This is a genomic window from Vibrio sp. 1-1(7) (genome assembly GCF_013048485.1).
GTDB lineage: Bacteria > Pseudomonadota > Gammaproteobacteria > Enterobacterales > Vibrionaceae > Vibrio > Vibrio fujianensis.
This window is the reverse complement of record NZ_VHSP01000001.1, coordinates 230,687-1,153,432: the sequence shown is the minus strand read 5'-3', so window position 1 is coordinate 1,153,432 and position 922,746 is coordinate 230,687. Positions and strand designations below refer to the sequence as shown.

At 43.3% G+C, this 922,746-nt stretch carries 812 protein-coding genes, 11 tRNA genes, 1 other RNA gene, 10 pseudogenes, 1 CRISPR repeat array, 4 riboswitches and 1 other annotated feature (2 of these 840 only partly in view); of the genes and pseudogenes, 351 read left to right on the top strand and 483 right to left on the bottom strand.

Translation table 11 applies throughout. The annotated features are described in order from the left end of the window. The 7 genes from rsxC to FKN05_RS05300 all read right to left on the bottom strand — a co-directional run. A protein-coding gene (gene rsxC, locus FKN05_RS05330) for an electron transport complex subunit RsxC (protein WP_170887038.1) crosses the window boundary here: on the bottom strand, positions 1–942 show its 5' end (the start). Its footprint begins 1,239 nt before the window's first position; the window shows 942 of its 2,181 coding nt (coding positions 1–942); the start codon lies at positions 940–942; its stop codon lies beyond the left edge, outside the window. An 8-nt stretch (positions 943–950) separates the two neighbouring features. After that, a complete protein-coding gene (rsxB, locus tag FKN05_RS05325) occupies positions 951–1,538 on the bottom strand; it encodes an electron transport complex subunit RsxB (protein ID WP_099612123.1) in 588 nt (195 codons plus the stop codon). Further along, on the bottom strand, positions 1,538–2,119 hold the full coding sequence (rsxA, locus tag FKN05_RS05320) for an electron transport complex subunit RsxA (RefSeq protein WP_078926219.1): 582 nt from the start codon (positions 2,117–2,119) through the stop codon (positions 1,538–1,540). The genes rsxB and rsxA overlap by 1 nt, the downstream gene beginning before the upstream one ends. A gap of 258 nt (positions 2,120–2,377) precedes the next feature. Further along, the gene (locus tag FKN05_RS05315) at positions 2,378–3,931 is read right to left on the bottom strand and encodes a methyl-accepting chemotaxis protein (RefSeq protein WP_170887037.1); all 1,554 of its coding nucleotides are present in this window, start codon (positions 3,929–3,931) and stop codon (positions 2,378–2,380) included. A 286-nt stretch (positions 3,932–4,217) separates the two neighbouring features. Beyond that, the gene (locus FKN05_RS05310; RefSeq protein ID WP_099612125.1) at positions 4,218–4,838 is read right to left on the bottom strand and encodes a LysE family translocator; all 621 of its coding nucleotides are present in this window, start codon (positions 4,836–4,838) and stop codon (positions 4,218–4,220) included. A 93-nt stretch (positions 4,839–4,931) separates the two neighbouring features. Then, positions 4,932–5,363 carry an acyl-CoA thioesterase gene (locus FKN05_RS05305; RefSeq protein ID WP_099612126.1) on the bottom strand — a complete coding sequence of 144 codons (432 nt, stop codon included), beginning with the start codon at positions 5,361–5,363 and terminating at the stop codon, positions 4,932–4,934. 156 nt (positions 5,364–5,519) lie between these two features. Next, entirely contained in the window at positions 5,520–7,061 is a 1,542-nt protein-coding gene (locus FKN05_RS05300; protein ID WP_170887036.1) for a bifunctional GNAT family N-acetyltransferase/carbon-nitrogen hydrolase family protein, read from the bottom strand. 461 nt (positions 7,062–7,522) lie between these two features. Here FKN05_RS05300 and FKN05_RS05295 point away from each other — a divergent pair, with 461 nt between their 5' ends. From FKN05_RS05295 to pyrF, 15 genes are all read left to right on the top strand, one after another. Further along, positions 7,523–8,320, top strand: a complete 798-nt coding sequence (locus FKN05_RS05295) for a hypothetical protein (protein ID WP_170887035.1) — start codon at positions 7,523–7,525, stop codon at positions 8,318–8,320. 362 nt (positions 8,321–8,682) lie between these two features. Continuing rightward, a complete protein-coding gene (locus tag FKN05_RS05290) occupies positions 8,683–10,341 on the top strand; it encodes a putative transporter (RefSeq protein WP_161428414.1) in 1,659 nt (552 codons plus the stop codon). A 676-nt stretch (positions 10,342–11,017) separates the two neighbouring features. Beyond that, the gene (gene tig / locus FKN05_RS05285) at positions 11,018–12,319 is read left to right on the top strand and encodes a trigger factor (RefSeq protein ID WP_099612129.1); all 1,302 of its coding nucleotides are present in this window, start codon (positions 11,018–11,020) and stop codon (positions 12,317–12,319) included. 110 nt (positions 12,320–12,429) lie between these two features. Next, positions 12,430–13,056 carry an ATP-dependent Clp endopeptidase proteolytic subunit ClpP gene (gene clpP / locus FKN05_RS05280; RefSeq protein WP_099612130.1) on the top strand — a complete coding sequence of 209 codons (627 nt, stop codon included), beginning with the start codon at positions 12,430–12,432 and terminating at the stop codon, positions 13,054–13,056. Between the two features lie 83 nt (positions 13,057–13,139). Continuing rightward, positions 13,140–14,420 (top strand): ATP-dependent protease ATP-binding subunit ClpX, encoded by a 1,281-nt coding sequence (gene clpX / locus FKN05_RS05275; RefSeq protein ID WP_099612131.1) that lies wholly within the window; start codon positions 13,140–13,142, stop codon positions 14,418–14,420. Positions 14,421–14,539: 119 nt separating this feature from the next. Continuing rightward, on the top strand, positions 14,540–16,891 hold the full coding sequence (gene lon, locus FKN05_RS05270) for an endopeptidase La (RefSeq protein ID WP_099612132.1): 2,352 nt from the start codon (positions 14,540–14,542) through the stop codon (positions 16,889–16,891). A gap of 193 nt (positions 16,892–17,084) precedes the next feature. Further along, positions 17,085–17,357: a non-specific DNA-binding protein Hbs gene (gene hbs / locus FKN05_RS05265; protein WP_099612133.1), complete on the top strand. Its 273-nt coding sequence runs from the start codon at positions 17,085–17,087 to the stop codon at positions 17,355–17,357. 150 nt (positions 17,358–17,507) lie between these two features. Then, complete coding sequence (gene ppiD / locus FKN05_RS05260; RefSeq protein ID WP_170887034.1) at positions 17,508–19,367, top strand: peptidylprolyl isomerase; 1,860 nt, start codon at positions 17,508–17,510, stop codon at positions 19,365–19,367. 141 nt (positions 19,368–19,508) lie between these two features. Then, on the top strand, positions 19,509–19,805 hold the full coding sequence (locus tag FKN05_RS05255) for a ComEA family DNA-binding protein (RefSeq protein WP_099612135.1): 297 nt from the start codon (positions 19,509–19,511) through the stop codon (positions 19,803–19,805). A 508-nt stretch (positions 19,806–20,313) separates the two neighbouring features. Further along, the gene (gene cmk / locus FKN05_RS05250) at positions 20,314–20,994 is read left to right on the top strand and encodes a (d)CMP kinase (protein ID WP_170887033.1); all 681 of its coding nucleotides are present in this window, start codon (positions 20,314–20,316) and stop codon (positions 20,992–20,994) included. A gap of 104 nt (positions 20,995–21,098) precedes the next feature. Further along, on the top strand, positions 21,099–22,769 hold the full coding sequence (rpsA, locus tag FKN05_RS05245; protein ID WP_099612138.1) for a 30S ribosomal protein S1: 1,671 nt from the start codon (positions 21,099–21,101) through the stop codon (positions 22,767–22,769). A gap of 282 nt (positions 22,770–23,051) precedes the next feature. Beyond that, entirely contained in the window at positions 23,052–23,330 is a 279-nt protein-coding gene (gene ihfB / locus FKN05_RS05240; protein ID WP_099612139.1) for an integration host factor subunit beta, read from the top strand. 252 nt (positions 23,331–23,582) lie between these two features. Continuing rightward, a complete protein-coding gene (locus FKN05_RS05235; protein ID WP_099612140.1) occupies positions 23,583–23,867 on the top strand; it encodes a LapA family protein in 285 nt (94 codons plus the stop codon). Positions 23,868–23,880: 13 nt separating this feature from the next. Continuing rightward, on the top strand, positions 23,881–25,050 hold the full coding sequence (lapB, locus tag FKN05_RS05230) for a lipopolysaccharide assembly protein LapB (RefSeq protein WP_099612141.1): 1,170 nt from the start codon (positions 23,881–23,883) through the stop codon (positions 25,048–25,050). A 66-nt stretch (positions 25,051–25,116) separates the two neighbouring features. Then, positions 25,117–25,812 (top strand): orotidine-5'-phosphate decarboxylase, encoded by a 696-nt coding sequence (gene pyrF / locus FKN05_RS05225; protein ID WP_099612142.1) that lies wholly within the window; start codon positions 25,117–25,119, stop codon positions 25,810–25,812. Between the two features lie 70 nt (positions 25,813–25,882). Here pyrF and miaE read toward each other — a convergent pair whose 3' ends face one another. Together miaE and FKN05_RS05215 are read right to left on the bottom strand one after the other, a co-directional pair. Continuing rightward, complete coding sequence (gene miaE, locus FKN05_RS05220; protein WP_099612143.1) at positions 25,883–26,665, bottom strand: tRNA isopentenyl-2-thiomethyl-A-37 hydroxylase MiaE; 783 nt, start codon at positions 26,663–26,665, stop codon at positions 25,883–25,885. A gap of 60 nt (positions 26,666–26,725) precedes the next feature. Next, a complete protein-coding gene (locus FKN05_RS05215) occupies positions 26,726–27,490 on the bottom strand; it encodes a DNA repair protein (protein ID WP_099612144.1) in 765 nt (254 codons plus the stop codon). A gap of 295 nt (positions 27,491–27,785) precedes the next feature. Here FKN05_RS05215 and cysB point away from each other — a divergent pair, with 295 nt between their 5' ends. Beyond that, positions 27,786–28,760, top strand: coding sequence for an HTH-type transcriptional regulator CysB (cysB, locus tag FKN05_RS05210; protein ID WP_099612145.1), 975 nt, complete (start codon positions 27,786–27,788; stop codon positions 28,758–28,760). 55 nt (positions 28,761–28,815) lie between these two features. Next, positions 28,816–30,039, top strand: coding sequence for a methyltransferase (locus FKN05_RS05205; protein WP_099612146.1), 1,224 nt, complete (start codon positions 28,816–28,818; stop codon positions 30,037–30,039). 6 nt (positions 30,040–30,045) lie between these two features. Here FKN05_RS05205 and ald read toward each other — a convergent pair whose 3' ends face one another. Further along, the gene (gene ald / locus FKN05_RS05200) at positions 30,046–31,173 is read right to left on the bottom strand and encodes an alanine dehydrogenase (RefSeq protein WP_170887032.1); all 1,128 of its coding nucleotides are present in this window, start codon (positions 31,171–31,173) and stop codon (positions 30,046–30,048) included. Between the two features lie 148 nt (positions 31,174–31,321). On the opposite strand from ald, the gene lrp reads away from it, so the two are divergent. The 3 genes from lrp to FKN05_RS05185 all read left to right on the top strand — a co-directional run bounded on the left by lrp (position 31,322) and on the right by FKN05_RS05185 (position 36,626). After that, positions 31,322–31,816 carry a leucine-responsive transcriptional regulator Lrp gene (lrp, locus tag FKN05_RS05195; protein WP_004726475.1) on the top strand — a complete coding sequence of 165 codons (495 nt, stop codon included), beginning with the start codon at positions 31,322–31,324 and terminating at the stop codon, positions 31,814–31,816. Positions 31,817–32,000: 184 nt separating this feature from the next. Next, on the top strand, positions 32,001–34,850 hold the full coding sequence (locus FKN05_RS05190) for a DNA translocase FtsK (protein ID WP_099612147.1): 2,850 nt from the start codon (positions 32,001–32,003) through the stop codon (positions 34,848–34,850). A gap of 774 nt (positions 34,851–35,624) precedes the next feature. After that, on the top strand, positions 35,625–36,626 hold the full coding sequence (locus FKN05_RS05185; RefSeq protein WP_161427454.1) for a carbohydrate porin: 1,002 nt from the start codon (positions 35,625–35,627) through the stop codon (positions 36,624–36,626). Between the two features lie 51 nt (positions 36,627–36,677). Here FKN05_RS05185 and dsbB read toward each other — a convergent pair whose 3' ends face one another. Together dsbB and nhaB are read right to left on the bottom strand one after the other, a co-directional pair. Then, positions 36,678–37,199 carry a disulfide bond formation protein DsbB gene (dsbB, locus tag FKN05_RS05180; protein WP_099612149.1) on the bottom strand — a complete coding sequence of 174 codons (522 nt, stop codon included), beginning with the start codon at positions 37,197–37,199 and terminating at the stop codon, positions 36,678–36,680. A 119-nt stretch (positions 37,200–37,318) separates the two neighbouring features. After that, the gene (gene nhaB, locus FKN05_RS05175; protein ID WP_099612150.1) at positions 37,319–38,905 is read right to left on the bottom strand and encodes a Na(+)/H(+) antiporter NhaB; all 1,587 of its coding nucleotides are present in this window, start codon (positions 38,903–38,905) and stop codon (positions 37,319–37,321) included. Between the two features lie 567 nt (positions 38,906–39,472). On the opposite strand from nhaB, the gene fadR reads away from it, so the two are divergent. Then, positions 39,473–40,312, top strand: coding sequence for a fatty acid metabolism transcriptional regulator FadR (gene fadR, locus FKN05_RS05170; RefSeq protein WP_099612151.1), 840 nt, complete (start codon positions 39,473–39,475; stop codon positions 40,310–40,312). Between the two features lie 70 nt (positions 40,313–40,382). On the opposite strand, the gene FKN05_RS05165 is transcribed toward fadR, so the two are convergent. Together FKN05_RS05165 and FKN05_RS05160 are read right to left on the bottom strand one after the other, a co-directional pair. After that, positions 40,383–41,540, bottom strand: coding sequence for a DUF1887 family protein (locus FKN05_RS05165; protein ID WP_170887031.1), 1,158 nt, complete (start codon positions 41,538–41,540; stop codon positions 40,383–40,385). A 203-nt stretch (positions 41,541–41,743) separates the two neighbouring features. After that, complete coding sequence (locus FKN05_RS05160; protein ID WP_170887030.1) at positions 41,744–43,735, bottom strand: methyl-accepting chemotaxis protein; 1,992 nt, start codon at positions 43,733–43,735, stop codon at positions 41,744–41,746. Positions 43,736–44,082: 347 nt separating this feature from the next. On the opposite strand from FKN05_RS05160, the gene hinT reads away from it, so the two are divergent. The 7 genes from hinT (at position 44,083) to FKN05_RS05125 (ending at position 50,150) form a co-directional block, all read left to right on the top strand. Then, on the top strand, positions 44,083–44,433 hold the full coding sequence (hinT, locus tag FKN05_RS05155) for a purine nucleoside phosphoramidase (protein ID WP_099612640.1): 351 nt from the start codon (positions 44,083–44,085) through the stop codon (positions 44,431–44,433). Positions 44,434–44,498: 65 nt separating this feature from the next. Next, a complete protein-coding gene (locus FKN05_RS05150) occupies positions 44,499–45,890 on the top strand; it encodes a COG3014 family protein (RefSeq protein ID WP_170887029.1) in 1,392 nt (463 codons plus the stop codon). Continuing rightward, entirely contained in the window at positions 45,890–46,279 is a 390-nt protein-coding gene (locus FKN05_RS05145) for a YcfL family putative periplasmic lipoprotein (RefSeq protein WP_099612154.1), read from the top strand. Before FKN05_RS05150 ends, FKN05_RS05145 begins: the two co-directional genes overlap by 1 nt. A 25-nt stretch (positions 46,280–46,304) precedes the next feature. Next, positions 46,305–46,895 carry a penicillin-binding protein activator LpoB gene (gene lpoB, locus FKN05_RS05140; protein WP_099612155.1) on the top strand — a complete coding sequence of 197 codons (591 nt, stop codon included), beginning with the start codon at positions 46,305–46,307 and terminating at the stop codon, positions 46,893–46,895. A gap of 32 nt (positions 46,896–46,927) precedes the next feature. Further along, positions 46,928–47,812, top strand: coding sequence for a phosphotransferase (locus tag FKN05_RS05135; RefSeq protein ID WP_099612156.1), 885 nt, complete (start codon positions 46,928–46,930; stop codon positions 47,810–47,812). A 71-nt stretch (positions 47,813–47,883) separates the two neighbouring features. Then, on the top strand, positions 47,884–48,423 hold the full coding sequence (gene ycfP, locus FKN05_RS05130) for an alpha/beta hydrolase YcfP (protein ID WP_161430413.1): 540 nt from the start codon (positions 47,884–47,886) through the stop codon (positions 48,421–48,423). Positions 48,424–48,860: 437 nt separating this feature from the next. Then, positions 48,861–50,150, top strand: coding sequence for an FAD-dependent oxidoreductase (locus FKN05_RS05125; RefSeq protein WP_161430510.1), 1,290 nt, complete (start codon positions 48,861–48,863; stop codon positions 50,148–50,150). A gap of 135 nt (positions 50,151–50,285) precedes the next feature. Here the strand turns inward: FKN05_RS05125 and FKN05_RS05120 are convergent, their stop codons facing one another. Both FKN05_RS05120 and FKN05_RS05115 read right to left on the bottom strand, forming a co-directional pair. After that, positions 50,286–51,953 (bottom strand): (2,3-dihydroxybenzoyl)adenylate synthase, encoded by a 1,668-nt coding sequence (locus FKN05_RS05120; protein WP_170887028.1) that lies wholly within the window; start codon positions 51,951–51,953, stop codon positions 50,286–50,288. 8 nt (positions 51,954–51,961) lie between these two features. Beyond that, on the bottom strand, positions 51,962–53,146 hold the full coding sequence (locus FKN05_RS05115) for an isochorismate synthase (protein ID WP_170887242.1): 1,185 nt from the start codon (positions 53,144–53,146) through the stop codon (positions 51,962–51,964). Positions 53,147–53,400: 254 nt separating this feature from the next. Here FKN05_RS05115 and FKN05_RS05110 point away from each other — a divergent pair, with 254 nt between their 5' ends. After that, a complete protein-coding gene (locus tag FKN05_RS05110) occupies positions 53,401–54,186 on the top strand; it encodes a 2,3-dihydro-2,3-dihydroxybenzoate dehydrogenase (RefSeq protein WP_099612158.1) in 786 nt (261 codons plus the stop codon). Positions 54,187–54,359: 173 nt separating this feature from the next. Here FKN05_RS05110 and FKN05_RS05105 read toward each other — a convergent pair whose 3' ends face one another. Next, positions 54,360–55,430, bottom strand: a complete 1,071-nt coding sequence (locus FKN05_RS05105) for a 3-deoxy-7-phosphoheptulonate synthase (protein WP_170887027.1) — start codon at positions 55,428–55,430, stop codon at positions 54,360–54,362. A 215-nt stretch (positions 55,431–55,645) separates the two neighbouring features. Between FKN05_RS05105 and FKN05_RS05100 the strand changes: the two genes are divergently transcribed. The 3 genes from FKN05_RS05100 (at position 55,646) to FKN05_RS05090 (ending at position 62,110) form a co-directional block, all read left to right on the top strand. Beyond that, positions 55,646–60,109 carry an amino acid adenylation domain-containing protein gene (locus FKN05_RS05100; protein ID WP_249339269.1) on the top strand — a complete coding sequence of 1,488 codons (4,464 nt, stop codon included), beginning with the start codon at positions 55,646–55,648 and terminating at the stop codon, positions 60,107–60,109. 115 nt (positions 60,110–60,224) lie between these two features. Then, entirely contained in the window at positions 60,225–60,998 is a 774-nt protein-coding gene (locus tag FKN05_RS05095; protein ID WP_170887026.1) for a cytosolic protein, read from the top strand. A gap of 80 nt (positions 60,999–61,078) precedes the next feature. Beyond that, positions 61,079–62,110, top strand: coding sequence for a cytosolic protein (locus FKN05_RS05090; protein ID WP_170887025.1), 1,032 nt, complete (start codon positions 61,079–61,081; stop codon positions 62,108–62,110). 40 nt (positions 62,111–62,150) lie between these two features. On the opposite strand, the gene FKN05_RS05085 is transcribed toward FKN05_RS05090, so the two are convergent. Next, positions 62,151–63,506 carry a condensation domain-containing protein gene (locus FKN05_RS05085; protein WP_237665807.1) on the bottom strand — a complete coding sequence of 452 codons (1,356 nt, stop codon included), beginning with the start codon at positions 63,504–63,506 and terminating at the stop codon, positions 62,151–62,153. Between the two features lie 232 nt (positions 63,507–63,738). Between FKN05_RS05085 and fepB the strand changes: the two genes are divergently transcribed. The 8 genes from fepB (at position 63,739) to FKN05_RS05045 (ending at position 73,955) form a co-directional block, all read left to right on the top strand. Next, the gene (gene fepB / locus FKN05_RS05080; protein WP_425445520.1) at positions 63,739–64,677 is read left to right on the top strand and encodes a Fe2+-enterobactin ABC transporter substrate-binding protein; all 939 of its coding nucleotides are present in this window, start codon (positions 63,739–63,741) and stop codon (positions 64,675–64,677) included. A 39-nt stretch (positions 64,678–64,716) separates the two neighbouring features. Continuing rightward, positions 64,717–65,724 carry a FecCD family ABC transporter permease gene (locus tag FKN05_RS05075; RefSeq protein ID WP_249339283.1) on the top strand — a complete coding sequence of 336 codons (1,008 nt, stop codon included), beginning with the start codon at positions 64,717–64,719 and terminating at the stop codon, positions 65,722–65,724. Then, entirely contained in the window at positions 65,703–66,764 is a 1,062-nt protein-coding gene (locus tag FKN05_RS05070) for a FecCD family ABC transporter permease (RefSeq protein ID WP_443083779.1), read from the top strand. The genes FKN05_RS05075 and FKN05_RS05070 overlap by 22 nt, the downstream gene beginning before the upstream one ends. 276 nt (positions 66,765–67,040) lie before the next feature. Continuing rightward, the gene (locus tag FKN05_RS05065; protein ID WP_249339268.1) at positions 67,041–69,119 is read left to right on the top strand and encodes a TonB-dependent receptor; all 2,079 of its coding nucleotides are present in this window, start codon (positions 67,041–67,043) and stop codon (positions 69,117–69,119) included. A gap of 108 nt (positions 69,120–69,227) precedes the next feature. Beyond that, positions 69,228–69,524 carry an acyl carrier protein gene (locus tag FKN05_RS05060; RefSeq protein ID WP_099612164.1) on the top strand — a complete coding sequence of 99 codons (297 nt, stop codon included), beginning with the start codon at positions 69,228–69,230 and terminating at the stop codon, positions 69,522–69,524. Between the two features lie 3 nt (positions 69,525–69,527). Further along, entirely contained in the window at positions 69,528–72,455 is a 2,928-nt protein-coding gene (locus tag FKN05_RS05055) for a condensation domain-containing protein (RefSeq protein WP_170887023.1), read from the top strand. Next, positions 72,452–73,258 (top strand): ABC transporter ATP-binding protein, encoded by an 807-nt coding sequence (locus FKN05_RS05050; protein ID WP_170887022.1) that lies wholly within the window; start codon positions 72,452–72,454, stop codon positions 73,256–73,258. The genes FKN05_RS05055 and FKN05_RS05050 overlap by 4 nt, the downstream gene beginning before the upstream one ends. Further along, positions 73,251–73,955 (top strand): 4'-phosphopantetheinyl transferase family protein, encoded by a 705-nt coding sequence (locus FKN05_RS05045; RefSeq protein ID WP_099612165.1) that lies wholly within the window; start codon positions 73,251–73,253, stop codon positions 73,953–73,955. The genes FKN05_RS05050 and FKN05_RS05045 overlap by 8 nt, the downstream gene beginning before the upstream one ends. Before the next feature lie 2 nt (positions 73,956–73,957). On the opposite strand, the gene FKN05_RS05040 is transcribed toward FKN05_RS05045, so the two are convergent. From FKN05_RS05040 to FKN05_RS05015, 6 genes are all read right to left on the bottom strand, one after another. After that, positions 73,958–76,267: a penicillin acylase family protein gene (locus tag FKN05_RS05040; protein WP_170887021.1), complete on the bottom strand. Its 2,310-nt coding sequence runs from the start codon at positions 76,265–76,267 to the stop codon at positions 73,958–73,960. Positions 76,268–76,321: 54 nt separating this feature from the next. Further along, positions 76,322–77,212 carry an isochorismatase gene (locus tag FKN05_RS05035; RefSeq protein ID WP_170887020.1) on the bottom strand — a complete coding sequence of 297 codons (891 nt, stop codon included), beginning with the start codon at positions 77,210–77,212 and terminating at the stop codon, positions 76,322–76,324. A gap of 260 nt (positions 77,213–77,472) precedes the next feature. After that, positions 77,473–78,024: a GNAT family N-acetyltransferase gene (locus tag FKN05_RS05030; RefSeq protein ID WP_099612167.1), complete on the bottom strand. Its 552-nt coding sequence runs from the start codon at positions 78,022–78,024 to the stop codon at positions 77,473–77,475. A 50-nt stretch (positions 78,025–78,074) separates the two neighbouring features. Then, on the bottom strand, positions 78,075–78,842 hold the full coding sequence (locus tag FKN05_RS05025; RefSeq protein ID WP_099612168.1) for a peptidoglycan binding protein CsiV: 768 nt from the start codon (positions 78,840–78,842) through the stop codon (positions 78,075–78,077). 63 nt (positions 78,843–78,905) lie between these two features. Further along, positions 78,906–82,367, bottom strand: coding sequence for a transcription-repair coupling factor (gene mfd, locus FKN05_RS05020; protein WP_170887019.1), 3,462 nt, complete (start codon positions 82,365–82,367; stop codon positions 78,906–78,908). A 15-nt stretch (positions 82,368–82,382) separates the two neighbouring features. Then, entirely contained in the window at positions 82,383–82,952 is a 570-nt protein-coding gene (locus FKN05_RS05015; protein WP_099612170.1) for a PilZ domain-containing protein, read from the bottom strand. Positions 82,953–83,125: 173 nt separating this feature from the next. Between FKN05_RS05015 and lolC the strand changes: the two genes are divergently transcribed. Genes lolC through lolE form a run of 3 tightly spaced genes read left to right on the top strand, consistent with a single transcriptional unit; the run spans position 83,126 to position 86,257 of the window. Continuing rightward, entirely contained in the window at positions 83,126–84,334 is a 1,209-nt protein-coding gene (lolC, locus tag FKN05_RS05010) for a lipoprotein-releasing ABC transporter permease subunit LolC (protein ID WP_161426893.1), read from the top strand. Beyond that, positions 84,327–85,013 (top strand): lipoprotein-releasing ABC transporter ATP-binding protein LolD, encoded by a 687-nt coding sequence (lolD, locus tag FKN05_RS05005; protein ID WP_099612172.1) that lies wholly within the window; start codon positions 84,327–84,329, stop codon positions 85,011–85,013. The genes lolC and lolD overlap by 8 nt, the downstream gene beginning before the upstream one ends. After that, positions 85,013–86,257 (top strand): lipoprotein-releasing ABC transporter permease subunit LolE, encoded by a 1,245-nt coding sequence (gene lolE, locus FKN05_RS05000; RefSeq protein ID WP_099612173.1) that lies wholly within the window; start codon positions 85,013–85,015, stop codon positions 86,255–86,257. The genes lolD and lolE overlap by 1 nt, the downstream gene beginning before the upstream one ends. 138 nt (positions 86,258–86,395) lie before the next feature. On the opposite strand, the gene FKN05_RS04995 is transcribed toward lolE, so the two are convergent. Beyond that, the gene (locus FKN05_RS04995; RefSeq protein WP_099612174.1) at positions 86,396–86,911 is read right to left on the bottom strand and encodes a DUF2062 domain-containing protein; all 516 of its coding nucleotides are present in this window, start codon (positions 86,909–86,911) and stop codon (positions 86,396–86,398) included. An 8-nt stretch (positions 86,912–86,919) separates the two neighbouring features. Here FKN05_RS04995 and FKN05_RS04990 point away from each other — a divergent pair, with 8 nt between their 5' ends. From FKN05_RS04990 to kdsB, 5 genes are read left to right on the top strand one after another with little or no spacing between them, the layout of a single operon-like run. Next, a complete protein-coding gene (locus FKN05_RS04990; protein ID WP_170887018.1) occupies positions 86,920–89,163 on the top strand; it encodes a DNA internalization-related competence protein ComEC/Rec2 in 2,244 nt (747 codons plus the stop codon). A gap of 32 nt (positions 89,164–89,195) precedes the next feature. Next, on the top strand, positions 89,196–90,944 hold the full coding sequence (msbA, locus tag FKN05_RS04985; RefSeq protein ID WP_099612176.1) for a lipid A ABC transporter ATP-binding protein/permease MsbA: 1,749 nt from the start codon (positions 89,196–89,198) through the stop codon (positions 90,942–90,944). A gap of 3 nt (positions 90,945–90,947) precedes the next feature. Then, positions 90,948–91,955 (top strand): tetraacyldisaccharide 4'-kinase, encoded by a 1,008-nt coding sequence (gene lpxK, locus FKN05_RS04980; protein WP_099612177.1) that lies wholly within the window; start codon positions 90,948–90,950, stop codon positions 91,953–91,955. Next, the gene (locus FKN05_RS04975) at positions 91,936–92,115 is read left to right on the top strand and encodes a Trm112 family protein (RefSeq protein WP_099612178.1); all 180 of its coding nucleotides are present in this window, start codon (positions 91,936–91,938) and stop codon (positions 92,113–92,115) included. The genes lpxK and FKN05_RS04975 overlap by 20 nt, the downstream gene beginning before the upstream one ends. Then, positions 92,115–92,867, top strand: coding sequence for a 3-deoxy-manno-octulosonate cytidylyltransferase (gene kdsB, locus FKN05_RS04970; protein WP_099612179.1), 753 nt, complete (start codon positions 92,115–92,117; stop codon positions 92,865–92,867). Before FKN05_RS04975 ends, kdsB begins: the two co-directional genes overlap by 1 nt. 129 nt (positions 92,868–92,996) lie before the next feature. Here kdsB and FKN05_RS04965 read toward each other — a convergent pair whose 3' ends face one another. The 3 genes from FKN05_RS04965 to FKN05_RS04955 form a co-directional block, all read right to left on the bottom strand. Beyond that, positions 92,997–94,535 carry a SpoVR family protein gene (locus FKN05_RS04965; protein ID WP_099612180.1) on the bottom strand — a complete coding sequence of 513 codons (1,539 nt, stop codon included), beginning with the start codon at positions 94,533–94,535 and terminating at the stop codon, positions 92,997–92,999. An 11-nt stretch (positions 94,536–94,546) separates the two neighbouring features. After that, positions 94,547–95,818: a YeaH/YhbH family protein gene (locus FKN05_RS04960; RefSeq protein WP_170887017.1), complete on the bottom strand. Its 1,272-nt coding sequence runs from the start codon at positions 95,816–95,818 to the stop codon at positions 94,547–94,549. A gap of 116 nt (positions 95,819–95,934) precedes the next feature. Then, positions 95,935–97,869: a PrkA family serine protein kinase gene (locus FKN05_RS04955; RefSeq protein WP_099612182.1), complete on the bottom strand. Its 1,935-nt coding sequence runs from the start codon at positions 97,867–97,869 to the stop codon at positions 95,935–95,937. 333 nt (positions 97,870–98,202) lie between these two features. On the opposite strand from FKN05_RS04955, the gene FKN05_RS04950 reads away from it, so the two are divergent. Further along, positions 98,203–98,958 (top strand): MipA/OmpV family protein, encoded by a 756-nt coding sequence (locus FKN05_RS04950; protein ID WP_524540888.1) that lies wholly within the window; start codon positions 98,203–98,205, stop codon positions 98,956–98,958. A gap of 58 nt (positions 98,959–99,016) precedes the next feature. Here the strand turns inward: FKN05_RS04950 and FKN05_RS04945 are convergent, their stop codons facing one another. The 4 genes from FKN05_RS04945 to FKN05_RS04930 form a co-directional block, all read right to left on the bottom strand. Beyond that, on the bottom strand, positions 99,017–99,517 hold the full coding sequence (locus FKN05_RS04945) for a YfbU family protein (RefSeq protein WP_099612184.1): 501 nt from the start codon (positions 99,515–99,517) through the stop codon (positions 99,017–99,019). Between the two features lie 243 nt (positions 99,518–99,760). After that, positions 99,761–100,501 (bottom strand): pyruvate formate lyase 1-activating protein, encoded by a 741-nt coding sequence (gene pflA, locus FKN05_RS04940; protein ID WP_099612185.1) that lies wholly within the window; start codon positions 100,499–100,501, stop codon positions 99,761–99,763. 236 nt (positions 100,502–100,737) lie between these two features. Beyond that, positions 100,738–103,014 carry a formate C-acetyltransferase gene (pflB, locus tag FKN05_RS04935; RefSeq protein WP_099612186.1) on the bottom strand — a complete coding sequence of 759 codons (2,277 nt, stop codon included), beginning with the start codon at positions 103,012–103,014 and terminating at the stop codon, positions 100,738–100,740. 331 nt (positions 103,015–103,345) lie between these two features. Next, positions 103,346–104,890, bottom strand: coding sequence for a DUF3360 family protein (locus FKN05_RS04930; RefSeq protein ID WP_161430678.1), 1,545 nt, complete (start codon positions 104,888–104,890; stop codon positions 103,346–103,348). A gap of 601 nt (positions 104,891–105,491) precedes the next feature. On the opposite strand from FKN05_RS04930, the gene FKN05_RS04925 reads away from it, so the two are divergent. The 4 genes from FKN05_RS04925 to FKN05_RS04910 all read left to right on the top strand — a co-directional run bounded on the left by FKN05_RS04925 (position 105,492) and on the right by FKN05_RS04910 (position 108,705). Further along, the gene (locus FKN05_RS04925; protein WP_161428535.1) at positions 105,492–106,262 is read left to right on the top strand and encodes an ABC transporter ATP-binding protein; all 771 of its coding nucleotides are present in this window, start codon (positions 105,492–105,494) and stop codon (positions 106,260–106,262) included. Positions 106,263–106,392: 130 nt separating this feature from the next. Next, positions 106,393–107,169 carry an L-arginine-binding protein AotJ gene (gene aotJ, locus FKN05_RS04920; RefSeq protein WP_170887015.1) on the top strand — a complete coding sequence of 259 codons (777 nt, stop codon included), beginning with the start codon at positions 106,393–106,395 and terminating at the stop codon, positions 107,167–107,169. Positions 107,170–107,284: 115 nt separating this feature from the next. After that, complete coding sequence (locus tag FKN05_RS04915) at positions 107,285–108,028, top strand: ABC transporter permease (protein ID WP_170887014.1); 744 nt, start codon at positions 107,285–107,287, stop codon at positions 108,026–108,028. Further along, positions 108,028–108,705, top strand: coding sequence for an ABC transporter permease (locus tag FKN05_RS04910; RefSeq protein ID WP_170887013.1), 678 nt, complete (start codon positions 108,028–108,030; stop codon positions 108,703–108,705). Before FKN05_RS04915 ends, FKN05_RS04910 begins: the two co-directional genes overlap by 1 nt. A 104-nt stretch (positions 108,706–108,809) precedes the next feature. Here FKN05_RS04910 and xthA read toward each other — a convergent pair whose 3' ends face one another. The 5 genes from xthA to dinG form a co-directional block, all read right to left on the bottom strand. Beyond that, positions 108,810–109,625 carry an exodeoxyribonuclease III gene (xthA, locus tag FKN05_RS04905; protein ID WP_099612189.1) on the bottom strand — a complete coding sequence of 272 codons (816 nt, stop codon included), beginning with the start codon at positions 109,623–109,625 and terminating at the stop codon, positions 108,810–108,812. A gap of 100 nt (positions 109,626–109,725) precedes the next feature. Further along, the gene (locus tag FKN05_RS04900; RefSeq protein ID WP_099612190.1) at positions 109,726–109,899 is read right to left on the bottom strand and encodes a DUF2496 domain-containing protein; all 174 of its coding nucleotides are present in this window, start codon (positions 109,897–109,899) and stop codon (positions 109,726–109,728) included. 13 nt (positions 109,900–109,912) lie between these two features. After that, positions 109,913–110,485, bottom strand: coding sequence for a primosomal replication protein PriC (priC, locus tag FKN05_RS04895; protein ID WP_099612191.1), 573 nt, complete (start codon positions 110,483–110,485; stop codon positions 109,913–109,915). After that, a complete protein-coding gene (locus FKN05_RS04890; RefSeq protein WP_099612192.1) occupies positions 110,482–111,261 on the bottom strand; it encodes a sulfite exporter TauE/SafE family protein in 780 nt (259 codons plus the stop codon). The genes priC and FKN05_RS04890 overlap by 4 nt, the downstream gene beginning before the upstream one ends. A 192-nt stretch (positions 111,262–111,453) precedes the next feature. Beyond that, complete coding sequence (gene dinG / locus FKN05_RS04885; protein WP_524540887.1) at positions 111,454–113,526, bottom strand: ATP-dependent DNA helicase DinG; 2,073 nt, start codon at positions 113,524–113,526, stop codon at positions 111,454–111,456. A 603-nt stretch (positions 113,527–114,129) separates the two neighbouring features. On the opposite strand from dinG, the gene FKN05_RS16755 reads away from it, so the two are divergent. The 3 genes from FKN05_RS16755 (at position 114,130) to FKN05_RS04870 (ending at position 115,804) form a co-directional block, all read left to right on the top strand. Beyond that, positions 114,130–114,528, top strand: coding sequence for a porin (locus FKN05_RS16755; RefSeq protein ID WP_170887012.1), 399 nt, complete (start codon positions 114,130–114,132; stop codon positions 114,526–114,528). Next, positions 114,510–115,070, top strand: a complete 561-nt coding sequence (locus FKN05_RS16750) for a porin (RefSeq protein ID WP_346656352.1) — start codon at positions 114,510–114,512, stop codon at positions 115,068–115,070. Before FKN05_RS16755 ends, FKN05_RS16750 begins: the two co-directional genes overlap by 19 nt. A 74-nt stretch (positions 115,071–115,144) precedes the next feature. Then, positions 115,145–115,804, top strand: a complete 660-nt coding sequence (locus FKN05_RS04870; protein WP_157928708.1) for a DUF2057 family protein — start codon at positions 115,145–115,147, stop codon at positions 115,802–115,804. Between the two features lie 34 nt (positions 115,805–115,838). Here the strand turns inward: FKN05_RS04870 and FKN05_RS04865 are convergent, their stop codons facing one another. The 4 genes and pseudogenes from FKN05_RS04865 to FKN05_RS04850 form a co-directional block, all read right to left on the bottom strand. Then, positions 115,839–116,297, bottom strand: coding sequence for a YchJ family protein (locus tag FKN05_RS04865; protein WP_170887010.1), 459 nt, complete (start codon positions 116,295–116,297; stop codon positions 115,839–115,841). Positions 116,298–116,353: 56 nt separating this feature from the next. Continuing rightward, a pseudogene (locus tag FKN05_RS04860) lies at positions 116,354–117,567 on the bottom strand (EAL and HDOD domain-containing protein). A gap of 108 nt (positions 117,568–117,675) precedes the next feature. Further along, a complete protein-coding gene (lpxH, locus tag FKN05_RS04855; protein ID WP_099612197.1) occupies positions 117,676–118,398 on the bottom strand; it encodes a UDP-2,3-diacylglucosamine diphosphatase in 723 nt (240 codons plus the stop codon). 55 nt (positions 118,399–118,453) lie between these two features. Beyond that, positions 118,454–118,948 carry a peptidylprolyl isomerase gene (locus FKN05_RS04850; protein ID WP_099612198.1) on the bottom strand — a complete coding sequence of 165 codons (495 nt, stop codon included), beginning with the start codon at positions 118,946–118,948 and terminating at the stop codon, positions 118,454–118,456. Between the two features lie 146 nt (positions 118,949–119,094). Here FKN05_RS04850 and cysS point away from each other — a divergent pair, with 146 nt between their 5' ends. From cysS to nadA, 16 genes are all read left to right on the top strand, one after another. After that, the gene (gene cysS, locus FKN05_RS04845; protein ID WP_099612199.1) at positions 119,095–120,477 is read left to right on the top strand and encodes a cysteine--tRNA ligase; all 1,383 of its coding nucleotides are present in this window, start codon (positions 119,095–119,097) and stop codon (positions 120,475–120,477) included. 101 nt (positions 120,478–120,578) lie between these two features. Beyond that, positions 120,579–121,100, top strand: coding sequence for a crossover junction endodeoxyribonuclease RuvC (gene ruvC, locus FKN05_RS04840; protein WP_099612200.1), 522 nt, complete (start codon positions 120,579–120,581; stop codon positions 121,098–121,100). A gap of 104 nt (positions 121,101–121,204) precedes the next feature. Next, positions 121,205–121,822, top strand: a complete 618-nt coding sequence (ruvA, locus tag FKN05_RS04835; protein ID WP_161427819.1) for a Holliday junction branch migration protein RuvA — start codon at positions 121,205–121,207, stop codon at positions 121,820–121,822. Positions 121,823–121,964: 142 nt separating this feature from the next. Further along, entirely contained in the window at positions 121,965–122,972 is a 1,008-nt protein-coding gene (gene ruvB, locus FKN05_RS04830) for a Holliday junction branch migration DNA helicase RuvB (RefSeq protein ID WP_099612202.1), read from the top strand. Between the two features lie 722 nt (positions 122,973–123,694). Continuing rightward, positions 123,695–125,281, top strand: coding sequence for a cytochrome ubiquinol oxidase subunit I (cydA, locus tag FKN05_RS04825; RefSeq protein WP_161427546.1), 1,587 nt, complete (start codon positions 123,695–123,697; stop codon positions 125,279–125,281). 16 nt (positions 125,282–125,297) lie between these two features. Then, positions 125,298–126,434, top strand: a complete 1,137-nt coding sequence (gene cydB / locus FKN05_RS04820) for a cytochrome d ubiquinol oxidase subunit II (RefSeq protein ID WP_099612204.1) — start codon at positions 125,298–125,300, stop codon at positions 126,432–126,434. A gap of 11 nt (positions 126,435–126,445) precedes the next feature. Beyond that, the gene (gene cydX / locus FKN05_RS04815; protein WP_000270284.1) at positions 126,446–126,553 is read left to right on the top strand and encodes a cytochrome bd-I oxidase subunit CydX; all 108 of its coding nucleotides are present in this window, start codon (positions 126,446–126,448) and stop codon (positions 126,551–126,553) included. Beyond that, positions 126,546–126,851: a cyd operon protein YbgE gene (ybgE, locus tag FKN05_RS04810; protein WP_099612205.1), complete on the top strand. Its 306-nt coding sequence runs from the start codon at positions 126,546–126,548 to the stop codon at positions 126,849–126,851. The genes cydX and ybgE overlap by 8 nt, the downstream gene beginning before the upstream one ends. 183 nt (positions 126,852–127,034) lie before the next feature. After that, positions 127,035–127,442, top strand: a complete 408-nt coding sequence (ybgC, locus tag FKN05_RS04805; RefSeq protein WP_170887009.1) for a tol-pal system-associated acyl-CoA thioesterase — start codon at positions 127,035–127,037, stop codon at positions 127,440–127,442. Then, on the top strand, positions 127,432–128,115 hold the full coding sequence (gene tolQ, locus FKN05_RS04800) for a protein TolQ (protein ID WP_099612206.1): 684 nt from the start codon (positions 127,432–127,434) through the stop codon (positions 128,113–128,115). The genes ybgC and tolQ overlap by 11 nt, the downstream gene beginning before the upstream one ends. A 3-nt stretch (positions 128,116–128,118) precedes the next feature. Beyond that, positions 128,119–128,562, top strand: a complete 444-nt coding sequence (gene tolR / locus FKN05_RS04795) for a protein TolR (RefSeq protein ID WP_099612207.1) — start codon at positions 128,119–128,121, stop codon at positions 128,560–128,562. A gap of 14 nt (positions 128,563–128,576) precedes the next feature. Then, positions 128,577–129,656: a cell envelope integrity protein TolA gene (gene tolA, locus FKN05_RS04790; RefSeq protein WP_161427550.1), complete on the top strand. Its 1,080-nt coding sequence runs from the start codon at positions 128,577–128,579 to the stop codon at positions 129,654–129,656. Positions 129,657–129,668: 12 nt separating this feature from the next. Further along, positions 129,669–131,021 carry a Tol-Pal system beta propeller repeat protein TolB gene (gene tolB, locus FKN05_RS04785; protein WP_161427551.1) on the top strand — a complete coding sequence of 451 codons (1,353 nt, stop codon included), beginning with the start codon at positions 129,669–129,671 and terminating at the stop codon, positions 131,019–131,021. Positions 131,022–131,068: 47 nt separating this feature from the next. Beyond that, the gene (gene pal / locus FKN05_RS04780) at positions 131,069–131,611 is read left to right on the top strand and encodes a peptidoglycan-associated lipoprotein Pal (RefSeq protein WP_099612210.1); all 543 of its coding nucleotides are present in this window, start codon (positions 131,069–131,071) and stop codon (positions 131,609–131,611) included. A gap of 14 nt (positions 131,612–131,625) precedes the next feature. After that, positions 131,626–132,408 (top strand): tol-pal system protein YbgF, encoded by a 783-nt coding sequence (ybgF, locus tag FKN05_RS04775; RefSeq protein ID WP_161427552.1) that lies wholly within the window; start codon positions 131,626–131,628, stop codon positions 132,406–132,408. A gap of 137 nt (positions 132,409–132,545) precedes the next feature. Then, a complete protein-coding gene (nadA, locus tag FKN05_RS04770) occupies positions 132,546–133,607 on the top strand; it encodes a quinolinate synthase NadA (RefSeq protein ID WP_170887008.1) in 1,062 nt (353 codons plus the stop codon). Positions 133,608–133,686: 79 nt separating this feature from the next. Here the strand turns inward: nadA and FKN05_RS04765 are convergent, their stop codons facing one another. Further along, positions 133,687–134,256, bottom strand: coding sequence for a UPF0149 family protein (locus FKN05_RS04765; protein ID WP_099612212.1), 570 nt, complete (start codon positions 134,254–134,256; stop codon positions 133,687–133,689). 323 nt (positions 134,257–134,579) lie between these two features. Between FKN05_RS04765 and FKN05_RS04760 the strand changes: the two genes are divergently transcribed. Continuing rightward, positions 134,580–134,667, top strand: a tRNA-Ser gene (locus tag FKN05_RS04760). A gap of 344 nt (positions 134,668–135,011) precedes the next feature. Here FKN05_RS04760 and FKN05_RS04750 read toward each other — a convergent pair. Both FKN05_RS04750 and licT read right to left on the bottom strand, forming a co-directional pair. Further along, the gene (locus FKN05_RS04750) at positions 135,012–136,898 is read right to left on the bottom strand and encodes a beta-glucoside-specific PTS transporter subunit IIABC (RefSeq protein ID WP_099612213.1); all 1,887 of its coding nucleotides are present in this window, start codon (positions 136,896–136,898) and stop codon (positions 135,012–135,014) included. Between the two features lie 4 nt (positions 136,899–136,902). Further along, positions 136,903–137,763: a BglG family transcription antiterminator LicT gene (licT, locus tag FKN05_RS04745; RefSeq protein ID WP_170887007.1), complete on the bottom strand. Its 861-nt coding sequence runs from the start codon at positions 137,761–137,763 to the stop codon at positions 136,903–136,905. 597 nt (positions 137,764–138,360) lie between these two features. On the opposite strand from licT, the gene FKN05_RS04740 reads away from it, so the two are divergent. The 4 genes from FKN05_RS04740 to FKN05_RS04725 all read left to right on the top strand — a co-directional run bounded on the left by FKN05_RS04740 (position 138,361) and on the right by FKN05_RS04725 (position 142,951). Further along, complete coding sequence (locus FKN05_RS04740; RefSeq protein ID WP_170887006.1) at positions 138,361–139,773, top strand: PTS transporter subunit EIIC; 1,413 nt, start codon at positions 138,361–138,363, stop codon at positions 139,771–139,773. A 17-nt stretch (positions 139,774–139,790) separates the two neighbouring features. After that, a complete protein-coding gene (locus FKN05_RS04735; protein WP_099612214.1) occupies positions 139,791–141,185 on the top strand; it encodes a glycoside hydrolase family 1 protein in 1,395 nt (464 codons plus the stop codon). 89 nt (positions 141,186–141,274) lie between these two features. After that, on the top strand, positions 141,275–142,411 hold the full coding sequence (locus FKN05_RS04730) for a hypothetical protein (protein WP_099612215.1): 1,137 nt from the start codon (positions 141,275–141,277) through the stop codon (positions 142,409–142,411). Positions 142,412–142,735: 324 nt separating this feature from the next. Continuing rightward, on the top strand, positions 142,736–142,951 hold the full coding sequence (locus tag FKN05_RS04725; protein ID WP_170887005.1) for a hypothetical protein: 216 nt from the start codon (positions 142,736–142,738) through the stop codon (positions 142,949–142,951). Between the two features lie 66 nt (positions 142,952–143,017). Here the strand turns inward: FKN05_RS04725 and alr are convergent, their stop codons facing one another. Beyond that, on the bottom strand, positions 143,018–144,130 hold the full coding sequence (gene alr, locus FKN05_RS04720) for an alanine racemase (RefSeq protein ID WP_099612216.1): 1,113 nt from the start codon (positions 144,128–144,130) through the stop codon (positions 143,018–143,020). A 62-nt stretch (positions 144,131–144,192) separates the two neighbouring features. Continuing rightward, positions 144,193–145,566: an alanine/glycine:cation symporter family protein gene (locus FKN05_RS04715; protein ID WP_099612217.1), complete on the bottom strand. Its 1,374-nt coding sequence runs from the start codon at positions 145,564–145,566 to the stop codon at positions 144,193–144,195. A gap of 810 nt (positions 145,567–146,376) precedes the next feature. Between FKN05_RS04715 and dgcN the strand changes: the two genes are divergently transcribed. Genes dgcN through FKN05_RS04700 form a run of 3 tightly spaced genes read left to right on the top strand, consistent with a single transcriptional unit; the run spans position 146,377 to position 149,223 of the window. Beyond that, on the top strand, positions 146,377–147,381 hold the full coding sequence (dgcN, locus tag FKN05_RS04710) for an N-acetyltransferase DgcN (RefSeq protein WP_161427243.1): 1,005 nt from the start codon (positions 146,377–146,379) through the stop codon (positions 147,379–147,381). Further along, positions 147,381–148,355 carry an N-acetyl-D-Glu racemase DgcA gene (gene dgcA / locus FKN05_RS04705; RefSeq protein ID WP_099612219.1) on the top strand — a complete coding sequence of 325 codons (975 nt, stop codon included), beginning with the start codon at positions 147,381–147,383 and terminating at the stop codon, positions 148,353–148,355. Before dgcN ends, dgcA begins: the two co-directional genes overlap by 1 nt. A 10-nt stretch (positions 148,356–148,365) precedes the next feature. Further along, positions 148,366–149,223 carry a D-amino-acid transaminase gene (locus tag FKN05_RS04700; protein ID WP_099612220.1) on the top strand — a complete coding sequence of 286 codons (858 nt, stop codon included), beginning with the start codon at positions 148,366–148,368 and terminating at the stop codon, positions 149,221–149,223. Between the two features lie 228 nt (positions 149,224–149,451). Here the strand turns inward: FKN05_RS04700 and FKN05_RS16595 are convergent. The 5 genes and pseudogenes from FKN05_RS16595 to FKN05_RS04680 form a co-directional block, all read right to left on the bottom strand. Further along, positions 149,452–149,698: pseudogene (locus FKN05_RS16595) on the bottom strand (Na+/H+ antiporter NhaC family protein); the annotation flags it as partial. Between the two features lie 23 nt (positions 149,699–149,721). Further along, positions 149,722–150,090: a rhodanese-like domain-containing protein gene (locus FKN05_RS04695; protein WP_170887004.1), complete on the bottom strand. Its 369-nt coding sequence runs from the start codon at positions 150,088–150,090 to the stop codon at positions 149,722–149,724. Positions 150,091–150,346: 256 nt separating this feature from the next. After that, entirely contained in the window at positions 150,347–151,231 is an 885-nt protein-coding gene (locus FKN05_RS04690) for a MurR/RpiR family transcriptional regulator (protein WP_099612222.1), read from the bottom strand. A 142-nt stretch (positions 151,232–151,373) separates the two neighbouring features. Then, a complete protein-coding gene (locus tag FKN05_RS04685; protein ID WP_099612223.1) occupies positions 151,374–152,153 on the bottom strand; it encodes an SGNH/GDSL hydrolase family protein in 780 nt (259 codons plus the stop codon). A 9-nt stretch (positions 152,154–152,162) separates the two neighbouring features. Next, on the bottom strand, positions 152,163–153,206 hold the full coding sequence (locus FKN05_RS04680) for a porin (protein ID WP_099612224.1): 1,044 nt from the start codon (positions 153,204–153,206) through the stop codon (positions 152,163–152,165). A gap of 643 nt (positions 153,207–153,849) precedes the next feature. Between FKN05_RS04680 and dcuC the strand changes: the two genes are divergently transcribed. The 3 genes from dcuC to FKN05_RS04665 are packed head-to-tail and all read left to right on the top strand — an operon-like array spanning position 153,850 to position 156,753. Further along, positions 153,850–155,211 (top strand): C4-dicarboxylate transporter DcuC, encoded by a 1,362-nt coding sequence (gene dcuC / locus FKN05_RS04675; protein WP_170887003.1) that lies wholly within the window; start codon positions 153,850–153,852, stop codon positions 155,209–155,211. Positions 155,212–155,221: 10 nt separating this feature from the next. Beyond that, positions 155,222–156,580, top strand: a complete 1,359-nt coding sequence (locus tag FKN05_RS04670; RefSeq protein WP_170887002.1) for a class-II fumarase/aspartase family protein — start codon at positions 155,222–155,224, stop codon at positions 156,578–156,580. Next, positions 156,580–156,753, top strand: a complete 174-nt coding sequence (locus tag FKN05_RS04665) for a hypothetical protein (protein ID WP_170886542.1) — start codon at positions 156,580–156,582, stop codon at positions 156,751–156,753. Before FKN05_RS04670 ends, FKN05_RS04665 begins: the two co-directional genes overlap by 1 nt. Positions 156,754–156,783: 30 nt before the next feature. Here the strand turns inward: FKN05_RS04665 and FKN05_RS04660 are convergent, their stop codons facing one another. The 4 genes from FKN05_RS04660 to FKN05_RS04645 form a co-directional block, all read right to left on the bottom strand. Next, the gene (locus FKN05_RS04660; RefSeq protein ID WP_170887001.1) at positions 156,784–157,791 is read right to left on the bottom strand and encodes a LacI family DNA-binding transcriptional regulator; all 1,008 of its coding nucleotides are present in this window, start codon (positions 157,789–157,791) and stop codon (positions 156,784–156,786) included. A 230-nt stretch (positions 157,792–158,021) separates the two neighbouring features. Further along, a complete protein-coding gene (locus FKN05_RS04655) occupies positions 158,022–159,107 on the bottom strand; it encodes a porin (protein WP_170887000.1) in 1,086 nt (361 codons plus the stop codon). A gap of 167 nt (positions 159,108–159,274) precedes the next feature. Continuing rightward, positions 159,275–160,291, bottom strand: a complete 1,017-nt coding sequence (locus FKN05_RS04650; protein ID WP_170886999.1) for a nuclear transport factor 2 family protein — start codon at positions 160,289–160,291, stop codon at positions 159,275–159,277. Between the two features lie 62 nt (positions 160,292–160,353). Continuing rightward, positions 160,354–161,649 carry an MFS transporter gene (locus FKN05_RS04645; protein WP_170886998.1) on the bottom strand — a complete coding sequence of 432 codons (1,296 nt, stop codon included), beginning with the start codon at positions 161,647–161,649 and terminating at the stop codon, positions 160,354–160,356. Positions 161,650–161,987: 338 nt separating this feature from the next. Here FKN05_RS04645 and FKN05_RS04640 point away from each other — a divergent pair, with 338 nt between their 5' ends. Together FKN05_RS04640 and FKN05_RS04635 are read left to right on the top strand one after the other, a co-directional pair. After that, the gene (locus tag FKN05_RS04640; RefSeq protein WP_170886997.1) at positions 161,988–163,529 is read left to right on the top strand and encodes a sodium:solute symporter family protein; all 1,542 of its coding nucleotides are present in this window, start codon (positions 161,988–161,990) and stop codon (positions 163,527–163,529) included. Positions 163,530–163,540: 11 nt separating this feature from the next. After that, positions 163,541–164,911 (top strand): L-serine ammonia-lyase, encoded by a 1,371-nt coding sequence (locus FKN05_RS04635; protein WP_170886996.1) that lies wholly within the window; start codon positions 163,541–163,543, stop codon positions 164,909–164,911. 226 nt (positions 164,912–165,137) lie between these two features. On the opposite strand, the gene FKN05_RS04630 is transcribed toward FKN05_RS04635, so the two are convergent. Beyond that, the gene (locus FKN05_RS04630) at positions 165,138–165,797 is read right to left on the bottom strand and encodes a DUF4116 domain-containing protein (RefSeq protein ID WP_170886995.1); all 660 of its coding nucleotides are present in this window, start codon (positions 165,795–165,797) and stop codon (positions 165,138–165,140) included. A gap of 171 nt (positions 165,798–165,968) precedes the next feature. Here FKN05_RS04630 and FKN05_RS16810 point away from each other — a divergent pair, with 171 nt between their 5' ends. The 3 genes from FKN05_RS16810 to FKN05_RS04615 all read left to right on the top strand — a co-directional run bounded on the left by FKN05_RS16810 (position 165,969) and on the right by FKN05_RS04615 (position 168,315). Beyond that, complete coding sequence (locus tag FKN05_RS16810; RefSeq protein WP_170886994.1) at positions 165,969–167,018, top strand: WYL domain-containing protein; 1,050 nt, start codon at positions 165,969–165,971, stop codon at positions 167,016–167,018. Between the two features lie 81 nt (positions 167,019–167,099). Then, positions 167,100–167,675: a hypothetical protein gene (locus FKN05_RS04620; protein ID WP_170886993.1), complete on the top strand. Its 576-nt coding sequence runs from the start codon at positions 167,100–167,102 to the stop codon at positions 167,673–167,675. Positions 167,676–168,177: 502 nt separating this feature from the next. Further along, complete coding sequence (locus tag FKN05_RS04615) at positions 168,178–168,315, top strand: hypothetical protein (RefSeq protein ID WP_170886992.1); 138 nt, start codon at positions 168,178–168,180, stop codon at positions 168,313–168,315. A gap of 122 nt (positions 168,316–168,437) precedes the next feature. Here the strand turns inward: FKN05_RS04615 and FKN05_RS04610 are convergent, their stop codons facing one another. The 19 genes and pseudogenes from FKN05_RS04610 to FKN05_RS04520 all read right to left on the bottom strand — a co-directional run bounded on the left by FKN05_RS04610 (position 168,438) and on the right by FKN05_RS04520 (position 188,947). Continuing rightward, entirely contained in the window at positions 168,438–169,643 is a 1,206-nt protein-coding gene (locus FKN05_RS04610) for an MFS transporter (RefSeq protein WP_170886991.1), read from the bottom strand. Positions 169,644–169,706: 63 nt separating this feature from the next. Then, on the bottom strand, positions 169,707–170,030 hold the full coding sequence (locus FKN05_RS04605; protein ID WP_170886990.1) for a hypothetical protein: 324 nt from the start codon (positions 170,028–170,030) through the stop codon (positions 169,707–169,709). A gap of 10 nt (positions 170,031–170,040) precedes the next feature. Beyond that, on the bottom strand, positions 170,041–170,910 hold the full coding sequence (locus tag FKN05_RS04600) for an L-ribulose-5-phosphate 3-epimerase (protein ID WP_099612229.1): 870 nt from the start codon (positions 170,908–170,910) through the stop codon (positions 170,041–170,043). 9 nt (positions 170,911–170,919) lie between these two features. Further along, the gene (locus tag FKN05_RS04595) at positions 170,920–171,678 is read right to left on the bottom strand and encodes an IclR family transcriptional regulator (protein WP_099612230.1); all 759 of its coding nucleotides are present in this window, start codon (positions 171,676–171,678) and stop codon (positions 170,920–170,922) included. A 7-nt stretch (positions 171,679–171,685) separates the two neighbouring features. Then, a complete protein-coding gene (locus tag FKN05_RS04590; RefSeq protein WP_099612231.1) occupies positions 171,686–172,330 on the bottom strand; it encodes a 3-keto-L-gulonate-6-phosphate decarboxylase UlaD in 645 nt (214 codons plus the stop codon). Beyond that, positions 172,323–173,816, bottom strand: coding sequence for an FGGY-family carbohydrate kinase (locus tag FKN05_RS04585; RefSeq protein WP_170886989.1), 1,494 nt, complete (start codon positions 173,814–173,816; stop codon positions 172,323–172,325). The genes FKN05_RS04590 and FKN05_RS04585 overlap by 8 nt, the downstream gene beginning before the upstream one ends. Beyond that, positions 173,816–174,304, bottom strand: coding sequence for a NanQ anomerase/TabA/YiaL family protein (locus tag FKN05_RS04580; protein WP_170886988.1), 489 nt, complete (start codon positions 174,302–174,304; stop codon positions 173,816–173,818). The genes FKN05_RS04585 and FKN05_RS04580 overlap by 1 nt, the downstream gene beginning before the upstream one ends. Before the next feature lie 94 nt (positions 174,305–174,398). Next, the gene (gene araD, locus FKN05_RS04575) at positions 174,399–175,091 is read right to left on the bottom strand and encodes an L-ribulose-5-phosphate 4-epimerase (RefSeq protein WP_170886987.1); all 693 of its coding nucleotides are present in this window, start codon (positions 175,089–175,091) and stop codon (positions 174,399–174,401) included. Between the two features lie 86 nt (positions 175,092–175,177). Then, positions 175,178–176,152, bottom strand: coding sequence for a TRAP transporter substrate-binding protein (locus FKN05_RS04570; protein WP_170886986.1), 975 nt, complete (start codon positions 176,150–176,152; stop codon positions 175,178–175,180). Between the two features lie 15 nt (positions 176,153–176,167). After that, entirely contained in the window at positions 176,168–177,454 is a 1,287-nt protein-coding gene (locus tag FKN05_RS04565; RefSeq protein WP_099612236.1) for a TRAP transporter large permease subunit, read from the bottom strand. After that, entirely contained in the window at positions 177,451–177,942 is a 492-nt protein-coding gene (locus FKN05_RS04560) for a TRAP transporter small permease (protein ID WP_161428135.1), read from the bottom strand. The genes FKN05_RS04565 and FKN05_RS04560 overlap by 4 nt, the downstream gene beginning before the upstream one ends. 24 nt (positions 177,943–177,966) lie before the next feature. Continuing rightward, positions 177,967–178,968 carry a 3-dehydro-L-gulonate 2-dehydrogenase gene (gene yiaK / locus FKN05_RS04555; protein ID WP_099612238.1) on the bottom strand — a complete coding sequence of 334 codons (1,002 nt, stop codon included), beginning with the start codon at positions 178,966–178,968 and terminating at the stop codon, positions 177,967–177,969. A 348-nt stretch (positions 178,969–179,316) separates the two neighbouring features. Beyond that, a pseudogene (locus tag FKN05_RS16895) lies at positions 179,317–179,412 on the bottom strand (WYL domain-containing protein); the annotation flags it as partial. 257 nt (positions 179,413–179,669) lie between these two features. Continuing rightward, a complete protein-coding gene (locus tag FKN05_RS04550) occupies positions 179,670–180,176 on the bottom strand; it encodes a GNAT family N-acetyltransferase (protein WP_099612249.1) in 507 nt (168 codons plus the stop codon). Further along, positions 180,167–180,433, bottom strand: coding sequence for a type II toxin-antitoxin system TacA family antitoxin (locus FKN05_RS04545; protein ID WP_099612250.1), 267 nt, complete (start codon positions 180,431–180,433; stop codon positions 180,167–180,169). The genes FKN05_RS04550 and FKN05_RS04545 overlap by 10 nt, the downstream gene beginning before the upstream one ends. 364 nt (positions 180,434–180,797) lie before the next feature. Further along, on the bottom strand, positions 180,798–184,550 hold the full coding sequence (locus tag FKN05_RS16805; RefSeq protein WP_170886985.1) for a DUF4132 domain-containing protein: 3,753 nt from the start codon (positions 184,548–184,550) through the stop codon (positions 180,798–180,800). Positions 184,551–184,775: 225 nt separating this feature from the next. Next, on the bottom strand, positions 184,776–185,516 hold the full coding sequence (locus FKN05_RS04530) for a DeoR/GlpR family DNA-binding transcription regulator (RefSeq protein ID WP_161428138.1): 741 nt from the start codon (positions 185,514–185,516) through the stop codon (positions 184,776–184,778). A gap of 75 nt (positions 185,517–185,591) precedes the next feature. Then, on the bottom strand, positions 185,592–188,015 hold the full coding sequence (locus FKN05_RS04525) for a formate C-acetyltransferase/glycerol dehydratase family glycyl radical enzyme (protein WP_170886984.1): 2,424 nt from the start codon (positions 188,013–188,015) through the stop codon (positions 185,592–185,594). Positions 188,016–188,017: 2 nt separating this feature from the next. After that, positions 188,018–188,947 carry a glycyl-radical enzyme activating protein gene (locus tag FKN05_RS04520; RefSeq protein ID WP_161428140.1) on the bottom strand — a complete coding sequence of 310 codons (930 nt, stop codon included), beginning with the start codon at positions 188,945–188,947 and terminating at the stop codon, positions 188,018–188,020. A 224-nt stretch (positions 188,948–189,171) separates the two neighbouring features. Between FKN05_RS04520 and FKN05_RS04515 the strand changes: the two genes are divergently transcribed. Continuing rightward, positions 189,172–189,846 carry a fructose-6-phosphate aldolase gene (locus FKN05_RS04515; protein ID WP_170886983.1) on the top strand — a complete coding sequence of 225 codons (675 nt, stop codon included), beginning with the start codon at positions 189,172–189,174 and terminating at the stop codon, positions 189,844–189,846. A gap of 124 nt (positions 189,847–189,970) precedes the next feature. On the opposite strand, the gene FKN05_RS04510 is transcribed toward FKN05_RS04515, so the two are convergent. From FKN05_RS04510 to FKN05_RS16890, 8 genes are all read right to left on the bottom strand, one after another. Then, a complete protein-coding gene (locus FKN05_RS04510) occupies positions 189,971–190,795 on the bottom strand; it encodes a hypothetical protein (protein WP_170886982.1) in 825 nt (274 codons plus the stop codon). 1 nt (position 190,796) lies between these two features. After that, complete coding sequence (locus tag FKN05_RS04505; RefSeq protein ID WP_170886981.1) at positions 190,797–195,017, bottom strand: ankyrin repeat domain-containing protein; 4,221 nt, start codon at positions 195,015–195,017, stop codon at positions 190,797–190,799. A 225-nt stretch (positions 195,018–195,242) separates the two neighbouring features. Then, positions 195,243–196,136, bottom strand: coding sequence for an alpha/beta hydrolase (locus FKN05_RS04500; RefSeq protein ID WP_099612256.1), 894 nt, complete (start codon positions 196,134–196,136; stop codon positions 195,243–195,245). After that, a complete protein-coding gene (locus FKN05_RS04495) occupies positions 196,133–197,056 on the bottom strand; it encodes an amino acid ABC transporter permease (RefSeq protein WP_170886980.1) in 924 nt (307 codons plus the stop codon). The genes FKN05_RS04500 and FKN05_RS04495 overlap by 4 nt, the downstream gene beginning before the upstream one ends. 55 nt (positions 197,057–197,111) lie before the next feature. After that, positions 197,112–197,930: a transporter substrate-binding domain-containing protein gene (locus FKN05_RS04490; protein WP_099612257.1), complete on the bottom strand. Its 819-nt coding sequence runs from the start codon at positions 197,928–197,930 to the stop codon at positions 197,112–197,114. 9 nt (positions 197,931–197,939) lie between these two features. Continuing rightward, positions 197,940–198,737 (bottom strand): amino acid ABC transporter permease, encoded by a 798-nt coding sequence (locus FKN05_RS04485; protein WP_099612258.1) that lies wholly within the window; start codon positions 198,735–198,737, stop codon positions 197,940–197,942. Beyond that, on the bottom strand, positions 198,738–199,472 hold the full coding sequence (locus tag FKN05_RS04480) for an amino acid ABC transporter ATP-binding protein (protein WP_099612259.1): 735 nt from the start codon (positions 199,470–199,472) through the stop codon (positions 198,738–198,740). A 218-nt stretch (positions 199,473–199,690) separates the two neighbouring features. Further along, positions 199,691–199,819, bottom strand: coding sequence for a GlyGly-CTERM sorting domain-containing protein (locus FKN05_RS16890; protein ID WP_170886979.1), 129 nt, complete (start codon positions 199,817–199,819; stop codon positions 199,691–199,693). Between the two features lie 203 nt (positions 199,820–200,022). Between FKN05_RS16890 and FKN05_RS04470 the strand changes: the two genes are divergently transcribed. Further along, entirely contained in the window at positions 200,023–201,660 is a 1,638-nt protein-coding gene (locus FKN05_RS04470; protein ID WP_170886978.1) for a BCCT family transporter, read from the top strand. Positions 201,661–201,753: 93 nt separating this feature from the next. Here FKN05_RS04470 and FKN05_RS04465 read toward each other — a convergent pair whose 3' ends face one another. Further along, on the bottom strand, positions 201,754–202,602 hold the full coding sequence (locus FKN05_RS04465) for a universal stress protein (RefSeq protein ID WP_161428149.1): 849 nt from the start codon (positions 202,600–202,602) through the stop codon (positions 201,754–201,756). Positions 202,603–202,612: 10 nt separating this feature from the next. Continuing rightward, positions 202,613–204,103 carry a SulP family inorganic anion transporter gene (locus tag FKN05_RS04460; RefSeq protein ID WP_170886977.1) on the bottom strand — a complete coding sequence of 497 codons (1,491 nt, stop codon included), beginning with the start codon at positions 204,101–204,103 and terminating at the stop codon, positions 202,613–202,615. Positions 204,104–204,725: 622 nt separating this feature from the next. Here FKN05_RS04460 and FKN05_RS04455 point away from each other — a divergent pair. The 5 genes from FKN05_RS04455 (at position 204,726) to arsB (ending at position 209,864) form a co-directional block, all read left to right on the top strand. Beyond that, the gene (locus FKN05_RS04455; RefSeq protein ID WP_099612262.1) at positions 204,726–205,490 is read left to right on the top strand and encodes an EAL domain-containing protein; all 765 of its coding nucleotides are present in this window, start codon (positions 204,726–204,728) and stop codon (positions 205,488–205,490) included. 624 nt (positions 205,491–206,114) lie between these two features. Beyond that, entirely contained in the window at positions 206,115–206,357 is a 243-nt protein-coding gene (locus FKN05_RS16580; protein ID WP_249339267.1) for a hypothetical protein, read from the top strand. A gap of 223 nt (positions 206,358–206,580) precedes the next feature. Then, entirely contained in the window at positions 206,581–206,967 is a 387-nt protein-coding gene (arsD, locus tag FKN05_RS04445; protein WP_040904225.1) for an arsenite efflux transporter metallochaperone ArsD, read from the top strand. Positions 206,968–206,976: 9 nt separating this feature from the next. Then, positions 206,977–208,737 carry an arsenical pump-driving ATPase gene (gene arsA / locus FKN05_RS04440; protein WP_170886976.1) on the top strand — a complete coding sequence of 587 codons (1,761 nt, stop codon included), beginning with the start codon at positions 206,977–206,979 and terminating at the stop codon, positions 208,735–208,737. 110 nt (positions 208,738–208,847) lie between these two features. Beyond that, positions 208,848–209,864, top strand: a complete 1,017-nt coding sequence (gene arsB / locus FKN05_RS04435) for an ACR3 family arsenite efflux transporter (RefSeq protein ID WP_158138589.1) — start codon at positions 208,848–208,850, stop codon at positions 209,862–209,864. Positions 209,865–210,210: 346 nt separating this feature from the next. Here arsB and phoU read toward each other — a convergent pair whose 3' ends face one another. The 5 genes from phoU to FKN05_RS04410 form a co-directional block, all read right to left on the bottom strand. After that, positions 210,211–210,954 (bottom strand): phosphate signaling complex protein PhoU, encoded by a 744-nt coding sequence (gene phoU / locus FKN05_RS04430; RefSeq protein ID WP_170886975.1) that lies wholly within the window; start codon positions 210,952–210,954, stop codon positions 210,211–210,213. A 22-nt stretch (positions 210,955–210,976) separates the two neighbouring features. After that, on the bottom strand, positions 210,977–211,783 hold the full coding sequence (gene pstB, locus FKN05_RS04425; protein ID WP_212752248.1) for a phosphate ABC transporter ATP-binding protein PstB: 807 nt from the start codon (positions 211,781–211,783) through the stop codon (positions 210,977–210,979). Positions 211,784–211,821: 38 nt separating this feature from the next. Continuing rightward, positions 211,822–213,216, bottom strand: coding sequence for a phosphate ABC transporter permease PstA (gene pstA, locus FKN05_RS04420; RefSeq protein WP_249339266.1), 1,395 nt, complete (start codon positions 213,214–213,216; stop codon positions 211,822–211,824). Next, on the bottom strand, positions 213,209–214,594 hold the full coding sequence (gene pstC / locus FKN05_RS04415; protein ID WP_161427644.1) for a phosphate ABC transporter permease subunit PstC: 1,386 nt from the start codon (positions 214,592–214,594) through the stop codon (positions 213,209–213,211). Before pstC ends, pstA begins: the two co-directional genes overlap by 8 nt. A gap of 69 nt (positions 214,595–214,663) precedes the next feature. Further along, a complete protein-coding gene (locus FKN05_RS04410; protein WP_170886973.1) occupies positions 214,664–215,686 on the bottom strand; it encodes a substrate-binding domain-containing protein in 1,023 nt (340 codons plus the stop codon). Positions 215,687–216,048: 362 nt separating this feature from the next. Here FKN05_RS04410 and FKN05_RS04405 point away from each other — a divergent pair, with 362 nt between their 5' ends. From FKN05_RS04405 to FKN05_RS04385, 5 genes are all read left to right on the top strand, one after another. Then, complete coding sequence (locus FKN05_RS04405) at positions 216,049–216,390, top strand: metalloregulator ArsR/SmtB family transcription factor (protein WP_099612266.1); 342 nt, start codon at positions 216,049–216,051, stop codon at positions 216,388–216,390. A gap of 26 nt (positions 216,391–216,416) precedes the next feature. Next, positions 216,417–217,418, top strand: coding sequence for an ArsJ-associated glyceraldehyde-3-phosphate dehydrogenase (locus tag FKN05_RS04400; protein ID WP_170886972.1), 1,002 nt, complete (start codon positions 216,417–216,419; stop codon positions 217,416–217,418). 11 nt (positions 217,419–217,429) lie between these two features. Further along, on the top strand, positions 217,430–217,924 hold the full coding sequence (locus FKN05_RS04395) for a cyclin-dependent kinase inhibitor 3 family protein (protein ID WP_170887238.1): 495 nt from the start codon (positions 217,430–217,432) through the stop codon (positions 217,922–217,924). 50 nt (positions 217,925–217,974) lie between these two features. Beyond that, a complete protein-coding gene (gene arsJ / locus FKN05_RS04390; protein ID WP_170886971.1) occupies positions 217,975–219,186 on the top strand; it encodes an organoarsenical effux MFS transporter ArsJ in 1,212 nt (403 codons plus the stop codon). Between the two features lie 113 nt (positions 219,187–219,299). Further along, the gene (locus tag FKN05_RS04385; protein WP_170886970.1) at positions 219,300–220,748 is read left to right on the top strand and encodes an NAD-dependent succinate-semialdehyde dehydrogenase; all 1,449 of its coding nucleotides are present in this window, start codon (positions 219,300–219,302) and stop codon (positions 220,746–220,748) included. Between the two features lie 9 nt (positions 220,749–220,757). Here the strand turns inward: FKN05_RS04385 and FKN05_RS04380 are convergent, their stop codons facing one another. After that, the gene (locus FKN05_RS04380; protein ID WP_099612270.1) at positions 220,758–221,033 is read right to left on the bottom strand and encodes a DUF1496 domain-containing protein; all 276 of its coding nucleotides are present in this window, start codon (positions 221,031–221,033) and stop codon (positions 220,758–220,760) included. Between the two features lie 21 nt (positions 221,034–221,054). Then, positions 221,055–221,948 (bottom strand): pyridoxal-phosphate dependent enzyme, encoded by an 894-nt coding sequence (locus tag FKN05_RS04375; protein WP_170886969.1) that lies wholly within the window; start codon positions 221,946–221,948, stop codon positions 221,055–221,057. Positions 221,949–222,362: 414 nt separating this feature from the next. Between FKN05_RS04375 and psrA the strand changes: the two genes are divergently transcribed. From psrA to fabV (FKN05_RS04360), 3 genes are all read left to right on the top strand, one after another. Continuing rightward, positions 222,363–222,989 (top strand): TetR family transcriptional repressor PsrA, encoded by a 627-nt coding sequence (psrA, locus tag FKN05_RS04370; RefSeq protein ID WP_161427651.1) that lies wholly within the window; start codon positions 222,363–222,365, stop codon positions 222,987–222,989. A gap of 54 nt (positions 222,990–223,043) precedes the next feature. Beyond that, complete coding sequence (locus tag FKN05_RS04365) at positions 223,044–225,326, top strand: acyl-CoA dehydrogenase (protein ID WP_170886968.1); 2,283 nt, start codon at positions 223,044–223,046, stop codon at positions 225,324–225,326. A gap of 192 nt (positions 225,327–225,518) precedes the next feature. Further along, a complete protein-coding gene (gene fabV, locus FKN05_RS04360) occupies positions 225,519–226,721 on the top strand; it encodes an enoyl-ACP reductase FabV (RefSeq protein WP_170886967.1) in 1,203 nt (400 codons plus the stop codon). A 75-nt stretch (positions 226,722–226,796) separates the two neighbouring features. On the opposite strand, the gene FKN05_RS04355 is transcribed toward fabV (FKN05_RS04360), so the two are convergent. Together FKN05_RS04355 and FKN05_RS04350 are read right to left on the bottom strand one after the other, a co-directional pair. Beyond that, the gene (locus FKN05_RS04355; RefSeq protein ID WP_099612273.1) at positions 226,797–228,473 is read right to left on the bottom strand and encodes an aspartate:alanine antiporter; all 1,677 of its coding nucleotides are present in this window, start codon (positions 228,471–228,473) and stop codon (positions 226,797–226,799) included. Between the two features lie 173 nt (positions 228,474–228,646). Beyond that, a complete protein-coding gene (locus FKN05_RS04350) occupies positions 228,647–228,913 on the bottom strand; it encodes a GrxA family glutaredoxin (RefSeq protein WP_099612274.1) in 267 nt (88 codons plus the stop codon). 445 nt (positions 228,914–229,358) lie between these two features. Between FKN05_RS04350 and FKN05_RS04345 the strand changes: the two are divergent. Then, positions 229,359–230,511, top strand: a pseudogene (locus FKN05_RS04345) (iron-containing alcohol dehydrogenase); the annotation flags it as partial. Between the two features lie 281 nt (positions 230,512–230,792). Here the strand turns inward: FKN05_RS04345 and FKN05_RS04340 are convergent. From FKN05_RS04340 to FKN05_RS04320, 5 genes are all read right to left on the bottom strand, one after another. Further along, a complete protein-coding gene (locus FKN05_RS04340; protein WP_099612275.1) occupies positions 230,793–231,647 on the bottom strand; it encodes a MurR/RpiR family transcriptional regulator in 855 nt (284 codons plus the stop codon). Positions 231,648–231,979: 332 nt separating this feature from the next. Then, positions 231,980–233,629 (bottom strand): pyridoxal-dependent aspartate 1-decarboxylase PanP, encoded by a 1,650-nt coding sequence (gene panP / locus FKN05_RS04335; RefSeq protein ID WP_170886966.1) that lies wholly within the window; start codon positions 233,627–233,629, stop codon positions 231,980–231,982. Positions 233,630–233,778: 149 nt separating this feature from the next. Continuing rightward, complete coding sequence (locus tag FKN05_RS04330; RefSeq protein ID WP_099612277.1) at positions 233,779–234,294, bottom strand: hypothetical protein; 516 nt, start codon at positions 234,292–234,294, stop codon at positions 233,779–233,781. A 127-nt stretch (positions 234,295–234,421) separates the two neighbouring features. Continuing rightward, the gene (locus tag FKN05_RS04325; protein ID WP_170886965.1) at positions 234,422–235,327 is read right to left on the bottom strand and encodes a LysO family transporter; all 906 of its coding nucleotides are present in this window, start codon (positions 235,325–235,327) and stop codon (positions 234,422–234,424) included. 20 nt (positions 235,328–235,347) lie between these two features. Next, positions 235,348–236,268, bottom strand: coding sequence for an HDOD domain-containing protein (locus FKN05_RS04320; RefSeq protein ID WP_170886964.1), 921 nt, complete (start codon positions 236,266–236,268; stop codon positions 235,348–235,350). A 374-nt stretch (positions 236,269–236,642) separates the two neighbouring features. On the opposite strand from FKN05_RS04320, the gene FKN05_RS04315 reads away from it, so the two are divergent. Next, complete coding sequence (locus tag FKN05_RS04315; protein WP_099612279.1) at positions 236,643–237,230, top strand: TfoX/Sxy family DNA transformation protein; 588 nt, start codon at positions 236,643–236,645, stop codon at positions 237,228–237,230. A gap of 95 nt (positions 237,231–237,325) precedes the next feature. Here FKN05_RS04315 and FKN05_RS04310 read toward each other — a convergent pair whose 3' ends face one another. The 3 genes from FKN05_RS04310 to FKN05_RS04300 all read right to left on the bottom strand — a co-directional run bounded on the left by FKN05_RS04310 (position 237,326) and on the right by FKN05_RS04300 (position 240,621). Beyond that, complete coding sequence (locus FKN05_RS04310; protein ID WP_099612280.1) at positions 237,326–237,874, bottom strand: hypothetical protein; 549 nt, start codon at positions 237,872–237,874, stop codon at positions 237,326–237,328. A gap of 297 nt (positions 237,875–238,171) precedes the next feature. Next, positions 238,172–238,669, bottom strand: coding sequence for a response regulator (locus tag FKN05_RS04305; protein WP_170886963.1), 498 nt, complete (start codon positions 238,667–238,669; stop codon positions 238,172–238,174). Between the two features lie 17 nt (positions 238,670–238,686). After that, complete coding sequence (locus tag FKN05_RS04300) at positions 238,687–240,621, bottom strand: ATP-binding protein (protein ID WP_170886962.1); 1,935 nt, start codon at positions 240,619–240,621, stop codon at positions 238,687–238,689. A gap of 258 nt (positions 240,622–240,879) precedes the next feature. Between FKN05_RS04300 and FKN05_RS04295 the strand changes: the two genes are divergently transcribed. From FKN05_RS04295 to FKN05_RS04285, 3 genes and pseudogenes are all read left to right on the top strand, one after another. Further along, complete coding sequence (locus FKN05_RS04295) at positions 240,880–242,142, top strand: DUF945 family protein (RefSeq protein WP_170886961.1); 1,263 nt, start codon at positions 240,880–240,882, stop codon at positions 242,140–242,142. A gap of 389 nt (positions 242,143–242,531) precedes the next feature. Further along, on the top strand, positions 242,532–243,626 hold the full coding sequence (gene serC / locus FKN05_RS04290; RefSeq protein WP_099612284.1) for a 3-phosphoserine/phosphohydroxythreonine transaminase: 1,095 nt from the start codon (positions 242,532–242,534) through the stop codon (positions 243,624–243,626). A 334-nt stretch (positions 243,627–243,960) separates the two neighbouring features. Beyond that, a pseudogene (locus FKN05_RS04285) lies at positions 243,961–245,831 on the top strand (methyl-accepting chemotaxis protein). A gap of 191 nt (positions 245,832–246,022) precedes the next feature. Here the strand turns inward: FKN05_RS04285 and FKN05_RS04280 are convergent. Further along, positions 246,023–248,147: pseudogene (locus FKN05_RS04280) on the bottom strand (YgiQ family radical SAM protein); the annotation flags it as partial. Positions 248,148–248,395: 248 nt separating this feature from the next. Continuing rightward, complete coding sequence (locus tag FKN05_RS04275) at positions 248,396–251,149, bottom strand: M16 family metallopeptidase (RefSeq protein WP_170886959.1); 2,754 nt, start codon at positions 251,147–251,149, stop codon at positions 248,396–248,398. 224 nt (positions 251,150–251,373) lie between these two features. Here FKN05_RS04275 and FKN05_RS04270 point away from each other — a divergent pair, with 224 nt between their 5' ends. Both FKN05_RS04270 and FKN05_RS04265 read left to right on the top strand, forming a co-directional pair. Then, complete coding sequence (locus FKN05_RS04270) at positions 251,374–252,051, top strand: HI_1241 family integral membrane domain (RefSeq protein WP_170886958.1); 678 nt, start codon at positions 251,374–251,376, stop codon at positions 252,049–252,051. A 95-nt stretch (positions 252,052–252,146) separates the two neighbouring features. After that, positions 252,147–252,341, top strand: a complete 195-nt coding sequence (locus FKN05_RS04265) for a DUF4250 domain-containing protein (protein WP_161427527.1) — start codon at positions 252,147–252,149, stop codon at positions 252,339–252,341. Between the two features lie 20 nt (positions 252,342–252,361). Here the strand turns inward: FKN05_RS04265 and metR are convergent, their stop codons facing one another. Continuing rightward, on the bottom strand, positions 252,362–253,273 hold the full coding sequence (metR, locus tag FKN05_RS04260) for an HTH-type transcriptional regulator MetR (RefSeq protein ID WP_099612288.1): 912 nt from the start codon (positions 253,271–253,273) through the stop codon (positions 252,362–252,364). Between the two features lie 241 nt (positions 253,274–253,514). On the opposite strand from metR, the gene metE reads away from it, so the two are divergent. Beyond that, a complete protein-coding gene (metE, locus tag FKN05_RS04255; RefSeq protein ID WP_099612289.1) occupies positions 253,515–255,803 on the top strand; it encodes a 5-methyltetrahydropteroyltriglutamate--homocysteine S-methyltransferase in 2,289 nt (762 codons plus the stop codon). A gap of 72 nt (positions 255,804–255,875) precedes the next feature. Here metE and gspS2 read toward each other — a convergent pair whose 3' ends face one another. The 11 genes from gspS2 to trpL2 all read right to left on the bottom strand — a co-directional run bounded on the left by gspS2 (position 255,876) and on the right by trpL2 (position 264,916). After that, positions 255,876–256,265: a GspS/AspS pilotin family protein gene (gene gspS2 / locus FKN05_RS04250; RefSeq protein ID WP_099612290.1), complete on the bottom strand. Its 390-nt coding sequence runs from the start codon at positions 256,263–256,265 to the stop codon at positions 255,876–255,878. A 2-nt stretch (positions 256,266–256,267) separates the two neighbouring features. Next, positions 256,268–256,564: a YciI family protein gene (locus tag FKN05_RS04245; RefSeq protein ID WP_161426781.1), complete on the bottom strand. Its 297-nt coding sequence runs from the start codon at positions 256,562–256,564 to the stop codon at positions 256,268–256,270. Positions 256,565–256,648: 84 nt separating this feature from the next. Then, complete coding sequence (gene yciA / locus FKN05_RS04240) at positions 256,649–257,050, bottom strand: acyl-CoA thioester hydrolase YciA (RefSeq protein ID WP_099612291.1); 402 nt, start codon at positions 257,048–257,050, stop codon at positions 256,649–256,651. A gap of 93 nt (positions 257,051–257,143) precedes the next feature. Next, on the bottom strand, positions 257,144–257,692 hold the full coding sequence (locus FKN05_RS04235) for a septation protein A (RefSeq protein WP_099612292.1): 549 nt from the start codon (positions 257,690–257,692) through the stop codon (positions 257,144–257,146). A 245-nt stretch (positions 257,693–257,937) separates the two neighbouring features. Continuing rightward, positions 257,938–258,747 (bottom strand): tryptophan synthase subunit alpha, encoded by an 810-nt coding sequence (trpA, locus tag FKN05_RS04230; RefSeq protein ID WP_170886957.1) that lies wholly within the window; start codon positions 258,745–258,747, stop codon positions 257,938–257,940. Continuing rightward, on the bottom strand, positions 258,747–259,937 hold the full coding sequence (trpB, locus tag FKN05_RS04225) for a tryptophan synthase subunit beta (RefSeq protein WP_161426779.1): 1,191 nt from the start codon (positions 259,935–259,937) through the stop codon (positions 258,747–258,749). Before trpB ends, trpA begins: the two co-directional genes overlap by 1 nt. 62 nt (positions 259,938–259,999) lie before the next feature. Next, positions 260,000–261,421, bottom strand: a complete 1,422-nt coding sequence (trpCF, locus tag FKN05_RS04220; RefSeq protein ID WP_212752225.1) for a bifunctional indole-3-glycerol-phosphate synthase TrpC/phosphoribosylanthranilate isomerase TrpF — start codon at positions 261,419–261,421, stop codon at positions 260,000–260,002. Positions 261,422–261,427: 6 nt separating this feature from the next. Further along, positions 261,428–262,426 (bottom strand): anthranilate phosphoribosyltransferase, encoded by a 999-nt coding sequence (gene trpD / locus FKN05_RS04215; protein WP_170886956.1) that lies wholly within the window; start codon positions 262,424–262,426, stop codon positions 261,428–261,430. A gap of 99 nt (positions 262,427–262,525) precedes the next feature. Continuing rightward, positions 262,526–263,107, bottom strand: coding sequence for an aminodeoxychorismate/anthranilate synthase component II (locus tag FKN05_RS04210; protein ID WP_099612296.1), 582 nt, complete (start codon positions 263,105–263,107; stop codon positions 262,526–262,528). A gap of 11 nt (positions 263,108–263,118) precedes the next feature. Continuing rightward, positions 263,119–264,672, bottom strand: a complete 1,554-nt coding sequence (locus tag FKN05_RS04205) for an anthranilate synthase component 1 (protein ID WP_212752245.1) — start codon at positions 264,670–264,672, stop codon at positions 263,119–263,121. Between the two features lie 133 nt (positions 264,673–264,805). Next, positions 264,806–264,916: a tryptophan operon leader peptide gene (trpL2, locus tag FKN05_RS04200; protein WP_099612298.1), complete on the bottom strand. Its 111-nt coding sequence runs from the start codon at positions 264,914–264,916 to the stop codon at positions 264,806–264,808. A gap of 95 nt (positions 264,917–265,011) precedes the next feature. On the opposite strand from trpL2, the gene rnm reads away from it, so the two are divergent. From rnm to rluB, 3 genes are all read left to right on the top strand, one after another. Then, positions 265,012–265,884, top strand: a complete 873-nt coding sequence (rnm, locus tag FKN05_RS04195) for an RNase RNM (RefSeq protein WP_170887236.1) — start codon at positions 265,012–265,014, stop codon at positions 265,882–265,884. 2 nt (positions 265,885–265,886) lie between these two features. Continuing rightward, entirely contained in the window at positions 265,887–266,507 is a 621-nt protein-coding gene (locus FKN05_RS04190) for an L-threonylcarbamoyladenylate synthase (RefSeq protein WP_099612299.1), read from the top strand. Between the two features lie 119 nt (positions 266,508–266,626). After that, positions 266,627–267,628 (top strand): 23S rRNA pseudouridine(2605) synthase RluB, encoded by a 1,002-nt coding sequence (rluB, locus tag FKN05_RS04185; RefSeq protein WP_099612300.1) that lies wholly within the window; start codon positions 266,627–266,629, stop codon positions 267,626–267,628. Positions 267,629–267,700: 72 nt separating this feature from the next. Here the strand turns inward: rluB and FKN05_RS04180 are convergent, their stop codons facing one another. The 9 genes from FKN05_RS04180 to FKN05_RS04140 form a co-directional block, all read right to left on the bottom strand. Then, complete coding sequence (locus tag FKN05_RS04180) at positions 267,701–269,404, bottom strand: hypothetical protein (RefSeq protein ID WP_170886955.1); 1,704 nt, start codon at positions 269,402–269,404, stop codon at positions 267,701–267,703. 265 nt (positions 269,405–269,669) lie between these two features. Then, positions 269,670–271,391: a heme ABC transporter ATP-binding protein/permease CydC gene (gene cydC, locus FKN05_RS04175; protein WP_099612303.1), complete on the bottom strand. Its 1,722-nt coding sequence runs from the start codon at positions 271,389–271,391 to the stop codon at positions 269,670–269,672. After that, positions 271,384–273,171 (bottom strand): heme ABC transporter permease/ATP-binding protein CydD, encoded by a 1,788-nt coding sequence (gene cydD, locus FKN05_RS04170; RefSeq protein WP_170886954.1) that lies wholly within the window; start codon positions 273,169–273,171, stop codon positions 271,384–271,386. The genes cydC and cydD overlap by 8 nt, the downstream gene beginning before the upstream one ends. A gap of 120 nt (positions 273,172–273,291) precedes the next feature. Continuing rightward, entirely contained in the window at positions 273,292–274,251 is a 960-nt protein-coding gene (trxB, locus tag FKN05_RS04165; RefSeq protein WP_099612305.1) for a thioredoxin-disulfide reductase, read from the bottom strand. Positions 274,252–274,330: 79 nt separating this feature from the next. Further along, the gene (locus tag FKN05_RS04160) at positions 274,331–275,674 is read right to left on the bottom strand and encodes an MATE family efflux transporter (protein ID WP_170886953.1); all 1,344 of its coding nucleotides are present in this window, start codon (positions 275,672–275,674) and stop codon (positions 274,331–274,333) included. A gap of 106 nt (positions 275,675–275,780) precedes the next feature. Further along, positions 275,781–276,605 carry a DUF2797 domain-containing protein gene (locus tag FKN05_RS04155; RefSeq protein WP_161427628.1) on the bottom strand — a complete coding sequence of 275 codons (825 nt, stop codon included), beginning with the start codon at positions 276,603–276,605 and terminating at the stop codon, positions 275,781–275,783. Positions 276,606–276,673: 68 nt separating this feature from the next. After that, entirely contained in the window at positions 276,674–277,408 is a 735-nt protein-coding gene (locus FKN05_RS04150; RefSeq protein WP_099612307.1) for a SanA/YdcF family protein, read from the bottom strand. Then, positions 277,381–277,704 (bottom strand): DUF3392 domain-containing protein, encoded by a 324-nt coding sequence (locus FKN05_RS04145; RefSeq protein WP_161427630.1) that lies wholly within the window; start codon positions 277,702–277,704, stop codon positions 277,381–277,383. The genes FKN05_RS04150 and FKN05_RS04145 overlap by 28 nt, the downstream gene beginning before the upstream one ends. A 114-nt stretch (positions 277,705–277,818) precedes the next feature. After that, positions 277,819–279,507 carry an NAD-dependent malic enzyme gene (locus FKN05_RS04140; RefSeq protein WP_099612308.1) on the bottom strand — a complete coding sequence of 563 codons (1,689 nt, stop codon included), beginning with the start codon at positions 279,505–279,507 and terminating at the stop codon, positions 277,819–277,821. A 643-nt stretch (positions 279,508–280,150) separates the two neighbouring features. On the opposite strand from FKN05_RS04140, the gene FKN05_RS04135 reads away from it, so the two are divergent. After that, positions 280,151–280,528 (top strand): transporter, encoded by a 378-nt coding sequence (locus tag FKN05_RS04135; protein WP_170886952.1) that lies wholly within the window; start codon positions 280,151–280,153, stop codon positions 280,526–280,528. 134 nt (positions 280,529–280,662) lie between these two features. Here the strand turns inward: FKN05_RS04135 and FKN05_RS04130 are convergent, their stop codons facing one another. The 6 genes from FKN05_RS04130 to FKN05_RS04105 form a co-directional block, all read right to left on the bottom strand. Continuing rightward, the gene (locus FKN05_RS04130; protein WP_170886951.1) at positions 280,663–281,766 is read right to left on the bottom strand and encodes a phosphoribosylaminoimidazolesuccinocarboxamide synthase; all 1,104 of its coding nucleotides are present in this window, start codon (positions 281,764–281,766) and stop codon (positions 280,663–280,665) included. Between the two features lie 162 nt (positions 281,767–281,928). Further along, positions 281,929–282,339, bottom strand: coding sequence for an ImuA family protein (locus FKN05_RS04125; RefSeq protein ID WP_249339265.1), 411 nt, complete (start codon positions 282,337–282,339; stop codon positions 281,929–281,931). A 284-nt stretch (positions 282,340–282,623) separates the two neighbouring features. Then, on the bottom strand, positions 282,624–282,809 hold the full coding sequence (locus FKN05_RS04120; RefSeq protein WP_099612311.1) for a hypothetical protein: 186 nt from the start codon (positions 282,807–282,809) through the stop codon (positions 282,624–282,626). 159 nt (positions 282,810–282,968) lie between these two features. After that, complete coding sequence (locus FKN05_RS04115) at positions 282,969–283,949, bottom strand: J domain-containing protein (RefSeq protein WP_099612312.1); 981 nt, start codon at positions 283,947–283,949, stop codon at positions 282,969–282,971. A gap of 217 nt (positions 283,950–284,166) precedes the next feature. After that, positions 284,167–284,850, bottom strand: a complete 684-nt coding sequence (locus FKN05_RS04110; RefSeq protein WP_099612313.1) for a DUF2786 domain-containing protein — start codon at positions 284,848–284,850, stop codon at positions 284,167–284,169. A 189-nt stretch (positions 284,851–285,039) separates the two neighbouring features. After that, a complete protein-coding gene (locus tag FKN05_RS04105; RefSeq protein ID WP_161428253.1) occupies positions 285,040–285,723 on the bottom strand; it encodes a DUF3334 family protein in 684 nt (227 codons plus the stop codon). Positions 285,724–286,049: 326 nt separating this feature from the next. Between FKN05_RS04105 and ydiJ the strand changes: the two genes are divergently transcribed. Both ydiJ and FKN05_RS04095 read left to right on the top strand, forming a co-directional pair. After that, positions 286,050–289,088 (top strand): D-2-hydroxyglutarate dehydrogenase YdiJ, encoded by a 3,039-nt coding sequence (gene ydiJ, locus FKN05_RS04100; RefSeq protein WP_161433938.1) that lies wholly within the window; start codon positions 286,050–286,052, stop codon positions 289,086–289,088. Positions 289,089–289,327: 239 nt separating this feature from the next. Beyond that, entirely contained in the window at positions 289,328–289,789 is a 462-nt protein-coding gene (locus FKN05_RS04095; RefSeq protein WP_161428109.1) for a methyltransferase family protein, read from the top strand. A 37-nt stretch (positions 289,790–289,826) separates the two neighbouring features. On the opposite strand, the gene FKN05_RS04090 is transcribed toward FKN05_RS04095, so the two are convergent. Further along, positions 289,827–290,552: a DUF3581 domain-containing protein gene (locus tag FKN05_RS04090; protein WP_428767848.1), complete on the bottom strand. Its 726-nt coding sequence runs from the start codon at positions 290,550–290,552 to the stop codon at positions 289,827–289,829. 223 nt (positions 290,553–290,775) lie between these two features. Here FKN05_RS04090 and yqfB point away from each other — a divergent pair, with 223 nt between their 5' ends. Next, positions 290,776–291,075, top strand: coding sequence for a N(4)-acetylcytidine aminohydrolase (gene yqfB, locus FKN05_RS04085; RefSeq protein WP_212752244.1), 300 nt, complete (start codon positions 290,776–290,778; stop codon positions 291,073–291,075). A 104-nt stretch (positions 291,076–291,179) separates the two neighbouring features. On the opposite strand, the gene FKN05_RS04080 is transcribed toward yqfB, so the two are convergent. Further along, entirely contained in the window at positions 291,180–291,500 is a 321-nt protein-coding gene (locus tag FKN05_RS04080) for an HI1450 family dsDNA-mimic protein (protein ID WP_099612318.1), read from the bottom strand. A gap of 2 nt (positions 291,501–291,502) precedes the next feature. Beyond that, positions 291,503–292,069 (bottom strand): elongation factor P-like protein YeiP, encoded by a 567-nt coding sequence (gene yeiP, locus FKN05_RS04075; protein ID WP_099612319.1) that lies wholly within the window; start codon positions 292,067–292,069, stop codon positions 291,503–291,505. 180 nt (positions 292,070–292,249) lie between these two features. Between yeiP and FKN05_RS04070 the strand changes: the two genes are divergently transcribed. Further along, positions 292,250–293,017 carry a nucleotidyltransferase domain-containing protein gene (locus FKN05_RS04070; RefSeq protein ID WP_099612320.1) on the top strand — a complete coding sequence of 256 codons (768 nt, stop codon included), beginning with the start codon at positions 292,250–292,252 and terminating at the stop codon, positions 293,015–293,017. A gap of 11 nt (positions 293,018–293,028) precedes the next feature. Here FKN05_RS04070 and FKN05_RS04065 read toward each other — a convergent pair whose 3' ends face one another. From FKN05_RS04065 to FKN05_RS04055, 3 genes are all read right to left on the bottom strand, one after another. Further along, positions 293,029–295,392 carry a DNA polymerase II gene (locus tag FKN05_RS04065; RefSeq protein WP_170886949.1) on the bottom strand — a complete coding sequence of 788 codons (2,364 nt, stop codon included), beginning with the start codon at positions 295,390–295,392 and terminating at the stop codon, positions 293,029–293,031. A 239-nt stretch (positions 295,393–295,631) separates the two neighbouring features. After that, complete coding sequence (locus tag FKN05_RS04060; protein WP_170886948.1) at positions 295,632–297,503, bottom strand: Lnb N-terminal periplasmic domain-containing protein; 1,872 nt, start codon at positions 297,501–297,503, stop codon at positions 295,632–295,634. A 126-nt stretch (positions 297,504–297,629) separates the two neighbouring features. Beyond that, positions 297,630–298,112, bottom strand: a complete 483-nt coding sequence (locus FKN05_RS04055) for a DUF3015 domain-containing protein (protein ID WP_099612322.1) — start codon at positions 298,110–298,112, stop codon at positions 297,630–297,632. A gap of 441 nt (positions 298,113–298,553) precedes the next feature. On the opposite strand from FKN05_RS04055, the gene uvrY reads away from it, so the two are divergent. Genes uvrY through pgsA form a run of 3 tightly spaced genes read left to right on the top strand, consistent with a single transcriptional unit; the run spans position 298,554 to position 301,631 of the window. After that, positions 298,554–299,198: a UvrY/SirA/GacA family response regulator transcription factor gene (gene uvrY, locus FKN05_RS04050; RefSeq protein ID WP_099612323.1), complete on the top strand. Its 645-nt coding sequence runs from the start codon at positions 298,554–298,556 to the stop codon at positions 299,196–299,198. Continuing rightward, a complete protein-coding gene (gene uvrC, locus FKN05_RS04045; protein WP_170887234.1) occupies positions 299,195–301,027 on the top strand; it encodes an excinuclease ABC subunit UvrC in 1,833 nt (610 codons plus the stop codon). The genes uvrY and uvrC overlap by 4 nt, the downstream gene beginning before the upstream one ends. 46 nt (positions 301,028–301,073) lie before the next feature. Continuing rightward, complete coding sequence (gene pgsA / locus FKN05_RS04040; RefSeq protein ID WP_161428238.1) at positions 301,074–301,631, top strand: CDP-diacylglycerol--glycerol-3-phosphate 3-phosphatidyltransferase; 558 nt, start codon at positions 301,074–301,076, stop codon at positions 301,629–301,631. Positions 301,632–301,841: 210 nt separating this feature from the next. Here the strand turns inward: pgsA and cspD are convergent, their stop codons facing one another. Further along, positions 301,842–302,063: a cold shock domain-containing protein CspD gene (gene cspD, locus FKN05_RS04035; protein ID WP_161428237.1), complete on the bottom strand. Its 222-nt coding sequence runs from the start codon at positions 302,061–302,063 to the stop codon at positions 301,842–301,844. A gap of 520 nt (positions 302,064–302,583) precedes the next feature. Between cspD and clpS the strand changes: the two genes are divergently transcribed. Both clpS and clpA read left to right on the top strand, forming a co-directional pair. Then, a complete protein-coding gene (gene clpS / locus FKN05_RS04030) occupies positions 302,584–302,904 on the top strand; it encodes an ATP-dependent Clp protease adapter ClpS (RefSeq protein ID WP_099612651.1) in 321 nt (106 codons plus the stop codon). A 38-nt stretch (positions 302,905–302,942) separates the two neighbouring features. Beyond that, complete coding sequence (gene clpA / locus FKN05_RS04025) at positions 302,943–305,210, top strand: ATP-dependent Clp protease ATP-binding subunit ClpA (protein ID WP_161434014.1); 2,268 nt, start codon at positions 302,943–302,945, stop codon at positions 305,208–305,210. 212 nt (positions 305,211–305,422) lie between these two features. On the opposite strand, the gene infA is transcribed toward clpA, so the two are convergent. The 3 genes from infA to aat all read right to left on the bottom strand — a co-directional run bounded on the left by infA (position 305,423) and on the right by aat (position 307,154). Continuing rightward, on the bottom strand, positions 305,423–305,641 hold the full coding sequence (infA, locus tag FKN05_RS04020; RefSeq protein WP_001040191.1) for a translation initiation factor IF-1: 219 nt from the start codon (positions 305,639–305,641) through the stop codon (positions 305,423–305,425). An 83-nt stretch (positions 305,642–305,724) separates the two neighbouring features. Then, positions 305,725–306,423 (bottom strand): arginyltransferase, encoded by a 699-nt coding sequence (locus FKN05_RS04015; protein ID WP_170886947.1) that lies wholly within the window; start codon positions 306,421–306,423, stop codon positions 305,725–305,727. Next, positions 306,420–307,154, bottom strand: coding sequence for a leucyl/phenylalanyl-tRNA--protein transferase (gene aat, locus FKN05_RS04010; protein WP_170886946.1), 735 nt, complete (start codon positions 307,152–307,154; stop codon positions 306,420–306,422). Before aat ends, FKN05_RS04015 begins: the two co-directional genes overlap by 4 nt. Positions 307,155–307,186: 32 nt before the next feature. On the opposite strand from aat, the gene FKN05_RS04005 reads away from it, so the two are divergent. Both FKN05_RS04005 and aroA read left to right on the top strand, forming a co-directional pair. Next, positions 307,187–307,642 carry an outer membrane lipoprotein gene (locus FKN05_RS04005; protein WP_170886945.1) on the top strand — a complete coding sequence of 152 codons (456 nt, stop codon included), beginning with the start codon at positions 307,187–307,189 and terminating at the stop codon, positions 307,640–307,642. Positions 307,643–307,774: 132 nt separating this feature from the next. Continuing rightward, positions 307,775–309,055 (top strand): 3-phosphoshikimate 1-carboxyvinyltransferase, encoded by a 1,281-nt coding sequence (aroA, locus tag FKN05_RS04000; protein WP_170886944.1) that lies wholly within the window; start codon positions 307,775–307,777, stop codon positions 309,053–309,055. 32 nt (positions 309,056–309,087) lie between these two features. On the opposite strand, the gene FKN05_RS03995 is transcribed toward aroA, so the two are convergent. Then, on the bottom strand, positions 309,088–309,336 hold the full coding sequence (locus FKN05_RS03995) for a YciN family protein (protein ID WP_099612329.1): 249 nt from the start codon (positions 309,334–309,336) through the stop codon (positions 309,088–309,090). 334 nt (positions 309,337–309,670) lie between these two features. On the opposite strand from FKN05_RS03995, the gene topA reads away from it, so the two are divergent. From topA to FKN05_RS03975, 4 genes are all read left to right on the top strand, one after another. Next, a complete protein-coding gene (gene topA, locus FKN05_RS03990; protein WP_170886943.1) occupies positions 309,671–312,301 on the top strand; it encodes a type I DNA topoisomerase in 2,631 nt (876 codons plus the stop codon). Positions 312,302–312,922: 621 nt separating this feature from the next. Further along, a complete protein-coding gene (gene glgC / locus FKN05_RS03985; protein ID WP_170886942.1) occupies positions 312,923–314,152 on the top strand; it encodes a glucose-1-phosphate adenylyltransferase in 1,230 nt (409 codons plus the stop codon). 10 nt (positions 314,153–314,162) lie between these two features. Then, entirely contained in the window at positions 314,163–315,611 is a 1,449-nt protein-coding gene (gene glgA / locus FKN05_RS03980) for a glycogen synthase GlgA (RefSeq protein WP_099612652.1), read from the top strand. Positions 315,612–315,771: 160 nt separating this feature from the next. Next, positions 315,772–316,569: an alpha/beta fold hydrolase gene (locus tag FKN05_RS03975; RefSeq protein ID WP_099612331.1), complete on the top strand. Its 798-nt coding sequence runs from the start codon at positions 315,772–315,774 to the stop codon at positions 316,567–316,569. Here FKN05_RS03975 and FKN05_RS03970 read toward each other — a convergent pair. The 4 genes from FKN05_RS03970 to elyC form a co-directional block, all read right to left on the bottom strand. After that, positions 316,566–317,249, bottom strand: a complete 684-nt coding sequence (locus FKN05_RS03970; protein ID WP_161427087.1) for a TVP38/TMEM64 family protein — start codon at positions 317,247–317,249, stop codon at positions 316,566–316,568. The two genes, FKN05_RS03975 and FKN05_RS03970, sit on opposite strands and share 4 nt — an antisense overlap. A 203-nt stretch (positions 317,250–317,452) precedes the next feature. Further along, a complete protein-coding gene (locus FKN05_RS03965; RefSeq protein WP_099612333.1) occupies positions 317,453–318,043 on the bottom strand; it encodes a TfoX/Sxy family DNA transformation protein in 591 nt (196 codons plus the stop codon). Between the two features lie 114 nt (positions 318,044–318,157). Beyond that, a riboswitch (cyclic di-GMP riboswitch) is annotated at positions 318,158–318,242 on the bottom strand. Positions 318,243–318,381: 139 nt separating this feature from the next. After that, positions 318,382–319,392, bottom strand: coding sequence for an HTH-type transcriptional repressor PurR (gene purR / locus FKN05_RS03960; RefSeq protein ID WP_099612334.1), 1,011 nt, complete (start codon positions 319,390–319,392; stop codon positions 318,382–318,384). A 419-nt stretch (positions 319,393–319,811) separates the two neighbouring features. Continuing rightward, positions 319,812–320,633: an envelope biogenesis factor ElyC gene (gene elyC / locus FKN05_RS03955; RefSeq protein WP_170886941.1), complete on the bottom strand. Its 822-nt coding sequence runs from the start codon at positions 320,631–320,633 to the stop codon at positions 319,812–319,814. Positions 320,634–320,721: 88 nt separating this feature from the next. On the opposite strand from elyC, the gene cmoM reads away from it, so the two are divergent. From cmoM to mukB, 4 genes are read left to right on the top strand one after another with little or no spacing between them, the layout of a single operon-like run. Continuing rightward, the gene (gene cmoM / locus FKN05_RS03950) at positions 320,722–321,510 is read left to right on the top strand and encodes a tRNA uridine 5-oxyacetic acid(34) methyltransferase CmoM (protein ID WP_099612653.1); all 789 of its coding nucleotides are present in this window, start codon (positions 320,722–320,724) and stop codon (positions 321,508–321,510) included. Position 321,511: 1 nt separating this feature from the next. Continuing rightward, entirely contained in the window at positions 321,512–322,849 is a 1,338-nt protein-coding gene (mukF, locus tag FKN05_RS03945) for a chromosome partition protein MukF (RefSeq protein WP_170886940.1), read from the top strand. Then, positions 322,830–323,558: a chromosome partition protein MukE gene (mukE, locus tag FKN05_RS03940; protein WP_161427091.1), complete on the top strand. Its 729-nt coding sequence runs from the start codon at positions 322,830–322,832 to the stop codon at positions 323,556–323,558. Before mukF ends, mukE begins: the two co-directional genes overlap by 20 nt. Then, complete coding sequence (mukB, locus tag FKN05_RS03935) at positions 323,555–328,015, top strand: chromosome partition protein MukB (protein WP_170886939.1); 4,461 nt, start codon at positions 323,555–323,557, stop codon at positions 328,013–328,015. The genes mukE and mukB overlap by 4 nt, the downstream gene beginning before the upstream one ends. A 78-nt stretch (positions 328,016–328,093) precedes the next feature. Here the strand turns inward: mukB and FKN05_RS03930 are convergent, their stop codons facing one another. From FKN05_RS03930 to cmoA, 6 genes and pseudogenes are all read right to left on the bottom strand, one after another. Continuing rightward, on the bottom strand, positions 328,094–329,068 hold the full coding sequence (locus FKN05_RS03930; protein WP_099612337.1) for an alpha-L-glutamate ligase-like protein: 975 nt from the start codon (positions 329,066–329,068) through the stop codon (positions 328,094–328,096). 1 nt (position 329,069) lies between these two features. Beyond that, a complete protein-coding gene (locus FKN05_RS03925) occupies positions 329,070–330,578 on the bottom strand; it encodes an inactive transglutaminase family protein (protein ID WP_170886938.1) in 1,509 nt (502 codons plus the stop codon). Positions 330,579–330,595: 17 nt separating this feature from the next. Then, positions 330,596–331,030 (bottom strand): annotated as a pseudogene (locus FKN05_RS16885) (retropepsin-like aspartic endopeptidase); the annotation flags it as partial. A 101-nt stretch (positions 331,031–331,131) separates the two neighbouring features. Continuing rightward, positions 331,132–331,345 (bottom strand): annotated as a pseudogene (locus tag FKN05_RS16880) (ATP-dependent Zn protease); the annotation flags it as partial. Positions 331,346–331,458: 113 nt separating this feature from the next. Further along, on the bottom strand, positions 331,459–332,430 hold the full coding sequence (cmoB, locus tag FKN05_RS03915) for a tRNA 5-methoxyuridine(34)/uridine 5-oxyacetic acid(34) synthase CmoB (protein ID WP_099612338.1): 972 nt from the start codon (positions 332,428–332,430) through the stop codon (positions 331,459–331,461). 77 nt (positions 332,431–332,507) lie between these two features. Next, positions 332,508–333,236, bottom strand: a complete 729-nt coding sequence (gene cmoA / locus FKN05_RS03910) for a carboxy-S-adenosyl-L-methionine synthase CmoA (RefSeq protein ID WP_099612339.1) — start codon at positions 333,234–333,236, stop codon at positions 332,508–332,510. A 424-nt stretch (positions 333,237–333,660) separates the two neighbouring features. On the opposite strand from cmoA, the gene aspS reads away from it, so the two are divergent. Together aspS and FKN05_RS03900 are read left to right on the top strand one after the other, a co-directional pair. Further along, positions 333,661–335,436, top strand: coding sequence for an aspartate--tRNA ligase (gene aspS, locus FKN05_RS03905; RefSeq protein WP_170886936.1), 1,776 nt, complete (start codon positions 333,661–333,663; stop codon positions 335,434–335,436). A gap of 148 nt (positions 335,437–335,584) precedes the next feature. After that, a complete protein-coding gene (locus FKN05_RS03900) occupies positions 335,585–336,163 on the top strand; it encodes a thymidine kinase (protein WP_099612655.1) in 579 nt (192 codons plus the stop codon). 42 nt (positions 336,164–336,205) lie between these two features. Here FKN05_RS03900 and FKN05_RS03895 read toward each other — a convergent pair whose 3' ends face one another. From FKN05_RS03895 to FKN05_RS03885, 3 genes are all read right to left on the bottom strand, one after another. After that, positions 336,206–336,838 (bottom strand): YdcF family protein, encoded by a 633-nt coding sequence (locus FKN05_RS03895; RefSeq protein ID WP_099612340.1) that lies wholly within the window; start codon positions 336,836–336,838, stop codon positions 336,206–336,208. Next, positions 336,831–337,661 (bottom strand): NAD(P)H-binding protein, encoded by an 831-nt coding sequence (locus FKN05_RS03890; protein WP_170886935.1) that lies wholly within the window; start codon positions 337,659–337,661, stop codon positions 336,831–336,833. The genes FKN05_RS03895 and FKN05_RS03890 overlap by 8 nt, the downstream gene beginning before the upstream one ends. 98 nt (positions 337,662–337,759) lie before the next feature. Continuing rightward, entirely contained in the window at positions 337,760–337,996 is a 237-nt protein-coding gene (locus FKN05_RS03885) for a TIGR02647 family protein (protein WP_099612342.1), read from the bottom strand. Positions 337,997–338,253: 257 nt separating this feature from the next. Between FKN05_RS03885 and focA the strand changes: the two genes are divergently transcribed. The 3 genes from focA to FKN05_RS03870 all read left to right on the top strand — a co-directional run bounded on the left by focA (position 338,254) and on the right by FKN05_RS03870 (position 340,967). After that, positions 338,254–339,096: a formate transporter FocA gene (focA, locus tag FKN05_RS03880; RefSeq protein ID WP_099612343.1), complete on the top strand. Its 843-nt coding sequence runs from the start codon at positions 338,254–338,256 to the stop codon at positions 339,094–339,096. Between the two features lie 526 nt (positions 339,097–339,622). Further along, complete coding sequence (locus tag FKN05_RS03875) at positions 339,623–340,528, top strand: manganese-dependent inorganic pyrophosphatase (protein ID WP_170886934.1); 906 nt, start codon at positions 339,623–339,625, stop codon at positions 340,526–340,528. A gap of 49 nt (positions 340,529–340,577) precedes the next feature. Then, positions 340,578–340,967, top strand: coding sequence for a DUF2750 domain-containing protein (locus FKN05_RS03870; RefSeq protein WP_099612345.1), 390 nt, complete (start codon positions 340,578–340,580; stop codon positions 340,965–340,967). A gap of 72 nt (positions 340,968–341,039) precedes the next feature. Here FKN05_RS03870 and FKN05_RS03865 read toward each other — a convergent pair whose 3' ends face one another. The 5 genes from FKN05_RS03865 to sapA are packed head-to-tail and all read right to left on the bottom strand — an operon-like array spanning position 341,040 to position 346,278. Continuing rightward, positions 341,040–341,828: a peptide ABC transporter ATP-binding protein gene (locus FKN05_RS03865; RefSeq protein ID WP_099612346.1), complete on the bottom strand. Its 789-nt coding sequence runs from the start codon at positions 341,826–341,828 to the stop codon at positions 341,040–341,042. Between the two features lie 2 nt (positions 341,829–341,830). Next, the gene (locus FKN05_RS03860) at positions 341,831–342,820 is read right to left on the bottom strand and encodes a peptide ABC transporter ATP-binding protein (protein WP_161427698.1); all 990 of its coding nucleotides are present in this window, start codon (positions 342,818–342,820) and stop codon (positions 341,831–341,833) included. Beyond that, a complete protein-coding gene (sapC, locus tag FKN05_RS03855; RefSeq protein ID WP_170886933.1) occupies positions 342,820–343,707 on the bottom strand; it encodes a putrescine export ABC transporter permease SapC in 888 nt (295 codons plus the stop codon). The genes FKN05_RS03860 and sapC overlap by 1 nt, the downstream gene beginning before the upstream one ends. Beyond that, the gene (locus FKN05_RS03850; RefSeq protein WP_170886932.1) at positions 343,694–344,656 is read right to left on the bottom strand and encodes an ABC transporter permease; all 963 of its coding nucleotides are present in this window, start codon (positions 344,654–344,656) and stop codon (positions 343,694–343,696) included. Before FKN05_RS03850 ends, sapC begins: the two co-directional genes overlap by 14 nt. Beyond that, complete coding sequence (gene sapA / locus FKN05_RS03845) at positions 344,656–346,278, bottom strand: ABC transporter substrate-binding protein SapA (protein ID WP_170886931.1); 1,623 nt, start codon at positions 346,276–346,278, stop codon at positions 344,656–344,658. The genes FKN05_RS03850 and sapA overlap by 1 nt, the downstream gene beginning before the upstream one ends. A gap of 392 nt (positions 346,279–346,670) precedes the next feature. On the opposite strand from sapA, the gene FKN05_RS03840 reads away from it, so the two are divergent. Further along, entirely contained in the window at positions 346,671–347,231 is a 561-nt protein-coding gene (locus FKN05_RS03840) for a DNA-3-methyladenine glycosylase I (RefSeq protein ID WP_524540894.1), read from the top strand. Positions 347,232–347,340: 109 nt separating this feature from the next. On the opposite strand, the gene FKN05_RS03835 is transcribed toward FKN05_RS03840, so the two are convergent. Both FKN05_RS03835 and cls read right to left on the bottom strand, forming a co-directional pair. Next, complete coding sequence (locus tag FKN05_RS03835) at positions 347,341–348,543, bottom strand: cystathionine beta-lyase (RefSeq protein WP_161427701.1); 1,203 nt, start codon at positions 348,541–348,543, stop codon at positions 347,341–347,343. A gap of 108 nt (positions 348,544–348,651) precedes the next feature. After that, positions 348,652–350,106, bottom strand: a complete 1,455-nt coding sequence (cls, locus tag FKN05_RS03830; RefSeq protein ID WP_099612351.1) for a cardiolipin synthase — start codon at positions 350,104–350,106, stop codon at positions 348,652–348,654. Between the two features lie 335 nt (positions 350,107–350,441). Here cls and FKN05_RS03825 point away from each other — a divergent pair, with 335 nt between their 5' ends. The 3 genes from FKN05_RS03825 to FKN05_RS03815 all read left to right on the top strand — a co-directional run bounded on the left by FKN05_RS03825 (position 350,442) and on the right by FKN05_RS03815 (position 353,536). After that, complete coding sequence (locus FKN05_RS03825) at positions 350,442–351,776, top strand: sodium-dependent transporter (protein ID WP_099612352.1); 1,335 nt, start codon at positions 350,442–350,444, stop codon at positions 351,774–351,776. Positions 351,777–351,901: 125 nt separating this feature from the next. Beyond that, the gene (locus FKN05_RS03820; RefSeq protein ID WP_170886929.1) at positions 351,902–352,600 is read left to right on the top strand and encodes a TIGR01621 family pseudouridine synthase; all 699 of its coding nucleotides are present in this window, start codon (positions 351,902–351,904) and stop codon (positions 352,598–352,600) included. A gap of 3 nt (positions 352,601–352,603) precedes the next feature. Further along, positions 352,604–353,536: a class I SAM-dependent methyltransferase gene (locus FKN05_RS03815; protein ID WP_170886928.1), complete on the top strand. Its 933-nt coding sequence runs from the start codon at positions 352,604–352,606 to the stop codon at positions 353,534–353,536. A gap of 4 nt (positions 353,537–353,540) precedes the next feature. Here FKN05_RS03815 and FKN05_RS03810 read toward each other — a convergent pair whose 3' ends face one another. The 5 genes from FKN05_RS03810 to FKN05_RS03790 all read right to left on the bottom strand — a co-directional run bounded on the left by FKN05_RS03810 (position 353,541) and on the right by FKN05_RS03790 (position 358,254). After that, on the bottom strand, positions 353,541–354,170 hold the full coding sequence (locus FKN05_RS03810; RefSeq protein ID WP_099612355.1) for a CDP-alcohol phosphatidyltransferase family protein: 630 nt from the start codon (positions 354,168–354,170) through the stop codon (positions 353,541–353,543). Beyond that, a complete protein-coding gene (locus FKN05_RS03805; RefSeq protein WP_170886927.1) occupies positions 354,163–354,810 on the bottom strand; it encodes an ABC transporter ATP-binding protein in 648 nt (215 codons plus the stop codon). The genes FKN05_RS03810 and FKN05_RS03805 overlap by 8 nt, the downstream gene beginning before the upstream one ends. After that, positions 354,807–356,480 (bottom strand): ABC transporter permease, encoded by a 1,674-nt coding sequence (locus tag FKN05_RS03800; RefSeq protein WP_170886926.1) that lies wholly within the window; start codon positions 356,478–356,480, stop codon positions 354,807–354,809. The genes FKN05_RS03805 and FKN05_RS03800 overlap by 4 nt, the downstream gene beginning before the upstream one ends. A 9-nt stretch (positions 356,481–356,489) precedes the next feature. Next, the gene (locus FKN05_RS03795) at positions 356,490–357,635 is read right to left on the bottom strand and encodes an ABC transporter substrate-binding protein (RefSeq protein ID WP_170886925.1); all 1,146 of its coding nucleotides are present in this window, start codon (positions 357,633–357,635) and stop codon (positions 356,490–356,492) included. 175 nt (positions 357,636–357,810) lie between these two features. Next, complete coding sequence (locus tag FKN05_RS03790; RefSeq protein ID WP_170886924.1) at positions 357,811–358,254, bottom strand: META domain-containing protein; 444 nt, start codon at positions 358,252–358,254, stop codon at positions 357,811–357,813. Between the two features lie 108 nt (positions 358,255–358,362). Here FKN05_RS03790 and FKN05_RS03785 point away from each other — a divergent pair, with 108 nt between their 5' ends. Beyond that, positions 358,363–358,611 carry a DUF1289 domain-containing protein gene (locus FKN05_RS03785; RefSeq protein WP_099612360.1) on the top strand — a complete coding sequence of 83 codons (249 nt, stop codon included), beginning with the start codon at positions 358,363–358,365 and terminating at the stop codon, positions 358,609–358,611. A 51-nt stretch (positions 358,612–358,662) separates the two neighbouring features. On the opposite strand, the gene FKN05_RS03780 is transcribed toward FKN05_RS03785, so the two are convergent. Continuing rightward, complete coding sequence (locus FKN05_RS03780; RefSeq protein WP_099612361.1) at positions 358,663–358,884, bottom strand: hypothetical protein; 222 nt, start codon at positions 358,882–358,884, stop codon at positions 358,663–358,665. Positions 358,885–359,040: 156 nt separating this feature from the next. Continuing rightward, positions 359,041–360,297 carry an aromatic amino acid transport family protein gene (locus tag FKN05_RS03775; RefSeq protein WP_346656350.1) on the bottom strand — a complete coding sequence of 419 codons (1,257 nt, stop codon included), beginning with the start codon at positions 360,295–360,297 and terminating at the stop codon, positions 359,041–359,043. A gap of 313 nt (positions 360,298–360,610) precedes the next feature. Between FKN05_RS03775 and FKN05_RS03770 the strand changes: the two genes are divergently transcribed. Further along, entirely contained in the window at positions 360,611–361,471 is an 861-nt protein-coding gene (locus FKN05_RS03770) for a DMT family transporter (RefSeq protein WP_099612362.1), read from the top strand. Between the two features lie 214 nt (positions 361,472–361,685). Beyond that, positions 361,686–362,000, top strand: a complete 315-nt coding sequence (locus tag FKN05_RS03765; protein WP_161430429.1) for a DMT family transporter — start codon at positions 361,686–361,688, stop codon at positions 361,998–362,000. A 69-nt stretch (positions 362,001–362,069) separates the two neighbouring features. Here the strand turns inward: FKN05_RS03765 and cspE are convergent, their stop codons facing one another. The 4 genes from cspE to gcvH all read right to left on the bottom strand — a co-directional run bounded on the left by cspE (position 362,070) and on the right by gcvH (position 366,348). Continuing rightward, a complete protein-coding gene (cspE, locus tag FKN05_RS03760) occupies positions 362,070–362,282 on the bottom strand; it encodes a transcription antiterminator/RNA stability regulator CspE (protein WP_099612363.1) in 213 nt (70 codons plus the stop codon). Between the two features lie 330 nt (positions 362,283–362,612). Then, positions 362,613–362,849 carry an RNA recognition motif domain-containing protein gene (locus FKN05_RS03755; protein ID WP_099612364.1) on the bottom strand — a complete coding sequence of 79 codons (237 nt, stop codon included), beginning with the start codon at positions 362,847–362,849 and terminating at the stop codon, positions 362,613–362,615. A gap of 118 nt (positions 362,850–362,967) precedes the next feature. Next, complete coding sequence (gene gcvP, locus FKN05_RS03750) at positions 362,968–365,832, bottom strand: aminomethyl-transferring glycine dehydrogenase (RefSeq protein WP_161426864.1); 2,865 nt, start codon at positions 365,830–365,832, stop codon at positions 362,968–362,970. A 135-nt stretch (positions 365,833–365,967) separates the two neighbouring features. Continuing rightward, entirely contained in the window at positions 365,968–366,348 is a 381-nt protein-coding gene (gene gcvH, locus FKN05_RS03745) for a glycine cleavage system protein GcvH (protein WP_170886922.1), read from the bottom strand. A 601-nt stretch (positions 366,349–366,949) separates the two neighbouring features. Between gcvH and gcvT the strand changes: the two genes are divergently transcribed. After that, positions 366,950–368,080, top strand: coding sequence for a glycine cleavage system aminomethyltransferase GcvT (gcvT, locus tag FKN05_RS03740; protein ID WP_170886921.1), 1,131 nt, complete (start codon positions 366,950–366,952; stop codon positions 368,078–368,080). On the opposite strand, the gene FKN05_RS03735 is transcribed toward gcvT, so the two are convergent. Both FKN05_RS03735 and FKN05_RS03730 read right to left on the bottom strand, forming a co-directional pair. Continuing rightward, positions 368,052–369,785, bottom strand: coding sequence for an EAL domain-containing protein (locus FKN05_RS03735; RefSeq protein ID WP_099612366.1), 1,734 nt, complete (start codon positions 369,783–369,785; stop codon positions 368,052–368,054). The two genes, gcvT and FKN05_RS03735, sit on opposite strands and share 29 nt — an antisense overlap. Positions 369,786–369,896: 111 nt before the next feature. Continuing rightward, complete coding sequence (locus tag FKN05_RS03730) at positions 369,897–370,370, bottom strand: CreA family protein (RefSeq protein WP_170886920.1); 474 nt, start codon at positions 370,368–370,370, stop codon at positions 369,897–369,899. A 165-nt stretch (positions 370,371–370,535) separates the two neighbouring features. Here FKN05_RS03730 and FKN05_RS03725 point away from each other — a divergent pair, with 165 nt between their 5' ends. The 3 genes from FKN05_RS03725 (at position 370,536) to cutA (ending at position 372,206) form a co-directional block, all read left to right on the top strand. Beyond that, positions 370,536–371,084 carry a hypothetical protein gene (locus tag FKN05_RS03725; protein ID WP_245869548.1) on the top strand — a complete coding sequence of 183 codons (549 nt, stop codon included), beginning with the start codon at positions 370,536–370,538 and terminating at the stop codon, positions 371,082–371,084. Positions 371,085–371,194: 110 nt separating this feature from the next. Further along, positions 371,195–371,851, top strand: a complete 657-nt coding sequence (locus FKN05_RS03720) for an HAD family hydrolase (protein ID WP_099612375.1) — start codon at positions 371,195–371,197, stop codon at positions 371,849–371,851. Between the two features lie 22 nt (positions 371,852–371,873). Beyond that, the gene (gene cutA / locus FKN05_RS03715) at positions 371,874–372,206 is read left to right on the top strand and encodes a divalent-cation tolerance protein CutA (RefSeq protein WP_099612376.1); all 333 of its coding nucleotides are present in this window, start codon (positions 371,874–371,876) and stop codon (positions 372,204–372,206) included. A 20-nt stretch (positions 372,207–372,226) separates the two neighbouring features. On the opposite strand, the gene FKN05_RS03710 is transcribed toward cutA, so the two are convergent. Next, on the bottom strand, positions 372,227–372,832 hold the full coding sequence (locus FKN05_RS03710; protein WP_161428290.1) for a DUF2238 domain-containing protein: 606 nt from the start codon (positions 372,830–372,832) through the stop codon (positions 372,227–372,229). A 231-nt stretch (positions 372,833–373,063) separates the two neighbouring features. On the opposite strand from FKN05_RS03710, the gene FKN05_RS03705 reads away from it, so the two are divergent. Continuing rightward, positions 373,064–373,693, top strand: a complete 630-nt coding sequence (locus tag FKN05_RS03705; protein WP_099612378.1) for a DNA-J related domain-containing protein — start codon at positions 373,064–373,066, stop codon at positions 373,691–373,693. Positions 373,694–373,792: 99 nt separating this feature from the next. Here the strand turns inward: FKN05_RS03705 and FKN05_RS03700 are convergent, their stop codons facing one another. The 3 genes from FKN05_RS03700 to tesA all read right to left on the bottom strand — a co-directional run bounded on the left by FKN05_RS03700 (position 373,793) and on the right by tesA (position 377,663). After that, positions 373,793–375,442 (bottom strand): ABC-ATPase domain-containing protein, encoded by a 1,650-nt coding sequence (locus FKN05_RS03700; protein ID WP_170886919.1) that lies wholly within the window; start codon positions 375,440–375,442, stop codon positions 373,793–373,795. A gap of 260 nt (positions 375,443–375,702) precedes the next feature. Beyond that, positions 375,703–376,899, bottom strand: coding sequence for an enoyl-ACP reductase FabV (fabV, locus tag FKN05_RS03695; RefSeq protein ID WP_099612380.1), 1,197 nt, complete (start codon positions 376,897–376,899; stop codon positions 375,703–375,705). Positions 376,900–377,024: 125 nt separating this feature from the next. Next, a complete protein-coding gene (tesA, locus tag FKN05_RS03690) occupies positions 377,025–377,663 on the bottom strand; it encodes a multifunctional acyl-CoA thioesterase I/protease I/lysophospholipase L1 (RefSeq protein ID WP_161428287.1) in 639 nt (212 codons plus the stop codon). Between tesA and FKN05_RS03685 the strand changes: the two genes are divergently transcribed. Next, the gene (locus FKN05_RS03685) at positions 377,662–378,342 is read left to right on the top strand and encodes an ABC transporter ATP-binding protein (RefSeq protein ID WP_099612381.1); all 681 of its coding nucleotides are present in this window, start codon (positions 377,662–377,664) and stop codon (positions 378,340–378,342) included. The genes tesA and FKN05_RS03685 overlap by 2 nt on opposite strands. Beyond that, positions 378,339–380,780 (top strand): ABC transporter permease, encoded by a 2,442-nt coding sequence (locus FKN05_RS03680; RefSeq protein WP_170886918.1) that lies wholly within the window; start codon positions 378,339–378,341, stop codon positions 380,778–380,780. The genes FKN05_RS03685 and FKN05_RS03680 overlap by 4 nt, the downstream gene beginning before the upstream one ends. Positions 380,781–380,840: 60 nt before the next feature. Here the strand turns inward: FKN05_RS03680 and FKN05_RS03675 are convergent, their stop codons facing one another. Beyond that, the gene (locus FKN05_RS03675) at positions 380,841–381,074 is read right to left on the bottom strand and encodes a hypothetical protein (RefSeq protein WP_099612382.1); all 234 of its coding nucleotides are present in this window, start codon (positions 381,072–381,074) and stop codon (positions 380,841–380,843) included. Between the two features lie 62 nt (positions 381,075–381,136). Here FKN05_RS03675 and FKN05_RS03670 point away from each other — a divergent pair, with 62 nt between their 5' ends. Continuing rightward, entirely contained in the window at positions 381,137–382,573 is a 1,437-nt protein-coding gene (locus tag FKN05_RS03670) for an FAD-dependent oxidoreductase (RefSeq protein ID WP_099612383.1), read from the top strand. A 95-nt stretch (positions 382,574–382,668) separates the two neighbouring features. Here the strand turns inward: FKN05_RS03670 and FKN05_RS03665 are convergent, their stop codons facing one another. Together FKN05_RS03665 and FKN05_RS03660 are read right to left on the bottom strand one after the other, a co-directional pair. Further along, entirely contained in the window at positions 382,669–384,093 is a 1,425-nt protein-coding gene (locus tag FKN05_RS03665; RefSeq protein WP_099612384.1) for a methyl-accepting chemotaxis protein, read from the bottom strand. Between the two features lie 487 nt (positions 384,094–384,580). Further along, the gene (locus FKN05_RS03660) at positions 384,581–385,786 is read right to left on the bottom strand and encodes an aromatic amino acid transport family protein (RefSeq protein WP_161428282.1); all 1,206 of its coding nucleotides are present in this window, start codon (positions 385,784–385,786) and stop codon (positions 384,581–384,583) included. A gap of 428 nt (positions 385,787–386,214) precedes the next feature. On the opposite strand from FKN05_RS03660, the gene FKN05_RS03655 reads away from it, so the two are divergent. Next, positions 386,215–387,480, top strand: coding sequence for a DEAD/DEAH box helicase (locus FKN05_RS03655; protein ID WP_099612385.1), 1,266 nt, complete (start codon positions 386,215–386,217; stop codon positions 387,478–387,480). Between the two features lie 41 nt (positions 387,481–387,521). Here the strand turns inward: FKN05_RS03655 and FKN05_RS03650 are convergent, their stop codons facing one another. Both FKN05_RS03650 and FKN05_RS03645 read right to left on the bottom strand, forming a co-directional pair. After that, positions 387,522–388,271: a TetR/AcrR family transcriptional regulator gene (locus FKN05_RS03650; RefSeq protein WP_099612386.1), complete on the bottom strand. Its 750-nt coding sequence runs from the start codon at positions 388,269–388,271 to the stop codon at positions 387,522–387,524. 178 nt (positions 388,272–388,449) lie between these two features. Further along, positions 388,450–388,971 carry an NUDIX hydrolase gene (locus tag FKN05_RS03645; RefSeq protein ID WP_099612388.1) on the bottom strand — a complete coding sequence of 174 codons (522 nt, stop codon included), beginning with the start codon at positions 388,969–388,971 and terminating at the stop codon, positions 388,450–388,452. Positions 388,972–389,302: 331 nt separating this feature from the next. On the opposite strand from FKN05_RS03645, the gene FKN05_RS03640 reads away from it, so the two are divergent. Both FKN05_RS03640 and viaA read left to right on the top strand, forming a co-directional pair. Next, entirely contained in the window at positions 389,303–390,952 is a 1,650-nt protein-coding gene (locus FKN05_RS03640; protein ID WP_170886917.1) for an ATPase RavA domain-containing protein, read from the top strand. 12 nt (positions 390,953–390,964) lie between these two features. Next, positions 390,965–392,407 (top strand): ATPase RavA stimulator ViaA, encoded by a 1,443-nt coding sequence (viaA, locus tag FKN05_RS03635; protein WP_170886916.1) that lies wholly within the window; start codon positions 390,965–390,967, stop codon positions 392,405–392,407. Between the two features lie 14 nt (positions 392,408–392,421). Here the strand turns inward: viaA and FKN05_RS03630 are convergent, their stop codons facing one another. After that, complete coding sequence (locus FKN05_RS03630) at positions 392,422–393,090, bottom strand: hypothetical protein (RefSeq protein ID WP_161427371.1); 669 nt, start codon at positions 393,088–393,090, stop codon at positions 392,422–392,424. Next, positions 393,011–393,739, bottom strand: a complete 729-nt coding sequence (locus tag FKN05_RS03625) for a hypothetical protein (protein ID WP_170886915.1) — start codon at positions 393,737–393,739, stop codon at positions 393,011–393,013. Before FKN05_RS03625 ends, FKN05_RS03630 begins: the two co-directional genes overlap by 80 nt. Before the next feature lie 273 nt (positions 393,740–394,012). Here FKN05_RS03625 and FKN05_RS03620 point away from each other — a divergent pair, with 273 nt between their 5' ends. The 3 genes from FKN05_RS03620 (at position 394,013) to FKN05_RS03610 (ending at position 396,014) form a co-directional block, all read left to right on the top strand. Next, positions 394,013–394,423 carry a VOC family protein gene (locus tag FKN05_RS03620; RefSeq protein ID WP_099612392.1) on the top strand — a complete coding sequence of 137 codons (411 nt, stop codon included), beginning with the start codon at positions 394,013–394,015 and terminating at the stop codon, positions 394,421–394,423. A 136-nt stretch (positions 394,424–394,559) separates the two neighbouring features. Further along, positions 394,560–394,910 (top strand): GlpM family protein, encoded by a 351-nt coding sequence (locus FKN05_RS03615; RefSeq protein ID WP_099612393.1) that lies wholly within the window; start codon positions 394,560–394,562, stop codon positions 394,908–394,910. 60 nt (positions 394,911–394,970) lie between these two features. Further along, the gene (locus FKN05_RS03610) at positions 394,971–396,014 is read left to right on the top strand and encodes an AbrB family transcriptional regulator (protein WP_161427396.1); all 1,044 of its coding nucleotides are present in this window, start codon (positions 394,971–394,973) and stop codon (positions 396,012–396,014) included. Between the two features lie 101 nt (positions 396,015–396,115). On the opposite strand, the gene glpD is transcribed toward FKN05_RS03610, so the two are convergent. The 4 genes from glpD to ahpC form a co-directional block, all read right to left on the bottom strand. After that, entirely contained in the window at positions 396,116–397,660 is a 1,545-nt protein-coding gene (gene glpD, locus FKN05_RS03605; RefSeq protein WP_170886914.1) for a glycerol-3-phosphate dehydrogenase, read from the bottom strand. Positions 397,661–397,952: 292 nt separating this feature from the next. Further along, a complete protein-coding gene (locus FKN05_RS03600; RefSeq protein ID WP_099612395.1) occupies positions 397,953–398,390 on the bottom strand; it encodes a DUF3069 domain-containing protein in 438 nt (145 codons plus the stop codon). Positions 398,391–398,654: 264 nt separating this feature from the next. Continuing rightward, the gene (ahpF, locus tag FKN05_RS03595) at positions 398,655–400,223 is read right to left on the bottom strand and encodes an alkyl hydroperoxide reductase subunit F (protein ID WP_099612396.1); all 1,569 of its coding nucleotides are present in this window, start codon (positions 400,221–400,223) and stop codon (positions 398,655–398,657) included. A gap of 181 nt (positions 400,224–400,404) precedes the next feature. Next, positions 400,405–400,962, bottom strand: coding sequence for an alkyl hydroperoxide reductase subunit C (ahpC, locus tag FKN05_RS03590; protein ID WP_099612397.1), 558 nt, complete (start codon positions 400,960–400,962; stop codon positions 400,405–400,407). Positions 400,963–401,173: 211 nt separating this feature from the next. Here ahpC and FKN05_RS03585 point away from each other — a divergent pair, with 211 nt between their 5' ends. Genes FKN05_RS03585 through FKN05_RS03575 form a run of 3 tightly spaced genes read left to right on the top strand, consistent with a single transcriptional unit; the run spans position 401,174 to position 402,792 of the window. Next, positions 401,174–402,253, top strand: a complete 1,080-nt coding sequence (locus FKN05_RS03585) for a S1 family peptidase (protein ID WP_170886913.1) — start codon at positions 401,174–401,176, stop codon at positions 402,251–402,253. A gap of 54 nt (positions 402,254–402,307) precedes the next feature. Continuing rightward, on the top strand, positions 402,308–402,433 hold the full coding sequence (locus tag FKN05_RS03580) for a GlyGly-CTERM sorting domain-containing protein (RefSeq protein ID WP_170886912.1): 126 nt from the start codon (positions 402,308–402,310) through the stop codon (positions 402,431–402,433). Next, the gene (locus tag FKN05_RS03575) at positions 402,427–402,792 is read left to right on the top strand and encodes a hypothetical protein (RefSeq protein WP_170886911.1); all 366 of its coding nucleotides are present in this window, start codon (positions 402,427–402,429) and stop codon (positions 402,790–402,792) included. The genes FKN05_RS03580 and FKN05_RS03575 overlap by 7 nt, the downstream gene beginning before the upstream one ends. Positions 402,793–402,860: 68 nt before the next feature. Here the strand turns inward: FKN05_RS03575 and FKN05_RS03570 are convergent, their stop codons facing one another. Then, a complete protein-coding gene (locus FKN05_RS03570; RefSeq protein ID WP_170886910.1) occupies positions 402,861–404,564 on the bottom strand; it encodes an FAD-dependent oxidoreductase in 1,704 nt (567 codons plus the stop codon). 108 nt (positions 404,565–404,672) lie between these two features. Beyond that, the gene (locus FKN05_RS03565) at positions 404,673–404,864 is read right to left on the bottom strand and encodes a YgaP family membrane protein (RefSeq protein WP_099612399.1); all 192 of its coding nucleotides are present in this window, start codon (positions 404,862–404,864) and stop codon (positions 404,673–404,675) included. 158 nt (positions 404,865–405,022) lie between these two features. Here FKN05_RS03565 and FKN05_RS03560 point away from each other — a divergent pair, with 158 nt between their 5' ends. From FKN05_RS03560 to FKN05_RS03530, 7 genes are all read left to right on the top strand, one after another. Then, a complete protein-coding gene (locus tag FKN05_RS03560; RefSeq protein WP_099612400.1) occupies positions 405,023–405,325 on the top strand; it encodes an ArsR/SmtB family transcription factor in 303 nt (100 codons plus the stop codon). Positions 405,326–405,353: 28 nt separating this feature from the next. Then, complete coding sequence (locus tag FKN05_RS03555) at positions 405,354–405,773, top strand: YeeE/YedE family protein (RefSeq protein WP_099612401.1); 420 nt, start codon at positions 405,354–405,356, stop codon at positions 405,771–405,773. Between the two features lie 24 nt (positions 405,774–405,797). Further along, on the top strand, positions 405,798–406,232 hold the full coding sequence (locus FKN05_RS03550; protein ID WP_161430674.1) for a YeeE/YedE family protein: 435 nt from the start codon (positions 405,798–405,800) through the stop codon (positions 406,230–406,232). A 496-nt stretch (positions 406,233–406,728) separates the two neighbouring features. Next, positions 406,729–408,849 (top strand): anaerobic ribonucleoside-triphosphate reductase, encoded by a 2,121-nt coding sequence (gene nrdD / locus FKN05_RS03545; RefSeq protein ID WP_170886909.1) that lies wholly within the window; start codon positions 406,729–406,731, stop codon positions 408,847–408,849. Between the two features lie 4 nt (positions 408,850–408,853). Beyond that, the gene (gene nrdG / locus FKN05_RS03540; RefSeq protein WP_099612403.1) at positions 408,854–409,321 is read left to right on the top strand and encodes an anaerobic ribonucleoside-triphosphate reductase-activating protein; all 468 of its coding nucleotides are present in this window, start codon (positions 408,854–408,856) and stop codon (positions 409,319–409,321) included. A 75-nt stretch (positions 409,322–409,396) separates the two neighbouring features. Further along, positions 409,397–410,578 (top strand): amino acid aminotransferase, encoded by a 1,182-nt coding sequence (locus tag FKN05_RS03535; protein ID WP_161428293.1) that lies wholly within the window; start codon positions 409,397–409,399, stop codon positions 410,576–410,578. Positions 410,579–410,601: 23 nt separating this feature from the next. Further along, on the top strand, positions 410,602–411,252 hold the full coding sequence (locus tag FKN05_RS03530; RefSeq protein WP_170886908.1) for an ATP-dependent zinc protease family protein: 651 nt from the start codon (positions 410,602–410,604) through the stop codon (positions 411,250–411,252). A gap of 47 nt (positions 411,253–411,299) precedes the next feature. Here the strand turns inward: FKN05_RS03530 and FKN05_RS03525 are convergent, their stop codons facing one another. Beyond that, on the bottom strand, positions 411,300–412,553 hold the full coding sequence (locus FKN05_RS03525; RefSeq protein ID WP_170886907.1) for a GGDEF domain-containing protein: 1,254 nt from the start codon (positions 412,551–412,553) through the stop codon (positions 411,300–411,302). A 345-nt stretch (positions 412,554–412,898) separates the two neighbouring features. Between FKN05_RS03525 and FKN05_RS03520 the strand changes: the two genes are divergently transcribed. From FKN05_RS03520 to FKN05_RS03480, 9 genes are all read left to right on the top strand, one after another. After that, complete coding sequence (locus tag FKN05_RS03520) at positions 412,899–413,276, top strand: late competence development ComFB family protein (RefSeq protein WP_161430891.1); 378 nt, start codon at positions 412,899–412,901, stop codon at positions 413,274–413,276. 2 nt (positions 413,277–413,278) lie between these two features. Then, the gene (locus FKN05_RS03515; RefSeq protein WP_170886906.1) at positions 413,279–413,557 is read left to right on the top strand and encodes an HlyU family transcriptional regulator; all 279 of its coding nucleotides are present in this window, start codon (positions 413,279–413,281) and stop codon (positions 413,555–413,557) included. Between the two features lie 284 nt (positions 413,558–413,841). After that, complete coding sequence (locus tag FKN05_RS03510) at positions 413,842–415,386, top strand: Re/Si-specific NAD(P)(+) transhydrogenase subunit alpha (protein ID WP_099612406.1); 1,545 nt, start codon at positions 413,842–413,844, stop codon at positions 415,384–415,386. Positions 415,387–415,397: 11 nt separating this feature from the next. Further along, positions 415,398–416,774 (top strand): Re/Si-specific NAD(P)(+) transhydrogenase subunit beta, encoded by a 1,377-nt coding sequence (gene pntB, locus FKN05_RS03505; RefSeq protein ID WP_099612407.1) that lies wholly within the window; start codon positions 415,398–415,400, stop codon positions 416,772–416,774. A 162-nt stretch (positions 416,775–416,936) separates the two neighbouring features. After that, positions 416,937–418,415, top strand: a complete 1,479-nt coding sequence (gene vxrA, locus FKN05_RS03500) for a sensor histidine kinase VxrA (protein WP_099612408.1) — start codon at positions 416,937–416,939, stop codon at positions 418,413–418,415. Then, complete coding sequence (gene vxrB / locus FKN05_RS03495; RefSeq protein WP_099612409.1) at positions 418,390–419,049, top strand: response regulator transcription factor VxrB; 660 nt, start codon at positions 418,390–418,392, stop codon at positions 419,047–419,049. Before vxrA ends, vxrB begins: the two co-directional genes overlap by 26 nt. A gap of 4 nt (positions 419,050–419,053) precedes the next feature. After that, entirely contained in the window at positions 419,054–419,929 is an 876-nt protein-coding gene (locus FKN05_RS03490; RefSeq protein ID WP_099612410.1) for a DUF2861 family protein, read from the top strand. A 58-nt stretch (positions 419,930–419,987) separates the two neighbouring features. Next, positions 419,988–421,136: a conjugal transfer protein TraF gene (gene traF / locus FKN05_RS03485; RefSeq protein WP_099612411.1), complete on the top strand. Its 1,149-nt coding sequence runs from the start codon at positions 419,988–419,990 to the stop codon at positions 421,134–421,136. 41 nt (positions 421,137–421,177) lie between these two features. After that, on the top strand, positions 421,178–421,339 hold the full coding sequence (locus FKN05_RS03480) for a YoaH family protein (RefSeq protein ID WP_099612412.1): 162 nt from the start codon (positions 421,178–421,180) through the stop codon (positions 421,337–421,339). Positions 421,340–421,864: 525 nt separating this feature from the next. On the opposite strand, the gene FKN05_RS03475 is transcribed toward FKN05_RS03480, so the two are convergent. From FKN05_RS03475 to FKN05_RS03460, 4 genes are all read right to left on the bottom strand, one after another. Continuing rightward, on the bottom strand, positions 421,865–423,136 hold the full coding sequence (locus FKN05_RS03475) for an O-acetylhomoserine aminocarboxypropyltransferase/cysteine synthase family protein (RefSeq protein ID WP_099612413.1): 1,272 nt from the start codon (positions 423,134–423,136) through the stop codon (positions 421,865–421,867). Between the two features lie 279 nt (positions 423,137–423,415). Next, positions 423,416–425,146, bottom strand: a complete 1,731-nt coding sequence (locus FKN05_RS03470; RefSeq protein WP_170887233.1) for an ATP-binding protein — start codon at positions 425,144–425,146, stop codon at positions 423,416–423,418. 9 nt (positions 425,147–425,155) lie between these two features. Next, a complete protein-coding gene (locus FKN05_RS03465; protein ID WP_099612415.1) occupies positions 425,156–426,343 on the bottom strand; it encodes an FIST signal transduction protein in 1,188 nt (395 codons plus the stop codon). A 63-nt stretch (positions 426,344–426,406) separates the two neighbouring features. Next, positions 426,407–426,766 (bottom strand): hypothetical protein, encoded by a 360-nt coding sequence (locus FKN05_RS03460; RefSeq protein ID WP_099612416.1) that lies wholly within the window; start codon positions 426,764–426,766, stop codon positions 426,407–426,409. 275 nt (positions 426,767–427,041) lie between these two features. On the opposite strand from FKN05_RS03460, the gene ccoN reads away from it, so the two are divergent. The 11 genes from ccoN (at position 427,042) to ttcA (ending at position 437,116) form a co-directional block, all read left to right on the top strand. Further along, on the top strand, positions 427,042–428,469 hold the full coding sequence (gene ccoN / locus FKN05_RS03455) for a cytochrome-c oxidase, cbb3-type subunit I (protein ID WP_161427106.1): 1,428 nt from the start codon (positions 427,042–427,044) through the stop codon (positions 428,467–428,469). Between the two features lie 13 nt (positions 428,470–428,482). Beyond that, the gene (ccoO, locus tag FKN05_RS03450; protein WP_161427107.1) at positions 428,483–429,103 is read left to right on the top strand and encodes a cytochrome-c oxidase, cbb3-type subunit II; all 621 of its coding nucleotides are present in this window, start codon (positions 428,483–428,485) and stop codon (positions 429,101–429,103) included. 11 nt (positions 429,104–429,114) lie between these two features. Next, complete coding sequence (locus tag FKN05_RS03445; protein ID WP_099612419.1) at positions 429,115–429,288, top strand: cbb3-type cytochrome oxidase subunit 3; 174 nt, start codon at positions 429,115–429,117, stop codon at positions 429,286–429,288. Beyond that, positions 429,285–430,268, top strand: coding sequence for a cytochrome-c oxidase, cbb3-type subunit III (ccoP, locus tag FKN05_RS03440; protein WP_099612420.1), 984 nt, complete (start codon positions 429,285–429,287; stop codon positions 430,266–430,268). The genes FKN05_RS03445 and ccoP overlap by 4 nt, the downstream gene beginning before the upstream one ends. Positions 430,269–430,345: 77 nt before the next feature. Continuing rightward, complete coding sequence (locus FKN05_RS03435) at positions 430,346–430,825, top strand: FixH family protein (protein WP_170886905.1); 480 nt, start codon at positions 430,346–430,348, stop codon at positions 430,823–430,825. Between the two features lie 4 nt (positions 430,826–430,829). Continuing rightward, positions 430,830–433,208, top strand: coding sequence for a heavy metal translocating P-type ATPase (locus FKN05_RS03430; protein ID WP_170886904.1), 2,379 nt, complete (start codon positions 430,830–430,832; stop codon positions 433,206–433,208). Continuing rightward, the gene (ccoS, locus tag FKN05_RS03425) at positions 433,201–433,413 is read left to right on the top strand and encodes a cbb3-type cytochrome oxidase assembly protein CcoS (RefSeq protein WP_099612422.1); all 213 of its coding nucleotides are present in this window, start codon (positions 433,201–433,203) and stop codon (positions 433,411–433,413) included. Before FKN05_RS03430 ends, ccoS begins: the two co-directional genes overlap by 8 nt. 3 nt (positions 433,414–433,416) lie before the next feature. Next, positions 433,417–434,100 carry a sulfite exporter TauE/SafE family protein gene (locus tag FKN05_RS03420; protein WP_099612423.1) on the top strand — a complete coding sequence of 228 codons (684 nt, stop codon included), beginning with the start codon at positions 433,417–433,419 and terminating at the stop codon, positions 434,098–434,100. An 87-nt stretch (positions 434,101–434,187) separates the two neighbouring features. Continuing rightward, positions 434,188–434,940, top strand: coding sequence for a fumarate/nitrate reduction transcriptional regulator Fnr (fnr, locus tag FKN05_RS03415; protein WP_099612424.1), 753 nt, complete (start codon positions 434,188–434,190; stop codon positions 434,938–434,940). A 144-nt stretch (positions 434,941–435,084) separates the two neighbouring features. Further along, positions 435,085–436,032, top strand: coding sequence for a universal stress protein UspE (gene uspE / locus FKN05_RS03410; RefSeq protein WP_099612425.1), 948 nt, complete (start codon positions 435,085–435,087; stop codon positions 436,030–436,032). A gap of 151 nt (positions 436,033–436,183) precedes the next feature. Continuing rightward, positions 436,184–437,116, top strand: a complete 933-nt coding sequence (gene ttcA / locus FKN05_RS03405) for a tRNA 2-thiocytidine(32) synthetase TtcA (protein WP_161427110.1) — start codon at positions 436,184–436,186, stop codon at positions 437,114–437,116. Positions 437,117–437,172: 56 nt separating this feature from the next. Here ttcA and FKN05_RS03400 read toward each other — a convergent pair whose 3' ends face one another. From FKN05_RS03400 to FKN05_RS03390, 3 genes are all read right to left on the bottom strand, one after another. Beyond that, entirely contained in the window at positions 437,173–437,835 is a 663-nt protein-coding gene (locus FKN05_RS03400) for a DUF2987 domain-containing protein (RefSeq protein ID WP_170886903.1), read from the bottom strand. 2 nt (positions 437,836–437,837) lie between these two features. Then, positions 437,838–438,554 carry a glucosaminidase domain-containing protein gene (locus FKN05_RS03395; protein ID WP_524540893.1) on the bottom strand — a complete coding sequence of 239 codons (717 nt, stop codon included), beginning with the start codon at positions 438,552–438,554 and terminating at the stop codon, positions 437,838–437,840. Between the two features lie 64 nt (positions 438,555–438,618). Beyond that, entirely contained in the window at positions 438,619–439,422 is an 804-nt protein-coding gene (locus FKN05_RS03390; protein WP_170886901.1) for a DUF2189 domain-containing protein, read from the bottom strand. Positions 439,423–439,881: 459 nt separating this feature from the next. Here FKN05_RS03390 and potA point away from each other — a divergent pair, with 459 nt between their 5' ends. From potA to FKN05_RS03365, 5 genes are all read left to right on the top strand, one after another. Further along, positions 439,882–441,015: a spermidine/putrescine ABC transporter ATP-binding protein PotA gene (gene potA, locus FKN05_RS03385; RefSeq protein ID WP_170886900.1), complete on the top strand. Its 1,134-nt coding sequence runs from the start codon at positions 439,882–439,884 to the stop codon at positions 441,013–441,015. Then, positions 440,999–441,856: a spermidine/putrescine ABC transporter permease PotB gene (potB, locus tag FKN05_RS03380; protein WP_170887232.1), complete on the top strand. Its 858-nt coding sequence runs from the start codon at positions 440,999–441,001 to the stop codon at positions 441,854–441,856. The genes potA and potB overlap by 17 nt, the downstream gene beginning before the upstream one ends. Continuing rightward, positions 441,856–442,626 carry a spermidine/putrescine ABC transporter permease PotC gene (gene potC / locus FKN05_RS03375; protein WP_099612431.1) on the top strand — a complete coding sequence of 257 codons (771 nt, stop codon included), beginning with the start codon at positions 441,856–441,858 and terminating at the stop codon, positions 442,624–442,626. Before potB ends, potC begins: the two co-directional genes overlap by 1 nt. A 98-nt stretch (positions 442,627–442,724) precedes the next feature. After that, positions 442,725–443,756: an extracellular solute-binding protein gene (locus FKN05_RS03370; protein WP_170886899.1), complete on the top strand. Its 1,032-nt coding sequence runs from the start codon at positions 442,725–442,727 to the stop codon at positions 443,754–443,756. Positions 443,757–443,880: 124 nt separating this feature from the next. After that, positions 443,881–444,918, top strand: coding sequence for an extracellular solute-binding protein (locus tag FKN05_RS03365; RefSeq protein WP_170886898.1), 1,038 nt, complete (start codon positions 443,881–443,883; stop codon positions 444,916–444,918). 237 nt (positions 444,919–445,155) lie between these two features. Here the strand turns inward: FKN05_RS03365 and FKN05_RS03360 are convergent, their stop codons facing one another. Next, complete coding sequence (locus FKN05_RS03360; RefSeq protein ID WP_170886897.1) at positions 445,156–446,571, bottom strand: aminotransferase-like domain-containing protein; 1,416 nt, start codon at positions 446,569–446,571, stop codon at positions 445,156–445,158. A gap of 152 nt (positions 446,572–446,723) precedes the next feature. Here FKN05_RS03360 and FKN05_RS03355 point away from each other — a divergent pair, with 152 nt between their 5' ends. The 3 genes from FKN05_RS03355 to FKN05_RS03345 are packed head-to-tail and all read left to right on the top strand — an operon-like array spanning position 446,724 to position 449,278. Next, complete coding sequence (locus FKN05_RS03355) at positions 446,724–448,091, top strand: cytochrome ubiquinol oxidase subunit I (protein ID WP_170886896.1); 1,368 nt, start codon at positions 446,724–446,726, stop codon at positions 448,089–448,091. 29 nt (positions 448,092–448,120) lie between these two features. Next, a complete protein-coding gene (cydB, locus tag FKN05_RS03350; protein WP_099612436.1) occupies positions 448,121–449,128 on the top strand; it encodes a cytochrome d ubiquinol oxidase subunit II in 1,008 nt (335 codons plus the stop codon). 21 nt (positions 449,129–449,149) lie between these two features. Then, the gene (locus tag FKN05_RS03345; protein WP_099612437.1) at positions 449,150–449,278 is read left to right on the top strand and encodes a DUF2474 domain-containing protein; all 129 of its coding nucleotides are present in this window, start codon (positions 449,150–449,152) and stop codon (positions 449,276–449,278) included. A 78-nt stretch (positions 449,279–449,356) separates the two neighbouring features. Here the strand turns inward: FKN05_RS03345 and cobB are convergent, their stop codons facing one another. From cobB to FKN05_RS03295, 10 genes are all read right to left on the bottom strand, one after another. Continuing rightward, positions 449,357–450,091, bottom strand: a complete 735-nt coding sequence (gene cobB / locus FKN05_RS03340; protein WP_099612438.1) for a Sir2 family NAD+-dependent deacetylase — start codon at positions 450,089–450,091, stop codon at positions 449,357–449,359. Positions 450,092–450,278: 187 nt separating this feature from the next. Continuing rightward, on the bottom strand, positions 450,279–450,701 hold the full coding sequence (locus FKN05_RS03335; RefSeq protein ID WP_170887231.1) for a hypothetical protein: 423 nt from the start codon (positions 450,699–450,701) through the stop codon (positions 450,279–450,281). Then, on the bottom strand, positions 450,685–451,758 hold the full coding sequence (locus tag FKN05_RS03330) for a formate dehydrogenase subunit gamma (RefSeq protein WP_170886895.1): 1,074 nt from the start codon (positions 451,756–451,758) through the stop codon (positions 450,685–450,687). The genes FKN05_RS03335 and FKN05_RS03330 overlap by 17 nt, the downstream gene beginning before the upstream one ends. A gap of 5 nt (positions 451,759–451,763) precedes the next feature. Continuing rightward, positions 451,764–452,372, bottom strand: a complete 609-nt coding sequence (fdh3B, locus tag FKN05_RS03325; RefSeq protein ID WP_099612440.1) for a formate dehydrogenase FDH3 subunit beta — start codon at positions 452,370–452,372, stop codon at positions 451,764–451,766. Between the two features lie 11 nt (positions 452,373–452,383). Then, positions 452,384–455,239 (bottom strand): formate dehydrogenase subunit alpha, encoded by a 2,856-nt coding sequence (locus tag FKN05_RS03320; protein ID WP_170886894.1) that lies wholly within the window; start codon positions 455,237–455,239, stop codon positions 452,384–452,386. Positions 455,240–455,248: 9 nt separating this feature from the next. Then, positions 455,249–455,449: a transcriptional initiation protein Tat gene (locus tag FKN05_RS03315; RefSeq protein ID WP_099612442.1), complete on the bottom strand. Its 201-nt coding sequence runs from the start codon at positions 455,447–455,449 to the stop codon at positions 455,249–455,251. Between the two features lie 82 nt (positions 455,450–455,531). Then, the gene (locus FKN05_RS03310) at positions 455,532–456,149 is read right to left on the bottom strand and encodes a TorD/DmsD family molecular chaperone (RefSeq protein WP_237665784.1); all 618 of its coding nucleotides are present in this window, start codon (positions 456,147–456,149) and stop codon (positions 455,532–455,534) included. 10 nt (positions 456,150–456,159) lie between these two features. Continuing rightward, positions 456,160–457,821 (bottom strand): 4Fe-4S binding protein, encoded by a 1,662-nt coding sequence (locus FKN05_RS03305; protein WP_170886893.1) that lies wholly within the window; start codon positions 457,819–457,821, stop codon positions 456,160–456,162. A gap of 198 nt (positions 457,822–458,019) precedes the next feature. Further along, positions 458,020–458,532, bottom strand: coding sequence for a DUF3306 domain-containing protein (locus FKN05_RS03300; RefSeq protein ID WP_157928712.1), 513 nt, complete (start codon positions 458,530–458,532; stop codon positions 458,020–458,022). Beyond that, on the bottom strand, positions 458,522–458,983 hold the full coding sequence (locus tag FKN05_RS03295) for a DUF3305 domain-containing protein (protein WP_161428480.1): 462 nt from the start codon (positions 458,981–458,983) through the stop codon (positions 458,522–458,524). The genes FKN05_RS03300 and FKN05_RS03295 overlap by 11 nt, the downstream gene beginning before the upstream one ends. 341 nt (positions 458,984–459,324) lie before the next feature. Here FKN05_RS03295 and fdhD point away from each other — a divergent pair, with 341 nt between their 5' ends. Continuing rightward, positions 459,325–460,146: a formate dehydrogenase accessory sulfurtransferase FdhD gene (gene fdhD, locus FKN05_RS03290; RefSeq protein WP_170886892.1), complete on the top strand. Its 822-nt coding sequence runs from the start codon at positions 459,325–459,327 to the stop codon at positions 460,144–460,146. 193 nt (positions 460,147–460,339) lie between these two features. Here fdhD and FKN05_RS03285 read toward each other — a convergent pair whose 3' ends face one another. The 4 genes from FKN05_RS03285 to FKN05_RS03270 all read right to left on the bottom strand — a co-directional run bounded on the left by FKN05_RS03285 (position 460,340) and on the right by FKN05_RS03270 (position 466,332). Beyond that, a complete protein-coding gene (locus FKN05_RS03285) occupies positions 460,340–461,083 on the bottom strand; it encodes a substrate-binding periplasmic protein (protein WP_099612446.1) in 744 nt (247 codons plus the stop codon). Positions 461,084–461,149: 66 nt separating this feature from the next. After that, positions 461,150–462,685, bottom strand: a complete 1,536-nt coding sequence (locus tag FKN05_RS03280; RefSeq protein ID WP_170886891.1) for a methyl-accepting chemotaxis protein — start codon at positions 462,683–462,685, stop codon at positions 461,150–461,152. Between the two features lie 184 nt (positions 462,686–462,869). Continuing rightward, positions 462,870–464,912, bottom strand: coding sequence for a sensor histidine kinase (locus FKN05_RS03275; RefSeq protein ID WP_524540886.1), 2,043 nt, complete (start codon positions 464,910–464,912; stop codon positions 462,870–462,872). Next, positions 464,890–466,332 carry a sigma-54-dependent transcriptional regulator gene (locus tag FKN05_RS03270; protein WP_170886890.1) on the bottom strand — a complete coding sequence of 481 codons (1,443 nt, stop codon included), beginning with the start codon at positions 466,330–466,332 and terminating at the stop codon, positions 464,890–464,892. Before FKN05_RS03270 ends, FKN05_RS03275 begins: the two co-directional genes overlap by 23 nt. Before the next feature lie 223 nt (positions 466,333–466,555). Here FKN05_RS03270 and FKN05_RS03265 point away from each other — a divergent pair, with 223 nt between their 5' ends. Genes FKN05_RS03265 through FKN05_RS03240 form a run of 6 tightly spaced genes read left to right on the top strand, consistent with a single transcriptional unit; the run spans position 466,556 to position 471,442 of the window. Then, positions 466,556–467,371 (top strand): ABC transporter substrate-binding protein, encoded by an 816-nt coding sequence (locus FKN05_RS03265; protein WP_099612449.1) that lies wholly within the window; start codon positions 466,556–466,558, stop codon positions 467,369–467,371. 6 nt (positions 467,372–467,377) lie between these two features. Next, positions 467,378–468,076, top strand: coding sequence for an ABC transporter permease (locus FKN05_RS03260; RefSeq protein ID WP_099612450.1), 699 nt, complete (start codon positions 467,378–467,380; stop codon positions 468,074–468,076). A gap of 25 nt (positions 468,077–468,101) precedes the next feature. Beyond that, on the top strand, positions 468,102–468,812 hold the full coding sequence (locus FKN05_RS03255; protein WP_099612451.1) for an energy-coupling factor ABC transporter ATP-binding protein: 711 nt from the start codon (positions 468,102–468,104) through the stop codon (positions 468,810–468,812). Continuing rightward, positions 468,790–469,377, top strand: a complete 588-nt coding sequence (gene mobA / locus FKN05_RS03250) for a molybdenum cofactor guanylyltransferase MobA (protein WP_099612452.1) — start codon at positions 468,790–468,792, stop codon at positions 469,375–469,377. The genes FKN05_RS03255 and mobA overlap by 23 nt, the downstream gene beginning before the upstream one ends. Continuing rightward, positions 469,374–471,143: a bifunctional molybdopterin-guanine dinucleotide biosynthesis adaptor protein MobB/molybdopterin molybdotransferase MoeA gene (locus tag FKN05_RS03245; RefSeq protein WP_099612453.1), complete on the top strand. Its 1,770-nt coding sequence runs from the start codon at positions 469,374–469,376 to the stop codon at positions 471,141–471,143. The genes mobA and FKN05_RS03245 overlap by 4 nt, the downstream gene beginning before the upstream one ends. Before the next feature lie 29 nt (positions 471,144–471,172). Then, on the top strand, positions 471,173–471,442 hold the full coding sequence (locus FKN05_RS03240; protein WP_078927034.1) for a DUF2960 family protein: 270 nt from the start codon (positions 471,173–471,175) through the stop codon (positions 471,440–471,442). Positions 471,443–471,508: 66 nt separating this feature from the next. Here FKN05_RS03240 and nagK read toward each other — a convergent pair whose 3' ends face one another. Both nagK and FKN05_RS03230 read right to left on the bottom strand, forming a co-directional pair. Then, entirely contained in the window at positions 471,509–472,420 is a 912-nt protein-coding gene (gene nagK, locus FKN05_RS03235) for an N-acetylglucosamine kinase (RefSeq protein WP_161430575.1), read from the bottom strand. Between the two features lie 179 nt (positions 472,421–472,599). Next, positions 472,600–473,328 (bottom strand): tRNA-uridine aminocarboxypropyltransferase, encoded by a 729-nt coding sequence (locus tag FKN05_RS03230; protein WP_099612455.1) that lies wholly within the window; start codon positions 473,326–473,328, stop codon positions 472,600–472,602. Between the two features lie 101 nt (positions 473,329–473,429). Here FKN05_RS03230 and FKN05_RS03225 point away from each other — a divergent pair, with 101 nt between their 5' ends. Both FKN05_RS03225 and FKN05_RS03220 read left to right on the top strand, forming a co-directional pair. Then, a complete protein-coding gene (locus tag FKN05_RS03225; protein ID WP_099612456.1) occupies positions 473,430–474,215 on the top strand; it encodes a sterol desaturase family protein in 786 nt (261 codons plus the stop codon). A gap of 27 nt (positions 474,216–474,242) precedes the next feature. Beyond that, positions 474,243–474,761 carry a C40 family peptidase gene (locus tag FKN05_RS03220; RefSeq protein ID WP_161426927.1) on the top strand — a complete coding sequence of 173 codons (519 nt, stop codon included), beginning with the start codon at positions 474,243–474,245 and terminating at the stop codon, positions 474,759–474,761. Between the two features lie 12 nt (positions 474,762–474,773). On the opposite strand, the gene FKN05_RS03215 is transcribed toward FKN05_RS03220, so the two are convergent. Continuing rightward, a complete protein-coding gene (locus FKN05_RS03215) occupies positions 474,774–475,115 on the bottom strand; it encodes a DUF3802 family protein (RefSeq protein WP_099612457.1) in 342 nt (113 codons plus the stop codon). A gap of 386 nt (positions 475,116–475,501) precedes the next feature. Between FKN05_RS03215 and FKN05_RS03210 the strand changes: the two genes are divergently transcribed. Further along, positions 475,502–476,368 (top strand): fructosamine kinase family protein, encoded by an 867-nt coding sequence (locus FKN05_RS03210; RefSeq protein WP_099612458.1) that lies wholly within the window; start codon positions 475,502–475,504, stop codon positions 476,366–476,368. A gap of 58 nt (positions 476,369–476,426) precedes the next feature. On the opposite strand, the gene FKN05_RS03205 is transcribed toward FKN05_RS03210, so the two are convergent. Then, on the bottom strand, positions 476,427–476,744 hold the full coding sequence (locus tag FKN05_RS03205) for a heavy metal-binding domain-containing protein (RefSeq protein ID WP_099612459.1): 318 nt from the start codon (positions 476,742–476,744) through the stop codon (positions 476,427–476,429). 256 nt (positions 476,745–477,000) lie between these two features. Here FKN05_RS03205 and FKN05_RS03200 point away from each other — a divergent pair, with 256 nt between their 5' ends. Beyond that, entirely contained in the window at positions 477,001–477,204 is a 204-nt protein-coding gene (locus FKN05_RS03200; protein WP_099612460.1) for a CPXCG motif-containing cysteine-rich protein, read from the top strand. Positions 477,205–477,296: 92 nt separating this feature from the next. Here FKN05_RS03200 and FKN05_RS03195 read toward each other — a convergent pair whose 3' ends face one another. Further along, entirely contained in the window at positions 477,297–477,911 is a 615-nt protein-coding gene (locus FKN05_RS03195) for a riboflavin synthase subunit alpha (protein ID WP_170886889.1), read from the bottom strand. A 167-nt stretch (positions 477,912–478,078) separates the two neighbouring features. On the opposite strand from FKN05_RS03195, the gene FKN05_RS03190 reads away from it, so the two are divergent. After that, positions 478,079–479,449: an MATE family efflux transporter gene (locus tag FKN05_RS03190; protein ID WP_170886888.1), complete on the top strand. Its 1,371-nt coding sequence runs from the start codon at positions 478,079–478,081 to the stop codon at positions 479,447–479,449. Between the two features lie 51 nt (positions 479,450–479,500). On the opposite strand, the gene FKN05_RS03185 is transcribed toward FKN05_RS03190, so the two are convergent. The 15 genes from FKN05_RS03185 to FKN05_RS03115 form a co-directional block, all read right to left on the bottom strand. Continuing rightward, complete coding sequence (locus FKN05_RS03185; RefSeq protein ID WP_170886887.1) at positions 479,501–480,376, bottom strand: DNA ligase; 876 nt, start codon at positions 480,374–480,376, stop codon at positions 479,501–479,503. A gap of 322 nt (positions 480,377–480,698) precedes the next feature. Then, entirely contained in the window at positions 480,699–481,874 is a 1,176-nt protein-coding gene (locus FKN05_RS03180; RefSeq protein ID WP_170886886.1) for a tetratricopeptide repeat protein, read from the bottom strand. Then, on the bottom strand, positions 481,871–482,491 hold the full coding sequence (locus FKN05_RS03175) for an energy transducer TonB (protein WP_170886885.1): 621 nt from the start codon (positions 482,489–482,491) through the stop codon (positions 481,871–481,873). Before FKN05_RS03175 ends, FKN05_RS03180 begins: the two co-directional genes overlap by 4 nt. Further along, on the bottom strand, positions 482,488–482,895 hold the full coding sequence (locus tag FKN05_RS03170; RefSeq protein WP_099612465.1) for an ExbD/TolR family protein: 408 nt from the start codon (positions 482,893–482,895) through the stop codon (positions 482,488–482,490). Before FKN05_RS03170 ends, FKN05_RS03175 begins: the two co-directional genes overlap by 4 nt. Next, complete coding sequence (locus FKN05_RS03165; protein ID WP_161426867.1) at positions 482,895–483,437, bottom strand: MotA/TolQ/ExbB proton channel family protein; 543 nt, start codon at positions 483,435–483,437, stop codon at positions 482,895–482,897. The genes FKN05_RS03170 and FKN05_RS03165 overlap by 1 nt, the downstream gene beginning before the upstream one ends. A 9-nt stretch (positions 483,438–483,446) precedes the next feature. Beyond that, positions 483,447–484,814 carry a MotA/TolQ/ExbB proton channel family protein gene (locus tag FKN05_RS03160; protein WP_099612466.1) on the bottom strand — a complete coding sequence of 456 codons (1,368 nt, stop codon included), beginning with the start codon at positions 484,812–484,814 and terminating at the stop codon, positions 483,447–483,449. After that, positions 484,811–485,581 (bottom strand): DUF3450 domain-containing protein, encoded by a 771-nt coding sequence (locus FKN05_RS03155; protein ID WP_170887229.1) that lies wholly within the window; start codon positions 485,579–485,581, stop codon positions 484,811–484,813. Before FKN05_RS03155 ends, FKN05_RS03160 begins: the two co-directional genes overlap by 4 nt. Positions 485,582–485,697: 116 nt before the next feature. Then, positions 485,698–486,780 carry a protein-glutamate methylesterase/protein-glutamine glutaminase gene (gene cheB, locus FKN05_RS03150; protein ID WP_099612467.1) on the bottom strand — a complete coding sequence of 361 codons (1,083 nt, stop codon included), beginning with the start codon at positions 486,778–486,780 and terminating at the stop codon, positions 485,698–485,700. Positions 486,781–486,940: 160 nt separating this feature from the next. Continuing rightward, the gene (locus FKN05_RS03145; RefSeq protein ID WP_099612468.1) at positions 486,941–487,786 is read right to left on the bottom strand and encodes a CheR family methyltransferase; all 846 of its coding nucleotides are present in this window, start codon (positions 487,784–487,786) and stop codon (positions 486,941–486,943) included. Between the two features lie 16 nt (positions 487,787–487,802). Then, positions 487,803–488,318: a chemotaxis protein CheW gene (locus FKN05_RS03140; protein ID WP_161426870.1), complete on the bottom strand. Its 516-nt coding sequence runs from the start codon at positions 488,316–488,318 to the stop codon at positions 487,803–487,805. Between the two features lie 9 nt (positions 488,319–488,327). Beyond that, a complete protein-coding gene (locus tag FKN05_RS03135) occupies positions 488,328–489,935 on the bottom strand; it encodes a methyl-accepting chemotaxis protein (protein ID WP_170886884.1) in 1,608 nt (535 codons plus the stop codon). A gap of 87 nt (positions 489,936–490,022) precedes the next feature. Next, positions 490,023–492,161: a chemotaxis protein CheA gene (locus FKN05_RS03130; RefSeq protein ID WP_249339262.1), complete on the bottom strand. Its 2,139-nt coding sequence runs from the start codon at positions 492,159–492,161 to the stop codon at positions 490,023–490,025. 4 nt (positions 492,162–492,165) lie between these two features. Then, positions 492,166–492,489 (bottom strand): STAS domain-containing protein, encoded by a 324-nt coding sequence (locus FKN05_RS03125; protein WP_099612470.1) that lies wholly within the window; start codon positions 492,487–492,489, stop codon positions 492,166–492,168. Between the two features lie 276 nt (positions 492,490–492,765). Beyond that, positions 492,766–493,134, bottom strand: coding sequence for a response regulator (locus FKN05_RS03120; protein ID WP_099612471.1), 369 nt, complete (start codon positions 493,132–493,134; stop codon positions 492,766–492,768). 32 nt (positions 493,135–493,166) lie between these two features. After that, entirely contained in the window at positions 493,167–494,345 is a 1,179-nt protein-coding gene (locus FKN05_RS03115; protein WP_099612472.1) for a methyl-accepting chemotaxis protein, read from the bottom strand. A 371-nt stretch (positions 494,346–494,716) separates the two neighbouring features. Here FKN05_RS03115 and FKN05_RS03110 point away from each other — a divergent pair, with 371 nt between their 5' ends. From FKN05_RS03110 to FKN05_RS03090, 5 genes are all read left to right on the top strand, one after another. Next, complete coding sequence (locus FKN05_RS03110) at positions 494,717–496,009, top strand: extracellular solute-binding protein (RefSeq protein ID WP_099612473.1); 1,293 nt, start codon at positions 494,717–494,719, stop codon at positions 496,007–496,009. 198 nt (positions 496,010–496,207) lie between these two features. After that, the gene (locus FKN05_RS03105) at positions 496,208–497,089 is read left to right on the top strand and encodes an ABC transporter permease subunit (protein ID WP_099612474.1); all 882 of its coding nucleotides are present in this window, start codon (positions 496,208–496,210) and stop codon (positions 497,087–497,089) included. 10 nt (positions 497,090–497,099) lie between these two features. Beyond that, positions 497,100–497,942, top strand: coding sequence for a sn-glycerol-3-phosphate ABC transporter permease UgpE (gene ugpE, locus FKN05_RS03100; protein ID WP_099612475.1), 843 nt, complete (start codon positions 497,100–497,102; stop codon positions 497,940–497,942). A gap of 52 nt (positions 497,943–497,994) precedes the next feature. After that, entirely contained in the window at positions 497,995–499,089 is a 1,095-nt protein-coding gene (locus FKN05_RS03095; protein WP_170887227.1) for a sn-glycerol-3-phosphate ABC transporter ATP-binding protein UgpC, read from the top strand. A 273-nt stretch (positions 499,090–499,362) separates the two neighbouring features. Continuing rightward, positions 499,363–500,082 carry a glycerophosphoryl diester phosphodiesterase gene (locus FKN05_RS03090; RefSeq protein WP_099612477.1) on the top strand — a complete coding sequence of 240 codons (720 nt, stop codon included), beginning with the start codon at positions 499,363–499,365 and terminating at the stop codon, positions 500,080–500,082. A 234-nt stretch (positions 500,083–500,316) separates the two neighbouring features. Here the strand turns inward: FKN05_RS03090 and FKN05_RS03085 are convergent, their stop codons facing one another. Both FKN05_RS03085 and FKN05_RS03080 read right to left on the bottom strand, forming a co-directional pair. Next, a complete protein-coding gene (locus FKN05_RS03085; protein WP_099612478.1) occupies positions 500,317–500,799 on the bottom strand; it encodes a GNAT family N-acetyltransferase in 483 nt (160 codons plus the stop codon). A 111-nt stretch (positions 500,800–500,910) separates the two neighbouring features. Then, a complete protein-coding gene (locus tag FKN05_RS03080; protein ID WP_161426850.1) occupies positions 500,911–502,314 on the bottom strand; it encodes an MDR family MFS transporter in 1,404 nt (467 codons plus the stop codon). Positions 502,315–502,421: 107 nt separating this feature from the next. Between FKN05_RS03080 and FKN05_RS03075 the strand changes: the two genes are divergently transcribed. Continuing rightward, positions 502,422–503,321, top strand: coding sequence for a LysR family transcriptional regulator (locus tag FKN05_RS03075; RefSeq protein WP_524540885.1), 900 nt, complete (start codon positions 502,422–502,424; stop codon positions 503,319–503,321). A 103-nt stretch (positions 503,322–503,424) separates the two neighbouring features. Here the strand turns inward: FKN05_RS03075 and FKN05_RS03070 are convergent, their stop codons facing one another. Together FKN05_RS03070 and hrpA are read right to left on the bottom strand one after the other, a co-directional pair. Continuing rightward, positions 503,425–503,904, bottom strand: coding sequence for an outer membrane beta-barrel protein (locus FKN05_RS03070; RefSeq protein ID WP_099612479.1), 480 nt, complete (start codon positions 503,902–503,904; stop codon positions 503,425–503,427). Between the two features lie 199 nt (positions 503,905–504,103). Continuing rightward, on the bottom strand, positions 504,104–508,027 hold the full coding sequence (gene hrpA, locus FKN05_RS03065; RefSeq protein ID WP_170886882.1) for an ATP-dependent RNA helicase HrpA: 3,924 nt from the start codon (positions 508,025–508,027) through the stop codon (positions 504,104–504,106). 250 nt (positions 508,028–508,277) lie between these two features. Between hrpA and FKN05_RS03060 the strand changes: the two genes are divergently transcribed. The 3 genes from FKN05_RS03060 (at position 508,278) to FKN05_RS03050 (ending at position 510,029) form a co-directional block, all read left to right on the top strand. Then, complete coding sequence (locus FKN05_RS03060; RefSeq protein WP_099612480.1) at positions 508,278–508,865, top strand: FMN-dependent NADH-azoreductase; 588 nt, start codon at positions 508,278–508,280, stop codon at positions 508,863–508,865. A 259-nt stretch (positions 508,866–509,124) separates the two neighbouring features. Further along, a complete protein-coding gene (locus tag FKN05_RS03055) occupies positions 509,125–509,469 on the top strand; it encodes a VC1380 family protein (protein WP_099612481.1) in 345 nt (114 codons plus the stop codon). 104 nt (positions 509,470–509,573) lie between these two features. After that, positions 509,574–510,029: a tellurite resistance TerB family protein gene (locus FKN05_RS03050; RefSeq protein ID WP_099612482.1), complete on the top strand. Its 456-nt coding sequence runs from the start codon at positions 509,574–509,576 to the stop codon at positions 510,027–510,029. Positions 510,030–510,039: 10 nt separating this feature from the next. Here FKN05_RS03050 and FKN05_RS03045 read toward each other — a convergent pair whose 3' ends face one another. Continuing rightward, positions 510,040–510,570 (bottom strand): 3'-5' exonuclease, encoded by a 531-nt coding sequence (locus FKN05_RS03045; RefSeq protein WP_099612483.1) that lies wholly within the window; start codon positions 510,568–510,570, stop codon positions 510,040–510,042. Positions 510,571–510,864: 294 nt separating this feature from the next. Here FKN05_RS03045 and FKN05_RS03040 point away from each other — a divergent pair, with 294 nt between their 5' ends. From FKN05_RS03040 to FKN05_RS03025, 4 genes are all read left to right on the top strand, one after another. Beyond that, positions 510,865–511,497 (top strand): DUF2760 domain-containing protein, encoded by a 633-nt coding sequence (locus FKN05_RS03040; protein WP_161426987.1) that lies wholly within the window; start codon positions 510,865–510,867, stop codon positions 511,495–511,497. After that, a complete protein-coding gene (locus tag FKN05_RS03035) occupies positions 511,497–513,425 on the top strand; it encodes an Hsp70 family protein (protein WP_170886881.1) in 1,929 nt (642 codons plus the stop codon). The genes FKN05_RS03040 and FKN05_RS03035 overlap by 1 nt, the downstream gene beginning before the upstream one ends. A 177-nt stretch (positions 513,426–513,602) precedes the next feature. Next, complete coding sequence (locus FKN05_RS03030; RefSeq protein WP_099612486.1) at positions 513,603–516,413, top strand: Hsp70 family protein; 2,811 nt, start codon at positions 513,603–513,605, stop codon at positions 516,411–516,413. A gap of 580 nt (positions 516,414–516,993) precedes the next feature. Next, positions 516,994–517,542, top strand: a complete 549-nt coding sequence (locus tag FKN05_RS03025; RefSeq protein ID WP_161426990.1) for an MSHA operon transcriptional regulator — start codon at positions 516,994–516,996, stop codon at positions 517,540–517,542. A 78-nt stretch (positions 517,543–517,620) separates the two neighbouring features. Here FKN05_RS03025 and FKN05_RS03020 read toward each other — a convergent pair whose 3' ends face one another. The 3 genes from FKN05_RS03020 to queE all read right to left on the bottom strand — a co-directional run bounded on the left by FKN05_RS03020 (position 517,621) and on the right by queE (position 519,396). Then, on the bottom strand, positions 517,621–517,845 hold the full coding sequence (locus FKN05_RS03020; RefSeq protein ID WP_099612488.1) for a hypothetical protein: 225 nt from the start codon (positions 517,843–517,845) through the stop codon (positions 517,621–517,623). Positions 517,846–518,029: 184 nt separating this feature from the next. After that, entirely contained in the window at positions 518,030–518,716 is a 687-nt protein-coding gene (gene queC, locus FKN05_RS03015) for a 7-cyano-7-deazaguanine synthase QueC (RefSeq protein WP_161430796.1), read from the bottom strand. Between the two features lie 11 nt (positions 518,717–518,727). Then, positions 518,728–519,396: a 7-carboxy-7-deazaguanine synthase QueE gene (gene queE, locus FKN05_RS03010; RefSeq protein WP_170886880.1), complete on the bottom strand. Its 669-nt coding sequence runs from the start codon at positions 519,394–519,396 to the stop codon at positions 518,728–518,730. A 216-nt stretch (positions 519,397–519,612) separates the two neighbouring features. Here queE and yidA point away from each other — a divergent pair, with 216 nt between their 5' ends. Next, a complete protein-coding gene (yidA, locus tag FKN05_RS03005) occupies positions 519,613–520,419 on the top strand; it encodes a sugar-phosphatase (RefSeq protein WP_099612491.1) in 807 nt (268 codons plus the stop codon). 40 nt (positions 520,420–520,459) lie between these two features. Here the strand turns inward: yidA and FKN05_RS03000 are convergent, their stop codons facing one another. After that, positions 520,460–521,398 (bottom strand): precorrin-2 dehydrogenase/sirohydrochlorin ferrochelatase family protein, encoded by a 939-nt coding sequence (locus FKN05_RS03000; protein WP_099612492.1) that lies wholly within the window; start codon positions 521,396–521,398, stop codon positions 520,460–520,462. Between the two features lie 184 nt (positions 521,399–521,582). Here FKN05_RS03000 and FKN05_RS02995 point away from each other — a divergent pair, with 184 nt between their 5' ends. From FKN05_RS02995 to FKN05_RS02985, 3 genes are all read left to right on the top strand, one after another. Further along, complete coding sequence (locus FKN05_RS02995; protein ID WP_170886879.1) at positions 521,583–522,605, top strand: amino acid ABC transporter substrate-binding protein; 1,023 nt, start codon at positions 521,583–521,585, stop codon at positions 522,603–522,605. A 240-nt stretch (positions 522,606–522,845) separates the two neighbouring features. After that, positions 522,846–523,505, top strand: a complete 660-nt coding sequence (locus FKN05_RS02990) for a Bax inhibitor-1/YccA family protein (RefSeq protein WP_099612494.1) — start codon at positions 522,846–522,848, stop codon at positions 523,503–523,505. A 119-nt stretch (positions 523,506–523,624) separates the two neighbouring features. Then, positions 523,625–523,954, top strand: a complete 330-nt coding sequence (locus FKN05_RS02985; protein WP_161427459.1) for a TusE/DsrC/DsvC family sulfur relay protein — start codon at positions 523,625–523,627, stop codon at positions 523,952–523,954. A 36-nt stretch (positions 523,955–523,990) separates the two neighbouring features. On the opposite strand, the gene yccX is transcribed toward FKN05_RS02985, so the two are convergent. Beyond that, a complete protein-coding gene (gene yccX, locus FKN05_RS02980; protein WP_099612496.1) occupies positions 523,991–524,266 on the bottom strand; it encodes an acylphosphatase in 276 nt (91 codons plus the stop codon). A 138-nt stretch (positions 524,267–524,404) separates the two neighbouring features. Here yccX and FKN05_RS02975 point away from each other — a divergent pair, with 138 nt between their 5' ends. Beyond that, positions 524,405–525,598, top strand: coding sequence for a class I SAM-dependent methyltransferase (locus FKN05_RS02975; RefSeq protein ID WP_170886878.1), 1,194 nt, complete (start codon positions 524,405–524,407; stop codon positions 525,596–525,598). Positions 525,599–525,658: 60 nt separating this feature from the next. On the opposite strand, the gene FKN05_RS02970 is transcribed toward FKN05_RS02975, so the two are convergent. From FKN05_RS02970 to FKN05_RS02950, 5 genes are all read right to left on the bottom strand, one after another. Then, positions 525,659–526,651, bottom strand: a complete 993-nt coding sequence (locus tag FKN05_RS02970) for a cytochrome d ubiquinol oxidase subunit II (protein ID WP_099612498.1) — start codon at positions 526,649–526,651, stop codon at positions 525,659–525,661. Next, positions 526,648–527,988: a cytochrome ubiquinol oxidase subunit I gene (locus FKN05_RS02965; RefSeq protein ID WP_170886877.1), complete on the bottom strand. Its 1,341-nt coding sequence runs from the start codon at positions 527,986–527,988 to the stop codon at positions 526,648–526,650. The genes FKN05_RS02970 and FKN05_RS02965 overlap by 4 nt, the downstream gene beginning before the upstream one ends. Positions 527,989–528,185: 197 nt before the next feature. Further along, a complete protein-coding gene (locus FKN05_RS02960; RefSeq protein WP_170886876.1) occupies positions 528,186–530,987 on the bottom strand; it encodes a TolB in 2,802 nt (933 codons plus the stop codon). 171 nt (positions 530,988–531,158) lie between these two features. Beyond that, entirely contained in the window at positions 531,159–531,812 is a 654-nt protein-coding gene (locus FKN05_RS02955) for a hypothetical protein (protein ID WP_170886875.1), read from the bottom strand. Then, positions 531,802–532,977 carry a hypothetical protein gene (locus tag FKN05_RS02950; protein ID WP_099612502.1) on the bottom strand — a complete coding sequence of 392 codons (1,176 nt, stop codon included), beginning with the start codon at positions 532,975–532,977 and terminating at the stop codon, positions 531,802–531,804. Before FKN05_RS02950 ends, FKN05_RS02955 begins: the two co-directional genes overlap by 11 nt. 170 nt (positions 532,978–533,147) lie before the next feature. On the opposite strand from FKN05_RS02950, the gene FKN05_RS02945 reads away from it, so the two are divergent. Then, the gene (locus FKN05_RS02945) at positions 533,148–533,846 is read left to right on the top strand and encodes a response regulator (RefSeq protein ID WP_099612503.1); all 699 of its coding nucleotides are present in this window, start codon (positions 533,148–533,150) and stop codon (positions 533,844–533,846) included. A 9-nt stretch (positions 533,847–533,855) separates the two neighbouring features. Beyond that, positions 533,856–535,148, top strand: coding sequence for an ATP-binding protein (locus FKN05_RS02940; protein ID WP_170886874.1), 1,293 nt, complete (start codon positions 533,856–533,858; stop codon positions 535,146–535,148). 7 nt (positions 535,149–535,155) lie between these two features. Here FKN05_RS02940 and FKN05_RS02935 read toward each other — a convergent pair whose 3' ends face one another. Then, complete coding sequence (locus tag FKN05_RS02935) at positions 535,156–536,910, bottom strand: glycoside hydrolase family 36 protein (protein ID WP_170886873.1); 1,755 nt, start codon at positions 536,908–536,910, stop codon at positions 535,156–535,158. A 114-nt stretch (positions 536,911–537,024) separates the two neighbouring features. After that, positions 537,025–537,645, bottom strand: coding sequence for a TetR/AcrR family transcriptional regulator (locus tag FKN05_RS02930; protein WP_099612506.1), 621 nt, complete (start codon positions 537,643–537,645; stop codon positions 537,025–537,027). Positions 537,646–537,904: 259 nt separating this feature from the next. On the opposite strand from FKN05_RS02930, the gene FKN05_RS02925 reads away from it, so the two are divergent. The 3 genes from FKN05_RS02925 (at position 537,905) to vexD (ending at position 543,154) form a co-directional block, all read left to right on the top strand. After that, positions 537,905–538,864, top strand: a complete 960-nt coding sequence (locus tag FKN05_RS02925; protein WP_342747987.1) for a DUF2860 domain-containing protein — start codon at positions 537,905–537,907, stop codon at positions 538,862–538,864. A gap of 145 nt (positions 538,865–539,009) precedes the next feature. Next, positions 539,010–540,104, top strand: coding sequence for a multidrug efflux RND transporter periplasmic adaptor subunit VexC (gene vexC, locus FKN05_RS02920; protein ID WP_099612508.1), 1,095 nt, complete (start codon positions 539,010–539,012; stop codon positions 540,102–540,104). Continuing rightward, a complete protein-coding gene (gene vexD / locus FKN05_RS02915) occupies positions 540,104–543,154 on the top strand; it encodes an efflux RND transporter permease subunit VexD (protein WP_170886872.1) in 3,051 nt (1,016 codons plus the stop codon). Before vexC ends, vexD begins: the two co-directional genes overlap by 1 nt. Before the next feature lie 158 nt (positions 543,155–543,312). Here vexD and FKN05_RS02910 read toward each other — a convergent pair. From FKN05_RS02910 to FKN05_RS02900, 3 genes are all read right to left on the bottom strand, one after another. After that, positions 543,313–543,389 (bottom strand) — tRNA-Val (locus FKN05_RS02910). A gap of 17 nt (positions 543,390–543,406) precedes the next feature. Continuing rightward, positions 543,407–543,483 (bottom strand) — tRNA-Val (locus FKN05_RS02905). 23 nt (positions 543,484–543,506) lie between these two features. Next, complete coding sequence (locus tag FKN05_RS02900; protein WP_099612510.1) at positions 543,507–543,758, bottom strand: hypothetical protein; 252 nt, start codon at positions 543,756–543,758, stop codon at positions 543,507–543,509. A 35-nt stretch (positions 543,759–543,793) separates the two neighbouring features. Here FKN05_RS02900 and FKN05_RS02895 point away from each other — a divergent pair, with 35 nt between their 5' ends. Beyond that, the gene (locus tag FKN05_RS02895) at positions 543,794–544,852 is read left to right on the top strand and encodes a GGDEF domain-containing protein (protein ID WP_099612511.1); all 1,059 of its coding nucleotides are present in this window, start codon (positions 543,794–543,796) and stop codon (positions 544,850–544,852) included. On the opposite strand, the gene FKN05_RS02890 is transcribed toward FKN05_RS02895, so the two are convergent. Together FKN05_RS02890 and FKN05_RS02885 are read right to left on the bottom strand one after the other, a co-directional pair. Continuing rightward, positions 544,849–545,538, bottom strand: a complete 690-nt coding sequence (locus tag FKN05_RS02890; protein ID WP_099612512.1) for a DUF2726 domain-containing protein — start codon at positions 545,536–545,538, stop codon at positions 544,849–544,851. The genes FKN05_RS02895 and FKN05_RS02890 overlap by 4 nt on opposite strands. A 24-nt stretch (positions 545,539–545,562) precedes the next feature. After that, a complete protein-coding gene (locus FKN05_RS02885; RefSeq protein WP_161433871.1) occupies positions 545,563–546,534 on the bottom strand; it encodes a chemotaxis protein in 972 nt (323 codons plus the stop codon). Between the two features lie 497 nt (positions 546,535–547,031). Between FKN05_RS02885 and FKN05_RS02880 the strand changes: the two genes are divergently transcribed. From FKN05_RS02880 to FKN05_RS02860, 5 genes are all read left to right on the top strand, one after another. After that, positions 547,032–547,262 (top strand): hypothetical protein, encoded by a 231-nt coding sequence (locus FKN05_RS02880; RefSeq protein WP_161430523.1) that lies wholly within the window; start codon positions 547,032–547,034, stop codon positions 547,260–547,262. Between the two features lie 136 nt (positions 547,263–547,398). After that, on the top strand, positions 547,399–548,841 hold the full coding sequence (locus tag FKN05_RS02875; protein WP_170886871.1) for a TolC family protein: 1,443 nt from the start codon (positions 547,399–547,401) through the stop codon (positions 548,839–548,841). Further along, positions 548,838–549,812, top strand: a complete 975-nt coding sequence (locus FKN05_RS02870; protein ID WP_099612515.1) for an HlyD family secretion protein — start codon at positions 548,838–548,840, stop codon at positions 549,810–549,812. The genes FKN05_RS02875 and FKN05_RS02870 overlap by 4 nt, the downstream gene beginning before the upstream one ends. Before the next feature lie 3 nt (positions 549,813–549,815). Beyond that, positions 549,816–550,979 carry an ABC transporter permease gene (locus tag FKN05_RS02865; RefSeq protein ID WP_170886870.1) on the top strand — a complete coding sequence of 388 codons (1,164 nt, stop codon included), beginning with the start codon at positions 549,816–549,818 and terminating at the stop codon, positions 550,977–550,979. Beyond that, on the top strand, positions 550,966–552,114 hold the full coding sequence (locus tag FKN05_RS02860; protein ID WP_099612517.1) for an ABC transporter permease: 1,149 nt from the start codon (positions 550,966–550,968) through the stop codon (positions 552,112–552,114). Before FKN05_RS02865 ends, FKN05_RS02860 begins: the two co-directional genes overlap by 14 nt. Before the next feature lie 3 nt (positions 552,115–552,117). Here FKN05_RS02860 and FKN05_RS02855 read toward each other — a convergent pair whose 3' ends face one another. Next, the gene (locus FKN05_RS02855) at positions 552,118–552,492 is read right to left on the bottom strand and encodes an ATP-binding protein (RefSeq protein WP_099612664.1); all 375 of its coding nucleotides are present in this window, start codon (positions 552,490–552,492) and stop codon (positions 552,118–552,120) included. A gap of 273 nt (positions 552,493–552,765) precedes the next feature. On the opposite strand from FKN05_RS02855, the gene metA reads away from it, so the two are divergent. Beyond that, positions 552,766–553,707: a homoserine O-acetyltransferase MetA gene (metA, locus tag FKN05_RS02850; RefSeq protein ID WP_099612518.1), complete on the top strand. Its 942-nt coding sequence runs from the start codon at positions 552,766–552,768 to the stop codon at positions 553,705–553,707. 157 nt (positions 553,708–553,864) lie between these two features. Beyond that, positions 553,865–554,578, top strand: a complete 714-nt coding sequence (gene pilW, locus FKN05_RS02845; RefSeq protein WP_170886869.1) for a type IV pilus biogenesis/stability protein PilW — start codon at positions 553,865–553,867, stop codon at positions 554,576–554,578. Between the two features lie 2 nt (positions 554,579–554,580). Here the strand turns inward: pilW and FKN05_RS02840 are convergent, their stop codons facing one another. After that, complete coding sequence (locus tag FKN05_RS02840; RefSeq protein WP_161427251.1) at positions 554,581–554,805, bottom strand: hypothetical protein; 225 nt, start codon at positions 554,803–554,805, stop codon at positions 554,581–554,583. Between the two features lie 358 nt (positions 554,806–555,163). On the opposite strand from FKN05_RS02840, the gene FKN05_RS02835 reads away from it, so the two are divergent. Continuing rightward, a complete protein-coding gene (locus tag FKN05_RS02835) occupies positions 555,164–555,397 on the top strand; it encodes a glutaredoxin family protein (RefSeq protein WP_170886868.1) in 234 nt (77 codons plus the stop codon). Between the two features lie 4 nt (positions 555,398–555,401). Here the strand turns inward: FKN05_RS02835 and FKN05_RS02830 are convergent, their stop codons facing one another. Then, positions 555,402–556,271 carry a LysR family transcriptional regulator gene (locus tag FKN05_RS02830; RefSeq protein ID WP_170886867.1) on the bottom strand — a complete coding sequence of 290 codons (870 nt, stop codon included), beginning with the start codon at positions 556,269–556,271 and terminating at the stop codon, positions 555,402–555,404. Positions 556,272–556,409: 138 nt separating this feature from the next. Here FKN05_RS02830 and FKN05_RS02825 point away from each other — a divergent pair, with 138 nt between their 5' ends. From FKN05_RS02825 to FKN05_RS02810, 4 genes are all read left to right on the top strand, one after another. Then, positions 556,410–557,630 carry an MFS transporter gene (locus FKN05_RS02825; RefSeq protein WP_170886866.1) on the top strand — a complete coding sequence of 407 codons (1,221 nt, stop codon included), beginning with the start codon at positions 556,410–556,412 and terminating at the stop codon, positions 557,628–557,630. 42 nt (positions 557,631–557,672) lie between these two features. Beyond that, positions 557,673–558,233 carry a DUF1415 domain-containing protein gene (locus FKN05_RS02820; protein WP_161427423.1) on the top strand — a complete coding sequence of 187 codons (561 nt, stop codon included), beginning with the start codon at positions 557,673–557,675 and terminating at the stop codon, positions 558,231–558,233. 88 nt (positions 558,234–558,321) lie between these two features. Then, the gene (locus FKN05_RS02815) at positions 558,322–558,672 is read left to right on the top strand and encodes a DUF2750 domain-containing protein (RefSeq protein ID WP_099612525.1); all 351 of its coding nucleotides are present in this window, start codon (positions 558,322–558,324) and stop codon (positions 558,670–558,672) included. 272 nt (positions 558,673–558,944) lie between these two features. Beyond that, on the top strand, positions 558,945–559,520 hold the full coding sequence (locus tag FKN05_RS02810; protein WP_099612526.1) for a nucleoside triphosphate pyrophosphohydrolase family protein: 576 nt from the start codon (positions 558,945–558,947) through the stop codon (positions 559,518–559,520). A gap of 153 nt (positions 559,521–559,673) precedes the next feature. Here the strand turns inward: FKN05_RS02810 and FKN05_RS02805 are convergent, their stop codons facing one another. The 10 genes from FKN05_RS02805 to cobT form a co-directional block, all read right to left on the bottom strand. Beyond that, the gene (locus FKN05_RS02805) at positions 559,674–562,748 is read right to left on the bottom strand and encodes an efflux RND transporter permease subunit (protein WP_170886865.1); all 3,075 of its coding nucleotides are present in this window, start codon (positions 562,746–562,748) and stop codon (positions 559,674–559,676) included. 8 nt (positions 562,749–562,756) lie between these two features. Beyond that, a complete protein-coding gene (locus FKN05_RS02800; protein ID WP_161427425.1) occupies positions 562,757–563,875 on the bottom strand; it encodes an efflux RND transporter periplasmic adaptor subunit in 1,119 nt (372 codons plus the stop codon). 44 nt (positions 563,876–563,919) lie between these two features. Further along, on the bottom strand, positions 563,920–564,642 hold the full coding sequence (locus tag FKN05_RS02795; RefSeq protein WP_099612665.1) for a TetR/AcrR family transcriptional regulator: 723 nt from the start codon (positions 564,640–564,642) through the stop codon (positions 563,920–563,922). Positions 564,643–565,023: 381 nt separating this feature from the next. Next, positions 565,024–565,779, bottom strand: a complete 756-nt coding sequence (gene btuD / locus FKN05_RS02790) for a vitamin B12 ABC transporter ATP-binding protein BtuD (protein WP_170886864.1) — start codon at positions 565,777–565,779, stop codon at positions 565,024–565,026. Then, positions 565,766–566,761 (bottom strand): vitamin B12 ABC transporter permease BtuC, encoded by a 996-nt coding sequence (gene btuC, locus FKN05_RS02785; RefSeq protein WP_099612527.1) that lies wholly within the window; start codon positions 566,759–566,761, stop codon positions 565,766–565,768. The genes btuD and btuC overlap by 14 nt, the downstream gene beginning before the upstream one ends. 71 nt (positions 566,762–566,832) lie before the next feature. Continuing rightward, on the bottom strand, positions 566,833–567,861 hold the full coding sequence (locus FKN05_RS02780; protein WP_170886863.1) for a succinylglutamate desuccinylase: 1,029 nt from the start codon (positions 567,859–567,861) through the stop codon (positions 566,833–566,835). A 208-nt stretch (positions 567,862–568,069) separates the two neighbouring features. Continuing rightward, a complete protein-coding gene (locus FKN05_RS02775; RefSeq protein WP_170886862.1) occupies positions 568,070–568,687 on the bottom strand; it encodes a histidine phosphatase family protein in 618 nt (205 codons plus the stop codon). Further along, positions 568,687–569,229: a bifunctional adenosylcobinamide kinase/adenosylcobinamide-phosphate guanylyltransferase gene (gene cobU / locus FKN05_RS02770; protein ID WP_099612530.1), complete on the bottom strand. Its 543-nt coding sequence runs from the start codon at positions 569,227–569,229 to the stop codon at positions 568,687–568,689. Before cobU ends, FKN05_RS02775 begins: the two co-directional genes overlap by 1 nt. Beyond that, positions 569,214–570,026 (bottom strand): adenosylcobinamide-GDP ribazoletransferase, encoded by an 813-nt coding sequence (locus tag FKN05_RS02765; RefSeq protein WP_099612531.1) that lies wholly within the window; start codon positions 570,024–570,026, stop codon positions 569,214–569,216. The genes cobU and FKN05_RS02765 overlap by 16 nt, the downstream gene beginning before the upstream one ends. Next, positions 570,026–571,090 (bottom strand): nicotinate-nucleotide--dimethylbenzimidazole phosphoribosyltransferase, encoded by a 1,065-nt coding sequence (gene cobT, locus FKN05_RS02760; RefSeq protein ID WP_170886861.1) that lies wholly within the window; start codon positions 571,088–571,090, stop codon positions 570,026–570,028. The genes FKN05_RS02765 and cobT overlap by 1 nt, the downstream gene beginning before the upstream one ends. A 162-nt stretch (positions 571,091–571,252) precedes the next feature. On the opposite strand from cobT, the gene FKN05_RS02755 reads away from it, so the two are divergent. The 6 genes from FKN05_RS02755 to cdd all read left to right on the top strand — a co-directional run bounded on the left by FKN05_RS02755 (position 571,253) and on the right by cdd (position 577,428). Then, positions 571,253–571,942, top strand: a complete 690-nt coding sequence (locus tag FKN05_RS02755) for an NAD(P)H-binding protein (protein WP_170886860.1) — start codon at positions 571,253–571,255, stop codon at positions 571,940–571,942. A gap of 166 nt (positions 571,943–572,108) precedes the next feature. Next, positions 572,109–573,479 (top strand): L-cystine transporter, encoded by a 1,371-nt coding sequence (locus tag FKN05_RS02750; RefSeq protein WP_099612534.1) that lies wholly within the window; start codon positions 572,109–572,111, stop codon positions 573,477–573,479. A gap of 178 nt (positions 573,480–573,657) precedes the next feature. Further along, positions 573,658–575,079, top strand: coding sequence for an exodeoxyribonuclease I (gene sbcB, locus FKN05_RS02745; protein WP_170886859.1), 1,422 nt, complete (start codon positions 573,658–573,660; stop codon positions 575,077–575,079). A 27-nt stretch (positions 575,080–575,106) separates the two neighbouring features. Then, the gene (locus tag FKN05_RS02740) at positions 575,107–575,490 is read left to right on the top strand and encodes a CidA/LrgA family protein (RefSeq protein ID WP_106426907.1); all 384 of its coding nucleotides are present in this window, start codon (positions 575,107–575,109) and stop codon (positions 575,488–575,490) included. Then, entirely contained in the window at positions 575,490–576,185 is a 696-nt protein-coding gene (locus tag FKN05_RS02735; RefSeq protein ID WP_099612536.1) for an LrgB family protein, read from the top strand. The genes FKN05_RS02740 and FKN05_RS02735 overlap by 1 nt, the downstream gene beginning before the upstream one ends. Positions 576,186–576,540: 355 nt before the next feature. Then, positions 576,541–577,428, top strand: a complete 888-nt coding sequence (cdd, locus tag FKN05_RS02730) for a cytidine deaminase (protein WP_099612537.1) — start codon at positions 576,541–576,543, stop codon at positions 577,426–577,428. A 174-nt stretch (positions 577,429–577,602) separates the two neighbouring features. On the opposite strand, the gene FKN05_RS02725 is transcribed toward cdd, so the two are convergent. The 11 genes from FKN05_RS02725 to FKN05_RS02675 all read right to left on the bottom strand — a co-directional run bounded on the left by FKN05_RS02725 (position 577,603) and on the right by FKN05_RS02675 (position 593,398). Then, positions 577,603–578,601: a FecCD family ABC transporter permease gene (locus tag FKN05_RS02725; protein WP_099612538.1), complete on the bottom strand. Its 999-nt coding sequence runs from the start codon at positions 578,599–578,601 to the stop codon at positions 577,603–577,605. Positions 578,602–578,617: 16 nt separating this feature from the next. Further along, entirely contained in the window at positions 578,618–579,571 is a 954-nt protein-coding gene (locus tag FKN05_RS02720) for an ABC transporter substrate-binding protein (protein WP_170886858.1), read from the bottom strand. A 26-nt stretch (positions 579,572–579,597) separates the two neighbouring features. Then, positions 579,598–580,371, bottom strand: coding sequence for an ABC transporter ATP-binding protein (locus tag FKN05_RS02715; protein ID WP_099612540.1), 774 nt, complete (start codon positions 580,369–580,371; stop codon positions 579,598–579,600). A gap of 216 nt (positions 580,372–580,587) precedes the next feature. Next, positions 580,588–582,071: direct repeats of the CRISPR family, unit length 32 nt; unit sequence GTTTCAATCCACGCGCCTGCGGGAGGCGCGAC. Positions 582,072–582,246: 175 nt separating this feature from the next. Continuing rightward, a complete protein-coding gene (gene cas2, locus FKN05_RS02710) occupies positions 582,247–582,540 on the bottom strand; it encodes a CRISPR-associated endonuclease Cas2 (RefSeq protein ID WP_099612541.1) in 294 nt (97 codons plus the stop codon). Between the two features lie 10 nt (positions 582,541–582,550). After that, on the bottom strand, positions 582,551–583,582 hold the full coding sequence (gene cas1c, locus FKN05_RS02705) for a type I-C CRISPR-associated endonuclease Cas1c (protein WP_170886857.1): 1,032 nt from the start codon (positions 583,580–583,582) through the stop codon (positions 582,551–582,553). Beyond that, on the bottom strand, positions 583,579–584,202 hold the full coding sequence (gene cas4, locus FKN05_RS02700; protein ID WP_170886856.1) for a CRISPR-associated protein Cas4: 624 nt from the start codon (positions 584,200–584,202) through the stop codon (positions 583,579–583,581). The genes cas1c and cas4 overlap by 4 nt, the downstream gene beginning before the upstream one ends. Next, positions 584,202–585,071, bottom strand: coding sequence for a type I-C CRISPR-associated protein Cas7/Csd2 (cas7c, locus tag FKN05_RS02695; protein ID WP_161427288.1), 870 nt, complete (start codon positions 585,069–585,071; stop codon positions 584,202–584,204). The genes cas4 and cas7c overlap by 1 nt, the downstream gene beginning before the upstream one ends. 16 nt (positions 585,072–585,087) lie before the next feature. Further along, entirely contained in the window at positions 585,088–587,004 is a 1,917-nt protein-coding gene (cas8c, locus tag FKN05_RS02690; RefSeq protein WP_170886855.1) for a type I-C CRISPR-associated protein Cas8c/Csd1, read from the bottom strand. Continuing rightward, positions 587,001–587,708 (bottom strand): type I-C CRISPR-associated protein Cas5c, encoded by a 708-nt coding sequence (gene cas5c / locus FKN05_RS02685; protein WP_170886853.1) that lies wholly within the window; start codon positions 587,706–587,708, stop codon positions 587,001–587,003. The genes cas8c and cas5c overlap by 4 nt, the downstream gene beginning before the upstream one ends. A 31-nt stretch (positions 587,709–587,739) precedes the next feature. Further along, on the bottom strand, positions 587,740–590,214 hold the full coding sequence (gene cas3, locus FKN05_RS02680; protein ID WP_170886851.1) for a CRISPR-associated helicase Cas3': 2,475 nt from the start codon (positions 590,212–590,214) through the stop codon (positions 587,740–587,742). Between the two features lie 487 nt (positions 590,215–590,701). Then, on the bottom strand, positions 590,702–593,398 hold the full coding sequence (locus tag FKN05_RS02675; RefSeq protein ID WP_099612548.1) for an EAL domain-containing protein: 2,697 nt from the start codon (positions 593,396–593,398) through the stop codon (positions 590,702–590,704). Between the two features lie 551 nt (positions 593,399–593,949). Here FKN05_RS02675 and purT point away from each other — a divergent pair. Then, complete coding sequence (gene purT, locus FKN05_RS02670; RefSeq protein WP_099612549.1) at positions 593,950–595,125, top strand: formate-dependent phosphoribosylglycinamide formyltransferase; 1,176 nt, start codon at positions 593,950–593,952, stop codon at positions 595,123–595,125. A gap of 72 nt (positions 595,126–595,197) precedes the next feature. Here the strand turns inward: purT and FKN05_RS02665 are convergent, their stop codons facing one another. After that, positions 595,198–595,845, bottom strand: coding sequence for a thiopurine S-methyltransferase (locus tag FKN05_RS02665; protein WP_099612550.1), 648 nt, complete (start codon positions 595,843–595,845; stop codon positions 595,198–595,200). Positions 595,846–596,157: 312 nt separating this feature from the next. Here FKN05_RS02665 and FKN05_RS02660 point away from each other — a divergent pair, with 312 nt between their 5' ends. After that, on the top strand, positions 596,158–596,937 hold the full coding sequence (locus FKN05_RS02660) for a RelA/SpoT domain-containing protein (RefSeq protein WP_170886849.1): 780 nt from the start codon (positions 596,158–596,160) through the stop codon (positions 596,935–596,937). Positions 596,938–597,040: 103 nt separating this feature from the next. Here FKN05_RS02660 and ihfA read toward each other — a convergent pair whose 3' ends face one another. The 9 genes from ihfA to FKN05_RS02615 form a co-directional block, all read right to left on the bottom strand. After that, positions 597,041–597,337 carry an integration host factor subunit alpha gene (gene ihfA / locus FKN05_RS02655; RefSeq protein ID WP_099612551.1) on the bottom strand — a complete coding sequence of 99 codons (297 nt, stop codon included), beginning with the start codon at positions 597,335–597,337 and terminating at the stop codon, positions 597,041–597,043. Between the two features lie 457 nt (positions 597,338–597,794). Further along, the gene (pheT, locus tag FKN05_RS02650) at positions 597,795–600,182 is read right to left on the bottom strand and encodes a phenylalanine--tRNA ligase subunit beta (RefSeq protein WP_099612553.1); all 2,388 of its coding nucleotides are present in this window, start codon (positions 600,180–600,182) and stop codon (positions 597,795–597,797) included. An 18-nt stretch (positions 600,183–600,200) separates the two neighbouring features. Continuing rightward, positions 600,201–601,184: a phenylalanine--tRNA ligase subunit alpha gene (pheS, locus tag FKN05_RS02645; RefSeq protein ID WP_099612554.1), complete on the bottom strand. Its 984-nt coding sequence runs from the start codon at positions 601,182–601,184 to the stop codon at positions 600,201–600,203. A 182-nt stretch (positions 601,185–601,366) separates the two neighbouring features. Continuing rightward, positions 601,367–602,497, bottom strand: a complete 1,131-nt coding sequence (locus tag FKN05_RS02640; RefSeq protein ID WP_170886847.1) for a GGDEF domain-containing protein — start codon at positions 602,495–602,497, stop codon at positions 601,367–601,369. Positions 602,498–602,873: 376 nt separating this feature from the next. Further along, positions 602,874–602,949 (bottom strand) — tRNA-Gly (locus tag FKN05_RS02635). A 37-nt stretch (positions 602,950–602,986) separates the two neighbouring features. After that, positions 602,987–603,073 (bottom strand) — tRNA-Leu (locus FKN05_RS02630). Positions 603,074–603,121: 48 nt separating this feature from the next. Then, positions 603,122–603,197: transfer RNA gene (locus tag FKN05_RS02625), tRNA-Gly, on the bottom strand. Between the two features lie 2 nt (positions 603,198–603,199). Beyond that, positions 603,200–603,273: transfer RNA gene (locus tag FKN05_RS02620), tRNA-Cys, on the bottom strand. 322 nt (positions 603,274–603,595) lie between these two features. Then, entirely contained in the window at positions 603,596–605,824 is a 2,229-nt protein-coding gene (locus FKN05_RS02615) for an NADP-dependent isocitrate dehydrogenase (protein WP_161427725.1), read from the bottom strand. 306 nt (positions 605,825–606,130) lie between these two features. Between FKN05_RS02615 and FKN05_RS02610 the strand changes: the two genes are divergently transcribed. Then, a complete protein-coding gene (locus tag FKN05_RS02610; RefSeq protein WP_099612557.1) occupies positions 606,131–606,835 on the top strand; it encodes a pseudouridine synthase in 705 nt (234 codons plus the stop codon). 53 nt (positions 606,836–606,888) lie between these two features. Here the strand turns inward: FKN05_RS02610 and hisIE are convergent, their stop codons facing one another. The 9 genes from hisIE to FKN05_RS02565 form a co-directional block, all read right to left on the bottom strand. Then, positions 606,889–607,524: a bifunctional phosphoribosyl-AMP cyclohydrolase/phosphoribosyl-ATP diphosphatase HisIE gene (hisIE, locus tag FKN05_RS02605; RefSeq protein ID WP_170886845.1), complete on the bottom strand. Its 636-nt coding sequence runs from the start codon at positions 607,522–607,524 to the stop codon at positions 606,889–606,891. Continuing rightward, complete coding sequence (hisF, locus tag FKN05_RS02600) at positions 607,521–608,294, bottom strand: imidazole glycerol phosphate synthase subunit HisF (protein WP_099612558.1); 774 nt, start codon at positions 608,292–608,294, stop codon at positions 607,521–607,523. The genes hisIE and hisF overlap by 4 nt, the downstream gene beginning before the upstream one ends. Further along, positions 608,276–609,013 carry a 1-(5-phosphoribosyl)-5-[(5-phosphoribosylamino)methylideneamino]imidazole-4-carboxamide isomerase gene (gene hisA / locus FKN05_RS02595; protein WP_099612559.1) on the bottom strand — a complete coding sequence of 246 codons (738 nt, stop codon included), beginning with the start codon at positions 609,011–609,013 and terminating at the stop codon, positions 608,276–608,278. Before hisA ends, hisF begins: the two co-directional genes overlap by 19 nt. 47 nt (positions 609,014–609,060) lie before the next feature. After that, complete coding sequence (hisH, locus tag FKN05_RS02590) at positions 609,061–609,672, bottom strand: imidazole glycerol phosphate synthase subunit HisH (RefSeq protein ID WP_161427727.1); 612 nt, start codon at positions 609,670–609,672, stop codon at positions 609,061–609,063. Beyond that, complete coding sequence (gene hisB, locus FKN05_RS02585) at positions 609,672–610,745, bottom strand: bifunctional histidinol-phosphatase/imidazoleglycerol-phosphate dehydratase HisB (protein ID WP_099612667.1); 1,074 nt, start codon at positions 610,743–610,745, stop codon at positions 609,672–609,674. The genes hisH and hisB overlap by 1 nt, the downstream gene beginning before the upstream one ends. A gap of 48 nt (positions 610,746–610,793) precedes the next feature. Then, entirely contained in the window at positions 610,794–611,834 is a 1,041-nt protein-coding gene (hisC, locus tag FKN05_RS02580) for a histidinol-phosphate transaminase (protein ID WP_161427728.1), read from the bottom strand. 2 nt (positions 611,835–611,836) lie between these two features. Continuing rightward, positions 611,837–613,132 carry a histidinol dehydrogenase gene (gene hisD / locus FKN05_RS02575; protein WP_099612561.1) on the bottom strand — a complete coding sequence of 432 codons (1,296 nt, stop codon included), beginning with the start codon at positions 613,130–613,132 and terminating at the stop codon, positions 611,837–611,839. Positions 613,133–613,137: 5 nt separating this feature from the next. Then, positions 613,138–614,034, bottom strand: a complete 897-nt coding sequence (gene hisG / locus FKN05_RS02570) for an ATP phosphoribosyltransferase (RefSeq protein WP_099612562.1) — start codon at positions 614,032–614,034, stop codon at positions 613,138–613,140. Between the two features lie 43 nt (positions 614,035–614,077). Beyond that, positions 614,078–614,215, bottom strand: a sequence feature (His leader region). 165 nt (positions 614,216–614,380) lie between these two features. Beyond that, entirely contained in the window at positions 614,381–615,982 is a 1,602-nt protein-coding gene (locus FKN05_RS02565; RefSeq protein WP_170886843.1) for a Na+/H+ antiporter NhaC family protein, read from the bottom strand. A gap of 112 nt (positions 615,983–616,094) precedes the next feature. Continuing rightward, a riboswitch (Lysine riboswitch) is annotated at positions 616,095–616,308 on the bottom strand. 489 nt (positions 616,309–616,797) lie between these two features. On the opposite strand from FKN05_RS02565, the gene FKN05_RS02560 reads away from it, so the two are divergent. Next, the gene (locus FKN05_RS02560; protein WP_099612563.1) at positions 616,798–617,211 is read left to right on the top strand and encodes an H-NS family histone-like protein; all 414 of its coding nucleotides are present in this window, start codon (positions 616,798–616,800) and stop codon (positions 617,209–617,211) included. Between the two features lie 79 nt (positions 617,212–617,290). Here FKN05_RS02560 and FKN05_RS02555 read toward each other — a convergent pair whose 3' ends face one another. Beyond that, on the bottom strand, positions 617,291–618,595 hold the full coding sequence (locus tag FKN05_RS02555) for an inosine/guanosine kinase (RefSeq protein ID WP_161430606.1): 1,305 nt from the start codon (positions 618,593–618,595) through the stop codon (positions 617,291–617,293). Between the two features lie 386 nt (positions 618,596–618,981). On the opposite strand from FKN05_RS02555, the gene mnmA reads away from it, so the two are divergent. The 3 genes from mnmA to purB are packed head-to-tail and all read left to right on the top strand — an operon-like array spanning position 618,982 to position 622,166. Next, positions 618,982–620,100: a tRNA 2-thiouridine(34) synthase MnmA gene (gene mnmA, locus FKN05_RS02550; RefSeq protein WP_170886841.1), complete on the top strand. Its 1,119-nt coding sequence runs from the start codon at positions 618,982–618,984 to the stop codon at positions 620,098–620,100. 20 nt (positions 620,101–620,120) lie between these two features. Further along, positions 620,121–620,738: a high frequency lysogenization protein HflD gene (gene hflD / locus FKN05_RS02545; RefSeq protein ID WP_099612566.1), complete on the top strand. Its 618-nt coding sequence runs from the start codon at positions 620,121–620,123 to the stop codon at positions 620,736–620,738. A gap of 57 nt (positions 620,739–620,795) precedes the next feature. Next, complete coding sequence (gene purB / locus FKN05_RS02540; RefSeq protein ID WP_099612567.1) at positions 620,796–622,166, top strand: adenylosuccinate lyase; 1,371 nt, start codon at positions 620,796–620,798, stop codon at positions 622,164–622,166. A gap of 78 nt (positions 622,167–622,244) precedes the next feature. On the opposite strand, the gene FKN05_RS02535 is transcribed toward purB, so the two are convergent. The 9 genes from FKN05_RS02535 to htpX all read right to left on the bottom strand — a co-directional run bounded on the left by FKN05_RS02535 (position 622,245) and on the right by htpX (position 629,344). Further along, positions 622,245–622,775: a DUF3833 domain-containing protein gene (locus FKN05_RS02535; protein WP_161430442.1), complete on the bottom strand. Its 531-nt coding sequence runs from the start codon at positions 622,773–622,775 to the stop codon at positions 622,245–622,247. Then, entirely contained in the window at positions 622,775–623,326 is a 552-nt protein-coding gene (locus tag FKN05_RS02530; protein WP_237665738.1) for a chalcone isomerase family protein, read from the bottom strand. Before FKN05_RS02530 ends, FKN05_RS02535 begins: the two co-directional genes overlap by 1 nt. After that, positions 623,301–623,804: a DUF2878 domain-containing protein gene (locus FKN05_RS02525; protein WP_170886839.1), complete on the bottom strand. Its 504-nt coding sequence runs from the start codon at positions 623,802–623,804 to the stop codon at positions 623,301–623,303. Before FKN05_RS02525 ends, FKN05_RS02530 begins: the two co-directional genes overlap by 26 nt. Beyond that, the gene (locus FKN05_RS02520; protein ID WP_161427531.1) at positions 623,804–625,042 is read right to left on the bottom strand and encodes an SAM-dependent methyltransferase; all 1,239 of its coding nucleotides are present in this window, start codon (positions 625,040–625,042) and stop codon (positions 623,804–623,806) included. The genes FKN05_RS02525 and FKN05_RS02520 overlap by 1 nt, the downstream gene beginning before the upstream one ends. Beyond that, on the bottom strand, positions 625,042–625,818 hold the full coding sequence (locus tag FKN05_RS02515) for a DUF1365 domain-containing protein (protein WP_099612571.1): 777 nt from the start codon (positions 625,816–625,818) through the stop codon (positions 625,042–625,044). Before FKN05_RS02515 ends, FKN05_RS02520 begins: the two co-directional genes overlap by 1 nt. 11 nt (positions 625,819–625,829) lie before the next feature. Further along, positions 625,830–627,095, bottom strand: a complete 1,266-nt coding sequence (locus FKN05_RS02510; RefSeq protein ID WP_170886837.1) for an NAD(P)/FAD-dependent oxidoreductase — start codon at positions 627,093–627,095, stop codon at positions 625,830–625,832. A gap of 12 nt (positions 627,096–627,107) precedes the next feature. Then, the gene (locus FKN05_RS02505; RefSeq protein ID WP_170886835.1) at positions 627,108–627,833 is read right to left on the bottom strand and encodes an SDR family NAD(P)-dependent oxidoreductase; all 726 of its coding nucleotides are present in this window, start codon (positions 627,831–627,833) and stop codon (positions 627,108–627,110) included. Then, a complete protein-coding gene (locus FKN05_RS02500; RefSeq protein ID WP_161427528.1) occupies positions 627,830–628,249 on the bottom strand; it encodes a nuclear transport factor 2 family protein in 420 nt (139 codons plus the stop codon). Before FKN05_RS02500 ends, FKN05_RS02505 begins: the two co-directional genes overlap by 4 nt. Before the next feature lie 231 nt (positions 628,250–628,480). Further along, complete coding sequence (gene htpX / locus FKN05_RS02495; protein ID WP_099612575.1) at positions 628,481–629,344, bottom strand: protease HtpX; 864 nt, start codon at positions 629,342–629,344, stop codon at positions 628,481–628,483. A gap of 310 nt (positions 629,345–629,654) precedes the next feature. Here htpX and FKN05_RS02490 point away from each other — a divergent pair, with 310 nt between their 5' ends. Next, complete coding sequence (locus tag FKN05_RS02490; protein ID WP_099612576.1) at positions 629,655–629,822, top strand: hypothetical protein; 168 nt, start codon at positions 629,655–629,657, stop codon at positions 629,820–629,822. A gap of 59 nt (positions 629,823–629,881) precedes the next feature. Here the strand turns inward: FKN05_RS02490 and bioD are convergent, their stop codons facing one another. Genes bioD through bioB form a run of 4 tightly spaced genes read right to left on the bottom strand, consistent with a single transcriptional unit; the run spans position 629,882 to position 633,571 of the window. Then, positions 629,882–630,568, bottom strand: a complete 687-nt coding sequence (gene bioD / locus FKN05_RS02485) for a dethiobiotin synthase (RefSeq protein WP_099612577.1) — start codon at positions 630,566–630,568, stop codon at positions 629,882–629,884. After that, positions 630,565–631,368: a malonyl-ACP O-methyltransferase BioC gene (gene bioC, locus FKN05_RS02480; protein WP_170886833.1), complete on the bottom strand. Its 804-nt coding sequence runs from the start codon at positions 631,366–631,368 to the stop codon at positions 630,565–630,567. Before bioC ends, bioD begins: the two co-directional genes overlap by 4 nt. Continuing rightward, positions 631,356–632,519, bottom strand: a complete 1,164-nt coding sequence (gene bioF / locus FKN05_RS02475) for an 8-amino-7-oxononanoate synthase (RefSeq protein ID WP_170886831.1) — start codon at positions 632,517–632,519, stop codon at positions 631,356–631,358. The genes bioC and bioF overlap by 13 nt, the downstream gene beginning before the upstream one ends. Then, positions 632,516–633,571, bottom strand: a complete 1,056-nt coding sequence (bioB, locus tag FKN05_RS02470; RefSeq protein WP_161427399.1) for a biotin synthase BioB — start codon at positions 633,569–633,571, stop codon at positions 632,516–632,518. Before bioB ends, bioF begins: the two co-directional genes overlap by 4 nt. 138 nt (positions 633,572–633,709) lie before the next feature. On the opposite strand from bioB, the gene bioA reads away from it, so the two are divergent. Continuing rightward, positions 633,710–634,993, top strand: a complete 1,284-nt coding sequence (bioA, locus tag FKN05_RS02465; protein WP_170886829.1) for an adenosylmethionine--8-amino-7-oxononanoate transaminase — start codon at positions 633,710–633,712, stop codon at positions 634,991–634,993. Between the two features lie 86 nt (positions 634,994–635,079). On the opposite strand, the gene serS is transcribed toward bioA, so the two are convergent. The 4 genes from serS to FKN05_RS02445 all read right to left on the bottom strand — a co-directional run bounded on the left by serS (position 635,080) and on the right by FKN05_RS02445 (position 639,160). Beyond that, positions 635,080–636,387 carry a serine--tRNA ligase gene (serS, locus tag FKN05_RS02460; protein WP_099612581.1) on the bottom strand — a complete coding sequence of 436 codons (1,308 nt, stop codon included), beginning with the start codon at positions 636,385–636,387 and terminating at the stop codon, positions 635,080–635,082. Positions 636,388–636,490: 103 nt separating this feature from the next. After that, positions 636,491–637,840, bottom strand: a complete 1,350-nt coding sequence (locus FKN05_RS02455; protein ID WP_170886826.1) for an AAA family ATPase — start codon at positions 637,838–637,840, stop codon at positions 636,491–636,493. Positions 637,841–637,861: 21 nt separating this feature from the next. Continuing rightward, the gene (gene lolA, locus FKN05_RS02450) at positions 637,862–638,455 is read right to left on the bottom strand and encodes an outer membrane lipoprotein periplasmic chaperone LolA (RefSeq protein WP_099612583.1); all 594 of its coding nucleotides are present in this window, start codon (positions 638,453–638,455) and stop codon (positions 637,862–637,864) included. 84 nt (positions 638,456–638,539) lie between these two features. Beyond that, positions 638,540–639,160, bottom strand: a complete 621-nt coding sequence (locus FKN05_RS02445) for a YecA family protein (RefSeq protein ID WP_099612584.1) — start codon at positions 639,158–639,160, stop codon at positions 638,540–638,542. Between the two features lie 162 nt (positions 639,161–639,322). Here FKN05_RS02445 and dusC point away from each other — a divergent pair, with 162 nt between their 5' ends. Beyond that, positions 639,323–640,273, top strand: a complete 951-nt coding sequence (gene dusC, locus FKN05_RS02440) for a tRNA dihydrouridine(16) synthase DusC (RefSeq protein WP_161427402.1) — start codon at positions 639,323–639,325, stop codon at positions 640,271–640,273. Between the two features lie 202 nt (positions 640,274–640,475). Here dusC and yfbV read toward each other — a convergent pair whose 3' ends face one another. Continuing rightward, positions 640,476–640,928: a terminus macrodomain insulation protein YfbV gene (yfbV, locus tag FKN05_RS02435; RefSeq protein ID WP_099612585.1), complete on the bottom strand. Its 453-nt coding sequence runs from the start codon at positions 640,926–640,928 to the stop codon at positions 640,476–640,478. Positions 640,929–641,292: 364 nt separating this feature from the next. Between yfbV and FKN05_RS02430 the strand changes: the two genes are divergently transcribed. Next, positions 641,293–642,489, top strand: a complete 1,197-nt coding sequence (locus FKN05_RS02430) for an acetate kinase (RefSeq protein WP_099612586.1) — start codon at positions 641,293–641,295, stop codon at positions 642,487–642,489. A gap of 141 nt (positions 642,490–642,630) precedes the next feature. Next, a complete protein-coding gene (gene pta / locus FKN05_RS02425) occupies positions 642,631–644,775 on the top strand; it encodes a phosphate acetyltransferase (RefSeq protein ID WP_099612587.1) in 2,145 nt (714 codons plus the stop codon). 63 nt (positions 644,776–644,838) lie between these two features. Here pta and FKN05_RS02420 read toward each other — a convergent pair whose 3' ends face one another. From FKN05_RS02420 to FKN05_RS02320, 21 genes are all read right to left on the bottom strand, one after another. Further along, positions 644,839–645,786, bottom strand: coding sequence for a glutathione S-transferase family protein (locus FKN05_RS02420; RefSeq protein ID WP_170887226.1), 948 nt, complete (start codon positions 645,784–645,786; stop codon positions 644,839–644,841). A gap of 315 nt (positions 645,787–646,101) precedes the next feature. Beyond that, positions 646,102–646,740, bottom strand: coding sequence for an OmpA family protein (locus FKN05_RS02415; RefSeq protein ID WP_170886824.1), 639 nt, complete (start codon positions 646,738–646,740; stop codon positions 646,102–646,104). A gap of 113 nt (positions 646,741–646,853) precedes the next feature. After that, the gene (locus FKN05_RS02410; protein ID WP_099612590.1) at positions 646,854–648,182 is read right to left on the bottom strand and encodes a TadE/TadG family type IV pilus assembly protein; all 1,329 of its coding nucleotides are present in this window, start codon (positions 648,180–648,182) and stop codon (positions 646,854–646,856) included. A 2-nt stretch (positions 648,183–648,184) separates the two neighbouring features. Continuing rightward, positions 648,185–648,706, bottom strand: coding sequence for a tight adherence pilus pseudopilin TadF (tadF, locus tag FKN05_RS02405; protein WP_157928716.1), 522 nt, complete (start codon positions 648,704–648,706; stop codon positions 648,185–648,187). Next, the gene (locus FKN05_RS02400) at positions 648,687–649,184 is read right to left on the bottom strand and encodes a TadE family protein (RefSeq protein WP_099612592.1); all 498 of its coding nucleotides are present in this window, start codon (positions 649,182–649,184) and stop codon (positions 648,687–648,689) included. Before FKN05_RS02400 ends, tadF begins: the two co-directional genes overlap by 20 nt. Further along, positions 649,174–650,037 carry a tetratricopeptide repeat protein gene (locus FKN05_RS02395; protein ID WP_170886822.1) on the bottom strand — a complete coding sequence of 288 codons (864 nt, stop codon included), beginning with the start codon at positions 650,035–650,037 and terminating at the stop codon, positions 649,174–649,176. The genes FKN05_RS02400 and FKN05_RS02395 overlap by 11 nt, the downstream gene beginning before the upstream one ends. Next, positions 650,030–650,929, bottom strand: a complete 900-nt coding sequence (locus FKN05_RS02390) for a type II secretion system F family protein (protein WP_245869628.1) — start codon at positions 650,927–650,929, stop codon at positions 650,030–650,032. The genes FKN05_RS02395 and FKN05_RS02390 overlap by 8 nt, the downstream gene beginning before the upstream one ends. Then, positions 650,919–651,839, bottom strand: a complete 921-nt coding sequence (locus FKN05_RS02385) for a type II secretion system F family protein (protein WP_161427029.1) — start codon at positions 651,837–651,839, stop codon at positions 650,919–650,921. The genes FKN05_RS02390 and FKN05_RS02385 overlap by 11 nt, the downstream gene beginning before the upstream one ends. Then, positions 651,836–653,125, bottom strand: coding sequence for a TadA family conjugal transfer-associated ATPase (locus FKN05_RS02380; protein WP_161431031.1), 1,290 nt, complete (start codon positions 653,123–653,125; stop codon positions 651,836–651,838). Before FKN05_RS02380 ends, FKN05_RS02385 begins: the two co-directional genes overlap by 4 nt. Next, the gene (locus FKN05_RS02375) at positions 653,122–654,375 is read right to left on the bottom strand and encodes a CpaE/TadZ family protein (RefSeq protein WP_099612595.1); all 1,254 of its coding nucleotides are present in this window, start codon (positions 654,373–654,375) and stop codon (positions 653,122–653,124) included. Before FKN05_RS02375 ends, FKN05_RS02380 begins: the two co-directional genes overlap by 4 nt. Before the next feature lie 3 nt (positions 654,376–654,378). Beyond that, on the bottom strand, positions 654,379–654,897 hold the full coding sequence (locus FKN05_RS02370) for a hypothetical protein (RefSeq protein WP_099612596.1): 519 nt from the start codon (positions 654,895–654,897) through the stop codon (positions 654,379–654,381). Next, a complete protein-coding gene (locus FKN05_RS02365; protein WP_161427909.1) occupies positions 654,894–656,222 on the bottom strand; it encodes a type II and III secretion system protein family protein in 1,329 nt (442 codons plus the stop codon). The genes FKN05_RS02370 and FKN05_RS02365 overlap by 4 nt, the downstream gene beginning before the upstream one ends. 10 nt (positions 656,223–656,232) lie before the next feature. After that, positions 656,233–657,042, bottom strand: coding sequence for a Flp pilus assembly protein CpaB (cpaB, locus tag FKN05_RS02360; protein ID WP_161427908.1), 810 nt, complete (start codon positions 657,040–657,042; stop codon positions 656,233–656,235). 28 nt (positions 657,043–657,070) lie between these two features. Further along, positions 657,071–657,469 (bottom strand): prepilin peptidase, encoded by a 399-nt coding sequence (locus FKN05_RS02355; RefSeq protein WP_170886820.1) that lies wholly within the window; start codon positions 657,467–657,469, stop codon positions 657,071–657,073. A gap of 31 nt (positions 657,470–657,500) precedes the next feature. After that, the gene (locus FKN05_RS02350; RefSeq protein ID WP_170886818.1) at positions 657,501–657,731 is read right to left on the bottom strand and encodes a Flp family type IVb pilin; all 231 of its coding nucleotides are present in this window, start codon (positions 657,729–657,731) and stop codon (positions 657,501–657,503) included. 604 nt (positions 657,732–658,335) lie between these two features. After that, positions 658,336–659,328: a murein tripeptide/oligopeptide ABC transporter ATP binding protein OppF gene (gene oppF / locus FKN05_RS02345; protein ID WP_161428410.1), complete on the bottom strand. Its 993-nt coding sequence runs from the start codon at positions 659,326–659,328 to the stop codon at positions 658,336–658,338. Then, the gene (locus FKN05_RS02340) at positions 659,325–660,296 is read right to left on the bottom strand and encodes an ABC transporter ATP-binding protein (protein WP_161428409.1); all 972 of its coding nucleotides are present in this window, start codon (positions 660,294–660,296) and stop codon (positions 659,325–659,327) included. Before FKN05_RS02340 ends, oppF begins: the two co-directional genes overlap by 4 nt. A gap of 32 nt (positions 660,297–660,328) precedes the next feature. Next, entirely contained in the window at positions 660,329–661,231 is a 903-nt protein-coding gene (gene oppC, locus FKN05_RS02335; protein ID WP_161428408.1) for an oligopeptide ABC transporter permease OppC, read from the bottom strand. Positions 661,232–661,250: 19 nt separating this feature from the next. Next, complete coding sequence (oppB, locus tag FKN05_RS02330) at positions 661,251–662,171, bottom strand: oligopeptide ABC transporter permease OppB (RefSeq protein WP_099612604.1); 921 nt, start codon at positions 662,169–662,171, stop codon at positions 661,251–661,253. A gap of 99 nt (positions 662,172–662,270) precedes the next feature. Continuing rightward, positions 662,271–663,902, bottom strand: a complete 1,632-nt coding sequence (locus FKN05_RS02325) for an ABC transporter substrate-binding protein (protein ID WP_170886816.1) — start codon at positions 663,900–663,902, stop codon at positions 662,271–662,273. Between the two features lie 582 nt (positions 663,903–664,484). Then, positions 664,485–664,868 (bottom strand): DMT family protein, encoded by a 384-nt coding sequence (locus FKN05_RS02320; RefSeq protein WP_170886814.1) that lies wholly within the window; start codon positions 664,866–664,868, stop codon positions 664,485–664,487. Between the two features lie 264 nt (positions 664,869–665,132). Between FKN05_RS02320 and cscK the strand changes: the two genes are divergently transcribed. Both cscK and FKN05_RS02310 read left to right on the top strand, forming a co-directional pair. Then, positions 665,133–666,047, top strand: a complete 915-nt coding sequence (gene cscK, locus FKN05_RS02315; protein WP_161428405.1) for a fructokinase — start codon at positions 665,133–665,135, stop codon at positions 666,045–666,047. A gap of 334 nt (positions 666,048–666,381) precedes the next feature. Continuing rightward, positions 666,382–667,770: a carbohydrate porin gene (locus FKN05_RS02310; RefSeq protein ID WP_170886813.1), complete on the top strand. Its 1,389-nt coding sequence runs from the start codon at positions 666,382–666,384 to the stop codon at positions 667,768–667,770. Between the two features lie 82 nt (positions 667,771–667,852). Here FKN05_RS02310 and FKN05_RS02305 read toward each other — a convergent pair whose 3' ends face one another. Together FKN05_RS02305 and FKN05_RS02300 are read right to left on the bottom strand one after the other, a co-directional pair. Further along, positions 667,853–669,484: a glycoside hydrolase family 32 protein gene (locus tag FKN05_RS02305; RefSeq protein WP_170886810.1), complete on the bottom strand. Its 1,632-nt coding sequence runs from the start codon at positions 669,482–669,484 to the stop codon at positions 667,853–667,855. A gap of 182 nt (positions 669,485–669,666) precedes the next feature. Further along, on the bottom strand, positions 669,667–670,653 hold the full coding sequence (locus FKN05_RS02300) for a LacI family DNA-binding transcriptional regulator (protein WP_099612609.1): 987 nt from the start codon (positions 670,651–670,653) through the stop codon (positions 669,667–669,669). A gap of 253 nt (positions 670,654–670,906) precedes the next feature. On the opposite strand from FKN05_RS02300, the gene FKN05_RS02295 reads away from it, so the two are divergent. Further along, positions 670,907–672,346, top strand: coding sequence for a sucrose-specific PTS transporter subunit IIBC (locus FKN05_RS02295; RefSeq protein WP_161427597.1), 1,440 nt, complete (start codon positions 670,907–670,909; stop codon positions 672,344–672,346). Positions 672,347–672,397: 51 nt separating this feature from the next. Here FKN05_RS02295 and FKN05_RS02290 read toward each other — a convergent pair whose 3' ends face one another. The 8 genes from FKN05_RS02290 to FKN05_RS02255 all read right to left on the bottom strand — a co-directional run bounded on the left by FKN05_RS02290 (position 672,398) and on the right by FKN05_RS02255 (position 684,572). Then, complete coding sequence (locus FKN05_RS02290) at positions 672,398–673,669, bottom strand: sensor histidine kinase (protein WP_170886808.1); 1,272 nt, start codon at positions 673,667–673,669, stop codon at positions 672,398–672,400. After that, a complete protein-coding gene (locus tag FKN05_RS02285; RefSeq protein ID WP_099612611.1) occupies positions 673,653–674,342 on the bottom strand; it encodes a response regulator transcription factor in 690 nt (229 codons plus the stop codon). The genes FKN05_RS02290 and FKN05_RS02285 overlap by 17 nt, the downstream gene beginning before the upstream one ends. Beyond that, positions 674,336–677,488 (bottom strand): efflux RND transporter permease subunit, encoded by a 3,153-nt coding sequence (locus tag FKN05_RS02280; protein ID WP_170886806.1) that lies wholly within the window; start codon positions 677,486–677,488, stop codon positions 674,336–674,338. The genes FKN05_RS02285 and FKN05_RS02280 overlap by 7 nt, the downstream gene beginning before the upstream one ends. After that, entirely contained in the window at positions 677,485–678,669 is a 1,185-nt protein-coding gene (locus tag FKN05_RS02275; RefSeq protein ID WP_170886804.1) for an efflux RND transporter periplasmic adaptor subunit, read from the bottom strand. The genes FKN05_RS02280 and FKN05_RS02275 overlap by 4 nt, the downstream gene beginning before the upstream one ends. Continuing rightward, positions 678,656–680,035, bottom strand: a complete 1,380-nt coding sequence (locus tag FKN05_RS02270) for a TolC family protein (protein ID WP_170886802.1) — start codon at positions 680,033–680,035, stop codon at positions 678,656–678,658. The genes FKN05_RS02275 and FKN05_RS02270 overlap by 14 nt, the downstream gene beginning before the upstream one ends. A 351-nt stretch (positions 680,036–680,386) precedes the next feature. Beyond that, complete coding sequence (gene vceB, locus FKN05_RS02265; protein WP_099612613.1) at positions 680,387–681,922, bottom strand: multidrug efflux MFS transporter permease subunit VceB; 1,536 nt, start codon at positions 681,920–681,922, stop codon at positions 680,387–680,389. A gap of 9 nt (positions 681,923–681,931) precedes the next feature. Next, complete coding sequence (locus tag FKN05_RS02260) at positions 681,932–683,122, bottom strand: HlyD family secretion protein (protein WP_099612614.1); 1,191 nt, start codon at positions 683,120–683,122, stop codon at positions 681,932–681,934. 22 nt (positions 683,123–683,144) lie between these two features. Next, entirely contained in the window at positions 683,145–684,572 is a 1,428-nt protein-coding gene (locus tag FKN05_RS02255) for an efflux transporter outer membrane subunit (RefSeq protein WP_170887225.1), read from the bottom strand. 132 nt (positions 684,573–684,704) lie between these two features. Between FKN05_RS02255 and FKN05_RS02250 the strand changes: the two genes are divergently transcribed. The 11 genes from FKN05_RS02250 (at position 684,705) to malZ (ending at position 698,556) form a co-directional block, all read left to right on the top strand. Further along, positions 684,705–685,307 (top strand): TetR/AcrR family transcriptional regulator, encoded by a 603-nt coding sequence (locus FKN05_RS02250; protein ID WP_170886800.1) that lies wholly within the window; start codon positions 684,705–684,707, stop codon positions 685,305–685,307. Between the two features lie 243 nt (positions 685,308–685,550). After that, the gene (locus FKN05_RS02245) at positions 685,551–687,083 is read left to right on the top strand and encodes an ABC transporter substrate-binding protein (protein ID WP_170886798.1); all 1,533 of its coding nucleotides are present in this window, start codon (positions 685,551–685,553) and stop codon (positions 687,081–687,083) included. Beyond that, positions 687,076–688,029, top strand: a complete 954-nt coding sequence (locus FKN05_RS02240; RefSeq protein WP_099612617.1) for an ABC transporter permease — start codon at positions 687,076–687,078, stop codon at positions 688,027–688,029. The genes FKN05_RS02245 and FKN05_RS02240 overlap by 8 nt, the downstream gene beginning before the upstream one ends. After that, positions 688,026–688,823 carry an ABC transporter permease gene (locus FKN05_RS02235; RefSeq protein ID WP_170886796.1) on the top strand — a complete coding sequence of 266 codons (798 nt, stop codon included), beginning with the start codon at positions 688,026–688,028 and terminating at the stop codon, positions 688,821–688,823. Before FKN05_RS02240 ends, FKN05_RS02235 begins: the two co-directional genes overlap by 4 nt. Further along, positions 688,820–690,202 carry an ABC transporter ATP-binding protein gene (locus tag FKN05_RS02230; RefSeq protein ID WP_170886795.1) on the top strand — a complete coding sequence of 461 codons (1,383 nt, stop codon included), beginning with the start codon at positions 688,820–688,822 and terminating at the stop codon, positions 690,200–690,202. The genes FKN05_RS02235 and FKN05_RS02230 overlap by 4 nt, the downstream gene beginning before the upstream one ends. A gap of 31 nt (positions 690,203–690,233) precedes the next feature. Further along, positions 690,234–690,331, top strand: a riboswitch (TPP riboswitch). A 105-nt stretch (positions 690,332–690,436) separates the two neighbouring features. Further along, positions 690,437–691,321, top strand: coding sequence for a bifunctional hydroxymethylpyrimidine kinase/phosphomethylpyrimidine kinase (gene thiD / locus FKN05_RS02225; RefSeq protein WP_170886793.1), 885 nt, complete (start codon positions 690,437–690,439; stop codon positions 691,319–691,321). 66 nt (positions 691,322–691,387) lie between these two features. Continuing rightward, positions 691,388–692,821 carry a 6-phospho-beta-glucosidase gene (locus FKN05_RS02220; protein WP_170886791.1) on the top strand — a complete coding sequence of 478 codons (1,434 nt, stop codon included), beginning with the start codon at positions 691,388–691,390 and terminating at the stop codon, positions 692,819–692,821. A gap of 199 nt (positions 692,822–693,020) precedes the next feature. Then, a complete protein-coding gene (locus FKN05_RS02215; protein WP_170886790.1) occupies positions 693,021–694,022 on the top strand; it encodes a LacI family DNA-binding transcriptional regulator in 1,002 nt (333 codons plus the stop codon). A 171-nt stretch (positions 694,023–694,193) separates the two neighbouring features. Next, positions 694,194–694,673, top strand: a complete 480-nt coding sequence (locus FKN05_RS02210) for a hypothetical protein (protein WP_170886788.1) — start codon at positions 694,194–694,196, stop codon at positions 694,671–694,673. A gap of 203 nt (positions 694,674–694,876) precedes the next feature. After that, a complete protein-coding gene (locus FKN05_RS02205) occupies positions 694,877–696,709 on the top strand; it encodes an alpha-amylase family protein (protein ID WP_170886786.1) in 1,833 nt (610 codons plus the stop codon). 14 nt (positions 696,710–696,723) lie between these two features. Further along, entirely contained in the window at positions 696,724–698,556 is a 1,833-nt protein-coding gene (malZ, locus tag FKN05_RS02200; RefSeq protein ID WP_170886784.1) for a maltodextrin glucosidase, read from the top strand. Positions 698,557–698,603: 47 nt separating this feature from the next. Here malZ and FKN05_RS02195 read toward each other — a convergent pair whose 3' ends face one another. After that, positions 698,604–700,145 (bottom strand): BCCT family transporter, encoded by a 1,542-nt coding sequence (locus tag FKN05_RS02195; protein ID WP_170886783.1) that lies wholly within the window; start codon positions 700,143–700,145, stop codon positions 698,604–698,606. Beyond that, a complete protein-coding gene (locus tag FKN05_RS02190; protein ID WP_170886781.1) occupies positions 700,132–701,031 on the bottom strand; it encodes a homocysteine S-methyltransferase family protein in 900 nt (299 codons plus the stop codon). The genes FKN05_RS02195 and FKN05_RS02190 overlap by 14 nt, the downstream gene beginning before the upstream one ends. A gap of 321 nt (positions 701,032–701,352) precedes the next feature. Between FKN05_RS02190 and FKN05_RS02185 the strand changes: the two genes are divergently transcribed. Further along, on the top strand, positions 701,353–702,519 hold the full coding sequence (locus FKN05_RS02185; protein WP_170886778.1) for a DUF3103 domain-containing protein: 1,167 nt from the start codon (positions 701,353–701,355) through the stop codon (positions 702,517–702,519). A 60-nt stretch (positions 702,520–702,579) separates the two neighbouring features. Here the strand turns inward: FKN05_RS02185 and FKN05_RS02180 are convergent, their stop codons facing one another. The 3 genes from FKN05_RS02180 to FKN05_RS02170 form a co-directional block, all read right to left on the bottom strand. After that, on the bottom strand, positions 702,580–703,515 hold the full coding sequence (locus FKN05_RS02180) for an exopolyphosphatase (RefSeq protein ID WP_099612624.1): 936 nt from the start codon (positions 703,513–703,515) through the stop codon (positions 702,580–702,582). Between the two features lie 361 nt (positions 703,516–703,876). Continuing rightward, on the bottom strand, positions 703,877–704,035 hold the full coding sequence (locus FKN05_RS02175) for an NADPH-dependent FMN reductase family protein (protein ID WP_249339260.1): 159 nt from the start codon (positions 704,033–704,035) through the stop codon (positions 703,877–703,879). A 1-nt stretch (position 704,036) separates the two neighbouring features. Beyond that, a complete protein-coding gene (locus FKN05_RS02170; protein ID WP_170886776.1) occupies positions 704,037–704,942 on the bottom strand; it encodes an EamA family transporter in 906 nt (301 codons plus the stop codon). Positions 704,943–705,089: 147 nt separating this feature from the next. On the opposite strand from FKN05_RS02170, the gene FKN05_RS02165 reads away from it, so the two are divergent. The 3 genes from FKN05_RS02165 to FKN05_RS02155 all read left to right on the top strand — a co-directional run bounded on the left by FKN05_RS02165 (position 705,090) and on the right by FKN05_RS02155 (position 708,210). Then, on the top strand, positions 705,090–705,569 hold the full coding sequence (locus FKN05_RS02165; protein ID WP_099612671.1) for a MarR family winged helix-turn-helix transcriptional regulator: 480 nt from the start codon (positions 705,090–705,092) through the stop codon (positions 705,567–705,569). 326 nt (positions 705,570–705,895) lie between these two features. Beyond that, positions 705,896–707,416: a YjjI family glycine radical enzyme gene (locus FKN05_RS02160; protein ID WP_170886774.1), complete on the top strand. Its 1,521-nt coding sequence runs from the start codon at positions 705,896–705,898 to the stop codon at positions 707,414–707,416. Continuing rightward, the gene (locus FKN05_RS02155) at positions 707,416–708,210 is read left to right on the top strand and encodes a 4Fe-4S cluster-binding domain-containing protein (protein ID WP_170886772.1); all 795 of its coding nucleotides are present in this window, start codon (positions 707,416–707,418) and stop codon (positions 708,208–708,210) included. Before FKN05_RS02160 ends, FKN05_RS02155 begins: the two co-directional genes overlap by 1 nt. 227 nt (positions 708,211–708,437) lie before the next feature. Here the strand turns inward: FKN05_RS02155 and FKN05_RS02150 are convergent, their stop codons facing one another. From FKN05_RS02150 to FKN05_RS02135, 4 genes are all read right to left on the bottom strand, one after another. Further along, positions 708,438–710,174, bottom strand: coding sequence for a methyl-accepting chemotaxis protein (locus FKN05_RS02150; protein ID WP_161433683.1), 1,737 nt, complete (start codon positions 710,172–710,174; stop codon positions 708,438–708,440). A gap of 230 nt (positions 710,175–710,404) precedes the next feature. After that, positions 710,405–710,890, bottom strand: coding sequence for a hypothetical protein (locus FKN05_RS02145; RefSeq protein ID WP_099612627.1), 486 nt, complete (start codon positions 710,888–710,890; stop codon positions 710,405–710,407). A 95-nt stretch (positions 710,891–710,985) separates the two neighbouring features. Beyond that, the gene (locus FKN05_RS02140; protein ID WP_099612628.1) at positions 710,986–713,775 is read right to left on the bottom strand and encodes a M16 family metallopeptidase; all 2,790 of its coding nucleotides are present in this window, start codon (positions 713,773–713,775) and stop codon (positions 710,986–710,988) included. Between the two features lie 181 nt (positions 713,776–713,956). Next, entirely contained in the window at positions 713,957–716,299 is a 2,343-nt protein-coding gene (locus tag FKN05_RS02135) for a TonB-dependent receptor plug domain-containing protein (RefSeq protein ID WP_170886771.1), read from the bottom strand. 588 nt (positions 716,300–716,887) lie between these two features. On the opposite strand from FKN05_RS02135, the gene FKN05_RS02130 reads away from it, so the two are divergent. Then, a complete protein-coding gene (locus tag FKN05_RS02130; protein WP_170886769.1) occupies positions 716,888–718,126 on the top strand; it encodes an outer membrane protein transport protein in 1,239 nt (412 codons plus the stop codon). Between the two features lie 14 nt (positions 718,127–718,140). Beyond that, complete coding sequence (locus FKN05_RS02125; RefSeq protein ID WP_170886767.1) at positions 718,141–720,519, top strand: VolA/Pla-1 family phospholipase; 2,379 nt, start codon at positions 718,141–718,143, stop codon at positions 720,517–720,519. A 219-nt stretch (positions 720,520–720,738) separates the two neighbouring features. On the opposite strand, the gene FKN05_RS02120 is transcribed toward FKN05_RS02125, so the two are convergent. Both FKN05_RS02120 and FKN05_RS02115 read right to left on the bottom strand, forming a co-directional pair. Further along, complete coding sequence (locus FKN05_RS02120) at positions 720,739–722,118, bottom strand: sigma-54 interaction domain-containing protein (protein WP_170886765.1); 1,380 nt, start codon at positions 722,116–722,118, stop codon at positions 720,739–720,741. 79 nt (positions 722,119–722,197) lie between these two features. Beyond that, a complete protein-coding gene (locus tag FKN05_RS02115; protein WP_099612632.1) occupies positions 722,198–722,671 on the bottom strand; it encodes a Dps family protein in 474 nt (157 codons plus the stop codon). Positions 722,672–722,986: 315 nt separating this feature from the next. On the opposite strand from FKN05_RS02115, the gene FKN05_RS02110 reads away from it, so the two are divergent. Next, the gene (locus tag FKN05_RS02110; RefSeq protein WP_170886763.1) at positions 722,987–723,967 is read left to right on the top strand and encodes an SLAC1 anion channel family protein; all 981 of its coding nucleotides are present in this window, start codon (positions 722,987–722,989) and stop codon (positions 723,965–723,967) included. 331 nt (positions 723,968–724,298) lie between these two features. Here FKN05_RS02110 and FKN05_RS02105 read toward each other — a convergent pair whose 3' ends face one another. Further along, positions 724,299–725,423, bottom strand: a complete 1,125-nt coding sequence (locus FKN05_RS02105; protein WP_212752217.1) for a hypothetical protein — start codon at positions 725,421–725,423, stop codon at positions 724,299–724,301. 66 nt (positions 725,424–725,489) lie between these two features. Further along, positions 725,490–725,921: a hypothetical protein gene (locus tag FKN05_RS02100; RefSeq protein WP_161428401.1), complete on the bottom strand. Its 432-nt coding sequence runs from the start codon at positions 725,919–725,921 to the stop codon at positions 725,490–725,492. Between the two features lie 706 nt (positions 725,922–726,627). Here FKN05_RS02100 and zorA point away from each other — a divergent pair. The 6 genes from zorA (at position 726,628) to FKN05_RS02070 (ending at position 735,109) form a co-directional block, all read left to right on the top strand. Beyond that, positions 726,628–728,442 (top strand): anti-phage ZorAB system protein ZorA, encoded by a 1,815-nt coding sequence (gene zorA / locus FKN05_RS02095; RefSeq protein WP_170886761.1) that lies wholly within the window; start codon positions 726,628–726,630, stop codon positions 728,440–728,442. A gap of 11 nt (positions 728,443–728,453) precedes the next feature. Beyond that, positions 728,454–729,239: an OmpA/MotB family protein gene (locus FKN05_RS02090; protein ID WP_170886759.1), complete on the top strand. Its 786-nt coding sequence runs from the start codon at positions 728,454–728,456 to the stop codon at positions 729,237–729,239. Next, positions 729,239–730,645 (top strand): EH signature domain-containing protein, encoded by a 1,407-nt coding sequence (locus tag FKN05_RS02085; protein WP_170886757.1) that lies wholly within the window; start codon positions 729,239–729,241, stop codon positions 730,643–730,645. The genes FKN05_RS02090 and FKN05_RS02085 overlap by 1 nt, the downstream gene beginning before the upstream one ends. Beyond that, positions 730,638–733,481: a DEAD/DEAH box helicase gene (locus FKN05_RS02080; protein ID WP_170886755.1), complete on the top strand. Its 2,844-nt coding sequence runs from the start codon at positions 730,638–730,640 to the stop codon at positions 733,479–733,481. Before FKN05_RS02085 ends, FKN05_RS02080 begins: the two co-directional genes overlap by 8 nt. 564 nt (positions 733,482–734,045) lie before the next feature. Beyond that, a complete protein-coding gene (locus tag FKN05_RS02075; RefSeq protein WP_170886753.1) occupies positions 734,046–734,846 on the top strand; it encodes a hypothetical protein in 801 nt (266 codons plus the stop codon). Next, positions 734,843–735,109 carry a hypothetical protein gene (locus tag FKN05_RS02070; RefSeq protein WP_170886751.1) on the top strand — a complete coding sequence of 89 codons (267 nt, stop codon included), beginning with the start codon at positions 734,843–734,845 and terminating at the stop codon, positions 735,107–735,109. The genes FKN05_RS02075 and FKN05_RS02070 overlap by 4 nt, the downstream gene beginning before the upstream one ends. 147 nt (positions 735,110–735,256) lie before the next feature. Here FKN05_RS02070 and FKN05_RS02065 read toward each other — a convergent pair whose 3' ends face one another. The 4 genes from FKN05_RS02065 to FKN05_RS02050 all read right to left on the bottom strand — a co-directional run bounded on the left by FKN05_RS02065 (position 735,257) and on the right by FKN05_RS02050 (position 737,282). Then, complete coding sequence (locus FKN05_RS02065; RefSeq protein ID WP_212752216.1) at positions 735,257–735,667, bottom strand: type II toxin-antitoxin system YafO family toxin; 411 nt, start codon at positions 735,665–735,667, stop codon at positions 735,257–735,259. Further along, positions 735,664–735,957, bottom strand: coding sequence for a type II toxin-antitoxin system Phd/YefM family antitoxin (locus FKN05_RS02060; protein ID WP_099612638.1), 294 nt, complete (start codon positions 735,955–735,957; stop codon positions 735,664–735,666). Before FKN05_RS02060 ends, FKN05_RS02065 begins: the two co-directional genes overlap by 4 nt. Before the next feature lie 327 nt (positions 735,958–736,284). Next, an RNA gene (ffs, locus tag FKN05_RS02055) (signal recognition particle sRNA small type) lies at positions 736,285–736,381 on the bottom strand. 163 nt (positions 736,382–736,544) lie between these two features. Next, positions 736,545–737,282 (bottom strand): VP0952 family biofilm-associated protein, encoded by a 738-nt coding sequence (locus FKN05_RS02050; RefSeq protein WP_170886749.1) that lies wholly within the window; start codon positions 737,280–737,282, stop codon positions 736,545–736,547. 63 nt (positions 737,283–737,345) lie between these two features. On the opposite strand from FKN05_RS02050, the gene FKN05_RS02045 reads away from it, so the two are divergent. Both FKN05_RS02045 and tesB read left to right on the top strand, forming a co-directional pair. Continuing rightward, a complete protein-coding gene (locus tag FKN05_RS02045) occupies positions 737,346–737,507 on the top strand; it encodes an MGMT family protein (protein WP_170886748.1) in 162 nt (53 codons plus the stop codon). A 146-nt stretch (positions 737,508–737,653) separates the two neighbouring features. Beyond that, the gene (gene tesB / locus FKN05_RS02040; protein ID WP_099612639.1) at positions 737,654–738,511 is read left to right on the top strand and encodes an acyl-CoA thioesterase II; all 858 of its coding nucleotides are present in this window, start codon (positions 737,654–737,656) and stop codon (positions 738,509–738,511) included. A gap of 203 nt (positions 738,512–738,714) precedes the next feature. On the opposite strand, the gene FKN05_RS02035 is transcribed toward tesB, so the two are convergent. Further along, positions 738,715–739,173 (bottom strand): Lrp/AsnC family transcriptional regulator, encoded by a 459-nt coding sequence (locus tag FKN05_RS02035; protein WP_161427968.1) that lies wholly within the window; start codon positions 739,171–739,173, stop codon positions 738,715–738,717. A gap of 168 nt (positions 739,174–739,341) precedes the next feature. Here FKN05_RS02035 and FKN05_RS02030 point away from each other — a divergent pair, with 168 nt between their 5' ends. Further along, positions 739,342–740,409 (top strand): PLP-dependent cysteine synthase family protein, encoded by a 1,068-nt coding sequence (locus FKN05_RS02030; protein WP_161427969.1) that lies wholly within the window; start codon positions 739,342–739,344, stop codon positions 740,407–740,409. A gap of 204 nt (positions 740,410–740,613) precedes the next feature. Beyond that, positions 740,614–741,096 carry a copper resistance protein NlpE gene (locus tag FKN05_RS02025; RefSeq protein WP_099610197.1) on the top strand — a complete coding sequence of 161 codons (483 nt, stop codon included), beginning with the start codon at positions 740,614–740,616 and terminating at the stop codon, positions 741,094–741,096. Positions 741,097–741,184: 88 nt separating this feature from the next. Here the strand turns inward: FKN05_RS02025 and FKN05_RS02020 are convergent, their stop codons facing one another. The 7 genes from FKN05_RS02020 to FKN05_RS01990 form a co-directional block, all read right to left on the bottom strand. Continuing rightward, complete coding sequence (locus FKN05_RS02020) at positions 741,185–742,351, bottom strand: tetratricopeptide repeat protein (RefSeq protein WP_099610196.1); 1,167 nt, start codon at positions 742,349–742,351, stop codon at positions 741,185–741,187. Then, positions 742,335–743,015 carry an energy transducer TonB gene (locus FKN05_RS02015; RefSeq protein WP_099610195.1) on the bottom strand — a complete coding sequence of 227 codons (681 nt, stop codon included), beginning with the start codon at positions 743,013–743,015 and terminating at the stop codon, positions 742,335–742,337. The genes FKN05_RS02020 and FKN05_RS02015 overlap by 17 nt, the downstream gene beginning before the upstream one ends. Then, positions 742,990–743,391: an ExbD/TolR family protein gene (locus FKN05_RS02010; protein WP_099610194.1), complete on the bottom strand. Its 402-nt coding sequence runs from the start codon at positions 743,389–743,391 to the stop codon at positions 742,990–742,992. The genes FKN05_RS02015 and FKN05_RS02010 overlap by 26 nt, the downstream gene beginning before the upstream one ends. Continuing rightward, complete coding sequence (locus FKN05_RS02005) at positions 743,375–743,878, bottom strand: MotA/TolQ/ExbB proton channel family protein (protein ID WP_099610193.1); 504 nt, start codon at positions 743,876–743,878, stop codon at positions 743,375–743,377. Before FKN05_RS02005 ends, FKN05_RS02010 begins: the two co-directional genes overlap by 17 nt. Next, a complete protein-coding gene (locus FKN05_RS02000) occupies positions 743,872–745,167 on the bottom strand; it encodes a MotA/TolQ/ExbB proton channel family protein (protein WP_170886746.1) in 1,296 nt (431 codons plus the stop codon). Before FKN05_RS02000 ends, FKN05_RS02005 begins: the two co-directional genes overlap by 7 nt. After that, a complete protein-coding gene (locus FKN05_RS01995; RefSeq protein WP_161430494.1) occupies positions 745,167–745,868 on the bottom strand; it encodes a DUF3450 family protein in 702 nt (233 codons plus the stop codon). Before FKN05_RS01995 ends, FKN05_RS02000 begins: the two co-directional genes overlap by 1 nt. Positions 745,869–746,445: 577 nt before the next feature. Beyond that, complete coding sequence (locus tag FKN05_RS01990) at positions 746,446–747,300, bottom strand: Tim44 domain-containing protein (protein ID WP_170886744.1); 855 nt, start codon at positions 747,298–747,300, stop codon at positions 746,446–746,448. A gap of 191 nt (positions 747,301–747,491) precedes the next feature. Here FKN05_RS01990 and FKN05_RS01985 point away from each other — a divergent pair, with 191 nt between their 5' ends. Next, on the top strand, positions 747,492–748,082 hold the full coding sequence (locus FKN05_RS01985; protein WP_099610189.1) for a TetR/AcrR family transcriptional regulator: 591 nt from the start codon (positions 747,492–747,494) through the stop codon (positions 748,080–748,082). Between the two features lie 15 nt (positions 748,083–748,097). After that, positions 748,098–749,969 (top strand): MFS transporter, encoded by a 1,872-nt coding sequence (locus FKN05_RS01980; RefSeq protein WP_161427975.1) that lies wholly within the window; start codon positions 748,098–748,100, stop codon positions 749,967–749,969. A gap of 59 nt (positions 749,970–750,028) precedes the next feature. On the opposite strand, the gene menE is transcribed toward FKN05_RS01980, so the two are convergent. The 6 genes from menE to FKN05_RS01950 all read right to left on the bottom strand — a co-directional run bounded on the left by menE (position 750,029) and on the right by FKN05_RS01950 (position 757,184). Next, on the bottom strand, positions 750,029–751,426 hold the full coding sequence (gene menE / locus FKN05_RS01975) for an o-succinylbenzoate--CoA ligase (protein WP_170886742.1): 1,398 nt from the start codon (positions 751,424–751,426) through the stop codon (positions 750,029–750,031). After that, on the bottom strand, positions 751,423–752,415 hold the full coding sequence (gene menC, locus FKN05_RS01970; protein ID WP_161427977.1) for an o-succinylbenzoate synthase: 993 nt from the start codon (positions 752,413–752,415) through the stop codon (positions 751,423–751,425). The genes menE and menC overlap by 4 nt, the downstream gene beginning before the upstream one ends. 79 nt (positions 752,416–752,494) lie before the next feature. Next, the gene (gene menB, locus FKN05_RS01965; protein WP_099610202.1) at positions 752,495–753,361 is read right to left on the bottom strand and encodes a 1,4-dihydroxy-2-naphthoyl-CoA synthase; all 867 of its coding nucleotides are present in this window, start codon (positions 753,359–753,361) and stop codon (positions 752,495–752,497) included. A gap of 31 nt (positions 753,362–753,392) precedes the next feature. After that, the gene (gene menH, locus FKN05_RS01960) at positions 753,393–754,178 is read right to left on the bottom strand and encodes a 2-succinyl-6-hydroxy-2,4-cyclohexadiene-1-carboxylate synthase (RefSeq protein WP_170886740.1); all 786 of its coding nucleotides are present in this window, start codon (positions 754,176–754,178) and stop codon (positions 753,393–753,395) included. Beyond that, positions 754,168–755,880 carry a 2-succinyl-5-enolpyruvyl-6-hydroxy-3-cyclohexene-1-carboxylic-acid synthase gene (gene menD, locus FKN05_RS01955; protein ID WP_170886738.1) on the bottom strand — a complete coding sequence of 571 codons (1,713 nt, stop codon included), beginning with the start codon at positions 755,878–755,880 and terminating at the stop codon, positions 754,168–754,170. The genes menH and menD overlap by 11 nt, the downstream gene beginning before the upstream one ends. After that, positions 755,877–757,184 (bottom strand): isochorismate synthase, encoded by a 1,308-nt coding sequence (locus tag FKN05_RS01950; RefSeq protein ID WP_099610201.1) that lies wholly within the window; start codon positions 757,182–757,184, stop codon positions 755,877–755,879. Before FKN05_RS01950 ends, menD begins: the two co-directional genes overlap by 4 nt. 303 nt (positions 757,185–757,487) lie before the next feature. Between FKN05_RS01950 and FKN05_RS01945 the strand changes: the two genes are divergently transcribed. Then, positions 757,488–758,702, top strand: a complete 1,215-nt coding sequence (locus tag FKN05_RS01945) for a pyridoxal phosphate-dependent aminotransferase (protein ID WP_099610185.1) — start codon at positions 757,488–757,490, stop codon at positions 758,700–758,702. A gap of 65 nt (positions 758,703–758,767) precedes the next feature. On the opposite strand, the gene FKN05_RS01940 is transcribed toward FKN05_RS01945, so the two are convergent. The 4 genes from FKN05_RS01940 to FKN05_RS01925 all read right to left on the bottom strand — a co-directional run bounded on the left by FKN05_RS01940 (position 758,768) and on the right by FKN05_RS01925 (position 761,493). Continuing rightward, on the bottom strand, positions 758,768–759,217 hold the full coding sequence (locus tag FKN05_RS01940) for a PTS sugar transporter subunit IIA (RefSeq protein WP_170886736.1): 450 nt from the start codon (positions 759,215–759,217) through the stop codon (positions 758,768–758,770). Next, the gene (gene ulaA / locus FKN05_RS01935; protein WP_099610183.1) at positions 759,214–760,470 is read right to left on the bottom strand and encodes a PTS ascorbate transporter subunit IIC; all 1,257 of its coding nucleotides are present in this window, start codon (positions 760,468–760,470) and stop codon (positions 759,214–759,216) included. Before ulaA ends, FKN05_RS01940 begins: the two co-directional genes overlap by 4 nt. 13 nt (positions 760,471–760,483) lie before the next feature. Then, positions 760,484–760,753, bottom strand: coding sequence for a PTS sugar transporter subunit IIB (locus FKN05_RS01930; protein ID WP_099610182.1), 270 nt, complete (start codon positions 760,751–760,753; stop codon positions 760,484–760,486). Between the two features lie 254 nt (positions 760,754–761,007). After that, positions 761,008–761,493 (bottom strand): hypothetical protein, encoded by a 486-nt coding sequence (locus FKN05_RS01925; RefSeq protein WP_099610181.1) that lies wholly within the window; start codon positions 761,491–761,493, stop codon positions 761,008–761,010. 220 nt (positions 761,494–761,713) lie between these two features. Here FKN05_RS01925 and FKN05_RS01920 point away from each other — a divergent pair. From FKN05_RS01920 to FKN05_RS01910, 3 genes and pseudogenes are all read left to right on the top strand, one after another. Beyond that, positions 761,714–761,845, top strand: a pseudogene (locus tag FKN05_RS01920) (YfbR-like 5'-deoxynucleotidase); the annotation flags it as partial. Positions 761,846–762,769: 924 nt separating this feature from the next. Further along, the gene (yfbR, locus tag FKN05_RS01915) at positions 762,770–763,354 is read left to right on the top strand and encodes a 5'-deoxynucleotidase (RefSeq protein WP_099610180.1); all 585 of its coding nucleotides are present in this window, start codon (positions 762,770–762,772) and stop codon (positions 763,352–763,354) included. 43 nt (positions 763,355–763,397) lie between these two features. Continuing rightward, positions 763,398–764,726 carry an anti-phage deoxyguanosine triphosphatase gene (locus FKN05_RS01910; RefSeq protein WP_170886734.1) on the top strand — a complete coding sequence of 443 codons (1,329 nt, stop codon included), beginning with the start codon at positions 763,398–763,400 and terminating at the stop codon, positions 764,724–764,726. Between the two features lie 56 nt (positions 764,727–764,782). Here FKN05_RS01910 and FKN05_RS01905 read toward each other — a convergent pair whose 3' ends face one another. After that, positions 764,783–765,397, bottom strand: coding sequence for a tRNA-uridine aminocarboxypropyltransferase (locus tag FKN05_RS01905; RefSeq protein ID WP_099610178.1), 615 nt, complete (start codon positions 765,395–765,397; stop codon positions 764,783–764,785). Between the two features lie 3 nt (positions 765,398–765,400). On the opposite strand from FKN05_RS01905, the gene rrtA reads away from it, so the two are divergent. After that, positions 765,401–765,958, top strand: coding sequence for a rhombosortase (rrtA, locus tag FKN05_RS01900; RefSeq protein ID WP_170886732.1), 558 nt, complete (start codon positions 765,401–765,403; stop codon positions 765,956–765,958). Positions 765,959–766,004: 46 nt separating this feature from the next. Here the strand turns inward: rrtA and sohB are convergent, their stop codons facing one another. Next, positions 766,005–767,066, bottom strand: coding sequence for a protease SohB (gene sohB / locus FKN05_RS01895; RefSeq protein WP_170887222.1), 1,062 nt, complete (start codon positions 767,064–767,066; stop codon positions 766,005–766,007). Between the two features lie 89 nt (positions 767,067–767,155). On the opposite strand from sohB, the gene FKN05_RS01890 reads away from it, so the two are divergent. After that, positions 767,156–767,899 (top strand): YciK family oxidoreductase, encoded by a 744-nt coding sequence (locus FKN05_RS01890; RefSeq protein WP_099610176.1) that lies wholly within the window; start codon positions 767,156–767,158, stop codon positions 767,897–767,899. Between the two features lie 69 nt (positions 767,900–767,968). On the opposite strand, the gene FKN05_RS01885 is transcribed toward FKN05_RS01890, so the two are convergent. After that, positions 767,969–768,913 (bottom strand): chemotaxis protein CheV, encoded by a 945-nt coding sequence (locus FKN05_RS01885; protein WP_099610175.1) that lies wholly within the window; start codon positions 768,911–768,913, stop codon positions 767,969–767,971. 127 nt (positions 768,914–769,040) lie between these two features. Then, positions 769,041–770,258, bottom strand: coding sequence for a sugar metabolism global transcriptional regulator Mlc (gene mlc, locus FKN05_RS01880; RefSeq protein WP_099610174.1), 1,218 nt, complete (start codon positions 770,256–770,258; stop codon positions 769,041–769,043). Between the two features lie 318 nt (positions 770,259–770,576). Here mlc and pyk point away from each other — a divergent pair, with 318 nt between their 5' ends. Further along, a complete protein-coding gene (gene pyk, locus FKN05_RS01875) occupies positions 770,577–772,022 on the top strand; it encodes a pyruvate kinase (RefSeq protein ID WP_170886730.1) in 1,446 nt (481 codons plus the stop codon). 138 nt (positions 772,023–772,160) lie between these two features. Here pyk and FKN05_RS01870 read toward each other — a convergent pair whose 3' ends face one another. Continuing rightward, on the bottom strand, positions 772,161–773,345 hold the full coding sequence (locus FKN05_RS01870; RefSeq protein WP_170886728.1) for a patatin-like phospholipase family protein: 1,185 nt from the start codon (positions 773,343–773,345) through the stop codon (positions 772,161–772,163). A 20-nt stretch (positions 773,346–773,365) separates the two neighbouring features. After that, on the bottom strand, positions 773,366–773,455 hold the full coding sequence (gene cydH / locus FKN05_RS01865; protein WP_099610172.1) for a cytochrome bd-I oxidase subunit CydH: 90 nt from the start codon (positions 773,453–773,455) through the stop codon (positions 773,366–773,368). Positions 773,456–774,297: 842 nt separating this feature from the next. On the opposite strand from cydH, the gene FKN05_RS01860 reads away from it, so the two are divergent. Then, positions 774,298–775,758 (top strand): sodium-dependent transporter, encoded by a 1,461-nt coding sequence (locus FKN05_RS01860; protein ID WP_099610171.1) that lies wholly within the window; start codon positions 774,298–774,300, stop codon positions 775,756–775,758. Further along, complete coding sequence (locus FKN05_RS01855; protein WP_099610170.1) at positions 775,758–775,859, top strand: MetS family NSS transporter small subunit; 102 nt, start codon at positions 775,758–775,760, stop codon at positions 775,857–775,859. Before FKN05_RS01860 ends, FKN05_RS01855 begins: the two co-directional genes overlap by 1 nt. A 97-nt stretch (positions 775,860–775,956) precedes the next feature. Here the strand turns inward: FKN05_RS01855 and ptsG are convergent, their stop codons facing one another. The 14 genes from ptsG to yceD form a co-directional block, all read right to left on the bottom strand. Further along, a complete protein-coding gene (gene ptsG / locus FKN05_RS01850) occupies positions 775,957–777,453 on the bottom strand; it encodes a PTS glucose transporter subunit IIBC (protein ID WP_170886726.1) in 1,497 nt (498 codons plus the stop codon). 445 nt (positions 777,454–777,898) lie between these two features. After that, the gene (locus FKN05_RS01845) at positions 777,899–778,666 is read right to left on the bottom strand and encodes a TatD family hydrolase (protein WP_099610168.1); all 768 of its coding nucleotides are present in this window, start codon (positions 778,664–778,666) and stop codon (positions 777,899–777,901) included. Further along, positions 778,657–779,622 (bottom strand): DNA polymerase III subunit delta', encoded by a 966-nt coding sequence (gene holB / locus FKN05_RS01840; protein ID WP_170886725.1) that lies wholly within the window; start codon positions 779,620–779,622, stop codon positions 778,657–778,659. The genes FKN05_RS01845 and holB overlap by 10 nt, the downstream gene beginning before the upstream one ends. Continuing rightward, on the bottom strand, positions 779,619–780,260 hold the full coding sequence (gene tmk, locus FKN05_RS01835) for a dTMP kinase (protein WP_099610167.1): 642 nt from the start codon (positions 780,258–780,260) through the stop codon (positions 779,619–779,621). Before tmk ends, holB begins: the two co-directional genes overlap by 4 nt. After that, a complete protein-coding gene (gene mltG / locus FKN05_RS01830) occupies positions 780,260–781,273 on the bottom strand; it encodes an endolytic transglycosylase MltG (RefSeq protein ID WP_099610166.1) in 1,014 nt (337 codons plus the stop codon). The genes tmk and mltG overlap by 1 nt, the downstream gene beginning before the upstream one ends. Further along, complete coding sequence (gene pabC, locus FKN05_RS01825) at positions 781,270–782,073, bottom strand: aminodeoxychorismate lyase (protein ID WP_099610165.1); 804 nt, start codon at positions 782,071–782,073, stop codon at positions 781,270–781,272. The genes mltG and pabC overlap by 4 nt, the downstream gene beginning before the upstream one ends. 77 nt (positions 782,074–782,150) lie before the next feature. Next, the gene (fabF, locus tag FKN05_RS01820) at positions 782,151–783,395 is read right to left on the bottom strand and encodes a beta-ketoacyl-ACP synthase II (protein ID WP_099610164.1); all 1,245 of its coding nucleotides are present in this window, start codon (positions 783,393–783,395) and stop codon (positions 782,151–782,153) included. Between the two features lie 89 nt (positions 783,396–783,484). Beyond that, complete coding sequence (gene acpP, locus FKN05_RS01815) at positions 783,485–783,721, bottom strand: acyl carrier protein (RefSeq protein ID WP_000065130.1); 237 nt, start codon at positions 783,719–783,721, stop codon at positions 783,485–783,487. Positions 783,722–783,955: 234 nt separating this feature from the next. Next, positions 783,956–784,690 (bottom strand): 3-oxoacyl-ACP reductase FabG, encoded by a 735-nt coding sequence (gene fabG, locus FKN05_RS01810; protein WP_170887221.1) that lies wholly within the window; start codon positions 784,688–784,690, stop codon positions 783,956–783,958. A 25-nt stretch (positions 784,691–784,715) separates the two neighbouring features. Then, positions 784,716–785,639: an ACP S-malonyltransferase gene (fabD, locus tag FKN05_RS01805; RefSeq protein ID WP_161427997.1), complete on the bottom strand. Its 924-nt coding sequence runs from the start codon at positions 785,637–785,639 to the stop codon at positions 784,716–784,718. A 75-nt stretch (positions 785,640–785,714) separates the two neighbouring features. Then, on the bottom strand, positions 785,715–786,665 hold the full coding sequence (locus FKN05_RS01800) for a beta-ketoacyl-ACP synthase III (protein ID WP_170886724.1): 951 nt from the start codon (positions 786,663–786,665) through the stop codon (positions 785,715–785,717). 5 nt (positions 786,666–786,670) lie between these two features. Continuing rightward, on the bottom strand, positions 786,671–787,696 hold the full coding sequence (gene plsX, locus FKN05_RS01795; protein ID WP_099610161.1) for a phosphate acyltransferase PlsX: 1,026 nt from the start codon (positions 787,694–787,696) through the stop codon (positions 786,671–786,673). Between the two features lie 9 nt (positions 787,697–787,705). After that, positions 787,706–787,876, bottom strand: coding sequence for a 50S ribosomal protein L32 (gene rpmF / locus FKN05_RS01790; RefSeq protein WP_021019534.1), 171 nt, complete (start codon positions 787,874–787,876; stop codon positions 787,706–787,708). A 31-nt stretch (positions 787,877–787,907) separates the two neighbouring features. Continuing rightward, positions 787,908–788,432, bottom strand: a complete 525-nt coding sequence (gene yceD, locus FKN05_RS01785; protein WP_099610160.1) for a 23S rRNA accumulation protein YceD — start codon at positions 788,430–788,432, stop codon at positions 787,908–787,910. Positions 788,433–788,644: 212 nt separating this feature from the next. Between yceD and FKN05_RS01780 the strand changes: the two genes are divergently transcribed. Beyond that, entirely contained in the window at positions 788,645–789,226 is a 582-nt protein-coding gene (locus tag FKN05_RS01780) for a Maf family protein (RefSeq protein WP_161427999.1), read from the top strand. 19 nt (positions 789,227–789,245) lie between these two features. Here FKN05_RS01780 and rluC read toward each other — a convergent pair whose 3' ends face one another. Continuing rightward, positions 789,246–790,196, bottom strand: coding sequence for a 23S rRNA pseudouridine(955/2504/2580) synthase RluC (rluC, locus tag FKN05_RS01775; protein WP_170886722.1), 951 nt, complete (start codon positions 790,194–790,196; stop codon positions 789,246–789,248). 613 nt (positions 790,197–790,809) lie between these two features. On the opposite strand from rluC, the gene rne reads away from it, so the two are divergent. Further along, positions 790,810–793,875, top strand: coding sequence for a ribonuclease E (gene rne, locus FKN05_RS01770; RefSeq protein WP_170886720.1), 3,066 nt, complete (start codon positions 790,810–790,812; stop codon positions 793,873–793,875). 702 nt (positions 793,876–794,577) lie between these two features. Here rne and adhE read toward each other — a convergent pair. Next, entirely contained in the window at positions 794,578–797,250 is a 2,673-nt protein-coding gene (gene adhE, locus FKN05_RS01765) for a bifunctional acetaldehyde-CoA/alcohol dehydrogenase (RefSeq protein WP_099611351.1), read from the bottom strand. Positions 797,251–797,878: 628 nt separating this feature from the next. On the opposite strand from adhE, the gene FKN05_RS01760 reads away from it, so the two are divergent. Beyond that, positions 797,879–798,514 (top strand): YchE family NAAT transporter, encoded by a 636-nt coding sequence (locus tag FKN05_RS01760; protein ID WP_161427245.1) that lies wholly within the window; start codon positions 797,879–797,881, stop codon positions 798,512–798,514. Positions 798,515–798,615: 101 nt separating this feature from the next. Here FKN05_RS01760 and asd read toward each other — a convergent pair whose 3' ends face one another. Further along, positions 798,616–799,728 (bottom strand): aspartate-semialdehyde dehydrogenase, encoded by a 1,113-nt coding sequence (gene asd, locus FKN05_RS01755; RefSeq protein WP_170886718.1) that lies wholly within the window; start codon positions 799,726–799,728, stop codon positions 798,616–798,618. 423 nt (positions 799,729–800,151) lie between these two features. On the opposite strand from asd, the gene nhaC reads away from it, so the two are divergent. Next, on the top strand, positions 800,152–801,594 hold the full coding sequence (gene nhaC, locus FKN05_RS01750) for a Na+/H+ antiporter NhaC (protein ID WP_170886716.1): 1,443 nt from the start codon (positions 800,152–800,154) through the stop codon (positions 801,592–801,594). Positions 801,595–801,656: 62 nt separating this feature from the next. On the opposite strand, the gene yejK is transcribed toward nhaC, so the two are convergent. After that, complete coding sequence (gene yejK, locus FKN05_RS01745; protein WP_099611352.1) at positions 801,657–802,664, bottom strand: nucleoid-associated protein YejK; 1,008 nt, start codon at positions 802,662–802,664, stop codon at positions 801,657–801,659. A gap of 84 nt (positions 802,665–802,748) precedes the next feature. Here yejK and FKN05_RS01740 point away from each other — a divergent pair, with 84 nt between their 5' ends. The 3 genes from FKN05_RS01740 (at position 802,749) to FKN05_RS01730 (ending at position 804,937) form a co-directional block, all read left to right on the top strand. Next, on the top strand, positions 802,749–802,964 hold the full coding sequence (locus FKN05_RS01740) for a YejL family protein (RefSeq protein WP_099611353.1): 216 nt from the start codon (positions 802,749–802,751) through the stop codon (positions 802,962–802,964). A 34-nt stretch (positions 802,965–802,998) separates the two neighbouring features. Beyond that, positions 802,999–804,798, top strand: coding sequence for a DUF3413 domain-containing protein (locus FKN05_RS01735; protein ID WP_170886714.1), 1,800 nt, complete (start codon positions 802,999–803,001; stop codon positions 804,796–804,798). Between the two features lie 62 nt (positions 804,799–804,860). Continuing rightward, positions 804,861–804,937, top strand: a tRNA-Pro gene (locus tag FKN05_RS01730). 149 nt (positions 804,938–805,086) lie between these two features. Here the strand turns inward: FKN05_RS01730 and betA are convergent. Further along, entirely contained in the window at positions 805,087–806,748 is a 1,662-nt protein-coding gene (gene betA / locus FKN05_RS01725; RefSeq protein WP_099611355.1) for a choline dehydrogenase, read from the bottom strand. A gap of 59 nt (positions 806,749–806,807) precedes the next feature. After that, on the bottom strand, positions 806,808–807,545 hold the full coding sequence (locus FKN05_RS01720) for a FadR/GntR family transcriptional regulator (RefSeq protein ID WP_099611356.1): 738 nt from the start codon (positions 807,543–807,545) through the stop codon (positions 806,808–806,810). Between the two features lie 373 nt (positions 807,546–807,918). On the opposite strand from FKN05_RS01720, the gene betB reads away from it, so the two are divergent. Continuing rightward, positions 807,919–809,373, top strand: coding sequence for a betaine-aldehyde dehydrogenase (gene betB, locus FKN05_RS01715; RefSeq protein WP_099611357.1), 1,455 nt, complete (start codon positions 807,919–807,921; stop codon positions 809,371–809,373). A gap of 246 nt (positions 809,374–809,619) precedes the next feature. Next, a complete protein-coding gene (locus FKN05_RS01710; RefSeq protein ID WP_170886712.1) occupies positions 809,620–810,837 on the top strand; it encodes a BCCT family transporter in 1,218 nt (405 codons plus the stop codon). 130 nt (positions 810,838–810,967) lie between these two features. Here FKN05_RS01710 and FKN05_RS01705 read toward each other — a convergent pair whose 3' ends face one another. Further along, the gene (locus tag FKN05_RS01705) at positions 810,968–811,420 is read right to left on the bottom strand and encodes a YcgN family cysteine cluster protein (RefSeq protein WP_170886710.1); all 453 of its coding nucleotides are present in this window, start codon (positions 811,418–811,420) and stop codon (positions 810,968–810,970) included. A 151-nt stretch (positions 811,421–811,571) separates the two neighbouring features. On the opposite strand from FKN05_RS01705, the gene FKN05_RS01700 reads away from it, so the two are divergent. Next, complete coding sequence (locus tag FKN05_RS01700; protein WP_170886708.1) at positions 811,572–811,820, top strand: YkgJ family cysteine cluster protein; 249 nt, start codon at positions 811,572–811,574, stop codon at positions 811,818–811,820. Between the two features lie 110 nt (positions 811,821–811,930). Here the strand turns inward: FKN05_RS01700 and recR are convergent, their stop codons facing one another. From recR to FKN05_RS01670, 6 genes are all read right to left on the bottom strand, one after another. Beyond that, positions 811,931–812,542: a recombination mediator RecR gene (gene recR, locus FKN05_RS01695; protein ID WP_099611361.1), complete on the bottom strand. Its 612-nt coding sequence runs from the start codon at positions 812,540–812,542 to the stop codon at positions 811,931–811,933. A gap of 15 nt (positions 812,543–812,557) precedes the next feature. Next, positions 812,558–812,887, bottom strand: a complete 330-nt coding sequence (locus FKN05_RS01690) for a YbaB/EbfC family nucleoid-associated protein (RefSeq protein WP_099611362.1) — start codon at positions 812,885–812,887, stop codon at positions 812,558–812,560. A gap of 72 nt (positions 812,888–812,959) precedes the next feature. After that, complete coding sequence (gene dnaX / locus FKN05_RS01685) at positions 812,960–814,969, bottom strand: DNA polymerase III subunit gamma/tau (RefSeq protein ID WP_161427417.1); 2,010 nt, start codon at positions 814,967–814,969, stop codon at positions 812,960–812,962. A gap of 20 nt (positions 814,970–814,989) precedes the next feature. After that, on the bottom strand, positions 814,990–815,535 hold the full coding sequence (gene apt / locus FKN05_RS01680) for an adenine phosphoribosyltransferase (protein WP_099611364.1): 546 nt from the start codon (positions 815,533–815,535) through the stop codon (positions 814,990–814,992). A gap of 130 nt (positions 815,536–815,665) precedes the next feature. Next, a complete protein-coding gene (locus FKN05_RS01675) occupies positions 815,666–816,070 on the bottom strand; it encodes a YbaN family protein (RefSeq protein ID WP_099611365.1) in 405 nt (134 codons plus the stop codon). A gap of 246 nt (positions 816,071–816,316) precedes the next feature. Beyond that, positions 816,317–817,420 (bottom strand): response regulator, encoded by a 1,104-nt coding sequence (locus FKN05_RS01670; protein WP_099611366.1) that lies wholly within the window; start codon positions 817,418–817,420, stop codon positions 816,317–816,319. 339 nt (positions 817,421–817,759) lie between these two features. Here FKN05_RS01670 and FKN05_RS01665 point away from each other — a divergent pair, with 339 nt between their 5' ends. Continuing rightward, complete coding sequence (locus tag FKN05_RS01665; protein WP_099611367.1) at positions 817,760–818,635, top strand: LysR family transcriptional regulator; 876 nt, start codon at positions 817,760–817,762, stop codon at positions 818,633–818,635. A gap of 122 nt (positions 818,636–818,757) precedes the next feature. Here FKN05_RS01665 and fadJ read toward each other — a convergent pair whose 3' ends face one another. Further along, on the bottom strand, positions 818,758–820,878 hold the full coding sequence (gene fadJ, locus FKN05_RS01660; RefSeq protein WP_099611368.1) for a fatty acid oxidation complex subunit alpha FadJ: 2,121 nt from the start codon (positions 820,876–820,878) through the stop codon (positions 818,758–818,760). Further along, positions 820,878–822,185, bottom strand: coding sequence for an acetyl-CoA C-acyltransferase FadI (gene fadI, locus FKN05_RS01655; RefSeq protein ID WP_099611369.1), 1,308 nt, complete (start codon positions 822,183–822,185; stop codon positions 820,878–820,880). Before fadI ends, fadJ begins: the two co-directional genes overlap by 1 nt. 703 nt (positions 822,186–822,888) lie before the next feature. Between fadI and FKN05_RS01650 the strand changes: the two genes are divergently transcribed. The 3 genes from FKN05_RS01650 (at position 822,889) to cobO (ending at position 826,661) form a co-directional block, all read left to right on the top strand. After that, the gene (locus FKN05_RS01650) at positions 822,889–824,133 is read left to right on the top strand and encodes an outer membrane protein transport protein (protein WP_170886706.1); all 1,245 of its coding nucleotides are present in this window, start codon (positions 822,889–822,891) and stop codon (positions 824,131–824,133) included. Positions 824,134–824,433: 300 nt separating this feature from the next. Beyond that, on the top strand, positions 824,434–825,714 hold the full coding sequence (locus tag FKN05_RS01645) for an outer membrane protein transport protein (protein ID WP_099611371.1): 1,281 nt from the start codon (positions 824,434–824,436) through the stop codon (positions 825,712–825,714). A gap of 341 nt (positions 825,715–826,055) precedes the next feature. Then, entirely contained in the window at positions 826,056–826,661 is a 606-nt protein-coding gene (gene cobO, locus FKN05_RS01640) for a cob(I)yrinic acid a,c-diamide adenosyltransferase (RefSeq protein ID WP_170886704.1), read from the top strand. A gap of 111 nt (positions 826,662–826,772) precedes the next feature. Here cobO and FKN05_RS01635 read toward each other — a convergent pair whose 3' ends face one another. The 3 genes from FKN05_RS01635 to apbC form a co-directional block, all read right to left on the bottom strand. Then, complete coding sequence (locus tag FKN05_RS01635; RefSeq protein ID WP_170886702.1) at positions 826,773–828,902, bottom strand: AsmA family protein; 2,130 nt, start codon at positions 828,900–828,902, stop codon at positions 826,773–826,775. Between the two features lie 87 nt (positions 828,903–828,989). Next, positions 828,990–829,631 carry a uridine kinase gene (gene udk, locus FKN05_RS01630; RefSeq protein ID WP_099611374.1) on the bottom strand — a complete coding sequence of 214 codons (642 nt, stop codon included), beginning with the start codon at positions 829,629–829,631 and terminating at the stop codon, positions 828,990–828,992. Positions 829,632–829,849: 218 nt separating this feature from the next. Then, positions 829,850–830,926 (bottom strand): iron-sulfur cluster carrier protein ApbC, encoded by a 1,077-nt coding sequence (apbC, locus tag FKN05_RS01625; RefSeq protein WP_170886700.1) that lies wholly within the window; start codon positions 830,924–830,926, stop codon positions 829,850–829,852. A 157-nt stretch (positions 830,927–831,083) separates the two neighbouring features. On the opposite strand from apbC, the gene metG reads away from it, so the two are divergent. Then, entirely contained in the window at positions 831,084–833,150 is a 2,067-nt protein-coding gene (gene metG, locus FKN05_RS01620; RefSeq protein WP_170886697.1) for a methionine--tRNA ligase, read from the top strand. A gap of 235 nt (positions 833,151–833,385) precedes the next feature. Then, complete coding sequence (locus FKN05_RS01615; RefSeq protein WP_099611377.1) at positions 833,386–834,192, top strand: hypothetical protein; 807 nt, start codon at positions 833,386–833,388, stop codon at positions 834,190–834,192. Between the two features lie 60 nt (positions 834,193–834,252). Here FKN05_RS01615 and udp read toward each other — a convergent pair whose 3' ends face one another. The 8 genes from udp to moaA all read right to left on the bottom strand — a co-directional run bounded on the left by udp (position 834,253) and on the right by moaA (position 841,106). Then, positions 834,253–835,014, bottom strand: coding sequence for a uridine phosphorylase (gene udp, locus FKN05_RS01610; RefSeq protein ID WP_099611378.1), 762 nt, complete (start codon positions 835,012–835,014; stop codon positions 834,253–834,255). A gap of 223 nt (positions 835,015–835,237) precedes the next feature. Then, positions 835,238–837,541, bottom strand: a complete 2,304-nt coding sequence (locus FKN05_RS01605; protein WP_170886695.1) for a zinc/cadmium/mercury/lead-transporting ATPase — start codon at positions 837,539–837,541, stop codon at positions 835,238–835,240. A 184-nt stretch (positions 837,542–837,725) separates the two neighbouring features. Further along, a complete protein-coding gene (locus FKN05_RS01600; RefSeq protein ID WP_099611379.1) occupies positions 837,726–838,142 on the bottom strand; it encodes a CBS domain-containing protein in 417 nt (138 codons plus the stop codon). Between the two features lie 180 nt (positions 838,143–838,322). Beyond that, positions 838,323–838,772, bottom strand: coding sequence for a molybdopterin synthase catalytic subunit MoaE (gene moaE / locus FKN05_RS01595; protein ID WP_099611380.1), 450 nt, complete (start codon positions 838,770–838,772; stop codon positions 838,323–838,325). 5 nt (positions 838,773–838,777) lie between these two features. Then, positions 838,778–839,023, bottom strand: coding sequence for a molybdopterin synthase sulfur carrier subunit (gene moaD / locus FKN05_RS01590; RefSeq protein ID WP_099611381.1), 246 nt, complete (start codon positions 839,021–839,023; stop codon positions 838,778–838,780). Continuing rightward, a complete protein-coding gene (moaC, locus tag FKN05_RS01585; RefSeq protein ID WP_099611382.1) occupies positions 839,020–839,499 on the bottom strand; it encodes a cyclic pyranopterin monophosphate synthase MoaC in 480 nt (159 codons plus the stop codon). Before moaC ends, moaD begins: the two co-directional genes overlap by 4 nt. An 11-nt stretch (positions 839,500–839,510) precedes the next feature. Beyond that, on the bottom strand, positions 839,511–840,023 hold the full coding sequence (gene moaB, locus FKN05_RS01580; RefSeq protein WP_099611383.1) for a molybdenum cofactor biosynthesis protein B: 513 nt from the start codon (positions 840,021–840,023) through the stop codon (positions 839,511–839,513). 93 nt (positions 840,024–840,116) lie between these two features. Further along, entirely contained in the window at positions 840,117–841,106 is a 990-nt protein-coding gene (moaA, locus tag FKN05_RS01575; protein WP_170886693.1) for a GTP 3',8-cyclase MoaA, read from the bottom strand. Continuing rightward, positions 841,095–841,231: riboswitch (molybdenum cofactor riboswitch) on the bottom strand. (Overlaps the previous gene by 12 nt.) Before the next feature lie 177 nt (positions 841,232–841,408). Between moaA and FKN05_RS01570 the strand changes: the two genes are divergently transcribed. After that, a complete protein-coding gene (locus FKN05_RS01570; RefSeq protein ID WP_170886691.1) occupies positions 841,409–842,299 on the top strand; it encodes a YvcK family protein in 891 nt (296 codons plus the stop codon). Positions 842,300–842,311: 12 nt separating this feature from the next. On the opposite strand, the gene luxU is transcribed toward FKN05_RS01570, so the two are convergent. The 3 genes from luxU to uvrB all read right to left on the bottom strand — a co-directional run bounded on the left by luxU (position 842,312) and on the right by uvrB (position 846,389). Further along, positions 842,312–842,650 (bottom strand): quorum-sensing phosphorelay protein LuxU, encoded by a 339-nt coding sequence (gene luxU / locus FKN05_RS01565; RefSeq protein WP_170886689.1) that lies wholly within the window; start codon positions 842,648–842,650, stop codon positions 842,312–842,314. Between the two features lie 6 nt (positions 842,651–842,656). After that, positions 842,657–844,066: a quorum-sensing sigma-54 dependent transcriptional regulator LuxO gene (gene luxO, locus FKN05_RS01560; protein WP_099611657.1), complete on the bottom strand. Its 1,410-nt coding sequence runs from the start codon at positions 844,064–844,066 to the stop codon at positions 842,657–842,659. A gap of 292 nt (positions 844,067–844,358) precedes the next feature. After that, a complete protein-coding gene (uvrB, locus tag FKN05_RS01555; protein ID WP_161430546.1) occupies positions 844,359–846,389 on the bottom strand; it encodes an excinuclease ABC subunit UvrB in 2,031 nt (676 codons plus the stop codon). Positions 846,390–847,073: 684 nt separating this feature from the next. Between uvrB and FKN05_RS01550 the strand changes: the two genes are divergently transcribed. Then, positions 847,074–847,149, top strand: a tRNA-Asn gene (locus FKN05_RS01550). Between the two features lie 165 nt (positions 847,150–847,314). Here FKN05_RS01550 and FKN05_RS01545 read toward each other — a convergent pair. Then, on the bottom strand, positions 847,315–847,923 hold the full coding sequence (locus tag FKN05_RS01545; RefSeq protein ID WP_170886687.1) for a hypothetical protein: 609 nt from the start codon (positions 847,921–847,923) through the stop codon (positions 847,315–847,317). 504 nt (positions 847,924–848,427) lie between these two features. Here FKN05_RS01545 and FKN05_RS01540 point away from each other — a divergent pair. The 5 genes from FKN05_RS01540 to FKN05_RS01520 all read left to right on the top strand — a co-directional run bounded on the left by FKN05_RS01540 (position 848,428) and on the right by FKN05_RS01520 (position 852,453). Next, complete coding sequence (locus FKN05_RS01540; RefSeq protein WP_099611407.1) at positions 848,428–849,039, top strand: LemA family protein; 612 nt, start codon at positions 848,428–848,430, stop codon at positions 849,037–849,039. Next, on the top strand, positions 849,020–849,955 hold the full coding sequence (locus tag FKN05_RS01535; protein WP_170886685.1) for a TPM domain-containing protein: 936 nt from the start codon (positions 849,020–849,022) through the stop codon (positions 849,953–849,955). Before FKN05_RS01540 ends, FKN05_RS01535 begins: the two co-directional genes overlap by 20 nt. A 191-nt stretch (positions 849,956–850,146) precedes the next feature. Further along, on the top strand, positions 850,147–850,839 hold the full coding sequence (locus FKN05_RS01530) for a CDP-alcohol phosphatidyltransferase family protein (RefSeq protein ID WP_170886683.1): 693 nt from the start codon (positions 850,147–850,149) through the stop codon (positions 850,837–850,839). 2 nt (positions 850,840–850,841) lie between these two features. Further along, positions 850,842–851,774: a phosphatidate cytidylyltransferase gene (locus FKN05_RS01525; protein WP_161427412.1), complete on the top strand. Its 933-nt coding sequence runs from the start codon at positions 850,842–850,844 to the stop codon at positions 851,772–851,774. A 7-nt stretch (positions 851,775–851,781) separates the two neighbouring features. Next, positions 851,782–852,453 (top strand): lysophospholipid acyltransferase family protein, encoded by a 672-nt coding sequence (locus FKN05_RS01520; RefSeq protein WP_099611408.1) that lies wholly within the window; start codon positions 851,782–851,784, stop codon positions 852,451–852,453. Between the two features lie 104 nt (positions 852,454–852,557). On the opposite strand, the gene FKN05_RS01515 is transcribed toward FKN05_RS01520, so the two are convergent. The 3 genes from FKN05_RS01515 to FKN05_RS01505 all read right to left on the bottom strand — a co-directional run bounded on the left by FKN05_RS01515 (position 852,558) and on the right by FKN05_RS01505 (position 859,022). Continuing rightward, complete coding sequence (locus FKN05_RS01515; RefSeq protein ID WP_170886682.1) at positions 852,558–854,612, bottom strand: IgaA/UmoB family intracellular growth attenuator; 2,055 nt, start codon at positions 854,610–854,612, stop codon at positions 852,558–852,560. 223 nt (positions 854,613–854,835) lie between these two features. Then, the gene (locus FKN05_RS01510; protein ID WP_099611410.1) at positions 854,836–857,907 is read right to left on the bottom strand and encodes an efflux RND transporter permease subunit; all 3,072 of its coding nucleotides are present in this window, start codon (positions 857,905–857,907) and stop codon (positions 854,836–854,838) included. A 2-nt stretch (positions 857,908–857,909) separates the two neighbouring features. Next, positions 857,910–859,022, bottom strand: coding sequence for an efflux RND transporter periplasmic adaptor subunit (locus FKN05_RS01505; protein ID WP_099611411.1), 1,113 nt, complete (start codon positions 859,020–859,022; stop codon positions 857,910–857,912). A gap of 115 nt (positions 859,023–859,137) precedes the next feature. Between FKN05_RS01505 and FKN05_RS01500 the strand changes: the two genes are divergently transcribed. Next, complete coding sequence (locus FKN05_RS01500) at positions 859,138–860,031, top strand: LysR family transcriptional regulator (RefSeq protein ID WP_099611412.1); 894 nt, start codon at positions 859,138–859,140, stop codon at positions 860,029–860,031. Between the two features lie 104 nt (positions 860,032–860,135). Here FKN05_RS01500 and FKN05_RS01495 read toward each other — a convergent pair whose 3' ends face one another. From FKN05_RS01495 to FKN05_RS01455, 9 genes are all read right to left on the bottom strand, one after another. Continuing rightward, the gene (locus tag FKN05_RS01495) at positions 860,136–861,038 is read right to left on the bottom strand and encodes an alpha/beta hydrolase (protein WP_170886680.1); all 903 of its coding nucleotides are present in this window, start codon (positions 861,036–861,038) and stop codon (positions 860,136–860,138) included. A gap of 110 nt (positions 861,039–861,148) precedes the next feature. Then, a complete protein-coding gene (locus FKN05_RS01490; protein WP_170886678.1) occupies positions 861,149–862,030 on the bottom strand; it encodes an alpha/beta hydrolase in 882 nt (293 codons plus the stop codon). A 60-nt stretch (positions 862,031–862,090) separates the two neighbouring features. Further along, complete coding sequence (locus FKN05_RS01485) at positions 862,091–864,013, bottom strand: TonB-dependent receptor domain-containing protein (RefSeq protein ID WP_099611414.1); 1,923 nt, start codon at positions 864,011–864,013, stop codon at positions 862,091–862,093. Between the two features lie 127 nt (positions 864,014–864,140). Further along, on the bottom strand, positions 864,141–865,091 hold the full coding sequence (locus FKN05_RS01480) for a LysR family transcriptional regulator (protein WP_099611415.1): 951 nt from the start codon (positions 865,089–865,091) through the stop codon (positions 864,141–864,143). 30 nt (positions 865,092–865,121) lie between these two features. Next, positions 865,122–868,346: a type I restriction endonuclease subunit R gene (locus FKN05_RS01475; RefSeq protein WP_170886677.1), complete on the bottom strand. Its 3,225-nt coding sequence runs from the start codon at positions 868,344–868,346 to the stop codon at positions 865,122–865,124. 3 nt (positions 868,347–868,349) lie between these two features. Beyond that, the gene (locus tag FKN05_RS01470; RefSeq protein WP_170886675.1) at positions 868,350–869,015 is read right to left on the bottom strand and encodes an abortive infection family protein; all 666 of its coding nucleotides are present in this window, start codon (positions 869,013–869,015) and stop codon (positions 868,350–868,352) included. Beyond that, a complete protein-coding gene (locus FKN05_RS01465) occupies positions 869,015–870,217 on the bottom strand; it encodes a restriction endonuclease subunit S (RefSeq protein ID WP_170886673.1) in 1,203 nt (400 codons plus the stop codon). The genes FKN05_RS01470 and FKN05_RS01465 overlap by 1 nt, the downstream gene beginning before the upstream one ends. After that, the gene (locus FKN05_RS01460; RefSeq protein ID WP_170886672.1) at positions 870,207–871,910 is read right to left on the bottom strand and encodes a class I SAM-dependent DNA methyltransferase; all 1,704 of its coding nucleotides are present in this window, start codon (positions 871,908–871,910) and stop codon (positions 870,207–870,209) included. Before FKN05_RS01460 ends, FKN05_RS01465 begins: the two co-directional genes overlap by 11 nt. Positions 871,911–872,113: 203 nt before the next feature. After that, positions 872,114–872,190, bottom strand: a tRNA-Arg gene (locus FKN05_RS01455). A gap of 302 nt (positions 872,191–872,492) precedes the next feature. Here FKN05_RS01455 and folD point away from each other — a divergent pair. Then, positions 872,493–873,350 (top strand): bifunctional methylenetetrahydrofolate dehydrogenase/methenyltetrahydrofolate cyclohydrolase FolD, encoded by an 858-nt coding sequence (gene folD / locus FKN05_RS01450; RefSeq protein WP_170886670.1) that lies wholly within the window; start codon positions 872,493–872,495, stop codon positions 873,348–873,350. 77 nt (positions 873,351–873,427) lie between these two features. Here the strand turns inward: folD and FKN05_RS01445 are convergent, their stop codons facing one another. From FKN05_RS01445 to FKN05_RS01430, 4 genes are all read right to left on the bottom strand, one after another. Next, entirely contained in the window at positions 873,428–874,633 is a 1,206-nt protein-coding gene (locus FKN05_RS01445; RefSeq protein ID WP_099611418.1) for a NupC/NupG family nucleoside CNT transporter, read from the bottom strand. A 216-nt stretch (positions 874,634–874,849) separates the two neighbouring features. Further along, positions 874,850–875,803: a LysR substrate-binding domain-containing protein gene (locus tag FKN05_RS01440; RefSeq protein WP_170886668.1), complete on the bottom strand. Its 954-nt coding sequence runs from the start codon at positions 875,801–875,803 to the stop codon at positions 874,850–874,852. 67 nt (positions 875,804–875,870) lie between these two features. Continuing rightward, the gene (locus FKN05_RS01435; protein ID WP_099611420.1) at positions 875,871–876,842 is read right to left on the bottom strand and encodes a lytic murein transglycosylase; all 972 of its coding nucleotides are present in this window, start codon (positions 876,840–876,842) and stop codon (positions 875,871–875,873) included. A gap of 24 nt (positions 876,843–876,866) precedes the next feature. Continuing rightward, positions 876,867–877,151: a YcgL domain-containing protein gene (locus tag FKN05_RS01430; protein WP_170887220.1), complete on the bottom strand. Its 285-nt coding sequence runs from the start codon at positions 877,149–877,151 to the stop codon at positions 876,867–876,869. A gap of 284 nt (positions 877,152–877,435) precedes the next feature. Between FKN05_RS01430 and minC the strand changes: the two genes are divergently transcribed. The 3 genes from minC to minE are packed head-to-tail and all read left to right on the top strand — an operon-like array spanning position 877,436 to position 879,200. Next, a complete protein-coding gene (gene minC, locus FKN05_RS01425; RefSeq protein WP_099611422.1) occupies positions 877,436–878,098 on the top strand; it encodes a septum site-determining protein MinC in 663 nt (220 codons plus the stop codon). 21 nt (positions 878,099–878,119) lie between these two features. After that, a complete protein-coding gene (gene minD, locus FKN05_RS01420; RefSeq protein WP_161427786.1) occupies positions 878,120–878,932 on the top strand; it encodes a septum site-determining protein MinD in 813 nt (270 codons plus the stop codon). A 4-nt stretch (positions 878,933–878,936) separates the two neighbouring features. Continuing rightward, a complete protein-coding gene (gene minE, locus FKN05_RS01415) occupies positions 878,937–879,200 on the top strand; it encodes a cell division topological specificity factor MinE (RefSeq protein WP_099611424.1) in 264 nt (87 codons plus the stop codon). Between the two features lie 44 nt (positions 879,201–879,244). On the opposite strand, the gene rnd is transcribed toward minE, so the two are convergent. The 8 genes from rnd to FKN05_RS01375 form a co-directional block, all read right to left on the bottom strand. Beyond that, positions 879,245–880,363 carry a ribonuclease D gene (gene rnd, locus FKN05_RS01410; protein ID WP_170886667.1) on the bottom strand — a complete coding sequence of 373 codons (1,119 nt, stop codon included), beginning with the start codon at positions 880,361–880,363 and terminating at the stop codon, positions 879,245–879,247. Between the two features lie 112 nt (positions 880,364–880,475). Then, the gene (gene fadD, locus FKN05_RS01405; protein ID WP_161430883.1) at positions 880,476–882,173 is read right to left on the bottom strand and encodes a long-chain-fatty-acid--CoA ligase FadD; all 1,698 of its coding nucleotides are present in this window, start codon (positions 882,171–882,173) and stop codon (positions 880,476–880,478) included. A gap of 110 nt (positions 882,174–882,283) precedes the next feature. Next, positions 882,284–883,141: an alpha/beta hydrolase gene (locus FKN05_RS01400; RefSeq protein ID WP_161427516.1), complete on the bottom strand. Its 858-nt coding sequence runs from the start codon at positions 883,139–883,141 to the stop codon at positions 882,284–882,286. Further along, positions 883,141–883,695, bottom strand: a complete 555-nt coding sequence (locus FKN05_RS01395) for a Slp family lipoprotein (protein ID WP_170886663.1) — start codon at positions 883,693–883,695, stop codon at positions 883,141–883,143. Before FKN05_RS01395 ends, FKN05_RS01400 begins: the two co-directional genes overlap by 1 nt. A gap of 16 nt (positions 883,696–883,711) precedes the next feature. Continuing rightward, positions 883,712–884,008, bottom strand: coding sequence for a chromosome partitioning protein ParA (locus tag FKN05_RS01390; RefSeq protein WP_099611428.1), 297 nt, complete (start codon positions 884,006–884,008; stop codon positions 883,712–883,714). Between the two features lie 63 nt (positions 884,009–884,071). Further along, a complete protein-coding gene (gene tsaB, locus FKN05_RS01385; protein WP_170886661.1) occupies positions 884,072–884,779 on the bottom strand; it encodes a tRNA (adenosine(37)-N6)-threonylcarbamoyltransferase complex dimerization subunit type 1 TsaB in 708 nt (235 codons plus the stop codon). 8 nt (positions 884,780–884,787) lie between these two features. After that, positions 884,788–886,716, bottom strand: a complete 1,929-nt coding sequence (yoaA, locus tag FKN05_RS01380) for a DNA repair helicase YoaA (protein WP_170886659.1) — start codon at positions 886,714–886,716, stop codon at positions 884,788–884,790. Positions 886,717–886,819: 103 nt separating this feature from the next. After that, the gene (locus tag FKN05_RS01375) at positions 886,820–887,023 is read right to left on the bottom strand and encodes a hypothetical protein (protein ID WP_099611431.1); all 204 of its coding nucleotides are present in this window, start codon (positions 887,021–887,023) and stop codon (positions 886,820–886,822) included. A gap of 182 nt (positions 887,024–887,205) precedes the next feature. Here FKN05_RS01375 and purU point away from each other — a divergent pair, with 182 nt between their 5' ends. Beyond that, entirely contained in the window at positions 887,206–888,039 is an 834-nt protein-coding gene (purU, locus tag FKN05_RS01370) for a formyltetrahydrofolate deformylase (RefSeq protein WP_099611432.1), read from the top strand. A gap of 104 nt (positions 888,040–888,143) precedes the next feature. Here the strand turns inward: purU and FKN05_RS01365 are convergent, their stop codons facing one another. Next, positions 888,144–890,147, bottom strand: a complete 2,004-nt coding sequence (locus tag FKN05_RS01365) for an NADPH-dependent 2,4-dienoyl-CoA reductase (protein WP_170887219.1) — start codon at positions 890,145–890,147, stop codon at positions 888,144–888,146. A gap of 182 nt (positions 890,148–890,329) precedes the next feature. Between FKN05_RS01365 and sppA the strand changes: the two genes are divergently transcribed. Further along, entirely contained in the window at positions 890,330–892,180 is a 1,851-nt protein-coding gene (gene sppA / locus FKN05_RS01360) for a signal peptide peptidase SppA (RefSeq protein WP_170886657.1), read from the top strand. A 128-nt stretch (positions 892,181–892,308) separates the two neighbouring features. Next, a complete protein-coding gene (ansA, locus tag FKN05_RS01355; protein ID WP_170886655.1) occupies positions 892,309–893,322 on the top strand; it encodes an asparaginase in 1,014 nt (337 codons plus the stop codon). A gap of 146 nt (positions 893,323–893,468) precedes the next feature. On the opposite strand, the gene FKN05_RS01350 is transcribed toward ansA, so the two are convergent. Continuing rightward, positions 893,469–893,753: a YeaC family protein gene (locus tag FKN05_RS01350; RefSeq protein ID WP_099611434.1), complete on the bottom strand. Its 285-nt coding sequence runs from the start codon at positions 893,751–893,753 to the stop codon at positions 893,469–893,471. Positions 893,754–893,855: 102 nt separating this feature from the next. Between FKN05_RS01350 and FKN05_RS01345 the strand changes: the two genes are divergently transcribed. Beyond that, entirely contained in the window at positions 893,856–894,665 is an 810-nt protein-coding gene (locus FKN05_RS01345) for a DUF2989 domain-containing protein (RefSeq protein ID WP_099611435.1), read from the top strand. A gap of 61 nt (positions 894,666–894,726) precedes the next feature. Here FKN05_RS01345 and msrB read toward each other — a convergent pair whose 3' ends face one another. Further along, the gene (msrB, locus tag FKN05_RS01340; RefSeq protein WP_161427509.1) at positions 894,727–895,131 is read right to left on the bottom strand and encodes a peptide-methionine (R)-S-oxide reductase MsrB; all 405 of its coding nucleotides are present in this window, start codon (positions 895,129–895,131) and stop codon (positions 894,727–894,729) included. A gap of 324 nt (positions 895,132–895,455) precedes the next feature. On the opposite strand from msrB, the gene gap reads away from it, so the two are divergent. From gap to FKN05_RS01290, 10 genes are all read left to right on the top strand, one after another. Continuing rightward, positions 895,456–896,451 (top strand): type I glyceraldehyde-3-phosphate dehydrogenase, encoded by a 996-nt coding sequence (gene gap, locus FKN05_RS01335; protein WP_099611437.1) that lies wholly within the window; start codon positions 895,456–895,458, stop codon positions 896,449–896,451. Between the two features lie 113 nt (positions 896,452–896,564). Next, complete coding sequence (locus tag FKN05_RS01330) at positions 896,565–897,449, top strand: D-hexose-6-phosphate mutarotase (protein WP_099611438.1); 885 nt, start codon at positions 896,565–896,567, stop codon at positions 897,447–897,449. 102 nt (positions 897,450–897,551) lie between these two features. After that, positions 897,552–898,382, top strand: coding sequence for a 23S rRNA (guanine(745)-N(1))-methyltransferase (gene rlmA, locus FKN05_RS01325; protein ID WP_099611439.1), 831 nt, complete (start codon positions 897,552–897,554; stop codon positions 898,380–898,382). Positions 898,383–898,582: 200 nt separating this feature from the next. Next, entirely contained in the window at positions 898,583–898,948 is a 366-nt protein-coding gene (locus tag FKN05_RS01320) for a hypothetical protein (RefSeq protein ID WP_099611440.1), read from the top strand. 102 nt (positions 898,949–899,050) lie between these two features. Continuing rightward, a complete protein-coding gene (locus FKN05_RS01315) occupies positions 899,051–899,572 on the top strand; it encodes a DUF2058 domain-containing protein (protein ID WP_099611441.1) in 522 nt (173 codons plus the stop codon). Positions 899,573–899,712: 140 nt separating this feature from the next. After that, positions 899,713–899,803: transfer RNA gene (locus FKN05_RS01310), tRNA-Ser, on the top strand. 245 nt (positions 899,804–900,048) lie between these two features. Next, the gene (locus FKN05_RS01305) at positions 900,049–900,393 is read left to right on the top strand and encodes a hypothetical protein (protein ID WP_099611442.1); all 345 of its coding nucleotides are present in this window, start codon (positions 900,049–900,051) and stop codon (positions 900,391–900,393) included. After that, positions 900,394–900,843, top strand: a complete 450-nt coding sequence (locus tag FKN05_RS01300) for a DUF4234 domain-containing protein (RefSeq protein WP_170886653.1) — start codon at positions 900,394–900,396, stop codon at positions 900,841–900,843. A gap of 285 nt (positions 900,844–901,128) precedes the next feature. Next, entirely contained in the window at positions 901,129–901,473 is a 345-nt protein-coding gene (locus FKN05_RS01295; RefSeq protein WP_099611444.1) for a YajD family HNH nuclease, read from the top strand. Positions 901,474–901,683: 210 nt separating this feature from the next. Beyond that, positions 901,684–903,228, top strand: a complete 1,545-nt coding sequence (locus FKN05_RS01290; RefSeq protein WP_099611445.1) for a methyl-accepting chemotaxis protein — start codon at positions 901,684–901,686, stop codon at positions 903,226–903,228. 244 nt (positions 903,229–903,472) lie between these two features. On the opposite strand, the gene FKN05_RS01285 is transcribed toward FKN05_RS01290, so the two are convergent. From FKN05_RS01285 to FKN05_RS01260, 6 genes are all read right to left on the bottom strand, one after another. Further along, a complete protein-coding gene (locus tag FKN05_RS01285) occupies positions 903,473–903,886 on the bottom strand; it encodes a protein tyrosine phosphatase family protein (protein ID WP_099611447.1) in 414 nt (137 codons plus the stop codon). Positions 903,887–903,904: 18 nt separating this feature from the next. Beyond that, entirely contained in the window at positions 903,905–904,768 is an 864-nt protein-coding gene (locus FKN05_RS01280) for an MBL fold metallo-hydrolase (RefSeq protein WP_170886652.1), read from the bottom strand. Between the two features lie 102 nt (positions 904,769–904,870). Next, positions 904,871–905,347 (bottom strand): YqhA family protein, encoded by a 477-nt coding sequence (locus FKN05_RS01275; protein ID WP_099611449.1) that lies wholly within the window; start codon positions 905,345–905,347, stop codon positions 904,871–904,873. 132 nt (positions 905,348–905,479) lie between these two features. Next, complete coding sequence (locus FKN05_RS01270) at positions 905,480–907,102, bottom strand: methyl-accepting chemotaxis protein (RefSeq protein ID WP_170886650.1); 1,623 nt, start codon at positions 907,100–907,102, stop codon at positions 905,480–905,482. Between the two features lie 223 nt (positions 907,103–907,325). Further along, a complete protein-coding gene (locus FKN05_RS01265; RefSeq protein WP_170886649.1) occupies positions 907,326–909,275 on the bottom strand; it encodes a DNA topoisomerase III in 1,950 nt (649 codons plus the stop codon). An 83-nt stretch (positions 909,276–909,358) separates the two neighbouring features. After that, on the bottom strand, positions 909,359–909,694 hold the full coding sequence (locus FKN05_RS01260) for a Grx4 family monothiol glutaredoxin (RefSeq protein ID WP_099611452.1): 336 nt from the start codon (positions 909,692–909,694) through the stop codon (positions 909,359–909,361). A gap of 308 nt (positions 909,695–910,002) precedes the next feature. On the opposite strand from FKN05_RS01260, the gene sodB reads away from it, so the two are divergent. The 3 genes from sodB (at position 910,003) to FKN05_RS01245 (ending at position 912,156) form a co-directional block, all read left to right on the top strand. Next, on the top strand, positions 910,003–910,587 hold the full coding sequence (gene sodB / locus FKN05_RS01255; protein ID WP_099611453.1) for a superoxide dismutase [Fe]: 585 nt from the start codon (positions 910,003–910,005) through the stop codon (positions 910,585–910,587). 107 nt (positions 910,588–910,694) lie between these two features. After that, entirely contained in the window at positions 910,695–911,198 is a 504-nt protein-coding gene (locus FKN05_RS01250) for a VC2046/SO_2500 family protein (protein WP_099611454.1), read from the top strand. Between the two features lie 289 nt (positions 911,199–911,487). After that, positions 911,488–912,156, top strand: a complete 669-nt coding sequence (locus tag FKN05_RS01245) for an SDR family oxidoreductase (protein ID WP_161427141.1) — start codon at positions 911,488–911,490, stop codon at positions 912,154–912,156. A gap of 52 nt (positions 912,157–912,208) precedes the next feature. Here the strand turns inward: FKN05_RS01245 and FKN05_RS01240 are convergent, their stop codons facing one another. The 15 genes and pseudogenes from FKN05_RS01240 to FKN05_RS01175 all read right to left on the bottom strand — a co-directional run. After that, entirely contained in the window at positions 912,209–912,964 is a 756-nt protein-coding gene (locus tag FKN05_RS01240; protein WP_170886647.1) for an MlaA family lipoprotein, read from the bottom strand. 104 nt (positions 912,965–913,068) lie between these two features. Next, the gene (gene ccmI, locus FKN05_RS01235; protein ID WP_170886645.1) at positions 913,069–914,295 is read right to left on the bottom strand and encodes a c-type cytochrome biogenesis protein CcmI; all 1,227 of its coding nucleotides are present in this window, start codon (positions 914,293–914,295) and stop codon (positions 913,069–913,071) included. Beyond that, complete coding sequence (locus FKN05_RS01230; protein ID WP_099611458.1) at positions 914,292–914,774, bottom strand: cytochrome c-type biogenesis protein; 483 nt, start codon at positions 914,772–914,774, stop codon at positions 914,292–914,294. Before FKN05_RS01230 ends, ccmI begins: the two co-directional genes overlap by 4 nt. Continuing rightward, positions 914,771–915,325 carry a DsbE family thiol:disulfide interchange protein gene (locus tag FKN05_RS01225; protein ID WP_170886643.1) on the bottom strand — a complete coding sequence of 185 codons (555 nt, stop codon included), beginning with the start codon at positions 915,323–915,325 and terminating at the stop codon, positions 914,771–914,773. Before FKN05_RS01225 ends, FKN05_RS01230 begins: the two co-directional genes overlap by 4 nt. Then, a complete protein-coding gene (locus FKN05_RS01220) occupies positions 915,318–917,282 on the bottom strand; it encodes a heme lyase CcmF/NrfE family subunit (protein WP_099611460.1) in 1,965 nt (654 codons plus the stop codon). Before FKN05_RS01220 ends, FKN05_RS01225 begins: the two co-directional genes overlap by 8 nt. After that, the gene (gene ccmE / locus FKN05_RS01215; RefSeq protein WP_099611461.1) at positions 917,279–917,761 is read right to left on the bottom strand and encodes a cytochrome c maturation protein CcmE; all 483 of its coding nucleotides are present in this window, start codon (positions 917,759–917,761) and stop codon (positions 917,279–917,281) included. The genes FKN05_RS01220 and ccmE overlap by 4 nt, the downstream gene beginning before the upstream one ends. Next, the gene (gene ccmD / locus FKN05_RS01210; RefSeq protein ID WP_161427350.1) at positions 917,758–917,964 is read right to left on the bottom strand and encodes a heme exporter protein CcmD; all 207 of its coding nucleotides are present in this window, start codon (positions 917,962–917,964) and stop codon (positions 917,758–917,760) included. The genes ccmE and ccmD overlap by 4 nt, the downstream gene beginning before the upstream one ends. Next, positions 917,965–918,714 carry a heme ABC transporter permease gene (locus FKN05_RS01205; protein ID WP_099611462.1) on the bottom strand — a complete coding sequence of 250 codons (750 nt, stop codon included), beginning with the start codon at positions 918,712–918,714 and terminating at the stop codon, positions 917,965–917,967. It abuts the gene before it with no gap. Between the two features lie 75 nt (positions 918,715–918,789). Then, positions 918,790–919,458, bottom strand: coding sequence for a heme exporter protein CcmB (gene ccmB / locus FKN05_RS01200; RefSeq protein ID WP_099611463.1), 669 nt, complete (start codon positions 919,456–919,458; stop codon positions 918,790–918,792). Beyond that, entirely contained in the window at positions 919,446–920,078 is a 633-nt protein-coding gene (gene ccmA, locus FKN05_RS01195; RefSeq protein ID WP_099611464.1) for a cytochrome c biogenesis heme-transporting ATPase CcmA, read from the bottom strand. Before ccmA ends, ccmB begins: the two co-directional genes overlap by 13 nt. A gap of 264 nt (positions 920,079–920,342) precedes the next feature. Continuing rightward, positions 920,343–920,831 carry a DUF2802 domain-containing protein gene (locus FKN05_RS01190; protein WP_099611465.1) on the bottom strand — a complete coding sequence of 163 codons (489 nt, stop codon included), beginning with the start codon at positions 920,829–920,831 and terminating at the stop codon, positions 920,343–920,345. Beyond that, positions 920,831–921,316 carry a chemotaxis protein CheW gene (locus FKN05_RS01185; protein WP_099611466.1) on the bottom strand — a complete coding sequence of 162 codons (486 nt, stop codon included), beginning with the start codon at positions 921,314–921,316 and terminating at the stop codon, positions 920,831–920,833. The genes FKN05_RS01190 and FKN05_RS01185 overlap by 1 nt, the downstream gene beginning before the upstream one ends. Before the next feature lie 39 nt (positions 921,317–921,355). Continuing rightward, positions 921,356–921,841, bottom strand: coding sequence for a chemotaxis protein CheW (locus FKN05_RS16875; protein ID WP_524540892.1), 486 nt, complete (start codon positions 921,839–921,841; stop codon positions 921,356–921,358). Between the two features lie 150 nt (positions 921,842–921,991). Next, positions 921,992–922,351: pseudogene (locus FKN05_RS16870) on the bottom strand (chemotaxis protein CheW); the annotation flags it as partial. Then, a protein-coding gene (locus FKN05_RS01175) for a ParA family protein (protein WP_170886641.1) crosses the window boundary here: on the bottom strand, positions 922,344–922,746 show its 3' portion. 374 nt of this gene lie beyond the right edge of the window; 403 of the gene's 777 nt are visible here — the last part of the coding sequence; the start codon falls outside the window, past its right edge; its stop codon occupies positions 922,344–922,346. The gene FKN05_RS01175 and the pseudogene FKN05_RS16870, both read right to left, overlap by 8 nt.

Below are 922,746 nucleotides of genomic sequence, written 5' to 3'. Positions count from 1 at the left end.
GAGTAAGGCCCAAACATTTCTAGGTTGACTGAATGTATTACCGGTCAGGGTGACGACTCGTTCAATTAACGGTTCGTCATCCATTACGGCGCGTTTTATGGCATACATAGACCCGACATTCTGTACTAATAACCCTATATCTGCTGGAATTCCCCCGTTAGGCACTTCAAGGTTCGTGAGAATTTTAATCAGCTGTTTCTCACCGCCCGAAGGATATTTAGTTGGAATCACACGGATGAGAAGATCTTTTTGCTGAGCCGCTTTTTCAAGAGCTTGGATCGCTTCTGGTTTATTATCTTCAATGCCAATAATGGTTAGTTTCGGCTTTAAAATATGTTCGACAATACTGATGCCCTGAATAATTTCTTCAGCATGTTCGCACATGAGTCGGTCATCGGCGGTGATATAGGGCTCACATTCAGCGGCATTAATAATTAAAATTTCGGTACGAGATAGGCCGGATTGAATTTTTTTTGCAGTAGGAAATCCTGCGCCGCCCATGCCTGCAATTCCAGCTTGCCGGATGATTTCAATCAATTGCTCAGGTGTATACGAAGTGTAATCGGTAATGGGATGACGAGCGACCCACTGATCTTGACCATCTGGTTTGAGAATAATACATACTTCATCTAGCCCGGAGGGGTGAGCTGTCGTTCTTGGTTCAATGGCGGTAATCGTGCCCGATGTCGGTGCGTGAACCGGTAGCATAAAGGTGCTGCGGTACTGAGTTAAGGCTTGCCCTTTTAAAACCTGCTGGCCAATATCGACCAGTAGATCTCCCGCTTTTCCGATATGTTGCTTAATCGGTAGTATCAGTTCTTCAGGTATGAAGGCGGGGAGCATGGCCGCATGATTGGATTGTTGTTTATTTTCTGGTGGGTGAATACCACCGGGAAAATCCCAAAGTTGACCCGCTTGGATCTGTTTAATTAATGACAACATACTCACCTTCAATGTGCGTTTTTTTGCGTATCAGACGCAGCTTCAGTGATATTAACAACAGGAATTGCATTCATTTGCCACTTCCAAGTATCCGGTGTGGTTTCGACAGGAATCATCTCGATACAATCCGTTGGGCACGGAGCAACACACAAATCGCAACCGGTACATTCGTCTTTTATGACAGTATGCAGTGCTTTTGTGCTTCCGACGATGGCATCGACAGGGCACGCTTGAATACATTTCGTGCAGCCAATACACATATCTTCATGAATAAAAGCCACTGTTTTGACTTTGTTGTCGAGGTCGTGCGCAGATTCTTGAACCTCAACCCCCATTAAATCTGCGAGTTTTTCAATTGTGGCTTGGCCACCCGGAGGACATTTATTAATAGCATCGCCATTTGCGATAGCTTCCGCATAAGGGCGGCAACCGGGATAGCCACATTGGCCACATTGAGTTTGTGGTAAAATAGCATCAATTTGATCCACAATCGGGTCACCGTCGACTTTAAAACGAATCGAGGCAAAGCCTAAAATAGCACCAAAAATCGCGGCTAAAACCGCTAAAGCAAGAACGGCGATCAACAGCGTACTCATTACAATTTCACCAATCCGGTAAAGCCCATAAAGGCAAGGGACATCAACCCAGCGGTAATCATGGCAATCGATGCTCCTTTGAATGGCGTCGGTACATCTGCCACTTGAATGCGTTCGCGCATGGAGGCGAAAAGAATTAACACCAAAGAAAAGCCGACAGCAGCACCAAAACCATAAATAATGGATTGGATAAAATTATGGTTTTCATTGATGTTTAATAGCGCGACACCGAGTACGGCACAATTGGTGGTGATCAAAGGTAAAAAAATACCTAATAAGCGATACAACGTTGGGCTGGTTTTATGTACGACCATCTCGGTAAATTGTACGACGACAGCAATCACCAAAATAAAGCTCATCGTCCTTAAATATTCAATACCCAGCGGGCGAAGAATGTAACTTTCAACCAGATACGCGCAGACGGAGGCAAGAGTCAGCACAAACGTGGTGGCAAAGCCCATACCTATCGCGGTTTCGAGCTTTTTGGATACCCCCATAAAGGGGCATAAGCCGAGAAACTTTACCAGTACAAAGTTATTAACCAATACCGTACCGATTAATAGCAAAAAATATTCGGTCATAATGCGAGTCGTCTTTAATTCTGATCTGGCTATTATCCAGCTTTGAGCCATCAATAACAACCGAGTAAAACAAAGGTTTTCTCTCGATGAATAGAAAATAGGCATAAAGTAACCGGCGATAACCGTTTTTTTCCCCACTTTTTACAGAAAGATAACCCTGTGACTTTACCGTGTTGCTCAATAAAACGACCTTCAATGTGTAAGTATGTGTTTTTAATATCAGCAGATTTTATGATGAATAACTTTTATATTAGTACGTTAGCGTTTAAAACGAATGACAAGTTCATGTAAATCATCCGATACTTTATGAACATCGTTAACGCTGTCACTGAGTTCATTCGCTCCTTTCAGGGTGGAGGACGCCAACATGGAAATATTAACAATTTGTTGATTCACATCTTCAGCGACATGTGCTTGTTGTTCTACCGCCGTGGCAATTTGTGAAGACATGGCGGCGATATGTTCAACGGCTTGAGAAATTCCTTTTAGTACTTCCCCACTTTCTAATACATAGCGAAGTCCGTCTTCTGCATCGGTAACGCCCGTTTGTGAAACTTGAACCGCTTGTTGAGCGCGCTGTGTCAGTTCCGAGATGATGGCGTGAATATCTTGGGTTGATTGTTGGGTTCGTGTTGCAAGGACACGAACTTCATCGGCAACAACAGCGAATCCTCGCCCTTGTTCTCCAGCTCTTGCCGCTTCAATGGCGGCATTTAACGCCAGAAGATTAGTTTGTTCTGCAATATTTTCAATAATTTGTGCTACGTGAGCAATTTTATTGGTTTGTTCGGAAACGTTTTGTACCGAGTCACCAATTTGCTGGACAGTACGTTTGAGTTTTTCAATCGCATCACGCGTTGTATTTGAGGTGATAACGCCGTTTTGCGTTAATTGGTTAGCCACTTCAGCTTGCTCGGCGGTATTATTGACATGTTCTGATACATCATGAATCGAGGTGCTCATTTGATGCATAGCGGCAGCAACGGCCTCGGTCTCTTTTTGTTGACGAGATATTTCTTTCTGTGCGTTTTGTGTTAAAGCTTGCCCTCGCCTTGCTTCAGCAGAAACATTGATCGCTGCATTTTCTATTCTAGCGATAATGGTATTGAGATGAGCGGCTTGGCTGTACAATGAAACTTTAATTTTGCCTAATTCACCTGTGTCGTCCGTGTAAGTATGCATAGCGAGTGGATGATAAAATGAGGTCTGCAATAGGTCACTGATTGAATGTAACGTTCGATGACGAGAGTACGACACCCATACACTAAAGATGATAATCCCGACGAGTAATATACTTTCCGATAGTTCAGGATATTCCATCGCATATAGCAATCCAGAGCAGGCTAAAGCGAATATCAAAAAGAGGTTTTCTAACCGAATAGAGAGTCCGGCTTTGGCGGGCTTCCCGGCTCGGACTCTTTGATAAAATTTTTCGGCTCTGGCAATGGCTTTTTTATCTGGACACGATCGAACCGATTCATAACCGATCACGTTATTATTTTCGGTGATGGGAGTGACATAAGCATCGACCCAGTAGAAATCACCATTTTTACAACGATTTTTGACTAACCCCATCCAAGGTTGTCCTGCCTTAAGGTGCTGCCACATGACTTCAAATGCCTGTGAAGGCATATCTGGATGGCGAATAATGTTATGCGGCTGACCAATTAACTCTTCTTTTTGAAAACCACTGATCTTTGCGAAAGCCTCATTACACTCGACAATTTTTCCTTGGGTATCGGTAACGGAAATCAGTTTGGTGTCTTTATCAAAGGTTTTTTCTTTATTGGTGACGGGGTGATTGTTTCGCATAGAAATATCCTAGAAGAAATCGCGCTGTGAACTCTGTTATAAATCCGTGATGTTATGAAACATAGCGGTATGCCTAAATAAGCATAATCTACTTTGCTCAATGCGCAATTTTCAGGAATGGAATGGTATTTTTGAGTGACTAACGGATACGGTCATACTTTATTGAAAGGGTGATAACGTCGTCGGACTAAGGCCGGTTAATGTATCAGGCGAAAGGAGCAGCATGTTGCTTTCACATCGTGACATGGTTTGATGTCATACGGGTAAAAGTAATTAAAGAGAATCATTAGCTGGCTAGTAGCCAGATACCTACCCCTGCCATCATCGTACCAGCGATGCGATTCAATAATCGTAAGTTATCGGCTTTTCCGAGTGCTCGTTTTAGCCCTTTTCCTCCGATCGCGTAAAGAGACATTGAAATAAATTCAGACACCATAATGATGGAAATCAATAAAGTGAGTTGTGGAACTAAACGGTGAGATTGATCAATAAAAGGTGGTAATAAAGCAATCATGAATGCCCAACCTTTGGGGTTGGCAATCGCGGTCATAAAACCTTGGATAAATAGTGTTTTTCGATGATGTGTTGGGTGAGGATGATCTGTCGAATCGAAGGCCAGTTTACTTTTTGAACGCCACATTTGGATGCCGAGATAGAGTAGATAACTGGCACCCACTAATTTGAACAGGGTAAACATCCATGGATAACTCAGCATGATGGCGGCAATCCCGATGACTGCAGAGACGGCTACCATGGCAACGCCAAGCAACTCACCGATCATCATCCATAATGTTTTTCGATAGCCAAGATTCATCCCAAGCGTTAAAGCTAATGTCATACACATACCCGGTGTAATAGAAACAAAGAAGAACGTTGGGATAAATAAACCAAGTAATGCACTATTCATTTGGTTGATCCGTCGAGAATAATTGCTTGGCACAATAAGCGTTGAGCGAGATTTAGGCAAGAGGCTCTTGAGTTATTGTGTACTGATGGTTAATCAGCCATGCGTTTCAATTTGTTTTATCGCTTGCACCAAATGTTCGGCGAGAAGCGCTTTTTGTCCAGTTGCAAAGTTAAACATCACGATGGTTGCAGCCCCTGTGGTGGTGACTTTACCTATTTTTTTACTCACGACGTGGTATTCCATGGTGAAACGATCAGTCTGAATATCCACTACTCTGGAACCGATCAATAAAGTATCAGGAAAGGTGACCGGAATTTTATAACGGCATTGGGTTTCACTCAGCACTGGGCCGATACCACTGCTTTGAATATCTTCCATCAAGGCTATCTGTTTAAAATAATCAATTCGCGCGGTTTCAAAGTAACGAAAGTAGACCACGTTATTGATATGCTGCAATGCATCCATCTCTCCCCATGCGACGGGAATTTCAGTAATGACAGGAAAAGCGTGAAGTAATGATTCCATGAGGCAAGGCTCCTAGGGTCTGTTGACCTTTCGCGGTTTTAGGGCAGTTACTCTAACCGTTTTAACTAAAAAATAGCGTGATTTTGTTATCATGTTGTTATTTTTTGTCGTTCCAAGGTGCCCAAAGATACGCTTGGAACGAAAATAGTGTGAATTTTAAGATTGATGAATTTTAGTGTGAGTAAATCCGCCATAGAGATCCATTCGACGGTGACGTAAATTGGTGACTGAGCCTTCAGTATTAAGTTGTTTAAGCTTATCGAGATCCACATCAGCAAAAATTATCATTTCCGTATTTGGACTAGCTTCGGTAATGGTCGCGTCGTGTGGAAAGAAAACATCGGATGGTGAAAATACAGCTGACTGGGCATATTGAATGTCGACGTTATCCACTCGTGGTAAATTACCGACACTGCCTCCAATGGCGACATAACACTCGTTTTCAATGGCCCGAGCTTGTGAACAAAGGCGAACCCGTTGATAACCATTTTTGGTATCGGTCCAAAAAGGAACGAAGATAATTTGTACCCCTTGCTCTGCCAGCATTCGTCCAAGTTCTGGAAATTCACTGTCATAGCAAATTAAAATGCCCACTCGGCCCGCATCGGTTGTAAACACTTGGACATGGTTGCCGCCATCGATCACCCAGTCACGTTTTTCATGTGGTGTAATATGAATTTTGTACTGTTGGTCAATTGAGCCATCACGATGAAGTAAATAGGCCACATTATACAGTTGACCATCTTCTAAAACAGGCATGCTACCGGCAATAATATTAATGTTGTAAGTGACCGCCAGGGTCGAGAAGTGGGTTTTTATCTGCTCACTAAAAGAGGCTAAAAAGCGAATTGCTTCGACGCTGTTTTGTTCGCGCTTTAATCCCATTAATGGGGCGTTAAAAAACTCTGGGAATAGGGCAAAATCTGCCTGATATTTTGAAAGCGAGTCAACAAAAAATTCGGCTTGATCCAACAAATCTTCCACACTGAGCACGGCTCGCATTTGCCACTGAACGATACCAATACGCACTAAAGTTTTTTCGACATCATGAATAGATTGAATATCTTCTTCATAAAAGAAATTATCCCACTCTAATAAGGTGGCATATCCCCTTGAATTATCATCTTCCGGTAGGTAGTGGCGCATAATCCGCTTAACATCAAAGTCATTTGCTAATTGGAAAGAGAGAATCGGATCATGCAGCTCACGGCGTTTGACTTTTTCGATATAGTCCATAACTGGCATTTGATCCGCATATTGAGCGTATCCCGGTATTCGACCTCCGGCTAAAATGGCTTTGAGGTTGTCACTACGGCACAATTCTTTTCTAGCTGTATATAATCGACGCCCTAAGCGTAACCCTCGGTAATCAGGATGGACGAAAACATCCAAGCCATACAGCGCATCGCCATTCGTTTTATGTTGAATCACATTGTGTTCATTGATGATATCAGTATAAACATGAGGAAGAGAAAAACGGTTATAATCCACTTTGATGGTGAGTGCGGCCGCAATGACTTTTCCATCGTCCTCAATACAAATTTGTCCATCTGGAAATTGGTGAATTAAGTCCATAATTGTCATTCTGGGCCAAGCACCGCCCACATCGTGAAAGACGAGATCCATCAACGTGGCTAATTCAGGATAATCACTCTTTTCAATGACACGCAGAGTTAAACGTGGTGCAGGATTACTCATACACGATGCTTCCTTGTTGTTATGCTTTTTGAGTTAAAGTTGTAATGGTGCTGGCTAGGGTTTGTTTAACCTATTTACATGGTGTCGCTATGCTCCTGAAATGGGGCCCTTAGCTATCACTAAAGGCCAATCTATGATTGTACAAATTTGCTAATGACTTACCAGGCTAAGTGGTTTGAGAATAGTCATACTGACGAATATTTCCTATTGAAGCAAGTTCATATAAGGCGTGAGCTTGACTTGCGTCATCACCGATTTAAAAAAGCGCAGCAAGGTGAGGGAGTTGTGAAGGTTTAAGCCTTTATAATAAAAAGGTTATTAATTTGTGTGAGAATTTCGTGTTTAGTCACAAGATTAGTCCTGAAAAAATAAGCAATTTGAGTCATATTATCGATTCTCTTGATCATAGTGGTGAGTTATCACTGAGATGGTTTTTTAGGTAGGTTTTAGAGTCAATAATCATGCCAGTATATTCGTTACCTATTTTGTATGTATTATCTTTTAGTTTTCAATTGGTTAAGATGAAGTGGCGTCAGCTTTTACGATTATCCTGGCCCTACTGGTTAGTGACGCTCAGCAGTCAATATATTATTACACAGAATCAGCAAGGGTATAGTGCGCCACACGTATTTTTATGGATCGTCTTTATCATGATGATTGCCGCTTGGACAACGGTTCAGCTGCATAGGAGTATTCTGTTAGATTCACCGTCCATAACAACATCATCCATAGCAACATCGAACAACGCCTCATCCCAGTTCGGAACAAGAGAGTTAAAAATGATCGGTTACTGGATATTGATTGGTGGTGGGTTATTTTCTCTACTCATCGGCTGTACCTTGATATTTGTTTACTTGTTTGAGGAGAAGGTCGCTTCATTACCTGTTTTTGTACTCTATCTGCTATTTTCACTCCCCTGCTGTTGGCTATTTTCTCGTTGGAGTTTGGTGATTCCTGCCATAGCGATTGATGCAGAGCCACGTGGCTTAAAAGTGGCATGGTCTTTATCAAAACCCTACCAAGGCCCACTTTTTATTTTACTGGGTCTATTTCCCTATGGCATCACGATGTTGTTTACTTTTTTTGCTCAATGGGGTGGAGTGAGTGAGCAAGCCCACTGGGTGTTTAATCTCTTGACATATTTCTGTTGGTTATATCAAATCTGTATTTTATCAATAACTTATCAATGGATTACTCGACGTAAGCAAATCGATCATTTTTTGGATATGTCACCATCGGGTCGACTGGTGAGTGAATAAAGTGCCATTTTTAGGTGTAATCGATATAGATAGGGTGTCTGTCTACGATTAAAATATAAATGATATAACTATCATTTAAAGGCGATAATCATGTCAGTGAGATCGTAGATTGAACAATTGACGCTATTGGAGATTCGCTTAAACGCACACTTCTGTTTATCTATAGTTAACACTTTCTTACAATTACAGTATTACTGTGGTTAGTTTGGGGCAACGACATATCGTTTTGGAACATTTCTAAGAACGATTGGAACCCTTCAGCTGTAGACTAACCACTCTTATCAGTTCTTATGCCTACCCCTGCTTGTTGTTCTGCGAATCTGCCCTGCAAAGTTTTATGTTTATAATTTAGGAGAGAAATTATGAGTGACATTGCGCTTTCTATCAGCATTCTTTCGCTGGTAGCAGTGCTGGGGTTGTGGCTTGGAAATTGGCGAATATACGGTGTAGGGTTAGGAATTGGTGGCGTCCTATTTGGTGGTATTTTAGTCGGCCATTTTACTACGGCTTGGGGAATCGATCTCGATTACAATACCTTACATTTTATTCAAGAATTTGGTCTGATCTTGTTTGTTTATACCATTGGTATACAAGTGGGGCCTGGCTTTTTCTCTTCATTGAGATCCTCCGGTCTAAAACTGAATGCTTTTGCTGCTTTGATTGTTTTGCTTGGCTGTTTAGTGACCATCGCACTGTATTATTTATTTGATGTGCCATTGCCGGTGATTCTCGGCGTATTCTCTGGTGCAGTGACCAATACACCATCACTGGGTGCTGGGCAACAAATTCTCGGAGAGTTAGGTGGCCAAGAGAATTTATTGGATTTAACCGGGATGGGCTATGCAATTGCTTATCCATTTGGTATTTGTGGAATTTTGTTAACGATGTGGCTATTGCGTATGTTATTTCGAGTTAACATTCAGCAAGAGGCTGATGAATTTGAAATTCACAATGGGCATAAAAAAGAGAGCCTGAATACGATAAATGTTGCGGTGAAAAATCCCAATTTAAATGGGCTGCTCTTACAAGAGATTCCAGCATTAAGCGATGGAAATATTATTTGTTCTCGCTTAAAACGAGGAGACCAACTGTATGTCCCCAAGCCAGACTCTCGTGTTGAATTGAATGATTTTCTTCACTTAGTGGGGGATAAAAAAGCATTAGAAAAAGCTCGGTTAGTGATTGGTGAAGAGGTTGATGCTTCATTATCGACACGAGGCACCGAATTACGAGTTCAACGTTTGGTGGTGACCAATGAAATTGTATTGGGTAAAAAACTACGTGACTTAGATCTAAAAGAAAAGTATGACGTTGTGGTTTCTCGGCTTAATCGAGCTGGGGTTGAGTTGATTCCATCGAGTCAATCAACTCTACAATTTGGTGATATTTTAAACTTAGTTGGCCGAAAAGAAGCCATTGAAGCCGTCAGTGGTATTGTTGGTAATGCACATCAAAAATTGCAACATGTGCAAATGTTGCCTGTTTTTGTTGGGATAGGCCTTGGAGTACTCTTAGGTTCGATACCTTTTTACTTACCGGGTTTTCCTGCAGCAATAAAATTGGGATTGGCAGGCGGACCACTGATCGTCGCTCTTATTTTGGCTCGTATTGGTAGCATTGGTAAAATGTACTGGTTCATGCCACCAAGCGCTAACTTAGCATTACGTGAAATTGGTATTGTTCTATTCCTCTCTGTGGTTGGACTAAAATCGGGAGGGCATTTTATTGATACCTTAGTGCAAGGTGATGGTGTCAGTTGGATGGGATATGGTGCATTAATTACCGCTATCCCATTAATTACCGTAGGGATCTTGGCTCGGCTATTTGGTCAACTGAACTACCTTACTATGTGTGGTATGTTGGCAGGCTCAATGACGGATCCACCAGCATTAGCTTTTGCAAATGGTTTACATGAAACAAGCGGCGCATCAGCGTTAGCTTATGCAACGGTTTATCCGTTAGTCATGTGTTTGCGGATACTATCTCCACAGGTATTAGCGCTTATTTTATGGGCATTATAATGAACGGTAACGGAAGGGGCTTGTTTCCCTTCCGTGTCTATTTTTGGCACAAGAGGTGATTGAACAGGCAACCCAAGGCAATTGTCATTAAATCGAGACACTGATTCAGCGATTACCTCGACCTTTTGACGAATAGCCAGAATATGAACGCTATGCAAGGCTCCCCACGGAGTGGGGGAAAACATTGGTCATCAGTTGCTCGTCTTAGACGGCCATCATGATGGTTAACTATTAATGCGCTTGCCCTGCAAAATAAGAGCAAGATCTCTTTTTGAATGTTTGGATAAAAAAAAGCCTCGATTCTCTTGAAAAAGCCTTTATTGTCCCCATTTAAATTCTCATGGTTTTAAGTGTTTGATGAAAACTTTAGCACTTAGGTCGTTTTTGGACAGATTTATAAGCGATGGTTTGGGGTTTAACTCGACAGGAAAAGCCCTGATCGGTAGAATGTCACGTCTAAATTTTTGCCCTGAGGCTAATCAGAGATACCTTTATTCGGCGCAAATCGGCAAAGATATCACTTATTAGTCTGATATTAAGGCTTATTAAGCCGAAATATCGATGCCTAATATTTATCATTTAAGTGTTCAATCGAACACAACACAAGGATGCAGCCAATCACGGTATTGGCTCATGATGCTCAGGAATACTGAGCCAGTTTTGAGGTTTATAAACAATGCAAGTTACTGTTGAAACGCTAGAAGGCCTAGAGCGCCGTCTCAATATTACTGTTCCAGCTGCAAACATCGAAGATGCGGTGACAGCGGAACTACGCAACATCGCCAAGAACCGTCGTTTCGATGGTTTCCGTAAAGGCAAAGTGCCAATGAAGATGGTTGCTAAGATGTACGGCAAAGCAGTACGTCAAGATGTATTGGGTGAAGTGATGCAGCGTCACTTTATCGAAGCAATCGTGAAAGAAAAAATCAATCCTGCTGGCGCACCAACCTTTGCTCCTGTTGAAAACGAAGCAGGAAAAGACCTTGTTTTTACAGCAACGTTTGAAGTTTACCCAGAAGTTGAGTTGAAAGGTCTAGAAAATATCACGGTAGAAAAACCAGCAGCAGAAGTGACTGATTCAGATGTCGCTGAAATGTTGGAAACACTTCGTAAACAACAAGCCGCTTGGGTTGAAGTGGACGAAGCTGCTGAAGAAGGTAAGCGAGTTTCTATCGATTTTGTTGGTTCTATTGATGGTGAAGAATTTGAAGGCGGTAAAGCTGAAAACTTCCCACTAGAAATGGGTGCTGGCCGTATGATTCCTGGTTTTGAAGATGGTATCGTTGGCAAAACTAAAGGCATGGAATTTGAAATCGACGTTAACTTCCCTGAAGATTACCACGCAGAGAACCTAAAAGGTAAAGCGGCCAAGTTTGCCATTAAAGTTAATAAAGTAGAAGCGCGTGAACTGCCAGAAATGAATGATGAATTTGTGGCTAAGTTTGGTGTGGCTGAAGGCGGAATTGAAGGTTTGAAAGCCGAAGTTCGTAAAAATATGGAGCGTGAGCTGAAGCAAGCCATCAAAACTCGCGTGAAAGAGCAAGCGATTGAAGGCCTAGTAAAAGAGAACGAAACTCCGGTTCCTTCTGCATTGGTTGACCAAGAAATTAATGTATTACGCCAGCAAGCAGCTCAACGTTTTGGTGGTAACATGGAAGCCGCTAATCAACTTCCACGTGAACTTTTTGAAGAACAAGCAAAACGTCGCGTTGTGGTTGGTCTACTCTTAGGTGAAGTTATTCGCACTGAAGAGCTAAAAGCTGATGAAGAAAAAGTAAAAGCTCTAATTGATGAGATGGCAACTGCTTATGAAGATCCATCAGAAGTGATTGCTTACTATCAGCAAAATGAGCAAATGATGGATAATATGCGCAATCTTGCTCTAGAAGAGCAAGCGATTGAGGCGATCATTGCTAAAGCCAAAGTGACGGAAAAAACAGTTAGCTTTAATGAGCTAATGAATCCAGAAGCTGCTTGATTTAAGCAATTTGTCACGTAGAAAGGTTGACGAAACGTCAGCTCTTCTGCTAACAATGGTCCGCGTGATGCCCATCATTCGGGCCATTTATTTTAGGGATACAAGACTATATGAGCTACCAAGAAAAAAATGCAATGTCGCCAGTGATTGATGCGCTCGTACCCATGGTGGTAGAACAGACATCTCGTGGTGAGCGTTCATATGATATCTATTCTCGTCTATTAAAAGACAGAGTGATTTTTCTGACAGGCCAAGTAGAAGATCACATGGCAAATCTTGTCGTGGCTCAACTGCTTTTTTTAGAATCTGAAAATCCTGATAAAGATATTTTCCTATACATTAACTCTCCTGGTGGCAGTGTGACTGCTGGCATGTCTATTTATGACACCATGCAGTTTATCAAGCCTAATGTCAGCACGTTATGTATCGGGCAAGCTTGTTCAATGGGGGCCTTTTTACTCGCTGGTGGTGCACCGGGTAAACGTTATGTCTTACCCAATTCTCGCGTAATGATTCATCAACCACTAGGGGGCTTCCAAGGCCAAGCCTCAGACATTCAAATCCATGCGCAAGAAATTCTAAGTATTAAGAATAAACTTAACAAATTGCTAGCAGAACACACAGGACAACCACTCGAAATCATTGAACGCGATACCGATCGTGATAATTTTATGTCAGCGGATCAAGCGGTGGAATACGGGTTAGTCGATGCTGTGTTAACTCATCGTGGTGAATAGCCATTGTGAAAATTGGTTAACGCAATCTAGTGTAAATTGTTATACACTGAAACCATAAAGAGTAAAGGCTAAGAGGTTAGCGAATGACAGATAAAAGCAAAGAGGGTGGTAGCAGTAAATTGCTGTACTGCTCTTTCTGTGGCAAAAGCCAGCACGAAGTTCGCAAGCTAATCGCCGGTCCTTCAGTATACATCTGTGATGAATGTGTCGATCTTTGTAACGATATTATTCGTGAAGAGATCAAAGATGTTTTACCGAAGAAAGAGTCGTCAGCGTTGCCGACTCCTCGAGAAATTCGTGAACATCTCGATGACTATGTGATTGGCCAAGAACATGCAAAAAAAGTGCTTGCGGTTGCGGTATATAACCACTACAAGCGTTTACGTAACGGTGATACAACGAGTGACGGTGTGGAACTTGGCAAAAGTAATATTTTGCTGATTGGTCCAACAGGAAGTGGTAAAACACTACTTGCTGAAACCTTGGCTCGTTTCTTAGACGTTCCGTTTACGATGGCAGATGCAACTACATTAACCGAAGCCGGTTATGTGGGAGAAGATGTTGAAAACATCATCCAGAAACTGCTACAAAAATGTGACTATGATGTTGCCAAGGCAGAGCGAGGAATTGTCTATATCGATGAAATCGATAAAATTTCACGTAAAGCAGAAAATCCATCCATCACTCGTGATGTATCCGGTGAAGGGGTTCAGCAAGCGCTGCTAAAACTGGTGGAAGGTACAGTGGCATCCGTTCCGCCACAAGGTGGACGTAAGCATCCGCAGCAAGAGTTTTTACAGGTTGACACCTCAAAAATTCTTTTCATTTGTGGTGGTGCTTTCTCTGGTTTGGATAAAGTCATTGAACAACGTGTCGCGAAAGGGACAGGAATTGGTTTTGGAGCTGAAGTTCGCTCAAAAGACAGTAGTAAGTCGATAAGTGAACTCTTTACCCAAGTAGAACCTGAAGATTTGGTAAAATATGGGTTGATTCCAGAGTTTATTGGGCGCTTGCCAGTCACGGCAACCTTAACAGAACTGGATGAAAAAGCCTTAATTCAAATCTTATGTGAGCCGAAAAACGCATTGACAAAACAGTATGCCGCTCTTTTTGAGTTAGAAGAGACGGAACTAGAATTTCGTGAAGATGCCTTACGTGCAATCGCCGCTAAAGCGATGAAGCGTAAAACTGGTGCTCGGGGTCTACGTTCTATTCTTGAAAACGTCCTGTTAGAAACCATGTATGAACTGCCTTCAATGTCTGACGTTGAGAAAGTTGTCATTGATGAGTCTGTTATAAATGGTGAGTCAGCTCCTTTACTCATTTACGCAGGAAATGAGCATCAAGCTGCAGGTGCTGAATAAAATTTGTGCAACTGTTTTAAAAGGAGGCGGTCAAGCCTCCTTTTTTTAATTCTGTCATTGAATCCAGTCTGTTAGCCCCCATATACTGCCATATACATAAAAGCGGAAGAGAGAATAATATGAACTTGGAACGATCCGAGCGTATTGAGATCCCAGTACTCCCTCTACGAGATGTAGTGGTGTACCCACATATGGTCATTCCTCTGTTTGTTGGCCGTGAAAAATCCATTCAGTGTTTAGATGCGGCAATGGATAACAACAAGCAAGTGCTTCTGGTTGCTCAAAAGCAAGCAGAAACCGATGAGCCGAAAGTTTCAGATCTCTTTGAAGTGGGAACTGTGGCGACCATCCTTCAATTATTGAAATTACCCGATGGTACGGTAAAAGTCTTAGTTGAAGGTCAACAGCGCGCAAAAATCCATCAATTCAACGAAGGTGAATTTTTCTCAGCGGAAGCTGAGTATTTATTGACTCCAGAGTTGGATGATAAAGAGCAAGAAGTGGTTGTGCGCAGCGCGATCAATCAGTTTGAAGGTTTTATCAAGCTGAATAAAAAGATTCCTCCTGAAGTCCTGACATCACTGAATGGTATCGATGAAGCCGCTCGCCTTGCCGATACCATCGCAGCGCATATGCCACTAAAACTGGCAGATAAACAACAAGTTTTAGAAATTTTAGACGTCGCTGAACGTTTGGAATTTTTGATGGGGCAAATGGAATCAGAAATTGATCTGCTGCAAGTTGAAAAACGCATTCGTACCCGCGTGAAAAAGCAGATGGAAAAATCTCAGCGAGAGTACTACCTGAATGAGCAAATGAAAGCCATTCAGAAAGAACTCGGTGAGATGGATGATGCACCCGATGAATTTGAAGTTTTGCAACAAAAAATTGAAGCATCGAAGATGCCAAAAGAAGCTCGAGAAAAAACAGAGCAAGAGCTGCAAAAACTAAAAATGATGTCTCCGATGTCGGCAGAAGCCACGGTGGTTCGCAGCTACATCGACTGGATGGTTAGCGTGCCTTGGACGAAGCGCTCTAAAGTGAAAAAAGATCTCGCTAAAGCAGAAGAGATCCTCAATGCTGATCATTATGGTTTGAAACGGGTAAAAGAGCGCATTTTGGAATACCTGGCGGTACAAACACGGATCAATAAGTTAAAAGGGCCAATTTTATGTTTGGTTGGGCCTCCAGGGGTGGGTAAAACGTCATTAGGACGCTCTATCGCTGCCGCCACTGGCCGTAAATATGTCCGTATGGCTCTAGGTGGCGTGCGGGATGAAGCCGAGATTCGCGGGCACCGTCGAACTTATATTGGTTCATTACCGGGTAAGTTGATTCAAAAAATGGCAAAAGTTGGGGTTAAAAACCCGCTATTTTTATTAGATGAAATCGATAAAATGTCTTCAGACATGCGTGGCGATCCCGCTTCTGCCTTGTTAGAAGTGCTAGACCCTGAACAAAATAACTCGTTTAATGACCATTATTTGGAAGTTGACTATGACTTATCGGATGTGATGTTTGTCGCGACGTCTAACTCGATGAATATTCCAGGCCCGCTGTTGGATCGTATGGAAGTGATTCGTCTATCCGGTTATACCGAAGATGAAAAACTCAATATAGCAAAACGTCATTTAGTGAATAAGCAAATTGAGCGTAATGGTTTGAAACCTAGTGAGATCATCATCGAAGATTCAGCCATTATTGGTATTATCCGCTACTATACACGCGAAGCAGGAGTCCGCGGGCTTGAGCGAGAAATTTCTAAAATCTGTCGTAAAGCGGTGAAGAAAATTCTGCTCAATACTGGGGTCAAAACCGTGACGGTTAATCAAGCAAACTTAAAAGAATTTTTAGGTGTACAGCGGTTTGATTATGGTAAAGCGGATGAAAGTAATCGTATCGGTCAAGTTACTGGCCTTGCATGGACTGAAGTCGGTGGCGATCTTCTCACGATTGAAACACAATCGATGCCGGGCAAAGGGAAGTTAACACAAACCGGTTCGCTGGGCGATGTGATGCAAGAATCGATTCAAGCCGCGATGACTGTCGTTCGCTCTCGTGCGGAAAAACTCGGTATCAATGGTGACTTTTATGAAAAGAAAGATATCCATGTTCATGTTCCGGAAGGGGCAACACCGAAGGATGGCCCGAGTGCGGGGATCGCGATGTGTACAGCGTTAGTCTCTAGCCTTACCGGCAATCCGGTAAAAGCGGAAGTGGCAATGACAGGTGAAATTACGCTGCGAGGCGAAGTGTTGCCGATTGGCGGTTTGAAAGAAAAGCTGCTTGCGGCCCATCGTGGCGGGATCAAAACCGTGTTAATCCCTAAAGATAATGAGCGTGATCTAGAAGAGATTCCAGATAACGTGATTGCAGATTTGCAAGTTATCCCAGTCCAGTGGATTGATGAAGTATTGCAAGTTGCATTAGAAAAAGATCCGAATGGGGTCAGTTTTTCAGCGGTCAAATAGTGATATGCAGCAAAAATAAGTAAAAGATTACGCTGATAGGTGGAAAAAGGCTTGTCAGCGTTTTTTTTGAGAGCTAACGTTATTGACTATGGCTTAAGCCCAGTTGTCACAAGGCTTTAAGCCTGTTTTTAATCTTAATGGAACGAATCGGCACCGAACAAAATAATAACTTGGTAGCCAAAGGGGAATCATAGTGAATAAAACTCAATTAGTAGAAAAAATTGCAGCTGACGCTGATATCTCAAAAGCATCAGCTGGTCGTGCCCTTGATGCATTTATTGAAGCAGTGAGCGATACTCTTCAGTCTGGTGATCAAGTGGCATTAGTGGGCTTTGGTACCTTCTCAGTTCGTACCCGTGCGGCTCGTACTGGTCGTAACCCTAAAACGGGCGAAGAGATTCAAATCGCTGAAGCAAAAGTACCTGCTTTCAAAGCGGGTAAAGCATTGAAAGATGCTTGTAACTAATTCAGTTACTTTTGTTGTTTTTACGCAAATTTAGTTCGAACCTTTTGAAATTATGCGCATCCTACTGATGCGCATTTCTTTTTCTGATATTATCGCGCTATTCAATTTTGGCTGAAGTCTGTGACTTCAAATCCGGAGAGCAGTAAAACTATGATGGATCGATTACGCGAGGGCGTGAACAGCACCGCGATAAAAATTATCCTAGGACTAATTATCCTTTCTTTTGTCTTTGCTGGGGTAGGTAATTCCCTGATTAGTGGCGGCAATAACGCTGCCGCTAAAGTCGGCGGTGTTGATATTGGCCGAGGAGAATTTGAGCAAGCTTACCAAAATGAACGTAATCGTATGCAATCTCAGTTTGGCGATTACTTTTCTAACTTGTTAGCCGATCCGGCTTACGTTTCCTTCTTGCGAAAGTCAGTGCTTGATAATTTAATTAATGATCTTTTACTTGAGCAACATGCTCAATCACTTGGGCTCAGAGTGAGCGATGAACAAGTTCGTCAATCAATTTTAACCATGCCTGAGTTTCAATCGGAAGGTCAGTTTGATCAAACGCTTTACCAATCGGCTTTGCGTCGTGCTGGGTTTACCCCAGACGGGTTTGCACAATATCTACGTCGTAATTTAGTACGTAATCAGTTAATGACTGCGCTACAAGGTAGTGAATTTACCCTAAATGGTGAAATTGATGCCCAGAGTGCTTTAATTACTCAGCAACGTCAAATTCGTACCATCTCTTTACCGACCGCATCTTTTACTCAGTCAGTCCAAGTTACCGCTGAGGAAATCGAGCAATACTACCAAGCAAATGATGAGCGCTATACTCGTCCAGAACAGATGAAAATTTCTTATATTGAACTGGCAGCGCAACAATTGAAAGCTGCGGTATTGGTGAGTGATGAGCAAGCACAAGCTTATTATCAAGAGCATCAAGATAAATATACGTCAGATGAACAGCGTAAAGTGAGCCATATCCTTGTGAAAGGTGATGACAGGGCAATGGCTCAAGCTATTCTTGATGAACTTGATGCAGGGGCTGATTTTGCCACCCTAGCCAAAGAAAAGTCACAAGATACTGGGAGTGTACAAGAAGGCGGTAATCTGGGCTGGATTGAACGTGGTACGATGGATGCAGCGTTTGAAGATGCAGCGTTTGCGCTACAGCATGTTGGTGATGTAACGGGCTTAGTTAAATCGGAATCTGGTTACCACATTATCAAACTTGATGAGCTTAACGCCCCCATGGTTCGACCTTTTGAGCAAGTTGTTACGCAAATTAAAACTGAGCTGCAAGATCAACAAGCGGTTGATCAGTTCTACCAACTGCAAACTGAGCTTGAAAAAGTAGCGTTTGAATCTCCAGATTCATTGGATGATGCAGCGCAAGTGGTTCATGCACAGATTCAGCGTACTGACTTTATTTCAATTGATGAACTTCCCCAACGTTTACGTAATACGGATGTGTTACAGGCATTGCAGTCACCAGAAGTCAAAGAAGATGGTTTGAACTCAGAGGTGATTGAAATTGCTCCAGAACACATTGTGGTGGTGCGTGTTGAAGAGTCTCGACCTGAAACTATTTTGCCATTAGCCGAGGTCAAGTCATCCATTGAGGCGGAACTGGTGCAGCTAAAAGGTGCTCAACAAGCACAGCAGTTAGCGACTCAGCTAGTGAGTGGATTGCAAGCAGGGGATGATCACTTACTGGCCGAGCATAAGCTTACTTTTAGCCAACCACAAACGATTGATCGGGGTGCAGCTTTGGCTAAGATTGTCTTTTCAATGCCCAAGCCGGAACAAGATAAATCGGTTTATGCGCAAGGAAAAGATCAGGATGGAAACGTGGTTGTGATTGCGTTAGATAAAGTTGATACTCAGGTCGATGCGCAATATCGTGAGCAAATTGCTGCTCAATTATCTCGTCTTGGTACTCAGCAGGATTTAGATAGTGTACTGAATGTATTGCGTAAAAATACAGAAATTGAGTATTTCTCTGTGAATCAATAATACACATCATGTAATTGATATGTTTGTTAAAATGGGCTGCCTTTGCAGCTCATTTTATTTTACGGTTTTGTTTGATTTGTTGTGTCTTTATTTCCCCTAGTATCAATACGCGTTGTCGCATAGGTAATCACAAGGAGAGTTATGATGCTAAAAAAATACTTAATCATTTTACTGCTAGGAGCTTGCTGGCCAATGAGTTATGCCTCTGGTGAAGAACTTACTGAGGTCAGTCAAGGGTTTGAGATCACCGTTAATATTAATACCGCTTCTGCAGAAGAAATGGCGACGTTATTGCAAGGAATTGGCTTGCAAAAAGCACAGGCGATTGTTGAGTATCGGGAACAAAACGGTGCTTTTACTAATAAGGATGATTTAATTAAGGTAAAAGGCATTGGCCGAGCGACGGTCAATAAAAATGACAAGCGAATTTTGCTTTAATCTCATTTCCATCCTATATGAGTATTTGGGTTGATTATCAAAACTCAGGAAAAATTCCTGAGTTTTTGTTTATACACCCCTGTCCTTTCTCTTCTTTAGTCTCTGCGTTACTGTTATTTTTTGCTCTTTCTCGATATAGACAACCAGCAATTCCAAGTTGTTTGGGTGTAGATAGTATAAGGCGTTGTCTTATTGTAACGGGTTGGGAAACTCGCATCTTAGTTGCACTTCGGTATATAATTCCATGCTATCCCTTTCCTACTTGATCTGCAGGGGGGTTGGCTACGTTCGTTCACCTCAATCACATAGCCTGTCTATGTTCATCGGGGTTATGAGAGCCATTCGTGGCTCTCACCAAAGGCCAGCCTATGGCTGTTCAAATTTGTTCCAGACAAATTTGTCACTCACTTGCCGCCAACCTGCAACTCCAAGTTGTTTGGGTATAGTCAAATGCGCCGTCAGTCGCGAAATAAGTCATACGAAAAATAAACAATAAATGGAGTAAAGCATGTCCTTGCAAACAGCGGTCATTACCGTGGATGGACCTAGTGGTGCTGGTAAAGGCACTCTTTGTATGTTGTTGGCGAAAAAACTCGGGTTTCAGCTGTTAGATTCAGGAGCGATTTATCGGGTATTAGCTCTTGCCGCTCTTCATCATGGTGTTGATATTGATTCAGAAGACGCTTTAGTTCCATTGGCAACGCATCTGGATGTACAATTTGTTGCTGAAGGTGATTTGGTGAAAGTCATTCTTGAAGGAGAAGATGTTTCCAGAGAACTGAGAAAAGAAGAAACGGGGATGGCTGCCTCAAAAATTGCCGCATTACCTCGCGTCAGAGAAGCTTTGCTACGTCGACAACGAGCTTTTGATCAAGGCCATGGCTTGGTGGCGGATGGACGAGATATGGGAACGGTTGTTTTTCCCCAAGCTGCTGTGAAAATTTTCCTAGATGCGAGCGCACAAGAACGAGCTCAGCGTCGTTATAAGCAGTTGCAACTGAAAGGCCTTAATGTTAGATTTGACGACCTTTTAAGCGAAATTCAAGAGCGAGATGAACGAGATCGTAATCGTTCCGTGGCACCACTGCGCCCAGCCGAGGATGCGCTATTACTTGATTCCACCACATTATCTATAGATCAAGTGGTGGAACAAGCGTTACAATATATAGAATCGAAACTGGTGGAATAAATCACGCCAGTTAAGAACGTTGGTCGCAAGGATGATGACTGGCGATTTTAATAACCCCATGCGGTAGGATACCCATGGACGTTTAATTATTGAAGATTAAATACATGACTGAATCTTTTGCTCAACTCTTTGAAGAGTTTCTAAATGAAACCCAATTCCAACAAGGTACTATCGTTAAAGGTACTGTTGTTGCGATTGAAAATGGCTACGTTCTTGTTGACGCTGGCCTTAAGTCTGAATCTGCTATTCCAGCAGAACAGTTCAAAAACGCTGCGGGTGAACTAGAAGTAGAAGTTGGTTCAGAAGTTGACGTAGCACTTGACGCTGTTGAAGACGGTTTCGGTGAAACTCAACTTTCTCGTGAGAAAGCGAAACGTCACGAAGCGTGGATCGTTCTTGAGAAAGCTTACGAAGAAGCTGAAACGGTTATTGGTATCATCAATGGTAAAGTTAAAGGTGGCTTCACTGTTGAATTGAACGGTATCCGTGCATTCCTTCCAGGCTCTCTAGTTGACGTTCGTCCAATCCGTGACACTGCTCACTTAGAAAACAAAGAGCTAGAGTTCAAAGTCATCAAGCTTGATCAGAAACGCAACAACGTTGTTGTTTCTCGTCGTGCTGTTATCGAATCTGAAAGCAGTGTTGAGCGTGACGAACTTCTTGAAACTCTACAAGAAGGTACTGAAGTTAAAGGTATCGTTAAGAACCTTACTGACTACGGTGCATTCGTTGATCTTGGCGGTGTTGATGGTCTTCTACATATCACAGATATGGCTTGGAAACGCGTTAAGCATCCATCAGAAATCGTTAACGTTGGTGACGAAATCCTAGTTAAAGTTCTTAAGTTTGACCGTGAACGTACCCGTGTTTCTCTAGGTCTGAAACAGCTTGGCGAAGATCCATGGGTAGCAATCGCTAAACGTTACCCAGAAGGTCACAAACTAACTGGTCGCGTAACAAACCTAACTGATTACGGCTGCTTTGTTGAAATCGAAGAAGGCGTTGAAGGTCTGGTTCACGTTTCAGAAATGGACTGGACTAACAAGAACATTCACCCATCTAAAGTTGTTAATGTTGGCGACGAAGTTGAGGTTATGGTTCTTGATATCGACGAAGAACGTCGTCGTATCTCTCTAGGCTTGAAACAGTGTAAAGCTAACCCTTGGCAGTCATTCGCTGAAGCACAAGCTAAAGGCGATAAAGTGACTGGTAAGATCAAGTCTATCACTGATTTCGGTATCTTTATCGGTCTTGATGGCGGTATCGATGGTCTGGTTCACCTTTCTGACATCTCTTGGAATGTTCCTGGAGAAGAAGCAGTACGTGAGTACAAAAAAGGTGACGAGATCTCTGCAGTTGTTCTAGCTGTAGATGCAGAGCGTGAGCGTATTTCTCTAGGCGTTAAGCAAATGGAAAATGACCCATTCAATGCTTATGTTGCTGATAATAAGAAAGGCACTCTAGTTAACGGTACGGTAACCGCTGTTGACGCTAAAGGCGCAACGATCGAGTTAGAAGATGGTGTAGAAGGTTACCTTCGTGCCTCTGAAATTACTCGTGATCGCGTAGAAGATGCATCTCTACTTCTCAGTGTTGGTGATAAAGTTGAAGCGAAATTTACTGGTGTTGACCGTAAAAACCGCGTCATCAATTTATCTATCAAAGCGAAAGACGAAGCTGAAGAGCAAGAAGCAATGGCATCTATCAATAAACAAGATGATGTTGCTTTCGGTAATGCAATGGCAGACGCTTTCAAAGCTGCTAAAGGCGAGTAATCTAACTTGTTGATTAAAAAGGGGCCGCATGGCCCCTTTTTTTATTCATCAGCGAGATAACGTGATGATCTATTACATTTACTTATGCTAGTATTGCTGGACCTCAGAGAGCCCGGTTTATCCCTTTGAGGTATAAAAGCTAAGCTAAGTTTTTCTAAGAGACATGTTCTCCGCTTTCTTTGATGCAACTTAGCCATACTCTTTTTATACAATATGAAGCAAGTGTTTGTTGGAATTGATATTACTGACTATAATCAGGGTAAAAACTCAAAGAGGGAAACTATGACGAAGTCTGAATTAATAGAAAGGCTGTGTACCGAGCAACCCCATCTGTCGGCAAAAGAAATTGAAGATGCGGTAAAAGAGATTCTGGAACACATGTCGAAAACATTAGAAGCTGGAGATCGCATTGAAATTCGAGGATTTGGTAGTTTCTCTTTGCACTATCGTGATCCCCGTGTTGGACGCAATCCTAAAACTGGTGAAAAAGTCGAATTGGATGGTAAATATGTTCCGCACTTTAAACCGGGTAAAGAGTTGCGTGAGCGAGTTAATCAATAGTTTTAATGGTAGAATAGCCTTATAAGCGGCATACTGTCTTGGTGTGCCGTTTTTTTATATTTTGATTCGGAATGCTATCGCAACTTTATTTGCTCTCTTCTTATCGGGCGGAGGCTCTTTCTATCTGGGGCGTCCACTGCTTGCTGTGGATTTCGAGTAACCTTAAGCTGATTTGACGATAAAATTGCGCATGGTTTGTCTGAGCGTTTTCCTGCATAATCGGTTAATAGATTTGTGGATGGGTAATCAATTATGAAAATGATAAAAATCCTTGTGCTACTCGCTCTTTTCTTACTGGCTTTAGCGTTAGGATCACAGAATCAAGCGTTAGTCACATTTAACTATTTATTCGCTCAAGGTGAGTTTCATCTATCCACCTTGCTTGGCAGTGTCTTTGTCGTTGGCTTTCTTATTGCGTGGATCATTTTTGGCAGTTTTTATCTGAAATCTCAATTAGAAATTCGTAAATTGACTCGAAAGCTAAAACAACACACAAAATCGCAAGAGCAGACAAATGCTAAAGCGACTCTCGAGTAAGGCTATTACTTAGATGTTAGAACTTCTTTTCTTGCTCTTGCCTATTGCTGCCGCCTATGGCTGGTATATGGGTAATCGTAGTGCTCAGCAAGACAAGCAGAAGCATTCCCACCAAATATCTCGACAGTATGTAACGGGACTAAATTTATTACTTTCAGATCAGTCTGATAAAGCCGTTGATCACTTTATCGAGCTGTTGCAAGTGGATAACGAAACGATAGATACCCATCTTGCATTGGGAAATTTATTTCGTTCTCGTGGTGAGGTTGATCGTGCAATTCGTATCCATCAAAACCTGATTTCTCGTTCAGGCTTAACCATTGATCAAAAAAACCTCGCCTTACAGCAGTTAGCGAAAGATTATATGGTTGCTGGATTTTTGGATCGTGCAGAGAAAATCTTTGAGCAATTAATTGATGAACCAGAACATCGTGAGTCTGCGCTTCAACAATTAACCGCAATTTATCAGCAAACACGTGAATGGCATAAGGCGATTTCATGTGCGCAAGCCTTAGTCAAGCTCGGGCGTAAGCGAATGAAGCAAACCATTGCTCATTTTTGGTGTGAACTGGCAATGCAGGAAAAAGCAGAAGGGAAAGATCATAAAGCGATCCAGTTGCTAAAACGAGCTTTACATGAAGACCCTAAATGCGTGCGTGCCAGTATTTCCTTAGGAAAACTCTATTTAGCCAACCAAGATTATAAACAGACGCTGATTTATCTTGAAATGGTTTTTGAGCAAGATATTGATTTTATTGGAGAAGTTCTACCATCCTTAGCCGAATGTTATCATCATCTTGGCCAAGAGCCACAATTGATTGAATTATTGCGTCAGTGTATTAACAATAATGCAGGAGTGTCTGCTGAGTTAATGCTAGCACAATTAGTCGCGCAGCATGATGGTACCGCCAGTGCTCAAGAATTATTAACTCGCCAATTAGTCAAAAATCCAACCATGAAAGGTTTTTATCGTCTGATTGATTACCATATTGCTGAGGCAGAAGAAGGGCGCGCTAAAGCTAGTTTGTTAACTTTGCAACGGTTAGTGGGTGAGCAGTTAAAAACAAAACCACATTACCGATGCCGCCGCTGTGGTTTCTCAACGCACTCGCTATATTGGCACTGTCCATCCTGCAAAGGGTGGGGATCGATTAAGCCCATCCGTGGATTGGATGGCGAATGATTTTTCAAGATTTGCAGCTCTATAAGCTGCATTTTTTTAGGCTCAATGTATATCTTAGGAGTAGAAATGAACGACCCAAAAGTGATCGTTGCACTCGATTATGAACACAAAACCGATGCGCTTACGTTTGTCGATAAAATTGATCCGGCAAGTTGTCGGTTAAAAATTGGCAAAGAGATGTTTACACGGTTTGGTCCCCATTTCGTTACTGAGTTACATGATCGAGGGTTTGCTGTTTTTCTCGATCTTAAGTTTCATGATATTCCTAATACTTGCGCTAAGGCAGTGCGAGCAGCGGCGGATTTAGGTGTTTGGATGGTCAATGTTCATGCCAGCGGTGGAGAGCGTATGATGACGGCTGCACGAGAAATACTTGAGCCTTACGGTTGTGATCGTCCATTGTTAATTGGAGTAACCGTCTTAACGAGTATGGAACAGAGTGATTTACAAGGTATTGGTATCAACAGTGAACCAGAGCAGCAGGTGATGCGCTTAGCGAGACTGACAAAAAATTCCGGTTTAGATGGCGTCGTATGCTCGGCTCAAGAAGCCTCTAGGCTAAAACGTGAGCTTGGACAAGCCTTTCAGTTAGTTACACCGGGAATTAGGCCAATAGGGGCCGATATTGGTGACCAACGTCGGATAATGACGCCAGAGCAAGCCATCAACTCAGGAGCTGATTATCTCGTGATCGGTCGGCCAATTACCAAAGCCAGCAATCCTGCTCAAGTGTTGGCAGAGATTCATGCATCCCTACTTTAAATCGTCAATAGCAGCAAAAGAGGTGATTTGAACACCTCTTTTGCTTGGTTGAGTTTACGCTGAGTTGTGTTTACGCTGAAAATGTCGGAATACCGCTATGGAACTTAAAGTCGCTATCCGGTGAGGAAATTAATTTAGCTTCAACATTAGCGAAGTGCTCGATACGTTCTGAAATATCTTTACCTGCAATCTGTTCTGCGAGTTCCAAGTAGTCTTGATAGTGTCGTGCTTCTGAGCGTAAAAGAGAAAAATAAAATTTTCCTACATCGTGCTCTAAATAAGGTGCTAGTTTTGCGAAACGTTCACATGAACGGGCTTCAATAAATGCGCCAATAATAAGCTTATCGACGAGTGCATCGGGCTCATACGTTTTGACGTGTTTAAGCATCCCCTTAGCATATCGACTAGCGTTAATTGGCTGATATTCAAATCCCTTTTGTTGGATAAGTTCAAGTACTTGATAAAAATGATGCAGCTCTTCTTTGATCAAGAGTACCATTTTATCAATCATCGCTTGTCCATAAAGGCAGTTTGGCTTCGCTTGAATAGACTTGGAGAGCTGATTTTTTCCTTGTAACGTGTTGAGGTTACCGACGCATTTGTAAGCAAACTGCTCATAAGGTGCTGATAACTGGCTTAGTTGCCGGCTTCCTTCCTCTGTCACTACGTAGCGTTTAAGTAAAAACATAGCGCTTTGTGCGGCTTTCAGCTCACACAATAAGTGGTCACGGAGGATAATTGACAGATTTTCGGGTTTTTGAGCTTCATTAAGCCAAGCATCGGGGGTTGCACAAGCGAGAAATTGCTTAAGTGGATTGATTAGCTGTTCAATAGCGGGTGTATTGTTGATCATAAGCCATTAAAAAGTTGATATATTATGTTGCCATGAATAGGTGAGTAGTGGGAGAGATTATTACCACTTTTTCTTTTCACCAAAGAGCGCTTCCATATCACTATCTCGTTCTTTTTCTTCACGTTGTTGAACTTCAGATGCATTTTTGGTTTGGCGACGTGATTCGACTTCATCATACATGGCTTGTAACTTTTCTCGAGCTTGATGAGAATAACTGTCATTTTTGGTACTTAGCACGTCTAATCCTTTGCGAAGTAACTGTAAGGCGGTTCCGGGTTGGCCTCGAACAATTGAATCTTTAGCTCGTTTAATGACATTTTCGATATTAATGCGGATCTGTATGGTTTCTAATCGAGCATTTTCAGTGACATAAGCTTGGGTATCAAAACGGCCTTTATTATGTTCACTACGGATAGTATCACGTAACCGTTTGACTAATTTTAGCATGACGATGGCTTGCTTATCGCTAGTCGGGACTTTAAATGTAGTACTTTCTCCACCCGGGTGGTTTTCTTTTAGGTGTTGGATTTGTGTCTGCATATTTTCAACACGTTGAGCTAATTGCTTATTTTTTGGATCGAGATCTAACATATTTTGTAGGGCGTCAAGAATACGGGTATTCAAGCAAACAAGTAGATCTTTACTAAACGGAAGATGATGAGCATTGCCGATTAAGTCTTCGGTAGCATCAATAATGGTTAGGTACCTTGCTGACTCTTGTTTTTTGGTTGTTTCAATCTTGAGTCTGTATTGCAGCATGATGTTATAACCCAAGATTAAAACCAATAGAATGGCCACCAGAGCGATAATTAAACCTATATTCATAAAATCCGTATCTTTTTTAAAAGGCCCAATGCCAGAGCATACACTATCCTAGCTTCTCTCTACACCATCTACCAAGAGTCAATGTGCATTATTTGTGCTTTCCGCATAAAAAAATGCAACAGAGCGATCATTTTTAGGGTAGGCGCTCATTTTTCTTAATGATGATCGAAATGTGCCGCGTTTGTACAACTATTTATTGTAAGCTCTTTGCATTGTGTTCGTGAAGCGTTATAACTAATCATTATAAACCATAGAACGGCGATGTCGCACTTCTCAGAAGGAAATAAGATAAATTATGAAGTTGCAGCAACTTAAATATATTGTAGAAGTGGTCAATCATAACTTAAATGTGTCGGCGACAGCAGAAAGTTTGTATACCTCACAACCAGGTATCAGTAAACAAGTTCGCTTATTAGAAGATGAGCTCGGGATACAGATTTTTGAGCGCAGCGGCAAGCATTTGACCCAAGTGACCCATGCTGGTCAAGAGGTTATCCGGATTGCCACCGAAATTCTTGCGCGAACAGAAAGCATTAAGTCGGTTGCCGCAGAGCATACTCATCCAGAAATGGGCACGTTGAATATTTCAACCACCCATACCCAAGCTCGTTATGCATTACCTGATGTAATTAAAGGTTTTACTGCTCGCTATCCGAAAGTGTCTTTGCATATGCACCAAGGCACGCCGAGTCAAATGTCTGAGGCGATCGCTAAGGGTATTGCCAATTTTGCCATTGCTACTGAAGCACTCCATTTATATCAAGATGCGATCATGTTGCCTTGCTACCATTGGAATCGCTCCATTGTTGTGCCTCACGATCACCCATTGGCACAGAAAGCTTCTGTTACCATTGAAGATGTTGCGGCTTACCCTTTGGTCACTTATGTGTTTGGTTTTACTGGGCGTTCAGAACTTGATACCGCCTTTAATCGTGTTGGGTTGCATCCTCGAGTGGTGTTTACGGCCACGGATGCTGATGTGATTAAAACTTACGTTCGAATGGGGATGGGGATTGGGGTGATAGCCAGTATGGCGATTGATAAAGAGCAAGACACTGATTTAGTGGCCATTGATGCCAGCCACATTTTTGGTGCGAGTACCACGAGTATTGGTTTTCGTCGTGGTACTTTTTTGCGCACATATATGTATGATTTTATGGAACGTTTCGCTCCTCATTTAACCAGACCTGTGGTTGAGCGTGCGATTTCTTTAAAATCTAATGCTGAAATCGAAGAGATGTTTAAAGATATCGAGCTGCCGGTACGCTAATCCTTTCCTCCTCATAAGTACCACTCTAAAATAGGCCATTATTTGAGGAGGGCGCATGCGCGATTGTTTTCAATACATTGATACTTATCTTAGTCAGACGCAGCCTTTCTGGCGTTTTGAGCCTTTTCATGATAGTGGCTTAGCAACAGCGCCTTGGTCTTCAATAGCTCCTGAGTTAGAGGCGTGGTTGAGTACCCTTTCAAATGAACAGGTTGCTGAATTGAAACAGCAGCCTGAACCATTAATAGCTATGCTATCGGTCCATATCCCTAAACTTGATCATATTGTTCAATCTTTGCGTCTGTTGTTATCGAATGGGCAATCGAATGATTTTTGTGAGGCGTATAGTGAGCCTTATCCTGGGGTTCCTGGTCGTAAGTTTGCGCAGATAAAAAGTTTGGGGGCTTTTCTGGTCAGTCGACATCAAGGTGAAGCTTGGTTAGAGTGGTGTTCGGGTAAAGGATACCTTGGCCGTTGGCTTGCTTCTCACTCATCTCATCCCGTGGTGAGTTTTGAATACCAAGAGGCATTATGTGAGCAAGGCCAATTGGAGGCGGATCGTTTAGGGTTAAGGATGAATTTTGTTCAAGGTGATGCATTGGATGTGCGCAGCCAGCGTTTATTTAAAGCGCATCAGCATGCCGTTGCATTGCATGCCTGTGGTGATTTACATGTTCGCTTATTGCAGTATGCGGTGACGAATCAGTTAGCGGCCATTACCTTTTCTCCTTGTTGTTATCATTTGATTGAAGGTGAATATTATAGTCCTCTTTCTCAGCTAGCAAAACGATCTGCTTTGAATTTGACTCGGAATGAATTGAGAATCCCGTTGCAGGAAACCGTGACCGGAGGGGAGCGTGTTAAGCGCCATCGTTGGTTGGAAATGACCTACCGACTCGGATGGGATGAGTTGTTAAAAGCTGAACTCGGTTATCAAGAATACCTTCCGACCCCGAGTGTTAAAAAGTCGCAGTTAAATGAAGGCTTTGAGGCTTTTTGTTGTTGGGCGGCCGCTAAAAAGGGCATGACCTTACCTACTATTCATTTTGAATATTATCATCAAAAAGGTATTGAGCGTTTTTGGAAAATGGAGCGACTCAGTTTAGTTCAACATGGTTTTCAACGTTTACTTGAGTTGTGGCTTGTTTTGGATCGGGCGCTATTTCTACAAGAGCAAGGGTATCGAGTTGAGATCGGTGAGTTTTGTCCGCGAGCTATCACACCGAGAAACCTTGTGATTCATGCACAAAAAGATAACCGGGTATCCCCCGGCTATTGATTGGCTTTATTCACTTAATTGGTTAATGGCATCAAGTGGCGAGACATACGGTAGTTTGAAATTATCGGCAACTTCTCGACAGGTAACTTGGCCATGAATGACATTGAGGCCCTTCAAAAATCCGGGGTCACTCAGCAATGCTTGTTGATAGCCTTGGTTAGCTAATTTGATAATATAGGGAAGCGTTGCGTTATTGAGAGCAAAAGTCGATGTGCGAGCAACCGCTCCGGGCATATTCGCGACACAGTAATGGACAACGTCATCGACCACATAAGTTGGGTTGTCATGGGTAGTGGGGCGAGATGTCTCGAAACAGCCACCTTGGTCAATGGCAACATCGACAACGGCAGAACCGGGCTTCATTCGTTTAATATGCTCTTTAGTGACTAATTTGGGTGCGGTGGCCCCCGGAATGAGTACGGCTCCAATAACGAGATCGGCGGCAAGAATTTGCTGTTCAATTGCTTCGTTGGTGGAGAAAAGCAGTTTGACTCGCCCTTGAAATTCTTGGTCTAGCTTTCGGAGTACATCCACATTTCGGTCTAAAATGGTTACGTCCGCTTTTAAACCGATAGCCATTCTTGCCGCATTGGCACCAACCATCCCTCCGCCAAGGATAACGACTTTGGCCGGTGCGACACCGGGTACGCCACCTAAGAGTAAGCCCATGCCGGCTTGTGATTTTTCTAGGGTAAGCGCTCCGGCTTGTATTGCCATTCTACCTGCTACTTCAGACATAGGGGCTAATAGTGGTAAGCGTCCCATATGATCTGTTACAGTCTCATAGGCGATGCAAACCGCGTTACTCTTGATAAGTGCTTCAGTTTGTGGAAAATCTGGGGCAAGATGTAGATAGGTAAATAGAATTTGTCCTTCTTTTAGCATCGATCGTTCTACAACCTGAGGCTCTTTAACTTTTATAATCATGTCTGCTTGCGCAAATAAGTCTGCAGCAGAGTGAATAATGGATGCCCCGGCAGCGATGTAATCATCGTCTGAGAAACCGATACCTGTGCCTGCATGGGTTTCGACAATCACTTGGTGGCCATAAGTGAGAAGTTCTCTCACATTAGCAGGAATCATTCCCACTCTATACTCGTGGTTTTTGATTTCTTTTGGGATGCCAATTATCATCCTGACTCCTTAGTTGTAGGGTTAGTGAATGTAGTCACGTTGTATCGAATTTATAACTAGTTTAGTTGTGCATATATAAAGTTTGATGCTGAATATCAAAAAGTTATAGTATATTTTTTTGCAAGGAAGTAATAAGGTGGAATAAAAAATGGCAGACAACTATAAAAGGCCGTCCAAGGATCTTGACCGGATTGATCGCAATATCTTAAATGAGTTGCAAAAAGATGGTCGTATTTCAAACGTTGAATTATCCAAGCGAGTAGGGCTTTCACCGACTCCTTGTTTAGAACGTGTACGTCGTTTAGAGCGTCAAGGGTATATCACCGGATATACTGCGTTACTCAACCCTCAATATCTCGATGCTTCACTGCTCGTGTTTGTTGAGATCACGTTGAATCGTGGTGCACCAGATGTATTTGAACAATTTAACACTGCGGTACAAAAGCTGGATGATATTCAAGAGTGTCATTTAGTCTCTGGTGATTTTGATTATCTTCTCAAAACTCGAGTCTCAGACATGGGGGCGTATCGCAAGCTTTTGGGGGACACGTTGTTGCGTCTGCCTGGTGTGAATGATACTCGCACTTATGTGGTCATGGAAGAAGTCAAACAAACCAACCAACTGGTGATTAAGACCCGTTAATCTGTTTCTGTCAGTGGAATAGCGAGTTCTTGCCTCATTCTGACCGAGATAGATTGGGTTTTTTACCTTGGTATGGTTAAATCTATAAACAAACCGAGCGGCAGTAGCCGCTCGGACTGTTTTCATCGCTCCGATATGCGTATAGTGTATAACATATTGGGCATTATCATAGTCAAGTTGGTTTATGTTCAAAGAGAACAATCATAAAGTTGAAACGATCGTCAAGACCAGTGAAGAGCCTCAGTCTTTGCGCTTGAACGGTAAACAACGATTAAAAGAGTGTGGGCTAATTTTAGCGGTACTCTTTTCCATTTTATTAGCGGTAGCGCTGGTTACTTTTCATCCTGCTGATCCTTCTTGGTCTCAAACTGCTTGGGGCGCAGATATTCAAAATGCAGGAGGAATGATTGGTGCTTGGATCGCAGATACTCTATTTTTTGTCTTTGGCTCATTAGCCTATTTATTACCGATCATTTTAACGTTGAGTGCTTGGGTTTTTTTACGAGCGAGAGAGGAAGATGAACGGCTCGATTTTACCTTGTGGGGAACAAGGTTATTGGGCCTAGCCATATTGATTTTAACCAGTTGTGGCCTTGCTGATATTAATTTTGATGACATCTGGTACTTTTCTTCTGGCGGTGTGATTGGCGATGTATTGACTAGCTTGGCTTTGCCCATCTTAAATTTATTAGGCACAACGCTGGTGTTACTTTTTTTGTGGGGGGCGGGTTTTACCTTACTTACGGGTATTTCTTGGTTAACTATTGTCGAGTGGTTAGGAGAGTTTACCATCCGTGCCTTTCAGTGGTTAGTCAACCGTTGTCGTGGTGAAAAATCCGAATTAGTGGCTCCACAACTGTTAGAACCTAACGTCTCCGCATTTTCTCCTCTCTCTGAACATGATCAACAGGCTCCGGATGAGTCGGTTATGAGTTCATTATCAATCGAAGAAGACCAAAACGAGCCACAAGAGCGACGTTTTAATATTCATATCCCTGAGCCTCGTTCGGAAAAAGAGCAGCCAAATCCGGTTGAGTTTTCTGTTTCACATCGGAGGGACGAACCTTTAGCGACCACTGAGATTGAAACATTATCTCAAGAAACTGTCCGCGAGGCGCAGCTGTATACCACGATTGAAGAGCTAGAAAATGCGGCGTATCAAAACGATGATTATGCTGAAGATACAAAAGTCGACCTAGAAAAAACGCATCTTAATCCGCATGCTTCGCTGCGGCCATCAACGGAATTCATCGAACCAGAAACACAAGATGGTAGCCAGACAATGGCTTCATTGTCTCAGTCTGATTGGGATGAAGAATCTACAGAACCGATGATTTCAACCTTAGATGTGCTTGAAACGCCAGTGGTAGAGGAGCAAGCCAATATACAGCCTGAAACATCGACAAGAGAGCAGGAAAGTGATGCTGACGATCCAGACGTACAGGCTTTTCAAACCTTGGTATCTGAAGCTCAAGCCAACCTCGCGGCTAAACAGAATCCATTTTTGATGCAGCAAGAGGTTAATTTACCCAAGCCAGCAGAACCGATGCCGACTTTGGCGTTGCTGTATCATCCAGAAAAACGAGAAAACTTTATTGACCGAGCCGCTTTAGAAGAGATTGCCCGTTTAGTGGAATCGAAATTGGCTGATTATAAAATTCAAGCACAAGTTGTGGATATCTTCCCTGGGCCAGTTATTACCCGGTTTGAGTTAGATTTAGCACCTGGAGTAAAGGTAAGCCGTATTTCTAGTTTATCCATGGACTTAGCTCGTTCTCTTTCAGCTATGGCGGTTCGGGTTGTCGAGGTGATTCCAGGTAAACCGTATGTTGGCTTGGAGCTACCGAATATGAGCCGCCAGACGGTCTATTTGTCGGATGTGATCAGTAGTCACCAATTTCAAGAATCAAAATCGCCAACGACCATTGTGTTAGGGCAGGATATTGCGGGTGAAGCTGTCGTCGCCGATTTATCCAAAATGCCTCACGTTCTCGTTGCGGGAACGACAGGTTCCGGAAAATCGGTCGGTGTGAACGTCATGATTCTGAGTATGCTGTATAAATCTACGCCAGAAGATGTTCGTTTTATCATGATTGATCCGAAAATGTTGGAATTATCGATTTATGAAGGGATCCCACATTTACTTGCGGAAGTCGTCACCGATATGAAAGATGCGTCTAACGCATTACGTTGGTGTGTGGGCGAGATGGAGCGTCGTTATAAATTGATGTCCGTGTTAGGGGTCAGAAATATAAAAGGCTTTAACGATAAGCTGAAAATGGCCGCACAAGCTGGGCATCCGATTCATGATCCTCTCTGGAATGATTCGGAAAGTATGGACAGCGAACCCCCATTGTTGGAAAAACTGCCTTATATTGTCGTGGTGGTCGATGAGTTTGCCGATTTAATGATGGTGGTCGGTAAAAAGGTTGAAGAGTTAATTGCGCGTTTAGCTCAAAAAGCACGTGCAGCGGGTATTCACCTTATTCTGGCTACTCAACGACCGTCGGTCGATGTGATTACCGGATTGATTAAGGCAAATATTCCAACGCGAGTTGCCTTTACTGTTTCAACCAAAACAGACTCACGAACCATTTTGGATCAAGGTGGTGCCGAGTCGTTATTAGGGATGGGCGACATGCTTTATTTACCAGCAGGCTCTAGCCATACCATTCGTGTGCATGGTGCTTTTGCTTCAGATGACGATGTTCATGCGGTCGTGAATAACTGGAAAGCGCGTGGAAAACCGAATTATATCAGTGACATCATTAATGGCGATCAAGGGCCGGATGGATTGTTACCAGGTGAAAAAATGGAAGAGGATGAGGACATAGACCCTCTTTTTGACCAAGTTGTCGAGCATGTGGTTGAAAGTCGTCGAGGTTCTGTATCTGGTGTTCAGCGCCGTTTTAAAATTGGTTATAACCGTGCCGCTCGTATTGTTGAACAACTGGAAGCGCAAGGCATTGTCAGCGCTCCGGGGCATAATGGTAATCGAGAAGTACTCGCGCCCGCGCCTACTAGGGGCTGTTGACCTTAAAAATTAATGTCTGTTTCTTTATCTTATACTGCTTAGCGTGAGCTAGGTACTGTTGACCTTTCGAATGGAATTTAACCGTGAAAGGTCAACGCAACCTAATCTTTCTATCTCGCAATTTTCTTTATTTTTATCCTCAAGATTCAACTCGTGATACACAAAACTACTTTTTATACCCTCCTACTTGAAGTTGCAGGGGGGGCTGGCTACGTTTGTTCACGCCAATTGCATAGCCTGTCTATGCCCATGGAGATGATAAGAACCATCCGTGTCTCTCACCAAAGGCCAGCCTACGGCTGTTGAAATTGATTTCAGACCAATTTGTCACTCACTTGTCGCCTACCTGTAACGCCAAATGGTTTGAGTATCATCTCATCTTGAGTGATCTCCCGATGCTATTTATTTACATTCCGTTGCTGAATTATTTTTTTCAATAAAAAAATTAACAATAATAATCATGCCACTATTTTATTTCTTATCCAAATTAATTCCATAAGCGTGATGGAGGAAATATTCCTTATCATTCATTGAGTGGGAACGGTTCCTTGTGTGATCGGATTCATGGTTTCTATGGTTTTGGTAAATGTAGACTCTCCACCGTCGGCAGCATGCAAGGAGGCACATGTACAGTGGTTGCTGACCTCGGGAATGAAAAGGTTGCCACATTTCAACAATGTACCCCCTAATCTATGTTCATTTCTGAGTAGCGCTAAGGAAAAGCATTAAACCAATAAAATCAAGATAATGGCCTTAAGGTCAATGGAGATAATAATGAAATTTAATACCTTTGGTAAACTTTCGCTTGCTTCCGTTTTAGTTTCTACAGCACTGGCAGCACATGCTGGGATCAGCGTTGAAAATGAAAAGGGTCTATTCACGATTGGTGGTGACGTTGAGTATGATCTCAATGTGGTGGATAAAGAAAGAAAGAACCAAGATCGTCAAGATTTTAGTCAAAGTGGCCGGATTTTGGTGCAAATTGCTGCTGAGCGTGCTGTTGCCAATGATCATTATCTGAAAGTGCAAGTTCAGCCACTACTGAAATCAACGGGTGATGTGGATTTAGATGATGCCTTCTTCGCAATGGGTCGCCAAGCGGATTGGGAAGTGAAAATTGGGCGTTTTGAAGCGTTTGATATGTTCCCTGTTGGGCAAGATACCATGCTCGATTTTGCAAAAGTCGATGTGAATAATAATGTTATTGAACCTTATCGCTTAAAAGACGCTCGAGGCCGTGGTGATTATGGCCAAGTAAGCTATGCAAAATCGCTCGATAAGTTGTATTTTGAAGTAGGATCACTGTTTAAAGAAAATAGTGGTGCGGATCAAAATGCTGTGTTTGTGCGACCGGTTGTCGCTTTTCAGGCAACAGATAGTCTGCGCTTTGCCGCCGGTATGGAAGCGAATTTAACGGCGGATAAGGCAGATGCTGAGAATGATTATCTTGGCTATGGGGCAACCATTAAATATGCGGTGTCAGATTTTAGCTTAGATGTAAGTTATGCGTACCGTGATTTTGATACCACTGATCAAGAAGACTCCTCAATCGGTGCTGTTATTCAGTATAAACGATTTGGTTTAGGCCATATCTATTCAGAAACTGACACGGGCAGCAAAGAGAAAATGAATACCACTTGGGCATCTTATGAGATTGCTAATGTGATGGATGTGCAAGATTTCTCTATCTACCTTGGATCTTACTTCTCTAAAGTGGATAACGATAACGATGACCAAGATGTCGGCGTTCGTGTACGTTTCAAGTACTTCTTTTAATTGGTAATTCACACAATTTATTTGCCCACCGTTTGGTGGGCTTTTTATTGTTTATGCTGCCCGCTTAAGACACTGAGCCACTAACACAGCAGCAAGCGCTATCAAGTTACCAGCAAAAATAACCACTAACCATTGTGGCATCGTCAAGCTTATAAATTGCCAAGAAATGTCACTACAGTCCCCATAAGCCTCAAACATCCAAGGTACCCACTGGTTGAGTGGTGCCCAATCTGGAAACGTGACAAACAGATCACAGGTATTAAATGGCGACGGATTTAATTGGTAATCTACATGCTCGATAGAAAGGGTGAGTCCTTGGTAGGCGCTTATCCCCCAAACAATAAATCCTGACCAGCGAAGTCCTCGCTGTTTGGGATTGAGTAGGCCAATGAACGCTCCTACACCGATACCCAACATTGCGATTCGTTCATAAATACACATCACACATGGGGACAGCATCATTATATGTTGGAAATAGAGGGCACAAAGCTCAAAGAAGAGCACGAAAATGAATAATAGAGCCCAAGAGAGGCGATTATGAGAGAAACGTTGGAGTTGCAAAAGAGCGTTCACATCATCATCCTTGCGTAATTAAGAAAATATTCAAGCCATTGATGTTTATTGGCATCAATGGCTTGTTCTAGTATTCAGAGCTTTTTAGCGTGGAATAGTTTCTTATTCAATACAAATTTTTAATGACCAACAATAGCAGCGGCGGCTTTGAGACTATGATGAGTGATCCAACCCATCTCGTAAAAGTAGCTAGTCATGGGCTCGAGTAGGAAAATGATCCCGCCTAAACCGATTAAACTCATTACGATAGTATATGGCAAAGCCATGACCACCATTCGTCCATAAGACAGTCGGATTAATGGTGCCAGTGCTGAAGTTAACAGAAACAAGAAAGCAGCCTGTCCATTCGGTGTTGCAACAGAAGGGAGGTTTGTGCCCGTATTGATTGCCACCGCAAGGAGATCGAATTGATCGCGAGAAATCAATCCGTGCGTTAATGCAGATTGCACCTCACTGATGTATACCGTGCCGACAAAGACATTGTCGGATACCATCGACAGTAGACCATTGGCGATATAAAACAGAGCGAGCTGTACACCTTTATCTTCAATATGCAGCACACTGTCGATGATCGGAGTAAATAATTGTTGATCAATAATCACCGCAACAATGGAGAAGAAAACAGCTAACAGTGCAGTAAACGGCAAGGCTTCTTCAAATGCTTTACCTAAAGCATGTTCTTCGACGATACCTGAAAAACTGGTCGCAAGAATAATCACGGATAAACCGATGAGACCTACAGCGGCCAAATGTAGCGCTAATCCAACAATGAGCCAGACCGCGATAATCGCTTGAACCCAAAGTTTAGCGATATCTTGTTGCGTTCTATGCAGGCGAGTTTCGCTATCGAAATCCATTAAGACCTGGCGAACATTGGCTGGTAGTTCTGCTCCATAACCAAATATTTTAAAACGTTCGACCAATAGGCAGGTGAGAAGTCCGCAAATAAAAACAGGCACAGTGATGGGTGACATACGAATTAAAAACTCACCAAACAACCAGCCAGCATGGTCAGCAATAATCAGGTTTTGTGGTTCGCCAACCATCGTCATCACACCACCTAAAGCCGTTCCAACCCCAGCATGCATCAGTAGTGAGCGTAAAAATGCGCGATAGTTTTCTAAGTCATCACGAGTCAGTTCTGGTATTTGCTCATCATGAGTATGATCGTGAGACGGGGCCGACGGTTGTCCTGAGGCAACTTTGTGGTAGATGGAGTAAAACCCAACCGCGACACTAATGATGACCGCGATTACGGTCAGTGCATCTAAAAAACCAGAAAGAAAAGCCGCCGTAATACAAAAAGCCATCGATAAAATCAATTTTGAACGGATACCTAACAGAATCTTAGTGAAGATAAATAACAATAAGTTCTTCATGAAGTAGATACCTGCGACCATAAACATCAGCAGAAGTAAAACTTCAATATTTGCTACTAGCTCATGTTTGACTTGGTCTGGACTTGTCATACCAATGGCGATTGCTTCAATAGCTAACAAGCCACCAGGTTGTAGTGGGTAGCATTTTAATGCCATGGCTAGTGTGAAAATAAATTCAGCCACCAGTAACCAACCGGCCACAAAAGGATGAATAAAAAAGAAAACAATCGGATTGATGATTAAAAAGGCAATGATGGCAATTTTGTACCAGTCTGGTGCTTTGCCTAAAAAATTCTTAATAAAGGCGCTTCCGAGTGATATCGGCATGATAATTACTCTTGTGTTAGTCAGATTAGACGCTTCATTGATCCAAGGTTCATTAGCCAGTGAATCGCTCTTCATGGCTGGTGGTTAAGAACGCTGGATTTCTGGTGTGAAGAATCTAATGGAATCATTTCTCATAATGACTGAGTAAAACTATAAACGGATAAGTTCACACTTTTACTGATTCATTCCCTAAAAGAATAAGCACGGAGGGTGCTTAGGCGCGAACCGCACTAAATGAATAAATTCACAGCTCTCCTTATTGATTGAACGTTGACCAATTAATGGTTTAGTGAACCTATAAAATGGTCAAGCCCTATTTCGGATATAGAAGAGTAGTGGATGATCGAGTGTGAGTAAACCACACGAGCGTGCTTTTCACTATTACTTTTTGATAAATTAAATTGAATAAATGAGTGGATATTATCTTGATGAACGATTGAAATAGAGTTGTTACTCTAATGGTAGTGATGTGATGCGTTTAATAATGGTTTGTTTCCGCTCAATGAAAACTAGTGGTATGATGAGTGCTATTCGACCCAAATAAATTAGAAACTGGATGAGTAGTTAATGGTCATCAAAGCAAAAAGCCCAGCAGGTTTTGCAGAAAAATACATTATTGAAAGCATTTGGAATGGTCGTTTCCCTCCGGGATCTATTTTACCTGCCGAGCGAGAGCTTTCGGAGCTAATTGGTGTTACTCGAACGACATTAAGAGAAGTTCTTCAGCGTCTTGCACGAGATGGTTGGTTAACCATTCAGCATGGTAAGCCGACTAAAGTAAATCAGTTTATGGAAACCTCAGGTTTACATATTCTCGACACATTAATGACATTGGATGCTGAAAATGCCACCAGTATCGTTGAAGATTTACTTGCCGCGCGAACCAATATTAGTCCGATATTCATGCGTTACGCATTCAAGATTAATAAAGAGAGCTCAGAGCGGACAATTAGCAATGTGATTGAATCTTGCGAAGCATTATTAGCGGCTGAGTCCTGGGATGTCTTTATTACCACCTCGCCATACGCTGATAAAATTAAACAGCACATCAAAGATGAAACTGATAACGAGGAATATACCCGTGAAGAAATGCTCATAGCGAAGACATTTAATTTTTATGATTATATGTTATTTCAGCGTTTAGCCTTTCATTCCGGCAATCAAATCTACGGTTTGATCTTTAATGGTTTGAAAAAATTGTATGACAGAGTGGGTAGTTATTACTTTTCTAACGCTGAAGCTCGTCAGTTAGCATTATCTTTTTATCGTGACTTGCTAGACGTGTGTTGTTCTGGTGATCGGGATCAATTACCGATAGTCATTCGCCACTATGGTCTTGAAAGTGCGCAAATATGGAATCAAATGAAAACGACGTTACCATCAAACTTTACTGAAGATGATGGCTAGTTTTCCATCAGTGCCATATAAGATTCAGCAGAAAAAGCCCATTGGGCTTTTTCTTTGGTTGAACCTGCGCTTAGAGTTCGCCACCTCCTGCAGCTTGAAACCAACGCGTTAGATGTGTTTTTAGATCTTTCAATTCATCAGGCCCAATCAGAGCAAGCCCTAAATCCTCTGCACGTGTAATATCGTTATGTCTTAATGGACGAAAACTCACTAACATCGCACGGGCTTGCAGCCCGCCAAGTAAGTCGCGTAATGACTCTAACTTGTATAAAGTATCGTCACCATCATCACGCATCCCTTTTGTTTTACACTCTATAATGTGTAGTTTATTGTTGACGACCGTTGCGACATCTAATTCATTACGCACTTCTCGCTCACCGAGTTGACGGTAAACTTGGACGTTAAGTGACCGATCTTGTATGGTTGGCATAATATCTTGTATCTGTTTAACCGTACTGTGTACCAGCGTTTCTAACCACTCGCCGTTGGCAAATCGGCGCGCATCTTCATCGGCAAAAGTGAGTAAACCTTGCTGATATGTCGCAATATTGGCTTCTACCAGATCCGTGATCAATAAATTGAGTTCACGGTAACCTTGTTGTTTATCGGAGAGCACAACATCTAACCGCTGTTCTTTACGACAGGTCGTCGCTAAGTAATTTAGGGTAGCAAGGCCTGGCCCCAGCTCTAACGCATGGCTAGCCCACCGCTCACCGAGCTGGTACAACTTTTGATCTAACAGAGGAGGGCGGTTATATTGGCTAAATTCTCCTCGTGCGCCAAAAATAGTCAAATAATCGGCAATCGTAATATTGTCTTGTACTTGAGTATCTTGGCTGCCGTCTGGATAGAGCCAGCACAGTCGATCGCTCCGGGGCTCTACGACAAAAATAGGCCAGTGATGAGTTCGAAATACTTCATAAACAGATAATAACCGATGGCGTAGGCCACAGCTGGCATTCAGTTTTACTTCGACTTGGCGATTTTTTAGCTCATCGGCGAGCCGACGGATGGCTAACTTGGTTTCGTTAATATTAGCTTCGTAAGGAATTTCAAAGAACTCAGAAGTGATATCACGTTGTTCTAATACGGTATGTAGACGAGCATACATCACTTTTTGCGTTTGATCACCGATGAAGACAATGTGTCGACTAACGGTTCGATTATCTAATAAGGGGGTGATCAAACGTACTGGATCTTGATCAATAATGCCAACATGAACAGCCATATTCTATCCTCATGTTTGGCTTGCAAAATGGGGGAAAAAGAAAAGAATGAAGCAAGCCCTGCTCATCATATAACGGTGAGCGAGCAAAAAAACAAGGGTGACCGGATAGAAAAGTCACCCTGATGAGCAGTTTTGACGTTAGGCTAACAATCGATACCGAGAACCGCATTCTCGTTGCTTGAAAAATCAGCCATATTGGTATCTTATAACTTAAACCTATGGACGAGTTGACCTTGCTGATTGGCCAGTTGGGTTAGGCTCTCACTCGTCTGTGCGATTTGATTCATGGCTTGGTAGCTTTCGTCCGCGATATGGTTAATATCTTCTATACTCCGTGCGATTGAGCTGGTGGTTTCACTTTGTTCTGCTGCGGCCTGAGAAATATGGGTACTCATTTGGCTAATTTCTATAATCAGCGCTTGGATTTCTTCCATTGCGCTGTTAGCACTAGAGGCTTGCTCAACCGATTGCTCCATATCTTGCATGCAAGTTTCAATCACTTTACTTGCGGTACCAGAGCTGTTTTGAAGGTTACTGATCATCGTTTCAATTTCTGATGTTGACTCGGTCGTTCGTTGTGCTAAGACGCGAACTTCATCGGCCACCACGGCAAAACCTCGACCTTGTTCTCCTGCTCGAGCGGCTTCAATGGCTGCATTCAGCGCGAGTAAGTTAGTTTGTTCGGCTATGTTACGGATGACGTCTAAAATAGAACCAATTTGGCTACTCATTTTATGCAATTCACCGACAGCATGAACCGAGTCGTTAAGACGAGACTCTAATTGATTGATGGTAGAAATATTATTGCTCATCACTTGTCGGCCGGATTCAGAAGCACTTTCAACTTGCTGAACCATGTGCAGCGAACTTTGCGCGCTATGCGCGACTTCCTGAACGGAATGTGCCATTTCTGTCATCGCTGTGGCCACATTCGCGGTTTGTTCTCGTTGACCATTCAGTTTGTTTTGTGCACTTTGTGAGGTCGACTGATTGCTATTTGCCGTGGCAGTTAAATTATCTGAAGCTTCATTTAACTTGACCAAAATATCATGTAGGTTGTTTGCGAGTGAGTTGATGTGGGTACTGACTCGAGCAAATTCGTTATTGTAGCGGACTTCAATACGCTTGGTCATATCACCTTGTGTGAGGCTTTCGAGAGTAGCAAGAATACGATTGAGTGGGCTACGTACACTATGTGCGATATGATAGCCAATACCGGTAGCAAGTAAGACCACTAAAATCCCAATACCAATCGCTCGATATACGCCTAAATCATAAACTTCGGCTGCTTCTGTTAAGGCTGCATTGAGTTCTTGCGTAGCGGTTTGGTTGAATGAATCAAGAATGACCATCGCATGATCGACTTCAGCCGCTAAGTTGGCAATATTATCATACAAGGCAGTACGAGCTTTTAAGTACTCATTATGTTGATCCAGCACCCCACCTTTTTGTCCAATATCTTGAGTAAATTGGGCTACCGAGTCATCAAACACCTTCTTGAGTTCAGGGAGCTGAGCGGTGAGTCCTCGGTAAGAGTAATTGAGGTGAGCCACAGCTTTACGGTTATTTGCCACCGCCTCTTCAACGAAAACCACATCAGAGCTAGCAAGCGCATCAGAGGTAATTACTTCAGCATCACGAAGTTTGATGAAGTAACTTTTTGCCATAACTTTAACTGAAATACTACTTTGGTCATCCACATACTCTTTCATGCCCACGCTAAGCTCAGAGTGCAGACGCTGAAATTTACGCGTTGACTGTTGTACTTTCTCTTGTGACGTAAACATCGCTTGGTAGTTGCTCATTGCATCATAAGCTTCGGTAAAGTAGCGTTGTTCTAGCTTTCGTAACTCGTCAATGCGTTCTTCAAGATCGGGGTGAGCAGTGCTTGCTTGTGCTAATTGTTGTAATACGGTGCGAAATTCGGTTTGTGCTTGAGCGAATTCTGCGCGTCTTTCTGCCATTCGCTCACTATCTTGAGTGGTTAAAAAATCCTTAAATGATTTGTCCGCAGATAGAAGTTGTACGCTGGTTTGGTTAGACAATGACACGAGTGGTAATGCAGATTTTGAAACCCCTTGAAAGTTGGAGTGGATTTGCTTCATACCATCCATCATGATCATGACGGTGATGGCAAACATAATAATAATTAGTGTAAATCCGGCATACATACGCCTAATAACGGAACCTTGCATGCATCTCTCCCTTGAACATTCTCTCATTAAAAATATGACGCATCTAATATAAAACCGTGTTAAATGCACTTGTTTTTATATAAAACATGTGGTCTACAACACTTACCTTTGATGGTCTTAATCGTTATGACAAACGGTCATAAAAAATTAACAAATTAATTAGTATTGTATGGAGATTAAAAAACGCATTTTATGACGAGAGCTGCAAAAACACTTTTTGCCATTCCATTTATGAATGCAATTGTTGATTTTGATAACTGGATTGTGCTTTTTATTGAGGTTTAATGCCCCTTGTCGCATACTCAGATAAACCTAATAATCTCATTATTCTATTGATGGAGAACTTCATGGCTGAAGAAACCATTTTCAGTAAAATTATCCGTAAAGACATTCCTGCGGATATCCTTTATCAAGATGACCTTGTGACTGCTTTTCGAGATATTAATCCAAGAGCTCCGAGTCATATCTTAATTATCCCTAACAAATTGATTCCCACCGTTAATGATGTACAAGCAGAGGATGAGCTAGCACTCGGGCGATTATTTACGGTGGCAAAGATAATTGCTCAACAAGAAGGCATCGCCGAAGATGGTTACCGTTTATTGGTGAATTGTAATGCTCATGGAGGGCAAGAGGTTTACCATATTCATATGCATCTAGTTGGTGGTCGACCGCTCGGGCCATTATTGATTGGTTAACTTGATATGGCCCAGCGTTGGGCCATTGCTTAACGGTTTCACTTTTGTTTGAGGCGGACAATCGCGTGAGCTTATATTTACGACCTCTATTCCTATTACTCGTCTGTTTATTACTTAATGCCTGTGCCCAGTTCAGCGCTGGTAACCTATTTAGTCACTATAGCGCCCAAAATAAAGCGCTTTATCAAGCGGTAAAAGCGGGCGATTATTCAAGTGCAACGGAATATGTATCCAAACCCGTAGCGGGCGATATTCTTGATAATTTAGAAAAGGGGCGTGTTTATTTCCTCGCTCAGCAATATGTGCAAAGTAAAGCCGCACTAGACATGTCCGTTGCCGCGGTCACTCAGCAGCAAGAAAAAGCAGTCATCTCGCTCAGTTCAACGGCGACGAGTGTGAGCTCATTGGCACTCAATGATAATTTAAGTGAGTATACTCCCGCTGATTATGAATTAGGATTCTTGCACCTTTATTTGGGGTTGAACTATCTTCAACGTAATCAGTTAGAAAGTGCACTTGTGGAAATGCGGCGTGCGAACTTGGTTCAAGAACAAGCGCGAAAAAATCGTCAGGCCGAATTAGAACGGGTACAAAAAGAGCTGCGTAGTACAGGCGTTTCTCCTAATTTAGGTGCGATATTAGCTCAATATCCAGATGCGGGTACAAGGCTACAAGCGGTGCAGAATGGCTATTTATTCTATCTTTCCGCTCTTCTATACGAAGCAGCGAATGATTTAAACAGTGCTTATGTCGATTATCGGCGTGCTTTAGCTGTAGCGGAAAATAACCCAGTGGTGATTGATGGAGTACGACGAGTGGCCCAACGGTTGGGGATGAGAGACGACTTGCGTCAGCTAAATGAGCGTTATGGCCCACCAACTTCACGACAAGCGCAGCAGGGACGAGTGATTATTATTGAAGAATTGGGTGTGGTTGATCCAAGGCAAGAGTGGCGATTATCTTTACCTTTATCTGACAGCCGAGGCAATACCGCATTGTATTCTTTAGCATTACCTTATTATGCATCGAGTCAGCAAGAGGTTTTTGCGCCGTTAATTCTGAATCAGTTACCGTTAAAGGGTGACGTGGTCGTGGACGTTAATGCAATGGCGCACAACGATTTATCTGAGCGAATGCCTACGATGGTGATTCGACAAGTGTTGCGAGTGGTAGTAAAAGATCAAATTCGCAAAGAAAGCACACAAAGTGATGGGTTTGGAAACTTGCTTCTTAATGTGTTTAATACATTAACCGAGCAACCAGACACTCGTAGCTGGTTAACCTTGCCCGAACGAGTAGTGACCAGCAGTGCAATTGTCGCGGCAGGTGAACAAGTGTTACAAGTTGGTACGCAACATTATCGATTCACCGTGCCTGAAGGTGGAACGACCTTGGTTTGGTTATCTCGTCAGGGGCGTCATTCCACGCTTTGGCATAAACAGTTGGGAAGGTTATGATGAAAAAAATAGTCGTTACACTGTTAGCGGTGTGGTTAATGAGTGCTTGTACAAGCCATACTACGGGGCTAAGTATTGATGGCGCGAGTCAGCAAGTCCTATTTGGGGATCGCGTTCTGGCGAGTCGCATACAGATTGATGATATTTCAACTCAAAATGTGTATGGAAAAACTCGAGGCATTGTACGTCTTTCAAGTCAATATCGTGGGGATCAACATCTACAATACCGCTTCTATTGGTATGATGCAGATGGGTTGGAAGTGAATATTCAGCCAGGGCCTTGGACATCAGTCATTTTACGTGGTGATGAAACACGATCACTGTCAGAAGTATCGGTTAATCCACAAGGTAAGCAGTTTCGTGTTCAGATTCGCGAACTGGATAATTAGTGGATAGGATAAGTAGAGGGTAAAAATGAATAAAAGTATTGTAGCGCTTCTTGGTCTTGTGGTGTTGCTCGGTGGCTGTTCTAACCGCGTTAGCTATGGCGATGCTCAAGCTGTTGAAACGGTCACCGTTGATTTTGGGTCTACCGATTTACAAAAAATAGCGGCTGATATGGTTGATAGCATGATGATGTCCGGTTCGGTCGCTGCTATTACACGTGATGCACGTCCCATCGTCTTTGTTGAGCGGATCAAAAATAAGACCAGTGAACACATTGATACCGAATCGATCACCGACACCATCAGTACCAAAATGTTGAATTCTGGTAAGTTCCGTTTTGTTGATATGGACCGAGTGGATGCGGTGCGTGCACAGCTTAATTTCCAAAATAATGATGAGCTTGTTGATCAAAGTACAGCCATTCAATTTGGTAAAATGGTTGGGGCGCAGTATATGTTGTATGGCAATTTATCTAGCATTGTAAAAAATGCCGGTAGTGATAAAGATGTCTACTATAAAATGACGATGCGTCTAATGGACTTAAAGACAGGGTTAATCGAATGGGCTGATGAAACAGAAATTCGTAAACAACAGTCGAAAAGTTTCTTAGGTTGGTAAACATTGATGTTTGCTTATTAACGAGGTGAGAAATGGCAAGGATGTCATGGCGTGAGGCCTGTCAACTCGATCCGACATTACAGTCGTTAACTCATTTCTTTACCTCAACGCCTGAATATGCGCAAACACTGACTGGAGGGCTAACCAATCGATGTTGGAAAATTACCCTGTCAGCCGAGCTTGCGTTTGTTTGGCGTCCTAATACCCTTTTGACAAAAGGATTTTCTATTTCTCGCTTTCAAGAATATCAGATTCTGAAAGCAATTGAGAACAGCCGCCTTGGCCCTAAAGCGATCACTATTAATGATCAAGGTTTGTTAGTGGAATGGATCGCTGGAAACGTGCTAACCGAAGAGGGGGCATGGGAGCATATTCTCAAAGTACTGGCACAGGTCCATCAATTAGAGAGCGCTCGAATTCCGGCTCCTCCTTTTAATTATACTGCTCGCGTTGATCATTACTGGTTACAACTTAAATCAGAGCTTAAAACGCCATCTTTTGAGCAGTTATATTTAAAGTGGCGAACGTTGCCTCACTGTGAATCATTGCCACTAACCTTGTGTCATTTTGACTTAGCGGGCTATAACTTAATAAAAACAGAAACAGGTTACCGGATCATTGATTGGGAATATGCCAGTATGGCTGACCCCCGTTTGGATCTGGCCATCAGTATTGATGTGGCTGGGGAAAAATTACTGGACGCAGTGTTTCGTTATTGTCAGCTACGGAATATTCAGCAGGTTGATCGGTGGGTTGAAGGCGTAAAAGCATGGCAACCTAAGGTTAAAATGATGGCGATGCTTTGGTATTTAGTGGCTTATCAGTTATGGGGCGACGAAGAGTATTATCAGCAAGCTGTGCATTTTAAAGATCAACTGCTGGCTGAGTCTTCGTCACCAGACAATCGGGGGAAGTGAGCATTTAGCGCTTTAAAACCATCCCTTTCATGTGTAAATTAAAATCTTCAGTAAGCGGGGGGTAGGGTTGTATGATTATTTATTTACATGGATTTGATTCAACAAGTCCTGGAAATCACGAAAAAGTGCTGCAATTACAGTTTATCGATGATGATGTTCGTTTTATCAGTTATAGCACTCAACATCCAAAGCATGATATGCAGCACTTATTAAAAGAAGTTCATAAAGCGATTGAATTATCCAATGATCCGGATCCTGTCATTTGTGGTGTCGGTCTTGGCGGGTATTGGTCTGAGCGAATTGGTTTTTTATGTGGGATAAAACAGGTGATGTTTAACCCTAATTTGCATCCAGAAAACACCATGACAGGGAAAATTGACCGGCCGGAAGAGTATGAAGATATTGCGACAAAATGTGTCGAACAGTATCGTATGAAAAATAAGGGCCGCTGTCTGGTTTTTCTTTCTCGCCATGATGAAGTCTTAGACAATCAAAAGGCCGCTCAGGAGCTACAAGACTATTATCAAATTATCTGGGATGATGAGCAGCCGCATAAATTTAAGAAAATATCGCAACATCTACAGTCGATTAAGGCCTTTAAAGGGGCTTAATTTAAATCAATACGCAGCTTCGATAGTGGAGCTGCTTTAATACCCAATATTGTTGATCCCTTCATTCTCACTCCCTCTCGCTTTTGTGTTTATTCAGGTGTTTACCAATTGTTAACCGTTAATCAACATATGGCGGCCTTATTTTACTCTATATAATTAATCAAGAATAAAAAACTTGATGGGTGTCAAAAAATAGGTAGAGTATGAAAAATTAGCAAATGAGAAAATTTGCGCTACCCCGTGCTTAGTACGAAAAGGATAAAAATTAATATTTGCTCGGTAAGCATTGGGCGGCAAAACATTTAAATAACATAATAAAAAGAACAAGATTCATTGATGAGCACTCTGATTTCTACAGACCTACGACTCTAATTTTAAAATTTCAGCATAGTGATTAATGCTGAAGCTGATTATTAAAACTTTTAAAGGTGATAATTGTGACACGTATTATTGTAGTCGGTGGCGGAGCTGGAGGGCTTGAGCTAGCAACGAAACTGGGACGAACTTTGGGACGTAAGAATCGTGCTAGCGTGACCTTAGTTGATCGAAATTCTAGCCATTTGTGGAAACCTTTGCTGCATGAAGTAGCAACAGGTTCGTTGGATGAGGGCGTTGACGCTTTAAGTTATCGGGCACATGCTAAAAACCACAGTTTTGATTTTCAACTCGGTAGTTTGGAAGCGATTGATCGAGACAGCAAAAAAATTGTCTTGAGTGAGCTGACCGATGAGCATGGTGAGCTGTTGATGCCTAAGCGTGAACTGCACTATGATCTACTGGTGCTAGCGATTGGTTCAACGTCTAATGATTTCAATACTCCTGGGGTTCGTGAGCACTGTATTTTCTTGGATAGCCCTGAACAAGCTCATCGTTTTCGCACCGAAATGAATAATGAGTTTCTAAAACTTCATGCAAAAAATGGCAACGGTACCGTTGATATTGCGATTGTGGGAGCGGGAGCGACGGGCGTTGAACTCTCGGCTGAATTACATAATGCAGTGAAAGAATTGCGTACTTATGGCTTTGGCGATCTTGACTCAAGTAAGCTAAATGTCAACTTAGTAGAAGCGGGAGAGCGTATTTTACCCGCCTTACCTCCAAGAATTTCAGCCGCCGCTCATAGCGAACTGACCAAGCTTGGTGTGAATGTTCGAACATCAACCATGGTGACACAGGCTGAAAAAGATGGTTTAACCACGAAAGACGGTGAAAAAATTACCGCGACGATTATGGTGTGGGCGGCAGGAATTAAAGCGCCTGATTTTATGAAAGATATTGCGGGCCTAGAAACGAACCGAATTAATCAGTTAGTGGTTAAAGAGACACTACAAACTACGCGAGACGATGATATTTTTGTGATCGGCGACTTAGCGCAATGCACCCAAGCTGATGGTTCTTTTGTCCCACCAAGAGCACAAGCTGCGCACCAGATGGCCAGTTTAGCCTTCAAAAATATCGTTGCTAAACTCAATGGTCGTGAACTGAAACCTTACCTTTATAAAGATCATGGTTCGCTCGTTTCATTAAGCCGTTTTTCTACCGTTGGAAGCTTGATGGGGAATTTAACCAAAGGTTCAATGATGGTTGAAGGCCGTATTGCACGCGTTGTATACATTTCACTTTATCGCATGCACCAAATGGCTTTACATGGTGTGATAAAAACGGGACTGATGATGTTGGTGGGAAGGATTAACCGAGTACTGAGACCGAATCTCAAACTTCATTAATCTGTCAGAGTGGCTACAACTCAGTGGGTCGCATAATCCAAACAAGTTTGAGTGATCGGCTTCAACTAGGCTAAACAGCAAGCGCAGGGTTTTCTGCGCTTGCTGATTTTTGTATTTCTCACGTGATCTCTGCTCTTACGATGGTTTTGATGCCATTTCCCCTGTTCGTTGATGCTGTTTCGGTGAAGTTTGGCTATAAAGTGCTCGTAAACTTTTCTTGTCCACCTTACCTACCGACGTTTTGGGCAGGGTATCAATAAACTGTATTTGATCGGGGATTTTGAAATCGGCCACGCCGAGATCACGTAAAAAGCGTTTTAGTTCCAGTGCTTTTATTGTGTGCTCTGAGCGTGTTACCACCACTGCGCAGCTGCGCTCGCCAAGATAATCGTCAGGTACGGCGATCAGAGCAACATCGTGTATGGCAGGATGACGTAACAGATAGTTTTCTACTTCTTCTGCGGCTATTTTTTCACCTCCGCGGTTAATCTGATCTTTCTCTCGTCCCGTGACAATGATGTGACCTTCAGCGGTACGCTTCACCAGATCGCCAGTACGATAAAAACCATCAGCAGTAAATGAGTGCTCATTATGTGCAGGGGCACGGTAGTAACCACGAATGGTATATGGTCCTTGAGTAAGTAGAAAACCTTCTTCACCGATTGCTACATCGTTTCCTTCGTCATCGACCACTCGAACTTGATCATGGGGTGACATAGGCCGGCCTTGAGTACTGGCAATGATTGGTTCGCTATCTTCAAATCGAGTGTAGTTGACTAGCCCTTCCGCCATACCAAACACTTGCTGTAAGCGGCAATGAAGCTTTTTCGGTAATGCTCGTGCGGCAGTTTCACTGAATTTAGCGCCGCCAACTAACAGTAACTCAAGGCTAGAAATGTCCTGTGTGGCTTTTTCTGCATAGTCCATCCATAGTAGAGCCAAAGGGGGCACTAAGGCAGAGACGGTGACACGATGGCGCTCAATCATTTCAAATGCACTTTGTGGTGCGGGATCTTGGGTGAGAATCACACAGCCTCCAGACCAAAACACCCCTAATGCTCCCGGTGAGCTGAGCGGAAAGTTGTGCGCAACGGGCAGAACACACAGAAACCGCGTCGTGTGATCAAAATGGCAGATCTGAACGCTACCAGTAACACTGTAAGCATAGTCATTATGGGTACGTGGGATCAGCTTGGGAGTCCCTGTGGTTCCTCCTGAGAGTTGGAAAAAGGCCACGTCATTGGCGTGAGCATACTGTTCTTGTATTGGTGGTTGAAAGCATTCGTTCAAAGAAATAAAGCGGGGGTCGCAGGCCTTACCTCGGACAATGATGTGTTTAACACTTGGGCATTGTTGGAGGATCTCTGCGGCTAACGCTTGATAATCGAAGGTCGTCGCTTGGCCATCAATAAAATAGGCCTTAACATCGGCATGTTGGCAGAAATAGCGTATTTCCATCTGACGATGGGCTGGCAGTGCGAGTATTGGGCGAACCCCAATTTGTAGTAGTGCAAAAAAACACTGATAAAATTCAGCGATGTTGGTCATTTGCAACACCACATTATCGCCACGTTGTAAGCCAATCCGATGAAATCCCGCGGCTAACTGTGCAGCACTATCGACAAGTTCTCGGTAAGTGATGGTACGTTGTTCGCAAATAATCGCGTCATATTCAGCGTATTTTTGTTTACTTTCCCGTAAATAATCCAGCAGGGTTTTATCTTGCCAATAGCCAAGGGCTCGGTATTGATCGGCTAATGCTTGTGGCCATGGTGTGTAGTCAAGTTCTGGTGGTTTTTTCATCGGACTTCCTAGGCGGTCAGTTGTTCATTGAGTTGAATGCCTGCGGCAGACAAAATCGTGCTCATCTTGGCTCCCGTTTCATCTAATTCGCGCTGTGGTTCTGATTCATTAACAATGCCAGCTCCGGCGTATACCTTCATCTGTCTTTTTTGCACTTCTGCGCACCGGATAGTCACCACCCATTCTCCATTGCCACGCGAGTCACACCAGCCAACCATGCCAGTGAAGTAGCCTCGATCAAATGGTTCAATCGCACGAATGGCTTCATAAGCATGAGCGCGAGGATAGCCGCACACTGCTGGGGTAGGGTGAAGCTGGGAGGCAATACTAAGCACGTTGAGGTTGGTGTCGATGGTTTGACCCTCTAGCAAGGTAGAAAGATGTAACATGGTCTGTGTTTCGATAACCGATGGTGTCATCGGGGTATAGAGATTGTGGCAATACTGGCTCAAAATACGTTCCACTTCCTCTACCACTACGCTGTGCTCATAGAGATCTTTTTGTGTGTTGAGTAACGATAAACGTGCCGCTTCATTATGCGCTTCATTTGAAGTGCGCGGGCGTGATCCAGCAAGGGGATTGGAGGTCACAGAGTTGCCTTTTTTGGCGATCAACAATTCAGGGCTGGCTCCCATTAATTTGATACCGGGAGTAATATCTGCGGCGAAGGTATAGCCTTTCGTGTTGATGGATAAGAGGTTGCGAAGTAGGTTTGGTAGATGAATATCTGCATCCGTTTCAACTTCTATGGCTCTTGATAACACGGCTTTAGCCAGCTCTGTGTTCGCAAATAGATTGAGCAGATCGGTGACCCCTTGGCGGTAATGTTGACCGGAAGGCGAGGAAATCACTTTCGCGTTTGACGGCAGATTATTCATTCTATTAGTAGAACACCGGGTACTGCTCGAGACCCATAGTTGTTTGGGAATAACAAAGCGTGTTGGGTACTGTTCATGAAATGGCACGATCCCAAACAGGACGGGGTTATCCGTTTCATGACACTTTGCCGCTTGTAACATGGTATACGCTTGCTCCGCTAATTGAGCAAAACGGATCGGTTGGTGAATGTCCTGTTCGATGCCTAGGCCCATCATGGTATGGGTCGGAGAAGCAAAGAAAAATGGGGCTGATTCGAGTTGTTCGCTCAGCACTTCATTTTCCATTTTTGTATAGCCAATGACTTGACGTTGCATTTGGAACCCTTCTTTTCCTTTCTGATGATATCGGCAGCCTGATGTTCCTGTTTCATGACGTTGAAGCCGCGCCAATTGCCAATGCATCAGGAACTCGATATAGTTATATTGCCATAAATGATAAGTATTATCATTGCTATTTAATAATAAGTATCATTATTATTTTGAGGTTAAGATCTCATTTTGTTGGTAAAAAATGGATTGTTAAATCAATCAGTAATGGTGAGAGACAAATTCTATAAAGGGTTATAAAAATGGATGTATCGTTAAACAATCAAACCGTATTGGTTACTGGAGCGGCAAGAGGAATTGGCTTGAGTGTGGTCGAGCAATTGCTCAAGCAGAACGCTAAGGTGGTAGCAACGGATGTGCGAATGCAAACCTTACTAAGTAATACGGAATTATTACGCGTAAGTTACGGGCAACAACTGCAATGTGCAGAATTAGATGTGGCTCAAATTGATAGGGTTGCCGATATGATGGCCGACCTTCAGCAGCAATATGGCCCTATCGATCATCTGGTAAGCTGTGCTGGAATTTTACATTTAGGTGCGATTCACGAGATGCCATTTGAGCAGATACATGAGACATTCATGGTCAATACATTCGGTATTCTCAATCTAATGCAGGCGTTAAGTCATTCAATGAAAGAGGCAAAGCGTGGCTCAATGGTGATTGTTGGCTCCAACGCTGCCAATACCCCACGTCCTAATATGGGCGCTTATGGCGCTTCGAAATCAGCATTGCATATGCTGGTGAAATGCATTGGAATTGAGCTGGCCTCTTATGGCGTGCGGTGTAATATTGTTAGCCCGGGCTCAACGCGTACCGATATGCAGATGCAATTATGGACCGAGAGCTATGGTGAAGCGCAGGCTATTTCTGGCGATGCCGTCACTTATCGCCTTGGTATTCCGCTGCAAAAAATAGCCGAACCTGTTGATATTGCACGCACCATCTTGTTTTTACTCTCGGATGCCGCCAATCACATCACCATGCATGATTTGCGAGTGGATGGTGGTGCGACATTAGATAACTAACACCAATACCACTTGAAGCGTCGGTGATATTCGCATCAGTACTCTGGCAATATTGATTGGCCCCAATCGCATCGTCTATCTATCATATTGTCTATCTATGCGCATGGGGTTTCAATGACTGGCTTACTACCTGCTATACCAAGTTGTTTGGGATGGATAGATACTCATTGAGATTAAGCAACCGTCGAGTAGCGCTGGCTCTTTACGTCATTCATTGCCTGAGCGAGAGTCTCTAACAAGGATAAGGTGTTTTCCCAGCTTAGGCATTCGTCAGTGATTGATAGGCCCGGTATCAGGGGATTTTTTCCTAATGTCTGATGACCTTGTTTGAGAAAACTTTCACACATTACTCCTGCGATACAGGTTTCTCCTGCCCGCAACTGTGTGGCGATATCGTTAGCAACTACTTGTTGATTGTGCGCTTTTTTCAGACTATTTCCGTGGCTGCAATCAATAATAAGGCGTGGATTAAGTGCATTCTCTTCCAGTTGTTTGGCAACGGAAATTACCGCATGGCTATGATAGTTCGGGACTTTCCCACCACGCAGGATCAGGTGTCCGTGTGGGTTACCATGAGACATGACTAAGTTTGGTACACCTTGAGTTCCGGGGATTGCCATCACATGTTCTGTTTGCGCGGAATAAATGGCATCAATCGCAATAGTGACGTTGCCGTCGGTACCATTCTTAAATCCAACTGGACACGGAAGTGCTGATGCCATTTGACGATGAATTTGAGATTCGGTGGTGCGGGCTCCAATGGCTCCCCAGCAGATCAGATCGCACAAATAGGGATAGAGATGGGTATCGAGAAATTCGGTAGCGGTTGCTAATTCAAGGCTGATCACCTCACGTAGAAAAGTTCGCGCCATCGTAAGGCCTTTAACCATGTTGTGTGTGCCATTTAAATCAGGGTCAACAATGAAACCTTTCCAGCCAGTACGGGTACGTGGCTTTTCAAAATAGGTCCGCATCACAATCAACAGTTGGTCGGCATACTGGGCTTGCACCGCTGCAAGTTTATGAGCGTATTCTAAACCTTGCTGAGGATCGTGGATAGAGCAAGGGCCGACAATCACTAACAGCCTTGGATCTTGACCTTCTAGAATAGCGGCAATCTGGTGACGTTGTCGTTTGATAAACGCTCTTTGCTTCTCGTTCGTTGGGATATCGCTAAGTAGTGCTTCCACAAAGGGCAATTGGCCGATGGTAGTAGAGCGTATGACATTGTCGAAAATTGGCATGAATATTCCTCAACCTGACTCTGTATCCTGGAGGGATGGTGGTTTATAGGTGTGTAAATGATAATTATTATCAAAAGTTGATTGGGTGATTATCAGCACTGCTTGATTTTGTTGTCAAGCATTTAATGTAAATGCAAATGATAACCATTGTCATTTTTGTGTTTTGTCTGTAACAATAATAGCCAGTCAATAAAATACAACTGAGGCGTAGAAAAATGACCATGCATGACATGACAACGTTACAGGCAGCCTATTGGATTGGTCGGCAACCTACTAGCTCATTAACTGGTGATGCCGCTCATCTTTATATTGAATTTGAAGGTCGTGAAATCGACACTGTTCGTTTAACACAGGCGGTACACACCGTGTTTTGCCAACATGAGATGTTAAGGCTTACGGTTTCTGAACAGGGCCAGTGGCGAGTTAGCGATCTGTCTGATTGGCATCAATTGTTTTTAATCGATTGGCGAGAAAAAAATGCGGCCGAATGTGAAAGAGATGGCGCTGCACTACGTAAGCAAAAAATGCATCAGAAACTCGCGCTTAATCAAGGACAAGGGGCCGAATTTACCTTAACACTTCTGCCTGACAACGGTTTTCGTTTGCATGTGGATATCGACATGATTGCTGCAGATGCGCCCAGTTTTCGTATTATTATTGAAGATTTAGTTCGTGCGTATCATGGATCATCCCCGCAAGAGAAGCCCCCCTCATTTTCAGGCTATCTGACTCAGTCTGTGACGGATGATCAGCAAGCACTCATTGCCCGTGATCGACGATATTGGCAAGGAATATTAGATGACATTGCGCCCGTGCCTCAGCTACCTGAGCACAAAGCGGCTGGCTCTCAGCCATTTCTGCATACCGAGCGGTTAGCCGCACAGTTAGATGCCTCGCAACGGAAAAAATTAACCGCGTTGGCAACTCACCACCATATCAGTTTAACGGATCTATCATTAAGCCTGTTTAACCTAGTGTTAGCCAATGCACTGAATCAGCCTTTATTGCGTATCAATGTGCCGCTTTTTGTACGCCCACAAGCGTTTAGTCATACCGTTGGTGATTTTGCCAACCTAACATTATTCAGTGCCCATTGTTCGTCAACAGCGTCGATTTTGACACACTGTCAACAAACGCAGCATCAACTCATCGCCTGTCTTGAACATCGACATTATAGTGGTGTGAACGTGATGCGCGACCTTTCTCGTCGGCAAGGTTGTCTACAAACTTCACCGGTGGTGTTTACTTCGGGTTGGAATCTCGATGGTGATCTGTATTCCGATCAAGTGCATGACACCTTAGGTGACATGATATGGGCTAGCTCTCAGGGGGCGCATGTTTTGCTTGATGCGCAAATTGTACCCTACAACAGTGGTGTGCTGATTAATTGGGATGTTCGCGTTGATAGCGTTCCGTTAGCGTTTTATCGTGCTCTGTTCGAGCGTTATGTTGACTTACTAAGCGATATTGCAGAGCATCCAGAGACGTTGTTACAACCTTATGCCGCTAAGCCAACCATCTCTCCTGCCAAAGAAAAACGTCATAGTGAGCAACCACTGACTCGATTACAACAGGCTTATTTAGTTGGCCGTAGTGAACACTTAGCATTAGGCGGGGTCGCTATGCAGGATTTTAGAGTTTATCGTGGTGAGGTCGATCTTGCACTGCTGCAAACCCGTCTGGCTTCGATGGTGCAGACCCTTCCAGTGCTTCGAACACGTATCGATGAGAGTGCTTTAACTCAGTGGGTGAGTGACGAGGCGTTGGTGAATTTAACCCACTGTGATTGGCGAGATCTAAGCCGAACACAGGCTCGACAGAAGGCGGATCAACTGATCGAACAGGTGTCGCATTATCGACATGATTTATCCTTATCACCGTGGAAAGTCTGGGTTGTGTCACTACCAAAAGAGGCGGAGGATGTTGAGGATTGTACCGCTTTTAGCCATATGGTGTTGACGAGTTTTGATGCACTGATTTCGGATGGACACTCCATTTCTTATATACTTGCTCGTATGTTCGAGGTCACACCTCAACCTCTCATCATGCCTAGCGTTTTGATGGCGAGAAATCCCAGTGATGAGCAACGCGGTATTGCTCAAGATTACTGGCAAAAGAAACTCTCTCATGTCACAGAGCCTATGGCATTACCTTGGCGTCAGCCCCTTAATACCATTTATCAGCCCAGCTATGCGAGAGAAACGATCACCCTAAGTCGAGAAGAGGCGCGGGCTCTGTTTAAACTGGCCGCTGAGGCTCGGCTGTTTCCAAATAGTTTATTGACCACACTGGTGATGCAGACGGTCGCGGTTTGGTGCCCGCAGAGCGCATTGTGTATCGGTTTGCCCGTTTCGCCATTTCAAACCGGTCAATTGAGTAACCAATCCAGCTTTTTAGTGCTTAACTACTCTCTTGAATCACAAGATTTCCAACATCAAGCGCTGGGCGTGCAGCGAGATATTGCTGAAGGGATGGCGCATCTTGCGTTCTCTGGCGTTGACCTTAACCGTTTGTTGTTGAGCCAACTGCCATCCCAAACGATTCCTCTGCCTATTGTGGTCACCAATGGGCTGGGATGGGAAACGTTACCTAAACATCATTCTATCCAAGAATATGACGGCTTAACGCAAACACCACAGATAGCGATCGATTTTCGTTTCACTTACGATGCACAGAAAAATCTGCACATGAGTGCCGATTATGTCACACAGGCGCTGGGAGTGGAGCAAGTTCGGGCTTGGCTTGAAAGCTGGAAACGTGCAGCTCTGGGGATGATCGCTCGCCAGAGCTTACAGTGGTATAGCCGTGAAGCGCTGGATTTAAGCCACTATCGTTTCAATGATACGCCGCCGACGGCTGCGCCGTTTCCTTTTCTTGTGACGTTAGCTGAACGCTTGTTTGGGCAGCCACAAGATCGTACCGCGCTGATTTGTAAAGAGCGGTGTTGGAGTTATCGACAGCTCGGACAACAGGTGTCGGGCATCATCGCTCAGTTACACGCCAGAGGGATGACATCCGGTGATGTTGTAGCGATTTGTTTGCCACGTAGTGCAGAACACGTGATGGTTACATTAAGTTGCGCATTAGCAGGCCTCGTTTGGGTACCGATTGATGCCGCGAGCCCACCGGAGCGTAAAGCTTATCTATTGGCTCACTGCCAACCTTCTTTGGTGGTGACGATAGATAAAACACTCGAATTTAAGGGGCGGAATCATAGCGTCACACTGAATGAACTGATGCAACCGGCGCAACAAAGAGCAAACTTGCCAGATGAACAGACCTTGAGCAGACGCAGTGATAGTGAGGAGCCTGCCTATTATCTCTACACCTCGGGTACGACAGGTCAGCCTAAATGTGTGGTGCTCACCAATAAAGCGACATCCAATGTGTTGTATCAAACGCTGGCTAAATGGCAGGTGAATGAGAGTGATGTATTAATGTCAGTGACACCGTTTCATCATGATATGTCTGTTTTTGATGTGCTGGGTTCATTATGCGCCGGAGCATCGCTGGTCATTCCTCCGCCTCAAGCAGAAAAAGATGCTTTGCAATGGAATGAGTTAGTCGATCGTCACCGGGTCACGCTCTGGTGCTCGGTTCCTGCTATTTTGGAAATGTTATTGGCGTGTCAGTCTGAGTCTCAAGGGAAATCGCTGCGCTTGATAGCGCAGGGCGGTGATTACATCAAACCGCAGACCATTAAAACACTGCGTGAACGCTTACCCTTAGCGCGACTATTCTCACTGGGTGGGCCGACCGAAACCACGATTTGGAGCATTTGGCATGAACTGGTTGATGAGGATATCAATCTGATTCCCTATGGTGAGCCGCTACCCGGGAATCAGTACTACCTCATTAATCAAGCACATCAACATTGCCCTCAGGGCGTGATCGGTCGAATGGTGATTTGCGGTGTTAACTTATCGCTTGGTTATCTAATGGATGGCGAGCTTGCTCAGCATGATTTTATAGAGATAACGACCCCCGAAGGAGAGCGGGTTCGAGCCTTTAAAACCGGGGATTTGGGTTACTATCGAGACGATGGTTGCCTTATTTTTTCAGGAAGAGTCAATGGGTATGTCAAAGTAAGAGGAATACGAATTTCACTGCCAGATGTGGAAAAAGTGTTGCTCAATGCCACCAAAGTTCGCGATTTAGCGGTCATTGATTATGTGGATTCATTCACGGGGGATACGGAGTTAGCACTGTTTTATGTCAGTGAGAGAGAGCCTTTCAGTGTCACTCAGTGGCGAGAAATGATTCATCACTGTTTGCCTGCATCCCATATGCCACAGCGTTTTATTGCGCTTGAGCATTTCCCCTTGTCGGCAAATGGGAAAAAAGACAAACGAGCTTTACTTGCCCAGTTGACATCAATAAAGGATCAACACTTGGAAGAGGTTGTAGAAGAAGAACGGTATCAGAGGAGCCGAGACGCACGCTTAGCCAGTCAAACGCAACCGTGGCAAGTGATCCTGGGTGTTTATCAGCAGGTGTTGGGGGAGCGGGCAACGACATTAACCGAACATTCTGCATTTATTCAAGCAGGGCTGCGGCCTTCACATATCAAAAGCATTGCGACACAACTCAGTCAGATGTTTAACAAGCCCGTCGATGCTCGCTTACTACTCACCTGTAAAAATGTAGAGCAAGTGTCAAAATTACTTGAGAGTAGTTAAACCGGGCATACTCGGTGTACGAGTTAGCAGGGCGTCAGTATTTTGATTTCAAATATCATCTTGAGCGTTTTTTTGGTAAAGTGCGCGGCGGGTGTTGCTGAGTTGGGAAAGTGAAATGAAGTTACTGTACTGGTTGAATGAATGGGGCTCTCTTTCTCAACCAGAGCAGCAAGACCGCCTACCAGTATCTGGACATAGCCTTATTGACGATATGTTTGTTCGGTATGAGTTGGTGGATGTTACTAAGCCACTATTGTTTACTTTCTCCCCTTCTGGTACCAATGTGCAGGAGCAAGACCTACACCCGCATTTTGCCCCTTGGGGTTATCATTTCGCTCAACAACAAAACATCAATATTATTGCCTTTCAACATCTTGGGGTAACCAATTGGTTTCGTAGCCCGGCTTTGATCGCTTTTCTTGAGCCGTTATCGACGTTGTTATCTCCTTTCCAATGCCGTTTGGGTTATGGCTGGAGCCGAGGCGGTTTTGCTATTAGCGCATTTGCTCGCTTGCTTCAACTTGATCATGTTCTGCTATTTTTCCCCGTCAGTACTAAAAATAAAAAACGAGTGCCGTGGGATACTCGTTCGAGTACCGATATTGCTCAACAGTTTGATTGGGAAGGGAGCTATCATGATAAGGATCTTGGTCATGCTCAAGGTTATATTGTTTATGATCCCACCGATGATATCGATAGGCTGCATGCCAAACGTTACCCAGAGTTGATCCATTTTCAGGTGGTTGGAATGGGGCATGGCCTATATTCCCACGATTTTAATCAGTTAGATTTTTATAACCAAATGGCAGAACAATTTATCCATCATCAAAAGATAGATATTGCTTACTTTCAAGAGCAAGCCAAACAGTGGTTTTTAAAAGAGGATTGATAGCGCTCCGTTTGGGGAGACGACACACCAAAAACGAGATTTTTAATACAATTGCTTAATGCAATTTAGATGGAGGATAAATGAAGTTACTGTATTGGCTGGATGAATGGTTGTCTCTTTCCAAAGACGATCAACAGGCCAAGTTACCGATGTCTGGTGAGGATTTACTTGACGATATTTTCGTTAAATATCAATTTGTGGATCTTAATAAACCCCTGTTATTTACTTTCTCACCCGCGGGCACCAACTTACAGGAACAAGACTTACATTCAAATTTTACGCCTTGGGGTTATCGTCTTGCCCAAAAACAGAACGTGAATATTATCGCTTTTCAGCATTTAGGAAAAAGTAACTGGTTTCGTAGCCGTAACTTAATTTTCTTTCTCGAGCAGCTATCGACCTTGCTGACACCTTTTGAATGCCGTTTGGGATACGGACTGAGCCGAGGCGGTTTTGCCGTTAGCGCTTTTGCTAATTTGCTGAAATTGAACCAAGTATTGCTATTTTATCCCGTGAGCACTAAAAACAAAAGGTTAGTACCATGGGATACTCGTTCGAGTACGGAAATTGCTCAACAGTTTGATTGGGAAGGAGATTACCACGACTTAGATCTGGGAAACGCCAAAGGCTATATCATTTATGACCCGACCAATAAAATCGATCAACGCCATGCGAAGCGTTATCCTGAGCTGACCCATCTAAGAGTTTTTGGCATGGGCCATGGTACTCACGCCACCTATCTTAATAAATTCGGTTTTTATAAACAGGTAGCGATCGATTTTATTTGCCATCAGCATATCGATATTGCCCACTTTCGCCATCAAACTAAAACCCTGCGCTTTAAAGAGGACTATTACCAGCGCCTTAACAAAGCGAACGCCAATTCCTCTCATCGTCTGGGGTTGCTGAGTAAAGCTCACAATGTGCTTATTGCTGAGAAAAAAGAGCATGTGAAGGAACATCAGACAAGCATTGATATTCAACCATTAGTGGATATTGCGGTGAAGCATCAGCAAGACAACCCTGAAGATGCCGTACAACTATTGGAAATTGCGCAACAGATTGTGCCTGACAATCCCTTTATTGAGTACAAGCTACAGCAATTGCTATAAGCAAAAGGTAACTGAAGCGCCTGATAGCGCTTCTAATACTTTACTCATGTGGCTCTTCGATAGCTTGGTAGAGTTTTGCGATTGGCTGATCGAGAGCATCTTCATCCAGTACTAAATTCATAAAGATCATCACACGTTGTCTATGCTGTTCAAATTCTTCTGCTGGATGCGCTTGTGAATCAGCATCTAAGCTGAGTACCAAGCCATCCGCATTCGTCTGTCCTCGAAAAGTGAGGTTAAAACCGTCTGCTGGACCACTGGTGATGACATGGTGTTTTACCTGACAGCCGATGAATTTGGGTGGATCAAAGGGTAACACGTTGATAAATGGTGAAAAGAAGTAGCGGCTATTCTCTGTTACACCTTGATCGCGGGCTATCTGTTCGACACGATAGCGTCCATGTGCGTAGAGCTGGCGTAATGTTGCGCAGGTTTGGGTCAGATACTCTCGTAACGTGATGCGAGAGTCTACTTCAATAAATAACGGCAAAATATTAACCAACAGTGCTGGCATATAGGCTCCAATGCTACCCCAGCGGCTCATAAATGGAATCCAAAGTGGCATAGTATTGTGAGCGCCCATATACGTTTTAGCGAGATAGCGGTGCAAGTAAAGGCCGGATAAAGTGACCAACAAATCAGGCCAGCCGATGCCAACGTGCTGTGCAAGTCGACGGATATGATCGCTCATGGTCGTGGTTAATTCATGTGCAGCATGGAGTGTTTCACCCTCACTATCCTCTTCTTTATTGAGGATGGTGAGCTGGGTTGACTGAGTAAGGTATGCTTGCCAGAAGATTTTATCTTGCTGGCAGCGTTGGCTTGATTGGTAGTGTTGTTCTTCGTTCAGAAAATCCGCAAAGGCGTTGAAAGGTTTACCGAGTTCGGTTCGTTCAACATAGTGTTGATAGAGCGTAGCGCAGCGCTGTTCAAACAACGTCATGCCAAAGCCATCCATAATGATGTGATGCGCCCGAATGTACCATAGATAGTGATCATCGCTGAGTTTCAGTAACCACTGAACGGAGAGTGGATCTTGAAGTAAATTTAAGCGCGCATGCACATCGTCTTCCATCCATTTTTTGGCTTGCTCGAAAGGCTTGTCGTAGCGGCGTAAATCTTTCACTTCAACTTGTGGGATTCGGTTTGGATCATAAGCCTGACGTGGTGTTTTCCCATCCTCATTCAGTTTAAACCGCAGCGCGAGTACATCCGTTTCTTTGGCGGTTTGTGTTATGGCCTGACATAGCGCGATTTCATTGATAGTTCCTTTCAGTTCGATAAAGTGTGCGACGGTAGAAAGAGGTTGGTCGGGATGAAGTGAAAACTCTTCCCAAAAATCGAGCTGGGGCAGAGTAAGCGGCATCCAACGTGGAGTTAACCCATTAACTGACATGTAAAAACCTTGACTTATAGCGGTGATAAGGGAGGTGGTTGCGACAAAGCAAGTACCGATTCAAGTGCTACTGTTACGGTGTCTCTTTTTTCAGGAGTGCGAAACCGAAGTAAGAGGTCACAGCGAAACAAGTTTAGCTTTATTTTTGCTAATGGCAATCATTATCATTTGCATAAATATCAAAATTTGACACAATCAGACGTAAGAGGTTTATGCAGCTTGGCTTCATACCATAAGGAACTTAATGATCATTAATGCGATTAAAACGTTAGTATTCATCACCTTGCTGATGAGTTACCCCACTCAGGCACAGGATTGGCCGCGGGTATTTCATAATGCCGATGGTTCGACGACAACGTTGATGGCACCTGCAAAACGTATTCTTTCTACGTCGGTGTCTATCACAGGGACGCTACTTGCCGTGGATGCCCCGGTAGTGGCGAGTGCCACCACTAGCAATGGCCACTATTTTGCCCAGTGGCAAGCGGTGGCAGAGAAAAAAGGGGTAGAGCCTCTTTGGCCAGCAGGCAGTGTGGATCTTGAGATGGTTTACGCCTATGAACCGGATTTGATTATTGTATCGCTCAGTGGTGCTGACTCAGCATTGGGGCAGTTGGCGGTGTTGCACCAAGTTGCCCCGACGGTGGTGCTCGATTACGGCGGTCAGAACTGGCAGCAACTAGCAGAAAAAATCGGTGAAGTGGCGGGTATTGAACAGAAAGTTGCGGCTAAAATTAGCCAGTTTGATGATTTCATTGACAATACTCGTTCGACGCTTACCCTGCCCAAAGGACAGGTCAACATCATTAGCTACCATGGCCCCGGGGTGACGAATCCGATTGCGACAGCGAATGGTTCACATGGAATGTTACTTAAATCATTGGGGTTTGATGTTGAAGAGCCGAATCCTGCTTGGCAGACAGGCTCGGTTCAGTTGAATGATTTTGTACGCTCACACTATGAACACCTGATAGAAATGACCGCTTCGACCACGTTTTTACTCAATGCGACTGATGCCCAAGTACCGCCATTTTTGCATGATCCTGTGCTGGCGAATTTACCGTCAGTCAAAGCCAATCAAGTCTATGGACTTGGGGCTAATTCCTTTCGGATTGATTATTTCAGTGCTCATGAAATTATCGATCAAATTCGGGCTCGTTTTGGGAACTAAGACGACACAATGACAAGATCAATAGTTGAGCATCGGGTGATGGTTAGAAAAAACCAGAGTAAGAGATGGTGCATCGTGGGGTTACTTTTTTTGTTACTCAGTTGTGCTTGCCTTAGTGTGTTTATTGGTACGCGTTTTGTTGCACCATCGGTGACTTGGCAAGCCATCACGGCATTTGATCCTACTAGTAGTGAACACCTATTGGTGCACTATCTTAGAATTCCACGCACTCTGTTGGCTATAGTCGTTGGCGGTGCACTCGGTGTGGCGGGGGCTATGATGCAGGCGCTGACAAGAAATCCGTTGGCCGATCCGGGTATTCTTGGCGTTAATGCTGGAGCAACTGTTGCGATTGTCAGTGCGATTGCACTGTTTGGTATTACCGATGTGTTTGGTTATATGTGGTTTGGTTTGATGGGAGCGACCATGGCGGGGGGCGCGGTGTATTTGCTAGCAGGGCTGCGCCGCGGCATTAATCCTGTGCGAGTGGTACTGGCGGGTTCGGCTTTATCCGTGGTCTTGCTCGCTTTAACTCATATCATGACGGTCAATAGCGATCAGGAAGTGTTTAATCAGTTTCGCCATTGGGCGGTCGGCTCACTGCAAGGGCGAGGATACGATGTGCTGTGGCCGGTGTCATTGCTGGTGGCCGTGGGGCTCGCACTTTCCATGGCGCTTCGCCAAGCGCTCAATACCGTTTCTTTGGGGCAAGATTTGGGTGAAGCCTTGGGGGTTAATCCTCAGCGAATTTGGTTATTGGCATCCAGCGTGATTGTGGTGCTATCGGGTGCGGCAACCTCTGCCGCTGGGCCACTCAGTTTTGTCGGGTTGACAGCACCGCATTTAGCTCGTTTTTGGGTCGGCCCAGATCATCGCTGGCTGCTGCCGTATTCGATGTTGATTGCATCGTTATTGACGGTCATCGCTGATATTCTCGGTCGTGTGATTGGTTATCCGGATGAAATCAGCGTCGGTATCATGGTGGCGCTAATTGGCGGGCCATTTTTTGTGGTTTTGGTTCGCAAATGGAAGATAGCACAGTTATGAGTCGTTTCTCTCAACCGGTTTCTCAAGTTTGGCGCTGCGGTGAATTATCCGTGCGTTATTCGGTCAGTTCTATACGTTGGTTATTGCTGTTAACACTCTTGGTCGTGCTGCTGGCGGCGTATGCATTGACAATAGGACGTTATACCATCTCGATGCCGGACTTATGGCAGGTTATGGGTGGGCAGGGTAGCTCGGTTCAAGAACGTATTGTTTGGAATATTCGCTTGCCGCGCATTGTGACTGCGGTATTTGTTGGCGCGGCACTGGGCGTCTCGGGTGGGATTTTTCAGTCTGTATCACGTAATGCGCTCGGCTCGCCCGATGTGATTGGTTTTACTACCGGAGCTGCGACCGGAGCGATTGCACAAATCGTGCTGTTTGAACAAGGACCAATGCAGGTCGTGCTGGCGGCGATGGTTGGCGGTATGGTGACTGCCGTTGCGGTGTATCTTCTCTCACGCAAAGCGGGAGTGGTCGGCGGTTATCGCTTGATTCTCACCGGAATAGGTATTGGCTCGGTATTGAGCGCGCTCAATGGGCTGATGTTAGTAAAAGGCAATATTGATAATGCGGTCACCGCCAATTTATGGTTGGCAGGGTCGTTACACGCTCGTACATGGCTACATGCGATTCCCGTGATGGTCGGAACGCTGCTATTGGTTCCGATGGTGATGTTGTTGGCTAAGCCATTGGCAATGCTTGAAATGGGCGACGATTTAGCCATTCAGTTAGGGATTCGGGTCGAGCATATCCGTCTTGTTATGTTATTGATCGCGGTGGTATTGGCTGCGACTGCGACTGGTGCTGCTGGGCCCATTGCATTTATTGCGTTGGCAGCACCACAACTGATCAGCCGCTTGTTACGAGCCTCACAGTTACCTGTGTATGGTTGCGCGGTGATGGGCGCTTTGTTGATGGTGGTAGCGGATCTGATCACCCAACTGCAACCGCTCAATCTGACGCTGCCGATTGGTCGCATGACAGGTATTGTGGGTGGTTTTTATCTGCTTTGGCTGCTGACGCGTACACCGCGTTTGTGAAAATTGCTCGGTAAAGATGATATCCATTTCGTTTGATGCTCGACGAACATAGAGCGCTTTTTTCTCTGAATAAAAATAAAATGCAAATCATTACCAAATGTAAATGATAATTCTTTACATTTAAGTTTCTCAGTTCTAAAGTAGTTCATCCATTTAATTTGGAATGTGACTAAACCGATCCATTCACGTCGTCGATTTGCTGTATGCCGTGGGTTAGCTCAGCCGTGCAAATTCAACGTGAGCGTATGACGTTTATACTGATGAAAGGAGAAAAAAATGACAGGATCCTCGCGAGTTAGACAAAGCATCCCACCCACCACAATCAAGACAAAGATCTGCATTTTGTCGGGCATAATAATGACGTTATGCCATACCCCATTAGTGATGGCTCAAACAGAAGAGAACTCTAGTCGTTCAGCCGTTGCGATGTCGACCATTACTGTGTATGGAGAAAAAACGACGCGTTCAATGCAAGAAACCAGTGCGAGTGTCACTGTATTTGATGAGAGCAAAATAGATTCAATGCCCAATGCGACCAATGTGACGGATCTGCTACAAAGTACACCCAATATTGTCGATGTCGGTATTGGTAACGATGTGCCAGCGATTCGTGGTATTGACGGCTCTGGCGCGGCTCGTGGTGCGAACGCTTTTCTTAACGGGACTCGTCCACGTTTGAACGTATCACTTGATGGCCGTTCGCTGACTTACAATGAACTGGCCTTTGGCCCACAATCTCTGTGGGATTTGAAGCAGGTTGAGGTGTATCGCGGCCCACAAAGCTATATTCAGGGGCGTAATGCGATGGCTGGTGCGGTCGTTTTACAATCGAAAGATCCTACTTATCATTGGGAAAGTTCGGTTCGTGGCTCTGTCGGTGAGCAAGGCTATGCGCAGACTGCTGCCGTTGTATCTGGCCCTATTATTGAGAATGAACTCGCTTTTCGTCTGTCGATAGATAGGCAAACCAGAGAAAGCTTTGTTGATATGCCATCTTACGATCCGATTGGCGATCCGCGTGATGTCGAAACCATTAATGCTCGGGGTAAATTGCTATATGAACCTTCTGCGTTGCCAGGATTGTCTACCAAACTGACGGTTAATCACTTTGACAGTAAAGCCCCACAAAACGAAGCGCTGATTCCTTCGCCTGAGCATCAGAGCGCTCGATATGATGAACGTCGCCCTGTATTTGAAACAAAAAATACCAGCGCTATTTGGGATTTAGAGTATCAAACCGTGGGTAATGTGCGCGTTGAGAACCAAGTTGCCTACACCGACTTTACCATTGATCGCCGAACAGCGATTAATTTGCCCTATGCCAATATTGATGGTGCGGAGTTTCATATTGAGCCAGTGATGCATTTTGTCAGCAGCGACGATCAATGGCGCGGTCTAGCGGGGCTACGCTACTATCACTCCTCACAAGACGAATACGTTTATCTGTTTGGTGGAAGTACATTTGACGACAAAACAGAAACCAGTTCTGCTTTTGCTGAAGTGACCTATACGGTGTTACCCACGGTGGATCTAACTTTGGCTGGGCGGCTGGAGAGGGAGCATCGTACCCGTAAAGGTGGCAGTTCAACGGTAGCGGTTGACTTTGATGAAACCTACAACGTCTTTCTGCCTAAAGCGGATGTGGCCTGGAAACTTAACCGCGATCATACGGTTGGTGTGATGGTTGCTAAGGGGTATAACGCCGGAGGAGCCGGCATGACCTTCGATACACCTTACACCGCGTACACTTATGACGAGGAATATGTTTGGAGCTATGAAATGTACACCCGTCACCGCTTAGCGGATGGTAAAGTGGAGCTAACATCGAACTTCTTCTACAACGATTATGATGATCTGCAACTGCCATTTTACATTAGTGCTCGGACGACAAAAATCATCAATGCTGAGAAAGCGCATACTTATGGGGCTGAATTCAGCACGCGCTGGCTTCCAATTTCAGATCTAGAACTGTCGGCATCGTTTGGTTTGTTGAAAACGAAGATCAACGAGTTTAGCGGCAGTGAGTACGAAGGTAATGAATTGCCGCGCGCGCCGTCTTATAGCATGAACTTTGGTGCGGATTATACCTTATTCAACGATTTCGTCTTCAGTACGACAATCAATTACACCGACAATTATTACTCGTACTATGACAATGATGAGATGGGTAAGATAGATGCAGATTGGATCACTAACGTACAGCTGGCCTACAACTTCAACATGGGGCGTGCAACGCTGTTTGCTACTAACCTATTCAACTCAACTCAACCAACCATGATCACTGATAACGACGTGCATACGGCAGTGACTCAGCAGCCACGCTTGGTCGGTGTGTCTTTGCAATTGGACTTCTGATCTCCTTTGGTGCCTGAGTACAGGCACCACAATTTTCTTGCTTGTGAGCTAACGATTGTTAGCCGTGGTTCATAAGCTGATATTAGTTAAAATTCATGGAGTTTTGTAATGGTTGATGCAAAGCAGTTGGTCGTAAGCGAAGTGAGTCAAATGCTTACACTGCCTACCGATTCTTTTTCTTTTGATACGAATCTTTATCAACTCGGCCTCCACTCTTTGCTTATTTTACGTCTTAGTGAACGTTTCAGCGCACAGTGTGGAATTTATATTGGGTATTTACCTTTGGCGTCTCATCCAACCTTAAATGAGTGGATTGCATTCGTTGACAATGCCTGGCGGTCATCGTTGATAACCGCTCATCAGCCTCAATCGTTTCCTATTCCAGGTTGTAACCACAAGGAGTGATGTATGAGCGAACCAAATGTTATCACAGCATTATGTGCGAGAGAACAGACTGTGCAAGCCAGCGATTTCGAGCAACAGGTTTGGCTACATCATCAGCAGTGTGGTGATTGTTCCCACCAACGACTGAATGCCTTCCGTTTCACTAAGGAGATCAAGCTCTCCTTACTTTTAGAGGCCCTAGAACAGGTGATTCAATCATTGCCTATGCTCGATAGCCGCTACCAACTCACGGAAGATTTTGAACTGATTAAGCACAAGACATCTAAGAGGCAGAGAGTCGAATTGATACCATTCGATGGTCGGGATGAAGCGATTCAGTATCTGCTGAATTGGCAACATGAGCGCATCAACTTATCTTCGCAAGCCCCTATGGAATTTCGCTTATTATTGGGTGAGGAGCCAATACTGGCGATACGTCACCATCGCATTCTCGAGCAAAGTTTGAATTGGCAGACGGTGTTTCGTTTACTGAGCCGTTTTTATCATGGTGAACACAATGTTCAGGCAGGGACGCAGCCTAACGAGCTGGTGTGGCCACTCGCGCATCCACTCTATTTATGCCAAGAGCCACTCAAAACTGCCTATCAATGGCTTGCCACCTGTGAAGGGGTGAGTAATCGTATCGAATTACTGGGGAGTGAACGGCTGAAAACCATTCAACGTCATGCTGAGACAGTGCGAACCTCTGTGCCTGTAAAAGTCTTCGAACAACTGACAAAACATCAAGGGAGACAGGCCAGCCTTGAACATGGCGTGATGTTGCGAGCGGCGATTACCGCGTTTGCCCAGTTCATTGCCCAACTGAGCGGAGAGGCGGTGCAAACAATTTTTGCTCCGAAGCAGGTGATGCAACGTCATCATGAATTGAACGGCCGCGTTGTGCAAAGTGGCTTACAGTGTTTTACTCTTAATACTCACCATCAATGCCGTCGTGAACTACTGGATGAAATCGAGCAGCAGTGGCAAATGGCGGAGTCTGGAACATTATCGCTCCCTCATGCTGAAGCGTTGAGTATCTTGGTCACTTGGAGTATCGATCCTGCGATACATTTGCGTGCGGAAAAAATGCCAGCAGAAACGCTGCGTCTTGCGCCTTTGCACAGTGACTTTGACCTGATTCTGGCTCTAGGAATAAGCTGTGACAACCACTTACTACTTGAACTGACCACGGGTGAACGTCTTTCACCGTATATTGGTAGCTGGTTGCTTGAGCAATTTATTGATTCTCTAGTGCAGGATATTCGTCCTGAATCCACCACGTCATCATGGGTACGCATGACACACCCAATAGATCGTCAAGTGAATGAGCGTGAGCACATCGCTCAGCGGATAGCTGAGGCATTTGGTCAGGCACTTAATGTGCCCGAGTTTTCTGTACATAACAATTTTTTCGATTTTGGTGGGCATTCTCTGATTGCTACCCGTGTGATCGGCAAGCTAAAAAGCGAACATCAAATTAAAGTGCATATCAACGACCTATTCAGCCAGCCAACGGCTTGGGGCTTGGCTAATCATGCGGTTGCGCTGAGCCATTCACTCGTTCAACCGATAAAAAATGAGGGGGCTCCGCCCATACGCACAAACGTACCGCTCTCTTTTGCACAGGCGTCACTGTGGAAAGCTTATGCTGCATTTGGTTACAACGAACTGTTTAATATTCCATTCGCGCTGCGTTTTTTAGATCGTGTTGATGAGGAGATATTCAGACAAGCTTTTGAAGATGTCATGTACCGTCATTCTGCACTGCGGACGCTTTTTATGATGGAGGGGGAAACGGTCAAACAGTCTGTGGTGCCAGAAAAAGAACTCAGTGGCTATCGCTGGTTTTGGCGCTCTGATGAAGCGGGTCAGGTTGATTGTCAGGCAGTACTCAATCAAGAGGCCGCGCACGTCTTTGATTTAAGTGCTGAATTGCCTGTTCGACTCCGTTTTGTACGAGATCAAACCTCGGGTATGCAGTACTTATCTTTCTTGTTCCACCATGTCGTACTGGATGAATGGTCGGTAAACCTGCTGATGGATGATTTGCGCGAGGCGTATCAGGCTAGGGCGAAAGGCTATGCGCCGCAATGGCAGAGCCAACCATTGGCGTTCAGTGAATACGCCGTTCAGCAGCATGACAGCGGACGGAATGAATCCCACTTAGCGTATTGGTTAGCTCAATTTGAGGGGGTTCCACTCCATGTCCCGCTGCTGCCTGAGTTGCAAAATCAACCGAATTCTGAGCCCTCGGATGCCGGTGGCTGGGTAGAATTTAAACTCAGTACCGAAGTGGTACAAGGATTGTATCAGTTGGCTCGTGAGCAAGGTGCTTCACTGTTTAATGTGGTCTATGCCGCAATTTCGCTGGCACTGAAACAGTTGGGTGCTCCAAGTAAACTGATTGTCGGAACACCAATGTCAGGACGTATTGATGGCAATTTTTTTGACACGGTAGGCTATTTCACCACCTTGGCGATGCATGTGGTGCACTTTGATCAAGCACAGTCGGTGGCGGAATTGATTACACAGATAAAAAATACTATCAATCAATCGTTAGATTATGCTGATGTACCGATTGATTGGGTAGAAGATGCCTTACTGGGTGAACGAACACGTAAACAGCACCTATTTGAAGTGATGATCCAACTGCATGCGAAGAACAAGCTGCACGGAGAGCTGGTCGGCGAGCAGACCATGGTGCGATTTGAGCAGGTTGACCCAGAGAAGAGTGAGTCGGCGTTGGGCTTGCAGTTTGAGGTCATGGAAGAGCGTGTCGGTGGTGAAGATCGTATCCGAGTTTTGATGAGCTATCGTCGTGATCGGTATGGGGATGCTCAGGTCAAAACGTTAACACATACCACTCAGCGTATGTTAGAACGTTTTGCTCAGCCACAATCCGGCAATCAATGGATCCATGAGCTGCTCAATCTTGAGGAGCTTAGGTCATGAGTATTAAGCAGAATGCGCGTTTACAGGGTAGCCATTTACGTCTTGGCTATGAAAGTCATACCGTGTTTGATGATATTGATGTCTGTATTCCTGATCATCAATTCACCGTGATTGTCGGCCCGAATGGCTGTGGTAAGTCAACGTTGCTGCGTACCTTATGTCGTTTGATTAAACCTCAAGCGGGTCAGGTTTGCCTTGATGGTCATGATATTCATCAGTTTGCTACCAAAGCGTTGGCTCGTCAGTTAGGGCTTCTCCCACAAAGTGCAATTGCACCAGATGGAATTCGTGTGCTGGATCTCGTTGCTCGTGGGCGCTATCCACATCAGCAGTTGTTTCGACAATGGAGCTTGGAGGATGAAAGGGCGGTACACCATGCCATGCAAGTGACAGGGATTGCAACGCTGGCAGAACGACAGGTGGATGAATTATCGGGTGGGCAGCGTCAGCGGGTATGGATTGCAATGGTATTAGCCCAGCAAACGCCCCTGCTATTGCTCGATGAGCCGACCACCTATCTTGATATCGCCCATCAGATTGAGCTGTTAGAGCTGTTTCGTGATCTCAATCGTAACCGTGGTCACACCTTGATTGCGGTGCTGCACGATCTCAATCAAGCCTGTCGCTATGCGGATCATATGATTGCGATGGCACACGGAAGAATTATTGCTGAAGGGAACCCCAGTGAACTGATCAGTGCGCAATTGGTTCGGGAAGTGTTTGGCTTGGAAAGTGTGATTATTGACGATCCGGTTAGCCATACGCCGTTAGTGATTCCTTTGGGTCGAGAACGACATGAATGACATTTTTCTCCACTCGGCAATGCAGATCGAATTGGGAGGGTATACGCTGCATCTGCGCCCGTTTGATGTTGCGCGCTATTCACCTCAACAGCCGCTGCCTTATTCGCTCACACAGCCAGACGACTTGCTGAGTGCGGTAACGAAACGTCAGGCGGAATTTATCGCGGGTCGAGTTGCTGCGTGTGATGCATTGCAAGCGGCGGGCGTGACGCCACAGATGTTGAGTGTGGGTAAACATCGCGCTCCACAGTGGCCAGAAGGGGTGGTGGGGTCGATTTCTCACAACAAAAACCTCGCGTTGGCGGTGGCGCAATATGTCGATAATGGGACATTACTGCTTGGAGTGGATGTGGAAAGTTGGATCGACGCCCATTCATTGGCTCTGATTCAAGCGGCCATTGCTGATGGGCAAGAAGCCGCCATTTTGGATTCACTGTCGCTCAGTGCAACTCAGCGTATTACCACCCTGTTTTCGGCCAAAGAAAGCCTCTTCAAAGCGCTGTATCCAAGGGTACGCCGATATCTTGATTTTCAAGACTCACGCCTGATTTTGTGGGATGAATCGGCGAGTTATTTACTGTTGCAGCTGACCCATACTGCGAAAAAATATATTGGTGATGGGCGTGTTTTTCGGGTTGATTATCAATTAAACGAAGAGGCTGTGGTGACTTTAGCGCAACTCAGCCTCGCGGCTTAGCATTAGGTTAATTTTATCGGTGACGTCGCTATTTCTCGGTTATCCCTTGAGCTTCTCGACAAAGTTAAAGCGTCAATCACATCAGCCATGTCTAGATCTTGTTTTGAATAAGGGATGCGATAGAGCTGTTTATTGGCAAATAAAGTTAACTGAGCGGTTCGTCCTAAGGACTCGACTCCATCACGTTGTCCATGGCTAAGTAGAGCATGAACGACAAGCTCCCCTTCTTGCCAGGTAACGAGTTGAATGTAAGCGCTGCCAAAGAGAATATAAGGGAACCCTGTTTCACAAAGGGGGGCAGGCATTTCTCCATTGAGTAACCCTTCTTGATAAGATCCACCATGCAGAGGAATCTGTACGCCACCTGTCGTTTGGTATAGGACCTCTCCCCACGCTTTATCCAACACAAAACCTAAACAATCCAGTTCACAAACGGTCTCTTCTAAGGCTTGTAAGATGATAGGGATATGTTTCGGGCTTATATCGAGTTGAGAGCCGAGTTCGGGATCGCCATTACTCGGGACGCGGAGAAGTTTTTTCTGAACAATTCGATTCCAAAATTGATGGAATAACAAGGCCCCTTTACTTTGTGAATTGTTTTTACGATCCCAGCGACGTAATACTTGACAAGCACGTTGCACGGCTTGGGATGAATGAACATTTTCTAACATCAGCAGATCATCGAGAAAGGTTTCAGCCGCATAATTACGATTGTCAAAGATCACGGGTAACACCTTTTCAGCCGTAATTGGGCCTTCTGCTAGCAGTTCTTTCATGCGCTGAGCCGACATGATGAGCCGAGGATCATAGTGCAATTTCGCGGCAATCGGTTTTCCTATTTGATAATTTTCTTTGTGCTGACCAAAAACGGAAGGATAGTCCGGCTGAGTTTTTCCATACTCGGTAAATTTGTAGCTATTGTTGGTGTTATGGATGATGCCACGCGAGAGAATGGTTGGGTAAAATGATGTCGGTGCTATTAATGGGTGGCCGTTAGTATCGCGTAATGATGCACAAGAACGTGTCCCATCAAGGACGTTAAAGGCGGCAGAATCATCATCCACATGGTATTGCTCCAGCTCTTGGTCTGAGATGGGCGGTACATTACCCGCGATGACATAAGCGATATCACCCGCCTTATCAGCCACAATCAGTTGGCATAAAATGCCACGATGATGCTCAATTGCCGTAACAAATTCTCGGGTTGAAGTGGCATGGGCCGCTGCTAAAAATTGATCAAGCCCTTTGGCATTGTGCTCACCGGGGTTGGTAATGGCATACCACCCATCTGGTTTTCCGGGACGTTGGGGAAGGTAATAGAGCGGCCCCCATTCGGATTCAAGAAATTCATAACAGTGTGATGCAACCTGACCCGAATCTTCAAGAACTTCGATGACAATCGACTTTAGGGAGAGCGCTTTCTCTTGATCGTCCATTCGGTAGCGCCATGAATCTTGAACTCGGTTTATCGCCATCTTTTGTAACACAAAAGGGGTCACGGTGGCGGCATCTAAAATGCTCCAAGCAACATGGCGATTGTATCCCGTCATGGGAAAAGGAAAGCCAAGAAACGAGGTTCCTGCCACATCCAACTCTCCCGGAATGGTTAAATGGTATTGATGCATATAAATGCGTTGCTGATGGGGGGTTCGTTTCCATGCTGAATGTGGATTACCAAGTAAAATAGCGTGTTTCCCCTCAACCACATCACCGCCATAAGCCCAAGCATTACTGCCAAAACCCCCTTCCACTTCGATGGGCCTCGCATGAGGCGAATCATCAGCATGGTGGGGTGGGGTTTCGCGCCATTGAGTAGCAGAAGAAACGAGATATGGGCCGATTTCGACCAGCTCTTTCATAATGCCAAAACGCATTGCAGCACGAACCACATCCTCTTCTTCAAAATGCACAAGCACCTCGTCAGGGCTTATTGTTGCACGTTCTTCTTCTGTCATCTGGCTGACATAGTGGTTAAGACCAGCGACATACCCACGGATATATGCTCGGGTATTTTTGCTCAATTTATTCAGCTCATTCGCTACCCACGGTTTAGGCAGCCTTAGGCGGAACATTAAATCAGAGTTCAGATTGGTCGTTTTCAAAAATCCAATGGTGGAGAATTGTTCGGCTCCGTAGTGCTTAGAACGCTCACCACGTAGGGTAATAGCCTGCCCTGAGACTTCACATAAACGGTCTCGGGCATGGACATAACCGTATCCAAAGCCAAGACTTTCATAATCATTAGCGGTGATGTGGGGAACTTCATTCTCTGTCCAACGGATAGTGACCTGTTTGCATAGTGAGTTGTGCATGTCGTTTTAAGCCTATGATTGGGTAGCAACGCTCTGTCGTTGAGGGATGTAGGGTTATGCCGAGGTGGATTCTATGGATTGCTGAGGCGTTTGATCATGAATAAGCTCCCACCACTCCTTGAGCGTGACCTTTTCGATTAATTGAGCAAAGGTGAGATGAACGCCAAATGGACGCCATTTTTCTAACAGTACCATGGCCCTAATGGAATCGAGCCCGAGGAAAAGGAGATTCTCATTTACATCAACTTCATCCAGTTCAAGACATAAGGTATTGGCGACATCTAGGCACATCTTATCCAGTGTGAGGGCGGTTTTTTTCTCTGCCAGGCGTTGCTCAACCTCTGCCAGCGTTTGTATATTAGCCGCTCGCCCAGCAAGATAGTTTAGGGTATGAATATGATCGGCTTGGCTGAAATCAGCGATAGCATCGCCAATCACAAAAGGTTTTATATCGAGCATGAACGCATCCAGTGCTGTCGATAAAATTCCGATATGGCCATAGACACCACAGATGATCAGTTGATCTTTATTGTTTTCTTGCATGAACTGAAGTAAAGGCGTTTTTTTAAAGGCACTATAGCGCCATTTGACGTATTCAATGTCATCGTTTTCTGGTGCTAGTTCGCCAATAATTGCCGTTTCTTGCTGAAGTCCAGGGCCCCAGAAGTCGGTCAGGAGTGCGCGCTCATTCGGATCTTGATTTGCGGGCTGGGCGGTATAAATGACCGGAATTGCTAAACGTTTAGCAAGGGTTTTTAAGCGTTGAATGCGATGGATGACATCAGTCATAGGAGGGTGGTGGATGTCAAAGAAGTTTACGAAATATTCTTGCATATCATGAATGAGAAGAACGGCTTTTTCTGGATCGATTTGCCACTGAGTTTTATTGAGCGGGTAGTGTTCTGTATCTGGAAGTGTATAACTGGTAATGCGAGGAATAGCCATGAATCCAAATCCTTTGATCATTATATAAGCAGAGGCCGTGAGTCTGTGATGTTGTTGCATCAAAACGTTGAGAAACGGTTTTGATTTCAGGCACAGCAATATGACCTACCAAACTGACGGTGTTATCATTTCATGTAACGATAATACAAATGAAAACCATTATCAATTATCATTTGGTGATGGTCGTCAAATGTTGGTGTTTCGATTGGAATCATGACTAGGATCAACAGACCCTAGGGAAAAGGCTTATCTCTTGTTATTTATTTTTCAATATCTTGCGGTATAAGCGAGAAAATTACCCCAGCTTTAGGTTCACCATTAAACAAAAATCGATTTCTCGCTAACTGTTCTTGTTTGGCACCACAAGCGACAGCTAAGTGTTGGCTCGGTAAATTTTCAGGATCGCAGACGATTTCTAAGCGAGTTAACTGTAATTGGCTAAAACACCACTCCGTGATGGCATTTAGGGCTTCTAGTGCCATCCCTTGACGTTGAAAAGCATCGCCGATCCAATAACCTAGGCTTGCCATATTAAAGGTGGGATAGAATTCATTTATCGCGATCATCCCGACCAACTGTTGGGTCGATTTTTGAATAATCGCAAACCCATAAGCCCGGGCTTTTACCCAATTGAGCCGGGTCGCCAAAATAAAACGCTCGGCTTCTTCTTGAGTAAAGGTTGGATGGCACCAATCGATCCATTGATGGAGTGAAGGGGAAGTGCAAATTAACCTTGACAAGGCGGGTGCATCATCAAGTGTCATAAGGCGTAGATATAAGTGTTGAGTATTAATAAGAAATTCGCAGTGCATGGTTGGCCCAATCGGTGAGAGTAGAACGCCCCAGTAAGGGGCGTAAAAAACTATTGAACTCGGCGAACCTGAATAATGATGCCTAGCAGTGGGTGATCCAAATAGTGCGTTTCACTACTGCGCATGCGACGTTTTTGGTCTAAACGATAAGATTTAAGGAAGGATTCGGTTTCCATGGTCGGTGAAATGGCCGTGAGATGACCGACTTGAATGGTAGCAGCTGAGTCCTGTTCATTTTCAAGCGCAAGACGTTGATCATGCAACATGATTTCGCGTACGCTCGGTTTTTTTAGATCCAGTACTGCTTCGGCGTATAAAAAGTGCTGCACGTAAATCTGCAGTGTGCCATCTAGCTCATAAAGTGGTTGGCGAATCGTTTGTTCAACGACCCCATCGATGGGAGCTTCATCTTGCTCGATTGGTACTCGTTCACTACCATCTGGATTAAATTGTTGTGAGTAATCTTTCCCTGCTTGAATATGAAAAATAGGTGCACGCGTTCGACCTTGATCACCTTGTCGCCATGCGGTATGCAGCATGACTTGGAAACCGGCATGATTTCTTAAACGCTGGACTTGCTCATTAAGTTTGTAATCGGAGTAAGGGAGCATGATTACCCCTTTACTATTACGGTATTGGACATCATTAAAGCTTCCTGCTTGAGTAACCTTAATCTCAGGAAGCGTATTAGGCCACGACTCGTTAATCTGTTCTGGATTAACGGTACGTTGAAAGATGATCACTTCAATATCAAATTGCCGCTGTGCCAAACTAGGCATAGATACGAGCAAAAGTAGTAGTGGGATCAGTTGTTTCATTATGACTCCGTCATTGTGTGCCAGTTAGCACGTATTCTATTTTATCCGCAGCGCTGGCAACGGTTAGGCCGCAGGTAATAAATTCTGCTGGAATTCATTGAGCATGTCTGTAATAAATTGAATTCTTTCTCTTCTATCGACCAAAGTTCGAGTAAATTTAAACTTGGTTGGGCCATCCATTGCAAATAATTTTGGCTGAGCTTGCAATAGTTTAACCAAAAACATCGGGTTAATGTCAGCATTTGGATAGAACTCGATATAACCGCCTTTATCGTGTGCCTCAATTTTACGAATTTTTAACCTTGCTGCGGTCAGTTTAAGCTCTGCAATATTTAACAGATTTAAGGCAGCATCTGGTAATTTGCCAAATCGGTCAATCAACTCAACTTTTAATTCAGCGAGTTCATCTTGATGGAAGACGCTGGCTATTTGCTTATACATCGACAAGCGAGTATTAATATCGGGAATATAGTCATCCGGTAGCAGTGCTGGAATACGGAGTTCAATTTCTGTTTGCTCACGTAATAGCTCATCCAATGACGGCTCTTTACCCGATTTTAGTGCTTCAACCGCTTGTTCTAACATTTCCATGTACAAAGTGAATCCAATCGATTGAATTTGCCCGCTTTGCTCGTCACCTAATAACTCACCTGCACCACGAATCTCTAAGTCATGTGTGGCTAAAGTAAAGCCTGCACCGAGATCTTCCAACGAAGCAATCGCCTCTAATCGTTTGAGTGCGTCTTTAGTCATCGCTTTCGGGTGTGGGGTGAGTAAATAGGCATAGGCTTGGTGATGAGAGCGACCTACTCGCCCCCGTAGTTGATGTAACTGAGCCAGCCCTAATGAATCAGCACGGTTAATGATAATGGTATTCGCGGTTGGAACGTCAATCCCCGTTTCAATAATGGTGGTGCAGACCAATAAATTATATTTTTGGTGGTAAAAATCATTCATGATGCGTTCTAGCTCACGTTCTCGCATCTGACCATGTGCCACCGTAATTCGCGCTTCAGGAATGAGTTTTTCTAAATCGGCCGCCACTTTATCGATTGTTTCCACTTGATTATGTAAGAAGTAGACTTGACCACCGCGCATGATTTCCCGTAGTACGGATTCTCGAATGATACTCTCTTCACTTTGTCGCACAAAGGTCTTAATGGCTAAGCGACGGGCAGGAGGGGTAGCAATAATGGAGAGATCTCGCATACCACTCATCGCCATATTCAGTGTGCGAGGAATCGGGGTCGCGGTCAGTGTGAGAATATCGACATCGGCCCGCATGGCTTTGACTTTTTCTTTTTGGCGCACGCCAAAACGATGCTCTTCATCGACAATCAACAAACCTAAATCGGCAAATTTTAATTCGCTGGAAAGCAATTTATGGGTGCCGACGACAATATCAACTTTACCATCCGCCACATCCTGCATGATCGCTTTTTGCTCTTTGGCTGACTTAAAACGCGAGAGCACTTCTACCCGTACAGGAAGGTTGGCAAAACGATCGCGAAAATTTTCAAAATGCTGCTGCGCTAATAGTGTGGTGGGGACTAACACCGCAACTTGTTTACTATTGTCGGTACAGACGAAAGCGGCTCGCATTGCTACCTCCGTTTTACCAAACCCGACATCACCACACACCAAACGATCCATTGCTTTGGGTTGGCACATGTCTGAAAGCACGGCATTGATGGCCATTCTTTGGTCATCTGTTTCTTCAAATGGGAAGGTGGCTTTAAAAGTCGCGTATTGCTCTCGGTCAAGATGAAATTGATAGCCAGGTTTTAATTCCCGTTTAGCATACACATCCAATAATTCGGCGGCGACATCACGAACTTTTTCTGCGGCTTTTTTCCGAGCTTTAACCCAAGCTTCTCCACCCAGTTTATGCAAGGGGGCCGATTCCTCAGCCCCCCCAGAGTAACGGCTGATCAAATTCAAAGAAGACACGGGGACATAAAGCTTGGCTTCGTTTTGGTATTCGAGTGTGACGTATTCGGTGGTGATACCACCCGCTTCCAATGTTTGTAAACCAAGGTAACGACCAATTCCATGATCAAGGTGAACCACTGGCTGTCCGGGCTTAAGTTCTGCCAAGTTACGGATAACGGCATCACTATTGACATGTTTGCGATCTTTTTTGCGCCGCTGTACCACTCTTGCCCCGAATAAATCGCTTTCACAAATAAAGGCAACATCTTGGTCACGAAAGATAACGCCTTTTTCTGCTAAACCTTGTACGAGGGAAAACTTCTCTTGACTGTGCCAAGCTTGAGCAAAAGACGGATAAGCTTGTGGGCGAAGTTTTATCCGCTGTAACAGTTCTAATAGCGCTTCTCTACGTCCTTCCGATTCCACCGAAAAAATAATTTTTCCGTTAAATTGTTCACTAAATTGGCGCAGGGCACTTAGTGGTTCTTTTTGTTGATGCTGTACGGCCAGATCGGGCAATGGCGAAATATTGAGATTGCTGCGGCCAGATTTTTCATCAATCGACTCGCTAGAGAGTTGTAATTGAGGTAAGCGTTTGAGTTGAGTAAATAGCTCCTCTTTTTTTAACCATAATTCTTCAGGAGGCAGCAGGGGACGCAGAGGGTCAATATTACGCTGATCATAACGATAAGCCACGTCTGTTAAGAATTGAACAATGGAAGCCTCGAGATGCCCCAAGGTAATCAGTTGGCTATTTTCTGGCAAATAATCAAATAGGGTTTCTGTGTGTTCGAAAAAAAGGGGTTGCCAGTATTCAATACCTGCAGGCCAAGTGCCTTTAGAGACTTGCATATAAATAGACTCAGGCTCTCGACGCGCTTCAAACCGTTGTCGCCAGCGAGAGCGGAAAGCTTCTATTGCATTCTCTGTGGTTGGGAATTCATGGGCTGGTAGTAGCCTAATTTGCGAAATTTCTTCGATTGAGCGTTGATTTTCAGGATCGAAAGTTCGAATGGTATCAATTTCATCATCAAAGAAATCGATTCGATAGGGGGCTTGGCTACCCATTGGGAACAGGTCGAGAATCGAACCTCGGTTGGCATATTCTCCGGGGCCAAATACTTGATCAACATGGCGATAACCTGAATTTTCTAATTGGAGACGTAACTTTTCTAACGAATAGTGATCGCCTTTTGTCACCATGAGTGTGTGCTGGAGTAAAAAATCACGAGGGCTTTGGCGTTGTAATAGTGTGCTGATCGGCACAATCGTGATGCCACTACCTAATGAAGGTAACTGATACAGCCGAGCAATGCGATCGGAAATAATCTCTTGATGTGGTGAAAAGTTGTCGTAAGGGAGCGTTTCCCAATCAGGAAAAAGCGCAACAGGAACTTGGCTAAACTGCTCGATTTCTTGCACCAACCTTAAGGCGGTTTGTGGATCGGGCACCGCAAGTAAGGTGTGACTTGTATGGCGCTGTGCCACTTGGGCAATGGTGAGCGCTAAACTAGCGCCTGGTAAGTTACCTAGATATTTTTTGTCGCCCGGACCGCGAAGTTCTGGGAGGTCAAATAGAGTATTTGTCATCATGGGTCGTGTGGTTCGTTATGATTTATTTCGATCTAAAGAGCGCTGGCGTAGTAATTTTTGCTGGCAATAAAGTGCGGCTTTAATCAGTAAGTCTTGGTCATTATCACGCAATAAGGTGTATTTGACGGTAATGATGGCCGGGCTTTGCTCATCGTCACAACCAATGACTTGCCCATAACAGTATATTGCTGCCGCGGGATGCTCTATGAACAGTTTGAGCCGAAGCTGAGCGCCTAAGGCTAAGCGAGTGTTTGAGCGGTAAGTCAATTGGCTCGCGCCAAATGTGGTCGTGGTTGTACGTAGCGTAGGATCATCTTGCTGAGACAGCATAAAACTCAGCAGTAAATTCAATTTACTATTTTGAGTTTCCAATAACTGAATCACGTGTTTAAAGTCACTGTGTTTTAACTCTAAGCGAGCGGCGTCATTTAATTGATCTAATTGACTAAATTCACTGGCAACCACAAATGGAGTGGGAATCTCTGCTTCAAAATCCATTTGAGAAGGTAAAGTAAATTCAGCGGGTAGAGGCTCGACATTAATATTGAGTGCGTGGTGTACAGTAAAAAATTCTTGGTCAGTCATAGTTGGTTCCTTCTCACCTGTGTTGATTATCGTCATTAACGGCTAGGAATCAAGCTATGTCCTTGTTATGTGTGTCAATCAAACGATGACTTGCACAGATTTAGCAAAGAAAAACTACAACCTTAGCGGGAATATCGTTACAGTAACGGCACTCTATTTATTTGGTTTTTATTATGTTTCACCCTATTTCGATTTTTATTGGGTTACGCTATTTACGTGGCCGCTCAGGTGACCGGTTTAGCCGTTTTGTCTCTTATATGTCTACCGCCGGGATCATGATTGGTGTGATGGCATTAGTGACTGTTCTTTCTGTGATGAATGGTTTTGAAGCGCAATTAAAAAATCGTGTCCTTGGAGTATTACCACAAGCGGTAATTAGTCAAGCACAAGAGAAAACGCCTTGGCAGCAACAAGCGCCAGAGTTTGTGCGCCAATTATCACCACAAAAAGAGCCAGAGCCAATCGTCCGCAGTGAAGCAATCATACAAAGTGCATCACAGCTTTCTGCTGGGTTAATGGTGGGTATCGAACCTAACGTTGATGATCCTATCCGGAATTATTTGATTGCTGGGCGAGTCAACGATTTACAGTCTGGAGCTTATCAGATTTTTTTAGGGCATACCTTAGCGCGTAATTTAAATGTGTCGGTCGGGGATACGGTGCGACTCATGGTGACACAGGCGAGTCAATTTACCCCATTAGGGCGAATACCGAGCCAGCGTAACTTTACCGTTGCTGGGATGTTTAATACCGGCTCTGATCTTGATGGGCTACTGATGGTGACACATCTCCGAGATGCGGGACGATTACTTCGTTTTGATGATCAAACGATTTCTGGTTGGCGCATTTTTTTGCAGGATCCGTTCGATGTGACCGAGTTATCTCAAACGACATTACCTACCGGTTGGTACTGGCGTGATTGGCGAGAGCAGCGAGGCGAATTATTTCAAGCCGTGAGGATGGAAAAGAATATTATGGGGCTGATGCTTGGACTGATTGTCGGCGTGGCAGCCTTTAATATTATTTCAGCCTTGATCATGGTGGTGATGGAAAAACAAGCGGAAGTGGCTATTTTAAAAACCCAAGGTATGAGCGCCCGCCAAATATTGATGATTTTTATAGTTCAAGGAGCGAGCAGTGGTGTGATTGGAGCTGTGGTTGGTGGTGCGTTAGGGATTATTGTTGCCATGAATTTGAATGCTCTGTTGGCATTGGCTGGCGTGGCTCTTTTTTCTGTTGGTGGTTCTCTGCCTGTTGTGATCAATCCATTGCAAATCATCGCTGTGGTTTTATTGGCGATTGTATTGAGTTTTATGGCTACACTGTTTCCTTCTTACCGCGCATCTGCGGTTAAACCCGCTGAGGCTTTACGTTATGAATAACCTTTTACGCTGTCACCAAATTTGTAAAACTTACCAAGAAGGTGAATTAGAAACCCAAGTACTTAAAGGCGTTAGTTTTGACATGCAACGTGGAGAGCTGGTGTCGATCATTGGTTCTTCAGGATCAGGTAAGAGTACTTTACTGCATATTTTAGGTGCATTAGATGAAGCCAATAGTGGCAATATCGAGTTTCTTGGCCATCATCTCAACGCATTGAGTTCAAATAAACAAGCCAAAATCCGTAACCAACATTTGGGATTTGTTTATCAATTTCATCATTTATTAGCCGATTTTACTGCACTAGAAAATGTGGCCATGCCTTTATTGATTGGGGGACAATCGGTAACAAAAGCAAAGCAAGCTGCTCAGCAGTTACTCACTCGCGTTGGGCTTGCGCATCGGTTACAGCATCGTCCTTCTGAATTATCTGGAGGCGAACGTCAACGTGTGGCCATAGCGCGCGCGTTAGTCAATCGACCAGATTTAGTCCTAGCTGATGAACCGACAGGGAATTTAGATCATCAAACTGCATTAGCTATTTACGATTTGATGCGTGAGTTGAACCGTGAATTTGCGACGGCTTTTCTCGTGGTAACCCATGATGGCCAGTTAGCGGCCAAGATGGATAGACAACTGCATATGCAAGATGGTCTTTTACTCACGGTCTCGGAGGCATAATGTTTGTCAGTTTGTCTTTATTGATTGGGGCACGTTTTAGTCGAGCAAAACAACGTAATAAGCTGGTGTCCTTTATCTCTTTAGCTTCAACGCTTGGGATAGCGGTGGGGGTCGCGGTTATTATTATTGGCTTATCTGCGATGAATGGCTTTGAAAGAGAGTTGCAACAGCGTGTTTTATCCGTGATTCCCCATGGTGAATTAGAAGGCGTTCGAGGCCCGATTGAAGATTGGCCGAGGATCGTGCAGCAAGCGACCTCTCATCCGAGAGTCAAAGCTGCCGCGCCATACGTTAAGTTTACTGCGTTGGCGGAAAAAGGTATCCAATTGAAAGCGATCGAAGTTCGCGGTGTTGATCCCGATAGAGAGCGCGCTGTTTCCCAACTGGCTCAGTTTGTGACACCGGAAGTTTGGGAGAGGTTTATTTCAGGTGAGCAGCAAGTCATTCTCGGACAAGGTGTGGCAAAACAATTAGCCGTGAATATCGGAGATTGGATCACGTTAATGATCCCAACGCAACAACATGATAGGCGGGTCCAAGCGCCCAAGAGAATCCGGGTGAAAATTGTTGGTTTATTGAATCTTAATGGACAAATTGACCATAACCTCGCACTGTTACCTTTGCAAGATGCCCAACTATACAGTCAGTTAGGTAATAAGGTGACCGGCGTTGCTCTTAATGTGACAGAGGTTTTGAATGCCAACCAAATAGTACGTGAAGTGGGTAATACTCTACATGAATATGTTTATTTACGCAGTTGGCAGCAAAAATATGGTTTTTTGTATCGAGATATTCAATTAGTTAGAACGATTATGTATTTGGTGATGGTCTTAGTGATTGGCGTCGCTAGCTTTAATATTGTATCGACCTTAATGATGGCGGTGAAAGATCGAGCCGCTGATATTGCGATTTTACGCACTATGGGAGCCAGCGATGGTTTAGTGAAACGTATTTTTGTTTGGCAAGGTGTTTTTTCTGGTGTGCTCGGCAGCTTAGTGGGCAGTGCTGTGGGAACGGTGATCGCATCGAATTTAACTTTTTTAATGAAAGGGCTTGAGTCGCTCGTTGGTCATTCGTTTTTATCTGGAGACATCTATTTTGTTGATTTTCTACCTTCACAACTGATGATGAGTGATGTGTTTTTGGTGTCAGGCACGGCGATTATGCTTAGTTTATTGGCAACTTGGTATCCTGCTGCTCGAGCCAGTCGTCTGCACCCGGCATCAGTGCTTCGCAGTAAATAGTCTTAGTACTCCCCCTAGCTAGTGCAAAGGGGGTTTTTCTCATGATGAGTCCACAACTAATTGCAAACGAAGTTGCGATTGGTCCGCAATTTTCTACCTCAAGTGTGTTTTCTTGTTATTGAATCATCAGTGAATCGATTACAGTTTTTTTATGTGACGTTTTTGCCAACTGCGGACGACCGAATATCGCCATAACCAGCGAATGCCAAAATATCCCAAAAGAGCGGCAATGGTGCCACAGATTATACTGCCTAATAGGAATGGGGGGCCAATAGCGTGCATCTGATGGTGAAGAAATTCCCAGCTCAGTTCGAAATGAAAATCTTGCGGCGGAGCTTTCATCACCCAAGCCCCGACTTTATAAGAAAAATAAAAGATAAAAGGCATGGTAATGGGATTAGTAATCCAGACTAAAGCTACCGATAACGGTAGGTTAACCCCACATAAAATGGCGATACCTGCTGACATGATCATTTGGCTAGGTAGCGGAATGAAAGCCATAAATAAGCCAACAGCAAAAGCACCAGCGGCAGAGCGTCGATTTAAACACCATAAATTGGGGTTATATAGGAGCGAGCCAAAAATTTTTAATGCCTTTTGACGCTTAATTACCGAGTGATCTGGCATAAAACGCTTAATAAATTTTCTTGGCATAGGGGATCATGACTCTCTTATCGAATTACTGGACACTGGCTTCATTCTCATTAACGGTGATCTCTGCCCCATATTGGCCTTGGATGCCTAACTGGTTTATAGCATTAGGTCTACTTATTGCTTTGAGTCTGAGTTTACTGGTTAACCGGTGCAGAGGATGCATCGGGATTGCTCTGGCTTTATTGGTAATAATAACACAGGGTAATTTAGTGAGAGCGCAGTCCAATATTATCTTACAATTTGATAGTGATATTACCATAAAAGGAGAAGTAAACAGCTTTTTTAACGCAACTTCGCACGGTTTTTCTGGTTCAGCTGTGGTTCGATCAATAAATCATCGTGCTTTACCATTTTTTTTGACCCCTAAAATACGCTTATCTGCGCCCATCGAATTACAACCGGGGGATCAATTTGAATTTCTGGTACAAGTAAAGCCAATTTATGGACGACTAAATGAAGTTGGATTTGATCTTGAGTCGTATTATCTCAGTCAACGTTGGGTCGCGCGTGCTAATGTCAAAGCTAATTCAACCTACCAAGTGATCTCGAATAACCATTTACGTTCAAAACTCTACTCAACGGTGAAGCAATTAACGGAGTTTAGTGCTGTACAAGGCATTATTCTTGCGCTGACTTTTGGCGAGCGCAGTTTGATTACTGAACAACAGTGGTTAGGGCTACGTAATAGTGGGTTGATTCATCTTACTGCGATATCAGGGCTACATATTGGTATGGCGTTTGGAGTGGGTTATGGCCTTGGCCTACTACTGAGCAGAATAGTCAAGCGTGGATTGTGGCTACCTTTTTTATTGGGTGGCGTTGTTGCGCTAGGGTACGCTTGGCTTGCTGGGTTTACATTACCGACGCAGCGCGCTTTAATTATGTGCTGGCTAACGATTTTATTGCTGATGTTGCACATCAAAGTGACCGCAACGCAGCGAATCCTCCTTACTTTAGCCGCGGTTTTATTATGGGATCCATTTACGGCTCTCACGGCCAGTTTTTGGTTATCTTTTCTCGCTGTTAGTCTGGTGATTTATCAAATATCAACTCTTAATTCACAGTTAATTTGGTGGAAAAAAGCACTTTGGGGACAATGCCGACTGGCGATACTGATGATTCCAATGAGCGCCTACTTTTTTGCTGGGGTTAGTCTTTCTTCCGTTCTTTATAACATATTGTTTATTCCTTGGTTTAGTGTGGTGGTCATCCCAGTGCTGTTTCTGGCCTTACTTGGCTATAGCATGTTCCAGAGTGAGGTATCTTGGTGGTGGCAGTGGGTGGATTGGGCATTATGGCCGCTTCATTCTTCATTGAACTTCTCAGAACAGAGTTGGCTTGATCTTAGCTTATCAATTCAGTATTTCTTGTTACTGCTACTGATCCTATGGTTTTTCAGGCCAATATTGACATTAAGAGCTTGGGTGGCGATCGGTTGTATTATGGGGGCGATGTGGATCTGCCTTCCGGATAAAAAAAGTTGGCGGGTTGATGTGTTAGATGTCGGCCATGGCTTAGCGGTATTGATCGAACGAAATAATGCCTTTGTTTTGTATGATACAGGAAGCAGTTGGCAAGGGGGAAGTTATGCTCAATCACTGGTGGCTCCTTTGCTTTTACATCGTGGTGCGACAGCACTTGATGGCGTGATTATTAGCCACTTAGATAATGATCATGCGGGAGGGCTGAATGATATTCAGCGGTTGCTGTCGCCGAGTTGGATTCGTGCTAGTCAAAAAAGAGAGGGGTTTCGCGCTTGTATTCAAGGTGAATCTTGGCAATGGCAAGGGTTAACGTTTACTGCGCTTTGGCCTCCTCGATTAGTGCAACGTGCTGAAAATCCTCACTCATGTGTGGTACGGGTTGAAGAGCCAGAGTATGGCCACTCTCTATTGTTAACCGGAGATGTGACAGCGATAGGCGAATGGTTACTAAGTCGAGAGCCAGCCATATTAGCCAGTGATGTGATGCTAGTGCCTCACCATGGTAGCCAAACTTCTTCAACGCTTAACTTTATTCAGCGGGTGAGTCCACAACTGGCATTGGCGTCTCTGGCGAAAGGCCACCGCTGGCAGTTACCCCATCCTGAGGTGTTGGCCCGGTATCAAGCCCTTGGCATTGACTGGCAAGATACCGGTGAGTCTGGGCAACTTTCGTTATTATATCATCAAGGCCATCGCCAATTGCTGGCCTTACGTAAAAGAGGAATCATCCCTTGGTATAGGCAGATGCTACGTAACGAGGTAGAATAAGAACAATATTGTCATATTTATTAAGCATCTCTATGTCTCTCAATTCTGATGAAACAACCTGGCAAACCTTCAAGCGCCTTTGGACCTACATCCGTCTTTACAAAGCGGGGTTAGTTTTAGCGGTTATCGCGCTGGTGATGAACGCGCTGTCTGATACTTACATGATCTCTTTGCTCAAACCATTATTGGATGAAGGGTTTGGCAGCAGCGATTCCAGTTTCTTACAAATATTGCCTTTTATTATTTTAGGTTTGATGTTTATTCGCGGTTGTAGCAGCTTTGTTTCTGCTTACTGTTTGAGTTGGGTCTCGGGGAATGTTGTGATGCAGATGCGTCGGCGCATTTTTCATCAATTCATGCATATGCCAGTGAGTTTCTTTGACCGAGAATCTACCGGTGGCTTGCTCTCTCGAATTACATACGATTCAGAACAAGTTGCCGGAGCAACTAGCCGGGCACTGGTAAGTATTGTTCGCGAAGGGGCCAGTATTATTGGCCTATTAACCTTAATGTTTTGGAACAGTTGGCAATTATCGCTGGTGCTGATTGTCGTAGCGCCTATTGTTGCATTAGGTATCCGTGTTGTTTCGAAGCGGTTTCGCAAAATATCGAAAAATATGCAAACGACCATGGGGCATGTCACTTCTTCTGCGGAGCAGATGCTAAAAGGCCATAAAGTCGTCTTGAGCTATGGAGGACAAGAGGTCGAGCGCAAACGTTTTGATAATGTTAGCAATCGGATGCGTCAGCAAACCATGAAGCTGGTATCAGCGCAAGCCGTTGCTGACCCTGTTATTCAGATGATTGCCTCATTAGCCTTGGTGACTGTACTTTTCTTAGCCAGTGTCGACTCCATTCGCGCCGATTTAACTCCAGGAACCTTTACGGTGGTTTTTTCTGCAATGTTTGGCTTAATGCGTCCGTTAAAAGCATTAACCAATGTCACGTCGGATTTTCAGCGTGGTATGGCGGCAACGCAAACCTTGTTTGCGTTAATGGATCTGGAAACAGAACGTGATCACGGTAAATTTGAAACCGATAAAGTTCGTGGTGATATTGTCGTGAAAGATGTGACTTTTACCTACCAAGGTAAGGAGAAACCAGCGTTATCTCATATCAGTTTTGCTATTCCACAAGGTAAAACTGTTGCTTTAGTTGGGCGCTCAGGCTCAGGGAAGTCAACCATTGCTAACTTATTTACCCGTTTCTATGATGTCGATTCAGGCTCTATTTGTCTTGATGAGCATGATATTCGTGATTATACCTTAGCGAATTTACGTCAACATTTTGCTCTTGTTTCACAAAACGTTCACCTCTTTAATGACACGATTGCGAATAATATTGCTTATGCAGCAGAGGGGCAGTACACCAGAGAGCAAATAGAAGAGGCAGCACGACTCGCGCATGCGATGGACTTTATTCAACATATGCCGGATGGATTAGATACCATGATCGGTGAAAACGGTGCCAGCCTCTCCGGTGGTCAACGACAACGAGTGGCGATCGCTCGAGCTTTACTCAGAGATGCGCCAGTTCTCATCTTAGATGAAGCAACATCGGCCTTGGATACTGAGTCTGAACGAGCGATTCAAGCGGCATTAGATGAGCTACAGAAAAATAAAACAGTCTTAGTGATTGCTCACCGTCTTTCAACGATAGAAAAAGCGGATGAAATTTTAGTGGTCGATGATGGTGAAATCATTGAACGCGGAAAACATGCGGAATTGATTGCTAAAAATGGCGCGTATGCCCAGCTTCATCGTATCCAGTTCGGTGATTAATCCGTGATTGAAAAACTTTGGTTTGAGCGTCATCTAAGCTACTTTCTTTTGTGGCCACTGTTGTGGCCGCTGAGTTTAGTGTTCAAGCTCATCAGTTCAGCGCGGCGGCGTGCTTTTCAACAAGGAAAAAAAGCAAGTTATAAGGCACCTGTTCCCGTTTTTGTGGTCGGAAACATTACCGCTGGTGGCAATGGTAAAACACCTTTCGTCATTTGGTTGGTGGAAACATTACAGCGACAGGGTTATCGAGCGGGAGTTGTTTCTCGGGGTTATGGTGGAAAAGCACCGGTCTATCCATTATTAGTGACGGAGTCGACTCCTACGTCACATTGTGGTGATGAGCCGAAGCTGATTTATCAGCGCACTCACGCTCCTGTTGCTGTGGATCCGGTACGAGTAAATGCCGTTAAAGCGCTTTTAGCGCTCGGGGTTGAGGTAATTGTAACCGATGATGGTTTACAACACTATGCACTAGAGAGAGAGATCGAGTTTGCTGTTGTTGATGGGGTACGGCGCTTTGGAAATCAGCAATTGATACCGCTTGGCCCTCTCCGAGAGCCAGTTTCACGTTTGCAAGAGGTAGATTTTATTATTACCAATGGTGGGCAAGCCAAAACTGGGGAGATCGGAATGACTTTATCGCCCAGCTTGGCGGTCAATCTTGTGACTGGGGAGCGAGTAGACGTGAGTCAACTGACCGATTTAGTCGCGTGGGCGGGGATTGGTCATCCTGAACGTTTTTTTAAAACGCTACAAACATTAGGTGCCAAACCTATCGTGACACATGGATTTGCTGATCATCAGGCTTTTGATGAGTCGCAACTGAAAGTGTTAGCGAAGAAAGGCGACAACGTAATAATGACGGAAAAAGATGCCGTTAAATGTACTGAGTTTGCAGAGGCTAACTGGTGGTATTTACCGGTTTCTGCCCAGATAGTTTCTGAACATGAACAGTGCATTTTGAAAACAATTAAAGAGGTTATGGAACTGTATGGATCATCGTCTGCTTGAAATCGTAGCTTGTCCGGTTTGTAAAGGGAAACTAACTTACGATAAAGAGAATCAAGAGTTAATTTGTAAATTTGATCGTCTTGCTTATCCTATCAAAGAAGGGATTCCGGTGTTACTGGAACCCGAAGCGCGCACAATGAAGATGGAAGAGGGGCGCTAATGTCATTTACAGTGGTGATCCCAGCGCGATATCAATCCACCCGCTTACCGGGTAAGCCGTTGGCTGATATTGGTGGTAAGCCAATGATTCAATGGGTTTATGAACAAGCGCAGCAAGCAGGGGCCGAGCGAGTCATTGTTGCTACCGATGATCATCGAGTTGAGCAAGCGGTGCAAAACTTCGGTGGAACGGTTTGTATGACATCGGCTGAACACCAGTCTGGTACCGAACGTCTCGCTGAAGTGGTGGCCTTAATGGGGATTGATCATGATCATATCATTGTCAATGTGCAAGGGGATGAACCTTTGATCCCCCCTTGTATTATTCGCCAAGTGGCGGATAACTTATCAGCAAGCCAAGCCCCGATGGCAACGCTCGCTGTTGAGATTGATAGCCAAGATGAAATCTTTAACCCCAATGCGGTTAAGGTCGTCACGGATCAAGACGGATACGCACTTTATTTTAGTCGAGCCGCGATCCCTTGGGATCGGGATAATTTCGCTTTACCAGATAAACGGGTTATTCAACCTTTGATGCGGCACATTGGTATTTATGCGTATCGGGCCGGGTTTATTAATACTTATATCCGTTGGCAGCCGAGTATGTTAGAAAAGATTGAAAGCTTGGAACAACTCAGAGTGCTTTGGTATGGTGAAAAAATCCACGTCGCAGTGGCTTTTGAGGCACCACCAGCTGGGGTTGATACAGCAGAAGATCTCGCAGCAGTTCGCCGAATTATTGCTGTGAGCTAAAATTGAACGCTAAGGTATCCCTACCTTACTGAAATTGCATAACGCTATTCCCGTTCACGACGCTTTGGTGTGATTGGGAACAGCGTTATTTTGTTACCTCGGTCATCATATCGGCTGATGAGCCGCACATTAGTGTTTACTTTCGTGGTCATTTTTCTTCGGGCAAGTTGCTAATAATTCATATCGACCACTTTCTTTCAACTCCTCGAGCTTAACATCAAATCCCCATAGGCGGTGCATATGTTTGAGTACTTCATGATAGCTTGGATCCAAAGGAATCCGCTCATGAGGAATGTATAACAAGGTGATAGAACGATCTCCTCGTACATCGACATTATAAACTTGAATGTTGGGTTCTAAATGACTCAAGTTGTATTGTGCGGCGAGTTTTTCACGAATTTTTTTGTAACCTAATTCATCATGAATCGCACTAATTTCAATAAAATTTTTATGGTCATCATCACAAATAGCAAACAGCTTAAAATCGCGGATTAACTTCGGTGATAGATACTGGCTAATAAAGCTTTCGTCTTTATAGTTACGCATTGCAAAGTGAACGGCGTCTAACCAATCACTTCCCGCTAGTTCAGGAAACCAGTATTTATCTTCTTCGGTTGGTTCTTCACAAATGCGTTTGATATCTCGAAACATCGCAAACCCTAAAGCGTAAGGGTTAATGCCACTATAATAAGGGCTATTGTAAGCTGGTTGTGCCACAACGCTGGTATGGCTATGTAAAAATTCAAGAATAAATTTATCAGAGACGATACCTTCATCATAGAGATGGTTGAGAATAGTGTAATGCCAGAATGTCGCCCAGCCTTCATTCATGACTTGAGTTTGTTTCTGTGGGTAAAAGTATTGGCTGATTTTACGGACAATCCGTACAATTTCTCGCTGCCAAGGCTCAAGTAGTGGCGCATGTTTTTCAATAAAGTAAAGAATATTTTCTTGAGGCTCACTTGGGAAGCGGGCCTGAGATTCGGTTTCCTTGACTTTTTGCGGTACCGTACGCCAGAGTGCGTTCACCTGAGATTGCAAGTACGCCTCACGCTCTTCTTGGCGTGCTTTTTCTTCCGCAATGGATATTTTTTCTGGGCGTTTATACCGATCAACGCCATAGTTCATGAGCGCATGACAAGAATCGAGCAGTTGTTCAACTTCATGAATACCATATTTTTCTTCACATTCGGCTAGATAGTTTTTAGCAAATAAAAGGTAGTCAATGATCGAATTGGCATCTGTCCATGTTTGAAATAGGTAGTTACCTTTAAAGAAAGAGTTATGTCCGTAGCAAGCATGAGCCATGACTAATGCTTGCATCGTAACCGTATTTTCTTCCATCAAGTAGGCAATACAAGGATCGGAGTTAATCACAATCTCATACGCTAGCCCCATCTGGCCATGTTTGTAGTTTTGCTCCGTTTGGATAAACTTTTTACCAAATGACCAATGATTATAATTGATCGGCATTCCAATACTAGAATAGGCATCCATCATCTGTTCCGAGGTGATGACTTCTATCTGATTAGGATAGGTATCTAGCCGATAATATTGGGCAACTCGTTTGATTTCTTGATGATACTGTTCAAGTAGTTCAAAGGTCCAATCAGGCCCATCGGGTAAGCGCTTTTTATTGGCGCTGATTGTGGATTTTTTATGATTCATATCGGTTTCCCCTATGCCGTTTCCTGATGGAATAGCTCCCTAAACACAGGGAATATATCTTCAACATTGCGAATGTTTTTCATCGCAAAGTGGTCATGGGTATCGATCAGCTTTTCGTACTCATACCATAAAGTTTGGTGAGAGCGTCGGGTTATCTCTATGTAAGCAAAGTACTGACATTCGGGAAGTAATTGATTGGCGAGTAGTTCTTTACAACGAGGTGAATCATCTGCCCAGTTATCGCCATCTGAGGCTTGTGCGGCGTAAATATTCCATTCTCCTTGTGGATAACGCTCTTTAACAATGTCATGCATCAATTTTAGCGCGCTGGAAACAATGGTTCCTCCCGTCTCTTGTGAATAGAAAAATTCATGTTCATCCACCTCTTTGGCTTGGGTATGATGGCGGATAAAAACAACCTCGACATTTTCATAAGTCCGAGTAAGAAATAGATAAAGCAGCACATAAAAACGTTTGGCGATGTCTTTGGTCGCTTGATCCATTGAACCAGAAACATCCATTAAGCAAAACATTACAGCTTGGCTAGAAGGAACTGGGCGTTTTTCATAGTTTTTAAAACGTAAATCAAAGGTATCAATAAAGGGTACACTGTCAATTTTACGTCTTAATTCGGCTATCTCTTCTTTAAGCTGTTTTTCGACTAATAATTGCGCTGGCTCCGAGAGCTGGATCTTTTCCAGTTCGTCTTCTAACTCTTGCATTAAGCGGCGTTTTCCGGCGGTCATGGCCGTTCGACGAGCTAAAGATTGTTGTAACGAACGGACAATAGCAATATTGGCCGGAACGCCTGCGGTTTGAAAGCCTGAGCGATGTGTTTTCCACTCTTTAATTTTATTGAGCTGCGTTTTTTCAAGGTTAGGGAGCGCTAAGTCTTCAAATAGAATATCCAAATATTCATCTTTTGAAATTTGGAACACGAAATCATCTTCGCCTTCACCATCTTTACTTGCATCTCCTTCACCAGAACCGTCACCTTGGCCACCACCTTTAGGTCGTTCTATTTTATCGCCACGAATAAACTGATCATTGCCCGGATGCACTCGTTCTTTTAAACCGCCTTTCCCTTGATGGAAAATCGGCTCTTTAATATCGCGTTGTGGAATCGAAATATCTTCGCCAGACTCAGTATTGGTGATCGATCGTTGATTGACAGCATCCGCGACGGACTCTTTAATTTGATCCTTATAACGGCGTAAAAAACGCTGCCGATTGACGGCACTTTTATTTTTACCGTTCAACCTTCTGTCAATAAATTGCGCCATGAAATTCTCCCTGTAAACGTCAAACCTATAAGCTTGCATTGCTTATACGCTTTGCGGGGTGGCTCATCGGTCAGTGACTTGATAGGACAACACGGATTGATGAGCCACTTGCACAATTAAGAGGATTTGCGAACCCGTAAATACCACTCGGAGAGTAGTCTAACTTGCTTCTCGGTATAGCCTTTTTCCATCATCCGAGCGACAAAGTTGTCGTGTTTCTTCTGATCTTCAGAAGAAGTTTTTGCATTAAATGAGATAACGGGTAGCAGCTCCTCTGTATTGGAGAACATTTTTTTCTCGATTACGGTGCGTAGTTTTTCATAACTTGTCCAAACAGGATTTTGGCCATTATTGTTAGCTCGTGCACGCAAGACAAAGTTAACAATTTCATTACGGAAATCTTTAGGATTACTGATTCCTGCGGTTTTTTCGATTTTCTCCAATTCATCATTGAGTGCTGAGCGATCAAACAGTTGACCGGTTTCTGGGTCGCGATACTCTTGATCTTGAATCCAGAAGTCGGCATAAGTGACGTAACGATCAAAAATATTCTGTCCATATTCAGAATAAGATTCTAGGTAGGCGGTTTGAATCTCTTTACCAATAAATTCGACATAGCGAGGTACCAGATACCCCTTGATAAATTCAAGGTAACGATCGGCCGTTTCTTGTGGAAATTGTTCTCGTTCAACTTGCTGCTCAATCACGTAGAATAAATGAACGGGATTTGCGGCGACCTCTGCTTGATCGAAGTTAAATACGCGCGATAAAATTTTAAATGCAAAACGTGTTGAAAGGCCTGACATGCCTTCATCAACTCCAGCGTAGTCTCGGTATTCTTGGTAACTTTTGGCTTTCGGATCAGTATCTTTTAGCGTTTCACCATCGTAGACACGCATTTTTGAGAAGATCGATGAATTTTCTGGCACTTTTAGCCGCGATAGCACACTAAATTGTGCAAGTAACTCTAACGTACTTGGTGCACGAGGTGCTTGGCATAGTTCACTGTGTTCAAGTAGTTTTTCATAAATTTTAATTTCTTCTGAAACTCGTAAACAATAAGGCACTTTAACGATATAAACTCGATCTAAGAAAGCTTCATTATTTTTATTATTACGAAAGGTTTGCCACTCTGACTCATTGGAGTGAGCGAGGATCATGCCATCAAAGGGCAGGGCTGATAAGCCCTCTGTACCGTTGTAGTTTCCTTCTTGAGTTGCGGTGAGCAGTGGGTGTAACACTTTGATGGGCGCTTTAAACATTTCGACGAATTCCATCAACCCTTGGTTTGCCCGACATAAAGCACCAGAATAGCTATAAGCATCTGGATCATCTTGGGAATAGTGCTCCAGTTTACGAATGTCGACTTTTCCTACCAGAGAGGAAATGTCTTGATTATTTTCATCACCAGGTTCGGTTTTTGCGATCGCGATTTGGTCTAGAATAGAAGGACGCACCTTCACCACTTTAAATTGGGTAATATCGCCTCCAAATTCATGTAATCGCTTGGCGGCCCACGGAGACATAATCGAGCGTAAATAACGTTTTTCTATGCCATATTCACGTTTAAGAAGATCGCCGTCTTCAGTCACATCAAACAGGCAAAATGGGTGATCATTGACTGGGCTACGTTGGCCATTAGCAGAAAGAACATAAATAGGCATTTGTTGCATCAAGGCTTTGAGCTTTTCAGCTAACGACGATTTTCCCCCACCAACAGGGCCAAGTAGATATAGAATCTGTTTACGTTCTTCTAGCCCTTGAGCGGCGTGTTTTAGATAAGAAACTATCTGTTCAATCGCTTCTTCCATGCCATAAAACTCGGCAAAGGGCTGATAGCGAGATATTACTCGATTAGAAAAAAGCCGACTCAACCGAGGATCCTTAGAGGTGTCGATGAGTTCAGGTTTGCCGATCGCCAGTAGTAGACGCTCAGCGGCATTTGCATAAGCACTTTTGTCATCTTTGCATAGATCTAAAAAGGCTTGTATGGACAGTTCTTCATCCTTGGCTGCTTCATAGCGGGCCTGAAAGTGGTCAAAAATACTCATTGTGCATCCCCTCTTTAAATGTCTTATCGGACATATAACCGCTGAAAAACATAACTCCCTAACATGTTAAGCCTAGATCGAGTTTAGCGATTTTGCTTAAAGATTATGTGTTTATTTAAAATTGGGGATGAAATTTGGCTGGTGTATTTCCCATTAAAAAAACTGAAATATGAATTTTGTAGTGAAAATGATGGGCGATGCTCAGGGGGCATTCATTTAATGACGACTAACTTGAACCGGTAAGTTGTTTGGGTGTAACAAAGATTGTATCAATAGATTTCAGGCTCTATGATTATCCTATTGTTTGTTATCGATACAGAATGTAGGGTGAATATGCGTTATTTAAGGATGAAACGACGATGTTTTTTTTCTTTTCTGCTCATTTCTTCGGCAGTGAATGCAGAAGTGTCTCAGTGGTCATTAGGATTAGCGGCGGCTTATTCTCCTGCCGTTTATAAAGATACGCCATCGAATCGAACCGTGATCCCAGTCATTGGCTATGAAGGTGAGCATATTTTTCTTCGCGGTTTTGATGCTGGGTATCGTTTATTTCCGCGGGGAGCATCGCAAAATATTGTCTTTCGCGTTGCTTTTGATCCTAGAACGCTTAAGCCTTCTGATTCCGATGATCCGCAAATACGTTTACTCGATAAACGTAAAGCGACGGTTTTAGGTGGAGTAAGCTACCAGCTATACACGATGCTCGGGATGTGGGAAGCGAGTATTGGCTCAGATATTGCCGGCAGGCACAACGGTGTTTATGGTGAGTTAGCTTGGCGTTTTCCGCTGCGTTTTAAAGGTTGGAGGATTACCCCTGCTATTGGGTATGCTTATAACTCTGACAACCTCAATAACCATTTATATGGTGTATCAGCACAAGAAGCTGTTCGCAGTGGATTAGAGAAATACGATGCCAATTGGGAAGGGCAATACTTTGTTGGCGCGAGCGCTTATTGGGCGGTAGCGCATAATATACGTATTTCTGGCGGCGTTCGTTACACCAACTTAGCGGGGGGGATTTCCGAAAGCCCCGTTGTAGGACGTGATGCCGGCACGATGGGCACAATCGGTATCGTTTACTTATTTTAGAACTCAAAACGAAAGGGAAGCGAAGCGATGATCGCTTCCCTGTTCTGTTGGTGATGCATTAAGCTTTGATGATTTGCATTAGTTCATTGGCCGATAAATGGTATTGTCTTGGGCAATTTCTCCATGTTACTAGCATGCGACGATATTTATCTTGCATAGGAATTTGGCTGTTAAATTGGTGCTCATTCGGCTCAAATTGCGGGTAAAGTTTTTCTGTGCTCACTAGAAAACGGACATAGTTGACTAATTGTGCTTCAGAAGCAATATCATAACCAAGAAAATTTAAGCGGCGAGCATCAAGATGTTGGCGATGGCTGTCATCAAGCATTTTATAAGATTCTTGCATCGCATGATACATCTCCATTACGTCGATCACTTCGCGACATTCGGCTTCAGATAAGCATCCAAACTCTTTGTTTAACTCACACATCTGTAGTTCGTAACCACGCTCAATGATCGTTTGTAAACGCTTATATTTATCGGCATTGGTCGGGTCGAGTTGAGACATTAAAACATATTGGTTTGATAGAATTAGACGCTGTGCATTAGTCATTTCCATGGCTGGCCTCATTATACTTAATATTGGTCAATTTGCTTAAGATAAGGTTAACAGCAATCGATGTTTTTGAAACATGATCTCAACACAGATTTAATGTTAAAAGAATAAAATATCGACGTTATTAGAATAGAGTGCCAAGAACCGTTTGGATTGACCTGTAGAGATGGTCATTTTCGGGTTGGTAAGACGATGAGAGTGAACAAAAAAACACCAGGAATATCCCGGTGTTTTTATGGTTAAAGCTTAGTATTTGACGTTTGAATGGTACTGCTTCAATACCGAAACAATCTTATCCATGGTTTCTTTACTGGGTGGGTTTACCCCTTCTAGGGGATAGGTTTCTCCCATCGCTTCCCATTTATGGGCACCTAATTTGTGATAAGGAAGAAGCTCTATTTTTTCAATATTATCCATTCCTTGAATAAACTGACCAAGTAGATGAGCGGATTCTTCATCATCAGTATAACCGGGAACCACGACGTAGCGGATCCAAGTAGCCTTGCCTATTTTATGCAGATAACGTGCAAAATCTAAGGTGCGTTTGTTGGAAACGCCAATAAGATCTTGATGAACATCATCTTTTATTTGTTTGATATCTAACATAACGAGATCGGTCACATCCAAAACTTCATCAATGACAGGTGTATATTTACGAATATAGCCATTGGTATCTAAACAGGTATGAATACCTTCTGCTTTTGCTGCTCTAAAAAAGTCACGGACAAACTCTGGTTGTAACATGGATTCACCACCGGAGCAGGTGACACCTCCTCCAGAAGCATTCATAAAATGTCGGTAAGATTTGGCTTCAGCAATAATTTCTTCTACGGAGACTTCCTTACCAGAATGGGTATCCCATGTATCTCTATTATGGCAATACTTACAACGAAATAAGCAACCTTGTAAAAATATAATGAATCGAATACCTGGGCCATCGACAGTACCGCAAGACTCAAATGAATGGATACGACCAATAGTAGACATAAGCTGCTCTCATTTACTGTATTTAATCGTTATTTTATTACAAAAGGTGAGGATTAAATAGGGGTTTGTAGTGGTACAGTTGCTTCGTCAAACCTTTCGTTGTGCTTAAAACTCGTTTCACGGGAACAAGATCTCACCGCTCAAGATAAAAGTAACGCATCTATTTTACCTTGTTCACAAGTAAAAAAACCTCGCTCAAAGAGCGAGGTTTGATGTCAATAATAACGACTAAGTGATTATAGTGATTCAGTGAACGTACGTGCGATAACGTCTTGTTGCTGCTCAGCAGTTAAAGAGTTAAAACGAACGGCATAACCTGATACACGAATAGTCAATTGTGGATATTTCTCTGGGTGTTTAACCGCATCCAATAGCGTTTCACGATTAAGCACGTTCACGTTTAAGTGCTGACCGCCTTCAATGCCTGATTCATGGTGGAAGTAACCATCCATTAGACCAGCCAAGTTAGCACGTTGTGAACCTTCATCTTTACCAAGTGCATTCGGTACGATAGAGAAAGTATAAGAAATACCATCTTTAGCATGAGCAAATGGAAGTTTACCGACAGAGGTCAATGAAGCCACTGCACCTTTTTCATCACGGCCATGCATTGGGTTTGCACCAGGAGCAAATGGGGCACCAGCGCGACGTCCATCTGGTGTATTACCAGTTTTCTTACCATAAACAACGTTTGAAGTAATGGTTAGAATTGACTGGGTTGGAATCGCATCGCGGTAAGTTTTCAGTGAACGGATTTTGTTCATGAAGACTTCAACTAATTCACAAGCGATGTCATCCACGCGAGGATCGTTGTTACCAAATTTAGGATAATCACCTTCGATTTCAAAGTCGACAGCAATACCATCTTCATCACGAATTGGTTTTACTTTGGCATATTTAATGGCAGACAGAGAGTCAGCAGCAACAGATAGACCTGCGATACCGCACGCCATAGTACGTTTTACGTCACGATCATGCAGAGCCATCAATGCCGCTTCATAGCTATATTTATCATGCATGTAGTGGATAGAGTTCAATGCTGTGACGTATTGTTTTGCTAACCAATCCATGAAGTGATCCATCTTGTCCCACACATCAGCGTAGTCAAGCACTTCATCAGTGATCTTAGGCATTTTAGGGCCAACTTGCATTTTTAGCTTCTCATCCATACCACCGTTGATGGTGTAAAGCATGGTTTTTGCTAAGTTTGCACGAGCGCCAAAGAACTGCATTTGTTTACCCACAATCATTGGGGATACACAACATGCGATGGCATAGTCGTCAGACTCAAAGTCAGGACGCATGAGGTCATCGTTTTCATACTGAATAGATGAAGTATCGATAGACACTTTAGCACAGAATTTTTTGAAGCCAGCAGGTAGCTGTTCAGACCATAGAACTGTGATGTTTGGCTCTGGAGATGGCCCCATAGTGTATAAACTATTGAGGAAGCGGAAGTTGGTACGTGTAACTAAAGTACGACCGTCAAGACCCATACCACCCATAGATTCAGTTGCCCAAATTGGGTCGCCAGAGAACAGTTCATCATATTCTGGTGTACGTAAGAAGCGAACCATACGTAGTTTCATGACGAAATGGTCGATCATCTCTTGCGCTTCTTCTTCTGTGATTTTGCCCGCTTTCATATCGCGTTCAATATACACATCAAGGAAAGTAGAAGTACGGCCAAGAGACATTGCAGCACCGTTTTGAGACTTAACGGCAGCTAGGTAGCCAAAGTAAGTCCATTGGATAGCTTCTTGAGCTGTTTCTGCTGGACGACCGATGTCACAACCATATTTTTCAGCCATTTTTTTCATTTGGCCTAGAGCACGATGTTGCTCGGCAATTTCTTCACGAAGTTGCATGGTCATGTGAAGATCTTCGCCATTTTCAAATTTCTCTTGTAGAGAAGTGAATTGAGCGAATTTATCTTTCATTAGGTAGTCAATACCGTATAGAGCGATACGACGGTAATCACCAATGATACGGCCACGGCCATATGCATCAGGAAGACCAGTCAGAACACCTGATTTACGACAAGCCAAAATTTCTGGTGTATAAATATCAAATACACCTTGGTTGTGTGTTTTACGGTATTCGGTGTAGATTTTTTTTACTTCAGGATCGAGTTCACGATCATAAGCCTTGCACGAACTCTCGATCATACGGATACCACCGTTAGGGATAAGAGCACGTTTTAAAGGTTTTTCAGTTTGAAGACCGACGATTTTTTCTAGGTCTTTTTCGATGTAGCCCGCATCGTGAGCAGTGATGGTAGAAATAACAGAAGTGTCGAAATCAACAGGAGCATGTGTTGAGTTCTCTTGTTTGATTCCTTCCATTACTTTTTCCCAAAGCTTTTTGGTTGCTTCAGTACCTTCAGAAACTAGGAAAGATTCGTCACCTTCATACGGTGTGTAGTTCTTTTGAATAAAATCACGAACATTGACTTCGTTTTGCCAGTCACCTGCAACAAAACCTTCCCAAGCTTTAGCAAATTGCTCTGCCATGACATACCTACCTTTTTAGTAGAAAAAACACGTACTGTTTCGCCGTTGAGCCAGCTATCTTGCATCACACAAGAGGCAGTACACTCTATGAATAACAATATCTATAGTCGAATCGACATACACATTAGTTTGAATATAAATATTGTCATTGGTTCCTGTTGATAGCCAATTTAAGCTAAAAAAAAATCGTAAACCTTAAACTAAATCAATAAAACTTAAAAAATATAGATAAAGTTTGGGTAGTGTCTTCACACTACCCAAATTGCTATCCTTTATATTTAGTGAGTATAGACAGGTTTCCCGATCTTGTTCACTCTGTCAATGCGATGGCTTAATGTAGCCAAGCTTTAATCCCGTACTGACCATCCAGCATGCCGACCGCTAACATGGCGATTAAACAAATAATCAGTACACCACCTGGGATGATTATCTTATCGACGAAGGAAAGTTTCTCTGCGCGTGATTTATCGCCAATCAGACCGTTATTGTCCAGCAACATCGTTAATGCCCAAGCTAATACAGGGTTGACAACCGCAGAACCAAAGATACAAATCCCCGCTGCTTGCGAATCTTTTGTGTCTCTGACCATTTGCATCCCCGCTTCTAGTAAAGGAAGGAATACCCCAACAAGTAGAGCAACACGCATAACTGGAGGCCACACCGCAACATCCATTGGGAAGCCTAAGATAGCGATAGTCATCACTAAACAACCAAGAATGATCGCGCCACCAGGAATAGGACGTTTTGCAATCGCAGCTGGGATCATATAGGTACCCCAAGATGAAGTGATATTACCGCCGCCTAAGGCAGTGCCAACCATTTGTCGGATTGAACACATCGTCATTGTGTCATCCACATCCATCAATACTTTTTCCGTTTTACGAGGGTAGTTGAGTTCTTGGAAAATACGATGGCCTAAGAAATCAGGTGACCACATAGCTACGGCAAGAATAGCGAAAGGTAAAGAGGCGATGAAGTGCTCAAGGGTAGGCAAACCAAGCATCCATCCTTGTTCAGTGCTTCCCCACCAGTAGATAGGGTTAAGATTCGGCAAACCTGTTTGTGTTTCAAATTTTAGATCAAAACCCGCACCAAAAATTAATGCCAGCAGTAATCCAGTAAAGGCACAAACGGGAATGGCCAGCCAGCGCATATTAATTTTGGCAAGGAAGGCATAAAGCACAATGTTGACGCCCAGTACAATGAGCCCGATATAGCCCATATCACCGGCGGCAATATTTGCAGACTGTAAACTGGTTGCCCATTCTTGTATAGAGGTGATTTGGCTCATGGTTCCGGTAAAACCGAGGAAAATAAGCAAACCACCGGCTGTTCCCTCCGAGGTCAGGTTGACCAATTTGGAGCCACCTTTAAAATAGCTCAATATTAACCCGAAGATACCCAGTAAAATGGCAAGTGCAAGAGGGTGGGCACCGGCAAGCGCGATGGTACCGATGAGTGGAATCATTGGGCCATGGTTACCTGCTAGGTTAGCTCGTGGATTAAAAAAACCTGAGGCAAGAACACAGAAGAGTAAAGCTGGGAATAACATTTCCACCCGCGCCACTTCGATAGCGAAGTCTTTCCCCAGATTAATGTGATCCCAAGTTTGAGTTAACCCTTCCGCCCACGACATACTGACGGCAGAGTACATGGCAATAATGCCAATCGTTCCTGCAAGTGCAGGAACAAAGTCTTCCAACTCAAAACGGAAGTCTCGCCCGGGAAGGTTTAACCCGAAGCGGCGTGGCTTCATGATTTGCAACTCATGATCTAAGTAATCGGAGCGGCTGGTAAACTCAGATGCTGGACGATGCAGTTCTTGATAACTTTTCGTCTCGATGTCTGAGCGCTCTTGATTGACTACGTCTGACATAGATTCCTCATATTGATAAAAGTTAGTAAATTTTTATTGAATTTTATTTAACTTGCTAACACAACAATGTATTCGTTGCATAATCATTAGTCTTATGCATTTTCTAGCGACCAACATTATGAATATAGAGCATTATTTACTCTTTTATTGGTTAGCGAGTTTAACGTGCTCATTCTATAGGGTGATTGATCTTGATCACTTTAATTATGAATATGAAATAAAACTACAGAAACATAGAAAAATCAGCCACATAGAAAGATATTTCATGAAATTTTCTTTCATATATTACAATTTGTAACTAAATAGATAACTGTCGATGATGTTTTTTGAGTGTAACAATTGTTACTTAAGAAACGCGTTGCAATATAAATTCTATGTGTGTTGTTGTTAAAGTGTTGCATATCTTGTCGTTTATTTGTGTGTTGCAAGACCAGAAATATGATCTTTAGTGGGCTTTTGTTGAATTAATATTCATGTGTAATGATTATATATTTTTATTTAGAGGGTTAATAACATGTTGCACGTGTTAGGGTTGAGTGCTAATTTGTAGAAAAATCAAGCTGGATTGCTTGACGTGAATCAATACAGGGAGTTAAAGCGCATGACCGATCTACCCGCGCTGGACATCAAAAACTTGCATAAAACATTTGCTCAAAATGAAGTGCTCAAAGGGATTTCACTACAGGCAAATAAAGGGGATGTTATTTCGATCATTGGCTCTTCCGGCTCAGGGAAAAGTACCTTCCTACGTTGTATTAATCTACTCGAAACGCCAACATCTGGTGAAATTTGGGTCAACAATGAATTGATTGAAATGAAAATGACTCGCCAAGGTGACATTAGGCCAGTGAGCGATAAACAGGTTCAGCGTATTCGTTCACGTTTAGCGATGGTTTTTCAGGGGTTTAATCTTTGGTCCCATATGACAGTGCTAGAAAATGTGATTGAAGCACCTGTGCATGTTCTCAATATTGCTAAGGATCAAGCCATCGCGAATGCTGAAGCTTTGTTAAAAAAAGTGGGGCTTTATGAACGCCGAGATTATTACCCCGGACACCTATCAGGAGGGCAGCAGCAACGAGCTGCGATTGCTCGTGCATTAGCGGTTGAACCTGAGGTTTTATTGTTTGATGAACCTACGTCTGCGCTCGACCCTGAATTAGTGGGTGAGGTCTTAGGTGTGATGAAAGATCTTGCTCAAGAGGGAAGAACCATGTTGGTTGTCACCCATGAAATGGCATTCGCTCGTGATGTTTCTAGCCATGTCATGTTTTTACACCAAGGGATCGTTGAAGAGCAAGGGGAGCCTGAAAAATTATTCATCTACCCTGAGTCAGAGCGGCTGAAGCAGTTTATTTCATCAATTTATTAGGGTCAACAAACCCTAGTTACCTACCGAGTTAATACGAGTGTCACTTCAAGTGACACGGGCATAAACACCCATCTATTTCGACGATATTTATGGATAATAAAGACAGTAAAACAATCACAGGAGTATGGATATGAAAAAGTGGTTATTAATGGCGGCAGTGGCAGCAACGGCTGTTTCTGGGCTGGCCCAAGCAAAAGAGTGGAAAGTTGTGCGCTTTGGCATCGAAGGCGCTTATCCTCCTTTTAGTTGGACAGAAGCGGATGGATCATTACGTGGTTTTGATGTGGATATGGCTAATGCTCTCTGTCAAGAAATGCAAGTGGAATGTCGCATCGTTCCACAAGATTGGGATGGCATTATCCCTTCGCTACTGGCACGGAAATATGATGCGATTATTGCTGCGATGTCGATTACCGAAGAGCGTAAAAAACGAATTGATTTTACGCACAAATATGCACTGATCCCTAATCGATTTATTGCTAAAAAAGGAGCCGAATTGGATTTTAGCCCGCAAGGTTTGAAAGACGTAAAAATAGGTGTGCAGCGAGCAACAACCCACGATAAATATTTGACCGATAACTATGGTAAGTCGATCAATATTGTACGTTATGGTTCGTTTGACGAGGCCTATCTTGACTTAGCGAATGGGCGTATTTCCGCTGTGTTAGGTGATGCGTCTGCGTTAGAAGAAGGGGTCTTGAATAAAGTGGGAGGAGAGGCTTATGAATTTGTTGGCCCTTCATTAACGGATCCACAGTGGTTTGGAGAAGGATTTGGCATTGCGGTTCGTAAACAGGATAAAGATTTAACGAAGCGACTCAATCAAGCCATTGTATCTTTACGTGAGCAAGGCATTTATCAAAAAATAGCAGCGCAGTATTTTAGCTATGATGTTTATGGTGATTGAGTGATATTGCTGGCTATCTACTACGGGAATGTTTTGGCTAGAGGCTAAGCTAGGAGGTTGGTTACTCGTTGAACACGGTATCCAACCTCCCAGGGCCTAGAAAGAGGGTTTATGCTTGCTTAATCTACAGGGATACGAAGTAGCGATTTTAAAAGGCGCGCTGCTGACGATTGAAGTGGCTTTATTATCGCTGCTATTTGCCATACTACTCGGGATGTTAGGGGCTCTGGCTAAATTGGCTCCTTTTCGCTGGGCAAGGGCCATTGCGACCCTCTATACCACCATCATTCGTGGTATCCCTGATTTAGTCCTGATGATGTTGATCTTTTTTGGGGGGCAAATTCTCCTGAATCACAGTTTATATTCGCTCAATGAATGGCTAAATAGCGGTTTGGCTTATTTTTATCCTAACCACCAATGGACTTTTTATCTCCCTGATTACATTGATGTTAGCCCATTTATTGCCGGGGTGTTAACCATCGGCTTCATATTTGGTGCTTATATGGCTGAAACGTTCCGCGGCGCGATTATGGCAGTCGATAAAGGGGAGTTAGAAGCAGCAAAAGCTTATGGAATGAGCGGATTTTTAGTGTTTCGACGAATATTGCTGCCTCAGATGATTCGTCATGCCCTGCCAGGGTTTGGCAACAATTGGTTAGTCTTATTAAAAACGACAGCCTTAGTTTCTATTATTGGATTAGAAGACATGGTTCGGGTGAGTGCGATGGCTGCCGGTTCAACCAAAATGCCTTTTACTTTTTATCTCACCGTTGCTTTGATTTTCTTATTTTTTACCAGCGTATCGACTGGTTTACTGAAATTAGTTGAACGTAAATTCAGCATGCATACGAGGTCGTGATGGATTTTTCAGTGATCGTTGCCAGTTTGCCACTTTATTTTAGTGGATTATGGATCACAACGTGGTTGGTTGGGTTAGCTCTGATCATTGGCTTAGCGGTGGCAATTCCTCTTGCGATTGCTCGTAATCATCAACACCCACTGGTTTGGATTCCGGCTTGGGGATATATCTATTTTTTCCGAGGGACACCGTTACTCGTTCAGCTGTACCTAATTTATTATGGGATGGATCAATTTTTTCCAGTGAAAGATACATGGTGGGAGCATGCATGGTTTTGTGCACTCGTTGTTTTTATCTTCAATACATCAGCCTATACCGCAGAGATTGTTCGTGGGGCGATTAACGGTTTGGATAAAGGAGAGTTAGAAGCGGCCAAGGCTTATGGAATGACACCGTGGTTAACCTATCGGCGGATTATTTTACCTAGCGCTATGCGTCGTGCTTTGCCTGCGTACAGTAACGAAGTGATTTTTATGATACACGGTAGTGCGGTAGCAGGGATCGTAACCATTATGGATTTAACGGGAGTGGCGAGATTGGTGAACTCTCGGCACTATGCGCCATTTGAATCGTTTTTAACTGCGGGGTTATTTTATATGGGGTTAACCTTCATCGTGATTGCTTGCTTTAAACAAGCGGAAAAACGTTATTTGGCTTATTTAGCACCACGGCAATAACACCTTGTGCCCTGCTTGGTCTCAGCTTTGGGCACAAGTTTAGGGTCTGTTTATTTCGAACAAAATTTAACCGCGAAAGATAAACAGACCCTAGTTATATTCGATTAATTGTTTGATGCAAACGTCGCCCAAATAGGCGCATGATCGGAAGGTTTTTCTATCGCCCTTAAAGGATAATCAATTCCCGCATCAACACATTTAGCCGCTAGGCTGGGCGTGGCTAAAATGACATCAATTCTTAGCCCGCGGTTATCATCAAACCCTCGTGAACGATAGTCAAACCAAGAAAATTGATTTTCAACGGTAGGATGCAGCTGACGAAACGTGTCTTCAAACCCCCAGTTGAGCAAGCGTGCTAACCATTCGCGTTCCTCGGGTTGGAAAGAGCACTTACCCGTTTTCAACCAGCGTTTACGGTTGGCTTCACCGATACCGATATCTAAGTCGAGAGGGCTGATGTTGATATCTCCCATCACAATAAGCTGTTCATCTGGAGTATGAGATTCGGTTAAATAATGCATTAAATCGCGGTAAAACTGACGCTTATAAGGAAACTTGGTCTCATGGGCGATATTATCTCCTTGGGGGAAATAACCATTTAATACGGTGAATGGCTTTTCTTGGTCATCCAAAAAAGTGGCCATAATCATCCGTTTTTGATGGTCATCAGTATCGGTTGGGAAACCTTTCATCACTTTGATCGGCTGATGTTTACAGAGCAGAGCAACGCCATAGTGGGCTTTTTGCCCATGAAAATAAACGTGATAACCCATAGCTTTAACATCCTCAATCGGAAAGGCCTCATCATGGACTTTGATTTCCTGTAGGCCGATGATATCGGGTTGATGTTTATCAATTATGGCTTGAAGTTGATGGAGTCTTGCTCTTAATCCATTGATATTAAAGCTAATTACTTTCATTTCTTATTCCTTTGGGCGCGTTGTTATTCACCGGCTGTATTTTTTTATGTTGTCTATAGTACGTATTTAACTGCTTGAGACAACCTGTGATGGGGTCGAGTTATGACTGAGGAGGGGACATCGATTGTGCCAACTGAGTTTCCAAATCTTGTTTAACTAGCTCAATCGCCTTAAGAGCAACCGTTAAGTCAACTTGATTCGATTCGAGTAGATAAATAAGATCAACCGCTAATTTCACTTCATCAGGGGCATCACTGAGTGGAGGATGGTTCATGGATCAAATACTCTTAGTTACGGGGATCAATAAGAAGCTGGGCTTCGATAGCCGCTTTTGCTTGCTGACAGCGGATCAATCGCTGTTTTGCAACCGTTAAGGCTTGTAATCTTGAAGTATGATAACGAGCTGGCGCATGGTCAAATTCATACTGTTTATTCAGGACTAATTGTCGCAGTCGTTGCTCCCATTCTTGGTGCTTGACGAATTGGTGCTGGAGCGCTTCCTTGGAGAGCGGATCAGTGAAATCATCACCCATTTTAAATCTCTTCGACTCAGCATATAGCGTATCTAACCCATGAGTGATGACCCGATGTAGCGCTTCTATTTGAGCAAATAAATGCTCGGTAAGGTGCGCTATCTGGTTGGTGTTGGGGGTCGACATTTTGGTTTGAGTCAAGTGCTGCAGTCTGGTTAAGTTTTGTTGTGTTTCTTGAACGCAAGCGGCAAGTTGACGACGATCTGCGTTAAATAAGTGAGGGTCAAACCAAGCTTGGCTGTCGATGTTTTCCTGTTGATCGATGATCTGAGCTTGCTGATTCCACTGCTCAAGTTGTGCCATCAGTTGAGACAAACGTTGCTTCATAGTCCAATAAACCAAGCGTCATAGGCTAACTTAACCGCTAACACACTAACAACGAACACAAAGACAGGGCGAATGAATTTCCCACCAAAGCGGATCGCTGAATGAGCACCGACAAAAGCGCCGACCATGAGACACATCCCCATGGTTAGTCCCAGTATCCAGTCGATATGACCCAAAATAGCAAAGGTTATCAATGAGGTAAAATTACTGGTAAAGTTCATGGCCTTACCTAAGCCAGAAGCAAGTAAAATATTGAGACGATATAACGCCATTGAGCTGACGGTCCAAAATGCGCCCGTTCCTGGGCCGGCTAAGCCATCATAAAATCCAAGGATAAAGCCTTGCGTATACTGTTTTCGGTGCGTTCGCGTACAGGTGTCAGGCAAATGAGTGTCGCTAGTGTGGGGTGTTTTGTGCCATATGGTATAAATAGCCGCGGCCAAGATGATCAGCGGTAAGACCTTTTGTAACCACTCGGTACTGATGGCATCCACAGCATAGGTGCCGATCACCGCACCAATAAAAGTCGCAATAAACGTTCTTTTCCAAAAACGGGGTGTAAATAGAGCTTTACGATAGTAAGTCACCGCCGCCGTAGAAGAGGCAAAGGTTGCGGCTAGCTTATTAGTGCCAAGCGCAATATGAGGTGGTAACCCTAAGGAGAGAAGTGTTGGTACGGTCAGCATTCCGCCTCCGCCAGCAACAGCATCAATAAATCCAGCGACAAAGGCAACGATCGCAAGAATAAAAAACGTGGTTGGTTCAACAAGTTCCATGAATGGTTCGGTCCTAATCATAACGGTAAAACGGATCGCAACGCATCACGGTCGCTAGCCACTTAAGTGGTTTTCAGCCTCTATGGTACTCCGATGATAGAAAGATTAACCAATCAACAGGCGAGTCACCGAGAAAATAAGCGGTAATCCTAAAAGCTAGCGGCGTATAATAGCAATATTTAATAATCAAGCCTATTCAATGCAACGTTTAAACGGTGGAAGAGAGTCGAGTAACGATTTGCCATAGCGCTTAGAGACTATCCGACGATCAAGCATCACGACTCTACCAGAGTCTTGTTCTTGACGCAGTAAACGTCCAACCGATTGAATCAATTTTTTGCTGGCTTCCGGTACACTAATTTGTAAAAACGGATTACCGCCTCGTTGCTGAATATATTCTGCATGAGCTTGCTCGACCGGTGAGCTTGGCACGGCAAAGGGGATTTTGGTAATAATTAAATTTTCTAATAATTTACCGGGCAAATCTAACCCTTCCGAAAAGCTACCTGTACCAAAAAGAATGCTGGTTTTTCCACATTGAATCAGCATCTTATGCTGGTTTAAAATCTCTTTTCTCGACTTTTCGCCTTGTCGCTGTAAAGACCAACCGTTTTTAATGCATTGAGTATGCACTTTCTCTGCGACTTCTTTCATTTGCCAGTAAGAAGCAAATAGAACTAAATTCGCTTTATTGGGTTGAATATATTCGATCACTTTCTCAGCAAGATATCCGGTATATTGCGGTGCTTGTGGTTCATACTCCATTTTGGGAATCAGCAACTCAGCTTGATTGTGATAGTCAAAAGGTGAAGCAAGTGCTAAAAATCGGACACCATCCTCATCTTTTTCACTGATCCCAGCTTGGCGACAAAAAAACTGAAATGAATTGAGTGCTCGGAGTGTTGCGGAGACGAGGACAGCGCCGACACAGCGGCTCCATATTTGTTGATCAAGTTGCCAACCGATTTCCAGCGGTGAAATATTAACGAAATAATCGTTTTCTCGTTCAGTGCTCACTTGCAGCCAGCGCGCCAGCGGAGCGCCTTTTTCTCGGTTTGGTTGCGCCATCAAGTGCCACACATGTGCAAGGTTTTCTAGTCTCTGTAAATAAAAGCCTAGCTCTGATAATGCCGGATCACCTAATCTTGCTGCTATCGTGCCATCTTTAACGGCTTCGGCAATTAAATCGGCAGTTTTGCCGACCGCTTGATTCAGTTTTTGGCTGGCTTTTTTTAGTTCTTGTGCTTGGGTTGCTAACCACTCCGGCAATTCCCCATGTTCAAAACGATAAACCCCTTCGTCAAAGGCGGAGGCTTCAAATTGATTTGGGAGTCGATTCAGAGCAGGGATCAATTGTTGTAGCGCATCTTGAGCCTCACGATGAAAGCGAGACGCACGCTTTTCGTCGCTCAAAGCGATAAATTTTGCTAACGATTGGTTGAGTTTTTCTAACCAAGTTACAGAGCCCTTCATGGCCGCAGAAGCCGCAGCATGATCGCGTGCGACCTGCGGAAGGTGGTGAGCTTCATCAAAAACATAGATGGTATTTTCTGGCTCAGGAAGAATAACGCCACCACCGAGATCGGCATCTGCCATGACCAGACTGTGATTGGCAATGATGACATCTGCTTTGTCGAGTTCTGCCCGCGCGTTTTGAAATGGGCAGTTTCGATGAGCGGTAAAACTTCCGTTACAGCTATGTTTATCACTAACAATCATATGCCAAATTGAATCACTGATAGGCGTTGGCCAAGCATCTCGATCGCCATCCCATTTCCCACTTAGTAATTGTTGATAAAGTGCTTGTAGCAGTTCAATATCCTGAATATCAGGCTTGTCAGTAAACATCGCGAGTTGGCCACCATCAACGCCACTGGCTGAGGCAAGCTTTTCGGTGCAGCAATAACGTTGGCGTCCTTTGGCTAAGAGAAAAGAAAAATTTTGGTCGGTGATCCGTCGATAAAGCGGGAGATCTTTTTGTACCAATTGCTCTTGTAGTGCAACGGTTGCGGTAGAAATGACCACTTTACGTTGGTTGAGTATCGCGACGGGAATACTGGCCATCAAATAAGAAAGTGATTTACCGATCCCTGTGCCTGCTTCTGCCACAATCATGCGTGTGGAGGGGTGATAGCGACCACAGAGGGTGTGGGTTATTTCAGCCACGAGGTAGTTCTGTGCCCGGCGTGGAATAAAGTTATCTAACTGACTTTGTAAATTGTGATAACTCGTACGGATGGATTGTTGGATTTTTGTTGTGAGCATAGCGAGACCTAAACAGCAGAGCCGCGATAGTAACATAATTTGTGACGACAGCCAGTTGCTGTTCATTGATCTTCACTCGGCTACGTGCCTTTACCTGTTAAACACTTTTACCGGTTAAACGATGGCGGGATAACTGACTTTCGATCCCCAGTTGCTCAAAATAGTATGCTTTTGAATCAATTCTAGATCTTGCTCACAAAAAAAAACTGAACCTTTATGCGCATGCCATTAAAGTGATATCCATCGAATATAAATTCTTAATTTTGTTTTAAAACAGAAATTATATTCTACATCAATGTCTTATTTTTAATAGTATTGGTGTTTAATATTAAAATGTTAATTTTGTTTACATTTATTAATCATGACCTTTTTGGTTAGAAGTTGCTCGAAAGAAAGTGAAATTTATATGTAAGTTTTTGTTTATTAAGTTTTTGTGTTGTTTTTATAAATATTTTTTTGCACATTTGACATGTAGCATATTCTTTTGCAATCTTAAGTGCGAATTTAGTGGCGATGGTAACTAGCCGCAGAGCTAGCCAACCATCATCTAAAACAAAGGGAACCGAAATGGAATTCCCATCTAAGAAAAGGCAGTGGATTAATATGAAAAAGACTCTAGTAGCACTACTGGTTGCTTCAGCAGCAACATCAGTCAATGCAGCAGAAGTATTTAAAGCGGATGACGTATCCGTTGATTTTTATGGTCAACTTCGTCAAAGCGTTAAGTTTACTGATGAAAGCAATACTGATGCAAAAATTGATCAAGGTTCTTCACGTGTTGGTGTTAACGTTGTCTACAACGCAGTTGAAGAAGGCTTAGATGTCATTGGTAAAGTAGAATATCGTGTCGATGAAAACTGGGAACTTCGTCAGCATTATATTGGCATGAGTACAGAATACGGCGTGATGACCTATGGTAAACATTCACCGCTTTATGATGATGTTTATGGCGCAATTTACGCTTATGAATATGACTTGGCACCATATCTCGTGGTGGGCTAGATAACAATTTCTGGCAAAGCAGTGCGATCAAATACCAATTGGAACTTGGTAAAAGCTGGGTAAAAGCTCAGTACAACCTAGCTGAGAATAACGAGAATGCTGAGTTGTTCGAACTGTACGTTGGTAGTTCTTATGATGCTCTTTCTTTACACATTGGTGGTGCATCAATGTCTGATAAAACAGCCGGTGATATCGACTCAACTTATTTTGAAGCCACGGCGGAATATGCGCTGACTGATAAAGGCGTGGTTGGTATTACTTACGCATACAATAAAGATAAAAATAAAGTCAACAGCACAAAAGAGGAATCTGATGGTTTCCACCTTGGTGCAAAATACAAAGTGGCGAGCAAAACGTCAGTGTACGGCGGTGCTCAGTTTATCAATGGTAAAAAAGAAGCAGCTGACATCACTAACTTATACCTAGGTGCAGAGTATATGTTTGCTAAGTGGGCACGTACTTACGTTGAATACAACTTCAATGATACTGACGGTCAAGATGATGTTAACAATCTTGCTATCGGTGCTCGTGTATACTGGTAATCTAGCGATTTATCGTTAAAGATAAGCTCGGCGCTGCCGAGCTTTTTTTATGGGAGATGGATGAGGTGGAGGTCATGATGAAACATATCATAAAGGGATTATTGGTCGGAGTCGTTCTCACGGCAACAGTACAAGCTAAAGTGCAACTGACGGTACCAGAGGAGATCAGTTTAGCGGTGGTAAATTTAGAAAAACCGCAGATGAAAGGCAGTTTTCTAAGCAGTCACAAAACGGTTGAGCTGCCGGATGGGGTCAATCAAATCGCGTTTCGCTATGCAAAACCTTTTGTAAATCGCGATACGGTGGATAATGTGTATAGTGATTTGGTGGTGCTACGTTTTAATGCGACTGATCAAACCTTAACTTTTCAAATGCCCAACTATCGTAACGCCCAGCAAGCCAAGAAAGAGATCGCTCATTTTGAATGGCAGTTGATTGACCTTGATAATCAAAAACCGGTTGAGCAGGTGAGTGACGTTGTTCCTCTTAGCGGTTTTGTACTTGGACAAAATTTTGTTGATGATATTGTGACATACAATAAACAAGCGGGAAAAGCAGCCATTACGATGAGCTATTTAACCATCGATAACTCATTAGAGAAGCCTTCAGTAAACTCCCATAACCCCGCTCCCGCTTCCTCCGATGCGTTATTAGATGATCTGCAAGCTCTCTATTTAAAAGCGGATAAAGAACAACGCAAAGCCTTCCGTAAGTGGATGATCGATCAAGAATAATCATTCTGCTCTTGGCGAGTTAGCGATGGATGATTTAGCCGCAACATTTTTTAAATTTCTTACCGCTACCACAGCGACAAGGATCGTTGCGGCCAATTTTATTTTGTTGAGGAAATGTACCATCAATATAGAACCATTGATGGTTGTCGCGCACAAAGCGAGATTGTTCTTCAAGACAGTATGTCTGTTGTCCTGCACGATAAAAAGCTTTGAAATGCACAAAGCCTTCATGTTCGTCGCGTCCTGGCCAAGTCTTTAGAATCTCTAACTTTTGCCACTGGCTATTCATTGAATCTTCAAGCTCCTTGCGCTGTTGATCAGCCAGACACGATGGGTGGTAAGTATTAATAATAAAATCAATGAGTCCCAATACATGGGCACTATATCGAGCTCGCATTAGCTGCTCTGGTTTGTGTGCTTGAGCGGGCTCACTATGAATAGGCTGGCAACAATCGTCATATTCTTTATCGCTGCCACAGTAACAAGTTGTCATAGCTGTCATCCAATAAAAAAAGAGTTAGCGAGTGTAAGTGGATGTTGTGATGGCGTCTAGGGGGTAATATTTAATAAATCCGCAGTCCAGCTGATCGCTTCGTCATAACTATAAGCGACATCGGACTCCGTCAGCTTGAGCTGCTTGGTCAGTTGAGCAACCTGAGACCATTCGGCTTTTTCATGCGCTTTGGCGAGTTTGAGAAGTTGTCCTAGTAGCCCATCGCCGTTTAATAATGCTTGCTTAACCGTATCTTCGATGGGCATGTCGTTAATGATCTCGTCAAGCGGTTGATCGAGTAGGCTGTCCAATAATGAGAACATCCCGGTTAAAAACGCATTGCCTGACGTCTGTGTTCCGTTGATTTTTTGATAAAGTTGCTCACAATACCGAGCGCGTTGAATAGATAAACCATATAACGAATCAGGTTTATCTCGATGAGTCGATGCGATCGCTACCAAAGAGATAAAACGACGTAATCGTTCTTCCCCTAGGTAGACTAATGCTTGTTTAAACGATTGTATTTTTGTGCTGACCAGGGCAGAGGCGTTGACAAAGGTGAGTAATTTATAAGAAAGCGTAAGATCTTTTGCCACCAGCTGTTCTAACACCTGATAATCAATCTCTTCTTTTGCTATTTCTTTGCATAATTGAATAATGGTTATAAAAGAAGGTTCTAGTGCTTTACGCTGGATTAATTCAGGTTTACTAAAAAAATAACCTTGAAAATAAACGAATCCGGCTTGCTTTGCTTGTTCAAACTCCTCATACGTTTCTACTTTTTCAGCGAGAAATTGAATATGAGAACGCGGAGTTTGTGCATGAAAAGTCGCGCTTTTTCTATCGGGAACAGGCGAATATCGAATTTAATGATGGAAACATAAGGAAGGAAAGCTTGCCAAGCTCGGTTTGGAATAAAATCATCAAGGGCAATTTTATAACCAAGTTGGGATAATTGTTTTATCGCATCAAGTAACGCTTCCGTTGGTGGGCAGTCTTCAAGGATTTCAACCACCAAATTGTCACATGGAAACAGGGTTGGAACAAGGTTGAGTAGGCTTTGATAAGGAAAATTAACAAATCCCAAATAGGGCCCTAATACATTGTAATGCGTCGACCAGCAGTGATCGGAAAGTAGTCGACTGGTAGCAAGTTCAGGGTCAATATCGGGGAAGCGATTTTGTGGACCATCTCTGAACAATAATTCGTAGCCGATCGTTTTTTTATCGCGATCTAAAATAGGTTGCCGTGCAATGTAGGAGTTTTTCATAAACCCGCTCTTCTTGGAGTGATTGTTATTCTTAACACCATGCATGTACCACTATGAATGATTTTTAAGCCGATTGCTGTGAGTACATTCAAAGAAAGTTTAGCGCATTTATTCGAATGGTCGCGACTCCAATGCATACCCTTGTGGAGCATAACGCAAGATCGAGCCTTGACTGTACCAATCACCGAGTACAATACGTGTTTTATGGCCTAGCTGAGGCAAATGATGGATGGCAGGGCGGTGCGTGTGTCCATGAATCATGATATCGACATGATGATGATTAAGTACCTGAATCACTTCGCTGGGGGTTACATCCATTATTTCCATCGCTTTTTGTTGCTTATCGTGACGGATATCTGACTGAACGCGTTGCACAATACGTTTTTTAATCGCATAAGGTAAACGATTAAATACCCATTGTAGCCAAGGTTTATGAACTTTTTCACGAAATGCTAAATAACGCACATCTTCAGTACACAGGGTATCACCATGCAGTATCACAACAGGAGTACCATAAAGGTGGATGACGGTTTCTTGAGCTAATAAAACAATACCGGTTTCCTTCGCAAAACGCTGACCAATAAGAAAATCTCGATTGCCATGAACAAAAAAACAAGCGACTCCGGCGGCAGTGAGTTGCTGAAATTCCGCTTTGATCTGTTGGGCAAAAGGCGTCGGGTCATCATCACCAATCCAAAAATCAAACAAATCTCCGAGGACATAAAGTGCGTCGGCATCTCGAGCTTCAGTGCGCATAAAATGAGTAAAGCATTGAGTGATATCAGGACGAGCCGGTGACAGGTGAAGATCTGAAATAAATAAAGTATGCATAAAAATTAGTGGAGTGCTCAATGCACTCCATCCGTCGGTAATTTGATTGGCGAGCTTAGTCTTCGATGGTGGTACTGGTAATGATCACTTCATCAAGGGGAACGTCTTGATGCATGCCATAAGATCCAGTACTAACGCCTTTGATTTTATTGACCACATCCATGCCTTCAACGACTTCTGCAAATACACAGTATCCCCAGCCGTCACGACTTTCGGATTTAAAATCAAGGAAAGTATTGTCATTCACATTAATAAAAAACTGTGAGCTAGCAGAATGAGGATCCATCGTTCTTGCCATAGCAAGAGTACCTGTTTTATTGCTTAACCCATTATTGGCTTCATTACGAATAGGCGCACGAGTCGCTTTTTCACGTAGACCCGAAGTCATACCACCACCTTGGATCATAAAACCGTCGATAACACGATGGAATAAGGTATTGTCGTAAAAACCATCACGGCAGTATTGTAAAAAGTTTGCGCTGGTTTCTGGTGCTTGCTCTTCGTTAAGCTGAATTTTGATGTCACCAAAATTAGTATGCAGCGTGATCATGTGTATTACCTTTGCTTGTTTTGTGTGAATGACAGATTTTAGCTTAACTTTTTGTGCATTCAAAACACCAAATGGATGACCTAGCGATAATAGAGTTGTTATACTCTAAAACTATTTTGGGATTAACGGTAAATTAGATAGAGATCATGTTGAAAATTTATAACTCACTCACAAGACAAAAAGAGGAATTTAAACCCATTACAGCCGGAAAAGTCGGCATGTATGTCTGTGGCGTCACCATATACGATCTCTGTCATATCGGTCATGGTCGTACGTTTGTTTCTTTCGATGTGGTGGCTCGTTACTTACGTTATTTAGGGTATGACCTTACCTTTGTACGTAATATCACCGACATTGACGACAAAATTATTAAACGTGCCGCTGAAAACCAGGAATCCTGTGAAGCGTTAACGGAGCGCTTAATTCAAGAAATGTATACTGATTTTGATGCATTAAACATCCAACGCCCTGATGTTGAGCCTCGAGCTACCGGATACATCGATGAGATTATCGCCCTTGTCGAGCGTCTGATTGAGCGCGGATTTGCTTATGTTGCAGACAATGGCGATGTGATGTTTGAAGTGAGTAAATTTGCACAGTATGGTCAACTTTCTAAGCAAGATCTCGCTCAACTTCAAGCAGGAGCTCGAGTTGATATCGAGATCGCCAAACGCAGTCCTTTAGATTTTGTATTATGGAAGATGTCCAAACCGGGTGAACCGACCTGGGAGTCTCCATGGGGAGCTGGACGTCCTGGGTGGCATATCGAGTGCTCGGCAATGAATTCTGCTATTTTGGGTGAACATTTTGACATTCATGGGGGGGGCTCAGATCTTCAATTCCCTCACCATGAAAATGAAATTGCACAATCTTGCTGTGCTCATGAGACTCAATACGTGAATACGTGGATGCATAGCGGCATGGTGATGGTAGATAAAGAAAAAATGTCTAAATCACTGGGTAATTTCTTTACCATTCGAGATGTATTACAGCACTATGATCCAGAAACCGTACGGTATTTTTTGATGTCGGGTCATTACCGTAGCCAGCTTAACTACAGTGAAGAGAATCTTACTCAAGCTCGTGCTTCTTTAGAACGTCTATATACTGCGCTTCGTGGCTTAGATAAGACGGTTCCTGCAGCAGGTGGTGAAGAGTACGTTAGCCGTTTTACCTCGGCGATGAACGACGACTTTAATACACCAGAAGCGTACTCTGTGTTATTTGATATGGCCCGTGAAATTAACCGATTGAAAAATGAAGATCATCTCAAAGCGAGTGCGCTAGGATCATTAATGCGTGAGTTAGCGGATGTGATCGGTATCTTATATCAAGATCCAGAGCACTTTATGCAAGGAGAAGCCGAAAGCCAAGAGCAGGTCGAACAGATTGAAGCCTTAATCAAGTTACGCAATGATTCTCGTGCGACCAAAGATTGGGCCAATGCCGATCTGGCACGAGATAAACTGAATGAATTAGGTATTATCTTGGAAGACGGCCCTAACGGTACCACTTGGCGACGTAAGTAATTGGTTCTCCGGGACGTTATTATAAACAGCGAGGTGAATGCCTCGCTGTTATCTTTCTAATCATCAAAAAGATAACGAGACGCTGTAACTAGGAATCAACGATGTCAATTATTTTGGGGATTGATCCAGGATCGCGAATTACCGGCTATGGGGTGATCCGACAACAAGGGAGGCATCTCATCTACTTAGGCAGTGGTTGTATCCGAACGTCTGATCAGGCGTTACCGCTACGATTAAAACAGATTTATGCGGGGGTGAGCGAGATCATTACTCAGTTTCAACCGGATGTCTTTGCTATTGAACAAGTGTTTATGGCGAGAAATGCTGATTCAGCATTAAAGCTCGGACAAGCACGAGGCAGTGCCATTGTGGCTGCGGTCAATGCCGAGTTACCGGTTCATGAATATGCGGCAAGGTTAATTAAGCAAGCGGTGGTTGGAACTGGGGGAGCGGATAAATCTCAGGTTCAGCATATGGTACAGCAGATCTTAAAATTACCTGCGAGGCCTCAGGCTGATGCAGCAGATGCTTTAGGCGTCGCGATTTGCCACGCCAATACCAACAAAACCTTGATTGCATTGGCAGGGCAAGCAACCAGTGCTCGTCGTGGTCGTTATCGGTAACGCTGATATTGTTGGTATGACGCACAGAGTTTTACTGGCTATCCATCCAGTTCTTTATTATCATCCTTGCCATTAAGTTTGACATACAGACAAAGGAATTCACTGTGATTGGCCGTCTGCGCGGAATATTGATTGAAAAACAACCTCCTCAAGTGTTAATCGAAATAGGGGGGATCGGTTATGAAGTACAAATGCCAATGAGCTGCTTCTACGAGCTACCCGATGTGGGAGAAGAGGCGATTATCTATACCCATTTTATTGTACGTGAAGATGCACAGTTACTTTACGGTTTTAATAGCGTAAGCGAGCGCGCTCTATTTCGAGAAGTCATTAAAGCGAACGGTGTCGGACCTAAAATGGGCCTAGGTATACTTTCTGGCATGACGGCCAGTCAGTTTGTCGCATGTGTTGAACGGGAAGACATATCAACCTTGATCAAGTTACCAGGCGTTGGGAAAAAGACAGCAGAACGTCTGTTGGTCGAAATGAAAGACCGCTTAAAAGGGTGGGGAACGGGAGATTTACTGACCCCAGCAACAGATGCAGCCCCATTGGATCATCAAGTCATATTCGCTGAACAAAATGCAGAGGAAGAAGCGGTTAGTGCCTTGTTGGCATTAGGGTATAAACCCGCTCAAGCCTCAAAAGCAGTTGCTCAGTTCGCGAAAGCCGGCATGAGTAGTGAGCAGTTAATTCGTGATGCTTTAAAATCAATGGTTTAATGCCAGATAAGCCTATGTATTTCACCTTGCTTTTCGCCAGGCGTGACATATCGACCTTACGTGATCTTCTATACTGTGCCAAATGGATGATGACGTTAAGGGTTGCCTTTCACATAGCCCCTAACTCTATGGATACCTTGTTATGATTGAAGCCGATCGCCTTATTGCGCCGATAAACCCTTCGTTTAAGGACGAAGAAGTGATTGATCGTGCTATCCGACCGAAGAAACTTGCTGACTATCAAGGACAAGATCACGTTCGAGATCAAATGGAAATCTTCATTCAAGCGGCCCAAAAACGTCGTGAAGCGCTCGATCATCTGTTGATTTTTGGCCCTCCTGGGTTAGGGAAAACGACTCTAGCCAATATTGTTGCTAATGAAATGGATGTCAATATTCGGACCACCTCTGGCCCAGTTTTGGAAAAAGCAGGCGATCTTGCCGCGTTATTGACCAACTTAGAAGAGAATGATGTTTTATTTATTGACGAAATTCACCGACTCAGCCCTATGGTCGAAGAAGTTCTCTACCCAGCAATGGAAGATTATCAGTTAGATATCATGATCGGTGAAGGCCCAGCCGCTCGCTCGATCAAAATTGATCTCCCTCCTTTTACACTGATTGGTGCGACCACTCGGGCAGGCTCATTGACTTCCCCCTTACGAGATCGATTTGGCATTGTGCAGCGTTTGGAGTATTACAACGTGGCCGATTTACAACATATTGTACAGCGCAGTGCTCACCATTTGGGGTTGTCGATGGACTCGGATGGTGCATTGGAGATAGCGCGCCGTGCTCGAGGAACTCCACGTATTGCTAACCGTTTACTACGTCGCGTGCGAGACTATGCTGAAGTGAAAGGCAACGGACATATTTGCGCTCAAACAGCAGATAAAGCGCTAGATATGCTTGATGTTGATCATCAAGGCTTTGATTATATGGATAGAAAGCTTTTACTCGCCATTATGGAGAAATTTTCAGGTGGCCCGGTTGGGCTGGATAACTTGGCGGCAGCCATTGGCGAAGAGAAAGATACAATTGAAGATGTTCTTGAACCATTTTTGATTCAACAAGGCTATTTACAGCGCACACCTCGAGGTCGGATTGCAACGGATCGTGCTTATTTACATTTTGGTTTAACAAAATCATAAAATTACCGACCTAGGGTCTGTTGACCTTTCGAGCTGATTTTTGCAGCCGTTTGTGGCTTCTTTATACAAGGCAGAGGCTTTGAAATGTAGTTACTCTACCTGAGAAGCCGATAACGCCGTAGAAAGGAGCCACAAACGCTGCCCGAAGGGTTCGGCTAAAAGCGTTTTACTCTTTGTTGAGCGGTGTTTTGCTTAGAATAACTAGGCGACAAACCTCTCGCCGCGATTAAAACGCTTTTATCTCGAACAAAATTTAACCGCGAAAGATCAACAGACCCTAGAGTTCGATAAGAGAAATATTTATCAATATATGTCACATTTTGACATATTTCTAAAATGCATGATTCGTAATCAATTTTAGGTTGGTGTTAACCATCTGTGTTTAATTTGTGCTCTGTTATGATTCATTTTGCCCTCGTTTATAGGATAAATATCCACATTTCTTGATTTATATCATTTTGTTGTTTTTTTAACCGCTTTCTCGTAAGGGAAATTGATCCAAATCAAAGCGTTTTGTATGAATAAACCTTTTGAAACTCAAGGGGTTTGGCATTAGTATTAGTCACAGCTATATTAGCTGAAGCTTAACAATTAACTAACCACAATGGTACATAAAAGCAACAAAGTATTGCAAAAAGTTAACAGTTGGATATGGTTCGTTAACTTATGCGTGTTGTTGCGTTATGTCAAAAGTGTCATTCAGCCGACACAAAGGAGTTACCATGATTGATGTCGTTGATCTATCGCGGTTGCAGTTTGCACTGACAGCGATGTATCACTTCTTGTTCGTTCCACTGACTTTAGGTATGGCATTTTTACTTGCCATTATGGAGTCACTTTATGTAATGACTGATAAGCAAATCTATAAGGACATGACCAAGTTCTGGGGTAAGCTTTTCGGTATTAACTTTGCGCTTGGTGTTGCTACCGGCCTAACGATGGAGTTCCAGTTCGGTACTAACTGGTCTTACTATTCACACTATGTTGGTGATATCTTTGGGGCTCCGCTCGCCATTGAAGCACTGGTCGCTTTCTTTTTAGAATCAACCTTTGTCGGTTTGTTCTTCTTTGGCTGGGATCGCCTCTCCAAACGTCAGCATCTAACGGTAACTTGGCTGGTCGCTTTAGGTTCCAACTTCTCTGCGTTGTGGATTTTGGTGGCAAACGGCTGGATGCAAAACCCAGTTGGCTCAGCATTTAACTTTGAAACCATGCGCATGGAAATGGTCAGTTTCGCTGAGGTTGTGCTTAACCCAGTTGCGCAAGTTAAGTTTGTTCATACTGTGGCTTCTGGCTATACCACAGGGGCAATGTTTATTTTGGGCATTAGTGCTTACTACCTATTAAAAGGTCGAGATGTTGCGTTTGCTCGCCGCTCATTTGCTATTGCCGCTTCATTTGGTATGGCAGCAATTATTTCCGTTATCATTCTAGGTGATGAGTCCGGCTATGAGCTTGGCGATGTGCAAAAAGTTAAGCTGGCCGCCATCGAATCTGAATGGCATACCGAACCAGCTCCTGCTGCCTTCACCCTATTTGGCTTACCAAATCAAGAAACCATGCAGACTGATTACGCGATTAAGATTCCTTATGTGATGGGGATTATTGCCACTCGCTCTTTAGATAAAGAGGTGACAGGTCTACGTGATTTACGTGAAGAGCATATCGATCGCATTCGTAATGGTATGTACGCTTATGAATTGCTACAAGCACTTCGAGCGGGTGACAAATCCGAAGACAATATTCAAGCATTTAATGAAGTGAAAAATGATCTTGGCTATGGTCTGCTACTTAAGCGTTATACTGAGAATGTTTCTGATGCAACAGAAGCGCAGATCCAAGCGGCTGCCGATGACTCGATTCCAACGGTGTGGCCATTGTTCTGGTCTTTCCGCATCATGGTTGCCTGTGGGTTCATCATGCTGTTTGTCTTTGGTGCGGCCTTTATTCAAACCTGTCGTCAAAAAATTGAACAAAAACCGTGGATACTTAAAGCGGCGCTTTGGAGCATTCCTTTACCTTGGATTGCAGTAGAAGCTGGGTGGTTTGTGGCTGAATACGGTCGTCAACCATGGGCGGTAGGTGAAATTTTACCTGTAAATATCGCCGCCTCTGCATTGTCAGCAAGTCAAATCTGGACATCGTTGTTTGCGATTTTGGCGCTGTACACTGTGTTCCTCATTGCTGAAGTTTATTTAATGGTGAAGTTTGCTCGTAAAGGACCAAGCAGCTTGAAAACAGGTCGCTATCATTTCGAACAAAATGGCAGCTCGGTTGAAGATCAAGTCAATCGTCAAGTAGAAGCCTAGCCAAGGAGAAAGCAATATGTTTGATTACGAAATCTTACGACTTATTTGGTGGGTGCTGATCGGCGTACTACTAGTAGGTTTTGCCATTACAGATGGCTTTGATATGGGAGTAGGAGCGCTGGTTCCTGTTCTTGGTAAAAATGACGCAGAGCGCCGAGTCATGATTAACTCGATCGCTCCGCACTGGGATGGAAACCAAGTTTGGCTAATTACTGCAGGTGGTGCTTTATTTGCTGCTTGGCCACTGGTTTACGCAACATCGTTCTCAGGTTTTTACCTCGCGATGATTGTTACATTGGCTGCATTATGGCTACGCCCAATCGGTTTGGATTATCGTTCAAAAATTGAAGATCCAAAGTGGCGAAACACATGGGATATCTGTATTTCGATCAGTGGATTCGTGCCACCAATTATCTTTGGTGTGGCGTTTGGTAACCTGCTGCAAGGTGTTCCATTCCAATTAAATGAGCTAATTATGCCGAGTTATCACGGCTCATTCTTTGGGTTATTGAATCCATTTGCACTTGTGTGTGGTTTGGTGAGTTTGTTTATGATTTTGATGCAAGGTTCTGCTTGGCTACAAATGAAAACAACGGGTGAATTGCATACTCGTGCACGTGCGACAGCCCAATTTTCGGGTCTATTAACCTGTCTATTATTTGTTGCCGCCGGCTTTTGGATTCAAAATATCGACGGTTATGTTGTAGTGAGTGCCATTGACGGTGCGGCGGCGTCAAACCCATTAAATAAAGAAGTCGTTCGTGAAGCGGGTGCTTGGATGCATAATTTTGAAACGTATCCAATTTTGTGGCTAGCGCCCGCATTAGGGGTATTTATGCCGCTATTGGCGGTCTTGGCTTCTCGTTTTGAAAAATGTGCATTGGCTTTCCTTACCTCTAGTCTAGGAAATGCTGGGGTCATCTTTACTGCAGGCTTCGCTATGTTCCCGTTTGTGATGCCATCAAGCTTAGAGCCAAGTCATAGTTTAACCATGTGGGACGCAACGTCGAGTGAGCTAACGTTGAATGTAATGACATTTATCGCGTTTGTGATGGTGCCTATTATCCTCGCGTATACCGCGTGGTCTTACTATAAAATGTTCGGTCGCTTGGATAACAAGTATATCGAAGATAATAAAAACTCACTTTACTAAGGAGCGAAACGATGTGGTATTTTGCATGGATTCTTGGTGTATTGCTGGCATGTGCTTTTGGCATCATCAATGCTCTTTGGTTAGAGCACAGTGAAATGATGGATAAAGACAGTGAATAACGGCTTTGTCTTGTTGACAAAACTGCACCAGTGGGTCGATAAGGCCTTATTTAGGGCCTTGTCGATCATACTCGGATTTTATCATGTTGCGATGGTCATGTGGGATCCTGAAGCGTATGCGGCGAGTATCGGTGGATTTAATGTACTGGTTGCACCATTACTGATCTGGGGAATATGTTCTAGTATGGTATTTGGTGTTGGTTTTAAACCACGTAGCTGGATTTGGCAGATTTTTTTTAGTCCATACTTTTCGTTGCCGATCATGGCGGGCTTTTTTTTAGTTCGGCTGTTCGGTTAACCGTTACGGATTATTAGTCAACTCGTTAAAACTGAGTAAAAAATAGCGTTGTCTCTTTGAGGTAACGCTATTTTTTTATCATATTAGCATAAAATCTTACGCTTCAGTTTGTACTTACCATCAAGAGATACGGTATAGTACCTAGTCTAACTGCTTCATTTTTGACGTGGAAACTGTGAGACGATGCAAGTATTCGATTGGCCTATCACTATTTATTATGAAGATACCGATGCAGGAGGCGTGGTTTATCATGCTAACTACCTCAAGTTCTTTGAGCGAGCAAGAACCGAGATGCTGCGCTCGATTGGGATCTCACAACATACTTTGCTGGAACAAAACCTAGGTTTTGTGGTTCGACACGCGGACGTCGATTTTGTACGCGCAGCTCGGTTGGATGAGCAACTTAAAGTAAAAAGTATGCTGATTGAATTGAAAAAAGCCTCCTTGACTTTCTGTCAAGAGCTGGTCAATCCTGACGGGCAACTATTGTGTAAAGCATTAGTTAAGGTAGCATGTATTGACAATCAAAAGATGAAACCCCGAGCCATACCTCAATCAATTATTTTGGAGTTAACAAAGAGTGACCGCTGATATTTCCATGTTCGATCTGTTCTTGCAGGCCAGTCTATTAGTTAAATTAGTCATGCTGATTTTACTTGGTATGTCTATTGCGTCTTGGGCAATGATCATTTCCCGTAGCAAAGTGCTCTCTCAAGCACAAAAAAATGCAGAAAAATTTGAAGATAAATTCTGGTCAGGTAACGATTTATCAATTTTATATCAAGACATAAAAAAGCGTAAAGACAGCATCGAAGGGGTAGAAGAGATCTTTTATTCTGGATTTACTGAGTTTGCTCGCTTACATAAATTGCACGCAGCTTCGCCCGACTATGTGATGGAAGGGACTGGGCGTTCTATGCGGGTCGCAGTTTCTCGTGAAGTTGATGAACTAGAAACGCATTTGCCCTTTTTGGCAACGGTGGGATCAATTAGCCCTTATATCGGCTTATTTGGTACGGTATGGGGTATTATGCATGCCTTCATCGCACTGGGGGAAGTAAAGCAAGCCACGTTAGCTATGGTGGCTCCTGGGATTGCTGAAGCGTTAGTTGCTACCGCTATGGGGTTGTTTGCCGCAATTCCTGCAGTAATGGCTTATAATAGATTTAGCAGTAAAGTCAGCAAGTTAGAGCATACTTATGCGACTTTTTCCGAAGAGTTTTATAGTATATTACACCGCCAAGCGATGGCGGGTAAGGAATAATCGATGGCAGGTTATCAACCGAAAAAGCGGAAGATGACAGCTGAAATCAACGTGGTTCCTTACATTGATGTCATGCTGGTTTTGCTGATCATTTTCATGGTGACGTCACCGTTTATTACCCAAGGTGTAGAGGTTGAGCTACCCAAAACGTCAACCGCGAAATCGACGGCAGATTTGGCCGAAAACAGTGATGCAAGCTATATCATTATTGAAATTGATAAAGCGGGAAATTTAGGGTTAAGTGTCAATGACGAAGACGTTCAACGAGGACTGTCGTTACAAGATGTTATTGTGCGCGTGAAAGCTGAATTATCCCTAAAACCTGATTCACCGGTTGCAGTTGGGGGGGATGCTGCCACACCTTATGCTGATATTGTTTTAGTGCTAGATGAATTAAGTCGAGCTGGTATAGCGAAAGTAGGCTTACTCACGGATATCAAAGAATAGGCTGATAAGCGTTGATGAAAGCAAATAAATCGAACAAAGCATCAGATAAAACCCCTTTATTGGTATCGCTGGTATTGCATATAGCCTTGCTGGTTATTCTTGCGTGGCAAGCCGATTTTACTTTTTCTCCCACAACGCCCTCTGCGGGAGGTGTTGCGGTACAAGCGGTCGTTATTGACCCTAACCTCGTCAAACAACAAGCTCAGCATATTCGTAGCCAGCGTGAAGCCGCTGCGAGAAAAGAACAAGAACGGTTAGATAAATTGCGCCGAGAAAGTGAACGGTTGGAACGAAATCGTAAAGAAGCCGAAGAGCGAGTGCGTCAGTTAAAAGAGCAACAAGCCAGAGAAGCTAAAGCTGCACGTGAAGCGGAAAAAGCGCGACAACAGAAAGAACAAGAGCAAAAAGTGGCTGCTGAAAAAGCCCGTCAAGCGCAAGACCGAGCAGCGAAAGCGGAAGCGGAGCGTCAGTTGAAAGAAGAGGCCGCCAAAAAGGCGGAAGCTGAACGCGCGGCCAAAGCGGCTGCAGCGGCCAAAGCTGAACAAGAACGAATTGCTCGCGAAAAAGCGGCTCAGCAAGCTAAAGAGAAAGCACAACGTGAACGCGAAGCCGCAGAGCGAGCCGAAAAAGAACGGATTGCCAAAGAAAAAGCGGCGAAAGCTGCCGCTGAAAAAGCGCGTATTGAAAAAGAGCGCGCCCAACAAGCTGAACGGGAGCGTAAAGAACAAGAAGCGGCCCTAAACAGCATTTTTTCTGGGCTGGAAAGTGAAGCGCAAAATATTTCAGCCGCTCGCGCTCAGTATATCGCAACAGAAGCTGAGCGCTGGGGGGCGATTTATACTCAACTTATTCAGCAAAATTTATTATTAGAAGACAGTTTTCGAGGTAAACAATGCCGGGTTAACCTTCGCTTGATTCCGGCAGGCGCTGATGCAATTGTTGGCGATTTGCAAATCGTAGAAGGGGATTCTCGTCTTTGTGCTGCGACTAAACGTGCCGTTGCGCAGGTAGGGAATTTCCCACTACCGAAAACTGGCGAGTCGGACGTCATTGAGAAGCTTAAAAATATTAACTTAACCGTAGTTCCAGATTAAAAGGAAAAGCTCGTGTTAAAGCGATTATTAGTAGGATGGCTATTGGTTATTTCCAGTAGCGTACAACTGGCCCATGGGGCGCTTGAATTGGTAATAACGGATGGCGTCAACTCAGCTCGTCCCATTGCGATAGTGCCTTTTAAATGGGCGGGGAATCAACCCCTCCCTCAAGATATTTCTGCAGTGATCGCCTCAGATTTACAACGCAGTGGTAAATTTAGCCCGATTGCAACAAACCGCATGCCACAAACGCCGTATCATGAAGCGGACGTCAAATTTGATGCATGGACTCAAATTGGCGTTGATGCCTTGTTGACTGGATCAATTACTCAAAATGATCAAGGCAATTATGTAATTAATTATCAACTGGTTGATGTTGTCCGTGGTCAATTGACCCAAGGTCAAAGTCGTGCACTCAGTGCCGATGGGCAGTTAGTTTTATCGAAAGATCACGTGCTATTTAATAAAGTGGCGACGGTGCCTGAAAAACGGATGCGTGAGTATGCTCACCGTATTGCCGATTTAGTCTATGAAGAACTAACCGGAGAAAAAGGAGCCTTCCTTACTCGAATCGCTTATGTTGTTGTGAATGATAAAGATAGCTACCCTTACCAGTTAAGAGTTGCCGACTACGATGGCTATAATGAGCGTCTCGTTTTACGTTCTAAACAACCGCTGATGTCACCTGCTTGGTCACCCGATGGCCGCCAGTTAGCCTATGTTAGTTTCCAGAATGGGCAAGCTGAAATTTTCTTGATGAATATTTATACTGGCGAACGTGAGAAACTGACCTCTTTTCCTCGTCATAATGGTGCGCCGCGTTTTTCACCTGATGGACAAAGCATGGCTTTAGTGCTATCAAAAACAGGTAGCTTGCAGGTGTATACGCTTGATCTTGCCACTCGAAAATTGACCCAAATTACGCGAGGTCGCTCAAATAATACCGAACCTTTCTGGAGTCCAGATGGCAAATCCTTGATATTTACGTCTGATAGGGGTGGTAACCCACAGATATATCAAGTAAATTTAAGCGATAACGTCACGAAGCGTTTAACATGGCAGGGAAGTCAGAATCTTGGTGGGCAAATCACCCCTGATGGGCGATTCCTTATCATGGTAAACCGTAATAATTCAGGTTTTAACTTAGCAAAACAAGATTTGGAAACCGGAGCAGTACAAATTCTAACAAAAACATTGTTGGATGAATCTCCAAGTATTGCCCCAAATGGTGGCATGGTTATTTACAGTTCAATGTATAATCAGGCTAATGTCTTGTCTATGGTTTCTATAGATGGGCGATTTAAAGCAAGGTTACCAGCAACCAATGGGCGCGTTAGGGCTCCAGCATGGTCTCCGTTTTTATAGCAAACTCACAATTGAGCAACTAATTATTTCATAGTAAGGAAAATAAGATGCAACTAAACAAGGTTCTTAAAGGGCTACTCATTGCACTACCTGTTCTTGCGGTTACAGCATGTAGTTCAAGTGATGAAGCAGCAAACGCTTCTTCTCAGTCACAAACTAACCAATCCACATCTGGTGAAGCAAACAGTGTAGATACAACGGTTGTGTCACCCATTGATGAGAATGCACAACTTTCTGAGCAAGAGCTTAAGGAACAAGCATTACGCGAAACTCAAACCATTTATTTTGCGTTCGATAATGCAACAATTGCGCGTGATTATGAAGAAATGCTTTCAGCTCACGCCACTTATTTAAGTAAAAACCCAAGTTTAAAAGTGACGATTGAAGGCCATGCTGATGAGCGTGGAACACCAGAGTACAACATTGCTCTGGGTGAGCGTCGTGCACAAGCTGTGGCGAAATACTTAGAAGCAATGGGCGTACAAGCCAACCAAATTGCGATTGTAAGTTATGGTGAAGAAAAACCACTATTACTTGGCCAAACTGAAGAAGTTTATGCTAAGAACCGCCGTGCTGTTCTTGTCTACTAATTGAGGTATCCCTCATGTTCAGTAACCTTAAGCGCGTATTTACGCTTACGTTACTGGCAAGTGCGGCGAACATCGTGTTCGCTGCACCAGCTCCAGTATCTGATCTAGGAAGTAGCACCCAACGAGCTTCATTGTCTTCCAATGCACCGGCAGAAACTGAGGTTGCTCGCTTGGAACGTTTGCTTGAAAATCGTAATCGAATGCAACTGCGAATGCAAAAGCAGTTGGATGATATGGCCCTCGAAATCAACGAATTACGTGGGCAAATAGAAAGAAGTAATTATGACATGCAGCAGATGTTGCAGCGTCAGCGAGAATTGTTTGTTGAATTAGATAATTTGCGTCGTGAGGCAGCCAAACGTCCGGCTACAGAAAACATTGCTAATGATAGTCAAGATGAAGTACCACTCGGTACTTTTAGCAGTGATGCGGATGAACAAGCCGCTTACCAAAATGCGGTTGATCTTATCTTGAAAAAACGGGATTACGCTGGTGCCATTGCCGCGTTCCAGCAATTTCAGCAAGACTATCCGAACTCAAGTTTTGCACCGAATGCTCATTACTGGCTAGGTCAGCTCTATTTTGCGCAGAAAAAAGACCAAGAAGCGGTAAAAAGTTTTGCTGCGGTTATCAGTTATTCAAACTCAAATAAACGTGCAGATGCGTTAGTCAAATTAGGTGATTTGGCTGCGCGAAATAACAATTCAGCGCAAGCCGAAAAATATTATCAGCAAGTCGTTAATGAATATCCTAATAGTGCATCGGCAAAAGTTGCCAAAGAGCACTTAAAGCGATAGCTTTTTGAGTTTACGATTATCGGTCGCTTTTTAGCGGCCTTTGTTTTACCAAGCCCCGTGATCGAATCACTTTTGCCTATTTTTGTTGATACAGTGTACAATGCGCGTATTACATAACGTTGCACAGAGCAAGATCAATGAGTCACATACTGGATAAAATCGACACGGTATACCCGTTTCCTGCTAAACCTGTCCGATTAACGGAAGAGGAACAGCAAGCCTATGTAGCCAATATCAAGCAGTTGTTAAAAGAAAAAGATGCCGTCTTGATTGCTCACTACTATACTGACCCAGAGATTCAAGCCTTGGCCGAAGAAACCGGTGGCTTTGTCGGTGATTCGCTGGAAATGGCCAAATTTGGTCATCGACATCCAGCACAGACCTTATTGATTGCTGGCGTGCGATTTATGGGCGAATCGGCAAAAATACTCACTCCGGAAAAACGAATTTTGATGCCAACACTCGAAGCGGAATGTTCATTAGATCTTGGTTGTCCCGTGGATGAGTTTACGGCATTTTGTGATGCTCATCCTGAGCATACGGTGGTCGTTTATGCGAATACTTCCGCCGCAGTTAAAGCACGAGCCGATTGGGTGGTAACCTCGAGTATCGCATTAGACATTGTCGAGCATCTAGATTCTGAAGATAAAAAAATCATATGGGCCCCCGATCGACATCTTGGTTCCTATATCGCTAATAAAACCGGCGCTGATATGCTATTGTGGCAAGGAGAATGTGTTGTTCATGATGAATTCTCTGCTGATGCGTTGCGTAAAATGAAAGCGTTGTATCCCGATGCGGCAGTATTGGTACACCCTGAGTCTCCAGCCAGTGTGGTTGAACTTGCGGATGCGGTTGGTTCCACCAGTCAACTTATTACCGCTGCGAAAACGCTACCTCAGCAACAGATGATTGTTGCAACAGATAAAGGTATTTTCTTTAAGATGCAACAAATGGTGCCAGATAAAGAGCTTATCGAAGCGCCAACCGCTGGAGCTGGAGCTACTTGTCGTAGCTGTGCCCATTGTCCGTGGATGGCAATGAATGGCTTAAAAGCAATAGAAAAAGCCCTGCTTGAAGGCGGGCAAGCACACGAAATTTTTGTCGATGAGGCGATTCGAGTAAAATCATTAATTCCGTTGAATCGAATGTTAGATTTTGCCGAGCAAATCAAAAAAGAAGTGAAAGGCAATGCCTAATACGGCTTTTATAGATCACCACAGCCCGCACTGAAAAAGCGGGCTTTTTACTCGTTAAAATGCCTGTGTCGATGTTTAATTATTGTGCCTGCGCAAGTTGTCCGCCACGCTTTGCTAGCCCACAGAGCATGACAGGAATTGCATTATAAATTTCCTCAAACTGATCTAAATCGTCAATCCCCTGTTGGCTTAACGTTGCAAGTGACGTTTCAGGATCGTAAAGCATGCTTAGTGAGAGCAAAACTCCCCCGAGTAGTGCATTATCTTGGCTCTCTTCTGGCATTAGGACTTCCCAATCATCTCGGGTCAGTTGCCAGCCTTGCAATACCCCCTCACAAAAGTCTCGCGTTGTTTGATTGACAAGATCGTTATCATCTAGCTCACATCCTTCGGGCCAAGCCCAAACGCCATCAAGCAAAGCCGGGCGATATACATTCCATAAGTGGATGATTTGCTCTAAATAACGTTCTAGCATCTCACCATCTTGAAAGGGAGCAACATCATCTCCTCCCCACAAAAAAGGCAACCACTCTTCAGGTGGGAGTTCATTGGGTGCTAGGGCCATAGCGGTAATAAAACCATGTGTTTTAGCTTCATTAAGTAATTTATCTTTGAATTCAGGTAACGTTAGAATGTCGTGTAAGGTCAAAGTGAGATTCCATATAAACAGCGAAAAGTTTGCGCTTATATTAACCTTAAATAGGCTGAGAATGCGAGCCATGATGACATGGTGGCATTTTCCTCATAAAACCTAACGGTTATTTCTTGGCGATTGGACGTGAGAACAGTGTTTATCGTAATATTACCCATGACTATTCTCCCGAACAGACGTTTATCGTTTTGATTTTAGGCAAATTAATCAATAAGTGAGCAAATGAAGCGCAAGCTAAGCTTTTTTCCTGATTTCTGCTTGACCATTGATTCGATAATCATTAAATTAGCGCTTCGTTAGCACGAGATGTTAACCAGTACGGTGAGTTGTCCGAGTGGCTGAAGGAGCACGCCTGGAAAGTGTGTATACGGCAACGTATCGAGAGTTCGAATCTCTCACTCACCGCCACATTCTAAAAAAAGACGTCCTAGGGCGTCTTTTTTTACGCCTTAAGGTTATTAAAATCAATGAGTTACCGTTTCGTAGCGTTCCATAAAGTGTCGTAAAAGCGCTTGTTTAGAGTAATACCTAGATTTTTCGAAAATTGAGCTTTGTTCAGGTATTACTTAGGGATTAAATGGCGAATAATCTCACGGCTAGGGAAATCCAAACGGCAAAGCCCAAAGATAAGCTCTATCGCTTATCTGATGGCGGCAATCTTTACTTCTGTGTGCGTAGAAGCAATTCACGTTCATGATCTGAAACAGCAAATAAGGCATTGGGTCGAATGGCTTTTAAAGTGTGACTAAAAATTATAAGGTGGTGAGTAATCGATCGCCGGCATTTACATAAGTCTCATTTGTACTCAGCACCTCAAAATAATCATGGCTATTAGTAATTAAAATAGGGGTTGTGGAATCGAATCCCAACTGAGTGATTTTGTTTAAATCAAACTGGATAAGAGGCATCCCTTCGGTAATTTTCTCTCCTGTATGAACCAGTAAAGAAAAGCCATCACCTTGTAATTTTACAGTATCTAGGCCGATGTGTATAAGAAGCTCTATACCTTGTTCGCTTTTTAAGCCAATTGCGTGATGAGGGTTAAAGATGGAAGTGACATAGCCATCAAAAGGGGCAAATAAGGTGCCGTTATCTGGGCGAATAGCAATGCCTTTTCCCATGATTTCACTGGAAAATGTTGGGTCATCAACCATAGATAAGGGGATCACCTCGCCACTTAATGGGCTAGCTATTTGTAGATGGTTTTTTGGGTAAGAAGAGGGTAGTGAAGATATCGAAGGTGAGTTTTGCTCTATGATTTTGGCATCATCATGACTATGAGGCGAAAAAAAATAAGTTAATATGAACGATAAAATTAGGGTTAATAATGCTGCTAAAATACACACGATAACCGTGTTATCTACCCCTTGTGGTGAAATGACCTGAATAAAAGAGAAAAGGCTTAATAAACCCATTGAATAAGATTTCACATGGAATGAGGCAATGATACTGGATCCTATTGCTGCAGAAAGGCAGGCGAAAATAAATGGCCATTTTCTAGAGAGAGTAATACCATAAATTGCCGGTTCTGTTACACCAAATAATGCGGTAATGGCAGCAGACCCCGCATAGCCACGAGTATTTCTATTTTGAGTTTTAAAAAACACACCTAAACAAGCTCCAACTTGACCAAAAATAGCCGGAATAAGAAGAGGTATGATTAAACTGTAGCCGTCTACAGCAATATTATTCATCATGATGGGGACTAAGCACCAATGAATACCAAATACAACCAGTATCTGCCAGGTTGCACCAATTACGCCCCCCGCTAGTTCAGGACTAGCATGGTAGAGATATAGTATTCCATTCGAAATCATATTTGCAATCAAAGTACTTAATGGGCCAATGACTAAAAATGTTATAGGTATTGTTAGGATTAAGCATAAGAAAGGTGTTAACCAATTATACAGGAAGGTCGATAAATTTTTTGGCAGAGCTTGCTCTAGACGAACATTAAACCAAGTCGCAAATAAAATAGGTATCACGGATGTAGAATAATTCAAATAAAGAATAGGTAATCCCATAAAATTTTCTGACGGGACTTCTTGACCTGTTATTTGCTGAGAAAATAACCAGTTAACATGGGTGATAATTTCTGGGTGCACCAGAGCTCCAGCAATAGTCATACTGAATAAAGGATTACTATTGAAATATTTGGCTGCGGTATAACCGAGAAAGATAGGAAGAAAGAAAAAAATCGTATCTGCAGCAGAAAAGAGAATTCGATATGTGCCGCTGTCTGTGGTTATCCAGCCAAGGTTAGATAATAGAACAACAAAACCTTTTAAAATTCCACCAGCACTTAATAGCCACAGCAAAGGATGAAAAATCCCTGTGATGGTATTGATGATAGCTCCCATCCAATGAGAAACGCTAGTGTGCTTTTGTGGTTTGAGTAGTGGCAGAATGGATTGATAAAGTTTTTCTACGTGTGTACCAATAACGATCTGAAACAGTCCTCCAGTATGAATGACGGAAATGACATCTGGCAGAATTTTTATTTCTTTAATGTTCTCGATCGGAGTTTGTTTTAGCTGAAATCTTAGCCGAGTTGTACAGTGGGAGACTCGGACAATATTACTTGAGCCACCAAGTAGTTTAACTATCTGATTAGCAAGGTTATCATGGTAAGCTGTCATTAGACTATCTCTCTCCTTGCCTAGAAGATGTAGCTCGTCTGACTCTTTCTACATGAATAGTCAAAAACATCATTTCTTCTGAAGTCATGTCATGTTGGAATTTTTTGTTTACATACTGACTGATTTTTTCAACACAGGAAAAAGCAGTGGGGTATTTCTCTCTAACAGAAAGGAATAAGGAATCATCTTGATCGGAGATCGTTGTCTGATGGAGTAGTCGATGAACAAAAAACTTTAGATGGGTCACTAAGCGCCTGAATTCGACACTGTCTTCATTGAGATCCAGACTGAGATTGTATTTAATCATATGAATAATATCACGGATTAGGTTGGTTACACTGATCGTGTTATTCATATCTTCATGCAGTTGTGCATTCACTAAATGCAGAGTAATAAAGCCTGCTTCATCTTCATCAAATTGAACGCCGGATGCTTTTTTGATTAATTGCAATGCTTGTAATCCAACCTCATATTCCACAGGATATAATTGCTTGATCTCCCACAACATTCCATTTTTAACTTTCTGACCAGTTTGTAGTCTTTGAATAGCAAAGTGTAGATGATCCGCTAAAGCTATTCGGAGGCTAGAATGCAGGTTTCCTGTGAGTGAGGAGTTTGCAAGTTCCAAGATTTGTTCTACCGTAGCAAGAAGTTCAAGCGGTATTTCTTCTAGCAGTTCGTGATAACGAGCATCAATAGCTGTATCGCTAGAGGCGAGAGTAAACACCTTCTCTATTTTTTTTGCATCAATTTCCATTCCAATTTTCATTTGAAATCCGATTCCTCGCCCCATAACAACGACTTCTCGTTGATTGGCATCGGTAGAAATGAGTACATTATTATTTAATACTTTTGATACACGCATGATTTATAAACTACTTGGCTAAATTTGTGTATAAAAAAACCTAAGCTGGGTAAGGTATAATTATATCTTACCCAGCTTAGGTTTTGCCTGCTTTATCAGTAACAATCCTTATTTAAATCTAGTTTATAGGGATTATTGGGTGTTCTCAAATTGATAGCAGATAATGTGTGAATGAGTACACATTTATCATTGAGTTTGTTTAATGAGGGGGATTTCGAGGCAACGTGTTATGATCTGATCATTAGACTTATGTTGTATGTGATTTGTCTCTAATTTTTTGTTGCTAGTACGCGCCTTTTTAGCGATCTAAATCACGGTTGATGCTTTATGGCGTTGACCGAATAAACCGGTGAGAATAACGTCACTGACATCAAAACGGATTGTTATCGCAATAGCGAGCAAAACCTGACTTTACTTCTCTTTTCACAGTGTTGACGGAGTAAGAAGTCAGGTTTTTTTATACATAAATTTTAGTATTTGGGATTGTTACCTTTGGCTGGGCAAAACCCGAGAATATCCACTTTTAGTTTGGATATTCTCGGGTTTTTTTATTCCTTTTTGTCACTGGGTAACCTGATTTATTGAATAGGGCATTTTATGGAATACGAGCAACTTGCGGCAAAGATCATACACAATGTTGGTGGGGCCGATAACGTAACGAGTGTTGTACATTGTGCAACCCGTCTTAGATTCAAACTTAATGACAACAGTAAGGCTGACAAAGAGCAAGTTAAGGCTTTGGACGGAGTTATTGCTGCGGTAGAAAGTGGTGGACAATTTCAGGTGGTGATCGGTAACCAGGTAAATCAAGTTTTTCGTGCGGTAATGGCGACAATGGGCAGTGAAGAGGTTATAAAACCGACCGAGAAAAAAGCCAAGGATGGCGTATTGAGTGTTTTTATCGATATTATTTCGGGCATTTTTACTCCCTTACTTGGAATTATGGCTGCATCCGGAATTTTGAAAGGTGGCCTAGCATTGGCTATAGCGGCTGGCTGGACAACGACGGACAGTGGTACCTATCAACTGTTATTTGCCGGAAGCGATGCATTGTTCTTTTTCTTCCCACTAGCTTTGGGATACACCTCAGGCGTGAAATTTGGTGGCAGTCCATTTGTCACTATGGCGATAGGGGGAGCTTTAGTACACCCGACGATGATAGCAGCCTTTGACGCGTCGCAAGTGCCTGGGTACGAAGAACTAACATTCTTGGGTATGCCTATTACCTTTATGAACTACGCTTCTTCAGTCATCCCTATTATTTTTGCCGCTTGGATCTCGTGCAAGCTTGAGCCTATATTTAATCAAATATTACCAAGTGCAATCAAAAACTTCTTCACACCCCTACTGTGTATTATTGTTACGGTCCCTCTGACGTTTTTGGTCATTGGTCCCGCAGCGACTCATTCAAGCCAGTTTTTAGCACACGGTTATGAGCACATTTATGCTGCCAGCCCCGTTATCGCAGGACTTATCATGGGAGGCTGTTGGCAGATTTTTGTTATTTTCGGTTTACATTGGGGCTTTGTACCGATTCTGCTTAACAACATGGCCGTCATTGGTTCAGATAGTATGATGCCGTTACTGGTTCCTGCTGTACTTGCACAAGCGGGGGCCGCATTTGGTGTGTTCCTAATGACTAAAGATGTCAAACTGAAAGCTATTGCAGGCTCTGCTTCTACTGCCGGTCTTTTCGGTATTACGGAACCTGCCATATACGGTGTTAATTTACCGAAAAAACGTCCCTTCGTTATCGGATGTATTTCAGGTGCTATCGGCGCAGCCATTATCGGTTACTTCAATGCACGTGTTTATTCATTCGCGATGCCAAGTCTATTGATTTTCCCACAAGTGATTCCACCGACAGGCGTTGATATGACGCTATGGGTCACTGTTTTTGCCTCAATTTTATCGATTGTGTTAGCCATTATTCTGACGATTATATTTGGTCAGGTAAATGGCGAAACTAGAGTCACCGCTCACGACGCTGTTAAAACCAAAGTAAGTTAACTAAGGAGATTAATTCAATGAGTTTTTGTTTTCCCGATTCATTTCTCTGGGGGGGGGCAACTGCCGCTAACCAGATTGAAGGTTCACACGTTACCGATGGTAAAGGTCTGTCAACGTCTGATGTCCAACCATTTGGTGCTTTCGGAGAGTTAGTTTACCGAGAAGCCGGTGACTTCAATATCAAAGATGTGGCGATTGATTTCTATCATCGTTACGCCGAAGACATTGCATTATTCGCAGAAATGGGATTTACCTGCTTACGTGTATCGATTGCTTGGAGTCGCATTTTCCCAAATGGTGATGATGCCGAACCAAATGAAGCGGGCCTTGCATACTACGACCGTGTGTTTGATGAAATGGCTAAGCACGATATTACCCCACTGGTAACCCTTTCTCATTACGAGATTCCGCTTAATTTAGCCGATAAATATCAGGGCTGGGCTAGCCGCGAAGTAATAGGTTTTTTTGAAAATTACGCGAAAGTGGTGTTTAACCGTTATAAAGATAAAGTCAAACTATGGCTGACTTTTAACGAAATCAATGTGACCTTGCACGAACCATTTACTGGCGCAGGTTTGCCGCGTAATTGTAGTGAGCAAACCCGTTTTCAGGCCATTCACCACCAACTCGTGGGTAGTGCCAAAGCGGTAAAATTGTGCCATGACATCATTCCAGATGCAAAAATTGGTAATATGATTTTAGGCGCAATGCAGTACCCGCTGACTTGTAAACCCGATGATGTCATGAAAACATTGCTGCTGAACCGTGAATGGCTCATGTTTGGGGATATTCAGGCGCGAGGTTACTACCCCAGCTACATGACTCGTAAATTCAAAGAATTAGGGGTTGAGCTCAATATTACAGAAGATGATAAAGCGTCTTTAAAAGAAACCATCGACTTTATTTCATTCAGTTACTACATGACGGGTTGCGCCAGTGCGGATCCGGTAGAGAATGAGAAGGCTTGTAGCAATATGGTTAATATGATTCCCAACCCACATCTCAAAGCTTCTGAGTGGGGGTGGCAAATCGATCCCGTAGGCTTGCGTTACCTGCTGAACATCTTATACGACCGCTATCAGTTACCGTTATTCATTGTAGAAAATGGTTTGGGCGCTAAGGACCAGTTGGATGATAACGGAGAAATCCAAGATGACTACCGTATTCAATACTTGAATGATCATCTGTATCAAGTGGGTGAGGCGATTCAAGATGGCGTTGAAGTGATGGGGTATACCTCTTGGGGGCCGATTGATTTAGTGAGTGCTTCAACCGCACAGATGTCAAAACGTTATGGCTTTATTTATGTTGATCGTGATGATGAAGGTCGCGGTACTTTAGAGCGTAAGCGGAAGAAGAGCTTTTGGTGGTATAAAAATATTATCGAATCAAAAGGCTCTCTGCTTAAATAAATTTTTAAATTAAAACATTAACCATTTTATAGATGGCTATTTTAAATAGCTGTCTATGGATTTTTATTTCAGAAAATAAGAAAATTAATATGAAAAAGACACTAACTTCTGCATGTCTCATTTTATCTTCATTGTTTAGTATTCCTTGTTTTGCTAAAAATAATGATGGTAACTGGATTGAAAATTATTTAGATCCAAATAATGGCAGTGAACTATCACGATTTACGGATTATGAAAATAATACGCGATGGTATTATAATTTAAGGCTTCAAGGTACAACGAATATGGGAAATAGTAGTGATAATAGATCCAGTTCGTTAGAAGCAAGCCTAAGGCTCAGAGGAAAAACGATGTTTACCGATGACTTAGGTTTTACTGGTGATTTTTGGTTAAAAGCGAAGGAGATTTATAGTACTTTTGATGGAGAAAGAACCAATAGCTACGATGATCTTGATGAAAGTGCGACATGGGAAAATTTAATCATTGGTATTGAATCTGATAAATATGGTGCGTTGGTCTATGCTAAGCATACGGCGACATGGGCTGTATTTTCTGCCGACATTGGTATGCTTGGTCAAAATAATATACAAGCGGATGCCGGTGGTAAAAATGCAGGGAAAATTATATATAAGAATAATTTTGATAATAACCTATTTATTCATGCGAGTTACGATTATAATTCAAAAATTTCTGGTTTAGATATTGGTTATCAAACAGAAAATATTTATCCTTTCATTGCAGATGCTTACGGAATTTATTTTTCTATTCATAATGGACAGCCTTTCTTAAATACAGGATATAATAGTTCAATTATTGGTAACGTTGATATCAATAGTGACATTAAATCAGATACTGCGCTCAATAGACATAGTGATGACTTATTGACCTATTCTTTGAGTGGTTACAAACAATTTGGCTTTAATGGTCGTTTGGGTACCGTTATTTCTTATTCAGAACGAGAACACGGAGAAACGAAAGCGGAGGTTAGAGAAAGGGGCTATACGACAGGTGGTTTGGGCTTTTCTGCTTCGGCCACTTATCAATATTTTCCTGAGGGGCTTAAGGGGTGGGGGCCTGTTGTGACCGTCTCTCATGATGAATTCACGGATAAGTTTGTCCCTCAAATTCAATATTGGTTTGAACCACAAGTTCGTCTGTGGGTTGGACATGTACTAACTTCTCATGGGGAAAATACCACACAAGCTGAATTCCAGGTTGATTTTTAAGGATTTAATATTAAAAGCTTTTTAAATTGGTGTTTACACTCTATTCTTTTTGATTCTTGATCACAAAGTGAGTAAATAATATTACTGCTTAGCATCTGGGATAAATCGTTAAAATGACATTCTTTGAATATTATGACGCAGTGAGTTTGGTCAGAAATAGTGATAGTCTTTATTATTTTTTAGTTGATTAGTCCTAGTAATCGGGAGGCTGCCTTTAGCCTGTCTTTCATGCATAAATCCCTCGATGAAAATCTGGGGGATTTTTTAATTTAGCTGATAAATCTCGAACTGATCTATTTTGATATAACTACAAGGTCAGTTACGATGTTTTCAACAAGTTTAAAACAATGGGCATCAGAAATATTTTCTGGGCCTACATCAATTTGGAGACCATTTAAGGGAAGCAAGTTTGATGCTGGGTTATTTGCTTCTCCGCACCTAGCTAATTGTCGAGATTATTTCATGTACTCATCAGGTAATGGTGAAATTAGCCCGAACCTAGCACAGCCAGCAGGTGAGCAACAAAAAGCACAATACTGAGGAATCCCCTGATGATTTTTCTTAAAATCATCAGGGGATTCCTCAGTACTTTACCTAAATACTTAATCAACACGCTACTGGTGAACGCTTACAGCTCAACGGCTTGTCTATAAATCGTTTATTTACCCGTTTCGTTAGCTTAATTACTAATTCATAGGCGATGGTGCCAATATGATTGGCGACATGCTCTATTGGCAAATTTTCGCCCCAAAATTCTGCATTATCGCCGATATTATCTTGTAACTCTGGACCGAGATCAACCGTGATCATGTCCATAGACACGCGTCCGACAATTGGCACAAAACGGCCATTAATATAAACCGGTGTTCCTGTGGGCGCGGAGCAAGGGTAACCATCTCCGTAACCCATGGCTATCACTCCTATATGCGTATCTCGTGGTGATGTCCAAGATTGATTGTAGCCAACCGGATGTTGGCTCTTGTGTTCGCGAATAGCGATAAGCTTAGAGCATAGCGTCATGACACAGCGTAAGCCGTGATCTTGACCGGTATCATTTTGATTTGGGCTAATACCGTAAAGCGCAATACCACTACGCATATAGTCAAGGTGGGACTGTGGCCAGTAAAGAATACCTGCGGAGTTAGCAATACTTTTTGCCCCTGCATAATGGGCCGTTTGTGCTAAAAATAGTTCAACTTGCACTGAAGTTTCTGGTAAGGTGAGGTTATCTGCACAACTCAAGTGGCTAATAAATCTGACAGGGCCGCTCAGTTTTTGAGTGGCTTCGAGCTGCGTTATGTAATCGTGCAGTTCACAGGGATGAATACCAAGGCGGTGCATCCCCGTATCCAGTTTTAACCAAACGTTCAAAGGGGCTGATATATGGGTTGATTGAAGATGTGCTAGCTGCTCTTTACAATGAATCACCGTATCCAATTCTAGTGCCGATGCTTGTTGTAAATCTGTTGGGCAGAAGCAGCCTTCGAGCAACAGTATAGGGTGAGCAATTCCTTTTTTTCTCAATTCAAGGGCTTCTTCTATACGAGAAACAGCAAACATATCTGCTTGGGGTAGAGCTTGCGCTGTTTTAAGAGCATCGTGCCCATAGGCATCTCCCTTAAGTACGGCGATGATGGGTTTATTTCCGCATTTTTGCTTAAGCTGCTCATAGTTGTGACGAAGAGCAGCCAAATTGATAACGGCTTCTGCTGTGATCATACATCATTCCTAATTATTTTTTTGCGTACGCCTCCTACTTTAGTTAGAAGGCGTTGATATGATTAATATTCAGCTTTGGCCGGATCTTGTACTGTCTGGCGAGCAAAATAGTGCTTGGTTGCTTGGTAAACGACTGGGCTTAATACACCAAGAGCGATCAAGTTTGGAATGGCCATCATGGCGTTTAACGTGTCACTTAATAGCCAAATCAAGTTGAGTTCCATTATGGCCCCAACGGGAATCACCAAGACGAAAATCACACGAAAGGGGATTATGGCTTTGGTGCCAAAGAGGTAACTGATACAGCGTTCGCCATATATAGACCAGCCAACAATGGTGGTAAAGGCGAAAATAGCTAAACTAATAGTAACTAAATAGCGACCAAACCCAGGAATTACTTGATCAAATGCGGCTGACGTGAGCTCAGCTCCTGTCATTCCCGAGGTCCATTCTCCAGAGATAATAATGACAAAGCCAGTGATGGAGCAGATTATGATCGTATCAATAAACGTTCCCAGCATCGCAATTAAACCTTGCCGTACTGGGTCATCGGTTTGTGCACTGGCATGAGCAATGGGGGCTGAACCTAAGCCTGCTTCATTAGAAAAAATACCTCGTGCGACACCAAAACGAATCGCCATCCATATCGTCGCTCCCGCAAATCCACCTTGAGCAGAAGTTGGAGTGAAGGCTTGTTCTAGCACGAGGGCAACTACGCCTCCGATTTTATCGATATTAAGCAGTAAAATAATTAAGCCGCAAGCAACGTAAGCCATTCCCATTAATGGCACAAGGGCACCGGCAAAAGCCCCGATGCGCTTAATTCCCCCTAAAAGGACGGCTCCTGAAAGTATCATGACAACGAGCCCAACAATCAAAGGAGAAAAGTCAAAGGTTGAGTGCATAACCTGAGCAATCGAGTTAATTTGAACGCCATTACCAATCCCAAAACAGGCAAAGGTACCAAATAAAGCGAATGCGGTTCCGAGCCAAGCCCACTTCTTACCCATCCCATTTTTGATGTAGTACATGGGGCCGCCAACATGGTTCCCATTGCTGTCGGTTTCTCGGTATTTAACGGCTAATACGGCTTCAGAATACTTGGTGGCCATACCCAGTAACGCAGTCATCCACATCCAAAATAGTGCTCCGGGCCCTCCAATAAAAAGGGCAGTAGCAACACCTGCAATATTACCGGTTCCAATCGTGGCTGAGAGGGCGGTCATTAATGCTTGAAAGGGGGGGATTTCACCGTCCTGATTCTGAGCATTTTTTCTGCCTTTCCATAATAGTTTAAAGGCGCGACCAATATTAAAAAAGGGCATGAATTTCAAGCCAATATTTAGATAAATACCAATACCTAATATAATAACGAGCATGGGGAGGCCCCATACAACGCCATTGACTTGGCTAATGAGTTGTTGAATCAGTTCCATCTGTTTTCACCATAAAAAGTTAATTAAATAAGTTATTGCTCACCTTTAGACTGACTAAGCAATTTGCAGACCAGTACGGCGCTTAATCAATTTTTTTCTCGCTGATGAATCCTCTTTATACGTTAAATTTCCATACAAAATAGGTGGATAATCTATCCATGTTTATTTAATGGAGCGGTGCTTTTATAATGTTCTTATTATTTATTTATTTTTGAACGATAATGTTGTTATGGAGTGAGTGGTGTATTGACGGGTTGATGTGAGGATGGAATTTGTTTCTATAAGTTATGGGCTAATAATGCACAACCATGCACTAGAATTAGTCAGAAGTGCACCAAAATGGTTATTTTTAGCTTGTTATTCATCTTTTTATGAAGATGAAAATGAAGAGAGTGATAAATGTAATCAGGGAATGAGAGGGTTATCACGATTTATTAAAATTTATAGAATGAAATATTATTGGTTTAAATCACTGGTTTTATTTTCAGGAGGACTGTTTACATAAAACTCTAGGGGAATAGAATGAAATTGTATTATTAGTATTTATGTTTTCAATTTGGAGTTTTGTGTTGATATCGTGTTTATTGTTGGTGTTTAATGAATTTTAGGGTTTTTCGTATTGATTTCTCTTTGTGAGTAATTATTCTGTATTTTTGAGTTTTTATTCTTTATTTTGCATTTTTAATGCATTTCTTCTTGATTTTTCTTTACGGATTTTCATTTTTGTCACAAATTTTGCACTGTAATGTTTAGTGAGGGATGAAATTAATCACTATTCTAATTTAATGACTCTTTGTGGAGAAAATCGAGATGGAACTTAAACAACCTTATTTACTCTTTTTAGGTGATGCTGCCGATGCGCTGGCCGCGAAAGTGGCGCAAGGAATTAAAACCTGGCGTCCAGAGTATTGTATTGGTCAATATCGTTTGGCGGGATGCAATGCTGATGTCGGTTTAGAAGAGATGGATATTACGCAAGCCGTTAATCGAGGTGCAAAAACTTTGATTATTGGTGTGGCTAACCGAGGGGGGCTGATTTCTCAAGAGTGGATCTCGGTGTTGTTGACGGCTATCGAAGCTGGAATGGATATCGCGGCGGGATTGCATAACAAATTGGCGGATATTCCTGAATTGGTAAGTGCGGCTGAGAAAAAAGGCACTCGGTTATCGGATGTGCGTTATCCGACTCAGGTTTACCCCGTTGCAAATGGTAAAAAACGTCAAGGTAAGCGCGTGTTGACGGTGGGAACCGATTGCTCTGTGGGTAAAATGTATACGGCTTTAGCGTTAGAAAAAGAGATGAAAGCTCGTGGTATGGAGGCGGATTTTCGTGCGACGGGGCAAACGGGCATTCTTATTACCGGTGGGGGTGTGAGTGTGGACTGCGTGGTCGCCGATTTTATTGCAGGTGCTATTGAGACCATTACGCCGGAGTCGACAGAAGAGCATTGGGATGTGGTTGAAGGTCAAGGATCTATCTTCCACGCCTCTTATGCTGGCGTGACAACCGGCCTTATTCATGGTTCACAACCCGATGCCTTAGTGCTTTGCCATGAGCCAACCCGTACGCATATGCGAGGCCTTCCTGAGTATCTTCTTCCTGATCTAAAACAATGTATGGAAGCGAATTTAGCCACCGCTCGTGTGACAAATCCGGCGGTAAAATTTGTGGGGGTTTCTATTAATACATCTGCAATGCAAGAAGAGGAAGCCTTGGCCTATATGGACAAAGTGGAATCGGAGCTTGGGCTACCGGTTGTGGATCCTTTTCGTCAAGGAGTCGCTCGGGTTGTTGATAAGTTAGCGGAGGTCTAATGGAGGTTTATCTGCATACCCACAGTTGGCCGATCCAAGGCAGTTTTACCATTGCCCGTGGCAGTAAAACCTGCGTCAATACGATAATGGTTGAAATGAAAAGTCAAGGAGGAGTGGGGCGTGGTGAATGCGTTCCCTATGGTCGGTATGGTGAATCTATAGAGAGCGTATTAGCGCAAATCGCGTCGGTAATTCCAGAGATAAAAGCAGGGTTAACACGGGGTCAGTTGCAGGAGAGGCTGCCCTCGGGGGCCGCGCGTAACGCGATTGACTGTGCGATGTGGGACTTAGAGTGTAAGTTATCGAATCGGTCGATTTGGGATATAACGGGTATTCAAGCGAGTCCATTAACAACCGCTTATACCTTGTCGCTTGATACACCGTTAAACATGGAACAGGCAGCGAAAGATAATGCACATCGCCCCCTGTTAAAATTGAAACTGGGTGGTCCGGAAGATCTTGCCCGAGTGCAAGCCGTTCGCCGTGGAGCGCCGAGTGCGAGGATCGTGCTTGATGCTAACGAAGCTTGGACGTCTGACATTTATTTAGCCTTGATCCCTGAGTTGGAAACATTGGGGGTTGCGATGATTGAGCAGCCGTTTCCTGCTCATCAAGATCAAATACTTGCGCATTTACCACGTCCTATTCCTCTCTGTGCGGATGAATCTTGTCATGATCGAGCGAGTTTACCCGACATTATCGGACGGTACGACATGATCAATATTAAGACGGATAAAACAGGTGGATTAACCGAAGCGCAGGCTTTAAAAGCGGAAGCAAGCGCCGCCGGTTTAAGTGTCATGATTGGCTGTATGCTTTCCTCTTCATTGAGTATGGCCCCTGCATTTGTTGTGGCGCAAGGGGTGGATATGGTGGATTTAGATGGGCCTCTGCTGCTGGCTCAAGATATTGAATCTGGTTTTGAATTTGAGCGCAATGTGATGTTGCCTTTCAAGTCTGAATTATGGGGTTAAAGGAAAAGTGATGGAACGGATAGTTTATTTAAATGGTGAGTACGTGAAAGAGTCGGCGGCAACCATTTCAGTGTTTGATCGCGGCTTTTTATTTGCAGATGCCGTCTATGAAGTCACCGCGGTGTTAAAGGGAAAATTGATCGATCACTCTGGGCACTTAGCCAGACTCGAACGTTCTGCCAGAGAGCTTGGGATAAGGCTGCCAGTGACAGGAGACGAGTTAACGAAAATTCAGCGTACACTGATTGAAAAAAATGGCTTGGTCGAAGGGGGCGTTTATCTTCAGTTAACGCGTGGCTCAGAAGGTGATCGAGATTTCTCTTATAGTGAAGAGATTCAGCCGACTCTTGTGTTATTCACACAAGCACGCCAGTTGATTGAAAGTCCGAAAGTTAAAACGGGTATTGAAGTGATTTCTATCGACGATATCCGCTGGCGTCGTCGTGACATTAAAACCACCAGTTTACTCCCCGCTTGCATGGCAAAGCATGCTGCACATTTGGCAGGTGCTGAAGATGTATGGATGATCGAAGAGGGGTTTGTGACCGAAGGGGGATCGAGTAACGCTTACATTGTTACTAAAGAAGGAACCTTGGTCACGCGTCCTCTGAGTCATAATATTCTTCATGGAATAACACGAGCTTCACTCATGGCTCTCGTCAAAGAATATTCGATGTTGGTTGAAGAACGGTTTTTCACTATCGAAGAAGCGTATGCCGCCCAAGAAGCTTTTATCAGTTCGGCTACCACGTTCATTTGGCCCGTGGTAGCGATTGATGGTAAGCCGATTGGTGAGGGTAAACCCGGTGAGATTTCACTGATATTACGCGACATCTATATCAAGACTGCTCTTGAGTTCGCTCAATAAATTTATGAGCTATGCTCTTTCGTGATTTCACCCAGCTTTGCGCTGGGTGCGTTGCGTCGAGTTTAATATTGGCATGGCGAAGCTGAATCAAGGTTTGTTTCCCAACATGGATTTCTTCAATTATTTCAGATCAGCAACAGTTAAATAAACTGGCCGAAATGCTATTGTTTGTCATTAGATTTATAGCCTTTTCTACACATTGACCAAAGCGCATAGTAGGCTATCCAATTGGAACAACTCATCAGGAATTAGCAGAGCTAACTTGCTGTCAGATGTGGTGAAAAACACGGTGATGATTGCCAAAACAGTCGAAAAAATCCGCTGAGCTGTAGTGTGAATCGCATGTAGAAACTGACTTAGCACTACGTTTAGTGGTCAGTCAGATTCAAAATAGAAGCGAATAAAAAGGCACAAAACACCAATGAAATCCTGATCATCATTGAGAAAAATTGCCATGGTTAAACAGCTTCGCGATTACATTCATGCTTGCTTGTTAACTTAATTCTTATTCGCTATCAGCTGGCGGATCTCATTCAGTCCACCTGCATTATGGATACGAGTAAAACCTTGTTTAATCAATTGTTGTTTAGCGATATTAGAACGGTTGCCTGTTCGGCAATAGAGTACGATTGGTTGATCTTTGGTAAATTGTATTCGGCCAGAACTAATAATTTCATTTAGTGGGATATTCAGCGCTGACTCTAGATGTTCTTGTTTAAATTCCTGCTCGGTGCGAACATCAATCAATACAGCACCTTCGGTAATCATCAACCAAGCTATTTCCGCGCGAGGTGAGGAAAATGCTGTTGTTGGCAGCAAGATTAAGCTTAAGATAGGGCCAATCCAAGCCAATAAATAATTTCGCATGTTTATCCTTAATCGTTAGCAATCCATAAAGAAAAATAAATAAAATGGGGTTGATATGATATATTCTAGTTGAAGTTACTGTATGGAACCCTTTAGTTCTGATTGATTTTATATTAGTGATGGTGGGTTTCAATAATACAGAATTGATTTTCACTGATGGTTGTATTTTTTACCGTTAATCAACAATCCGTTAATTAGTTTAGTTTATTTTATTCTCACCGCCAGAACTTGACTCAATTGTAAGGTCATGAAAATGTTATTTAAACTCAAGGGAAGAGAAAGTGCCAAAGAACTTAAATAGCGCCTCAAGCTCTTCAAAATTATCGTTATTTCGAGAGACTTTTTGTACAAGAAACAGCAGTAATTCGACAAACAAGAAGCCGATCGTGCGGCTGTGAAAGATGGAGTCAACATCACTAGGCAAAACAAACTGTACGTTACTGTAGATACCATAAGGATTTGAGTATGTGTTAGTTACCATGGCGACGAAGGCGTGTTTGCTATTGAAATATTTAGTGATATCCAAGACTACTGGATTGAATCGGTAATAAGAAAAAGCCACTAAGACATCATTGTCGCTAATGCCCAGCATTGCCTTGGGTAATTCACTTTTGTCTAAAGGTAACAAAACCACATTAGAGCGGCTGTATTTAAGCAAGGTTGAAAAATGCAAAGCTAAAGAATGTGAGGAAGCGGGGCCAACCACATAAATTATACGCTTTTTATCAGCAATTTTTTGTGAAAGCTTATCGAGATCCTCGATATTCAATTCCTGATAGAACTGATCAATAAGTTGGGTGATATTACCAATATAGCGTTGAGCTTCTGTCTCGACATCAATTTCTTGATTGAAAAGCTTCGATTTATTAGCCTCGATTGGAGCAATCATATTATGGGTTATCAGCTCTTTTTTGAGTGCATTCTTAAATGCTGCATAACCAGTAAAGCCCAGCTTATTTAAATAGCGTCCTATGGTTGCTTTGCTGACTTGTGCTTTTTGAGCCAGATCGATGATGCCATAGTAAGAAAGTTCTTCAAAATGGCCAACAATAAAAGCGTGTAAATTGGCTTCTGACTCTGTTAGGACTTGAACCTGCTCTGCTAGCAGTTTGTAGGTGTTTAAATTGAGGTTATCTCTCATATACGCCGTTAAGGATGTTCACTATTGAAAAAGAAGCTTATCACAAGAATGGGTTCTGTTTGATTTTTCTGTTTTGAAATTTGAGCCTAGTAAAAGAAGTGGGCTTAACTTTTTAGGTCAGAAGAGTTAAGCCTCATATTGTCTAGTGATTCATTTGATAGTCTTGGACGACATCCCAAGCAACCGTTTGTAGCTTCTGTGCTGTTTCTGTTGGCATATCCGTGTCAGTTGGAGCTGCACCGCCAACGGGAGATTGATTGTACAAGGTGGCAAAAAATACGCATGCCGCTAAGTAAGTTCCCGCGAGCGATGGATGTTTACCATCACTATGATAAAGGACGATCTCAGGATGGCGCTTCATGCTTTGCTCAAAGGCTAAACCCACCGGCGCAACATATCCGCCGGTTTTTTTTGCGATATCTTGATAAGCCTTGGCAAGTGCGTGTGTTTGCTCAGGGTGTGATTCTTGAGCCCACGTCATGAAATAAACTACTTTAGAACCAGCATCATGCGCGATTTTCGCCATGGTTTTTGCCGATTGCTCAAAGTATTCTCGTGAAGAGGCTTTTTTAGTAATAGGCTCCATTGAATTACCTTGAAATATGACCACGTCCCACTGTTTTAACGTATTTTGAAAACGAAGGTTTTGCTCATGCCAACCTAAGCGGCCACTTGAAATTGTGATACCTCGATAACTGTAGCCTTTTGCATTATTGGGTAACAAAGACCGCGTTAAATCACGTAGTCGAGTATTTAAGTTATTGTTGTAGTGGGTATAGGAGTTTCCGTATATCGCAATGACTTTGTTATCACCGTCCATTTTTGCTGTTGGTGATGGTGCGATAAGTGTATCGGCATGAGCAGCAAAGCTACTTATTGCTAATGCCGTACTGAGTAGATTGGTTTTAAATAGTTTGTTCATCACAAGTCCTTAGAAGTCGTAACGCAATCCAAGCGTGATTGAATCGTCATCACTGTCTTTATTTTTAGAGGCAAGTTCTCGGTCATAGGTTAAAGATAGGTAAGTGCGTCGGGCAAGAGTCCATTGACCTTCAATACGCCAATCTTCTTTTTCATAAACGTCTTGGTCTTTTTCATCCAAGAAGCTGTATCCGGCAAGAACGGTGAAGCGATCCCATTTGTAAGAAATGATTGAATCCATACCAAAGTATTTGTCGTGATTACCGCTATTTTGCTTGATGTCAACATAGTCAGCCGTTACACCAAATTTGAAATCATTCCATCCTAGTTCGATACCGGCCATGATTTGATCGTGCTGCTTGCGTGATGTTCCAGTCGCTTCATCCTTGCGCTTATACCGACTAACGGCAAGAGCAGGGGACAGTTTGAAACCATTGCCTTTATAGTTCATTCGATAACTCGCCATTATCCCGTTATCAAGGCGATCATTCTCGCCATTTCCCATCACATAAGCGACTTGAACTTCATGAATGCCAAAGTAGCCGTTGTATTGTAAAGTTGCGTCTTGGCGGTTGTACTTGTAAGAAGTATCAATGGACGAGATACCATAGTTGTAGATACCGGGAGTGTAGTTTTTGTATTTATCGGTCATCTTCATCACTTGATACATTGGGTTTTTAGTTCGGCCAAAGATCACCATGCCCCAATCGTCATTTTCGATGCCTAGATAATTGTAACGAGCCTCTAAATCTTCCCCCTCATCAAGGCGAGTATCATTGGTTTCTGTACGAATTTGCCATTCAAATTTACCGATGACACGGCTATTTTCAATTGCACTTAGCTCTCGACTCATAGCAAAACCAAGGCGACCACTCATTCTTCCTGATCTATCATCTTCACCAGCGAAACTTCCGTCCCCCTGAGCGATTTGGCCTTCTAATCGACCATAGATATCTAGTGTATTGGTTTCATCATCATAAACAGTTTGTGCCTGAGCGAACGACGCGAGGCAGAGGGTAGGTAAAAGGGTTAAGAGAAGTTTATTTCTAATCATTATGCTCATTCCATGCTTGTTATTGGAAACCGTTGCATCGTAATGAGTGGTTCTGTGAAAAAATAGGGGAATTACCGCTTCCCTGCTTAAATATTGATAGATCTCTTATTTCCATTTGATTTTGTTATGTGAGTCATTCGTTTGGTGTATTTCCTGCTGATAAATACGCGAAAAGCTAAGGTGAGAGGGCGAATGATTTGGTGAGATTGTGAGCTAGTTAAAATGATGGCTACAATTTGTTGACCAGATGCGTGTGTGATGAGAAATGAAAATTCCCACAGCTTTACGTGATGTTAAGTATGTAAGGTAAAAATAGAAAAACTAATATAATTCATAGTGTTATTAGATTATTTAAGGGTGGGAATTATGGGAAACTCAACTTCTCATGACAGGCTAATCAATACGATTAAAGCAACATTATACAATGAGTCTTTATTTAAATTGTGATCGAGGTTGCCTAAAGAATGGCGATATAACGGTGAATGATGATAGTCATTTGAACAAGCAATGATTTAACGAGTTATCGAGAAGGAGAGTTTTAATTGCTTCACATTTTTTCTAGAGAAAGAGCACTTCCCATGTTGCTTTTCACACCTAAGAAACAAGATAGCGGTGACTTAATACTTAAATAAAGGTGAATCATATGGTTGCTCTGCTCGCTCTGCCGGTTGTTTTTGGGGCAGGATTTCTAATCATCAAGAAGTACAATACACAAGCGGTATTGTTTGGTTCTGGTATTTTAATGATGCTGATTGGGGTCACTGCTGGTGGGCCTGAGTTCTTACCCAAAGGGGTGAACTCTTCAGGTGCTACTGTGGTTGATTTCTTTTTGGTCATCAAATCGATTTCTTCTTCAACACTGGCCAAGCTTGGTTTAATTATCATGGCGGTTGGTGGTTTCTCAAAATATATGGGGTACATCGGTGCAGCCAATGCGCTGGTTAAAGTGACGACTAAACCACTCTCTGCAATTAACAACCCATACATCATTCTCGCTCTTGCTTACATTTTGGGGCAGTTTTTGAATGTCTTTATTCCAAGTGCTGTTGGTCTGGCGATGTTGTTATTGGTTGCCCTATATCCAGTCTTGGTGGGAATTGGCTGTACCCCAGCATCAGTAGCCGCTGTGCTTGCAACAACCGCTTGTTTGGATTTGGGGCCTGCTTCTGGAGCCTCAAATAAAGCGGCGGAAGTCATTGGTATTGATGCCGCTTCTTACTTTGTAGAGCATCAACTGTTTGTCGGGGTGTGTACGGCACTTGTGATTGCGGTTCTACATTTTGTTTGTCAAAAATGGTTTGATAAGCGTGACGAAGTCAATGGCGTTTCATACGAACTGCAAGCAAAAGAAGACTCGTCTCGCGAGGCTCCAATATGGTTTGCTGTATTGCCTGTTCTCCCTCTTGTACTGCTTTTGACCTTCAGTAAGTTCGCGATCACCTCTATCAAGATTGATGTTGTCACGGCCATGTTTATCAGCCTGACGTTTGCGATGGTGTGCGATTACCTTTATTCAAAAGATGGCAAGGCAGTTGCGGCTTCACTTAAAGTTTACTTACAAGGCATGGGCGATGTATTTGCCGGTGTTGTATCACTCATTATCGCTGCGCAAACTTTCGTCGTGGGCCTTAAAGCCATTGGCTTTATTTCTGGCATGCTGGGTGTTGCTACGCATCTTGGCTTTGGTTACACCATGATGGTTATCATGTTAGTCGCTATCATCGGTGTGACAGCATTGATGTCGGGTTCTGGTAATGCGGCTTTCTTCAGCTTTTCCAACTTAGCACCAGATGTGGCGGCCCACGTTGGTGTTTCAACAGCGGCTCTTGCATTACCTATGCAGCTTTCCGCTGGGATCTTCCGCTCATTTTCACCCGTTTCAGGAGTTGTGATTGCTTGTGCAGGAGTTGCTGGTATTCCTCCCATTGAACTGGTCAAACGAACTGCCATTCCAATGCTTGGCGGTTTAGTGAGCGTGTTAGCCATCACTTTTATTGGAGCATAAGGCATCATTTATGCAAGGTTCAAACATATCTGTATTTGATTCAATCCTTTATTCTCCGCTGTTTACTCAAAAGCAGATGAAACAAGTTTGGTCGGATGAAAATTTAATCCGAACTTGGCTGACTTTTGAAAGCAACATTGCAGAGGTACAAGCTGAGTTGGGAATAATTCCCCACTCTGCCGCAAGCGCTATCAAACAGGTGTGCGATATTCGCCACTTAGATTGGGAGCGTTTAGCACAAGACACACTTACCGTAGGCATGGCTATCAAACCGCTGGTCGATCAGCTTTCAGAACAAGGAAATGATGAAGTAAAACAATATCTGCACTGGGGGTGTACCACCCAAGACTTGCTCGATACCAGTCTTGCGATGCGCTTAAAGCAGACGCTGCACATCGTTCGTCAACAACTGGTTGCGTTAGGGGGGCAGCTTGAGTTGATGGCATTAAAACATAAAGGTACGGTGATGGTCGCAAGAACCAATGCAATGGATGCTTTGCCGACCACATGGGGGCTTCAAGTCAGTGGTTATCTTCAAGAGATCACTCGGCATCTGACACGCCTTGATGAGCTATATCCTCGTGTGACGACCGGTCTTTATGGTGGTGCCGTTGGTAATTTATCTTCAATCGGTTCCCACGGGTTAGCGGTTCGACAGCGACTATTTGCCAAGCTCGAATTGACTGAACCGAAAGGATTGGGCAATGCCAGCTTAGACAATATTGTCGAGTTAATTCAGTTCTTTGCTTTAATTCACGGTACCTTATGTCGCATCGCGAATGATACGGAACTCATGGGACGAGCAGCTCTTGGTGAGGTGTGCGAAGGTGAATCGGGTGGGGGGTCAAGTACCATGCCCCATAAAGCCAACCCAAGAGCCGCCAATATGATCCAGACCTTATCTCGAATGGGGTGGATGTATGCCAGTGGCGCGCCCAATCTGATGGATCAACAAGATGTTCGTGCAGCGTCAATGCGCGTGTTGAATTGGAGCTTAGTCCCTGAGGCATCATTGGCCGTTTCCACGGCGCTCGAGCGTGCGGAGCGACTCATTGCGAAGCTGATCGTCCATCAAGACAAAATGCGCAGCAATTTTTCGGCGTCTCGGCATTTCATTATGTCAGAGGCGGTAATGATGAAAGCAGCAGAAAAAGTGGGGCGCAGTATCGGTTACAACAGCATCAAAAAGGCCATTGCTCAAGCCCCAAAACAAGGCGATTTAGCGCAAATATTGAAACAAAACCCAGAGGTATTAGCGATATTAACGGACCAAGAAATTGATGCGGCTTGCGATCCTCAACACTATCTCGGCTGTAATGATGCGTTGATTGATGAAACGATAGAATTCTATCGAAAGGTGGCTTACTAATGTCGAAGAAAATGTTTATCCGCCAAGCAGGGAATACCTTGTTAAATACCCCGCTATTAAATAAAGGTAGTGCTTCCACATTGGAAGAGCGTAAAAACTTCAATTTGATTGGATTATTACCAGCCACTCAATTTTTTCCGAATGACGTCTATCTGACTTTAGATTCGTTATAATAGGAATAAATATAAACACCTTATTTCAGTTTATATTCTTGTCGTATTTCGCTTTATTAGTTTTGTAGGAACCATCATCTTGATCAAGTTACGATTATGGTTGCTTATTTGTTCGACAATAATTTTAACGCTTTCCCTTGCTAGACGGGGAAAATCTTGGCGGAAAGTGGTTAATTGGTAACTCAACCATTCGGTTTGTGGAATGTTGTCAAATCCGATGACTTGTAAATCTTGTGGGATGGCCAAACCGCACTGAATGCGAGCGACATCCATCACTGCCATAGCTAGATTATCGGTGGCACAGAATATGGCTTCAGGACGATTTTTTTCGGTCAAGATCTCGCGTATTTTTTGTAGTGAACTAAGGTAATCGTAGGTAGCCTCAACAATACGAGGCTCTTTTCCTGAGAGTTCCTTAAATTCCGATATAAATCCGTTTTGCCGCTCGTCATTGGTTAGTGTTGGAACGTCTCCTGTTAGATATAGGGCATTTTTTACACCGTTTCTATGTAGAAGCTGAGCTGCCTGTTGACCCGCTTCATAGTTGTCACTGATGACGTAGCTACTTTGGGTGCCTTCCACTACACGTGCGTATTGAACGATAGGGATATTGAATTCCTCACACTCTTCATACAGCGATTTATTTAAGGTTGCGGAAGCGGCAATCACACCATCGACTCGGTACTGAAAGATATTCGGAATTGAGTGATTATCTTCGTCATCTATTTGCCAAGGTATTAATACGGCAGAATAGCCTTTTTTCTGTAGTTCACTGGAAATTAATTGAAGTGTTTTCATATGAATAGGGTAGTCTGCATCAGGAAATACCAAACCTATCAATTTTGACTCGTTGGTGGTTAAGCTACGTGCAAAAGCATTTGGACGGTAGTTTAGAGCTTTCGCTGCCTCGAAAACCTTTTGTTTAGTTTTCTCAGACACTGAACTGCCTGGTACAAATACTCGTGATACAGTGGATTGAGAAACGCCAGCTAATTTCGCCACGTCTTTCGATGTTATGGTTTGTTTTGCAGAATTCATGTGAGCGGATTCGTCAGGCAGTTTTACTGTGATTATATTAACACAATAGATACGTAGTCATAAAATAAATTGAGTAAGACTAAAGTAAATAAAGGCTTAGATTATATTTGACTAGTTGAGTTTGGGTATGACCCAAGTAAATTGTCTTACTTTGAATATAAAAAGCCTCACCAGTAAAAGGTAAGGCTTACCAATTAATAAATCAACCGAAAGAACTGCTCTCGTTGTGCTCAGAAATAGTAGCGAACGCCTGCTGCGAATTGGTCGTCACGATTTTCGAATGTGCTACCGTTGTATTGATCTTTACCTAAATCGAACTGGTATTCAGCCCACACTAGGAATTTGTTCTTCTGAAAGTGGTATTCAAGACCAGGAATCAGCAGGTTGCGCTTGTAACCTTCTGTCTCGTCACCGCGATCTTCCATGTAGTTATAGTTCAACGTTGGGCGTAGGCCATTGTCGAAGTGGTAGTACGTGTAGATTTCACCACCTAGTGTATCGAACATCACGTCCGTACCGCCTTGGCTTACGGCTTCCCAGTTTTCGCCTACATGGAAAGTCGCACCAGCGTAGAAACCGCCGTTGCTGTAGTTCGCCCCAAAAAGTATGATGCGCATGTTGTCGCCGTTTTCTACGCCAACGATGCTTATGTCTAGATCTGCAACTTCATTTTGATGGTAAGCCGCCCCTAGTGATACGCCATTAAAGGGTTTGTAAGTGATTGACGCACCCATGCCGTTTTTCAATGATGCTGTCGCATTGTTTGCTAGAGCTACATCTTCACGTGTGGTTTGGTAAGTAAAACCATAGCTGACTTTGTCGTTGATTGCGTTGCGGTAGGTAATGGCGTTCTCTGCACGACCAGTACCAGATGCAATACCCCAGTCAGCAAGGTTGTAAACACCTGAGCCGCGAGTACCAAATACACGACCTAGGTCGGTGTACCACGCTACGTCGTAGAAGGTAGACCACTGCTTTGTACCCGCAGCAATTTTGCCGTATTTTTCGTGGTCAATACCAGTGTATAGCAAGCGGTTATAAATATTGTCGCCGTTTGCGCCAGAGTTGTAGCCCCACTCGGCTTGGCCAAACCCAGTCCAGCCATTATCTAAATCCATTAGACCTTTTAGACCAAAGCGAGAGCTGCCGCTGTTCCATTCGCCTTTATCATCACCACCACGATCTTGGTAGCGAAGATCAAAGCGGCCATCAAGAGTTAAGCTGTCACCAGCATCATTGACAAAAGTGTGTGCAGCAAAAGCTGAGCTAGAGGTAAGCACTGCTAGAATCACTGCTGAAAGAGTCGATTTTTTCATTATCAATCTCATTATTTAGGTCGTAGAAAGCCACCGTGCTTTTACGCCCGTTTCATAGATTACTATCCAGATATACCTCTTCCTTGAGGTACGCTTGAGAGCATGCCACCTTAGTTGATAGGAGGCAGGCGACATAAAGGCGGTTGGAACATTCGCCCTTGAGATTTTTATAGAGTAGGGTTTAGGATCTGTTGAGTACGTTTGAAAACGTCTAAACCTTGCTGCTTAAGCCAGTATGGTAGATCGATCAATACCCAGTTTTCGGAGAGTTTATCGCCGTCGCGATAGTAAACATCAACGACTTGCATATCAGCACGCACTTCGCCTCCAGTCATGCCGAGGAATCCGCCGATCGGTGTATTTGATAAGTTTGGCCAACCGAAGAAGCAAGCAAAATTACCTTCAGCAAAGCGGCATACGTGGCCATTAAATTTCTTATCTTTGAGGTTATTGCGAAATGGGAGTTGGTGCTGCTGTTGATAACGAGGAATCGTGTAGGAGGCACCAATACCACTCGGACCATACCAGATCATATTTTTCGACCAGCTTTTCTCTAATACTTCAGGTGGACAACCCATCGCACCGCTATCGTTAAGTGCTGATAGATCATCCACCATTTTGTTGACGAGAGCTAGTGTTGCTATACCTTTTTCAGGATCCGCATCTTCAAATAGTAGCCCATCATGGTTACGGGGACCAGGATAGACAAAATACTTGCCCGTTGATGGTGGCAGTGGGTAGCAGCCCGCTTGTTCCATTGCTCCAAGAAGATCTAGGAACAGACCCGTTTTAGTGATCTTGCCGTTTTCAACACAATTAAACTCAGCGTAACGGATATTCATGATTTTGCCTGTTGGACGCATACCGAGATATTCATTATCGAATAGGCCCATAAAGTGTCCCATACTCATTATCCAGATTTCGCCCGCCGTGACTTCATTTTCACCCCCGATAAAGATATCTTGACGGCGTTGCATACGTGTCATTGATTTCATCAAGGGAGCCCAGAAAACATCAGCTGCGGCTTGAGCACCTTCTTGCTCACGGAATGGGTATACACCACGCCATAGATAATCTTCCGATGTATGTGATTTTAGTACTTCGGCAACGTTCTCGTAAGTCGCATTTTCCATAGCATTAAAGTAATCACGAACAACACGCTTCGCTTCTTGATATTTAGACATAATAAACCTTCTTATTTACTGTGAGTCGGCTGTGTAAGCTGACTTGAAATTAGGAAATTCAGTTAAGCTCTTGCAGCTTCAGTTTTTTTGCTTTTATCGAATACACCGCCTTTAAGTGTTTCTGGTAGTGATAACCATAATAAACCAGCAGCGATCCATACAATTGGGGAGCCCCACATTGCTGTCTGTAAGTCGGTACGTTGTTGAATGAAGACCAAAACCATAGGAGCAAACATGCCGATAATCCGTCCACCGTGGAACAGGGCTGCTCCAAAGCTGCGTAGGTGTGGTGGGAAAAGCTCGGAGAAGTATCCTCCCCATACCGCTGAAGAAGACAGGCCAAAGTTATAGATAAGGCCAAGCAGCGCGAGCATGTTAAGGCTGCCGATCATCACATCACTTGGAGCGATGAAGAAGATTGAGACCATGATACCCGCAAGAATAAAGCCAAAGGCATTCACTTTACGGCCAAACTTATCCGCAATCGCCCCCCATACCCATGCGCCAAATAATGAACCAAATGCTGAGATTGAGAAGATCAGACCGATGGTTGCACCATCAAACTGACGTACTTCTTTGAGATAGGTGGTAACAAAGCCTGAGAAAAATTGATAGCCATAAAAGTTAAGGCCAGCCAGCAGTAAGCAAGTAATGGTGAGCATACGGTAAGGTTTGGTTAGCATTTCGCCCCAAGAGCCTTTTTTTACTTTGTTTTCATTACTGCCATTTTGTGTTTGTTGTTCCTCACCGTAAGCAATCACTTTTTTATCACTCGGTAGAATAAATACCATAGCGACTGCTGCAGCTAAGGGAGGTATACCACCTACCCACATCAGACTTTGCCATGGTGCATCAATACTCGATATAAATGCGGCATATGCACCCATGGCCATAAGTGCAACTGAAAACATTGATGAAGCAAAAGCGGTCAGTTTGCCTCGAACGGATGGTTTGAATAAACCGATCATCAAACTAACGGCAACGGTAAAGTAGCCCCCAAGCGAAATGCCTACGATGAATCTCATCGCGGCCCACATGGCATAATCAGAGAACATCATATTGATGATGGTAGCCCCACCATTCAATGCAGTGATGACGATGAGGGTATTTTTTTTACCAAATGTAGTGGCAAACCATGCACAAGACAGAGCCCCTATAAGTGCACCTAATGATTGCCAAGTGTAGAATTGGGCTGTGTCAGATAAGCTAATGCCAGTATACGCCTCAACAATATATGGGCGTACGTAGTCAATTATTACAAAGTTATAACAATAAAAAAAGTATCCAACCAATATGGCAAGATAGGCTGCTACTCTTTGAATTATAGGAACTTCGCTCATGTTTTTTTTTGCGTTCATGGCCTATAAACCTCTATTTATATTGAATTTTTTCACTTTTAAACGAGTTGGTTTTATATTTTTATTACCATAATCTCGTATTCCATTAGTCTCTATCATAGTTTTTTTTCTAATTTTTTATCTGTGATTAAAATCAATTTTAAAATGAATGCGTACCCATTTGTTGATTTTTAGTGATAGAGATCCCAATAATCTTCTCGATGGACGATTTTGAATACGTTTTCGCCTATTCTGGGGATGTCTATTGTACTTTTAGCAGCTTCTTTACTTCAGTTATACCTTTGAAAGTTATGTCTAGGTAATCAAGTTAACGTTTCTAAATTGGATAAAATTTAAGAATGGTTGCGTATTCAGCATTTGTGGTGATTGTGTTTTATGTGATTACTACATTATTAATCAGCTACTTAGTAAATTATCGCTCCAGTAATAGTGGCGATTTTTCTACTGGTGGAAAGCAATTTGGTTGGTTTACGGCGGGTGTATCAATACTGGCCACTTATATTAGTGCAATGACTTTTATAGGGATGCCGGGGTGGGTATACAGCCATGGTATGGAAGCGATGATTATTCATCTCAACTATCCCATCGTGATCTTTTTTACTGTTATTTTTTTTGTCCCTGTCTTCTATCGGTTGGGATTAACCTCCATTTATGAGTATTTAGAATATCGTTTTGGCGTGGTGGCAAGAACAATCAATTCGGTCGTGTTTCTTGTCGTTCAATGTATTTCAGCTGGTGTTATTTTGTATGCGGTGGCGCTGATAGTCGTTCAGGTTCTGCCAGTGAGTATTGCTGAGGCGATTATTTACATCAGCATTTTTACCGCTTGTTATAGCTATGCTGGCGGTATCTCGACGGTGATTTGGACGGATATGTTGCAATCGGCGGTTCTGGTCGTTGGCAGTATCACTATTTTTGTTATTCTGCTTACCCAGATTAATTCTGTTGATCTTATATCTCGTGAATCTTTGAATATAATTAATTTAGAATTTGATTTGGGAGTAGATACAACGCTTTGGGCGGGAGTTTTGGCTGTAAGTTTTTTGCATTTGAGTGTGTACGGTACAAATCAGTTGATTATTCAGCGTACTCTTGCCACAAAATGTGAAAAAACCGCGCAAAAGTCGATGCTACTGTGTGGATATGGCGCTTTTTTTATTTATCTCTTTTTTGCCGTGCTTGGTGTTCTACTAAGTGTCTTTTATCAAGATCAGGTCTTTGAAAATAGTAACGAAGTGATCCTAGATTTTATCTTTAATCACACGACTCCAATTGTTATCGGATTAGTCATTTCTGCTCTGGCCGCTGCTGCTATGTCAACGCTTGATTCAACGTATAACTCAATGGCAACGGTAGCAACGTTTGATATCTATAAACGTTTTATTCGTCGGCAGGCTACTGATGCTCACTACGAAAAAGTGGCGAGAACAATGAGTTTACTTGCCGCGGCACTCGTTGTTGTGCCAGCGTTATTAGCGATCTCGAATGAGTCGGTACTTAAAACCATTGCCAGTTTAACCTCGATCTTTGTCGGTATTCGTCTGGGCTCCTTTGTGCTTGGTTTGTTTTGGGTTAAAACCAATGAAAAAGGCGTGATAATTGGTAGTGTTATGAGCATGTTTGCGGTCATTACTGCCAGAGGTTTTGATATCGCGTGGCCTTGGTTTGCGCCGATTGGCACGCTTATTTTCCTTTTGTTTGGGGTGTTAGTTAGTCGTCGTTGGGGAAAATTGACAGCCAAACAGCATCTTTTTATTCGTAATCAAAAACATCTTTTTTCTAGACCAACAGCAAGCCATTATGGGTTGTTGGTCTTTGCGGTTGCAACCATTATTGCTTGTATGGTTCTTCCTGATTGGCTTTATGCTGCATTATATTAATAGGTTAGTTTATGCTTTCTATCTTTGATATTTATAAAATTGGTGTTGGCCCTTCCAGCTCTCATACCAATGGCCCAATGATCGCGGGTTACCACTTTACTCGTTTGATTGAACCAATTTTGGTAAACGTGGTTCGTATTCAAGTTGACTTATATGGTTCACTTTCATTAACAGGGATCGGTCATCACACCGATCGAGCGACAATTTTAGGTCTATTGGGTAACAAGCCAGATACCATCAAAATCACTTCGGCCAATAAGGCTATGTATAGAGCAATTGAAGAGGGTATTTTGCTCGTTGATGGTCGGTATGAAATCCCATTTAACTATAAAACTGACATGTTATTTCATGCAGGCAATTTACCGCTTCATGAAAATGGTATGACGATTACCGCGCTTGATATACAAGACAATATCATCGGTTTCGAAACTTATTATTCAATAGGCGGTGGCTTTATTGCGACCGCCGATGAGCTACAAAGTTGTTCTACTACTTCACTGGTTGAAGTTCCTTTTCCGTTCTCAAATGCGGTTGAATTGCTGGCGCAAGCTGAAAAAAATGGCATGAGCCTTGGTAGTATGATCCTAAAAAATGAACAATTGTTTCATGATATTGAAACAATTGATCAACGAGCAGAACAAATTTGGCAGGTGATGAAACGTTGTATGGAGCGAGGCTTCGAGACAGAAGGCATATTAGATGGTGGTTTGAATGTGGTTCGCCGAGCGCCAAGTTTGTTAAAAAAACTCGAAGCGAACGTAGCGGTTGAATGTGATCCACTGGAAGTGATGGATTGGATTAACTTGTTTGCTTTCGCAGTCAGTGAAGAGAATGCTGCTGGTGGTCAGGTAGTAACATCACCCACTAACGGTGCTGCGGGTGTAATTCCAGCTGTGTTGATGTACTACCATCGATTTATCAAAGCGCTAGACATGAAACAATTGAAAGACTTTCTCGCTGTATCAGGTGCGATTGGTATCTTATACAAAACTAATGCATCGATTTCAGGAGCTGAAGTCGGATGCCAAGGTGAAGTTGGTGTATCTTCTTCAATGGCGGCAGCAGGTTTGACGGCTCTGCGTGGCGGGACTAATGAGCAAATCTGCGTTGCAGCTGAGATTGCTATGGAACACTCATTGGGCATGACTTGTGACCCAATTGGTGGCTTGGTGCAAGTTCCGTGTATTGAAAGAAATGCGATGGGAGCGATGAAAGCGATCAACGCTTCGCGCATGGCATTAAAACGCAATAGTAAATGTTTGATCTCGTTAGACAATGTAATTGAAACCATGTACCAAACTGGTAAAGATATGAATAAGAAGTATCGTGAAACCTCACAGGGTGGCTTGGCACTTATTCACCTTGCTCCGCCTTGCGAATAACGCCGTTACATTGATTTTTATAGCTTCTTCGACGGTCAGGTTAGATAGTGGGTTGAGGTGACTAAATTCACCGTACCACTACAGTTTGAGGAGGAGGATTCTGTAAAATCCATCAAACACATACCATTCCGCAATATCCAACAAGTGGCATTGAAGCGCTAGACGCCCGGAAAATGCAGGTCGATGGGGCTAACCAGGCCACGTAATTTAAATGGGGGGTTATTCTTTAGAAATAGTGCCAGCGACATCCGTTTAATTTTTTCGCGATAATGCGCTCACAATGTGCATCCCAAAGTGAGTCGGGAACACACGCACGAGCATTGTTATTGCGGCAGAGTGCTTCGTAACACATGGGTTTATCAATCAGTTCATTAGGAACATATTTAAGCAAGGTCCCATCACTAGAAAGTGCATCAAAGCACAGATCATAATTCTTCATGTCCTGCGGTATCCACTTTAAGAAAACGCCGTTTAACTTAATGAGCTTTTCGTAATGCCACTGATTGAGTAAGCATTTCGGTAATATCCTGTACACCTGTTTATATTTTTCTTCGCAGAAGGACCAAAGTGATGTTCTTTCCAGTGATGAAAATATGAAATCGATGAAATCTTGGTCGAGATGTTTTTCGGGTGCATAAATCAGGCTTGCAAACTCACTACTAGCCGCGAGTAAACAGAGTTCTCGTGTTCTTAGGTGTTCAGGAACATGCTCCAGTTGCATTCCGCATTGGTATACCGCTCTAAATATGATTTCCAACGTCATTTTTTCAGGTTTTAAGAGTTCGAATGAACAAATGTTATCCTCCAAACGTCGGAAGATTTCGATGGTTTGATTCTTCGAATCCATTGATGATGGTGTGGCGGTTGGGGCGATGGAATTGTTCATGGTGTTTTACTCCTTTGGTGTGTTAGGCGTATTTTTGATCATCTCCTTGCTTGAAAATACACTGAAACGCTCATAAGCGTCATATCATGGCGCTTATGATTTGCTGAGGGTAAAATGCCGTGTATATTGTCCACTTTATTTATAATAAATGGCGTTATTTCAATGGGCTCGGTGAGTAATCCTTGCACGGTGAGAAAACTGGCAATTCTTGCCAAGATGAGTCGTCAGCCTGTCACGGCTCCACAATTAAAAGAACAACTTGCAGCAGAGAATATCAATGCATCTTTGAGAACGATTCAGCGTGATTTGGTTGATTTGGCAGAGCAATTCAACCTTGTTGATGATGGAAGCAAACCGAAAGGTTGGTATAGCGATCTGAAACAAAGTACCTCGTTTGCGACTTTCGATCTAACGACAGCTATCACGTTCATCATGGTTGAAAAATACCTCTACTCAATGCTGCCAAGCCCCATGCAAGAATCACTTAAAGGGTATATTCAAAGAGCCAAGGCGTATTTAGTCGAGAATAATCTTCGCAATCAGCGTCTTTGGGATCAGAAGATCATCGCAATGGCTAAAGGATTTCAATTACTCCCTTCGCCACATGTCATCCAACAAAATATGGAAGTGCTCTATCAGGCAGTATTACAAGAAAAATGCTTGAGATTAGATCACCAGACCATTCATCAAGAGAAGCCGACTCGCTACGATTTTCATCCTTATGGCGTTGTCATTCGGGGGGAGAGAAGTTATTTGGTAGGACGTTTTGATGGTCAACGACAAACGGTGAAACTACTGACACAGCGTATTTCCAATCCGACTATCTCTAAATTGAATGCGCAAGTCCCATCTGATTTTAATCTTGAGCACTATATAAACTCTGGTCAGCTTGATGAACCGCGACAACCGCAAGAGAGAGGCTTGACTAAACCAATTGCGGTTAAATTGTGGATTGATGGTGTTCTGAAGAAACTACTTGAAGAAACGCCGCTTAGCGCCGATCAAAAATTTAAAGACTACCACGGTGATTATCTGGTCATGGCAAAGGTTTACGACACCCTAGAGTTTCGCAGTTGGTTATTATCAATGTGTAACCGAGCGGTTTTACTTGAGCCGTTGCAACTCAAACAAGAGATAAGAGATATTTTGCACAATGCAGTTTGTGATTACGATACGTCATCTCATCGTGATGCGATAAAAGATGCTCATCAGAACTACTGAGCATCAAGTTGTCATCAAGGATATACACAGTTTTTTAGCGTTGTACCCTAACCAATTTGTATTAAGTAGGAGATTTCCATAATGTGTGAGAATCATTCATTGCTTAGAGTGATTAAGGACACTGCTGTTCGTCTAGAAGCGCACTTAAATATCTACAATCCGGCAATTAACAATGAGAGGAATGGTATTCCCGAAGCAAATCTGACTGTTCATTTTGCTCATCAGTGTTTACGAAGAGATTGGCTCGTTTACCCAGAAGCAAGTAATGTCTCGCATAATGCCGATAGCCAAAATCCGATTCGAGTTGACTTACATGTTATATGTGAAGCTCAGTTTATTCTCACCGTTGAATCCAAGAAGTTTCATTCTGTGGAGAAGGCAAAAGAAATAATCTCAGATTATCAAAGAGCCCAGTCTCTTCATTACCCACACCAGTACAAAGACCTACCGCACTATGTTTTGCTCTTAGCAATAACAGAAGATCCTAACTATGAAAACTGGTGGTGTAATAGCGAAAATTGGTACAACAACGCGGCGGTCTGGAAAGAACTTGCCAATATTTTGCAAAACGGTGATATGGCCCTATCGTCTTTTCCGATGCACACAGACGAAAAAACACATCATTTGTTGTACGCGATTTCAAAAGTCGCTGAGTGAGATTGCGATTTAGAATACGGCTAAGTTTTGTATATCAACGCCAAAGACGGTGAGCAAGTAAGCATCTTTTTCCACCAAGCCATCTCGACAATACAGTCGAGTAGATGGGGGGATAAACGATAAGTGATTAGGTGTGGAGCCTTGGTTTTAACCTTATTGTTTATTCCTTTTAAATAGCCTATAAATACAATGAGTTACAATAGGCGTTTTTTAACAAGATAAAAATTTGATTGTTAACCTAACTAACGGTTGTCACTTGTTTTTATTGATTTATTCTATGTTCACTGCCGCACAGGCAGCTTAGCAAAAGAGAGCCACCGATCATGCAAAACTGATCCATTTGGTATCATTCCTTTGTTTTTTATCCGAATAAATTGGAACCATGTTTTATCTTAAGGGCAATGGGTTACTAATTGTGTGATAAAACACCAAAATGTTTTGACCTTGGTCACAATTTGGTGCAAAGTTAGTCTTGTTTTACATTGAGATGAGAGTAAAGGGCATGAATACTGCAACAATTAGCAATCAAAGCCACCAGATAGCACGGAAACCTTCTTTTTTAAATGAAGTCTTTTTCTTTGCTAAAGCCAGTGTTGTTATGACGGCTATCGTCTTACTTGTGGCGTCTGCTTGGGTTTAATATTAATGGACTTCGGTCTATCGCGACTATCTACTACTTGCTTTACTTATATCATCGATATGCTCGGGGAAGCGCGCCCCTGCAGCGTGAAGTCGGAAGGATATCGAGAGGTTTATGGTGGCTTAAGATTCACCCTGTTTCTTTAAGCTCGACCAATATAAAATAGTCATGATTAGATAGACTATAACGGGCGTAATATAGCTAGTGCTTAACGAAAAAATGTCAATCAAGCTTGCCTGTAAGAAGGGTAATATCACACCTCCGATTGAACACATAATCAAGATAGCGGCACCTTGTGAGCTATATTTACCTGATGCATGTAGCGCTTGTGCGTATATGATAGGGTAAAGAGTGGCATTGCATAGTCCTACCAATAACAATAGAAAACCTACCCATTTTGCTTGTGCAAACAACGCAATAACACTAATCAGTACAGCGATAAGACATGCAAGCGTGAAAAGGACATGTCGGTTAATTAAATAGCCGAATTTCGCAAATAGCAAACGGCCTACAAACATACAGATCCAATAAGCACTAATAAATTGTGTCGCTTTAATCAGGCCCAAACCTCCGTAGTATTCGTCGGCGAGGTAGATAATGGTAAAAGTGCCAAAGCTGACTTCGACACCAATATAAAATAATAGCACCGCCGCGAGCGTCATAAACTCTCGGTTGCGTACTAAACATGCAAGGCCTTGCCAAAAGCCGGAGAGCTGTTTAGGTTTTATGTCAGGCAAATCAATGTTATTGAAAAGTACCAGTAGCCCGGCAAAAAAGCCTGCAATAAGCAAAAACAGGGTGGAAACATGAAGTGAAGTTTGTTGGATTCCGATGGCCGTTGCTGCAACCATCACTCCAGTTAGTAGTAGTGGGCCAAGAACGGTTCCAACGGAATTTGCCGCCGTCGCAATACTTTGCCTAATGACACTTTTATCTGGTGTAGATAGTAGCGATACGTAAGGTGAGCTGACTACTTGAATGGCTGAGATTCCTGATGCCATCAGTAAGATTCCCAATAAGGTTGGATACAGCGACTCCGTTCTGACAAGATAAGCCATGACCAAGCAGCCCGCAAAGCACCAGCAAAGACAATATTTCATGGTGGTTCGATAACCGAACTTCGCCATAACGAAAGAAGTAGGGAGCGAAACGGTTACTCGTGTAATAAAAAAAGCCATTGGAAACAGCATGGACATTTTATAATCGAGTAAAAAGGCATCTTTATAGTAAGGAATAAGGGAGTTACTTGAAACCGTAATCACCCCCCAAATAAAAAAGATCAGTGACAGCAAGACAAGCGGAGCATCTTTTAAATGAAGAGGTAGCATTGTCTCTCCTTTACTTATAAAAAAGCAGAAGATAGCCTTCTGCTTTTTTTGGCTTTATTTAAGCTAGTCACGTACAAAGTTGATGTGGTGAACATGAATATTGTATTTTTCTACAATAATTTCGGTTGCGAGCATGCTACTTATTCGAGCATCTGAATCTAAAGCTTGGCGCATTGAAGCTTCGTCTTCGTACTCGTGTTGCATCATAAACAGTAAGTTCTTATGACTGTTTGCTTCAATGGCTTTGGGTTTGTTAAGCACGACCCCTAGATTATTTGGAAAAGTACGAATGATTGGAGCCACTTCCTTCTCCATATATTGGTAGAAGTCTTGTTTTTGTTCTTCGGTTAAATCTGCTTCAAAGAACGCGGTGCGAATAATAGTCATCAATGTGTCCTTATAACTCAAAACCAGATTGGTTGGCGATAGATTTGAGTGTTGCTTTCGCTTGAGTGATATCTTCGAACCAGTTGTCGTTTTTTGCCCACATTTCGATAACAAGAGGTGCGCGGTAGTCGATATCGGCTAATGTTTTGAAAATGGCAGCGAAGTCTACTTGGCCTTCGCCAATAACTAAATCTCGGAACTGACCATCGCTGGTTTCTGAAACGCGTAGTGTGTCTTTTAAATGGACTTGTACAAGATGATCGCGACTTAATTTCAGCTCGGTGCACACATCGTAATTCCAACCGGAGATGTTGCCTACATCTGGGTAAGCCATAAAATAAGGTGATGGAATTTCTCGCTTAAGGACTTCAAATTTACTTAACGAGTTGAGGTATGGGGTATCCATTATCTCCACGCCGAGCATGATACCGGCTCTTTCCGCTAGCTTGGTTGCTTGTTTCATTCCTTCAATAAAGCGGTGATGGGTTTCTTCTGATTGCGGTTCGTAATAAACGTCATAGCCGGCCATCTGAATACAGCGGATACCTAGTTTGTATGCCAAAGTAATCGCTTTTTCCATGATACGCTGGGACTCAGCACGAATATTCTCATCCATTGAACCAAATGGAAACTTTCGGTGTGCACTTAAGCACATCGATTGCAATGGCATTTGGTATTTTTCGCATAAGCGTCGAAGTTGGTATATCTCTTCATCTGACCAATCAAGACGGGCGCGACGCTTATCGGTTTCATCCACTGAAATTTCGATAAAATCAAATCCCGCTTCTTTCGCTTTAATTAATCGATCTTGCCAAGAAAGATCGTCTGGTAGCGCCTTTTCGTAAATACCTAATCTAAATTTGTTGTGAGAGTTGAACATGCTTTGTCCTTAAAAAAGTTGTTTCTCTATACGCGTGGTGATGTCTTGAATCTTACTTGCAATTTTTTCATACCCTAGAGCTTTCATTTTGGGTGTTAATGAAGAAACGCTGACCGCGTATACAGGAGTATTGTTTTTGTCAAAAATAGGGACGGCAACACAAGAAATACCAGCTTCGTTTTCTTCATCATCCAGGGCGTAACCGCGCGCTTTAATTTTCTCTAACGCGCTAAAAAACTGAGATTTATCGAGTATGGTATTCTCAGTTAACGGTTTAATGGTGCTGACATTACGTTGCCAATAAGTTTCTCGCACCGCATCAGTACTAAATGCTAGGTAACATTTCCCTGCGGCTGAACAGTACATGGGAGAATGCAACCCCACATAGGTTCGGGTTCGAAAGGCGGCGTTGACGGGTTCGAGTTTGTCCCTAAAGATGATATTGTCGGCATCAAATGACAGAAAATTCACGGTTTCATTGACATCATCAAGTAGCTCTAAAAGGAAGGGTTTTACGCTACCGGTGACATCTGAGTTGATCGCGGCATGACCAAGCTGTACTAACTTCATCGTGAGGCGATATTCTTTGCCAGAACCTATTTGAGCAACGTATCCTGAATCTTCAAACGTTGCCAATATGCGGTGAACGGAAGACTTATTAAAGCCAGTGCCTTCTGACACTTTTTGTAGAGCAACACCATTGGGGTATTTCCCTAAAAATTCCAGAACACTCAATGCCTTAGACAACGACTTAATTTGCTCACTCATATATGTGCTACCAATGTTTTCCTATTTCATTGTGAAAACTTTCAGCCACTTCACAACCATGACTGTCAGCTAAAGCTCGACCAGCAATAAATGACTTAACCGAAAGATTCTTAAACAAATGCAGTTCGTCAGGCACGATACCACCAGTAATGGATAGTTCAATTCCTAAATTCGATAATTCCTGCATTTTATTTAAATCTTGTTGGGTCCAACTGATACCAGCAAGCTCAGCGTCACGCGAGCGATGGTAAATGGCTTGGGTAATTCCCATTTCAATCCACGCTTTGGCATCTTCCATTGTCCAGTGGCCGTAAAGTTCAATTTGCACTTCTCCATTGAATTCATCGGTGACGCGTTTTGCTGAGCGAATGGTCTCAATATGAGCCGCAGCGCTGACGGTAACCCAGTTGGCACCAGCTTCCATTGCTAAGCGGGCCAAAATAGCACTAGCATCCGTGATTTTCATGTCACAGACGAGGGTATGATTTGGGTATTTTTTGCGGAGGATTTTTATACAGTCCACGCCATGTGCGAAAGCTAAAATAGTGCCGATTTCGATGACATCAAGTTTATCAGCAACGTGCTCGATAGCGGCGAGAGCGGTATCCAGATCGGTTGCATCCAGAGCCATTTGTAATAGTGGTTTAGACATCCATTTCATCCTCAAATTGTTTAAATAACTGAACGAGTTTTTGATAGTTGTGGTATTTTTTTTGATAAATTCTGTAGTGATTAGGGTTAGGCTCGATGCGTGATACTGATCTTGTCATGCTATGAATGCAGTCACGAAGTGAATCAAACTCGCCAGAGCCGACCATGGCTATCATCGCCGCACCTAATGCGCCTGTTTCATCAACATCTGAGATCTCGACCGTCATCCCAGTTAGATCAGCTAACATTTGCATCCATACCGGGCTCATTGCTGGGCCGCCGGTTACTTTAAGCACTTTTGCTTTCGGAAAACGTTGACGCATTCGTTCAAGGTGAAGATTGTGACAGAACAGGATCCCCTCCCAGATAGCTTGAATTAGGTGAGCTTTAGAGTGGTGTGATTGAAGACCATAGAAGCCCGATTTCAGACCTAACCCTTGATTAGAGCCATAAAGGAAAGGGACAAAATAGACAGTGCTTGCTGCTGGTTCTAATGCGGCCACTAAGGCTTGATTTTGGATGTGATCGAGCTGTCCGTTTTCACCCAAATAATCTGCAAACCATTCGTAATTTCCTGCTGAGGTCGGACTGGCTTCATGGATAATGTACTCATCGTCAATGGCGTAGTGACCGTAGACAAAAGGATAGTTATCTTTGGTCACTTGTTTTGCAATGCCTGAGGTTACCGACCAGGTACCCATTACGTAATTGAGCGCTTCTTCCGACGAATTGATTCCTGAGCAGATAGCGGTAGAGACGACATCAAATAGGCCGCCAAACACGGGAGTACCTACCGCAAGGCCCGTTTCCAAAGCGACTTCCGCGGTAATTTTCCCAGCTTGTTGTTGCGGTTTAATGATCGGAGGTAGCGCCTCCCAGATCTCTTCAATACCGAAGGTTGCCAATAATGCTTGATCGTATTGACCAGTGATGGAATTGAATAAGTTACTTTCAGAAATGTTAGTAAGTTCGGCTGCGACTTCTCCGGTTAGGCGATATCTTAAATAGTCATGAGCCATCAGTACCGCACCGATATCGTTGTATCGCCGAGCGTCATTGTCTTTAATCCAGCGAAGAATAGAAACCGGGTGTCCTGTCCAAAGCGTTTGTAACGTGCTTGGATAGGTCGACTCGGCAATACCTTGTTTCAGCCATTGTTTAACAATAGGCAAAGAGCGTGCATCGGAAGACATAATGCCATAGCCTAGGTTTTCCCCTTGTTTATCGAGTAGGTAAACCCCTTTTCCTTGAGCGGAAATACTCAACCCCTTGATGCAGTTTGGATCAACTTTCGTGGTTATTAATAATTGCCTAATAACATCAACCGCATTGTTCCAAAGGGCATCCAAATCACGTTCAACCCAGCCCTGCTGATTGTTGATAACAGTCGCTGAAACGCGAGCTAGTCCTCGTTGCGTCCCTTTAGCGTCGAATAGTGCCGCTTTCATAAAGGTGCCGCCAGAATCAATCCCGATGTAGTAGTTCATTATTTAGCTTCCAGTAATTCGTTATGAATTTTAACCACCAGTTTTCGGACGGGTTGGGTGTCATCATTTTGAATATTGGTGATATGCACGATATTGGGCGTGAACAAATAAAACTGGTTCGGAGTCGCGTGAATGAAGTTGAGTGTGATACCTTCATTTTTATAGAATTGCAGATCTCGCTGTTCTAGATAGGGTTCTGAAGCTTCGTGCTCACCGGTATCGATAGACCATGCCATGGTTTCATTGCCTTCAAGTACGATTTGTAAATCAGCATAGTATTTATGAACTTCAGGTTTGAAATTTTCCACAGGCTGTTTATCGTATTCCAGCACTACAAACCATGCTTTATTAGAATCCAAGTGAGGGAATTCGTGGCGGCCCAATGCGAGAGAAGCTTGATCAAGACTATTTAAATAGTCCAGCACATTCTGAATAACGACAGGATAAGACTGGGTTATTGAAGTAGGTTGAGTATTTCCAACTAACATGGCGTCCTCTGTTTTAGTGGGTGGGATTGAGAAATATCTGACTTAATCACTCAGCCAAGCTCTGTTTATCATCATTAGATTTCATAGAACCCCCTTACTTTTGCCCGTAGTATGCGTTTTTACCATGCTTGCGGTGATAGTGTTTGTCGAGCAATTCTGGTTGTATAATGGCTTCTGGACTGATAGCACGTGTTGCCGTTGCCATCGCTGCAATTTCTTCCATCACGACCGCATTGTGCACCGCATCTGATCCGTTTTTGCCCCAAGTAAATGGTGCGTGACCAGCGATAATGACTCCTGGCATCGCTTGCGGGTCAATCGCTCGTCTATTAAATTCTTCAATAATGACTAACCCTGTGTTCTTTTCATAATCGGTCTCAATCTCTTCTTTACTCAGTAAACGTGTGCAAGGAACATCCCCATAGAAGTAGTCAGCATGAGTTGTACCTAAGGCAGGGATATCTCGCCCAGCTTGCGCCCATATCGTGGCATTGCGTGAATGGGTATGAACAATACCGCCGATGGTTGGAAAAGCTTTATAAAGCTCAATATGGGTAGCGGTATCGCTTGACGGATTTAGCGCGCCTTCGAGACGCTTTCCGTCCAGATCGATAACAACAATATCATCGACCGTCATCACATCGTATTCTACGCCTGACGGTTTGATAGCAATCACGCCAAGTTCACGATCAATTTCCGATACGTTGCCCCATGTAAAGGTAACCAGACCATATTTGGGTAACTGTAAGTTTGCTGTGAGAACGCGTTGCTTTAATTGTTTGTACATAAGTAAACTGCCATTATTTTTTGTTATAGGAAGAAAATGAAAAACGAGATTGCCCAAATGAGCGGTTTAGGCAATCGTGACAAAAGTTACTTAGCCGCAGCCTTGATCTTATTGATCATGGTGTCGCCATGTTTTTCGATGTATGCATTCCAAACCGGTTGGATTGTTTCTTGGAATGCTGCGCCGTCGACATCACGGTTTACTTGCATACCTTGAGCTTCAAGTAATGCGATCATCTCGTCTTCTTTTTCAATGCTAAGTTTGCGCTGCATCGCTATCGCTTCTGCTGAAACTTCTTCGATAATCTTTTGCTGTTCCGGACTTAACCCATTGAACTTGCGTAAGTTCATGGTAAGAACTAAAGGAGAATAAGCATGTTGTGTAAGGCTTAGGTACTTTTGTACTTCATTGAATTTAAATGAAAGTGTTACAGAAATCGGATGATCTTGAGAGTCAACCACACCAGTTTCAAGCGCGGTATAAAGCTCTGATACTGGAAGCTGTTGTGGGTTAGCACCTAGTTCGTTGAACATATCATTAAGCGCTTTAGAGTTATTGACGCGCATCTGCAGCCCTTTTACGTCTGCTGGTGTGCGAATGGGTTTTTTATTATTAGTCATATTACGGTAGCCGTTCTCGGGATATCCAAGGCCTTTAAGGCCAAATTTCTCGAAATTCGCGAGCACTTCTTGGCCAGGCTCTCCATCTAGAACTTTGTATGCAGTTTCACGATTGGGGAATATGAATGGTAGGGTAAAGGCTGCTGATTCAGGCATTAAACCGTTATAGTTATTTAAACCAACCATGGCTAGATCGACAATGCCCGCACGAGAGCCGTCGATCATCTGCTTATCGCTGCCTAGCTGGCCTTGTGGATAGATATTGACTTTAATATCGCCATTAGAACGAATTTCCACTTCTTTCTTGAAGAACAACGATAAATCTTGTTGTAAATCAGATTCCGGTGCCGCATGTGCTAGTTTCAAGGTTGTTACAGCAAGTACGTTAGCACTCATTGCGATGGTTGAAGCTAGTAACGTGATGTTTAGTAGAGTTTTCATTATGATTTTCTCCGTCTAAGGTTGACCAATGACAAATGACATTGGCACAGTAATAATGCTTGGAAATATGACAAACAATGCAAGTAGAACCATGTATCCACCAATGAATGGCAATACACCTTTCACAGCAGTAGACATTGGAACTCTAGCGACACCACACACGACGTTTAGTACGGTGCCTACTGGAGGCGTAATCAAACCTATCGAACAGTTAATAACGAATAACAGGCCAAAATAAGTTGGGTCGATGCCTGCCATTTTGATGACTGGCATTAATAGAGGTACAAGAATTAGAATCGTTGGGCTTAAATCCATCACCATGCCAATGCACAATACAAGTAGCATAATGACGGCCATTAGAAGACGAGGGCTATCTACCAGTGGGCCCAACAGTTCAGCGAGCTGCTGAGGAAGTTGTGCCACCGTAATTAGCCATGCTGCGACCATGGCACAGCCGACTAAGAACATTACCATAGCGGTTGAACGGCCTGCGTTGATAACGATGTGGTAGAACTTTTTAAGAGTTAGTTCTTTGTAAACAAAGGTTGAGATAAAAATGGCGTAAGTTGCTGCGACAACTGCCGCTTCAGTTGGCGTAAAAATGCCGAAACGAATGCCTACAATGATGATAACGGGTAATAACAGTGCCCAAACGCCGTCTTTCAGCGCTGCACGTTTGTCTGCGGTGGTTGCTTTCTCTGACGTGGCTAGATTCTCTTTACGAACAGTCATGCGCCAAATAAACATTAAAGTCAGCCCCATTAATAGACCGGGAACAATACCTCCTAGGAATAAATTTTTGATTGAGATACCTCCTGCCACGCCGACTAATATCAGAGGAATTGAAGGAGGAATCACTGGGGCGATAATCCCGCCAGAAGCAAGCAGGCCCATTGACGGTGCTTCAGGATATTTCGCGGCTTTCATCATTGGATAAAGAATACTGACTAGGGCGGCTGCATCTGCGACTGCTGAACCTGATAGCCCTGCAAGCAGAACCGACGTCATAATGGCTACGTAACCTAAACCTCCTTGACGATGCCCGACATAAGTTGTTGCTAAGCGCACGATACGCTGTGATAAACCACCTGATGCCATCACTTCACCGGCAATGAGGAAGAATGGAATCGCAAGCAACGTGAAGCTATCTACACCATTAATTAACGATTGCGCCAGAATATCTGGGCTAAAGAAGTCGATGTGTAGCATCAGTGCTATTGAAGACAATAGCAGTGCAAAAGCAACCGGAAGACCAAGCAAGATTGAGACAAGCAATACCGATAAGAAAATGGCGAGAGTCATGATTGTTTTTCCTCTTCTAAGCTATCTAGTTGCCAGTCTGGCTTGAAGATTCGCACCAAAGCGATGACTCCCATAAGCACACTTGACACCACGCCAGCTAAGTAAAATAACGCGGAAGGAAGCCCTGTAAGTTGAGAAATATCTGACCAGTTAGCCATCATTTGGCGATATGAACCAATGTAAAGCATGCCTACTGACATGAGCACGACGACCCAACAAAGTCGCCTTAACATGGGGACAGCCTTTGGAAATAACCGTTCTGAAAATTCCGACACAGCTAGATGTTCACCTCGGCGCAGCACAACAGCAGCGCCAAGCATGACAACCCATACAAGACCAAGGCGAGATAGTTCAACAGAGGGACGAAGACCTGATGAAAAGCCGTAACGTAATACCACGTTGGTAAACACGAGGACGATCATACACGTGAGTATGACCGCCATGATGACGTCGATGCTTTTCCAAATATTCTTAAATAAACTTTGCATAAAGCTTTCCCTACCTTAGGAGAATTACAGAGAGGTAATTTGATCCCATATGCCATCGTTAATTTCGATGCCACCGGCCGCTTTGTGTTTATCGATAAAGTGTTGAATTTCAGATCCTGCAATCATGACGGAGCCTGTTTCTGCAGGTTCAGAAGCCAGTACGTAGTCACGAATCCGTTTCATTTCTGCGTTGTAACGGCTTTCGTCCATTGTTTTACTTAGGTCGATAGCGATTAGGAATTGAGATACACCAAATTCACCGCCCATATCTTCCGTCAGTGCTGGCACCGAGTTACCACCAGTGATTGCCGTTAGCATCATGTCCAGGACAATCGCCATTGAAGAGCCTTTCCAAAAGCCCATAGGAAGGAGGCGTTTATTTTCCCAAAGTACATGTGGGTCTTTGGTGAGTTCACCGTTATTGTCAAAACCGCCAACGACAGGCAGCTCTTTATCTGCCAATACGAAGTTTTGTAATTGTCCATAGGAAAATTGAGTCATGGAGCAGTCGACAACAACAGGAGGATCGCCAGCAATCGCCATAATCAGTGGATTGGAACCGACACGATGGTCTTTTCCTCCCCAAGCTGGCATCACCGCAATAGAGTTAGTTGATGCGATACCAGCAAACCCTTCGCGTGCCATTTTTAGAACGTAAGCTCCGCCACGCATCCAGTGGTTAGAGTTACGCATGCCAACCATGCCAATACCGTAGTGACGAGCCAGTTCCATTGCGCGTTCTGCACAAATTAATCCGTTCAGCACCCCTGGGCCAAAATGACAGTCCCATTGCTCTAACGCTCCCATACTATTAACGCATTCTGGTTCAGCATTAAGCTTGATTTGTCCTTTATCTACTTGCTCGATGAACACCGGAAAACGGTTAATACCATGTGAATAAGTTCCTTCGTTCGCCATCTCAACAAAACCTGCCGCTAATTTAGTTGCCATATCAGGTTTCATGCCGCGAGCTAAGAGGATGCGTTCATATTCTTGTTGTAATTTTTCTATAGATACTAATGGCATTTGCGCTCTCCGTTTAATTAAGTTCCATAATACGGAATTTATTATCACTAATATTCCAAAATTAAACTGTGCGTTAAGTTGAGAAAATGTTTTCTTAGTAAGTCTTTTGTTAATATTTGCTAGCTGGTTAAAAAAAGGAATAAAAAGATCCTTTTATTCCGTATTGCGGAACAATTGATGTGCTCTGGATCAAAGTTGTGTGGGTTATTCTGATGAAAAAACGTGTTTTAGAGAAAGGTTGACAGAAGGTATCGGCTCAATGAGATGCAGCTCTATCTATTTGGAGGAGATTTGTGTTGTTGAGATCTGGTAAGGCTCATGCAAGATTAGCTCTGTTTAAGTTTTGTAACGATCAATGCCAACATTTAGCATTAAGTGATTGGTGGCAAAAATAACAATCTCAATTATCCGGTATCGAAACAGCCGATCCCAACGTATTGGCACGCATGCATTTTAAGATCTTTGTCTAGTTATTCGACATGCTTATGTATTCACTATTTACCTGTTGCCATTAAGTGGACATTATGAGTTTAAAATCAAAGCGGTCTGTTATGTGGACGAGGCGTTGGCATTGGATACTAAGAACCAAGCCAACTTAATCGAGAGAGTCGATCAGTTTGGCTTCGCGTAACCGATCAGCCCCATTTTACTAGGCACCTGATAATATTGACGGCTTCTGGTGTGAGAGGGGAGCCGTCATCTCACTCAGCGAACAATGATTTTTCGATATCGCAGATCCGTGCCATGAGTACGAAAGGGTCAAACGTCGACTCCTTGAAGCCAAATTTCCTGTAGAACGTTTGCGCTGTGCTATCAATAGCATGGACTAAGATTCCTGCGCCACCGACAGCGTTCATTGCTTGTACTGAGCGAATGATACAATCTTTTAAAAGACCCGCCGCGATGCCTTGACCTTGATAGGCGTTATCCACCCCAAGCCTGGCTAGAATCACCATGGGAATGGGATCTGGGCTATTTCGTCTTAATGAACTGAATGCTTGCTCTCTGGAAACTGAACCCATGGCAATGGCATAGTACCCAGCCACTTGATGTGCGTCAGTGTCATTGACCACATACACTCTCGCGGTTCCGCGCTTTTGACTCTTTAACGCCTGTTTTCTTAACCAAATATCGAGTTCTTCGATGCCACATCGAAAGGTGTTAATCTGGTGCTCATCAGTGAGTAGGGTTGGTGCACTTATTCCCAAGGCGCTTTCCTTTTAAACAGATCTTTCATACCCTCAAGGGTCTGTGGTTCAGCACGAAGCTCGTTATCAAACGCTTCAAAAGCCTTTGCTTCAACAACAAAATCTCGCTGTTCGGCCAGTATGCTGTGTGCTTCATTGAGTGCTGCTTGCTGGATGAACACGGTTCTATCGACTTTTTTTAAATTTGCTGCGGCATCGATAATGTCTCTTACCGATGGTAATACTCGCATGTTGATTGGCGCTGTTTTGGTAGCCATGACACCATCCTCTGTATATCTATTTAATATACAGTTTAAATGGTTTTTACGTGTAGTCAACAGACACACAAAGTGGTGTTCGTGAAACTTTGAGAGTACGTGAGTCCACATAGGACAACTGCATAGACTGGAGCCTCGATTTATATTAACGAGGACTCCTCATGCGAAAACTATCTGCAATTATTCTGTGTCTCCTTGGGTTCAAGCTGAACCTGTGTCTGAAGTGTCGCCCATTGGCAAAATTGACGGCACGCATCTATGATGCCTAGTTCAAAAAGCCACTTACCCGCCTTAAATGCGATTGACGAACGTTATTCACCAATGTGCTTGAAGAGGTAGATCCAATGATAGTTAAAGCAAGTCGTTACCACGGTAACTTGCTTTGCCACTCGGGATCGGCATGACATTTATTGGCGATATCTTCATAGTCCCGTGCGATGGCGTTGAGCAAATTAGCTGGCACTTGGCTGAGCAGTAACTCTTGATAATGGTGACCTGAGCCAACGCGTTGTTTGAAAACCTTAATATCATAAATGGCTGCTACTTCGCGTTCTTCTGGTACACAGTTACCACTGAAGCTAAATTCTACCTTTAATCCCAAACGACCAAACAGCTTGAAGTAGTGATCAAAAAAGCCACCATCTTCTACTTCACCACGTTTATAACCTTTTTTGCTGAGTAAACCGCGTAGAGTAAAAGTATCGGTCAGCAAGCCATGGTGATGAGCTAGTGCGATCTGCTCTGGTGTTGGTGTTACTTCAACCTGTTTGAGTTGCTCAAGCAACAGCTTAATATTGTCGTTTTTCAGATGCGCTTGCCAAGCTTTGGCTTCGGCTTTATCTAACTGATTGCTGCTGAGTAAGCGCAGGTTAGCTGTAGCGGGTAGTTGCAACGGCTGATGATCGAGCCCAATCAATGTGCCGTCTTCGGCTGGCCGGAAACTATGCCAACCATCGGCCAGTTCAACTTGCCACAGTGTGCGTTGTAGTAGGTGAAACATCACAGGGTGTTGATGCAGATACTTTTGCCAATCACTAACTGTCCAAAGGCGTCCGGTGATCATGGCTTCATCAAGGCGCGCCGTTTGTTGTTCGATGATTTGCTTAAGCTCTTTTTTACAGTTGCTGATCCATTTTTTAATTTCATTAATCGCAGCGTCGTCATCATCTTTACGAGGCTGTGGTAGCGCTTTGAGCGCTTTGCCTTCTTCATTGAGTAACTGGAATTTCAGATCATGGCTCAGCTTTAGTGACAAGGTGCGTTTACCATAGCTAAATGGGGTTGGCGCTTGAGTATGCTCAAAGCCAGCAGTTTGAATCGTGCGATCGGCTAGTTCTTCCTGACTCCAGCCGTTACGCGCGGCTATCTGTTCTACGAGTTTAACCGCTAGCTCTTGCACGGATTTAGTTCGATAACGACGTGCAATGGATAATATAAATTGGATCACCGCAGGCTGGTTAATATGGACAATCGCACTTAGCATGGCTTCAATTTGATGATGTCGCAGATAGTGTTGTTTCATATAGGGTTGGATCTGTGCCACTAACGTCGACCCTGTACCGCCAGCAATCAGTGCTAATAAGCCTTTTTCTTTAATAGCGCTACCGATCAACTGATTTTTGTGTTCTGTAAAGCACGCGTGATAAGCATCTTCTAGCGTACACTTTTGATAGTCGGATCCCCAATCATACTGTGCCCATTGTTGATAGTTGGACAACTCATAATGCTGGTTCACTTCCGCGTATTCGTGTGCTTCTTGATCGCTTGGGCGACGAGTATCTTGGGCGATAAACGCTGATAAAATGAAGTGGGCGAGTTTGGCTTGGCTATCACTATCCAATTGAGAGAGATACAGGCGTAGTAGATTGTTGCCTTCGGGTTGTTTTATTTTTACTGCCATGACACACCACCAATAAATGATGTCTCGTTCAACGGGGGTGCCATCGACAAGTCGGCACTCAGGCAAATGTTGTGGCAGTAACCAATCCATCTGTTTGGGTGCCGCTTTACTTAACCCTTCGGCAGCTTCCGCCGCTAGTGCTGCGGGTGAAACAAACTCGCTGATATCACCACCACATTGCTGCAGTGCATCCAATAATTGATTACGCGTGGTATTGTCATTTTCTTTATTGATCGCTTGTTGCAAGGCCGTTGTTGCCGCTGCAAGCTTTAGTTTGCTCAGCCATTGCGCGGTGATACTACGTATCTCTTTGCTGGAAGAGGTCAGCCCAGCGAGTATTTTATCCTTGATGAGTGGATGTTGCTCAGCCACTTTTTGCGCCTGTTGCTGCAGTTGTTTACGATGATCCAATGCCAATTCATATACTCGATCCAGCCAGTCTGGTGGCAGTTGAGGAAAATCGATAAGCAGTGTTAAGGCTTGTGCCATGATATTGTTGGCACTGTAATTATCACGCACTAGAGCTGAGAAATGCCATTGTTGTGTCGTGCTATCAAAGGTTGATTTCGCCAACTGACCTTCTAACGCAAGCATCATCATTTGCGGGTATTGCGCAAATAATGGCCATACGGGGAGTTGCTCAAATGCGAGAGGTAGAAAACCAATAGGCTCGTATCGAATATTGAGAATTTCATTACCAATATCCGCAGGCGTAATAGCGAAGGGTTGTAGTAACGGTAGCAATTGGCGAATATCACTGATATCACGCTGGATGAGCTGACAGGGATGTCGACTATGAAACAGTGTATACAGCCCAGAAAACTGACCGGTGGCTAGTAAAAAATAGTGCGCTAACTGTGCATCTGGCTGTTGTGGTAAATCCGATGTATTGATAATACGACATGCCAATCTATCATCCAGTCGTTTGAATATAATATCGTTGTTCGATTGTGGTAAATTTTGCTGTAGCTTTTGCAAGCCTGTCGCGATCTGTGAGCGAGTAATCGATTGTAATTCCTTTAAATCTTGTTGTTTTTCAAGACAATGGTTTTGCCAATATTCTACTTCTTTATCTTGTTTGATGTAGCTCTTGGCTTCAGCAATACTGTCTTCTGTTTCAGCAATAGCGTTTGACAAGGTTTGCATGCATACAGATAACCAGCGTTCAGGAAATTCATGGCTTATGGTGAGTATTGGATAACTCGGTAATTGCCAAACAAAGTTTTTAGCTTCTTGCTTGTGTTGGTGTCTGGTGAGTGCTTTGGTCAGTTGTTGACGTACGATGGTGTTTGTTTCTTTCGTTAACCATTGCTTCATTAACGGTTGAGCAGAGGTAACATCCGGTACAGCAGAGATCCAATAGCCACGTGTCTTGCTATCGGCATCTTCGAAGTGTTGTTTTAGATAATATAGACAATCAAGAGGGTTACACAGTGTCAACGCGGCCGCCGCAGCTTTGCGGACTTTTTGGCTATTGTCTTGCACCAACTGCATCATTAATGGAATATGGGTGCTTGGCAATGAGGTGTGCTGACATAATTGCTGGCAGAATATATAGCGGCCTTCGGCATACAGTTGTTGCAGTTGTTCGGCAAAATCAGGAGTCAAACTGACATCGAGCCAGTTAGTATGATGACGTAAGTATTCCGCGTAACCTTCCACTATCAGACCGGGGGTCTGTTCCAAGATAAAAGCGTCAGCGTACCAAATAGGCTGTTGATACCGTGCTAACAAAGCTTGTAAGGTCTGTCGATTGGGTAAGCGGTCACTTGGTAGTCCCCAGTTATTGATGTCGCAGAAAAAGGAGACTAGATGGGCAAAATAACCATCGAATTCTCTTTCTGTCAGTTGATGGTTAAAACTGAGATCATGTGTCTTGCCCATTTGAGTGACAACAACGCCTAAGCGACAGAGAAAATCAAGCTGCTGCCCTTGTTCAGAGCGTAAGACTTGATGCATCGCATTTAACACTTGCTCATCATAATCATAGTGATCATTGGGAGAATAAAAGCCGGGAAATAGCTTGCTGTTTTTTTCTGGTTGTTGAGATAACCGTGTTAAACAATTCGCCTCTTCACCAGTGATTAGATAGCGTACCACTTTGTGCGAGAGACCCGGTTCAAACTCATCATAACCTTTGCAGGCTGTGGTCAGTCGTTTCTCGAAATCGTTAGTTGTGGTGTGGCTGAATAGTTTTTTAGAAAAAGAAGAAAACACAAAACAATCCTTATTGAGCTAATTTATTTTTATTCCTTGCGCAGGGCTAGTGATCAAAGGGAACAATTGATCAAAAGGAACATTGATCAAAGAGAACATTGATCAAAAGGAACAATGAACAAAATCGATCCCCACAGAATCACCAATGGCCGCGACTGTGTGGATTGGGCAGAAAAGCCCACCGCTTACCGCACAGGCAGTTATCGTTAGGAGTAACATGTGGCGCTATAGGGTGTAGACCTCGACGTTTTGATTTTTTAGATATTCAATATCACTAGCCGGTGCTTTACCATCGGTCAACAAAATCGAGATGCTGGGTGTTGCACCGATGGTTGATGGGAAGATTTTTCCGAATTTACTGGAATCCGTTAAAATAATATTTCGCCTTTTTTTCGCTAAAATGGCTGAAGCGATATCAGCTCGCATCATATCACAACTAGTAAAACCGGTATCTTGATGGAATCCATCAATACCTAAAAAAGCCGTACTGAAATGAATATGTTCGATACATATTTTGGTGAGTGGGCCGACGAGACTTTCTGCTTGATGCTGATAGACCCCCCCTAATAAAATGATATTGGCGGAGGTGTTGCGCAAAAGGTGTGCAATATAGGCAGAGGGGGTAATAATGGTTACATCGCCTCGGTCCGCAAGAACACGCGCAAGCAAAGCATTGGCACTACCGCCTTCAATTAATACGGTCTCATGCGGGGATACAAGTTCAGAGGCTTTTTCGGCTAACGTTTGTTTGATGTCAAAGGAAACTTCTAAACGGGAATCAATATTATCGTTTTGCAGTGATATTGCCGCGCCATGAACACGCTTCAAGTATCCACTTTGTTCTAAGAAATTAAGATCTTGGCGAATGGTGACGCCGGACACCCCGATGATTTCAATCAGCTCTGATACTTGAATGCGATTCGCTTTATTGACTAAATGTAAAATTTCACTCTGTCTAGAATTCATGACGTTTGCTCGAATAGAGAAGAGGCACCATTATAGTGCCTCTTTGTTTCATTTGAAACACAATTGAAGTTTCAATTATAACTCATGCTCTGTACGGGCGATGATGTCGTCTTGCGCATCTGGCGAGAGCGCAGTGAAGAAGGCTGAGTAGCCTGCGACACGTACGACTAAGTCACGATATTGTTCTGGATTCTTCTTGGCAGCCAATAAGGTATCGCGTGAGACGATATTGTACTGTACATGCCATCCTTTGTGATGGTTGAAGAAGGTACGGATCAACATTGAAAGCTTGTGTTTATCCCCTTCAGACGCGACCGCTGATGGGCTTAACTTCTGGTTAAGCAGTACACCACCAAGAATCTTGTTTGCTGGGATCTTACCCACCGAGTTGTAGACAGCCGTTGGCCCTAAGCGATCTGAGCCAGATGCTGGGCTTGCCCCCTCTGCCAGTGGCGTTTTCGCTTTGCGACCGTCTGGCGTTGCCATGGTTGATGCACCAAATGGCACGTTCGCGGAAATACTTGATGTACCGGCGTAGTAGCCGCCACCAATTGGGCCGCGACCATGACGTGTGTTGACGAACTGTTCTAGCTCATCAATGTAAACTTGGTAGGCATGGGTGAGTAGTTGGTCTACCGTGTCATCATCATTGCCGTATTTGGGCGCGAAATTGATTAAACGTTGGCGAAGCTGTTCGTTCTCAATACCTTCGAAATTTTCTTCTAAGGCTTTGGCCAGCTCTGGCTGGGTGATTTGCGCCTCATCGAAAACAAGGTGTTTGATTGCCGCTAGGCTGTTTCCCAAGTTTGCGATTCCCACTTGTAAACCAGATACCCAATCGTATTTTGCGCCGCCTTCTTTCACGGTTTTACCACGAGCTAAACAATCGTCTACCAGCGTTGAACAGAAGATGTCTTGCGCTTGTTGTTCAAGCACACTATCGACTACGGTATCGATCTCAATCGATTTACGCGTGTAGTAACGGATTTGTTCAGCCCAAGAGGCGGTCACTTGTTCAAAGTTCTCGAAATTGCCTTTTGCCAAAGACTTATCGTGTGGTAAGAAAGCGTGACCGGTTGTCGCATCTATACCTTCGTTCAGCGCGGCCAGCAGGATACGCACAAAGTTAATAAAGCTCATACCGGTACAACGGTAACCCCATTTGCCCGGAACCGCCGTTTCGATACAGCCGATAGATGCGTAGTTATAAGCGTCTTGTTTCTCTACGCCCAGCTTGATGAATTCAGGAATCACAATTTCATCGTTGTTAAAGGCAGGCATACCAAAGCCACATTTAATCACGTCAATGCAGCCCATCAAGAACGCTTGGTTCAAACCTTCATGATAACGCACACTCAAGTTAGGTTGCGTCGAACGAAGCTGACCACAAGATTCCAAAATCGCCCAAGACAGAGGATTGACAGCATCTTCTGGCTCACCATTTTCATTTAACTTCTGACCGCCGATACAGACGTTTTGATAAAGCGGCGATCCTGCTGAGGCTTTGGAGTGCGCGCCGGAGCGAATTTTGTTCACTTCAAGCAGCTTTAACCAGCAGCTTTGCAATAGTTCAAGGGCGAAAGCTTTGCTCATTAGGCCATGTTCAAGATCACGTACGTAGTAGTCGTTGAGGTATTGATCTATCCGACCAAATGACACCGAGTGGCCGTTCGACTCAATTTGCAACATCAACTGCACAAAATAGCTCAATTGCAGGGCTTGCCAAAAGTTGGTTGGGGCATGGTAGGCAACATGACGACAGATGTGTGCGATTGTCTCTAGTTCCTTTGCTCTCTCTGGTCGTGTTTCGCTTATTGCCATTTTTTGCGCAAGATCAGCGTAACTTACCATGTGCTCTTGAATCGCCAGCAACACGATTTCGACAGATTTATAGAACTGCTCTTTTTTTAACCCTTCAAAGGTCGAGACATCATTATTGGCGCGATGCTGACGAACCTCGTCTAATAGCCCATTCATCCCGAGTTTAAGGATTTTCTCATTATCAACGGCTAGGTGAGCGTCACCAGATGTCATATTCCCTTCGGCTTTGATGATGCTGCTGGCTAAGATCTTTTGCTGCTCATCGGTAAATAACCCATAGCAACGGTCTTGAACCGTTTTACCGCGCCAGTACGGTGTCATCGTATGGATGCGTTGTTTGTCTTGTTCGGTGACAGCAAAACCCGCGCCTGGGCGATCGGCCAGTTCATCGATTTCTGCTTCAATCCAACGTACGGTGTATTCAGGGAAGATAGGTGCTGCACGGACTTTGCTTGCTTGGTTACCGACAATCAGTTCATCATGTTTAATCCAAATGGTACGAGTCCGTAAGTGCTCTTGGAGTGCTAATGCACGCTGGACAATCACAGGTTTATCCTCATTGGCCTGATAAGCACGAGTGTAGGCCTCAGCACGCTCGGTACAGATAGGTGGTGTGACGATATTGATCAGGGCCGATTTGTGCGCTTTGATACGCTCAGGAAGGGTATTCAGATTCATGGTTAACCTCTTACAATCACGTTGAGTTGAGTATGATCGCTTGCGTATTGCATGGCGCTTTCTAGCAGTTCTGGCTTGTTTAATGGTTTGTCAGAACACAGGTACGGCATATCGAGCAAACGGTATTTATTGATGCCGAGTGTGTGGTACGGCAGCAAATGAAGTTCTTGGCAGCTTGTTAGTGAAGCGGCAAAATCGATGATGTTGTGTAACTCTTCGAGGGTGTCGTTAAAACCCGGCACAACGGGCACGCGAATCACAATCCGCTTGGCGATGGGAGCCAGTTTTCGGAAATTGTCTTTGATGCGTTTTAGTGAACCTTTGGCCCAGCTAAGAAATTTTTCTTCATCGGTATGCTTTAGATCTGCGAGCCAGCAATCGATGTGTGGGGCCACTTTTGCCACATTCTTCCATGGTACATGCATGCACGATTCAATCGCGGTAGCGACTTGATTGCTCTGTAAACGTTGTGCGAGTTCGGCGACTAAATCGGCTTGCATTAATGGCTCACCTCCCGAGAATGTCACACCGCCTTGGCTTTGGTCATAGAAAGGCTTGTCTTTCATTAATAGCTTAAACAGTTCGTCTGATTGTGTTTCTTCTCCACATACACTGAGTGCTTGAGTCGGACAAACATTTTGCAGCGCAATCAGTTGATCGTCTGTGATTGCTTGACGATTGATGGTGATCTGGTTATTAAGACGTCGAATGCCATCATTCAGCTCGTCATCGTTTACTGTCGCTTGATAAGCGGAGACACACAGTTGGCAATCTGCCATACAGCTTCGTGGATCAAAAAATAACGAGCGTTTTTCGCTGCGGCTTTCTGGATTTTGGCACCAAGGGCAAGACAAACTGCACCCTTTAAGAAAAAGAATGGAACGAATGCCGTCACCATCATGGGTAGAGAATCTCTGAATATTAAAATACATTTCTGCTTACCTCTTGGATTACGCTTCGCGGTTGACACTTATGGGCCACTTTTCGTTGGTTAATCGCTTTATTTACGTGTGTATCCACTGCATCAATCTTTCATATTGTGAAATTAGATTGTTTCAAATGAAATTTCAATTGATCCAAATCAACATCTTGTTCGATTGTCGGATCTATAGTGATCCCATCATCAAAACGAAGAGATTGTTTTAAGGTGGGAACCATGATTGAACTTTATTTAGATACGGCTGATGTGGCAGAAGTGAAACGTTTTAACCAGTGCTTACCGCTAAAAGGTGTGACAACTAACCCAAGCATTTTGGCAAAGTCAAAACAGGGGCTCAATGACACCCTCGCCGGCATGCAAGAAGCCCTTGGCAGTCATGCTCGCTTTCATGCTCAGGTGGTCAGTTCTACGGTTGAAGGTATGGTTGCAGAAGCGCGCCAACTCCATGAATTGCCTTATGATATGGTGGTAAAAGTGCCTGCAACAGAAACGGGATTAGCTGCAATTAAGTTGATGAAAAAAGAAGGAATTCAGGTTCTTGCGACGGCGATTTACTCGGCTCAACAAGGTTTCCTTGCGGCACTGTGTGGTGCTGACTACTTAGCCCCTTATGTCAACCGTATTGATGCGATGAACGGTAATGGTGTTGAAGTGGTTGCAGACCTTCAATTGCTGTTGGATCAAAACCAACTACCGGCGAAGATTTTGGCTGCTAGCTTTAAGAATACTCAGCAAGCGATGGCAGTGATGAAACTGGGTATTGAAGCGATTACGCTACCGACCGATGTGGCAGAGCAAATGTTCGCTCATCCAGCAGTAAAACCAGCGGTTGAGCAGTTCGATAAAGACTGGAAAGATACGTTCGGCGACAAACTTTCATTTGAAAGTTAGTCGGTCTATTAACTTGTGTCTATTGAATGTCTGAGCTTGATCCGGCTCGATGGACACTCGACTATTTTGCATGACCTTTTTGTTTGCCGAGTGAGGCTGGCCAGCCATGAGATAGAAACCTGAATCATTCTGATGGCGGGGAAAGTGGCCAGATAAACAGCGAGGGAAATGCCTGACGCAAAAGCGCGTGATCCAAAGAGAGCGTTTGAGGGATTATGCCCGAAATTTCTGGTTGTAGTTTGCCAAAATTCTGAGGTCGATAGAGTTTCAGGCAACTCTGCGCCTCAATCAAGCGATAGGGACAGAAGCCTCCTGTCGTTATTTTGTGTCCTGGAATGCCATATTTAAGACGGACATTTTCCCCTAACCGCTCAGTCAGTAAGGCCGGCTCCAACCGATTTGCCAAATTGACTTGCTGCTCTTTTGAGATCAGGTAAGCGCAGCAATCTGGGTTATCCAGCAGTAAGCGAGCCAAACGTTTCAGCCAAGGGGTCAGAGCTTGGGGCGTTTCTGGTGGCATCAGCAGTAAGATTTGTTGCTGGTGAAGTTCGTTCGCATGATGATTACGTAATAACCATAATGGACTACCAAGCTGAGTCGATAACTCAGCAAGCCTTGTCCGTTCTGCTTGGATTTGAGCGTGCAGCTTTGCCAATGCCTGTGAGAAACGGTCAGCCGATATCTCTTGACGTTTTAACCAGTATAAATTGAGGTGTTCACCCCAAGTCTGGTGGTAAAGCCGCAAGGTGTAGTACCCCTTGCGGGGTACTAGCTCGCCACCGACGCAAGCGGTGTGGCAGTTAGTTACTTTGAGGTTGGCAGCAAAATGGCGTCGACAAATCCTAGCGGCTTTGAACCCTGCTAATTTGGCCGGTACATAGTAGCGTGCAGCGACTAGCCAGAAAAGCGAAATTACTAAGGCATAAAGCAGACGGGTGATCACTCGCATATCAGGCGTCAGCCAGCAAATGTTGGCGTATTGTCATCACCTGTTCTACGAAGCTCTGCTCGGTATGGAACAGTTGCTGTAGCATCTGACGGAAGTTTTTTACCAGTTCATGTTTGACTCCAGGTTCATCTTCAAGTACTACTCGAAAGTGGTTGCCGATGGCTTCAAAGGAGATGTATTTAGTCAAATCACCCAATTGGCTGTAACAGAGGGCTTGGATAATTTTTTTCCAGTCTTCAGCATCCATTTTGAGAGGTAACACACTCTGTATGCGGTTGGCCAGCTGTTGCATACTGGTTGAATCTAATTTGAAAATGACGTTAACAAAACCGAAGTTGGCCATGATCTGGTACATCTCGCGCAGATCCAAGGGGACGACGTCATCTGGAGTGGTTATTGGTGTTTCTGTGGCCTGGTTGAGAGTTGAAGAAGTCGCGCTAACGGTTTGCCACTCAATCTCATGTTGCACTTGTTCAAGAGCATTGAGCACCGCTCTTGGGCTAGCAAACAGCTCACGGAATAACTGCTCCAAAGCCTGAATTTGGGGCAGGCTTGCGATTTTATTGGGATCGACCTCGAAGATACACTGCGTCTCCTCGTCATTGGTTTGTAATGCTTGTGCTAGCTCTGGCGACGTTTGATTGAATACGGCGCTGATAAAGCGTTGCCAGTTGACGGCATTATCCATATTGGCATCAGGACACTGAGCCTCGATAGCCGCACCGAGGGCTCGGGTTTCGGAAAATTCCAGATCCAAGCGAAAGCTGACTCCTAGTAAGGTCACCGATTGACGGACAATACGGCGGAATTGAAGTCGCGTTTCGTGATCTTTAAAGCCGACACTGGCTTGGGGCATCGCGCTTTGCGTTTGTGGCGCTTGGGACTTCGGTTTGTTGAATTCGGCCAGCTTTGTTGCCGCATCTGCTGGGCACACCGGTGGTCGCATGGCTTCAAGGTCGGCTATTCCAGAGGCGATCACCGCATCACCATAGTAACCAGCGATGAGCTGTACATAATGACTGGCTTGTTCACCATGCATCAACAGGAAGCCCAACGGATTCATCCCATTAGCATCGGGGGTCTGGGGTTTGGCAAATCCGATATTCGATGAGGATTCTGACTTGAGGTTGGGATCGATCATCCAAGGATCGGCTCCAAGTTCGAGCAAGCATTCAAAGATTCCAGGCCGATTGGCGAAGGAGGCCTCTAACAAGGGGTGGTGGCGTCCAGGGGTCAGACTATTGATTTTGGCTCCTCGCTTCACCAGTTGAGTGACTAATCCCTTTTTGTTGGCTTCGATAGAAGAGTGAGCATCGTAGCAGTATTGACTGGTGATAGCCGCTAGCAGTGGGGTGTCACCCAAAGGTGACACGGCATTGATATCTGCTCCACGCTTGAGTAATAGGTCAATGCAAGACTGGATACCAAAGGTACAAGCTGTCATCAGCGGCGTCGCTCTGGAATCTGGATCAGGATCTAGAACCTCAAGATCCACCCCCAGCTCCAATAGGGCTAATACGGTATTAGCACGATCGATTGGGTTGACGTCTGAATAGTTGGACAAACATTTATGCATCGCATTGGAATGATCGAATCCGCCGACATGATGGATGTCAGCACCATGCTCAGCAAACCAACGTAAGAGTTCAGCACGCCCTGGCATGGCGGCAGCAAAGATCAGGTTATTCCCAAGCTGATTGACTTCATGGATATTGAATCCTGTTCTTTGCCACAGATAGCGAACGAATTTTAGGCTGGTTTCTTCATTGATCGAAGAAGGATATCGTTGTACTGAACTCATGATTCCAGATTCTTGGAACTGTCCCACCGGGCGAGTCGGGTCGACACCATAATCGATAAGTAGATCAAACATGGGACGGCAGTATTCAAAGTCATTGTCCGCATCACTGAGGATACAAGAGAAAAGGTGGGTGATATCGGGATTGGTGGGCGTATGTTCAACATGGATGGCATAAGGTTGATCGACAGCTGCACCAGCTTCGAGCAAAATCTCCACCGCATTAAGATAGAGTTGTTTGTTTTGTTTGCATCTCGCATAGCGGAAACAGAGCAGATACAATAAACTCCACCGGCAGCTGTCGTCACCATCAAAACAGAGACGATCGAGATCTTGTTCGCGCTCTATGAGTACCCGGAACAGCTCCAAGCCGTCCTCTTTAAGCTCCCAGAGAACATCTTCAGCAAGCCAACGCACCTCGGTCCATGCGCGCATCGTGGGGAAGCGTTGCAGTAGATATTGGGCTAAAGACCAGCATTTTTTGTGCAGTGCTAGAGTAATCGCGGTTGCTGGGGCTTTGTGATTGCCGGAAAAGCTTTGATGCACATCGGCCAGTTGGTAATCGGGATACAGAGCAACGATATCGCCCACAAGTTGTGGATCTCGCAGAAAGTGTATCGCTGAAGCGACGGCATCTGCTGGAAACGGGAATGGCTGTTTGAGTTGCAGCAGTCGCCGTATTATTGGCTCGTTGCGGGTGTGAATGGCCAATTCGAGTAGTGAACCTTCATCATATTGTTGTTGCAGATCTAACCCTAGATTGAGTAACAGTTCAAAAATCGCTGCGCGATCTTGAGCGGTTTCCTCAGGTTTGTTGGCAAAATAATGGAAATAACCAGAGACCATTTCGGGAGTAATTTCAACCGGACTCTCACTTAAGGCGATTAAGGCCTCCAGTGTGGGCAGATCGCAGCAGTATTCGAACGCCCAGTTCAAGGTGTGGGCACTCAATGGTGGTTGAAAACCGTGAGTTAGCATTTGTTGTACAAACTCAGCGTCTTTATGAAGTAAGGCAATATCCAGAGCTGTCCAGCCGGAATCGGTTTGCAGTAGGCTGCTTAATCCAGCCTCTAACAGCATGTTGAACATGGCTGACTTTTGTGCCAAGTTGGGTTTTACCCTGAGATGACTTGGATAGAAATGGCTTATCCACAATTCATCATTCATACGGCAGTTTTCATTGACAGGTTTGCCGCGTAGGGCAAAGTTAGGGGTAATTCCGCCTTGCAACAGTACGTTGAGTTGGTCAAGCTGAGCGCGTTCGATGGTTAGAAATAGGGCACTTCGATGATCATGGGGATCCTCTGCACCATGGCGTAGTAACAGGGCAACTTCATCCAACCTATTCTGCTCCATAGAACATAAAGCATAGAGCGGAGTACAGAAGAGTTCAGTGCCACCAGCGGTGGTGAAAGCGAACGCTTGGTTAACCTCAGCGCCTTTGGCTATCGCTAACTCAGCAAGTTGACAGCGCTGGCTAGATGATAAGTTGGAGTGACACAAAATTGGGCCGACCACAGGCTTGCCACTGAAATCGGCTTGGATGGTAAGATAGCGCTCAACCTCGTTCGCATCGGCAGAAAACAGATCCAGACTCTCATCAAGTATCAAACGGGACAGCAACTGATCTTTGGTTAGTAGCATACGCGCGACCTCTGGTTGATAGTGGTCGATATCTGCTCCTAGCTCTACGAGTCGAGTCAAGATTAGGCGTTGGCCATTTTTTATCGCCATTGCCAGTAAAGTCTCACCAGAAGCCGAGTAACCTCGCTCTAAGTCGTAGTGGTATTTCTGCTCGATTAGCATATTGAATATGGCGAGTATTTTCTGCTCTGGCATCGGAGCATTGAATAATTGAAATAGGAGTGAGTCACAATATTCTCGTTCTTCACTGCCTTGATATGCGATGCCGTGAGAGAGCAGCAATTGCACGGTTTGTGGTTCCAGAGCAGGGTTGCGACTGAAGCAATGCCAGAAGAAACATTCATCATCTAACAGTGGCAGTTGCTGTTCCAACACGGCCTTGACCATTCGATAGTCACCACGGCAGGTGGCTAGTGACAAGAGATTAAACTCTCTTTGCCAAATAATGTTGAGATTGACCCCCTGCTCGCTAAGCATACGCACCATCTCGCCCGAGCGCAGTGCGCGCTGTAATACATGATTGGGCTTACGCTGCTTGTCGAGTAAGTGATTAATGCTGGCACCCAGTTTGAGTAGGTGCTGAACAACTCTATCGAGTTCGGGATTGGCCTGTTCTAGGGCAAAATCGAGTGGTCGGCTATGGTGAATTCCGTCCTGAACAAGCTTGTTATTGACATTGTTAGGGTTGACCACTTGGCTGATAGCAACCAGATCCCGATTGAGAATATGATCCTTGAGCGTGCCACCTAAGCTGTGGTTATCTTCAGTAAAATGTCCCATTAATTGATCTCTTGAGGTTGTCGTGACATGAGTGTCTTGCGGGCGTGATTGGATTGCGATGTATTTTGTTTATTGGATGAGCATCTTGGTGCGATACAATGATTTGCATATTTTGTGATTGTAATGAAGGCCTTAAGATCTGTCTAGTGTTTTATCTTGCTCGATTTTCCTCGTCAGGAGCTGCTTATTCGATTGGCTGATTATTAGATGGTAGTCTTCAAATCTTCAGAGGTTTTGCTCTTCAGATCTTTTCCTATTGTGCAGGACAAAATCGGTCAGCTCTTGCTTGTGCAGCTCAATCTTTTCCACGCCATCATGATCGGCTCCATCAATTTCCAGAAAGCGTATTTGTTGCGAGATTCCTTTTTTTGCTTGCTGATAAATAAGATAGCCGTCTTCAATCGGTACGGTCTTATCCGCATTGCCGTGTACAATCATTAACGCAGACGTTACTTTTTGAATGGTATTCATCGGAGCAATTTGCTCGAATTTGTAGCCGATGATCCACTCAACGTAAGCAAGAATCAAAGGTATCAGTGCAGGGACATTGGTTAATTTATGCAAAAAACGCCGCATCGCGAGTTCTGGGTGGGCAAATGCCGCAATACTTATCACGCCATTAAGCGGTAGTTTTCTTGATGCGGCCAACAGCACTGCTCCTGCACCCACAGAATGGCCAAGAAGAAAGACCGAACGCATCTGGTGTGGATGGTGTTGTGAAAGATACCGGTGAACCGATTCAATATCGCTAGCGAATTTCGGCATGGAAGAAAAACTATCCGATTCACTATTGCCGTGGTTGCGAGAATCAAACAAACAGACGTTGACGCCGAGATCATAAAAAGGTTTAGCCAGAGGTAGCATAAGACTTTTATTCGCTCCCCAGCCATGCACGATGATTACGGTTGTATCAGACAGGACAGAGGATTTCGGCTCGAGTAACCATGTTGCTAAATATTTGCCGTTTTCAGCTGGAACTGAACACGCGGTTGAATGTAAACCGAGTGACTCAGGAGTCACTTGTTGGCAAGATTTAGGCACACGAAAAGCCAGATGCAGCCAAAAGGCGAACCCGGCAACAATAACAACGATAGCTAAAAAAACGGTCAGATTACTCATCGATCCGATCCCAAGTGTGATCGTTTCTCTATGTAACGAAAATAGAGTGAGAGACTCAAACAAATAAGCAAGTAGGTGAAGCCAACAATAAGCCAAATTTCGAAAATGTAGCCAGATGAGTTTGCCATTTCGGTACCCACGAAGGTCATTTCCTGAATCGAAATCAACGAAACAATCGATGTGTCTTTGACTAGCGAAATAGTTTGACCTGCAAGTGCCGGAGTGATGGCTTTAATGACTTGAGGCGCGATGACAAATCGATAGGTTACCCAACGAGACAGGCCGAGTGAATCGGCGGCTTCCCATTGACCATTGTCGATACTTTGCAAACCACCACGCACGACCTCGGCAATATAAGCGGAGGAGAGTAAGCCGACACAAATGACTCCAGAGGCTAGATTTTCCCAGAGGTTGGCTGGGCCAAACAAGACATATTGAATCATGTTGGGCTGTCCGCGATAGTGGCGCAGCAGATTTTCTAAACCCAACAGAGGAATTAATTGGTTGGAGATAAAAAAATAGAAAATGAAGACAAAGACCAATGGTGGAATATTGCGCACTAATTGAATAAACGCATTGGCGGGGGTACGTAGCCATCCCGATGATGAAAAGCGAGCCAAGCCCAAAAGCGTACCTAATATTAAGGCAAAAACGATGCCCCATACACTTAAACGCAATGTCGAAATTAAGCCTTGAAAAAAGTACGGTAAGCTGCCATCGGCTCTTGGTGTAAACAATAGTTCAATGGTTTCTTGCCAGTGCCAAAGATAATTGACTCCGGCGCTTGAACGATGATAGAGCCATATACCAATACCACTGCAGATCAGCAGCAACACCCAATCGAGTCGCTGAAAACGTGGAAAGAAAGAGCCCGTTTGGGTTCTATTGGATAAAAGACGAAAAGTGGTATGTTCGCTCAAGGTTTGTCTCCATGATAAGAAGTACACCAACCCGTTCAACGAGTTGGTGTTGAGCCTACTGACCTTGCGCGATTTGGTCTTGCCAGTCTAGAGTTGAAAACCAATATTGGTAGCGTTCATCTAACCAACCGTCTTGGGTTCGTGCATCAATCCACTGGTTGAAGAATGCTCGCTTATCTTCTTCTCCCAAACGTACAGCGAAGGCTTCATTACCCTGTGATAAACGCTGAGTAAAGGGAAGGAAGAGCTTGTCCGCATGTTTGATCGTTTCGTGTTCAGGCTTAGGGCTGGATGCAATAACGGCATGAGCGTTACCGTTCAGTACTTCTTGAAATGCTTGTGCGTCATCATCAAATTGCAAGATTTTTGCTTTAGGGAAGGTTTCACGCGCCACTTGGACGGTAAAAGCACCCCGGCGGGCCGCGATTTTTATCCGACGGGAATTAAAGTCTGAAAATTCACTAAAGCCAGAAGCCAAGGTTTTATTGGCGGCGATTTGTACGCCAGAGTGAGAATAAGGCGCGCTGAACAATACGCTCTTTGAACGTTCTGGGGTAATAGACATACCGCCGATAATAACATCAAACTTTTTAGCCAGTAGCGCGGGGATAATGCCATCCCAAGCGGTCGGGACAAATTCGACGTTTAATCCCGAATCTGCCGCCAGACGTTTGGCGACGTCGATTTCAAAACCGATTAATTCCCCCTGTTTGTTACGCATAGCCCAAGGCACGAATGTTGACATACCGACACGTAACGTTCCCCGTTCTTTGATTTGATCCAGATTCGGCGTTGTTGTACTTGGGTTCGCCAGTGAGGGGAGGGCAATGGTGATCCCTAGTAATGCGGTGATGGTTGCTCTGAATAACCTCATGTTATCTCCTTATAATTTGCGCCAACTGGCTCCTAGTTTGTGTTCTAGCCAAGCGGATAAGCCAGACAGTGATAATGTGAAGGCAAGGTAGATTGCCGCCACAGTAAACCAGATTTCAAACGGCATGGCCGTTTCAGAGACAATGTTTCTTGCCTCGGTAGTTAGATCGAAAATGGCCATCACACTGACTATAGAAGAATTTTTGATCAGTGATACCAGTTCGTTGGTCAATGGTGGTAATGTGCGTTGTAATACTTGCGGTAAAATAACGTCTTTATAGGTAAAGAAAGGTGATAACCCTAACGTTTTGGCCGCTTCAAATTGACTGGTGGGAATGCTATTTAATCCGCCACGAAAGATCTCCGTGGTGTAAGCGCCTTGAAAAAGTGAAAGTGCCAAGATGGCGGTACTAAATCGGTCTAAGCCAATGACTGGTCCAAAAATAAAGTAGAGTAAATAAATTTGTACCAATAGTGGTGTGTTCCGAATTAATTCTACGTACACACTACCAATGGTATTACCGACTACAGATTGACTGAGCCTTAATAGCGCGGCCACGAAACCAATCACCAGAGTGAACAATAGACTTAGCGCGGAAATTTTGACCGTAATAATAAGGCCATCAATCAATTGAGCGGGCCACCATTGACCATCTTCATAGAAGGCGAGGTAATCAGGTACTCGTTCCCACTGCCATTGATACCCTATCGCTTGAGCTCCTGAATCAAGAATCCAAGCCATGAGCATCAGTAGTATTATTATTTGAGCCACTGCTTGAAGAACGGGTTTAAAGACTCGATAGAGCATCTAGTGACTCAGAATTTGGTTTAAGAACGCTTGAGTGCGCGGATGTTTGGGCTGTTCAAATAAAGTCATTGGGGCATTCATTTCGATAATTTCACCTTCATCCATAAAAACGACGCGGTTGGCCACTTTTTTTGCAAAGCCCATTTCGTGAGTGACACAAATCATCGTCATACCGCTTTGTGCTAGCTTGACCATGACATCAAGTACTTCGTTTATCATCTCAGGATCGAGCGCCGAGGTGGGCTCATCAAATAATAGCAGATCAGGTTCCATACAAAGTGAACGAGCGATGGCAACACGTTGCTGCTGACCTCCTGATAATTGAATGGGGTATTTATTGGCTTGTTCTTCAATATTCACTCGTTTTAGGTAATGCAGGGCTCTTTGTTTGGCTGCTGACACACTGAGTTTTAGGGTACGGATTGGAGCGAGAGTAAGATTTTCTAAAACAGTAAGGTGGGGGAAAAGATGAAAATGTTGGAACACCATACCGACTTTACCGGGTTTGAGTGTGTCAGCATCAGCCGGTTGTCCGAACACAGTGAGTTGTCCAGCCTGGATGGATTCTAGATGGTTAATACAACGGATTAGCGTGGATTTTCCTGATCCGGATGGCCCGCAAATGACCAAGATTTCGCCAGAATGCACTGACAAATTAATATTCTTTAGGGCGTGATATTCGCCATACCACTTGTTTACGCCGTTGAATTCAACAACAATATTTTTCTCTTTCAAAAGGGATAACTGCTAGAGTAAATTTCTCGTTACCATAACAAGTTATTAACGATATTGCACCTGTTAATCAAGAGCAATCAGTATCCCACCGTCACGCTTATGGTTTGCTCATGATTTCACTGGTGGGATAGATAACCAATGAACCTCTTAAGTGATCAATCTAGAGGTCAATGTTTCCCTTCAAGCCATCAACGTATTACTTGAAGGGAAAGGGCACATTAACGGTTAATACGACGTCGCCACGCTAAGGCGAATAAGAGAACGCCCGTACCGAATCCAATGCTACCACCACTGCGACTATATTTAATTTGGGAACGGTACCATGTTGGATTTGAGGAGGAATGCATTTTTTATTCGTAGCTTGATTTATCAGCATTGTGTCGGTTCGCTTCTAATGCTATTAATAAGCGCCTTTTGTTAACGTCGGGCTTGTCGTGGCTTTTTTGAGCACAATCCTATAGGAACAAGAAAGACAGACACAGTGGCTAACATCATCGATTGAAGGTAATAATTTGTATGTTGATGACAACTTTGCATGAAGGAGAGATGTGTGAGTAGTGATAATGGTGGAATTCCTCGCCCTAGTGGCAAGGTAAACCCAATTGATACAGATTATACTGTTGGGCAAGATAACGTTGTGGTCTCTGTAGGTCCCTTCGGATTAGATATCCATAACCGAGTGTTTGCTGTATCAGGGTTAGCAATTGTTATCTTTGTGTTTGCTACTCTGATTTTTCGTGAGCAAGTGGAGCCGTTATTTGTTCATATGAGAGGTTGGTTAACCTCGCATCTGGATTGGTTTTTCTTACTCTCAGGTAATATTTTTGTCTTAATCTGTTTAGGTTTGGTGGTGTCACCGCTGGGTCGAGTCCGTATTGGTGGTACCGATGCAGTACCTGACTACTCCTATGCAGGCTGGCTTGCTATGTTGTTTGCCGCCGGAATGGGAATTGGTTTGGTATTCTTTGGCGTGTCTGAGCCAATGTCTCATTTTAGTAGTGCACTATCTGGCCCTGTATTTGAAAATGGCGTGCGAACGGACTGGGCACCACTAGGTGGCGCGGTTGGTGACAGTGAAGCGGCTCGTCGTCTTGGTATGGCCGCCACCATTTATCACTGGGCACTTCATCCTTGGGCGATTTACGCATTACTGGCTTTGGGGTTAGCGATTTTTTCTTTTAATAAAGGCTTACCGCTGACCATGCGTTCGGTATTTTATCCTCTGTTTGGTGAACGGGTTTGGGGTTGGACAGGGCACATCATTGATATTCTAGCGGTTGTGGCTACGGTCTTTGGCCTTGCGACTTCACTGGGTTATGGGGCTTCTCAAGCCGCTACCGGTTTGAACTTCCTCTTTGGAGTACCATTAACGGATACCACCCAAGTAGTGTTGATTGTGGTAATCACCGGTTTTGCGTTAATTTCAGTGGTGGCGGGTTTAGATAGTGGCGTGAAACGCTTATCTGAAATCAATATGGGGCTTGCTGCTTTATTGTTGTTATTCATTGTGATCGCAGGACCAACTCTCGCCATTTTGACTGGGTTCTTTGACAATATCTTTGCCTATATCACGACATTACCTGAGCTTTCAATGCCGTTTGCGCGAGAAGATGTCAATTACTCACAAGGTTGGACTGCCTTTTATTGGGCATGGTGGATCTCTTGGTCTCCTTTTGTTGGGATGTTTATTGCCCGAGTTTCTCGTGGACGAACCGTGCGTGAGTTTATTGTCTGTGTACTCTTAATTCCGTCGACCGTTTGTGTTTTCTGGATGACCGCGTTTGGTGGCACCGCGATTAGCCAATACGTCAATGATGGTTATCAAGCCGTTATTGGGGCCGATTTACCGGTGAAATTGTTTGCTATGTTAGATGCGATGCCGTTGGCTAGCATAACCTCGGTTGTGGGGATTATCTTAGTGGTGGTGTTTTTTGTAACCTCCTCTGATTCTGGTTCTTTAGTTATCGATACGATTGCTGCAGGTGGTAAAGTGGACGCACCGACACCGCAACGTATTTTCTGGTGTACGTTTGAGGGGTTAGTGGCGATTTCTCTGATGTTAGGTGGCGGTCTTGCCGCAGCACAAGCGATGGCGGTGACTACTGGCCTTCCGTTTACTATCGTACTGTTAGTGGCTGCCGTCTCCTTAATTAAAGGGCTGATGAGCGAGCCAAGAAAAGCTAAGTAACCAAGTAGCAACGGTATAAAATGCCATTAAAAAAGCCCTAACGGTGGTTAGGGCTTTTTATTGGCTGATGATAATGGGTAAAAGTTAGGTTCGTTAGCGAATCAACAATAACGGAACGCTAGACTCAACAATAATTTTTGTGGTGTTGCTACCGACAAAAAACTGACGGAGCTTGGAATGTCCGTAAGCGCCCATAACGATTAGGCCTAGTGCATTGCTCTCTTGATAATTTAAAATCGCACGATGAACTTCACCCGTTAAGCTGGCTTCAACCACCTCAATGCCATTTTCTCTCAGTTTTTGTGCTGCTTTAGTAAAAGCTTCCGCTTTATCATTAGCATCTTCCACCATAACGAGGTGGCACGTCATCCCTTTCAAAAGTGGAGTATTGATGGCTTTTTCAACTAATTTGTGGCTAATTTCACTGCCATCAAAAGCTAATAGATAACTTTCTGGTGGCGTAAAGTCGCCCGTTGCCACAAGAATATGGCTTTTAATGGTACGAACGACACTCTCTAACTGAGAGCCCACCGCTTTGGTGTTACTTTGGTTCATTTCACCTGATTTACCGACCACAAGAACACGAATGTTTTGTTCCATATCAAGCAGTGTTTCTAGTAAGTCACCATGTTTTTGCAACTTAGTTAGATCAGCAAAACCAGACTCTAATGCTTTTGCTTCCAACTCATTGAGCAGTGCCTTTCCGTGCCTTAATGCGACTTTGGCTCGTTTTTCATCTAACTCAATCAATTCTTGTAGTAGATGTTCACGGCTGCCCAGCCCGATATTTCCTGAAAGCTCTGGCTCGGTTTCTCGCTCTGATTTATCAAGCACATGCAAAAGTGTTAATGGTGCAGACAGAGTTTGCGCAGTCCAAATGCTTAAGTCCGCTACTGATTGTGAGTAGCTAGAACCATCGATACAGGCAATAATATTTGTCATGACTTGCTCCTTAATGTCCGCCCATAAGTTTTTCTACTTCTTCAGGCTTATCGTGTATCCCAAATTTATCCACAATGGTGGCGGTTGCTTCATTCATCCCCACCAGATTCACTTCAGTTCCCTCACGGCGAAATTTTATCACCACTTTATCTAATGAGGATACAGCGGTGATATCCCAAAAATGTGCCGCAGAAAGGTCGATAGTGACACGCTCAAGGACTTCTTTGAAGTCGAACGATTTAATAAATTGATCGGACGAGGCAAAAAAGACTTGCCCAACAACATGATAAGTACGTTCGGTATCATTTTGAGTCAGATTACTTTTCACCACCATAAAGCGGCCAATTTTATTGGCAAAGAATAGTGAGGCAAGCAATACACCGATCCCCACTCCAATCGCGAGGTTATGGGTAAACACCACCACAACCACAGTGGTAATCATGACGATATTGGTTGAAATCGGATGGGATTTAAGATCTCGAATCGAGCCCCAAGCAAATGTACCGATGGAAACCATGATCATCACCGCAACTAACGCAGCCATTGGGATGAGTTTTAACCAGTCACTTAAAAACACCACCATGATCAACAAAAAGAGCCCAGCGCAGAAAGTGGATAAGCGTCCTCGTCCACCTGATTTCACGTTAATGATTGATTGACCAATCATTGCACAGCCCGCCATGCCACCGATAAAGCCGGTAGCTATGTTAGCTAGGCCTTGGCCTTTACATTCGCGGTTTTTATCACTATGGGTATCCGTGAGGTCATCGACAATGGTCGCGGTCATCATGGATTCCAGTAAACCAACCACGGCAAGTCCCGCCGAATAAGGCAGAATAATGAATAAGGTTTCAAGGTTGAACGGCACGTCAGGCCATAAAAAGATAGGGAGTGTATCCGGTAAGTCGCCCATATCGCCGACAGTGCGAATGTCGATACCAAAGCTGATGGCGATCAGAGTCAGTGTGATGATGCAAACGAGTGGTGAAGGCAACATCTTACCAATCACCGGGAGATAAGGGAAAAGATAGATAATAGCTAACCCCCCCAGCGTCATGGCATAGACATGCCAGGTGACATGAGTTAACTCAGGTAACTGAGCCATAAAAATTAAAATCGCCAGTGCATTGACAAAGCCGGTCACCACTGAACGCGATACAAAACGCATCAAGTTACCTAATTTTAAGTAACCTGCCGCAATTTGAAAAATACCGGTCAATACTGTGGCGGCTAATAGATATTGTAAGCCATGCTCTTTAACCAAAGTGACCATTAATAATGCCATGGCCCCCGTTGCTGCGGAGATCATCCCCGGGCGGCCACCGACAAAGGCGATAATCACCGCAATACTAAAAGAAGCGTATAGACCCACTTTCGGATCAACGCCGGCAATAATAGAAAAAGCGATCGCTTCAGGAATCAGTGCTAACGCAACCACAAGACCAGCTAAAACATCCCCTCGCACATTGGAAAACCAATCGCGCTTAATATTTTGTAACATGTTTGTTCTCTATAAAAATGAAATAAAAAGGTGTGAAGTGAGAGGTGAAGGTCGCGCTAGGGCGGCGTAAGTGGCATGCACGGTATCTCCTGACTGATATTGGGGGCGAGATCTTAGCCATTCAGACCCTAAAGGTCAATCAAGCATTTCTCCAAGTCAGGTGAATGAATTGATGTCGAGCTGGAGTTAATCATTCACTCAGCTATACCTTTCCTACTTCAATCTGCAGGAGTGTTGGCTACGTTCTTTGTCCCCAATCACATCGTCTGTCTATGCTCATGGGGATGATGAGAGCCATCTGTGGCTCTCATCAAAGGCCAGCCTACGGCTGTTCAAATTTGTTTCAGACAAATTTGTCACCCACTTGCCGCTTACCTGCAACGCCAAGTGGTTTGGGTATATTTTGATATGGTGAATTAACGTTTGCATATGCGATGTTCAGTGAACAAAACAATCGTCTTTTAATTTGTTGATTATAGTGATTATTTGACCAACTTTACCTAATCTATCATTATCTGATGGTTAATCGTCGGTTGCGCGCTTTTTGATAAATTAAGCTGGAACCCTAAGTACAGGTACTTAAAAAATGAAACCTGATTCCATCCATAATGAGAGACCAAGTATGAATGATCTACCAAATGATAGCGACTTTTCCTGCAAGCAATGTATGGAAGGGCGTGATCTTAGCTTCGATTTTACCATGGCCTTTCAACCCATCATTCAATGTTCATCTAAGCAGGTATTCGGCTACGAGGCTTTGGTCAGAGGGTTACAAAATGAATCTGCATTGTCTGTTATTTCACAGGTAACGGAGGATAATCGGTATCGCTTTGACCAACTGTGTCGGATAAAAGCGATCGCTTTAGCCTCAAAGCTGAATATTACCTCGATGGTCAGTATTAATTTTTTACCTAATGCGGTTTATCGCCCAGAACGTTGTATAAGAACAACGCTAGAGGCGGCGAATCAATATAATTTCCCGTTGCGGCAAATCATGTTTGAGTTTACAGAAGGTGAACAAGTTCAGGATCACCAGCACATACAACATATTATCCAATATTATAGAAATTTAGGCTTCAAAACGGCAATTGATGACTTTGGCGCGGGATATTCTGGATTAAACCGGCTCGCTGATTTTCAGACCGATATTGCTAAATTAGACATGAGTTTGATTCGTAATATTGATAAAGATGCTGTTCGACAAGTGATCGTTAAACATTGCGTTAGCATGCTTCGTCAACTGAACATATCGCCATTAGCCGAAGGAATTGAAACCCGAGAAGAAATGCAATTCTTACGCGATATCGGTGTTGACCTCATGCAGGGGTACTATTTTGCTAAGCCAGGTTTTGAATCATTACCAGAGGTTGATTTTAGCCTGCTATAACAATTTGTCCGTGATAACAATCTGTCCGTTATAACAATTCGCCCGTTATAACAATTAGCCCGTTATAACAATTAGCCAGCTTTAGCAACCAGCAAAGCCGGTGCTACAGGTGACAAGGGGACTTGCTATCTTATTGCTCATTAATGTTGCAGCAATATTGGCTGTACTGGTGGATGTTAATCGTGTAATCATATTTTTATTGATAGGGCTTTACTCTTATGCCACCGTTATTTTGTAACTATTCACCCACAAGCTTTTGATAAGGTATTAACGTGAGCCAGTTAACTTGATCGCACAGTCCATTTGATTGATCGTTTTCAAGTGACATGATTGAGACATGAATATAAAGCATTACCTCCACCGTCTGATTTCGACTCGCCTGAAGAGGCGAAAGATATCATCCATTTTCTATGGCATAAATTGGCAGAAAACTCGCTTTACTCGCGCACAGCGTCTTCAGGTGTCACTATTGGTATGTCGATAATAAAATAGAGATATCGCCGACTTAGACGGTTAAGGAAAAGCTGGATTCATTGGCTCAAATTAGGCCGTTATTAATGTTCGGAGCGAGATCGAGGTCGGTGCCGAAATCTTATCTGCGATAAGGCAATAATATGGCGCTTTATGGATGACTCCAAATGTCCGCTAACGAACAACGCAGTGAAACGAGTTCTTCGTAATTACATATTGATGAGAAAGTGCTGTTACGTAACCCGTTCATATCGAGGAGACTTGTTCCGTGAACGGATGTTCTCACTAATCGAGACAGCTAAACTTCAACAGCTCTTTGCTTATAACTGGCTGCGTGAAATCGTCGAGTATCATATGCTCAAAATGGATTATCAGACGTCAGCGTTTTTAGCATAACCCGACGTTAATAGCTCGCGGGTGAATAGTTACTATCGATATTTCTCAAAAATTTCACTTTGCTAGCTTGATTACGACTTCAACATCTTATGCTTGACGAGCGTAAAATAAGATATATGATTTACCATATATCTGAAAAATCGAATGTGATGGTGCTCTCTTCAGAGTGAAGTTACGCCACTCATGATTCGGATCGTTTGTTGCTAATAAGGTGAATCTATCGATGAAAATTAATCGCTTAACGGCCAAAAAGAACAGCTTACATATTTATGATCCCGCTCTGTGTTGCAGTAGCGGAGTGTGTGGCGTTGATGCTGATCAAGTGTTAATCCAGTTTTCAGCTGATCTGGATTGGTTAAAACAACAAGATGTAACGATAAAACGTTTTAATTTGGCTCATGATCCGATGGCATTTGCTACCCAGCCACAAATCAAAACCTTACTTGAGCAACAAGGGGTTGAGCATTTACCCGCATTTATCCTTGATGAGCAATTAGTGCTATCAGGACGGTATCCGACCCGAGACGAGCTAGCACAATGGTTTGACTTAGTGATGCTCACCAGTCAAAGCGACTCAAGTAAAGGTTGTCAATCACCCGGCTGTTGTTAGGAGAAAGCGATGAAATTTCTAAATAATTTACCCCCTTATCTGTTTTTTACCGGTAAAGGTGGGGTCGGCAAAACATCAATTTCTTGTGCCACTGCGCTGCATTTAGTTGAGCAAGGTAAGCGGGTGTTGTTAGTGAGTACCGATCCCGCTTCTAATGTGGCTCAAGTCTTTAATCAAGTGATTGGTAATCAAATCACCGCGATCACACAAATTGAACACTTATCTGCCATTGAAATAGATCCACAGCAAGCGGCTGAGCAATATCGTCAGCGCATTGTCGGACCATTGCAAGGCCTATTGCCTAGTGATGCATTGCGCAGTATTGAAGAGCAGCTATCTGGGGCTTGTACAACAGAAATCGCCGCTTTTGATGAATTTACCGACTTGCTGACCAATCCAGAGCTTGCGGAACGTTTTGATCACATTGTGTTTGATACCGCGCCGACAGGTCATACGATCCGTTTGCTGCAATTGCCCGGCGCGTGGAGCAGTTTTATTGAAGCTAATCCCGAGGGTGCCTCCTGTTTGGGACCGATGGCGGGGTTAGAAAAACAGCGTGAGCAATATGCTCATGCGGTGAGTATGCTTGCTGATGCCAAGCAAACGCGCTTAATTTTAGTCGCCAGAGCGCAGCGCAGTGCATTACAAGAGGTTGCGCGTACCTACCAAGAGCTGTATTCGCTGGGTATTCAGCAGCAGTGTTTAGTGGTCAATGGGCTAATGCCGGAGTCCGCCGCGCGTCAGGATCCTCTGGCGGCATCCATCAGACAACGAGAGCAAGCGGCACTACACGCATTGCCTGAGATTTTACAAGGTTTGAGCACAGATACCATTGATCTTAAAGCGGATAATATGGTCGGTATTAAGGCATTAGCTTCCCTGTTACAAACGGAGTCTATTCTGGAGACGATGCCCACTCAAATCAGCCAAATCAAGCTTGAGTCGCCAACTTTGGCCAATATGATTGATGATATTGCCGAGGACAAACATGGTTTAATTATGCTGATGGGGAAAGGCGGAGTGGGTAAAACCACCTTAGCCGCGTCGATTGCGGTTGGGCTAGCCAATAAAGGTTTCGATGTGCATCTCACTACCTCGGATCCGGCCGCTCACTTACAAGCGACTCTACAAGGTGAGTTACCTAATCTACAAGTCAGTCGCATTGACCCACAAGAAGAGACAGAACGTTATCGTCAGCATGTCTTAGCGACCAAAGGTAAAAACCTATCAGCCGCAGAAAAAGCCTTATTAGAAGAAGATCTCCGTTCTCCTTGTACGGAAGAAATTGCCACATTTCAGGCTTTTTCTCGAGCGATTCGCGATTCCGCGCAGCGCTTTGTCGTGATGGATACCGCCCCGACGGGACATACGTTATTGCTTCTCGATGCGACTGGTGCGTATCATAAAGAAATTGCCAAAAAGATGGGTGATAATCAGCGTTTCACCACCCCGTTAATGCAGTTGCAAGATCCCACAAGAACCAAGGTATTGATTGCGACCTTGGCTGAAACCACCCCGGTTTTAGAAGCTAAACATTTACAAGATGATTTAGCTCGAGCCGGTATTCATCCTTGGGGATGGATAGTCAATAATGCGTTGTCGGTCGCGACCATTCAGTCTCCACTGCTTCAGCAACGTGCGCAACAAGAGTACCAGCAAATAAAACAGGTTAAGGCTTACGCCCAACGTATTGCCTTAGTGCCGATGCTGGTCAATGAACCCGTCGGTATTGAAGCGTTGAGTCAAATGGCGCACTCTGCTCACCAGTGAGAATCAATACGTATTCGGCATCATCTCAATAATGGTTAAGCCAATCATCGATGATGCGTTATTTTTATCTATTGAAATTTTATGAATCGAAAACGTCTAGGAGAGAAAATATGGGATTATTTGAGCGCTACTTATCCGTTTGGGTAGGGCTGGCGATCATTGCTGGTATTACACTTGGCTCAATAGCGCCGGATGTCTTTGCGATATTTGCTCGCTTTGAATATGCGCAGGTGAATATTGTTATCGCGGTGCTGATTTGGTTAATGATTTACCCAATGATGGTGCAAATTGATTTTTCTTCCATTAAAGATGTCGGCAAAAAGCCCAAAGGTCTGGTACTGACTTTGGTGATCAACTGGCTGATTAAACCGTTCACCATGGCATTTTTAGGTTGGTTGTTCTTTAAGGTATTTTTTGCGAACTGGGTCGATCCACAAACCGCCAATGAATACATTGCTGGGATGATTTTACTGGGTGTTGCACCCTGTACGGCAATGGTGTTTGTCTGGAGTCAATTAACCAAAGGCGATGCAAACTATACCTTAGTTCAGGTGTCGGTAAACAATGTGATCATGATCTTCGCTTTTGCGCCTATTGCAGGGCTTTTGCTGGGGATGACCGATATCACCGTCCCTTGGGATACGTTATTACTCTCGGTGGTACTCTATGTATTGATCCCATTATTGGCTGGGATTTATACGCGGAAAAAACTCGATAAAGGCAATGACCATTCCCGATTAAACGCTTTTACCGCAAAAATGAAACCTTGGTCGATAATTGGTTTGTTGGCAACCGTGGTGTTGTTGTTTGGTTTTCAAGCCGAGACCATTCTCTCTAAGCCTTTGGCGATTGTGTTAATTGCCATTCCGCTGTTGATTCAAACCTATGGCATTTTTGCGTTGGCTTACTTCGCTGCTAAGAAAATCGATTTACCGCATAATATTGCCGCGCCAGCATGCATGATCGGTACTTCTAATTTTTTTGAACTCGCGGTGGCGGTGGCGATTGCTCTGTTTGGGTTACATTCTGGTGCCGCGTTGGCAACGGTGGTTGGCGTGCTAGTGGAAGTACCCGTGATGCTAAGTTTAGTCTGGTTTGCTAATCGCACGCGTCATTGGTTTAATTAATCACCCAATCGATTGGTCGCTGCCGAATAGGGCAGCGTTATGGATTATTCCTTCAATAAAAAACAGCCATCTCGGTATAGAAATGGCTGTTTTTCTCAGAGCTCTCAACCTCGATTCGATATCCCCTTCCTACTTGAAGCTGCTAAGGTGTTGGCTACGTTCTTCACCTCAATCACATCGTTTGCCTATGCTCATGGGGATGATGAGAGCCATCCGTGGCTCTCACCAAAAGCCAGCCTACGGCTGTTCAAATTTGTTCCAGACAAATTTGTCACTCACTTGCCGCCTACTTGCAACTTCAAGTCGTTTAGGTATAGAGATTGAGTGCGTTTGTCGAGACAGAGAACTAATACTTTTTGGCTAATAACTCAGCAATTTCTTGATCTTTTTTATGTCGAACATCCAGCCCTTTGACGAAATAAATGGTATATTCGCAGATATTACGAGCATGATCGCCGATACGTTCTACCGCACGACCAATCCAAGTAATTTCTAAGATAGTCTGGTAATGTGTTCCCTGAACCAGCATATCTTTACCATTTTGCCGTAAAATTTCCCCATAGCTGTTGTCGATGTGATTGTCCAATATTGCAGCTTGTAATGCTTCTTCCGCATCCATATTATGAAAGGCATCCATCGATTTTTGTAGCATATCTATTACGTGCGCATTGATCTGCTCAAACGCATCTTCTTGCATTTCAATGCCATCAAAGTAATTTTTTTTACCCGGATGATGTTCTTTTAAACGTAATACCGCATGAGCAATGCGTTTAGATTGATCGCCGATGCGTTCAAGATCCATGATTGCTTTCATAATTGAAAACACGGCACGTAAATCCCGAGCTGCTGGTTGCCGTTTGACTAAAATATCGATACATTGTTGGTCAATCGCCAGTTCAAGTAAGTTGATATTATGATCGTTTTCAATGACTTGCTTTGCAAGGGCGGCATCACCGGTCATAAATGCACTTAAAGCATGGCGAACTTGGGTAATCACCAAATCGCCCATATTAACAACCCCATCAACAATAGAACGCAGTTCACTGTTGTAGCTGTGTGAGGTGTGCCCATCGATACGATGAGTTGGCATAAATTTCTCCTAAAATCGTCAATTAACCGAAGCGACCGGTAATATAATCTTCTGTGCGACTATCACGTGGGTTGGTGAAAAGTTCGCGGGTGTCATTGAGTTCTACCAGGTTACCCATATGGAAAAATGCGGTTTTATCTGAAACTCGTGCAGCTTGCTGCATATTGTGCGTGACCATGGCAATGGTATAGCTACCTTTGAGTTCATCAATTAAGTCTTCAATAATCGAGGTCGCGATGGGATCCAATGCGGAGCAAGGCTCATCCATCAGAATGACTTCTGGATTGACGGCGATGGCTCGTGCAATACACAAACGCTGCTGTTGTCCGCCAGATAATCCGGTACCCGGCGCGGATAAACGGTCTTTTACTTCGTTCCACAACCCTGCGCGACGCAAACTGTTTTCAACAATTTCATCCAAATCGTTTTTATTATCCACCAGACCATGTAATCGTGGGCCATAGGCGATATTTTCATAAATTGATTTAGGAAACGGGTTAGGTTTTTGAAATACCATTCCGACTTGAGCTCGTAGCTGAACGACATCTAAGCTTGGATGATAAATATCTTGTCCATCAAGCGTGACAGCGCCTTCCACACGTGCGGTATCAATGGTGTCATTCATTCGATTTAAGCAACGCAAAAAGGTGGATTTACCACAGCCAGAGGGGCCGATAAAAGCGACCACTTCATTTTCAACGATGTCCATATTGATGCCATGCAAAGCTTCGGTTTCACCATAAAACACTTTGACATCACGAGCTGCCATTTTGGGTTTTTTGACCACATTGACTTTAGATGGATGACGAACTACTTTGGGGTCAACCATGGACTGTTTTTTCATTACTGCTTCACTTATCATATTGATTACCATCGTGTTTCAAAGCGTCGACGTAACCAAATCGCCAACGCATTTAGGCTGATCATCAGTGCCAACAAGACAATGATGACGGCGGAGGTTCTTGCTTCAAAAAAGTTACGTAATTCATTGCCTTGCCAGAGGAAAATTTGTACGGGTAAGGCGGTCGATTGATCCATCGGTGTTCCCGGTATACTGGCAACAAAGGAATTCATACCGATGAGAAGGAGAGGGGCGGTTTCTCCTAATGCTTGAGCGATACCTAAAATAGCCCCCGTTAATATACCGGGTAGGGCAAGAGGCAATACGTGGTGGAACACGGCTTGTGTTTTAGATGCCCCAATACCTAATGCCGCTTGACGAATTGACGGGGGAATCGCTTTGAGCGTAGAGCGAGTGGCAATAATGACCGTAGGTAAGGTCATTAGTGTTAACACCAGCCCACCAACCAACGGGGCAGATAACGGCAGTTTAAACCACAAAATAAACACCGAAGCGCCAAGTAAACCAAACACAATTGAAGGGACGGCGGCGAGGTTATTGATATTGACTTCAATGAGGTCGGTGAGTTTATTTTTAGGCGCAAATTCTTCAAGATAAATGGCAGATGCAACGCCAATCGGCACAGCTAGCACCATGACAATTAGCATCATAAAGACAGAGCCCATAAAGGCACCTGCAAGCCCCGCAGAGGCCAGAGAACTGCGTGAGTCGACATTCATGAACAGGGCTGTGCTGAATTTATTTTCAATCACACCACGCTCAGCCAGCTCATCGGCCCAAGCACGGGTTCTTGAGCTAAGTTGCTGACGAGAGTCCGGTAAATTGCGGTCGATATTTCCTTTTAACCAGACATCGACATTGGCGTCAGCGAGAAGATTAAGGCGTACCGTTTGACCGATCAGGCTTGGATCATTGGTGACCATATCGCGTAGCGCAAAACGTTCACCGCTAGTGATTAAACGCAGAGCATCACGCTGATAACGGGTCGCTTCCGGAATTTCGCTGGCTAAACTGTTGATAATAATACGGTTGAAATTGACCATGGCAAGACTTGTTTGCCAAGCTAACATACGTTGCTGAAATTCAGCTACCGACTCTTCATTGTGTTGAACTGGTTTAGGGTCTATACGGATAACCTCAGGGTCAAAGTAGACCTCTAAGCTGATAGTGGCCTGCCAAAAAGCCGGTACGCCTTTGGAAAGAATAGAGACAAATAAGATCAACACGAAACTGAGTGCTAAACCTACCGCGCCGATACCAAACATTTTAAAGCGACGTTCACTCGCGTGACGCTTCTTAAGTGATTGCGCTATCCGATGTTTGGTTTGCTCCCGTTGACGTGTGGTATCTGCAGGAGTTGTGGTTAAATTTTGCATGATACTGTCCATGACATTACTCATATTGTTCTCGATATTTACGTACAATCATCAAGGCAATGACGTTAAGGAATAGGGTTATCACAAACAGAGTTAACCCTAATGCAAAGGCGACTAATGATTGAGGGCTGGCAAAGTCTGTGTCACCGGTTAATTGATTGACGATAGTGACCGTCATGGTGGAGACCGCTTCAAAAGGATTTCCGGTGAGGACCGGACTATTGCCTGCGGCTAAAACCACAATCATGGTTTCACCAATGGCTCGACTGGCAGCAAGTAAAACTGCGCCAGTTATTCCAGGCAATGCTGCAGGTAAGACAACTTTTCGGATGGTTTCTGATTTAGTTGCGCCCAAGCCGAGCGAACCATCACGCAGCGCTTTAGGCACTTGAGTTAAAATATCATCTGATAATGATGAGATAAATGGGATGACCATTAACCCCATGACTATCCCTGCCGTGAGTGCAGAAGTGGCACGAATATCAATATGGAGAAGATGACCTAATTCGGTTAAAAATGGGCCGACGGTGATTAAGGCAAAAAAGCCGTATACGATGGTTGGGATGCCCGCTAAAATCTCAATGATTGGTTTTGCAATCGAACGGACTCGATTTGGCGCGTATTCAGCTAAATAGATCGCACACATCAACCCGATAGGGATTGCGACCGCAAGTGCGATACAAGCGATCAGGAAGGTGCCAGCCAGTAGAGGCAGCATGCCAAAACCCGTCTGTCCGCTAGTCCCGACGGTTGAGAAGCGCGGGTTCCAGGTCGTACCGAAGAAAAAATCCATCGGATTAACAAAACTAAAGAAGCGGAAGGCTTCACCCACCATAGAAAGAACAATGCCGATGGTGGTTAAGATAGCGACAGCAGAGCAAAGAATCAGTAAGATGTGCAATGCGTTTTCAACCTGATTGCGAGCGCGTAAATCGGCTCGAATCCGGCGAGTACTAAAGACTAATCCTGTTGCGGCCAGTGTTGCCATTAAACCACTGAGTAATACATGGCTGCGGAACTGGAGGTGTTGCAGGTAGTCAGCCGCCGCAATTTCATAACGGGCAAAATCATCGGCGACCGCAAAACCGCTCACGAGATTATTCAGTCGGTTCATTAACACTCGTGCATGATCAGCTGTGGTGGGTTGAAACTCTGCAGGTAGATGATCGAGAACAAAATATTGGATCAGGCTCGGCGAAAAAATTGACCAAAGCACAAATACGATAAACGCAGGCACAATTGCCCACAAGAGAGTGAGCATACCGTGGTAAACCGGCCGGGAGTGTAGACGTTGTACTTGTCCCGTATTGGTCGATGCCACTTTTTTACTGCGGGTTAGCCCAAGCTGATATGCTAAAGCCATCACCGCGAGTAGTACAACCATTAGCATCATATTACTCATTACTGTCCTTACCTTATTAAAACAGCAACAAGAGGCTGAACCTTCAACCTCTTGCCACTTTATTGGGTATTAAAGTGTTTTACGGTTACGAATATTGTTTGCAACTTGAGCGCGTTCTTTATCATCCATTGGAATCAATCCAGCGGCTTCTAATGGGCTACCCAGGCCACCCATTTGCTCGCTGACAAAAAATTGTGCGTATTCAAGTAACCCTGGGACAACCCCAACGTGGGCATTTTTAATGTAGAAGAACAGTGGCCGAGAAACTGGGTACTCACCCGTTCCAATGGTTTCTAAGCTTGGCGTGACACCATTAACGGTAGCCACTTTGAGGCGGTCACGGTTTTGGTCATAAAAACTCAACCCAAAGACGCCAATAGCATTACGTTGTGCATCTAAACGAGCCAAGGTTTCTGTGTAGTCACCAGCAACTTCGACTACGCGTCCATCGGTGCGGATTGCATTACAGAAGTTTGTTTTGGCTTTTTTATCCAGAGCTTTCACTTCTGCAAAAGTTTCACAACCAGGATGAACCACTTTTTCTTCGTATACTTCACGAGTGCCGTGATTAGAACCAGGAATGACAAGTAAAATTTCTTGATCAGGCAGTGACGAATCAATTTGTTTCCAATTGGTGTATGGGTTGGCGACCATTTTGCCATTTTGAGGGATTTGAGCCGCACCTGCTTTAAACACATGTTCAGGTTTGAGAGCAAAGCTGCCGCTGTCTGTGCGAGAGGCAAAAACGATACCATCGTAGCCCACTTTGACTTCAATTACTTCGGTGACACCGTTAGCACGGCAGCTTTCTAGTTCACTGCTTTTAATCGCACGAGAGGCGTTAGCGATATCGATGGTGTTGACCCCGACACCTTGGCAAAATTGACGTAAACCACCACTTGAGCCACCCGAGCCGACTACCGGTGTATTAAACTGGGCGAATGTTTGACCAAATTCTTCTGCGACAATCGATGAAAACGGTAACACAGTGGAAGAGCCAGCAATTTGGATAGTTTCACGGGCCATTGCAGGTGCTGAGATAGCCGTGGCGATGGTTGAGGCAAGCAATAGCGCGTTGCGTCCAAACTTCATAATATTTCCCTCGTTAATTTCAGATCGTAAACCGCTGTGGCTGATTCGCCTTCCGTAAGCGGCTTTGTGTGGTTTAACTGAGTTGAATTTTGGGCGGCTTGTGTGACAGTAAAATGGATTTTATATGACAATCATGTGACAGAGCGGAAAATAAAAAAGGGAATGAAAGAAACAGAACCGGAGCAAGGAACGTTATCAGGAACCTTATTATAGTGCTATGACTTTATCATGACAGTATCATTTTGATATCTCTTACACCGTTGTCTTTCTTAGGATGAAATTTTTATGACAATCGTCGAGCTTGTCTTGACGTGTGACGTTTCAACTATAATATATGCGTATATTCATATAAGGTAATAACTATGCTTCCTCATCAATTTTTTAAATTACTGGCTGATGAAACCCGAGTGCGCTGTTTATTGATGATCGCCCGTGAACAGCCGCTTTGTGTTGCTGAGCTGACCGAGGCTTTACAAGAGAGTCAGCCAAAAATTTCGCGCCATTTGGCTTTATTGCGTTCAAGTGGTGTGGTGGTGGATGTACGCCAAGGGCAGTGGGTTTTTTATCGTTTATCTGAACATCTTCCAGGTTGGATGAGAAAACAGATCCAAGGGTTGGTGGATTCCAACTGCTTAAAAGAAGAATACCAGCAAGACATGGTTCGCTTAGCGGCGATGAAGTTACGCCCACAGTGCTGTGTCTAACCATACGCTTTTAAAAAGGAAAGATTATGTCGATTAAAGTAGGAATCAATGGTTTTGGCCGTATCGGTCGGTTAGCTTTACGTGCAGCGTATGATTGGGCGGACATGGAATTTGTGCAGATCAATGACGTCGCGGGTGATGCTGCTACGTTGGCGCATTTACTTGAGTTTGATTCGGTACAGGGGCGTTGGCATCATGAAGTTCGAGCAGAGGGTAAGACTCTGATCATTGATGGCAAATTGATTCACACCACGCAGCAACAAGCGATTGATGCAGTGGATTGGTCTGGGTGTGATGTGGTGATTGAGGCCACGGGAGTGCATCGTAAAAGTGAATATTTAAATCAATATCTTGCACAGGGAGTGAAGCGGGTTGTTGTGTCTGCACCCGTTAAAGAAGCGGGCATTGCCAATATTGTGGTAGGCGTCAATGACCAAAGCTTTAACCCCGAAGAACATCGCATCGTGACGGCCGCTTCTTGTACCACCAACTGCATTGCTCCGATTGTTAAAGTGATTCATGAAAAACTCGGCATTGAACACGCTTCTTTTACCACGATTCACGATTTAACCAATACTCAAACCATTTTGGATGCTCCGCATAAAGATCTTCGTCGCGCTCGTGCTTGCGGGATGAGCTTGATTCCAACGACAACCGGTTCGGCAACAGCAATCGTCGAAATTTTCCCTGATTTGGCAGGGAGAATTAACGGTCATGCGGTGCGAGTCCCGCTAGCGAACGCGTCTTTAACCGACATTATTTTTGATGTAAAACGTGATACTAGCGCAGAAGAGGTCAATGCTCTGTTAAAAGAAGCGTCAGACAATGAGCTGAAGGGCATTCTTGGCTTTGAAACACGGCCACTGGTTTCGATTGATTATAAAGGGGATCCGCGTTCAACCATCGTTGATGCACTTTCAACCATGGTGGTCGGTAAACGGATGGTGAAAATCTATGCTTGGTACGATAACGAAATGGGCTATGCCACTCGTACGGCTGAGTTAGTCCGTAAAGTGGCTTTAGCATAAGGAAGCAAATGATGACACATCCAATATGGGAATTGCCGTTAGACAACGGAGCCGGGTTGATTTTAACGCCTTGCCCCGGTACGAAAGGCACCCCGTTAGCCGACAGTATTATGCAGCTAAAAGCGGTAGGTGTAACCACGGTGGTGACGGCCATTAATGAGCAGGAGATGGAGCAACAGGGGGTGAGTGAATTAGCGCAACGAGTACAAGAGGCTCACATGGACTGGTTTCACGCCCCGATTGAAGATGATTGTGCGCCTGATGTTGTATTTGCTCATCAGTGGGCACAAATCAGCCCGGCTTTACATCGTGCGATAGAGAATGGTGAAAAAGTCGCTTTACACTGTCTTGGTGGTTCGGGGCGCACCGGATTATTAGCGGCGCACTTATTGCTGGAAAAAGGCTGGCCGCTGGCGCGTATTATCCCCCAAGTTCAGGCGTTGCGCCCGGGAGCATTTACTAAAGCAGTGCAAGTTAATTATATCGAACGGATTGCCAAAAAATAACCCTTTAATAAGAGTGGCGTGAGCCACTCTTTTGTCAGCGAGAATTCACCATGTTGTCTCAATTTAATTCTTCAATACGTCAGTATATGTTGGTGACTTTTAACTACTGGAACTTCACGATTACTGATGGTGCACTGCGGATGTTGGTCGTGTTGTACTTTTACGATTTGGGTTATTCAACCTTCGCCATTGCCTCTCTCTTTTTGTTTTATGAGTTTTTTGGTGTGGTGACAAATTTGATTGGAGGTTGGCTTGGGGCACGCTTAGGGTTGAATCGTACGATGAATATCGGCCTTGGTATGCAGATTATGGCTCTTTTAATGTTAGCGGTTCCACCCGTGTGGTTAACGGTTCCTTGGGTGATGGCGGCACAGGCATTGTCTGGTATTGCAAAAGATCTCAATAAAATGAGTGCCAAAAGCGCCATTAAAACGTTAGTGCCGAATAATGCACAAGGGGCGTTATATCAATGGATTGCTATTTTAACCGGTTCAAAAAATGCGTTAAAAGGGGCTGGTTTTTTCTTAGGCGGAGCGTTGTTAACTAGTATTGGCTTTCAATATGCGGTCTTGGCGATGGCTTTGGTTCTGAGCGCCGTTTTTGTTGGTAGCTTATTGATGCTGCAAGCTGAGATGGGGAAAGCGAAAACCAAACCTAAGTTTTCTGAAATTTTTTCTAAATCCGCCAGTGTGAATATTCTCTCCGCCGCTCGAATGTTTTTATTTGGCGCGCGGGATGTTTGGTTTGTGATTGCCTTGCCGATTTATCTAGGTTCGGTGTTTGGCTGGGGACACAGTACCGTGGGGGGCTTTCTTGCTTTATGGGTGATTGGTTACGGTATCGTGCAAGGATTGGCACCTCGGATCACCGGGAAAGCGACCGGCCAGATACCAGACGGAAAAGCAGCTATTGGCTGGGCGGCGGTACTGGCTTTAGTGACCGGTGCGATTGCTTATAGCATTCAAATGCAATGGCAACCTGAACTGGTGATTGTTTTTGGGCTTTTGATCTTTGGTGCTATTTTTGCGGTTAACTCTTCACTGCATTCTTATTTAATTGTCAGTTACGCTAAAGGAGAGGGGGTTTCTTTGGATGTTGGGTTCTATTACATGGCGAATGCGATGGGGCGGTTAATCGGGACGATTCTTTCCGGTTGGGTATTTCAAGTCTCGGGATTTGCCGCTTGCTTATGGGTTTCCTTTGTCTTCTTACTACTTACGATATTGATCTCATTTTGGTTACCGAAAGCGAGATCTGCTTGATAAAGCTAAAAATCGGAAAAATAGCAACCCTGCCAAACAGATCCTAGCATCTTGATGATAAAGGTATATGCTAGCTGCTCATTACTCTATTTACTCATAACGGAGGAGAAGTTATGCACTTATCCGACCCCAACCTATTTCAGCAAGCATGTTTTATTGATGGACAATGGGTCGCGAGCCGCGATGGGAAAACGACCTCAATTACTAATCCTTATGATAATTCGCTACTGGGAACTGTACCAGCGTTGACCGAACCGCAAGTGGCGGAGGCAATTACTTCTGCAACACGGGCGCAGCGTCAGTGGGGCAAGCAAACCGCTGCAACTCGGGCTGCAGTTTTACGCCAATGGTTTAACTTGATTGAACAACATGCCGATGATCTCGCCCTGTTAATGACCCATGAGCAAGGTAAAGCGCTCCAAGAGGCGAAAGGAGAAATCACCTACGCGGCGAGTTTTGTCGAATGGTATGCTGAAGAGGCGAAGCGTTCGTATGGTGAGATAGTGCCAACGCACAAAGCAGATGCACGTATCTTAGTCTCTCGTGAACCGATTGGCGTGGTTGCGGCGATCACTCCGTGGAATTTTCCCGCGGCGATGGTAACACGCAAATGCGCTCCCGCTTTTGCCGCTGGATGTGCTGTTGTGTTAAAGCCTGCGCCAGAGACGCCATTTACCGCCCTAGCATTAGCGGTGTTAGCAAAACGAGCTGGATTACCTGATGGGTTATTGCAAGTGGTTACCGGTGATGCCGTCATGATTGGACAACTTTTGACCGAAAGTCCTCTTATTCGCAAGCTCTCATTTACGGGCTCAACTCGGGTTGGCAAAATTTTGATGGCACAATCGGCTTCCAATGTAAAAAAACTCTCTTTGGAGTTGGGTGGCAACGCCCCTTTTATTGTCTTTGATGATGCCAATATAAATGCTGCGGTTGAGGGAGCCATGATTGCGAAATTCCGCAATGCAGGACAAACCTGTGTGTGTGCCAACCGTATTTATGTGCATGATAGTATCTATGAGCAATTTACTGCCAAATTGGTTGATCGAGTGCGTAAACTCAAAGTCGGTGATGGATTAGTCACCGGGACTCAAATCGGACCACTAATCAATGACGCTGCGGTCAATAAAGTCCGTAGTCACATTGAGGATGCCCTTGAAAAAGGCGCTAAAGTGGCTTTTGGCACCTTACCTGAAGTGGGAAGTCGCTTATTTATTCCTCATGTTTTAACTGAAATGAGTGATGATATGCTGGTGGCTCATGAAGAAACGTTTGGGCCACTTGCTGCACTATTCCGCTTTACGAGTGAAGACGAAGTGATTGAACGGGCCAATCGTAGCCATTTTGGTTTAGCGGCCTATTGCTATACTCAATCACACGCTCGGGCGTGGCGGATGAGTGAGCAATTAGAAAGTGGCATTGTTGGCATCAATGAAGGACTCATTTCGACCACCGTAGCTCCTTTTGGGGGGGTGAAAGAATCCGGTTTAGGACGAGAAGGCGCGAAACAAGGATTAGAAGAGTACCAAGAGGTGAAATATACCTTAATGGGGGGACTGTAATATAACCTCCTAGGGTACTCGTTGTTCTGTGGGATGGGTTGGCTCATTGATGGGGTGCCATTTCAATGAGCCATTAGTTTCAAACTTATTCGCTCGCTGACAAATCAGTACCGTTTGTCCAATGGGTAAAATCGCGCCTTCAGAATAAGCCTTATCTTGATAGTAACAGACGCGTTGGAAGTTATTGTGCTCAAGTAGCACGGTTTTGGTGTCTGTTTGATTTGGTTCGGCTTGTAACGTCTGGCTTACCAGTAAGGTGATGATCAGTGATATTTTCTTTAGCACAATAAACACTCCTCTTTTATCTTAGCCCCATTGTCGCTGATAGCGAGGGAGCATACTTTCGTTCCCTAATAATCCACCTTGATGAAGGTAGATTAACGATAGATCATTATGCAGCGGTAACCAATCCATTAAGCAGCGCCACATCAAAGGATCATATAAAAGCTCAAATTCGACATGAGTTTGCTGATGTAGCTGCTGCCAAATTTGATAATCGTGGTAATAAAGACGTCCAAAATGGTGTTTTCGCTCAGGTGATAGAATCGTAGGATAATCGCTTTCTCCAAGTTGTTGCCATTGCTGCTCAAGATACGTTTGTCCACCCACACATGGACAAGTGATCACCTCAATCTCGTGCCTGCTTAACGCCTTATGTAAATAGAGCGCCGTGGTACCTGTACCGGAAGGTAATGCCACAGCCCAGCGTTGTTTGGGTTGCTGCTGAATCCATGTTAGCAATTCATGAGCTAGTTGCTTTATGCCATATTCGGCAAGCGGTGTGCGTCCACCTTCTTCAATGAATAAACACTGCTCATCGGGTTTGCGTATTTGTAGAATGTATTGATGCGGATGATTAGGAGACAAAGCCTTTGTCTCTATCACATTTGCCCCGAGTTCTAATGCGGCGCGGTAGTTACCGATAGGGTATTGCTTGAGCCAGTCAGGAATATGGTGAACATAGTATTCGAGTTGCCAACCACGAATCGCGGCTAAACCAGCTAAAGAGTAAAGCGAGTTGGCTTGCACTGAGCCATAGCTGATCAATGTGTTGATTTCTGGCTGCTCCATTTGCAACAAAGAAAGAAATTTTCGTGCTTTATTACCACAAAATTGTGGATGAAGTTGATCATCACGTTTGAGATAAAAAGCGTGGCCTTGAAAACGATGTTCTGTGATCGGGCTTTGAGTTAATTTCATTGAGCTCACTAGGTGAAATATGGAAACGGCGAAGTATACCCTTTCTTTGGTGCAAGCGATATTTAGTACGAAAAAAAGCCCAGAACAAAGTCGAACTGGGCGGATAAAATATAGGAGTTAAATAAGAAAAAGCAGCATTGTGGTTGTCAGTAAAGAAGAAAGTTCGACGGCCGTAAAACTCTTAATACTCTGCCAACTACAATCAATCAGACTGGGCGAAAGCAAAAGAGTTCCTTAAAAAGAGAAAAATTAATCAAATTTTTTAGGATCACCGTAAACCGATAGGTTTTCAGGCAGTTAAGTCTGCATAAATCGAGCTGGTCTGACCATGGCTAAAAACTGTGATGTTAATCGCTTGTTAATCTTCTGTTTCATGGGTATATTTCAAACAAGCGTTTGATACGGGTGATTGAAATGGTTTCGAAGAGCAGTACCAAAGAAAAAATACTTGATGTTGCAGAAGGGTTATTTGCCGAGCATGGTTTTAATGATACCTCTCTTCGTACCATTACCAGTAAAGCGAATGTGAACTTAGCCTCTGTCAATTATCATTTCGGTGGAAAAAAGACCCTCGTTCGTGCGGTATTAAACCGTTACCTTGAAGCATTTATGCCAGCGGTGAGAGTCTCATTGATCGAACTTAATGCCAGTGATGATTATACCATGGAAGCGGTTTTTGAAGCGTTGCGGGGGCCATTAAAAGCATTGAATCAGGTACGACCGAATGGAACTAGCCGGTTTATGCTGTTGATTGGTCGTGGTTATACCGATGTTCAAGGCCATTTACGTTGGTTTATCACTACACGATACGATGAAGTACTTGATCTATTTACTCAGTCAGTCATGAGAGCGAACCCTGGGTTGACTCGGGAAGCTTTATTCTGGCGGCTACATTTCACTCTCGGGACGTGCGTCTTCACCATGGCTTCTAGCCAAGCATTAGCTGAGATTGCTGAAAACGCCTTCGGAGCTAAAGTGGATGCTAATTTAATGATTGATCAAATTATTCCTTACTTAGCTGCCGGCGTGGCAGCGAAGTAACTCAAACCAATACCATAACTATAACAATTAACCAGTGAACAAAAGGATCTGACAATGAGCTCTCTAAGAAGAAAATGGATTAGTGACCCTGCTTTTAAACTCTTTAAACAGGTTTTACCACCGTTATCGGCGACTGAGAAAGAAGCGATGGAAGCGGGAAGCGTTTGGTGGGATGGCGAATTATTCTCAGGCAAACCCGATTTCAAAAAATTGCATCATTACCCTAAACCGGCTCTGAGTGAAGAAGAGCAATCTTTTATGGATAATGAGCTAGAAACACTACTTTCCATGATTGATGAATATCAAATCACCAAGCATGATCGTGACTTGCCTAAATCCGTATGGGAATTTTTGCGTAAAGAACGCTTCTTTTCACTCATTATTTCGAAGGCTTATGGAGGACGTGAGTTTTCTGCGTTAGCAAACTCCACCATCGTTTCTAAAATTGCAACACGTAGTATCAGTGCCGCGGTTACCGTTATGGTGCCGAATTCATTGGGGCCTGGTGAGCTATTATCGCATTATGGTACACAGGAACAAAAAGATTATTGGTTACCTCGTTTAGCCGATGGCACTGAAATTCCCTGTTTTGCCTTGACCGGGCCAGAAGCAGGATCGGATGCTGGCGGTATTCCCGATCAAGGCATCGTGTGCTATGGCAAACATGAAGGGAAAGAAGTATTAGGCATCCGCTTAAATTGGAATAAACGTTATATCACCTTAGCCCCGGTGGCGACCGTGTTGGGTTTGGCGTTTAAGCTGAGCGATCCAGAAGGATTATTGGGTGATAAAAAAGAGATTGGTATTACTTGTGCACTGATCCCGGCCAGCCATAAAGGCGTCGAAATTGGTGAGCGGCACGATCCTCTTGGTTTGGCATTTATGAATGGCCCGACGCGTGGGAGCGATGTGTTTATTCCTATGGATTGGTTGATCGGTGGTGTTGACTATGCTGGAAAAGGTTGGCGAATGCTCGTTGAGTGCTTGTCTGCCGGACGTGGTATTTCGTTACCCGCTCTCGGAACCGCGATTGGTCACTTAACGTCCCGAACAACGGGAGCTTACGCGTATGTTCGTAAACAATTTGGCCTGTCGATTGGTCAATTTGAGGGGGTTGCTGAAGCGCTGGGACGTATTGGCGGTCTGACCTATTTGCTTGAAGCGACACGAACACTGACCACCACGTCACTTGATCTGAAAGAACGACCCGGGATTATTACCGCTATCGCTAAATACCATATGACGGAAATTGGTCGGATTATTTTAAATGATGCGATGGATATTCATTCAGGAAGAGCCATTCAAGATGGGCCGATGAACTATCTTTCTTCTCATTACCTTGGTGTACCGGTTGCAATTACCGTCGAAGGGGCGAATATCCTCACGCGTAACTTAATGATCTTCGGGCAAGGGGCTACGCGTTGCCACCCATATGTACTCAAAGAAATGGAGGCGGCTGCAAACCCAGATGCGAATGAAGGTGCCAAGCAATTTGACGAGTTGTTATTTAAACATATTGGTCATGCGCTTAAAAATACCTTTGGCGCGTTTGGAGCGGCGTTAACTGGCTCTCGTTTGATCAAGGCAGACATGAGTGGGCCAACCAAAGTTTATTATCAGCAAATGACTCGTTTAAGTCGTGCTTTGGCAGTCAGTGCCGATTTTGCCATGCTCACCCTGGGCGGTGACCTCAAACGCAAAGAAATGATTTCTGCCCGTTTAGGTGATGGTCTTAGCTATCTTTATATGGCTTCAGCTGTACTCAAGCGTTATGAAGACGAAGGAAGGCAACAAACCGATTTAGACTATGTCCATTATTCACTGCAATATTGCCTACATCACGCGGCAAAAGCATTGAATGATGCGTATCGTAATTATCCACAAAAAGTGGTTGGTATGGCCATGAAAGGGCTACTTTTCCCACTAGGCAACCATTACCAGGCTCCTAGTGATGATTTGACAGTGAAAATTGCGGCAAGCTTAATGACCCCAGGAGCCCACCGAGATCGTCTAACCCATTTGTGTTATGTCGGGCAAGATGAAAATGATAGTGTCGGCTTGATGGAAAAAGCATTTCTTGCCATGTACAGTGTCAAGGGCCTAGAGCGACAAATGAATAAGGCGGTAAAAGAAGGCAAGGTTGCTCGTAAAGGGCCATTGATGGAACGTTTAGCACAAGCGAAAGCGGCGGGTGTGCTCACTGATGATGAAGTCGATGCAATTTTAGCTGCCGATAAATTGCGTTATAAGGCGATTCAGGTCGACCATTTTAGCCATGATATGTCAGAAGTACGCACGAACAAGGTCAAGCCAGTCAAACTCAATCATGTTGCTTAGCGTTAGTTTGTATGCTGTCCCCCTGTTCACAAGGCCTCATATTTGAGGCCTTGTCTCATTTTTAAGCGGATTGTGGCAAAATGATGATTAACAGCTCCAACCACTTGGCAAAAAAGTACATTTTAATCGAAATAAGATGCGATTTGCCGTTGAAACTTTTATCCTAAGCAAGATTTTTGAAGGAAGTTGAATATGATCATCAAACCGAAAATTCGTGGATTTATCTGTACCACAACCCACCCTGTGGGTTGTGAAGCGAACGTAAAAGAACAAATTGCCTACACCAAAGCACAAGCGCCGATTGCGAATGCGCCAAAGCGGGTGCTCGTGGTTGGGGCTTCTAGCGGCTATGGCTTATCTTCTCGTATTGCCGCAGCTTTTGGCGGTGGTGCCGCGACGATTGGCGTCTTTTTTGAAAAACCGGGCACTGAGAAAAAAACTGGAACGGCGGGTTTTTACAATGCCGCAGCTTTTGAAAAATTGGCACATGCTGAAGGTCTGTACGCAAAAAGTCTTAACGGTGATGCGTTTTCTGATGATGCAAAGCAAAAAACGATTGAGTTGATTAAGCAAGATCTAGGTCAAATTGATTTGGTCGTTTACTCGCTCGCGTCGCCAGTGCGTAAACTGCCTGAAACCGGCGAAGTGATTCGTTCGTCACTGAAACCAATTGGTCAGACGTATACCTCAACTGCGGTAGATACCAATAAAGATGTTATTATTGAAGCAAGTGTTGAACCTGCCACAGAGCAAGAAATTCAAGATACCATTACGGTCATGGGCGGACAAGACTGGGAATTGTGGATTCAAGCGCTTGATGAAGCAGGCGTTTTGGCTCAAGGCTGTAAAACGGTTGCGTATAGCTATATCGGTACCGAGCTGACTTGGCCAATTTATTGGGATGGGGCGTTGGGTCGTGCAAAAATGGATCTCGACCGTGCCGCTAAGGCATTAAATGCACAACTCGCGACCAAAGGCGGGAGTGCTAATGTTGCTGTCTTGAAATCGGTTGTCACTCAGGCAAGTTCCGCTATTCCAGTGATGCCACTTTATATCGCTATGGTCTTTAAAAAAATGCGGGAAGAGGGTATCCATGAGGGGTGTATGGAGCAAATTTACCGTATGTTTAGTCAACGCTTGTATAAAGCGGATGGTAGTGCGCCTGAAACCGATGAACAGAACCGTTTACGTTTGGATGATTGGGAATTACGTGACGATATTCAACAACATTGCCGTGAACTATGGCCACAAATTACCACTGAAAATCTAAAAACATTGACGGATTATGAAGGGTATAAAGAAGAGTTCTTAAAGCTGTTTGGTTTTGGTGTTGATGGTGTGGACTATGATGCCGATGTCAATCCTGAAGTTACATTTGATGTAATCGATATCTAAGCTTAATGGTTTCCATCAAAAATAACAAAAAGGCGCAATTTGCGCCTTTTTGCTTTGTTAACTCATTGCTTTACTTTAGTTTAAAATAATTAAGATGGTTCCGGCTAAGGTCATTAAAATATTGGCAATAGCGTAGGTGCCAGCATAACCGAGCGCGGGAATGGTCGATTTTGCATAATCATTAACGATATCCATAGCAGGGGCGCAAGTTCGGGCTCCGATAATGGCACCAAAAAGTAAGGCACGGTTCATCTTAAGCAAATAAGCACCGACAAGATAGGCAAACACCACGGGTAACACACTGACAATAAAAGCGAGCCCGATGACTTGAGGCCCCACATCGGATAAATGATCAAACATTTTCCCCCCTGCACTTAAACCGATGCCGACCATAAAGAACATTAGGCCTAAGTCTTTAACCATATTTAGGGCACCTTGGGGCACATAGCCAAAGGTTGGGTGATTCGCGCGTAAAAAACCCAGGGTGATACCAGATAATAACAGCCCGACTGCATTACCTAAGCTAAATGAGACTTGACCAAAAGTCATGGTGATTAAACCAAACACGATACCGAGAATAAAGAAGCTACAAAACGCCATTAAATCGGCCATTTGGCTATGAATCGAGATAAAACCGATTTTTTCCGCTAACCCTTTAACGCGACTCTTCTCACCGCTGACCTGTAGAACGTCTCCTTTCGCAAGCACAATATCGAGATCCATTGGCATTTCTATTTGTGCCCGTACTACTCGGTTTAAGAAACAACCATATTCTGATAAGTTAAGATCAGAAAGTCGCTTACCCGCGATACTGTCACTTTTTACCACAATTTCTTCTTCGGTAATGCGTAAGTCGAGAAGGTTACGGTCAAAGACCTCTTTCCCATTACGGAAACTGGGGTCGAGGCGAGCATGACTATCAGGGAAGCCGACCAATGCTATTTCATCCCCTTCTTGTAATATTGCATCCCCATCTGGATGGGCGAGAATACCATTACGACGAATTCGCTCTATATAGCACCCAGTTTGACGGTAGATACCCAATTCTCGCAAATTACGGCCATCCACCCAATTGATCAATTCGGGGCCAACTCGATAAGCACGGATAATCGGAAGATAAACTTTTCGTTGTCCACCAATCCCGCGTTCTTGAGCAATCTGTTGGGCTGAATCGGACAGATTTTGTTTTTGTAATTTAGGCAAGAGTTTGGCAAACATGATCATGCTAATTAAGCCGATGAGGTAAGCCATCGCATAACCAACCGATACACTTTCTAAAATCAATGATAAATCCATATTGCGAGGAATAGCGGCTAATCCAGAGTTGAGGGCATCCTGTGCACCAACTAAAACTGGAGTAGAGGTTAGCGCTCCGGCCATCATTCCCGCAGCTAAGCCATAATCGAGATTGAAATAATGGCTTGCAAAATAAGTGATCCACATCGCCGTGATTAATACGACTAAACTGAGAATCAAATAATGTTTACCATCGCGGAGGAAAATGCTAAAAAAATTAGGGCCAGCCTCGATACCGACACAATAAATAAATAGCATAAAACCAATCGTTAGGGCTTCAGCATTAAATGAAAAGCCTAAATGGCCCATCACCAGCGCGGTAATCAGTACGCCGATCGAATTTCCTAGTTGTAAACTGCCAAAGCGTATTTTTCCGAAGGCAAGGCCTATCGCTAAGACGACAAAAATAAGAAGAATGGGGTTTTGTTCTAGCAAAAGTACAACGTCGATATTCACAATTTGGCTCAATTTAAGCGTGCAAGCAGGGGGTGGTTAAATTGTGATGATTGTATCGTAAATAGTCAAAAATATAAGTGAATTTTTTTATTTTTGTACGAGTTTTCATCGAATAGACACAGAAAACCCCGCAACAGGTGGGCGGGGTTTTCTTATCGTTGCAGACGTGGTGTTTATTCGTCAAACAGTCCTAAATGCTCTTTTGCATACGCTTCGAATTCAGTACAGCCACCAATGTGTTGTTGGTCGATAAAGATTTGCGGCACAGTTTCAACCGGTTTTCCAACCGTCTTTTCTAGGTCAGCTTTTGAGATCCCTTCTTCATGAATATCCACATAACGATAGTTGAAGTCATCACGTTTTGCTTTTAGGGTTTCTGCGTGTTCTTTTGCTCGAACACAGTAAGGACAAGCCGGGCGGCCAAAAATCACAACGAACATAACTGTCTCCTTTATTTTGTTTGCGCAACTATGCCCGATCCCAATTAGGAAATAAAGCGTGAATTAGCATTCGCTCTAATAGGCAAAAACAATGGTTGATTTTTTATTCGATTCAATGACTCATTTCTTCTCATCACCCAAGGTATCTCCTTCCTAATGGATGCTGCAGGGGTGTTGGCTGCGTTCGTTCACCCCAATCACATCGCTTGCCTACGGCTGTTCAAATTTGTTCCAGACAAATTTGTCACTCACTTGCCGCCTACCTGCAACACCAAGTTGTTTGGGTATAACAAGATGTAATTGTGCATGAAGGATGTGATGATGTGCATACTCTTTAATGATTTTTATTTTATTTCTTTGCTCATTGCACTGCATCAAAAAATGATGGCTGAATTGATCGCAAGCTTGAACTCTCTCAGGAAAGTTTGGGCGGCGTGGAGGCAGCATGTTTCAATTTATGACATCGAATCGAATTGTATTCGGTGAAGGCGTATTGCAAAATTCGTTATCCATGATTAATCAATATGGATATAGTGTACTGTTAGTTTCAGGTAAAAATCTTCAGCGTGCTCAGACGGTGACTCAGTATTTGCAGCAACAGCATATGCGCTATCAACATATTGCTATTCATGGTGAACCCAACATTACCATGGTCGAAGAAGCGGCGATGGCTGGACGGCGTTTTCAACCTCAAGTGGTGGTCGCGATAGGTGGGGGGAGTGTGCTGGATATGGGGAAAGCGTTAGCGGCCATTATTCCCAATCAAGGTAATGTGTATGATTATGTTGAAGTTGTGGGTCGTAATGTGCCGTTAAAAACCAAACCGCTACCATTTATTGCAATACCCACGACTGCCAGTACAGGCTCAGAAGTCACTAAAAATGCCGTGCTAAAATCAGGGCAAGATAAAGTGAAAGTGAGTTTACGCAGTCCGGATATGTTGGCTGCTGTCGCCATTATTGATCCGAGCTTAACTTATGGAACCGATAGTTATACCTCTGGACGTGGCGCAATGGATGCTTTTACACATTTAATGGAGGCTTACGTCTGTGGTGAACCGAATCCGTTAACGGATATGATTTGTGAAGAAGGGCTGCGTCGTTTAGCGCGTTCAACTGTCGCGGCATGTTGTCGAGATGAACCCTCGGCACGCTCTGATCTCTCTTTTGCTGCGATGCTTGGAGGGATGGCAATCACTAATGCCAAGTTAGGTGCCGCTCATGGTTTGGCTTCGGCATTAGGTGGAAAGTTAGATGCACCACATAGTGTCATTACCGCGCGTTTGGCCCCTTATGTGATGCGTGAAAATATTAACGCTGCCAAGCAAGAGAAGCGTCATGATATTATGCAGCGTTATTATCGAATTTCACAAATATTAACCAAGCGAAAAAATGTCAATATTGAGGATGGGATACTTTGGGTACAAATGATGTTAGACAAACTGAAGTTACCGACTCTCGCTCAATTTGGTGTTTGTACTACCTCATTTGAACAAGTTGCGCAAGATGCGTTACGTTCTCAAGCCATAAAAGGAAATCCGCTTCCTTTAACGCATGCACGTTTAGTCTATATTTTACGTCAGGTTTGTTCTTGTGATGAAGTAGGAAAAGCGAGAGTTGAGGTGGTTGCTGATGAGGTTAAAATGCAAGTGATAGAAGAAGATATATTGGCACAAGGAAGTGAATTAAACCCTTAATGCTTGCTGTCTCTCAAATAGGCGGCGGTTAGGATTGCCGTTGAGTGGTAAGTTAATTGCTAGCGCCATTGATAAATCAGCCTTTTGGTATCCTAAACCTTGCCAATCTCATTGCAGTTTCAAGTCAGGAGCATCGGGTAAAATAAAAACGGAGTATAAGCCTCCGTTTTTATTTGCGATGATTTAAAATTGCGATAACTTATCGTAGCGAGAATCTTTCAATACTTCTTTTACTCGTTTTAGGTTTTCACGAAACCCCGAGCCTCGTCGGAGTGTAAATCCTGTTGCCAGCACATCAATCACGGTCATTTGTACCACTCGGCTTGCCATTGGCATGTAGACATCAGTATCTTCCGGGACATCTAAACAAATTGATAATGAGCTTGCTTTATCAAGTGGTGAATCTTTGGCCGTAATCGCAATGACAGTCGCTCCATTTTCACGAGCGAGGTTTGCGATCTCCACTTGGCTTTTCGTCCGCCCGGTATGTGAAATTAAGACAATCACATCATTATCGGTGCAGTTGATACAGCTCATGCGCTGCATCACGATATCTTCAAAGCAAGTAATGGGGATATTAAACCGAATAAACTTGTTTTGTGCATCACGAGCAACGGAAGAGGAGGCTCCCAGTCCAAAGAAAGATATTCTTTTAGCTTGAGTGAGAAGATCGACTGCGCGATTAATTTGCATCGGGTCGAGACTATTTTTGGCGACATCTAAACACGCCATGGTTGATTCGAAAATCTTATGCGTATAAGCATCTGGGCCATCATCTTCTTCGACGTTTCGGTTTACATAAGGAGTACCGTTGGCCAAACTTTGGGCGAGATGAAGTTTAAAGTCAGGAAAGCCTTTTGTATCTAAACGGCGGCAAAAGCGATTTACAGTCGGTTCACTCACATCGGCCATTTTTGCCAGCGTGGCAATGCTGGAATGAATGGCGGTTTGTGGCGACGCCATAATCACTTCGGCGACTTTACGTTCCGACTTGCTAAAGTTTTCCAGATTTTTTTGGATTTTTTCTAATGTATTCATAGTGTTCACGCGGGCCTAGAGAACAACTCGTTGGTTTATTGCTTGTGTCTGTTTAGGGGAGAGAAACAAACCATTTCTAAGACGACACAGGCACCAACGCCATTGTGTGAGTATAAACCGAAGTCGTCGTAATTCAGAAACGAAACACACAATCAATTGATAAGAATATGACAAGCCTCAAACTAAATTTTATAAAAACTACAGTTTTAGTGATTAATAAGCCGAGAATAAGTACATTCATGGCTTATTATGGTGGACAAATTACAGCAAACAGAAAGAAATTTTCATTTTTTCTTTCTGTTTAGTAAATATGCCTCATCGATTGGATTGCGTTACTGTGTCGCAATTTGCTGACAATACTGATTGATTTGCTCGAGCAAGAGGGGAGCATAGGTTGTCGCAATGTCTCTTTGTTCTTGCAGTATCGATTGTAAAATATCGTGTGTCGTTAAGGGGTTTGCTAATACAACCCGAAAAACTAGGGTATCCAAATGTTCCCAACTCAGGGGATTTAGACGAGTTCTTGAAACAAAAGATTTACCCATTTCTCTTTGTTTTTTCTGAATAAATTTTGTTAACTCATTGAGTAACTGATTCAAGTGTGTTTTTTCTGGTAAAGATATCGTTGTTCGTATGTTTTTGACTGGTTTGGGTAGATAGCGATAAGTTAGCAGGCAAAGCTCGGGTTGTGAAACAAGCTCAAAGTCGGGTTGTTGTTCAATCAGTGAGCTAAAATATTTTGCCTTTTCAATGCTTTGATCGATAAGTAGTTGGTAGCCAGCGCGGCTAATTATGTGCATGCTGGCATAAACGAGCATCGCCATACCAGAGCGAGAGCCTTCTAAGGTGTGGCTACCGAGATCTTTTGATCCTTGGCGTAGAATATATTGTGCGTGATGCTCTATCGCTTTCATGGCATTGGGATTTTTAAATAATACCATGCCAGCACCCATTGGAATATACAGCTGCTTATGTGCATCAATGGTCACTGAGTCTGCTAATTCGATTCCGTCAAGCAAGTGGCGATAAGTTTTTGACATTAAAGTCGCCCCTCCCCATGCAGCATCGACATGAAAGTGGCAGTGTTCAATTCGGCAGATACGAGCAATATCATGTAGTGGATCGATATGCCCTGTTTCGGTTGTACCGGCCACGCCGATCACAGCAAAAGGATGAATTCTCTGTGCTTTTAGCATTTGAATCTTAGATTGCAGATCGATAGGGCATAAGCGGTTATTTTCATCTGTACGTACGGCTACTAGCCCATCTTGGCCGATACCTAATATGTCGGCTGCTTTTTTGAGTGAGTAGTGTCCACGTTCAGAAACCAAAATGGCTAACCCTTGATAGCCATAATGCTGCATCGCCTTATATAGGCCTTCTTTTTCAACCCCGGTAAAATGATCTCGTGCTTTTAGTGCATTATTACGGGCGACCCATAAAGCGGTAATGTTGGCAACCGTTCCTCCTGAACAAAAAGCTCCGAGTGAATGATCAGCACTGTGCATCCATTGCTGATAAAAATGGTCTGGTTGGGTGTAAATGAGTCGATGTAGCATACCTAGCACTTGCCGTTCAAGAGGGGTAAATGCTTTAGATGTTTCAATTTTAACGAGGTTTTGGTTTAAAGCGATCATGATTTTTGACAACGGCATCAAAAAATAAGGTAAAGCCGAAGTCATATGGCCGATAAAACTTGGCGAGGCAGTATGTACTGACTGGGCGACCAAGGTATCCATCAGATGTTGAGTGTGATCAGAGACAAATGTTGGAGCTTCGGGAATGTGCGGATTCGAGAAGTCCTTCTCTATTTCTTTGAGTGGTTTTTCTTCCGCGACAATATGCTCGCGCAGAAATAGGTTTAAATTACGTGACAGTTCTGCCTCAATACGAGTCAGGGTTGAATCGGGCCCTTCTGGAACTGTAAAGATGCGCAGAAGGTTATCAAAGCTTACATCCGCTGTTTTGTATTCTGGTGCCATACCGTGTCGTTATATTATTAGCTGTCGATCTCTTCAAGCGAAACAATCTAAACGAAAATGAAACCAATGTCCCGCCTTTATTCGTTTAGATTTGACGTGATACTCGAGGTAACAAAGTGAGCATGACCACAATTTATAAGCAATGAATGTTATAAGCAATGAATGCGTTCCGCTTTGGCGATTGCTTGATTATATCGATTGAGTACGGGTTCGATCTGCTTAGGGTGGCTGAGTAACTCGGCAAAAGCGGAACGTAATTGATAATTTTTTTCGTGTGGTTTGTTTTGACGATCATCGAACGTTGTTTTCGCGCTGAGACCTAACTCATCATCGCGAGTGGCGAGTTGCTTTATCTCTTGTTGCTCTAGTTTGAGCCAAGATTCTATCGGTTGTGAAGTGGCCACTTTCTCAGGTTGATGTTGAAGGTAATAGCGTACCGCCGTGCGATTTAATTCAAAATGGTGCTGGCGTCCCGTTAGAAACCATTGGCTGACGTCAGCTAGATCTGGATATTTTTCTGCTGTGATTGTGGCGAGATCTTGATACCAAGCCAAAGATGCATCAATGTAAGCATCGTACTTTTGAGCGAGGCATTGATTGTCGGCTGCCGTGGCAGTCATTGAGCTGGCCGCGGCCAGCAGCAAAGTGACAATAGAGCGTTTCATAGCAAAATGATTCCTTGTGAGACGGTATAGTTTACCCCTTAATTGGGCTTATTATGTGATATTGGTGTTGCATTGAGCTTAAATATGTTTTCTTATTGTAAATGATGCGTTGGTTTATTCCTGCGATCTAGCTTGCAAGAGAGACAAAAAACAGCATAAATACAGGCACTAATAAGCTCAAAATAAAACCACTGACGATCGCCACAGGCACGCACCTTACTCCACCTGTGGTTTGAATAATAGGGAGAGTAAAATCCATCGCAGTTGCACCCGCATAGCCGATTGAGGTACATGGTTTACGGCCAATCAGCATTGGGATTAACACGAGAGAAACAAGCTCTCGACTCAACTCAATAAGAAAAGAGGCTCCACCATAAACTGGGCCGAAGGCATCCCCCATCAGTATCCCAGATAACGAATACCAGCCAAATCCGGATGCCATGGCTAATCCGTGGTAAAGCGGAATATGGAGGATAAGGGCCGCGATCGCTCCACCAATCCAGCAAGTTATAATAACGACGGCAGCGATAATCATGCCATGTTTATTAAGGAGAATTTGTTTGAGTGTTAACCCACTGTTTCGTAGTTGAACACCAATAAAAAAAAGTAAAACGAATAGAATCCATTCGCTAGTTTTCTCTACCCAAGAAAGATCAAAATTTAGTAACACTCCTATCGCAAGGCCACCACCGACCACCAAAATGAGTTTCAATGATTCTAACGCCATACTTGATAGGGGGAGTTTGGTGTGTGTGGTTTGGGTATCGAGGGGTAACCATTTATCAACCCAAGGAAGTGCGAGTAGATTGCAGGCTGCGAGCACCACAAAAAAAGTGCCAGCAAATTGCAAAATCAGTTGTAAATGACTACCTAAATTATCTAATGCTGCAAGACTAAGCCCCATCAAAAATAAGATCAGGTAGATAAGTGAAACCGTGGCTCGATTAAGCAATAAGAGTCCATTCTTATTGGAAATAGAAAAGAGATACCCCACCACCAGTGGAGCAAAGATAAACAACATCCCTGAAAGCATATATTCCTCAGCTGTACAAATTAGAAGCCACTAGCGTTGATTACGGCCTTAAGCTGAGAGCGAAATTCTTGGTCATCAAGACTACTTAGGTGGTAAAGCACTTCCGCTCCCGTAACGTTGATTTCAACGTCATGCTCATCCAAAGCTTCATCTTGTTTTCTAAATAGGAGCAAATGATGGGCAATGCGAGCGACATCAAGGTAACTGACTTCTTGGCAATGATCCACTAATTGTTGATTACAAGCAACTTCGAGAAAATCATCGTCAAATCCCCAGTGTTTTAACACAAGCTTGCTGGTGGTTGAGCAACTTGAGTGAAATATTTGCATTGCAATATCAGGATCAAGGTAGTGCCCTTTTTCAAGATAAAGATGGTATTCATTGACTAAGCAAAATAGGCCAATATCAGCTAATAGCCCAACCAGAAGGGCTTTTTCTTGCTCAAGATATAGATAATCTTCAGGCTCTATTCGTTTGAAATTCTGTGCTACTAACACCATCGTGGCTCCGAGTTCACGGGCGACGCTTGCGCTGCGAGTGAGCATTTTATTACATTCGGCACTCAAATTAATCGAATGTTTTAGCTGCTCAATGGCTTGTGCTGTGACAATGTCACGTACTCGGTGGATCCCTAAGCGCGAAACTGCTGTGACTAAGTCGGTACACGTAATGTTACGTCGATTAAATACCACTGAGTTTGCAATACGAATCACCACGGCAGCTAAGCTAGGATCATCGGTTAAACAGGTGGCAATATCAAAAATAGAAGTCGATTCAGAACGAGATAATGCCTGTATTTTGATGACAACATCGGGGATAGGAGGTAGCGAAATCTGCCCTGTACTAATAGAGAGTTCAACTAACTGAGCAAATTCACTCTCCAATCCTTGGATAAGTTGCTGTTTATTCTCTGGAAGCCAGTAAAATGATAAATGGTTCATTGAGTATGAGTAAAATCGGAAAGTCGAGTCATTCTACCGATGGCTAATCCTGTGAAGCAACCTTTAAGCGCAGAAATTGCCATAGAGATGCTGAATTTAATGACTGACTATACATTTTGTATGAATATTATGATGATATTGACGATTCAATATCCTAAGGTTGTGAATCTGATCTCATAATTTTAATTTTAAAATTTATTTGCTGTGAGTTAAGTCCGGACTTATTTCGCTTCATTAACTATCATAGAAAGAAATAAATATGCGGGCATGTAGTACAAATAAGCTTGCGATAAACCTCTACTTTTATTTCGCTATAACTTGCTGCTTCTGGTGATCTTTGTGACTCGGGGACGACGATGAAAGGATCCATGGAGATGAGTGAGCATACATTTTTTGATTATGTTATTAAGTTTGGCGCTTATCAAAAGCGTTCTATGTTTGGTGGTATTGGCTTATTTCAGCAAGATGCCATGTATGCATTATTAACGGAAGAAGCGATTTTTATTCGTGGTAGTGAGGAGTTGGATCAACAGCTTATCAATTTAGGGTGCGAGAAGTACCGACATGTGAAGAAGCAAACAACTGCTACGGTGAATTACTATGATATTACCGAGTTATTTGAAAATCAGCATCCAGAGCTAGAGAGCATTATTCAACGTTCGATTCGTTATTCAATTATGCAGCGTAATTTTCAAAAATCTCAAGCGAGTCGTCGTTTACGTGATCTGCCCAATATGCAGTTAACGTTAGAACGGATGGTAAAAAAAGCTGGGATTGATGATGTTGATACCTTCATTAAACTAGGTGCACCAAAAGTGTTTAGTAAAGTGCGACAAGTTTATGGTAGCGATGTTGATGTAAAATTGTTATGGAAATTTGCAGGGGCGATTGAAGGCGTGCACTGGAAATTGTTACAAGAGCCGAGAAAGCGACAGCTTCTTGAGTACTGTCAGCACCATTAACATCAGCATAAAAGAAAAAACCGAGGACTTCACCTCGGTTTTTTCTTAGCCTATCTAAACCATCAGTAGGGTGATGGTTATCGTACACAAGGCGATTAATAATTAAAACGCGCAGTAAATAAAACTTGATCGCCATAAGCATCATTAAAACGGGCTTCGGCTCCCAGTGAGAAAAGTTCGGTTGAATGAAAACGGGCAAAAACGGAACCGAACCAATCGTCGTTATCATCAATCGAGACATACCCTCCTTTGCCGCCGACTTCAAACTGTGGCCCTAGCCACTGGCGTACGCCAAGATTAAGTTCCATCCCGGTATCGGCACTGCCTTGATGTTTACGATCTTGTAAGCGAAATAACATTTCCCCTGTAAAATCGGCCCAATTATTGACTGGAGCATGAAAACCGAAACCGGTTGCCAAATCAAAATCACTATCAAATTCTGAGTCAATGCGAGCGACAACATGAGCATTAGGATGAATTGATTTACTAAAGCCTGCACCATAAGTGGTTGGGCTAATACCAATTCTGGCCTCAATGTAATCATAATTAAAGTTGCTCATGACCGTCGGACTATTGGGGTCAACCTGGGCTAAAGCGTGTGCTGAAGCAAAAAGTAGTGCGGTTGCAAGGATTGTTTTGCGCATAATCTCGATAAACCTATCTGTTTATGATGAATTCCATATTAAAGCGGTGTTTCCGCCATGACAAAGTGCTACAACTTAAACATAACCTAAGCACGGTATATCAGCAGAGTTTACCTAAAACAAGGTCAATACACTCTTGACTGATTTTATTTTCATGGGGGAGTGGCTTATGTTAGGCCACTTGGCTCTTACATCATAATTCACTCACGCATGACAACTCCACCCTAAAATGTCAGGCTTTTGTCACCTTAACAAAAAATAAGCAAAAAAAATGCCACTTGTATGATTTTTGATTAACTATTCGCCATAGCTCATACGATTGGCTGCAATGGCATTTAGAATCGGTTCCGCATCCAAGATTTGTATCCAAGGCATTAAATCTTGCTCGTGTTCGATTACATACTGCGTGAGTTGTTCACGTACAATCTGACAAAGCTGTTTTGATTGCCAAGGTTTATTGATAAAAAAATCCAAACTAGAGTGGTTAATGGCTTCGACCGTATCATCCAATCCTGCTTGCCCTGTCAGTAGTATTTTGCGTGTTTTCTGGGTTTGCTCCTGTTGATTGAGTTCAATTAAGAAATGAATCCCAGTTTTTTTTGGCATAATGTGATCGCATAAAATAAGGGCTAACGGTATTTTCTGTTGTTGATAATCCTCAATAACCGCTTTAGCTTCTGCTACCGACTCTGCCGCCTCAATAATAAAATGAGTTTCAAAATCACGGAGATCCTGCAGAACACTATCGAGAACTTCTCTTTCATCATCAACACATAAAATCATTAACTTATGCATTTTATTCTCCTTAATATCTATATACGCTCTGAGGTGGTCGGTAACCAGACTTGCATCGTGGTGTATTTATTGACTTGACTATCAACGGCTATCCATCCTCGATGTTGGTGGACAATTTGTTGACAAATTGATAGACCAATACCGAGCCCAAAATGTCCTTCCCGCTTGGTGGTGTAATTTAATGCAAAAATTTGTTGTTGACGTTCTGGTGGAATACCGTTGCCATTATCGGTAAAGCTAACCACAACGTAACTTGTTTCTTGATCGTGCTGTAATTCAGTCTTAATCGTTAATGACCCATGTTCAGGAAAGGCTTCAATGGCGTTGGAAATCAGGTTAGTCCAAACTTGTTGTAACGCAATCGGTAGGCATAATACTGGTGGAATATCACCGTAATGTTTTTCAACGGTGTGTCTCTTTAAATGGTTTTCAAAGATAATCAGTGTATCCTCTAATCCTTCATGAATATCAGCGAGATGGAAGGTTTCATCGTCTGGTCGCGCATAACTTTTTAAACTTTTGACCATATCCGCAATACGTTGTGCGCACACTTGAATTGAACGTAAGTTACTGCCAACAAGATAGTAACGTTCCAGCATTTCTATGTCTTGTTCTGCCTGTTGCGGATTATTTTTTACCTGATTACGTAGTGTGTGGTCATTTTCTAAACCGAGCTTGACCATTTTTTTGGCAAGTAATCGATGATGGATGTGTTGCTCTAATGTTTTGGCTTTTTCACGTTCTTTGGCGGTTGACATTGGATTGACTTGTAACGCTTGCCCAAGGAGCTGTACTCCTTTTTGCTCTAATGGTTGTAAAGCCTTATGACAAATCAATTGATTGAGGTGGGTGCGTAATGTATCACTTCCTCGTAAGATGGCAGCAACGGGATTATTCAACTCATGTGCAACACCTGCAACTAGTTGTCCAAGTACGGCCATTTTTTCACTCTCGATAAGCTGTTGATGTGCTAACTCTAAGGATTCAATGGTTTTTTGTAATTGCAGTTTGGTATTAATACTGCGTTGTAAACGACGATTAAAATGTCGTAATAATAAGTTGGTGAAAAGTGGTAATAGCTGCGTGTCATTATGCATAACCTTGGCAAACACATCTCGATCAAGTTTGATGACCTCTGTTTTAGTTAAGGTAATTGCCGTTGAAAAAGAAGGTTCTCCTGTAACAAAAGACATCCCACCGACTAAGTTACCTTTAGTATGGCGCACGACTTCTCTTTGTTGACCCTGTTCATCTTTTTTATAGAGTGCAACTTCTCCGGCAGTAATAAACCATAAAAACTGGTTGGCTTCTCCTTCTTTGGTTAATAAATGTTCAGCGGAGTAGGTTCGACAAGCTCGAGTCTCGTCGGCTTGAGCAAAGAATTGACGTAGCGCACCAATCACTTGTTCGGCCAGTTGGTGATCGGTTAGGCGATGATAATCGCTGATGAAACCTTCTCGATAGAGGTGCATTTTATTATCAATATGAGCGCGAAGAATACGGGTTTGGTCGAGCAGGGTGCTGTAGCTAAGAATATTATCTTTATCATATTGCAGGATATAATTGGTCAATTCTTGGAAGACGGTTTTATATAACACATTGTCTTGTAGGGGTTTGGTTAAGCAGTAGTCCAGTCGACCTTCATTGACGGCATTTAGAATAGCTTGAATATCTTGCCCGCAACTGATAAGGATTTTTCTTGCATTTTTGGTATGTGCTAATTTATCCAACTGGACTAAAAAGTTAGCACCATCAAAGTGTTGATGATGGCTTGCAATCACCAAGGTGACGATCTGGTTTTGCTCTTCAATAAATTCGAGAGCTTGATCAGCTTCTTCGAATGATTCTGCGGTATAGAGGTCAAACTTCGTGATAAAGGCACTCAATTCATGACGCCACTGCTCGACGCTGACGGGATTATTGTCTAAACAAAGTAGCGCATATGAATTCACAATGTTCTCAAACCTATCTATTCATAGTTCTAACATTGTAACAAGTTTTATACAGTTTATTTGAGAGCTGGGTTTAAGAACCTTGAATCTGTACAATGAGAAATTAATTTTCTTCATGCAATCATTTTTATTGTCCATTGAGATGGTTTTTGGCCAAACTTATAGACTGAGTTGTCCAATCGATCAGCCCAGTTCCTTTTCGCTGGGTCAATGCGTCGGTGAGGTTGACTGGATATATTACAAGGAAAATCTTATTTTATGAAAACGCTGAAACGAATTGGCGCTGTGGGTGGGGCGGTTGCTCTAATTCTTTGTTGGCCTTTAGCAGTCGGGCAGGTCGGTCAAAAAATAGTCACCGATGGCTTGGCAAACTTAAGTAATGATCAAGTTAAAACCGAATTAGTCAGCTATGAGCGAGGTTATTTTTCATCCTCAGCGGTGACGCGATACACGGTTTTAGATCGAGATATCAAACGGCAGCTTGAACAACAAGGTTTACCAACCGAGTGGGTGATCAACAGCGATATTCAGCATCATGCCTTTAGCCTTTCGGCTGTTTCGACCTTTTCGGAACAAACCCATATTCCTCTACAGCTCAACACTCAGACTCGCCTCAATGGTAGTACAGATTTTCAAATGCACTTAGATAATTGGTTCTATCAATCAAAAGGAGAACAGCCGTTTACGTTATCCATGACCGCTTCAAGTTTACAAGGCACGGCATCGATTTTGGGTGAGATCAGTTATGCTTTAACGCTTCCATCTATTGCCTTGAACTTTACCAATGGTGAACAAGTACAATTAGCTAATGTTTATGGTGAGGGAAAGGGCAAACAAGAGAAGGGTTTTTGGGTTGGCCAACATAAAATAACCTTGGGAGAGATGACCATTCGTGATGTTCGACAGGCTACCAGGTTTAATCTGAATCACGCCATGTATGAGTTTCGTTCTTCGATGGATGCATCCAAGCAACGATTCACTGGCCAGCATATGGTGACTGTTCGTGCATTAAAAACTGGTGACGATGAAATTCGTGACGCAATCTTTGATTTTACCCTTGGTGATGTGGATAGAAAGGCCTTTACTCAGTTGTCTGAACTTTATCAAGGTGGCCGCACTTTATCGAATTCTTTGATAAATCAAGCACGTCCTGCGATTGAGAAACTATTTTCACAAGGCTTTAGTCTCACGCTAAATCGATTAGCGCTGACGATAGGACAAGGTGAGTTGGAGGCTAAATGGCAGCTGACAGTACCAGAGGGCACCCATGATGTTTTACACGATCCCGGCGCACTTTTTTCAGTTTTAAGCGGTTCTTTAGAGGCGTTGGTATCGCAATCATTGGTGAAGGATTATTCCTTTATCCAGCAAGGCGTGGATCAATTAGTCTTGATGGAGATGGCGACACACAATGAACAAGGTTATCAATTAAAAGTGGATATTCACAATGGGCTATTGGTTTTCGCTAGTGGTAAACAAGTTCCGTTGACCGCGTTGATGATGCCACTTCTGCTCCAGTAAACATTATACCCTTTTTACTTGAAGCTGCAGGGGTGTTGGCTACGTTCTTTCACCCCAATCACATAGCCTGTCTATGCTCATGGGGATGATGAGAGTCATCCGTGGCCCTCACCAAAGGCCAGCCTACGGCTGTTCAAATTTGTTCCAGACAAATTTGTCACTCACTTGCCGCCTACCTGCAACTCCAAGTTGCTTGGGTATAGGTTCAGAGAGGCTGGAAAAGGTTCATTTGTCGCTGTTAGGGTGATTGTGTCCATGCCTTAAATAAGCATTGTTGATAAAAGAGCAAAATGAAATTTTAAAAGACATCATCTTTGGCTCTTCTTCAATCTCTTTGATCGAGTTATAGTAAGTCCAAATCACATTTTTATAGCAGGAGTAAGCTAAACATGGAGCCGAATACGGACACTGTTTTTAATTTTAGTGCGGGCCCCGCTGCACTACCTAAAGCGGTCATGGCTAAAGCACAGGCAGAATTTGTCAATTGGCATGGTCTTGGCGCGTCAGTGATGGAAATTAGTCATCGCAGCAAGCCTTTTATCCATGTTGCGCAACAGGCTGAGCAAGATCTGCGTGATTTATTGGCGATTCCTGACAATTATAAAGTTTTATTTTGTCAAGGTGGTGCTCGAGCTCAATTTGCAGCGGTTCCGATGAATTTACTCGGCCAAGCGACTTGTGCCACTTACATTGATGCGGGATATTGGGCGGCCAGTGCGGTGCAAGAAGCAAAGAAATACTGCGAGGTCGATATTTTTGATGCGAAAACTGAGAAAGATGCAAAAATTGCAGTACTTCCCGCCAGTGAATGGCATATTGACCCTGACGCTGCTTTTGTGCACTTTTGTCCTAATGAAACTATCGATGGCATAGAAATCAATGAGTTACCCGTTACGGATAAGCCGATAGTTGCGGATATGTCTTCAACGATTTTGTCACGTGAAATCGATATTACTCGATATGGCGTTATTTATGCTGGAGCTCAGAAAAATATTGGCCCTGCCGGGCTCTGTATTGTGATTGTGCGTGATGATTTACTTGATTTAGCGAATCAAGCTTTGCCAACGACACTAAATTACCGAGTGCTTGCCGAAAAAGATTCCATGTTTAATACCCCACCGACCTTTGCTTGGTATCTTTCTGGGTTAGTTTTTCAATGGTTAAAAGAGCAAGGTGGTGTGCAAGCGATAGAGCAAGTAAACCGAGCTAAAGCTGCGCTGCTTTACGACTATATTGATGCATCAAACTTTTATCGTAATAACATTCATCCTGATAATCGTTCTCTGATGAATGTTCCTTTCCAATTAGCAAAACCAGAGTTGGATGGCACCTTTTTAGAATTGGCCGAAGCTCGTGGCTTGTTGTCATTAAAAGGACACCGCGTGGTCGGTGGTATGCGCGCTTCTATTTATAACGCTATGCCACTGGAAGGGGTGCAAGCTTTAGTTGACTTTATGCAAGCGTTTGAAAATCAATACGCTTAATGATTGATGCCCCAAATGGGTCCGACTTAAGGCTCATGCGAGTGAGCCTTTTTACTCCTGATGAACTTTTTTCACGCTTCTGTGCAGTTTATCATTATTTTTATTGATACTTTACGATCAATTATAATGAAAACTGCTTCCTATTGGTCCATACTCAATAATGAAAATAACAATAAACTGACCATGGCTTGGTGTTAATGGCTTAGCAAAAACCTTTAGGCTCTGTAAGGAAAGAAGTAAGGCCGAGAATGGCTTGCTGGTTGTCCTGATGTGGTTAAGGGAATCGCACAGTAAAACGTGCATGATAGGGATAATTTGCTTAGAGAGGTAACCCATGAAATTTAGCCATAAAGTGGTTGCAGCATCTTCGGTGATGTTGCTTTTAACACTGGCATTATTGTCGACACAACAGTATTTCACGGTACGGACAGAAATTGAAACACAAGTCAACAATAGTGCTGAAGAGATAGTACAGGGTGTGCGCAGTACGGTCAGTAAAGAACTCAATGGAAGTAAAGTACTCGCTCAGTATGTCACTCAATTAGTCGAGGATAATATTGAGCCAGACCATGTTGCCGATATATTGAGGCAGCCCGTTTTGAACGATCACTTTATTTTGGTGGGTTTTGGATATGAAAGTAATGGGGGTCACGTAGGTAGCGATCCTAATTGGGATCCAGGAGCAACATGGGATCCGAGAGCTCGCCCTTGGTATCGAGATGCTAAAAATGCCGGTCAGTTGACGATCACAGCTCCCTACGCAGATTCAGCAACCGGAGAAATTTTAATTTCTATCGCGACGCCAGTGACATATCAAGGACAATTTTCCGGTGCGATTTTCTTTGATGTGAGTTTAGTCTCGCTAGCCAAATTAGTGAACCAAGTTTCCTTATTTGATGCAGGGTATCTTTTTATTGTTGCCGATGACGGAACACTGGTTGCTCACCCTGATGAGAAATTAAATGGTAAACCCATGTCTGACTTCTTACCCAGAGTCAAAATGAGTCGAGAGATACAAGAAATAACGCTTGATGGACGAGACTATCAGTTGCGTTTTGTCGATATACCGGGTGAAAAGTGGTCAGTTGGCGTTTTACTGGATGAAAGTATTGCTTTTGCTGCTATTGATGATTTGCGGCGCAGTGCTTTGATTTATTCTGTGATTGCGTTAGTCATCAGTACCTTGATTCTTTCGCTAATACTTCGTGTTCTCATGCGGCCTTTGGACACCTTAAATGATGCAATACAGGACGTGGCGTCTGGGCAAGGCGATCTCACGAAGCGGTTAGATACCAATACAGATTTTGAATTTGCGCGGCTAGCCACCGGGTTCAATCAATTTACCGAAACCTTGCAACGGTTAATTAGTGAATCTAAGCAAATTGGTCAGCAAATTATGCATAGTACCGAATCGACAGCGCATGGCTTGCAATCTTCAACTGAGGCAATGCAAAATCAAATGCATGAAGTGGAGCAGCTCGCAACCGCGATGCATGAAATGGCGACCACATCTAATGATGTTGCCAGCAACGCACAAGGGGCCGCTTCCGCTGCCCAAGAAGCGGATAATGCAACTGTGAAGAAGGTTCACAAGTGGTTAACCATACCACTGAGGCGATCAATGCCCTTGCATTAAGAATCGATCAAGCGGTTGAAGAAGTGAAGCAGCTTGAAGTCGCGACATCCAATATCGAGACGATTTTAAAAGTCATCAATGATATTGCTGATCAAACCAACTTATTGGCGTTAAATGCGGCCATTGAAGCAGCTCGAGCAGGAGAATCCGGTCGTGGTTTTGCCGTGGTTGCTGATGAAGTTCGAACTCTGGCTCAACGAACGCAACAATCGACGACTGAAATCAGAAATATGATTGAGCAATTGCAAGTCGGATCGAGTGCCGTTGCAGGAGCGATGCAACAAAGTAAAGATACTGCGACAGAAACAGTCGCCAAAGCTTGTGAAGCAAATGATGCGTTATTGCGTATTCGTCAAGCTATCCAACAGATCACGGATATGAATATGCAAATTGCATCAGCGGCAGAGGAACAGAGCTTAGTAGCTGAAGAAATTAACGCGAATACGGTGAAAATTAAAGATTTATCGGTTCAAGTTTCTGATACTGCGAGTCAGTCAAATGATCAAATGCGAGAGCAGTTAGAGAACGTTCGTCGTCAAGATGCAGTGATGAATAAATTCATTGTGTAATCATTGATGTTGTGAGAAATCACTAACATAGATTGTAAAAAAAACCTCGGGTATTTATACCTGAGGTTTTTTTATTAAGAGGTATACTCCGCTTTATGGGCGAACGGAGTTTCCCCGTTTTTTCTTCGTGTTGACTTTTGTTTTAGGGCGGCTGTTCTGATTGGTTTTACTGCCACGAGTTTGACTTGACGCATGATCGCGAAGTGCATCAAATCCCGGTTGATGTTTAGTGTGTTTGGTTGCAAAGCGGTTAGAACCGTGACGACCTGATTTACGACGTGGATTTGCTGTTGATTGCTCATTATCTTCAGCGGGGACTAAGCAGCCAGGCTTGTCACCAATTAAATATTTTTTACCCATTGCGACTAATGCTTCACGGATAAGTGGCCAATTAAGAGGATCATGATAACGCAGCAGTGCTTTGTGCAAGCGACGCTGACGTTCTCCTTTGGCTACGGTAATATCTTCTCGTTTCTTATATTTCACGCGTTTAAGCGGATTCACTTGTGAGTGATACATGGCCGTGGCATTACACATCGGAGAGGGGTAAAAATTTTGTACTTGATCACACTGATAGTTATTATTTTTAAGCCACAATGCAAGGTTGACCATGTCTTCGTCTTCGGTTCCTGGATGAGCAGAGATAAAATAAGGTATTAAATATTGTTTTTTACCTGCTTCCGCACTGTATTTTTCAAACAGTTGTTTAAAGCGGTCATAAGTACCCATTCCTGGTTTCATCATTAAATCCAGTGGTCTTTTTTCAGTATGCTCAGGGGCAATTTTTAGATAACCCCCCACATGGTGAGTCACCAGTTCACGCACATATTCTGGAGACTCAATCGCTAAATCGTAGCGTACCCCAGAAGCGATAAGAATTTTCTTAATACCAGGAATCTTTCGGGCTTCTCGATAAAGATCGATGGTGTGTTTATGATCGGTATTGAGCTTATGACAAATTCCCGGAAACACACAAGAAGGACGGCGGCAGTTTGCTTCTGCTTTAGGATCTGAACAACCCAAGCGATACATGTTGGCGGTCGGGCCTCCTAAGTCTGAAATTGTCCCGGTAAAACCGGGGACTTTGTCTCTAATGGCTGTCAACTCACCAAGTATGGATTCTTTAGAACGGTTTTGGATTATCCGTCCTTCATGCTCGGTGATTGAACAAAAAGAGCAGCCACCGAAGCATCCACGCATAATATTGACCGAGGTTTTGATCATATCGTAAGCCGGAATCTTGGCTTTGCCATATTTAGGGTGCGGAATCCGGGCATAAGGCAGATCAAAAACATAATCCATCTCTTCGGTGGTTAATGGAATCGGCGCTGGGTTTACCCAAAGTTCACGGTTACCATGGCTTTGAATCAGGGCGCGGCCTGAATAAGGGTTGGTTTCTAAATGCAGTACACGGCTAGCATGTGCGTATAAAATACGGTCGTTGATCAACTTTTCATAAGAGGGTAAACGAACGGCTGTCGTTAGCGAATCATGGCGAGAAGCCCGGATGGTAATCGGTTTGGCTTCGATTTCTGCGGTGTCCGATTTCGTGTCGCATAGCGTTTCAACGTCGTAAGGATTGGTTGGCACAAAAGGTTTGCCCGGTTTATCAATACGCGAGGAATCGATGATGGTAAAACCGTCGGGAGCGTGTGGTAGGTTTATCGCAGTACCACGAATGTTGGTCATGGTCGCTATCGGCTCGCCATTTGCAAGTCGATGCGCAACCTCCACTAAAGCGCGTTCAGCGTTACCAAATAGGAGTATGTCCGCTTTGGCATCAAACAGTACCGAACGACGAATCTTATCGGACCAATAATCATAATGCGCGACACGTCGTAAGCTCGCTTCAATGCCACCAAGAACAATAGGAACCTCTTTATACGCTTCACGGCAGCGCTGAGAATAGACTAAGGTAGCACGATCTGGACGTTTCCCACCTTCATTATTGGGGGTGTAGGCATCATCATGGCGCAGCTTTTTATCTGCGGTATAGCGGTTGATCATGGAGTCCATATTGCCCGCAGTGATACCAAAAAATAGGTTGGGCTGACCGAGAGCCATAAACGCGCTTTTATCTTGCCATTCTGGCTGGGCAATGATCCCAACTCTAAATCCTTGAGCTTCAAGTAAGCGACCGATGATAGCCATGCCAAAACTAGGGTGATCGACATAGGCGTCTCCGGTGACGATAATAATGTCACAACTGTCCCATCCTAAAGTCTCCATCTCTTTACGTGAAGTTGGAAGGAAAGGAGCAATACCAAAGCATTCCGCCCAGTATTTTTTGTGTTCATTTATTTTCTTTACAATCATTTAGTTGACTCTTACTCTCATGGCTTTGGGCAAAGGTGGGGCACATTATTGGGTATACCGGGTCTGTCACCCTAATTTTATTTTGACCTTTGAGTGGTTGCTATTGGTGAAAAAATAGGCCACATAAAATAGCGCAGCAGTTTACCATGTTATTGGCAAAGTACACCTACTTCTGTGTGGTAAAAAGTAACTGAGTGGCTGTGCCGATTGAAAAAGCCAAGCAGGGTAAGCTTGGCTTTTTTTATCGGCTAGTTGGGTAGCATGATGCTAATTTGTTTTTTACTCCCATCACCAAAAATTTGTAATGCTCTTTGATGCATTTCCTGAGCGGTAATACTTTGAGCGGTCGCTTCAATATTCATTAAGGCTTCAAAACCATAGCCATGGGTGATATAGCGGTTGAGCATGAAGGCCATCTGTTCCGGTTTATCCTCTATAGGTTTAAGTGCCACGATTAATTGTTTAGCGACCGTCTGAGTCTCTTCTTCACTAATACTCTGCGTTAAACTGGTGATCACTTCTTGAAAAGCTTGTTCTGTTTGTGCCACATTTGCAGGGGCCACATGTGCAATCATCAGCCAATCAGAATAGGGTTCGCCATCCTTATTAATTACGTAAATCATGGGGGTATAATCCAATCCTTTACTTTCTCGGATATTAGCGAGTAATTTTTGGTTGACTAAACGGTGTAGCATGTCTTCGAGGAAGATTTTTTTAGCACTTTGGTTGGATACATCAGATGAGACATAACGATGAATGACGACGGCACTATCTTCAGTATTGATGGTCTTTTCTATTCTGTTGACCAGTGAAGGTTTAAAGTGTGGATTAATCTCGACTGGTGGTTGGGCAATGAGTGGGATATTGGCAATGTACTGACGTAACAGTGGAGTGATGTCGGATGGGGCAATATCACCAACAATAATGAGGTTGAACTTCCCTTGTTTAAACAGCTGTTGATGGACGTTAAGAACTTGTGTTCGAGTCGGTGTGGGTTGGTCTACTAAATAGCGCAGTTGCTGATAACTATCCTTACTATAAGAGGCGAGATTGATCTCATTGGTAAATTGGCCTAGTGGCGTGGTCAAAAATTGGCGCAAGTTTTCTTGCTGAGTTTGTGTTACTGCAGCCAATTGCGCATTATCAACCTTAGGTGCGGTGGAATATTGATGAATTAAGGCCAACGCGTCATCTAAATCTGGCTTATTGACGTTTATATTTAACCAATGTGTGGTCGTGTCTATAATGAATTGCATAGACATATTTTTTCTTTTCATATAACTGTCAACCTGTGACCCATCCATGCTGCCAATCCCTGAACGAGTTAAGACCATTGGCGTAATATCAACGGCTGAATAAAGTTCGCTGGGTAATGAGGCTATTCCACCGACACGGCTATAAAAAAGGTGCAGCTGATTTCTATTGTTATAGGTTCTATAGAGATAAACATTGACGTTATTTTCGAGTTGCCATTGCACGATCTCGGGATCGCTATGAATCGATTGGGATGTGATAATTTCCCCAGGCTGCGTTGGCTGGTGTAAAATGGTATCAACATCCGCTGCATTCAATTGCGTCCCGCGACGTTTTCTTAATTTTTTTAACTGGCTCAATTCATCGGTAAGTTGTTCCAGGTTCTCTTGTTTATCTGCCCCAATAATGATGGCAGCATCACCGTTCAGTAACTGTTTTAAACGTTGATTAACCTGCTCTATGGTTGCGGTATTGAGTAGTTGTTTGAGGCCATATTGAAAGTCGAGAGTACTCTGCAGGACTTGTTGGTTGGTTATCGCCCAAATGCGATGATTGGCATGTTGATTGGGTAATAAGTCATATTTATTTTGTGCTGCATACTGGAGATCATCTTTGAATGGATGCAGCTGAGCCTCTAATTCTTCTTGTGTGACACCAAAATCACGCAGTGAAGAGAGTGTTGATAAGATTAGTTCTTGTACAAGAGAGCGTTGTTGGTAGGGGAATGTACTACCAATCAAAGTATAGCGTTGATCAAGTACAGGATAGTTCATGGCATACAATTGTGAATGCAGCTGGGCGCTGTCACGAAATACCGTTTTTAGGCGCTGATCAATTAATTGTTCAGCAATATTATCTAATCGATGGTCTAATAACTGCTCGTGAGTCGTCATAGAATGACGGCCTCGACCAATCAGTAATGAGAAGCTGGCATGTTCGCCAGTTGCTACGTGTGCAACGTAGTCTTGCAGGTTTTGTTGGCGTTTTTTTACCGGTTCTGGTCGAGGCGTTGTGCCTTTCTGCCAACTGGAAAAATAGCGTTGAATCCATTCCTCGCCTTGAGCTAGTGTTAGATTACCGGTGATAACGACTTCTGCTAATTGAGGTTGATACCATTGTTGATAAAATGCTTGGAGATCTTGTGCTGTGGCTTGCTGAACCTGTACCTTCGTGCCCAGCACGTCATGTTCTGCATAATCGGTTGTTGCAATCAAATGCTCATAATATTGTTGTTCTAATGGTTTTTCTTCCCGATAGCGGTGGCGAAACTCACCCATAATTACCCCTTTCTCTTTCTCGACTTCTTGCGGAGAGAAGGTGAGTCCATCGGCAATATCTCTAAACCAAAGTAATGCTTTATCTACGGCGAGGTTGTCGGGTAAGTCGAGTGTATAAACGGTTTCTTGATAAGTGGTATAGGCATTAAGATCGGGGCCAAAGCTAGCTCCTGCTTGCTGTACCATGGTAATGACATCATTATGGGCATAATGGAGGCTGCCATTAAATGCCATGTGTTCAACAAAGTGTGCATAGCCAGCTTGTGTAGGGGATTCTTGCAATGAGCCGGTATGAAAATATAGGCGAATCGATACCGCTTGATGATGATCTGGATAGATGTGGTAGGTGAGTCCATTCTCGAGTTGCCCAGTTACCCATTGTTGATCGGCTTGTAAAGGGGGAGACGGCTCTTGTGCCATGCAGCCAAGTAAGGGGAGGCAAAGCATGCTTGCTAATAACAGTTTTTTCATCATAACCTCTTATTTTTGTCTTAACTATAAACAAATACTCAAGCTGTGTGTTCTGCGAACAGTTGATTTTCGGTACAAATAACGAATCCAAGCCATAGCAATGATAAAACAGTCAGTGGCGCATGATGTGAGCGGTAGAAGTGTTGAATTCGTGGGTAAAGCGGTAGGCAAAATCGAATGGCTTTTGGTATCATCGTCCCAAATTTTCCGTTAATGAAGAATGTATGCTTGATTCCTTACTGAGCGTTATGGCCCCCATGTTGCTTGGCACGCAATTATTACTGACATTAGTATTGGTGAAAGGTGATATCTGTCCAGGTCAACGTGGCCGGTTACATAAAGTATTACCCGCGTTAGCTATCTTATGGCTTGCTGTCGCTTCACTGAAAATCGAGGTGTGTTTAATTGTCTTTGCTTTGCTTTATTTTTATTCTCAAGTGCAAACCAAAAAGACACGCCATGAAGGGCCGCTGTGGGTTTTGTACCTTGCCGATGGGTTAGCTTTGGCATTTGTGGCTATATTGATGGGGCAGTCGCTGAATGGTTCAATGGCCATTACACTATTGAGTCTGATATTTTTACTCGGTGCGTTATTTGGCCATTTGCTATTGACGATCGCTAAAACTCGTCTACAAGCTTTTCACCGCATTTTACCTGTGGTGGGGATTTTATCGGCAATGGTGACAACGCTCTGCATTGTACCTTACGCATATCAACTTGAGGCTGAGCAGCTTTCAGCTATGATCCAGCCACTACTGGTGAGCTTTTCGTTATTGGTCGCGGGTATTTTTGCTTGGTGTTGGCATTTACTATTAGTAAAACCTGTGACCAAAGTCTCCTTATTGCTTGCGTTACTCTTGATGTTAGTTGCGGTAACCGGTTTCTATCGTCTTTATTTATAGGGTCATTGTCGGCGATATTTCGAGAGGAAAATCACGACGGATTGATAAAATTGCAGCTAAGCTTACTATCAGGGCGACGAGAAAGGAGCAAAATGATGGATTTAAGCAACATTAGCCGTCTTGATGACGCAATTTTATTAGGCATTATTAATGAAAAACTGCGTTTAGAGTGTGATAGCTTGGATGAACTCGTATCCATGTATGAGATGAATGAACAACATGTGGTTGGTAAGTTGAGTAATCTAGGCTTTAGGTATGACCCTCTCACCAACCAGTTTAAATCGTATTAATAGCTTGTTTTCCGCATAATTTAAGCCATCTTGATCCCGTCAAGGTGGCTTTTGCATTGTTGGCGAGCGATAGCAAAAAAAGCTTGTAAGTAACGCTTGTCTTTTTCGCTGTGGCGGGTTGCGGCAAATAACCGACGCCATAATCCATCGCCTAATGGTTTGCTGGTGATAAGTCCCTGGCGTGAAAATTCACTGATCGCCCAGTTGGGCAACGTGGCAACGCCTAATCCGGCAGACACCATTTGGACTAGCATTAAAGTATTGTCTGCTTGTTTCCACTTTGCTGGTTCTACGCCTGCCGGGTGTAGGAAATGTTTGACGACATCTAAGCGTTGTTTTTGTACCGGATAACACAGCATGGTTTGTTCGGCCAAATCTTGTGGTGTGATGACGGTTTTATCAGCGAGTGGATGGTTGGTTGCAGTAATAAGGCGCATTTCAAAGTCAAATAAGGGTTCATAATGCACCTCTGAGCGCGGTAAAATATCAGAGGTAATCACCAAGTCTAGCTCTCCTGCTAGTAATGCAGGTAAGGGTTCAAAACCAAACCCTGAGGAAAAATCGAGCGTTACACTGGGCCAAGCTAATTGATATTCACGCAGGGCAGGCATTAACCATTGGAAGCAAGAATGGCATTCAATTGCCATGTGTAAGCGTCCATTCACATCTTCTTTCAGGCTGGCGAGTTCGTTCTCTGCTTTGGCTAAGCGTGGCAATATTTCATCGGCAATGCGCAGCAGAATATTACCTTCTGATGTAAAACGAACCGGGCGTGTTTTGCGGAGAAAAAGTTGTCCACCAATCCGAGCTTCAAGATCTTTTATTTGATGGGATAACGCCGACTGAGTCAGGTGTAAAGCCGTGGCGGTGGCGGTTAGTGAGCCCGTTTCTCGCAGTGAAACTAAGGTTCTTAAATGTTTAAGCTCGATCATGTATCACCTTCACCTTCCCTTTTTTATTATTAATTTATCTAAACTTACGTGTTTTTTTTAACCGTGTAAACATCTAGATGGCTATTTGTTGTTAATCCTACGAATGAAATGTTTATAAACATGAAATTTTCTAATAAACAAGTTGAATAATTGGTGATTGTATTCAGTATCATGTCACGCGATAGTTTAGCCATCCAGATGTCTTTTAATGTCTGCACCTATCTATAGAAGGATAAAACACATGGCAACGACAACGCATATTCTCGGTTACCCACGTATTGGTGAAAAACGTCAGCTAAAATTTGCCCTGGAGCAGTATTGGCGTGGTGAAATTGAGCAATCTCAACTGCAACAGGTTGGACAAAGTATTCGTCAACAAAACTGGCACCAGCAGCAAGAGGCAGGGTTGAGTTTTGTGACTGCGGGTGATTTTGCTTGGTATGATCATGTATTAACGACAACACTTTTGCTTGGTCATGTTCCCGAACGCCATCGTCATGGTTTTCCTGATCTCGATACGCTGTTTCGAGTCGGGCGTGGTCAGTCACAAAATCATTGTGGATGCAGTGGCAGCGCCGCTTCTGATATGACTAAATGGTTTAACACTAACTATCATTACATTGTGCCGGAATTTAGTGCTACAGATAGTTTTGAGGTAAGTTGGCCACAATTGTTTGATGAAGTGAATGAAGCCGTCAAAGCTGGCTATCCGGTTAAACCCGTTCTTCTTGGCCCGTTAAGTTATCTTTATTTAGGTAAAGAGGTTGGGGAAGGTTTTGATCGACTGACATTACTTCCTCGTCTACTTACTGCTTATCAAGCGATTTTAGCTAAATTAGCCAAGCAGGGAGTGACTTGGGTACAAATTGATGAGCCGATCCTAGCTCTGGAACTTGAAACGCCGTGGCAAGAGGCCTTTAAACTGGCTTATCAGGTGATTCAAGGTGAGGTGAAATTACTGTTGACCACCTATTTTGATTCTGTAAGTGATACGTTAGATAAAATTGTTAAACTGCCCGTTAATGGTCTGCATATTGACCTTTCAGCAGCTCCTCAGCAACTCGATGAGGTATTAGAAAAGCTTCCTCAAGACTGGGTATTATCGGCGGGTGTGGTGAATGGACGGAATGTCTGGCGAGCCGATCTCGCTTCACAACTCAATCAACTTCAGCCAGTAAAAGCACAGTTGGGGGATCGCTTATGGGTTGCCAGCTCTTGTTCTCTACTCCATAGCCCCGTTGATCTAGAACTAGAAGCGAACCTTTCACCAGAAGTGCAGAGCTGGTTCGCTTTTGCCAAACAAAAACTGACCGAAATTTCGCTGCTCGGCCAAGCATTAGATGGCGATCATGCAGCAATATTGGCCTGTGAGACGTACAGTCAGCCTATTGTAGCGCGTCAACAAGCCATTCATGTTAATAAGCCTCAAGTTCAAGCTCGGCTTAATAGTATTACCGATTCTCTTGCTGAGCGAAGTGCACCTTATGCAGAGCGTGCTTACCATCAACAAGAAGTGCTTGGGCTTCCCCTATTACCGACGACAACCATTGGTTCTTTCCCACAAACGGGAGATATTCGTGCCGAACGTCGAGCTTACCGACAGGGCAAGTTAGCTGAAACGGATTATGTGAATGCGCTTAAAGGACATATTGCCGATGCGGTTCAACGTCAAGAAGCTCTAGGCTTGGATGTGCTGGTGCATGGCGAAGCCGAACGTAATGACATGGTGGAATATTTTGCTGAAAATCTTGCTGGTTTCCAAACCACGCAGTTTGGTTGGGTGCAGAGTTACGGTTCTCGTTGTGTGAAGCCTGCCATAGTGGTAGCCGATATTGAACGAGAGAAGCCCATGACGGTAGAGTGGTCAAGTTATGCACAATCACTTACCAGTAAAAAGATGAAAGGGATGTTGACTGGGCCGGTTACGATCCTTTGCTGGACGTTCCCACGTGAAGACATTACTCGGGAGCAAATTGCTCAGCAATTGGCATTGGCGTTGCGTGATGAAGTGTCTGACTTGCAGGATGCAGGCATCAATATTATCCAAATTGACGAACCTGCGATTCGTGAGGGCTTACCATTGAAGAAACGGGATCATCAAGCTTATTTACAATGGGCAGTGCAAGCGTTCAAAATATCGGCTGCGAGCGCTCGGCCTGAAACACAAATCCATACTCACATGTGTTATAGCGAATTTAATGAAATTATTGATTCTGTTGCCGCGCTTGATGCGGACGTGATTACCATTGAAACCTCGCGCTCGAATATGGAATTACTCAAAGCATTTGAAGCGTTTAATTACCCGAATGCCATAGGGCCGGGTGTGTATGATATCCACTCCCCTAACATTCCATCACAAGCCTGGATTGAAGGGTTGTTGCGTAAAGCTGCGGAGAAAATCCCTGTTGAACGGTTATGGGTGAACCCCGATTGCGGGCTAAAAACACGAAATTGGCCAGAGGTGGAAGCCGCATTAACCAACTTAGTGCTGGCTGCTAAAGCGTTACGTGAAGAATGGCAGAAAAAATAGAGGGGATTATATTTTCATTATAAAGGCCTCTAGTGAGGCCTTTGTTGATTGAATACGATGGCATGGAGTAACTCAGTGACATTGAGTTTTAGTGACGATTTGATCGACCATTAGTTGACCTCTTGGATTACGAACTTGTAATCGGTAACTGATACCCGCATCAAGATTGGCTCGAATATCGGTACTAGAACAAAAACGTTGAACACTGTTTTCTATCACTTGGGTAAGGGATTGTGCACCTTGCTGATCAATATTGTAGATCATCATCATTTCGATCATTGTACCTTTAGAGCTAGCACGCATGATATTCAGTGGCCCTTGTTCAATCGGCAGCTCGGCATTGAGTACACTGGCACGATTGGCGGCTAATAGTTCTAAATGCTTTTGTTGATCACCAGTAGAGCTGCATCCACTAAGCAGAATAAACATGAGGCTGGTGATACCGAGTAATGATTTTTTCATAGTTAAAAAACTTTTTTAAACGGCTTGACGATAACGTGCGCATAAGCGCCAACCTTGTGGTAAGGATCCGCATCCGCCCAAGCTTGAGCGGCTTGCAAAGAGTCAAACTCAGCGATGATGGTTGAACCAGTAAATCCGGCCTCTCCGGGATCTTCTGCATCAATCGCAGGGAGTGGCCCTGCAACCAATAGCCGACCTTCATTGCGTAAAGTTTGTAAGCGTTCTAAATGTTCTGCTCTGACACTCATTCGTTGCGCTAGCGAGTCTTCTACATCTTGGGCGAAAATAACATACCACATATTGCTATCCTTATAATGGTGAACGGGTTTAGGTCATGCACCAAATCCAATGATTTTAAAAGTGAGGTTCATTCCTTGCGGTGATCAATGTTGGTGGTTGATCACTCTTGGGCGTCCTTCTGCATCAATAGCAACATAATTAAACGTTGCTTCACAGACTTGGAAGCGGTCAAGTACGCCGTCTTCTTTAACTGGTTTAACCCATACTTCCAAGTTAATTGACATCGATGTCCGGCCAATTTTGGTACATTCACCGTAGCAGCATACCACATCACCCACCTTGACGGGCTTTTTAAAGGTAATGCTTGACACTGAAACTGTGACAATTCTTCCACTGGAAATTTCTTTAGCGAGAATGCCACCAGCCAAGTCTAATTGCGACATAATCCACCCACCAAAAATATCACCATTGGCATTGGTGTCGGCCGGCATGGCAAGTGTTCTCAGTAAAAGCTGCCCCTTGGGGGAGTTTACATTCTGGTTCATGATTGGCATCCACAGCAAACAAAACAGCGACCGCGAAGGCCGCTGAAAAAGAGGGTTAATTATAACCAGAAATGTCTTCTCGACTCAAAATAGTTAAGAATGTTTAGAGCTATTTTGTTCTTTCGGCAGGTGTTTATAGATGTAAATACCGGTCAATAGTGTGTAGGCGAAGGTTGCGAGAAGTAGACCAAATACTTTGAAGTTGACCCATACATCGAGTGATAATTGATAGGCGATATAAATATTGAGTACCGCGCACACGAGGAAAAAGACAACCCAAGCCCAGGTGATTTTTGTCCAGACCGTTTCAGGTAGAGTCAGCTCTTTACCGAGCATGCCTTTAATCGCAGATTTTCCAAGCCAATGGCTAATGGCTAAGCCTAAAGCAAAGACTAAATAGACAATGGTCACTTTCCATTTAATGAAGTTATCGTCATGTAAGAAGATCGTCATGCCACCAAAAACAGTCACTAAAGCAAAGGTGATTAACTGAATTTTTTCGACCTTTTTGAACAGAAAATAGGTCACGATGATTTGTATTGCCGTGGCTGCAATCAGCGCCCCTGTTGCGACATAAATATCGTAAAACTTAAACAGAGCGAAAAAAATAATCAGTGGAATAAAATCGAGCAGTTGTTTCATTATAAAGCAAGATCCAAGTAGTAAATTACTGACAGTCTAACCAAATTATGGCATGAGCTAAACCGATAAAGATATTTTGAAACAAAATATCGCATTGTTAGGTAAAATTTTTGTGACATTGATAAAGATTTTCTGACGCAGTGAAGCGTTAGAAAATCGATGCAACTGAGGGGCGGCTGGATAGAAAGAGCAATAGTGCCTCATCTGGTAGACAGCTATTGCTCTATGTTAGGTGGTAGGTTTACCTAAGCTTTGCGGGTTGCAGCCTTCATCGCCGAGGTAAATGTGTGCAGTTCAGCCAGCATTCTCTCGGGTTCATTGATGTGTTTCTCAATGATTTTTACCACGGCGGAACCAGAAATGGCACCGGCTGCCCCCGCTTGAATGGCTTGTTTGACTTGCTCTGGTTCTGAAATACCAAACCCTAGTAGTGCCGGTGCTGCTTGACATTGATTTAGCCGTTGTAGGAGTGTACCCACTGGCATATTGGCTTTGGTTTCCGCTCCTGTTACCCCGGATCGTGACAGTAAATAAGTATAACCTTTACCCAACTGAGCCACCGCTTGTAATGTGGCGTCATCGGCCGTGGGTGGGGCGATGAAAATCGGTTGAATACCAAATTTTTCTGCCGCGGCCACAAAGGGTTGGCTCTCATTGGTTGGAACATCGGCGACCAGCACAGAGTCAACTCCCGCTTGCTGACAACGTTGATAAAAGTTTTCAATCCCACGCGCATACACGAGGTTGGCATACATGAGTAATCCTATCGGTAAATCTGGGTTGTTGGCCCGGATCTGAGCGATTAAGCTAAAACATACCTCAGGGGTCGTCTCGGCGTTTAAAGCTCGAATATTTGCGGCTTGAATGGTTGGGCCATCGGCTAAAGGATCAGAAAAAGGAATCCCGAGCTCTAAACCATCAGCACCCGCATCAATTAAGGTTTGCATGATGCGCAGCGATTGTTCTGGCGAAGGATCACCGATAGTAACAAATGGGATAAATGCCCCTTGTTTATCGTTAGCCAGACGCTGGAAAAGTGATTGATAACGGTTCATTACAGCACTCCTTTGTCTTCTAAAATTTTATGGACGGTAAAAATGTCCTTATCGCCTCGTCCCGATAAATTCACCACTAATAATTGTTCTTTTTCGGGTTCTGCATACGCCATTTTGACCGCATGAGCTAAAGCATGAGATGACTCCAACGCTGGAATGATTCCTTCTTGGCGGGCTAACAGTTGGAAAGCGTCTAGCGCTTCATCATCGGTGGCACTTTCATATTCGGCTCGGCCTGTTGCATGTAGGTGTGCGTGTTGTGGGCCAACAGAGGGGAAGTCTAATCCAGCGGATATCGAATAAGACTCTTCAACTTGACCATCTTCATCTTGCATTAAGGGGGCTTTCATGCCAAAGAAAATTCCCGTTTTGCCATGCCGCAGAGGAGCACCATGTTGAGCGGTATCGATCCCTTTTCCTGCAGGTTCCACCCCAATCAAGCGAACCGAGGCTTCGTCAATAAAATCGGCAAACATGCCAATAGCATTTGAACCACCGCCAATGCAAGCGATCACGGCATCAGGTAATCGACCTTCACGGGCTAAAATTTGATTTTTGGTCTCCTCGCCAATAATGCGTTGGAATTCTCGCACGATGGTTGGGAAAGGGTGAGGGCCAGCGGCAGTGCCTAATAAATAGTGTGTGGTTTCGTAACTGGACGCCCAATCTCGCATTGCTTCGTTACAAGCGTCTTTTAGGGTCGCTGAGCCAGAGTTGACGGAAATCACTTGCGCTCCCATTAAACGCATCCGAAAAACGTTTGGACTTTGACGTTCGACGTCTTTGGCTCCCATGTAGATACGACATTTTAAGCCCAGCAAAGCACAGGCTAGGGCGGTTGCCACGCCATGTTGCCCAGCGCCTGTTTCTGCAATAATTTCTTTTTTGCCCATGCGCTTAGCGAGCAGCGCTTGACCCAAAACTTGGTTGGTTTTATGTGCGCCACCATGTAAGAGATCTTCACGTTTAAGATACAGTTTCGTCTTTGTTCCTTTAGTGATGTTGCGAGTGAGCGTCAGTGCCGTTGGGCGGCCGGCATACTCTTGCAGCAGCGTCATAAATTCGGAACGAAACTCAGAGTCCTGCTGAGCATCAATAAATGCCTGTTCCAGTTGATTGAGGGCTGGAACTAAAATTTGTGGTACGAACTGACCACCGTACTCGCCAAAATAGGCGTTAAGTTTTGCCATGCTCTTATTCCTTCACATCTAATGACATGATTACCATGTCTTATTCTTCAAAAGTAAAATTATTAGTATTCTCGTAGTGCGCTGAATGCTTGCTGTAACTTCGCCGCATCTTTTTTCCCCGGCTCGCTTTCAACGCCGGAATTGAGATCGACACCAAGGCAGCCAATACGTGCGGCTTGTTTCACATTGTTAGGGGTAATTCCCCCGGCGAGCATGATGCGCTGTGGCTGAGTAATGAGTTGCCAATCAAAAGCTTGCCCAGTACCGCCCATTTGATCTCCGACCTTACTATCGAATAAATGTCGTTCAACATGATCAAATAACTTAGGTAATGCGTTGGTGACGCCATAAGCCTTCCAAATTTTTATGTGCTCGGGTAAACGAGTTTTCAGCGCATTGATATAGACTTGATCTTCATCCCCATGCAGTTGCACCGCGGTTAAACTGAGGTCGAGAGCTATTTCAACCACATGATCAATAGGATGGTTTTGAAATACGCCCACATAAAGCAATGGCGCGCCGCTCATGATTAGACGTGCCGCTTCTTTATCGACATAGCGTTTTGACGGTTCAACAAAAATTAATCCGCCATAAACCGCACCTGCTTGATAGGCTTTTACCGCGTCATGGGCATGAGTTAATCCACAGACTTTATTTTCACCCAAGATCACTTTACGTACCGCTTGTTCGAGATTCTCTTCGCCCATCAGGGAGCTACCGATAAGAAAACCATTCGCAAATTGAGATAAATCACGGACTTGTTGATGGTTATAAATACCAGATTCAGAAATAACAATGCATTCTTTTGGTCGTTGTGGTGCGAGCTGTTTCGTGCGATTTAAGTCGGTGGAAAGGTCACGTAAGTTACGGTTATTAATGCCAATCACTTTGGCTTTGAGTGCAATCGCACGTTGCAATTCTTCTTCATTGCTGACTTCGGTTAATATGCCCATTCCCAGTTCATGGGCAATGCTAGCCAATTGACCATACTGTTCATCGTTAAGCACAGAAAGCATGAGTAAAATGGCATCCGCGCCGTAATGACGAGCGAGATAAACTTGGTAAGGGTCAATCATAAAGTCTTTACACAGCACCGGTTGCGAGACTTGAGCGCGAACTCGGGCAATAAAATCGAAGCTACCTTGAAAATATTTTTCATCGGTCAGCACTGAAATTGCATCGGCATATTGGTGATAAACTGAGGCGATATAATCTAAGTCAAATGAATCACGGATCAGCCCTTTTGAGGGGGAAGCCTTTTTACACTCTAAAATAAAAACGGTTTGACTCTGATCGAGAGCTTGATAAAAGTCCCGATCCGTTTTTGAAAGTAACGTTTGAAAAGTGTTTAAAGGCTGAGCGAGCTTTCTGTTCGCCACCCAGACCGCCTTATCTGTTACGATTTTTGCCAACACTTCCGCCATTTGAGTGTGTTTTAGGGAAATGTGTTCAGATAATTGCTGGGATGCATCATGCTCAGACATGTCAATTTAACCTCGTTCTGCTAGTTGTTGAACCAAGTGGTAGGCTTTACCGGAATTCATGACATCCATCGCACGCTCGGCATTGACGGTGAGATCTTCAAAGCCAAATAAGCGTAGCAAGAGGGCAACGTTAATTGCGACGGCGCTCATTTGAGCAGGCGTTCCCTTGCCAGTTAGAATGTTGGTGATGATGGCGCGATTCTCTTGTGGAGTACCGCCTTGAATTGCGTCCAGTGGGTAGGTGTTTAGGCCAAAATCGGCTGGCGTTAATGTGTACTCAATGATTTTACCATCGTTGATTTCAGCCACCTGCGTTTCGCCATGAATCGCGACTTCGTCTAGCCCTGCCCCATGAACCACAGCGGCTCGTTTCATTCCCATTTTTAGCATGGTTTCGGCAATAGGACGAACTAAATCTAAACTGTAGACTCCCATCAATTCAATATTGGGACGAGCTGGGTTAATTAGGGGGCCTAAGATATTGAAAATAGTGCGAGTTTTCATGCTTTGGCGCACAGGCATCGCATGGCGAACCCCACCGTGGTATTGCGGCGCAAATAAGAATGTTACCCCTAAATCATCCAGAGCTTGACGTGCATCATTCGCGCTCATGGTCATATTAATACCAAACGCGTCTAAGAGATCGGACGATCCTGATTGGCTGGAGACGCCACGGTTGCCATGTTTAGCTATTTTTACACCACATGTGGCAGCAACAAATGCGGCAGTGGTAGAAATATTAATGGTATTGGCTCCATCACCGCCAGTGCCGACGATATCCGCGAAATCATAATCAGGGCGTGGGAAATGTTCTGCATTAGCGAGTAAAGCTTGAATCGCTCCCACAATCTCTGCTGGTGTTTCCCCTTTGATTTTAAGGGCAGTTAACGCCGCAGCCATGAATGCAGCATCACATTCCCCGCGAATAATCGCGCTAAATAGCGTTTCGCTCTCTTGCTGATTAAGCGCCTGCTGCTGATAAAGTTTATTAATGATATGTTGCATATTGTTATTTCTCCGTATCCTTGAAGACCCACATTTAAAATGATTGATAAAGAGCGGGTAAAAATAGTACCTATCGACGGTTTATTGTCCTGCGACGGTTTATTGTCCTAAAACCCAATTAATGGCATTTTTTAATAAAGTGGCTCCTTGCGTGGTCATAATGGACTCGGGATGAAACTGGAATCCGCACACTTTGTCTTGTTCATGGACGACAGACATCACTAACCCATCGACTTGTGCGGTGACGGTTAAACACTCTGGCACTTGAGTGGCCACTAATGAATGATAACGAGCAATCGCCAATGGTGATGCTAAACCTTGATAAATAGGGTGTTGATGATGCTTCATCATGGAAACTTTACCATGGACAATCTCATCGGCTCCGCTAACGATACCGCCGTAGGCTTCTACTATCGCTTGATGACCGAGGCAGATGCCGATCATGGGTACTTTTCCTTTCAAGCGTTGAAGAATGTTGGGCATGGCTCCTGCCTGAGAGGGGGCTCCTGGGCCCGGAGATAATACCAGTACCGGATTATCAAACTGTTGGATAGCCTGCTCGATAACGGTAGCCGCGATATGATTCCGATAAATGGTCACTTGGTGCCCGAGTGAACGAAATTGGTCGACCAAGTTATAGGTAAAGGAGTCAAAGTTATCGATAAATATGATATTTGCCATGATCGCTATCCTTATTCTTGGTGCGCGGATTGAATAGCAGAAATAACGGCTTGCGCTTTTCCGCGAGTTTCATCGGCTTCCGACTGTGGGTCAGAATCATAAACAACACCGGCCCCCGCTTGAACATGAGCCATGCCGTTCTCGACATACGCTGAGCGGATGACAATGCAGGTATCTAAATCGCCTTCCCCAGTCAGGTAACCGACAGCTCCTCCGTAGCTACCTCGACGTTCTTTTTCGACGTCTCGAATCAGTTGCATTGCCCGAATTTTTGGTGCTCCGGTTAAGGTGCCCATATTCATGCAGGCTTGATAAGCGTGTAGCGCATCAAGATCATCACGCAGCTGACCGACAACACGAGAAACCAAATGCATCACATGGCTATATCGATCCACTTTTAGTAAATCGGCCACATGGCGAGTGCCTGCTTTGGCTATCCGCGCAACATCATTACGAGCCAAATCGACCAGCATCATATGTTCGGCGTTTTCTTTCTTATCGCAGCGTAGTTCCAGTTCAATTCGACTATCTAAATCATAATCGATTGAGCCATCAGCCCGCTTTCCTCGAGGTCGAGTGCCAGCAATCGGATAAATTTCAATTTGGTTAGTCTGTGTTTCATATTTGAGTGCGCTTTCAGGCGATGCACCAAACAACGTAAAATGTTCATCTTGCATATAGAACATATAAGGGCTTGGATTACTTTCTTTTAATCGTTGATAAGCAGCTAACGGTGAAGGACAGGGCAAAGTGAAACGGCGTGAAGGGACAACCTGAAAAATATCGCCTTGTACCACATACTGTTTGAGATCTTCGACTAAGTGACAAAAATCGTTATCACTGATATTGGTGGCCACCTCTATTTGTGTCAGTGTTTGTGCAACAGGTTGAGCTAACGATTGACTCGCTTGTTGTTTAATTTGGTTGAGACGCTGCTGCAGCGCAGTACACGTCTCGGTATTTGTTGTAAAGGCGGTGGCTTGCAATTGGCAGGTGGCTTGTTGGTGATCGACTACCATCAGTGTTTCTGCCACATAAAAAACGTAATCAGGGCAGTGATTGATGGCTTTCGCTTCACCTAATGGTTCAAAATTCGCCACTAAGTCATAGGCAAATAATCCACCGAGAAAGATGGCATGTTTATCTTGTTGGGTGAGGTCAAAACTATGCTGAACCAGCCGAAGGGCATCAAAGGAAGAAGCCTCACGCAATCGAGAATCTTCATCAAGCGTATTGCAAGGAGCACAAAAAGATAAAATCAGTGAATCTTCTTGCTGCTGAGCGGTGACCGACTCATTGAGGTGCTCGATCAGCACTTGAATTAAGTCACGACCATTGTCGCTCAGGGCTTTAAATGTGACTTCATGGCCAATGCACGTTATGCGTACTGCGGCATCAATCAGTAACAAACTTTTGAGATTTTGTTTGGAGTTGATCTCTGCTGATTCCAGCAGTAAGCAGTCTGTTTTCCCTTCACATAAAGCGTGAAAAAGTGCGGTGGGATCTTGTGTATAGTCCAGCGCTTGCTTGATAACGTGGATCGGTGCTGGTTTTTGTCTGCTCATGGTCTTGTTCACAAGACCTCCTTGTCTATTCAATACGGTGACGTTTTAGGGGCGATTTACCGCGTGTCGTTTGTTTTGATTGTGCGAACAAAAAGCCCGCTGTGGGAGCGGGCTTTATCAATGCGTTGTTTAACTAACAGTACACATCAGCCCGCCAGGTATGAACCCAGATACGCCATCCATTCAGTTCAGTATTGACTGATCTGAAATTAGATTTAGGGTTTGAGTTAAATTCTTGTAACATAGCAAGCCTTAGCACGGTACTCTTGTATTTGTGTACTAGTTAACTAGTGCGAGAGAGAAAAGTCAAGCCTTAATAATAGACAAAATGAAAAAATGATGAAAATTGACCTACACAGTCACACAACGGCATCGGATGGACGCTTTGAGCCTAACCAATTGATTGATCGTGCACTGGAATTCAACATTGATGTGTTGGCGATTACTGATCATGATACGGTAGATGCTTTGGCTCCCGCTCATGCGTACATTGAAGCGGGTCAATATCCGATTACCTTGATTAACGGTATTGAGTTTTCAACCGTTTGGCAAAATAAAGACATCCATATCGTTGGGCTGAATATTGACCCTGAGCATGTGGCATTAACGACATTAATTGAAAAGCAAAAGCAGCGGCGTATTTATCGAGCTGAGTTAATAGCGGAACGACTCGCCAAAGCCACTCGCCCTGGAGTATTGGAAGAAGTGCAGGCGATTGCTGGCGATGCACCGATAACGCGTGCTCATTTTGCTAAATGGTTAGTGGATGAAGGCTATGTAAAAACCATGCAGCAAGTCTTTAAAAAATATTTAACCCGTAATAACCCAGGTTATGTTCCTCCCACTTGGTGTTCGATGGCTGACGCGATAGAAGCCATTCATGCCGCTGGTGGGCAGGCGGTTTTAGCGCATCCGGGCCGATATGACTTGACGGCGAAATGGCTTAAGCGCTTAATTAATGCATTTGTTGAAGCTGGTGGCGATGCGATGGAAGTCGCTCAACCGCAACAAGCTCCACAAGAGAAGCGTACCCTCGGTGATTACGCGATACAGTATAATCTACTCGCTTCGCAAGGCAGTGATTTCCATTACCCCTCTCCGTGGATGGAGTTAGGACGAAATCTCTGGTTGCCCGCAGGCGTTGAACCGGTTTGGAAAGATTGGAAGCATCTTCCAGACCTTAGAGTCGAGAGACTCGATAATGAGGAATAAGAATGAGTCAATTTTTTTATGTTCATCCTGAAAACCCACAAGCTCGTTTGATCAATCAAGCGGTAGCCATTATTCGCAACGGTGGGGTTGTGGTTTATCCAACCGATTCTGGTTATGCACTGGGTTGTCAGTTAGAAAATAAACAGGCTTTAGAGCGTATTTGCCAAATTCGTCGTTTAGATGATAAGCACAATTTCACCCTATTATGCCGTGATTTATCTGAGCTTTCATTGTATGCCCGAGTGGATAATACGGCTTTTCGTCTGCTGAAAAATAATACTCCGGGGCCATATACCTTTATTTTTAAAGGAACCAAAGAAGTGCCGCGTCGGCTAATGAATGCAAAACGTAAAACGATTGGTATTCGAGTGCCAGACAATAAAATTGCGCTAGACTTACTGGAAGCCTTGGGTGAACCTTTGATGTCTACCTCGTTGATCTTACCCGGTAAAGAAACAACGGAAGCGGATCCTGAAGAAATTCGTGATCGTTTAGAGCATGTCGTCGACGTGATTTTAAATGGCGGTTATTTAGGGGAACAGCCCACAACAGTGATTGATTTTAGTGAAGATGAGATGCGAGTGACCCGCTTGGGTGCGGGAGATCCGACACCATTTGAGTAAAGGTGATGATGGATAAAACGGATGCTTTTCTTCTGGTTATTTGCGATAATGCGCGACCGCGATTTTAACGTCGCATATTGTCATTCGACGTCTGAGAAGACGACATCATAGGTAGATAAATGAGCGAAAAGTTACAAAAGGTTTTAGCACGTGCTGGTCATGGTTCTCGTCGAGAGCTTGAAGCTCTGATCCGAGCTGGACGTGTAAGTGTTAATGGCAAGGTAGCTGTTCTGGGCGAGCGCCTAGACGATGAAAATGCAGTTGTGCGTATCGACGGGCATGTGGTTTCAGCCAAAGCACAAGAAGAGGTTATTTGCCGAGTGCTAGCGTATTATAAACCCGAAGGAGAGCTCTGTACTCGCCATGACCCAGAAGGTCGTCGTACGGTTTTTGATCGCCTGCCAAAAATTCGCGGTTCTCGTTGGATTTCAGTAGGGCGCTTGGATGCAAACACCTCCGGCTTACTGCTATTTACGACGGATGGTGAGTTGGCGAATCGTTTAATGCATCCTAGCCGTCAGGTTGAACGTGAATACTTAGTCCGTGTGTTCGGCGAAATTAACGAAGAAAAAGTCCGCAATTTAGTTCGAGGTGTGCAGCTTGAAGACGGTTTAGCCCGTTTTGAAGATGTTGTCTATGCGGGCGGTGAAGGTATGAACCATACCTTTTACGTAGTAATTAATGAAGGACGTAACCGTGAAGTTCGCCGCTTATGGGAATCTCAAGATACCACAGTCAGCCGTTTGAAACGTGTTCGTTATGGCGATATTTTCTTGGATAAAAAACTGCCTCGTGGCGGTTGGATGGAGCTTGATCTCAAGCAAGTGAATTATTTGCGTGAATTGGTTGAATTACGCCCTGAGCGAGAAAGTATGCTTGACCAATCTAAAGACAACACTTCTCGTAAGCGTGAGCGCTCTCGTAGCCAGAAAATTCGTCGGGCGGTTCGTCGTCATGAAGAACGCGTAACAACAGGTTCAACTAAACCTAAAACCCGTATCACAAACGGAACGACAACTAGTAAAACACCTGCCAATGCTCGTCGTAAACCGGCTTCTAGTACGCGAAACCGTGGTGTCGAGCAAGGTGGCCGCTCTCAAGGTGGCAAAGCTCATCGCTAAGTGCTTTATTATTTGAATGCCAATAAAAACCCCGAGCATGCTCGGGGTTTTTATTGTGAGATAAAACAGTGACTATTTCTTCATTTTTACGTTATGGTCATAGCCTAAAACAAAACCATGATCATTTACATCAAAAGTAATTTGAGAAACGGCATTGCTATTTAACCCTGCACTAATATCTTCTGGTACTTCTTCACCTTGCATCTCTGCCACTAATTCCATTAATTCCAATACGCGTGGTGCGTTCACTGCAAATTGGAATAAGCCTTGTGCCTCTAGTGACGATGCCAACACACTTTGCGAGTTTGTTGATGACCGTTCACCTGCATAAAGCGCAAGATGCTTGTCATTTAAGCGTGCAAAGAGTGGTGTAGAAACGCCTGTTTCTGATTTGAGTAATGCAGAAAGATCAACCGGATTACCATTTGGTTGAATGGTTAACTGTGCGAGTTGAGGGATAAACATCTGAGCTGTTTGGAGCAGCGCTATAGGATTCTCCGCGGATAAGGTAAATAGAAAATCGAGTTTTTCAAACTGGGGAGAATAAGGTTTTTGCAGATCCAGAGCGACATCATTTAAGGTGAAATGCATTCCCTTCATGCCATTGACCATGCTTGAACCCATACTTAACATCGCCGCTGGGTTTTCTGAGCCCATTTCTTGTTGCATTTCAGCTAAAAAATCGCACTGATAGGTGGGTTGTTGGATATCTTGCCAAATGGTATTGATTGCTGGCGCTAATTTAGCAACATCTAACCCGAATCCGAATTCAAAGATGCTGTCTTGAGCCGACATTTTAGGCATAAATCCGCGTATCGATTGGATTGCATTAAGAATGACTTTATTGGTGCTCTCAAGCACAATCTGTCCGTCAAGATTCACTTGATCATTTTTAGCTTGATAATGAGTTAAGGCAACGGTTCTTGGCCAGTGGCTGGCGATAGTTGCAAACTCACTTTGGCAATTCGGTTCACGTAACTCTTCGATAAAAGGTTCTGGGTTGTATTCTTGCAGGATATCGACTTGTCGAGCAAGTAAGTTACTTGCTGGTTGGGTAAAACCTTTAATGATCTCTTGGTGATCTAAATATCCGTAGCTACTATATTGCTTACCGTATTTACGTTGTAGTCCAGAAAGAATATCGCTGTCAGCAAAAGCCTTTTGTGGTTTTTCAACCCCTAATGCTAACTTAAGTGGATTTGCTTCTTTAAGTAAAGGAAAATCAAGCGTAAAGGTAGCCACATTGTCATGAACCGCGATGACTAGATTAATCTCTTCGCCATTTTCATCGCTTAGTCTATAGCGACGATAATCAATATTGCCCAATTTAGTTGCTTGATGAGTTGCACCCGTGGCTTGTTCTGTTTGATCGATGGTATTCCAGAATGCGGCAGTATCTTCTAACTGTATTTTATAAACAGGGATCATACCTAACGTATAAAAAACCGGTTTTACTTTATCTGGCGTACCTGAATATGCTTTAAAGGTTTTTTTATCGACAGCACTTTGTAAATAGCCATCTAAATAAGCGACCATGAAATCTTGTTCTGCAGTCAGGTCGAAATCGGCGAATAAATCATACAAACTTTGTTGGGATTTCCCCATGGTATTGACGTATTCAAAATGGTCGTACGCTTCTGTTTGCATAACAACCAAAGGGGAATCGGCAGGGATTGACCCTAACAATGCATCAGTTGAAGTATCTGAACCTGTTGTGTAGTAATAACCACCAACCGCGGCGACAGCGACAGCTGAGGCAAGTAATAATTTTTTCACTAGCAACTCCGTTGTTTATCTCTGAGTCTGATCCTGTATTGAGTGACAGAAAAAGAGTATTTGTTGTCATTTCATAAAGAGTATACCGATTATCATCCATGTCACAATAATAGGTATAGGGCAAGTATCATATATAAATTGGCAACGAGTTCAATGTGTTATTTATATCTTTGCTGCATGCGGGAAGAGAATCGGGAGGTTCGTTCATTTTCTATTAATAAACTCTCGGCAATGTTTTCTTGCCGAGAGCTTATCGATGAAAGGATTATAAGGTTTGATATAGCTGGTAGTAACGAGCTTTTTGGGCAAGTAGCGTGGCATGATCCCCTTGTTCTACAATTTCTCCCTGATCAATTAAACAAATGGTGTCCATTGATTCTAGATCGACCAATCGATGGGTAATAAAAATCACCGTTTTATGGGCAAACTGTGTTTGTAATAGCGTCATAATCTGCTGCTCGGTTTGCTTGTCTAAACCTTCTGTGGGTTCATCAAGCAGTAAGATTGGACCATCATGCAATAATGCTCTCGCGATTCCGATACGTCGCTTTTCGCCACCAGATAACTGGCGGCCACCATCACCGAGCCAAGTGTTTAAACCCTGACCATCAAGTAATTTATTTAAACCTACATCGATAAGTGTTTGACAAAGTTCATCTTCTTGAGCATGAGGTTTCGCTAATGCTAGATTGTCGCGTAGGCTACCATTGAGAATATCAACTCGTTGGCTAACGACACTTATTGCAGAGCGTAAGTCACTTTCTTGCCACGCTTGTAGAGGGGTGCCACCAAGGGTGATTTGACCTTGTTGTACGTCCCAATAACGGCATAACAACTGAATTAAGGTCGATTTCCCAGAACCAGTTTGGCCAACAATGGCTACTTTGTTTCCTGTTGGGATCGCGAGGTTAATCTGGTTTAACACCGTTTGTGAGCTGTCTGGATAATGAAAACAAGCATGATCAAAATAAATATCAAATTGTCCCGAATGGACGGTGGGTTGTTCGGTAAAGGAGACTTCTGGCTCACTAAGGAGAATTTCGTTTAATCGTCGAGCAGAGGTTAATGTTTGTCCTAAATGTTGAAAAGCTCCGGCAATTGGCATAAGGAGTTCAACGCTAGCCATGGTGGCAAAAGCGATGAGAGCGACCATTGGATCAGGGGCTTGCCCGTTGACACCATCGGCCGCTAGCCAGAGCATGAGAACTAAAACCCAACCATTGACAAGCAGTAAAAAAGCTTGCGCTAGACCGGTAAAATGAGCATTAATTTTTTGGTTGTACAGCAACTTATCTTGCGCGATAAAAATAGCTTTTCGATAGTGAGCTTCAGCACCAAAAATGACTAACTCACTGTAACCTTGTAGCCAGTCTAACGTGGCAATTCTCAGGTGGGCCTTATGCTCGGTTAATGCTTGACCATTGCGTTTACCGAGCCAGTAAAAAAGAGGAGGCCAAGTGAGTAAGATAAGAAGTAAAATACCGCCGAGGGTTAGTCCTAAAGTGGCATCAAACCAACAGAGTAAAGCGGTTAAGCCAGCGATACCGAGTATTCCGACCGTAAGTGGACTAATAAGGCGCAAGTAAACATGATCCATGGCATCGATGTCTGCGACTAAACGGTTTAATAAGTCCGCATCTCGTAGGCTAGATAGCCGACCAGGTACGAGCGGTGCTAGTTTTTGGAAAAAAAACACCCGCAAATCGGTTAATAATTTAAAGGTTGCGTTATGGCTAACGACGCGTTCACCCCAACGTCCAGCCGTACGCCCCATCGCAAAGCCACGAACAAAGGCTCCGGGTAGCATATAGTTAAATGTCTCCCGAGCTATCGTGAGTCCAGCAACGGCTGCGGCAGATAAAAACCACCCAGATAGCGTCAACAAACCGATAGATGCAAAAAGAGTGAGAAAGGCCAACAACATCCCGAGAGATAAACTAAACCAATGTTTTTTATACAGTTTGAGGTAGGGTAGTAAATCACGCATCTAAATTCCCCTTATCCGCGGCTTTTCTGGTTTGGTTTGCGGTTAGCATTGTGGCAAACAGTCCTGGTTGTTCACTAAGTTGAGTAAAACTTCCTACTTGTACGATATGCCCATCTTGCATGACTAATATTTGATCAACTGAGCGAAGTGGTTCAAGTTGATGGGTGACGAGTAGTGCGGTCTTATTGGCAATTTGTTGATCTAAGCTGTGCATCACTAATCGTTCACTTTTGGCATCTAAACTAGCGGTTGGCTCATCAAGTAACCAGAACATGCCATTTTGTAACATAGCTCTGGCTAAAGCGAGACGTTGTGCTTGGCCAACGGACAATCCTTCAGAGCGATCATTGATTACATAATCCAACCCATGATGATCCACAAACTCACGAGCAAAAGCCTCTTCAAGTACCGTTTGCAATTGCTGGTCATCAATCTCGGTCTTTCCCAGGGTGACGTTGTCACGGATACTGCCGTGGACCAAAAGCGGATTTTGCCCAACCCAACTGATCATCGCTCGCCAGCAATGATGATCGCATTGATTTAGTTCAATCCCATTGATGGTGAGGCTTCCTTGGTAAGGCATAAAACCGAGAATCGCATTCACTAAGCTGGTTTTACCAGCGCCACTCGGCCCGACTAATGCCGTGGTTTGCCCTCTGGATAAGGTAAAAGAAACGGGGCCAACCAACGGATGCCCCTCTGGGCTAAATACGCATAGATCTTGCGCAATAATCTCAATCGACTCTTGGTGATTGAGTATCTGATGACCTGAACGTACTTTCTCAATATCAATGGCTAAAAAATCCGCAATACTTTCGGCCGCAGCCACCGCTTGTTGCTTAGCATGGTAGAAGGTACCGAGATCGCGCAGCGGCTGATAAAATTCAGGAGCGAGAATTAATATAAATAAGCCAGCAAAGAGCGTCACACCTGCGCCATAGTGACCAAAATTCAATTCACCAATAAAACTAAATCCAAAATAGACCGCGGTGATAGCAATAGAAATCGAGGTAAAAAACTCTAATACCGCAGAGGATAAGAAAGCGATGCGTAATACATCCATGGTTCGTTTACGAAAAACTTCTGATGCGCCACGCATTTTTTCCGTTTCTGCTTGAGTGCGATCAAACAGCCGGATCGTTGTCATTGATTGTAAACGGTCATAAAAGTGACCAGATAAACGTTGCAGAGCCTTAAAGTTTTTACGGCTGGCATCTGCGGCTTTAATTCCAACGAGAGCCATAAAGAGTGGCACTAAAGGGGCGGTTATCAGGAAAATTAATCCAGCCGCCCAGTTTAGCGGAAAGACGACGACTAAAATAATCAATGGGATCAACACGGCCAGTGACATTTGAGGCAGGTAACGAGCGAAAAAGTCGTGCATATCTTCAACTTGCTCTAACGTTAATGTTGCCCAAGCGCCTGCGGGCTTGCCCTTAATATAAGCTGGCCCTAAGGAGCGTAACTTCTCAAAAATAAGCTGCCGGATGTAGGTTCGAACCTCTTTCCCGGCGTGAAAACCGGCCATTTCTCTACCCCATGAGCAGATCGATCGTAACGCGATTGTTGCCATCAGTCCGATAAATTGAGGAATGAGCGTGTACTTGTCTACTTGTTCAATAATCAACTGATGAAGAATCGTGGCGATGAGGGCGGCTTGAACGAGCAAAAATAAGCTAGATATGATACCGAGCCCAATGGCAAGTATGAGCCAGCGCTTGGCGAGCTTGCTTTGCTGTTTGAGCCACATATTGAGACTGCGTTGCTTTTTCTTATCCATTTTAAAGGCTTATTGATAATTATTATTGGAACGAAAGGCCGTTAGTATACAAAAGAAAACCCAGCGGATATACCGCTGGGTTGGGGCGTTGTTGGTCAACAAGACATAATTTATTGTGCTTTATTGATTATTTAGGCTATCGAGATAGCGTTCTGCATCTAGAGCGGCCATACAGCCTGTTCCTGCTGAAGTAATCGCCTGACGATAGTTATGATCCATCACATCACCTGCAGCAAAAATACCTGCTACGCTGGTTTGAGTCGCATTACCGTCAAGGCCAGATTGCACCCAGATATAACCTTCTTGCATTTTTAATTGGCCGTTAAAAATATCGGTATTAGGTTGGTGTCCAATGGCGATAAAAACGCCCATCACGGCTAGCTCTTCACAGGTGCCAGAACGTGTATCTTTTAAGCGTACGCCAGTAACGCCCATATCATCGCCAAGTACTTCTTCTAATGTACGTTCGGTATGCAAGATAATATTGCCGCTTGCGACTTTTTCCATCAGGCGATCGATCAATATTTTTTCTGAACGAAAACTGTCACGACGATGAATTAGATGGACTTCTGCGGCAATATTGGAGAGGTAAAGCGCTTCCTCAACCGCGGTGTTACCACCGCCCACAACGGCGACTTTTTGATTACGGTAGAAGAATCCATCACAGGTAGCACAAGCAGAAACGCCTCGTCCCTTGAACGTTTCTTCTGATGCTAAACCGAGGTATTTTGCTGAAGCTCCGGTCGAAATAATTAAGGCATCACAAGTATATTGGTAGCTATCACCTTTGAGACGAAAAGGGCGCTGAGAAAAGTCGACTTGGTGAATATGGTCAAAGACAATTTCCGTCTCAAATCGCTTGGCATGTGCTTCCATACGTTCCATTAAATCGGGGCCGGTTAGTCCTTCGGCATCTCCCGGCCAGTTTTCGACTTCTGTGGTGGTTGTGAGCTGACCGCCTTGTTGCATTCCAGTAACGAGTACAGGGTTCAGATTTGCGCGTGCAGCATAGACGGCGGCAGTATAGCCAGCTGGACCTGAGCCTAAGATAAGAAGTTTACAGTGTTTCACGTCGCTCATGATGACTCCGCTATTGAATGCTGAAAAAGTTAATCGATTGTAGAAAATATTGTTGATAATGAAAAGCTATTACAGCAAGTTATTGTTCTTGAGTTGAATGGTCGAGTGCTTGCCACTGCTTAAGGAGCATATAACTGACCACCAATGAGAGGCAAATATTAGACAAGGGTACGGCGAGCCACACACCATTCAGCCCCCAAAATTTAGGTAACACCAATAAAAATGGGATTTGAATGAGCATATTACTCATGGTGATAAAAGTGGCTTTGTTACCTAATCCAAGTGACTGAAACCATGTGGCGGTTAAAATAAGGAAACCATCCAAAAACATCGCGCACAGAAAGAGCCGCATAGCCCAGGTTGTGGTCGTGAGTAAGGTTTGATCGTCTTGTGCAATAAAAAATTGCGCAAAAAATTCTGGCGACCACTGAATGGCCAACACAAATAGAATGCCACTACCTAATGTAAACAGGCAGGCAATTTTATAGGAGGCTTTGACACGGTTTTTTAAGTTGGCACCATAATAGAAACTGCTTAAAGGTTGCATGCCTCCCGCTGTCCCTTCGGCCATTAAGTAATAGAAAGTAATTAAGTATCCCGCGATACTATAGGCAGCAACATGAATGGCTTGCCCATAATGCAGCAGTAGCATGTTATGTAATACAATTGAAAAACTAATATAAAGGTACATCAACATACTCGATAATCCGGTTTTGAGAATGTCGATGATGGGTTGAATTTTCCAACTAAAGGTCGACCAAGATAATGGTAAGTGGCTACGGCGACTGAGTAAGTAGCTAAGGCAGATCATGACAGAACTCAATTCACCCAAGAGGGTTGCAAAAGCCGCTCCTTGCAGCCCTAATTGAAAATAGCCAATAAACAGCGCATCGAGTGCGATATTACCGAGAGCGCCTATGGCCATCGCGATGGTCGCTAAGCGTGGTGCGCCAGCATTACGGACTAATAGTGGCAGGGCGATGCTACCCAAGACCACGGGAGCGCCAATCATCATCCAGTAAAGATAACGAGTCCCTTGTGTATAAGCGCCACCTTCGGCTCCTTGTAAATGCAAAAAATTGGGACTCAAAAAATGTAGTAACAAGCCCAGTGGCAGTCCAATTACTAATAATAGTAGTAAAGCATGCATCAAATAACCATTAGCTTGCAGGCGCTGCCCTGCTCCCATTTTTAGTGACGCGTGAGCACCGGCCCCCATGCCTACCATCATTCCAAACGCAAGTAAAACCCCCACAAATGGCCAAGCGAGGCTAATAGCCGCAAGGCCATCGCCTCCGATAAAATGGCCAACAAAGATACCATCGACAATTTGATAGGTGCCACTGACCATGAGTGCAGCAATAGACGGTAAGGTATAATGCCAAAAAGCTTTTGCTACAGATGATTGTTGTAAATTTATCATGCTATCTCTCATTAAATTTTGTTGTATGTGAGGCCATGTGGGGCCGTTTCATCTCACTCAAAATTTAAGCATTGTTTGATGGTTAATGATCGAGCTTACCCGTTGGTTAAGCACTCACTTCTACTTCATAAGAGGTAAACTTTCGGATATTGATAACTCCAGTATCAAACATCAAATATTGACCTTTGATTCCTTGCAAACGGCCAGTGATGAGCGGCTGTTTATCAAAATTATGTGATATTATTTTCTCTGGGTGTTGCTGAACAGGATACTCAATATCCGTTATGGTGTGATAAATTTCCGTTACCGCATCCTTACCAAACTGTTGCTTAATGTTGGTAACCGTGTCAGCTAAGAGCGGTTTGAGTGTTTCTGCTTGTTCAAGTAAGGGAAGAGGTTTCCCTTCTTTTTTTAATAAAGTCCGCCAGTTGGTTTTATCGGCGATATGCTTGGCAAGTTCGATTTCAATCAATCCGGAAATATGGCGGTTTTTCACTTGGTAGATAGCCAACCCTTGTGTTGCTCCTTGGTCAATCCAACGTGTCGGAATTTGGTTGTGGCGGGTAATGCCCACTTTTAAGCTCGAAGTATTTGCAAGGTAAACATAGTGGTCAACCATGCAATGAGTCTGTGCCCATTCGGGCTCTCGGCAAGTACCTTGATCAAAATGGCACGTTTCTGGTTTCATGATGCACATGTCACAACTGGCTAGTTTTTTCATACAAAGAAAGCAATGGCCTTGTGAATAACTTTTTTTGGTTTTCTTTCCGCAGGCACAGCAATAAATATGACCTGTATGCTGTAGGGTCAGTGTTTTACCAATCAAGGGATTGAGATCGATAAGGTGTTCGCCAACCGGGAGTTGATATTGAACTTGAGGATTAAGGTGGGTGCGCATTTTATTTAATACGCCACGAACAGTGAAAGACATGACATGACTCATTAGGTTAATGGATGGTTTTTATTAGCTTGGCTCAATGGGGGTTAGGATTAAAAAAATTAATCCGGTATAGGCGCTGTAGTGGTTTTGTCTAACTTTATAGGCTCTTTAGGGCCTAAAAACTTAGGTTGAGTATCAAATAGATAAAGATCTAAAAAAGCTTTCGTTCTGGCAAAAACTTCTCGCAGACGCACTTTAAAGCCAGAATAGTGGGTTGGGCCAGGAACCGCAAGACAGGTTGCGTTAATGTGATGGTGTTTAGCAATAAATAGGGCTCGTTCGCAGTGAAAGCGCTGAGTGATGATCAAAAAATCATCCGTTTCAAAAATACGCTTAGCGCGCACAATCGAATCGAGTGTCCTAAATCCAGCATAATCAAGATAGATGGCTTCATCCGGTACACCAGCTTTGAGTAGATCTCGTTTCATTGTCCACGGTTCGTTATAAGAACGGTGTGCATTATCACCACTGAGTAAAAAATGGGTCACTTTTTGCTGTTGATACAGTGCAATCGCCGTCTCGATTCGGTGGCGATAATAATCATTAAGGGTTCGGCCAAGATATTTACTGGTGCCGAGTACTACAGCGACCTCAAAATGAGGTAATTGCTGAGTATCATTGATGATCTGAGTATCCGCTTGCCAACTGATCCAGCGATCAAGCGTCAAAATCACAATCACAAATACTAAGCTTAGTAAGGCCAGCATCGTAGCGCCGGTGCGTAATTTTGAACCGATTCTAAGTCGGCGGCACAATTGGATAAGTGCTAAATTTGACGGTTTTTTTGTGCCCATAGGCCTATCACAATAAAGCTGATGATAACAAGACTAAACATCATGCCTCGCTCTAAATGAGACAATGTCCGAGCTAAGTAAGGGCTAGCTTTTACAATGAGTAAGCCGTAACCAAATGCATTGAGTGCGATAAAGGCTAATGTTCGCACAATAAAGTGTTGGTTAAGCATCACTCGACGTAGGATTGCATTAATTTCACCTCCCAACATAACCAGAAAACAGGCAATGAATGCCATCGAGATTTCAGCAAGGTATGGGGCGATATAGTGTCCAGCTGGGGCAAAAAAACTCAGCATATTGATCCTCTAGTTACAAAAGCCCCAGAAACGGGGCTTATCGCAAACAATCTTAAGGTTGAGTGATGCGCTCTATGTCACCTCACTCAAATATTCAACCGCTCGTGAATCTGATTAAAAAGCAGTACGTTTATAGCGACGATAGGAAGGCTGCCAGAAATGTTGCTCGATGGCAATCTCTAAAGCTTCATCCGTCATTTCTAAAGCAACGCCTTGTTCAATGGCCTTTTTCGCGACGGCAACCGCGATTTTTTTCGAGACTGAATGAATTGACTCTAAAGGAGGTAGCAATGGCCCATGACCATGGATGGCGAGTGGGGAGCAGCGTGCGAGGGCGCGGCTTGATTCCATTAACATTTCATCGGTCACACGTTTTGCTCCAACAGCCAAAACACCCAAGCCTATTCCTGGAAAGATATAACTATTATTGCACTGTGCGATGGGATAGGTTTTTCCGTCATGCAATACCGGATCAAATGGGCTGCCAGTGGCAACCAATGCTTCACCATTGGTCCAGCGAATAATATCGGAAGGTGTCGCTTCTACCCGGCTGGTTGGGTTTGACAGTGGGAAGACAATCGGGCGAGGGCAATGAGCATGCATGGCTTTGATGATGTCTTCACTAAACAGGCCTGGTGCGCCGGACACGCCAACGAGGACGGTGGGTTTGGCTTGCTGAACGACATCAAGTAACGAATAGCCGTTGCCTTCCGATTTCCATTTCTTGGTATTGGATTTTTTCTGCACTAGGCGTTGTTGGAAGTCGAGTAAATTAGGCATCCCTTCTTCTAATAATCCCCAACGGTCGACCATATAAACTTGAGAGCGAGCTTGCGTATCATCAATCCCTTCAGAAACCATTTGAGCAATGATCGCTTCAGCAATACCACAGCCTGCTGAGCCTGCACCTAAGAAGGTAATGCGTTGTTCAGACAATTTACTCCCCGCCGCTTTACATGCCGCAAGAAGTGAACCGACGGTAATGGCTGCTGTTCCTTGAATATCATCATTAAAGCAGCAAATACGGTTTTTATAACGTTCGAGTAAAGGCATGGCATTTTTTTGCGCAAAGTCTTCAAATTGAACTAAGGCTTCAGGCCAACGACGTTGTACGGCTTGAATAAAGTCTTCCACAAAATTGTCGTATTCAATGCCGGTAATGCGTGGATGACGCCAGCCCATGTACATAGGATCTGCCAGACGCTGTGGATTATTTGTGCCAACATCTAATACGATGGGCAGTGTATAGGCTGGGCTGATCCCACCACACGCGGTATAAAGGGATAACTTACCGATGGGAATGCCCATGCCACCAATCCCTTGGTCACCAAGCCCTAAAATACGTTCACCGTCAGTAACCACGATCACTTTAACATTATGATTGGCTGCATTATTTAGTAGATCATCAATCCGATCACGATTGGCATAGGAAATAAACAGCCCACGCCCGCGCCGATAAATATTAGAAAAGTTTTCACATGCTGCGCCTACCGTTGGCGTATAGATAATCGGCATCATTTCTGAAATATGATTCTGGACTAAACGATAAAATAAGGTTTCGTTAGTATCTTGGATATTACGTAGATAGATGTGCTTATCCATATCGCTTTCAAAGCTGCAGTATTGTTGATAAGCACGCACCACTTGCTCTTGGATCGTTTCTGTTGATTCTGGTAATAAACCTTCCAAGTTAAAAGAAGCCCGTTCTTCTGCACTAAAAGCGCTACCTTTGTTTAATAGAGGAGTACTAAGCAGGGCTGGGCCTGCATAAGGAATATAAAGCGGACGTTTATCGTTATTCATTTTTGGCCTATGTAGGGTAGATGGGAACAAGGAACTGAAAAATGATAACGGCTGATCGACTCGCTTGTAAATAGACAAGAGCTAACCTTCGATTGATTATGTTAATTCCGGCTAATAACCACTAAGGAAGCAATAAAAAGGACGAAAAATAACGCATTTTCCGTTATTATTAGCCTCTTTTTGTGCGACATTCTTGTGACTCAGTCTGATCTCCCGATCCAACCGCTACGTGACGATTTTTTATCCGCAGAGCACAGCGAAAAAAAGCTTTAGGCAATGGCGATTTACAACTCTCAGTGGAGTACCATCTTAAGCGTAAGTGGGTTTATGTTATCTACCAAAGTGGGTTACGGAAAATGGTACTAAAACGTAGGGAATTACCGCATTGGGAACGCTACCGAGCGCAATTTAAAAAGTAAGTCGAGTGGTTGATATTGTATAAATTTCTTTCATCAACGAAAATATTAATCAACCAGACACATATTGAGGTGAATTTGTACACGGCTTGTTACTGTATTGGTTTTTATATTCCGCTTAGATTCAATTTATAAGCATAGAAGATTGTTTTTATATATCACATTGATATATAAGCAAGTCTGCATAATAGTAAGGAGGTTAGGATACTATTGAGATCGAGGCAGATATGGACCCATCACAACGCATCGCTGTCGTGTTTGATTACACCAATTTTTTAGGTGTATCTTGTCGTAAAAAATGGACCTTTTCAGAAGCTTTATTATCCTTTTCCCCAATCTTTGGTACGGTTTGGCAAGATACCGTCAAACTCAGCCAAACTCAGGAAGAGCGGCTATGGGAGATGGCGTTACGGCGTTTATCTACTCGTAGAAGTGACGAAACCAACTTAATTACGTTACTTAAATTGGCCAAATTAGAAGGGATTGAAGAGCTAAAATTGGTTATGCCCTATGCACTTGAGCCGGAGCAAATCACTTTGATTCAAGAAAAAAGTGCCGCTCAGATTCAAGCGTTAGAGAGAGATGAATTTATGATTACTTTATAAGGGTGTTGCATGTGAACCGTATTCTCGATTCAAATAAAAATCGCCAGCTTAAGCCAAACGGTATTCAATAGGGTGAAATTACTTATTACGGTCATTTCACCCAGTTTCCTTGTTTCACCTTATTGGGTGTGGCATTAGTCAATTAATCCATATTGATCGCGTAAAATATCGATAATTTCTTGCTTAGGATTTGTACTTAATTCAATAGGATGCCCTACAATTTTTTCTGCGATACCAAGATAGACATGAGAGATAGCCATGAAAGCCTCCAGTGGGAGCGCGTTATCACGAGCAAGTGCTTCTCGTTCTAGCATCCGCTCTTTGTTTAATAAAATATCGGGATCTGAAAAATAGTTGAGTAAGAATTGACGAAAGCCCTCTTTAGAGTTTTCGACAATTTTTCCAGATTGGTAGTGGTATTCATCCCAAATTCGCGATGAGTCGGGGGTTCCTACTTCATCCATGTAAATCAATTTTTCTTGTCCATGAACATCAGTGACATAGCCAAATTCAAACTTAGTATCAACAAAGATTTGTCCAATTTCTTTTAATGCATGGCTAATGGCAGTAAAGCCTTGTTTTAAAAGGTTTTCATAGAGATTAATATCAGATGCTTGGTTAAAGTTGAAGGCGGCAAAATTTGCTTCAATGTCTTGCCGTGTCACATTAACATCATCCGCTTCTGGTACGCCGGGAATGCCTTTTAAAATCCCTTTCGTGGAAGGGGTAATCAACAACTCGGGTAGCGCGGTATCTTTTTTTAACCCCTCTGGTAAAGCGATACCACAGAATTCTCGTTCTCCTTTTTCATAGGCTCGCCACATGGAGCCCGTAATATATTGACGGCAAATCGCTTCAATTTTGATCGGTTTGGCTTTTTGAACGATCCACACCAATGGATGAGGAATGTCGACAATGTGGCTATCAGCCAAACCTTGCTGCTTAAACAGGTTAAACCAATGATTTGAAATGGCATTTAGAGCTGCTCCCTTGCCGGGAACACCATGAACGTCTCCCTCCGCATGCCAAATGCAGTCAAAAGCGGATATCCGATCACTGATGACCATAATAGCTAAAGGGGCATCTTCAGCAATGGGGTAGCCCTTTTGCTGAATCAGACGTTTACTATCTTGTTCCGTTAGCCAGTAAACAGAGCGAACTTTACCGCTATGAACGGGGTGATGGGTACGAATGGGGAGGTCGTCATTGACGGCAAGAACTTGATCAGCAAGGCTCATTGAGACATTCCTATCTGGGTTAAACGTCGTAGAGAAAAGAAAGCAGTCGGCATCAGGACAACTGCCTTGGTCACAGAGCGCATCATACCAGAATTATTGATGTTCGCCAGAAAAAAGCAAACGATTGCTTTGGTTACTGTCTCTTTCCGGTATGTTGCGATTTTAATGGAAGGCGCGTGTCAATGAGGTTAGGAAAAAAACCTCACATTGATGCTCGGCTGCCATATGTGCCAGTAGTTTTTGACTGATGAGATCAATATCGCCAGAGGCAACAATAGCGCTTGCATTGTTTGATTGAATCGCTTTCATCACGATTTCAATTTCAGATCGGGTCTGAGAGGCTTTTAAGTGGATAATTTTTTCACATTGGATTTGATAAGCCGCTAATTGATGATATTGGGGACGAGGGCATTGCGCAGTATAAAAAATCCATTGTTTTTGTTGTGACAGTTTAGCCAATCGCATCATGACTCTATCGTTTATTCCACCATAAACGGCAGATGGTGTTGGGTAAGAGGCCGTTGAAGCATTTCCACCAATCATAAGAGAGGGGACGAAATTAGTGTTGAGCATAATACTGTCCTTTAATACATGCTGTATGTTTATACAGTATTATGAATTGTTATCTGGATCAAGCCATGCGTCGCTATCTTATCCATTCTAAAATGGCTTTTGGAGTAAGTATTTTTCTTTATTCTATTGATAAATAAGGCAGGTTATTTTTTGTCGTAAAGAGAGAAGAAAATCTTATTTTGTGATCAAGTAGAAATTTCTCGTGTGGGGGTATCGATCTGTCGTTATTTACATGCCAGTAAATATCGGAGCTTGCAGTACAAAAAAACGCCATGTGGCGCTTTTTATATCTGTTGTGTTGCTCGCCGTTGCTGCTGGGCAATTTCAGCTAAATTAAATAGCCGTACATCCATTCGTGCTAAATCATGACAACGGTGGCAAGCATAATGGGCTTTTCCATCAATATATTCATGTTTGGTCAGTAATCCTAGTTGCTTACACCAGTCACACATGCCTTCGCTATTAAACATTTTCCCACCTTGATCATCTTGGTTTTTATCGCGGCGTATTATCACATAAAAGCAGCATTAAGTTAACTTTTTGTTATTTTTTGCGACAAGAATCGGTAGGATTACAAAATTAATTCAAAGAAACGGGAGAGTTAAACAAGTTTAGTACCTGATCTGCATTTATTTGTTGGTTTTTTGTAGTATTAGTTTGAGTGATTCGTTAAGCCTTTGCATTTCAGCATTGCTGCCTTGTGAGTCTGGGTGATAAATTTTTGAAAGTTGCTTATAGCGTGCTTTAATCATACGTTCATTCGGGAGTTGGTCTGGATTAAAGCCAAACAAGGCACAGGCGAGTTTCCATTGTTGTTCGCCATCTTTCTGCTGACGACGAGAAAGCTCTCGATAAAGCTTATTTAATTGCTGTTTTTGTTGCTGGATCATTTGAGCTTGTCCACGTAATTGCTGATGTAATTGTTCTATTTGGTTACTCGGAAGTGTGCTAGATAAGCGCAAATCAGGTTTCAGTAAAAAAGACCATGACAGCGTCGCAGCAATAATTATCAGTAGTAAGCCAATGATCAGCGGATAAGTCTTTGATGAATTAGCAGGGCTACGTTGTGAGATATCAGGAGTTGGTAATGTTTGTAAGCCTGAATCGACGTTTGCTTGCTCTAATGCGTTAATATTGGCAATCTGTTTTGCTCGTTGCCGGTTGAATTTCTTTTGTAAAATCAAAGAATAATGACGTTCGGCTTCAGGGTCGCGATCGGCAACGCTATAGAGCCAAAGTTCCGCCATTGTTAATGCTTCAGGGAAAGGAACATCCCGTTGGTACATTTCACCAATGGTCATGGCAGCTTGAGTATTGCCTAAATTTGCTAACTTAATCAGCCAACGTAGTGCTTGCGCTGTGTGCATTGGCTGATGAGTATCAGCTAAATAGTGATCAGCTAATTGCTCCATCGCTGATGTGTCTCCTTGCTGCGCGGCTTGCTCTAGCTGATAGAGATTATCTGGTGTTGTGTGGTGCTCGACGCTGGTGTGTGAGGTGTATTGCGTAGGTTGGGTGTTACTTTGTCTTGTTTGGCTTTGCCATAATTGCACTTGGTTAGCGTGGCTGAGAGAGGGAATCAGCATCAGTAATATGAGGAGTTGTGACATCAACGGTTTCATTTGATACCCTTGCGACTTGAAGCTACAGTGATTTTGGTGACCTTAGCTGATTATAGAATTTTTTAGCCTATTATTTCCTATAGGGTAGTGAGAATAGCAAAAAGCCCAAATAGGGCTTTGTGAATGAGATTAAGTCACTTACTTGAGTGAGCTGTTTTAGTGCGTCATCGTATCAGCGGCTAATGTCTAGAACTCATAAACCCGATTACTTTAATAACTTCGGTGTTTGTGCACCGTCGATGGGGCGATTTACGGATACTTTTCGTCCTTTTTTTAATCCCACTTCATAGTCAGCCGTTAGATTTTTCATAGCCTCTTTGAGCTGCTGTTTAAAGGTTTCTCTATCAATATTTTGAAATTCTTTATCAATATAATTATTAATTTTATTGGTTGAGTCTTCATCAGGCGTGATGGTCGGTAGTTTTTCTAAAGCGCCTTCAACCCAACCTGATAGAAATGAGTTAACTCGACGCGAGACTTCACTGGTGGGAGTTCCACTGCCTGCGAAACTGTTACGAAATTGTCCCGTTTGTTCATTCATTTCACGGTAGATAATGTCAAAAGCAAAGGCGGCAAAGATGGCACGATCGGCTTCACCAATAAATTCAACCCGCTTTAAGCCTTTGTGATTAAGTAATACCGCCTCGACGCCAAATTTAGTATTGATGCCTCGAATCACACGCAGAATTCCAGCGCTAATAGAGGCGGGGAGTAAGTGGGTTGATTGTGTTTTCCCCATTTTAATAAACTCAATATCGTCTTTATCTAGACCATACTTGAGCATAAGCCGATGAGCCATCTTGATAGCATTCGCGGCTTCATTCACATTAGCTGAATTGCCTAATTCAAGGCATTTGGCAATTTTCTTTAAGGCTTTTTGTTTATCCATCGAGTTATAAAAACGGTTCCATGGCGTTGAGAAAAGTCAGACATTTTACCGTTTTTATTGCAGAAATTAAAGCACAGTAGGCCAGACATATACTGACTCAACTGTTATTTATGCAAGAAGAGGGGAGTGAGCGATAGTCATATGATGAAAAGGACAACCGCTCATGATTATCTAACGATGTTGAGCCTATTATAGGCCGAGTTCATCGAGCAAATCGGAAGCCAAGTCTGCATTAGGCGTTTCGTTTTTTTTCGGTTCGGATGACATTTTTTGCCGAGTTGCCTCTAGGATGGAATCCGGGCTTTCATCATCTTGTACCTCAAATTCTTCTAATTGAATAAATTCCGTTTTATCCATAGCAAGTTCTAAATAAAAAATATGGTTATTTTCAGTAGAGAATGTAACACGACGAGCTTGTGGTCGGTCGAGATTAGTGTCTACCGATAAGATAACTTGCTTATTTAATGACAACATTTTGGGCTGATTTTGAGTAATATTGGTTTGTAGTTCTTTACGCACCTTGTTAGTGAAATCACCCACTAACTGGTTCATTAATTCGCCTAACACATCTCCCACTTCATCGGATGTGTGTAACACAGCAAGTTCTTCCTCGGGTATGCCCATATTTCGCATATATTGAGAATAGACTTCCAAGGCGGCTTTGGCGGTAAAGTTAATCACGACTAAACCTGAAAACCCGCCATCAAATAAGACAAAACAGCCAAAATCTGGTTTGAGTGAGGTTTTGCTAATCTTCTGTACCATTGCAGAATAGGTGATATGGGTATCTGTCGCAGCTGACAGCACCGAAGAAACGGATTGGCAAAGTTTTAGTAAGATGTCTTCTGTGGTAACAATTTTATTCTTTTTCATAACTACACCCGTAGAGACTCATTTTTAGCGGAAATGGGATGATCCTTTTCCTCGTTTAGTAGGTAGTAAGCAGCCAGATAGCTGCGCACATTTTATAATCATAGCGTTTATGTCTGGTTATGGGTGGGTTGTCAACGGACATTTGCAAATGTTTGGCGATATAAACAGGTCATAACATAAGAAAATACCCTTTCAACGGATGTGTAGCAGAGATTCTGATTTGATCACCTTTTTAAATGTTGTAAAGTGATCAGATTCAAAGAATAAAATCAAACTAACCCATAAGCCAATGCTGATTGGATCAGCGTAGTACGGGCAGGAAGCAAATGTTACCAAGACTTCATCTTCAATCTGATGTTGACCCTGTTGTGTTAACGTTTTTACATGAGCTTAAAACGGCAGGTTTTAGCGGTGATATAGAAACACAGTATGCAAGCCGCTTAGCAATGTCGACCGACAACAGTGTTTATCAACAGTTACCACAAGCGGTTATTTATCCAAAGTCCACGCATGACGCCTCACTGATTGGTAAAATTAGTGTTAAGGCAGAATTTGAACGAGTAACCTTCTCCCCGCGTGGCGGTGGGACGGGTACTAATGGTCAGTCATTAACCAAAGGGGTTGTGGTTGATCTTTCTCGCTATATGAATCAAATACTTGAAATCAATCCTGAGCAGGGATGGGTGAGAGTACAAGCGGGAGTGATCAAAGATCAACTAAATGACGCAGTGCGTCCATTCGGCTTTTTTTTCTCGCCTGATCTTTCAACCAGTAATCGAGCAACTCTCGGCGGGATGATCAACACGGATGCTTCCGGACAAGGTTCACTCAAGTATGGTAAAACCTCCGATCATGTACTTTCGCTGCAAGCGGTGTTTGCCGATGGTTCTATTTGGGAAACTGATGGGTCACGGGGCGAGCCGAAAGAGGGAGAGTATGCCTTTATTGCCAAGCGGGTGACAGAAGACGTTTGTCGTCGTCATCGAGAGCAAATTCTCGCAAAATTTCCACCCTTAAACCGTTTTTTAACCGGTTATGATCTAAAAAATGCCATTAATGAACAGAACGACCAGTTTAATCTCACCCGCGTATTATGCGGGGCTGAAGGTTCTTTGGTTTTTATTACTGAAGCAAAACTGAATCTCACTCCAATTCCTAAAGCTCGTACGTTAGTTAATGTAAAATATGACAGTTTTGATTCAGCGTTGCGCAATGCGCCGTTGATGGTGGAAGCGAATGCCCTTTCAGTAGAAACGGTCGATTCTAAAGTGCTTAATTTAGCAAAAGAGGATATCGTTTGGCACAGTGTTAACGATCTCCTTACCGATGTCCCTGGCAAAGAAATGCAAGGGATTAACATGGTGGAATATGCCGATCATGATGAAAGCACGGTGAGCGCTTTGGTCACTCAATTGACTGCGCGGCTAGACGATATGATGGCGAATCAGCAAGCCGGTATTATTGGCTATCAAGTGTGCAGTGATCTCGCTAGTGTTAATCGAATTTACAATATGCGTAAAAAAGCGGTCGGCTTGTTGGGAGCAGCAAAAGGGCGAGCCAAACCTGTCGCGTTTACTGAAGATACGTGTGTTCCTCCGGAACATCTTGCCGATTTTATTGCTGAGTTTCGAGCGTTGCTTGATGGTAAAGGTCTCGCCTACGGTATGTTTGGTCATGTCGATGCCGGTGTATTACATGTACGCCCGGCATTGGATTTGTGCGATCCAAAGCAAGAGCTATTGATGCATGAAGTGTCGGATGAGGTCGTGAAATTAGTCGCTAAATATGGCGGTTTAATGTGGGGTGAGCACGGTAAAGGGTATCGTTCAGAGTATGGGCCTGAATTTTTTGGCGAAGAATTATTTACCGAACTTCGGCGGGTTAAGGCGGCTTTCGACCCACATAATAAAATGAATCCGGGTAAAATCTGTACTCCGCTCAATAGCAATTTTGAGTTGGTTAAAGTATCAGGTACTAAACGTGGTTATTTTGACCGACAAATTGATGTCAAAGTCCGTGATAGCTTTAAACAAGCGATGGAATGCAACGGCAATGGTTTGTGTTTTAACTACGACACCAGTTCCCCGATGTGCCCATCAATGAAGGTTACTGCCGATAGACGTCATTCTCCAAAAGGTCGCGCAGGATTAGTGCGTGAGTGGTTGCGTCAATTGACCGAGCAAGGCATTGATATTCTAGATTTAGAACAGCAAACATTACAGAAAACCGCGACGATAAAAACGTTGCTTGACCGCGTACGCCATGGAATACAAAAGCATCGTCAGTATGATTTCTCTCATGAAGTGTATGAAGCTATGAATGGTTGTCTAGCCTGTAAAGCGTGCGCTAGCCAGTGCCCCATTAAAGTCGATGTTCCTAGTTTTCGCTCACGTTTTCTGAATATTTATCATTCGCGCTATCCTCGTCCAGTGAAAGACTATTTAGTGGCGAATATCGAAACCCTGCTCCCTATAATGGCTAAAGCGCCTAGAGTCGTGAATGGTGTTGTCGCTCAAAAATGGGTAAGAAGTTTAACCGCCAAGACCGTTGGTTATGTGGATACACCGTTATTATCAGTGCCTACGTTAGCCGCTCGAATACGTCGCCACCCGCTGCTTGCTTTTGATATGCAACATTTGATGTCGTTGAGTCAACAAGAACGTGAGCAGCACGTTATTATCGTTCAAGATCCATTTACGAGCTATTATGATGCGGGAGTGGTTGAAGACTTTATCGCTCTGTTGGTTAAATTAGGTAAAAATCCTATTTTATTACCCTTTAAACCCAATGGTAAGGCGCAGCATATCAAAGGGTTCCTGAAGCAATTTCGTTCAACTGCTGAAAATGCAGCAGGATTTTTATCACAGGTGGCGGATCTTAATATCCCGATGGTTGGAGTTGATCCAGCGTTAGTCCTTTGCTATCGCGATGAATATGTGGAAATGTTAGGCGATGAGCGTGGTGATTTTGAGGTGCTCACTGTACATGAATGGTTGTTACCGCGTTTGAGTGAGTTTAATAGCAAAGAGATGGGCGATACTGAGCCTTGGTATTTATTAGCGCATTGTACCGAAAAAACTAAATTGCCTAATGCAGAAAAGGAGTGGATGGCAATATTTAATCATTTTGGTGCAGTGCTACAAGCTGTTGCTGTGGGGTGTTGTGGGATGGCGGGCACCTTTGGACATGAGCTGGATAAACTGCAAATGTCCAAAGATATTTATGCATTGAGCTGGCAACCAACCCTAGATAAGTTACCTAAAGATCGCTGTTTAGTGACTGGGTATTCTTGCCGTAGCCAAGTAAAACGGTTCGAAAAAATACAACCGAAACATCCACTACAGGCTTTACTGCAATTGATTTAAGAGGCCATCGGTTTGACGGTTGTTTGGCATTTAAACCTGACGTAAGTTTTGAGTATTTTCGCCCTCATCGAGGGCGTTTTTCGGGGCGGTTGACCCCTCGGCCAGCGTTCGTGGCTCCTTTTTATGGCGTTATCAGCTTATCATGTAAAGTAACCACATTTTAAAGTCTCTGCCTTGTGTAAATAAATCACAAATCGTTGTAAAACAGCTGGAAAGGTCAATAAACCTGAGGAGTCAAGATGCGATATTTAGAATTGAAAATCCCGCCAGTCGCCCTTTTTTTAGTGACTCTGGTGTTGATTAATCGACTGCCTTATTTTATTCCATATGCCAATATGAATCTTCCGTATCGAGAAGCAATTTTTGCGCTCTGTTTTGTCTTATCTGGGATTGTTGGTTTGGCCGCTGTGCTACAGTTTCGTTTAGCGAAAACAACGGTCAACCCCACTAAGCCTGAACAGGCAGTGACGATAGTCGATTCTGGTATTTTTCATATTAGCCGTAATCCGATGTATTTGGGGTTACTATTATTGATTGTTGGGAGCGCTTATTGGCATCAAAACTGGGGGGGCGGTTTTATTGTGATATGTTTTGTGCTTTATATGAATCGTTTTCAAATTCAGCCTGAGGAACGGGTGTTAGAACGGGTATTTGGCACAGCATACACGAATTATAAATCACGGGTTAGGCGTTGGATATAATTAGATTGCTCCACCGAAGTCGGTGGAGCAGAGTGGTTTACGCCGCTTGCGCTAATCCAGCCAAAAACTGCTGTTTACGATCATTAAAACGCTGAACGAGATCATCGATATCTGATTGAACATAAGGTTTGAGCCCACTAGCCACCATCCGTTTCGTGCCTTTACCGACTAATTGGCCTTGATCATTAAAGGTGAAGTTCAAGGTGACGACGCCTCGTTTACCATTCACATCAAAGGTGGCACCGCTAAACTCCACTTCCGGTTGGCTTAGATCCAGCCGCTCAAATTCCACTTCCATACTTTCATAAATGACCAGTGGCCGCTGGCAGTTGATCATCACTTGTTGCTGCTCCATGAGCGGTACCAGAATATGTGGAAAGTTCATCCCAGAAAACTGCACATAGTTTTGAATCACATGCTCAATAAATATTGGGTCATGGCACACATCACCATCGCGTTGCATCAATAGATACTCTTTACCCGATTGATCGACCAATGCACTCATTTGGCTAGATTGACTTTCGACATGCAGCGCAACGCCATCGCTGACCATTCCTGAGAAGTTAAAGCGCATTTTTTGGCTGATGCCCGTTTTTTTCAATAACACGGCAAACAACAGATCGCCTGGTACGCAGAAACGCTTGCTATCTTCGTCATGGATCGGATTAAAATCACCGGCAACTTTTTTTGCAAAGTGGCTGGCTTGTTGACGAGTAAATTGGAACTGATGTTCAGTCGATGAAAAATAAGGTTTGAGCATAATGAATACTTGTCGATAAAAACTGTTACCGATTATAGCCCCAAGAAAAGTTTTAATGGTCCAATCAGTGTTAACTGGTGTCGCTGGGGAAACTAAATCGAGTGAATTAACGCTTGGTTAGTGTAAAATCGAGGTCTATTCCTGACACTTAATCGGCCATTAATTTAGCCATTGCCTTATTGGATAGTAAAATATGTTAACGCCATCAGCGACCATTCCCACTCAAATGACCTTTTTCTCACGTTTTGAAAGCGATATTCTAGCAGGGAAAAAAGTGATTACCATCCGTGATGAAAGTGAGAAAAATTATCAACCCAATTCCATTGTTGAAGTCAGTACCTTAGAGGAAGGCCGTTGGTTTTGTCGCTTAAAAATCATTAATGTTGAACCCATCCAGTTTGATGACTTAAATGAGTTTCATGCTCAGCAGGAAAATATGACGCTAACGGAGTTGAAACAGGTGATCAGCGATATTTACCCAGGAATAAAGCAACTGTATGTGATTCATTATCAGTTAGTAGAATAACGACTCTTTTTGTTACCTGTCACGTCAAGTGGTTTGGTCACCGCATAAAAAATGCCAGCTCGTGATAAGTTGGCATTTTGACGGTTAGGTTGACATGACTAACGTTAGTCACGTTTCCAGCGAATATGGCAAGATTTATGCGTGGGATCGCGGCTTAGCAATAAGCTCGCAAAAACATCATCTAATACGTCATTGGTTTCGTTCACTAAGCCAATTCGTATTTCAGCATAGCGCTCTTTATCGACGCTAAAGCCAACTTCCGCATCCCAATCATCACTAATATCAACCACTTCAGCTGCGCCACGTTCATCAAATTGAGCGACGAAAAGTAGCACATCAGCGGGTTCAAGATTATCTTCCGCCATTTCTAAAAAAATGTCGTAAGCGGTGTCGATGGCTTCATCGTAACTGAGCAATTCAGCCATGATTATGCTCGGTTCATAAATTTGCGTTCTGCCGTATTAATAACAACACGATCACCGGTTGCAATATATTCAGGTACTTGGATAACGAGGCCTGTCGCAAAGCGAGCCGGTTTGGTTCGTGAAGATGCCGATGCTCCTTTAATGGAAGGATCGGTTTCCTCAATGACCATCTCTACCGAAGAAGGCAGTTCAATCGCAACGGGAGCACCATCAACCAAGACCACTTGCAGACCCTGAATTTCTTCAGTGATAAACAGCAGTTCATCTTCAATATCCGCTTTTTTGAAGGTGAACTGTGAATAATCTTCATTATCCATAAAGATATAATCATCACCATCGACATAAGAGAAAGAAACGTTGCGTTTGTTCATCTCTACCGTATCAAGAAAATCGTCAGATTTATAACGCTCGTCAACACGAGCCCCCGTGGTTAAGTCTGTGCAACGCAGTTTATAGATTTTAGAACCGCCTCGACCACCGGGAGTCGTCACTTCAATATCTTTGATTAACAATGTCTTGCCGTTAGAAATAATGGCAAAACCTTTTTTTAGTTCACTTGCTTTTGGCATGGAAAATACCCTTTGTGCTTGATTTCGGCGCATTATAACTAAAGCTTCACTAGAAAAGAAATACTTGCACTACGATTAACAAGCCTAATCAAATCGGTTTAGTCATGTTTTGACTATTGCTTCAAGCTAACGCATAAGAGATCATAACCTTATGTTGAGCTTATAGAGTTATTTTCCGGCATGACCTTGTCGCCTATCGACCCCCAACAACTTTTTCAAACCGCTTATCAACCCGCGATTAAAGAGTTACTCGCTTTATTACGTGCCGGATTAGGCAAACAATTACATAGTGTGTATTTGTATGGTAGCGTGGCACGCAAAACCGCCCGTCCTCATCATTCTAACTTGGATGTGATTGTGGTGACTTATGGTTCGATTGAAGAGACTCGAACAGCGTTAATTAATACCATTCGCTGGCGTTTTCAAAAACGCTTTGCGTTTATCACTGATGTCAGTTTTAAAACTGCGGAAGTAAAAGAGGTAGCAAGTTTAGACAGCCTATTCTCTTGGGGTTTCTTGTTACGCCACTGTAGCGTTTGTATTTATGGCGATAACCTTGCGGAATGTTTTGGTGATTATGAACCGAGTTGGGAAATTGCTAAACATTGGAATATGGATGTTGAAGATTGGTTATTGTTCTATCGTGAGAGTATTGTCAAAGCGAAGCGTGATGATCAGCAAGTCCAAGCACAACAGATTATTGCTAAAAAACTACTGCGCGCCAGTTATTCATTGGTGATGTATCAAGACAAAAATTGGTTTGATGATCCACGGCAGTGTGGCGAGCAGTTTTTACGTTATTACCCAGAGAAACAAACCGAGATTGACCGTTTAAAGATTCTACTGAAAGGGCGAGTGATCGCCAAGCGTTCGGTGATCGGTTTATTAGATAGCTTTGGCCCTTGGTTAGTTAAGCAATACCAAAAGACTGAATTTAAGATAGGTTAATGTTCTCGGAGTTAAAATAACCCGAGTTGCGGCGCGATAATTTGCTCAAACTGACGGTTAATAAAAGGCAAAATCGCATCGGCAACGGGTTTGAGTTGTTTATCAATGTAATGCTGATAATCGATAGGGCTCGATAAGTACTGTTTAGGTTCCGGGCCATTAAGTGTCATGCAGTATTCAATCGTGCCTTTGTTTTGATATTGTAAAGCTCTACCTAAACGCGCATTGATTTCATCTGCTAGGCGAGCGGCGCGTACTTGAGGCGGCACGTTTTTTTGGTACTCGTGCAGCTTGCGTCGCAGGCGCTTTTGGTAGGTTAGCTGCTGATCAAACTCTCCAGCCAACGTTTGCTCAACGGTCGTGCGAATATATTCATCGGGCTGCTGATCGTGAAATATCATCCAATACAGTTCAGACTGAAAATGTTGGGCAAGAGGCGTCCAATCACTGCGGGCGCTCTCTAAGCCTTTAAACACCATTTTTTCCGCACCGGGCTCACCAATCAGGCCAGCGTAGCGCTTTTTCGATCCCGTTTCTGAGCCGCGAATGGTCGGCATTAAAAATTTGCGGTAGTGAGTTTCGTACTCCAGTTCTAAAAATGAGCTAAGGGCGTAGGTTTGCTCAAGGTGAGTTGTCCACCATTGGTTAATGTGCCAGACCAAGTCACGTCCGATTTGGTCAGCTTGTGTTTGGCTCAATGCGCCACCTAATGAAACAAAAGTTGAATCGGTATCACCATAAATGACCTGATAACCTTGCGCCTCAATTAACATTTTGGTTTGTTTCATGATTTCGTGGCCGCGCATGGTAATACTTGAAGCCAGACGAGTATCAAAAAACCGACAGCCAGAGGACCCAAGTACGCCATAAAAGGAGTTCATGATGATTTTAATCGCTTGCGAAAAGGCAGGTTCTTTGTTTTTCTTAGCGATATCCCGTGCGGCCCATAGCGCTTCAATCATGGCGGGCAGAAAATGGCGCTGACGATGAAACTGCCCGCCGCGAAATCCCTCTACCGCTTGATGGGATGCCGGGCCAACGTCGAGCGTTAACCCTTCAATTAACCCCAGAGGATCAATCAAAAATGAGCGAATGATCGACGGGTAAAGACTTTTAAAATCTAACACTAATACGGAGTCATACAAGCCAGGGCGAGAGTCCATGACATAACCACCTGGGCTAGCCATCCAGTTTTCCGAGTGTAGGTTGGGCGCGATGTAACCTGCACGATGCAGTTGAGGCAGATAGAGGTTTGTAAACGCGGCGACTGAACCGCCAATTCTATCTAGCTCTAATCCGGTTAATCGAGAGCGCTGAATGACAAAGTCTAGTAAATGGGTATGTTGGAAAATCTTCTCGACTAAAATGCAATCTTGCAGATTGTAATGGGCGAGCTGAGGTTTATCTTGTTGGTAAAGGCGATTGATTTCTTCCATTCTATCGTGCGGCTGAGTAATGGCTTTACCTTCTCCTAACAGTTGACGGGATACCGCCTCTAAAGACCAAGAGCGAAATTGATAGGTCGCGGTTTTTAAGGTATCGATTCCATCCAGTACCACGCGTCCGGGAATGGTAATAAAGCCTTGGTTCGTTTGCGCTGCCGAGCGAAAGTAACTGGCCTGCTTAGCTCGGCCAAGTTTCAGCTTTAATTGATGCCATTCGGCCCGCTTATGCAGTAAGCGAAAGTCAAAATCAATCACATTCCAACCAATGATTACGTCTGGATCAAAGCGTTGAAACCAATCGACTAACGCACTCAGTAAGTGATATTCATCGGCCACCCATTGGATGGTCGTTTCAGCAGCTTGTGGTTGGCCAACCATGATCACGCGGCTGTCGAGGGGGCTATGCAAACCGATGGAGTAGAGTAAGCCTTTCTCTGAGCATTCAATATCTAATGAAACCACATGGAGTTGTGGTAAATAGTCCGCTTGTCGGCATTTTGCTTGACGGACTTGGCGATAGTCGCCGTAGTGGGTTATGGTGCCGGTAAACTCAAGGCTGCCTTGAATGAATCGCTCCATTAAATAGCGATCCGCCAGTTTAATATCGGCTTCTAAAGTGATGATATTTGCTTGGTGGAGCGCTTGAGCCAGTTTGGATGCTTGATAATGGCTGGCAAAATAACAACCTGCCAGTGACTGTTGGTTAAAGTCTTTAAGCTCAAGAGGCCGAACATCAACGGCTATTTGCTGTTGTTTGGCGATGGCTTGGCAAGCTTGAATCTGCGTTTGTTCGATAAAGAACACCGCTTGTTCGCCCTCGATAATCAACTGTGTTGGCCCTTGATCTGTCGCCAGCCACAACTCAATGTGACTTTTACCATTGATATCTTTTGCTTGGCGGGTGAGAACAAAACCTGATTCGAGAGTCACAGTCAACCTTATTGATGGCAGTATTTAGGCAGAAAATATCTTCCTTTGCTGCTAGTCGTCTACCTGCTACAGCAAGTCGTTTGGGGATACCTAAAAAATAGCAGAAGATAATATCATCTTCTGCTATTCGCGTCAGGACGCGTTGAGGTCGGTTTGGCAGTGAACCTTACCAATTTCATGATATTTCTAAACTAAAGTGAACATGATTATAATGGGTCACTACAATTTACTTTTCGCACTTAGTAATAAAAATAACCAGTGATTTTTGCACTGATTTCTTCTTGTTGCCAATGCTGATAGCGAACTTCACTGCGCAGTGCCCAATGGCGAGCAAGACTCCAGTTCCAAGTTAAATTAAGCTGGCTATGATGATCGGCATGATTATTAAATAAAGCTAAGTATTGTCCTTGTAGCCCTAAACGGTGCTTATCTGCTGCTTGCCAGAGTAGGCCAGCCTCAATTCCCGCACCAGTCGTGAAACGATAATCGGTCAGTGAACCATGATTGAATGCCAATGATGCTAATCCATAGCCATGCAGACGGTTAGGATCGCCCCACGCTTGTCCATAACCACCTTGCATAAACCATCGTCCTTGACGTTGTTGGTGATTCGGCTGACGGTCAAAGCCAATTCGCATATTCCATGATGCACTAGAGAATAGATTGTGATTTGGCGCTACCGTCATGGCATCAAGCAGATACAACTTTTCTAAACGAGTGGTGCTATTTTGGTCTTGGCTTAATTGCAGATCCAAAAAGCTAATTTGCGCGCCAGGAATAAAGCCTTGTTGAGCATCGAATAAGTCGTGATAAGCGGCGCGCCACTCAAGGTTTAATGCCGACGGTGTATGATGCCAATATTGGCTACCAATGCCGAGTCGTGCCGAACCATGCCCTTGTTCAGGAGAAAAAGCCGGTATCGGGACGGGCTCAAAAGGTGATGGGGCGTTGATTTGGCTACGCAGTCGTAACAATTTGGTCAGTCGCTGCGCCGTTGGATCGCGTTCCAAGCCTTGATCATACAATTGAAAATTGAGCCATTCATAGGCAAATTCATAAATGGTGGCCAATTCCTGATCGTTAAACTGGTTAGGATCGGGAAATTGACCTTGGGTCGCCAGTTTTGCGGCTTGAAAAAGCTCTGGAGAGACTTGTTGTGATTGATGCATTAAACGCGTGCCAAAAGACTCTCTATAACGTGGTGTGGTAATAAGTCCTTGTTTCGCTAATGCACCGACAGTATCTGAAGGGATGGCTTGTAGTGGAAAATCTGCGACTAATTGTAAGTCATCACGGGCCAATTGTAACAAAGCAAGCAGTTGATAAGAGCAGTTTTCGTCCAAGAAATAATAATCAAACTCGGCTAATTGCATTTCCCACAAATGCAGTAGCACCCACTCGACTTCTTGTTCGGTTAAATTAAGTGGGTATTCCCAAATATCACGAGACTCAATGTCATTGTATTCACGCACTTTACGATAATAAGGCATCACAGTGAATCTACCCGGATAAAAACCAAATAAACCTTTCATCGCATATAATGCAGGGTTGTCATTGCCTTCGGGTTCGGCGGCAAAATTAATCGCAAACGCAACCAATTCTTTATGACGAGTTTGATCTTTCGCATCAATTCTGAGTAGGGTATGACCAAACATGGAGGAAGGATTATTCATAAATGCTGTCGGAAAAATGAGTGTCATCCCTGCTGGGTCAATCACGGTGCGCCAATTGTCTAATTCAGGGCAGTTAAGCGTGACATCATCGTTGCCATATTGAGACTCAATCCAACGATATCGGGCTGGATAAGTACAACGTGCTTGATGTGCGATAGCAGTCTCTGAGTGATAAAGCTGCTCAAGCGTTGCTCTTAACTCTGCTTCTGGATCTTGCTTTCCATTGCGAGCGAGAAAAAACTCGCGAGAATCTATTGTACTGCGATAACCTGACAGATAAGAAGGTAAGTAATGCCCAAGTTTTAGCCAGTATGGATGCTGGGCTAGGGATGGAATATCCACTTGGGAACGAGCTAAAGCGCTCGAGTTGAATAGCAACCCATTTGCGAGTAGGCAACAGGAAAGTAAACTGCGACGAGTAATAAAAGAGAGTCTCATGCCGATAGAGTCATTATTGTGATGTGCCGAGCAATAAAAAGTGCCCTGACGGGCACTAATAACGTTTATTGAACAACGAAGTCAGCTTTACAACCGAGGGGTTGGGAGACTTCGTGTGTCAGTCACTTAGATTGAGTAAGCGGCTAACGCTGGATCTTGTGCAACTAAAGTATTTAAGTTAGCAAACACTTGTTGAGACGTTACATTTTCAGATTCGAATACGTGGGCAAAGTTTTCTTTTGCCATGTGGTTGAATGTCGCTTTATCTGCTTCTTGGATACCCCAAACTTCAGCAAGTGTCGCTAGCGTTTCACCTTCACCACGTGCGATATCACGAGCGAGATTGTCTAAGTTACCGTCAATAAAGAGTGCTAATTTTTGCGCAGAATCGATGGTGCCAGTACCATCACAACCAAGCGTACCGAAAGTGATACCAAAGGTTTGGTTGCCTGAAGTACCGTTGGTGGTTGCACCAAGCACTTTAAACACTTTACCTTGTTGACCATCAAAGATCATGGTACCCAAACCACAACCAATGTCTGAGTCTGCCATAGCCGCGTTGGAAAGAGGAAGTACCGCTAGAGCGGCCACTGCAAGTAATTTTTTCATAAGTTTCCCTTAATTATCATTTTAGTATCAATACAAATGGAATCATTCACGGATTAGTTTTGAGAAACATTTCACTAATCATAAAAGTGTCAGATATAACATTGATTGACCGCCAATATAAATATATGAAATAAGCTGCATTTTCAACTAAAAATAGTGATTTATTTCAATTTTTGTATTGATTTTGTTGCACTGGTTCCATTGCTGTGTGTTCAAATTAGATCGGTGGTTACATCAAATTGCTCAAAACTATGCTTATCAGGTTATATAAGCGTTAAATGCGCATGTCATCCCACAGATTATTAAAGAAATTCTTGCCAAAATTTAGCTTTAGGCACATATTCATTGGCAGCAGGTTAGCCATTTAGGTTAGACTAAGCAGCCAGACTGTTGTCCATCGTTGTGATAACAGAGCGAATAGATAAGCGTGGAGATACAAGTTTGATCAATGTTTTCCTTGTAGATGATCACGAGCTGGTTCGCACAGGGATACGACGTATTATTGAAGACGTCCGTGGAATGAACGTAGTAGGGGAAGCTGATAGCGGTGAAAATGCAGTAAAATGGTGCCGTAGCAACCATACTGATGTCGTATTAATGGATATGAACATGCCAGGTATTGGCGGTTTAGAAGCGACCAAGAAAATTTTGCGTCTAAATCCAGATGTTAAAATTATTGTTCTGACGATTCATACTGAGAATCCGTTTCCAACCAAAGTGATGCAAGCCGGAGCGGCGGGCTACTTAACCAAAGGTTCCGCGCCCGATGAAATGGTGAATGCTATTCGTATTGTGAATAGTGGCCAGCGATATATCTCTCCTGAAATCGCTCAGCAAATGGCATTAAGCCAATTTTCACCCGCTTCTGAAAATCCATTTGCAGGCCTGTCTGAGCGTGAACTTCAAATTATGATGATGATCACTAAAGGACAAAAAGTAACTGACATTTCAGATCAACTGAACCTGAGTCCAAAAACAGTCAATAGTTATCGTTATCGTCTTTTTGCTAAATTAGACATAAGTGGTGATGTTGAATTGACCCATTTGGCGATTCGGCATGGGATGCTCGATACCGAGAAATTATAGTGTCTGAGTTTGATGCGCACGCTTTTTTAAAAACGGTCACCCATCAGCCCGGTGTTTATCGTATGTATAATACCGACGCTGAGGTGATTTACGTTGGTAAAGCGAAAGATCTGAAAAAACGCTTGTCCAGTTACTTTCGTAGCAAAGTCGATAGCGAAAAAACTCGAGCGCTAGTCAGTCATATTGACAAAATTGATGTGACAGTGACACACACGGAAACAGAAGCGCTTATTCTCGAACATAATTATATTAAGCAGTACTTACCTAAATATAATGTATTGCTGCGTGATGATAAGTCCTACCCGTATATTTTTATCAGTGCTCATAAACACCCCCGTTTGTCTTTACATCGGGGAGCGAAGAAGCGCAAAGGGGAATATTTTGGTCCTTATCCTGATTCCGGTGCCGTCCGTGAAACGTTGCATTTAATTCAAAAGATTTTTCCTGTCCGTCAATGTGAAGATAGCGTATATAGCAACCGCATTCGTCCTTGTTTGATGTATCAGATTGGTCGATGCGTTGCTCCTTGTGTTAAGCACACCATTTCCGATACGCATTATATTGAACTCGTGAACTACGTGCGTCTATTTTTGCAAGGTAAAGATAATCAAGTGCTGGAAGTGTTGGTCGAGAAGATGGAGCAGGCGAGCAGAGCATTGCGCTTTGAAGATGCGGCAAAATATCGAGATCAAATTCAGGCTATCCGTCGAATTCAGGAACAGCAATATGTGTCTGACGATTCGATGGATGATATGGATGTGCTAGGGTTTGCTGAAGAAAAAGGGCTGGCTTGCATTCATATTTTGATGATTCGGCAAGGAAAGGTACTTGGTAGTCGTAGTCATTTCCCTAAAATACCAATCCGCACTGGGCAACAAGAAGTGTTTGAAAGCTTCTTAAGCCAATATTACCTTAGTCATAATGAAGGGCGCACTATTCCTAGCCGAATTATTCTCAATGAGGGGTTATTGCACAATACCGTGCCGTTACAAGCGGCGCTGAGTCAATTAGCTGGGCGTAAAGTGGTTTTTCATGTAAAACCTACTGGAATTCGGGGCCGCTATTTAAAATTGTCTAATACCAATGCGCTCAGTGCCATGACGGCAAAAGTGAATCATCAAATGACAATCCATCAGCGGGTTAAAGCGCTTCAATCGGTCGTTGGCTTGAGCAACATGACTCGCATGGAGTGCTTTGATATCTCGCATACCATGGGAGAAAGCACCGTCGCGTCTTGCGTGGTTTTTAACCAAGATGGGCCAGTTAAAGCTGAGTATCGTCGTTATAATATCACAGGGATAACGGGAGGTGATGATTATGCAGCGATGGGACAGGCACTAGAAAAACGTTATTCTAAACAGCTCGATATTGATAAGATCCCCGATGTTATCTTTATCGATGGTGGTAAGGGACAACTCAACCGTGCGCATGAGATCATTAGCCAGTGTTGGCAAGATTGGCCTAAGCGGCCATTGTTGATTGGTATCGCTAAAGGTATCACTCGCAAGCCAGGTTTAGAAACCTTGATCACTACGGAAGGAAAAGAGTTTAATCTTCCTAGTGATGCTCCCGCCTTGCACCTCATTCAACACATTCGAGATGAAAGCCATCACCATGCGATTGTTGGACATCGAGCCAAACGGGGAAAAACTCGCCGAACCAGTTCACTAGAAGGCATTGAAGGCGTTGGCCCTAAACGTCGTCAAGCTCTATTGAAATATATGGGAGGAATGCAGGAGCTTAAACGAGCAACTGTTGAAGAAATCGCCAAAATCCCTGGGATTAGTTATTCTTTGGCGGAAAATATCTACCAAGCATTGAAACAATAGTAAAAATGCCGCACCATAAAGCCGCAACTAATAAGAGCCTAAAAATATGCGTTTTAACATCCCCAATATCTTGTCTTTATTAAGACTTTTCCTCATTCCTGTATTTGTTGTGGCGTTTTATTTGCCATACAACTGGGCCCCCTTTGCCGCCGCGATGATTTTCTGGATCGCCGGATTTACTGATTGGCTGGATGGCATGTTAGCCAGAAAACTCGGTCAAACGTCTCGGTTTGGGGCTTTTATTGATCCGGTTGCAGATAAAGTGCTCGTTGCAACTGCGTTAATTCTTATCACGGAACATTACCATTCTATTTGGATTACTATTCCTGCGGTGACCATGATTGGTCGTGAGATTATTATTTCAGCTTTACGCGAATGGATGGCCGAAATTGGCAAACGAGCCAGTGTGGCCGTGTCTTGGATTGGGAAGGTTAAAACATTAACACAAATGTTTGCTCTGTGGGTATTGATCTGGCGTTATGACGATTGGATGGTTTGGATGGGCTATGTGGCTATCTATATTGCAACTATTCTTACTTATTGGTCAATGATGCAATATTTATCTGCAGCGAAGGGCGATCTGCTCAATGAAGAGCACCATTAACCTTGTGCTTAATCGTTGATGGAAAATTTAAGTAACCCCAATATTATATTGGGGTTTTATATGTTACTTGGTGTGAAGTATCAAAGAGGAACAATAGCCAGTTAATGGTGACGTTAATTCGATTCTTATCCATTAAATCTGCAGTGACGCTGGGGATGAGTTCATCTCTGATTGAGTTATAAAACGATCACTCCGAGTATGGCAGCGGATTTATTTTGCGTGTTGTCCTTCAATAGGAACAACACTGCTGGCGTGGAAGCCTTTGGGGCCTTGCTCAACTTCATAGGCGACTTGTTGCCCCGCTTTTAGTGTGCGGTAGCCATCCATTTTAATCGTTGAATAATGGGTGAAAATGTCTTCATTTCCACCGTCTGGACAAATGAAACCGAACCCTTTGGCATTATTGAACCACTTTACTGTACCTGTAGCCATGCTATACATCCCTCATGCATTTGTAACTGATAGTGTTGACAGAAATACTCGCTCCTCTGATTCCATAAACGAGCGTTTCTGGTGTGAATGCTGGTTTAGCCGCTGCCAAATCTTTACTCACTAATTGACCAATGTAGTCAATGATAGAGCACAGTCAATAGGGGAGCGGTATAAAGATAGTCACTTTTATAAGTAAATCACTTTAAGGGGTCAGCGCATTGAGTTTTTTGTCTAAAAGAGGTGCTGCTTGAGTGATGAAGGATGGAAAAATGCAATGAAATTTGCAAATAGCAATGCATATTGTGAATTTAAGTGCATATTTAGCTGTTTTTTTGAACGGTTACAACCGTAACCGACAAGGAATCGTCATGTTTTATTTGCAGCTGTACCATTGCTGGATTAGTCTCTAGGTAAGGGTTGTTTTTCACCTGAACAGACAGCAAGTTAAGTGAATAAACCGCGCTGATGGATAGGATGACAATGGGTAATAATTTGAGAAACACTCTGATCTATGGCCGTCATGAGTAGAAACTTTGAATGGGTAACTCCAGGCTCAGATTTACTGGAGAAAGAAAAGACCGAGGTAAGCCCCCCGGCAATGTATCACGTAGTACTCAATAATGATGATTATACCCCGATGGACTTTGTGATTGAGATTCTTGAGCGTTTTTTCTCAATGGACATCGAAAGAGCAACACAAGTCATGCTTAGGGTACATTATGAAGGAAAAGCCATTTGTGGCACATATACTGCAGAGGTTGCAGAGACAAAGGTAGCGCAAGTGACCATGTACTCAAGGGAAAATGAGCATCCACTACTGTGTACTATGGAGCAAGCTTAGGCTTGTCAGACAATGTGGTTGTTCCTTAAGGAGGCCTTATGCTTAATAAAGAACTAGAGTCTAGTCTAAATGGCGCGTTCGCTCGAGCGCGAGACAAACGACATGAATTTATGACCGTCGAGCACCTCCTACTGGCATTGTTGGAAAACGATGCAGCGAAGGATGCATTATTGGCCTGTCAAGCTGATATTGACACATTACGACAAGAGCTGGATCAATTTATTGATCAAACCACGCCTCTTATCCCTGCGAATGATGACATGCGTGAAACTCAGCCAACTCTCAGCTTCCAACGAGTGCTACAACGCGCTGTTTTTCATGTTCAGTCTTCTGGACGTAATGAAGTCACAGGCGCGAATGTTCTCGTGGCTATTTTTAGTGAACAAGAGTCCCACGCGGCGTACTTACTGAAAAAAAATGATATTAGTCGACTTGATATCGTGAACTTCATTTCTCACGGGATTACTAAAATTTCCGGCGCGAGTGATGATCCTGCTGCTGACGCTTTTAGCCCTGGGAATTTAGATGATACCAATGGCGATGAGCGATTAGAAAGCTTTGCTAGCAACCTTAATCAACTCGCGAAACAAGGACAGATTGATCCTCTTATTGGTCGAGATAAAGAGCTTGAGCGTACGATTCAAGTATTATGCCGCCGTCGTAAAAATAATCCGCTCTTAGTGGGTGAGGCTGGGGTCGGTAAAACGGCAATTGCTGAAGGTCTAGCTTGGCGGATTGTGGAGGGGCAAGTTCCTGACGTCATTCAAAACAGTGTCATCTACTCATTAGATATTGGTTCGTTACTTGCTGGAACCAAGTATCGTGGTGATTTTGAAAAACGTTTTAAAACGATTCTTAAACAATTAGAGAAAGAACAAGACGCGATTCTTTTTATTGATGAGATTCATACGATTATTGGTGCTGGTGCAGCATCGGGTGGGCAAGTGGATGCCGCGAATCTGATTAAACCATTATTAAGCAGTGGCAAATTACGTTGTATAGGTTCAACCACCTATCAAGAATACAGCACGATATTTGAAAAAGAGCGCGCGTTATCACGTCGTTTTCAGAAAATTGATGTATTAGAACCGTCATTGGATGATACCACCAAGATTTTAATGGGGTTAAAGCCTAAATATGAAGCACACCATGATGTACGCTATACCCATAAAGCATTACGGGCCGCAGTAGAGTTATCAGCAAAATATATTAATGAGCGCCATTTGCCGGATAAAGCGATTGATGTGATCGATGAAGCCGGTGCAAGAGTCCGACTGATGCCTGCTAGCCGACGTAAAAAAACCGTTGGGGTTGCTGAAATCGAAGCTATGGTAGCAAAAATGGCGCGAATTCCAGAAAAATCGGTCTCTTCATCCGATAAAGATATTTTGAAAAATCTTGATAAGAAGATGAAAATGTTAGTCTTTGGCCAAGATCAAGCGATAGAAGTGCTGAGTGAATCGATCAAACTCACTCGCGCAGGTCTCGGCTCAGATAATCGGCCGGTTGGCTCGTTCCTTTTTGCAGGGCCAACTGGGGTTGGTAAAACGGAAGTTACCGTCCAATTATCCAAGTTATTGGGGATCGAGCTGCTACGCTTTGATATGTCGGAATATGGTGAACGTCATTCGGTTAGCCGCTTAATTGGAGCGCCTCCTGGCTATGTTGGTTACGATCAAGGTGGCTTGTTGACCGATGCTGTGATTAAGCACCCTCATGCGGTCGTTTTGCTTGATGAAATTGAAAAAGCCCATCCAGATGTCTTTAACCTCCTGTTGCAAGTGATGGACAATGGCACATTAACGGATAATAACGGTCGAAAAGCGGATTTCCGTAATGTAATTTTAGTGATGACGACCAATGCGGGTGTGGCTGAAACGGTAAAACAATCGATTGGTATGATTCAACAAGATCATAGTCATGATGCAATGGCGGAGATTAAAAAAGTCTTTACTCCAGAGTTTCGTAATCGCTTAGATCATATCATTTGGTTTAATAGCTTAGATGAACGAGTCATTCATCAAGTAGTTGATAAATTTATTGTTGAGTTACAAGCTCAACTGGATGCAAGAGGCGTGTCACTTGAGGTCTCTGAAGATGCAAGGCATTGGCTTGCTATCAAAGGGTATGATCGAGATATGGGCGCTCGTCCAATGGGGCGAGTCATTCAAGATCAATTGAAAAAACCACTTGCTAATGAATTATTATTTGGCGCTTTGGTTGATGGTGGTACGGTCAAAGTTGAGCTTGCCGATGATCAACTCACCTTTAAATGCTTAGGTTCTCGGGAAGAAGTTGTGAATTAAGAAATATATACCTAACCAATGTGAAGTTGCAGGTAGGCGACAAGCGAGTGATAAATTTGTCTGGAACAAATTTGAACAGCCGTAGGCTGGCCTTATAAATAATAAACGCACCGTAAATATGGTGCGTTTTTATAATCGAGTGTTAAGTGTTAGTCTTATGCAACAAAAACGGAGCGATAGGCTCCGTTTTTGTTGCATTCGGCAATCAGAGATTAACGAGCGCGGAAGACGATGCGACCTTTAGATAGATCGTATGGAGTCATCTCTACAGTAACTTTGTCACCAGTAAGAATACGAATATAGTTTTTGCGCATTTTACCAGAGATGTGAGCCGTCACGATGTGACCATTTTCTAGCTCAACACGGAACATTGTGTTTGGAAGAGTATCAAGGACAGTACCTTGCATCTCAATTACGTCTTCTTTAGCCATTTAATCCTCTTTAGAAATTTGGCGAAAATAATCAACGGCGCATTCTGCCGTTAAAACAACAATATGTAAAGTTGGGGCGTATTCTACCCTTGCCAACGCTGTTTGACTAGCTTTTGATTCGGTTGAAAGCGTACTTTATAATTCATCGCAGGGCATTCATCAATTTGATAGCCTAAATAGAGCCACTCTTTATTCATTTGTTTGCATATTTCGATTTGGACGAGAACCGCTAAAGTGCCTAAAGAGAGTGAGTGCTCTGGTTCAAAGAAGGTATAAAAAGCGCTGGCGCTATTGGGTAAAATGTCGGTAATGGCAATCGCGACAAGGTGGCCGCAGATATAAAGATGTAAGTATTGTGTTTGTAGCCAGTTTGAGCATGCAAACTTATCAAATTCATCTTTGCGCGGAGGATACATGCTTCCTTGCTGATGACGCGCTTCAATATAACGAGCATAGAGTGGGAACCAATCTTTATCCATCGTTGGTTTCAACTGCCATTGAACCGTTTTTGCTTTATTTAATAAGCGTTTTTGACTTTTTGAGGACCGAAAATCATTGACAGAAACGCGTAATGCCTGACAAGCGGAGCAATAATCGCAATACGGTTGATAAATTACATCCCCGCTACGGCGAAAACCATTCGCAAGAAGCAACTCATAATGTTCACTCGTCCTCATTGATGGATCAAGGGCGATCGCAACCCGTTCCATCCGTTCAGGCAGATAACTGCATGAATGATTTTCGGTTAGGCCAACTCTAATCTGTTGCGGTTCTGCACTCATCCTTTTTCCTCTATCGAATTCGTTAAGGGGCAAGGTAACCATTGTGGCTGAAAACAAGAGTGAGAGACAGATACCTCTTTTAACCTTAGCAATGATTGCATAAACTCGCTCCGTGATAATTCAGCCGCCCCTAATGACCTAAGATGCGGATTCATGACTTGGCAATCAATTAATTTACCTTGGTGATGCGAAAAATGCTGACAAAAAGCCCAAAGTGCAATTTTAGAAGCATTGGTCGCAAGGCTAAACATGGATTCGCCACAAAACAGCTGTCCGACTTCAATCCCATATAGCCCTCCAACCAATGTTTCATTTTCCCAAACTTCAACGGAATGACAAGCCCCTTGTTTTGCCAAGTGCTGGTAAGCGTTGCGCATCTCATGATTTAACCATGTTTCATTTGCCGGCCGCACGGCTGCACATAACTCAATAACACGGTCAGTCGCATGATTTAGGCTCATTCGATAAGCGTGTTTTTTTTGAAATTTTTTTACACTTTTGGCGGGTTTAAATGTCTTAGGATTAAAGACCGCACGAGGGGCGGGGCTCCACCAGAGGATCGGTTCTCCTGGCCCGTACCAAGGAAATATACCATGATGGTAAGCGGACAATATACGCATAGGGCGCAAATCGCCACCGTAGGCGAGCAAACCATTTGGCTCGGTTAACGCCATATCGGGAGAGGGGAAGGTAAAATGGTCCGCAGCCAACTCGGTCAGATAAATTGTCATCACTTAGTCACTTATTTTAATCGGAGCACAAGATGAAACGATGGATTTTGATCTTATTGATTTTTCCTCTATTTGCCAATGCCACTTATCAACGGAATCAAGCTCGTCCAGTAAATGATGTTGTTTTTGGTCAGGTGGAAACCGTCCGCTATATCTCTCAGCAAGAGATTCTTCAATCAAAAACGCAAGGCTGGGAAACACTACTTGGTGCAGTGGTGGGTGGATTAGTAGGGCACCAATTGGGTGACGGAAGAGGCAAGCAAGTGGCAACTGCGGTTGGGGTATTGGCTGGCGCGAGTATTTCTCAACACCAAGGAAAACAAGCTGTTCAGGTTGATTATCATTTGGTCGAAATATTAATTCGTACTTCAACGGGTAAGCTTATTGATGTGATTCAAGATGTCGACAGCCATATGCTATTTCATCCCGGTGATCGGGTGCGTATTTTATATTTTGATGAAGGCGTGCGTGTGGATAAAGAAAGGTAGTAAACGCTATCCTTGGCAAAGGTCGATTAACACTGGCGATTTTAGGTTATTTTGGGTAGTCTGCTAGTACCAAGAATTTTACTGCGCTAGATAAAAATAGGCATAGTCGCAGTGCAAGGAAACACAACTTTAATGGAAAGCCTTACGTTAAAATCAATTACCAAAATTAATGGTGAAGTGAACCTTCCCGGTTCAAAAAGCGTGTCGAACCGAGCGCTTCTTTTAGCAGCATTAGCCCGTGGTACCACTCGCTTGACCAATTTACTCGATAGTGACGACATTCGCCATATGCTGAATGCACTAAATCAGCTAGGTGTTGTGTACCGTCTTTCGGAAGATAAAACAGAATGTGAAATAGAAGGGTTAGGACAACCGTTTGAACATTCACAACCGTTAGAGCTTTTTTTAGGTAATGCTGGCACAGCAATGCGCCCGCTAGCAGCTGCACTTTGTCTGGGGCGAGGAGCGTTTACTTTGACAGGTGAACCCAGAATGAAGGAGCGTCCGATTGGTCATTTAGTCCATGCCTTACGTCAAGCGGGGGCTCAAATTGACTATTTGGAAAATGAACAATATCCTCCCCTGCGTATTCGTGGCACCGGCTTAAATGCTGGAGCGGTATCGATTGACGGATCCATTTCTAGCCAATTTTTGACGGCATTTTTAATGTCAGCTCCCTTAGCTGACGGAGAGGTTATTATTAATATTGAAGGTGAGCTAGTTTCTAAACCTTATATTGATATTACCTTACACATCATGCAGCAATTTGGTGTCCAAGTGATCAACCACGATTACCGACAATTTGTGATCCCAGCAGGTCAATCTTATGTTTCCCCAGGGCATTTTTTGGTTGAAGGTGATGCCTCTTCGGCTTCTTATTTTTTAGCGGCTGCTGCGATTAAAGGCGGTGAAGTTAAAGTGACGGGGATTGGTAAAAATAGCATCCAAGGTGATGTTCATTTTGCTGACGCCTTAGAAAAAATGGGGGCGGAGATTGAATGGGGGGACGATTATGTGATCGCTCGCCGAAAAGAGCTCAACGGTGTTGATCTTGATTTTAACGCGATTCCCGATGCAGCGATGACCATCGCTACGACGGCGTTATTTGCCAAAGGTACAACAGCCATTCGTAATGTTTATAACTGGCGAGTGAAAGAAACGGATCGCTTAACGGCGATGGCGGCAGAGCTGCGTAAAGTCGGGGCAACTGTGGAAGAGGGTGAGGATTACATCATCATTACACCGCCTACAGCATTTCGCCATGCAATGATTGATACTTACGATGATCATCGCATCGCGATGTGTTTCTCATTAGTTGCTTTGAGTGATAGTTCAGTGACGATTAATGATCCCAAATGCACCTCGAAAACCTTCCCTGATTATTTCGAAAAATTTTCCCAGATCAGTCATTGAGTTGAAAATCAAAGCCTCGTCTGAGGCTTTGATTATTTTTGTAACGAAAACTCTTTAGAAAGATGATGAGCTAAATATTTAAACATATTAAATACCGCCGTTGTTTTCTCAGTAGGTAGTCCGTCGTCATTCAAAAAATAAGGGCCTTTAAAAACCAAAACCTGATCTTTTTCTTCCACGCTTTCTGCGCGCATTCCTTCGATATACTGTTCGTGTTCTTGAATAAGCTGATTGGCAATCAGCAATAAATCAAATTGACTAATGGATTTTTTATCGCTCATGTTTTATTCCCATGATGTTTTGGACATAGTGTATGATTGTGACACGTAAAAGCCATGATCAAAAACAGGAAAACTAAGATTCTGTAATCATACTATTTTGTGATTTGCTCCATGTTTTGCTTTTTTTCTGTCGCATCTAGATCAGACTCTGATTAGTATGTGCGGTTTTCAAGCTCGGAACGAGTTTTCGTCGATTTGTCGAGCAAATAAGTGCTTTTTTATAAAAACAAGTTGATCTTCTGCTTGTCTGGCTCGATAGTAAAAAAAGAAGCAATATTTTAGAACATCATGCGATTTATTTTTCGCATCGTGATTAAGGGCATTTGAGTCAATTATGGGTAAATCACTTGTTATAGTGGAGTCACCAGCCAAGGCTAAAACTATCAATAAATACCTTGGTAAAGACTTTATCGTAAAGTCTAGTGTCGGTCATGTACGCGATCTGCCTACTGCTGGTCAAAGTAGTACCGCGACCAAAAAGACTCCATCTACAGCGAATAAACAACTGACTGTAGAAGAAAAAGAACGCTTAAAAAAAGAGAAAGAGCGTAACGCCCTAATAAAAAAAATGGGTATTGATCCTTTTCATGGCTGGGAAGCCAATTATCAAATTCTTCCTGGCAAAGAAAAAGTGGTAAATGAACTGCAAAAGCTCGCCAAAGACGCCGATTGCGTATATCTCGCAACCGATTTGGATCGCGAGGGAGAAGCCATCGCTTGGCACCTTCGTGAGATCATCGGTGGCGATGAAAAGCGGTATAAACGGGTAGTTTTTAACGAAATCACTAAAAATGCCATTCAGCAAGCTTTCCAACAACCCGGTGAGCTGAACATGGATGGGGTTAATGCGCAACAAGCACGTCGATTTATGGATCGAGTCGTCGGTTTTATGGTTTCTCCTCTACTGTGGAAAAAAGTGGCACGAGGGCTCTCTGCTGGACGAGTTCAGTCCGTTGCGGTGAAACTGTTGGTTGAACGTGAACGAGAAATTAAGGCATTTGTGCCTGAAGAATTTTGGGATATTCACGCAGAGACAAAAACACAATCGCAAGCTGATTTTCGTTTGTTGGTCGCACAAAAAGAAGGCGTGCCCTTTAAGCCAACCAATGAGCAAGAAGCACAAGCTGCAGTTTCCATCCTGCAAAAAGCGGCTTATGAAGTCTGTAAACGTGAAGATAAACCCACCAGTAGTAAACCGAGTGCACCATTTATTACGTCCACGCTACAGCAAGCGGCCAGTACTCGTTTAGGATACGGCGTAAAAAAAACCATGATGTTAGCTCAGCGCTTATATGAAGCTGGGTACATTACCTATATGCGTACCGATTCAACAAACTTAAGTGCTGAAGCGGTAGACAATGTTCGTCAGTATATTGATCAACAGTTTGGTCATGCCTATTTGCCGGATAGCCCAAATGTGTATGGAAGCAAGCAAGGAGCACAAGAAGCGCATGAAGCAATTCGTCCTTCCAGTGTCGAAATTAAAGCGGATGATTTGGAAGGGATGGAAGCGGATGCACACAAATTGTACGCCTTGATTTGGAACCAATTTGTGGCTTGTCAAATGACGCCCGCTCAATATGATTCCACCACGATCAGTGTTAAAGCGGCAGAGTTTACCTTAAAAGCGAAAGGGCGAATTCTTAAATTTGATGGTTGGACTCGGGTTCAACGTCCATTGGGTAAAAATGAAGACCAAATCTTACCAACAGTACAAGTGGGTGATAGGTTATCGCTTGAAAAGCTAGATCCCAAGCAGCACTTTACCAAGCCGCCGGCACGTTATACCGAAGCTGCGTTGGTCAAAGAGTTGGAAAAACGGGGAATTGGTCGCCCTTCAACGTATGCTTCGATCATCTCAACGATTCAAGATCGTGGCTACGTTAAAGTAGAGCAACGCCGTTTTTATGCTGAAAAAATGGGTGAAATTGTTACGGATCGGCTTGATGGTAGTTTTGCGGATTTAATGAATTATGATTTCACCGCACGAATGGAAGAAAAACTCGATCAAATCGCAGAAGGGGATGCCAACTGGAAAAAAGTATTGGATGCTTTTTTTGCTGATTTTAGCGGTGATCTTGAGCAAGCAGAACAAGATGAGTCGGTTGGTGGAATGAAACCGAACCATATTGTGATGACTAATATTCTTTGCCCGACTTGTGATCGTCCTATGGGAATAAGAACTGCATCGACCGGCGTTTTCCTTGGCTGTTCCGGTTATGCTTTACCCCCTAAAGAGCGGTGTAAAACCACCATTAATTTGGGCGATGAAGAGGGCATTATTAATGTTCTTGAAGAGGATGTCGAAACGGCTGCATTGCGTGCCAAAAAACGCTGTCCTATCTGTGAAACGGCAATGGATGCGTACCTGATTGATGGTAAGCGTAAGTTGCATGTTTGTGGTAACAACCCGAACTGCGAAGGTTATATCGTGGAAGAGGGCGAGTTTAAGGTCAAAGGTTACGACGGCCCCGTTGTTGAATGTGATAAGTGTGGCTCTGATATGGTGCTGAAAACAGGGCGTTTCGGTAAATATATGGACTGCACGAGTGACAACTGTAAGAACACTCGAAAAATACTTAAAAATGGTGAAGTTGCGCCACCGAAGGAAGATCCGGTTCATTTCCCAGAATTACCTTGTGAAAACTCGGATGCTTACTTTGTTTTGAGAGATGGAGCTTCTGGTCTATTTTTCGCTGCCAGTAACTTCCCTAAATCACGAGAAACTCGTGCGCCTTTAGTCGAAGAATTAGTCCGTTTTAAAGAAAGGTTGTCTGAAAAATATCAATATTTAGCCTCAGCGCCAGTGGCTGATCCTGACGGCCGCCCTACGGTTGTTCGTTTTAGCCGTAAAAGTAAAGAACACTATGTTCGAACTGAAATTGATGGAAAACCGTCGGGTTGGACGGCGCTTTATCACGAAGGGCAATGGGATATTACGGACAAACGTAAGAAAACCAAATAATGAAATCATTCATTGTAAAAAAGCAGCCTATGGCTGCTTTTTTTATTGTTCTCAATATACCTTCCCTACTCGAAGCGGAAGCGGTGTTGGCTACGTTCCGTTCACCTTAATGGCGTCTATCTATGCGCATAGGAACTTATTTACTTGCCGCCTACCTGCAACTGCCAGTTGTTGGGATATAGAGCAAATTTAAAGGAAGGGAATGGCTATTAATTGTACACTATTGATAGTTAAATCGAGTTTTTAGCGATGATATTCTACCTTTGTAGCGTTTTTTCTTATTTATCTCCTTTAATATATCTATATCGACTGTCACATTTTTCTATTATTTTTGTGTGAGTATTTTTTATTTTGGGATGGAAATCGTGAAATAAATGTTAGAGTTTATGGTGTTAACCCACCTCATTTTGTGAACAAGGCGAAGTGTTGAACATATCGGACTTACTTGCTGCACAAAATCTGTATTCGGGGTTTGTATTCCAACATAAATTCGATAAAGTAATAAACAACTGATTGCATTTTATACTTCCCTGAAGTTCGGTTAACAAATGTAATCAGTGACTAAGGAAAGCGTCGTCATTCCCCCCCTAATTTGACATGACGGCAAACCAATGGAAAATGATGGAGAAGAATATGAGTGGTGTATTAGGAATGATTTTGGCCGGCGGTGAAGGTTCGCGTTTGATGCCGTTGACTGAATCCCGTACAAAACCTGCCGTTCCGTTTGGTGGAAGCTATCGATTGATAGACTTTGCGCTTAATAATTTCGTTAATGCCGATTTAATGCGAGTTTATGTGTTAACACAATTTAAATCTCAATCACTCTATTTACACATGAAAAAAGGATGGAATGTTTCCAGTATACGAGATCGTTTTATTGATTCCATTCCAGCTCAAATGCGTGATGGTAAACGTTGGTATGAAGGTACAGCGGACGCTATCTATCAAAACCTTCGTTTTGTCGAAATCTCTGAAGCTGATGATGTTTGCATTTTCGGTTCCGATCATATTTATAAGATGGATATCCGGCAAATGCTTGAGTTCCATCGCCGTGTAGAAGCAAAACTGACCGTTTCCGCCCTACGCATGCCATTGTCTCAAGCGTCACAATTTGGTGTGATTGAAGTCGATACGAATGGGAAAATGATAGGCTTTGAAGAAAAGCCTAAACAGCCCAAATCGATTCCAGGGGCTCCAGAATGGGCTCTGGTTTCAATGGGAAATTACATCTTTGAAACGGAAACGCTATGTAAAGAACTGCGTGAAGATGCGACCAATGAACAATCGAGTCATGACTTTGGCAAGGACATCATCCCCAAAATGTTTCCTCAAGGTGACGTTTATGTGTATGACTTCTCAACTAATACTATCAAAGGGGAAAAGGGAATAACCTACTGGCGTGATGTCGGTACCATAGAGTCTTACTGGTCTGCTCATATGGATTTATTACAAAAAGATGCGCCATTCTCGTTATATAACCGTAGTTGGCCATTACACACTTACTATCCTCCATTACCACCTGCCACGTTCGTTGATATGGATGAGAAAAAAGTGGAGATTACAGATAGCTTAATTTCCGGAGGAAGTTATGTACAAGGGTCGACAATCTATAAATCTGTACTTGGCTTCAGAACCAACATTGCCCATGGATCGTTGATCAGTGAATCGGTGATTTTAGGTGACGTTAAAATTGGTGCAGGGTGTACGATTAAACGCACGATTATTGATAAAAATGTAGAAATCGCCCCTGGTACCGTTATTGGTGAAGATTTAGAACTGGATAGACAACGATTCCATGTTTCTGATGAAGGAATTGTTGTGATAGCAAAAGGGACAAAATTTGGATTCTAATCATGAGAAAATGAACATTTGGTTCGCTGTTTCAGAAGCTGAAGGACTAGTGAAAAGTGGCGGCTTAGCCGATGTGGCGAAGGCACTGCCAAAGGCTTTAATGGATCTTGGTCATCAGGTAGCCATTGTGCTACCTGGTTATCGCACCATTGATGAAAAACAAAATTTACCGGTTATTCTTGAAACAGAATTATTGCATTGGCCACATACTCGTTATCAAGTTCGTTTGACTGAACTCGACAAGGTGCCTGTCTATTTGATTGATTGTGAAGAATATTTTGATCGACCAGACTTATATGCAGAGCAGAACCATGCCTATGTCGATAATGGCGAGCGTTTTGGCTTTTTTTCCGCCGCTTGTTTAGATATTTTACCTAAATTAGCCATTCACCCGGATATTATTCACGCGAATGATTGGCACACGGCATTAATCCCTTTCTTATTAAAAACGCGTTATCGTGATGATGGTTATTACAGCGGCATAAAAACCATATTAACTGTCCATAATGCTATTTTTAAAGGTATTTTTTCTTATCATCAGTTGGAAATTATCCCTGAATTGAATCTATCGGGAATGGAATTTTTACAGTATGGCCATGATCATGTGAGTACTTTAAGAGCAGGAATTGCCTTTGCTGATAAAATTAATGCGGTTAGTCCTAACTATGCTTCCGAGTTGTTAACACCATTAGGTTCACACGGTTTGGTCGACGATTTTGTTCGCCGTGCGCGCGATCTACATGGAATCATCAATGGGTGTGATTACTCTGAGTGGAGTCCAGCAACGGATCGTTATCTACCACAAACTTACCATGCAGAAGAGAATGCTTTAAAATCAGGGAAGGCAAGCAGTAAGCAAGCGCTCCAGCAAGAGCTAGCATTACCACAAGTTGCGATACCTATGTTCGGCATGGTGTGTCGATTAACCCACCAAAAAGGATTCCATTATTTACTACCGATTCTCGATCAGTTTTTGCGCAATGAAGTGCAGCTGGTGATCGTAGGGACGGGAGAATCTCAAATCGCTGAAAAATTACATAAGATTGCAGCTACCCATCCTAACAAATTTGTTTTTATTGAAGCTTATAGTAATCGTCTTGCTCACTTGGTTGAAGCCGGCTCAGACTTTTTTATTATGCCATCGGAATTTGAAGCGTGTGGGCTAAACCAAATATACAGTATGGCTTATGGAACTCTGCCTATCATTCGAGAGGTTGGTGGGCTGAAAGACACCGTTCAAGACTATGATAAGTACCCTCAGCAAGCAACAGGGTTTGGTTTTCAGGATCCAACGCCGGCAGCCTTGTTGATTACGATGCAAAGAGCCTTGTTATTTTATTTGCAAAATCCGGATGAAATGCTAAAGGTTCAATTAAGAGCGATGCAGAAAGACTTTAGTTGGCTTGATTCAGCGCAGGAATACTTAAAGATGTATCGTTCGGCAATTTTCGATTACTAATGAAGGGAGGCAGAGCGTAGTCGTGATTGATGCGCTCTGTGCTTTGTCAGTGAGCCAATATCGGCATGTTTTATACATGATTTTTTACAACTCTGAGCAAATGTACAAGGTAAATTATGCTAATCTTCTCTACTAAGTAAGTTGAGTTTATGTGGTGTTCATGCCCCAAGGTTTGTTGTTTCATAAAATTTATCCCCATCCAACCAGTAAAGACTGGGTTGTTTTTGTTCATGGTGCAGGAGGAAGCTCTTCTATCTGGTTTAAGCAGATAAAAGACTATAAACAGCATTTTAATTTGCTCTTGGTTGATTTACGTGGGCACGGTAAGTCGAATCAATTGTTAAAAGATTTATTGGCTCAGCGCTATACTTTCAAGTCTGTAACGCAGGATGTTTTGCGTGTTCTTGATCATCTCAAAATCCAGTCCGCTCACTTTGTTGGTATGTCACTGGGAACGATTATTGTTAGAAATATGGCAGAGTTGGCTGGCGAGCGTGTCAAGAGTATGGTACTCGGCGGAGCGGTTACTCGATTAAATATTCGTTCACAAGTCTTGGTGACACTTGGCCACTTGAGTAAACATATCATGCCTTATATGTGGCTTTACCGCTTATTTGCATACGTTGTCATGCCGCAATCAAGCCAAAAAGAATCTCGACACTTATTTGTCAGAGAGGCCCAGAAGCTTTGTCAAAAAGAGTTTAAACGCTGGTTTACCTTGACGGCTGAAGTGAATCCATTAATGCGTTATTTTAAAGAAAGAGCGTTACCGATTCCTACGTTATATGTAATGGGGGCGTGTGATTATATGTTTCTTCATCCCGTTAGAGAGATGGTTGCAGCACATCAGCAGAGTGAATTAGTAGAAATTCCTGATTGCGGCCATGTCTGTAACGTTGAGCAGCCGCGTTTGTTTAATCAAGTCTCTATCGATTTTATTTACCAGCAAAGCAATTAATGGTGCTTTGTCCGCTGATAGCGTAATCGTTTAATTAGCCATTTGGCCAGCAATGGAAAAAGGCCAAGTAATACAAAAGAAAATAACACAGAAGGGGATATGATCCCCGAGAGCTGATCTATTTCACTCAACTGAGTTCCCGCATTAATATACACTGCCGTTCCAGGTAGCATACCTAATTGGCTGACCCAGTAATAGCGCCAAGTCGTTATCGAGGTGAGCCCCATTAATAAGTTAATCAGAAAAAAAGGCAAAATAGGCATCAGTCTTAACGAAAATAGGTATAAGGCACCATCTTGACTGATTCCATGATTGAGTGTAATCAACTTATCAGAGAAGCGGCGGTATACCCATTCTTTGAGCAAATAGCGGCTAATCAAAAAGGCGATCGTTGCTCCCAGTGTACTGGCAAAAGACACTAAAAATAAACTGATCCAAAAACCAAATAAGGCCGCACCAAGAAGAGTAAATACAGCCGCGCCAGGAACGGAAAAGGCGGTTAATAAGACATAAAAAACAAAATAGAGCAGAGCTGCGATGGCAAAATGTTCATCAATCCATAGAGATAGTTGAGTGTGGTGCTGTTTGATTGAGCTTAGATTGAGATATTGTTGTAAATTGACAGTGAGCAAGATCACTATCGCAAGTAGTATCAATCCAACCAGCATTTTTCGGGTCATTGAGCGGCCTATACTATAGTGGAAAAATTTAATTAGTGGCAAAATTTAGCGTTATCCAATGGATACAGAATAGAACATATTTGGGTATCGTGTGATTTAGGTTAAACTATGACAATAATTAGCCCAACGCAAGTTGGTTGGGTATACAACTCGCTGATGGACTAATTACTGTTTGAGTGCTGAAAAGCACTAAGAGAGTGTTTTTAAGATAAACGCTTAATAAGTTCCTCGCGTCGCGAAAGCGGAATGACTGACCAGTGCTTTCTTTCAATTGCGCCTTCTAATGCCCACAATAGCTCTAGGCTAACTTCGCTGGAATGGCTTTGTTGTATCGCTTGATAAGCAGCCAGTGCGCCTTGTTGATGCAGTTGTTCAACGGAGTTGATGCCGGCTTTTTTCAACATGCGCTCAGTGGCTAGTCGTAAATTTGGCAAATCTTTCAGCCGTTCTGGTTTTGATTGCTCTTGGTTTTCTCGTTCAAGTTGAGCAATTTTTAAAGCGGATTGTGCCTCAGATAAAATGAATTGCGGATCTGACCAGCTCGTTTCAGGAAGAGCATAATATTTGGTCACAACGGGGAACCCTTTTTTTGTATACACATAGGGTTGATAACCTTGTTGTTTAAATTTGGCGGCTAATTTATCGTTTGCTCGTATATGCAGTTGGTTATTAACCACTAACGCAAACATCGTGTCATTAGCAAAAATGCCAAAACCGCCAAACATTGAACGCGATTTGATACGGCCAAGTGGCTCAAAAAGTCGCATTGAGTCTTTTAATACGGGTTTATCCATGTTGTAAATCTCGGTGTATTAACTAATTCGCCACCAAATCAGGTCCGAGAGACTAGCAAAAAACTGCTAAAAGATGTCAATAAGAAGTTAACTTCCTGTCTATGCAGTTTAGCCATCGGCAACCCCGCTACCTACCACATTCGGGTTTAGGCCGGAGGCTTTGCGTCCCACCCTTTCAGATGGTTTGCCCTGTGCGTGACATACTGTATTTCGAGTATTACCTCAGAATACGGATGATAAAGTCATTAAAACTGAACCGTTGTCACTTTTCATTTTTTTGAAAATGTGACTCTGGTTCGGTTTTTAGTGATTTTAATCGGTTTAGTTACGCTTATCCATCATTTTTTGGTTAAGTCTCGTACCGTATCGCGTTCAACAATTTCTGGATGCATTTCAAATGTACGGCGTTCGTGTTCTTTATCTTTAATTCGTTCCAGCAGTATTTCAAAGGCATTTTTACCGACTCGGCGTTTGGGCTGGTGAATGGTAGTTAATGGTGGCGAAAAATATTCAGCAAGTTCAATATTATCGTATCCGATAATGGACATGTCGTCAGGAACTCTAACTCCACGTTGTTGTAAACGGCTGATTAAGCCAAGTGCCATCGTATCATTAAAACAAAATACAGCGGTTGGGCGGGTATCCATGGCGAGAATTTTATCGGCCGCTAAAACGGCGGTATCACATTCAAAGTTACCTTCTAAAATCCAATCATCATTAACGGGAAGGTTCGCTTCGGCCATGGCACGACGAAATCCAGTAATCCGTTCTTGGCAAGCGGCTTTGACAAAATGACCACTAAGACAAGCGATAGCTTTATGCCCTTTCTCAATCAGATACTTCGTTGCGAGATAACCCCCTTCTTCTGAGTTATCAATGATCTTATCCGCTTGAGATGTTTCTGGCCCCCAATCCATAATGACTTTAGGAATGTCCGGGTGGCTTTCGAGCATTTCCAGTAACTCTTCTGTTAAGTCAGAGCACATGACCAACATGCCATCGACACGTTTTTCTGCCAACATGCGAATGTAGTCACGTTGTTTTTCATAAATCCCACCGGTATTACATAAAATCAATGTATACCCTTGGCGGTAGCAATAACTTTCAACCCCATCAATCACTTCAGAAAAGAAAAGATTGGTTGATTGCGTGACGAGCATACCAATTGTACGTGTTGTGTTGCATTTTAAGCTCCTTGCCACCGCGCTTGGTGCGTAGTTCAGTTGCTTAACTGCTTCGAGTACTTTTTCTTGTGTCGTTTCTGCAACAAAACGGGTTTTGTTGATCACATGAGATACGGTCGTTGTGGATACACCCGCTAAGCGCGCAACGTCTTTAATCGTAGCCATAAATTTATCCTATCAATGACTGCTGGAGCCGGCATAGGCTTTCACTTCATTGAGTGCAGCAGTAGTTATACCCAGGCTTCCCTCTGATAGGGGCATTCGGCGTTATGATGCGATAGGCGATGTTGATTTTATGATACTGGCTGAGAAAAATAGCCATTTTGCCTGTTGCTTGACGATAACGCTTCATGATTTGGGCACCGGCTTTAATTAGCCTAAAAGTAATAAAAAAACAAAAACCGCTGTTAAATAGCGGCTTGATTTTTACATTCATCTTGTCAGTAGCGAGCAAGATTTTAGACTGCAACGACTCAACCCGCAATGAAATTTAGCTTAAATATGCATTATAACCATACAAAATTGTCAGTAAACGTAGCAATTTGTGAGCAAGAGCCGTGTATCTTGATTTGCTGGTTTATTGGTTATTGAGTATTACTGAGTTCAGCGTTGTTATGCTGACTGACCCAATCTCGCATCGATTGCCACATCAGTCCCATCGTTTCAAACCAATAGCGCTCTGTTTGTTCTAGATATTTGGCTTTGGGAATGTATTTATCCCAAGCTTGACTCACTTTCGTTTGGGCTAGGTAGTTGGTCGGAGCAGGGATAGGCGTGAGTCCAACAGAGTGAAATTCATTCATCGCTCGTGCCATATGACTTGCAGAAGTGACAAGAACCAGTTTTTTATGCTGAACAAAAGCAGCAGCTTGCCGCGCTTCTTCCCAAGTATCTTGTGCGGTTTCCAGTAAAATAATATCAGATTTTGACACACCAAGCGCGAGAGCCACCTTGGCGAGCATTCTCGCATGGCTAAATTCAGTACCACCGGCATAGCCTGATAAAATCAGCTTAGCGCCAGGGTACATGTGTAAAATACGGATGCCTTCCGTTAAGCGCATCAATGCCGTTCGAGTTAACTCCGAGGTGGGTGGAATCGTACCATCCACAACATGGCCATTGCCAAGCACCATCACATAATCAACGGAACCGTCGACGGGCAGAAACGCGCTGTATTGACGCTCTAAAGGCATTAAGAGGCGGCTAGAAAGGGGTTGAAAGGCAATTAAAAACAGACCGCTCAATGCAAAGAGCACTACAAGACAGCCTGTTTTACGTTTGGCGGTAAACATGATTAACATTAAACCGACAAAACCAATGATCAGCAGTGCTGGCAAAGGCATCAGAAGCGAGGAAACGATTTTTTTCAGCTCAAACATAAACAAAATAGTCCGAAAAAACAGCACTTGATAGTAAAATCAGCGAAAGATTCTTTATTCCTGCCATTCCTATGACAGAATAGCAGCACGATTGATTATCATAGCTCAAGCCACAGTGACAGAAGACCGTAATTTCGACGATATTGCCCACAAATTTGCAAAAAACATTTATGGTTCTGACAAAGGTGAGATTCGCCAAGTAATTGTTTGGCAAGACCTCATGAGTCTACTTACCCATTTCGATGAAGCACAAGCTCCGTTGCACATTTTAGACGCGGGCGGTGGTTTGGCACAGATGTCACAAAGATTAGCGAAATTTGGTCACAATGTCACTCTATGCGATCTTTCTTCTGAAATGTTGCATTTGGCAAAACAGGCGGTTATTCAGAATGGTTTACTTGAACGGTATTGCTTTGTACATACCCCTGTCCAAGCGATCGATAAACATTTACCAGCACCTGTCGACATTGTGATGTTCCATGCGGTCATGGAATGGTTGGCAGATCCTCAACAGGCATTGCACCATTTGTTGAACCAAGTGCGAGTGGGTGGAATGGCATCGATTATGTTTTATAACCAACATGGCTTGGTGTACAAAAATGCAGTGTGTGGCAATATTCCTCATATTCTAGCGGGAATGCCCCACCGCAAACGTTTTAAACTTCAGCCTCAACAAGGTTTATTGCCGACCGACGTTTATCAGTGGATTGAACAAGCCGGATTTGAAATTTGTGGAAAATCCGGTATTCGCTGTTTTAGTGACTATATTGGTAACATGCAAAATATGGGTGAATATCAATATGAAGATCTTTTGGCTCTGGAACGACATTATTGCCGTCAAGAACCTTATCTATCATTAGGTCGCTATATCCATGTTTGGGCTAAGAAAAAAGAACAGGTATAACATGAGTGAATTAACTCAAAACGCTGCAGAGCAGCCCATTGATGAATTGGTGAGTTGGGTTAAGCAGCATGATTTCTCCTTGAACCTCAGTGCAGAGCGGTTAGCTTTTTTAATTGCCATTGCCGTGTTGAGCCATGAACGGTTTGATGAAGAGCTTGGTGAAGGCGAGTTGCATGATGCTTTTGCCATTGTAACTCGACTATTTACGGAGACGGGGGAGCCTTCGGCTTTTCGAGCAAATAATGCCATTAATGAATTAGTCAAACAGCGCTTGATCAGTCGATTTACTAGCGAAGTGACAGAAGGAATGAGTATCTATCGTCTTTCACCACTTGCAATGGGGATCACTGACTACTACCTTCGTCATCGTGAGTTTTCCAAATTAAAGCTCTCGATTCAGCTTTCGATGGTCGCCGATGAAATGGCGAAAGCGGCTGAATCTGCTCAGAAGGGCGGTACAACAGAGCACTGGAAAAAAAACGTGTATGGCGTACTGAAATACTCTGTCGGAGAAATTTTTGATCGCATTGATCTTAACCAACGCGTTTTGGATGAACAGCAGCAATCGGTAAAACAGCAAATTGCTGACCTGCTCAATCAAGATTGGCGAGACGCCATTCAACAGTGTGAACGTTTATTATCAGAAACCTCATCGACACTGCGAGAGCTGCAAGATACCTTGCAGGCTGCAGGAGATGAACTGCAAACCCAAATTCTCGATATTCAAGAAAAAATTTATGGCGATCCTGAACTTGAATTTATTGAAGAAGTGCTATTTTCACTGCAAATGAAGTTGGATCGCATCATCAATTGGGGCCAACAAGCGATTGATTTATGGATAGGTTATGATCGACATGTGCATAAATTTATCCGAACGGCCATTGATATGGATCAAAATCGAGCCTTCAGTCAACGTCTTCGTCAGTCAATGAATGATTATTTTACCCAGCCATGGTTATTAACATTTGCAGAGGCAGAACGCTTATCCGATCTGCGTGATGAAGCATTAGTGCTCCGAGATGATGAGGTGACAGGGCAGCGGCCAATGGACGTGGAATATGAAGAGTTTCAGCAAGTGCACGACGCAATTTCAGAGCGTATTGGCCATATGCTTAAAGCTCATAAAGAACAGCAGTTACCCATCGATTTAGGTATCGTGTTACGTGATTACCTCGCTTCACATCCGCGTACACAGCACTTTGATCTGGCTAGAATCGTCGTCGATCAAGCCGTGCGTCTCGGTTATTCTGAATCGGATTACCGAGCCGTTCAACCAAACTGGCAAGCCATTAACGAATTTGGGGCAAAGGTACAAGCAAATGTCATCGACCGATATTAATGAATATATGCCAGAGCAACTGGCCAAAGCGATAGTGAATCCGCTTTTCCCGGCTTTAGATAGCCAATTGCGCGCAGGGCGGCATGTGTCTAGTGATGATCTAGATAACCATGCTTTCTTATCCGATTTTGAACCTGAGTTAGCATTATTTTACCAACGTTATAATACGGAGTTAGTTCGTGCGCCAGAAGGTTTTTTCTATCTTCGGCCGCGTTCAACCTCCTTGATTAACCGCAGCGTGCTATCTGAACTGGATATGCTGGTGGGTAAAGTCCTTTGTTTTCTCTATTTAAGCCCTGAGCGGTTGGCGCACGAAGGCATTTTTACCAACCAAGAGTTGTATGAAGAACTGCTCTCATTAGTTGATGAGAAAAAACTGATGAAATTGGTCACTCACCGTGCCACGGGTTCAGATTTAGATAAAGAAAAATTGTTTGAAAAAGTTCGCTCTTCGTTACGTCGATTACGTCGTTTGGGTATGCTTATTCATATCGGCGAGACAACCAAGTTTCGTATTACCGAGGCGGTTTTCCGTTTTGGGGCCGATGTGCGAGTAGGGGATGATATGCGTCAAGCACAATTACGTTTGATCCGCGATGGTGAGGCGGTCGTCCATAACCAAGAGCCTAACCAACCAAGCTTATTAACTGATGAAGTTGAATTGCAACCACAACATGAACAAGATGAAGTATGGGAAGATGAAGCATGATTGAAAGAGGTAAATATCAATCACTCACCATGATCAACTGGAATGGCTTCTTTGCCCGAACTTTTGATATCGATAATTTAGTGACCACATTATCCGGTGGTAATGGCGCAGGCAAATCGACCACAATGGCGGCGTTTATCACCGCATTAATTCCTGACCAAAGCTTACTGCACTTTCGTAATACAACGGAAGCGGGGAGCTCACAAGCCTCTCGTGATAAAGGACTGTATGGTAAATTGCAGCCGGGAGCTTGTTATGCGGCACTTGATGTGGTGAATTCACGTCATCAACGTTTCTTGTTTGCGGTCAAACTTCAGCAAGTGGCTGGGCGAGATAAGAAAGTTGATATTAAACCCTTTGTTATTCAAGGCCTACCTAGCCATATCAAACCGACGGATATTTTGATAGAAAGTGTTTCAGATCACCATGCCCGTGTTCGTCAGCTCAATGAAGTGAAAGAAGCCCTGAGTCGTATCGAAGGGGCACATTTCAAACCATTTGCTTCGATTGTGGATTACCACAGTCAGATGTTTGAATCAGGCGTGGTGCCTAAAAAACTGCGAAATAGCAGTGACCGTTCCAAATTTTACCGCTTGATTGAAGCCTCGTTATATGGCGGTATTTCCAGCGCGATTACCCGCTCATTGCGTGATTATTTATTGCCACAAAATGGCGGAGTGAAAAAAGCGTTCCAAGATATGGAATCGGCATTGCGTGAAAATCGCATGACTTTAGAAGCCATTAAAAACACGCAAGCAGATCGAGATCTGTTCAAACATCTAATTGCTGAGTCAACCCAATATGTTGCTGCTGACTATATGCGCCACGCGAATGAGCGTCGTATTAACGTTGAGCAAACCTTGTCGCTGCGCCAAGAGCTTTTTACCGCTCGTGAAACCCTAATTGAGCAAAACCAGTTACTTAATCGTGTTCATGAAGAGTTAGAAATGCTGGCTGAACAAGAGTCTGCACTAGAGCAAGATTACCAAGGCGCTTCCGATCATTTACAACTGATGCAAAATGCCCTGCGACAGCAAGAAAAAATTGCTCGTTATCAAGAGGATTTAGAAGAGCTCAGTATTCGTCTTGAAGAGCAGTTAATGGTGGTCGAAGAAGCGCAAGAACGTGTCATGTTGGCGGAAGAACAAGCGACGATGGCCGAGGAAGAAGTCGATAGCCTGAAAACGCAATTGGCTGATTATCAACAAGCGCTTGATGTACAACAGACCCGCGCTTTGCAATACCAACAAGCGTTACAAGCCCTCGACAAAGCTCGCCAGCAGCTTAATGATCCCACTCTCTCCGCAGAAGTTGCTCATGCGCGAATCAGTGAGCTGAATGCCCAGCAAGAGCAAAAAACCAGCGAGCTATTATCAGTAAAACACAAATTGGATATGTCATCAGCGGCGGCTGAGCAGTTTGAACGAGCGCTGAGTTTAGTGAAAAGCGTGGTGGGAGACGTCGACCGTAGCCAAGCGGCTGAACATGCGAAAACTATTTTACGTCAAGCACAAGATGCTCAACAGGTAGTACAAAATGAACAGTCGTGGTTGGAGCAACAGCGAGATCTGCACCATCGAATTGAACAGCAAAACCTTGTACAGCAGCAAGTCAATGACTATTACAAGCACCATCAGGTTCTTCTGAGTGAAGAAGATAGCCTTGAGTTAGAGCGTGAACGCCACCAAGCGTTGTTAGAGAGTTTGGAGCAGAGCCAAGAAACGCTACGTGAGCAGAGAAGTCAGCAACGTCGCCTTGAGCAAGAACTACACTCTGATATTGCCCGTTGTGAAAGCATTGCTCCAGCATGGATTCAAGCCAATGATGCTTTAGCAATTTTACGCGAACAAAGTGGTGCTGAGTTAAATGACCGCCAGTCTGTCATGCGGGAGATGCAATCGCTGCTAGAGCGTGAAAAAGTACAATCGCTGGAGAAGGACAAACTGGCTCAGCGTCGAGCCTTACTTGATAGCGAAATTGAGCGGCTTGCTTCACCGGGCGGTTCAAACGATCCTCGTTTGAAAGGGTTGGCCGATACACTAGGTGGCGTTTTATTGTCTGAAATTTATGATGATATTACTCTGGAGGATGCGCCTTATTTTAGTGCGATGTATGGCCCTGCTCGGCATGCGATCGTGGTCTCTGATTTATCTGGCATAAAAGAGAAGTTGGTTGAGCTGGATGATTGTCCTGAAGATCTCTATTTAATCGAAGGGGATATCGATGCCTTTGATGACAGTTCGATTGATGTTGAAGAGTTAGCCGGGGCGGTTTGTGTTCAGTTAAATGATCGACAAATGCGCTATTCTCGTTTTCCAGAGATCCCTTTATTTGGGCGAGCTGCTCGTGAGCAACGTTTAGAGCAACTTCGTTTAGAACGAGAAGAGATCGTTGAAGCGCATGCCAAAGCGGCTTTTGATTCGCAAAAACTGCAACGTTTATACAGCAGTTTTAACCTTTTTGTGGCTGAGCATTTACAGTGCGCATTTGAAGATGATCCTGAGCAAGCATTATTGACGGCACGTGAAAAACGCAATCAGGTACTTCGTCAGCTAACTGAGCTGGAAAATCAAGAGCTGCAACAACGCAGCCAACGCCAATTGAGTAAACAAGCCTTATCGACACTCGATAGTATTGCTCCGAATTGGCGTCTGCTGGCTGAAAATACCTTGCAGGAGCGCTTAACTGTACTGAATGATAAATTGGAGCATCTGAGCCAAGCGAAGGTCTTTCTTGCTCAGCATCGTCAAACGGTTGAACAGTTACAGGCGCTGGCTTCTGCTCTAGAGGTGGATCCAGAGCAGTTTGATGCACTCGAGCAGCAATATCAACAAGCGGATCAGGTGCTGCAAAGCTTAAAAAGTCAGATCTTTGCTCTGTCTGATCTCTATGAGCGTCGCCAGCATTTTTCTTACTCTGACTCTGTTCATCTACTTAGCCAGAGTAGTGAGTTAAGTGAGCAGTTAAAAGGGAAACTCATACAAGCGGAAAGCATTCGAAACCGTCGTCGCGATGAATTAAAGCAAGCACAAACTCAGTTGAGTCAGTATCATCAAGTCTTGGCGTCTTTAAAAAGCTCTCATCAAGCCAAGCTGGAAACAGTACAGGAATTTAAGCAAGAGCTACAAGAATTTGGGGTTCAGGCCGATGAGAGCGCATTAAGTCGTGCTTTGCAACGTCGTGATGATCTGCATGAACGTTTACATAGCTCTCGTGGTCGTCGGAGTGAATATGAGCGAACGATCACCTCGACCGAAATGGAAATGAAGTCGTTAGTTAAGCGACTGAAAAAATTGGAAAAAGAATATCGAGACCTGCGTACCTTGGTGGTGAATGCAAAAGCGGGTTGGTGTTCAGTATTGCGCCTGGCGCGTGAAAATGATGTCGAACGTCGTTTACATAAGCGTGAACTGGCGTATTTATCAGCCAGTGAACTCCGCTCGATGTCTGATAAGTCACTAGGGGCTTTGCGTTTAGCGGTTGCTAATAATGAAGAATTACGCGATGCGTTACGCTTATCAGAAGATAATGCACATCCTGAACGTAAGGTGCTGTTTTATATTGCTGTTTATCAGCATCTACGGGAACGTATTCGTCAAGATATCATTCGAACAGATGATCCAGTTGAAGCGATTGAGGAAATGGAGGTTGAGCTTGCTCGTCTAACAGAAGAACTGACTCAGCGAGAAAATCGCTTGGCGATCAGCTCTGATTCTGTTGCTAGTATTATCCGTAAGACGATTCAACGTGAGCAAAATCGTATTCGTATGCTTAACCAAGGGCTATCGAATATTGCCTTTGGTCAAGTGAAAGGCGTTCGTCTTAACGTCAAAGTGCGTGAAAGTCATGAAATTTTGCTCAGTGGGCTAGCTGAGCAACAAACGCAGCATAAAGACCTGTTTGAAAGCACTCGTTATACTTTCTCTGAAGCAATGGCGAAACTGTTCCAACGAGTCAACCCACACATTGATATGGGACAGCGTTCACCTCAGGTGCTGGGGGAGGAGCTGCTGGATTATCGTAATTATCTTGAGCTAAGTGTTGAAGTGAACCGTGGCTCCGATGGTTGGCTACAAGCCGAGTCTGGCGCATTGTCTACTGGTGAAGCTATTGGTACGGGGCAATCGATCCTGCTGATGGTGATACAAAGCTGGGAAGAAGAATCTCGTCGTTTACGCAGTAAAGATATTGTTCCCTGTCGCTTGCTTTTCTTAGATGAAGCAGCACGTTTGGATGCAAAGTCAATCGCTACCTTATTTGAGCTTTGTGAGCGTTTGGATATGCAATTGTTGATCGCCGCGCCGGAAAATATTAGCCCAGAGAAGGGCACAACTTACAAGCTTGTTCGTAAAGTCTTTAAAGATCACGAACATGTCCATGTGGTAGGTTTACGTGGTTTTGCAAATCAAGAGCAAGTAAAAAGTGAAGCGCAACAATTGGCTGAAGCGTTAAATTAACGGTTCGCTTTGATCATAAAACGCCTTCGATATGAAGGCGTTTTTGTATCGGCAGAAATAGATTAGCGGTTTGGTCACTTATTTTTCTGGGTTACCAAACTGTTTTGCCGCATAAGCTACCCGTTCAGCTGGGGTCGGATAAATCAATGATGAACCTAAATTTTCAATATGTTGGAGACGAGGAAGCAAACCAGCACCATTGGCGGTTTGAATGGCTAGCCCCGGACGAGCATTGAGTTCGAGCACCATGGGGCCTTCTTCTTTGTCGAGTACCATATCTGTCCCTAAGTAACCAAGCCCGGTCATTTCCCATGCACTGGACGCTAAGGTTAAAAGCCGTTCCCAATGTGGTACGGTCAGGGTTGAAAGATCTTTGCCGGTATCCGGATGATGGGTGACTGGACGGTTAAACTGAACGGCACGCACAGCCTTACCGGTAGCGATATCCATTCCAACCCCGACCGCTCCTTGGTGCAGGTTTGCTTTTCCATCGGAGGCTGAAGTCGATAAACGCATCATCGCCATAACGGGATAACCTTTAAAAACGATAATTCGTACATCAGGTACGCCTTCATAGCTAAAGCCATCAAAGCAATCATCAAACTTGATTAGGTTTTCTATCACGGCAACGTCATTTTTACCGCCTAATGAAAATAATCCAGCTAAAGCGTTGCTGATGTGCCTTTCAACATCTTCCTTAGTAATGGTTGAACCGGATGGTTTGGTATATAGCCCATTTTGATGAGAACTAATGACTAAAATTCCCTTTCCCCCACTACCACGAGCTGGCTTAATAACAAAACCAGGCCAGTGCTCAACCATGCTATGAATTCGTTTTACATCACCTTGGTTGCTGATCACACCAATTAATTTAGGCACCGTACAGCCTGCTCGTTGAGCAATTAATTTTGTTTGCAGTTTATCGTCAACCAAGGGGTATTTAGAGCGGTCATTATAACGGCCGATATAACTGTGGTTACGTTTGTTCATCCCCATGATCCCTTTGCGGCGCAATTTGAAAGGGGAGGTGTACTCAGAAAGAGAGAGAAACATCTTAATCTCCATCCACCAAAGGTTTAAAGCGACGCAACTCAGTGATACGGTAACCGGTATAGGTTCCGAGCAATAAGATAGCGGCTAACACAACCAGCTGTAAGCCAATAAAGTTGAAGGTAAGATGCTGGACATAACTATTTGTCATCGCTAAATAGATCAGCACGGCAGTTAATAGTGAACCGCCACCTTGTAGAATGACTTCTTTTGCTCCTTCTTCTTCCCAGAGAATGGACATACGTTCAATGGTCCATGACAAGATGATCATCGGGAAGAATGTGATGGTTAAACCTTCGGTTAACCCAATTTTGAACGCCACCACGGTAAAGACAGAAATAATTAAAATAACCGAGATAATGACGGCCGATATACGAGCAACTAGTAATAAATTGAGTTTCGATAAATAACTGCGGATAATCAGACCGGTACCGACAATCAGTAGGAAACCCACAATGCCAGTGGTCAGTTGTGTTTGTACAAAGGCCACGGCAATCAGTACTGGCATAAAAGTACCAGAGGTTTTCAAACCGATGATGATACGTAAAAATACCACGATCAGAGCACCAATAGGAATAAGCATAATCGTTTTAAACATTGCTTGCTCTTCCAAAGGCAAGCTATGAATCGAGAGATTGAGTAAACCATCTGCTTCCACTTTACTGGTCGTGGCTTGCTGGGGAGAAACCTCTTGCGCAATCATGGTAAAATGAACTTGGCTATTTTGGCCGCCGATCACATCCAGTAGCGAAATATTCGATTCGTCCCATACTAAAAGGTTAGGTTGAGTGGGTTGAATCCCCGTTTCTGGATTGAATAAAACCCATTTCCCCCCATCCCAGACTTGATTCATATGTTGAATGGACTGACGACGACGACCATCTTCTAGCTTAATCACGCCGACTACTTTATTAGCAATATGCTGGTAAGAGAGTAATTTTTGTGCCGCGTCGACTTTACTCATTTTATTCAAAAGTAAAGCGGCATTTTGGTTTTCGCTGTCATTGAGCGTTTTTATTAGCTCACGAGTAAAAGTAACTTCATCGGCAGAATGACGATTTGCCTGCTCAATGAGCGCAATCGCTGCGATTTCTTCTGGCCCATCAAAGGTGGGTTTGTTGAGCGTTTGAACCGGAGGAATCGGCGTACTTTTCGCTTGCGGGTCGACTAAAAATTGCGCCTTATAGTAAATGGTTTGTGGCCCACTGGCTTGACGGATAGACCACTCGGCACGTCGCCCGCTATCGGTGCTAATGTAAGAAATACCATAACCGGGCGAGGAAGCATTTTCGCCCACTAAGGTAAAACCATCTTGTGTATGAGGCGCGGCTAGGGAAACTTTAACTTCTTTTCCTTGGGCATTAAACTCAATACGCGCTTCAATATCCCATACTTGGCGGGTTTCTCCCGGTGTCCAAGGTACGCCATAACTTTGGTGGCGTATCATACTTAAGGTAATACCGACCGCAACCAGCAAGAAAATGGATAAATAGAATGGAATTCGTGATGTCATAACTGACCTTATGTATTTTATTTTGTTTCTGTCTGAATGTATTTCCGACTCACATCCACGACTGCAATGTCACGGATAAACTCTCTACCGAGTAGAATCGGATGGCTCATTTGCGAACGGTCAGCCAGTGTAAATTGTGCTTTTTCATGAATTGCACCCAGTTTTACCCATAATTCAACGACGGGACGACGCTCCGTTTGTTCGGCGGTTGATTGACGGATACGCACAAACCGTACGATAGGCGCTTCTATCCAATTTGTTTCATCTTTGACACTGTCATCACCACCGAGGTGGAAACGTACCCAGTTTTTCCCGTTACGCTCAAATTCTTCAACATCAATGGCATTTAAAGAGGACGTTGCAGCGCCTGTATCGACTCTGGCATCAAAGGTTTGTTCGATAGCATCAAGGGTCACTTTCTCAATTTCACCCAAAACCACATCATGACGCGGCACGCTTGGTGTGGTGTTACTGGCGACCGACGAGTTTGGAGTTTGAGAGACTTCTTTGGTCACAATGACAGGACGATCGGCTAAGGTTTTTAGTGTTTTGAGCTGGTCTTTGAGTTCGACAAGCTGGGTTTCGAGGCTGTCGATATAATCCATTTGGTTACTAATATGCAGCTCTAAATTTGTCATTTTGTTGGAGATATTGGATTCGGAGCGATGAATGGCAGCCAGCGTCGTTTGATGGTATTCGTCGCCTTTTAAAAGTGTGCAACCAGAGAGCAGGCTAAGTGCGACAAGAGGGACTATTCGCTTAAACATTTGCGACCTTATTTTTATTGGTAGTTTGTTTCATTAGTTATAGCAAAAGATGCGCAGCACATCCTTTGCTAGGGTAGACTTATACGCCAATGAGCGGGTTAAAACTGTGTCAATTATGGTTTTTTGGCAATTAAAATTGCCCGTCTTGGCGCTGGGTATCCTTCAACCGTTTTACTTGCATCATCAGCATCAATGTAGTCGGGGAGAGAATTATGCGTCATCCATTCTGTGGTTCTTTGCTCCTCGAATGAAGTGGTATTTTCATCAACGATACGGACATCGACAAACCCGACTTTTTCTAACCAACCTTTGAGCGCTTTGGCGGAAGGAAAAAAGTAAACGTTACGCATTTGAGCATAGCGATCAAACGGCACTAATACTGCATTTTCATCCCCTTCAATCACTAAGGTTTCTAGAACCAATTCTCCGCCTTCGACCAATTGACTTTTTAGTTGCATCAGGTGATCTAGCGGCGAGCGTCGGTGATATAAGACGCCCATACTAAATACCGTATCAAAGGCTTGTAACATCGGGAGTTGTTCAATGCCTAATGGAACGAGATGGACGCGCTGATCGTTCCCCATTAACTTGCGAACCGCTTCAAATTGAATGAGAAACAGTTCTGATGGGTCAATGCCGATCACTTGGTATGCGCCTTCACCGAGCATACGCCACATATGGTAGCCGTTGCCACAACCGACATCCAATACTGAGCGACCTTTTAACGGTGAAATATGTGGCAGAAGGCGATCCCATTTCCAATCACTTCGCCACTCGGTATCAATATGAATACCATGAAGAAAATAGGGGCCCTTGCGCCATGGATGAAACGTTTTTAGCAAGTTTTCTAACTTCTTCTGCTCTCCGGTCGCCAGTGGCTGGTGGTTGTAGACATTCACTGCTGTTTTTAAATCAACGGTATCTGGTGGAGTATCAGAAATTTTATGTAAAGCACGTAACCAGCGATCCAGATCGCCATGAGGTTTTTCTTGCCAATCAGACAGTTGCTTAGGCAGAACGTCTAACCAAGGCTGTAGACGAGTATCTTGAGCAAGGCGTTGATAAAGTGGACCAAAATTAAACATGGAATGTGTTCCTAAATCGTGCACAAACCCGATGTCCAAACAAAAGTGATGTGTGATTGGCCATGGGGTCGATAGAATTATTTTATGGCGAACATAGAGCCGAAATTAAAGCATTGAAACCAGACTTCGTAGCTTGAAAAACCCAACTGTTTAAAGCGTTTTTTATGGCTCTCTACCGAATCAGGACGCATGACGTTTTCGATAGCACTGCGTTTTTGACTAATTTCTAACTCGCTATAGCCATTAGCGCGTTTAAAGTCATGGTGTAAATCGATCAATAGCTCATGAGCGCTCTCATCAGGGAAGATAAATTTCTCTGAGATAATTAAAATTCCGCCCGGACGCAAGCCTGCATAGACTTTTTCAAGCAGTGTATAGCGATCGTTAGGCGATAAAAACTGTAAAGTAAAATTAAGTACCACTACCGATGCATTCTCAATCGTCACATCACGAATGTCGGCTTCAATGATTTCGACCGGGGTATCAGAACGGTAAGCATTCACGTGTAGTTTACAGCGTTCAACCATCGCCGATGAATTGTCTACCCCAATGATTTTACAGCCTTCTTGCTTAATGTGGCGACGCATAGAAAGTGTGGCCGCCCCTAAGGAGCAACCTAAGTCATATAAATGGCTATGCGGTTTTGCAAAGCGTTCAGCAAGCATGCCAATCGCCGATATAATATTACTGTAGCCTGGCACTGAGCGCTGAATCATATCGGGGAAGACTTCGACCACCCGTTCATCGAAGGTAAAATCACCGATTTTTTCTATTGGGGCTGAGAATATAGTGTCTTTTGAGCTCATAGGAGCACCTTATGCCGGTATCAATTGAACTAAATGTATCGCTCAAAGATGGAAAAGGGGCACATTTTATGAAAATTTTCAGTTTCTGTCATTAGGGTCTGTGGTGGGAACGTGGTTCGTTCGGTTACTTCTATGGGGAGCACCCAACATGCCTACTCAATAAAACGAGGACGCGTTTCTTTGAAGAAGACGCTATTTTAGCGCTATAATCAGCGCCAATTTTTCCATTGCTGGTGCTTTAATCAAAATCTGCTTGATTATTAAGCAAAGTAAAGCGTGCGGAATAAAACACAGTAAAATTATATTCTGGAAGGTCGATCTTCACCCGCTTTCAGCGTATAAATGGAACCATGTGTCGTAGGGATAATCGTAGTATCTGCGGCTTGAAAATTAGATGATAAATATAGAGGTTGGGAATTTCATTATGCGTAGCCATTATTGTGGTCACCTGAACAAGTCCCTTGCAGGACAAACCGTAGAATTATGCGGTTGGGTTAATCGCCGTCGTGACTTAGGCGGTCTTATTTTTATTGATATGCGAGATCGTGAAGGTATCGTTCAGGTTGTGGTTGATCCCGATATGGCCGATGTATTTTCTGTCGCCAACCAACTTCGTAATGAATTTTGCATTCAACTCACCGGTGAAGTCCGCGCTCGTCCAGATAGCCAAGTTAACCATAGTATGGCAACCGGTGAAGTGGAAGTTTTGGCCTCAGCATTACAGATTATTAACCGTTCTGATGTATTACCACTCGACTTTAACCAGAAAAACTCAGAAGAACAGCGTTTAAAATATCGTTACCTTGATTTACGTCGTCCAGAAATGAGTGACCGTATTAAGTTACGCGCTAAGGCCTCAAGTTTTGTTCGTCGCTTCCTTGATAATCAAGGTTTTTTAGATATTGAAACCCCAGTACTGACCAAAGCAACACCAGAAGGTGCTCGTGATTATCTTGTGCCTAGCCGAGTTCATAAAGGGAGTTTTTACGCGCTGCCTCAGTCTCCTCAGTTGTTTAAACAACTATTAATGATGTCTGGTTTTGATCGCTACTACCAAATCGTAAAATGTTTCCGTGATGAAGATTTACGTGCCGATCGTCAACCAGAATTTACCCAGATCGATATTGAAACTTCATTTATGACAGCGGATCAGGTGCGTGAGGTGACCGAGCAAATGATTCGTGAGATGTGGCATGAGTTACTCGATGTTGATTTGGGGCCGTTCCCTGTCATGTCATACAGTGAAGCCATGCGCCGCTTTGGTAGCGATAAGCCCGATTTACGTAACCCGATGGAGCTTATCGACGTCGCAGATTTACTCAAGGCGGTTGACTTCAAAGTGTTCTCAGCACCTGCCAATGATGAGAAAGGTCGAGTTGCCGCACTTCGCGTGCCGGGTGGCGCAGCGTTATCTCGTAAACAGCTTGATGAATATACGACATTTGTTGCTATTTATGGTGCGAAAGGCTTGGCATGGTTAAAAGTTAATGATGTGAATGCCGGTATCGATGGCATCCAGTCACCTGTGGCTAAGTTTCTCAATGAAGCCATCGTAAATGCTATTATTGAGCGTACTCAAGCCCAAGATGGCGATATTATTTTGTTTGGTGCAGATAAAGCCAATGTTGTAGCGGAAGCGATGGGAGCTTTGCGTCTTAAAGTTGGCAAAGATCTTAACATTACCAATGGAATGGCTTGGGCTCCTCTTTGGGTGATCGATTTCCCCATGTTTGAAGCGGATGAAGAAGGCAATATTGCCGCCATGCACCATCCATTTACTTCACCATTGAATATGACCGCCGAACAACTAAAAGCAAACCCAAGCGAAGCACTATCAAATGCTTATGATATGGTACTCAATGGGTATGAAGTCGGCGGTGGCTCGGTTCGTATTCATGATGCAACCATGCAAGCGGCGGTGTTTGATATTTTAGGAATTGATGAGCACGAACAACGCTTGAAATTTGGTTTCTTACTTGACGCGCTTAAATTTGGCACACCACCACATGCTGGATTAGCCTTTGGCTTAGACCGCCTTGTGATGTTGTTGTGTGGTACAGAAAACATTCGTGATGTGATTGCGTTCCCGAAAACGACGGCAGCCGCATGTCTATTGACCGATGCGCCTAGCATGGCTAATCCTGCCGCTTTGGACGAGTTAGCTATTGCGGTTAATCTGGCTCAAGCAAAAGCAGAATAACCAAGATTCTTTTACTTTCAAGACTCTTTTACTTTAGGGTGGCAATGCCACCCTTTTTTATCGCCATATTGTCAGTCAGATAAATCCACAGCTTATAAATATTTGCTACAATAATGCGCTTTTTATGTTTTTAAAGGAAAACTTTCCGTTGGCTCAGATGTATTTTTATTACTCAGCAATGAATGCGGGTAAATCGACCACTTTATTGCAATCTTCCTTCAATTATCAAGAACGGGGAATGACTCCGGTTATCTTTACCGCCGCGATAGACGATCGTTTCGGGGTCGGTAAAGTGTGTTCTCGTATCGGTCTGGAAGCGGATGCTCACCTTTTTCAACAAGAAACTGATTTACTCGAAGCCATCACGGTTCTCAACCGTGAGCAAAAACGCCATTGTGTTTTAGTCGATGAATGCCAGTTTCTGACTCGTCAACAAGTCTACCAGTTAACAGAAGTGGTCGATAGACTAGGTATTCCGGTCTTATGTTATGGGTTACGGACTGATTTTTTAGGTGAACTGTTTGAAGGTAGTAAATATTTGCTGTCGTGGGCAGATAAATTGATCGAGTTGAAGACCATTTGCCACTGCGGACGAAAAGCCAACATGGTAATTCGTACCGATAAAAATGGTCAAGCAATCTCTGAAGGTGATCAAGTCGATATTGGTGGTAATGATCGATATGTTTCAGTGTGTCGTCAGCACTATAAAGAAGCATTAGGACGATAAAGTTTGAGATTAAATCAGGATGGGAAACCCATCCTGATCGAGTCAAATCGTAAGTGGTTTGAGGGCTTGGTGAGCAAGCAACACATCATCTGGAATCATTTGTTCTATTTGAAAACCTTGCGCAGGATAATGCTGAATACGTTCAAAATCTTCGACTAAAGCTTGAATGATAAAATCTAAGGTTAAGTCTTCAGTGAGGTAATCAAATAGTGTGTCCGAAGAAGAAGTCACTTGGAGTAATTTTAGTTGTTCAGGCCACTGTTTCATAAACGTCGCATAAGCTCTGCGTTCCATATACGGCTTATGAGCAACCAAAATACGCTCTGTTTTTATTCCCTTTTCTTTTAGTAATTGATAACTCAACAAGACATTTTCACCACTATGGGTGGCCTGAGGCTCAATTAAAATAGCGTCACTTGGTAAACCGCATTCTTTTGCGATCTGTGCAAAGGTTTCTGCTTCACTTTGATCAAATAACCCTTGGGTAAATCGTCCAACATTACCAGAAAAAAGCACCCATGGTGCTAACCCTTGTTGATAGAGATGGCAGGCCACTTCGGCGACCCGAGTGTCATTACTCCCAGGCACAATAATAACATCGGCAGGCTGAAGCACATGACCCATTTGCATAAATTGCCACAGTGTTTCTAAATGTTGATAAAGATGGTTACTCATGGTGATCTAATGCCTTTAGCGTATCAGAATAATGAAAAGAAAAACCGGCATCGAGCAGCTTGTTGCAAAGGATACGTTTATCGGCAAGATGCACGATAGGGGGCAGTGGGGTCTCAGCGTTGACTGACTCAAGTGCCGCTTGATAAAACACAGCTTTACTCACGGTATTAGGCGTCGTGACGTTGACCACTTGGTGGCTTAGGTGTTGGAGAGAAAAATCAATGGCACGAATGGCATCGATTAAATGCAGCATGTTCGCGGGCGCTAAATCACTGACTTGAGAAAGTCGTGCGGCAAATCGGGCTGGATGTCGATTGGGGCCGATAAGCCCACTACATCGTAGTAAGGTATAATCAATCCCACTGTCAATCACAGATTGCTCAGCGGCTAATAAAATGTTGGCTTTTTCTGAAAAAAGATCATTATGCTTAGTAAGCGACAATGAGGCATCTGATTCCAACATCTCTTTTGCTTGGTTTGGATAGACGCTGGTTGAGCTGATCATAATGATTTTTTTTACTTGTGCGCGTTTAGCTTGGGCGACCAACGTTTGCCAGCTTGCCATGTACTGTGTCCCTTGCTGCACGCGAAAGCCAGGAGGAAAGCAACCGATCAACGTGTCACAGCGATTATGGATTAATGTCTCCGCTAATGCCTCAGCTTGGGGTAATTGGCAAACAAAACCAGTAATGCCTTTTGCTTCTAATTCTATCAGCCTTTGTTGGCTGGTACGGCTAGCACAAACCCAATGACCGGCTTGCTGTAAATGCAGTGCAAGAGGTAGGCCCAACCAGCCTGCTCCTATGATGGCGATCCGTTGCATGTGATGACTTCTGTGAGTAAACGTACTGTCTATACTAAGGGGTGCTGATTAGAAATACCAGAACCCTAAGTCATGGTCGGTGACTTAGGGAGCCGTCATTAAGGGTGGGAGAGAACTTGTAAAATGCGATCCGCTTGCTCAGCCATGACAATGCCTTCATGAGTAAGGTACCCACCGTCTGGTAAAGTACATAGCCCTTTATCATACAGGCGTTGAACGGCATTTTTGATTGTTTCTGCCGCATCAGTGTGGACTTTGATTCCGGTTGCTGCACTGCTGACATCAAACTGAAGTAGCAGGTTTAATTCATCAAGGTGATGGGGTGAAAACTTCATCGCAAACCCTCTATGGTTAATTTCTTTTTACCATAAAGGGCGACGCTGGAAGACGCAATTATTATGCGGTAGAACTGTTATCTTGAACCATTATGTGTTTTTTTTGCGCATTTATCTGGTCAGGGAAAGTGCTATCTTTGTGCTAAGAATCACGTTTAAAACATTTTTAGTAAACCTGAACAATAACCCTTGAATAATCGTAGAAATAGAGCGATTATCCGCCATTCTTTTGTGTGTATCAAAATGTAACATTATTTATGGATCTGAACCAATTTGACTCTCTTCTTCCACCACAAATGGCTGAACGTGCGGCGGTAACAGGGGAAAGTAAAGCAACCAAGCCTATCTACAAATCATTTTTATTAGCCATTTCTGCGGGTATACATATCGGCATTGCTTTTATTTTTTATACGGTGGTCACGACCGGAGCCCAAGATATTCCTTATGGTATTACTAAATTAATCGGTGGCTTAGCTTTTAGTTTAGGCCTTATTCTAGTTGTGATTACTGGTGGTGAATTATTTACCAGTTCAGTATTAACTTTGGTAGCCAAAGCCAGTGGAAAAATCTCGTGGCCTCAATTAGTAAAAAACTGGATCGTGGTTTACTTTGGTAATTTATGCGGTTCTGTTTTGCTTGTGGCTATTATGCTTTCGACTCGGCAATTTATGGAGGATGGCGGTCAGTTGGGGTTGAATGCGATGGCTATTGCTGAACATAAGCTGCACCATGGATTCTTCCAAGCTTTTTCGCTCGGGTTAATGTGTAATATCTTGGTCTGTCTGGCCGTATGGATGACATTCAGTGCGCGTTCATTAACGGATAAAGTTATGGTATTGATCTTACCGGTGGCGATGTTTGTTTCGTCAGGCTTTGAACACTGTATTGCGAATATGTACCAAGTTCCGATGGCTATTGGCATTAAGTATGTCGCGCCTGAAAGCTTTTGGCAGGTGACAGGGGCAGATATAACTCAATATGCAGATCTAACCATGGTTAACTTTATCATGAATAATCTGATTCCTGTAACATTAGGTAATATTGTCGGCGGTGGTGTGTTCGTTGGTATATGGTATTGGTTGATATACCTTAAAGATTAATCAATTTGGGATAAAATCGTCATAAGTGGGCGATTTTATCGCTTTGTTATCCACATTTTCTGTGGATAAGTTGCTTTAAAGCCCGTGAGTAACCTTAACTCTCTGATTTGCTAAATTAATATTTCATTTATTTTGTTTCATTAGGCGTTTATTGCTGGTGATGATTTGAGCAGTGTTACAGCCTTTTATCGTATTACAAGCAATAAAAACCTTATTTTTCTTTTTAAAATACCTTCTATTGATAATAAAAAGATACAAATGCTTATTTTGTTAACTTTTCGTCTATTCTCTGCTTTTCACTTATCAGTAATGTTGTTTTAACATCAATAAATAACTGCCATGGCTAAATAATCACCATATATCAGTGTGCTTATCTTTTGCTTGTGTTAAAGAGATGAAAGCGGGCAACAAATAGTGGAGAAATTGCATTTTTCTTGATGTAGCACCAAGTATGTATCATGAAATTTTGTACATTGAGTTTCCGGATAGATAACCCATTTTTAAGACAAATTCAGTAGGAAAAGCAATGATTTTAGTGGTAGGTCATAAAAATCCAGACAGTGATAGTATTTGTAGTGCGTTAGTTGCAGCAGAACTACTCAATGCTCGTGGTGTAAAAGCCAAAGCCATCCGTCAGGGTGAAATAAGCCGAGAAACTCAGCATATTTTAAATCAAGCAGGAGTGGCTGCTCCTGAACTTCGCACCTCGGTGGCGGGTGAGAAAGTCTGGTTGGTGGATTATAGCGATATGGCACAAGCGCCGGATGATCTGAGCCAAGCTGAAATTCTGGGCATTGTCGATCACCATCGTTTAGGTGATGTGATGACAATTAATCCGCTTGAAGCCTGGATTTGGCCTGTGGGGTGTACTTGCACCATCTTATTTAACTTATGCAAGATGGAAGGGCTTCCTATCACTCGGCCATTAGCAATTTTAATGATGTCTGCTATTTTGTCTGATACGGTCGGTTTTGCTTCTCCAACCTGTACTGAAAAAGATAAACAAGCGGTAACTGAATTGGCCAGCTTAGCTCAAGTAGAGGATTTAGGTGCATTTACACAACAGTTATTAATTGCAAAAACGGATATTGAAGGCTTAAGTGCTGCTCAGTTAGTAGAAAAAGATCTGAAAGCTTATCCTCTTGATGGACGCAATGTGATTGTGGGACAAGTCGAGTTAGCGACCTTAGAGCAGGTCGGCGATCTGATTGACGACTTAGAAATGGATTTACAACGTCGTTGTGAGGAAGATAATTTAGCGTTAGCCGCTTTGATGTTAACGGATATTACCACCGCTCAAACGCGTTTGCTCTTTAAAGGTGAATGGTCAACTAAATTAGAGAAACATGCGCAAGATGGTGTACTAATGATGCATAATACCCTCAGTCGTAAGAAACAAGGTTGGCCTTGGTTACAAACGGAACTAGCGTAATCATTCAATTAAGGTATTATCTCAGCACGAAAAACGGTGGGAGTAAACCATGGTAGATTCACTGAACGCAGAGCAAATTTCAGCGCTTAATCAGTATGATTCAGATCAGCGGATGAAATACTCGCTCAAGCAGATCATTGAGCATCAACAGGTGTGGATTTTAACGGATCAACACGGATGTGTAATGCTAAATACAGAAGATGACGACTGTGTTCCGGTCTGGCCTCACCAAGAGTTGGCTCAGGCTTGGGCGACGGGTGAGTGGGCTGATTGCCAGGCCCAAGCCATTCCTCTTCATCAATGGCGTAGCCGTTGGACTCCTGGGTTAAGTGACGATCAATTGTCGGTTGTTGTTTTTCCAAATGATAAAGAAGAGGGCGTGGTTTTATTTCCTGATGAGTTCGACTTCGAGCTGAATAAACAACAAAAAGCGCGCTAGAAGCGCATTTGTGTTCTTGTATAACAAAAGGCCCACATTAGTATGTGGGCCTTTTGTTATGTTGCACGGATATTATTTGAAACTCGGTGCTTTTTGAAAATGGCTTTCGATCATCCGCTGGGTGATTGGATGCTGAGGTTCAGAGAGCACTTGCAAGGTATCTCCGAATTCAACCACTTCACCTTCATGCATGACCATCACTTTATCAGTGATATGTTTGACGATACCAATATGTTGGGAAACATAAATAAACGAGACGCCCATCTCTTCTTGTAGTTCAAGAAAAAGATTGATGATCTGTGAACGCATGGCCATGTCTAAACCATTTAAAGCTTCATCAGCAATAATGATTGAAGGTTGCAAAATGAGCGCACGAGCTAAACAGACCCGTTGCTTTTGCCCCGTTGCTAGCATTTGTGGATAGAAATAAGCATGCTCAGGCAGTAACCCCACCCGAAGTAAGGTGTCTTTGACTCGCTTTAGTCGTGCTTCAGGCGTCATATTGGTATTACGCTTGAGTGGACCTTCTAAAATTCGACCAATTTGCAGTCGAGGGTTGAGTGATGTGTTAGGATCTTGAAAAATCATCCGGATTAACTTACAACGTGTTGAGTAATCTTGGTGTTCAAGTCGCTCGCCATTCACTAAAATTTCGCCACAGGTTGGCTCGACCATACCTGCTAGCATCCGAGCTAAAGTTGACTTTCCTGAGCCATTTTGGCCAATAAAACCGATAGTTTGCCCAGCTTCTAAACAAAAACTAACGGGTTTTACCGCCTGTTGAATTTTTTTACGGAATAAGCCAGAGCGAGTGATAAAGTCTTTAGATAGCTGGTTGACTTCTAATAATGATGCACTCATGGCTAGGGCTCCATGTTGAGTGGGAAATGACAGGCAAATTTATGATTTTTAACCCAACGAGTCGCAGGCACTTCAACGCATTGGCGTTGTGCGTAAGGGCAGCGAGGGCCGAGCCGACAACCGATAGGCAAGTGCTGAAGTGGAGGAATAGATCCCGGTAAAGATTGTAATTTTTGTTTATGAGGAATCCAGTCGCTAAAATCAGGCATGGCTTTAAGTAGTGCAACCGTATAAGGGTGCTTTGGTTCGGTCATGATTTTTTGTGTATCAGCAGATTCAACAGATTGGCCGCAATACATAACGGTGATTCGGTTTGCCCACTGGGTAATGGTCGTTAAGTCATGTCCAATCAGTAAAATAGAGGTGTTATTGACCTGATTCATTCTGCTGAGTAAGCGCAAAATTTGCGATTGAGTGATCGGGTCTAAGTCATTGGTTGGCTCATCTGCAATTAATAACTTAGGTTTTGCTGCAATCGCCATGGCGATCATTACTTTTTGGCATTCGCCATCCGTCATTTCGTAAGGATAGCTGCTCATAATACGTCGATGATCTTTAATACCGACTTTATGCAATAAAGCAATTGCTTGTTTTTTTCGCCAAGTAAAGCGTTGCCACCAACGGCCCTCAAAGGTTCGGGAAGGAATCGATTCGATTAATTGTTCACCGATTTTTTCAGAAGGATCGAGACAGGTAGATGGCTCTTGAAAAATCATCGCAATGTCACGAGCGATCACTCGCCGACGCTCACGAGGGGTAAGTTGTAATAAGTCTACATTTCCCAGTCTTAATCGATCAGCGCTGATGCGCCAGTTTTCTTTACTCACCCCAACAATTGCTTTCGCAACTAAACTTTTTCCTGAGCCAGACTCACCAACCAAACCACGAATTTCACCTTCATTCATGGTTAAACTCATCCGATCAACGGCTTTAACAATACCTTGTGGGGTATCAATTTCAATCGTGAGATGACGGATATCAAGTAATGGCATTATTCAACTCCCGCATTGAGCGCTTGGCGAACCCCTTCACCAACGAGGTTGATCATAACAACAGTAAACATAATGGCGATACCCGGTAATGTGACCGTCCAGGGGGCAAGGTAAATTAGTTCAACGGCATCACCTAACATGGCTCCCCACTCAGTACTTGGTGATTGCGCCCCCAGACCTAAAAAGCCTAATGCTGAAATATCTAAAATTGCAATCGATAATGCCATGGTTACTTCTGCGGTTATCACGGGTAAAATATTAGGTAAGATGGAATACCAAAGTAAATAGACATCGCTAGCTCCATCTAAGCGAGCGGCTAGAATGTAGTCTTTTTCTACTTCACTATGCACAGTAATATAGACGGAACGAATAAACCGAGGGATCAATGCTAAACAGATAGCGAGCATAATATTGAACTCTCCGACCCCTAAAAATGCCACGAAAATAATCGCTAGAAGTAGCGAGGGGATCGACATGACGGTATCAAGTAAATGATTCAAGATGCTAGATAGTAGCCCTTTAGTCATGCCCGCCAATGTTCCGATCACACAACCAATCAGCGTGGCAATTAGTGTGATCAATAACGCAGCACCAAAGGTAATTCGTGAGCCATCTATTAAGCGAGATAAAATATCGCGTCCAAAATCATCAGTACCCAAAAAAAATTGCACGGTTCCTGAAGGATCCCACGACGGTGGCATTAATAATTCCCCAGAAGCGATATGAGGATCATGAGGTATGATCCAATGTGAAGATAATGTAAAAATGAAGATAATTCCTAGACACCATAAACCAAACATCGCCAGCTTATTCGCTTTGTAACTACGCCAAAAACGTTCAAATTGGCTTGGAATATGCTCTTCTTGGTAAACATTATTGGTTAGCATACCATTCCTTCCTTACTAAAGGATTCACCAGAGTGCCGATTAAATCAGAGAGAATACTGGCGGTTAACACCAGAGTGCCTACCACAATGACCCCGGCTTGAATGGAAACATAATCTTTACTGGCCAGCGCATCGAGTAACCAGCGGCCAATTCCTGGCCAATTAAAGATCGATTCGGTAATAATCGCCAGTGTCAACATACTTGAGAGCTGCACACCAAACTTAGGAATAATAGGCGGGATTGCGTTTCGTAACACATGTTGAGTGACAATCCGATAATAGGAGAGTCCCTTGATGCGAGCGGCACGAATATAATTTTCACTCATCACATTAGCAACGGAGGCGCGCATTAATCCAGTGATCTGAGTCGTCGGTGCCAAAGCTAGCACCAAGCAAGGCAGCACCATATGCTCAATGACGCTTGCTAGAGCATGGCTACGATAAGGCCCTTGGGCAAGAAAAGCATCAATCAAGGCAAATCCGGTTACGGGCTTAATTTGATAGAGTAGGTCATAGCGTCCCGCCACGGGAAAAATTTCATACTGAAGCGAGAAAATCATGATCATCATTAAAGCGACCCAGAAAATCGGAGCTGAATAACCTGACATCGAGGTAAATGAAATAATCGTATCCAGCCATTTGCCTTGTTTCATACCAGCTAATGTGCCTAGTGGAATGCCAATCAATAAGGATAATATGAAGGCGACGAAACAAAGCTCTAGTGTGGCAGGAAAAACAAAAAGTAGTTCTTCAAAAATAGCCACCCCGCCTTTACTGATCCCGAAGTTTAAGTTGACGAGTTGCTTAAGATAAACCCACCAACCGAACCAAAACTCTTGATGAGCCATAGGCGATGTGGGTTCAAGGCGTAGGAGTGAATAACCGACCATGGTTAAAATCAGCAAGGTAATAACAAAGAGGTTTAATCGGCGCAGTGTGTAACTAAACATTATTCACTTATTCTCTCAATGGTATGAAAAGGCTGAGTACTAAATGGGCTCAGATAAAATCCGGTAAGTGATTTGTGGTAAGCTTTAAACTGTTTACCATGTGTTAATGAGATCACGGGAAAGGCTTGATTTAAGATATTCTGTGCCTGAGTATAGAGGTTTAATCGATAGCGTGGTCGGTTAGTTTCTAACGCTAAATCCAATAGGAAATCAAACTCACGATCACACCATTGAGCAACATTTACGCCTGCCTGATTGGCATTACATGAGAGTAATGAGCGTAGAAAATGATCTGGGTTACTGGTTGCGCCTGCCCAGCCAGTTAAAGATAAATCAACCTCGTCACGTGCTGAGAACTCATTTCGTTCTGAACGCTCTTCCCAGATTAGATGTAAATCTATCCCAACATCTGCCAAGTTGGCTTGAATTAATTCTGCGGTCTTTCTTGGACTAGGATTATACGCTCTAGGTTCAATCGGGACAGACATTGTCAGTTTAAGTCCAGAGCTAAATCCAGCCTCTTTGAGTAGGGCGAGGGCATAGTGTCGGTCATAACGGACTTGAACGCTATCTTGTTGATAAGCCCAAGAGGAAGGCGGAAGAATGCTATAAGCAACACTGCCGGTGTCGTAATAAACTGAATCTAAAATTTTATTTCGATTAATAGCAAAATTCAGTGCTTGACGGACGCGCACATCTTGCAAAATAGGACGTTGGGTATTTACCGCAATAAAGGCGACATTCATGGCTGACGTCGTATCAAGAACGAGATCTGATTGCGCTTTGATGGTCGGAATCTGACTGGCTATCGGAGAAACCAATACATCACATTCATGGCGCAATAATTTGGCTAATGTGCCAGTACCTCGTTGCGAAATATCAAACACCACTTGGCTCATCTGTGCTGGGCCATTCCAATAGTTAGAGTGACGCCGTAATCGAATAAAGTCACTTGGCTGATACTGCTCCAAATAAAAAGGCCCAGTACCAACGGGATGGCTATCTAACATTGCGCGTTGATGGTTTAATTCCAACTGTTGAGCATATTCGGCAGAAAGGATAACCGCATAAGTTGTTGCAATATTAGTAAGAAAAGTATTGTCTGGGTGATTGAGAGTAAATTTTACCGTTTGCGGATCAATCGCTTTGATGTCTTGGACCAGTCCCGCAAAGTCTAAGCTGCTAAACCAAGGATAAGTCGCGTGGTTTATGGCATGAAAAGGATGAGAGGTATCAATGATTCGGCGGAAGCTGAAAACAACATCTTCGGCGTTCAGTGGACGACTTGGAGTAAACCAAGCGGTTGATTGAAACTGAACGTCTTGACGCAGGGTAAAAAAGTACTCTAGCCCTTGATTTTTAACGACCCACTGGGTTGCTAAACTGGGCTGTGGAAGGTGTGTTTCTGGATTTAAGGTTAATAGCGTATCATATATTTGCGGGCTTAGCGTTTCAGAGGTAATACCACTATCTACCAATTGTGGATTAAAGGTAGTCGGGGTACTTTGACCGCAATACACAAAGCCAGACTGGCGAATATTGTTATGATCAATACTTTCGCCGCAGCCTGTAAGTACGGTGAGAGCGCATAATCCGAGAGTCAGTCTTAATAAAGAGTTCATAGTGAAGTATTTCTGTGAGCAACAAGGCTAAGCGAGATAGCTTGTGCCTCAAAATCCAGTTAATTTACCATTCTTTACTGAACAAGGCCAAATGAAAAGGTCAGCTTATCGATCATTTGTCGGTTCTCCAAAGGTTAATGATGATTTTCTGATGAAAGTAACTGAAATTATCGCACCATGCCACGAAATGAAGCATAGCTCAATCTTAATCTCCATCATAATGCGGCGTGATGCTGGATAAATGGAGCACGGTTAACAACCAGCTTCAGCAATGATTTACTGTGTTCGGTTTGTCATTATTTATGGTTAAGGGGTAGTCTGTCATTGGTGTTAACTATCCGTGGTCTTGCTTGTTAAACGAATCGAGTTTAATCGATAAAAATAGAGTATTTATTATGAATGAACCGATAGTCTGTGCGTGGGAAATGACACACCCTCTCGAGCGATATTATCACGCCACCGAGTGGGGGAAACCGATTTATGATGATCAGGTTTTATTTGAATTTTTAACGCTGGAAGGCGCACAAGCCGGACTCAGTTGGCTGACTATCCTTAAGAAACGAGAAGGATATCGGCAAGCATTTTCGAATTATGATCTTACGGTTTTGGCCAGTCATGATGACTCTAAGATTGATGCTATTATTGCTCAGTTTGATGTGGTCAAGCACCGAGGGAAAATTGGCTCGGTTTTTTCTAATGCGAGAGCTGCGTTGGTATTACAAGCAGAATATGGCTCTTTAAGTCAGCTGCTTTGGTCGTTTGTGGGGGGAATACCCATCCTCAATCAGTGGCAGGATAGGAAACAAATTCCGAGTACTAGCCGCGAGTCTCATGCGATGAGCCAATGCTTAAAACAACATGGGTTTAAGTTCGTCGGCCCAACGATTTGCTATGCGTTTATGCAGGCGGTGGGGATGGTCAATGATCACTTGCTGCATTGCCCACACCGCTAGATAAATTAGAGCGCCATGACGCTCTAATCGAGTAAAAACCGCTTGTGATTTTCGATAGCATTCAAAACGCATTATCAACCGATTGATTTGCTGCTTGATTGAACAACGCTCAGTGATCCATTTTTTCGGCTAACATTGTTTGATAACGAACGAACCCTTGTGCCAGATCCGCGATCAAGTCATCGACGTCTTCTAACCCAATATGCAAACGAATCAGTGTGCCAGTAAAATGGGGGTTAGCCACGGTACGTAAACTGTCAAAGCTGTTTGGTTCATTCGCTAAAATCAGGCTTTCAAAGCCACCCCATGAATAACCCATACTAAAGTGCTGCATGCCATCGAGCAAAGCGGTGGTTGCTTGTGGATAGCTAGTTTTTAACACCACAGAAAATAAACCATTACCTCCGGTAAAATCTCGCTGAAAAACCGGATGGCCAGGACAACTCTCTAGTGCAGGGTGACGAACATGATCAACCAACGGATGCTGCGCTAACCACTGTGCCACTTTTAGACTACTTTGGGCATGTTGGCGTAATCGGACATCTAACGTTCTTAATCCGCGTAGGCCAAGATAGGCATCATCAGGCGAAATGCATTGACCCATTAAATAACTCTGTTCGCGCAGTTGATCCCAAAATGGTGCTTTAGCCACTGCGGTACCCAACATCACATCGGAGTGTCCGACGATGTATTTTGTCGCAGCTTGAATAGAAATATCCACCCCATAGTCTAACGCTGAAAAGTTGACTCCAGCAGACCAAGTGTTGTCCATCATAACAATAATGCCATGGTCATGAGCGATTCGTGCTAGGGTTGGAATGTCTTGCACTTCCATTGTGATTGAACCGGGAGATTCGGTAAATAACACCTTAGTGTTGGGCTGGATTAGGGTATGAATCTCTTCGCCAATCATGGGGTCATAATAGGTGGTTTCTACCCCAAATCTCTTCAAGACGGTATTGCAGAAATCTCGAGTTGGTTCATAACAGGTGTCGACCATTAATAGGTGATCGCCAGACTGAACAAACGCAAGAATGGTATTACTGATGGCGGCGGCCCCACAAGGATAAAGTGCACAACCAGCACCGCCCTCAATATTGCTCATCGCTTCTTGAAACGCGAAGTGGGTCGTGGTTCCACGACGACCGTAAAATAACGTTTTATTGGCTCGGTTAATGGTCGCGTGACGCTTTTCGGTTACACTATCAAATATAATGGTTGAAGCGCGTTGTACGGGCGGGTTAACGGCACCTTGCGTCCATTTTTTATTGCGTCCAGCGGTCACAAGCTGAGTCTTTTTGCCTTCTGACATGAATTGTCCTTTTCTCAATGGTGAATAGGGTATTTAAAACATGAAGGCGCGGTTGAATGCAAGCCCGAAGGCCTGTTTTATGTAAGCAGGCCTTCGGGTGCTAGAAGTTTAAAGCAAGGGATTGAAGAGATAAAATAACCGTTCTAAAAAACGATGGCCTAGTGAGCGCTCTTCCCATAGTGAATCGCTAACGGCTTGGGACTGGTTAATATAGTTTTCTTGTTGCCAATAGAGTTGCTGGGTAAATTCTTCATCATCAACCGCTAACGTCACCTCAAAGTTAAGCCATAAGCTACGCATATCTAAATTTACGGTGCCGACTAAGCAGAACTGCCGATCGATGACCACCGATTTAGTGTGTAATAAACCGCCATAAAACTCGTGGATAATAACTCCAGCTTGGAGCAATTCGCCATAAAAAGCCCGTGAAGCCCACTGCACCATAAATGAATCATTTTTTTGAGGAATGATTAATTCAACCTTTACACCACGTTGTGCGGTCATTTTTAAGGTTGCTAGTAGATCGGCACTAGGGACAAAGTAGGGAGTGGTAATCCGAACCGACTCATTCGCCTGATTGATCGCCAATGTCAATACTTGAGAAATCAAATTTTCAGGCATTCCAGGTCCCGAGGGAACAACCTGTATCGGATGCTGTGGAATATTTACATCAAGTTGGCATTCTGGAATCTTAGGTAGCATACGAGAGCCAGTTTCTACCTCCCAATCCCAACAATGAATGGCTGATAAGACATTTACGGTCGGGCCGGTAATTCGAACCATAATATCAACCCACTGACCCACTCCAGAATCTTGTTTAAAAAAAGCAGGATCCACCATATTCATTGAGCCAGTATAAGCAATGCTGTCGTCTATCACGATGATTTTTCTATGCTGGCGTAAGTCGAGTCGACGTAAAAATATCCGCCAAGGGCTGACTTCTAAAGCTTGTACCACATGGATACCCGCTGTACGCATCATTTTATACCAGTGACTACGGAAAAACCGTGGGCTACCAGCAGAGTCAAGTAACAGTTTTACATCCACGCCTCGTTTAGCGGCTTGAATTAATGCGGATCCAACAGCATCGGCTAAACCTCCCGGATGCCAAATGTAAAACTCCATACGGATATTGTGCTGAGCTTGTTCGATGTCTTCAATAATTGAATGCAAGATCTCGTTTGGTGAGTTTTGCAACGATAAGCTATTACCACTTAAGGCGGGAATGCCCATTCGATGGTTACAGAGTTTATCGATTTTATAGATAGGGGCTCCCATGGTTTCTGGTAAATGAGCTTGACAGTCATTTAGGTTTAAAAACCATTCGCCAAAAGGTTTAAACATTTCTTTGGCCCGTTCGGCACGTTTACGCCCTAGATTTAGCTCACCAAACAGGAAATAGCATATAATTCCAACAATAGGGAGTATATAAATCACCATTAACCAAGCAAGAGAGACACTGACAGCTCTACGTTTTAGTACGACACGCAGAGTAATACCGGCAATTAATAGCCAATAGATTGCGATGCCAGCAAGCATTAAAAAGTGATAAATCTTATCCATACTGATTTGATACCTATAATTACCAATCTGGATAGTAAAGGGAAAGTATCAGATAAGGAAGAGGGAGAATGGGATATGAAATAGAAACCGCATAAAAGGAGTATGATTTTTACAATAGGCACAGAGTATAAATTAAATGCGTCGAAAAAATCATCAAATATTAAATAAAAAATGCGGTTTAACTAGAATTTATAAAGTTCGCACTTCCAATTTTATGCTTAAACTGTTCTACTTACTACCCTTCTGGGTGTGACTTAATTTTTTATTGCTGTACACATATGTGTACACTTAAGTTGGCATCGTAAGTATCAATACAATCTAGTGGTATAAAGATAATGGCGAGTAGTTCTCGAGGCCAATTCTCTTCACGATTTGGTTTTATCATGGCGGCTGCGGGCTCCGCAGTTGGACTTGGCAATGTATGGGGGTTCCCCACTCAAGCGGCCAGTAATGGTGGCGCGGTATTTTTGATTGTCTACTTGCTGATGGTCTTCTTACTGGCTTTTCCTATGCTCGTTGCTGAGCTGACGATTGGTCGCTATGGTCAATCTAATCCTATTCGTTCGTTCCGAGCGGCTTGGCCACAAGGTAAAGCAGGGGCGATACTTTTGGGTATCGTCGGTATGATTGTAGTGTCATTAATTTTGAGTTTTTACGCTATTGTTGCGGGTTGGTTAGTGGGTTCATTGTTTGGAAGTGGTTTTGATTTAATTGGGATGCCAACCATGAGCCACTGGTTAATTAGTTTTACCACCGAGCGTAATTTAGTTTTGATGGTGGCCTTTATGATCTTGACCATGGTCGTCGTCCGGAATGGGGTGGCTAATGGTATTGAAAAGTGGTCAACGCGTTTAATGCCACTGTTATTTGCCTTATTTGCTTTATTAACGGTCTATATCTTTACTCAGGATGGAGCATGGGAAGGTTTGAAAATGTACTTGGTTCCTGATATTTCTCACCTCACTCCTAAGTTAGTGGTTAGCGCCATGGGGCAAGCTTTCTTTTCACTTTCGTTAGGTGTGTGTGTCATGACCACCTATGGCTCTTATCTTAAAAAAGAAGCGAACTTACCAAAAACAGCGGCACAAGTGGCGCTGTTGGATACTGGGGTGGCATTTATTGCTGGACTGATGGTTTTACCTGCGATGTTTGTTGCTAAACATAACGGCGTTGAAATTTTCTCGTCATCGGGTGAACTACTGAATTCTGATACCTTAGTTTTTACGGTATTGCCCGCCATGTTTGAAACCATGGGAACCGTTGGTGCATTAATTGGTTTGGTCTTCTTTTTATTAATGATTATTGCAGCATTGACCTCTTCTATCTCGATGCTGGAGGTTCCTGTGGCTTGTGCTATCGAAGAATTACAACAAAAACGGACAACGGCAGTGTTGTGGATAGGCGGGCTAGTAACATTAATTTCTAGTATTGTTGTGTTTAATTTCTCCCGTCTATTTGGATTAGTGATTGAAATTACCACGGTTTATTCTCAACCGATTATCGCTTTATTAATCACGCTGATTGTAGGGTGGATCTGGAATCGTAATCAGATTCTAACGGAGTTAAAACAAGGTTATCCAGAAATTGAACATAGCTGGTTTTGGAAAATCTGGCCGTTGTATGTTCGTATTGTGTGCCCGATTTTAATGTTGATGGTCTTTTTCGCGTAACTTGAACTATTGCCGTAAAAAACAGTAAAACCGCCTTTGAGGGCGGTTTTACTGTTTTTTGCCACTCTTTAGTAACGACGGAGCGTCAGGTTTCTGTATAATGCGGCGTATTTGAGAGCGGTGCTATGTTTGACATTCTCTATACTCATCAGGATTTTTTAGTAATTATTAAGCATCCTAATGTCTCAGTTCATAAAGATGATGGTGAAGTCATGTTGTTGCAAGAAATTGCAAAAAAAACCGGTGATCACCAACTCTATTTAGTTCATCGGCTTGATAAAATGACATCAGGGCTTTTGTTATTGGCTCGCAGCTCTGGGGCGGCTCGATTACTCTCGCTTGCTTTTGCACAGCGAGCCGTTGAAAAGTTTTATTTAGCAATTGGTAACCGTAAACCGAAAAAAAAACAGGGATTGATCAGCGGTGATATGCAACGCTCACGCCGGGCGAGTTGGAAGTTATTAACTTCACAGGAAAATCCAGCTCGTACACAGTTTTTTTCTTTGCCAGCTGAACCCGGTGAGCGACTATTTTTATGTAAGCCGCATACGGGAAAAACTCACCAAATACGAGTGGCTCTAAAGTCGATTGGATCAGCGATTATTGGTGATCCGATTTATAACTCAAGCAGTGTGTCAGATAGAGGTTATCTGCATGCATTCGGCTTGTGTTTTGTTTATCAAAATCAGCGTTTTGAATTTATCAGTGATCCCAGAAAAAATGCTCATCTTGGTGATAAATGGAATCACCCTACCGTCAGTCAAGGAATTGATACTTGGCTGACTCCTTGGTTATTAAGTTGGCCCTCACTCTCTAATGAATAATTTATGAATATCACAGCATTAAACCAATTTTTTACAGAATTACATCAACAGCTTGAAAAAGCGCCTAATGAAGTTCGTCGCTTATTTCATGGTCGTGGTCGAAAATGGCTAGGATTGGAACAGCTGACCGCAGACTGGTTACAAGGCCAATTGGTCGTGACGTTATACAAAGAGGTCGATCCCAAATATCTGCAAGTTTTAACACAAGGTTTAATGGCATTAGCCAATTCAACCTTGTGGCAAACGAAAGCGGGACAGTGCATTTTATTACAGTATCGGTATGCTAATGGTGCCCCTTCACAGGTGATCGTCGGGGAGTTAAATACCCATCCTATCGTGCAAGAAAACGGTTTATCCTATCAGTTAACCGTTGGCACGAATCAAAATATGGGGTTGTTTTTAGATATGCGTTTGGGCCGAGAGTGGGTGCGTTCCCAATCTGAGCATAAAACGGTACTCAATCTTTTTGCTTATACGTGTGGTTTTTCAGTCGCGGCAATTGCTGGCGGGGCGGATAAAGTTGTCAATGTTGATATGGCAAGAGGTTCGTTAGCCAAAGGTCGGGAAAATCATAACTTAAATGGGCACTCTCTCAATCAAGTCAATTTCTTGGGGTACGATATTTTTAAATCATGGCGGAAAATTACCCATTCAGGCCCTTATGATTTGATCATTATCGACCCACCTTCGTTTCAAAAGGGCAGTTTTGCGCTAACAAAAGATTATCAGCGTATATTACGTCGTTTGCCTGAGCTGTTGGCGGAGCAAGGGCAAGTTCTTGCATGTGTTAATTCACCAATGGTCAGTAGTGATTTTTTAATTGATGGCATGAAACAAGAAGCGCCACAACTGAATTTTCAATATCGATTAGAGAACCCGCCAGAGTTTGCAGATATTGATCATGAGGCCTCATTAAAAGCCCTTGTCTTTCGTTGATCTTTTACTCCTGTTGATGGCTGGAGGGGTGACGCAGAGTATGGTAGCCCGAATACAGTCGAGTCAAGGTAGTTAGCCAACAAGCAGCGCCAAATAAATAGGCAATTAAAGAAAAACTGTTAGGAAACAAGCAAAACAGTACAAAGCAGGCGATGGTTTCCGTTCCTTCGGTTAGTCCCCCCATATAATAGAGAGATTTATGGGGGTAGCTTGGGTTGATAATATCTCGTTTGCTAGCCATGATGGCAAAAGAAAGGAAGCTACTGCCTGTACCAATAAATGAAAAAATCAAAAATGCTCCAGCAACCGCATTCGCTTCTGGGTTTGCGAGGACGAATCCAAAAGGAATTAATGCATAAAAGAGGAAGTCGAGGCTAATATCGAGAAATCCTCCCGCATCCGTTAAGCCTTGTATACGAGCAACGGCACCATCTAGTCCATCACAAATACGATTGATTAAAATTAATAATAATGCCAACAAATACTGTTCAAATAATAATGCAGGTAAGCTTAAACTCCCCAATAGAAAACCAAATACGGTGATTTGATTCGCAGTAATATTCACCGAGTCAAGAATGTGTGCGAGTTTAGAGAGAGGCCACCGAACGGCAGGAACGGTATAGCGATCAAGCATGAGTTATCTCCTTTGGCCAGTGAATGATGCGATCACAATGAAGCACATCTTCAGCATCATGTGTCACCACTAAGGTTGGAATTTGCCAGTGACGCAGTTGCTCGAATACCCAGTCACGAAATTGATCGCGGAGGGCTTTATCTAGCTTGCTAAATGGTTCATCAAGTAAAGCGAGTTTAGGTTTTGCTAGTAGCATACGCAGTAAACTGATCCTCGCTTTTTGGCCGCCCGAGATCTGTTGAGGGAAAGCGTCGGCTAAAGAGATTAACGAAACGTCTGTTAATGTATACAATGCCATTTCTTTTCTTTGTTGGCCTTTTATCGTGTTAGGGAGTGCAAAAGCCAAATTTTCCCATACACGTAGATGAGGAAATAGTAAGTCGTCTTGAAATAATAGACCAACGTTGCGTTGATAAGGCGGTTGTGAATTTAATTGGCATCCATCAAGTATGATCACCCCTGAAAAAGTGAAGGCCGGATCAATGTGACCTGCAATGAGGCTGAGTAAGGTCGATTTTCCACAACCACTTGGCCCCATTAAGCTGACTATTTCACCAGTGATTATGCTGAGATTAAATGATTCTAACAGGATTCTGCCAGCACGATGTTGGAGGGATAAATCATGCAAATAAAAACTCATAACATTTTACTTCTGTGATGCTTTATATGTCGTTGGTATGAATAACCCCGGCTGACTATAATGGCAAGTAAGAAAAAGAAGAAGGGTAGTAGCGTTTGCCATAATGCGTAAATGGCTATCACGCGGCGATCAAAACCACTGGAGAGCGTAACGGCTTCAGTTGTAATGGTTGTAATTCGCCCAGCACCTAACATTAATGTTGGTAAATATTGAGCCAAACTGACACTCACACCAACAGCCCAAGCATAACCGATGGCAGGAATGAGAAGTGGAATTTTGATGCGCCAAAAGATATGCCAAGGTGTTTTACCCAAGCTTGCGGCTATTTTGTTGTAGTTGAGTGGATAGCTTTTCCAAGGCCCAGCTAACGCAAGATAGACAAAGGGAAAAGCAAAAAATAGATGCCCCCAGATGACCCATAGCCGATAACTGTGTGCGGAAAAGAGCAAGGTGATGATTTGTAAACCAAATAATAATGAAATGGGGGGGATTAATAATGATAATACCAAGATATAGGTCGGTATTGAAGACTTGGCCTTTAAGTGATATTCATGAGTAATAAGCGCAAAAACAAGCGCTAAACTACCACTGATAAAAGCTATTTCAATACTGTTATAAAGGATAGGCACTAGAGTAGACCATTCTAATTGCCAAAATTGTAAACTCAGTTGCTGTGGCCAGAGTGCTGGGAATGGCCAGCGTTGGGTCAAGCTCCAGATCAGCATGATGGGAATCATTAGCAAGAAGGTATTCGCTAATATAATCAGTAGTGGTTGACCAGCAATCCAGTGTTTATGCCGTCCTGACCACATCCATCGTCGGTAACGCTTTAAAAGAAAGTACTCGATTAGCGTAACGACACCTAGCATTGCTATCGCAGTAAACATCAACAGCATGGCACCGGCAGCGGCGCGTGGTAGTCTTTGTAAATCAGGATCAGAAAACCACTGCCATACTAATACGGCGAATGTTGGTGGCGTATTAGGCCCCAAAATTAAGCTCATATCGACGACAGATATGCCATAGCAAATCACCGCAAAAAGAGGAAAACGCATTTTGCTTAGCCATAGAGGGAAGATGAGCTTTTGCCAAGTTTGAGGTGGTGAATAGCCTAAAGAGGCTCCCGTCGAAAGTAAAGATGATACGTTGAGTTGCTGTAAAATGGGTAGGCTCATGAAAAGCAAAAACGGCACTTCTTTAAAAGTTAACGCAAGCGTTAGCCCTAATGCATGAGGATCATGCACTAACCATGTGCTATTTTGTGTACTCATTAAATCATCTGTTATTAAGTGCAGAAGTCGTGCAACCATCCCGGTGGGTGAAAACAGAAAAGCAAAACCAATCGCGAATGCGACATGAGGAAACGCGAGTAAAATCGAGAGTAAGTTTTCAATTCGGTACCAACGTTTTTGATTCCAGAAGGTTGATAAAATAGCAAAGCTAACGGCTAATGCGAGGTAGGTGCTTATTAATGCAGAGCTGATCGATAATCCTAATGAGTGGGAAAGACCAGCCCACTGTGTTAGTTCAATAAACCCGGTAAGATTGATTTGATTAAGTCCTAATGCAGGAATGAAAGAAAACGCCGAACTCACCAGCCCCAGAACTCCCGGAACAATAGGCGCAATGCAAATAAAAATCGCTGAACAATAACCAAATCGTAACATCATGAATAATGGCTACTTGGCTTGGCCATAGCGTTTTTGCCACGCTTGAGCGAGTGTGGTTTGCCAACTGGGATGAGGCTCAGCGATAGATGGATAACGAATTGAATTGTATGGTGTTGTCTTTAAGTACTGAGCTTGAATAACACTGGGATCGCCCCAGATCGTTAAGTCGCCTTTATGAGATTGTGCTTCGGCACTGAGTAAAAAATTGATCGTGACCAGTGCGCCAGGTTTAGCCGTGGCATTCCAAGGTATCGCTAAAAAATGGATATTGGTCAGTGCTCCCATATCCATCGCATAACTGGCCGTGTTTTTTGATAATTTTCCAGATGCCTGTGCGGCATAAACTGCATTCGGATTAAATGTGACAGCGAGATCAATCTGTTTATCATCTAAGAGTTGAATCATTTCTGCAGAACCTGAGGGAAATTGTTTACCACTTCGCCATGCGACAGCGTGAAGCTTATCTAGGTAATTCCATAATGGAGCGGTAATAAGAGGAAATGAAGCATCATCGACCGGCAGAGCCAGCGATGGATCATGATGGGTTAATTCAATCAGTAATGCTTTTAGAAAGCTGACACCGTGGAATTCAGGAGGGCGAGGGTAAGTGATGCGATAAGGGAAGGCTTGTGCATAACTTAACAACTCTGCAAAACTTTGTGGTGGATTATTCAATCTGTGACGATCGTAAATAAAAACTAGCTGCCCAACGCCCCATGGCGCTTCTAAACCTTCGGTCGGTTCTGAAAAATCTTCATTAACGGGTAGTGACTGATCAACCAACTGCCAGTTTGGAAGCTGTTGAACAAAAGGGCCGTATAATAGGTGGTTAGATTTCATCGACTTAAAATTAGCCCCATTAATCCAGACTAAATCGACACTTCCTAACTTATTTTGTCCTGCGGTTTTTTCTGCGATTAATCGACTAGTCGTTTCTGCAATATCGGTGACTTTAACGTGGACAAGCTTTACCCCATATTGAGTTTTGAGTTGTTGAGCCGCCCAGCGAAGGTATTGATTGACTTCTTGGCTTCCACCCCAAGCATGAAAATAGACGGTTTGTCCTTTTGCGTCTTCAACCACCTCAGACCAAGATTGTGCTTGAGCAAAAAAAGAGAGCAGGCAAGCGAGGCAAAATGAAAGCAGCTTTCTCATAGTTATCCTAATTAACGTAATGATTTATCACTTATTATGGATGAAAAATGAGAAAAAATCTTATCGATGATGCATCTGATACTTAAAAACTGAATCATGCAGCGATCGATAAGGTAGAGCTTATGAAGATGGCAGCATGGAGCTGCCATCCTTTATGCTATTGAACCCAATTATGTTATTGAACCCAATCGCGTAGAGTAAACGTTAAGGTATGAGCATCATTTTTTAGAATTAATGTATTATCAGAAAGGGTAACATGGTTCCAATCTGAGAGTGATTGAGAAACGGTTTGTTCCGTATCCATCGCGTCACCAATACACATTTTCATGGTCATGCCCATTTTTTCAATACGGAACTGATTGTTTTTTAACTCAGCTTGGCCAAAGAAATTATTGCAACCTGCATTTCCACTTGCCATCATGTTTTCGCCAATTTCAAGACGTGGTATCTCATTATGCTCATTCTTAACCCACTGCTGGCCATCAATATGGGTTAGTTGCCAATTATGATGCTGTAGATCATCTACGGTTATTTGTGCTTGGTCAACATTACTTACGCACGCAGTAACCAAAACAGGCAGAGCCATTGCAACCAATAAAGTTTTTGCGCTAAGCTTCATTTATCAACACTCCCAATATGAAAAACTTGGTTAGTATAGTTAATCAAACGTGGTTTCTGTCAAAATAAAGTCATTGGTTGGTCAATAGGAAATGATAAAGGAGCCTCTATGGAGCAATTAGAGTTTTTCCAAATTCCTAGTCCGTGTATTGGCGTATGTGTTGTTGATGATAAGGGATATTGTCAAGGGTGTATGCGTAAGAGAGAAGAACGCTTTACTTGGTTAGAGATGACCCCAGCTCAACAACTACACATTATCCATCTTTGTCGTCAGCGTTATCAGCGGAAAAAACGTGCCAGTGATGTTAAACATTCACTTCAGGTTGAAATGGATAACCCACAGCATGAATTGTTTTGAATGAGTCATTAAACGCTATGACATTCATGCTCATAAACCGCTAGATAGCAACTATTTCGTTACCCAACGGTCACTGACCCAACCGCCTGCATGTTCGTCAAAATGAAGACCAGAAAAAATCCGTTTTTTTTCTGGCTTTTGGGTTGGATGGGCATTTTTTTTATTAAGAAGGGTTTGAATATAGTCGGCCATTGGATCAGTGGTAGTTGATTGATGACGATTAGCGACTTCTTTTATCATTTGAAGACGATAACTTGGGCTGGTGCGTTTCATTGGTGGACCTCCGAATGTGATCAAGACTACATAATAAGGTAGAACTTGGTTAATTCTTAGTCAACACAGTCTATGCCATATATTTTCTAATCCAATTCAAATAACTTATCTTTCCTTCTATTTTCATTGATAAATCTGTTCTTTAGTGTGGGGAAATTAATTGAGCCATCGAAAGAGCAGGGCGGAAACGGCCAATACGCCACTGACAAAAATAAAATAAGTACTGAAGCTTTTTTTATAAGCCTGTAAAAATGGCACTTTGTACACAGCAACCATTGGCATAATAAAGAGAATAATAGCAATGACTGGGCCAGATAATGCTTCCATCATGCCCAAAATGCTCGGATTCAGAATGGCGGTTATCCAAATGGTGAGAAAGAGAAAAATAATACCGACCTTATCGGCAATCGAATAAGAAAGACGGGTATGTTTGGTTATGAGTCCATTGAGGCTTTCTCTTGCACCAAGAAAATGTCCTAAGAAGGAAGACGTAATGGCAATAAAAGCAATAAATGGCCCAAATGCTCCAATCAGTGGGTTATGCGTTACGTTAGCAAGGTAGGAAAGTATAGAGAGGTTTTGTTTTTTAGCTTCTAACAATTGATCGGGTGAAAGGGTTAAAATACAAGAGAATACAAACACTAAGACAAAAGCAATCAGTAATAAACTGGTACGTTTGAGGATTTGCTCTGATTTGGGTAATGCGTTTTGTTGATAATGGCGACGCTGGATATGAGCAAAACTTGATATGGCTGCTGCATGGCTAAAGGAAAAAATCACCACAGGAATTGCTAACCATAAAGTTTGGGTAAATTCAGTGAGATTAGGAAGCGTGAGTGAAGGCATATTCCAACGTGGTATGAGATACAGTGATAACGTGAGTAATATTGCGGCTAAGGGGTAAACCATCACAGCAAACGCACGTAGCATCACTTTTTCTCCACCTAACATAATTGAAAAGAGGATCAACACTAGAAAGCCGGAAAGTAATGCTCGAGGTGGCGGAGTGACGGCTGCTTGGTGAACAAGAAAGCTCTCAACGGTATTCGTTAAGCCAACCCCATAAATTAGTAAAATAGGAAAAATAGATAAAAAATAGAGCCAAGAAATAGTACGACCAACTTTCACGCCAAAATGTTCTTGAATTACATCAGTAAAATCTCCCTGATTTTGTTGGGAAGAAAGTACAAAGCGAGCTAAGCCACGATGAGACAAATAAGTCATAGGGTAAGCGAGCAAGGCTAAGATCACTAAAGGCCAAAATCCTCCCAATCCTAAATTGATCGGTAAGAATAAAATTCCAGCGCCGACAGCGGTACCAAATAGGCTCAGTAACCAATACGTATCGTGTGTATTCCATTCGGGATTATTATTTGTAGTGCTGAAATTTAGAGTTTTGGCAGATTCTTTCACTGAATGTAAAACCATATTCAAATCTTAATTCTAATTACGTTACCATAAATAGATAATATGGTCATTTTGGCTTGGTAGTTAAATACACTGTTTTATTGCTGATTTTAAATTCAATGAAACCGGGTTAATGTCTTTTTCATAGTTTTTTGTCTTGTTTTTATGGTTTGTTGTTGGTTTTATATTCTTATTTTGGTTGTTTTTTTAGATGGACGTAATGTGTTATGCGGTTGTGAGTTATTTAATTGGCTTGAGAGGAACGTTAAAATATCGCACAATCGATTTCTTTCACTCCGAAAGGCTCAGACCCTAAATTATGTTTGCTAACTTCCGCTCTGAACTGATTTTGATCATCACAACCATGCTTGCTGCTGCTGGGTGGGTGTTTTCCAAGCAGGCAATCGAAGGTTTACCGCCATTTGGCTTTATTGGATTACGCTTTGTGACCGCGGCGTGTATTTTAGCCCCTTTTTGCTTTTCTGCATTTAAACAGGCAACCCGTCAGGATTGTTTTAAAGCAATGGGGGTGGGGCTGTTTTTGGGCGGCTCAATTTTTTGCTGGATATATGCGATTTCAATCAGTCCCACACTGGGTGAAGGCGCATTTATTATGAGCTTATCCATGTTATTTGTACCACTCCTAGCATGGCCTTTGTTTGGCCTTAAACCAAACCGAGCGTTTTGGCTTTCATTACCGGTTGCTGTACTTGGACTTTTTTTGCTTTCTTGGAACGGCGCATGGCACATAGCACCTAACCAACTATGGTTTCTTATCGCTGCATTTGGCTTGGCTTTGCATTTTAATTTTAATAGCCAATGCTCAGCGAAGTTACCTCCCATGCTATTGACCACATTACAGTTGTTTACTGCCGGTATGGTGGGTTTATTATTATCGTTTTTCTTGGAAGCTTGGCCGCAGACGATAAGCTTAGGAACTTGGAAATGGTTTACACTAAGCGTGTTGTTAGCGACCAGTTTACGTTATTTAATGCAGACAATCGGACAAAAAAAAGCACATCCCGCGAATGCAGCGTTGTTGATGCTGTTAGAGCCCGTGTGGACCTTATTACTCAGCGTTTGGTTTTATCATGAAAGCCTGCCGTTTAATAAAATTGTTGGATGCAGTTTATTACTTGCCGCGCTACTGCTTTACCGGATACCTTGGATACAACGCTAATTAGCTTACTACTTTGCACGGAGTGAGTAGAGGACGGGCTAGATAGGGGATTTTTTAGTGTGTAAGATACGACTTATCGATAAAAACGTTTAATTATGCTATTTGGCGCGGATACAGACTTTTTGATGTTTTATCGATTTATTTAGAAGTAAGGACGACCTTACCGCTCTATTGTCATTCAAGGGACGGCCCTATTGATAACAGAGGTCGAATTATGGCTTGGTTGATACTTTTTATTGCAGGTTTGAGTGAAGTGGCTTGGGCTGCAGGCCTTAAATATACCGAAGGGTTTAGTAAGCCTGTCGCTTCAATACTTACTTTGGCTTGTTTAGTGTTAAGTTTTGTTTTGTTGGGTTTATCATTAAAAACCTTACCGTTAGGGGTAGCCTACAGTGTGTGGGTTGGTATCGGTGTTGTAGGAACGGCTATCGTAGGTCTGGTCTTTTGGGGAGAGCCCGTTAGCATGGTAAAAATTGCAAGCTTAGGATTGATTGTGCTAGGTATTATTGGAATGAAATTTGCGTCTTAACGTTTTGTTGAACCAAATAAAACGCAGTGCCGAGGCACTGCGTTTTGCAATTATAATAGCAATATAGACTTACAGAGCGGTTACTTGAGTCGCTTGTGGGCCCTTTTTGCCTTCTTCAACGTTGAAGCTCACTTTTTGGCCTTCAGCTAAAGTTTTGAAGCCATCAGAAACGATAGAATTAAAGTGTACGAATACATCTTTACCGCCGTTATCTTGAGAAATAAAACCAAAACCTTTAGTTTCGTTGAACCATTTTACTGTACCAGTCGTATTACCAGACATAGTCACCTCTATATATCTTAAGTGTTAATTGAATTAGTTTTTGGCTGAGACAAGCTATTGAATGGTCGATCTAGGTGCAGTTGACACAGGTATAACGAAAGGTTTCGCGACTTGTATAACACTAAACTTACACTGAATTTACATTAACAACTCTTCTTTAAGAGCCGAGTGATACTATACACGGAGTAATTTAAATAGCTAGCACTATTTTTTTATTATTTGAATTTATACATCTCAATGATTATGGATGAGAGCGAAATATGGTACGCATTAGAAGTAGCAATAGACAGTGAATGTTACAGGACGAGATCTTCTCGTCCTGCTCAATTGTTAATCCGCTTTTTTTACCCGAATTTTACTTTTAGCGAATAACGTTAAGTTAAGTGCGCTGATGGCTGATTTTGCTTCATCATCATTTGGCATCGTTACAAAGGCAAAACCTTTTGATAGACCAGTTTCTTGGTCAAGGACTAAAGTACACTCGGTCACTTGTCCAAAATCGGTGAAGAGTACTCTTAACTCATGCTCAGTCGTGGTACGAGCAAGGTTTCTAACTAACAGTTTCATGATAATTGATCTTGTATGGATTGACATACCATTGTCGCAGCTAATGGTTCAGAAACCAAGACAATCCCAGTAAATGTTATTTGGCACGTTCTGCTTTTTACTTTAAGTTTCTGCTTTATTACTTTAAATAGTGTTCAACATCAGGGCAAGAACAGATAAGGTTACGGTCACCATAGACATTATCAACCCGGTTAACGGTTGGCCAATATTTGTTGGCTTTAACATGGGAAGATGGAAAACACGCTTGTGTTCTTGAGTAAGGATGTGACCATTTGTCTTGTGCTAAATCAATCAATGTGTGTGGGGCATTGACCAATGGATTATCTGTGATCGACCAATGGCCGAGTTCGATCTGCTTAATTTCTTCGCGAATCGCTATCATCGCCTCACAAAAGCGGTCCAGTTCGGCAAGACTTTCTGATTCTGTTGGTTCAACCATGAGAGTGCCTGCGACGGGAAAAGACATCGTTGGTGCGTGAAATCCGTAGTCCATCAGGCGTTTCGCAATATCTTCCTCGCTAATCCCAGTTTGCTCTTTAATGGGGCGGATATCAATAATACATTCATGAGCGACTCGTCCATGTACCCCTCGATAAAGAATAAGGTAATAAGGACGTAAACGTTCCATGATGTAATTTGCATTCAATATCGCCAATCGAGTCGCTTGTTCAAGGCCTTGTGCTCCCATCATGGTAATATAAGCCCAAGAGATAGGGAGCAGGGAGGCACTGCCTAAATGTGCAGCCGATACTGAAAAATGCTCGCCATCCCCGCCTTGTTGAATATGACCCGGAAGGAAAGGCGCTAAGTGGGATTTTACCCCAATCGGTCCAACACCGGGGCCGCCACCGCCATGAGGAATGCAGAACGTTTTGTGCAAGTTCAGATGAGAAACATCAGAGCCAATAAAACCCGGCGACGTTAAGCCAACTTGCGCATTCATATTCGCCCCATCCAGATAGACTTGCCCACCGGCAGCATGAACCTGTTCACAGACTTGGCGGACCTGTTCTTCATAGACGCCATGTGTAGACGGGTAAGTAATCATAATGGCAGAAAGGTGGTCGCGGTATATGTTAATCTTTTCTGAAAGATCGCTCAGATCAATGTTACCAAGACGGTCACAGCGCACGACAACAACCTTCATAGATAGCATGGATGCTGTCGCAGGGTTTGTACCGTGAGCTGAACTGGGAATTAAACAAACATTGCGATGTCCCTCGCCACGGCTTTGATGATAACGTTGGATCGCAATTAGCCCCGTATATTCACCCGATGCGCCTGAATTGGGCTGTAAAGAAAAGGCATCATAACCGGTGATTTCACACAATTTATGTTTTAGGTCATCAGCTAACGCAGCATATCCAGCAGCTTGTTCTTTAGGTGCAAATGGATGTAACGACGCGAATTCGGGCCAAGAGATAGGGATCATTTCTGCTGCCGCGTTTAATTTCATGGTGCAGCTACCCAGTGGAATCATGCCATGTGTCAAAGAAAAATCTTTGTTTTCTAATTGTTTTAGATAGCGCATCATCTGCGTTTCAGTATGGTAGGTATTAAATACTGGATGCATGAGATAGTTGGATCGTCTCTGACATGAGTGAGGAATGGCGGCGAATTCATTTTCGGCAATTTTAGTCGATAGGTCATCAATCGATGCTTCGACCTCAAAAAGAGCAAATAAGGTTTTAATGTCGGCTAAGGTCGTTGTTTCATCAAAACTGATCCCTAACTGATGCGGCCATTTTCGCAAATTGATATTGGCCTCCAAAGCTAATTGGTAGTATTTTTCTGTTGCATCGCCGGTCTGGAGCGTCAAGGTGTCAAAAAAAGTATGCTGAGCCAATTCGTATCCGGCTTTTGTCAGTCCTGCCGCAAGGATGGCAGTATAATGATGAGTTCGACGAGCAATTTTTTTAAGCCCATCTGGACCATGATAGACCGCATATAACCCAGCCATATTGGCTAATAGAGCTTGTGCGGTACAAATGTTGGAGGTGGCTTTTTCTCGTCGAATATGTTGCTCTCGGGTTTGCATCGCCATGCGCAGTGCTTGATTGCCTTTGCTATCAATAGAGACTCCAATTACTCGCCCAGGCATGGTACGTTTATAGGTTTCACGTGTAGCCATAAAAGCTGCATGAGGGCCGCCATAACCGATGGGGACACCGAATCGTTGCGCGGAGCCAATTACCACATCAGCCCCCATTTCTCCGGCCGGTTTAATCACGGTGCAAGCAAGTAAATCGGTGACGACGGTGACTAGGGTATTTTGAGCGTGGGCTTTGTTGATAATTGCAGTTAAATCACGCACTTCTCCTGTCGTGCTGGGGTTTTGTAACAGAGCGGCAAAAGCTGGTTGCTGGGTCAAGCTATCAAGCGGGCCGATTTGCACATGAAATCCAAGAAAAGCGGCTCGTGTTTTTACTACCTCAATGGTTTGAGGATGGACATCATCGGCGACAAAAAAAGTGTTGTGTTTACTTTTCCCAGCTCGGTGACAAAGCGTCATCGCCTCTGCTGCTGCTGTTGCTTCATCGAGTAACGAAGCATTAGCAATCTCCATCCCTGTTAAATCAATGATCATTTGTTGGAAGTTAAGCAGCGAGGCTAATCGACCCTGAGATATTTCTGGTTGATAGGGGGTGTAAGCGGTATACCAGCCAGGATTTTCCAAAACATTGCGTAAAATGACACTGGGTGTGAAGGTATTGTAATACCCTTGACCAATAAAAGTTCGCTTAAGCTGGTTTTGTTGAGCAAAACGTTGGAGATGGGCGAGCATTTCTGCTTCACTTTCTGGCTCTGAAAGTGTGAGTGGTGCCGTTAAGCGAATATTTTTAGGAATGGTTTGCGCTATTAATTCTTCAAGGTTTTTCGCTTGAACCACATCGAGCATGCTGGCTTGTTCTGCTGTATTCGGCCCGTTATGACGAGCGATGAATTCATTCTTGGGTTGTAAGCTGTCAAGCAGTGTGGTCATTTTTCTTTACCTTTTAAAATCGCAACAAGTGAAGTTCGTTGAATCAGCGCCGATACCTCAAGTCCACAATCAACAAAGCCACCCATGGACAAAGGTCGCTTTATCGTTGATCTATCATAAGTTAATTATTCTTCTTTATTCTTCTTCGATGGTGAGGAGATATTGATCCGCATCTTTAAGATCGTCGAGTTCTGCGGGGTCTGATAGCTTAATTTTAGCAATCCAGCCTGTATCATAAGGAGATTCATTGATGAGCTCCGGGCTATCAGAAAGTTCATCATTGACTTCAATAACGATACCAGAGACCGGAGCGTATATATCGGAAGCGGCTTTGACTGATTCAACTAAAGAAAAGCCATCACCTGCATCACATTCACTGTCTATGTCAGGTAATTCAACAAAAACTACATCACCGAGCATCTCTTGCGCATGTTCAGAAATACCGACCGTTACTGTCCCATCACCGTTATCACGAACCCACTCGTGGCTATCGGTAAATTTAAGCGTTTTATCCATTTGTGTTGTCTCCTGTATACGGTTAAATACTCAACGGATAGAGAGTCATAACGTTCTCTATTTTCTTGCGTGATTGGCTGTTAAACCAACCCCAAGTTTGCAACAGCTAGGTGAGAACTTTTGCGCTATCGATCACCGAATCGATAGGAACTTTATCTACTAACAAATTAATAACATACTATTTCACAAATAGGCGTTCAATTTAAAAATTTTTTATAAGAAATCTCAGGCTGTTTTTTGTTACAGAAAGCACATTTTAACGACATAACAAGGCGTTATTTGAATTCCGGATGCCCCATGTACAACCAGTTCCCTTGTTTAATGTTGTTTTGTTTGATGTTGTTATCAACGGGTGAGTAAAATGTGTTGAGTGTCTAATCATAAATATTTTATGGTGTTTAAGTTGGTTATCGATTGAAAAATAAGGCTTCTTAGTTCAGTGAATTCAGTTAAATGTGATCTTGGTGTTAAATGTAATGCATATTTATGAGTAAAGGTTGTTGGCCATGAACAATCAGCGCATTCTATTTATGATTGAAAATGTTGACTTGATCGCGCTTTTTGCGCGTTGGTTTTTGAATTAAACGTCATGGAGATAGCAATGGCTCTACAGACTTTTCACGATCTTTGCGTGACTCCTTTACACGCTATGCATTTAGCAATGGGCGCTAAAATGGTTCCTTTTGCCGGTTACGCTATGCCCGTTCAGTATGCTTTAGGCGTTAAGAAAGAGCATTTACATACACGACAAGCGGCTGGATTATTTGATGTTTCTCACATGGGGCAATTACGCCTATCTGGCTCAAATGCTGCAAAAGCGTTAGAAGCATTAGTTCCGGTTGATGTGATAGATCTCTCCATCGGCAAGCAGCGTTATGCTTTATTCACCAATGAACAAGGAGGCGTTTTAGATGACTTTATGATTGCCAACTTAGGTGATCATCTGTTTTTAGTGGTTAATGCTGCCTGCAAACAACAAGACATTGATCATATACGCACTCATTTACCCAGTGATGTCATCGTTGATGTCGTCGATGATCGTGCATTATTGGCACTGCAAGGCCCGGCTGCGGCAAATGTATTGGCTCGTTGGCAACCTAAAGTACATGAATTACATTTTATGGATATTCAGCAAATGGAAATCAACGGCATTGATTGCATTGTTAGCCGTAGTGGTTATACCGGAGAAGACGGCTTTGAAATTTCTTTACCTGCTGAACAAGCGGTTACCTTTGCCTCAACATTAATGAATGCCGATGAGGTTGAATGGATAGGGCTTGGCGCTCGAGACTCACTTCGTCTCGAGTGTGGATTGTGTTTATACGGGCATGATTTGGATCAAACGACCACCCCGGTTGAAGCCGGTTTAATGTGGGCGATTTCTCCAGCACGCCGTCATGGTGGAGCAAGGGAAGGTGGTTTCCCTGGCGCAGAGGTGATTTTGCATCAAATTGAAAGCCAAAGGGTGACTCGTAAACGGGTCGGATTAGTGGGAGTAACGAAAGTCCCCGTTCGAGAAGGCACGGAATTATTTGACGAAAAAGGAAATAAAATTGGTGTCGTTACCAGCGGAACGGTTGGGCCGAGTGCAGAAAAACCGATTGCCATGGCTTATGTACGCAGCGATTGGGCCGTTATTGATCAAACGATTTTTGCAGAGGTTCGTGGAAAGCGGATCGCGATGCGGGTGGTTAAAATGCCTTTTATACCACAGCGTTATTTTCGCGGTTAAGGATACCAAGCAAGGTATAACGGCTTGCTGTGACAAACGATAAAGGTTTAGCAAACCAATAGCCTTGCAGGTAATCAACTCCCATCGTTTCGAATGCTTGCTGCATGTTTGCGTTTTCTATCCCTTCAATCACGACAGCCATGCCTTTGGAATGGCACAATTGGATAATAAAACTAAGGTACTGTTCTGAGACTGGATTGATCAGCGTTTTTAAAGCCATCGTACGATCAATTTTAATTTGGTCGAGTGGCAAATCGAAAAAGCTATAGATTGAACTTAAACCAGCACCAAAATCGTCTAATGAGAGTTGAAATCCCATCTCATTCAGTGTGTTTAACTGGCGGATTGCATGACGATTACCATCTAAAATGACAGTTTCGGTCAGTTCTAACACAATTAACGACGGAGCAACACCGGCCGCATCAGCCATCATTTTGATATTGACAGGGAAGTTACTGTTTAATAACTGTAAAACAGAGACGTTAATATTGATCCGAGTGCTGACGCCATGGACAGCATGATACTGGCTGATAAATCGACAAGCTTGTTCAAACACTTGGTAACCTAACTCGGTAATCAACCCTTTTTTTTCAGCTAAAGGGATAAACTCATCAGGATAAATTTCACCGAACGCCGGAGAACGCCAGCGAACTAACGCTTCAAAGCTGGCTACCTTGCCGGTCTTGGCCTCAATGATCGGTTGAAATTTCACCGAAAGCGAATGTTGGAATAATGCTTCTTTTAGCCCTCGCTCAATATAAAAAAATCGATCAACGGCTTGTTGCGTTTGACCGCTATAAATTTCAATTCGAGAATCACTCTTTTCTTCCGCATATTGGCAGGTTCGAGAGGCAATATTAAGAATTTGTGCGGCATCGTGTTCAAGAGAGAAATTGGGATAAACCCCAATATTCATTTTATCTCCCAAAAGGTGCCCTTGTTCTTGAGCAGACTGAGCATAGCGTTCAAGAATGGTATGGCATAGCGCTTGAAGCTGGGTTTGATTCTTTGATGAGCGGAGCAAAATAGCAAAATCATCAGTGCGCACTCGATAAAGAGTCGCGTCGTAATGCATTAACGTGCTGAGCGCTCGATTCATATGGTGAAGTATATGTTGGATAACATCGGAACCATAGTGGTTAAGGTAGGATTTGATATCTTCAACTTGAATATAAATCAAGGTTGCTTGAGGTGAGGTGGCATGGCATTTAATGTCATTAATATCACGCAGTAGTTTGGTTGTGTTGGCCATTCCAGATGCTGAATCATAAAAGGCGGCTTGATGTAAAAAAGAGTTCAGCTTTTTTTGATCAGAAATATCACGGTGGCTACCGACCATAAATCGCTCCCCTTGATCGGTCTTGGTGACTGCAGTACCGAGAATCCAGCAATATTGGCCATTTTTTCGCTTGACTCGATACTCTGTGGTAACTCGTGATTCTTGTTCTAAATGCTGCTTTACGCGTTGTTCAAGTTTTGTTCGGTCAATTGGATGAACGATGGATAGCCAATCCTGATAAGAAATTGTGGAATGATAAAACCCAAATTGGTCATAAAATTGGGGGTTATAAACGGTCATGCTTCCATCAACCCCCATGTGAAAAACTCCTTCACTGAATAGGTCAAAAATATGAATTAGACGATGTTGTTGATACTTAAGAAAGGTGTGCTGGTTTTTGGTTGAAGAGCCTTCTGTTAACAACATATTAATACACCGAGGGGTTTGACCATTGTAGGTAACCTACTATAACGCCAAGTAAAATTAGGCTCAACGAATCAATTTTAAACAATATCCTCGTTTATGGCATGCGTTACTTTAGCTTTGAGGTACAGTGGTTTCATTGCGATAAGCTTGTGTTCCCCAGAGTGGCACGGTTGATAAACTATGCTTGAAGCTCCCTGATGTTTCTTTGGTTGAATAGGATAGATAAAGCAGCGTTTGATTTTCTGAGTCATAGATACGGCGGACTTTCATTGATTTAAAGAAAATGCTTTTGGATTGCTTAAAGACCACGTCACCGGATTTACTTTTATCAATTTTGGCGATCATCTCAGGCGTGATTTCGCCGGTTTGACGACATGAGATAGAACTGTCACTCGGGTCTGCAAGGCTTAAGTTAGCTTCAATCGAGGCAATATGGCAGGTAACCCCAGTCACAATTGGATCATCTAACGATGCAATTTTAATATCTTTCATTGTGAATAAACCAAGCGACACATCGCCCACTTCGTTATTATCACATCCTACAAGTAATACAGATAAGCCAAGGGTTAATGCTATTTTTTTCATATTGATACTCGCTAAGAGGCTGTTCTTCGAATGGAGTGATGATAGCAGTAATGAACAAGAAAGGTAGGGGAGAATTATGCTAATATAGCCACAATACCGCGGTTGATGTTGATAGTGAAGGGCTCATTATCGATGTCTCGCTTTCATAATAAGAAGTATCACCTTATGACCCACGTTTTTGTCGATCTTGCTATGCAAGCCATTGTGGATAAAAAAAACAACTGGCTTTGTCAGCATGTCAATGTGTTATATCCAACCCCAGAGAGTATTCAAGGACGAGATCTTTATCTATTGCTCAATAGACAGCAGCAGGTTACTCCACTGGCATTCAATACTCAGCATGGTATTCATCTAAATAATATTTATTTAGTTGATTTTCATCGCTTGACGATTATGTTTGCATTACTTCAGGCATCACGTTGTCCACAAGAAGAGCAACGGGCATTGCTGGTGGAATTTTTTACGCAAATCATTTATTCGTCACCTTGTTCTCTATTTTTAGGATTTGTGGATACACAACCAGTAGCGGCTGCCTTATTAACCGAATGCGAACAAAGTGTATTGATCTCCGATATCGTCATTCATAATCAGAAGGTTTTGGGAACACCGAATGATTTTGCTTGTGCCGTGTTCGAAAAATGGCTCGAAGGTCGTCCATTTAGTGGCCGTCTATATATTGAATCAGAGTTGCCAACGAGCGGGCAAGAAGAGTGACATAGCTTGAAGATATAAGCATCGGTTGGGTCATCTTACTTGATTCTGTTAACTGTATCATTTTGTTATGCATCTATCCGTATACACTTTTGAGTAACAGGAGGTGTAATATGGAAAAAGCAAAGTTTCGCTGCGTGATATTTGATTGCGAAGGAACCTTAGTTGATAGTGAACGTTTATGCTGCATGGCTTTAGTTAAAGTGTTTAATGCATTAGGTGCGCAATTAACGTTCCAGGATGTGGCTCAGCATTTTTCTGGAGGGAAAATTGCCGATATTTTATCAGATACACTAGAATTAGCAGGAATGAGTGCCGATCTCGATCTGTTAGAATCCCGCTACCGACAAGAACTTGAGTCTATTTTTATGACACAACTTAAAGCGATGCCTGGTAGTGAATTTTTATTGCAACAGCTTGACAAGTATCAGATTGAATATTGTGTGGCTTCCAATGCCCCTTATGAAAAAATGGTCAGTTGTCTCTCTCGGGCCGGATTGGCAGAGCGCTTTGATGGTAAAATCTTTTCAGCTTTCGAGGCAAACAGTTGGAAACCTGAGCCCGATCTTATTCGCTATTGCGCCATGAATATGGGGTTTTCTCTTGATGAGTGCGTTTATGTGGATGATACAGCAAAAGGCGTGAAAGCGGGAGTCAGTGCAGGTGTTGCCACATTTCAGCTTCAGCCACTCAGCTCATTGAACCATTTTCATCATCCTAATGTTCAATTAATAAGCCAATTGGATGAGCTGATAGAGTATCTATTCTAAGTCAAATAATGCTGAGGATGTCATGAGTAATGAAAGCTTTTGTATAGTATTAACGACCACCAACCGGCCAGAAAATGCTCAGTTGATGGTTCAATCTTTGCTCTCTAAGCACTTATCTGCTTGTATACAGACCTTACCTATTCAGAGCCATTATCGCTGGAATAATGAAATTTGTTGTGACGATGAAATTTTATTGATTATAAAAACGCGTATAGCCTGTTATCCAGCGCTAGAGGAGGAAATCATTCGTTTACACTGCTATCAAATTCCTGAAATTATACAGCTTCCAATTAGCGAAGGATTTGATCCTTATTTATCTTGGTTAAATCAACATACTCAGATCAATGAACAGTAGCATCTGCATTGTATCGACCGTTACTGGGTAAATCGATGTGGGTTTTTGTGGCACTGCCAATTCAGGATGATCAGTGCTGTGATGCCACCTAATGTATCGCAAAGCATATCTTTTTGCGCATCCCAAATATCACCTTGTGAACCTAAAAACGCTAAACCTTCCTCGCCACCCGCAAGCTCTGCATACCACCATTCAATAATTTCATATCCTGCAGCGACGCTCATAACAGAAAAAAGTGCAAATAAAGTGGCGATCATCCGGTTAGCTAACTGTCGGCGCAATAACCATTCGGCGATGGGGTAGGCATATAAACCAATCGCAAAATGTGCGACTCGATCAAACTGATTGCGAGAAGAATGAACAAGCTGATTAAACCAATCAAAAGGAACCTCAGCAAAGGTGTATTTAGCACCAATTGTATGCAATGCCAACCAGATAAAAGCAAGTAAGTAAGCTGTTTTACTTAACGTATGGTAGTACGAGAGCCACCATAAAGCCGATAGGATTAATATTGCTGGTAAAATTTCAGCAATCCATACCGCATGGGAAGTAGGAGCTATTGCCGAAAACAGGAAAATAGGTAAATAAGCTAGAGTAAATAAAGCGATGGGTTTGGATAGTATCATAACGATTTGTATTCCCTCATCAACATCAGTAATTTCCTTGTGAACAGTGTTCAATTGGTATTTTACTTCGAATAAGTGTTAGACAGCAAGAAGGGTTTTACCTCGTTTTATTCGATAAGCGGCTAAGAAACAGAGCCGAGTTCAAAAACTGACAATCTAGATAGGATGGTACTCGACAAATCCTTTACTTTAGCTTTGAATATATAGCATACAGGCAAGGATGGGGATCGCATGTCACATACACAAGCATTGAGCACAACCTTTCAATCGTATATGGAAAATCCATTATTATGGCCCATTTTGGAAGTGCTAAAGCGCCAACCTTCGGGCTGGAAGGTGCACACCTTGGCGGCACATTTAAGCGAACAAGGGTTAATGCCAGTTTTGGATGCGACTGGAGAGAAAGATCTTTTTAAGCGCAATTTTTTGATTATGAATGCTCTGTACCAGTTACAAGAGATGCTCTACCCCAAAAGTTGGCTTCAGGTTGAAGCGATGGACATTGCTTTACGCCCGATGTTTCGTCATGCGCAATACGTGATTGATGATCATGATCCACTACGAGACTATTACACCCACTGGGAGCACTACGAAGCAAGTGAAGGGGAAGTTAGACGTTTATTGAATGAGTTTTGGACTCGCTACCAACGTTTTGTGGGCGGGGAGAGTATTAAAACCTTAGATCGTGCTAAAGCATTGCGTTTGTTTGAATTAACAGAAGAGGCTTCCTCTTTTGAAATTCGAAAAACTTGGCGAAAACTGGCACTGCGCTGGCATCCAGATCGGGATAACGGTAACGCAGAGCGCTTTCGAATCTTATGTGCTGCATGGAACGTTTTACGCCAAGAACCAGAAGCTTAGTATTGAGCCGTCACGCATCTTTATGGTCTTATTGCCTTATTCAGAGTAGAGCTTGGCAGAATAAAGCAATAAAGATCGATGCAATAAAGAGCGGATGTTTTAGCCCTTAAATTGGGCTTTGCGTAAACGGTTTAAAGCGGCCATTGCATCAAGAATACGCGGCTTAGCGAGATCGCCTTGATTTGGCATGTTTGCATACCACTGCCCATCAAGTAGCTTTTCCATCTCCAATGCCGGGTTAGTTGACCATCCTGGCTGTTGAGCCAACTGAAACCATAACCAGCCAATGGCATTAATTTCAGAGGTGGATTCCAATTGCTCGAGTGCAGAAATATCAGTCAACTCTTTGCCAAAACGGAGTGAGCCTTTTCCTTTTGCAGAAACGCGGAATTTACCCTCAGCCAATAACTTTTGTAGTCCGCTGCGATTCAGTTGGCGCGGAGTTAATATCGTGAGTGGCGCGTCACATTCGTTACGACGTAACGTTGGGTGTTGTTCTATAACCACTTTGGCTTTTTTTGTCACATCAAGCGCTTGATAGTCATGCATTTGAATAACAGTATCTGCTACATCGAGGTAATCCCCAGACCCTCCCATAACGATCAAGGTAGAAATGCCTAATGTGTCACGCAATTGACCAATACGATCAACGAGAGGCGTGATCGGTTCATCGCCTTTGCTGACGAGGGCCTGCATTCTTTCATCACGGATCATAAAGTTAGTGGCAGAGGTATCTTCGTCAATCAACAAGGTTTTTGCGCCTGCTTCTATTGATTCTTGTAACCAAGCGGCTTGAGAGGTCGACCCAGAAGCATCTTGTGTGCTGAAGTCATGGGTATGTTTGCCCATCGGAAGGTGGTTGATATAATTAGACAAGTTAAGATGATGAACACAACGTCCTTCTTCAGCCCGAATTTTCATTGCGTGAGTATCCATGACAACACGTTCACGACCATCGCCGGGAATATGATTGTAGATAGAACGTTCTAATGCGGTTAATAAGGTCGATTTACCATGGAACCCACCACCCACAATTAACGTGATGCCTTTGGGAATCCCCATTCCGGTTATTAAGCCTTGGTTGGGCGTTGATAAGGTAACTTGTAAGCTAGAGGGGGCCTGAAAAGGAACCGCTTCTGTCATTGGAAGATCACTATCACCAGCGAGGCGAGGTAAAATACTGCCATTGGCAACAAATGCCACCAAACCCTGTTCAGTGAGCTGGTTACGCATAGCGTCTTGATCTTCAATCAGTTGGCAATGCTGAATGAAAGCTTGTTTATCTAATTCTCGCTCAAGGGTAGCACGGCGAACAAATTTAGGCAGATGAAAGGTTAAAATGTTAAGTGCTTTTTTAGCTAAAATATCGCGCCCTTCAGCTGGCAAGTTGATACGAAAGCGCAGTTCAATACCCTCATCATTAAAAATAACGGCGGTACTATCGAGCACGGTTTGTCCAGTTAAGGCGATAGATAAGCTGTTTTCTTGTTTTGCCAGTTCAGCAAAGCGCCGAGCGATAAAGTCACGTGCCGCTTGTTGATAGGCTGGCGATTGCTGTTTAACCCACTCTAAACCAGTGAGTGACCATGCACGCGTCGCACGTAATCGGGAGGCGGAAGCATAAGGATCAGGCTGAACGTGATCGATAAACAGAGTAAAGTCAGTAAAATCATACTGTCCTTTGATTTTTTGATAAAGACGGTAATTCTGTTTTTCGAGTTTTTTCAGTGTCGCTATTAGTAAATCCATCTCGAGTATCACTTATTAGGGCAAGAAAGGAGGGGGATTATAGGGAGCACCCCGCACAGAGTAAAGCATGATAAATAATCCCACCGGTTAGGAAAAGATTTATCTCGTTTGTGGCTGATAATTGATTAATGCTGAACGCACGGTATCAATATTTTTTATCTAATGCTTATGGCAATGATGAAAGCCAACGATGACTTTCATCCATATCCCTCAATTTTCTGTTGTAGCGCAGGCGAATAACAGCAACAACCAAATTCAGACTAGCGTGATGGAATAAATGAGGATAAATCAACCTCGGTTTGGTAGTCTACTTCTTGCATGCCAAACCCATTGAGTCGCAAGAAATCTTGTTTAAATCCATCATAATCGCCAATTTGTGCAAAATTATTTGCCGTCATGTGTTGTACGATCTCTTGAACACGGGTTTGAGTCTCTGGGTTTAATTCCCAGTCATCCATACGTAATAGCCTTTCACTATCTACTGGTACTGGAACGTTGGCATACAATTTATCACTAAAGAGTCGTTGCATTTGTTCAATACAGCCTTCATGAGTTCCTTTCTCTTTCATCACCCGATAAAGCGCTAGCAGATAAGGGGTAAACGCCGGAATAAAAACACTGGCTTTGGTGACTAAGGCCTTGCATACAGTCGCATAAGCGTTACCGTCAAAGTTTGCTAGTTTTAAATTCAATGAATGGCTGGTTTGGTGAAGGTCGATTTTGGCTCTGCCTAATGTTCCATCTAGGTAAATAGGGTGAGTCATTTTGGGGCCAACATAAGAAAAAGCGATGGTTTTACAACCTTGGGCGAGTGAGTCATTATTAATTAATGTGTCGATCCAGCTTTCCCAATCTTCGCCACCCATCACCTTTAAGGTATGATCAATTTCTTCTTCTGTGGCGGGCGGAAGGGTTGTTTCTAGCCACGTATCATTTTCTAGCAAAATGGTCGCACCAGAGACGGACTCTCCGATGGGTTTAATGACGGAGTGCCAAAACTGATCCGATTCAGGCTTGGGACGCTTACCACTAGCGATACTGTAGATGATTAAATCAACTTCACCTTCAAAATAAGTTTCAATGGCTTCAATAACTTGTCCTTTGATTTCTTTTGAAAATACATCGCCATTAATATTGATAGCAGTGCGTCCGGCTTTTTCTGCTTGCTGCTTAAAAAAAATATTATTGTAGAAACCCGCGCTGCCGATACGATTTTCAGAGGGGGCTCGCTCAAAGGAAACGCCTATCGTATCTGCATCAGATCCCCCAAAAGTAAGCGCAATTCGCGCAGCCAGCCCAAACCCCGAGGAAGACCCAAGGATTAAAACTCGTTTCGGCCCGTGAGAAATAGCCTTTGCTGATTTGACGTAACGAATTTGTTCGAGTACAGCTTGTTTGCATCCCAAAGGGTGGGCGGTGCGAGCAACCACACCTTGGATAATCGGCTCTATGCGCATAAAAAATTACCTATTGCTACTTGGGGAGGCTTCAACATAACGTAAAGCTAGGTAAAGTTTATTGAGCTAGACCATTAAAAAAGAGACTTTTAACCATCATTAGATGCTTGTGAAGCATGGTTCTGTCATTGGGATGACTCAACATAGAGCCAAGGAGTGAGCTGCTCTGTCATGTAGTTTGCTATCCAAGGTTGGGCATCTGAGGTTGGGTGTAGGCCATCTGCCATCATCCATTCGGGATTTATGATCACCTGTTCGAGAAAAAAAGGGATTAAAGGGAGAGAGAAGTCCTCGCTTAAGCGAGGATAAATGTTTGCAAAGGCATCACTGTAGCGACGACCATAATTCGGAGGTGTCAAGATTTGCATGATAATCGCTTGTGCATTCTTAGCTTGGATCTGTGTGATCATGGCTCGTAAATTATGTTCAATAATGTGAGGCGGAAAACCACGTAATCCATCATTAGCACCTAGCGCAATCAAAACCCATTCTGGGTGATGTTGTTCTAATAATGCCGGTAGCCGCTCTAGCCCATTTCCGGTGGTGTCACCGGAAATGCTGCCATTGACCACCGTGACGCCAGCAGAGTGTTGGGCAAGTTTATTCCCTAATAAATTGGGCCAAGCTTGTTGCAAAGGCATTTGATATCCTGCGCTTAGACTATCACCTAAGATTAATAGTGTGCTACTACTAACATTGGTAGCGAACATGATAGCGCTCGCAGGAATAAACCATATTAATAACAAGGAAAACCATTTCGCCATGCAAAGCTCCGTTATTATCTCTGTACAATCATTATCTAAACTAGTCTCCACCAAACAGGAGTCATTGACAATCCTCCGTGACATTAATCTGACGATTTATGCTGGAGAAAGTGTGGCTATTGTAGGCAGTTCTGGGGCTGGAAAGTCAACGTTGATGACACTGCTGGCGGGGTTAGATGTACCTAGTCATGGTGAAATTCATCTGCTTGGTCATCCACTATCTACATTAGATGATGAAGCGCGAGCGGCAATTCGAAGTCGTTCAGTGGGGTTTGTGTTCCAAAGCTTCTTACTGATTCCAAGCTTGTCAGCACTTGAAAATGTGACTTTACCTTGTTTATTAAAAGGAGAGTCAGAAAATAAACCACGCGCAGAAGCACTGCTCACGTCAGTAGGCTTAGCGCATCGAATGCATCACTTACCGGCGCAGCTTTCTGGAGGTGAGCAACAACGCGTAGCGATAGCTCGAGCGTTTATGGTGGAGCCACAAATCTTATTTGCAGATGAGCCAACTGGGAATCTCGATCAAGAAACCGCAAGCAAAATTATTGATCTTTTATTTGATCTGAACCAACAACATGGAACAACCCTAGTGTTAGTGACCCATGATACTCAGTTAGCTGCGCGTTGCGATCGCTGTTTTTATATGCATTCAGGGTTATTGGAGGAGCAAAAATGAACCCTCTGTCTTCTTTGACGCTTAATTGGCGTCTTATGCGGTGGAGTTTAAATGAGATTCGCCATGGTCAGTTATGGCCGATTTCAATAGCTTTAACCTTGATTATTGCCTGTGTTTTTGCATTAACAGCGTTAGCACAACGTATGGAACAAGTTGTTGTTAAGCAAGGGAAAGAAGCCTTAACTGCTGATAGCGTTTTTGTTTCTGCCAATCCAATACCGACCACGTTATTACAGATGACGGAGCAACGTGGTTTGGCCACGTCACAAATGACTCGTTTCACGACCATGGCATTTAGTGAGCATGCTATGCAACTGGTGACGGTTAAAGCGGTTGATAGCCAATACCCTTTACGTGGCTCGCTGATATTGTCTGATGGGCAGCGTACCTTGCAACATGTATCCATCAATGAACTATGGCTTGATGAGCGTTTGTTTTCCCAGTTAGAGGTAGAGGTGGGGGATGCCATGAGCGTTGGAGACGCTGATTTTATCGTGACTGGGAAAATCATGACCCAACCCGGATTAAGCTTTAATCCATTTCAGCAAATGCCAACGGTATTGATTCATCAAACGGATATTGAAAAAACAGGCGCGATACAATTGGGTAGTCGAGTTCAGTATCGCTTATTTATTAATGCGACTGAACATGAACGATTGGCACTGCAAGACACGGTTGAATTAACCCCTAGCGACGAATGGCGAGAGACAGCAACCGCCAATCGAACCAATGAAGTGTTTGAGCGTACTCAGCAATATCTATCATTGACCTTGGCATTGGTCATTATTATGGCCGCGGCAACGTTAGTGTTAACGTGTCAGCATTACGTAGCAAGCCGACAACGTACCATTGCGATGCTAAAAAGCCTTGGTGCAAACAAAAAATGGATTGCACGCTGGCTAACTATTCAGGTGCTTCTGTTGTTTGCCATGGCGGCCGTGGCGGGCAGTGTGATTGGGGTTATATTGGAATACGCATTAAGGATTCCATTAGCGGGTCTATTGCCTGATCCATTACCAGCTTATGGCACCAGGCCAATTTTAGTGGCGTTATTCTCTAGTGGCTTAATTGCCGTCCCTGCGTTAGGCATACCACTTGGAAATCTATTAAATATCAGAGCCATCAGTGTGATGCAAAGCACCAGAACATCGCCCCGTCTACTCTGGAATAGTGCACTACTGCTGGCCCCCGTATTATCGATGATTGTTGTTTACTGGCACAACTCATTGGTATGGATGGTGATTGCTGGCATACTGGGGCTGTTTGTTATTTTAGCGTTAGTGAGCTTGGCGATCACACGAGCATTACATCGATTACCGCTTACCACCTCGATGAGGTTAGCTTTGAGCCGAATGAGTCGTTCTAGTTTAGTGACAGGGCTTCAGTTTGGGGCATTATCTCTCTCTTTAATGTTGTTAGCGGTGATGTGGTTAGTTCGAACAGATTTACTGGCCGACTGGCAAAGAATATTGCCAGAGAATGCCCCTAATGCCTTTGCAATCAATATTGCGGGTTATGAGAAGGCCGCTTATTTAGCCGAACTCGATAATGCGGGGATTGAACGCTCAACTGCTTTTCCGATTATTCGAGGTCGTCTCACCGAAATCAATGGTCAGCCAGCTCAAATGCGTGTCGAAAATGGAGAGGGGCCGAATGCTTTACGACGGGAACTTAATTTAACGTGGTCAGAGGCATTGCCAAGCTATAACCCGATTGTGGCTGGGCAATGGAACCATAAAAGCGGCGTCTCGGTTGAACAAGCGCTGGCTAATGAACTTGGCATTCATCTTGGCGATAGACTCACCTTTTTGATCAGCAGTCAGCCTGTTGAAGCCGTGGTTAACTCCATTCGTGCAGTTGAATGGCGTGAGATGAAACCCAACTTCTTTTTTATTTTTACTCCTGATGTGATGGCAAATTTTTCTGGCAGCTGGATGGTCAGCTTTCGTATTAATGCCGATCATCAGTCTGTGCTGACCGTCTTATCAAGGCAGTTTCCAACCGTCACCTTGATGGACATTCGCCAGATGGGGGAAAAAATACAAATCCTGTTAACCCAAATTGTTTGGGCAATGACCATCTTAGCCGCTTTAGGTATGCTTGCTGGACTCTTGCTCATCTTTACTTTATTACGGCTAAGCTTGAGTCAAAGGCAGCAAGAACTACAACTTTACCGGACGCTGGGAGCCAGTCGTCGTCGCGTTAACAGCACGATTTGGGCAGAATTTGGTGTAATGGCATTGGTGGCTGGGTTGATCGCCAGTATGAGTGCTGAGGCAGTCGTGGCTGGTATTATGCATTGGGGATTTTCCCTGCCACCTCAAATGCATTGGGAGATGTGGTTATTGCTACCATTACTGACATGTTTTACGTTAGCCCTAGTTGTCGGAAGCTTGCTAAACAAATTATTAACACCAATAAACAAAGCCTTTGATTAGCGATTCATTGAGTAAGTTAATCACTTATCCACAAAAACGGTGGATAAAGTTTGGGATAACTTAGCATATGAATCCGCTACATTTTGCTGTTAAGCCAATAGCAATCAAGCTTACCGGAATTGGATTATTCACATGATGAAAAAAGGCAAAATTTGCCAATAATGAGTCAAGTGTTTTTTTATCTTTTCCGGCGAATTTATCCATTGTTTTATTTAATAAACCGTGAGTGAGCTGGTTTCTGTTTGCTGATGAAACTGACCCTAGCAATAACCTTGTGAAAAATGTGATTTTCATAACGCTTGACTCGTTTTACACTAGATAACGAGTCAATCACCAGCGGCAGTAAAATGATATCAATGAAATCAACACAATCGGTTCCTAGCGTGGCGATCATTGGCGGAGGCATCGCGGGGAGTACCGCAGCCATCCATCTCGGTGAACGAGGAGTGAATGTTACCTTGCTGGAAAAAAATGCGGGCTTAGTGGATGGCCCGCCGATATGCCACCTTCATGCTGGAGGTAATCTGTATCGAGAAATCTCTTTAACACAATGTATCGAGCTATTGCGTCAATCGATAGAAACCATTCGGCTTTATCCTCATACCTTAAACAAAAGACCGACCGTGATTGCCGTTCCACACTCTGATCCCGGACACCCACAAGATCTGTTGCCACGGCTTGAGGTCATTCGTACCGCTTATCAGCAGCTAGTTGCCGAGGATCCTCGTAATCAAATTCTTGGTCAACCCAAGCACTACTATCGTCTCTACCAGCAAGAAGAATTAGCACAGTTAGCCAAACTGACCCAGCCTCATTGCCCTCAAACACTCGATGAGTGGCTGATTCCATTTGCTCAACATGCGGATTTAGCGCAACTGAAATATCCGGTTATTGCGGTACAAGAGTACGGTTGGAGTGTTTTTCGTCTTGCTGCTAGTGCCACATTAACCCTAGAGCATTTAGATAACTGCCAAGTATTTACCCACAGTACGCTCATTAATTCAGCCTTCATCGATAATCAATGGCATCTTACTTATCGAGATAGTAGCGGCGAAACACATGCGTTGACCTGTGACTATTTGATTAATGCTTGCGGTTATGAAACTGGAACTGTCGATGATTTAACGGCCAATCCTCGTCAGCGGTTGGTTGAATTTAAAGCCGCTTATGTTTCTCATTGGCCGCGTTGTTACCAAGCATGGCCAGAAGTGATTTTCCATGGGCCAAGAGGCACTGCGCAAGGGATGGCTCAATTGACGCCTTACGCGGATGGTGTGTTTCAATTGCATGGTATGACTCAAGATATTACCTTGTTTAAGGATGGATTAGTTGCCTCCAGTATAGAATCATCACAACCACGCTTACCCGATTATTTGCAGCAGAAAATGACTCAAGGTTGGTCAGCAGAAGCAGTGGCTAAGCGAACACGTCGTGCGATTGATCATATGAGTCAATTCGTTCCCGAGTTCACCTTTGCTGAGGTGGCTGGAACTCCATTGTTTGGGGCGCAGCAGATTCCAGGACAAGATGCATCTTTACGTGCAGCAGACGTGACGTTTGAACCGAACCATTATGCTCGAATAGAAATAGTCAAAGGATCTTCGGCATTAGAAGCGGCGAGAAAAATTGTGACAACCTGGCAACTCGTGGCAAATTCCGCACCATGCTCGATTGAGCAGCAACATCCGATGAGTATGCGTTTAACAGAACAAGAAGTAGAGCAAAAAGCAATTCAGCTCGCGGAAAAACGCGGTTATCTGGCGGCATTAGCGAAAGTGGTCGGGCCGACATAAGTCATGTGCCGGATATACTCACCAACGCGATATAGAGATAGGCGAGTAGCTACGCTAATTGGTTGGCTACTCGCTTGATGTTCAGGGGACAGACGCTAGTTGGTTTGATAGCGGCTGAGTATTTGGCTCAAGTTTTGTGTCGCTTGAGCAATTTCCTGAATGCCTGAAGATGACTGTTCTGCCACGCGGCGGATGGTATTGGATTGGTTACGAATATCACTCAACTCAGAGGCAATATCATTAGCAACCGCACTTTGTTCTTCTGCTGACGTTGAAATTTGCACACTCATATCGTTAATCATGCGTGATGACTCTGCGATATGTTCAATATCATGACCAATTTCCGTTACCAATTGACTGCTGGTATCGGCTTGGCTAACCGTCTGATCGGTAATTTTGGCAATGTGCTGACTTTCTGTTTGGAGCTTTTCAATCATGGCTTGAATTTCGACGGTTGCAGACTGAGTTCGGCTTGCCAAGGTACGAACTTCATCCGCGACAACTGCGAATCCTCGACCTTGTTCACCGGCCCGCGCAGCTTCAATGGCGGCATTGAGTGCCAATAAATTAGTCTGTTCAGAAATGGCGTTGATCGTGGTTATCACTTCATTTATTTGAATCGCATTTTCATTTAATGTTGTCACCGATGAAGAGGTTTGAGCAATAAAGCGTGATAGTTGTTCAATTTCATTAATCGCTTGGTTGACACGTTGTTGACTGGTAGCCACTTGCTGAGAATCTTGAACCGCTTGTTGATTGGCCTGTAACGAAATAGTAGAGACTTCTTGTGCTGAGGCGGTCATTTGTTCCATCGCCGTTGCCACGGAATCAAGCGATGCATACTGATGGGAAATTTGTGTTTCACTCTCTTTCATCTCGCTAGCAAAAGAGCGTGAAGTCTCAGTGAGTGTGGTTGAGTTATCTTTTACGGTCACCACCAGATCGGTGAGAGTATCCATCGCATTATCTAATGCACAACCAATTGTACCAAATTCATCGCGCCCAGGATGGAATCCTAGCCGAGACGTTAGATCGCCTTGAGCAATTTTTTGTGTTGTGGTGTATAACACCCAAAGTGCGCCGCCAATAAAGGTTGCGACCCAATATGTAAATATTGCAAAAGGGATTAGCCACAAAGAACTGAGCAATAGCGTCGTTAAAGCTCTTGTTCGCATCGCTTGCTCTTGCTGGGTAAAATCTTCAGTCAAACGATAGACTTGCCCATTACTGGCACGCCCAGTTGCCACGGCTTGACCTTGTTGATATTGAGTATCCGATAAAGTGGGGCGAGTCTCTAAACCAGGAATGCTACTGATCTCTTTTTGGCTAAGAATACCCTGTAATTTATACTCGACCGCCAATTTAGCTTGCGCTTCAAAGTCTTGAACGGTTTGCCAGTATCGGGATCCTGCCAAGGCAGTAAGTGTTAAAATAAAGAGCGCCAAAATGGCCCACATTTTATCGTTGATCGACATTTTAATAAACACACGGTCAATCATCCTGAATTGAACTTCTTTCATAGTCTCTCCGGTGCAGCTGATTTTTAGCTCAGCAAGTGTACGGCTGATAGGGATGCAAAGTTGTGTAATATCTCATAAATTGATGAAATGAATATGTATGAAAGTATTAAAAATGAGAGATAGATCGATATATAGGGGTAAAGCTTAATAGAACGAAAACGTACGCTAGGCTTCTTATCCCGCTGAACGCTCACTTGCCCACTTTTTAGCAACTCGTATTACTGTACGATCTGAGACATTGGTAATTTGATGGATTATGAGTGTCCGGAAATTGCCGAAGGGCTTCGCCGCCACGATCATCATAAACATGCAATTTTTTATCGTGCACAGTCTCATGGTGCTCACATAATCCGTATTCTTCATCAGCAAACGGAACCATGGCAGTATTGCCATTCAGATCTTTCGGCAAGTTCACTCCCCATATAAGACAAAAGAACCCAGCTGAAGTGCCACAACACTTCAGCTGGGTTGGTTAAGTCAGAGATGATTAACCTAAGGCAGGCAGAATGCCCGCCGTGATCAAAAGCTGTGCTGTCACAATGATGAAACCAACAGCACCGGTAAAGAGTAAAGCAGGTTTACCTCCAACCACTTGGTAATAGTGCACACTGGTATTTTGTTGACGGACTTTCGTTACCATAGCAATCGGTAAAAAAATGGCTAATACAGCCAGTGCAATGGCGGCGTAGCCAAGTGCCATAATGAAACCTTGCGGATAAAATAGTGCGAACACTAAAGGTGGTGTATAGGTAACAATGGAAGCGCGAAGGCGACTTTTCGGGGCACCAGGTTTACGTAGCGTATCTCCCATAAATTCAAACAGCCCTAAGCTGACGCCAAGAAAAGAGGTTAACAGCGCTAAATCTGCAAAGATACCAATCATATTACTTAAACCTGATTGATGAGCGGTTTGTGCGAGTGTTCGAATCAGTGCCGATAGCCCACTGTTTTGCACTAAATTAGCTTGGCTGACAACACCTAGCGTCGCCAGTTGCCAAAGAATATAAATAATCAAAGGAATGGCTGAGCCAATAACAATCGCTTTACGAAGCGATGGGGTATGCCCATCAAGATAATTAACAATCGCTGGAATACTGCCATGAAAACCAAAAGAGGTAAAAATAACGGGAATAGAGGCAACGACTAACCCTTGTTCTAACGGCATACTTAATAAATAAGACTCTGTGACATTGGGAGCAAGGAATGTGAGCACCATAATCATGGCAATAATTTTCCCTGCAAATAGCACACGATTTACTTTATCGACCGTGGCAGTACCAATCGTAACAACCGTTGCAACAATAAAGGTAAACAGCAAGGTTCCCATCGAGCCAGAAACGTCAATTCCTGTTAACTCCGCTAAGCGATGAGTAAATTGAGCTCCGCCGCCTGCGATATAAGCGGCACATAGCGAATAAAAGAGGAAAAGCATCGCAAAAGTCGCAATCCATTTACCTTTATCGCCAAGAATTTCTTTCGCTAACGTGTGTAAGGTGGCGTCCTTACTGGCGTATTGGTGAATTTCAACCATCAACAAAGCCGTAAAAGCCATAAGAGCCCATAATGTGAGCATAATGATCAACGAAGTGGAAAAACCGATACCTGCGGATGCTAAAGGAAGCGCCAGCATTCCGGCTCCAATCGTGGTTCCAGCAATAATCAAACTGCTGCCTAAGAGTTTGGATTTTTTCATAATGTAAATATAAATATACGTTTGTTGTGGTTGCAAGAGGATAACAGTTGAAATGAAACGAATGTTATCCGGTCTTTTTGCTTGTTTTGGTCTATTTTGAACAAAGAATAGTAATGGGTCAATGGGGTTGTAAAAATTTAAAACCACAAATGTAAATTTAAGTGTACACATTGACTATTTGCAATGGTTAGCTTGTCATCATTTATTGATGAATATAGCCAAACAACTTGGTGTTGCTGGTAGGCCGCCAGTGAGTGAGAAATTTAAACAGCCGTAGGCTGTCTTTTGGTCTGAGCCAAAAATACCTCTCACCATGAGCATAGACCGGCGAGGTTAACTAAAGCCAAGGTTTAACAAATTTGCTATCATCCGCTCCCATTATCGGTTGGCGATCCTCAGAGCGCCTATTCGTTTTTAGGTAAATAAATATGTCTTCACATTCGGTAACTTTCCTGCAATTAGGTATTGCTCCTACTTTGGTTGAACGTTTAGCTGCACTAAACATTCATACCCCGACTGAAATTCAAAAGCAGGCCATTCCTCATATTCTAGCGGGAAAAGATTTATTGGCAGGTGCACAGACGGGAACGGGGAAAACGGCCGCATTTGGCTTACCCTTGTTACAGCGGTTAGCGCAAGAGCCAGTAACGTCCATAGCAGGGAGTAAGAATATTCGGGCGTTAGTTTTGGTTCCTACTCGAGAGTTAGCCCAGCAAGTTTTTGATCATCTACAAGCTTATGCTAAGGGAAGCAATTTAAAAATTGTTGTAGCCTATGGCGGCACCAGCATGAATACGCAAAAGCAAAATTTGCAAGGCGGGGCCGATATTTTAGTGGCAACACCGGGACGCCTTCTTGATCATGTTCATGTAAAAAGTGTATACCTTGGGCAGACGCAAACACTGGTTTTGGATGAAGCCGACAGAATGCTCGACATGGGCTTTATGCCTGATATTCAACGTGTGTTAAGAAAGCTTAATCGAGCAAGACAAACGCTGTTCTTTTCTGCAACCTTTGATAATAAAGTCAAAAGTTTAGCTTATCGTTTATTACATGATCCCAAAGAAGTCCAAGTCACACCAGAGAACTCAACGGCAGAAACGGTGACACAAATGGTGTACCCCGTTGATAAAAAGCGTAAGCGTGAGTTATTAGCCTATTTGATTGGCTCACGCAATTGGCAACAAGTCTTAGTGTTTACGAAAACCAAGCAGGGCAGTGATGCCTTAGCGCAAGAATTAAAACTCGATGGTATTAAAGCCGCGTCGATCAATGGTGATAAAAGTCAGGGTGCTCGTCAGAAAGCACTTGACGATTTTAAAGCAGGAAAAATTCGAGCATTGATTGCCACCGATGTTGCGGCAAGAGGAATTGATATTTGCCAATTAGAACAAGTCATCAATTATGATATGCCTTATAAGGCAGAGGATTACGTGCACCGTATTGGGCGAACTGGGCGAGCGGGTCAAGCCGGAATGGCCATCTCTTTTATGAGCCCAGATGAAGAACCGATGCTACAAGCCATTGAACAGTTACTTGATCAACGGCTACCTCAAGAATGGCTAAAAGGGTTTGAACCATCATTGGAATACGAGGCCGCAGAGGCCCCCTCCCTCCGTCGTTTGAGTCGTTCAGCGGAAAAACGTAAACTGAAAGCTAAGTTAAAAATTCACGCTAAACGAGGAAAAAAATAACAGATCATCCTTGATAAAAATAAACAGCAATGGTTGGGACATCAGTCAGACAGGTTTTCTTCTTGCATTTTTGCACATTGCTGCTCCCAGCTATAGCCTACGTCATAAACTAACTCTTCTACACTGTTAGGACTGAGAACGTATTGGGGGGTAATTCGATATTTATGAATCATTAACTCATTAAACAGTTGCCAGTGCTTGAGTAGGCATTGCGCTAAATCTGCATTTTCGTCACGCCAGGTTTCCCTTAAAAATGGGGTTAAACTAGCGGCACTGTGGGTGTACATGATCATCTGCCATTTCACTTCCCATATTTTGATCGGATACTCTGGACATTGCTGATTATATTGCTCAGCGAAACTTTCAATAATATGTTCGATTTCACCCGATGTGTCGATAAAGTAATCAAACAAAGCGTCTTCTTGCCGTACCGCATCAGCAATCAATTGGATGGGTTGTTTAATGATTAACCCATGAGCGAGTAAACGCATCGTAAAAAGGTACAGTTTGACATTTGCGGGAGTGGTGCTGGGAATCTCATCAATGACTCGACGTAAATAATGCTCCATGTAGTCATGAATACCATCACTGATACTGTGCCAGATTTTTTCTTTACTGCCGAAGTGATGACGAATTAAGCTATGTGAAACCCCGGCTTTTTCACTGATCTGACGTAACGAAACGCGTGCATAGCCGAGTTCACAAAATAGTTTGGCCGCAATTTTAAGAATATGGCATCGAGTTTGATGGGCATCTTGAGCGCTGCGTCGCCCTTGTCTTTTTTCGTTCATTACTCTTCTTCATCAACCAAGATCACCGCTGTTTTACCAGATACCGGGGCAACTTTCACCAACAACGGCTCGCTTGAGCGATTGACTGCACAATTCATCATCTTGTGTTGCTGTTTTTCAAGAAATGGGCAGCGTTTTGTGCCGATTGAGCAATAAAAAATACCTCTTATCACATCGTTTATTTGGGCAGATAGCCACATAATTTTGCTTTACTTAGGCAAGCAATGGTTTTGGCATCACTGATTTCACCGTTTATAATTTTCTGCTCAAGTTCAGCCATTGATAAAGCCAATACTTCAATCACTTCATCATCATCGCAAACTAAACGAGTGGTCAACTTGAGTTGCTTGGCAACGAATAAGTGTTGAATTTCATCACAAAACCCGGCCATAGGGGTGACTTGCCCCAATTGAATCCATTCTTGAGCGCTGTAACCCGTTTCTTCTTCTAATTCACGTTGAGCACAGTCGAGAGTGAGTTCGTTCTCCTCAATGGTTCCGGCAGGAAGTTCTAGCAACCATTTATTTAACGAGGGTCGAAACTGATTAATCAGAATAATTTTATTATCACGGGTAAGCGGCAAAATAACTGCAGCGCCAGGATGCTTTATCGTGGTATGGGTGATCACTTTTCCGGTCGGTAAGGTCACCGACTCTTCCACTAAGCTAATTGATTTCCATTGATGTACGGTTTTACTCATGAAACGGTCTTCGTTGCAATCTGAAAGGGGCACCTTACCCTAATTACTGAGCCTATCCCAACGGCGATGGCGTTATTTTGTGGTTTACTTTAACAAATGAGGGATATTTAAATGAGAGGCAAAGCATATGGGGGGACAATCTATCATCAACAATATGGTCGTAATGGTGTATTCGATGAAATGGATTAGTGAAAACATTGATTGCACTCGCGTTCAATTGAAAGAGATCTGCTATAAAAATACGTTGAAATGAATTAGTTCATGTAACAAAATTATAACCAATGTATAAACTGATTGATAACCACTCATTTTCCCCTCAGCGGAGCCATTCATGATCAATTCTCCTTCTTATGCTCAAAAAGCATTACTGGCAGAGCGAATCAATAAATTAACTCAAGCCCTTTCAGATGGCGTCTATGAACGAGAAAGTACTATTAAACTTTGTTTGCTAGCTGCGTTGACCGGCGAAAGTGTCTTTTTGCTTGGCCCCCCCGGAATTGCCAAAAGTTTAATTGCCAAAAGATTGATTCAAGCGTTTGATAATAGTAGCTATTTTGAATACCTGATGACTCGTTTCTCAACGCCAGAAGAAGTGTTTGGCCCTTTGAGTATTCAAGAACTGAAAGATAACGGACGCTATGTGCGTTTGACAGAGGGGTATCTACCAACTGCTCAAGTGGTTTTTCTCGATGAAATTTGGAAAGCAGGCCCTGCGATTTTAAATACGCTCCTTACCGTGGTTAATGAAAAAACGTTTAAAAATGGGAGTGATATTGAACGAGTCCCTATGCGGGTGTTGATTTCTGCATCGAATGAACTCCCAGATGAAGAGAGTGGGTTAGACGCATTGTATGACCGGATTTTAGTGCGTATTTTTGTCAATCGAATCCAGAATAAACAAAACTTTAAATCGATGCTGACAGTAGGAACGGAACAAGAAGCCCAAATACCTGCAGGCTTAGCAATAACCGATGCCGAATATCATCAATGGCAGTCTCAATTAAATAAATTAACGTTAACCAATGATGTCTTTGAAAAACTGTACCAATTGAAAAGTATGTTAGAACAAGCAGCGGCAGAGAGCGGCTTGCCAATTGAAGACGTGTATGTGTCAGATCGGCGCTGGAAAAAAGCAGTAAAGCTACTTAAAGCCAGTGCATTTTTTAATGGTCGTGACCACATTAGCCCGCTGGACTTGTTATTACTGCAAGATTGCCTATGGAATAGTCCCGAATCAAGAGAGTTGGTGTATCGTATCATTCGTGAATTTGCGCTGCGAGAAGCTTTTGATCAATCTCAAGTAGAGCAGCAATGTGATACTTGTCGAATTACAATTGCCACGGTTCAAGAAGAAATCGAAGCTGATTTATCGATTACGTTATCGCTGGAAACTTCAAATGGATTAAGAAAAAAACAGATTTATCAGTATGATTTTAGCCAAGCGAAAACGTACCAAATTGGACAGGCAAAAAATTTGATTAAATTGGTCTTATTGCAAAGTAATATGTCTGTTGCTGAAGGGGAAAAAGGAGATAGCCGTTGGGTATATGTCACACAGGCAGATATGGAGCGCTTGATCAAAGAAGGACAAGGCGATATTTATGGCTACGTCAATCACAACCCTAATTTATGTCGTTTATGCTTTGAACGCGATGCAAATAATCACTTGGTGGTGAAGGATATTGCCAACCGTTCGATACGATTAGCCCTTGCCAGTCAAAAGGGCTTAGAACAAGGAATGTATCAAGACTGGTTAGAAAAAACGGAACAATCCTTGAGTCAATTGAAACAGGCAGAGCACCATTTATTGAAAGTTCGTTCTGATTTTCATGGCTCACTTCCCCATAGTTTTATCGATCCTGAATTGCCCACCGCGATGGAAGCAAGCTTACACCATATACAGCAACAGTTAGAATCCGCACAGCAAGAGTGTACCAAGCGTGTTCAACGTATCAAATCCTTACCAGAGTATTTTGCATGATTAGGATAAATAATGCTTGGGCCAGATAGTGTCAACATCGTTTTAGCCATTGCTGAATCCGGTATCATCGAAACAGCGGTGAACGATCTACTCGCTCGTTCACAACTTATCATGGTCGAAAATGAGGTGCTTCGTTCCTCAGTCAAAAACCATTTGGCCAGATGGCATAACCGTGTAAAACATCGTATTACTCGAGTGGGAGAGCAAGAGCATTTTCAAACCGAAATCGCGCTTTATCAGCAAACGGTTCAGCTAAGCGAGCGCGCTTTTATGAAACAGCTACCGGATTTATTGCAACAATTGGAGTGGCACTCCTCTTTTTATACCAAAGCACGTCAGTTAGTTGATGATAAAAAAACGTTTAATAACCCAATGTTTGCGCATTTCTTTTGTGATTGTTGGTATAAAGCGTTATGCCACGACATAAAACAAGCGCAGTTGATTGAGATCGAAAGCAGTAAAGAAAAGGAGTACCTTGAACTCTATCAGCGGATTGAAACGTTACGTAACATGCAACAGATAACCGATCAGGGCGGTGAAGGTAATGTTGGTCGCTTATGGGATATGGCTTCAGCCAAATTGAGTCGCATGGATTTATCGATCATTAAACGTCATGCGGAATTCCTTAAAAAACATCAAGAATTACAAAACATTGCCCAGCAACTTGGCAGAATGGCCAGTCAAATTGATGATCCTGACTTTAATTCTACTCAAGAAGAGCAAGCGACGATGAGCGAAGAAAAGTCTGATCAAGCGACGGATGATATTGTCGGAATTCATCCTAGCGATGATTTAAATCGACTTCTTCCAAATGAAACTTTATTTTTGGTTTATCCAGAGCTGGAGGTTGTTTTCTATAAACATTTGATTGATAAGCGATTAATGAATTATCGCATGCAAGGGAAGCAACGAACATTACGTAAAGTTCATGCTCAATCTGCTGCGCATGCACCTACGGAGATAGAAAAAGGGCCATTTATTATTTGTGTTGACGCTTCAGGTTCGATGAAAGGTTTTCCTGAACAATGTGCCAAAGCGCTGGCTTATGCCTTGATGCAAATTGCGCTCGCTGAAGAGCGTGATTGCTATGTGGTGTTATTTTCAACGCAATCGATCGTCTATGAGCTGACTCGTCAAGATGGGCTCAGAGAAGCGAGTGATTTTCTCAGCTATACCTTCCATGGTGGAACCGATTTAGATTTGGCTATAGCAAAATCGATTGAGCAAATGAATGAAGCACGTTATAACAACGCTGACCTGATCATTCTTTCCGACTTTATTGCACCAAAACAGAATGAAACGATTTTACAGCAAGTCCAAGCCTTAAAAGCGAGCAAGAATCGCTTTCATGCGGTGACATTGTCACGTTATGGCAACCCAGAAGTCATGAGTATGTTTGACCACTGTTGGCATTATCACCCGAATGTGTTCGGCCGTTTCATTAAAAAATGGTAGGCGCAGCGCTGCGCCTAAAGGGGTGTTTTTTTGCTATTTAAAATGGCTTGTATGCGTGGGTTAAGTTGTTTTCCGTGCTGTAGTTCGTACTCTTCTCGTTTGATATCATTGACATTTTTTATCGAGTGGGCGGGCAGCAAGTTATCAGGCAACTCAGTAATGAGCTTGCCCTTTTCTTCCAACCGTTTCGCCTCTAAATAATATTTTTTAAACAGTTGATCCAGTTTATTTTCCGCCACCCGTTTTAAATCATACAATTTATTTTGCACTAACCACTTTTCAATTTGATTTTCAGGCTCACGCGAAAGGACACGAATGCGGCTGTCTAACAGCTCTTCTGCGGTTAAAGCATCGCGTAGCACCCATAGCTCGCCCATTTGTGGCGGCCAGCTATTACCCAATTGAATCCGTTCATGGCAATGCTTTAGCACTCGGTTCAGGCTATTGGCATCGATTGATTCGGCAAAATCGATAAACTTGCCGGTAGGCTGGCTGCCGTACTGGTATTCCCACTGCGTTTCATAAACGCTTAGAAAAGAACCAAAGACATGCAGACACCAGTCAGAGGGTTCTTCATCTCCAACCACTTGTGGGGTGGTTGGTTCAGAAGGTGGGTTTTTTTCCTCTTTGGATAAGCTGCTGTCGGAAGCGCTCAGATGGGCTAAGCTTCGGTTTATACCCATTTCCCGCAGTTTGCTCTCGATTTCCTGAATGTTCAGAGGTTTTCGCTTGCTGTCTTTCATTGAGTTTCTCGTTCGTCAGCCAATACTGAAGTTTGTTTTCTAGGCGAGAGATGGTTAATAACTCACTCGCTTTTGATTTATGCCATAAAACGAACTTTTTCCAAACCAGAATATGATCATTGCTAATCCCAGAAAATTTGAAAGCTCGTTCAGCCCACATTGGAATTTCATTTTCATCTAAATCATGTGTCGCAATCGCATTACCTTGCATCAGATTAGAGGCGTTATTACGGTAATGTAACGCTTGCTTCGGTACATTAGGAAAGCTTTCCTGAGGTGTAGGTGCAGGTGCAGGAGTAGTCAGGGCTACCTCGGTATCTTTTTGATCAATCCGCATTTTAAAAATATGCAGCTCCATACCTTGGCGATATTCAACATTGATTTTCTCTAGTTTTTTTTGCTCACATAATGCCCGTAAGCATTCGGCTAATCCAAAAGTAGACATACAGCACAACGGGCCCATATGCTTTAAGTTCACCGTTACGTATCCCATATCATCGGTACTATCTGCGAGCATCAGTAAAGCCAGTTTTTCTGCTGGATTTGCACAATTGAGTTGCCAGGCTAGATGGGTATATTTTGCGCTCACTTATCTTGGCTCCGATTAGGATAATATCAAATCAATCGCTATTGTATGCCACTGAAGAAGGGAGTTGTAGAGTTAGCCACAATTAAATCGAATAAGGCAAACAGAAAGCCGTGATTGTTTGATGCTAAGCTGACTTGATAAAATAAAACTCAGCAGAGCTTTGCAAATTTAGCGTTGAGGTAGGTTGTGTTGTTCGAAAGGTCAACAAACTCTAGTCATGCCAAACTCTGGTCATGCTGCATTGCAAGTACCATGATAATAAGGAGAAGTACCATGCTAACAATACATGGATTGGATCACGTAGTTTTACGAACAACAAAATTGGAAAAGATGCTGGATTTTTATTGCACAGTATTAGGCTGTCAGATTGAACGCGTCTTACCTGAAGAACTTGGATTGACACAACTTCGAGCCGGTAGTGCTTTGATTGACTTAGTGACCGTCAATAGTGAGCTCGGTCAGGAGGGAGGAAAACCACCACAGCAAGATGGGCGTAATGTCGATCATCTTTGTTTACAGATTTCACCGCTTGCTGAAGCTGCGCTTATTCACTATCTCGATCACCACCAGATCCCACATTCAGGCTTTGCCAAACGTTATGGTGCACAAGGATTTGGCCGCTCTATTTACATTGAAGACCCTGAAGGTAATGTGATTGAACTCAAACCGTTGAATCCGGAGTAACGAAATACCGGCGATCCATGGCGGCCTATTTTCACGTTAAATCGGTGTTTATCATAGAGTGATAACTCTTACTTTACATTTGGTTACATAGCGTTATAGTCAAATGCGGTGAGTGTCGCAAAAGATAAGGATGGTTATGCTGGCTCTTTTTTTCAAATGTTTGCTCGGTGCATTGGCTGTTTTGCTGATAGCTCTGCTTTCGAAAAGTAAAAGTTTTTTTATTTCTGGCTTGGTTCCTCTTTTTCCTACTTTTGCCCTCATCGCTCACTACATTGTTGGTACTGAACGTACTATGGAAGAGCTAAGAATAACCGTGCTCTTTGGGTTGTATTCATTGATTCCTTATGCCGCTTATTTATTGGCCGTTTATTACTTCAGTTATCAATTTAATCTCCTGTGGACTCTCAGTTTTGCTACTTTGGTGTGGATTGCTTTTGCGGGTCTACTTTTGGTGAGCTGGAGTCGTTTTCATCCGAGTGTGGCATAAGCTTTGCTGTTAACGTGTATTGCTGTCTGTATGGCTTTTAAAGCCGAGTGAGGCTTCTTTGTGTTCAAGAGAAATTCTTTGTCTAATCTATTAAAAATTACCATGATAGCTTTGCTTTCGATGTCGATTGGCGTGTGTTTCTCACTGCCATTAGCCGAACTGTTTATCGCCGCAATTTTGGTTGTTCTTCTGCGAAAAAAAGCCAATATTAGCTTAACGTTGCCTAAAACTTTGTTGATGTTTATTCAAGTGGTATTAGGGATCAGCGTTGGAGCCACTATTTCGATAGGGGAACTGGCCCAAACCTTAAGTTTCCCGATGGTGATTGGTTTAATTATTTGCCTGATGTTACAAACCAGTGGCGGTTTTTATTGGCTCTATAAACGTGAAGGGTGGCATCCCTTTGAGTCGCTATTGGGGGCGGTGCCTGGTGCAATGGCAGCCATATTGGTGATCAGTGAATCGGGCAGTAAACCGTCATCCAAAGTAGTATATGCGCATTCGGTTCGTTTGATCATTTTGATCTTGATGGCAGGGGTTATCTCCACTAGTGCGACGGAAACGGCAATTAATAGTATCACTATGACGATTCAGCACTGGACGATATTATTGATATTGGTCGCTATCAGTATGTTATGTGGGAAACTCTCGATTAAATTTGGTATTCCAGCTCCTTATATGATTGCCTCGCTATTAATTACAGCAAGCGTGAATAGCGTGATGCCTGACGATGCATTATTGGTTCCCGTTTCTCTGGTGTTATTTGCCACCGCGCTACTGGGAGTATTGATTGGCATACGCTTAGCGGAAACGACGTTACGAGAAGCCTTTTGTTACTCAAAAGCCGGCATGATGGTGACGCTTATCGGATTAACGGTTGCGGTTGGTGTTTCTTTTTTAGCCGCACACTGGTTGGGAATGAGCTGGTTAGTTTTGCTGCTCTCTTGGGTGCCCGGAAGTGTTGAAGCGATGACCGCGGTGGCCCTTTTACTAGGATTAGAGCCTGCGTTTGTGATGGTTAATCACGCGATTCGATTATTGTTGCTGTATACCATGCCTGCATTATTTAAACAGCAGTTAGAACAGTTGCGTAATAAACATTAACAGGGGTGGCAGGTTAAATCGAACCGCTCTCGATTGGGAATCCATATTTTATGATCTGATGGATTCCCGAGCGCTTTTGAACCAACAAACACACCAGCCGATCAACTAACGGCGAGCGTTTGATGTGACGCTTCAGCAACGGGTTCCAAATAGTGAGCGACTTGTGCGATACAGTCTGCATCATGGTCAATGCCTAATTTGCTCCGTCGCCAAAAAATATCTTCCGCTCGATAGGCATATTCGTTCTCAATCAAATAATCAATTTCTCGTTGAAAAAGCGTCTCACTAAAGGCTATGCCTAAGTCATCGATCGTTTTGACATCATGCAGTAGCGCTTGAGTACGTGAACCATATTGTTTCAGCCAGCGTGTTAAAGTTTGATCACTGACAAATGGAACTTGTTGCTTGAATTGAGTCAACAAAGCCTTGAGTTGGTAATTTTCGCCACCCGGTAAGGCGGATTGATCTGTCCAGCTTGACTTCATTTGTGGTAGGAATGCAGAGAGCTGTTTCATGGCTGCTTCTGCCAACTTACGATAGGTGGTGAGTTTGCCTCCGAAAATGGAAAGTAAGGGGGCTTCTTCTCCTTGTTGATCAAGCGAGAGAGTATAGTCGCGAGTGATAGCCTGTGGTGAGTCTGATTCGTCATCACACAGTGGTCGAACCCCACTAAATTCGGAAATAATGTCATCAATACTGATTTCACGCATAAAATGTTGATTAACGACATTGATTAAATATTGACGTTCTTCGCTTGAAATCTCGACCTCTCTAGGGTTGCCTTTATATTCAACGTCAGTAGTGCCTATCATTGAATATTGATCCAGATAAGGAATAACAAAAACAATACGTTTGTCTTCATTTTGCAGAATATACGCTTGCGGTTCATCGTGAATTTTAGGAACGATGATGTGTGAACCTTTGATTAATCGGATGCCATAAGGTGAGCGAATTTGAATATGACTGTCTAAAAATTGTTTTACCCATGGGCCTGTTGCATTCACCAATGCGCGACTTTTACGCACAAAGTGACTTTGCGTGCGTTCATCAAATAAAGTCACATTCCAGAGCGATCCCTCTCGCACGGCTTTCTCAACCCGGCAGTAATTCATGACTTCAGAGCCAAGCTCTTTGGCTTGCATCGCATTGAGAATGACTAGTCGTGCATCATCCACCCAGCAGTCTGAATATTCAAAACCGACCTTCATTTCTGGTTTAGTAACGGTTCCTGCTTTGAGTGGCACTTTTTGACTGGCAGGCAAAGAGGTTCGTTTACCCAAGTGATCGTATAAAAATAGCCCAATACGAATCATCCATGCAGGACGAAGAAAAGGGCGGTGAGGAAGACGAAAGCGCATAGGCGTCACGAGGTGAGGGGCTTTTTTAAGCAGCACTTCGCGTTCAGCAAGTGCTTCACTGACGAGACGAAACTCGTAATGCTCAAGGTAGCGCAAGCCGCCATGGATTAATTTAGAACTAGCTGATGAGGTGGCACTGGCAAAATCTTGTGCTTCATATAGCCCAATTTTTAATCCTCTCCCTGCCGCATCTGCGGCAATGCCAGCGCCATTAATACCACCACCAACCACAATGATATCTAACACTTCATGTTCGTTAAATTGCGTTAAGCTCTGTTTTTTTTCCATATCGATGGCCTTTTTGATTCTTTTTTTGTTTGTTTATGTTCGTATGAAAGCATTAAACAGTAAAAAATGGCAGTTTTCACTCGTTTATTTTTGATCTTGATCATGTTTTGCTGTAGTTTCTATCTTATGGCAAACATGAAGTGGGATCGAAAACCATCATGATTGGCTGAAGTGACGATAAAGGATAAATCAGTGCCAAAAAGGATAGACAGGTTGCCGTAGGAAAAAAGCAGGCGCAATAAAAAAGCCCGCTTATCGCGAGCTTCTATATTAGGATTTGTTTAGCCGTTATTTATTTTTGAAAAACGTCTTTAAAGTCGCGTTTTAAAATCGGATCGCGACGAGCTTTTTTAACTTGCTTAACCATATCTTTAACACAGCTATGCAACACTTGATCAAGCAATTGAGCACGATATTCTTCTTTATCTTGCTCCGTCATCTCTTGAGGTAAGTTTAGCGTTGGAAATTCTTCCATTACCTCAATACCAGCAAAAGCCTGACTAACAGAAATAAGTGCATGGAACTGTTCAAAATTATCCAGGATATTTTGTGCACTAGCAGGCAGGCTATTCCAAGCCTCTCGAACGACTTCCTCTGAGACCTCATGGATGGAAGTCACCATGCTGTACATCTGCTCTGGCACTTGATCAAACTCGATCACTTGGCGTAGTTCAGGTGAAATAGTATCTAAAGTAATGGTCGGTGCTTCAGTTTGAGTCGTTTCTGACATGAAAAATTTCTCATCAAGGAAAAACCTCATGCTAAAAAGTTACGCTGAAATGTCAACCTAAACGTATCAATAAAGCGCTAAGCGCGGCGATTTTGTGCGTATCATCAGCATGGCTAGCAGTGGATAAAGGTTGATGCTGAGCTTTTCTACTAAAAATCAGACCAAAAGCCAGAGCGCGATTGAATTCATGAAAAAAAGACTCCTACGATAGCGGCCTAGAAAAGGAGTCCGCCGCATCGCAAGAGTCATCGTCTTTAGATAAGGTTAGTTCTGTTGACGGATAAGGTAGTCAAACGCGCCAAGGCTGGCTTTGGCTCCTTCGCCCATCGCTATAATGATTTGTTTATAAGGAACCGTTGTCGCATCACCAGCAGCAAAGACACCCGGCATACTGGTTTCACCACGGCTACCAATTTCAATTTCACCACGATCAGAAAGCTCAACGTCTGAATCTTTTAACCACTCGGTATTAGGAACCAGTCCAATTTGAACAAAAATGCCTGAGAGTTCGAGCTGCTTGATTTCATCGGTGTTACGGTCTTTATACTTCAGCCCAGTAACTCGTTTTCCATCGCCAATCACTTCTGTGGTTTGTGCCATCGTGATGATTTCGATATTCGGTGTTGAGTTGGCTTTATTGATCAATACTTGATCTGCCCGTAGCGTATCAGCAAACTCTAGTACGGTGACATGTTCGACAATTCCTGCCAGATCAATCGCCGCTTCAATCCCTGAGTTTCCGCCACCGATCACGGCTGTCTTTTTCCCTTTAAATAAAGGGCCATCACAGTGAGGGCAGTAGGCAACCCCTTTATTGCGGTATTCTTGCTCACCCGGTACGTTCATTTCACGCCAGCGAGCTCCCGGACTTAAAATCACACTTTTACTTTTTAACTGAGCACCGCTTTCAAGGCTGAGGTGAATATTACCATCGTTGGTAAAATCAGCGCCCATCAGTTTATTGGCTTGCTGCTCAGTAATAATATCCACGCCATACTCTTTGAGGTGTTCGCCTAAATCTGCCGCCAATTTGGGGCCTTCGGTATGCTTAACGGAAATAAAATTTTCAATCGACATGGTGTCCATCACTTGACCGCCAAGGCGTTGGGCGACAATTCCGGTACGAATGCCTTTACGCGCTGCGTAAATTGCTGCTGCCGCTCCCGCAGGGCCACCACCGACAACCAGTACATCGTAGGGGGCTTTGTCATTTAAGCTTGCTGCGGCTTTTTGAGCGGCCCCATCATCGAGTTTATGGAGAATTTCAGTAAGGCTCATTCTGCCTTGACCAAATAATTCGCCATTAATAAAGACACTCGGTACTGCCATGATGTCGCGCTGTTTGACTTCATCTTGGAATAGAGCACCGTCAATCATAGTGGCACGAATATTAGGATTGATCGCTGCCATCATATTGAAGGCTTGCACCACATCCGGACAGTTTTGGCAAGATAGAGAAATAAAGATTTCCACATCCAGCTTTTTATCCAATTGTGCAATTTGTTCAATAACCGCAGGTTCAAGTTTCATGGGATGCCCACCGGAGTGGAGCAGAGCCAAAACTAAAGAGGTAAATTCATGCCCCATAGGTACGCCAGCAAAGCGTAGTTGAGTCTGTTTGGTTGGGTTAGTCACCGTCATCACGGGTTTACGTGCACTGGCTTGATCATCTTGGATTACGGATACTAAAGCACTGAGGTCTGCAATTTCATTCGCGAGTGAAAGAATGTCTTGTGAAGCTTTGCTTTCATCGAGACTAACCACTAAACGGACTTCTTCTTTCAGATTACTGAGATATTGTTGTAATTGTTGCTTGATCGCTTGGTCTAGCATGGTTATCTAATCCTGTCGAATAATGTGATAAAGAGAATGGCTACTCTGGATAAATGCGAAATGCCCTTTGGTCGCTGTTAAGTTTTTATCTATGTTAGAGATTGAACGAAAAGGGAGAGCAAACCGGGCATTTAGGTCGTCAAAGTAAAACACCCGGCTTGCTCTTAATTAGCGGTAAAGGTTAGATTTTACCGACTAGGTCTAGCGAAGGAGCAAGCGTGGCTTCACCTTCTTTCCATTTTGCTGGGCATACTTCACCTGGGTGTGCCGCAACGTATTGCGCCGCTTTAATTTTACGCATCAGATCTTCTGCATCACGACCAATCCCTTCAGCGGTAATTTCCATCGCTTGAATCACCCCTTGTGGGTCAATAAGGAAGGTCGCACGGTCTGCTAGGCCTTGACCTTCACGCATCACGCCAAAGTTGTTAGTGATGTTGCCCGTTTGATCACCGACCATGTAGTAGTTGATTTTGCCAATCGTGTCAGAGCTGTCGTGCCATGCTTTGTGAGTGAAGTGGGTGTCTGTTGAGACAGAGAACACTTCTACGCCACGTTTTTGTAGTTCTTCGTAATGGTCTGCAAGGTCACCAAGCTCAGTTGGGCAGACAAACGTAAAGTCTGCTGGGTAGAAGAAGAACACGGCCCATTTGCCAAGAACATCTTGTTCTGTGATCTCTACGAATTCACCGTTTTTATATGCTGTTGCGCTAAATGGTTTGATATGAGTGTTAATCATTCTTTACTTTCCTTTCTTGTAAGTTTTTGATTTCGCAATGTCTTGCGTTCGGTAAGTATATTCCCACTTTGAGTTGATAAAGGAAAATTGCTTATATCTATTCTTTTGATAGGCAAAACCTATTTTTAAGCGATGTTGTTGCGCTCGACATTGATTGATTGACTAAATCAAGCTATTAATAGTTTAAGATAAAATTGGTTTGGTAAACAAAATGTATAAAAGTATATGGGTTGGTGTATTGGCGAGTGTATTTGCATCACAGATCAGTGCAAATACTCACAATCAGCAATGGTCTTTGGATCAATGGATGCCTAGAATCATCGGAGGAAAAGAGTCAGACGTAAACGCTTGGCCTTTTATGACTGCATTAGTCAAAAATAATGCAATTAATACTTATAAAGGACAGTTTTGTGGCGCGAGTTACCTGGGTGATGGGTGGGTGTTGACCGCAGCCCACTGTATCGAGAGAATCAACGTTAACGATTTTCATGTGCATATTGGCGTGCATAATTTACGTCAAGCGAGTAGTGAAGGCGAACGTGCCGAAATTAAAGCAGTTTATGTGAATCAAAACTATGCGGCTGCTAGTGATTACAGCAATGATATTGCTTTGATTGAGTTAAGGTCGAAACCTAATGCTGACGCAGTAGTGCTAAAAACAACGGGAGAAGGGCTTTCGGAAGGGCAAAATTTAACAGTCATGGGCTGGGGAAATAAGGTATCAGATCGTAATCAAACACCCGACTATCCATCAGTGCTGAGACAAGTCGATGTGCCTTATGTGCCGAGAACAACCTGTCAAAATCTTAATGGTGCCTATGCCAAGATTGGTAAGGATGCCATTTGTGCTGGCTTTCCAGAGGGGGGATACGATTCTTGCCAAGGCGATAGTGGCGGGCCTTTAGTGGTTAAAGAAGGTGATAACGTGCAGCAAGTTGGTATCGTTAGTTGGGGGAATGGCTGCGCTCAGCCAAACGCCTATGGGGTTTATGCTAATGTTGCTTATTTTCAAGATTGGATCGCCAAGATAAAAGAATTGGGTATCAGTTATTCCCAATATACTTATCGTAAAGTGACTCAACCAACCGTAGAGGAAAAGCTGACAATAGAAAATACTTCTGAAGCCGCATTCTCTATTATCAAGATAGAACTTGAGCCTGATTCCAAGCTCACCATAACAACCAATACTTGTCTTGGTGCGACTTTAGAGCCTTCTACTAGCTGTAGCATTCATCTCACCTCAACCTCAAAAAAACTGTTTCCTCGTTCGACTGATGCCCGTGAAGTTTAACAGCTAACCGTTACGACTAACCGAGAAAATAATGAAAAATTATCGTTTGCCTTGATGTTTGAGCGTGACCAAGAAAATAAAGAGGTTACTACTTCTAGCTCAGGTGGCAGTATCAGTTGGTCTTTATTGGGGTTAGGCTTACTCGGTTGGTTCCGTTTTCGTCAAGGAGTGAAATGGTGATAAGAGTCGTATTCAGCATCGTATTGGCCTTTATGTTGAGTGCTTGTAGTGGCGCAGAGACTGCTGTAACCAATACCACTGTAGCAGGGGATAAAGTCCCTCTATTGAGCTATCAAATAAACTCACACCATATCGTTTTTGAAGCGCTGGGGAATGGATGCAGCCAAGCGGATCATTTTGCGTTACAGATAGACTCAATCCATCAACAAGCAGCAACCGTATCGGTGATACGCGTTAAACAAGATATGTGTCGTCGGATGCCAATGTGGGAATCGTTCACGCTTGCTTTACCTAAAGCACTCCAAGGGAAAACGCTTTCGGTGACCAATGCCCAAGGGCAGGCAAATCTCAAAGGGTAATTGTACTAGGGTCTGTTTTCAATCAGCAAAAGCCAGTGGTAATCCACTGGCTGAGAACTAAATGTGTGCTAGGCGTGAGCAAAATAGTAAGTGCGATACCCACCGATCAAATTACGTGCTTTAAAGCCGTGGTTCACCAACTGGCGATAGGCGACGTTACCGCGTAACCCAACTTGGCAGTAGATAATGATCTCTTTGTTTTTCGGTAACTCATGCAGCCGCTGACGTAATTGATCGACCGGAATATTGATGTCGCCTTTGAGATAACAACCATTTTGCCGTTCATCCGGGTTGCGGACATCTAACAGAATCTGATCGTCGGTTAGGGTGTCAAGTTGCTCAAAATGAATCGCTTTAGCGTCACCTTTCATCAGGTTGGTGGCAACAAATGCAGCTTGGTTAATGACATCTTTTGCGCTGCCGTACGGTGGTGCATAAGTCAACTCTAAGTGCTGCAGTTGTTCAACGGTCATACCGGCACGTTGCGCAACCGCCATCACGTCAATCCGTTTATCAATACCGTCTTTACCGACTGCTTGTGCGCCGAAAATTTTACCGTTATTCGGATCAAACAACATTTTAAATGAGACAATTTCTGCCCCTGGGTAGTAACTGGCATGACTTGCGGTATGTACATAAACTTTTTCGTATTCAATGCCTTCACGTTTAAGTTGCTTCTCATTTTTACCGGTTGAAGCTACCGCCAAGTCGAAAATCTTACAAATTGCGGTACCCTGTGTACCTTGGTAAGTTTCAGTGCGGCCAAGCATGTTGTCGGCAGCCATTCGACCTTGACGGTTCGCTGGCCCTGCCAGTGGCACTAGTGTTGGTCTTCCTGTGACAAAATCTTTCTCTTCGATGGCGTCTCCCACGGCATAGATAGACGGATCACTGGTCTGCATTGACTCATTGGTCCAGATGCCACCAAGCTCACCAATTTGTAAACCAGCGTCTTTCGCCAGTTGAGTTTCAGGACGCACGCCTATCGCCATGATCAGCAATTCAGTCGATAAGGTATCACCGTTATTAAGTGTTAGCATTAATTGACCACATAAGTGCTGCTGTCTGACGGTTTCACCAGCATCAGCATTAGCAATTGAGGTCGTTGGCACAAACTCAACCGACTGAAGTGCAACCCCTAAACGTAGGTCGATGCCTTTATCTCGGATTTCGGCATGAGCAAAACCAGCCATTTCTCGATCGACCGGGGTCATCACTTGATCGGCCATTTCGATCAAAGTGGTTTTGATGCCTAATTGATGAAAGGCTTCCATCATTTCTAATCCGATAAATCCACCGCCGACCACCGTTGTATGGCTAGGCTGATTCATCTGAATCGCCTTCATGATGTTATCCATATCTGGAATATTACGCAGTGAATAGGTGAGTGGATTGTCTAAGCCTGAAATCGGGGGGATAACAGGGCCAGCACCAGGGCTCAGTAGAAGAAAATCATAACTTTCTTCATATTCCGTGTGATCAATGAGATTGCGGATTGTGACGGTTTTGGTATCACGATTGATGCGCAACACTTCATTCATCACCCGTACATCAACATTAAAACGGGCTAAAAAGCTTTCAGGGGTTTGCAGGAGTAAGTTGCTACGTTCTTTAATGTCACCGCCGATATGATAAGGCAATCCACAATTAGCAAATGAAACAAAAGGGCCTCGCTCAAACATAATAATTTGAGCCTCTTCACTTAAACGACGAGCCCGGGCAGCGGCAGAAGCGCCACCGGCAACTCCGCCCACAATAACGATTTTTGTCATAACGACTCCAAAAAATACATGCCCTACACTGGTTAAGTGGTAGGGCAAAGGATGAATCTTTTTTATACCCACTCAGCAATAGGTTGGGCAACGGCAATAGACTCGAATTTACTTAGCTAGTATGCCTATTTTTTTTAGGACAAATACACCAGGGCAGGTACCGGTAAATGCGCTTTGTAGCAAGTTGGCACCAATAAACACTGTCAGCCATATAAAATTAGCATGGATAAACACGGTTAATAGTACTGAGAGAAGAATCATACTTCCTGCGATGACTCTGATGCCATTTTCGATTGTCATAGTTTTAGCCTCCGTTGCAAAATTGGTTCTACTATAAAACCTTATTTTAGCTATGTCTAATTTTAATTTATCTAAATTTGATAGTTCTAAATAAGGTTTGACTAATTTAGTTGTCTTTACGTATGATTAACACTCAATGACAACGCGAGGGATAAGGTATGGATGGAATAAATGTCAATCAGATGCACACCCGAGCGGTTGAGGTCGCCGAATTGTTAAGCATCATGGCTCACCCAGAGCGACTCATGGTAGTTTGTCAATTAACGCAAGGAGAAGTTGGTGTGACGCAATTGATGAAGAGTTCATCATTGAGTCAGTCAGCATTTTCTCAACATTTAGCAGTATTAAGAAAACACGGATTGATTCAAGCTCGCAAATCTTCTCAGCAGGTTTTTTATTCATTAACCGATAGTCGATTAAGTCAATTTATCCACCATTTACAAGCGGTATTCTGTTCTTAGTTTAGCGTGAACCAACAAAGGGGCAATTATGACATTTTCCATTCCTTGGGCGTCGCTGCTTGGCGGCATATTATTGGGGATTTCAGCGACCTTGATGCTACTACTTAATGGAAAAGTAGCCGGAATTAGCGGCATTTTAAATGGTATTCTCTCTCCTAAAGCACAAGATTTCATGTGGCGATTATTATTTGTGGTAGGCATGATTGCTGGTGGGGTCGCCGGGGTTAATCTGTTCACCAGCGATGTTCCCATGACTTATGGCACTCAAACTAGCCTGTTAATTGGTGCGGGATTACTGGTCGGATTAGGAACACGTTTAGGTAACGGTTGTACCAGTGGCCATGGCATTTGTGGTATCGGGCGTTTATCCATTCGTTCTATCGTTGCAACGGGGATATTTATGTTGGTTGCCGGTATTACCGTCTATCTTCGTCTTCACCTACTTTAATGCAATAAAAGTAAGGATAACCTTATGAGAAAAATATTCTTTCAGCTGACTTCTCTCGTTTCTGGGGTGTTATTTGGCGTGGGAATGGCCATATCAGGAATGGCTAACCCAACAAAAGTGATTGGGTTTTTAGACATTGCAGGGACTTGGGATCCCAGTTTGATCTTTGTCATGGGCGGTGCTCTGTTGGTGTTTCTGCCAGCTTATTTTTTACTAATCAAGCCCCAGCAAAAACCATGGAATGCCTCAGAGTTCTGTTTAACTACAAACCGGACGATTGATGCCAAGTTACTTCTAGGTGCGGCACTGTTTGGCATTGGCTGGGGAATCGCAGGCATTTGTCCGGGGCCCGCTGTATCGAGTTTAGCGTTGGGTAATCCGGATGTTTGGATCTTTTTTATTTCGATGATCGTTGGATTAAGTGTGATGAACTTTTGGCTGAAAATGCAAAATCATTAAATCGTATTTTATCACCCACCTCATCTATTGCCTCAGGGCTTGTTGACCTCTCACCGCGGTGAATACGTTTTTGTTTCGCATACAATTTAACCGCTAAAGATCAACACGCCCTAATTGGGGCTTTTTTTGTTTGTCATTGTGAATAACTTTTCGGAACCATAATCACTCGCTAGGGGATAAAAATTCGTGCCATTACGGTATTATTTTGGTTATTTTTTTCTTGCATTGCTCTCAGCCCTTTACTTGATTGGAGTACAAAAAAAGCAACATAAATTTTTATGAAAACCTCATTTTTTACTTTCATAGTAGATTGAGATCTTATTCTATAAGATTGATTCCTTCTTACTCATTGTCCGTTTTTTATTGATCTATATCAATACGCAACCCACTGGCTTTTCGTTAAATACAGCACAACATATAGTGCTCAACGTGCAATATAATAACCATATGGTGTATTTGTGGATAATTCTGTGAATATGCAGGGTAAGGAGAAATGGTGAAACCAATAGTAATCAAACGAGATGGATCAAAAGCCCCATTTAGTCGAGATCGTATTCAATCTGCTGTGGAAAGTGCAGCGGATCAGGTCACTAATGAAATCGCAATTTATGCATTGAATGTTGCGTTGGCAGTCGAGCTTAAACTCAAAGAGTATGAACAAGTTCATATTGCTGAGATCCAAACTCTGGTAGAGAACGAACTCATGCAAGGTCCGTATAAAGCATTGGCTCGTTCATACATTGAATATCGCCATGATCGTGACATCGCTCGAGAGAAGCAGAGTACGTTAACTAAGGAAATTGAAGGATTAATTCAAGAAAGCAATGCCGATCTTCTCAATGAGAATGCCAATAAAGACGGTAAAGTGATTCCAACTCAACGTGATTTGCTAGCGGGTATAGTGGCAAAACATTATGCCAAAACACGTATTTTGCCACGTGACATTGTACAAGCGCATGAAGAAGGGGATATCCATTATCACGATCTGGATTACGCACCATTTTTTCCCATGTTTAACTGCATGTTGATTGATTTAAATGGCATGTTAACCCATGGATTTAAAATGGGTAATGCTGAAATTGAGACACCGAAGTCAATTTCTACCGCAACGGCAGTAACGGCCCAAATTATCGCGCAAGTGGCTAGCCATATTTATGGTGGCACAACCATTAACCGTATTGATGAAGTTCTTTCTCCTTATGTGACTTCTAGCTATAACAAACATTTGGCCATCGCCCAAGAATGGGAGATTGCAGAGCCTCAGGCTTTCGCAATGGCTCGTACTGAAAAAGAATGTTACGACGCATTCCAATCATTAGAGTATGAAGTCAATACCCTACATACAGCGAATGGGCAAACGCCATTTGTTACCTTTGGCTTTGGTTTAGGAACCAGTTGGGAAGCTCGGTTAATTCAGCAGTCTATCTTAAAAAATCGCATTGCAGGGCTTGGAAAAAATCGTAAAACGGCAGTCTTTCCTAAGCTGGTCTTTGCCATCAAAGATGGCCTAAACCATAAAACGGATGATCCTAACTATGATATTAAACAGTTAGCGTTAGAGTGTGCCTCTAAACGTATGTACCCTGATATTCTTAACTATGACAAAGTCGTCGAAGTCACAGGCTCATTTAAAACCCCAATGGGCTGCCGTAGTTTTTTAAACCCATATGAGGAAAATGGCGAATTAGTCCATGAAGGTCGTAATAATTTAGGTGTAGTGAGCTTAAACCTACCGCGTATTGCGCTCAAGGCGAAAGGTGATCTTGATACTTTTTACCACTTATTAGATAAAAAATTGAAGCTTGCACGTCGAGCGTTAGAAACACGTATCCATCGATTAGAGAATGTGAAAGCACGTGTTGCGCCTATCTTATATATGGAAGGGGCATGTGGCGTCCGTTTAAAAGCGGATGATTCTGTCGCGCAAATATTTAAACATGGTCGAGCTTCGATTTCATTAGGCTATATCGGGGTGCATGAAACTATGAATGCGCTATTTGGTCAACAGCAACACGTTTATGATAGCGCAGAGCTACGTGAGCATGCCTTAAATATTATTGGAAAACTTCGTGCTGCAGTTGACCAATGGAAAGCAGAAACGGGTTATGCCTTTAGCCTTTATGGCACCCCTAGCGAAAACCTATGCAGTCGTTTTTGTCGTATTGACACTAAAGAATTTGGTGTCATTGATGGGGTAACCGATAAAGGCTATTACACCAATAGCTTTCATTTAGATGTTGAAAAGAAAGTGAATCCTTACGATAAAATTGATTTTGAGATGCCATATCCTTCCCTCTCGAGTGGTGGTTTTATTTGCTATGGTGAATTCCCCAATATGCAACGTAACATTGAAGCATTAGAGAACGTTTGGGATTACAGTTATACCCGAGTGCCATACTATGGTACGAACACGCCCATTGATGAATGTTATGAATGTGGATTTACGGGAGAATTTGAATGCACCAGTAAAGGGTTTGTGTGTCCTAAATGTGGCAACCACGATTCTTCAAAAGTGTCGGTGACTCGGCGTGTATGCGGTTATTTAGGTAGTCCTGATGCCCGTCCATTTAACTTCGGCAAACAAGAAGAAGTTAAACGTCGTGTGAAACATCTGTGATTTTATGAATTATCATCAATACTATCCAATTGATGTGGTTAATGGGCCGGGCACGCGCTGTACTTTGTTCGTTTCCGGCTGTCTCCATCAATGTCGAGGGTGCTACAATAAAAGCACTTGGCCACTAGATTCTGGACGTCCTTTTACCACTGCAATGGAAGATCAAATTATTGCAGATCTTAATGATTCTCGGATACCGAAGCGGGGGCTTTCTCTTTCCGGCGGTGATCCACTGCATCCAGACAATGTCGCAGCGGTATTGCATTTGGTTGAGCGAGTAAAGAAAGAGTGTGTTGGAAAAGATATTTGGTTATGGACCGGATATTGTTTACACGAACTAGATGAAAAGCAGCGGCAAGTGTTAGATTACCTTGATGTCTTGATCGATGGTAAATTTGAGCAATCATTGGCTGACCCGAGTTTAGACTGGCGAGGGAGCAGTAATCAGATCATTCATTACTTAAAGTTGTAAAAATCACTTTCGATTTTTCCTTATCTGGTGTTTACTTGAAAGTCATTACTTGAATTTCAAAGGGTTGTGACTTTCATGCTTTCACATTTACCAACACCAACATTAGATCCCATTCTTTCGCTTTCCGTCGCATTTCGCCAAGATCCACGTCCTCAAAAAGTAGATCTCGGGATTGGTGTGTATAAAAATAGCCAAGGCGAAACACCAATAATGCAAGCGGTGCAGCAGGCACAAGCCATGGTTGTAAATACACAAACCACCAAGTCATATGTTGGATTAGCGGGTTGTGAAGAGTTTAATCAGCACATCGCTAAGCTAGTATTAGGGGAGACGCCGGTATTTGATCGTCTGACTTCAATTCAAACCCCAGGAGCTAGTGGCGCTTTACGCATGCTTGGTGATTTAATGCGGGTCGCTCAACCAGAAACCACCGTTTGGCTAACCAATCCTAGTTATATTAACCATAAACCAGTGATGGAAGCCGCAGGATTAAAGGTTAAATACTATGCTTATTTCAATCCACAGACTAAGTTAGTTGATGTGGCACGCATGTTGGATGATTTATCTCATGCAGGGCCAAAAGATGTCGTGCTATTGCATGGGTGTTGCCATAATCCAACAGGAGCCGATATTGATCTCTCTGCTTGGCAGGCAATTACAGAGTTAGCTCTTAAACAAGGCTTTACTCCTTTTGTTGATATTGCCTACCAGGGCTTCGGTGGTGGGCTCGAAGAAGATGCCAGCGGTTTACGCTATATGGCAGCAAAAGTTGAGGAAATGTTGATCACCACATCCTGCTCTAAAAATTTTGGTTTATACCGAGAAAGAACAGGGGCTGCTATAGTATTAGGAAAAAACGGGCAGGAGATTGCGAACGCTCGGGGCAAAATGTTGACCTTAGCACGCTCGACTTACACCATGCCACCGGATCACGGTGCCGCATTGGTGAAAACCATATTACAAAGTGAGGCATTAACCTCCCTTTGGAAACAAGAACTCAATACCATGCAACACCGCTTGTTAAACCTGCGTCAAACCTTATGTAATGAGTTGAGAAATCAACATAATACGTCACAATTTGATTTTATTGAAAGTCATCAAGGGATGTTTACCGTGCTTGGATTTAGTGCCGCGCAGATGCATCGATTGCGAGAAGAGTTTGCAATATATGGTGTGGCTGATGGTCGAATTAATATCGCAGGGTTAACCGAACAAGATATTCCTTATGTGGCAGAGGCGATAGTTAAGGTATCTTAACTGATGTTTGATTAGGTGAATGAATGAAATCACACTGGAAAATTTTTATCCTAGGTATACTTTCTGGCACATTGAGTGCTTGCTCCTTTCTACCCGCACCACACAGTACGCCGGAACAGCAGCAAGAACTGACGCCCATTGAACATGTGCCACCAGAAAGTAACCAAGTGGCTATCGAGGAGGAAACCCATTTAGCCCCTCACTCAATAGAGCCTGCGGTATTAGTTTTATCTTCGACTAAAACATCGGATGGAAAATTAATTCTTGGTGATCAAGAGTGGGTATATGTACCTGCATTACAGGAACATTTCCGGGCAAGAATTGATACTGGAGCAGCGACGTCTTCCATCAGTGCTGTAGACATTGTGCCATTTGATCGAGGGGGCAAAGACTGGGTTAAATTTCGAATTGAACATGATGGTATTAAAAGCAACGAAATGAATCTTCCGGTTGAACGTTGGGTTCGCATTCGTCAATCAGCTAGTGAAGCGGCACATCGCCGTCCAGTGGTTGTCACGTGGATTCAAATTGGTGATCTAAAAGAAAAAACAGAATTTACATTAGCCAATAGAACTCATTTAACTTTTCCACTTTTGTTGGGAAGAAGTTTCTTTAAACATGTAGCAATTGTTGATGTCAGTCGTCAGTACGTACAAGAAAAACAACAAAATTAAATCGCCTTTTCTTCATGTAATCCTCCTTTATTTAGGGGGATTACTGTTTAATACGCCGTCGATGTAGTAAGCGAGGCTTGTTTAATACAGTTTCTGCCCGATTTTTTTGCCTTATATAAAGCTTCATCTGCTAGCTTTAAGGCTCGTTTCGGATCGCTTTCAATACGGCTATCACAAATTCCCATACTCACCGTGATGTTGACCGAGTTTTTCCCCCCTTCATGGCGTTTTTTCACGCCAGCCCGCTGACTTTTAGGGCGTTCTTCTATATTACGGATGAAGAGATCATACTGCTCAATATCGTTGCGTAACCACTCAAGAGACTCCTCGGCCTGAGAGGCATATTTTCCTTTAAATAAAAGGGTAAATTCTTCACCACCATAACGGTAAACATGAGCTTTACCTGGTATCTGCCGTAATCGACTGGCTACTAATCTGAGTACATCATCGCCCGTATCATGGCCAAATTGGTCATTAAAGGTTTTGAAATGGTCAATATCTAGCATAGCGATAGTAAACTTTTTACCTAATCGTGGTAAATCGAGATCTAAAGCATAGCGCCCTGGTAACTGGGTAAGGCGATCTTTAAATGCCAATTCATGGCCAATCGAGAGTAAGTATAGAAGCAGAAAAATACCCGCTAATGAAAACATCGTACTGGAAATATAGGGGACATGAAAAAAAACAAAAGTCACAGTCATAAATAGTATCGACGTATACATGACAGCATCCATCAGACGATTTCGGGTCAAGAGCACGATGGCACAAATACCTAACATCAAAGCAAGATATAGGACAACGATAACAGGTAAGCGAGACAGTCTTGGTTCGACATAAAGCAGCCCATTGAGCCCATTAAGCGGCTCAGAGTCGAAGTGAACCACGATCAATGTACTCCACAAAGCAAAAAATATTAATAGAACCAGATACAATACAAAGCCTTTACTAAAAAGTCCTTCATTACGTAACGTGTAACTGATGAGACTTGCAACGGGCAGCAATACCGCTAATAAAGATAATTCAAGTAAGGTTGACCCCGTCGTCAGTGGGGTTTGTAAACGATAATGAATCACCCAATAGCTAATCATAAGGGTACAAGCGATCATCGCGATACGACTTTGCTTAAATAGATGAGCGACAGCAATGGCGGCGAAAAAAAGCACATACGGGAGCGTACCAGCAAAACCACTATTGGTTTGGCTGACGAAAATAACGTTATTCATCCCTGCCCATACCGCGAGCAGCAAGAGAAGAGGAAAAGCAAAACGAAACCAAGACGAGGAGGTAAAGCCCGTAAACATGTTTTATTTTTAAACCATTTGCTGTAATTATGAGGTAAAGAACAAACCAGACATTATGAAAAAAAGAGCGATGACTTATCTCTCGGGAGAGTCTGTTGACTTTTCGCCGTTAAAATTTGCAAAAATCAGCCAGAAAGGTGAACAGACCCTAGTGATCAGAATACGTTGATTTCATCAATTGCCAACCTTTTGCTAAACTAGACGTGAACATAACGATATCGTTTTCGCTGAAAATGCTAATTTTAGCTTTCATTGCCAACCATCTTGCTGAAGTGTAACAGGCTTTTTGTATTATAAGTGAGATAGAATTGTTTTGTCTGCTATGAAATGATAAGGAATTCAACGATGCAACTGAACATGGAAGTCCATAATTATATGGAAACATTAGTTGGACAAGTCCTAGCCCAAAGTTACTATGTTTCACAATATGATACAGATCAATTAGCCGATTTAGCCTGTTTAGCATTAAATCAAATTCGGCCTGTGTATATTCGCTTTGATATTGATTTTTTATCCTCACTGCCAGAAGAACGCTTAGTGATATTAAAACAGCGAGCTGTCGCGGCAGTTGAAGCCGCAGAGCCGATGATCATCAATGATAGGCGAACCGATCGAGAGCTTATCATTCCCGTCTTGTTTGGGACACGTACGGTGGATGACGAAATGCCTTTAGAATGGTATGAAACCCCCATTATGGGAGAGAAATTAATCGATAAGGAGTAGTTGTGGGCTTATTTTCTCGTTGGTTTAGTCGTCACTTAAAAAATGACATTATTGATGAAAAACCCTATGAATATAAAGGTTTTTTAATTTATCAGGAGCCGATTAATGAACACGGTCAATATCGTGTTGCCGGGCGAATTACTCAGGAGGTGAATGGCGAATGGAAAGAACATCGTTTCATCCGCTCTGATTTACTGTCCAGTGAAGCACAAGCAAAAGAACTCATGTTAAAGAAAGCACAGCTCTACATTGATCAGATGAGTGGTCAGATCTTTCAGTAATTAACCAAGTCATTGACAGAAATCATAAATAAAAGAACGCTAAGTCGATATGCTTATCGTTCTTTTATTTATTTGTGTGCTTTGCAAAGCCCTATTTTTCTCAGCTGTGGCTTGAGTCTATTTGCTATTTGCTATTTGCTCTGACTTCATGCAAGTTAGATAGCTAACATTACGTCACTCTAGTCTGATATACCCTTATATGCGGAGTCGATTGCGATGATCGGTTTTTAAAGGTAAACAGAGAAAAATAGAATAATCATTGTGCCAATAGTCAAGGAACTGCTATGCAAATTGGTGTACCAAAAGAAATTCTCGCAGGAGAAACGCGAGTTGCTGCTTCCCCCTCATCGGTTGAACAGTTAATAAAATTAGGTTTTGATGTCGTCATTGAATCCCAAGCGGGGATTTTAGCCAGTTTTGAAGATTCTGCTTTTCAAACGGCAGGAGCCACGATTGTAGATAAAGAGCAGGTGTGGAATTCAGAACTGATTTTAAAAGTGAACGCGCCTGTTAGTCATGATGAAATTGACGAAATTGCTTTGCTCAAGGATGGAGCCACACTAATTAGCTTTATCTGGCCAGCACAACAAGCGGAACTGATGGAAAAGCTTTCGAGCAAAAATATTAATGTACTGGCGATGGATTGTGTGCCACGTATTTCACGAGCGCAAGCGCTAGATGCGCTATCATCCATGGCGAATATTGCGGGTTATCGAGCCGTTGTTGAAGCAGCCCATGAGTTTGGACGGTTCTTTACTGGCCAAATTACCGCGGCAGGAAAAGTTCCCCCTGCAAAAGTTTTTATTGCCGGTGCCGGTGTGGCTGGTCTTGCAGCTATTGGGGCAGCAGGAAGTTTAGGCGCGATTGTTCGTGCATTTGATGTACGTCCAGAAGTCAAAGAACAAGTGCAATCTATGGGCGCTGACTTTTTAGAAGTTAACTCCCAAGAAGCTGCGGGCTCTGGGGATGGTTACGCCAAAGAGATGTCTGATGAGTTTAATCGAAAAGCAGCAGAGCTTTATGCTGAACAAGCAAAAGATGTCGATATCATCATTACAACAGCACTGATCCCAGGTAAGCCAGCTCCTAAATTGATCACCAAAGAGATGGTTGATAGCATGAAAGCGGGAAGTGTCATTGTTGACTTAGCAGCAGCCAATGGCGGAAACTGCGAATATACTGTCAAAGATCAAGTAGTTGTGACCGAAAATGGTGTCAAGGTCATTGGTTATACCGATATGGTTGGACGCTTACCTACGCAATCGTCACAGCTTTATGCAACCAACTTAGTTAACTTACTTAAATTACTTTGTAAAGAGAAAGACGGCACAATCAATATCGATTTTGACGATGTGGTCTTACGCGGCGTGACTGTGGTTAAACAGGGCGAAGTTACTTGGCCTGCGCCGCCAATTCAAGTGTCTGCGCAACCTCAACCCACACCAGCTAAACCTGTCGTTGAAAAAGTACAAGCTGAACCGACATCACCGATTAAAAAATTGCTCGGCCTTGCGGTTGGGGTTAGTGCTTTTGCATGGGTTGCTTCTGTCGCTCCTGCTGCATTCCTCGGTCACTTCACGGTTTTTGTTTTGGCTTGTGTGGTTGGATATTACGTTGTTTGGAACGTGACACATGCTTTACATACCCCTTTAATGTCAGTGACGAATGCTATCTCCGGTATTATTGTTGTTGGGGCATTATTACAAATTGGGCAAGGAAATGGCGTGGTTACCGCTTTGGCATTTATTGCTGTTTTAATTGCAAGTATTAATATATTTGGTGGCTTTACGGTAACCAAACGTATGCTTGAAATGTTCCGTAAAGACTAAGGGAGTTCACAATGTCTGCAGGATTAGTACACGCGGCTTATATTGTGGCTGCTCTATTTTTTATTTTAAGTTTGGCTGGTCTATCAAAGCAAGAGTCGGCAAGGGCAGGGAACTATTATGGGATTGCAGGGATGGCGATTGCCTTATTTGCAACTATTTTTAGCCCAGATGCTCAAGGGCTCAGTTGGATTTTACTGGCGATGGTTATCGGTGCGGGGATTGGTATCCACTTAGCAAAAAAAGTGGAAATGACCCAAATGCCTGAGTTGGTCGCTATGTTACATAGTTTTGTTGGTATGGCGGCAGTCTTGGTCGGCTACAATAGCTTATTAGATGCCCCTTCGGTTACCACTCATGCTGAACATGTGATCCACCTAGTCGAAGTTTTCCTTGGAGTATTCATTGGCGCGGTGACCTTCACTGGCTCTATCGTTGCTTTTGGTAAATTACGTGGCACGATTAATTCATCACCACTTAATTTGCCACATAAACACAAGTTAAATCTTGCCGCGCTGGTTGTATCTGGACTATTAATGATTAATTTTGTTAATACTGATGGAGGGTTATTTCCCTTAATCGTTATGACAATGATTGCTTTAGTCTTTGGCTACCATTTAGTGGCTTCGATCGGTGGTGCCGATATGCCAGTGGTTGTGTCAATGCTGAATTCTTACTCTGGTTGGGCAGCCGCCGCCGCTGGGTTTATGTTAGCTAATGATCTCTTAATTGTGACCGGTGCATTGGTTGGTTCTTCAGGTGCCATTCTGTCTTATATCATGTGTAAAGCAATGAACCGCTCATTTATTAGTGTCATAGCTGGTGGCTTTGGTCAAGAAATCGTGATTAATTCCGATCAAGAGCAAGGTGAATACCGTGAAATGAACGCAGAAGATGTTGCCGATCTACTCAAAAATTCAAGTTCCGTAATCATCACTCCTGGATATGGTATGGCGGTTGCTCAGGCTCAATACCCAGTTTATGAGATCACCGAAAAACTGCGAGCGCAGGGAATCAAGGTTCGTTTTGGAATTCACCCGGTTGCTGGTCGGTTACCTGGACACATGAATGTTCTATTAGCAGAAGCTAAAGTACCTTATGATATCGTACTAGAAATGGACGAAATCAACGATGACTTTGCTGAGACCGATACCGTTTTAGTTATCGGAGCCAATGATACGGTTAACCCAGCCGCGTTAGAAGATCCCAACAGCCCAATTGCAGGTATGCCCGTTTTGGAAGTTTGGCATGCTAAAAATGTCATCGTCTTTAAACGCTCCATGAATACGGGCTATGCCGGTGTGCAAAACCCACTATTCTTTAAAGACAATACTTATATGTTATTTGGTGATGCCAAAGAGAGTGTAGACTCTATATCTAAAGCGTTGTAATCTTATCTCTAGGTTTAATAATGAAAGCCAGCAAATGCTGGCTTTCATTATTTTGGCTAATAGCCAGTCTTCTTTTTGACATTAGCCCTGTTTATTATTGACAGGGAAATAACAACAACATTTTATATCTATTAGATAATTAATCTCCATTTTTGGGGTTTTATGATCAAACGAACATTAATATTGGTGGCTACGATTATACGAACTCTCATTGGTTTATGGGCAGTTGCATCGGCTTTTTCAGTTTATGCCGATTCACTACCGGAGCGAATCGATCAGTTTGTTTCATCGTTTGATTATCAAAGCTCTGTAGTGAATTACGATATTCGTAGCATACAAAAAGAATATCCGACTCGTTTATTAATTCACGAAACCATGCTACCTCAGACTGCTGCATATCCGTTAAAGGATATCCAATTGCTGTATCGGTTAGCTGAAACGTGTTCTGGTAATTTACCTTTAAATCCTTTAATGACCGAGCCGTTGGTGTTTACTCGTGCACTCTGTAAAGGAACTCAGTTACCAACACGTTGGTTTGCTCGAAGTGCATTGATTCATCCTGGTGGTGGAAGTTATGCCGCTCGCTATGCAAACGCTTATCCAGATAGGTTTGCCGAACTTGAACCATTTATGCACATTCAAGAACGCCCCAAAGCGCCTGAAGATGATCTTCTTGGTCGTCTACAACAGATGGATGAGTACACCATGAGTGCATTGATTTCAGGTGCACTTATGTTTAGTGATGGTAAATTATTTTGGCTGAGAAAAGGGGATAAGTACTATCTGTTTGAAGAGGGGATCTGGCAGGAAAATGCCGCTAATGCGGGATTATCATTTAGCTTAGCGGGTCATGAGAGTACTTGTTTTGTACAACGTGGTAATTTGTGTTGGGATGTAAAAGATCATTCTGATCTACTACGAATAAGTATGGTGATATTGGTGATTGCCAATATCCTATTAGTGATCGGCTGGTTAATCTATCGCTGGAATTCTAAACGAAAAGAAATGAAAAGCCGCATGCTTATTTTACAGATTTTGACGCATGAGCTTAGAACCCCGATTGCAAGCTTATCATTAACGGTTGAAGGTTTTCGCCGTGAATTTGAACATTTACCCGAATCTGTATACGATGAGTTTCGTCGTCTCTGTGAAGACTCAAGGCGACTAAGGCAATTAGCTGAAGCAAGTAAAGATTATCTGCAATCGGATAATAAGCCACTGGCAACCGATTGGGTTCCCTCGGTTGCGGAATGGCTAGAATATAAGGTTGAAGAAGAATTTATAGAACCGATTGAGTTCATTATTAATCAAGATATTGCCGCAAAACTTAACGTTTATTGGCTTGGAACTTGTGTGGATAATTTAATTCGCAATGCGGTCAAATATGGCGTTGCCCCCGTGACGTTGGAAGTTGTTACACAACCGAATGTTGTGACGATCAAGGTGACAGACCAAGGGGCACTAACACATAAAGATTGGCGTCATTTACGCAAGCCATTTGTAAGCAAAAGTGGCTTAGGACTTGGCTTAACTATAGTAGAATCGATGGTTGGCAGAATGGGGGGAACAATGACCCTTATTGGACCACCAACCACTTTTATATTGGAGATACCCTGTGAAACAGACATTGCTTCTCGTTGAAGATGATAAAAACCTCGCTGACGGTCTATTAGTTAGCTTGGAGCAAGCAGGATATGACTGTTTACATGCAGAAACCATTGCCGCTGTACAACAATATTGGGAAAAAGCCGATTTAGTTATTTTGGACCGCCAATTACCCGATGGTGACTCAGTACAACATATGACGGAATGGAAAAAAATCAAGGATGTTCCCGTGATCTTGTTAACCGCACTGGTTACAGTCAAAGATAAAGTGACCGGGCTTGATGCAGGAGCAAATGACTATTTAACAAAACCTTTTGCAGAAGCAGAACTATTTGCCAGAATTAGAGCACAACTTCGTTCCCCCGATAGTGATGAACAAGATGATAGCAAAGTTATTACCCCGAACTTGGTGATTGACAAAGCGACAAGAGAGGTATTCTTTCATGATCGGTCTATTACCTTAACTCGAACCGAATTTGATCTATTGCTATTTTTAGCCAGTAATTTAGGTCGTGTTTTTACTCGTGATGAGTTGCTTGATCACGTATGGGGATATAACCATTTCCCAACAACCCGAACTGTCGATACACATGTTCTACAACTGCGCCAAAAGCTTCCCGGATTAGAAATTGAAACTTTGCGTGGTGTAGGATATAAAATGAAAGCTTAATTTCATGCCAAAAAAAGTATTGATTCTGGGCACGTTGCTAAGCGTGCCTTTTCAACTACATAGTAGCGATTGGTTTGAGACAAACACTCCTTTGACTCAAGCCCATCAAAACTTGTTAACCAATGATCTTGAAGGAATGTTTACTTCCTTAGTTGAAGTGTGGCAACTAAAACAGAACAAAAATATTCAATCCCACCTCAATGATTTATTCGTGCAATCACTTTCCATCGATTGTGGAAAAAGCTTAAATAATCAACCTTTTCCTGAATGGATAAAATCGATAACTATTACCAATATCGACATTCAAAGCCCGGGGAGAGATGCTTATCAAGTCTTAGTTGAAGCACAAACAAGTAAAGAACTCACCGACGTAAAATTAACAAAATGGGTCAAAAAACCACTCTCTTCCGATATTTTATTTAGTAGAAAAGGTGACGATGTCACTAATGGTTGGCGAACCTATCTTAAACGTTATAATTTGAATAACAAATTATCGATAGGCTTATATCGATTAGATATTACCGCGAGTGATCAAACCTCTTGGAGTTCCTGGATTATTTTAAGCGATTTTAAAGCCAAACAAACAGTGCATTGGTCATCAAAAGATCAGTGGATCGTAGATAAAAACGCACTACTGAATAGATACTGCCCATTACCCAAATTGGATGTTTCCGTTTTTGACTATGTAGATAACGAATACAAAGAAATATGGACAAAAAGTTATGAGTCTGACTATCCAACACAACTTGAATTGACCAATCTTGCCTCCGATCGCTATGTACTCGCCGTCTCGATGACCCATCAACGTTGGCAAGGTGCTATCACCATAGAACAAGCTCAAGTTATTAGTAAAACATACAACGTTTCACTAGAGGAATAACTCAAGTTAATAGACAATAAGCCGTTAATAGAAAAAAGAAACGAACGGTTTATCTGGTATGAAGTATAAAATTAACCTTTTAGCGTTATCGGTTACGCTAGCAGCGGGAAATACGTTCGCTGCAAACTATGCCGTTGAAGCCCGTGGCGATGCTATGGGTGGGGTTGGAGTCGTGGCAGCAAACTATCTAACTGCGCCATTTTATAATCCGGCCATTGTTGCGATTTATCGGCGTAGTGATGATGCTGGTATGATTTTACCGAGTATCGGCCTTACCTATAATGATCCCAATAAGCTCGTAAAAGGCATTGATAATATTGCTGATTTAATCAACAGCGGCGATCCATCAAAAGCCAGTGAGCTAGAAACCGCACTGAACGATATAGATGGTAGTGTCCTTAACGCGAATGTTGGGGGAGTCGTTGCTTTTGGCATACCGAATCGTTATATCTCTGCCAATATTTTTGGCAAAGCTTATGTTGAAGCCTTCGCCGCTCCCGCCATTTCCGATACATGTTCAGACCCAGGAAATACAGATCTTTGTACGCTGGAAAAAGCACAAAATAGTACCGTCAATGCTGTTTCAGTCGCGGTAACAGAGGTTGGAATATCATTAGCAAAATATCAAACTGTATTAGGGCAGCACATGTCGTTTGGCATCAGCCCAAAGTTACAACGTATCTATACCTACGTTTATCAAGCCAGTTTTACCAACTATGAGTTTAAAGACTTTTTAGATGAAGGGACCGGTGAAACCACCTTTAATATTGATGCGGGGGCATTATGGTTTCATGGCCCTTATCGATTAGGTGTTTCGGTCAATAATTTAGTCAGCCGAGATATACAGACCCGTAGTATTGGCAATACACAATATGAATATCAAATTCGTCCTCAAGTCACCTTTGGAGCAGGAATTGTTGCTGATTATTTTTCCCTCAGCGTCGATTATGATTTGAATACCGATAAGCGATATAAAAATTTTGCTGATGATACGCAAATGATTCGAGTCGGAACTGAGATCGATATTATGCGACAACTAAAACTAAGAGCAGGTTACAATAAAAACTTAGCTTATCGTCATTCAGAAGATACGGTGACCGCCGGAATAGGGCTTTCGCCACTCGGATTATTTCAACTAGACGTGGGTGCTAGCTATACGAACGAAAATGCAATGGGCGCTTATGTAAACTTCCTTGCGAGTTACTAAATGAAGCTCTATAGTTTGGCTCCTTTATAGGAGCCTTTTTTATGTTAGATGATTTCCCAACGTTAACCCATGCCGAGCAACAAACCGCCGTGGAACAAATTCAACACTTAATGGCACAAGGTATGAGTACGGCACAAGCCATTAAAGTCGTTGCCGAAGCTATACGAACGGAGCAAGCAACAACCTCTCAAAGCAAAGAATAAATTACAGTAAAGGTCGAAGAATAGGGCGCTAAAAGCGCTCTTTTTTTGTTTCAAATAAACACAAAAAACATAAAATGAATAAATTTCAATGCATTACATCAAAATAAAACACTGCCACCTTTCTCATTAGTTTAGTCAAAAAACATGCCTTGTAATTTTATTACAAAAACAAATAGCACCAATATCTTTACTAGTAGGATATGCTAAAAGGCAACAGTGTCACTTTCTTATTAAGGACAATATACCCAAACAACTAACTTGGAGTTGCAGGTAGGCGGCAAGTGAGTGAATCCCCATGAGCATAGACTGGCTATGTGATTGGGGTGAAAGAACGTAGCCAACACCCCTGCAGCTTCAAGTAGGAAGGGTATAACAACGATGTGGGATGGATCTTAGTTGCGGAGGCAAAAAGGTTTGATTGAGATAAATAAAAAGCTCACCAAGGAGGTGACAATGTCACGTTTGATGAGCTTTAAATGATAAGAGCCTAAAATATTAAAATAGGAGGCTAATCAGCAGTGTATATTATTGTGAGGCTTGTAAAGCTTGATCAAGATCTGAAAGTAAATCATCAATGTGTTCAATCCCAATAGAGAGCCGAACCATGTCAGCTGAAACACCGGCTGCTTTTAACTCTTCGTCATTCAGTTGACGGTGGGTTGTTGCTGCGGGAATAGCCGCACAACTTTTAGCATCACCAATATTAACCAAGCGAAGAATTAACTTTAGTGCATCATAAAATCGAGTGCCAGCATCACGCCCGCCGACAATACCAAAACTTAAAATACCCGATGCTTGTCCTTGCATATATTTTTCAGCTAAGTGATGATCTTTATGAGTCGGTAATCCAGCATAGTTCACCCAACTCACTTGAGGATGCTGAGTAAGCCACTGAGCAATGGCTAAACTATTTTGGTTAATGCGTTCGATGCGTAGTGCGAGTGTTTCTAATCCTTGCAAAAGATTCCAAGCGGATTGAGCGCTTAATGCAGCTCCCATATTACGTAAGGGGACAACTCGTGCGCGTGCAATAAAGGCTGCCGCCCCGATATCCTGAGTATAATTAACGCCGTGATAAGAGACATCAGGCTGATTAAGTAATGGAAATCGTTCGGCATGATCGGCCCATGGAAAGTTTCCAGAATCGACAATGACTCCACCGATTGTTGTGCCATGCCCACCAATATATTTAGTGGCAGAATGCACAACAATATCGGCACCATGTTCAAAAGGACGCCATAGAAATGGCGTCGCAACAGTATTATCAACAATCAAAGGAACGCCATGTTGATGAGCAATATCAGCTAGAACTTGGATATCGACCAAACTACCAGAAGGGTTACCGATACTTTCACAAAAAATTGCGCGTGTATTTTGATCGATAAGTTGCTCAATTTGATTGAAGTTATCTTTATCTACAAAACGAACCTCAATACCTTGTCTTGGTAGCGTATGAGCAAATAAATTATAAGTTCCACCATAAAGTTCACTTAATGAGATGATATTATCGCCAGTTTCAGCGATGGTTTGAATGGCGTAAGTAATTGCGGCCATTCCGGAAGCAACGGCTAAGCCGCCAACACCACCTTCAAGGGCTGTAATCCGCTGTTCAAGCACATCACAGGTAGGGTTCATAATTCGAGAATAAATATTACCTTGAACTTTTAAATCAAACAAATCAGCGGCATGCTGAGCATTGTCAAAGCTAAATGAGGTTGTTTGATGGACAGGAATAGCGACAGCATGTTGGCTATCGGGTTGATAACCATAGTGCAAGGCAAGAGTTTCACGTTTCATTACATATCCTTATTGATTAACGTTTGCCCATAAAAACATGAGGTAATTCGCATGTCAATCTTATTGAGCCTTGTTATACTTAAGTGCGCATTAGGTATATTATGTTAAATATGATAACGTGGTTATAATCAATAAATGACTATTCCTTTCAGGCTTAGATGACTTCTATTCACTCGCGCTATTTTCCATTAAACATAACCTATTTACCATAAAGTATATAATTAGCTTTATTGTGTCATGGCTGACCAATAAAGCTAATTATGCGATACAGAGCAAAGATTAATTTCTTTGTAAATAAAGCTGAGTAAGACGTTGCAGTTCTTGGCTACGTATCGGTTTTAAAATGACATCATTCATGCCTGCCTCTAGAAATACTTTATGATCACTTTGCATCGCATGAGCGGTGAGCGCAATGATAGGCGTTTGAATGTGATTGGCTCGTAACTGCTGGGTTGCTTGAATACCATCCATAATCGGCATAGAAATATCCATAAAAATTAGGTCAAAAGAGTCGTTGCTCTTTACCAGTTCAATCGCTTGATAACCATGCTCTGCAATTGTTACATTGTAACCCATCTGAGATAGGATTAACTGAATGACCACTTGGTTTGTTTTTGTATCTTCAACTACCAAGATATTTTGGCTACTTACATTTTGTGCGGGTTTGCGCAACGTCATATTAGTCGTTGAAGAAACAGTGGCTTTTTGATTTAAACGAGACTCAACAGGTAACTTAATGGTGAACTGACTGCCCTCACCAAGTTGGCTTTGAACGGTGATTTCCCCTCCCATTAACTTCACCAGATGTTTTGTGATTGCTAACCCTAAGCCAGTACCACCATAGTTACGAGTAATTGAGCTATCAGCTTGGATAAAAGGTGAAAATAAATGTTCAATTCGTTGCTGTTCTATGCCAATGCCGCTATCTCTAACTTCAATAACCAACTGATCTCGTGCGGTTATCAATGAAACATCGACACTGCCAATGTGAGTAAACTTTATAGCATTACCAATAATGTTGAACAGAATTTGCATCAATCTAACTGGGTCAACCCAGTATTCATAGTGATCACAGATGGATGTTCGGACATTAAAACGGATCCCTTTCGTTTCTGCGGCTTTATGATGATACCCAAGCGCATGCATTAAACGTTTATGGAGCTGAACCCAGTGACAATGTAACTTAAAATACCCTGATTCAATACGGCTTAAATCTAAAATATCATTGATAATGACCAGTAAAAGCTCAGCTGAGCCTTCCATTTGTTCAAGCAGATTTTGTTGATAACGATTGGAGTCTTTACGTAAAATTTCAATCAATCCTAATACAGCGTTGAGCGGCGTTCTCAGCTCATGACTCATCATGGCTAAAAACTGAGATTTGGATTGATTCGCTTGCTCTGCTTGTTGTTGTGCTATTGTTAATTCGCGCGTTTTCAATTCAACGAGACGCTGTAACTCTTCTTTATGTTCAATATCATTGATCGCTCGTTCGAGTAATGGACGAAAACGTTGCAATGTTGCTTTCGTTTCTAGACTAAACTGCCCTTTTCTACTGCCTAACAATAATAAAATAGAGTCGCTTGTTTCGGTTCGAATACCCGTAAAAAGCGCCGATTTTATCTGGTTTTTAAGAAAGGGATTCAGATTATCAAACTCTTCTAGCTTGATAGGCTCGAAAAGAATAATGCACTCACCTTCTAATACACGTCGAAATTTATCACCATTTAACCAAGACTTATCTTTAAACGCTTGATTAGAGGCAAGAAAAGTAGCAAACGTAGTTTTATCTTTAAGTTTAGAGATAACAACAAAGTCATCAAATTTAATGTATCGATGTAGTACATTCTTTAATTCATCAAATATCTGATGCTTATTATCGGCATGACTTAAGGTAGAAATCGCGGTTAATATAACTCGGTTCTCTTCAGCGAGTTTGAGCTCGCGCTCTTTACTCCGCTCAAGCTCAAGTAACATCTCATTAAACTGTTCAATTTTGTCTTGTTCCATCATTAATTGTTATTCTGATTCATAAAAAATAACCGAAGCTATCATAAGGTTACCGTGCGCATTTTCACCACCAGTAAACCGTCCTTGTTCTCCAAACGTAAAGGGGCAGATAAAAGGATGTCCACGCATCTGTTTGGATAATTGCTGGTAAACGGTTGAAATTTCACTCCCTAATCGTAACATTGAACCTGCACAGTAAATGATGATCGCCCCAAGCATAAGCGATTCATGATAATTTTGAGTATTAACCTCTTTAATTACTTTGGACGCTCGATTAATTAATTGCTCTTTCGAGCCGGTCATCAGGGTGATCCGCTCACCTTCTTTAATGGTGGAAAATTGTTCTAATGCTCCATTTTTTGTCATTCGAATTGGGTGAGATAATTTATAGTAGGGCTGTTGGTGTACATAACCGGCAACTCGTCCTAACGGGAAGCGAGTGACATGTTGAAAAAGATAATCATCGTTGATTTGCATCCCAGAATGATCACTGACCCATTCCGTATAAATATCAGCCGCTCTTTCTCCATCAATCTGTTCAATTAGTCGTCCAGCCGATTTTGTGACTCTTCCTTCAAATTCGGTCGGTGAATAACCCGCGCTTAGTCCAGTGAGTAATGGCTGCGAAGGGAAAAACAGTTGAATAGCAATGCCGTTTTGGCTCCAGCCATCTTGAGTGATGATAGACCACTTCTCTTGAATATCATTATCAGCTGAACTTCCTCCAATCATAGGAACTTGAGTACCAAATGTTTCATCAATGGCATCAATTAAAAGTTCCTCATTACCGGGGGTTGAATGTAAAACAACTAAGCTTGGAACTTCACCCACTCGGTCGGCTGACACTAATGCTTGCTGAAGGGCGATTTGGGTATTTTTTTTATAGTCACAGCCGAGTGTAAAATTGATAAGCCCAGTGCCATAGGCACTATAAAACGAGTCATAAATCGCCATTAACGCAATCACGGGACCCGCATGGTAACCTTGATCGGTCATGACCCCACAGCAGGAAGAACAGCCAATGAAAGGCGTTGAAGGAAAGGCTTGGGTGAGCGCATGTTGAATTTCATGACCAGCATATTCTTCTGAATAATAACAAATAAGACTCGCGATCCCCTCTTTTTCGAGCTCTTCTTGCAGTTGGTCTATCGCTTTTTGGGGCGTTAATATATGAGTGTAAGCGGTAATTAATCGCATCTGTATATATACTTAAAAAGTTCTTTGCTTGTTATACATGATCTGAAAGGTAGAGTATAATTTTTATCCTGATTTGCTTGATAAAAGACGAATTTTGATACCCAACTCAACAATGTATATTTCTGATGTCGCTTCACTGACCAACCATCTATTCCTCTCTTGTTTAATCACATTTTCTTTGGGCGTGATCGTCCACGGTTCCTCAATAGGATAATAAAGGCTGTACCCAACTTCATCGTTTTCTTTTCTTGTTATCGTAAGCACTTTTTCATTCACAATTAACGAACATTTAGGTTGAATGACACAGTCAAGAGTGACAACGTCATCATGCGTTATGGTGCGCCATATAAACGCAACCAGTAAAATAGTTAAAGTGATGGTAATTTGAACAAGTCTGTGTTTTGTAAGTCTTTCTGATGGCATTGATTTGTGTTCCCTATGTAACAAACTTCAAACTTTTTAAATAAAAAAGCAAGCCCAGAACAATACTAAGGTTACATCCCTGTCATTAAATTGTTAAATGCAGTATAGTTGCGTTTGGAAAATGCCACTTTTTTATAAAGTCAGCAACAACTCTCAAGCATTTGATAACCATTATTTTTATGGTGGCGATTGCTTGTTGTTGTCAACTTGGTGGCATTACGACATGAGTCGTGTTGAAAGTAAAGTGTAGTTAATTAGACATTGGAAGCATGCAAATGAGCCAAGAACAGCAGCTTAGACAAAACTACAACTACACAGTCGTTCGTCAATTTACCCTTGTGACTATTTTATGGGGTATTGTCGGTATGGCTGTGGGCGTTTTGATAGCCGCTCAATTAGTATGGCCACAGCTCAACTTTGATACGCCGTGGTTGACGTATAGTCGTTTACGTCCTCTGCATACAAATGCGGTAATTTTCGCGTTTGGTACTAGTGCCCTATTCGCAACCTCTTATTATGTTGTACAGCGCACCTGTCAAACTCGTCTTTTTGGTGGCCGACTTGCGGCCTTTACCTTTTGGGGATGGCAGGCGGTCATTGTTGCCGCTGCTATATCTTTGCCCTTAGGTTACACCACCAGTAAAGAGTACGCTGAGTTAGAGTGGCCGATCGATATCTTAATCGCTATCGTTTGGGTTGCTTATGCTGTGGTCTTTTTTGGGACGATAGTCAAACGTAAAACCTCACATATTTATGTCGCGAACTGGTTTTTTGGTGCTTTCATTATCACTGTGGCTGTTCTACACATAGTCAATAGCATGGCGATTCCTGTCTCAATGATGAAATCATACAGTATTTATTCAGGTGCTGTTGATGCCATGGTGCAATGGTGGTATGGCCATAATGCGGTTGGTTTTTTATTGACGGCTGGTTTTTTAGGCATGATGTATTATTTTGTTCCCAAGCAAGCTGAACGTCCAGTTTACTCATATCGGCTCTCTATCGTTCACTTTTGGGCTTTGATTTCTTTATATATCTGGGCTGGCCCGCACCACCTTCATTATACCGCACTCCCCGATTGGACACAGTCTCTCGGTATGGTGATGTCATTGGTTCTTTTTGCACCATCTTGGGGAGGTATGATCAATGGTATTATGACGCTGTCGGGTGCATGGCATAAATTACGCGATGATCCCATTTTACGTTTTTTGATCGTTTCGCTTTCCTTCTATGGTATGTCAACTTTTGAAGGGCCGATGATGTCGATTAAAACCGTCAATGCCCTCTCTCATTATACTGATTGGACGGTAGGCCATGTGCATTCTGGAGCTTTAGGTTGGGTCGCTATGGTATCTATCGGATCCGTTTACCACCTTATCCCGCGCTTATTTGGACAAGAACGTATGTATTCTGTTGGTTTAATCACCATGCACTTCTGGCTCGCAACGATTGGTACAGTGTTATACATCGTCGCAATGTGGATCTCAGGCGTAATGCAAGGACTAATGTGGCGTGCAGTGAACTCTGATGGCACACTCACTTATAGTTTTGTTGAGTCTGTTCAAGCCTCTTATCCTTTTTATACCGTTCGTTTTATTGGTGGCTTTATTTTCTTATCAGGTATGTTTGTCATGGCTTATAACACCTATAAAACCATTTCAGCCCCGAAAGATAGCTTAAAAGCTATTCCTCAGCCGGTATAAGGAGATTGAGAGCATGAGTCATAACGCTAAAAACCGCCATGAAATAGTAGAACGTAATGTAGGTTTACTGGCTATTTTGATCGTCTTTGCTATTAGTCTGGGAGCTTTAGTCGAAATTACGCCCTTGATCTTTCAGCAACAAACCAATGAACCGGTCGATAATTTACGTCCTTACACTGCCTTAGAGTTGGAGGGCCGTGATATCTACATCCGTGAAGGATGTCATGTGTGTCATAGCCAGATGATCCGTCCCTTCCGCTCTGAAACTGAACGTTACGGGCACTATTCCGTCGCCGGTGAAAGCGTCTGGGAACATCCTTTCTTATGGGGGTCAAAACGTACTGGGCCAGATCTTGCTCGAGTGGGTGCACGCTATTCTGACGAGTGGCACCGTGTTCATTTAATTGACCCTCGTGAGTTGGTTCCTGAATCTAATATGCCTGGTTTCCCATGGTTAGCAAAAAATGCAGTCAGTGATAAGCATACTCAACAGAAAATGGCCTTATTCCGTGATCGCTTTGGTGTGCCTTATACCGATGAACAAATTGCCAATGCACCAAAAGAATTAGAAGGTAAAACAGAGATGGATGCCATCATTGCTTATCTTCAGTCGCTTGGTCATGCAATGAAATAGAGGAAGTATTTATGGATATCGGTACGATTCACAGTATTTGGACCATTGTCCTGTTTGTCTGCTTTATTGGTGTTGTATGGTGGGCTTACGGGAAGAAACGTAAAGCACGTTTTGATGAAGCAGCTAATCTCATCTTCGACGAAGAGCCATCTTCATCGAAAAAACAAGGAGAGACCAAGCAATGACGACATTTTGGAGTCTTTGGATTATCGTCATCACAGTCGGAACACTACTGGGCTGTGCGGCTCTACTCATTTGGTGTTTGAAAGACAAAATGGGGGTAGAAGAAGGCAAAGACATGGGCCATGACTATGATGGCATCCGAGAAATCAATAATCCGCTGCCTAAGTGGTGGACATATTTGTTTATTGGAACATTTGTTTTTGCCGCGATTTATCTCGCTCTTTATCCTGGTTTGGGTAACTTTAAAGGGTTACTTGGCTGGCAGAGTTCAGATCAAACGGTGCGTTCACTAGCGGCATCTGAATCCTCTATCGAAGCCGCTCAACAAAATAAGCGTTTGGTTCAATACGCAAAAGAATTAGATGACGCACAAACTTACTTTGGTGAACAATTCAGAAAACTTGCCTACCAAAACGGCGGGGATGAACTACGCTCATTACCAGAGATTGCCGCCGATTCAGACGCTTTAAATGTTGGTCAACGTCTGTTTTTGCAAAACTGTTCTCAATGCCATGGTTCTGATGCTCGCGGACAAAAAGGGTTTCCTAATCTCACCGATAAAGCATGGCTTTATGGTGGAGAACCAGAGGCGATTATTACCACGATTCGCCACGGTCGCATCGGTGAAATGCCTGGATGGAAAGACTCTCTTGGTGAACAAGGTGTTAAAGAAGTCGTCAGCTATACCTTGAGTCTCTCAGGCCGTTCTGTTAATGCCCGTGAAGCAGCAGCCGGAAAAAATCGTTTTGTCGTTTGCGCTGCCTGTCATGGTACTGATGGTAAAGGAAACCCTGCGGTTGGTGCTCCAGATCTAACCGACCAATATTGGCTTTTTGGCGGTTCCCGTGCCGATGTCACAGAAACCGTTATGTATGGTCGTTCCGGTGTGATGCCTGCATGGTTGGACATATTGGGTGAAGATAAAGTTCAGCTTGTTGCCGCTTATGTCTGGAGTTTGAGTAATTCAGATACAATGAAATAGCGTTTCAAATCAGCCCCTAAAAGGGGCTGGTTCTCTATCAGTTTTATGTTCTATCTTTTGTTGTAGAGAATATTCTTATGGAACAACCTTGGTATAAACAATTCTGGCCCTGGTTCTTAATTATATTACCTTCGATGGTGGTCATTGGAACCTTAATTGTTGTCTTTATCTTTCATCAAAACTCAGTTTCTATGGTCACGGAGGATTATTATAAAAAAGGGAAAGGAATCAATATTGACTTATCAAAAATTAATCAGGCAAAACGCCATCACCTCAAAGCGGCGATTCTTTCAGAAGGTAACGATGTCGTTATTCAGCTCGATAAAGGTTCTTTGCCGCATTACCCTGCACTCAATATTATGTTTGCTCATCGAACGTTGCCGGATCGTGACTTTACTCAACTCGTGACTGCCGACTTTCAAGGTCATTATCGAATAAAATTGGATGAAGCGCTCAACGGTCCATGGTTTTTAGAATTATCGCCGCATAACGATCAATGGTTGATTCAAGGAAAGGTCAACTTTCCCTCGGTCGCAGCCACTCAATTGCTGAATTAGGCTTATGAAAAAAACGTGTTATCACTGTGGCGAAGATGTCCCAGCCGATACCCAATTGACGGTGATGATCTTAGGCGAACAACGAGAGATGTGCTGCCCTGGCTGTCAAACGATAGCTCAGACGATAGTAGACAGTGGCCTTGTTTCCTACTATCAATACCGACAAAAAACGGCCGAAAAAATTGACCTTGTTCCTGATGCGCTTAAAAACTTAACTCACTATGATGATGACACGATTCAAGAGGAATTTGTTTTTAAGCATGATGAGTATAATGAGGTCACGTTAGGCCTCGAAGGTGTTTCCTGTGCCGCCTGTGCTTGGTTAATTGAAAAACACATGCTAAAACAAGCAGGAATAGCAGAAGTCAGTGTCAATACCCTAACTCATCGAGCTCGACTCGTCTGGGACCCCACGAAAATAAAACTAAGTGCCATTATCACCCAACTACAAAGGTTAGGTTACAAAGCCTCCCCTTTTGAACAAGACGATCAAGAACAAGCATACCACCGAGCTTCAAAGCAATACCTTTATCGTATCGGTGTTGCCGGTATCGCATCGATGCAGGTTATGATGGTTGCTGTTGCACTCTATTTAGAAGTTTTTTCCGATCTCGATGACGCTTTTAAACATTATTTTCGGATCGTTAGCTTTTTCTTTGCCACTCCTGTCATGCTTTATTCAGCGTGGCCATTTTATGAAAATGCATGGCGAAGCATCAAAGCTCGCGCACCAAGTATGGATATCCCGGTTTCTATCGCAATGATCATGGCATATGTTGCAAGTGTTGTTGCGACAGTCAACCGTTCAGGCGAGGTGTTTTATGAAGCGGTAACCATGTTTGCTTTCTTCTTATTACTTGGCCGATATTTTGAGATGAAAGCTCGACGAGAAGCCTCTGCTCATAGTGCAAATTTGCTCAAATTGGTGCCAACGTTTGCTACCTTATCTGATGGATCACAAGTCCCTGTAAGGCAATTGAATGTAGGCGATACATTACGAGTGTTACCAGGAGAAAATATTCCTTCTGATGGAAAAATTCTTTCAGGGCAAGTGTATGTGGATGAGTCCATGTTAACAGGGGAGTCCGTTCCTGTCGTGAAAATAATGGGTGATGATGTTTTTGCTGGCACTTTAAATGGTGATGAATCTTTTGAAATGCAGGTAACTAAAAATAAAGCAGAGTCAATGATTTCTCATATAGTTCGCATGCAAGATAACGCCCAGATAAGTAAACCAAGAATTGCAGAAATTGCCGATATTGTTTCACGTTATTTTGTCATAGCGACATTAGTTATTGGCGCAGGGACTTGGCTATTTTGGCACTTTTATCATCCAGAAGACGCATTTTGGATCATGCTTTCGGTTTTAGTGGCAACCTGCCCATGCGCCCTCGCATTAGCCACTCCGACCGCAATTACCTGTGCGACCTCTCGTTTAAGCCACTTTGGCATTTTACTCCGTAAAGGGCATGTTTTTGAAACTCTTTGTCAAGTGAATCACTTGATTATGGATAAAACGGGAACACTGACTGAAGGTCGCATCGAGATTTATCAAACAAAAGTACATGATGCACATTTTTCCCTCCAGCAATGTCAAGCCATTGCCGCCAGTTTAGAGCGACATGCTAATCATCCTTTAGCGAAAGCTTTTACTTCTTTTGCGGATGAGAGTTATCAAGTTGAACAGGTAAAAAACGTAATAGGAAGTGGTCTACAGGGCATTTATCAAGGACAAACTCTCCGATTAGGCTCGGCGTTTTTTACTTTAGGTCAATCCGATCTCGATGCGCAAGAACTCGATTGTATTTATCTCAGTAGTAATACACGGTTGATCGCTTCATTTTATTACCGCGATCCGATTCGTCGTGAGAGCTTGGCGATGGTCACTGAGTTCAAAAATGCGGGGATTCGTTTAACTCTATTATCCGGAGATAATCAATTGAACGTACAACGAGTCGCGGACAAAATGGGCATTGAACATGTGGTTGCGAATGTGACTCCAGAACAAAAATTAAACTATCTACACTCTCTACCGGATGATACCATCACCTTAATGATTGGTGACGGTATTAATGATGCTCCTGTCCTAGCCGGCGCGCATCTTTCTGTTGCCATGGGAGGAGGAACCGATGTCGCTAAAGCTTCATCTGATATGGTTTTATTGAATGACAAACTCAGTAATGTGCTTAAAGCTCGAAAACTTGCGTTTAACACTCGGAAAATCATTAAAGAGAATTTATGGCTATCTTTGTTCTATAACCTACTGATTCTACCTTTAGCCATAATGGGTTATGTCCCGCCTTATATTGCCTCTTTAGGAATGTCGCTCAGCTCGGTTGTCGTGATTGCAAATTCAATGAGGTTATTGAAGTTCCATGGATAGTTTTTTTCTATTAGTGCCCGCTGCCATTTTATTTACCGCCCTCGCCTGTGCGATTTTTATCTGGGCGGTAAAACATGATCAATTTGAAGATTTAGAGCGGCAAGGTCATAACATTTTGTTTGATGATGAAGAGCCAAAACAAGAAGAAACCGATGCTTGCAAATCACAATACCGCCTAGAACCACAAGAAAAAGAGGACAAATAAGCCATGGTCACGCCAGATTTTATTGGAGCGTTTGTGATTGGTCTGCTCGGAGCTGGGCACTGTATGGCGATGTGTGGCGGGTTAAGTTCATTATTAACCATCGGATCCCCCTCTGCTCATCCTATGTCTCATACTCTCCTTCTTTACAATGCAGGGCGTATCATTAGCTATATGGTTTTTGGCGCTTTGATTGGTGGATTCACCGCCTCAATCTCTCAACTCGCTAGCTTAAATCAATCTCTCATTTGGTTACGTTTATTGGCCGCCATGTTTATGGTCATACTGGGTCTTTATATTGGTCGCTGGTGGTTTGGGCTATTAAAGTTAGAAGCGGTTGGGCAAAAACTGTGGTATTACCTTTCACCATTAGGACGCCACTTTTTACCCTTAACATCCCGTTGGCAAGCGATCCCATTTGGCTTTATTTGGGGCTGGTTACCGTGTGGATTAGTTTATTCCATACTGACTTGGGCTGCCGTTTCAGGCAGTGCCATTTCGGGCGCTTTAATTATGGGCGCATTTGGCATGGGGACACTACCAGCGATGTTAGCTATAGGCGCGAGTGCGACTAAATTAAAACATATTCAACAGTCTAAATATTTTCGTCAACTAGCCGCTCTTTCAATTATTGCCTATGGCTTTTATACCGCTTATGGCGCTGTTGAAATATTGCTCGCCCTATCTTAAGAAGAAAGTGAGTGAGACTTTTAGACTATCCTTTCATGTTAATGAATGGTAGAATCTTGATGTATATCAATTTAGTGAAAGGTTGTTATGATTTCTGATAAGCCTGCTGCAAAGCGCATTCAATCTGGTGGTTGTGCAATTCACTGCCAAGACTGCAGTATTAGTCAGCTTTGTATTCCATTTACATTAAACGAGTCAGAGTTAGATCAGCTTGATCAAATTATTGAGCGTAAAAAGCCAATTCAAAAGGGTCAAGAATTGTTTAAGGCAGGCGATGAACTTCGTTCTCTTTATGCGATACGCTCAGGAACCATTAAAAGCTATACCATTACCGAACAAGGCGATGAGCAGATCACTGCCTTTCACCTTGCTGGTGATCTGGTCGGCTTTGATGCCATTACCGAGGATTGTCATCCCAGTTTTGCGCAAGCATTAGAAACGTCCATGGTGTGTGAAATTCCCTATGAAATTCTTGATGACTTGTCAGGGAAAATGCCTAAGCTACGTCAACAAATTATGCGTTTGATGAGTAATGAGATTAAAGGCGATCAGGAAATGATTCTCTTGCTGTCTAAAAAGAATGCAGAAGAACGTTTAGCCGCGTTTTTATATAATTTATCGACGCGTTTTTCTCAACGTGGCTTCAGCCCGCGAGAGTTTCGCTTAACGATGACCCGCGGAGATATTGGTAACTACTTAGGCTTAACGGTCGAAACCATTAGCCGCCTACTGGGTCGATTTCAAAAATCTGAAATTTTAAGCGTAAAAGGCAAATATATCACCATCTTAGATCATGATGCATTAATGCAATTGGCTGGTGTGTCAAAAGAATCTAAATAAGTTCAATGAGGTAGCTCTTTAATGAGCTACCTCATACTTTTCCGAAAAATCTTCTCATATTCGCTAAAACTCTGACGCTAACTGCGCTAAAGTAACTCTAAGGTTGGTGGGTCCTAAACCTCCTACACAAACAAGGAGTCTGTTATGAGCATCTACAACAAGATATTAGTGGTTGCAGATATTAATCACGATGAACAACCAGCACTTGCCCGAGCGGTTCAGTTAGCCGCAAAAAGTCGTTCCCCGAGCCAAATTACTTTCTTTATGTCGATTTATGACTTTTCTTATGATATGACCTCTATGCTTTCGATGGATGAAAGAGATGCCATGCGACGAGGTGTCATTCATCAACGAGAAAAGTGGATGAAAAAAGTCGCTGAAGATTATATTGATTCTTCCATTAACTTTAGCGTCAAAGTGGTCTGGCATAATCGTCCTTATGAAGCGATCATCGCAGAGGTTTTTTCTGGTGAACACGATATTCTGATTAAGGGGACGCGCAAGCATGATATTCTTGAGTCGGTTATTTTCACCCCCACCGATTGGCATCTATTGCGCAAGTGCCCAACCCCGGTTTTATTGGTTAAAAATGCTGACTGGCCTGAAAATGCGAATATTATCGCTTCAGTTCATGTAGGGTCTGAAGTTGAAGCACATCTTGAATTGAATGATATTATGGTTGAACAGTTACTCTGTTTAACTTCTCGATTGGATGCAATGCCTTACTTGGTGAATGCTTATCCGGTTACACCAGCTAATATTACAATTGAGCTGCCAGAATTTGACCCAACGACTTACACCGATGCAGTTCGTGGTCATCATCTCACGGCAATGAAAGCATTACGCCAAAAACATGGCTTGAATGAAGAACAAACGGTGGTTCAACAAGGTTTACCTGAAGATGTGATTCCAGCCGCAGCTGAAAAACTCAATGCAGCCATGGTTATTTTAGGAACAACTGGACGAACTGGCCTGTCTGCGGTTTTTATTGGTAATACAGCAGAACAAGTGATCGATAAAATCAATTGTGATGTTTTAGCGCTAAAACCTAAAGGTTACATCAGCCCGCTTGATCCAAAAGTTGCGAATTAATCCTCACTTAATGTTTGCTGATCAAAAACGCCCAGCGATTGCTTTTGGGCGTTTTTATTTAATCGTAAAAGGTCAACAAACCCTAGCATCTCGATCATATATCCGTATCATACGCACTTCACTTTGTTTTGAAGATAAAGACCGCAAGCTAATGACAGAGCAGACCCAAGCACTAACCAAAGCCCAACAATACAATTTTAATAAATTACAAAAACGTATTCGCCGTAATACCGGCCAAGCCATTGCAGACTTTAATATGATCGAAGATGGCGATCGTATCATGGTATGTTTGTCGGGGGGTAAAGATAGCTTTACCATGCTAGATATTTTGATGAGTTTGCAAAAAAGTGCCCCCGTTTCTTTTTCATTAATCGCTGTGAACCTAGATCAAAAACAACCCGGTTTCCCTGAGCACATTCTTCCTGAATACCTTGCAAGTTTGGGTGTGGAATACAAAATTATTGAAGAAGATACCTATTCAATTGTACAAGAGAAGATCCCTGAAGGTAAAACCACTTGCTCGCTCTGCTCACGTTTGCGCCGTGGTATTTTATACCGCACAGCCAAAGCATTAGGTGCCACGAAAATTGCACTAGGACATCACCGTGATGATATCCTTGAAACGTTATTTTTAAATATGTTTTATGGGGGCAAAATGAAAGGAATGCCGCCGAAATTGGTTTCTGACAATGGTGAGCATGTGGTTATTCGCCCCCTCGCTTATTGTCGAGAAAAAGACATCATTAAATATGCCGATCTGCGCGGCTACCCGATTATTCCTTGTAATTTATGTGGTTCTCAGCCAAATTTACAACGACAAAACATTAAACAAATGCTAAACGGGTGGGATAAACAATTTCCGGGGCGGATTGAAACCATGTTTAGAGCCATGCAAAATGTGGTTCCGAGCCATTTAGCTGACTTTGAACTTTTTGATTTTAAATCAATAAACCGTGATTCTGGTGTCATTAATGGTGGCGATATTGGTTTTGATAAAGAACCGCTTCCACAGCTAAAACCAGATGATGAAGATATGGTAACAGAGTTTGATCCAAGCTTAATGCTTGATATTACTAACGTATAAAGAAGCACTATCGACTTCGATGCACGTCTTATGATGCGCATCGAAGTATTGAGTAATCACCTCGAACTAGCTTCTGGCAAGAAAGGCAATACTCGCCGAGTTGCCTTAGGTAATCGCATCCAACCCTGCTCACCGATCTGTTCAAGCGAAACTTGAACCTTACCATCAATAATCGGCAGCCATTCTCCACTACTCAACTCTATGTGTCCCTGCATTTCAGGGTCAAATTCTAATGTGACACCAGTAACTTGCGGTGTAAACCAACCCGCAAACATGCCCCCCAACTCTTGTAATAAACTTTGCATTTGTGGCAACAGATGGTTGATTTGCTGATAAGAGACCAGCCCTTCTAGTGGTTGTTTGCTCAATACCACCACAGAAAAATCACAACGCATATCGTTTGGTGTATCCACAAAAACCAGTGGGTTGGCTTGCCGTAAATGGTTATCGAGAGGAAGTAATAACTCATAAGATTTATTGGAAGACAATAACTCATAATGAGCTTCTTTTTCCATCCATGCTTTTTCAATCGGGCAAAGCTGTTTATTTTCGGCATTCACAAAAAAAATACCGACTTTCACATCCGAATACTGTTCTTTTGTGTTGTGTTTTAACTGAGAAAACAACTTTGAATAAGTAAACATGTATTCTTGTGCTTGAGCAGGAAGCGAAGCTCCCAATGATAGGCAAGTTAGTAGAAGTGTCGTCGGTAGTCTCATGTTTATTCACTCTGCCAATAAGGTTGGTTATGACGCATCATCGTTTGTAAATCGTGCACATAATCTTCACCACGTTCCGAGTATTTCAGTAAGCCATTGCTCAATGCCATAGCACTTTCGAGACTAAAAAGGTCTGCATCACGCTGACGTAACTGGAAGCGGATTTCTCTGAGATCGTGATAGGCTGGATTGCGATTGACGTTCATAAAATAACGATGGATAGATTCTTGTACTGAACTAAATTTTGCTACCTCATGAGTCATCCCCTCCTGACGAGCCAAAGGAACCAGGCCACAACCTTGTACGTAACACCATTGGCCAAAATAATTATTCGCTTCCCTAGCAAAGCGTGAAGTTCCCCAAGCTGACTCATTGGCGGCTTGAGTTAGTACCAGCGCTTCAGGTAGAACATCAACTCGATGCCACATTGCATCAAACCATGCCTCTGTCTGAGTGTCTTGCCACTCAATGCCATATCGCTGACCTAATTGAATGGCTAGCGCTCGATGCTGGGCTGACATTTTACCTTTACTTACAACGTGCTGTAACTGAGTAATCTGGCTCCTCTCTTGCAAAATCCGAGCATTTTCAAAAGCAACCCCAGGTTTTAAGTAAGAGAAAAAGGCATGTTTTTTTTCTCGTACATCGTTGATAGACCGAAAATCGGGAGCGTCAGATACCGCTTGCCCTTGGAGTACCGCCTCGGGCTCATCAGCCATTTTTTGATAAACATAAAGACCACCGCAGATTGTCAATACGATACCAATAAACATCAAAGTAAATTTACGCATTAAACACCTGTGAGTCTGAGTTATCATTATCGTGATCGTTTGGTTTTTTGGTGGCGATAATTTTCAACCGAATACCAAACATATTTCGATAAATAATGCCTTTAACATGAAAAAAGAAAGGCAACACAAAAATAAGTCCAATACCGTAAAATAATACCGCAGCGACAAACATCAGCATAAATAACGCATAAATGGCCACCAACGGAATAAGTTTTCTATTGACTGCACGCAATGAAATCCAGAGCGATTGAACAGGCGGTACACGTTTTTCACAAATAAGAAGAATGGCACCACTAAATGCTAATGAAAAATACATCGATAAAAGCGGAAAAATCATTCCGGCGATACCTTGTAACAATAAGCTCAATAAAGTAGCTACAATCACTGGAATCGTAAATTGTAACCCTTTCGTAATATGGCTCGTTTTAGTTTTTAACCCAGCGGCGTGGCTCATGGCCATTAAACTCACACCAGCATAAATCGGCGCGCTGACCACTTCATAACTGAAATTAGCGATCAATATTCCCTGTACTATTTCTTGTGAAAACCCCTCGGCCTGCTCTAATGCGGTCAGAATGAGCGATGGATCACCGATCATCAGTTTCAAGGCGATAAAGAAAATAGCCACCTGAGCTATAATCATGATCCCAACCGCCGGAGAAAAGGATAAGAAATGCTTTAGGGTACAATCCCACGCTTCTTTTAATATTTCTCCAACTTTGAGTTGATATTGCCCCGAAAGGGCCTGCTCAACCGTTCCGCCTAAGTTGAATTCTTTTTCTAAATTATTACTCATAGTTTGCCCTAGATTGGCTGTTTAAAAAGCGAACACACCAAAATGAAAAATATTCGATCATTATACTGAAATACGGCGCAGTCTAAAATCTCATTACCAAACTCGACTTGCTTTCTGCTTTACATGGTCAATAATTAACCGCTTGAAAGCGTTGAAACTTAGTAAAATAGCTCGGTTAAAGATCACCATCATTTGCCCATAAAAATTTTTCTGTTTCAAGAGGTGAAAATACTTTGATTTCAGCGTTTATGGTAATTATGATGCGCCCTTTAAGAACATAACCAAGTTACTTAATGATGGCTCGATTTCATGGTCTTGATGGTCATCAATCTGTTGGTTGTATCACATAAAATTACTTTATGTCACACTCCGGTACACTGCTTACTCACTTTCTACTGTGAATAGATCAATGATGCATTCAACAGGATAAGGAGTAGGATAAGGGTATAACGACTACACGTGGGAGAAAAACAGACGTTGAATAAACAACACTCGGTAGGTACGCCAGTTATTCGTCTATCTGGCATTAGCAAAAGCTTCGATGGAAAAGAGATCATCTCTCACCTGAACTTAGATGTGAATCATGGTGAATTCTTGACTATTCTTGGCCCATCAGGGTGTGGTAAAACCACCGTATTAAGAATGATCGCTGGGTTTGAAACGGTTGATGCTGGCCAAATATTACTTGATGGTCAAGACGTTACCCAAGTTCCCGCCGAACAAAGGCATGTTAATACGGTTTTCCAAAGTTATGCTTTATTTCCTCATATGACCGTATTCGACAATGTTGCCTTTGGATTGCGTATGCAGAAAGTTCCTAGTGCCGATATTGAACCTCGCGTGATGGAAGCTTTGCGTATGGTGCGTTTAGAACAAATGGCGCAACGCAAACCCCACCAGCTATCAGGTGGTCAGCAACAACGTATCGCTATTGCTCGAGCCGTGGTTAATAAACCGAAAGTATTACTTCTTGATGAATCTTTATCGGCTCTTGACTATAAGCTGCGTAAACAAATGCAAATCGAGCTTAAGCAGCTGCAACGTAAACTAGGCATTACCTTTATTTTCGTGACTCACGATCAAGAAGAAGCTTTATCGATGTCAGATCGTATTATTGTCATGCGTGATGGAATTATTGAGCAAGATGGCTCTCCTCGTGAGATTTATGAAGAACCTAAAAACCTCTTCGTTGCGCGCTTTATCGGTGAAATCAATGTATTTAATGCAGAAATGCAAGAACGTATCGATGATAAGCGGATAAAAGTCACGATCAATGATGTGCCTGCTATTGTTTACTACGATCAAGCGGTCGTAAAAGGCGATAAACTGCAAGTTCTACTTCGACCTGAAGATCTTCTTATCGAAGAAATTAAAGAGTCGGAAACTCGAGGCATTGTCGGCCACGTCACTGATCGAACTTATAAAGGAATGACGTTAGAGTCGATCGTTGAGTTAGACTCTGGTATGCGAGTGTTAGTCAGTGAATTTTTTAATGAGGATGATCCCGACGTAGACCACTCTATCGGCCAAAAAGTCGCGATTACTTGGATTGAAAGCTGGGAGGTGGTCCTCAATGATGAGCAACAAGATTAATCTGCAAAATGCGATTATCGCATTAATTGTCGGATGGCTGACTCTGTTTGTTCTTATTCCTAATCTGATGATTATTGGAACTAGTTTTCTCACTCGTGATGAATCCAATCTGATTGATTTTACGTTTACCTTTGAAAACTATTTACGCTTGATGGATCCTTTGTATGCCAAAGTCATGCTGCACTCGTTTTATATGGCGATTGTCGCAACACTGCTTTGCTTAGTCATTGGCTACCCTTTTGCTTATATTGTGGCCAAAATGCCAGAAAAATGGCGTCCTATCATGCTATTTCTTATCATTGTTCCTTTCTGGACCAACTCATTAATCCGCACCTATGGATTAAAAGTAGTATTAGGTACCCAAGGGATCTTAAATAAGTTACTGCTCGGAATCGGAGTAATCGAGACACCATTGCGTATCATGTACACCGAAACTGCCGTGATGATTGGTTTGGTCTATATTCTACTGCCTTTTATGATCCTACCGCTCTATTCTGCGATTGAAAAACTCGATAGCACTTACATTGAAGCTGCGCGAGATCTCGGTGCCAATAAGCTACAAACGCTGATCAAAGTAGTATTGCCTTTAACGATGCCCGGAATTATTGGTGGTTGTCTACTCGTTCTACTCCCGGCATTAGGCATGTTCTATATTGCTGATCTCCTTGGTGGTGCGAAAAACTTGCTGATTGGTAACGTGATTAAGAGCCAAGTTTTAAATGCTCGAGATTGGCCGTTTGGGGCTGCAACCAGTATCGCCTTAACCGCAGCAATGGCCATTATGCTATATGCCTACTATCGTGCTGGAAAATTATTGAATAGAAAAGTGGAGCTAGACTAATGGGAAGAACAGTTAGATTTAGCTTTATGAGCTTGGTATATCTCTTTTTATACCTCCCTATCGTAGTGCTTATCGTCAACTCTTTTAACGATAACCGGTTCGGCATCCGTTGGGGTGGGTTTACCACCAAGTGGTATCACGCTTTAGTGAATAATGATAGCTTGATGCAAGCTGCATGGCACTCAATTACTGTTGCGGTATTTTCCGCCACTGCTGCCACCCTCATCGGTAGCCTAACGGCCGTTGCTCTGTTTCGATATCAATTCAAGGGTAAAAAAATGGTCAATGGTATGTTGTTTGTCGTCATGATGTCACCAGACATTGTCATGGCCATTGCCCTACTAGCACTCTTTATTGTCTTAGGCGCACAACTCGGATTTTTTACGCTGTTAATTGCCCATATCACATTCTGTTTACCATTTGTGGTTGTGACGGTATACAGTCGCTTAAACGGTTTTGATGTGAAAATGTTAGAAGCCGCAAAAGATTTAGGCGCAAGTGAATGGGTAATTTTGAAAAAAATCATTTTTCCTTTGGCGAAGCCCGCTGTTGCCGCTGGTTGGCTATTGAGCTTTACACTATCTTTAGACGATGTGATTATTAGCTCGTTTGTGACCGGGCCCACCTACGAAATTTTACCGCTAAAAATTTACTCGATGGTTCGGGTTGGAATTTCACCAGAAGTGAATGCGTTGGCAACCGTGATGCTAGTCGTTTCATTACTACTTGTGATCACATCACAGTTGTTAGCAAGGGAAAAAGTGAAGTAATATTCACTTGATATTTAACACGGAACAGAATGGCGATCGTCATTCTGTTTTTCTATATAATGCCCCATGGGGCTACGTTTGGTTTGGAGCTAACGTCAATGAAAAAATGGGCTACTCTATTAGCTGGTAGTGCATGTGCGCTTTCTCTGTTATCACATACAGCGGTTGCGCAGGATGAGGAATTGGTATTTATGAACTGGGGGCCATACATTAATAGTGGCATACTAGAACAGTTTACTAAGGAAACCGGGATTAAAGTTATTTATTCTACTTATGAATCGAATGAAACTTTATATGCCAAGCTAAAAACCCATAACCAAGGCTATGATCTTGTCGTACCGTCGACTTACTTTGTGTCGAAAATGCGCGATGAGGGAATGCTGCAAAAGATAGATAAATCAAAGTTAAGCAATTTTGCTAACTTAGATGCGAACTATCTCAATAAGCCTTACGATCCAAATAACGACTACTCAATTCCTCATGTTGTGGCAATTACCGGGCTTGCGGTCAATACCGATATGTATGATCCCAACGATTTTCAAAGTTGGGGTGATTTGTGGAAACCAGAATTAGCCAGTCAGCTCATGTTGATGGATGACACGCGTGAAGTCTTCCATATTGCTCTGCGTAAACTTGGTTACTCCGGTAACACAACGGATGATAAGCAGATTGATGAAGCTTATTCGGAGTTACGTAAACTGATGCCAAATGTGTTGGTTTTCAACTCTGATAACCCCGCTGCTCCTTATCTCTCTGGCGAAGTTGGCCTAGGTATGTTGTGGAATGGTTCAGCCGCTGCAGCACAGAAAGAAGGGCTCCCGATTAAATTAATCTTCCCAAAAGAAGGCGGAATCGGATGGGTCGATAACTTTGCGATTAGCTCTGGTGCAAAAAATGTCGAAGCAGCACATAAAATGATCGACTTTTTATTGCGTCCTGAAATTGCGGAGCAGATTTCTCGTGATACTGGATATCTAACCGGGGTCGCCCAATCTAATGCAAAATTTAAAGATGTTGAACCGCTTTTCCCTTCACAAGAAGATTTAGATCGTGTTGAGTGGCAAGCCGCCGTTGGCCATAAAACCGTGAAGTATGAAGATTATTTCATGAAGTTAAAAGCCGGACAATAACTTAACAGTATTGATAAATAGGTAGCATTAGCTGCCTATTTTTTTTGGGTCTGCTATACTTAGCCACTGATTAGCTTCACCTTTTGCCTAATTTAGGCTATTGCTATAAGAATACGGAACTGTAATGAAGAAAAGTAAACTGTATGCTGGCGCTTTATGCGCAGCCGCGCTATTCACCACCTCTGTTATGGCTAGCGACAATGAACTCTATTTCTACAACTGGTCTGAATATATCCCTAATGAAATTCTTGAAAATTTTAGCAAAGAGACCGGAATCAAAGTTATTTATTCCACTTATGAATCGAATGAGAGCATGTATGCTAAGTTAAAAACACAAGGCTCAGGCTATGACTTAGTTGTCCCTTCGACTTATTTTGTCTCAAAAATGCGTAAAGAAGGCATGTTACGCGCGATAGATAAATCGAAACTTAGCCACTTTGCCGATTTAGACCCTAACTTTTTAAACAAATCATTTGATCCTAATAACAACTACTCTATTCCTTATATCTGGGGAGCAACGGGCATCGGTATCAATACTGATATGTTAGATAAAAGCGCCATTAAAAATTGGGGCGACTTATGGGATGCAAAGTGGGAAGGTCAACTCATGCTAATGGATGACTCGCGTGAAGTTTTCCATATCGCATTAAGCAAACTGGGTTATTCCCCTAATACTACCGATCCAAAAGAAATTGAAGCCGCTTATCACGAGTTAACCAAGTTAATGCCTAACGTATTAGTATTTAACTCCGATTTTCCTGCCAACCCATTTCTAGCCGGAGAAGTCTCTCTAGGAATGCTGTGGAACGGCTCCGCTTATATGGCACGTCAAGAAGGCGCATCGGTTGATATTATCTGGCCTGAAAAAGGCGCTATTTTTTGGATGGATAGCTTAGCCATACCCGCTGAAGCTAAAAATGTCGAAGCAGCTCATAAGATGATCGATTTCTTATTACGTCCTGAAAATGCTGCGAAAATCGCTCTAGAAATTGGTTATCCGACGCCAGTAAAAACCGCGCATAAACTTCTACCAGAAGAATTTGCTAACGATCCAAATATCTTCCCACCACAATCGGTTATGGAAAGTGGTGAATGGCAAGATGAAGTCGGTGACGCCAGCGTACTTTACGATGAATATTTCCAACGACTCAAAGTAAAATAATCATTGCTTACCAGATAAATCAACAGCGACACTTGTGTCGCTGTTGATTTATGGAGAGATTATCCCGCTTTCTACTTGAAGCTACAGTGGTGTCGGTTATGTTCGTTCACCCCACCTCGCCATTCTTGGCTCTTAACAAAACCAACCTACGGCTGTTCACATTTATTCCAGACCAATTTACCGCTTAGCAGCAACTCCAAGTTGTTTGAGGATAGGCACAGCAATGTGTTCGATATATCACAACAGTTGGTTAATGATGATGTTAGATAACGTGCTTAGTGCAAGACTATTTTTCAGATTTAACTCAAAAGAAGCATTAAGCCGAATACAATGATCATATTGTTCGGTAAGGCTGAACATTTTCCCTGGGGCAATACTAATATTATTGTTTAATGCTTCTCGATATACCTGCAAGGCGTCGATCTGTTTAGGAAGCACTAACCAAATAAAATACCCGCCACTTTGACTGAACATGGTGACCTCTTTAGGTAAAAGTGTCTTGAGTCGCTCCGTCATTTTGCGTTTTCGTTCAGACAGTTTTTTCCGCAACTGCTTCAAGTGCGATTCATAATTACGACTCGTCAAATAGTGCACCAACGTCATCTGAACTGGCGCACTTGTCGCTAGTGTACTCATTAACTGTAGCTTTTGAATCTCTAACGCTTGTTTCCCTGCAGCAACCCACCCAATACGAAGCCCAGCAATTAACGATTTAGAAAACGATGAACACAGCATGGTATTACCTGTATCATCGAACATTCTTAACGGATGTCCGGGTTCATCTCCGGAATAAAGTTCGTTATATACATCATCTTCAATAATCGGGATCTGATATCGTCGAATAAGTTCAACCAATTGTTGCTTCTTCTCGTTGGTTAAGGTAAATCCTAAAGGATTTTGGCAATTCGACATCAGCCAACATGCTTTTACATCGTGCGTTTGTAACGCCCTTTCCAAAGAATCTAAATCAATTCCAGTCACAGGATCTGTTCTAACAGATAATGCCTTTAACCCTAATCTTTCTAACGATTGCAGAGCGCCATAGAATGTAGGTGACTCAACCACAACCCAATCCCCAGGTCGAGTACATGACTGTAAACTCAATGTTAATGCCTCTAACGCTCCTGCTGTAATGATAATTTCATCTGGTGCAATCTCAACACCTTTAGCGGCATAGCGCTTCGCAATAATTGAGCGCAATTGTTCGTTTCCTGGTGGTAAGTTATCAAATGTGGAAGAAATCGGCATATTACGAGCGGCGGCACTCATCGCCCGATTAACGTGGTAACGCGGATAGAGGCTTGGATCTGGATAGGCAAAGCCAAAGTTAACTATGGAGGGATTTTTACTGGCCTGCAACACATCGAAGATAAATGCATTTATATCGACTTGCTCCGTCCATGCAACGGCAGTTGAGACTTGTTGAGTCTCATGTGCGCTTTTCATCCTGGGGGCAACTCGATAACCGGAGCGAGGTTGAGAGATGAGCCAGCCTTGTGATTCTAAAAGCTGGTATGCATGCAATACCGTCATCAAACTTAAGCCAGAATGTTCAGATTGACGACGAAGAGAAGGAAGCTTATCCCCAGAGTGCCATATCCCCGACTTTATCTGTCTTTTAAGCTGTTCAACTAACTGTTGATATTTTGCCATACTCACAACCTCGCGATTTGCACTCCTCAAAATAATAACACTTTGGTTAATATTCTGTTATGGATTTATCGTGTTTATCTGTATCTACTTCCTGCACTTTTCTCCTTTTAAACTAGCATTCTGATAATACTAATAAGCTCAAAGGAAGTTTCATGTTTGGCCTCGACGCATTGATCCTTGCAAGGATACAGTTTGCCTTCACTGTCTCTTTTCATATTATTTTTCCCGCCATTACTATCGGTTTGGCAACCTATCTCGCCGTTCTCGAAGGTTTATGGCTCAAAACCCGTAATCCCGATTATCAAAAACTCTATCACTTTTGGGCTAAAATCTTTGCCGTTAACTTTGGAATGGGGGTTGTCTCTGGCCTTGTTATGGCCTATCAGTTTGGCACCAACTGGAGTGGTTTCTCTGATTTTGCCGGCTCAATAACAGGGCCATTGCTTACTTATGAAGTCTTAACAGCTTTCTTTCTTGAGGCTGGATTTCTTGGCGTGATGTTATTTGGCTGGCATCGGGTTGGTGAAAAACTGTATTTTTTTGCCACCTCCATGGTCGCGTTAGGTACGATTATTTCTACCTTCTGGATTCTTGCTTCAAATAGCTGGATGCAAACACCACAAGGCTATGAAATCGTCAATGGACGCGTGGTACCAACCGACTGGTTTGCTATCGTGTTTAACCCTTCATTTCCGTATCGTTTAGTCCACATGAGCGTTGCTGCTTTTGTTAGTTCGGCCTTGTTTGTTGCCGCAGCCGCCGCTTGGCACCTACGCAAAGGAAACCAATCTTCAGCGATAAAAACTATGTTTTCGATGTCATTAGGCCTTTTAGTTTTCCTCGCGCCTCTTCAGGCGATTATTGGCGATATGCACGGGTTAAATACGCTAGAGTATCAACCCGCAAAAATCGCCGCCATTGAAGGTCACTGGGATAACAGCGATGGCGAACCAACACCATTAATCATATTTGGTATGCCGAGCATGGAACAAGAGCGAACAAACTTTGCGATAAAAATACCAATATTAGGTAGCTTACTTCTGCGCCATAGTTTAACCGAGCCTATCCCTGCGTTAAAAGATTTCCCTAAAGATGAGCGACCGAACTCCCCTATCGTATTTTGGTCATTCAGGATCATGGTCGGGCTAGGTTTATTGATGATTGTTCAAGGTTTTTACAGTCTATGGTTGCGAAAGAAAAATACACTTTATACCTCACGTTGGTTCCTCAAATTTTCTCTACTTATGGGCCCTGCTGGTCTTATTGCCATACTCGCTGGCTGGTTTACTACCGAGGTTGGACGTCAGCCGTGGGTTGTATATGGCGTACAAAAAACCCGCGATGCTGTTTCTACACATGGCGATCTTCAGATGAGCATAAGCCTATTGTGCTTTCTTGTGGTGTATAGCTTAGTGTTTGGCTTTGGTTACTACTACATGATCCATCAGATCAAAAAAGGGCCTGATATTATCGAGCAAAATGAACCCCATGAACTAACAACCATTTCAGGCCGTATGTAGTCTCTCTAATAGCAATAAAGGTAAAGAATATGCATTTTGATTTATCCGTGATTTGGTTCGCAATCATCGTTTTTGCAACGCTGATGTACATCATTATGGATGGCTTCGATTTGGGAATCGGTATCTTGATGCCCTTGATTCAGGATGAGAGGCAAAAAGACGTCATGGTCAATAGCGTAGCTCCCGTCTGGGATGGGAACGAAACATGGATTGTACTGGGTGGCGCATCGCTTTTAGGTGCCTTTCCACTCGCTTATTCGGTCATTATAGAAGCATTAACGATCCCTTTAACGCTGATGTTGATTGCTTTGATCTTTCGCGGTGTGGCGTTTGAATTTCGCTTTAAGGCATTGGAAAATCATTTAAAGTTCTGGGATCGCTCTTTTATGATCGGTTCTATTTTAACGACTTTTTTCCAAGGCGTGGTGGTTGGCGCTCTAATTGAAGGGTTCGATGTTAAAAACCGTGTTTTTGCGGGGGGTCAGCTTGATTGGCTCACTCCTTTCCCAATATTTTGCGGGTTCGGTTTGGTAGCAACGTATGCACTGCTCGGAAGTACATGGTTAATTATGAAAACTGAAGGTGAACTACAAAATACGATGTACCGATTTACTCATTACATCTTGCTAGTCATGATCTCAATATTAATTATTGTCAGTATTTGGACTCCACTTGCTTACCCATCGATTGCCGAACGGTGGTTTTCGCTACCCAATTTATATTATCTGGTTCCGGTGCCAGTTCTTACTGGGATAGTATGCTTTAAACTAGCCAGTTCAATCAGAACCCGTAAAGAGCGTAGCCCTTTCATCATGGCATTGCTGATCGTACTCTTCGGATTCGCAGGACTTGGCATCAGTATCTGGCCTAACATTATTCCACCGAGCATATCAATATGGGATGCTGCCGCGCCGGCCAGTAGTCAATCTTTTATGCTCATAGGTACCGCTATTATTGTTCCCATAATACTGGCTTATACCTCTTGGAGTTATTACGTTTTTTCAGGAAAAGTAAAACAAGGTCAAGCCTATCACTAAATAAATTGGTAAGGAGTCTCTATGAAGATAAAACAATGGTGTATCCAATGGGCATGGATGATCGGTCTTTGGGGAGGCAGTGTTCTCGCGTTAGGTATTATTTCAAGCCTATTTCGAATCATGATGACCGCTGCGGGATTAAACACTTAACCAGCCTCACCAAATCAAAATATTTCTGATTGAAGGCGAACACTATTAATAGGTTCGCCATGGTGTCAAAGGGCAACCTTAGGCGGGCTTCGATTCGGTTTGTAAAGCTAATAATTCCTCAACTAAACGAGGCACTTCAATGCTCGCCTTGCCATAACGTTTCTCTGCAAATTCACTTTCCACAGCACTCGGTTCAAGATTAATTTCGATGGTATGTGCACCATGCATTCTTGCATCATGCACAAATCCTGCAGCAGGATAGACAACACCGGAAGTGCCAATGGAAATAAACAAATCGGCCTGCTCTAACGCGGTGTAAATATCTCCCATACGTAATGGCATCTCCCCAAACCAAACAATGTGAGGCCGTAGCTGTTGCGGAATTTGGCAGCAATGGCATAGATCTCCCATGTTTAAATCATCCTGCTGCTCAATCACTTGATTAGAAACACTGCATCGCGCTTTTAATAGTTCTCCATGCATGTGGATGACATTATGACTGCCTCCTCGTTCGTGGAGGTTATCGATATTCTGAGTGATGATGGTAACTTGGCCATGAAGTTTTTTTTCTAACTCGCCTAAAGCAATATGTGCAGCATTGGGCGCTATCGTTGTTGACTGTAACTTGCGACGACGTTGATTATAAAACGTTTGTACCAGATCAGGATCACGTTCAAATCCTTCTGGTGTGGCTACGTCTTCGATACGATGATTTTCCCATAAACCATCTTGAGCTCGAAACGTTTGAATACCAGACTCGGCAGAAATTCCCGCACCGGTTAGTACAACAATATTTTGATAGGGAAAGTTCATACCATATTCCTTCTCTTCACTATATTAGAACTAGCTTAACATCGATTGTAAGCGTCAACCTAGTTTTCTGGATTAGACAATAGTAGTACTTTTGACTACCTACATCACGTTTAACGCTGAAAAAACACCCAGACAAGCTGGGTGTTTCAGTTCGAATACTAAGGCATTGGTTTTATACGTCGCTCATTTACAGATTAGGCCCTTTTGACGGCTGATGGAGAATATTAGCTTGCAATTGTTTCATTCCTTGAATCATCCGAAAAATCCATAATGTTATGGCTCCAGCAGCGATGGCCACTCCCACATAAGGGATAGCATGACCAACAGCGGCTAGCCATGCATTACTAAACCAATAGCGATTGACCCCCATAATCACTCCATTTGCGGTCGCGACTGTGACAATCAAAACAACGAAAAAGGTTAAGAAGAGGAAGAACGTACGAATTAATCCATAGTAGTGAGAGTTGGCAACCTCACCATCTTGGTTTTTATCAAGCCGATATCCTGCGTAGATAATCCCCACCACACCAGATAATAAGCAGGTTAATGGTGTTAACAGACTAGCAATATAAACGAACCATACCGATTTGTTCTTATTCGCGGGCAACATCATTCTCTCCTCCTTTTTCGGTATGATTCCTTGTTTGATCAGGTGCTGCTTTATCTACTGCTTCGATCTTACCTTGAGCGTCCATCTCCTCATACCATAAATCATGATGCTCTTTCGCCCATGTTTCATCGACTTTTCCTGTCACCATTCCTTCAAGTGCTCCTTCCATGCCAAATAACCCAATATAGATATGGAAGATAAACCCACAGATCAAAATCAATGCAGAGACCATATGGATTAAATTAGACAATTCCATATCTCGCCGTGTTTGACCAAAAATAGGAAAATCTAGGATCAACCCGCTGATAGCCGCGAAGGTTCCAAACACAATTAATAACCAATAAATGGCTTTTTCTCCGCCATTAGAAAAACCGGCAGAAGGGTGTGTTCCCTTATATTTTCCAGCCATTCCACCCAATTTAAGGAACCACTGAATATCGATTTTGTTAAATAATGATTTTCGCCACCACTTCAATAAAATCAAGATCAACAAAATAAAGAACAAGGGCCCTATGTAGTTATGGTATTGTTTTGCTGAGTAAATCACCATTCCCCACCAGTCTGTTGGAATATAAGGCTTGAGAAAGTGTTTCCCATAAACAAGCATTAAGCCACTAAAGGCTAGGGTCAAAAAAGTAAACGCCATGCACCAGTGCAAGGCTCTGTCTAATCGAGACCAGCGAGTGAGTTTTCGCCCGGTGCGCGGTTGACTCAGCATCAGCGGCCCTAATAACCAGTAGGCCATAACGACCATGGATATACTACCAAAAATAGCAATCGCTCCCGCGGGGGACATCCATTTCTCTTTTAGCACAAACCAAGTTTCTCCTGGCGCGCTGATCAAAATACCATGCTCTGGAAATGTCGAAGTGGTATAGCCTTCTTGTCCCTGTCGAACTTGTCGCCAATAATCTGCGCCTGCGAGCTGAGTGATCTCTCGTTGTGCCACTTCCGATTGAGCCACTTCTTTAGCATTAGAGGGTAGAGCCAAAAGGCTCAACCACACTACCAGTATCAGTAACATAAATGGTGTGGCCCACACTATCTTGTGTCGCATACCGATTAGCTCCTTGTCGCATCAAAAGCAAGATCTTCACCATCTGTCCATCCGGCCCCTTTCGCACCTCGCTCTACCACACGTTGACGAAAAATATCAGACACTTTTTCCGCATCACCTGCAAGTAGTGCCTTAGTTGAACATAAAGATGCACACATAGGGAGTTTCCCTTCTGCAATACGATTGGCTCCATATTTGCGACGTTCTTCTTCTGAACCGGGTTCTGTCTCTGGCCCACCAGCACAGAATGTACATTTATCCATTTTCCCTCGTTCACCAAATGCGCTTTGTTTAGGGAATTGAGGTGCTCCAAACGGACATGCAAACAAGCAATAACCGCAACCAATACAGAGATCTTTGTTGTGTAAAACAATGCCGTCGTCGGTGTGAACAAAACAATCTGCCGGACAAACCGCCATGCAAGGCGCATCAGTACAGTGCATGCAAGCAACCGAGATTGAGTTTTCTCCGGGCTCCCCATCATTGAGTGTCACCACACGTCGCCGCTGAATCCCCCACTCTAAGGCATCATCATTTTCATTTTTACAAGCAGTAACGCAGCCATTGCACTCAATACAGCGCTTGGTATCACAAAGGAATTTCATTCTAGCCATTGGTTCGCTCCTTACGCTTTACGAATATTACAGAGGGTGACTTTGGTTTCTTGCATCTGAGTTACCGGATCATAACCATAAGTGGTCGCAATATTTGCTGACTCACCAATGACATAAGGATCAGTGCCTTCTGGATATTTATGACGCAAATCTTCACCTTGAAACTTGCCTCCAAAATGGAAAGGAATAAAGGCCATACCCGGCTTCACTCGACGGGTAACCATGGCTTTAACATGAATACGACCTTTTTCTGCGCCTTCGACCCACACCATATCACCATCTTTAAAACCTAGATCGTTGGCATCTTTCGGGTTTACCTCAACAAACATCTCTTGCTGTAGCTCTGCCAACCAAGGATTTGAGCGAGTTTCTTCGCCACCACCTTCATACTCAACCAGACGACCGGAGGTCAGGATGATCGGGTATTCTTGCGATTTATCGATGTCTTGAATGGATTTATATAACGTCGGCATCCTAAAGATGGCGTCTTTATCGTCCCAAGTTGGATAATCGGCGATCAGATCTCGGCGAGGGGTATAAAGCGGTTCACGGTGTAAAGGCACTCGATCAGGGAAAGTCCACACAATGGCTCGCGCCTTTGCGTTACCAAAGGGAATGCAACCATGTTTAATCGCCACGCGCTGAATGCCACCAGACAAATCTGTTTTCCAATTTTTACCTTCAGCAGCCATTTTTTCTGACTCGGTAAGGTCATTCCACCAACCAAGGTGCTTCAAGAGTTTGTCATTAAACTCTGGATAGCCATCTTCAATTTCACTCCCCTGAGAAAAACTCTCTTCTGCCAATAATGATTGACCTTCAAATTCGACCCCATAACGCGCACGAAATGTACCGCCACCTAAAGCGACGGGTTTAGAGGTATCATAAAGAATATGAGTTCCTGGATGTTTTAACTCAGGCGTGCCCCAACATGGCCAAGGCAAACCATAAGTTTCACCATGAATGGGGCCGCCTTCCGCTTGTAACGTCGTCTTATGGAAGGTATGCCAATTTTGTTGATGAGCTTTCAAGCGCTCAGGGCTTTGACCAGTATAACCGATGGTCCACATGCCTCTATTAAACTCACGGGTAAGATCTTCAATAAGAGGTTGATCGTTTTCAATATGAATATGCTTAAAGAGCTGCTGCGAAAATCCTAATTTTTTACTGAGCAGATACATAATTTCATGGTCTGGTTTCGACTCAAACAGCGGTTCAATGACTTGATCTCGCCACTGAATAGACCGGTTAGATGCCGTCACGCTACCATAAGTTTCAAATTGCGTGGTCGCTGGCAATAAATACACACCGTCATGACGCTCGTTCATAACCGCTGCCACGGTTGGATACGGATCCACAATCACCATCATATCGAGCTTTTGCATGGCTTTTTTCATTTCGACACCACGCGTTTGGGAGTTCACTGCATGGCCCCAATAAAACATAGCTCGAATATTCTCTCGCTGTTGAATATTATGTTTATCCTCTAAAACTCCATCTATCCAACGAGAAACCGGAATACCAAAGGTATTCATCGGCTTGCTGCCTCCATACGTACCACTATCAAATCGATTTGCAATCCAATCGAAATCTAAATCCCATACTTTGGCCCAATGACGCCACGCTCCCTCAGATAGACCGTAATAACCAGGGAGAGAATCAGCCAATACACCCAAATCGGTTGCGCCTTGCACATTGTCATGACCACGGAAAATATTCGCGCCACCGCCGGCTTTGCCTAAGTTACCGAGCGCGAGTTCAAGCACACAATAGGCACGGGTATTATTATTACCTGTCGTATGTTGTGTGCCACCCATACACCAGACGACACAACCAGGACGGTGTTCAGAAAGCAATTTAGCGGTTTGATAAACATCCCGTTCACTCACCCCGGTGACGCGCTCGACTTCTTTAGGATGCCATTTCGCTACCTCTTGGCGAATTTCCTCCATGCCAAAAACACGCTGGCGAATGAAGTTTTTATCTTCCCATTGATTGTTAAATACATGCCAAAGCACACCCCAAATAAATGCCACATCGGTACCGGGTCGAAGAGAGACATAGTGATCGGCTTTGGCTGCCGTGCGCGTCCGACGAGGATCGGCAACAACGATCTTACAATTATTCTTTTCTTTAGCGATCAAAATGTGCTGCATCGCTACGGGATGAGCTTCAGCGGGATTAGAACCAATAAATAGAATCGATTTACTATTGTGCATATCATTAAATGAGTTGGTCATTGCACCATAACCCCAAGTGTTCGCAACCCCTGCGACCGTCGTGGAGTGACAAATACGAGCTTGGTGATCGACGTTATTGGTTCCCCACAATGAAGCCATTTTTCTAAATAGGTAGGCTTGTTCGTTACTATGCTTAGCACTGCCTAGCCAATAAACTGAATCTGGTCCTGATTGTTGACGGATTTTTAATAATTCATCGCCTATTTCATCAATCGCCTGCTGCCATGAAAGTCGTTTCCATTGGCCACCTTCAAGCTTCATCGGATATTTTAGTCGTCTTTCGCCATGACCATGTTCACGCAGCGCCGCTCCTTTAGCACAATGTCCGCCCGCGTTAAACGGGTGATCAAACGCCGGCTCTTGCCCCGTCCATACACCATTTTGTACTTCAGCATAAATACCACAACCGACCGAACAATGAGAGCAAATGGTTCGTTTAATCTCTGTTTTTACATCACGCTTAACCGTATTGGCTTGGGCTTTTTTGATCATTCCCGGAGCAAAGAGCGCTGAACCGACCACCGCACCGCCAGCAGCAAGTGAACTATTTTTTATAAAAGTTCGACGACTAAGACCTAACCTATTGGGCTGCTTCTCTTTCTGTTCAGAACGTTTAATGAGTTTCATCACGCTCTCCTATAATGTTTCGTAATAATCGCGGATATGTTGGGTTTCGTGATAACCTTTTTTTAATTTTGGTTCGCTTTCGGGCTGTGGCTCAGCCGCAATGGCAGATTGGCCAACACTGGTAATCACACCACCAGCAACGGCAGCACTGGCTAAACTTTTTAGCATCTCTCGTCTACTGGTATTGATAGGTTGTTGTGCTTTTTTCATACTTTGCTTCCTTTTCCCGTTCTAAGTAACCTAGAGGTCGTAGCCATCGGCTGGTCTACTAACGGTTATTATGTACGACTGACTACTGGACTAAATTTTTGACTCTCATGGTATGAGTATTCGGTTTACTGGCCATGGTTACTGGGCTCATTTGAATTTGCTCTAAGTAAAAAAAAGCCTGCATTAAAGCGCCAATTGCGCGATAAAAATGAGCATGTGCCGCCTGTTCAATTTGTTGCGCCAACTTTACAAACCATGGAGCGATATGACGATTGAAAAAAGGTTGTTGATGATCGGAGGATTCAGTAATTAAAAAAGCCATACTTTCACACAAGGCAGAGATATGGTCCTCTGGCTCTTTGACCACATCATTGCGTGACAAACCTAGTTCAGCCATATGTTGACGAAGCTCAGCCAATGGTTTTTCCATTAAAGACCCTGTCATGTGCCATGAGGCAAAAGGCACAACTTCACCCCGACCAATACCAATAAAGACTGTTTGATATTCCTCTTCTAATTGATTGAGATCGGATTGACGTGCCGCATTCGCTACATCAAGCCATGCCTGACTGATGACACTCGTACCCTCTTCAACCTCTAATTCGGCAAGAAACTCTTTTTGCTGCTGGTTAGGAGCACGGCGAAATAATGCAGCTAAAAGAAGATAGATGTCGGCGCGCATTGCGTCTGCTTGTTCCATTATAACGACCTCAATAGTGGAGTTGTTGCTCTGGGTTTTCTGCCATAGATTCAAAAATATCGATAACTCGGCAATCTTCACACATAGCGATTCGGTTTATCGCAGTTTGATCAGAAAAGTGAGAGTGACCGCGTAACTTATCTTGTAACATAGAGATCATCGATTGCGGAGCAAATGCTTTATGACAACGTAGACAACGAGCAGGTTGTTCTTGGTGTAAAACTTGAGCCGACCGACGCTCCGACGCATTCCAATTCATACGAGGTATTGCCGTTAACGCTTTTTCTGGACAGGCAGCAACACACAAGCCACACTGCACACAATCTTGCTCAACAAAATTTAATGATGGAATATCACCACTGTGGTGTAGGGCTCGAGTCGGACACACGGCGACACAACTCATGCATAAGGTACAATCTTGGCTTGCGCATTCAATCCGGCCAAAAGGGGCTGAATGGCTAAGCGGTAACATTTCTGGCGGCTGCGGTAATAAGGAAACGAATCCATCTAAGGCTTGGTATAACCGTTGGCGTTTATTCCCGGAAAGCTCTCCTATTCGTAAATCAAAATCATCTGTACATAATGTCGGAGCACTGTCACGCAACGATTCTAGATAGAGAATATCGATCGTTTCCTTGGCTATCCCCAATGATTCGAGCAAAGTCTGTGCTAATGCAACCTCTTGATTTAGTACTCGCAAAATCGTTTGAGGCATATGATGGCTTGCTGCAAACAAAACTTGAGTCGCACCATTAACTAATGCGGCAAACCAAGTATCCATTCCCACCGAAGGGAGTTCTTCTAAAAGCACTGGGATCACATTATCAGGTAAGGCTCTTAGCGCCATAAGGTTGTATTTTTCGTGGCGTTCACTGCAAAATAATACAATCGGCTTTTCACCTTGAGCTTGGAAGTAATGTTTCAGTAACCGCTCAATAAATTTTTGCGTATCTGTCGGGTTTGGTAATGCATAATGAATCGCTTCGGTTGGACACGCGGTAGCGCAGGTCCCCACACCTTGGCATAAATAAGGGTTTATCTGGATGTGATGCCCCGTTTGCGACGAGCCCTCACTTGATAATGCCCCCGCAGGACAGGCATCAACACAACGCTCACATCCCTTTACACCACGTGAGCTATGGGCACATAAATGAATATCAAGGCGAAAATATTTCGGTTTATCAAACGTCCCGATTAAGGTTGGGATCGTTTCTAAAGCCTCTGCGAGCTTAGACCCACCGCTACCAACAGGAAAATAGCCGGGGACAGGAACTTCTTCTTTCATCACACCATTCAAAGATAAATCGAGCACAATATCGAAGTGCGCTTGCGAAATCGACACATCGGCTAAATTGGTTGTTAACCCATGATTGTCAACTTGGACTAGGAAAGCACCGAGATAACCGCTGATTTGTACAGCATCAGCGAAATACAACGATTCCATGTCGCCCGCTTCTCCATCAATGGAAAGAAGTGTGACAGAACGCATTGATGACAATTGCTGGGCAGCCCGCTCAACTAGGCTGGTTGGGCCAATAATCAATGTATGGCCACCACTTTGATAACTCACCGTAGGAGGAATTAAATTATTAAGCTCAACTGTATTTTGTAGCGCATACCAACGGGCTTGACCCGCTTGTGACGTCGCTTGTTGTAAATAATCATTTAACATTGCTCTATTCCATATATAAGCAGACTCATTGGCCTGCTCTTAGTTATTACATAGAGCTAGCAAATAACATTCCAACAAAAAACACTTTTATTATTAATGCGTTAGCTATTATCCAAAACAAGATAGTGAAGAAACATAACCAGTGAGACATTTTGTCTTAGGACGGTTCGAACCACTTGGTCAAAATGTCCCTACTTTTTATAGGATATTTTGTTTAGCCTCGTGTTCAGGTAAAAGCGATGAAGGCAGCTTCGCTTCTTCTGCCTGACCCTGGCTGCTGGATGGCTCTTTGCTTATCTTTGCCAATTGATCTGTCGATGTTTGCGTTTCATCTAGCCACTCTCTTAATGTTTTCGAGATTTCGCTCGCTAAGTTGGTCTGATCATGATAATCGTCATCGTAATCATCCAACTGATCACGCTGGTTAAAGTCACCATTAAAAAAAAGCTCGCGTAGGGCCGTTTTCTTTATTTCTTGTGATGCCTGCGAAAGTAATAGTGAAGAAAGCGTTCCTTCTTCTTTTGTTATCCTTGATGGGTTTGGATCGTCAACCGCTACGGTTTGCACAGCATTATCGTCACTCCTGTCATCACGAGAGGCAGAAGCCAATCTCGAGGCATCACTTTTAAAGGTCGCTTGAAGAGGTTGTTTTTCCTCTTCTTGATTTAATTTACGTTTTGACCAACGATGGAAAAAAGTACTACTTGCCACTGGCTCTCCCTGCGCCCTTGCGCTTTTTAGTTTGACACGCCAACAACTCACCTTCGCGACCAATATAAGCTTCCATCCAAGCCTGTACTGCAAGTGGCATGGGTGCGGAAAGGACAATATAATCACTATCCATATAACGAGCCGCCACATTTTGTGCAGCGGTTAAGCGAACTAATTTCGCTTCTGGCTCGGTTAGGTTTTCTAAGATAACAAACAGTTTGGGCTCACGAGAACTAAGATTAAAGCGGTAATCCGTCCGTTCATCTCTAAAGAGTTGCAACGTCAACCAAGCTATATCGGAGGCGGTTGGGGCTAAATCAAATCCGACTAACTGCCATTGAGCGGTCATCCACCGCCCCACTTGAACCTCTTGCAACACGAGCTGACAACGGATCGGCCATTGCGAGTCTGTTTTGGTTGGTAATTCAGTACATGGAACGTTTACAGGCATAAGCACTAATCCCTCATGCAAAATATTTAGAATCAAACGATCAACAATAGCTAAACCAAGCAATTATTAAGCCACATATATCCTTCCTACTTGAAGCGACAGCGGTGTGGGTTATGTTCGTTCACTCCAATGATCTCGCCTGTCTATGCTTATGGGATTGCTTCTCAACAGACCTTAGGGCAAATTTTTCCAGACAATTTATCATCACTTGCCGACCTGCAATTCCAAGTTGTTGGGGGATAACAAACCGACCCAAGGTTAATCATGGAATGATATTTGCTCTGACTTGGCATACGATACACAGACTAAAGCTTAAGTAATCACATTGATAGGAAGCCACGGTGCCTAACACATTTTCGACCATAAAACCGAGTGAAAACCCTCAACAAACCATCGATGTCATAGTGTACGATCAATATGGAGAACCATTGACCAAATCCATCGCTTGTGAACGCCCTTTAACAGTATTGTTAAACTGGAAAGAAGTGGTCACGCTCATGACTCTTGGCTCTCGTCCCGAAGCTTTAGTTCTTGGCTACTTAAAAAATCAAGGCTTTATTTCTGATCCGAGTAAGCTGAAATCAGTCATTATTGACTGGCAAACCCATTCTGCCGCAGTCATCACTGAAGAAAACATTGCGCGCGTTGAGCCTGCGCTTAAGAAAAAAACCGTCACATCTGGTTGTGGACAAGGGACAATGTATGGCAATGTGATGCAACAACTTGAAGGGTATCAAGTTCCACAGACTGATCTGAAACAATCACAAATATACGCCGCTTTAGAGGCATTAACTCACTATAACGATACTTACCGTAAAGCTGGCGCGGTACACGGTTGCGCTATTTGTCAAGATAACCGCGTACTCTCTTTTGTTGAAGATGTTGGCCGACATAACGCGGTTGATACGTTAGCCGGTGAATTATGGTTAAACGGTGATACTGGGGAAGATAAAATTTTCTACACGACCGGCCGTTTAACTTCAGAGATGGTGATTAAAGTTGCACAGATGGGAATACCCGTTCTGCTTTCTCGTTCCGGCGTGACTCAAATGGGGTTAGATCTTGCGAATCAATTTGGTATTACCACCATTGCGCGAGCCAAAGGATTAAGATTTGAGATTTATAGCGGTGCGAGAAAAGTAGATTTTGATGTGAAAAGTTAATCTCCAAAGGAATAATAACAAACAATGATGCGATACCCTGCTGACTTGAAGCTACCGCAGTGTTGGCTACGCTCGTTCACCCCCAATCGCATCGTCTGCCTATGCTCATGGGGACTCACTTACTGGCCGTCTACCTATCACCTCAAGTTGTTTGGGTATAGTTATTGTTTATATAGTTATTGTTTAGGTGCCGTTAACGATAGCTGTCGATTATCTGATTAAGCTTGTTATTTTCTTTTATAATATCAATGCCTTGCTGAATTTTACTGACATACTCATCGGGGGTGTCTTTATGAAAAGCAAAATAGGTTTGCGATTCATGCAGGACATAGACAATTTCATAATTATTGGGATCAATATTATGCTCCCTCATAATAAATGCTCCCACATTATCACCATAAGCCCATAAATCAATACGTTGAGCATCTAATTGACGAACAACCATTTCTGGTGTGGCTGATGAACGTAATACATTATCGTTAACTCCTGCACTTTTTAATAGCTGCTCTCCAATATCTTCTCGTACAACCCCAACTCGATAGTTATTCACATCGGTGATCGATGAGAGCTTAATTTGACGATCCTTCGCTGCCCACAAGACAATACGACTTTCGACAATAGGGCCAGCCCATTTGAATAAGTTTTCTCTAGCGTCGGTTCTCGTCATCGAAAATAATACCGTATTAGGTGTATTTAATGCCGAAGCATAACCTCTCGCCCAAGGTTGTAAACTGACATCTTGACGATTGACGGGATCATTTACCGCTTGAGTTGCATGTTCTAATATATCAATCGCAATACCGGTTAATTGCCCTTTTTGCTCATAATTGAAGGGAGGGTAATTTTCAGTGATAAATTTAAGGGAACTCAAACTGGCCGATATTGCTATTGAAGAAAAACATAATAAAACCGCCGTTAAGATAAATTTAATTTTCATACTATATTCCTTCCTATTCCATTAAACGTTAAATACTCATTGAATTGACCATGTCCCTATAACAATCTACTGATCATAATTCGTTTTAAATTGATTGAGCTGTTGAGTAATATCCTCTCCGATTCTGATTATTTCACTCGTCATTTCTAACGTGGATTCAGCGCCGATAGACACATCTTGAGATGAGTCAGTCACCGCCCGTAATGACGTATTGATATTATTAATTGCCGCGTTTTGCTGTTCGGCCAGTGTCGCGACATACTGGTTTTCATCTTGAATTTTTTTAGATAATTCGCTCATTTCTTCAATCACTTGATGAGAACTAGCAAAATGTTCGGACGTGTGCTTTAAGGACATGGCAATATCTTCCAGCTCATTTTCCACAATGGAAGTTGTTGCATTTAGTGTATTAATATTCGCTTTTATCTGTTCTGTCGAGTGACCCGTTTTTACCGCTAAATTACGGACTTCATCCGCTACAACAGCAAATCCTCTTCCTTGTTCTCCTGCTCGTGCCGCTTCAATGGCTGCATTCAAGGCTAATAAATTGGTCTGTTCAGAAATATCATTAATCACATTAAGAATGGTATTGATTTTTTCACCTTCTGCATTCAATTGATTCATGGTGTTGTTGAGCTGCAACATCTTTTGTTGTACGAGTTGTAGTTCACTGGAGGTCGATTCTATCGATTGATGCATGCGACTGGTCAGCTGATTAGAAGAGACCGCCTGTTGCGCACAATTAAGCGCTACATCGGTAACTTGTTTTACGGAGTGCTGAATCTCATCGGCCGATTGTGAAATCTTCGCTAATGTGGATTTCTGCTCCTTCAAACTCGCCGAATTATTTCTAGCCAGTTCACACCCAGAGTGAGATGACTGTGTTAACGTATCAGTCGAATGGATTATCTGCTTGACAATCCCTTCTAGAGATTCAGTAAATCGATTAATTCCTAATGTAATTTCTTTAAATTCATGTAGCTTAGACAATTGAATTCGTTTTGTAAGATCACCATTTCCAGATGCTAAATCGGATACTCGTTGCGTTAAAATTTTAAGCGGTCTAAGAACGGTAAATCTCAATAGTAATAATGTGATAATAATAATCGATAGGTCTAGGATCACCACTTCCATAATGACATTTTTCATTAATCCCTTTAATTGTGTATCAATATTAAAGTCGTTGTAATAAAGCGTGATCGACCCAACCCGTTTTTTTTCACCAAAATCATCAACAAAAAAATCGCTCTCTTTTGTTCCAGTATAAAGCGATGGAGATAATTCACGAACTTCAGGAAAATCAGGGGCATTATGAAAGAAAATGATGCTACGGCCATCGCTATCTTTAATTTGGATAGCGGAAATAATGACATTATTTAATTCAGATAATACAATCGATTTTGCGCCCTCAAAGTCAAAATCCCAAATGGGTTTCGACAAGCTGATCGAAAGACGGTTGACTGTATGATTCACATCTTGAGATAAGGATTGATAAAGTTGATGGTGATACACCTGATACTTCATAAACCCCATGCTGAGCAAAATCAGCGTCACCCACAACACCATCTGGGTAAAGAAAATCACCTGAACACTTTTAAGCATAATGACTCCAATACACATCATATCGATTTAAGTATAGTCCGTGTTTTATATGAGGCTAATTTTACTTAAATTAATTGCATCACTGTTCAGCATGGGCCAGTAAGAGCATGAATGCGGTTTATAATAGGATAAACGTTTATGCCATGCTCCACCAAACGCTCAAAGAGCATCTCGATTAAAAGTTTTAGCCCACTCGTTGGTTTATTGGTAATGAATGGGACACTTTAGCTGGAAGATAAATACTAAAAACACTACCTTCGCCGTAAACTGATTGGACTCGGATCTCTCCTCCGACTTGACTGATTAAGCTTTGTGAAACAGACAACCCGAGCCCGGTTCCATCTCTCTTCGTCGTATAGAAAGGGTCGAACACTCGAGTTAAATGCTCAGGCTTAATGCCACATCCTTCATCTTTTACATGAATCACCGCACCAAAAGTATGATTAGATTCAATCCAATCTTCACTATGAATGGTTAATTGACCTTGTCCTTGCATAGCATGAATCGCATTCATTTGTAAGTTGACCAGAATTTGTAACAGGTGGTGACGGTTAACTTCGACTGAACACTGGGCCTGTAATTGAGTAATAAACACCACGTCTCGTTTTTTACTGCCCGCTTTTACTAAAGTTATGCTTTCTTCGATGATCGGATTCACATGCTGCCAAGTAATTTCATCTTGAACGCCCCCATGGCGGCTATATTGCAATAAACTACGAGTAATGTTACGAATACGATCCACTTGCAGTAAAATGGTGTCAATTTCTTCTTCAACCCGTTGTGCATCTGCACCTAACTCAAAGCGTATCAGTTCTGCATTGCCTAAAATAACCGCGGTAGGATTATTAATTTCATGGGCAATGCCGGCAGTTAGCTCACCAAGCGCGGCGAGTTTTTCATGTACAACTAACTGTGTTCGGGTTTGATTAAGTAATTGAATATGATGCTCAAGTTGCCGTGTTTTTTCGTGCAAGCTGACCGTCCTTGAGTGCACCTTTTCCTCGAGTTGATGGGCGGCATGTTGAATTTGCTCTTTGCGTTGCTGCAGTAAATCGAGCATGTTGTCAAACTGTTTAGCCAGTTGTGCGAGTTCATGCTTTTCATCTAATCCCAGTGAACCAATCCGCTGATTCTTTCCCATCTGCACTAATTTGACAACGCGATGAATTTGCTCAATCGGACGAAAAAGATCGCGCGCCCCACGGTAAACAAACAGTCCTGAAATCAGCAATACAATCAGTGTGATACTCCCCATCTCTATCATGTTAGTGAGATAGGTTTGAATAAAAGGCCACAATAAATAGCCGGTATAAACCATACCGACCACTTGATGGTATTGATCATAGATAGGCTGATAAGCACTGATGTACCAAGCATCATAAACATAAGCCTTATCTACCCACTGTGTTCCTTGTTGCAGGACTTGCTCGACCACCTCAGCGGAAGCGTAAGTGCCGATTGCTCTGCCGACTTGTTTATTGCTATCTAACGGAACATTGGTACTCACGCGCAAATCATCAAGAAAAAGAGTTAATGTTCCCTCTGGGCTATACGGCTGGTTGGGATAAATTAGATCACGAATTTGATCGACGAGCAGGGTACTATTGTTGAGTAATATGCCGCCATCTAAAAATCCTATCATTCTTTGTTGATCATTTTTTACCGGGATAACGGTACGACTGACTAATCCTCGTTGTTCTATTTCATGACCATTCAAAATAGGAATCTGAGCTCGGCTGACTAAATCAGGGTTTAATTGTTGCAGTTCAGCCTGGCTTAAAACATCAAAAAATGATGCCCTTCGAGTTAAGTCTAGATAGCGAAACTGCTGTGCTAAAGTGTGGATCGGCTCAAAATGTAGAAAATCTAACTGATACTGTTTTTTCTGCTGCTGTACCCACTGTGTAAAGTCCTCCTCATACGCCTTACCTTGCTTTATCTGATGTTGAAAATGATACGAATCAGCAAAAGCATGGATAGCGTCGGCTTGTCTTTTTTGTAATAGAGCGATGCTATTTTCGGCCACACCTAACCGTTCAGAAATATCCACCATGACACTTTGCCATGTGTAATGTAACGACCAATACAAGCTAATCGTGAGCAGTGCAACCAGCGTCAAGCCAATCGGTAATGAGGTAAGGATCAGTAAACGATAACGAACCATGGTTTTAAATCGGCGTTGCCATTTATGCCACCAAGCTTTTTCATGACATGAATTGTTCATCATGTTCCCATTCTTTAAATTTTCGTTCTAAAGTTTTACGCGCTACGCCTAAATCTCGAGCGGCTGCCGATTTATTCCCCTGATGCCGAGTAACAATTTGTTCAATGTGCGCCTTTTCTACCTGTTTTAAACTCCAGTGGTCTGGATATCCTTGTCCCCTTAAAGTGGCCGACGCTGAGGCGCTATTTGGCTCCCCACCGTGTGACATTGTCACTGAATCCGATGCAGGCCGATTAATCGGCTCTTGCCAGTGGTGGGCCAAGGGTTGGCCCAGCAATAAGCTTCGTTCAATCAAGTTTTTTAACTCTCGGATATTACCAGGCCAATCGTAAGTATGTAGCGCCAATATATCCTCATGAGCCCATTTGGGAGGGCGAATTGCAAGCTCTGCACATAGTTTTTGAGTAAAGAAAGGTACTAATTCTTGTAGATCCTGCTTTCTCTCACGCAGTGGGCATACCTCAATTTTTAATACGTTGAGTCGATAATAAAGATCGGCTCGGAAACGGCCTTCTTCGACTTCTTGATATAAATTTCGGTTGGTTGCTGCCACCACTCTCACATCAATAGATAATTCCTTTTCTGACCCAACAGGACGAATCGCCCGTTGTTCTAATACACGCAATAATGCAGATTGCATATTGAAGGGCATTTCTCCTATTTCATCTAAAAAAAGAGTCCCACCATTGGCAACCCGAAATAATCCTTCCCGATGTTTTTTCGCGCCAGTAAATGCGCCCTGCGTATGCCCAAATAGCTCACTTTCTAATAATTCAGGAGCGATAGCCCCGCAATTAACCGGAACAAATGGCCCTTGTCGCTCGCTCGCTTCATGAATGCTGCGGGCAACAAGTTCTTTCCCGGTGCCCGATTCACCCTCAATGAGTACGGAAGCTCTTGACGGTGCAAATTGGACAATGACCTGTTTGAGCTGCTCCGTTTGTTCTGATTGGCCTAAAATTTGTGTCGCGCAATGACGTTGAAAGTCTCGTTGTAACGCATATTGCATCCGCTGATTGAGCCGCTTGTCCATGCATCGCTCGACAGCTTGTAACATTTGCTCAAGATTAAAAGGTTTAAGAATAAAGTCGGCGGCTCCTAACTTTAACGCGCTAATAGCGGTTTCTAAGTCGGCATACCCCGTCATAAAGATTACGTCTGGTTTTTGATCCGAATCGATAAAAATCGCTTCCCACTCAATGCCCGATCGTCCCGGTAGGTTAATATCCAAAATAATCAAATCATAATGAGTTGCACTACGTAATTGCTCCGCTTCGTCAATACATCCAGCGCAGTCAACTTTCGAAAACCATTTGCTTAATGCTTTTTGTAAAATCGACTGCATCCCCACTTCATCATCGACCACTAATACGGAAAATGCTTGGTAATGCTGTATCGACTTATTGCAACTAAAGTAAGACATATTGCTCTCTATTCATCTCATATAGACATAATGACCCAATGAACGTCACACTCGGTGGCGTTAAGTTGAGACATTTTGTCTTAGCTTAGGTAAGTTGTCACGATTTCACGACTCTATTCGTGGTTATTCTTTATTTTTGCATGAAAATTGTCGTAAATATCTTGGCATTGAGTTTGCTATTCATATCGCAATCCTTTCTTTTGCATCATAACGGACAAATACAATGATAAAAATATTCGTGCAGCTTATGCTCAGCCTGGTAATGTTAACGAGTGGTTATGCGTTAAGTGCTGATGCCCCCCTGCGTATTCGACTAGCGACCACAACCAGTACCTATCACTCCGGTTTATTGGATTACCTTCTGCCAGAATTTAAAAAAGATTCAGGTTACACCGTTGATGTGATCGCTACAGGAACCGGAAAAGCATTAAAAATGGGTGAACATGGTGATGTTGATCTGGTCATGACACATGCTCCAGCAGCGGAAGCTCTGTTTGTTAAACAAGGCTATGGTGTGTTACCTCGTAAATTGATGTACAACGATTTTATCCTTGTGGGCCCGAAAGCAGATCCCGCCCAAGTTTCAGATCAGCCAAACGTACAACAAGCTTTTGCTCATATTGCTGCAAGTTCGATCCCGTTTATTTCTCGCGGTGATGATTCTGGAACCCATAAGAAAGAATTAATCATTTGGGCAAAGAGCCAAGTAAAAACCGATTTTCCTGGTTACCGCTCAGTAGGACAAGGCATGGGGCCAACATTAAATATGGCTTCAGAAATGCAGGCCTATACCTTAACCGATCGTGGCACTTGGTTGGCTTATCAAAGTAAGCTGGACTTAGCGATGCTGTATGAAGGCGATTCACTACTTTTTAACCCATACCAAGTTATTCTTGTTAATCCTGAACGTTATCCAAGCATCAACTATCAGGGGGCAAAAACGTTCAGTGATTGGTTAGTGAATGCAAAAGCTCAAACGTTAATCAATAACTTTACACTCAATGGTCAGGCACTCTTTGTTGCTAATGCAGATAAGTAATAATTGATGAATCTTTGGCAAACAACTTTAGAAGCTCTCGCTTTATTGATCAGCTTTGATGCTGAGTTATGGGGGATTGTTGCGGTCTCCTTTAGTGTTTCTTTAGCTGCCGTGATTCTAGTATTACTGCCGGCTGTCCTGCTGGCCTTTCTCTTGGCTTACAGCCATTTTCGAGGAAAGTGGCTGCTGTTATCCTTGATCAATACGTTACAGGCGGTTCCAACCGTCGTGATTGGCCTGCTACTTTATATGCTACTCTCTCGATCAGGTCCGCTTGGTGATTGGCAGCTGTTATTTACACAAAAATCCATGATTCTCGGACAAATGCTGATCTGTTTTCCTATTTTAGTTTCCATGATGCATGGTGCACTACAATCGAGTGATCGTCGCTCGGTTGAAACCGCCATGACATTAGGGGCTTCAGTCCCACGTATTGCGATGACCATGGTTTGGGAAACTCGTTTCCCGCTTTGTGCCGCAATCATCGCTGGTTTTTCGAGGATTGTGACCGAGGTCGGTTGTTCGATGATGGTCGGAGGCAACATTATGGGCTTAACGCGCAACATTCCTACGGCTATCGCCATGGAGAGTCAAAAAGGCGCATTTGCTCAAGGCGTCGCACTCGGTATCGTCCTACTTTGTTTAGCATTGATACTAAACTTCTTGCTCTCAAGCATGCGGGGCAAAGGGTATCTACGTACCTAATTTAAAACGATAGAAAGGATATCCTATGTCGATAAAACTTACTGCGAGTCAGTTGTCTATGCGTTTTAATGAGCGAGGCTTATTTCATATCTCACAGCTAGCGCTTGGCCCTCATGATGCGATCTACCTTAAAGGTGATAATGGAGTTGGCAAAACGACATTGCTAAAAATCCTTGCTGGCTTATTAACGCCTACAACCGGTATTGTCTCTCAACATCAAGTATGGTGGCGGCGCTTATTACGCAGCCGGGCTCATAAAAACATCGTGTACTTACACCAAACGCCTTATTTATTTGATGATACTGTCTATCGTAACGTCGCTTATGGGATTCGTTTTTCTTCTTTACCGGCCAAAGACAAACGCAATAAAGTGATTACCGCTTTGCGTATGGTTGGCTTAGAAACATTAGCACACGAGCACATCTCGGTCTTATCCGGTGGAGAAAAACAGCGGGTTGCCATGGCAAGAGCTTGGATATTAAGCCCTTCTATTTTATTAATGGATGAACCAAGCGCTTCATTAGATGAAGAATCTATCGATAGATTAGTTATAATGGCGAAAGATTTATTAAACCGTGGATCCAGTTTGGTGATCACCAGTCATCAAACCAATGCATTAACGGCGTTATGTCACAAACAGTGGTGGATCAAAAACCACCAACTTGTTGAATCGCCTTTATTGCATGTTATTCCAGAATCATCAGAGACCATTTATGTTACTTCCATCTCAAACTAGTTGGGTTATTTTAGCTGGCGGACAAGCAAGCCGTATGGGGGGGAAAGACAAAGGATTAATAAAGCTTAATGGCAAACCCCTGATTGAACATATCCTTGAACGATTAACACCCCAAGCGAAACATGTGTTGATCAACGCCAACCGCAATCAGTTAGATTACGAAAAATATGCCCCAGTTGTGAGCGACCGAGTTGAACACTATCCAGGGCCACTGGGTGGTATTCACGCCGGGTTAACCTACGCAAAAACCGACTGGGTTGGCTTTATTCCGTGTGATAGTCCACTCTTATGTGAAGATTTTGTCACCCGTTTTTGCAATGCCGTAACCACAGAGAGTGAAATCTTAGTGGCTCATGACGGTCAGCACCAACAACCGGTTTTTACCCTGTTTCATCGCCGCGTGTTACCCAGATTAGAAGCGTTTTTAACACGTGGTGATCGTAAAATCATATTGCTCTACGAGGAATGTCATACCGAATATGTCGATTTTAGTGATCGCCCATCGTGTTTTTTCAATTTAAATACTCCCCAAGAACTGGCCCAATTTGGAGCATTACAATCATGAATATTCAGCGTCCATCCCTCCCCTTGCTGGGTTTTGCCGCTTATTCAGGAACAGGTAAAACTACATTACTTGAAGCCTTATTGCCTAAATTAACTCAAGCCGGGCTACGTATTGGGATATTAAAACATGCTCATCATGATTTTGATGTCGACATTCCTGGCAAAGATAGTTATCGACTCCGTAAAGCAGGAGCCTCACAAATGTTGGTGGCCTCTCGTTATCGATACGCATTGATGACGGAAACACCAGAAGCAGAAACTGAGTTTAATGCGTTACTACAACGTTTTGATAGTCAGCAATTGGATTTAATTTTAGTCGAAGGTTGTAAAAATATTGCGTTCCCTAAAATTGAGTTACACCGAGCAGAAGTCGGTAAACCTTGGTTATACTTAAATGATCCCAACATTATTGCGATTGCAGCAGACGAGCCTATCGAAACCGCCCTTCCTTACATGTCCATCAATGATTTAGAGGCAATTGGACAATTTATTTTAAACTACGTAAAAAGCCATTCTGCTCCGCCTGCAACAAGCGCCAGTTGCGATACGCTTTCTCCCGCTTTTCTTTCGGTTACGCAAGGGGTTGAGAAAATTCTTGCTGCGGTAACCCCAATTCATGGTCAAGAAAAACTGGCTATCTGTAATGCTTATGGACGGGTACTTGCCCACCCGATTATCTCTCCAATTTCAGTTCCGGCATATCGCAATTCAGCGATGGACGGGTACGCCATTCGTAGTGATGATCTCGGCCGTTCGCATTACAAGCTTGTCGGAGAAATTTTAGCCGGTCATCCGTCTTCACAATCACTGGCGATGGGGGAATGCATGAAAATCATGACGGGTGCTCCGATGCCAAATCAAGCGGACACCGTGATCATGCGAGAGCAAGCCGTTGAAACTCATCAATCCGTCTCTTTTAAAATGGATGCAGTGAAAGCAGGACAAAATGTTCGCCAAGCCGGTGAAGATCTTGCTCAAGGCCAAACCGTTTTTTATGCTGGGCAACGAATCCACTCAGCAGAAATGGGCATGCTTGCTTCGCTGGGTATGAGCGATGTTGCTGCTATAAGACGTCTAAAGGTTGCTATATTTTCCACCGGCGATGAAGTTCAAGCCCCTGGCACCCCACCATCCGAGCATACCCTTTACGATTCCAATCGCTTTTCCTTGAGCGGGTTGCTCTTCCAACTGGGCTGTGAAGTGATTGATCTCGGTATTATCGAAGATAATGAAGATAAAATGATCGCCACATTACAACAAGCCACCCAACAAGCGGATGTGATCCTAACCTCTGGTGGTGTATCCGTGGGTGATGCTGACTTTATAAAATCAGCTCTCGAAAAACTCGGGCGAGTCGACTTTTGGCGCATCAACATGCGTCCCGGCCGCCCTTTAGCCTTTGGGCGTATTGGACAGTGCCCTTTCTTTGGTTTGCCCGGTAATCCTGTGGCTGTGATGGTTTCATTTATCAACTTTGTTGAACCCGCCCTACGCAAGATGCAAGGTGAGATCGGCTGGCAACCATTAAAAGTTCGTGCTATTGCTAGTGAAGAGTTGCGATCACGTCAAGGACGGACCGAATTTAGCCGTGGTATTTACTCGACAAATGCCTCTGGACAACTTGTCGTGAGAAGCACAGGAAAGCAAGGTTCTGGAATTTTACACTCGATGAGCCAAGCCAACTGTTTAATTGAGATTGACCCCGCCGTCGATAAGGTGAGTGTCGGTGAAAGCGTGACAATCATCCCACTTCAAGGCAGAATTTAGCCCATTAATAAGAGTAAATAGAGAACCCCATGGCTCGTACCATTATTTACAGCTACAAAGATGAACAGAAAACATTAACATTTTCCTATGAAAAACATCGCAATATTCATGAAGCGGTTGCTGAAGCAGAAGGGATTGATCTTTCCGAGTATTTGAAGATGGAATTGCAGCTCGAAGCCGTCTCAGATACTAAAGCTGTGCGTAATTACCGTGATAACTATTTTAAAAAGTTAGGCTTTGGATTGATCACCTTGCAAGCGAAAGAAAACCATGGTGTCGGCAAAAAACCAAAGGCTTAAACAAACCTCGCACAGTCGTTAATATAAAGGCTTACTTCTTAGTAAGCCTTTTTGACTTTATTCAAATTACTTAATATTTAGGAAAGCAGCGCCACGAACACCGCCAGAGTCGCCGTGCTTGGCTTTAATGATTTTTGGACATTTAGCGACAGACAAGAGATGCTTAGGAATGCGTTTCGGCATTTCTTGATAGATCAAATCAAAGTTAGACAAACCGCCGCCCAAAACCACAACATGCGGATCGGTAGCAGTAAACAAATTTGCTAAGCAGATCGCTAACAGCTCCATAAAACGCTCAACATGCTCAACCGCTTTAGCTTCTCCTTGCTGGTAAGCGGTAATAATATCAATCGCCGCTTTCTTTTCCGCAAAATAGTGTTGATAAATCAGCTCAAAACCACGGCCAGACAAATAATTATCAAGACAACCTTTGTTACCACAACCACAGCTTAATAAAGGCGCTTTTTCACTACCTAAATGGAACCAAGCATCAATCGGCAGACGCATATGGCCCATTTCACCGGCAACATGGTTACGGCCAGAGAAAATTTTTCCATCATAAACTAAACCACCACCAAAACCGGTGCCCAGAATCAGCCCCATCACCGAAGGTGCCTTTTTCAGATCTTCATCCCATGCTTCTGATAATGCAAAACAGTTTGCATCGTTTTCAATTTTTACACTCCGCCCGACTTTGGCTTCAAGATCGGCGCGCAAAGGCTTGCCTTTTGCAGCCGGAACATTGACGGTTAAAACCGTGCCATCATCGGCATCTTCCATACCAGGTAGACCAAGACCAATGGTGCCTTCAACACCAAATTGAGCATCATATTTTGCAATTAACCCAGCAAGGGTATCGACTAATAGAGCATAATCTTCTGTTGGTGTCGGTACTCGTTCGGTTGCCACACGTTGTAAATTTTTATCAAAGGCACCAAACTCAATTTTTGTACCACCGACATCAAAGCCATAATACATGCTTATCTCTCCTTAAAAATACCCGACCTTGGGTCAAATTATCAAAAAACAAAACCGCAATATTATCCATATTGCTGATTAACTTGTCCGTGACCAATGCCCCGAGTTTATGCTGTTCACGGCAAAGTTTATACATGAAAACATCATGATAGATTAATATTTAGACTCACCTCGCTTTATTAAACCGTTTGTTGATAAGCTTGCCATCTTTGTAGTGCAGGTTTATCGAGCATTGGCTTAAGTCGCGATTTACCGAGCAAATAACTTTCTTTAAAGGCTTCAAACCAAATATGCAATGCTTCTGCTCCTTTTTCTTCACCACACAGCGATAACACTAAACTTGCAACTTCTGCGGTCGCCAAATATTGCTCATCGCTGGCTTTTCGCATCAAATAACTCGACAGTTGTTCTGGTTCAATAGATAAAATCGGGAGTGAGGCAAGATAAGTTGAACGGCGAAAAATTCGTTTGGCTTCACGCCAACTACCATCAATAAAAATTAATAATAGTTTTTGGTTTCCCTTTAATTGAGGTATCGCACCCAGTTGACGCTCTCGATCTTGCTCGGTTTGCGCTGGAAAAACCAGGATCGGGAGAAAATGAGGATCAGAGAGTAGTGATAACATTTGTGGATCAGGTTCGGTACGATGCCACTGATAAACATAAGTTTCTTTTACTGTATCGGCAATTAATCGCCCAGTATTACTGGGTTTAAAGACTTCATTTTCAGAAACTAACAACATGACCGCAACGTGGGTCTCCATATCTGGCTGAAATTCGCATAAGCAGTGTGCTTGTGGTACATGGCAAAATGAACAGCGCGCTATTTTTGAGCCGCGGGCTAAAAAAGGTTTAGTTGATCGCTGCAGGCGATCCTGATACAAACGGTGAAAAGCGTGAATTCTCATAACTATCACGGAAAATGAAATGAGCGATAATTTTACCGCTCAGCTCTCTAGCTGGCTACTCTTTTAAAAAGTTGTTTTACTGAATAGGAGGTTCAACGCCAATGCAAGCAGAAACATGGCGCTTGGTTATTTTTTTATTTGTACTTATCGCTTGTGCAGTATGGGAAAAATTGCTACCACGCAAAAAACGCACTCAAGCAATATGGCTACGTTGGATTAATAATTTAGGGCTGGTCGGGTTAAATAGCCTATTAGTGACTATATTGATGCCCGTTGTTGCTTTTTCTGCGGCTCAATGGGCACAAGAGCAACAATTCGGGTTGATGTATTGGCTTACAGTCCCTTCTTGGCTAGCCTTATTACTTTGTTTAGTCATACTTGATGCCATTATTTATGCTCAGCACGTTTTGTTTCATTACATCCCCAGCTTGTGGCGTTTACATCGTATGCATCATGCCGATCAAGATATCGATGTCACCACCGGGGCTCGGTTTCATCCGATTGAAATTATTCTTTCGGTCGGCATAAAAATTATCGCCGTAGTAATATTAGGCGCATCGCCTCTTACTGTTCTTTTATTTGAAATCATCCTTAATGCGAGCGCGATGTTCAATCACAGCAATGCTAAGTTAGGATTAACCCTTGATAAGTGGCTGCGTAAAGTTGTGGTGACTCCTGATATGCACCGCGTGCATCACTCCATTGTTCCTGTCGAAACTCATGCCAATTTTGGTTTTTGTTTATCTATATGGGATCAATGGTTTGCAACTTATCGCGCTCAACCTGAACGCGGGCATGACAAGATGATAATCGGTCTACCAGACTTTCAAAACCCTAGAGAACAATGGCTAGATAAAATGCTAACTCAGCCTTTTCGTCGTCATTAAAAGAAGAAATGCCGCAGGATGAGAAAAATGAAGAAACGTCACTACTTAAGCTTATTAGCTTTGTTTATGGTCATTGGCTGTTCGACCACACCCAAGCGTAGCGCAAGTCATCAACAGTGGTTACAGCCGCCACAATGGCCAGAGAGTTCACTATTTTTGGTCTATCAACAATGGCAAGGCGTTCCTTACCGCCTCGGTGGTTCTAATAAAACTGGAATCGACTGTTCAGCGTTTGTCCAGATCGCATATCAAGACGCTTGGCAACAATCACTCCCGAGAACCACACGCTTACAGAGCCAACAAGGTCAAGCTATTGAGTATCATCACGCTCAGTATGGCGATTTAGTTTTTTTCAAAACATCACATACCACTCGCCATGTTGGGATCTATTTAGGCAATAAATCGTTTATGCATGCATCAACGTCACAGGGTGTAGTGATATCGAGAATTGATAACCCTTATTGGGCATCAAAACTATGGCAATTCCGACGAATAGCAAATCCGCCGTGGTCAACAATAAGTGAATCAACTGAGGCGAGGAGATAAAACGATTGAGGTTTAGTCATATTTACTGACCGCAGAGTCAAATAGATTTTTGACCAAAGCAATATATTCATCTAAAAATAGGATCTGATCATTGGTGGCAGGCTTTGACCAAACGCCAGCCAGTACTTCGCCTAAATCATCGACCACCAGATCCGCTTCTTTCAGTAATTGAAAGCGGACACTTGAATGCAGTTCAGGGTTTTGCTCAAATATCGCCATAATGTTACTAGCAACCATATCAGTGATGACATCTTCGACACTTTCTTTCCCCGTGTAACCATCACGAGTAAATATGTCCATGTTCATCGATAAATGTTCAATTAGAGCTGAATAACCATCGGTGTCTACAACCACTTTTTTTCTCCGCTTTACCACTTACTGCCAGAATCCATGTTCCCTTGAGTAATACTAAGCCATGAACGACCTTTTTCACAGATTTATGCTATAGAATATTTGACGACGAGCCATTTCTTCAACAAAAAAGATCGCCTCTCATCATAATAAGCGACTTTGATGAACGAGTAGCGCGACTCTCTATAAGAAATATCATTATTACACCTCAATCTCAGTGTACAAGGAAAAGTGTATTTAAGACCCGCTGAGAAACTTGATAACTATCACATTTATATATTTTAGCGCTGCCAAAATGATAATCTGGCTAAATTATGTGCGTTAAAATTGAACATATTTAACGCCATCACCTACACTAGGTGTACATTAATAGGGATGGGAAGATCGCTATGTGGCAGGCTATTGCACAACAACTTTCAGAGACCTTATCAATCCACTATCGTATTGTTGAAAAAGAAAAATTACCAGGCGGTGAACTTCATGACTGCTATGTTATTTCTAATGGTATAGAACGCTACTTTGTTAAGATAAACCAACGTGATTTTATCCACCACTATGAACTGGAAGCACAAAATCTAAAGCTTTTAGCTGAAAGTGACTCGATTACAGTTCCCGTACCTAGGTTAGTCGGGACAACGAAAAATCATGCTTTTATTATCCTCAATTATTTGCCGACGAAGCCGCTCGATAACCCAGAGCAGAGTTACTTATTTGGGCAACAGTTAGCGAAACTGCACCAATGGGGAGAACAAAAGGAGTATGGGTTTGATGTGGAAAATCATCTAGGTACATTAATACAGCCTAACCCTTGGCATAAAAAATGGGCGCTATTTTTTGCTGAACAGCGTATAGGCTGGCAACTCCAATTGCTCAAGGAAAAAGGTATTGATCTGGTGGACATTGATCAGTTCGTTGGGCTCATTAAATACAAGATCGGTGCTCACACACCGAAACCATCTTTACTTCATGGTGCCTTATGGACGACGAATGTCGCACAATCGGTAACAGGGCCGATCAGTTATGACCCGGCTTGCTATTGGGGAGACAGAGAGTGCGATCTTGCCGCAACAGAGCTGTTTGGTGGTTTCCAGCCAGAATTTTACCTCGGTTATGAAAGTATTTATCCGCTTGATGCTCACTATGCAGAACGCAAAAACATCTATAATCTTTACCTACTTCTGAGCTACTGCAATCATTTTGGTGGTAAGTATTTAGCTCAAGCCGATCACTTGATCAAAAACTTACTCGCTGACTAGTCTCTGTTGACCAATAAAAGTAAAGCGCTCGATGGATAGAGGCGCACATTGACTTGATTTATTTTTTGAGCTTTACCGCAGTACCAAAAGCAAGCACTTCTGAAGAGCCATCAGTAATAGCACTGGTGGTTAAACGTACTGCGACAACAGCATCAGCGCCCAATAACCTTGCTTCTGTTAATAGCCGCTCGATAGCCATATTTCGAGCGTCCGTCAACATTTCAGTGTAACCTTTCAGTTCGCCCCCCACCAAACCTTTTAAGTTTGCCATAATATCTCGACCAACATGTTTAGACTGAACAACATTACCCATGACAACGCCTAAAATATCAGTAATTTCCTGACCAGGTACTGTTTCTGTCGTCGTATATATCATCACTATAATCTCTCCATTATTGAGGTCAATATCCCCACTCTCGTTGAAGCGCAAGCAGTATGGGCTGCATTCGTTGATTCCAATCAGATCATCAGTGAATGCTCATTGCGACTTGCTCACCGTCGACCTGTAGCGCCAAGGCGTTGGGGGATGTCAAATTTCACGTGTTTCTTCAAAATTTATACTTAATTTTCAACTTTAAGCAACTTAACAGCTTAATATTACTATATCTCCCACAGAAGTAAGGAAAAGAGAGATGAAACCATTTACCGAAAGAACGGCACTTTGTCCTCATTGTGGTCACGCTATTCGCATCACTTTGGATGCGAGTAATGGTAGCCAAGAATTCTATGATGACTGTCCTGCTTGCTGTCATGCGATACATTTAAATATGACCGTTAATGAGCTAAAAGATAGCGTAGAACTAACTATTGATGCCGATGATGAACAAATATTTTAACCTCCCTGCCAAAAACAAAAATCGTGGTTAAGCGGTATTCTCTTAATCACGATTTAACTAAGTGATTCGTCGAGCGGGGCAAAGCAGCTCACTTATTTGCAAGACTGGGACATCAGTACTCGTTCAACAGTATCAACAATAGCTTGTGTTTGCGGATCAAATTCAACGTTAATTTTATCCCCGACTTGACGCCGTCCAAATAATGTTCGTTGTAAGGTTTCTGGAATAAGATGAACATTAAAACGATTCCCTTCTACCTGACCAATCGTCAATGAACATCCATCAAGACCAATATACCCTTTGGTCAGGATATATTTCATTGCAGTGCTAGGTAACTCGAACCAAAGTGTCTTATTATTTTTAGACTCAATCACGTCGACTAGTGTAGCCATCTCACTGATATGACCAGACATTGAGTGGCCACCGATTTCATCGCCAAATTTTGCGGCTCGCTCAACGTTCACTTCATCCCCAACCTGAAGGGTTCCTAAATTGGTGACCGCTAACGTTTCTTGCATTAGATCAAACGAAGCACACCGATCCGCGATATGAGTAACCGTCAAGCAACAACCATTATGAGCAACAGATGCGCCAATGGTTAACCCCTTAGCAAGCGCTTGAGGCAACGCTATAGTATGGGTTTGAAATTGTGTTTTCCTTTCAATCGAGACAATTTTAGCGGTCCCTTGTACAATGCCTGTAAACATTTCATTATTCCGATAAATTTTCGTGGTGCTTAGTGTGACATTTCTTTATCATTCTCTCTAGGTCTGTTGACCCTAGTACTACATAATATCATGGCATTTTCCTAAGCTATATAACCAAACTCTGAGCCTTTTCTTTGGCTCAGCTAGTCTTCTTTGCGGAGAACACAGTGCAACGTTATAAAAAAGAAGCGTCGACCTTAATTAAATTAGCGACGCCGGTATTAATCGCCTCTATTGCGCAAACCGGAATGGGGTTTGTCGACACGGTCATGGCGGGCGGAGTTAGCGCAACGGATATGGCGGCAGTCTCTATTGCGGCAAGCATCTGGCTCCCCTCTATCTTATTTGGTATCGGCTTACTGATGGCGCTGGTTCCTGTTGTTGCACAGTTAAATGGTTCCGGCCGACAAGAGCGTATCTCGTTTGAAATCCAACAAGGCATTAGCTTAGCATTATGGGTATCTATCCCGATCATTCTTGTGCTATTCCAAACCAAAACCATTTTAGGCTTAATGGATGTTGAGGCCTTAATGGCTGAAAAAACCATTGGCTATATGTACGCGGTGATGTTTGCTGTACCCGCTTTTCTTCTTTTCCAAACCTTACGCAGCTTCACCGATGGAATGTCTCTGACCAAACCGGCAATGGTGATAGGCTTCTTAGGCTTACTTTTCAATATCCCATTAAACTGGATTTTTGTTTACGGTAAATTTGGTGCGCCAGCACTGGGTGGTGTCGGCTGTGGGGTTGCAACCACGATCGTGTACTGGTTGATGTTTATCATGCTGCTATTTTATGTGGTAACTTCTCATCGGTTAGCGCGTATTCGACTCTTTACCACCTTCCATCGTCCCCAGTGGCAAGCACAATGCCGCTTATTTAAACTTGGATTCCCCGTCGCGGCTGCGCTATTTTTTGAAGTGACACTATTTGCTGCTGTGGCCTTGTTAGTCGCACCTCTCGGCCCATTGGTCGTGGCTGCCCATCAAGTCGCTCTCAGTTTCTCTTCACTGGTTTTTGTCTTACCCATGAGTATTGGTGCAGCCGTTTCTATTCGTGTTGGACATACTCTTGGTGAAGAAAATTTATCCGGTGCCGCGATTGCATCAAATGTCGGGTTGCTCGTTGGGGTAATTGCCTCTTTATTTACTGCAACGTTCACCATTTTATTTAGGGAAGAAATTGCGTTACTTTATACCCATAACCCTGAAGTTATCATGATGGCGATGCACTTACTCATTCTAGCGGGAGTATACCAATGTGTAGATGCCATTCAGGTTGTTGCCGCAGGAGCACTACGTGGCTATAAAGATATGGCTGCGATTTTCAACCGGACGTTTATTGCTTACTGGGTTTTAGGCCTACCAACAGGATACCTATTCGCGATGACAGATTGGATTGTTGAACCGATGGGAGCCAGTGGTTTTTGGATCGGTTTCATTGTGGGGTTAAGTTCAGCGGCAATAATGCTTGGGCTCCGTTTGTATTGGATACAACACCAAGATGATGACGTCCAAATGTATTATGCGACCAAATAATAGCGATACTCTTTTACTTGAAGCCGCGATAAACGCGGCTTCTAACTTCTTCTAGCGAAACGTTAATGTCTCTGCATAAGCACAAGACTCTTTAACTCGCATAAATCGCGCAAAACGAGGTTTGCCAGAATCCGTTAGACCATTAAAGCGATAAGTGATCACACAACCAATTTCAGGAGGTTGTTGGCGCAAAAAGTCAGTTAGCCCACTCCCTAAAGCAAATTCAATACCCGCATCATTACGCACCAACAGGGAGCCGACCATATTATGATATTTACCTTTCCCCACTTTATAGCCAATCACTTGAGCTTCACTATCCTGATGTTTTTTCAGTTTGAGTAAGTCATTATTTCGTCCTGCGCTATAGGTTGAAGAGAACTTTCTTAACATAATCCCTTCTGCATCTAACAAGAAAAGTCGATCAAGCTCATTAAGAAGCGCTTCTTCTGAGATAATCGGCTCATGTTTTACATATTGGATATGTGTTTGATTAATGGCTGAGGTCAATGAGCGTAAATGTTGATAACGAGTTTGGTAATCGCCGGAAAAAGTCGGTAAGTCAAATAACATAAAGGTTATCTGTTGCCAAGCTTCATCGGTTGGGTGGTGATCGAGTACCGTTTGTTGAACAAGAGAAAACCGCCCCCTACCGGCCCAAAGTTCGCCTTCAACAGGATAATGAGGTAATACCGCCGTAAACCATGCAGGGGCATAAATCAGTCTCCCTGTGCGAGTCGTTAGTTGCTTTCCATCCCATATTGCTCGAATACCATCCAATTTTTCACTTTGCCAATACTGTTCTAACGCAATTCCTTCACGATATTCATTCGCTTTAAGAATGGGCATGGGTTCTGCTTGAGCTGGTGCGGCCTGTATCGGATTCGCTATCAACAATGAGAGCGTAATGAGTGAGAGTTTTAAGTGCATTTTTCTTTCCTCTTCTGACTGTATGTCTGATGATGCATAAAGAAAAGTATGTGATTGCACTAACACTATCTGGGGTTTTATTTTACGCTACGAGCGCTCTCACATTAGATAAAACTTTCTTACTTCGCGAAAACTGAGTAACTGTGTGACGGCTCACGCTCTTGTATCTTCCCCACAGCCCCTTGTTCCATCAATTGTAAATATGCGTTTTCTGCCTGACTCCCACAAAAACAGAGTGAAAGACAATAAACCACTCATGGCTTTTACTGATCGATAGAATAGGCAAAGAAAGGCGCACCCTCAATGGAGTGCGCCTTCTTGATTAGGATGTTTGCCGAGCGTTGATTGCCCTAAGCTGAGTCAGGTAATCAACCCAACCTTGACTTTCTCTAGAAGGACTTAAATGATGGGCTTTTTTCGCTTGGGCTAATGCATCATCGAGTTGATTTAGCTTATATAAAGCTCGAGCTCTAGCTAAAGCAACCTCTGGCTGGCGTTGGCGATCTGTCACGTGATCTAATGAAGCGAGCGCTTGTTTATATTCACCTTTTTGGCTCTGGAGCAATGCAACATTCCAGTAATATTGTCGATCTTTCTTCGCGGCGATTGACCACGATTCTATGGCTTTATCCCACTCTTTTGCTCTTTGCCAATAAGTTGCACACTCAGTCACAAGTTCAAGATCACTATTAGTCGCCAATAACTGTTCTAACAGCTGTGCAGCTCGTACGGGTATACCATTTTGAGCATACAGTTGAGCCAGTAATCTTAGCTCTTGAGGACTAAGTTCTACGCCTTGCAATTTAGCCAGACTTAAACTACTTAAAGCTTCTTTTTGCCGTCCGGTACGAAGTTCCAGACTGACAAGCTGTAGCCACCAACTGCTTTTACTCGGCTCTAAAGTAATTAATCGTTTTAATGTGTCAATGGCGGCAGACCAATATTCTAACTGTAACTGAGCCCCTAATGTAATCGATAATGGCGTCACTTGATCGGGTAACTGAAAATGCTGATAATGCGCCATTGCCTCTAAGGTTTTTTTCCATTGCTGTAGCTGATAATGAACCTGACCAATTCTCAACCATAATTCATGCGCTTTTTGATCTTTAGGTACCTGTTTAGTTAATTGATAATAATGCGGTAGTGCCGGTTGATATTGGTGATCCATTAATAACAAATCCGCTAGCATGCGTCTTGTTGTCCACTCTTGTTGCTCTTGCAATTCCCCACTATTCACCGCATCACTAAGTGACTCAATCGCGGGTTGTAACTGTTCATTTTGCCAGTAGAACACCCCAAGCATTCGGGCTAAATAAGCCTTATCATATGCTCGTGTCAGTTGCGTTTCTTCTAATACACGAATGGCATCAATAAAGCGCTCTTCTTGAGCAAACTGGTTTGCTTGTAAGGCTTTGTTGGCAGCATAAGGGCTCAGCTCCGCAGCCGATGATGAAGCCGCTCCCATTAAGAGTAGATAGATGATTAATCGTCTGATCATTTGGCTAACTTAAACTCCAGTTTTACTGTTTGACCTGGCTGGGTTACGGCCGTGCCATCTAACAGTTTGGGTTGATATTTCCAACTACGTAATGCCTGCATTGCCTCACGCTCAAACATTCGTCTTGGATTGGCATCGACCACTTGAATTTCCGTCGGTCTACCGGTTTCATCGATGGTAAAGCGTAAAACGACATAACCTTCAATATTACGCTTCAGAGCTCGAGCAGGATAATTTGGCTCAACACGATACAAAGGTAATGCCTGTTGGTTGGCACCAAAGTCACCAAAAGTGGGCGCATTAATTGCGATACCATTAATCGCCGTATCTAATCCGAGTGATGGGACACTGGTTGGTGTTACGGTATTGGCTACCGTACTTTGCGGTTTTGTAACAGGTGCTTTCGGTGGCGGCTCAGGCATTTGAGGTTGCTCTGGAATCGCTCGCTGACGACGTTGAACATCTTGTTCTTGCTCAACCATCACCATATTAAAGCTCAACGACTGGCTTTGTTGTGGTGAACGCAATCCATCGTTGTTGACCATCCAAGCCATAAAGGTAAACAAACTGGCAGCAATCACTGCTGCAAAAGGCATCGCCAGAACTAAACGCATCATCCGCGTTTCTCCGCCGCTAACGCAATGTTTTTTACACCAGCACCTTTTGCCGCATCCATCACTTTCACCACGGTACCATTATAGGCATGCTCATCGGCCTGAATGACCAGTGAGGCTTCTGGCTGCTCAAGCAGTAAATGCTCTAATGTTGCTTGGACTCTTTCAGCGTCGATTTGCCTTTTATCAATATAAATATCATTAGCCGAAGTGATCGCAACAAAAATACCCGCATCTTTTTGCGCAGCAACATTTGCTGCTGATGGACGATTAACTTCAACCCCTGATTCTCGAACAAAAGAGCTAGTGACAATAAAGAAGATCAACATGATAAACACAATATCTAACATTGAGGTCAAATCGATTTGTGCTTCTTCTTGATTCGATGAACGTCGCCCCAGTCTCATCACTGACTCCTTAAGGATTTTTCAAGTTTTAACTCACACAAACGGCAGGTTTTCGCCAACCGGGCATAGATAAACATCCCAGCTAAAGCGGCGACCATGCCCGCCATGGTGGGCAATGTTGCTAATGAGATACCAGAGGCCATTAATTTAGGATTACTACTGCCCTGGGTAGCCATTACATCAAAAACAGAAATCATGCCTGTTACCGTACCTAATAATCCAAGCATGGGGCAAATAGCCACCAACACTTTGATCATACTTAAATATTGAGTGAGTTGAATGTGCGCTTGTCCTATCCATCCTGAACGAATAGCGTGCGCATACCATGAATGCTGATCGCTGCGCTCATGCCATTGCGCGATCCATTGCTTACGCTGTTGAGGAAAGATAAAGGCCAAATAAATAATACGCTCGATAACCAACAACCAGCACATTGCCACAACCGCCGCTAACCACCAAAGTACGGCCCCCCCCTGAGCCATAAACTCAGAAAGAGGTAGGAAAAAGCTTGGTAAGGAAAATAATCCATCAGCTTGATTCATATGAACTCCTTACGCAGCATGACTGATAACTTTTTTGGCATCGTTATTCATACTTTCACGTTCGGCTTGCTCAGCAACTAAGCCAATTCCTTGTTTTTCTAAAATGATACGAATATTTTCGGCCTGCGAACTCAAAATATTGTGCGCCAGCAATAGAGGCATTGCAGCCACTAGACCTAACACGGTGGTCACCAGTGCCATTGATATTCCCCCTGCCATCACTTTAGGATCACCATTACCAAATTGGGTGATGACCTGAAAAGTTTCTATCATCCCGGTTACCGTCCCGAGTAACCCTAACATCGGAGCTAATGCGGCCAACAGCTTGAGCATAGAAAGGCCTTTTTCTAACCCGGCTTGCTCATCCACCACAGCTTCCAATAAACGCAGTTCTAACGCTTCGACACTACGGGTTTGCTCTTTGTCATACACCGAAAGCACCCGACCCAACGGATTATTGCCTATATGATGAGGCGTCTTGAGTTGCTGCTGAATTTTTTGTCGTGCTACCGCAAGCGTCACACCTCGGTAGATCGCAATGATCAATCCAACACCTAACAAGAACAAAATGATTTTACCAATCACACCACCAGCTTCGAACCGTTGCTGTAAGGTAGGAGCAAGCGCAAGCTGCTCCAATAATAAGCCGCGAGACGGATCCAGTAGGACGTTTGCCATTCCCCCTTGCACGAGCGTTTGTAGCGAGGCATAACTCGGCCCATTATCGGGTTGCTGCTGATACGCAACCGCATCTTGACGCTGATTATGCCAACTCACATAGCCTTGCTCAGTCACAAGACCTAACGCTCCTAAGCGAATCGCATTCACTTGCTGTTGATGACCTTCCCCATCAATAAACGCAATCGATGCTTGGCTCACTTCACCACTCGCGATGATCTGTTCGTTCATTGCCTGCCATAATCCCACTAATTGCTTCATGGAAGGGAGTGATTGAGCGGCCACAATGGCTTTTACAATTGGAGCATAATGCTGGCGATCAACCCCTGTCACGGAAGCCATTTGTATAGCTTGTAATTCTTTAGCATTTTGACGAACGACACCGAAAATTTCTCCTAAACTTCCGGTTTCAAGACGCAGCTTTTCTTCCAAACGGGCCAGACTGTTTTCATTTTTGCTAAAACGCGTTGATAATGTATCCACTTCATTTTGTAAGCGATCTCGCTGTGCAAGGAGTGCATTTTTTTGTTCTCTTAATGACTGTTCCGTTTTTAAAAAACCAGCTTCGCGTTGGGTGTCTTGCATACCTTGCACCCGATTTTCTGTCTGCGCTTTTTCAAGTAAAACCGTATCAGCGTAAATGGGAGAAATGAACGCACTAGTCAGTGCTAAAACAGTAATATAACGGATAAGTTTCATTGAGTTGCCTCCGCCGCCGTCAGTGAAACTGGTAAGTTGAGTAATGTTGGAGCAATTTGCTGATAGGCCAGCTGATAAGCGGTATCAATGTCACCTTTGATACCTGAAGGTAATGGTTGCCAGTGCTTACTGTGTTGATCCCAAGACCAATAACGAGTGCCATTCAAATTACGAGCAACTAAAGAAACACGGCCTAAATAGAGAATATCTGCCTCAATCCGATCCTGATCGCTGAGATCAATCGTGCCTTGATAAACACCAAGTTTTGAACCGTAATCCATTTCAATCTGGTAGGCTTCTAAAATACGGCGATATTTCTCTGCATCACTCACGTCGGCACGAGACATAAGTAACTGTAAGCGAGCTAAGCGCTCTTGACGGGCAGCAAGACGAATCGGTTTATCTTCCGTGATGATTTTTTCTAATCCATCAATCATTCGATACATCAATGGCACAATTCCTTGGCGAGTTTGATGTATTTCTGTCATCTGCTCTTCCAGATTACTCATTTCCATTTCTTGGCTAACTACCAAAGCGGATAAGTGATCTCGATAAATAGTGAGGTTGTTTACTTCTTCATTTAACCGTTCAATCTCAGCTTGGAGCGCTAATGTTTCAGCCGAGCTTTTATCAATTTTTTTCTGGCTAACGGCTGAGTGGTTATTGGTCCGGTTTTGTATCGCTTTCGCATCATCCAGTGTACTCGCATAAGAAGGCAGCACGGACACCACTGAAAGCAGTATTAGGCTGGATTTTATCAAATTCATCATCATCATCTGTTACCAAGAAAGAATGCTGATATGTTATTGATAAAAGCTCTCATTATCAACTGTATTTTAGCGGGTTCGCTGTTTTTAGGTAATAGGTTAAGATCGACTATCGACTATCGACTATCGGCTTCGAACTGAAGAATGTGCGTGATGATCCCCGCAAGTGGACTCACATGCTGTGCTGCCCCCAGCGCGATGGCTTCTTTTGGCATACCAAATACCACGCAAGTCGCTTCATCTTGAGCCACCGTCTTTGCTCCGCTATCCAGTAGAACTTTAAGCCCACGGGCACCATCATCTCCCATGCCCGTCATAATGATGGCCAAAGCATTTTTTCCAGCTTGCTGAGCGGTAGAGCGAAATAAGACATCCACCGATGGTTTATGACGGTTCACTGGTGGGCCATCAAATACCTCGACTTTATACTGTGCTCCGCTTCGAACGAGCTTAGTGTGTTTTCCTCCAGGAGCAATCAAAGCACAGCCTGGCAATACACGATCCCCCGTTTTAGCTTCACTGACACTAATTTGGCATAGGTTATTGAGCCGTTCTGCAAACATTGCGGTAAATTTCTCTGGCATATGTTGGACAATCACAATCCCAGGCGAATGCGCCGGTAAACGGGTCAACACATACTCAAGCGCTTGTGTGCCACCGGTGGAGGTTCCTATCACAACAATTTTTTCGCTGCTTAATAATGCATTAATCGAAGGTGTTGGCCCATTTTTTGTGACCGTTGATGACGGACGAGCAAGCTGAGTTTGACGCGGAGTAAGTAAATTTTTTAGTTGTGCTTTAGCCGCCGAACGGACAGCTTGTAGTACTTGGTTCGTGCTCTCTTCAAGAAAGCCTTTTAAACCCACTTTAGGCTTAGTTATGATAGTTACCGCCCCAGCTTGTAACGCATCTAAAGTAATTTGCGCGCCTTGCTCAGTTAGTGTAGAGCAGATAATCACCGGAATGGGACGTTCTGCCATCAGTTTTTTTAGAAAGGTAATACCATCCATCCTTGGCATCTCAACATCTAAAATCATGACATCTGGCCACGTTTGCTGCATTCGTTTCATGGCAAAAATAGGATCTGCCGCCGCAGGTAATAGTTCGATATCCGGCTGTCCCGATAACATTTGACTGAAAACCTGTCTTACAACGGCCGAGTCATCAACGATCAACACTTTAATTTTTTTATGCGTCATCGCATTTCCTAATCAATTCATCCATTCCATACCCTTCCTACTTGAAGCTGCAGGGGGTGTTGGCTACGTTCTTTCACCCCAATCACATAGCCAGTCTATGCTCATGGGGATTCACTCACTTGCCGCCTACCTGCAACTTCAAATTGTTTGGGTATAATCTCTAAACTTTTTGATAGATAGAAGGCGAGATCAGCGTCAAAGAAGAACGAACAGACTGTAACGTCTCTGCGTGTCCAATAAATAGGTATCCACCGACATTAAGCTGGCGTTGAATATTATCAATCACTCGCTGCTTAGAACGCGCATCAAAATAGATCATCACATTACGGAGTAAAATAAGGTCAAAATGACCAAAACGCGCTAAGTTATCTTGCAAATTGACCGCCTGAAAGCTCACTTTTTCACGCAACGCTCGGCTCACTTTAAACCCATTCGCTTTGTCACCAATCCCTTTAAGACAATACTTTTGTAAATAATGTAGTGGAATATTGGCACTTCGGCTCAGTGGATAAACACCATGTCTCGCCACATCCAAAACACGGCTACTGATATCAGTGGCTAAAATTTGCCAAGGATGACAATAGTGCTCCATTAATAACATCGCCAATGAATAGGCTTCTTCACCAGATGAACTAGCAGCACTCCAACAACGAAGAGAGCGATCAAGGTATTGAGGAAGAATCTCTTGTTGAATAAACGAAAAATGAGCTTCTTCACGAAAGAAATAGGTTTCATTAGTTGTCAGCAAATCAATAACAATTTGTTGTTCAGCTTTTTGAGCCGGGCTTTCTACTGATGAGGTAAAAAAGTTAAAATAAGCATCCCAATCCGCTAATCCAAGATGCTGAAGACGCGATCCCAATCGGCCAATCACTAGCGATTTTTTACCATCGTGGAGATAAATACCGGCTCTCTCATACAACCAACGTTGATAACGCACAAATGTTTGGTCAGATAAGTGATGCGATAGATAACATTCTGGATAAACCGATTCAAGAAACGGCATAAGAAGCCCCTCTATTCTACCCGGTGACTAACTCGTTAGTCACCTGCTCAACCATGGCGAGTTCCTCGACCGATAAGACTTTATCTTCCGCGAGGATGATGACAAAGTTATCCTGTAACTGACCCATTGCACGGATAAAGTCGATACGAATTTGGCAACTAAAAGAAGGTGCCGCTCTTAGATCTAAACCCGGTATATCAATGACTTCAGAAACACTGTCGACCAAAACCCCCAAATCTTGACGCTGAGTCTCTGTTTCTACCTCAATAATTACAATACAAGATCGTTTGGTAATCGGCTGAGCTTCAATATGAAAACGGTGTGCAAGGTTAATCACCGGCACAACTTCACCGCGAAGGTTGATGACGCCTTGAATAAATTTAGGCATTCTCGGAATCGGGGTAATTTTCCCATACTCCAAAATCTCTTTGACGTTCAGAATGGCAAACGCATACATTTCACCGTTCAATAAAAACGTTAGATATTGCTGGTCATTCGCCTCACCATTGGGAGTTACCGCTAATGCAGTCATGTTAACCTCCTAAAAACGAACATAATCGGCATCATCATCAATCAACGTTGATGTTTCGTGTTGCTGTTTTACGGGTTGCTTATTCAGTTTTTTACTGGTGTGGACTTCACGCGACGCGTCGGTGGTAAAAAACGTCATCAATTGTTGCAGTTGTTGTGCTTGGCTACTCATTTCTTCCGAAGTTGAAGCTAACTCTTCTGATGCCGAAGCACTTTGCTGAGTCACGCTGTTAAGCTGCTCCATCGCTTGATTTATTTGTGAAGCACCGGTTGCCTGCTCCATTGAGGCGGCATTAATTTCTTGAACTAAGTCGGCTGTTTTTTGAATGGATGGTACAATTTCTTCTAGCAGCTCCCCGGCTTGTTCAGCTAATGCGACGCTATTTTTGGCGACCTCACCGATCTCTTGTGATGCGACTTGACTACGTTCGGCCAGTTTACGGACTTCAGCCGCCACAACTGCAAATCCTTTTCCATGCTCACCTGCTCGGGCAGCTTCAATAGCCGCATTTAAAGCTAATAAGTTTGTTTGATAGGCAATATCATCAATAATACTGATTTTTTCCGCTATTGATTTCATCGCCGCGACCGTTTGTGTGACCGCAGCACCACCATCTTGTGCTTCTTTTGCTGCTTTACTCGCAATACCATTGGTTACTTTGGCATTTTCAGTATTTTGAGCAATTGAAGCTGACATTTCTTCTATGGAGGAAGTGGTTTCTTCGACACTAGCCGCCTGTTCGCTCGCGCCTTGGCTTAAGTTTTGCGCGGTTGAAGAAACCTGTTCTGATGCTGAAGCTAAGGCATTACTTGCACCATTCACTTCACCCACTATTTGTGAGATTTTTTGCACCATCTGCTGCATTGCCAGCAATAATCGGCCCATTTCATCTTTACTGGTTACTTCAATACTGGCGGTCAAATCCCCTTTTGCCAACTGTTGAGACAGCCGGACTGCGCTTTCCAAAGGACCACAAATTCCTCGAATAATGACAATACCGAAACTTAACGCCAGTATCAGGCCAACCACGATTGACGATATAGAGACTATGCGCAACGTATCGTAAAGTAATGTTTCTCTTTGGTATTGGTTAGCTGACTCTTTGATTTGAAGTTCAATTAACTGTTCGAGCACTTGGGCGACTGGTGTATATAACGGGCGAACTTTATCTCCCGCTAGCGAGGTAGCCGTCTCGATATCATTGGCTCGCAACGCTACTAAGGTGGGTTCAATCGCTTGAGTGATAAAAGCTTTATTGTCTCGTTCAAACTGGCTTACTAAACGTGCTTCTTCTGCGGTTAAGCTCGTGTTCGCATATTTCGACCAATTCTCGTTTATTATTTTTAAATTACTTTCCACTAATGCAACTTGCATCGCGATATTTTCTTCATCGGGCACCAGTTGAGCAAACGCTAATGCAATACGATTACCCAAAAAGCGAGCTTTAATATCTCCCAGTTGGCCGATAGGAATGGTTCGGTCTTGATAGACATGTTTTAATCCATCAACCATTTTTCCCATCCCGTACAACCCTGCTGCGCCGATACCCACCAACAGAATACCTAATAGCCCAATTAGTAAACTGAGCTTAATTTTTACTGAGAGATTCTTAAACATTGCCAGATTCCTTATTTAGGTGATGAACATCATGTTCTTCATCTGATAAACGTAGTTTTCCTTCACTTCTTCAATTCATACCCTTGTTCAGTGAATCGTAAATTGTTGAGATTCTTGCTGAATAATTTGCTGTGTTAAACTTGGAATATCGAGGATAAGCGCTATATCCCCATTACCTAAGATCGTTGAACCACTGATCCCTTGAATATTGGTAAAGATTGGACCGAGCGGTTTAATCACGGTTTGTAACTCGCCCAAGAGTCGATCAACCACAAGTCCAACCATTTGCCCCCCGGTTTGCACCACCACAACATTTTGCCGCCGAGGCGCGCGGTAATTTAGATTAAACTGTTTACGTAGATCGATTAAGGGTAAAACGTTGCCTCTTAAATTAAGGTGATTGGTTACTTTACCGGTCCGTTTTTCAAGGTGATGATTCAGTTCAACGCACTCTTTCACTGAATCAAGGGGGACGACAAACTCTTCTTGACCGACTTCAACCAAAAAACCGTCAATAATGGCTAAGGTGAGCGGAAGCATGAGTCGGATAGTCGTTCCGACAGAGACTTCACTTTCGATTTCAACCCGGCCTCGTAATTCGTGAATATTTCGCCGAACCACATCCATTCCAACCCCTCGACCAGAAAGATTGGACACCTCTTTGGCCATTGAAAAACCCGGTTCAAAAATAAGTTGATACGTTTCTTCACGGCTAAGAACGCTCTGTGGATCAATTAAGCCTCTTTCTATCGCTTTTAGACGAATTTTCTCGGTATCCAACCCCTTTCCGTCGTCGCTAATTTCTAACACAATATTTCCTGAATCATGGTAAGCGTTGAGGGTAATGTTTCCAGCAGTGGATTTTCCTCGTGCTTTGCGACTATCTGGAGATTCAATGCCATGATCAATGGCATTACGAATAAGATGCATCAACGGGTCGCCTATTTTCTCAACGACTGATTTATCCAATTCGGTCTCTGCGCCATGGATAACTAGCTCAATTTCTTTTCCCAGCTCTTTCGATACATCCCTAACGACCCGTTGAAATCGAATAAAGGTCGTCCCTATCGGTACCATTCTTAATTTGAGCGCGGCATCTCTCACTTCTTCTAATAATCCATTTAAACAGGACACCGACTCTTGCAATACACTATCTGCATAGTGGCTGGCCTGTAGTGCGCATCCAGCGCCGGCAGTCACCAGTTCACCAATAAGATTAATCAACGTGTCGAGCTTCTCGGCATCGACACGTAAACTTTTTGAATCACGATGCTGTGTTTCATTAGCAGCTTTAGACTTAGGGGCATTTGCATTCACTAAGGGAGTCGTAGACTCGATGCGCTCGGCACCGATCGTCGAGCTACAATCGGTAGATTCACTCACCGATAAACCACAATAGTGAAAATGGGATGGGTTTTGCTGGCTGAGTTGTTGTAAATTGGCCATAAAATCAGCCGTACACTGCTCCTCAGTAAACACCCAGACCTCTCCTTCATCACGAATAAATTCAAAAACTTCTTCTATCTCACTCGCTTGAGCATATGTGGTGAAGGAAAGTTGCCAACATAAATAGCTATTCTCTGAATCAAATGCTTGCCACTCATCCGGCAACCCACTGTCATCTAAAATAATTTGCTCAATTTCGCCTAACTTAGCCAAATAAGTAAAAAAAGATAATGGATCCATACCATCTTGCAATGCCGTCTTTGGGAAACGAACAAATAAAAAATAGTGAGATGAGGCTGCTGAAGTTGAATAAGACGAGTCACAACGCTCGGTTTGGCAATACGTCTCATCCCGCGAGTCAGTTGCGGGTGAAGGTACAAGGTATTGATCTAACTCAATCATTAACGATTTACTAATACTCGCATTGTCTTGATCATCCACTTGCTGATATTGCGCTTCATCCAACAAGCTGAGCATATGATCCCGGCAACGAAATAATAAGCTGATGATCTCACTCGAAAGAGACGATGGCGTTGCTCTTAGCTGATCTAATAAATTTTCAACTTTATGGGTAAAATGCACAATCGAATCTAAGTTGAAAATTCCAGCGGAGCCTTTGACCGTATGAGCGGCTCGAAAAATAGCGTTGAGCCTTTCAGATAGTTCATTACGATTGCCAGCTTCAAGTTCTAGTAAGTCAAGCTCCATGGTTTCGAGCAGTTCTCGGCTTTCGGTATAGTAGGTGTCTAAAGCCGCCAACAACATGGGATCCATCTTCATACTTTTATCCTTGTTTTAGACTAGAGAGCACCTGCAACTGACTTTTCATGCGGTTAACCCCTAATTTTTCTATCACTCGATGAAGTAATGGACTATCACCCAGTAAAATTAAGCGTTGTTGCTGCTGCTCTTTGACTTTATCCAACATCAATAGTAATTGAATGGCGCTGGTATCAATATCGGTTACTTGTTCGACGTTAATGACAACATCACACGATTGCTCAGCCCAAGGTGTTAAAAATTCATACAATGCATCTGCTTGATAAATGGTTAACTCACCGGTTAATGCGATTTGGACTTGCTCTTTATTTTCCTCAAGTACCTGCATGTCATACCTCCTAGGGTCTGTTGACCTTTCGCGATTAAATTTTGTTCGAGATAAAAGCGTTTTAATCGCGGCGAGAGCTTTGTCGCCTAGTCATTCTAAGCAAAACACCGCTCAACAAAGAGTAAAACGCTTTTAGCCGAACCTTTCGGGCAGCGTTTGTGGCTCCTTTCTACGGCGTTATCGGCTTCTCAGGTAGAGTCACCACATTTCAAGCCTCTGCCTTATATAAAGAAGCCACAAACTGCTGAAAAAATCAGCTCGAAAGGTCAGCAGACCCTAAGCTGGCATTAATTTATTGACTGCAGCCAGCATTTGATCAGGCACAAAAGGTTTAACCACCCATGCTTTCGCGCCCGCTAAACGGCCTTGATCTTTTTTGCCCGCTTCCGATTCTGTAGTCAGCATGATCACAGGAGTAAATTTAGTACTTGGTTGTTTTTTCAACTCTTTTAATAACGTAATACCATCCATATTGGGCATATTGACATCACTAATCACTAAATGAATTTTGACGCCCTGAATTTTTTTTAACGCATCCACACCATCCGTGGCTTCAATGGTTTGATAGCCAGCCCCTTTGAGAGCCAAACTCACCACTTGACGAATTGCCGCAGAGTCATCAACGACTAAAATGGTTTTGCTCATCTTCAAACCTCCTTATTGGTAGCCCCAATGAGTTAGAAAAACGTGATGTCTGATTGAACCGCCCTTTTCACATTCGATTGATGCTCTTCTCCGCGGTGAACTTGGTGCTGCTCTATCATGGTGTAATTCCCTTTCAGCTTTTCAAGCCATTTTTGTGGTGATAACTGACCAACAACAGGATGATTTCGATCCTGTTTCGCCAACGCAATGGATTCACTTAACTCTTTTAAATTCAAGCTAATTTGATCAAGAATTTGGCTCACTCGATCTTGAAACTGCAAACGAATAATAACGTGTGTGACCGTTTCTTTGACTTGATGAGCCTCCTCTGTTAACCCTTGAGCTTGGGTATCTAAAGTGTGCAGCATATGCTGAAAATGGCTCATCACTTCATCGATGCGCTGTTCGGTGTGGTTCATCTGTTCAGTTTCATCTTTATTCACTTGCTGTACCATGTTACAAGCTTTTTCTATCGCTAAGTTGACGGTATTCACTTGCTCCGTCATATGGTTAGCAGTTTCTCTTGACTGGTGGGACAAACTTCGCACTTCATCAGCAACAACAGCAAATCCTCTCCCCGCTTCCCCCGCACGAGCTGATTCAATGGCCGCATTTAACGCCAGTAGATTAGTTTTTTCTGCAATACCAACCACATCACTGGCCATTTTTTTCAATGCGCTGGTGTACTGAACTAAATTTCTCATTTCACTCAGTACTTGCTGACGTAACGCTTGACCGGAGCGAAGAGCCTCTACCGCCTCATTTAGCATAGTGCGACATTGATTAATTTCTTCTGGAATAGACTGGTCTTGAGTGCGATCACTACCAGCTTGGAGCGACAAGGAATGGGAAAGGCGCTCAACTAACTGAGTAAATTGTTCACTGAGTTCCGCCACAGACTCGGTCAAATGATGGTTTGCTGAATCAATATGCCGCGACCAAATGGGTAAAGACTCAATAAATAGAGGTTCAAGAGAATGAAAAGATTCCAACTCGGATTCTTGCTGTGAGGAAAGCTGCTCAATCTGCTTTTTTTGCTGTTTAACGGTTTTAATATACGCTTCATAATTCCAAGCGGCATAACCGATACTTATCATTGACGCAATGAAAAGAGGCACACTGATAGCCAGTGCAATATCTGAGTAAAAAATGCCTATGCCCGATAGCAGCAACACAGGCATAAACAACGGGGTAAGTCTAATCACTAACATGGATTATATTCCTATGCCTAACTGACGTTATTCTAATGATTATCTTTGGCTACATTCCTACCCTTTCAGTAGTGATATGATGGTTCATGAATATCAGCCTGTTTTTTTAAAAGTAGCAGTCAGGTATCTAGTAGGCAAATGAGCGGATGAAATAATATTTAATCTATTAATAACTTCACAAAAATACCGCACGAGGCCCAAGGTCTATTGACCCTAGCGTCGAAGCTGACATTTCTCAATGCCTTCTGAATGACATAAACCTTTCACAACAATGAAACCTAATCGCCACGGGAGTGACACATTTCATCGCCACCATAGCAGCATCAAACGAAATAAGAATCGTCTCGTTCGAAACTGACTAAGGAAAAAAAATGAATAAGCTATGGTTAGCGAGCCTACTGTCTATCTCCTGTTCAGGAACCAGTTTCGCAGCCACCAATATTACTTGGTGGCATGCAATGGGTGGCCAATTAGGCGAAACGGTCAATAAAATTGCTGCTGATTTTAATGCCTCACAAAATGATTACCAAATTACGCCTATTTATAAAGGGGAGTATACTGAAACCCTGACCGCTGGCATTGCTGCTTTTCGTGCGGGACAATCACCCAACATCTTGCAGGTGTTTGATGCCGGCGCAGCCACCATTATGAATGCTCCGGGCGTGGCGAAACCCGTGCAAGATATTATGATTGACTCGGGTTATACCTTTCATTCCCAAGATTATCTGGCAGGTGTACGTAACTTTTATGCGGATAATAACGGTAAAATGGTCGGCATGCCCTTTAACAGTTCCACGCCGGTGCTGTATTACAATAAAGACATTCTCAAGCAAGTTGGAGGTGAGGCACCAACAACCTACGAGCAGCTAGAAGCACTGGCTATCAAGCTCAAATCAAAAGGATATGCAGCGTTTTCACAGTCTCTTACACCTTGGATCATGGTCGAAAACTTCAAGTCTCGCCATAATCTTCCTCTCTCCGATCAGCAAAATGGCTATCAAGCACTTTCTTCAACCGTCATGGTGAATACCCCAGATATGCAAATGCATATTGGAAAACTGAAAGAGTGGTCAGACAAAGGCTATTTTAAATATTACGGCAGCAATTGGGATGCCAACCAAATCCCCTTTGAACGTCAAGAAGTGGCAATGTGGATGGGATCATCGGGTTCTTTCGGTGGCTTACGTAACCGAGTCGATTTCGATTTTGGCACCACTTACTTACCCTACTGGCAATCATTAAATAAAAACGGCACGCATACCTTTATTGGTGGCGCAGCGCTGTTTGCTTTAAATGGCCATTCAAAAGCAGAAGATAAAGCCGTTGCCGCTTTCTTTACCTACTTAACACGTCCAGAAGTTCAAATGTATTGGCACCAAACCACCGGCTATGTTCCTGTAACTAATGCCGCCTATGAGATGACAAAAGCGTCAGGTTATTACCGCGAACATCCTGATGCAGAAGTGGGTGTCAAACAACTCAGCTTACCCTCTGGTGAATGGACCAAAGGGTATCGCTTAGGCTATTACCCGCAGATTCGAGAAGTAATGCACCGAGAATTCGACAATATTTTTGCGGGCCGTTCTTCTGTTAAAGATAGCCTGAATAAAGTGAAAACAGAAAGTGAAACACTATTGAGCCGCTTTGCTCGCACGATGCAATGATGTGGATCGCCCCCCCCGCAAGTTATGTTGCGGGGATTTTAATATACCCAAACAACTTGCAGTTGCAGGTAGGTGGCAAGTAAGTAAATCCCCCATGAGTATAGGCAAGCTAGGTGATTGGGGGTGGATAAACGTAGCCAACGTCCCTGCAGCTTCAAGTAGGAAGGGTATAGCTTATTAATTTAATTGGAAAAACTTGTGGAACGTCGACAACAATTTCTACACTCGCCTTTGCCTTATCTCTTGCTGGCACCGCAGATCGTGATCATCGCCATTTTTTTTGTCTACCCAGCAATCAAAGCAATCTATCTCTCTTTTATGTTAGAAGATCCTTGGGGAATGTCATCGACGTTTGTTTGGTTTGAAAACTATCAGATGCTCTTTCAATCCCCAGAATATTTATCATCGCTCGGTTTTACTGTGCTGTTTTCCCTCTTGGTTTCTTTTTTATCTCTCGCTATTGCCCTACTACTAGCCGTCAAAGCGGATAATATTATTCACGGCCAAGGCTCATATAAGGTGACATTAACGTGGGTTTACGCTGTAGCCCCTGCTGTCGCTGGGATCATCGGCGGTTTCTTGTTTAATCCACATATTGGTATTTTGACGGAGTTTTTTGCTCAGTTTGGCTGGCAGTTCAGTCTCCAAACCAACCCCGTTGATGCCACTTTTGCACTAATTTTAGTCTCTGTCTGGAAACAAGTGGCGGTTAATTTTGTTTATTTCTTGGCGGGTTTGCAATCAATCTCTTATGCGGTCAAAGAAGCCGCTATGTTGGATTGTGTCAGTGATACGAAACGTTTTTGGACTATCACCTTCCCTCTCCTAGCACCAACGGGGTTTTTCCTGCTGGTGATAAACCTTACCTACGCCTTTTTTGACACCTTTGGGGTGATCGACACCATGACCAATGGTGGCCCTGGTGGAAGCACCACCTCTTTGGTTTATAAAGTGTATCGGGATGGGTTTGTCGGTGCTGATTTAGGGGGTAGCTCTGCACAATCTGTCGTGTTGTTAGCACTGGTACTTATGCTGACGTTTATCCAATTTCGATACGTTGAAAAACGCGTCCACTACTAAAGGCTTAATGATGAAAAGTAACAAGCTTTCTGACCATTTGATACTGGTAGCGGGCACTCTGTTTATGCTGCTCCCCATCTGGTTAATTTTCGCCAGCTCAACCCATCATCCCAATACCATTATCAGTGAAGGGCTACAATGGAGCATCGGCCAGCATACTGTGGCCATTTACCAAGAGGCATGGAATAAAAGCGTTGGTTTTGCTGGAAATGTTACCGCCAGCACTATGATTACAAACTCGATGATCATGGGGCTTGGCTTTGCTATTGGTAAGATTATTATTTCCATGATGGCAGCTTTTGCCCTTGTCTATTTCCGCCTTCCCTACGCCAGTGCTTGGTTTTGGCTAATTTTTGTGACCTTACTGTTACCTTTAGAAGTGCGGATCATTCCCTCTTATGAGGTCGTCTCCAACCTAGGAATGCTCAACAGCTATAGTGGCTTAATTTTACCCTTGATCGCATCGGCAACCGCAACCTTCTTTTTCCGTCAATTTTTTAAAACCATTCCCGATGAATTAATGGAAGCAGCACAACTCGATAATGCAGGGCCGATTCGATTTTTTATCGACATACTGCTCCCCTTATCAAAAACCATGATGGCAGCCATTTTTATCATTATGTTTGTGGTGGGGTGGAATCAATATTTATGGCCAATCATGATGACTACCGATGAACACTACAACACCATCGTGATGGGGATAAAACAAATTCTCAATAACATCAACGAAACCAATTTACCGCGTTATGACTACGCTTTTGCCATGGTCATATTAGCCATGCTTCCACCCGTTTTGGTGGTCGTCATCTTCCAACGTTGGTTTGTCAAAGGACTGGTCGAAAGTGAAAAATAATACTGCTATCCATTTAGTACCCCACACTCCATCACAGGAGCCGCAAAACGTGATGCTTGAAATCAAACAGCTGGTAAAAACTTACGAAAATGGTCACCGTGCCGTGAAAGGGATCGATCTTTCTATCCAACAAGGTGAGTTTATTGTATTGGTAGGGCCATCTGGCTGTGGAAAGTCGTCCATTTTACGCTCGATTGCTGGACTAGAGCCCATATCAGATGGTGAGATTTATCTGGCTGGCCGACGGGTCGATAAGGAAAAACCGGCTAAACGAGACATTGCGATGGTGTTTCAAAACTATGCACTTTACCCACATATGAGTGTGTACGATAACCTTGCTTATGGATTAAAAAATCGCGGGGTTGATAAAGACACCATCGAAGAAAAAATTCAGCAAGTGGCAAAAACGCTCAAGATCGAAGCGTATTTAGCGCGTAAACCCAGTAAACTCTCAGGAGGACAACGGCAACGGGTCGCCATGGGACGTGCCATTGTTCGTGATCCGCAACTTTTTTTGTTTGATGAACCTTTATCGAACTTAGATGCCGCTCTACGCGCCCATATGCGGTTAGAAATCAAAACGCTACAACGTCAATTAGGAGTCACCAGTGTCTATGTGACTCATGATCAAATAGAAGCAATGACGCTGGCCGATCGCATTGTGGTTCTCAAAGACGGTGCAATTGAACAAATCGGTACCCCCGCAGAGGTTTATCATCAACCGGCCAGCACCTTTGTCGCCAGTTTTATTGGTAGCCCAGCCATGAACTTCCTGCCTGCTCAACTAAAAAATGGTCACTTGCATATTGCAGATCAGCAATTCTATCTTCCTCAATACCAAGGACTGAGCGCAGAATCACTCACGTTGGGCATTCGTCCCGAACATGCCGAAATCTCGCATGTTCAACACAAACTAACCCTGACTTTACAGATTCATGTCATCGAGCCCTTAGGGCCAAATCAATTAGTTCACGGACAAATTATCGGATTAGATAACCGAGCTGACTTTATCGCCGTAACTCCAGAAATACCACTTGCGGAGCATAAGCCACTGACCCTCTCCATAACATCTGATCGCTTGCACCTCTTTGATCAGCAAGGTAAACGTTTATGCCCAACCTCTCTTGCTAAACGGGCCATTGCATAAGGATTGATGTGAGCTTATCGACTCAACAAAAACAAATCCTCGCGTTATTTTCAGCAAGCGCACGGCGTTCTATCTTGAACAGAGCCAGCGATGCTGATTAGTCGCCGACAAAAATAAATTAGGTCGTTATGCGCCCATCGTTAGTGATAAACTCTCTAAATGCAACATCTATTGGTCGACCATGTAACGGCAGGTCTCACTTATTTGGCCCTTCAACATCGAGTCGATCTCGTCGTTGCTGCATCAACAATACTCATCACTTAAGGACACATTATGTCACTTATGATTATCGGTCACCGGGGTGTGGCTGGAAGCTATCCAGAAAATACTCGTGTCAGCGTACAGGCTGCGATTGATATGGGGTTGTCTTGGGTAGAAATTGATGTTCAACCCACCAAAGATAATATTCTGGTCGTATGCCATGATCACACCATCGACCGCTGTAGTAATGGAAAAGGGCGAATTGATGCCTATACCTTAGCCGAGTTACAGCAGTTCGATTTTGGTGGTTGGTTTGATCCTCAATTTAGTGGCGAACCGATCATGACACTACAAGAGTTACTTGAACTCGCCGCTGATAACCAATTAGGGTTAAATATCGAAGTCAAAATCGATCAACACGATGCAGATCAAGTGGCAAGACAACTCAAAGTGCAACTTGATCGAAGTCGCTTAGACCCCAAAAAGGTACTACTTTCTAGCTTTAGCCATGAGATTATTCGTAAGCTACATCAACACTGTCCTGGCTATCGACTCGGTGTTTTAAGTGAACGACTCTCTAACAAAGACAAAGAAGTCATGCGAGACGTTGAGGCATTTAGTGCAAACCTCAACTATCGCTGGATAACCCAAAGACATATTGATTATTTACGAATTCACGGATATCAAATTTGGTGCTATACCGTGAATGACCCCAATAGATTTAGTTATCTTGATCATGTGGACGCGATCTTTTCAGATTGGCCGAGCCGATTTATGAAAAAAAGCCAATAAATGCTCTCACCACCTAATTTTTTCTGGTTAACCCAAACCACTTGGAGTTGCAGGTCGGCAGCAAGTGAGTGACAAATTTGTCTGGAACGAATTTAAACAGCCGTGACGAAAACCAAGGATGGCTCTAGCTCTCATCATCCCGATGAGCCTAGACAAGCTATGTGATTGGGGTGAAAGGACGTAGCCCCTGCAGATTCAAGTAGGGAGGGGATATTTCAATAAAAATTGGCTCTTTTAGCTACTTGTGACAGATTTACGTAGCCAATGAATATGATGGTTAAATCCAGATGCTTGATAAAGATGTAGTGCCGCCTGATTAAATGCCCAAACTTCAACAAATAGCTCTTTAACACCATAAGTGATAAAGACACGTTCTAAATGACTGAGTAGATCGCGAGCGACGCCTTGTTGACGATAGTCAGGGTTTATATAAAGCTCATCAATACTTCCCATCAATACAGGCTGGCTAACGGTTGACACTAGTTCACAAAAATGCCCGGTGACAAAACCAATAATTTTCCTTCCACATTTAGCGACATAGACTAAACATTCTGGATCATCAAGATAGCGTGCGATGCTCTTTTCTTGTTCTATTTCTTGTGCCGTTTTGAAATATTCCGGACAAGCTTGATGATGTTCATCATGTAAGTCGAACATTAATTGGTTAAGCTCGGGCAAATCATCCATGTGTGCGGCACAAAGAAAAATAGAAGACATAAGGTAACGTTAATCAGGCATCATGTGGCAATTCTATCGGATAGAGCTGTGAAATCATACCACCATGGATGACTGACAACGAAAATTCAGTATGGCGCGCTCTGTCGACGTTTATTTTTCATCGCCCATTAAGGCATCTTTCCGTAATCGTCCTAAGGTTAATAGCACGGCACATAACGCTAAAAGACTCATGCCGATATAGACCAGACTAAATCCTTGAGCGAGTAACTGGTAACTGGTATCCGCTTGTTTTGCTCCTTGCTCGCTCACAGTAACGGTTTGTGGAACACGTAAGTAAAAAAGTGCGGAACAAAATGCGACACCTAATGCACCACCCAATTCTCGTCCAAAATTAAATAGCGACATCCCAATACCTCGGTCTCTGGCAGGCAAAACGCTTTGCACCACAACCCCGAGAGCTGGAAGAGTAAAACCAAGCCCAATCCCTGCAAAACCTAACGCAAAGTTCACCCAAATATCATAATGAATTTGCCAAATAGCCACCATTGCTAAACTAAACCCTACCGTAACGAGTAGCTTATATCGTGCATAATGGGCAACCAACTTCCCTCCAATGTAAGCCCCTGCAGTAATACAAAACATAAAAATCACCATGATAGTGCCGCTTTGTGATGGGGAGAGTCCTTTTTGCCATTGCAACTGCAGAGGTAAATAGACAAGCAATGCAAACATGAGCATTTGTGATCCCATAATGAGTAAAATGGCTGTCAAATAGTTGGGTAATCGAGCCAATCTCGCAGGAAGAATCGGATCACTCACCTGTCTCTCCACAACGATCAGCCCCAACACACTCAGTAGCAAAATAAATGCCCCCCACCCATTGGAGATTAATGAATGCGATGAAAGTAGCAATAGCAACATGGTGGTGGCGATCATCAATAATCCAGCTCCCATCCAGTCAAACCGGCTATGACGACGTCGATTAAGATGGCGTAGGTATCGGTTAACCATCACTAATGCAACCACACCCAATGGTAAATTGATCCCAAAGACCCAACGCCAAGTAAGATGCTCGGCAAAATAACCACCTAATAAAGGGCCAGCAATGCTTGATACGGCATAAACCGCTGAAATATAGCCTTGATATTTGCCGACTTGTCGCGGAGGAATCGAATCAGCAATCACAGTAAAAGCCAATGCAATTAAACCGCCGCCACCAATACCTTGGATTACTCGCGAGCCAATCAAGGTCGGAAGATCAATCGCAAAGGTACATAATGCAGAGCCCAACATAAAAATAAAAATGCTGGTATTAAGCATGCGAACACGACCAAATAGATCACTAAGCTTTCCATAAACAGGCAACACCGCTGTCGCCGCTAATAAATAAGCGGTGATCACCCAGGTTAATGACTCACCTGCTGATAATTCTTGACCAATTAAGGCGAGCGGTGTCGTCACAATACTTTTTTCCAGTGATCCTAAAGCAATCACCAAGGCAACACTGGCAAAAATAATTTTTGGGTTATCGGTATAAGTGGAGTCGGTCGGCATATGCCCCTCTTGATGGATGAAAAGACGTTCCCGGACAAGATATCCTAATCACACCATTTCTAAAATAGGATAGAATGGGATAGAAAATTGCAAAAATGGGATTAATAATGAAACTTGATGATTTGGCACTTTTTATCGCTGTCGTACGGTGTGGTAGCTTTACACTCGCAGCGAAACAAAAAGCGATATCTACAAGCACTTTAAGCCGGCGAATCCAGCAGTTGGAGCAAGATATTGGTCGTATTTTATTAATCCGTACCAGTAAAGCGATTACTTTAACTAAAGAAGGCGAACTGCTATTTGCTACCTATGCTGAACTCTTTGCTGAAATAGAATTCAAACAAGAGCAAGCCCTGCAAGCGAAAAGTGAATATCGTGGCGATATTGTAATCAATGCTCCCATCATTCCAATTCGTCATCAACTCAGCCCACTCGCAATAGAATTTTGTCAACAGCACCCTAGCGTTAATATCAATATTCAAGTCGGTGCAGGTATGGATTATTTTACTCGACACGATCTAGACATTGCTCTGCGTTTTGGGCCACAGCCGCAATCGGAATGGGTTGCCAGAAAGTTAGCCAGTAATCCATCACTATTATGTGCTTCAGCTGATTATGCGAATTCTCTCGATCTTCAACATCCTGAACAATTACTTAATTTACCGCTGTTAACTCTGAATACAAAACAAGCATGGGTATTTATACATCAGGAAAGTGGAGAAAAATTTCAATTTATGCCGAAACCAAGATTGGGATCAGAGGAGCTGGACACCATTGTCAATGCGGCATTTTTAAATATGGGCATTGCTCGCCTGCCCAAAGGGTTAATAACTCAAGAACTGCATCAAGGTAAATTAATACCATTACTTGCTGATTGGCAAATGGAAGGTTCTGATGTCTATTTATTACATCCTCAACGGCGTTTTCTACCAGAAAGAACTCAAGCCTTAATTGACTATATTATTTCTCACTGGTCACGAGTCGCTTTTCATCACTGGCTGACATAACAAAATAAACGAGCCGAATAGACGACGGGGGCATTCAACAATAAACCCCACCATCATTCGGCAAAAATAAAGGTGAGGTTTAAGATTATGTTAAGCCAATTTTTTATAGGAAATGGAATGTCGCGTTGAAAGAAAGTACCTTAACATCATGTTTATCAAGGGTATAACGGTGATAGCCAGCGCCGATAGAAAAAGGCCCCATAATGAAATATTCTGCGCCAACACCATACATGATATCGAAACCATCGTCATCTTTGCTTCCGCCAATTTCGGTTTTCCAAGAGTGGATACCACCGCGTGCATAGACATGCAAAGGACCAAAATCGATGCTCGGTTTTAATGCCGCATACATTGTCGTTGCCGAAGTATCAACGCCATTAATTTTGAATTCGCCAAAATCACTATACCCACCTTCAACCGCAAAAAAAGGCAAGATACCAGTACCGACATGCACATTATAAGCCGTACTTGATTCCCCACGATAATCTGATTGCCCCACAGACGCCCCACCGTAAACCAACGCATCAGCCATTGCTGTTGAAGATGCACCGATCAACACCAGTGCAAGAAGAGTTTTTTTCATAATAAACCTTTTCATCATTAGAAGACCGCATTATGCAAGCCTCTTTTTCCCACCACTTAAAATAACCACTGCTGTATCCATTAACAGTGCCATCATTTATAGTTAGCAGGTATACCACTTTTCAGAAATTATAGAGTCATCCCTAAGGGACCTCAAGCAGCGAGCTTATCGGGTCACTAAATTTCTGACTAAACCCTCATTAACAAGCGTCAATCGCCTGCATGATCCTCTTGTCAGAAATGGGGTAAGGCGTCCCCAATTGCTGAGCAAAATAGCTCACTCTCAATTCTTCAATCATCCAACGAATATCTTTCACAGCATCAGGAACAGCCTGCCCTTTGGGTATTTTATTCAGCAATGCTTTATAGTTATTTGTTACCGATTCTATCTTCAACATATGCAGCCGATCTTTATTCGGGTCAATGGGCAATTTTTCCATCCGCCGCTCAATGGCTTTCATGTAACGTAAAATATCCGGCAACCGTTGATAACCACACTCGGTCGCAAAGCCTTTAAAAATGAGGCTTTCCATTTGCGCTTTGATATCAGATAGCGCAAATGCCATAGTAAAATCGATTTTCCCTTTAAGGCGTTTATTAATGTTATAAGCCGTGGTTAAAATCGTTTCAACTTGTTGAGCAATCGCGACAACGGTATCACCTAATTCAGCACGAACGTGCTCTTTTAATGCCTCAAATGCTTCTGGTTGCCAAACGAGCCCGCCTTGCTCTTCTATCAGTTTATCAACCCCGCAAGCAATGCAATCGTCAATCAAATCTAATACTTTGCCATAAGGATTAAAATACAATCCCAATTTGGATTTATTGGGTAAGTTCGCATGCAAATATTTTATTGGTGAAGGCACATTGAGTAAAATTAAGCGCCGCTGCCCCGCTTGCATAGCACACTGCTGCTCATACTCTGTTTCGAACAACTTAATCTCGATGCTCTCTTTATTATCCACCAATGCGGGGTAAGCTTTAACATCAAAGCCGCCTCGTTTTTGTTGATAAACCTTGGGTAACTCACCGAATGACCAAGTATGTAAATTTTTCTGCTCAATCTCGTCGTCGGCAACTTGTGAAAGAGTTTGCTGCACTTGCTCTTTTAAAGCCTCTTTAAGTGCATATAAATCTTTGCTCTCATTTAATTTGCGATGGCGATGATCGACCACTCGATAAGTCACTTTAAGATGGTCTGGCACTTGCGCCCAATTCCAGTCTTCGCGCTGAATCGCCACCCCGGTCATCCGACGCAGTTCTTTTTCTAGCGCGTCGAGTAATGGCAACTCCATTGGCGTGACTCGCGCCAAAAATGCGTCGGTATAATTGGGGGCGGGGACAAAGTTTTTACGCAGCGTTTTAGGTAGTGACTTAATTAAACTTACCACCAATTCGTGGCGTAATCCCGGAATTTGCCAGTCAAAACCCGTCGACTCAATTTGGTTGAGGATCGGAAGTGGGATATGAACCGTCACCCCATCGCTATCCTCACCAGGCTCAAACTGATAACTGAGTTTTAATTTAATACCATTTTGATACCAAAAATTAGGATAATCGAGCTCGGTAATGTGGCTAGCATCTCCTTTAAAAAGCATCTCTTTTTCAAAGTTGAGTAAATCTGGCTGAGTTTGACGAGCCTTTTTCCACCACGCATCAAAATGTCGTCCAGAAACCACTTCCGTTCCAACTCGCTGATCATAAAACTGAAACAGCTCTTCATCATCAACCAAAATATCTCGGCGACGAGATTTATGTTCTAACTCCTCAACTTCCAATAACAGTGAGCGGTTTTGTTTGAAAAACGCATGTTTTGTTTCCCAATCCCCTTCAACGAGCGCACTGCGGATAAATATTTCACGACTTAAAGTCGCATCAATATTGCCATAGTTGACCAACCGCTTCACCACAATGGGAATCCCATACAGCATAACTTTTTCATAAGCCATCACGGCCGCTTGTTTTTTCGACCAATGGGGTTCGCTATAGCTACGTTTGATCAAATGTTTTGCTAACGGCTCAATCCATTCTGGCTGAATTTTCGCCACAATTCTTGCCCACAGCTTAGAGGTTTCAACCAATTCTGCGCTCATCACCCATTTGGGTTGTTTTTTAAACAATCCTGATGCAGGAAAAATATGGAAGCGAGCATTACGCGCCCCTTGGTAGTCATGTTTTTCTGCGTCCTTACTTCCGATATGAGACAATAAACCGACTAAAATTGCGCTGTGTACTGCTTGGTAATTCCCCGGCTCATCGTTGAGTTTATAGCCCATTTCTCGCATGGCTTGGTGGATTTGGAAATAAACATCTTGCCACTCTCGAACTCGTAAGTAATTGAGATAATCTTGCTTACACTGACGACGGAACTGATTACTGCTTAAGGATTTTTGTTGCTGTTGCAGGTAGTTCCATACATTCACTAAGGTTAAAAAATCGGATTCTTCATCAAAAAAACGACGATGTTTTTCATCGGAAGCTTGCTGTTTGTCACTCGGCCGCTCACGCGGGTCTTGAATAGATAACGCTGATGCGATGACCATTAACTCTTTCAAACAACCTAATCGCGGCGCTTCAAGTACCATTCTAGCCAAACGAGGATCAATCGGCAGACGGGCAAGCTTACGCCCCATTTCAGTTAAACGTTTCTTCGGATCGGTGACTTCGCTGTTGATCGCGCCTAATTCTTCTAATAGACGAACGCCATCTTGAATATTGCGTTTATCGGGCGCTTCAACGAAAGGAAATGCTTCAATATCACCTAATCCAAGCGCAGTCATTTGTAAGATAACCGAAGCGAGGTTAGTTCGCAGAATTTCAGGATCGGTAAATTCTGGACGAGATAGAAAATCCTCTTCTGAATAAAGGCGGATACAAATCCCCGCTTCTACACGCCCACAACGGCCTTTTCGTTGATTCGCACTGGCTTGAGAAATCGGCTCAATCGGTAAACGTTGCACCTTGGTCCGATAACTATAACGACTGATCCTTGCCGTCCCTGGGTCAATGACATATTTAATCCCGGGAACGGTTAGCGAAGTTTCCGCCACATTGGTGGCGAGCACAATACGTCGCCCACTGTGTGGCTGAAAAATTTTATTCTGTTCTCCAGCGGATAAACGAGCGTACAAAGGTACAATTTCCGTATCTCGTAAGTTACGTTTGGAAAGAGCATCAGCCGTATCACGAATCTCCCGCTCTCCATTCATGAAGATCAAAATATCGCCCAAGCCTTCGGCACACAGTTCATCAACCGCATCAAAGATACTTTCCAGTTGATCACGGTCGCTATCCTCATCACCAGCTAAAGGTCGATAACGCGTCTCAACAGGATAAGTACGACCAGAAACTTCAATGATAGGAGCATTAGAAAAATGCTTAGAGAAGCGTTCCGGATCAATGGTTGCTGAAGTAATGATCACTTTTAAATCTGGACGACGCGGTAACAGTTGTTTGAGATAGCCAAGAATGAAATCAATATTTAAACTACGCTCATGGGCTTCATCAATAATAATGGTGTCGTACTGATTGAGATAACGGTCATGCTGAATTTCCGCCAACAAAATACCGTCAGTCATTAGTTTAATCTGTGTCTGTTCAGAGATTTGATCGTTAAATCGGACTTTATAGCCAACAAAACCACCCAACTCAGTTGCCATCTCTTGGGCAATTCGAGTTGCCACCGAACGAGCCGCTAAGCGGCGTGGCTGAGTATGACCGATTAACCCATATTTTCCACGCCCAAGTTCGGCACAAATTTTAGGTAACTGAGTGGTTTTACCCGATCCAGTTTCCCCCGCAACAATCACCACTTGATGGTCAGCGATAGCTTTCGCTATTTCATCACGTTTTTGACTAACCGGTAACTGTTCAGGATAATCAATTGTCACCTCTTGCTCCATGCGCTGCTGAACGACCAACATAGAGCGGGCGATGTCTAATGCTATCTGATCAAAGACAGCATGACGGGCTGATTCTTTAGCAATTTTACTCGCGCCAGTAATCCGTTTATTCAATCGAAAACGATCTTTAATTAAACATTGTTTAAGGGCTTGTTGCAGTGATTTAGCGCTATTTGCTTTTGCGTCGCTTGGCGCTATTGAGTGAGGCTGTGACTGAGTCAAAGCATTACCTATTCTTATTTATCTATAAAACTGAACGAATTGTATCACAGAGTTGTCAGCAAGTGACCTGACCATCTACATTTGCTGTTAGGTATAAATCACGAGATTTTACCTTCAAAAATTTTGAATAAGTTAAGCAAATTTGCCCGCTTATGTTATCCAAGCGTCAGGCTTACTCTTGCGTTATCGATTCGTTGACCTTTGCCTCGTCAACTCATTGAAACAAAATAGAACAGAAAAGGAAAAAAATATGTCTCGTATACTTGCGCTAAAATCCAGCATCCTTGGTGAATATTCTCAATCAAGCAAATTACTGGATACTTATTTAAGCCAATTTAAAGCTAATGAAGTGCTGATTCGCGATTTAGCAGCAGAGCCGCTCCCTGTGCTGGATTTTTCTGTCGCCACCGCACTACGCGCTACAGAAGATTTATCTCAAGAACAGCAAAACGTCGTGACGTTATCTAACACTTTGATTGCTGAAATCAACGCTGCCGAAACAATTGTCATTGCGGCTCCCATGTATAACTTTACCATTCCAACACAGCTCAAAAATTGGTTTGACTTGATTGCTCGTGCCGGGGTGACGTTTAAATATACCGAATCGGGAGTGCAAGGATTAATCACCGGCAAAAAAGTCGTGGTGATCACCACCCGTGGTGGCATCCATAAAGATGGTAATACCGATCATGTTACCCCTTATCTAAAGACGATCTTGGGCTTTATTGGCATCACTGATGTCCAGTTCGCTTACGCAGAAGCTCTCAACATGGGAGAAGATTCTGCCACGCAGGGCATTGCGTCAGCCAAAGCTCAGTTAGCTGAAATGGTACTTTAACTCAGCATACCAGTAGAGGGGGATGAAGCTATCCCCTCTCACGTTTTATCGATATTTAGCCACTTCTTGATGCGTGAGACGCTTACTCACACCTTTAACGTTCAAGCCGTATCATGGCCTTAGCCAACATAAAATTGTCAATAAAGACCTAGGGGTTGTTGATTATTTCGCCTATCATGTCTGATTGATGATAGAAAACTTAGTTTTCTTGACCAATGACCGCTAAAATAGCCATAAGCATGACTAACTAGAAAAAATTGTGAAAGCTTCTGAACTCAAACAACGATTAAATGATATTCCTAGCGATATTGACCCAGACATTGTGATGGGTGAATCTTGGCTGCCAGAACAGTTAGTCGGCACTCAACTGGATGATGAGCTGCTATTTTTACAATTTGACAACGCCCCACAAGAAAACGAAGGGGAAGAAGAAGGACGAGGTTTTGTTGAACATGAAATTGACCTTATCCGCTACCAACTAGCACAAATTTTTCGTGGAGAGAGTGGCCAAAGAGAGAAAATTGAAGCTTTGGTCGCAATGCTTCTTGCTGCTCATGAAATGACCAGCGCCGAATTTATTGAAATGATTAGTGAACAACTCTAAAAATCATCAATGCCCTTTCTTGCTTTTACTTTCGGCTTGAAAAAAGGGAACAAAATCCCAATAACGCTCTCTAATCGATGAAACAATATTAAAGCAGAAAAGCTATGTTTAACGCAATCACCTCCCTGTTTAAGCAACTACTTGATGGACAAGATCTTAGCCAACAAACGGTGAACCCTAACTTTGCCATCGCTTGTTTACTCAGTGAAGTTGCCGGAGCCGATCACCAAATCAGTCCTACAGAACGGCAAGCCAAATTAACTTTATTGGAACGACTGTTGGGTATTGATCAAGAGGAAGCGCAACGATTAGTGACGCGATCGGAACAACAGGTTCGTCAATCGGCATCATTGTATGAATTTACTTCTCAATTACGCAGTTTAAATCAAGCAACGCGTTTCGAATTGATTAAAGCGATGTGGGAAGTCGCTCATAGTGATGGTGAAATTGATCCGCTAGAAGAGGCCGTAATTCGCAAAACTGCAGAACTGCTTTACGTTGATCACAGCCAATTTATCCGTGCAAAATTACTGGTGGTTGAGCCCCCTGTAACCCGCTAGTCATCCGTACTTAAAGCATGGTTAGTGCCAACTTGGCAAGATTATATGCATCAACGTATCCAGAGTGTTGTCGGCCTTCCCAGTCAATGCCTTTTAATTCTTGAGCGGCCCGATGTCCGATGCGTTGGTCTTTCATCCGATGTTGAATGCGGTAAAGAGTTGCTAAGTTTAAGCATTCTTGAAAAGGCATCACTAACCCTTTGCTTTGACACTCTTGAGACAAAATTCGATCATCCCTTCCCCAACAAGCATAGATTTTATTGTTGCCGCCAAAATTTTTTACCATAGATTGCAACACGTTGGCTAATGGACGACCTTGCTTGGCAATTTTTCGTGGCGTAATACCTGTTAATTCAGCACAAAATGCAGATATTTCATCGTGCTCTGGCTTTACATAATATTGCGCTCGTTTCACTATCTGATTTGCTCTCAGATCAATCTCTGCTAAACCTATCTCAATGATTTCGCCTGTTGTGCCGACGCCATTGTCACTCCAACAGCACATTTCTAAGTCAAAACACACAACTCGGTTATAATTCATCGCCCCATCTCTCAGTTTTGATTGTCTTATACACTGATACAAAAATGGCATCCTACCGAATAATGAAAAAAAATTCGATGCTCTCTATTACCTGTAGCCCGTAATCCTCGTCATAAGCCTGCTTAGATGATCAAAAATCAATCAAACGCAGGCAAAAGTTAGCCCACCTTGCTATTTATCCATGCCTTGCGACTTGAATATGGTAATATTAGCCCTAATTTTCTAACGCATTCTGACCGTTAATGACCCAGCTTAATGGCTTTTATTCATTGACCAAACGACCGAGAATTCATCATGAACTTCGATTTAACTATGATTCCCAGCACATTCGATATGTTCCATGCTGGCCTAGCAGCATCCACGCTTTTTCTATTGCTTTTCTCTCTCAGCAGAAAGTCTAAGATAGTAGAAAAAGTAATTGAAAAACCCATTGAAAAGATTGTTGAAATAGAGAAACCCGTCGAAAAAATTATTGAGGTTGAAAAGATTGTTGAAGTGGAGAAAGTGATTGAAAAAGTCGTTGAAGTCCAATCTAAATTAGCGACCGCTGCGACCGATTCTGCCATGCAATTACTCTCTATTATGCAACAAGAAGCTCGTCTCATTGACTTTTTGCAAGAAGATTTAACCCATTTCTCCGATGAAGAGGTTGGCGCTGCAGCTCGAGTGATTCACTCTGGCGGTCAAAAAGTCCTCAACGAATACCTTACTCTTGAGCCGATCTGCTCAGAAGCAGAAGAAACACGCGTGACTATTGAAGAGGGATTTAACCCTCAATCGATTCGCTTAATCGGAAATGTAACTGGTCATGCACCTTTTACAGGTACCCTGATCCATAAAGGCTGGAAAGCAACAGCCATGCACCTGCCGCAATTAGCTCAACATCATGATGTCTCTATCATTACCCCAGCTGAGGTGGAGCTATAATGAACCCAATGGCCTCACCAACGAATAAAACCAACGCAAAATTTAGTGTGGGAATTGACTTAGGCACAACGCATTGTGTGATGTCATACGTTGATACTCAAGATGAACAAGCGGGTGTGCAAGTGATGCCTATTCCGCAGCTCACGGCACCAGGAACGGTAGAAACGCGCCAACAATTGGCTTCTTTTCTCTATCAGCCTCATGAACATGAAATGAATGCATCTGCTCGCGTACTACCATGGACAAATGAACCAAGCGCTTTAGTCGGTGCTATTGCCCGTCATCTTGGAGCGAAAACCCCAATTCGGTTGGTGACGAGTGCGAAATCTTGGTTATGTCATGCAGGGGTCAACCGTCGTGATGCTTTCTTACCCGTCGCGAGCCCTGAAGAAGTAGAAAAAGTATCTCCCCTCAAGGCAACTGAGTGCTACCTTGAACATTTACAAGCCGCTTGGAATCACGCTCATCCTAGTGCCCCCTTGGCAGAGCAAGAGGTGACCATCACAGTACCGGCCTCGTTTGATCCGGCGGCACGCGATTTAACCGCAGAAGCGGCCAAAAATGTCGGTTTTGCTCATCTCACGTTGTTAGAAGAGCCTCAAGCTGCCCTCTATCATTGGATTGATAACAGTCACGATCAATGGCGTCAGCAAGTGAGTGTTGGTGACGTAGTCCTCGTGGTCGATATCGGTGGTGGAACCACGGATCTATCTTTGGTTGAAGTCACTGAAGATGACGGTAACCTAGCCTTAAAACGCATCGCGGTCGGTGAACATATTCTACTCGGTGGCGATAATATGGATCTTGCTCTCGCCTACTGTTTAAAAATCAAGCTAGCAAAAGAAGGGAAAGAATTACAACCTTGGCAAGTTCAAGCCATGACCCATGCTTGTCGAGATGCAAAAGAGGCGTTACTCAATGATCCTGACCTAGCGTCGGTCCCTATCATCGTACCTAGCCGGGGTTCTAAACTACTCGGGGCAACCTTGAAAACCGAATTAACTCAGCAAGAGGTGCAACAAACCTTAGTTGAAGGTTTTTTTCCTACGGTAACGATTGATCAACACCCACAACAACGAAACCGTGGTGCATTAACTCAAATGGGCCTTCCCTATGCACAGGATGCAGGGATCACGCGTCATATTGCGGCTTTTTTATCTAAACAAGCGATGGCACAAAGCGAATCTCAAACCGGTCTTACTGATGAATTTGCTCCATTTATGAGCAGTATCCCAGGGATGGAGAACCAACCAACGGATCCAATTCATAATTTTATCAAGCCTAGTGCCTTGTTATTCAATGGTGGAGTGCTGAAATCTGCACTATTAGCAGACCGTCTTGAACAAACGATTAATCACTGGTTAACCGCTGCTAATGCACCGGTGACCAAACGCTTAACCGGCGTCGATCTTGATCTCGCAGTCGCTTGTGGTGCCGCTTATTATGGTCGGGTACGTCAAGGACAAGGAGTGCGTATCCGTGGAGGCATCGCTTCTAGTTACTATGTGGGGATCGAAAGTGCCATGCCAGCCATCCCAGGCATGGCTCCCCCTGTCGAAGCCGTTTGCATAGCGCCTTTCGGTATGGAAGAAGGATCTAATGTTGATATGGCGAGCCAACCATTTGGTTTAGTCATTGGTCAACCGGTTAATTTCCAATTTTTTGGTTCAACTGTACGCCGAGAAGATAAGGCCGGAACACATCTTGATTACTGGAGTGACGGTGAATTAACAGAATTACCAGAAATTCAAGTGACGCTTCCCGTATCGGAAGGTCGTCGTGAAGGTGATATTGTGCCTGTAACACTTGCGGCTCGAGTGACTGAATTAGGCACACTCTATTTAGAAGCCATCGCTGCCGATAATGGTCAAAAATGGCATGTTGAGTTTAATGTCCGTGAAGAGAATCATTCTCCAACTCAACACTAAAATAACCCCTTCCCATATGACTTGATGCTTAACGATTGGCATCGTTGATAAGTTGCCCCACATCACCGATAGCGTGATTGGGGCATACCAATTTTGGCCATATTTTGAACATCAGTCGAACTGGGAAATACGGCATCTTCACCCATGTCGTTGTTTAACTGATGAAAGGTATGTCTTATGGGCTCTCCTCGCTTTTTGGTCGGCATTGATTTGGGTACAACCAATACTGTCGTCGCTTTCTGTGAAATTACTGACAACTTGTCACAATCTGAAATCACCTTGTTTCCTGTTGATCAATTGGTGGGGCCCGGTGAAGTCGTCCGCAAACCGTTACTTCCTTCTTTTCGTTATCATCCCGCACAAGGGCAAGTTGCCAGCTCAGATCTCACACTCCCTTGGGATCATCAAGCGGTAACCGGCGACATTGAACAAGTCATTATCGGTGAGTGGGCCCGAGAGTTAGGTTCAAAAGTTGCCGGACGTCAAGTCGCAAGCGCGAAAAGTTGGTTATCTCATCCCACCGTTGATCAAACTGCTGACATATTACCCTGGGCTGCGGGCAATGATGTCGAGAAAGTCTCCCCTATTATTGCCAGTGCCAGTTACCTAAATCATATCCGTCAAGCTTGGAACTATCGCCATCCGAGTGATCGATTAGAAAATCAAGAAGTCATCATCACAGTACCTGCCTCTTTCGATGAAACCGCTCGAAAATTCACCATAGAAGCGGCTGCGCTAGCTGGGCTAAACAAAATCCAACTATTGGAAGAACCCCAGGCGGTTTGCTACGACTGGTACGCCAGACACCAAAAAACGGCCTTCCAAGAGCTAAAAACGCTACCACTTATCTTAGTCTGTGATGTGGGAGGGGGGACAACAGATTTAAGCTTGATTGAGGCACAGTTTCAACAAGATGAATTAACACTCAATCGTATCGGTGTCGGAGAACACTTGATGCTCGGAGGTGATAACCTTGATCTAGCTTTAGCGCACTTGGCAGAACAACGATTGAACCAACACCAGAAATTAAATGCGGCAAACTTAACTAAACTCATCCAGCAAACCCGTCAGGCCAAGGAAAACTTGTTAGCCACCAATGCTCCGGAAGTCGCGAACATCACCATGCTTGGCAGTGGTTCAAAACTACTAGGCGGTACAAGAAAAATTAGCTTAACTCAACAAGAAGTTCTCGATATTGCTTTAGATGGTTTTTTTCCCTTAAGCGATTTTTCACAACGTCCGGACAAACGACGACGGGCGGTGGTTGAGTTTGGGCTTCCTTATGTTGCCGATCCTGCAATCAGTAAACACCTTGCCGAATTTCTCCATCAGCATCAGTCTGTCGCTCTCTCAGCGTTGCATCAGCAAGAGAGTACCCAGCCTGCCATCCCTGTTGGCCTGTTATTAAATGGTGGGCTTTTCAATAGCGATTTAATCACCAATCGCCTGATCCAGTTATTAGAACATTGGCGAAAAGCACCCATTACCTTGCTCGATAACCCACATCCTGATTGGTCAGTAGCCCTTGGTGCAGTCGCCTTTGCAAAAGCTCGCCGCGGGGCACAACTTAAAATTGGCGGCGGAGCGGCTCGCTCTTATTTTCTTCATCTACCAGAAAAAAACAAAATGGGTAATGCGTTGTGTCTTCTAGCCAAAGGGACAGAAGAAGGACAAGAAATCCGTTTAACGGGCCGACAATTTTCATTAACCCTTGGCGAGCCGGTACGCTTTAACTTACTTACTTCAACTCATGACACGCTAGCGCAAAAAACAGCGGTTAACAATGGCGTTATGGTTAAGATTGATCCGGATATGTTTTCCCCTCTCCCTCCCTATATTGTTACTTTAGAAAGTGACGGCGCAGAATTAAAAGCAAACCAAAAAGAGCGAGTGGCCGTTCAACTCGCCTGCCAATTAACCGAGGTCGGTACGTTAAAAATGGAATGTGTTAGCCTTGACGATGATCAAAAACGCTGGGCTTTAGAGTTTGAGGTGCGTAACCAAAAAACACAAGACACAAAACCACCAGCAAGTTCAACTCATTTAACCGAGTGTCAAGCGCTGATATCACGTCTTTACAGTGGCAATAAAAAAAATAGTGACGATGGAAAGGAGATAAAAACTCTAACTAAAACACTCGAAAAAAGGTTAGGCAAGCGCGATGAATGGGATTTCATAACCTTGCGCCATCTATTTGATACCTTGGCGCAAGGACGTAAACGTCGCCGTCGATCAGAACAACATGAGAAAAATTGGTTGCGCTTAGCAGGTTTTACCCTCCGTCCGGGTTTCGGTGCTGCAACGGATGCATGGCGCATCGAACAAGTGTGGGGACTTTATCAACAAGGTATTCAATTTCAAAATCATCAAGGTTGGAGTGATTGGTGGGTGTTCTGGCGTCGTATCGCCGGAGGGCTCAACCAAGAGCAACAGGAAACCATTCTAGCAGATATTGCTAAATATCTTCATCCGGGCGCAGCAAAAAACCCACAAACCATGAAGGCCGGGCAAGAGATGGGATACGAAGCCATGGTTCGCCTTGCGGCGTCTCTTGAGCACTTAGAGGTTGAAGATAAGAGACTATTGGCAGATTGGTTTTTAAGTAAAGCTTGCCACCAGCACCCATTTTCACAAGCTCATTGGTGGGCGGTAGGAAGATTAGCCTCTCGAACACCACTTTATGGTAGCCAACATACGGTAATTCCAAGGGAGCAAGTGGAACCATGGCTACCTCAGCTACTTGAGCAAGACTGGCAAGCGGAACCGATGGCTGCCTTTGCTTGTGTCATGATTTGCCGAAAAACAGGCGATAGAACGTTGGATATCAATGATGATATTCGCCAAAAAGTTATAACGAAGCTGACACAGAGTAAAACACCCGTATCATGGCTCAATTTAATCGATCATATTGGGGAACTCTCTATAAGCGAATCAAAACGAATCTTTGGTGATACCTTACCTAGTGGACTCATCTTACTAAGCCATTAAAGAGATATATTCGAACCATCTAAAACTGAAGAGTTAACTAGGGTCTGTTTATCTTTCGAGCTGATTTTTGCAGCAGTTTGTGGCTTCTTTATACAAGGCAGAGGCTTTGAAATGTAGTTATTCTACCTGAGAAGCCGATAACGCCGTAGAAAGGAGCTACAAACGCTTTTATTTCTAACAAAATTTAATCGCGAAAGGTCAACAGACCCTAGCAAGAAGAATGTCAAAGTTACTTGGGTATTGAAACATATTACGTGTAGAATAACGCTCCACACTCAACACATCATAATAATCTTCTATACCCAAACAACTTAGCGTTGCCGGTTGGCGGCAAGTGAGCGAGTCCCCCATGAGCATAGACAGTCTATTTGATTGGGGTGAACGAACGTAGCCCCGTAGCTTCAAGTAGCAAGGGATAGACCCAAATGGCTCGGAGTTGCTGTCCGTGCTGTTCCAATTAGTAAGGGATACGAGTGTGCTCAGTTTGGCTCGGTCAGTATTAACGTATTTTCACCCTATATAAAATACTGGGTAAGATTTATTTCATCGTTAGAACAACTTACTGGATCAATATATCGCTATGACGCAAGATAAATTTATGCACGTATTCCGCCTACCGGGTTCAATTCAAGTTCGTATAGCGAAATGGCAAGCAACCTTTCGTGGCACATCAGATATTGTTTTATATGACGCAATAAAACTCCGTAATCAACAGTATAAAAGCGCCACGTTTTTACCAAAAGGTTGGTGTCTGTCCCCTTTTTCAGAACAAGATATTTCGATTACACATCATGGTCGTTATATCCAAACCACCATGTTAACAATGATAGACAGAAAGGTTGCCTACAAACGAATCTATTTATCTCGCATGCCTCTCGAGCAAGCAGAGCCAGCTTTACGTGCCTTTAAGCTCGAATGGATAAAGCATCATAATCAAGTACTCAAAATATATAACCAGATTAAGAAAAAAGAGTTTCTGCGTTATGCTTATGAAGAGCTTGATACGCTTTATCCTTCGATTCCCAAAGCGACCTTTGATAAATCGTTATGGAATCGCTTAGTTCGCTCTGAACTTAAGCATATTAACCAGCCAACAAACCCTTACTACGTGGTTAAAGCCGATTTTTGACGCATCATCTCACGAAAAAAACAGATTGATCACCGAAAGTAGAGTACGCCACACTATAAATAATGTGGCGTACCATATTCAATGTTTGATACCAGAAGGGTTATAACTAAATTCTGTTTGTTTATAAATATCGGCTAATTTTTTGTCTTTTACAGACTTAGCTTTGCCTCTGCGTTTAGGTTCAAATTCTTGTTCGACAAACTTTAACGTCTCCTCATGATTTTTGGCTGACGCCACAAATTCTGGATCTGACATCGCCTGTTGGCGCAGGCGGTTAACTCGTTCTAATGTCTCCCATAACATAGATGACCTCCTTTACCACTGGTTATATATCCAGCATAGTACAGTTGGTTTCTTTGTCAAGCAAAAATACTGTTTTTACATACAGGGGATTCGCTATTTATGGTGGCAAATTTCCGTGATTGCTTCTTTTTACTCGATTGTTTAGGGGCAGTTGACCTTTCGAACAAAATTTAATCGCGAAAGATCAACAGACCTTAGTAAGTAACGACTTGGTCCACACGGCTTTGTTTGCCAAATATTGCTCCAACCCCGCTTTTCTCAAATCGCAAGATGGACAAGCTCCGCACCCGTCCCCCATGATTCCGTTATAACAAGTTAAAGTTTGATGGCGAATCAATTCCAAAGCTTGGTGCTGATCGGCCAGCGCCCATGTTTCGGCTTTATTGAGCCACATTAACGGTGTCCGAATGGTTAATGGTTTTGCCATCCCTTGAACAAGTGCATGGTTCATTGCTTTAACAAAGGTATCACGACAGTCAGGATAACCAGAAAAATCGGTTTCACAAACACCAGTAATCACGGTATTAGCCCCGATTTGGTAAGCATAAATACCCGCTAACGTTAAAAACAGGATGTTACGTCCAGGTACAAAAGAGTTAGGTAAGCCGTTACTTTGTCGTTCATGCGAAACTGGAATCTCATCACGCGTCAAAGAACTGATAGCCAATTCGTTGAGTAAAGTGACATCCATCACTTTATGCGCTTTCACGCCTAATTTCATCGCTAACTTTTGCGCCACTTCAATTTCCAGCCGGTGCCTCTGACCGTAGTCAAACGTGATGGCATGTACTTCATCATACTCTTTTAGCGCTTGAACGAGACAGGTCGTTGAATCTTGCCCACCACTGAACACCACAACAGCTTTGCTCATGTTGTTATCCTCTATGCAATATTTAGGTATTTATGAGTTTGAATCGATAGCCGCCAATTACGAGCAATACATGTATCAATACATAATTGCGTCGCTCGTGGCTTTTGACTTAGTGGTTGCAAAGCAATGACCGTCGAGGTTGGTAGCACCATTTGACTTAACAAAGCATCTAACTGTTCGATATCTTTTTCTGTTCCCACTGGGTGTTTGATTTCATTCGCTCGCACTAACGCCGTATTTAGCACCGGTAATTTACCTTTCATGGCAATTTTCGGTGAAACAGTCACCCACGTATGCTCGGTGGCTCGAACCTCAAAGGTGCCACTGGTTTCAATTTGACATTGGCACCCAATAGCTTCAAACGCCTGCGTCAATGGCAACAGATCATAAAAACACGGCTCACCACCAGTAATAACAATATGTTTGGCTGAAAAACCTTGCCGATGATATTGCGAAATAATTTCATCAGCAGACACCGAACACCATGTCGGGCTATCCCCCTGCTTTACCATGATTTGTTCCATGCTACGCTGATCTTGCTCGAGCGCATGCCAAGTCTGTTTAGTGTCACACCAAGCACAGCCAACCGGACAATACTGTAAGCGGACAAAGACAGCAGGAACCCCGGTAAAAACGCCTTCACCCTGAATGGTCTCAAATATTTCGTTTACTTTATACAAAATCAACGTGCCTAATCTATCATTATCAATTTCAGGTCGCAGACCTTAATGGATGCGTTTCGTCTGGTCAATTTAAAACCGGATGAATAAAAGAAAAAAACAAGGTTAGAATTTGATTGTACGCTCAATAGTTACACACGTTTACTTTTAGTTTGCAGAGAAAACACGTATCTTGTCATACTTTAATCCGTCCGATTCAGCCACATTAGGTAACACATGTACAAATTGATCGCTCTTGATATGGATGGCACCCTGCTTAATAGCCAAAAACAGATTTCATCACGTACCAAACAAGCCATTGCAAAAGCTCGTGAACAGGGCATTTACGTTGTTCTGGCGTCTGGCCGCCCACTGGCCGGGATGCGCAGTAAACTGGAAGAGTTAGACCTTACCTCACAGGATGACTATGTACTTCACTACAATGGTTCCATAGTACAGAATGTGGGAACCGGTGATATTATTTATCAACAAATCATTGATGGCCGCTCAGCAAAAATGGTGGCTCGCTTAGCTCAAGAACTTGGGGTTAATACCCACGCTTTTAGTCAAACTCACGGGTTAATTACGCCAAAAACCAGCCAATATACAGAAGTTGAAGCAACGATTAATCATTTGCCAATTACTGAGATGGACTTCGAACAATTATCTGATGACCATCCTATTATCAAAGCGATGATGGTTGCTGAACCTCCAGTATTAACCGCCGCAATCCGTCAATTACCGTCTTCATTACATCAAGATTATACTATTGTACAAAGTGCGGCCTTCTTCCTTGAATTTCTTAACCCGAAAAGCAATAAAGGTATCGGCGTTAAAGCGATAGCCGACCATTTAGGCATTGATGCCAAAGAAGTGATCTGTATGGGCGATGCTGAAAATGATCATCATATGTTACAGTATGCCGGGCTCGGCATTGCCATGGCCAATGCTATGGAAGAAACCAAGCGGATTGCCGATCATATTACCTTGAGCAACGATGAAGATGGCGTTGCAGTCGCTATTGAACAATTTGCTCTACGCTAACCGTATTCACAGATGGGGTAACGCGGTATCGTTATCCTTGTTACCCTTCTCTGGCTTGTTTTAATACTCGCTCTTGCCCCTGTAATAATAAATATTCATGCTTATCAGCAGAGACCAATATTACGACACTTTGCTGTGCTTGTTTCGCCACAACTAGGCGTTTACTCAATTGCCCAGGATGATTAAAACTTTCACGTTCAGCGTCACGTCGGCAAAGATCAACATAGTCATAAGGGCATGCCTGCTCAAATAAAACCAATTCTGCTTGCTGCATATAACGCAATGCTTTTAGGGGTAAAAGTTCAACATCTGCACCATATTCTATCCAAACGACTTCGCCACGTTCGTTAATTTCTTCCGTAAGTGCAGCTCGATAACACTTTTCTAATGTTTCACGACTGGTGGCATTTTTCACAGCATTTTGCGCAAAAAAATGTTCCCAAAATTTACGTCGGAGATCGACGGTGGGTAAATATTCTTTAATCGAATTACGTTTTGAGGCCCCAAAATCGGCCAATAATGCAAGATTTTGTGGTAAAACGGCTTCCAGTGTTTCTCGGACATTACGGATTAATACCGGAGAAGCGCCACCGCTCGAAATAGCAATTTGAATGCGTCCTCGCTCCAAGATTGAGGGCGTGATAAAATCGCAATACGGTTGGTCATCGACCACATTAACTAAAATACCGGCCGCAGTCGCATCACGATAGACTTGATGATTAAGTTCAGGATTATCGGTGGTCGCCCACACCTGTCGGTAATCTTTGGTAACGAACTGTGAAGAATAAAAATTTTTCACCCATTGGCAACGCCCCTGTTCAACCCATACTTGAATTGGTGACGCTATTTGTGGAGAAACAACCGTAACATAAGCACCTGCACGCAGTAGCGTTTCAATTTTTCGACATGCCACTTCACCACCACCAACGACCAGTACGGCTTTATTCAGTAAATCAAGAAACAAGGGGAAATAGCGCATTGTTGGTCTGCTACCTTTTTATTTGATTCGGTCACGCCATGCTAACAAAAAAACAATACCAACAGTAGAGAGGTTATTGAAGCAATCTAACATTAATTTGACTTGGTAGAAGTGGCTTCTCTTATCTACGCTTATAATGATCGGCAAGTTGACCAAGCACTTTAGTTCAAAGAGGGAAATTCCTATGGCAAAACGATTGGCTATTTTGACTTGTACTGTATCGCTATTGTTCACAACTCATATCGCTTTTGCATCGCCATCAACGTTAGATCAAGTACTAACCAAAGGGAAGCTCACTTGTGGCATCAGTACTGGTTTGGCTGGATTTTCCGATGCCGACGGCAAAGGTCAGTGGCAAGGTTTAGATGTGGACTATTGTCGCGCCGTGGCTGCCGCAGTATTAGGTGACAAAAATAAAGTCGAATTTATCCCGTTAACCGCTCGTGAACGCTTCCAAGCTCTACAATCGGGGCTGGTTGATGTGGTCTCTCGCAATACCACATGGACATTTGAGCGAGATACCACAATGGGACTCAACTTTGTTGGCGTTAATTTTTATGATGGGCAAGGATTTATGGTTAATAAAAAATCCACCATAACCCAAATCAGTCAACTTCATAATCAACCGATTTGTGTCCAATCAGAAACCACCACCAAATTGAACTTGGATGATTATTTTCGCCATCACAACATGAGTTACCAACCCGTGGTTTTTGATACCGCAATACAAATCGCCCGCGCCTTCAATGCAGGACGTTGCGTTGCTATCACCGGGGATCAATCTGGGCTCTATGCGTTACGACTTAACTTAGCCAAACCCGATTCGGCGATTATTCTACCGGAAATTATTTCCAAAGAGCCTCTTGGCCCCGTTATACGAGAAGGCGATGACCGCTGGTTAAATATCACTCGCTGGACACTCGCCGCGATGATTAACGCCGAAGAACTCGGCATTACCTCAGCCAACGTCGACCAAAAGCGCACATCAACCAACCCTGAAATACGACGACTACTTGGCGTTGAAGGCGACATTGGACAACCACTGGGCCTCAATAGCGATTGGGCTTATCAAGTGATTAAACAAGTCGGTAATTATGATGAAAGCTTTCAACGTAATGTCGGCGAAGACTCTCCTCTAGCCATTCCACGTGGACTTAATGCTCTTTGGAACGCCGGAGGAATTATATACGCCCCGCCAATACGCTAAAAGTTTCTTATTATTACGTCTATTTTAACGTAGAATAAGGTTACCTATTCACAAGCGCGAGCGTCCCGTTCTAGTATGAATAGCGAACGCAAGTAATATCATGTTACAACTTGTTCACACTTAATTCGCGCTTTTTGATTATTATTCTCGTAAACAAAAACACAGATATGGGATTGAAATAGTGAACTTTTCACCCCATTACTGTCTACATAGTTAACTACAGCTTCTATGAGGAAGAGTATGAACAGTCCAATGTATTCACGCACCTCGTCTTATGACGGTGCCTTACAAACCAACAAAGTGCTCAGAAACACCTATGCGCTGCTTTCCATGACATTATTATGGTCAGCGGTTGTTGCTGGGATTTCTATGGCAATGAACTTACCAAGGCCTGGTCTACTGATTATGTTAGTCGGTTTTTATGGGCTATTATTCCTGACAGAGAAAAACCGTAACAATGGTTTAGGCTTAGTCTTTACCTTCCTATTCACTGGATTTTTAGGCTATACCATTGGGCCGATTCTCAATTTGTATATCGGCGCAGGAATGGGAGATGTCGTCCTCACTGCTCTTGGGGGCACGGCTCTTGCCTTTATGGGCGCATCCGCTTATGCACTCACCACCAAACGAGATCTTTCTTTCTTAGGTGGTCTGTTAATGGCAGGTTTTGTCGTACTACTCATTGGTATGGTTGCTAACATTTTCCTACAAATGCCAATGTTGTATTTAGCGATGAGCGGAATGTTTGTACTATTTTCTACTGGTGCAATTTTACTCACAACACAACAAATCGTCCGTGGTGGTGAAACCAACTATATTTCGGCAACTATCACCTTGTATGTCTCGATTTATAACCTATTCATCAGCCTATTAAGCATCCTTGGTATTATGCGCGACTAATCCTTCTGCGCTAACCACATGATTCATTAGCCCGAAAATCGCTTTCGGGCTTTTATTTTTCTTGAGCTCTCTCTTTCTCTCTATTACCCTATGCTCACTTTAAGTTTAGGCAACTCGCGATGTTTGAATATAACGGTAAAAGTATCGAAACAGATTCACAAGGCTACTTACTTGATCATACGGTTTGGGAAGAAGGTATGATTCCCCATTTAGCGAAAGAAGAAGGCATCATACTTAGTGATGCTCATTTAGAAGTAGTTCATTTTGTACGGCAATTTTATGTCGAGTTTAATACCTCGCCGGCGATTAGAATGCTAGTCAAAGCCATGGAGAAAGAGCACGGCCCCGAGAAAGGAAACAGCAAGTATCTTTTTAAACTGTTTCCCAAAGGCCCAGCCAAACAAGCGACCAAACTCGCCGGTTTACCAAAACCAGCCAAGTGCTTGTAATCAAGAGGGCCACGAAGTGCCCTAGCGGCTTAGTCTCTAAAGTATGTGAAAACCTTGACAAGGAGTGTCAATGATCGATGTAATGCGATCAACGTGATCCACTCTGGCACTGTTCGGCCCTTGTTTTAACCATTCAAAAAATTCGCCTATTTTACCTGATTCACCGCAAGCAATCACCTCAACATCACCATCATTTAAATTTTTAGCGTATCCGGTTAAGCCCAAGCTGAGCGCTTGGTGAGCGGTGTGATAACGAAAACCAACGCCTTGTACTAATCCTGTGACTGTAAATTTTTCACATTGGATGACCATAACACCTCCTTGCTGAAGCTCTTAATGATAAAAAACAATCAACAACTATAGTATATATCACGGGTGATCCTTGTTTGCATTTCATCGTCAGTTACATGACAATACGCGCTCTTTTGTATGAAACATATGAGTAGCTCTATGACTCCAGCAATCTATCTGGTCAAAGGTCGTGATAAATCTTTACGTCGTAAACATCCTTGGGTTTTTTCTCGTGGCATTAGCAAAGTTGAAGGCGATCCACAACTTGGTGAAACGGTCGATATTTACACGCATGATGGACAATGGTTAGCGAAAGCGGCTTACTCTCCCCACTCTCAAATTCGTGCTCGTGTATGGAGCTTTAACAATGAAAGCATTGATAGTGATTTTTTTATCAAACGTATTCAGCAGGCTCAAAAACTGCGCGACGAATTGATTGAGCGTGACGGCATCACTGGATATCGCCTAATTGCTGCCGAATCGGATGGCTTGCCCGGGATCACGATTGATAAATATGATAACTATTTAGTCTGTCAGCTACTCAGTGCCGGTGCTGAATACCAAAAACCGCACTTGATCACGGCCCTTAAACACTGCTTTGCCGATTGTCATATTTATGAACGCTCAGACGTTGCCGTGCGTAAGAAAGAAGGCTTAGAAGAGCGCGTTGGTGTATTGCACGGAGAAGTTCCACCAGAGGTGGTGGTGATTGAAGAAAATGGCATTAAAATTCGTGTTGATATTGTTGGTGGCCATAAAACTGGCTTTTATCTTGATCAACGCGATAGCCGTCAGCAATCGATGAAATACGTTAAAGATAAAGAAGTACTCAACTGCTTCTCTTACACCGGTGGCTTTGGGTTATATGCTTTAAAAGGTGGCGCTAAGCGCGTAATTAATGCTGATGTGTCACAACCTGCGCTCGATAATGCAAAAATGAATGCCGAGCTCAATGAATTTGATACTAGCAAAAAACGCGCAGTGTTTTTGAATGCCGATGTATTCAAACTGCTGCGCGAATACCGAGAGCAAGGCACACAATTCGATGTGGTGATCATGGACCCACCGAAGTTTGCCGAGTCTAAAGCTCAGCTGAACGGTGCTTGTCGTGGCTACAAAGATATTAATATGCTAGCGATGCAAATTTTAAAACCGGGTGGCACCCTACTCACCTATTCGTGCTCGGGTTTAATGGATCAAGTCCTGTTTCAAAAAATCATTGCTGATGCAGCGCTGGATGCCGGTCGCGATGTGAAGTTTATCGAACGCTTCGAACAAGCGGCGGATCATCCCGTTGATACCGCATACCCAGAAGGTTTTTATCTGAAAGGCTTTGCCTGCAAGGTGATGTAAATACCATAAAATAACGGCCTCTTTCGAGGCCATTATTTTTTCCAATACCACTAAATGCGATTACTTGTAACTTAAGTCTGTCGCCTTACCTTTAAAAATCCGATAGACAACGAAGGTATAAAGCAAGATCATCGGCATAACAATCACGACCCCAATCCCGACCACTAACAAGCTGGCAGTAGACGCGGCTGATTCTTGCGCTGTCATCACCCCAGGCACCACATCTGGGAAAAAGCTGTAAGCTAAGCCAAGGAAACTTAGAGCAAAAATCAACATCACTCCAAAGAATGGCCATTGCACGCCCATATCATTCTCTACCGGCACCCGTCTTAAATAACGATCAACCATAAAAATGGTTGCTAACACGACTAATGGCACCGGAGCCAACAGTAACATCTCAGGAAAACTGAACCAACGCTCAGCCACCATCGGATTAAATAACGGATTAACCACACTGACCGCTAAAATACCTAATGCCGCTAACCAGCCAGCGCGACGCGACCAATATGCCGCGCGTTTTTGTAACTCACCTTCAGTTTTTAAAACTAACCATGCGCCACCAATGTACACGTAAGCCGCTGTGACACACAACGCGCTGAGCAGAGCAAAGGCATACGCTTGTGTGGACTGTTCAAAACTCATCACATAGCGACCAATCATGTAACCTTGGGTCAGGGCCGCGAGCAATGAACCCGTTTTAAAGCACAAATCCCAATGATTTTTGTGATCGGCGTTCGCTTTGGCACGAAAATCGAACGCCACACCTCGCATAATCAAGGCGATCAGCATAATGGCGACCGGCATATAAACTTCGGTAAGGATATAGCTATGAGCGGCAGGAAACGCGATTAATAAAATACCAATACCTAGCACTAGCCACGTTTCATTGGCATCCCAAAAAGGGCCAATCGAAGCGATCATTCGGTCGCGTTGCGGCTCATTATTACGCGGTAATAAAATGCCAACGCCTAAATCATAGCCATCAAGCACGGCATACATAAAGACACTAAAGCCCAGCAGTAATAGATAAATCTCAGGTAGATGTGTGATCATGGTGATACCTTTTGCTCACTAGTCGTGACTGTTTCGGTGGGCGATGAAAACTGTCTGGCTAAATAAAACAGGGTATGGATATAAGCCACCAGCAAGACCGCATAGACAATTAAGTACATCACTAATGACGTGGCTACAGAGCTACTCGCCACCGTCGTTACCGCATCTGAGGTTCGTAATACCCCTTGCACTAACCAAGGCTGACGACCAATTTCTGTCACATACCAACCCGCTAAGGTTGCTACCCAACCAGAAAAGGTCATCGCGACTAAAGTGTATAAGTAAGCTTTCGGTAGTGATTGTTGGCGTAGCAATCGCCAAGCACCGAACCAACTCACCAAGAGCATCAACATCCCGACACCCACCATGATCCGAAAACCAAAGAATAAAGGCTTGACCGGAGGATGATCTGGCGCAAACTCATTTAAGCCCTGAATTTCACCATTTAAGTCATGGGTTAAAATGAAGCTGGCTAATTTAGGGATCCCGACTTCAAAATGATTACTGCGTGCCACTTCATCAGGCCAAGCAAAAAGCAGTAATGGCGCACCTTGTTCTGTTTCCCAGACTCCTTCCATCGCGGCAATTTTCGCAGGCTGATGTTCAAGCGTATTTAAGCCATGTAAATCACCGACCAAAATCTGCACCGGAATGCTGACAGCAGCTAGGATAATCGCCACTTTCATGCCCACTTTGGCGGCGTTAAGTTGTGAATTACGCAGGTACTGATAAGCCGAGATCCCAGCAATAACAAAACTGGCAGTGAGCAACGAAGCAAGTGACATGTGGGCGAGACGATAAGGCATGGAAGGGTTCAAAATTACTTCTTTCCAACTAGTCACATGCACAACACCATCGATTAATTCATAACCCGTTGGCGTATGCATCCAACTATTGAGAACCAAAATCCAAAAAGCAGAAAGTGAAGTACCAATCGCAACCAGTACGGTGGCTAAGGTGTGCACCCATTCTGGAACCCTTCCCCGTCCAAACAGCATCACACCAAGGAAAGTGGCTTCCATAAAGAAAGCGGTCATCACTTCATAACCCAGTAATGGTCCGGCAACATTACCGACTTTTTCCATAAAACCCGGCCAGTTGGTACCAAATTGGAAACTCATGGTAATACCAGAGACAACTCCAAGAGCGAAAGTAAGCGCAAATATCTTGACCCAAAAATAGTACAGATCAAGCCATAATTGAGCTTGAGTACGAACAAAACGCCATTTGAAAAACACCATGATCCACGCTAACGCAATTGTTATCGTAGGAAATAAGATATGAAAACTGATATTGGCTGCAAACTGGAGCCGCGACAACATGAGGGTATCTAACATCGTTTTTTCCTCAATTTGATTAGCCCTACTGGGTATCAACATTGACGCTATCTAAATTAGACAGCATCTAAAATTGATTTATATCAATTTTAGATGCTATGTCCGAGAAAAAACATGTATCGAATGAATGAAAATAGTGACAAAAGATGAATGACTGATGAGAAAAGAGCCTGTTTGCATACAGGCTCTTTTCTCTCTTAAAACTCAGCCGCGAGCTTAATGTACACTTCATCTTTGCCCAACTTACTGTCTAAACCATGGGCATATCCAATATGAATCGGTAACGCATTACCATACAAAACGATCGCATCGACTTGTAACTCAGCACCGATGCCCGTTAATGCACTGTAGCTTTGCTGAGAATTCCAACTGGAACCAGAATCAACAAATGCGGTCGCAGAAATGTCACCTAAACCAATCGGCCATAAGCCCCAGTTTCGCTCAGCGCGATACAGCAAACGGCTTAGCTCAATACTTTGTGTGGCATATTGCTGGCCCACTTGCGCCGCAGAACCATAACCGCGTAGTTTAAGTTCATTTCGGCCATAAAGTTGTGCTTCGTCACCCGTATAACCACCAAGTTCAAAAGGTTTAGCTTTAGCATCGGCATAACCGGCGGCCAAATGCGTTGTTAAGCGTAAACGTCCGGGTAAATCCCAGTTCGCCTGCCATTGTGCTTGCCACTTCTGTCCTGAGTAGTCACCGTCAATATTGGTTTCCCACACTAAGTCAGCGTAATGTCCCCAAGCGTAACCGGGGATATTCAATAAGCCTTCACGGTTATCCCATTGAATCGCACCACCGGCCAACCATTCATTACTTGCATCCGCATAGTGAGAACCTTGAGGAGATTTGACCAGCGCTTCTTTCTGCCAATAGGTTCCGACACCAACGTTTAAGTGGTCATCAAACGCATGCCATAAATGGTTACGCTGCAGAGTGAAATCATCCTGACGAACAATCCGATCATCTTTACCCGTTAATGCGTTAAATTTAAACTCATGTTCACGACTTAGTGTCGCTTGCCAGCGGTTATCGTATTGATAGCCAAGTTGATAAGCAGCAAACGCATTTTTACTGTCCCATGCCGCCATGATGTCATATTGGTGGCGACCCAATACATCGGAGCCACTAGTAGCAACACCAAATAACGATTGATTATCATCAGACTGCCATACCGGCACCCAATAACGTGGCGCTAACGTCGATAATGGCGAGTATCCTGTTGGCTGACTTTTCTCTGTAGCAGTAATCGTGGCTATCGGAGCCGCATTCACGGTGTTGGCCACCGGTAGCGTCGATAGCGGTATATCGGCAAGTCCTTGCGGATTCTCTACACGACGCAGATGGTAACCATCATGCTCATACGCTTGATAAACAATCCCTTCAGGCCCAGATTGCGGTGAAAATGCACCGCCGATTTCTGCGGTTAATTGTTCAACGATATTGGTTTGCAAATCAAGACGATAAATCTGATAACGCCCAGTATAATCGGCGCTGAACAGTAAATCGCCTTGCGCAGTAAAGCTCAATTGATGTTCAGTAGCGGCGGTTTCAGTGACCGCCATCCAGCTTTGCGTTGGCTGATCAAAACGCATAATATTCCACGACTGAAAAGGCGCTTTCACTGTGGCATAAATATCACCGTTTGGTGAGACGTCCATATCGCCTAATACCCAATTGGCTTCACCCTGCCACAACTGAGTTTGCTTGCCGTTTAATTCGATTTGCCATAACTCAGCCAGACCTTGCTGATGACGGACCGCAAAAATGCTTTGCCCATCGTTACTCCAACGTGCTTGCGCAAAGCGTTGCTGCTCAGTTAAACGCTGCCACTGACCATCAACATAACGATACAGATCATTAAAAACACGCCCATCAACATACGAATTGATCTGCGAAACCACTAGCCCTTGCGTCGGATGCGAGTCGATACTGGTTAAGCTTTTGGTACTGATCAGGCTCTGCCATTGACCATGCTTAGCATCCCATTGAGCAAGGTTAGCGCGATCATCGCCATTTCGACGCCAAGCGAGTAATGTGTCATTGTCATGGGCTAACAAATACTCAAATGGCTGAGCATCGAGTTCATGGTAAGTGAACGACGTATTCGAAGTCAGTTGATCGGCAAACTGCGTGTTCAAATCGGCACGAAACTCTTCCCAAAGCGCGAAAAAATCTTTCCCAAAAATGTGTCTAGCACTGAGATTTAAGAAAAGTCCCGGAACCAAATAGCCACTGTAATCGGTTAAAAAGGCCTGAACAGACTCTTCACCATAGGTTTTGGCTAGATACTGAACAAAATAAGCACCATACAAATAGTTACTGCCAAAGGGCAAACGCTTATTCGCCACCACCACTTGTTCAATATCGGCTAACTCACCACTCGCCACTTCCATACGCATCTGCATTGCAAAGTGACTGTTGTGTAATCGACCCACACCATGATCGTTTTGGCTTTCCATATAGACCGCCAAACCTTCCAATAGCATCGAGGGGGTAAGAGCATGTGGGAATAAAAAGGGATGACGGCCGACAATGCCTCGTCCAATGGTAACAGCACCATCACTCATTTCCATATGGATAATATGGGTATATTCATGACGGATCAGTAAATGCAGCCACTCATCATTACCTTCTAAGCCATTCACATCGCTAGGTGGATTGATGATCAGACGTATCTGTGCGTAAGGCAGTGGCGTTGCCCAGCCATTAGAGTAATCATAATCATCGACAAGTGTGAGATGAGTTCTCTCCACTGGCATTTGTGAAAACTGAGTCGCAAGCTCTTGATGAACCTGCTCCGCAATATCTAATGCGCGCGCTGCACTACTAGCAAGTTCACTGCGAAAATGCACGATAAAGTGCGCCGATTGCTGAGTTTGCCATATCTGCCCGGCTTGATCCCAAGCAACAGGCTCCGCCAACACATGAGGAGAATGAAGTCCAAGACAAGCCATCAGGCCCATAATCGGAGAAAGTGCCCATGTTTTCGACATAGTAAACAGCGATCCTATTAGTGATTAACCGTATTTATTATAAAGATAAACATCAAAATCAGTCAGTCATGAAATGTATGGTTTTGTCTGAATCCAACCCCATAAGCAAGTGCATTAACACCGATTGACCTCAATGACAAAGTATGCAGAATGAATCGTGGTAAAGGATGATTACCAAAACAGATAACGTACACTCCAAGTCAGCACCGGCTCGGTAAAATTCCTATCGACTTGATGATTAACGCCAACCTCCACCGAGCTCACCCAATTGGATAAAAACGGCGTTTCCCATTCAACACTCATGCCGACATCACGCCAAGTCCCAGAGACATCACGTAACGCTTGATTATGTTTGTCCGCATAGCGAGACCAGCCATTGATACTCCACTCATCATTAAGCTGATAGGAGCCATCAATCAGCCACTGTGCTCCAACGGCATTTGACCAATCCTTTTGCCATGCTAATGAGGCAGACAATGATTCAGTAAATAAATACCCGATACGCAAACTTGAACCGATTCGTGATGAGCCCTGCTCTTCGCTCAATAAGACTGGGCCAACGGTAAAATAAGCCTTGTCCCAATAAGGCATAGGTAAAGCCAACCCCGCTTCACCTCCCTGAGCAAAAAACAGTCCAAACTCCGTCTCTTTTTCGTAAGCAATGCTCGGTGACCACTCCCATTTGGTTGATGAACTCACCGCAGGGCTATCAATACCAAAACTGGCCCCAAGGCTAAACTCATCACAACGCACCACGCCGACCCATAGGGTCAGCGTGAACACGACGATAGTTTGGTAACCTAGAATCATCGTTTTATTGAGCATCGGGTAGCCTTTTCTGACGGTAAACATCCTTCCACATCTGATCTTGATGATCGCCCATCAGATGACAAATAATGCCTGAGCGTTTAAATAGATAAATGATGCCAACCGATAATGAACATAAGGTAAAGATCAGCAAGAAATTATTCGGTAAGGTCGTTCCCATCTTCGCTGAAGCCCAAGTGAGTAGCGGTCCCCATAAGAAAATAAAAATCGACTTATGGAAAATAAACACGGTTAATGAGTACATGCCAATCCAATTAAGAGGACGCCAGCTTAAACGGACCCCAGCTTGATGCAGTGTTAAAATTAAACCAATCACTAAAAATTCCGTGCCCCAAATCCCGAGACGACCAATGGTATCTTCTGCTAAGGCATGCTCTTCTGCATAGACATCATGCAAATCAATCGTCGCGGCTTGACCATTCAAGAAATAAAGCGATAAAGCCACCAGCGCAATACCCAATACAAGTTTATTCAGCGCATCACGTTTTTCAGCGTAATGATGCCACACCCACCCGTAGAGGAAACCAAAACACCCACTGGCCATAAACAGGTCTAACCGCGCATCCAACTCATAGCCTGGGTGTACATGGGTTTGCATCCATAGTTCAGCATGCTCTAGTAATGATGTCACACCCAACTGACTGACAATGGTACTCAATACGGTCAACACCACCATGCCGCGGATACCAAAAAAGGCGTAAACAATAGAGAAAAAAGCCAGTAGCGTCATCCATAGCATGACTGGATAAAATGAAATTGCCTCACCAAAGTTAGGCGCAATAATAAAACCTTCAATATACAACACAAAAATAATGCTCAAAAATAGAGCCAGTTTTTTCACCAGTGTTGCCCGCATATGTTCAGATGATCGCGCCGAAAGATTAAAGGCCGCTAACGCCAAATAGACTTGACTCACCCAAGGGATCAACCACGCTGAGACTTGTCCGGTAAAACTGTCCATCGGGACAAGTTGCCCCAACATGGGTAAATGTGAACGATATAATGTCTCATAAAAATCGCTCTCTTTAGGGAAAAAATCCACATACCAATAGTTTAAATACCCCGTATAATGTTCAAAGATGGCCATAAAAATGACCAAGCCGCGTAAAAAGTCGAGACCGACTAAACGCGTACGGTTTTCATAGGATTGTGTAGAATTCATGGAACGATACTCGTACTATTAACGTATTGGCCCGAACTATAGTTACTTGCTTTTTGTGACACAACTCATGTTTTGTACGCGTATGTATGCAAGCCTTACACAGCACCACATAATGTACCGTTTTGTCCGCCCCTATTGTATCCACGCTATTTTTAACTGATGATTCACTTATGAAAATTGTACTTATTGAAGACGATGTAAAGCTCGCAGAGCTGCTGACTAGCTATTTGGAAAATAATGAGTTTGAGGTTCATCTGGCTCACGACGGCCTGCAAGCGAGCAGCCTGATTTTGCAAATTCAGCCAGATTTAGTGATTCTCGATCTGATGCTACCCGGTTTAGACGGCTTATCGATTTGTCGAGAGATTCGTAACGACTACAAAGGGAAAATCGTTTTTTTAACCGCCAGTGACGATGACATCGACCATGTCGCCGCTCTTGAATTAGGTGCCGATGACTTTGTGAATAAACCGATTAAACCTCGGGTATTACTGGCGAGAATCCGCATGTTGCTGCGCCGCCAGCAACAAACCGAGTTAGCGCATCCAGACAATGATCATCAACTTCATTTTGGGCAGCTCAGTATCAATCACAAACTTCGTCAATGCTCTCTCGCCGGGGAAGATATTGTACTTACCGACAGTGAGTTTGACCTTTTGTGGTTACTGGCGAGTCATGCTGAGCAAGTACTATCACGCGAGTATTTAGTCAAAGAAACTCGTGGAATTGAATACGATGGGCTTGATCGAACCATCGACAATAAAGTGGCCATTTTACGCCGTAAACTTGGTGACAGCTCCTCAGTCCCAAAACGTATCTTAACCTTGCGTGGTAAAGGTTATTTATTTGTCCCAGAAAACTGGTCATAAAGGGAGACTATGAAACGTCTTTATTTAGAGCTGTATCTCGCTCTGGTCGGTATTTTTATGTTTACTTTAGTCAGTTATGTCACTATTGATGACTGGCTCTCTCCTGATCTTGACTTAGTGGCGCACAGTCAACAAATCCAAAGTACCCTTGAGCTTTTAGAGTTTATTGCCGATCAACAGGGCATTGAAATCGCGCAAGAAAAACTACAGTCGATGATCGAGGCTAACTGGCTTCTCATTGAGCCACTGTCTAAAGACTCACCGTTATTGACACCTCAAGTGAAAGAACAATTAGCTAATCATCACGTTTATAGTAACGATGACGATGGCTCTATCTTTATTTTTGAACCTACCGATACCATCTATCATATTTATCGTGATCCAGAAGCCGAAATTTGGATTGCTTTAGATATCGAAGATTGGGCGATTTTCCTGGTTTTAATGGGTTGCTTTGCCGTATACAGCATGTTGATGATGAAACTATTTATGTGGCGATTCAAACACCTCGAACAAGTGACTCAAGCCTTAGCTAAAGGTGACTTGAGCATTCGAGCAAAAGAGACCGGTTCGATGAAATTGGGGACGCTTAACCGCAGCTTCAATGCCATGGCTGATAAAATCTCTCAGCTAATAGAAAGTCATAAAATGCTCACTAACGCAATTGCTCATGAGGTGCGCACCCCGCTATTTCGCATTCAGTGCCAGCTTGATATGTTGCAAGAGATACCAGAACAAAAAGATAAATACATTGCTGGCATCGAAGATGACATCCATGAACTCGAGGAGATGATTAACGAGCTACTCCGCTTAGGAAAAATGGAGACCACGCCACTCACCTTCATTAGCCTCGACCTAGCACAATGGCTGCCAACACAAATCGAAAAATGGCAAATTGAGTCACCAGTCCCGATTGAATTACAAGCGCCACAGCACTGGCCAATACCGTTAGTCGATAGTAATTTATTCAACCGGGCAATTTCCAACGTGGTACGCAATGCTTCTCGCTATGCAAAAAGTCAAGTTAGGCTAAACATAAGCAGTGACGATCAGAATTGGAAAATCACCATTGAAGATGATGGCCCCGGGATCCCCGAAGCCCATTGGCCACACATTTTTAAACCGTTTTATCGCGTCGGCTCTGCCCGAGATAAAACCAGTGGTGGTTTTGGATTAGGATTAGCGATCGCTGAACAGATCGCCCGTCAACATCATGGGCATTTAGTCGTCACCTCGAGCCAAAGTTTAGGCGGAGCTTGTTTTGAATTCACCTTACCAAGCAATGGCAACGTCAAATCGGCATAAATTCCATTCAATCACGAAAAAAAGGCTCAACAGAAGCAATAATCGCGCAACTGCTTAATCGATTCGCCAGCGTAATTTCAAATACTGACGTCGGCTCTATCGACAGCGCCTTACCACTCCAATAATCATACCAATGAACAGGTTGAGTCGCCGTCAAGACAAATGTACCCGCCTCCTCTTGATAGTTAAATAAACAGTGTAATTGATGGTGAGGGGTTAAAGTTAATCGGGCATGATTCACCGCCAAAGACATCCATGTCGACGACGCTTGAGTCTGTTGCTGGCGAACAATTAATTTCTGAAGACTTGCTTGAGCAAAAGGAGACAATTCCGGCAGCGGATCACCCGATAATAAGAAACCGCCACAGGCCAAAAGAACATTGCGGTGAAATTCATAACTGGCATGGTCAGTTGCTTGGTTCGGTAATGAGAGAAAAGTCGCACAATCTGGATCAATTTGCCATAACCGACGATGCTGCCAACTACGATAAAAAGTTTCTTTCGCAATTTGCTCAAAACGAGAAGCATGACGTTCAACATCATCAGATACTCGCATTGCATCCACCAGGCCGAGCGATGGCCACATCGGCGCATTACACCCCAATAACCAAGCATCACCAGCACCGTCAGCTATCGCTCGCATCCCCATCCGATAAGCCTCAACCCCAGTCACTCCCGATAGATAACGATTCCCTTTTAGCGTTCCCCAATAATTAGCATCCAACTTAAACAGCTCAACGCCCCACTCTTCTCGCATGGTTTTGATCACGTGAGTTAAATAAGCCTGAACCTGCGGATGAGAACCATCCAATACATACCAAGGCGTACAGCGCCAGCCACCGTAAGTGACCTTTTCAGCTTCAAGTGGCTGTCCATGCGCATTACTGACAAACCAGTCGGGATGTTGCTGGAAAAGTTTGGATTCTGGTTGAGCAATAAATGGAGCAAGCCATATTGCAGGCTTTTTCCCAGCCAGTTTAATTTCCTGGATAAGATTTTTCACCCCACCGGAAAATTTTGCTGAAGGTGTCAACCAATCTCCCATAAAAGCTTGATACCCATCATCCAATAGCACCCACTCTAAATCCGCCAACTCACCTTTCATGACAGCAAGATTTGACCTGATATTCTGTTCATTCACATCAGCATAATATGCATACCATGAACACCAGCCAATGGGCGCTGGTTTGGTTATTCCATCACGTGGTTTATGATGATTTTTGATAAGCTCGGCATACTGTTGATAGATGGTCGATAAGGAGGCGTCTTGCAAAATAGCGACCGACTCTAAAGTACGATCAGTCCACTTACTGGGATCGATGCGCTCCCCATCAATTGATGCGACTAAATAAGTTTTTCCTAACTCATTGATCAATTCAAAATAGCCTGCAAATCGCTGGCAAGAGGTAAAACCAAACAACAGGTATCCATCTCTATTCTCAACCACAAAATAGTTGTAATAACGCTTATTAGCATGGTTCGGATAAATTCGATAACTAAGGCTATTATCTGGACAACGGCCTATATCGATAGGGCAATTCAACGTCCCCGATGTTTGACACAACATTTGAAAGCCATCGCCAATCACCCGAGCATCCATATCGACATTCAATACTGTTCGAAACAGCCTATACTGCTCAGCTAAGGGCTTAGCCTTGCCTCCACAATAAGAAAAATGCAGTTCGTGACCTTGTAATTGAGCCTTTAAATCTGGTTCGAGTAATTCAATTTCTCGATCATATGGTAAAGTCAACGTTATCATCAGTTCAGCCAAGAAAATTAATCATATTCCATAGTGTGTAGTGAATGAGCCTCACATATCGTTATACGGTTCACACTTTCCCAGTACCTGGTTGCAAATGATTCCGACCCTCGACTAAATCCCTTTTTCGTGGCTTTCATTAACCGCATAAGCACAAAGAAACACTCTTGTGATTTCATCTAGTAACTTAATTTGACTGGTCGCATCAGGCAGTTCATAGTTAGCAATTAACTGCGGCCATAAAAAACAACCATGAAATTGACTGATCATCATCATGGCAATGAGTTTGCTTTCACCATGTCGAATACGCCCGTCCTCCATTGCGTCTATAATCCACTGTTGTAACACCACGTCAGAGCCATCAACTATTGATAAATATTTCGCAGTCAGTTCCGGCTCTCTGATGAATTCACTGACAATCCTCCGGATAACCGGTAGACCAACATGGTGATACATTTTTACCACTTTCTTATGCAAATAATCTCGCAGTTGTTTCTCTAAACTTTCAGAAGACCGATATTGAAAAGAGATCGCTTTCGGTTCACCGCTGACTAATTCTCGAATCGCTTGGGAAAATAAAAGCTCTTTACTTTCAAAGTGTCGATACAAAGTTCGTTTTGAGGTGTTCGCTCTTTTACAAACCCTTTCCATATTTGCATCATGAAAACCATATTCGATAAACTCAGCGATAGCGGCTTCAAGCAATGCTAATTTTTTTCTTTCTGTTAACTTCATAAGATATTTCTCACTTGCTACTCTTCTTTGCTTCACATTAACGCTAGCACACAAAAAAAGTATACTTATAAGTTTACTTTTTTTGTGTGCTTAAGCATAATCGCACAACCAAATTTTCGAGCAACAAGATTTAAAAACCAAGCAAACGAAAAACAACTTAACACATATTAACCAACTGTTTTAAAAGATTTTTTATAAAACAATATAAGCTCTGTATATAAACAATCATTCATACAAACTTATGCGAGGCATTATGTGCATGAAATCTTCTCTTATCGTTTTAGGATTAATAAGTAGCTCTGCATGGGCGCAATTGGCAACCATAGACGGATTGACTGGCGAATTATCGCTTAGTACTGGATTTTATTCCGTAGAATCAAATTTGAATACGCATGATGACAACAAAAAACTTGATCGTTTAGATACAACCAATAAAGCGGTCAGTGGCGGTTTACTGCTACCTTTAGGAAGTATGCGTTACACTTTTGGACAAGATTTACATCAACAAATTTATGCTGGTACCTCACGAGAAGATATTGCTACAGGTACATTAGCGTTCGAAGTGGGTTATAAGTATCAATTCTTATCAGGCATGATTATTGATTTATCGATACTACCAACCATTATGTCGGGAGAAGTATGGGAAGATCCATATCAGCGACAGGGAGAACGAAAAAGTACAGATGAAGATGGAAATGCATTTCGTGTAAAAGTAGAAAACATCGGTGGCTCTAAATTTTCCATCGATCTCGCTCATGCGACCAAAGATATAGAAAACGACGTACTGGGTAAAAAATATCAAGCGCTTCGACGAGATGTTGACGCCTTTTATTTCAAAACAGATTATAAATACGGGTTAGATAACACCACCATGATCAAACCTCGAGTCTCTTTCATTAATGCGAAGGCTGAAGGTAGCGCTAACTCTTTCAAAGAATATGGCGCAGAGCTGAGTTACTTTAAATTCTTAGGACGTCATCAATTGGCGCTAACTGCGGGCATAAGTGGCCGTGACTACGACACAATAAACCCCGTATTTAAAACCAAACGAAAAGATGAGGATATCAATTTATTCATCGCTTATGAATATACAAATGTCATGGAGTGGGTGAATTGGTCATTAATCTCATTCGCTGGGATTAAAAAATCAGATTCAAATATTGATTTTTACGATCAAAAAGAAGGTATTCTTTCCGTGGGTTTAAACTACCAGTGGTAGTTTATCCGATTTCTATCCTGGTGTTTTAAAAGCCCCTCCATAGGTTGGAATCAATCTAACTGGAGGGGACAACCAAAATCAAATAGTGTAGGGATATTCACACCCAATCCCCCTTCCCAATAGTGAAATTGAGGTGCAACATACTATGAATCCTTTTTTTACTCGTTCAATGGCTGCAAAGCGCTCATTGCTTAGCGCGGTGATCGCCTCGGCTTTATTGCTAACTGGCTGCGGTGAAGCGCCGCAAGTCAACGCCCCCGCTCCTGTGGTCAAACCCGCATTAACCGAGATTGTCGTAAGTCAACGCGCTTCCGATCTCACCTTTAATGGCGTGGTACGCGCCGCTCAGCGCGCTGATCTCGCCTTTCGCATCAGTGGCCGCTTAACGGATATCGCGGTAAAAGAAGGCGACCAAGTTAAAAAAGGCCAATTACTGGCGAGCCTCGACTCTCGAGATGCCAAAACGGCACTGGAAGCTGCGCAACTTGAGCTAAAAAACACCGAACAAGAGTACCGCCGCGCCAAGGCTATTTTTGATAAAACCCAAGCCATTTCTAAAGCCGAGCTGGATAAAGTCACTAATCGCTACGACCTTGCCAAAAACCGCGTCGAAGAGGCAAAACGTAAACTGGAATACACCCAAATCATTGCCCCGTTTGATGGCGTCATCAGTGAAAAAGCCGTCGAGAATTTTGCTCAAGTGCAAGCCAATCAAGTGATCATGATTTTGCAAGATTTGAATGATTTGGAAGTGGCGATTGAGATCCCGCATCGTGTCATGCTCTCTGGTGTGCGCAATACCCGCGCGATCGCCGAGCTAAGTGCGATTCCTAATCAGCAATTTGATTTACAGCTGCGTACCTACTCCACTCAGCCAAGTTCGGATTCACAAACCTACTCTGTCGTGCTTGGTTTTGAAGATTTAAAAGGCTTTCGCGTGATGCCTGGCATGTCAGCCAAAGTGCTGCCGGTTGCCGACAATCCAACCGCTGAAAACACGCTGATCACCCTACCACTGACCGCCCTAGTACCAGATAACCAAGGCAAACAGTTTGTGTGGGTGGTCAATGCGCAAGACCAAGCGGAAAAACGTTACGTGGACATTGGCACCACCTACAAAGATCGCGTAGTGATTACCCAGCATCTCGAACCAGGTGAGCAAGTGATCATTGCCGGTGTTTCGAGTGTTCGCGAAGGCATGACCGTTCGTCCCTACACGGATAACAGCGGAGCCCAATAATGGATATTGCACGTTATACCCTTGCCAAACGCACTAGCGTTTGGGTGCTGATAGCCCTGACCTTGATTGGCGGCTACATCAGCTACCTCAAATTGGGTCGCTTTGAAGATCCTGAGTTTGTCATTCGCCAAGCGGTGATTGTGACGCCTTATCCGGGTGCAACCGCGCAAGAGGTCGCAGATGAAGTGACCGATGTCATCGAAGGCGCGGTGCAAGCCCTGCAAGAGCTAAAAGAAGTCAAATCGGTTTCGATGCAAGGCCGCTCTGAAGTGACGGTGGAAATCAAACTCGAATTTGCCAAATCCTCGGCGCAGCTGCAGCAGGTGTGGGACAAGTTACGCCGCAAAGTCGCGGATGCGCAGCGCCAACTGCCTCCCGGAGCAGGCGCTTCGATTGTCAATGATGACTTCTCCGACGTGTACGCGCTGTTTTATGCGGTGACGGGGGAAGGCTTTAGCGACAAACAGCTACAAGACTACGTCGATACGCTGCGCCGTGAATTGGTTTTGGTGCCGGGTGTAGCCAAAGCCGCCACATTGGCCGAGCAGCAAGAAGCGATTTTTATCGAGATGTCCAGCGAACGCATGGCGGAATTTGGCCTTTCGGTTGAACGCGTACTGCAAGTGCTACAAAAGCAGAGCTTAGTCACCGTTGCAGGCAGCGTCGATGCAAAGCAAATGCGCATTCCAGTGATCCCAAAATCCAACATCAGCTCTTTGGCTGGCCTCACTAATTTGCAAGTGGCGGTCGGTAGCAACAATGCGGTTGTGCGCCTAGGTGATATTGCCAACATCAGCCGTGGCTACACCGAACCAGCATCGATGTTGATGCGCTATAACGGTCAGCGTGCAATTGGCTTTGGTATCTCAAACGTCACTGGCGGTAACGTGGTGGAGATGGGCGATGCCGTCAAAGCACGCTTGGCTGAACTTGAAAGCCAGCGCCCACTGGGCATGGATCTGCATGTGATTTCGATGCAGTCTGACTCGGTGCGCGCTTCGGTGGCCAATTTTATTGATAACCTGATTGCTGCCGTGGCCATCGTGTTTGTCGTGCTGCTGCTGTTCATGGGCGTACGCTCGGGTGTCATCATCGGTTTTGTTCTATTGCTTACCGTGGCCGGCACCTTATGTGTCATGCTGATTGATGACATCGCCATGCAACGGATTTCGCTCGGCGCACTCATCATCGCCCTCGGTATGTTGGTGGATAACGCGATTGTGGTCACTGATGGTGTACTCGTGCGTTTTCAACAAGATCCGAACGCCGATAAACAGCAAGTGGTCTCTGAAGTGGTTAATGCCACTAAATGGCCACTGCTAGGCGGCACGGTGGTGGGCATTTTTGCCTTCAGCGCGATTGGCCTGTCCCCTTCGGATATGGGCGAATATGCTGGCTCGCTGTTTTGGGTAATTCTCTACTCGATGTTTTTGAGTTGGGTGTTTGCGGTGACCGTCACCCCCATGCTGTGCCATGACTTTTTACGTGTTAAACCTGCAACCAAAGAGGCGAAACCGTCTAAATTGGTAACGGGTTATAAAGCTGTTCTGCAATGGGTGTTAAGCCACCACGTGGTCAGTTGTGCGATGCTGCTTGGCACCTTGGTGGCTGCGGTGTGGGGTGCTCAGTTTATTCCGCCAGGCTTTATGCCAGAGTCGCAACGCCCGCAATTTGTGGTGGATGTGTACTTGCCACAAGGATCGGATATTCGCCGTACCGAACAGGTTGTCGCCAACATTGAGAAAGACGTGGCGCAAAAAGAGGGGATTACCAATATCACCAGTTTCATCGGCGGTGGTGGTCTACGTTTTATGCTGACCTACTCACCCGAGGCGCGTAACCCAAGTTACGGCCAATTGCTGATTGATATTGATGACTACACCAAAATTGCCCCATTAGTAGGCGAGCTGCAAAATGAGCTGGATGCCAAATACCCAGATGCCTCAATCAAGGTGTGGAAGTTTATGCTCGGTCGCGGCGGCGGCAAGAAAATTGAAGCCGGTTTCAAAGGCCCAGACAGCCATGTGCTGCGCCAATTGGCCGAACAAGCCAAAGCGATTATGCATAACGACCCGAACCTGATTGCGGTGCAAGATGACTGGCGTCAGCAAGTGCCGGTATTGCAGCCGGTGTATTCCGCGCAAGAAGCACAGCGTCTTGGTTTGACGACACAAGAAATCAGTGCCGCGATCGCACAAACGCTCAATGGACGTAATGTTGGGGTTTATCGCGAAGGTAATAACTTGATCCCGCTGATGGTGCGCGCACCAGAAAGTGAACGCAATCACGAACGCGCGATTGAAAACAGTGAAGTGTTCAGCGCGCAAACGGGGCGTTACGTTCCGGTGAGCCAACTAGTAGATTCGGTCGATACTGTCTATCAAGATGCCTTACTGCGCCGTATTAACCGCATGCCGACCATCTTGGTACAAGCTGACCCAGCGCCCGGAGTGATGACCGGTGATGCGTTCAATAATGTGCGCGAAAAAATCGAGCAGATTGAACTACCTGCTGGCTATGAGCTGATTTGGTACGGTGAATACAAAGCCTCGAAAGATGCCAACGAAGGCTTAGCGATCTCCGCGCCTTACGGCTTCGCGGCGATGATTCTCGCAGTGGTGTTTATGTTTAACGCACTGCGTCAGCCACTCGTGATCTGGATGACGGCTCCTTTTGCCGTCGTGGGTGTCACCATTGGCCTTATCGCCTTTCAAACCCCATTCGAGTTTATGGCGATCCTCGGTTTCCTAAGCTTGATTGGTATGATGGTGAAAAACGCGATTGTGTTGGTTGACCAAGCGGATGCGGAAATTCGCGAAGGTAAACAAGCTTATTTCGCAATCATTGATGCGGCGGTCAGCCGTGCACGCCCAGTTCTGCTAGGCGCATTCACCACGATTTTAGGTGTGGCTCCACTTTTGGTAGACCCATTCTTTAAGAGTATGGCGGTCACCATTATGTTTGGTTTGCTGTTTGCCACCATTCTGACCTTAGTCGTGATCCCGCTCTTTTATGCCGTGCTGTTTAGAGTGAACGTCGCCAAAGCGTAATTAAACGACCGGAATCAACCCACAAGTTTGAGAATCGAGCCTTGTGGGTTGACACAATAGTGTTCATACGTCTCTATTAGTTATAATAGATCCAACCGCTCCCGATTCGCCAAAAACGACAAAGCCCGCCAATAAATAGCGGGCTTTGTTACATAAACTGGTGCGTCTGAGTGGACTCGAACCACCGACCCCCGCCATGTCAAGGCGATACTCTAACCAGCTGAGCTACAGACGCAAAAATAACATTCTCTTTGGTGCGTCCGAGTGGACTCGAACCACCGACCCCCGCCATGTCAAGGCGATACTCTAACCAGCTGAGCTACGGACGCATCACTTGAGAACGAGGAGGATATTAGCGATTGATGTTAGCTAGTGCAAGTCTATTTTCTATGTTTTTGAACTGATTGGCTTTTACATCACCAATTTGCTGTTTTTTTACTCGCCACACTTGCGGAATTAAGCCATAAACATGGCACTGTAGTGATAATGGAAGATAAACATCCACAAGCACGAATAAAATAGCTAACCAAAACGACTTCTTTTTTTGTGATTTAGATTCAAAAATATTATTGATTGCTGAAACCAAATAAGTACTATAGCGCATATGAATTAGGTAATATGCAATTGAGTCTTTAAAACATGGATGCAAAGTTATTTGGCAATTCGCATGCGTTAAGAACATCAGTTCTAACTCGGTTAAGCCTGTTTATGACGGCTATGGCTCTATTTTTTGCCATGTTCAATATTACCTATCAACAATTCTACTTTTTAGCTGGCTTAGAATTATTGTTTGCTTGCCATTCAGCCTATATCCATCAGTTGACAAAACGGAACCAACACTCTAGTCGACACATTCGGTGGTATGCCTATTTTTTAGTCACTATTATTAGCATTGCTACCTACAGCCAGCCAATGGGCAATGGTCTGTTTTTATGGAGCCTACTTTGCCCAGTCCTTTTGTATGTTTTGTTAGGCTTAAAGCAAGCACAACTCATCACCGGACTCGTTCTCACAATCCAAATACTCAATATTTTCCACCAATCATTGCATCCAACCGGTTACAACAGCGAAGTAACCTTGATCAATCTCATCGTTTGCTATTGTGGCATCTGGATTATTGCCCACAGCTATGAGTTTAACCGAAATAAAATTGAAAATACGTTAACTTATTTAGCATCAAGAGACTCTCTTACAGGAGCTCACAATCGTTTATCACTCAATGCGGCCTTTCAAAATTTTAAACATCATAAAGACAACCAATCTTCACTATGTCTTTTAATTCTTGATTTAGATTATTTCAAACAAATCAATGATGAATTTGGTCATGATGCTGGAGATAAAGTCTTGATGGATACCAGTCACTTACTCGCTAATATTGTCGGTGACAGTAATGTCTACAGAATCGGAGGCGAAGAATTTTGTATCACGCTATTTGACCATTCACTGAGTCAAGCTGAACATGTAGGTGAACGATTACGTAATATTATGGCGAACCACTTATTCTCTCATCATAACAAACGGATTCAGCTCACACTCAGTGTTGGCATCTGTGAATACCGAGAAGGTGATAACTTAAATGAATTAATAAAACTAGCAGACTTAGAACTATACCGAGCGAAACAAAATGGTCGAAATCAAGTTAGAATTTGCCAAACCTCCAAGGTTTCTTACGATTCATCCCAGATTGAGACTCTTTAATTTTCAAGATCTTTCTGATGATTTTCCACCTCTTCTAACTCATAAACTACATTGTAATTTTCAGTATAAGTGCAGTGAGGTTGACGACTACAAGTAAAAAATCTTCGCCCTTTAAATTCTCCTTGGCTGGCAACCTTTATAACCATAGGGCTACCGCAGCGTTTACAAAAGCGGATTTCTTTATCAGGTTCAATCAAATCAATATGCGCAGCAAGTAGTCGGCGCAATTTCCCCACTTGATAGCTGTATTTGATGGTGGCCCCAATCAATGGGATATTAGCTGATTGGCAAACATGCAATAAAAGTTTTTGTCTTTCTAATTTACCCTTAACTAATGGTTTACCATCGTCTAATTCAATAATAACTCTTGGCTCTAAGCTACGAGCGTCACACACAATAAAGTTAAAATAATTTTTAGCGATTCGCTGATAGGCAGCAAACTGGCTTTTTTTCTTTAACTTCTTCCCAGGGGTAACGACATTTGCCATATTTACTTTAGCTAACACAATACCATGGTCACCCACTGCTGCTCTTAATGCATGATAAAAAGTACTTTCAGAAGCATTCAGTAATGCCCCCTGCTTCTTATAAGAGTAATCTTTGTCACTTTCTTGACGAATAACGTACTTCTGAATAAAAACGAAGAAAATAACCAATAATGCAAGGATAATAAATATGTTCGTCATAGTACCTATTTGAAACCAAGATGGTTAAAAAATGCAATCATCCATCATACTGACTAACCGACCAATTTCAGGTTTAGTAATGGTATCATTCGCGCCTAATGATAATGCTTTTGCTCGGTTATCATCGCTCATTAATGACGAAAACATAATGATAGGAGTATTATTATAGGCCTCATTTTCACGTAACCGCTTGACCAAATGCATTCCATCCATTCGAGGCATTTCTACATCGGTCACCAAAGCGTTAATTAACTCACTGACCGGCAGCTTTTCTTCGTTAGCAATACGTTGAATATCCATCAACTTTTCATAAGCTTCCCCACCATCTTTACAAGCAATAACGTTATAACCAGCAGAGCTTAAAGTATCTTGGATTAAACTCCGAATAAAAGCTGAATCATCGACGACCATCACCGTTTTTGCATTACGCTTGGTCACCATTTTCTGATTAAGATCAACAGAACGATCGACTTTAACGTCATATTTTTCCATACTTAGTTCTGGATTAATGTCAGCAATGATCTTTTCAAAATCCAGAATCATGATCAATTTATTTTCTTTTCTTACTACCGCTACCACACAGTCTTGTTCACCAGATTCAAGAAACTGACTTGGTGACTCAACATCATTCCAGGATATGCGGTGAATGCGGCTAATACTGTCAATCAGAAAACCATTTGTCATGCGGTTAAAATCAGTCACAATCACATACTTATTATCGACACCTTTTCGAGTTGGCACCCCCAGCCACCCGGCGAGATCCACCAAAGGGGTTAAAATATCGCGTGAAGAAAAAACACCGAGCATGTGAGGCTGAGCATTCGGGTAATCTGTGGTTTCTGGCACCCGGATCACTTCTCGAACTTTGGCCACATTAATACCGTAGTAACAAGTTTTTGTTTCACCACTAGGCAACAGTTTCTCCAAGTGGAACTCAATAATTTCTAGTTCGTTAGTGCCGCTTTCTAATAAAATAGTACTGCTTGAATTACTCATAGTGCTCACATCTTTAAGGCAAGTCGACGATATAGTTTCATCTCTTTAGTATACACCCAACTTTTCGTAAATATAATCAACCACACAATATTGACTCTCTATTTTGTTAGCTATCGCTGATATTTCAAAGACAGGGCAAAAAGTACTTTCCACACTAAGCACAAAACTCGCGTTCATGTTAGTCTGCAAAACGCACCATATAAATCCATTTCATGAAAGAACATTCATTGAAAATCATCATTTTTAACATAATGATTTAAAGGAATAAAATAAATAAAAAGGACGAAAAATACTGATAAATCTATTAACTATTTTTTGCAAATTTGCACTTCAAAACTTGCGGTTGATCACACTAAGATTTGCTTATTTTTTACCCAATCCGATTGTTACCCTATATAATCATCTAAGGCGTAAAAGTTATTACCATTCTAGACTAAATTATAATTATTAAATCATGGTAGTTAGCTCACCCTTACATTGTCAGGAGGATAGTAAAAATGGAAAAAGATGCTTTAGGTATATGCCTTTCACGAGACATGCTAAACGAGCATCTCCTTTCGACGTTTACTCATGTCCGAGCGTATGAATTAGAAGCCGAAGACAGCCAGAGTTTACGCGTCTTGCTTGCGTTCCCACAAATGTCAGGAAAGGATGTGTTGACCACAATGCAAGGGACAAAACACCTTGTATGGCGAGCCGATTTCTTATGCCCTTACCATTTCTCATAAAATGAGTAAATAAACGCATTGCTGGTTCGAGTTTTCGAATCAGCAACCTGATTTTGGTCATAACAAAAAACTACTCAAGCCAGTAGAAAATCTATAGTATAGAGTATTAACTCTAAACCAAATTCTGAACGGAAAGATGAAGCCAAAATCACTCACTCTCTTGATATGCTCATTACTGGGTATTTCATCAGTATCGGCCGCCCCCATTTCCTTCCAGCAAGCTTGGGAAATTTTGCAGCAAAGTAACCATTCATTAGCCGCAGAAAGAGCCAATGTTGAACGTTATCAATATTTGCAAAATGCGTCAGGTGCTCTTGATTTGCCTAGTATTACACTAGGGGCCACCTACACTCGGCTGGATAAAGAACTTTCCGTATCAGGCAAGCAGCTGATTGAGAATACAACGATAGATTCTTCAATGGCGTCGATAATTGCGGGGTTACTTTCTAACTCGAATATTAATCCTGCTAAGATAACCACTCATTTATCTGAACGCGATATATTTAGCTCTTCCATTAGAGCAATATGGCCCATTTTTACTGGAGGGCGAATTAATGCCGCACAGACTGCCGCTGAAGGGAAAAAAGAAGAAGCACAAAGTCAACTGGCGATGGTGACACAAGCTCGTTATGAAGATTTAGCGAAATATTACTATAGCGTGGTGTTAGCAAAAGAGGTGCTCAAAACTCGAGTGGCGGTAGAGCAAGGCCTAACCCAGCACCGAAACAATGCATTAAAACTTGAGCAACAGGGGCAAATTGCACGCGTTGAACGCTTACAAGCAGAAGCCTCGCTAGATAAAGCGATGATTGATCGTAAAAAAGCAGAAAAAGATCTCGATATCGCTCAAAGTGCACTGACTCAGATATTAAATGAAAATCAGCTTGTTGAACCGGGTGGCCCGCTTTTTATCAACCAGAGCTTACCACCACTATCCGCCTTTGTTGAACAGACGTTGTCTACCTACCCAGGCTTACAATTACTCGCGGCGAAAGAGAAGCAAGCCAGCAGTTTGATTAAAGCAGAAAAAGGTAAATACTATCCAGAGGTTTATGCCTTTGGCAACTATAGTTTACATGACGATGACTCGTTGGCTAGCCAAATGAAACCAGATTGGATGGTCGGTATCGGTGTCAGTATTCCTCTTCTTGAAAATACCGGACGAAGTGAGCAGGTAAAAGCGGCTAATAGCACGGTTTCACAAGTCCGTTTTTTACGCGCTCAAGCCAAACAAGATCTTACGGTTTTGGTTGAAAAAACCTATAAGGAAGCAGAACAAGCGCTCGAAGAAGTACAAGGCCTTGATTCTAGCTTATCCCTCGCACGGGAAAATCTAATTCTTCGGCAGTCGGCCTTTAACCAAGGTCTTGCCACCTCTTTAGATGTGGTGGATGCTGAACTCTATGTCGCTAGCATCCGTACTCAACAAGCTGTCGCCGGATTTAATTATCTCATTTCCTTGTGTAAACTCTTGGCCCTCTCTAGTGAAATGAACACATTTTCACACTATACAGAGATGGCTATCCCCCTAACAATGCAATTTACCCAAGACCTGACTTCACAAAAGGAACCATCATGAAAGCAGTGAAATTGGCTCTTCTTACTATCACTACCATCACAGCTATCACTTGGATCGGCTACCAATTTTATCAGGCCTATCAGCCTCAGCCCATGCGTATTCAGGGACAAATTGAATCGCAACAATACAGTATTTCATCAAAAGTTCCTGGGCGTATCGATCAGGTATTTGTTCGTAAGGGGGATGAAGTCAAAAAGGGACAGTTGATATTCACGCTACATAGCCCGGAAATTGAAGCGAAACTTGAACAAGCTTTAGCAGGTCAAAAAGCCGCTGGAGCTTTAGTTCAAGAAGCAGAAAAGGGATCCCGCAACCAACAAATTCATGCCGCACGTGATCAATGGTTAACGGCCAAAGCTGCCGCAGACCTTGCCCAAAAGACCTATCTACGGGTAAATAACCTCTATAAAGACGGGGTGATTTCTGAGCAGAAACGTGATGAAGCAAACACTCAATGGCAAGCGGCTAAACATACAGAAAGCGCAGCCTTTCAAATGTACGAAATGGCTAAGGAAGGAGCGCGCAAAGAAACCATTCTCGCGGCATTAGAAAAAGAGCGGATGGCAGCAGGTGCCGTTGCTGAAGTTGAAGCCTATGCAGCAGATACCCGTATAGAAAGCTGGTTTAACGGTGAAGTTTCTCAGGTACTTCTGCATGATGGAGAGTTAGCACCACAAGGTTTTCCTGTCGTCACCGTCATTGATACACAAGATTCTTGGGCAGTATTTAATGTGCGGGAAGATCGACTACAAAATTTCGCAAAAGGGCAAACATTCAAAGCCTTTCTTCCCGCTTTAAATCAATCCATTGAGTTTAAAGTCACTCATATTGCCGCGATGGGTGATTTTGCGACTTGGCGTTCTACCGATGCCACTCAAGGTTTTGATCTACGAACCTTTGAAGTTGAAGCTCGCCCGACTCAGGCTGTAGAAGGCTTAAGAATGGGTATGACTGTCGCTGTTGAGCTCTGAGCTATGCTGCATCATCTACCTTCACAATGGCAATTATTACGCCATGATCATTGGCTACTCTCTTGCTTAACATGGGTTCCGGTATGCATCGGAGCCTTACTGTGGTGGATTTTCTCACAAGGAGTGCTACACAATTTGCCGGTGGGGGTTGTGGACTTGTCACAAAGCCAGCTCTCACGTCAACTGACTCGCTATTTAGATGCATCTTCAACCCTTGCCGTTACGCACCAATATCAAACCGTTGCGCAAGCAAAGGATGATTTAATCACTAGTCAAATTTATGCCTACGTAATCATTCCGCCGCAGTTTGATAAAAAAGTTTATCGAGGAGAACAGCCCAAAGTAACCTCTTTTTATACTAGCCAATACATCTTAGTAGGACGTTTGATCAATTCAGCCATTCTTCAAGCTCAAGGAACCCTTAACGCACAAATAGAAGGGCTAAAAACCTTAGCTCATGGTAATCAAACACCGCTAAGTGCCATGGGAAGGGCTGTTCCTGTCCAAACCCAAATGACCCCGTTATTTAATAAAAACAATAATTATACCCAATTTTTAGTCTCAGCCGCCGTGCCTGCTGTATGGCAAATCTTTATTGTCGTTCTAACTATTATGATCTTAACCGCCAATTATAGAGAATATGGTCTACACCACTGGCTCGAGGATCGACCGCTACGACGTTTAACCGCAACCCTGACTCCTTATGCAATTATTTTTCTACTACAGGGCATTATTTTTCTTGTCTGTTTTTATCGATTTATGCAATGGCCAATGCACGGTAGCCTCTCTGTGATCTTTTTTGCTCAAGCGATTACCGTAATCACCTGTATTATCATGGGCTGCTTTTTTTATTTTCTGACTCTCGATCCAGCACGAGCGATGAGCTTTGCTGGTGCGTTCACAGCACCAAGTTTTGCCTTCATGGGCGTTACTTTTCCAGCTTCAGATATGAATAGCCTTGCTTTAATTTGGCGAAACTTATTACCAATTAGTCACTATATTGAAGTACAGCTTTCACAGGTCAATTATGGGCTAACTGCCCTTCAATCGTTGCATCATTTAGTTCCAATGATCGGCTACTTTATTCCACTATGGCTCACCCTTGCCTTGATTCGTAAACATCAAAATAAAGAAACCATATCAGGGGGTGAACATGACCTTGTTTAAACTATTGAAAGCGGAGCTTAAAGCACTACTCACGAATCCTGTCGTCATGCTAACGATGTTAGGTGGGGTTGTCTTTTATTCCTTCCTCTATCCGCTTCCCTATAGCCAACAAACACCAAGAGAGCTGCCCATCACCGTGGTGAATTTGGATAAAAGTCAAACCAGTTATCAACTTGAACGAATGGTCGACGCAACACCTCAAGTGCGTATTGTTCAGCGCGATCCTTCTATTGAGGACGCTAAACTGGCTTTTCTACATGGTGATGTCAGCGGAATTTTAGTAATTCCTGAACACTTTTATAAAGACTTACTGCTTGGGAAAAGCCCAACGCTAGCCTACGCCGGAGATGCTGCCTATTTTCTGGTCTATGGCACGATCGTTGAAGGTTTAGCGCAAGCAGGAGGAACTTTAGCTGCGAAAGTCAAAATTTCCCGCCTAATCGTCGAGGGGGAACCACTAAGTATCGCTCTCGATCATGTTTTCTCACTAAAATCAAATCAAAAACCGGCATTTAATCCTCGTATGGGATACATAGATTATGTAGTTCCAGCTGTTTTTGTACTTATTTTGCACCAAACTCTGATCATGGCTGTCGGCTTACTGGTCGGGACGCAAAAGCAAGGTAACGGATATTGGAGCCGAGTGTCACCGCTTCGCTTAATTCTCATACGTAGCCTTCTCTTTTCAGCCTGTTATTATCTATTAAGCCTATATTACTTTGGTGCAAGCTTTAGCCGTTTAGGCGTTAATACATTAGCACAACCGATTGATCTTCTTTGCTTGTTATTTCCATTTCTCCTAAGTGCCAGCTTCATTGGTATTTGGCTTGGAGCATTAACGCCAAGACGAGAGCTGGTCACGGTCATTGTTTTATTCAGCTCCTTGCCATTAGTTTTCTCGGCTGGTTTTATTTGGCCAATTGAAGCGCTTCCTAAACCTATCACATGGTTAGCGAATTTATTTCCCAGCACACCAGGGATTCAAGGTTTTTTAGCTTTGAATCAAATGGGGGCAGAATGGCGACAGATCGCTCCACAATGGACACTGCTTTGCTTACAAACCCTAGGGTGGGGGTGTCTAGCTTGGTGGCAATTTAAACGTACAGGTAAAGGATCGCTCGTGCATCGAGATTAAACGCTATTCTTGCCACTGTTTACGCATGCGAGCGACAGTGGCGGTATCCACATGATGAATATTATCAAACTGCCCTCGGCATACTTTAATCTCCAATAGAGCTTGATACTTTTGAGCTAACTGACGGTATGCATCCATCTCCCATTGGCGGACAAACGTATTCGCGACAACAACACTCTCGCCCCGTGCTAACCAATACTCCGTCTGCTGTTGACACCACGTATGAGCCTGAGATAGCGCTTCTGGGCGATAACAATAGTCACCGTGCTCATTGATAAAATACATATCGGCTTCTATGTGTATTGCCGGTAATGTTTTAGCAAGCGTTGATTTTCCTGATCCAGGAAGTCCACGAATCAAAATAAGCGATAAAGCCATCATGAATTCATCCATTTGTTTATCCAAATCACTTGGCAGTGCAAATAGTTAACCAGTTATGCCCTTCCTAGCAGGGGTATTGGCTACGTTCGTTCACCCCAATCACATCGCCTGTCTATGCTCATGGAGGTTCACGCACTTGTCGCCTACCTACAACTCCAAGTGATTGGGGTATACATTAAATTAAGACCAATATTTTACTCTCGACTTTTTCCAACAACTACGCTATAAGTCTAGAAGTATAGACGTCCACAAAAAATCAGGGAGAATGTCGTGCCAATTAAAATTCCCGATCAACTACCAGCTACTGATGTTTTACGCAAAGAGAATATCTTTATCATGGCTGAATCTCGCGCTTCAACCCAAGAAATCCGACCGTTAAAAGTTCTTCTCTTGAACCTTATGCCGAAGAAGATCGAGACCGAAACTCAATTTTTGCGCCTATTATCTAACTCTCCGCTTCAAGTCGATATTGAGTTATTGCGGATTGATGATCGGCCCAGTAAAAATACCCCCGAAGAACATCTTAACGCTTTTTACCGTCAATTTGATAAGGTTCAACATCGTAATTTTGACGGTTTAATCATTACCGGTGCACCTTTAGGTTTAGTACAGTTTGAAGACGTTGCTTACTGGAACCATCTACAACGCATCATGGCATGGGCCAAAGAGCATGTAACCTCTACCTTATATGTTTGTTGGGCTGCTCAAGCCGCACTCAAGCTACTTTATAACCTGCCCAAACAGACTCGACCTGAAAAACTGTCTGGGGTTTATTACCACAATATCCATCAATCCTTTCATCCCCTATTACGCGGGTTTGATGATACATTCCTTGCTCCACATTCTCGCTACGCTGATTTTGATGCGGATTACCTAGCACAACAGACAGATTTAGACCTTCTCGCCACGTCTGAGATGGCGGGCGTCTACTTAGCAACAACAAAAGATAAACGCCATGTATTTGTCACTGGCCACCCCGAGTATGATGCCGACACACTCCATCAAGAATATGTGCGAGATTTAGCTGAAGGGCTACAGCCCCCTATCCCAATTAATTATTACCCTAACGACAATCCAGATAATCAGCCGAGAGCAAGTTGGCGTAGCCATGGACATTTATTATTTTCTAACTGGCTCAACTACTGCGTATATCAACAAACTCCCTACGATCTCGAACACTTTAGTGAAGATCGATTTACTAGAGACGACTAGCCTCCATCAATCGTATCCAAAGCAGCGCCTCACGCTTTGGATACACTAAGATTGCCAACTGGCTCGCATTGTTTTTCTTACGCTATTCTTGCTTGGTTCGATTTATCTATCATGGCTTATATACCAAGCTTCGGTTTGAGTCTTAAGGAGCAACGCCATGAAATACCTGTCAGCATTAACTCTATCAATAGGGCTAATGGGCTGCGTGACCATTACTGAACAAGAACAAGCGGAATCGCTCAGTACGCCAATTGAAATGGCAGAATCACGCATCGAACTTGGACTTGGCTATTTAGAAAACGGTAGTAGAGTCAAAGCTCGTCAAAATTTAGAAATCGCCCTGCAACACGCTCCTCACTACTATCGCTCTCAACTGTCTATGGCACATTACTTTGAAACCGTTGGTGAAAAAAAATCAGCGGCGCGCTTGTATCAACAAGCACTGCGCGATAACCCCCACAATGGTAACGTGCTCAATAATTACGGAACATTTTTATGCAAAGAAGGAGACTACGCAAAAGCGGATCAGTTTTTTATACGCGCAGTAGAGCAACCTTATTACTATTTGATCCCTGCGAGTTACGAAAACGCGGCATTCTGTGCCCTAAAAGCTAATGATGCGCTCAAAGCTAAACAATATTTTAAACGCGCCTTGGAACACGATCCCACGCGAATAAATTCGCTACTCCAATTGGCTAAGCTACAAATGGATGACAACGAATTTAACTCGGCGCGTATCCATTTAATGCAGCTACATCAACGATATGGCTATCAAAAAGCATCATTACAATTATTAATTGAATTAGAACAGCGGGCAGGAAATCATGCACTAGAGAAAAAGTATCAAACGTTGCTCGATAATCTCTCTTAATGTTATTTTTTGATGTTAGTCGGTCGACCATTTTTGCCGCCTTTACGGTCACGATAATGGACACGACGTTGACGCTTGACGCTTTTGGCTCGTTGAATCTTTAGGTATTCTCGATAGCCAATTCGGATAAATAGGGCCAAACCAATCAATAACAATAGGCTAAAAATTGCGATGAAAGGCTTACAAAGCCACTCAGGCTGACAGGGTAGATAGAAATCAAAATCCATATTGCCCCCTTACTTCATATTGACCATGCAAATACTCTAATGACTTTATCGGCTCAATTCATTTTAGCTTGAGGACTTCTTCATTAGAGCGACATTAATGGCTTAATTTCCTATTATTTAACACTAGAATTTGTTGACCTCAGTGTACAGGGAAATAACTTCAAAATCTGCTTGTTACGATGCTTTTGACAGAAAAAGAGCTAATGCATAATCCACCTGATGGCCTGTAACTGAGTTTATTAATGTGCTCGGCTAAAAATAATCAAACCCTAGCGAAAAGAGAAAAACGATTCACCGCCGATTGCATCACTACGGTTCAAACGCTAAACTCGCTCTCTTTCTGTCATTGAGCTTGATTATGAAACGTATTGTCCTTTATGTGAAAGATAAATGCCCTCACTGTAAAAGTGCCCAGCAATATTTAGATACAAAAGGGATAAAATATCGCTTATGTAATGCGAAAATGGAACGTGGTCGAAAAGAACTGGATGCTTTAGGGGCTCGCAGCGTTCCTGTTTTGAAAATTGCCGATCGGCTCATGATCGGATGGAATGCGAGTAATTTTGAACGCCTCTACCACAATAAAAGCTAAACGATTAGACATACTGTTTGACGAACTCGATAAAGGTTCTATCCGCATTAGAGAGATAAGCATCTTTACGCCATGCCAGCGCAAGATCGAGCCACAACGGAGGATGAAAAGGAACCGCCCTGACTTCAGGTTCATTATCTGTCACTAATTCAAGCAAGGCGGTAATCGCATATTCATGCTTAACAATACTAAGAATCATGGGTAATAGATTGGTTTCAAAAGAAATATTCGCTGTATGCTGATATTTTTTACAGATATGATCAATAAATTCACGATGAAAATATCCCGGTTTAAACATCACTAATTCATGCGAAAAAAATTGCTGAAAATCAATCACACTCTGTTCTGCCAACTCATGCTCAGGGCCCACCACTGCGACCATTTGGGAAGAAAGTAACGGATCAACCTCCAAATCATCCGGCACATCCTGATTTAAAATCACCCCAATATCCAACTCACCAGACAATAACATTTTCCGAATCGATTGAGTTCCCGCATCAATCACCGTCATCTTCAGTTGTGGAAAATGGCTTTTAAACGCCATAACAATTTGCGGGAAAAAATAGCTACCCATCATACTGGGAGCGCCAAGACGAACCTCTCCTTTCACCAAACCTTTTAGCTCATCAATGGCAAGTTGAGCATCTTCGATTTGCCTATCAATTCGCTTGGCATGTTCCAGTAAAACTTGCCCTTCATGGGTTAGCGTAATTTTACGATCATCGCGCTTAAAGAGGGTCACCCCAAGTTGCTGCTCAAATTTCTTAATTGAAATACTCAGTGCTGGCTGCGCGATATGTAACTGCTGCGCGGCATAAGTAAAATTTTGCCACTTAGCCACAGCTAAAAAATGTTTTAGATGACGAGTTTCCATTAACCATTAACCATTAACCATTAACCATTAACCATTAACCAAATATATTACAACGATAATTTTAATATATTTTATTAATTAAAAGAAGGCTGTTACTTTGATCACATCAACCACTACACTCCACTTGGGTAAGTCTCTATGATTGAACTACACAGCCCACAATATCGGCAAGTCACCTTCGCTTTAGCATTTGGGTCTTTTTTAGTTTTTTGTAATTTATACCTTTTTCAGCCGATGCTACCCTATTTAGCGCACCATTTTATGGTTTCTGAAACACAGATTAATTGGTTATTCGCCGCATCGACGCTGGCTCTCTCAATCAGTTTAGTCCCTTGGGCCATTGGCTCCGAATCTATTGGACGCCGCCAAGTCATGTTATTTGGGCTATTTGCTATGCCATTGATTGGATTGCTGATGTTGATCAGCGATCACTTATGGGTTTTGGTCTTAACCCGAGCACTAATGGGAATTGCATTAGCGGCATTTGCTTCGGTTGCGGTAGCTTATATGGTAGAAGAACTCTCCCCCCAAGCCTTTAATAAAGCGATTGGTGGCTACATTGCCGCAAACTCTCTGGGCGGGATCTGCGGACGCATTGCCGGAGGGCTACTCACCGATGCATTAGGTTGGCAAACAGCCGTCATCACCATGGCGCTCTTTACGTTATGTGGCGCGGTACTTGTTTTTATCCTTCTTCCTAAACAGCAACATTTCACGCCTCAAAGAGGGATGTTTTTTCATCATAATAAAGCCATGATTCGGCATTTAACCAATCGAACGCTTTGGCTAGCCATGCTGATTGGTGCCACCAATTTCGCACTGTTTGTAAATCTGTACTCAGTCATGGGTTTTCGCTTAGTTGCAGAACCTTACGCACTTCCTATTGGCTTAGCTTCTTTCATTTTCCTCTGTTATTTAGCTGGCACGCTCAGCTCTAAATTAACCAGCCATTGGACGCAACGGCTTGACGCCGTCATCGGTATGGCTCTGGGAGGCATATTGAGCATGCTTGGCATGTGGTTGGCTAACATTGAATCGATTCTATTTATGCTTTTAGGGTTAATTTTGATTAGTTTTGGGGCCTTTTTTACTCATACGCTCGCCTATGCTTGGGTTAGTCAAAAAGCTCCCCAAGCAAAAGCGACCGCGACAGCTTTGTATCTCGTCCACTACTATGTGGGGGGCAGTTTAGGTGGTTTCTATCTGCTCTATTGCTGGCAACATGGGGGCTGGAAAATAGTGACACTTGGCGGCTCAATTATCTACGGTGTACTCTTTAGCTTATGTTGGACACTCAGCCATCAGCATACCCGCTCACAAGAAATACCGCCTTCTTCAACTTATAAATCCGTCCATTAACATGCTAGAATCACACTCTAGACAAATAATAAACGCAGCCCAATGAACTCAACGACCAACCAACAAACCATCACTCAAAAAGTTAATCAATGGCTGAACGATGTCGTGATCGGGCTAAACCTTTGCCCTTTCGCAGCCAAACCACAACGCAATAAGCAAATCAAAATTCACGTCAGCCAAGCGCAAAGCGAAGAAGCTCTTTTGCAAGATATTTTGGATCAACTCCTTGAGCTCGATACCAAAGACCCCGAAGAGTTAGAAACGACGTTGGTAGTTGTTCCTCACTTACTGGCCGATTTTACGGACTACAACTTTTACATTGATTGGATTGAAGCACTGATCCGCCAACAAGATTGGGAAGGTATTTTCCAAGTTGCCACCTTTCACCCAGACTACTGTTTTGCCGGTACGCAACCTAACGATGACGAGAACCTCACCAACCGTTCGCCTTATCCTATTTTTCACCTGATTCGTGAAGAAAGTCTAGAAAAAGTCCTCAAGCATTATCCAAACCCGGAGTTGATTCCTGAGATTAATATTGAGCGGGTTTCCCAACTCACCGATCAGCAGCGTAAAGCACTTTTTCCCTTTCTATTTCGCTAAAATATCAACGGTAATCAGCATAAAACTTAATGGGATTTGACCCTTGAAAATGCTACCCTAGCCGCGTCATTCTTAGTGAGAGAATAAAATGAGCAAATTAACGGCAGATGTGCAAGCTAACCTAGATCTTTTCATCAATCAATCGCAAGAAAATCAATTGGTTTGGGGGCTACGTAACGAAGAAGGCTGGCTCTCTTGTGAATCAACCGAATTCGAAGACAGCGAAGTGATGCCTTTCTGGTCGAGTAAAGAAGATGCACAATTGCATAATGTAGAAGAATGGGCCGATTTTGAAGTATTAGAAATTCCGCTCGATATTTTTGTTGAAGATTGGTTGATCACTTTAGCCGAAGATGGTGTTCTCATCGGTACGAACTGGAATGCGAATCTTGAAGGAAAAGAGATCGAGCCGGCAGAGCTAGCTAAGCTTTACCTATAAACTAACTAAGCTTTACCGGTCAAAAAACAGCCCCAAACGCGCCTAAACTTTTATCCGACCATTCTTTTGTGTTCTAGTTACCACTTAGGAATGGCAGATACAGCGACTTGCGCTACTGATGACCTTTTCATACCTACGCCGCTCAATACTCTTTATCTAGCATTGAGCGGATTGTCTTATCGATTCAAGGTCATCACTATGCTTGCTGATGTCTCTCGTCCATAAAGCAAGCCCGTTAGCGTATTTTTTATTTTTATAATATGGATCAGAACATGTACTTATCTAAGCTGACTCAAGAGATTTATCACCACCTTTATCACGATATTCATGAATTTCGTAGTACGTTTGACCTACCAGTGGCCGACCCCGCTAGCTTAGATGCACAAGCCGATACGTTACATACCTCGTTAGCGATTGAAGAACTAACAGAACTTGCCGAAGCGGATAATAAAGTCGAGCAAGCCGATGCTATTGTCGATAGCATCTATGTCTTAATGGGGCGTCTCGTCCACCTTGGTCATACGCAGATAAATGATAATATTGCCATTAGTTATCTGATTGATTTACTGCTCAATGTTGCGGCGAACCGTGGCATCAATTTTCTTCCTTGTTGGGATGAAGTTCATAGTTCAAATATGAGCAAAGTCTGCCGTAATGAACAAGAATTTGCCGATACAGTTGAATTCTATGCCAAACAAGGCATTAAACTGATGGCCGTCCCAAAGGGCGACTATATTATTGCCAAATGTGCTGAAGATGTGGTGATGGAAGGGAAAACTATTCGCCAAGGTAAAGTACTTAAATCGGTTTATTACCGCCCAGCCGATCTCGTCTCGCTCACCCAATAACTACAAACATACTCTTCGCCTTTAACCACAACATATCCCAACAAGATGGTAGATTACCGCTTGGGATTTTATAGCGATGCTCCTCTCGCTCATTATACAAAAATGGCCGCATCAAAATGAAGCGGCCATCGTATTGACTCAAGTGAGCCGTTGTTAGTCTTGTACGACTAAACGCTCACCGTGCTGATTGATATCTTTTGCCAATAATAGATACATTGCAGGCACAACAAACAAGGTAAATAGAGTACCGATGGTCATGCCACTGGCAATTACCAGCCCCATGGCATAACGAGAGCCTGCTCCCGCACCGGTGGCAATAAGCAGCGGAATCATCGCAAGTACTGTTGCGGCCGTGGTCATTAGAATCGGTCGCAAACGAATCGCCGTCGCTTGTTCGACCGCCTCTCGCTTACTTCGACCTTCCAACTGCAGCTGATTGGCAAATTCAACAATCAAAATACCGTGTTTAGCAATCAGCCCCACGAGAGTTAACAGCCCCACCTGAGTATATATATTGATACTCGTGAACCCTAGACTGATAAAAATCAATGCCCCACACACGCTCATTGGCACGGTGACCATGATAATAATGGCGTTTTTAAATGATTCAAACTGCGCTGCTAAAATCAAGAAAATCACGATCAGAGCAAAAAAGAAGGTAACAACAAGCTGCTGGCCTTCACTTTTATACTGTCGTGATTGCCCAGCATAATCGACACTAAATCCGGCAGGTAACACTTCAGCAGATATACTATCGAGGATACCCAACGCTTCTCCCAGAGGTACGCCAGGACGAGGAACACCAGAGATTTTTACTGCATTGAGTTGTTGAAATCCTCGTAGCGCTTGCGGCTGCACCGATTCCGTTAAGGTCACTAACGCCGACAGTGGTACCAATTCACCCTGTTTATTTCGCGTGTAATAGTTAGTCAGTTGATCCGGATTCAAACGTTCTTTACGCTCTATTTGTGGAATAACTCGGTAAGAACGATTATCGAGTGAGAAGCGTCCGGTATCAGCACCTGACAATAAACTGCCTAAATCGGCGGCAATTTGCTGCATGGAAACGCCCATTAAGGCCGCTTTTTCACGATCAACCTCAACCGTTTGTCGCGGACGATTAATTTTTAAATCACTATCGACAAAAATAAACCGCCCACTGGCCATTGCTCGACCTAGAATTTCTTGGACAACTTCTTGTAGCGCTTCAAAAGGCTGAGTAGAGCCAATAATAAATTCAACGGGAGTACCTCCACCAGGAGAAGGCAATGAAGGTGGCACTAATGCAAAACTATTGAGTGCGGGTTGTTGAGCAAGGAATGGTTGAATATCCTTCTCTAACACCGTATGAGTATCTCGTTCCCTTCTTTCCCACGGGGCTAAGACGATCCCAGCAATCGCGGTATTGGTTCCCCCCATCCCATTAATGATAAAGACATTTTCTATCTCCTCAACGTGATCAACTAACTGGTTTAGCTCTCCGGTTGCTTGACTCAACGCATCCAACGTGTGGTAGCTGTCACTTTCTAAAATCGAAAAGATAAACCCTTGATCTTCGGCGGGCTCTAATTCCGAGGAGCTGGTGACAAATAAGAAATAACAAGAAACAAGCACAATTGCACCAAAGGTGAGTATGACACTCTTAGTGTCAAGCAAACTATGCAATGTGCGTTGATAAGCGTGGTGAAGACGATCAAACTGTTTATCCAGCCATTGCTCTAACGACTTCTCTTTTTCATGATTGGTATCGTGAGGCTTGAGAATATAGGCACACATAACCGGAGACAATGTTAAAGCAACAATTCCAGATAAAATGACCGATGCCGCTAAAGTAAAGGCAAACTCAACAAACAAAACTCCCGTTAGGCCTCCGACAAAACCTATCGGTAAGAATACCGCCACCAACGTGGTCGACATCGTAATGATTGGCCACGCAAGTTCACGTGCCCCCTGAATGGCCGCTTCTTTACGACTCTTCCCTTCTTCAATGTGGCGATGGATATTTTCCAGCATAATAATGGCATCGTCCACGACGACGCCAATCGCCAGTACCATAGCAAGTAATGTCAGTAGGTTAATGGAAAAACCCAGTAACCACATGAGGAAAAAGGTACCGACTAAGGAAACCGGAATCGCAACGGCCGGAATAATCACTGAGCGAATCGAGCCGAGGAAGGCATAAATGACCAACACTACGATAGCAAGCGCCAAAACAATGGAGATCACAACCTCATCAATCGCATTTTCAATATACTCAGTGGAATCGTAAGCGATATAGGCAGACAAACCTTGTGGGAGCTGTGGAATAATATCTCGGTCCCACACTTGACGAACTAATTCAATAACATCTAAAGCGTTTGCGTCAGGAGACACCTCCACCCCAATGAACGTTGCCGCTAACCCATTGAAACTGACCGAACTTTCATAACTTTCTGCGCCAAGTTCAACATCAGCCACATCTTCTAAGCGGATAACACTTTGTCCATCACTGCCAACAACTAATTTTTTAAATCCTTCGGCATCGCGTAAATCAGTCGCTGCCGTCAAGTCAATGGCGACCATTTGACCTTTGGTTCGCCCGAGTGCGGCTAGCACATTATTATTATTTAGTGCTGCAGCAACATCACTTCCGGTCAATCCATATGCCGCCATTTTGACCGAATCTAACCAAATACGCATTGCAAAGGTGCGTGCCCCAAGAATTTCAGCTCGCTGAACCCCGGGTAATGTCGATAATTGCGGCTCGACCACTCGGACTAAGTAGTCAGTGATTTGGTTATCCCCCAGCACTTGTGAATAGAAGGATAAGTACATCGCAGCAACACTCTCACCGACTTGCAAAGTAACAACCGGCTCACGAGCATTTTCTGGTAGCTCAGAACGAACTTTATTCACCTGCGCGGCAATTTGCGTCAACGCTTCATTCGGATCATAGTCGAGCCGTAAGTACGCTTCAATGGTACTATTGCCCGCCACAGAAGTGGAAACGAGGTAATCAATCCCTTCGGCAGCAGCAATTTCACGTTCTAACGGCGTGGTTATAAACCCTTGAATTAAGTCTGCGTCAGCACCAACATAAGTAGTACTAACGCTGATCACCGCATTTTGGATCTCAGGAAATTGGCGGACATTCATATCCATAATGGCACGTAGGCCCAAAAGAATGATGAATAAACTCACCACCGAAGACAGGATCGGTTTTTGAATAAACTTATCAGTAAAACGCATGAAGACTCCTACTGATTGTCGGGTGATGGCGCAACATCAGCACTTGGCTGAACTCGAGCATTATCACTAATAATAATTTGAGCACCATTACGTAATTTCAATAAACCAGAAGTGACGATACGCTCCCCGACCTCTAGCCCTTTTTCAATCACGATCAAATCGCCTCGACGCTCACCCGTTTGTACAAATCGCTGTTGAACCTTAAGCGTGTCATCTTGCTGCTCAATGACAAAAACCGAGTTGCCATAAGGGTTAAATTGAATCGCTGTTTGCGGAACTAAACTCACCGTCATAGGCTCCCCAGTATTGAGTTGTACTCGTGCAAACATCCCAGGGCGTAATGCTAAATCTTGGTTCTCTAGCGTAGCTTGAACTTCAATACTCCGGCTTGCTTCTCGTATTGACGGAGCAATAGCTGTTATTCGTCCCACAAAGGTTTGCTCAGGTACAGAATCAACACCAACTTGAACACTTTCCCCTAATTCGATATTGGGTAACTGCTGTTCTGGTAAGGTAAAATTAAGGTAGATTGGCGCAAAAGATTGCAATGAAACCACCGTATTGCCAGGCGATAATAGTTGTCCTAAGCTGACTTGGCGAATCCCTGCCACACCATCAAAAGGCGCACGAATCGTTTTTTGCGCAATCCGTGCTTGCTGGCTTTCTACTGCCGCAGCCGCTTGCTTGGCTTCACTTTCACGTAACCGTAATTCTGACTCGGATACATTTTTTTCTCGATACAAACGCTGGTAACGAGTGAGTTCTAACTTAGCGAGATCTTCCACCGCTTGTAGCCGTTTTAATTCGGCTTTATCAACGGAATCATCCAGTGTCACCAATAACGTGCCTTTTTTGATACGCGTCCCATTATCAAAATAGATACCATTAATTATCCCACTCGCCTCCGTCGTCAGCTCGGTACTGTGAATGGCAGCAAAGCTACCGATGGCACTAACAAAAGGTTGCCATTGGTCAGTTGTTACTTCACTTGCCGTCACAGTGACTGGAGGAATCGGCATATTATCGAAAAATTGATTCATAAAATGGTTGCCGACAGCTTTGTAGGCAAAAATGCCCCCAAAAATCAGCGTACTGACGATTAACATCAGGATCATGCGTTTTAACATGAAAACTCCTTGCTGGTTGATCCTAAAAATAGAGAGAATAAAAACTAACGAAATAGAGCCTTTTTTTCTAATTCCGCTTTTAACTCAGTAACTTTGCTTAAAATAACTTTATCTTCCAATGATAATAAGGGCTGCCATTGCATCCCATTCAATAGCATCGTGATATTGCGATACAACTGCATAGAATCGGGCGCTACCGATAATGATTCTAAGAGACCATGAGCATTGGCTAAAACGTAGTGCCCTTGACATAGGGCCCAAGGTGCCAGTGATATATCCATCGCTGAATAACCATGATCGGGTAACTCACCACGGTTCAATGCCTCTTGCGCAATGTGACTGACCACATCGCCGATCGGCTTGCAGCAGCTAAAAATTTTCTGGCGTTGATTGTGCGACACATTTTCCCAAACCGCTTCGGTAAAAACGTACTGTTCTAACTTAGCATGTTGAGGGTTTTTCTGCTGAAATAATCGATCCGCAATCGTAAGTGCTAACATCTTATCTCGACTATTTAGCGGCATAGACGCAATGCACTCAAAAACGTCTAATCGCCAAGCTACTTGCTCTGCCACAATGGCTGCCAGCAAGTCCTCTCTTGAACTAAAATGTTGATACAAGGTCCCCGTTGCATACTGACATTGCTTTGCAAGCTTCGCCATGTGTAAGTTTAAAAAACCACACCTTTCGATCATTTTACCTGCGGCCTTTAAGAAGAGATGTTCCCTTTCTTGTCGCTCTCGTTGCTTTCTTTCGGAAGTTGTCATAATGATTAATGTTGTGAATACGATATAAATTATGAACATGATTCAAAAAATGATCAATCGTCATAATTCACAGTTATCTTACAAAATGTTGCAAAGTGTGTATCAATCCCCGTGGGTCGTCATAACCGCCATCATCGTTGCATAAAAAAAGCCACCCCGAGAGCAAGGTGGCAGAGATGGCAATAAAAGCCTAACAAGAACGAGAATGTATCAATAAGAGTAAAGCGATTAGTATGCCAATATTGCTAAAAATCAATAATAGATTGATAAATAAAGAAATATATTTAAATCATTGGCAATGGATTTCTTCGCCTGCCCAATAAATGGGCTGAATGCACCAATCTCAGTCAAATACATCAATCTCAGTCAAATACATCAATCTCAATCAAATAGAAGATAGTAGCGACCTTGCCACTCGACCCGCTTAACCTGTGTTTGAAAAACATCGGTGAGGTTATTTTCGGTCAAAACCTCATGAGCAGGGCCGAAGGCATGCATAATGCCTTTATCTAACATTAACACCTTATCAGCATGTTGAAGGGAGCGATTCAAATCATGGTTTGCCATCACAACAGTAACCCCTTGATCCGCTATCCGCTGAATCAGGGCATAGAGTAGCTGCTCCTGAGCAATATCCAGTGGAGCACCCGGTTCATCGAGAATCAATAGCTGACCACTAACATTGAGCGTAGGCCAGATCTGTAAACAGCTCCCAGCCAGACGAACGCGCTGCCACTCTCCACCGGATAAACAGTGAATGGTGCGGTGAAGCTTATCAGCTAAATTTAATAAGTTGCAGATTTCATTCAATGCCGTCACCACCTCGGGATCCTGATGGTGCTTTCCTTGTGGAAGAGACAAAGCTAGATATTGAAAAACATCCAAATTAAAAGCCGGTTTGTCACTTTGTGACAGATAGGCACGCTGTAATGCAAGCTCAGAAAGAGAGAATTGAGAAAGCGGTGTATCATCAAATAGCACTTCTCCTTGGCTTTCTAACATTCCCGCTAATGCTGCCAGTAAAGTACTTTTACCACTGCCATTCGGCCCTATTATATGTAAGACCTCTCCTCTTTCACATTGAAAAGAGAGCGGAAGCAAACGCATTCCTACTTGTAAGCTATTAATTTGAATCATGGTTTTTGATTAGCATCCAGATAAAAATCGGCGCACCAAGTGTGGTTGTGACGACCCCGAGCGGTAGTTCTGCCCCCCCTAGTATCATACGCGCTAGCATATCGGCCAAGACCAGTAATAATGCGCCTCCAATTGCAGCAAGGGGGAGCAGCATCCGATTTTCACTCCCCAAGAGTAACCGTAATAAGTGAGGGACGACTAAACCGACAAAACCAATCACACCGCCAAGCGCAACACTGACTCCCACTAACATAGCCACAGCAAAAATCAGTTTCCAGCGTAGCGCCAGCACATCTATACCTAACTGCTTGGCATGACTTTCACCTAACATCAGTTTATCTAACTGATGTCCTTGTAACATTAACCATGCCATCACAGGTAATGCAAATAATGACAAACTATGCTGATACCAGCTGACACCACTGACACTGCCCATCAACCAATACATTAACTGCCTTAAACTTAAGTTATCACTAAAATAAAAAGCCCACGTGACGACTGCCCCCGACAAAATGCCAAGCGCAACCCCAACCAAGAGCAAACGTGTTGTCGTTAAATGGGTAGTTTTAGCCAGCATGACAAGCAATAAAGTAAACAGCAAACAGCCGATAACGGCGGCAACCATGAATACCGGCGGCGTCGCTAGCAAGGGGAAAAAGAAGAGTACCACAACCATGGCGACACTCGCGCCGCCCGAAATGCCCAGAATGCCCGGTTCTGCCAGCACATTCCCGAGTAAAACTTGTAAAGTAGCCCCCGATAGCGCTAATGCACCACCTATCAAAATAACAGCCAATAAGCGCGGTAATCTTAACTCAACAACGAGCTGTTGCTCTAACGGCGTATGGGAAGCCAATGGCCAAATCCAAACCTCACCCACCATCGTATAAACGGCGCTACTGAATATTAAGGCACATAGCATCAACCATAAAGCATGGTACCAACGACGCTGTTTTTGTTGGATGAGCTGACTAAATTGCATTGAAAGATCAAAGGCTTTGACGAGAATGGGTTAACCTTACCGTCATCAAGAGTCAAGCTCAAGACATTTGCTTAGTCGTAAACTAATTGATCCTCTTCATAACGGGTATCGACTTTGCACACCATCAAAGCCGCTCGCTGACCAATAGCAACGTAACGATTAGGGAAAACGATCGCTTCGCCTTCGTTTTTCGCCATCAACGGTTTATCGCCATCGTGACCAAAAACTTCACCGTGCATAAAGGCAGTAAAATTTTCAATCTCTTCGCCAAACCGAAAATCAAAATCATCATGCAAACGAACAATGGTTCGACTCACACGGTATATGACCGGCTTTTTAGGTAAATGCTCAGGCCGCTCTCTTGCAACAAGATCACGCAGCGCAAGCTCAAAAGCCACCAAGCGAGAAAGATCATTTTCTCCCCATTGAGCCACTTGACCTAGTTCAATGGTCATTGCTTGTGCCGCAAAATAATCTGCACTAAACCAGCTAAACGTACTCGATGGTGCATTAGAAAGCATCACCGCTTCAATATGTGCTTGTTCAATAAAGCCCATCAATGCTCGGCTACGTACAGGGTGGCGAGTTTTAGGACTCACCGCAAAAGAATAGTGTTTAGAGCCTCGAATCGCACAATGTAGATCCAAATGCCAGCGCTGCTCTGGCTTTGTCCCAGCATAAAAGTCAGCTACCGTTGCCTTTAAACGTTCCGCAAGCGCGCTTTCTTGCGTTTTAGGGTGCGGTCTATCATCAAACAAACGGTTTAAATTCTCTTCAATAAAACGGGCCTGCCTCTGAGCGGCTTCTGGATGCGCAAGAATAAATAAACAGTGTTCGTTGACCGGTTGAAAACCACTGATCAGATCGTCTAACAGTTTATCAACTAACTCCATTGGCGCGGTTTCATTACCATGAATCCCACAAGAAACAATAAGATGTTTCGTTTGTGCATCGCTCCGCGCAGGCACAACTTCAACTAAACCGCGCCCATGTAACTTAATTGTCACTCCAGAATCAAGCGTCAATGCACCACGTAAAACTGGCTGTTCAAGATCAAGACTGTCGGAAAGAAAAGATTGGCGAAAGAGGGACTTCGTCATGTGCTACTCCTTTATTACACAGCGGTATGGTAAAGAAATGTTCAGCCAATTTATGTTGAGAGGATCGCACTTATCAAGATAAAAGCCATTTATTCATAGATTTATAAATTATTAATACGAGCAATTCAACCGCGCGAATTCTATCACTAACTTAAGCTAAGACTCTATCACTACCTTCGTTTCTACGGCGAAAAATTATGTCTGAAACTCAGCGATGATGCCTATTCGCGGATAATGCTACACCAATATTGTTGACCTTCACCAGCGGTGGCTCACCAGGGAAAACCGTGAGTTGAGTGATCGATTGATTGGCAATCGATAATGAAGAATACCAACGTGGATTTTGCCAATTAACCTGCAAAATATTCGCCAATAATAAACGTATCGTGCCCCCATGCAGAATCATCAAGCAATTCTCATTACATTGATTCACCCACCATTGCCAAGCGTGACTGACTCGATGATAAGCCTGTGATAACGGCTCGGCACCAGGCAGTATATGCTGTGCTGGATCTAGCCAGAATGCTTCTAATAAAGGCCATTGCTGAGATAACTCATCAAAAGTTCGCCCATCAAATTCACCGAAGTCAAGTTCTTGAAATGCCGGCTCAATTATCACCTTCAACTCTGGCCGTAGAGCTTTAAGTTGTACCGATAAATCAGCACAGCGACGCAAAGGTGATGTTACCACCGTTGTAAAGGGTAAAGACTCAAGCTGTTTAGCCATCAATTGCTGTGTTTTATCTGCCACTCCAACGTCGGTACGGCCATTTAATGCAGCTGGCCCAAGCGTATTTCCATGACGAAGAAGATAAATAGAATACATCACTCATCCTTTAATATTAAAGGTAGCCCGGCACAGATAAAAACCACTCGCTGGGCAACTTTCGCTATGGCTTGATTCATCCAGCCTGCATAATCGACAAATAAACGTGAGACTTCACCTAGTGGTACAATGCCCATCCCGACCTCATTGGAAACCAGTATAATCTTAGCTTTACTCTGTGTAAGCGAGGTTTGGAGTTGTTCGACTTGCTGTTCTATTTGTTGCTTGTTGAGTGCCTGTCCAGCATTATAAATAACATTGTTAAGCCATAAAGTCAGGCAATCAACCAGCACAATATCATGCTCACTAAACTGGGTGAATAATTGAGCCAGAGCGAGAGGTTCTTCATGTTCTTGCCAACCTTGACCACGTTGCTGCTGATGATGCGCGATACGTGCTTGCATCTCCAAATCACAGGCGGTTGCCGTTGCCACATAATGAAGTTGAGAGGATGGATGCTCTGCAAGCCACAACTGAGCTTGCTGCTCTGCATAATGAGACTTGCCACTTCTTGCTCCACCTAAGATCAGTTGAATAGCCACGGTACACTTCCTAACACTTGAATACCTTGCTGCCAATAAGCGATCAACAATAGATAAATCGCTAACTCCATAATCTGTTGCGCCGCCCCTAAACAATCGCCAGTAAATCCGCCAAGCCGTTTAATCAGCCAAGCCTTAAAACTCACTCGGAATAGCCCGACAAGTAAAAACAAGCCAACCATCACTTCGATACTAAACCAGAATGCAGGCAATGCTCCAGTAATCAGTAAGATCACTAACTCACTACGACTTTGTTTGCGGGCTAGCGGCTTACTTTTACTGCTATCAGGCTCGCTGACATAAGGTAGATCATAAATAAAGCTCGCCGCTATCGCTCGGCTTAAGCTGTAGCCAAGTAACCAGACGGGAACTAATGACATCTGTTGTAGCAGGGTAAAAAGGAATAAATATTTTCCCAACAATGCCATAATCAATGCCGTTGCCCCGTAGGTTCCAATACGACTATCTTTCATGATTAATAGTCGACGTTCCGTGGTCATACCACCACCAATACCATCGACCATGTCGGTTAACCCATCTTCGTGAAAAGCACCCGTCAATAATAAGCTCAGCATCATGGTTAAAAACAAGCTGATTTCACTCGGAAATAGTCCACTTAACACCGTATAACTTAACGCACATAAACCGCCGAGTAATAAACCTACTAGCGCAAAATACCGCCCCGCTTGATTCATTCGAACCGCACTGTAGGGCAGCGATTTCGGTATAGGCAACCGAGAAAAAAAACTGACTGCCAATAAAAACAGATGCCATTGATATTGCATACGGTAAAACATTACACCGTCACTCCGGCTTGTTCAAAGCTAGCCATCGTATTATAAAACTCTGCCGCGGCACGAAGCAGAGGCACCGCCAAGACCGCCCCTGTTCCTTCCCCAAGCCGCAATCCTAAATCCAGCAAGGGTTTCGCCTCAAGCAATTGTAATACTGCTTGATGCCCTGACTCATGAGAGCGATGAGCAAAAATCATGTAATCCCGACAACTTGGGTTAAGCAAGGTGGCAACATACGCCGCGACCGTCGCAATGAATCCATCAACGATGACTGGGGTATTGTGCTGAGCGGCAGCTAAAAAGCCACCAACCATTTGCACAATTTCAAATCCCCCCAACTGAGCTAGAGTTTGCTTAGGATCGCGTTTTTGATCACCCATTACTGCTTGGCAACGCAATACGGATTGATCAATAAGCATCTGCTTTTTCTCAAACTGTTCTGGTGATATTCCCGTCCCCATTCCTACACAGGTTTCACTCGGAAGCCCTGATAACGCGGCCAACAATGCTGCAGCACTGCTGGTATTAGCAATACCCATTTCGCCAAACATAACCAAGTTCGAGCCAGCATGAATCACCTTCATCACTAACTGCTGGCCGTATTCTAGACCTTGCTCAACTTGTTGCGGCGTCATGGCAGCTTGCTGAACAAAATTCTGGGTTCTTTCGCCTAAACGCTGTACCACCAAGTGAGAATGTTCGGTTTCAATGGGTAGCAAAATGCCACAATCCACCACCATTATCTGCACATCATTCGCTCGACAAAAACAGTTAATCGCTGCACCACTCGAGAGAAAATTCATCACCATTTGGTGAGTGACAGCACTGGGCGCAATGCTAACCCCTTCATCGGCAATCCCATGGTCACCAGCAAAAACAACCACGCTCGGAGTATTGAGAATGATGGTGTCAACCGCTTGTTTTTTACCTTGGCTCTGAATTAACGCCAGCTGATAAGCCAGGGATTCAAGCTGGCCTAATGATCCCAATGGCTTGGTTTTTTGCGCAATACGCTGAGTGATTTGATGTTGAAATGAAAGATCTAACTGTTTGAAAAGGTAAGACATTGCTAATCCATAAGCCCATAAAAAAGTGAGTTAAAGCAGTCTACTCGTTATCGCCTATTGATGCTATGCTCTGTCTGTCACAATCTGCGCTGCCCCCTCATCCACTCAATCAAATCCATGCTATCCTCACTTGCATTAACATTTTGGTTCAGTGGCTAAAAAATGCATTCATCGACTCGTAACCCTATTGTCATGATTGCCGGAGCTTCCGGTTTAGTTGGCGGTTGTGCCCTGCAACAATTACTGGCACAACCGTCTATCCAACAAGTCTATTCGCTGACACGACGCGCTGCTAACCAACCACATCCCAAATTAATCGAATGTGTGGATACCAACCTAAGCATGACGGAGTGGGATGAAAACCAACCTCGTCCAACGCATGGGGTGATCGCGCTGGGCACCACTCTTAAACAAGCGGGTTCGCCACAAGCATTAGAAAAAATTGATTTTGATTTAGTTTGCCACGTGGCACAAACGATGAAGATATTAGGTGTCAGCAGGCTCGCGGTGGTGTCTAGTTATGGTGCCAACCCGACCTCACGATCACATTACCTACGATGCAAAGGCCGGATGGAAGAAACTATTCGACGACAAGGATTTGAGCAAGTGACCTTTGTGCGTCCCGGCCCACTAAAAGGTCAACGAAAAGAATCCAGACAAAATGAAATTTGGCTCCAACGCGTTATGCAGATTGGGCGTTTTTTCTTATTCGGGCGGCTTAAAAATCTTATTCCCATTGAGGCAGAACGAGTCGCTCAAGCTATGCTTTATCAATTATTTGATTATTCCGATCAACGTATTACTATTTTACATTCGCAAGATATGCATCATATGCTGCAGAAATACCAATAAAACGTATAATTCACCTTCACAATGTTGCCAATGTAAACAAAGCGCTAAGTTAGATAACCATTTGTTCTAAATCATACTGTTTTTGTCTTTTGCCTATCAGCGTTAACACGCTATCCTGCCTGCGTTTTTTATTCTAATCTCTGATGCCATTTTAAGGATATTTATTATGTCAGTTACAGCTATCGCCATGCTGGCGGTGTTTGCCGGTATTTTGCTGTTCCTGTTCAGCCAACAGAAAAAAGCCTATTCCCTTTCTCGAATTGTTTTACTCGGCCTTGTGCTTGGTAGCTTATTCGGACTGGCTCTACAGCTCATCTTTGGTGAGAACAGCCCAATCATCAATCAAGTTCTCGCTTGGATTGCTATCGTAGGTAGTGGCTATGTCGGACTATTAAAAATGGTGATTATGCCATTAGTTTTAGTTTCCATGATTTCTGCTGTGGTGAAATTAGAAAATAGCGGTTCACTGGGTAAGATCTCTGGACTAACTATTTCAATTTTATTGATTACCACCGCCATCGCCGCACTCATTGGTATTCTAGTCACGCAAGCCTTTGGCTTGACCGCTGCAGGCCTCACTGAAGGAAGCCGAGAAGTCGCTCGCATGACTCAATTAGAATCTCGTGCGGCAACGGTAGCGGATTTAACTATTCCACAAATGCTGTTGAGCTTTATCCCAACGAATCCTTTTGCTGACCTAACCGAAGCACGCTCTTCATCGATTATTGCCGTGGTCATTTTTGGGGTATTAGTTGGTATTGCTGCACGCAAAGTTATGCTTGAAAAAGAACAACTTGCCGCACCTATTCGTCAATTTGTCGATGCACTACAGTCTGTCGTTATGCGGTTAGTCAAAATGATTATCGCCTTGACGCCTTACGGCATTACTGCACTGATGGCCAAGGTCGTCGCTACCTCTAGCGCCAGCGATATTCTTAATTTGCTCGGTTTTATCGTCGCATCTTATATCGCCATTGCTTTGATGTTTATTGTGCATGGTATTTTGGTTGCTTTTGTCGGTGTCAACCCGAAAACTTACTTCCAAAAAATATGGCCAGTTTTAACCTTCGCTTTTACTTCGCGGAGTTCAGCGGCCACAATTCCGCTCAATGTTGAAGCACAAATCACAAAATTAAATGTGCCACCAGCAATCGCTAACCTTTCTGCCTCGTTTGGGGCCACGATTGGTCAAAATGGTTGCGCAGGGATTTATCCGGCTATGCTTGCCGTGATGGTCGCCCCCACAATGGGGATTAACCCACTCGATATCCATTTTGTACTCTCTTTAATTGCGATGATTACCATCAGTTCCTTCGGTATCGCAGGTATTGGCGGTGGTGCAACCTTTGCTGCACTGATTGTACTACCAGCAATGGGATTACCTGTCACGATTGCTGCGCTGTTAATTTCGATAGAACCTTTAATTGATATGGCGCGTACCGCATTGAACGTTTCAGGCTCGATGACCGCGGGGACGATAACCAGCCGCTTAATGAATCAAGTTCATGAGCCACAAGTGGAGCAACAGCAAGCTTAAGTCGTTAACGTCTCGCATACTCACCGCCAACCTCACTCTCAGGTTGGCGTTTTCTTTTGACCAAACTTATGTTTCTTTTCACCAAACTTATGTAGGTCAGCGAGTCCAATCATTGCCATGTCTTAAGCGGAATGTTCTAATACTCATCACCTCCTCTTCGTTACTGGGTCAACCATACATGCAACACCACCAGCCCACATTCTTCTTTTTTGATTATGAAACTTGGGGAACAAGCCCTGCGAAAGATCGCCCTTGTCAGTTTGCCGGTGTACATACCGATATGAATTTTAATATTATCGGCGATCCCTTAGTGATTTACTGTCAATTACCCTGTGATTATTTACCGAGCCCAGAAGCGGCGCTAATTACCGGAATTACACCACAAAAAGCGATGGCTGAAGGCATAAGCGAACCTGAATTTATGGCTCGCATTTACGCTGAACTCGCCACCCCTAACACCACGAGTCTCGGTTATAACAGTATCCGTTTTGATGATGAGGTAACGCGCTATACTTGTTATCGCAACTTTTTTGACCCTTATGCTTGGAGCTGGCAAAACGGAAACTCTCGCTGGGATTTACTGGATGTGATGCGGGCATGCCATGCGTTACGTCCAGAAGGAATCAACTGGCCAAAAAATGAAGAGGGGTTTACCAGTTTTAAATTAGAACATTTATCAAAAGAAAATGGCATTGAGCATGAAAATGCACATGATGCGATGAGTGATGTGATTGCGACCATTGAACTTGCCAAAAAAATCAAAACCGCACAACCTAAGCTATTTGATTACTTTTTATCAATGCGTCATAAGCGTAAGCTGATTGATCTGGTTGATATTGTCAATATGACCCCCTTAATGCATGTTTCTGGCATGTTGGGGCGAGAATGCCAATACACCAGTTGGGTGGTTCCGATAGCCTGGCATCCAACCAACCAAAACGCCGTGATTGTGGTCGATTTAGCTAAAAATCCAGAACCACTTTTGACGCTAACCGCTGAGCAATTACATCAACGCCTTTATACAAAACGAGAAGCATTAGCCGCCGATGAATTACCGGTTCCCATCAAACTCGTTCATCTCAATAAGTGTCCCATTTTGGCCCCAGCGAAAACCTTAACCGCGGATAATGCGGCGGTGATTGGCATTGATCGAAAACAATGCTTAGCGAACCTCAGCTTACTTCGTCAACATCCTGACATTCGAGAAAAATTGGTCTCCCTCTTTGCCATTGAACGAGAATTCCCTGCTAATTCCGATGTTGATAGCCAATTATATGATGGGTTCTTTTCTCCCACGGATAAAGCAGCCATGGAGATTATTCGCTCAAGTCACCCGGAATTACTAGGTAGCTTAGACATTGAGTTTAGCGACCAACGGATTGCTCCACTACTTTTTCGCTATCGCGCCCGCCATTATCCGTGGACACTCAGTGACACCGAGCAGCGCCGCTGGGCTGATCACTGCCGCGACTACTTTGAAACACGATTACCAGACTATATGCTTAATTTAGAAAACTTAGTGCAAGAGCACCAAAGTGATGAGAAAAAAATGGCCATTCTTAAATCCGTGTATCGCTATGTAGAATCGCTCGCTTGCTAACCCACTTTATTAATAATGAAATTCACCATGAAGACTATCAATCACTACCTCAAATTAACCGCTCAATATTTGGTTTCTATGGGGTTAATCTTTCTTTGCCTATGGGCTGGGATCACGTTACAACATTGGTTGGGAATCGCCATTCCCGGTAGTATCATCGGCTTACTCATTTTATTTGCCTTATTAGCCAGTGGATTAGTACCGGTCGACTGGGTAAGGCCCAGTGCTCATCTTTTTATCCGCTACATGATCTTACTCTTTGTTCCGATTAGCGTTGGTTTAATGGTTCACTTTGATGTCTTAATCAATAACCTTTGGCCGATCCTTGCAAGTGCGATTGGAGGCAGCGTGATTGTATTGGTTTCGCTTGGTTTTGTATTAGACCGATCACTTAAAAAAGGAGAGAAATAATGTGGTTAATTGTCACATTAATCGTTTTTTTCTTTGCCCGTTGGATAGCACAAAAGTGTAAGACCCCTTTAGCTAACCCACTATTAATCTGCATCGCTATTTTGATTCCCAGTTTAATCTACCTTCAGGTTCCTTTTGAAACCTATTACGCCGACAACCACTGGATCAGCGATCTGCTACAACCCGCCGTGGTTGCCTTAGCCTATCCCTTATACGAACAACTCCCGCAAATTCGTTCAAATTGGCGTATTATCATGTTGGCCTGCGGGGTCGGTAGTATTATGTCTATGTTGACCGCCAGCTTTATTGCCTTATCGATGCAAGCAGACACATCGTTAGTCGCAGCTTTAATGGGAAAATCGGTCACCACACCGATCGGCATGGAGGTTGCGAAAAACTTAGGAGGTGAACCCGCTATCGCAGCGATTCTTGTACTGCTGGTCGGCCTTTTTGGTGCTATCGTCGCCTACCCTATTTATAACTTACTTAACATTACTCACCCTATAGCCAGAGGTTTAACCACAGGCACGGTTTCTCATGCATTAGGTACAGCCTCCTGCGCGGAAAAAGATGCGCGAGATGCCGCCTTTAGCTCTCTCGCCCTCGTTGTTTGTGGCATTATTACCTCCATACTTGCGCCAACATTGTTTGCATTTAGTGTGTGGCTTATCTATGGGAATCCCCTTCCTACTTGAAGCTGCAGCGGTGTTGACTACCTTCATTCAGCCCAATCACCATTCGTTCACCCAAATCACATCGTTTGCCTATGTTCATGAGGATAGTGAGAGCCATCCGTGGCTCTCAGCAAAAGCCAGCCTACGGCTGTTCAAATTTGTTCCAAACAAATTTATCACTCACTTGCCGCCTATCTGCATCGAGTCGTTTGGGTATGGTTAACTCTCGCAGTTCAAGGAGAGCGATTGCGCCATGTGTGACATCACTCTAATTATGAAACATTAAACATCATTACATAATTATAAGTGATGTAGATCTCAGTAAGTAACGGTCAATTGACTAGAATGAAGTTCAAAAAACGGATAAGGATAAACTATGAATCGCCGTATTGAACAAGCATTGTTACAACTGCCCGCTGCCGTGAACGCGTATCTCTCACCAATCGTGCTTAGTGAAGCGTTCGATGCAACGCTGTCAGCCGAACAATTTAACCAGCTACTTGCGCTTTCACAGCTCAATGATGCTGAATTAAGGGTTGCGTTGCTGCCTGTAGCTGCTGCCTATGCTTATGTTCCTATTTCTCAGTTTTATGTTGGTGCGATTGCACGCGGAGTCAGTGGTCGCCTTTATTTTGGAGCTAATATGGAATGGTCTGGGGTACAGCTCGGCCAAACCATTCATGCAGAACAAGCCGCCATTAGCCATGCTTGGATGAAAGGTGAGCTAGGTATTACCGACATTACGGTCAACTACAGTCCGTGTGGGCATTGCAGACAATTTATGAATGAGTTAAGTACTTCGCAAACATTGACTATTCAACTTCCAGAACGTGAAGGAAAATCGTTGCAGTATTATTTACCAGAATCTTTTGGCCCACGAGATCTCGGCATTGAATCAGGTCTGATGTCAAAGGTAGATCATGGGTTACTCACTGAGACTGATGAGCCTTTACTGCAAACCGCTTTACAAGCTCTCAATCGCAGCCACGCACCCTACACAAATAACTTAAGTGGTGTAGCATTGCGCACCACGTCAGGGCGAGAATTTAGTGGTGCTTATGCTGAAAATGCGGCATTTAATCCAAGCCTTCCCCCCTTGCAAGTCGCACTAATTCAACTACGCATGGCAAAAGAGGCTTTCGAACACATTTGTGCTGCCGCTTTAATTGAGATGTCACAAGGCACCATCAGCCACTTGGCTGATACCCAAGCAACGTTAGAAGCCATTAACCCAGATATTCCTTTCGCGTATTTATCGCTCTAAAGCGCTATTACCGCTAAACTATTACCTCTGAACATATACCGCTGAACATAGCGAAACTGCGTGAGCCTTATATCCTTCTTGATCGTGATACGAGGCTCACGTATGAGTCAGCCATCTATGCGTGGCGATGTGAATCTTGATCACCGCCCTAGCACCTTATCTCTTTCTTTATCCCTAACCTTTCTTCCAAACCAAATATAAAACAAACAAACCACCGACTGCAGCGGTAATAATCCCAACTGGCAATTCTTGTGGTGCTAATAATGTTCGGCTAAGCACATCACCAAGACTCATCATTACCGCCCCCCAAAGTGCGATAAGCGGTAGAGAACGTCGGTGCGTCATCCCCGAAAAGGGTCTGATCAAATGTGGAACCATTAAGCCGATAAACCCAACTACACCAGTTATTGCGACAATCGCAGCAGTACAAAATGCGCAACAAATGAATATTTCACTGCGTAAACGATGTACATTCATACCAAGTGAGTAAATGGTTTGATCACCAACAAGCAAGGTATCGAGCGCTCTATAGCGTTTGATTGATAGCAATACAACAACAGCAACGCCCATTAAAGGAAAAATCAAATTATCCCAACGAGCCAGGCCTAGTCCACCCATAGTCCAAAATAGAATTGAACTGGCGGCTCGTTGATCGCCCGAATAAATAAGAAAGCTAGTCAAAGCACCAAATAAAAAAGAGATAGCAAGGCCACATAAAACTAAGTTATCGTTTCCGCGCTTTTTTTGCATCGAAAACAGCATAACCACTGCGACCGCAGAAACTAGCCCCCCACTAAAGGCGGCAATCGGCAAAGACCAAACCCCAAGAGCATCCCCCAATCGCATGATAACAAACACCGCTCCAGCAGATGCGCCAGAGGACAAACCAAATAGAAATGGATCCGCCAAATCATTGCGTGTAGCCGTTTGCAGTAATGCCCCCACAATCGCGAGCCCAATACCTGCAACAATGGCAAGTAGCGCTCGTGGTAAACGCAGATCGAGCAAAATTCGACTCGTCATTGAAATATCTTGTGAGCCAATAGCGCGAATGTCATGCCAAATCTGCCTCGTAGAAAAGGTTATTGAGCCGAACCTCAAGCTCAATAAAAATGTCACGCCTAATAACACACTTCCCAACAACCACATTAGTGAGTAACTGTTTATTTTCATCACTCGCTATAACCACTTATTGAGCAAAGAAGGCGTGCGCCATTGTCTCAACCGCAGCGATATTCGCAGGCCCTGGCGTTAACTGCTCGTATCGCAGCTTGATATATCGTTTGTTTTCAACGGCTTTGGTGTACTTCATCAGTGGGTGCTGTTCAAGAAATGCTTGCAGTACATCCGCATCACTAACCCCTTGATAGTAAAGTAAAATGATAACATCTGGATTGGCCTGCGCCACCTTTTCCCAAGAAGTTGTCGCCCAATTAGCCTCCATATCATGCGTAACATTGAGGCCACCTGCGGCTTGAATCATAGCATCGGGCATGGCATATCTTCCCGCAGTAAACGGTTTGTCTTGACCTGAGTCGTATAAGAAGACTTTTGGTGCTTTGCTATTAACCGCTGGCTTAGGCAATGCAGCAATACGTTGCTTCCAGCCGTCAACGAGCGCATTGGCCTTATCTTGACGGTCAAAGATAACGCCGAGTTTCAAAATATCTCCATATAGCAAGTCCATACTGGCACTCTTCCTCTGCTGCGGATGAATATGAACACAGCTTTCCGTTAGCACTAGGGTATCAATACCATAAGGAGCTAATGTTTCAGGCGTCACCTCGCCACCCACTTTCATTCCATAATTCCAACCCGCGAAGAAGAAATCAGTATTTGCTGCCATCAACACCTCTAATGATGGATTTTTCGGTGCCAGCTCCGGAATATCACCTAACTGTTTTTTAAATTCCGGTAACATTTGATACCATCCCGTTATGCCCGTGACACCCGTCATGGCATCTTGCAGCCCCAGCGCAAAGGCCATTTCTGTCATATTAATATCGTGAAACACCGCATGAGTTGGACGTTTTTCAATCGTTAAAGGAGACCCACAGCTGTCTACCGTCACGGGGTAATGCGTTGTTGCAGCTTGCGCAGCAGTGATAGAGAGTAAAAATGAAAATACAAGGTGCCATTTCATGAATTGATTCCTGTTGAAAATATAGCCTATAAAGATGCGGCTTCGAAATGATGAACTGCGTTATGAAGAGATGGGTGTTGGAAAGTCAGCACATTTAACCCAAACGTTGGCGTGATATATTGATTACTTAGGATTTCCGTCGGACTATCGAACTTAACCATACGCTGATTCGCCATAAGAATGACCCGATCGGCAAATGGAGCAACCAACTGTAAATCGTGTAATACCGCAATGCAGGCCACTTCTTTATGTTTAATCAGATCGAGCAATTCCAAACGCGCTAAAGGATCTAAATGGTTGGTAGGTTCATCAAGGAGTAAAAGTTTCGGCTCTTGGGCAAAGGCTCGGGCGATATTAGCGCGTTGCTGCTCGCCACCAGACAGTGAACCTATTTTACGTTCACTTTTATCGATCAGCCTTACCTCATTTAGCGCTTGATTCACTGCAGCCAAATGAGTACGTTCACTACAACAAAAGGCATGAGGCACTCTGCCAAGCCCAACATATTCACGTACCGTTAAACGAGGATCGACGTAATCATTTTGTGCGACTACAGCAATTAATTTGGATTTTTGTTGGAGAGATAAATCGCTCAGTTTATGGCCATCAATACGTAACTCACCCTGAACAGCCAAATATTCACCAGTAATCGACTTAAGTAAGCTCGATTTACCACTGCCGTTCGGCCCAATAACTGCGATACATTCATTTTTATCAACCTCAAACGACGCAGTAACTAATGCTTGCCAACCTTGTTGGCTATACGTACTCAGTTGCTTCACTTCCAACAGTGATCCCATCGCCCCACACCTAATGATATTAACCGCCATGTGAAGCGTTACAGGATAACAACCAATTCTAATATAGTCGATAAAAACATGATTTAAGTGACTATATTGACGAAAAAATCGCTCATCACAAAATTGCCATGAGGAAAACCGCCACGTCATCGATCAAATATTACACCTGTAGGAGGCGAGCCCCGAACCATTATTCCAGTTACCCCCGCGGAGCGGATTTCAATCCACGCGCCTGCGGGAGGCGCGACGAAACTTTAGCAACAAGACAAGGATACAAAAATGTTTCAATCCACGCGCCTGCGGGAGGCGCGACAACGCAACCCCGGAGTCATCCATTCCGATCCGTTGTTTCAATCCACGCGCCTGCGGGAGGCGCGACAAATCTCATAACAGCAAATCACTTTTCTTTGCATGTTTCAATCCACGCGCCTGCGGGAGGCGCGACTTGCTGGTATTAATGCGCTCGGTTCTTTTTAGCTTGTTTCAATCCACGCGCCTGCGGGAGGCGCGACAAGGTGGAAAGGATTGATGACTCGCAGAGAGATCGTTTCAATCCACGCGCCTGCGGGAGGCGCGACGCGAACATCACCACTGGCGCGTTCTCCTTGATAGTTTCAATCCACGCGCCTGCGGGAGGCGCGACGGAGAAAGTTGAAATGGCGGCGAGACCAAGAAAAAGTTTCAATCCACGCGCCTGCGGGAGGCGCGACCCAACAGAAGCGTTTTTAATCGGATTTAATCCTGTTTCAATCCACGCGCCTGCGGGAGGCGCGACCCAATAGTTCAATATCGCCTTTAACGTCTGCTAGTTTCAATCCACGCGCCTGCGGGAGGCGCGACAGCCGACGGGCATTTTTCGCTTAGCGCCGGGTTATGTTTCAATCCACGCGCCTGCGGGAGGCGCGACGAATGGAAACGGGCAAGGAAGGAAGCGTGGTATTCGGTTTCAATCCACGCGCCTGCGGGAGGCGCGACGTATTTGATGGAGCTAGGGCAATGAAAATACAAGTTTCAATCCACGCGCCTGCGGGAGGCGCGACTTGCCCTCTTCGCCAACCGGATGGTCGGTATCAAAGTTTCAATCCACGCGCCTGCGGGAGGCGCGACAAATCACGGAGAGCTGTTAAAGGGCAAGACTTACGTTTCAATCCACGCGCCTGCGGGAGGCGCGACGAGTATTACGAGCTAGTAAAAGCATCCACTCTACAGTTTCAATCCACGCGCCTGCGGGAGGCGCGACTAAAAACTCTCGCGCTCTGGATAGGCTAGAGAAAGTTTCAATCCACGCGCCTGCGGGAGGCGCGACTTCAATTGCTTCATTATTAACCGTAATTGCCCAGTTTCAATCCACGCGCCTGCGGGAGGCGCGACGTTTGTGCCCACGACTTACATTAGCGGTTTAACGGTTTCAATCCACGCGCCTGCGGGAGGCGCGACGTCTGTCGCAAAAATATTCACAGATCTAGACACGTTTCAATCCACGCGCCTGCGGGAGGCGCGACCAATTAAAGGCGAGTGGTTTAATCTGACTGACGAGTTTCAATCCACGCGCCTGCGGGAGGCGCGACATATAAAGACGAGCCAAGCGCCGAGGAAATCATAGTTTCAATCCACGCGCCTGCGGGAGGCGCGACCTTGGTTATTGCAAGCCTGAGGACTTTGAGTCTGGTTTCAATCCACGCGCCTGCGGGAGGCGCGACTGCCTATTGTGAAAGGCAGGTATAAATTAGCACAGATTATAGTTTGCCGCTAACTTTGTTGGGTAGAAGAAAACTATTTTGAGTGAAGCTATAAAAATAAATATTTGCTCTATTTTTAAAGAACTTATGCCATCGCTAGATCCCCAGTATTTTACTGAGAACCCAAGGCTAGCGATTATAAAATTAGGGTATCTCTGAATATATCTATCGCTTCTTTCGCGCCATGGTGCTCTACTTTGTTTTGCCAGTTTTTACCGAGCTTATAAAAACGCAAACTGTCGACTTCAGGATCATAAATAGATAAAAGTTTATCTTTAAATTCTAACCATTGTGTTGAGTCTATTTCACATTCAAACACTGAATATTGCACTCTCATACCATAGTCTAAGCAGACTTTTGCTAACTGCCTGAGGCGTTTTTGCCCATCATCACTGGCAAAGGATACATCGTAGGTGACCAAAACCATCATGGCTCGCTCCTTATTTTTTGATCACAAATGGCGAATAGTGGGCTAAATCACCACGTAAATGCCGGGCTAGTAACATGGCTTGGACATGCGGTAATAACCCAATTTGCACCTTTTCTTGCAAAAAAGGGTGTATGACTTCTTCTTGTTTTTTAGCTTGGTAAGCCTGAAAAACCAGCTTACGCGCGTCGTCTTTTATGGTGACTCCACCAAGACAATCTGTCTCAAAGTCTTTGGTGGTGAGGCTTTTATTATTAAAGAGTTTTAAGGCAATACTATCGACAATGTAAGCTCTAAACTCTTCTAAAAGATCAAGGGCGAGGCTATTTCTGCCGGGCCGTTCTTTGTGTAAAAAACCGACCTGAGGATCTAAGCCAACTCCTTGTAATGCCCCGCTGATCTCCTGCCCTAATACAGAGTAAAGCAGTGAAATAACCGCATTAACAGGATCTTTAGGCGGCCTTCGAGTACGCTTATCAAACAACTGTTTGCTTTCATTGCCTTTAAACATGTCGGCAAACGCCGAGAAGTAATGTGATGCGGCCTCTCCTTCTAGCCCTAAAATGATGTCGTAACTAGTCACTCCTTTGAGTTGCTCAATAATTTGCTTTAAACGCTCAATGGCTTTTTCTAACTGTGGCGTACTGCTGTGATTGCGTCTAAAGCGTAAAAGCAACATACGAGATGAACGTATTTTTGCGGCGACAATATGCTTGGCAATCTCGTTTGCGGCTTGCTCCTGAACACTAAACTGCTGCCTACGCAGCAATACATTACCCGTTTGTTTGCCAACCACATTGGCGAGAAAACGGCCATGCATATCAAAAAAAGCGAGGTGTGTACCATTTTCACCACAAAAGCCAAGTAACTGCGGCGAAACCATAATATTGCCAAAACAAAAGATGCTACCAATCGAATGAATAGGAACCTGCATCAGTTTTTGCTTTTCACCCTCGACTTTTTGTTCAATCAACAAAGTTTCGCGTTGCTTATGTAAATAGACGCCATCTTTGGTGATATAAAGTGAGTTTTGCAGTTTTTTCATTCCGCCTCCGTATTAAACAATCCGGCAACGTAACCACTTGAACTATCTTTGTTGATTAAATCTGGCTGACAGATCTCAATTAAAGAACATGCCTTACAGTGTTTACCTTTGGTTGGTGGAGGTGTTTTTCCGTTTGCAAACAACTGTTGTATTTGGGTAATCAAGGCTTTAGTTTGCGTTCGCAGTGAGTTATCGAATTCAATTTCAATGCGTTTGCGCGTTTGCCAATACCAAAGTACGCCATTTTTGACTTCAACAGATAGCATTTCTTCGATGCATAAGGCTTGCGCGCACAGCTGTACTTTGTCGATATCGTTGGCTTTTGGCTTCCCTCGTTTATATTCAACGGGGACAAATTGATTACTGAGTTTATGGTGCTCTAATAAGTCTAATTTGCCTGTTACGCCTAATTGTGGCGCAGTTACCACTACGCCACGTTCAAAACGCACCCCTTTACGAGTTTCTGGCTCGCCATTATCCACACGCTCATGTAACTGCCGCCCGTGTGCCGTTAGGTAGTTTTCTTGCCACACTTGCTCTAAGTGGATCAGCGCGCATTGGCGCTGACAAAAAGCAAAGTGCTGTAGAGCGGAGATGTTGATTAGGCGAGCATCAATCATTAGAAACCCTCGATCACTTCTGGCTCTAGACCTTGTAAAGCGCTTACCAGTGAATCGTTCAACGCCGTCGTTTCAAGCGGTAAACCTTGTTCAATATGAGATCTTAGCGTTTGATGCACTTTTGCTGAAGAATACTGACCAGACTTAGAGCCATGCTTCCACCATATAAGATGTGAAATACCCATAGAACCTTCGGGACGCGCTGATGATGCATCACCTTCAAAGAGTTTGACTAATACTGCTTTGATTTTTTCTGCATCTTCATCACTGAAGCCTGTTTTCTCAGCCAACTGAGGGGTCATGGCACCGAAAGCAACATAGGTGGCTTTATCTACACGATGCTTCATCCCCATGGTGTCTGATGATTTTTTGGTGCCATCACCTTCGCCACTCACGCTCTTGGTAATTTGTGTGCTAGTAATACTCACTGGCTCAATACTAAACGCGCTTTGAATCGTAACAGGCCCACGGATTGGAATAGACACACCATCCGAGCCTGTTCCTTTAAACGCAAAAACTTGACCAAATGCACGTACATCGAGCCATTTTTCACAACATAATTTTGCGGCTTGACTTGGTGCCGTTTTTTTACTGTTGAATGCCTCTTTTCCTACACCAACCTCGTCTGATTCAGCTCGGTTGCGTAAACTTGTCATGCCATCGGTTTTCCTTTCATCCGATTGAACAAAAATGCTTTCTCCCGCTTCTTGCAAACGATCACGAATTTTGCGCTTTAAACAAACATCGGTAATTTCACCAAAGCCCTCGTAATCGGTGCGCGGGCGGTTGCCATTAAGAGGGTCACCATTTGGGTTAGCGTTTAATACGTTAAAAATTAATGCAAAGTCGATTTTATTTTGTAAAGTCATAGTGATATTCCTTTTCTTAAACTGTTTCTTCTAAGTTTTCTTGAACTTGTTCGTCATTCACTTTCTTAACCCATTGGCCTTTCTCTACTTTATGAGTTTCTAGCCACATCATTTGGTTGTGAAAACCAAGCAAAAATTCAGGGGTCAGTTTTTGGTTTGAGGTAAAGTCGGCAGGATTAAACCTATCGGTTATTTGCATAAGCAGTGCTTTTGTTGCGTTGTCGTATCCTTGGTAGTTATTAAACAGTCTTTGCTGATACGGTACTAAGGCATTGCTGATGTTTAGCCACGTTGAAGCGGGTCTATTCACAAATTGCGTCATAAAACGCTCTGCCGTGGTTAAACGATTTGCTTCACTACTTGAGAGCGCCACTTTTTCAATCTTGTTAGCCACCGCCAGTAAACGACCAAACAAATAGTCGCGACTGGCATTATCTTGTTGTAATGCCATTGGGTATTCCTTTTGAATAGTTGAATGGGTTGTTCGGATGTAAAAACCTTTGATCAGTGAGCAGGCAATACCTAAATTTTGCAACCAAAGCCAAGTTTGATCGGATTTATAGGCAACGCGGTTAATTGCACGGTGAAACGCACTGTGCATGATGTCTTGAGGAATGGGTTTACCCTCAACGATACAGGGGTATAAACGGGTAATGAGGTTTTTCTTTAAGGTGTCAGCAGATTTAAGTACATCACCATATACACCATCAAGCACTCGAAACAAGCTCGGGGCACTATAAACCCATTGCCACTGTTCGTTTATTTTGACTCGCTGCTGCCAACCCAGATCGAGCTGCCACTGCTCTAATCGCGCTAAAAACTCTTTGGCTATAGTTTCACGGTAATACAAAATACCCATTCGTCCTGGCGTCGCAGAATCTAGCCCGAGCAGTGCAATTTGCTCATTGTCATCCAACTGGTTTTTCGTTTTTATACCGTTAAAGTAACGCTTTAATTGATTAGCGTAAGCTCGACCTAAATCCTGTGTATGATCTACGCTATCTGTTTCTTCTAACAAACTGGCAAAGTCACTGAAGTCTAGTTCGGTAGGTTCTGGGACAGGTTTCCCAAGGGGAGACCAAGCTAGAAAAACTAAAGGCTCATTACCCTTTTGTTTGATCTTTATTCCTTGTTTTTCAATTAAACAACGAAGAGAACTGTGTGCCCTTTGACTATTTAGGTAACCAATATTTGCAACTTGGTTTGCATCAGTGAATTTACCAAGATATGTAAAGCCACTACTGTCATTTGAGGATATAATTTTTGCGCCATCGGCACTACTCCTTAGAAACCTAGGATGACGAGTCGCACATCTAACGGATTTGGCATCTAAAAAACAAAAATCATTTTCACCAAATCTAGTCTCATAACTTTGCCAACTTTCAATAACCTCTTTGTCACTTTGAGTGGAAGTATCAAGGATTTTTGGGGCAACAACAGCCCAACGAATAAATGTTTTATCGACTTTTATTGGGGTGTTTTTTCCTGATTCATTACGAAACTTTATAGGTAACTCGAAAAGCTGTGAAAGGTCTTTAAAAATAGTTCCTTTTTCTAAATAGTCTCTAATAGCTAACAGTTTTGGAGTGGAATATTCAGAGCGACACCAATCAGTCAATTGTTCCATATACGCGTCATACTTTTCCTGTTTCAAATTAGGTAAGTCTTTTGCTATGTAACTTAACTCTTCACACAAGGGGTGCGGCGCTATTTTTGCTCCAGAACGGTTTGCAGAACTTTCTGTTACAGGTATTAAAGTCTTGGCTTCGTTACCTTCTAGTAGCTTAGTTAATGAAGGGATTAGCCTACCTTGCAAATCAACTGCGACTTCAATATGGGCTTGCTTTTTAACATGGCTGACTAACCAGATATCCTCGGGATATTGCTCAACTAATGCCTCATAACTATTTGCTAAAGCCGAAATAAGATTCATATTTCAGCCTCCAACTTTTCAACAGGTAGCAAATTATTTTCTAAATCAAAATTCTTAGCTACCATTGTTCTTACATATTTAGTTTTAAGTTCCTTAGCATCTACTCTTGGGTATTCAATCACCCCGTTTTTCATCACACCATGCCAAAATCGACTGATCAGTTCGCCATTACCAGTTTCATCAGGATAACCAAAGCTATGGAACATTAAGCCAAAACCCAGCTCATCAATATCATCGTAAGCCCCTTTGCCCTCCCCAAAAACACAAGGTTCAACATAACCTTGGCAATCACGGGTACCTAGAAAGATATCTTGTCGTCCACCTTTTTCCAACATGCGGTTAGCAATGGCAAAATGCTTACCGTCAACACGGTCTCTCGCTAATTCAGGGCGATGTTCATTCCACTCAAAATGGGCTTCAACTTGATACTCCACATCATGTAAAAAGGTGTAATAAGCAAGTTCATTACCTCCGCCCCAGTTCAACGGCTTTGTTCCTTTCGTTTGGGTACGCAGTGGTTTTATTACCCTGACTCTATCAACATGCCAAATAAGGGTTGGTTTCCAGTAGATGGATTTTAAAATCCCTTTAATCGCCTCGTAAGTAGGAATGTGGTAAGTACACTTTTCACCTCCCACTTTCGTTATGGGGTCAGTAAATAACGCATACCTGCCCCATAATCTAAAACTAATACTGTTTTTCACATGGCTCTCCTTGTTAAAAACATGGTTGCATTTAAAAAATTAAATCTTGCTGAGTATTTGTTACTTCTAAGCTCAAACCAAAATCTTGACTGTAAAATTCTTCACTTAAATAAAACACAGCTTCGTCTTGAGCTATTGGGTACACCGCCTGCTGATCGGTGAGTTTTTGCCATACATTAGGGAAAATATTCACACTGTACTTTTGTGCAGCCTTTAATAAGCCGCGGTAACTTGCCGCATCAAAGCGCTTATCAAGCGCACACAATTGTGTGATTATGCTTTGCGCTTCTTCATTAAATGGCACGATCACGGAATGCACAGGTGCATCAATGGCTTTAAACTGTTTCGCGGCAGTCATGAAAGACTGTCTCAGTGCAAACGGTGTTTTATTGATATTTCTTTGATTACTACTTAGCAAGTTAAGTAAGCTTTGATCTTGCTTAACCGGATAGCTCATCTCTTTATGGCGCTCATAAAAGTAGTATTGAAAATATTGACTAATTGCTTGCGGTTTAAGCAGCTCTTGTTCGGTAAATTCGGTGAATATTCGGTTTGAAGCAGCAATGCCTGTTTTAATATCGTGTAGCATACCGACATTTTCTTCGACAGGGTTAAGCACGAACACATGCCCCCTTTTTTGTTTGCCATTTCGATTACAACGCCCAGCAGCTTGAGCGATTGAATCAAGGCCAGCGACAAAACGGATAACGCAGCCAAAATCAACATCAACACCTGCTTCAATAAGCTGAGTACTGATACATAAAGTGGCCAACCTGCCTGATAACCGCGCTCTAACTTCATCTAGAATTTGCTTGCGATGAGCCGAACACATGCCCGTACTTAAATGGAATATTTTCGTCCCATCAAGAACTTGACTTTGCAATGCTTGAAACAGTTTCTTTGCCCAAACTTTGGTATTTACAATCACCAAACAGCTTTGTACCGCTGATAATTGCTGTTGTACTAGTTCAGTAATTTCGACCTCATTCCAACCCTCTTTTTTGGTAACGTTTTTTATTCTCACTCGTTCTAGCTGTTGATAAAGCTTTTCAATATTAGGGGTTAGTTCATTTTCTAGCGGTAATTGCAATTCGCCAAACGGCTTGATTTGTTCGGGTAACTGATTGAGTAAAGGCTGGGTCGCGGTACACATTACCGCAGTGGTGTTACAAAACCGCGTTAAATAGTTAATGGTGTTATTGAATAAATGAACACAACGAATAGGGAGTGTTTGGATTTCATCAAACACCAGTATCGCATTACTAAGCTGATGTAACCGCCTTGATCCACGCGTACCATTTGCAAACATACTTTCAAGAAACTGTACCATGGTGGTGAGCACGATGGGCTTATCCCAATTTTCGCATGCCAGTTTTGAACGCCACGTTTGTTGCTCTGGCTCCAAATTTGAATGGTGCTCTAATACCCAATCATCTGAGTCTATTTCACCCAAAACTTCACGAATGGCAGTGGCATTTTGCTCAATAATTGAGGTAAACGGAATGATGTAGATGATCCTATCAAGATTATGTTTTTTAGCGTGATGCAGTGCAAAGCGCAGGCTAGCGTAAGTTTTTCCACCACCCGTTGGGACAGTCAAACTGTAAATGCCCGTTTCACCTGGTGCGCGATTAAAACAGTTGTCTGATATTTCAGCACGAATATGATCGATGGGATTGACTGGCTCAAACTGTGCAATAAAGCTTTCAATTTGATCGCAAGCAGACGCCCAATTAGGTTGCTTAAAACGCTCAGGTTGATTGCTTGGCTGCTCAAAGTCGGCACTATCAATTCGGTCGGCATCAATTAGGCAACTAAACAACATTTTTGTAAACATGCCAAGGTAGTAATCATGCTCAATAGCTGAAAGTCCGTATCGATCAAACATACTTTTAAGGTTGCAGCTGCTTTTTAAAAGAAATTCAAAACTTGCGAGTGACTGCGCCTGTGAAAGTAAATCAGGATCTGCGTTTTTAGTGCATTCTTTTTGATGGGTTAGTTCATCATGCTTTTTAATCCGGTTTGCAAAAACGTTTTCATTTTCTGACAAGCTATCAATCAACCCGCTGTGGTGCGAGGCAATACACAGACTTAGTGCTTGAGTAATGGCTAACCCGTAAGGAATAAGAGTTTGGTCTTGTTGCTGTAAATGATTTAGATGAGGCAACAGTGTATTAATCACCCATTGTGCACCTGCACTTGAGTGGTCAATTTTCCCCTTTAAGCTTTTGCTGCTTGAATTTTCAGAACTCCCCTCATCATTATCTGGGTTATAGCCCGTTTGCTCTGCAATAATCAGCCGCATGTAAACTTGAAATGCTCTGCTGTATTTGCCAAAGTCATGCATTAAGCCAATCAGTTGCCCTTGTTCGGCAAAACCTATTTTTTCAGCAAGCCTGCCAGCTAATTCGCTCACCGCTGTTAAGTGAGCATAAACGCTTTGGTGGTGTCCATGCTCACTATCGGGATGGGCTATATAAAATTCACTCGGGTTTACTTCATTCATCAGCATCGCTCCCACGGTGTCATATTTTCGGTAAAAGGATGGCAAGTTAGCCGTTCAAACTTATATCGGTCGTAACTTCTCTCTTTCATAAAGCTCCAAAGGGGAAAAGAGCTATAGTGATTTCTGGGGATGGGAAGAAATGTAGTGCGATCAGTTGATTTATCTCACCAGCTCACAAGATAAGGAGCGCACTGCATAGATAAGCATAATAGCGCGACAGAGCAGCACAAACCAAAGGCCTCGTTAAATGAACGTTTAAAAATGAGAGCTAAGCCGTTGCAAGCTCAAGCAACGGTGAGGCTGAAACCCAGTAACACCAAAAACTTCGGTCGCCAAAAATCACCCTAACCACAGTCTTGAAGCTGATAAGAAAGGTAGAGTCGAGCTGACGAAACAAGAGCGGATTCAAACGACCGGCTGATGTTATCCATGGCGTAATCGCTTAGGATCTGTTGATATTAGTTCTAATACAAAACAGAGCGTGGCGTTAATTTAAGGGGAATTGTTTAAAAGCTTGCTCTTTACTCATTGGTTTATAAAAATAGTAACCTTGAATTTCATCAATATTCCAAGCGGTTAATGTTCTCAGTTGTGATACACTTTCAATCCCTTCTGCCACGGTCGTCATGCCGAGTTCTTGTGCCATATGGATAATATTTCTGATGATACTTTGGGCCTTACTGTTAGTTTCTAAACCATCAATATAAGATTTGTCTAATTTCACAATATCTAATGGGAAATTACAAAGCGAACTAAACGACGAATATCCGGTACCAAAATCATCGAGTGCGAGTTGAACTCCTAAGGCTTTAATGGTTTTCATCCGATGAATGATATCGTCTTCCGCTCCTAATAAAATACTTTCCGTCAATTCAAGAACCAACTGGCCAGGAAGCAATTGATAAGCCTCGATCGCTTTTTGGAGTGTTTCGACCAAGCTGTTATGGTGAAAATGTGGGCTAGATATATTGACATGAATCGTTAAACGCGATGAAGGGGTTTGGCCCATCCGTTGAAAGTGTTGGATAAATTGACACGCTTTATCAATAATTTGCTCACCCAATTCGACGACCAATTTGCGCTGCTCGGCTAACGGAATAAATACTGCTGGCGAGATCATACCTAAGGTCGGATGCCTCCAACGTGCCAATGCCTCAAAACCAATTAATTGCTCAGTAGACGCTTTGACTATCGGCTGATAATGTACGGTAATTTCACCATTTTTTAATGCCGATATAATATCTCGATTAAGCACTAATAGCTCTTGCGCGCGGGTAAAATGTTCAGGTTTAACCTTAACGACGGATGAGTAGGCACTAGAGCCATGCGTGACTGCATAAAACCCAGTATGTGATAAATTTTCAAAGCTCTCAAAATCCATGGCGGAAGATAATAGCGCGCCTTTCAAACCTATTTCACATTCAATATCTTCTAAGGTGATCTTTTGCCGATATTCCATTAATATCCGGCCACCTTCCGTTTCTAAATACTGAATTGGCTCCTCAGCACAAATCATAAACTCTTGTTCGCTAATTCGGCCAATTTCCAGCTCTGGGAAAAACTGTTTCAACGTTGTCGCTAAATGCTGCACTAGCCGATCGTAGTAATCATGGCCATAGACTTCATCGATCTCTTTTAAGCGTGAAGCATACAGATACAATACATTAAACGGAGGCCCTTGCTGCTGAATACGTTGATGAATTCGCTGGATGAAAGTTTGTCTATTCAGCAAACCAGAAACAGGATCTCGCTGCTTTAGGGTTTCAATGATTTCCGCCTGGCGTTTTTGTTCACTGATGTCTTTTATCGATAATAGGACAGATGTATTTTCGTCATCGTCTAGCAACGCAGCTTCAACAGAGCAAGCAATGTCTGTTCCGTCGTAACGCTTCAGGATCGTTTCAAAATGGCATTGCGCTTGATTTATTGATTGGTATAGCGGCTCTATCCCACACTGTTCTGTTTCGCAGCCACAAATGGTACTCAATGGCTGGCCAATCAGCTTGTCACGTTGATAACCCAGTAAAATCAGCACGGTTGGACTGGCATCGACAATCACTTTATCAGTCAACAAAATCATCCCGACGCTATGACTATGATAAAGCGCGTCAAATTTTTGTAAGGTTTCTTGTAGCTTTTCTTCTGTTTGCGAAGAAGCATGGGCTAGTGTTTTTACCCATTGCGTAATACGGTCAAACTCGTCGGTATGTCGGCTTCTTTTGGGGGCCTCAACGGTACTCAGTAAATTTTTCATGCCTTTTTCGAAGTAGCTAAAGCGTCGACTCACTGTGACCCAAAAAATACCGTACATAATGCAGGCAATTGCGCTCGTGACGATGAGCATCACTACAATGAGTAAAATAAACACACTTTTCGCCCGCTGAAAGTAAATTCTCGGTTCAGTGGTTTTTAAAATCGCGATAGTATTATTGAGACGGTCCGTGATGAAGCTGTGATGAGTCAAATGTTGGCCCGTGCGTTCAATCAGGCCGTGATCATGCTCATTTTGTTGAGGCGATAACCAAAACGAGAGACTTTGATCGTCGATTAATAGTTGATTATCGGCCATTAAAATTCCCTCATAATGCTGAGGAAAACGATTTGTTAAGTTTTGCCCCCATAGCATCCAACCGACCGATTCAGTATTGCCTTCACTGTTTCTTACCGCCGTCAAGCTGACCACCCATAACTGTTGATCGATTCGAACTAAGCTTGCCATACTGGTTTTTTTAGCATCTGGCTGAGTGTTCATGTGTTGCAAATAAGAAGAGATAGCCTGCGCTTGCAATAACATTTCAGCTTGTTTTGCCCCATCATTGGTTTGATTATAGGCCAGCATCAAGGAGTAATTAGGCCGAATAAAAGCCATCAAATCTAAGCTCAGGGCACTTAATCCCTCTGGAGTTAAGTTTCGTTCAGCATACCCGGGATCTTGGTCGGTTAGCAGCCTATAGGACTCATCCCAATATGCCCAATCATAGGATGTATCTTCTTGCCTTTGAACTAAAGACTCAATCACCGATAAAGCTTGATGACTAGCGCGATGCACTTCTATGTTCTCTAACTCATCAAGGCTATAGAGAAAAAAATACCGCGTCAGCAATAAGCTACTCAGGACAACACCGATTAATCCAAGCGCGAATAGCAACGCGGTTTTAATTTCTAAGTTAATCATTCGAAGCATTGCGGAGAACTCATCAACGTTATCGTTATGAGTACGATACTAGTGGTTAAGGCGAATAAATAACATGATCTTATTCATACATATATTATCAGTACTGATACGTTGTCCATTTTATGACCTCACAGGTAGAAAAATACGCTGAGCCCCACTTCATCAGCTTTATAAGAATTTGAGCCCTATAAGAGCTGGTTTATTTTTCAAATACCAAATTAGCTTCGACTTACCAGTATTCTGGCGATTATTGACGCATTAAGTTTGACGACACTCAAAGGCAAACGTTTTCTTTTTTTTATCTTTCCAGTATGATCGCCGCTGTTTTCGCTCTCAAGATAGTGAAGTCTTCCAGTGATTAAGCCCATGATAGAGACTTCACTTTGTACTGAAACAACTTGACGTTGCCGATAAGCAACAAATGAGTGACAAGAGTCATCTGACACAAATTTGCACCGCTCTCACCATCCCTATGAGCATCGGTACAGCGTGTGATTGAACCAATACCACAGCAACTTTAAGTGGCAAGGGTATTAATGCATAACTAATAAGGATTCTTTATGTTGGGAACAGCAACGCTCAATAGTGCAACCCGCGTTCTTCTACTTGGCTCTGGAGAGTTAGGAAAAGAAGTGGCTATCGAATGTCAACGACTAGGTTTAGAAGTGATTGCTTGTGATCGCTACGCCAATGCGCCTGCGATGCAAGTTGCACACCGTAGCCATGTGTTCGATATGCTCAACCCTCAAGCATTACAACAAATTATTGAGCTAGAAAAACCGCATTACATCGTTCCAGAAGTAGAAGCTATCGCAACAGCGAAACTACTTGAGCTGGAAGCACAAGGCATGACCATTGTGCCTAATGCTCATGCCATCTGCTTAACCATGAACCGAGAAGGGATCCGTCGCCTAGCGGCTGAGCAACTTGCTCTACCAACCTCGCCTTACCAATTCGCTGACCATTACACTGAGTTTGTCGCTGCAATAGAGCAGGTCGGTTTACCTTGTGTATGTAAACCGATAATGAGTTCATCAGGTAAAGGACAAAGCATCATCAAAACCCCTGAAGACATCGAAGCCGCGTGGCAATATGCTCAAGCCGGAGGGCGTAGCGGTGCAGGCCGGGTCATTGTTGAAGGATTTATCGATTTTGATTATGAAATTACATTGCTCACCGTTCGAGCCAGTGATGGCATACACTTCTGTGCCCCTATCGGTCATCGACAAGAACAGGGCGATTATCGTGAATCTTGGCAACCACAAAAGATGTCAGAAAATGCTTTAAAAGCCGCTGAATACGTCGCTGAAGAGATTGTTAATGCGCTGGGAGGTTACGGAATTTTTGGTGTTGAGCTGTTTATTAAAGGCGACCAAGTCATTTTTAATGAAGTCTCCCCTCGCCCGCATGATACCGGCATGGTCACACTAATTTCACAAGATCTTTCTGAATTTGCACTGCATGTGCGTGCGTTTCTTGGTTTACCGGTCGGAAGCATTATTCAATATGGCCCATCGGCATCTGCTGCGCTACTCGGTCAGGGAACCGCCAATGATATCAAGTTTTCAGGTATCGAGGAGGCCTTGAGTATTCCAACCGCTCAGCTTCGCTTATTTGCAAAACCGGATATTGATGGACGACGTCGCTTAGGGGTTATTTTAACCAGAGGCAAAGACACCACACAAGCAACTGATCGAGCTATTGAGAGTGTCAAATCAGTTAAAATCCATTATTAGATCAACCGATTGTCTATACCCAAGTCGGTGTGCTGACTTGGGTATCATGATCTTATCCGGTGAGGGCTTCTCTTAACGCTCGATTAGCCATACCTCTTCGGCAAAACGACTGAGCCCTTTTTTAGCCCGTTTTGGATGCTGTGCTCCTAACTCATCCCTATGCAATTGAGTCACAGAAAGCCCAGTAAACAATCGGCGAATCGCTTTTTCGGTTACACTAAATGGTGGGCCAGTGAGTTCATTTTGCGGATAATCTAAGGTCACCAATAAAATCCGTCCACCTGGATTTAATAAAGAAAGTAGCCGATTCGCATACTCATTCCACATACTTTCAGGTAGCGCAACCAGAGCCGCACGATCATAAATAATATCAACAGGATGAATAGGCGCAGTAAAAATATCGCCCGTGTACAGGCAAATTTCATCAAACTGATAACACGTATGCTGAGCCGATAATTCGGTCACTAGCGGCGTGTATAAATGTTCGGCAAAAAAAGCACGAACGGCAATGGGGCTCAGTTCAACGCCTTGAACACTATCATGCTGTTCAGCTAACCATACCAAATCTTCACTTTTACCACATAGCGGAAGCAATACGGTATCGTGACGTTTAGGTTTCACCATCGGCCAATATTTCATCAACAATGGATTAACTTCCATGAGGTGAAATCCAATTTGATTCGCCGCCCATTTATTATGCCAAAATTCGAAATCGATCATTACAACGCTTTAAGAACCGAAAAGCGTTAGCATAACTCAACCTCGCCAATGAATGCCAGTTACACTCAAATTCATCTTTTGTTACATCCGCAGCGGGAACTAATTTTATGTTTAAGTTTCATAGTATTATCGACCATCAAGCCCGTTAAGGTAATTAGTGTGATCAACCACTCACTATATAGAAATGGAGGAGTCAACACATTGAGTTTGCACTCTTAGCCCCAATACTTTATCTAGGTAACAGCCTTTTGTTGGATTAGGATTCTTTTAGGTTTCACTTTTGACCTAAGCAACATCTGTTAAGGAGAGTGAATGAGTCTATTGCTGAGAACCACTGCGCTCATGCTACTAACGCTAAGCCGAGCGCCAGCTTTGGCCGCCGCCATTCCGGTTATCAATTCATCCCCGCAGGAGCCACAAGGAGAGTACCAAAATCAAATTAATGCTCAACGATTCAAACATAGCTTAAGTGGCCTATACGGCATTCAATCAACCCACGATAACGTATTACAACCGTACGATGATTTTGATGTGCTCTACAGCAAAGCGCACCAAGCTCAGCATGAACTTGAAACCCTGTGTAAAAGTACTGCAATGCTGACATCAACACACTCTCTCTTCGGCGGTGTTAAATCTCAGCATCGAGCCAGAGAAAAAGTCGCGCTGGAACTCGGCGGACAAGCCGCACGAATTACTGACCTTGCGCGTGCCACCATCATCGCCGATGATGTACCAAGCTTAGTCGAGGCCTATGAAGCATTAGGCCGTGAAGCAAGCATTGTGAAGGTAAAAAATCGATTTAAATCACCCGCACCATCTGGTTACCGTGATCTCAATGTTTTGGTTGAGTTACCAAAAACAAAAATCATTGCTGAAGTGCAGTTTCATCTTAAAGCCATTGCTGATGTAAAAAGTGGCCCAGAACATGTTTTGTATGAACAAATTCAACGCATAGAACGTAAAGCCATCCATGAGCAACGATCGCTCAATGGTTGGGAAACCGCAAAAATCAATCGTTTTCGCAACGAGTCGCTTCGTCTATATCAACAAGCATGGTTACCCTATATTACAACGCATATACAAGCGGCGTAGCTAACTGACTGACTTCCGAAACAGACTTACGCCGTGAACATGAAATAGCGCTTCACAAACAAAAAAAGGCCACAGTAATTTGTGGCTTTTTTATTGTTGTGCGTTATTTTCCGATTTGGATGTTCTCAACACGGGCTTTTAACTTTTGTCCTGGGCGGAACGTGACAACACGTCGAGCAGTGATTGGAATATCCTCTCCCGTTTTCGGGTTTCGACCTGGTCGCTCATTTTTATCACGTAGATCAAAATTACCAAAACCGGACAGTTTAACCTGTTCGCCGCTTTCTAGTGCTTTACGAATCTCTTCAAAAAACACTTCCACCGTATCTTTGGCATCCCGTTTACTAAATCCTAGATTTTCGAACAGGTTTTCAGCCAAATCGGCTTTTGTAAGCGCCATAAACTTTCCTCAAAGCTAGGTTTAACCTTGCTGCTTTAAGCAGCACCACAGTGATTTTTGCTCAGCCAATCAAAGACATATCGGCTTTAAACAAAAGTGTATGCCAACCTTATGATTTTCGCCAACTTTTTTATTTTATTAACGAACTGACACATATTCAACGGGTTGAATTTTCACGCTTTAAAATTGATAAAATTAAAAATAAAAACACAATGAAAGACAAAAATCAGCATAAAATATTAAAAGTATATATTTTTTTACTCTTTAATTCTAATTGTGAAATTTCCAATCTATTTGATCTTTGTCAGTAATAAAACAAGAATAAGCTGAAAAATCATAAGCTTGCTAATGCTAATTGTATACCGAAAATCGACAGAAGTCATCGCGGATAAAAAAAGAGCAAGGACATTCCCCTGCTCTTTTATCTCATCATCAATGCTCGACCAAGAATTAGACTTTAATCACGTAATGTGGCGGAGAATTGATCAGCAATGACTTTAACGATATTTTCAACCGCCGCAGCAATATCAACCTCTTCTAAGGTTCGCTCTGATGATTGAAGCGTTAAGGCAATGGCCAAACTTTTCTTCCCTTCCGCAACGCCTTTGCCAACATAAACGTCAAACAGTTTGGCTTCTTTGAGTAACTCACCACCCGCGATTCGGCATGCCGCCACAATATCACCAGAAGCAACCGTTTGATCCACCACAACGGCAATATCTCGACGGTTTGAAGGGAATTTAGATAGCGCTACCGCTTCAGGAATCACTTTGCTATTGATCGCAGACCATTCGATTTCAAACACCAGAGTACGGCCATTGAGACCAAACTTGCGCTCTAGTTCAGGGTGAACCGTACCGATCACACCAATTTGTTTGCCATCTAACATGATCGCGGCAGACTGACCTGGATGAAGCGCCGGGTGCTTCATTGCTGCAAAACTGTATGCTTTGCCATTTGCCGTCAGTTCTAAAATGGCTTCTACATCCCCTTTGAGGTCGAAGAAATCCACCGTTGCTGTTTCGAGATTCCAGTGCTCTTCACTACGAGTTCCAGAAATAACACCTGCTAACATTGGCTCTTGACGCATACCGTTTTCAGCAGCTTGATCGGGAATAAAGCGTAGACCGTATTCGAACAAGCGAACACGAGGTTGCTGACGTTTTTGGTTATGAACCACGGTGTTCAGCAACCCTTGAATCAAACTCAAACGCATGGCAGACATGTCTGCTGAGATTGGGTTTGGCAGGATCAAGGGCTCAACCTCTGGTACGATCAATTTTTGTTGTTCTGGCTCAACGAAACTATAAGTAATCGCTTCGTGGTAACCACGATCAACTAGCAGATCACGAACGCGTTTCAGAGGTAGGTTCGCTTCTTTATGCAGGTTCATATTGAGCGCAGCCGCTGGCGCTTGATTTGGAATGTTGTCATAACCATAAATACGGCCTACTTCTTCCACCAGATCTTGCTCGATTGCGATGTCAAAACGCCAAGTTGGCGCGGTTGCTGCCCAGCCTTCAGCCGTTGTTTCAACACGCATACCCAAACGCTGTAGGATTTCAACCACGTCCGTATCCGCGATATGGTGACCAAGTAGGTTATCGAGTTTAATTCGGCGTAGTGCCACCGTATTCGGTTTGGGCAGATCCGCATCAGATTCTGCCACTACGACTGGCGCAACATCACCGCCACAGATATCGATCAGAAGCTGAGTGGCCCGTTCCATTGCAGCGTATTGCAGTGCGTAATCGACGCCACGTTCAAAGCGCATTGATGAATCGGTATGTAAACCATAACGACGAGCACGCCCACGGATATGATCCGGTGCGAAAAATGCACATTCGAGCAACACGTCTTTTGTTTCACTGTTTACACCGGAGTGCTCACCACCAAAGATACCCGCGATCGCCAGCGCTTTAGTCTGGTCAGCAATAATCAGCGTATCGGCATTCAGTTCTGCTTGGTTGCCATCCAGTAGGGTCAATTTCTCGCCTTGTTCAGCCAAGCGCACCACGATACCGCCTTCGATTTTCGCCAGATCAAACGCATGCATGGGCTGACCTTGCTCAAGCATGACGTAATTGGTGATATCAACAATCGGATCGATCGAGCGAATACCACAACGGCGCAGTTTTTCTTGCATCCACAACGGTGTTTTTGCTTGAACATTGACGTTCTTCACAATACGGCCGAGGTAACGAGGACACGCAGCGGGTGCTTTTACTTCGATAGCTATGTGGGCATCAATCGTTGATGCCACCGGTGACACCATCGGTTCCGTCACGTCAGCTCGATTCAACACGCCTACTTCACGCGCCATACCACGCAGGCTGAAACAGTCTGCGCGGTTTGATGTCAGGTCAACATCGATGGTGACGTCATCCAGAGCCAGAAACTCACGGAAATCAGTACCGATAACGGCGTCTTCCGCCAGCTCCATAATGCCGTTGGATTCAATATCAATACCCAGTTCAGAGAAAGAGCACAGCATGCCGTGTGAAGGCTGGCCACGCAGCTTCGCTTTTTTAATTTTGAAATCACCTGGTAGAACCGCGCCAACCGTCGCAACCGCGACTTTCAGGCCCTGGCGGCAATTGGGTGCTCCGCACACGATGTCGAGCAGTTCTTCTTCGCCCACATCCACTTTTGTTACACGCAGTTTGTCTGCATCTGGATGTTGACCACATTCCACAACGTGACCGACTTTTACGCCAGTAAACGTGCCCGCAACCGGAAGAACATCATCAACTTCCAAACCGGCCATAGTAATTTGGTGGGTAAGCTCGTCGGTGGTAACCGCTGGGTTAACCCACTCACGAAGCCAAGATTCGCTAAATTTCATTGTGATTAAACCTCTGGATTACTTGAACTGTTTTAGGAAACGAAGATCGTTTTCGAAGAACGCACGTAAGTCGTTCACACCGTAACGAAGCATGGTCAAACGCTCGACACCCATTCCGAATGCGAAACCAGAGTATTTTTCAGGATCGATCCCTACACTGCGCAGCACATTTGGATGCACCATACCGCAGCCCAGTACTTCGAGCCATTTACCGTTCTTACCTTTCACGTCGACTTCGGCTGAAGGCTCTGTGAATGGGAAATAAGAGGGACGGAAACGCACTTCCAAGTCTTCTTCGAAGAAATTACACAAGAAGTCGTGCAGAATGCCTTTCAACTGAGCAAAGTTGACGTTTTCATCCACCAGCATGCCTTCCACTTGATGGAACATTGGCGTGTGTGTTTGGTCGTAATCGTTACGGTAAACACGGCCAGGAGCAATAAAACGTAGTGGTGGCTGGCTCTCTTCCATAGTCCGTATTTGTACGCCAGAGGTGTGAGTACGTAGCATCAGCTTTGGATTAAAAAAGAAGGTATCATGATCCGTCCGCGCAGGGTGATCATCTGCGATGTTCAGCGCATCGAAGTTATGGAAATCGTCTTCGATTTCAGGGCCAGACTCAACGGTAAAGCCCAGTTCACCAAAGAAGCTTTCAATACGCTCGATGGTACGGGTTACAGGGTGTAAACCGCCGTTTTCGATACGACGTCCAGGTAACGTGACATCAATAGTTTCAGCCGCTAACTTCGCTTCAAGCTCTGCACGTTGTAGGTTATCTTTGCGCGCTGCGATGGATTTTTGAACTGTTTCTTTTGCGACGTTAATCTCTTGGCCTGCCGCGCGACGCTCTTCTGGCGGTAATTTGCCTAGACTTTGTAGTTGAGCCGTTAGCTCACCTTTTTTGCCCAGATATTGAACACGCACTTCATCCAGTGCGACTAACGATTCGGCTGCATTAATCGCTGCGGTCGCGTTAGCAATAATCTCTTGTAGATGTTGCATTGTATCCTCGTCTGCTTATCAGCAGTATCCTTAAGGAGCCCGAAAGGGAATAAGGGATTCTTGGTTTTTAAGTAGCTGTACATAGTAACGAAAGCCGCTGTCAAAGCCAAACTGAAATCGCGCCCTAGAATACTTTCACGCAAACCTGAAACAACGATGTTCCATCTTTATAACAATTCTATCTAGCCTGGCTCGTTTTTTACTTGAAATTGAGCCGTACTGATTTGATTTTTTCCACTTCGTTTCGCTTGGTATACGGCATTGTCTGCCAATTTAATCAGTTGATGGTAGCTTGTCATCTGTTGATGTGATTGTGCAACTCCGACACTAATACTCGCTTGCCAGAGGCCATGTTCCGTCTCAATAGTAAGGCAGTTAACGGCTTGGCGGGTAAATTCGGCGACGTTGATCCCTCCTGCTAAATCGGTATTCGGACAAATCACTAAAAATTCATCCCCCCCAAGGCGAGCAACTAGATCATCACTACGAAATGAATGCTGTAATGTTTGAGCTAACTCAATGAGTATGCTGTCACCAACATCATGACCACACGTATCATTTACTTGCTTAAAATCATCCACATCAATCATGATACAAACCAGCGGTAAATGATGCTGTTTTGCGTCGTCCCAATAAACTTGTAGCTGACGTAATGCTTTCCGTCTATTAGGGAGTTTGGTTAGGCTATCCGTAGTAGATAAGGCCTCTAGTTGTTGGTTCGCTTTAAGCAATTGTTGTGTACGTTGCTCAACGGTATCTTCTAAACATTGGTTGAGTTTTACGAGTGCTCGGTTACGCTCTGAAACTAATTCAAATAATCCACTCAATGCGTTAAGTAATGGTTCTGTGGCACTTTCATGCTCACGCTCTTCTTGATCATAGGCTTGTTGAGGCGTCATACCTTGTTCGATCGCTTTGATTTGACGTGCCATATTTTGATCAATACCTAAAATATGATACGCCAGCCAGTGAATCAAAAATTCAAACAATTGCACCGCGGGTTTTTCGTCAGCTTCACTCAGGAAGGCCTGCATACTGACCAGTTCGGCCATAAATGTACGGTGTACTTGTATATGCTCAGTCAAATGAGCGTCCGCAATACCGCTCGTACGCATCAGCATTTCTTCTTCTTTAAAGTGAAATTCCGCATAGCGAGAGAGTTCAAACAGAGCCACACGTACATCGCTAAGGGCAACATTATTTTCTGACAGCAATGCGCCATATTGATTGATAAAGTTCACCAGATATTGATGCTGTTGATCAACCTCGTGAATCCCTGTTTCAAAATATCGATCCCACTGGAATGACTGCATATTTATCAAAAGCCTATTTGAATGCCATTATATCGTAATCCGAAATGAACAATGCGCGACCAACTGCAAACGCTCGTTTATTTATTTCATCTCGTTTATTTCCTGTATTCCGCTTCTTTACTTCATATAGCGTCATACAGTGCCAAACGGTATTACTTAAGTATAAACATAACTTTATCAAAGGGCATGCTCTGTGCCTACGCAACACTCACTAAATGAGATGCTGAACAAAAAGTGCCATGGTTATGGTTATGGTTATGGTTAAGCGATAGATTGAAAGCATATCAAGTTACGCTTAATAAACTCTCTGAGTCCGGTATTCAAAAATTCTAGACAACAAAAAGTCCGATCATTTCTGATCGGGCTTTTTGTTATTTGGAGCGACACACGAGGTTCGAACTCGTGACCTCAACCTTGGCAAGGTTGCGCTCTACCAACTGAGCTAGTGTCGCATTAAGCAGGTAAGGCTATTACCTTGCTCTTTATAAATGGTGCCCCGGGCCGGACTTGAACCGGCACGACTCGAAAGTCGAGGGATTTTAAATCCCTTGTGTCTACCAATTTCACCACCAGGGCACACTAATTTTTTAACTTCTGCACCGCTTGCGCCGTGCGAATATAATTTGGAGCGACACACGAGGTTCGAACTCGTGACCTCAACCTTGGCAAGGTTGCGCTCTACCAACTGAGCTAGTGTCGCAATGGAGGCGCGTCCCGGAGTCGAACCGAGGTCCACGGATTTGCAATCCGCTGCATGGCCACTCTGCCAACGCGCCTTCAAGACTCAAACCGCTTGCTTGTTTATCGCGTTGCTCTTGAGTACGGGATGCATTCTACGGATTCGATGCAATGAGTCAATAGAATTTTTTTGCTTTTTAAATCGTTTGACTATTTTGCATTCAAAAACGATTTCTTTGTTCACTTTTATAGCAAAAACTGTCTATTTTTCCTCAAGATACCTGACAACGCGACCTAAATTAATTTATGTAAGCGCTACCATCATCAACAACGGCTTTTTTTGTGTATGTATCGCTTTTTAATTTATGTAATAAAAGTAGGCTAAGCCACCCGATTATCTGTGTACTTAGCCACTCATCATTACGCTCGGTCGATGATGCGATTGAGGGTCTGACTTGGACGCATTAACGCTGAGACTTTCTCAAACACAGGTACGTAGTACCCACCAAGATCTCCCGGTTTGCCTTGCGCTTCGTTAAGCTCTTGAATGATCTGCGCTTCTTGATCGCTCAGTTGTTTAGCTATGGGAGTAAACTCTGCAGCCAACTCAGCATCTTGTGTTTGTTCTGCTAATGCTTGCGCCCAATAAGTGGCAAGATAATAGTGGCTACCACGGTTATCCAGCTCTCCCACTTTACGTGAAGGTGATTTGTTATTGTCTAAGAATTTACCCGTTGCTTGATCGAGCGCATCGGCTAACACTTGGGCCTTCCGATTGCCAGAAACAATACTGAGATGCTCTAAAGAGGCAGCTAAAGCCAAGAATTCGCCTAATGAATCCCAGCGTAAGTGATTCTCTTTTTGGACTTGTTGGACATGTTTGGGTGCTGAGCCCCCCGCTCCAGTTTCAAACAAACCACCACCATTCATTAATGGAACGATAGAAAGCATTTTTGCCGACGTTCCCAATTCAAGGATGGGAAAGAGATCAGTCAGGTAATCACGTAATACGTTCCCCGTGACAGAAATCGTATCTTTGCCTTCTTTCATACGAGCCAAGGTGTACAAGGTCGCATCGACAGGAGACAAAATCTGTATCTCTAAACCCGTCGTATCGTGATCGGGTAAATACTGATTTACTTTTTTAATCAGTTCCGCATCGTGAGCACGAGCACTATCTAGCCAGAAAATAGCGGGAACGCCCGTTGCACGAGCGCGGTTGACTGCCAACTTAACCCAATCTTGGATCGGCGCATCTTTTACCTGACACATACGGAAGATATCTCCCGCTTCTACCGATTGTTCTAAAAGTACTTTGCCGGTGCTATCGATCACGCGCACCACACCCTCAGCGTCGATAATGAAGGTTTTATCATGTGAACCATACTCTTCTGCTTTTTGTGCCATTAATCCCACGTTTGGCACACTACCCATTGTAGTGGGATCAAAAGCGCCATGCTCTCGACAAAAATCGATCACGGCTTGATAAACCCCTGAGTAGCAACGATCGGGAATCATCGCTTTAGTATCTTTTTGCTTACCGTCTGGCCCCCACATCTGTCCTGATGAACGGATCATCGCTGGCATTGAGGCATCGACAATGATGTCACTAGGTACATGCAGGTTGGTAATTCCACGATCAGAATCGACCATTGCCAATGCGGGCTGTGTCGCATACACCGCTTGAATCGCTGACTCAATTTCTTCACGTTGAGCTTCTGGTAATGTTTGAATTTTCGCATACACATCGCCAAGCCCGTTGTTCACATCAACGCCTAACTGGTCAAATAAATCGCCATATTTCGCGAATACCTCTTGGTAGTATACCTTTACTGCATAGCCGAAAATCACTGGATCTGACACTTTCATCATGGTGGCTTTCATGTGCAAAGAAAGCAGTACATCTTGCTTTTTGGCTTCCGCTATCTCTTTTTCAAAGAATTCAATCAGTGCTTTCTTGCTCATCACACTCGTGTCAATGATCTCTTTATCTAGCAGAGCAAATGGTTTCTTCAATACTTTATTGGTGCCGTCCTTTGCCAAAAATTCAATCGAAACGTCCGTTGCACCATTGATCGTTAACGATTGCTCAGTGCCGAAGAAATCTTTTTCTTGCATACTAGCGACATGTGATTTGGAGTCTTTTGACCACGCTCCCATAGAATGCGGATTTTTCTTGGCATAATTTTTCACTGAAGTAGGCGCTCGACGGTCAGAATTACCTTCACGTAACACTGGGTTAACCGCACTGCCTTTGATTTTATCGTAGGTAGCTTTTACTGCTTCTTGTTCATAGGTACTCGGCTCAGCTGGATAATCAGGCAGTGCAAATCCTTTCTCTTGCAACTCTTTAATCGCAGCTTTGAGTTGAGGAATAGAAGCTGAGATGTTGGGTAACTTAATGATATTCGCTTCAGGCGTTTGTGCTAATGCGCCTAATTCAGCAAGTGCATCAGTGACTTTTTGTTCTTCTTTTAAGTGCTCAGGGAAGTTGGCAAGAATACGTCCAGCTAACGAAATATCACGCGTTTCCACATTGATGCCTGACGAAGCTGTAAATGATTGAATAATAGGCAGTAGTGAATAAGTGGCCAAGGCTGGTGCTTCATCGGTAATAGTATAAATAATGGTAGGTTTATCTGTAGACATGAACTTTCCCTATTGTTCTAACAGCACTATGGGATGATAGTGCACTGTGTGAATGTCCGTATACAAATCGGTGCAACATCCCCAATACTTGTATACGATTGTCTCACTCTTTCTAATCTCGGCACTTATCACCGAGTGTGTTCGACTTAGTCCGTGAGTGAAGATCGTTATAATTAAACAAAAGCAAGATAATAGTCTATCATCTTATCCAACAATCCTGTTTTCGGGCGCGCAAATGATAGCCCAAATAAGAAAAAGATAAAACATTCAAACACAAACCATTTACATTTTTGCAAGGTAGTTAACATGTCTTCCCGCTCACCTAGCGCGATTCGCTCCACTTCGTCGTCTAAAAATTCGTCTTATTTAAAACAGAAAAAACGCTCAAGCTCTCTACGCTCTGGGGCATCTTCTCGCTCAAAATCAGATGTAAAAAGAGTGGCGAAAAAACAAACACTCCTTCCTCCGGAGCGACGTAAGGTGATTATTTTTAATAAACCTTATGACACATTAAGCCAATTTACCGATGGTCAAGGCCGACAGACGCTGGCAGATTTTATTCCTATTAAAGAGATATATGCTGCTGGACGATTAGATAGAGACAGTGAGGGCTTAATGATTCTCACCAATGATGGTATTTTACAAGCAAGGCTTACCCAGCCAACCGCTAAGTCCCCGAAAACTTATTGGGTTCAAGTCGAAGGTGAACCAACGGAAGATGATCTCGATAAATTAAGGCTAGGGGTGGAATTGAAAGATGGCCCAACACGCCCAGCACAAGTCGAACGAATCGATGAGCCAAACGTCTGGCAACGAACGCCACCCGTTCGTTTTCGTGCCAATATCCCCACCACTTGGCTAGCAATCACCATTATTGAAGGGCGCAACCGTCAAGTAAGGCGGATGACAGCACATATTGGTTATCCCACCTTACGCCTGATTCGCTATTCTATGGGCAACATAACCCTTGACGAGCTACAACCAGGACAGTGGAAAGAAATTACTATGTAACCATATTGAGAATAACGCATTTAGAATAATGCCCCATCGCTGGGGCGTTATCGTTATTGATGGCGCTCTTTGAGTTTGTCTATCACATCACTCATCGATAACCCTTGATCTTGTAACAAGACCAGTAAGTGATAGATAAGATCCGCTGACTCACAAATCAATTCCGCCTTATCACCCGTCGCCGCCGCAAGCGCGACTTCAACCCCTTCTTCACCCACTTTCTGCGAAATGCGCTTGGTGCCACGCGCATAAAGGCTAGCAGTATAAGAGGACTCTGGATCGGCACTCTTGCGGGCAGCCAATAACTGTTCAAGTTGATGAAGCCAGACCCATTGTGATTCCTCTTGTTCATCGCCATCCCAGCAGGTGGTTGTCCCGGTATGACAAGTGGGGCCAATTGGGTTCACTTTGACTAATAAGGTGTCTTGATCACAATCCAAGGCGATATTTTTCAGTTGTAAAATATGTCCAGACGTTTCGCCTTTGGTCCATAACCGCTGTTTTGAACGTGAATAAAAGGTCACTTGTTCCGTTTCCAACGTTTTTGCCAGCGCTTGCTGATTCATATACCCCATCATCAACACTTGGCTAGACGTAAAATCTTGGATAATTGCTGGGATAAGACCATCAACCTTTTCCCAATTGATTCGGTCTGAGAGCGCCATTGGGCTTTGCGTAGTTCGGCTCATCGTCTTACCTCGATTTGTTGTTGTTTTAAATACTGCTTCAGTTCACCGATATTAATAATCTGTTTATGAAAGACAGAGGCTGCCAGCGCACCATCGACATGGGTTAACTTAAAGGCGTCAGCAAAGTGTTCCATCGCCCCCGCACCACCCGAAGCTATCAGAGGCACTTGGCATACAGCTCGAATCCTCTTCAATTGTTCAAGGTCATACCCATGACGAACCCCGTCTTGGTTCATCATGTTAAGGACAATTTCACCCGCTCCCCGTTTTTGTACCTCTTGAACCCAATCTTGAGTTTGCCACTGTGTCGCTTTGGTCCGCGTTTCATCCCCGGTAAATTGATAAACTTGGTATTGACCCGTTTCTTTATCAAAATAGGAATCGATCCCCACGACAATACATTGCACACCAAATTTATCCGCAAGATCGGTGATCAATTGAGGGTTGGCTAATGCGGGCGAATTAATCGACACTTTATCGGCACCAAACTCTAAAATGCGCGCCGCATCGTCTGCCGATTTGATTCCACCCGCGACACAGAAAGGGATGTCGATCACTTCGGCGACCCGTGATACCCAACTTTTATCGACGACTCGACCATCACTGGATGCGGTAATATCGTAAAAAACCAGCTCATCTGCACCTTCTTCTGCATAGCGTTTAGCCAGCGGTACGATATCACCTATGATTTCATGGTTACGAAACTGAACACCTTTAACGACTTGACCATCACGAACGTCTAGACAGGGAATTATTCGCTTTGCCAGCATGAGAACGCCTCCTGTGCGGTAAACTTACCCTCTAATAGTGCACGACCAACAATAACACCGGCGACTCCACTGCCTTTCAACGCTTCAATGTCTGCTAAGCTGCCGATACCACCAGAAGACTGGAATTGAATTTGTGGATACTGCTGGCATAAATCGACATACAACGCCACATTAGAGCCTGTCAGCGTTCCATCACGAGAAATGTCGGTACACAAAACATGTTGTAGACCCACCGTGAGGTAATCATCCAATAACGCTTCGATGGTCACCCCAGAGTCTTCTTGCCAACCAGAAATAGCAACTTTACGTGAGCCATCACGATCAATATTGATATCCAGTGCAAGAACCATTTTCTCCGCTCCGTATTTTGCCATCCAACCTTTGACTAATTCAGGTTGTTTGACCGCGGTGGAACCAACCACGACACGCTGAGCACCGGCGTTGAGTAAATCAATCACATCTTGTTCACTACGCACGCCACCACCAATTTGAATATTTGCTGGCGTGCTGGCCAAGAGGGTCGCAATCAACGTTAACTGACGAGCTGAGGTGTCTTTTGCACCCGTGAGATCCACTAAATGAAGCCAGTTGGCACCGGCTTGATGATAGAGGTTGAATTGTTCAGCGGGATCAACTTTATATTCGGTCACTTGCCCATAATCTCCCTGATAAAGGCGAACAACCTGACCATCGATTAAATCTAATGCGGGAATAATCATCATTTATCCTTAATGGTGGTTTAGCCTTATCGGCCAAACGACTATCCTTAAAGTTTCAAAAAATTGTCAATTAACTTGGAGCCAGCTTTTGATGAGCGCTCTGGATGAAATTGCACACCATAGTAGTTGCCATGTTGAATTGCCGCACTAAAAGGCTGACCATATTGACACTCTGCAATGGTGTAGTCGCCAACCGGCATGGCAAAACTGTGCACAAAATAGAAGTACTCGCCTTCTTCAATGCCTGCAAATAATGGGTGACCAGACGTTGCAGACACCGTATTCCACCCCATATGGGGTAAAGGCAGGCCCTGTGTTTGCATTCGGCGAACTTCACCGCCGACCAGCCCCAAGCACTCAACCGTTTCTTGGGCTTTTTGTCCCTTCTCTTCTGAGAGCTTGCCCATCAATTGCATGCCAAGGCAAATGCCTAGCAGCGGCTTTTCTACCTGTTTGACTAACTCAATTAAATGGCGCTGCGCCAAGTTATGCATCGCCTCACTGGCGGTTCCTACTCCGGGCAAGAATAGTTTATCTGCAGCTAATACGACCTCTGGATCTTTTGATATTGTGACAGGGTAACCTAAACGCTCAACCGCAAACTTAACAGAAGAGATATTGGCACACCCAGTATCAATAATGACGATCTGTTGAGTCATCACAGCACTCCTTTACTGCTTGGCAATTCATTCCCTTGTACCTGAATGGCTTGGCGAAGTGTACGGCCAAACGCTTTAAATAAACTTTCAATCATGTGGTGATCGTTTTCACCCGCCGTAGAAAGATGTAAGGTACACGCTAAGGTATCCGTCAGAGAACGGAAGAAGTGATAAACCATCTCTGTTGAAAAATCGCCGACTTGTGGACGGCTAAATTCGGCTGAAAATTTTAAATAGGGGCGGCCGGATAAATCTAATGCACACTGTGCCAAACATTCATCCATCGGCAGTGTAAAGCCAAAACGGCCAATACCTCGTTTATCCCCCAGCGCTTCTCTCAATGCCTGTCCAAGAGCCAGTGCAGTATCTTCTACGGTGTGGTGATCATCAATATGCAGGTCACCTTTAACCGTTAATGTCAATTGAAAACCGCCGTGGGTAGCAATTTGATCTAACATGTGGTCAAAAAAGCCCAGCCCCGTTTCAATGTGATTACCACCACTTTGATCAAGATTTACCGCAACCTGAATATCGGTTTCTTTGGTTTTTCGTACCACTTCAGCTTTGCGCTCTTGGATGGTCAAAGCTCTGACAATTTCTGGCCAATTCATAGTCTTAGGATGGTATTGGATCCCTCGAATCGCCATATTTTCAGCCAATTGTAAATCGGTAACACGGTCACCAATCACCGCGGAGTGTTTAAAATCCACTTTGCCACCGTGCAGATATTGTTTGACCAGCCCAAGCTTAGGTTTTCGGCATGAGCAATTTTCTTTTTCAAAATGCGGGCAAATCAAAACCTCATCAAACATAACGCCCTGAGATTGGAAAATTTCCATCATCATGCTATGGGGCGCATCAAAATCTTCTTGAGGGTAGCTTTTTGTTCCTAACCCGTCTTGGTTAGTCACCATCACCAAACGATAACCCGCCTCTTGTAAGGTCAAAAGGCTCGGTATCACATAGGGTTCTAGCTTCAGCTTATCTAAACGATCCACCTGAAAATCAACCGGTGGCTCAACAATTAACGTACCGTCACGGTCAATAAAGAGAATTTTTTGTTGCATGCTCACGAGAATATCCTTTTCTTTTTGATGCAAGCGCATACGCTTGCATCCTATTTATTGATAATAATTACGAATAAAAGCGACGGTCTTTTCACACTCTTCACGGTTGCCGACGGAAATACGTACACAATGCTCAATCGGTGAATTACGTAAAATAATTCCGTGTTCCCAAGCGGCTTGAAACAAGGCATCACCATCAGGAAATTGGACGAGTAGATAATTGCCCCACCCTTCAAACACCGTGATTCCCTCGATCATCTGTAAACCCACTTGTAAGTAAGCGCGATTGGCATTGAGATCCAAGACTTGAAATTTAGCACGTGCTAGCCCAGCTTCTGAAAGTGCTTGCGTTGCGATTTCTGCCACTGGGACAGGAACGGGATAAGGGGCAATAACCTTGAGTAATACATCGATAATCGATCTATTAGCCAACGTAAACCCACAACGTAAACCTGCCAAAGCAAACGCTTTTGACAAGGTACGTAAAATGGCTAAATTAGGGTAATCTACCAGCAGATCCACCGTTGAGGCTTCAGGACAAAAATCGATGTAGGCTTCATCCATCACGACAATGGCGCGATCTTTGGTCATCTCGAGTAGAGCAATAATGTCTTCACGTTTAACTAGGTTGCCCGTTGGATTATTGGGACTACAAACAAACACTAGCTTCACCTTATCAAGGCTGGCTTCAATGCTTGCTAAATCGAGTTGCCAATCTGCCGTCAGGGGAACCGTTTTACGCTCAACCCCAAACGTTTCCGCGCTAATGGCATACATTCCATAAGTCGGTGGACAATATAGAATGGCATCTTGGTTAGGCTCACAAAAAGCACGAATCAGTAATTCAATCCCTTCATCCGCCCCACGAGAAGTTAATACTTGCTGTGGGCTCACCCCTGCATAATCGGCATAAGCTTGAATCAACGCGTTAGGCTGACAATCGCTATAGCGGTTAAGACGAGCAAAATCGGTTTTATATTCATTATCAAAGGGGGACTCATTGGCATTCAACCAGACATCACCACTACCGCCAATACGACGAGCTGAAAGATAAGGCGTTAATGCCTGAACCTGTTTACGAGCTAGTTTTTCCATAGTTATTGCGCCTTTTGTAACTGTTCAATACGAATGGTTACTGCACGGCTGTGTGCGTCTAACCCCTCTGCATTCGCGATAGCGACCACCGTGGGAGCTAAAGAGATTAAGCCATCAACACTAAGCTCTTGCACTGTCATGCGCTTACTGAAATCAGCCAAACCCAAGCTCGAATAGGTGCGAGTATAACCATAAGTCGGTAAAACGTGGTTGGTACCAGATGCATAATCGCCAACCGATTCAGGCGACCAAGCCCCGAGAAAGATTGACCCGGCATTATCTAATAGTGGCACCAGTTCACGAGGGTTTTTCGTCTGTACAATCAGGTGCTCTGGCCCATAATAATTCGATATCGCCACGGCCTGAGTAATCGATTCGGCAATAATAATCAGGCTTGATGCCAGCGCTTTCTGAGCGATATCCGCTCGAGATAAGCTTGTTAATTGGCGCTGAACCGCATCCATCACTTGATCCGCAATGATCGGTGATGGCGTCACTAACACCACTTGAGAATCCGGGCCGTGCTCTGCTTGGCTGAGCAGATCGGCAGCAATAAATTCTGTATCAGCCGTTTCATCGGCAATCACCAACACTTCAGACGGGCCAGCCGGCATATCAATAGCAGCGCCTTGGAAATCATTACTAACTTGGCGTTTTGCTTCGGTGACATACGCATTACCCGGGCCAAAGATTTTATCTACTTTAGCCACGGTTTCAGTACCATAAGCCATTGCTGCAATCGCTTGACCGCCACCCACATTGTAAACTTCATCAATATTACATAACTTTGCTACATACAAAATTTCATCCGCAATCGGCGGCGGTGAGCAAAGCACCACTTTGCGGCAACCTGCTATTTGGGCTGGAACACCGAGCATCAAGACGGTTGAAGGTAGTGGTGCGCTTCCACCAGGAATATACAACCCTACTTTATTGATAGCCCGAGTGACTTGCTCACAAACCACGCCGGGCATAGTTTCAACTTTTACGGGCTGAGGTTTTTGCGCTTTATGGAACTTAACAATATTGTTGTATGCTTGTTCAAGCGCTTGCTTCATTGGCTGTGAAAGCCGTTCACAAGCAGCATCAATTTCAGGCTGTGGTACACGGATTGACTTAGGTTTTACACGATCAAATTTCTCAGTCAAAGCCTGTAAAGCGATATCACCATCAGCACGAACCTGAGCAATCACCGCTTTGACTGCGGCGGTAATATTCGCACCTTCGGTAATTGCAGGACGTTCTAACACCGATTGTTGTTGAGTTTCACTCAACGATTGCCACACTACGGTTCTCATGGTGACTACTCCATCATTTTTTCAATAGGAAGAACAAGAATGGAGCTCGCTCCGAGAGCTTTCAGCTGTTCCATGGTTTCCCAAAATAGATTTTCTGAGCTAACTAAGTGCACGGCGACCTTACTTTTATCCGCAGAAAGAGGTAACACCGTCGGATCTTCTGCTCCCGGCAACAACGCTGTAATTTGTGGTAATTGTTCAACAGGAGCGTGTAGCATGATGTATTTTGATTCTTTCGCTTGTTGCACGCCGTGCATACGTGTGAGAAGTTTATCGATCAGTGCGGCTTTATCTGCTGAAAAATCTCCTGACCGCTGAATAAGCACCGCTTTAGACTGAAAAATAACCTCGACTTCTTTTAAACCATTCGCTTCTAACGTCGCTCCAGTAGAAACTAAATCCGCAATTGCATCAGCAAGTCCGGCTCGAGGCGCAACTTCCACAGAGCCGGTCAACATACAGGTACTAAAATCAATGCCTTGCTGATCCATATAAGCTTTAAGTAGCTGCGGATAGGTTGTGGCAATGCGCTTACCTTTAAGATCTTGAGGCCCGTGATAAACTTCATCTTTATCCATTGCAATCGAGAGGCGACAGCCCCCAAAATCCATCCGGCGCAACCCAACAAACTGGCTAGGTTGGTTGAGCGCTCGGCGATCCAATCGCGTTTCTTCCAACACATTTTCTCCCACAAAGCCTAAATCAACGACACCATCCATAATCAAACCTGGAATATCATCATCACGAACCAGTAACAGATCAATCGGCATATTGAGTGAATGAACAACCAGACTTTCACCCATGATATTGAATTTTACCCCACATTTTTTCAGTAGTTCCTGACACTCTTGACTCAAGCGGCCTTTCTTCTGGATGGCAATTCTTAGGCGTTGTGTTTGCATAACATGATTCCTTTGCAATGTATTGAAGTTTATAAAATCAAATAGTAAAAAGCCCTCGAGAGTTTGGTTTCCCGAGGGCTTAAAATCTAAATACACATTTGATTTAACCACCGGGAGAATCCTGCCTCCCGGGTACGCGTACATCTCCCGAAAGACTAACTAGGGATGATGATGGTGATGAATATTCATTACAAAACTACGCATACTTAATTTCTTTACTGGTTAATTTGACTGTTTTCAACACTAACCAAGCTTGAAGTTTTTTGCAACTGCAATTTTACGGTTTTTTGCTTAGTGACGAAAATAATCAACCCAACCTAAGTAATAAGATTGGGTTGAACACAACTTACTGAGCCGATTCCACAACCATTTTGGCCTTAGAAAGCCAGGATAAAACAACACAAACCAAAAGAAAAACAGCACTGGCGGCCGCCAAGGCAGCAAAAAGTGATGATGTCACCCCAAGCACAATAAAGCCAACGGTTGATATTACTGCCACTGAGAGCGAATAAGGCAACTGAGTCGCGACATGGTCAATATGATTACAGCGCGCTCCTGTCGAAGATAAAATAGTGGTATCTGAAATCGGTGAGCAGTGATCACCAAACACAGAACCCGCTAATACCGCGCTGAGCATAGGTAACATCAAGGCAAGATCAGTCGCACCAGCCATATCACCGGCAATCGGTAACATAATGCCAAACGTTCCCCATGACGTCCCCGTTGAAAACGCCATAATCCCTGACAAAAGAAATAAAATAACCGGTAACCATTGTGGGTTAATATTCCCTTGCACCAAAGAAGATAAATACGCCCCGGTTTTCATGTCGCCAATCACTGAACCAATTGTCCAAGCAAAAATCAAAATCAAGATGGCACCGAACATGGAACGAGCCCCAATCCACATGGTACTCAGCACGTCACTCATCGGTAAGCTTTGCTTAATCACGGTGATAAGCGCAGCCACTAAGCCAACAGAGCCGCCATAAATCAAAGACGTTCCAACATCTGTATTTTCAAACGCGCCCAAGATATTAAAATCCAGCTCACTGGCCGATAATGCTTGTCCTCCGGTATACAACATAGCACCGATGGTAGCCAAAATAAGTAACACAATGGGCAACACTAAATATGAAACTTTACCATGATCGCTTTCAGGTATATCGAGTTCCTCATTTAGCTCATGCGCTTCTTGACTATCGTGCTCATTGTCTTGCTCAAAACCACGACCTTGTGATGCTTGAATTTCATGGCGACGCATCGGGCCAACATCCATTTGAAACCACACCACAGCAAAAACCATCAACAAAGCAAAGATGGCATAGAAATTCATCGGCACTAAGCGCAAATAAGCACCAAGCGGTGAATAATCTGTGATCCCGTGCGAAACCAAAATACCACCAATAATGGTCATGATATAAGCGCCCCAGCTCGAGGCAGGCATCACAACACACATGGGAGCGGCCGTAGAATCTAAAATATAAGCTAACTTAGCTCGAGACACATAAAAACGGTCCGTCACAGGGCGAGAAATAGAACCGACAGCCAAACTATTAAAATAGTCATCAACAAAAATAAACACACCAAGAAACGCCGCTAAAAGCTTCGAGCCTCGCTTACTCTTTACCCGAACTTGCGCCCACTCAGCAAAGGCACGCGTACCACCAGAGAGCGTTAAGAGCGCCGTCATCATTCCAAGCAAAATTAAGAAGCCAACGATACTCATATTCCAAGTATTTAAGCCACCCTCTTTAAAAAAAACGCTGGTGACTTGAGTTGCCGTATAATGAGCAGCACCCGAAAGCGAGAAATCTGCTAATAACATAGCGCCAAGCAAAATACCGACCCCCAAAGAAACTAACACTCGCCGAGTGACAATAGCTAAGGTCAATGCGATTAATGGCGGGAGCACAGACAAAGGAGAGGAAGCAAAATCAATTACATTCATGATCTTCAAAAACCAGTTATAAATGGTAAGAGATCTACTGCAGACAAACTGCGTATTTCATTAACACAGCTTATTGTTGAACTAGCGAAAGGGAAGCGAACACTTCACCCAACCCTACAGTAGCGCTCCATAGTTTAACAAGGATATACCAAGCAAAATAATATCCGCATCAGTATGTAGACTATGGCAGTGTTGCCCCTATTCGCTGACAACCCCAGCTAGCCGTTTTGATCTGCGACTAACTTCGGCGATAAAGCCTTTCACCACGCTTCATAGGCATCACCCCAAACATGGTTACTTTTCAGTACCGCACCTCTACGTCGAGACTCCAGTGTGAGCTACCTTATAAGTAAACCCAACATTATTTATAAATCTCGCATTAGGTCGGCTCATTGTACTTATCATAGATGTCAATGCAACCTATCGAGAGGATTAATTACCGAGAATTGGTCATCAAACCGCCAAAAAAAACACTAAATTAGTCATACTTTGTCTACTCCATCGACCCGCAAGGATATTGAGCATAAAAAAGCAGTATAATGCGAGATCACGATGAACATCTATTTTTATATATTCCTATGCAATGGATCACATTAATGTAAATTATATGAATTAGAGATAATGTACTACCTACGATTAATTTTACAAAATTCTTATAATGGGGCGTTTTTCACAAAAAAACATTATTGCACTCACTTTTATTTGAATATATTTTTACGTAATATTGTACTATTATTGTCAAATCAATATTGCCAGAATAAATAACTACGTTTAGTATTATAATTGTAAAAAAATTAACCTCACAGGAAACAGAAATGTCGGAACTAACTAAAACGCTATTAAATATTCGTAGCTTACGCGCTTATGCTCGCGATCTTACTTTAGAACAACTTGAAGAAGCTCTTGATAAATTGACGGTTGTCGTGCAAGAACGTAAAGAAATTGAAGAACAAGAAAAAGCAGCTCAAGCCGAGCAAGAAGCCAAACTCGCAGCCATTGCCGAACAAATTGCCAAAGATGGCATTGACGTTGATGCACTAATCTCGGCACTAGCTGGTGAAACAAAAACAAAAACCAAAAAAGGCAAAGCGAAACGTGCACCTCGCCCCGCTAAATATAAATACGTTGACAATGGCGTAGAAAAAACGTGGACAGGCCAAGGTCGAACACCTTCGGTTATCCAACAAGCATTAGATGAAGGAAAATCTCTCGAAGATTTTGCCCTTTAATCTCATTAAAAATATTATAAAAAATAAAAGGCTCATTACTGAGCCTTTTATTTTTCCTTATGATGGAAAAAGAGGAAGCCTACCGCTCCCAATAGGCTTCTTCTAAACTGTCTTCTCGTTCTGGTAAACCACGGGATAAACGAGGAGAGTGTTGTACCAGCACCTCATAGCTCGCACGGTTAGAGTATTTACACACCTGAGAAAAAGAAGAATAAGTTAAAAATTGATGCTGATGCTTACTGGAGTTCGGCACGTTTTCTTTATGATATTTATTGGCCGCCATATCATGTAATAGCGCGGATAGTGCGGCATCACCTGCACCATTGGTATTTTTTATTTTTTCAGGCCCCCCCATGTATGGGGCAATATGGGAATAAACTCGAATCGGATTATCACAGCTATAACGGCTGACAGGTCGACTAAACTCATATCGGTTAAATTCTGCAATAGAGCCAGGTAACAGCGGTAATGTCGTTTCTCGTTTCGCTGAATCTTCAGTATATCCCGCCATAAATAAGCCGACCGGCCCCGCAGTACACAGCACTAAGTCAACCCAATCTAACGCTTTATCAGAGGCCGCTAGTGGGTCTTGCTCGCCTGTCAACGCGCACGCTTCATCTTCATTCATAGCCACAACCGAAACATGGTCACGCAAAAAGTTTTGCCAAAATAGCGGATCTTCTTGAATCACAAATTTAGTTCCGAGTGTTAACACCACCGGCACGTTGTATTGCTTGGCATATTCTATTGCACGCATCGTTGCCTCTGGCATTGGATCGCCAGGTTTACAACGCACAAGATAAGCGGTCAGCACCAAAGCAGACGCATTTTGGAAAATCTTCTCAGGAATACTTTCTGGCCGTAATTGATTCATTTGCCCTTCACTGATAGCAAAGGTTCGTTCACCATCTTCCGTAATGAGAGCAAAACAGCGACCAATTGCTCCGTTCACACCTTGTAAATAATTCAAGTCAACTCGGCTGGATGTATTACATAAATAACGATACCCATAGCTACCAATTTTAATATCTTGGCTCATCACACCTAACAAGGTTGAACGATCATCCGCTAAAACCGAATAGTTATGAAGTGTATTTCCGATTGTTCCACCTGCGTACTCACTGCAGATCAATTGATTGTTTTTTAGCTCTTGGTATAGCGCTTCTGCCGCATCATCATCAATAACTAACGAATGCCCTTTACTTAATCCATAACGTTCAATTAATTCTGAATCTACTTTCGCTTCAATATCGACTAAAGTTTGGTCAATACCAATAATATGAGTACGGGACATTTTTTTATTTTCTTGTGCCTGAATGACAAGAGGATCGCGAGCATGGACAGGAAAATAATGTTTTGACTTACGTTGGCCAGGGAATTTCATAACGGTGGTTCGGCATAGCAATAAAAGGATGGGCGATTCTAACTCGCGACACCGTAAAACAGCAACTGACAGAAAAAGAGCAAACGTTTTCGTAAGCGAGTTTTTTCCTCATCATACTCTACATCCATCAGTCAAAGCCGGAAAAACATCGGGTAACCTCAAAATTGCGCCTTCTCAACTAAAAATAATGTATGCCATCAGTTTCTCCGGCTCTCTCAGCTCTCTTATTATTTCACATTAACTAAGAAATCAACGAGATGATTTGAGAATGAGAAGGTTACGCAGAGATAATTGACCGAAAGAAGTGTGATTGCAGTCTCGGATCTGTCCTCAAAAAAATCTTTCTGTTAGAATCTTCCCCCAAGTTCATCAAGTGGTATTGAGTTATGTCAGAAGCTCACAGTACAAATAGTCAAAAGAAAGTTATTGTTGGCATGTCAGGTGGTGTCGATTCGTCCGTTTCAGCGTATCTATTGCAACAACAGGGCTACCAAGTTGAAGGCCTGTTTATGAAAAACTGGGAAGAAGACGATAACGAAGAATATTGTACCGCAGCTGAAGATTTAGCCGATGCACAAGCCGTCTGTGATAAATTAGGCATCCACTTACATACCATTAATTTTGCAGCGGAATATTGGGATAATGTTTTTGAATACTTCCTTGCCGAATATAAAGCTGGAAGAACGCCTAACCCTGATATTTTATGTAATAAAGAGATCAAATTTAAAGCGTTTCTTGAATTTGCGGATGAAGTACTTGATGCCGATTATATAGCCATGGGTCACTACGTTCGGCGAACGTTTCCTGTCACAGGCGAAAAACCACAAATGTTACGCGGGCTTGATAGCAATAAAGATCAAAGCTACTTCTTGTATACACTTAGCCACCAACAGGTAGCCCGAAGCTTATTCCCAGTCGGTGAACTAGAAAAACCAGAAGTTCGTCGAATTGCAGAAAAGCAAGGCCTTGTGACGGCCAAGAAAAAAGATTCAACCGGTATCTGTTTTATTGGTGAACGCAAATTTACCGATTTCTTATCTCGCTATTTACCTGCACAACCCGGTAAAATTGAAACACCAGAAGGAAAAGTTGTCGGTGAACATCAAGGGTTGATGTACCATACGCTTGGCCAACGTAAAGGCTTACACATTGGTGGTCTTAAGGAAGGAACAGAACAACCTTGGTATGTTGCAGAAAAAGATCTCCAGCGAAATGTTTTGATTGCTGTGCAAGGCGCTGATCACCCTTTACTAAAATCTCGTGGTCTATTGGCATCACAACTGCACTGGGTAAATCGTCAACCAGTCACAGACACGCTACGTTGCACGGTTAAGACACGTTATCGTCAAACAGATATTGCTTGTACCCTCATCCCTATCGATGACAATAACATCAAAGTAATGTTCGATGAGCCACAAGTTGCCGTAACCCCAGGTCAATCGGCGGTATTTTACCAAGGTGAAGTTTGCCTTGGCGGTGGTATTATTGAACAGCGTATCTCATAGTCAACCTTAGGAGTATTGACGTGGCTCACACGAATTATGATCGCACTATCGCTTTTGCTGGGCTCTGCCAAGCAGTGGCCCTGGTACAACAAGTTGCAAGAGATGGCCACTGTGATTCCAACGCGTTCGCCACTTCACTTCAGGCCATTGTTAACACAAACCCGAGCAGTACACTGGATGTGTTTGGCGACGAGGCTAATTTAAAAGTGGGCCTCGAAAGTTTAGTCAATGGTATTGATAACACGCCTACGGGTAATGAAATGACCCGTTATATGATTAGCCTAATGGCATTAGAGCGGAAGTTAAGTAGCCGTAGAGATGCGATGGCACAACTGGGGGATCGCCTGCAAACGATCGAACGCCAAGTCGCGCACTTCGATTTACTTGATGAAACAATGATCAGTAATCTTGCTAATGTCTATCTTGATGTTATTAGTCCGATTGGCCCTCGCATTCAGGTTACCGGCACACCAGCGGTATTACAACAAACAGCCAATCAGCATAAAGTAAGAGCCTTGTTGCTTTCCGGAATTCGCTGTGCCGTACTTTGGCGTCAAGTCGGTGGTCGACGTCGCCATTTGATTTTTAGTCGTAAAAAGATGATCGAGCAAGCTCAACTGCTACTAGCAAGACTTTAAATGATCGACTTCAACTTCACCCACTTTCACATTTAACTCAAACTCCAGGAGAAAAACATGGAACTGTCAGCATTGACTGCTGTTTCACCGGTAGATGGCCGATACGGAAGTAAAACGATTGCGTTACGTAGTATCTTCAGTGAATATGGTCTCCTAAAGTACCGAACTATCGTTGAAATTCGTTGGCTACAAAAGCTGGCTGCTACTGCAGCAATTACTGAGGTCCCACAGCTCAGTGAGCAAGCAAATCAATTTCTTGATCAATTAGCTGACAACTTTAATGAACAAGATGCCCAACGTATTAAAGACATCGAACGTACTACGAACCACGATGTCAAAGCGGTTGAATATTTCTTAAAAGAAAAAGTCGCCGAAGTTCCTGAGCTGCATGCCATTAATGAATTCATTCATTTTGCCTGCACATCAGAAGATATTAATAACACGTCTCATGCCCTGATGCTGAAAGAAGCTCGTGATACGGTTATCCTGCCAGAAATTCGCAACATTATTGATGCGATTCGAAAATTAGCCGAAGAATATCGCGATATTCCCTTACTTTCACGAACTCATGGGCAGCCCGCTTCACCATCAACGATGGGGAAAGAAATGGCGAACGTGGCTTACCGTATGGAACGTCAGTATAAGCAAATCGCCAATATTGAAATTCTAGCTAAAATTAATGGTGCCGTCGGTAATTATAACGCTCATCTTTCTGCCTACCCTGAAGTCGATTGGCATAAATTCAGTGAAGAGTTTATTTGCGAATCTTTAGGGGTAGCATGGAACCCATACACAACTCAGATCGAACCTCACGATTATATTGCTGAGCTATTCGATGCGATTGCTCGTTTTAATACGATTTTGATTGATTTTGATCGTGATATTTGGGGTTATATCGCACTAGGTCACTTCAAACAAAGAACCATTGCTGGCGAAATTGGCTCCTCAACCATGCCGCACAAAGTTAACCCTATTGATTTTGAAAATTCCGAAGGGAATCTAGGCTTAGCCAACGCCATTTTTACACATCTTGCGCAAAAGTTACCTATTTCTCGCTGGCAACGTGATCTCACTGACTCTACCGTTCTGCGTAACTTAGGGGTTGGTGTTGGCTATGCCATTATCGCTTATACTTCTACCTTGAAAGGGATCAGCAAATTAGAGGTGAATCGCGAGGCACTATTGGCCGAGTTAGATAAGAACTGGGAAGTGCTTGCCGAACCAGTACAAACGGTCATGCGCCGTTATGGTATTGAAAAACCATATGAAAAACTTAAAGAATTAACCCGAGGAAAACGGGTGGACGGTGAAGCCATGCGTGATTTTATTGATGGACTAGCGTTACCACAACCCGAGAAAGATCGCCTAAAACAGATGACTCCCGCCAGCTATATTGGCTATGCTATCGAACTGACTGATAAACTCTAACTCTAACTGGATTAGATTAGTATTCAATACAAGGGCCATATATGGCCCTTTTTCATCACAACCATATGCTCTTGGTGATTATGGCTGCTTTTGAAAAAATAACGTAATTTTTCCGACTTCAATGCCGAATTTTTTAATCTTAGTCAGATTAAACATATGCTTTTCATCTTGACGATACATCCAATCATCAAATAAAACCTGAATCGCTTGTTGCTCAGTTTGTAATAAAAAAGTGTACTGCCAATGTAAAGTATTTCCGACCGCCTTTCCTTTAGCTTGGCCGATAATATCATCTGCTTCACCGAGGTATTCACCGCGATCAGTACGAGTAATTATCCAAATTCGCTGACTTTCTTCACCGTCATCAAACACAAAGTCTTCCACTAAAGTCAGAACCTCGCCTTCTACAGAGCCTTTAATTAAGACTTCAAAGCGTCGTGTTTGTTTATCTGTATAATCTTGCACCATCCCCCAGGCTTGAGTTGTGCCTGAAAAATATTCGAATAAATCAAACTTGGGTTCATTTTTTTGATAGTCCTGAATGTCTGCTGAGCAGGCAGTGAGTAAACATCCCCCCAACAACCAAAGCCATGCATAGAAGTATTTCATCAGTTTATTCCTATTAACTGCTTTCTTAATTGAGGATAATGGCTACGTGGCGATAGCCAAATAGCTAGGAAGGCCTCATTCATTACCGGATCTTGAACCAGGCCACGTATTTCAGACTCATCCTGTGAAGGAAAGAAAATAAGTTGACCCGTTTGTCCATCCGAGAGATACACCAAACGCTGCCCTTGTTCGACACTTGGAAACATGTGACTAAATTCACTCAGCCACCGCTCTATTTCTGCCGCTGAATAGCCAAGTTTTTGCCACTGCTTTTGGGTCGCCTCTAATAGTTGTTGCTGCGAGATTGATCGCAAGTAGTGAATTTCCAATGCAACTGGATGAGCTGGTAAATCATCAATATGATGATAGATACCATCTGGTGTACGGAGCTGGGAGGTATAAACATCAAACCATAACCACGAAAGGGTTGCCTGCCCAACCACTGGCCACATTGACCACATGGTTTGCGAATCTTGGATAGACGCCGCCCGAACAGGAAGTAATAAAGTTAAGCTTAAACTGAATTTAGTGATAGCGACTATCCATTTCATCGGTGAACACCTTTAGCAAAAAGAAGGTTAACAAGAACCACTGGATAAAGAGTATCCCTAATGTGATCGAAACTGGGTAAACCAGCGTAACAGCACCAAAACGATATCCTGCCCAATAGCTTAGAGCTCCCCCTAATCCGCCCAAAAACATCACCCATAGGCGAGGATAAGTACAAACAACGCTTAACAACCTTTGGCTATACCAAGCAAAGCCTCCCCATAGGGCAATGAGCCATAGCGGAATCCAAGTTGCCTCGGCAAAAATGAATAGCGCAAAGTAATGATTTGCCATATCCAGAGTTATACCGATGATCGTGATGACCAACACCGGAAATATGCGATAACGCGCATAGTAGACAGACGTCAACCAAGTCAAGAGTACCAAGCCAAGCGTGACGCCTTGCCAGTTGGTTTGCCCTAATACCGCGCACAACCAAATCACTTCAAACCATAATGATGACCACAACAAGCTACGCATTATCCACTCTTCTGCAATGTCATATGAACAGCGCTGATCGTACGAGCGTTAAACCCACCCTCACAGTAGCAAAGATAATAGCGCCACATACGGACAAATCGTTCATCGTAGCCAAGTGCCCGTACCTGCTCCAGCGAAATTTCAAAACGTTGACGCCAGTCAGCTAACGTCTGTGCATAATCTAATCCGAGGTCAAAGAGATCACGAATCACAAGATCACTATATCGAGTGGCAGTTTCAGCCAGTACCGTAATTGAGGGTAAAAATCCACCGGGGAAAATATATTTCTGAATAAAATCAACATTATTACGATAATATTGATAACGTTGGTCGACAATAGTAATCGCTTGAATCGCCATTAGCCCTTGCGGTTTTAATCTCTCATTACACTGCTGAATATAGGACTTTAAGTAAGCATGACCGACGGCTTCAATCATCTCGATCGAAACAAGTTTGTCAAACTGCCCGGTCAACTGACGATAATCCTTTTTCAACAGAGTAATTTTATCGCTTAATCCGAGCTGTTTTACCAACGCTTCTGTATAGGCAAATTGCTGCTCTGAGATAGTCGTCGTGGTCACACGGCATCCATACTGCTGAGCCATATAGATCGCCATCGCTCCCCAACCTGTACCAATTTCTAATACATGATCTGTCGGTTGAAGTTGTAGCTGTTGACATAAACGATCCATTTTATTGATCTGAGCTTGCTCTAAGCTCTCTTCAGCAGAATGATAAAGCGCACTTGAATAGAGCATGTTTTTATCTAAAAAGGTTTGATAGAGCGTATTACCTAAATCGTAATGTGCCTCAATATTTTCCTTAGCTTGTCCAACCGTATTACGTTTTAACCAATGTCCAAGTTGGTTAACCGTACGTGTCCATACGCTACTTTTCGCTTCCAGTTGATCAAGTGCCGACAGGTTTCTCGCCATCAATTCCATCACCGCCGTCAAATCTGGACTATCCCACCACCCATCCATATATGCTTCTGCAGCGGCAATACTGCCTCCTTTGAGCAACCGAGCATAAAAATCAGGATGCTTCACTTCGATAAAGGCATGCAACTGGCCAGTATCACTAGAGCCAAATTGTTCCATGTTTTCATCATGATATGATTCTTTAATGGTCAAGCTACCAATACGTAATAAATGGAGAGACCTCAATGCCACCGCTCTGGCACCTTTGGAAAACATAGTCCGGGTTTTAGGCATTATTAAAGAAGCGGACGGTATCATTATTCTCTCTCCTTACTCTTGTCTTGTTCCGATTGTGGGTGTGCATAAAAGGGAGCACCTTTACGCCAAAGTTTAAAAGCATGCCAATAAATCCCCACCATCACTTTCACTGTCATCATCGGTGTTTTGAGCAATAACTTAATCAGTGCATTACTGGTAAAAGGTTGAGCACGCAAGGTCAATGTGGCATCAAACTCTTTATGCTGCCGGTGACACTCTAAATGCACCATTAAATGATCAGTCAAGGGTTTCAGCTTCCAATGGTATTGTTGGTCGATGGGATTAAAAGGTGACACATGAAAGGCTTTATCTTGTTGCCAATGCTGATTATTGTTACCGGCATCTGCTGGGAGCGCATAATAGTGTCGCTCATTCCAGGGGGTATTGCTGACTTCAGCTAATAAATAACGCCACAGGCCTTGTTCATCATATAAGTAATAAAAATTAACGGGACTAAAATACAGCCCGAGGTAACGTAAATGGAGTACCGCGACGACTTTACCCGTTATCTTGTCACCAGTTAATTGCTCTACTTTACTTTGCACTGCACGCTTTAAATCACCCTCACCGAGATAATCTTGACGACGAAAGCGTGCCCAGTGCCACCATTTTTCACCTAACCCCCAGACTTGATTTTTCAATGCTTGCCATTCATCCAAATCAATACAGGGCATGAATAATCGGTAGTTCAGCGCATGTTGCACAGGGGTTAAGCGGCGATGCCGAATATGACCAACCATTAAGCAACTTCCGATATGAGATGGAACGTCACTCATTTCACAACTCCTTATTTAAACTTCGCCTGCAAAGCATTTAATTGTGTCACAACATCCAAGCCGCTTTTTACACCATCTTCATGAAAACCGTTGTGCCAATACGCACCACAAAACCAGGTATGATTAATACCATTCACCTCTGATTTACGTTGCTGGGCAGCAATCCCTTGTGTCGTAAACACTGGATGATGATAGATAAACCGCCTAAGCACTTTATCTGGATCAATATCTTGACCGCTATTGAGCGTGACACAAAAAGTGCTTGAAGAAGAAATATGCTGCAGAATATTCATATTGTAGGTTAAAGAGGGTAAACGGGTTTGCTGATCTTGCACGCCCTTCAACCAGTAGTTCCAAGATGCCCACGCAGCTTTCCTTTTTGGGAGTAACGAGGTATCGGTGTGTAAAATCACTTCATTCGCCTGATAAGTCATGGCCCCCAGAATATCTTGTTCTTTTTCGGTCGGATCGGCCAACATCGCTAAAGCTTGATCGCTATGACAAGCAAAGATCACTTGATCAAACCGTTCTACTTGGTCATTGACGGTTAATTCTACCCCTGAGTCCATTCGGCGTACGGATGTGACCGGAGAATTTAGCCTGATCTGCTGCTGAAACCCTTTCGTTAAAGGCGTGATATACGACCGTGAGCCGCCTTGAATAACATACCACTGTGGACGATTAGCTACTTCAAGTAATCCATGGTTTAGAAAAAAGCGTAAGAAAAAACCCAACGGGAAAACTCGCATATCTGCCAATGAAGATGACCAAATGGCAGCTCCCATCGGTAAGATATAATTTTCACAGAAATAGTCAGAAAACTGATGGTGTTGTAAAAAGTCCCCCAACGTGAGTAACGTTTGTGCTGGCTGATGACTCGCCAACTTAGCCAACCGATTAAAGCGCAATATTTCGCCAATAAAACGATAAAACTTAGGGTTCAGCCAATTTCGTTTCTGCGCAAATAATGTCGTTAAGGTATGTCCGTTATATTCCAAGCCATTGCCATCATTACGGACACTAAAACTCATTTGTGTGGGCAGCCCTTTGACACCGATTTCGTCCATCATACGGATAAAATTTGGATAAGTGCGGTCGTTATAGACAATAAAGCCGGTATCAATTGCGTAATGCTGCCCTTCCCATTCAACATCGACTGTTGCCGTGTGACCCCCAATATAATCATTGGCCTCAAACACGGTGATATCATGATCAGTATGTAAATAGTGACCACACGTTAAGCCTGAAATTCCGCTGCCAATAATAGCAATTTTCATGATTTATCCTTTTTATACACGAACCAGCCACTTCACCCATTGATGCTGCCAACGATAGGGTAATAAGGCGAGTAGTCGAATCATCCAAGTAAAACGGGCTGGAAAATAAATATTTTTTTTCCCCTTTGCTAACCCGGTACGAATGGCTTTTGATGCCTGTTGAACGGTAATCATCATAGGCATTGGGAAATTATTTTTGTCGGTTAAAGGCGTGGCGACAAAGCCTGGGAAAATGGTGGTGATAGCAACGCCTTTATTCTGCCAATCTAATGCCAGTGAACGAGCTAAATAACCCACGGCTGCTTTTGATGCTCCATAAGCTTCCGCTCTCGGAAGTGCTAACTCACTAGCTATCGATCCGACAATCGCCACTCGATGCCCTTTCATCAGTCTCGATTGAATCGCCTCAAGGCAAATTGCGACACCAAAAACATTGACAGCAAAAACACGAGCCAAGCGCTCTGTGTCCATTAATCCATCATCGATATATTCACAATTACCGGCATTTAAAATCCACAGCTCTGGAATAAATGGTAAGTTTGCAAACGCATTCAAGGTTTCTGTTCGATCTGTCACATCAGACACTAAAGGATAGATAGAACCATCATCTGCTGCGAGCTGCTCTAAAGCGGCTCGGTTGCGTCCACAAGCGATAACTTGCCAACCTTGTTGAGCATAATCTTGTGCCAGCTGTCGCCCGATTCCGGAACTGGCTCCGGTAATTAAGATTTTATTCATTGGCCCAATCTCCGCTTTATGCAACGAATCACACGACCAAGTAGCGGTAAGTGCTCGTACAACATCTCGCCTAGATCAAAGTAGTCACGATGATAAATCACTTTGCCATCCTCAAACTTAATACAACTGGTTCCTTGTACTGAAATCATAGTGCCGCCGGCTAACTTGGGATGTTGTAAATGCATCGTCCAAGTGAGAAAAGCATTTTGTCCCAACTGTTGCTGTTCATGGATGGTAAAATCACAACGCTGAACATTTTGATAAAGCTGAACAAAATAGCACTGCAACGCCGCTAAGCCTTCTATACGGTGAGCCGAATCTTCAAAGACGACATGTGGATGATAAAGTTCAGCAAGCTGATCAAGATTATGTTTACTTAACTGACGATAAAACTGACTGACGTCCTGTACATCCATACCATGCCCCATACTTATACAAAATTATTTCCCGTATAACCATTAATTAAGATAGTGCATTTTTCTATAGTTGTACAAATTTATTTTTGTACAACTATAGAAACCTCGACCTATCACTAAAAGCGCGGCAAGTAAAATAGAAAAATGACAAACGATCGTACGAATGAGGGGGGGGGGTTGGTCATCTGATGTGGAAAAATTGAACCAGCATAACGCTGGTTCAATATAAAGTTAGAGTTGGCGCAAAGCGGCAATACGTTTATCTAAGGGAGGATGGCTCATCAAAAGTTCAGTTATGGTTCGTTTACCATTAATCCCAAATGCCATCATCGAGCCTTCAAGCTGAGGCTCATAGCTCATTTTTAACCGTTCTAAAGCGGCGATCATTTTGTGTCTTCCAACCAATTGTGCCGCACCAGCATCTGCATGATATTCTCGATGACGGCTGTACCACATAGTAATAAAGCTGGCTAAGAATCCAAAGACTAACTCAAGAACCATAGACACAGCAAAATAGACCATCATATTACTCCCTTCACCCTCATCGGAGTTTCGTGAAGAAATAATATTAGCAATGAAACGAGATAAGAAAATAACAAAGGTATTCACGACCCCTTGCATTAAAGTCATGGTAACCATATCGCCATTCGCAATATGACTAACTTCATGCGCTAACACCGCTTCAGCTTCATCTCTCGTCATGTTATGCAAAAGCCCAGTAGAAACGGCAACCAATGAGTCATCACGTTTCGCACCTGTAGCAAACGCATTCATATCCGGCGCATCGTAGATTGCGACCGTGGGCATGCCAATACCCGCTTGCTGTGCTTGGCGACGAACGGTTTGTAATAACCAATGTTCCATTTCATTACGAGGGCTTTCTATTACTCTTCCCCCGACCGAACGTAATGCCATACCCTTTGACATCAGAAGTGAGATAAATGCACCGCCAAAACCAAATACCGCAGCCAGCACCAATAGGCCAGACAAGCTACCCGGTTGCATGCCTGTTACCGCATAAACAATATTCAAAACAACACTAAGAACCAGCACCACAGCTAAGTTTGTTGCTAAGAATAACAATACTCGCTTCATGACTTCTCTCCAAATCGGACTTTATTAAATAGACGCTGAATGAAGATCTTCAACGTCAGTATTTTAATACATAATGTCATCGATTGAATATTCAAGGCTAGCGGATAAATTGCAACATTTAATGTCTATAGCCAAACAACTTGGCGTTGCAGATAGGCACCGCGACGACTTCAACAAGTAGAACGGCGATCATCCAAAAGACTGATCCGATCAGTCCATCTTTATACTTTGGTCTTATTGAAGCGTCGACTTAAAGCCATTACATTGCCAGAAGTTAAGACAACGTTAAACCTCAGTAAAGGAAACGCTCATGACTGAAGTAAGTCGCTATCAAATGGCAATTGATTTATTACGCTGTCATCTAGGATTAAGTGAAGAAGAAGCAAAACAACAGTTAGGACTAAGCACAGAAGAGACCATTCCTTCTCACATCATGAATATGCCACACTCTTTAGTGGGGTTATCTCAAGAGAAATAGCAGAATAAAGAACAGGGCACATCCTCTGCCGCCCTGCTCTTTAGGGTTCTAAACGCGCGTTATTTGATGTTTAGTAACGGAGAAATATCAATAAAGCGACCTAATTCGCGACGCTTGACACTTGGCATATAGGGTATTTCACCTAATTTAGGTGCATCTAAGCGAGCTTCAAGTAGTGAAATAATATCGGCATAATGTTCAGTCCCTGGATTCACACGATTCGCCACCCAGCCAACTAAATTTAACCCGTCTGATCGAATAGACTCAGCAGTCAATAATGCGTGACTTAAACAGCCTAATTTAATCCCGACCACTAAAACGACAGGTAATTGCTCTTGTTGAACCCAACTCGAAAGACTTTCGTTATCTGAAATAGGCACACGCCAACCGCCAGCACCTTCGACGAGAACAACATCAGCATGAGCCTTTAATTTCAGCAGTTTTTCACTCAACACCGAATACTCAATGGTTTGGTGTTGATGTTTTGCTGCAATGTGTGGCGAAGTTGGTAGCTCTAATGCAAAGGGATTAATGTCCTCATACGGCATTTTTTCTGTTGCTGCTTGCAATAAATGCAGCGCATCACCGTTACGTAATCCTTGCTCTGTTTTCTCACAACCCGCCGAAACTGGCTTGTAGCCAATCGTCGATAACCCTTTTTCAGCATAGGCTTGAAGAATAGCTTTTGAAGCTACTGTTTTGCCTACATCAGTATCCGTACCCGCAATAAATAATGCATCTATCATCGATGTAAAACCCCTAAACAAACCTGATATGTTGCAGGTAGAAGACCTTGATGGTTACGAAACAATTGATATGCCTGCTCTACCTGAGCAAGTGTATGGCGTCGAGTCAATCCTTGCGCTCGACCTGGAACATGGTTAGCACCAATGCCTTTTAAGTCTCGCATCAAAGAGACTGCACTCTCATACCATACCGTGATTGCAGATAAGTCTAAGTGAATTTGTTGATAATCAGCTTGCGCTAACGCAATTTTTATCTGATTGAGCGACGTGAAGCGATTGACGTGTTGATATGAATCAACTTTTAGCCATGATTGTTGTAGCTCAACTAACGATCCCTCTAATAGTGTTGAAAGACAAACCCGTCCTGTTGGCTTTAATACTCGATAGATTTCTTGTAAGGGCGTCGCTAAGTTTTCACACCATTGCAAAGCAAGACTTGAAAATACCACATCGAATACTGAAGAAGCAAAAGGCAACACTTCACCATCGGCTTGTAGGTAAGCCATTCGAGCAGTGCCACATCGTTGATAAGCTTGCTGCAACATCGCTAAAGAGAGATCGACACACACAACCGTCGCACCTCTTGATTGCAGTATTTGAGAGCAATACCCAGTTCCACACCCCAAATCAAGAATACGCCACCCATTCAGCTGTTCAGGTAGCTTATCAAGTAAACGCAGACCGACATCACGTTGGAAGGCGGCATGTTGATCATAGCGTACTGCCGCTTTACTAAACGCTTGGGCAATGGCTACTTTATCACTTTGGACTGAAAATTCGTGACTCGTTACCTCGACCATTCATATTTCTCCAATGTATCCATCAAAGCTTGGGTCATCATTTTTACTTGTTCAATTGAATGGTTGGTGGTTAGGGTAATACGTAATCGCGCTGCGCCATGAGGAACCGTTGGTGGGCGAATCGCCGTTAGCCAAATCCCCCTTTCACGTAGGTGATGCGCGATTGTCATTGCACGTTGACTGCTCCCCAACAGAAAGGGTTTAATCGGCGTTTGACTGGCAATAAATCCAGCAACCGGAGACAATGCCTGATCATAAACCGCAGCAAGTTCTGCTAATTTATCACGTCGCCACGTTTGTTGCTGAACCATACCAATGGCATGAGTAATTGCATGGGCTTGTGCTGGTGGCATGGCAGTAGAATAGACATGGTGCCGAGCAAATTGGGTTACATAATCCCCAAGCTCGTCACGACAAAGAATAGCCGCACCGGCTACACCGAGAGCCTTACCAAACGTGACAACTAAAATATCAGGCCAAATCCCCGCCTGCTCACAACTACCTCGACCTTGCTGGCCTAAGACACCCACACCGTGTGCATCATCAACCATCAACCAAGCGTGCTGGTTAACCTGCTGATGTATCTCTGCTAATGGTGCACAATCACCATCCATACTAAAAACCCCTTCCGTCACCACTAAGCATGTCGCTGACTCGGTTAATAGCTGAGTTAAATGTTGTACATCATTGTGTTTGAAGCGTTTCATGGTGGCAAAAGACAACCTGCCCGCTTCCATCAGCGAAGCATGATTCAGCTTATCTTGCAGCAGTAAGTCACCTTTTTCTAACAAGGTAAAAAGTAACGCTTGATTCGCACTAAATCCGGAAGCAAATAAAATAGCGCGAGGATAACCGAACCAGTCACATAACGTTTTTTCAAGCCGTTCATGGGCGGCAGAAAATCCAGTGACCAGTGGCGATGCACCACTCCCGGCCCCATATAAACTCAAACCGTGTTGCCAAGCTTGAATTAAGCTTTTATCTGTCGCTAACCCTAAATAATCATTACTAGAAAAGTTAAAGTAGCCCTGGCCATTCCGCTCTAGATAAGGTTGATTGCCACCTAGTAGAGGCTGTAACTGACGGATACCATCTTGCTGTTTTCGTGCCAGCAACGCTTGCTGAATACGAGCATTAAACCGTGCCGTCATAAAACGCTGGCATCATAAAATAGGTCATCGGGGCTAGGGCGAGCAGCGACACGCTCAATCACTTGATCAATCAGTTCATTCTCCGCCACTTGATCCGGTTTTTGTACCCGGTGTTGATGATTAATGCCTAATTTAGTAAATAGTAGCATATCGCTATCTTCGGCTGGATTGGGTGTGGTCAGTAGTTTACAACCATAGAAAATAGAGTTGGCTCCCGCCATAAAACAGAGTGCTTGCATCTGTTCGTTCATTTTCTCTCGTCCAGCCGATAAGCGAACGGCGGATTTCGGCATCATAATTCGTGCTGCCGCAATCAAACGAACAAAGTCAAAGGGTTCCACATCCTCCGCCGTTTCCAGCGGCGTACCTGGCACTTTCACCAACATATTAATCGGCACACTTTCCGGCTGAGTAGGAAGATTGGCCAACTCCACCAACAGTCCAGCGCGATCATGAGAACTTTCTCCCATACCAATAATGCCACCCGAACAGATCTTCATCCCTGCCTCTCGCACATGTGACAAGGTATCCAAACGGTCTTGATAGGTTCGCGTTGTAATAATGTGACTGTAAAATTCAGGTGACGTGTCTAAGTTATGGTTATAATAATCTAACCCCGCATTAGCTAGCTCTTTGGCTTGCTCAGGGGTTAGCATACCTAGCGTCATACAGGTTTCTAATCCCATCTCTTTCACACCGGCGATCATCGCTTTTAGCAATGGCATATCACGCGCTTTCGGATTCTTCCATGCCGCTCCCATACAAAAACGGGTCGATCCTGACTGCTTCGCTTTTTGTGCGGCCTCTAAAACGCGTGTAACTTCCATCAAACGTTCTTTATCAACATCGGTTCGATAATGAGCACTTTGCGGACAATACTTGCAATCTTCTGGGCAGGCTCCTGTTTTGATTGAAAGCAAGGTACTGACTTGTACATGGTTATGCGGATGATAATGACGATGAACTTGCTGTGCTTCAAACAACAGATCCATAAACGGTTTTTCAAGTAGTGCCTTCACTTCAGCCACTGTCCAGTTATGACGAACGTCCACAGGTAATCCTTAACAGGTAATGTTATTTCGTTAGCGTTATGCTTGGCTAGTTTACTGAGACACGCTAAACTGTCAATTAAAACAACAAGCAATGGTTTACATCTGTTTATTATTTAATCTTTTCTGGTTTGGATTTTTATGGATTTAGCGTTTGATCGCCAGCATATCTGGCATCCTTATACTTCGATATTGGCACCTCTACCCTGTTATCCTGTCAATCGTGCCCAAGGTGTTTATCTCTATTTAGACAATGAAACGCCACTGATTGATGGTATGTCTTCGTGGTGGGCTGCAATTCATGGATATAACCACCCCGAACTAACTCAAGCCGCTCACCAGCAATTGGATAAAATGGCCCATGTGATGTTTGGTGGAATTACTCATCAACCTGCGATTGAGGTCTGCCAACGTTTATTAGCATTAACGCCGAAAAACTTACAACACATTTTCCTTGCTGATTCCGGTTCTGTGGCGGTTGAAGTGAGCTTGAAAATGGCGTTGCAATATTGGCAAGCGAAAGGAGAGCCCCGGGCAAAATTTCTCACCTTACGTCATGGTTATCATGGCGACACCTTCGCCGCGATGTCAGTCACCGATCCTGACAATTCCATGCATCGCCTCTACAAAGGATTTCTTCCCGAACATATTTTTGCCGACTCACCACAAATCGGTTTTTGGCAACACTGGCAAGAACATGATATCGACAACTTCCGAACTCAACTCGCCGAGCATCACCTGCAGATTGCTGCGGTGATCTTAGAACCCATTGTACAAGGGGCAGGAGGGATGCGAATGTATCATCCCGAATTTCTACGCCAAGTTCGATCGCTGTGCGATGAATATGGCATCTTGTTGATCCTCGATGAAATTGCAACGGGTTTCGGACGCACAGGTAAACTATTTGCTTGTCAACATGCCGGTATTGAGCCAGATATTATGTGTGTAGGAAAAGCGTTAACTGGCGGTTATATGACTTTGGCGGCGACCCTCACCAGCAAACAGGTTGCCGAGACAGTTTGTCGTGGTGAAGCTCAGTGTTTTATGCATGGTCCAACCTTTATGGGTAATCCGTTAGCATGCGCAGTGGCTGCAGCAAGCCTAGCACTTATCGAGCAAGGCGACTGGCAAACACAAGTGGCACGAATAGAAACTCAATTTGCGGCCCGATTACCCAATTTCCAAGCTTATCCTATCGTCAAAGAGACTCGCTGGCTCGGCGCTATTGGTGTGATAGAAACCCACCACCCTGTCAACATGGAAGTCATTCAAGCCCTCTTTGTAAGCTTAGGCGTATGGATCCGACCCTTTGGTCATTTAATTTATTTAATGCCGCCTTATATCTGTACTGCTGAACAAATAGATACATTATTGCACGCGGTAGAGATTGCTTTACAAGACCAGCATAACTTTCAAATCACTTGACGTTTCTGATCATGAACCTATTGCAAAAAATGATAAAAAAACCGACGCCAATAGACGTCGGTTTTTTACAGTTCCATCCGGATTCATTAACCGATATGAGTCAGACCATTCATATATTTCTGTAGAACCGCTGGAATCTCAATCCGGCCATCCGCTTGTTGATAGTTTTCTAAAATCGCCACCATGGTACGGCCTACCGCCAAACCAGAACCGTTCAATGTATGCACCAATTCTGGTTTCTTTTCCCCTTTACGGCGGAAACGAGCTTGCATACGACGAGCTTGGAAATCCCACATATTGGAACATGATGAAATTTCACGATAGGTTTTTTGCGCCGGAACCCACACTTCTAGGTCATAGGTTTTACGCGCACCAAAGCCCATATCACCCGTACACAGCACCACTTTACGGTAAGGTAGGTCAAGCAACTGTAATACTTTTTCAGCATGACCCGTTAACTCTTCTAATGCCGCCATTGACGCTTCTGGTTTGGTGATCTGCACCAATTCCACCTTGTCAAACTGGTGCATACGGATCAAACCACGCGTATCACGGCCATAAGAGCCAGCTTCAGAGCGGAAACAAGGAGTATGGGCAGTCATCTTGAGCGGGAGTTCCGCTTCATCAAGAATTACATCACGCACCAAGTTCGTCACCGGCACTTCTGCGGTTGGAATCAATGACAAACGGCGAGGCTCTTCGTCACTCACTTTTTCTGTCAATGGCTCAGTATGAAACAGATCTTGGCCAAACTTTGGCAATTGCCCTGTTCCAAACAAGGTATCCGCGTTAACGAGATAAGGAACATACAACTCGGTATAGCCATGTTGCTCGGTATGCAAGTCGAGCATAAATTGAGCAATGGCACGATGTAGGCGGGCAAATTGACCTTTCATCACCACAAATCGGGCACCGGTAATTTTTGTCGCACTCGCGAAATCTAAGCCATCACCCATTTCGCCTAAATCAACATGATCTTTGACTGCAAAGTCATACTCTTTTGGCGTCCCCCAACGTGACACTTCCACGTTATCGTTTTCATCTTTTCCTTCAGGAACCGATTCATCAGGAAGGTTAGGGATACTTTGAGTTATCGCATCTAACCGTGCTTGAACTTTATCTAATTCGACCTTTTTAGCATCCAAATCATCACCCAACGTCCCGATCTGTTTTTTGATCGCTTCTGCGCCCTCTTTATCGCCTTTCGACATCAGTTGGCCAATTTGCTTGGAGATGGAATTACGCGTGGATTGTAAATTTTCAACTTCTACTTGAATCGACTTGCGTTGTTCTTCAAGTGTGCGGATAGTTTCTACGTCAAGCTTAAAGCCACGACGTGCTAATTTTGCAGCTGTCTCATCCAGCTCAGTGCGAAGTAATTTAGAATCCAGCATTGCTAATCCTATGCTTTTAATGTTATGAAGAAACGTATGTGCTTGCTTTTTAAGCAAAGCCAGACGTATTGAAATTTACTTTGTCAAAGATAACGAAAAGCCACTACTTTTCATAGCGCTTTTGTGGGCTTTTTGCGTCTAACGCCGCCAGATACTCGAGTTTTTCAGAAATTTTAGTTTCTAAGCCTCGATTAGTCGGCTGATAATAGCGCTTACCCACCATTTCTGGCGGAAGGTAACGCTCTCCTGCCGCATAAGCTCCAAGTTCATCGTGAGCATAACGATATTCCGCTCCATAACCTAACTCTTGCATCAAACGTGTCGGAGCATTGCGTAGATGAACGGGTACCTCATACTCAGGGAGGTTGTGCACATCACTCAGCGCGTGTTTCCACGCCGTATACACGGCATTACTTTTCGGCGCACAAGCAAGATAAACCGCAGCTTGAGCGATAGCTCGCTCCCCTTCAGCTGGCCCAACTCGGGTAAAACAATCCCACGCAGAAAGCGCGACTTGCATCGCGCGTGGATCGGCATTCCCTACATCTTCAGAGGCTATCGCTAATAATCGACGAGCAATATATAACGGGTCGCACCCTGCAGAAATCATTCGCGCCATCCAATATAGCGCAGCATCTGGGTTAGACCCGCGTATTGATTTATGAAAAGCGGAGATTAAGTCATACCAAAGATCACCTTGGTTATCAAAACGAGCCACCTTTTCGCCCGCCACTTCGGCCAAGAGATTTAAGGTAATTTGCTTACAGCCTTGTGCATCAGCTTCTGCCATATCATACAAGAGTTCCAAGTAATTCAATGACATGCGAGCATCACCATTGACAAGTTCTGCTAGCCGCTCTAGCACTTGATCATGGAAACATGCTGGCGTTTTTCCTAAACCTCGCTCGACATCATGAACCGCTTGATTAAGTGCCTGAAGAATTTCTTGCTCGCTAAGCGACATCAATTTATAGACTCGGGCACGTGATAACAGAGCGTTATTAAGTTCAAATGACGGATTCTCTGTGGTCGCACCAATAAAGGTGACGGTTCCATCTTCAATATGGGGTAAAAAGGCATCTTGCTGGGATTTGTTAAAGCGATGGACTTCGTCGACAAATAAAATCGTTCGTCTTCCGACACGCTGGTTTTCTCGCGCTTTATCAATCGCCGCTCGAATCTCTTTCACCCCTGAAGTCACGGCAGAAACTCGCTCCACTTCCGCATTGGCATAATTGGCTGCTACTTCAGCTAGTGTTGTTTTCCCCGTTCCCGGTGGCCCCCATAAGATCATGGAATGGATATGGCCGGCTTGTAATGCGCGCCGGAGCGGCTTATCTGGCCCTAAAATATGCTGCTGGCCGATATATTGCTCGACTGTTTGAGGCCTCATACGTGCGGCAAGGGGACGAAAATCTTCGTCACCTGAAAAATCTAAACTGTAGTTACTCACGATTACTCATTATTCATGACATTAACGTTGGTCATCAACCTCAACCCCATCAGGGATGGTAAATTGAAACTGACTACTTGCTGGTGTTTGTAGCTTTACATTATAAAAGGTAAATCGGCTTTGTTGCCCATCTTGCTCAATCACATTGAACCCTTGCACAATACCTTGATCATTAATCTTTATTTGAAAATGACCTTGGTTAGATTCAAAAGAAATCGGAATGAGCGTAAACACATCCCCGACTTGTTCAACCTGATAAGCATCCCAATCACGAGCCTGATTGCGAGTCAGAAGAACAAACGGTGTTTGCTCTGTCGCTTGTTTTTGGTCATAAATGGTCACTTGTTCAATAAACGGACTGTAATACCAGAGTGATTGTCCATCAGAAACCAGTAGATTTTCGTCTGGCTCAGTGGTTTGCCAACGAAAAAATCCTGGCCGGGCAATATCAACAACCCCTTTGCCATCCATCACGGTATCCCCTTCGGGACTCACTACCTGTTGAGAAAATTGAGCACTAAACCCATCGGTTAACGCTAATCGTTCACTTAAGGTTTCTTTTGGCGTAGCGAACACAGAAAAACTACAAAAAATCAGGGCAACCCATTTTTTCATTCTCATTTGACTCCTAACAACCTTATTGACAAAGGTTATGGCTGTTTTTTATGGTTTATATGTCAATCTCAAGTTAATAACGTTCTATTGCCCACAACACTGTTTAAACTTTTTACCACTGGCACAAGGGCAAGGATCATTACGCCCTACCGACTTATAAGGATTAACCTGTTGTGATTTGTCCCCCACCAACTGTTCATCTGCTGCAAGAGCGACTTCATGCACCATGAGATCGAGTTGTTCAATCATATGAGCTAGCGTCGGCAAGGCATCATAGCCTGCTGCTTGCATCTGTAAATGTGTTTGCTCTTCATCAATCGCCAACATCAAGGTGGTTAGTAGCGCCTGAAGCATACGATATGATCCATCAGATACTGGTGTCGATAACCATTGTGTTTCAATGCGTGGCCATAGCGTCATAAATCCTTCTGCAAAATCCGCTAACCCTTCTTCCCTACTTGGTGCGTGGGTTTTCAGTAATGACAACAGCGCATACTCATTACGTTTCAATTTTTGGTATTGGGCATGGATCTGCTGCGTCACGACAGGCTCAAGTTCATGAACATGATCAGGGAATAGCTCGCTAAGCCATGAGTTAGGATCAAGAGGTTGAATGGTTAAATTAGCAGCAAACACCATTCCTTCAATAAAAAGCGGAGACTCATCCACCGCTAATGATGACAAATTGACTAAGGGATAGATCATACTATGTTCTGTTTTTCGATAATAATGCCAACAGTATAAACGTAAAGACGATGAAGTTGCAGCCTAGGATCATTAGCGTTGAAGATCTGCCAATAAAAGAGGGTGACTCGGCTTGCTTCTCACTCTACAATCTCGCCTCGTTTCATCATTACAGTTCTTATTATGCGTGTTATTCTTGGCCCAATGGAGGGCGTTCTTGATCATTTGATGCGGCAGATGCTCACCGAAATCAATGATTATGATTTTTGTGTGACCGAATTCGTTCGGGTTATTAACCAGATTTTACCTGATCATCTATTCTATCGCCTCTGCCCAGAATTAAAACATGCCTCATGTACCCCATCAGGCACCCCCGTTAAAGTTCAATTGCTAGGACAAGAGCCTCTTTGGATGGCAGAGAATGCGCTGCGGGCTGCAGAGCTTGGAGCCAGTGGAATCGATCTGAACTTCGGATGCCCAGCAAAAACCGTCAATAAAAGTAAAGGGGGAGCGGCATTATTAGAGCACCCAGAATTGATTTATCAAGTGGTAAAAGCCTGTCGCGAAGCCGTTCCTAGCCACCTTGCTGTCAGTGCCAAAATTCGTTTAGGCTGGGAAGACCCGAATGACTGTTTTGAAATTGTTGATGCGATTACTCAAGCTGGCGCTGATGAATTAACCATTCATGCACGCACCAAAGCGGGTGGTTACAAAGCCAGTGAAATTCAATGGGATTATATCGGACAAATCCGCCAGAAAACCACTATTCCGCTGATAGCCAATGGTGAAATTTGGAATCATGCTGATGCACAAGCCTGTATCGAAACCACTGGCGTTGATTCTTTAATGGTTTGTCGTGGCGCGCTAAACATTCCAAACCTGGGCAATATGATTAAGTATAATCATCCACCGATGGCTTGGCATCAAGTGCTTGATCTCTTGCTCAAGTACTCCGATTATGAAGTTCGTGGAGATAAACGAAAATATTACCCTAATCGAGTCAAACAGTGGTTTGCCTACCTACGCCACGCTTATCCAGAAGCTGCGGATCTCTTTCGCGAAATTCGAACTTTTACCGATGTGGCCACTATTGTTACTCACTTTCATCACTACCGAGAAACATTAGCACGTTAACTTATATTGGTTGCCGTGCTAGCCATACTCGCCAATCGCGACGTTAGCGTAAGAAAAGTAGAATTTGAGATAATAAAAATAACTCGGCGATGGGAATGAGCTAGCGATTGAAAAATAGTCCACGGCCTTCTTGAGCATCGGAGAATGATAGAAGAAGGCGCGCAACATGATCAGGGGCGTAATATACAACAATTGGCATTCATCAGAACCAGCGTTCTAACACAGTTTTGTCGAGCTGACGAAACGCGCGATTCAAAACTAAGGCTAACTCTTTATAACGTGGCTTTGACTTCACCGGTTCAAGTGCAAACCCAGTTTCAATGATTTTTTGATGTAACTCCCGATACCATCCTGCTAACGAAGGAGGTAATTGAGTATTCGCTCGACTACCTAACCACCAAATCCCCTGCAATGGCAGGCTGATAGCAAACAATGCCATCACCACCGTTTGTGGCATGGCTTGCATATTCTGAAAGCTCATTTGGGTTAACACGCTAATCGCGGCGATAGCTGGCATCACTTTAATACCAAATCGAGTCGCCTTAATAATACGAGTTTCAGGAAACAGTAGGTTCAGCTCTTTGCGTATCGGCCAAGTATCCATGTACTTTTGGCCATCTCGTAAACTATGAATAATGCCAGCTTTGTTACTCATACTCATTGCCCTCACTGTTTTACGACACTAACTACCGCCGACCCTTACTAAAAAATAGTTGAACAATTCAACGAAAGACGTAAAAAATTGACTAAAACTAGTATCGCTTCAAATTTTTTTTGTTATATTGAGTCATTATCGCTATCCTTTGCGAACTCTCAATCTCATTGTTGCCCTTATTTACAATTTAGGCAACTGTGAGAGGAAAAAAGCACGGAAAGCAACATGGATGAGGCCCTTTTGTCTCTCCTTTTTAATAGGGATATTCGCTGTTTTATTGACCAAGATTAGTTCTCACTTTCATCGAGTTCGGCTATTCTTGTGATTGAATTTTATCCTAACCGATCATTACAGGTAGTTATACATGTCTAAGCTAGTTTTAGTTTTAAACTGCGGTAGTTCTTCTTTAAAGTTCGCGGTTGTTGATGCAGAAAACGGTACAGAGCATCTCTCCGGTCTTGCAGAATGTCTACACCTTCCTGAAGCACGCATTAAGTGGAAACTTGATGGTAAACATGAAGCACAACTTGGAAATGGTGCAGCCCACGAAGAAGCGCTTGCATTTATGGTAGATACCATTCTTGCTTCTAAACCAGAACTAGCTGAAAACCTTGCAGCTATTGGTCACCGTGTTGTGCATGGTGGTGAACAATTTACTCAATCAGCGCTAATTGACGATGCAGTAATCAAAGGCATTGAAGACGCTGCAACCTTCGCACCGCTGCATAACCCAGCGCATATTGTTGGTATTAAAGCCGCCAAAAAAGCATTCCCGAATCTGAAAAATGTTGCTGTATTCGATACTGCATTCCACCAAACAATGCCAGAACAAGCCTATTTGTATGCGCTGCCGTACCATCTATACAAAGAGCATGGTATTCGTCGCTACGGTATGCACGGAACATCTCATCTCTTTATTGCTCGTGAAGCAGCTGAACGCTTGGGCAAACCGGTTAATGAATTAAATATCATCAACTGTCACTTAGGCAATGGCGCTTCTGTCTGTGCAATTAAGAATGGCCAATCCGTTGATACCTCAATGGGCTTAACCCCACTAGAAGGTTTAGTCATGGGCACTCGTTGTGGTGAGATTGACCCAGCCATTATTTTCCACCTACATGATGCACTCGGTTATTCTGTCGAACAAATTAACACCATGTTGACCAAAGAGTCTGGGCTGCTTGGTTTAACTCAAGTCACTTCTGACTGCCGATTTGTGGAAGATAACTACGGCCAAAAAGAAGAAGCGACTCGTGCGATGGATGTTTTCTGCCACCGCCTAGCAAAATATGTCGCTGGTTATACGGCAAGCCTTGATGGCCGTTTAGACGCTATCGTATTTACCGGTGGTATCGGTGAAAACTCAGCACCTATTCGTGAAATGGTATTAAACCGTCTTGCTATTTTTGGCATTGAAGTCGACAGTGAAGCAAACCTTAAAGCTCGTTTTGGTGGAGAAGGTGTGATCACGACGGCTAACAGCCGCATTCCTGCAATGGTGATTTCGACCAATGAAGAGTTGGTAATCGCAGAAGATACAGCTCGCCTCGCTGGTCTCTAATTTATTGTCTGGCTAACTTCGCGGTTAGCCAGATTTCTTTGGGGCTTAAGACCTATTCTTAATGGAATACGGCCTTAGGCTTTGTTCTTTTCAATCTAATTCTCTTTAGATTGCAATCAATAGTGTTGAGGTACTTTACGAATGTCCCGTACTATTATGCTTGTCCCTATCAGTGCTGGTGTTGGTTTAACCAGTGTCAGCATGGGGCTCCTGCGTGCAATGGAGCGCAAAGGTGTAAGTGTTTCTTTTTATAAGCCAATTTCACAACCTCGTAGCGGTGGCGATCAGCCTGACCTCACCTCTACCATCATCAGTCATAATAGCGACATGAAAATTGGTGAACCAATGCCAATGTCTGCCGCAGAAGCATTGATTGGTGGTGAAAAAATGGATGTTCTACTAGAAACTGTCGTAGAACGTTATAACCAAATTATCGTTGACTCTGATGTCACTTTAATTGAAGGGTTAGTACCTACGCGCAAACACCCTTTTGCCAACCAAGTTAACGCAGAAATTGCCAAAACTCTTGGCGCTGAAATTGTGTTTGTTGCAACGCCTGGAACGGATAACCCAACCCAACTCAAAGAACGTATTGAGGTTGCTTGCTCAAACTTTGGTGGCACTAAAAATAAAAATATCTCAGGTGTGTTGATCAATAAATTAAACGCCCCTGTCGATGATGCAGGGCGTACGCGTCCTGATTTATCTGAAATCTTTGATGATGCAGATAGCGCTAAACAAGCCAATCTTGAAGTGATGCAGATTTTTAACAGCAGTCCGATTCGCGTGTTAGGCTGCGTGCCTTGGAATGTTGATTTAATTGCAACTCGAGCCATTGATATGGCTAAACATCTGAACGCAGAAGTGATCAATGAAGGCGATATTAATACCCGTCGTATTAAGAGTATAACCTTCTGTGCCCGCTCTATCCCACATATGATCGAGCATTTTAAACCGGGTTCACTGCTTGTTACTTCCGCTGACCGTCCTGACGTGATCGTCGCTGCCGCCCTTGCTGCGATGAATGGCGTAGAAATTGGTGCCGTGCTGCTAACTGGTGGTTACGATATGCCTAATGAAATCGTTAACCTATGTAAACCTGCGTTTGATACTGGCTTACCGATTTTTAAAGCTCAAGGCAATACTTGGCAAACCTCGCTAAACCTCCAAAGTTTTAGCCTTGAAGTTCCTGCTGATGATAAAGAACGCATCGAATTTGTCAGTGAACATGTGGCAAGCCATATTGATGGCCCATGGATTGATACGTTGACAGAAGGCACACAAGCCACTCGACGCCTCAGCCCACCTGCATTCCGTTACCAGTTAACTGAATTTGCTCGTCGTGCTAACAAACGCATTGTACTACCTGAAGGTGATGAACCTCGTACTGTAAAAGCCGCCGCTATTTGTGCAGAACGTGGAATCGCTCGCTGTGTGTTGCTAGGTAATCCCGATGAAATCAAACGCGTTGCTGCACTACAAGGTGTTGAATTGGGCGCTGGCGTTGAAATCATTGATGCCGATGCGGTACGTGAAAACTATGTGGCACGCTTAGTCGAGCTTCGTGGTGCAAAAGGCATGACTGAAGTCGTAGCGCGTGAAAAACTCGAAGACTCCGTTTTCCTCGGTACCATGATGCTGGAAGCAGATGAAGTGGATGGCTTGGTTTCTGGTGCGGTTCATACTACGGCCAACACCATCGTACCGCCTTTCCAAATCATTAAAACTGCGCCTAATGCGTCTATCGTTTCTTCTGTTTTCTTCATGCTCCTGCCGGATCAAGTTCTAGTCTATGGTGACTGTGCGATCAACCCAGATCCAACCGCAGAACAGTTAGCAGAAATTGCGATTCAATCAGCCGATTCAGCAGCTGCATTTGGTATTGACCCACGCGTAGCAATGATCTCTTACTCTACAGGAACCTCCGGTAAAGGTGCCGACGTTGATAAAGTGCGTGAAGCAACACGTATTGCACAAGAAAAACGACCCGATCTGATTATCGATGGCCCACTGCAATACGATGCCGCAATTATGGAGAACGTAGCAGCGTCTAAAGCACCAAACTCTCCTGTTGCTGGTAAAGCAACTGTGTTTGTGTTCCCTGATTTAAATACCGGTAATACCACTTATAAAGCGGTACAACGTTCAGCAGATCTTGTCTCTATCGGCCCAATGCTGCAAGGCATGCGCAAACCGGTCAACGACTTATCTCGTGGTGCTTTGGTGGATGATATTGTCTACACCATCGCACTAACAGCGATTCAAGCGGCTCAGGATCAGAAATAATCCTTCGTTACTGAACAACATAGAGTAAAATTAAAGCCCTCGATTTTGATCAAGGGCTTTTTATTAATTTAAATCACCTCGCCCATGATCAGATTCTAAATCTAAATCAGGCCCAACCGGTACAACTTGGGTTGGATTAATCATATTATGACTAAAATAGTAATGCCGTTTGATATGATAAAAATCTGTCGTCTCTTTAATTCCTGGCATTTGGTAAAGCTCTTTCAAATAGCCATTTAGATGCTGATAATCGGCAACACGCTTTTGATTACACTTAAAATGGCCCACATACACCGCATCAAAGCGAATCAAGGTGGTAAAGAGTCGCCAATCCGCTTCTGTCAAAACTGGCCCAGCCAAATAACGATGGGTCGCTAAATGGTGGTCGACTTTATCCAGTGCTGCGAACAACGATTCATACGCCTCTTCATAAGCTTCTTGAGTGGTTGCGAACCCGCAACGATAAACACCATTATTAATATTGGGATAAATAAAAGTGTTCCACTCATCAATAACTTCGCGCAATGCCAATGGGTAATAGTCGATATCATTACCAGTTAATGAGTTAAACGCCGAGTTAAACATACGAATAATATCTGCAGACTCATTGCTCACAATTGTCTGAGTCTTTTTATCCCACAGAACTGGCACCGTAACACGGCCTGTATAATCAGCCTTAGCCTGAGTATAGAGTTGATGCAGTTTACTATAGCCAAATAAAGGTTCTGGAATACCAAATTGCCACCCTTGGCTAAGCATATCAGGGCAAACAATCGTAATATCGATATGCTCTTTAAGTTGTTTCAACTGGCGGAAAATTAAGGTTCGATGCGCCCAAGGGCAGGCTAAAGAAACGTAAAGGTGATAACGACCAGATTCTGGTGTAAATCTCGCACCCGGTTTATTTTCGATCCAATCACGGAACCCAGCCTCTTCCCGGACAAAATTTCCACCATTGGTTTTAGTATCATACCATCCCTCATGCCACTGCCCTTCAACTAACTGACCCATCATTCACCTCATACCCAAGTCTGCTGGCTTATTCACCATTATAGGTATGCTCTATTGCGATCACACCGGAGCAAGTTGGTTAAGTTATTCGAATTTTTTGAAGGTAAAATAAGAATCATAAAAAAGCCACGCACTACGAGAGAGTTAGTGTGCGTGGCAAACAGAAAGCTTACCCCTTGTGACTTCAAGCAATGTGTGGACAACATCCATCCACGACAAACATATCGAGCCTCTGTGGGCCTTTTGCTATAGCAATGTATTGTTCACTGAGTCGCCACCTACCTGCAACTCTAGATTGCTTGGCGATAACGGATATTAGTGAATATCTACCCGACGATTTTTAGCGCGCTGTTGCGCTGTATCATTACTAATCAGCGGCCTTTTCTCACCATAAGAGATGGTATCAATCGTCATCGATTGCTCAGATTGTTGTTGCAAGTAATCTGCCACTGATTGGGCTCGACGTAAACCGAGCGAAAAGTTGTACTCATCACTACCAATATTATCCGTATGTCCTTCTACCTTAAGAGTTTGATCATGCTGTAGACGTTCTATTATTTGCGCTAAAACATAGCGTGAAGAATCCGTCAATTCTGACCGATCAAAAGAGAAATAGACTCTGGCCAAAAGTTCACTGTCTTCAGTTGACAAAGACTCTGCATGATTGAGTAGATATTCAACACACATCTCTTCGATACCAGCAGAGTACATCTGCTGTGCAACAAAGGCGACACTGGCAGAATAACGTGCTTGATCTTCAATCTGAGGAAAAGCACCTTGATTTAGATACACTCGACGCCCTTGCCCAATTTGAACTTGCTGCTCAAACTCCACATCAAGACTATTGCAATAATAATACATCGCATTTTGTGTTGGTTGCTTGGTAGAGGAGACACCCCAAGGGCTGACCGTCAATAATAACAGCATAAATAGGGTCGTTACTGTTCTTTTCATTATAAAAAGTCCTTTATTTAAAGAGGTAAATGAACGCAGCCAACACCGCTGTATCTTCAAGTAAGAAGAGCATATAAGCCTATTAACTGGTAACCATAATAATATTGATTTTTTCATCGTGCTAAATGCCCAATCTCTTCGGTAATTAATTCAAGTATTTTATTTTTAATGTCATTTCTATTCTCAGCGGAGAAAACATTTTCCTGTCCTACACAATTTCTCATTTGTGGAAATGCATTAATATTATAGTCAAACCCAACTGCCACCATACGAGCGGTAACATCATCACCTTCTACTGTTTTTTGATTATTCAATTCATTTAATATTCTATTGCATAAACCTAATGCGGTAGGACTGCTGGGTGGAAAACCTGGATTTGCCGGATTAATCAGTTTATCAGTTGTTCGCCAATAACTATCTTGCCCATCGGACAATAAAATAATTAATCGTCGAGGATTATTACCAGCCAATGCCATTTGTGCTCCTCGAATAATACCTGCATATGAAGATGTTCCACTTCCTGTAGAACGCATAATATTAAAACTATTAGATTTTATTTTTGTTCTAATAAAACTCATATTATCTGTCAAATTAACATCTTCAAATATAGAAATATTGGTAATTGAACCGGCAACGGGGTTATGAGCGTTAGAATTTAAATTAAAAACATCTCTTATTGTTGCCTCAGCGTTGACATATCGGTGATCATCCCCCGGATAATCACTTTTACAACGCCCTTCAACCCACTGCCGATTCCAAACCCAACAAGTTAAATGATCATAATAGGTTCGAGTATTATTTACGACTCTACTGGTATAAAAATCAAACCCAACAACCGCCAACTTATTACGTTTTTCTGAATTAACATTATATCCATTAAATGTTTCTAATTCGGTTGATATATCAGATATAATATCTTTTAAATCAAGAAACTTCCTTTTTGAACCGCCATCCCAAAACTCATACATAGATGCTGAAAAATCAGCAACTAAGACAACATCCACTGTTTCAGAATGATATTTTCTAGTAATCGATTGATCAAGAACTTGATAATTTTTACCAAATCCAATAATAGCCTCATTGCCGGGAAACCAAGTGGGTTGAGTGATACTTGCGGTAACACGATATTCAAAAAATCGTCGTTCTTGATCACGGCAGTTTTGGTTATCTTCACAATTCAATTTTTGGATTTCAATATCTTTATCTTCTATTTTTGCTAATGGAAAATAATACTGAACATAGCTTTTGGCTAACGTTTTATCATCAGAACCTTGCCCTGCAACCGCAAGGCTGGCTACTTCAACCGCTTCAAGTAATCGAGCTTTATCTTGTATTGCACGAGCACCATCAGTACCTAATGTAAATACACCAAACAAAACAGGAATAAAGAGAGCAAATAAAATTGCCGCATGACCAGATTGTTTATTAAGATTGTGATTCATCGTTATCTCCCCATCGTTATCGATCGGCTAGAAACTCGGGAAAAATCTTGTCCAATTAAGTCACCAAACCAACTCTCGGTGTCATAACAAAGTGTGACTTGGTATAAAGTTGCATGTCGACCAAACGTTGTGACAAAATCGAGAGACGAGTCAGGATGTTGACTTTCACAATCGATCCCTCGGTGGTAAGGCAAAACAACATCCACCCCATTACGAACAATATCTAATTGAAAACCAAATTTTTTATCATCAAAGCTTCCCGACGTTCGATGTAACGAGCGACGAATAATATCGTAAATAGTATCAACTTCTGTTTCTCCCACCGAAAAGTTATCAGCGCCTGCCAATTCAGTTCTTTCTTTAATAATACTGACCGCAGAATAAGACATGCGATCTAACTTTCCTTTATAGGCAAGCTTTACGACTATATCCGCACTGAACACTAATAGCAGAGCAAAGAATACTCCGATAATAGCAAATTCCACGGTAAAGTTACCAAGTTGGTTATTGCGCGAATGTTTCACGTTGATATTCCTGAATCACAATAGCTTCACGGGCGAAAAGTGTTTCGCTACTTAAAAAGAAATTTAAAATAGGTTGGTAGTCATAACTAATATGATAAACCGCAATCGCCATATCTTTAGGGTCATTGCAATTAAATGCATCTCCCGTTTCCCCTAAACAGCGTGTTTCATAAGAATGTAAGTCATCTAAATGTTTAACAAATTGCACTTTTGCTTGAAATTTATTTGCATCAACAACATAGCGCCACAAACTATTTTCTTCACTCAATAATTTATTAAATTCGGCGACATAATTAATACCATCTGTTTTTTTAGCTTCTCTTGCTGCTTTAGCTATTGCAAGATCACCCAAGCTAGAAATATAAGACATAAAACTCATTTCTACCCAAGCCATACACATCAACCAAAAGGCAAAAAAACCGCCAACAAACTCGATTGTTGCCACCCCTTTTTGCGAGAAACGTGCATCATTGTTCATATTTTTCTCCTGATGATGGACTGGTCTTTTTTGCTTTTAGTTCATCAGGTGCTACGGTATCACTATCTAAAACTATTTTAGCATCAGCCTGATCAGCAAAGTTAATGTTAGAGGCTAAATTTAAACTTCTTAATGATTGATATAATTTAACAATTTCATCTTGACTATATTGGTCAGCATAAAAAACCAATAAATGGTTTAAACTACCTTTTTTGGCCATAATAATAGCTAAGTTTGCTTTCACCTGCTCATCCGCTTGTTCATTCATATATATAGGTAATAAACGAGCCGCAGCGCTATCATAATCGCCTTCTAACATATCAATTAACGCTAAATTATTTTTGATAGTAATATCATCAAACATTAATTCTCTAGCTTGAGTAAACAGTGCCCTTGACTGTACTAAATCACCCTGTTGAGCATAAATAATAGCGAGTAGGTTAATCACCTTAGCATCCATTGGGCTTTTATCTCGTGCGAGATGAAGAGAATGTTTCGTCTCTTCTATTTTCCCTAAACGAAATAACGCTAGTCCTTGTAAATAAAAGACTTGCCCTGTATTCGATTTATGGTTGATTAAAGGGGCCAAGGTAAATAATGCCGATTCAGCATCTTGATAATTTAAATAGACTTCAGCCAACTTTAGTCGTGTTTCACTTTCTTCCCCCTGCTTCAATTGCCTTTTATAAAGCTCAATCAGGGCTGAATAATTCGATGTTTTTGTATAAATCTGTTCTTGATCAACAGAAGTTAGATCTAAGTTTCCACTCACTACTTGACCTTGAGTTCCAGCCGTCGTAACACAACCGGAAAGTATGATGACAAAAAGAAACATCACGATTTTTTTATGCATTAGCCATCATCCTCATTATCCCTGGAGCAGCGATTAAAATAACAATAGGTACCATGATAAAAATAATCAAAGGGATCGACATTTTCGCAGCTAACTTGCCAATTTTTTCTTCAATTTGTAGCATTTGTACCTCACGAATATCAGCTGATAACGTCGTTAGTACGCTGTATATTGAGCTTCCATACTGCAAACTTTGTTTTAATGTCATCACAAAGCTACGCATTTCATTCGAGGGAACTCGTTGATAAAGTTCATCAAGAGCTTGCTCTAAACCAACTAAACGCGCGCGATCATCTGTTTTTACCAGCAAGTAGCTAATATCTTTATCAAACCCTTTCATCTCCTTCGCTAAATAACTGATGGATGATTCAATCGTCATCCCGGTTTGAACACATACCGCCATTAAGTCTAATAAATAAGGTAATTTAGCAGAAATTTTGTAGCTCAATTGCTTGGCGCGTATCGCTAAATAGCTATCGGGTAAAATTAGACTAATGACTAACCAAATTGCCACGCTAATAAATAAACTATGGCCAGTCCAATGAAAACGTAGCGATAAGGCATAACAAGCAAGACAGCCCAATAACAACAGAGTATATTTTATCGGCATAAAATAAGTAGCAAGTTTCGGATTATAAAATCCAGCGGCTAAAAATTTCTGTTGGACTTGTTGCTTATCAGATGAGAAAAGACTATTAAGTAAACGAGAGAGCTGATCAACCCATGTCGATTTAACTTTCTTTTGCTCATGATAATGAAAGTCTTGCCATAACTGCTTCTTACGCTCACTACGTAAAGAGGCAATTAACAAAACGGTACCAATCATAATGGCGATAATTGAAAACAGGCTACCGATTGAAGTATGTAACCAATAAAAAATACTATCGAACACTTTTCATTAGCCCCCATACAATGGCAATACCAATCGCCTCACTGATCAACACATAATAGAGAATAGGTCGGCCACCGGGATCAAACATGACAAACTCATAATTCTCTGGGCTCAGGTACTGCAAAATAAATAAGAAGAAGAAAGGAATCGCGGCAACAATTTTTGCAGAAGTACGCGCTTCTGAAGTCAGAGCATATTTTTTCTTTTCAATCGAGCGAGCATTAAAAAGTAGTCGATTTAAGCGTAGAATAATTTCTTTTAATTGTCCTCCGCGCTGCATATTAGCCCGTAGAGTAATGACAAAAAAATGAAACGAAGGATAAGGAAACCGTAAGCAAGCTTTACGAAACACATCATCTGGTGATTCGCCTAACTGTAATCGCTTGCCCATAATTTTAAACTCTTTACCGACTTCATTGTTGAGTGTGTTCCCTACATACATAATGGCATGAGTAATACTTTCCCCTGCCGAAACCGCACTGCTAAGCATGTTAAGTGCATCTGGAAAACTTTCTTCAAACTGATTTTTTTCGCGTTTTTTTAGCCAAAAATAAGCGAACGCTAACCCAGATAGTACTGTAATTACGACAACTAGCATCACTGAACCACGAACAAAACGTTGGTTAAACTCCATCCCTAAAAAAATCAAGAGGCAGAGATAACTTACTACTTTTATGACAGCAAGTTTACCAAGTTGCTTATTCAGATTACGCCAGCCTTGGGTTGCTCTGTCTGTCCATGTTCGATCAGAAAGCGATTTTATATCAATTGCTTGCTGCTCAGAGGTCATAGAATCAACATAAACCGTTCGGCTAAACTGGTCTAAGTAATCATAACGTTCACGAGTGCGCTTGCGCTTTGCAAACCACAACAAAACCACTCCAATCAAAATCAGCAAGATGGCTATCATGCTCGCTTCTCTCCCACCTCACGAAAGGCTTTGGCCAAGTTCTCTTCTAACCCGAAAAAGCGCGCTTTTTCATATAAAACAGATCGTTGCATTAAGCCTGAAGTGATGAAACTGCCGTTTACTTTGCCATCTTCACTTTGACGAAGGTTAGGTTGAAAACGAAAAATCTCTTCTAAGACGACACTTGAACCCTCTAGCCCCATGACCTCAGTAATGCTCATGACTTTTCGGCTACCATCATGCAGCCGATTAATCTGGATAATGAGGTCAACAGCACTGACGATAGTGCGACGAATCGCTTCGAGTGGTAAATTGCTGGTTGCCATCATCACCATCGACTCTACCCGCGCTAAAGCATCTCGTGGGGTATTGGCGTGCAGTGTAGACATCGACCCGTCGTGCCCTGTGTTCATGGCTTGTAGCATTTCAAATGCCTCAGCGCCACGACACTCGCCAACAATGATGCGATCTGGTCGCATCCGTAGCGAGTTAATGACTAAGTCTCGCTGGTTAACTAACCCAGTATTTTCAATGCCTGCTGTGCGGGTTTCTAAGCGCACAACATGAGGTTGCTGTAAGCGCAATTCCGCTGCATCTTCAATGGTAATAATACGTTCGTTTTCAGAAATAAACTGAGATAACGCATTTAGCATCGTCGTTTTCCCCGAGCCAGTCCCTCCTGAAATTAAAATATTTAATCGGCAGCGAGCTGCAACCATTAATACCTGAGCCATTTCAGGGCTCATCGCTCCAAACTCGCATAATTTGCTAAGGTCTATACTTTGCTTTTTAAACTTACGGATGGAAATGGCAGTGCCATCAATGGCTATCGGCGGAATCACTATATTAACTCGGCTTCCGTCCTGTAAGCGTGCATCACAAGTTGGGGACGACTCATCCACCCGTCGACCAACACGTGCAGCAATTCGTTTTGCTATATCTAGTAATTGTCTTTCATCAATAAAATCTATGTGGGCTTTTTCAACCAATCCACCACGCTCAATAAAAATATTTTCATGGCCATTGATCATAATATCGCTAATGGATTCATCGTCCATTAACGCTTGTAGGGGCCCTAACCCAACAAGCTCATCCACCAAGTTTTTCACAAATTCTTGACGGATCACTTTTGGTACCGTTAACCGTTCACGCTCAATCAATAATTCAACCGCACCATCAAGCTGCTTGGCGAGCTGCTCTTTACTCATCTGCGCGATAGCTTCGGGCTCCAACGCATCAAAAATTTGTTTGCGTAGTCCGACATAAATTGCTTTTGCGCCGATCATGATTTTTTCAACCATTGCTGAATTTGTTGTAATAAGCTTCCCTTGGCTTGAACAAGCGTTTCGCCTAATAATAAGCAAGTCAATTGTTTCAACGGCTCAGCCGCTTTCAATTTGGATGCAACAACACGTTTATCTTCTAAAATGGTGGTATTAATTGCTTCACAGTAAGGGATCTCTACATCGATCGGCTGCTTAAGAATGGTTTCTGCTTCTTGCCTTCCTGCCGTTGCTAACTTGCTGGCAACCGTATGATTAAGAACCGTAATTAAGCGTAGCGCAGGGTTACTATTGAGTTTATGCACTCGCTCTTTCAAACGTGCAGCCTCTCGCACTGAAGAAACGGTCGGATCAATCACCAACACCACCATGTCTGCATGAGCAAGAAATTTATCGGCTTCTAAGCTAAATCCAACCGAAGAGGAAAGGTCTTCTAAGATAAAGTTAACCTCTTCTGAAAGCTGATCCACCACAACATTGGAGTAATCCAGCAAAGATAAGGTATCTAACTGTTCCGACGTGATAGCCAACATAGACAACATCGGATTCTGTTTGTGTAATAAACTTTGTGCCGAAGCACTGTCTAATGACGAAGCAAGTGAACCTTTTTGGATTTTCCGTTTTTCTAATTTACGAATCCCCATCAAGATATCTAAGTTACCGCCGTAGTAATTTTGATCCACAATCAAACACGAGGTTTTACGAGCGCTACTCAACTGGTACGCCACTTCCGCAGTAATCAAACTGGCTCCTACGCCACCTTTTGTCCCTAAGATGCTAATGTATTTGGCTCGACGTTTTTTTCCAGGGCCTCGGTGGCTACTACGCTGTCGGTTATCATAAACACTACGGACAAAATCGATAAACTCTTGCTTGCTGACCGGCCAAAAAACATAATAAAAACCCATCGCTTTTAAATTACGAATGGTCGAAATTGCATCTTCACTGCCCACCACAATAACTGAAGCATGGTTAGGCAATAAGTGGCTAATTCGCTCTGCATCAGCGCTAACATCTCGGCTATTATTTAGCTCAACAATCACGATCTCAATATCTGACTGACGCACATGTTCAGCAATTTGATCATCTTGGTTTTTCGCCATTGCTGGAGGAACAATACCTTCAAATCGAAAGGCTTCTTGCACCAATTCTTGACATTCAGCGGTTTGATAAAACAGCACCGAGGTGATTTTTTGCTGCTCTATGGTTTCAGTTTGCTGCTTTTTACTGAGTAAATCGACTAAATCAAACATTATTTAGCGACTCCCGTGCTGAAGGTGACTTTCTGACTGGAGCATTTTTTGGGGATTAACCATCGACTGCCAGCGTGAACTTTCTATAAAACATCCGGTTCCTTCTTGACCAAAACGACTCACCTGAGCATAGGGACAGACCGGAACAACCACTTTATGTGCTAGAATGTCTACTTTAAAATCAAAATGTTGTCCAAAACTATTAGAAGATTTTTCGAGACGTAACTGCTCAGAAGCCACCCCTAAACGACGTAACTTCTGCCGAGTTTTTATTGCAAAACGTTCGCCATCAGGAGTACGCCAATATAGAACGATTTGCTGCGTCACCAATGCGGCATGCTGTTCATGTAAAAAATCGTCTAATCGCGTTTGTGCCTTCGCAAGCTGCTGACGGTTGGTTTGTAAAGCCAGTGAGGTAAGCACAGGATAGACCTCTATTGCAGGGCCAGATTGATCCGGACGACCAGAACTACAACCGATAAGAACCCATAAGAGTCCAAACATTACCATTGATTTTTTCATTGCTTAAACCCTCCCGTGGCGAGAATTTGCTGGCTCAACTGCTGTTCTACTGGGCTTTTTTCCGGGTCTAGAGCAAAGAAACGCTCTAACGTTGAAGTACGCTGCATACTCGGTAACTGAATGCCAGATGGTTGAATGGGTTGAACTAAATTGACTGTGGCAATGATGACTAATTCAGTTTTGTTACGGCTGGTTTCGGTATGACGAAATAATGCACCCAGGATAGGAATATCGCCGATAAAAGGAATTTTTCTCAATAATTCGCTCTCTTCTTTATTGAGTAACCCCCCCAAAACAAAACTTTGTCCATCGCCTAATTCAACGGTGGTTCTTGCGCGACGAGTTTTTAAGGCAGGTAAATTGTAAGTATCATTGGCGTATTGAGTATCTAGCGAACTGACTTCGGGCATCAGTGAGAGGCGAATTTTATCGTCACGTTGTACTTTCGCCATCATCTCTAATCGGACACCAAACTCTTTATAAAGAACATTCGTACCACCATCAACGATAGTAACGACCGGTAATTCTCCCCCCACTAAAAAACTGGCGGTTTCTCCTGAAATAACCGATAAATTAGGCTCGGCTAACACTTGCCCAACGGTATCATCTCCTATAGCACTGATCAGTGTCATGATGTCAGTGCTGCTAAATTGCCTGAGCGGATTGACAAAAATCCCACTATTTTGCCCACTGCTTCCAAGCTGAATGCCGAATTTCTCCATAAACGATTGAGAAACTTCAGCAATCGATAATTTCACATTCACCTGCTTTGTACTGGCTACTTCAATATTATTTACCACCCCTTCAAAGCGACGACGCTGCATAAACTCCATTTTGTAACTGTTATCACCGAGTTTCCATTCCACATCACTATCAATAGAATTTTTTCCCAATAACTCCCCAACCAACAGGTTGATTTCATCACGTTCTTTTTCGCTTGCGACCATACCACTGAGCACCACCTGTTCACCTAAATTGTAAACCGTGACTTCCGCATGTGGATACTTCATTTGAATTTGCTGTTGAATATGCACCATACTTTTATTGACCACTAATCGTCGGCTAGTTAGTGTTTGGCTGTTTTCACCAAAAACGATCAGATTTGCATTACCCACTTGTTTGCCAAAAACAACCACCGTATGTCGATCAATGACTTGATAATCAGCCACGTTAGGATCAGAAATAAAAATCGATTGGATTTCACCTTCCGTCCTTAAGGTTTGCGCATCACCTTCCGCTAAGTTAAGCATTCGTTGTGCATTGACAGGTAAACTCAGCACGCCCAATAGAATGAAAAGTAATAAAGAAAAATAGCGATGAATCATAATCCGTTCCTTAGCGTACCGTGGCTTTATCTGCCCGATATTCTTGTATGGCTTTGTAGTCATTGAGTACATCACCCGCATTGGCCGAAAGCTCACTCGCTTTACGATGACCACTAGAGAGGTGGATCTCTAACTGTGCAATATGCCGAGCAATGGTTAAGGTGGCCACTTGTTTACGGGTCAACTCTAAAATGACACTGGCCTGTGACGTTGTTGCTTGCTCGCGTCCTTTTCCTTCTATGAGTTGCTGTTGGTTCACTTGCAACACTTTGACTCCCATCAAAACCGGAGCTAAGGAGACCGTTTCAAAACTGCGCACAGTTTGATCATTAGCTAAATTCTGCTTTAAGGAAGCCAGCGCTAAAACATCGACCAAGGATCCCGGTCGAATCACGCCACCAATGACCGATTCCGCTTTTACCTGCAGAGGAAAAGGAACATGATCTGGCGTTAAAATAAGATCGATATAGCCAGCTTGATTAGGCCGTAATAGCATTTCTGGCCACACCACCCCTCCTTGAGCCAAGGGCTGGTTAATCCGCATCTCTGGCGCAAAATCTATCGTGATATCTTGATTGACTCCCAACGCGAGCGCTTGACGCTCATCCATTGAACGTAGTTCAAGATCCGCTCGAGTAATGGGTTGTCCTTTTTCTAATGGATGACGAGCAAGCCAAACTTGCCACTGTTTCACAGGCAATGGGGGGGGCTCTACAGCGAGAGTAGACGGAGTGGGCGGAGGCGTGGCTGGAGCAAATAATCCATAGCCACCAACGGCTATCGCAAGGAGAGCCAATGCAATTAAAAGCTTGGAATTCATTTCACCGTCCCAAGTGAGAGAAAATTATTTATAAAGAGGAGAGATAAATGGCACAACCACCAACTAAACTGATCGGCACTCCATAAGGAATGCCTTTTTGGCGTACAACCGTTAAATCAGTACACAGACCATAAAGCAAGTAGCCGAGAGCCATAATTCCACCTATCACTGTGATACCAACTATGGTTAATGGTAGATAATCTGGATGAATACCTAAACTAAGGACTGCCAATAGTTTAGTATCTCCCGCAGCCAATAACCGAAAGTAAAACAACACACACCCTACAGCTAATATAACTAGAGTATAGGGTAAAATTGTCCAGTTAGGCTGGGTCAACCAGCCTAAAAGGATAACGGCTAGTAATATAGCTAAGTACTGATTTTTAATATTACGCTTAGTTAAATCATCTATCGCTATTAATAGCAAAAAAAATTCGACTGTAAATATTAACAATTAATTAGTCACCAGATGCCGCGCCAATATTATTTGCTTCCGTTATCTTGCCAGTAATATTTTCCATTGCACCTTCTAGTGCTTCTTTTAATCCCCCTTCTCCACTAAATACAGCAAGCACAATCGCTGAAACAGCCACCCCGATAATCGCGTATTCAATCGCGGTAACACCGCGTTGATCGTGAGCAAAAGAGTCCAACAGTAAGCGAGATTTAATATATAATTTTGTCAACATGGAATTTTCCTTTTTTTATCATATAAACGAAAATTTGGAACAATATCACCAAATTTCATTTCAATACGGTAAGTTTAGTATTCAAAACTTGCATGTCCATCGAAAATCACATCAAAGTTATTGATTTAAATCTTTAATCTCAACCATGAGACAAAACAGAGCATTAACTCTAATTTAACTTATCATTCGCTTGATATAATCAGTAAATATCATGATATAAATCACATTAATCAAAGCATTATTACCGTCGTTGCATTGGTTCACAATGAGACGAATTTACTGAGAATTGACTAAAAAATATCAAGGATGCTAGAAAAACACTGAAACAATACGAATAACAAGAGGAAAATATTACTATTTACATTGTCCCTAACCTATATGGCTAGGGACATAAAGGGCGATACCCAAACCACTTGGAGTTGCAGTTAGGCGGCAAGTAAATGACAAATTTGTCTGGAACAAACTTGAACAGCCGTAGACTAGCCTTTGATGAGAACCACAGATGGCTCTCATCATCCCCATAAGCATAGACAGGCGATGTGGTTGGGGTGAACGAACGTAGCCGACACCCCTGCAGCTTCAAGTAGGAAGGTATATTGGTTAATTACAAATTAACCTGCAGGCAAGAGACCGCATGTTGATCGTCACCTTGAATGCTGGGCCGAATTTGCGCACAGGCGTCATTCGCTTGCGGACAACGAGTACGGAAAACACAACCTGAAGGCGGGTTAATCGGTGAGGGTAAATCCCCTTCCAACATTTGAATGGTTTTACTGCGTTCAATTTTAGGATCAGGAATGGGTACGGCTGACATTAATGCTTTAGTGTAAGGATGCAAAGGATTAGCAAACAAGGCTTCCGCTACTCCGAGTTCTACCGCGTTGCCTAAATACATCACCAAAACACGATCAGAAATGTGCTTCACTACGGAAAGATCATGCGCAATAAAAACCAGTGACAAGCCTAACTCTTGTTGTAGATCTTTTAATAAATTGACCACCTGAGCTTGAATTGATACATCCAATGCAGAGACGGGTTCATCACAAATGATCATTTTAGGGTTTAAAATCAATGCTCGTGCAATGCCAATTCGTTGGCATTGGCCGCCGGAGAATTCATGTGGATAGCGGTTAATGACATTGGGCAGTAGGCCTACTTTGGCCATCATTTCCTTGACACGATCTTTGACTTCTTGCTTAGACAGCTCGGGATAAAATGTCTGTAAAGGCTCAGCAATAATGTCTCCAACCGTCATCCTTGGGTTGAGTGAGGCAAGCGGATCTTGGAAGATCATTTGAATGTCTTTTCGGGTCTGACGGCGCTTAACGGCATTTAAGCGGGTCAGATCTTGTCCTAACCAAACAACCTCGCCAGCGGTTGCCTCGACCAAGCCGATAATCGCTCGCGCGAAGGTTGATTTACCACAACCAGATTCACCGACCACACCTAAGGTTTCACCTTCATATAAACGAACGTTTACCCCATCAACGGCTTTTAAAGTCGCCGGCTTACTCCAAGGCCACGCTGATTTGGCGGCGATAGAAAAATGGACTTTTAAGTCTTTAATATCTAATAAGAGTGATTTTTGATTGCTCATTTAGTCCAAGCCTCCCAATCAGAAAAACAGGCACGCTGACGTCCATCCGCAAACGGTGTCAAGATCGGCGCTTCACGCATACATCGGTCCATCACTCGATGGCAGCGTTCTTGATACGGGCAGCCTGTCGGTAGGTGCAGTAAGTTAGGCGGATTACCCGGTATGGTCGGTAGTACATCGCCTTCGGTATCTAACCGAGGAATGGCCTTAAGTAATCCTTCGGCATAAGGATGGCTGGGGCGATAAAAAATATCATCAACGGATCCATACTCCATTGTTCTTCCGGCATACATCACTAATACTTTGTCACAAGAGCCTGCGACCACCCCTAAATCATGAGTAATCATAATGATCGCGGTGTTAAACTCTTTTTTCAGTTCATTGAGCAAGTCCATGATCTGTGCCTGGACGGTCACATCCAAAGCGGTCGTTGGTTCATCGGCAATCAATAATTTAGGGCGACAAAGCAGCGCCATCGCAATCATTACTCGTTGACGCATACCACCTGAAAACTCATGCGGGTACATGGTAATCCGTTTACGTGCTTCAGGAATTTTTACTGCTTCAAGCATGCGGACTGATTCTTCAAATGCTTGCGCTTTACTCATTCCCTTATGTAGCATCAAGACTTCCATCAGTTGGTCGCTGACCTTCATATAAGGGTTCAACGAAGTCATTGGATCTTGAAAAATCATGGCAATTTGCTCGGCGCGTACTCTGTTCAGCTCACGCTCGGGTAAATTGAGAATTTCTTTTCCCTCAAATTTAGCGCTGCCTGAGATTCGACCATTTTTAGCCAGCAACCCCATAATGGCAAATACCGTCTGCGATTTTCCTGAACCGGACTCACCCACAATGCCTAATGTTTCTCCTTGTGTCAGAGAAAAGTTTAAATCATTGACCGCAGTGACAGTGCCATCTTGGGTGGTAAACTCCACCCGCAGATCTTTGACATCTAATAAACTCATTATTCTTTCCTTACCATCTAATTCATGTTGGGTTATCTGTCTTTTGGATCCAGCGCATCGCGTAAACCGTCGCCGACATAATTAAAACAAAAGAGAGTGACCACCATAAATGCGGCAGGAAACGCCAGTTGCCAAATAGCAATTTCCATGGTTTGCGCGCCTTCTTGTAACAACGCGCCCCAACTGGTCATCGGTTCCTGTACGCCAAGACCAAGGAAAGAGAGGAAGGATTCGGTCAAAATCATACTGGGGATCAGCAAGGTTGAATAAACCGCCACTATCCCTAATACATTAGGTACAATATGCCGAGTAATGATCCGCCATTGGCTCACCCCACACACATGCGCCGCCTCGATGAATTCTTTGCTCCGCAGGCTTAACGTCTGGCCTCGCACAATACGCGCCATATCCAGCCACGCAATGGCACCAATCGCCACAAAAATCAAAATAATATTACGGCCAAAAAAGGTCACCAAAACAATGACTAAAAACATAAAGGGCACAGCATAAAGAATTTCTAAAATACGCATCATCACCCGATCGACTTTGCCACCAATGAAGCCAGACGTTGCACCATACAAAGTACCAATCAACACCGCAACAAACGCGCCCATCACCCCAACCATCAATGAGATACGACCACCGATTAAAGTACGGACATAGATATCTCGTCCAAGGCTGTCGGTGCCAAACCAATGCTCGGCATTAGGAGCAACATGCATGGCATACCAATCGGTATCATCAAATGCATAAGGGGCCATCATGGGTAAAATAATCACCGCTAAAATCATTAAGGATAAAATGACCAAACTGACCATTGCAGCTTTGTTACGCATAAACCGATAACGCGCATCTTGCCATAAACTGCGGCCTTCTATTTCTAAATTCTCAGAAAATGTTTCAATCGCCGCGACATTATCTTTTTTTATTAACATTGCTCTATTTCCCTGTCGTTTAATAGCGAATTTTCGGATCAATCATGGCGAGTAAAATGTCCACAATGGCATTGAACAAAATAAACAGGAAACCGATTAAAATCGTCACCCCCATCACCAATGAATAATCCCGGTTAAACGCTGCGTTGACGAAGAGTTTGCCGATACCTGGTAAGCCAAAAATCGTTTCGATCACCACTGAACCGGTAATAATACCGACAAAAGCAGGCCCCATATAAGATACCACGGGTAAAAGCGCGGGTTTCAATGCATGTTTCACTACAATATACCGGTAACTCAACCCTTTGGCTCGCGCTGTGCGAATAAAATTACTGTTAAGTGTCTCAATCATGGAACCACGGGTTATCCGTGCAAAGGTGGCAACATACAGTAAAGACATCCCTATAACGGGAAGCACTAAGTATTTCGCGCTGCCATCCATCCATCCGCCCGCCGGAAATAAATTCCAGTGTAGAGAAAATAGATAAATCAGGGCTGGGGCTAACACGAATGAGGGCATCACCACCCCTAACATCGCCGTCGACATAATGGTGTAATCGATCCAAGTGTTATGTTTTAAGGCGGCGATAGTCCCCACACTGACCCCCATAATGAGGGTAAAGATAAACGCGACCAATCCTACTTTTGCCGAAACAGGTAAAGCAACTGCAATGAGTTCATTCACCGAATAATCTAAATATTTAAAAGATGGGCCAAAATCCCCTTGTAATACATTTACGAGGTAGGTGGTGTATTGTTCAAAGACGGGTTTATCTAAGCCATATTTAGCTTCAATATTAGCCATAACTTCAGGCGGAAGTGAACGCTCACTAGAAAACGGATTTCCTGGTGCAAAGCGCATAAGAAAGAAAGATATCGTGATCAACACCAACATGGTCGGAATTGCTTCAAATACCCTTTTTGCGATGAATTTAAACATAAACTCACTCTTGCTGTCTGTGACAATTGAAAACAGGTAGACGCTGTATGCGCAAGCACATACAGTGTCTCAATCGTTATTTCGTGGTTACCAACAAAATTACTCAGCTTTGATATAGAGATCTTTCGAGTAAATTTTTTCTTCTGGGTTATTGGACGGGAAACCACCCACTTTAGGCGAAAGTAACCGAGATTTCACATATTGATAGATAGGTGCAATCGGCATTTCTTTGGCGATCAGTGCTTCGGCCTGAGCATAGTACTCTTGTCGTTCTGACTCAGAAGTCGATGTTAAGGCTTTCATGATGATGGCGTCATAATCGGTATTGCCCCAATGTTGACCACCCGTTGTGTTATTGCTCATCATCAAAGTTAAGAACGAAGAAGCTTCATTGTAATCACCACACCAACCGGCACGTGCTACTTCAAAATCGCCTTGATCTTTTGAAGAGAGATAAGTTTTCCACTCTTGGTTTTCAAGCGTCACATCAAGCCCCAGTGTTTTCTTCCACATTGAACCTAGTGCGACAGCGATTTTTTTATGGTTTTCTGAAGTGTTATACAGCAAGCTAAATTTCAAAGGGTTTCCTTTCCCGTAGCCAGCTTCTTTCAGTAGGCGTGCCGCTTCTGCGTTACGCTCTTTTTGGCTCATTTTTCCGTAAGCAGGGTATTCTGGATGGAAACCGGCAGTAATTTCAGGGGTTAAGAAATAAGCAGGTTTTTCGCCTTGCGCCATAATAGCATCAGTGACAATGTTACGGTCAATAGCGTAGGAAATCGCTTTACGTACACGAACATCATCAAATGGCTTTTTCTTGGTATTAAATGAATAATAATAAGTACATAAATTACCTACCACAGAAACCGATTCCGGATACTCTTTTTTCAGCCGGCGGAAGTGTTCAATAGGCAATTCATAAGTAATATCAATTTCACCCGCTAAAAAGCGGTTCATCTCTGCGACTTGGTTTTCAATCGGAAGAAAAGTCACTTTATTGATTACGGTATGGGCATTATCCCAATATTGTTCGTTACGAGTCAGAACTAGTCGTTCATTCACCACCCAACGATTAACCACATACGCTCCATTACCAACAAAATGCTCTGGCTTAGTCCAGTTGTCACCATATGTCTCAATGGTTTTTTGGTGAACTGGCTTCATTGTGGTGTGCCCGGTCATCATGACAAAATAAGGCACCGCCTTTTCAAGTTCCACGACTAAGGTATGATCATCCAACGCCTTTACCGCAAGTGTACTTTTGTCTTTTTTTCCTGCGACAATTTCTTTGGCATTTTTAATCTTGGTGTATTCCATGTACCAAGCATAAGGCGAAGCCGTAGCGGGGTCGAGTGCGCGTTGCCAACTATAAACAAAATCTTGTGCAGTGACTGGATCACCATTCGACCATTTTGCTTCTTTTCGTAAATGGAAAGTGTACGTTTGGTTATCTGTGGTTTCCCAGGATTCAGCAACGCCAGGAATGACATTGCCATCTGCGTCTTGATTGACCAGCCCTTCTAACAAATCACGGATAACATGTGACTCGGGAACGCCTTGCGATTTGTGCGGATCAATGGTCGCCACTTCTGTCCCATTGCCTCGCACTATTTCTTGTATCTCTGCTAGTTTTGTTCCGGGAGGGACATTCGCTGCGAAAGCAGTAAAAGAGGTGGTGCCCACTGCTAAACTTGCGCTCAGCAACAAGGTTTGAGTGATTTTATTCTTATTCATCGTCGAAAAACTCCAAGTTTTTATCTTGCATCCATGACTTCACTATTGAGTTTCTAGAACGGCCAGAATAAAGGTCATAAACCAAACTCAATAGAGAACTTGGCACATTAGCAATCATTGAAGTAACTTGCCAATAAAATGTAGCTTGAGCAGATGATATTCTTAATCTACATCAATAATCAGCGTATAACTTCAGTTGAAATTGGCTAAACAAGGATGATCTAATGTCAGCGCAATATCGTTGATAATCTATGCCATAATGTCTCGCCCATGCTTAAAATAGAGACCTTAGACATTGATCAAAAAATTAACATTCGAAGCCAAGTGCGTCGAACAAAAAACACCAATCAACGCGTTAATAGCTCGAATCTGTGAAGGCAATCGCTACCTTGCACCAAAATAAATCGGATGCCCCACTTTGCTTCATTCAAAAATAGAATTAAAAATTAATCGGACATAACCAAAGCGCCTATATCAATACATGACTTCTCAAGCAATATTAAAGAGCGGCGGTACTTTGGTTCCAATCACAGGCACTACAGATTGGAACCACTTCAGAGGAAGAGAGAAAGGAGTCGCATTTTACGCGATAGCACGAGTCAAGATTTCCAAAATTTGTGGTCGAAAAATAAAAAAGACCGCGCCCAACAAGCAAAGCCCCGCCCAAACAAAGTCCATCCTAAATGGTTCTTTCATATAGATCAGCGCAAACGGCACAAAAACCGATAAAGTAATCACCTCTTGTAAAATTTTGAGCTGGCCTAAATTGAGCACAGTATAACCAATCCGATTTGCCGGGACTTGGAACAGATATTCAAATAAAGCAATTCCCCAACTCAATAATGCAGCAACAATCCAAGGTTTATGGCCCAGTTCACGTAGATGCGCATACCAAGCAAAGGTCATAAAAATATTGCTGATCAAAAGCAGCCCTATGGTAATCAACATAGGAGGAAGAGCGAACATAATGAAAACTCCAATCAAAGAGAAAATAGCTGAAGCACAAAACGCGTGCAGTGTGCGCTGAGTCCTGATATTCGTCAATCTACAATTTGAAATTTTCATTAAACTGGGAACGATACCGAAAAGTAAATCAAAAAGCTCGCCATTTTATTCATTTGTTCTTTATTGATCACAATTTGGCAAGTCAAAGAATAGACCCGCTAGCGAAAGACTTTGCAAGATTTTTTCAACCATTACACTAAAGAAAATTCTTGTGGGAGACAGTCAATGAGTAAAGTATGGGTCACAGGCGACGCGGTTGTCGATCTTATTCCTGATGGTGAGCAACACTATTTAAAATGCCCCGGTGGCGCACCCGCTAATGTTGCCGTTGCGATTGCCCGCTTAGGCGGACAGAGTGCTTTTTTTGGTCGAGTTGGGAACGATCCTCTTGGTCGATTTATGCAGCAGACACTCACCAATGAAGGTGTGGATAGCACATATTTGCTGTTGGATGATCAGCAGCGCACCTCTACCGTGGTGGTAGATTTAGATGACACAGGTGAACGCAGTTTTACGTTTATGGTAAAACCCAGTGCCGATCAGTTCTTACAGCCCAATGATATTCCTGAATTTCATCCCGGTGAATGGCTACACGTTTGCTCAATTGCACTCGCCAATGAACCCAGCCGTAGCTCAACCTTTGCCGCGATCGATCGCATCAAACAAGCAGGGGGATACGTCAGTTTTGACCCTAATTTACGTGCAGAGGTCTGGCAAAATCCTTCAGAACTCATTGATGTGGTCATGCAGGCCGTGACCAAAGCCGATGTGGTGAAATTTTCAGAAGAAGAACTCACGCTTCTCACCCAAACAGAGACCATTGATGCAGGGCTCGATGCGCTAAAAGCACTGAATATTCCTCTTGTCGTGATTACTCAAGGAGCAAAAGGCGCATTAGTTGTCACGAATGAATACCAACAATTAGTCACAGGAAAGGTAGTTAAGCCTGTCGATACCACAGGCGCTGGTGATGCTTTTGTGGGAGGGTTATTGTATCAACTTTCCACCAGTAATCCGTGGCACCAAAATTTGGAAGCGGCGATTTTATGGGCGCACGGCTGCGGCGCGTTAGCGACTACGAAAAAAGGGGCGATGACCGCTTTGCCAACCCAGCAAGCTCTACTTGATTTCATTCGTTAACTGCCTCTTTCTTCTCTTTTTTGTTAGCGAGCTTTCTTGTCAAAAGAAGGTTCGCTTTTTGACTTTGAAATAGTGTGATCAAACACAATGCATCAGATCACAAAAAACTGCGATTGTGTGATTACGCTTAAATTTCCCATTAATTTATAGGGATCGTTCCCTATTTATCTTATACAGTTATATCGAACTAAAGATAACGTAAATCTCATTTATATCGAATTGTTCAGGATAAAATGGGTAAAATTGGTCTATTTTTCTACGCTAATTCAACGATCAATCGGGAACGTTTGCAAACTCTTGATTTATCATCCAATTCATGTGGAGAAAAAGCACAATGAAAACGAAAACATTAGCACTAGCCATTGCCTCAACCCTACTCCCAACCTCTGCGGTATGGGCAAATAATGATATTGCGGCGTTGGAAACTCGAATTAATGAGCTGGAATCACGCCTCATGACCACAGAACAAACCGCTCAACAGGCCTTCAATACTGCCTCTCAATTCGAGTTTACTGGCTATGCGCGCGCAGGATTGTTAACCAATGATGACCTTAACGGCGCAACAGGAACAGGGCCTTATATGACCGCGGCCGGCAGTTTAGGAGCCCCCATTGGCCGTTTAGGTCTGGAAGCCGATAAATACTTAGAAGCTAACCTTATCCATAATCGTGTATTGGATGATGGCTCTAAAGCACGCTTTCATATCATGTTGGCCGATAGTGTAGAAACCAATAATGAGTGGACGGCGGATGACAGCCAGTTAAACGTACGCCAAGTCTATGCGGAGCTGTCTAATTTAACCTCTTTTAGTGGTGCATTTGAAAATGCTACGGTTTGGGCGGGTAAGCGTTTTGACCGTGATAACTTTGATATTCATTTCTTTGATTCCGATATTGTCTTCCTTTCGGGTACCGGAGCTGGGGTCTATGATGTTCAACTTGCCGATAACTGGAAAGCCAACTTCTCTCTCTATGGGCGAGATTTTGGAGAGATTGATAGCGCCAACACCAACATCGAAAACTACATAGCGACCATAAATAACCGATTCGGTCCTTTGCAAGTGATGATCAGCGGTATGGTTGCCGCAGATAATAAAGATCAAGCGATAGCCGCCGAGTCAGCGACAAAACGGGCAGAAAACGGGATCCATGCGTTATTTGCTTATCATGGCAGTGATTTCTTTGGCTTTAATGAGGGATCATCTTCAACTGGGTTACTGCTTGGTCAGGGACTTGGCGCAGAGTTAAAAGGTATTGGCTCTAATGGCAATTTAAACGATGATGCTAAAGCACTTCGTCTCTTTAGTTATGGGGTGACCCGCTTTGCTGAAAATTGGCGCTTTGCTCCCGCACTCATGGCGGAATATAGCCAAGATCGCATTAAGAAGGATGATAAATTCAAGTGGGCTTCACTTAACATACGCTTAGCTCAAGAGTTGACAGAAAACTTTGAGATGGTGTACGAAGGGTCATATCAATATATGGACTTAGATAATAGCGTTGAACAAGCCAGTGGCAACTTTTACAAAGCAACTTTAGCGCCAACCTTAAAGTTATCGACCGCATCCGGCTTTTTTGATCGCCCAGAGCTGCGTTTTGCTGTTAGCTATGTGGATTGGAGCCGAGATTTAGATAACTACGCCATTAGCCTTGCCAATGATGCCAGTACAATGGGTAAAGGTGGTGAAACGATGTTTGCTCTCCAAATGGAAACGTGGTTTTAATAGCTCAAGACTTTAAGCATGACAAAGGCCCCTCACAGGATGTGAGGGGCCTTTATATTAAAAAGGTTATTTTAGGTTCACATTAGTAAGGGGCAAAGCCACCGTTCATTGCGCTTAATTGTGCAAATTGTGCACTAACTTCAGCGCCAATCAACGAAATACGGGTAGCATCCATCGCCGTGAAAACACGCCCGGTCATCACCTGTTCCCCTTGGTTAATAAAGATTTCTAATGAGGAATGATCAGCTAAAATCTGCAAATGGACTTCTTCTGACTCTAAAGCGAGTTCACGGACAGTATCTCCTTGACGAATCTCCGTTTGGCTACGATCAAAACGAAGCACCTTGCTGTCAGCATCAAAGGACAACACCACTTTATGCTGCGCATTTTCCATTAAATGTAACTCACCGCCCAACGGTAGGTTCAGGATCAATTCGAAGCTTTTTGTCGCCACATCAACCCCTCGTTCATTTAATGTCAGGGTTTGAACGTTTCTCCGTAACAGCTCAAGCTCAGCAACAGGACGTTGAATGACTTTTCCTTGCTGCCAGCTCAGCTCGCGCAATGCTGTAAATTGGTGTATCCAGCCATTGTCACAGCTTGGGTGATCTATCTCATCAGGGAGCCCCATCCAGCCGCAGAGCACACGTCGTCCATCAGGAGTTTGAGCCGTTTGTGGGGCGTAAAAATCAAACCCTGCATCCAACTGCCAACCTTGTAGAAAATGAAATTGCCCTTGTTCATCCTGCTCTACAGTAAAGATTCGGTTTTGGTGCTCAATCGTATGATGAGGATTTTCAGAGCGAATCCCTTGAGGGCCAAAAACAATGAAGGCTTGCTCTTCGAGTTCAAACCAATCCGGACATTCCCACATATACCCATAAGGGGCTAATTCTTCACCGTATAAGCGATCAAATTGCCAATCTTGTAAGTTGGGAGAATGGTAAACCGCCAATCGCCCCTGTAATGTCTCGGTCTGCGCACCAAGTAACATCTGCCAACGCCCTTGTTGATACACCACTTTAGGATCACGAATATGCTCAGTAACACCATCTGGTAAAGTGCGAATAACGGGGCCTAGCTTAGTGAAACCGCCTTCAGAGTTAGCTTTGGCAACGCACTGCATGGTCTGCCGTTGTCTATCATGCCCTAATCGTGTATTTCCGGTATAAAACAACCACAGATCGTCACCATCACTAACAGCATGGCCAGAAAAAACCCCATGGCTATCAAACCAATCCGATGGCGTCAGGGCAATCGACTGCCATTGCCAATGGATTAAATCTTGGCTTTTAAGCAATACCCAATATTTATCTTTATGCTCACAAGCAAAGGGATGCCACTGATAAAATAGATAATATTCCCCTTGATGGTAAATAAACCCATTTGGATCATTCAATAAACCTTGTGGTGGAGAAATATGCCATTGAGGGCGATAGGGGCATGAAGTGGGCTGAAGGTAAACCGACGCCTGTTCACGTTGCTGCTCTGCTATCTGACGGCCAACCGTCGCTAAGTGTTCATCCGTGATGGTTTCATCACGTACCATCGAAAGTTGCCATTCACCTAGAACCGACTCAGCAACAATGTGATCGGGCAAAGGTTTCACACGCTGAGCATCATGCACAGCAACCGTGATCCGCCCTTTTGGAGCGAGAATACGTAGTATATTGGTGATACCACCAGCGAGATCAATCAACGAATCAAGAGACATATGCTTACCTAACCATTAAATTCGGGAACGTTCCAAAAATATAAAACATCACTCAACTAGGCAAGTTTTTCCGTCGTATAACCAAGTATAGGATAGTTGAATGTGAAGCAGAGCACAGAAACCTCTCTTTGATTGTCAGGATAATTCGCTATCTTGACAACAATGCGAGTGGATGCAACTCATCAACAAGTTTGACGATCAATGTTTTGGAAAGTTAGCACCACTTTGCTCATCTCTAACCCTTGCCCAGAAATACGCTCCAACAGCATTTTCGCCGCATTTTCTCCTGCTTTATCAAAAGCATAGTTAAAGGTAGATAAACTAGGATTACTCACATAGGCCAGCTCATCGTTCCCAACCCCTAGCACTTTTACTTGCTGACCCACGGCAATCCCCTGCTCTTGTAATGCTTTAATCGCTCCTACCGCTAGCCGGTCGGTCGCACAAAATAGCCCATCCAAGTGTGGATAAGCGGCGATTTGCTGCTTAGCTAAGCGATAGCCCGACTCAATCGAAAAGTCACCCCGAACATGAAACAATAACTCTTGTTGATGCAAAGCCAGTGATTGTTCAAGCCCTTGAGAACGTAAAACATCTACCGCCACATCATCACTTTGCACCCCAATAAAGCCGATATTTTGACAACCGGCGGCGACTAAGCGATTACCGGCCTCAAAACCAACACGTTGATCATCATGAACGACACTAGGAATATTATACAGTGAACCATCTTGACCAATTAAGACCACGGGCACCGGCGACTGTTGAATCGCTTTGATCAAAGCGGTATCAAGGTGGGTTGCATAAAAAACAATACCTTCGACGCGTTTTTGATTAAAGATTTGAATATATTCGAGTTCCTTGGCATGCACTTGATGAGTATTAGCCAGTAAAACATGCTTACCCGCCTGCTCAAAAATGGCAGTTAATCCATCCACACCTTGCGCTGTGGCATGGGAAGAGACGCGAGGAACAATCACTCCGATCAGATTGGTTTTTTGTGATTTCAGATCTTTAGCCACTTGATTGACCACATAACCACAATCAGAAACCGCCTTTAATACTTTGATTTTTGTGGACTCTTTGACACCATATTCATTATTGATCACCCGAGATACCGTAGATTTAGATACCCCGGCTAAGCGGGCAACATCATGTAAACTTGCCATTGCGACTCTTTTCCATCATCAGTTTGGGATTGATTGCAAAATTACTTGATAACCATTTTGCTGATAGCGTGATTCTACCCTTGTTTTATGCATTGTTGCTTAAGCTTTTAGCGATCTTCTTCACATATTTTTTGATTTTATTTTGACCATCACAGATTTATTGACAAGAATTAACATTGCAAACGTTCCCGAAATTAAAATTAGCCAAACGAAAGACTATCATACAGACAAGTAACAAGAACCGGGGTGAGTTATGGACTATCCAGTCATAGCAAAACAACTTATGGAACACTTGGGTGGTAAAACAAACATCCAAGCGCTCGCACACTGTGCAACTCGATTACGCCTAGCCGTCAAAGACGAGTCTTTGATTAATGAACAAGCCATTGAAGAACTTGATGGTGTAAAAGGTCAATTTAAAGTCGCAGGTCAATATCAAATTATATTTGGATCTGGCGTCGTTAACCAAGTCTATGCCGAAATGGCAAAACTAACAGGCTTAGCTGAAATGTCCACTAATGATGTGGCTTCAGCCGGTGCGCAAAAACAAAATATAGTACAACGGGCAGTCAAAGGGTTATCGGATATTTTCGTGCCCATTATTCCGGCGATTGTCGCCGGTGGCTTACTGATGGGGTTATATAACGTCCTGACGGCTACAGGATTATTTATCGATGGGAAATCATTAATCGATGCCAATCCGGGCTTGGCTGATTTAGCCAGCATGATCAATACCTTTGCTAATGCTCCTTTTGTTTATTTGCCCGTTCTGTTGGCTTTCTCTGCTTCACGAAAATTTGGCGGTAACCCGTTCCTGGGTGCCGCTCTCGGGATGTTGATGGTACACCCCGACTTACTCAATGGCTGGGGATTTGGCAGTGCTTCCGTTTCTGGTGACATTCCAGTTTGGAACATCCTTGGCTTAGAAATTCAAAAAGTTGGTTATCAAGGTTCGGTTCTGCCTGTTTTAGTCGCGGCCTTTATTCTAGCTAAAATTGAAAATGGTCTGCGCCGTATCGTTCCATCGGTCTTGGACAACTTATTAACGCCGATGCTGGCGATTTTTATCACCGGTTTCCTGACCTTTACGGTGGTTGGCCCTCTTACTCGTGATGTTGGCTTCCTATTGGGTGATGGACTGAACTGGTTGTATGAATCCGCTGGCTTTATCGGTGGCGCACTCTTTGGCTTTATTTATGCGCCATTTGTCATCACAGGCATGCACCACAGTTTTATCGCGATTGAAACCCAACTGCTGGCAGATATTGCCGTAACTGGGGGGACGTTCATCTTCCCAATAGCAGCGATGTCAAACGTAGCTCAAGGGGCCGCCGCTCTTGCGGTAGGCCTCACCACTAAAGAAGTAAAAATGAAGGGTATTGCGATTCCTTCCGGTATCACCGCGTTACTCGGTATTACTGAACCCGCAATGTTTGGGGTTAACTTAAAACTGCGTTATCCTTTTATTGCTGCGATTTGTGGTGCCGCGATTGCCAGTGCCTTTATCACCCTATTCACCGTTAAAGCACACGCACTGGGTGCCGCCGGGTTGCCAGGCATTATCTCTATCAGCCCAGATAAAATTGGTTACTATGTGGTCGGTATGATCATCGCGTTTATCGCCTCTTTTGGTCTTACTCTACTGCTTAGTATGCGTGAAAAAGCGAAACTGGGTGCTCAAGCCAACGCGTAATACGTCCCCCTATAGCGTTTACGCCTTACCCGCTCTAAAGAGCGGGTATTTTTATGGCTTCAAAAAATGAATAGTGACATCTCGCCCATGTAAATATTTCACCGTTTCACACCGCCAGTGATACTGCTTAATAATTCGGTTAGTGAGTTCTAATCCGAGGCCAAACCCTAAATCTTCTATTTTTTTGGAGCGGCTATCTTCTCGATTTGAAATCAAAACCTGAGCGTCCTCTTGGCGAATCACCACTTTTCCACATTGGGTATGCTGATATGCATTTCTAATTAAATTACTCAGTACAATTCGGTATAACGTTGCAGGAAGCCGATAAGATTGATGATGTATATTCACCTCTAGCTGCACTTTTTTATTATCAAGCAAATAGCTAAGCTCTTGGCAGATCTGTTCAATTGAGCTTCCTAAGTCAACCTCCACCAGAGGGAGCTCTGTTTCTTTTCCTCGGTTGAGCCACAATAAAGTTTCACACAGATCACTCATTGTTACGCCAGCGCGACAAATACGTTCCAATACTTGTTGACGCTTTTCCGGTGAACTTTGTTTTTCAAGCAGTTTCATCAATAACTCACTATTACTACGAACAACAGCTATCGGTGTTCGTAATTCATGGCTTGCATGAGCGAGGAATTTTTGTTCTCGACGAAGCGCACTATCAACTGAAACGAGACTGTTTTTGACCACCTTAGCTAAGCGATTCAGTTCGTTATAATGAAAATCAGGCGCAGGAATCACTAACTGTTCAGGCGTTAATTGTTTTGCCCAAAGTGCTAGCCGCTCGACAGGTTTTGCTACTCGTTGTACTAAAAAATACATACACAAACCAAATAAACCAATACCAAGCACGGCATAACTAATCAGTTGAACAAAATGGGGAGTTTCTCCCCAAGGCCGATTTTGTATCAGTTCAGGACGTTGAACATCATCCAACACACGATAAATGTAGAGGGGGGCGCCAGCCGTTTGATCATAACGCATTAAAAACACAGCGCGCTCAGGTGCTGAAAACCAATGCTGATTTTCGATATATTTTACAAATTGCATCGGTTGTTCTAGTGGTTCAAATAACGCGGCAATGTCTGATGGAATGGCTTGCCAATGATGAGCAACGTGAAACCCCATCATCATTTCTGTTTTTTGTCCCGTTAATGCGACCTCTCGACCAATATCCATCATCATCATCCGCATTCCACCATCCAATCCTTGCTCAAAATAGTTTGCCGCTAAATGGGAGAAGCTGACAACCGTGATGCTGGCCATTGCCATCATCACACAGATAAGGAAAATCTTCAGGCTACGGCGTAGTTTCATCGTTATCCTGCTGTTGGATACTGAACCCAAACCCTGGCACCGTCTTAACCATCGTCGGCCATCCCTCTTGGTCTATCTGCTTACGTAGCTTAAACATATGCACTTTTAGGCTGTTACTGTCTGGCTGTGCTTCTCCCCAGATCATCTGAATAATTTTTTCCCGAGTGACAACAGACGGATATTCTCGCATCAATAATTCCAAAATTTTTATCGAGATCGGTGAGAGCTTCAGCTCTTGCCCATAACGGCAGGCTTTACGCAGCGATAAATCGAGTTCGAGTTCACCAATCCGTAGTTTTGTAGCCTGTCCGCTCCGCCGTTTAGACAACACCAACATGCGCACCATGAGCTCTTGCATAGCAAACGGTTTTACTAAGTAATCATCGGCTCCGTGTTGAAAACCTTGCAGCTTATCATCCAAAGTATCACGCGCTGTCAACATCAAAACCGGTGTTTCAATACCTTGTTCACGAATACGTCGACACACTTCTAAACCTGCAATTTTCGGTAAGTTGAGATCCAGAATAATCACGTCGTATTGATAAGATGTGATCAGGTTATAACCCACTAGACCGTCGGCGGCAAAATCACACTCTATTCCTTCTAATTGCATATAGTCGATCAGTGCCGTCGCAAGATCGAGGTCATCTTCAACCAATAAAACCTTTAGCATGATGCTTTACCTATCACTTTACACGTAACGTTTTTTACTATATCCACGACTCCCTTCTGTATCTCATACTGAATATAGAGTAACACGGGTATTAACAGTAAAGTAATCATCGTAGCGAACATGATGCCATACCCTAATGAAGCCGCCGCAGGTTTTAAAAACTGAGCTTGCATTGATGTTTCGCTCAGCAGAGGAATCAAACCTGCAAATGTGGTAATGGATGTCAAAAGAATTGCACGTAGTCGGCTATTACACGCTTCAATAATGGTATCCAATATGGGTTTCCCTTCTTCTTGTAAACCGTTATAGCGGCTGACCAACAACAAGCTATCATTCACCACCACGCCACTTAAAGCTAAAATACCAAACATAGACAAAATGCTTAAGGTCAACCCATTCACCCAATGGCCTAAAATCGCGCCGACAATACCAAAGGGAATGGCCATCATAATCAGTAAGGGCTGAATGTAAGAGCGCAACGGTATCGCTAGTAAGGCGTAAATGGCGATCATCGCAGCCACAAATATCAATTCCATCGATTGCATGGTTTCCGCTTGTTGCTCAGCTTCTCCGGCAAAATCAACCCGCAAATGAGGGTACTCTTTCTGCCACTGTGCCAAAAATTGTTGCTTAACTTGATTGACAACTTGGCTGGGTGACAACATGGCTTTATCCACAACCGCACTCACATACACCGCTCGTTGATTGTTAATTCGAGTAATGGCTGACGCTTGGTAATCAGAATCAATCATTGCAACCGAACTGAGGGGGATAACCGTGCCGTCACTGCTACGAATATTCGCATTCATGATATCTGCTAAGGTTTGACGTTCTTGTTCCGGATAACGAACACTCACCGTGACTTCATCTTGTTTACGCTGAAATTTTTGGACTTCTCCACCCCCAAAAGAATGCAGAACTTGATCAGCAAGTTGTGCCGTCGTTAACCCCAAAGCTCGTCCTTGTTCGGTTAATGTAAAGCGATACTGTGGTACTCCTGGGCTTAAGTTGTCATCAATGCCGCTGATTCCCGGTATAGTTTGCAGATAAGCTTTCACGGCCTTTCCCGCAGCCGTCACCTGTTCAGCATCGCTGGCTTTTAACTCAATTTTAAAGTTATCAACCATATCCATGCTGGCCAATACTTTGAGTCTTTTAGCGCCTTCCAGCAGACCTATCTGCTCATTCCATATTTTTGTAAACTGATTGGTGTCGTATCCCGGAGAGTCAATGAAGGCGACCGTAACACTGCCTTCGGTATCAGATGAAGCCAATACCTGCAGGCTGGAAATACTGCTTTGTTCAGTAGGTAATCCCAGCTGAGCACGAAGATGGGTATCAGCCCTTTTCGCTGCCTGTTCAATCACTAATAAATTTCGATGAGTTTGCCCAAAGCTGGCATCGTCTAACATCGTGATATCTGCCGAAGCGATATCACGAGGAATATCGGGAAAGAAAGCCATTTTAACCGTTCCAGACATAGGCAATGTCGCAATCACGATCAGTAGGCTAAGAAATAGCAATAATGTTGCGTAACGAAATCGTAAACACAGTTTAATAACGGGCGTGTACACCTGATAATTCAAAAAATTCAATACTGAATCTGCGCTACGCTGAACTCGACTCCAACCACCTTTTGTTGCATTGCGATGAGTATTTAGGTGAGCAAGATGAGACGGTAAAATCAGTTTTGATTCCACCATGGAAAGCAATAGACAGACCGTTACAACCGCAGCAAACTGAGCAAAAATTTGCCCAAGCCCACCTGTCACATTGGATAACGCCATAAATGCAGCAACGGTAGTCAGCACACCAAACACGGTAGGTATTGCGACTTTCATGGCCCCTTTAATCGAGTTATCTAGGCTGTCACCCTCGTTACGCCGAGTGTCATAAATGCTTTCGCCTACCACCACCGCATCATCAACAACAATCCCAAGTGCCATAATAAAACCAAAAGTCGTCATCTCATTGATGGTGAGGTTGGCAAACGAACCTGTCATGAAAAATAGTGAGCCAAAAAAGACAAACGGTAAGCCCGCAGCAACCCAAAAAGCCACTCGAACGTTTAAAAACAGCGCCAGAACAAAAAAGACAAGAATGATGCCTGATATAGCATTTTTCACCAGTAAACTGAGGCGATCATTAATCATCTGGCTTTGATCGTACCAAGTCTCTAAGAAAATCTCTTCTGGCAATAATTGTTGATCTCGCCATTGCTGTACGACTGATTTTGCTTGCTCAGCAATTAGAGTGACATCACCATACTCGTCCATCACGATTTCAATCGACATGCCATTTTGTTGGTTATAACGAGATAATGTAAAGGTGTCTTCATCAAATGTTTCTCGAACAACGGCTATCTCACCCAGTTTAAATGTTGTACCTTGTGAAGTATTAATAAGAGGTATTTGAGCAAATTCTTCCGCCTTATACCTCTGGTTTGCCACTTTCAGGCGAACCGCTTTATCAGGATGACGCAAACTGGTCATAAGAGGTGTCGATGACTCCGCATTCACCTTATCTTCAACGTCAGACAAACTTAGGTTATAACTTTGTAAAGTGGCTTCATCAATATCGATAGAAATAACCGGATCAGCGCTCGCTTTGATTTCTAAATCTCGAATGGCAGGTTGTTGCAAAAGAGCGGTTTTTAACTCTTGTGCTAACGACTGCAAGGTCGCTCTATCCACGCTACCATAGAGCTGAACCCAAATGGCGTGATCTTGCATACGATCTTTTTCAATGATCGGTTTTTCTGCATCACTGGGGAAATTATTGATCCCATCCACTTTTGTTTTAATGTCTGAGAGTAACGTGTTGAGACTGTAATCACTGGTTTTCTCAATAGTGACCGTACTGCCGCCAGCGTTAGAGGTAGAGGTAATCCGTTTTATTCCCGGAACGCTTTCCAATGCCTCTTCAATTTTAATCGCAACCCCCTCTTCCGCTTGCTTGGGGTCGCCGCTGTTATAGGTGACTGAAACCGTCACTCGATCTGGTTCCATACTCGGGAAGGCTTCTCGACGTAACTGGCTGAGTGACAAAACGCCCATCACGATCACCGATAGAAGTAATAAATTGGCCGCCACTGAATTTCGAGCAAACCAGGCAATAATACCCGATGGAGGAGGTGTCATACTCATAATGCTACCTCACTGATCACTTGCACCAAAGTACCGACTTGGTAACTGCTTAATGGGCGCTGAACAATTTGTACGCTTTCATGGGTAAAGGCTTTAACATACACAAAACCACCCGATTCAAACTGTTTCTCTGCTAGGATGCTGGCTAATTTGCCTTGGCTATCGATGTACCAGATTTCCCCTTGCTGAGAAATGGCTGACTGAGGCAATTTCCAACTCTGTTTGAGGGGAGTGCCCTCCACAATGGCGGTCACAAAGGTTCCCGGATATAACGGAGGTTCGATATCCAAAGGTTGAGCAACCGTTACCACCAATGCACGTTGGCGAGTATTACTGTCAAGGTGTTGCTCAACACGAGTCACATAACCGTTCCATGCCATTTGTCGATAACGCAACTCTACAGACCAGCTCTGTGGGTGACGAGCCAGCTCGGTATTGCTTCGTATCGGTAAATTCAACCATTGCGCTTCTGAAAGTGGAATAACGACTTCGACCACATCGGTACTGTATAAAGTGGCGACTTGTCCACCTTCTTGCAAATAACTACCAAGTTGAATGTCTCGGCTCACAACTAATCCGTCAAAGGGGGCATAGATCACGGTGTTTTTCAGATCATACTGAGCTTTTGCTAACACTTTCTGTGCATTCGTTAAAGCGGCTTTTGCTTGAACCCGCTGCGGTTGACGAAGGACCAATGGTGAATCAGGCTCCCCAGATAACCCCGACCGCTGCCACTCAAGTTTTGCTTGTTCCCCTTGACGCTCTTCTTCCAATAAGTTTAAGGTGGCCGTTGCTAATTCAGACTGAGCTTCACTCACCGCTTGCTGATATTTTGTTTGATCTAAAGTGGCCAGTACCTCACCTTTTTTTACCCGCTGACCACTTTCAAGGCCCGGCCCTAATGTCAACACTCGTCCAGATACCTCAGCGGTAATATTAAGTGCATAACGAGGTTTCACTTCACCATACCCTTGAACTTGTGCTGAATAGTGCCCTATGTTTACGTCGACAACGGAAACGGCAACGACGGGATCATGCTCAGGTTGAAGCGTATCATGAAGCAACCCGCTCTCTTTGGGTTCACTCATTTGGGACAGTTGACTATGAGCGTAAGCCATCACTCCCCAAAAAACGGCACATGCCAGTAAAGTGGTTCCGAAAGTGACCTTATTGATCCTCATTTTTAACTCCTAATCCCAATGCTAATCCCAAATCAATCCGGTTACTTAATCGGTTATAAGTGACTTGAGCGAGTTTGATTTCGATATCGTAGGTTTGTTGCTGTATGGTGAGTAGTTCAAGAATGTCTACCAATCCTTTGCGATATTTATCCAGATAATTAGCGCTGCTGCGCTGTGCGCTGTCTAGGGCTAACCTCAAATGCTGTTGCTGACGCTCCAACGCCTGTTCCTGGCCAAAAGCGCTTTCTACTTCATTCACTGCCGTCAATAAGGTTTCCTGATAAGCCCAAAAGACCTGTTCTGTCGTTAAAGCTTCCATCTCTGCTTCCGCTTTAAGTTTTCCACCTTGAAATAGCGGTGCTGTTAACTGGCCTAAAATGCTCCATAAAGGGCTGGTCAGTAAGCTATCGCTTAAGCGGTGATCACTGTCACTCAATGCCGCACTAAAACTCAGGCTGGGCAACATGGCTTTATATGCCACTTGAGTGGTGTATTGCTGTGCTTCAATGTTGGCATAAGCGGCAATAAGATCAGGCCGACGAGCCAGATCTTGCTCTGGAAAATGAGCCAACGAAAGCAATACCGTGGGAAATTGAGCAGGAATAATAAGAGGGTCTTGGCTTCCTAACTGCCCTAATAGGGTAGTTAAATCTCGGCGAGCTGACGCTAATGTTTCTTGATATTCAGCTAATGTCGCTCGAGTAGACTCCATATTGGTTAGTGCGCTATCTCGGTCTTCTAGCCCACCTAAACCTTGACAATAGCGCTCTGTCACCACCTTTTCATTACGTTGCAAAAGTTCTAACCGCTGCGTTTCGATATGAACTTGCTGCTGGTAAAGGTTAATCATCAGCCATTGCCGCATAATGCTTGCCGCTAAGGTGTCTTTTGCGGCTTGGTAGTCCGCAGCACGGCTACGCAAGTTGGCGCTAGCCGCTGCTTTACCGTCTGCGATTTTTTGCCAAATATCCAATTCCCAGCTTACACTCAACTCCGTGTTGTATTGAGTATGGTTGTGCTCTTCTTTCTCTCCACTTAAGGTCAACTCTGCACTGGGTAGTTGATCTGCGGCGCTCTGTTGTTTTTGTGCATAAGCAATTTTAAGCGCTAATGCCGTTTGCTGCAGGCTAGGGTTATGTTCCAAAGCACGATCAATCCATTGCTTTAATTCAGGAATATCAATTAATTCCGTAATCGAAACCATATCAATAGCAGGCTCAGTATCAATAACAGACCAAGCCGTAAGTTGCTCAAGGGATTCAGAAACTCGCGCTTGATACGTTTGCTGAGAATGGGTGGCGCAGCCGATTAACCCCGCAATCAATAAACTCACGGCGGATAACCTTAGCCAATGCGATGACATCATAGTGGTGTACTCCTGTTGATGAACCTTAGCGTAAATAAACAGGGGTTAAGAGAGGGTTAACTTAAGAAAAATAACGCCCAGAAATTCTGGGCGTTCATATTCGAGAAAATCAAAAAACTGACGGTGAGATTAGAATTGATAAACCACTTTTAGCTCAATACTCCGCTCTGCGCCATACCCGCAGTTTACGTTGTTGTAACAGCTGTAATACTCTTTATTGAATAGGCTAGCCATCACATCCACGCCGGCACCTTGTAGATTATCGCTCAACTGACCGAGAGCGTACCCTAAAAAGATGTCAACACCCTAGGGTCTGTGGGTCTATTGACTACTGATCCCCTTAAAAAATGATTAATGTACGGCTGACGTATCCACTGCGTGTTTCGGTTTAGGAGCAAACCAGATCATACATCCAGCCACCGCAAAAATAACCGCAATCATCAAAAATAACTGGTTAGTCGCCACCATGACACTCTGGTTTTGTAAGGTCCAGTCCATCGCAGATCGCGCCTGCTCAGTACTCATTCCTGCATTCTGCATCGCTTGGCTCGCCACGCCCGCTTTATCGGTTAAGCCAGATAATTCCGCATGAACATAGCGAGACTCTCGCTCCCAAGATGTATTAATCATTGAGGTGGCAAAGGCACCAGATAAGGTTCGGATAAAATTCATCAACCCTGCTGCCGATTCCATTTCATGCATTTTGACACTACCTAGCGCAATTGCAGTTAATGGCACAAAAAATAACGGCATCCCAACACCTTGGAAAAACATCGGCCAGCTAATTTGTGAAAACGTCATGTCTACGATGCCAAAACTGCGCATAAAAGTCCAAAAACCCAGCCACATCACTCCAGCAAAAACAAAAGGCCGAGGATCGTATTTCGACGATAAGTTAGCAATAATAGGGGCGAGAAAGACGGCCAATATTCCCATAGTGGCGGTAGCATACCCGGAAATAGTCGCTGTATAACCCATATAGATTTGCAACCACAATGGCGTTAACACTGAGATACTAAAAAAAGCCCCAAAAGCAAGTGACAAAGTCACCATACTCATACTGTAACCTCGGTGTCGAAAAACCTTGAGATCCACAACAGGATTCCGTTCAGTTAATTCCCAAATTAGAAATGCTACAAAGCCGATTGCAGCAACAACCGCTAGAGTAATGATTCGTGAGGATTCAAACCAATCGTGATCTTTCCCTTCATCCAGCATCAATTGCAAAGCGGCCACCCATACCACTAATAGTAATAACCCCACTTTATCAATTTTAGAACGAATGGTTTTGGTCTCATACTTCTGCAACAATTTCCAACAAATCAAAGCAGCACCTATTGCAAAAGGCATTTTCACCATAAAGATATATGGCCAACTAAATTGATCACACAACACACCACCTAAAATTGGCCCCATTATCGGAGCAATCAACGTAGTCATACTCCAAATACCAATGGCAACATGCCCCTTATTTTTCGGGAAAATTCTCATCATTAAGGTTTGTGATAACGGCATAAGAGGGCCTCCGGAAAAACCCAGAAATATCCGAAACATAACTAATGTACTCATGCTATTTGCCATTCCACACAATAGTGAAAAAACACCAAACAGCAGAAAACAAGTTACAAATACTCGGATAGACCCAAAACGTGAAGCTAGCCAGCCCGTTAATGGTACCGAAATAGCCTCAGCAACCGCATAGGAGGTAATTACATAAGTTCCTTGACTAGCAGAAGTTCCTAGACTTCCGGCAATGGTAGAAACGGAAACATTGGCAATGGTGGTATCTAAAATAGCCAAAAAATTCGCCATTGCTAGACACAAAGCCCCTACAAACAGTGCTCCACCTGACAAAGGTTTGATTTCATGGTCAGAAGCGTGACTCATCCTCTCACCTTAACCTTGTTCTGCTAATTGGGTTGCCCGATATTGCACTAACGTTTGTGCGTTAATTTCAGCGGCGGTATCAATAGTGACAATCATTGAAAGCCCAACCTGCAAGGGATGGCTCTGTAATTCTTTCGGATCCAATTCAATTCGTACGGGCAACCGTTGTACCACTTTAATCCAGTTACCGGTCGCATTTTGTGCCGGAATCATAGAAAATGCCGAACCTGTCCCGCCCGAAAAACCCGCAATCACCCCGTGGTAAGTCACGTCATCGCCATACAAATCTGCTGTTAATGTAACTGGCTGACCTATTTTCACCTCACGCAGTTCCACCTCTTTAAAGTTGGCATCAACATAAATCTGGTTAATAGGCACGACGGTCATTAATGGCATTCCAACTTGAACCCGACGCCCAACCTGAACCTGACGTTTAGCCACCACCCCGCTGATTGGGGCTCGGATAATAGTACGTTCTAGATCAATTTTAGCTTGTTCCAAACGAGCTTTAGCCAATAAGACTTCCGGGTTATTTTCTACTGTGGTGTTATCTGTTAACGCGGCATTGGCTTTTTGCGAACCGATACTCGACAGCTTCGTCGCTTTCGCTTGCGCCATTGCCGCTTGAGCTGCATGCAAATTGGCTAGTGCTTGACTATACCCTGTTTGTGCATTGCTCAGCTCTTCCCCCGATACCGACCCCGAGCGCACAAGCCCTTCACGACGAGTTAAGTCTATTTTCGCTCGTTCAAAATTTGCTTGCGCTGCACTTAACTGTGCTTTGGTACGTTGCTCATTCGCTTTTTGCGCTTCCACCAAGGCGGTTAGTCCTTCATCGTTGGCTAAATAGCTGCGAACACGACGCTTTGCTAGCGCTAAATCGGCTTCAGCTTGACTCAAGGCCAAACGAGCATCGGTATCATCAATGTGTACCAACACGTCACCTTTGTCGACGTATTGAGTATCCACCACATTAACACTGGCAATGATACCGCCCACCGCTGGAGTCACTTCCGCAATTTCGGCCGCAGCATACGCATTATCGGTTGAAACAAAACGTGAACCAATAAAGTACCAATAAGTACTGTAACCCCCACCAACAATGATGATCGCAAATAAAAGAAATAAGAACCCTTTTTTACGAGCTTGTGAAGCTCGGTGAGTATCAAAATGTTCCGTTGTTTGTTCAGACGAATTCATAAAAAAACCTTTTAAAACTAAATCAAGAATGAGAGTGAGAAAAACCACCGCCTAAAGCATGAATAAGTGCAAGATCCAAGCTAAACGCACGAGACTGAAGATTAACCAACGCCCGTTGGTTATTAAGTAACGTCTCCTCAGCGACTAAAACATCAAGGTAAGTCGCTAACCCTCCTTGATAACGATTGTTAGCAATATAGTGAGCGCGCTCAGCTTGTATGACGGCTTGTTGCGTTTTTGCAATCCGCTCATCCAACGCCTGAGTACTGGTCAACACATCCGCAACGTCATGCAAAGCTTGATTTAAAGTAGCGTTATATAAGCTGACCGACTCTTGATAACGGGCTTGAGCAGAAGTAAGTTGTCCTTCTAATCGGCCGCCCGTAAAGAGGGGTAAATAGATGGCCGGACCAATGCCGCCTGCATCATTACCGCTGTTAAACACATTATCGAGACCGAAAGCTTGATAACCGATAAATGCGGAAAAACTCACATCGGGATAAAACATGGCTTGTGCGATCCCTACCCGCTCAGCAGCCGCCTCAGCCCGCCAGCGTGCAGCAACAACATCGGTTCTATGCCCTAACAGGCCAATACTAGCGTCTGCTGGCAGACCAAAACGAGCATTGAGCGTAATGGTTGGAGCATAAATCGCTCGTGCGCGATCCGGCCCTTGCCCAACTAAAGCGGCAAGCGCATTTTTTTGTAATTCAATCGACTCATTCAGTGCCAAGAGTTCAGCATCAACACTGGCAGCAATCGATTTTGCTTGGCTAACCGCCCCCAGAGTTTCAAGCCCGTTGTCGTAGCGTTTTTGCAATAACTCAACCGTTTTCTCTCTCACCCCTAAAGCCGCTACTACCGTGGTTTGGTTAGCATAGAGACGTGCCAGTTCGGCATAGGCATTAGCAATGGATGTCGCTAACATCAAATGAGCAGAAACACTTTCAACCTCTGCAGCGGCCAAATCTGAGGTTGCCGCCGCAATCGACGCTCGGTTCTTACCCCAGAAGTCAAAGTCATATTGAAAATTAAGCGTGAGTGAGCCGTAATCATTCCAACCATGAGGTGGTGAATACGATTGGTACTGATAACTGACTTTACTTTCGCTTGCAGAAGCCGCCAACCCGACATCCAACGAACGAGCAGCCCCTGCTTGCTCGGCAATGCCTCGGGCATTATCTAATCGTGCCTTCGCCATTTGTAACGTGGGGGAATACTCAAAGGCTTCTCTTATTAATTGATTAAGCTGTGTATCTTGATAGCGTTCCCACCAAGTATCCGTCGGCCACTCTATGCTGGTATGATCAGTAAACGTCTGTTCGGTATTCCACTCTTGTGCGGACTTCATCTTGGCCAAGTCTTGATCTAGATCTGGACTTGCGCAGCCAAAAAGTAACGCCGTACTGAGAATACTCATCGAAAAATAAGAAACAGATTGGCTCTGCATAAGCTTTATTTGAGTATTGTATTTCACATTTCACAACCTTATAACTAAACTGCACGGTACAGTTATACTCTTGACAGAAATGGCTAGTCAAGAGAAACTTATAGAAATTTTTCAGTTGGGATTGATGGGTGAATGCGAGTTAAAAGTGAAGAAAAAAGGCAAGCTATTTTAGAGGTTGCAAAAGATTCTTTTACACAACAAGGCTTTGAACAGACATCCATGTCACACATTGCTAAAATGCTGGGCGGTTCAAAAGCCACGCTCTATAACTACTTTAGCTCTAAAGAAGAGATCTTTTCAGCGGTCATGGCCTCTTCAGCCACCGAACAGATCGCTAATGCGTTCTTATCTCTTGATAAAAATCGAGATATTGCCACTTCTTTAGAAGAATTTGGCGTAAATTTTCTCAACTCGATTCTCGGTGTTGAAGCCATGGCAATTTATCGTATGGCGATCCACGAAGCTGAACGCTCCTCTGTTGGACGACATTTTTATGAGCAAGGGCCAAAAAAAGGCTGGACGCACGTCAGCGAGTATATTGCTGCACAAATTGATAAAGGAATGCTAAAGCCCTGCGACCCTTGGATAGCCGCCATGCAATTTAAAGCTCTTCTATCTGCGGAATACGTTGAACCGTTTGCCTTAGGGGCCATAGACAAACCCACTCACACACAAATTAACACCACCGTTCACCGAGCCGTCACTATCTTTCTTACCCTTTATTCTTCACAATAACCCCTCTTTTATTGATACAAAAACAGGTTGGTGAAAACGCCCTCCCATAGTCTATAAGATAATAAAGCAGGAGCCAGCACTTTGGCTCCTGTGCTTCCAGCGCCGAACACGCCCTATTGCCAACCTTACTTTCTCATTCACACATGAAATAGTTCACAAGCGATTCAATAACAAAAAATACTGGACATGATAACGATTCTCATGCTGAAATAATGTTATGTTATAACATATAGAATTCTACTAATGAAAAAAACGTTATTCTTGCTTGCTGTTATCGCCATTGCCGTGGTGTTTTTTTGGAAACCCAGCGCATCGGACAAACCCTCTCTTTTATCCGTTTCTGGTCCGTTTGAGTTTAGTAGCCAAGATTTGTCAAAAGATGGTTTTCTTTTTTCTCGCTTACAGGTCGTTGAAGCATTAATCGGTATTAATGACCAAGCACAACCTTATCCGCTTTTAGCACAAAGCTGGCAACAGAGTGAAGATGGATTACGCTGGGTTTTTGAAATTCGCCCCAATGTTCTGTTTCATGATGGTCAGCCGCTCACGGCCCAAGCTGTCGTTCACTCACTCAGCCGAGCCGTCAATAAACCGGGAGTGATTCGTCAAGTCCCGATTGAGTCGATTACCGCAGAAAATGAGGCGCTGGTGATCATCCTACAGCGTCCTTATCGGCCATTGCTTTCCGTCCTCGCTCACTATTCCACCGCGATCATTTCGCCATCGTCTTATCATGAAAATGGGCACGTCAATCGCTTACAAGGCACCGGCCCCTACCAAATTGATCAATTACAAGCACCACATAAGGCGCAAGTCATGCGTTTTGATCGTTACTGGGGAACACCAGCGGCCATTGAGAAAGTGGAGTACTTAACGGGGCATCGTTCAGAAAGCCGAGCGTTGCTCGCGCAAACGGGGCAAGCGGATATCGTCTATACATTAGATCCTATCAGTATCCCAGCCCTCCAGCAGGCCAAAAATGTCCAGTTACACATTGAGTCAATACCACGAACCGTGTTGATTAAAGTCAATAATGCTCACCCATTTCTTAGTCATAAATCAGTACGTCAAGCCCTTAGCTTCGCTTTGGATCGTCAAGGTATGGCAGAATCCGTACTCCGTTTGCCACAATCCCATGCTTACCAACTTTTTTCTCCCGCTTTAGGCTCTTGGCATCTGCCCACTTTATCGGGAGAACAACGCCAGTTAGAAAAAGCGCAACAATTATTAACCGACCAAGGCTGGCAAAAAAACGCGCAAGGCTTTCTGGAAAAATCGGGGGAAGTTTTCCGCGTTCAGTTACTGACTTATGCCGATAGACCAGAGCTTCCTCTCCTCGCAACGGCAATCCAAGCACAATGGCGAGAGTTGGGTATTGATGTTCAAATTTCGATTGATAATTCCAGTGCCATTCCTGCCAAGCATCATGATAATTCATTAGAACTGGCACTAATTGCCCGCAATTTCGGTACACTTGCTGACCCCCTACCTTTACTAATGGAAGATTTTGCTACCGAAAAAGGATCCGATTGGGGACCCATGCACTGGTCATCCGATCTCTTCTCACAACAGCTTGATCTGCTAGTCACTGAATCTGACCCAGAGAAATATGAACAATTGGCTCAGCAAGCCGCTCATATCCTTGCTGATGAAATGCCTCTTATTCCTGTGACTTATTACCAACAAATTATCGCGGTAAATCGTCAAATTCATGGCTTCTCTTTTGACCCATTTGAGATTAACTACCGTCTGTCGGAGATGAAGTTCCATGACTAAACTCTTGCTCTCTCGGTTGTACCAAGCACTTTTTGTCGCTTGGTCAGTGGGCACCTTGACGTTTATTTTGATGAGAATGATCCCCGGCGATATCGCCTACCGCATTGCAGCAGGTCGCTATGGTTATGACTATGTCAATGAACAAGCCGCCTTAGCGGTGCGAGCGGAACTTGGGCTTGATCGTTCAGGTGTTGAGCTTTATCTCAGTTGGCTATGGGATTTGTTGCATTTTAATTTGGGGCATTCTCTCGTCAGTGGCGAGCCGATTGTTGATGCCCTATCTCATCAGCTTGGCCATTCATTACTTCTTGCGGGCGCAGCAACGTTACTTTCTCTATGCCTTGCCATTCCACTTGGGATCTACTGTGGAAGAAGAGTTAACCAGTGGAGCGATCACCTTGCGCTCTTTGGTTCAATCACTGTTAGGGCTCAGCCAGTCTTTCTGATTGGGTTGGTGCTGATCTTGATTTTCTCTTTACACCTGAACTTACTGCCCGTAGCGGGGTTTGGCCGACTAGAACACGTGATTCTTCCTGCATGCGCATTGGCATGTAGCCTTGCCGCTATGTCTAATCGAATGATCCGTAATGCCACCCACCAAGTGATTCATTCCTCCTATTTTCAGTTTGCACGTCTTAAGGGGTTAACCGAATCTCAGGCATTTCAGCGACATGCACATAAAAATATTGCTTTGCCCGTCATTGCTTTCGTTGGCATTCAAGCAGTCGGCTTGGTAGAAGGAATCGTCATGATTGAATCCTTATTTTCCTGGCCCGGTATTGGTCATGCCCTTTCTCACGCTATCTTCCAACGTGATATTCCGATGATCCAAGGTGCGGCATTGATCATGGGGTTACTGTTTGTGTTCATCAATACCTTGGTTGATGTGGCCCAGTATTACCTAGATCCAAGACAACGATTTGCAAAACAGGAATCACACGCATGAGTGGCCTTATTCATTTATCTCGAACCCAATGGGTGGGATTGAGTATTTTATTCGTTCTCATCACGCTCACCGCCATCGAGTGGCTTTTTTATCAGGGTGATCCGGCCCAACAATCATTATCTCAAGCGTTTGCATTACCGTCTTGGCAAGAACCGTTCGGGCGAGATCACTATGGCCGCAGTAACTACGCTCGGCTCAGTAGTGCAATTATGACCTCGCTCAGTATGGCGCTGTTCAGTGTTCTCACCTCGGCTTCATTAGGGCTACTCGCAGGGGTGGCGGCGGCATGGAAAGGGGGCTGGTGGGATAAAAGCTTGTCGTGGTTGGTCAACCTACTTTTGGCTATGCCGGGGCTCATTTTGGTTCTTCTTTTTGGTGCCATGCTACCGGGCTCATTTATGATCCTCTATTTTGCTATCTCTTTAATTTTATGGGTAGAGTATTTTCGAGTGGTGCGTAGCCGAACCCTAACCTTGCTGCGCTCTCCCGAAATTGAAGCCGCCCGACTTTACGGATTCAGTTCGTGGTATCAATTTAAACGCCACTTGTGGCCAACACTGCGTACCGATCTCTTTACCTTAGGTTGCTTTGGGGCTGGAAATGCCATCTTGGCGCTTGCCTCGATTGGTTTTTTATATGTAGGCCTTAAACCACCCGCCGCAGAACTAGGGCTCATGATGGTTGAGTTATTTCGTTATTATCATCAAGCCCCATGGGTACTGCTTCAGCCTATCGTGGTCGTCTTTCTGTTAGTCATGAGTTTTCATCTATTAGCTCGAGGTAAACACGCATGAACACTTTATTACACGTAGAGCAGTTAGCGATCAATAGCCAAGAACAGTGTTTGGTTGATCCCGTCTCCTTCCATCTGGCTTCTGGTGAAGCAATCACCATTTTAGGAGAAACGGGCTCAGGGAAAAGCCTTCTTGCCAATGCAATTATTGGAACGTTACCCAATGAGTTAACCTTGCAAGGAAATATCACGCTATTTGGAAAAAATCAGAACTCCCGCTCTCAGGCAGAGCGTCAAGCACTCTGGGGAAAGAAAATCTCGATTCTCCCTCAAGAACCTTGGTACGCCTTAAGCCCATTAATGAACGTAGGTGAGCAAGTCCGTGAAGTTCATACGTTAGTTAATCACAATGCCGCTCAGGCGAATGAAAAAACACAGGCAGCCTTTAATCAGGTTGAACTTAGCCAAGACCAAGAGAAATACCCCCATCAGATCTCTGGAGGCATGGCACAGCGGGTAGCCTATCTTTGCGCCACTCAAGCAGGAGGCGAGCTGTTGATCGCTGATGAACCAACCAAAGGGCTAGACAGCAGTCGAAGAGATCAGATTATTGAACAGCTCCTCACCCATAAGCAGCGAGGAGCGGTACTCACCATTACTCATGATGTTGAAGTCGCTGACCGCTTAGGGGGAGAGATCATTGTCATGAGAAAAGGGGTTATCCAAGAGCGAGGGCCAGCAGAACAAGTGCTTAAACACCCTCAATCAGACTACACCAAAGCCCTTATTGCTGCTGATCCCCATTTTTGGGAAAAACGTTCTAAATCTCAAATAGGTGAACCACTACTGACGGTTCATCAGTTAACCAAAGGGTTTGCAAAGAGAACACTATTTCGAGATCTTAATTTCACATTATCCAGTGGTGAAGTTCTTGGCATCAGCGGTGACAGCGGTTGTGGCAAATCAACCTTGGCCGATCTCTTGCTTAGGTTACAATCCCCTTGCTCTGGCGGCATCACGTTTCACCAGAAAATCAAGGTCGCTGAGGCGCTGAAGCTGTATCAAGACCCTCCCAGTGCGTTGGCGAAACATTGCACATTGCAAACGCTATTGAACGATCTTGAACAACGACATGCGATTGATAAGCAGGCGATCCCGATCTTAATGGCAAAACTCAACTTATCACCGGATTTATTGCTGCGTCAGGCAACTCAAATCTCGGGAGGGGAATTACAGCGCTTTGCTATTTTACGGGCTTTATTAATGAAGCCTAAGCTACTGATTGCCGATGAACCCACCTCTCGTCTTGACCCCGTTACCGCAGCAAACACATTGGAATTGATGCTGGATTTAACACAACAGATAGGCTGCGCGTTAGTCCTCATTAGCCATGATAAAGTAGCATTAGAGAAGCGCTGTCATAAGGTGGTTCAACTCTAGTTGTTTCACTTAAATTATTTGTTAGTATAGGCCATTATAGTCGGGGAGCCTTAAGGCTGAGATCGCATTGCGAGACCCGTTGAACCTGATTCAGTTAGCACTGACGTAGGGAACTATGGCAACCGATGACGCAGCCTTCGCATACCACTAGCATCAATGTGTATACGATGATTTAGCTTCGACCATATTGGTCGTCATTGGCCAGTTCCTATACGTCATCTATAGGAGCCTTTCATGACCAATACCTTATCTGCTCTTTCACCCATCCCAATCGTATTAACCATTGCTGGCTCAGATAGCGGCGGCGGCGCCGGGATCCAAGCCGATATCAAGGCTATTTCCGCCACTGGTAGCTATGCTTGTAGCGCCATTACCGCCATCACCTCACAAAATACCCTTGGAGTAACGGCAATTTTGCCGATTGCCATTGAGCACATTGCCAGTCAACTGGATGCGATTTTTAGTGACTTTACCGTGGCCGCGGTAAAAATTGGTATGCTAGCTGATAGCCAGATTATCCATATCGTGGCTGAAAAACTCCGTCACTATCAACCAAAGATTATCGTGTTAGATCCGGTAATGGTCGCCACCAGCGGTGATGCGTTACTTGCCGATCAAGCTGTCAACGACTTAAAGCAGCAGTTATTACCATTAGCCACGGTTATTACCCCCAACTTACCTGAAGCTGCGGTATTAACTGGCTGTCCGATGCCAAAACACGACCAGCAACTTGATGAGATCATCACCGCATTACAAGCTTTGCCAAGCCAAGCGGTGCTACTTAAAGGTGGTCACTTTACTGCATCAGTAAATAGTCACGATTGGCTGATCTGCGCCTCGCGGGTGATGCGTTTTTCAGGGCGAAGAATCCACACCAACAATACTCATGGTACAGGTTGTACCCTTTCTGCGGCGCTCGCGTCTTACCTCGCGCAAGGCCTAAGCCTTGAGCAAGCGGTAACGCGAGCAAAGCATTATATCTCGCAAGCCATCTTACATGCTGACCAGTTACAGGTAGGTAAAGGCCATGGGCCAGTAAATCATTTCTATGCGCTTCACAACAAAAATGGCATCAATAATAAAAATTTGGAACCGGTTACAGAAACCGGTTTCAAATGAGTAAAAAACGATCTAGACTAGTCACAGATTAAGCCTATTTCTGATAAGTTGATTAAGGGGTAACCTATGACACAGTACAGTTTTCCGAAAGATTTTCTCTGGGGCGGCGCAGTGGCGGCTCACCAAGTTGAAGGTGGCTGGAACAAAGACGGTAAAGGCGTGAGTGTGGTTGATGTGCTGACTAAAGGGGCGCATGAAGTACCGCGAGTGATCACCGATAGCGTAGAATCCGATCAGTTTTATCCTAACCATGAAGCGATTGATTTCTATGGGCATTATAAAGAAGATATCGCGCTATTTGCCGAGATGGGCTTTAAATGCTTTCGCACATCGATTGCTTGGACGCGGATTTTTCCGAACGGCGATGAAGCCACACCTAACGAAGCTGGGCTGCAATTTTATGATGATTTGTTTGATGAGCTATTGAAATACGGCATTGAACCGGTCATCACCCTTTCGCATTTCGAAATGCCGAATCACTTAGTGAAACACTATGGCAGTTGGGCGAATCGCCAAGTGATCGACTTTTTCGTTAAATTTAGCCAGACTGTGATGGAGCGCTATCAGCACAAAGTCAAATACTGGATCACTTTTAATGAAATTAACAATCAGCGTAACTGGAAACTGCCGATTTGGGGATATTGTAACTCAGGCATGATCTACACCGATTACCCAAATCCTGAACAGATGATGTACCAAGTGCTGCACCATCAATTTGTTGCCAGTGCGCAAGTGGTCAAATTAGGCCATCAGATAAACCCTGATTTTAAAATCGGTAGCATGATCCACATCATGCCGCTCTACCCAGCTACTTGTCGTCCAGAAGACGTGTTACTCGCACAAGAGCTGATGCGCGAAAAGTATCTATTTAGTGACGTTCAAGTCCGTGGCTACTACCCAAGTTATTTGATTAAAGAATGGCAACGTAAAAATATCCAAATCGACATCGCCGCTGAGGATGAGCAAATTTTACGTGAAGGCTGCGCTGATTACCTCGCGATCAGCTACTACATGACCAATATTGTCTCAACCCAGAAAGAGCAAGGACAAACCACCTCCTTGTTTGAAAATAGCCGTCTCAATCCATATCTACCCGCGTCGGATTGGGGCTGGCAAATCGATCCCGACGGTTTACGTGTTGCCTTATCTGAACTGTATGAGCGTTACCAAAAGCCAATTTTTATTGTCGAAAATGGTCTTGGCGCGCTTGATGAAGTGCAAGCGGATGGTTCAATTAATGATGATTATCGAATTAACTATCTCAGCGAGCACATCAAAGCGGTGGCGACCGCCATTAACTACGATGGTGTTGAGGTGATGGGCTATACCCCTTGGGGCTGTATTGATTGCGTGTCTTTTACCACCGGTGAATACAAAAAACGTTATGGTTTCATCTATGTCGATAAGCACGATGATGGCACTGGGACCATGGCGCGCTCGAAGAAGAAAAGCTTTTACTGGTACCAGCAAGTGATTGCCAGTAACGGACAAAATATTTAATTCCATCGATACCCAAACCACTCGCCGTTGCCGCTAGGCGGCAAGTGAGTAAGTCCCCATGAACATAGATAGACTATGTGATTGGGGCGAACGAACGTAGTCAACACCCCTACAGCTTCAAGTCGGAAGGGTATACACTCACCAGCCCTTTGCACGCTCAAATGACAAAGGGCTGGATCAGTTAGGAGTAATTGCCGTCATGGCCACCATTAATGATGTATGCAAAGCCGCCGGAGTGTCTAAAGCAACCGTATCACGAGTGCTGAACGGCAATGGTCAAGTAAAAGAATCCACCCGCCAAGCGGTTCTTGCCACCATGCAACAACTCGGTTATCAACCCAATACCTTAGCGCAAGCGCTGGCCACCAATACCTCTCATGCAATTGGTTTAAGTTTGCCACATTTTCAAAGCAGCTATTTTGGTAGCATTCTGCATCATGCCGAACAAGGGGCCCACCAAGCGGGCAAAAAATTGCTGGTGGTCAATGGTAAAAATAGTGCCCAAGGTGAGCGAGAAGCGCTGCAAACATTGGCGAATCAACGCTGTGACACGATTATGATCTATAGCCGTCATTTAACGGAAAGCGAGCTAAGTCAGTGGCAACAAACGCATGCCATACCGCTCGTGGTGTTAAATCGACGCTTTTCTACGGCTGCCATCGCAAGCTTTGGCTTAGATCAAACTCAATTAGCTACCCTTGCTATGCAGCACTTATTAACCCTTGGCCATCGAGCGATTGCTTGTCTTACTTCACCGCTCAACAGTGAAACTGGTCAGCTCCGCTTCGCCGCTTATCAGCAGCAACTCGCGCAATCTAATATTGAACCTAACCCTGATTTGATCGTCGCAGGCGATAATCGCCTTAACTCTGGCTACCATGCTACCCAGCAGCTACTCACTCGTGGCGTCAACTTTAGTGCGATTTTTGCCTGTAATGATGATATGGCGATTGGGGCCATTCGCGCTTTACATGAACACGGCCTGCACGTACCACGGGACATTGCCGTTGTGGGTATTGATAATGAACCTGCAGCGGCCTACGGCATTCCAAGTTTATCAACCGTGGCGCTGCCGATTGTCGAGTTAACTCAAGCGGCCACACAATGCGCGGTGATACTTGCTAATAAGCAGCCAGTGACCTCATTGCATCATACCTATCTTGGCCAGTTAATTGTGCGTGAGTCATCACTACCCGCTTAATTTTCAGCGTAAAACGATCACATTGCGCCGATTAAATGATATAACCGGGACTCCCTTTTGCACTATTGTTGATAAAACGCAAAGCAACACCTTGCTGCACAGTCAATGATGGTCTTTTCATACTTAACTACCCTCCTAATAGTTAAGTTTTCTCTAAAGTAAGGAATATATATGTCTGATATCGCAACCAGTATTGATGCCATTCAACCTATGGTTGAATCTTCTTCTGGCTCTATCTGGGGTTATGTGGTCGGTGGGCTAGTTCTTGTCGTGGCCGCTGGTTATTTTGGTTTCAAAAAGATTAACCAACCTGCCTTTGTGATCAAACAAATTCGCAAGCGCAACCGCAAAGCAATGCAAAAACAAGGGATAGAAAGCACCGAAGCGTTAGCCGATTTGGATCATTTGTTGGATGCCGTTCAGCAACACGCTATCGATAATGGCATGAGTGGTACGGCGATGGTTCAGCTGCTAGCACCCCTCAATGATAAAGCCAAAATCAACTCTGCGGCCGGTTTTTATCAGTCCATGGCTTATATTGCCAAAAGCATTAATCAGCCGCAGCTAGTGAAAAGCCTACAAAATAAATCTAAACAAGTGAAATCCAGCTCGCCACTGATGGCCGGACTACTGAAACGCGCTGGGGTTTAATTCTCGATTTCTGTGGCTTGCTATAATCACCAGCAGGCCATAGCAACAACCATTCCGTTCATTCGTATAGCTTAACCTCGCTCACATTTTTCCACTCTCCCTTCGATCTACGCCCTAAATTGCTGAGTAAGGGATGAGTTGCATTATCTAACCATTGTCTACCCTTAAGCAGTTTCTTATTGATAGCAGTTAGGTTTTAGACGATGCATCCAGAATATTCCTCTTCAAAAATAAACGTTTATCAAGTCTTTACTCGTCTATTTGGTAATACGCAAACCGCCAACATCCCTTGGGGCACAAAAGCGCAAAACGGAGTGGGTAAGTTTAGTGATTTTACGCTTAAAGCCTTGCAAGAAATTGCTCAATTAGGGGCAACGCATATTTGGTATACCGGTATTCATCATCATGCTTTAGTGGCTAACTACCGCCAGTTTGGCATCAGTGATGATCATCCAAGCGTAGTCAAAGGACGCGCGGGTTCGCCTTACGCAGTGAAAGATTATTACTCAGTCAATCCCGATTTGGCCGATAACCCCGCGCAACGTAACCAAGAGTTTTTGGCCTTAATTCAACGCTCACATCAGGCTGGCTTAAAAGTTATTATTGATATTGTTCCGAACCATGTGGCGCGACACTATCAAGGATTAAACAATCCTCCCGGTGTTGAAGACTTCGGACAAAGTGATAATACTCAACTTGAGTATGCCAGAGACAATAATTTTTATTACCTACCCAATCAGGCGTTTCAAATGCCCGATCTGCCCGATCACTTAGCACCATTAGGAGGTGAAAGTCATCCGCTCCTGGCTGAGCCTTATCAAGAGTTTCCAGCCAAATGGACCGGCAATGGCTCGCGGCAGGCCAAACCGGATGTGGACGATTGGTATGAAACGGTAAAGATTAATTACGGCGTTACTCCTAGTGGAGAGAAAGACTTCGCCGAACTCCCCGAATCCTATCGCTGGCTTTCTCATCAAGCGCATTTTACTTTTTGGCAGCAGCAGTCCGTGCCGAACTCGTGGCTTAAGTTTCGTGATATTGCCCTCTACTGGCTAGCGCAAGGCGTGGATGGCTTTCGTTATGACATGGCGGAGATGGTACCGATTGAGTTTTGGAGTTTTATGAACTCAGCGATCAAGCACGTTAACCCTAATGCCTTTTTAATGGCTGAAGTCTATCAGCCCGACCTTTACCGTGATTATATTCAGTTAGGCAAAATGGATTATTTGTACGATAAAGTCGATTTGTACGATGGGTTAAAAGCCATCATGCAGGGCAAAGCTTCAACCGCGATCATTGGCAGCATTGAGTATCAAATGCGTGATATTGAACATCATATGTTGCATTTTTTAGAAAATCACGATGAACAACGCATTGCCTCGGCTGACTTTGCCGGTGATGCTGAACAAGGGCGACCAGCGATGCTGATCTCTACCTGTTTATCCAGTGCGCCGACCTTGATTTATTTTGGTCAAGAGGTGGGAGAGCCAGGGGCGGAACAGGCTGGATTTGGTCAGCCGTCACGCACCTCTATTTTTGACTATATTGGCGTACCTGAGCATCAAAAATGGCTTAATCATGGTCGATTTGATGGTGGGCAGTTAAGTGATAAGCAGCGTCAGCTACGTCAATTTTACTGCCAGCTACTCAACTTAGCTAAAAACAGTCCAGCGCTGATGGGCGATTATCACGATTTATACGCCGAGAATTGGCCACATTTTGCACAGCAACAAGATACGCTGTTTGCCTTTGCCCGCTCTTGTCCTGAGCAAAAATTAATTATAGCGGCTAACTTTAGTGCCACGGAAAGTAAAACCGTGCCACTGCATTTACCCCAAGAGCTGATTAAACATTGGCAATTGAGCGAGGGAAAATATGCCTTAATCGATCATCTCAATCAGCAACCACTCACACTGGTGGTAACGGAGCAGCGCAGTTATGTCGAGATAAATTTTCAGCCGCTTTCCACGCATTTTATTGAAATTTACCCAGACCGCTCGACATTGTCAGCGACCAGCCAAGGTATTGCAGGATGACCAAGGAGTATAATATGCACGCCCCGTTTCTTTTTCACGGTCAAACCGAATCATGGGTTACTTACCACGATAATGGATTAAGTTTAACACTAGCAATAGAAGCCTCGTTTCCATGTAGTAAGGTTTTCGTTCGCCATGAACCTGATAACGAAGAAATGTTAGTCGCAATGGAAAAAACGGCGACCACCGAGCGACTCAGCTATTGGCAAGCGACCATTCCACTCAACCAAGATAGAGCGATCACACATTACGTATTTAAAGTTCTAACCACACATAACCAGTGGTGGTTAGATGCCAAATCAGTGTCTACCCGGATTCCCAGCCGGGAATGCCATTTTAAATACAATACACAGCATCAGCCTCCACGGTGGGTCAGCCAACAGATTTTTTATCAAATATTTCCGGATCGCTTTGCCAATGGCAAACCCGAGATCAGCGTAAAAAGCGGTGAATATTCCGTGAGTGATGGAAAATCGGTTATCGCTAAAACGTGGGGAGAGCCTGTTGATAGCCACCAAGGTAATGGCGGCTGTGAATTTTATGGCGGCGACCTATATGGGGTAGAAGAAAAGCTTGATTACTTACAAAACCTTGGCGTTACCGCGCTGTACCTAAACCCTATCTTCCATGCGCCTAGTAACCATAAATATGATTGCATGGATTACTATACCATCGACCCACATTTGGGCAGTAATGAACATTTTGCACAGTTATGCCAAAACTTACACCAACGAGAGATGAGAATCATCCTTGATGCGGTATTTAATCACACCTCAACCGAACACCCTTGGTTTAATTTACAAGGTTGGCACCCACAATGCGGAGCATATCAATCCAGCCATTCTCCTTATCGCCATTATTATTTTTTTAATGGTGATGGCCAAGACTATATTGGCTGGAAGGGCATCGCTAACCTACCAGTACTTAATTTTCAACATCCTGAAGTCAGAGCGGCGATTTATCAATCTGACGATGCTGTGATTAAACATTGGCTCAAAGCACCTTATCACATTGATGGCTGGCGCTTTGATGTTATTCATATGCTGGGTGAAGGTGAAGGCGCGAAAAATAATACTCATTACGTGCAAGCGTTTCGAGAAGCCGCGAAAGACATTAATCCGGATTGCTATGTATTGGGTGAACATTTTTTTGAAGCGACCCAATGGCTACAAGGCGATCAAGAAGATGGCGCGATGAATTATTATGGTTTTGCGCATCCTTTACGAGCTTTGCTCACTCATTTAGATATTGCTTTTCACCCTATCGATATCCAAGTAGCGCAGTTTCTCGATTGGCTAGCAGAAGCGAGAGCCAAAATCCCGTGGGCCAATCAATTAGCACAGCTCAATCAATTAGATAGCCATGATACCGCACGATTTATCGAGCTGATCGATGGTGATCAGGCCTTGTTTAAAATCGCCAGCATTCTACTTTTCACCTATGTGGGTACGCCTTGCCTTTACTATGGGACGGAGGTTGGATTAAGAGGCAGTCATGATCCCGACAACCGTCGTTGTATGCCTTGGCAGCAAGTGACAACATCACCTTATTTTGCTTTCTTTCAACAACTGATTGCGCTACGAAAACAATATGTCGCTTTGCAAATAGGGGATTTTCAACTGCTGTATCAAGATGAGAGCAGCTTTGTCTTTGCGCGCTGCTATGCGGAGCAAAGAGTTCTGGTTGCGATTAATCTTAGTCATACCCGTGACGTATGTTTGCCCCTCTGGCAGTTAGGGTTAACCAGTGGAGAGTTTAGCAATGCGCTAAGCGCACAAGATTATAAGTATCAACATGGAGAAATGCTCATCACACTTGAGGCCAAAAGCGCTATGATTTTAAGCTAGCCAGTACCAAGCAAGCCGGTTATTAATTCCGGCTTGCTTGGGTTCAGTTACTCCGCTTGACTAAGCACAATCTGGCGCTCAGTCACCGTTTCAGCTTCACTGTGACTGGGTAAAATGCCTAACGTATGTAAAAAACCTTTCAACATAATGGCATAGATAAACATCATCGGCAGACCGGCAACCACACACAGTGATTTGATGGTCTCAATGCCACCACCCGCTAAAAATACACTGAGACTGATCAAACCAATGGCAGCCGCCCAGAGTAGCTTCACTCGATTGTCAGGATCGCCATTCAGTTCAAGTTGATTGGTGGTCAGCATCGCCGTGGCGACACTGGCGCTCGACATGGTGGTCAACATTAAGAAAAACTGGATGATTAAAAACAACCCTAGAATCCAACCACCGCCGGGTAAAGTTTTGATCAAAGCGACCACCGCATAAGTTAATCCGCCTTCCGCCATCCAATCTTGCACAGGTAAACCGCCCAGCATTTGCGCCCATACCGCATAACCACCGAAGATAGAGATGAAAAATGCGCAGCCTAAAGCGCCCATCGAAAGGGTATAAAGGATCACCTCTTGAATGGTACGGCCACGTGAAATGCGGGTAATAAAGAGCCCCATCATGATCAAATACGCGTAATACCAAAACCAGTAGTATTGCGTCCAACCTTCAGCAAAGCCACTTTGCTGAACCGGATCGGTCCACAAAGACATTCTAAAAAAGCTATCTAGCATCACGCCTAATGAATCAGTAAAATTATTGACGATAAAAGCAGGCTGAGTGACCAGCAGGACAAACAGCGCAAACACAATCGCCAAGGTCACTGTCCAGTTTGAAATTTGATTAATGCCTTGATTAAAGCCCACTAACATCACCGCGACTAATGAGCTGACAAACAACGCAATAATGATCCCTTGTAGACCAAGGCTATTATTGATCGCCAATAAATCGGCAACCCCAGTACTCACCAGCGTCACGGTTAACGCCAATGAGCTAGCAAAAGCGGCCAGCGTGCCAAAAATCGACAACAGATCAATACTTTTGCTGACCAGCGGATGATTGCCGACTACGGATGAACATAAACTCGACACTTTTAAAGTGCGCCTTTTCTGTACATAAAAAGCATAGGCAAAAGGAATCGCGGGGAAACAGTAAATGGCCCAGCCAGTGATCCCCCAATGGAAAATCGAATAGGTCACAGCCCAAGCTGCGGCTGGGTAACTATTCGCCTCGGCAAATAACGGCGGCGATTGGAGGTAATACATCGGCTCACCAATCGCCCAGTAAATTAAGGATGCGCCAACACCAGCGGTGAATATCATCCCACCATAAGAAAAATTGCTGTATTCGGTTTTTTCATCACCCAGACGGATTTGGCCATGTTTGGAAAAGGCGAGCCAAAGTAAAAAGCCGACTAACGCCAAACTGGCTAGTTGCACCAACCAGCCAAACCAGTGACTGACCCACGCCATCGCTTGTCCGGCCATGGCTTGTGAGTTGGCAGGATAAAGGGCTGAAACGGTCAGTAATACCAATACCAAAATAATCGCCGGGAAAGCCAAGCCATAGTTAAGATTTTTCAAGCGCCTGCCTCCAATCCTGTAAAGCACGAATATGGGTTGGGGTAATACCGCAGCAGCCACCAATCACGGTTGCACCTAGTTCATACCACTGCTTGGCAAACTCAAGGTAATCTTGCGCGCTGAACTCACGCATCGCCTGAACGGTTTGATTAGCCGCATGTTGCGCTTTAATCGGCGCAAAGCTATTAGCATACACCCCGATCTCGATACCGGTTTTGTCTCCATTCAACACATTTTTCGCTTGCGAAATAGCATCCGCCATCACTTCAGGTACTGAGCAGTTAAATAACATCCCTGCCCCTCCTGCCGCATAGACTTGCTTGGCGGCATCCGATACCGACTCTCCAGAACGCAGCTGCGCCACATCGCTATCGTCTTTTAAAGTAAACGCGTAATAACAAGGCTTACTTGATTGCCCTAAGACCTGTTGAATCATGCTCAACTCTTCTAAGCTGGCAATGGTCTCGGCAATCCAAATATCCACATAAGGATCTTGCGCTGCATACAGGGTTTGGGTGATTTCTTGCGCTGGCTGCGCCTGAAACAGATCCGGGCGATAGCTACCCATTGCTGGCGGAATCGAGCCCGCTACCTGTACAGCATGTGACGCTTGCTGTGCAACCTCAACGGCAATTTGCGCCGCTAAACGGGCTAATCTTGCACCATCACTGCGATACAGAGCTTCGCCTAAATGAAAAGGCACACAGGCATAACTATTGACGGTAATAATATCGGCACCAGCATCAATAAAACTTTGATGCGCTAAACGGACATGCTCTGGGGACTCAATCAGCGCTTGGGCGCTCCATAAAGGCTGAGAAAACGGCGCGCCAATACGTTTTAATTCGCGGCCCATACCGCCATCAAGAAGGGTAAATGTGCTCATATTCTTGTATCCATACTGCTTTATTGGTTCAAGCATTGAAGCATACTGTGAGCAAGATCATAGTGAATAAGCTTCACATACAACATGAAAATTTTTCAGGTTAGCAGCAAGGATATTTTTCATCATCCACAGACCCTAGGTAATTCAGGTGAATAAAGCGAGCCAGCACCAACGTCGCTTTAAATTAGAAGAATATAGAGTAAAAGGTCTAATGTTTGATCTCCGTTCAGCATTTCCTTTATCAATATGATTGACGGTATTAATCGTTATGTTAAATTCATCTTGTAACCTCGTTTTATTCGCTGCCCTAAAGGCCCTCTTATGATAAAAAAAATAATTCTAATTGCCGGACTCACCCTCGCTTTATTAGGTTGTCAATCCGAAGATGATAATACTGCACGCGCTGATACAATCAGTAATGAAAAACGTGATATTGCCTACTACTTGAGTCAAAACTACCATTTATATTCAGGCTCGTTACAGAACACACTTAATAACGATCAGCTAAGTGTTTCCCTTGCAAATTTAGTCAGTGATGATCAAAATCCAACGTTAACATCACGAGTAAAACAAGCCGACAAAACCATCCGAACACTGCAAGGTATTGAAGCGTTTACTGACGATCTCTTAGAGCTTCGTTTAGCTGATGGCACTATGCTCAAAGATTTACAACAAGGCCAACTGCCATTATTTGCTTTTGAACCTAAAGGCAATGAACAAACCTGGGACTTTATCGAAGCATTTGATATTTATGGTAATATCCATTATTTAGATGTCTACCAAATGCCCAATGTTCCTGTCTTTGTTGTCGATAATAATAGCGCCAAGTCGCTACAGGCCGGCTTACAAGCCATGCGTCAAGAGCTACAAAAATTGGGGCAACAACCGATCACTCAATCTGACGATCTCGTCGCTAGATCGCAAGCGCGTGATCTCAGTGAGTCGAATAAATCGGCTAGCCAACCACTATCAACCACGGTACTGAAAAAAATTCGCTTAGAGGATGACAAAGAGCCCTGGATTTCAGGCAAAGCTGAAATTTATGCGCTTGTCACAGGGGTTGATCCAAGTCGTGATAAGCCGACTATTGATGTGATAGATATGCCTTATCTAAGTTATGACAAAGTTGACTATTCTCCTAACCAAGTGATGATCCATTGGTCTCGTTATCGTTGGGGGGCTGTCGATATCGTCCTGATGGAACAAGATAGTGGTACGAATTATCAAGAACTCGCTAAGCTGTTGGTTGAAGCGGCTGAAAAAGTGCTTCAATCGTTCCCCGATCTTGAAGCGCAAGGCTATTCGGTGATTGCCAATATTACAGGTAAAATTATTGATGCCATTCCCAGTGGATTATTGACTAATGATGATGATTTTGTTGATGTTTACTATACTATTCAACAAGATAAGCATTATATTGACCACCCTGGCGCAACCAATAATGCACTGGTAACCTTCGAACCGTTAACGATTAATCCAACGCATTAAACCACGCCCACTCAAACGAGCAGGCTAGTTCACCGCCTGTTCGTTTGTTATGTATGATCTCTAACCATCTAAATTAATTTGTTTGATTAATTCCTCTTGCACACGCTCTGCGTCAGATAATGAAATTTGACACGTTCCAGCCGCGTGATGACCACCACCACCGTACTTAAGCATTAATGCGCCAACATTGGTTTTAGAGCTGCGATCAAAAATCGATTTACCCGTAGCAAAAACAATATTCTGCTGTTGAAAACCCCACATTTTATGAATCGAGATATTACAGTGGGGAAATAACGCATAGATCATAAATCGATTACCCGCGTAAATCACCTCTTCACTGGTTAAATCGAGCAACACAAGATTACGATACACTTTTCCACAACGCTGAATTTGTTCTTTAAATTTAACTTCATGCTTGCGATAAAGATCAACCCGCTCTTGAACATCAGGCAGTGCCAAAATTTGCTCAATACTTTGCGTTCGACAATTCTCAATCAAATTCATCATTAAGTTATAGTTAGAGACTCGAAATTCTTTGAAGCGACCAAGTCCAGTGCGTGCATCCATCAAAAAATTTAATAAATTCCAACCTTGAGAATCGAGGACTTCATCACGAGTAAACTGAGCTGAATCGCCTTTATCAACCGCCGCCATCATCTCTACCCATCGCTCGGGAAATACCGATTGACCACCATAATGATCCCATACCACACGCGCAGCAGAGGGCGCATTCGGGTCAATAACATGATTAGGCCGAGCCCCTTGATTACGAATGGTTTCTGATAAATGATGGTCAAACACCATATGCGCTTCTTTAACATAAGGTAAATTGGTCACAATATCGTGCTCGGTAATCTCGATCAGTCCATCTTGCATATCTTTCGGGTGTACAAACTTAATCTCATCAATCAAATCAAGCTGCTTAAGTAATACCGCACACACTAAACCATCAAAATCACTTCTGGTAACTAAACGGAATTTTTGTTGTTGTGGCATGGTTAAATCCTTTTCCAATGTTTGTCATTCAACAGCTAAAAATAAACCTATACCCAAACAACTTGAAGTTGCAGGTAGGCGGTAAGTAAGTCCTCATGAGCATAGGCAGATTATGCAATTGAGGTGAACCAACGTAGCCAACTCCGCTACAAATTCAAATCGGAAAGGTATTGAAATAAATACGTTACCTTTTAAGGGTAGTCGAGCTTAATAAGGCTCACAAACGCTTAAAACATTAAACCCAAAATAGAGTGGAAACCCACATCAGCAATATTTCGCAATAGATACGTTTTGCCCAAATTGACCATGTCACGGTGCACAGACGAAAGCGCGGTCTCGTAGGCATTCAGTAATCACTATTCTACCTGACACCTTCATTGCAAAAAGGTAAATCCCACGCGCCTAAATCCAGTATTTCAATCTGATTAAAATGTGGTTCTGCAAGGCCTTTTAAGTAGTTCACCACATTCAAACTTTGTGAATATACGCTTTGACTGCCAGAGATAAGAGTCCGTTTCATATCAATTCCTTTTTAAACTGAAAGCCAGTGCTGTTGAATAAGTGGTTGAGGTGGAACGCGGGATAGCCAGCACGATGGAGATAAAAATCGCCCCTGCTCCGAAAATTTGCGTCCAAGTGAGTGCTTGATCGAGAATGACATAACCCAGTAAGCAAGCTGAGACACTGCTCAAAAAGCCAAGAAAGGACACCGTGACCGTTGGCAGTTGCTCAATACCACGGAACCAGAGAAAGTAAGCCAACATAGCGCCAACCACACTCAGGTATCCGTAACCCAGGTAGTTAAGCACAGTAACTTGCTCTGGTACGCCTTCAATCCACAGGGTCGTGGGCAGCAAAAACACGCCACCAAATAGTAATTGCCAGCCGGTAAATCCAAGTGTCGACATGCCTTGAGGACGGCCCCATTTTTTAGTCAGAACGACGCCAGAGGCCATACTGAATGTTCCTAAACCGGCGATCAATAAACCTTGTATGCTCAAAGATGCGGTTTGATTAAGCACTAATAGTCCAATCCCAATGATACCAACACCCCCAGCAACCCACTGCAAAGGGGTGATCCGTGTGCTCAGTAGAATCCAACTCATCATCATCACCAACATAGGTTGGAATGACATCACCAATGCTGCCATTCCTCCTGGTAATTCAGTCGCTGCAAAAAATAAGCAGTAAAAGAAGAAACCAATATTAAAAAAGCCCAATACAGGTAAACGCCACCACCAATGTCCAGTTGGTAAAGTTCGAGCAAACAGTACTAGCAATATCCCAGCAGGCAGAGCTCGTACTAAAGCAGCCATGAGTGGCGAATTTGGCGGTAGTACTTCGGTGGTTACGATATAGGTGCTGCCCCATACGATAGGTGCGATGGCAGTAAGCAGCATCGTCTTGATTCCTGACGTTGTATTCATTTTTCACCCTATTTAGTAGCGTTAACTTCCATAAAAGTATCTCTCAAGAAAGATACTTTCTAGAAAATAATAGAGAAATGGTTTTTAATCAAGTATCTTTTCAAAAAGATACATTCAGAGGGAGAGATCATGTCATCAGATAACACCATGCCAAATGACAAAGTGGATGCCATTCTTGCACAGTGGCACAATGTCAGACCGGAGCTAGATTGCTCGGCGATGGGTATTGTTGGCCGATTAAGCCGCACCCATGGACTTTGGAAACCTCAATTAGATCAAGTCTTCCAACGCTTTGATTTAAGCTCAGTTGAGTTTGATATTCTGGCGACCATCCGTCGTAGCAATACCGCCATCACGCCTACTGAGTTGTACCAAACCTTGATGCTCTCTTCCGGTGCGATCAGTACACGCATTGAACAACTGGTGCAACGCGGATTAGTGCAGCGTATTGCCAGCGATCAAGACAGACGCAGTTGTAAGGTAATTTTGACCGAACAAGGACAAAGGTTGATCGACCAAGCCTTGAATGCCCATGTCGACAATATGAATCGCATGTTGGAAGTGCTCACTAACCAAGAACAAATACAGCTAGAGCAGCTCTTAAAAAGAATTCTGCTGGCAGAATAAAAGCAACCACTTCGAGGAGAGCCGTTTTAAAAGACAAGCGCTTCTGGACGAAAAAGCGCTCGACGCGGATTGTGCAACAAACTTGAAAATAACGCTGGGGAATCTGTTTTCAACAAACATGTGCAAAAACTCTTGCTCCATGGCGTAAACCGTAGCCAAAGTGATAGTAACCAGCAGCACAGTTACAGCTTCAAGTAGGAAGGAAATACGTGCGTAAGCTCATACTTCTTTATTAACCAGCAGCTCAACACCTTGATTCGGCTTTGTTCGCGCTAAGACCATTGTTAGTATGAGGTTATTGATGTACCAATGACTTGGATAATGTAATGAAAGATGATCTTCTCGCGATTGTGACCAATGCAGCATTAAATCCCAAACAAAAAACCCTTGCTTTAGCGGCTCAAGCAGACGCCAGTTTACCTTATGTCTCTCGTAGTCCAAAATTAATTGAGGCGATGGAACAAGGCATTATTTGTGATATGTTTGAAGGACATGCGCCGTTTAAACCTCGCTATGTATTACCCGACTATCAACGCTTCCTCACGCAAGGATCATCGTATTTAGAGCTAACACCGGCAGAAGATTTTGACGATGCATTAATGAAATTGATGGTTTTATATCATCATGTTCCATCGGTGACGAATATGCCGGTATTTTTAGGCTACCTTGACCAACTGCTGCTACCTTATTGCCATGATGTGACCGATGAACATCTTTACCGTTCATTAAAGCGGTTTTGGATTCAATTAGATAGAACGCTTCCCGATGCATTTATGCATGCCAATATTGGGCCAGAAGATAACCGTGTTTGCCGCATGGTGTTAAAAATCGATGCTGAATTACAGCAAGTTGCCCCTAACTTAACACTCATGTACGACCCCGAACGCACGCCAAACAGCCTACTTCGTCAAGCAACGGATAATATTATTCATTGCAGTAAGCCTCATATCGCCAACTGGCCCTTACATCAAGCCATCTTTGCTGAGCAAAATACCCAGCCTAGTTTCGGTATTGTCAGTTGTTATAATGCGTTACCCGTTCGTGGCGGCGCAAATACCTTAGTACGTCTAAACCTTAAAGCTGTAGCTGAACAAGCGCAGACCATAGAGACAATGTTAAATCAGACCTTGCCTTATTATTGTGACTTGATGTACGAACTGATAGAGCAACGTTGCCGATTTTTACATCAACAATCAAATTTCTTTCAAAGCTTTTTAGTGACTGAAGGGTTAATCGAAGAACAGCGATTTGCGCCAATGTTTGGTATTTATGGCATGGCCGAAGCAGTTAATCATTTATTAGCCGATCAAGCTGAATACGGACGCGATCCAGCAGCGAATCAATTGGCATTAACCATTACTCAAGCCTTAAGTGATATCGTTACCCAGACACCCGTAACCTACGGCTTGGCGAATCGCGCTTTACTGCATTCACAAGGTGGTTTATCGATTGATACACAAACCACTCCAGGGATCCGAATTCGCTACGGTCAAGAGCCCGATCCCGTTAGCCATTTACTCGCATTAGCGCCGCAGCATGCTTACTACCACTCTGGGGTGAGTGATATTTTAACCCTCGACGAAACCATTAAAGCCAATCCTCAAGCGTTAACCGATCTCTGCCTAGGTGCTTTTGCCCATGGAATGCGAGAATTTACCGCCAATACCCAAGGTAACGATTTAGTCAGAATTACCGGCTATATGGTAAAAAAATCCGACTTAGAGGCCTATTATCAACAAGGTTCGCGTACCAATACAACGGCACTGGGCGCTGAAGCCTGCACCGAAACCAAAGTGACTCAACGAGTACCAAGAGTAGTAAGTCATGAATTTATTGCAGGTGAATAATGCCAACGACTGTCAATCACAACCAGGAGCAGGCTATTTATCAACCATCAATAACCGGGCAAATTGCCCGCTTATTGCCTTATTCTGTGGTCGATGGGCCCGGCAACCGATTGGTATTTTTTCTACAAGGCTGTAATTATCGCTGCCCCGCTTGTCATAACCCACAAACGATTGATCGCTATAGTGAAGATTCACAAGCGCTGACCGTCTCGGCTGCAATTGAGCAGATAAAGCAACGGCGACAGTTTATTTCCGGCATTACTCTCAGTGGTGGTGAAGCGAGTTTGCAAATCGAATTTGTTTGCGCATTGTTTAAAGCGGTGAAAACCACCCGTGAACTCTCGTCATTAACTTGTTTACTCGATAGCAATGGCAGTCTTGCCCGCAAACACTGGCAAAGTGTGTTGCCTTGGATGGATGGAGCCATGATCGATTTAAAAGCATGGCACGAAGCGTGTCACTTTCAATTAACTGGCCATAGTAATTTAGCCGTTAAGCGGTCATTACACTTTCTGGCTGAACATGGCAAGTTAAGCGAAGTGCGTTTATTACTCATTCCCGATAAAACAGACTATGACCAATATAGCGACGCATTAGCGCAATATTTAAATCAGTTACAACAATTACAATCCGCTAAAGGAGCGCCTTTTCAACTACGAATTAATGCATTTACCAATCACGGTGTCTCAGGAGTCGCTAAGTCGTGGTCAGCGGCCACTACAGAGCAAGTGAACCACTTAATGGCCAAGCTCAAACACCAAAATAACTGGGAGATGGAAGGCGGTGGCCAGTGAGTGACCTATTGACCTAGCACAGATTGAAACCGCTGCCAGCTAGCACTGGAAAAGAGCTAAGAATAGCTCTCATCATCCCCATGAGCACAGACAGATGATGTGATTAGAGTATTAGGCTAAACGAACGTAGAGGACATTGCAGCATCTCTCAGTAAGAAGGACATCTAGTTATAAAATGACCCTCTCATGAGGGTCAAAATCGTTGATATAAAATACAGATCAAACCATTAGGTACGAATATGCTTAATCGCAGCATTCAAATCATCAACATTGTTCTGCAAATCCCTCACGACTGGAGCGAGTTGATTAATGGCAATATTCATATCCGATGAGAGTGATTTAATATTACTTAAATTGCTGGATATTTCATCACTAACGGCTAATTGTTCTTCGGTTGCCGAAGCTATGGATGTATTGAGTTTATGGATTTCAATCGCTGAGTTTTGTATAGTACTTAATCCTTCATTCGCGGTTGACATATTGCTACGTGTTGATTGCATTTTATCAGCACTGGAACGAATCGTTTTAGTCGACTGCTCTGCTTTTTCTTGCAGAGTAGAAATCATGGTTTCAATTTCACCGGTGGACTGCTGTGTACGTTGAGCGAGTGAACGAACCTCATCGGCGACAACCGCAAACCCTCGCCCTTGTTCACCGGCTCGAGCTGCCTCAATCGCTGCATTCAACGCTAATAAATTGGTTTGCTCTGCAATCGCCTTAATCACATCAAGGACATTACCGACATTATTCGATTCATTGGCTAATTGCTGGATCACTTCTGATGTTTTAGTAAATTCACTTTCTAAATCACCAAACTCATGGGTCGTTTTATCAAAAACCTGCTTACTGGTACTGGCTTCTTTTTCTGCACTGCCTGCGTATTGCTCGGCCATGGTGGTGCTTTCCGCCACCGTAGAAAGCGCAGAGGTCATTTCTTCCATGGCGGTCGCTGCCATTTCTAACTCTTGACTTTGTTGATTAGCAACCTTGGCGTTTTGCTGTGTAACATCACGAATCGTTTCTGAAATAGCAGAAATCGTATGATTAACTTGATTTATTTTAGTAATGGTTGATGAATAACTGGCCAATACTTTGTTGATGGTTGATCCGATAATTCCTAATTCATTCTTACTTTGATCATCTACCCGTAAAGTTAAATCAGAGTTTTTATCTACCTGTTGCAGCAACGTTGCCATGGTATCGATTGGCTTCACCACTTTACGATTAACAATAAAATAACCAATAATCGCTATCACGAACACACTGATGAGTGAAATATTGCCAATCAACACGGTATTTTTTACTTTCTTCGCTGCAATATTAAACTGCTGATTAGTACGATTCTCTAATTCAATGAAAAACTTATCAATTGGGGCCATAATTTTGGCTTTTTCTTGATGATATTGAACACTGTGTAGTAATTCGATAGCCATAGAGCGATCTGGTGCTCTCCTGACGGTATAATTACCGTTAGCATCAGCAAAACGTCCTTTCACTGCATTCATGGCTTTTACTTCCATATTCACCAAAGCATCTGAATTGGCTTGAGCTTCTCGCAATAATCGAAACTCTTGCTCAGTAAACCCTAAATCACTCATCATTTGATTTAGTGAGATAGCCTTGCCATCAGGCTTTGGTTTTTGGCCATGTTGTAAAACAAGATCCCAATAAATGGTGTGGTAATTTTCTGGGCGGGGTTTCTTTCCGTTACGAATATCTAAAATATCCATATACATTTTTTCGTATTTTTCATCACCGGTGACCACATAAGTTCGCCCTAAACGGGTTAAGTCATCCGAGCTTTGGCGAAGTTCATCAGCAGCTTGATAAGATTGATAACGCACTTGCGCCATATGATCGACTTGGTGCATCAAACCATTGAGTTGTAACACCGTTAAAACGCTAATAATGATTCCAGCCCCAATAACAGCAAATACAAGCTTCATGGTATTGTTTATCGTCATAACCCCATCCTCTGTTTTCCTCTCGCATGCCATTGAGGCTCGCAATAATCACTCACTATTTAGCATAGAACAAAGTGACCAAAAGAGAGCATTATCTGCATCAATTCACAACACAACGGATTATCCAGACGTTAGCATAAGGTATGGAAATATAGAGAGTTAGTTCAACAGCCCCGCCATTAAATTGCGGGACAGATGAGCCTGCCAAGTCAATAGTGACAATGTCACTATTAAGTGTCGGTATGACAACTGGATAATAAGGCTTGATACATCGAATGAAAGCCAAGCAACGACACTTTTATTTGCTCATGCTGTTGTTCATCGCCTATTAAATTAATGAGCAATTGTTTAGCATTAAACCAGTGAGTTAAGCTGTCTTGAGGTATAGTGGCCCAATGAGTCGTTCCTTTCACCCAAACATCCATCGAAATTGGCGCTTTATCATCTAACATGCCGCTCGCTTGATAACCGAGGTCTGCATAGGGTAGTGAGTTAAAAAATAGTAAATTCACCCCTTCTGTTGTGCAGCGCATGACAACCATGTCTGACAGCCGATCACTCTGACTATGGCTCACGCCCAAAATGACCACTTCCCCCCCCTCTTCAGTGTGAGATTGATAGTGCTCCCAATCTTGATAGGTGTGCGCCAGTTGTAATTCAGCCACCACTTTTAAGGGGATTAAAATCAATAGAATAGTAAAAAACCGTTGTTTCATATTGTCTGATTCCTTCGCACGACGCGCGCCATGATATGAATTGACGAAAAAGGTCTGCCAGACCCACAAACCATGGTTCTGGCATGACTCAATAATCATTCGTGTACTGGTAGTAAAATGGCTTCAAACCGCTCAGCATGAGCTAAAAATGGTTGCATGATCGCATCTACTTTTTCTTTAGAGACATGTTGATTCGCGCGTCGCTGTGCTTGAATCAAGGCCGGAGAGTCGGTAAGACGGTAGCTTTTTTCCAGCTCACTCAGTATGCCTAAATCTGAACGTAAATAGCGTGCGATTTGGTCCTCACGCTGTATTTGCTTGTTTTTAAGGACATCTGCATCACTCCCCTGTTCTGCTACCTGACGTAAAACGTCATGCGTCAGTGATAACAATTCATCAACTCGTTCCGGATCACAAGAAAATAGAATGCGCCCTTCTGCTTGCGGGCTGTCAGGATCTTGCCAAAACCAGCTGGTGACACCATAAACTCCCGAAGCTTCTTCACGCAATGTCAAACGTAATTGTTCTTGTACTAACTCACCGGCTAATTCCAAATAATAAGCATGATCTGGACGCCAAGAGGCTGCTTGAGCTAAATACAGTTCGACTTCTGCTCGAGGCTCTTTCGAATCAAACACTCGCAAACCTTCCTTTGGTGATTGCGCATAAACTGAATACGCTGAACGTTGCTGAGCATGGTACGGTAATGAGGCAAGATAATGGGCAGCTAAACGTTCAAGCTGGTCGGGTTGGATATCCCCGACTACAAAATACGTATAATCGGTCTTGTTGGCGAAATATTGCTGATAAATATCACTTAAACGCTGGCTCGTGAAGCGTGCAACTTGTTCACTCCTCTCACTATAGACGGTCGGGATATTGGGGTAGCGTAAAGCGGAAACGCGACGAATAAAACGATCCATTCCATCACTATGCTGGCTACGCTGCAACATATCAGTCTGGTACTCTTTTAAGACCTTTTCAGAAACAGGACTTGATGCCAATTTAATATGCAATAACTGAAACATTTTATCGACATTGTCGGTTTTTGCCCAACCTGAGAATCCTTGTTGATAATCATCAAGAATAGTTGACATGACAACCGGATTGCCTCGAAAAATGCTTTGTAATTCCGGTAAGGAAACCTCGCCAATTCCCGTTTCATCGACTAAGCTCACCGCAGTACGCAAAACGTGGTAGTCCTCACGAGGGACGGATCGTAATCCGCCTGAGGTTAAGGCTTTAAAATGTACCTGACCAGGGTTGCTATCACTATAACGATAAATCAGCTTACTTCCATTGCTTAGCCGATACTCTGTCAACTGATGTTCGGCCCAACGTTTTTCTCGTTTCACCGAGCCAGGATGAGGAGACACCACTGGCAAACTCGCTTGATGCTGTTCTCGCCGCCATTCACCCTGAGGTGTGGCCATATAAGTTTCCCAAAGCTCATGCCAAGAGCCTGTAGTCAATACGGGTTTAGAACGATTCACTGGCTGAGTGATTAAAACCAAGCGTGATTCCGGCTTAATCAACGCCTGAAAGGCTTGATTAACTTTATCTAAAGTCATGCTGCTTAGAAATCGATGATTAAGACGATATTTATCTTCTTCGCTCAAAAGTAATTGACCACTGGCAGCAGAAACCATTAAATCACCCACGAGATCAATGCTATACATAACCTTTTGCTGTGCGGCTGCATTAATTCGATTTAATCGAGCGATCTCGCCATCAAATTCATCGAGCGTAAATCCATGCTGTTGAACCTGAGCGAGAAAAGCCATTAATCCTTCTGTTGCTTGTTGGTAATGATCCTGCACAAGTTGTAGCGAAAAAACAGCTTGGTGGGTCTCTCGTCCAATATTACTGGCATAAAAACTGGCCGAACTGACCGCATGCGTCTCTTGTTGCTCCCAATCTTGCAATCGAATATTTAATAGCCGAGTGGCGATTTGAGTGGCAAGATCTTGTTCATAACGGGCTAACGTATGTTGCGGTAAATAATCAGAAAAGAAACTCAACTCAACACTTGGAGTGGTTATTCCTTCTTCAGAAACCACTGCACTTCGCCATCCATCAACCAAAGGAATGCTATAGTCAATCGTTTCTAAAGGAGTATTAGGTTTGGAAAGCGACGAGAATTGTTCATGAATTAATTGTTCAACTTGAGTAGGATCAATGTCTCCAACAACGACTACGGACATATTATCTGGCCGATACCAACGGTGATAAAAATCCGCAACACGTTGATTAGAAACTGTTTTAATGGTTTTAACATCACCAATAGGATCCCTTTGCGTATAGCGAGAACCCGCCATTTCTATGGCGCTTTTTTTATCACCTAACCTTAACATCGGCCCTAAGCGCGCTCGCCACTCTTCCAATACAATTCCACGTTCTGCATCCAGATCATCTTTAAACATCGTGACACGGCTTGCCCAATCAGCAACCACATTCATGGCTAATGTCAAAGACTCAACGTCATTTTTCGGCAGATTAAGCTTATACACGGTATTTTCAAAGTCGGTAAATGCATTGATATCAACGCCAAATTTCATCCCCGCCTTTTCTAGCTCGGCGATCACTTGATTACCCGGATAATGAGCCGTTCCGTTAAACGCCATATGCTCAACGATATGGGCAACGCCGCGCTGATCATCGTCTTCATTCATCGAACCAGCATTGACCACAAACCGAATATAAACACGAGACTCGGGTTGCGAATTTTTAGCGATATAGTAACGAAATCCATTCGCTAATGTTCCGACGGTTATATTAGGATTAAAACGTAATGACTCGAGCGGAGCCGTTGTCGATGTGTGAATCAATTGACAAGCCGCCAACCAGATCACACTAGATAAAATCACAATTTTTCTATAATTCATAAATAAGAAAATGCCTGAGTTTGAATAAACAATGCCAATAAAGACGAGCGAATCCGCAGACGTACGATACAAAAGATTTATCTGGTAAGATAAAAGACCCAGGGGTTAACAGACTTCACCACAATAACAAAAACAACCAGTGGCTCATCACCACTGGCTGTGACTGATAACCATCAAATCATTAGAATTCGTAGCCTAATTCCAGCCAAAATTCTCGCCCAGGAGAATAAAGCCCATATTCACCACTACCACTTGATTTCACTGCACTTTGACGGACTTGCTCGAAAACATTTAACACATCTAATTGCACATAGGCGCGGTGGGTATAACCTAAACGAGGTTGCCAACGTAAACGCGTATCCCACTGTGTGTGGGTTCCGAAATCGAAACTGCGGTGCATTTCTAGCCCATCCGGTGTGTCATTAACGTATTCATACCCTTTTACTGGTGCTTTAATGTATACCTTGTTTGACCAAACCAGATCATGCTTTGGCACCATCATATCGAGCCCAAGCCTGACAACCCACTCATCGGTACTGCTATTGACCGCTTGCTCCATTTGGGCACGAGTCATGATCTTCCCATCTAGATAAACCAATTGATTTGGATCGATATTTTTATTCAATGCCACCCTGTCAGTATCTAACCAGTCAGCACCTAATGTGGTTGACCAATGCGTCTCTCCCAGTACCCAAGGCGTAATATTACTCACTTGTAAGGTGTAGATATCGACCTGGTAATGGCTTCCATTTGAATAGGAATCGACTTTTTTACCCGCAACATCTTCTTGCTGAACAATAATTCGTTTTTTGTTATCACGTAATACGTACTGAGCAGATAAGGCAAAATTACCGATATTTTGCACAACGCCGACGCTCAGTTCATCAGCGAATGGCGTCTCTAGTTGGGTAATCGTCTCATAACGACGGGTATGATCGTCATTCAGCTTTAATACCTCTCCTGCCAGTTTCATCGCAGCGAATGAACGACCGTAATAACGGTTGATGCCTAGATTAAAACGAGTATTGGATAACGCTTGCCAACTACTGGAAAACCTCGGCGCAAGATTGGTATTACCTAAATAATCATCCCGATCAACTCGGATGCCCGGACGGACAGATACCGAATTCCATTTGATCAAATCTTCCATATACCAAGAATAATCCTGATAAGCAGTATGAATACGTCCCTTGCGCGTGGTTTCTGTTTTATTCATCAACTCAAAATCACCCATCATCATCGTGGTATTCTGAGTTACATCTTGATCACGCTTAAAGCGATAATCGGTTTTCCGATACGCCGCTCCGACTGAAAAACCGTGCGAGGCCTTGCCCCATGTGAAACGGTCAAATTGATAATCGAGCATCACTTGCGTATTTTCTTGAGCAATTTGACTATCCCCATACCCGCCTAATTCGTAATTCATCTCTGTATCAAGATCAATGATGACTTGTGCTTGATTGGCCGAAGAATCACGCTCATCGAAAAATTTATCGTATGCAGCAGTCGCAGTGAGTTCACCCACACCAAATCGTTGTACCCATTTAATGGTGGAACCATACGCAACATGGCTATCTGTCACATTACCATCGATATTTTCAGCATAATATTTTCCTTCTTGATAATCAGAAAAACGAACGCCAAACTCCAAACGACGTTCAACATCTGGAGTCCAATTAAAATTCGCTAAAAAATTATCAGAACGACGAGTATGGTTCTGTTTATCCGTTTTCCCTTGTGGATTGAGCATCCGCGTTTGTTCAATATCAGAATCACGCCGACTAAAACCTATCACCATACCGATATCATCCGTGAGTGCGTGTTCAGCCATCACACTGAAAAATTCCTTATGATACTTGGGCTGAAAATCGGCATTAAAACCATTAGGGACGGCTTGATTGACTAAATCTTTTGCTGGCTCATCGACCTTCATTGATGCCCAACTCGATTGGGTCGTTCGATAACGTAACTTCACTTGATCTTCGCCGCTGTATTGGCGTGTTTCCGCCACCACCGCTCCACCAGTAAAACCACCTAATCGAGCCGGGACATCACTGCTATAAACCGTGACACCGGATAATAAATTCGCATCCAAAAAGTAAGCTTGTTCAGAACTACGATTAGGATTCACCCCCATAGAACCATCAAATAGTGCACCAGTCGGGTCAATATCATTATTGATATTAATGCCATCTAACATGTAGGCAGTCTGACTGGCATCCGCACCATTAATTGAAACTGATGCCGGTTTTATTTCTCCTCCGGTAAACCCTTGTAAGTCTCCCTCCGCAAAGCGAACGTTCGGATTATCTTTAAGATAATCCGTCAAATTCCCATTTGACGTTGGCGTGTTGCTAATATCTTCAGCATTGAGGGATTGTTTGATGGTTGTCTCATCCTCTTTAACATCAGTAACGGTGACTGTTAAATCCGAAGGTACATCATCTAAGTGAGATTGAGCAACAAGAGGACCACTGCAGAAAGCGATTGCAACGGCAATCAGGCTTTTATTAAAATAACGCATAAAAAATAATCAAATAATAATCGTTATCATTTAGATTATCACTAATAATTAACTAAGTAAATTGTGTTAAAGAACACCGCATAAAATAGAGCGTCTTATTTGGTGATAAATCAGCAGCAACGTTATCAGGCTATTGATTAACCGAATCGCTTAATATTGCCCGTAAACAACAAGTGAGTGATTGTGTTGTAACTTATTGTAAAACCTATACACACAAACTGGTACAACCAGAAAATCACTTTAATTCATTGATCTTGATAAATTAAATCTCTATCTTGCGCCTCTTTTTAGAAAACCACAGCGCCGTTTCCTTTGACAACTATTTAACAAAATATTAACATCAGGTTTTGTGTACTCTTTCTACTACAGGGTTCTTTTATTTCACCTTTTTGTACCCTGTCGCTCTTCAGCTTGAAGTGATGCATTCCAAAGTTAAGAGAACAAGATAGGCAAAGCGGCGCACAAAATAATCATCATGCTCCCAATCATTTGAGATTGCAGTTTTTCAGTGCATGCCTTGCTCAGTTTATGGTCAGTGCTGCCACTGTCATTTCAAGTGGAATGGATAAAAGACCGAGGAGGTCGAGAATGTTAAATAAATCTTCCCTTGCCGGCTGTATTGCTGTGCTATTCACCGGGCATGCCAGTGCCGCAGGATTTCAGGTTGCAGAACACTCAGCATCCGGTTTAGGCCGCGCATTTTCAGGAGAAGCGGCAGTGGCCGATAATGCCAGTGTGCTGGCGCGAAACCCCGCCGCCATGATGCGGTTTAAGACGGCGCAATTTTCTGGTGCACTGTCGATCGTCGATCCTGAAGTCAATGTGGACGATCTTTCTAACCACCAATCAATGAAAGATGTCGCACCACTACAAATTGTGCCTGCAGCCTACTATATCAGCCCAATCAATGACCAATGGGCATGGGGCTTTGCCATGTTTACCACCTACGGTGTTGCCACTGACTATCCGGATGACATTTATGCTGGTGATTTAGCGGGGGATACTTCGCTGATTTCAATCAATTTGAACCCCAATATCGCCTACCGCGTTAATCCAGAGTTAAGCGTAGGTTTTGGTCTTGATTTGGTCGTAGCCAAGGCCGAGTTAACTCGTCATAAAGGTGGCCTTGCTCCTTTCATGGGCGATGGAAAACCTAGCGATAAACTGATTGGAATGAAAGGCGATACGGTTGCATTAGGCTGGAATATTGGTGCAATGTACGAATTTGATCAACAAAACCGCATCGGTTTGGGTTACCGCTCACGGGTTAAACTCAATTTCGATGATGGTGAATTCTCCAGTTACGATACTGGTATCGCCACCAGCGCCGTGGTTCCTGGGCAATTAAAAATTGAACTGCCGGCGATTTTTGAACTCTCTGGTTTCCATCAACTGAATGATCAATGGGCAGTCCATTATAGTTACCAACACACGGATTGGAGCAGCTTTAAAGAGCTAACTGCAACCTCCAACCAATGTAAAAGTGGCACCTGTTTCCAAAAAATCGAGCAATATGAAAACAATAGACGCTGGTCTGCAGGCGCAACGTACACCGCCAATTCGACTTGGACGTTACGCGCAGGATTGGCGTTTGATGAACAAGCGGGAGAAGCCACCCTCAGCATCCCAGACAGCGATCGCTTCTGGTATTCAGCTGGTTTTACCTACACCATTAACCCACAGTTGACGATGGATGCGGGTTTTGCTCTTGTGCAAAGCCGTAATGGATCATTTACTGAGCAGAACCAAATTGGTCAAAACCTCAAATTTAAATCTGAGGCTATCGCTTATATCAGTGCGCTGCAATTTAACTACCGCTTTAATTAATTTCGGAGTCGAACATGAAACAGATGATTAAACTTTCACTACTCTGCTCTGCACTCTGGTTAGTCGGCTGCGGTGATGAGAGCAATAGCGCTGGTGCTAACACCGAGGTAGCGTACGAATCCTATATTCAACAAGCCCTACAACGTGATACCACAATTAAATTTGCATTAAGTGGTCAAGAGGCCAATGTACCTCTGCCTTCTTTTGCGCTAATGAATGCCAATGATGGCACATTAGAACTTCCACCTGGTAACAATACGACTGGATCGAATCCACTGGTTGCGATGGGACAAGTCGACGGCTGGCCCATCACCATGCCGCTGTTCCTCGATTTTAAAGGCGCAGGTTTGGCCGATAACATCATCACATCGGGTATTTATCTGTACGAGTTAACCGACTCGATGACCGGCTCTCCAAGTATCAAAACCTTATTAACCAATGGAGTGGATTACACTGCCATCTCCAGTGCCGCTTCCGATAAAATTCTCATTGTGCCGACCAAAGCACTCAATGCCTCTTCAGAATACATTTTGGCGGTCACCTCAGAAGTCTCGGATGCCAACGATAATCCGGTGGGGACCTCTGCAAGCTATGCCGCACTGAAATCCAAAAACAAGATTTACAGCGAAGGAGATATTGCGACGCTACAAAAAGTCACTCAAGGGGTGGAGAACATCTTCCAACTCAGCGGCGTCGATGAAACTCAAATCGTCTACTCGACGTGGTTTTCTACCCAATCGGTAAGCAATACCCTGTTTGCCACGCGTGGTGCAACCGCATCCGCTTTTGCCAGTGGCAGCAACCAATTAGAGACCGTGTGGAAACAAACGGGTATTGGACTCGATACCGCTTACACAATGCACTTAGGTACACCCGTTGATTTCGCTGCCGCTCTGACAGCCGATGACAATTTCAGTACCTATATTGGTGCAGACAAAAAAGCCGCTATTTTAGGGACTTACACGGCCAATACCGTTAACGTCACTAAGGGAACTGTCCGTCTGCCTTACTACCTTGAAACTGGCAGTCACTGGAATACTCAGCCGTTTGAATCGGCGATGCCAAGCCTTGCCAAGATCAAAGCCGCACTGGCAGACAGTAAAGAGCAATTAACGATTAGCAGCCAACTGCTTGCCGCGGGGATTGATACCAGCAAGCTCGCCACTGATGCGAGTGAACAGCTCAAGCTGATGGGTTTAACCTTGACCAAATCGGATGGTAGCCCGCTGGATCCTGAACGTTACATCACTCGCTATTCACCGGTACCCAAAGTGAAATCAGTGCAAGATGTGCCATTTTTACTGTTTACTCCGGCAGGCGCTGCGCCAACTGATATTGTGATTTATCAACACGGTGTGACATCGGCGAAAGAAAATGCCTACGCTTTCGCGAAAAACCTCACCGCAGCGGGGCTAGCAGTCATTGCCATTGATTTACCGCTGCACGGTGAACGAAGTTTAGACAGCACGCGCTCGGCCAATCATGATCCTCTTGCTTACATCAACCTCACCTACTTGGCTGTGGCGCGGGATAACTTGCGCCAAAGCATTCTCGATGTATTGGGGCTGCGTGCTGCGTTAACCGTTTCACAGCCACTATTCACGGGGACGTCACTGTCTGGCATCAATGTCGCAACGGGATCAAAAGTGCGCATGCTTGGACATTCATTAGGCGGTATTGTTGGCACCTCGGCAGTGGCCGAGAGCAATAAAACGTTGGGCTCGACTCCAGCCGATGCACTATACAGCTTCTCTGGCGCGGCTATTCAAAACTCCGGCGGACAAATTGCCAATTTGCTATTGGGCTCTGAATTCTTTGGCCCGCAAATCAAGCATAACGTTGCATTAAGCGCTAGCACGGAATACAAAGGGTTTGCTGATGCACAATGTGCCAGCTTAGATGATTCTGCTTGCTATAACTTGTTCACGTCCTTGGCAACCCAAGAGCAGCTTGCCCAAGTTACTTCTGGTTTTCAGATGTTCTCGTATGCGGCGCAAACTCTACTCGACACCATTGATCCTTACTCTGTGGTGAGCTCCCAACTGAGTCATAGTCCAATCACAACGGCTCTCTATTTCTCTGCAGTTGATGGTGATGCCGTGGTTCCCAATCTAATCGATTCGGCGGTGTACCTCAGCCCTCAATTCGCTGGTACAGAACCTCTGGCTGAGCTGCTGAGTTTAAATAAACTCAACTCAACCCAGTTGCCACCATTACCTACAACCAAAAGCTTTGTTCAGTTCAACAGCACAGCGAAACACTCAACCTTTGTTGCCCCGCAAGACGCAGGCTATGCTGATTTAGCGCATCATACTGAGATGCAAACTGAAACCGTCGATTTTCTGAGCAATGATCGTTTAGATCAGGTTAGCAATGCCTATGTTCTGAAATAAACACGATAATCACGAGGTAGCCACTTGCCGCCATCACGAAGCGGCAAGTCAGCCCGAGCAACACCGGACGTATATACTCTGCTTTTGCTCATAGACGATTTGCCTCACCAAGGCATACAAGCATATTTGGGCCTAGCGATAAAAACACTCGGATTGCACCAGTGCAATCCGAGTCGTTATCGATTAATACATTACTACCATCCAATGCAAGGCTATAAATTATGAGCGAATGATTCGATTGCGCCCATTTTTTTCGGGGAAAGGAATGCCTAATGATTTCATTTTTCGATATAAGGTTGTTTTATGTATACCAAGCTCGTCGGCAGTGGCAGCCCGATTGTAATGATTACGCTCTAAAGCAACCTGAATAGAGCGTCTTTCAGCCACTTCACGTACCCTATTAATGTCTTGCTCCTCTGAATCTTGCGATGTTGCCAAGCTTAATCCGGTTTTCAGACACACTGGATTAATCTCTTCGCCTGAACATAAAACAAAAGCACTTTCAATCATATTTTCTAACTCTCGGATATTACCCGGCCAGTCATGTGCCATCAGCAACGCAAGCGCTTCAGAAGTTATACCTTGAATATGACGTTGATGTTTCTGATTAAACTTACGAATAAACTGATCAACCAATAGTGGGATATCTTCTTTACGTTCACGTAAAGAAGGTAATTTCAGATCCACAACATGAATTCGATAGTACAAATCCTGCCTGAATTCACCATTAGCTATCATTTGTTGTAAGTTCCGGTGGGTTGCGGCAATGATTCTTACACTACTTTTTTCTGATCGAATGGCACCCAAAGGCTCATACTGTTGCTCCTGTAAAACGCGCAGTAATCGAACCTGAAATGCAGGGCTAATTTCACCGATTTCATCCAGAAATAAAGTGCCGCCCTCTGCTAATTTGAATCGACCTGGCTTATCCCGAGCCGCGCCAGTAAACGCGCCTTTTTTATAACCAAACAATTCAGACTCCAACAAATTGTCTGGTAGTGCCCCACAATTAACCGCCACGAAAGGCTGATCAGAACGGCTACTCATCTCGTGAATCGCTCGCGCTAACAACTCCTTCCCCGTTCCGGTGTCTCCTTGGATCAAAACGGTAATTGGGCTTTGCGCAATCGCGGGTAATGATTCAAAAAGCTGGCGCATGGTTGGGCTATAGCTAATAAAATTGCCGACCCGAAACTGACCATGCAGCGCATTTTTTAGCGCTTCAACTTCGCTCAAATCCCGAAAAGTCTCAGCTCCCCCAATCACATTGCCATTGGCATCTTTCAGTACCGCAGTCGATACAGAAATAGGGATCTGCTCGCCATTAGCGTTAATAATAAAACCGGGCTTATTAATGATTGGCGTCTGATCTTGCAGAGTACAACGCAGTGCACAATTGGCCTCACACATACTGGATTTAAAGACTTCAGAACACAATTGACCGAGTGCTTCTGCTCGGGAAATACCAGTAATCATTTCCGCCGCTCGATTAAAAAAGCTGATTCGCCATTGATCATCAACGGTAAAAACACCGTCGGAAATACTTTCTAAAATATCGATGGTAAGAGTTGGGTAAGGTGCCTGATTGAATGTATCCATAACGCTTCACTTAGCATCGCAGCCGATAAAACAGCAGTGTGGGATAACGGCCCATTACCCCACACCTCACAAGTAATCTCTATGCAACCAACATTGACCTTAGCATCCATGCGGTTTTCTCATGAACACGCATACGGTCAGAAATAAGAGCCGCCGATGATTCATCACCCGCGTCCTGAGCGGCTTTTAAGATTTCTCGGCAGGTTCTAATCACTTGCTCATGGCTTTGCGTTAGAATCTTGACCATCTCCATCGCCGGTGGGATCTCTTCCACTTCTTTAATTGAACTTAAAGCAGATAAAGACTTATAAGTACCCGGTGCAACAATATTCAATGCACGAATACGTTCGGCGATATCGTCCACAGCCGTTGCAAGCTCAGTATAATGCTCCTCAAACATTAAATGTAAATCACGAAACTGCCGACCAGTGACATTCCAGTGAAAATTATGAGTTTGTAGATAAAGTGTATAACTGTCTGCCAGCAGACGCTTCAAACCTTCCGCGATCGCAATACGATCCGCTTCATTGATTCCTATATCGATAGAATTCATTTTATCTCCTTGATTTATATAACACTTATTATCTTGAGTTTATAAAGCTCACCCATAAGCATAATCTCTTTTCTCCCGCAAATAAATAGCATATGCTATTAACTTATATTTTATACAAAATAGCGACATAGAAAAATGATCCGTCGTGTTAGGCACTCAATCTACCGTGATATTTTAGATAATGTTAAATTAGCTGTTGCTAATTATTACAGTCAACACTAAGATAAACCGACTATAACGCGTATAAATCATGACTTAGATGAACCCGAGTTAATCGTTATATTTTACGCCAACCGACTAAATAAAAGGTTTGATATGAATAAGTTATCGATAAACCAACCCGATGCTATAAAAGAAGAAAACCGATTAATGCACTTCCCTATTTCTATGTTTTCTATCGTCATGGGGCTAAGCGGTTTTTCCATCGTATGGCAAAAATCTCTAGGAACACTCTTTCCTTGGCTAACCACCTTTACTAGCGGGTTAGCCAGTGCCGCAATGATACTGATTAGCGGCCTTTATCTTTTAAAACTCATTCGCTATCCCAATGCCGTCATTGCAGAAACTAAGCACCCAATCAAAATTAATTTCTTTGCCGCCTTTTCAATCAGCTTGCTGCTTCTCTCTATCGTTTGGCACTCGTTTGAATCACTGTCTTATACATTATGGGGGATTGGAGCCATCGTTCAGTTATCAATCACATTATGGGCGATGCATAGCTGGATCCACCATGATCATTACCGCCTCGAACACGCTAATCCGAGTTGGTTTATCCCCGTGGTTGGGAACATCATTGCGCCTATTACCGGTGCTAAGCTCGGGTTTATCGAAATAAGTTGGTTCTTTTTCAGCATTGGTATCGTCTTTTGGCTGGTGTTATTCACCATCATTATTAATCGACTCATTTTTCATGCGGTATTGCCTGCACGTTTTAAGCCAATGTTATTTATACTGTTAGCACCACCATCCATCGGTTTTATCTCCTACAGCTCACTCGTACCTGAACTGACCATCTTTTCCAGAGTACTTGCTTCCGTAGCACTCTTTATCGCCACTTTATTATTACTGAATATCAATCAATTTAGAAAAGGCGGGTTCTATCTTTCATCGTGGGCTTTTTCATTCCCAGTCGCTGCTTTTAATATTGCTTTGTTGCGATATGCAGAATTAACTCAGTCAACGGTGAGTTTGTATCTGGGTAGAACTTTATTAGCGGGATTGACCCTACTGATTTTGTGGCTGCTATGGAATACATTTAAAGCCATCAAAGCTGGCGAGATATGTCAACCAGAATAAAGGCGTTTTTCGATGTAACGCGATCAAAAAATACACATTCACTGGTATACCCAAACCACTTGTATACCCAAACCACTTGGAGTGGCGGGTAGGCGGTAAGTGATAAATTTGTCTGGAACAAATTTACACAACCATCGGCTGGCCTTTGGTGAGAGCCAAGGATGGCTCTTATAATCTCCATGAGCATAGACAGGCGATGTGATAGAGATGAACGAACGTAGCCAACACCGATGCAGCTTTAAGTAAGAAGGGAATACATTCAGTAAAACCGTTGCCAAACAAGCTTTGAAGATACGTTAGCAACGGTTAATTCGATAACCAATCAGGACAGTTATTTTAAATCGAATACTCGGTAGAGCGAGTGGTCATCTTTTTGTTTAGCCGTTATATGCGGATTAAAATACATAACGGCACCGTTACTCAGATCTTTTATATATGGATTGACCGACACGCGTTCCTTTTTATACCAATCTTCGAAATAGTCCAAATTCTCTTTTTTCCACAAATCTTGCTGTTGATTCAATTTCATCGCTGGCACATAAAGAATTTGCTGTATATTGTCATCCCCAGAGAATTTTAATTTTTCGATTGGAAACCCCAAAGGCAAAAATGTTTGAGCCACCATATAATCTCCATATTGTGGTACCAGTGGGATATAGCCATTATTGTCTCTAATTAGCATGGGAATTCGGTCTGTGTTGGCATAACAAGGAGAGTAAACCGCGTTACAACTGACGTCATTGGAACCTTCTACCCTTGTGTAATCAAGCAAGTAGAAATTATCTGCACCTTCATTGTGATACCATTCCGTTGCGTTACTTCCCATGGCAGCTTTTACCGTATTAATCGCTATTTTATTTAACGCTTGCGCTTGTGCATCCAAATCTTGATCATGATCGACTTTTTTTATTGTATAAAGCATTTGATTACCCAAGCTCGCGCTATAGCCCATTCTTACCCCTTGTTGTGCTAATAACTGCATACCAGCTTCAAAAGGTGAGAGACTTCCGAGTGCAGCACCAGCAACGGTCATCACTGAAGCAGTGTTAACCAACTTATGGCTCTCTTTAGTATCATAAAAATAATTATCTAGGTTATTCGCCCTATGCTCAGGTTTAACCCACGTTAAAGGGTAAAGGAAGCGGCTCGGCACTGAGTAATCATCAGCATCCAGCTCATAATCGTCGGCATACTTTCCTTTTAGATTGATATATTCGTTTGGTGTTTCAGCACAACCAAATATAAATGATGAAGCAGCGAGTATTAACACTGACTTTAAGGCCGTCGTTTGGTTAAGCACAATATTTCCTATATTTATTTGATGATTCGCGACCCAAACAACTTGCAGTTGCTGGCGGGCGGTGAGTACATACCCATCAGGATAGACAGACGATGGGATTGGGGTGAGCAACACTTTCGACGGTTTCAGGTTGCACGAACATAAATCATCGAACATAAGCACTTGATACACCATCTGATGTATGAAAACTTCAATCAGAAAAATGCAAGATTGGGCGATAATTTATTTAGCAACCTCACACTCCACCTCCTGATCTTTAACATCAATGGTACACGATAGATCGGACCACGGAGTTGCTACGGTAAAAGATACGTCACCGCTCCACATGCTTATATCCATAACATAAGCTGTCGGATAGTCTCGCTGTAAGTTAGTTAATGATACATCACCACTCACAGAGCTTGCATTTTTCTCTTTATTGCCCAGTTCACAATATTGAACTGACTTCTCTGTTTTAAATTCATATACAATAATACATGGATTATCTTTCAAAACATAAGCTGCAAATTTTTCTTTCTTCGTGCTCACAGAATAATCCGAAGCATATAAGCGATAATCAGAAGCAATTGTATGAGCTGACACCACCATCAAACATACAGTGAAGGTACGTTTATGCCTCATTCTAAATGCTCCTTTTTTAAATAAATCCATCATGTGAAATCTCAAATTAACCCCACGCTTTAACATCCGACACCACTATTTTAAACGTTTGACCATTATGATTAACCGGTGGCGGATTCCCCACGCCAAAATTTCAATCAATTGTAACACCAGATCGATGCCCGTAGACAACTGTATGCATTGGAAAACCGATAAGGATACGTGTAACAAGATTTTGGACAGAAGCTCGTTAGACGAATCACTCTAACGCTCTTTATTCTGATGAGAAAAAGTGTAGTGGTACAGTAAATTTGGCGACCTAAATAACCACCCTTGTTATTGTCACCGTTGTAAGCAAAGCCCTGAACAGGCACTTGTGCAGAGTTGTACCTTAATGAATAGCTAAGTACCTATTTTCTCTCAACTGCCTTCAAGCTAACCCCTTAGCCTGAGGTTTCTTACCAATTCTTAGCCAATTTAAGAATTGGTAAGAAGTAACCCATGAGCTGTGCTCATGAAGGAGTCGACTCTCTTCAAAGCGCAGCTTTGGTTTAGCCACTTTTTGATATTTATATATAAATGGAGAAAGTGGCTTTTTTGCACTGCCTAGCAGAAGCGATACAAAAAGCCTATTTCCTCACAAAAAAGTTAAGCTTATTGCTTGGCGCTCATATGCAGCCTGCTTTAATATGACACTGAATGATAATAACATCAGCGCATTGTAATGCGACAACACAGCAGAATTGGCTAGGATATTTTGATGAGCGCGAACTTAAGCAATGTGATGAATTTCATCACTTCAACCGAATTCATTTTTTTATATTGCGGCGGTATTATCGCCATTGCGATTTGGTCGGCTATCAGCTTTTGGCTCAGGTTTTCTCCAGTCAGTGGCTCAATGCACAACGCCCTCAAGCAGACCAATGCAACACCAAAAAACAAGTTAGAGTTCCCTGAGTACTACTACGAACTCCGCGAATGGATGAACGAAGACAAATATTTAAAAGACTCTTGGAGAGAGTTTGAGGAAACATTGTTGCTGCCAGGTGAAGATTTCGATGGCGATAAGGAGGTCATCATGAACACACACCTCCCTGCTGTATATTTTAACCCAAAGAATCTTTTACTACCCAATATCAACCTCCGTTATTACAACGCATTACCTAATATTCTTACTGGGTTGGGGATCGTCGGTACTTTCATTGGTCTAACCGTTGGGATATCACTCGCAGCACCTGGTCTAAACTCAAACGACATAAAAGATGCAAAAGAGGCCTTAAATACTCTTCTTGATGGTGCTTCACTTGCCTTTATTACTTCTATCGTTGGCTTGCTTACGTCATTAGTCTTCTCCGCATATGAAAAGCGCTACACCCATCTGTTCAATAGTACTTGCCAAAAACTTAATTCAGCTTTAGATGCTCGTGTAGAGTATTTCTCAGCAGAGCGCCTAGCGAGTAAGAATCTAGCGGAATCTCAAAAGCAATCTTTAGCGCTACAAACATTTGCCAATGATCTCGCAGTATCCCTCGGTCAAGTAATTGAACAGCACGTAACCCAGCCAATGATAAGTGCGATAGACGAACTTAGAACTGATCAAAAATCAGCTAGTGACGAGACAGTGTCAAAAGTTATGGGCGAGTTTGCAGATAAGATTGCTGGTGCGGCGGGTGAAGAAATGAAAGCGTTCGCTTCAACCATTAAAACCATGAGCGACAGTTTAGAATCTCAAGTTGAGTCCTTAACGAAAGGTCAGGATGAGATGCAAAAAGCCGCACAAAACGCAGTTTCAGGCATGTCAACGGCAATGACTGAAGGCAGTGCAAAAATCAACGAGGGAATTGATGAAGCCGTCAATTCATTGCTAAATAGCGTAGAAAAATCGATAAATAGTGTAACCCAACAACTGGATGACGCATCACAAAAATTAGCTAGCAACCTCCAACAAGGGTTAGAGCAGTTTGATAACATCCTTCTCAAGTTAACTGATACAGCTTCCCACTACCAAGCTATGACCGATGCTAATAAAACTCTATACAGTGATATTTCTGAATCGATCCGAGTCATTGGTGAACTTTCTGAAAAAGCAAACCAAACCAATCTAGATTTTCAGCGAACAGCCGAGACATTCCAAAATTATATCCAGTCATTAAACAACACCTCCGTTAAGCTTGCTGACTCTACAAGTAGTGTTGACTCAACCTTGAGCACATTACGTGAAGTTCAGGAACAAATGACCCAAGTTTGGAATGAGTACGAAGAGCGCTTCTCTGATCTAGACACTACTCTAGAAAACTTGTTCAGAAATGTAAGCAGTGGCCTTGAACGTTATGCTTCTCAAACTGATGATTATATTCTTGGATTAGACAAACATGCCTCAGAAGTTGTTCAGAGTCTCGCTGCCGCAACCAAAGAAATCGCTGATGCGATTGAGTCTTTAGAAGATAATCTGGATAGGAAAACGGATATCTTTGAGTCCTCGATTATTTCTATCTCAAACGCAGCAGAAGAGAAACTAAAAGGATTCAAAGCCAACATTCACAATTACACGAAACAACTTCAGTCTGATCAATAAACAGGTAACTTATGAACGAACACCATGAACTCTTGGAAGATGAAGGTGCTGGTTACCTGATTTCTGTATCCGATATGATGTCTGGATTGCTTCTCGTATTCATCATTACACTCGTCGCATTTATCATCAACTTTCAAGACGCTATACAAAAGCAAAACGAGGTTACTGAAGCACGTAAAGAAGTTGTTCGGAAATTAACTAACACAGAACAGGTAAGAACTGAACTGCTACAAAATCTGAGACTCAAACTTGCAAAAAAAAATATTGAAGTAGAAATTGATACTCACCATGGCGTGCTTAGGCTTACTGAAAAAGCCGTGCTATTCAAGACCGCAGCAGACACCCTGAGTGAACATTATACTAATAATTTAAAAGTCATCGGGAGCGTCCTGAATGAAGTTATACCTTGCTATGCTGCAAATCCTCCCAATGATTACTCATGCCCAAACCTCAACGAGACAAGAGGTAAAGTAGACGCAATATTCATCGAAGGGCATACTGACAATGTCCCAATGAGATCCAGTCGAATGAAAGACAATTGGGAGCTCTCTGCTAACAGAGCCATCGCGGCTTATCGACTAGTTGTACCCAAAAGCGTACTAGAGACCCTCCAAAATACTTCGGGGCAACCCGTTTTCTCAGTAAGTGGGTATGGCGAGGGACGTCCAGTTGAGGGCCATGACCACGATACACCAACACCAGATGGTGCGAATCGTCGAATCGATTTGCGATTCATAATGACGCCACCTACGCTAACTGCCCCACAAAAAGCTTTTATCGAAAAGGGAGTTAGATAGTGTCTCTGAAAGACTACCTTAATGACTTCACAACTCTCGGTTCAAGAACTGCTCCAGATATTTCTCTATCGCACCTCAAGAAAGAGGCGCTGAAACTTAGAGAACGTCACGGCTTTACAACTGTTCCTATCCCGAATGCCACTGATATCCAAGCCGTGTACCGTAAACTGTTAAAGTCATTTCAGCATCAATCCTTATCACTTGATTTAAGCCGAAAAGAGATGAATTTGCTACCTTGGGCTTTCATGTTATCTGTGGATGGTAACCCTCCACTTTATGAAAATGAAACCTATATAACCATCCTGTTTACACATCTCGGCGAATCATCGAAACCAGAGGCTGTTAGACCTTTTATTCATGCATTTCTTCAAGAATATCCTTTACATTCAGAACAATTTGAGCCCTTACGCTCAGGACTTTACGAACTTGTCGAGACAAATAAACATACAAAACTAAACACAATAAAAGAGTGGATATTAAATTCCCGTATTTTGGATAGGCACAGTCACAAAAAGTGCAGTGAACAGCTATTAAGCAAAGGGTTCCAATCAACTTTTACCCAATACAAGCTTTCTATGGGACTAGAGTATGGTCGTTTCGCAATCGAATCCCTTTTATTTTACCTAAAGCGACTAGAAGTAGATTTAAGCACGTATAGCGAAGAAATTCAGATAGAGCTCATTTCTGCATGCTTAGATTTTTTCATAGAAAAAGATGACTCATTCAAGTATCCATTACTAAGAGTCCAACTCGCACAAGGGTTACTGACTTCATACTCTCGCCACCAAGCTTCATCTAGGATAAAAAAACTTCTCACTGATTTCTTCCTCCAACAATATGGCGATCCACGTACATCAACCGAGCAATGGCATGGTGTCCATTCATTGGCTCTTGATGTGATAAAAGGCTGGATGGTTGAGAACACCATGAATGATTTCTTCAACTTACTAAGCCATGTCGCTAAGACGGACTCAACTGCTGATAAGCACTGGAGATACAGGAAGCGATTTTGGAATGCTTATCTAAAGAAAGGACATATTCAAGAAGCATGGGTAGCACTGGGAACTCGTGCTTATGCCGAAGCAAACAGCTTTCTACAAGGTGGTCGTAATACTTATGCAACACTTTCAGGAGCTCAGCCACATCATAGTGCACTGATAATGGTAATCAATGGTGTAATGATTACAGAGTGGAGCCATGTAGGTAGCTACAGGTTATGGGATAACAGCAATAAAAGACCCAAACTTTATTTGAAGAGTTACCACAGGGAATCTTTGGTCAATTGGGCTGACTACACTGGCCCTCACACTGGTAGTGAAAATGGTAGGTGGCAGTATAAACTTTCACAACTAATTAATGATTTAACAGGAGTTTCGGTGTCCAACAAGGAGTATATGCATGTCTAGAACCGCTCAACTCACATGGCAAAAAAACGACGACGGTTTTCTATTTCAGGTTAGTCATGAGGGTTTGATTTTACCTCCTAGCCAATGGTCTAGATACAGCTTAATAATGGGTGACACGCATGTTGTCGTGGATCCCTTGTTTCGTGGCATAGAAGATGTACCAACTCCACTTATAAGCGACGCTGGGATAACTTGCTCTGATCAATTCATTGCATCACTTACTGAAGTAGAGATCCAAAAACTGTGCCTTCCTCCAGTATCACACGCCAAAGTTAAAATTGTAGCTAAAGGGCTAATTAGCCAGCCAAATTTTCAATTGTCATATCGACTAATGGCTCCTGAAGGCAGGCCAATGATGGGAGCCAAGGTCGCTGGAATAGAATTAAAGCATAGAGGACAAACTGAGTTAATCCTTGATCCACTCTACAGCATCATCACTAAGATTGACCAATTTAACAGCACTAACATACTAGACCAAGATGAAAGGTTCGTTCGATGGGGAGAAATAAAAGAGCTGTTACCTGACGATTCTGTTGTGGATGGTCAACTGCAAAATATCACCATATGTCGCGCAGATAGGGTTACTTTAGATATCAAAGAGCACGGGATTTTTAATCCATTATTAATCAAATCAAATCCTACAAAAGACTGGGATATTCAGGGGCAATCTGATGTTGAATATGCGATACCTAAAGCTAGGCAGAAGAAATTTGAGGATCACTTTAAGGCCTGGAGTACAACAAGGTCGAATTATGCCATTGGCAATGGCGTATATGTTGTTCTTCCCCTTAGAGTGCAAAAAGTCCTCAGCGTAATAAAAGATTATCAGACGAAAGATAGTCAAGAGAGGTTAGCTTTCGTTTCAAATCCACATAAGATCATTAATGAACGTTTAGATCTGGAAGATAACCCTGAGGATCTTGATTCCATTTTTGTGGAAACCCCCGACTTCATTAGCCAGCGAATCGACACAATTGGTGTCTGGTCACCCAAACTTTGCGCATATGTTGCAAAACGGGAAGGAGACTGGGTACCTGATGACGATGAAAGACTATTTTTTCCGGTAGATGATCTTCTGGTGAATTTTACAGTTGATGAAATGAAGCACCTTCTAGGTGAAATAAACATCGCGCTAGACAATGAAGTCTCTGAAATATCATTTGAAGGACAACGTGTCCCCGTATCACTGGAAACCAAAAACCTACTTATAAAAATACTTAAGCCCTTTGACGAGCATATAGGGCCTCCCGATGCCCCACTTGAAGTTCTGGCTCCAATCGTGAAAGACAATATTGAAGAAGTAGAGTTTGAGGTCATAAAGCATAATGCTAGGCCGAAGCTGCCTAAACTACCAAAAGCACTCAAAACAAAATCACTGTATGAGCATCAAAAGTTTGGTGTTGAATGGTTAGCTGACCATTGGGAATCAGGCTCGATAGGTGCTTTGCTCGCTGATGATATGGGGTTAGGCAAAACCATGCAGGCATTAGCGTTCCTGGCATCAGTTAAGGAGCTCATGAATGATAACCACTACCCTACCAAACCGTTTCTCATCGTAGCGCCTTCTGGATTGCTTAAAAACTGGCGCGACGAAGCTAGTCTCCATATAGAGGAAGGAGGGCTGGGTGATGTATTTGAGGCGTTTGGAGCTCAAATGAGGGACATAAAGACTTACAGTGTAGTGGAACGCAACTCACTATTGTCAGGTAGTGGCTGGGTATTAACTACCTATGAAACGCTTAGAGACAAGATCAAATACTTTCTCTCAATTGACTGGGGAATCACCATCTTTGATGAAGCCCAAAAGATTAAGAACCCAGTCTCTCGTATGACTGAAATGGCAAAATCATTGTCTTCTGATTTCACATTGATGCTCACTGGCACTCCCGTAGAGAATGAGCTGAAAGATTTATGGTGCATTGTCGACACCGCTCAGCCTGGTTTATTCGGTTCACTCAGCCAGTTCCATAATGAATATGCTAAACCAGCAGAAAGTGACCCTTCTGAAGCTCAAAGACTTAAGTCTCTTCTGGTAGAAAAAAGTAATCCCCCGCTGATGCTTAGGAGATTAAAAGAAGATCATCTTGAGGGACTTCCTCAAAAACTCATCCATCAAGTGGCTAAACCTATGCCTGAGCTACAAGCAGCGGAGTATGAAAACATCGTTCGAGATGCACAATTGAGAAAAGGAATGGCTGGTGGCGTTCTAGAGACGATACAAAAAATCCGAAGAGCATCGCTTATCGCAGAAGAGTTTGACGGAAACGGTATAACCGACGGAGTAGTTAAACGTTCCGCAAGACTTACTGCACTAATAGAAATCTTAGACAATGTACATAAGTCTGGAGAAAAGGCTTTAGTGTTCTGCGAAGCTATTGATGTCCAAGAATATCTTTCAGGTTACCTACAGCACCGATATCAACTCCCTTCTAGGCCGCACAGAATCAATGGCTCGGTCGATGGTTATACACGAAAACAATATGTAGATGATTTCCAGAGCGGCGCTGTGGGCGATTTTGATGTCATGCTGCTGTCACCAAAAGCGGGAGGTGTTGGTTTAACTATAACTGCGGCCAATCACGTCATCCACCTTACACGGTGGTGGAACCCAGCAGTAGAAGACCAAAGCACAGACCGTGCATTCCGTATAGGACAAAAGAAGGATGTTAATGTGTACATACCAATGGCCATTCATCCCAAATATAAGGACGCATCGTTTGACGCTAACCTCAATAGACTTCTCTCCAAGAAGCGAAGTCTTAGCTATAACGCCTTGATGCCAGGTACCATTACTAAAGACGAAATGAAAGATTTGATTTCCCAGAGTGTTGTCTAAAAACGCAGCCTAGTCACCTAGGCTGAGAATTCTTGAGCATGAAAACTTAAAGCAAGTAAGAAACTCAAAGAAAACAAACATGAGCTGTGCTCATGAATAAACCGAGCTTCTTCAAAGCGCAGCTTTGGTTTAGCCACTTTTTGATATTTATATATAAATGGAGAAAGTGGCCCGTCTTTATGAAATGGATAATGGCTTGAACAGCTTTAGAACGATTACCCACAACTTAGAGATTTAGATCACATTTAAGAATATTTTTGCTCACTCAGCCTTGTCGATGAAATTTTACTGACTAAGTTAATCCCATCCAAAGATTACTCTTTGGTGTTCAGATATACCTTTCTATTGATTCGTGTATCCGACTGTTAATAAAAATACTAATAAGCGACCCCAATAGATGTTCAGATAAGCAAAGACACTTCCTTATCTTAACGATTCAGTCTGGCGTAACGCTAAATAATTCCGGGGATTCAATTTATCTATTTGATGAGTATGTCTCTTGTTACATCAAGTTTCCTACTCATCCTCTAAAGAAGGCGCTGAAATAGTATTTAAGGATGAAATATGAAAAAACACGTTATTGCGATAGCGGTTAGTTTAAGTATCCCACTGGTAGCACATGCGATGGAGCCATGGAATAAAGATACTATTTACAATTCGGGAGATCTAGTCACTCACCTTGGAGAGTCATTTGTATCTTCCTATTGGACACAAGGAACTGAGCCAGTAGTAAACGATATCTCTTGGGATGGCTGGATTCACATCAATGCAGATACGATTGACAACTATGAGCATGAAACACCTTATGCAGGAGGTTCAGCCGTGAACTTTGAAGGAGATATTTACCTAGCTAAGTGGTGGGTTCAAGGAGAGTACCCTTCTAAGTCTGGCACTTGGCGTTTACTCGATGACTTAGAACCATCTCCAGACCCAGATTTAGACCCTAAATCTCCCGAGGCAATTGCGGGAGTTGATAAAGATAACAATGGAGTTCGTGATAGTTACGAAGTGGCTGTAACAGAGGCGTATCAAAACCCCCAAATTGTTCAACTGGCCATTAGCCTAGGTCTTGAATATACCGATATCAATGAAATTGCGTTTGATAAATCCATCCAGTTGTCAGTTGAGGATGCGACTAAAAAGTACAATGAAATTTTGGTCTTGGAAGAGTGTGCGGAGAAGTTGCTAAAAACAGGTGTTATTGAAATTACGCCACTAGAGCTGCATGCCGATACCTTGTACAGAGCGTTAACCTACCGAAACGGTAAAGAACGTATTTTCGAACAGATGGAACACGATCTTGATGCGATTTTAACGATTGAGCAACCGTGTGTAGGGACAATGGCAGAGGAGGCGGTGAGATGAAAAAGCGCGCGACTATTCTTGGTTTGATGTCACTATTTTATGCTAGTACGAGTGCCGCTCAGTGTGAAAATAATGTCGATAAACTCCAGCTTGTCTACATCAACGGAATGTTTACTTCTTCAGAAGGGGCTAAGCAAAACGTAAGTGCTTTGAATCGATTCCAAGACAACTATCTTTATACTGTAGAAAAGGCATCAGGCGTTGAATATTCCTATAACTACTCGGACTTCAAGCTCAAACGAATAGCCCACACTTGCTCATAGTAACTTTTAATAACCCCTAGATTGGTGACTTCGTATTACTTCTGGTAGGAGAAAGTAGTAATAATAGACAGTGCATGAGTATTTACTGTGAATTGCTTTGGGGCATTTTCGTGTTGTATCCCCCTTAACGACCTTGGACAAAACGGTTTAGAATTGCTGCCTAAATTTTTCAGCTATCAAACCTAAGTTATGCATGATAGTTCGATTACGGGCTTGCTCATGAGCGTCAGGTGCAAGAATGGCGATTAACAGAAAACAACTAAGGTCATTCCAGCCTTGGCAATACACTAAGTGTTTATCACTCGTTTGGTAAAATTGGGTAGAACTTAAGAACGGAGCATCACTAGCAGCTAAGTCAATGTGCCTAACTTCCTCTGACTTCAAGATCGGTAATGTATTGGGATGATCATAAGCTTCATCTCGCCCAAAAAAATCTGGTTTTTGACCAGTCTCCTTATAGTGTCTAAAGTCTTTAGTCAAAGATTGAAGCTCGCTTTCAGTAAGTGAATTAACTAAGATCTTATGCTTAAAAATTCTAATATTTAATGACTTACTCACTCTTGAAACTCACCCAAAATACTCTCATTAAACTCTGTTAATGCTTGAGCATTCAGATCAGCAATGACTTCTAAGCGAGCACTCATTGGCCTAAATGATGAAACAGAGTCAGCATTCTTGCCTTCTAAAGCTTTTATCAGTCCTTCAAAAAAAGCGGCGCTCATCATATAACCAGCAGGCTCATTATTCGATAAAACTACGACTGGCTCCCCTGATAAACAATCTTTAAAATGCTTTCTAGCTTCGCTTGATGACACTGCTTTTTCTGCATAGATTTTACTTGTTTTCATAACACACCCGAGTACTTGATTGTGCATATAAGCATTGCATGCATGTTTGTACAGAATCAAATTGAAGTGTGTGCTGTCACGAAATGGGGCAGAAATCAGCTAGCCACGGCAGTTAGCTCAATGGTTGAGAAATAAACTCTTTAATGTGCGGATTGTATTGGAGGTAAAAATAGAAATCGAATTCTATGAAGTGAGTACGAATAATAGCGTCGTTCTTCAAGTTGATAAACTTACGAATGTGGTATAAGTGAGATGATTTCTTAGTTTAGCCGAAGATAGCAGCATGATTTTTGTTATAAATCTACAACAATATGAAAAGAAGGGTGGAAGCCCCAGCCACATCCCGGCACACACGTCATTCGCTGTGGCTGCTTCCTTCCGGACCTGACCAAGTTCACGAACTAGTGTTGCGGGAGGACCAGAGCCTCCATAGTTCACTTTAACGCGTTGGCTAAAGAGTGCGTGAATTATCAGGCATCCCTAGTACTATTGCAACCCTAAATCCTGAGAAAAGCATACTCAATGAATTAACTGACCAGCAATTGAACAATTCGCCTAAAATATAGCGTTTGAATACGGCGGTTCGATCAAGATATTGGTTCTTCGGTACTTTTTAATAGATAGTCCGTCATCCAAGCGGTGGATAGTAAGCATAGCCAAACCACAAAAACAGAATTAGGTACCTCTATGGCCGGAGAAATAACGACAGCCATAAATGCAATTGATGGCAACGTCCAACAGAGTAATTTGGCCCACTGAAATGATGACGCTTTGACTAACTGACTGATGATAGCGAGAAGTCCTGTTATGCACAAAGCCAGCAAAACAGCAAACGTTGCTTCCGCAATCCATAATGGAACAAGCAAAATTAACGCCCACCAATGACGATGTGGAGAGAATTTCCAACTATTGGCAGCCCACCAAATAGCCATCACGGAAAGTAACTGCAAAAAGGTCATACTGGGCGTTCCATCTAATTTTTCTGCCGACTGGGTAACCATTATCCCTACTTGCAAGGTCAGTAAAATCAACCCACTGACGGCCATAATGCCCATATTACTTGCCCGTGAAAAAGCAACCATCATCAGGGGAAACACGACCCACATACTGACCGATAATGCTGCTGGTTGATGCGCCAATGTGATGCCATACGTTGCCATGCCGATCAGCAGCACAAGACCAGCCAAACCACTGCGAGGAAGCACCCACAAGACCGGAATCAGTAAAGCAATGAATGGCAGCTCATGGGAACTCAAGCCAATGGTTTGTCCGCAAACCATGGCCAATACGATGGTGATCATAAATTGAAAGATGGACAATACCATACCCGCTCCTTATACCTATCCATGGTAACCATTGAACTAGGGCTTGTTAAGTATGGACCAATTTTGACAACAAATCTTTGCCGTAGTGCACCAAATTCCGTTTGTTGGTTAGTAACCTATGATGAAATGGCCCGTTTAATCGGTTACTCTGGCTTTGCCCGTCAGGTAAGAAACATGTTAAGTCAATTGCCACAAGAGAGAAGAGAGCAAACTACAGCGCTGTGACGTCTTGTTGTACAAGTATCGTTTCAACATATTTTATAACGTCAATTCTCTCTTGACAACGATTTGACCTCTTTCACAAAATAGCGATTCCGACTTAAGTCGTAAACGAATTTTAGTCTGCAAGCAACCATCATTAGGTGAGGGTCATGAGTCAACCATTAAGCGAATTATTACGCCTGCTACAGCTTGAAAAGCTTGAAGAAGGTTTATACCGAGGAGAAAGCGAAAACCTTGGTTTACCCCAGGTCTATGGCGGGCAAGTCATTGGTCAAGCGCTCTCTGCTGCACGTTACACGGTCGATTCTGATCGCACCGTTCACTCCTTCCATAGCTACTTTTTGTATCCCGGCGACCCTGAAAAACCAATTATTTATGATGTTGAAAACCTGCGTGATGGAAGAAGCTTTAGTACCCGAAGGGTGAAAGCCATTCAAAATGGTCGACCTATCTTTTATCTCACCGCTTCTTACCACATCAACGCTACTGGATTTGAACACCAAAAAATCATGCCTGATGTTCCGGGGCCTGAAAACTTTGCCTCAGAATCTGAATTGGCTGCGCAAATTGCCCACCAATTGCCAGAATCTGTTCGTAATATTTTTTGTGGTGAAAAGCCGATTGAGATGCGCCCAGTCACGGTCATCAACCCACTCAAACCACACAAAGCCGAGCCAAAACAGTATTTATGGATCCGTGCGAATGGCGAAGTACCCAATGAACCATTGATCCATCAATATTTACTCGGGTATGCCTCCGACTGGGGTTTTTTAGTCACTGCGTTACATCCTCATGAAGTGTCATTAATGACACCGAAATTTCAAGTTGCCACTATCGATCACTCTATTTGGTTCCATCGACCATTTAAGATGGACGAATGGCTGCTATACGCAATTGAAAGCCCTACCGCCAGTGGTACACGTGGTTTAGTCCGAGGTGAAATCTATAATCAGAAAGGTGATTTAGTTGCCACCGCTATCCAAGAGGGCGTAATGCGCTTTAAGTAATATACCCTTCCTACTTGAAGCTGCAGGGGTGTTGGCTACATTCTTTCACCCCAATCACATAGCCTGTCTATGCTCATGGGGATGATGAGAGCCATCCGTGGCCCTCACCAAAGGCCAGCCTACGGCTGTTCAAATTTGTTCCAGACAAATTTGTCACTCACTTGCCGCCTACCAGCAACTCCAAGTTGTTTGGGTATAGCATATTACAGCGGTAAAGCGGTGGTGTATTTCAAAGACTCCATCGCAAAGGTCGAGGTCACATTATTTAATCCATCCACTCGGTTAACGAGCTTTTTATAAAACTGGTCAAAGTGCTTCATATCTTTGACCAGTACCTTCATCATGTAGTCATACTCCCCTGCCATGCGATAAAACTCCATCACCTCCGGATATTCAGACACGGTTTCAGCAAAACCTTGATACCACTCATGCGAATGATCATTGGTTTTTACCATCACAAAGGCAATAAATGACAAGCCTAGTTGTTCAGGATCAAGTAAAGCCACTCGTTGCTTAATAATTCCCGATTCTTCTAGTTTTTTTAAACGCTTCCAACAAGGCGTTGTGGTCAAGTTGACCGCTTCGGCTAATTCATTGAGTGATAACGTCCCATCTTTTTGCAACATCGATAATAATTGCCTATCCACTTTATCCAATGACATACCCCCAGTGATAGAAAATATTTCTATAAAAGTAGCAAAACACAGGTAAATTAACCAACCTTTTCTCCACAACATGAGGTTAAATTACCTATATATTCTCATGACTTTCTGATCCATTTATGGACAGTTGAGAGTGAATTAACGTGCAAGATAATTAGGAAGAACCCTATGTGTACCGATCATCAATGGATTAACAATGCGATTCGTAAGATAGAAGCGGATTTTCAACGCTCTGCTGATACGCATTTAATCAAACTCGACCTTCCCTGTATTTCTGGCGTCGATCTTTATCTTAAAGACGAAAGTACCCATCCAACAGGGTCACTTAAACATCGCTTAGCTCGCTCTCTGTTTCTTTACGCTATTTGTAATGGTTGGGTTGGCCCTGATACGCCAATTATTGAATCGTCATCTGGAAGTACTGCCGTTTCTGAAGCTTATTTTGCTCGCTTACTTGGTTTGCCTTTTATTGCCGTCATGCCTAAATGTACTGCGCATAAAAAAATTGAACAAATTGAATTTTATGGTGGCAAAGCGCATTTAGTTGAGCGAACTGATCAGATTTACGCGGAATCTCATCGACTAGCTCAAGAATTAAATGGCCATTATATGGACCAATTTACTTATGCTGAGCGAGCCACTGACTGGCGCGGAAACAGCAATATCGCCGATAGCATTTTTAAACAAATGCAAAAAGAAGAATATCCGATTCCTACTTGGATCGTGATGAGCCCAGGAACGGGAGGAACCTCGGCTACCATTGGTCGATTCATTCGTTATCAACAATACAACACTAAACTATGCGTGGTAGACCCAGAAAACTCGGTCTTTTTTGACTATTATCACACCCGCAATCATGCGCTGACCTTAGAATGCGGCAGTAAAATTGAAGGAATTGGCCGGCCGCGAGTTGAACCCAGCTTTATTCCAAATGTCATTGATGAAATGCGAGTTATCCCAGATGCTGCGAGTATTGCGACCATTCATTGGCTAGAAACCATCTTAGGTAGAAAGGCTGGTGCTTCAACAGGCACTAATTTATACGGCGCATTATTATTGGCCAGCGAAATGAAGCAACGAGGCGAACGTGGATCCATTGTGACGTTACTGTGCGATAGTGGCGATCGGTATCTCGATACGTATTACAACCGTGAGTGGTTAAAAAACAATATTGCTGACCTCTCTCCTTATCTGGCCAAGCTAGAAACATTCCAATCTTCTGGTATTCTCGACTAGCTTTATACTATCCAAACTAAAGTCACAATCGGTCTAAAGCTATAGCCACTTTAAAGCTATAGCCAGCCTAAAACCATAGAGAGGTATCATACCTCTCTGATGCTTTATATCAAAAACATGACGCCTCCTTGACTCGCTCAACATAAATGACCGCAATAATAACCCCATCAACAACCACTTGAGTATGGATAAAGGAAAGGCATGATGAAAAAAACATTTTTCGCACTGAGTGCACTGACATTAATGTTGGCTGGCTGTGATAATACCGAGCCAACGGCGGCTACAACAGAGCCTGCGATCTCCTCACACAATGGCTCACAAACAGAGGCGGCAATCGATGAAACCTTTACCTCAGAGCACACCGCTTATAATAGCCTTGATTGGCAAGGCACTTATCAAGGTGTCCTTCCTTGCGCCGACTGCGCAGGAATAGAATATACCTTGACTCTAAATGACGATCTAACCTACACCCTAACTGAAATTTATCAAACGGATGAGGAAACTAAACCCTTGACTAGCACAGGGAAATTCCACTGGGATAAAAATGGTAGCGTGATTACCTTAGAAGATGGGTCCGACTCTGCTAACCAATATTTCGTAGGAGAGAATATTTTGATGAAATTGGATATCAACGGCGAAAAAATCACCGGTGATTTAGCCACACTCTATCATTTGAAAAAACAATAACTCATTCACTATCACTTCAAGTAACCATAAAGCGCTGGCCAATGGATCACTAGCGAGCGCTTTATGGTTACGGTTGAGCCTGATTAAATTACTCACGGGTTAAATAGTCGATTTGGCTTAACCATTGCGTCGCCAGTTCGTGGTAACGGGTACCAGCTAGACGCTGAAAAGAATCTCTCGCGCTATCCCAACGTTTTAATTCAAACTCACTAATGGCAGCGAGCAACAACCAGTAATGATTATTTTCATGACTTGCCTCTAGTCGTTTAAACAAATCGGCAGCCTGCTGCCAGTTACCTTGCTGATAAGCTAATAGGCCCTGTAGCGCATAAGTATCTTTTTTCTCTGATTTTGCTAACCATTCTGCTGCTTTAACTTTATCACGGGCTAATAAATAACTTTGCGTCAGCAAGGGTTGATAACGGGGATGATCACTGAGTTGAGGGTGTTGCTCTAGTACTTGTATCGCGCGATCAGGCGCATGAAAACGCAACAATAACTGTGCATATAACATCATACTTTGCTGTGGCAGACGATTCGCTTTATAAGCACTACCTAATGCATTCACCGCTTGCTTTTCCTGATCTAATTTTAAGAATGAGTAAGCATATTTTTCCCAATATTCAGCGTTTTCCGCATACTGAGAAACCAACCAGCGCAGTACTCGATTAGCATTATGCCAATCCTCTTGTTGCTGATACAAGGCGAGTAAAAAGCGTTCTCTTTGCTCAGTGTTCTGATACTCAACAGCACGTTCCATTGCTTTGGCTGCATCACGATAAGCTTGTCGGTGGAATAAACTGTATGCCTTTAACGAGTACAGCTCAGCAGACTGAATTGCCGACGCATTCTCTTCTATCGCTTGCATTGCAACAAACCAGTTATCAACCCGCTCAATAACGGTGTTATAGCTCTGAGTTTGATAATGCAATTGGGCTGACAAGTTCAGCAGTTCAGGTTTACGTGCCTTATCTTGATTAAGCCTTAATAAAGACTCTACCGCAACAGTTGCACAATCGTATCGGTTGAGTGCAACGCATGCTTGGAGTTGCAAGTGAGCAGCCATCTGCTGAGATTGCTGATCTGAAGATTGTACTTGTTGCACAAATCGCTCGATCGCACTCAATGTCGTCAAGGGATCTTTTTGCAGCTGCATTTGCAATCGTTGGTAAGTTTGATAATCGTCAACCTCAGAACTGACACAAGGCAGAGAAACAGCCAACCCCAAGGCGAGTAAACTATGTTTCCAGTTCATAGCGTATCGTGATCCTTTGCCATTGTTTTTCTTCGGGTGCCACAAATCGCCAACGAATGACCGCTCGTTTCGCTGAGCGAGCAAATACCCCAGGCGGCTCTTCTGCTACAACTTTAATCTCTTGTGCTCGCCCCTCTTGATCAAGATAAAGATCAAGTGTGACAAAGCCTTCGATCCCATCCCGTTTAGCTTTCGTCGGATAACGAGGTGGGATCTGAATGACAGGTTTAGCCTGTGCCATCGCGCTGCTGATCATACTGCCAACCCCATTCCCTTGCGGACTAAAAGTCAGATTGACGATTTGTAAATCAGGCTTATTGGTTTCTATTGGCACCTTCATATTGGGTAAAGATACTGAAGAATCAAATGCTAAGGTTGATAAATTCAATATGGTTGGTGGCGGTGGCATCGAGGCACTTTGTGGTGCTTGGCTAACGTCAACCGATTGATCTTGCTCTGGTTCCATATGCTCAAACGGCCTGGTATGAAAAACCGTTGACAAATGAATCGAGTGAACGCGATCAACCTTTTGATTGCCAAGTGTTAGCCAATACATAAGCCAAACTAGCGCAAAATTGATCAATAGAGCGATGAACCACGGTTGTTGCAACCAGCGATAGGGTAGCCATTGGCAATGGTTAGGATTCTGTAGCCACAGCGACATTGTTCACCCCTGCAATTCTAACTTTATCAATAACTTGGATAAGACGCCCACTATTAACTGATTTATCGACATCGATCACAACAGACACATTATTTGCTTGGGTGACTTTTTGTTTAATACGGCTTGTTAACATCGCGACCTCGACCGCTTGATTATCTAACCAGATTTGCCCCTGTTCATCGACCGACACGGTGACAGAAACACTAGAAAGGCTATCTGTAATCTGACTATTGGGACGCTCAACCTTGATCTGATTCTGCTGCTGGAATGATGCTGATAAAATAAAGAAAATCAGCAAGATAAATACCACATCGATCAAAGGAGTCATATCTACATTGGCTTGCTCGCTTGACTCTTCACTATGACGAAAACGCATTTTGCACCTCGAGTTGACGACGCAAACTCGCTAAGTAACGGCGCTTACGCTGGTTTAAGTGATGAACAAAATAGACCCCCGACAGCGAGGTGACTAAACCCGATAGCGTGGTAAGTAATGCTTGTGAAATCCCACCAGATAACTGACGTTGTATATCCAGTTGATTAAGCTGCTGAAAACTCTCAATCATCCCGTCGACCGTGCCAAGTAAACCCAACAGAGGTAACACCTTAACTAAAATTGATATCCAAGGAATCCCTTGATTTAACTGTTGCTCTGCTTGATTTAACCAAGCACGACAAACCGATTGATACCGATGATTCGATAACCCAATTTGCAAATTATATTGCCTCGTTATCTCAGGCACAAAGCGAGCGCGACAACGACTTTGATGACGATAAGCTTGTGCTATCAACCACCACATCACTATCGATAAGGTCATAATCCCCCAAACTAAAGGGCCAGCAGTATAAATAAAATTCAGCATTTACCCCCCTGAACGTCAGCTTGCTGACGGATCACTATCAACCCCGCGCTCTGCTGTTCCAGCACCTCAATCAATTGAGTACTTTGAGCTTTTAACCCGCAATGCAGCAGAAGCAGTGGCACCGCGACAATCAGGCCCATCTCTGTGGTTAATAAAGCTTGTGATATACCGCCAGACAACAGTTGGCTATCAGCACTGCCATGCTCAGTAATCATGCGAAATGTTTCGATCATCCCCCCAACCGTCCCCAACAGACCAAGCAGCGGCGGAATACTCGCAAAGACAGCAAGGCTGCCTACACCGATTTTAAAACTGGGTACTTCCTTGAGTACCGCTTCATCAATCACCGCTTCAAGCTGTGCACCCTGACATTTTTCGCTCGCCAGTATCACTCGCCCTAAAGCATTCCCCGCATTGGCTTGATGCGCCAATATTTGTGTATCAATCTCACGCTTCGCTTTTCTCAATGCCAAACCACGAACCACTGCAATTGCAACACCAATCATGCCGATCAATACGATCATAACCCCAACCACACCGGCTGGTTTGATACGCTCTAACCAAGTCGGTGCATTCGCTTGCTTATCAAGCAGTGCTCCAAAACTTGGGTCAATAAGCATCTGTTGTTGATCCATCCCTACGGTGGGTTGAGGTGCCATCTCCATCCAAGTTTTTTCACTTGGCAAATAGCGTAGCCAGCGTGGGCGATCCTTCATCACATACGCATTAAATGGGCCAAACTGAGTCACCTGAGCCAACTGCTGCTCACCATTTGCCAGCACAATGGATTGCTTACTGCGCAGCACCTTACTGGTAAAAACTGACTGTTCCAGCAACGCCACCCACAACCGCTTAATATGCGCCAGATCAACAGACTGTTCTTTTTTAGCCATAAACCCAGATTGGTCAAAGAGCCACAACCCATGAGGTGAAACACGCTGCATCATTAAATCGCCATGTTCGACCACGTGCTTAAAGACACTATTCATCGATTCACGTTGTGTTTGATATTGTGCTCTTCTCTGTTTCAAAGACGCTTGTAGCTGCAAAATACGATCTTCCAGTGCTATATTATTTGCATTGGTCTGTTTTAGTTTGTCTTGAGCACGAGCCAGCATGTGGCGTGCATCTCTTAACTCTCCAATTGCCTGTTTAACCCGTTGATCAGCTTGCTGTTTTTCAATCAATGAACCTTGCTTTACTTGTTCTAGTACTCGATCCAATTCAGAGGCGAGCACACTCGCTTGCCAGCCAATCGCCAGCGCTAACATTAGCCATACTGATTTCATTACATGGTCTCGATTTTCACTGCTGGAAGAGTGAGAAGTGTAGGTAACTGCTGGCCCTGTGCGACCTGCGCTGCGTGTTTTATGGAGCGGATCCACTCTGCTGATAAGGGTTGCCAACCTTGATCCCATACACCCGCTTTGGCTTCATCCGGCGTAAAGTAATAAAAACCTAACCGCCCGACTCGAACAAAGTTAACCAAATTACCATCCAGTTTCCCTTGCCAACTTTCCGTGGTATAGCCGTAGCTGAGTTCGACCTGATAGGCATCAAGTACAGAGAGAGTTTTTTCACCTTCAGATAAACTTGCATCAAACAACTGGCGGCGTAAATTTTCAATTCTTGCCTGGCGCTCTGCCAATAAAAAAGGCGCATCTGCTGCGACAAATTGCGCCAAAGAGACAACCATGTCTTCCAATAATGGGCCTAACATCATACGAGTTAAACGAAGTTGAGCTTGGCTTTCGTCCATCGCCACTAAGGCATTTTCAAGTTGAGCGACTTGTTTTACTAACAACTGGTGATACTTATCGGCCAACTGTTGTGCACGGATCACTTGGCGATATTGTTCGATAACCTCAAGATGTTTGTCATCAAGACCTTCCACCTTGATTTGTGCCTGTTGGCTAGCGATTAATCCCTCTGAATCTTGTTGCAAAATCTTATCTATTTTTTCAGCAACCGCGTTCCCTGACGCAGCCACACAACCCATAACCCAACACAATCGTACTCGATTCCGTATTTGCTTCTTTGTTATCAATACCAACCTGACCTCTCCGACATTACTCTCATCCCCAAATAACTTGGCGTTGCAAATAAGCGGTAAGTGAATGACAAACGTGCACAGCCAAAGGCTGGTCTTGGATGAAGGCCAAGAATGATTTTCACACATGAGCATAAATACACGATGTGATGAGGACAAACGAACGTTGCCAATACCGCTGCAGCTTCAAGTAACCAGGAGATAGTTAATTACCGTCATTTTCCGACAAATGCGTACATCGTCTGTGGGAAAAAATGGCATCAGTCTAAAAATTTACGGCGAAGACTATCATCAAATACAAATGATAACAATTATTATTCTTTATTGATGTTTTGAATAGATGATCAACTGGTTGGACACAATAAAAACAAACGATACCCAAACAACTTGGAATTGCAGGTAGACGGCAAGTGAGTGTCCCCTCAGTCAAAGATGACCGAAATAAAACTGAGCTCCAAATAGCATAACGCCCAAGACAAGCTTGGGCGTTAATCAATATGATCGGGGAAAAGGTTAATTAACCTTGAATACCAACAATCAACCACGGCGCATTGGGTACGCTAAGATCACGTTCTAAATGCCAAATATCTTGGATATCTTCTTCAATCTGCTCGCCAGCGTCACGATATCGTCCACTAAACTGTAAGCTTAATTGAGCTTTGTTCACATCATAATCGGCACGGACAATTTCCGCATCAACATACATGACATCGGTTTGTGGTTCGTGATCTAGCTTGGCACGCTCTGCTTTTAAATCTTCAAATAAGCTAGCTGAAACATATTCTTCTATGGTTTCAAGCTGATTATGATTCCAAGCCCCTTGTAAGATTCGGTAATGCTCGCGAGCACCATTAATAAATGCAACCTTATCAAATCCAGGTGGATAGTTATGAGGGACGTCGCTATGCCTTTGCCCACCAAAACTACCAGTAGGATTTGTCTGTTCAAAGTTGTGTACATTAGGCTGATTGACACTACTATACGCTGGCTGCTGATGTTGATTGATCGATGTTTGTTTGGCACCGAGTAACCCCCGCATCAGTTTAAAGATCACAAAAGCAATTAAGCCAATGATCAAAATATCCATAAACTGGATTCCTTCAAAGGCTCCGCCAAAGAAAGCAGCCAGTAATCCTCCTGCCAATAAACCACCCAGCATTCCGCCCATTAAACCTTTCTTATTCGACGTTGCTGCGGTCGTTTTTGCGGTGTCTTGCTGTTTTAATGTATTGGTATTTTGTTGTTTCTGCGCTGGGGCAGTTTTAAAGCTTTTACCAAATGATTTACCACCACCAAACTTTTTTGCGTCAGCGTGCGGTACGACCATCACAGATACCATCAGTAAAGCCATAAAAGAGAACAGACGTTTCATATTTATCCTTAAGCACTAGAAAGCTGTGTTACACACTATCATCATATCTGGTTCACTAAACCAAGCAAACTATTTGACTTTATTGACATGTATCAGAATATTGCAGCGCGATTCAGTTGACGCCCTATAAGGGGCTGTTTAGAATATCGAACATTGTTCATTTTTTTATTCTGCGAATTTAGTAGTCTATTATGGCCCGACGAAACGATCATACTCGAGAAGAGCTGGTCTCTTTAACCCTGAAAGCAGCCAAAGAGTTTTTGAGTAAGCATTCCTACCATGAAATGAGCTTACGCAAAATAGCCGCCATGATCGGGTATGTCCCAAGTACGCTGGTTAATGTTTTTGGTAACTATAATTTACTCTTGCTACATGTTGTGGCACAAACACTCGATGAATTGGCTTATGAAGCTAAATTAGTGGTCAGTCAATGTCAGGATCCGAAAAAAGCGCTGTACCTATTAGCCATTTGTTATCATGATTTTGCACACAAAAATCCTTATCGCTGGCAATTGATTTTTGAACACAATATGAATGGTGAGGTGTTACCAGAATGGCAAGCTGAACGAATTGAACAGATGACCAGTATGCTAGAAGGGCTATTGCAGATCATCGCACCGCATAAAACGCAGAACGAAATATTACGCACAAGCCGTGTATTATGGGCTGGCGTTCATGGGATAACCTTACTGAGTGTCGATGATAAATTCTTTGCTAAACAGCCGGTTGATGGTAAAGCGTTGATCGACGATCTTCTCACTCAATATTTGTCTAATTGGTAAGGTTAAGGAACACTAATGCCGCATTCTCAGTCATCGTTGTTGACTCAGCAGCGCTTCCTTCCCTACTTCATCACTCAGTTTTTTGGGGCTTTCAACGATAATATTTTTAAAAACGTTTTGTTACTGCTTGTTGCATTTGCCAGTGCTGATACTCTTACGATTTCCAGCCATCTTTTTATCAACCTCGCTGCCGGGTTATTTATTCTTCCTTTTTTCCTCTTTTCTGCCTCAGCGGGTGTGTTAGCTGATAAATATGAAAAATCAGAGTTCATTCGCCGTGTGAAACTGTTTGAAATCGTAATTATGTGTATCGGTGCGGTCGGTTTTATCACTGAAAACTATCTCTTACTACTGATCATGTTATTTCTGATGGGAACGCAATCAGCATTTTTTGGCCCAGTGAAGTATGCCCTGTTACCTCAACAACTCAAAACCCACGAACTAGTCGCTGGCAATGCCTTGGTTGAAACCGGTACTTTTTTAGCGATTTTATTGGGTACGCTTGGTGCTGGAGTGATTGCTTCTGCGGATCATGCACTGATGATTGCTGCGGGATCTGTTGTGCTATTTGCGGTATTGGGCTACATTTCTAGCTGGTTTATCCCTTCAGCTCCGGCTAGTAATCCTCACCTGATTTTTCAATGGCAACCGATACAACAAACACGCAAAACACTTGCAATTGCTAAAAGTGATCGCACCATTTTTCAAGCAATGATGGCGATCAGCTGGTTTTGGTTTTTAGGCGCGACTTATCTCACCCAATTTCCTAACTTTACCAAGCTTTTTCTCAATGGTGGTGAAAGCGCCGTCTCATTTCTACTGGCGCTATTTTCTATCGGGATCGCCATCGGTTCATTGGCCTGTGATAAACTTTCAAATCATCGCATTGAGATTGGCCTTGTGCCGTTAGGCAGTTTTGGTATTAGCCTTTTCGGATACTTAATGGCAAGCAGTATTCCTGCCACTTTACCTGCATTTGTTCACTTTGACGATTTTATTGGCTATGCCGCACTCTGGCCCCTGTTTAGTTATCTGTTATTACTCGGAGTATCAGGAGGGATTTTTATCGTCCCACTCTACGCCTTAATGCAGCAACGAGCCAAAACGACCGAACGAGCGCAAGTGATTGCAGCACTCAATATTTACAATGCACTGTTTATGGTGGGGAGTGCTCTACTCGGTATTCTTTGTTTAACACTTCTATCACTCAGCATTCAGCAACTATTTCTTTTACTGGCGGTACTCAATTTTTTAGTCGCCATTTATCTGTTCTTACAGGTGCCTATTTTTGTGGTTCGTTTATTGGTATGGGCGCTGACTCATACTATTTACCGCGTAAGACATAAGCATTTACACCACCTTCCAGAACAGGGAGGTGCACTGATTGTTTGTAACCACGTCAGCTATATGGATGCCTTATTGCTGAGTGCCGTTTGCCCGAGATTGATTCGCTTTGTGATGGAAGAGGATTACGCTAATCTTCCGATTTTAAGACGCTTTTTACGTCGCGCTGGCGTGATCCCTATTTGTGCCAATAAACGCAGCTCTATTCGTCGCGCTTTCGCTCATGTTGAACAAGCGCTACAAGAAGGACACTTGGTTTGTATTTTTCCTGAAGGTCGCTTAACGTCTGATGGTGAGATGAATCCATTTATGCGTGGGATGGACGTAATTTTAAAACGCAGCCCCGTACCGGTTATTCCAATCGCGATTAAAGGCTTGTGGGGCAGCTTCTTCAGCCGCTACCAAGGTCGAGCTTGTGTTGGTTTTCCGCGTAAATTATGGTCAAAAATTGAAATTGAAGTAGGAGAACCGGTTCCCAGCAGTGACGCATCAACCGAATTGATGCAACAACGTGTGGCCCAATTACGTGGTGACAGGCAATAAGAGCGGTTAACCTGTTTGGCTGTCGCGACAGCCAAACAGCTGATTTACCATCTCACTGACTACAGTGTGCGGTATTGCAGATAATGCTCGGTCAGCCAATCTTTCAGCGCCTGACGAGAAACTTTAATACCTTGATGCATTAGTGATTCAGGCATTGGTAAATAGTCAATGGGCCATTTAAACTTTTCTAGCCGAGTTGCACACCATTCATTCCCTTGCGCCACTGAAAAAGGCAATGTACTTTGTATCATCGCCAGTGGACGCGCACCAAAGATCTCATCGGCAACTGGGACAATAATTGCTTGTTGAATCGCTGGATGGCGATTAAGTATCGCCTCAATTTCTTCGCAATGGATATTTTCGCCTCCCGAGATAAACTGGTTATCTGCTCGGCCGATGATCACCAATTCATTCTCTTGCCAGTAGCCTAAATCTTTACTATCAAACCAACCCTGAGCATCTTTTAATGGTGTTAACTGACCGTGATAATAGTAACCACTCGCTAAGGTATCTCCTCCGATGTAAATACGCTTATCGTGCAGCTTGATGGTTCGCCCTGCTAACACATGGCCAGCACTAGGGTGGTTGTCAACTCGTTTTGCCGTGATCGTCGACGCCCCTTCTGTCATCCCATAGCCCAACCAAGTATCTATGCCCCGCTCTGCGGCTTGGTCAGCTAATAACGGCGGAATGTGACTTCCTCCCAACAAAACTCGGGTGAGTGTCAATGGCTGTTCATTGTCGAGCAGGCGTTTCAGTTGAGTGGCCACTAGTGAGGCATGGCTTACTCCTTGTATATCCCGCGCTAAATCGCCACTACCTATTTTTAAACACGCGCCAGAGTATAACCAACGGTAAATAATGGCTAATCCCGAAACATGATACAAAGGCAGGCTCAATAGCCAAGTATCTTGCTGAGTAAATGAAAACTCTCGCAGCAATCCTTCAGCAGATGCAAAATGTTGCTGGTGTGTATGGGCGACGGCTTTAGGTTCACCAGTTGAACCAGAGGTAAAAAGTAGTGTCGCTAATTGTTCAACCTGATAGCACGACCGCTGGCATGGCGCGCTAAACTCGACCTCTGAGTTTATTCTTAACCGTTTTATTTTCGGCCACTGCTGTAATAAGGTTGACTCAGCGACCCCAGCCGAGGGCGCGAGCCACAACCACGGTTGACCTGCGCCATACAGTGTTGCCAGTTTATTACATAATGAGGTGATAGGCTGAGGCATGGTCAACGCACAAAGTATTCCCTTTTGCATTGCAGCGAGTAACAAAAATACTGTCTCTGGATGGTTTTTCCCAACCAAGGTCAACACGTCACCTTGGGTCATGCCTGCCTGTTGCAAAAAACGAGCATATTGATTGATCACTCGAGTCAATTGTAGCCAAGTAAGTTGCTGATGCCCCGACAATAACGCGACTCGTTGTGGATCATGTCGTTGCCAAGGTGTCATGCCGACTGCCAAACCAACGTTTGCTGATCTAATGGCATTACCGGTAAATCACATCCCGGCCAAGCAACCTCTAACTGAGCGCTAAAAAGGCCGATGGTGTCTAATCCGGGAATCTCATTCGGTAAGTGAGCGTGAGCAAAACGGGCTAATTGGGTCAACCCTAAGCTTGATTCAATACTTGAGCTAATCACCACTTGAATACCTAAAGCCTGCGCTTTGTTAATCAGGCCGATACAGCACTCAACTGAGCCAATTAATGTGGGTTTAATGACGATCGTTTTTACCCCGGTTAAATCCTCAAGTTGAAAATCATCACGGCGTATTGCGTGTTGCAAGGTTTCATCCCACGCAATGGCAATTCCCGTATCAATAGCAAAAGAAAGGCTATCACTTGGTATTTGGCAGGGCTCTTCTATAAAGGCAATCCGCCCTCTTAACGAGGGAGTAATATAATGCGCAAACTTGGTCGCTTTTTCTTTACTCCAAGCACGGTTTGCGTCCAATCGTAAATAAAGTTCAGGCATCGACTCTAAAAATAGATTCACTAACATTCCATCGCGAATCGGTTCGTAAAGCCCAACTTTAACTTTTGCTATCTTTTGCCCAGGCATTGCATTCAACTGTGGGATTAACTCGTCGGGATCGCCAGTACATAACGGAGCAACTTGGTACTGACCAGCTTGCGGCAAACCATCAGCGAGTTCTAACTCTGCCATAGAGAGGCCAAACGCGACCGATGGAAAAAGGCGATCCAAACATAGCGATTGACCGTTGACCCATAATGCTAGCTGCTCTTTCGCTAACGCCCCAGCTTCTTCAAGTGACTCAAGACTAAATCCAGCCAAAGGAGCAATTTCACCCCGACCGATTTGACCATTTTCATGCAACTCAACGATAAACCCAACCCGTTCTGTTAGCTTTTCATTACGGAGGACCACTCCGCTATCCATGGGTAATCGATATTGGTACAGTTTTGCGCTGCGCCTCATACTGTCATATTCCTTTGTTGTGAAAAGTAATCACCGCCGCGACTACGCCGCAGTGATATTTAGCAAGTTGCCGACCTTTTTATGGGTTCCGAGGAAATTTATTAAAGTTAGGACGACGCTTCTCATTAAAAGCATTTCGGCCTTCTTGGCCTTCATCTGTCATGTAAAATAACATGGTGGCATTGCCCGCTAATTCTTGTAAGCCCGCTTGACCATCACAATCAGCATTGAGCGCTGCTTTTAGGCAACGTAATGCCATTGGGCTATGTTGTAACACTTCACGACACCAGCGAACGGTTTCTTTTTCCAAGTCAACAACAGGAACCACTGTATTGACTAATCCCATCTCTAACGCTTCTTTGGCATCGTAGAAACGGCATAAAAACCAAATTTCGCGCGCCTTTTTTTGCCCAACGATACGCGCCATATAAGAAGCTCCCCAACCGCCGTCGAACGAACCAACTTTCGGCCCAGTTTGACCAAATTGGGCATTATCCGCCGCTATTGTTAGATCACACATCATGTGCAAGACATGTCCACCACCAACGGCCCACCCAGCAACCGACGCGATGACCGGTTTTGGACACGTACGAATTTGTCGTTGAAAATCCAACACATTAAGGTGGTGAGTACCGGTATCATCTTGATAACCGCCGTAATCACCTCGAATTTTTTGGTCGCCACCAGAGCAAAAAGCATCGTCACCTAATCCGGTTAAAATAATGACCCCCACCCCTTCGTCATAACGTGCATCAGCTAACGCATGAATCATCTCTTTCACTGTTTGGGGACGAAAAGCATTGCGCACTTGGGGGCGTGCAATGGTGATTTTAGCTATCCCGTCTGGCGATTTGTGGTAATGAATATCTTGATAAGTGTCAGTACAATCGTGCCAGACCACTGGCGCATAAAGTTCTTGTTCTGAAATGCCTACTGTTTTAGCCATGGTAATTTCCATTGTTGTTGTCACCTACACCTCATGCAGGCGTAAGTAGCCGTTTTTTTACTATCTGAGCAAATGCATCAGGTTGTTCATGATGTACATTATGCCCAGCATGGTCGATAACACTGTAGCTCAACCCGCTGTGCTCTGCGAGCTGACGAAATTTTTGATCGTGTTGCCCACATACATAGTGAACCGGAAAAGGCAGGTTCATCAGTCGAGGCAGCAAGTACGGCTGTGTGGCCAACGACGTGGCTAACAGCATCCTAGCGATCGGGGGACCAAGATTACCACTTCGCAAGCGAATTAAAGTTTGTCTTTGCTCATGATTGAGTGAAGAAAATACCGCTTGCTGATACCAATCGGCCAATACTTGAGCGATAGGCTCAGATTTAAAGCGCATTGCCCAGTGCTGATCATGTTGCCAGCGAGCATTTTTTTCAGTCTCACTAAGCAGCCCAAAATGTCCCCCCTCGACCACGAGTCCTTGGATATTGAGTTGGTCAAACCAGCCTTCGGCACATCCAGTCATCGCGATACGTCCACCTAATGAATACCCCACGAACCAAATTGGTGTCGATGAATCATAGTGGATGAGAATTGTCTGTTTAATATGCTGACAACAGCTAGCAAAATCATGGCATATCACACTTTGGCTCTGTCCATGCCCCGGTAAATCGATCGTTAAGCAAGCTTCTTGGTTGAGTCGTTCAAGCACTGGCTGCCAATCGTCACCACTGCCCAGTAAACCATGCAAAAAAACCAGTACCGGTCGAGCTGATAGAGTCTGAGTGAAAGAGGAGGTACAACTATAAAGCATGGATTTGTGATAATAATTGTTGAATATGAGCCGCAGCCTGTTGCGGTGGTGTAATCACTTCGATCAGTAAAGTGCCTTGTCCTGTCGTTAAGTGTGTTTCAATCGCCGCTTGATAAGCCGCTAATGTTTCAGGTTTTTGATACGCTAATCCGAACTGCTTAGCCACATATTCAAATTGTAAACCATGAGGCATTTGATAAAGTGCTTCTCGCTGCTGCTCTGGGACAGGCAATAAATCAAAAATAGCCCCACCATCATTATTAATGACCACAATCACCAAGGGCTGTGGGGTTTCTCTAACCAGTGCCAACGAGTTCAAATCATACAATAATGAAGTATCACCCAGCAGCGTGAGCATCGGTTTTCTTGATGCGCGTTGTACCCCGGATGCCGTTGCCAATAGACCATCAATACCTGAAGCACCGCGGTTAGAAAACACCTCTCTTGGGGTGAATGCGGTAAACATATCCGCCAAGCGCACAATTAAACTATTACCAAGAAAAAGATCGCAAAGCTGGCCTCGCTCACTGAGATCAAGCGCTAATGCCACTTCACTTAACTGCGGATTGGAAAAATGCAACTGAGCCAATTGAGTCACGCTGCGTGCGTAATTTTTAAGTTCATTAGCCCAGCCAGAATGGGTTTGCTTGAGCGCAGGCAGTGTATTGAGCTGCACCTTTACCCAGCTTACCATATCGCACACCCAATGCTGCTGAGCGAGATGTGACTGATTATTACGTGTGGCCTGCCAAGCAAGATAAGCATAATCACATTCACCACTCGAAACGCGTTGCTCAAGCCAATAATTTAATCGTTTAGACACGATACGAGCACCAAATTGAATGACTTGTTGACATTCACTCAGCAGCACTCTGGCTGCACTATTTTGTAACCACAAGTCATAATGCGCCCATTCACTACTCACTCCAGATTGGGGATCACACAACACCGGCCAGCCGAGCTGTTTAGCAAACTCAAGCGCAGCTTGCGCTTCATGTAACCGTACCGAACCAATCAGTACCACGCCTTTTTTACTCAAAATACGCTTATCTATCGGATCAATGGATGCGCTAGCATAATGGCGTTGCGTATAGGGAGCGCTCCCTTTGCGCCAACTTTCTATACGGTTGAGATAGTCGGCATAAAGCTGTCGATCATTATAAGCATAAAGCGGCTCTGGAAACGGACAGTTAATATGGATTGCACCACCGAACTGGCTTTGTTGATATAGCGCATCGTCAAGAGTGGTTAACAACCAATTGAGGGATAAACTCACATTAGGGCTAGGCAGTGCAATAGATTGCGTGACGTGACACCCATAAATACCTGATTGTTCAATGGCCTGATTCGCGCCACATCCAACGAGATCAACCGGACGGTCGGCCGTCAGTACAATCAAAGGCTCCCCTGTCAGTTTTGATTCAGCAATCGCTGGTAATAAATTGGCCACTGCGGTTCCTGACGTGACGATAATCGCCACCGGCTTGGCGCTCGCTTTGGCTAAACCGAGCGCCAAAAAACCTAACCCACGTTCGTCAAAATGAGTATGAAGGTTGAATTTACCATTATCGGCAGCTTCCAACGTCAGTGGCGTTGAGCGTGATCCCGGGGCGATACATACCTCACTCACTCCAAAACGAGCCAATTCTTCTAATAGAGTTTGTGACCAAATTCGATTCAATAATGCTTGATCTTGATTCATGAGGAGAGCCCCAAAGGTAAACGGTCGGTCATTAAACTGAGTAACGTCGACATTTTTTTATCCAACTCTTGCCATTCATGCTCGGCAATAGACCCTGGAACGATCCCAGCGCCTGCAAAAAGTTGCACTTCGTCATCCACAACTAATGCGCTGCGAATCGCAACACAAAACTCAGCTTGTTGATGGCTAAAATAACCCATTGATCCGGCATACCATCCGCGAACAAAAGGTTCGTGCTGAGTAATAAAACTCAACGCAGCTTGACGAGGTAACCCAGCTACGGCTGCAGTCGGTTGTAACGCTCGAAGCAGTTGTACCGCATTCACTCCAGCTTTTAGTTGAGCATAAATTCGGCGTTTAAGGTGCTGCACTTTACGCAAGCGAACCAAATTCGCTTGTGGCTCAACCCTCACCAGTTCAGAATAAGGCGTTAAGCGCTCAATAATATCGTCAACCACAAACTGATTTTCATTGAGATTTTTACTATCGTGCGTTAACCAATCGGCGAGCTGTTTATCTTGCAAGGGATCGCCTCCACGTCCAATCGTCCCTGCCAACGCTTCGGTTTGTAACTCTTGTCCGTTACGGTAGTAAAGACGCTCTGGTGTGGATCCGATAAAACTATGTCGATGATCCAAAGCCAGTAAAAAATGAAAACTCTCATGATTTTCTAAAGCACTAGCTTTCAGTAGCTGAGCAGCTCGAATCGGCTGATTAAGCATGATACGACTCTGCCTAGCCAACACCACTTTTTGTAAGGCAGAGCGCTCAATCCCATCCAACGCTTGTTGCACGATCTTAGTCCAGTCAACTTGATTCGGAGAGTGCTTCACCTGCATCACTTCACTGCAAATTGCCCCCAATGGCACAACTTCGTGCTGTAATCGCTGTAAAGTCGCACAGGTTCGTTGTCTATCTTGATTGATATTGGCGGCGATTGACCAATGATCATCAAAACGAATCAGTTCAACTTGTGGCAAGAAAAAAAACGATGCCATACAACGAGGATTTTTTTCTGTTTGACCATCAAACGAACGCCCTCCCCAAATGCGTTGATGCTCACCCACAATGGCATAAGCAGGCGCAGGATCTGAAAAGGTATACAGCTGACCAAGAGCGACCACTTCTTCACGGGTATCACGAGATTGCCAATAAAATTTCGGAAATATCGGTTGGGCTTCAAGCCAATCGATCAACGCAAAGGGGGGCTTTCCTGCCAACTCTTGGATAAAACGAACGTCGTTATCCCTCGCGTCGTTTATTTGCTCTATCAACCGAGCAATGGCTTGATAAAAATTAGACAAAGCGACCTCGTCTACTCTGAGATTCGATTTTACAGTCGCTACTCTATTGAGAGAACCCATTTAAATCAAGGTTACCGCACCTCTTTTGTGGCTTTTCTATGTAAACGACCAGTCGCAAGAGTGGGTCACCCGATGAATGGCTGGCTTTCAATACCCTGTCATCTATTATTATCCTAGACAACAATTCCGCGCTCTTGGTTGGTCAGCAACGATGCCACATTTTAATCGTCAGATTTTTATTCTAAAAAAAGGCAATTTGGTGTAATTTAATCAAGGGTTTCAATTATTTTTAGGAACATTGCAATGCAAAATATCGGGATGTCATCAAAACTCGATAATGTCTGCTACGACATTCGAGGACCAGTACTTAAACATGCTAAAAGAATGGAAGAAGAAGGGCATAAAATACTAAAGTTAAACATCGGCAACCCGGCCCCTTTTGGTTTCGATGCCCCTGATGAAATTTTAGTCGACGTCATTCGAAACTTGCCGACCTCACAAGGTTATTGTGACTCAAAAGGCATCTATTCTGCCCGTAAAGCTGTCGTACAATATTACCAAAAACGTGGCATACGTAGCTTAGACGTGGAAGATGTTTATGTCGGAAATGGAGCATCAGAGTTAATCGTCATGTCGATGCAAGCGCTGTTGAATAACGGTGACGAAATGCTGGTTCCTGCTCCTGATTATCCGCTATGGACCGCTGCGGTTGCCCTTTCAGGAGGAACGGCAGTTCACTACCTCTGTGATGAGCAAGCCGATTGGTATCCCGATCTAGATGATATTAAAAAGAAAATCACGCCGAAAACGCGTGGGATTGTTTTGATTAATCCGAACAACCCAACCGGTGCCGTATACAGCCGAGATTTTTTACTCGAGGTAATTGAAATTGCTCGCCAGCATAAATTGATGATTTTTGCCGATGAGATATACGATAAAGTTCTGTACGATGGTGCAACCCATACTTCTATTGCAACGCTTACCGAAGATGTATTAGTTATCACTTTTAATGGCTTGTCTAAAGCCTATCGTGTTTGTGGTTTTCGTGGAGGGTGGATGTTTTTAACTGGCCCGAAACATCTTGCTCAAGGCTATATTGCAGGATTAGATATGCTCGCCTCAATGCGTTTGTGCGCTAACGTACCGATGCAGCATGCGATTCAAACCGCGCTTGGTGGTTACCAAAGTATTAATGAGCTGATCTTACCCGGTGGCCGCTTATTAGAACAGCGCGATCGCGCGTGGGAACTGATCAACCAAATCCCTGGTGTATCATGTGTTAAACCCAAAGGGGCGATGTATTTATTCCCGAAAATTGATACCAAAAAATACAGCATCAAAGACGATCAAAAAATGATTTTAGACTTTTTGATCCAAGAGAAAGTGCTATTGGTACAAGGCTCTGGCTTTAACTGGCCAAAACCAGATCATTTCCGCATCGTGACCTTACCTCATGTTGAAGATCTGGAAATCGCCATCGGCCGCTTCGAGCGTTTTTTAAGTACTTATAGCCAATAAGTCTTATTTAAAATAGAAGCCCTCAAGCTATTGAGGGCTTCTATAATTGTCATATCTATAACTAGTTAATACTTATTGAGTATTCTCGCGATCTCATCTTTACTTTCCGCAGAAATGATTGCATTTATGTCATCATCATTTTGGAATAATTCAGATAAAGCGACAATGGTTTGAATATGACTGTCTGAATCTACGGCTGCCAGTGTTACGGATAAATAAACATCACCATTATCTTCCGATTCAAGATCTACACCATGTTTAAATACCGTCACTTGCAAGCTTGCTTCATTGACACCGTCTTCTGGTCGAGCATGTGGCATGGCAATTTTAGGTGCTAATACATAATACGGACCAATTTCTTTGTGTTTTACTTTGATTGCATCTAGATAGTTTTTATTCACTTTACCTTGAGCGATGAGTGTCGAACAGGCGATATCTAACGCAGCGTCAACACTTAAGTTTTTTTCGTTTGAAATAACAATTCCGCTGTCGCCAATTAAATTAAAAATACTCATGAAACAATCCATCCAAGAATTAGACCAACCACGCCGAAGTCAAAATCTGAAAACGTTGTTGCTTCAAGCCCCAAACCACCCAGTACAGGTAACAACATCATCGGCAGGAACGAAATACATAAACCCTGAGTAAATGAACCAAGAATTGCGCCACGTAACCCACCCGTTGCGTTTCCGTATACGCCTGCTGCGCCACCGACAAAAAAGTGAGGTACAACACCAGCCACAATAATTGTCCAATCCAGAGCCCCTTGAACTGCCATCGCTACCAGACCAGCGGCAAATGAAGACAAGAAACCAATCAATACCGCATTAGGCGCTACGGGAAATACCATTGGACAATCTAGAGCAGGTCGAGCACCAGGAACTAACTTGTCAGAGATGCCTTTAAATGCTGGTACAATTTCCGCAATAAGCATCTTGACACCTTGTAGTACAATGTAAACACCACCGGCAAAGACTAGCGATTGGATGAAGGTAAATACTACCCAGTTTTGGCCACCTGATACGGTTTCAACAAATTCGCCTCCCGCAAAAATCGATGAAATCATAAAAAATAGTGACATAGTAACCGCAACGGCGACTGGTGTATCACGCAAGAACATTAAACTCTTAGGAACATTTAAGTCTTCAGTTGATCTTGATGTATCTCCAAATTTAGAGCCTACAAAGCCAGCAATGAGATAAGAAAATGTCGAGAAGTGCCCCATTGCAAGTTGATCGGTATTCATTACCTTCTCGGTGTACTTCTGTACAAGTGCAGGCATAATGACCATCAATGATCCAACGATAACTGAACCGATAGCTACTAACAGTGCGCCTTTAATTTCCGCAGTTGACAGAATTACCGCAACCAACATTGACATAAACATGGTGTGGTGACCAGTTAGGAAAATAAACTTTAATGGTGTAAAGCGTGCCAGAAGAATGTTCACCATAAAAGCAAAAAACATAATCAATGCCATTTCATAACCAAAAGCTTCCTGTGCTATAGCAACAATCGCTTCATTATTTGGAATGACACCGCTGACTCCAAATGCTTCAATAAAAACGGTTGAAAAGTTATTTAAAGCACCAACAAGAGCACCTGCACCAAAACCTAAAATCAGGAAACCCATTACGGTTTTAATTGTACCTTTTAGGATTGTCGAAATATCAGATTTTTGTGCAACCAAGCCGATAAAAGCAATAAGGCCGACCATAATTGCTGGCTCTTTTAATAAGCCAAACATAAATTCAAAGAAATTTTCCATAGGTCATCATTCCTTATATGAATTTTTTTAATTGTTCTTCAATCGAACTTTTATCAAAAATATTTGCTAGGCTAACTATATTTTCTTTACCTTGATCTTTTAATTGGTTAGCTATATCCGTTGCAGCGACCCAAATATCCGCTTTGCTTGAAGAAGCAGAGGATAAATCCTCATGCTCTACCTCTGCTTCTAGACTAATTTTAGCCACAACCTCTTTCACAGCCATTTCCATCATTAATGATGTGCCAAGACCGTTACCACATACCACCATAATTTTTTTCATAATATGACTTCTCTGTAGAGTTTAATTAAGAGCATTTATTCCCATTACTTGATGAAAAAATAATAACCAAATCGCAAACAATTAAAAACGATCTAAATCACAAAGTCAGATTGACCTTGTGACATAGATCAACAAAAACAAAACATTTTATTAGATAAAATTCCATGCGAAAGATCAGCGTTAAATATGTGATCGAGATCTAGTAATCTTTTATCAATAGGGGCAGTCCCTAAAAATAGTCGGATGAATTGTTACTATTTTCCGTAGTCAGAAAGCATTTTTTTGAGCAAGCTATTAACGTCTTTGGTTTTTTTGCTGCGTTTAGTTAAAGCCGTTAATGATGTTGGTAATTTAACCGATTGTTGATCTGCATTCACTGCATCACCGCTATCACGAAGTTTTTGCACTGCAGCCATTATCATACGAACTTGTTCACCTTTGTCATTTTCGAGCACCACAATGTTCTCAGACTCGACTTGCACAATCGTGAGAGTACCGTGTTTTACGGATTCAATTTTTTCTCCCACTATTGAAGACTGAGGAGGGACAGATCGATCAAGAACTTGACCACTTCGTAGCTTAGCCGCTGTGATTGAACGAATATTACCTGTATTTTCAAAAGCGACGATGACTGTATGAGTGTTGTAGTACTCAACAACCGTAACATAACCATGTTTTTGAGTTTCAAACCTAGCACCTATTTGCATATCATGGGGTGCGTCCATTTTTTTAATTAACATCCTAAATTCCTAATACTACTTTTGCCACTTTGGTCTTTAAACAAACAAGTGACCTACTTAAAGTATATATGTTCAACGGATTGAGAGAAACGATTAGATTCTATGTTGGTTAGGGATAAACTCACTTACCGCCTACCTGTAACTCTAAGCTGTTTGGGTATATACTCTGCTGACTAGAGAGCCTATCCATCAATTCGATTAAGCAAGGGTGTCTATTGCTATGAAAGAGAGCCACTTTTTTGCTCACCTCGCACGGATGAAATTAATTCAACACTTACCGCTGATGCGTTCCATCTCCAAAGAAAACGTTTCTGAACACAGCCTGCAAGTCGCGTTTGTCCGTCATTCGATTCATCACTGGGCTTCAAGATCACCAAACACAACGACTCAAATTACTCGGTAGATTCTATGAGGCGATTTATTCCTGAATTAGCTGAGAAATATCGGATTAAAAACAAAATAATTTCAAACGTTTATTTATAAAAAATCTTATTGAATAATAGACATATACTAAATCCAAATATAACCCCAATTAAACCCGATAATTCATTATTAAAAAAATTCCTCAGAAAAATTACAAAAAATGCAGTAGAAAATGAACAAACAAAAAGACTAATATATTTCATAAAGTTTCAATCCTTAATAAAAAATATTGCGATCTGGTCAGCAAAATAGTCATCCCAGTTTCATAACATTCACAAAAAACCATCTTATCATCATCTGAATCAATAGGCTTTCAACACGATGTAGTACAATTAGGAACACTTATTTAGATAACTTTAAAAACTTCTATTACCTGTGAATTACCGCTGATTTTATCCAGTGGAGGAAAGAAGCTAGATTTAGTTGCGTTTATCACATTTAGCCATTATCTCTAAAAATTGTCCTAATTCATGAGTCACTTCTACTTTTGATAAAGACCCATAAGGCAACCCGGAAATTTGACGATTAACTAAAGAAACAGCATTTTTTCGCATTACAACCTACAGGAGCAGTGCTATCTATTACTTCTTCTATTAAAAAATAGAACTAAAATAAATACGCCTTCACTAGTGATTTTTTTCGTACCACAATACACAATGACTTATTGATAAACATAACTATTTCACCGGCATACGAGACAAATCAAACACATTACCCTCGGGAACGAATGTCACTCTGCTCACCACCGCTGCAAGTTTGTCGCGGCAAAGCGGTAACTTCAAGTCATAGAGAGATAACGTTATACTCCGTTGACATGATCCATCAATTCCACTAAGCAAGGATGTCTATTGCTATGAAAGAGAGCCACTTTTTTGCTCACCTCGCACGGATGAAATTAATTCAACGCTGGCCACTCATGCGTTCTATCTCCAAAGAAAACGTTTCTGAACACAGCCTGCAAGTGGCGTTTGTTGCTCATGCACTGGCGATAATAAAAAACAAGAAGTTTGCCGGGCAGCTCAACCCTGAGCGTATCGCGTTATTGGCCATGTATCACGACAGCAGTGAAGTGTTAACGGGCGATTTGCCAACACCCGTTAAATATTTTAACCCTGATATTGCTAAAGAATATAAAAAAATCGAAGCCGCCGCTGAACAGCGCCTACTGGCCATGTTGCCGGAAGAGTTGCAAGACGATTTCAAGCCTTTTCTGCTCACTGAAGCGGCGCACAATGAAGATGCAGCCATCGTCAAGCAAGCCGACAGTTTGTGCGCTTATCTTAAATGTTTAGAAGAACTCAGCGCAGGTAACCATGAATATGCCCTAGCTAAAAAGCGGCTTGATATCACATTGAAAGAGCGGCATACCCCAGAAATGGCTTATTTTTTAGAAACTTTTGCCCCAAGTTTTGAATTAACACTAGACGAAATTAGCTAACACACTGTACGTTTTATAACAATAAGTTTGATCAGGAGTTGGGATGCAAATTGTAATCAATCCGGAATGGCAAGCACGCAATAATGATGAACATAAAATTCGCCGTGATGATCATCGCAGCCCTTTTCAGCGCGACCGGGCGAGAATTCTCCATTCTGCTGCTTTTCGTCGTTTACAGGCAAAAACTCAAGTCCATGGAACCAATTTAAATGATTTTCACCGGACTCGTTTGACCCATTCACTTGAAGCGGCGCAAATTAGCACCGGGATTGTGGCGCAACTAAGACTAAAACAGCCCGAATTTGCGGATTTATTACCCTCAGATAGCTTGATCGATGCGTTATGCCTTGCGCATGATATTGGCCATCCCCCTTATGGGCATGGCGGTGAAGTGGCACTTAATTATATGATGCGTGAACATGGTGGGTTTGAAGGCAATGCCCAGACGTTTCGCATTGTCACAACCTTAGAGCCGTACACTGAACATCATGGAATGAATCTTTCTCGCCGTACCTTACTGGGGTTACTCAAATACCCTGCGCTATTGAGTCAAACACATGCTGATAAGCGACCCGAATCGGTACCTCATCAACGACAGTTAAAGGCCAAGGAGTGGTCGCCCGCTAAAGGTATTTATGATTGTGATAAAGCCTGTCTTGATTGGGTTCTTGCTCCACTCAGTGAGCAAGATAAACAACAATTAAGCCAAATGCGAGCACGTCCAGCGACACCTTATCAGCATAAAAAAACACGCTTCAAATCATTAGATTGTTCCATCATGGAATTGGCCGATGATATCGCCTATGGCGTTCATGATTTAGAAGATGCGATTGTCCTTGGCATGGTCAATCAAACAGAATGGCAACAAGCAGCAGAAGAACAACTACTAAATAGCGGCGATGCTTGGTTTGTCGAGCACACCCAAAGCGTAACGAAAATGTTATTTTCTGGCCAGCACCATATTCGTAAAGATGCGATTGGTGGATTGGTCAATGCGTTACTCACCAGTATCAGTATTAAACCCGTTGAAAGCGCTTTTGACAGCGATTTACTCGCGTTTAATGCCTATTTACAACCTAGCATGGCCAATGCGTTGGAAGTCTTAAAATCGTTTGTCAGCCAATATGTGATCCAAGTTCCACAAGTACAACGCTTTGAATATAAAGGACAGCAGCTGATTATGGATCTCTTTGAAGCGCTGGCGGCCGATCCTGAACGCTTGTTACCACAGGCAACTCGAGAAAAATGGCAAAACGCAGAACAACATTCAGGAGGAGGGATGCGGGTGATCTGTGATTATATCGCTGCGATGACCGATGCTTACGCGCAGCGTCTACATCAGCAGCTTTTTTCTACTCACAGCTCTTACTAAAAGTCTCGACACGAGATGTTATCGATAAGCCGTGGTGTCTCAAGCAGTTTTGATTGCTACCGGCTTGATCTGCTGCCGTAATGCTGCTCAAACACCCCTTTGGGCATCTGGTTAATTTGATGATCAATCATGGCTTCAAAGCAAGTCAGTAACGGGGAGAAGTCTTGTTTAGGTTGCCATAGTTGCAGTAAGTGAAATCCCGCTTCTACTGTCGATAACGCATTATCATTCGGCGCTTTACGAATGCGATAGTTACCCTTTAATGTTTCAGGAAGATGCAAACACGGTAAATGATGTAACTGAGTGTTGATCTGCCACATTTTAAATACCTTTCTCCAAGTGCCATCAAGCAAAATAACTCGAACTTTTTGTTCTATTGAAGGCTCGCTATCCGAAACACAAATTGAATGCTCACAGGGATACAAAACCTGATGAATCACATCCGGCTCGGCCAGCAATGCATTCAATTCAGGGTGATGACGAAAGTCTTCACCGATCCATAAGCGACAATTAGCAAGCGATAAGGTCAAAATACGAGCCGTCCCCATTGGACGATGTTGTTCCGTTGGGTGTTGAAGAATGATAAGCTCCACCGTGGAATCTAGTGGTACAATTCCCGCACAAATACAAGCTTTGCGCGCTTTTCCGCATCGAGAACAATAACGAGACATATTGTGAATCTTTACCTAGTGTTGTGTTTAGTCAGTTTACTGTGCCTCGGCTTACAATTTGAGCCGTTCAGTAGTCTTAGTGCTTGGCACCGAATAGCGATTGAACAAGGGCAATGGTGGCGCATTCTAACAGGCAATTTAACGCATACCAACTTTGTTCATCTCACGATGAATCTAGCAGGACTCTGGGCGATTGCCTTGCTCTTTCGGCCTACCGCAAAATCACTTCTTGTGGCTCTAATTATTTTAAGTGGCTCAGTAGGCATTGGGGTTTACTTTACTCACATGACACTCTACGTGGGTTTATCTGGCACATTACACGGTTTATTTGCCTTCTTTGCCGCTCAAGAATGGCTACACGGTAGAAAGAGTAGCCGCTGGCTGGTTGTTAGTGTGATTGCCAAAGTGGCTTGGGAACAATGGTTTGGCGCATCGCTTGGGACGGAAATTTGGATCGAAGCTCGTGTCGCGACAGAGGCTCACTTGATTGGATTAATCGCTGGAATACTGTGCGCTATACTAGAAAAAGGATATGCATTAAAAATAAAGCGCCCAAACTAGGCGCTTTCTCATAGAGCATGCTTGATGATCAACCTTGCTTGATAAGTTAAATAATCGGACGCTGACCCCGACTCAGCAACTTAAGCAGCACTGAATCTGCCGCCTCTCCGGCCACGCCAGCCAATTTATCGGCTAGTTTTTTCTTCTGTACATAGCGTATTGCGAGCACCGTTTTTTCTTTACAAGCTTTCACTATCAAATCATCTGAGGTGACTATTTCATCCACTAAACCTAAATGTTGTGCTTGAGTACCAAACCAATGTTCTCCGGTTGCCACCTTCTCTAACTCTAACGTTGGACGATGATCACGAATAAACTGCTTAAATAGTTCATGGGTTTCTTCTAGCTCTTGCTTGAATTTATCACGGGCCTTATCCGTGTTTTCACCAAACATGGTTAGCGTTCGCTTATACTCGCCAGCGGTCAGTTGTTCAAATTCAATATCATTTTTCTTCAGCAATTTATGGAAGTTGGGTAACTGAGCAATCACACCGATAGAGCCAACAATCGCAAAGGGGGCTGAGACAATTTTATCGGCAATACATGCCATCATATACCCACCACTAGCAGCGACTTTATCTACCGCGATAGTCAAAGGTAACTGAGCCGCCTTTAAACGATCCAATTGTGAAGCCGCTAAACCATACCCATGTACCATACCGCCGCCTGTTTCTAAGCGCAGTAGGACTTCATCACCAGCTTGGGCAACGGCTAAAATAGCTGTCACCTCTTCTCGCAATGAAGCCACTTCTTTCGCATCGATGCTGCCACGAAAATCCAGCACAAACAGATGAGGCTCACGCTCAGTAATTAACTCCCCTTCTTTTATCGATTTTTTTAACGCCTTTTCTCGAGATTTTTGCTGCTCTTTTGCCTTTTTTTTCTCTGCTTTATGACGTGCCTTCAACACACTATCGTCATGCAGATAAGACTCAAACTGCTCAACCGTCTCTTTATGCTGGTCAGTCAAGTTGGTAATCACTAGCTCACCTTTAGCAGAAGGATGCTTTACTCCAACCGATTTTACCAGCACTAGCACCATGACGAGTGCAACGACGACAGTCGCAATCTTGGCTAAAAATAAGCCATACTCCAATAAAAATTCCAATGTACTCATCCTCTTCAATGCGAATTGGTGTATTGTAACCATCTTGTCACGAAGACGAAAAGTAAATCATAACGATAAGGAAACATAGCGTGAATTATTCTGTTTCTGTTGACGCCTTAAAAAATAAAGTCATTTTGGTTACCGGTGCAGGAGATGGTATCGGTAAACAAGCCGCCCTCACCTATGCAGCTTGCGGTGCAACCGTGATATTATTAGGTCGGACGGTAAAAAAACTCGAAACCACTTATGATGAAATAGAAGCGGCGGGCTACCCTCAAGCGGCTATTGTACCATTAGATATGCTTGGAGCGACCAAGCAGCACTACTTAGATATGGCTGATACCATTGAAGAGCAGTTTGGTCAATTAGATGGCGTACTGCATAGCGCAGGTTTACTGGGAGTTCTTAGCCCATTTGACCAAATTGGTGAAGCGACTTTTGATGAAGTCATGCAAGTGAATGTTAAAGCTCAATTTATGCTCACCCAAGCCGTGCTTCCTTTATTAAAAAAAGCCAATAATTCACGCCTGATTTTCACCAGCTCAACCGTTGGCCATCGTGGTCGCGCTTTTTGGGGGACTTATGCGATTTCCAAATTTGCCACTGAAGGGATGATGCAAGTCCTTGCTGATGAATTATCGGAAACATCCATTCGCGTCAACGCTATCAACCCAGGAGCCACTCGTACGGGAATGCGAGCGAAAGCCTACCCAGCAGAAGATGTCAATAAGTTAAAAACCCCCGAAGAAATTATGCCTCTTTATTTGTATTTAATGGCACCAGAAAGCCAATCGGTACATGGCCAATGCATTGATGCACAGCCTAAACGCTAGGGTCTGTGACCTTAGTTGGCATAAACGACCGGAAATAAAAAAGCCTTACTCAAAAGCAAGGCTTTTTTATTAGGTTAAGGTTGCCCGCAAACGGTCTTGCACCGCTTCCACTAATAGATCAGGCTGAAATTTAGAAATAAACCGATCACAGCCTACTTTTTGCACCATTGATTCGTTAAAGCTGCCACTCAATGACGTATTCAGTGTGATATAAAGATCTGACATCCGCGGATCATTTCGTATTTCATAGGTTAGACGATAACCATCCATCTCTGGCATTTCAGCATCGGTGATCAACATGAGTAATTCTTTATTAATGTCTTTACCTTCATCACACCATGATTTCAGTAACTTCAATGCCTGCAGACCGTCCCAGCACTCAATAATATTAAGCCCGAGCTGAGATAATGTCCCTTTTACCTGACTTCTGGCTGTTGCCGAGTCATCAACAATCAAAATATTACGCCCAACCATTTCACTCAATAAATTATGATCCAAGACTTCTTCAGAAATAGAAACATCGTAATCAATAATCTCAGCCAATACTTTTTCAACATCAACCACTTCAACAATGTGTGTCTGATCCTGCTCTTTAATATGCGTGATAGCTGTCAGATAATTTGAACGGCCAACTGATTTAGGTGGAGGTTGAATTTCAGTCCAAGCCGTATTGATAATATTACGTACCTGGCCAACCAAGAAGCCCTGCACAGTACGATTATATTCGGTGATGATAAGGTTTTGTTCTTGATTCTCTAAGCGAGAAGGTGGAAAGCCAATTGCTTGACGTAAATCAATCACTGGAACCGCTTCACCGCGCAAAGAAGCAACGCCAATAATATTGGGATGTGAACCTGGCATCTTTGTGGTGATGGGCACTTTAATCACTTCACGGACTTTGAAGACGTTAATGGCAAAAATTTGTCGACTATTCAAACTGAACAGTAACAGTTCTAGGCGGTTTTCTCCCACCAAATTGGTCCGCTGATCAACCGTGTTTAAAATACTCGACATACAAAATCCTACCAATAGAGAAGCATTATCATGTTACAGTATATACCGAAACCATCGTAAGGTATTTAAGTCTGTGTACAAATTACATGACAAATTTGTACACTCACCGATTCAAATAAAAAAAACGTTATCCTTCAACAACCTTCATCAGTAACAAACCATCATATAACGCTTGTTTTATCAACGCAGCTCCCGGCATGGTTGCCTGTTTATAAAAACGTGATTCTAACAATTGGAGATCTTGATGATAAACCGGTAGGCTTTGCTCTTCAATACAGCGTTGAATGGCCGGATAAAGTACACTTTTTGCCTGATTGATCACACCGCCGACTAATATCTTTTCAGGATTAAATAAATTAATCACAATCGCAATCGCTGCACCAAGATAACGCCCTAACTGTTCGATAACTTCAACCGCTAACGGATCACCTTCTGCAGCCGCTAAACAGATATCTTCAATCGTGATCTCAGATTTATTAACTAATGAGGACTCCTCACCTAAAGCGATACGAATTGCAACCTGTTCTCGAATGGCTTGAGAACTTGCTACCGTTTCTAAACACCCGATATTACCGCAGTGACAACGTTTTCCTTGAGGATCAATTTGAATATGCCCTAATTCACCAATATTACCATGGCGACCTTGTAACACTCGTCCATCAACAATAATTCCGGCACCAAGACCGTGGTGGATAGAAATTAACACTGAATTATCAACATCCTGTGAATGACCAAACAACTTTTCAGCTAATGCCCAAGCCCGAGTATCATTCGCAACAAAAACAGGAAGACCCGTTGCTTTATAGATTTCAGGGCCCAACGCTAAATTCGCCACATTATAATGTGGCATCTGTAACACAATACCTTGTTCTGAATTCACGAGGCCAGGTAAAGTAATAGCAATGCTGGTTACACGATCCAGCTGAGCGGCATAGGTTTGGAAAAACTCTTCAATTTCAAATAATAACCGCGCCAACACATCGTCTTGGTCAATCTCATGAATATCGATTTTCGTATCGATTAAGACCTCACCGCCCAGTTCATGTAATGCGATAGTAAGATACCCTCTCCCTAAACGCATTGATAGAAACTGCCAACCTTGATTATTCGTCTGTAGCCCGACCGCAGGACGACCTCGACTAATCGCTTCTTGAACGGTCGTTTCATGAATCAGATGCGCATCAATCAGCTCACGAGTAATTTTTGTAATGCTCGCCGGCGCTAATTGACTTTCCTTTGAGAGATCAATACGAGAGATAGGACCTTTTTGGTCGATGAGTTTATATACACGGCCAGCATTGACCTGTTTGATATGATCAATATGGCCTGGTTGAGCCATGTACATGGTGCACTCCAAAATTCAATAACCTGTCAATTTTTTTACTTTGCGAAGTAATTGTGAAGCAATTTGGTGAATAGCCGTGACAAGCGTCACGCATATAACTAGAACTTTGTGTTTTTAGTCAAAATGTACAGAGCAAAATCACAACAATATAAGCCGATTTCACTCTTCGCTACGCTCATGTTTACGCAAAATAGACCTTAATTCGCAGTCAAATAGGCCAGGTGGATCTGCTAAACATTATCCTCGAAGCCTTCCGATGGTAATAATGATATTCAACTATACTTACCTCAGTGCTGGGCTAACTTGTCGGAGAAAAGAATGACAAACATATTGAGAAGAACAAAAATCGTCGCCACCTTAGGCCCTTCCACTGATAAAGGGGAAGTGTTAGAAACCATCATTCACTGTGGTGTTAATGTTGTGAGAATGAATTTCTCGCATGGTACAGCAGAAGATCACCGATTACGAGCGGGTAAGGTCAGGGAAATTGCAAAAAAAATGGGCAAAAATATCGCCATTTTAGGTGATCTTCAAGGGCCAAAAATTCGTATATCTACCTTTAAAACAGGAAGTATCATCTTAAATGAGGATGATACTTTTATTCTTGATGCTCAACTTGCACCGGGAGAAGGCACGGTAAACGCCGTCGGCATCGACTACAAAACACTACCAAACGACGTAAACAGTGGCGATGTTTTGCTTCTGGACGATGGGCGAGTTCAACTCCAAGTCATAGAAGTTAATGATAATAAAGTAATTACGCGTGTCGTGATAGGCGGAACGCTATCCAATAATAAAGGAATTAATAAAAAAGGAGGCGGGCTGTCAGCAGAAGCACTCACAGAAAAAGACAAACGAGATATTTTACTCGCGGCAGAAATTGGCGTCGATTATTTAGCCGTTTCGTTTCCTCGAAATAGCCAAGATATGGACTATGCCCGTAAATTGGCTCGCGAGGCAGGGTTAAACGCTCGTTTAGTGGCTAAAGTTGAACGTGCAGAAACGGTCTCCTGTGATGAAAATATTGATGATATTATTCGTGCTTCCGATGTCATTATGGTTGCCCGAGGCGATCTTGGGGTTGAAATTGGCGATCCTGAATTAATTGCAGTTCAGAAAAAACTAATTTATCGAGCAAAGGCATTAAACCGAATCGTTATCACCGCAACACAAATGATGGAATCAATGATAGCCAACCCAATGCCGACCCGAGCAGAAGTGATGGATGTGGCTAATGCAGTATTAGACGGGACAGACGCGGTCATGCTTTCAGGCGAAACAGCGGCAGGGAAATATCCGGTAGAAACAGTAAAAGCAATGGCGGATGTCTGTATTGGAGCTGAAAAAATGATTGAAGCCAGTCAACAGAATTATCGAATTGATCGCGCATTTCAAACCGAAGAAGAAGCAATTGCTATGGCAACCATTTATGCAGCAAATCACCTTGAAGGTGTTAAAGCGATGGTCACGCTCACCGAGTCGGGTAGGACAGCATTAATGACTTCACGGCTCAATTCTATTTTGCCTATTTTTGCTATGTCGAGAAATGATATCGCATTAAATCGCTGCGCTTTATATCGTGGCGTGACGCCATTTTATTTTGATAGCAAACAGACTGAAGGCATGGTCGTCGCACAAGCCGCGTTACAAGCTCTCAAAGAGAAACACCTGCTAGAATTTGGCGATTTAGTCATCATAACTCAAGGTGACATTATGGATGTCGAAGGCACAACAAACTGTATGCGCATCATCCCAGTACTATAACCCCCATTATAGCGGTGCCGGTAAGCAGCAATAAGTGGTTGGGTCTCATATTCGTCATATGATGAGCCTCAAAGAGAGCGACATCGCCCAACCTCTAGAGTCTGTTGACCCGAGCACTTCAAATAAGAAGAAAACCGCTTATTGGTCAAAATAATAGGAACCGGTTGAGCGAGCGCCTTGGCGTTGCTCAGCTTGCTTCTGAGCCAATAAAAACGTCTCAATGAATCGATATCCGGCCTGCAAACCCAACCGATAATCATGTAATAAATCATCATGGCGACTCAATAACGAACTCGATCTCAAGGGCTCACTGGGTACAATTTGTACAATAAAAGCATCATCAGGGGGAGAGTACAAAAAGTCACTGGTCAAGGCATAAGTTTGATAGTGAACCATCAACATATCGGCTAATCCAGAATCAAATTTATTTCCTAGCAGGTGGCTTAATCGATAAATATTATCAGCGCCAAATAGCCATCGTCCGCCATTTAACACGTCCAACTGCTTTTGTTTTAACTGCTGAGATTTTGCGATTTGTTGATCAATAAAGCCTTTCCAGTCTTGCTTCCAGTTCAATAATCTATTTTGCCAATGCATTTGGATAGAATTCATCGATTCTCGCAACCACTGTACCTGACCACCTTGAGACGCTTCCGTTAATACATTTTGTTGGCTCTCTTCATCAAGCGTTTCGGTTCTAATCACCGCAATAAAGCGAGCCTCTTGCCGCCATGCTTCTTGGACAGGAATAGATGCAGAGACACCACCATCAATGTAACTCTGCTGCCCTAGTAACACATCTTTCGTGTACAACCCAGGGATGGCGCAAGTCGCGGTTAATACTTCTCGCCAATGCTCACTTAACATCGGGAAATAAGCATCTTGCAACGAATTAACTTCAGTAACTGCCGCAAAAGCTTTACGGGTTCCAAGCGTAGAACGGCCCATGTCTAAATCTAATCGGTAAGGATATTGACAAATTTTATCCAATGCCCATTCTAAATTAAGGTGCTGCTTACGTCGAATGTAACTGAATAAATGGAAAAACTTTGGATCCGTGGTCAATTCAAGAATAAAAGCCTTACCTAACCCCTGCTGACGACAAAGATAGGCACAAAGATTGAGCGCCCCAGCAGAGGTACCATAAAATTCATGAAATGGATCGAAATTAGATAGGATAAAAGCGTCTAATACGCCTGCAGTAAAAATTCCTCGCTGCCCTCCTCCTTGAGCCACTAATGCATTCTTACCGGTAATAAATTTCGAGAGTCGATCAATGTCGACTCTCTTTTCTAACTCAGAAACTGTCCCTTTGTTCACCATAGGCGAACCCTTCTTTTTGATTAGTTGGCAATCGCAACAACGCCGTATCCGATTAAGATAACAAATACTGCTGCCGTAATCACTAAAGCATACTTAAGATCGCGTTCCATACCTACCTCCTTTTTACGCTGCCCCTATTGCTTCATATGGCTGCGAGATAGCAATCACGTTCATTTCCATCAACATAGAAATAAACAAACATCGCTAACCCCCAAGCAACATTGAACCCAAAAGGGTTAACTAAGTAATAACATTCAAAGCATGGTTATACAATCTTTATGATTTTTGTCACGATAGATATGAAGCCGCTATCACATTAATTGTCCTGATAAGGATGACGATTACCGTTTAGCATCAAACATCAGCAGGCATTTTATTGACCAATAATCGACATCTCGGAGCCATTCGCTGATGTGTGTCTATTTTTTAGTCATTTTATCTATTGTTATAGATAGTTTTATCCATTAGTTATCACCCTTAAAACAGCTTATTTATTTGTTAAATGTAAAAAACAAAAAAATAGATAACTACTTGTATATGAAAAATTATTTTTTTGCCCTATTTAATCAGCATAAGCTTACGTTTACATTCTATTGCCATCTTTAACATATCGCTGTAGTCTCTTAATCAATGCGCAGCTGATTATTTCAGGTGACGCAAAAACATAGCAATATATTTAGAGCAATATTCTGAGTTCTTAATGTTTTGGAGAAATTTAACTCTAAGTTTTGACTTAATCATGGATGATGAAACAGACTTTTAACAATTAAACCTGGTTTAAATCTAATAACTTAGTGATAGGTAGAAGACGATATCCTTCAGTCATTGGTACCAGTGTGCTTGAGTGAGAGAACCGCTTTACTCGGTACACTGCAGTAAACTTTCAACTACCTATGAAATGGCCAATTTATTAAGAAGCTTCATACCTCAGGGAAGACAAAAGGAGTAAAAAATGAAGCGAGAACAATGGGGTTCACGAGCAGGGTTTATACTAGCGGCAGTAGGCTCTGCGATTGGTTTAGGGAATATTTGGCGCTTCCCTTATATGGCCTATGAAAATGGCGGAGGAGCATTTTTCATTCCTTATCTGTTTGCCATGTTAACTGCAGGGATTCCATTTATGATCCTAGAGTTTAGTATGGGACAAAAAAATCGAGGTTCAGCCCCCACCACTTTATCAAAGATTCATACAAAATTTGAATGGCTTGGCTGGTTTCAAGTCGGTATTGCTGCGGTCATTGGCGTTTATTATGTGGCCGTTATCGGATGGGCTATCTCTTACTTTGCTATGTCTTTCACGCAAAGTTGGGGCAGTGATACCAATACCTTTTTCTTCAATGAATACCTGAACTTAGGTGATAACTCGCCGACACAACTTGGCTCCATTCAGTGGAAAATAGCCCTCACCATGGCGATTGCTTGGGCAATTACTTATGCAGCTATTGTCGGTGGCGTCAAATCTGGAATCGAGCGTGCATCTAGAATTATGATGCCTATCTTATTTGTTATGGTACTGCTATTGATCGCGCGGATGATCTTCTTACCCGGTGCATTAGATGGCGTAAATTATATGTTCGAACCTGATTTTAGTAAAATCTGGGACGTTAAAGTATGGGCTGCGGCTTATGGACAAATCTTTTTTACCTTAAGTATTGGCTTTGCCATTATGCTCGCCTATTCCAGCTATCTTCCTGAGAAATCAGACATCACCAACAATGCATTTATGACGGTACTGATCAACTGTGGTTTCTCTATTCTAGCGGGGATTATGATTTTCTCGGTGCTGGGCTATATGGCACAAGAGCAAGGGAAACCACTAACCGAGGTGGTCTCAGCAGGGGTTGGATTAGCCTTTGTGACGCTACCAGCGGCGATTAACTTATTACCGATCCCTTATATTTTAGGCCCACTGTTTTTCTTAGCATTGGTTGTGGCTGGGTTAAGCTCCCACATCTCCATTTTAGAGGCTGTAACCTCAGCCATCATCGACAAACTTGGCTGGAGCCGTAAAAAAGCCGCTAACGTCGTGATAGGTTCAGGCTTTATTATTTCCATGGCTTTTGCAACTAACGGAGGGCTGTTACTGCTCGACTTAGTCGACCATTTTGCTAATAACGTGGGCATTATGCTTAGCTGTTTAGTTGAGTTAATTTTGATGACTTGGCTGATGAAAGTTTCCGATGCTCGTAAATACGTAAATAGTATTTCAGATTTTAAAATTGGCGTATGGTTTGATATCTGTCTACGTTTTATTTCCCCTGTGGTACTGGCTATCATCGTAACGACCAAATTTAGAACACTCTTTACTGAAGGATATGGTGGTTACAACCTTACGTTAGGCTGGGCAATGATCCTACTATTACTCGCTATTGGAGTGATGGTTAATTTAACGAATCGCAAGGAAGCATACTAATGACAACAAGCGCAATTATCATGATGGTGATCGGTTTAGGTCTGACATGGGGTGGAGCCATGATTTGTATTAGAAAAGCAATGGCAAAGCAGCAGTCATAACCTGAAGTCTTGAGATGAAAAAGCCATAGATTCTCACTAAATAATATAAAAAGGAGGCCGAAGCCTCCTTATTTATAGGGGAAAGAAAAGATAAAGATTAACCGTGATTACGGATCCATTCATCCATTTCTGTTTTAAGATTATCAGACTTAGTACCAAAGATAGCTTGTACGCCACCAGATACAACCACAACACCCGCTGCACCAAGTTGTTTCAATTTTGCTTGATCAACAGCCTCGGTCTTAACTACAGAGACACGAAGACGAGTAATACACGCATCTAAATTGGTGATGTTTTCTTTACCGCCAAATGCAGCGACAAGTTCACCTGCCAGCTCTGAGCCTGAAGAAGTGCTAGCATCAACAGATTCGTCTTCACGTCCAGGTGTTTTTAGATCCAAAGTACGGATCACAAAAGTAAACACAACATAATAAAGAACAGCGTAGGCAATACCTAAGCCGACAAGCAGTAGCATATTCTCAGCACGTGGTGATTGAACAACAAAGTCAATAAAACCATTTGAGAATGTGTGACCATGTACTACGCCCAAAGCGTTAGTCAGTACATAAGCAAGGCCAGCAAGGACAGCATGGATTGCATACAATACAGGTGCAATGAATAGGAAAGAGAACTCAATCGGTTCAGTAATACCGGTTAAGAATGAAGTTAACGCAGCAGAAGCCATGATACCGACAATTTTTGCACGATTTTCAGGTTTCGCACAATGCGCAATGGCAAAGGCCGCCGCAGGAAGACCAAACATTTTGAACAGGTAACCGCCAGCAAGCTGACCAAAACCATTACCCGCAGCACGGCTAGCATCATCAGCAGTTAGGAAGCACGTCATGATACCGTTAACTGTTTGACCCGCACCATTGACACATTCACCCGCTTGATAGAAGAAAGGAACGTTCCAAATATGATGTAAACCAAATGGGATCAATGAACGCTCTACGACACCATAGATACCAAACGCTGTCACTGGGTTCTGGTTTGCTGCCCAATCAGAGAAAGAGGCGATTAGCGCGCCCACTGGTGGCCAAATAAACGAAAGAATGACACCTAATGCAATCGCTAAGAAACCAGTAATAATCGGTACGGCGCGTTTACCAGCAAAGAAGCCCAAATATTCTGGTAGCTGGATTTTGTAAAAACGATTAAATGCCCAAGCAGCCACACCACCAGCGAGAATCCCACCAAGAACACCGGTTTCATACTTTCTTCTGATCGCTTCAATTGCTGAATTATCAAGCGTTTGACCAATGGCTAGCAACGCCTCTTTTGCTTGATCAATTTCGACATCAGCCAAAACCTTCAACGTCGCAACCATAATACCGTAGCCAACAATGGCAGAAAGACCTGACACACCATCGTTATTCGTGAAGCCTAAAGCGACACCAACAGCAAATAGCAGAGCCATCTGACCAAACACCGAACCACCGGCTTGTTCCATTAAGTGAGAAACCACCTCTGGCAACCAACTAAAGTTCGCTGCCCCCACACCAAGCAAAATACCTGCAACAGGTAAAACTGATACTGGAAGCATCAGAGCTTTACCTACTTTTTGCAGGTTAGCAAAAGCGTTTTTAAACATGTTTATGCTCCTGATTAAGTTATTAGAATTAATTGGGTTCTAACGGCGCACCCCCGTAGCCTAAATGTTAGCACCCCATGAAAATGTAACCACAAAATGTATTATATTTTCCGCCTCTAAATATATCTTGATGCCCCTCAAACTTTCTAGTTAGTTAAGAAATTTAGTTTCAAAATAATAGCCAGATCACAAACTATTTCACGTTTTTTTACATCACAAAACAAACGTAACTTACTGATTAATATACAAAAAATACATGAGCTCATTAATTTTGATGGGTGAATAAAATAAGCGAGCTTGTTATTTTTTGTAACAAAATTACACAACCACTAGTATAGTATAAAAAAACAACAGACTTAGTAAACAATAGAAAAATAAGTATAAACCGTGAGCAAAGCGCTTAAAGATGAAATCTTGATCACATTTTTAGGTACTTATTAGATTTCTATCGCAAAAAAAGATCTTGGAAATTTTTACTGGTTTTTTCTGCAACTTTATGCACAGAAAGCCCCTTTAACCGAGCAATAGACTCCGCGACTTCAGCAACATATGCGGGTTGGTTCTCTTGGCCTCGATATGGCACAGGCGCTAAATACGGAGAATCCGTCTCAATCAATAGCCGTTCAAGTGGTAGCTGTTTAACTACTTCTTTCAACTCCGTTGCTTGGCGAAAAGTGACGATACCGGAAATTGAGATATAAAAACCCAACTCTATCGCCGCTTCGGCAAAAGATAAATCTTCAGTAAAACAGTGTATGACGCCACCACATCGCTCAGCATGGCCTTGCCTAAGTATAGCCAGAGTATCTTGTCGTGCTTGCCGAGTATGGATAATTAACGGTTTATTAAGATCAACCGCAACATCAATATGTTGCGAAAATCTTAATTTCTGTAAATCAGCGGTTTCTGGTTGATAATGATAATCTAACCCCGTTTCACCAATCGCAACAACTTTTGTATGGCTGGCATACTCACGAAATCGATCAAGCTCAAAATCGCTCATTACATCAAGCGGATGGACACCACAAGACGCATAAACGTGTTGATAAGGTTCAATCATGGCTAGCATAGAAGAGAAAGAATCCAAGGTAACCCCAACTGACAACAGCTGTTTAACCTTGGCTTGTTCAGCTTTAGCAATCACATCATCAATGCTTTTATGGATATTTTGATAATCTAATTTATCAAGATGGCAGTGTGAATCTACAAACATGGAGCCTCGTTAAATTTAAATAGCCAATCGGTAATTAATAATTCAGCATTTAACCCACTAAATAAGCGTAACTGCTCGATCAGCTTCGCCAAGCCCTGGGTCTGTTGTTGTAAACGATCCAAGTGAATCATTGCTGAAAGAGCCTGACTCCCTGGAGTAAAATGACCACAACTCAGGCCAAAAGCGACTTTTTGTGCATCGGTTAATAAAAACCACAGCCAGTTTAAATAGGTCAATGGCTTAGCACTGAGCGCTTTACTGCAAGCAAGTAATGATGACAAATCACCACGTAGTGCAGATAAAAATTGCTGCTCAATATCGCTATAGTGTTTTATTTCACCCGAAGCAATCGCTTCTTTAGTCGCCAGTGGCGCATTGCGATAGATATGCGCTGCATACTCCGGTATGGGCAACTGACACTCGGCTTCTAACCACATTTTGACCGATTTTGGCTCTGGTTCTGGAATGGCAATTTTTTGACATCGGCTCACGATGGTCGCAAGCAATCGATTGGTATTTTCTGTCACTAACACGAAAATACACTGCGCAGCATGCTCTTCAAGTGTTTTTAATAGTGCATTCGCCGCTGATTCATTCATCGCCTCGGCAGGTTCAATCGCAATTAATCGAAATCCAGATAGCTGAGAAGACTCTTGTGCTAAACGATTAGCATGACGAATTTGATCAACGGTAATATTTTTCCCGACTTTCTCTGGCCGAACTAAGTGATAATCTGGATGACTTTGTGATCGCATCAATTCACACCCATGACAAAAACCGCAAGGCTCGCTCGAGTGGTTCGTGCACATTAGCGCTTGAGCAAATCGCTCCACAAGTTGAAACGCACCACATCCCTCGGGGGCAGAAATCAAAGTTGCAGAGGCAAAGCGTGTGCTATCAAGCTGAGTTTTCCATCTCATCCACGCAGGAATCAACCAAGGATAAAGTGAATTCATCGTTGATCTTGACATGTCGTTAACCACTGGCTGAGTACTTGCTGAATGTTATGGCTTACAGCGTCAATCGGCTGCTGTGCATTAACAATGGCAATAGAGTCATCATGGTTGGCTAATTCTAAATAACGCGATCGAGTCCGCTCAAAGAAGCTGATGTCCATCTTTTCGATCCGATCCAACTCTCCTCGTCCACGGGCACGCTCTAACCCAACTTTAGGGTCAATATCCAGATATAACGTAAAATCAGGACGAAAACTGCCCAAAGCTATTTGCTTTAACTGTGACATGGTTTGGTGAGCGATTTGACGCCCTCCCCCTTGATAAGCTTGGGAAGAAAGATCATGCCGATCCCCAACCACCCAATCTCCTCGTCTTAACGCAGGTTTAATGACATTCTCAACCAATTGAACTCGCGCTGCATACATCAGCAAAACCTCGGTAATATCGTTAAGCACTTCACCCGGATGCTCTTCTTTCACTAAAGCTCGCATCTTTTCAGCCAGTACCGTGCCTCCAGGCTCACGTGTTTGAGTGACCTGAGTAATACCGTGTTCATAGAGTGTATCCATAACGACTTGCATTGCTGTGCTTTTGCCTGCACCTTCTAACCCTTCAACTACGATAAATTTTGTCTTCATTATTGGTTTCTAAGTTGTTTTAAATAAGCGCGTACCGCGCGATTATGTTCAGTTAATGTTTTAGAAAAAACATGATCCCCCTGACCACTGGCCACAAAATACAGATAATCACTTTGCTCTGGATTGATCGCTGCATAAATCGAAGCTTCTCCCGCCATCGCAATAGGCGTGGGTGGCAGCCCGTTAATCACATAGGTATTATATGCGGTCGGCTCACGTAGATCGGCTTTACCAATACGACCATTATAACGCTCTCCCATGCCATAGATCACGGTAGGATCCGTTTGTAAACGCATCCGTTTGTTAAGTCGATTAATAAACACTGAAGCGACTCGTTCTCTCTCCGCATCTATCGCTGTCTCTTTTTCAATGATGGATGCTAAAATTAACGCTTCATAAGGAGACTGCAGTGGTAAGTTTGGCTGACGATTTTCCCATGCTTTAGCCAACGTTTGATTTAATTTGTGGTGCGCACGCTTTAAAATTTCCACATCGACTTCACCTTTCGTAAAGTGATAGGTTTCAGCAAGAAATAGCCCTTCTAATTGTTGATGTTTAATACCCAGTCGTTGAGCGATGTCAGCTTCAGAAAGATCTCGGATGGTTTGGCGAAGTTCTGGTGTGTTCGCTAAAACTTCACGCCAGTCACTAAATCGGCTGCCTTCCACAAACGTGATAGAAAATTGAAATTCTCGCCCAGAGACAAACAAAGCAAGGCTTTGTTGTAACGACATTTTAGGCACTAGTTGGTACGTTCCCGCTTTTATTTTGGTTAGTTCCGGATGTAACCGACGAAGCAATTTTGCAGTAAAGTGATCTTCAATCCACCCTTTTTTAACCAGTAGAGCTAACGTCCCATTTAAACTTGTCCCTGACGTTATAGTGATCAGTTGGGGTTCATTGATAGACAAACTTTGCGTTAGATAGCGGTCCGTCTTTGAAACTAGATACAAATAACCAGCAAAGCTGATCATTAAAAAAAATAATAGCAAAGACAATAACTTTTTAATCACGAATCAAATATCTCCTGAAAAGCGCGCACGTAGGTGCCAATAATATAATTTTGAGAAGTAATTTTGATGACAGGTGCGACTTCTAGCAGAGCATTGGATAGGAAAACTTCATCGGCGAGATAGAGATGCTCAAGCGGAAAATAGCCAATCTCCGCCGTTAAACCTAACGATGCGGCTGACTGTAAAATAATACGTCGAGCAACACCGGCAACACCGGTATTATCTAAACTGGGCGTATATAAGACATTTCCCTTTATCCAAAATAGATTTGCCATTGTCGTTTCAACCACAAAACCATTGAGATCGAGACAAACACCATCCAGGTAACCGGCCTGATCCATTTCTCCTTTAAGCAGCACTTGCTCTAAACGATTATTATGTTTGTGCCCTGCAAGAAGTGGATTTAGACCCATTTTTTGGGTACAAACCCCAAGAGTAAGACCCAATTCTCGCCATTGCGCATAATGTTTAGGATACTCGAAAGGATAAATCGTCACATTAGCCGGACTCGCCTGTGCTGGGCTATAACCACGGCCACCCACTCCTCGACTAATATGTAGTTTTAGCCCCGCCTTTTTATCTTGTTTGGCTGCACCTGTAAGCGTATCACGAACTTTTTGCCAATCTGGTGCCATGATACCAAAATATTCCAAGCAGGCGTCCATGCGCTCACGATGATAATCCCAATACTGAATGCTTCCATATTTGGTGAGCATCGTGGTAAAGCAACCATCACCGTATTGAAAAGAGCGATCCCAAATACTGACTGAATCACCTAGCTTGCCATTATGCCAATACATCTTCAATTCCCTGAAAAAACAAACGGCCTAATGCTAAGCACTAAGCCGTTGAAACACAAGTTAAGTCAAAAAGGAAATTAAATGCGCTTAAAAATTAATGAACCGTTGGTACCACCGAAGCCAAACGAGTTGCACATCGCATATTCCATACCATCAACTTTACGTGCCGTATGAGGAACCAAATCGATTTCCAGCCCCTCTTCAGGATTATCTAAATTAATGGTTGGTGGAACCATCTGATCAACTAAAGACATGATGGTAATAATAGATTCCACTGATCCCGCCGCACCGAGTAGGTGACCCGTCATTGACTTGGTTGAGGAAACTAAGACCTGGTTTGCCCCCTCTTCACCTAACGCTCGTTTGATCCCTTTTATTTCAGCCACATCCCCTGCAGGCGTCGAAGTACCATGCGCATTGACATAACCAATTTGACGACCAGCCACACCAGCATCACGCATAGCTGCTTCCATAGCGAGTGCACCACCAGAACCATCTTCACTGGGCGCGGTCATATGATACGCGTCTCCTGACATGCCAAAACCCACTAATTCTGCATAAATTTTAGCACCACGAGCTTTCGCCAGCTCATACTCTTCGAGTACGATCACGCCAGCGCCATCACCCAATACGAATCCATCACGCTCTTTATCCCAAGGACGAGAAGCTTTTTGTGGTTCATCATTACGGGTCGAAAGCGCTTTAGCTGCACCAAACCCAGCCATACCCAGTGGGGTTGATGCTTTTTCACTACCACCAGCGACCATGGCATCAGCATCACCATAGGCAATCATACGTGCGGCATGACCAATATTATGTAGCCCTGTGGTACAGGCGGTTGAAATAGCAATATTCGGGCCACGCAAGCCACGCATGATCGACAGGTTGCCCGCAACCATATTAACGATCGTTGAGGGGACAAAAAATGGACTCACTTTGCGTGGGCCTTTTTCGATCAAAGACTGATGGCCTGATTCAATCAGATCCAAGCCACCAATGCCAGAACCAATTGCAACCCCTATTCGGGAAGCATTTTCTGAGGTCACTTGTAAACCTGAATCGTCTAATGCTTGAATACCCGCAGCAATACCATATTGGATAAAGAGATCCATTTTACGGGCATCTTTTTTAGACATGTACTCTTCACAGTTAAAATTTTTAACTAAACCTGCGAAACGAGTTGAGAAATTTGTAGTATCAAAGTGCTCAATATTAACAATACCACTTTGACCAGCTAGCAGGGCTTTCCAAGAAGATTCTACTGTGTTGCCTACTGGTGACAACATACCCATGCCAGTGACAACGACACGACGCTTGGACACGATCTTATTCTCCGGAATTGAAAAATTCTATGAGAGGGATTAAAGATTGAGAAAAACTCAGGCGGCTAGAAGGCCGCCTGGGGAGAACATTACTGAGCGTTGCTGGTTACGTAATCGATCGCAGCTTGAACAGTAGTGATTTTCTCTGCTTCTTCATCAGGAATCTCAGTATCAAATTCCTCTTCTAGAGCCATAACGAGTTCAACAGTGTCTAGAGAATCAGCACCTAGATCTTCAACGAAAGAAGATTCATTTTTTACTTCTGCTTCGTCTACACCTAGCTGTTCAACGATGATTTTCTTTACGCGTTCTTCAATGTTGCTCATGTTTTCTTTTCCTTTACAGATTTCGCCTAATGCGATGATTCCGTAGTTTATTCGAACTAGTGAAAGTTGCAAGAGGGAGCTTGCTGGTCAAACCACAAATTTACCGATTTTAACCGAAATTCACACCATTATTGATATAAGTCATGCATAAATATTATGCAATTTAAACCCAACTGTTACCAGAAGTCGGTATTAACTTGATATATAACACCCGATTCCATTAAACAACCGGCGTTAAACCATGTACATACCGCCATTGACATGCAATGTTTCACCGGTAATGTAACCCGCTTCAGATGACGCTAAAAACGCAATTGCTGAAGCAATTTCCCGTGGGTCGCCCAAACGTCCCGCTGGAACTTGTGCTAGTGTAGCAGCACGTTGCTCATCATTCAGCGCTTTTGTCATATCAGTTTCAATAAAACCTGGTGCAACTGTGTTAACCGTCACACCACGTGATGCAACTTCACGAGCCATTGACTTAGTAAAGCCAATTACGCCCGCTTTTGCTGCCGCATAGTTTGTCTGTCCAGCATTCCCCATGGTACCAACCACTGAACCCACATTAATGATACGACCATGGCGTTTTTTCATCATGCCACGTAACACCGCTTTCGATAAGCGAAAAATGGAAGTGAGGTTAGTATCGAGAATATCTGTCCATTCTTCATCTTTCATGCGCATCAATAAATTATCACGGGTAATACCCGCATTATTGACTAAGATATCGATACTGCCAAACTGTTCATTAATCGCTTTTAATACCATCTCGATGGAGCTGAGGTCAGTGACGTTTAAAGCAAACCCTTTGCCGTTATCACCTAAATAAGTACTGATGGCTTCTGCGCCATGTTCACTGGTGGCGGTACCGATAACCGTCGCACCACGAGCAACTAGTGCTTCCGCAATCGCTTTACCAATCCCACGACTAGCACCAGTGACTAAAGCAACTTTACCTTCAAGACTCATAAATTCCGTCATGTTTTTTCCCACTTTATTTTACGGCATCCAATGATGCAAGATCGTTAACAGCTGCAGCATCGACTGTTTTTACAATACGTTTTGTTAAGCCAGTTAACACTTTACCAGGGCCAACTTCAAACAGTTTTTCAACCCCAGCATCACTCATTTTCTGTACCGCTTCGGTCCAGCGTACTGGGTTATACAATTGGCGTACCAAGGCATCTTTTATCTTAGCCGGATCTGTTTCTGCAATTACATCAACGTTGTTAATAACAGGAATATTCGGTGAATTAAACTCAAGCCCAACCAACGCCAACGCGAGTTTCTCTGCTGCAGGCTTCATTAACGCACAGTGAGAAGGTACAGACACAGGTAAGGGTAATGCACGTTTTGCCCCAGCCTCTTTACATAGCACACCCGCACGCTCAACCGCTTCTTTTTGTCCGGCGATGACCACTTGACCTGGTGAGTTAAAGTTAACCGGTGAAACAACTTGTCCTTGAGCCGCTTGCTGACAAGCATGAGCAATCGAATCATCGTCTAACCCAATGATCGCATACATCGCACCCGTTCCGGCTGGTACCGCTTCTTGCATTAGCTGACCACGCAATTCAACCAATTTAATTGCTTGCTGAAAATCAATCACGCCTGCACACACTAACGCTGAATATTCACCAAGACTATGCCCAGCAAAATATTCTGGCTGTTCAAACCCTAAAGATTGCCAAACTCGCCAAATGGCAACAGAAGCGGCTAAAAGTGCAGGTTGAGTACGAAATGTTTGATTGAGATCCTCTGCTGGACCATTTTGTACCAACGCCCATAGATCATAACCCAGAACTTCAGAGGCTTGGGCAAAGGTTTGTGTGACCACTTCATATTGCTGTCCAAGTTCAGCAAGCATACCAACAACTTGTGAACCTTGGCCGGGAAATACGATAGCAAACTTGCTCATATTCTATTCCTTAACCTTAATAATGAATAAGGAGTCATAACACTCCTTAAAACTAAATAAATCACTGAATGAGGTTCAAAAACGTACTAACGCTGAGCCCCAAGTAAAACCTCCACCAAAGGCTTCAAGCAATAACAGATGACCTCGTTGAATTCGTCCATCACGAACAGCCTCATCAAGTGCCGTTGGAACCGTTGCGGCAGAAGTATTACCATGACGATCTAAAGTGATAACGACCTGATCAAGAGACATAGACAGTTTTTTGGCTGTCGCTGAAATAATACGATAATTAGCCTGATGGGGAACAAGCCAATCCAACTGTGACTTGTGCATATTATTGGCTGCTAACGTGTCTTTCACCAATTTTGACAGTTGCGTCACCGCAACTTTAAAGACTTCGTTACCGGCCATATACAGCCATTTGTCGGGATTACCACCGCGTTCAGGCACTTCAAGGCTCAATAAATCACCAAATGCGCCATCGGCATTGATATGCGTCGATAAAATACCGGGCTCTTCACTGGCTCCAATCACAACCGCACCGGCTGCATCACCAAATAAGATGATCGTTGAACGATCGGTCGGATCACAGGTTTTTGATAATGCATCGGCACCAATCACAAGCACATGCCGACACATACCGGACTTAATATGTTGATCAGCAACCGATAAACCATACATAAAGCCTGAACATGCCGCAGCCAAGTCAAAAGCCGGACAGCCTTTAATCTGCAATTTCGCTTGTACCTGACAAGCGGAAGAAGGAAAGCTATGGCTACCACTGGTGGTTGCAACAATAATGAGATCTATCGCATTTTTATCAATACCTGCCATTTCAATGGCATTTTCGGCGGCATAAAAAGCCATATCTGCCACCGTTTCGTTTTCAGCAGCAATACGACGTTCACGAATACCAGTGCGAGTGACAATCCACTCATCACTGGTTTCTACCATTTTCTCTAGATCTGCGTTGGTACGCACCTGAGTTGGCAGGTAGCTGCCTGTACCTAAAATTTTGCTATACATGAAGACTAATAATGCCTCTCGAGTAAAACCGCTTCCAAACGATCGCTGATGCGGCTAGGGACCTGTCGTTTTACCTCATGAACCGCTTCACCTATCGCGTTGACGACTGCGGATACATCAGCACTTCCGTGACTTTTGATCACAATGCCGCGTAATCCTAGCAAACTTGCGCCGTTATACTGGTCGGGGTTCAAGGTTTTTAATTCATTAAATAAATCTGAAAATAGTTTTCTTGCTAGCCAACCCTTTATGGATGAGGCTAAAAATCGAGTTTTTAGCTTATCAATAAAGAGTTGTGCTGTTCCTTCACACGTTTTTAAACACACATTACCCACAAAACCGTCGCATACCACGACATCAGCAGCATCGACTAATAGCTGATTCCCTTCAATATAACCAATGAAATTCACGGCCTGTGTTTGCTTTAACATTTGTGCGCACTGTTTGACAAGATCATTGCCTTTTATTTCCTCTGCGCCAATATTTAAAATGGCCACACGAGGTGGACGATGCAAGTGTTGTTCAGCCAATGCAGCTCCCATCACCGCAAACTGAAAGAGAGAATCGGCATCACTCGACACATTTGCCCCAAGATCAAGCAACCAGGTTTTTTTGCCTGATGCTGTCGGTAAAGCGGAAACAAGCGCCGGTCTATCAATGCCCGGTAAAAGCTTGAGACGAAAACGTGACAATGCCATTAATGCTCCAGTATTGCCAGCACTCACGCAAGCATCGGCGCAACCTTGAGCAACACAATCAATAGCCAGCCCCATAGAGCTACCTTGGCTATTACGCAATGCCAATGAAGGTTTTTCTGAGTTAGAGATCATTCGGTCACTATGCACCACACTCAAACGAGCATCGGGTTCGTAACCTAGCCAAGATAAGTATTGGTTAATCGTTGTTTGATCACCAACAAGAATCACTTTTAGCTCTGGGAAATGCGACAGTGCCTGCACGGCGGCAGGCACTGTAACGCGAGGACCGAAATCCCCGCCCATTGCATCAAGTGCAACGGTTAATTTTTGCAAAGGTCAACCTTACTTGTTGATAACCTTTTTGCCACGGTAGTAACCGTCAGCAGTCACGTTGTGACGTAGGTGAGTTTCACCTGAAGTCGCGTCTACAGAAAGAGCAGCTGTAGTTAGTGCATCGTGTGAACGACGCATGCCACGCTTAGAACGTGTTTTACGGTTTTGTTGTACGGCCATGGACCCTACTCCTATGTTAATGCTTAAAGATTTACTTCTTTAAACTTTTTAAAACATCGAATGGATTCGGCTTTTCTTCCAACACTTCTTCTGGAAGTTCACCAAACACCAAATTGTCTGATTTAACGCTACAATCCGCTTCATCATGCATCGCAACTTGGGGCAAATTTAAGATGAACTCGTCTTCAACTAACTGAATGAGATCTACCTCGCCGTACTCATTAAGATCTACCAAATCATATTCGTCCGGGGCATCTTGTTCGCTTTTCTCACTATAGTAGGGAGTATAAGTAAACTCGACTTCGCACTCATGTGCGAATAACTCATTACAGCGTTGACACTCTAAATCAACTGCGATGTTAGCTTTACCAGAGATAACAACCAGTTGCTGTTCATCCATCCCAAATGACAATGAGACGTGAGCGTCGCGTTTTACGCCTGCGACTGACTCTTCTAAACGCTTTAAAAGACTCTGTTGGATGATACCATCGTAATCAAGTCGTTTTTGAGCAGCTTTAGCCGGGTCAACCGTTCGCGGTATTTTTACCTTTTGCATAGGGCGCGAATATTATCTTCCAAAATAGTTTTAGTCAAAGGAAAAGGCAAAAAAGTTGCTTTTCCCACTCTTATTTATCGTTATTGTATGGCAACGCAATACCTTAATGGGTAAGACTAACCGCCTCACTCTTGAAACAAGTGTGCTCTGCTTGAGATAGTACCAAAAGATCCGATATGCTACCCACAAAGCCGCGACAATTGTAAATTAAAATGCAGAATTACCAACTAGTTTTAGCGTCAACCTCACCGTATCGTCAGCAATTGCTGGAAAAACTCGCTATTCCGTTTATCACCACACAACCCAATTGTGATGAAACCCCATTGAACAATGAAGAGCCAGAACAATTAGTTACTCGCTTAGCAACCAATAAAGCGCTCTCCTGCTCGCTTGACAAACCCAGCTTGGTGATAGGATCCGATCAAGTTTGCGTGATTGATGGAAAAATCGTGGGAAAGCCCCACCATCGAGAACAGGCCATTGAGCAACTACTCAACCAGAGTGGACGAGCCATCACTTTTTATACTGGGCTTGCGCTATACAACTCACTCACCCGAAATACTCAGGTGATCGTCGACACCTATACGGTTCATTTTCGTAGGCTAACCCATGAAGTAGCCGCTCGTTATGTCGACATAGAGCAGCCCTTTTACTGCGCTGGAAGTTTTAAAAGCGAAGGTCTAGGCATTGCTCTTTTCGAACGATTAGAAGGAGACGACCCCAACTCATTGGTTGGTTTACCTTTAATAAAATTGGTGACACTCCTTGCCAATGAAGGCGTATCGGTTTTATAGCGCAATCAGCTCGCGCCGACTAATTTAGTCGGCGCATTTTATCAAGTGCTTGCTGTAATTGAGCCTCTAACGGAGCGTGTATCTCCATTTTCTCCCCTGTCGCAGGATGCAAAAATAAAATATGTGCTGCGTGTAAAAATAACCGATTGATACCAAATTGAGCCGCATAAGCATCAAAACGGCGATCACCATAGCGGTCATCCCATGCGATGGGATGACCAACATATTGAGTATGTACTCGAATCTGATGGGTTCGTCCAGTAATAGGGCTTGCTTGGATTAACGTCGCTTGGGGAAATTTCTCTATAATTCTAAATCTGGTCTCTGAAGGCTTTCCTACTGGATTTACCCGCACAATACTATTGACTTCATTTTTTAATAAAGGTGCATTCACTACTTTATGCTTTGTCTGCCACTCTCCCATGACTAAGGCATAGTAATATTTCTGTACCGTTTTCTCTCGAAACTGACTCTGTAACTGACGTAGTGCTGAACGCTTTTTGGCCACTAATAGAATTCCGGACGTATCTCGATCAATGCGATGAACTAACTCCAGAAAACGAGCCTGTGGGCGTAATGCCCGTAAGGCTTCTATCGCGCCAAACTTTAGTCCACTCCCCCCATGGACAGCCGTACCTGATGGCTTATTTAATATCAATAGGTGCTCATCTTCATAAAGAATACAGTCTTCTAATTCAGCGACCCGGTTTAGCTTGGTACTTAGCGCGGCGTTCGTTTGCTCTTTTATCTCCACTGTGACAGGTGGAATCCGTACCACATCCCCTGCGGCGAGTTTATATTCGGCTTTGATACGCTTTTTATTCACTCGTACCTCACCTTTACGTAATATTCGATAAATTACGCTTTTCGGTATATTTTTTAATTGGTTACGTAAGAAGTTATCTATACGTTGACCTGCCATGTCATCGTCGATGTCGACAAATTGGACTTCAGTTCTCATTTCGTTCATGTGGGCATTTTAACGGTAATTTATGGAAAATCACGCTTTTCTTAACTAAGGAAAATAACTTGGTTGTCACCAATTCCAAACTAATTTGTTGAAAATAGCAGCAAGTCTCATTTATACGCGATTAATAAAGGTTTGCGTTATTGATAAAAATACAATTTCAACCGTTGGATTATGCTCCCTTACCGAGAAAACTGTGACATTTTTATCCAGCGTATGAAAAATTTAAGCGCTTTCTGATAATGCTGATTGCTGAGTTTACCAGTCACTGCTATAGTTCATGGCTGCAACGAGTCAAAAGGTTAAGCTTGATGTTTTATCTTTTTATTCGCAGCAAATTTGTGAGTAGTTCCGCTAAACATCAGTATGCAGCACGTGGCGTAAGACATCACTGATGAAAGCTTCTTGTTGCCCTACTCCTCGTCTTTTCATGTTGAGTACTCTCCGCCACTATGCGGATCACAGGCAATCGTATGCTTGTGATGACTGATGTGCCCTCAGAGCATCCCCTCCAGCCGGGAGGCTGTAACCAATAGCCATGGGATCTGGCACCATGAAAACGAAAAAAAGCAGCAAGAATAATAATCAAAACGAAGAAAATACAACGAGATTTTAAATGAAAAGAATGTTAATTAACGCAACTCAAAAAGAAGAGTTGCGTGTCGCCTTGGTCGATGGCCAGCGACTGTTCGATCTAGATATCGAAAGTCCTGGACATGAATCTAAAAAAGCTAATATTTACAAAGGACGCATTACCCGCATTGAACCGAGTCTAGAAGCCGCATTTGTTGACTACGGTGCCGAAAGACACGGATTCCTCCCCCTCAAAGAAATCGCCCGCGAATATTTTCCAGAAGGTTATAGCTATCAAGGCCGTCCAAGCATTAAAGAAGTGCTAAAAGAAGGTCAAGAAGTCATCGTCCAAGTGGAAAAAGAAGAACGTGGTAGCAAAGGGGCCGCATTAACGACTTTTATTTCTCTTGCTGGTAGCTACTTAGTGCTAATGCCGAATAACCCTCGTGCTGGCGGAATATCTCGTCGTATCGAAGGTGATGAGCGCACGGAACTAAAGGCCGCTCTCAGCACACTAGTCTTACCACAAGGTATGGGGCTTATCGTCCGTACTGCTGGCGTTGGCAAAAGTGCCGAAGAGTTAGAATGGGATTTAAATGTCCTATTAAACCACTGGAGCGCGATTAAGCAAGCTTCTGAGTCTAATCCGGCTCCTTTCTTAATTCACCAAGAAAGTAACGTCATTGTCCGTGCAATTCGCGACTACCTCCGTCGTGATATTGGTGAAATTCTTATCGACAGCAACACCATCTATGAACGTGCATTAGAGCATATTCGTTTGGTTCGTCCGGACTTCGTCAATCGGGTGAAAAAATACGAAGGGGATGTACCACTATTTAGTCATTTCCAAATTGAAAGCCAAATTGAATCGGCCTTCCAACGTGAAGTTCGCTTACCTTCTGGCGGCTCTATTGTCATTGACCCAACAGAAGCACTAACCTCGATTGACATCAACTCCGCCCGAGCAACCAAAGGCGGTGATATCGAAGAAACGGCATTGAACACCAACTTAGAAGCCGCGGATGAAATTGCTCGTCAGCTCCGTCTACGAGATCTAGGAGGCTTAGTTGTTATCGACTTTATCGATATGACACCTGTACGCCACCAGCGTGAAGTAGAAAATCGCTTACGTGAAGCGGTTCGCCTAGATCGCGCTCGTGTGCAAATTGGCCGTATTTCTCGCTTTGGCTTATTGGAAATGTCGCGTCAACGCTTAAGTCCATCGTTAGCAGAGGCCAGCCACCATATTTGTCCTCGCTGCTCTGGTACTGGGGTTATTCGTGATAATGAATCACTGGCACTTTCTGTATTACGTCTGATTGAAGAAGAAGCTTTAAAAGATAATACCTCTCAAGTTCTAGCGGTTGTCCCCGTTTCTATCGCTTCCTACTTACTCAATGAGAAACGTCGTTCAGTAAACCATATTGAACGTAATCAAGCAGTGAAAATTACCATTGTTCCTAACTCTGATATGGAAACGCCTCACTTTGAAGTGATTCGTGTCCGTGAAGGTGAAGAACAAGAGATGCTTTCTTATTTAGTGCCTAAAAAGCTCGAACAACTGAAAGAAGCGGAAAGCAAAGAAGCTGCAGAAGTAGACGTTAAACCTAAACGTTTAGAAGAGCCTGTATTAAAAGGATTTGCAGCACCGGCGCAAACCGCTCCTGCCCCTCAACCCAAAACAGAGCAAGCCAAGGCCCTCACTGAGCAACCGACTAAACCTGGATTAATCAGTCGGGTATTAAGTGCATTATCAGGGCTATTTAGCCATGAGCCTACGGCACCTAAAGAAGATGAAACGCCAGCGAAACCGGAGCAAGAGAAGCCTTCTCAAGCTCGTCGTGAACGCAATGATCGCCGCCGTAACCCTCGAGATAAGAACCAACGACGTAAAGCGAATAACGAAGAAACCAACAGCAGTAAAAATAAAGCTGATAAAGAAAACGCCCCTCGCAAGGCACAGCAAGAGCGCAAACCCAAACAAGAACGTAGTGAGCAACCACGTCGTAATAAACGTGACAATGCACAGACGACAAAATTGCAAGAGCAAGGGCGTCAACTTGCTGAAGAGGCGTTGAAAGATACCGCAGTTCAACCAGAAACGGTTACTCAATCTGAAGTCAAAGAGTCAAAACCGGCTGTCATTAAAGAACGTCGTCAACGTCGTAAGTTGGAAAAATCAATTCGAGTGGTAAAAGATAATCCGGTATCAGCCATAGATAATGAAGCCAAACCGACCACCGCTGCTGTCAATACACCTGAGTCCAAACCGGTTGAACAAGATCCAGCGATTGATACACTAGCTTCTGAAATATTGCCAAATGCCAATCATGGTAATGAAGGCAAAGAAGAACAAAAACAGCGTCGTAACCGTCGTTCACCTCGTCACCTACGTGCCAGTGGTCAACGTCGCCGTCGTGGTCGTGATCGTCGCCCAAATCCATTCCGCTTACGTAAAGGTGGGGTCGCTTCTCCTGAAATGGCTATGGGGAAAGTAATGCCTCGCTATGATTTAGCTAAGCCTAATCGTGAACAAAACCAGACACCACTAGTTACGACCGATGTCTCACCTCAAGCGACAGTAGAGCAAACGCCCTTACTCGGCGGCTTTGCTTGTCCAGAAATGGCCATGGGTAAAGTTATTCTGCGTCGGGAACCGACTACAGAGCTTACACAAAACGCAGAAGATCAGTCATTGATCGTCGCTAATGCTCAACCCATTGCTGAATCTATCGATACTGAAAGTCAACATAGTGAAAATAATGAGTTAGTCATTAATGCTGAGTCGGTTAAGTCAGTAGAGCCGATAAGCTTAGATGTTGAGACAACACCAGTGACTCCTACGGAAGAAGTAGAAGACGCACCTGAAAGTGATCTGCTACCAGAGGAAGCTCCTATCGTGATTAATGAGCCTAAGGCTAAAACGGTTAAACGCAAAGCAGGACATGCGTTTGCGCCGATGGCTAAAGCGCCAGGCACTCATGATCTGAAGGAAATATCTGTCATCGCAGCGCCGTTACGCGATGATCGCTATCAGCCTAAAGGTGCCGGTAGTCAGGCCGCAAAAAATCAAGCAAGTGCTGAGATGGCAAAACCTCAGTCTTTCTAAGGTCAGGTTAAACCGCCCAAGGCTGCCAACAATGGCAGCCTTTTTTATGTTTCAACAACACTATCGCTCATAATCAAAAGCTTAAACTATCCAGTCAGCATCCTGAGAATAAGTCCTCTATCCTCCATCCTCAATCAGGATGATGAAGCCTCTAATTATCTAGCCAACACGATGACATCGACAGCTTTAAACCAACGTATCAACTTATTGATGGAGCACCAATAACCAATTTTGTAATCTATCTTGCTAAGGCTGTATAAAAACGAAAATATATCGCTCTGATACCCAAACGACTTGAAGTTGCAGCTAGGCGGCAAGTGAGTGACAAATTTGTCTGGAACAAATTTGAACAGCCGTAGGCTGCCCTTTGGTGAGAGCCACGGATGGCTCTCATCATCCCCATGAGCATAGACAAACGATGTGATTGAGATAAACGAACGTAGCCTACATCGCTGCAGCTTCAAGTCGGAAGGGTATAGTGATTGAGAATCTACGGATGGTCGCTATCCTCTGATAAGCAGGAATAGGTAGGATTGAGGAAGAAAGAGCACACGAAAACAATCGACTAGTAGGATGCACGAATAAACATCATAAAAAAATTAGATTATCTTTCATTAAGCAAAAAGCCCTTCTGTTTTAGAGAAGGGCTTTTATATTTCATGAAGACATCTCGTGCTAGCGAAAACGTCTCACGAACTCAGCTTACTTTTTCTTTGCTGGTTTTTGGTCTTCTTTTTTCTTGATGACGGTTGTTCCTTCGAACGTTTCGCCTTCAACAAATGGTTTACCGTAGTACGCAGCAAGAAGAACATCTTTTAGCTCAGAAATCAGTGGGTAACGAGGGTTTGCACCAGTACATTGATCATCGAACGCTTCGACAGAAAGTTCGTCAACTTTTGCAAGGAAATCAGCCTCATTTACGCCTGCTGCTTGGATAGATAACGGAATATCTAGCTCTTTCTTCAACTCTTCTAACCAAGTCAATAAACGTTCAATTTTCTGAGCGGTGCGATCACCCGCTTGGCTCAAGCCTAGGTGGTCAGCCACTTCAGCGTAACGACGGCGTGCTTGTGGACGGTCGTATTGAGAGAACGCAGTTTGTTTGGTTGGGTTATCATTCGCGTTGTAGCGCACAACGTTAGAGATAAGCAATGCGTTCGCAAGACCATGTGGTATATGGAACTCTGCACCAATTTTATGGGCCATAGAGTGACATACACCTAAGAAAGCGTTTGCAAATGCTACACCTGCAATTGTCGCTGCGTTATGTACTTTTTCACGAGCAATTGGGTCTGCTGCGCCATTCTTATAGCTTGAAGGTAAGTACTCTTTTAGCATTTTCAAAGCTTGAAGTGCTTGGCCATCAGAGTATTCGTTAGCCAGAACAGAGACATAAGCTTCTAGAGCGTGAGTCACCGCATCATAACCACCAAATGCAGTAAGAGACTTAGGCATGTTCATAACAAGGTTCGCATCCACGATAGCCATGTTAGGTGTTAGCTCGTAATCAGCCAGTGGGTATTTCGCCCCAGTTGTATCGTCTGTCACAACTGCAAATGGGGTTACTTCTGAACCTGTACCGGAAGTGGTCGTGATACAGACCAATTCTGCTTTCTGACCCATTTTAGGGAACTTGTAAATACGTTTACGGATATCCATAAAGCGCATAGCAAGCTCTTCAAAATGCGTTTCTGGGTGCTCGTACATTACCCACATAATTTTTGCTGCATCCATTGGTGAACCACCACCAAGTGCAAGGATAACGTCTGGTTGGAAGCTCATCATCGCATCAGCACCTTTCTTGACAACAGACAGCGTTGGATCCGCTTCTACATCAAAGAAAGTTTGCACCTCCATGCCTTGTGCTTTTAGCAAGCTAACCACATCGTCTGCATAGCCGTTATTGAATAAGAAACGGTCAGTAACGAGGAAGGCGCGTTTTTTACCTTCTAGATCACCAAGGGCAATAGGAAGGCTTCCACGACGGAAGTAGATAGATTTTGGAAGTTTATGCCACAACATGTTTTCAGCTCGCTTAGCCACTGTTTTCTTGTTGATTAAGTGCTTAGGACCGACGTTTTCAGAGATAGAGTTACCCCCCCAAGAACCACAGCCAAGCGTCAAAGAAGGTGCAACGTTAAAGTTGTATAGATCACCAATACCACCGTGAGTCGTTGGGATGTTAACAAGAATACGTGCTGTTTTTAGACGATCACCGAAGTAACGGATACGCTCTGCATTCACGTCTTGGTTTGTATATAGGCCAGAAGTATGACCAATACCACCGATTTCAACCATTTTCACAGCCTGGTCGACTGCATTTTCAAATGAAGAAGCACGGAACATACCCAATGTTGGAGACAGTTTTTCATGAGCGAATTCGTCATCATAAGAAACCTCGCCAATACCTTCACCGACTAAGATCTTAGTATCAGCAGGTACTTTCACTCCCGCCATTTCGGCGATTGCAGTGGCAGGCTGACCCACAATTTTTGCATTCAATGCGCCATTAATTAGCAATACTTTACGGACTTTATCAGCATCTGCTTTACTTAAAACGTGAGCTTTATGTGTGGCAAAGCGCTCTTTCACTTCGTCATACACTTCATCCATTACAATAACAGCTTGCTCAGAGGCACAAACCACACCGTTATCGAACGTTTTAGACATTAAAATAGAAGCCACAGCACGTTTGATATCAGCAGTTTCATCAATAACAACAGGTACGTTACCCGCCCCAACACCAATTGCAGGCTTACCTGAAGAGTAAGCCGCTTTAACCATGCCAGGGCCACCAGTCGCAAGGATAAGTGCGATACCATCATGCTTCATCAATGCATTAGATAATTCAACTGAAGGCTCATCAATCCAACCGATAATATCTTTTGGCGCACCAGCTGCTACAGCGGCATCAAGCACCAATTTCGCCGCAGCGTTGGTTGAATTTTTTGCACGTGGGTGTGGTGAGAAGATGATACCGTTACGAGTCTTCAACGAAATAAGAGATTTAAAGATAGCGGTAGACGTTGGGTTGGTGGTAGGAACAATACCGCAGATAATACCAACTGGCTCTGCAATTGTCATGGTTCCAAGATTGTCGTCTTCTTCAAGAATGCCGCAGGTTTTTTCGTCTTTGTATTTATTGTAAATAAACTCTGACGCAAAGTGGTTTTTGATAACTTTATCTTCCACAATCCCCATGCCAGATTCCGCGACAGCTTGTTGCGCTAGTGGAATACGAGCTTGGTTTGCGGCTAGTGATGCAGCGCGGAAAATTTTGTCAACTTGCTCTTGAGAGAAAGTGGCAAATTCTGCTTGTGCTGCTTTAACGCGAGCAACGAGAGCATCAAGTTCAGCCAAATTAGTAACAGGCATAGTGAATCTCCTAAAAATAGAAAAATGTTAAAAACTCTTTATTAAATCGATAACCTGATGCTTTTCTATGGTCTTCATAACCTACTGAATCAGAGACTTAGTAAATAGCTTTCACGACTGAGTATAATATTTCACTGTTTGAAAAAAATTGACTCAGATCAGTTATCAAAAAGTAATTACGAGTTTAGGGGGAATACCGTGAAAAAACAACAGATAACACAATGAATTAAAAGAAAAACAAAACCAAGAAATAAGTATCCCAAAAACAAAGTTTACGCATCAAAAAACTAAAAAAACTACAACAATCTGTAAAAAAGTTTCATTTTTAAACAACACCCTCATTTGTGACCAACATTTCATGTGCTACTTACCAGTATATAAACGCAAGCTTAACTCTCCACTGTTGTCACTATTTTTTCGCTAAAGTGTGCTAACGTTAACAAACTTTCCACACCAGCTCACCCATTAGCTATCAATTGCAACAATTTATTTGCATTATTCTTTAACGATTAGTTTTCTTAATCATGAGCAAACCAATACGATAGTTTTTTTCATTCGTGATTTTGCGCAGATTAGCATACATTACGCGCGCTTTATTATCTTCTTATGATCGCCAAGAGAACCTTTCATGTATCTTGAACTTGCTATTTTTCTTCAATTCTTTTTAGGCTTGGTTGCTGCCGTTAATCCAGTCGGCATTATGCCGGTGTTTGTCTCCTTAACCAGCCATATGACTGCGGAAGAAAAAAACAAAACCGCGGCGACCGCCAATATAGCAGTAGCCGTGATTTTGATTACGGCCCTACTCGGTGGACAAGTCCTGTTGGATATGTTTAGCATTTCGCTCGATTCCTTCAGAGTCGCGGGAGGCTTGTTATTGATCAGCATTGCATTCTCAATGATGAGCGGGAAACTGGGGGAAGATAAACAAAATAAACAAGAAAAATCGGCGCATATCAGCCGGGAACAAATCGGAATCGTGCCTATTGCGATGCCTTTAATGGCGGGCCCTGGTGCCATTAGCTCAACCATTGTTTACAGCGCACGCTATCCAGGCATATTAGACACGGCTGGCATTGCATTAACCATTGCCGTTTTCAGTCTCAGCTCTTGGTTACTATTTCGCTCAGCACCTTATATTATACGCATCCTTGGGCAAACCGGCATCAACGTGATCACCCGGATTATGGGGCTAATTTTAGCAGCATTGGGCGTGGAGTTCATAGCCAACGGTTTGCGCAGCCTTTTCCCTGGCCTCGCTTAGATACCGATTATTCATTATCACATAGTTACAAATTAAGACACGGTTACAAATTAAGAAAGCGCCCAATGCGCTTTCTTAATAATCATTCAACATAGCGGAAATCATTTTTCAGCGAGGATAATTCGCAACGTTCGACGCAATGGCTCGGCTGCTCCCCACAAAAGCTGGTCTCCTACCGTAAAGGCATTGAGAAAATCATCCCCCATCGACATTTTACGTAAACGCCCGACAGGGACAGAAAGCGTCCCCGTCACTTTCGCTGGGCTCAGTTCACGCGCAGTAATATCACGCTCATTTGGAATCACTTTAACCCAGTCGTTATGTGAAGCGATCATCTCTTCAATTTCATCGAGAGGGACATTTTGTTTTAACTTGATAGTTAACGCTTGAGAGTGACAACGCATGGCTCCAATACGAACACACGTTCCATCAATTGGAATGGGTGAATCCTGCAAGCCTAAAATTTTATTGGCTTCAACACCAGCTTTCCACTCTTCTTTGCTCTGTCCATTCTCACGCTTCACATCAATCCATGGGATGAGTGAGCCAGCCAAAGGCACGCCGAAGTTGTCGGTTGGGAACGATGAGGAACGCATCGTTTCCGAGACTTTTTGGTCGATATCCAAAATTGAACTCGCAGGATTTGCAAGCTCTGAGCTAACTGAATCATTTATCACGCCCATTTGTGAAATCAGTTCACGCATGTTTTGTGCGCCAGCTCCAGATGCAGCTTGATAAGTCATGGCACTGGTCCATTCAACCAACCCTTTCTCAAATAAGCCTCCAAGCCCCATTAACATCAAACTAACCGTACAATTACCGCCAACAAAGGTGTTCGTTCCCTGATGGATACTTTGTTGAATTTGGTTAAAGTTGACAGGATCTAAGGTGATGATAGCTTCAGGATCCATGCGTAACGTTGATGCAGCATCAATCCAATAACCTTTCCATCCGGCTTGTCGAAGTGCCGGATAAACTTTTTCTGTATATCCACCACCTTGGCAAGTAATTACGGCATCTAACTGCTTCAAACTGTCGATATCAAACGCATCTTGTAACACGCCTGCATCTTTACCAAAATTAGGCGCAGCAATGCCAATTTGTGATGTACTGTAAAATACCGGCTCGATGAGATCGAAGTCTTTTTCTTCCACCATACGCTGCATCAGTACTGAACCGACCATGCCACGCCAACCCACTAAACCTACTCTCATTACACTAACTCTCCGTGTGTTCAAATAAAAAAACTGCCACCCACATCTATAAGTGGTTCAATCTAAAATCTCAACATTTGATTACGTTAATTTGAGACTTTATTTTCTATCTACTGTGCTTTAACACTGTTTTAAGTTCAACCCCCTAATAAAGCTTATCTTTTCTTTTTTTAGGATTTATTAATTAAAAGTTTACTTAATTATTGAAATTCAGTTACACGAAAACACCACACTACAAACTTTTTTATTTCATTAAATTTGCCAAACAGCAACATTTAAGCCTACAAAACAACCACTTTATCGATATAAATCACAACAGTTATCATTGAATTCGATATATTATTCCTTTTAATGTAAAGTCTATTCGAACTGATAAGGACGCCCAATCTCCTTAGTATTATCATCGAACACGAGGTTCTAAACATGACACAGGCCCCACCACGCTTACCCAGTTTGCTGCAAGTGATTGTTGCACTGGGTCTGTTTTTATTATTGGCTTTTTCGTTTACGGCTAAGTTTGATTTGCCCATCCAACTCGCCCTTTATATTGGCTGGTTTATTATTATGGTGCTCGGTATTCGTCTTGGTCACCAATACAAAGCATTAGAAAAAGCCGCCTTGAATGGCATTTCCAATGGATTAGGCGCTGTATTGATTCTTCTTGCGGTTGGTGCTCTTGTTGGTACTTGGATCGCTGGCGGGATTGTTCCAACCATCATTTATTATGGATTAAAAGCCATTCATCCATCGATTTTCTTACTTGCCACCATGATTATTTGTTCTCTCACCGCGTTAGCAACCGGAACCTCTTGGGGAGCGGCTGGAACCGCTGGGATCGCCATGATGGGAATTGGGCAAGGGCTCGGCGTTCCCGCCCCCGTGACGGCTGGTGCTGTTTTATCTGGATGTTACTTTGGCGACAAAATGTCACCTTTGTCCGATTCGGTTATTCTCGCTTCATCAATGTCTAACGTTGAAGTGGTGGAACACATTAAAGGCATGTTGCCAATCGCGTTAATTAGCTACATTATCACCGGAATCATGTTTACCTTATTTGGGTTTCATTATGCGGGTAATGTCGATATGTCGCAGGTCCAATCCGTTATCAATGCGATGGAAACACAATTTTATATCACGCCTTACTCTTTTATTCCGGTGTTGATTGTTTTGGGCCTTCTCGCTATGCGTATGCCATCTTTCCCTGTCATTAGCTTTGGGTCACTGCTTGGCATTATCTGGGCGATAATGATTCAAGATGTCGAATTTCTTCCTGCATTTAATACAGCATGGGCACCATTTAGCATTTCTTCTGGCGTTGACTTCATTGACTCAATCTTAAATCGTGGGGGTATGTCATCCATGCTCGGATCGGTGGCTGTGATTATTTTTGGCCTTGGCTTTGGTGGCTTGCTTGATAAAGTCGGCGTGTTAGAAACCATTGCCAAACTATTTGAACGTCGCGTGACAAATAGTGGTTCACTAGCAACCAGCACCATTGGTACTGCATTTATGGGTAACATCTTTGGGTCAGCAATGTATGTCTCGCTGATTCTTACCCCTAAAATCTGTGCCAAAAACTATGACCGTTTAGGCTATCAACGTAAAAATTTATCCCGCAATGCTGAATTTGGCGGCACGCTCACTTCCGGTATGGTGCCATGGAGTGACAATGGTATTTATATGGCTAGCATCTTAGGGGTGGCGACGCTCTCTTACGCACCGTTTATGTGGCTTAGCTTTGTTTGTATTGCCGTGACCATTTTCACTTCATATATGGGATGGTTTGTTGACAAATGTGAACCAAGCGTAACAGCCAATACCGAGAATACGGACGAAGCAGCCGAGTTACAACGTCAATCGATCTAATCTTAAACTCACCAAGATCAAAAAGGAGCGTTTCCGCTCCTTTTTCTGCGTGGTATGACCGATTATGACTGACTTTTTCTCGTTAATTGTTCACGTAAATTGGGAGGAGTCCCTTTGATGGTCAACGTATCCGTTTCTGGATCGTAAAAAACTCGCTCTCCCATTAATAAACTATCAAAACTAATATTAAGCCCGCCCCCCGCGCCTACATACTTGGTCAGTTTTCTGACCGCAGAGCGATCGCCAGGAAAACTTTCTTCTAACTCATAACCGTGTTCACGAGTAAATTCAAAAAAGCTCGTTCCATCTTGGCTTGATGGTAATTCCCCCGAAAGTTCTTTGACCTGAACTTCATCCCCCGATTTAATTTGATCATTACAGTAGTCGTAAACTTGTTTTTTATAACTGATCGCCTCTTCTTTTTCTAATTTAGCATCGGTACAAAAATCTTCCACGGCTTGCATAAGCACTAAATTTTGTTGCTTGGGATCCAATCCGATCTCTGCTTGTAAGAAATCCAAGAAAAAATCTGACACTTTACGCCCCACCCGACCTTTAATGTAGGAAAGATAGCGATTAGAATCCTTATCCGTTTCAAAACTAGACAGATCAATCCTTGCTGCTATGTCCATTTTGCTAATGTCTAAGTAATCTGTGGCGCTAATATCTAACCCCTCAGTCACCTTTAAGCTTTGGTTAAGTGGCAATAAACCGATAAATAAAAAGTGCGTCGCTAACGATTGATATTCTGCAAACACAAGAATACCTTCATCGGCGAATGGGTATTTGATCAACTCATTTTTTAGTTTCTGAGCACTCATTTGAGAAAACGTATAAAAATCTTGCTCACCTTTGCGCAAAGCGTTTAACCAACCTAGGACATCACTGTCGGATTTAAACGACCCAAACCCCTTCCCGGCTTTCGCGTTAAAAACGCGATGCAGCTCAGCGACTAGTTTTTCGGTCGCGGTATCGTTATCAAGCGATTGAGTCCGGTAATTAACCATTAACTCATCGTTATCGTTTTTACATAATTGATGCAAAATGACATTAGAAAGGTGCAAACTCATAGTGAAATAATCGTCGTACTGGTTTCAGTTGTAAGGCATAGTAGGTTATCATAAGCCGCTTTTACTATCATCTATAGAGTCTTTATGCCAATTACATCGAAATACAGTGACGAACAAGTTGAAACGATCCTGACCGAAATCGCGGCCGTGCTTGATAAACATCATGCGTCTCCAGAACTCACGCTGATGATCGCTGGTAACATTGCTACCAATGTACTCAATCATGATGTAGCCAGTTCCCAACGTAAAGCCATTGCAGAGAAGTTTGCTCAGGCATTAACTTCATCTTTACAAGATTAATTTCATTCACAACACTGGATAACTAGAAAAACCCATGGTAGATAGCGGAAACACATACGGCGAGCGAGTATCACGTTTAGTAAGCTGGGGGCACTGGTTTGCTTTCTTTAATATTATTGCAGCCATGCTTATCGGTACGCGTTATATTACTCAGACACCATGGCCAGACACGCTGTTAGGGCAATTTTATCTCGTCTTTTCTTGGGTGGGACACTTTGGTTTTTTAGTCTTTGCGCTTTATTTACTCGTTCTTTTTCCGCTTACTTTTGTTATTCCATCACGGACATTATTCCGTTTTTCTGCGGTCTGTTTTGCTACATTAGGTTTAACCGCTCTTTTAATTGATACGCAAACCTATCAAACCATTAATTTACATCTCACCCCGGTTGTATGGGAACTATTGTTCAGCGATGAAAGCAGTATTAGTACCGATCTACAGCACTTGTTTGTCGTTCTACCTTTGATCTTTTTACTACAACTGGCGTTATCTGAGTGGGTATGGCGAAAACAACGCAAGCTTTCTCATAAACGCATTGGACGACCTTTAGCAGCGGTGTTTTTTGTTAGCTTTATCACCAGCCATATCATTTATGTTTGGTCGGATGCTTATTTCTATGCCCCCGTTACCAGTCAAAAATCCAACTTTCCCCTCTCCTACCCCATGACAGCCAAATCCTTTATGGAAAAGCATGGCTTATTAGATAGAGATGAATACTTAAAGCGGCTAGAAGAGAATAAAAACAACGTTGATTTAGTCAATTATCCGTTGGAAAAAATTGAATTTGGCCGCAGAGCGAACCATCTAAACATCGTCATTGCTAGTGTGGATAACCTACGTGCTGATGTTGTGACGCCGCAATTAATGCCAAATACTTATCGGTTTGCCAGTCATGCACTGACTTTTAATAATCATTTTAGTTCTAGCAATGATATGTATGGCATGTTTGGTTTGTTCTATGGCTTACCAAGCAGCTACGCCAGCAGTATTAAGGTTCAAGGTGCATTACCCATTTTGGTTAATACCCTGCAAGAGCAGAAATATCAGTTTGGCTTATTCAGTAGCGATAACTTTTCAGATCCTCTATTCCAAGAAACCGTCTTTCGTGGGTTACCGCTTACCAAGTTATCTTTTGAGGCCGATATCAGTCATGATCAACAAACGATTCTACGCTGGGCGCAGTGGGCTCAAGAACAAAATTCACCTTGGATGAGTTTTATAGAACTGACTACTGTTAGTCAATTTAATAGTATGGCCAGCAATAATGAGAAATCAAACACGACCGAGAGACTTCGTCACAGCTATTACGAATCGGTGACGCAAGCCGATCACGAATTAGCCCAATTATTTGCTCAGTTAAACGAGTTGCAGCTACTCGATAACACCATTGTGGTCATCACCTCTAACCACGGTACAGAATTTAATGAAACCAAAACCAATAGCTGGGGAGCGAACAGTAATTACAGCCGCTACCAATTGCAGGTTCCAATGATTATCTACTGGCCGGGCAAAGTCCCTACCACATTTACTCATCAAACCAGCCATTTAGACTTCTCGGTCACTTTATTACAAGATTTACTAGGGGTATCTTCCAACCCAAGTGACTTTAGCAGTGGCAAAAATTTATTTAATGAAAACCGACGACGTTGGATACTCGCTGGTGACTCACGCGAGTTAGCACTTATTACTGACCAGCATACAACCGTAATAGATAAATTTGGTAATTTTAAGCTGTATGATGAAAACTATCAGCGATTAACCGATCAAAATCCGACGCTACCTATTTTGATGCAAGGGCTAACCGAATTGCAGCGTTTTTATTCAAAAGATAATTAAATCATAACTTTAAGCTTTTTTCGGCTTGACGATGACAATAAAAATAAGTACATTACGCCCATCGGACTGTAGCGCAGCTTGGTAGCGCACCGTCATGGGGTGTCGGGGGTCGGAGGTTCAAATCCTCTCAGTCCGACCATACACCTAAAAAAAGAGAGCTTCGGCTCTCTTTTTTTTATCAGAGGGATAAATAATCACTCTTGTAACCGTGAAATCATCCCCCTCCCTAAATAAAAAGCTAGTAGTACAGAGAGGGAAAAGACTTAGGCCCGATTAGGATAAGTTTTATTATGCTGCGGTATGCTTTTTCTGGGTGTGTTGATAAAACTCAACCTCCATTGCTGGTTCAGTATAATTACCTAGAATTATATCTGCTGCTTTTTCTGCTACCATCATGGTGGGAGCATAAAGGTTGCCATTGGTTATTGCCGGGAAGATAGAGGCATCAACCACGCGCAGGTTTTTAACACCATGAACATTAAGCTCAGCGTCCACTACAGCCATATCGTCATAACCCATTTTACAGGTACAACTTGGATGATACGCACTTTCGCCATCTCGGGAAACAAAATCCAGAATTTCCTCATCAGTTTGAACTGAAGGTCCCGGAGCTAACTCCTCACCACGCAGATGATCGAAAGCGGGCTGTTCAATAATGTTTCTGGTGCAACGAATCGCTTCAACCCACTCCTTGCGTTCTTGCTCTGTTGACAGGTAGTTAAACAGAATAGCGGGCTTCTGATCCGGATCGTTTGACTTTATTTTAACATGCCCGCGAACATCAGTATTCATCGGTCCAACGTGTAGTTGAAAACCATGCCCATCCCGCGGTGCGCTTCCATCATAACGAATTGCCAGTGGAAGGAAGTGATATTGCAGATTCGGATAAGCGACTTCATCATTACTACGTATAAACCCACCAGCTTCAAAATGGTTTGTCGCGGCGTCCCCCTTACGTCGGAACAACCAGTCGAAGCCTATTTTAGGCTGGTTATACCATTTTAGTGCAGGATAAAGACTAACAGGTTCTTTACAAGTGTACTGAACATAGAGTTCAAGATGATCCTGAAGGTTCTCGCCAACGCCAGGCAAATGATGAACAGGGTTGATTCCTAACGCGCTAAGCTCTTCCTCATTGCCTATACCAGAAAGTTGTAAAAGCTTAGGTGAGTTAATGGCCCCCCCACATGAGATAATCTCCTTCCCGTAAACCGTGCGGGCTTTCTTACGGCGTTTGAACTCGACACCGATTGCAGTTTTACCATCAAATAGGATACGGCTAGCTGTTGCACCCGTTAGTACAGTCAGGTTTTTACGATGCTTTACCGGATGCAGATAAGCACGGGCAGCACTTAATCGACGGCCGCGATATATGTTTTGGTCAAATGCAGAGAAGCCTTCCTGCTGATAGCCATTAACATCATCGGTTAACGGGTAACCCGCTTCCTGTGCTGCTTTAAAAAATGCATCAAACAGTGGGTTATTACAAGCAGCAGTTGAAATAGCAAGCGGACCGTTGTCACCGTGATATTTATCGGCCCCTTTTAGGCGGGTTTCAAATTTCCGGAAGTAAGGTAAGCAGTGCTTGTAGTCCCAGTTTTCCAGACCTTTTTCACGACCCCATTTTTCATAATCCATTGCGTTTCCGCGAATATAGATCATACCATTAATACAACTACTACCACCAAGTACCTTACCTCTTGGTTGAGCAATTTTACGGTTGTGCATATGTGGCTCAGGCTCTGATTCATAAAGCCAGTTATACGTACTATCTGTTAGCAAGTAAGTTAGTGCTGCTGGCATATGAATACGGAAGTCAAACCGATAATCCGGGCGACCCGCCTCTAATACCAATACTTTATTTTCAGGATTTGCACTCAATCTGTTTGCTAATACGCAACCAGCCGAACCCCCACCCACGATTATATAATCGAAAGTCTTCTTTGCCATTTAATTACCTCTTATTTTTCTGTGCCGGTATTTGTCTGTTTCCGGTTTAAAATGAATTCTTATCTAGAGCTTCGGTCTAAACACTCTTGTAACAATAAGTAGTGTTGGCTAATCGACGCCTGCAGCTTAAGTGGTTCTTTATCGATTATTTTTTCCGCTGTATAACGCCAGTTTTTTACTGTTTTCTTCAAAAAATCACGATCGGAATAAAGATTGTTATCGTAAGAACCAAAACCCTGCTGCATCGCATGCATCACCCACTCAAAAACGTTGTTGTTCGCCATTTCAGCCAACAACAAGTTGAGTTTTCGGTCTGTTTCTGCAAGGTCACAAAAGTTCAGAGGCTCTTGAGCGCTGGATAGCTCCAAACGGTCAATTAGCTCCAACATACGCTTTTTCTGTTCTTGAGTTGCACGTAACATAGCTAACAGTGCAATGCTCTGGTCTATACTTTCCCTAAACTCTGCAATTTCATTAGCACCAATGCGTTTTTGCTTAAGAAACAAGGCAAGTGATTCGCTGATATTAGAAACGTCTATTTGTTTGATAAATGCCCCACCTTTGGGGCCTTTACGTATTTCAATCAGTCCCTTTTGTTTCAAAGCTCTAATCGCTTCCCTGATAACACCCCGCCCGGTTTCAAACTGAACTTGTAACTCCCTTTCGCTTGGAAGGCAGTCTCCAGGAAGTAATGTTTCATTTAGGATTCTAGACTCAATTTGAAGAGCGATATCCTCACTTGCCCGCCCAATCTGAGCTGGCGTAAACAAACGTTCTACTGTCGATTTTTTTGTCACTTTGTTACCTATATCGTTTGCCGTGAGCTTATTGGTACTACCAATAGGCTAACAATAAAGCTAGCTATCTTTCAAGTTGGCTAATTTTCATAAACTTTTTAAATTATTGGTACTACCTTAATTGATTGGCGTATTTAACTTATTGATCTTTATTGGATTATGCCACCCAAAAGCCATCAAAACGAAAGGTTTGTCCGCTAATGATTTAATGGGTAAACTTTACAGAAAATATTAATTAAACCATTAAAAAACAATAATTTGAAAGTTTTTTGATTTCTTTTTAATTTATTTGAGTTCAAACCAATTGAATTTGATCTATCGCTTCTGATATGCAAAAGTAATTAAACATCTAACAAAGAGAACTTTTTTCAATATGACATCACTTTATATTCACGGAAAAGAATTTTGCGCCACCTCTGGAGAGAGTTTTGGGACGTATAACCCTGCAACAGGAAAGCTTCTGAGTGAGGTGGATCAAGCCTCAGAGCAGGATATAGAAGCAGCTATCGACTCTGCACAGAAAGGCTTCCTGCAGTGGTCCGCACTTTCTGGCGCTGAAAGAGGGCGAATCTTGATGCGTGCCGTTGCCATTTTAAGAGAACGGAATGATGAGTTGGCTAAGTTAGAAGTTCAAGACACAGGAAAGCCACTTCAGGAAGCGATTGAAGTAGATATCGCAACGGGCGCGGATGTTATCGAATATTACGCCGGTTTAGCCGCAGGCCTTCAGGGGCAACAGCAAGAACTGGGAAAAGACCAGTTTTTCTATACTCGTAGGGAGCCTCTTGGGATTTGCGCCGGTATAGGGGCGTGGAATTACCCCATGCAGATAGCGATGTGGAAATCAGCACCAGCGTTAGCAGCTGGTAACGCTATGATTTTCAAACCATCAGAAGAGACTCCTCTTACCGCTATCAAATTAGCTGAGATTTTTACTGAGGCCGGAGTTCCTGATGGCGTTTTCAACGTTGTTCAGGGGGATTACCGTGTGGGCCAAATGTTGTCCCGCCACCCTGAGATCGCAAAAGTGTCTTTTACTGGTGAATGTTCAACCGGTAAGAAGGTCATGGCAGATGCGGCAGGAACATTGAAGCAAGTAACAATGGAGTTGGGTGGCAAATCCCCGCTGATCATTTTTTCTGATGCCGATCTTGAAAGTGCCATCAACGGAGCCATGCTGGCAAATTTTTATACTCAAGGAGAAGTCTGTACCAATGGCACGCGAGTCTTTGTTCACGATGATATCTATGACGAATTTCTCACCCGCCTAGCCCAACGAACTAAGAAGCTGATCATCGGCGATCCGATGGACATGCAGACTCAGGTGGGAGCACTCATTTCTACTGAACATATGCACAAGGTTCTTGATTTTATTGAGCAAGGTAAAGCAGCCGGTGCACGTTTAATTGCGGGCGGTGAGCGCGTAATTCAGGCCCCACTAGATAAAGGTAATTTCGTGCAACCCACGATATTCGCGGACTGTGAAGATGACATGCCACATGTCAAAAATGAGATTTTTGGTCCAGTGATGTCTGTATTGCGCTTCTCTGATGAAGACGAAGTAATCCGTCGCGCCAACAATACAGATTATGGTTTGGCTGCTGGATTGTTTACTCAGAACCTATCGCGAGCTCACCGTGTTATAGCACAACTTGAAGCCGGTATCTGCTGGGTTAATACCTGGGGAGACTCTCCGGCCGAAATGCCCGTAGGTGGATATAAGCAATCCGGTGTAGGCCGTGAAAATGGCCCGGAAACGCTCAACAGTTATACCCAAACTAAAAGTGTCCTAATTTCATTAAAAGATCTGGGATCACCATATCAATAGACAATACCACTCAAGCAAAAGAAGGGATTATGCCTAGCTAGTCTCTTCTTATTCTATTTCATATCAGCCTGAGCGATTTTCGCAAACGGCTTAATTCGCCAAGCCCAGTTGCTCAGGTTTTAATTATCGTCCGCACGATACTTAAGGCCTGATGATACATGGTCTGTCACTGACGGCTGAGGTGTGGTCAACAAAACATAATAAGGAATAAATTGTGTTTCATCTCAATAATAAGGAGTCCAGGTAATGACCATTTGGTTATCCATCGGGATATTATTTACTTTTTCTACGATCGTCTTTGTTCTTTTACGATGGGGGAACATGAAGTGTGTCGGTGTCACACCGGTCAGGACTTTTGCTTTCATTGCTATTCTATTTACATCTGGCCTAGATGTGGGATTGATTATGTTCCCGCTAACAGAGTTTGCCGGTTACGCCGACCTTGCAACCAATCCAGAGTACGGGTTCAGTAATCCTCTGGCGATTGAGTTTGGTTTCTGGGCGTTTTTTATTTGGGCGTTCTATTTTCTAACTTGCTTTTATTTTTGCGTGATTGAACCGAGAGTTAAGTTTTTTGAGATCCCGTTAGTTAAATTCATCAACAACCTAGTGATCATTGGCACTTCTGCATTCACGGCTTATCTATTACTGGCTAACTTACCGTGGTACCTGCCAGAGCTTGGCGATGGCGAGAGTATCGTCGGTACCTTCTACCTGGTTGTGTTCGCAGTGATTGCTGTTTCGGTCTATTCTAGTACCAGCATTCGCTATGTGCGAGTGTTGAGTTTGGGTAGTAGTTGGTTGTTTTTATCACTAATTGTCATGATGTGGAGCACCGCTTTTCTGTCTGAAACGTCTAATGTAGGTGAGTTCTTTACTACGATCGCACTGTTGGGAGACTATTTTACCAACTTAGAGCATTTCATATTGCCAATTAATGACTACCATGAATTTTATCTGTATTGGTGGTTTGCCTGGAGTATCATGATCGGTCAATTTACCTCCCGCTTTGTCGGCGGTATGCGTACCTATCAAGTGCTAATTGCGATGATGGTGTTACCGTCAATACCCATCGCTATCTGGTTTAGCGTTCTTTATTACTACAGCGCCAACGCTATCCCTATTTCTAGCTTCTATAACCTAGCGATGGTATTTGTTGGTGTGACTTTTGTGATTAACTCGCTTGATTCACTGGTTCGCCTGTATACCGACAACTTGAACCTGACTGTCAAGCGCTTCGGTAAAGTGAAATATGTCGTTGGGAATATCACCTTTCTAAGCGGCCTGACTCTACTCTTTAAGCTGGACTTTCTGCAGATCCAGTGGGTAGGGGCACTAGCTATAGCACTTGTGCTGGCCTGCTTTAGTTATATTTTGGTTTCGCATTATCGTAAAGTTGCAGCTATTGATTCATCACCAGCAGAGAACAAAATAGACTTCCACAAAATTGAACTGGTTAACTAGATTGAACTGGTTAACTAGAAACTGACAAGGAGGCCATGAGCCTCCCCCTTACCCTTTGCTTACAGGAAAGTATAGGGAACGTTCATCTAGGGCATTTTATCAAACGGGCTCTCTGTACCACTACACAAAATTATTTGTGATGTTTTAATCTATCAGGTAAGTTTTGTATGTGATCTTCCCAATCGATCACATCAATTTCATAAACGACTTTATTGCGGACACTTTCACCAGCAGCGTGCATCGCCGCTTTAGAACCAGTAATTAACGGATGCCATTCAGGAAGCGGCCGACTGTCAGCCAGTAACCGATAGGCACAGGTTTCGGGTAACCAGTTAAATTCATCAATCTTATCTCTAGTAAGCTTGAGGCACTCTTCCCCTGATTCAAAACGATTAGGGTAATCTTTACAAGCACACGTTTTATTATTTAACCAACTACAAGCCACATTGGTGTAATAAACGTCATCGCTATCTTCATCCATTAGCTTATGCAAGCAGCACTTACCACAACCATCACACAGTGACTCCCACTCTGCTTCTGTCATCTGTTCTAATGATTTGCTTTGCCAAAATGGAATACTCATAGCACCTTACTTTTATCAACGTATTGGGGTCAGGTGTTATACCCCTCCATCTTACAAACTTCAAGCCATATAGCGTGATTTTACTGCGTATTACCACTTGATCTGTTAGGATCGGCAACCTTACGCAAACCGTATCTGTAAAGGTAAAAAAATGGATTGTCGACTTGATTGTGGTGCTTGCTGTATTGCGCCGAGCATCTCATCAGCAATTCCGGGTATGCCAAAAGGCAAGCCCGCTGGAGTACGTTGTATTCAGCTTAATGAGCAAAATTTGTGTCAACTATTTGGTAAACCAGAACGGCCAGCGGTCTGTCATCAATTCAAACCCTGCTCAAGTATCTGTGGAGAAACTCAGCAACAAGCATTACAAAACTTGATGTTTCTAGAGCAAAACACTTAAAAAGTCACTGATTAATATAAATCTACCTTTTGTCTTGCCATATGATGCATGGTGAGATGAACATCTCAAAGCTCCCACTCAAAAGTGAAGCTTGAGATGATTGGATGGAATTAAAGATGGGATTGAATTTTTTGTCGCCCGAGTAATGAATGAGATAATGTTGTTCCATCCACTAATTCTAATTCACCACCGACAGGGACCCCATGAGCAATACGACTAACCGATATCTGGTGTTCATGGCATAGCTCTGCAATATAGTGTGCTGTCGCCTCTCCTTCTACCGTCGGGTTCGTTGCTAGAATCACTTCGCTGATTCCCCCCTTCTGCAAACGAAAATCAAGCACATCAAGGCCAATATCACTGGGGCCAATCCCATCGAGTGGAGAAAGGTGACCCATTAAGACAAAATAACGGCCAGAATATTGTCCCGTTGCTTCTAAAGCAGCAATATCGGCTGGGCTTTCTACCACGCAAAGCTGTCCATTCTCTTGCCTTTTCGCATTACGACAAATATGACAGACCTCTTCCTCGGTAAACGTTCGGCATTCTTTGCAGTGGCCTATTTCAACCATCGCTTGGCTAAGCGCATCTGCGAGTTGTAAACCACCTTTTCTATCTCGCTGTAACAAATGAAAGGCCATACGTTGCGCTGACTTGGGGCCAACCCCAGGTAAACAACGTAAGGCCTCCATCAAATGCTCCAGCATATAACTGCTACGCATTGATAATACTCAAGGTTAAAATGGCATCTTCATACCAGGTGGAAGCTGCATACCGCCGGTAATTGCTGACATTTTTTCTTTCTGAGTTTCTTCAATTCGACGAGAAGCATCATTAAAAGCGGCAGCAATGAGATCTTCTAGCATCTCTTTATCATCTTCCATTAAGCTTTCATCGATCTCGACACGACGGACACTATGACTACCCGTTACGGTAATTTTAACCAGCCCTGCACCAGATTCTCCGGTGATCTCCATATTCGCCACTTCTTCTTGCAGCTTTTGCATGCGTTCTTGCATTTGTTGGGCTTGCTTCATCAAGTTACCCATACCGCCTTTACCAAACATAGTTATCTCTCTGGTTTTTCAATTGTGTTAAATAAGTGGGGATAAAACTGACGAATCTCAACCCCATTATCGCTAAATAGGTCGAACGCTTTGTTTATCCAAGACTGCATTAAAGCGACGCTCGATAAATTGTACGTTCGGATCTTGTGTTAAGCTTTCTAGCGCAAAAGAAAGTTTTTGTTGATACAAACGCTCCCTTAACTCTAACGGAGTTTCTCCCTCTTCGCCGATTACCACGGTTAGGTGACACTCTTCTCCTAACTGCTTGTTTATGGCTTGTAACAGCTCACTTTGCGCTTTATCCGTATTTAGATGTGCGTGGGAAGGACGTAAGGTTAATGCGATGGATGAGCCTTGTTTTATACATGTAGAGTTTAAAGCAAGCTGCTCAACGAGTTTTGCGATTTCTAATCGATAAATTAAAGCTGCCCACTCATCAGATTGGATAGACTCAGCAATCAACGTTTCAACCATTGCTGGTGTTTTTTCATGCTCTAATGCTTGTTTGATTTCGGTTGGCGTTAGATCTCGTTTCGTTGCAGAGACCAAGGTCGACTCGATTGAAGGACGCCATTGATACATGGGTTCATCAGGCTGGGTTTGCTCTGTGGATTGGAAATTTGGCGACATCGGCACCGCTGGTGTTTGGCTACGTTGAGCCACTCGTTCTAATACCGACTGTGGTGTTACAGATGCCGCACTAGGCTTTTTTGGCCCGTTTCCTTTAGACGTAAGCCCTTGACGCTGTGAGCGAAGTTGATGTCTTAATCCAACCACTGGAGAAGTGGTATCCTGCGCCGAATTCGGGGTAACTGGCGTAATTTCTTGTGCTTGCTGCTGTTCCTCTAAAGACACAGATGAAGACATTGGCATCGGCGCGACTTGTGTCTCTACCGGTATTTGAGGATCCGATGAAACCGAAGGGGTTACCTGCAATGCAGGTGAAGGCATCGCATTCGTTTCGGGTTGAGGATCAAACCGGTGGACCACCGAAACTTGTGAAGGCCGAAAAGCCATCATACGCAGCATGATCATCTCAATACCAACCCGCGCTGTCGGCGCGAGAGGAAGATCTTCTCGCCCTTTCAACGCAATTTGGTAGTACAACTGAACATCTTGTGGTGCTAACGCATTGGCTAAACTGCTAATTTTCTCTGCATCAGGCAGTGATTTATCCACACTAGATGGTAAAGCTTGGCACATAGCAATACGGTGTAATTGTGCTGCACACTGCTGTAGTAAACCATCCCAATCCACACCATAATCAGCCAGTGATTCAATACAACTCATCACCGTTTGCGGTTGTTTACTGCTAATCGCTTGTAATAAAGTCAATGCCTGATCGGTATCTAAAGTGCCGAGCATATGCACTACGGCGTCATAATGTATATGTCCGTTACCTAACGCAATTGCTTGATCTGTTAAGCTTAATGCATCACGCATACTGCCATCTGCAGCATGCGCTATCAAGGACAATGCTTTAGGCTGAGTGTCTACCTGCTCAGCTTGCAAAATGTGCTCAAGTTGCTGTTGGATTTTTTCAACTGCGATGGGTTTAAGATGAAATTGTAGGCAACGTGACAGAATCGTAACCGGTAGCTTCTGTGGATCGGTCGTTGCTAATAAGAACTTGACATACTCAGGCGGCTCTTCCAGCGTTTTTAATAACGCATTGAAACTATGCCGAGACAGCATATGAACTTCATCAATCAGATAAACCTTAAAACGACCTCGAGCGGGTTTATATTGTACGTTATCTAGTAGCTCACGAGTATCTTCTACTTTCGTCCGAGAAGCGGCATCAATTTCGAGTAAGTCAACAAACCGACCTTGATCAATCTCTTTGCATGTTGCACATTGCCCGCAAGGTGTCGAGGTGATTCCCGTTTCGCAGTTCAACCCTTTAGCAAATAAGCGTCCAATGGTTGTTTTACCTACCCCTCGAGTACCACTAAATAAATAAGCATGATGAAGTCGATTTTGCATTAAGGCATTTTCTAAGGCCGTCAATACATGCGCTTGACCAACAACTTCTTTAAACTTGGTGGGCCGCCATTTTCGTGCTAAGGCTAGATAACTCATGAAACCTTCCCTTGGGCTAATTAATGACCTTCAAATTCACAAATACTAAACACATGTAACCCTAAACGTTCGAGGCGTTTATCCCCACCAATTTCTGGTAAATTAATCACAAAAGCGGCATGTTCAACTTCACCACCAAGCTGGCGAATAAGCTTCGTTGTTGCTTCGATGGTTCCACCCGTCGCCAGTAGATCATCAACCAACAACACTTTGTCGCCGGGTTTAATCGCATCGACATGAATTTCTAATGTGTCTGTACCATATTCTAATTCGTAAGACTGCGCGAGTGTCTCTCTCGGTAACTTCCCGGGCTTACGGACAGGAACAAATCCAACCCCTAACTCTAGTGCGAGTGGTGCACCAAATAAAAAACCGCGGGCTTCGGTACCAACGACCTTATCAAATCCTAAGGGTTGATATTTTTTAGCCAGTAACTGGATGGTTGCTTGATAAGCTTTAGCATCTTCCAATAAGCTGGTGACATCACGAAATAAAATGCCAGGTTTGGGATAGTCTTGGATACTCTTGATGCTTGATTTAATAAAAGAGAGAGTTTCGGTTGTCATAGCTCAATTAACTTCGATTGGCTCATCACAGCTGAGGCTATTGATGATAATTAGAATTTTATGCACATTCACTGATGTGCATACGAAAAACAAAGGCCCACTCGAAGAGCGGGCACACTTCGCCATAATGCTAGTGATTTTTGGGTTGATTAGCAACTAGCTCATACGTCGGTAAACGGACAAACCAAGCGATCAGCACCATAAGACCGATAAAGAGCAGAATTTTCAACCACAAATGAGACACCACGACAATCGACAATGTGAAGCTAGCCAAAATCAACAGACAGCCACGCCGCTTCACTCGCCTTGAAACGGCACGATGCTGTTGCCAATGAACTAGAATTGGGCCAAATACGCGATGATGATTTAACCAATAATAAAACTTAGGGCTACCATGAAAAAAACAAGCGCTGGCTAATAAAATAAAAGGGGTGGTAGGAAGAAGCGGTAGCACAATACCCAAAATGCCAAGCAAAAGACTCAGCCCACCAACAAAGTTAAGTATCAAATGACGAATATTGATGATAGGCCTCATGAGTATAAATACACCGATATGCTTGTGATAAACAACGCTAAGCCAACGTCTCAACCGCTTTAACTATACCTAAACGGCTTGAAGTTGCAGGTTGGTGGCAAGTGAGCAAATCCCCATGAGCATAGGCAAACGATATGATTAGGGTAAACGAACCTAGCCAACACCGCTTCAGCTTCAAGTAGAAAGGGATAAGGAAACTATATTACTATTCCTCAAACACTGGATCCACCCTAGGGTCTGTTGAGCCTAGCTTTGAATGCCTTGGTAAATATCCAACGTAAAGCTACTCGCGCCGATACAACTTGCTGAGATTTGGCATCCTCGATGGATTGGAAGATCCTTGGTGATGAAGTTTTTTAAGCAATTTTCTCCCAATTTAATACCAGGATTGACCGAGTGCATGATATAACCGTTTGACCACTGGCAAGGCAAGCCAGCAGGTAACAGTGAAACCGTTCCATCGGTTAAGTCTGCTAAGCCAAACAACGCATCAATCGGCGCTCCGCCTTCAGAGCATTCAATCCCTCGTTCAAAAATCGCGGCTAACTCCTTCAAATCAGCATTATGGTGGCGTAAATTACGTAAATAATCATTGAATAATGCCCGAATTAGTAATGTGCTCGCGACACCTAACTCTTTATCACTGGATGAATCAATAATGTAAAAAATCAGTTGCCCATTGATCAACCATGCATAATCAAAGACTAAAGGCATCACATCCGTTGATTGTAATAAGCGATAGCTGCATTTCCAGATGCCTTGTGACGTATCATTCTCTGGTAGCAAGGCTTGTAATAGCTCTTTTGCGGTATTGGGATTTTCTCGTAAATACTCTAGATGCCAATGAAGCTCTTGCTCTTCTGGAATATCACCACCACCATCGACTCGAAACCATTGACTGGCAAAGTCGCGTTGGTCACTCAAATGATGAGTAGTATCTTCCAAGGTACTTTTGATTGCACACCGTAAATATTCATGGTTACCAATCGGTTTTGGTAAAAAATCTTTAATACCGTAACGCAGCGCTTTGGCTATTTCTGACATTTCGTCGGTAGCTGAAACCACAATTAGCGGTAATGACGGATACTCAAGGCTAACTTCTTCAACAAATTCGATGCCGTTCAACACTGGCATCGACAGATCGCATAAGACCAAATCAGGGTCATTACTGCGTAATTTTATCAGCCCATCAAGGCCATCTTCCGCTTCAACAACTTTATATCCCTGCGCAGAAAGGTAACCACTGGTCACTCGCCTAAAAATAGGGTCATCATCCACCAGCATAATCAACGTATCCTGTTCTGGCGGTTTTTCTGTGCGCCGATTCTCTCTAATATAGTCTTTGTACATGGTGTCGACCTTACGATGTGATTAGCGACTTAGCGTAAATTAGCGCTGGCTGCCTATAACCCATGATATTATTGTATTGATAATTATTTGTATTAATCACCCCCTAATTGCCGCACTTTGTTCTGTTTATAGAGCATCGTTAGCACGATAAAAGGAAGTTCTCGCTTACTTACAAAATAGTCACAAAAGACGATTTACACAAATATTCCTCTTTTTGTCGCGGTTACATACTATATGTATGGAATATCGCGAATCGTCCAACATGTTGATGTGACGCAACCTTTAAGCGAAGATATCCGTATAAATTACCTAGATTATTAAAATAATGTGGCAGGAATAATGAAATTAGATGATCTCAATCTCTTTCGACTGGTTGTCGAACATGGTAGCTACACCGCCACATCTCGTAAAACGATGATTCCCGTAGCGACCATTACTCGACGTATTCAGGCACTAGAAGACTCTTTAAATCTTCGGTTGTTAAATCGTCATGCACGTAAATTATCATTAACAGAAGCAGGAGAACGTTTTTTCCGAGATTGCTCACCATTACTTGAACGCCTCGCCGCGATGACAGAAGAAATTACCGACGAATGCCGTGGTGCATCGGGAACGATTCGTCTTTCATCCCCTTCCAACTTAACTAAGCGCATGATGATGCCGATGTTCAATGAGTTCATGCATCAATATCCAGAGATTAATCTTGAGCTTACGACCAGTAATCATGCCGACCAATTAGACCCTACCGAATGGGACGTTATATTCCGAGTTGGGCCTCAACGCGATTCCAGCTTAATTGCTAGAAAAATTGGTGAAGTTAAAGATATTTTGGTCGCAAGCCCTCACTATCTGATAAAACGCTCAGAACCCGCCCATGCTGAAGATCTCTCTCATCATTCGTTATTAAAAGGTGAGCCTTTGCTCAAGTGGCAATTGGTTAACAGCCAAGGCGAACACGTGATTAATAATGATCCGGGACGCTTTCAGTCTAACGCACTCAATGTAATTCGTAGTGCGTGCTCTGATGGGCTAGGAATCACGTTAATGCCTGATGTCATGCTAAAAGAGTTTCTTGCTGATGGCAGTTTAGTTCGTGTTTTACCGGATTGGAGTGCTAACCCTCGGGATATTTATATGCTGTACAACCACAAAGATCATTTACCTGAAAAAGTGCGCATATTCATTGACTTTGTCATTGCTTACCATATTCATTAAAACCGTCTTTGCCTACATCACTGCAGCTTTTAATAGTAAGGAGCAAGCGATGAAAAAGAGAGCGAGTATTTACACCGCTCCCTTTTTCATTTCATGGTGTTGGTTGTGCATTGAAAAGCAGGTCAGTAAAAGGTTTCGCCTTGCCCCGCTCGAGTCACTATCCCTTCACAAGGAGCAAAATGGTCACCATACTTCAGTGCGTGCTGATTCATCATTTCGACTAGCGCTTTCAATCCGAGATGATCCATGTAACGGAAAGGCCCGCCCAAAAATGGAGGGAAGCCGATACCAAAAATAGCACCAATATCCCCATCTCTTGCGGAGCAAATAATCCCTTCATCCAAACAGCGAACCGCTTCATTCAACATTGGCAGAACACAACGTAGAGCTATCTCTTGATCGCTCCACTTCGATTCTGGGGTTAGATTAAGGAGTTTATAAACCGATTTATCCACTTTTTTATTTTTATTCCCTTGATAAGCATAAAATCCTTTGCCGGTTTTTCGTCCTTTTCGATTATCGTTAAGTAGCGTTTCAAACACGTCTGGCCCTTGAAAACGAGGCCCAAGCTCATTTACCAACACAGGCATAATTTTCGATCCGACATCAATCCCAACTTCATCTAATAAAGTAATGGGCCCGACTGGGAATCCAAAGTTAAGTAGTGCGTTGTCAATATGCTCGATCGGTTCACCTGCTAACAACACTTTTGCCGCTTCATTCATATATGGTGCAAGAATACGATTGACGTAAAATCCAGCACAATCTTTAACAACAATAGGTGTTTTGCCTTGTTTCTTTGCTAAAGCAACCACCGTCGCAATAGTATCGGATGAAGTGGTAGTGTGAGGGATAACTTCAACTAAAGGCATTTTTTCGACGGGACTAAAATAATGCAATCCAACAATATTCTCAGGTCGTGCTGCTTTCGCTGCAATTTTAGCTATCGGCAAGGACGAAGTATTGGTTGCAAAAATAGTCTCAGGCTGAGCGTATCGCTCAACCTCTGCTACCATCTGTTGTTTGAGTGCTAGATCTTCAAATACAGCTTCAATCACCACATCTAGATGTTTAAATCCAGTAAAATCGGTACCGCCAGACAATTTCATCATCTGAGCCTGTTGTTGAGCTCGAGTGAGAATTTTGCGCTTACGCTGTTTATCAAACAGTTTGAAGTTATAGTTGAGGGCATTGAGTACCCCATCATTAGAGACATCTTTGATTCTTACTGGCAACTTTGCTTTAGCAACACTGACATAACTGATGCCCGCTCCCATTAGTCCACCACCCAACACACTTATGCGCTGGATCTGCCGAGGCTTGGCATCACTTCCATGCTCTTTTTTCATCTCTGTTGTGGCAAAGAAAATAGACCGTAATGCTTTTGATTCCGGAGTCATCACCAACTCACCAAAACGTATGGCCTCTATGGCTAATCCGGCTTTTAAACCTTGATCTAATCCGGTTTCTATGACCTCTAAAATGGCCTCGGCAGCTGGATAGTTTCCCCGTGTTTTTTGCATCGTTTTCTTACGGGCTTGATCAAAAATCAGCTTACGGCCTAACCCAGTATTGGCGATCAATTTTTCTTTGAGTGGTAACTTTACTTGGCTACGTTTTTTACCTTTATCACCGATAAAATGTCGCGCGACATCCAGCAAAACACTTTCAGGGACACAGGCATCCACTACCCCAAGCTTCTTCGCTTTTTTCGCTCTTATCTGTTTACCGGTTAACATTAAATCTAACGCGGGTAATAAACCAATTAAACGAGGCAAACGTTGAGTGCCTCCAGAGCCAGGAAGCAGCCCTAACATCACTTCAGGTAAACCTAATCGCGTTTTATCATCATCACTACACACGCGATAATCGCAAGCTAATGCTAATTCAAGCCCACCACCAAGACAGGGACCATGAATAGCTGCCACCACAGGAAAAGGAAAAGCTTGCAACTGTTGAAACATCTGTTGTCCCTGAGTGGCTAATGCTTGGGCCTCGGAAGCTGAACGACACGCATCTAACATTCGCACATCAGCGCCGGCAATAAAGTTATCAGGTTTTAATGAATGAATGATCAACCCTTTGAGCTGTTTTTTTTGCGCATCTAATTGCTTAAAAACCCCTTGCATTTCTTGTGCAAAAGCCGCTTGCAAGGTATTCATTTTTTCTCCGGGCACATCAATTGACAGCCATGCAATATGCTGATCATCGATCTTTAAGTGGAATGCTTTTACCTCACTCATTATTCAACCTCCAAAATCATGGCTGCGCCTAATCCACCGGCAGCACAAGCAGTATTGAGTGCTAATCCACCACCACGACGCTGCAATTCTCTCAATGTTTGGATCATCATTCTGGCTCCTGTCGCAGCAAAAGGGTGGCCATAAGCAATTGAACCACCTAACACATTAAACTTGTCCATATCAACCTCACCGATAGCTTGGCTGCGTCCTAAATATTGTTGAGCAAATTGATCGCTCGCAAACATTTTCAAGTTCGCTAACGTTTGCGCGGCAAAAGCTTCATGCATATCAATTAATGTTAAATCGCTCAGTTCAATACCAGCGCGATCTAGCGCGATAGGAGTGGCAAAAGAAGGCCCCATTAACATATCTTTTTCAACGCCAATTGCAGAGAATGCATAAGAGCGAATATACCCCATCACCGGCAATCCCAGCGCTTTGGCTCGCCCTTCGCGCATTAAGATCAGAGCGGCTGCGCCGTCAGTTAGTGGGGTACTATTTGCCGCTGTGACCGTACCATACTGACGATCAAACGCCGGACGTAATTTTGCATAGCCTTCAAGGCTCGAATCAAAACGAATATTATTATCTTTGTCGATCCATGCCTTATAAGGCTCAGGAAATGCCGTCATCACTTCGCCGTTAATTTTTCCTTCATGCCATGCTTTGGCTGCAAGCGTATGAGAGCGGTGAGCAAGGGCATCTTGATCTGAACGCAAAATGCCATGTGACTTTGCCATTTGTTCGGCGGTTTGTCCCATTGAAAGCCCTGTCGAATACTCAGCAACCGCAGGTGGAACCGGCCTCAGATCTTTGATTGAAAGTGATTTTAATATAGCGAACTTTTGACTTAAGTTTTTAGCTTTACTTAATGCCAATAAACTTGCAGCTAGTTTTTTTGAAACACCGATTGGTAAAACCGAGGAAGAATCAGCCCCTCCAGCAATGCCAATATCTATCGTACCGGCCATAATACTTTCAGTCACATTGACTGCAGATTGAAAGCTCGTTGCACAAGCCCGAGTCACGCTATAAGCATCGGTGCTAATATTCATGCCTGTGCCTAATACAATTTCTCGGGCAATATTAGGGGCTTCAGGCATTTGTACAACTTGCCCAAACACCACTTGCTCTATTAAACGGGGATCGATATCGGTGCGAGTAAGCAGTTCACTCACGACCATTTTGCCTAAATCTACTGCGGGAGTTTGAGAAAAGGCGGTACTTTGGCGTGCAAATGGCGTTCGTAGCCCTGCAACAATCGCGACACGTTCACCAGAACGGGTTTTCACTTCCTGCTTGCCCATTATTTCTCCTTAAAATAAGAGGTCAGACCTGACAAGTATTGTAATCAAATTGTTACACAAATCAAACAAGTGTTTAAATAAACGTGATTCCGGCAACGAAAGGAAGGCAAAAAAAAACCACACAAGACTGTGTGGTCGGAATATATAAAAGCAATTAACTTACGCCAATTGAAATAATCAGTTTCCTGATTAGGAGAAAGTAAAGTCAGCCTTCAAAAGGAAGTGTCATCTTGCTCAACGTGTCAGTCACAAGGACTAACGAGATGACAAGTGTTAATATAGCGGCTTACCCATAAGATATTTTGAATTAGATCAATTTTATCCCCGTTTTTCGCCCCTTACGAGACCAAAAATTGATCCAAAACAAATTATAGCCAAACGACTGGGAGTTACAGGTAGGCAGCAAGGGAGTAACAAATTTGTCTGGAACAAATTTGAACAGCCGTAAGCTGGTCTTACGCCATTTTACTTTTTATGATCAAATCTGCTCTTTTATTCCCTTCCTTTTTATAGAGCCTTAACTCTATAAAAAGCCATTTTGTTACATTTTAATGCCAATTACGCATCATATTTTAAACTTTAAATACACATTAGCCAATGGTCGGATTTCTATCTTCTATACTAGCGTCTAGTATCAGCCACCAAATGAGTAAAAACTCAACACAACGCCCAACTAGAGGCGATATAAAAAGGAAAAGATCCAATGAACAAGACGCGTCTGTTTAAGCAGTCACTATTAGCGGTGACTATCTCTCTTACTACCCAACAAGTGATCGCAGCAGGATTCCAGCTCAACGCACAATCAGCTACCGGTCTTGGCCGTGCTTTTGCTGGCGATGCCGTTATCGCGGACAATGCCTCTGTCATGTCACGTAACCCAGCGACAATGACCCTCTTTGATAAAACAGCTTTATCATTAGGGTTTGAAACGATCACCTCAAAAATAAAAGTGAAAAACGCTACCTATACCGGGCCCATGGGAGCGAGTTCTGCTGACTATAATGATGCAGGTACTACCTCTGTCGCTCCTAATATTCATCTTATCGTACCTATCGATGAACAATTTTCATGGGGAGCTAATATTTACTCAAATTTTGGTACTCGTACTGACTTTGGTAAAGGATATACCGCAAACGAATTCGGTGGTGAAACGGAAATTCTTAGTGTCAATTTCGGTCTATCCGGCGCTTATCGTATCAATAAACAGTGGAGCATCGGTGCTGGTCTCGATCTGATCTATGGGCAAGGAACATTGAAACGAGCTTTCCGAGATGATTTCTATACTGGCCCTGTTATTAATCCAGAAACTGGGCTTTTAAACGCTTTAAATGGTAGACAGTTAGTTGATATAGATAAAGCAGATGGTTTTGGAGTCGGTTTTAATATCGGTACAGTTTTTGAGCTAAATGAAAATAACCGCTTTGGCTTATCTTACCGCTACACGCCAGAAATCACCGCGAAAGATGGCAATAAAGAGGTCAAACTACCATTACCTGATATGGCTGAATTCTCTGGATATCATCGCTTAGAAGACAGCGCCTTTGCCATCCACTATAGCGTCCAATACATAGGATGGAGTGCTTTTGATAAGTTAAAATTTAAAAATCAAAACATTAATGAAAAAGCATATGAGTGGCAAGATGGCTGGCACTATTCAATTGGTGGAACCTACTACCTAAGTCGTGATTGGACACTGCGTACTGGCTATATGTATGACACCAGTGCACAAGATAAGATCACCTCAATATCGGTTCCTGACTCTGATCGTCAGTGGTTTTCAGCTGGCTTTACCTATCACCTTGATGAGAAATCTAATGTAGATTTTGGCTTTACCTATTTGATGGGAAAAGATGTAAAAGTCAACGAAAGCACTCCGGCGTCCTCTATATCAGCAACAACCAAAGCTGATGCAATCCTAATGGGCTTACAATACAGCCGTACGTTTTAGTCAAGAATCATTATCAAACTTAAATATAACGGGCTGAAGTATCAGCCCTTTTATTATTTTTATCATCTTAATTTCTCTCATTTAAGCGAACAGATGTACTGGTTTCACCCACTTACACCCTACATGTGTACGCTGAAAAACAATCACCCCACCTCACGCAATAGAATAAAAAACTAAATAAATAAACATAAGCAAAATATAAAATCAAAAAATCCCATTTTATTGTTTTTCATTGTTAGCATCGCGTTCCGGTGGTTAAACTTCTCAACCACCTATTAGAATATTTCAGCGAACATTATCATGACAATAAATCGTACCGTGCTTACCACCGCTATCGCCTGTGGTTTGATGACACTCTCCTCCGCCTCACTTGCCGCGGGTTTTCAATTGGCTGAATATTCAGCCACCGGATTAGGGCGAGCGTATGCAGGAGAAGCTGCGATGGCGGATAATGCCGGCGCACAATGGCGCAATCCAGCGATGTTGACTTATCTTTTTGGCACACAAGTCTCTACCGGTGCGATTTATGTCAATCCTAATGTGGATGTGAATGGGACTGTTAATTTTCACAATGTTGTCTCTCACGCTAATGCGTCTGACTATGCCAATGACGCGGTTATTCCTAATTTTTATCTCTCTCATCAAATGAATGAACGGGTATTTCTAGGCTTAGCACTAGGAACTAACTATGGCATGGAAACCGATTTATCAGGCTTTGCAGCCAGTCATTTTGGTGACGAAGCCATGATCAAAACGATGGAAGCCAACCTAAACTTAGGCTATCAATTAACCGAAACGGTCAGTATTGGCGGTGGTGTTCGATATGTGATGGGGGAAGGCCATTTTGGTGCTAGGGTGCCAGAGAAAAACTTCATTGGGCCTGGAGTATCCCTTCCCCAAGGTTCAACCCTAAAATATATGGAAGGCGATGACACCAGTTGGGGCTGGCAAGTTGGCACCACATGGCAAATTAATCCACAGCACCGAGTGGCCTTGAGCTATAAATCGGAAGTGGTGATGGATTTTGAAGGCCATGCGGAAGGCATAACTTATGGTAACTACAAGCCTGGGCAGCTTTCCATCACACTACCCGCAACAGCAGAACTGGCTAGTTTTCATCAGCTTTCCGAACAGTGGGCGATTCACAGTAGCATTAACTGGACAGATTGGAGCAGCTTTGATCAACTTACCGCTGAGTTTAATGATGGTTCAAGTGATTTAATCAAGTCGGAAAACTGGAAAGATAACTACCGCTTTGCGTTAGGCACCAGCTACATTTGGGATCAAGATTTAACCTTACGCGCAGGCATTGCCTACGACTTATCAGCGGTAAGTACAAAATATCGTACCGCGACTATTCCAGAAACCTCTCGAACTTGGTTAAGTGTGGGTGCGGGTTATCAAGCGACCAAACAACTTACGTTAGATGCCGGTTTTACTTATATTTTTGCCAAAAAAGCCTCCCTCGACGAGCCAAGGGAAGTGTCGGACGAAACGGCGGCATCTATTGCGGGTACCTACTCCGGAAAAGTAAGTGGTAATGTCTGGTTATTAGGCGTACAAGCCAGCTATCGCTTCTAAAGTCCTAGGGGTTGTTTGACCCTAGCCACAGCAGCATAAAAAAAGACTGAGGAGAATTCCTCAGTCTTTGGGTGCAAGCAAAGGTGTATCAACGATCCACTACTTTAACATTAGCCTGCTATCGGCTATGCCGCCAACTTTTTCTCTCATTAATTTGATCCTAGCCCCCACCTTGAGGTCATATCTAGGGTCTGCTGACGCAACGTATCCCGATGTTCTTTTTCACAGTGTGCTACCTGATAATATAAAACCCTTATCATATAAAACCATAATTTTAGACCGTGTTTCATTGGATAAAGTTAAGCTACTATAAATCCTTACCAACCTAAAAAGGAAAAACCATGTCCGACGGCGATATCAAACAACAGCGGCACCAAGCTCGTCAGCAAAAACTCAAACAGCAGGTCGATGCTCGCATAACACAAGCCCAAGAAGAAAAAGGGCTATTACTGGTGATCACTGGCAATGGTAAAGGAAAGTCCACCTCTGGTTTTGGTACCATTGCTCGAGCCGTCGGCCATGGCAAAAAATGTGCGGTAGCACAATTTATTAAAGGAACTTGGGAAAACGGCGAACGTAACCTACTCGAAAAACTTGGAGTCGAATTTCACGTCATGGCGACAGGCTTTACTTGGGAAACACAAAATAAACAAGCCGATACCGAAGCGGCCCAGCAAGTATGGCAAGAGTGTCGACGCATGCTTAAAGATCCCGCATTAGACGTGGTGTTATTTGATGAGCTGACTTATATGCTCAGCTACGGTTATATTGAGCTAGAGGATGTGCTGCATGCACTGATAGGACGACCAGCAACACAGTCAGTGATCATTACTGGCCGAGGCGCGCATCGATCTTTAGTGGAAATTGCGGATACAGTATCAGAAGTAAAAAACATCAAACATGCCTTTGATGCAGGAATCAAAGCACGACAAGGAATAGACTGGTAAGGTGCCTTGATCCTGCTAGCCGCTCACGCGACAGTGATCCTATCAGTAAGCGATTCATGGCCGTGCACAAAGTCACGGCCTTAGCGTTAACCGTGTAACAAGAAAATAAAATTAATGTTTCAGTAACCCTTTAAGTAAACTATCTACAGCTTGTTTGGTTTTTTCATCTTTAATTTTGCCACCTAATTTTTCTATGCTTCGATCGATCTCTTTTTGAGCTTTTTGTTTCAAGACGTCATCAAATACCAAGCGAAACTTAGGCTCAAGCCACTGACCTGAAATATGAACAGGTATCGTTACATCACGCAGCTCATCAATGTCTTTACCACCTTGCCCTTTTAATGTGCCAACAATTGATGTCCGGACAAGAAAATCAACCGTTTCTTGTAAGTAATTCGCCTTTCCTTCTCCATGAATACGCAGTAGTGGAGATTGCATGGTTAGATTGGAGGTAGAAACTTCACCTTTGTTCAGTTTCAGCGTCGCACTCATCGCGCTGAAATCGGTTTTCTTGACCGTATCTGATTCATCGATTTTTTGCCCTTTGAGTTTAGCGTAATGGGTACGAATCAACTGCGCGACATTAATGCCATTAACAGCCCCATCGGTAAATCGAATTGCCACCGTTCCCAGCAAATTTTTCTGGATACCCGTTGGAGTCAAGCTTTTGCCTTGCAGAACCACATCAATATTACCGGTACCTTCTAACAGTCCATTCTTCAGCACGTCGGCCAGTAAGGGTTGAACTTTCACCCCTGTAACCGTATTTTTCACGCGATAGGTTGCGGGTATCTGACGCGTATCGACCTGAGCACTGGCTTGAACTTTACCCTGATAAAGTTCAGCCGTTAGCGAACTGAGATCAATCACTCCTCGATTGATAGAGAAACGAGTCTGTACATTCTGCAGTTTGGCATTGGCGGCTTTTAATTGGTCTATCGTGATCTGCCCAATCATATCCATTCCTTTCAAAGCCGATAAATCAGGCTCAACCTCTTGCGCTGATGCTGATGGCGTTGTGTGCAAATTCTGAGTAGATTGAGCATTTCCAACCGATTCAGTTTGTAATTGACCTAGCCCCAAAAATTCATCAAGGTCGATATGTTGACTGTGTAATGTAAAGCGAACTTGTGGAATATCACTCAATAGTACACTTGCCTTTCCCGACAACTCTAGCGCGTTAGCGACCAGTTTTTCTACAATCAGATTGAGTGAATTTTTCTCGATATCAAAAGAGAAAGAGGCATTCATTGCCACTTGCATTGGCGATTGAGGTAACGCTTCCCCTTGTAAATGGGCAAGCAAATCTAATTCATCAATAGAGATGGTTGAAATCGCAGTATCAACCACTAAAGCTGTTTTTCCTGCCACATCCAATTGCAAGTCCGCCGCTTTTCCTTGCACAGAGAAAGCGAGCGAATTGGCCTTATCAAACTCAAACGTAGCCATTTCCAGTTTTATGGCCTCTATCTGAGTGGCAGCATCATTAAAATGTGCATTCAACGCAATATTACGCAAAGCATAGTGTTGATAATTTTCTGATAACTTGATTTCTGCTTGGCCAGCCACACCAAATTGTTGCTGGTTGTTGCTACCTTGTGCAGAAAAATCAATTGTAGTCCATCGATTAGCAGCAAATTCGGAAACCATTAATTGCACATCGTATAACTTTATATGTGTCGCTGTTTGCTGATCATTAACCTCCAAGCGAGCATCTTTAACTGAAACACCCGCTAAATTGATTGTCCAAGCATTTTCAGTCCTGGTAATTTCTGATTCTGAGCTTCTAGTTCCGCTTTCGGTATGATCGGCTTTCGTCGCAGTTTGCTGCGTATTCTCTGTGCTGGTTCGCTTGGCGACACGATCGATATTTGAGCGGCCATCTTTTAATGTTTCCAGATACATTTCAGCGCCTTCAAGCTGAACATTACCAATCTGTAACTGTTTATCAAACAATGGCATCACCGCTAGCTCGATACCGACACGATCGACTTTAAATAAATTTGCTTGTGTGAACCCGATAGGATTTTTAAGTTCAGTTTTACCAAGCTCTAACCCAATCGATGGAAAAAATGTCCAGTGAATATCACCATCAATAACCAATTCAAGTCCGGTATGTTTTTTTGTTTGCTCCACAATCAGTGGCTTAAATTGATTAGGATTAACAAAAATAACTAACGCTGCAATAGCACCGACGACAATCACCAGCAGCATAGCAATAAACAGGGACAGTTTTTTCATCTGCTTTTCCTTGCTTGACGAGATAAAGAAAGTGGCACTTAAAGTGCCACTAATACGGAAAAATATAAAGTCAACTATCGGTTAAATTTATGATTTTAGCAATCTAGCGATATGTGCTTTCAGCACATCTATCGCGATGCGGTTTTTTCCACCACGAGGAACGATGATGTCCGCATACTGTTTTGACGGTTCAATAAATTGCAGAAACATCGGACGAACGGTTTTTTGGTACTGTTTTAATACCGATTCCATCGTACGGCCCCGTTCTTCTACATCACGTTTTACGCGGCGTAATAAACAAATATCTAAAGGGGTGTCCATAAAAATTGAGGCGTGCATTAAGTCGCGTAAACGAGGATCTGTCAGCAGTAAAATACCTTCAAGAATAATTACTTTCTTCGGTGTTAATAACGTGGTGTTGGCCGTTCGAGTATGTTCACTGTAGCTGTACTCTGGAACTTCTACCGCTTCACCTCGGACTAAGGTTTGCAGGTGTTCACATAAAAGATCGTGATCTAAAGCATTAGGATGGTCGTAATTCGTTTTGACACGTTCCTCCATACTCAGATGGCTTTGGTCTTTGTAATAGCAATCTTCCGTGATTACACCGATTTGATGGTCGCCTACTTTGGCGCGAAGTTCATTATAAATGGTACTCGCGATAAGGCTTTTCCCAGAAGCAGAAGCGCCAGCAATACCGATGATGACGCATTGATTATTATCAGACATGGTTGAGTGTACCCGATACGTGTATGTGAGGAATGAAGATAAACCGCCTGATTATAGGGAGTTCATCCTACAGATACCAGTTCGTAAATCAGTAAAATACCCGTAATTTCTTATCTTGAATAAATTCACAGCAAGGCAAACGATTACCTTGCTGTTTGGAAAATATTTTCACAAAAATAAATTTAGCGGTGTCAACATTCACCGCTAAAAACTGAGACTTAATCCACGAACGTTAAGTCAATCATTTCTGGTTTTACTTGGCCTTGCCAATACAAGCTGGCGCAAATTCGCTCGGCAAGCATATAGAAGATCTGACTATGTTCACTGTCAGGACGAGCGATGACTGTTGGTTTACCAGCATCAATATCTTCTCGCATATGAATATGCAAAGGGATCTGAGCCAATAATGCTAAGCCATATTCTCCCGCTAATGTCTGCGCACCACCAACACCAAAAATCGCTTCTTTTTCGCCACAATGACTGCAGATGTGGTAGCTCATATTTTCCACAAGCCCAACCACCGGAACCTCTACCTTCTCAAACATGGCCGCACCTTTACGCGCATCGGCTAGGGCTAAATCTTGAGGAGTTGTCACAATCACCGCCCCCGTTACCGGAATTTGTTGAGAGAGCGTTAATTGAATATCACCCGTGCCTGGTGGCATATCAATCACCAAATAGTCGAGATCGGGCCATTCGGTCTCATTTAGCAACTGAGATAAGGCTTTAGAAGCCATCGGCCCACGCCAAATAGCGGCATCAGCTTTATCGACTAAATAACCGATGGAATGGGTATAAATACCATGCGCTTGCACGGGCAGCATCCATTTGTTGTCACGCACTTCAAGTTTCGCGCCTTGCACACCAAACATTATCGGAACCGAAGGGCCATAAATATCCGCATCGAGCAAACCAACCCTCGCCCCACTGCCCGCAATCGCCAATGCTAGGTTTGCAGCCGTGGTGGATTTGCCAACCCCACCCTTAGCAGAGGTAACCGCAATAATATTTTTAACCCCTTTAATACGGTTGGCAACCTGGGTCACTAAAGCTTTAGGTGTAACCGAAATCTGATAATCAAAACAGGCAACCTGTTGTGTTTTCTGTTGCTGAACAATCCACTGCTGCAATTCTGTAACCAATGCTTGAGCTGCAAATGGGATCTGTATTTCAAATTTCCCGCTCGCGGATACGGAGACAATACTCGGAGAATGCGCCCAGTCATCAATCAAGTTGGGGTGAGAAAACTGAGTGAGCCAAGAACAAAAATCATATTTGGACGTAAATGTGAGCATAAGCCCTCCTTTTTTGCTCATGCTACCACTCTCTTTCACGACACTGAACCCTAAAAAGATAAAGTCTTATCTCGACTCTTACCTTGGCGTCAGTAGCGTCATCAGGTAGTATTAACCATTACTTTCAATACCTATCAAATATAGCGAATAATTAAGTATGGCAACTGAACCAAGAACGGTTTCTCCAAGGAAACTACTGGTAACTTGTGCCCTTCCGTACGCTAACGGTTCAATCCACTTAGGTCATATGCTTGAGCATATCCAAGCGGATATTTGGGTGCGTTACCAACGCCTACGCGGCAATATCGTAAACTTCATCTGTGCTGACGACGCTCACGGCACGCCAATTATGCTTAAAGCACAGCAGATGGATATGACACCGGAAGCGATGATCGCTGCTGTCAGTGAAGAGCACCAAAAAGACTTCGCTGGATTTGATATCAGTTTTGATAACTATCACAGCACACACAGTGAAGAAAACCGAGAACTCGCCTCTTATATTTATCTGCAACTGAAAAAAAATGGCTTTATTACTAGTCGCACCATTTCTCAGCTCTACGATCCAGAAAAAGAGATGTTCTTACCGGATCGCTTCGTGAAGGGAACCTGCCCGAAATGTAAGTCAGAAGATCAATATGGCGATAACTGCGATGCTTGTGGGGAAACCTACAGCCCAACTGATCTGATCAACCCTCGTTCTGCCGTTTCTGGTGCCACTCCCATTATGAAAGAGTCGGAGCACTTCTTCTTCGATCTTCCTCAGTTTGAAACGATGCTTAAAGAATGGACTCGCTCCGGCTCATTGCAAACAGAAACCGCCAATAAAATGCAAGAGTGGTTTGAGTCGGGTCTTCATCAGTGGGATATTTCCCGTGATGCACCCTATTTTGGGTTTGAAATCCCCGGTGAAACCAACAAATTCTTCTACGTATGGCTCGATGCGCCGATTGGTTACATGGGGTCATTCAAAAATCTTTGCAGCAAGCGCAATGATTTAGACTTTGACGAATATTGGCATAAAGACAGCCAAACGGAGCTGTACCACTTTATTGGTAAAGACATTGTCTATTTCCACAGCCTATTTTGGCCAGCGATGTTAGATGGTAGTGGGTTCCGTAAACCGACTAACATTTTTGTGCATGGTTATGTCACCGTCAACGGCGCAAAAATGTCTAAGTCGAAAGGGACATTTATCAAGGCCAGCTCTTACCTTAAACATATCGAACCTGAGTGTTTACGCTACTACTATGCGGCAAAACTCAATAACCGGATCGATGATCTGGATTTGAATCTGGAAGACTTCACACAACGTGTGAATGCCGACGTCGTCAATAAAATCGTCAATTTAGCCTCTCGTAATGCGGGTTTTATTGCTAAACGTTTTGACGGTCAATTATCGGCTCATTTCGCAGAGCCCGAGTTATACCATGAGTTTATTACCGCCGCGGATCGCATTGGCGAGCTGTATGAAAATCGTGAGTTTAGCCGTGCCATTCGTGAAATTACTGCACTCGCGGATAAAGCCAACCAATACGTGGACGAAAAAGCCCCTTGGGTGGTAGCAAAACAAGAAGGCCAAGATCAAACACTGCAAGAGATCTGTACCGTAGGTATCAACCTATTCCGCGTGTTGATGACTTACTTAAAACCAGTCATGCCATCACTCGCTGAACGCTCTGAAGCCTTCTTAAATCAAACGCTCACTTGGGATGGCATTGCTCAGCCTTTAACAGATCATCCGATCACTACCTTCAAAGCGCTATTTAATCGTATTGATCCTAAGCACATTGAAGCCATGATCGAAGCGTCAAAACAAGAAGCTGCTGCTGAAAAATCTGCCGCAGAAGTCGCTGCACCTAAAGCACAGCAAACGGAGTTAAGCAAAGATCCCATTAGCGCAGAAATCGAATTTGACGATTTTGCTAAAGTAGACCTACGTATCGCGAAAATTCTTGCTTGTGAAGCGGTACCGAAAGCGGATAAATTGCTGAAATTCCAGTTAGATATTGGCGGTGAAACACGTCAAGTTTTCTCTGGCATTAAAGCAGCATATAACCCAGAAGATCTGGTCGGAAAATATACCGTCGTGGTCGCTAACTTGAAACCACGTAAAATGAAGTTTGGTCTATCAGAAGGGATGATCTTAGCCGCTGGCCCTGGTGGTCGTGAGCTGTGGATTTTAGAACCACATGAGGGTGCCCAACCTGGTATGCGTGTAATGTAACTCATTCCAGAGAACGTCAGCTTTAGGGTCTGTTGACCCTAGTGAGTTAGCCCCTATGACTTATCGGTACTAGGGGCTTTTTTCTTTTTTCAATCCCTCTTTTCGAGCATAGCGCACCAACACGGTGCGAATTTAACGAATAAAGCAAATTAAGCTATTGATTTATTAGCCATAAAATATTGGCATCAAGCATGCAACTCCTTTAATGGTGACTAACATAAACAAGGAGTCGCTTATGTTTGTTTTTATTTCAATGCTTATCTCTATCGCCGTTTTGTATTTGATGTACTTATTTACCCAACAAAAAGAGTCGGCTTTACAGCGGAAATACACCTTATTAATCAATTTACGACAGTTACTCTTCTTATGTCGTCAGCATCGTAGTGCTACACATCACAGCTTGATGTTTGGCCAAGACCGGTCGACAGAATTACAACACTTACAGCAACAGATTGAAGAGAATTCAGAACGTTTAGTTGCCACTGCACATTTTGATAATAAACCTATCTATCGGATTTTACAGCTGACATTGAAAGGGCTAGCCAATGATTGGCAAAAGCGAAGCATTTCTCGTAACCAAATGCTGCATGGTAAAGCGATTCGTCACTGCTTATTCTTACTAGATGAAGTCATGTTGGCTTGGCTAGTCGAGTCGAACCGAGAAGATTTGAGTGATGAATATCATATGAACTGGCAACAAGTACTTGACAGCATGGATGCATTAACTCAACTACGGATGTGCATTGAGGAGATGCATACCGAGGAAGGGCGCGCTCGGCTAAAATATTATTGCGGAGTTGTGCATCGAAAACTCAACCAGTTGGCACTCATTAGCCCGTTGTCTATTGCATCACCAGCCGGTGGTCAGGCGATGCATCGCTTAACGGAGTTACAAGATGCGCAGGCATTCATTATGGAACCTGAAGCTTTTTATCAACTCACCTCAGAAATTTCACTGAGTATCGCCGACGTGTACGATCAAATGTTAACGGATCTAACAGAGAGCTTATACCTACCATTACCTAAATTAGTTCTGGCTTAACGCTCTTAAAGCGATCCATAAGCACCGTGAATTCGGTGCTTATGGATTTGAAGCGATTATTTATTTGAGCATTTTACGAGCCGCTTCGACCACCACTCTAATAGAACGCGCTTCCGTTTCTTTCAATGTTGCATGATCAGGGATCTCTTTTTGTGTCCGGTTAATGATCACCCCCGCCACACAGCCAGCTTTTAACCCAGAACTCGCACACATGGTTAATAAAGTGGCGGATTCCATTTCAAAGTTAAGCACGCCCATTTCTTGCCATTCTTTCATCGAACCTTGGAAACGGCGAACGACACGTCCGGTGAAGGTATCATAACGTTCTTGGCCTGGATAAAAAGTATCACTTGATGCCGTCACTCCCATATGTACGGTTGCACCGCTTTCCAGTACCGCTGCTTTCATGGCAGTCGCAACGTCAAAGTCAGCTACCGCTGGGAATTCCATTGGGGCAAAGTGCAGGCTAGCACCGTCAAGGCGAACCGAACCGGTACTCACAATCATATCCCCCACATTAACATGAGGTTGAATTGCGCCAGTGGTTCCGACCCGCAAGAAAGTTCGAACACCTAATTGCGCTAACTCTTCAACAGCAATAGACGTTGAAGGGCCTCCAATCCCGGTTGAGCACACCACCACAGCGTGGCCATCAAGCTCAGCACGATAGAGCGTATATTCACGGTGACTGGCTAAAAAGACAGGGTTATCCATTAATTCGGCAATTTTTTGTACTCGTGCGGGATCCCCGGGAATAATGGCCAACGTGGCCCCATTCAAATCGGCCTGAGTAACACCTAAGTGAAATACAGCTTGAGACATAAGTAACTCCTTCATCGCGGCTTATTCTGCGCATCGTTAGTATTGGGTACAGCGCTACTCTAGCCCACTCACCAGCAACAATAAGTGATAGCCATCACAACAAAACGAGTAACAAAAACAGAAATTTCAAAGGAAACCGATTTGCATCACACATTTTTGTTATGTTTATGTAATAAAGATTCCTATCAACGCTAGATAACCATGTGATCACACGAGTAATCTCTTACCAAGAAGTATCACGCGCGGGCTTAAAACGTAATAGGCGTAAAGCATTTAACGTCACTAATGCCGTTGCGCCACTATCGGCTAATACCGCAACCCATAAACCAGTAATACCCAGTAAGCTGGTGACCAAAAAAATGCCTTTCAAGCCAAGAGCTAACGTCACATTTTGACGAATATTATTCAGGGTTGCCCGTGAAAGCTGGATCATACCGGCTAACCCTAACAGTCGATTATGCGTTAAGGCGGCATCTGCGGTTTCTAACGCAACATCGGTACCGCCCCCCATGGCAATACCGATACTCGCCTGTTTCATCGCGGGGGCATCATTAATCCCATCACCCACCATCGCGACCTGATGTTGCTCAGCCAGTTGTTCAATAAAGGTAACTTTATCTTGTGGTAACAACTCAGCTTGGTATTCAATGGATAACGTCTGAGCAATGGCGGCAGCACTACGGGAGTTATCCCCCGTGAGCATAATGCTCTTTATACCCAGTTGTTTCAGCTGCGCAATCGCGATTTTGGCATCATCTCTTAATGTATCTTGCCATGCGATAATGCCGACCGGCTGCTGATCTTTAACCGCTATCGCCAGCGTTTTTCCCTCATTCTCTAAACCAATGATCTGGGCTTGAAGCGACGAATCTAATGCTCTTGGCAATTTATTCGGCGATAATAAAGAATAACGTTGCCCATCAACGACACCGGTTATCCCTCGCCCAATCAACGCTTGTTTATCGATAGCCGTGCTCATTGAATATCCGCGACACTTGACCGCTTCAATTAATGATGTCGCGAGTGGATGCGTTGACCCTTGTTCAATCGCAGCAACCGCGCTCAACCAAGTAGGTTCAGATGCGATCAGATCAATAATATCGGTGACTTGCGGCTTTCCTTGCGTGAGCGTTCCCGTTTTATCAAACGCCATGACTTGAATCCGACCAAGTTGTTCTAATGCTGCTCCGCCTTTAATCAATACTCCTCGTCGAGCACCTGCCGCTAAGCCTGAGGTTATGGCCGCTGGCGTCGAAATAACCAACGCACATGGACAGGCAATCAATAACAATGCTAGACCTCGGTATGTCCAAGTTTCCCAAGGTTGCGCGAACAACAAAGGAGGAAGCACCACAACAGCCAAAGCCACGGCCATCATCAGCGGAGTATACCAGCGACTAAACGTATCGAGAAAACGTTCCAACGGTGCTTTACGTGACTCAGCCTCCTCAATTAAATGCAAAATTCGGTCAATTGCATTCTCTCCAGCTTGAGAGGTAATTCCCATCTGAATCACTCGATCGACGACAACAGCCCCAGCGAATAAAGCCTCACCTTGCTGCCGTTCAATAGGAATCGACTCCCCCGTGAGTGCGCTTTCATCAAAGCTTGCCACCGGATCCAGCAGGGTACCATCGGCGGGTAGGCGTCCCCCCGGAGCCACTTCGACCCTATCACCGGGTTGCAATTGCTGGGCTGAAACTACCGTTCGCTGACCTTGCTGATCGATTTTAGTTGCCATATCAGGGACTAGCGCCATCAAAGCCTGTACGCCTGAGCGAGCACGGGCCGCGGCCACTCCCTCTAGCCGTTCACCAATCAAAAAGAGTAACAACACCATAGCCGCTTCAGCCGTTTCACCCAAATATAAAGCCCCCAAAGCCGCCACGGTCATCAAGGTTTCAATGGCAAAAGGCGTTCCCGACTGGGCCAATTTCCAGGCTTTTCCTGCAATCGGGAACAGGCCGAATAGGCAAGTTAGTGTAAAGATCCACATCGCCCACTCTGTTGACCACGGAGCAGCGATAGCTCCTATCGCCATTGCAGCACCAATAGTGCCAATACGGAGGTTGTCTGGTTGTAACCACCAGGGTACTGATTGTTGCCCTTGATCCGATGCTGCCTTCATTGACGATTGAATCGCAAATCCAGCATTGGTGACCGCTTGCTCTACACGATTCGCGGTTTCCGCTTGGTTAAATTGCACAATTAATTTTTGCGTCGTAAACAGAACTTTTGCATCAACAACATCAGTCACTTTCTGCAAAGCCGTTTCTATTTTTCTCGCACAAGATGGACAATCCATCCCCACGACTTGCCAGCTTTGCTGATACAACGCCTTGGCTATAATAGGCTCTTCCTCTTCGAGTGCAGTGCTTTCACAACAACGTCCACCACAACAAGAGGTACTATTGGACGTAACACCATGCTGCCCTGCATGATTCAGGTTTGTGGAACAACACGCTGTCGACGCTTGATCAAAATCAGATGGCTGAGTAGCACAACAACCTTCATGCTTTACACACATAAATAAAGCTCCTTGACTGAGTATGTATAAAGCATAAACCTTAGAGTTAACTCCAAGGTCAAGACCTTAATGAGATAAAATAATTAATCAAAAAATGCCCATAAACCTATGGGCATCATCTCCAAATTTAACTGTTATCAATAAATTAAGAAATTATAAGAAATTAAAAAAAATTAAGGTAAAACTAAACCGGATTCTTGAAACACGCGGTTAAATTTTTCGCTATCGCCAGCAACACATCACGCCGAGTAATGATGCCAACCAACTTACCTTGTTCGACGACTGGATACACTTTCGGTTTACCGACTTTCATCATATCCGCGAGTTCAATGATCGACGTATCGGGTGAAACAGAAAGCACCTCTTGATGCATACAGTCACTGACAATGTGGGTATCTTGACAGAAATAACTCACTTTAATCAGTTTATCGAGTAAATCTTGTTCAGATATAAACCCAATAACTCGTTTCTGCTCATCAATGACTGGCCCCCCTAAATGACGAGAATGCATGACTCGTTCAAGAGCAGCACTCAGTGACATATCGGGGCTGAAGGTAACCGCTTGAACGGTCATGTAGTCTCTTACTTTCAATGAATCCATTACTGTCTCCTTGCGTCATGAACTACGCCTATACAGTAAGTGTTGACTAATTTCTTGATTTTACTAAATAGAAATCAATATTTTTTATCTGAGAAACTAACGATACCAGTAGTGACTGGCCAGAGAAGGGGGGTGAATCGTCGATAAGAGGAAGCCAGCACACGCTGGCAAACTCAATGGCTACCAGCGTTGGGCGGCTTGATGGTCGGAGTCGCGTGACTCAACCCAACGGGAACTTTGCGTGGTGCGCTCTTTTTTCCAAAAAGGTGCTTGGGTCTTTAATGTATCCATAATAAATTCGCAAGCCTCAAAACTAGCATGGCGATGAGCACTGGTAACGCCAACAAAGACAATCTGCTCACCGGCATCCATATCACCAATTCGATGAATGACTCGAACCTTTTGTAAAGGCCAACGACTCAGGGCCTGCTCACAAATAGCCTCCAGTGTTTTTTCCGTCATACCGGGGTAATGCTCTAAATGCAGCCCAACCACATCATCGCCTAAATTCATGTCACGCACTTTGCCGACAAAAGTCACAATCGCGCCAGCGCCACTACCTTGTGCTAAAGCGGCGTATTCATCAGCAACAGAAAAATCGTCATATTGAACGGAAACGTTTGAATTCATGCTGTTCAGCCTCCAGTTACCGGTGGAAAGAAAGCGACTTCATCTCCCGATTGTAAAGGATGCATCATTGGGACAATCGATTGATTAACAGCGGCAAGTAATTTATCAGCCTGTAAGGCAAGTGGCCACTTGCCTTCTTGTTGAGATAAATAATGACGAAGTGCTTCTACCGTTTCAAAACGAGCCTCAAGCTCTATTTGATCGCACCCGAGCAATTCTCGAGTTTGTGCAAAAAAAAGTACTTTGATCATTGTTCTGCCTTAAAGTGTCCTGATTTACCGCCCACTTTTTCAAGTAAACGAACCTGTTCAATCACCATATCTTTTTGTACCGCTTTACACATATCGTAAATCGTTAATGCGGCAACAGAGGCTGCGGTCAATGCTTCCATTTCAACCCCGGTTTTTCCTGCTAATTTACACACCGACTCGATACGAACTCGATTTTCATGTACTAAAGCTTCAAGATTCACTTCGACCTTTGACAGCAATAAAGGGTGACAAAGCGGAATGAGATCCCAAGTTTTTTTTGCTGCCTGAATCCCGGCAATTCTCGCCGTTGCAAATACATCACCTTTATGATGCTGCCCCGAAATGATCAGTTGCAAGGTTTCAGGTGCCATGCGCACATAAGCTTCTGCTCTGGCCTCTCGCTCAGTATCTCGCTTGGCAGAGACATCAACCATGTTAGCTTCACCACTGGCATTAATATGACTAAACTGGTTCATCATGCTCCCTTTTATAGGCTCAAGTGCGGCATAAAATTACAAGGACGGTGGCTGGCATCCAACTGCTGTTTAATAATTTTTGTCCAGCCGGTTCGACACGCTCCGGTCGAACCGGGCATGGCAAAAATAACCGTATGATTAGCAAACCCAGCCACAGCACGAGACTGGATAGTAGAGGTTCCGATCTCTTCATATGACACCATACGAAATAGCTCGCCGAAACCTTCAACCTCTTTATCAAATAAGGGTTTTAATGCTTCTGGCGTACTGTCACGCGAAGTAAACCCTGTACCTCCTGTAATCAAAACAACCTGAACGTGCTCGTCAGCAATCCACTGGGAGACAATGGCACGAATTTGATACATATCATCAATGACAATTTGTTTATCAACTAGCTGATGTCCCGCTTCTATAAGTTGATCCGCTAAATAACGGCCGGAGGTGTCATTGTCTTCCGTCCGTGTATCTGACACGGTTAATACGGCAATATTCGCCGGTTGAAATTTACTTTCTGCATGCCCCATTTATTCACCTTCACTATTTATTCGTTGCTAGGGTCTGTTGACCTTTCGCGATTAAATTTTGTTCGAAAGGTCGACAGACCCTAAGTCACACCACTATCCACCGATAGAAGCAAGATGTGGTGTGATTCCCGTATTCCCCTCATGCAAAAAGTGGCTTACGGATTTATTCTGTAGTTGTCTTTGGATACGTTGAATCAATGCTGATTGCTGCTCATCATCTTGCAACAGATCGCGCAATTGAACGCCTTGGTCACCAAATAGACATAAATGCAACTTGCCAAGAGCTGAGATACGTAAGCGATTACAGCTATGGCAGAAGTTTTTCTCATACGGCATAATCAGCCCAATTTCACCCTGATAGTCAGGATGTCGATAAACTTGGGCTGGCCCATCATTTTTACCGCGAGCCTTAAGTTGCCACCCATCAGCGATGAGTTGATTGCGCAACGCAATACCAGACACATGATGTTGAATAAACAACGAGTCCATCTCCCCCGTTTGCATCAGTTCAATAAATCGAAGTTGTATCGGGCGATGTTTAATCCAAGCCAGAAACTGCGGCATCGTTTGTGCGTTGAGATTTTTCATCAATACCACATTGACTTTGACTTGCTCAAAGCCAACTTCGAAGGCACGGTCAATCCCTTGCATGACTTGATAAAAGCGGTTTTCACCGGTAATTTGTTGAAACATACGAGGGTCAAGGCTATCGACACTGACATTAATATCCGTCAGCCCAGCTTGTCTCCATTCGTCAATTCCCTTTGCCATACGATAGCCATTGGTCGTCGTTGCGACTTTTTCAATGCCTTTCTCACCGGCAACCGTGTGTATGATTTCAGTAAAATCTTTACGTAAGCTTGGCTCTCCGCCAGTAATTCTGACTTTAGAGGTACCACAGTGAGCAAAGGCACTGACAATGCGATGGATTTCAGGCAAGGTTAAAAAGGAGGAATTCTTTTTCCCCGAAGGTTGATAACCATCGGGTAAACAATAGGTACATTTAAAATTACAGACGTCTGTAATAGACAAACGCAAATAATAAAACTTGCGTTGAAATCGATCTTCAAATTGTTGCGCCACGGAACACCTTTCCAAATACGGGAGGCATAACCATTTCCAGTTAGGCCCTTGTGACGTGAAGTCACTGGCTTATGTCACTTATCATTATAGACTTAGCAACACTAAGCTCGGAGTTATGGCAACTAAAGAGGTCAGAGTATCCTCTCAATTGCAGCTAGGCGCTAAAATACTTAATATTGGTGTGTGATTCCAGTACCAGCACGAAAAAAACTTACTTGTCACTCAAATTACCTGAAAATGAGTACCATCTGTCGCTGAATTACTCTAAATTTTAAGGCATCGCAGGGCATAAGAAGAAATGTATGAGCCTCTATAAACATAAAAAGGTGGTCGCCATTGGCGGTGGTCACGGATTAGGCCGAGTATTGGCGGCATTAAACGTTTTTGGCAGCAACGCAACTGGGATTGTAACCACAACCGATAACGGTGGATCGACAGGGCGCATTCGTCATTGCCAAGGTGGTATTGCGTGGGGAGATACTCGTAACTGTATTAATCAGTTAATTACCGAGCCATCGATCAGCTCAATGATGTTTGAGTACCGATTTAAAGGCGCGGGTGAGTTAAATGGGCATAATCTAGGAAACTTGATGCTGACGGCACTTGACCATCTCTCGGTCAGGCCGTTGGATGCGATCAACCTTATCCGCAACATGCTAAAAGTCGATGTGAATATCGTCCCCATGTCTGAACACCCTGCAGATTTAACCGCACTATCGACGGAAGGGAAATGGGTCACAGGGGAAACAAGCGTCGATGAAATGCAGCAAGACTTGTTAAGACTAGATCTTGACCCAGAAGTCCCGGCGACTCGGGAAGGTGTCCACGCGATTGAGCATGCTGACGCCATTATTCTTGGCCCAGGCAGCTTTCTGACCAGTGTAATGCCACCATTGCTGTTACCAGAAATCGGCCACGCTATTGCCAATAATACTCAAGCTAAACTTATCTTTGTGGAAAACCTCTCGCCAGAATACGGGCCAGCAGGGCGAATGAGTTTGGCCAAAAAACTCGAATGGTGTGAACGAGCTTGCCAAGCACGTGAAATCGATGTGATTCTTGGAGCCGAACCTCACCCTGAATTACTGGATAAGTGGAACTGCATCACTCGTGACCTCGCCTCACCCAACCGTGACTGGCGACACGATCGCGTCAAGCTTCGTCAAGCGATTGAAGAGCAATTAATCGCTTAATTGCTTAATTGCTTAATTGCTTAATTGCTCATAATGATGGGCCGTATGCTTGAGTTTATCAATCATACTCGCCACTTCAATAGCCTCGTCTATGGCTATCCCTTGCTTGAATTGATGGTCAAGCGCTTGAGCCTTTGCATGCAGTCTATCAGCGCCAAAGCTAGCAGCACTGCTCTTTAAGGCATGACTAATTTCAGCCAAGTAAGCGAGCCGTCCTGCATTTTTTTCATCAGATAAATTTTTCTGATATGTGGATAGCTCGCTTAAAAATATCTCGATTAAGAGTGGCAAGTTTTCTGCACCAATCTCTTGTGATAAGCGCTCAATCTTATTGCGGTTGATCCATTCCATGGGCGATTACCTTTCCTTCTCTCGCTCTTGCTCTTTTTCATTCCAGGCTTGTAACTTACGATAAATTGTTGATGGGCTAACATCTAAGTAGCTCGCAGCGCGGGGAATATTACCATCACACGCCTTAATGGCTTGTTCTATCGCTTGTTTTTCTGTCACCCATAATGGAAAGATATCATGCACAGAAAGCACAGATTCCATCGTTTGAGACACTAAACGTTCTTGAGTACTCGGTAAATTCAACGGTGGCGGTAACATAGACAAGGTAATCTCTTGCCCATTATTAAGCACCACCACGTTACGTAACACATTTTGTAATTGGCGTACATTTCCTGGCCATTCGTAATGCTTAAAGCGTTCAATGACTTCAGGAGAGAGACGAACAAATTCCTTTCCTTCTTCTTTGGCCATATGCCCAAGCAATGAGTAAGCAATTTCAATCACATCCTCCCCTCGCTCTCTTAGTGGCGGCAAATGGAGAGGAATGACATACAATCGATAGTACAAATCTTCGCGAAAACGCCCCTCTTGAACTTCTTTCCAAGGATCACGGTTGGTCGCACACACAAAACGCACATCAACTTTATGCATTTTTGAGGAGCCGACTTTTTGAAAAGTCCCGGTTTGAATAAAGCGCAATAGCTTGGTTTGTAAGTCCAAATCCATTTCGCATAATTCATCTAAAAACAGAGTGCCACCATCCGCTAGCTCTGCTGCACCTTGCCGATCAACGGCAGCGCCAGTAAATGCGCCTTTGACATGGCCAAATAATTCGCTCTCAATTAAATCTTTTGGTATCGCGGCACAGTTAATGGCAATAAACGGTTTTTCGCCACGTTTACTCGCCGCATGGATCGCTTCGGCACAGACCTCTTTTCCGGTACCACTTTCTCCCGTGATAAAAATACTGGCTTTACTGCTGGCCGCAGAATCAATCGTTCGATACACCAATTGCATGGTCTGGCTACTGCCAATAAACCCTTGATAACTAGAATTATTCGCATGGCTAGGATTATTTTTTAATTTAGAAGCTTTACGAATTGCATTATTCACGGTAATCCGTAACCGATCCGCTTCACAGGGTTTAATTAAAAAGTCCTGAGCGCCATAACGCATCGCTTCCACTGCGGTATCGATCGAACCATGCGCGGTCATAAAAATAACAGGCACATCCGGTGAACGCTCTTTGACCGCTCGCAACACATCCATCCCAGTCATATCTGGCAAGCGCAAATCAAGTAAAATTAAGTCCGGTTTACGTTGATTTAAACTTTCAATGGCATCGCGTCCGGTACCAACAATCGTGATATCAATTTCTAATGGCGTTAAATAGGAACGATACAGCGCAGCAACCGAAACGGTATCCTCGACCATAAGTAGATGTTTTGATTTGAAGTGATTCTCAGTGTGTTGCATAACCCAGCCATTTATTATTTGCATTTTGATTAATCATTGCATTAAGAGTTGCATTTTGCAAATTTCATATTGCTATTCTGTTATTAATGAGCGGTCAATGTCGCGTAATATCCTCATAAACCAGCAATTTTATACTTGGCATGAAAAATGCTTATTTAAAAGCGACCCTAACGGGTCACCTAGCCAACTGACGTTGTTAGTGAATACTATATTCATACTATATCAGCCAATAGACCTTTTTCTATTGGCTATTTTTTTGCCTTTACCCCGCACTAACGATTCGTATCATGTGCTAACTATTCGCAATAAATTGCTGCCGCAATTTTTCTATTTCATCTCGCTTAGCCGCCGCTAACTCAAATTCAAGATCTTGTGCGTGTTGGTACATTTGTCCTTCTAATTTTAAGATTTCTTTCTCTAGTTGTTGAGGGGTTAAGTGTCTATATTCAGCTCTCTCTTCGGCGACTTTCGACAAAGGCACCACCCGGCTCACTTTTTGTTTACGTGCCTTAGTCGCATCGCCTAGCTCCATGATATCGCTAATACTACGCTTTAAAGCCTGTGGCTGAATGCCCATGCTCTCGTTATAGGCACGTTGTTTTTCTCGGCGACGTTCGGTTTCATCGATCGCTTTTTTCATCGACTTTGTTACGGTATCAGCATAAAGAATGGCTTTCCCTTCCAGATGTCGAGCCGCGCGACCAATCGTTTGGATTAATGAACGTTCAGAGCGCAAAAAGCCTTCTTTATCGGCATCTAAAATGGCCACTAAAGAGACTTCTGGCATATCTAACCCTTCTCGTAATAAGTTGATACCCACCAAAACATCAAACACACCAAGCCTTAAATCACGAATGATCTCAACTCGCTCAACAGTATCAATGTCTGAATGTAAATAGCGCACCTTTATCCCATGTTCATGCAAATATTCGGTGAGATCTTCAGCCATACGTTTGGTTAACGTCGTGACCAAAACTCGCTCATTTTTTACTGAACGTAATCGAATCTCTGATAGCAGATCATCCACTTGAGTCGTAACCGGGCGAACTTCCAGTGCCGGATCGAGTAACCCTGTGGGCCGAACCACCTGTTCAACCACTTCACCAGCCGATTTTTCTAGCTCATACTGACTCGGGGTCGCGGACACAAAAATCGTTTGTGGTGCGAGCGCTTCAAACTCCTCAAATTTTAATGGTCGATTATCTAACGCAGAAGGCAGGCGGAATCCAAATTCAACTAACGTTTCTTTACGTGAACGATCCCCTTTATACATTGCGCCAATTTGTGGCACCGTGACGTGTGATTCATCGATTACCAATAGACCATCATGAGGTAAATAATCAAAAAGCGTGGGTGGCGGCTCGCCTTCACTACGGCCGCTCAGATAGCGAGAATAGTTTTCGATACCAGAGCAAAAACCCAATTCATTCATCATTTCGATATCAAACTGAGTCCGTTGCGTAATGCGCTGTTCTTCCAGTAACTTATTATGTTCAAGCAAGTATTGACGACGAAGCTGTAGCTCTTGCTTGATCTGCTCAATGGCTTCCAGAATTCGCTCTCGAGGCGTAACATAGTGCGTTTTAGGGTAGATGGTATAACGCGCTAAATCACGCTGCTTAATGGCTCCCGTTAACGGGTCGAATAAACTGATGCATTCCACCTCATCATCAAACATCTCTACACGAACGGCTTCTTGTTCCGATTCAGCAGGAAAAATATCAATGACCTCGCCTCGGACTCGAAACTGACCACGCTCAAATGCCATTTCATTACGGGTATATTGTAATTCAGCTAAACGACGAAGCATGTCACGTTGATTGAGCACATCACCACGACGTAAATGCAGCATCATTTTCAGGTAAGAGTCAGGGTCGCCCAAACCATAAATGGCAGAGACCGACGCCACGATAATGGCATCTTTTCGTTCGAGTAACGCTTTGGTTGCAGAAAGACGCATCTGCTCTATATGGGCATTAACGGCAGCATCTTTCTCGATAAAGGTATCGGTTGTCGGAACATAAGCTTCAGGCTGATAATAATCATAATAAGAAACAAAATATTCCACAGCATTATGTGGGAAAAAACTTTTCATCTCTCCATACAGTTGAGCGGCTAGGGTCTTATTCGGTGCTAATAAAATCGTCGGACGCTGCGCTTGAGCGATCACATTAGCTAACGTAAAGGTTTTTCCCGATCCGGTGACACCCAATAATGTTTGATGCGCGAGTCCTGCATCAATCCCTTCTAACAGGCGCTGAATTGCTGCGGGCTGATCTCCCGAAGGTTGATAGTGCGAAACCAACTCAAATGCTTTGCTCATTATCATCTTTCCATGTTAGCGATTTTTATACCGGATATTCTCCGCATCCCAGCCTTGACTAGCAAGTAAAAGTGTTGCATTAACGTTTAAAATAGCTGAATGCTTTTCTCTCCAGCAGGATAGTGTTCGCTCAATAAAGTCAGCGCGTCCGTTCAAATCTAAACCGGCCATCTTAACGAGTAACAAAAGAATAAAAACGCTGACTCTTACAGAAAAATCTTGCGTGGTAGATCGCTAAAAGTTCACAACAAATCGTAGCCAACCTCTTTTTACTTTGCTATTATCCTCAACCCTAGTGATACTCCTCCCCGGCATTAACCTGTAAATAATCCACTGGTTTTCCCCATTTCTCTTAAATACATCTAAAATTTGTATATTTCACGCTATTAACCACCCACTTTTCTTATCTGTTGATAAAGCAATAAAAACCCTTAAAAACAGATACTTAAGCAGAAAAGAAATCGATTACACTGCTAAAACATAAAAATAAAAATAGAAAAGAAATAATTACCCAACAACCATCAACACACTTATCCACAAATTTGGTGGATAAGTAAATTGGGGCCAAACAGGATAAGGGATACAGAAAAGTAAAGTCCTTAATGTAAAAAAAAACTATTTTTTTCACACCGTATGAGTTGACACTTTGAATGCCAGTCGCTAACATCCGCAACAACAATTGATTCCCCCTTAGTTCAGTTGGTAGAACGGCGGACTGTTAATCCGTATGTCGCAGGTTCGAGTCCCGCAGGGGGAGCCAAATTCCAGAAAAAAAGACGTCCTAGGACGTCTTTTTTTGTCTCTAAACCTAGCACCTAGCTATATGAAGGGGTGGCATTCTCTTAATGTCTTATCCTGACTGATACTAGCTTAGTTTATCGAAGCAGCCCCCTTCACCGACCTAGAAAAAGTAAAACTGGCTAAATTAGGTGCGGAATGACGGATTTAAACCCGGATTATCATTCTCACTGCATAGTTTAGATTTATAAAACCTTTCGATTACTTTCTCAGCGGTATAAAATGGGTATTTAACTATTATTTTCTCGTCATCGATTATTCTTCTAGTAAAATAATCACCACCATAGAAATATTTATTCTCGAAATTATAATCTCTTTTTACCTTGCCAGATTCAAGAATAAAAACATATGGAGTAAACTGAATAAACCAAGGGGTGGTATTATCTGAGCTTGCATATCTTGTCTGAATAAAAAGCCTCAAATTACTGTCTGATGTTTTACAAGAAAAAACAAACACATCTTGTCCATATGGATTAAAATCTTTTTGTTCAAATAATAAACGTCGCTTACCAGCGATTGTTATGAATGCCTTAAGAATACCATCATTGAGGCCCGCTTGTTTGACGATACTCTCTTTCTGGAAAGAAATGAGAAACCCATCGCCTTGGAAATCTTTTATTTTCTCATCTTGAGTTTCTTTATATGATAATACAATTAAATCTCCAACATTTTCATCACTGGCTCGAGCTATACTAAAGCACAGTGTTAAGATGATAAGGTAGACATAACTTTTCATAAAATCGTAACCTTAAATTATTTTTTTATTAATACAGCCATCCATACCCAAACAACTTGGAGTTGCTTGGAGTTGCAGGTCGGCGGCAAGTGAGTCAGTCCACCAATCGGATAGGTAGACGATGCGATTGGGCTGAACGAACGTAACCAACACTGCGACAGCTTGAAATAGAAAAGGTATAAAGTGTCCACCACTCCCACCAGTTACCACCCGGCGAATGAACTCAATGATGCAACAAAATCTGCTGATGGTGGTAAGTAAAATTCAACTTGTTGAATAAGTTTTCATCATCTGCTAGATTGCGGGCGAATGAATAGGCTCCTATACAGGTCAACACACACATTGGTTTATTTGTGCAATTTAGACTCTCCTTACTTGAAACAGTAGCGGTGTTATACCCAAACAAATTGCACCGATCTGCGACGTCAAGTTAGTTAGCTGTATAAAAATCCGCCAAAATCGATTATTCCGTTCATCTACAATAAAACAAAAATAGGAACACTTGTGAAATATTTATACATCTTCTTAGTGCTGTTAACATCGATAAACTTATCGGGTTGTGGTTACAATGATATTCAACGTCAAGACGAAGCGGTAACCGCAGCATGGTCTGAAGTGATCAACCAATATCAACGTCGAGCAGACTTAGTTCCGAACTTGGTCAATGCGACGAAAGGCTATATGGCACATGAAGAGAAAATATTAATTGAAGTGACTCAAGCCCGAGCAAAAGTTGGTAATATGCAAATCAATGCGTCTTCGCTCCATGATCCAGCAGCATTGCAACAATTTCAAGCAGCTCAAGGTGAGTTATCCAATGCATTATCACGCCTGATGGTCGTCAGTGAACGTTACCCTAACCTAAAAGCTGATAGTTTATTCCAAAACCTGCAAGCTCAAATTGAAGGTTCTGAAAACCGCGTAACGGTCGCTCGAAATCGTTATATTCAAACGGTTCAACAATATAATACCTTAATACGTATTTTCCCGAACAACCTCACGGCAGCACTCTTTGGTTATGAAGTGAAACCAAACTTTAGTGTCGAAAATGAAAAGAAAATCTCCCTTTCCCCTACGGTCAACTTCGGTGATCATCATGCGCCTATCACAAACTAACCCAACGTTAACACGCCAATGGATTCAAACCGTCAGCTTGATCGTTATGCTATCCATTTCGCTCTTTTCTTATGCTACAGAGCCGCCACAACTTAAGCGGCATATTACCGACCAAACGAATACACTGACCAAGGCGCAAATCGAACAACTCGACCAACAATTAGTGGCATTAGAAAAGCGCAAAGGAGCACAATTGGTGGTGTTAATCGTTCCCACCACTGCCCCACAAACCATTGAGAGTTATTCGTTCTCGGTAGCCGAAGCAAATAAAATTGGCCGTAAAGAAACAAATGACGGTGTGTTACTGTTAATCGCTAAAGATGATCGACGTTACCGAATTGAAGTCGGCTATGGCCTTGAAGGCGCGATCCCAGATGCCACATCTGCGCGAATCCAGCGTGAATACATGAGCCCGCATTTTAAACAAGGCGATTTCTTCGGCGGTATTCATGCCGGTGTTGATGCCTTGATTCAATTGATTGATGGCGAAGCCTTGCCACCACCTTCTACAAAAAGTGAGGGGTTTAGCTTAGGCAAAATTTTTCTCGTCATTCTATTACTAAGCCCATTGATCCTAGTCGCCATTATTTTACGCCAGATCGTGTTCGCTTTTATTGGCGACCGTGGCTTAGTTGCCCGTATGTTTGTCGGTGCCATGATCATGGTTCTATTTTCTTTTTTCATTGGGTTGGAAGATCAGGCATACACCGCGCTAATCAGTGCCGCAATGGGAGCGGCCTTCCTTGCGATACCGGAGGGTTGGTTCAACTTTGGTGGTGGTTCAAGCCATGGCTCGTACAGTTCAGGTCGTTCAAGCAGTTCGGGTAGTTCGGGCAGTTCGAGTAGCAACTCGGGTGGTGGCTTTAGTGGCGGCGGCGGTAGTTTTGGCGGCGGTGGCTCATCAAGTAGCTGGTAACGATACCCCCAAACCAATACATCACTTTAACTGTTTCTATACCCAAACAACTTGGAGTTGCAGGTAGGCGGCAAGTGAGTGAATCCCCATGAGCATAGACAGGCTATGTGATTGGGGTGAAAGAACGTAGCCAACACCCCTGCAGCTTCAAGTAGGAAGGGTATAGCAATGATTATTTTTTACGAGGTTCTATGAATACCAACAACACTGATGAAAAAAATCGTCGTCCTCTCGCGGTAAGGGAGCTTAAAGTCACCAAGGGCATCGCCATCTGGTTAAGTCGGAAGCAGATTACCCCTAACCAAATTTCACTGATGAGTATTGCTTTTGCGCTACTGGGGTGTTTGATATTGATGATATATCGTCAGATGCCCGCATCATTTTGGTTAATCCTGACCGCGATATGTATTCAGGCGCGCTTACTGTGTAACTTATTTGATGGCATGGTGGCCGTCGAAGGCGGGAAAAAGACCCCCGCCGGTGAACTTTTTAATGATGTTCCTGACCGGATTGCCGATCCGTTATTCATTATTGGTGCGGGATTTGCCACCGCTTCGGCGATGGGTATGACGCTGGCTTGGCTTTGCGCTTTACTCGCCGTGTTAACCGCATATATCCGAGTTTTAGGCGTCAGCATGGGAGGTGAAGCCGATTTCCAAGGGCCGATGGCCAAACAACATCGAATGGCGCTCTTAACTTTTACTTTACTGTTTATCGCAGCCTTATCCTTATTTGATGAAGTGCCAGCCTTTTTTATCTATACCATGGATGCGGTGTTAGCCGTGATGTTGATTGGCCTAATTGTGACCATCAAACGTCGTTTACAGCACATCTACCAATTTCATGCAACGCGCCTCTCGTGGCCTAACGAACAAGGTGAATGACTATGTTCCATCTTCCGCAGCACTCACTGCATGTCATGTTGGCCATTTTAGCCGCTTTAATCACAGGCACCGTGTGTTATTTGTGGCTCTCACGTCGCCATCCAGAACGAGATTATCTTGAGCTGAAACTGCGCATCCGCTCTTGGTGGTGGATGGTTGCTATTGTCTTTATCGTGTTGCAGTTGCCACTCAATTACACGCTGTTTTTCGTCGGCTTTTTGAGTTTTATGGCACTCAAGGAATTTCTATCCATCGTACCGACACGAATGACGGATCGCCGAGTCATTTTTTGGGCATATTTATCTATTCCGTTTCAATATTACTGGCTCTCAATGGGCTGGTACGGCATGTTCATTATTTTTATTCCGGTTTATGTCTTCCTTTACCTACCCATGGTTATGGTTTTCATTGGTGATACCAAGGGCTTTATCCGCTCTGCTGGTATCATTCACTGGGCGATGATGTTAACCGTTTTTTGTATCAGTCATATGGCATACTTGCTGGTTTTACCCAGCTTGAACCCCGACGCAGGAACTGTGGGTATGCTGTTATTTTTATTAGTCATGACACAATTTAACGACGTCGCACAATATGTGTGGGGGAAAAGTTTCGGTAAGCATAAAATCGTTCCCAAAGTGAGCCCCAATAAAACGTGGCAAGGTTTTATTGGCGGCACGTTAACCGTCACACTCTCTTCGTATTTCGTTGCCCCTTATTTAACCCCATTGACGGCCAATCAAGGGCTTGTGGCGGGTCTGATTATTGCTTTGAGTGGCTTTATTGGGGATCTGGTTGTTTCTTCGGTGAAACGTGATCTGCGGATTAAAGACACAAGTCAGTTTATCCCAGGACATGGAGGAATTTTGGATCGTATCGATAGTTTGATGTTTACCGCGCCGTTGTTCTTCCACTATCTTTATTACCTTTACTACTGAGGTGTGTATGGCGCGTCTTCTCAAAGTGCTGTTTTTTTTATTGATCGTCAAACCCCTTGTGTTTATTGGTTTGGGATTAAATGTCTTGCAACGACAACATTTACCGAGCCAAGGCCCGATCATTATCGCAGCGAACCATAATAGTCATTTGGATACCTTAGTCCTGATGGCTCTTTTTCCGTTACACTTAATTCATCGAGTTCGCCCTGTCGCTGCGGCCGACTATTTTCTGGCTAATCCATTTGTCGCTTGGTTATCACTCAATATTATTGGCATCATTCCGATCCGTCGAACGCCTTCAAGCAGTGAGCGCGATACCGTGCTACAAGCCTGTCATGACGCGCTAGAACAAAATGACATTCTAATTATTTTCCCTGAAGGTAGTCGTGGTGAGCCGGAAATTATGAGTGGCTTAAAAAAGGGAATTTATCACTTAGTCAAACATCATCCACAACGTTCGGTGTTACCGGTGGTGATGCGTGGATTAGGTCGCTCCCTGCCCAAAGGAACCGCGATGTTGGTACCTTTCAACTGTGACGTTGTCATTGGTGAACCGTTAAGCGGCTTTACGGATGCAGAGGATTTTGTGCTCACGATGCAAAAGAGTTATCAGCACTTAGCTACACACTGCATCACACATTCCCAAGCGGCGGTCGACGATCATCAGCAGGATTTTTAGCTATCTATCACCAACATTCCCAATCACATCGTAAAATGAGGTGATTGGGAAGAACCGATACCACAGCAATTTTCAGTAGAAAGGAGAGCTAAGTTTTACTCACCTTATTTTGGGGGGGTTGAAACAATTAGCCAAACCATACGTGTAAAGTGTATAGCAGCGAGGCCTAGCAATACGAATAACAATGCTAACACCAGCCACTGCTGCATGAAATCTTGTTGGGTCAAGTCGGTTTCTAGCACCAATTCGAGGCTATCGGCTGTGGCTCTTGCAGAAATAACCACACCTTGTATCTCGCTAAAATTTGACACTTGGTTGAGGTATTCACGGAAAGTGGTCAACCCATCGATACTAAATTGGGCATTTAATTGGTCATATAATTTTTCAAGCTTAGGAGGAACCTGGGTAGCGCTTGCTAAATGAATCAACACTGCTGGTTCAGAGAGTGGATGACTCAAGTGGTTATCAACCAATTGCTGGCTAATCTCTTTATAAACTAATGCCATGGCCTGTTCTAGCGGATAAGTTTCACGCTTATGAGTCACCAAATAGGCAGTTTCATACTCATCTGATACCATTTGTTGCCAACATTGCTCAGCCGAACAAGTGCTCGGATTTGGTAAATCCGCTAATAACTTCTGCCACTGTTTAGTTAACTCTTCTTTAAATTGAGGACAATGCTCCGAGTAGTCACAAATAGGAGCAAATAATTCTGTCATCTTTTTGAAATATCGACCACTTAAACCTCGAATATCTTTTCTGGCACTGATGGTCTGCTTATTTAGTGATGCCAGAACAGTCAGGCGATAATAAGTATTAGCATTTAATTCTGGAGTAAGATTGGCATTATTGTAGTTATTAATAAATGCTAATTTAGTTTCCTCTACACTATCTGGCACACTCAATGTTGGTAACGCGTGATCAAGTAAATAAAAACGTTGGCATAAAACAGGATCAAAGCCATCCCAGTGGTTTTTTTCTGTTTTTAAACATTGCCGATGACCAGACAACACCACTTTTTCACCTATATTGGGATGCTGTTCTAACAACTCAGAAGCCCCATTAGCGGTAATCTTTCTCTCGTGCCAAATTTGTTGCAAACTCGCATCAAAAATAGGTTTTTCGACCATATTAAATGCAATTTGAGCGAAGATTAAAATAGCAATTAACATGCTAACATGAGGAGTAACTTGCGGCCTTGCTTCCGGCTGATCGGCGGCTAGCGATAAATTTTTATCGATAGAAACTAGTTTTTCTCTTTCAGGATACACCTCAAAATTAACAAAATGATCTATTTTCCGTTCGATTTCCTTTTTCCATTTAATGGGTGCATAGTAAGCGTATGAGCTAGCCATCGTTAATTGAGGCGGCTGAAAATATACCAGAAGCTCATCGCCACTCTCTTCTAGACTATAAATTTTTCCATTCATTTTAGTCACCATCACAGGTTTAGAGTGAGCGCGACGCATTCGAATAAAAAGCCAATAATTCAAAGGAAGGAGAAATAAGCTAGTGGCTGTTGCCAGAGCAGGATATCGCGAGTCGAATAACAATAAGAATAAGCACATGTTCAGCAGTACTGCGATCATACTGCCCATACCCAAGCCGGTGGGTTTTAATTGCTGATGTTCAGAAGCGTTGGCTTCACGTTTACCGGTTATTTTGATGTTGCTTTCTTTTAATTGACCTATTTCAGCATTATGTATTTTTTTATGATTAAGTTCTCGATTTTTCTGTTCGGTAGCGTCCTCTGTGATATACCAAACGTTATTTAATGAAATAAGCCAAGCTTCATCATTTTCATATATCACTTCAACAATATTTTCTTCGGGTTGTAGGTATGGCTGAGCGGTATAAGGGATATCGACCAAATATCCATTTATAGTGAAAAATTGCTCTGTGGCAAAACCATTTTTCTTCAATACCGACTTGGATATTTCACCAATAATTTCATATACTTGAGTATCTTTAGGTTCGAAATTAAATTTAGTTTTTAACGCATTTCTTTCCGCAAACGTTGTATGACGCGTTGGTTGAAGATCTTGGGGTAAACTTTCTAGTTTAGATTTAGCTGTGTCTTTTTCAGCTTTAAAACTAATTAAAGCAACAAGAGAAACAATCGCTATTATTAAGCTTATTATCAATATAAAGTTATTCATATCGCAAAAATTAAGTCATCAAAAAGATTGGTCAATGTAGCAAAATACCATATTGAAATCATTACAATTTGCGTCGTTGATTATCCACAACCATCTTGTATGCTAAAACAACGATGCAAGATGGTTTGAAGCCAATTTGCATCGTTGTAAGTTAGTGTTAAGAGAAAAGCAAGAACGTACTCAACCTCGCTAAGCAGCGCGGACGACGATATGCATTGAAAGATTAGCTGGTGACAAAATATTCTACTTTAATCTGATATATAATCGTATAAATCACAGGTAAAACAACCAAGGTAAGCACCGTGGCAAAACCTAAACCAAACACTATCGTTACCGCCATTGACTGAAAAAAAGGATCTGAAAGTAAAGGAACCATTCCTAACATCGTCGTTAATGCCGCCATCCCAACAGGCCTAACCCGACTCACCGCTGATTGATAAACAGCTTGGTAAGGCGGTTTACCATCTTTTAATTCCACGTTAATTTGATCAACCAATACAATGCTATTTTTGATAATCATCCCACTTAAACTCAGCATTCCTATAATTGCCATAAAACTCAAAGGAGCATCTAATACTAGTAGACCAAAAGCTACGCCTATCACCGCAAGCGGTACGGTCAACCAAATAACAATCGGCTGTCGTAGCGAATTAAACAGTAAAACGGTAATCAAAAACATGGCTAAATACCCCATGGGGATAGAGCTAGCTAATCCTTGCTGCGCTTCAGAAGAGGTTTCAAATTCACCGCCCCACTCCAGTGTATAGCCAGCAGGTAACTCTAAGGCCTCAACCTTATGACGTACTTTTTTGAGTAATGAATCAGCGGTTTCATGGCTATAAGTTGCCGGATCAGCTAATACCGTAATCACTCTCTTTCTATCACGACGCATAATGATGGGGTTTTCCCACTCACTAGTAAAATGGCTAATCAGTTGGGTTATCGGTGTGAAATCACGATATTTAGAACTCCAAACTTGTAACTCATTTAAACTATTAGCCTGTTTACGTTCATTCGCCGGGGAACGAGCAATTATCGGTAATAGGTGTGAACCATCCCGATAAATACCTATTTGTTGACCATTAAAATTGCGTAGTAAAGCGGTATCTAGATCTTGCTTACTAATTCCAATTTCACGTGACCGAGCTAAATCAATTTGTGGTCGAATAAATAAACTCTGATTTCTCCAAGTATTACGAATATTATCTGCGTCAGATTCTTGATCAAAGATAACCTTAACATGCTCTGCTAATTTTCGAAGTATTATAGGATCATCCCCATACAGCCTTGCCTCTATCTTCGCCGCTGGAGATGGGCCATTTTCCATTTTTTTTACTCGATATTCAGCTTCCGGATAAGTATCTCTTAAATATTGCTCTAGCCAAGGTAAAAACTGGGCTAGATTTTCTAAATCTCTCATCTCAAGTAGTAATTGAGCGTAAGCAGCATACGTTTTCTCTGGCTGGTAGGTTAATGCAAAACGTTGCGCTCCCTGCCCGGTCACCGAGGTAATATTCACTATACCGTGTTCATCATAAATAGGTAATAAGTCGTGTTCAATACGCTTGACTAACGTCTCAGTACTGAGGATATCAGTGCCTTCTGGCATCCAAATATCGACCATAAAAATAGGTGTTGTAGATGCTGGGAAAAATACACTTTTTACTTTTGTCATGCCGACTACAGCAGCAATGAGCATCAGGAAAACGGTGATCAAACTCAAAAAACGATAACGCATTGCAGACGATAATATTTTATCGTATATATTAAAAATGACTCCGTTATAAGGGTTTTCTTCAGCATTATTTTTATCTCCATCCTTAAAAAGTAAATAACAAAAGAAAGGAGTAATTGTAATTGCCGTCAACCAACTGATTGATAATGATATAAGCAATACTTGGAATAAAGAGGCACAAAACTCTCCCGTAGCATCTGATGAAAGGCCTATCGGCGCAAAAGCCATAATCGCAATGATGGTCGCACCTAATAGCGGCCCTTGACTTTGTTTAACAATACGACTAGCCGCCTCCCTACGACTTAATCCTTTTTTTATACCAATAATAATACCTTCAGTAACAACAATTGCATTATCAACTAGCATGCCGAGAGCAATAATTAATGCGCCAAGTGAAACGTTCTGTAACTGAATACCAAATACATTCATGACAATAAATGTCCCAAGTATAGTAATCGTTAAGACGGCCCCCATCAAAAGCCCGGATTTTAACCCCATAAACACCAACAAAACGAGAATCACAATCGCAACAGACTGAGCAAGATTAATGATGAATCCACTAACGGATTTATCCACAATTGATCCTTGATCATAGATGACATTAAGTTGCATTCCGACTGGAATTTCAGATGATAATGATTCTAGATGTTGGCTAATTGCCCGAGAAATATCGACCACATTCACGCCAGAAGAATAAGAAACACCGACCGATAAAGCTTTTTCTCCATTGTTATGATAAATTTGACTTGGTGCTTCTGTGGTCGTTCGATATACATTAGCAATATCCCCCAAATAAATTAATCGTTGGCTGTCCGCAGGGCTGACTAAAATATTTTTCATTTCGGTAATATCAACAAATTCCCCTGTTGGATGAATTCGTATTCGATAATCACCAACCAGCATTTTTCCTGCATTGGAAACCACATTTTGAGTTTGCAATAGCCCGTAGATATAATCCGGCTCTAACCCTAAAGCCGCTAATTTTTGCTGGCTTATTTCTACTACGACTATTTCTTGTGGAATACCCGAAACGGAAACTTTTTTTACCCCAGGTATTAATACCAGTTCTCGACGTAATAAATTACTAAAATTATGCAATTCTCGATAGCTATAATCTTTTCCAGTAAGATTGAGTAGATAACCATAAACATCAGAAAAATCATCAACAATTACCGAGGGGCTAACACCAGTGGGCATCGTACCTTGCGTATCGTTCACTTTACGCCGTAATTCATCCCATACTTGCGGTAAACTATGCTTATCATATTGATCGCTAATTTCTACTTCGATTTGAGATAAGCCCGCACTATTGATTGACGTTATGTGCTTTATCTGTGACATCTGCTGAATCGCATCTTCTAATGGAAGCGTCACTTCTTCTTCTACCTGTTCCGAGCTTGCCCCCGGATAGTTAGTAATCACTAAGGCTGTTTTTATGGTAAATTCAGGCTGCTCAAGTTGTCCTAAACTCGTGAAAGAAATAACCCCTCCAACCATCATCAATAATACAACCATCCAACTGATCACTTTATGGTTAATGCTATAGAGCGCTGCATTCATGGTTATACCCCTCTCGCCCAAGTCAGGGGTTTAACTAACTCTTTTCCCGTTAACGAGTTGACACCATTAACAACCACTTGCTCACCACCCTCAAGCCCAGACAAAATTTCAACCCCTTCAGCGCGAAGATTACCTAGTGAAATCGGGGTTAATTTCAATGTCTGAGTCTCTGGCTGATATACCCAAACAAAGGCATCATGTTCCCCTTTATCTGTAAAATCCTGACCTGTTTTCACTAACGCACTCAATGGTAAAAGTGCCATCGAAGGATAATGAGAAGAATCAGGGATCATATCAATTGAGACCGTCGTACTCATCCCGGGTAATAAATGCATGTGTTCTGGTGCGGTTAAGGTAAAGGTCATTTCATAGGTTTGTGTTCCTTCCGCTGCAAGAGAACTATGCTCTTTATAACGCAACAAAAAACGCTCCCCTAAGCTATCAAACTGCGCAAAAGCCTTTATATCTTCAAGAGGCATGGCATTTTTTAAGTCAAGAAGCACAGATTCTGGCAATTGAATTTTTAGATCAAAAGTATCGATATTTTGCAAAGTAATGATGGTTTGATTCGAAGGAATCATTTGGTAGTTATCCGTATGTACCTTCGCGATAACACCTGAAAAGGGAGCATATAACGTCGTATACGCTAATTGATCCTTGCTTGCTCTCAGGCTAGCCTCTGCTGATTTTAAGATCGCACTGGCACTATCAACATCTGAAGCCGAAATTAATTTTCGGTCCAGTAAAGTTTGCTTGCGTTTAAAATCAACTTCAGCCAGTTCAAAGTTTGCTTTTGCATTCAACAGAGCATTGATAGCATCACGTTTATCTAACTCGGCAAGAATATCACCTTGAGTAACAGATTGTCCTTCCACTAAATCTAGTTGAATCAGTTCTCCATTAATTCTAAAAGCAAGGTCTGCTTGCTGGCTCGCATAGACCTTACCAGGGAAACGTCGTTGTTGTGACGACGGGGATTGATCAATAAGAAGCAATTTTACCGAGCGAGGTGCACTTGGATGGGTAGCTTCGTTTTGACTGGCAAAATTACAACCAGCAAGCAAAGTTGATAGTGCAAATATGCTGGTAATTGGATAAAACATAAATTTCAACATAGTATCCTTGAGATCTGTCTACTAATAAAAATTTATTATAGAGAACCCTTCCATTGCAAAAAACACAACAATGTGCAACATTGAGTTCTAAAAATCAAAACAAAGGCATCTAAATATGAGAATAGAAGATATTAAATTATTTCATTTAATTGTAGATGCAGGCAATTTAACTAAAGCCTCTGAATTACTAGACTTGCCTAAATCCAACTTAAGTCGACGGATTAAAAATCTAGAAATAGAGCTAAAAGTCAGCTTATTCCATCGTCATCAACGAGCAATCACGTTATCGGAAAATGGCCGACTCTTTTATCAACGCACTCAACCCCTCCTGGCAGATTTCGATGCCGTCATTGAAGATATGACACACGATTCACTTGAGCTAAACGGTCATCTTAGATTACAGTTACTACCATTACCGGGGATAGATATCTTTGAAAAATCAGTATTTAAATTTATGGAGAAACACCCTAAAGTACATATAGAAATAATTATCAGCGCCGATGACAGAAACTTAATTAAAGATAATATAGATATCGCCATTCGTATTGGAAAACAATTAGAAAACTCTAATTTAATTGCACGTCCATTAAAAACAATTACCATGGGCTATTACGCCAGCCCTATTTATTTAAAGAAGCATGGCCATCCCTATAGTGAAGATGAATTAAAACAACATAACTTTATTATTCAAAGAATGCCTGATGGCAAATTAGCAAGGCAGTTTCCTTTATCTAACGGACAAACATTTCAGGCAAAAGGAAAACTGATTGTCAATGATATTGCGCTTATCACCAGTGCTTGCATTCAACACCAGGGAGTAATGTACCACCCGAATCATCTTGCCAAACCTGAAGTCGAACAAGGAAGATTAGTACATTTATTGCCAAAAACTGATTCGGTAAAATATACTGGATGGCTAGTTTATCCCAATCGCAGTAGTTTATCTCGCGCAGCAAAAGCTCTAATAGATTTTATATACAAAGAAGTTGAACCTATGGTGATTGAATAGCGATATCCACATACGCTTAACTGTTCAAATAGCAAAAAATCGACAATTATACCCAAACAACTTAGAGTTTCAGGCAGGCGGCAAGAGATAAATAAAGTATTGCTCTATTCAACCTTTGACTGAATAAAATCTAACACTTGAGTGACATACGGATCGGTATCAAAAATCGGATCACCATGGTGAGCCCCATCAACTAAATAAAGATGATTTTCTATCCCATAACCGTCAAGTACACTTTTTAAATACTCACTTTGGCTATATGGTACCGTGGTATCATTAAGGCCATGAAAGATAATAAAAGGTGGTGTTGTGTTATTAATATAAGTTGTTGGGGAAGCCCATTTAGCAAGCTCAGCATCTTCTCTTGGTGATTTACCCAGCATTTTAGCTTGTGATGAGTCTGGTGCGTCATGGTCGATTGCTCCGCTATTTCCTTTCAGTTCAACAAGATCGCTCGGTCCAAAAAAATCCACCACTGCGGACACTTTATAACGCGGCTCATGCCCTGCGAGATAAAAGCCACTGTCATAAGTATTAGACGTCGCCACTAACATCGCCAAATGCGCCCCAGCAGACCGACCCATCATCACCACACGATCACTCTTTAAAGAGAAATTCTGACGGTGATCCATCAGATAATTGATCGCATCGTTAATATCTGCGACTGGTGCAGGAAACGTTGCTTCGCTGCTTAAGCGATAATTTACTACCGCCACCGCGTAACCTTGCTTTAACAACGTGTTCGCTAATCGTCCATTTTTAGTAAAAAATTCATCTTTCGATCCACGCATCCATGCTCCACCATGAACCCATACGAGTAAAGGTGCCGCTTGTTGTTGATGAGGCAGATAAAGATCCAAGGCAAGAGTCTTTCCGTTCACTGTCTTATAATCGATGGTTTGTTTTTGAACAGGAACTGGCGTGAGCTCAAGCCCATTTCTCACGCTACAACCCACTAAGCTTACGATACCAATCAGCATTGTTAGCCCTATTATTACTCTTTTCATTATGATGACCTCTTAAAATAGTACACAAGCCAATATTAAAGTAATGGCTCGACCTATCCACTCACTTTGCATTTATTTACCTGACACGCTGAGATTGGTGGCCATTGAATTCAAACCATTACCGGCAAATAGCGTTGGATAAAACGAATAACGGTAGGAACGTATTTCTCCGTATCAAAGACTTTCGCGCTATGGCCCACGCCTGGTTCAATCAAAAGTTGATTCTCTACTCTGTGCTGATCCAACTCTTGTTTAAACTCCATACTTTGTACTATTGGTACTTGTTTATCTCTATCACCATGCAGTAAAAGAAACGGTGGTGTTTGAGCAGAAACATAGTGGATCGGTGAAGCTTGTTTCGCTAATTCCGGGGCTTGTGCCGGAATAGCGCCAAGAAATTTAGAAACGGATGAATTTTGAGTGGTCTTGTCGCCTTTGGCATTACCTAACGCTAATAAATCCATTGGCCCAAAGAAACTGACCACGGCGGCAACTTGATATTTGGGTTCAAAGGGAAAATTGAGATCTCGATGCGTGTTCAGCACGCCGATCAGTCCCGCTAGGTGCCCTCCCGCAGATCGCCCCATTAGCACCACTTTTTCAGCATCAAAATGATACTCATCTGCCCTTTGATGCAAAAAATTGATCGCATCATTAATATCGATCACCGGTTGAGGAAAACTCGCTTGCCCGCTTAATCGATATTCAACCGCAGCCAAGGCATAGCCCTGAGCAAGTACCGAATCAAGCAGTTGTCGATTGCCCGTTTCAATCGCTTCTTTACTACCTCTCTTCCATGCTCCGCCATGAATCCAGACTAGTAACGGTGGACGCTCAACCCTAGACTCCTGAGGAAAATAGATATTGATCTTCAGTGCTTGCCCATTAATCGTTTTATAAACGACATCTCTACTGACGTTAGCGTTAACATCTAAACTTAAGCTCGGTGATGCAAAACAACACAGCAACAAGAAATAAATAATTTTTTTCATGATCAATTCTCAAAGTCTCTGGTGATCATGGCACCAGAGACATGTGGTTTAAAAGTGAGATTAAAATGTCGTGTTAATAGCGAACCAATAACGCCGCCCATCTTCCACATAACCATATTCTTGATAAGTGGTTTCTTTATCAAACAGATTGTAGATACCGGCCATAAGCTTGACATTGGTATTGAGTTGCCAATGAGCACCAAAGTCGAAATAGGTGACTGAAGGGGCTAGCACATTGCGAGAATCTTGGGTAATTGCCTGTTTTTCTTTACTCCGGTAGGAGGTACGAGTCCAAATATTGAGATGATCAACGACAGACCAGTTAGTATTAATCGCCAAAAGATGATTAGGCATCTGAGTCAACGGCAATCCTTTGTCATCACCAGACTGTTTTTCCGTCTCACTATAGGTATAGGTTGCTGACACATCGAGAGTTTGAACAATGTTTTTCGAGATAGACACTTCCGCGCCATACGTTTTGGCATCTTCGACATTGACGTAAGTGGCATCGCAGGCTCGGCCACTGCAGTTGGCATCAAGGTTGACCTTGTCAATTTTATCTTCGAAGCGGTTGTAAAACAGCGTCACGTTCGATGTGAGAGAATCATCGCCAACAAAATAAATTCCTATTTCCGTATTGACCGATGTTTCAGGTTTCAGATTTGGGTTACCAAAGACCTCGCAGCGACCATTGCAGCTTTCTTGTACCCAATCGCCTTCCATCTCCGTCAAGCTCGGCGCACGATAGCCTGTCGAAAGCCCACCTTTTAGCGTCCAATGGCGATCTAAACTATAAACACCGTATAAACGCGGGCTTAGTTGAGTATCAAACTGATCATTATTGTCCAAGCGTAACCCTGCGGTTAATGCAAACAGCTCGGTTAAGTACCATTCATCTTCGGCATACAAAGACCACTGGCGGTTTTTAAACAAAAACTGGCGATTATCCAACTGCTGTTTTTCGTAAGCAGCACCCACCGTCAAATAATGTTCGCCAATGGGCATCGACCACTGTGTATTCACGCTGGTATTTTCGACCTCCAATTGACGGCCCACATTTTCAACGTTTTCGTGACTTAAATACGATTGACCTTGCCCCCATTGATAAGTCCCAGCATGAGCCAAGCCGAATGAGCGACGGTGGTTATTGGTTTCTGCATTTGCCGTTCTGGACTTGTTTTCAGTATTGATGCGTTGTTGATCATGATAGGTATAGTCGAAGGTCAGCGTATCGTCATCGGTCGGTGTCAGATAAAGCGACGCGCGATAACTTTGTAGCTCCTTACCCCCATTAGCATATAAGATTTCATCTTCTTTACGCTCTTGATACAAACCCGATAGCGAAGCACTGAGTAAGTTTTCCACTAACGGGCCTGCAAGATAAAGCTGGCCTTGATAAAAATCACCAGATTGGGCCTTTTCTTGCAATGTTGCTTCAGCACGAAGGCTACCGTGCCACTGCTGATAATCTTTGCGGGTAATGATGTTGATAACACCACCGATCGCATCCGAACCATACAACGTCGACATGGGGCCACGTACCACTTCGATACGTTCAATAGCATTCAGCGGAGGTAACCAGTCCTGTTCAAAACCACCCCCACTACTCACTTGAGTTTCGCGCCCCGACTGCTTGCGCCCATCAACAAGAATAACCGTATATTCAGAAGGCATCCCCCGTAAAGAAATCTCCTGACGCGAACCGCCTCCGGTGATAATGACCCCCGGAAGATCTTTCAGAGCATCGGTTAAGTCTTTGTAAGAGCGGCTATCTAACTGCACACGGTCAATCACACTAATCGATGCTGGTGCTTCAGTGGCAGCTTTGTCATAACCTGATGCGGTCACCACCAAGGTTTCCATCGAAGAAGCGTCTATCTGCGCCGCAAAAGCCGGGGTAAAAAGAACGGTACTTAGCCCTATCGTCATCATTTCTGTCATTTTTACAGACTTACGACGACAATCAAAACGAACTGGTTGCATGATAATTAATCCAGATTATTACTGATAATTATTATCAATTAGATAGAGGGAAAGATAAATTAGCAATCAGAATCGTATTTGTGAATGCGAATATCACTATCCGCATATTGCATAACACTGCTATGAATTATGCAATTATTAGATTTTCTGCATGATCTTCGACATAATATTGTTTGAAAATTGAGCGCACCCATTCACACATCGCATCATCATGAAATCGCTTGTGCCAATAGAGATACACCGAGGTAAAGTCTAAGCGGAGTTCATTCGGGACAGATCGGGTGATTAAGCGACGATCTCGACACGCCTCCTCAGCATAAGCAGCAGGAAGATGGAAGATGATATCGCTGGTCGCTGCAATATTCGCTGCAGAACTAAAATGACTGAGCAGCACAGGAACCGATAGGCGATTCTTTTTATCGACTAAACCAAGCTCAATAAATTTATGTTCAAACGAGAGGGTTTTTTCTCCCTGCAGAGAAATTTGTCCAAAACTGCAATGGCGCAATTTTTTCGCCGAGAGTGTTTGCTCGGCAAGCGGATGATCCCGACTCATAAGTAGCTTAAATTCACGTTTGGCAACTATCATTCGGTATAAATTTTGATCAGAGCTGGGGGGCTGATGAGCAGATAGAACAAAATGCACATCACCGGCAATCAAGGCTTCAAAGTGCCGTTTCGCTGTAGTATCAATACTGATGGTCATTTTCGGCGCTTGACGGCGAATTTCACCAATCACCGTGGGCATTAAGGTATTGATCTGCGGCTGGAGACCAAAAAATCGTACAGTACTTGTGGTTGTTTGCGGATCAAAGGACTGTTTGTTCACCAATACTTCTAAGCTATTGATCACTAAATTAATGTCTTGCTTGATATTCAAGGCTTTCGGCGTTAACTCATAGCCTGAATGGGTTCGAACCAAAAGCTCATCGGAAAATAGTGCACGCATTTTTTGCAGCGCACGGCTGACAGATGACTGGCTAACATTCATTCTCAGAGCCGTATTCGAGACATGCTTTTCTTCAAGTAAATGCTTAAGAATCAGCAGAGAATTGATATCAACCTGAGATATGTCCATAGTAAAAGCTCTTTGATAAAAAATTTACCACTACGAATACCAGCCATCGGCTAGCACTTCTGCTTGTTCTAACACTAGCTTAATCGCCTCTTCGGCCGCATCCGGTGGGTACTTCCAGCGACGCAGTAAACGACGTACAAGGTTGCGCATCCGTGCACGCACGCTTTCACGTTTCTGCCAGTCTACGGTGGCGGATTGACGCAGTTGGTGGGTCAATTCAATCGCCAGTTTGCGTAGGTTATCATCACCTAAGGTGCGTACTGAAGCCTCGTTGATGACCAATGCACGGTAAAACGCTATTTCATCGGTAGATAGGTTGAGCTTTTCCATCATCTCAGCGTCAGCTTGCATCTCTTTAGCCCACTGGATCAGCTCTTCAATCACCTGAGCGGTTTCAATGTTACGATTATGGTATTTTTGCAAGGTCATCATGATACGATCAGAATATTTTTTCTCCTGCACCACATCGTTTTTCATCCGCGCTTTCACTTCATCACGCAGCAGCTTCTCAAGCAGCTCAACCGCCAAGTTTTTCTCTTTCATGTTCTTCACATCTTCTAAGAACTCTTCAGAGAGCAAACCAATGTTCGGTTTATCCAAGCCTACGGTTTTAAAGATATCATCGACGCCCTCGGCCACTATCGCGTTATTGAGGATTTGGCGCAGGGCAGAGTTTCGCAGCTCATCACTGCGTTTGCTATCCACCGTAGAATGTTTGAGAAATGCGGTTTTAATCGCGCCGTAAAAGGCGATTTCATGGCGATAGCCATTCACTTCATCCAACGTACTGCACAGCGAGAAGGCTTTCATCATTGCCGCCATCACATCAAGGAAACGACGTTTACCATCACGAACTTGTTCGCCTTTACTGTTGCGGTGTGAGAGGCCCGAGATATGGTTGACGGCTCCCGGCAGCAGTTGCAGCGGCCGAGTTTCAAAATCAGGCCGATAGTGAAACACCTCACCATCCACTGGCGTGGCAAACATGCCACGAATGACGTCGATTTTTTCCATAAAGAGCGCGAAAGCTTCCGCGGTATCGACAGTCGGTTTACCTTTGCCTTGGCTGTTGGTGTAAGTCTTGAGGGCGTTTTTAAGCTCATTGGCAATACCAATATAGTCAACCACCAAACCGCCGGGTTTATCCTTAAACACGCGGTTCACTCGCGCTATCGCCTGCATAAGGTTATGACCTTTCATTGGTTTGTCGATATACATGGTATGACAGCATGGCGCATCAAAACCGGTTAACCACATATCGCGCACAATCACTAATTGCAGTTCATCACTGGTGTCTTTATAGCGTTTCTCAAACAGCTTCTTGGTCTTCTTATCATGAATGTGCGGCTGCATTTTTACTTTATCTGCGGCGCTGCCGGTCATAACAATTTTGATTGCGCCTTTTGCGGGATCATCGTTATGCCACTCAGGTTTAATCGCCACAATGGCATCGTATAAATCGACGCAAATCTCGCGGCTCATGGCGACAATCATCGCTTTACCCGGAAAGGTTTCACAGCGAGTGGTAAAATGCTCGACCAGATCTTTTGCCACCTGCTGGATGCGTGGCTCGGCACCGACCAGTTTTTCCAGCGCCGACCAGTGTGATTTGATTTTCTCACGGCTGGCGGTTTCTTCGTCTTCGCCGATTTCTTCTTCGACCTGATCGTTCAGCGCTTCGATTTCATCTTGATTAATATCGAGCTTGGCGAGGCGCGATTCGTAATAAATCGGCACCGTTGCACCATCATCGACCGCATCTTGAATATCGTAAATCGAGACATAGTCACCAAACACCCCGCGAGTGTCTTTATCGTCTAGCGATATGGGTGTGCCGGTAAAACCAATAAACGCGGCATTGGGCAGTGCGTCACGCATGTATTTGGAGTAACCATAGACATAACGCTGGCCGACCACATTGCCATGCTCGTCTTTGACATCAACAAGGCGCGCTTTATTACCATATTGACTGCGGTGCGCCTCATCAGACACCACCACGATATTCGAGCGTTCAGAGAGAACAGGATGCGCGGTTTCTTCATCAAGCAGCGCAAATTTTTGTACCGTGGTGAAGATGATGCCACCGGACTGACGATTAAGCAGTAACTCGCGCAAAGCATCGCGGTCAGTGGCTTGTTGTGGGATTTGCTTTAAGGTGTCTTGCGCCATGGTGAAGGTGTTAAAGAGCTGGCCGTCTAAGTCATTACGGTCGGTAACAACAACCAAAGTCGGGTTATTCATGGCGGGTTGTTGCAACAATTTACTGGCGTAGCAGACCATCGAAATGCTTTTGCCACTGCCCTGAGTATGCCAAACCACGCCCGCTTTTTTACTTCCCGGCACTACGGTATTGGCATAATTGGCTCGTGGCTCAGTAATTTGATCAGCGGTGGTGGCCGCAATGACCGTCGCTTTCACCGCAGCACGTACAGCATGGAATTGGTGATAACCGGCGATTTTTTTGATGACTTTGTCGTTATCGGTTTCAAACAACACAAAGTAACGGATGTAATCGAGCAGCAATTCTGGTTTAAAAAAGCCACGCACCATGGTTTCTAATTGGAATTCGAGTAGCGGCTTATCGTCTTCACTCTCTATCGTCTTCCATGGCAGGAAGCGCTCTTTGTTGGCGGTCAGCGAGCCAACTCGCGCCGTCCAACCATCAGAAATGACCAGCGCTTCATTGAACACAAACAGATCGGCGATTTCTTCTTTGTAAGTTTGAATTTGATTGTAAGCATGCCAAATATCGGCGTGATCATCGGCGGGGTTTTTCAGTTCAATCACCGCCATTGGCAAGCCATTGATAAACACCACCACATCGGGGCGACGATTGCCTTTGCTGCCCGTAATGGTGAACTGATTGACCACTAAGAACTCATTGTTCTCATAGTTTTCAAAATCCATTAAGCGAACATGAGTATGCTTGGTCACCCATTGTCCGTGCTCCATTACCGAGTATTCAACCGGCACACCTTCGATCAAGTATTGATGAAATATTTTGTTATTTTTGGTCAAAATTGGGGTTTGTGGCGTTGAAACTCTCTTGGCTACATCAACTAATATGTCCATGGATACATCAGAGTTTAGCCTCTCAAGCACAGAAACTAAGCGTTCCATCAATGTAACTTGTTGATAACTTTCACGCTCAGGTTGAGGTAAATCAGGTGAGGTTTCATAACCGCTTATCTTGTTATAGCCGATTTGTTCAAACCATGCCAAGCAGCTAATTTCTAGCAAGTTTTCACTTATCATTGCTTATTCCTCCACACCTTCTTTGTAGTCGGCTACTGCTTTCTGATAAACACCAGGGTTAACGTGCCATAAAATCTCTGAAGGTATGTATGTATCACCTAAGATATTTATTGCTTCATGGCTATCATTTAAATATTCATCGAAATCAGGATCTTGAATATATTCTTCTTCTTTTGGCTCTAATGCTCTAACTCTTAATTCATGAATAAACCATACTAATGAATCAGTTTGGTTAGCAATAAACAATGCATAGGACACATCCAAATTTTGCTGGTAAATTGAACGGCCATGAGCAAGAGGGCAGAAATCGTTCCTTAGTTCACCGATACCTTTTACAGCACTCTCAATATTATTCCCAAAACTAACTACAAATTTTAGATAAGCCTCTCTAGTTTTCTTCGGGTTATCTGTATTCTCTCCTACACTTAAAGAATGAAGAGCTTTTTTGACAAGCTTTCCCACAGCAATATCTTTTTCATACGGTACTTTAAACTCATCCAGAATGCTTTTTGCAAAGCTTTCTATTAACGATTTACATTGTCCTACAACCATACCAGATTGACCTTCATCAAACGCTGTTTGAATAGACTGAATAGTTGAGGACATTCGATATTTATTTTTTGTTAATAAATTAAGCTCTTGCACTTGAGGCATTAAATTGATGTTCATTAATTACGCTCCAAGTCAAGTTGTCCAGAAAGCAATTTAGGGAGCAATGTGTCTCGCAGGGACGCAAGCTGTTCATTTTGGCGAGCATTAGAAGTTATTGCGTCATAGAGAGGCTTCACTACTTTTCGATAGACACTTAGCACTTCGCTACTTGGAACTACAACTGAAATAGGCTTGAAGCTCTTCTTACTGATTTCGGCGAATGTGCTGCCACTAGCGCGTTGCTTAATCTCATCCATACGGTGAACACACCACTGAAGAACAAATTCCGGTGGTAATTGCTTTTCGCACTTCATTGCGATGTAGCCTTGGTTAATTGCCATTGGCACTTTAGCTAGAGCTAAATAACCGACAGGAGCACGAGAAGATAGCAACACGGTATCTACAGGAAGTAGCCCTGAACTAATCTTCTTCAAACCAGCCTCTGTCACTTTACTCGCAGTATCAAGTAGAACCTTATCTTGAACACCTGATAGGTCTTTTGGCGATGTCCAATGGATGTTCCCATCTACCCAGAAGTCATCATTCTTTTTAGATGGCGTACCGCCACCAACAACTATTACTTCATCACCGATTTCAGACAGTTTCCACCCAACAGGAATACCAGTTTCGCTATCTAGCTTTTCAGGGAATAGCGAGGCAGTAGCTGCATCCATTCCCTCTGGTTGCTCGCTATTCATTTTGGCTTTCACTGGATCGAAATCGACAAACCATGATTTGAAGATGGCTTGCGCCATTTGTTCTAGGGTTTGGTTTGTTTGAGTGTTGAGAGCTATCTTGTCGTCAAGATCACCTAACAACTTAGCAATTGTTTTCTCTCTATCGATACCTATCTCATTTACCAATAATGAGCTTAAGTGATTTCGATTAAGTGTAGGTACACCAGATCCCACATTAAATTTGGTAAAATCAATGCTTCGCATCAGGTAATAAATATAGCGAGGATCATGTCCTTTGAAGTCTTTAACCCATAGTGTGGTATTCAAGGGCCAAAACGGTTCTTGAACATACTGACCTCCTCCTATACTTCCGCTTCGACCAATGACTACTCCGGGAGCTTCAACTTTAGCAGTGTTGTGAAAGCCTCCAACCCCTGTAGATGCGATGACAGGGACTGCACCCTCCGCTCTATCACCTTTCGGAAGATCAAACCCTCTTTGCAATGTGATAAATTCATTAAGAGGCGTCTGTTCAAAGCTCATAACCTAACCCCGCTAGGTTTTTTTTAATCTCGGCTTCTAAAGTTGCGGACTCAGCAAACTGCTCACTCAACTTAGCCGTTAGCGTTGCCATTTTCTCAGCAAAGGGAATGCCGTCATCTAGCTCTTCTGCTGCGCCAACGTAACGCCCCGGAGTGAGTACAAAATCGTGTTTTTTAATCTCTGCTAAGGTTGCGGATTTACAAAAACCGGCTTGGTCTTGATACGTCACGCCATTGACTTCTTCGCCTGTTTTCCAAGCATGGAACAGGTCAGCGACTTTCTGAATATCCTCTGGTCTAAAATCACGCAGAACGCGGTCTTTCATATAACCAAGGTTACGCGCATCAATAAACAGCACTTCGCCTTTGCGATCACGCAGCTTACGGCCCGCTTTATCGGTGCGCGCTTGTTTATTTTTGGTTAAAAACCAGATACAGGCCGGAATTTGCGTGTTGGTAAACAGTTGCCCCGGCAGCGCGACCATACATTCGACCAAATCATTCTCAACCAAGGCGGCGCGAATTTCCCCTTCGTTATTGGTGGATGAACTCATCGAACCATTAGCCAGCAGTAAAGCTTGCGAGCCATCCGGCGCAAGGTGGTAGAGCATATGCTGCATCCACGCGAAGTTGGCGTTGCCTGATGGTGGAGTGCCATATACCCAGCGCGGATCGTTATCATCAACGCCGGTATTCCACTCTTTCATATTGAACGGCGGATTCGCCATGATGAAATCAGCTCGTAAATCAGGGTGTTGGTCGTTGGTATAGGTACTGGCTGGCTCCTTACCAAAATCGTAATCCAGCCCACGAATCGCCATATTCATCGCCGCCAGTTGCCATGTGGTGTAGTTGTATTCCTGACCGTAAATCGAGATTCTTTGTTTTTGCGTGAGCGGGTCAATTTCTTTTTGGTGAGCGCGACGTTCAATAAACTTCTCAGACTGGACAAAGAAACCGCCGCTGCCCATTGCTGGGTCATAGACACGGCCTTCAAACGGTTCAATCATCTCTACAATCAAGCTAACGATAGAGGCAGGGGTATAGAACTGACCGCCTTTCTTACCTTCAGCCAGGGCAAATTGGCCTAAGAAGTATTCGTAAATGTGGCCAAGAATATCTTTGCTGTTCAGTGACTTATGATTAAATGGAATGGTTGCAATCAGGTTAATCAGCTCATTGAGTTTTGCTTGATCAATTTTTAGCGAGGCGTAGTGCTTGTTGAGCACACCTTTTAGCTTCTGGTTGTCGCGCTCAATCCCTTCCAAGGCATTATCAATCAGGTGACCAACAGAAGTAATTTTCTTGGTCTTACCATCAATAACCAAATCGGCACCGCCAATCACACGAGGGCCATTGTCTTGCAGAAACTGCCAACGAGATTCTGTCGGTAACCAAAACACGTTTTTCTCTTGGTAGTAATCACGTTGCTCTAGCTCAATTGCGATTTCTTGTTCCAGTTCTTCTGCCGTGTAACCTTCAGGATCGAGGAAGTACTCGTGCTCAGGGTTAGCAAAATCTTGTTTTAGCTCTTCTTGGCGCAGGGTGAAGGCGTCAGACACATATTTAACGAAAATTAGCCCCAGCACGGCATGTTTGTATTGAGAGGCATCAAGTGAGGCACGGAGTTTGTCTGCGGCTGTCCAAAGCTTGCTTTCTAACGATTTGAGGAAGTGTTGCTCTTGTTCGTTCATTTAAGATTTCTTGAGGTGCAAAACATTGGCCTTATGATACCAGCCGAATCACAAAAATCATGAATTTATAATGAGGTTTAGTATGGTTTTATGAGATAGCAAACATAATCGTCGTTATGCCAGCCACTTGCCGATGCTCGGATGAAATCGGCGACAAAGAAAAAAGCGTGAACAGGTTATAACCCGTTCACGCCTCTCAAATGTGGCACGCCCTACAGGATTCGAACCTGTGACCACATGCTTAGAAGGCACGTGCTCTATCCAACTGAGCTAAGGGCGCATTACAGGGTTGGCATTATACGAATTCACTAAGGTAAATCAACGGCTTTATGCGGTCTTGTGTGTTAAGTGCCTAAATTAAAAACAATAGCACACTCATTTTTTTGCCATGGCAAGTGAACGGATGATAAATCAAGCCCTTCCCTACCGCTCGATTGAGGATAAATTGGTTATTTTCTACCCATGCGCTAGCCGCTTGCTTAAAAGCCAAACAAAGCAAACGATTGCTTGTGGATATTTCCCTTGATCTTTGCGACAATTCGCGCAAAATTTTTGGCTACTAATGCGTAAGTAAGGAAAGTCATGACGGCTCAAAAAATTGATGGAAAGTTAATCTCCCAAACGGTACGTTCAGAAGTTGCGGCTCGTGTTAAAGCACGTACTGAAGCGGGACGACGAGCCCCAGGACTCGCCGTAGTATTGGTTGGAGAAGATCCAGCCTCTCAAGTGTATGTCGCCAGTAAACGTCGTGCCTGTGAGGAAGTCGGGTTTGTTTCTCAATCCTATGACCTTCCGGCAAACACCAGTGAAGCGGAGTTACTCGCAATAATTGATACCTTAAATGCCGATAGCACGATTGATGGCATTTTAGTGCAATTACCACTTCCTGCCGGAATTGATACCACACAAGTGCTGGAACGTATCTTGCCGGATAAAGACGTGGATGGCTTCCACCCCTATAATGTGGGCCGCTTAGCTCAGCGAATTCCGACCTTACGCTCATGTACCCCCAAGGGCATTATTACCCTGTTAGAGCGCTATAATATTCCTTTGCGGGGTAAGCATGCCGTGATCGTCGGGGCTTCAAATATTGTCGGTCGACCCATGACTTTGGAGCTATTATTAGCCGGTTGCACCACGACTACTTGCCACCGTTTCACAAAAGATTTAGCACACCACGTTCGTCAGGCTGATGTTTTGGTCGTGGCGGTCGGAAAACCTCATTTTATTCCTGGTGATTGGATTAAAGAAGGTGCCGTAGTGATTGATGTCGGTATTAACCGTTCAGAAACCGGTAAGCTGGTCGGCGATGTCGATTATGATGTCGCTTGTACCCGAGCCAGCTTTATTACGCCGGTTCCCGGCGGAGTTGGGCCGATGACGGTAGCAAGCTTAATAGAAAATACCTTGATGGCCTGCGAGCTGTTCCACACCGACTAATCCACGCTCAGCCATGCGAACAAAAACGGCGAGCTTTTTATTGGCTCGCCGTTTTTGTTGCTTTGTCTTTGCCAGCGTTACAGCGAAAGAATCACGCCCGCTAAAGCCGCGCTCATTAAATTGGCTAAGACCCCAGCCGAAATAGCTCGAAAACCATATCGAGAAATAAAACTGCGCCGCTCTGGCACTAAGCTGCCTAGCCCACCAATCAATACTGCCATGGTTGAAATATTGGCAAAGCCACACAGTGCAAAGGTCACAATGGCTTGAGAGTGTTCGCTCAGTTGCGATTGAACGTTCATTAACTGAATAAAGGCCACAAATTCATTGACGATAATTTTATTGCCAATAAGTGCCCCAGCGGTGATTGCTTCGTGCCATGGAATGCCCAGTAGCCATGCAACCGGCGCAAATAGATAGCCTAAAATCAACTCAAAGCTAAGTTCGACCCCGACCAAACTGCCCGCCCAACCGAGCAGGCCGTTAAGTAGTGCAATCACACTGACAAAGGCTAATAAGGTGGCACCAACGGCGACCGCGATACGTAACCCAGACATGGCTCCATCGGCCACCGCTTCGACAACATTGGTTGCTTTAGGCATGTCGGCTAAATCATCACATTGCGGTAAAATGTGAGGCTCAATTTCTGGTACTAATATTTTGGCCATTAACAAACCGGCCGGAGCTGACATAAACGCCGCAGCAATCAAATAGTTTAAATTTACGCCCAGTGAAGCGTAACCAACTAATGTTCCTCCAGCGACAGAGGCTAACCCACACGTCATCACGGCAAAAAATTGTGAGTCACTCATCTGTTTTAAATAGGGTTTCACAACCAGTGGTGCTTCAATCATACCGACAAAAATATTGGCCGTTGCGGAAAGTGATTCAGCCCTTCCTGTGCCGAGCAGTTTTTGTATCCCACCACCGAGAACATTAATGACTTTAGGCATTAATCCGATGTGATAAAGGCCTGAAATCAATGCTGAGAAAAAGATAATGATGCCAAGTACATTAATCGCAAATACAAAACCAATGCTGTCATTCGCTAAACCACCAAAGATAAAGCGGATCCCTTCTTGTCCATAATCAATTAAATGTGACACCGCTCCAGTCACCTGATTTAAAATGTCCTTACCCATCGGAACATACAGCACCAATAGCGCAAAACCGACTTGCAGCAAAAAGGCGGGAACCACCGTTTTCAATTGAATATTTTTTCTGTTTGTAGAAAGTAGCCAAGCGATAACTAAAATCGCGGCAACACCAAGAAGTGAGTTCATGAACGCATCCGAAAAGTTTACCAATAGGGGAAGGCGTGGGATTCTATTCCTCAAATCGGATTGCGCAAGTGGCAAATGTTAATCGGATCGCACTAAAAATATCCCTTTGTGACACCCATATTTAACTGTTTGATTTATAAATAACTAAACGATTGCTTGATGCTATTATTTCCATTTAGAAAAAATATTTCTCAGGAGAGAAAAAATTTCGCGCCATTATCTTTCATTTTGATTAAAACGGAGATAAGGAGCTAGTTGCTGATCCCAGTAACAAGGTGAGCCAATTTTGGCTTTGATAAAATCAATGACCGCAGTGATTTTCTTAGGCATATGTTGACGGCTTGGATAAACCGCATAAAACGGCATCACTTGGTTGGCACGCCAATCGGGTAACAGTTGAATCAGTTTACCTTGGCGAAATTCATCCTGAATTAAATAGGTGGCTAAATAGGCAATCCCCCACCCTGCAACCGCGGCATCACGCACCGCTTCGGCGAGATCAACCGAATAATTTCCCGAAACTTGGATGGTCAGTTGCTGCTCAGCATTGGCAAATGACCAATGGGTATAGTCTCGCTCCCAACTGCGATAAATTAAACAATTATGAGTCAGCAGATCATGAGGCGTTTGAGGTATGCGGTGTTGCAATAAATAATCGGGCGAAGCCGCGACAATAAACTGACAATCGACTAAACGTTGAGCAACGTAGCCCTCTGGTAAGATTTCATTACTCGTGATCCAGAGATCGAGCCCTTCTTGCAGCATATCGACTTTATGATCAAATAAATGCACTTCAATTTTCAATTTCGGGTACAACTGATGCAGCGCCTCTAAGGTCGGCAGAATATGCAAGGTTCCGAACGACTGCGATAAACCCAGCTTTAATAATCCGCAGACTTCATCGCGCTGACTTTCCACCTCTGACTGGGCGGTATCAATGATGCTCACGAGCTGAGCGCAATGGTCATAAAAGGCTTGGCCCGTTTCAGTCAAAGTAAAACTGCGTGTGGTTCGCTGGATCAACTTTGCTCCTAGTGCAGCTTCCAGTTGTGCTAATTGCTTACTCACATGGGAGACCGAAACGCCTAATGTTTTAGCTGCCGCGGTAAACCCTTGTTGTTTGACTAACGCAGCAAAGATCACCATTTGCCCGGCACGATCTGATAACACATTCACCCCTATGGTTATGATCAAAAAGGGCTGATAACCAGCCCTTTCGTTAAAAGTGTTTGTTGGCTTAAAATTTAATTCTATCGGCTAAATGACTGACCGCTAGCGCGAAATAGTGTGAACGGTTCCACTTCATCAGCACATTATAGTTGTTGTACACCAAATAGATTCGCCCTTTTTCATCATCTGGAATAATCAGCCATGCTTGAATATCCTGATCGAGTTTTGGCAATGGTTGACCGTCGTAGCGGGTCACACCCAGTTGGCTCCACTCTTGTAGGTATTTTCCTTTGCCTGCTTGGCGACCTTCTAAGCTGCGATCAAACCCTTGTGGTATTTTAACTTGTCGCCCCCAAGTGTATCGATCATCCCACCCCGATTGGCTGAGATAATTAGCCGTTGATGCAAAGACGTCCGCCGTGGTTCCCCAAATGTCTTTCTTCCCGTCGCCATTTCCATCGGCTGCATAAGCCAAAAATGAGCTAGGCATAAATTGGCATTGCCCCATTGCTCCAGCCCAAGAGCCTTTCATCTCGTCTATCTGGATGTGCCCTTGCTGTAAAATTTGCAATGCGGCCATGGTTTCTTTGCGGAAAAACGCTTCACGTCGTCCATCATAAGCCATTGTGGTCAACGCATCGATCACCGAATAGTTACCAGTAAAGCGGCCAAAGTTACTCTCGACTCCCCAGAGCGCGACAATAAAACGTGGATGAACCCCATACTGTTTGCCAATCCGCTGTAGCTCATCGTAATGTTGATCATATAACGCCTGAGCTTGGTTAACCTTCCAATCGGGTACTGCGCGTGGAATATATTCATCCAAGGTTAGCCGTTTTTCCGGCTGGTTACGATCAGCAGTAACGGCGCGAGGACGATGTTCCACATTCGCAAACGCCGCCGTTAAGATCGATTCAGAAATCCCCTCTTGACGCGCCTCTTGCTTTAACCCTTCCACATACTGTTCAAAACTGACTGGATTTGCCCATAATGGCCATGAACATGCCATCCCTAGTATCACTGACACAATTTTTTTCAAAAGACTCTCCTCAAACCATCCGGGTTACGAACCTTGTCTATTTTGCTGTTTTTGTTCTTTATAACGTGCTAATAAATTTTCTGGTGGTGGCGGCAATTGTAAAAAGAACCCTTGTTGCCCCAACGCCGTTTTCACCTTCTCAACATTCACGTAGGCCAATTGACGCTTGGCCAGATTAACTAACATGACAAAAATAGGTTTACCAAAAGTCTGCATTAAGGTGTCAGGAACCTGTGAAAAATCATCTCTCTTCGGAATATAGAGATAAGTGCCTTCTTTTTTTGAACTCTTATAGATAGAACAAAGCATGCCAACCCTTTCCATTGAATTTTCCCGCATTGGGGATAAAATTTCGCTCATTTCGGATCATCACCGCTAAAATTGCGAGGAAATCACCGAATTGACGGCAAGATAACTTGCTGTACCAAGGCGCTGAATATAACATGACACCTATAGTCTCCGACAACGCTAATTACCCTATACCAAATGCCCTTTTCCGACAAATAAAGAGGGATTGTGCACTCATTGTACCTTCGCTTAAATTGTAGATTCGCTTAGGTATAGAACAGGCGTTTATTGAGGTCAACGTTACGATGTCAAATATACCTGACCTAAAAGGCCGTAGTTTCACTTTATCTGTACTGCATCTGGCGGATAATCAAGTGGAGACTACGGTGAATTTTCTAAAACAAAAAACAGAGCAAGCCCCCGCTTTTTTTGCCAATGCGCCGATTGTTTTAAACATTGATAAAGTAGTGGGTGAGATTGATTTTGCTACACTAAAAAATGGCATTATTGAAGCCGGTTTTGTCCCCGTTGGCATTACGGGGTGTAAAGATAAACGTTGCCAAACACAAGCTTTTTCCGCGGGGTTTGCGGTGATGACGGCCAGTAATACGCCATCTCACGCTCCGACCCAGATGGCACCGACCAAAGTGGTTCGCAATCCGATACGTTCAGGGCAGCAGGTGTATGCAAAAGACGGTGACTTGGTTATTTTAAACCATGTTAGCCCTGGGGCAGAAGTGATCGCCGATGGTTCAATCCATATTCATGGCACACTACGCGGCCGAGCAATTGCAGGGGCTAGTGGGCAAAAAGAAGCACGTATTATTTGTCACGATTTACAAGCCGAACTAGTTTCCATTGCAGGGAATTATTGGCTGAGCGATCAAATTGATAGTGAGTTTTGGCAAAAGAAAGTGATGCTGAGTTTAAGCGAAGAGTCACTGCATTTTGAATTACTCACAATTTAGCATCGAAAGGAAACTCATTAGATGGCACGCATTATTGTTGTAACGTCAGGAAAAGGTGGGGTAGGCAAAACCACCTCCAGCGCAGCTATTGCGTCTGGTTTAGCTTTAAAAGGCAAAAAGACGGCGGTGATCGATTTTGATATCGGCCTGCGAAACCTAGATTTAATCATGGGGTGTGAACGACGTGTGGTTTACGATTTCGTCAATGTGCTCAATGGCGAAGCCACGCTTAACCAAGCGCTAATCAAAGATAAACGCAATGACAACTTGTTTATTCTCCCCGCTTCACAAACACGAGATAAAGACGCACTGACCAAAGAAGGGGTGCAACGTATTTTAAATGAACTCAATGAAATGGGCTTTGAGTTTGTTATTTGTGATTCACCCGCAGGGATCGAACAAGGGGCATTAATGGCGCTGTATTATGCTGATGAGGCCATTGTCACCACCAACCCTGAAGTCTCTTCAGTCCGTGATTCTGACCGCATTTTAGGCATTCTGGATTCGAAGTCATTACGGGCAGAGCAAGGGCTTGAACCCGTGAAACAGCACCTGCTGCTCACGCGCTATAATCCAACCCGTGTTAGTCAGGGGGAAATGCTCAGTGTCGAAGATGTAGAAGAAATTCTACACGTTCCTTTACTCGGGGTGATCCCAGAAAGCCAAGCTGTATTAAATGCTTCAAATAAGGGGATTCCCGTTATTTTTGATGAGCAATCTGATGCTGGCCAAGCGTACGATGATACGGTTGAACGACTGCTCGGGCAGGAAATTGAGTTCCGTTTTTTAACTGAGCCAAAGAAAGGCATCTTTAAACGACTTTTTGGAGGCTAACCCTATGTCATTACTTGAATTTTTCCGCCCACAGAAAAAAAATTCAGCAAGTTTAGCCAAGGAACGCTTGCAGATCATTGTCGCTGAGCGTCGCAGTCAAAGCGATCCAGCCCCAACCTATTTGCCCCAGCTTAAAGAAGATATCTTGAAGGTGATCGCTAAGTATGTGGCGATTGATCCTGACATGGTTGAACTTTCCTTTGAGCACAAAGGCGATGATATTTCTGTGCTGGAGTTAAACGTTAAATTGCCCGATGAAGAAAAATAATCGCCAGCCGATCATTCCCGCCTAGGCGGGAATGATCGAAGTGGTCACTTTATCAAGTTATTTAATCGCTCACCGAGTAGCGGTAAACGCCAACTCTGCATCAGCTCAGGGAGGCATTCTGGATCTCGGCCTTTATTCCAAACCCAATTCACTAACTGATTTAGCTGCTTTTTGGAGGCTAAAAATTCCGTTGATAAGCCGGATGTTTGCGAGACCCCTTTCACTTCATCTTTGAGCTTCTTAAACAGTTGCTTATAGCCGGGATGATCCATCAAAGGCACGATTAATGCTGGATAGTGTTGCGCAGGAATTTGCTTTGCCTCTTTTACTATCAGTGAAATTTTCGCTCCATGACGACGAATAACATGAGGGTCAATGCCTTCCTCTTCCATCCGTTTCGTCGAGTGGAGAGCTAAACGAGCAATGGTTAATAAGTCATGCTCTCGAATCACAAAGTTAAGCGCTAAATCTCGCTTCATGGCTTCTTGATAACGCCATGTGGCTAAGGGTTTTAAAATCGCTAATGCTGGTCGATTAAGCTGCCATGCTCCTTTAATATCAAGATAAACATTCTCTGGGTCAGTCACCCGGGTTCTTTTCTCAATTTGCAGTAACGATTCTTGCTGTGCCGCATCCCACCACCCCATTTGACGAACTTTGGTCAGTAATTGCTCATACATAGGTAATAGATAAAAAACATCTGCAGCAGCATAGTCGAGCTGCTTTTGTGACAATGGCCGTGCCAGCCAATCGGTACGTGATTCACTTTTGTCTAATGTGACCGTTAATAAATCTTGCACCAAAGCAGCAAAACCGGTGGAAAGCCCATAACCGGTAAACGCGGCCATTAATTGCGTGTCAACCATAGGAAAAGGGACGCACCCAAAACGGTGTTGGAATACTTCCAGATCTTCACCACAAGCATGCAGTACTTTAAGTACTGAAACATCTTGCAATAGTGCCATGAAAGGGCTCATATCTTCGATAGCCAGTGGGTCAATCAACGCCAGTGTTTCACCATCAAATAACTGAATCAGGCCAAGTTGTGGGTAAAAAGTACGAGTCCGCACAAACTCGGTATCCAGCATTACTACATCCGATTGACGAGCGAGTGTACAAATTCGTTGTAGTTCATTAAATTGGTTAATAATTTGATAATTCACAAATGGCTCACTTTGCCTTGGTTGATTAAGAGTCGATGAGGTTAAAAAGAACAATGCCGACAAGTTGAGTCGGCATTGTAACACTATAAATGGTGATCACTGAGCAACAGAACTAAGCACTTTTTGCCTTTTCTGCTTGTTGTGCATCATTTTCTTCACGCAATACGCGGCGTAAAATTTTACCGACATTGGTTTTTGGTAGTTCTTCACGGAACTCAATCAATTTAGGTACTTTATACCCCGTTAGGTGCTTACGGCAATGAGCAATCACCTCTTCTTTGGTCAAACTTGGATCGCGTTTGACGATATAGATTTTCACTACTTCGCCTGAAACCTCATGAGGTTGACCAATCGCTGCCACTTCAAGCACTTTGCCGTGTAACGCAACCACATCTTCAATTTCATTTGGATAAACGTTGAAACCGGAGACAAGAATCATGTCTTTTTTACGATCAACAATATAGACCATGCCTTGTTCATCGAATTTGACAATATCACCAGTGGATAACCATCCCTCTTCATCAATCACTTCTTTGGTGGCTTCTGGGCGTTGCCAGTATCCCTGCATCACTTGAGGGCCACGAACTTGTAGCTCACCCGTTTGATCATATCCCAACACCTGCCCTTCATCGTCGACAATTCGAACTTCAGTCGACGGTACAGGCAAACCAATCGCCCCCGAATAATCGGAAAGATCATAAGGGTTGCCTGTCACTAAAGGAGAGCATTCGGTCAAACCATAGCCTTCTAATAAATGGATTCCGGTGATCTTTTTCCATTTTTCAGCGACCGCACGTTGTACAGCCATACCACCACCGACCGACAGTTTGAGATGGCTAAAGTCGAGTTCATGAAAGTCTTCATTATTCACTAGGGCATTGAATAACGTGTTCACCCCGGTGAGTGCAGTGAATGAGTATTTTTGTAGCTCTTTTACAAATCCGGGGATATCTCGTGGATTGGTGATCAATAAATTGCTCCCGCCCATTTCAATGAACAGCAACAGGTTAACGGTTAACGCAAACACGTGATAGAGCGGTAACGCCGTTACCACAAGCTCTCGTCCTTCACGCAATACTGGCCCGTAAGCACCTTTAGCTTGTAATACGTTAGCAATCATATTGCGGTGCGTTAAAATAGCTCCTTTCGCAACGCCTGTCGTCCCCCCCGTGTATTGTAAGAAGGCGATATCTTCTCCTGACATGAAGGGTTTGACATACTGTAAACGTCGACCTTTACGCAGTGCTTTGCGCATAGAAATGGCACCCGGTAGATCATATTTAGGAACCATGCCTTTCACGTACTTAACCACAAAATCGACTAAAGTACCTTTTGCTCGCGGCAGCATTTGCCCAAGGCTCGTTAAGACCACGTGCTTAACTTGGGTATTGTCGACAATTTGTTCTAACGTATTGGCGAAATTAGACACAATAACAATTGTACCAACATCAGCATCATTGAGTTGGTGTTCTAATTCACGAGGGGTATACAGTGGATTGACGTTCACGGCAATCATACCCGCACGCAGAATCCCAAAGAGTGCCACAGGATATTGCAATAAATTGGGCATCATCAGAGCGACTCGATCGCCTTTTTTTAACTTAAGCTCATTTTGTAAATAGGCAGCAAACGCTCGACTGCGTTCTTCCAACTTACGAAATGTCATTACTGAGCCCATATTCATAAAAGCAGGCTGATCCGCATACTTGTGTACTGACTGCTCAAACATCTCAATCAATGATAAATATTGATCAGGATTGATGGTTTCCGGTACATCGGCGGGATAACGTGAAAGCCAAGGTTTATCCACGGTAATACTCCTCGTAATTGGCTGGCATAATTATCATTATCTTTGTTATAGAAATGATCTCTATTACAGCACAGCCAGAGCGCTTGAGCACGAAACACTCAAACACTTGTTTAAATTTTGTTAACTAAGCCAAATATTAGTTCTGCGACCTGTAAAGGTTGCTGAAGATGACAGTGATGGCCGCCAGAAATGATCTGTTTTTCCATTTTTGCATGCCAATAGTTTGCGACGTCTTGCTCAAGAGAGGCAAAACCATGCTCCCCTAATATCACCAGATGAGGGCAAACAATCTGCTCCATCACTTGCTGTGCGTGAGGTAATGACTGACGATAAAGCGATTCAGTGGTTAACTTTTTATCGTACCGCCATTGCCACTTGCCTTCTACTTGCCAAATCCCTCTTCTGACGATGGGTTCTAACAAGTGCATCGGCAATTGATTGACACGCGCTCGATGTTGCAGTGCTGCTGGCAAGCTAGAATAATAACGTTCAGATTTACGACGCAAACGATGGCGACTGATGACACCTTTTCGCCAACGCACAAGGCTATTTTCCGGTGATTCTATCAAAGGTGCGAGGCCTTCAATTTGAACGAGTCCTGCAACTTGCTCAGGAAAGACGGCACTATAGCAACTTGCGATTAAAGCACCAAGTGAATGACCGACTAATATTAGTCTGTTTGGTGAAATTGTAAGCAGTAGTTGATAAATATCGTCAATATAGTCGTGAAAAGGATAATAACTGGCGCTGGATTTGTGGCTAGAAAGGCCATGGCCGGGTAAATCAATCGCACAGAGAGCCCAATTGGGTGCTAAAGGATGTAACGCCTCTATCACGGTTTGGAAACTGGCTGCGTTATCTAACCAGCCATGTAAAAAAACTAAAGTTACCTCGGCTTGTTTTGGACAGCCAATGGTTAACCCCGCCAGTTGTCCATAATCAAGCGCATATGTGTGAGATTGTAGCATCACTTCACTTCTTGAATCACACGTCCACGGCGTGGGTAATCATCAATAGAACGACAATGAAAATGACCACAAGGGAAAAGATAAGGGCCAATATCATCGATAATAATCCGCTCTTCGACTCGCCATAAATAGTAGCCCTTCACTTTCATGACCGGGAAATGGTAATCATATTCTCCCACGTTTCCCTGCTCTGATGCCGCAGTGGTACCAATCATGGAGATCAAACGCCCAGGGCCATAGGTGACGGGATCAAGAAACCCATCCACATATCCGACAAAACGCCCTTGAGGTTCATGCGCTAAATTCGGACGACCTGATTGATCAAGAGGTAGATTCACAATCTCAATTCTGGTGCTATCAGTCAGGTTGGTGATTTGGGCAATCACGCCGCCTAAACGAACCTCTTCATGTGCGTTAGCTGGCCTTTTAGACCACTCGGTGTAATCAGAAATTACCGATTGTTGTTCGCTCATCAATTGAGGAGGAAGAGAAGCACAAGCAGTCAATATCATTAGCAGCGAAAACAAACCGAGACGAAATGGATGGTGCATCATGGGATTTCCCCTTTGGTTAGATATACATATCGACACCGAGCATTTGGGCAAGTTCCTCTTGTTTTGCTTGATTCATTACCCCTAAGTACTCTTCTATGGCTTTACGAGCCTGACCTTCCGGCAAATCGTAGTGCAACCTTGCGCGATCAATATCAGCGAGATCGACTTGGCGAATCGAGTGAGAAACCGCATCGGCCACTTTACTGGTTTGGCTAACTCTTGATTGCCCTTTCGCCCCGTCATTTTTCTTCGCTTTGGAAGTTTGCTGGGTATTCGAGATTCGGGCGGGGGGCAAGCCGTTAATTGCAACCATACTGCTCCTCACTCACTAAGTTTACTATTCGCTTAAATCGTACCCACGATTACCGTGGTTCGATCACGCACGCCCCGGTAATTTTTTCCAAGCAACCGTATCACGTAAATAAATCGGGCTGGTTTCTTCAACAGCAAGCGTCCGACCTTGTTGCCACTCTTGATACGCTAATACCACCATATCTTGTGCTTGTGGGTAAAGCACTCCGCTTTCTTGCTGGACAAAGGGTAAGCTCGAGAGTGTGTCTTGATAGGCCGCCCAACCTGTCCCAGCGGTTGACCACACTTGAGATTCACTTTCCTTCCCCAAGCTCGCTAGCAATGATTGCGGTGCAACGACCGATTCGGTATCAACCGTTAACCAAATGCCATTTTGTTGACGTTCAAAACGCGCCCAATACACTTCGCCCATTCGGGCATCGATCGCACACGCAACTCGAGTTACCCCCTGCTCACGATAAGCGCCTTGCGCTAAAGCGGCTAAAGTCGAGACTCCTATCATGGGTAAATCGGAACCAAACCCTAAACCTTGTGCAATTCCAATGCCAATACGAACCCCAGTAAAGCTACCTGGGCCTCGACCAAACGCTAAGGCATCCAGCTCTTGTAAGGTTAATCCCGCTTCTTTTAACACCTCATCAACCATGGGTAAGATTTTTTTGGTATGGTCACGAGGTGCAACTTCACTACGCGAGTAAATGTGCTCACCAACCATCAAAGCAACAGAACAAGCTTCTGTTGCGGTATCTAAAGCTAGAATTTTTGCGCTCATGTGTTTCTCTAATTGATTGCGGTTTCTGATTGAGACTGCAGAAAGTCTTTAACCACCTCTAAATCTCGAGTTCGAGGAATTGGTGGTAAACTAGCAAGAAAGACACCACCGTAGTCACGAGTAACTAAACGGTTATCACAAATGATCAATGCGCCTTTATCTTTCTGATCTCGAATGAGTCGTCCTACACCTTGCTTCAAGGTAATTACCGCCTCTGGCAATTGAACTTGAACAAATGGGTCCCCACCTCGTAAGCGACAATCTTCAATACGGGCTTTTAGCAGTGGATCATCAGGTGCAGTAAACGGAAGTTTGTCGATAATAACACAGCTTAGCGTATCGCCTCTAACATCAATTCCTTCCCAAAATGCGCCGGTTGCCACTAACAATGCGTTACCTAGTTCCATAAATTCCGCTAGGGTTTTCTGTTTACTGGTTTCCCCTTGTAATAATACTGGCAAGGTTAAACAAGCTCTAAATCGCTCGCCTAATTCCCGCATCATACTGTGAGAGGTGCAAAGGAAAAAACAGCGCCCTTGGTTTTGTTCAATCACTGGGGCTAACATTCGCACCAATTGATCCGCCACTCCTGGACTGTTGGGTTCCGGTAAATAACGCGGGACACATAAACGAGCTTGCTGCTGGTAATCAAAGGGGCTGGGTAAAGAGAACTGCTCACGGGGTTCTAACCCTAACCGATGAGTAAAATGGCTGAAATCATCTTGCACCGCTAAGGTTGCAGAGGTGAAAATCCACGCGCCCTCTTTGAGAGTGATTTGTTCTTGAAATTTATCGGCCACGGATAGTGGCGTAATGTGTAGGCTAAAATGACGCGGGGTTGTATCAAACCAATAAGAATATCCTGTTACGGACACATCGCAAACTCGCTCAATTCGACCTTTAATGGAATTTGCACGCTCAAATGCCGCATCAAGTAACTGGCTTCGTCCTAAAGTAAGTTTAAGAACATCAATGGCAAAATCTAAACTTTCTTGTAATCGTTCAATTTGCCGAGCGATCGCAACCGATGCCATCGCATCACGCCAGTTTCCTCGAAATCCGCAATCCCCCAGCAAAATACGTAAGTCCATTGCGCTTTGCAGTAATTTATCGCCAATTTTCTGCAATTGGCGCATGTCTTTAGCTTCGGTGCGATAACTAATTTCAATATCTTTTGCCAACTCCTGAATTTGTCGGCTCGATACTGACTGACCAAAATACTGGCTGGCAATGTCAGGGAGCTGATGTGCTTCATCAAAAATAAACACGTCAGCTTCGGGGATCAATTCACCAAATCCGGTTTCTTTAATAGCAAGATCAGCAAAAAAAAGATGATGGTTAACCACAACAATCTCCGCATCCATTGCTTTACGGCGCGCTTTAGAAACAAAACAATCTTGATAGCTTGGGCACTCTTTTCCTAAGCAGTTGTCGTTGGTGGAGGTAATGGTTGGAATGATAAGGCTGTCTTCCGGTAGCGCATCGCATTCACCAAGATCACCGGTTTTCGTTTCAGATGACCAGCTACGCACCTTGACCAGTTGAGTCAATAAGGTCGGATCGCTTCCGTTATTATGACTTTCAATCATCTGGCGGCTAAGTCGATCAAGGCAAAGGTAATTGGCTCGTCCTTTGAGTAACGCCACTTGGCCATGAAAGCCTAATGCACTAATCATCAACGGTAAATCACGATGAAAAAGTTGCTCTTGTAAGTTTTTTGACCCGGTACTGATGATGATTTTTTTGCCACTCAGTAGGGCTGGCACTAAATAAGCGAAGGTTTTGCCTGTTCCTGTTCCAGCTTCAACCACTAATTGCGATTGTTGCTCAATGGCATTAGCGACCGCTTTTGCCATATCGACTTGTGCTTGACGCCCTTGAAAGCCAGGAATGGCCTTGCCCAAAGCTCCATGTTGAGAAAAAGTTTTCGCGATCATCCTAAAAACAAGTGCCGTATTGAATGATGCGATTATGGCAGGTTTCCCTACCTAGCGCGAATTCAAATCGCATTCGCACTAGGTGAGAACTTTATTTGCGATTTTATTTGCGATTGAGGTAACGGGATAACCAAGCGGGTGCATCATAACCATCACTCGCAGAAGGCATCATCGCCTTCGCTGCATCAACTGGAGAGGCTTTGCTTTCCCACATCGCATCCAGTAATGCTTCATCAATTGGATTATCCCCCATAAGAGCATGCACTCGCTCGACATACAATTTACGTGCAAGTAATTCTTTATCCATAAACACCACCTAGCGTGCGCTCTGTTTAGAGTCGAAAGAAAAAGCCGTTATCTTCTAGCCATGATTGTTGTTGAATCTCACTTGATAATAGATTAATTATAGACCTTACTGTGTGGGCTGCATCACCGTTCTGGCTGCCCTCGATTTATTTTTATACTAAAAAGTATTCATGGAAGTTATTAATGGAAAGAAAAACCCTTCTGACGCATTGTATTGATGCCCCAGGCCTGATCTCAAAAATCACCAATATTTGTTACAAACACCAGCTTAATATTATTCATAACAATGAGTTTGTAGATAACACCAGCGGTCATTTTTTTATGCGAACGGAGCTTGAAGGGTATTTCAACGACACCACGCTGCTTGCAGACTTGGACAACGCGCTACCGAGTGGTACAAAGCGAAAATTGATCGACTCAGCACGGAAACGTATCGTTATTCTGGTGACCAAGGAAGCACACTGTTTAGGCGATATTCTCATGAAAACCTATGATGGTAGCCTAGATGTTGAAATTGCAGCGGTAGTTGGTAACTACGATAAACTGCAAAATTTAACCGAGAAATTTGATATTCCTTACCATCATGTTTCACATGATGGGCTGAATCGTCAAGAGCATGAACAGAAAATGCTGGAAGCGATAACGCCTTATCAACCCGACTTTCTAGTACTCGCAAAATACATGCGAGTTTTGACGCCAGGGTTTGTGGAAAAATTCCACCACAAAATCATCAATATTCACCACAGCTTCTTACCTGCCTTTATTGGTGCGAAACCTTATCAACAGGCTTATGAGCGTGGCGTGAAGATCATTGGTGCGACTGCACACTTTGTCACCAATGACTTAGACGAAGGCCCAATTATCAAGCAGGATGTGATTCCGGTTGATCACACCTTCAGTGCACAAGATATGGCACAAGCGGGCCGAGATGTTGAAAAAAATGTTTTAAGTAAAGCGCTCAATAAAGTCATTAACGATCATGTTTTTGTTTATGGTAATAAAACCGTTATTTTATAGCGTCTCATCAAGCATCATTGAAAAAAGTGAGGGCTGACGCCTCGTTCAGCCCTTGTTTAAACTATCGTTATCAATCAAGACAACCTTAAGATGCTGAGATCATTTTATAGTGTTAGCGCAAGCTCTACCCCTTGACGAATGGCTCGCACGGCATCAAGCTCGCCAGCATGATCTGCACCACCGATCACATGCAGCTTATCCCCAAGCTGCGACCACTGCTCTTCAAACGGTCGAACGGATTCTTGCCCTGCACAGAGAATAATATGGTCAACTGCGAGATGCTGGTGCTCTCCTTCCACAGTCACATTCAAACCGGTTTCATCGACGTTTTCATAACTGACACCACCTAACAGATGTACACCACGTTTTTCTAATGTACGTTTATGAATCCACCCCGTCGTTTTACCGGGCCCACGGCCTACTCGGCCTTTACGACGTTGTAGTAACCAGACTTGCTGTTCGCTCAATACCTCAGGGTAGGGATATAGCCCTCCAGCATGGGCCATTTCTTTATCTATTCCCCATTCATGTAACCAATCGTCTAAGCTATTTTCTTCTGGTTCGGTTAACATGGTTGCAACATCTATTCCGATACCTCCAGCACCAATAATTGCAACGTTTTGCCCAACCGGGGGTTTTTCACGAATCAGCGTTTGATAATCAATCACTTTTTCATGATTAGTGATACCATTGAGTTGAACTTTTCTGGGTTCAACACCGGAGGCCATCACCACCTCATCGTAGTTGGCTAGCATATCGAAGCTAACTTGGCAGGCTAGGTGTAACTGTACTCCCGTTTGATCAATTCGATTGGCAAAATAGCGGATGGTTTCTCTAAATTCTTCTTTCCCTGGGATTTGCATCGCCAAACGAAACTGACCTCCAATTCGGTCATGCCGTTCAAATAGATCCACTTGATGACCACGTTCAGCCAATGTGGTCGCACAAGCAAGCCCTGCTGGCCCAGCTCCGATAACCGCTATTTTTTTCTTTATCTCAACCGGTTGCGATGTTAATTCCGTCTCGTAACAAGCACGTGGATTCACCATGCAAGAAGCACGTTTGGCTTGAAAAATATTATCCAAACAGGCTTGGTTACAACCAATACAGGTATTGATCAAGGCGGCTTTCCCTTGCTCAGCTTTGAGGACAAATTCCGCATCGGCCAAAAATGGTCGAGCCATCGAGACCATATCCGCTTGCCCACTAGCAAGAATTTTCTCCGCCTGCTCTGGCGTATTAATCCGGTTACAGGTTACAACGGGCACACTTAGATGTGATTTGATTTTTTCAGTCACCCAGCTAAACGCCGCTCGCGGTACTTGAGTCGCTATTGTTGGAATCCGAGCTTCATGCCATCCAATTCCAGTATTGATAATGGTCACTCCTGCTTGCTCCAACGCTTGGGCTAATTCAACCACCTCTTCAAAAGTACTGCCCTCCTCGACCAAATCAAGCATAGATAAACGGAAAATAATAATAAAGTTAGGCCCCACCGCCGCACGAATAGCTCGAATAATTGCCAAAGGGAAACGCATGCGATTTTGATAGCTGCCTCCCCAATCGTCGTAACGAACATTAGTTCGCTTACAAATAAATTGATTGATAAGATAGCCTTCCGACCCCATCACTTCGACACCGTCATACCCTGCAAGCTGAGCAAGTTCAGCACTATTGGCAAAGGCATCGATCGTTTTACGGATTTGTCTGACACTCATCTCACTGGGCGAGAATCTAGCAATAGGCGCTTTTATGGCCGAAGCACTTTGAGCAAAAGGATGCATGGCATAGCGACCAGCATGAAGTAATTGCAGCGCAATTTTTCCACCATGGCGGTGCACTGCATCGGTCACGACTTGGTGTGCTTTGGCATGTTTAGCTTTACTAAATTCAGCACTAAGCGGATGCAATCGACCACGAAGGTTAGGAGAAAAGCCCCCAGTTACAATCAAGCCGACCCCACCTTTGGCTCGCTCTTCATAAAAGGCAGCCAACTTATGTAAACCTTCTTTATGCTCTTCAAGCCCGGTATGCATTGACCCCATCAACACGCGATTACGCAGTTGGGTAAATCCTAAATCTAATGGCTGTAATAAGTGTGGGTACATAGGCGACATCACTTTTGTTGGTCTCATCATGGTCGGACCAGAATAATCTTGCCCTTCATAAAAATCAAACAAGTGTTTACATTTTTGTAACACTGATCAATCTTGTTGTTTGGATATGACAGATCACGTAGGATGTTACACACTATGATCAGGACCTCATTCACGGTTGCATTGGAGAGACAATGAGACAGTTATTCCGATTTATTGGGCTGATATTTAAAGGATTTTGGAAAGTTATTACTTTTATCCGTTTAGCCCTCACTAACCTTATTTTCCTATTAACCATCGCTATTGTTTACTTTTTGTATCTCAGTGCCGACGCTCCAACGCCTGTTGTGGAAAAAGCTTCAGCTCTTGTGCTTAACCTCTCCGGTCCCATTGTTGAACAAAGCTCTTATCTCAACCCGATGGAGTCTTTCAGTGACTCATTATTTGGTCGGGAAATGCCCCGAGAAAATGTCTTGTTTGATGTCGTTGATACACTTCGTTATGCAAAAGATGATGATAGTGTCACAGGGCTTGTGCTCGCGTTACGAGAGATGCCTGAAACTAATTTAACCAAGCTGCGCTATATCGCTAAAGCGATCAATGAATTTAAATCGTCGGGTAAACCGGTTTATGCGATCGGGGATTTTTATAATCAAAGCCAATATTATCTTGCCAGCTATGCCGATAAAGTTTATCTCGCCCCTGATGGCGGTGTGATGTTACGCGGCTATAGTAGCTATAATTTGTACTACAAAAGCCTACTAGAAAAACTCGACGTCAATACTCATGTGTTTCGTGTCGGTACTTATAAATCTGCAGTTGAGCCCTTTATCCGAGATGATATGTCTGACCAAGCAAGAGAGTCAGCCAGTCAATGGTTAAGTCAATTGTGGGGCGCTTATATCAGTGATGTAGCTGCTAACCGTAAACTAGAGCCTCAACGTTTGAACCCGACCATGGAAGAGTTTTTGTCATTATTAAGCAATGCTTCCGGTAACTTAGCTGACTTATCCCTCTCACTCGGTTTAGTGGATCAATTAGCAACGAGACAACAGGTGCGTCACGAACTGGCTCAAGTTTTTGGCAGTAATGGTGAAGACAGTTATAACGCGATTGACTACTATCGCTACCGTAATACGATGAAACCGACCTTGATTCGTCATGCTGACGATATTGCGATTATTGTTGCCAGTGGAGCGATTATGGATGGCACTCAATCTCGCGGTAATGTCGGCGGCGATACCGTTGCAGGGTTATTGCGTCAAGCTCGTAATGATGCAAAAGTCAAAGCAGTCGTGTTACGAGTCGATAGCCCAGGAGGCAGTGCATTTGCATCTGAGGTAATTCGTAATGAAATAGACGCGCTGAAAGCGGCTGGAAAACCGGTTGTCGCCTCAATGTCAAGCCTTGCGGCATCCGGCGGATATTGGATATCAATGAGTGCCGATCAAATCGTCGCGCAGCCCACCACCTTAACCGGTTCTATCGGGATTTTTAGTGTGATCACGACTTTTGAAAAAGGACTAAATAAACTGGGCATTTATACCGATGGCGTCGGTACATCACCTTTTTCTGGCGTTGGTATTACCCGCGGATTGGACGAAAATGTGAAAGATGCGATCCAAATGGGGATCGAAAATGGCTACCAACGCTTCATTACGTTGGTCAGTAAACATCGTAACCTACCGCTTGCAGCGGTTGATAAGGTCGCACAAGGACATGTATGGACCGCGAAAGATGCCCAGCAGTATGGTCTGGTGGATACTTTAGGTGATTTTGATGATGCGGTAGCTATCGCCGCACAGTTAGCCCAACTCGAACGCTATAACCTTTACTGGGTTGAAGAACCCCTCAGCCCAGCCCAACGCTTTCTGAAAAGTCTCTTAAGCGAGGCACAGGTAAGGTTTGAGATCAATTTGGCGAGTGTGGTTCCTGCTGTTTTTCAGCCAGTAACACAGCAATTGATGCAAGATGCCTCTATTCTCAATCAACTCAATGATCCTAAAGGGTATTATGCACTGTGTTTAACGTGTCAAAGCCAGTAAAACGGCGAGATTAATGCTCGCTTACCCACATGATAGATTAAGAGGCACTTTCTAGGACTGTGCCTCTTTTTATTGCAGAAGTTTTCGCTATAATTTTGCGTCTGTTCCCTACAATAAGCGATACCCCTATGACTAGAAAGCATATTTATATTGCCTACACTGGCGGTACTATTGGTATGACCAAATCCGACCATGGTTATGTACCTGTCGCTGGATTTATGGAAAAACAATTGGCAGGTATGCCTGAATTCCATCGTCCAGAAATGCCGCTATTTACGATTCACGAATACGATCCATTGATTGATTCCTCTGATATGACACCAGAAGATTGGCAAATCATTGCTGATGACATTCGCGATAATTACGATAAATATGATGGTTTTGTCATCCTCCATGGTACGGATACCATGGCGTATACTGCATCAGCCCTATCGTTTATGTTTGAAAATTTGGGTAAGCCCGTGATTGTCACTGGCTCACAAATCCCACTAGCCGAAATTCGCTCTGATGGTCAAGCCAACTTACTTAATTCATTACACCTTGCAGCAAACTATCCCATCAATGAAGTCACTCTGTTTTTCAATAATCAATTAATGCGTGGAAACCGAAGTACCAAATCACATGCTGATGGTTTTAGTGCCTTTACTTCACCAAACTTACCCCCATTATTAGAAGCGGGTATCAATATCCAAATTAGTAACAATGTCAAAGTCGACGAAACGCCTCAGGGGCCGTTTTTGGTACATAATATTACCCCGCAACCGATCGGTGTCATTACGATGTATCCCGGCATTTCACATGAAGTAATAAGAAATACCTTACTTCAACCTGTTAATGCTATGATCCTACTCACCTTTGGTGTCGGTAATGCACCACAAAATCCCGATTTATTAGCCCATTTACACGATGCCTCTCAACGCGGGGTGATTGTCGTCAACCTCACTCAATGTCTGGCTGGGAAAGTAAATATGGGAGGATATGCAACAGGATGCGCCTTGGCTGAGTCAGGGGTAATTAGTGGTTACGACATGACCCCAGAGGCAGCTTTGGCTAAACTGCACTTTTTACTTAGCCAGAACCTCTCGTATCAAGAAGTGAAAGAAAAAATGCAACAAGTGTTGCGCGGAGAAATGAGCTTATAGATTAGTCCATCCTCAGTGTCAGACTAATTTCACTTTTATCATCAGACAAATATCACCCGACAAAGCAAAAAGCATTGTCGGGTTTTGAGTGATAACGCTTGGTTTTTTATCAAATTAAAAACGCTAACTTAGTGTGATGTGAGGGCTTACGCTTTATTCGGATTAACTCGAACAATGTCTTCTTGCTCAGTGCGAAAACGTTTTTTTAGTTCAGCTTTCGATTTTAAGACCATTTCTCCACCAATAGCTATACTCATATGGTCAGCATCATGATTATGCTTTGATTGGTACAGCATCACAGCTTGCATACAATAATCTCGCTGTGCTGCAGAAAGTGGTGTACCTTCAGGCCACTTGCCCGTTTCTACAGCGAAGAGTAAACGCTCATATGCTTCAGGGGTAATCGCATCAATCAACTGATGTGCATTCATGACCTTTTCCTTGATGACTAAGATTGCAGCCACCATAGCGAGCCCATCTAGTCAGTCAAGAGTTGCTAAATAAATCAGTGTATCGGATCACAAGCTACGACTATGAACTGGATAAAAACCTTATTACTACTACTGCCTATACTATTAGGCGGCTGTCTAGAAAACCGTAAAAATACCGATAAACTCTGCACAGATAATCCAGCATTACAGTGTGACAGGTTAAACATCAATGACGGACAATGCCGAGTCGCTCGAACCGATCTGATCTGGCATCGCTATGAGGTACTCACTAATCCCACTGTCGAGAATAAAATCACTGAATATCAGCTAACCCGTGACTATCAAAAATGCTTAGAGCTCGCGGCTCAAATCCAGCTCATTGACCAAACGGAACTCAACCAACGCCGCTTTTCTGCACTGATCAATTCGAATGAAGACTTAAAACGCATCACTCAAGAACTACATCAAATACGAACGCCTAAAGCGCTCTATTTTTTATGGAGTCAAACCGGCGATAGACAAGCTCGTCGTGATTTCTTACAACTAGAAGGCAAGCCAGAACTCGAAACGGCCGACATGCAATACGCACTAGCGACCTTTTACACCACACGAGATCAAGAGAAAACAATACGTCTTCTTATTCGAGCCCTAGAACTCAGCCCCGCAAAACAGGTTAATCCTGAAATATTTCAATCACTTGCTAGCACCCATCAAGCATTAAATAAAAAAGAAGAGGCTTACCTCTGGGCCATGGTGGGTCAGCAGTTTGGGGTTCAAATTGCCTCTCAAGCAGAGCTTAGACTGATGTATCCATTTAGTGAAGACACCTTCACGCGATTGGACAATTTAGCCAACCAATTAACCAAAGCCATCCGGCGCGGTGAATTTACGGATCGGTTAATCTCCCATTGATCATCGCGCACTCTGCTATTGTAAGCTTTTAACAAGACATGCTTAAATTATCGGCTATTTTTTACTTTTTGTTGAAAGTTAACGACACAGAGTTAACACAAAAGCGCTCCCCGGTGGTTTGAGGACCATCGGGAAATACGTGACCTAAATGGCTATCACAGACCGCACAGCGAATTTCGGTTCGTACCATTCCGTGACTTTGATCCTCTAAATAGTAAATCGCATGCTCATCGAGTGGCGCATCGAAACTTGGCCACCCACAGCCAGAATCATACTTATTCTCCGAGCTAAACAAGGGCGTTGCACAACAGGTACAGTGATATAAACCGGTTTGTTTATTGTGCAATAACCGACCACTAAATGGCGCTTCGGTTCCTTGTTGACGGCAAACATGATAAGCCTCATCACTGAGAACTTCACGCCAGTAACTATCAGGTTTTACGAATTTTTCTTCTTGTTTTGTCATACCGCCCTCCTCCTTTTTCCTCTTGAAACATTTACTTTTTTATAGAAAACTTGCTTATTCTACACCTTGTAGCACATACTTTCCTATCGAGAGAGCAACAGTCAGCGTAATCAGTGGCTGAGCTTTATTTTACGTCGATTGGTAGAGATAAAAATCAGCACCCGGGGTAAATATTAACCAGTTGCAACGGATTGTTAAAAAAAACGCTGCTTTTTTTTGACTTTAAACAAGTTAAGTCCGATTATCTGTTGCAGACATTTACTGGATTCTGTAATTTTACTACCAGTTATCTTTAATCAGAAATTAAGTTGTGGAGCAACTATAATGACTATCAAAGTAGGTATTAACGGTTTTGGCCGTATCGGCCGTTTCGTATTCCGTGCAGCACAAGAGCGTAACGACATCGAAGTTGTAGGTATCAACGATCTGATCGACGTTGAATACATGGCGTACATGCTAAAATACGACTCAACTCACGGCCGTTTCAACGGTACTGTTGAAGTGAAAGACGGTAACCTGATCGTTAACGGTAAAACTGTTCGCGTAACAGCAGAGCGCAACCCAGCAGATCTTAAATGGGGCGAAATCGGTGTTGACGTAGTTGCTGAAGCAACAGGTCTATTCCTAACTGACGAAACTGCTCGTAAACACATCGAAGCAGGCGCGAAAAAAGTAGTTTTGACTGGTCCTTCTAAAGACAAAACTCCAATGTTCGTTATGGGTGTAAACCACGAAACTTATGCAGGACAAGACATCGTTTCTAACGCATCTTGTACAACTAACTGCCTAGCACCTATCGCTAAAGTTCTGAACGATAACTTCGGTATCGAATCAGGTCTAATGACAACTGTTCACGCAACAACTGCAACTCAAAAAACAGTTGATGGCCCTTCAGCAAAAGACTGGCGCGGTGGTCGTGGTGCAGCTCAAAACATCATCCCATCTTCAACTGGTGCTGCTAAAGCGGTAGGCGTTGTTCTTCCTGAACTAAACGGTAAACTAACTGGTATGGCTTTCCGCGTACCAACGGCTAACGTTTCAGTTGTTGACCTAACTGTTAACCTAGAAAAACCAGCTTCTTATGAAGAAATCAAAGCAGCAATGAAAGCCGCTTCTGAAGGTGCTCTAGCTGGCGTACTGGGTTACACTGAAGATGCAGTTGTATCAACTGACTTCAACGGTGACACTCGCACATCAATCTTTGATGCTGCGGCTGGTATCGCACTTACTGACAAATTCGTTAAAGTGGTATCTTGGTACGATAACGAAATCGGTTACTCAAACAAAGTTCTAGACCTAATCTCTCATATCTCTAAATAATGTGACGATTAGCGAAGAAATTCGTTGAGAAGAAAGGCGGCCTTTGTGTCGCCTTTTTGCTTATCTGAAAGAGAGCCATTAGAACACAAAAATTACAACTTCAGGAGCTAGATATGGATTTAAAAAAACTCCCCACTTTAACGGTACTCTCCGACTGTGTGACCATTGTAGAAAAAGATAACGTCAAAATTGTTCGTGTTATCCACGATAAAGCGGTGGCTGGTATTGCTCTACACGGTGGTCATGTCCTTTCTTTTCAACCGACAGGTCAACCCGATTTGCTCTGGATGAGTGAGCATGCCCTCTTTGATGGTAAAGCAGCGCTACGAGGTGGTATTCCGATTTGTTGGCCGTGGTTTGGTCGAATCGCAGCACCCGCACACGGGTTTGCTCGTTCCACAGAATGGACATTAGTTGAACATCGAGAAAATGAGCAAGGGGTAATTATTTCTCTCGGTCTGGAAACCTCAGAGCAAACGCTGGCAATCTGGCCCCACCAGTTTCAAATTCGCTTATTGATCGAAGTGAGTGATACCTTACAAGTTACCCTTGATGTGCTCAATACCGATCAAGAAGCTTGGGCTTTCTCTGGTGCCTTACACAGCTATTTAAAGGTGGGCGATATTCGTCAAACGCAAACCACGGGCATGGGGCCTGAATACCTCGACAGTCTTAACCATGGACAAAAAACGGCAGGCCCAGATAACCTGATTCTCACAGAGACCATTGACCGGGTATATACACAGCCGGAAGCACAAATTCGGGTCGCAGACCCTGTATTTAACCGAACTTTAGTGGTTGAAAATCAAGGCCATAATTCAGCCGTCTTGTGGAACCCTTGGGCGCAAGGCGCACAAGCAATGGCTGATATGAATGACGAAGGCTACCAGACGATGCTATGTGTCGAATCAACATGGCATGCCAATCAATTAGAAGAGGGAAAAATACTACAACCTGGCGAGCATCATCAGCTTTCAACAAAATTATCCGTTCAATAAAATTATCGGTTCAATAATGTGGGGGACAGCATTCGCTGTCCTTTTTATTTCGTTCGCTTACCGTTAAACTTAGCCTCTCTTTTTGCTGATTATTGGATCCCTATGGCTTACCTCTGCCCCCTTTGCCATCACGCCCTACATTTACAAGAACAGAGCTACTGCTGTGATAATCGACATCAATTTGATGTTGCCAAAGAAGGTTATGTCAACTTAATGCCAGCGCATCATAAACGTTCTAAAGATCCTGGTGATAATAAGGAGATGATGCAAGCAAGACGTCGCTTCTTACAAGGCCATCATTACCACCCCATGCGGGAAGCGGTCAGCAACTTATGTATTGAAGCGTTAACCAATACTGCCTATCGAGTCCTGGATATTGGATGTGGTGAAGGTTATTACACCGACTATATTGCCGCCGCTATTCAAGCGCATGCCCCGAATGCGACAACTTATGGGATCGATATTTCCAAAACCGCCATTCGCTATGCGGCTAAATGCTACCCAACAGTCAATTTTGCTGTCGCTTCTAGCCACCGCCTTCCTTTTGCCAACCAATCACTGGATGCCATTTTACGCATATATGCCCCTTGTAAGGAGGAAGAGCTTGACCGAGTGCTCATGGATAACGGAGTCGTCATCACGGTAACGCCTGCTGGCCGCCACCTCTACCAGTTGAAAGAAAAAATTTACCAACACGTTCAACTGCATGATGAAACGCCAGAACGGCTCACCGGGTTTAACCTAGAACACCAGCAACCACTGCATTACACCATGTCCTTATCAGGCTCTGAAGCTGTTGATCTGCTACAAATGACGCCTTTCGCTTGGCGCGCGACAGATGCCCTAAGAGAAGAACTAAAACAAACTCCGCAGTTTACCTGTGAAGCTGATTTTATGATCCGAGTATACCGAAAGCAGTCCTGTAAACGATAAAGACACGATTTAGGGCTCATGATGGTTCTTGTAAAAAATTAGGCACACTCCTTGCTTATTCATAAATAACTTCCATTGTTCTAAAAATAATCAAAAGTTTTTAGAATAATGGCCGATATTATTGCTATCTAAGGGCAAAGGAAGGCAACACCTTTCCATACTCCGGCAAAGGTCTGCTGTGCTGAATAAGGAGAACCAACATGAATCCTGTTAGTACTGGAACTACCGCTCACTATACGCCGAATAGTGTCGGTTCACCTTCACCACAAATATCGCCTGATACGACAGCAAAAGAGCCCTCGCCTTCCCAAACTGAGGCAACAAAAGTTACTTTATCCGAAGAAGGGAAAGCCTTACTGGCTGCCCTAAAGGCACTCGATGAGGAAAGTCAAACTGAACAACTAAAATCGAAAACCGTCGGTGACAAAGTGGAAGCCTTTACGCATGGAGCATTAGGTATGGATCATCCGAAACAGCCGAAGCAACCGACCGATACCCCTTACACCGCAGGGAAATATCTTTCCGCAGCGGCAAAAGTTGGTGGTATGTTACTGCTATTGGCGTAAGCATTCCTGACCCTATAAAAGCGTTCTCATTCGCCCCCTCACCTCTTTCTTTGCTGACAACGAGTCGGTACACTTAGCATTATTTATTGAGTGGAACAGATCATGACACGACTATCTCTTCAAGAGCAAATGCTCAAAGCCGGCCTTGTTAACGAAAAAAAATTAAAAAAGGCTAAAAAAGGATCCAAGAAATCACGCCTTCAAGCTCGAGAGGTAAAAGCGGCGGTTGAAGCCAGCAAACAAGAGCAACTCGAACGTGATAAGGAGTTCAATAAACAGCAAAAAGAGCAGCTATTAACTAAAGAGATCCGTGCTCAAGTCAAGCAACTGATTGAGATGAATAAATTGCCGCATAATAATGGCGATATTCAGTATCACTTTACCGATGGCAACCTAGTTAAAAAGTTGTATGTCGATAAACAAACCCAAGACCAATTGAGTAAAGGACATCTTGCTATTGCGCGTTATGAAGAGGGTTATGCCATCATCCCAAATATCGTGGCACAAAAAATTTGGCAACGAGATGAACACAGCATCATTCCATTACCTGAAGAAGATAAACAACCCCATGATGAAGATGATCCATATGCTGATTTTGTCGTTCCAGATGATTTAATGTGGTAAAAGCTTCCTGAATCATCACCAGATTAACTCTTTGTTTTTAACATTAAATTAAATCATGCTTACCTTTGTTTGTATTTTGCGCAGTTGAAATATAAAGGGCTTTACAAGTACTAAGAAGCCTTATATTATTCGCGCCACACGGAGAGATGGCTGAGTGGTTGAAAGCACCGGTCTTGAAAACCGGCGATGGTTAATAGCTATCCTAGGGTTCAAATCCCTATCTCTCCGCCACTTTTAAAGATGAAACCGCTGTTCTTACAGCGGTTTTTTCGTTTCCTTCGCCTGTTCAAATTTGTTCCAGACAAATTTGTCACTCATTGGCCGCCTACCTGCAACTCCAAGTTGTTTGGGTATACTCTCTAGCATGAATCACCAAAATCGATCAAAATCATAAAAAAATAATATGTGACGATACCCTATTCCACTAAGTTAGTATAAAATGAGCAACTTAACACAATGTAACAAAGTACGATTAAATGAAACAAATAATATTAGCACTGCCCTTAGTGTTCCTTTTAGGAGGATGCTCGCCTTCTGTTCCTAAGTGTGGCGATTCTGAAACAACCGATCTCATCAAGCAAATCGCTAATGATGAAATGATCAACCAGTTAGGCTCAAATGCTGGAAAAATGTTCTCATATTCTGTAAATGCAATAAGAACAACTGATAAAAATGATAAAACAGGAGCATTTGAATGTGCTGCACAGCTTGAGATTCATGCTCGCAACACAGGAAATTCCAGCGAGATTCCTATTACTTACACCGTAGAGATGACCGATAATGGAAAAGAATTTTATGTTAATGTATATGGACTTAAATAAATGAAAGCAAATCTATTAAAAAATAAAGTAAACACTAAAACATTAAATTTTGTTTTACTATCAATTGTGACTTTGGGTATTTTCAATATAATGTGGTTATTTAAAAATAATAGTGTTATTGAAGATACTTTAGAACAGAAAATTCTTGATCATCGTGTTATTATTGTCTTAGCTGCATTAATTGGTTGGTCTTCCGTTTTTTCATCGACACCAGATCTAGAAGTTTTAGGTGGTCTTTTAAGTATTATATCTAGCATTTTTTATATTGTTTGGGCTTTTAAAGCCAAAAAGGCCTTGCAAAAAATGATGTTAAATGATCATAAAATAGATTATTCGATGAACTCGTTTTATACCTTCTTTTTTAACATTTACTACATCAATTTTTGTATAAACGAACTTGCAGAGGAAGTTGAAAAATCAAACTTACTCTCTGAAAGAATAACGGCTTAAGTGCAAATCAACTAACGTAAATCAAGGCGACCTTAACGGTGGCCTTTTTATTATCTTAGCGCTAGGGTCTGTTGACCTTTCGAGCTAATTTTTGCAGCAATGTTAGCTACGTTCGTTCACCTCAATCACCTTGTCTGTTTATGCTCATGAAAACTCACTTGCTCCAACCTGTAACTCCAAGTGGTTTGGGTATATGATATAGGTGTTCTTTTCCTCTGTAGTCTTTGCTAATTTAGTCATTTTCGTCTTTAATATTGATATCTTTAACTACTGACTGGAAATACAATGTCATCCGATTTTTATGGCTCAAGTGCCGAATATGCCCGTAAAGAGAGCGGCTACCGCGAGAAAGCGCTAAAACTTTATCCATGGGTGTGTGGTAAATGTGCCCGTGAATTTGTGTATTCAAATTTGCGAGAATTAACCGTCCACCATAAAGACCACGATCACACAAATAATCCTGAAGATGGCAGTAACTGGGAGCTATTATGTTTATATTGTCATGATCATGAACATTCAAAATACACAGAACATGAGCGTTATGGCGTTGATCCCGTCGCACGATTAGACGAGCATAAAAGCGCAACCTATAATCCCTTTGCTGACTTAGCGAAACTGATGAAAAAATAGTTCCAAGAAAGTGAAAAGAAAATTAACGAATTAACCCTCACTTTATCTGCCAAGGTTTTATTATGCATCATTTCAGCAGCACTTAATGATACATATCAAACTGTTGTAACTAATGTCTGGTAATGTAGCCATCTTTGTTGATTAAGTTATCGATTAGGTAGCATTGATAACTGATAGAACGCTGATCAATGGATTAAATAAGAGACGTGTATGACAGATAAAAGAGTTCGATTTTCAGACAAGGATAACCTGATATCCACTACAACTCCTGACAGTTATATTACTCATTGTAATGATGATTTTTGTAAGGTGTCGGGTTATCAACCAGACGAACTAGTTAACCATCCTCACAATGTTGTGCGGCATGCCGATATGCCTAAAGCGGCTTTTGGCCAGCTATGGGAATACATTCGATCTGGCAAAAGCTGGATGGGGTTAGTTAAAAATAAATGTAAAGATTCAGGACATTATTGGGTATCTGCTTTTGTTACCCCCATCTTTGATGAAGTCGGGAACGTCTTTGAATATCAATCCGTTAGAACCCAGCCTACGGATGCACAAATTTCGCGAGCGCATTCGCTGTACGCCAAACTTCACCATGGAAAAGTCGCCATACGCCGCATGAAATGGATGACACTCTCTTTAGGGGTAGTGGCTGCAGAACTGATCATGATTGCGGCTTTTAGCATTCTACCGATCTCTGACACGATACTGTTTAGTACATTGATATCTCTCTCGCTATTGCAATTCGCACTCTTGTTTACCCTTCACAAACGTCTAAAGGTAATTAATGGATTAGCAAAACAGGACTACGATAACCCTTTGATGGAACAACCATATACAGGTTATTGTGATGATGTATCACGGATTGAACTGACATTATTAATGAAGCGAGCCGAGTTAAGGGCAGCGACAGCTCGCGCTAATGAAACCGCGACGGCACTGCTTCAATCAGCGAATGAAGAGATGCTCAACTGCCAATCCATTGATCGTGAACTGAGTGAGCAAAATATCGCCACAGATGCCATGGCGGTTTCAGCTGAAGAGATGCTGGCCTCAATTGATGAAGTGGCTGAGCAAGCCAGACATAGTGCAGAGTTTGTAAACCATGCGCGCACAAAAGCCCGTGAAGGTGAACAAACCATTGATGAAGCGGTAGAGACCGTTCGTGAACTGAGCCATCATTTGGATCAATCGAAAGCTGCTTTGGAACAACTTTATACGGATGTCAACGGCATTGAAACCATTCTTGAAATGATTCAAGGTATTGCAGAACAAACTAATTTACTCGCCTTGAATGCCGCGATTGAAGCGGCTCGAGCTGGCGAACATGGGCGTGGCTTTGCGGTGGTGGCTGATGAAGTTCGCGCCCTTTCTAGTAAGACCAGTTGTTCTGTTGAAGAGATTCATAAAAAAATAGAACGATTACAAACTGCCGTGAATCAAACTGGCAACTTAATGAATAATGGTATCCAATCTTCTGAACAATGCGTGATGAAATCGCAGCAAAGTAAAGCGTCCTTTGCAGCGATTGTCGGCGATCTAACTTCGATTGGTGAGCAAAGTGCACAGACTTCACAAGCGATTTCTGAGCAAGTACAAGTAACTCAAGCGATGAATGAACATGTTTTCCGAATGAAAGAGGCGATTCAATCAACGCAGTTATTGTCTTCCTCTTCGGTGACGAGAACCGATGCGCTAGTCAATCGTCTCGAAAGTTTACAACGATTAGTGAGGCAATTTAGCGTTAAATAACCTTCAAAGAAACAAGTAGAGAAGAAATTAAGATACGAGATATACCCAAACAACTTGGAGTTGCAGGTAGGCGGCAAGTGAGTGAATCCCCATGAGCATAGACAGGCTATGTGATTGGGGTGAAAGAAGGTAGCCACCCCCCCCCTGCAGCTTCAAGTAGGAAGGGTATAGTACAGTAAACCTGCATCGCTGTGGTTTTCAGCCACAGCTTTTTGTTCGCCAGCACTAAGATAGTGCTCTATATTTACTGATCTTTTTCAAGTAATGAACTGAAATTAAAACCTTTTTCTTTTGCATAAGCGACGCGCTCTGCCAGAGTCATCTCATCTTCACTGCTCATACACCACAACATACAACAACGGGTACCTGTACGACAAAAAGCCAACACAGGCTTAGGGCATTGTGCTAATAAATCGGTAAACATCTCGACTTGTTGAGCGGTGATCTGGCCAGAGATAACAGGTTGATGATAATAGTTCAGTTGGTATTTTCTTGCTTCTTGCTCAATCTTCCGATTTAAAGGTTGGCCAACTTCTTCTTCATCTGGTCGATTGTTGATCACGGATTTAAAGCCTAACCTTGCAATGTCTTGCATGTCTATCGGTGATATTTGTGGCGCAACAGCCACTTGATCAGTTAACGAAATCAATGTCAGCATAAGCCTAGTCCTTAGCCATTAAATGGCATTCAATGGAATTTTAAGGTATTGAATCCCATTGGCTTCAGCGGATGGTAAAGCGCCTGCTCTCATATTCACTTGTACAGAGGGCAGAATAAGGGTCGGCATTGTTAGTGTCGCATCTCGAGCTTGCCGCATCGCTACAAACTGTTGTTCACTGATACCTTGTTTAACATGAATATTATGCAAACGTTCTTCACCTATTGTGGTTTGAAATTGGAAATCCTCCCGTCCAGGAGCTTTATAATCATGACACATAAAAACTCGGGTTTGATCGGGTAGAGTAAAGAGCTTTTGAATCGACTGGTACAACGTTTGAGCGTCACCGCCGGGGAAATCACAACGTGCCGTTCCATAATCTGGCATAAATAATGTGTCGCCCACAAAGGCACTATCACCAATGACATAAGTCATACAGGCCGGGGTATGCCCTGGGGTATGGATAGCGATAGCGGTTATCGAGCCTAAGGTGAATCTTTCCTGATCAGCAAATAGGTGATCAAATTGGCTACCGTCCATACAAAAGTCTGAACCTGCGTTAAATAGCTTACCAAACGTATTTTGTACGATGGTAATATTTTTCCCAATCGCTAAAGTACCCCCGACCTGTTGTTTAATGTATGGTGCCGCACTGAGGTGATCAGCATGGACGTGGGTTTCTAAAATCCACTCGACGGACAACTGGTGCTGCTTTATAAACGCAATCAATTTATCCGCAGACTGATATGATGTGCGCCCAGAAGCTGGATCATAATCCAGAACAGCATCCACCACAGCACAATGTTGAGAACTCGGATCAATGACAAGGTAGCTATAAGTAAAAGTGTTTGGATCGAAAAACCCATGTACTTTTGGTTTCATCCTATCCCCCAATGTTATTAGTTAATACTAATTTAGAGTATTGTTGCTATCGTAACTAAAATACACATGATTTGCTTACAGTTGTGATCCATCACTCAGCCCTTATCTCATCATTTTCCACGCTCCGATCGCAGAAAAAATTACTAGGCTAATTCCAGCTCCGAGATAAAGCGTTTCAATGCTCGCCCCCACTTCAACTAAGTGCTCTAAAAACAGAATAACCATAATCACCACAGAAACTTGTAATAAAGTGATTTTTAAATCATGAAAATTCTTGATCGTGAGTGCGCTCAAAAATGCACTATTTTCTAAAGCCGAGGGACGGATAAACAATCGATATAGGCCAACAGAAATCAGTTGAAATGTGATAGCAATTAAAGAAATATCTAGAATTTTTAAAAGCTTAACAACTAAAAGCTTTCCCCCCGTTTCACTAAAGTGAATAGAATTAAAAATATCCATCACCACTCCAAACATAATCATTACTATGGTGCAGTACAAAATAATTGCAGCACAAAAACTAACCACCACGACGGCGAGGACTAAAAAGCGCGTTTTCTCAAATAAGCGTTCAATCATAGGAATCTCGGTTTATTTTCATATTTATTAGGGTCTGTTGACCTTTCGTGCTTATCGATTCAACGACAACCGATAAAAAAGAGCCCAACAGGGACTCTTTTTTATCGGTTAGATTGTAAATAGATGAACGCCTCACACATTAAAGTGTTGTAATTGTTGATCCAATTGATTGGAGCTATCCGCAAGTTGTTGACTTTGTAACGCTAAATCTTGTGCTGATTGACTAATTTGATCGGCTGAAAGGTTAATATGACTAACATTGTGGTTCATCTCTTCAGCCACCGTGTCTTGTTGCTCCGCTGCGGCCGCTATTTGTGTCACACGATCATTCGCTCGAGTTAATTCAGCCACCATTTTATTGAGCATTTCTTTGGTTTCTGTTGCTGTCTGAACATTTTCTGTCACCCGAGTATGGCACTGTTTCATCGCTTGTGATGCGCTGTCAGCACGCACAATCAACGATTCGATGGTTTGCTGGATTTGGTGAGTCGACTGCTGTGTCCTTCCCGCTAAATGACGGACTTCATCGGCAACCACGGCAAAGCCTCTTCCTTGATCTCCTGCACGCGCGGCTTCAATCGCAGCGTTCAATGCCAATAGGTTGGTTTGCTCAGAAATCGCCTGAATCACATCGACAATTTCATTAATACCAGTGACATCATTACGTAATGCTTCAACTAGTTGGTCTGTTTCTGACACTTCTTGCGACAGCTGTTCAATATTTTGTTCCGTACTATCCATCATCTGGCTACAACTTTGTGCTTGATGAGAAACATCATCCGTTGAAGCGGCTGTGTGTTCGGCATTTTGTGCTACATCACGAATGGTCGCATTCATCTCATTCATCGCTGTCGCGAGTTGCTCCAATTGCATACGTTGCGACTGGGTGCTGGCTGCGGTTTCTTCACTGGCTGAAGCAATGCTCGTTGCCATTTGTGCCGTATTCATCGTCGACTGTTTCGCTGTTAATAAGGCTTGATGGGTATGTTCGATCATGGTGTTGATTGAATGACCTAAACTGGCAATTTCATCGCGCCCTTTCGGATGAAATCGCACCGTCATGTCTCCTTCTGCTGCCCGTTTTACTTTTGTTACAAATAGAGCTAATGGGTCAGTAATATTTTTGCCGATCATGCTAGAAAATATCAGGGTGATCAGCAGCCCCAGTAAGGCAAACCCTAGGTAGAATAAAGAGCTCTGATAAACGGTTTGATTAATATCATACACAATAACCCCTGAGCCAATAATCCAATTCCACTGGTTGGTTTTGGCGACATAAGAAATTTTATCCTCAACTTTTCCTTGAGGCGACACCAGTGTGTATTCAACAAATCCAGCCCCTTGACGCTGAACCGTTTGCGCCATCTGTTGCCAGTGGAAGCGTCCTGCTCCATCTCGAACCTGGCTCATATCTTGATTAACGGCTTCAGGTCGTAAAGGATGTAACACTAAACGAGCATTGGGTGTCATAATCCAGAAATAGTTATCACCATCATAGCGTAACGCTTTGATCGCTTCGGTTGCTTGTTTTTTTGCTTGTTCTTGTCCTAATTGGCCCGAGAGTTGTGCATAATAATCGACTAAACTGACAACCGATTCGACTTGATTTTGTATGCTCTGCTGGCGCTCTTGGTAAGCCATTTCTCTCAGTTTACTGACCCCATAGAGGCTGATCAGAGCGATAGTTAGCAGCGAAATAATTTCAATAACTAATATTTTTTTACGTACGTTGAGCACTCTCAGTATTTTTAGCATAGTATTTTCCTAGCACAAACGTGATCACGGGCATTTTTGCCTCTACTATATGTGGTGGCTATATTCATTAGGAGCTCTCTGTGATATTGCTCCAGAACTCACTCACCTAACTATGGGAAACCCCTTCAGGTTATGCAACATTATTAGTTTTTTTCTGTGTGTTTATTCTAACTTTTTAGCAACAAAGCCTTTTGCATTTCCCACAATCTACTGTTAAACACCGTTATTTCTGGTGAGAGATAGGCGTTTTTCTCTTACTTGATCGACTCTTGGATTTAAACAATCGCGTACGACGTACTTGAGGCAATGCACTTAAAGATGGAGGGATAGGGTTGTGCTTGATTTGTTTCATCCACTCGGTGATTTGTAATTCAAGATCTTGCATAAAAGGGTGATAAGCCTGATCTCGTTCAGCCATAGCTTGAAGTTGGTGCTCCCACTGTGCTGTCATATCAGGATAGGTCGCTTGCAGAGGAAGAGCATGTATAAGCCCTTTTCCAGCTTGGGTACTTTTAATTAGCTTATCTTCACGCTGTAATAGTTGCCGTTTAAATAGCGTGTCCAAAATACCAGCTCGAGTGGCTTCAGTGCCTAATCCATCCGTATCGCGAAGAATTTTTTTTAGCTCTTTGTCTTCGACAAATCGAGCGATGCCCGTCATAGCTTGTAGTAATGTCGCCTCAGTAAAATAGCGCGGAGGCTCAGTTTTGCATGCCTTAATTTCTCCTTCTCGACAAGTCAAGGTTTGGCCAACCGTAAGAGGGGGCACGTTATCGATTCCTTCATCTTGTGAAGCGCTTTGGCCAATTAACGCTTTCCAACCTGCTGTGATTAACTGGCGTCCTTTCGCTATAAATTTCCCTCCCGCAATATCAAACTCTAATTTTGCTTCCGCATACACGGCGGGAGGATAAAACTGGATAAGGTATTGTCGAGCAATTAAGCCATAGATATGTTGTTCAGCTACCGACAGTCCATTTAGCGGGGCCATTTTCGGCGTTGGAATAATGGCATGATGCGCATCAACTTTTTTATCATTCCATGCTTTCGATTGACGAGATAAATCCGCCCCCTGCACAGCAGGATGCAGCTCATTCAGGTTATGTGCAATCGCCGAGGTGACTTGCTTCGCCTGTACAAAGTGCTCTTTAGGAAGATAGCGACAATCAGAACGTGGATAGGTAATTAATTTGTGTTTTTCATAAAGAGATTGGCACGTATCCAACACCTGCTGCGCACTGAATTGATAGCGCTTAGCCGCGTCAATTTGTAACGCGGATAAGGAGTAAGGCAATGGCGCAGCTTGTTTGGTTTGATTTTGTTCAGATTCAATGACCTTTGCTGCTTGTCCTGCGATACGCTTAGCCACATTTTCAGCCAACTGACGATGAAGTACTCTCCCCTCTTCATCTTGCCAAGGTTTACATGCCTCACTCGGTTGCCATCGTGCTCGAATATCAAAGCAATGCTCTCCATGTTGATAAGGAATTAAAGCATGCAAAGTAAAGTAGTCTTTGGGTTCAAAGTGGGCGATCTCTTCATCACGGCGTACCACAAGCCCTAGTACCGGCGTTTGTACTCGACCAACCGATAAAACACCTTGGTATCCCGCTTTCTGACCTAATAGCGTATAAGCGCGAGACATGTTCATACCATACAGCCAATCTGCGCGAGAACGAGCTAATGCTGAGACCGATAAAGGTATAAAATCACGATTATTACGCATTGAAGAGAGCGCTCGTTGAACGGCAGACAAATTAAGATCACTAATTAACAAACGCTGTATGGTTTTCTGCTTATGTTTAGCAACGTGACAGTAATCAATCACTTCATCAACCAGTAACTGTCCTTCTCGGTCGGGATCGCCTGCATGGATGATGTCTTGCGCTTCTTTTAATAATTTACGTACTACTGCGAGTTGCTTACTGGCGCTTTTTCTTGGCCTAAGCTGCCAATGTTCCGGAATAATGGGCAAGTCAGCAAGGTTCCATTTTTTATAACGTTCATCATAACTATCCGGCTCAACTTGCTCTAATAAATGCCCAATGCACCACGTCACGATATCACCGTGACCACAACGGATAAATCCTTGCTCTTTTTTGTGAGGCTTAGGCAGTGCATCCGCTATCGCTCGCGCTAAGCTGGGCTTTTCAGCAATAAATAAACGACTCATAACATCAAATCAATAAAAAAAGTAAGGCCACATTACTCAATGTGGCCTTATAAAATCAAGAAAAACTGTAATTTTATACAGTATTATTCATTGTTGTCAGAGGTGCGTCCGGCTGCTTCTTTAACCAGTGGTTGCAATTCACCTTTTTGAAACATCTCCAAAATGATATCGCAACCACCAATTAACTCACCTTCAACCCATAATTGGGGAAAAGTTGGCCACTGAGCATAAATAGGTAGCTCAGCTCGGATATCTGGATTTTGCAAGATATCGACATAAGCAAATTTTTCACCACAAGCCATCAGAGCTTGTGCCGCTTGAGAAGAAAAACCACAGCTTGGTAGTTTTGGCGATCCTTTCATATATAGGAGAATCGGGTTTTCGGCTATTTGCTGTTTGATTTTATCAATGGTTTCCATTGCTTCCTCTTGATGGATGGCTAGTTGAATGCCTCCATTCTAAATCATTAAGAGAGAATAAAAAGCACAATATGTTTAAGGATTTCGAGCAACAAGGCCAAAGATAGTCGTTAACGATAAATTTTTCTTCACTACAGGGTGTTAATAAAGTAAAAACTTGCTAAAATAGCTAGCAAGTCAGTCTTACCGACGAAATACAATAATACTGGAAGCCATCGAAGGAAGTATATTGCTCTGTCGAGTGCTCGAATGTTTACCTACCTCGTCAGCAATATATCTTCTTTCCTCGAAAAACGGAGAATAGAGCAATGGCATTTGAATTACCTGCGTTACCATACGCAAAAGATGCACTAGAACCACACATTTCAGCAGAAACCTTAGATTACCACTACGGCAAACACCACAACACGTATGTGGTTAAACTTAATGGTTTAATCCCTGGCACTGAATTTGAAAGTAAAACGCTAGAAGAGATCATCAAAACCTCAACCGGTGGTATCTTTAATAATGCTGCTCAAGTCTGGAACCACACTTTCTACTGGCACTGTTTATCTCCTAATGGTGGCGGTGAACCAAGTGGTGCCGTGGCTGAAGCAATTAATGCGGCCTTTGGGTCATTTGAAGAATTTAAAGCGAAATTCACCGACTCTGCAATCAATAACTTTGGTTCATCTTGGACTTGGTTAGTCAAAAAAGCAGACGGCTCACTGGCGATTGTCAACACATCAAACGCCGCAACTCCGATCACGGAAGATGGCGTAACGCCATTACTAACGGTCGACTTGTGGGAACACGCCTACTACATTGATTACCGTAACCTACGTCCAGATTATATGAATGGCTTCTGGGCTTTGGTTAACTGGGACTTTGTCGCTCAAAATCTAGCGAAATAATTCTTTACTGATTATTATCATGCTGTTAAGCCTGCATCCATTGCAGGCTTTTTTTATTAAAGTTTTTTCTCTTAATGCCGCTATGAGGAAGGCATCGAGGAGAAATAATGCAAGTACATACGCTAGATAAAGCTGGAATTATTAATGAACTGCACATTGGTTCGAATATCAACCAAGCAATTCAACATGGTCGTCATGCCGATTTTGCACTATTCATGGCTTTGTTTTCTAATGATGTTCGAGATGCCTGTCCGGTAGAGCCTATCGAAGAAAAAATCACGACCGAACAGCTGTTGCGTAAGCAATTTTCACTACCTGAATTACAACCACTACGCAACGATCATTCGTCTTATCAGATATCAGCCCAGCAGGCCCATTGCTTTCACTCCGGCGGCTTAGCAAGTGCCAAGCTCTCACACTATCTCAAACCGGAAGCGCTGACTTATCTACCTGAAGCGACTCAAGGCTTTCCGGAAGAGGTCTACTTGAATCTATCTGGACATGATCGACGCCACCTAGCCACAACATCAGCAAATCGCTTACTAACGACCGACTTGTACCCTCAACTCAATACCGCTTGGCGACAAGATCAGCTACGTGCTCAAGCATAATTAATGAAAACTAATGGTGTACCAGCCCTACACTCTGTGAAATAGAGCAAAGATTAACCATCATTTTTCTATCGAACGATGGTTATTTGAGATCATTCACACTGAACTTTATTTTTATCAACCATGCTTTTTACACCGATTCATCACTGTAATGAATCGCTACTTGAATAGGATGAAATGATAATGTCACCTATTTATCCTGTTTTTAATACAAAAATCGTCCTGCAATAAACATTAGTGGATATCAACGATTCGGCTTCAGTTTGAGGTTGATCATGAGGGAAAAGCCATGGAAATCAATAAGGCGCTTGTAGTTATCACGTCTGCTAGCTCATTATTTGGCTGTACACTTGCAACACATTTTACCCGTCTAGGGGCGAACGTGATCATTTGCGATACGCAGCATTCAAAGCTGATTGAAAGCTGGAAAAATTGTCAACGCTTATCAGGAAATATTGACTACTACGCATTAAACGATCACTCTTTTGTGAGTATCGACCTATTATTTTCTTATATTGTTCAACAATTTAACAAGGCTCCTGATGTATTGATTAATCACTGGCCTGCACTTCCCTTTCCCTCATTGATTGATGATAAGACAAATCAACACTTTATCGAACAAATGGGCGATATCACATCGTCACTATTTACTTTCGGGCAAGCCTGTACGATCCGAATGCGCGAGCATCAAACGAAGGGAGTGATTGTTAATGTTATTTCCTATCCTGAATGTGATGAAAAATCAGGTATTGATACGGCGCGCTCATTAGTCGCAGGGTTAACTCAAACTTGGGGAAAGGAACTCACACCGTTTAATATTCGTGTCGGCGGTGTTGTTCCTATGTCAGATAAACACACTTCTGACTCGCATTGGGCTGAAGTTCAAGACGAACTGATTCGCAATACCGAATATATCGTTGCCAATGACTATTTTAGTGGGCGAGTTATCTCTGCTTAAACGTTACTCAAGAAACTTTCGTGTACTGGCTGAGTAAAAATGCGATGATCCATTAAAACCCCCCCTCTAAATAGTCATCAAAGTAATCTTCTTCATGCTCATCATAAACGCTGGTTTCTCTTTCTGCTTTGAAATCACGGCGCTGTAAATACACTTCTCTGGTTAGTGCATAAGGATCAGGGGAGTTGTCTAACATAGACTCTTGCTGCACAAGTGCGGCGCGAGTTTCCATGCCTTCAATAGCCCATTTACCAAGGCCTGCCCAAATATTTAAATAAGAAAGAGGGGCATATAAACCGTCAACCATATCCGTGGTTTCACGTACAGTAAAAGGGCCGTAGCCTGGCACCATCACATAAGGGCCATTACCGACACCATAATGACCGACTGCATCGCCAAACTGTTTTTCATCGTGCTTATTGATTCCGGCTTCAGAGGCGATATCAATCAAACCTAATAAACCAAAAGTGCTATTGAGCCAAAAACGGTTAAAGTGATCGAGTGCTTTTTCACCATTGCCCATGATTAAATTATTAATCATGCTGGCTGGTTCATCTAAATTTGACAAGAAATTAGCAACACCACGTCGAAGTGGTGAAGGCACATAATCAACATACGCAATGGACACGGGACGAACGATATAGGGATCTAAATAATCGTAGTTAAGGGTCCACATTGTACGGTTAAACCCTTCAAAAGGATCCTCTGGATTTGAGTCAGAAACTGAGCCGTCATGAGGTACAGAGCTACACCCAAAAAGTACTAATATAAAAAAAAGGCTCACAGACCGTGATAAACGGCTTGGCATGTTAGTTATCCATCTTTTATGCGACAAGGATCACTCCTTGAGTTGTTCTACTATAAACGGTATTTACCGCAATCAGGTAACGTTAAGCTTTGCTTAACACAGGATCAATGGTATTGAGTGTCAATGGTGATATCAACAGGATCACCTATTTCAACGATGGTACTTTCTCCAAACCAATCCCCTTCTCGGGTTGCTACATTGCCATCGTTATCCAAGCGTGCTCGAACAATCAATCTCTCTAATTGAGATAAGTCACGCCCCTGTAGCATGCTGTTACTGTTATCAAGGAGCACCGTTACCGGAAACTGGCTCAATGGGTAGCGAGCCGCTGCCACAGGAATAGGAGCACCATCGGCACTATGAATAGAGACAATTAACACGCCATCTTTAGGGACTATCACTGTATCAGCTAAACGAACCGTCACTTTAACCGAAAGCGCTGGCGAGCGATTTGCAGATAAGTTGCGCTGAGCACTTTCAATACTACGCGTGAGCATATCATAACGAGTATCATTTGGCCCAATCATCTGTTGCATCTGCTGCCAATAGGCAATGGCCTTTGTGTAGTCGCTGTTTTCAAAAGCATCAAAAGCTAATAACGAGAAAACTCTAAGATCCACATCATCGGCCTGAGCTAACTTAAGCAGCAGTGTTCTTGCTTGATTTTGCTCCCATTCATCATTGGAGAGAATCAAGGCTTGAGCATAACCGAACTGAACATCACCGTCTTTAGGGGCAAGTTCATAGGCTTTTTTGCTCGCGCCAATCGCTGTTTGCATATCACGATTGGCCATTCCAATCCGCCCAAGCAATAACCACCCAGTGGCATCATTCGGTTGATAATGCAACCGAGTCCGTAAAGATAAAGTGAGATCTTGCATCTCTTGGTCGGTCAACTCAACCCCATGAGGTGATGGTATCATGAGCTTCTTACTCAGTTCAGGTAAACTGGCACTCACTTGCTGCCAATGTTTAACTTGGGAATAAGAGCCATACTCTGCATATAATCCATAACTGAGCGTTATCATGAGTAGCATTGCCAAAACAAAGATAGCGCCTTTAGCTGACATCGACTCACGAGTTAATTCCGATCGACTTGGCACATCATCTAATAATGACTGTTTCAACTCGGTAATCAGTGCTTGTGGATCATCCACTAAACCTTCTTGCGTTTCCGCCTCAAGTTCAGCTAAACGGTCTTTGTAAAAGGCTTTATTCAACTCATCCCGCAACGGTTGATCATTATTATTAGTTCGTTGGCTCATGGGAATAGCAATAAAGAGGCTTGCTACGATCACTAAAATAAGTGTAGATAGCCAAAATAATGTCATGCTTGTTTATCTCCTTGGCTTTCATCCTTCAATAATGCTTGCAAGCGTGCTTCTTTTTCTTGATCCCAATTTTCGACCTGAGTCGGATGATTCTTACGACCTCGGCTGCGCATAACGAGTACGCTAAACCCGATCATCAATACCAAAAGCGGCGCAATCCACAAAATAGCAGTACTGGCTGTCAATGGAGGATTGTAGGTAACAAAGTTGCCATAGCGAGCGACCATGTAATCGATTACCGTTTGCTTTTCATGACCTTGCTTTGTCATTTCATATACTTTTTGTCGCAAGTCCTGAGCGAGTTCCGCATTAGAATCAGCAATTGAGTTATTTTGACATTTGGGACACCGCAGTGTATTACTCAACTCATGAAACTGTTTCTCTTGCTCTGGTGTATCAAAGTCATAGACATCAATCACAGCCCAGCTAGATAATGAAAGAAACAATGTGGCAAACGTCGCCCAACGCATCAATCTCATGGCTGACTCTCCTGCACAAGTTGCTGATAGATAGGCTCAAGTTGGTTTTTCCAGTGATGAGGATTAACATCACCAACATGGCGATAACGAATGACTCCATGAGCGTCAATCAGAAACGTTTCCGGTGCACCATAAACGCCCAAATCCAAACCTAGCATCCCACTGCCATCAAATAGACTAATTAAATAGGGGTTGCCCAATTCATTTAACCATGTCACCGCTTTGTCACGTTGATCTTTGTAATTTAGGCCGATGATTTTCACCCCTTGATCTGCCAGTTGGTTTAAGTACTGATGTTCGGCATAGCAGGTGGGACACCAAGTGGCCCAGACATTCAGTAATAACGGTTTTCCGATAAAAATCGATTGATCATACAATCGGCCTGGCTCTGCTAAATCTTCTAATTTAAATTCAGGAACGACTTTACCAATCAAAACCGACTCCAGTTTGGTTGGCTCATCTCCTGCTGAATTTTTCATCAACTGGGTAACAAAAATAGCCACCAAAAGTAGAAAAGCCAATAATGGGATAAACAGCACTTTTTTATGCATTGTCTCCCCCCAATTGTACGGTTTTTCTAAAACGATAACGTTTATCACTTATCGCAAAAGCACCACCAATAGCCATAAATAAAGCCCCGGCCCAAATCCACCGTACAAAAGGCTTATGATAAATGCGAACCGCCCAAGCATCACTGCCCTCTAACCGCTCACCCATCGCAATATAGAGATCTCGAGTGATACCTCGATCAATAGCAGCTTCCGTCATCATAGAGCGGGCGGTGCGATAAAAACGTTTTTCAGCGTGCAATGTATTAATGTATTGCCCATTTTTGGTGATTTCGAAGTCAGCAATATAACCATCATAATTAGGGCCATCTCTATCTCTTAATCCTTTAAAATAGAAGTTATACGAATCTAAGGTGAAATGTTCACCTGGGGCTAACCGCACATCACGCTCCACGCTATAGTTTTGCACCATTGCAATACCAATTACACTCACCGCCATCCCTAAATGGCCAAGTACCATCGCCCAGTGACTACGCGACAGTTTTTTCACGCCCACAGCAAAAGTATGTCGATGAGTTGCTCGTTGATATAACTCAATCCCATGTAAGCTAATGATCCAGAAAGCCATCACCCATCCGAGATAAGCCATCGGTCTAAATTCATCTGTCAAAATATGGATCAAGACGGCACTGCTCAGCAAAGCGATCCCCGCCGAAATAATCATAGGTTTGACAAGACTAGCTAAAGAATCACGCTTCCACCGAATCAATGGGCTGATCCCTAAGAAGAAAGCAAAAGGCACCATTAACCAAGCAAAGACTGTATTAAAAAAAGGGGCTCCGATAGAGACAGAGCCTAATCCAAGTTGCTTATGAATCAAGGGCAGCAGTGTACCGATCAGCACGACGACTAATCCGGTAATCAATAAAATATTGTTGCTTAATAACGCATTTTCACGAGAAACGAGCGCAAACTCACCGTGTGAACGCACCGCACTTCCCTTAAGAGCGTATAGCAATAAGGAGCCACCAATAACAATGACTAAAAAAGCTAAAATAAACATACCGCGAGCGGGATCAGACGCGAACGCATGAACCGACACTAAAATGCCAGAACGAACTAAAAAGGTTCCTAATAGGCTAAGTGAAAAGGCAGAGATAGCGAGTAATACCGTCCATGCCTTAAAGGTTCCTCGCTTCTCAGTAACCGCAAGAGAGTGCATTAAAGCGGTTCCGGCTAACCATGGCATTAACGAAGCGTTTTCTACTGGATCCCAAAACCACCATCCCCCCCAGCCGAGTTCGTAGTAAGCCCACCATGAACCTAAAGCAATTCCTAACGTCAAAAATAACCATGCCGCCGTCGTCCAAGGGCGGGACCAACGTGCCCATGCGGTATCTAAACGTCCGGTCATTAAAGAAGCTATCGCAAAAGCAAAAGCAACAGAAAAGCCGACATAACCCATATATAAGATAGGAGGATGAACAATTAATCCTGGATCTTGTAGTAATGGATTAAGGTCTCGTCCATCAATAGGAAAATGTGGCAAGGTACGGATAAAAGGATTGGAAGTAACGATGATAAACAGTAAAAAGCCAACAGTAATCATGCCCATAATCGATAATACACGCGCAACCGACGCTTGTGGCATCCCTCGGCTAAAACTCGCCACCGCCACCGTCCACCCAGCCTGAATCAACGCCCATAGTTGCAAAGAACCTTCGTGCGCTCCCCAAGCTGCAGTTAAACGATAATACCAAGGCAATTGGCTATTTGAGTTGCTCGCGACATACAGTACTGTGAAATCATTGACGTAAAATGCCCATAATAAAATAATGAACGATATGGCAAGCATGGTCAGCATTCCCCATGACAGGGGACGAGCACTATTCATGAGTAGCCGATGATGGTATTGCGCCCCCACCATAGGAAGAATACTCAATAAAACAGCAAAAGCCAGAGAAAGGATAAGCGAAAAATGGCCAATTTCGACAATCATTGCAGGCTTCCTTGTTGCTGTTCTTCAGTATAAATCAACGGTGCATGATTTTTTTGCAGCGCTTCGGCAATTTCGGTCGGCATATAGTTTTCATCATGCTTAGCTAACACTTCAAAGGCTTCTATTGTTGTGGCATCTTTTAATACACCTTGTGCAACAATACCTTGTCCCTCTCGAAAAAGGTCGGGAAGAATTCCCTCATATTCCACTTTAACCGTTGGGCCCACATCATGTAATAAAAAACTAACTTTTAGTGAATTGGGATCACGAGAAACAGAGCCGACGGTCACCATACCTCCAATTCTTAACCGTTGACCCACTTCTGGTTTTTTGCCTTTCTTGCCATTGACCAGTTCTGTTGGTGTATAAAAAAGATCCATGTTTTGGCTTAATGCATAGAGGATTAATCCGGTTGTTATCCCTAACCCAATCAAAATTGCGAGGATCATACTAAGCCGCTTCTTTCGTCTCGGATTCATAGGGTATTCTCCATATTTTTAGCCGCCTCAATACGAGCCTGTCGATTGATTTTCTTTTGCACATCTTGAAGTTGGTCTCTCCCGGCTCGCACACTCAACACCCACAAAAAACCCATTGAAAAGAAAGTAATACCAAACGCACTCCACACATATTCAGCGTAACCTCCCATGGCAAAAAACTCGCTCCAAGAATTAAAATACATTTATTTCTCTCCCTGTAATTGTGTGGCTAACTCAATAACCCAAGGACGTTGACTTTCTCGTTGAATGATCTCATTGCGTAAACGAATCAAAGTGACCGCGACAAAGAAAAATGCAAAACCGACAATACAAATCAATAAAGGCCAAAGCATGTCTGATGAGATAGATGGTTTAGCAAATTTCGTGATTGAGGCACCTTGATGCAAAGTGTTCCACCACTCAACAGAGAAATGAATAATCGGTAGGTTGATCACCCCGACAATCGCAAGAATACCCGCAGCTTTTGCCGCCATTTTGGGGTCATCAAATGCTTGGTACAGTGCAATGACACCTAAATACAGGAAAAGCAAAATAAGTTCTGATGTCAAACGCGCATCCCATACCCACCAAGCACCCCACATAGGTTTGCCCCAAATGGCTCCAGTAACCAAAGCAATGAACGTCAATACAGCCCCAATCGGAGCCATTGCTAAAGCCGCCATATCTGCAACTCTAATTTGCCAAACAAGACCAATAAAAGCAGCCATCGCCATGGCTAGATAAGCTCCCATCGACCAAATTGCAGAAGGAACGTGGATATAAATGATGCGAAAACTATTACCTTGTTGATAATCAGAAGGCGCAAAAGCTAGCCCCCAGACGATACCTGTCACCAAACACAATAACGTTAAGGTAGTAAACCAAGGCAGAAACTTACCGCATAACTGATATACCGTTTCAGGCTTGGCATAAGGATGAAGCCATTTCCACATTGTTCGTCTCACTCTTGCTTCTGTAACCGAATCTTTTTGTTCAGATTATTATTCACTTAATCGGAATCAAACCGACTAATGCACACTAATTCGTAAAGCCGCACTGATGGCTAATGGCGTTAAGGTTATTGCCCCCATAAGCATCGCGCCTAAAATAGCCAATTGCCCAGCATATGGTATACCCAAGGCTGCAGCATCAATTGCTGATGTGGCAAAAATTAAAATCGGAATATACAGCGGTAGTACCAATAAACTGAGCAATACACCACCTTTTTGTAGCCCCACGGTTAACGCAACACCAATGGCTCCCACAAAACTTAATGTTGGCGTGCCCAAGGTCAGTGTACAAACCGCGGCCAACCAGGTATTGAAGTCTAACGCTAGCAATATAGCAAGCAGAGGGCTGATCAAAATAAGAGGAACACCGGTTAATAACCAGTGTGCGAACACTTTGGCTATGACGACGACAGAAAGAGGCGTTGGCATTAGCATCATTTGCTCTAATGCACCATCTTGAAAATCGTCACGTAACAATCGCTCTAGTGACAGTAGTGCCGATAACAGAGCAGCAACCCAAAGAATACCGGAAGAGATTCGAGATAAAAGTACCGGATCTGGGCCAATACTGAGCGGAAAGAGCGTTATCACAATAATAAAAAACCACAGAGGATTAACAATATCAGCCTGACGACGATAGGCAATCAGCAGCTCTCGACGAACAATTGTGATCATCAACGAGAACATGACTCCACTCCCAGTTTAATTTTTCTCAATTTCGCATTATCAGTAAACATGTCCTGATGGGTCGTTAACATAATCATGCCTCCAACCTCTGTATGACGTAAGAAAAGTTGTTCCAGAACCCAAACACCCTGTTTATCGATAGCAGTTAACGGCTCATCTAAAACCCACAGTAAGTGCTCACTTAACCAGAGACGAGCCAAAGCAACTCGACGCTGCTGTCCTGCAGACAACTGAGCAACAGGAACTTCTTCAACCCCTACCAGCCCAACTTTGGCTAAGGCTTGATACAACGGCTGATCCTCGCAAGTACTGTTGCTCACCTTTTGATAAAAACGCAGGTTTTCTAACGGAGTCAATTCACGTTTAATCCCCGTTTGATGACCAAGAAAAAGGAGATCGCGGTGAAAACTTTCGCGGTCTTGCGCGATATTCTCTCCCTTCCAGAGTATCTGACCAGCATCAAGGTTACCCAGCCCGGTAATCATCCTCAGCAACGTAGTTTTACCCGTACCATTTCGACCTTCAACCTGAACCAGCTCACCCGCTTGAATGTTAAAAGACAATTCTTCAAAGAGCACTCGATCATCTCGAATTGCCGTGAGATTTTTTGCTTCCAGCATGAGCTTCTATATCAATATGTTGGGTCGACCATATTAACACAGCCATAAAAAGACAAAATAGAATAAGGGTATTCTGGGTCACGAAAACAAATAAGAAATTGTTAATTTTTTGGTAAGAAAAGGTAAATTAACCCTTTGGTTTTATATGGGTATACAGACCTGATAGGGCGAAAAAAAGAAAGAACTCGATGCGACTCTCTCTAAATAGCGAAAAATAAAAAAAGGAAGCTCTAACACTTCCTTAATCAAAAGAGGGAACTTATTTTAGCGTTTTTTTCCAGTTGGATAAGGCGGTTTTCTATCTGGATCACTAGTCAGTGGTGGGACGGCCTCTTTGCCTGTTAACTTTTTTTGCAATGAAAGCATCAACTCAGCTTCAGCCTTAGGCAATTCACATTCCTCAATCAGCTCATTAATGTCGGCACCAAGCTTTGCCATTTTACTAGCACGACTATACAAGCGAGCATCAGTATCCGCGTTTTCTAACTGCTTAAGGCGCTCACTGAGATGAGCAATCATCTCTTGCTGTTCTGTCACTCGTTGCCCAAGCCCAATAGCGGCTGAACGTATTTCTAACAGCTGTTTGGTCGATTTTTGTAGCGATTTATCTAAGCTACGAGCCTGCTGACGAAAATAATCAGCTTGGCGAATCAGCTTTCGATGCAATGCCACTAGGCAAAATATGAGTAATAGTGCTACCAATAACCCGCCTCCAGCTAAAACAGGAGGCGTTAAATCGAAAAAATCACCCATTATAAATGAGCCATTTCATCCCATTCTTCTTCTGACAACAGCTTGTTCAGATCAACTAAAATCAGTAGCTTGCCATCGCGATTGCTAACACCTTGAATAAATTTAGAACTTTCATCAGTGCCAACACTCGGTGTGGTATCAATTTCAGAAGAACGCAGGTAAACGACTTCGGCAACACTATCGACCAAGATACCAATAACTTGGCGCTCTGATTCAATAACGATGATACGTGTATTATCGGTAATTTCACCAGACATCAGACCAAAACGTGAACGAGTGTCGATCACGGTAACCACGTTTCCACGTAGGTTGATAATACCCAGTACATAATCTGGTGATCCGGGAACTGGGGCAATTTCGGTGTAACGCAAAACTTCACGCACTTGCATCACATTAATGCCATAGGTCTCTTCTTCCAATTGAAATGTCACCCACTGAAGCACTTCATCGTTTGAGTGTTCTTTTCTCACTTTTACTTCAGACATACCGTTTCCTCTCTAAGTCGTTACCGACAAATATATAAATTATTTATCGAGTGCTTTGACATCAAGCCCTGCATTAAGCATAGCGATTAATGCTTGAACATGAATCAACGCACACATTTTTTCTTTAACCATTCCCGCAAGCCAAGGACGTTTGCCCACCTGCTCCCGCCAACGGACTTTATCACTACTTAGCCATTCTGTTCCTAATAGTTTGCTACAAGCAAGCCCCCACATACTTTCATCTAACATAACAATGTATTGATACCCTTCTTTATATGAATCATCGTGTAACTTTTCAGCCATGACCCATTTTGCCGTATCAACCACATCTAACTGATGCTCTCGACTCGTTTGTAGCCCTAGATACCATGGTGGACGACCAATTAAATGATTCAGTGTCGCTTTGCGATGAATACCACCCAGCTCATCAAGCGGAACAGCAAAAGTGACACCATTAACTTCAAAGTAAAGTACTTGGAAATTCGCTTCACGAACTGGGCAGTTCCAATGACCAATGGGTGACACTTCAGCTTGTGCTGTATCATCAGCTTGCGACTCTACTTCTTCAGTATGGTGGCTAGCGACCGCTTCTGCCACTTCAGGTTGCACCTGTTGTTGCGCTTCTTTAACAACCTCAACTGTAATGGGGGCAACCTCTTGTTGATAAGGTTCGATTTCCCATTCTTGAATTTCTTCTGTTACGAGAGGCTGCGGAATCGACTGAGCTATTTGCTGCGTGTTTTGCTCTAAAATATCGTCAATACCGAGTTCATCCACTGGATTACTGGTTTCTAACTGACTCAGTAATCGTTCTACATCCTCTAAGTTGGGTAATTCAAATTCAACTAAAGTTTGATCAACATAGTCAACCTCACTTTCCACTTTAAGCGCAGGAGCAGGTTGAGGCTCAAGTGATGGTTGGATTACCGGAGAATCCAATGTTGCTTGAGAACTCTGATCATCAAGCTCTTCTGCTAATAACGCAGTAAAGTAATCTTCTAAAGCTTGTTCACTGGATAATAATGGGCTACTCATTGATGGCTAGCCTCTCTAAAAACAACAGCAGTTGTTTATAGGCAAAGACACCACGACAGCCTTCTGCAAAGTGGGAAACGGGCAAGCGTTTTAAGCTGGCATCTCTGAATTTTGTATCAATTGGTACCGCTGAAGTCCAAACTTGCTCGGGATAGTCTTTTTTTAATTGATTAAGTGTCTGTAATGAAGCACGAGTCCGTTTATCATACATCGTAGGTACAATGGTCACTTTAAACTCACGACTACGAGACTTTTGCATAATAGCTAAAGTACGAACCATGCGTTCAAGCCCTTTCATTGCCAGAAACTCGGTTTGCACTGGTATTAAAATACGATCACTAGCAGCCAAAGCATTGACCATCATCACACCGAGGATAGGAGGGCAATCAATTAAG

Excerpts from the sequence above, each read along its gene's own strand:
- FKN05_RS04400 (WP_170886972.1), top strand. The coding sequence starts at position 216,417 with ATGTCGATTAAAGTAGGAATCAATGGTTTTGGCCGTATCGGTCGGTTA.
- FKN05_RS01665 (WP_099611367.1), top strand. The coding sequence starts at position 817,760 with ATGAAATTAGATGATCTCAATCTCTTTCGACTGGTTGTCGAACATGGT.
- mukB (WP_170886939.1), top strand. The coding sequence starts at position 323,555 with ATGATTGAAAGAGGTAAATATCAATCACTCACCATGATCAACTGGAAT.
- FKN05_RS03075 (WP_524540885.1), top strand. The coding sequence starts at position 502,422 with ATGAAACTTGATGATTTGGCACTTTTTATCGCTGTCGTACGGTGTGGT.
- FKN05_RS03565 (WP_099612399.1), bottom strand. The coding sequence starts at position 404,864 with ATGACAATCGAAAATGGCATCAGAGTCATCGCAGGAAGTATGATTCTT.
- FKN05_RS02325 (WP_170886816.1), bottom strand. The coding sequence starts at position 663,902 with ATGAATAAGAATAAAATCACTCAAACCTTGTTGCTGAGCGCAAGTTTA.
- FKN05_RS01220 (WP_099611460.1), bottom strand. The coding sequence starts at position 917,282 with ATGATTGTCGAAATTGGCCATTTTTCGCTTATCCTTTCTCTGGCTTTT.
- malZ (WP_170886784.1), top strand. The coding sequence starts at position 696,724 with ATGCACGCCCCGTTTCTTTTTCACGGTCAAACCGAATCATGGGTTACT.
- lolD (WP_099612172.1), top strand. The coding sequence starts at position 84,327 with ATGAATAACCTTTTACGCTGTCACCAAATTTGTAAAACTTACCAAGAA.
- yoaA (WP_170886659.1), bottom strand. The coding sequence starts at position 886,716 with ATGATCGCGAAAACTTTTTCTCAACATGGAGCTTTGGGCAAGGCCATT.
- FKN05_RS02515 (WP_099612571.1), bottom strand. The coding sequence starts at position 625,818 with ATGAGTGACGTTCCATCTCATATCGGAAGTTGCTTAATGGTTGGTCAT.
- FKN05_RS04620 (WP_170886993.1), top strand. The coding sequence starts at position 167,100 with ATGTGTGAGAATCATTCATTGCTTAGAGTGATTAAGGACACTGCTGTT.
- fabG (WP_170887221.1), bottom strand. The coding sequence starts at position 784,690 with ATGAGTCTTGAAGGTAAAGTTGCTTTAGTCACTGGTGCTAGTCGTGGG.
- FKN05_RS03085 (WP_099612478.1), bottom strand. The coding sequence starts at position 500,799 with ATGTCTTCTATTTTTCTTTGTGCCGCACACATGGATGATTTGCCCGAG.
- FKN05_RS02255 (WP_170887225.1), bottom strand. The coding sequence starts at position 684,572 with ATGCAGAGCCAATCTGTTTCTTATTTTTCGATGAGTATTCTCAGTACG.
- FKN05_RS03185 (WP_170886887.1), bottom strand. The coding sequence starts at position 480,376 with ATGCACTTAAAACTCTCACTCATTACGCTCTCATTGTTGATAGCGAAT.
- FKN05_RS05060 (WP_099612164.1), top strand. The coding sequence starts at position 69,228 with ATGGTTGATGCAAAGCAGTTGGTCGTAAGCGAAGTGAGTCAAATGCTT.
- FKN05_RS03685 (WP_099612381.1), top strand. The coding sequence starts at position 377,662 with ATGCAAAGCTCCGTTATTATCTCTGTACAATCATTATCTAAACTAGTC.
- FKN05_RS02245 (WP_170886798.1), top strand. The coding sequence starts at position 685,551 with ATGAAAAAAACGTTATTCTTGCTTGCTGTTATCGCCATTGCCGTGGTG.
- FKN05_RS02235 (WP_170886796.1), top strand. The coding sequence starts at position 688,026 with ATGAGTGGCCTTATTCATTTATCTCGAACCCAATGGGTGGGATTGAGT.
- FKN05_RS01320 (WP_099611440.1), top strand. The coding sequence starts at position 898,583 with ATGAATCCTGTTAGTACTGGAACTACCGCTCACTATACGCCGAATAGT.
- FKN05_RS04995 (WP_099612174.1), bottom strand. The coding sequence starts at position 86,911 with ATGCCAAGAAAATTTATTAAGCGTTTTATGCCAGATCACTCGGTAATT.
- FKN05_RS03710 (WP_161428290.1), bottom strand. The coding sequence starts at position 372,832 with ATGATACTATCCAAACCCATCGCTTTATTTACTCTAGCTTATTTACCT.
- cydC (WP_099612303.1), bottom strand. The coding sequence starts at position 271,391 with ATGCGTGATTTACTACCCTACCTCAAACTGTATAAAAAACATTGGTTT.
- FKN05_RS01675 (WP_099611365.1), bottom strand. The coding sequence starts at position 816,070 with ATGAGGCCTATCATCAATATTCGTCATTTGATACTTAACTTTGTTGGT.
- menB (WP_099610202.1), bottom strand. The coding sequence starts at position 753,361 with ATGGCTAAAACAGTAGGCATTTCAGAACAAGAACTTTATGCGCCAGTG.
- FKN05_RS05105 (WP_170887027.1), bottom strand. The coding sequence starts at position 55,430 with ATGCCAATTTTCGACAATGTCATACGCTCTACTACCATCGGCCAATTG.
- ccoP (WP_099612420.1), top strand. The coding sequence starts at position 429,285 with ATGACGACATTTTGGAGTCTTTGGATTATCGTCATCACAGTCGGAACA.
- FKN05_RS02150 (WP_161433683.1), bottom strand. The coding sequence starts at position 710,174 with ATGACGATAAACAATACCATGAAGCTTGTATTTGCTGTTATTGGGGCT.
- queC (WP_161430796.1), bottom strand. The coding sequence starts at position 518,716 with ATGAGCAAAGCTGTTGTGGTGTTCAGTGGTGGGCAAGATTCAACGACC.
- cscK (WP_161428405.1), top strand. The coding sequence starts at position 665,133 with ATGAGTAAAGTATGGGTCACAGGCGACGCGGTTGTCGATCTTATTCCT.
- FKN05_RS05255 (WP_099612135.1), top strand. The coding sequence starts at position 19,509 with ATGATGCTAAAAAAATACTTAATCATTTTACTGCTAGGAGCTTGCTGG.
- ihfA (WP_099612551.1), bottom strand. The coding sequence starts at position 597,337 with ATGGCGCTTACAAAAGCCGATTTGGCTGAAAACCTGTTCGAAAATCTA.
- fabD (WP_161427997.1), bottom strand. The coding sequence starts at position 785,639 with ATGAGCAAGTTTGCTATCGTATTTCCCGGCCAAGGTTCACAAGTTGTT.
- FKN05_RS03995 (WP_099612329.1), bottom strand. The coding sequence starts at position 309,336 with ATGAGCGATAAAAAATCCATTAGTCAATTTGATTTATTGCTGATTGCC.
- rsxB (WP_099612123.1), bottom strand. The coding sequence starts at position 1,538 with ATGAGTACGCTGTTGATCGCCGTTCTTGCTTTAGCGGTTTTAGCCGCG.
- FKN05_RS04545 (WP_099612250.1), bottom strand. The coding sequence starts at position 180,433 with ATGGCTACCAAAACAGCGCCAATCAACATGCGAGTATTACCATCGGTA.
- focA (WP_099612343.1), top strand. The coding sequence starts at position 338,254 with ATGGATCTGAACCAATTTGACTCTCTTCTTCCACCACAAATGGCTGAA.
- rluB (WP_099612300.1), top strand. The coding sequence starts at position 266,627 with ATGAGCGAAAAGTTACAAAAGGTTTTAGCACGTGCTGGTCATGGTTCT.
- FKN05_RS01185 (WP_099611466.1), bottom strand. The coding sequence starts at position 921,316 with ATGTCTGAAGTAAAAGTGAGAAAAGAACACTCAAACGATGAAGTGCTT.
- asd (WP_170886718.1), bottom strand. The coding sequence starts at position 799,728 with ATGAGAGTAGGTTTAGTGGGTTGGCGTGGCATGGTCGGTTCAGTACTG.
- ybgF (WP_161427552.1), top strand. The coding sequence starts at position 131,626 with ATGTTCAGTAACCTTAAGCGCGTATTTACGCTTACGTTACTGGCAAGT.
- FKN05_RS03360 (WP_170886897.1), bottom strand. The coding sequence starts at position 446,571 with ATGGCAAAATATCAACAGTTAGTTGAACAGCTTAAAAGACAGATAAAG.
- FKN05_RS01780 (WP_161427999.1), top strand. The coding sequence starts at position 788,645 with ATGCAGAATTACCAACTAGTTTTAGCGTCAACCTCACCGTATCGTCAG.
- FKN05_RS04320 (WP_170886964.1), bottom strand. The coding sequence starts at position 236,268 with ATGAACCATTTATCATTTTACTGGCTTCCAGAGAATAAACAGCAACTT.
- FKN05_RS02145 (WP_099612627.1), bottom strand. The coding sequence starts at position 710,890 with ATGAAACAACGGTTTTTTACTATTCTATTGATTTTAATCCCCTTAAAA.
- FKN05_RS04610 (WP_170886991.1), bottom strand. The coding sequence starts at position 169,643 with ATGCTACCTCTTCATTTAAAAGATGCTCCGCTTGTCTTGCTGTCACTG.
- purU (WP_099611432.1), top strand. The coding sequence starts at position 887,206 with ATGGAAAGAAAAACCCTTCTGACGCATTGTATTGATGCCCCAGGCCTG.
- pflA (WP_099612185.1), bottom strand. The coding sequence starts at position 100,501 with ATGTCTACTATTGGTCGTATCCATTCATTTGAGTCTTGCGGTACTGTC.
- FKN05_RS03725 (WP_245869548.1), top strand. The coding sequence starts at position 370,536 with ATGACCCACGTTTTTGTCGATCTTGCTATGCAAGCCATTGTGGATAAA.
- FKN05_RS03800 (WP_170886926.1), bottom strand. The coding sequence starts at position 356,480 with ATGATGTTACGATTTGGTTATTGTTCAGCGATTTTTATTTGCATTGCG.
- FKN05_RS04155 (WP_161427628.1), bottom strand. The coding sequence starts at position 276,605 with ATGTCTTTCACTGTTCGTGGCGTATTAAATAAAATGCGCACCCACCTT.
- FKN05_RS05065 (WP_249339268.1), top strand. The coding sequence starts at position 67,041 with ATGACAGGATCCTCGCGAGTTAGACAAAGCATCCCACCCACCACAATC.
- nhaC (WP_170886716.1), top strand. The coding sequence starts at position 800,152 with ATGACACAGGCCCCACCACGCTTACCCAGTTTGCTGCAAGTGATTGTT.
- FKN05_RS04570 (WP_170886986.1), bottom strand. The coding sequence starts at position 176,152 with ATGAAAACTCTACTAAACATCACGTTACTAGCTTCAACCATCGCAATG.
- FKN05_RS02175 (WP_249339260.1), bottom strand. The coding sequence starts at position 704,035 with ATGAAACGGACTCTTATCTCTGGCAGTCAAAGCGTATATTCACAAAGT.
- hisA (WP_099612559.1), bottom strand. The coding sequence starts at position 609,013 with ATGATTATTCCCGCATTAGATTTAATCGATGGTCAGGTTGTTCGCCTT.
- FKN05_RS03820 (WP_170886929.1), top strand. The coding sequence starts at position 351,902 with ATGTTTGACATTCTCTATACTCATCAGGATTTTTTAGTAATTATTAAG.
- FKN05_RS02975 (WP_170886878.1), top strand. The coding sequence starts at position 524,405 with ATGACTCCAGCAATCTATCTGGTCAAAGGTCGTGATAAATCTTTACGT.
- ccmA (WP_099611464.1), bottom strand. The coding sequence starts at position 920,078 with ATGCTGGAAGCAAAAAATCTCACGGCAATTCGAGATGATCGAGTGCTC.
- luxO (WP_099611657.1), bottom strand. The coding sequence starts at position 844,066 with ATGCAACACACTGAGAATCACTTCAAATCAAAACATCTACTTATGGTC.
- metG (WP_170886697.1), top strand. The coding sequence starts at position 831,084 with ATGGCAACTGAACCAAGAACGGTTTCTCCAAGGAAACTACTGGTAACT.
- FKN05_RS03700 (WP_170886919.1), bottom strand. The coding sequence starts at position 375,442 with ATGGATTTACTAATAGCGACACTGAAAAAACTCGAAAAACAGAATTAC.
- fadI (WP_099611369.1), bottom strand. The coding sequence starts at position 822,185 with ATGGGCAAGCAGGAAGTGAAAACCCGTTCTGGTGAACGTGTCGCGATT.
- mukF (WP_170886940.1), top strand. The coding sequence starts at position 321,512 with ATGAGTGAATTAACTCAAAACGCTGCAGAGCAGCCCATTGATGAATTG.
- fnr (WP_099612424.1), top strand. The coding sequence starts at position 434,188 with ATGATTTCTGATAAGCCTGCTGCAAAGCGCATTCAATCTGGTGGTTGT.
- glgC (WP_170886942.1), top strand. The coding sequence starts at position 312,923 with ATGGAGAAGAATATGAGTGGTGTATTAGGAATGATTTTGGCCGGCGGT.
- purR (WP_099612334.1), bottom strand. The coding sequence starts at position 319,392 with ATGGCTACGATTAAAGACGTTGCGCGCTTAGCGGGTGTATCCACAACG.
- FKN05_RS03585 (WP_170886913.1), top strand. The coding sequence starts at position 401,174 with ATGTATAAAAGTATATGGGTTGGTGTATTGGCGAGTGTATTTGCATCA.
- FKN05_RS01430 (WP_170887220.1), bottom strand. The coding sequence starts at position 877,151 with ATGCTTTGTTCTATCTATAAGAGTTCAAAAAAAGAAGGCACTTATCTC.
- FKN05_RS02290 (WP_170886808.1), bottom strand. The coding sequence starts at position 673,669 with ATGAAACTACGCCGTAGCCTGAAGATTTTCCTTATCTGTGTGATGATG.
- FKN05_RS04490 (WP_099612257.1), bottom strand. The coding sequence starts at position 197,930 with ATGAGGTTATTCAGAGCAACCATCACCGCATTACTAGGGATCACCATT.
- FKN05_RS01265 (WP_170886649.1), bottom strand. The coding sequence starts at position 909,275 with ATGAGTCGTTTATTTATTGCTGAAAAGCCCAGCTTAGCGCGAGCGATA.
- rluC (WP_170886722.1), bottom strand. The coding sequence starts at position 790,196 with ATGAACGAAATGAGAACTGAAGTCCAATTTGTCGACATCGACGATGAC.
- FKN05_RS03260 (WP_099612450.1), top strand. The coding sequence starts at position 467,378 with ATGAATCTTTGGCAAACAACTTTAGAAGCTCTCGCTTTATTGATCAGC.
- yqfB (WP_212752244.1), top strand. The coding sequence starts at position 290,776 with ATGACCTTTTTCTCACGTTTTGAAAGCGATATTCTAGCAGGGAAAAAA.
- FKN05_RS03785 (WP_099612360.1), top strand. The coding sequence starts at position 358,363 with ATGGAGCAATTAGAGTTTTTCCAAATTCCTAGTCCGTGTATTGGCGTA.
- FKN05_RS03885 (WP_099612342.1), bottom strand. The coding sequence starts at position 337,996 with ATGAAGTTTTCACCCCATCACCTTGATGAATTAAACCTGCTACTTCAG.
- dcuC (WP_170887003.1), top strand. The coding sequence starts at position 153,850 with ATGGTTGCTCTGCTCGCTCTGCCGGTTGTTTTTGGGGCAGGATTTCTA.
- trpB (WP_161426779.1), bottom strand. The coding sequence starts at position 259,937 with ATGGCAAAACTTAACGCCTATTTTGGCGAGTACGGTGGTCAGTTCGTA.
- lolE (WP_099612173.1), top strand. The coding sequence starts at position 85,013 with ATGTTTGTCAGTTTGTCTTTATTGATTGGGGCACGTTTTAGTCGAGCA.
- ugpE (WP_099612475.1), top strand. The coding sequence starts at position 497,100 with ATGAAAAGTAACAAGCTTTCTGACCATTTGATACTGGTAGCGGGCACT.
- FKN05_RS02105 (WP_212752217.1), bottom strand. The coding sequence starts at position 725,423 with ATGTTCGATGATTTATGTTCGTGCAACCTGAAACCGTCGAAAGTGTTG.
- uspE (WP_099612425.1), top strand. The coding sequence starts at position 435,085 with ATGAGCATCTACAACAAGATATTAGTGGTTGCAGATATTAATCACGAT.
- FKN05_RS04515 (WP_170886983.1), top strand. The coding sequence starts at position 189,172 with ATGATTGAACTTTATTTAGATACGGCTGATGTGGCAGAAGTGAAACGT.
- FKN05_RS02930 (WP_099612506.1), bottom strand. The coding sequence starts at position 537,645 with ATGAAGTTAACAGAAAGAAAAAAATTAGCATTGCTTGAAGCCGCTATC.
- FKN05_RS01510 (WP_099611410.1), bottom strand. The coding sequence starts at position 857,907 with ATGAATGCAGCGCTCTATAGCATTAACCATAAAGTGATCAGTTGGATG.
- traF (WP_099612411.1), top strand. The coding sequence starts at position 419,988 with ATGAAGTATAAAATTAACCTTTTAGCGTTATCGGTTACGCTAGCAGCG.
- ccoN (WP_161427106.1), top strand. The coding sequence starts at position 427,042 with ATGAGCCAAGAACAGCAGCTTAGACAAAACTACAACTACACAGTCGTT.
- FKN05_RS03145 (WP_099612468.1), bottom strand. The coding sequence starts at position 487,786 with ATGCCGTTTCTTGAATCGGTTTATCCAGAATGTTATCTATCGCATCAC.
- potC (WP_099612431.1), top strand. The coding sequence starts at position 441,856 with ATGGGAAGAACAGTTAGATTTAGCTTTATGAGCTTGGTATATCTCTTT.
- FKN05_RS04950 (WP_524540888.1), top strand. The coding sequence starts at position 98,203 with ATGCGTTATTTAAGGATGAAACGACGATGTTTTTTTTCTTTTCTGCTC.
- FKN05_RS02015 (WP_099610195.1), bottom strand. The coding sequence starts at position 743,015 with ATGTCGCTGTGGCTACAGAATCCTAACCATTGCCAATGGCTACCCTAT.
- FKN05_RS02825 (WP_170886866.1), top strand. The coding sequence starts at position 556,410 with ATGATTGAACTACACAGCCCACAATATCGGCAAGTCACCTTCGCTTTA.
- FKN05_RS02025 (WP_099610197.1), top strand. The coding sequence starts at position 740,614 with ATGAAAAAAACATTTTTCGCACTGAGTGCACTGACATTAATGTTGGCT.
- FKN05_RS02505 (WP_170886835.1), bottom strand. The coding sequence starts at position 627,833 with ATGAATAAAATCTTAATTACCGGAGCCAGTTCCGGAATCGGGCGACAG.
- FKN05_RS03345 (WP_099612437.1), top strand. The coding sequence starts at position 449,150 with ATGAAGATAAAACAATGGTGTATCCAATGGGCATGGATGATCGGTCTT.
- pal (WP_099612210.1), top strand. The coding sequence starts at position 131,069 with ATGCAACTAAACAAGGTTCTTAAAGGGCTACTCATTGCACTACCTGTT.
- cas7c (WP_161427288.1), bottom strand. The coding sequence starts at position 585,071 with ATGACTTTACAAAATAAAATCGACTTTGCATTAATTTTTAACGTATTA.
- pilW (WP_170886869.1), top strand. The coding sequence starts at position 553,865 with ATGAAATACCTGTCAGCATTAACTCTATCAATAGGGCTAATGGGCTGC.
- FKN05_RS04505 (WP_170886981.1), bottom strand. The coding sequence starts at position 195,017 with ATGGGACATTTTACTGAAGATAACCACAGCTTAGGTGGCACGCTCAAG.
- cas3 (WP_170886851.1), bottom strand. The coding sequence starts at position 590,214 with ATGAATGAAGTAAACCCGAGTGAATTTTATATAGCCCATCCCGATAGT.
- ccmI (WP_170886645.1), bottom strand. The coding sequence starts at position 914,295 with ATGACATTATTTTGGCTATCTACACTTATTTTAGTGATCGTAGCAAGC.
- FKN05_RS03620 (WP_099612392.1), top strand. The coding sequence starts at position 394,013 with ATGCTAACAATACATGGATTGGATCACGTAGTTTTACGAACAACAAAA.
- FKN05_RS01980 (WP_161427975.1), top strand. The coding sequence starts at position 748,098 with ATGCCGCATTCTCAGTCATCGTTGTTGACTCAGCAGCGCTTCCTTCCC.
- cutA (WP_099612376.1), top strand. The coding sequence starts at position 371,874 with ATGAGTAATGAAAGCTTTTGTATAGTATTAACGACCACCAACCGGCCA.
- FKN05_RS05315 (WP_170887037.1), bottom strand. The coding sequence starts at position 3,931 with ATGCGAAACAATCACCCCGTCACCAATAAAGAAAAAACCTTTGATAAA.
- FKN05_RS01525 (WP_161427412.1), top strand. The coding sequence starts at position 850,842 with ATGTTCCATCTTCCGCAGCACTCACTGCATGTCATGTTGGCCATTTTA.
- FKN05_RS04080 (WP_099612318.1), bottom strand. The coding sequence starts at position 291,500 with ATGGCTGAATTGCTCAGTTACGATGAAGCCATCGACACCGCTTACGAC.
- FKN05_RS04245 (WP_161426781.1), bottom strand. The coding sequence starts at position 256,564 with ATGTGGTATGTTATTTTCGCCCAAGATGTAGAAGACTCGCTAGCGCAA.
- cobO (WP_170886704.1), top strand. The coding sequence starts at position 826,056 with ATGTCCGACGGCGATATCAAACAACAGCGGCACCAAGCTCGTCAGCAA.
- FKN05_RS03160 (WP_099612466.1), bottom strand. The coding sequence starts at position 484,814 with ATGAAACTTATCCGTTATATTACTGTTTTAGCACTGACTAGTGCGTTC.
- arsB (WP_158138589.1), top strand. The coding sequence starts at position 208,848 with ATGGGATTATTTGAGCGCTACTTATCCGTTTGGGTAGGGCTGGCGATC.
- sodB (WP_099611453.1), top strand. The coding sequence starts at position 910,003 with ATGGCATTTGAATTACCTGCGTTACCATACGCAAAAGATGCACTAGAA.
- FKN05_RS02180 (WP_099612624.1), bottom strand. The coding sequence starts at position 703,515 with ATGCCACAACAACAAAAATTCCGTTTAGTTACCAGAAGTGATTTTGAT.
- FKN05_RS04955 (WP_099612182.1), bottom strand. The coding sequence starts at position 97,869 with ATGAGTATTTTTGACCACTTTCAGGCCCGCTATGAAGCAGCCAAGGAT.
- FKN05_RS04385 (WP_170886970.1), top strand. The coding sequence starts at position 219,300 with ATGCACTTATCCGACCCCAACCTATTTCAGCAAGCATGTTTTATTGAT.
- FKN05_RS02075 (WP_170886753.1), top strand. The coding sequence starts at position 734,046 with ATGAAAAAACACGTTATTGCGATAGCGGTTAGTTTAAGTATCCCACTG.
- FKN05_RS03445 (WP_099612419.1), top strand. The coding sequence starts at position 429,115 with ATGGATATCGGTACGATTCACAGTATTTGGACCATTGTCCTGTTTGTC.
- FKN05_RS02170 (WP_170886776.1), bottom strand. The coding sequence starts at position 704,942 with ATGAATACAACGTCAGGAATCAAGACGATGCTGCTTACTGCCATCGCA.
- FKN05_RS02155 (WP_170886772.1), top strand. The coding sequence starts at position 707,416 with ATGCCAACGACTGTCAATCACAACCAGGAGCAGGCTATTTATCAACCA.
- FKN05_RS03395 (WP_524540893.1), bottom strand. The coding sequence starts at position 438,554 with ATGGCTGATGAGCCCGAGGCGGTACTCCAAGGGCAAGCGGTATCTGAC.
- FKN05_RS02050 (WP_170886749.1), bottom strand. The coding sequence starts at position 737,282 with ATGGTATTGTCCATCTTTCAATTTATGATCACCATCGTATTGGCCATG.
- FKN05_RS04850 (WP_099612198.1), bottom strand. The coding sequence starts at position 118,948 with ATGATCACGCTGCATACTAATTTTGGTGACATCAAAATTCAGCTTAAC.
- FKN05_RS01930 (WP_099610182.1), bottom strand. The coding sequence starts at position 760,753 with ATGAAAAAAATTATGGTGGTATGTGGTAACGGTCTTGGCACATCATTA.
- recR (WP_099611361.1), bottom strand. The coding sequence starts at position 812,542 with ATGCGTAGCAGTTATATGCTGGAGCATTTGATGGAGGCCTTACGTTGT.
- ybgC (WP_170887009.1), top strand. The coding sequence starts at position 127,035 with ATGCAAGTATTCGATTGGCCTATCACTATTTATTATGAAGATACCGAT.
- gspS2 (WP_099612290.1), bottom strand. The coding sequence starts at position 256,265 with ATGAAAAAATCATTACTCGGTATCACCAGCCTCATGTTTATTCTGCTT.
- FKN05_RS04110 (WP_099612313.1), bottom strand. The coding sequence starts at position 284,850 with ATGGATAAACAAAAAGCCTTAAAGAAAATTGCCAAATGCCTTGAATTA.
- FKN05_RS03555 (WP_099612401.1), top strand. The coding sequence starts at position 405,354 with ATGACATTTTCCATTCCTTGGGCGTCGCTGCTTGGCGGCATATTATTG.
- gcvH (WP_170886922.1), bottom strand. The coding sequence starts at position 366,348 with ATGGATAAAACGCTTAAATTTACCGATAGCCACGAGTGGGTTCGTGAT.
- cmk (WP_170887033.1), top strand. The coding sequence starts at position 20,314 with ATGTCCTTGCAAACAGCGGTCATTACCGTGGATGGACCTAGTGGTGCT.
- FKN05_RS05145 (WP_099612154.1), top strand. The coding sequence starts at position 45,890 with ATGAAAAAAATAGTCGTTACACTGTTAGCGGTGTGGTTAATGAGTGCT.
- FKN05_RS05300 (WP_170887036.1), bottom strand. The coding sequence starts at position 7,061 with ATGAGTAATCCTGCACCACGTTTAACTCTGCGTGTCATTGAAAAGAGT.
- FKN05_RS05030 (WP_099612167.1), bottom strand. The coding sequence starts at position 78,024 with ATGCACTGCGAATTTCTTATTAATACTCAACACTTATATCTACGCCTT.
- mlc (WP_099610174.1), bottom strand. The coding sequence starts at position 770,258 with ATGTACATGGCTCAACCAGGCCATATTGATCATATCAAACAGGTCAAT.
- FKN05_RS04565 (WP_099612236.1), bottom strand. The coding sequence starts at position 177,454 with ATGACTCTCGCCATTTTCTTATCGGTATTGCTTGTCTCAATCTTGCTT.
- FKN05_RS01870 (WP_170886728.1), bottom strand. The coding sequence starts at position 773,345 with ATGGTGAACAAAGGGACAGTTTCTGAGTTAGAAAAGAGAGTCGACATT.
- betA (WP_099611355.1), bottom strand. The coding sequence starts at position 806,748 with ATGGCAAAGAAGACTTTCGATTATATAATCGTGGGTGGGGGTTCGGCT.
- FKN05_RS03865 (WP_099612346.1), bottom strand. The coding sequence starts at position 341,828 with ATGAGTGCATCATTATTAGAAGTCAACCAGCTATCTAAAGACTTTATC.
- FKN05_RS03275 (WP_524540886.1), bottom strand. The coding sequence starts at position 464,912 with ATGATGAACAATTCATGTCATGAAAAAGCTTGGTGGCATAAATGGCAA.
- lpxH (WP_099612197.1), bottom strand. The coding sequence starts at position 118,398 with ATGCATACTTTATTTATTTCAGATCTTCACCTGTCACCGGCTCGTCCT.
- FKN05_RS05045 (WP_099612165.1), top strand. The coding sequence starts at position 73,251 with ATGAATGACATTTTTCTCCACTCGGCAATGCAGATCGAATTGGGAGGG.
- clpS (WP_099612651.1), top strand. The coding sequence starts at position 302,584 with ATGAGTAGAAACTTTGAATGGGTAACTCCAGGCTCAGATTTACTGGAG.
- trpD (WP_170886956.1), bottom strand. The coding sequence starts at position 262,426 with ATGCAACATATCATTAATAAACTTTATCAGCAGCAGGCGCTTAATCAG.
- FKN05_RS02115 (WP_099612632.1), bottom strand. The coding sequence starts at position 722,671 with ATGAATTCTATCGATATAGGAATCAATGAAGCGGATCGTATTGCGATC.
- FKN05_RS04295 (WP_170886961.1), top strand. The coding sequence starts at position 240,880 with ATGAAAACGCTGAAACGAATTGGCGCTGTGGGTGGGGCGGTTGCTCTA.
- FKN05_RS03670 (WP_099612383.1), top strand. The coding sequence starts at position 381,137 with ATGAAATCAACACAATCGGTTCCTAGCGTGGCGATCATTGGCGGAGGC.
- cas4 (WP_170886856.1), bottom strand. The coding sequence starts at position 584,202 with ATGATTGATGCTCGCCTAATCAACATCTCCGCTCTACAGCACTTTGCT.
- yceD (WP_099610160.1), bottom strand. The coding sequence starts at position 788,432 with ATGCAAAAGGTAAAAATACCGCGAACGGTTGACCCGGCTAAAGCTGCT.
- serS (WP_099612581.1), bottom strand. The coding sequence starts at position 636,387 with ATGCTGGATTCTAAATTACTTCGCACTGAGCTGGATGAGACAGCTGCA.
- FKN05_RS03870 (WP_099612345.1), top strand. The coding sequence starts at position 340,578 with ATGGTAGATTCACTGAACGCAGAGCAAATTTCAGCGCTTAATCAGTAT.
- FKN05_RS02525 (WP_170886839.1), bottom strand. The coding sequence starts at position 623,804 with ATGCGTAGCTTGTTGTGGTCATCATTATGGTTTGAAGTGATTTGGTTG.
- dgcN (WP_161427243.1), top strand. The coding sequence starts at position 146,377 with ATGGAACTTAAACAACCTTATTTACTCTTTTTAGGTGATGCTGCCGAT.
- FKN05_RS03600 (WP_099612395.1), bottom strand. The coding sequence starts at position 398,390 with ATGTCAGAAACGACTCAAACTGAAGCACCGACCATTACTTTAGATACT.
- FKN05_RS04910 (WP_170887013.1), top strand. The coding sequence starts at position 108,028 with ATGGATTTTTCAGTGATCGTTGCCAGTTTGCCACTTTATTTTAGTGGA.
- FKN05_RS04530 (WP_161428138.1), bottom strand. The coding sequence starts at position 185,516 with ATGAATTCTAGACAGAGTGAAATTTTACATTTAGTCAATAAAGCGAAT.
- FKN05_RS02940 (WP_170886874.1), top strand. The coding sequence starts at position 533,856 with ATGAAACGTCTTTATTTAGAGCTGTATCTCGCTCTGGTCGGTATTTTT.
- udp (WP_099611378.1), bottom strand. The coding sequence starts at position 835,014 with ATGTCTCAAGCTGTATTTCACTTAGGTGTTACTCAGGCCGATTTGAAT.
- FKN05_RS02725 (WP_099612538.1), bottom strand. The coding sequence starts at position 578,601 with ATGAAAATAAACAGTTACTCACTAATGTGGTTGTTGGGAAGTGTGTTA.
- FKN05_RS03875 (WP_170886934.1), top strand. The coding sequence starts at position 339,623 with ATGATTTTAGTGGTAGGTCATAAAAATCCAGACAGTGATAGTATTTGT.
- FKN05_RS03530 (WP_170886908.1), top strand. The coding sequence starts at position 410,602 with ATGAAATCACACTGGAAAATTTTTATCCTAGGTATACTTTCTGGCACA.
- FKN05_RS02100 (WP_161428401.1), bottom strand. The coding sequence starts at position 725,921 with ATGATGGATTTATTTAAAAAAGGAGCATTTAGAATGAGGCATAAACGT.
- FKN05_RS02230 (WP_170886795.1), top strand. The coding sequence starts at position 688,820 with ATGAACACTTTATTACACGTAGAGCAGTTAGCGATCAATAGCCAAGAA.
- FKN05_RS01570 (WP_170886691.1), top strand. The coding sequence starts at position 841,409 with ATGAGCCTCTATAAACATAAAAAGGTGGTCGCCATTGGCGGTGGTCAC.
- FKN05_RS04460 (WP_170886977.1), bottom strand. The coding sequence starts at position 204,103 with ATGTTACAAAATATTAAGCGCGATTGGTTTTCCAATGTGCGAGGGGAT.
- ppiD (WP_170887034.1), top strand. The coding sequence starts at position 17,508 with ATGATGGATCGATTACGCGAGGGCGTGAACAGCACCGCGATAAAAATT.
- FKN05_RS02535 (WP_161430442.1), bottom strand. The coding sequence starts at position 622,775 with ATGAAATACTTCTATGCATGGCTTTGGTTGTTGGGGGGATGTTTACTC.
- FKN05_RS02970 (WP_099612498.1), bottom strand. The coding sequence starts at position 526,651 with ATGATCACACATCTACCTGAGATTTATCTATTACTGCTGGGCTTTAGT.
- hisD (WP_099612561.1), bottom strand. The coding sequence starts at position 613,132 with ATGAGAACCGTAGTGTGGCAATCGTTGAGTGAAACTCAACAACAATCG.
- FKN05_RS04375 (WP_170886969.1), bottom strand. The coding sequence starts at position 221,948 with ATGAAATTAACTCAAAGCCCGATCACAGAACATCGTTTTCAAGGCCAC.
- pgsA (WP_161428238.1), top strand. The coding sequence starts at position 301,074 with ATGCGTTTTAACATCCCCAATATCTTGTCTTTATTAAGACTTTTCCTC.
- yccX (WP_099612496.1), bottom strand. The coding sequence starts at position 524,266 with ATGGTCATCCAATGTGAAAAATTTACAGTCACAGGATTAGTACAAGGC.
- FKN05_RS04015 (WP_170886947.1), bottom strand. The coding sequence starts at position 306,423 with ATGAGTGCAGAACCGCAACAGATTAGAGTTGGCCTAACCGAAAATCAT.
- FKN05_RS02660 (WP_170886849.1), top strand. The coding sequence starts at position 596,158 with ATGAGTCTATTGCTGAGAACCACTGCGCTCATGCTACTAACGCTAAGC.
- FKN05_RS02870 (WP_099612515.1), top strand. The coding sequence starts at position 548,838 with ATGAAAGCAGTGAAATTGGCTCTTCTTACTATCACTACCATCACAGCT.
- FKN05_RS02110 (WP_170886763.1), top strand. The coding sequence starts at position 722,987 with ATGAATAAGTTATCGATAAACCAACCCGATGCTATAAAAGAAGAAAAC.
- FKN05_RS04350 (WP_099612274.1), bottom strand. The coding sequence starts at position 228,913 with ATGTTCGTTGTGATTTTTGGCCGCCCGGCTTGTCCTTACTGTGTTCGA.
- FKN05_RS03480 (WP_099612412.1), top strand. The coding sequence starts at position 421,178 with ATGTTAGATGATTTCCCAACGTTAACCCATGCCGAGCAACAAACCGCC.
- FKN05_RS03180 (WP_170886886.1), bottom strand. The coding sequence starts at position 481,874 with ATGATCAGACGATTAATCATCTATCTACTCTTAATGGGAGCGGCTTCA.
- tmk (WP_099610167.1), bottom strand. The coding sequence starts at position 780,260 with ATGAAGACAAAATTTATCGTAGTTGAAGGGTTAGAAGGTGCAGGCAAA.
- FKN05_RS03510 (WP_099612406.1), top strand. The coding sequence starts at position 413,842 with ATGCAAATTGGTGTACCAAAAGAAATTCTCGCAGGAGAAACGCGAGTT.
- FKN05_RS02565 (WP_170886843.1), bottom strand. The coding sequence starts at position 615,982 with ATGAATGTAATTGATTTTGCTTCCTCTCCTTTGTCTGTGCTCCCGCCA.
- FKN05_RS02240 (WP_099612617.1), top strand. The coding sequence starts at position 687,076 with ATGACTAAACTCTTGCTCTCTCGGTTGTACCAAGCACTTTTTGTCGCT.
- FKN05_RS04700 (WP_099612220.1), top strand. The coding sequence starts at position 148,366 with ATGGAACGGATAGTTTATTTAAATGGTGAGTACGTGAAAGAGTCGGCG.
- pyk (WP_170886730.1), top strand. The coding sequence starts at position 770,577 with ATGACAAACATATTGAGAAGAACAAAAATCGTCGCCACCTTAGGCCCT.
- FKN05_RS01530 (WP_170886683.1), top strand. The coding sequence starts at position 850,147 with ATGAATACCAACAACACTGATGAAAAAAATCGTCGTCCTCTCGCGGTA.
- gcvP (WP_161426864.1), bottom strand. The coding sequence starts at position 365,832 with ATGACCACACTGCTTGACAGCTTACAACCCAAGAATGAATTCATCGCT.
- FKN05_RS03090 (WP_099612477.1), top strand. The coding sequence starts at position 499,363 with ATGTCACTTATGATTATCGGTCACCGGGGTGTGGCTGGAAGCTATCCA.
- FKN05_RS04005 (WP_170886945.1), top strand. The coding sequence starts at position 307,187 with ATGAAACGATGGATTTTGATCTTATTGATTTTTCCTCTATTTGCCAAT.
- cmoB (WP_099612338.1), bottom strand. The coding sequence starts at position 332,430 with ATGTTTAATTTTGGTCCACTTTATCAACGCCTTGCTCAAGATACTCGT.
- FKN05_RS01285 (WP_099611447.1), bottom strand. The coding sequence starts at position 903,886 with ATGCTGACATTGATTTCGTTAACTGATCAAGTGGCTGTTGCGCCACAA.
- pta (WP_099612587.1), top strand. The coding sequence starts at position 642,631 with ATGTCCCGTACTATTATGCTTGTCCCTATCAGTGCTGGTGTTGGTTTA.
- FKN05_RS02395 (WP_170886822.1), bottom strand. The coding sequence starts at position 650,037 with ATGCATAAAAAAATCGTGATGTTTCTTTTTGTCATCATACTTTCCGGT.
- FKN05_RS02555 (WP_161430606.1), bottom strand. The coding sequence starts at position 618,595 with ATGAAATTCCCTGGCCAACGTAAGTCAAAACATTATTTTCCTGTCCAT.
- FKN05_RS05205 (WP_099612146.1), top strand. The coding sequence starts at position 28,816 with ATGCGCGATTGTTTTCAATACATTGATACTTATCTTAGTCAGACGCAG.
- FKN05_RS03970 (WP_161427087.1), bottom strand. The coding sequence starts at position 317,249 with ATGACCCGAAAAATGCTGGTTGGATTGATACTACTTGCGATAGTGATC.
- glgA (WP_099612652.1), top strand. The coding sequence starts at position 314,163 with ATGAACATTTGGTTCGCTGTTTCAGAAGCTGAAGGACTAGTGAAAAGT.
- FKN05_RS04310 (WP_099612280.1), bottom strand. The coding sequence starts at position 237,874 with ATGCGCAAAACAATCCTTGCAACCGCACTACTTTTTGCTTCAGCACAC.
- fabV (WP_170886967.1), top strand. The coding sequence starts at position 225,519 with ATGATCATCAAACCGAAAATTCGTGGATTTATCTGTACCACAACCCAC.
- FKN05_RS04690 (WP_099612222.1), bottom strand. The coding sequence starts at position 151,231 with ATGAGAGATAACCTCAATTTAAACACCTACAAACTGCTAGCAGAGCAG.
- FKN05_RS03850 (WP_170886932.1), bottom strand. The coding sequence starts at position 344,656 with ATGTTTAGTTACACACTGCGCCGATTAAACCTCTTTGTTATTACCTTG.
- pyrF (WP_099612142.1), top strand. The coding sequence starts at position 25,117 with ATGAACGACCCAAAAGTGATCGTTGCACTCGATTATGAACACAAAACC.
- ttcA (WP_161427110.1), top strand. The coding sequence starts at position 436,184 with ATGACAGAGCAGACCCAAGCACTAACCAAAGCCCAACAATACAATTTT.
- purB (WP_099612567.1), top strand. The coding sequence starts at position 620,796 with ATGGAACTGTCAGCATTGACTGCTGTTTCACCGGTAGATGGCCGATAC.
- FKN05_RS16580 (WP_249339267.1), top strand. The coding sequence starts at position 206,115 with ATGGATGACTCCAAATGTCCGCTAACGAACAACGCAGTGAAACGAGTT.
- pflB (WP_099612186.1), bottom strand. The coding sequence starts at position 103,014 with ATGGCAGAGCAATTTGCTAAAGCTTGGGAAGGTTTTGTTGCAGGTGAC.
- FKN05_RS02965 (WP_170886877.1), bottom strand. The coding sequence starts at position 527,988 with ATGTTAGATACCCTCATGTTGTCGCGGCTCCAGTTTGCAGCCAATATC.
- bioD (WP_099612577.1), bottom strand. The coding sequence starts at position 630,568 with ATGATAGATGCATTATTTATTGCGGGTACGGATACTGATGTAGGCAAA.
- hisC (WP_161427728.1), bottom strand. The coding sequence starts at position 611,834 with ATGGAAAAACTAGCTCGTAAACAGGTTCAGGCATTAACGCCTTATCTT.
- FKN05_RS04900 (WP_099612190.1), bottom strand. The coding sequence starts at position 109,899 with ATGAACCATCCTCCACTCAGTGATGCCCCTGATGAAGTGAAATTAGCG.
- FKN05_RS02270 (WP_170886802.1), bottom strand. The coding sequence starts at position 680,035 with ATGATGTCATCGCATTGGCTAAGGTTATCCGCCGTGAGTTTATTGATT.
- tesB (WP_099612639.1), top strand. The coding sequence starts at position 737,654 with ATGAGTCAACCATTAAGCGAATTATTACGCCTGCTACAGCTTGAAAAG.
- btuC (WP_099612527.1), bottom strand. The coding sequence starts at position 566,761 with ATGCAATTTAGTCAGCTCATCCAACAAAAACAGCGTCGTTGGTACCAT.
- hisIE (WP_170886845.1), bottom strand. The coding sequence starts at position 607,524 with ATGAGCCGAACTACGCAAAGCCCAATGGCGCTCTCAGACCGAATCAAT.
- clpX (WP_099612131.1), top strand. The coding sequence starts at position 13,140 with ATGACAGATAAAAGCAAAGAGGGTGGTAGCAGTAAATTGCTGTACTGC.
- FKN05_RS05190 (WP_099612147.1), top strand. The coding sequence starts at position 32,001 with ATGTTCAAAGAGAACAATCATAAAGTTGAAACGATCGTCAAGACCAGT.
- FKN05_RS03175 (WP_170886885.1), bottom strand. The coding sequence starts at position 482,491 with ATGATGCGTTTAGTTCTGGCGATGCCTTTTGCAGCAGTGATTGCTGCC.
- FKN05_RS03470 (WP_170887233.1), bottom strand. The coding sequence starts at position 425,146 with ATGGAACAAGACAAAATTGAACAGTTTAATGAGATGTTACTTGAGCTT.
- nagK (WP_161430575.1), bottom strand. The coding sequence starts at position 472,420 with ATGTATTATGGCTTTGATGTCGGTGGTACAAAAATTGAGTTTGGTGCC.
- FKN05_RS03430 (WP_170886904.1), top strand. The coding sequence starts at position 430,830 with ATGAAAAAAACGTGTTATCACTGTGGCGAAGATGTCCCAGCCGATACC.
- FKN05_RS03330 (WP_170886895.1), bottom strand. The coding sequence starts at position 451,758 with ATGCGACACAAGATAGTGTGGGCCACACCATTTATGTTACTGATACTG.
- menE (WP_170886742.1), bottom strand. The coding sequence starts at position 751,426 with ATGACACCTTGGCAACGACATGATCCACAACGAGTCGCGTTATTGTCG.
- pstB (WP_212752248.1), bottom strand. The coding sequence starts at position 211,783 with ATGGTTGACCCCAAAGTAGTTCGTCATCCATCTAAAGTCAATGTGGTC.
- ahpC (WP_099612397.1), bottom strand. The coding sequence starts at position 400,962 with ATGATTAACACTCATATCAAACCATTTAGCGCAACAGCATATAAAAAC.
- FKN05_RS05100 (WP_249339269.1), top strand. The coding sequence starts at position 55,646 with ATGACCATGCATGACATGACAACGTTACAGGCAGCCTATTGGATTGGT.
- pheT (WP_099612553.1), bottom strand. The coding sequence starts at position 600,182 with ATGAAATTTAGCGAATCTTGGCTTCGTGAGTGGGTTAACCCAGCGGTT.
- hisH (WP_161427727.1), bottom strand. The coding sequence starts at position 609,672 with ATGACTCAACAGATCGTCATTATTGATACTGGGTGTGCCAATATCTCT.
- FKN05_RS02250 (WP_170886800.1), top strand. The coding sequence starts at position 684,705 with ATGCGAGTTAAAAGTGAAGAAAAAAGGCAAGCTATTTTAGAGGTTGCA.
- FKN05_RS04945 (WP_099612184.1), bottom strand. The coding sequence starts at position 99,517 with ATGGAAATGACTAATGCACAGCGTCTAATTCTATCAAACCAATATGTT.
- FKN05_RS01905 (WP_099610178.1), bottom strand. The coding sequence starts at position 765,397 with ATGTCTCGTTATTGTTCTCGATGCGGAAAAGCGCGCAAAGCTTGTATT.
- pheS (WP_099612554.1), bottom strand. The coding sequence starts at position 601,184 with ATGCAACATCTACAAGAGATTATTGCTAACGCGACCGCAGCGATTAAT.
- FKN05_RS03140 (WP_161426870.1), bottom strand. The coding sequence starts at position 488,318 with ATGACTGCATTAGCGGTAACTCCCAATGGTGAGGCGAATGACCAGCAA.
- FKN05_RS03315 (WP_099612442.1), bottom strand. The coding sequence starts at position 455,449 with ATGAAAAAAGCACAACAACCTATCAATACCAGTAGACGAGAGATGCTA.
- FKN05_RS03580 (WP_170886912.1), top strand. The coding sequence starts at position 402,308 with ATGTTTGAGCGTGACCAAGAAAATAAAGAGGTTACTACTTCTAGCTCA.
- FKN05_RS01245 (WP_161427141.1), top strand. The coding sequence starts at position 911,488 with ATGGAAATCAATAAGGCGCTTGTAGTTATCACGTCTGCTAGCTCATTA.
- FKN05_RS02205 (WP_170886786.1), top strand. The coding sequence starts at position 694,877 with ATGCATCCAGAATATTCCTCTTCAAAAATAAACGTTTATCAAGTCTTT.
- apt (WP_099611364.1), bottom strand. The coding sequence starts at position 815,535 with ATGACAACCGAAACTCTCTCTTTTATTAAATCAAGCATCAAGAGTATC.
- psrA (WP_161427651.1), top strand. The coding sequence starts at position 222,363 with ATGGTTTCGAAGAGCAGTACCAAAGAAAAAATACTTGATGTTGCAGAA.
- FKN05_RS05085 (WP_237665807.1), bottom strand. The coding sequence starts at position 63,506 with ATGTCAGTTAATGGGTTAACTCCACGTTGGATGCCGCTTACTCTGCCC.
- FKN05_RS04270 (WP_170886958.1), top strand. The coding sequence starts at position 251,374 with ATGCTTGATTCCTTACTGAGCGTTATGGCCCCCATGTTGCTTGGCACG.
- FKN05_RS03810 (WP_099612355.1), bottom strand. The coding sequence starts at position 354,170 with ATGCTTGATCGCTATACCGTTCCTGCCGTTCGGTGGCCTCTCTCTAAA.
- FKN05_RS03220 (WP_161426927.1), top strand. The coding sequence starts at position 474,243 with ATGAAGAAACGTCACTACTTAAGCTTATTAGCTTTGTTTATGGTCATT.
- FKN05_RS03630 (WP_161427371.1), bottom strand. The coding sequence starts at position 393,090 with ATGGGTATAAACCGAAGCTTAGCCCATCTGAGCGCTTCCGACAGCAGC.
- FKN05_RS03475 (WP_099612413.1), bottom strand. The coding sequence starts at position 423,136 with ATGAAACGTGAAACTCTTGCCTTGCACTATGGTTATCAACCCGATAGC.
- FKN05_RS02305 (WP_170886810.1), bottom strand. The coding sequence starts at position 669,484 with ATGTCTCTTGATTCGTTGATTGATCTCGCTGGTGGTATCACCAATATA.
- FKN05_RS01305 (WP_099611442.1), top strand. The coding sequence starts at position 900,049 with ATGAAACAAATAATATTAGCACTGCCCTTAGTGTTCCTTTTAGGAGGA.
- FKN05_RS01495 (WP_170886680.1), bottom strand. The coding sequence starts at position 861,038 with ATGAAAAGAGTAATAATAGGGCTAACAATGCTGATTGGTATCGTAAGC.
- FKN05_RS05160 (WP_170887030.1), bottom strand. The coding sequence starts at position 43,735 with ATGCAAGGTTCCGTTATTAGGCGTATGTATGCCGGATTTACACTAATT.
- FKN05_RS04990 (WP_170887018.1), top strand. The coding sequence starts at position 86,920 with ATGACTCTCTTATCGAATTACTGGACACTGGCTTCATTCTCATTAACG.
- FKN05_RS04605 (WP_170886990.1), bottom strand. The coding sequence starts at position 170,030 with ATGACTATTATTCGCACCGCGTTCTTTGAAGCAGATTTAACCGAAGAA.
- FKN05_RS02995 (WP_170886879.1), top strand. The coding sequence starts at position 521,583 with ATGGCAAAACGATTGGCTATTTTGACTTGTACTGTATCGCTATTGTTC.
- yfbV (WP_099612585.1), bottom strand. The coding sequence starts at position 640,928 with ATGAGTAACAAAGCTGGCATTATTCATAGTTTACGAGATGGCCAAAAG.
- FKN05_RS01315 (WP_099611441.1), top strand. The coding sequence starts at position 899,051 with ATGACACGACTATCTCTTCAAGAGCAAATGCTCAAAGCCGGCCTTGTT.
- luxU (WP_170886689.1), bottom strand. The coding sequence starts at position 842,650 with ATGGAATGGATCAACCGCAATAAGATTGAGCGCTTATCACAAGAGATT.
- FKN05_RS01270 (WP_170886650.1), bottom strand. The coding sequence starts at position 907,102 with ATGCTAAAAATACTGAGAGTGCTCAACGTACGTAAAAAAATATTAGTT.
- FKN05_RS04525 (WP_170886984.1), bottom strand. The coding sequence starts at position 188,015 with ATGAATCTGAATACCCTTCCTGAGCGTATCAAAGCGCACAAATCGGCC.
- FKN05_RS01635 (WP_170886702.1), bottom strand. The coding sequence starts at position 828,902 with ATGAAAAAACTGTCCCTGTTTATTGCTATGCTGCTGGTGATTGTCGTC.
- FKN05_RS02935 (WP_170886873.1), bottom strand. The coding sequence starts at position 536,910 with ATGATAACGTTGACTTTACCATATGATCGAGAAATTGAATTACTCGAA.
- FKN05_RS02520 (WP_161427531.1), bottom strand. The coding sequence starts at position 625,042 with ATGATACCGTCCGCTTCTTTAATAATGCCTAAAACCCGGACTATGTTT.
- nhaB (WP_099612150.1), bottom strand. The coding sequence starts at position 38,905 with ATGCCGATATCACTCGGAAGCGCCTTTATTAAGAATTTTTTAGGCAAA.
- FKN05_RS05165 (WP_170887031.1), bottom strand. The coding sequence starts at position 41,540 with ATGGCTGTTCATGTTGGCATTATTGATCAAGATCCAGTACGTTTGATC.
- FKN05_RS02720 (WP_170886858.1), bottom strand. The coding sequence starts at position 579,571 with ATGAAATGGCACCTTGTATTTTCATTTTTACTCTCTATCACTGCTGCG.
- cas1c (WP_170886857.1), bottom strand. The coding sequence starts at position 583,582 with ATGAAAAAACTGCAAAACTCACTTTATATCACCAAAGATGGCGTCTAT.
- menD (WP_170886738.1), bottom strand. The coding sequence starts at position 755,880 with ATGAATCAAGATCAAGCATTATTGAATCGAATTTGGTCACAAACTCTA.
- FKN05_RS01535 (WP_170886685.1), top strand. The coding sequence starts at position 849,020 with ATGCGCCTATCACAAACTAACCCAACGTTAACACGCCAATGGATTCAA.
- FKN05_RS05185 (WP_161427454.1), top strand. The coding sequence starts at position 35,625 with ATGAAATTTAATACCTTTGGTAAACTTTCGCTTGCTTCCGTTTTAGTT.
- FKN05_RS04870 (WP_157928708.1), top strand. The coding sequence starts at position 115,145 with ATGATGAAACATATCATAAAGGGATTATTGGTCGGAGTCGTTCTCACG.
- FKN05_RS02365 (WP_161427909.1), bottom strand. The coding sequence starts at position 656,222 with ATGATTCATCGCTATTTTTCTTTATTACTTTTCATTCTATTGGGCGTG.
- FKN05_RS03355 (WP_170886896.1), top strand. The coding sequence starts at position 446,724 with ATGTTTGGCCTCGACGCATTGATCCTTGCAAGGATACAGTTTGCCTTC.
- FKN05_RS04070 (WP_099612320.1), top strand. The coding sequence starts at position 292,250 with ATGACCTTGTCGCCTATCGACCCCCAACAACTTTTTCAAACCGCTTAT.
- FKN05_RS02835 (WP_170886868.1), top strand. The coding sequence starts at position 555,164 with ATGAAACGTATTGTCCTTTATGTGAAAGATAAATGCCCTCACTGTAAA.
- FKN05_RS05135 (WP_099612156.1), top strand. The coding sequence starts at position 46,928 with ATGGCAAGGATGTCATGGCGTGAGGCCTGTCAACTCGATCCGACATTA.
- cysB (WP_099612145.1), top strand. The coding sequence starts at position 27,786 with ATGAAGTTGCAGCAACTTAAATATATTGTAGAAGTGGTCAATCATAAC.
- vexD (WP_170886872.1), top strand. The coding sequence starts at position 540,104 with ATGGATATTGCACGTTATACCCTTGCCAAACGCACTAGCGTTTGGGTG.
- vceB (WP_099612613.1), bottom strand. The coding sequence starts at position 681,922 with ATGAGTCACGCTTCTGACCATGAAATCAAACCTTTGTCAGGTGGAGCA.
- cpaB (WP_161427908.1), bottom strand. The coding sequence starts at position 657,042 with ATGAATTCCAAGCTTTTAATTGCATTGGCTCTCCTTGCGATAGCCGTT.
- FKN05_RS02750 (WP_099612534.1), top strand. The coding sequence starts at position 572,109 with ATGTCAGTTACAGCTATCGCCATGCTGGCGGTGTTTGCCGGTATTTTG.
- FKN05_RS03195 (WP_170886889.1), bottom strand. The coding sequence starts at position 477,911 with ATGTTTACAGGCATTGTACAAGGGACCGCTAAAATTGTCTCGATTGAA.
- FKN05_RS01330 (WP_099611438.1), top strand. The coding sequence starts at position 896,565 with ATGGATTTAAAAAAACTCCCCACTTTAACGGTACTCTCCGACTGTGTG.
- FKN05_RS01250 (WP_099611454.1), top strand. The coding sequence starts at position 910,695 with ATGCAAGTACATACGCTAGATAAAGCTGGAATTATTAATGAACTGCAC.
- FKN05_RS04330 (WP_099612277.1), bottom strand. The coding sequence starts at position 234,294 with ATGAAACGCTCTATTGTCACTTTGCTGCTGGCCGCGGCCAGCTCAATG.
- FKN05_RS01475 (WP_170886677.1), bottom strand. The coding sequence starts at position 868,346 with ATGATAAGTGAAAACTTGCTAGAAATTAGCTGCTTGGCATGGTTTGAA.
- FKN05_RS05050 (WP_170887022.1), top strand. The coding sequence starts at position 72,452 with ATGAGTATTAAGCAGAATGCGCGTTTACAGGGTAGCCATTTACGTCTT.
- ccmB (WP_099611463.1), bottom strand. The coding sequence starts at position 919,458 with ATGTTCTCGTTGATGATCACAATTGTTCGTCGAGAGCTGCTGATTGCC.
- cydB (WP_099612204.1), top strand. The coding sequence starts at position 125,298 with ATGTTTGATTACGAAATCTTACGACTTATTTGGTGGGTGCTGATCGGC.
- miaE (WP_099612143.1), bottom strand. The coding sequence starts at position 26,665 with ATGATCAACAATACACCCGCTATTGAACAGCTAATCAATCCACTTAAG.
- FKN05_RS01350 (WP_099611434.1), bottom strand. The coding sequence starts at position 893,753 with ATGAATGCACATCAGTTGATTGATGCGATTACCCCTGAAGCATATGAG.
- FKN05_RS02300 (WP_099612609.1), bottom strand. The coding sequence starts at position 670,653 with ATGGCAAGTTTACATGATGTTGCCCGCTTAGCCGGGGTATCTAAATCT.
- FKN05_RS04670 (WP_170887002.1), top strand. The coding sequence starts at position 155,222 with ATGCAAGGTTCAAACATATCTGTATTTGATTCAATCCTTTATTCTCCG.
- FKN05_RS02895 (WP_099612511.1), top strand. The coding sequence starts at position 543,794 with ATGGATGCAAAGTTATTTGGCAATTCGCATGCGTTAAGAACATCAGTT.
- FKN05_RS05235 (WP_099612140.1), top strand. The coding sequence starts at position 23,583 with ATGAAAATGATAAAAATCCTTGTGCTACTCGCTCTTTTCTTACTGGCT.
- yejK (WP_099611352.1), bottom strand. The coding sequence starts at position 802,664 with ATGAGTTTGCACCTTTCTAATGTCATTTTGCATCAATTATGTAAAAAC.
- FKN05_RS03645 (WP_099612388.1), bottom strand. The coding sequence starts at position 388,971 with ATGAGTAAAACCGTACATCAATGGAAATCAATTAGCTTAGTGGAAGAG.
- FKN05_RS04190 (WP_099612299.1), top strand. The coding sequence starts at position 265,887 with ATGAGTCAATTTTTTTATGTTCATCCTGAAAACCCACAAGCTCGTTTG.
- FKN05_RS01690 (WP_099611362.1), bottom strand. The coding sequence starts at position 812,887 with ATGTTTGGTAAAGGCGGTATGGGTAACTTGATGAAGCAAGCCCAACAA.
- ruvC (WP_099612200.1), top strand. The coding sequence starts at position 120,579 with ATGTCAATTATTTTGGGGATTGATCCAGGATCGCGAATTACCGGCTAT.
- FKN05_RS03705 (WP_099612378.1), top strand. The coding sequence starts at position 373,064 with ATGTCACATACACAAGCATTGAGCACAACCTTTCAATCGTATATGGAA.
- FKN05_RS03890 (WP_170886935.1), bottom strand. The coding sequence starts at position 337,661 with ATGCAACGGATCGCCATCATAGGAGCAGGCTGGTTGGGCCTACCTCTT.
- FKN05_RS04740 (WP_170887006.1), top strand. The coding sequence starts at position 138,361 with ATGGAATACGAGCAACTTGCGGCAAAGATCATACACAATGTTGGTGGG.
- lon (WP_099612132.1), top strand. The coding sequence starts at position 14,540 with ATGAACTTGGAACGATCCGAGCGTATTGAGATCCCAGTACTCCCTCTA.
- FKN05_RS02385 (WP_161427029.1), bottom strand. The coding sequence starts at position 651,839 with ATGATAGCCATCTTGCTGATTTTGATTGGAGTGGTTTTGTTGTGGTTT.
- hisF (WP_099612558.1), bottom strand. The coding sequence starts at position 608,294 with ATGCTGGCAAAGCGAATAATTCCCTGTCTAGACGTTCGTGATGGTCAA.
- FKN05_RS02445 (WP_099612584.1), bottom strand. The coding sequence starts at position 639,160 with ATGATCTATCCCTTAGTCAATTTGTCATCATTAGCGGTGGATGAGTCT.
- FKN05_RS01760 (WP_161427245.1), top strand. The coding sequence starts at position 797,879 with ATGTATCTTGAACTTGCTATTTTTCTTCAATTCTTTTTAGGCTTGGTT.
- FKN05_RS02070 (WP_170886751.1), top strand. The coding sequence starts at position 734,843 with ATGAAAAAGCGCGCGACTATTCTTGGTTTGATGTCACTATTTTATGCT.
- FKN05_RS03730 (WP_170886920.1), bottom strand. The coding sequence starts at position 370,370 with ATGAAAAAAATAGCATTAACCCTTGGCTTATCTGTATTACTTGTAGGA.
- FKN05_RS03930 (WP_099612337.1), bottom strand. The coding sequence starts at position 329,068 with ATGTTTCTCTCTCTTTCTGAGTACACCTCCCCTTTCAAATTGCGCCGC.
- FKN05_RS04405 (WP_099612266.1), top strand. The coding sequence starts at position 216,049 with ATGCTTCCTCATCAATTTTTTAAATTACTGGCTGATGAAACCCGAGTG.
- araD (WP_170886987.1), bottom strand. The coding sequence starts at position 175,091 with ATGTACAAACAATTAAAGCAACGCGTTCTCACAGCAAACTTACAGTTA.
- FKN05_RS01400 (WP_161427516.1), bottom strand. The coding sequence starts at position 883,141 with ATGCTACAATCTCACACATATGCGCTTGATTATGGACAACTGGCGGGG.
- FKN05_RS03520 (WP_161430891.1), top strand. The coding sequence starts at position 412,899 with ATGCAACTGAACATGGAAGTCCATAATTATATGGAAACATTAGTTGGA.
- FKN05_RS01700 (WP_170886708.1), top strand. The coding sequence starts at position 811,572 with ATGGATTGTCGACTTGATTGTGGTGCTTGCTGTATTGCGCCGAGCATC.
- trpA (WP_170886957.1), bottom strand. The coding sequence starts at position 258,747 with ATGAACCGTTATCAATCACTTTTCCAGCGTCTGGCTAACGATAAACAA.
- FKN05_RS05090 (WP_170887025.1), top strand. The coding sequence starts at position 61,079 with ATGAAGTTACTGTATTGGCTGGATGAATGGTTGTCTCTTTCCAAAGAC.
- FKN05_RS02855 (WP_099612664.1), bottom strand. The coding sequence starts at position 552,492 with ATGGCTTTATCGCTTATTTTGATTCGTGGACTTCCTGGATCAGGAAAA.
- alr (WP_099612216.1), bottom strand. The coding sequence starts at position 144,130 with ATGATCACAGCAGAAGCCGTTATCAATTTGGCTGCTCTTCGTCACAAC.
- FKN05_RS02190 (WP_170886781.1), bottom strand. The coding sequence starts at position 701,031 with ATGAGCACATTTACCCTTCTTGATGGCGGTATGGGCCGCGAATTAAAA.
- FKN05_RS04975 (WP_099612178.1), top strand. The coding sequence starts at position 91,936 with ATGGATCATCGTCTGCTTGAAATCGTAGCTTGTCCGGTTTGTAAAGGG.
- minD (WP_161427786.1), top strand. The coding sequence starts at position 878,120 with ATGGCACGCATTATTGTTGTAACGTCAGGAAAAGGTGGGGTAGGCAAA.
- tolA (WP_161427550.1), top strand. The coding sequence starts at position 128,577 with ATGAAAGCAAATAAATCGAACAAAGCATCAGATAAAACCCCTTTATTG.
- FKN05_RS01345 (WP_099611435.1), top strand. The coding sequence starts at position 893,856 with ATGAACTGGATAAAAACCTTATTACTACTACTGCCTATACTATTAGGC.
- FKN05_RS04455 (WP_099612262.1), top strand. The coding sequence starts at position 204,726 with ATGAATGATCTACCAAATGATAGCGACTTTTCCTGCAAGCAATGTATG.
- potB (WP_170887232.1), top strand. The coding sequence starts at position 440,999 with ATGAGCAACAAGATTAATCTGCAAAATGCGATTATCGCATTAATTGTC.
- arsA (WP_170886976.1), top strand. The coding sequence starts at position 206,977 with ATGAAATTTCTAAATAATTTACCCCCTTATCTGTTTTTTACCGGTAAA.
- lrp (WP_004726475.1), top strand. The coding sequence starts at position 31,322 with ATGGCAGACAACTATAAAAGGCCGTCCAAGGATCTTGACCGGATTGAT.
- cmoA (WP_099612339.1), bottom strand. The coding sequence starts at position 333,236 with ATGAGCTCAAAAGACACTATATTCTCAGCCCCAATAGAAAAAATCGGT.
- acpP (WP_000065130.1), bottom strand. The coding sequence starts at position 783,721 with ATGAGCAACATTGAAGAACGCGTAAAGAAAATCATCGTTGAACAGCTA.
- ptsG (WP_170886726.1), bottom strand. The coding sequence starts at position 777,453 with ATGTTTAAAAACGCTTTTGCTAACCTGCAAAAAGTAGGTAAAGCTCTG.
- FKN05_RS05055 (WP_170887023.1), top strand. The coding sequence starts at position 69,528 with ATGAGCGAACCAAATGTTATCACAGCATTATGTGCGAGAGAACAGACT.
- FKN05_RS02280 (WP_170886806.1), bottom strand. The coding sequence starts at position 677,488 with ATGAGTATGACACCTCCTCCATCGGGTATTATTGCCTGGTTTGCTCGA.
- FKN05_RS16890 (WP_170886979.1), bottom strand. The coding sequence starts at position 199,819 with ATGCATTCCTCCTCAAATCCAACATGGTACCGTTCCCAAATTAAATAT.
- glpD (WP_170886914.1), bottom strand. The coding sequence starts at position 397,660 with ATGGAAAAAAAACAGAGCTTAACGCAATTTAACGAACATGAAGTGTTA.
- FKN05_RS01600 (WP_099611379.1), bottom strand. The coding sequence starts at position 838,142 with ATGGATTCATTGAAAGTAAGAGACTACATGACCGTTCAAGCGGTTACC.
- cspD (WP_161428237.1), bottom strand. The coding sequence starts at position 302,063 with ATGGCTACAGGTACAGTAAAGTGGTTCAATAATGCCAAAGGGTTCGGT.
- dinG (WP_524540887.1), bottom strand. The coding sequence starts at position 113,526 with ATGCTCACAACAAAAATCCAACAATCCATCCGTACGAGTTATCACAAT.
- FKN05_RS02350 (WP_170886818.1), bottom strand. The coding sequence starts at position 657,731 with ATGTTGACAAAATTATATATTAAATCTCGCTTACTGTTGGACTCTTTT.
- FKN05_RS03720 (WP_099612375.1), top strand. The coding sequence starts at position 371,195 with ATGGAAAAAGCAAAGTTTCGCTGCGTGATATTTGATTGCGAAGGAACC.
- FKN05_RS05120 (WP_170887028.1), bottom strand. The coding sequence starts at position 51,953 with ATGAAAAAACCACCAGAACTTGACTACACACCATGGCCACAAGCATTA.
- FKN05_RS03110 (WP_099612473.1), top strand. The coding sequence starts at position 494,717 with ATGAATAAGCTATGGTTAGCGAGCCTACTGTCTATCTCCTGTTCAGGA.
- FKN05_RS03120 (WP_099612471.1), bottom strand. The coding sequence starts at position 493,134 with ATGAGCAAAACCATTTTAGTCGTTGATGACTCTGCGGCAATTCGTCAA.
- FKN05_RS03020 (WP_099612488.1), bottom strand. The coding sequence starts at position 517,845 with ATGTTATGGGAGACATTAGAACGAGTTAACCGCCTGCGCCAACAGGCG.
- FKN05_RS02120 (WP_170886765.1), bottom strand. The coding sequence starts at position 722,118 with ATGGATACATTCAATCAGGCACCTTACCCAACTCTTACCATCGATATT.
- FKN05_RS03365 (WP_170886898.1), top strand. The coding sequence starts at position 443,881 with ATGAAGAAAAGTAAACTGTATGCTGGCGCTTTATGCGCAGCCGCGCTA.
- FKN05_RS03650 (WP_099612386.1), bottom strand. The coding sequence starts at position 388,271 with ATGAACGAAAAAAGACAAGGGCGACGCAGCGCTCAAGATGCCCATCAA.
- FKN05_RS02340 (WP_161428409.1), bottom strand. The coding sequence starts at position 660,296 with ATGAGTTTATTAGATGTCAAAGATCTGCGGGTGGAGTTTACCACCCAA.
- FKN05_RS02035 (WP_161427968.1), bottom strand. The coding sequence starts at position 739,173 with ATGTCATTGGATAAAGTGGATAGGCAATTATTATCGATGTTGCAAAAA.
- FKN05_RS02275 (WP_170886804.1), bottom strand. The coding sequence starts at position 678,669 with ATGAGGATCAATAAGGTCACTTTCGGAACCACTTTACTGGCATGTGCC.
- FKN05_RS05025 (WP_099612168.1), bottom strand. The coding sequence starts at position 78,842 with ATGAAACAACTGATCCCACTACTACTTTTGCTCGTATCTATGCCTAGT.
- FKN05_RS05075 (WP_249339283.1), top strand. The coding sequence starts at position 64,717 with ATGGTTAGAAAAAACCAGAGTAAGAGATGGTGCATCGTGGGGTTACTT.
- FKN05_RS03245 (WP_099612453.1), top strand. The coding sequence starts at position 469,374 with ATGAATATTCAGCGTCCATCCCTCCCCTTGCTGGGTTTTGCCGCTTAT.
- FKN05_RS01670 (WP_099611366.1), bottom strand. The coding sequence starts at position 817,420 with ATGTACAAAGACTATATTAGAGAGAATCGGCGCACAGAAAAACCGCCA.
- FKN05_RS03825 (WP_099612352.1), top strand. The coding sequence starts at position 350,442 with ATGGCGAGTAGTTCTCGAGGCCAATTCTCTTCACGATTTGGTTTTATC.
- fdh3B (WP_099612440.1), bottom strand. The coding sequence starts at position 452,372 with ATGGCTAGAATGAAATTCCTTTGTGATACCAAGCGCTGTATTGAGTGC.
- FKN05_RS02510 (WP_170886837.1), bottom strand. The coding sequence starts at position 627,095 with ATGAAAATTGCTATTATTGGCAGCGGAATTTCAGGCTTAACGTGTGGT.
- kdsB (WP_099612179.1), top strand. The coding sequence starts at position 92,115 with ATGTCATTTACAGTGGTGATCCCAGCGCGATATCAATCCACCCGCTTA.
- FKN05_RS02665 (WP_099612550.1), bottom strand. The coding sequence starts at position 595,845 with ATGATCGATTTCGAATTTTGGCATAATAAATGGGCGGCGAATCAAATT.
- folD (WP_170886670.1), top strand. The coding sequence starts at position 872,493 with ATGACGGCTCAAAAAATTGATGGAAAGTTAATCTCCCAAACGGTACGT.
- FKN05_RS04655 (WP_170887000.1), bottom strand. The coding sequence starts at position 159,107 with ATGAAAAAATCGACTCTTTCAGCAGTGATTCTAGCAGTGCTTACCTCT.
- FKN05_RS05215 (WP_099612144.1), bottom strand. The coding sequence starts at position 27,490 with ATGAATATAGGTTTAATTATCGCTCTGGTGGCCATTCTATTGGTTTTA.
- uvrB (WP_161430546.1), bottom strand. The coding sequence starts at position 846,389 with ATGAGCAAAGCATTTGAGTTGGTTTCGCACTATCAACCTTCGGGAGAT.
- ulaA (WP_099610183.1), bottom strand. The coding sequence starts at position 760,470 with ATGGAAAATTTCTTTGAATTTATGTTTGGCTTATTAAAAGAGCCAGCA.
- FKN05_RS02420 (WP_170887226.1), bottom strand. The coding sequence starts at position 645,786 with ATGGGTCAGTTAGTTGAAGGGCAGTGGCATGAGGGATGGTATGATACT.
- adhE (WP_099611351.1), bottom strand. The coding sequence starts at position 797,250 with ATGCCTGTTACTAATTTGGCTGAACTTGATGCTCTCGTTGCTCGCGTT.
- FKN05_RS01485 (WP_099611414.1), bottom strand. The coding sequence starts at position 864,013 with ATGCAACCAGTTCGTTTTGATTGTCGTCGTAAGTCTGTAAAAATGACA.
- ydiJ (WP_161433938.1), top strand. The coding sequence starts at position 286,050 with ATGTTACCAAGACTTCATCTTCAATCTGATGTTGACCCTGTTGTGTTA.
- FKN05_RS02875 (WP_170886871.1), top strand. The coding sequence starts at position 547,399 with ATGAAGCCAAAATCACTCACTCTCTTGATATGCTCATTACTGGGTATT.
- ccmD (WP_161427350.1), bottom strand. The coding sequence starts at position 917,964 with ATGTATTTTAATTCTTGGAGCGAGTTTTTTGCCATGGGAGGTTACGCT.
- cdd (WP_099612537.1), top strand. The coding sequence starts at position 576,541 with ATGAATCGCCGTATTGAACAAGCATTGTTACAACTGCCCGCTGCCGTG.
- FKN05_RS01205 (WP_099611462.1), bottom strand. The coding sequence starts at position 918,714 with ATGTGGAAATGGCTTCATCCTTATGCCAAGCCTGAAACGGTATATCAG.
- cydA (WP_161427546.1), top strand. The coding sequence starts at position 123,695 with ATGATTGATGTCGTTGATCTATCGCGGTTGCAGTTTGCACTGACAGCG.
- thiD (WP_170886793.1), top strand. The coding sequence starts at position 690,437 with ATGACCAATACCTTATCTGCTCTTTCACCCATCCCAATCGTATTAACC.
- FKN05_RS03550 (WP_161430674.1), top strand. The coding sequence starts at position 405,798 with ATGAGAAAAATATTCTTTCAGCTGACTTCTCTCGTTTCTGGGGTGTTA.
- FKN05_RS01395 (WP_170886663.1), bottom strand. The coding sequence starts at position 883,695 with ATGATGCACCATCCATTTCGTCTCGGTTTGTTTTCGCTGCTAATGATA.
- FKN05_RS03310 (WP_237665784.1), bottom strand. The coding sequence starts at position 456,149 with ATGGAACAAGCAGACGCAATGCGCGCCGACATCTATCTTCTTTTAGCT.
- FKN05_RS04095 (WP_161428109.1), top strand. The coding sequence starts at position 289,328 with ATGCGATATTTAGAATTGAAAATCCCGCCAGTCGCCCTTTTTTTAGTG.
- FKN05_RS02005 (WP_099610193.1), bottom strand. The coding sequence starts at position 743,878 with ATGCTGAATTTTATTTATACTGCTGGCCCTTTAGTTTGGGGGATTATG.
- FKN05_RS04235 (WP_099612292.1), bottom strand. The coding sequence starts at position 257,692 with ATGAAACAACTGCTCGATTTTATTCCACTGATTATTTTTTTCGCTCTG.
- FKN05_RS02840 (WP_161427251.1), bottom strand. The coding sequence starts at position 554,805 with ATGGATTTTGATTTCTATCTACCCTGTCAGCCTGAGTGGCTTTGTAAG.
- FKN05_RS03305 (WP_170886893.1), bottom strand. The coding sequence starts at position 457,821 with ATGTTAAATGATTATTTACAACAAGCGACGTCACAAGCGGGTCAAGCC.
- FKN05_RS04925 (WP_161428535.1), top strand. The coding sequence starts at position 105,492 with ATGACCGATCTACCCGCGCTGGACATCAAAAACTTGCATAAAACATTT.
- FKN05_RS03095 (WP_170887227.1), top strand. The coding sequence starts at position 497,995 with ATGCTTGAAATCAAACAGCTGGTAAAAACTTACGAAAATGGTCACCGT.
- FKN05_RS04750 (WP_099612213.1), bottom strand. The coding sequence starts at position 136,898 with ATGACAGCTTACCATGATAACCTTGCTAATCAGATAGTTAAACTACTT.
- FKN05_RS04695 (WP_170887004.1), bottom strand. The coding sequence starts at position 150,090 with ATGCGAAATTATTTATTGGCTTGGATTGGCCCTATCTTAAGCTTAATC.
- FKN05_RS04645 (WP_170886998.1), bottom strand. The coding sequence starts at position 161,649 with ATGAACGCAAAAAAAAACATGAGCGAAGTTCCTATAATTCAAAGAGTA.
- FKN05_RS04685 (WP_099612223.1), bottom strand. The coding sequence starts at position 152,153 with ATGAACAAACTATTTAAAACCAATCTACTCAGTACGGCATTAGCAATA.
- FKN05_RS04615 (WP_170886992.1), top strand. The coding sequence starts at position 168,178 with ATGAATACTGCAACAATTAGCAATCAAAGCCACCAGATAGCACGGAAA.
- FKN05_RS03320 (WP_170886894.1), bottom strand. The coding sequence starts at position 455,239 with ATGAAACTCATTAAACGTTCTGAACAGAAAGAGAAGCAGCCCAATAGG.
- pabC (WP_099610165.1), bottom strand. The coding sequence starts at position 782,073 with ATGTATTGGCATAATGGCAAGCTAGGTGATTCAGTCAGTATTTGGGAT.
- FKN05_RS01470 (WP_170886675.1), bottom strand. The coding sequence starts at position 869,015 with ATGAACATCAATTTAATGCCTCAAGTGCAAGAGCTTAATTTATTAACA.
- htpX (WP_099612575.1), bottom strand. The coding sequence starts at position 629,344 with ATGAAGCGAGTATTGTTATTCTTAGCAACAAACTTAGCTGTGGTGCTG.
- yciA (WP_099612291.1), bottom strand. The coding sequence starts at position 257,050 with ATGAACCAGAATGTAAACTCCCCCAAGGGGCAGCTTTTACTGAGAACA.
- FKN05_RS03660 (WP_161428282.1), bottom strand. The coding sequence starts at position 385,786 with ATGAAAAAATCCAAACTCTTAGGCAGCAGTTTGATTATTGCTGGAACC.
- FKN05_RS01295 (WP_099611444.1), top strand. The coding sequence starts at position 901,129 with ATGTCATCCGATTTTTATGGCTCAAGTGCCGAATATGCCCGTAAAGAG.
- FKN05_RS02860 (WP_099612517.1), top strand. The coding sequence starts at position 550,966 with ATGACCTTGTTTAAACTATTGAAAGCGGAGCTTAAAGCACTACTCACG.
- FKN05_RS04140 (WP_099612308.1), bottom strand. The coding sequence starts at position 279,507 with ATGAATAACGATAAACGTCCGCTTTATATTCCTTATGCAGGCCCAGCC.
- FKN05_RS04395 (WP_170887238.1), top strand. The coding sequence starts at position 217,430 with ATGACACATCCAATATGGGAATTGCCGTTAGACAACGGAGCCGGGTTG.
- FKN05_RS01945 (WP_099610185.1), top strand. The coding sequence starts at position 757,488 with ATGCAAAATATCGGGATGTCATCAAAACTCGATAATGTCTGCTACGAC.
- tig (WP_099612129.1), top strand. The coding sequence starts at position 11,018 with ATGCAAGTTACTGTTGAAACGCTAGAAGGCCTAGAGCGCCGTCTCAAT.
- FKN05_RS03230 (WP_099612455.1), bottom strand. The coding sequence starts at position 473,328 with ATGAGAATTCACGCTTTTCACCGTTTGTATCAGGATCGCCTGCAGCGA.
- FKN05_RS04595 (WP_099612230.1), bottom strand. The coding sequence starts at position 171,678 with ATGAGTGAGCAAATTAAGTCGTTGTCTAAGGCATTGAGTGTTCTGGAA.
- FKN05_RS01190 (WP_099611465.1), bottom strand. The coding sequence starts at position 920,831 with ATGGGTGATTTTTTCGATTTAACGCCTCCTGTTTTAGCTGGAGGCGGG.
- zorA (WP_170886761.1), top strand. The coding sequence starts at position 726,628 with ATGAGCGCGAACTTAAGCAATGTGATGAATTTCATCACTTCAACCGAA.
- FKN05_RS01260 (WP_099611452.1), bottom strand. The coding sequence starts at position 909,694 with ATGGAAACCATTGATAAAATCAAACAGCAAATAGCCGAAAACCCGATT.
- serC (WP_099612284.1), top strand. The coding sequence starts at position 242,532 with ATGGAGCCGAATACGGACACTGTTTTTAATTTTAGTGCGGGCCCCGCT.
- FKN05_RS04630 (WP_170886995.1), bottom strand. The coding sequence starts at position 165,797 with ATGAACAATTCCATCGCCCCAACCGCCACACCATCATCAATGGATTCG.
- hinT (WP_099612640.1), top strand. The coding sequence starts at position 44,083 with ATGGCTGAAGAAACCATTTTCAGTAAAATTATCCGTAAAGACATTCCT.
- cheB (WP_099612467.1), bottom strand. The coding sequence starts at position 486,780 with ATGACGCATAAAAAAATTAAAGTGTTGATCGTTGATGACTCGGCCGTT.
- bioC (WP_170886833.1), bottom strand. The coding sequence starts at position 631,368 with ATGGTCGAGGTAACGAGTCACGAATTTTCAGTCCAAAGTGATAAAGTA.
- FKN05_RS03665 (WP_099612384.1), bottom strand. The coding sequence starts at position 384,093 with ATGAAAGAAGTTCAATTCAGGATGATTGACCGTGTGTTTATTAAAATG.
- FKN05_RS04060 (WP_170886948.1), bottom strand. The coding sequence starts at position 297,503 with ATGAGACTCTCTTTTATTACTCGTCGCAGTTTACTTTCCTGTTGCCTA.
- FKN05_RS01800 (WP_170886724.1), bottom strand. The coding sequence starts at position 786,665 with ATGTATAGCAAAATTTTAGGTACAGGCAGCTACCTGCCAACTCAGGTG.
- FKN05_RS02985 (WP_161427459.1), top strand. The coding sequence starts at position 523,625 with ATGTTTGAATATAACGGTAAAAGTATCGAAACAGATTCACAAGGCTAC.
- FKN05_RS04315 (WP_099612279.1), top strand. The coding sequence starts at position 236,643 with ATGAGTGAGCATACATTTTTTGATTATGTTATTAAGTTTGGCGCTTAT.
- menH (WP_170886740.1), bottom strand. The coding sequence starts at position 754,178 with ATGCTTTATAGTTGTACCTCCTCTTTCACTCAGACTCTATCAGCTCGA.
- ccoS (WP_099612422.1), top strand. The coding sequence starts at position 433,201 with ATGGATAGTTTTTTTCTATTAGTGCCCGCTGCCATTTTATTTACCGCC.
- FKN05_RS02955 (WP_170886875.1), bottom strand. The coding sequence starts at position 531,812 with ATGCTCAATAAAACGATGATTCTAGGTTACCAAACTATCGTCGTGTTC.
- FKN05_RS01225 (WP_170886643.1), bottom strand. The coding sequence starts at position 915,325 with ATGCATAAAAAAGTGCTGTTTATCCCATTATTGGCTTTTCTACTTTTG.
- cas2 (WP_099612541.1), bottom strand. The coding sequence starts at position 582,540 with ATGATGGTTTTGGTCACCTACGATGTATCCTTTGCCAGTGATGATGGG.
- cls (WP_099612351.1), bottom strand. The coding sequence starts at position 350,106 with ATGGATAAGATTTATCACTTTTTAATGCTTGCTGGCATCGCAATCTAT.
- yeiP (WP_099612319.1), bottom strand. The coding sequence starts at position 292,069 with ATGCCAAAAGCAAGTGAACTAAAAAAAGGTTTTGCCATTATTTCTAAC.
- FKN05_RS03460 (WP_099612416.1), bottom strand. The coding sequence starts at position 426,766 with ATGCCATCAGAAAGACTTACAAAACACAGACTTGTTCAAATTACCATC.
- tolR (WP_099612207.1), top strand. The coding sequence starts at position 128,119 with ATGGCAGGTTATCAACCGAAAAAGCGGAAGATGACAGCTGAAATCAAC.
- FKN05_RS01615 (WP_099611377.1), top strand. The coding sequence starts at position 833,386 with ATGTTTGTTTTTATTTCAATGCTTATCTCTATCGCCGTTTTGTATTTG.
- cspE (WP_099612363.1), bottom strand. The coding sequence starts at position 362,282 with ATGTCTGGTAATACGACTGGTACAGTAAAATGGTTCAACGAAACTAAA.
- FKN05_RS01845 (WP_099610168.1), bottom strand. The coding sequence starts at position 778,666 with ATGTTTGTAGATTCACACTGCCATCTTGATAAATTAGATTATCAAAAT.
- FKN05_RS04500 (WP_099612256.1), bottom strand. The coding sequence starts at position 196,136 with ATGAGTAATCTGACCGTTTTTTTAGCTATCGTTGTTATTGTTGCCGGG.
- FKN05_RS02010 (WP_099610194.1), bottom strand. The coding sequence starts at position 743,391 with ATGCGTTTTCGTCATAGTGAAGAGTCAAGCGAGCAAGCCAATGTAGAT.
- yiaK (WP_099612238.1), bottom strand. The coding sequence starts at position 178,968 with ATGCCATTAGTATCTATAGAAAAATTACAACAAGAATATGAACGCATC.
- FKN05_RS02810 (WP_099612526.1), top strand. The coding sequence starts at position 558,945 with ATGTACTTATCTAAGCTGACTCAAGAGATTTATCACCACCTTTATCAC.
- FKN05_RS01390 (WP_099611428.1), bottom strand. The coding sequence starts at position 884,008 with ATGGTTGCAATTAACGGCTTGCCCCCCGCCCGAATCTCGAATACCCAG.
- FKN05_RS01545 (WP_170886687.1), bottom strand. The coding sequence starts at position 847,923 with ATGAAAAGTTATGTCTACCTTATCATCTTAACACTGTGCTTTAGTATA.
- rnm (WP_170887236.1), top strand. The coding sequence starts at position 265,012 with ATGAAAATTGACCTACACAGTCACACAACGGCATCGGATGGACGCTTT.
- xthA (WP_099612189.1), bottom strand. The coding sequence starts at position 109,625 with ATGAAAGTAATTAGCTTTAATATCAATGGATTAAGAGCAAGACTCCAT.
- FKN05_RS05070 (WP_443083779.1), top strand. The coding sequence starts at position 65,703 with ATGGAAGATAGCACAGTTATGAGTCGTTTCTCTCAACCGGTTTCTCAA.
- FKN05_RS03570 (WP_170886910.1), bottom strand. The coding sequence starts at position 404,564 with ATGACAAAAATCGTTATTGTGGGCGGAGTTGCCGGTGGCGCTTCTGCC.
- ahpF (WP_099612396.1), bottom strand. The coding sequence starts at position 400,223 with ATGCTAGACCAAGCGATCAAGCAACAATTACAACAATATCTCAGTAAT.
- FKN05_RS02830 (WP_170886867.1), bottom strand. The coding sequence starts at position 556,271 with ATGGAAACTCGTCATCTAAAACATTTTTTAGCTGTGGCTAAGTGGCAA.
- trpL2 (WP_099612298.1), bottom strand. The coding sequence starts at position 264,916 with ATGTTACAAGAATTTAACTCAAACCCTAAATCTAATTTCAGATCAGTC.
- FKN05_RS04115 (WP_099612312.1), bottom strand. The coding sequence starts at position 283,949 with ATGTCACAACTCCTCATATTACTGATGCTGATTCCCTCTCTCAGCCAC.
- rlmA (WP_099611439.1), top strand. The coding sequence starts at position 897,552 with ATGGCTTACCTCTGCCCCCTTTGCCATCACGCCCTACATTTACAAGAA.
- FKN05_RS03735 (WP_099612366.1), bottom strand. The coding sequence starts at position 369,785 with ATGTTGTTAACAGAAGGCTCTTCAACCAAAAACCAGCACACCTTTCTT.
- FKN05_RS02615 (WP_161427725.1), bottom strand. The coding sequence starts at position 605,824 with ATGTCTACAGATAAACCTACCATTATTTATACTATTACCGATGAAGCA.
- fabV (WP_099612380.1), bottom strand. The coding sequence starts at position 376,899 with ATGCGCATAGAGCCGATTATCCAAGGTGTGGTTGCTCGCACCGCCCAC.
- FKN05_RS02135 (WP_170886771.1), bottom strand. The coding sequence starts at position 716,299 with ATGCGTTATTTTAATAAAAGCCTGATTGCCGTTGCAATCGCTTTCTGC.
- ycfP (WP_161430413.1), top strand. The coding sequence starts at position 47,884 with ATGATTATTTATTTACATGGATTTGATTCAACAAGTCCTGGAAATCAC.
- FKN05_RS02320 (WP_170886814.1), bottom strand. The coding sequence starts at position 664,868 with ATGTTCGCTCTTCCTCCTATGTTGATTACCATAGGGCTGCTTTTGATC.
- sbcB (WP_170886859.1), top strand. The coding sequence starts at position 573,658 with ATGCAACACCACCAGCCCACATTCTTCTTTTTTGATTATGAAACTTGG.
- FKN05_RS02925 (WP_342747987.1), top strand. The coding sequence starts at position 537,905 with ATGAAATCTTCTCTTATCGTTTTAGGATTAATAAGTAGCTCTGCATGG.
- hisG (WP_099612562.1), bottom strand. The coding sequence starts at position 614,034 with ATGCAAACACAACGCCTAAGAATTGCCATCCAGAAGAAAGGCCGCTTG.
- FKN05_RS03070 (WP_099612479.1), bottom strand. The coding sequence starts at position 503,904 with ATGAAAAAAACTCTTCTTGCACTGGTGTTGATCGGTGCATCTTCAACA.
- ansA (WP_170886655.1), top strand. The coding sequence starts at position 892,309 with ATGACTAGAAAGCATATTTATATTGCCTACACTGGCGGTACTATTGGT.
- dusC (WP_161427402.1), top strand. The coding sequence starts at position 639,323 with ATGCGTGTTATTCTTGGCCCAATGGAGGGCGTTCTTGATCATTTGATG.
- nrdG (WP_099612403.1), top strand. The coding sequence starts at position 408,854 with ATGAATTATCATCAATACTATCCAATTGATGTGGTTAATGGGCCGGGC.
- FKN05_RS03240 (WP_078927034.1), top strand. The coding sequence starts at position 471,173 with ATGGCTCGTACCATTATTTACAGCTACAAAGATGAACAGAAAACATTA.
- FKN05_RS03390 (WP_170886901.1), bottom strand. The coding sequence starts at position 439,422 with ATGAGTAATAATTTAGAAAAAGAATTCAACTTAGGCGGAACGGTTGAG.
- FKN05_RS03675 (WP_099612382.1), bottom strand. The coding sequence starts at position 381,074 with ATGAAAATCACATTTTTCACAAGGTTATTGCTAGGGTCAGTTTCATCA.
- FKN05_RS03280 (WP_170886891.1), bottom strand. The coding sequence starts at position 462,685 with ATGCTTAAAAGTGTTCAGGTGATTTTCTTTACCCAGATGGTGTTGTGG.
- FKN05_RS03535 (WP_161428293.1), top strand. The coding sequence starts at position 409,397 with ATGCTTTCACATTTACCAACACCAACATTAGATCCCATTCTTTCGCTT.
- FKN05_RS02900 (WP_099612510.1), bottom strand. The coding sequence starts at position 543,758 with ATGCGCTATAGTACTTATTTGGTTTCAGCAATCAATAATATTTTTGAA.
- cas8c (WP_170886855.1), bottom strand. The coding sequence starts at position 587,004 with ATGAATCTTATTTCGGCTTTAGCAAATAGTTATGAGGCATTAGTTGAG.
- FKN05_RS02030 (WP_161427969.1), top strand. The coding sequence starts at position 739,342 with ATGTGTACCGATCATCAATGGATTAACAATGCGATTCGTAAGATAGAA.
- moaD (WP_099611381.1), bottom strand. The coding sequence starts at position 839,023 with ATGATCAAAGTACTTTTTTTTGCACAAACTCGAGAATTGCTCGGGTGC.
- FKN05_RS01375 (WP_099611431.1), bottom strand. The coding sequence starts at position 887,023 with ATGGATAAAGAATTACTTGCACGTAAATTGTATGTCGAGCGAGTGCAT.
- FKN05_RS04600 (WP_099612229.1), bottom strand. The coding sequence starts at position 170,910 with ATGTTCAACTCTCACAACAAATTTAGATTAGGTATTTACGAAAAGGCG.
- FKN05_RS04965 (WP_099612180.1), bottom strand. The coding sequence starts at position 94,535 with ATGAATCATAAAAAATCCACAATCAGCGCCAATAAAAAGCGCTTACCC.
- FKN05_RS04665 (WP_170886542.1), top strand. The coding sequence starts at position 156,580 with ATGTCGAAGAAAATGTTTATCCGCCAAGCAGGGAATACCTTGTTAAAT.
- FKN05_RS03080 (WP_161426850.1), bottom strand. The coding sequence starts at position 502,314 with ATGCCGACCGACTCCACTTATACCGATAACCCAAAAATTATTTTTGCC.
- FKN05_RS04055 (WP_099612322.1), bottom strand. The coding sequence starts at position 298,112 with ATGAAAAAATTACTTGCAGTGGCCGCTCTAGCGGTACTTCCTCTTTCC.
- oppC (WP_161428408.1), bottom strand. The coding sequence starts at position 661,231 with ATGTTAATAAAAAAAGATAATGTCGCGGCGATTGAAACATTTTCTGAG.
- FKN05_RS03030 (WP_099612486.1), top strand. The coding sequence starts at position 513,603 with ATGGGCTCTCCTCGCTTTTTGGTCGGCATTGATTTGGGTACAACCAAT.
- FKN05_RS02295 (WP_161427597.1), top strand. The coding sequence starts at position 670,907 with ATGGACTATCCAGTCATAGCAAAACAACTTATGGAACACTTGGGTGGT.
- FKN05_RS02490 (WP_099612576.1), top strand. The coding sequence starts at position 629,655 with ATGACTGAAGTAAGTCGCTATCAAATGGCAATTGATTTATTACGCTGT.
- FKN05_RS03805 (WP_170886927.1), bottom strand. The coding sequence starts at position 354,810 with ATGAGTTTTTATTTGCATGATTTATCCCTCCAACATCGTGCTGGCAGA.
- FKN05_RS01990 (WP_170886744.1), bottom strand. The coding sequence starts at position 747,300 with ATGAAACGTCTGTTCTCTTTTATGGCTTTACTGATGGTATCTGTGATG.
- FKN05_RS04735 (WP_099612214.1), top strand. The coding sequence starts at position 139,791 with ATGAGTTTTTGTTTTCCCGATTCATTTCTCTGGGGGGGGGCAACTGCC.
- minC (WP_099611422.1), top strand. The coding sequence starts at position 877,436 with ATGTCAAATATACCTGACCTAAAAGGCCGTAGTTTCACTTTATCTGTA.
- FKN05_RS03790 (WP_170886924.1), bottom strand. The coding sequence starts at position 358,254 with ATGAAGCTTAGCGCAAAAACTTTATTGGTTGCAATGGCTCTGCCTGTT.
- mnmA (WP_170886841.1), top strand. The coding sequence starts at position 618,982 with ATGTCAGAAGCTCACAGTACAAATAGTCAAAAGAAAGTTATTGTTGGC.
- trpCF (WP_212752225.1), bottom strand. The coding sequence starts at position 261,421 with ATGTCTGAGCATGATGCATCCCAGCAATTATCTGAACACATTTCCCTA.
- rsxA (WP_078926219.1), bottom strand. The coding sequence starts at position 2,119 with ATGACCGAATATTTTTTGCTATTAATCGGTACGGTATTGGTTAATAAC.
- msbA (WP_099612176.1), top strand. The coding sequence starts at position 89,196 with ATGTCTCTCAATTCTGATGAAACAACCTGGCAAACCTTCAAGCGCCTT.
- bioF (WP_170886831.1), bottom strand. The coding sequence starts at position 632,519 with ATGACGGCACGGTTTAATGCTCGTATTCAGCAAGCGTTGCTGGCACGA.
- gcvT (WP_170886921.1), top strand. The coding sequence starts at position 366,950 with ATGGCTCTACAGACTTTTCACGATCTTTGCGTGACTCCTTTACACGCT.
- moaE (WP_099611380.1), bottom strand. The coding sequence starts at position 838,772 with ATGAATTCAAACGTTTCCGTTCAATATGACGATTTTTCTGTTGCTGAT.
- FKN05_RS01650 (WP_170886706.1), top strand. The coding sequence starts at position 822,889 with ATGAACAAGACGCGTCTGTTTAAGCAGTCACTATTAGCGGTGACTATC.
- btuD (WP_170886864.1), bottom strand. The coding sequence starts at position 565,779 with ATGATTCAAATTAATAGCTTACAAGTAGGAATGCGTTTGCTTCCGCTC.
- FKN05_RS04560 (WP_161428135.1), bottom strand. The coding sequence starts at position 177,942 with ATGCAAAGTTTATTTAAGAATATTTGGAAAAGCATCGACGTCATCATG.
- FKN05_RS02885 (WP_161433871.1), bottom strand. The coding sequence starts at position 546,534 with ATGAGTAATTCAAGCAGTACTATTTTATTAGAAAGCGGCACTAACGAA.
- purT (WP_099612549.1), top strand. The coding sequence starts at position 593,950 with ATGTTGGGAACAGCAACGCTCAATAGTGCAACCCGCGTTCTTCTACTT.
- FKN05_RS03795 (WP_170886925.1), bottom strand. The coding sequence starts at position 357,635 with ATGAGAAAGCTGCTTTCATTTTGCCTCGCTTGCCTGCTCTCTTTTTTT.
- FKN05_RS02945 (WP_099612503.1), top strand. The coding sequence starts at position 533,148 with ATGAAAATTGTACTTATTGAAGACGATGTAAAGCTCGCAGAGCTGCTG.
- FKN05_RS02285 (WP_099612611.1), bottom strand. The coding sequence starts at position 674,342 with ATGCTAAAGGTTTTATTGGTTGAAGATGACCTCGATCTTGCGACGGCA.
- FKN05_RS02530 (WP_237665738.1), bottom strand. The coding sequence starts at position 623,326 with ATGAAATGGATAGTCGCTATCACTAAATTCAGTTTAAGCTTAACTTTA.
- FKN05_RS02185 (WP_170886778.1), top strand. The coding sequence starts at position 701,353 with ATGATAAAAAAAATAATTCTAATTGCCGGACTCACCCTCGCTTTATTA.
- cysS (WP_099612199.1), top strand. The coding sequence starts at position 119,095 with ATGTTGAAAATTTATAACTCACTCACAAGACAAAAAGAGGAATTTAAA.
- FKN05_RS04210 (WP_099612296.1), bottom strand. The coding sequence starts at position 263,107 with ATGGCAAATATCATATTTATCGATAACTTTGACTCCTTTACCTATAAC.
- FKN05_RS01910 (WP_170886734.1), top strand. The coding sequence starts at position 763,398 with ATGCAAATTGTAATCAATCCGGAATGGCAAGCACGCAATAATGATGAA.
- FKN05_RS05040 (WP_170887021.1), bottom strand. The coding sequence starts at position 76,267 with ATGCACAACTCACTATGCAAACAGGTCACTATCCGTTGGACAGAGAAT.
- FKN05_RS04635 (WP_170886996.1), top strand. The coding sequence starts at position 163,541 with ATGCTTTCTATCTTTGATATTTATAAAATTGGTGTTGGCCCTTCCAGC.
- clpP (WP_099612130.1), top strand. The coding sequence starts at position 12,430 with ATGAGCTACCAAGAAAAAAATGCAATGTCGCCAGTGATTGATGCGCTC.
- cobB (WP_099612438.1), bottom strand. The coding sequence starts at position 450,091 with ATGAACTTTCCCTATCAAAATATTGTTGTACTAACCGGTGCGGGAATT.
- FKN05_RS03060 (WP_099612480.1), top strand. The coding sequence starts at position 508,278 with ATGTCTCGTATACTTGCGCTAAAATCCAGCATCCTTGGTGAATATTCT.
- FKN05_RS04205 (WP_212752245.1), bottom strand. The coding sequence starts at position 264,672 with ATGAGCAGACAAAAACCAGCACCGATCCACGTTATCAAGCAAGCGCTG.
- ccmE (WP_099611461.1), bottom strand. The coding sequence starts at position 917,761 with ATGAATCCGAGACGAAAGAAGCGGCTTAGTATGATCCTCGCAATTTTG.
- FKN05_RS02960 (WP_170886876.1), bottom strand. The coding sequence starts at position 530,987 with ATGTCGAAAACATGGGCACTTTCTCCGATTATGGGCCTGATGGCTTGT.
- pstC (WP_161427644.1), bottom strand. The coding sequence starts at position 214,594 with ATGAGTAATATGATGCTAATGGTTGTACTACTCGCGGTGATGGCTTTA.
- FKN05_RS02735 (WP_099612536.1), top strand. The coding sequence starts at position 575,490 with ATGTGGTTAATTGTCACATTAATCGTTTTTTTCTTTGCCCGTTGGATA.
- clpA (WP_161434014.1), top strand. The coding sequence starts at position 302,943 with ATGCTTAATAAAGAACTAGAGTCTAGTCTAAATGGCGCGTTCGCTCGA.
- FKN05_RS03420 (WP_099612423.1), top strand. The coding sequence starts at position 433,417 with ATGGTCACGCCAGATTTTATTGGAGCGTTTGTGATTGGTCTGCTCGGA.
- FKN05_RS04465 (WP_161428149.1), bottom strand. The coding sequence starts at position 202,602 with ATGACAAATATTATTGCCTGTATCGATGGTTCTAGCTACTCACAATCA.
- FKN05_RS04590 (WP_099612231.1), bottom strand. The coding sequence starts at position 172,330 with ATGTCTAAACCACTATTACAAATGGCTCTGGATGCAACCGATCTGGAT.
- FKN05_RS04715 (WP_099612217.1), bottom strand. The coding sequence starts at position 145,566 with ATGGAACTGATTCAACAACTCATTAGCCAAGTCAATGGCGTTGTATGG.
- FKN05_RS16755 (WP_170887012.1), top strand. The coding sequence starts at position 114,130 with ATGAAAAAGACTCTAGTAGCACTACTGGTTGCTTCAGCAGCAACATCA.
- FKN05_RS04410 (WP_170886973.1), bottom strand. The coding sequence starts at position 215,686 with ATGAAGTTTGGACGCAACGCGCTATTGCTTGCCTCAACCATCGCCACG.
- FKN05_RS02740 (WP_106426907.1), top strand. The coding sequence starts at position 575,107 with ATGAAGACTATCAATCACTACCTCAAATTAACCGCTCAATATTTGGTT.
- FKN05_RS04265 (WP_161427527.1), top strand. The coding sequence starts at position 252,147 with ATGGATTTAAGCAACATTAGCCGTCTTGATGACGCAATTTTATTAGGC.
- FKN05_RS02375 (WP_099612595.1), bottom strand. The coding sequence starts at position 654,375 with ATGTTTGATTTAGTCGATTTACTCAGTAAAAAGCAGCAAACTGAAACC.
- FKN05_RS04150 (WP_099612307.1), bottom strand. The coding sequence starts at position 277,408 with ATGGGCACAAAAAAACCGTCAAATTTAGCACTTATCCAATTGTGCCGC.
- FKN05_RS04145 (WP_161427630.1), bottom strand. The coding sequence starts at position 277,704 with ATGCTGAGTTTTTTTGCCCCAGCTGGACACTATATCGCCCCATACCTT.
- FKN05_RS02220 (WP_170886791.1), top strand. The coding sequence starts at position 691,388 with ATGACACAGTACAGTTTTCCGAAAGATTTTCTCTGGGGCGGCGCAGTG.
- oppB (WP_099612604.1), bottom strand. The coding sequence starts at position 662,171 with ATGTTTAAATTCATCGCAAAAAGGGTATTTGAAGCAATTCCGACCATG.
- FKN05_RS03000 (WP_099612492.1), bottom strand. The coding sequence starts at position 521,398 with ATGCGCTATTTCCCCTTGTTTCTTGATTTACTGAATAAAGCCGTACTG.
- FKN05_RS04520 (WP_161428140.1), bottom strand. The coding sequence starts at position 188,947 with ATGTATTTTAATATTCAGAGATTCTCTACCCATGATGGTGACGGCATT.
- FKN05_RS03765 (WP_161430429.1), top strand. The coding sequence starts at position 361,686 with ATGGCTTGGTTGATACTTTTTATTGCAGGTTTGAGTGAAGTGGCTTGG.
- FKN05_RS01465 (WP_170886673.1), bottom strand. The coding sequence starts at position 870,217 with ATGAGCTTTGAACAGACGCCTCTTAATGAATTTATCACATTGCAAAGA.
- FKN05_RS01365 (WP_170887219.1), bottom strand. The coding sequence starts at position 890,147 with ATGTACCCACACTTATTACAGCCATTAGATTTAGGATTTACCCAACTG.
- FKN05_RS03335 (WP_170887231.1), bottom strand. The coding sequence starts at position 450,701 with ATGTTGCCCGCGAATAAGAACAAATCGGTATGGTTCGTTTATATTGCT.
- cydH (WP_099610172.1), bottom strand. The coding sequence starts at position 773,455 with ATGGAACGCGATCTTAAGTATGCTTTAGTGATTACGGCAGCAGTATTT.
- FKN05_RS02210 (WP_170886788.1), top strand. The coding sequence starts at position 694,194 with ATGTCTGATATCGCAACCAGTATTGATGCCATTCAACCTATGGTTGAA.
- FKN05_RS05305 (WP_099612126.1), bottom strand. The coding sequence starts at position 5,363 with ATGGAATCATTACTTCACGCTTTTCCTGTCATTACTGAAATTCCCGTC.
- FKN05_RS03815 (WP_170886928.1), top strand. The coding sequence starts at position 352,604 with ATGAATATCACAGCATTAAACCAATTTTTTACAGAATTACATCAACAG.
- FKN05_RS03295 (WP_161428480.1), bottom strand. The coding sequence starts at position 458,983 with ATGCCTGTAAACGTTCCATGTACTGAATTACCAACCAAAACAGACTCG.
- FKN05_RS02820 (WP_161427423.1), top strand. The coding sequence starts at position 557,673 with ATGAACTCAACGACCAACCAACAAACCATCACTCAAAAAGTTAATCAA.
- FKN05_RS04865 (WP_170887010.1), bottom strand. The coding sequence starts at position 116,297 with ATGACAACTTGTTACTGTGGCAGCGATAAAGAATATGACGATTGTTGC.
- FKN05_RS01230 (WP_099611458.1), bottom strand. The coding sequence starts at position 914,774 with ATGAGATTGATGCGTTGGGCGACGTTTGCCACATTGTTTCTTTCATTA.
- FKN05_RS04130 (WP_170886951.1), bottom strand. The coding sequence starts at position 281,766 with ATGAGCCTTGCTGATCAAGTTCTTGCCGTCAATGACGACCTCCCCATT.
- FKN05_RS03575 (WP_170886911.1), top strand. The coding sequence starts at position 402,427 with ATGGTGATAAGAGTCGTATTCAGCATCGTATTGGCCTTTATGTTGAGT.
- lolC (WP_161426893.1), top strand. The coding sequence starts at position 83,126 with ATGTTTCACCCTATTTCGATTTTTATTGGGTTACGCTATTTACGTGGC.
- FKN05_RS03895 (WP_099612340.1), bottom strand. The coding sequence starts at position 336,838 with ATGAGTAACCATCTTTATCAACATTTAGAAACACTGTGGCAATTTATG.
- rne (WP_170886720.1), top strand. The coding sequence starts at position 790,810 with ATGAAAAGAATGTTAATTAACGCAACTCAAAAAGAAGAGTTGCGTGTC.
- FKN05_RS03680 (WP_170886918.1), top strand. The coding sequence starts at position 378,339 with ATGAACCCTCTGTCTTCTTTGACGCTTAATTGGCGTCTTATGCGGTGG.
- FKN05_RS04585 (WP_170886989.1), bottom strand. The coding sequence starts at position 173,816 with ATGAACTACTACATCGGGATTGATTCTGGCGGCACCTTTATGAAAGCG.
- metE (WP_099612289.1), top strand. The coding sequence starts at position 253,515 with ATGGCAACGACAACGCATATTCTCGGTTACCCACGTATTGGTGAAAAA.
- FKN05_RS01885 (WP_099610175.1), bottom strand. The coding sequence starts at position 768,913 with ATGTCGAGTATTTTAAACACGGTTGATCAGCGGACCAATTTGGTGGGA.
- sapA (WP_170886931.1), bottom strand. The coding sequence starts at position 346,278 with ATGAACTCTTTATTAAGACTGACTCTCGGATTATGCGCTCTCACCGTA.
- FKN05_RS01290 (WP_099611445.1), top strand. The coding sequence starts at position 901,684 with ATGACAGATAAAAGAGTTCGATTTTCAGACAAGGATAACCTGATATCC.
- FKN05_RS04580 (WP_170886988.1), bottom strand. The coding sequence starts at position 174,304 with ATGTTAGTTGGAAATACTCAACCTACTTCAATAACCCAGTCTTATCCT.
- FKN05_RS02400 (WP_099612592.1), bottom strand. The coding sequence starts at position 649,184 with ATGAACAATGATGCACGTTTCTCGCAAAAAGGGGTGGCAACAATCGAG.
- FKN05_RS03165 (WP_161426867.1), bottom strand. The coding sequence starts at position 483,437 with ATGAATCAAGCTGATGGATTATTTTCCTTACCAAGCTTTTTCCTACCT.
- FKN05_RS02950 (WP_099612502.1), bottom strand. The coding sequence starts at position 532,977 with ATGAATTCTACACAATCCTATGAAAACCGTACGCGTTTAGTCGGTCTC.
- FKN05_RS02780 (WP_170886863.1), bottom strand. The coding sequence starts at position 567,861 with ATGACGAAGTCCCTCTTTCGCCAATCTTTTCTTTCCGACAGTCTTGAT.
- yidA (WP_099612491.1), top strand. The coding sequence starts at position 519,613 with ATGTACAAATTGATCGCTCTTGATATGGATGGCACCCTGCTTAATAGC.
- fadJ (WP_099611368.1), bottom strand. The coding sequence starts at position 820,878 with ATGAGTGAGGTAAAAGCATTCCACTTAAAGATCGATGATCAGCATATT.
- arsJ (WP_170886971.1), top strand. The coding sequence starts at position 217,975 with ATGTTGTCTCAATTTAATTCTTCAATACGTCAGTATATGTTGGTGACT.
- cydX (WP_000270284.1), top strand. The coding sequence starts at position 126,446 with ATGTGGTATTTTGCATGGATTCTTGGTGTATTGCTGGCATGTGCTTTT.
- FKN05_RS04340 (WP_099612275.1), bottom strand. The coding sequence starts at position 231,647 with ATGAATACATTAGAAAAAATCCAAAAAAATCTGGAAAACTTTAGCAAG.
- FKN05_RS03490 (WP_099612410.1), top strand. The coding sequence starts at position 419,054 with ATGCCAAAAAAAGTATTGATTCTGGGCACGTTGCTAAGCGTGCCTTTT.
- FKN05_RS03655 (WP_099612385.1), top strand. The coding sequence starts at position 386,215 with ATGTCTTCACATTCGGTAACTTTCCTGCAATTAGGTATTGCTCCTACT.
- tsaB (WP_170886661.1), bottom strand. The coding sequence starts at position 884,779 with ATGAGCGCAAAAATTCTAGCTTTAGATACCGCAACAGAAGCTTGTTCT.
- FKN05_RS04680 (WP_099612224.1), bottom strand. The coding sequence starts at position 153,206 with ATGATTAGAAATAAACTTCTCTTAACCCTTTTACCTACCCTCTGCCTC.
- aroA (WP_170886944.1), top strand. The coding sequence starts at position 307,775 with ATGGAAAGCCTTACGTTAAAATCAATTACCAAAATTAATGGTGAAGTG.
- ccoO (WP_161427107.1), top strand. The coding sequence starts at position 428,483 with ATGAGTCATAACGCTAAAAACCGCCATGAAATAGTAGAACGTAATGTA.
- FKN05_RS03050 (WP_099612482.1), top strand. The coding sequence starts at position 509,574 with ATGTTTAACGCAATCACCTCCCTGTTTAAGCAACTACTTGATGGACAA.
- FKN05_RS03130 (WP_249339262.1), bottom strand. The coding sequence starts at position 492,161 with ATGAAGATGGATCCCATGTTGTTGGCGGCTTTAGACACCTACTATACC.
- sapC (WP_170886933.1), bottom strand. The coding sequence starts at position 343,707 with ATGCTAACCAATAATGTTTACCAAGAAGAGCATATTCCAAGCCAATTT.
- yfbR (WP_099610180.1), top strand. The coding sequence starts at position 762,770 with ATGAAAGAGAGCCACTTTTTTGCTCACCTCGCACGGATGAAATTAATT.
- FKN05_RS03435 (WP_170886905.1), top strand. The coding sequence starts at position 430,346 with ATGGAACAACCTTGGTATAAACAATTCTGGCCCTGGTTCTTAATTATA.
- FKN05_RS01300 (WP_170886653.1), top strand. The coding sequence starts at position 900,394 with ATGAAAGCAAATCTATTAAAAAATAAAGTAAACACTAAAACATTAAAT.
- pstA (WP_249339266.1), bottom strand. The coding sequence starts at position 213,216 with ATGAGTAATGTCATGGACAGTATCATGCAAAATTTAACCACAACTCCT.
- FKN05_RS02815 (WP_099612525.1), top strand. The coding sequence starts at position 558,322 with ATGAGCAAATTAACGGCAGATGTGCAAGCTAACCTAGATCTTTTCATC.
- FKN05_RS01860 (WP_099610171.1), top strand. The coding sequence starts at position 774,298 with ATGAAGCGAGAACAATGGGGTTCACGAGCAGGGTTTATACTAGCGGCA.
- cobT (WP_170886861.1), bottom strand. The coding sequence starts at position 571,090 with ATGTCTTACCTTTTCAAACAGTTAGATCTTTCATTTCAACATCAAATC.
- FKN05_RS02675 (WP_099612548.1), bottom strand. The coding sequence starts at position 593,398 with ATGCTTCGAATGATTAACTTAGAAATTAAAACCGCGTTGCTATTCGCG.
- FKN05_RS01645 (WP_099611371.1), top strand. The coding sequence starts at position 824,434 with ATGACAATAAATCGTACCGTGCTTACCACCGCTATCGCCTGTGGTTTG.
- FKN05_RS05290 (WP_161428414.1), top strand. The coding sequence starts at position 8,683 with ATGAGTGACATTGCGCTTTCTATCAGCATTCTTTCGCTGGTAGCAGTG.
- FKN05_RS03255 (WP_099612451.1), top strand. The coding sequence starts at position 468,102 with ATGTCGATAAAACTTACTGCGAGTCAGTTGTCTATGCGTTTTAATGAG.
- FKN05_RS03045 (WP_099612483.1), bottom strand. The coding sequence starts at position 510,570 with ATGAATTATAACCGAGTTGTGTGTTTTGACTTAGAAATGTGCTGTTGG.
- FKN05_RS03560 (WP_099612400.1), top strand. The coding sequence starts at position 405,023 with ATGGATGGAATAAATGTCAATCAGATGCACACCCGAGCGGTTGAGGTC.
- udk (WP_099611374.1), bottom strand. The coding sequence starts at position 829,631 with ATGTCTGATAATAATCAATGCGTCATCATCGGTATTGCTGGCGCTTCT.
- FKN05_RS02430 (WP_099612586.1), top strand. The coding sequence starts at position 641,293 with ATGTCTAAGCTAGTTTTAGTTTTAAACTGCGGTAGTTCTTCTTTAAAG.
- fadR (WP_099612151.1), top strand. The coding sequence starts at position 39,473 with ATGGTCATCAAAGCAAAAAGCCCAGCAGGTTTTGCAGAAAAATACATT.
- FKN05_RS03170 (WP_099612465.1), bottom strand. The coding sequence starts at position 482,895 with ATGAGACTGGGGCGACGTTCATCGAATCAAGAAGAAGCACAAATCGAT.
- FKN05_RS02755 (WP_170886860.1), top strand. The coding sequence starts at position 571,253 with ATGCATTCATCGACTCGTAACCCTATTGTCATGATTGCCGGAGCTTCC.
- FKN05_RS05015 (WP_099612170.1), bottom strand. The coding sequence starts at position 82,952 with ATGACTGACCAAGAATTTTTTACTGTACACCACGCACTCAATATTAAT.
- FKN05_RS03965 (WP_099612333.1), bottom strand. The coding sequence starts at position 318,043 with ATGGATAAACCCGTATTAAAAGACTCAATGCGACTTTTTGAGCCACTT.
- FKN05_RS03200 (WP_099612460.1), top strand. The coding sequence starts at position 477,001 with ATGAAACCATTTACCGAAAGAACGGCACTTTGTCCTCATTGTGGTCAC.
- FKN05_RS01490 (WP_170886678.1), bottom strand. The coding sequence starts at position 862,030 with ATGAAAAAAATTATTTATTTCTTGTTGCTGTGTTGTTTTGCATCACCG.
- FKN05_RS05110 (WP_099612158.1), top strand. The coding sequence starts at position 53,401 with ATGGATGTATCGTTAAACAATCAAACCGTATTGGTTACTGGAGCGGCA.
- FKN05_RS04730 (WP_099612215.1), top strand. The coding sequence starts at position 141,275 with ATGAAAAAGACACTAACTTCTGCATGTCTCATTTTATCTTCATTGTTT.
- phoU (WP_170886975.1), bottom strand. The coding sequence starts at position 210,954 with ATGCCAACTCATCGTATCGATGGGCACACCTCACACAGCTACAACAGT.
- FKN05_RS03400 (WP_170886903.1), bottom strand. The coding sequence starts at position 437,835 with ATGAGACTACCGACGACACTTCTACTAACTTGCCTATCATTGGGAGCT.
- FKN05_RS03210 (WP_099612458.1), top strand. The coding sequence starts at position 475,502 with ATGTGGCAGGCTATTGCACAACAACTTTCAGAGACCTTATCAATCCAC.
- FKN05_RS03925 (WP_170886938.1), bottom strand. The coding sequence starts at position 330,578 with ATGACATCACGAATTCCATTCTATTTATCCATTTTCTTGCTGGTTGCG.
- FKN05_RS02370 (WP_099612596.1), bottom strand. The coding sequence starts at position 654,897 with ATGAAAAAATCAATGGTAATGTTTGGACTCTTATGGGTTCTTATCGGT.
- trxB (WP_099612305.1), bottom strand. The coding sequence starts at position 274,251 with ATGAGCGACGTGAAACACTGTAAACTTCTTATCTTAGGCTCAGGTCCA.
- FKN05_RS03640 (WP_170886917.1), top strand. The coding sequence starts at position 389,303 with ATGATCAATTCTCCTTCTTATGCTCAAAAAGCATTACTGGCAGAGCGA.
- FKN05_RS02610 (WP_099612557.1), top strand. The coding sequence starts at position 606,131 with ATGTCTTCCCGCTCACCTAGCGCGATTCGCTCCACTTCGTCGTCTAAA.
- FKN05_RS03465 (WP_099612415.1), bottom strand. The coding sequence starts at position 426,343 with ATGCGATTAATTACCGCTTACACTCATATATTAACGCCCCAAAAAGCG.
- FKN05_RS02080 (WP_170886755.1), top strand. The coding sequence starts at position 730,638 with ATGTCTAGAACCGCTCAACTCACATGGCAAAAAAACGACGACGGTTTT.
- mfd (WP_170887019.1), bottom strand. The coding sequence starts at position 82,367 with ATGATGACAAATACTCTATTTGACCTCCCAGAACTTCGCGGTCCGGGC.
- FKN05_RS02805 (WP_170886865.1), bottom strand. The coding sequence starts at position 562,748 with ATGCGTTTTACTGATAAGTTTATTCAAAAACCGATCCTGTCTTCGGTG.
- FKN05_RS03755 (WP_099612364.1), bottom strand. The coding sequence starts at position 362,849 with ATGAAACTGTTAGTTAGAAACCTTGCTCGTACCACGACTGAGCATGAG.
- FKN05_RS01275 (WP_099611449.1), bottom strand. The coding sequence starts at position 905,347 with ATGATTGAACGCTTATTTGAGAAAACGCGCTTTTTAGTCCTCGCCGTC.
- lapB (WP_099612141.1), top strand. The coding sequence starts at position 23,881 with ATGTTAGAACTTCTTTTCTTGCTCTTGCCTATTGCTGCCGCCTATGGC.
- FKN05_RS04960 (WP_170887017.1), bottom strand. The coding sequence starts at position 95,818 with ATGGCGCAATTTATTGACAGAAGGTTGAACGGTAAAAATAAAAGTGCC.
- FKN05_RS03285 (WP_099612446.1), bottom strand. The coding sequence starts at position 461,083 with ATGAAAATTAAATTTATCTTAACGGCGGTTTTATTATGTTTTTCTTCA.
- aat (WP_170886946.1), bottom strand. The coding sequence starts at position 307,154 with ATGACAATTTATCTGACCGAGTTGGCTGCGGACCATTTTACCTTCCCC.
- FKN05_RS02000 (WP_170886746.1), bottom strand. The coding sequence starts at position 745,167 with ATGAAATCAGTATGGCTAATGTTAGCGCTGGCGATTGGCTGGCAAGCG.
- FKN05_RS02765 (WP_099612531.1), bottom strand. The coding sequence starts at position 570,026 with ATGTTTTACCGTATGCAATATCAATGGCATCTGTTTTTATTGGCAGTC.
- FKN05_RS02880 (WP_161430523.1), top strand. The coding sequence starts at position 547,032 with ATGGAAAAAGATGCTTTAGGTATATGCCTTTCACGAGACATGCTAAAC.
- FKN05_RS04485 (WP_099612258.1), bottom strand. The coding sequence starts at position 198,737 with ATGCTCTATCGAGTCTTTAAACCCGTTCTTCAAGCAGTGGCTCAAATA.
- holB (WP_170886725.1), bottom strand. The coding sequence starts at position 779,622 with ATGAATTCACTTTATCCTTGGTTGATTCCTGCGTGGATGAGATGGAAA.
- FKN05_RS03035 (WP_170886881.1), top strand. The coding sequence starts at position 511,497 with ATGAACCCAATGGCCTCACCAACGAATAAAACCAACGCAAAATTTAGT.
- panP (WP_170886966.1), bottom strand. The coding sequence starts at position 233,629 with ATGGCACCAGAATACAAAACAGCGGATGTAAGCTTTGATAACCTTCTG.
- FKN05_RS01480 (WP_099611415.1), bottom strand. The coding sequence starts at position 865,091 with ATGGACATATCTCAGGTTGATATCAATTCTCTGCTGATTCTTAAGCAT.
- mukE (WP_161427091.1), top strand. The coding sequence starts at position 322,830 with ATGTCATCGACCGATATTAATGAATATATGCCAGAGCAACTGGCCAAA.
- FKN05_RS02795 (WP_099612665.1), bottom strand. The coding sequence starts at position 564,642 with ATGACAACTTCCGAAAGAAAGCAACGAGAGCGACAAGAAAGGGAACAT.
- FKN05_RS01985 (WP_099610189.1), top strand. The coding sequence starts at position 747,492 with ATGGCCCGACGAAACGATCATACTCGAGAAGAGCTGGTCTCTTTAACC.
- FKN05_RS03770 (WP_099612362.1), top strand. The coding sequence starts at position 360,611 with ATGTTTGCTAACTTCCGCTCTGAACTGATTTTGATCATCACAACCATG.
- topA (WP_170886943.1), top strand. The coding sequence starts at position 309,671 with ATGGGTAAATCACTTGTTATAGTGGAGTCACCAGCCAAGGCTAAAACT.
- apbC (WP_170886700.1), bottom strand. The coding sequence starts at position 830,926 with ATGCTCACATTTACGTCCAAATATGATTTTTGTTCTTGGCTCACTCAG.
- sppA (WP_170886657.1), top strand. The coding sequence starts at position 890,330 with ATGAGACAGTTATTCCGATTTATTGGGCTGATATTTAAAGGATTTTGG.
- FKN05_RS01505 (WP_099611411.1), bottom strand. The coding sequence starts at position 859,022 with ATGTTGAAATTTATGTTTTATCCAATTACCAGCATATTTGCACTATCA.
- FKN05_RS03025 (WP_161426990.1), top strand. The coding sequence starts at position 516,994 with ATGACGCAAGATAAATTTATGCACGTATTCCGCCTACCGGGTTCAATT.
- FKN05_RS02775 (WP_170886862.1), bottom strand. The coding sequence starts at position 568,687 with ATGTATTCTATTTATCTTCTTCGTCATGGAAATACGCTTGGGCCAGCT.
- FKN05_RS01460 (WP_170886672.1), bottom strand. The coding sequence starts at position 871,910 with ATGAACGAACAAGAGCAACACTTCCTCAAATCGTTAGAAAGCAAGCTT.
- cydD (WP_170886954.1), bottom strand. The coding sequence starts at position 273,171 with ATGGATAAGAAAAAGCAACGCAGTCTCAATATGTGGCTCAAACAGCAA.
- FKN05_RS01735 (WP_170886714.1), top strand. The coding sequence starts at position 802,999 with ATGGTAGATAGCGGAAACACATACGGCGAGCGAGTATCACGTTTAGTA.
- FKN05_RS03370 (WP_170886899.1), top strand. The coding sequence starts at position 442,725 with ATGAAAAAATGGGCTACTCTATTAGCTGGTAGTGCATGTGCGCTTTCT.
- mobA (WP_099612452.1), top strand. The coding sequence starts at position 468,790 with ATGTTACTTCCATCTCAAACTAGTTGGGTTATTTTAGCTGGCGGACAA.
- FKN05_RS02020 (WP_099610196.1), bottom strand. The coding sequence starts at position 742,351 with ATGAACTGGAAACATAGTTTACTCGCCTTGGGGTTGGCTGTTTCTCTG.
- rpmF (WP_021019534.1), bottom strand. The coding sequence starts at position 787,876 with ATGGCCGTACAACAAAACCGTAAAACACGTTCTAAGCGTGGCATGCGT.
- moaC (WP_099611382.1), bottom strand. The coding sequence starts at position 839,499 with ATGAACCAGTTTAGTCATATTAATGCCAGTGGTGAAGCTAACATGGTT.
- FKN05_RS02890 (WP_099612512.1), bottom strand. The coding sequence starts at position 545,538 with ATGACGAACATATTTATTATCCTTGCATTATTGGTTATTTTCTTCGTT.
- arsD (WP_040904225.1), top strand. The coding sequence starts at position 206,581 with ATGAAAATTAATCGCTTAACGGCCAAAAAGAACAGCTTACATATTTAT.
- ihfB (WP_099612139.1), top strand. The coding sequence starts at position 23,052 with ATGACGAAGTCTGAATTAATAGAAAGGCTGTGTACCGAGCAACCCCAT.
- FKN05_RS04650 (WP_170886999.1), bottom strand. The coding sequence starts at position 160,291 with ATGTCTAAATATCAAGAAGCGAAGCGTGTTGTTCGTGATTACTTTAAT.
- FKN05_RS02260 (WP_099612614.1), bottom strand. The coding sequence starts at position 683,122 with ATGAATTCGTCTGAACAAACAACGGAACATTTTGATACTCACCGAGCT.
- lpoB (WP_099612155.1), top strand. The coding sequence starts at position 46,305 with ATGAATAAAAGTATTGTAGCGCTTCTTGGTCTTGTGGTGTTGCTCGGT.
- FKN05_RS04930 (WP_161430678.1), bottom strand. The coding sequence starts at position 104,890 with ATGTCAGACGTAGTCAATCAAGAGCGCTCAGACATCGAGACGAAAAGT.
- licT (WP_170887007.1), bottom strand. The coding sequence starts at position 137,763 with ATGCGTGTATCAAAAGTATTAAATAATAATGTACTCATTTCTACCGAT.
- FKN05_RS01940 (WP_170886736.1), bottom strand. The coding sequence starts at position 759,217 with ATGAGTATTTTTAATTTAATTGGCGACAGCGGAATTGTTATTTCAAAC.
- FKN05_RS01240 (WP_170886647.1), bottom strand. The coding sequence starts at position 912,964 with ATGCCAAGCCGTTTATCACGGTCTGTGAGCCTTTTTTTTATATTAGTA.
- oppF (WP_161428410.1), bottom strand. The coding sequence starts at position 659,328 with ATGAGCAATCAAAAATCACTCTTATTAGATATTAAAGACTTAAAAGTC.
- FKN05_RS01710 (WP_170886712.1), top strand. The coding sequence starts at position 809,620 with ATGACCATTTGGTTATCCATCGGGATATTATTTACTTTTTCTACGATC.
- FKN05_RS02560 (WP_099612563.1), top strand. The coding sequence starts at position 616,798 with ATGTCGGAACTAACTAAAACGCTATTAAATATTCGTAGCTTACGCGCT.
- FKN05_RS04725 (WP_170887005.1), top strand. The coding sequence starts at position 142,736 with ATGTTTTCAACAAGTTTAAAACAATGGGCATCAGAAATATTTTCTGGG.
- FKN05_RS04135 (WP_170886952.1), top strand. The coding sequence starts at position 280,151 with ATGGACCCATCACAACGCATCGCTGTCGTGTTTGATTACACCAATTTT.
- FKN05_RS04325 (WP_170886965.1), bottom strand. The coding sequence starts at position 235,327 with ATGCTTTCAGGGATGTTGTTTATCTTTGCTCCACTGGTGGTGGGGTAT.
- msrB (WP_161427509.1), bottom strand. The coding sequence starts at position 895,131 with ATGACAAAACAAGAAGAAAAATTCGTAAAACCTGATAGTTACTGGCGT.
- FKN05_RS05035 (WP_170887020.1), bottom strand. The coding sequence starts at position 77,212 with ATGGCTATTCCTCGCATTACCAGTTATACACTTCCAGATACAGAACAC.
- FKN05_RS03780 (WP_099612361.1), bottom strand. The coding sequence starts at position 358,884 with ATGAAACGCACCAGCCCAAGTTATCGTCTTCAAATGATAAAAGAAGTC.
- FKN05_RS03125 (WP_099612470.1), bottom strand. The coding sequence starts at position 492,489 with ATGCAGGTACTTGAGGAAAATAAAGAGCAAGTCCAAATCGCATTAACC.
- FKN05_RS01520 (WP_099611408.1), top strand. The coding sequence starts at position 851,782 with ATGGCGCGTCTTCTCAAAGTGCTGTTTTTTTTATTGATCGTCAAACCC.
- FKN05_RS03615 (WP_099612393.1), top strand. The coding sequence starts at position 394,560 with ATGCTGGCTCTTTTTTTCAAATGTTTGCTCGGTGCATTGGCTGTTTTG.
- moaB (WP_099611383.1), bottom strand. The coding sequence starts at position 840,023 with ATGGGGCATGCAGAAAGTAAATTTCAACCGGCGAATATTGCCGTATTA.
- dgcA (WP_099612219.1), top strand. The coding sequence starts at position 147,381 with ATGGAGGTTTATCTGCATACCCACAGTTGGCCGATCCAAGGCAGTTTT.
- FKN05_RS01500 (WP_099611412.1), top strand. The coding sequence starts at position 859,138 with ATGAGAATAGAAGATATTAAATTATTTCATTTAATTGTAGATGCAGGC.
- FKN05_RS02990 (WP_099612494.1), top strand. The coding sequence starts at position 522,846 with ATGAACAGTCCAATGTATTCACGCACCTCGTCTTATGACGGTGCCTTA.
- aspS (WP_170886936.1), top strand. The coding sequence starts at position 333,661 with ATGCGTAGCCATTATTGTGGTCACCTGAACAAGTCCCTTGCAGGACAA.
- viaA (WP_170886916.1), top strand. The coding sequence starts at position 390,965 with ATGCTTGGGCCAGATAGTGTCAACATCGTTTTAGCCATTGCTGAATCC.
- vxrA (WP_099612408.1), top strand. The coding sequence starts at position 416,937 with ATGATCAAACGAACATTAATATTGGTGGCTACGATTATACGAACTCTC.
- FKN05_RS03860 (WP_161427698.1), bottom strand. The coding sequence starts at position 342,820 with ATGCCATTACTTGATATCCGTCATCTCACGATTGAAATTGATACCCCA.
- FKN05_RS02125 (WP_170886767.1), top strand. The coding sequence starts at position 718,141 with ATGAAACAGATGATTAAACTTTCACTACTCTGCTCTGCACTCTGGTTA.
- FKN05_RS03975 (WP_099612331.1), top strand. The coding sequence starts at position 315,772 with ATGCCCCAAGGTTTGTTGTTTCATAAAATTTATCCCCATCCAACCAGT.
- FKN05_RS03835 (WP_161427701.1), bottom strand. The coding sequence starts at position 348,543 with ATGTCAGAAGGCAAAAAGACTCAGCTTGTGACCGCTGGACGCAATAAA.
- FKN05_RS04365 (WP_170886968.1), top strand. The coding sequence starts at position 223,044 with ATGAGCTCTCTAAGAAGAAAATGGATTAGTGACCCTGCTTTTAAACTC.
- FKN05_RS01855 (WP_099610170.1), top strand. The coding sequence starts at position 775,758 with ATGACAACAAGCGCAATTATCATGATGGTGATCGGTTTAGGTCTGACA.
- priC (WP_099612191.1), bottom strand. The coding sequence starts at position 110,485 with ATGAAGCAACGTTTGTCTCAACTGATGGCACAACTTGAGCAGTGGAAT.
- FKN05_RS03115 (WP_099612472.1), bottom strand. The coding sequence starts at position 494,345 with ATGTTAGTGATTAGACTTACCCCGTTGTTTATGCCTGTGTTGCTGCTA.
- FKN05_RS02500 (WP_161427528.1), bottom strand. The coding sequence starts at position 628,249 with ATGGATGTACAGGACGTCAGTCAGTTTTATCGTCAGTTAAGTAAACAT.
- rpsA (WP_099612138.1), top strand. The coding sequence starts at position 21,099 with ATGACTGAATCTTTTGCTCAACTCTTTGAAGAGTTTCTAAATGAAACC.
- FKN05_RS03135 (WP_170886884.1), bottom strand. The coding sequence starts at position 489,935 with ATGTTTAAGAATCTCTCAGTAAAAATTAAGCTCAGTTTACTAATTGGG.
- FKN05_RS02380 (WP_161431031.1), bottom strand. The coding sequence starts at position 653,125 with ATGATCGGCGCAAAAGCAATTTATGTCGGACTACGCAAACAAATTTTT.
- FKN05_RS05095 (WP_170887026.1), top strand. The coding sequence starts at position 60,225 with ATGAAGTTACTGTACTGGTTGAATGAATGGGGCTCTCTTTCTCAACCA.
- FKN05_RS04890 (WP_099612192.1), bottom strand. The coding sequence starts at position 111,261 with ATGGAACTTGTTGAACCAACCACGTTTTTTATTCTTGCGATCGTTGCC.
- bioA (WP_170886829.1), top strand. The coding sequence starts at position 633,710 with ATGGATTTAGCGTTTGATCGCCAGCATATCTGGCATCCTTATACTTCG.
- FKN05_RS02140 (WP_099612628.1), bottom strand. The coding sequence starts at position 713,775 with ATGAATTATAGAAAAATTGTGATTTTATCTAGTGTGATCTGGTTGGCG.
- FKN05_RS02415 (WP_170886824.1), bottom strand. The coding sequence starts at position 646,740 with ATGAAAAGAACAGTAACGACCCTATTTATGCTGTTATTATTGACGGTC.
- tesA (WP_161428287.1), bottom strand. The coding sequence starts at position 377,663 with ATGGCGAAATGGTTTTCCTTGTTATTAATATGGTTTATTCCTGCGAGC.
- menC (WP_161427977.1), bottom strand. The coding sequence starts at position 752,415 with ATGAGGCGCAGCGCAAAACTGTACCAATATCGATTACCCATGGATAGC.
- FKN05_RS01445 (WP_099611418.1), bottom strand. The coding sequence starts at position 874,633 with ATGAACTCACTTCTTGGTGTTGCCGCGATTTTAGTTATCGCTTGGCTA.
- FKN05_RS02410 (WP_099612590.1), bottom strand. The coding sequence starts at position 648,182 with ATGAATCACAATCTTAATAAACAATCTGGTCATGCGGCAATTTTATTT.
- FKN05_RS01925 (WP_099610181.1), bottom strand. The coding sequence starts at position 761,493 with ATGTTAATTAAAAAAATGGACGCACCCCATGATATGCAAATAGGTGCT.
- FKN05_RS03155 (WP_170887229.1), bottom strand. The coding sequence starts at position 485,581 with ATGAATTTGATAAAATCCAGCCTAATACTGCTTTCAGTGGTGTCCGTG.
- vexC (WP_099612508.1), top strand. The coding sequence starts at position 539,010 with ATGAATCCTTTTTTTACTCGTTCAATGGCTGCAAAGCGCTCATTGCTT.
- FKN05_RS04125 (WP_249339265.1), bottom strand. The coding sequence starts at position 282,339 with ATGCTCAACACTAATTTCGTCCCCTCTCTTATGATTGGTGGAAATGCT.
- pntB (WP_099612407.1), top strand. The coding sequence starts at position 415,398 with ATGTCTGCAGGATTAGTACACGCGGCTTATATTGTGGCTGCTCTATTT.
- FKN05_RS05115 (WP_170887242.1), bottom strand. The coding sequence starts at position 53,146 with ATGCAACGTCAAGTCATTGGCTATACAAAAATGGAAAATGAAGTGCTG.
- FKN05_RS04640 (WP_170886997.1), top strand. The coding sequence starts at position 161,988 with ATGGTTGCGTATTCAGCATTTGTGGTGATTGTGTTTTATGTGATTACT.
- FKN05_RS02865 (WP_170886870.1), top strand. The coding sequence starts at position 549,816 with ATGCTGCATCATCTACCTTCACAATGGCAATTATTACGCCATGATCAT.
- FKN05_RS05295 (WP_170887035.1), top strand. The coding sequence starts at position 7,523 with ATGCCAGTATATTCGTTACCTATTTTGTATGTATTATCTTTTAGTTTT.
- FKN05_RS02160 (WP_170886774.1), top strand. The coding sequence starts at position 705,896 with ATGAAAGATGATCTTCTCGCGATTGTGACCAATGCAGCATTAAATCCC.
- nadA (WP_170887008.1), top strand. The coding sequence starts at position 132,546 with ATGAGTCACATACTGGATAAAATCGACACGGTATACCCGTTTCCTGCT.
- FKN05_RS04120 (WP_099612311.1), bottom strand. The coding sequence starts at position 282,809 with ATGTTTAATAGCGAAGGCATGTGTGACTGGTGTAAGCAACTAGGATTA.
- ald (WP_170887032.1), bottom strand. The coding sequence starts at position 31,173 with ATGATAATTGGCATCCCAAAAGAAATCAAAAACCACGAGTATAGAGTG.
- FKN05_RS04510 (WP_170886982.1), bottom strand. The coding sequence starts at position 190,795 with ATGCGAGTGATCACCCGTCTGCTTTATGCCTTAGTAATTTCGCTTTTC.
- FKN05_RS03225 (WP_099612456.1), top strand. The coding sequence starts at position 473,430 with ATGCAAGCAGAAACATGGCGCTTGGTTATTTTTTTATTTGTACTTATC.
- FKN05_RS03525 (WP_170886907.1), bottom strand. The coding sequence starts at position 412,553 with ATGTTTACGGGCTTTACCTCCTCGTCTTGGTTTCGTTTTGCTTTTCCT.
- FKN05_RS02130 (WP_170886769.1), top strand. The coding sequence starts at position 716,888 with ATGTTAAATAAATCTTCCCTTGCCGGCTGTATTGCTGTGCTATTCACC.
- FKN05_RS03040 (WP_161426987.1), top strand. The coding sequence starts at position 510,865 with ATGAACTTCGATTTAACTATGATTCCCAGCACATTCGATATGTTCCAT.
- FKN05_RS02800 (WP_161427425.1), bottom strand. The coding sequence starts at position 563,875 with ATGTTAAAACGCATGATCCTGATGTTAATCGTCAGTACGCTGATTTTT.
- FKN05_RS01740 (WP_099611353.1), top strand. The coding sequence starts at position 802,749 with ATGCCAATTACATCGAAATACAGTGACGAACAAGTTGAAACGATCCTG.
- cydB (WP_099612436.1), top strand. The coding sequence starts at position 448,121 with ATGCATTTTGATTTATCCGTGATTTGGTTCGCAATCATCGTTTTTGCA.
- FKN05_RS04305 (WP_170886963.1), bottom strand. The coding sequence starts at position 238,669 with ATGCATAAGTTAATGATTTTATGTGTTGATGATGAAAGAGAAGTTCTC.
- metR (WP_099612288.1), bottom strand. The coding sequence starts at position 253,273 with ATGATCGAGCTTAAACATTTAAGAACCTTAGTTTCACTGCGAGAAACG.
- dnaX (WP_161427417.1), bottom strand. The coding sequence starts at position 814,969 with ATGAGTTATCTAGCCTTAGCACGAAAATGGCGGCCCACCAAGTTTAAA.
- FKN05_RS01280 (WP_170886652.1), bottom strand. The coding sequence starts at position 904,768 with ATGAAACCAAAAGTACATGGGTTTTTCGATCCAAACACTTTTACTTAT.
- FKN05_RS01605 (WP_170886695.1), bottom strand. The coding sequence starts at position 837,541 with ATGTGTGTAAAGCATGAAGGTTGTTGTGCTACTCAGCCATCTGATTTT.
- betB (WP_099611357.1), top strand. The coding sequence starts at position 807,919 with ATGACATCACTTTATATTCACGGAAAAGAATTTTGCGCCACCTCTGGA.
- FKN05_RS02640 (WP_170886847.1), bottom strand. The coding sequence starts at position 602,497 with ATGCAGTCATTCCAGTGGGATCGATATTTTGAAACAGGGATTCACGAG.
- FKN05_RS02715 (WP_099612540.1), bottom strand. The coding sequence starts at position 580,371 with ATGGGATCACTGTTGGAAGTGAAGCAACTGAGTACGTATAGCCAACAA.
- lolA (WP_099612583.1), bottom strand. The coding sequence starts at position 638,455 with ATGAAAAAATGGGTTGCCCTGATTTTTTGTAGTTTTTCTGTGTTCGCT.
- FKN05_RS01705 (WP_170886710.1), bottom strand. The coding sequence starts at position 811,420 with ATGAGTATTCCATTTTGGCAAAGCAAATCATTAGAACAGATGACAGAA.
- ruvB (WP_099612202.1), top strand. The coding sequence starts at position 121,965 with ATGATTGAAGCCGATCGCCTTATTGCGCCGATAAACCCTTCGTTTAAG.
- FKN05_RS02310 (WP_170886813.1), top strand. The coding sequence starts at position 666,382 with ATGAAAACGAAAACATTAGCACTAGCCATTGCCTCAACCCTACTCCCA.
- FKN05_RS05310 (WP_099612125.1), bottom strand. The coding sequence starts at position 4,838 with ATGAATAGTGCATTACTTGGTTTATTTATCCCAACGTTCTTCTTTGTT.
- infA (WP_001040191.1), bottom strand. The coding sequence starts at position 305,641 with ATGGCTAAAGAAGACGTAATTGAGATGCAAGGTACTGTCCTTGATACT.
- aotJ (WP_170887015.1), top strand. The coding sequence starts at position 106,393 with ATGAAAAAGTGGTTATTAATGGCGGCAGTGGCAGCAACGGCTGTTTCT.
- FKN05_RS02060 (WP_099612638.1), bottom strand. The coding sequence starts at position 735,957 with ATGAAAACAAGTAAAATCTATGCAGAAAAAGCAGTGTCATCAAGCGAA.
- FKN05_RS03205 (WP_099612459.1), bottom strand. The coding sequence starts at position 476,744 with ATGATATATACGACGACAGAAACAGTACCTGGTCAGGAAATTACTGAT.
- FKN05_RS02165 (WP_099612671.1), top strand. The coding sequence starts at position 705,090 with ATGCCAAATGACAAAGTGGATGCCATTCTTGCACAGTGGCACAATGTC.
- FKN05_RS01515 (WP_170886682.1), bottom strand. The coding sequence starts at position 854,612 with ATGAATAACTTTATATTGATAATAAGCTTAATAATAGCGATTGTTTCT.
- FKN05_RS04160 (WP_170886953.1), bottom strand. The coding sequence starts at position 275,674 with ATGATAAATTTACAACAATCATCTGTAGCAAAAGCTTTTTGGCATTAT.
- FKN05_RS03270 (WP_170886890.1), bottom strand. The coding sequence starts at position 466,332 with ATGTCTTACTTTAGTTGCAATAAGTCGATACAGCATTACCAAGCATTT.
- FKN05_RS04275 (WP_170886959.1), bottom strand. The coding sequence starts at position 251,149 with ATGAAAAAACTGTTATTAGCAAGCATGCTTTGCCTCCCCTTACTTGGC.
- gap (WP_099611437.1), top strand. The coding sequence starts at position 895,456 with ATGACTATCAAAGTAGGTATTAACGGTTTTGGCCGTATCGGCCGTTTC.
- FKN05_RS02215 (WP_170886790.1), top strand. The coding sequence starts at position 693,021 with ATGGCCACCATTAATGATGTATGCAAAGCCGCCGGAGTGTCTAAAGCA.
- FKN05_RS04105 (WP_161428253.1), bottom strand. The coding sequence starts at position 285,723 with ATGAAAAAGAATAAAATTGTTACCACAGAAGACATCTTACTAAAACTT.
- FKN05_RS04660 (WP_170887001.1), bottom strand. The coding sequence starts at position 157,791 with ATGAATTCTGCAAAACAAACCATAACATCGAAAGACGTGGCGAAATTA.
- minE (WP_099611424.1), top strand. The coding sequence starts at position 878,937 with ATGTCATTACTTGAATTTTTCCGCCCACAGAAAAAAAATTCAGCAAGT.
- FKN05_RS03265 (WP_099612449.1), top strand. The coding sequence starts at position 466,556 with ATGATAAAAATATTCGTGCAGCTTATGCTCAGCCTGGTAATGTTAACG.
- FKN05_RS02090 (WP_170886759.1), top strand. The coding sequence starts at position 728,454 with ATGAACGAACACCATGAACTCTTGGAAGATGAAGGTGCTGGTTACCTG.